Here is a 912,762-nt window from a genome sequence, read left to right as displayed (position 1 = left end):
GAAGAATGGCGCGGCAACCTCAAGAGTCTTGTACGACGCTTTCGCGACGCTTTGAGTGAGTGCTGACAGGGGCATCGGCTGGTACAATGCCAGCCTTGAGTGGAGAACTGCCTGTTATGTCAACATCGTTTCTGGAAATCGTCGAGCTGCCTGATGGTCGCATCGAATTGCGCCGAGCCGAGGACGAAGGGTCCTTGGTGATCCTGGATTTTTCCGAAGATGCCAAGGCCTTCCTGCAGGGTCAGCACGTCGAGGTGGCCAAGGCCATGTTGAGCGTGGGCGTGCAGATGGCGGGTCGTCTTGCCGAGGGTGAACTCGAGCGTGATGAGGAACCGCGGGTCCTGCACTGATGAGCGTGCGCAGTGAACATTCCGAGGCTGTTCATTGCGCGAGGTGTCGCAGCTTCGTGCCGGGCCAGTTCGCTGGCATGATTGATGGAGCGCGATGGCCCGGCGAAATGAGCTGGAGTCCGTGCCGGCTCCGGCATTAGCCGAAGCGGATGTTCAAGCTCTGGGCGTTGCCGACGGTCGCTGCCTGGATCAGCTGCAGCCGCATGTTGGTGCTGATGTTGCCGAGCCAGCTGACGACCGTATGGCTGCGTCCGAGACGCAGGGCCTCTTTCGCCAGCTGCAGGGCACTCTGGGTGCCGCGTGGCTGCAGCAACAGGATGCGCTCGCGGTTGAGGCCGGCATCACGCAGCCAGGCATGGGTTATGCTGCCTGGCGGGGCGATGAGCGTCAGCCAGCGCGCGTCCTTTTCTTCGCTCAGTTCGCGCAAGACTGGGGCAAGCAGGTTCTGGCAATGGATTTGCGCGCCACGCAGCGCCATCTCGCTGAAGTACTCGGTCTGGTACTCGGGCGAGGCCGGCTCTCGCGCCTTGAGGCCGGAAAGTGCCGGCTGGGCGAGAAAGGCCTCGAACAGCGGCAGCTGTACCGAGTCGCAAAGCTGGGGGGATTGCTGCATGACGCCTCCTGGTCAGCGACGAATGACGCCGACGCTCAAGCCTTCGATGGTCAGGTCCTGTTCGTGCAGGTCCACTTCGATAGGCGCAAAATCGGGATTCTCGGCAATCAGCCAGACCTTGTCGCCGTCGCGCTTGAAGCGCTTGACGGTCACTTCGTCGCCCAGGCGGGCAACGACGATCTGGCCGTTGCGAGCTTCGCGGCAGGTGTGCACGGCCAGCAGGTCGCCGTCGTAGATACCGACGTCCTTCATGCTCATGCCGTGCACGCGCAGCAGGTAGTCGGCCCTGGGGTGGAAGAATGCCGGATTGATGTTGCAGGATTCCTCGATGTGCTGCTGGGCGAGAATGGGCGCACCGGCTGCGACACGACCCACGACCGGCAGGCCGCTGTCGTCCTTGGTATCGACTCCTGGAATGCGGATTCCCCGCGACGCGCCGGGCGTCATTTCGATGGCGCCCTTGCGTGCCAGGGCCTTGAGATGTTCTTCGGCGGCGTTGGGGGACTTGAAGCCTAGTTCCTGGGCGATTTCCGCGCGGGTCGGCGGGAAACCGTTGTCCTCTAGGCAGCGCTTGATGAAGGCCAGGATTTCGGCTTGGCGTGGCGTCAGTTTCAGCATGGCGTTGGCTCTGGCTTTTTGTACAGTGACTGGGATTATATACAGTATTGGCCTGGCTGCAAGCGCCCAGGGTCGAGCGGCAAGCTCCGGGCGGCAAGCTGTCCGTGATGATTGGTCGTCATCGCTCGGGGGGCAGACGCTCTGCGCTTCGACCAGTACCGCCAGTAGCTTGCGGCTGGGGGCTTGTGGCACGGACTGCCCCGGATGCGACCAACGGGTCACCAAACCTTGACAGGACACAACGTGAAACGTATGTTTCAAACAACTGTTTGTCTGGCGGAATTGTCATGGCCCAATCGGAAACCGTTGAACGCATTCTCGATGCTGCCGAGCAGCTGTTCGCTGAGAGGGGGTTCGCGGAAACCTCGTTGCGCCTGATCACCAGCAAGGCCAGCGTCAACCTGGCCGCGGTAAATTACCATTTCGGCTCGAAGAAAGCGCTGATACAGGCGGTCTTTTCACGCTTTCTCGGTCCGTTCTGCGCGACGCTCGAGCGTGAGCTGGAGCGGCGGCAGGCGCGTGCGGACCAGCGTCCCAGCCTCGAGGAGCTGCTGGAAATGCTGGTCGAGCAAGCGTTGGCCGTGCAGCCGCGCAGCAACAACGACCTGTCCATCTTCATGCGCCTGCTGGGGCTGGCCTTCAGTGAGAGCCAGGGACACCTGCGTCGCTATCTCGAGGACATGTACGGCAAGGTGTTTCGGCGCTACATGTCGCTGGTCAGCGAGGCAGCACCGCGCATCCCGCCCCTGGAGCTGTTCTGGCGGGTGCACTTCATGCTGGGTGCCGCGGCATTCAGCATGTCGGGCATCAAGGCCCTGCGGGCCATCTCCGAGAACGATTTCGGGCTCGATACCTCGATCGAACAGGTCATGCGTCTGATGGTGCCGTTCCTGGCAGCCGGCATGCGCGCCGACAGCGGCGTCACCGACCAGGCCATGGCCACGGCGCAACTGCGCACGCGCAAGGCAGGTAGCACGACGATACCGGCCAAGGCCTGAGGATTGGGTTCGGCGGACCGCTTCGGCTAAGCTTGCGGCCTGGCGAGTCCGGCATTGCACGTGCCGGTCGCGGCAGCCTGTCTTTCCCCGCTTCTTGAACAAGGATTCAACATGACCGCCAGCCTGCAAGGCTCCCTGATGGTGGATATCGCCGGTACCTGGCTGACCTCCGAGGACCGCCAGCTCCTGCGTCAGCCCGAAGTCGCCGGCCTGATCATCTTCGCCCGGAATATCCAAAGCCCCCGTCAGGTCCGGGAGCTCTGCGCTTCGATCCGGGCGATCCGTCCTGAACTGATCCTGGCGGTCGACCAGGAGGGCGGTCGCGTGCAGCGGCTGCGCCAAGGCTTCGTGCGGCTGCCGGCGATGCGTGAGCTGGCCGACAAACCCGACGCGTCGCGACTCGCCGAGCAATGCGGCTGGCTGATGGCTACCGAAGTGCTGGCGGTCGGTCTCGACCTGAGCTTTGCGCCGGTGCTCGATCTCGATCATCGGCGCAGTGCGGTGGTCGGCCGGCGAGCCTTCGAGGGTGATCCGCAGCGCGTGGTGCAACTGGCCGGCGCGTTCATTCGTGGCATGAACGCCGCCGGCATGGCGGCCTGTGGCAAGCATTTTCCCGGGCACGGCTGGGCCGAAGCCGATTCGCACGTGGCAATCCCGACCGACGAGCGAAGCCTCGAAGAGCTGCGCAAGAGCGACTTGCTGCCATTCGCCAGGCTAGGCGCCCAACTGGCGGCGGTCATGCCGGCGCATGTGATCTATCCGCAGGTCGACGATCGGCCGGCAGGCTTCTCCCGCCGTTGGCTGCAGCAGATCCTGCGTGGCGAGCTGGGTTTCGATGGGGTGGTCTTCAGTGATGACCTGTCCATGGCCGGTGCCCATGTGGTCGGTGACGCGGCCAATCGTATCGAGGCAGCCCTGGAGGCTGGCTGCGACATGGGGCTCGTGTGCAACGACCGGGCTGCGGCCGAACTCGCCTTGGCCCGCGCACAACGCCTCAAGGTGCGGCCGTCCGCACGCATCGCGCGCATGCGCGGTCAGGGTTTTGCGCGCACCGACTATCGTGAACAGCCTCGCTGGTTGCAGGCCTTGGGGGCGCTGAGACAGGCGCAGCTGATCGACTGAAGCGCGCGCTGCAGCATTGCTGGGCGCTTGGCTGAACTGTTTATCGCTCGCCTCGGTCTACCCGTGCGGTAGATCGAGAGGAGTCGTGCAATGAATGCCAGGGGCCTGGTGGTGATGATGCTTTCGGCGATGCTGTGCCAGCCGTTGGCTGCGCGGGATTATCGCTTCAGCGATGCGCACCTGCACTACGTCGATTTCTTCCAGGAAAGCGAAGGCATGCCGGCGCTGGTCGAGGCCATGGATCAGGCTGGGGTCGAGCATTCGATGATTTCGGGCATTCCAGTGGCCAAGAAATGGCACGAGGATGAGCCCAAGCGACCGCGCTACTACGCCGGTGATGACGCAGCCGCGTATTGGTACAGCGCGACCGACGTCCATGTGGTCGCCGCGCTGCAAGCGCTTGCGCCCGAGCAGCGTCGGCGTTTCCATCCGTTCCTGTCAGGGTTCAACCCTGTCGACAAGAATGCCGCCAGGCAGATCGAAGCGATGCTGGAACTTCATCCTGGATTCTGGCAAGGGATAGGCGAGATCTTCACACGTCACGACGACCTGACCGCGCTGACCAGTGGCGATACGCCGAGGGCCAACAACGAGGCCCTGGCGCTGGTCTACGAGCTGGCTGCGCGGCATGACTTGCCCGTGCTGGTTCATTCGAACATCACCTCCAAGCGCGAGCGCAACCCCCTGTACCTGGCGGAAATCGAACAGCCGCTTGCCAAGCACCCGAGCACACGGTTCATCTGGGCTCATGCGGGAGCGAGCATGGAGATACACCGGCACCAGACGCAGATGAGGTTTCTGCTGCCCGTGGTCACGCGCCTGTTGGAAAAATACCCCAACCTCTTTATCGACCTTTCATGGAGCATGCGCGAGCCTTATTTGCTGGATGAGACCGGCAAGCCGCGCAAGGACTGGGTCGAGCTGGTCGAGCGCTTCCCCGACCGATTCATGCTGGGTTCCGATGTGGTGGGGCGCTTCGGCAGCCTGGGCGAGCAGATGCATGGCTTCGTGCCGTTCCTGGACGCCTTGCCGCCAGACGTGGCGCAAAAGGTCGCCAGGGACAATTTCCTGGCTATCCTGCCCAGCGCGAGTAACGGCGACGAGCCGCGTCGCTAGCGCGATCCCAGGTCGTGCTCCGAACGGCCATGACCATCCGGCACCGCTCGCCTGGATGCCTGCCGCGCAAAAGAAAACGCCCCGAACCGGTCGGGGCGTCTTCGTGCCTGCGGTAGCGCTTACTTGCCTGCCCAGCGCTTGAGGATCAGCGTGGCATTGGTGCCGCCAAAGCCGAAGCTGTTGCTCATGACCGTATCGATCTGGGCATTTTCCTGGGTCTGGCGCACGATCGGCAGGTCGGCGACGGCAGGATCGAGCTCGTCGATGTTCGCGGAGCCGGCAATGAAGTTGTTCTCCATCATCAGCAGGCAGTAGATCGCCTCATGCACGCCAGCGGCGCCCAGCGAGTGGCCCGACAGGCTCTTGGTGGAGCTGATGGCCGGCGCCTTGTCGCCAAACACTTCGCGCACGCCCTTGATTTCCGCGATATCGCCAACCGGCGTCGAGGTGCCGTGGGTGTTCAGGTAGTCGATCGGAGCGTCCACGGTGGACAGTGCCATCTGCATGCAGCGCACGGCGCCTTCGCCGCTCGGAGCCACCATGTCATAGCCATCGGAGGTGGCGCCGTAGCCAACGATCTCCGCGTAGATCTTGGCACCGCGGGCCAGCGCATGCTCGAGCTCCTCGACCACCACCATGCCGCCGCCGCCGGCGATCACGAAGCCATCGCGGTCGGCGTCATAGGCACGGGAGGCGAGTTCCGGCGTGTCGTTGCGCTTGCTCGACAGCGCGCCCATGGCATCGAACAGGAACGACTGGCTCCAGTGCTCTTCCTCGCCGCCGCCGGCGAAGACGATGTCCTGCTTGCCCATCTGGATCTGTTCCATGGCGGTGCCGATGCAGTGCGCGCTGGTGGCGCAGGCGGACGCGATGGAGTAGTTCAGCCCCTTGATCTTGAAGGGGGTGGCCAGGCACGCCGACACGGTGCTGCTCATGGTGCGGGTGACGCGGTAGGGGCCGACGCGCTTGACGCCCTTGTCGCGCAGGATATCCAGCGCTTCCATCTGGTTCAGGGTCGATGCGCCACCAGAGCCGGCAATCAGGCCGGTGCGCGGGTTCGAAACCTGCTCTTCGGTCAGGCCCGAGTCCTTGATCGCGTCAGCCATGGCCAGGTAGGCATAGGCGGCGGCATGGCCAACGAAACGGAAGACCTTGCGGTCGATCAGTTCTTCGAGGTTGAGGTCGATCGAGCCGGAAACCTGGCTACGCAGCCCCATCTCCTTGTATTCCGGGTTGAAGCGAATGCCCGGACGGCTGTTGCGCAGGTTTTCGGTGACGGTAGCTTTGTCATTGCCCAGGCACGAAACGATGCCCAGACCAGTGATAACGACGCGGCGCATGCGAATAACCCTTAGAAATTGTCAGTGGAGGTGAACACGCCGACCCGCAGGCCTTCGGCGGTGTAAATCTCGCGGCCGTCAACGCTGACCGAACCATCGGCGATCGCCATGTTCAGCTTGCCCTTGAGAACGCGTTTGATATGAATGTTGTAGGTGACTTTTTTCGCCGTCGGCAGGACCTGGCCGAAGAACTTCACTTCTCCCGAGCCCAGGGCGCGTCCGCGGCCGGGCAGGCCTTGCCAGCCAAGGAAGAAGCCCACCAGCTGCCACATGGCATCCAGGCCCAGGCAGCCCGGCATGACCGGATCGCCTTCGAAATGGCAGGCGAAGAACCACAGGTCGGGATTGATGTCCAGCTCGGCGACCAACTCACCCTTGCCGTACTTGCCGCCTTCCGCGCGGATGTCGGTGATACGGTCTACCATCAGCATGTTCGGGGCGGGCAGTTGCGCATTACCTGGGCCGAACAGCTCACCGCGACTGCAGCGCAGCAGGTCTTCCCGGGTAAAGGCGTTTTGTTTGGTCATGCGAGCTCCTCAATAATCCCCGTGGGGCAGGGGGTCAATCTTCCCGGCCGGCCCGAGTGCCTGAGCTTCGGGACGGCAGCCTACAGGTAGACTATTGCGTTGTAGTGAAAGTCACACCGTCTGGCGGCCAGGTACAGGTGTGCACTGAAAAAAGGTATTTTCAGGTCGCACGCTCTTCCTGTCCAGCCCCCCGCACAGCACCGTTTCAGCATTTGTCTCCCAGCGGGAGCGTTCGGACAGGCAGCCAGCGCTGCAGGATACGCTGCAGATCGTTGCGCTTGAACGGTTTGCTCAGGTAATCGTTCATGCCCGCCTCCAGGCAGCGCTCACGATCGCCCTGCAAGGCGTTGGCGGTCAAGGCGATGATCGGCAGGTGCCTGCCCTGGGGCATCCTGCGGATCTGCCGCGTGGCTTCATAGCCATCGACCTTGGGCAGGCGGCAGTCCATGAGCACGGCCGCGAACGGCTGGCGCGCCACCTGTTCCACGGCCTGGGCGCCATCCCCGGCGACACTGGCCTGGAAACCCAGGCTGCGTAGCATGGCCACGATCACCGTCTGGTTCACCGGATTGTCTTCCACCAGCAGGATATGCCGGCCGTTGCCGGGCGTATCCGGGGACGGCCGGTCGGAGCCGGCGAGCGCGGTGGGCGCTTGGGCCAGGGCCAAGGGAATTTCCAGGGTGAAGGTCGAACCCAGGCCCTTGGCGCTCTCGCCCTGCAAGCGACCTTCCATGCGCTCGGCCAGCGTGCGGGCAATGGCCAGGCCCAGCCCGGTTCCACCATAGCGCCGCGAGATCGAGCTGTCGGCTTGCTGGAAGGCCACGAACATGGTTTCCAGGCGCGAGCTGTCGATGCCGATGCCCGTATCCCGAACGCTGCAGGTCAGGTGGATTTGCCGACGGTCGAGCGCCTGCCAATGGGCGCAGACTTCGACTTGACCGCGCTCGGTGAATTTCAGCGCATTGCCGATCAGGTTCAGCAGGATCTGGCGGATCCGTGTCGGATCGCCGGTGACCTGCAGGCGGTCGGTGCCCGGTGCCAGCCGCAGGTGCAGGGCCAGACCGCGCTGTTGGGCGGTATGCTGGAAGGACTGGACGCTGCTGGCGATCAGTTCGCCCAGGTTGAAGTCGATGTATTCGAGTTCCAGCGCGGTACGCTCGATCCGCGAGAAGTCGAGGATATCGTTGATGACCTTGAGCAGGTGCCCAGTCGATTCGCTGGCCACTGCGGCATATTCGGCCTGCTCGATGTTCAAAGGCGTGGTTTCCAGCAGCTGCAGCATGCCCAGGACCCCGTTGAGCGGTGTCCGAAGCTCGTGGCTCATCATTGCCAGGAAGTCCGACTTGGCTCTGTTGGCCTGCTCGGCCTCTTCGCGAGCCTGGACCAGCTGGGCCATGGCCTGTTGTTGCTCGCGGCTGGCCTGGTCCAGCGCGCTGGCCAGGTTGTTGATATGACTGGCCAGGTGGCCCAGCTCGCTGTCATCCACCACGGGCAAGGGTGCGTCGAAGTCGCCCTGCTGAATGGCCTTGACCGCATGCCCCATGTCGCTGATCGGCTTGGCCAGGCTCGTGGCCAGTCGCCGCGCCAGCAGGAACGTGAACAGCAAGGCGGACAGCGCCAGGATTCCGGCCTTGATCACGATTTCCTGCTGGCGCTGGCTGAAAGCGTCGTCGGACATGCCGACGATCACCCGACCCAGGTAATCGTCGGCGACGCTCGGCGCTGGCGTCCCGCCTGGCTGCAGGAAATCGTTGTCCAGGCGGATCTGCTGCAGGCGGATCGGTGCCTGGAACACTTCCACCCGCTGTGCCCGGTTGTCGCTCTCGTCTGGCTGCTCGACATAGACAAGGATGTGGTTACGGCTGTCCTGGACTTCCAGAAAGCGCACATGGGGAATGCTCAAGGTCGCTCGCATCAGGCTTTCGAGCACCTCGTCGTTGCCGGAGATCACCCCGTACTCCGAAGCTGGCGCCAGCTGGTTCGCGATCAGCTGGCCGGTGTGGTTCAACTCTTGGCGCAGATCCTGGATGCGCACGAAGGTGAAGAAGCTGATCAACAGCAAGGTGAGCAACAGAGCCGGGCCCAGACTGATGATCTGGGTGCGGGTATGAATGTCCCAGCTCGGACGCATGCTCATGGCATCGACTCCCCTTCGGCCACGGCCACGGCGGCGGCTTGCTGGTCGATCGGTTCGAGGCCCAGGGCGCGTGCCACCTGCTGGTTGCCGCTGACCCCGAAGTGGCGCGGATATTCGCTGCGCGGCCAGCGTGCCGGAGGCTGGTCGAGCAGGTGGTCCAGCACTGCCAGCCAGTCTTGCTGGTCGCTGTAGGTGGTGGCCAGGGCCCCGGCACGCACGAAGCCGGCGGTCGGTCCGATCAGCGCCATCTGCCGGGCATAGCTGCTGAGCAGGAGGTTCTTGGCCGTCTTGGGGTTGTACAGGCCCGGATCATCCAGCCCGAGCAATACGTCGCTGTTGGCCAGCAACCGCTGCAACGGACGACTGTCATGCACTTCGGGCCAGTTCTGGGCGACGATTTCCAGCCCAAGCGGCGCGGCTGCCAGCTGCAGCTCCTCGAGCAGGAAGCGACTCTGCTCGTCGTAGAGCACGCCGATGCGTCGCGCCTGGGGCAGCAGGTAGCGCGTCAGGCGTAGCTGACGGTCTACCGGTGGGTCGCTCCACAACAAGCTCAGGAAGGCCGGGCGCGTCTGGCCCAGGCGCTGCCGAGCCTGCACCCGGGTGACTCGAAGCGCCAGCGCGCTAGGGCCAGCGCTATCTTGCAGGCGCCATTCCAGGGCGGCATTGTCGAGCAGCACCAGGCGGGTAGCGGCCTGGATCTGGGCAGGTGGCGGCAACTGCGCCACCGCCATGAACCGCACCTGGTCGCCAGGCCGGTGGGCCTGGAGGGCGCTGACGAAGCTGCGAATGCCCGGTTCGTCCTGCGCACCGACCAGCAGCACCTCATGGGCCGACAACGAACCCAGCGGCCACAGGCACAGGATGACCAGCCAGCGCAGCAGGTGCGGCATCAGAACTCCAGCTCCGCGCTGACGCTCAAGCGGTGTCGGCTGTCGTAGCGATTCTGTTCGATGGTGGTCGGCTCGTCATCCAGCCGCTGCTGCCACAGCGCGGCCAGTTCCAGGCTGGTGCCCTGCCAGCGCAAGCGCTTGGCCAGGCGCAGATCGAGACGCTGGTAGCGATGGCCGTTGAGCGCATCGGCGCCGTAATAGAGCAAGCCGCTGGACCAGTCGCCACCCCAGTCGCGCAACCAGGCCGCCGAACCGCTGTTGCGCGCGGTAAGGTGGCTGTCGGCAGGATTGCTGGCCCAGGCATCCACGTAGGCATAGGTCAGGCGCAGGCGATCCGAAACCGTGGCGTGCCAGTCGAGTTGCGCTTCGCTCCCGCTGAAACGTGCCTTGCTGGCGTTGCTGGCGATGTACTGGTTGTTGCGCAACGGCTCGCTGATCATGCCGGTGATTTCGTCGTTGAACAACTTGATGTCCAGGCTCAGGTCGAGGGCGCTGAAATAGCCGTTGTAACCTAGCTCGCGCGAACGCATGCGCTCCTGGTCGAGATCGCCCGGGCCCCGGGTCTTGACGAAGTATTCGCCGTGTCGTTGGCCAAAGGCGGAGGGGGTAAGGTTGTTGACGCGGTAGCTCCAGTTGACGTTGTTCTCGAACATGTCTGGCGAGCGTACGGCTTCCGAATAGACCGCGCGCAGCCCGTGCCGGGGCGTGATCAGGTAGTTGACTGCCATGCGCGGGGTCAGCGAGCTGCCGGACAGGCGGCTGTCCTCGAGCATGGCGCCGCCTTGCACGACCCAGTGTTCGTCGGCACGCCATTCCAGCTGGCCGAAAAGCCGCCAGGTCTGGTCGTCCAGGCTGCCATCGAAATAGGTACGCGAATCGGCCCGGTCGTAACGGTAGTTCACCCCGCTGAGCAGGCGCAGGTTGTCGGTCAGGCTCAAGGTATCCTGGATTTCCAGGTCATAGCGTGTCTCGCGGGTACTCTGGTCGACGTCGCCGCAGACGACCTGGCTGCCACCTTGGTTGTCCCATTGGTCCTTGACCTGGTCACGCAGGGCCTGGCGCAGCGGGTCGGCGCTGCTGGGCGGCGCATCGATGCGGCGCGCCACCTGCTCGGCGAAGTCCGGATCCAGCTGCCAGAGGCGGGTCAGCTCCGGGCTGAAGGACAAGGCGGCATCGCAGGCGCGCCATATCTGCTGGCGCTCGAAATGCTGGGCCGAACCCTGGATGTGCAGGCTGTGCCGCGAACTGAAGTCGATGTTCCAGCGCAGCGACCCGGCGTAGTCCTTGGCGCTCACATCGGCGTTGTCGCCGGCGGCCGAAACATGCGGGAACACCGGCTGGTAGGTGTACGGCCGCTGGTTGCTGCCTTCCTTGGCGGCCAGTTGCCATTCCAGGGTCTGGTCCGGCGCCAGCGCATGGCTTGCGCTGAGGTTGAAGCGGCTGAGTCGGCGGCTGTCACGGTAGTCACGCCCGAACTGGTCGTGATCGAAACCATCGTCGGCCATGCCCGAAAGCGACAACCGCAGATCGCCGCCGTCCCAGCCCATGCCATGGCTGGCGTGCCAGTCGGCGATACCGTCCTGGCCACGGGTGATCTTTAGCCGCGTGCCATGACTGTCGGCAGGGTTGCGGGTCATGATGTTGACCACGGCCATCAGGGCATTGGCGCCATAGCTGACCGTGTTCGGACCGCGAAAGACTTCGATGCGCTCGATGTCCTGCAGGTCGACCGGAATATCCGTCCAGTCCACTGTCGCCAGGCCGGCGCGGTACACCGAACGCCCGTCGATCAGTACCTGCATGCGGCGCGCGTCGCTGGCATTGCTGCCATGATAGTTGACCGTCGGCTGGTTGCCGGCGCCATAGGCGATCATCATCCCTGGCACCAGGCGCAGCAGTTCGGGGATGTCGCGTGCGCCACTGGCACGGATCAGCGCGCTGTCGAGCACGGTCATGCTGCCAGGCACCGCAGCCGGCGACTGCTTCAGGCGCGTGGCGGTCAGCACCTGCGGCAAGGCCTGGCTGTCGGTGAACAGGTCATCGGCATTGGCCAGCAACGGGCCGCCCGCCAGGGCTGCCAGCAACAACAGGCGTGGAGGAGAATAAGGGCCAGGGAGCACGATACGGCCTTGATCCAGGAATGAAACGGGCATGTTAACCGACGCCGTCGGTTTTGCCAGCGACCGCCCGTATCGATTGCCGCTGGCTGTGTGGTCCAGGCTCCGTATAATGCCCGCATCGCCACTGGATAATGGTTTTGATGGATTGCATATGACTGGACAGCAAGCTGTTGCAGTTCTGGGAGGCGGGAGTTTCGGTACCGCCGTGGCGAACCTGCTGGCCGGCAATGGAGTCCGCGTCCTGCAATGGATGCGCGACCCGGCACAGGCCGAGGCCATGCGCGTCAACCGTGAGAACCCACGCTACCTCAAGGGCATAAGGCTGCATGCGGGTGTCGAGCCGGTCAGTGACCTGCTGGCGGCCCTGCAGGCCTGCGAACTGATCTTCGTCGCCTTGCCGTCGAGCGCCCTGCGCAGTGTCCTGGCGCCTCATGCCGCGCTGCTGGGGGGACGCTCGCTGGTGAGCCTGACCAAGGGTATCGAGGCCCGGAGTTTCAAGCTGATGAGCCAGATCCTCGAGGAAATCGCCCCGCAGGCGCGGATCGGCGTGCTTTCCGGGCCGAACCTGGCACGTGAGATCGCCGAGCACGCGTTGACCGCCACGGTCATCGCCAGCGAGGACGACGCCTTGTGCCAGCAGGTGCAGGCAGTGCTGCATGGCAGTACGTTCCGGGTGTATGCCAGCAACGATCGCTACGGGGTCGAGCTGGGCGGGGCATTGAAGAACGTCTACGCGATCATCGCCGGCATGGCGGTGGCGCTGGGCATGGGCGAGAACACCAAGAGCATGCTCATCACGCGGGCGCTGGCCGAGATGACGCGGTTCGCCGTCAGCCAGGGCGCCAACCCGATGACGTTCCTGGGCCTGGCCGGTGTCGGCGACCTGATCGTCACTTGTTCCTCGTCCAAGAGCCGCAACTACCAGGTCGGCCATGCGCTGGGCCAGGGGCTCACTCTGGACGAGGCGGTCAACCGCCTGGGCGAGGTGGCCGAAGGGGTCAATACCCTCAAGGTGCTCAAGGCCAAGGCTCAGGAACAGCAGGTGTACATGCCCCTGGTGGCTGGTTTGCATGCCATCCTGTTCGAAGGCCGTACGCTCGAGCAGGTGATCGAACTGCTGATGCGGGCGGAGCCGAAGACCGATGTCGATTTCATTTCCACCAGCGAATTCAACTGAGGACCGCGACCATCATGAATCAAGCGCCCAATCTTGCACGACACGAGTCGATCATCCTGCGGGTCCTGTGGATGCTGCTGTTCTTCCTGGTCTGGCAGCTGGCCGAGTTGCTGCTCGGTGGCCTGGTACTGGTCCAGCTCGTCTATCGCCTGGTATATGGTGCGCCGAGCGCCAGCCTGATGAACTTCGGTGACAGCCTGAGCCAGTTCCTGGCGCAGATTGGCCGGTTCGGCACCTTCCATACCGACAGCAAGCCATGGCCGTTCGCCGACTGGCCCACGCCCCGCGCCCCGGAAGGCGAGGCGCCGCACCAGGTCGCGCCGGCGTCGCACACGGCGCAAGACCAAGAGCCGAAGCTGTGAAAGTCTGGATCATGCGCCACGGCGAGGCCGAGCCGCATGCCGGCAGCGATGCCGAGCGGCGGCTGACACGCCACGGTCGGGAGCAGGCGCTGCGCGCTGCCGCGCCACTGCTGGGGCAGCCCTTGCAGGCAATCATCGCCAGCCCTTATGTACGCGCGCAACAGACGGCGGCGCTGGTGCACCAGGCGCTCGAGCGCGACGACAGCGTGCGTACCGCGTCCTGGCTGACCCCCGAACAGGATGTGCGCAGGGTGCTCGAGGAGCTGGCGCTACTGGGGATCGAACATGTCCTGCTGGTCAGCCATCAGCCGCTGGTGGGGCTGCTGGCCAGCCTGCTCGAGCACGGGCACGTCCAGCAGCCGCTGGGCATGTCCACCGCCAGCCTCGTCGAACTGGAGGGAGACTTCATCCTGGCCGGCCTCATGACGTTGCGTGCCTACCATCCTGGCTGACCCGGTGCCTCTGTCAGTTCTGCCAGTTGTCGCGGCTTTTTTCGTCTTGCTACGGTGCGCCTGCAAGCATCGTCAGGAGGAAACATGCAAGAGCGCAATCTGGAACTGGTCCATTCGCTGGACATGCGGCAGACCCTGGCCAAGCTGCAAGACAAGGCGCCATTGGACTTCGCCGAGTATCGACTGCTGCACGACTGTGTCCAGGCCCGGCTCGACCGGCTGGTCCGCAGGCTTGGCGGCCCGGCCGGGCTGCAAGAGCTGGAAGCGTTGTGCCAGGCTGGGGAACGCATGGCACATCGGCTCCAGGTCGCCTGCCTGGCGCTGCGCCGACTCAACTTGAGCGAACCCGACCGCCAAACGGTACGAGAGGCGCTCGATTACCAGATCGCCTATCTACAGGCTTGCCTGCATCGCTCGATGGCAGGTTTCGAGCGTTCACGATGACCTGAACGCCCTTGGCGATGACCTGTTCGAACATTGTCGAGATCGGCGGGCTCGAGGAAAATGGCTTTCCTTCTTGCCAGCGGATCGAGCGGCCATGTCGCAACAGGTCTTCTTCGCCCATGCCAACGGCTTTCCATCCGGGACCTACGGCAAGCTGTTCGCCGCGCTCGCTCCGGACTACCAGGTCCGGCACTTGCCCCAGCACGCACATGATCCATCGTTCCCGGTCGATGACAACTGGCGCAACCTGGTCGACGAACTGCTGCATCACATGCAAGGCCTGCCCGAGCCGGCCTGGGGGGTAGGCCACTCCTTGGGCGGCGTGCTGCACCTGCATGCCGCCATGCGCTGCCCGCAGCTGTATCGCGGCGTGGTCATGCTCGACTCGCCACTGCTGACGCGCGTCGAGCAGTGGCTGATCCGCGCCGCCAAGCATTTGGGCCTGATCGATCGAATAACGCCGGCTGGGCGCACGCTCGGGCGGCGCGAAGTATTCGCCGACCGCGACAGCGCGCGTGCGTATTTTGCCGGCAGGGCGCTGTTTCGCAACTTCGACCCGGACTGCCTGGAGGCCTACCTCGAACATGGGCTGCAGAACGCGCAGCAAGGCCTGCGCCTGCGTTTCGACCCGGCCACCGAGATCAGCATCTACCGAAGCGTGCCGCATGTCGCTCCGATTCCGGCGCGGCTGCTGCAGGTTCCCGTTGCGGTGATCGGCGGGCGCCAGAGCCGCGTGGTCGGTCGCCAGCACGCCCTGGCCGTGCGTGCATTGCCTCGGGGCGAATACCATAGCGTGCCTGGCGGACACATGTTCCCGCTCGAGCGACCAGTCGATACGGCCAGCCTGCTCAAGGGCTTGCTTGATCGCTGGGGCCAGGCATGAGCGCAGTGGACGAGGATATCCGCCTGGACTTGGGCCACATCGTCCTGGCTGCGCGCGTGCATGGGCCCGAGGAGGGGCTGCCGGTGCTGGCGCTGCATGGCTGGCTCGATAACGCCAACAGCTTCGCGCGCCTGGCACCTCGTCTTAGCGGCCTGCGTATCGTCGCCCTGGACCTGGCCGGGCACGGCCACTCCGGGCATCGGCCGCCAGGTGCCAGCTATGCCTTGGCCGATTATGCGCACGATGTGCTGCAGGTTGCTCAGCGACTGGGCTGGCAACGTTTCGCGCTGCTTGGGCATTCGCTTGGGGCAGTGATCGCCGTGCAGCTGGCAGGCGCTCTGCCCGAACGTGTCAGCCACCTGGCGCTGATCGATGGGCTCCTGCCGCCAACCGCTGCCGCGCAGGATGCCGCCGAGCGCCTGGGCCTGGCGCTACAGGCACGGTTGCGCCGGCCGGGTCGGGACAAGACACGTTATTCCTGCTTCGAAGATGCGGTGGCTGCACGCATGGGAGGGGCCCTCGCCGTCAGCGAGGAGGCCGCGCGCCTGTTGGCAGAGCGTGGGGTGATGCAGGTGCCAGGCGGTTACTGCTGGCGCAGTGACCGGCGCCTGACGCTGCCTTCGCCGCTCAGGCTCAGCGAGGCGCAGGCGCTTTCCTTCGTCCATCGGATCGTCTGCCCGACACGCCTGGTGGTCGCTCAGGACGGGCTGCTGGCGCACAGCGATGCCCTGCTGGAGCGACTACCTGTCGATCATGTGAAGTTGCCTGGTGGCCATCACCTGCACCTGGACGACGAGCAGGGCGCAGATCTTGTCGCAGACTGTTTCAATCGCTTCATGGGCTTTTCTTGACTTGCTCCAGACAAGTGTCGAGGCTTGGCAGGTTGAACAGGGAGACAACCATTCATGCCAGACATCCAGTACCACACCATCGGCGCCTTGTGCGAAACGGGCGTCCGATGAGCCTGCGCGGTTCACTGCTGCCCTTCGTATGCGCGGCTTCTTGTCTGACCAGTACCCTGGCCTGGGCTGCCGACCTGCCTGCGCCGGTCGATGCCCGGGTCGTCGACGAGCGTCCGGCGACGACCCAGGAGCGAGTCTATCCCATGGGGCCGTTGCGCAAGATCAGCGGGCGCCTGCGGATGGACGACAAGGTCGAGAGTCGCGGGCAGGTCAGCTCCATCACCTATGAACTGCCCCAGGAGCGTACCGCCCGCGAGGCATTCACCGAGGCGCGCGAAGCCCTCCAGCAGGCCGGCGACTACCCGTTGTTCTGGTGCCAGGGGCGTGACTGTGGCGAAGCCAGCCTGTGGGCCAACGAAGTCTTCGGTAACGCCCGGCTCAATGGAGGCGACGAGCAACAAGCGTTCATCCTGCTGCGGCGTTCGGCGCAGCAGGCCAATACCCTGGTGGCCCTGTACAGCGTGACGCGTGGCAACAGGCGTGCCTACCTGCATGTCGAGGCGTTCGTCGCCGAGCGGCCGCTGGGCGAGCTGCTACCGACCCCCGGTACGGTCCTGCGCGAACTGCGTGATACTGGCAAGCTGGACTACCCTGACCTGCAGGCGCCGCAAGCGGCCTGGGTCGCCTTGCTGGCCCGCAGCCTGAACCTCGACAGTACCCTGCGGGTCAGCCTCGGTGGCAGCGAGGCAGGGGCCTGGCGCGAGCAGCTGGTCGCCGCCGGGGTACGCGCGGCGCGGCTGGAAGCCGACGAGGCGCCGTCCGATGGCGGCCTGCACCTGGAACTGATCCGCTAAACGAGTCCGACATGCTCGACAATGACCGACTGCTGGTCCAGATCCTTCTGCTGGCTCTGTTGGGGGCCGGGCTCTGGGTCATGGCGCCGTTCATCTCGGCGCTGCTCTGGGGCGCCATCCTGGCCTTTGCCAGCTGGCCGCTGATGCGTCTGCTGACGCGAGCGCTCGGTGGGCGTGAAACCCTGGCGGCCGGCCTGCTGACCGGCCTCTGGATCCTGCTGGTGGCGTTGCCGCTGGTGTGGCTGGGCTTCAACCTGGCCGACCATGTCCGCGATGCCACGGTGTTCATTCGTGACGTCCGGGTCGAGGGGCTGCCCGATGCGCCGGCCTGGCTGGGCAACGTGCCGTTGTTCGGCACGCGGCTGGTGTTGATGTGGGATACCGTGGACGAACAGGGCGCGGCGCTGCTCGCCTCGATCAAGCCTTACCTTGGACAGGTCGGCAACTGGCTGCTGGCACGCAGCGCGCAGATCGGCAGCGGCATCCTCGAGCTGACCTTGAGCCTGGTGTTCGTGTTCTTCTTCTATCGCGACGGGCCACGCCTGGCGGCCTTCGTGCTGCGCCTGCTGCATCGCCTGATTGGCGAGCGCGCCGGCTACTACCTGGAGCTGGTGGCCGGCACGGTGCAGCGGGTCGTCAACGGCGTGATCGGCACGGCAGCGGCCCAAGGCCTGCTGGCACTGATCGGCTTCCTGATCGCCGGCGTGCCTGGCGCGCTGGTGCTGGGCATCGTGACCTTCATGCTCAGCCTGATTCCAATGGGGCCGCCGCTGGCCTGGATCCCTGCCACCGCCTGGCTGGTGTGGCAGGAGCACTACGGCATGGCGGTATTTCTGGCCATCTGGGGCACCTTCGTCATCAGTGGTGTCGACAACGTACTCAAGCCGTACCTGATCAGCCGTGGCGGAAACCTGCCACTGGTCATCGTGCTGCTCGGCGTATTCGGCGGGCTGATCGCCTTTGGCTTCATCGGCCTGTTCATCGGACCTACTCTCCTGGCAGTGGCGTACAGCCTGCTGCTGGACTGGAGTCGGGGCGATGATCCTGATACGCCTCGGCACTGATGGTTTCGCCTGCATCGGATGGCTCTGGCGCCAGGAAGGCAGCCTCCAGCAGTTGTCGCGTATAGGGATGGCGCGGATCCTGGAAGATCGCCTGGGCTTGGCCTTGCTCCACCACCTTGCCGTGCCTGATCACCATCAGCTGATGACTCAAGGCCTTGACCACGGCCAGGTCGTGGCTGATGAACAGATAGGTCAGGCCATACTTGCCCTGCAGCGAGCGCAGCAGCTCGACGACCTGACGCTGCACGGTGCGGTCCAGGGCCGAGGTCGGCTCGTCGAGCAGGATCAGCGCCGGCTTGAGCACCAGCGCGCGGGCGATGGCGATGCGCTGGCGCTGGCCGCCGGAAAACTCGTGCGGGTACCTGTGGCGGGTATCCGGATCCAGACCGACCTCCTCGAGCGCCGCGATGACCGCGGCCTCCTGTTCCGTGGGTGTACCGATACGGTGGATGCGCAGGCCTTCGGCGACGATCTCGGCCACGCTCATGCGCGGACTGAGGCTGCCGAAGGGGTCCTGGAAGACTACTTGCATCTGCCGGCGCAGGGGACGTATCTGGTTCTGGTCCATGGTTTCCAGGCCTTCTCCCTGGAAGCAAATGGCCCCTTGGCTGGCGATCAGACGCAGTATTGCCAGCCCGAGCGTCGACTTGCCCGATCCACTTTCGCCGACGATGCCCAGGGTCTGGCCCCGCGGCAAGCTGAAATTGATCCCGTCCACCGCCTTGACGTGGTCCACGGTACGCCTGAAGAAACCCTTGCGGATGGGAAACCACACGCGTAGGTCACGGACCTCGAGCAGGGCGGCGCCGGCAGGGTTGGCGGTGGGTTGGCCGCTGGGTTCGGCGTCGATCAGCATCCGTGTGTAAGGATGGCGTGGCGCTTGGAACAGCACCTTGCATTCGGCCTGCTCGATGATGCGCCCCTGTTGCATGACGCAAACCCTATGGGCGATGCGCCGGACCAGGTTGAGGTCGTGGCTTATCAGCAGCAAGGCCATGCCCAGGCGTGCCTGCAGGCTCTGGAGCAGCTCGAGGATCTTCAGCTGGACGGTGACATCGAGCGCCGTGGTCGGCTCGTCGGCGATCAACAGCTCTGGCTCGTTGGCCAGCGCCATGGCGATCATCACGCGCTGGCGTTGCCCGCCGGAAAGCTCATGGGGCAGGGCCTTGAGGCGCTTGCGTGGCTCCGGGATGCCTACCAGCTCGAGCAGCTCGAGCGTCCGCGCGGTAGCCGCGCGGCCGGTAAGGCCCTTGTGCAACAGCAGGATTTCGTTGATCTGCTTTTCGACGCTGTGCAGCGGATTGAGCGAGGTCATCGGTTCCTGAAAGATCATCGCGATGCGATTGCCGCGAATCCGCTGCATGGATCGTTCGCTCAGCGTCAGCAGGTCTTGCCCGGCATGCAGGATGCAGCCGCTGGGGTGTCGGGCCTGAGGGTAGGGCAACAGGCGCAGGATCGAGTGGGCGGTGACCGACTTGCCCGAGCCGCTTTCGCCGACCAGGGCCAGGGTCTCGCCCTTGCGAACATCGAAACTGATCCCTTCGACCACGCGTTGGACCTGTTCGCCGGTAACGAACTCGACCGCCAGGTCGCGGACTTCGATCAGGTTGCTCTGGTGCATTTCATTTCCTCGGGTCGAAGGCGTCACGAGCGGACTCGCCGATGAACACCAGCAAACTCAGCATCAGTGCCAGTACCGCGAATGCGCTGATGCCTAGCCAGGGAGCCTGCAGGTTGGACTTGCCCTGGGCGACCAGCTCGCCCAGAGATGGAGCGCCTGGCGGCAGGCCGAACCCGAGGAAGTCCAGGGCCGTCAGGGTGCCGATGGCACCGGTGAGGATGAAGGGCAGGTAGGTCATGGTGGAAATCATGGCGTTGGGCAGGATGTGCCGGTACATGATCGCAGCGTTGCGCATGCCCAGCGCCCGCGCGGCGCGCACGTATTCCAGGTTGCGGCCGCGCAGGAACTCGGCGCGCACGACATCCACCAGGCTCATCCAGGAAAACAGCAGCATGATGCCCAGCAGCCACCAGAAGTTGGGCTGCACGAAGCTGGCCAGGATGATCAGCAGGTAAAGCACCGGCAGGCCCGACCAGACCTCCAGAAAACGCTGGCCGGCCAGGTCTACCCAGCCGCCATGAAAGCCTTGCAGGGCGCCGGCGATGACGCCGACGATCGAGCTCAGGACGGTCAAGGTCAGGGCGAACAGCACGGAGATGCGGAAGCCATAGATGACTCGGGCCAGCACATCCCGGCCCTGGTCGTCGGTTCCCAGCAGGTTGGCCGCCGACGGCGGTGCTGGCGCCGGCACTTGCAAGTCGTAGTTGATGCTCTGGTAACTGAACGGGATCGGCGCCCACAGCACCCAGCTGTCCTGGCTTGCCAGCAATTGACGCATGTAAGGGCTCTTGTAGTTCGGTTCCAGGGGGAATTCGCCGCCGAAGGTCGTTTCCGGGTAGCGCTTGAAGGCCGGAAAGTACCACTGCCCGTCGTAGTGGATGGCGATCGGCTTGTCGTTGGCGATCAGCTCGGCGCCCAGGCTCAAGCCGAACAGGACCAGGAACAGCCAGAGCGACCACCAGCCACGACGATTGGCCTTGAAGCGCTCGAAGCGTCGGCGGTTCAAAGGAGAAAGGGCCATGTCAGTGCTCCCGGCTTTCGAAGTCGATGCGTGGATCGACCAGGGTATAGGTCAGGTCGCCGATCAGTTTCACCAACAGCCCTAGCAGGGTGAAGATGAACAGGGTGCCAAAGACCACCGGGTAATCCCGATTGATCGCTGCTTCGAAGCTCATCAACCCCAGCCCGTCGAGGGAGAAGATCACTTCGATCAGCAGCGAGCCGGTGAAGAAGATGCCGATGAAGGCCGATGGAAAACCTGCGATCACCAGCAGCATGGAGTTGCGGAACACATGCCCGTACAGCACTCTCGACCGGCTCAGACCCTTGGCCTTGGCGGTAACCACGTACTGCTTGTTGATCTCGTCGAGGAAACTGTTCTTGGTGAGCAAGGTCATGGTGGCGAAATTGCCGATGACCAGGGCGGTGATTGGCAGCACCAGGTGCCAGAAGTAATCGAGGATCTTGCCCATGGTCGATAGCTCGTCGAAGTTGTTCGACGTCAGCCCGCGCAGCGGAAACCAGTCGAGGTAGCTGCCACCGGCGAACAGCACGATCAGCAGGATCCCGAACAGGAAGGCCGGAATGGCATAGCCGACCACGATGGCAGAGCTGGTCCAGACGTCGAAGTGGCTGCCATGGCGCACGGCCTTGGCGATTCCCAGCGGAATCGAGACCAGGTACATGATCAGCGTGCTCCACAAGCCTAGGGATATGGAGACCGGTAGTTTCTCGGCGATCAGGTCGATTACCTTGGCGTCGCGGAAGAAGCTCTCGCCGAAGTCCAGCCGCGCGTAGTTCTTGATCATGATCCACAGCCGCTCGGGCGGCGACTTGTCGAAGCCGTACATCCGTTCGATCTCGGCAATCAGGGCCGGATCGAGCCCTTGCGCGCCACGGTAGCTGGAACCGGCGACGGCCACCTCGGCGCCGCCTCCGGCAATGCGACTGGTGGCCCCCTCGAATCCTTCGAGCTTAGCGATCATCTGCTCCACGGGACCGCCCGGGGCGGCCTGGACGATGATGAAGTTGATGACCAGGATGCCCAGCAAGGTGGGCACGATCAGCAGCAGGCGACGCAGGATATAGGCCAGCATGTCAGTGCTCCCTGGCCGGGCCGAGGGTGTCGGCCGCGGTCGCTGCTCGCGGGGCGGTCGGCCTGGCTTGGGGCTTGATCCACCAGGTGTCCAGGCCTACGTCGTAGAGCGGTGAACGCTCGGGATGACCGATATGGTTCCAGTAGGCGACGCGCCAGGTCTTGATGTGCCAGTTGGGGATCACGTAGTAGCCCCATAGCAGGACGCGGTCCAGGGCGCGGGTATGGGCGATCAGCGCCTGGCGCGACTCGGCGTTGATCAGGCCTTCGACCAGCCGGTCGATGGCCGGGTCACGCAGGCCGATCAGGTTGCGGCTGCCTGGGTTGTCGGCACTGCTGCTTGACCAGTACTCGCGCTGTTCATTGCCAGGAGAGCTCGATTGCGGGAAGCTGCCGACCATCATATCGAAATCGCGCGAGCGCACCCGATTGATGTATTGCGAGACATCGACGCGACGAATGCTCAACTCGATGCCGAGGTCGGCAAGGTTACGCTTGAATGGCAGCAGGACCCGCTCGAACTCGGTCTGGACCAGCAGGAACTCGATCGACACCGGCTTGCCCTGGGCGTCGACCATCTTGTCGTCGGCGATCTTCCAGCCTGCCTCGAGCAGCAGCTTGTAGGCCTGGCGCTGCCGCTCGCGGATCATCCCGCTGGCGTCACTCACCGGGTTCTGGAACGGGCCGCCGAACACCTGTTCGGGAATCTGGCCACGCAGCGGTTCGAGGATCTTCAGTTCCTGCGGGCCGGGCGGGCCGCTGGCTGCCATCTCGGAGTTCTCGAAATAGCTGCCGGTGCGGGTATAGGCACCGTTGAACAGCTGCTTGTTGGTCCATTCGTAGTCCAGCAGCAGGCTGAGCGCCTGGCGTACCCGGACATCCTGGAACAGCGGCCGACGCAGGTTGAAGACGAAGCCCTGCATGCCGGTAGGGTTGCCATTGCGCAGTTCCTCGCGGATCAGCCGCCCATCACGCACTGCCGGCACATCGTAGGCCGTCGCCCAGTTCTTCGCGCTGACCTCCAGCCAGTAGTCGAATTGCCCGGCCTTCAGCGCCTCCAGGGCGACCGTGTTGTCCCGGTAGTAATCGAAGGTCATCTGTTCGAAGTTGAACGAGCCGCGATTGATCGGCAGGTCCTTGCCCCAGTAGTCTTCGACGCGTTCGAAGCGGATCGAGCGCCCGGGCTTGACCGCGGCGATCCGGTAGGGGCCGCTGCCCAGGGGAATGTCCAGGGAGCCGCGGTCGAACTCGCGGTTTTGCCAGAAGTGCTTGGGCAGGACCGGAAGCTGTCCCAGGATCAGCGGCAGTTCCCGGTTGTTGCGATGCTTGAAGCGGAACAGCACGCGCAATGGATCTTCCACCACCACCTCGGCCACGTCCGCGTAGTACATGCGGTACAGCGGCGCGCCATGCCTGACCAGGGTCTCGAAGGTGAAGGCCACGTCCTCGGCGCGTACCGGGTGGCCGTCGTGGAAGCGCGCCTCGGGCCGCAGGTAGAAGCGTACCCAGCTGTTATCCGGCGCTTTCTCGATCTGGCCGGCAAGCAGGCCATATTCGGTGAACGGCTCGTCCAGGCTCTGGCGCATCAAGGTGTCATAGATCAGGTCGACCCGTTCCGCCGGCACGCCCTTGGTGATGAACGGGTTGAGGCTGTCGAAACCGCCAGAGGCGGCCTGTCGGAACAGGCCGCCCTTGGGTGCATCGGGGTTGACGTAGTCGAAATGCTTGAAGTCCGCCGGATACTTCGGCGGCTCGTCATACAAGGTCAGCGCGTGCTGTGGCGCGGCCAGCGCCGGCACGGCCAGGCAGGCGAGCAGCAGGCCGCCAGCGAGCTGGCGCAGGTGATGAATCGGCGTCATTTGGCGTTCTCCGATGGCTTGAGCCACCAGCTGTTCAGACCCAGGGTGTAAGGCGGCGTGGTGACGAAGGCGAACCGGTTGCGGTAGGCCAGGCGATGGTTGTCCAGATACCAGTTTGGAATCATGTAGTCGTGCCAGGACAGCACGCGATCCAGAGCGCGCGCGGCCGCCACCTGCTGGTCGCGGCTGCGTGCGGCGAGCAGGGCGTCGAGCAAATGGTCGACGATCGGATCGCGGATCCCGGCGTAGTTCTTGCTGCCGTTGACCGAGGCCTGGCTGGAGTGGAAGTACTGCCACTGTTCCAGGCCCGGGCTCAAGGTCTGTGGCAACGTCATCAGGATCATGTCGAAGTCGAAGTGGTCCAAGCGCTGCTTGTATTGAGCACGGTCGACGGTGCGCAGCCGCGCCTGGACGCCGATGCTGGCCAGGTTCTCCACATAGGGCTGAAGGATTCGCTCGAGGTTGGGATTGACCAGCAACAGTTCCAGGGCGAAGGGATGGCCCTTGGCATCGCGCAGGCGTTGGCCCTGCAGCGTCCAGCCTGCCTGCTGGAGCAGCCCGATCGCCTCGCGCAGGGTGCCACGGTCGATCCCGCGACCCTCGGTATGACTCACGCGGTAGGGTTCGGTGAACAGTTGCGCGGGCAGTTGGTCGCGCAACGGCGCGAGCAACAACCATTCCTTGCCCGTTGGAAGGCCGGTAGCGGCGAACTCGCTGTTCGGATAATAGCTGGTGGAGCGCCGATAGGCGCCGCTGAACAGGGCGCGGTTGGTCCATTCGAAATCGAACATCAGCCCCAGGGCCTTGCGCACACGAGGGTCGGCCAGCGCCGAGCGGCGGCTGTTCATGAACAACCCTTGCGTCTGGGTCGGGATCTTGTGGGGAATCTGGGCCTTGATGACCTCGCCCCGGCGTACGGCCGCGAAGTCATAGCCGTTGGCCCAGTTCTTGGCCTGATGCTCGATGTAGAGGTCGAATTCGCCGGCCTTGAAGGCTTCGAAGGCAACCGTCGCGTCACGATAGAACTCGAATTCCACCCGGTCGAAATTGTACTTGCCGCGGTTGACGGGCAGGTCCTTGCCCCAGTAATCCTTCACCCGTTCGAAGACCAGGCGTCGGCCTGGACGAATCTCGCTGATGCGATAGGGGCCGCTGCCCAATGGTGGTTCGAAGGTGGTCGCCTTGAAATCACGTCCTTGCCAGTAGTGCTTGGGCAGTACGGGCAGTTCGCCCATGCGCAGGATCAGCAAGGGATTGCCCGAGCGCTTGAAGACGAAGCGAATCCGCGATGGCGAAAGGATGTCGACCCGTTGCACTTCCTGCAGGTTGGTGCGATAGAGCGGATGGCCTTCCTTGAGCAATGTGCGGTAGGAAAAGGCGACGTCTGCCGCAGTGATGCGCCGCCCATCATGGAAACGCGCTTCGGGGCGCAGGTTGAAGACCACCCAGCTGCGATCTTCGCTGTACTCCACGGACTTGGCGATCAAGCCATAGCTGGACGCTGGTTCGTCCCCGGAAGGATCGTACTGGCCGGTGCCGACCATCAACGGCTCGTTCAGCTCGTTGACACCATATTGCAGGAAGTTCGGCGTGCTGACCGGGCTGCTGCCTTTGAAGGTATAGGGGTTGAGCGTATCGAAGGTGCCGAACGCCATGGCACGCAAGGTGCCACCCTTGGGCGCCCAAGGGTTGGCCCAATCGAAATGGGTGAAGGTCGCCGGGTACCTGAGCGTGCCGAACTGCGCGTAGCCGTGGCTTTCGCTCACTGTCGCGACTGCGGGAAAGCTCAATGCCAGGCTGATTGACAGCAGGAGCGAACGTATCAAGTCAGGGATCCGATCCAGGCAGCTTGGGCTTCGTGCGGGCTACAGTAACAGCTTGTTCCGAAGGGAAAAAGAGCCCACCGGCGAAGCCGGGCGGATGCTTTACGGACCCTCGACACGGTCCGGACCGGCGGGCGACCCGGTTATCGTGATCGCCCGCCACGTGGGCTCAGGATCCGCCAAGCCTCACCGCTTTATTCTCTGGTCAGCCACTGGCTGGGCGCAGCGGCCGCGATCGGTCAGTGGCCGACATAGACCGTCAGGGTCTGTCCCGGCTTGAGGGCATGGCCGCTGCGCGGATTCCAGCGCTTGAGATGCTTCATCTCCACGTTGAAGCGCTTGGCTACCAGATACAGCGAGTCGCCCTTGCGCACCTTGTACTGCGTCGAGCGTTGCTTGGTTGCGGCGATACGCTTGCCGGCTCCGGCCGCCGTGCTGCCGCCCCGTAATGCCAGCACCTGGCCAGTCTTCAGGCGGCTGCCGGAAAGGCGGTTCCAGCGTTGCAGGTCCTTCACCGACACGCGATGGGCGCGCGCGATGCTGCCGAGGTTGTCGCCGCGCTTGACCCGGTAGCTGCGAGCTCCTGCCGCTGGTGCCGAAGCTTCGGCAAGCGCGGCTTCGAAGACGGCCTGTCTCGGTTGCAAGGTCAGCAACTGCTCGGGCTTGAGGTTGGACAGGCTGGCGCTCAGCAGCTGGGCCTTGGCGGTGGGAACAAGCAGGCGCTTGGGACCGTCCACCGTCATGCGCTTCTTGAATGCCGGGTTGAGCTGGATCAGTTCGTCCTCGTCGATGTCGGCGAAGGCCGCGACACGGGTCAGGTCCAGCCGCTCGTTGATGGCCACGGCCTCGAAATAGGGCTCGTTGGCGATCGGGCTCAAGTTCACGCCGTAGGCCTCCGGCGTCATCACCACCTGGGACAGGGCGAGCAGCTTGGGCACGTAGTTACGGGTTTCCTGCGGCAGCGGCAAGTTCCAGTAGTCGGTGGGCAACCCAAGCTTTTCGTTGCGCTCGATGGCCCGGCTCACCGTTCCTTCGCCGGCGTTGTAGGCTGCCAGGGCCAGCAGCCAGTCCCCATTGAACATGTCATGCAGGCGCGTCAGGTAGTCCAGCGCGGCGTTGGTCGAAGCGGTGATATCGCGACGCCCATCGTAGAAGGTGGTCTGGCGCAGGTTGAAATGGCGACCCGTGGAAGGAATGAACTGCCAGAGCCCGACGGCATGGGCCCGGGAATAGGCCATCGGGTTGTAGGCACTTTCGATGGCCGGTAGCAGGGCAAGCTCCAGCGGCATGTTGCGTTCTTCGAGCCGCTCGACGATATAGTGCATGTAGAGGCTGCCACGCTCGCCTGCGGTTTCGACGAACGAAGGGTTGCTGGCGAACCAGAGGCGCTGTTGCTCGATGCGTGGATTGACGCCGATGGCGTCTTGCAGCGCGAAGCCCTGACGCATGCGCTCCCAGACATCCTGGGGGGCCACCTGCTCGGCGGGCTTGGGTAGCACCACCACTGGCTTGTGCTTGACCCTGACCTGATGGCTGTGCGCGCGGACGCTGTCGGATTCATCGATCTGATGGGTGCTTTGGCAGCCTACCAGGGTGGCGGCCAGAGCCAGTGCGCTGGCTTGCGCCAGGCGTGTCAGGGCGATGGACTGAACGGTGTTGCGGCTACGGGAAGACATTGGCGGGGACAAGTTTCCGGGCAAAAAATTTCGGCGATTCTAGAAATCGACCCCCGCATGGTCAACCTTTGACCAGATGTCCTTATATGTCACATGGCTATCAAAAGTTGTCTTTCCATTGCCGCAGGGCAGCAAATACAGCGACCGGGCCGCCCTGCGCGCTTGCGATCCGTTCGTCTATTTTTTGTTTAACGGATGTTTCAGCCGTGCGCAGGAAAGGGTTGGTCAGCCGTTCCAGCCCGATATTGGTAGGCAAGCTGATACGATTGGCCTGGCGCAGTCGCGTCACTTGTTCGAGACGTCGATTGACGGCTTCGCTTGCCGGTTCCACGGCCTGCGCGAAACGCAGGTTGCTCAAGGTGTATTCATGGGCGCAATAGACCTCGGTCTCGTCTGGCAGGGCGGCCAGCCGTTGGAGCGAGTGATGCATCTGTTGCGGCGTGCCTTCGAAAAGCCGTCCGCAGCCACCGGCGAACAGCGTGTCGCCAGTGAACAGCAGTGGCGTAGGCGCCAGGGCGGCATGGAAGACGATGTGCCCCAGGGTATGGCCTGGCGTTGCCATGACGGTGAAGGTCAGGCCTAGCACGCTGATCGTGGCGCCGTCTCCGAGCGGGCGGTCGCAGCCGGGGACATGCTCGTCGGTAGGGCCGCTGACCCGCGCACCGGTGGCGCGCTTGAGCGCCTCGACGCCGCCGACATGGTCATGGTGGTGGTGGGTCACCAGGATATCTTCCAGGCGCCAGCCAGGGTGAGCGGCCAGCCAGTCGAGCACCGGCCCGGCGTCGCCTGGATCCACCACCGCGCAGCGGTTGTTGGCGGTATCTTGTAACAACCAGATGTAATTGTCCGAGAAAGCGGGTAATGCTTCGATCTGTATCATGGTGTCGATCCGTTTCGCCAGGCGGGACATGCAGGCATCTTAGCCGTGATGACACCGGCAGATAAACGCTTAAGGGAGAGCGCAATGACCGACAAGGCTTTTGCCCAGGCCGATCCGGACTGGATCGAACTCATCTCGCTGGCCCGTGACTGGTTCGCCGGGCCGCTGGGGCAGCTCATGCTACGCGAGGAGCATGCGCTGCTCGAGCAGGAGCTGGGGCGCTACTTCGGTGGCTTTCTGGTTCATTACGGGCCTTGTGCCGAAGCGCCTCCCGACGCTGAGCAGGTCCAGCGCAACGTGCGCCTGGGGGCACCGCTGCCAGGGGTGGAGATCGTTTGCGAGGAGCAGGCCTGGCCGCTGGGCGAGCATGCCGCCGACGTGGTGGTGCTGCAGCATGGCCTGGATTTCAGTCTGTCGCCCCATGGCCTGCTGCGCGAAGCCGCCAGTGCGGTACGTCCCGGCGGGCACTTGCTGATCATCGGCATCAACCCGTTCAGCGCCTGGGGCGCTCGCCACCTGTTCAGCCATGGCGCCTTGCGCCAGGCGCGCTGCATTGCCCCCTCCAAGGTGAGCGACTGGCTCAACCTGCTGGGGTTCGCGCTGGAGAAACGCCGCTTCGGGTGTTATCGTCCGCCGCTTGCCTCGCCGGCCTGGCAGCAGCGTCTGGCTGGCTGGGAGCGTATGGCCGGTGGCTGGCAATGTGCTGGCGGCGGGGTCTACCTGCTGGTGGCGCGCAAGATGGTGGTCGGCCTGCGGCCCTTGCGTCAGCAGCGCCGCGAACCGATGGGCAAGTTGCTGCCGTTGCCACTGGCCAAGGTGAACCGTCGACCGAGCGAGCCATGACCACCGCAAGCGTCTGATCCAGGAGAACGAGCGGTACATGAGCGATAGCATCGAGATCTACACCGATGGCGCCTGCAAGGGCAATCCCGGCCCTGGTGGCTGGGGCGTGCTGATGATCTACAAGGGCGTCGAGAAGGAGCTGTGGGGCGGCGAAGCCGTGACCACCAACAATCGCATGGAGCTGATGGCCGCCATCCAGGGGCTGCTGGCGCTCAAGCGCGAATGCGAGGTGCTGCTGGTGACGGATTCGCAGTACGTGATGAAAGGCATCAACGAATGGATGGCCAACTGGAAGAAGCGCGGCTGGAAGACCGCTTCCAAGGAACCGGTGAAGAATGCCGACCTGTGGCGCTTGCTCGACGAGCAGGTGGCGCGCCACAAGGTGACCTGGAAATGGGTGCGCGGACACATTGGCCATGCCGGCAACGAGCGCGCCGACCAGCTGGCCAATCGCGGCGTCGATGAAGTACGCGCCCAGCTTCGCGCTGGTCTATAATGCCGTCCCTTGCAGTCGACGGAGACCTACCAGGTGGAGCAGCAGTTGAACAGGTCGGTGGTGCTCGATACCGAAACCACCGGTATGCCGGTCAGCGATGGGCATAGGATCATCGAGATCGGTTGCGTGGAGATCATCGGCCGGCGCCTGACCGGGCGGCATTTCCATGTCTACCTGCAACCTGATCGTGAAAGCGATGAAGGCGCCATCGGCGTTCACGGTATCACCGATGCGTTCCTGATAGACAAGCCGCGGTTCGCCGACGTGGCCGAGGAGTTCTTCGAGTTCATCCAGGGCGCGCAGCTGATCATCCACAACGCGGCGTTCGACGTTGGCTTCATCAACAACGAATTCGCCCTGCTCGGGCAGCAGGACCGGGCCGACATCTCGCGTCACTGCAGCATTCTCGATACCCTGATGATGGCCCGCTCGCGCCATCCGGGGCAGCGCAACAGCCTCGATGCCTTGTGCAAGCGCTATGGCATCGACAACTCTGGTCGTGAACTGCACGGCGCATTGCTCGACTCGGAGCTGCTGGCCGACGTCTACCTGGCGATGACTGGCGGGCAGACCAGCCTGTCGCTTGCCGGCCATGGGAACGAGGGGGAGCAAGCCGGGCAGCAGACCGAGGCCAGCGAAATCCGTCGCCTGCCAGCCACTCGTCTGGCCGGGAAGGTCATCATGGCCAATGCCGAGGAGCTCGAGGCCCACGCTGCCCGGCTCGAGGCGATCGCCAAGGCCGCAGGTGCCCCCGCTGTCTGGCAGACCGTCGGTTGAACATGAGCGAGGCAGGCAAGGCGGCTGCCTAGGCTGGTGCCCTGGGTTGATCTGTCAGCGACGGTTGCGTGTCCTCAAGGGATACGAATGATCTCTATGCCGCTATGGGCAAGTTCGAAGCGGTCGTCACCCAGATGGTTGACACGGTCGCCAATGGCCAGGCGATAGGTGGTGACGGGCGCAGACGGTGCGCTGCCATCCTCCTGGAGGGTGGCCTCCTGGAATTCATGGACCGGATAGATGCGGCCTTCGGCGTCTCGTGCGTGAAACTGGCCGACCAGTACTGCTGCCATTTAGCGTACAACCTCTGAAAAGAATGATGAATTTCCGAAGCGGTAGACCATCATGCTGCGCGGGAAGTTTTCTCCCGCGGGAAAAAAACTCCGAGCCTTGCCAGCGGTCATCTATAACTATCTCGTTCCCTCAAGCCAGCGAAGGTTGAAAACATCATGAGCCAGGTCCATTCGGTCGCAGTCATTGTCGGCAGCTTGCGCAAGGAATCCTACAATCGCAAGGTCGCTCACGCCCTTGCCGAGCTGGCGCCAGACAGCCTGGAATTGAAGATTGTCGAGATCGGTGATCTGCAGCTCTACAACGAGGACATCGAAGCCACGCCACCGGATGCCTGGAATCGATTTCGCAACGAGCTCAAGGCCAGCGACGCGGTACTGTTCGTCACGCCCGAGTACAACCGCACCATGCCGGGCGCGCTGAAGAACGCGATCGACGTAGGTTCCCGACCGTACGGCCAGAGCGCCTGGAACGGCAAGCCGGGCGCGGTGGTCAGTGTCTCGCCAGGCGCCATCGGCGGCTTCGGCGCCAACCATAATGTGCGTCAGACCTTGGTGTTTCTTGACGTGCCCTGCATGCAAATGCCCGAGGCCTACATTGGCGGCGCCGCCACGCTGTTCGACGAGGCGGGCAAGCTCAACGACAAGACTCGCCCGTTCCTGCAGACCTTCATCGACAAGTTTGCCGATTGGGTAACGTTGAACAAACCCGCATAGTTGCACCGGGTTCGTGTCGGGCCATGGCTGTCCGACCCTCTTCAGTAGGCGTGAATGAGCGAAAAAGACACCATCTCGATGCATCTGGTTCGGGAAGCCTTGCTGCAGACCTGCCCTTCGGGACAGCTCGAAGCCGGGCTGCTGGAGGGCATCGGCATCGATCCGGCCCAGCTTGACCGGCCGCAGGCACGCGTGGCGGCCGAGTCCTATGCAAGATTGTGGCGCCTGTTGGCGCAGCGTTGCGATGATGAGTTCTTCGCCATGGATCCGCGCGGCTTGCGCAGCGGCAGCCTGGCGTTTCTGTGCCGAGCGAGCATGGCGCAGCCGACCCTGGGGGCGGGGATCGAGACGGCGCTGGCCTTCCTCTCGCTGATGCTTCAGGACTTGCGGCCTGGCCTGGTTCGCCGCCAGGGCCTGGCCGAAATCGTCATCGACGAGCCTTGCCAGGAGCCCAGGCGGGCCTTCGCCTATTTTACGCTGTGGATGATCATCCATGGCGTGATCTGCTGGCTGGCCGGACGACGAATTCCCATCCTGGCGGTCGAGTTGCGCTGTGCCGAGCCTGTGTATTGCGAAGATTACCGGGTGATGTTTTCCGAAAACCTGCATTTTGGACGTCCATCCACCAGGATGATCATTCCCGGTGATGGCCTGCAGGCCGGTATCCGCCGTACCTTGCCGGAACTGCAGGCGTTCCTGGCGCGCGCACCCGGGAACATCCTGGTCAAGTACCGCGACCCGACCAGCTTTGGCAGGCGCATCCGCAAGCACCTGGCGTCCCTGGAGCCTGGCGACTGGCCCGATGCACGGCAGCTGGCGGACAGGTTCTGTCTTTCCGTCTCCACGTTGCGACGCCGGCTGGCCGAGGAGGGCACGTCCTACCAAGGCCTCAAGGACAGCGTTCGGCGTCAGCTGGCGGTCGCCTGGCTCAGCGAGGCGCCAGCAGGTATGGCAGAGCTGGCCGAGCGGCTCGGATTCGCGGACGCCAGCTCGTTCTACAAGGCATTTCGCAAGTGGTTCGGCTGCAATCCGGGGCAGTATCGGACACTCATCCATTGCGACAGTGCGAAGCCGCTGGGCTGAGAGATTTCCCTCTGCCAGAAGCATGCTGGCTCGTCGATGGTGGCAGCTCCATTGCTTCCAGAGAGCTTCGCAATGCCTATCCAAACCGCCTCAGACAAGCCTGACACCCAGGTCAGGATCGATCACGCTACCGACGAGTTCATCGGCGCGCACTTGCCCGAATGGTTGCGCCAGGCCGCGCCAGACCAGATCAACCGCGTCCGTGATTGCTTCGCCGCCCATCGGCAGGCACATGACCGGCTCGAGCAGGCCATGGCCGGGCTTGTACCGCTGGATCGGTTCGCCGAACAGGAGTTCGCCAAGGCCCTGGCCGACCTGCTGCCTGGCGACACTCGCGTAAATGAACTGGAATGGCTGGAAGTTCGTCGACGCTTCAACGTGTCCCCGGGAATCGGCCTGCCCACGGACGAGGTGAACCTGGTGCGTCAGCCCGGGCTGCTGCGCCTGATGCAGAACTTTCATGCAGGCGCGACCTACTATGAAGGCACCGGTCTGGTGCGCAAGGGTTCGGACGTCGTGTTCTCCGGCAATGTCGACCGTCTGGTCGAGCGCTGCCGAGAGCTCGATCTGGGGCAGCGTTACCAGGTCATGCTGGAACGGTTCTTCTCTGCCGGCAAGCAGGACCTGCTCGCCCAGGACAAGCGCGCTGGCCTGAGCCTTTGTGCCGAGCTGGCCACGCTAAAAGGCGAGCTTGATGTCGAGGCCAACCAGGCGATACAGGCCATTACCGATGTTTCACGAGCAACGCCAACGCAACCGCTGGTCGGCTATCCGGGGCTGTTCAAGATGCTTGGCAGCACCATTGCCGATGCACTGGTGATTCAGCTGCGCGACGGGCAGGGCCTGGATCGGGGCGTGGTGCTGTATCTGCCGAGCGATACCCACCAGGCGCTGCACCGGCATGCGAGCTGGAAGGCGATGAGCTTGGCCCTGGCCGAAAAGTTGAAGATCCATGAATACCGCGGGCGCTTCAGCCAGTTGGTCAGCCTCGAGGAGCGCGCCGGGTTTCTCGGCTTGCTGGGTGATCGGCTGCAGGATCCCGAGGTAGACCTGGAGCTCGATGGCGCCACGGTGCACGGTGACATCTTTGCGCTCATGGCTGCCCGACAGATACAAGGTGCCAAGCAGGATGCCGCCTTGCTGCTGGTCACTACTGCCAATGCCGACAAGGCGGCCGCACAGGCCAGGCTGGAGCGCTGGCAGTCGCTTGGCCTGGGGCTGGTCAATCTTGCCGGGCTGTTCGTTCCGGCAATTGGCGCGCTATTGCTGGGGCACCTGGCGGTCCAGGTACTTTCCGAGACCTGCCAGGGAGTCGCGCACTGGCACCGCGGGCACCAGCACGAAGCGTTGGAGCACCTGCTCGGGGTCGCCGAGACCCTGGCGGTGACAGCCGCCGTCGCAGGAGGCATCACCCTGGTTGCCCGGGGCTTCGCCCGAAGCGCGTTCGTCGATGCGCTGGAGCCGGTCGTGACGGAGGATGACCGGCGCCTGTTGTCGCATGCCGACCTGACGGCATTCAGGAGCGATCCTGCGCAAGCGACGCTGCAGCCCGACGGTCGCTTCAGTGACGGGCAGCGGCACTGGCTGCGCATCGACGGGCAGTTTTACCAGATCCACCAGCCCCGCTCCGATGAGCCCTGGCGCCTGAGGCATCCGCAGGGCAACGGTGCGCATGAGCCACTTGTCGAGTTCAATGGCGAGCGTTCCTGGCGCTTGCGCAGCCAGCGACCATTAGAGTGGGACGACAGCGCGCGCATGCTCGACACGCTATGGCCGCAGGATCCGCCTCTGGAGTCGGCCAGGGTCGAGCAGATCCTGCGCAGCGCGCGCATGGACCACTTCGAGCTACGGGGCTTGCTGGTCGAGCACCGGCCCGTGCCGTTCAACTTGAAGGCCACGCTGGAACACTTTGCCGCGGACGAGCGGATCGATCGGCTGTACCGTGACCTGGCTGCCGGGCTAGAAGTCGGCGACGAGGACGTGATCGGCTGGTGCCGGCAGCAACCAGAGCTGGCTGCTTTGCAGGGCGAGCCCTTACGAGTCGCTTTGCTCGACCAGATGTCCTGGGTACGCCCGCGCCTGTTCCAGTACCTGACGCGTTCGCAGCCAGGCGCCGACCCCTTGCTTGCGCTGGTCAGGCGGGACTTCCCGGGTCTGCCGGATGCATATGCCGAAACTGTACTGGAAAACGCCACCGCTGCCGAACGGCTGACCGCGCGCAACGAGGCCCGCTTGCCGTTGACCTGGTCCATAAGGGCCCGCTCGCTGTTGCAGCTGGCACGTTACAATCGGGCATTGGAAGGACTTTACCTGAGCAATGCCTACAGCGATGAGGCGGGCGAATTGGTGATTGCCTTGCTGCGTCGGTTGCCGCGCTGGCCCCGGCATATCAACCTGGAACTTCGCCAAGGTTCGGAAAGCGGCCGCCTGCTGACCATCCTCGATCCCCAGGGCGTCGAAGACGGCAGGACGGTAATGGTGTACAAGCCCGACGGTTTCCGTCTCTACGATCATCTCGGGCGAGAACTGGAGCAGGATGTCGAGGCGCCAGGGACGATTTTCCAGGCGCTCGTCGCCTTGCTCACGCCACAGGAGCAGGTAGCACTGGGTTGTGACATCAAAGAGCCGGCCGGTTCGTTGCGCCAACTGCTCATCGGTGTCCTCCCGGGCGAAGTCGACGATGTCCTGCGTCTTCTGGGCTGGCGGCTGGAGCAGCAGCGCTGGTTCAATCCGGGGCAACGCCTGCCCGATGGTCGCGTCGGTTACCCACTTAGCGGGCGTGGCAGTGGACGCCGGCTGGCCCGGCAGATATTGCGCGAGCGCGTGCGCCATCTCTATTGGGGGTTCAGCGACCAGCAGGTCAACGATTACCTGGAGATTCTACTTCGGGCGCCTGGCTCGGCTTTCGACATCCTGCTCGACCAGGAGCAGAATTACTTCCGCCTGGATCGAACCTTGACCCAATGGGTTCGTAGCGAGCGCCACCTGGCGCGACGATCCCTTCGCTATCGCGTCGCCACCGAGCTTCGTCGCTCCTGGCGCCTGCAAGGGCCTACGGTTTTCGCTGAAGATGGCCAGGTCGAAGGCATGCTTCTGGACCTGAGCGATTGTCCGGTCAATAACCTGCCGCTGCTGCCGCCGCACAGTGATTTCTCTCATGTCAGCCATCTGGTGCTCTCCGGCTCGAACCTGGAACAGGTGCCTGAGGCGTTTCTTCGCTGCTTCACCGGCCTGCGTGACTGGATCTGACGGGCAACCGTTTGCAGGACGTACCGTTCGGCCTGATCCATGTTCGAAACCTGCGAGTGCTGCGCCTGGCTGACAACCTCATCCGTGTTTCCAGGGATGGCGCGGACGTGCTGGCTGCCCTGCTTGAGATGCAGCATCTGGATCTGGGCTTCAACCCGCTGGTGACGTTGAGCCTACCGTTCACCGCCCGCACGCGGCTGCGCGTGGTGCTGCTCAACCAGTGCCTGTTGCGCGAGTGGCCGACGGGGCTGGAACCGTGTACCGAACTCGAGCGCGTGGACCTGCGTCACAACCAGATTTCCTCCGTGCCTGCGACGTTGTTCCAGATGCCCTGGGTCTATCGAGGCATCTTCACGCTCGATGGCAATCCCTTGTCCAGCCGGAGCATGCAGCGTCTGGCCGCGCCTGATCCCGAGGCCGAGCTGCCGGAGTGGAGCCAGGTCGCCGATGTGACCGCCACGCGAGCACTGTGGACCGACATACTGCCAGACGCGCAGCGGCTCCAACGGACAGCGCTGTGGGAACGCCTGAGCGCCTTGCCCAATAGCGAGGGCTTTTTCGCGCTGCTCGGTGAACTGGGCAATTCGGCGGACTATCAGCGTGCCCGCGAGACCTTGCAGGCCCAGGTGTGGCAAATGCTCGAAACGCTCGATGCCAATGCGCAGATCCGCGAGGATCTCTTCGAGCGGGCCAACGAGCCACGCACCTGTGCCGACTGTGTCGCCGACAGGTTCAGCCAGCTGCGCATCCAGGTCATGGTCTTCGAGGCGCAACGCGCGCAGGGCCCGCAACGCGAGCGCGAACTGCTGGCATTGGGACGGCGACTGTTCCGCCTCGATCGGCTTGAGCAGTTCGCGCGTGCCGATATCGCCGAGCGGGTCCGGGCCGGGCGTGGCGTCGACGAAATCGAGGTGAGCCTGGCCTATCGCATTCGTCTGACCCAGCAGCTGGAGCTGCCAGGACAGCCGGCCAACATGCTGTTCGAACAGATCGCCCAAGTCAGCGAAGCGCAGTTGCAAAATGCCCTGGCCACGGTCCGGGCTGCCGAGAACAGCCCAGAGCTGGCACGAAACCTGAGTCAGCGCGATTTCTGGAGGCGCTACGTCGAAGAGCGCTACACGGCGACTTTCAACGCAATCCGCGCGGAGTTCGCCGAGCGTGGCTCGCAGCTCGAAGAACTCGCCGATAGCTTGACCAGCGAGCAATACCAGGAACGTTGGCAACTGCTGGTACGCGAGCGCGACGTGACGCTCGATGCCTTGTTCCAGCAGATCACCGAGGAGGCATTGATGCGAGACGATCCGGCCTGAAGGCATGCAGGCAGGCCAAACCGGTCACGCGGATTGACGGATTTGGCCATTGTTTCCCGGCGAGGCTGGCGCGAACATCAGGCATCGTGTCAGCCGCCGGAGCCTGTTGCATGCACATCCAACACCGTCACTTCATCATAAGCGGCGCCGCTTCCGGGCTAGGGGCCGCCACCGCCCGAATGCTGGTGGATGCGGGCGCCAAGGTCATGCTGGTCGATCTGGATGCCGAAGCGGTGGCGCGCAAGGCCGGCGAGCTTGGCGAGCAGGCATGTTTCGCGGTCGCCGATATCTGTGACGAGCACGCCGCGTCGGCGGCCGTCGATGCGGCCATGACGGCGTTCGGCAGCCTTCAGGGCCTGGTCAACTGTGCCGGCATCGTCACCGCGCAGAAGATCCTCGGCAAGCAAGGGCCCCACCGGCTGGACAGCTTCAGCCGGGTCATCGGGGTGAACCTGATTGGCAGCTTCAACATGCTGCGCCTGGCCGCCCGAGCCATGGCCGAAGGGTCGCCGGGGCAGGACGCAGAGCGCGGCGTGATCATCAATACCGCCTCGATCGCCGCCTACGACGGCCAGGTCGGTCAGGCCGCCTATGCCGCGTCCAAGGGCGCCATCGCCAGTCTCACCCTGCCCGCCGCTCGGGAGCTGGCACGCCATGGCATACGAGTCATGACCATCGCGCCGGGGGTATTCGAGACGCCGATGATGGCCGGCATGGCGCAGGACGTGCGCGATTCCCTGGCCGCCGACGTACCTTTCCCCCCGCGCCTGGGCCGCCCGGATGAATATGCCGCGCTGGTTCGGCACATCATCGAGAACAGCATGCTCAACGGCGAAGTGATCCGTCTCGACGGCGCCTTGCGCATGACCGCCCGCTAACCGGAGGACGAATGTACATGAGCCAGAACAGCGATCCGATCGTCATCGTCAGCATGGCGCGCACGCCCATGGGTGGCCTTCAGGGCGATCTTGCAAGCCTGGCGGCACCCGAACTGGGCGCCGCTGCCATCCGGGCCGTGGTCGAGCGCGCGGGCCTGGATGCCAACCGCGTCGAGCAGGTACTGCTCGGTTGCGTGCTCCCGGCCGGACAGGGCCAGGCGCCGGCTCGACAGGCAGCGCTGGGAGCAGGGCTGGATGTGCATGTCAGCTGCACCACGCTGAACAAGATGTGCGGTTCGGGAATGCAGGCGGCGATGCTCGGCCATGACCTGCTGCTGGCCGGCAGCGCCGAGGTGGTGGTGGCCGGTGGCATGGAAAGCATGAGCAATGCCCCGTACCTGCTGGAGAAGGCGCGTGGCGGCTATCGCATGGGGCATGGGCGCCTCATCGACCACATGTTCCTCGACGGCCTCGAGGATGCCTACGACAAGGGCCGCTTGATGGGTACCTTCGCCGAGGACTGTGCCCAGGCCAACGGTATCGATCGCCAGCAGCAGGACGCATTCGCCATCGCGTCGCTGACCCGGGCCCAGGCCGCGATCGCCAAGGGCAGCTTCGCTACGGAAATCGTGCCGCTGGAGGTCAGCGACGGCAAGCACAAGCGGCTGGTGCGCGACGACGAGCAACCGCCCAAGGCTCGGCTGGACAAGATCGCGCACCTGCGCCCAGCCTTCCGCGAAGGGGGCACGGTGACAGCTGCCAATGCCAGCTCAATCTCCGACGGGGCCGCGGCACTGATGCTGATGCGCCGTTCGCATGCCGAGCACTTGGGCCTGCGTCCGCTGGCGATCATCCACGGTCACGCCAGCTTCGCCGACGCACCGGCGCTGTTTCCCACAGCCCCGGTCGGTGCCATCGGCAGGTTGCTCGAGCGTACCGGCTGGCAGCTCGACCAGGTGGACCTGTTCGAAATCAACGAAGCCTTCGCGGTGGTCGCCCTGGTCGCCATGAAACGCCTGGGCCTGCCGGCCGAGAAGGTCAATATCCACGGTGGCGCCTGCGCGCTGGGGCACCCGATCGGCGCCTCGGGCGCGCGGATCCTGGTGACCCTGCTGTCGGCCTTGCGCCAGAACAACCTGCGCCGTGGCGTGGCTGCCATCTGCATCGGGGGCGGCGAAGCCACGGCCATGGCAATCGAATGCCTTCATTGAGGGGATGCCCATGTTGCTGACCGAAGAACAACAACAGATCGTCGACGCCGTGCGGGCATTTGCCCAGGAACGTCTAAAGCCCTTCGCCGAAGGCTGGGATCGCGCGCATCGGTTTCCACGCGAAGCCATCGACGAGATGGCCGCGCTGGGCCTGTTCGGCATGCTGGTCCCGGAGCAGTGGGGCGGCAGCGACACCGGTTACGTGGCCTATGCCATGGCGGTGGAGGAAGTGGCGGCTGGCGACGGCGCCTGCTCGACCATCATGAGCGTCCACAACTCGGTCGGCTGCGTGCCGATCCTCAAGTATGGCTCGCAGGAACAGAAACAGGCGTTCCTGGTACCGCTGGCCAGCGGCGCGATGATCGGCGCCTTCGCCTTGACCGAGCCGCATGCCGGCTCCGATGCCAGCAGCCTGAAGACCCGGGCGCGGCGTGAAGGCGATCATTATGTGCTCGAGGGCAGCAAGCAGTTCATCACCTCGGGACAGAACGCCGGGGTGGTGATCGTGTTCGCGGTGACCGATGCAAGCGCCGGCAAGCGCGGCATCTCCGCTTTCATCGTGCCCACCGACACGCCGGGTTATCAGGTGGCCCGGGTGGAAGAAAAACTGGGACAGCATGCCTCGGACACCTGCCACTTGATCTTCGATGGCGTGCGTGTGCCGCTGGCCAATCGCCTGGGCGAGGAGGGCGAGGGCTATCGGATCGCCTTGGCCAACCTGGAGGGCGGGCGTATCGGCATCGCGGCGCAAGCCGTCGGCATGGCGCGCGCCGCCTTCGAGGCGGCACGCGACTATGCGCGCGATCGACAGAGCTTCGGCAAGCCGCTGCTGGAACACCAGGCAGTCGCCTTCCGTCTGGCCGACATGGCGACCCGCATCGCCGTCGCCCGGCAGATGGTGCTGCATGCCGCAGCCTTGCGCGATGCCGGGCGCCCGGCCCTGGTCGAGGCCTCGATGGCCAAGCTGTTCGCTTCGGAAATGGCCGAGAAAGTGTGCTCCGATGCCTTGCAGACGCTTGGCGGCTATGGCTATCTCGAGGATTTCCCGCTGGCGCGGATCTATCGGGACGTGCGGGTCTGCCAGATCTACGAAGGCACCAGCGATATCCAGCGCATGGTCATTGCGCGCAATCTGTGAAGGAGCAATCTGCATGGCTTTCGAAACCATCCTCTTGGACATCCATGACAAGGTCGGTCTCATCACCCTCAACCGGCCGGCGGCGCTTAATGCCTTGAACGCCCAAGTCGTGGCCGAGCTCAACCAGGCGCTCGACCAGCTCGAGCGCGATCCGCAGATCGGCTGCGTGGTGCTCACCGGTTCGCCGAAGGCGTTCGCCGCAGGCGCCGATATCAAGGAAATGGCCGAGCTGGAGTATCCGCAGATCTACCTCGACGATCTGTTCAGCGATGCTGACCGGGTGGCCGGCCGGCGCAAGCCGATCATCGCTGCGGTTGCCGGTTTTGCCTTGGGCGGTGGCTGCGAACTGGCGATGATGTGCGATTTCATTCTGGCTGCCGACAATGCCAGGTTCGGCCAGCCGGAGATCAACCTCGGGGTACTGCCGGGAATGGGCGGTACCCAGCGCCTGACCCGCGCGGTAGGCAAGGCCAAGGCCATGGAACTGTGCCTCACCGGGCGGCTCATGGATGCCGAAGAAGCCGAGCGGGCTGGCTTGGTGGCGCGCGTGATACCGCAGGCCCAACTGCTCGAGCAGGCGCTCGAAACAGCCAAGGTGATCGCCGGCAAGTCGCTGCCGGTGAGCATGATGATCAAGGAAAGCGTCAACCGTGCCTTCGAGGTTTCCCTCAGCGAAGGGGTGCGCTTCGAGCGGCGGGTATTCCATGCAGCGTTCGCCACCGAAGACCAGAAGGAAGGCATGGCCGCCTTCGTGGCCAAGCGCGAAGCCCGCTTTGGCAACCGTTGAACTCCGTCCCGTCGACCCTTGCGCCGCGCCTTGACGCGGCGCAAGGGCATGCCAGGGAACCGGTACTCAAGTAGCAGTGAAGTGGCGATCGACAAGGTGTAACAATGGGTACGCCGCGATCCTGCGGTCTACAGGAGCAAGCGCCATGTGGAAGAAACCCGCGTTCACTGACCTGCGTATCGGTTTCGAAGTCACCTTGTACTTCGCCAACCGCTGAATGCGCCAACGTCGGCCTTTCACGCGGTCGACGTTGTCCTCCTTGCCATCGTCGCATTGCAAAGCCTTCAGGATGATTTAGGCTGGACTCACTACAAGAACAACAGTGTTGCACGAGTCCGCCATGAGCCAATTGCGCAAGTTCGTCTCGCCTGAAATCATCTTCGGTGCCGGTTGCCGGCACCACGTCGCCAACTATGCCCGTACCTTCGGTGCCCGCAAGGTGCTGCTGGTCAGCGACCCTGGTGTCGTGGCCGCCGGCTGGGTCGGCGACATCGAGTCCAGCCTGCAGGCGCAGGGTATCGACTACTGCCTGCATACCGCAGTATCACCGAATCCGCGTGTCGAGGAGGTCATGGTCGGTGCCGAGCGCTATCGCAGCGAGCAATGCGATGTGATAGTCGCGGTGGGGGGCGGCAGCCCGATGGACTGCGCCAAGGGTATCGGCATAGTCGCCGCCCATGGCCGGCACATTCTGGAATTCGAAGGCGTCGATACTATCCGGGTGCCCAGCCCGCCATTGATCCTCATTCCGACCACGGCCGGCACCTCGGCGGACGTCTCGCAGTTCGTCATTCTGTCCAACCAGCGCGAGCGCATGAAATTCTCCATCGTCAGCAAGGCTGTCGTGCCTGACGTGTCGCTGATCGACCCGGAAACCACGCTAAGCATGGACCCGTTCCTTTCAGCCTGTACCGGCATCGATGCGCTGGTGCATGCGATCGAGGCGTTTGTCTCTACCGGTCACGGCCCACTGACCGATCCGCACGCCCTGGAAGCCATGCGCCTGATCAATGGTCATCTGGTGGAAATGATCGCCAACCCGCAGGATATCGCCGTACGTGAAAAGATCATGCTTGGCAGCATGCAGGCGGGGCTGGCGTTTTCCAATGCGATACTCGGGGCGGTACACGCCATGTCGCACAGCTTGGGCGGGTTCCTCGATCTTCCGCACGGCCTGTGCAACGCGGTACTGATAGAGCATGTGGTCGCCTTCAACTACAGTGCCGCGCCCGAGCGCTTCAAAGTCATCGCCCAGACTCTGGGCATCGACTGTCGCGGTCTGGGTCATGAGCAGGTTCGCCGGCGCCTGGTCGAGCATCTGATTGCCCTCAAGCATGCCGTGGGCTTCCGCGAGACCTTGGCCCTGCACGGTATCGGCAGCAGCGACATCCCGTTCCTCTCGCGACATGCCATGAACGATCCTTGCATCCTCACCAATCCGCGCAACTCCTGCCAGCGAGATGTCGAGGTGGTCTATGGCGAGGCTCTCTGAGTCTGGAGCCGATGCGCTGGCCGGTCTGCTCGGGCTGTCCAACCACACGGTGCGCAAGAGCCACTATCCTGAACTGGCTGCCCGCCTGGAAGAACTCGAGGCCGAACGCAACCGATACAAGTGGTTGTTCGAACATGCCGTGCATGGCATCTTCCAGGCCAGCCTGGAAAACGGCATGCGCGCGGCCAACCCGGCCCTGGCGCGCATGCTGGGGCATGCCGATCCGCAAGCGGTGATGTTCTCCACGCAGAGGCTGGCCAGTGAACTGTTCGAAGGTGGCGCCGAGGAGTTGTCGGCGATCGTCGAAGTGTTGCAGCGCAAGCATGCCTTGCTCGGCTACGAGACGCGACTGCGCAGACGTGACGGCAGCAGCATCGATGTGCTGATGAACCTGCTGCTGCGCCCGGACGAGGACGGGGTGGTCGAGGGTTTCGTGGCGGACATCACCGAGCGCAAGCAGACCCAGGCGCGTTTGCAGCAGCTCAATGACGAGCTGGAGCGTAGGGTTGCCGAGCGCACCAACGAGCTCATCGAGGCGCGCGACGCCGCCGAATCCGCCAATCGCAGCAAGGACAAGTACCTGGCAGCGGCGAGTCATGACCTTCTGCAGCCACTCAACGCAGCGCGCCTGCTGATCTCGACCCTGCGCGAACGAATGCTGGGCGAGGCCGAGCAATTGCTGGTCGAGCGTGCCCACAAGGCGCTGGAGGGCGCCGAGGACCTGCTCACCGACCTGCTCGACATTTCTCGCCTGGACCAAGCCAGTATCAGGCCGGATCTCGATGCCTATCGTCTGGATGACATCTTGCGTCCGCTCGAGTCCGAGTTCCAGCCAGTGGCCGAAGAGGCCGGGCTCGGCCTGCGCGTACGCGGCGGCCAGCGAGTGGTGCGCACCGACCTGCGACTGCTCACGCGCATCCTGCGCAATTTCCTCAGCAATGCCTGTCGCTACACCGAGCGCGGTAGCGTGCTGCTGGGTTGGCGACAGCGTGGCGAGCAACTGCGTATCGAAGTGTGGGACAGTGGGCGCGGTATCGCTGCCGATCGCCTGGAGTCGATATTCCTGGAATTCAACCAGCTGGATGTCGGCAGGGCCGCCGATCGCAAGGGGGTCGGCCTCGGTCTGGCGATAGTCGAGCGCATCGCGCGCATTCTGCAGTGCCAGGTGCGAGTGCGCTCCTGGCCGGGCCGCGGCTCGGTGTTCAGCATCGATGTGCCGCTTTGCCCAGAACTGCCGGTGGCTGCCAGTCCAGTGCCGCAGGTCAGCATCGGCGATCCGCTGCCAGGCCGGCGTCTGCTGGTGCTGGATAACGAGCTGAGCATCCGTCAGAGCATGGCAGCGCTCTTGGCACAATGGGGATGCGAAGTGCTCACGGCCTCGGACTTCGCCGAGTCGCTACACGTGCTCGCGGGCCATGCGCCGGAGCTGGTGCTGGCAGATTTCCATCTGGATCATGGCACGACTGGATGCGACGTGTTACGTGACCTGCGCGCCCATTTCGCCTGCGCCATTCCTGCCGTGATGATCACGGCCGACCGCAGCGAGCAAGGGCGGCGGGCCATGCAGCGCTTGAAGACACCTCTGCTCAACAAACCAGTCAAGCCTGGCAAGCTGCGCGCGGTCTTGAGCCAGCTGCTGGGCTGACAGGCCGGGAATGATCCGGCATAGTAGGAAGCGACCGTATGAGAAATGCAGATCCCGCCGCCCGATCGGGGTGGTCGATGCAATCCGGCTGTTTCAGCCGAACCACCGTCATTTCTGTTGCCCAGCACGACGCGGCATCTTAGACTGCCGCCCCCTGTAAAGAGTACCGAGCGGTGCTCGACGAATTCTGCTGGCGGGGCAAGGCCCCCGGCGGCATCCGAAATGCCTAAATGCACGTATTTTCATAGAGAAATCGATGACCAAGGAACAGTTGCTGGCCATGCCGGCCGATGACTACATGAACGCAGAGCAGCTCGCGTTCTTCACCGAGTTGCTGCAGTCGATGAAAGTCGAAACCCAGGAGCGCATCGAGCAGAGTCGCAGCACCATCGAGAGCCTGGACACGCCCTCGGATCCGGCGGATGTGGCTTCGGTCGAAGAGGAGCGCCATTGGCTGGTCAATGCCATCGAGCGCGATCAGCGGCTGTTGCCCCAGCTGGAGATGGCGCTTGGGCGCATCGCCGACGAAAGCTTTGGCTGGTGCGATGACAGCGGCGAGCCGATTGGACTGCAACGCCTGTTGATCAGCCCGATCACCAAGTACTGCATCGAGGCTCAAGAGCGTCACGAGCAACTCGATCGCCATCAGCGGCAAATCTGATGGACAGGCACAAGCCCCGCGGAGCGATCCGCGGGGCTTGTGCCTTATCGAGACCCGGCATCCCGGGGATCGGATTCTAGGGCAGACGCCGGCCCGTATCCCTCGGTGAGCGCGTCTTATCGCTCGACGGCTTTCACTGTTTTCGTGCATATTCCACTCGCTGTGGCACGGGCACGGATATGGTGGTTTCGTTTCAGGTCGAGGCCGGTCCGTTTCGCCGCACCGGCCCAAGCATTTTTATGTTGAAACTGGCGACTTCCCTCGAAGAAGTCTGTCAAACGCCTGGCTGGCGTTCGGGCCTACAAGCATGAGCAACGTTTCATGCGCATGTCATTGCCCTGCTGCACAGACGTCTTGTATATCAGCTCATTAGTCTTCGACATGAAGTACCGTTGCCTTCGTACGACCGGCGGCCGGCGTGGTAGCGGGATGTAATCGATTTGAGGAATTGTTCATTGGCAGTCAGTACTCTGGATACCCACGCATTGTTCGCCCTGGGTGACTTGCGGGCCAAGTTGGTCAAGCAGTTTCAAGGGCGGTATGTCTATGTCACCGAGCAGAGCCCTGATGGGCTGTACATGGCGGAGATCGACACCGAAAGCGCGCTGGTCGTTGACGACAAGCAACGGCTCGAGCTGAAGGTCGGTGACCATTTCCGTGCGGCAGTGTTGCCCAGCCGTGAAGGTGGCAAGCTCGAAATCCGTTTTCGTGACATCAAGTTCAGTATTTATGGTCTGGGTGACTACGCCTTCGTTTCCGTGCCCGAGGGAGACGGTATAGTGTTCCGCGAAGGCAATGCCGCGATGCTGGTCTTCGCTGCCCACGAGCAGTTGCGCGAAGGGCTGGGCAAGACGCTCAAGGCGGTGACCGGCAAGGTGGCCAAATGGCGCAAGGGCGAACTGACCACCTTCAAGGCCAGCGAGTGAGGGTGCGCCCTGCGTCGACGGGAAGAACCCATGACCGGGCCAGGTTCCATGCCGCGCACCTGGCCCGGGCCACCGACTTGGCCAAGAAGCTTCTGGCCGAACGCGAGGTCATGCAGGGCGCCTGGCTCGGTTGGGTAGCCGGGCAGCTCTACTGTCTGGAGCGGGCCGAGTATGCCGCCATGGTCAGACGCGAGTTGCAGCGCCTGGCCCTGACATGAGCCTGCGGTGGCGGGGCTTCAATTGCCGCTGTCATTCCCGTCGCTGACTTCCTCTGGGACGTCCTCGCCTGCGGCGCGCTTGCGGAACAGGGCTGCCCGAGCCAGCAGCAAGGTCGTGACCGGCACCGTCATCGAGAGCAGGACGGGTATCAGCCAGGCGTGCAGCACAGGCCCATGCTTGAGTCCGGAAAAGTAGAAGATCGATGCCAGCGCTATGCACCAGGCACCAATGGTCGAGGCCAGTGCGGGCGGATGCATGCGCTGGAAATAATCCTTCAGCCGAACGAGCCCCAGCGCCCCGATGAAGGCGAACACGCTGCCCACGAGCAGGAGCATGGCCGCCACCAGCTCCAGCCAGAATGGCAGGATGACCGTTTCGTTCATTCGATCACCTCACCGCGCAGGAGGAACTTGGCCAGCGCGAAGGAGCCGACGAATCCGAACAGGGCGATCAGCAAGGCGCCCTCGAAGTAGGTGTCGCTGGCATAGCGGATGCCCAGGACCAGCATCATCAGCATGGCCAGGATGTACAGGTAGTCCAGGGCCAGTACCCGGTCCTGTGCGGAGGGGCCGCGAAACAGCCTGACCAGCGCCAGGGCCATGGCGATGGCCAGGATGAACAGGCTGGCGAGGACGGCGTTGACTAACAGGCCGGTCATTCGAATATCTCCATGAGCGGGCGTTCGTAGGTACGCTTGAAGTGATCGATGAAAGCCTCTTCGTCGGTCAGGTCGAAAATGTGCAACAGCAGCACGCTGCGGTCCAGGGCCAGTTCCGACCAGACGGTGCCAGGTACCACGGTGGTGATCATCGAGAGCGCCGCAAGCCCATGCGCATCGCGTAGACACAAGGGGATGTGCACGAACGCCGAGCGCGGTGGCCGTCGTCGCGCCCGCAACACGCCTCGGGCGACCTGCAGGTTGGACATCACCACGTCGATGCCGACCCGGCCGAGCAGTCGCAGAATCACCAGCGGGCGCTTCACCTTGGCTTGTTGCGGTCGCAGCGGGGCCAGCAGCAGCGGGCCCAGCACCGCCAGGGCCGAGCCAAGCAGGATCTGTCCCGGGCTGAGCGAAAGGTTGAGCAGCAGCCATACGCCGAGCAGGGCGATCGAGAGCAATGGGGCAGGGAAGAGGCGCTTCATGGCTGTACCTGCACATCGAACGAGGTAGGACCGGGCACGGGGCGCGTCGACATGACGGCCCTCACATAGTTTTCCGGTGCCTGCAGTTCGGCCGCGGTGTCCTGCGTATAGCGCAACAGCGGCTCGGCCTTGACACTGACGAGCACGCTCAGGCCAAGCAGGACCACGATTGGTAGGCACTCATAGCGACGCAGTGCAGGGGACGGGGTCTCCTCGGGTTTCCAGAACCGCTGGATGCCCACTCGACCAAAGGCGATCAGCGAGGCCATGCCGGACAGCACCAGCAGGATCACCAGGCCCCAGCCAGGCGCGGCGAGTGGCTGCTGCGAGCCGGCGCCCAGTCCTGAAGGATTGAACAATGCGCTGATCAGGCCAAGCTTGCCGAGAAAGCCTGAAAGCGGCGGCATGCCGATGATCAGCAGGGCGCACGCGATGAAGCTCAAGCCCAGGAAGGCCATGGTCCAGGGGATGATCTGGCCAATCACGGCCTTCTGTTCGTCGTCGAGATTGATTCCCTTGGGGGGATGCAGCGATTCGAGTGGCGGCGGGATCGCCTCTTCCTCTTCCTCTTCGTCGAGCGGCAACTCGTTGGCCGAGCGCGAGCGCTCGATCAGTTCTGCCAGCAGGAAGAGCGCGCAGCAGGCGAGCGTCGAGCTGACCAAGTAGAACAGGGCACTTCCGGTCAATACCGCTTGACCGAACCCGATCGAGGCCAGGATGGTCCCGGCCGTCACCAGGATGCTCAACGCGGCCATGCGCTCCAGGCGCTGGGCGGCCAGGATCGACACGGCCGCCACGGCGAGCGTGGCCAGTCCGCCATAGACCAGCCAATGGCCGCCAAACAAGGCCGAGGCGCCAGCTTGGCCAGAGAACAGCAATGTCCAGAGTCGCAGGATGGCGTACAGGCCGACCTTGGTCATGATGGCGAACAGCGCCGCCACGGGGGCGCTGGCCGAGGCATAGGCAGGCACGAGCCAGAAATTCAGCGGCCAGATGCCGGCCTTCACCAGGAACGCGGTGGCCAGGATTGCCGCACCTGCGTGCAGCAGGCCACGGTCCGCTTCGGGAACCAGGGGGATCTTCAGCGACAGGTCGGCCATGTTCAGGGTTCCGGTGACGCCGTAGAGCATCGCCGCGCCCACCAGAAACAGCGAAGAAGCGAACAGGTTGATCGCGATGTAGTGCAGCCCCGCCTTTACCCGGGCGCGACCCGAGCCATGCAGCAGCAGGCCGTAGGAGGCTGCCAGAAGCACTTCGAAGAACACGAACAGGTTGAACAGGTCCGCGGTCAGGAAGGCGCCGTACAAGCCCATCAGCTGAATTTGGAACAAGGCGTGAAAACTGGCCCCGGCGGCATCCCAGCGGGCCCGTGCGAAGACCAGGGCGCAGGCACCCATCACGCTGGTCAGTGTCAGCATCATGGCACTGAGATGGTCTACCACCAGCACGATGCCGAACGGCGCGGGCCAGTTGCCGGGCAAGTAGACGCCGATCGACTCGGCCTGGCCGTGGCTGCGTACCCAGAACAACAGGGTCATGGCCACTGCCAGCCCGAGCAAGGTCGACAGCAGGTTGATCCTTGCCTTGAGCGGTCGACGCTTCTCGCCAAGCAGCAGCAACAGCGCCGCCGTCAGCAGGGGCAGCAGGATGGGTACGATGATCAACTGGTTCACCAGGCTCACTCTTCACGCTCCCGGCCGTCGACGTGGTCAGTGCCGGTCAGGCCCCGGGAAGCGAGCAGGACCACCAGGAACAGCGCCGTCATGGCGAAGCTGATGACGATGGCCGTCAGTACCAGCGCCTGTGGCAGCGGATCGGTGTAGTGCAGCAAGTCCTGGGGAACGCCCTCCTTGATGATCGGCTCCTTGCCAATGAACAGGCTGCCCATGCTGAAGATGAACAAGTTCACCCCGTAGGTGAGCAGACACAAGCCCATGATGACCTGATAGGTCCGGGGGCGCAGGACGAGCCAGACGCCTGAGGCGGCCAGCACTCCGATGGCGACTGCGATCACTTCTTCCATCAGCTCGCTCCTGCTTGACTGGTTCTGGAGGGATTGCCGGGACGGTAGGCGCGCACCGACTGGTGCGCAAGCGCGGTCAGGATGAGTAGGGTCGAGCCGACCACCACCGTATACACGCCGACATCGAACAACAGCGCGCTGGCTACGTGCAGGTCGCCAAGCACAGGCAGTTGCAGGTGCGCGGTATGAGTGGTCAGGAAGGGATAGCCCAGGCACATCGCGCCGATTCCGGTGAGCACCGCGCAGAGCAGCCCGGTCCCCATCCAGCGTAGCGGGCGCAGGCTCATCTGCGCCTCGACCCATTGGGTGCCGGCGACCATGTACTGCAGGATGAAGGCCACCGACATCACCAGGCCGGCGACGAAGCCGCCGCCCGGCTGGTTGTGCCCGCGCATGAACAGGTACATCGACACCAGCAGGGCAATGGGCAGCAACAGGCGTACCAATGCCGCCGGTACCATCATGAAGCCCAACGCCGTATCGGTCGCATGGCGCGGGTTGATCAGGTCGGTGACCACGTCCGGTGCCAGGCGTCGCTGCTGCGCTGGCAACTGCATGCTTTCCTTCGGCGGACGGAAGCGACGCAGCAGCGCGAACACGGTCAGGGCTACAGCCACCAGCACGGTAATCTCGCCAAGGGTATCGAAACCGCGGAAATCCACCAGCATCACGTTGACCACGTTGGTACCGCCGCCTTGCGGCAAGGCACGGCTGAGGTAGAACGAGGAGATGTCGTTTGGCGTGGGACGAGTCAGCATGGCATATGACATCAAGGCCATGCCGCCGCCTACCAGGATCGCCAGCAGCAAGTCGCGCAGGCGTCGCAGCCTGGCTCGGTCGAGCGCGCGGGGCGGCGACGGAGCGACAGCTTCCAGGCGTCGCGGCAGCCAGCGCAGGCCAAGCAGGATCAGCACCGTGGTCACCACTTCGACGACCAGCTGGGTCAGGGCCAGATCCGGTGCCGAGAACCAGACGAAGGTGATGCAGGTCATCAGGCCGCAGACACTGACCATGATCAACGCGGCCAGTCGGTGGTACTTGGCCTGCCAGGCTGCGCCGATCGCACAGGCAATGGCTATCAGCCAGAGGGTGACGAAGACTGCCGAGCCTGGGATCTTCGGTCGATCCCCCCAGCTCAGGCCGCCTTGCAGCAGGGGCAGCAAGCCGGCCAGGAACGCGACCAGCACCAGCATGAACAACTGCATCTGCAGGCGACGCGTGCTCAAGCGGCTCTCGAAATGCCTGGCCAGCAGCATCAGGTGCACCTGGCCGCGTTCGAACAACCGCTTGCCGTTGAAGCGCTCGATCAGTGGCGGATAGGTGAAGCGACCACGGCGCATCTGCTTGCGCAACACCAGGTAAAGCACCAGTCCGCCGCTCATGGCGATCAGGCTCATGACCATTGGTGCGTTCCAGCCGTGCCAGATGGCCAGGCTGTATTCCGGCAGGGTGCCGCCCACCACCGGCAGCGCTGCTGCGGCCAGCAGTGCGCCTACCGACTGCGCGGGAAAGATGCCGACTACCAGGCAGGTCAGCACCAGCAGCTCGACGGGGGCACGCATCCAGCGCGGTGGCTCATGGGGCTGGTGCGGCAAGTCCTGGGGGGGTGGCCCGAAGAACACGTCCACCGTGAAGCGCAGCGCATAGGCCACGCTGAACAGACCGGCGAGCGTGGCGATCACGGGCAACATGATTTCGATCCAGGCGCTGGCGCTGATGAATACGGTCTCGGCAAAGAACATCTCCTTGGACAGGAAGCCGTTCATCAGCGGGACCCCAGCCATCGAGGCGCTGGCGACCATGGCCAGCGTCGCCGTGAACGGCAGCAGGCGGAACAGGCCGCTGAGGCGGCGGATGTCACGCGTGCCGCTTTCATGGTCGATGATGCCTGCCGCCATGAACAGCGAGGCCTTGAAGGTGGCATGGTTGAGGATGTGGAAGACCGCGGCGACGGCGGCCAGCGGGCTGTTCAAGCCCAACAGCAGCGTGATCAGCCCCAGGTGACTGATGGTGGAGTAGGCCAGCAGCCCCTTCAGGTCGTTCTGGAACATCGCCGCGAAGGCGCCTAGCAACAGGGTGCATGCGCCCGCGCCACCGACGATCCAGAACCATTCTTCGGTACCCGAGAGCGCTGGCCACAAGCGCGCCATCAGGAACACGCCGGCCTTGACCATGGTCGCCGAATGCAGGTAGGCCGAAACGGGCGTCGGCGCGGCCATGGCATGGGGTAGCCAGAACTGGAAGGGAAACTGTGCGCTCTTGGTCAGCGCGCCAAGCAGTATCAACGGCAGCAGGACGGGATAGAGCGCATGGTCGCGGATCCGTTCGCCAGCGACCAGTACCTTGTCCAGGTCGTAGCTGCCGACCACGTGCCCCAGCAGCAGGACCCCCACGAGCAGGCACAGGCCGCCGGCTCCGGTCACCATCAAGGCCATGTAGGCGCCCCTGCGGGCATCGCTACGGTGATGCCAGTAGCCGATCAGCAGGAACGAGAACAGGCTGGTCAGCTCCCAGAAGAACACCATTTGCACCAGGTTCCCGGAAACCACCACGCCGAGCATCGCGCCCATGAAGGCCAGGAAGAAGGCGAAGAAGCGCGGCACCGGGTCCTGCGGCGACATGTAGTAGCGGGCATAGAGCGAGACCAGCGCACCGATGCCCAGTACCAGCAGGGAGAACAGCCAGGCGAACCCGTCCATGCGCAGCACCAGGTTCAAACCCAGGCTGGGCAACCAGAGGATCTCCTCGCGAATCACCCCGCCGTGCACGACCTGAGGATAGAGAAGCGCGACATGCACCGTCGCGGCCAAGGCCACGAGCCCGGCCAGCAGGGATTCGGTATTGCGCGCGTTGTGCGGCAGGACAGCCGCCAGGCAACTGCCCACGAAGGGCAGAAGCAATAGCACTATCAATGACATAGCGTTCTATCTGCTGGAGTTTGCCAAAGATCATACGTGTGGCGCGGATGATCACCAACACGCAAGCTGTCCCGGAGCCATGCAAACAGGTACTGAATACCTGATTTTTTATAACATTTGATTTCAAGCGAAGGGTGATCCGTTGGACTTCACGGATCGGGGCCGCCTGGTGCATGGTTCGGCATCGACTATGACTGCTGACCTGGCCAAGCCTGGTAAGGTTCACTTCATCGCCGCGCGCCTGTCGCCAGGCACCTGAAGGGCCTCGTCCTTGCGCGCCCGCCGAGCGTACCGCACACTCCAGTGCAAGTGGGCAGTATGATGCGCAACCTCTTTCCGTGTAGGCACTCCCGTGCATAAGCCATCCCTTCATCGCGCTCCGGTCTTGCAGCATGTGGGCTTGAACGTGCGGCAGCTGCGGCATGCCGCGGACCTGAGCCAGAGCGCGCTGGCGGCGCGTTCCGGCGTGAGCCGACGCATGCTGGTCGCCATCGAGGCCGGCGAGAGCAATGTCAGCCTGACCACGCTCGACCTGATCGCCGAGGCCTTGGGAGTCGCGTTCAGCAGGCTGGTCCAGGCACCTGAGCGTAGTGATCTGGCACGCATCGACGAACTTGCCTGGGTCGGCAAGCATCCGCAAAGTCGGGCCGTCCTGCTGGCAAGTAGCATGGCGCGGCGCGAAGTGGAATTATAGGAGTGGCGCCTGGCCCCGGGGGAGCACTATGCGAGCGAGGCCGACGCCGAGGGTTGGAGCGAGCAGATCTATGTCTGCGAAGGCTGTCTGACATTGACCGTGGCAGGGCAGGAGCGATGCCTGCGGGCAGGCGAGTTCTTCGTTTTTCCCAGCGACTGCCAATATGCCTATCGCAACGACGGTACCGTGCTCACCCGTTTCGTGCGCAATGTGGTGATCTGAACGACTGCTTGCGCCGTTCGTACTTTGGTATCGGCCAGCTTCGGCTTGCGATGCCCTGGCTTATGATCCGTGAAAACGATGAAGCAGAACCATGAGCGAGTCGCTCAACGATCCATGCGATGCGCTCATCATTGGCGGTGGGGTGAGTGGCAGTCTCCTGGCCGCGCATTTGTTGCGTCAGCCTGGCAAGCGCCGTCTGACGATCGTCGAGCCACGCGCGCAGTTGGGACGTGGCGAGGCCTATAGCGCCAGCGAGCCTGAGCAAACCCTCAATGCCAATGCGGCACGGATGAACTGCTGCCACCTCCGCGGCGCCAGTCACCGCCCTGGGAGGATTTTCTGGCGTGATCGATGGTAGTGGCTACTCCCCTGCAATTGAGTCGCGCATTGCGCGCCGAGTGCCGGCTTGCAATGGTACGGGGCATCGACTGGCAGGCTCCGCTTGACACCGTACGCGCCCATGTACCCAGCCTCTGGAGCCAGGTCAGCGATACCCAGCGCCGTCAGTTCGTACGACACCTGCGGCCCTGGTGGGAGAGCCATCGTCATCGTTCGCCCCCAAGGCGCCACCTTGCTAGAGCATCTGCAGGTCGAAGGTCGGCTGCGCATCCACGCCGCGACCTTGCGACAGGTCGAGCGTTCGGTCGATCGTCATCTAGCCTTTTGCTGCGTCATCGTGGCGAACAGGGCCGAGCAGCTGTTCGCGCTCGGCTAGCGGTTGGAGTAAACCCTGACAGAGACCAACCCATGCCGATTGCGAGTGGCTCGCGGCTGTTCCATCATCGGAGCCTGAACAATCTTGGATGTGTCCGCAGGAGTGTGCATGAACGATCAGAACAGTAGGCCACAGGTAGTATCCGTCCGCCTGGCGCGCCTGCGCGAGGTGATGAGCGCGGAGGGTGTCCAGGCCCTGTTGGTACCATCGTCGGATCCACACCTTTCCGAGTACCTGCCTGGCCACTGGCAGGGACGGCAATGGCTGTCCGGTTTCCACGGTTCGGTCGGCACCCTGGTGGTGACGGCGGATTTCGCCGGGCTCTGGGTCGACAGTCGGTATTGGGAGCAGGCCGGCAAGGACCTGGCAGGCACTGCGATCGCGCTGATGAAGCTGGCGCCCGGGCTACCCAATGCCTTCGACTGGCTTGTCGAGCAAGCTGGGCCACACTCCACGGTGGCTGTGGATGGGGCGGTGCTCTCGCTGAGCATTGCCCGGCAGTTGCAAGAGCGACTGGCCGTTCGGCAGGCCCGCCTGGTCACCACGCGGGACTTGCTCAGCGCCGTCTGGGAGGAGCGCCCGGCCCTGCCGGGGCATCGGATCCACGAGCACCTGCCGCCGTATCCAGGCAGCTCTCGCACGCAGAAACTGGCTCAGTTGCGACGCGCTTTGCAGGACAAGGGAGCCGATTGGCACTTTCTGGCAACGCTGGACGACATCGCCTGGCTTTTCAATTTGCGCGGCCGAGATGTTTCCTATAACCCGGTGTTCGTCTCGTTCGCACTGGTCGGGCAGGACCGAGCCGTGCTGTTCATCGCGCCAGGCAAGGTCGCCCAGGCGCTGCGCGAGCGGCTGGTAGCCGACGGGGTAGAGCTGCAGGACTACACCCGTGTGGGCCCTGCACTGGCTTCGCTCGCCCCAGGCAGCAGCCTGCTGGTCGACCCGGCTCGCGTGACGTGTGGTCTGCTGGACAACGTGCCAGCCCAGGTGCGCTTGCTGGAGGGACCTAATCCGACCATATTGGCGAAAGCTTGCAAGACCGAGACGGAGCTTGTTCATATCCGCCGGGCCATGGAAGAAGATGGCGCTGCACTGTGCGAGTTCTTCGCCTGGTTCGAGTCGGCGCAGCGAGCCGGCGGCGTCACCGAACTGACCGTGGACCAGCAGCTGACCGCGGCACGCGCCAGACGTCCAGGCTTCGTTTCGCCCAGCTTCGCCACCATCGCTGCATTCAACGCCAATGGCGCCATGCCGCATTATCGAGCGACCGAGCAAGAACATGCCGTTATCGTCGATGATGGCTTGCTGCTCATCGATTCGGGAGGGCAGTACCTTGGCGGAACGACCGATATCACCCGCATGGTGCCGGTCGGTGAGCCGAGTCAGGCGCAGAAGCATGATTGCACGCGCGTACTCAAAGGCATGATTGCCTTGTCGCGCGCCAAGTTCCCACAGGGAATTCTCGCACCGTTGCTCGATGCGATCGCGCGCGCGCCGCTCTGGGCCGAGCACGTCGACTATGGACATGGGACCGGCCACGGCGTCGGGTACTTCCTGAACGTCCACGAAGGCCCGCAAGTCATTGCCTACCAGGCTTCGCCGATGCCCCAGACAGCGATGCTGCCGGGCATGATCACCTCGATCGAGCCGGGTACCTATCGGCCTGGACAATGGGGCGTGCGAATCGAGAACCTGGTTGTCAATCGTCAAGCAGGCGAAGGGGACTTTGGGCGTTTCCTGGCCTTCGAGACCCTGACCTTGTGTCCGATCGATACACGCTGCCTGCTCCTAGAGTTGCTGACCCTGGAGGAGCGCCAGTGGTTGAATGACTATCATCGGGAGGTTCGGGCGCGACTGGCGCCGTTGGTCGAAGGCGAGGCGCTTCGATGGCTGGAAGCGCGCACGGCGCCGATCTGATCACCGCGTGCGGACGAACGCAGGTGGCTGTTGCGTTCGTCCGACAACTCACTTGCACAGCACGATCATGCTACGGCTCGTGTAACCGGCGGGGTTGATGCCGAAAAGATAGTCGCCTGGCTCCTCGTCGGCGTCCCCGGAGCGGGCCACGACCCGATAGCCTCGTTTGCCGCAGGATGCCGCTGCTCGTTCGTAGCACCTGTCCCAGGAAGAGGACAGGCCCGAGCAGTTGACATGCAGTCCTTTCTTTCCTCGCTTGACTTCGGTCTTCGCAGTGGCGGCACACCCGGCGATAGCCAGGATGGCCAGGATGATCAAAATACGTTTCATTCCTGTCCTTATACAGCCCGACCAGTAGCTCGGGTCTCGTCATTGTCGCGTCGTCCTGAACGGTGCCTGCTTCCTTGTGCTTCAGTAGATCGTCAGCAGATTATGGTTTTGTGACAGATTAGTCAGACCAGGTTCGTGGCACAATGACTCAGCCTCCACCAAATGACAACCTTTCTCATATCAGTCGACCGCGACAGGTGGCGCGGGCTGGCTCTTCATGCTCAGCGTAGCGCCGATCGAAGCCGTGATGATTGCAGCGATCGCCAGCCATTGCAGCGGGCTGAGCACCTCGCCCAGAAAAACCAGGCCTGAGACCGCGGCGACTACCGGCTCGACACTCATCAGGGTGCCGAAGGTGCGCGCGGGCATGCGTGTCAGGGCAACCATTTCCAGGCTGTACGGTAGCGCGGTGGACAACACGGCCACGCCCACGGCGACAGGAATCAAGCCTGGCGTGAGCAAGGCACTACCGGCATGGACGATGCCTATGGGGGCAACGAAGAAGGCGGCAATCACGACACCCAGCGCTGCCGTCTGCACGCCATGCTCGGCACCGGCGCGCTGGCCGAACAGGATATACAGTGCCCAGCAGACTCCAGCACCGAGTGCGTAGGCTGCACCAAGCGGGTCGATGGCGCTGTCACTGGCGCCAAGGGGAATCAACAGGAACAATCCGGCAACGGCGAGGGCGATCCACAGGAAGTCGATGAGACGACGCGAGGCGAGGATGGCTACCGCCAGTGGACCGGTGAACTCGAGCGCGACCGCGATACCTAGCGGTACACTGCGCACCGCCATATAGAAAAGCAAGTTCATGCCACCCAGTGCCAAGCCATAGACGACCACGCTGCGCAAGGTGCTTTTCGTCATGCGTACACGCCATGGTCGCAGCAGCAAGAGCATGATGATGCTCGCGAAGAACAGGCGCAGCGTCGTGGTGCCTTGCGCGCCCACGACTGGGAACATGGACTTTGCCAGCGAGGCGCCGGACTGGATCGAGGTCATCGCGATCAGAAGCAGGCCGATCGGAAACAATGCAGTGATCAGGCCGCGTGGGCGGTTGTCCATGGAGACGGAGTCCTGAAATGAAGGAAGGTGCAATATAGTGCGCAAGTCAGACCCCCAGCAACCATTGTCAGAAATCCATGAAAGGACATGTGCCTGAAGTTTAAATAAAAGCTTGACGGCCTTTCGAATCCCCTTATAATGCGCACCACTTCCGACGCAGTCGAAACGGAAAACTCCTTGAGAATCAAAGAGTTGGACGAATCAGGCAGGCTCGGGAGGGCTTCGGTCGACTGATCGGCAGCGGTGAACAAGGTGGTTGACAGCGGGTTTCAACGCTGTATGATTCGCCTCCCGCTACGAGCAATCGCCAGCGAGTCAAGTGGTTGAAGTTGAACGAGATTCTCGGCAAATACTTCGAAATAAACGCTTGACAGACGATGAGGACAGCGTAGAATGCGCGGCCTCGGTTGAGACGAAACGCTCTTGGCCAAACGCTCTTTAACAAATCGAATCAAGCAATTCGTGTGGGTGCTTGTGAGTTTGGACTGATAGTCACCAAGATTATCAGCATCACAAGTGACACATGAGCAATCATAGTAGTCATTTGAGATTGCTGAGCCAAGTTTAGGGTTTCTTAAAAACCCAAGCAGTATTGAACTGAAGAGTTTGATCATGGCTCAGATTGAACGCTGGCGGCAGGCCTAACACATGCAAGTCGAGCGGATGACGGGAGCTTGCTCCCGGATTCAGCGGCGGACGGGTGAGTAATGCCTAGGAATCTGCCTGGTAGTGGGGGACAACGTTTCGAAAGGAACGCTAATACCGCATACGTCCTACGGGAGAAAGCAGGGGACCTTCGGGCCTTGCGCTATCAGATGAGCCTAGGTCGGATTAGCTGGTTGGTGAGGTAACGGCTCACCAAGGCGACGATCCGTAACTGGTCTGAGAGGATGATCAGTCACACTGGAACTGAGACACGGTCCAGACTCCTACGGGAGGCAGCAGTGGGGAATATTGGACAATGGGCGAAAGCCTGATCCAGCCATGCCGCGTGTGTGAAGAAGGTCTTCGGATTGTAAAGCACTTTAAGCCGGGAGGAAGGGCTGTAGGCTAATATCCTGCAGTTTTGACGTTACCGGCAGAATAAGCACCGGCTAACTCTGTGCCAGCAGCCGCGGTAATACAGAGGGTGCAAGCGTTAATCGGAATTACTGGGCGTAAAGCGCGCGTAGGTGGTTGATCAAGTTGGATGTGAAAGCCCCGGGCTCAACCTGGGAACTGCATCCAAAACTGGTCGGCTAGAGTACGGTAGAGGGTGGTGGAATTTCCTGTGTAGCGGTGAAATGCGTAGATATAGGAAGGAACACCAGTGGCGAAGGCGACCACCTGGACTGATACTGACACTGAGGTGCGAAAGCGTGGGGAGCAAACAGGATTAGATACCCTGGTAGTCCACGCCGTAAACGATGTCAACTAGCCGTTGGGATCCTTGAGATCTTAGTGGCGCAGCTAACGCATTAAGTTGACCGCCTGGGGAGTACGGCCGCAAGGTTAAAACTCAAATGAATTGACGGGGGCCCGCACAAGCGGTGGAGCATGTGGTTTAATTCGAAGCAACGCGAAGAACCTTACCAGGCCTTGACATGCAGAGAACGCCCCAGAGATGGAGCGGTGCCTTCGGGAACTCTGACACAGGTGCTGCATGGCTGTCGTCAGCTCGTGTCGTGAGATGTTGGGTTAAGTCCCGTAACGAGCGCAACCCTTGTCCTTAGTTACCAGCACCTCGGGTGGGCACTCTAAGGAGACTGCCGGTGACAAACCGGAGGAAGGTGGGGATGACGTCAAGTCATCATGGCCCTTACGGCCTGGGCTACACACGTGCTACAATGGTCGGTACAGAGGGTTGCCAAGCCGCGAGGTGGAGCCAATCTCACAAAACCGATCGTAGTCCGGATCGCAGTCTGCAACTCGACTGCGTGAAGTCGGAATCGCTAGTAATCGCGAATCAGAACGTCGCGGTGAATACGTTCCCGGGCCTTGTACACACCGCCCGTCACACCATGGGAGTGGGTTGCACCAGAAGTAGCTAGTCTAACCTTCGGGAGGACGGTTACCACGGTGTGATTCATGACTGGGGTGAAGTCGTAACAAGGTAGCCGTAGGGGAACCTGCGGCTGGATCACCTCCTTAATCGACGACATCAGCCAGCTGATGAGCCCCCACACGAATTGCTTGATTCCTTGTAGAAGACGATCAAGACCCTGCATATAGGTCTGTAGCTCAGTTGGTTAGAGCGCACCCCTGATAAGGGTGAGGTCGGCAGTTCAAATCTGCCCAGACCTACCAGTTTCTGGGGCCATAGCTCAGCTGGGAGAGCGCCTGCCTTGCACGCAGGAGGTCAGCGGTTCGATCCCGCTTGGCTCCACCACCTTGCCTGTCGTCAGAACCTAGACATGAGTCTTCCTCGTGAAGATTGATGTCTGGCTTTTGTCAGATCGTTCTTTAAAAATTCGGATGTGTGATAGATATAGACTGATGATCCCTTTCACTGGGGGTGATCAGGCTAAGGTAAAATTTGTAAGTGGCTCATGCGAGCCATGCGAATTTTCGGCGAATGTCGTCTTCACAGTATAACCAGATTGCTTGGGGTTATATGGTCAAGTGAAGAAGCGCATACGGTGGATGCCTTGGCAGTCAGAGGCGATGAAAGACGTGGTAGCCTGCGATAAGCTTTGGGGAGTCGGCAAACAGACTGTGATCCAGAGATCTCTGAATGGGGGAACCCAGCCAGCACAAGCTGGTTATCTTGCACTGAATACATAGGTGCAAGAGGCGAACCAGGGGAACTGAAACATCTAAGTACCCTGAGGAATAGAAATCAACCGAGATTCCCTTAGTAGTGGCGAGCGAACGGGGACCAGCCCTTAAGCCGGTTTGAGATTAGTGGAACGCTCTGGAAAGTGCGGCCATAGTGGGTGATAGCCCCGTACACGAAAATCTCTTGCCGGTGAAATCGAGTAGGACGGAGCACGAGAAACTTTGTCTGAACATGGGGGGACCATCCTCCAAGGCTAAATACTACTGACTGACCGATAGTGAACCAGTACCGTGAGGGAAAGGCGAAAAGAACCCCGGAGAGGGGAGTGAAATAGAACCTGAAACCGTATGCGTACAAGCAGTGGGAGCAGCTTCGTGCTGTGACTGCGTACCTTTTGTATAATGGGTCAGCGACTTATATTCAGTGGCAAGCTTAACCGTATAGGGGAGGCGTAGCGAAAGCGAGTCTTAATAGGGCGTCAAGTCGCTGGGTATAGACCCGAAACCGGGCGATCTATCCATGGGCAGGTTGAAGGTTAGGTAACACTGACTGGAGGACCGAACCGACTACCGTTGAAAAGTTAGCGGATGACCTGTGGATCGGAGTGAAAGGCTAATCAAGCTCGGAGATAGCTGGTTCTCCTCGAAAGCTATTTAGGTAGCGCCTCATGTATCACTGCTGGGGGTAGAGCACTGTTTCGGCTAGGGGGTCATCCCGACTTACCAAACCGATGCAAACTCCGAATACCAGCAAGTGCCGAGCATGGGAGACACACGGCGGGTGCTAACGTCCGTCGTGAAAAGGGAAACAACCCAGACCGTCAGCTAAGGTCCCAAAGTCATGGTTAAGTGGGAAACGATGTGGGAAGGCTTAGACAGCTAGGAGGTTGGCTTAGAAGCAGCCATCCTTTAAAGAAAGCGTAATAGCTCACTAGTCGAGTCGGCCTGCGCGGAAGATGTAACGGGGCTCAAACCATGCACCGAAGCTACGGGTGTCACCACCAGGTGACGCGGTAGAGGAGCGTTCTGTAAGCCTGTGAAGGTCAGTCGAGAGGCTGGCTGGAGGTATCAGAAGTGCGAATGCTGACATGAGTAACGACAATGCGAGTGAAAAACTCGCACGCCGAAAGACCAAGGTTTCCTGCGCAACGTTAATCGACGCAGGGTTAGTCGGTCCCTAAGGCGAGGCTGAAGAGCGTAGTCGATGGAAAACAGGTTAATATTCCTGTACTTCCGGTTATTGCGATGGAGGGACGGAGAAGGCTAGGCCAGCTTGGCGTTGGTTGTCCAAGTTTAAGGTGGTAGGCTGGGATCTTAGGCAAATCCGGGATCCCTAGGCCGAGAGCTGATGACGAGTTGCCACTAGGCGACGAAGTGGTTGATGCCAGGCTTCCAGGAAAAGCTCCTAAGCTTCAGATAATCGGGAACCGTACCCCAAACCGACACAGGTGGTTAGGTAGAGAATACCAAGGCGCTTGAGAGAACTCGGGTGAAGGAACTAGGCAAAATGGCACCGTAACTTCGGGAGAAGGTGCGCCGGCGAGGGTCAAGGACTTGCTCCGTAAGCCCATGCCGGTCGAAGATACCAGGCCGCTGCGACTGTTTATTAAAAACACAGCACTCTGCAAACACGAAAGTGGACGTATAGGGTGTGACGCCTGCCCGGTGCCGGAAGGTTAATTGATGGGGTTAGCGCAAGCGAAGCTCTTGATCGAAGCCCCGGTAAACGGCGGCCGTAACTATAACGGTCCTAAGGTAGCGAAATTCCTTGTCGGGTAAGTTCCGACCTGCACGAATGGCGTAACGATGGCGGCGCTGTCTCCACCCGAGACTCAGTGAAATTGAAATCGCTGTGAAGATGCAGTGTATCCGCGGCTAGACGGAAAGACCCCGTGAACCTTTACTATAGCTTTGCACTGGACTTTGAACTTGCTTGTGTAGGATAGGTGGGAGGCTATGAAGCGTGGACGCCAGTCTGCGTGGAGCCATCCTTGAAATACCACCCTGGCAACTTTGAGGTTCTAACTCAGGTCCGTCATCCGGATCGAGGACAGTGTATGGTGGGTAGTTTGACTGGGGCGGTCTCCTCCCAAAGAGTAACGGAGGAGTACGAAGGTGCGCTCAGACCGGTCGGAAATCGGTCGCAGAGTATAAAGGCAAAAGCGCGCTTGACTGCGAGACCCACACGTCGAGCAGGTACGAAAGTAGGTCTTAGTGATCCGGTGGTTCTGTATGGAAGGGCCATCGCTCAACGGATAAAAGGTACTCCGGGGATAACAGGCTGATACCGCCCAAGAGTTCATATCGACGGCGGTGTTTGGCACCTCGATGTCGGCTCATCACATCCTGGGGCTGAAGCCGGTCCCAAGGGTATGGCTGTTCGCCATTTAAAGTGGTACGCGAGCTGGGTTTAGAACGTCGTGAGACAGTTCGGTCCCTATCTGCCGTGGACGTTTGAGATTTGAGAGGGGCTGCTCCTAGTACGAGAGGACCGGAGTGGACGAACCTCTGGTGTTCCGGTTGTCACGCCAGTGGCATTGCCGGGTAGCTATGTTCGGAAGAGATAACCGCTGAAAGCATCTAAGCGGGAAACTTGCCTCAAGATGAGATCTCACTGGAGCCTCGAGCTCCCTGAAGGGCCGTCGAAGACTACGACGTTGATAGGTCGGGTGTGTAAGCGCTGTGAGGCGTTGAGCTAACCGATACTAATGGCCCGTGAGGCTTGACCATATAACACCCAAGCAATCTGCAGCGCAGGTTGCGGTGAGTGAAGACGCAGCACCGAAAATTCGCACCTTGCATCACACATCCGAGTTGGCCGACACGTCCCCTGGACGGATCGGCACCGTTTTTCTTGGCGACCATAGAGCATTGGCACCACCTGATCCCATCCCGAACTCAGCAGTGAAACGATGCATCGCCGATGGTAGTGTGGGGTTTCCCCATGTGAGAGTAGGTCATCGCCAAGATTCATTCCGCAAAACCCCTGACTGCGACCGCAGCCAGGGGTTTTGTCCTTTCTGGGGTTCAGGCGGCAAGCCGGGCGTGGCCTCGGGGCATCCGGCGCTGGCCTGGAAGGCTTCGAACGCCTGGGCCAGCGCCTTGGTCCGTTGCGGCTGGCAGCATATGACTCGATCGGTATAATTGCCGACCCTTGGAAACACCGAGAGCTTGTGAGCTGATGAACCTGATTCCAGAAATCGATGCTTTTCTTGGTTGTCGCACCCCTGATGCCTGGATCGAGGCTGCCCTTGCGGATCAGGAAACCTTGCTGATCGATCATAAGAACTGCGAGTTTAAGGCAGCTAGCACAGCCCTGAGCCTGATAGCCAAATACAACGGACACATCGATCTGATCAACATGATGTCGCGCCTGGCCCGTGAAGAGCTAGTGCACCACGAACAGGTCCTGAGGATGATGAAGCGTCGCAAGATCGCGCTTCGCCCGGTCTCGGCAGGGCGTTACGCCTCTGGATTACGACGCCACGTGCGTGCCCACGAGCCGGCGAAGCTGGTCGACACGTTGGTCGTTGGTGCTTTTATCGAAGCACGCAGTTGTGAACGATTCGCTGCGCTGGTGCCGCATTTGGATGAGGAACTAGGAAAGTTCTACCATGGCTTGCTAAAAAGCGAAGCGCGGCACTACCAGGGCTACCTGAGGTTGGCTCATCAATACGCAGAGCAAACCGATATCGTCAAGGTGGTAGAGCAGGTACGGGCCGTAGAAGCGGAGCTCATCTCTTCGGTAGATACCGAGCTTCGCTTCCACAGTGGGGTTCCGGCAGATGACCGAAGCGCTGCTGTCGAAGTGCTCGACTAGTCGCGGCGTCCAAGCAACAAGCCTACCACCAGGCCGAAGCCGGCCGACACGGCCACGGTCTGCCAGGGATGGCCACCGATATAGGCCTGGGTAGCCTCCACGACAGGTTGGGCCTTGCTGCCTACGTTACCTACCGCTTCACGCGCTTGTTGCAGTTTCTGGCTAATCTGTGCGCGAAGTGTTTCCGCTTCTTCGCCAACCAGCGATGCGCTCTGGTTGAGCAGCTTTTCCGACTCGGTGATCAGCGACTGCAGCTCGCTGAAGACCTGGTCCTTGATCTGGTCGGTGTCGGATTGCATGGTAGCTTTGCGTGGCATGGATATTTCCTTTTCTTGACAGGATGACCTGTGGATGCCGTCACGCCAGGAAAGTTGCAGCGGCATATCGATCCCATGTCACCACGGTGTAAGATAGCGCCTGTTTTCACCAGCAGGACCTACCATGAGTTTCAATCTGGCCAACAAGAGCTTCGCGGAGCGAGCGGAAATCGAGTCCCACAAGGCGCGTCTGTTCGAACTATGGCAGACCAATCTTGGCAAGGCCAAGGGCGATGCGGCCAGGCTGATTGCCGAAAAGCCTCGCCGCAAGGGTAAATGGGCTGAATGGGTTCGTGCCGAACTGGACAGCATGACACCGCCCGAATACGCCAGCATGGTACGCAGCGAGGTCAACAAGATGATGGCAGCCAGTTCGAACCGCTGAAGGGCGCCAAAGGTGAACAGCGCGCGCAGCCATGTCTCAGCGCAGGCCGTTGCCAGGTAGCGTCGTCAGGCCTGGCAGCTCAAGAACCCCGCTATCGGAAAAGCGCAGCGTCCCCTGCGCGCCGCCTGCCATCTTGCCTTTGAGCTCATAGGGCACGCCACGCGAGCCTTGCAACCGCTCAAGCCCGTACGCTTGACGCAGGATGGAAAAGGCAGTGACGCTGACTGGCACCACGATCACCTGATCATCATATCGGCCAATATGGCCATGTTGCCCGCTGACCCCAGCGGCCAGCGGCTCGCCATTGATCTTGAGCTCCACTGCCAGCCCATCGAAGTCCACAGGCTGCTCGTTAGGATTCTGCACGCGGATCTTCACCGCCATTCGCAGTTCCAGTTCTTGTCCGGGTAAAGGTTCGATACCGATGACGTTGACGGTGAGCGGATCACGATCCTGGAAAAGCGCACAGGCGCCAGGGCCTGCAGCCAGTATGAGAACCAGGCAGCTCCGAACAGTGCGGCGCAAGAGCGAGATCATGAATACGCCTCGAAAAGGGCAGGGCCTGAGTTTGGCAAATACCAGGCGACGTTGAAAGCGTTGCCAGCGAACGAAAGGTTGAAACATCGCGAATCACCTATGTGGAAAAACAGGGTTTCGCCCGAAACCTCTCTCCCCTTAGGCTATCCAAAATCCTGGTAACTTTTCCTACGAGAGTTCGGGCATGAATCGTACAATCGTTAGCCTTGCCATCGGTTTGTTCACGTGCTGGCAGGTCCAGGCGGCACCAGCCACTCCTAGAGTACTGGCAGGCGCCGACAGCAACCCCTACAACAGCCCGGTCCAGCGTGCCAACCCCAACAGTCGCCAGGGGACCGCCCCGGCAGCGCCGCCGCTGCGCGGGCCTTCGACCGAGCCCAATCCGCGTCCGCCCACGCTCGACAACCGCGGCATCGGTAACGGCGAGAACCTGCGGCGAGAGCAACAGACTCCTCGGCTGGAGCCCGCTCGACCGCCCCGTGATACGCAACGTGTGCCGTAAGCGCGCAATGACGATCTAGACCGACCTTTTGGTCATTTCCTGGAAGGAACCACACATGCTTCGTCGTACCTGGTTGACTACCCTGGCTGCCGTGACGTTCTGGCCTTTATTGACCCATGCCGCGCCCGAGCAGCAGTTTCCAAGCGAAGAAGGCCAGGTGACTGTCAGTACCTTGGCCAAGGGCTTGCGCAACCCTTGGGCTTTGGCCTTCCTTCCCGATGGAAAAGGTATCCTGGTGACCGAACGGCCTGGCGATCTGCGCATCGTCTCTGCCGAAGGTCGAGTCGGGCCGCCCTTGAGTGGTCTGCCCCAGGTCTGGGCGCAGGGCCAAGGCGGGCTCCTGGATGTCGTGTTGTCTCCCGAGTTCTCCAAGGATCGTACGGTCTACCTTTCCTACTCCGAGGCCGGCGAGGATGGCAAGGCTGGCACTGCGGTAGGGCGCGGCCAGCTTTCCCAGGACCTGACCAGGCTCGAGCACTTCACGGTGATATTCCGTCAGAAGCCCAAACTGTCGGAGGGCAACCACTTTGGTTCGAAGCTGGTTTTCGACCGGGATGGCTACCTGTTCATAGCGTTGGGCGAAAACAACCAGCGCGCGACGGCACAGGATCTGGACAAGCTGCAGGGCAAGGTCGTGCGTATCCTGCCCGATGGCGAAGTACCCAAGGACAATCCTTTCGTCGGCAAGACCGATGTTCGTCCGGAAATCTGGTCGTTCGGCCATCGCAACCAGCAGGGTGCGGCGCTCAATCCATGGACCGGTAAGCTCTGGACTCACGAGCATGGCCCTCGGGGTGGCGACGAAATCAACATTCCGCAGGCGGGCAAGAACTACGGCTGGCCGATCGCCACTCATGGCATCAACTATTCGATGCTGCCGATCCCCGAGGCCAAGGGCAAGCATGTCGATGGCATGGAAGATCCTCATCATGTCTGGGAGAAGTCACCGGGTATCAGCGGCATGGCCTTCTATGACAGCTCGACCTTCAAGGCGTGGGATCACAATCTGTTCATCGGCGCCCTGGCTACCGAGGAATTGATCCGCCTGCAGCTCGACGGTGATCGGATTACCCATGAGGAGCGCATGCTAGGTGAGCTCAAGGCGCGTATCCGAGACGTCCGAGTCGGGCCGGATGGCTATCTCTATCTGTTGACGGACGCCAAGGATGGCGCCCTGCTCAGGGTTGGACTGAGCCAGGATTGAGCTGATTGACAGGTGCTGCGCAGATTGGGCGAGCGCATGCGTGGCGCCTCCAAGGCTGCGTGCGCCACCTCGACCGGCCAGGATGACGTACCATGGTGCTTTCCGCTCAAGATGCACCTGCCATGTCGCTCGACCCGAACACCCGTTATCGTCTTGCCATGGACCAGCAGGGGTTCCATCCCGATCCTGCGCAAGCGGCCGCGGTAGCTGCCCTGCAGGCGTGTCACGAGGCACTGCGCCAGGGCACGGACACCAAAGGTGTCTATCTGTGGGGCGCGGTCGGTCGCGGCAAGACCTGGCTGATGGATCTGTTCCATGCCAGCCTCCCGGTGTCCGGGCGACGTCAACATTTCCACCATTTCATGGCCTGGGTACACAGGCGGCTATTCCAGCTCAACGGTACTGCCGATCCGCTACGGGCGCTGGCCTTCGAGCTGTCGCAGGAAATCCGGGTCCTGTGCTTCGACGAGCTGTTCGTCAGCGACATCGGCGACGCGATCATCCTGGGGCGCTTGTTCCAGACGTTGTTCGATCGCGGCGTGATGCTGGTGGCTACCTCCAACCAGCCGCCCGACCAGCTCTATCAGGACGGCTTCAATCGTGAACGTTTCCTGCCCGCCATCGCTGCCATGCAGGCCAACATGCAGGTACTCTGCATGGCCGGGCAGACAGACCATCGTCAGCAGCCTGGAATCGAGTGCCAGCGCTACTGGCTTGCCAGGCCGGGCTCGGCGACGCAACTCGCCCCGGTCTTCGACAGGCTTGGCGGGGGTGAGCCAGGCACCACACAGCCGCTGCAGCTCGGTGCTCGGACCATCAACGTCGTGCGACGGAACTCGCGCGTGATCTGGTGCCGGTTCGCCGAACTCTGCGAACAGCCGCTGGCCACCAGCGAATTCATGGCATTGTGTGATACGTTCCAGGCGATTCTGGTCGACGGGGTGCCCGCGCTAGGGGCCGCACAGCGCGCCGGACGCATTGCCAGGGGCACGGAAGACGGAGCCTGCCGTGTCGAGGCCGGCGAGCGTGAATTGCCGGCCTTGTCGGCCAGGGACGACAGTGTGCGCAGGTTCATTGCCTTGGTCGACGAGTGCTATGACCGGCGCGTTCCGCTCTACCTGGAGGCCGAGGTCGAGCTCGAGGCGCTGTACGGCGAAGGTTACCTGACGTTCGCGTTTCGGCGGACCTTGAGCCGTTTGCGAGAAATGCAGTTGCAACGCTTCGCCTGAGTATCGCTGGCCGGGCAACTTGCCACGGCGTCAAGGCTGCCGGTCTTGCAGCCAGTCCAGCAAGGCCGTGTGAAAGCGTTGGGGCTGCTCGATCTGGGGTGCATGGCCAAGGCCTTCGAACATTACCAGGTCTGCCTTGGGAATCAGCTTGGCGACCTGTGGCCCGAGCACGCTGTACTTGCCCAGCTGCGCCTTGAGCGCGGGAGGGGCGATGTCGCTGCCGATCGCCGTGCTGTCCTGATCGCCGATCAGTAGCAGGGTGGGCATGCTCAGATGCTTGAATTCGTAGTAGACCGGCTGCGTGAAGATCATGTCGTAGATCAGCGCCGAGTTCCAGGCCACGGCTTGATGACCGGGACCTTTGTTCAAGCCTGCCAGCATCTGGACCCAGCGCTCGTACGCCGGCTTCCAGCGGCCGGCATAGTAGGTCTTGCGTTCGTATTCGCGCACGCTATCGGCATCGAGGGCCAATTCGCGCTCATACCACTGGTCCACGCTCCGGTAGGGCACTCCCAGCGCCTTCCAGTCCTCCAGGCCGATGGGGTTGACCATGGCCAGGCGTTCGACCTGCTGCGGATACATCAGCGCATAACGGGTGGCGAGCATGCCACCGGTGGAGTGGCCCAGCACGATGACCTGTCCGACGCCAAGTCGCTCCAGCAAGGCGTGGGTATTGCTCGCCAGTTGCTGGAAGCTGTACTGATAATGTTTCGGCTTGCTGGATGTGCAGAAGCCGACCTGATCCACGGCGATGACCCGATAGCCTGCCTGGCTCAAGGCCTCGATGCTCGATTCCCAGGTGGCGGCGCAGAAGTTCTTGCCATGCATCAGCAGCACGCTGCGCCCATTGGCGGGGCCTTTGGCCGGCACATCCATGTAACCCATGCGCAGGGCCTGGCCCTGGGAGCGGAAATCGAAGTGCTCGAGCCGATAGGGGTAGTCGAAGCCTTCGAGATGCTCACCGTAGACAGGTGCGTCGGCAGCGGACGCCTGGCTGCCGACAAGGCAGGTCAGGGCCAGGACAGTGGCGCGCAGCATGGCAACTCCATGTAGAGGCTTGTAGGAAATGCGAGTTTAGCAGTCGAAAGACATCCTCTATACAGAAAGGTGTTACCAGCCATTAATCAGACAGCCGCTTTGCATCTGCCCGTGTCTGGTCGTGACCAGCGCTCAGGGGTAGTGCGCGACCACTTCGTCCTGGCCGTCATGGGTAAGCCCGACGACCTGGTACGGGTCTTTGCGATTGCCCACTTCCATCCCAGGCGATCCGATAGGCATGCCCGGTACGGCGATACCCTTGAGGTCGGAGCGGCTGGCCAGCAGGCGGACCTGCGCCGCCGGCACGTGGCCTTCGACGAACTTGCCGTCGATCACGCCGGTGTGGCACGAAGCCAAGCGTGGTGCGACACCCAGGCGTTGCTTGAGGGCGCTCATGTTCGGTTCCACATGATCGTTGACCTGGAAGCCGTTGCCGCGAAGATGGCTGATCCATTGCTTGCAGCACCCGCAGTTGGGGTCACGATAGACATCGATGGTGTCGTTGGCCTGGGCCAGGCCGGCAAGTCCCAGCAGGCAAAGGGCGGTCCAGCGTGAATAGGTCATGTTGCGGTTCTCCAGCAGAACATCCTCGAATGCGGCAAGCCGCTGCGCTCACGGCCGAGCCTGCGGCCTGGCGCGGCTGCCGTCAACCTTGCAGCGAGCCGTGAAGGCAGTGCCTGCTAGTGTTCCAGGTCGCGCAGAAGCAGCCCGTGGTCAAGCGACACCTGCTCGGGGATCGGTAGATAGACCACGTGGCCATCGCCTGGCGCCACCTGGATGGGTTCGTGACGAACGTCTTGCAGTCGATGCAGATCGAAGTGGAAATTGCCGCGTGGCGTCATCAACTCCAGGTGATGCCCTACCGCGAAACGGTTCTTGACCTTCACCTCGGCCAGGCCATCGACCCGCCTGCCAGTGAGTTCGCCGACGAATTGCTGGCGTTGCGATACGGAATTGCCGCGCAGGTAGTTCTGGTACTCGTCATGCACGTGACGACGAAGAAAGCCTTCGGTGTAGCCGCGCTGGGCCAGTGACTCGAGATCGTTCATCAGGCTGCGGTCGAAAGGCTGCCCCGCCACGGCGTCATCGATTGCCTTGCGGTAGGCCTGGACGGCGCGCGCGCAATAGAAGTGCGATTTGGTACGGCCTTCGATCTTCAGCGAGTGCACCCCCATGCGTGTCAGCCGCTCGACATGCTGGATGGCGCGCAGATCCTTGGCATTCATGATGTAGGTGCCGTGCTCGTCCTCGAAGGCCGGCATCTGCTCGTCGGGCCGGCCGCTTTCCTGGAGCAGGAAGGCTTGCGTGGTCGGTGCGCCGATGCCCAAGGTAGGTTCGATGTGCTGGACGATCTCGCCAGTGACGGTCTCGCTCGCAGGCACCGCCTGGTATTTCCAGCGACAGGCATTGGTGCAGGTCCCCTGGTTGGCATCCCGACGGTTGAGATACCCCGAGAGCAGGCAGCGTCCGGAATAAGCCATGCACAAGGCGCCGTGGACGAAGACCTCCAGTTCCATCTGCGGGACGCGCTCGCGGATCTGTTCGATTTCCTCCAGCGACAGTTCGCGAGACAGGATGACCCGCTGCAGCCCCTGCGTGCGCCAGAACTCGACACTGGCCCAGTTCACCGTGTTGGCCTGCACGGACAGATGAATGGGCATGTGTGGGAAATGCATGCGCGTCAGCATGATCAGTCCAGGATCGGACATGATCAGCGCGTCTGGTCGCATGTCGATCACCGGAGCCAGGTCGGCGAGGAAGGTCTTGAGCTTGGCATTGTGCGGGGCGATGTTGACCACCACGTAGAAACGCTTGCCCAGGGCATGTGCCTCCTGGATCCCGAGGGCCAGGTTGGCATGGTCGAATTCGTTGTTACGCACCCGCAGACTGTAGCGAGGTTGTCCGGCATAGACTGCGTCGGCGCCGTAGGCGAAGGCATAACGCAACGTCTTGAGGGTGCCGGCAGGCGCCAGCAATTCGGGCTTGGCGAAGTTGCTCATGGGAATGCTCCGGCGAAAGGCGCGGATGCTACCGGCAGAGCACCTGCTCGGCATTGATCTGCGTCAACTCAGGCATGGCACTTTGCTGCTGGCCCGAGCACTAATGTCTTGAGCCCACGAGGAACCTTCATGAACGAAACCGCGCTGCAAAACAAAGCCCTTGCCGTACTGCTGGCAATGGTCACGATCGCCTTTGTCTGGATCCTGCTGCCTTACTATGGCGCCGTGTTCTGGGCGGTGATCCTGGGGATCCTTTTCGCTCCGATGCAACGCAACCTGCTGGTGCGTTTCGGCCGCCGTCGCAATCTGGCCGCGGGCACTACCTTGACGATCTGCCTGTTGATCGCGGTCCTGCCGGTGATCGTGATCAGTGCCCTGCTGGTCCAGGAAGGCGCGATGCTCTACCAGCGTATCGAAAGCGGGCAACTGGATCTGCCTGGCTATCTGGATCGTGCCAAGGACATGCTTCCGGCCTTCGCCCAGAACGGTCTCGACCGCATGGGCATGGGCGATCTCGAAGGGTTGCGCGACAAGATCTCGAAATGGGCGATGCAAGGCAGCCAGTACTTCGCCAGCCAGGTATTCAGCTTCGGCCAGGGCACCTTCGACTTTCTGGTCAGTTTCGGCATCATGGTCTACTTGTTGTTCTTCTTCCTGCGCGAAGGCCCTGAGCTGGCACGCAAGGTCCGGCTGGCGGTACCACTGCCCGAACAGCAGAAGCGCCGCCTGCAACTCAAGTTCAGTCGAGTGGTGCGGGCCACGGTCAAGGGCAATCTGGTGGTGGCCATCACCCAGGGGGCGCTTGGCGGATTCATCTTCTGGGTGCTGGGCATCCCCAGTTCCCTGGTCTGGGCCGTGCTCATGGCCTTCCTGTCACTGCTGCCAGCGGTAGGGGCCGGCATCGTCTGGGCACCGGTGGCCGTCTATTTCCTGATGACCGGAGCGATCTGGCAGGGCATCGTGCTCACCGCCTTCGGTGTGCTGGTCATCGGGCTTGTGGACAATCTGTTGCGGCCACTGCTGGTCGGCAAGGACACCAAGATGCCTGACTACCTGATCCTCGTCTCCACGCTGGGTGGCCTTGCGGTCTTCGGTCTCAACGGCTTCGTGATCGGCCCCTTGATCGCTGCGCTGTTCATCTCCAGCTGGGCGATCTTCGCCGCCCACAAGCCTCAGGTGCAGTTGCCGTCGTGAGCTTCGACGAGCGCGGCGTTGCACATACCCCGCTAGCGGAAGCTGTAGGCTACCCCAGCGTAGATGGCAAAGCCCTCGCCAGGTGTCGAGCGGGCAATATCCTGGCCGGCGTCGTCGAAGCCGGGCGTGACCGTCGCTGCGTAACGCTTGTTGGTCAGGTTGCGCAAGTCGAGCCAGGTCTGCCAGTTTTGGCTCGGGGCGTCGTAGCCCAGGCGGGCGCCAAGCAAGGCGTAGGCGTCGGCGTGATAGCTGTTGGCATAGTCGACCTGTACCTTGGAAGCCATCTGCGTGTTGAGTCCGGCATACAGCCCGCCAGGCAGGTCGAAGCGCAACTCGGCCTGGTAATAGTGCATCGGCAAGCCTGGTAGACGATTGTCACCAAAGCGATCGTCGTCCCGATAGTGGAAATCGCTGAAGGTATAGGCCTGGCGCAAGGACAGCTTGCCGACGCCGGCGCGTTGCCAGAGCAGGCTATCGAGTCCGGCTTCGACACCTTGATGCACGGTGGCGCTGGCATTGAACTCCGAAGCTGTAACGCCCGGCACGATTTCCACGGCCAACAGCTCGTGGCGTACCTGCGAACGATACCAGGCCAGGTCCCAGCGCCCGAACCAGGACTCGCCACGGGCACCCAGTTCGAGCGTGGTGGCGGTCTGGTTCTGCATTTCGATAGGCTGGATCTGCCCACCCGCCACTGCTGGGGAACTCCAGATCAGCGACCAAGGATGGGGGGGTTCCACCGAGCGGCTAAGGTTGCCGTACACCTGCAGGTCCGGGGTGATGTCATAGCGCAGGCCAAGATGCGGTGCGTAATCCCAGTCGTGCTGTGACACCTTGCCGCCGGTGACCGGATAGCTCACGGCGCTTTCACGCCGCGTATAGATCATCGCCAGGCCAGTGGTCAGCCACAGATCGGGGATAAGCTCCAGCTCGTTGCCCACATGCAGCACCGTGTCCGAGCCTTGGTAGCTGAAGTCGCGAGTGCGGCTGCCGATCGGCCTGAAGCCATTGCCCGTCTCGGGAACGCGAACGAATTCCGAGGCGCCGCTGTTGGGTAGGTGCTTGGTGCTGCGCCAGCCTACGGTGGTCTTGCTCTGGCGATCGAGCCAGGTGTCACGCCGTTGGTAGTTGAGCGAGCCGCTGACATCGGTGTAGGCCACTTTCAAGCGGTTCGCGCCTTCGCGCAGGTCCATCGGGTAATCATGGTAGACCAGGCCGGCTTCCAGTCGCGAGTCGTCCTGCAGGTAGAACGTGGTCTTGTTCGCCAGCCAGGTGCTGCCAGGCTGGGGGCGGCTGGCATCGCGCCGCAGGTACACAGGATTGGCGGCACGCGGGTCATGCTTGATCTGCGATTTGGTGATTCGCCCAGCCAGGTCGTTTTCGGTCTCGCGGTAGCGCAGGTAGAAGCGCGTCTCGAGATTGGCGTTGAAACGATAGCCAAGGTTGGCGACGACACCCTTGGCGCTGCCGCTGCTGTGTCTCTGGTAGCCATCGTATTCGCTATCGGTGAGCGCGACGTAGTAGTCCAGGTCACCGATTACTTGTCCAGAGCTGACATGGCGACGGGCGTAGCCGCGACTGCCGACCTCATAGCGCAGGGACAGCGCAGCGGCATCGTACCCGGTAGGCGTCACGTAGTTGATCGCACCGCCGAGCGCGAGGCTGCCCAGATTGAACCCGTTGGCGCCGCGCAAAACCTCGGCGTGGCTGAGCCAAAGCGGCTCGAACAACTCGTAGGGCGTACCCCCCGGGCCAGTCAGCGGTAGCCCGTCGAACAGGGTGTAGACCCCCGAGCCATGGGCTCCTGGAGCTCGGTTGATGCCTGAGCCTCGGACTGACAGCTTGATACCGTCGTTGCCGGCCGACTGGGCGAATACGCCCGGTTGATAAGCCAGAACATCCTGGTTGCTGGCCATGCGCCCCTGCGCGACGGGCCGCAGGTCGATCAGATTGGTGCCGCCAGGTACCTGCCGCAGCCGCTCGGCTGCCTGCTCCACTTCGCCAAGGCGTTGGTCATCGATCACTATCTGACCCAGCTCCAATGGAGCTGCAGCCCATGCAAGGCTGCTGGCATTCATCAGCCCCAGCAGGCCAAGGGCAGTTGAAAAGGGGCGAAGCGGGCGCATCGTGAGACTCCAGAAAACGGCGGTTGAACTCAGACGCGCGATCCGGCGCGCAGAACACGTGGTTGAACAACCTATGGAACGCGCCTTGTTGCGACACATCCTACAAAGCGTCTCGGTGGAGTGTGGGAATTGTCGTTGCTTATGCTGACCGCATACTCATTTCGAGTCGGCCCTTCGGGTCCGGCTCATTGTAAGCGGAGCCTATAGATGAACACGCAACCCAACGCACACCCTTGCTCCTGCCAAGACCAGGCAGAGGCCCCTGTCAAGTTGACCGCCCGTGAACAGCAGGTCCTGCTGTGGTGTGCCTATGGCAAGACCTCATGGGAAATCGGCCGGATCCTGGATTGCCAGGAGTCCACGGTGAACTTCCATATCGGCAACATCTTGCGCAAATTCTCGGTCACTTCCCGGGTCGCCGCGGTCATCAAGGCCATGCGTTACGGCATGCTCAAAGATCAGTAAGGCTCGGAGGCGAACCTCATGCGCCACCCCAATGCACCAGCGCAGCGCGCGGCGCTCCGGCAAGCGTCGGTCGTCATCTTCGCACCGCGGCCAACCCGAGGACGGCAGCCATGACCCAGCACGCAGAGGTACAGGGTTGGCTGACACATTCAGCCTGGGAACTGATCGCCAATATAGGTATCGATGGGCACGCGTTGTTCGGGGCCATGCTCGGCGCCTGGCTGGTCAGCAGCTCGCGACGCAAGCTCGACGCCTGGATGCTGGCGAGCAGGAAAAGACGCCTGAAGGCATGGCAAAGAGCTGGTTCGCTACTGCTTTCGGCAGGTGTAGGCTATTTGTTCACGCCACTGATGTTGTCGCTCGCGCCTTCGTTATCCAGTGGGGTAGGGGCCTTCATCGCTGCGGTGGTGGTGATCCCGATCAGTATCAAGGTGATGGTTTGGCTGGATACGGCGGATTTGAAGGAGATCGTGCAACGTTGGCGAGGCAGGTGACTTCAGGAGCGGGGGCCCAACTCGTCCAGGCGCTGCTCGAGATGGCGCAGGCGCATTTTTTCTTCGATGCACAGCATCACGAACTGAAGGTCTGTCGGCTGCAAGTGGCGCAGCTTCTCGATGAGTTGGCTTTCTGCTTCGCTGCCAGGCTCGGCAGGCGTGGCTTGAGCCATGGGCAAGCGGCACGGGCCCTTGCCCAGCAATAGCCAATCGAGCGAGATGCCGCTGCGTTCTGCAAGGTCGACGCAGAGCGAGTATGGAATGCTGTTGCGGACCTTCCAGCTGCTCAGGGTCTGAGGGCTGATACCGAGTGCTCGGGATAGCGCGGCGTCCGTGTCGGATGCAGTGACTTGTTTCAAGCGCGCCAAGACCGCGATCAGACCGTTATTACTCATTTCAAATTTCCATGACTGGTTTTGATACATTTGTACAGCGTAAAATACTCATAACGAATATAGTTTCAGTATCGTTTCGCAGATGTCCGACTGGAAGATTATGAAGAAAAGCATTGCAAGAGAGTGGATAAAATCCTACAGCAAAAGGTTAAAAGGATTATTGAAAATCAGCGACATGTATAGTTGGCGCAATGGCGAAGACGGGGAGCGTCTGGGGAGGTGGCCATGAGCACTTACAAGCTGGTATGCCCTCATTGCCATAGTCGCATGCGCATACGGACCAGCGAGGGGCGGCACATTTTTCTGCGTATAGCCTACTTGCAGTGTACCAACGAGGCGTGTGGCTGGTCAGTGCGAGCCGAGTTCGAAATGACCCACGAGCTTTCGCCCAGCGGCATGCCGAATCCGGAAGTACGTCTGCCTCAGGCCTCCGGTGAGCTGCGTCGAGCGGTGATGCCGTGCGAACAGCCAAGGGCGGAATCCGGCACGGGCGGGCTCCCTGGCACCAACTGAACCCCCAGAAACGAGACACCCCGCCGAAGCGGGGTGTCTGGTCTTGTTCGGCGATCAGCCGATCAACTGCAAGCCGGCCTGCTGCACCAGCTCCAGCAGCGGTTGCGGATAGACGCCAAGGACGAAGGCCAAGATAGCCACCGCCAGCAGCATGACACCACCGGTTCGCTGCTCCCATTTCAATGGTGCATCGTGACGGCGCAGGTTCGGTTCCACCAGATACAGGGTGACCATGACCCGCAGATAGTAGTACAGGCCGATCGCGCTGCCGAGCACCAGGGCACCGACCAGCCACCACAGCTGCGACTCGACGCCGGTGGCGATGATGTAGAACTTGCCGATGAAGCCCGCGGTCAGCGGGATGCCGGCCAGCGACAGCATCATCACGGTGAGAACCGCGGTCAGGTATGGGCGACGCCAGAACAGGCCGCGGTACTCATAGAGCGCATCGGCGTCGCGGCCGTTGTAAGGCGAGGACATCAGGGTGATCACGCCGAAGGCGCCAAGGCTGGTGATGACGTAGGTGACCAGGTACACGCCAATGGCTTCGGTCGCCAGACCCTTGCTCGCCACCAGTGCGATCAGCAGGTAGCCGAAGTGGGCGATCGATGAATAGCCCAGCAGGCGCTTGAGGTTGCTCTGCACCAGCGCCAGCAGGTTGCCCACCAAGATCGAAGCTACCGCGATCACTGCCAGGACCGTGCTCAACACGCCGCTGCTGGCGGCTGGCGAGAGCATGAACAGGCGCACCACCACGGCGAATACAGCCACTTTGCTGGCCGTGGCGAGGAACGCCGCGACCGGTGCCGGCGCGCCCTCGTAGACGTCCGGAGTCCACAGGTGGAAAGGGACCAGCGACAGCTTGAAGGCCAGCCCGACCAGCATCATGCCCAGGCCCAGCTGGGCCAGCAGGCTCGGCATGCCGGTGCTGGCCAGGGCCTTGCCGATGCCGTCGAAGCTCAGGCTGCCCGCATCGGCGTACAGCAGGGCCATGCCGAACAGCAGGAATGCCGAACCGGCGGCCGACAGGACCATGTACTTGATGCCGGCTTCCAGCGAGCGCTTGTTGAAGAAGGCATACGCCACCAGCCCATAGACCGGCACGGACAGCAGTTCCAGACCGATGAACAGCCCTGCCAGGTGATTGGCGCCAACCAGCACCAGGCCGCCGAGTGCGGACATCAGCAACAACAGGTACAGCTCTTCGCGGTTGCCCGGATAGCCCGATGCGCCTTCGCCAAGATAGGCATGAGCGAGGGTGACGCAGGCCAGCGTGGCCACCAGCACCAGCGCCATGTACAGGCAGGCGAACTTGTCGATGGTCAGCAGTGGCGTAACTGCCAGCGGCGCGACCTTCAGGGCTGGCAGGATCGACAGCAGCGCCAGGTTCAAGCCTACCGTGGAGAGCAGGAAGGTCTGCGAGTGGTTGCGCTTCCAGGCGATCGCCAGCATCACCACCACCGTGGTGATGGTGGTGATCAGCATCGGCGCCAATGCGATGAAGTGTTGAGTGGTGAATTCCATAGCGCTCTTACCGGGCCGAAGCGAGTTGAGTGAAAGCGGAACCGAGCCACTGCTGCACACCGCTCATGGTGGCGGCAGAAGTGTCGAGGAACGGCTGCGGGTAGACGCCCAGCACGATCAGCAGCACGGCCAGGCCCAGCACCATGATCATTTCGCGGCCATCCATGCCGGCTAGCACGGTTTCGCTCCTGGCCGGGCCGAAATAGGCCCGGTGGATCATGATCAGCGAGTAGACCGAGCCGAACACCAGGCCGGTGGTGGCAACCACGGTGATCCACGGCACGCTGGCGAAGCTGCCGATCAGGATCAGGAATTCGCCGACGAAGTTGCCGGTACCCGGCAAGCCAAGCGAGGCCGCGGCGAAGAACAGGCTGATCGCCGGCAGGTAGGCGATGCGGTGCCACAAGCCACCCATCTCGCGCATGTCACGCGTATGCAGGCGTTCGTACAGCTGGCCGCTGAGGATGAACAGCGCGGCGGCCGACAAGCCATGGGCGAGCATCTGGATCACGGCGCCTTGCAGGGCCTGCTGGCTGCCGGAGTAGATGCCGATCAGCACGAAGCCCATGTGCGAAACACTGGAAAACGCGATCAGGCGCTTGATATCGGTCTGCGCGAACGCCAGGAAGGCGCCGTAGAAGATACCGATCAGGCCGAGGGTCATCGCCACTGGGGCGAATTCCGCCGAAGCGTTGGGGAACAGCGGCAAGGCGAAGCGCAGCAGGCCATAAGCCGCGGTCTTGAGCAGGATGCCGGCCAGGTCCACGGAGCCGGCGGTCGGGGCCTGGGCATGTGCGTCCGGCAACCAGGAGTGGAACGGCACCACCGGCAGCTTCACCGCGAAGGCGATGAAGAAGCCCAGCATCAGCAGATACTCGGTACCCGCTGGCAGTTCGGTCTTGAGCAGGTCGCTGTAGTTGAAGGTGATCACGCCAGTGGCGTCGTAGTTGACCAGGACCAGGCCGAGGATCGCCACCAGCATGATCAGGCCGCTGGCCTGGGTGAAGATGAAGAACTTGGTCGCGGCGTAGATCCGGGTCTTCTTGCCATCGGCCGAGCTGTGACCCCAGAGCGCGATGAGGAAGTACATCGGCACCAGCATCATTTCCCAGAAGAAGAAGAACAGGAACAGGTCCAGGGCCAGGAATACCCCGACCACGCCGCCGAGAATCCACATCAGGTTGAGGTGGAAGAAGCCGACGTGGCGCTGGATCTCTTTCCACGAACACAGGACCGACAGCACGCCGAGCAGGCCGGTCAGCAGGATCATCAGCAACGACAGGCCGTCGAGAGCCAGGTGGATGCTGATGCCGAAGCGCTTGATCCACTCGACCTTGTATTCGAGGGTCCAGGCCGGTTCGGTGCCAGGCGCCGGGGCCAGTGTGTAGTCGCCGGTGCCCCACAGCCACAGGCCGATGCCAAGCAGCAGGGACATGGTCAGCAGCGCGATCCAGCGCGGCAGGGTGGTGCCGAAGCGCTCACCCAGCCAGCACAGGAAGCCGCCGATGAAGGGAATCAGGATCAGCCAAGGCAGAATCATGACAGGGTCGTTTCCTTTCGCAGAGTCGCAAGGTTCATGGTCATACCGCCGCCGCCAGCACGGCACCGAGCACCAGCACGGCGCCTACGGCGATCGAAGCGGTGTACCAGCGCAGCTGGCCCGTCTCGGTCTTGCTCATGGCGACATGGCCGCCGCGCGTCAACCGAGGAATCAGGCCGATACCGCGGTCAACCGGATCCTTGCGCAGGAGGTGGCTGATCAGCAGGTACGGTTTGACGAACAGCTTGTCGTAGATCCAGTCGAAGCCCCAAGCAGCGAACCACCAGGCCGACAGGAGCCGGCCGATGCCACTGTTGGCGACCGCGCCGACCAGGCGACGCTTGCCCAGGAACAGCACGGCAGCGAGCAGGATACCGGCGATGGCGATGGCGCCCGAGGCAATTTCCAGCGAATGCTTGGCCTCGCCACCGGCATGTCCGACGCTCTGTGGCAAAACGCCAGCCAGCGGTGGATGGATCCAGGCGCCAACGAAGGTCGACAGCACGATCAGCACGCCCAGCGGCAACCAGTGGGAAATTCCGTGGCCGGCATGGGCTTGGGTCTTCGCTTCGCCATGGAAGGCGATGAAGATCAGGCGGAAGGTGTATAGCGAAGTCATGAATGCACCGACCAGGCCGGCGTACAGCAAGCCGCTGTGACCGCTGGCGAAGGCTTCCCAGAGGATTTCGTCCTTGGAATAGAAGCCTGCGGTCAGGATCGGCAGGGCGGCCAGCGCGGCGCCGCCCACCACGAAGCTGGCGTAGGCCAGCGGCAGCTTTTTCCACAAGCCGCCCATCTTGAAGATGTTCTGCTCGTGGTGGCAGGCCACGATCACCGCGCCGGAGGCAAGGAACAGCAGGGCCTTGAAGAAGGCGTGGGTCATCAGGTGGAAGATCGCGCCCTCCCAGGCGCCGACGCCCAGGGCCAGGAACATGTAGCCGATCTGGCTCATGGTCGAGTAGGCGAGGATGCGCTTGATGTCGGTCTGCACCAGTGCGGCGAAGCCGGCCAGTACCAGGGTCACGCCGCCGACGATGCCGACCAGATGCAGGATGTCCGGTGCCAGGGCGAACAGACCGTGGGTCCGGGCGATCAGGTAGACACCAGCGGTGACCATGGTCGCCGCGTGGATCAGCGCCGAGACTGGGGTCGGGCCGGCCATGGCGTCGGCCAGCCAGGTCTGCAGCGGCAGCTGCGCCGACTTGCCGACGGCGCCACCGAGCAGCATCAACGTGGCCAGCACCATCCAGGTATCACCTTCCTGGAATTTCTGCGGGGCCAGCACCAGCAGCTGCTGCACTTCCAGCGTGCCAAGCTGGGCGAACAGGATGAACAGGCCGATGGCCATGAACACGTCGCCGATCCGAGTGACGATGAAAGCCTTGAGCGCCGCGTTGCCGTTGTTGCGATTGCTGTAGTAGAAACCGATCAACAGGTACGAGCACAGGCCCACGCCTTCCCAACCGAAGTAGATGAACAGCAGGTTGTCCCCCAGGATCAGGAACAGCATGCTGGCGATGAACAGGTTGGTGTACGAGAAGAAGCGCGAGTAGCCCGCCTCGCCACGCATGTACCACGAGGCGAACAGGTGGATCAGGAAGCCCACGCCGGTGACCACGCCCAGCATGGTCAGCGAAAGGCCATCGAGGTAAAGGGTGAAGTTCGGCGCGAAGCCGTCGACCGACATCCACTGCCACAGCAGCTGGCTGTACGCGCCCCCTTCAGGTGGCGCGACGTTGAACTGCCAGATCACATAGGCGGCGACCGCGGCCGACAGGCCGACCGAGCCGACGCCGATCAGTGCCGAGAGGTTCTCCGAGAACCGTCCGCGAGAGAACGACAGCAGCACGAAGCCGATCAGGGGGAAGACGAAAGTCAGGAACAGTAGGTTCATCCGCGCATCTCACTGGCAGCATCGATGTCGAGAGTATGGAAGCGGCGATACAGCTGCAGCAGGATCGCCAGGCCGATACTGGCCTCGGCGGCAGCCAGGCTGATCACCAGAATGAACATCACCTGGCCATCGGGCTGCACCCAGCGGCTGCCAGCGACGATAAAAGCCAGGGCCGAGGCGTTCATCATCACTTCCAGGCTCATGAGCACGAAAAGAATGTTGCGGCGGACCATCAGGCCGGCCAGACCGAGACAGAACAGGATGCCGGCGACTGCCAGGCCATGCTCGAGGGGGATTGCAGGCATGATTTACTCCTTCGCCTCGTTGCGACCGAGATGGAAGGCCGTGACCGCCGCGGCGAGCAGCAGCATCGAGGCCAGTTCGACCACCAGCAGGTAAGGGCCGAACAGGCTGACGCCGACCGCCTTGGCCTCGACCGTGGTGCCGCTGATGGCAGCGCCGCTGGGGCTGGCGAACAGCACGTAGAGCAGCTCCAGCAACAGCAGACTCGCCAGCAGCACGGGACCGGCCCATATGCCAGGTCGTAGCCAGCCACGTTCCTGGGCCACCGAGGCCGGCCCGAGGTTGAGCATCATCACCACGAAGACGAACAGCACCATGATGGCGCCAGCGTAGGCGATCACTTCCAGGGCGCCGGCAAATGGCGCGCCGAGGGCGAAGAAGATCATCGCCACGGAGATCAGCGAAATGATCAGATAGAGCAGGGCGTGCACGGGGTTGGTGCCAGTCACCACCCTGAGGGTGGAAACCACGGCGATCCCGGATGCGAAGTAGAAAGCGAATTCCATCTTTCTGTCCTTATGGGAGCAAGCTCTTCACGTTGATCGGCTCGGCCTCGTCCTGTGCGGCGCCTTTCGGCTTGCCGGCGATCGCCATGCCCGCAACACGGTAGAAGTTGTAGTCGGGGTTCTTGCCGGGACCGGAAATCAGCAGGTCTTCCTTTTCGTACACCAGGTCCTGGCGCTTGAACTCGGCCATCTCGAAGTCGGGCGTAAGCTGGATCGCGGTGGTCGGGCACGCCTCTTCGCACATGCCGCAGAAAATGCAGCGCGAGAAGTTGATGCGGAAGAACTCCGGGTACCAGCGGCCATCCTCGGTCTCGGCCTTCTGCAGGGAGATGCAGCCAACCGGGCAGGCCACCGCACACAGGTTGCAGGCCACGCAGCGCTCCTCGCCATCGGGATCGCGGGTCAGGACGATGCGGCCGCGATAGCGCGGCGGCAGGTACACGGGCTCTTCTGGGTACTGCAGGGTATCGCGTTTGCGGAACCCGTGGGAAAACACCATGGCCAGGCTGCGCAGCTGGGTGCCGGTGCCTTTGACGATGTCGCCGATATACTTGAACATGGTCGAATCCTCACTGGGCCGCGACGGCTGGCGTGTTGTAGAGCACGATCGCAGCGGTCACCAGCAAATTGATCAGGGTCAGCGGGAGGCAGAACTTCCAGCTGAAGTCCATCACCTGGTCGTAGCGTGGACGCGGGATCGACGCTCGCAGGAGGATGAACAGCATGATGAAGAAGGCGGTCTTGAGGGCGAACCACAGGAACGGCACCTGCGGCAGCAGGTCGAATGGACCGTGCCAGCCACCGAAGAACAGGGTCACCAGCAGCGCCGAGATCAGGATGATGCCGATGTACTCGCCGACGAAGAACATGCCCCATTTCATGCCGGCATATTCGATGTGGTAGCCGTCGGCCAGTTCCTGCTCGGCTTCCGGCTGGTCGAACGGATGGCGGTGGGTGACGGCCACACCGGCGATGAAGAAGGTACAGAAGCCGAAGAACTGCGGAATGATGAACCACAGGTTCTGGGCCTGGTACTCGACGATGTCGCGCATGTTGAACGAGCCGGCCTGCACCACCACGCCCATCAGCGCCAGGCCCAGGAACACTTCGTACGAAACGGTCTGCGCCGAGGCCCGCAGGCTGCCGAGCAGGGCGTACTTGTTGTTCGACGACCAGCCGGCGAACAGCACCGCATAGACCGAAAGACCGGCCATGGCGAAGAAGAACAGTAGGCCGATGTTCAGGTCCGCCACGCCCCAAACCGGGGTGATCGGGATCACCACGAAGGCGATCAGCAAGGCGCTCATGGCCACCACTGGTGCCAGGGTGAAGATCATGCGATCGACGAAGGGCGGGTTCCAGTCTTCCTTGAAGAACATCTTCAGCATGTCGGCGGCGATCTGGAACATGCCGAACGGACCGACACGGTTCGGACCGTAGCGGTCCTGCCACCAGCCCAGCAGGCGCCGCTCGACGAAGCTGAGCAGCGCACCGCAGACCACCACGGCCAGCAGCACCACGATGGCCCGCACGACAGTGAGGATCACATCGATCACTTCGGGGGTGAACCAGCTGCTCATTGTGCTGCCTCCTGCAGACCTTCGACGGATGCACCGAAGATGGCGGGCGGGATGCCGTCCAGACCCTTCGGCAAGGCGACCAGGCCTGCGCCCAGCTGCTCGTTGATGCGCAGCGGCAGGCGCAGGGTGATGCCGGCCACGTCGAAACTGAGCAGCGTGCCCTCGTTGACACCGAGGCGGTCGGCTTCCGACTTGGCCAGGGCTACATAGGCCGCTGGAATGCGCTCCTGCACCGGGGCGGCGCGAGAGGAATTCTCCTCGCTGCCGAACAGGTGGAAGAAGGGTACCGCCATCCAGCTGCCACGCGCCGGGTTGAACGCGCCCGGAACGGTGCTGAACCAGCTCAGGCGATCGCCTTGCGACTCGATCAGGCGTACGCCCGGATCGCCTGCGCGCAGATGACCCCCGACCTCGTCCTGGAACTTGTTCCACGCCTGTGGCGAGTTCCACCCCGGCGACCAGGCGAACGGCACCTGCTGGCGCGGCTCGGCCGAGCCCGAATAGCCTTCCATCGAGAAGGCGAAGGCAGTGTCCTTGTCCTGCGGGATCCGAGGTTCGTGGACGCTGATGTTGGCACGCATGGCCGTGCGGCCGGAATAGCGCAGCGGTTCGCGCGCCAGCTTCAGACCCTTGATGCGGAACGCGGCGCTGGGCGCGGCGTCGACGATGCCGGCCAGTTGTGGCGCGGCTTCGGCGCAGGCGCTGGTGACGTGGTCGAGCTGGGTCCAGTCGACCGGACGCTCGAGCAGGGTGGCGCGCAGCGCATGCATCCAGCGCCAGCCTTCGTGGATCAGGATGCTGCTGTCGAGGAACGTCGGGTCGAATACCTGGAAGAAGCGTTGGGCACGGCCTTCCTGGCTGACCAGGGTGCCGTCCCCTTCGGCGAAGGACGCCGCGGGCAGGACCAGGTGCGCACGCTCGGTCGTGGCGGTACGCGAATGGTCCGCGACGATCACCACCTTGGCGGCAGCCAGCGCCGCGTCGACCTTGGGGGCCGGTACACGGGCGTACAGGTCGTTTTCCAGCACCACGATGGCGTCGGCCTTGCCGCTGATCACCGCGTCCAGCGCCGCGTCCACCGATTCGCCACCGAGCATGGCCAGGCCCAGGCTGTTGGCTTCTGGCACCACCAGGCTCAGCGAGCCGTCCTTCGCGCGCAGGGCCAGGGCCTTGGCGATGTTCGCCGCGGCTTCGATCAGCGCGGGCTCGGCCAGCGAAGTGCCGGCGACCACCAAGGGCCGCTTGGCCGCGAGCAGCGCCTCGGCGATGCGTTCGGCCAGGGCCCGGGCGTCGTCATCCAGGCCGGCCACCGCCGGGGCGCTCGGGTCAATGGCGTGGGCCACGGCGAAGCCAAGACGGGCGAGGTCGGCCGGGGCGGCATGCACGCATTGCTCGGCGACGTCGTCGAGCTTGGTCTCGGCCAGGCTGGCGATGAACAGCGGGTACAGCGCATGCTGGCCGATGTTGCGCACCGCAGCGTCGAGCCAGGGCTGGACCTTCATCGCTTCGGCCATGGCCTGGGCCTTGCCCTTGGTGGCCTGGCGTACGGCCAGGGCAACCCGGGCGGCGGTCTGGGTCAGGTCCTCGCCGAGCACGAAGACCGCGTCATGGTCCTCGATGTCGCGCAGGGTCGGTACCGGCAGCGGGCTGTTGTTCAGCACGTCCAGGACCAGGCGCACGCGGGCCAGCTCACCGGCCTCCATGCCCGAATGGAAGTGGTCCGCGCCGACCAGCTCGCGCAGCCCGTAGTTGCTCTCGAGGCTGGCGCGCGGAGAACCGATGCCGACGATGGTGCGGCCGCGCAGCAGCTCGGCGGCCTTGTCGAGGGCGGCGTCGAGGCTCAGCCGAGTGCCATCGGCCAGCAGTGGCTGGCGCGGACGGTCCTTGCGATTGACGTAGCCGTAGCCGAAGCGGCCGCGGTCGCACAGGAAATACTGGTTGACCGAGCCGTTGAAGCGGTTCTCGACACGACGCAGTTCGCCATAGCGCTCGCCCGGGCTGATGTTGCAGCCACTGGAGCAGCCATGACAGATGCTGGGCGCGAACTGCATGTCCCACTTGCGATTGTAGCGCTCGGAGTGGGTCTTGTCGGTGAACACGCCGGTCGGGCAGACCTCGGTCAGGTTGCCGGAAAACTCGCTTTCCAGCACGCCGTCCTCGACCCGGCCGAAGTACACGTTGTCATGGGCGCCATAGACGCCCAGGTCGGTGCCACCGGCATAGTCCTTGTAGTAGCGAACGCAGCGGTAGCAGGCGATGCAGCGGTTCATCTCGTGGGCGATGAACGGGCCGAGGTCCTGGTTCTGATGGGTACGCTTGGTGAAACGGTAGCGGCGCTCGTTGTGGCCGGTCATCACCGTCATGTCCTGCAGGTGGCAGTGACCGCCTTCCTCGCAGACCGGGCAGTCGTGCGGATGGTTGGTCATCAGCCATTCGACGACGCTGGCGCGGAACGCCTTGGACTCTTCATCGTCGATGGAGATCCAGGTGCCGTCGGAGGCGGGGGTCATGCACGACATGACGATGCGACCGCGGGTGTCGTTCTCGTCGGTGTACTGCTTGACCGCGCATTGCCGGCAGGCACCGACGCTACCGAGCGCCGGGTGCCAGCAGAAATAGGGGATGTCGAGGCCGAGCGACAGACAGGCCTGTAACAGGTTGTCCGCACCGTTGACTTCGAGCGCTTTGCCGTCTACGTGGATAGTGGCCATGGTTCAAAGTTCTTCGTTGGCCCGCGCGAGCGGGCGTGGCTAATGGAAATCGGTGGGCCCGCGGCTCGCCTGTTCATCGGGCGAGCCTGCGCGGCCGGCGGATGGCACGGACCATCCGCGGGTCATCTTGTCATGCGCCGACCACGATCGGCCGGGCCAGGTCCGGGCGCAGGGCCTCGCCGCCAGGGGCAGCGACGCCGGCCTCGAACTCCGACCGGAAATACTTGATGGCACTGCCCAGCGGTTCCACCGCACCCGGAGCATGGGCGCAGAAGGTACGGCCAGGGCCGAGGAAGTTGACCAGGCCGAGCAGGGTCTCGATGTCCTCGGGCTTGCCCTGGCCCTTTTCCAGGGCGCGCAGCATCTTCACGCTCCAGGGCAGGCCGTCGCGGCATGGGGTGCACCAGCCGCAGGATTCGCGGGCGAAGAACTCCTCCATGTTGCGCAGCAACGACACCATGTTGATGCTGTCGTCCACGGCCATGGCCAGGCCCGTGCCCATTCGCGTGCCGACCTTGGCGATACCGCCGGCGTACATCTGCGCCTCGAGGTGCTCGGGCAGCAGGAAGCCGGTGCCGGCGCCGCCTGGCTGCCAGCACTTGAGCGTATAGCCATCGCGCATGCCGCCGGCATAGTCTTCGAACAGCTCGCGCGCGGTGATGCCGAACGGCAGTTCCCACAAGCCGGGGTTCTTCACCTTGCCGGAGAAGCCCATCAGCTTGGTGCCGTGGTCCTCGCTGCCTGGGCGAGCCAGCGACTTGTACCAGTCGACACCATTGCCGACGATGGCCGGCACGTTGCACAGGGTCTCGACGTTGTTGACGCAGGTCGGCTTGCCCCAGACGCCGACGGCGGCAGGGAAGGGTGGCTTGGAGCGCGGGTTGGCCCGGCGGCCTTCCAGCGAGTTGATAAGGGCGGTTTCCTCGCCGCAGATGTAGCGTCCGGCACCGGTATGGACGAACAGCTCGAAGTCGAAGCCCGAACCGAGGATGTTCTTGCCCAGCAGGCCGGCGGCCTTGGCTTCGTCGATGGCCCGGTTGAGGTTCTTCGCGGCGGTGGTGTACTCGCCGCGCAGGAAGATGTAGCCACGGTATGCTTTCAGCGCGCGCGCACTGATCAGCATGCCTTCGACCAGCAGATGGGGCTGTTGCTCCATCAGCATGCGGTCCTTCCAGGTGTTGGGCTCCATCTCGTCCGCGTTGCACAGCAGGTAGCGGATGTTCAACGACTCGTCCTTGGGCATCAGACCCCATTTCACGCCGGTGGGGAAGCCCGCACCGCCGCGGCCCTTGAGGCCGGAGTCCTTGACGGTCTGGACGATGTCGTCCTGGGACATCTGCGCCAGCGCCTTGCGGGCGGCGGCATAGCCGTCCTTGGCCTGGTACTCGTCGAGCCAGATCGGCTCGCCGTCGTCGCGCAGGCGCCAGGTCAGCGGATGGGTTTCGGCCGCGCGGGCGATGCGGTTGGCCGGGCCGAAGGAAGTGATGGTCATGCGTAGCCCTCCAGCAGCTTGGCGACGCCGGCAGGCTGGACGTCGCCAAAGGTATCGTCGTCGATCATCAGCGCCGGGGCCTTGTCGCAGTTACCCAGGCAGCATACCGGCAGCAGGGTGAAGCGGCCGTCCGGGGTGGTCTGGCCGAGGCCGATGCCCAGTTCGTTCTGGATCTGGCTGACCACCGACTCGTGACCGCCGATGTAGCAGACCATGCTGTCGCAGACACGGATGATGTGACGACCGACCGGCTGGCGGAAGATCTGGCTGTAGAAGGTGGCCACGCCTTCGACGTCGCTGGCCGGGATGCCAAGGATCTCGCCGATCGCCGGGATCGCGCCATCCGGCACCCAGCCGCGATGCTTCTGGACGATCTTCAGCGCCTCGATGGACGCCGCGCGCGGATCCTCGTAGTGGTGCATCTCGTGCTCGATGGCCGAGCGCTCGGTCTCGCTCAGGGCGAAACGGTCGGTTTGGATAAGCGTGCTGTTCATGCTTAGCGGTCCACGTCAGCCATAACGAAGTCGATACTGCCCAGGTACGCGATCAGGTCGGCGACCATGCTGCCCTTGATCACCGAAGGGATCTGCTGTAGGTGCGGATAGCTCGGGGTACGGATCCGGGTGCGGTAGCTCATGGTGCCGCCATCGCTCGTCAGGTAGTAACTGTTGATGCCCTTGGTCGCCTCGATCATCTGGAACGACTCGTTGGCCGGCATCACCGGACCCCACGAGACTTGCAGGAAGTGGGTGATCAAGGTCTCGATGTGCTGCAGCGTGCGCTCCTTCGGAGGCGGCGTGGTCAGCGGATGGTCGGCCTTGTACGGGCCTTCGGGCATGTTGCGCATGCACTGTTCGATGATGCGCAGGCTCTGGCGCATTTCTTCCACGCGCACCAGGCAGCGGTCGTAGGCATCGCCACTGTGGGCCAGCGGCACCTCGAACTCGAAGTTCTCGTAGCCGGAGTACGGGCGAGCCTTGCGCAGGTCGAAGTCCAGGCCGGTCGCGCGCAGGCTCGGGCCAGTGACGCCCCAGTCGAGCGCCTCGCGGGTATTGTAGGCGGCCACGCCCATGGTCCGGCCCTTGAGGATGCTGTTCTTCAGGGCCGCCTTGGTGTACTCGTCCAGACGCTTGGGCATCCACTCGACGAAATCCTTCACCAGCTTTTCCCAGCCGCGGGGGAGGTCGTGGGCCACGCCGCCGATGCGGTACCAGGCCGGGTGCAGGCGGAACCCGGTGATCGCCTCGATCACCGTATAGGCACGCTGGCGGTCGGTGAAGGTGAAGAACACCGGCGTCATGGCGCCGACGTCCTGGATATAGGTGCCCAGGAACAGCAGGTGGCTGGTGATGCGGAAGAACTCGGCCATCATGATGCGGATGGTGTCGACCTTCTCCGGCACCTTGATGCCGGCCAGCTTCTCGACCGCGAGCACGTAGGGCAGGTTGTTCATCACCCCGCCGAGGTAGTCGATGCGGTCGGTGTAGGGAATGTAGCTGTGCCAGGACTGGCGCTCTGCCATCTTCTCGGCACCGCGATGGTGGTAGCCGATGTCCGGGACGCAGTCGACGATTTCCTCGCCGTCGAGCTGCAGCACGATACGGAAGGCACCGTGGGCCGAAGGGTGGTTGGGGCCAAGGTTGAGGAACATGTAGTCCTCGTTGGCACCCTGGCGCTTCATGCCCCAGGCTTCGGGGTTGAAGCGCGCTGACTCTTCCTCGAGCTGCTGCTTGGCCAGGTTCAGGGTGAACGGGTCGAACTCGGTGGCGCGGGCCGGGAAGTCCTTGCGCAGCGGGTGTCCTTCCCAGGTCGGCGGCATCAGGATGCGCGACAGGTGAGGGTGCCCCGAGAAATCGATGCCGAACATGTCCCAGACTTCGCGTTCGTACCAGTTGGCATTGGGCCATATACCGGTCACCGACGGCAGGTTCAGGTCGTGCTCCTGCAGCGCGACCTTGATCATCACGTCGCTGTTACGCTCGATCGAAAGCAGGTGGTAGAACACGGTGAAGTCGGCCGATGGCAGGCCGCGACGCTGGGTCCGCAGGCGTTCGTCCATGCCGTGCAGGTCGAACAGCATGCTGTAGGGCTTGGGTACGTTGCGCAGGAAGGCGAGGACCTCCTTGAGCCGGGCACGGTCGACCCACAGGACCGGCATGCCGGTGCGGGTTTCCTGGGCGACGAAGACTTCGGCGCCGAATCGGTTGTGCAGTTCGACGACCACATCCTGGTCGTCAGCCTTGTAAGGCGGAATATAAATAGCGGTGTCCGCTGTCATGGTCTCGGTCGCTTTCGGTCAACGTAGAGAATGAAGCCAGGCCGCCGGCTCCAGGGAGCGGGCGGCAGGTCGCTGGATCAGACTTCGTCGGGGCTGCGCAGGTTGGTGACCTGGATACGCTGCTCACGACGCACATCCTTCTGGGCCGGCATCTCGGCACGGTAGATGCCTTGATCTCCAACGACCCAGGAAAGCGGGCGTCGCTCCTGGCCGATCGACTCCTGCAGGAGCATCAGGCCCTGCAGGAAGGCTTCGGGGCGAGGCGGGCAGCCAGGCACGTACACGTCCACGGGGAGGAACTTGTCGACCCCCTGGACGACCGAGTAGATGTCATACATGCCACCGGAGTTGGCACAGGCCCCCATGGAGATCACCCACTTGGGTTCGAGCATCTGCTCGTACAGGCGCTGGATGATCGGTGCCATCTTGAGGAAGGGCGTGCCGGCAATGACCATGAAGTCGGCCTGGCGCGGCGATGCCCGGATGACTTCGGCGCCGAAGCGGGCGATGTCGTGGGGTGCCGTGAAGGCCGTGGTCATTTCCACGTAGCAGCAGGACAGACCAAAGTTGTAGGGCCACAGGGAATTCTTGCGGCCCCAGTTGACCGCGCCGCTGAGCACATCCTCGAGCTTGCCCATGAAGATGTTCTTGTGGACCTGGTCCTCGAGCATCTGGTCGGTGACGGTGCCGCGGTCACCGACGGGATATTGCTCGTTGGGCGCATCCGGATCGATTCTGGTTAGATTGTATTGCATGCCAAAGCCTCATTGTTTCAGCTTCGCTTGCCGTCTGCGACGACCCACGGGCGCCCAATCGAGCGCCCCGACCCGCCAAAGGTAGACAAGACCTGCCAACAGAATTGCTATGAAAACGAGTGCTTCGACGAATCCGGTCCAGCCGCTTTCGCGTACCGACACGGACCATGCAAAGAGGAAGAGGGCTTCGATATCGAAGATCACGAATAGCATCGCGACCAGGTAGAATTTGGCCGACAGGCGCAGTCGGGCGCTACCGACGGGCAGCATGCCGGATTCGAACGGTTCGTTCTTGGCCCGGCCCCAGGCCTTGCTGCCGAGCAGGCTGGACAGGCCGAGCATGAAGGCGCACAGGCCGACGACACCGAGGAGGAAGATGGCGAAGCCCCAGTTGTGGGCGATCAGTCCTGCCGAATCGGACATGCTGTAATCCTTATACAGAGACCAGGCTCCGTAGTCTGAAATAAGTTGCGCGGCGACAAAGTGTCGCAAAAGCAGTGACGAAATGTCGCAGCGGAATCAATGGCGCGGATTTTATGGCTAAAGCCCCCGCAAGTAAATTTGCGAAGACAAATTTATTCGTAAGATTAGGAACAAAAAATCTTCTTGACCTGCTGCAGGCCAGTAAAACCGGGCATTGCAGCCAGTTCGGTTGATAATGTTTCTTCTGCGGCGTAACGATCGGCTCTCGCTGTAATGATAATTGATATCATTTGATGAAGCCGTTCCGGCTTTTATTGTCAGGCACGCCTGAAAGTTCATTGCTCGACCTCACTGCTTGCAAGTGCAGCTGGGACGCGTTCTAGCAGGTTCCCCTGGACCGCGTGCTGGCCTGGATCAATGTTTCGTTGGATGCGGATACGACCGCGTGCGTTCCATCCAGAGCATAGCCAGTCATTGGCAGGTCTGCCGGGTTCCAGGCCGGTACGACGCCGAGGGGTTGGCTTGGCCGCAACCACATGGAGCTTGGCGGGCAGCGAGGTGCTGTGTCGATTGCCTGAGCGCTCCTGGGCAAGGCTTGCGCAAAAGGCCCGGTGTCCCTCAGGATCGCCCGGGCCTGCGCAGCGAATGGGTCGATCAGTGGAACTGCTCTTCCTCGGTCGAGCCGGTCAGTGCCGTCACCGACGAGGCGCCACCCTGGATCACGGTGGTCATGTCGTCGAAGTAGCCGGTGCCGACTTCCTGCTGGTGCGCGACGAAGGTATAGCCCTTGCTGGCATCGGCGAATTCCTGCTCCTGCAGCTTGACATAGGCGGTCATGTCGTTGCGGGCGTAGTCATGCGCCAGGTTGAACATGCCGTGCCACATGTTGTGGATGCCGGCCAAGGTGATGAACTGGTGCTTGTAGCCCATGGCCGAAAGCTCGCGCTGGAACTTGGCGATGGTCGCGTCGTCGAGGTTCTTCTTCCAGTTGAAGGACGGCGAGCAGTTGTATGACAGCAGTTGGTCGGGGTATTCCTTCTTGATCGCCTCGGCGAAGCGGCGAGCCTCGTCCAGATCCGGCTTGGCGGTCTCGCACCAGATCAGGTCGGCGTAAGGCGCATAGGCCAGCCCGCGGGCGATGGCCTGGTCCAGGCCGGCACGCACCTTGTAGAAGCCTTCACGGGTACGCTCGCCAACCACGAACGGCTGGTCGTAGGGATCGCAGTCGCTGGTCAGCAGGTCGGCAGCGTTGGCGTCGGTACGCGCCAGGATGATGGTCGGCACGCCGGCGACGTCCGCGGCCAGGCGGGCGGCGACCAGTTTCTGCACCGCTTCCTGGGTCGGTACCAGCACCTTGCCACCCATGTGTCCGCATTTCTTCACCGAGGCTAACTGATCTTCGAAATGCACGCCGGCAGCTCCGGCCTCGATCATGTTCTTCATCAGTTCGTAGGCGTTGAGCACGCCACCGAAACCGGCTTCGGCGTCGGCGACGATCGGCGCGAAGTAGTCGATGTAGCCGTCATCGCCAGGGTTCTTGCCGGCCTTCCACTGGATCTGGTCGGCACGGCGGAAGGCATTGTTGATTCGCTTGACTACGGTCGGTACCGAATCGACCGGATACAGCGACTGGTCGGGGTACATGGATTCGGCCGAGTTGTTGTCGGCCGCGACCTGCCAACCGGACAGGTAGATGGCCTGGATGCCGGCCTTGACCTGCTGCACGGCCTGGCCGCCCGTCAGGGCGCCCATGCAGTTGACGAAGTCTTTCTCGGGGCGGAAGTGCGGATGGGCACCTTCGGTGACCAACTTCCAGAGCTTTTGCGCACCTTGGCGGGCCAAGGTGTGTTCCAGTTGCAGCGAGCCGCGCAGGCGGACGACATCGGCGGCGGTATAGGTACGGGTCACGCCTTTCCAGCGCGGGTTTTCCGCCCAGTCTTTCTCGAGGGCTGCAATTTGCTGTTCGCGTGTCAGTGCCATGGAATCAACCTCGTCGCATCAGTCTTGGAGTTGTATGCCGGTGCTCGGCGCAGCGAATGCCTGGCAGTGTTCGGCCCGGCGAACCGCGACGGTGAGAGGAGGTGACGGCGGGGGACAATGCCGGGCGTGCAGGCAACCGGAAACCGTGCGGGTTGGCTGGCCACGCCCGCGGCTGTATGAATCGATTGCCGTCTACTGCCCTGATGTTCTTCCGTCCGTTGGGACAACGTCCTCGTTTGCAGTCACAGCTCGATCGAACCGCCTTGTGGGCCGTATGGACACGAGGCGCTCCAGGGTAAAGGAGCGCGTCTCGCGGACCCTTGCCAGGGCCTGGATCAGCGGGAGCGAGGCCATCATGCCTGTGCGAAAAACGGCCTGTCAAACGTTTTGTAGTGGAAATTTAACGGCACTACATCTTTCGTCTAATGCGACTCGTCAGTCAGTTCGAGAGCCTTTGGTCAACCCGCTCAGCTGTGATTCACTCGATCAATTGCACTTTCACGCGCAGCGTCATGTCTTCCTGGCGCTCGGTGCCATAGGTCTGCCTGTTCGATGGCTGCCCAGCCCGGCTCCGACCGTTGAATCCCGCCACGGTGATCCATTCGTCGAGCTTGCCCGAGACTGTCGTGTCGCTGCTCTGAATGCTCACTACATCCTGACGTTCGCGGCTCATTCGATCATTGTTCGTGGTTATTTGCAGATGAACCGTGTTGCCGCTGAGGCGTGGGACCACATAAAAGCCTTGCGTGACATTGCGGTATTCGGTATCGCTCAGCATCCGGCCATAGGCATCGGTGCCGACCTGGATGAGGGGCACGCTGTGGCCAAGCTGTACCAGCGCCGCTCGGCCCTCGGTGGCCTGGACCTGGAGCAGGCCGCCCTCGCGGTTGTCGGTGCCATGGCGAATGAGCCGGGCCCCGCCACGGGTGTCCTGAAAGTTGCTGTCGCGGGTATCGACGCTGATCAGCAGGCGCCTGGGCTCGGTATCGAGCTGGCCAAGCAGGGCGTGCAGTTCGGCGATGCGTTCAGGGCTGGCATCGACCACCAGCTTGTTTTCGAAGGCGCTGACACTGCCCTGCTGGCCGAGCAAGGCCTGGACGGTCGGCAGCAGCTCGGCGCTGTCGCGGTGCTGCAACGGCAGGACTTCGGTGGCGGCTTCGGCCAGGCCGAGGTGGGTGACGATCATCAAGGTGGCGATAAGCGAGCGTGGCAGCATTGTCGTGGTCTCCGCACGTTAGGCTTTGTACGAAAAGTCGCCGAGCGGCGATCAGGCAAGGCGAAAACAGGCGAGCAGGCGGAGTTTACTGGTTGTAAATGAGCATTCCGAGCCTGTTTTCAACGTAGCCTGATCGTCGCGCAGGCACCTTTTGTACAAAGCCTAGGTGCCCATGATGGCAAGTTCTCCTGGCCGGCGCTGACGCTTCTCCAGGCAAGGTCCTCACAGCTTGACAGGGGTGGAGCGAGGCGCACGAAGCGACGAACCTTTGCCGGCTGGCCCTGGTCCGATTGCCAGACATGAGCAACGGAGCGTGAGGCGCGCATGAAGACTTGCCTGGCAATGGTGCTGTGCCTGCTTTCGACCACGGCGCTGGCCACTTCACCTGGCCTGCGTATCGTCGACTTGCAGCGTTGCGGCGACCTGCTGGCCGATGACAGGCTGCACTGGTGCCTGCGTGCAGAGGGCCTGGGTCCAGGCCAGCCGACGCTCTGGCTAGGCGAGCGACGGGTGCCCCAAAAGGCAGCGCAACGCCATGGCGATCGAATCGAGTTCTCGCTCGATGGCGCATCGGCAACGAGCGCCGCGCTCTGGCTCGAACAGGGCGACCAGCGCAGCAATCCGGTCTGGTTGACGCGCCAGCGCAGCCATGTGCGAGCGGCTGGCGCCGATGCCGTGGCCAAGAACATGGATGGCCTGGATACCTATGTCGATCTGGTCAGCCTGCTCATCGAAGAGCGCCACGATGGCCGGGAGACCGCCAAGCGGATCGCCCGCAAATACGGCGCAGAAGTCGTCGGCGGCATCCCCCCGCTGAATGTCTACCAGCTGAAACTGCCGGTGGATGACCTGCTGCAGCGCGATGCCATGGTCCTGCGCATGGGCAGCGAAACCAGCGTGGACGCAGTGATCATCGAGGAATCGGCGCCGGAAGGTGACAGCGAGGCGTCCGGTGACTCGAGCGCGTCGCTCGAACAGGCGGTGGAATGGGCGGCCAACCGGTTCATGGACGCGCAGTACTTCTACCAACGGCGCATGAGCGCCTCGCCTATCCCCTTGGCGACCGTGCGCATGGGCATCATCGAGCGGGACGTCGACTTCGACCAGCCGGCATTCGCAGGCTATCTCGGGCCTTGCACCGCTGGCGGCTGCCTCTACGCTCGGGATGCGCGGCGATCTGGCGGACATGGCGAGCATGTGGCAGGTGTGGTCGCCGCGAGCGGTGAGGCTGGCCAGAGTGGTTTTCTCAGCGGTCTGGGCAAGGCCGGTCCCAGGTTCGAGATCATCGTCGAGCGCAACAGTGACGCGGGTATCACGGCCAACATCGCCGCGTCGGTCAACCTGGTGGAAGACGGCGTCCGGGTGCTCAACTGGAGCTGGGGCGTGCATCGGATCGGCGCGCGCGATGTACGTGACGAGGAGGTCGATTCGCTGGTGCGTTCCGGTCTGGCCATCAATGGCTACGAGGAACTGCTGGAAGAGTTCTTCCTCTGGCTGCAGCGCGAGCATCCGGATGTAGTGGTGGTCAATTCCGCGGGTAACGGCGCTTCCTGGACCAGCGCCGATGACTACCGCCTGCCGTCGTCGCTGCTCACCGATCAATTGCTGGTGGTGGGCGGGCACCAGCGCAGCGACGAAGCGGTTCCACTCGAGCACCCCCGGCACGTCACCAAGCGCAAGAGCTCCAACGTCGATCGGCGCGTCGACATCAGCGCCGCGGCTTGCCTCAAGCCCCACGGTGGCGCCGAGATTCATTGTGGCACGTCGTACGCCACGCCGCTGGTGAGCGCCACCGTGGCCGTCATGCTGGCGATCAATCCGCAGCTTTCACCCGCGCAGGTACGCATGCTCCTGCGGCGCAGCGCATTGAGCATGGGGCCCAGGCAGGATTTCGAGGCTGCCGATGCCGACGACCTGACCGCGCCGATCCTGCCCTCCGAGCGCGAAGGCCAGTTCGACCATCCCGATCTTGGTCGTTCGGCGCGCCTGGACATGCGCAAGGCGCTCGAGCTGGCCATGCAAAGCCGCACGCGGGTGCGCTGAACGTGCCTGTGGTGGCTGGAGCTGGACAAATTCCGTAACATTGCCGCTCGCTCGACAGGCCATGGCGCTTGCATGCACAAGCGCAACGCTCGGCCTGTCGCGACAGGCTTGCCTGAACAACGGGCCTCACCAGTCCGCAGTAGACCAGAAACGACAGGAACTCCATGAAACCCGCCCGTATCCGTGCCGACCTTCTGGCCGGCCTTACCACCTCGTTCGCCCTGGTTCCAGAGTGCATCGCCTTCGCCCTGGTCGCCCATCTCAACCCGCTGATGGGCCTGTATGGCGCTGTCATCATCTGCACCCTGACGGCCCTGTTCGGCGGTCGTCCCGGCATGATCTCGGGCGCGGCGGGCTCCATGGCGGTGGTGATCGTTGCCTTGGTGGTCCAGCATGGCGCGCAGTACCTGCTGGCGACGGTGATGCTCGGCGGCGTGGTGATGATCGCGTTCGGTGCGCTGCGCCTGGGCAAGCTGGTGCGGCTGGTGCCGTATCCAGTGATGCTTGGCTTCGTCAATGGCCTGGCGATCGTCATCGCCCTGGCCCAGCTCGAACACTTCAAGCAAGGCGAGCACTGGCTGGCCGGCACGCCCCTGTACCTGATGATCGGGCTGGTGGCGCTGACCATGCTGGTGGTCTACCTGCTGCCCAGGCTGACTCGGGCAGTACCGCCAGCGCTGGTCGCCATCCTGGGTGTCGGCCTGCTGGTCTATCTGCTGGACCTGCCGACCCGCACGCTGGGCGACATGGCGCACATCGCCGGTGGTCTTCCGCGGCTGGCCTTGCCCCAGGTGCCATGGAACCTCGAAACCCTGGGAATCATCGCGCCCTATGCAGTGCTGATGGCCATGGTCGGTCTGCTCGAGACCCTGCTCACCCTCAATCTCACCGACGAAATCACCGAAAGCCGGGGCTACCCTGATCGAGAATGCGTGGCTCTGGGCGCCGCCAACATGGTCTCGGGTCTGTGCGGTGGCATGGGTGGCTGCGCCATGATCGGTCAGACCGTGATCAATCTGAGTTCCAATGGTCGTGGGCGGCTGTCGGGCGTGGTGGCCGGGGGGATGATCCTGCTGTTCATCCTGCTGCTCTCACCGCTGATCGAGCGCATTCCGCTCGCCGCGCTGGTGGGCGTGATGTTCGTGGTGGCCCAGCAGACCTTCGCCTGGGCGTCGCTGCGCGTACTGCACAAGGTGCCAGTTAGCGATGTGCTGGCGATCATTGCCGTGACCGTGGTCACGGTGTTCACCGACCTGGCCACCGCGGTGCTGTTCGGCATCGTCATCGCGGCGATCAACTTCGCCTGGCAGCATGCCCGTGAGCTGTATGCCGACAGCCGTGTCGATGACGAGGGCGGCAAGGTCTACCAGGTGCACGGCACCTTATTCTTCGCCTCGACCACGCCGTTTCTCGATCAGTTCGACCCTGCCGGCGACCCGGCCAGGGTAACCCTGGATTGTCAGCACCTGAGTTTCGTCGATTATTCGGCGATAGCTGCGCTGAAGACCTTGCGCGAGCGCTATGCCAAGGCTGGCAAGCACCTGCGCGTGGTTCATCTGTCGGAGCGTTGCAAGAAGCTGCTCAAGCGCTCCGGCGAGCACAGCTAGCGAGCGCGACCTGGGCGAGCTCGAAGTGGCCCGTCCGGGCGCTGGCGCCAGCGCGGACACGGTTGGTCAATCGAGTGGCGCCTGCAAATGCCAGCGGCCCTCGACTTCACGAGCCAGGCCACTGGCCGGCAGCAGCGCCAGCAGGCGTTCGTGCAGCGCCGGGTCGGTGAAGCCCATGAGCGTCGCCATGTCGAGTTCGCCAGTGGGCTTGAGTTCGTTCCGGGTGTAGGACAGCCAGGCCTTCTTGAGCACCTGCAATACGTCGCTGCCAGCGCTGGCGGCGAAGCGGCGATGGAGCTGCAGGCCCTGCAGGATGAACGTATGCCGGTGGCTGTAGCCGCTTTCGTCGCCGCCGTTTTCCAGGCAGCGGTGGCAGCGGCACGGGCCGTCGCCAAATACGTTGCGCAGAAAACCGTTGAAGTCGGCGACAGGCTTGAGGGCCAGGCGCTTGTCCACTTCGAACAGGTCGGCGATCAGGGGTTGCTCGGCGCTCACTGGAAATCCTCGTATGGTAGGCGGGCATCGGCGCGCACCCTAGCAGATCGAGACGTGATCGGCCACGCGTGAACGGGCTCGGGCCGGGGCTGCATCGTTCGCTCGCCTATCGTCTCCAGGTACCTTACCCTAGGCGTCCCCGGGCACCCTGGGTGCCCAACCATTCGATGAGGTACACCGCTTGAGCCAGTTCCAGTACACCGCCACCATCACTGTCAGCGCCGAATCGCGCGGTGGCGAAGCCGAAGCCGTCGAGAACGCAGCCGTGCGCATCGGCCTGGAGGCGGTGACCGAGACTCTGAAGAAGGTGCATTTCATCGGCACCCTGGCCGCGCCGGACGCCGCCACCCATATCTGCGTCACGCTGGAGAACGGCCTGACCTATTACGGTCCGATCGTCAACGGCCATGCCGAACTCGAAGGTGGCTGGATCGCGTTCGAGTCCGACATGCTCACGCCGCAAGAGCTGGGCCTGTAGTTCACCCCAGCTCGGCCAGGCACCGTTCCAGGATGTCCAGGCCCTCCTCGAGCACATGCGGCTCGATGGTCAGTGGCGCCAGCAGGCGAATGATGTGGCGCGCCTTGCCGCTGGGCATCAGCAGCAGGCCCTTGTCACGCGCCGAAACGAGGACCTTGGCCAGTTGCGCCGGGGCAGGCTGGCCTTGGCCATCGACCAGTTCCAGGCCACGCATGGCGCCCACGCCCGTCAAGCGCCCCAGCGCAGTGGTCAGCCCGGATGATTGCCAGCGCTGGTAGCGGGCGACGATAGCCTGCTCCTGGCGTTCGCCCCAGGTAGACAGGTTCTGGTCGGTCATCTGGGCAAGGCTGGCCATTGCCGCGGCGCAAGCGATCGGGTTGCCCGAATAGGTACCGCCGAGACCGCCCTTGGGCAGGGCGCCCAGCAGCGGCTGGCGCCCGACCACGGCTCCCAGCGGCAAGCCGCCGGCAATGCTCTTGGCCAGCAGCAGCAGGTCCGGCTCGACGCCCAGGCGCGGGAACGCGAAACGCTGGCCGGTACGGCCGAAACCGGACTGGATCTCGTCGATGATCAGCACGATGCCATGGGCATCGCAGAAGCGGCGCAGGGCCTGGGCGAATTCGGCGTCCAGGGCCAGGAAGCCGCCTTCGCCCTGGACCGGCTCGAAGATGAAGGCCGCCACGTCTTCCACCGCCAGCTCCACGCTGAACAGGCGGTCCATGGCCGCGAGCGCCTGGGCGCAGGTCACGCCGGTATCCTGGCTAGGGTAGGGCAGGTGATAGACCGGCCCCGGCAGCTCGCCGACCCGCTGCTTGTAGGGCGACACTTTGCCGTTGAGGTTGAGCGTGGCGAGCGTGCGGCCATGGAAGCCACCATCGAAGGCGATGACCGCGCGCTTGCCAGTGGCGGCGCGGGCGATCTTCAAGGCGTTTTCCGCCGCTTCGGCACCGCTGTTGGTCAGCATGCCGGACAATGGGTAGGCCACCGGCACGAAGCTCGCAAGCCGCTCCATCAGTTCCAGGTAGGCTGCGTGGGGCGCGGCATTGAACGCGTAGTGGGTCAGGCGCGTCGCCTGCGCCTGGATCGCCTCGACCACCGCCGGGTTGCAATGCCCCAGGTTGAGTACGCCGATACCGCCGACGAAGTCGATGTAGCGTCTGCCAGCGGTGTCCCAGACTTCAGCGTTGCGGCCATGGGACAGCGTGATGGGGTGCACGATGGCGATCGACGGGCTGATGTTTTCCTGGTGCATGGACAGTCGGACCTTGTTCGAGTTTTGCCGGTATACAAGCGTGCCGCGCTGGACGCGCGCAAACGAATTATTCGATTGCGTTCATTCCGTGGATTCCTGAACCTGGGTGCAAGGTCATCAGAGGGGCAGCTGACGGGCCGCGTGTACAGGGGAAGCAAAGCCGGGCATCAGCTGCTCCTACGCGGCTCTATCGCAACCGGTGCGGCGCCTACGGAACCCTCCGCGATGGCCTGCATCTCGCGGCCCTTTCAGCCAAGCCTCGCTTCAGATCGACTGCCCGGACTCGCCCGAGCGCTCCTGCAAAGCCCGAAATTCATTCCAAAAAGGAATCACGTGCGTCGAAAAGTTCGTTTGTTGAGCCTCCCGCGCAGCTCGATACTGATCTGGATCAACGATAACGACCCGCCCCGATGCAGGAGTACAAGAACATGATTGTTGATAGGTCCGGGCGCAGCTTCCAGCCTGCCCAGCCCGCCGCCAGGACCCCTGGCGGCTTCCACGTTTCGCTCGTTCGTCACCCAGCCAATCGCCCCTGATCGAGCCTGCGACGACCAGCCTGACACACGGCGAGTGCGCTCGCCCACGACAAGAACAGCGCACCAGTACTTGCACTCATTCTGCTTCGACTTTTCAGCCGCGTCGCTGCGGCCCGCCCACTCGAGGGTTCCCCATGGCATCGCTACAACAAAAGAAACAGCGCTCCCTTCAACATGGCCTGACGTCTCGCCAGGTATCGATGATTTCCATCGCCGGCATCATCGGTGCCGGCCTGTTCATCGGCTCCTCCAATGCCATCGCCACCGCGGGTCCGGCGATCCTGCTGTCCTATGCCATTACCGGTCTGCTGGTGCTGCTGGTGATGCGCATGCTTGGCGAGATGGCTGTCGCCAATCCTGACAGCGGCTCGTTCTCGACCTACGCCAGCGAGGCGATCGGGCCCTGGGCGGGCTTTACCATCGGCTGGCTGTACTGGTGGTTCTGGGTGCTGATCATCCCGGTCGAAGCCATTGCCGGTGCCGATATCCTGCATGCCTGGTTTCCCGCGGTGCCTTCCTGGCTGTTCGCCTTTCTGATCATGATCGTGCTGTCGTGTACCAATCTGGTGAGCGTGAAGAACTTTGGCGAATTCGAGTACTGGTTCGCCTTGGTCAAGGTCATCGCTATTCTGGCCTTCATCGTCGTCTGCACGCTCGCGGTGAGCGGTTTCTGGCCGCTTGCCCAGGTTTCCGGCGTCAGCCAGCTGTGGGCCAACGGCGGCTTCATGCCCAACGGCTTCGGTACCGTGCTAGGCGGCGTGCTGATCACCATCTTCTCCTTCTTCGGCGCCGAGATCGTCACCATCGCCGCCGACGAGACGGCCAATCCACGTGACAAGATTCGCCGCGCCACCAACCTGGTGGTATACCGCATCGCGATCTTCTACCTGGCATCGATCTTCCTGGTGGTTTCCCTGGTGGCCTGGAACGATCCAGGGCTCAAGGCAGTGGGTTCGTTCCAGCGCGCGCTGGAGGTACTGAACGTGCCCGGTGCCAAGCTGCTGGTCGACCTGGTGGTGCTGGTCGCCGTGACCAGTTGCATGAATTCGGGGCTGTATACCGCTTCGCGGATGCTGTATTCGCTGGGTGCGCGCGGCGAGGCGCCGGCGCAGACGCGGCGCATCTCCGGCAGCGGCGTGCCGACCGTGGCCGTGCTGCTGTCGACCCTGGCCGGGTTCGCCGGCTGCCTGGTCAATTACGTGTTCCCCGGCAAGGTGTTCGGCTTCCTGCTGTCCACCACCGGGGCCATCGCGCTGCTGGTCTACCTGGTGATCGCCGTGTCGCAGTTGCGCATGCGCGCCAGGGCCGAATGCGAAGGCAGGGCGCTGGAGCTGAAGATGTGGCTGTTCCCGTGGTTGACCTGGCTGGTCATCGGCGTGATAGTCCTGGTGCTGGGATACATGCTGTTCAGCGACGCCTATCGCTACGAGACCTTGATGACCGCTGGTGTCGCTTGCGCCATCCTGGCGCTTTCGCTGAGCCGCAGGCGTGGCGCAGTCGCTTCGCGAGATGCCACGGCCGTCGGCAAGAGCGCCTGAGCGAGCCGCCGTCAGCGGCGCTCGGGCCAGCATGGAGGGTGGCTTGATCCGCGATCTGGACGGGAGGCTGGATGATCCATTGCAAGCGGGTATACGAGCCGGTCGAGCCGGGTGACGGCCAGCGTCTGCTGGTCGATCGCCTATGGCCACGGCATTGGCGCAAGGACCAGCTGCATGGGCAATGGGTCGCGCAAGTCGCGCCATCCGATGCCTTGCGCAAGGCGCTTCATCAGGGCGAGCTGGATTTCCCGACCTTTGCCGCCCGCTACCGGCAGGAGCTGGCGGCTCAGCCTGCGCGCTGGTACTTCATCCTCGACCTGGCCGCCAAGGGGCCGGTGACGCTGCTGTACGCCAGCCGCGATCGCCAGCACAACAACGCCCTGGTGTTGGCTGATTTTCTCGAGGACGAAATCGAGCGGCGCGGGCCTGGAAGCTCGCCGGTGTGCTATGCCGACCGACTCGCCTGAGGTCTTGCCCGCGGTCGACCAGGGCCTGCGGCTCGTGCCCGCGACCGACGTCGACTTGCCCTTCGCGCGCGAGCTGACGCGTCGGGCCATGTTGCCTTATTACCGTGAATTCGACCTGCTTTGGGTCGACGAAGCCTTCGACCAGGCCTGGAGCTGGCGTGAGCAATGGCTGATAGCTCGGCAAGGCCGGCGGCTGGGTTTCTGCAGCCTCAGCCAGGACCGTCAGGCCCTGTTCATTCGCGAGTTGCACCTGTTGCCCGAAGAGCGCGGCCGTGGCGTTGGCAGCTGGGTGCTGGAGTGCCTGGCAGGTTGGGCGGCGCAACGCCATCTGCCCCTGCTGCGTCTGATGGTGTTTCGCAGCAATCCGGCGCGCAGGGTGTACGCGCGACATGGCTTCGTCGAAGTCGGGACGGACCTCTGTTTCCTGCGCATGCAACGCCAGATCGACTGGCGCGCAAGTGTCCCTGAATGACGTGATGCACTAGGTCCGTTCGGTAAAATTTTGTTAAGGTGGCGGGATCCAATCGCCCGTGATGAGGTGTCTGCTTGATTAGGGTCCTTGTGGTCGACGATCACGATCTGGTGCGTACCGGGATTTCGCGAATGCTGACCGATATCGACGGCCTGCAAGTGGTGGGCGAGGCGGATTGCGGGGAGTCGGCTCTCAAGGCTGCCCGCGAGCTCAAGCCGGACGTGGTCCTGATGGACGTCAAGATGCCAGGGATCGGTGGGCTGGAGGCCACGCGCAAGCTGTTGCGCAGCCATCCGGACATCAAGGTGGTGGCCGTCACTGTCTGCGAAGAAGACCCGTTCCCCACGCGCCTGCTGCAGGCCGGCGCGGCCGGCTACCTGACCAAGGGCGCCGGGCTCGACGAGATGGTCCAGGCCATTCGCCTTGCTTTTGCCGGCCAGCGCTACATCAGCCCGCAGATCGCCCAGCAGCTGGCGCTCAAGTCGTTCCAGCCGCAGGGCTCGCCGTTCGATGCGCTGTCGGAGCGGGAGATCCAGATCGCGCTGATGATCGTCGGTTGCCAGAAGGTGCAAGCCATCTCCGACAAGTTGTGCTTGTCACCCAAGACCGTCAATACTTATCGCTATCGAATCTTCGAAAAACTCTCGGTCACCAGCGATGTCGAACTGACGTTGCTGGCGGTCCGTCACGGTATGGTCGACGCCAGTTTCTAATGGCGAATTTCCCAGGTACTCATGTCGCAAACCTTTGATGCCAGCGCGTTCCTGGCGACCTGTAGCGGTCGTCCAGGCGTGTACAGAATGTTCGATGCCGAGGCACGGCTGCTGTACGTAGGCAAGGCCAAGAACCTCAAGAAGCGTCTGGCCAGTTACTTTCGCAAGACCGGCCTGGCACCCAAGACGGCCGCGCTGGTCGCGCGTATCGCCCAGGTCGAGACTACCATCACGGCCAACGAGACCGAGGCGCTGCTGCTCGAGCAGACCCTGATCAAGGAATGGCGCCCGCCGTACAACATCCTGCTGCGCGACGACAAGTCCTACCCGTATGTCTTTCTTTCCGACGGGCAGTATCCGCGGCTGGGCATCCATCGTGGCGCGAAGCGAGCCAAGGGGCGGTATTTCGGCCCTTACCCCAGCGCCGGGGCGATTCGCGAGAGCCTGAGCCTGCTGCAGAAAACCTTCATGGTTCGCCAGTGCGAGGACAGCTATTTCAGCAATCGCACCCGACCCTGCCTGCAGTACCAGATCAAGCGCTGCAAGGGGCCCTGTGTCGGCCTGGTCGAGACCGGGGAATATGCCGGGGACGTGCGTCATTCGGTGATGTTTCTCGAAGGACGCAGCCAGCAGTTGCACAACGAGCTCAACGCTGAAATGGAAAAGGCCGCCATGGCTCTCGACTTCGAGAAGGCTGCCCAGCTGCGCGACCAGATCGGCCTGTTGCGGCGCGTGCAGGATCAGCAGCACATGGAAGGCGGCTCGGGCGATGTCGACGTGATAGCGGCGTTCGTCAACCCAGGTGGGGCCTGCGTGCACCTGATCAGCGTACGCGGTGGTCGCGTGCTGGGGAGTAAGAACTTCTTCCCGCAGGTGGGCATCGAAGAGGACACCGCCGAAGTCATGGCAGCGTTCCTGTCCCAGTACTACCTGGGCAATGCCGAGCGCGAACTGCCCGGCGAGCTGATCGTCAACGTCGTGCACGAGGACTTCGCCACGCTCATCGAGGCCTTGCACACCTTGCGCGGCCGCCAACTGGACATCAGCCACCGGGTCCGTGGCACGCGCGCGCGCTGGCAGCAGCTGGCAGTCACCAACGCCGAGCAGGCGCTGGGTGCCCGGCTGGCCAATCGTCAGCACATGGCGGCGCGTTTCGAGGCGCTGGCGCAGGTGCTGGGCCTCGATGAAGTTCCGCAACGGCTCGAGTGCTACGACATCAGCCACTCCAGCGGCGAGGCGACGGTGGCTTCGTGCGTGGTGTTCGGCCCGGAAGGCCCGCTCAAGTCGGACTATCGCCGCTTCAACATCGAGGGCGTGACGGCGGGCGACGACTATGCGGCCATGCACCAGGCGCTGATGCGCCGGTTCAGCCGAATCAAGGGCGGGGAGGGCAAGCTGCCAGATGTCTTGCTGGTCGATGGCGGCAAGGGGCAGTTGAACATGGCTCGGGACGTCATGCAGGAGCTGGGCCTGAGCGACCTGACCTTGCTCGGCGTGGCCAAGGGGGTGACGCGTAAGGCCGGCTTCGAGACCTTGTACCTCAACGATGTCGCCCATGAGTTCACGCTCAAGGGCGACTCGCCTGCCTTGCACCTGATCCAGCAGATTCGCGACGAGGCTCACCGTTTCGCCATCAGTGGTCACCGCGCCAGGCGCGGCAAGGCCCGCCGCACCTCGAGCCTGGAAGACGTGGCCGGGGTGGGGCCCAAGCGTCGGCGCGAGCTGCTCAAGCACTTCGGTGGGCTGCAGGAACTCAGTCGCGCCAGCATCGATGAAATCGCCAAGGCGCCGGGCATCAGCAAAAAGCTCGCCGAGTCGATTTATGCCAACCTGCATAGCGAGTAGAATGCCGGACTCCACCCGCGGCCAGTCGTATCGATGAATATTCCAAACTTGCTCACCGTTCTACGCGTCCTGCTCATTCCGATTTTCATCCTGCTGTTCTACGTGCCCTATCACTGGAGCTACCTGGCCGCCAGCAGCGTGTTCGCGATTGCCGCGGCCACCGACTGGCTCGACGGCTACCTGGCCCGTCGGTTGCAGCAGAGCACGCCGTTCGGCGCGTTCCTCGACCCGGTGGCCGACAAGCTCATGGTCGCCGTCGCCCTGGTGTTGCTGGTGCAGGTGCATGCCAACCTCTGGCTGACCCTGCCGGCAGCAGTGATCATCGGTCGTGAGATCGTGGTCTCGGCGTTGCGCGAATGGATGGCCGAGCTCGGCGCTCGGGCCCAGGTGGCGGTTTCCAACCTCGGCAAATGGAAGACCGCGGCGCAGATGCTGGCGCTGGTCATCCTGCTGGCCAACCCGCCCGTGCTCGGCTTCTGGGTCATCATCGGTTATCTTCTGCTGGTCATTGCCGCCGGCCTGACCCTGTGGTCGATGGCCAACTACCTGCATGCCGCCTGGCCGCATCTGCGCGAAGGCTCGGAGCAGAAATAAAGTTTTTTCGAATCAAGGGGTTGACCTCGGCCGGCAGACGGTTAGAATGGCCCCACCAAGACGCGGGAATAGCTCAGTTGGTAGAGCACGACCTTGCCAAGGTCGGGGTCGCGAGTTCGAGTCTCGTTTCCCGCTCCAGTTATAGATCTACAGAGTTCCATGGAAGTCTGTAAGTCGTTGAAAAAAGGGCCGAAAGGCCCTTTTTTCGTTCCAGCGGAAACCACCGAAAACCGGCAGTATCCGGCCATTTTAAGGCCAGATATGAGGCCAGAATGGGATAGGCCCCAATTCGGTTTTTCGATGGAGCAGGATTGGTGACGAGATGAGCATTTGGCTTCCGGCAGGTTCAGGAGGTCACCATGGCTCTTTCGGAAATGGCGATTCGGCATGCCCGAGTCACCGGCAAGGACTACACCCTCGCCGACAATGATGGGCTGATACTGCACGTCACCGCCCAGGGCGCCAAGCTCTGGCATTTTCGCTTCTATTGGGAAGGCAAGCAAAAACGCATGTCCTTCGGCAGCTACCCCCAAGTGGGTTTGCGTGACGCGCGGACGCGGCGTGACGAAGCACGAGCGCTGATTGCTCAGGGCACCAATCCCAGTGAGCAGCGCAAGCAGCAGCGACTCGCGGTGCGTCTTTCCACTGAGCAAACCTTCGATGCCGTGTTCAATCAGTGGATCGCTTTCCGCAGGTTTAGTCTGAAAGAGGGCCGGCAGAGCACGCTGTCGCAGATCCTGCGCATCTTTGCCAAAGACATTCAGCCCTACATCGGCGATCGCTCCATCTATGACATCACACGTCATGTGCTCATGGGTGTGCTGGATCGCATTGAGTCTCGCAATGCCTTCACCACTGCGGAAAAGTGCCGGACCTGGCTCAATCAATTGTTTCGCTACGCGCTGGTGCGCGTGGCGGGGCTTGAGCACAACCCTGCCGCAGACCTCGACGTTGTAGCGATGCCCAAGCCACCTGTGGAGCACAATCCGTTCCTGCGCATGGATGAGTTGCCTCAGCTGTTGAGTAAGTTGCGCGCTTATCATGGCGGTCAGCAGACCCTGTTGGGGATCTGGCTCCTGTTGCTAACCGGTGTTCGTACCGGTGAACTGCGCTTGGCTACGCCGGGCCAGTTCGACCTGGAACGTCGGCTTTGGATCATCCCTGCTGAAGTGGTCAAGCAACTGCAGCTCAAGATACGCAAGGCCCGCAGCCATACCTCCAAGGTGCCACCTTACATCGTGCCGCTGTCAGTCCAGGCGGCCGAAGTGGTGAGTCTGTTGCTTGATCGCGTCGTGCCCGCCCAGCAGCACTTGCTTGCCCATCGAAGTGATTTGAGCAAGCGCATCAGCGAGAATACTTTGAACGGTGCGCTGCGGCGCATGGGGTTCGCTGATCGGCTCACCGGCTACGGTATGCGAGCTACCATCTCGACTGCACTCAACGAGATCGGTTATCCGAAAGTCTGGATTGATGCGCAGCTTTCGCACGCCGACCCCGATAAGGTCAGTGCGTCGTATAACCATGCTGAGTATGTTGAGCAGCGGCGGGCCATGATGCAGGATTGGGCGAATCGGTTGGACCTCTGGGCGCAAGGACATGCTCAGGCAGCTGGTGCACCCTTGACCATACGTTTGGAGGGGACGGCTTCCCAACCAATGCAGGCCGATGTTCTACGCGCTGCTGTTCCGCTGCACAATATCCCTGTGCAAACCAATCTGCGACGGGGGCGGAAAGGTGGTCAAGCGCAATGGCATCCAGCACTCGAGGTGTCCGCGCAAGAGCGGAACCATGAAGTGTCTGATATCCAAAAACAGCGTGCACAGATGCTCGCAATCTATGAAGCTCCAACTAACCTTCCGCTTCCTGCTTTCGCGCGTCTCGCGGGTAAGTCCCGTGATCAGATCAATCGAGACATCAAGGCACGCAGGTTGCTGTCACTTAGCCTGGGGAATCGAGGTCAGCGTATTCCAGACTGGCAGTTGGACCCGATGAAGCACAAGCTGCTTCTTGAGGTGTTTAAAGCTTCACCCGATCTAGAGAGCTGGGATATTTATCATTTAGTAAGTAAGCCGCATGGAAGGCTGCTAGGTAGAGCTCCAGTCGATACGGTTACACCTGAAAATTTTGAGGATGTTCTGGGGTTGCTGGTTCCGCAGTGTGAAGAGTCTAGTTGATAGTCTGAGCCTTTGGCGGTCTGCGCAATCGCGAAAGCAGGGCCGCTATTGGCGATCGCTTCAGACAAGCCTGTCGCGCCGGTAGGCTCCGGAGACGCTCGAGTGGAGGGTGTCCAGTTCAGCTGCGGTCGCAAAAGCGGGCTTCAAACTCCCCTGTTTCGCCAGCAAACATGTACTCCGCACGCTGGCACATCTCACACCATACGCAATAAATTATCACTACCCGTGGTTATTACTGAAGGTAATTATCATGCATTGGCGTACTCGGCTCGTTCAACCTCAGCAGCTTGCTCCGTCCGGCGTCAAGTCGCTGATCGCACCGGCGTTCGACTCACTCATCTCGAGAACAGCACGCTTGAGGTTACCGGCTGGTTGGTTCAGCAGCCGGTAATTGAAGCTGTTCTTCACCCAGCGTTTCCATCCTGCCCCGGGCATGAAGTCTGGAAGCGCGACTTACTGGCTCTGCGAGCGCTTTTTTGATCAAGTTCCAAGATCATGTTCCTTCCTTTGCGCGCGGTGCGCTGGCCATCGTTGAATCCATTAGCGCCAAGCATCATCCGTGAGGATAAACGCCCCGAATTGTTCGGGGCGTTCTGGTTGGCTAACCCAGATGATCAGATTGTTAGCTTGGCATCATCTATGCTCGACTGCGGGCCAGATCTCCCTGCTCCCGATTCGCCACGGCATACATCGCGTAATCGCTATTGGAGGCGTTTCGCAGTTCGGCCAGCATGCCTTTCCAACGCTCCACCATACGACGGTTGCTTTCCAGCCAAGCTTGAACTCGCTCCCCGATGTTTTCCGATCCGCCGACCATCTGCAGCACCGAAATGGTGATTGCCCTTTGCTGAGCATCCAGGTCGTCGCGGAACGCCTCGCGGGCGAGGGCCTGCCAGTTGCTTTCCACCTTCAATTCGCTGATCCGCTGCTGATACCAGGACAAATCCAATGCATCAGCCACGGCAAAGTGGGTAGCAGCCACATCAGTCGGCTCGCATCCGGTCAAGTCTGCTGACTCGATGATTGGCAACAAGGTGTACAGGTGGTTGGTACCTGCGATTACCCGGGACAGGAGCTCCGGTACGCCGGCCTCGACGTAGGATTGATAGCGTGCCGTCCATTGTTCGCGGGCAGGGCCCTCAAGCAATTCATCCAGACTGAGCGCGAGGGCCTTGACCCTAGGGGCCAAGTGGGCGACGTCACGGGCTGCATCCATGTCATTACGACGGCTGCGCAAGTACCAGCGGGTAGCGCGCCTGCCCAGTCGCATCAGCTCTTCCATCATGCCCAGTTGCACATCAGCCGATAGCTGATTGTCCAGCGCCTCAATCTGACTCCACCAATGAGGCAGATTGAACACATCGCGCACCACCACATAGGCAGCGGCAATTTGCGCTGAGCCCACGCCAGTGGACTCCTTCAACTGCTGAACGAAGGTTATGCCCATGTGGTTGACCAGGTCGTTGGCGATCTGGGTGCTGACGATCTCCCGCTTGAGCCGGTGACGGCCCATCGCCTCGCCAAACTGCTGCGACAGGCGAGAAGGGAAGGCGGTCTTCATGTCTTGGGCGAGGTATTCGTCACTCGACAGATCGGACTTGATCAATGCCTCCTGCAGGTCGATTTTGCAGTACGAAATGAGCACTGATAGTTCTGGGCGAGTGAGTCCTTGGCCCTTGACGGCGCGATCGTTGAGCTCGTCATCGGTGGGGAGGAATTCCAACGCACGATCCAGTTTGCCAGACGCTTCAAGTGCTGCCATCAGGCGTTTGTATTCGCTCAGACGCTCACGTGCACCACGCTCTGCCAGGGATAGTGCCTGGGTTTGCTTGTAGTTGTTGCCCAGTACCAGATTGCCAACGTCCTCGGTCATCTCGGAGAGCAGGGTGTTCCGCTGTTTACCTGTCATGTCTCCAGCCGTCACGATCTCATTGAGCAAGATCTTGATGTTCACTTCGTGGTCGGAGCAGTCCACGCCACCCGCGTTGTCGATGAAGTCAGTATTGCTGGCACCACCGTTGAGGCCGAACTCCACTCGACCGAGTTGGGTCATGCCGAGGTTTCCGCCTTCACCCACGACTTTGGCTCGCAGTTCGCGCCCGTCGATACGCAGCAAGTCGTTGGCCTTGTCCCCAACATCCGCATGGGTCTCACGGCTGGATTTCACATAGGTTCCAATGCCGCCGTTCCAGATCAGATCCACGGGCGCCCTGAGCAGTGCGCTGAGCAGTTCGGTCGGTGGCAGCTTGTCGGCATGGATATCGAAGCGTGCTTTCATTTCCTGGCTGATTGGAATGCTCTTGGCGCTGCGCAGGAAGATGCCACCGCCCTTGGAAATCAGCCCGCTGTTGTAGTCGGCCCAGCTTGACCTTGGCAGGTCGAAGAGCCTTTTGCGTTCAACGAAGCTGAGCGCTGCATCCGGGTTTGGGTCGATGAAGATGTGCAGGTGGTTGAACGCCGCGACCAGTTGCAGCGACTCGGAAAGCAGCAGGCCGTTTCCGAACACGTCTCCAGCCATGTCGCCGATCCCGACTACAGTGGTCAGATCTTTTTGTACGTCAACGCCACGTTCGCGGAAATGACGCTGCACCGAAACCCAGCCGCCTTTAGCGGTGATGCCCATACCCTTATGATCGTAACCAGCGGAGCCGCCAGAGGCGAAGGCATCACCCAGCCAAAAACCGTAGTCCTCGGCGATGCCGTTCGCGATGTCCGAGAAGGTTGCGGTGCCTTTGTCAGCCGCCACCACCAGGTAGGGATCATCCGCATCGTGGCGAACCACGTTTGCAGGTGGCACGACGTTGCCATCTTTGAGGTTGTCGGTGATATCCAGTAGGCCGCTGATGAAGATACGGTAGCAGGCGATGGCCTCTGACTGGATGTCGTCTCGATTACCACCCAGTGGCAGACGGCGAGGGACGAAGCCACCTTTGGCACCGCCGGGGACGATTACAGCGTTTTTTACCTGCTGAGCTTTGACCAGACCGAGCACTTCCGTACGGAAATCCTCTTCACGATCCGACCAGCGCAGGCCTCCGCGAGCGACGCTGCCGAATCGTAGGTGCACGCCTTCAACTCGTGGGGAGTATACGAAGATCTCATATTTGGGCACCGGTCGTGGCAGCTCAGGGATTGCACTCGGATCAAACTTGAAGCTGAAATAACTGCGTGCGGCACCATCCTGATCGGGCTGGTAGAAGTTGGTACGCAAGGTCGCTTTTATCAGATCCAGGTAGCGGCGCAGGATACGGTCTTCATTGAGCACAGCGACATCGTCAAGCGAGGCGAGGATAGCGTGTTCGAGCTTCTGCTGCTTGTCATCAAGATCGTCGTTGCTGAGCTTGCGCGCCAGGTAGAAGCGGGTTTTGAACAGGCGCACCAACTCGCGAGCGATGCTGGCGTGGTTGAGCAGTGTCGTGGCGATATAGCCCAAGTCGAAGCCCAGGCGAATTTGCTTCAGGTACCGCGCATAGGCTCGCAGCAGTGCCACATCCCGCCAAGGTAGGCCAGCGGAGAGAACCAAACGGTTGAAGGAATCGTTCTCTGCATCGCCGCACACGATGTGCACGAAGGCGTCCTGCAAGGTTTCGTTGAGTTGCTGGATATCCAGCGTAAGGCCTTCAGGGTACGTGAACGCGAAATCATGAATCCAGAACTCACGACCGCTCTGATGTTTCAGGCGGTATGGGAATTCCCCAAGCACCCTCAGGCCAAGGTTCTCCAGGATTGGCAATACGTCGGAGAGAGCCAGCGGCGTATCGGCGTGGTACAGCTTGCAGAACAGCTGGCGATCACCCAACCCCATTGGCTGGTAGAAACTCAACACCAGAGGGCGCTCAATTGAAAGGCTGCGCAGGTGCTGCATGTCGACAACAGCCTGGTGCGCGGCAAAGCGTTCCCGATAACCAGCGGGGAAGGACTTTGGGAAATCAGCCAGTACACGGGTACCTAGAGCTTCGCCGAAGGTCTCCAACAGCAGAGCTGCGTAATCGTCTGTCCAGGAACGGCAAGCATGAACCACCTCACGTTCGAGTTGCTTCGGATCGATATCCAGCTTGGCCTTAGGATCGACCTTGATGATGAACTGCACTCGGGCGAGTACCGACTCCGAGAAGTAAGTCCAGAAGTCGCAATCGCTGGCGTGTAAGCGCTCAACCAGTACTTGCTGGATACGCAGCCGAACTTCCGTGGAGTAGATGTCGCGCGGCACATAGGCCAAGACGTAGGCGAACCGGCCATACGGATCGAAGCGCAGGAACAAGCGCACCTTGTTGCGCTCCTGGATCTGCACGATCGACAGGACGGTACTTGCGAGCTCACCGACTGGCGTCTGGAACAGATCGTCACGAGGCAACACCTCCAGTACCTTCACGAGCTCTTTGCTTAGGTGACCCTGGGGCACGAACGCAGTGCGATGTTCAATTTCTGCAACCTTGCGGCGGATATAAGGGATTTCCCGCACGCTATCGCTGTAAGCGGTTGAGGTGAAAATGCCCAGGAAGCGGCACTCCTTGATCACCTTACCATCGGCGCCGATCTCACGAATTGAAATCAGATCCGGATACGCAGACCGGTGCACCCGGCTTACTTGCGCAGACTTGGCGAAGGACAGCAGGGTTGGCTCACGCAGGTAGGACAGGGCCTGTGGCTCGATGTGGAGCTCGTCTTGGCCTAGGCCGACACGAAGATTTTTCGACAGTCCCAACACGGTGGACTCGTCGTAGTGAATACATCCGCCCCCACTGTTCTCATGAACGGTAAATTCCTCATACCCAAGGAACGTAAAGTGGTCGTTCTGCAGCCATTGAAGGAACGCCTTGATCTCTTCGACCTCGATGGCGTCGCTTGTACCATAGCCGGCTCCCGCCTCGTCCAGCTTGGTCAGCAGATCACCAGCTTTTGCTTTCATGGGGAGGAAGTCCGCCACGCTCAGGCGAACATCCCCAAGCACCTCAAGCAAAGCGGCGCACAACGAATTGATCTCATCAGGAGTCGAGCAGCGGTCGACCTCGATGAATATCAGCGATTCGTGCTGGATATTTTCGCCGGTGCTGGCCTTGGGCAATAGATCAGTTAAGTTTCCCTTACCATCGCGGCGTACGCTGAGCACGCTGTTCTGTAGGGTATGGATGTTGTAGCCCCGACGCTTCAGCTCGATGCGTACCGAGTCGACTAAGAAGGGGATATCCTTGTGCAGCACCTTGATCGCTGTGTGACTGCTCTGCCAACCATGCTTTTCGTAATCAGGGTTGAAAACGCACACCTGAGGCTTCGCGTTTTCGAAGTTCGCCAGCAGCCGCCACGCCGAGAGTGTGCTACCCACCAGATCGGACAGTCGCCTCTGAGCCAGTTCATCCAAGGCAACGATGCCAAAAAACTGTTCAGCAAACAGGGCTACTTGGTGTAGCTCGCGTTCGTTTACATGCTGCGCAAGGGCCGCTTGTAGTTGATGCTGAAAGTCGGCCATATCGACCGCGGTGAAGAACGCCATTGTTATTGCTCCAAATTAGGGCTTGTAAGGGGCTGCAAATACTTCAGCAGTCGCGTGTCGCGAGCGGGCTCGCCATACAAGGTGGGGAATCAGTAAAAAGCGCACGTACCCAACTCGGCATTGCTTATGGCGTTGCCAACCAACAGTCGCATAAGACGGCAGAACAAACTTGCTCTTCAGACGGGTTGGGACGGTCCTTTAATTTCGCAAGGGAAGTGAGGGTAGTGGCTTACTCCTCACTCAATGCACCCAGTGAAAATCTCAATGAGTCAGTTGTTGGAAATGGTTTTCCCAGGTAGCAGTCGCTGACTTGGAATGTGCTCGTTCGAGCAGAATTACCGATGGTATGAGGCAACAGGGCTTTTCTCGCCGACCCTGACAATCCTCATCGCGTTGGTGCCACCAGGTGCGGCCATAGGTTTGCCAAAAGTAACGATGATTAAATCTCCAGGCTTGACGACACCTCGGCTAGTGAGGAGATCTTCAACACCTGCAATCACTTCCTCATGGTCAGTCCAGGAGTCTGCGACGATGGGTTCGACGTTCTGGAACAACGTCATCCATCGAGCCGTAGAGACTGATCGGGTCAGGCCATAAATTGGGATAGAGGACGTGTGTCGGCTCATCCACAGTGGGGCGGCGCCAGACTCCGTGAGCGCAATGATTGCCGACGCGTGTAGACGATAGGCAGCAAAGACGGCGCTCACTGCCGTCGCCTCATCAATCTTCTGCACATCCCGCATCAGGAGCTCGGTGTCGGGCAGGCTGATCCGCAGCTTGATGGCCTCTTCGCAAATGCTGGCCATAGCTTCAATGGTCTGCACTGGGTATCGACCCGTGGCGCTTTCAGCGGACAGCATGACTGCATCAGTACCGTCCAACACCGCGTTGGCCACGTCGGAGACTTCCGCTCGTGTGGGAATCGAATGAGTGATCATCGACTCCATCATCTGCGTTGCAGTAATGGTCAGACGGTTGGAGGCCCTTGCCATCTTGATCATCATTTTCTGCAACGCGGGTACGGCTGCGATTCCGACTTCGACGCCCAGATCGCCTCGTGCCACCATGATCCCATCAGACGCTTCGATGATCTCCTGGAGCGCCGGAATGGCTTCCGCGCGTTCGATTTTGGCGATCAGTTTGGGGCGGGCAGCGGGGCTCTGGCAAAACTTTTCAACCAGGGCTCGCGCCTGCTCCATGTCCGCCGCAGATTTAGGGAAGGAGACCGCAACGAGATCCGCACCCAGCTCAATGGCCACTTCCAGATCGCTGATGTCTTTCGGTGTAAGCGCAGGCGCGGAAAGTCCGCCACCTTGCCGGTTGATGCCCTTGTTATTGGACAACTCGCCGCCGATACGTACTGTCGTGTGGATTTCCTTGTCTGCTACAGACCGGACATCCAGAACGATTGCACCATCGTTCAAAACCAGAACGTCTCCACACGCCACTTCATCCGCCAGCTCCGGATAGTCCAGGGATACCCGTTCGACGCTGCCAACAACCGGGTATGCGCACAGAACGAAGTGGTCACCTGAATTAAGCGTCACGCGACCTTCAGCGAACTTGCCAACGCGAATTTTCGGCCCTTGGAGGTCGGCCATGATAGCGACCTCGCGGCCCGTACTGGCGGAAATCTCACGAATCGTAATTGCATTGCGGCGATGATCATCAGCCGTGCCATGCGAGAAATTCAAGCGAGCCACATCAAGGCCTGCATGCAACATTTTTGAGAGTACTTCGGGCGATGCTGACGCGGGCCCGATAGTAGCGACAATTTTTGTCTTACGATGCATTGCGGAACCTCAAATTTTGTTGAAGATTGCCACCACAGTTCCAGCGCCCGTGCAGTTACATGTGAATTTGTAAGTTTCGATGGCGCTGCCCAAATCTGCCCGCAATAGAGTCGCAGGTAATACTTGTGGCTGAAGCAGCAAAATATTGTGAAGAGGGTTTGAAACTTGAAAAAAACGCCGCAGCGTTAACTGCGGCGTTTGCTTTAGCCTTGGTGAGGAACGTCCCAGAGATTCAGCTTGGTGCCAACGCCTTTGGCTTGGGCATTCAGCAGCACCTCGTAACCCCAGCTGATGTCAAAGACGGACATGCCACAGGCAATGAAGATGACTCGATCCGACTCACTGATACGGCCCGCTTTCTCGCCGTTGACCACGTCGCCCAGGCCAGTGGAGTCGGTCAATGCAGGCAGCTTGCCGGCGTCGATGAGGCGATACAGGGGGCCACCGATGACGCCGCTGTAGTAGCCTTCCTTGTTGCCCGAGCCGATGGCGTCTTCCACGTAGGCTTCGTGCAGCTTGGTGTGGTCATAGACAATACGCGCGCTGGTCAGGAAGGATTCATCGGTGTTGACCGGCCCCGATACCAGCATGGTTGCACCAGCCTTGATCCATTCGTCCTTGAAGAACAACGGCTTCAGACGGGAGGCAGCAACAGTGATCACGTCGGCGTCACGGAAGCCTTCTTCAGTGTCATCGGTACCCCGAGCTTTGATGTCATAGGTCTGGGTGATCCAGGCGGCCAACTCATTCGCCTTGTCGCGGAACAGGTCGAAGCAAACGACCTCTTCGATGGACTTCAGTTGCGTGATGATCGCCGAGAAGCAAGCCTTGTTGATCGGGCCACATCCCACTACAGACATTTTCTTGCTGTTGGGGTTGGCCAGGTGCTTGGCACCGACACCTGGTACCGCACCGGTGCGAGCAGCGCTCAGCAAGTTGGCCGACATCAAGGCGAGCGGGGCGCCGGTATCTTTGTCGTTCAGCATCATAGTCAGGATGGAACGAGGCAGGCCTTTGTCCATGTTGGCATGGTTGGAACCGTACCATTTGTTGCCGCAAACATCGAAGCGTCCACCCAGGTAGCCTGGCATCGCTGCGAAGCGACGGTCAGGCCCAGCAATTGGCATGTTTGGGAAGTTCGTTTCCTTCGGGAAAACGATGTTCATGCCGTGGCTGTTGTGGTTGGCCCCGCCCATCAGGTAATCGCCCTTGCCCAGCAGGCCGAACGTTTCTTCGCAGATGTCTACGCAACGTTCGGCATCCAGCACACCAGCGGCGATCATGTCGGCTTCGGAGAGATAGGTGAAATCGATTTTCGTGCTCATTAGGATTATCTCGTTCTTGTTAGAGGGGCCAGCGGTTAGAAACGCAGCAGCGGTTTGATATCAAACAGGCGGCAGCCTTTATTTCGAGCGTTCGCACGCATCAGGAAATTCAGTTTTTCGATACGCTCGCCAGAACGCGGAGCGCCGTTTTTCTGGAAGGGGACTTGCAGGCCGACGGAGAGATCCATCACGACGTCATCGACCACACCGCCCGAGCGACCTGAAGGCACGGCGATCATTCCGCGGTCAGCCGCGAAGCGATAAGCATCGAGGGACTCGGTGATGGTGCCGACCTGATTGGGCTTGAGCACAAACCCATCGATGGCTTTCATATCGAAGGCTTTCTGCAGGAACTCGGTCTTCGTGACAGTGAGGTCATCGCCAAGAATCAGAGTGCGTGGGAGCTCTTGTTTGGCTTTCTGGTAGCCGTCCCAGTCGTTCTCATCCAGCAAGTCTTCAATGAAGACGAAATTGAATTTTTGGGTCAATTGCTTCGTGTAGGCGATCAGCTCGTCCGAGGAGACACGCTTACCTTTCAACATGTAGGTTTTGGTCTTCGAGTCGTAGAACTCGCTCGAGGCGCAATCGAGGGCGAAAGCAATCGAATCGCCGTAGTCAGAACGGTTGATCGCTTTCTGCATGAGATCCAGGACGATCTCCGGATCATCGCTGGGCGCTGCATATCCGTAGGAACTGGCTACCCCAGGCTTGTGACCCAGGTACTCGGTCAGCACATCGTTTAGGTTCTGGAAAACCGCAACGGCCATTTCAATGGCATGGTCGACGCTGTCAGTGCCATACGGGACGATCAGGAACTCATTGAAGGACTGCGTGAAGCCGCTGTACTTCCCACCATTCACCACGTTGAAGCATGGGACTGGGATTGTCTCGATGGCGCCACCGGCGATGTGGTTGTAAAGCGGAATACGCTTGGCATCTGCTGCTGCTCGGAAAGCGGCGATCGAGGTGGAGTAGATCGCATTCCCGCCCAAGACGTGCTTATCCGAAGTGCCGTCCAGGTTGATCATCACCTGGTCGATCAAGCGCTGATCATTCACGTCCAGGCCAATGATTGCCGGGCCGATCACATTGACCACTGCGTCGACGGCTTTATGGACGGTCAGACCACCATAGGATGAGAGGTCGCCATCGCGCAGGACGAATGCTTCATGCATGCCCACCGATGTCCCGGTCGGCGCAGCACCGCGTCCAGTGGCACCGCTTTCAGTGCGGATTTCGACTTCTACAGCAGGTCGGCATTTGCAGTCGATGATCTGCTGGGCATTCACGGAGACGATCTTATCGCCCATCTCAATTACTCCCTACGGCTGGTACATAAACGATGTTGAGGTCGCACAGGTTGGTGCCGGTATTGCCGGTGAAGATGGCCGAGTTGATGGCCTCCAAAGCCTCGAACGTGCTGTGCTCGCGCAGGGCCTGGTAGAGGCTGATCCCCTGTGCAGTGGCCGCTTTAAGGCTTTGCGAGTCGGTGATGCCTCCGGCGACTTTGGTCGTACCATCCGTGCCCTCGCTGTCGATCGAGAGAAGGCAGGCGCCGGGGACCTTGGCTGCAGCAATGGCAAAGCCGACTGCCATTTCTTGGCCAGGCCCGCCATGGCCTTTGATGATCGAGTTGTCCAGGATTTTGGTGGTGACTTCACCCGAGCTCAGAAGCACGCACGGCGGCTTGATAGGGTTGCCATAGGCCTGGATCTCGCGAGCCATCGACGCCATGAAGGTGCCGGCGTCACGACTCTCACCTTCGAGGAAAGAGGAAACGATCAGCGCAGGGATACCCATCGCCTCACACGCTTCCTTGGCGTAGATGCAAGAGTCCGGCAAGGTGTTGAGCAGGTAGTAGGTGTTGTCCGGGAATGCCTTCGGGGTCTCGCCCTCCGGACCGACGGTGTTCAGGTAATGGACGATGCTCTTGGGCATCTTGTCGGCCAGGTTGAAGTTGGCAATGGTCGCCCGGGCGTCGTCTAGGGTGGTGGCATCCGGGCCGATCGGCGTGCTCTTATAGGCCTTGTAGGGCTGGGCAATATCGCCGGTGGCCGGGGTGCCGACCGCGTCGCTGATACCGATGCCGATCAGTTCGGCGCCGATATCCTGGATACGCTTGGCAAGCATGCCGCCGTTCAGCGCGGAGATATGCCGGCGTACCGCGTTGATCTCATAGATACCGGCCCCCGACTTGAGCATCACGTCGGTGGCGTCGATCTCATCCTGCAGGCTGATCCCTTCACGAGGACACGACATCAGCGCGGAGCTACCGCCGCTGATCACCGCGATAAATAGGTCGTCTTGGTTCGCCTGCTCGACGATCCGGATGATTTCCTGGGAGGCGCGATAGCCCTCTTCGTTAGGGAGAGGGTGACCGCCTACATAAACCTCGGTTTTGTTGAAGCGGTCGGAGGCCTCGTGAATTTTCACGATGGCGATGCCACGCGTGAGCCGATCCCCAAGCACATGGTCAACGGCCATTGCCATGTGGTTGCAGGCTTTGCCGGCCCCGAACAGATAAATATTCCGCTTTTGGCTGAGATCCCAGCTCTTCGTACCCACATGCAGCACATCACCATCGAGGTGCATGATGCTCCGAATACGCTCGTAGCTGTCCAGCCGGGTGAGCGTCTTATCAGCAATTTCAAGCACGATCTGGCGAGAGTTGATGTCTCCGCACTCGAGCAAGTCCACGGAGTTTCGGATTTTTTTCATTTCAATTCCTGCGTGAGTAGTGCTGGTTTTTATGGGTTTACCCTTTATTGTTGATTGTCTAACAATCATTTCGGGCAAATTTTTTTGTTAATCCCTGAGAGCATCCTTACCCGTCATCGCATCCCATAACCATAACCTTATTGTTGATTGTCCAACAATGAGGTTAGGCAAATTTTTTGGGCAGAAGGCGAGGACATTTTCAGTCCTGCCATCGTGCCCGCGATTTCAGCGACCGGTTCGTAGAACAGTTCGCCGCCCAGTAATGGCTCCTCGATCATCTAAGAGAGCGAATGGCAAATGGCCTTTAAATGCTCAACCAGAATGGCCCCTTCGGTCTCATTGTGTTGCATCGCTGCGTTCATGGCAGCCTGTGCATCCTTGGCTTTAATTGCCTCCATCAAAGGCAAATGCTGAGAGATGATTTCCGCGCCTTCTGATACCAGCGCGTCACTCGATCGAATGTAAATCGAAATCTGGGGATGGATGCGAGTGTACTGGTCGATCAGTCGAGAGTGATTTGTTAGATCGATGATCGTCTTATGCAGCGCCATATCAGCACTGGCAATTGCACGGCTGTCACCTTCCAGGCACGCGAATTTGAGCGCTTCGAAGGATTTACTGATGGAAGCAAAAGTAAACCCAGAAACACCCTCTTGCTGAATACGCAATGTCACGAGTTTAGAGGCTAGTGCCTCAAGGCTTCCACGAAGCGTGTAAAGCTCCCAAGCATCCTCCGGGCTGAGATCCATCACCGACCACCCAGTGTAGGGCGTTTGGATCAGCAGGCCTTCCTGTACCAGCTGGTGAAAAGCCGCTCGGATCGTCCCCCTCGATACGCCTAACTGCTCGGAAGAACTGATCTCCGTCAGGCGCGTGCCCAGCGGGATAGCCCCGGAAATGATTGCGTCTCTCAGCAAGTCGGCGGCTTTCACCTCCGTGCTTCGCTTCTGGACTTTGGGAATGTTGATGATCGTGTTCATGAAGACTGTTATAGCAAGGGTAGTTTTAGATTGTCAAACAATCTGCAATCGACAGTCGCCCGGTGATTGCTCTAGTGAACGGGCCTAGGCCATGTCGAGCACGATGCCCTTACCCGAAATGAACTGCATTCAGAAGCATCCCGGGTATGGGAAGGGCGGTCTGTCCCTGCCCGTATCGGCGGTCAAGAATCGACAGGTGGCATCCGGCGACGGACGGTGAACGCATTGGTGTACTGATTGGCAATCGAGATCGATCCCTCCCTGTGCCTTCAGGCGCGAGACGCTCGATTTGAACGGGTTCTACGGCATCGGCAGAACACGTCCGTCTGCATTTCTCCGACGGGGAGGAGGGACGCGCCAGGAAACGCTTGGTCGACGAAGCACTGACAGTCATCCTGTAGATTGTTTGACAATCGACATTCAACCAGGTAGCTTTTTCGGGCCGGCCCTTAGGTCGGGCAAATCACAAGAACAAAACGATGTACGCCCTTCATCGCTGCCAAAAAAATAAATAAGCACCAAGGTGAAAGAATGAACACACTCACGAGCTCACAAGCTGAAGGTGAGCAATCCGCGCACCTCGATTCCGTTTATAAAAAAATGTCGCTTCGCCTTATTCCATTTCTCTTCGTCTGCTACGTCCTGGCGTACCTTGCAAGGATTAATGTCAGCTTTGCGAAATTGGATATGCTCGCAGATCTAAAAATCTCAGAAACTGCATATGGCCTTGGAGCAGGGATATTCTTCCTGGGTTATATGGTGTTCGCAGTGCCTAGCAACATTATTCTGGAGAGAGTGGGGGCTAAGCGTTGGATATGCTTCCTGATGGTCGCGTGGGGCGGTCTTACTTCTTTGATGATGTTGATTGAAAGCGTTAACACATATTATATCCTCCGCTTCTTGATTGGAGTCGCAGAGGCTGGTTTCTTCCCCGGGATCATTTACTACTTCACTCGCTGGTTCCCAAGCGAGCGCAGAGGACGAGTTATTGCGCTCTTCATGGCCGCGATTCCATTGTCTGGAATCGTAGGCGGCCCCCTGTCGGGATGGATTATGGCAGCATTGCAACACGCGCCAATGGGTGTTTCCAATTGGCAGTGGCTTTTCCTTTGTTACGGAATTCCTACTATGCTCGTAGGGCTTCTGGTGACTAGGTTCCTGCCTGATAGTTTTGAAAGCGCTACCTTCCTGAGTGAGTCGGAAAAGGAGCTTGTTCGTAGCGAGCTGAGTCGGGATTCGAAGCTCAACAAAGGCTCCAGTTCGCACTCTTCTATTTTGAAGTTTTTGACTTCCCCAGTCGTATGGTACTTCAGTTTGGTCTACTTCCTGATTGAGATGGGGGAGTATGCGTTGGGCTTCTGGATGCCGACGATCATTAAGAACTCAGGGTTCAGTGATCTAAAATCCGTGGGTATGCTTGCAGCTATCCCTTATATTTTCGCAGCAGCAACAATGATCTATGTGGGGCGCTCGGCAGACCTGCGAAATGAGCGTAAGTGGCACTTGGCTATTCCACTACTTATTGGGATGCTGGGCTTGATCATGGCCGCTCATTTCTCTCACCACGGTCTTTTGGCTATGGTAGGTCTCACCCTTGCAACGTGTGGTGTAATGGCGTCGTTCCCCATATTTTGGACTGCTCCGACAGCCCTTCTCGGGGCGAGCGCTGCTGCGGGTGTAGCTTTTATCAACTCCGTTGGAAATCTGGCAGGTTTCATCAGCCCGTTCTTCGTGGGTTGGATGGTCGACATGACCCATAGCACTGACGTCTCTCTGTACGTCGTTGCGCTGTGTGCCTTCCTTGGCGCTGTACTGTTCGTTGTAACTCCTAAGAGCTTTGGGAAACTTAACTCAAGCAGGAGTGCTTGAGGGTACCATGCGCTTGGAACTCTAATGCTATTGATTTGATGGCTGTATAAAACACCGGGCAAGGATGCTCTGTACAAGAGTAAATGTGGCTCCAATGTTTGGCGTCAGGCTAAGCGAAGCAGGTGATAAGCTAGCTTTGCTTTAAGCCACGTGCCATTGGTTTGAAGAATTCCGGAAGTGCAGGTTTTGCAGCTCCCGGATTTCCATTGAGTCAAGAAAGCTTCTAGTTGATATGGTGCGTAGCTACGCACTCCGCCTGAGTTTATTTCGGGAACTTATCGACGGGTACGTTCATTGTGGCTTTCGCTCGATCCATAGCGACCAAGAGCTTGAACTATTTCATGTTATGATTTCATGGCTTCGAGGTAAGCGGGGTAATGAACTCCCCACTCGAACTCAGTCCAGTGCTGCAACATGTAGCATGATCATTTTCCGATATGCCAATGTGAGATCGAATTAGGCTCTTACCCGCCTTAGGTTCTGTATGAAAACCTTTGAAATTCCATCAGAGCCGCTGAAAGCCTGATTTATCGTAGAGTTCTCGCCATGGTGCAAGGGGCGAGTGTTCGAATCACTCCGTCCCGACAAAAAACACCAAAAAATCCAGTCACTTAGCGGTGACTGGATTTTTTTATGCCCGGTGGTTTTAAGGGCTTCCGATTTTTGCCCCACTTTTTGCCCCACCGAGGATTTTTGCGCTGGTCACTATCTGTGAGGTGGGATCGGTGGAGGGCTTTGTGTGAGCTGAACCGGCAGGGGCGTTCATGTCTGGCGAGTGATTAGTCGCTGCGGGCTGATCTCGGTAGAGCGGCATCCATTTGGGATGACGTTGGCATTGATGCCGTGGCTGATGGCGACACTGGAAATGGATGCGCCAGGTTGCAGGCATTCCTGAACGACCTGGGCTTTGAATGGTTTCGGATAAGCCAACGGGTAAGGCGCCCGGCCTGGATCAGGGACACTATATATTCTCTCTCGAAATTTCGCCTGGATTCGAGGACTGCCATTCATCAAAGCGTCCTTCGAGGAACACGTCGAGAGGGCAATCCTTTCCGTTATGACGAGCCAAGTGAACCTTGCTGTGAGCGGGCTTGAAGGCCGGCCCCTTTGCTTGAGCAAATCGAAAAGCAGCATCTGGATATGTCCGTTAGCAGGTCATGACTTGTTGCGGTTCTTCCACCGAGTAAGGAAACCCCTTACGACCGCGTTCGAGCCGAAGATGTTCTGGATGATGCTAAGATCGTCCTCGACCATGCCTACGGGCTTCACTTCTCTCAATACAGCTTCGGTACCTAGGCTCTTGGCCCAAGTTGCCATGTGACCTTTGGCGGTATCCGATCCACCACCCGGCAATTCAGCTAAGAGCTTCCGAGCGAAAGAAAGTCGATCCTCCTGAGTCACAAAGCGTTTATTGAGGTCGGAGCGCAGAGTGTTTACGGCTGCCCAAGTGATGGGGCTGTCAGGCATTTTGAGCAACTGGATTGCGAGCTGAGGCAATTCCTTGAATTCCTTTTCGTTCTGGCCGCCTTCGGCACGGACGATCTGATGAAGCAGACGAGCACGCTGCTCATCGGTGATGTCTTCTGCGAACATCAGTTTCTTGAGGTTCGGGTGTGCTTCACCTGCGAGCGCTCGGCACCAGAGAGACATGGCCAAATCAGGATCTGAAGTGTTTCCTTTCTTGCCCTTGAGCAAGACGGCTTTGGTGGCCTCCAGGTCTTCATCGATGGACAGATTGGGCGTGAATGACGCCCACACGCGCTCCAGCATGCGGGCTTCCTCGTCCTTCTTGAGGTTGACCGTATCCAACAGATTCGTGATCTGCGCAACCGATAGATCCTCTCTTCCTGAGCTGAGGAAGTCGACAGCCTCCGCTGGTTGCTGTTGCCATACCACAAGTGCCGTTTCGTCCAGATTTGACGAGAGAGACTCGGGAACAATGCCGTACTCCAGCATACTGTTCATCGAGGCGAGAGTGTGTCGACCGACGAAATTGGGAGAAGCAATGGCGGTCTGCCTGGCTTCTGCGAACAGCGCCTGTGGCGCATACCCCGCTGGCAGTTGCTCTTGGGAAGGCCAGCGATCGACGAAGTAGCTGTGCAGCGGGTCGAAAGCATCCCCGTACGACTTGGCTGTGCTGAAAAGCTTCTGTAGCGCTGGGCCCAGCACGGCAGGGCTTGTATGAATGAAGACCTTGGAAAGTCCTGGCATCAGGTACTGGAGGTAGCTTTCCCATTCGTCGACCTTGCCTGCGAGCGTGGGGAGAAGCTTATCCAGATGCGCACGAAGGAATTGCTCTTTCCAGTGTTTCGCCGGGATGTGGGTCGTAGCGTCGGTGTACAAAGACTCGTATTCATCGCCGAGCTCTGAGCGCTCTGTCAGCTCAGTGAGGTGATCAGCGAGCTCTTCCTGGTCGGATTCGATCAAGTTTCCATAGAGCTTGAACAACTCGACTCGACAAATGCTGGGCACCTTCTCAAACGGCTCGTAAATCCAACGCTGCGCAACGTTGTTAAGCGCTCGCTCATTGTGGACGACGAAAGTATGGAACACTTCTAAAGCGTCGTTCTCGTGGCCCTCGATGGTGCTCAGAAGTGCGGCGAGATCGGCATACGCCTCATGCTGTTGGTTATCGAATTGTTCCAGACGCTCAGCGCCTAGGTCGACAATCAGCCGGAATGCACGCGTGTAGTCTAGCGGCAGTTTTTGGAAGTCGGTGAGTCGTCGCGCAAAGCGAGCCAGGCATTCGACGATTTGCTCCACATGGCCATGCGCAAGGTGGCGTTCGAATGCTCGCATGACGCATTCGGTTACCGGCGCCGATTGAATCAAGGCAAGCGATTTGACCTGTTCCCAGAGCCGATTACGGCTTTCCTCTCCCTCGCTCGCCATGAGCTCCCAAACGGTATCGATCCGATGGGCAATGACGGACATGTCTAGAGAGGCTAATTGCTCCTGATCGTCACTGGTTTTCTCTTCAACTTCGAACAGTGCATGCGTCAGCTGCTGCACATAGGTTGCCCCGATCTCCGGCAGCAGTGACTGCTCGTAGCTGTCCATCCAGTGCTGCAGTTCGATGAATCGAAGCGAGTAATTGCCGGCAGGCGCAGTGACATTTCGCTCACTGAGCCAGGTAAGCAACTGCTCTTTAGCTTGAGCGGGAATGCCGTGTGCGGTCAGTACAGACAGTGCGATGTCGGCAGCACCTTTGGCCATGTTGGTGGCTTCGTCGATATTGGGTGTTTGGCCTGAAGGCAAGCGCATTGCGATGGTCTTGCCAGTGGTGAGCAGTTCTTCGATGAGGACGGAGGCGATCTGTTGCTGGTCGACCGCGTTGGCCACCGCGACAATCCGGCCGATTTTTTCGACGCCCAGGAGCGACCTGAGCTCGGCTGAGGTGACGATATCGTTGCTGAGGATGCCGAGTACCAAGTCCCGCGTTCGCGGTGGCAGGCGATCAATGATGTCAGCGACTACGCGCATGGCATTGTATTTGAGCGATTGCTCAGTGCGGTGTAGCTCGCTCAGCATGGTGTGTAGCAGCTGCATTTCCTGGTCGCTCAGGAAGTCGTTGGCACGCGGAGAGAGTGCTTCGAGGAAGCCCTGTGTGTCACCGGATACAAGGTGGCTATAGATCCGAGATGCCTTGCCGCCATAGCGCCGAGTGACTGAGTCCTCGGACAGGAGTAGCAGGCTCTGGAGCGACTCGGGCCAAGGGATGCCGACGAGGCTAGCCAGGAATTGGCGCAAATCTCGACAGCCCTCAACCAAGATCGTCTTCCCGTCCTCGCCTTCTCTGACGTATTGCTTGAGTGTGTGCTGAGCCTCTACCGGCTCATCCCTAAGCAAGGTCTGCCTGACCATGAGGTTTGTTAGGCGGTGAAGCAGCTGAGGGTCATCCTGCAAGTCACGATAGAAGCCGGGGAAGCTTACGCGTGCAGCACTCAGGGCCCCCAGGGCAATGGGGTGCTTCGTCACTGCACCTTCATGTAAGCCACCTGGGCGCTCGCTACCGACGGCATCCAGCTCACGGGCTTTGGCCAGCCACCACGTTTGAGTGAAGGCGTTGACGATTTGCAGGGCATTGCGTGGATCGGTGACGTTGATGTGAATCATGCGATCCACCACCTGTTCAACAGAGGCACCTTTATCGGCAACTTCCTTGGCCAACTCGGGGAATCCCTTCAGCTTGGCGAGCGCAAACTGACGCATGTCATTGCGCGGCGGCGGTGGAATCTCCAGGCGGAATTGGAAGATTCGATCCAGATAGCGCCTTGCATCGGTGGGGTTGAAAATTGAACCAGGCTGTTCGGGGTTGCCGCGTCGGCGGGAGAGGGCGTCTGCCACTTTGCCTTCATCGCAGGAGATGACAAAAACCAGCCCCAGATTTTCTGGGAGCCTGTCACTCGGAATTTCCATGAAGGTTCTGACCGCGTCCAGGCCCAAGACCATTTCCTCTGCGGAGAGGCGATCAAGATCATCTACGAAGATGACCAGGCGCTCGAAGGGCATCGCGTTGCCCTTGGTGGGCTTGACTGTCCGAAGCTGCTGAAGCAGCAGGTCTTCATATTGCTCTGCGCTGGCACTCGGCAGATGTACCCGGGTGACCGTGTTGAACGGATTGACGGGGACAGGTTTCATTAACTTCATGAGATAGCCATACAGGCCACTGAACGCGAGAGTGAACAGTCCTTGAGCATTGCCGTCACTCAATGGCAAATACATGAGGCCGAGTACGCCCAACACAATGTAACCCGAAAATGCGATCAGAAATGCAGGGAGTGGAGCCGCCCAACTCGTAAGGTGCTCACCGATAAGCTGCAAGGTCGTTTTGCGTATGATCGTCGTGTGGGTGACGTTCCGATACAGATCGTCCTGCAGCTTCCCCTCATCTCCGCCTAGCTCAAGGAAGACATGTCGAAGCAGCGCCCGCTTGATATCTTGCTCCTTTCCCCCGTAGCGCCAGGCGTTGAAGGTAATGCTTCTGTAGCGCTGACTTCTTGGTCGGCGCCCGCCGGTCGCTGATGTGTCATCCGCGAGCGCGCGCGTATAGAGTTCTTTGACGGAGCTCTTGCCGGTCCCCCAGCCGCCCAGCAAGCCGATGCTGAATGGCGGCTTGTGGCCTTCCTCTTCGATCAAACAGCGCAATGCTTGCGCATAATGCCGATGGCCAAAGGCGTCTTGGTCTTCCGTTTCGATGTGACGATCCAGAACGGCGGGCAGAGTGCGGCGGGAATCGAGCATACGATCATCCCTTATCAGTATGGCAAATGGCTATGGTGTTGCTGAGCATACTGCGCGCCGCTGTTCGAGGCCAGTAGGTATGGCGAGAGGCGGGATTTCGTGCGCTTGTCATGGCCACATATCGCAATCAAGTCCATTGGTTCGCCGATAGACAGTGTCGGAGGGGCGCTGTAATGTCTCTGGGAGGGTGGCGTTAGGCTATTATTTGAGGTTTCTAGAGGGAATTAGAGTGCGCGTTAAATCGATTAAGCTGACCAATTTTAAGAAATTCAAAGATGATCACCTTGAGTTCAATGATGACGTTAACATCTTCGTAGGCGATAATAATGCCGGTAAGAGTACGATTTTGGAGGCTTTGGAAATCGTACTCAATAATAACTATCGTGGTCGTCCCTTTAACACCGAGTTCACACCAGACATCTTCAACAAGGACGCTGTCCAGCAGTTCTTGGCATCTGACAAATCAGCCAAGCACCTGCCTAATCTTGTGATTGAGGCATTCATCGATGGTGTGCCTGACTATCGAGGGGCGAACAACTTCCAGAAGCTTGATACCCAAGGCGTCACGGTGCAAGCATGCTTCGATGTCACGCTTGAGGACGTCTATGCCGACTACCTGAAAACGAATCCAAACATCACGAGCATTCCAATCGAGTTCTACAAATTGGAGTGGCTGGATTTCGGATGGAACCCCATCAAGGCTGTGGCCAAGAAATTCAGGGCGCTGTACATCGATCCGACCCGTATCCATCCCACGCTGGGCAAAAATCAGTACATTTCGACGATCTTGAACACCGCATTGGACAAGGAAGAGCTAGTCAAGCTGACCCTCAACTACCGCGAAAATCAGCAGGTGTTCAATGATTCGGGTGAGGTCAAAGCGGTCAACGCGGGCCTGGATGCAGATCACCTGATCACAGACAAAAAGCTCTCCATCGCCGCGAGCACTTTGCCCGCTGGTTCGATCCAGACGGGTCTGCAGCTTGAGGTGGATGACGTGCCATTCCAGTTCATCGGGAAAGGTGAGCAGAGCAATGTGCAAATCAAGCTCGCCATTCAGAACAAGTCGAAGGACATCGACTTGGTGATGATGGAGGAGCCGGAAAACCACCTCTCGCACACCAATCTCAACAAGCTGGTGCACTACATTGAGAAGCAGCGGGGTGCCAAGCAACTGTTCCTCACTACCCACAGCTCGTACGTTCTTAACAAGCTGAGCATTGATAAAATCTGCCTTGTGCAATCGGGCTACCAGCGTCTTCACAAGCTGGATCCCGATGTCGTCAAGACGCTCAAACGGTTGCCAGGCTATGACACGTTGCGGGTGGCGCTTTCGCGCAAAGTCATTCTGGTAGAAGGTCCATCCGACGAGTTGGTGCTCAAAAAGATTTACTACCGTAAGCATGACCGTCTGCCGGAGCAGGATGGCATCGATATCATTGTGGTACGCGGAGTCGGGTTCGATACCTTCATCTCTGTTGGTAAAGAGATCGGCACACGGATCAACGTCCTCAGGGATAACGATGGCGACTACCAGAACAACGTCGTGAAGGCTCGTGAAGACTATGCGGCCTTTGCAAACATCAAACTCATATCTTCGGCTAAGGATGAGGAATTTTCGCTTGAGCCCGCAATGATCCATGCGAACTCTACCGACCTGAAAACGCTGGACGCCTTCGCTAAGGAGGTATTATCCACGCAGACCAACAAGCTCTACATGGAAGAGGCTAGCTTGGATAAACGGCGTGATTTTCTGATCAAGTGGTTCCGAAGCGTCAAGGGTAATGGCAAGGGCGCGCGCAAGGTCGATTCGGCAATAAAATTGTTCGATGGGAGCCTGGACTTCAAGTATCCGGCATTCCTGGATGAGGTGTTCGACTTTGGCTAATGAATTCTGGATCGCCGGAGCCGGGTCAGGCAAAACCCATAAAATCATCAAAGACGCTATTGAGGTGATCGAGGCGGGTGGGCGCGTCTTGGTCGTTACTTACACGACGAGTAACCAAGCCGAGCTGCGTTCTCGCTTTGTGGAGGTGTATGGCAGTAGCAGTGAAGATTTTGTCGTTAAAGGCCTATTCACCTTTTATCTGGAAGATTTGGTGAGGCCTTACCAGAATGTTGTGTTCTCTGAGCGCATCACTGCCGTCGCATTCACGGAGCATAACCCTCACCTGAGGCCTGGTACGACGAAGTGGTTACCCAACCGGGGAGAAAAAATTGGCAATGATCTGAACCCTTTGCATTTTCTCACGGCTTGCAAAACGAAAGCCTATACAGGGCTGTTGGCAAAATTAGCCACAAGGGTTGCGACGAAGACTAAGAATGCCCCTGCCAAACGGTTGAAAGACATTTATCAGCGTGTCTTTTTTGACGAAGTGCAGGATTTAGTGGGGTGGGATTACGACGTCATCAAATCGCTGAGTAAGGTGATGCCTGACTCGATTTGCTGTGTTGGCGATTTTCGTCAAACCATTTACACGACTACTTTCGGCCATAAGGCACCTGAGGCGCCGCTGGAGAAGATTGAGTATTTTCAAAGCTTGAAGTTTGAGCACCGCTCGCTGCCGAAGAATCGCCGATGCATTCAGGAAATCTGCGACCTATCCGATACCATCCACCCTGGCTTCTATGAGAAAACGAAATCAGAGGTGGAGAGAGTTCCTGATGAGGTCTCGCATCACTACGGCGTCTTCGTCATCAAGCCATCGCAGGTGAGCGATTATCTCGCTACGTTCAAGCCTCAGGTATTGCGGTGGTCATCATCGATGGGGAAGGGCTACCTGCCGCCAGGCCTGTCCTGTCACACCTTTGGGTCAAGCAAGGGGCTTGGTTTCGACCGGGTGTTGATTGTCTCACCGGAGAAGCATCTCAAGTACCTAGCGGGAGATCACAGGGTGTTTGACAAGGACAAAACGGAGGAGTCCAGAAACAAACTGTATGTGGCTATCACTCGCGCGCGATACAGTCTTGCGTTCGTGGTCGACGATGAACATCTGGCAAATATTCAGTTACCAATATGGGATGGAACGGTGCAAGCCGTTGCCGAACCGGTGCTTTAGCCATGGTCGAAGACGGGCCTCCCTTTGATGGCGGTCCGGCTGTGCCTTCATTGCATTCGGGGGTGATGCTCTCGGTCTTGAATTCACGGTGCCCCTCGCTGGTCTAGGCGCAGAAAGGTTTCCATCGTCTTACAATTATCGACGTGACTTAGCAAAGCCATTTTCAAGACCATTTTAGATATGTCGAACCACACTTTTTTTGTGTTTCAGCAGCGAGAGCACAGGAAGTTAGGCCATCGGAAGCGCCTTGGCGTGAATGATTACGATTAAGGTGAATACGAGCGCAACCAGCTTCTATCGCAGTTTTACGTACCAATCGTCAGGGCTGCAGTGAGAGGAATGGATCTGAAGTTGGAGTGACGTCGGCAATGCGTGCTGCGTCGAGAATAAGGTAGCCATTCAGGATGCTTTTTTTGCGAGGGCCTCTTACCGCGCAGGCCCATATGTTCTGTCCATTTGCTCGTTTCTAATCAATACCCAGCCTCTCAAAGTGACGCTGGAAGTGACGCCAAGGTGCGATCTTGCCGTCCCTTTCCGCCTGCACTGGATGCTCCGCGGCGTAGCGTTGGAAAATGCCCGGCGTGACCAGGAAAAAGGTATCCTCCACGGTGTGGACCTTGGCGTTGCTGTCGTTAATCACCAATCGATGACTGCGAACACCGTCGCGCAGCCACTCTAGAAAATCCAACCCGATGGCATCCTGGGGGGCGCAGTTGCGGACTGCACGTTTCCAGTACTCGATTCAGTTTCAAGCTGACCCGGCTCCTCCAACATATCCAACAAGTCGTCAAGGTAGTGGAAATCCTCATCCAAGTGCGCTGTGGTCGGCTGCTTTTCATCCGCAGCAGTCTGCGGCGCATCAGTGCTCGATTCGCTGGGTTCACTGGTTGGTAGGGAATGGTCCATCATCGGTTCAACAGTGCCACTAAAGCAATGTGGCCGAGGCTCATCGGCCCAGATAAGGCTTGGCTGCAGACGAAGAAAGGTAAAGCGATGTTGCCAGTTATCGTCTGCTACGGTCGCGCTCCATACCGCTTTGCCTTCGGGTGTCGTATCCACCAACCCATGTGACTGCAACTCATCGAACAAGGCGATGTTGGAGGAGGGGATGCCATCCATGGCCTGAGCGATCAGGTAGGCACGCAATTTGTCGGTGGCAGTCTTGCTGACCAGCCAGAGATGGTCCTGAGTGAGCCAGCCGGCCGCCCCGGGCTGGTTCAGTTTGAACTCATTTTTGACCAGGTGGCGCAGGCCCGTGAGCAGATGATGCTGCAGTGAGTGTTTGGGTGCCTGCAGGGCCTTGGTGGGGTTGGCACCGATGTTCTGCGCAGTGGATAGCCGGTCAGCTTGCAGCACCAGCTCTCCGAGGGTGCCGGCGTGCTCGTAGTGGTTGGCCAGCAGGAAGAGTAGGTGGCTCCACAAGACCGGATGGTTGCTGAGCCAGTCCAGTTGGAGGGGGGACAAAATCTGTGTGTACAGCAGCCCCGTAGCGGCGCCGTGCAGCTTGTAGTCGCGACCGACCACGTAGCGAAAGCGGTAGGGCTGGTCCAAAGGGCCGTGCCAGGGGTGCCAGCGTTCACCATCCTGATACTCCACTTGGAGATCGACGGCAATTTTACCAACGTCATGGAGCAGGGCGCCGTAGGCAATGGCGGCGCTCCAGGCATCAGCCTGCGCGGCTTGGTCTTCTGGTGCGGCACCACTGGGGAGTAAGTAGGACTGACGCAACTTCAGGCTGCATGCCACCAGCTCCAAGCCGTGGTCGAGCATGCCACCTGGATAGGCATGGTGATGGCTCTCACTGGCCGGTAGTTGCTGTACATAGGTGGCGTAGCGACGAATCGGTTCGAGGTAGAGTTGTTCGAACTGTAGCGGGGAGAGGGCCGTGTATTGCCAGATGCGCTCGAGCAGCTTTTTCCGGTGGCTGACAGCGAGCAGTAACTCCGCCGACAGTGGTTGATGAAAGCCCACGGCGGCGGGGGTGATCTCTTCGGGAAGGCCTTTTTGAGATTTGAACCACCAGCGTTTCATTGCAGTACCTGCCTTGCGTTTAAAAGGTCCTTTTGCCTTTTCGGGTAAGCCTCTTACCCTTGAGCCCCCTTCCATTGACACCATTACCGTTTACCGACTTGGCCTTTTTCGCGATTGCGATAATCCGAAGTCTGGCGCGTCGAATTAGCCGACCGATCGGCATAGCCGACCCTTTGGAGTGGGGGTAGACTGCCCGGCATCATATTTCTGAGCTGGGGCGCTGATGACGCTGAGTGATGCTGTATTGACCGTGCTGCTGGCGGACCGAATTCATGGCACAGATGCTGCCATTCGGTCTGCCGCCAAACGCTGTGCGAAAAAGATGCCGCGCAGCCAGCGCGACATCTTGTTCAAGATTGGCAGCAGTGCGGCGCCTCGCGAAGTGGTGGCGCATCTCTGTCAGAGCTTGGCTGACTGATCGGTCACAGAGTTTTGCAATTAATGAGCATGAAATGACTCTTAGATTGGGAATTAATATTCGGATATTGAGTGTGTCTCAGTTAGTATTCCTTCACGTGTCTCATACCTAGGAAAGATTTTTCATGTCCAAACTTGCCGAATTCAAAGCACTGGAAGCGCAGCTGGCCACGCAACTTCAACAGCTGGATGCGATGAAAAACGATTCCGGCCTGAAGCAGGAGATCGAGTTTGAACAGAAGCTGAAAGCCTTGCTGGAAGAGTACGGCATGAGCCTGCGCCAGGTGATTACCATTCTGGACCCGTCGAAGGGCGTGAGCGTGAGTGCCGCAAGCGTGTCGAGCGGCGCTCAGCGCAAGCCGCGCGAGGTCAAGCGCTACAAGAACCCGCACAGTGGCGAGGTCGTGGAAACCAAGGGTGGCAATCACAAGATACTGAAGCAATGGAAGCAGGAACACGGCTCGGACGTCGTCGAGAGCTGGCTGGAGTAATCGATTCCGCACTAGCGGTCAATGCTGACCCTGCAGAAAAAACAAAGGCCCCGAATCGGAGCCTTTTTGCTGGTTGAGGGAAATCACGCCGTGAGTCGCTCCGACGCTTCTGTGGTGCGGTCGGCCTGCAGTGCTAGCAGGAACTCCGAGGCCTCACGGGCCTGGCCACTGGCGCGGAAAATCGCACGCTTGTCTTCCTTGAGGATCTTCAGCCAGGAGTCCAGGTACTCCTCGTGGCGCAATTCTCCCTGGGTGCCGGTCAGTGCGCAGAGAAACGCTGCACCCATTTCCGCGACCAACTCCTCGAAAGCATAGGCTGCGGAACCGAACGCGTGCCCGCCGGTGATGCCATCGCGATTCAGGCGCGATCGATGGCCCGACCAATGAGTCAGCTCATGCAGGGCCGTCGCGTAGTAGCTACCGACGTCCTCGAATTGGGCCTTGGTGGGCAGTTGGATGCGATCGCGCAGCGGCTGATAGAACGCGCTATCGCCGTAGCAATGCTCGATCTGCGCGCCGGTGGCTAGCAGCAACTGCTCGGCCGGGGCATGGTCGATGAAGGCGGGCGGCTCGGTGAGCTCCGCAGGGGCTGGCTCCTCGTCAGGCAAGCCTTCGGTCTGCTCGATGTTGAACAGGCAGTGCGTGCGCAAGAGGGCGAACTGCACCATCTTGATATTGCCTTGGTCATCGCGAACGACCTGACCATCCTCGTCGTGCGCCTCCTTGCTCATAGGTTTGTACCGCACCGCGAGGGTGGAATGCTCGCCCTTGCGTACATGGCCACCAGCTTTGCGTGCCTGGTTGAAGGTCAGCCAGCGCTCCTGGGTGAAACCTCGCAGGCGTGCCTCGGCCCACAGCAGTGGAATGTTGATTCCGGCGTAGGGGCGTCTGGTGATGGCGTTGATTGGAAAAGGGGAGTCAGCATTTGAACCGGTGGTGGTCCAAGGTTTGATCCAGGGGATCACGCCTTGGCTCAAGGCGCTGATGATCTTGTTGGTGACATCCAGATAGACATCTGACATGGCGTTCTCCGGGCGTGTAGGGGGAACGCTGCCCAGCCGGGAAGGGTTCCCGGTGGGGTGGTCAGGCAGTAGCGGTGCTGCGGGGTTAGAGGGCGGCGATATCCACTACGATCTCGCCGGGTAGCCGGATAAGCAGATAAGACGGGCCCCTGTGTGGCGTGATGCGAGCCAGCTGAAGCTGCGGCAGGTGAGCAGATACTGAAGTGCCGTTGTGCCGCAAGCGGTCGAGTTGCAGCTCGATGGGACAGTGTGAAGCACGCGGTGCCGAAGTCAGCACGCTGTTGAGCAGGTCTGCCAAGCGCAGGCCTGACTGTCCAATCGGTTCCTCGCCTGCGGCAGGTTCAATGAACTGCTGCCAAACGCCTGGGCTCAGCACCACCGCATCGGAAAAGCGCTTCATCCTGGACATTGGACCTCCGCGTAGCTGATCCCGCGACACCTGATGTGAGGTTTGTGCATGGATCTGCTCAATCCGAGCAAGGCGTTGAGCAGGGTGCGTCCATGTATTAAACCGCGCTTGGACGTGAGGTCAATCTCCGATCCCCTACCTCATATGGAGGGCTCTATCCAGAGAGTTCCAGCGAAGACTTCCGTCCTTGGACTCCTGACAAACGGCGATCCTCAACCGACTGATGATGGATGCGAGAGGCGCCCAGAGAGGCCCGGTTAAGGTGCCGCTCTGGGTACGCATAGAGCTCGCTTCTGCGTTCAAGACTTGCCTACCGGATCAACCTCGGCGGCCAGGTACAGGTGGGTGGAAGTGGCCTCTACCACCAGCGATCCTGTGGTGCCGCGAAGGCTGGCAAGGACAGGGTCGTCGATGTCGAAGTACTCGGCAAAATCATCGCCGCCGAATTCATCGCGGGCGCGATTCCAGCAGGTGTCGAAGTCGTCGACGTTGGGGTTGCAGCCGGTGGCATAGGCCACGCGTTTGCGGCCACCGCCATCCGGTTTGCTTTCGCCGATCTCGGACATGAGGTAGACACCATGGTCCTTCATCAATATCAATCTGCAACCATTGATACCGGCCTAGGCCAACACGGCGTGAAGTTCAGTGCCTGTGAAACGCAGCATGATGAGATCCTCCAGAGGGTGCGGAGGAACGCCACCCCGTGTGGGAGAGTTCCCAGCACTGGAATGGATGTGAGTAGGGTGCAACGAAGACGCACGGTCAGCGAACCCAGCGGATTAGAAAGCGTCCATCACCGGGGAACGGTGACCATGCGAGCTGCCGAACGCGAATCGCATTTTAGGGTAACCATCACATCGTGACGTAGCCTCAAAGGTTATTGGCTACCTGGGGCTGGAAAACCAGCGATTGCATAATTGGTTTACCAAGCGAACCGATGTAGCGTCAATGGCGCTTTTCGGTGGAGGCAATGTTGCATGTCCAATGAGCGCCACCGGCGATAATCCGCGTAGTCCAAGTGATCAACGGTCATGGAATTTAGCGACGGAGGAGTAAGCTAGAGCTTGGATCCAAATTGGCGGTAGCGGCTTGGCCGCAATCGCAGTGACGGGTATCGGAGGCAATCAAATGTCGACTTCAGCATCTTCGACTTCTGGCCGGACCGGCATCGGCAGGCATCTCATCAGTGCTGCGGTTGGTGCTGGTCGGATGGTGCGCCGCCTCGAATTGTCAGTGTTGCACTCCAACATATTGGCTTCAGTGCCGTTCAAATATCGGCAAATCGCTTTGCAGCTTTTCAAGCTGCTCCTATTGCTCGCTGTTGCGTCATTTGCGTTGGTCATAGCAATCGGAATGGTTGCTTTGTGGACCATAGCGGCACTGCCTATTTCTGCACCCGACAATGAGCCCGATGTCTTTGAGGTAGGCCATCCTCGTCATCGTTTCAAGTATCCTGAAATGTACGATGATCACGGATCACTTCGTTAGTTTTCATTACTTGAGCTTTTGGGCGCCTCCAACGATTTGGGACGATCCTTTTCCTGCTTGGAGTTTGGCGCTTTCTGCGCCTTGAGTTAGCAAGCTTTGAACGTTGCTGCCAACGTTGTAACCCGCCCAGCTCATCGCGCCGAGAAAAAACATCGGTAGTACCAAAAACATTGCGCCCATGACGTATTCGATCACCTGCGCGGTAACTGTCCCATCCATGAGCGCTAGTGATGCGGGAATCTGGTAATACGATTTCTTCTTATGTACAATGAGCTGTACATGTATGAAAGAGAGGTTGCCATGCGCACTATCAGCTATACCGAAGCCCGGCAGAATCTGTCGGCCACCATGGTGCAGACCGTCGAGGATCGCGCACCGACCCTGATTACCCGCCAGAACGGCGAGGCGTGTGTGTTGATGTCCTTGGAGGAATACAACGCGTTGGAGGAAACGGCTTACCTGCTGCGCTCTCCGGCTAACGCGCGCCGACTGATGGATTCGATTGACAGCCTCAAGCGAGGTCAGGGTGCCGAGCGGGATATCGCCGAGTGAAGCTGATCTGGTCTGAACAAGCCTGGGAAGATTATCTGTACTGGCAGGATACGGATAAGCGGATGGTCCAGAAGATCAACGAGCTGATCAAGGAGACCCGCCGCACCCCTTTCGAGGGCAAGGGCAAGCCGGAGCCGCTGCGCCACAACCTGGCGGGGTTCTGGTCGAGGCGGATCACTGCCGAGCATCGGTTTGTGTATTCGGTGACGGATGAAGCGCTGCTGATTGCCGCCTGCCGTTATCACTATTGAAAGCCGGGAAACGCCGGCCAGGTGCGGGAGCGCACCTGCTGGGAGAGCGGCTTTTGAGCCTTTTGGCCTTTTCGGATAGGGCCTTTGACCCTTGAGCCCCTTCCCTTGTCGCAACCTTTGAGGCCCTTTGCCATTTCCCTTTGAGAGCGGAGGCAGCATAGGCCAGCGATACGGTTGCTGAGCCAGCGAGGTGCTCTGGTTGCTGCTGTACTTGCGCTCGGGAATGCCGAGCTGGCGGTTGTCGGCAGGTAGCAGGCCGGCCTTGCCGATTTTCTCTGCCCACCAGCGCAGGTGACTCAGGCGGTTTTTGAGGGTGCCGGTCGGCAGTCCCTGTGCCTGCTACTGGTTGAACCCCGCGTCGCGCAGCTGACGGGCCATCAGCGTCAGGGAGCGCTGCCGGTCAGCCTGCGTGGCAAAGCTGCCGTCAAGGTTGCGTCGGCACAGCTGTTTCAGCGTCCAGGTCAAATCATCCACATCGGTCTCCTGTGTAGAGGTGTGGCGTCTTGCTGAGAGGGGCATCGGTTAGTGTTGTTGCCAACTCGCTGACCCAAGATCCCCGAAGGGCGAAGGGCTGGGTGCTCAGCACACCCCTTGCCTCGGCATGAGACGTCCACCTTGCTACCTGTGGGAAGATCGGGCTGCATCTCATCGTGTGTAGTGCATGGACAAACCTCCTGTGGGTTGGATAAATGAAATCCCTGACTGGTGACGACAGCGGGAGTGGAACAGACAGGCAGCAGGACGCTGCGGCGGATGGGCCGACGCCGGATGGCTCAGTGAGAAACGTGGCCCACTGTTGCAGGGCGGCGCCCAAATGGGCCTGGCGCGCCTGGGGTGGCTTCATCCTTGCGGACAGGCACTTGCAGAAGCCGCTTCTGGCCGCGCTCGGACTGCTGGCGTTCATGGGGGCACATCCCCGATAGCGGTGTTCCGCTGATGTACCTGCAGGGCGCCGCGCTGGTCGCGGCCGGATGGTGGCTGCTGTTGGTAGTCGCCTATGCGTCCTGGCCTATCAGATGGCGCCGTTCGGCGTGGAACTGGGCAGCTCACCCTTGCAACTGCTGCGCCTCGTCCAACAGCAGCCCTCGTCGGTCGCGAGAAGCGCAGACCAGGCAAGCCGGAGGAACTCTGCGACCCGTACAACGGGCCGCGATCTGCTGGCGGCCTTCCTAGGGCCGTCATGCCAGACGGTGCGGCAATTCTACGGAACACGCGGTCGGTGGCTGACCTACCTGATTTTCTTTGGAGGCGCGCTCGCTCTGCTGGGTTGGCCCTTCATCTGGTCGGAGGCGCGCGATGGTGGCGTTTCTTCGCCGCCATGCTGACTGCATCTGCCACTGGCAGTGCTCAAGCCGGCAGAGCGGCTCGTGGCCGTGCAGCGTACCGGTTTGGCCGAACTCCAGCTCACGCCCGGAATGCCTTCATCAGCGCATCTGCCGACCGCACTGATGCAGCAGATCGCGCGTTGTATGGGGGAGCGCATGGCACTGCTGGCCTTTACCTTGCCAGCAGTCGCCAATCTGATCTACGTGATTCGAGCCGAATGGCGACTGGTGTGGTTGGGGCTCGCCATCGCGACGGTGCTCCAGGAAATTTGGCAATAATTTGTCCCTTGAACTTATCTTGCTGTTTTCGTTAGGTTTTACGGCCTTGAGACGTGACCTTGACGGAGCAACAGGTTTTGCATGGAGCAGTAAGTGATTCAACTGAGCACCCCTCTTTCGCCCCGAAGCCAGTGCGGGGAGTCAATCGGGGCATCAGGGCCGTGTGCTCATTCACCAGCCTGTAGGCTATGCAGTGGCTGCCCTCATGGCGATTATCCTGGTCGCTACCGTAGGGGTTTTTTCATATTTCGGTACCTACACACGGAAGGCAACGGTCACGAGCTTGCTGATGCCGGAGCGCGGTATGCTGCGCCTTTCCTCAAGTGCTGTGGGTTTCATCTCCGAAGTCCGGGTAATGGAAGGGCAAGCTGTTGAGCAGGGAGATGTCCTCTTTGTCGTTTCTGGTGAACGACTCAGTGCGGCGGGCGGCACGCAAAAACTGATCTCAGAGCAGTTGGAGCAGCGCTTGCGCTTGTTGGAGAGCAATCGAGTGCTGGCCGACAACCGAGCCGTTGCGCAACGTCGGATGCTCGACAATCGGCTGCGCGCTATCGATGAAGAACTGACTCGTCTGGATGAAGAAATTCAGTTGCAGGGGCGTCGCGTGGCATTGGCTCAGACGCACCTGAAGCGCCAGGAGGAGTTGGTATCAGAGAACTCATTTCAATTGCACAACTACAGCAGGCCGAAGCGGAATTGTTGACCTTGCGCGGGCAGCAACAGACGTTGCGCCGCGCCCAGGCGAGTTTGGACCGGGAGAGAATCGATCTCCTGGCTCAGCGCGAGGAAACTGAGCTCCGATTTCAGGCTGATGTTTCCGACATTGACAATGCCATTGCGCTCGTCAGGCAAGAACGGGCCGAAAACGATGTGCGCGTTGGACAGATCATCTCGGCTCCTTTTCGTGGGTATGTTACTGGCGTGAATATCCAGCCTGGTCAACAGGTTATGGCCGGGACGCTGCTGGCGAGCCTGATCCCGCACGAGGCGGAACTAACGGCCCATGTTTATGTTTCCCCGCGACAGGCTGGGTTTATTGAGCCTGGCCAGACTGCACTGATGCGCTATGCCGCCTATCCCTACCAGAAATTCGGGTCAGCACGGGCACGGGTGCTGGATGTGGCGAAAAGCCCCTATGCAGTTCAGGAACTTCCTGCGCACATTGCAAGTGTGCTACAGGACCCTGCCGATGTCAGTGAGTTGTTTTACCGTGTAACTCTTGGACTTGAATCCCAAAGTTTAACGGTCTATGGGGCGCCGCAACGTCTGCAGGTCGGCATGTTGTTGGAGGCAGATATTATCCAGGATAAGCGCAGGCTTTATGAGTGGGCTCTTGAGCCTATTTATTCCGTTACGGGGAAATGGGTTAACTGACATTGAGGCGTAAATGAGTTTGCGCGGATCAAGATTTGATTGTTCTTGGTTTCTTGGAGGTGAAGGGTGGAAGTTGGTGGTGTATGGTCTATTGATTTTCTTGGGGCTAAATTTACATTGGGGCCAATTTCAGACTTTTTTTTGATTCTAATTCCTAGCCTGCTAGTCTATGTGGTTTTATTTGGGGCTTATGTGGCGCTATTGCATGCAAAGGGGCGGCGCTATGACAGAAAGCGTGCAACGCCTATTCTGATCTTGCTTCCGCTTGCATTAATAATCGGGAACATAACGAAATCATTGATTTTACGATAAATAATCGTGGCAACCAAAAAAGGGGAAGTAAAATGCGTGAACTGTCAATACGAGATATGGAGCTGGTGTCCGGGGCCTTCGGCTCCGTTGGCGCCGCTATCGGTGCCGCCAGTGGCGCTGCAACATACATCGGGGCGACGATAGGATCGCCTGCCAAACGGAGGAGCTGAAGGGACATCGCCGCCTGGCCAGGTCGTTACGGCAGCTCGCACAGCCTACGGCGATGGTCATATTGGCCGGCTGGCAGCACCAGCAAGCCTGTGCCGCACCCCCGCGCGCCTGCTGCCGGGGGCCAATGGCATCCCGTTTCTGCTGGAAAGACCCGATCTGCCGGGGGCGGCGAAGCTGGGCCTGGGCAGGCTGCCTTCAGCTGACCGGATCTTTCCCCAACACTTTGTTCAATGCCACCCGAGCGTCTTCGAGCTGCACGAGCGTGGCATGCCGCGCGCCCAGCGCATCGCCGTTGCGGATGGCGGTGAGGATCGCTTTATGCCGAGGCAGGGCCAGCTCATCGAAATTGGGCCGCTGGTTCGAGCAACGCATCGACTCTCGCAAGGCCAGCGACAGCATGTTGCAGAGGTAGGCGAGCAGGTCGTTATGTGTGGCATCGGCGATACGGCCGTGGAAGTCCAGGTCGGGTTGCAGGCGCTCTTCATGGCTACGCGCGGCCTCCATGCGCTGGTAGGCCTCGCTGATCGCCTCGATGTCCTCGGGGGTGGCGTTGCTGGCGGCCAGCGCAGCGGCAGCAGGTTCGATGACCCAGCGTACGCTGGACAAGGTATTGAAGAACTCCTGCTGCGGGGTGGCCTGCATCAACCAATGCAGCACATCAGGGTCGAGCATGTGCCAGTCATGGCGCGGACGCACCAGGGTGCCGACCCGGGGGCGGGCTTCGACCAGGCCCTTGGCGGTGAGGGCACGCATGGCCTCGCGGAATACCGGCCGGCTGATCTGGTAGGTCTCGCACAGGTTGGTCTCGGAGGGCAGCTTCTGCCCAGGGGCGAGTTCGCCGGATACGATCTGCAAGCCGAGGTCCTGGACCAGGGTGGCGTGCATGCTTTTGCGCGTGCTGGGTTGTCGGTAGTTCATGTGGGGCAACAGCGGCCTTGGAGCGGGGCTGGGCATCATAGCACTTCTGCGACCGTATCGGCCCCGTCGCCGGCTGGTCGACGACGGGGCCGCAGCCGATTCAATGCGAATGCCTAGGCACTGCCGCGCCACGGCAACCGACCAGGAAGTCGAAGTCGCAACCTTCGTCGGCCTGCATCACATGGTCCAGGTACAGTTTCGCATAGCCGCCAGTGATCAGTTGTGGCGGGAGTTGCAGGTCGGCCAGGCGGCCGGCCAGTTCCTCATCTGAAATATCCAGGTGCAGGCGGCCTGCCTGGCAGTCCAGCTCGATCCAGTCGCCTTCGCGTACCGCCGCCAAAGGCCCGCCCGCGGCCGCTTCCGGGGCCACGTGCAGCACCACGGTGCCGTAGGCGGTGCCACTCATGCGCGCATCGGAGATACGCACCATGTCGGTCACGCCCTGTGCCAACAGCTTGGCCGGCAGACCCATGTTGCCCACTTCGGCCATGCCCGGGTAGCCCTTGGGACCGCAATGCTTCATCACCAGCACCGAGTTGGCGTCGACATCCAGCTCGGGATCATTGATGCGAGCCTTGTAGTCCTCGAAATGCTCGAACACCACCGCTCGGCCCCGATGCTGCATCAGCGCCGGGGTCGCCGCCGAGGGCTTGAGCACCGCGCCCTTGGGCGCCAGGTTGCCGCGCAGGATGCAGATACCTCCATCGGCCACCAGTGGCCGCTCGATCGGCCGGATGACGTCTTCATCGTACAGCGGGGCGGCCTGGCAGTTGTCCCACAAGCTCTTGCCATTGGCAGTGAGCGCGGCGGGGTTGGGCAGCAGGCCGTGCTCGCCGAGGCGACGGATCACGGCGGGCAGGCCGCCAGCATAATAGAACTCTTCCATGAGGAAGCGCCCCGACGGTTGCAGGTCGACCACGGTCGGTGTGCCGCGGCCAATGCGGGTCCAGTCTTCCAGGCACAGGTCGACACCGATGCGCCCCGCGATCGCCTTGAGGTGGATCACCGCATTGGTCGAGCCACCGATGGCGGCATTGACGCGGATGGCGTTCTCGAACGCTTCGCGGGTGAGGATCTTCGACAGGCGCAAGTCTTCATGGACCATGTCGACGATACGCATGCCCGACAGGTGCGCAAGCACGTAGCGGCGCGCATCGACCGCCGGGATGGCGGCGTTGTGCGGCAGCGAGGTGCCCAGCGCCTCGGCCATGCAGGCCATGGTCGAAGCCGTGCCCATGGTGTTGCAGGTCCCTGCCGAGCGCGACATGCCGGCTTCGGCCGAGAGGAACTCGTCAAGGCCGATCTGACCGGCCTTGTAGGCCTCGTGCATCTGCCAGACGATGGTCCCGGCGCCGATGTCCTTGCCCTTGTGCTTGCCGTTGAGCATCGGCCCGCCGGTGACCACGATCGCCGGCACGTCGCAACTGGCGGCGCCCATCAGCAAGGCCGGGGTGGTCTTGTCGCAGCCGGTCAGCAGCACTACCGCGTCCACCGGATTGCCACGGATCGCTTCTTCCACATCCATGCTGGCCAGGTTGCGGGTGAGCATCGCGGTCGGGCGCAGGTTGGACTCGCCACTGGAGAACACCGGGAACTCTACCGGAAAGCCGCCGGCCTCCAGCACCCCCTTTTTCACGTGTTCGGCGATCTTGCGAAAGTGAGCGTTGCATGGGGTGAGCTCCGACCAGGTATTGCAGATGCCGATGATCGGCTTGCCTTGGAATTCATGGTCGGGGATGCCCTGGTTCTTCATCCAGCTGCGGTACATGAAGCCATTCTTGTCGGCTGTGCCGAACCATTGGGCGGAGCGCAGGGGGCGTTTGTGTTCAGACATATGGGTAAACCTTATTAGTATTACTATTTGTCGTTATAAAGCTGACTCTAGCGCCTAAATTGATCTGTGTGAAGGCTTGTCGTATTAAATAGTAATACTATAAGATCGATTTGGCCCGGTCAGAGGTCTGCCAAGAAAGCCCCGGCCAAGCGCTGTACCCATTACAAGAACAATTGGAGACATCGCCATGATTCAGGAGCAGCGGCTCGTCCGCCTGATCACGCTGAAACTCATCCCTTTTCTGGTTCTGCTTTACCTGGTGGCCTATGTCGATCGTTCGGCGGTGGGCTTTGCCAAGCTGCACATGGGGGCCGATATCGGTCTGGGTGATGCAGCCTATGGCCTTGGCGCCGGGCTGTTCTTCATTGGCTATTTCCTCTTCGAGGTGCCGAGCAACCTGTTGCTCGACCGCTTCGGCGCGCGTCGCTGGTTCGCCCGTATCCTGCTGACCTGGGGCGCAATCACCGTCGGCATGGCATTGGTCACCGGGCCCAACGGCTTCTATGTGATGCGCTTTCTGCTAGGGGTGGCCGAGGCAGGTTTCTTCCCCGGCGTGCTGTACTACATCACCCAGTGGTACCCGGTACGTCATCGCGGCAAGATCCTCGGTTTCTTCATCCTGTCGCAGCCGCTGGCGATGCTGGTCACCGGGCCGCTCTCGGGCGCGCTGCTTGGGCTCGATGGCAGCCATGGCCTGCATGGCTGGCAATGGCTGTTCATCTGCATCGGCACCCCGGCGATGCTGCTGGCCTGGCCGACCCTGCGCCTGCTACCGGATGGCCCGGCCAAGGTGCGCTGGCTCAGCGACGAGCAACGCAGCTGGCTGCAGGAGCAACTGGCCAACGACTTGCGCGAGTTCGGCCAGACCCGCCACGGCAATCCCCTGCATGCCCTGAAGGATGTCCGGGTATTGCTGCTGGCCCTGTTCTACCTGCCGGTCACCTTGAGCATCTATGGCCTGGGGCTGTGGTTGCCGACGCTGATCCACCAGTTTGGCGGCAGCGACCTGGTCACCGGGTTCGTCTCGGCGGTGCCGTACCTGTTCGGCATCATCGGCCTGCTGATCGTCCCACGCAGTTCCGATCGCCTGAATGACCGCTATGGTCACCTGGGTCTGCTCTATGCACTGGGTGCCCTTGGCCTGTTCCTCAGCGCCTGGCTGAGCATGCCGGCGATGCAGCTGGCGGCGCTGTGCCTGGTGGCGTTCGCGCTGTTCTCCTGCACGGCGATCTTCTGGACCCTGCCAGGCCGGTTCTTCTCCGGCGCCAGCGCGGCTGCCGGCATCGCCTTGATCAACTCGATCGGCAACCTCGGCGGCTACCTCGGCCCGTTCGGCATCGGTGCGCTCAAGGAATATACCGGGCAGCTGTCGTCGGGCCTGTATTTCCTGGCGTTGGTGATGCTGTTCGGGCTGTTGCTCACCGGTGTGGTCTACAACCGCCTGGAGCGCCGCCACTGCCTGGCCCCCACACGGGTGGCCGAAACCCCCCGCTAATCCTTGCAACCGAAAAGCGAGCACAAGCATGCGATTGATCCAATTCGAAACCGCCACCGGCGAGCGCCGCGTAGGTGTGGTGGAGGGCGAGCGCGCCCTGGAAGTGCGTGATGCCAGCAGCACCCGCGAACTGGCCCTGCAGGCCATCGCCGCTGGCCGTGACCTGGCCAGCGAAGTGCTGGCTGCCGGGCTGGGCCAGGGCCACGACTACCTGACCCTGCTGGCCGAAGGCCGCGTCCTGCCTCCGCTGGACCATCCGGACCCGGCGCACTGCCTGGTCACCGGAACCGGCCTGACCCACCTGGGCAGCGCCGCCACGCGCGACAAGATGCACCAGCAGCAGGCTGAGGGCACCGTGACCGACAGCATGCGCATGTTCCAGTGGGGCCTGGAAGGCGGTCGACCGCCCGCGGGCGAAGAGGGCGCGCAGCCGGAGTGGTTCTACAAGGGTGACGGCGGCATAGTCGTGCGCCCCGGCGCCGACCTGCCGCTGCCGGCCTTCGCCGAGGACGCCGGCGAAGAACCGGAGCTGGTCGGGCTGTACCTGATCGATGCGCAAGGGACGCCATACCGCCTCGGCTACGCGCTGGGCAACGAGTTTTCCGACCATGTCATGGAGCGGCGCAACTACCTGTACCTGGCCCATTCCAAGCTGCGGGCCTGCAGTTTCGGCCCGGAACTGCGCCTGGGCGCGCTGCCGACCCACCTGGAAGGCACCAGCCGCATCCTGCGCGATGGTCGGGAACTGTGGAGCAAGCCGTTCCTCAGCGGCGAGCAGAACATGTGCCACAGCTTCGAGAATCTCGAGTTCCATCATTTCAAGTACGACCAGTTCCTGCGCCCTGGCGATATCCATGTGCATTACTTCGGCACCGCCACGCTGTCGTTTGCCGATGGCATCCAGGCGCGGCCGGGCGACACCTTCGAGGTCAGCCTCGAGGCCTTTGGCCAGCCGCTACGCAACGGCATCGCCGCTGCGCCCAAGCGAGTCCGCCCTGGCCTCGTGAAAAGCCTCTGAGTCTTCTTTCTTGTCACAGGAGTCCATCATGTCTGGAAGCAACTTCATTGGCGGCCAGCGCAGCGCTATCGGCAACGAGCGCCTGCAGAGCCTCGACGCGTTTACCGGGCAGCCGCTGCCCGTGACGTTCGCTCAGGCCACCCCGCAGGAGGTGGCGGCCGCGGCCGCGGCTGCCGACGCCGCGTTCGCCGAGTACAACGGCCTGGCGCCGGAGCGCCGCGCAGCGTTCCTCGAGGCCATTGCCGAGCAGCTGGATGCGCTGGACGATAGCTTCGTTGCCACCGTGTGCCGCGAGACCGCGCTGCCTGCCGCGCGGATCCAGGGTGAGCGTGGCCGTACCAGCAACCAGATGCGCCTGTTCGCCCAGGTACTGCGCCGTGGCGACTACCTGGGCGCGCGCATCGACCGCGCGCAGCCAAGCCGTCAACCGCAGCCTCGTCCGGACCTGCGCCAGTACCGTACCGGCATCGGCCCGGTAGCGGTGTTCGGCGCCAGCAACTTCCCGCTGGCGTTTTCCACTGCTGGTGGTGATACCGCCGCCGCCTTGGCCGCCGGTTGCCCGGTGGTGGTAAAAGCGCACAGTGGTCACATGGCCACTGCCGAGCAGGTGGCCGAGGCCATCGAGCGCGCGGCCAAGGCCAGCGGCATGCCCGCCGGTGTGTTCAACATGATCTACGGCGCCGGCGTCGGCGAAGCGCTGGTCCGCCACCCGGCAATCCAGGCCGTGGGCTTCACCGGTTCGCTCAAGGGCGGCCGCGCGCTGTGCGACCTGGCCGCGGCGCGCCCGCAGCCGATCCCGGTATTCGCTGAAATGAGCAGCATCAATCCGGTGCTGGTGTTACCAGGCGCATTGCGAGCCCGGGGCGAGCAAGTGGCCCGTGAGCTGGCCGGCTCGGTGATGTTGGGTTGCGGACAGTTCTGCACCAACCCTGGCCTGGTCATCGGCATCGCCGGCGAAGCGTTCGGCGCCTTCGTCGCGGCCTTGCGCGCGCAGCTAACCGACCAGGCCGGCCAGACCATGCTCAATGCCGGTACCTTGCGCAGCTACGCCAGTGGCGTGCAGCGCTTGCACCAGCACCCGGGCGTGCGTCACCTGGCCGGGGCCGAACAGGTCGGCGACCAGGCCCAGGCGCAGCTGTTCCAGGCTGATGTGAGCCTGCTGCTCGATGGCGACGCAGTGCTTCAGGAAGAAGTCTTCGGCCCCACCACCGTGATCGTCGAAGTGGCCGACGAAGCCGAGCTGCGCCGCGCGCTGGAAGCCTTGCATGGACAACTGAGCGCCACGCTGATCGCCGAACCAGAGGACTTCCAGCGCTTCGCCGCGCTGGTGCCGGTACTCCAGCGCAAGGCCGGGCGCCTGCTGGTCAATGGTTACCCGACCGGCGTCGAGGTATGCGACGCGATGGTGCACGGCGGGCCGTACCCGGCCACCTCCGATGCCCGTGGCACGTCGGTCGGCACCCTGGCGATAGACCGCTTCCTGCGCCCGGTCTGCTATCAGGACTTCCCGGACGCGCTGCTGCCCGATGCGCTCAAGGACGCCAACCCGCTGGGCCTGCAACGCCTGGTCGACGGCCAGCACAGCCGCGAGGCCCTGAGCTGACGCCCCAGGCATCCAGATAGACCGCTGCACGCCCGTCCGGCCTTGCCCGGCGGGCTTTCCACGAATGCCCAAGAACAACAACAAGAGGTTGCAGCCATGTCCAGTCGTTCCGTGCCCGCCGACCTGGTCGAGCGGGAATCGTTGGATAACCGCCTGTTCCGCAAGATCAACTGGCGCATCGTGCCGTTGTTCATCGTGTGTTTCCTGTTCGCCTACCTCGACCGCGTCAACATCAGCTTCGCCAAGCTGCAGATGCAGAGCGCGCTGGGTTTCAGCGACGCCGTCTACGGCCTGGGCGCCAGCCTGTTCTTCGTCGGCTACTTCCTGTTCGAGGTGCCGAGCAACGTGTTGCTGCACCGCATTGGCGCCCGCATCTGGATCGCCCGCATCATGATCAGTTGGGGCCTGGCCTCGGCGGCCATGATGTTCGTCACCAGCGAGACCTGGTTCTACGTGCTGCGTTTTCTCATCGGAGTCATGGAGGCCGGCTTCGTGCCCGGGGTGCTGTACTTCTTCACCCAGTGGTACCCCAGCGACCGTCGTGCGCGCATCAACGCCTATTTCAAGAGTTCGATCTGCCTGTGTGGCATCGTCGGCGGCCCGCTGGCGGGGTTCATCCTCAGCCATTTCGACGGCATCAATGGCCTGGCCGGATGGCAATGGCTGTTCCTGCTCGAGGGCCTGCCATCGGTACTGCTCGGCCTGCTTGTGCTGTGGCTGGTCAGCGACCGGATCGAGGATGCCCGCTGGCTCGACGGCGAAGAAAAGCGCTACTTGCGCCAGCGCTTGGACGCCGAGCCCAAGCCCAGTGGTGGTGGTTCGATCAAGGCGATCCTGCGCGAGCCGGCCTCGGTCGCATTGTCGGCGATCTACCTGTGCCTGGTGATGGCGCTGACCGGCCTGCTGTTCTGGATGCCGCAGCTGATCCGCAATGCCGGTGTGGCGGACGCCATGGACATCGGCCTGCTGAGCATGATCCCGTACTTGGTGGCAGTGCTCGGCAACCTGCTGATCGGGCGCAACTCCGACCTGCGCGGCGAGCGTCGCTGGCACATGGCGAGCTGTGCGGCGATGACCAGCATCGGCTATGCCCTGTGCGCGGCCTTCACCGGGCAACTGTGGCTGTTGATGCTGGGCATGAGCCTGATCATGACCGGGATCATCGCCTGGATGCCGATCTTCTGGACATTGCCACCCAAATACCTGACCGGCTTGGCCGCGGCGGCCGGCATCGCGCTGATCAACTCCATCGGCCAGCTCGGTGGCATCGTCGGCCCTTACCTGGTGGGCAAGGTGCGCGATGTCGGCGGCTCGCCGAGCCCGGCCCTGTGGCTGCTGACGGCGGTCAGCCTGCTGGCGGTGGTGCTGATCATCTGGGGCGTACCACGCCGCCTTTACGCGGCTCACGCGCCATCGCGCATCGACTGAGGAGGTTCCATGCAACGTGTCGTTTCCTTTGGTCCTATCGCCAGTGCCGAGGTACTGGACGATCTGGGCCGGCGTTACCACTTCCAGCGTTTCGACCAGCCCATGGCCGACCGCGAGCGCTTTCTCGCAGCCTTGTCCACGGCTGACGGGCTGATTGGCAGCACCTTGCCCCTGGGCCCCGAGCTGCTCGGTCAGGCGCCTGGGCTCAAGGTCATCGCCAGCGTATCCGCCGGCTTCGACAACTACGACCTGGGCTACCTTAGCCAACGCGGTATCGCTCTGACCAACACGCCGGATGCGGTGACCGAAACCACCGCCGACACGGGTTTCATGCTGTTGATGATGGCCGCGAGGCGGGCCTGCGAGCTGGCGCAAGTGGTGCGCGACGGCGGCTGGACGAGTGCCATCGACGCCTCGTGCTTCGGCCTCGACGTGCATGGCAAGACCCTGGGCATCGTCGGGCTCGGCCGCATCGGCGCGGCGGTGGCCCGACGCGGGCACTTCGGCTTTGGCATGCAAGTGCTGTACAGCGGCAACAGCGCCAAGCCGGAGTATGAAGCCGAGTTCGGCGCGCGGCGTCTGCCGCTGGCGCAACTGCTGGGCGAGGCGGATTTCACCTGCGTTTGCGTGCCGCTGAGTCCGGCCACGCATCACCTGTTCGGCCGCGAGCAATTCGCGGCCATGCGCCCCGAGGCAGTGTTCGTCAACATTGCCCGTGGCGCGGTGGTCGATGAGGCGGCGCTGGTGCAGGCGCTGACCGAGGGGCGAATTCGAGCGGCCGGGCTGGATGTGTTCGAGCGTGAACCGCTGCCGGCGGACTCGCCGTTGCTGGCGCTGCCTCAAGTGGTGGCGTTGCCGCACATCGGTTCGGCCACCGTCGAGGCGCGCGCGTTGATGGCGCGCACGGCGGCGGCCGAGCTGGCGGCGGTGCTCGAGGGCAGGGTGCCGCGCCATCGCGTGCTGTGAGACGCGGGAGGCGCACCAGAGGCATCAGTTGTGAGAGAAAGGCCGCTTGCCCGCCAAGCGGCCGGAATCGCCGCTCGGCGACTTTTCGTACAGAGCCTGGGTCAGCTGGGTGGTCAGCTTTCCAACCGAGCCGCAGGCAACGACGGCCCGAGGGCCGCCGTCGTGCTCCGACGTGCTCACGCAGCCACTGGGGCACGCCAGTCATCGGAGCCAGAGGTGCCAGACACCTCGTGGGTCCAAGTGATCTTGCGGTAGGTGAAGTAAACGTCTTCCAGATGGGTGAAATGCGCCATGTTCGGGTCTTGGCAGTTGGCCATGTTGGACTGCACGTCGACGATGATCGCGTCCTCCAGCTTGATCGTGTAGTAGTGCTGCTGAGTGCCGGAGGCTGAGGTGCGATACCACTTCAGCGTGCATTCGGTCAGTCGCTCGCCGGTGGTCAGGGCAGTGAAGATCAAGGGCGAGGACTTGTCGAAGACCTTGGTGATCTTCAGCGGCTTGTGTACACGTTGGCCCGTGGGTTGGCCGGACTGCGGATCGCGAGGAATGATCACCTGATGATCGAAGGCCTGGACCAGGATCTCGTCTTCATGACCTTCCTGAAAGATGTTGCCGACCGAATCTTCGGTGAAGGTCCCGGCGGTGATCAGGCCTTGCTTGGTACCGTGGAGGGTCAGGTAGGCGGGTGTTGGCATTACAGCTCTCCTTGCGAGAAATGACGGAGTGAAAGTGCCGAGGTGTGACCATGCGGCGTGAAGCTTCTATCAACTTGTGTGCCATGATTTGGCAATACCTTTCAAATCAACAGGTTAAAGTTCTGCTGTCGCAGATGAAGGCCCTTGTTGTTCTAAAAGCCGCAAAAAATCGTGCAACACGTTGCGCGCTGATGTGCAAGTTTCTGCGCAACCCTTTGCGGGCTTTGTTGCTCAAGGGTACGCAGTAGGCAACAGAGATGTTTCAGGGAAACTGCTGCGCAACTTCTTGCGCAGTTGCCATTTATGGAAATATTTGCGAGCACGCGCTGACCCGCCTCGTCGACAATGAACGCCTCATAAAGAAACTTGCAAAGTTACTGTGGGAAATTTCTATATTTGTTGTAAGACGGTGCTTGGAGATGTCGGAGAGAGGGGCGTGCGGGGCGTCTGGAATGTTTGCCAGGCAGGGAATTCCTGACCCGAGGATTCCTGATTATTTCTTTGAAATCAGCTAGTTGTAGCTCAGATTTTTTAGATGCTACAGCGCTTGTCGAATATCGAAATGGCAGCGGCCAGGCTCGAAAAGTGGTACGGCGCCATGATGGCGGCTTGCTTGCAATTACCTCGCTTGGCCCTTTAGGCTTGGAGGCATCGAAAGAACTATTAGTTTCGCTGTCAGGTTCGTCTGGATAAGCGCGGCATGGGCGCGTCTTGCAAGTCGATCGCTGGGCGGTGCCGTCCATTTTTTATCAGAGTTACAGATGGCTTATTCAGGCAATTTATGTTCGCGCTATTTGAAGCTCGTGGAAGTGGCCGTTCCTGGAACTGCCTATGCGGGTGAAGACGTGCGCTTTTCCACTGAATTCGAAGCGCTGGAAGAAGAACTTGGCAAAAGCGTCTCGCTGCATGCGACCGGGCGGACCGACTGGGCCAAGGTCGCTGAAGGATGCGAGTTGCTGCTGCGCACGCAGACCAAGGATCTGCGCGTCTGCATATGGCTGGTCTGGGCGCTGTTCGAGCGCGAGTCCTTCGCCGGACTGCTGGCCGGGCTCGGCATGCTGCGTCATCTGTGTGAGCGTCATTGGGACCAGGTGCATCCGCGCAAGCCGCGCACGCGTCTTGGTGCCTTCGCCTGGCTGGTCGCACGTCTGGAACAGGCGTTGGTCGATGACGTACCGGTAAAGAACCAGCTGCCACTGTTTCAGGCCATGGCTGATCATCTCGAGCGGCTGGATCGCGTGCTCACCAGCCAGTTGGGCGATGACGCGCCCTTGATCCTGCCCATGCACCGGCGCTTGGCCCAGATGATCCAGCGTGCCGGCGAATATCAGCCTGAGCGCGGCAGCGTGGGCGCGGTAGTGGCCCAGGTCAAGCAAGCGGCCACGCAACTGCTCGCGCCAGGCGTAGCGATAGACAGCGAGAAGGACGCGCACAGGGCCATGCGGGTCGTGCAGGACGCTGGCCGCCCCCTGGCCATCTGGTGGTTGCGACAGAAGGCCAGCGATGTCCGCGCCTTGCGCCTTAACCGGATCCTGGCATGGCTGCCGATCGAGGGCATGCCGGACCGCAATGCCGAACAGATCACCGCACTACGTGGTTTGCCACCAGACAAGCTCAATGAGTATCGCCAGCGTTTCGAGGCTGGCAAGCACGCTGACCTGCTCGTCGACCTCGAGGCCAGTCTGGCTCGGTCTCCGTTCTGGTTCGATGGTCAGCACCTGGCCTGGGCATGCCTGCAGGCACTTGGTGCGGACATGGCCATGCGTGAGGTGGAGATTCTTTTCGCTCTGTTCCTGCAGCGTCTGCCAGGAATCACCACGCTGCGCTTCCACGATGGCCAGCCATTCGCCGGGCCGCAAACCCAGGCCTGGATCGGCACGACCGTGATGCCCCATGTCCAGGCCGAAACCGCTGCACGGCATGTCGAGACCGTGGCGCAGCACAGCCTCACCGCGTGGGATCAAGCCTTGGAGGACAGCCTGCCGGTACTGGCCAAGGACGGCCTGAAGGCAGCGGTCGGACAACTCAAGATGGCCATGCAACAAGCCCGGGGCGGCCGTGAGCGCTTCTTCTGGCAATTCACCTTGGCAAAGCTCTGCCACCACGCTCGCAAGCATGAGCTGGCGCGTACCCAGCTCGAGTTCCTCGACCGCCAGTTACACGACTCGGGCCTGGATGCCTGGGAGCCCGAACTGGTGCTGAACGTGTTGCAACTGCTGCACGGCTGCTGCGAGGCGCTGCCCCAGAACCATGAGGTGCGCGAGCGCAAGGACGAGGTTTACCGCAGATTGTGCCATCTCGACCTCGAGGTGGCACTCGACTAGGCCCGATGGCCTCAACCGATCAGGAGAACACCGATGGCTAAAGAAGGCTCGGTAGCACCCAGGGAACGTATCAATGTCACTTTCAAGCCGGCTCTGGGCGATAGCCGGGAAGATGTCGAGCTGCCACTCAAGCTGGTGGTGCTCGGGGATTTCACCCAGCGCGAGGACAGTCGCAAGATCGAGGATCGCAAGCCGATCAGCATCGACAAGAACAACTTCGATGACGTACTCGCCAAGCAGGGGCTCGACCTGACCATCCAGGTCCCCAACCGCCTGCAGGAGGACGCTGCCGACCAGGAGCTGGCACTGAAGATCAAGGTAGGTGCGATGCAGGACTTCAATCCAGCCAACCTGGTCGGGCAGATTCCCGAGCTGCGAAAACTCATGGAGCTAAGGGAGGCACTGGTCGCGTTGAAGGGGCCGTTGGGCAACGCTCCGGCTTTTCGCAAGGCCATCGAGGGCGTCCTGGCTGACGATGAGGCACGCCACCGTGTCCTTGCCGAGCTGGGCATGAACGCCAAGCCCCAACAGGACGCTTGAATCCGGAACTTTCGAGGACGCTTACCCATGAGTACCGCAGCACAGCCCGAAACCCAGGACCTGGCCGCATTCGGCATCCTGGACCAGATCATCGCCCAGACCAGCCTTACTCCGGACGACGAAGCCTATGGCATTGCCAAGCGTGGCGTATCAGCCTTCATCGAGGAACTGCTCAAGCCGCAAAACCAGGGGGAGCCGGTAAAGAAGGCGCTGGTCGATCGAATGATCTGCGAAATAGACACCAAGCTCAGCTTGCAGATGGACGAGATCCTGCACAACCCACGGTTCCAGTCGCTGGAAGCTGCCTGGCGCGGCTTGAAGCTGCTGGTCGACCGGACCGACTTTCGCGAGAACGTCAAGATCGAATTGCTCAACGCTTCCAAGCAGGACCTGCTCGACGATTTCGAAGACTCGCCGGATGTCATACAGGCCGGCCTTTACAAGCATGTCTATACCGCCGAGTACGGCCAGTTCGGTGGCCAGCCGGTCGGTGCGGTGATTGCCAACTACTACATGTCCCCAAGCGCCGCGGACATCAAGCTGATGCAGTACGTCTCCAGCGTCTCGTGCATGGCACATGCACCCTTCGTCGCCGCCGCCGGTCCGAAATTCTTCGGCCTGGATTCCTTCACCGGCCTGCCGGACCTCAAGGACATCAGAGATCATTTCGAGGGCCCGCAGTTCGCCAAGTGGCAGAGTTTCCGTCGTTCCGAAGATTCGCGTTACATGGCTCTGACCCTGCCGCGCTTCCTGCTTCGTACCCCCTACGATCCGGAAGACAACCCAGTCAAGACCTTTGCCTACAAGGAAAACGTGGCCAATTGTCATGAGCACTACCTGTGGGGCAACACCGCCTATGCTTTCGCCACGCGCCTGACCGACAGCTTCGCCAAGTTCCGCTGGTGTCCAAACATCGTTGGCCCGCAAAGCGGTGGCACGGTCGAGGACTTGCCGTTGCATCATTTCCAGAGCATGGGTGAAATCGAGACCAAGATTCCCACCGAGGTGCTGGTGTCGGATCGTCGGGAGTACGAGCTGGCCGAGGAAGGTTTCATTTCCCTCACCATGCGCAAAGGCAGCGATAACGCCGCCTTCTTTTCCGCCAACTCGGTCCAGAAGCCCAAGCTGTTCGGTGGCAGCGAAGAAGACAAGGCCGCGGAGCTCAACTACAGGCTCGGCACCCAGCTGCCTTACATGATGATCGTCAACCGGTTGGCCCATTACCTGAAGGTGCTGCAGCGCGAGCAGCTCGGCTCGTGGAAAGAGCGCACCGATCTTGAAGACCAGTTGAACAAGTGGATCCGCCAGTACGTCGCCGACCAGGAAAACCCGAGCGCCGAAGTACGCGGTCGCCGTCCGCTGCGCGCTGCGACCATCGCTGTCACCGACGTCGAGGGCGAGCCGGGCTGGTATCGCGTGAGTCTCAACGTTCGCCCGCACTTCAAGTACATGGGTGCCGACTTCACCCTGTCGCTGGTCGGCAAGCTGGACAAGGCCTGAGCATGCGCGCGGAAAACGGGTACGGCACTCTGTTCGAGCGCCTGGGTGGGCAAACCACCGCACGCAGCGCGCATGACCGTGAGGCCAGCATGATGGCTTCGGTGGCCAGTCATCTCGAGAAAATGCTCGGCACCCGTGCGGGCAGCGTGCAAACGCTGCCCGACTATGGCCTGCCGGATCTCAACGACATGCGCTTGAGCCTGCATGATGCGCTCAGCCAGGCACGCACGACGATTGGGCGGTTCATCCAGGCCTATGAACCGCGTCTGTCGCGGGTCGAGGTGTTTTCCCTTCCCCAGGCCAACGATCCGCTGAAGCTGACGTTCGCCATCGAAGGGTTGCTGGAGGCCGGTGGCGTCCAACGCCAGAGTTCGTTCGTTGCCCAGCTCGATGGCAGCGGCAATGTCACGGTTCGCTGGGGGCGCGACGATGGAATGCGCTGAAACGGAGCTGCCAGGCCGGTTCCTGGTCACTGCCACCGACGGCCTCGCTTGCCTGCATCCTGTCACCGGACACCCGAGGTGCCGCGCACGTGTCTTTTAATCATTACTACCAGAGCGAACTCACTGCCTTGCGCCGGCTGGGTCGGCGTTTTGCCGAGCGCAACCCTGCCTTGGCGCCGTTCCTCGGCCAGAATGGGCGCGATCCAGATGTCGAGCGCCTGCTCGAAGGCTTCGCCTTCCTCACAGGGCGTTTGCGTCAGAAGCTCGACGACGAGCTTCCGGAACTTACTCATTCGCTGATGCACCTGCTTTGGCCCAACTACATGCGCGCCCTGCCATCGTTCAGCATGTTGCAGTTCGAGCCGCTGCCGCAGGCCGGCCCTGCTCAAAGGGTGCCACGCGAAACGCCGGTGGAAAGCAGGCCGGTCGACGGTGTGCGCTGTCGCTTTCGTACCTGCTACGACACCGAGGTGCAGGCCCTGGAGCTTGCTGGTATCGATTATGCGGTAAAAGGTGATGGGGCGATGCTCACATTACGCACCCAGCTCAGCTGCAACGGTTTTCTCGCACAGCTGGAACTCCAGCGGCTGCGCCTGCACCTGGCTGGGGAGCGCTATATCAGCCAGATGCTCTACCTGTGTCTGTTGCGCAACCTGCACAGCGTGGAACTGGTGCCACTGGATGCTCATGGCAAGCCTTTTTCTCGCGAAGGCGAGCCGGATATCAGTTATCGCCTAGCCGGGGACCAGGTGCTGCCGTTAGGCTTCGGCGAAGAGCATGCGCTGATCCCGTATCCGCTCAATACCTTCCGTGGCTATCGCGTCCTGCAGGAATACTTCTCGTTCCAGGATAAATTCCTGTTCGTCGAGCTGCAGGGGCTGCAAGTGCTGTCCGCGTTCCCGGCAGAGCTGAGGGAGCAGGTACGGGGCCTGGCCATACGCTTCGACATCCGCAAGAACGGCATCCAGCGCCTGCGGCCCGAACTGGAAAACGTCAAGCTGCACTGCACACCGATCGTCAACCTGTTCCGCCACGATGCGCTGCCGATCTGCCTTGATGGCAAGCAGGACGAGTACCTGCTGTTGCCGGCCGAATACGACGTGCACAACTGTGGGGTATTCGCGGTGGAGGCCGTGACCGGTTGGCTGCCCGGGGGGGTGGGCTATCGGGATTACGTGCCCTTCGAATCGTTCGAACATGACCCGAGCTTCGATGTGCCTGAGGCCAGCCCTCACTACAGTGTTCGCCAGCGAAGCTCGCTCCTGCACGACGGTCTGGATACCTATCTGAGCTTCGGTATTCGCCAGGCCCAGGCGAGCGAGACAGTATCGGTAGAGCTGACCTGCACGAACCAGAATCTGCCGTTGCGCTTGCGTGAGGGCGATATCTGCCTGCTTGCGGAAGAAACGCCAGAATTCCTGCGCTTTCGCAACATCACCGTTGCCACGCCGAGCTTCGCCCCACCGATCGGTCGCGACTTCCTCTGGCGACTGATCAGCAACATGTCGCTCAACTACCTTTCGTTGGCCAACGTCGAGGCGCTCAAGGTGATTCTCGAGACCTACGACTTGCCGCGTTATTACGACCAGCATGCCGAGAAGGTCAGCAAGCGGCTGCTCGGTGGGCTCAAGGCGATACGCCACGAGCCTATCGATCGGTTGCACAAAGGCCTGCCGCTGCGAGGTCTGCGCACCGAACTGACCATCGACCCCGAAGGCTACCTGGGGGAGGGCGATCTGTTCGTCTTCGCCTCGGTACTCAACGAGTTCTTTGCCCTTTACGCCAGCCTCAATTCCTTCCATGAGCTGAGAGTGAAGAGCACCCAAGGAGAAGTTTATCAATGGACGCCACGCATGGGCCTGCAACCGCTGCTTTGAGCGGGCTGACTCACTCGATTCGCGAATACTCGCTGTACCAGGCGGTGCTGCTGGTGCTCGATCGCCTGCGCGAGGATAGCCCCTGGCTGCGGTCCGAGGAGCTCTACGAGCGGATCGAGTTCGAAGCCAACCCGAGCCTGGGCTTTCCAGGCAGCGATATCGATCGGGTGGAGTTCTTCCACGAACATGGCGAACTGCGTGCCCGATTGCGCCTGAACCTGGGCGGCCTGGTCGGTGCCACTTCGCCGCTGCCGGTGTTCTACGGTGAACAGGCGATCGGCGACGGCGATAACCCGACCCGACAGTTCCTCGACCTGTTTCACCATCGCCTGCATCGGCTGATGCTGCCCATCTGGCGCAAGTACCGTTATCACGCCCGCTTCGAAAGCGGAGCGCTGGATACGTTCTCGGCACAGCTGTTCGCACTGATCGGTCTTGGCGGAGAGGCGATTCGCCGCGCTGGCGAACTCAACTGGCGACGTCTGCTGCCGTACCTGGGCTTGCTGAGCCTGCGTGCGCATTCGGCTGCGCTCATCGAATCAGTCCTGCGTTACTACTTCAAGCACGAGGACCTGGTGATCGAACAGTGCGTGGAGCGGCGTGTCGCGATTCTCGACGAGCAGCGCAACCGTCTCGGGCGCGCCAATACGGTCCTGGGCGAAAGTGCCATGCTTGGCCAGCGCGTACGCGATCGTGGCGGCAAGTTCCGTATCCATGTACGGCAACTGAGCTGGGAGCGCTTCCACGAGTTCCTGCCGATCGGGGCGGGTTACCAGCCGCTGTGTGCGCTGGTGCGCTTTACCTTGCGTGCCCCTCATGACCATGACCTGCGGTTGGTGCTCGAGCGCGAGGAGATTCGCGAACTGCGTATTGGCGAACAGAACGCTTGCCGCCTGGGATGGACCAGTTGGCTCGGGCGCGAGCGCGCTGACGGAGTCGTCACCCTCGGCAGCCGGATTCATTGAGGAACGATGAAATGCTCAACCTAGACCTGCAGCAACTGATCAAGACGCTTGACTGCGAAACCCGTCGCGACCTGGAAAACTGCGCGCAGCGTTGCGTCAGCCGAGGTGGCAGCAAGATTCTGGTAGAAGACTTGTTGCTGGCATTGCTGGAGCGCCCCGAAGGCCTGCTGGGCAAGGCACTGCGGGACGCAAAGGTGTGTGCCGGTGAGTTGACCGCCGCGCTGCGGCCCGTGCCCGGGCAGGGTGGCTCGCGCAATCCGGTGTTCGCCGCGGAGCTTATTCAGTGGCTGCAAGATGCCTTGCTGGTCGCCAACCTCGAACTGGGTCGCAAGCAGATCGACCAGGCCGCTCTGATCCTCGCCTTGCTGGGTAATCCGTGGCGCTACGCTGGCAGCCGTTACCAGCCGCTGCTGGCCAGGCTAGACAGCCAACGTATACACGACCATGCGCTGTCCCATGCGCACGACGCGGCGCACCCGTCGTCGAATAACGGCGACTCGCTGCTGGCCAGCTTCACCCACAACCTGACCGAGCAGGCCCGTGCTGGCAAGCTGGATCCAGTGCTCTGCCGTGATGGCACGATTCGTCAGATGATCGACATCCTGGCCCGACGGCGCAAGAACAATCCGATCGTGGTGGGCGAGCCTGGGGTCGGCAAGACCGCTATCGTCGAAGGACTGGCCTTGCGCATCGCTGCCGGTGAAGTGCCCGAGGCGCTTGCAGGCGTCGAAGTAGTGGCGCTGGACATGGGGCTGCTGCAGGCAGGCGCCAGCGTCAAGGGCGAGTTCGAGCGACGCCTCAAAGGGTTGATCGATGAGGTCAGGGCCGCACCTCGTCCGATCATCATGTTCATTGACGAAGCCCACACCCTGATCGGCGCTGGAGCACAGGCCGGTGGCGCAGATGCGGCGAACCTGCTCAAGCCAGCGCTGGCCCGTGGTGAACTGCGTACCATCGCCGCTACCACCTGGAGCGAATACAAGAAGTATTTCGAAAAAGACCCAGCCCTGGCTCGACGTTTTCAGCCCGTACAGGTGCACGAGCCTACCGTGAGCGAGGCGGTGACCATCCTGCGCGGCCTGGCACCGCTCTACGAGAAAAGCCACGGCATCTATCTGCGCGACGACGCCGTGGTCGCCGCCGCTCAGCTGTCGGCACGTTACCTGGCAGGCCGGCAGCTGCCGGACAAGGCTGTGGATGTGCTCGATACCGCGTGTGCCCGTGTGCGCATCAGCTTGGCCACGGCGCCCGGAACCGTCGAACGCCTGCGCGGCGAGCGTGCCGAAGGCGAACGTCAAGTCCAGGCTCTGCGCCGTGATGCCGAAGCAGGACTGGCCGTCGATGTCGATGCGCTGCACGCGCTCGAGGCCCGCCTGGAGCAGGCAGCACGGGAGCAGCAGGCACTCGAGGCGTTATGGCAGGAGCAGCGGACTCTTGCCCAACGGTTGCTCGAACTGCGTCAGCACCTGTCTGGCAGCAACGTGGCAGACGACAGGCTGGCGCAGTGGCAAGACGAACTGCATGAAACCTGTAGCGCCTTGGCCAAGGCCCAGCAGCACGAGCGGCTGGTCAGTTTCGAAGTCTGCCCGCGGCTGGTTTGCGAAGTCATCAGTGCCTGGACCGGTGTGCCGTTGAGCCAGCTGGCCCGCGAGCACAACACCAGGGTCGTGGCTTTCGCCGACGACTTGCGTCTGCGCATCCGCGGCCAGGAGCCGGCAGTCCGCGCCCTCGACCGGTGCATGCGCGCCGCCGCGACAGGGCTGAACAGGCCCGACGCGCCGGTCGGGGTGTTGCTGCTGGTCGGCCCGAGTGGCGTAGGCAAGACCGAGACTGCCTTGGCGTTGGCCGACCTGCTGTATGGCGGCGAGCGTTTCCTGACTACCCTCAACATGTCCGAATTCCAGGAGAGACATACGGTGTCGCGCCTGATTGGCGCACCGCCCGGTTATGTCGGCTATGGCGAAGGCGGCATGCTTACCGAGGCTGTGCGCCAGAAGCCCTACTCGGTGGTGTTGCTCGACGAGGTGGAGAAAGCTGACCGGGACGTGCTCAATCTCTTCTATCAGATCTTCGACAAGGGCGTGGTCAATGATGGCGAAGGACGCGAGATCGATTTTCGCAATACCGTGATCCTGATGACCTCGAATCTGGCCAGCGAACTCATCGCAGACCTCTGCCGGGACGGCCGGCAGCCTGCGGTGGACGCGCTGCGCGAGGCCATTCGCCCGTCCCTGAGCGAACATTTCAAGCCAGCATTGCTGGCACGCATGTGTGTGGTGCCGTACTACCCGGTGGCTGGCCCGGTACTGCGGGAAGTGGTGCAGATAAAACTGCTGCGCCTTGGTGAGCGTCTGCAGCGTCGCCAGCTGGGCTTCAGTCATTGCCCGACGCTGGTGGTCCACCTGGCCGAGCGATGCATCCATGACGAGAGCGGGGCACGTCTGATCGATCGGCTGATCGATGCCGAGCTGCTGCCAACCATCGCCGATCGATTGCTTGACGCGCTGGCCAGTGGGGAGCAACTGCGCCAGGTACACGTGACCCTGGCTGGTGATGACGGGGTGGCCTGTGAGTTCGCCTGACCCGCACGGCATGCTGGCCCAGGTGCCACGACCGATCCGCTACGCCGAGCGGTTGCTGGCGGCATTCGGCACGCTGGCCCAAGTGTCGGAGCAGGGCAGGCTGACAGAAGCGTTCGCTCGCCAGGCGTGTGAGTTGACGGGCTGTGAGTTGGCACAGGTATACCTGCTCGACCTGGGGCACACTGCTCTGGAGCTGAGTGCCGAGTGTCTGGATGGAAGCATGCAAGCGCGCGAGGCCGCCGCGATGGCGGTCGACTATCATGGCGATCAGCTGCTGCAGTTCTGCTTGTGCCAGGACCGTGTGCTGTACCTGGATGCGCTGGCCGATGGCATCCATTCGACCAGCTTTCTGCCCGCGTTCGACAGCGATTGGCGCAGCTTGCTCTGCGTGCCGTTGAGCACAGCGGCAGGCAGGGTGAGCGGTCTGCTGGTGTGTGCCAGTCCGCGGTCACTGGCGCTGCGGCCGTTCGCCGATTCGCTCGCACAGCTCGGGCGCTTCGTGCTTGGCCAGATGGGCTTGTTGCTTCATGCGCAGGGTGCCGCCACGATGCGGGCGGTACCGAAACAGATCGAATCCCGTGCCAACGATCATGGCCTGATCGGCAACAGCGAAGCCATGCGCAGCGCCTGCCGACTGATCGACAAGGTCCTGCATACCACCTACACGGTACTGCTCAAGGGCGAGACCGGCACCGGGAAGGAAGTCGTCGCTCGTGCTCTGCACGAGTGCGGGCCACGTCGCTCGAAGAAGTTCGTGGTGCAGAACTGCGCGGCGTTTCCCGAGGACCTGCTCGAGAGCGAACTGTTCGGTCATCGCAAGGGCGCTTTCACTGGCGCCGACCGCGACCGCCAGGGGCTGTTCCAGGCTGCCCATGGCGGAACCTTGCTGCTCGACGAAATAGGCGATATGCCATTAAGACTCCAGGCCAAGTTGCTGCGTGTGTTGCAAGACGGTCAGGTTCGTCCTCTGGGCAGTAACGACACGCTTGAAGTCGACGTTCGCATCATTGCCGCGACGCACCGTGACCTGCCATCGATGATCGCCCAAGGGTCGTTCCGGGAAGACCTTTACTACCGCCTGGCGCAATTTCCCATCGTGCTGCCGCCGCTGCGCGATCGCGGTGACGATGTGCAATTGCTGGCTAGCCATTTCGCCACCCAGGCATGCGCGCGCCTCGAGCGCCCGCCACTGCGCTGGTCCGAAATGGCCTTGGCGCATCTGTCAGGTCATGTCTTTCCCGGTAACGTGCGCGAACTCAAGGGCATGGTCGAACGCGCCGTGCTGATGTGCGAAGGCGACGAGTTGCAAGTAGAGCACTTCGGCACGCAGGCCGAGACGGGAGAGGAGAGGCCCTGCCTGCCCTTGCGTGACTATCTCCAGCGAGCCGAGCGCGCCTACACGCTTGCCTGCCTGCGCGGAAACAAGGGCAACCAAACGGCCACTGCGCGCCAGCTCGGCCTGCCCCGACGCACCTTCCTCTACCGGCTAGGCCGTCTGAACGTCGACTTGAGCGAGTTCAAGGCATGACCCCGATTTGCTGACCCTCGATGGAGACCTTCCGATGACAACACGTCCATGGCAGGCCGCGGCCTGGCTGCTGGCCCTGTCGCTTGGCCTGGGTGGCTGCAGCGGCAACTACAAATTCAGCGATGACCAATTCCGGCCTTTGGGCGAACCCCAGGCGATCAACCGCGGCAGATGACCGTAAGGAGCGCATCTATACATGGAACTCGTGCTCGAGATTAAGAACACCCGGCAAATGATCCCGCCCCATGCGCGGGTCTGCCGATTCGGTGTGGCCGGCGGCACCATCGGACGGGCCGTCGATTGTGACTGGACGATCCCGGACATCAAGAAGCATCTGTCCGGATATCACGCCAGAGTCACCAGCCATCGGGGAACGTTCTACCTGACCGACCTGAGCCGCAACGGCATTTTCACCGGTTGTGGAGCGCAACTGCCCAGGAGCGAGCCGTTTCGCATCGAGCATGAAAGCGTTTTTCGGTTCTGCGATTTCGAAATCCATGCGCGCCTGATCCATGAGCCGACACGTTCCGAGGCGCAGGTCGGCAAGCCACAGGCAGGCGGCGCCTTCATACCTGATGACGCTTTCCTGGAACTCGATCCGTTGCGTGCCGTGGCCGAACCTCCGGCGACCAAGGCATCGTGCCTTCCGGCCACTGTCTGGCCCGAGCCGGTGCAGCACTGTGATTACGCACGAATCGACACCGAGAATCTGATTGTCCCCGAGCTGGTACCCGAACCGGCTGATCCGCCCATGGCGGTGGCGGCCCCGGCTTCGGCGCACGATGAAGTTTCGGCGCGGTTCTGGACGCGCTTCGGTCAGGCCTTGGGGTTCGACCTGCAGGCACTCGACGTTTCGGCACGCGAGGCACTGGCGGTCGAGGTCGCCGTTTTGCTCAGGCAGAGTATTGGCGGCTTGCTGCAGGGCCTGCACACGCGCAGCGAGGTGAGGAGTGAGCTGCGCCTGGCTTGCACCGATACCCAACCTGCCGGCCAGGATCCGCTCAGGCGGACCGGCGACGCTGCGCAAACACTGCGCTTGCTGTTGCGGCCGGACGGCGCCCGTGCAGTTTCCGCCGAGCAGGCCTTGGCCTGTGGCTACCGTGACCTGCAGACACACCAGGTGGCAATGCTTGCAGGTAGCCGGGCGATGGCGCGCGCTGCCCTTGAACATTTCACGCCCGCCAAGCTGGCACTGCGTTTCGAACAGGACTGCGACAAACCGCTACTGGCGACTCCCGGTAGTCGCTGGCGCGCTTTCCAGCGGTATCACCAGCGCCTGTGCCAGGACGATGTGTTCGCCGAAAGCCTCCTGGCCAGCGCCTTCGCCCAGGCTTATGACGAGCAGGCGCGGCTGATAGCGACCTTGCATTGCGAACAAGAAGGATGACCCGCATGAGATGCATCAAGACCTCGATCGGTGCGTTGGGAGCGTTGTTGCTGGTTGGCTGCTCAACGCTTTCGCCCTACTCGAGCCAGACCAAGCTGCAGCTGACCCTGCAGAGCAGCGAGTACCTCAACCTCGACATCAACGGCCGGGCCTCGCCACTGGTACTGCGGCTGTATGAACTCAAGCACCCGGCAGCGTTCGAGAGCACCGATTTCTTCAGTCTCTATGAACGGGGCAAGGAGGTGCTTGGCCCGGACCTGGTCAACAGCGAGGAGCTGGAGTTGCGTCCCGGACAGAACCTAGAACTGAAGCTCACGGTTGGCCCCGACAGTCGCTACGTTGGCTTGCTGGCCGCCTATCGCGATCTTTCCGATACCCGGTGGCGCTACGTGATCGGCGTCCGCGCGCAGGAGCTGACCCGCGTCGCGCTGACCCTGGACGAGACGGGTATCGATGATGCTGCCGATTCCCTGCCCCGGGAGACCGACCGTCCATGAACATGCACAAGGTCATCTGGAAGGAAGGGATGCTGCTGCGCCCGCAACATTTCCAGCAGAACGATCGGTACTACGATCACCAGATGAAATCACGCACCCGCTTGCTGGGCCGCTATACCTGGGGGTTCCTCGACCTGGATATCGATCTGCAGTTTCTGGCCATGGGCAAGCTTGTGGTCAGTCGCGCATCCGGCGTGCTGCCCGATGGCACCTTGTTCAATCTCGAGAGCACAGGTGAACCCTTGGCCGTGGACGTGCCGCCGAACATCACCGCAACGCCGGTTTACCTGGCCTTGCCTCTGGTCACCGGGGGGCATGTCGAAGCCCGGCGCTTCGATCAGCAGGACGTGCTGGCCCGGTATACGGCGTACGACATGGAGATATCCGACTCCAATGCCGGCGAAGACTTCAGCAGCCAGGTCAGTTGCGCGCGCCCCGACTTCCACCTGCTGTTGGGCGAGCAGCAGAATGACCAGACGTACGTCAAGCTGAAGGTGTGCCTGATCGGCACCAGTTCTCCCGACAGCGCGATCACGCTCGACAGCGACTTCGTACCGAGCTTCGTCGACAGTCATCGATCAACCTACCTGCTGTCGTGCCTGAAGGAAGTGATCAGCCTGCTGGACAATCGCGGCGAAATCCTGGCTGAGCGCATTCGCGCCAATGGCAAGGTCGGTGGCGCCGAGGTCGGCGATTTTCTCATGCTCCCATAGCCAGGACGACCGGACCGTCCTGGTCAACCAGCACGGCGAGCGTCCTGTCCAGGAACCGCTGACGGACTTTGCCCGCCCGCCGCGCTATGAAGACCTGGAGGCGCGAATGATCCATGCCTCCAGTGCGCCAGACACCTTCGACATTGGCATCAATCCGCTGGTCTCGGCTGCTGCGCCCTTGCTCTCGGCGATCGTCGATATCAAGTCGAGTGCCGAGCAGCGCAGCCTCAGCGTGCTCAAGACCCGGCTGGTGGAGCACCTGCGCCACTTCGAAGCCCGTTCGCTGGAGGTGGGCGTGGATAACGGCCAGGTCATGGCCGCGCGCTACGTCCTTTGCACGGTGGCCGACGAAGCGGTAGTGACCACGGCGTGGGGCAACGAAAGCGAGTGGTCGACCATCAGCCTGCTAAGCAGCCTGCACAACGAGACCTTCGGTGGCGAGAAGTTCTTCCAGCTCCTGGAAAACATGGGGCGCAACCCGATGAAGCATTTGCCGATGCTGGAGCTGATGTACATCTGCCTGTCACTGGGTTTCGAAGGCAAGTTTCGCGTGCAAGCACGCGGCCACATCGAGCTGGACGCTATCCGTGACGGCTTGTATCGCCAGATCCGCCAGTTGCGCGGCGATGTCTCGCGCGAACTTTCGCCACGCTGGGCCGGCCTGGGTGATTTCCGCCAGGGCGTGCTGCGCACGGTGCCCTGGTGGCTGATAGCGACATTCACCGGCATCTGCCTGTTGGTGATGTTCTCCGGTTTCGCCTATGTGCTGGGGGAAAAACGAGAAGCGGTGCTCAAGCGTTACCAGCCCGACCCTGCCGTGGTGCTCGAGACCACGTCGTAATTTCAGGAACGTGCAATGAAAGAACTTTTTCGCAAGGCTCGGGGTTTGCTCTCCAAGACCTGGGTCTGGACCTTGCTGCTGGTGCTGATCGTCGCCCTGTCGGTGTGGTTCGTCGGCCCGCTGCTGGCGATCGCCGACCACAAGATCTGGGAAGCTGCCAGCCACCGGCTGCTGACAATCAGCCTGCTATGCCTGCTCTGGGGGCTGTTCGTCGTGTATGCCAACTGGCGCGCCAATACGCAGCAGCGTCGAGTGGAAAACGGCGACGCCGAGCAGCCCGAGCTGGCACGCCGTGTCGCCATCGAGGCCGCCGAGCGCACGCTACGCAACCGCTTCAAGGATGCCATGCGGGTTCTCGGGCGCTCGAGCCTGTACCACGGACGTAATGAACGTTGGCGCAGCGACTTGCCCTGGTACCTGGTCATCGGCCCACAAGGTGCGGGCAAGACCAGCCTGCTGGACTTCTCAGGTCTGGAGTTCCCGCTCAACCAGGTCGAACGCAAGCTCAGCCGCGATACCCGCAGCACCGAACATTGCGATTGGTATTTCGCCGAGAGTGGCGTGCTTGTCGACACCAGCGGGCGCTTCCTGACCCAGGAGGATGCATCCGTCGACGGTGCTGGCTGGGTCACATTGCTGCGGTTGCTGCGTGCTCGCCGTCGCGCCCGCCCGCTCAATGGCGTGCTGGTCACCGTCCCGGCGACGCAGCTGCTCGACGGCGATCGCGAAGCGATGATGGCGTTGGGACGCCTTCTGCGCAACCGCCTGCAGGAGATCCGCCAGCAACTGCGTGTCGACGTCCCGGTCTACCTCGTCGTGACCAAGAGCGACAAGGTAGTGGGGTTCGAGGCGTTCTTCGATCAGCTCTCTCGCGAGGAAAGCGAGCAGGTTCTCGGAGCCAGCTTCTCCAAGGAGCAGAACGGCACCGACGTGAACGTATTCACCAGTGAGTTCGAAGCGTTGCTGTCGCAGCTGAGCGGCCAGGTGATCATGCGCATGCACCAGGAGCGCGACGCACAACGTCGCGGCCTGATTCTCGACTTTCCAGTGCAACTGGGCCTGCTGGGCAACAACCTTGGCATCCTGGTGGAGGCTGCGTTCACCGGTAATCGCTACCAGCGTGCCAGCATCCTGCGTGGCTTCTACTTCACCAGCGCGCCGCATACCGACGCGGATGCCACGGCCTCTGGTCGGGACCTATCGCTGCCATTGGCTCACCGTGGCCGCGCGCGCTTCATCCACGACCTGATGAGCAAGGTCATCTTCCCCGAAGCAGTATTGGCCAGTCTCGACCGGCGCGAGGCCAGGCGCATCAGCTGGGCCCAGCGAGCGCTTTGCATTGGGGCCTTGGGCTGCCTCGGCCTGTTCGGCCTGGTCTGGGCCGGCAGCTTCGCAGCCAATGACCGAAACCTGGAGACCCTCAAGGAACTGGCAGACCGGCAAGCCGTAGAACGTGCCGCACTGACTGCCCGTGACGATGCCAGGGCAATCCTGCCTGCACTGGACAGCCGTTACGCTGCCACCCAGGTGTTTGCACCAACGGCGCAGGCACGCTACGTCGAGCGCGGCGGACTATACCAGGGGACGGCAAGCAATCCGGTGCTGCTCCAGGCTTATCAGCGCGAACTCGTCGATTTGCTGCTGCCACGCGTGGCCCAGGCCCTGGAAGCACAGATCCGAAGCGACATGGGCAGCCGCGAACGCCTGCTAGCCAGCTTGCGCACCTATCTGATGCTGAACATGCCCGAGCGGCGTGACCGGCAGTTGCTCGAGCAATGGATGGCCGAGCAATGGGCGCAGCGTTACCCAGGCAATGCCCAATTGCAAAACGACCTGACCGGTCATCTCCAACGTCTGCTCGACTTGCGCTTCGCTTATTCACTCGACGACGCACTGGTGGCCCAGGCGCGCCAGGTGCTGCGTCGGGAATCGCTGGCCACGGTGGTCTATCGAGTGCTCCGCGACAAAGCCCGCAGCCTGCCAGAGTACCGCCTGAGCCAGCATCTGGGGCCCCAGGGTGGGGTGTTCGTCGGTACCGACTACACCATCCCCGGCTTCTATACCCAGCGCGGCTACCAACGCTATTTCATGGTGCAAGGCGCAGGGCTGGTGCGGGACATCCTGCGTGACAACTGGGTGCTGGGAGAGGGCAGCAGCCTGAGTGCCATGGACATGCGCCGATTGCTCGTCGAACTCGAACAGCTATATTTCAACGACTACATCAGCTACTGGGGCGAGGCGGTCGGCCAGGTGGCGCTGGATCCCTTCACCAATGCCCAGCAAGGCGCCCGCCAGTTGGCCAGCCTTGGCGCGACCAACTCGCCGTTGCTGGCCATGCTTGCGCAGATTCGCGAGAACACTCGTTTCGCCGCGTTGGCAGGCGACAGCCGTGCCACGGCGTCCATCGAGGAGCAGGGTGGCGAGCCGGGCAAGGCCGCCGCGGTCGCCAGCGCCGCCGGGCGGACCCTGGCCAGACGTGGTGCCGATACTGCGCGCAAGGCCTTGGAACGGCGCTTCGAGCCGCTGCACCGACTGCTCGATGACGACAACGGTCCAGGCGCTGATCTTGCCGCGATGTTCCAGACGCTCGACGACTTGCAGGCGCAACTGACCGACCTGGCGCGCTCCAGCCAACCCCAGCACGCGGCCTATGAACTGGCCAAGGGGCGCATGGCAGGTAACCGGCGCGATCCGTTGAGCAACCTGCGCGACGCAGCCATGCGTCTGCCACGCCCTGTCGGCGGCTGGTTCTCGACCTTGGCCGATGACAGCTGGATGTTGCTGCTGGACAACAGTTACGAGTACATCAACCAGCACTACGAGACCCAGCTCTACAGCTTCTATGTCAAGGCCATCGGCGAGCGTTACCCATTCCACGCTCACAGCAGCAGCGAAGTGGCGCTGAGCGACTTCCGTGAGTTCTTCAAGGCCCAAGGGCTGGTGGACCGCTTCTTCGAAACCTACCTCAAGCCGTTCGTCATCGGCGAGCCGGGCAATTACCGTCTGCGTACCGTCGACGGCCGCAGCTTGCCGGTGTCCCAGGGCTTTCTCGAACAGATGCGGCACGTGCGGACCATCCAGCGTGGCTTCTTCGTCGACGACCCCAGCACGCCGCAGGTGCAGTTCAGGCTCGAGCCCCACACCCTCGATTCGACGGTAGGCCGCGCCGAGTTCCGCCTGGGCAAGCAACACATGGTCTACCGTCATGGGCCGATCGTGCCAATGGCCTTCAAGTGGCCGACCGAGGCTGACGATGACCGAGCCAGCCTGTCGCTGGAGACGCTCGGAGGCAAGACGATGGCGCTGGAGAAGAACGAGGGGCCATGGTCGCTGTTCCGCCTGTTCGACCTGATGCAGACCGAGTACCAGAGCGGTCGCGATGTCCTGATGATCAAGGGCAACGTCGGCGGCATGCGAGCCAACTATCTGGTGCTGACCCAACGTTCGCCGAATCCGTTCGACCTCGCCGCGGTACGCAACCTGCGCATGCCGGTGTCGCTGTGATGGTGGCCGACAGTCATTGGCGAAGCGCCGGACGCACTGCCTTGGGCAAGGTGCGTACGCGCAACGAAGACGCCTACCTCGAACGTCCCGAGCGTGGCTTGTGGGCGGTAGCCGACGGCATGGGTGGCCATCAGGCCGGCGACCTGGCCAGCCTGATGGTGGTCGAGGCGTTGGCTGGATTGAGTTTGGCAGGTGGCTTCGACGAGCAGGTGCGCGAGGTGCGTCAGTGCCTGCACTGGGTCGATCGGCGCTTGGGCGATGCCCTGACGGTCGTTAGCGGCCGTGCTGCCCCGATCATGGGCAGCACCGTGGTCGCTTTATTGATCCATGAGCGACGCGCGGCCTGTATCTGGGCCGGCGATAGCCGCTGTTACCTCTGGCGCGACAGACGTCTGTTCCAGCTGACCCGCGATCACTCGCTGCGCCAGCGCTGGATCGATGAACGCAAGTTCGCCACCGAACAGGCTCGGCAGCGGCCTGGGGGGCATGCGCTGACGCGCGCCTTGGGCAGCCCCCAGGTGCTGCGCCTGGACGTGCTCGAATTCCGAGTGATGCCCAGCGACACCTTTCTGCTGTGCAGTGACGGTCTATACCATGACCAGAGCGACGAGACGTTCGGCAAGGCGCTGGACCAGGCGCAGCCAAGCCGAGCGCTGGACTATCTGTTTGGCAGGACGCTACTGGGCAAGGCGCCCGACAACCTCACCGGCGTGGTGATTCGCCAGTGAACGCGCCCCGGTCCATGTTGCACAGTGACAATGCCTCAGCGAACGGGTCTGCCCCGGACGTCGAGCGCGGGGACGTCGCTCTGACGATCACCGGGGCGCGACTGCCCGGCGTGCTGCCGCCGATTCTCAATGATCGCTACAAGCTCGAGGGGTTGCTCGGCGCGGGAGGCATGGGGCTGGTCTACCGCGCACGTGACCTGCTCAGCGAGCGGTTCGGTGAACCTGATCCTTATTGCGCGATCAAGCTGCTGCGCGATGACGTAGCCGAGTGCCCAGGTGCAAGCGCACTGTTGTACAGCGAATTCGCCCTGGCCTCTCATTTGCCGCACCCCAATGTCGTCAGGGTGCATGGCTTCGAGGTCGATGGCGGTTGCCAGCGAGCGTTCTTCAGCATGCAGCTGTTACGCGGCAAGCCTCTTGATCGCGTGCTCTGCGAACGGCCCCAGGGTCTGGCATGGGACGAGCTGCGCGGTATCGTGCTGCCGCTGCTCGAGGCGCTGGCGTTTGCCCATGACCGCGGCGTACTCCATGGCGATATCAAGCCCAGCAACCTGATGCTCACCGAACATGGCCCGCAGCTGTTCGACTTCGGCCTGGGCCAGGCGCTGGGCGGAGCGCTCAGTGGCCTGGCTCGGCTGAGCCGCGACCGGATCCATGCCTGGACCCCAGCCTACGCCGCTCCGGAGCTGCGTGATGGCGCGGCCTTGTCGCCCGCCACAGACGTCTTCGCTGCCGCCTGCCTGATCTACGAACTGGTCAGCGGCCAGCGGCCATTCGGCGCCGATGCGCGACTGCTCCGCGAAGCGCCCGCCAATCAGCGCCTGCAACGGCCGGCGCACCTGCCCGCCAGAGCCTGGGGCGCGCTGCTCCAGGCGCTCGCTCTGGAGCCCGCGCAGCGGCGAATCAGTGCCGGCGAACTGCACGAAGTCGTGGCGACAGCCGGTGCTCCGGCGTGGCGTCGATGGCTCGGCCAGGGCCAAGCAAATCTTCAGACAGGAATAAGCTAAATGTTCAACCCCAGCAACCACACCCACTTCAGCCTGACCCTGGACCACCCCGAGGCCGACTTCCAGGTCCTGTCGTTCAAGGGCCGCGAGGCCATCAGCCAACCTTATCGCTTCGAGCTGGAGCTGGTCAGCGAGCGCCCCGACCTGGACCTGCACAGCCTGCTGCACCGCACCGCGTTCCTCGCGTTCGACCCGGCCGGGCATGGCCTGCACGGCCAGGTCCAGCAAGCCGCCCAGGGCGACCCCGGCCGGCGCCTGCACCGCTACCAGCTAGTCCTGGTGCCGCGCCTGGCCTACCTGGCGCACCGCCATAACCTGCGCATCTTCCAGCAGCAGAGCGTGCCGCAGATCATCACCCGCATCCTCCAGGAGCACGGCATCCAGGCCGACGCCTTCCGCTTCGCCCTCGGCACGCCCTGCCCGGTGCGCGAATACTGCGTGCAGTACCGCGAGAGCGACCTGCACTTCGTCCAGCGCCTGTGCGAGGAAGAGGGCCTGCACTACCACTTCGAGCACAGCCGCGACGGCCACCTGCTGGTGTTCGGCGACGACCAGGTGTTCTTTCCCCGGCTCGGCCGATCGCTGGCCTATGTGCAGGACACCGGCCTGGCCGCCGACACGCCGGCGATCCGTCACTTCGGCGTGCGCCTGCAGACCCGCACCCGCCGCGTCAGCCGCCGCGACCACGATTTCGAGCGCCCGCGCCTGACGCTCGAGGCGAGCTGCCAGCCCGACCCGCCGCCCGAGGAGGTACTCTGCTACCCGGAGCCGGACCTGGAGGACTACGCCTACCCGGGCCGCTTCGGCGACCGCCGCCGGGGCCGCCTGCTCAGCCGCCGCGCCCTCGAGCGCCACCGCGCCGACCAGCACTTGGCCAGCGGCCGCAGCGACGCGCCGCAGCTGGCCAGCGGGCACTTCTTCGAGCTGGCCGGGCACCCGCGCGTCGAGTGGAACGACCTCTGGCTGCTCACCGAGGTGCAACACGAAGGCTACCAGCCGCAGGTGCTGGAGGAGGCGATGCCGGGCGCCACCGGCCAGCTCGACCAGACCGCCGACGAAGCGCCGCGCCAGGGCTACCGCAACCGTTTCCTGGCCACGCCCTGGAACGTGTTCTACCGTCCGCCGCTGCGCCATCCCAAGCCGCAGGTGCTCGGCAGCCAGAGCGCGGTGGTCACCGGCCCGCCCGGCGAGGAGATCTACTGCGACAAGTACGGCCGGGTCAAGGTGCAGTTCTTCTGGGATCGCGAGGGCGCGGGCGACGAGACCAGCAGCTGCTGGCTGCGCGTGGCCTCGAGCTGGGCTGGTGTGCGCTACGGCGGGCTGGCCGTGCCGCGGGTGGGCATGGAGGTGCTGGTGAGCTTCTTCGAGGGCGACCCCGACCAGCCGCTGGTCAGCGGCTGCCTGTACCACGCCGAGAACCGGGTGCCCTACGAGCTGCCCGAGCACAAGACCCGCAGTGTGTTCAAGAGCGCCAGCAGCCCCGGCGGCCAGGGCTGCAACGAGCTGCGCATCGAGGACAGGCGCGGCGCGGAGCAGATCTACGTGCACGCCCAGCGCGACTGGGACGCGCACATCGGTCACGACCAGAAGCTGCACGTCGGGCACCAGCGCCATGACACGGTGCACGACAACAGCTACAGCCTGTGTCAGGGCGAAGAACACCGCACCACCGTAGGCGATCGCAAGACCGCGCTGCAGGCCAGCGACCACCTGATCGTGGACGGCAACCAGCACGTGAAGGTTGGCGGTTCGCAGCGGGTGGAGGCTGGCCGGGAGATCCACATCAAGGCCGGCGAGCGGCTGCTGATCGAAGCCGACCTGGAGCTGACGCTCAGCGTCGGCGGCAGCTTCATCAAGCTCGACCCTGGCGGGGTGACGGTGGTGGGCGAGCAGATCCTGTTCAATAGTGGCGGCTCGCCGGGAGTGGTGAGCGGGCTCGCGCTGCAGACGCCGACGCTGCCGGTGGCGCCGCCCTCGGCCGATACCGGCGCGCCGCCCGCGCCGGCCCAGGCCAACGTCAGGTCGCCCAGCGAAGAGCGTCCGTCGAAGGAGCGTTTCTTCGACATCGCCCTTGCCGACGTACCCGGTGACGAGGGTTTTCCGCTGCGGCAGACCGCCTGGCAGATCGTCCAGGAGACCGGCCAACCCCCACTGCTCGAAGGCGTGACCGACCAGGACGGCCGGGTCCAGATCGACGAGCCCCAGCGCCTGGAGCTGTCCGCCGCCTGCGCCCGGGGCGAGCCGCTATGGCTGTGCTACGCGGGGCAGCGGGTGCCGATAGCGGTACATGAGGCGCCAGCGGCGGCCACCACACAGGCGCAGGCGCAAACGGAACGCCTGAGCCAGGCAGCACAGGACTTCCACGACAGCCCCCGGCAACGCCCGCTCGACAATGTCGCGACCGCCCGTGGCCACCAGGCCGAGGCTGCCTCCTCGGCCCCTTACAACGGTGTTCGCCACAAAGAGCTCACCCAGGTCAATACCGCTGACGGCAAGGCCATGCGGGCGGTGAGCGCACCGGACTTCTTCGTGCGCGACCCCAACGCCTTCGCCCCGAAGCGCAGCGGCCACGACGTGCGCTTCTTCACCACCGGCAAGGACTACTACCTGGACCTGGCGCAGGCCATCGGCCAGGCGCGCACGTCGATCTTCATCACCGGCTGGCAGGTCAACTACGACGTGACCCTCGACGGCAAGCAGAGTCTCTGGCAGTGCCTGCGCACGGCGCTGATGCGCAGCAGCCAGCTCAAGGTGTTCGTCATGCCCTGGTTGAGCCCCGCCGCAAGTGTCGGCACGCACGACTTCGAGACGATGCTGGCGATCTTCCACCTCAACGCTGGCCTGAAGGAGCCTCGGGCCTTCTGTACGCCAGCCATCCAGCAAAGCGACATGAAAGGGCTGGGCTCGACCTTCTCCCATCATCAGAAAGCCGTGGTGATCGACAACCACATCGGTTATGTAGGCGGCATCGATCTGGCCTATGGCCGGCGCGATGACAACGACTTCAGCCTCGACGCCAGCGACCGTCGCGGCAACGATGCCTACAACCCGTGCATCCCGCACCTGGGCTGGATGCCGATGCACGAGCACGTCAGTCGCGCGGGCCTGTTGCTGGCAACCTTGTTCGACCTCTCCGGGACCGGCACGACCGGCGTGCTCAACGCCGCCACCTGGGTCCGCGACTTCTTCGCCAGCCCCCGCCACCCGGTGCTCGAATGGATGGTCAAGGGCGGCCGCAGCCTCAAGGAGCAGTTCGCCGCATTCGACCCGCTAGCAGCGCCCAGGCAATACCTGACCGACCTGGTCATCCGCAGCATCACCGCGCTGATCAAGGACAACTGGCGGCGCCTGCCGTTGGCCGAGCCGCTCAAAGGCCAGGTCGAGGGCTGGATCGCCGAGGTCGACCAGTTCCAGGGTGCCCTGCACGTCGACCTGCGCTTGAAAAGCCAGGTGCTGATCAGCCAGTGGATGAACGATTCGGACCTCGGGCGCCTGGTGGCGATGTTCTGCGACAAGGGCTACGACGCGATGCCGGCCGACAAGCTGGGCTGGCTCGCCGGTCTCGAAGAGGTCGCCATCGCGCTGCTCGGGCATTTCTATGCGCTGCTGCAAAGCCGTCTGGAAAACCGCCAGGCGCCTTTCCGCTACCTCGAGCACGAGCACCAGCCGCTGGCCTCCGCCGACTACAGTACCCTGGCCAAGGACCAGCCGCGCATGCCCTGGCAGGACGTCCACAGCCGCATCGAAGGGCCGGCAGTGTACGACCTGGCGCGCAACTTCATCGACCGCTGGAACGGCCAGCAGGCCTACATCGCCGACATCCAGCCGCTGGGGAAGACCGCGGTGGTGGTGGCGTTCATGGAGTGGTTGAACCGACTGGCCCGCGACGCCGGGCTGCCGCACCACCTGGGCCTGGACGATCGCATCCGCCTGGAGATGCCCAAGCCGCGGCCGGTCTGGATCGACCAGCCGCAGGACTTGCCACGACCCCCGACGACGGTGCCCGGCAAGGTCAGCGTCCAGGTGCTGCGCAGCGCGTCGGCCAGGATGCTCGCCCAGGAAGCCAAGGGCCGCGCAAAGGCCCAGGTGGAACTGCCGCAGCCGCCAGGGACCAATGCCGGCGGGGTACAGGCCGACTGCTACCACGCCATGCTGCAGGCCATCTCCAGCGCCCAGCATTTCCTCTACATCGAGAACCAGTTCTTTCAGAGCGACTTCGGTAAGGACGGTGAACTGAACGACAAGCAGGACCTGTCCGGTCCCATGGCCAGCCTGCGCGACCCCTTGACCCTGCGTCAGGACTTCGTGGAACGGATCAACCTGCGCGAGGCGCTCGAACGGCAGGACTTCGCCCTGATCGACTGGAAGGAGGTCAAGGCCATTGGCAAGACGCCCGACAAGGAGGCGTACAAGTTTCTCGGGGACTTGCGGCGCATCTGGCAGACCAATGCGCAAGGCTGGTTGACCCAGAAACTGGGACGTCAGGAGCCGCTGGGCAACACCATCGGCCAGGCCCTGGCCGACCGCATCGGCCGGGCCATCGACGAAGACCTGCCGTTCCATGTGTACCTGGTGTTGCCGGTGCACCCGGAAGGCACCCTGGATACGCTGAACGTGATGCACCAGGTGCACCTGACCCAGCAGAGCCTGGTGTTCGGCCAGCACAGCCTGGTCAGGCGGATTCAGCGGCGCATGGCGCTCAAGGCGGTGATGGCGCGCGGGGCGTCACGCGAGGAGGCGCTGGCGATCATCGAGCGGGTGGATGGCAATGAACAGCCGGCCTATGCCCATCAGGACTGGACCCGATACCTGACCCTGCTGAACCTGCGCACCTGGACCACCCTGCGCGAACGGGTGGTGACCGAGCAGATCTACGTGCACAGCAAGCTGCTGATCGCCGACGACCGGGTGGCGATCCTTGGCAGCGCCAACATCAACGACCGCAGCCTGCGCGGTATGCGCGACTCGGAGCTGGCGGTGATCGTGCGCGACAGCGAGTCGGTCGAGGTGCGACTCGATGGCCAGCACCTGCACCCGGTCGGCCGGCTGGTCCACCAGTTGCGCAAGGACCTGTGGAAAAAGCACTTCGGCATGAGCCAGACCCGGGTCGCTGGGGTGGCGCCCTTCGAGGTCGACGAGGACTTTCTCGAGCAGCCGGCCTCGGAGGCCGTCTGGCGGGCGATCCAGCAGCGGGCGAGAGATAACAGTAAAGCCTATGAGGCGGTCTTCAACTTCATTCCGCAGAACTTCAGCCAGTTCCAGGTAATCGAGGAGTCCATGCGCAAGAAGTATCGGGAGGGTTTTCCCGCATCAATCTGGCCGACCTGGACCTACAAAACAGTTGAAGATTTGAATCTGGGAGGCCAGCTGGAAGAGCCACCTGCGTGCAAGGAAGAGTTCTGGGTCAGCCGAACCCGGGCAGGCGTCAAGTTCCATCTTCCGCCTCAGGGCATACAAGGTTTCATCACCGCCCTGCCCACGGGCTGGACGAAGGGCGAGAACAACGACTCCGGCTTGAACCTGACCATTCTGGCCGGCACCGAGGAGGGCAACGGTGCCGCCACCGTTGCAAGCACCGATCGTCCCGCCACCGACAGCGAGCAAGTCTGATGAGATATCTGTTTGTGATGTATCTAGTACTGGGCCTGGGTCCCCTGACCGCCTTTGCCGAAGGCGCGCGCACCGAGTGCCTGGGCCGTTTCAAGTTTACTGCGCCCGAGCACTTCGAATGGGCTACCTACAATATCGGCAGGAAGAGGATCGACAAGCCGGGTGGACATGCCTTTTCGGAAGAGATTGGCGCAGGGTTTGAATATGGCAGCTATGCCTATGATCATCTAACCGTCAGGGTCAGCGATATCACCACGCGGCGAGCCTTCGAGTCGACTCGCCGCGCCATCTTTGGCGATATCGAACAGGCCAAGATCAACCTGAAGGAGAAACTGGAGAGCCACAAGCGCATTCTGGAGAGTATGCGCGGGCGTTATTCCGCCGAAGACATGGCTACCCAGCAAGCCCGGGTCGAGCGGGCAAAAGAAGACCTGGCGACCGTGGGAATCTACGAGCACGACTTGGGCATCCCCGATGCCCATTTCCTGGGCAGCGAGACTACGCCCTTCGAGTTCTTTCTGTGGCGCAACAACCGCGTCTACTACTTTTTCATGGACAAACCCGCCAAGAACTCCACCGAGCGCATCAAGGACCTGATCGCCCGTTTCGAGCCCCGCGAGCTGTATCAGGTGCCCAAAGGCCCCGGTGTCTGCTTCCCCTACGGTTTCATTCACGATGACGGCAAGACCGGGTTCAGCATCAAGAACAGCCTGCGTCTGGCCAGCACGCCGAACGTGATCATGAGCATGATCCACGCCTCGCCCGATGATCCGACCAAGCCCACCCGTGGCCTCTACAACACGCACTACTACCCCGGCTACGACCGGGAAAAGTGGAGGAAGTCGAAGATCCTGGAAAAACTCCAGTTCGGCAAACGCACCACGCTTCTCGAAGGCTGGCGCCTCGACCCGCGTCCCGGTTCCGGTGAGCAGGAGCGAGCCTGGTTCGCCGTCGCCCATGTGGGCGGTCTGTTCAGGTCGTTGATGGCGGTCCACATGCACACCTTCCCGCAGGGCACCGATGGGCTGAAAACCCTGACCCCACCGCCCGAAGAGGTGATCCCCAAGTTCCAGGCCATCACGCGGAGCATCCGTGAGTTTTGACGGGCGAGAACAACGACTTGGGCTTGAACCTGACCATTCTGGCCGGCACCGAGGAGGGCAACGGTGCCGCCACCGTTGCAAGCACCGATCGTCCCGCCACCGACAGCGAGCAAGTCTGATGAGATATCTGTTTGTAATGTATCTAGTACTGGGCCTGGGTCCCCTGACCGCCTTTGCCGAAGGCGCGCGCACCGAGTGCCTGGGCCGTTTCAAGTTTACTGCACCTGAGCACTTCGAATGGGCTACCTACAGTATTGACAGAACGAGAATCGACAACTCGGGCGGACATACCTTTTCGGAAAAGATTGGCGCAGAGTCCGAATATGCCGACTATGCCTATGATGGTGATGGTCTGATCATCAAGGTCAGTGACGTCACCACGCGGCGAGCCTTCGAGTTGGCCCGTGGCGCCATCTTTGGCGATATTGAACGGGCCAAGATAAATCTGAAGAAGAAGCTGGAGATCGAAAAAAGTATTCAGAACGACATGCGCGGGCGTCACTCCGCCGAAGACATGGCTGACCAGCAAGCACGGGTCGAGCGGGCGAAAGAAGAGCTGGCGACCGCAGAAGTCTACGAGCACGACCTGGGCATTCCCGATGCCCATATCCTGGGTAGCGAGACTAAGCCCTTCGAGTTCTTTCTGTGGCGCAACAGCCGCGTCTACTACTTTTCCATGAAGAAACCCGCCAAGAACTCCATCGAGCGCATCAAGGACCTGATCGCCCGTTTCGAGCCCCGCGAGCTGTATCAGGTGCCCAAAGGCCCCGGTGTCTGCTTCCCCTATGGTTTCATTCATGATGACGGCAAGACCGGGTTCAGCGTCAAGAACAGCCTGCGTCTGGCCAGCACGCCGAACGTGATCATGAGCATGGTCCACGCTTCACCGGAGAGCTCGACCCCGACCAAGCCCACCCGTGGCCTCTACGACACGCACTACGAGCCCAGCTACGACTGGAGGAAGTGGAATAGGTCGGGGATCTCGGAAAAACTCCAGTTCGGCAAACGCACCACGCTTCTCGAAGGCTGGCGCCTCGACCCGCGTCCTGACTCCGGCGAGCAGGAGCGAGCCTGGTTCGCCGTTGCCCATGTGGGCGGTCTGTTCAGGTCGTTGATGGCGGTCCACATGCGCACCTTCCCGCAGGGCACCGATGGGCTGAAAACCCTGACCCCACCGCCCGAAGAGGTGATCCCCAAGTTCCAGGCCATCACGCGGAGCATCCGTGAGTTTTGACGGGCGAGGGCAACGACTCGGGCTTGAACCTGACCATTCTGGCCGGCACCGAGGAGGGCAACGGTGCCGCCACCGTTGCAAGCACCGATCGTCCCGCCACCGACAGCGAGCAAGTCTGATGAGATATCTGTTTGTGATGTATCTAGTACTGGGCCTGGGTCCCCTGACCGCCTTTGCCGAAGGCGCGCGCACCGAGTGCCTGGGCCGTTTCAAGTTTACTGCGCCCGAGCACTTCGAATGGGCTACCTACAATATTGACAGAGCGAGAATCGACAAGCCGGGCGGACATGTCTTTTCGAAAAAGATTGGCACAGCGTTTGAATATGGCAGCTATGCCTATGATCATCTAATCATCAAGGTCAGCAACGTCACCACGCGGCGAGCCTTCGAGTTGGCCCGTGGCGCCATCTTTGGCGATGTCGAAGAGGCCAAGATCAACCTGAAGAAGAAACTGGAGATCGCAAAAAGTATTCAGGACGACATGCGCGGGCGTTATCCCGCCGAAGCCATGGCTACCCAGCAAGCCCGGGTCGAGCGGGCAAAAGAACACCTGGCGACCGTGGGAATCTACGAGCACGACTTGGGCATTCCCGATGCCCATATTCTGGGCAGCAAGACTACGCCCTACAAGTTCTTTCTCTGGCGCAACAGCCGTGTCTACTACTTTTCCATGACTCAGCCCGCCAAGAACTCCACCGAGCGCATCAAGGACCTGATCGCCCGTTTCGAGCCCCGCGAGCTGTACCAGGTGCCCAAGGGCCCCGGTGTCTGCTTCCCCTACGGTTTCATTCACGATGACGGCAAGACCGGGTTCAGCGTCAAGAACAGCCTGCGCCTGGCCAGCACGCCGAACGTGATCATGAGCATGATCCACGCCTCGCCCGATGATCCGACCAAGCCCACCGTGGGCCTCTACAACACGCACTACTACCCCGGCTACGACCGGGAAAAGTGGAGGAAGTCGAAGATCCTGGAAAAACTCCAGTTCGGCAAACGCACCACGCTTCTCGAAGGCTGGCGCCTCGACCCGCGTCCCGGTTCCGGTGAGCAGGAGCGAGCCTGGTTCGCCGTCGCCCATGTGGGCGGTCTGTTCAGGTCGTTGATGGCGGTCCACATGCACACCTTCCCGCAGGGCACCGATGGGCTGAAAACCCTGACCCCACCGCCCGAAGAGGTGATCCCCAAGTTCCAGGCCATCACGCGGAGCATCCGTGAGTTTTGACGGGCGGGGGCAACGGTGCCGCCACCGTTGCAAGCACCGATCGTCCCGCCACCGACAGCGAGCAAGTCTGATGAGATATCTGTTTGTAATGTATCTAGTACTGGGCCTGGGTCCCCTGACCGCCTTTGCCGAAGGCGCACGCACCGAGTGCCTGGGCCGTTTCAAGTTTACTGCGCCCGAGCACTTCGAATGGGCTACCTACAATATTGACAGAGCGAGAATCGACAAGCCGGGCGGACATGTCTTTTCGAAAAAGATTGGCACAGCGTTCGAATATGGCAGCTATGCCTATGACGGTCTGATCATCAAGGTCAGCAACGTCACCACGCGGCGAGCCTTCGAGTTGGCCCGTGGCGCCATCTTTGGCGATGTCGAAGAGGCCAAGATCAACCTGAAGGAGAAACTGGAGAGCCACAAGCGCATTCTGGAGAGTATGCGCGGGCGTTATTCCACCGAAGACATGGCTACCCAGCAAGCCCGGGTCGAGCGGGCAAAAGAAGACCTGGCGACCGTGGGAGTCTACGAGCACGACCTGGGCATTCCCGATGCCCATATTCTGGGCAGCAAGACTACGCCCTACAAGTTCTTTCTCTGGCGCAACAGCCGTGTCTACTACTTTTCCATGACTCAGCCCGCTAAGAACTCCACCGAGCGCATCAAGGACCTGATCGCCCGTTTCGAGCCCCGCGAGCTGTACCAGGTGCCCAAAGGCCCCGGTGTCTGCTTCCCCTACGGTTTCATTCACGATGACGGCAAGACCGGGTTCAGCGTCAAGAACAGCCTGCGCCTGGCCAGCACGCCGAACGTGATCATGAGCATGATCCATGCCTCGCCCGATGATCCGACCAAGCCCACCCGTGGCCTCTACAACACGCACTACTACCCCGGCTACGACCGGGAAAAGTGGAGGAAGTCGAAGATCCTGGAAAAACTCCAGTTCGGCAAACGCACCACGCTTCTCGAAGGCTGGCGCCTCGACCCGCGTCCCGGTTCCGGTGAGCAGGAGCGAGCCTGGTTCGCCGTTGCCCATGTGGGCGGTCTGTTCAGGTCGTTGATGGCGGTCCACATGCACACCTTCCCGCAGGGCACCGATGGGCTGAAAACCCTGACCCCACCCCCCGAAGAGGTGATCCCCAAGTTCCTGGCCATCACGCGGAGCATCCGTGAGTTTTGACGGGCGAGGGCAACGGTGCCGCCACCGTTGCAAGCACCAATCGTCCAGCAACCGACAGCGAGCAAGTCTGAAAAGATATCCGCTGTGATTTATCCGGTACTGAACCTGTGCGCTTTTGCCGAAGGAGCAGCGATATCGAGCTATATATGGATCAGGTCGAGATCATTATTTGTCAATGTGCCTCTGCGCTCTGCCCGAAAGGTGTAGTCCTTGAGTAAGGTCAATCGGTATTTGCAAAAAAGGGGGCGGCTTGAGTAGCTTCGTGAGGTCATCCTTATCTGATCGGCATTTATGTATTCATCGGCGCATGCTGTTGCGCAAATGTATTCAACGAGGCTGGCGCTTTTCCAGTCCCACTCGCCCAATCGAAACCGTGCCGCAAGCGTTCATTGCCGCGTATCGATACCCACCACCACCGACATCCCCGGCCTCAATCGCTTCATCTCCGGCTGGTCGGCGTCCACGGTGATCTTCACGGCAATCCGCTGGGCGATCTTGACGAAGTTGCCGGTTGCGTTGTCCGCCTGCAGCAGCGCGAACTCCGAACCGGTGGCCGGCGAGATCTGCTGCACCCGCCCGCGCAGCTTCAGGTGGTCGAGGGCATCGACGGTAAAGCTCACCGGCTGGCCGATGCGCACGTCGGCCATCTGGGTTTCCTTCATGTTGGCGACCACCCAGAGGGTATCGGGCACCAGCGCCATCAGTTGCGCGCCGGGGTTGACGTAGGCGCCCAGGCGGGTGCCGATCTGGCCCAGCTGGCCATCGCGCGGGGCGGTCACGCGGGTGTTGTCCAGGTCGATACGGGCCAGCTCCACCGTGGCCTTGGCGTTTTCCACCGCGGCTTGCAGGGCAGCGCGATTGACGATCACCGTCTCGCGGTCCTGGCGAGCGATCTCCAATGCCGCCTTCGCCTCGGCCAGGCTCGCGACCGCGGCGGCGTGGTTGGCTCGGCTCAGGTCCAGCTCGCGCCGCGACACCGATCCATCGGTGACCAGGGCCTGGTTACGGGCCAGGTCGGCCTTGGCCTTGTCGGCCTGGGCCGAGGCATTGCCGATGGCGGCCTGGCGCTGGGCGATGGTGGCCTCGGCACTCTTGCGTTGCTGCAGGTTGTTGGCCAGCGCGGCCTGCTGCTGTTGCAGCTGGGCGCGGGCCTGGGCCAGGCGTTGCCGGTAGATGCGATCGTCCAGCTGCACCAGCAGGTCGCCGGCCTTGACGAACTGGAAGTCGTGCACCGGGACGTCGACGATGTAGCCGCCAAGCTGCGGGCCGATGATGGTCACCTGGCCGTGCACCAAGGCGTTCTCGGTGCTTTCGATGGCGCTGCCGAACGGCGGCAGGCGCCAGGCGTACAGCACCAGGAGGATGCCCGCCAGAGCCACGCTGGCGAAGCTGATGGCCGAGAGCAGGCGTACTCGCCGCGTACGGGCAGGGCTGGTCGGCTCGCTGGGTGGCGTGCTGCCTTCCGGTGTCTCGGCCAGGGCAGTGGTGGTGGTCGTGCGGGTTTCGTCGGTCATCGGGTGGCGGCGCCGCTGGTGGAGTCGGAAGAAGAGGCCCGGGCTGCCGCATGACGGAGCCAGGCACTGCGAATGACGATCCAGATCATGGTCAAGACGGCGATGACGCCGATCAGCATGAAGACATCGTTAAAGGCCAGCACGTTCGCTTCGCGGTTCGCGGCGCTGGCCAACAGGCGCATGCCAACCTCGCTGCGCAGCGCCGGGTCGGCGATGGTCCCACCGTAACCGGCGCCGCCACTTTGCACACGGGCGTTGACCAGTGGGTCGAGATAGCTCAGGCGGTCCATCAGGTGGCTGGAGTGGAATTTCTCCCGCCAGATCTGGAAGGTACCCAGCAGCGCCGCGCCGAGCAGGCCGCCGAGGTTGTTGCAGATGCCGAACAGCACCGAGAAACTGACCAGGTTGCGCGGGTTGGCGCGCACGTGGCCGATCCCCAGGGCCATCGACGGGCCAAGGAAGAAGGTGCTGCCGAAGGCCAGCAGGAATTGGCTCAGGTACATCTGCGCCGGTCGGGTCAGGTTGTTCGAGCCGCTGTCGATGAAGGCGCCGCTGGCCATGGCCAGCAGCGAGATCAGCAGTGGCGCGACCAGGTGGTTGGGGCTGATGGTCAGGGCGCTGGTGCCCAGGCCCGTCACCGCGCCGAGCAGCATGATCCAGTACAGCGTGCTCATCTGCTCGCTACCCATGTTGAGGAACTGCAGGAAACCCACCGCGCCGGTGGATTGCTCCGAGGTGACCATGCGGATCAGCACCACGCACAAGGCCAGGCGGATGATCGGCCCACTGCCCAGCCAGCGGGTCATCAGCAGGGGGTTGCTGCGGTTGTGCTCGATGGCCAGCCCGGCCAGGATCAAGGCGATGGAGCCAGCCAGGGCGACACCGATCCAGGGCGCTTCCAGCCACCAGTCGATCCTGCCCAGCGACAGCGCCGCGCACAGCAGCGCGGTGCCGCCGGCCATCAGGCTGAAGGTGAGGAAGTCCAGTGGTTCGAAGGTCTTGAAACGGTCTCCTGGCGGCAGCTTGAGCAGCAGCACGCCACCCAGCGCGGTCAGTGCCAGGCCCAGCTCGAACAGGTACAGGCCACGCCATTCGGCGATCTGCAGCAGGTCCTCGGAAAAGATCCGCGCCAACGGCAGGGCCAGTTGCGAGGCCCCCAGGCCCAGCACCATCGCCTTGAGCCGCCATTTGGCCGGGAACGCCTGGATCATGTAGTAGAGGCCCAGCGAAGTGAGTGCGGCGCCGACCATGCCATGGGCCGCGCGCACGGCGATCGCCGAGTTGAGATCGTTGACGAACAGGTGGGCGAAGGTGACCAGCGCGTAGAGCACCAGGAACCCCTCGGTGAAGGTGCGCAGGCCGAACTGCTGGCGAAACTTGACCAGCAGCAGGTTCATCGACACGTTGGTCATCACGTAGGCGGCCGGAAGCCAGGCCATCTCGGCGGTGGTCGCGCCAAGGGCGCCTTGCAGGAACATCAGGTTGGCCGTGACCAGGGCGTTGCCCAGCCCCCCGGTGATGGCCACCAGCAGCCCCACTATCCCGAAGGCCAGGCGCTTGGCCGGGGCGTGCAGAGGCGTGGACGGCGACCCCGGCAGAACGGGTTTTTCGTGGGGCAGCCATTGGCGAGGCGCGTATTTGTTCATCGGGACGACTGTGAATGAGAGGCCGCTGCGCGGAAAAATGTCCTGGAGCCCAAGGTGCCTGGCCCTTGATCAGGACCAGGCACCTGGGCGTTTCGTTCGCCGATGGCGCATCGGCCTTCCTACATAGGCAACGCGAACGGGCACAAGATTCCACGCGCGCGATTGGCCGGCCCGCTGGCGAGGGACCAGGCGACCAGCAGCACTTGCATAAGGCCATCGCTGCAAATACTGTATGGATATTCAGTCAAGAGAAGGTGGCCATGCAGTTGATCGCCAAGCTCGGCATCCTTGCCGACGCTGCCAAGTACGATGCTTCCTGCGCCAGCAGCGGCGCGCCCAAGCGCAGCTCGCGGGGGCGCGAGGGGCTGGGCGCGACCGACGGGATGGGCATCTGTCACAGTTTCACCCCGGATGGGCGTTGCGTGTCGCTGCTCAAGGTACTGCTCACCAACTTCTGCCTGTATGACTGCCAGTACTGCGTCAATCGCCGCTCCAGCAACGTGCCGCGCGCCCGCTTCAGCCCCGAGGAAGTGGTGCGCCTGACGCTGGATTTCTACCGTCGCAACTGCATCAGCGGGTTGTTTCTCAGCTCGGGGATCATTCGCTCGGCCGACTACACCATGGAGCAGCTGGTGCAGGTCGCGCGTCTGCTGCGTGAAGAGCACCAGTTTCGTGGCTACATCCATCTCAAGACCATCCCCGACGCCGACCCCCTGCTCATCGAGGAGGCCGGGCGGCTGGCCGATCGCCTGAGCGTGAACATCGAGCTGCCCACCGAGGCCAGCCTCAAGCGCCTGGCCCCGGAGAAGCAGGCCACCAGCATTCGCCAGGCCATGGGGACCATCCAGCGTGGCCGCCAGGCGGTGGAAGGCGAGGCGCGCGCGCCACGTTTCGCGCCGTCCGGGCAAAGCACGCAGATGATCGTCGGCGCCGATAGCACCGATGATCGCACCATCTTGCGCAATGCCGAGTCGCTGTATCAGGGCTACGGGCTTAAACGCGTGTATTACTCGGCGTTCAGCCCGATCCCCGACAGCCCCGGCAGTGTCCCGCTGGCTGCGCCCCCCTTGCTGCGCGAGCACCGTCTGTACCAGGCCGACTTTCTCATGCGTGGCTATGGCTACAAGGCCGGCGAACTGCTGGGCAAGGCCGGCAACCTGGACCTGGACATCGACCCCAAGCTGGCTTGGGCGCTGTCCAACCGGGAGGTGTTCCCGGTGGACCTCAACCGTGCCGAGCCGGCCGTGCTGGCGCGGATACCCGGCATCGGCCTGCGCAGTGTCCAGCGGCTGGTGGAACTGCGCCGGGAGCGGCGGATCCGCTATGACGACCTGATCCAGCTGCGCTGCGTGCTGGACAAGGCGCGGCCGTTCATCATCACCAGTGACTACCGGCCACCCCAGGGCGACATGCGCAGCAGCCTGTTGCGCGCCCGCCTGCGCGAGCCGCAGGCTCCGGTGCAGATGGGGTTGTGGGGGTGATCGCGCTCGATTGCGACGAACATTTCGGCACCTGGCGCAACCAGGCGCGGCGCTTGCTCGGACATGGCATCGCACCGGCGATGGTGAACTGGGCGCAAGGGCCGGTGGAGGACCTGCTGGCGGTACCTGCGTCGCTGCCGCCAGGGCCAGGCCCATTTCGGGCCAGCGTGCCGGCTGCCTTGCTCGGGCAACTTGAACAGGCGTCACGCTACCGGGGCGAACAGCGCTGGAACCTGCTGTACGAGGTGCTTTGGCGTGTGGCGCATGGCGACCGTGCCGCCATGCTGGCTGGCGATCGCCTGGGCAGCGAGCTGCATCGACGCATCAAGCAGGTCAGCCGCGAAGCCCATCACCTGCATGCCTTCCTGCGTTTCGTGCCATTGCCGCCGACACTGGCCGAGCGGCTGCAACTGGACCTGGTGGCCTATCACGAGCCAGCCCATGACATCCTGGAGAGCGCCAGCGGTCATTTCGCCGACAGGCTCGGTCGGCAACGCTGGCTGATCGCCACGCCGCGAGACGGTATCCGTTTCGACGGCCAGGCGCAGGACTATCGCCGTCGTTGCCCTGAGCAATGGCAGCAATGGGCGCGGCATGCCGATGATCCGGGCGCAGAACTGTGGAAAGTCTACTATCGGCACATCTTCAATCCGGCCCGGGTCAATCCGCAGGCGCTGCGCATGCACATGCCGGGTCGCTTCTGGCGGCATCTGCCCGAGGGCGCTCTCATTCCAGGGCTGGTCGGGCAGGCGCGGCAAGGCAAGCAACGCGACGGGCAGGCGCTGGAAGTCGGGCAGCAAGAAGGCAAGCGCATCGCGTACGCCCGAGAACGCGCCGAACGCTGATCCACGGGCTGGCAGCAATGGTCGCGCAGGCCAGAAAAAGAAAAACCCGCCAGGGCAGCGGGTCAAGGAACGTATCGAAGCCAGGTCAGTGTGCCTCGGTCGGTGTCAGAAAATCGTGAAAGAGGTGTCGACGGTTCGTCGACGCGTGCCTGGCCGGCGCATCTGATGCCGCCTGTGGGCGGCGCGCTTGACCCGTCTGCCTGAACCGCCTATACAGGCGGCCTCGACAGGAGCCATGCCATGCACGATCCAGATGACGATATCCATGAACCTGAGCACGATCATCTACTAGACCAGGACTTTCTGGACGACCTGGACGCTGAACACGCCGACGCATTCGATGGAGTGGCCGAGCGTGCCGATGATCATGAAGACCCCGGGCATTGGTTCGAGGAGGAAGACGAGCGCGACCATCCAGCCTGGTTCGACGAATGCGACGATTGAGTCGATGCCTGGACCGTCATGAAGGGAGGGTGGGAATGGACACGCTAGTGGCGATGCGCGGGTGCGCGTTGGGACGGATATCGCTGGGAAGAGCGCGAATGGTGCCCCGAGCCGGACTCGAACCGGCACACCTTGCGGCGGCGCATTTTAAGTGCGATGTGTCTACCAATTTCACCATCGGGGCACGATGCGAAGCGAGTCATTAGACACGGAAAGACCGCGCAAATCAATATCTTATAGTCTTGCCCGAGCGCTGCGCGAACGCTCAGGGCGTCATGCTCCGAGCGATTTCCCGCAGTTGGTCGATGGTGGCCTGAAGCTCGTGGATCTGGCCGCGGACCAGTTCGGCGTCGCCCTGGTGCACCGAATGCGCCAGGTAGGCGGCATGTCCTTGCAGGGCGCGGGATATCTGCTCCAGTTCGCTGGCGGTGCTCCTGAGGTCTTGCTGCAAGGCTTGTGTGCGCTGGCTGACGGACATGCTCGTTCCTTGCGAAGAGGTGGCGTGGTTTCGCTGGGCTCACTATAGGCCCGCGTGGCTCGGCTGTCACGGCGCCGGGTGCGGCGGTCACGCAGCCACGGCAAGGTATCGTTGGCGTGCCGGCTCATGTAACCTTGCCGGTTTCGAACCAATCCTTTCTTGCGGATGCCCGCGGAGTCCTCATGGTTTCGTCCGACCGCCCCGATCCACAAGTCATGCCGTCCAATCGCTACGAACAGCTGGTCCAGTCGGTGGTCGACTATGCCATCTACATGCTCGACCCCACGGGCCGTGTGGTTTCCTGGAATCCGGGCGCCCAGCGCATCAAGGGCTACGACGCCGACGAAGTGATCGGGCAGCATTTTTCGCTGTTCTTCACCGAGCAGGACTGTGCCGAGCAACGCCCAGCCTGGCTGCTGCGCCAGGCCCTCGAGCAAGGCGTGGCGCAGGATGAAGGCTGGCGGGTCCGCAAGGACGGCACTCGGTTCTGGGCCTTGGCCGCCCTGGACGTCATTCGCGACGAACAGGGGCAGATCATCGGGCTGGCCAAGGTGACCCGCGACATCACGGATCGCCGCGAGTCCGCCTTGCAACTCGACGCCATGCGTGCGCAGCTGTTCCAGGCGCAGAAGCTCGAGGCGCTGGGGCAGCTCACCGGTGGCTTGGCCCACGACTTCAACAACCTGCTGACGATCATCCTCGGGTCGGCGCGCCTGGCCTTGAACAGCCAGGACCCTCAGCGCGTGTCGCGCCTGCTCGAGCATATCGTCGAGGCCGGCCAGCGCGGTACCGAGCTGACCCATCAGTTGCTCAGCTTTGCCCGTCACAGGCAACTGGATCTGACGCGCATCGCGCCGGGCGAGCTGATCGATTCGACGCGTGGCCTCACCAGCCACGTGCTGCCCAGACATATCCGGCTCGAAGAGCGGCGCCAGCCGGACCTGCCGCTGATCGAGGTCGATGTCGGGCAGTTGCAGATGGTACTGCTCAACCTGGTGTTCAATGCACGCGATGCCATCGAGCAGCAAGGGCATATCACCCTCTCGGTCGACAGCCTCGAACTCGATGGCAAGCCGGATGGGCTCAAGGGTCGCTACGTGCGCTTCGCAGTGCGCGACACCGGCAGCGGTATCACGCCTGACGTGCTGCCACGGATCTTCGAGCCGTTCTTCACCACCAAGGCGTTTGGCAAGGGCACCGGCCTGGGCTTGAGCCAGGTCTATGGTTTTGCCAAGCAGAGCAGCGGCACCATCGTTGTCGACAGCGTGCCAGGCGAGGGCACATGCATGAGCTTGTACCTGCCTGCCTGCAGCGCCGAACGCGAAGAGGCTACCCGGCAGCCGTAGTCAGCGCCGCTGGGCACGCTCGTCGCTCAAACCAGGTCTGCTGTCCCTGAGATCCCTATTGGCAAATCAGGCCTGGAGATGTCGCGCACGCTACCCAGTCCTCGGGCCTCGATCCCGTCACAGATCTCGAGGCGCCTGGAAAAGACCAGATGATCGACAAGACGCAGGCATTGCAAGGTACCAAGGGTGCCGCCCGGCCGGCAGGCGCACCCATGCGATGGCAGGCTTGGCGCTATTTTTCCAGTTTTCCAGGCGCGGCCTTGCCTGCCTCGATGCGCTTGAAGATCTCCTCACGGTGAACCTGGACATCTTTCGGCGCCTCGATGCCGATCCTCACTTGCATTCCTTTTACCCCTAGCACGGTGACCTTGGTGTGCTCGTCGATGACGATGGTTTCGCCAACCTTACGGGTGAGTATCAGCATTTAGTTCTCCTTGGTGATGAACATGTCGCGCGAATCGTTCTCGCGGCGACTGGGGAGCGGGGCCCCATGGCCTTGTCCCTCTTTCCTTATTATTAAAGACGCTCTAGGCGCAGAGTAATTCCCCCGCAGGCAAAATCTGTTGCCTGTCTTTAGGCGCAGGAGCCGACGGTCTCGTTCAGAAAAACTGTCGGCGAGGTGCTCTGGTGGCAAGGATAGGGGGCTTGCGTCTGGATGGGAAATTTCTCTGTGTCATCACCGGCATAGGCTCAGTCAATCGATGACCTGTTCGATCGCCTCGACCACTTCGATCGCTTCGGCGGCCCCCAGTCCCGTTATCTGCTCGACGGCCTCCACCGCTTCGACGGTCTCGAGCGCCTGGAGGAACTTCAGCAGGGCGACCTCCTCGGGCTCCAGACCCTTGCGCGAGCGACTGCGCGGAAGCTGCGCCAGGCGCCCGAGGCTGAAATGTTCCAGCACGGCGGGGTGGATATAACAGCGCCGGCACACCGCTGGCGTATTGCCCAGGCGTTGCGCGACTTGCTTGACGATCGCGGTGATGTGCTGCTTGGCATGGGTTTCGGGCTCCCAGGGCAACGGGCGTAACAAGTGCAGCGCCAAGGTGCTTCCTGCCCAGGTCCGGTAGTCCTTGGCCGTGAAATCGGCACCTGTGAGTTGCTGGAGGAACTGGTTGATGTCGCTCGAGCCGACCGTGTGGCGTTCGCCGTGTTCGTCGAGGTACTGGAACAAGGCCTGGCCCGGTAGCTCCATGCAGCGCTTGAGGACCGATGCCAGGCGTCGGTCACGCAAGGTGACGTTATGCTCGATCCCGCTCTTGCCCCGGAAATGAAAGCGGATCGTGCTGCCTTTCACCTGCACATGACGATTGCGCAAGGTGGTCAGCCCGTAGGACTTGTTGTCACGCACGTAGCGATGGTTGCCGATGCGAATCAAGGTGCTGTCGAGCAGGCTCACCACCAAGGCCATGACCTTCTCCCGATCCAGCCCTGGGCGCGCCAGATGCTGGTCGATCTGGTGACGCAGCTTCGGCAACACCTGGGCGAAAGCCAGCATGCGGCCATACTTGTGGGCATCGCGCAACTCGCGCCACTGCGCGTGATAGCGATACTGTTTGCGACCCCTGGCGTCGCGGCCCGTGGCTTGCAGGTGGCCTTGCGGGTCCTGGCAGATCCATACGTCGGTATAGGCCGGGGGGATGGCCAGCGCCGCGATCCGCGCCAGGGTCTCGGCGTCACGCACGCGCTGGCCCTCGGCGTCCAGGTAGATGAAGCGGTCGCGCCAGCGGCGGCGGGTCAGGCCAGGGTGGGTATCGTCGACATAATGCAGCGTGGGCGGCAATGGGCAGTCGGGCATGGCAAGGTCCGTGGTCAGAGATCCTGATCTGTGGACAATGCCCGGCGGCTTGGGTGCCGCCGGTCAGCCGAGCAGGGCCACCGACTTGATCTGCGCCCAGAGCGCCTGGCCTGGATGCAGTCCGAGCTGGTCCGCCGAATAGCGTGTCACGCGGGCCAGCAATGCGCTTCCACTGGCATCCAGGCTGACCAGCACATGGGCCGGGTTGTCAGCCGCTCGACACGCCAGTACCTGCACAGGCAGGCGGTTGAGAATGCTCGAGGCGTGGTCTGCGCTCAGGCTGAGGCTGACATCGCGGGCCTGCACCTTGACTCGCAGGGTGCTGCCCGGCGTTTTCGGTGCGTGGGTGATACGCAACAGCGCACCGCCCGGCAGGCGCAGGTCGAGCAGTTGATAATAGGGATCGTGCCGCTGGACCTGGCCTTGCAGCACCACGCCGGCGTCTTCGGCTTGCGCCAGCGACAGGTCCAGGCGAGCCAGCGTCTGCCCGACCGGGCCACTGGCCGTGGCCCGTCCATGCTCCAGCAGCACCAGGTGGTCGGCCAGGCGCGCCACCTCGTCCTGCGAATGGCTGACATAGACCAGCGGGATGTCCAGCTCGTCGTGCAGTCGTTCCAGGTAGGGCAGGATCTCGCGCTTGCGCGCCGCATCCAGCGCCGCCAGAGGCTCGTCCAGCAACAGCAGCTTGGGGCTGCCGAGCAGCGCCCTGGCGATCCCGACACGTTGGGCTTCACCGCCGGAGAGCGTGGCAGGGCGGCGCTGGAGCAGATGGCCAATGCCGAGCAGTTCGCACGCCTGGTCGAAACCGACCTTGCGCTGCCGCGCAGGGGTCCGTCGCCAGCCGAACTCCAGGTTGCCACGCACGCTCAGGTGGCTGAACAGGCTGGCTTCCTGGAACACGTAGCCTAGCGGGCGCAGGTGCGGGGCGAGGAACGTGCCCTGGCTAGTGTCTTGCCAGGTCTGGCCATTGACCTCGATATACGCCGTGCTGGCACGCTCCAGCCCGGCCAGGCAACGTAGGCAGGAGGTCTTGCCTGAACCGGAATGGCCGAACAGCGCGCTGATCCCGCGGCCGGGCAAGTGCAGGTCGACGTCCAGGGTGAAGTCATCTCGGGCCAGCAGCAAGCGTGCCTTGATCGATCGGCTCATGTCAGCTCCAGTCTGTACGCTGCCGGCGCCCGGCGTACAGCACCAGCAACACCAGGAAAGAGAACACCAGCATGGCCGCGGCCAGCCAGTGCGCCTGGGCATAGGCCATGGATTCGACGTGATCGAAGATCTGTACCGAGACCACGCGGGTCTTGTCGGGAATGTTGCCACCGATCATCAGCACCACGCCGAACTCACCCACCGTATGGGCGAAGCCCAGGACGCTGGCGGTGACGAAGCCTGGCCGCGCAAGCGGCACGACCACATGGATGAAGGAGTCCCAGGGGCCGGCGCGCAAAGTCGCGGCCACTTCCAACGGGCGCTCGCCGATGGCCGCGAACGCATTGTGCAGGGGCTGGACCACGAACGGCAGCGAATACACCACCGAGCCGACCACCAGTCCGGTGAAGGTGAAGACCACGCTGCCCAGGCCGAGCGCCGCGGTGGCCTGGCCGACCCAGCCGTGCGGGCCGAGGGCGATCAGCAGATAGAAGCCGATCACCGTCGGCGGCAGTACCAGCGGTAGCGCGACGATCGCGCCCACCGGGCCGCGCAGCCAGGAGCGGGTACGCGCCAGCCACCAGGCCAGCGGTGTGCCGACCAGCAGCAGGATCACCGTGGTAAGGCTGGCGAGCTTGGCGGTCAGCCAGATGGCGCCCAGATCACTGGCGTCGAGCGGCATCAGATTTGATAACCGTAGGATCGAATGATCTCGGCGGCTTTCGGCCCCTTGAGGTAGTCCACCAGGGCCTTGGCGGCCGGGTTGTCCTTGCCCTTGGCGAGCATCACGGCATCCTGGCGAATCGGCTCGTGCAAGTCGGCCGGCACGAGCCAGGCCGAACCGCCCTGGAGCTTGCCGTCCTTGTAGATCTGCGAAAGCGCGACGAAGCCCAGCTCGGCATTGCCAGTGGAGACGAACTGGAAAGCCTGGGTGATGTTCTGGCCTTCGACGATCCGGCCCTTGACCTGGGCGGCGAGGCCAAGCTTGTCCAGCACCTGGGTGGCAGCCAGCCCATACGGCGCGGTCCTGGGGTTGGCGATGGACAGGTGGCGGTAGTCGCTGCGCTTGAGCACCTCGCCGTGCGCGTCCACATAGTCCGGCTTGGCCGACCAGAGCGCCAAGGTCCCGATCGCGTAGGTGAAGCGCGAGCCTGGGACGATGGCTCGTTCCTGCTCCAGCTTGGCTGGCGTGCGCTCGTCGGCCGCGAGGAACACTTCGAACGGCGCGCCATTGCTGATCTGCGCGTAGAACTGTCCAGTGGCCCCGTAGGCGGCGACCAGCTTGTGTCCGGTGTCCTTTTCGAAGGCCTTGGCAATGGCCTGGATCGGCGCCGTGAAGTTCGCAGCCACGGCGACCTGAACTTCCTCGGCCCAGGCAGAAGAAACCGAAAGCAGGCTGGCGAGCAGGCCGACGCTCAGATGGGAAGGGCGGATGTGCATGAAGCAGGTCCTTTGAAGGCAGTATCGTTATATTGCTGACTATATAGCGACTTTGCCGGTTTCGGGAAGAGCGGACCGGTTCGCTTCGGTAACGGGCTTGAAGAAGCCAGGGTTCAGGCGTTGCGTTAAAGGCCTGCCATCCTGGTCGTCGATCCGCTACTATCGAAGCGGTCGATCCAGGTGCCGGCGCTATGCCACCCTGGCCGGCAATCGAGCCTCGCGTCCCCGGTTATCGGCGATCGGTCAACGGTGAGGTAGTGGCGGGCCGTACCTTCCTTCGAGACCAGCATGAGTGTCAGCACACCACTGTCAGGCATCAACCAGCCATTCAAGGGCCTGGCCCTGGTGGTCATGGCGACCTTCCTGTTCGCCAGCCACGATGCCTTGTCCAAGTTCCTCGGTGGCCTTTATCCGATCGTCATGGTGGTATGGGCGAGGTACCTGGTGCATACCGTGCTGATGGCCGGCATCTTCCTGCCTCGGGCCGGCTTGCGCGTATTACGCACGCGACGTCCATGGCTGCAGACGCTACGCGCCTTGAGCCTGCTCAGCACCAGCCTGCTGTTCACCGCCGGGCTGCAGTACCTGCCACTGGCAGAAGCCACTTCGGTGAACTTCCTCGCCCCGGTACTGGTGACTGCGTTGTCGGTACCGTTGCTCAGGGAACGGGTGACACCTGGTCAATGGCTGGCGGTCGCCTCGGGCTTCGTCGGCGTGCTGGTGGTGGTCCACCCAGGTGGGACGCTTTTCACACCGGCCATCGTGTTGCCGTTCGGCTCGGCGTTGGGGTTCTGCTTCTACCAGTTGCTTACCCGGGTTCTTGCCTCGGTCGACAGTCCGACCACCAGCAACTTCTATGCCGGCCTGTGCAACACACTGCTCATGAGCACGCTGGTGCCGTTCTTCTGGGTGACGCCGGATTGGCGGCACGCCCTGCTGATGGTCGCGCTCGGAAGCTTCGGCATGACGGCACACCTGTTGCTGACCCAGGCTTTCCGCCTGGCCGCTCCGGCCTTGCTGGCCCCGTTCAGCTACTGTCAGATCGTGTTCGCCGGGTTGCTGGGCCTGTTGCTCTTTGGCCAGGTTCCGGACAACGTCAGCCTGGTCGGGATCGGTATCATCTGCCTGAGCGGCCTGGGCGCTGCCTGGATGCAACGAGGCAAGCGCGCTTAGGCTTGGCGGCAAGCCCGCCCGAAGCCCGCTGGGCGTTCTCAGAGGCGAGCGGGGCCGGCGCAGGGGGTCAGCGATAGTCGCGACGGCCGTCGTGACGATGGCCATGACGCTGTTGATGGGCATGGTGGTCGCGGTCGCGCCAGCCATCGTCACGATCATGGGCGCGATGACCATGGCAGCCGCTCAGGGCGACGGCGGCGGCAAGCAGTGACAGGCATGCGAAAGTCTTCATCTAGCGGTCCTTGTTCCACATCGGGTTGTTACGGAGCGCCGTAAGACCTGCAAGCATGCGTTTGGTTCAGCGTGGCTGGCGCCGTATACGAGCCTCAACGGCGGCATCGCGCCGGCCGGGCCGATGCGCGACCCCGCCGGAGTGCCGCAGGGCTAGTGGGCTGTCTTGTCGCTGATTTCCAGGATCACGCCGTTGGTAGTCTGGACCAGGACATAGCGGTCGGCCATTTCCACCCAATGGCTCTCCTTTTGCGGCTCCTTCAGGCCCTTGGCTTTCCAGTCCTTGATGGCGATCTCGTCACGCTTGTACTGGTCAGGCGCCTTGTCGCCCACTTTCAGCTCGCGATTGCGGGTGTCATTGCCCTGGACCGTTTCATCGGCTGCCTGGGCGGTGTTGATGGCCATGGGCAGGCAGGCAAAGGTGCCAGTCAGCAGCAGGGCGGACAACAGACGACGATGGTTCATGCGATTCTCCTTTTCTGACATGGCATGCGTTAGTTGGGACAGCGGCAGGGCGCCAACAATTCACTCGCGTGTGCGGCGATGCTAGAGTCGGCTTTTTCCGAGGAGCGGGACATGCGAGCAATTCTGGCGATGGCTGCGGCACTGCTGCTGGCCGGTTGTGCGTCATCGGTCATGGACCAGGCGCGCCAGCAGGCGCCGGATGCCCGTCTGCAATCGCAGAAGCCGGCACGGGAGGTGGCCCAGTGCATCCAGTACAGCTGGCAGGAAGAGGCAGTATTCGGCGTGGATGCCAGCGGTTATCTGCAAGCGCAGCAAGGCGGCGAGTTCACCGTGTACACCCGCGATGCCGAAGCGTTCGTCGATGTGCATCCGGTGGCGGGTGGCAGCCGCGTCGATTTCTTCGCCAGGCACGACGCCGCCGCCGCCTTGCGTCGCCGGGCGGCGGCAGCGACCTGTCTGTAGGGGTAGCTGGGCTTGGCACTGGCAGTGTCTGCGCGACCACGGGTCGAGGTCGGAACAGGCTTGCAGTACTCATCCGGACTTGTCGATTGCGTTTGCTCGCCGGTTTCGCCTTGCTTGCTCACCGCTCGGCGACTTGCGTACAAAACCTAGCGAAAACGTGGCAGCGGGCGATCGACGCTCAGCGACGTGAGGGTCTTGCGCAGGCGTTCGTCCTCGGCCTCCAGCACCTTGAGGCTTTCGCGGATCCTGCCGGCAGCGGGCACGTCGCCCTGCTTGTCGATCCAGTCGGCAATCTCGCGACAGGCAGTGGCCAGGTGCGTCTGGCGCTGGTTCATCAGCTTCAGGACAGTGGTGAGTTCATGGCTGGACATGGCAGGTTCCTCCGCTGGCCCTGACAGTGTAGCAGCGCCTGCCCGGCTCGATGGGATGGCAGAGCGTCCCTGGCCCTGCCCTGGAATCAGCCCAGCCTCGATGGCCATCGAGCCGGCCAGCAATCCCCACGGCGCGACGGTCAGCGAAAGCGGCAGGACAGCGAACATGCCTCGGGCAAAGGCGCGGCGGGCTGGATCAGGCTGGAGCATGGCGGTCACAGGGTAGCGGCAGGGAAGGGCCAGCATGCCAGAGCAGCGCCAGGCTGGCTTGAACGATTTTGCTCAAGCCAGCTCAGTGATTGCTCAGCAACTGCTGCTGCGCGGCCGCGCAGCCGTTGATCTCCACTGCCTTGAGCAGCAAGGCCTGGCGCTGCGTCGGATCAAGGTCGCCCAGCAGCCGATAGACTTCGGCCTGATAGTCTCGTTGCCGGCCCCATTGCATCTCCAGCCCCTGAGGACGCGTGCGGCTGCACGCCAGGCGCACGGCGGGCTGTGGATAGTAGGGGGCATACAGCGTGGCCATGCTGGCGATCGCTGCCATCGCGTCCCGGTAGGCCGTCGTGGCGTTGAAGGGTGGGCACCAGGTAGCGATGGCTGGTGCCGGCGGTGCGAAACCCTGCTTGAGGCTGGCCTCCAGCAGCGGACAGGCGGCATCCGGTATCTGGCTGGCCGGCAGATAGGTCATGTAGTACAGGGCCAGGCGGTATTGCGCGACCGGATGACCAAGACTGACCGACTTCTTGAGCAGGGCCACGGCCGTCGGCAAGGTTCGAGCCATCGCCTGGCCCTGGCGGCTCAGCTCGGGATCGCTGTCGGCGGTTCGCAATATGCTGTCCTGCACCCCACCATCGGCTTCCTCCAACAGGGGCAGAGCCTGTCTGTACAGCAGGTCGGCATGGGCATCGATGCGGACCTCGATGCCCCATGCCGTGAACGGCAACAAGGCTGCCAGGAGAACGGGCATGCGCCTGGCCACTGTCACAGGCTGGCCCCGGCCAGGAGGATGCGCACTGACAGGACCGGATGGAGCGGGGCGAGTTCGGTGTTCATGGCAATGTCGTTACGCCTCGGGCAAATCAAGGTTACAGGCGCTTATTCTAGCCACGCTCTGCCGCGCGCCGGAAGTCATGCGGGCCGTAATTCGGACGAGCCTGCCATTGCCGCCAGAGGATTGCCAAGGCCTCGTGCGCCATGTATGCCTGGACGAGGGCTGTAGGGCAGGTGCCCCTGGGGTCTCACGGGCCTGGCAAGGCGGCTCCTGCCAGGGGCGTAACGATCGAAGGGTCGTCACGCCCTCGGACGCGATTCGAGCAGTTCGTCGATGTTGTAGAGCGCGCCCAGGCAGGCGATCGCCAGCAACGCCAGCCCGGAAAGCTGGCTGATCCAGCGGCCGGTACGGGGCGAAGCCATTTTGCCGATGGCGAAGATGTACAGGCCCAGGATCGCCAGGTCGATGCTGATCCACAGCAGCGATAGCAAGAGCAGACTCGTGCCGAACGAAGAGGTGATGCCGAGGAACTGCGGAAACAGGGACATGAAGAAGATGATGTCCTTGGGATTGGAAATCCCGACCATGAACCCCTGTCGCCAGCTGCCACCCGATGCATGGGAGCAGACAGGTTGCGGCGTGGGTTGGGCCTGTCGCGGCGAACGGCTGGAGCGCAGGCTGACCAAGGCCAGGTAGCCGATGAACAGGCAGCCGAGCAGGTTCAGCCCGGCCAGCCAGGTGCTGTCCAGGGCTGTTCCGCTGATCAGAATCCAGGCGCAAACCCCAAGCAGTACCCATGACGCCACGTTGCTGCCGGCCGCAGCCAATACCGCCTGGCGCGTTCCCTGGGTCGCGGCGGTGCCGGCCACCAGCGCCACCACCGGCCCTGGTGTGGCTATCAGCAACAGGACGGTGAAGACATAGCTGAGCAGAAGAATGGCGTTCATGGGTTTCGTACAGGATCCAGACGAGCGTGACGGGCGGGCTCGCCGCGACCGCAAGCGCCTCGAGGCCTGGAAGCGGCGAGATGTGATGGCTGGGCATTCTCGGTAACGGGCCGGACATTGTAAAACCACCATCACTGTGTATCACTATTAGCTCCGCTAATGAGAGGTGACGAGGTGTCGGAACGTATACAAGCGCTGCCAGCCCTGCGCGCATTCGAAGTGGCCGCCCGGCATGGCTCCTTCACCCTGGCGGCACAGCGCCTGGCCATGACCCAAGGGGCGGTGAGCCAGCACGTCAAGACACTGGAGAACCTGTTCGGCTGCGCCTTGTTCGAGCGCCACGGCTCCAGGCTCGAGCTCACCGCGCACGGCCGTTTGCTGGCACGCGAACTCACACCGGGGTTCAAGCTCATCGAGCAGGCATGCTCGCTGCTGCGCCAGGATCGCCAGGCGGTTCGACTGAAGGCACCGTCGACCCTGAGCGTGCGCTGGCTGTTGCGTACCCTGGATGCGTTCAGGCAGCAAGGCGAGCCTGTGCCCGTGCAACTGACCAGTGTCTGGATGGACATCGACACTGTGGATTTCTTTCGCGAGCCTTATGACTGCGCCATCCTGCTGGGCAGAGACCCGGCCTCGGCCGATATCGCGAGCGCCAGGCTGTTCGACGAATGGCTGGTGCCGGTATGCAGCCCAGGCTACCTGGCCGGCCGGGAAGCGACGTCGGCGCTGTTGCAGCAGTGCCAGCTGTTGCATCCATCACCGGACCGGCGCGACTGGCGACGATGGCTGGCCAGGACCGGCAGGCGGCGAGAGGGCATCGAGCGGGGGCAGGTATTCGACACGCTCGACCAGGGCATTTCCGCTGCCGAGCAAGGGCTGGGCATTGCCGTGGTCGACCTGACGCTGGTCGCTGCCCAGCTGCAGGCTGGACGACTGGTCCTGCCGTTCCGGCAAGCGGTGGCGTCGGGCGATGGCTACTACCTGAGCTGGCTCAAGACCAGCCCCAAGGCCGGCGTGATGGGCCGGCTGCGCGACTTTCTGCTCGACCAGGCTCCGGTCTTGGCCTGGGACGGCCTCGAGCGTCTCGAAGGCTGAACGCCTGGCGGGGCTCAGCGTAACGTCTCGACCAGTTCGTCCAAGGTATCCAGCACCGCGCCGGCCAGTGTCCTGGCACGCGACCCGGACCAGCCGGCGACAGGGTCAGGCGCATCGTCATGGTCCTTGAACGGCATTTCCAGGGTCAACGACAGGCAATCATACGCCTGGCCCACGGCATTGCAGGCCAGGGTCAGGTTGGCTTGGCCGGGCTGGTCCCGGGGATAGCCATGCACGGTCTGGAAGTCCACCGTGTGCCGGCTCAGCGTCTGGCGAAAGCGTGTTTCCAGGCTGGCGATGCGGGCGGTGTAGCCTGGATTGCCTTCGCAGGCCGCGGTAAACACATGGGGGATCTCCTCGTCGCCATGCACGTCGATGAAGGCATCGACGCCATGCAATTGCATTTGCGCGCGCGCGAAGAACACCTCGGGGCTGTCTTCGAGGCTGGCCTCCTGCCAGGCCCGGTTCAGGTCCTTGCCTTTCATGTTGGTGCGCAGGTGCCCATGGAAGGCACCGTCTGGGTTCATGTTGGGGATCAGGTACAGGTCGGCGGCGGCAAGCAGGTGCCGGATGGTAGGGTCATCGGCTTCGAGGCGATCGATGATGCCTTCCATGAACCATTCGGCCATGTGCTCGCCGGGATGCTGCTGGGCGATCAGCCACAGCTTGCGCTTGCCCGCCGCGCCGTCCCCGGCACGCAGCAGCGGAATGTCGCGTCCTTCGACGCTACGACCGGTGGCCAGCAGCTCGACCGTGGGCAGTCGGCAGGCGCGCTCGATCAGCTGATGGTGGCGCGCGCGCGGGTAGGGCTCGAAATAGGCGAGCCAGGCACTGGTTTCCCGAGCCAGCAGCTCGAAGCTCAGCGCCTTCCCGTCGAATTCGCTGGGTATCCGGAACCAGTCCCGCTGGTCATGGGAAGCCACGGCCTGGTAGCCCTGCCAGGCATGGGAATAGGAAGACTGGCTGGCATTCTCGAGAATGAAGCGGTAGCGCTGGCCTGGCGTCAGCTGGCTGGCCTTGAAGTGGAACCACTGGAAATGCTCGCTGCAGGTATCAGGGCGGATGGCCAGACGAATGGCCGAGGCGTCATGCGCATCATGCACTTCGATGTTGCCGGAGTCGAAATCACAGTCTATCTGTACCGGGGGCTGCGTCACGTTCATTGCCGGGTTCCTGTGGCTTGTTGTCGTGGCGCTACTGTACACCGCTGCGGTCAGGCCCAGTACCCGAGCGTCAACAGTGCCGCAATCCCCAGGCCGACAGCGATGGCACAGCCGCCCAGCGACAGCGCCGCGCGGCCTTGCCGGTACCAGCCGTCATGGCCCAGCTGCCGCGCCGGCTCCAGCAGGCCGCGCCAGCGCAGCTCGGTTTCGCGGAACGCCGCCAGATGGCCGGGCCTGGCATCGAGCCAACGGCGAAAGTCGATCCGTTCGCAGGCGGTCACGTCCGGGCTCTGCAGTCGAACGTACCAGCGGCAGGCCTCCTTGAGCAGCGCATCGTCGGCGACGCAGGCACTGAGCAGCGCCTGGTTCATCAGGTATTCGACGCAGGACAACGGCAGGCCCAGACGCTGTGCGATGGAGGCGAAGCCCAGCTGGTCCAGGCGGCTGAGCAACAATACCTGCTGGGCCCGGCGCGGCAGGCGGCGCAGCCGATGCAGCAGGCGCGCCTCGGCGGTTTCTTCGATACGATGCGGGCCTCGCTCGAGAGGCAGCAGGACACGGCTCATGGGGAGCTCCTTGCTCGATGTGACAGGACGTGGCCGGGCGTAGGCATCGAGAGTCCGCTTTCGATGCAAGTGATTATCGCTTTCCGATCTGCAAAACGTGGTTCTGGCCGTTCACCAAATGACACAGTTTTGCTACCATGGCCCCATCAAGCGGTAACCCTTCTTCATTAGCCTGAAGAGCCAAAAAAAGACCCGGCAAAAAGCCGGGTCAAAAACCGTGATTAGCCTGATGAGGAGATAATCTGAGAGTCCGACCTATGAGCTTTCAGGTTATCCAGCGGGTCTCGCGACCTGCTGAGTGCAATAATAATCGTTATCATTTGTCAGTCAAATGGTTTTTCGCCTGCATGGCGAAATATTTTCCTGGGTCCGTCACGCATTGACTTTTGGCCCTGTCTCCATCTGCCTCTACTTGATGATGTCTTCCTGGGCCTGCGAATGTTCGAGCAGTGCCCTGGCCATGTTCACCATATGCATGAGCGCGAACAGCAACTCCCGGCACGAGCCGCTCTGGGTGTTGGCCGACTCGCACGCCGTGGTGGCCGCGCAGCGCAGCAGGCTCATGGCCTGGACCGCAGCCTGCTCACGGGTGACGTCCTTGCGCAGGATCCAGATCGATTCGTCGGGATCGACCCGGCCGGAGGGCGGATTGAGATAGAAGTCCAATGCGCGTCGTGCCGCTTCGCTGTCCAAATCCTTTTCTAAATATGTCGATGGTTTCATCCTGTTACCTTTGAGTGCCTAGCAGGGAAATGCCACTCGTCCACTTTAATACGACATGTATTCAAAGTGAGGGATTTAAATACTACAACATGTGTATTGAGCGCTGTCGGCCAGTCCGTATCGTGCCTGCGATGGAAAACTGGATTGCCTTGGTCAAGGCCAAGATGCGTGAGCTCGATATCACGCAGGAAAAACTCGCCGAGCGCATCGGGGTCACTCAAGGAGCGGTGGGCCACTGGCTGCGCCGGGAGCGCCAACCCAAGCTCGAGACGATGAACCGGATACTGGTCGAGCTGGGCATGCCGCACCTGCATGTGCAGATGCAGCTCACCAGTCGCAGCGAAGTGGCCGAACAGGGCGCAAGCTATGCCCCGCACGCGCAAGACCCCGACTACGTACGGGAACTGCTTCAGTACATCGTGTGCTTTCGCTATCCGGTGTTGGCCTGGACCGAACTGGAAGGGCCACTGCCAGAAGACAGCATCGTCCATGAGCACACCGACTACTGCGCACGCGGTCGCGCCTTCTGGCTACGGGTCGAGAGCGACGCGATGAACGCACCGAGCGGCCCGAGCGTGCCTGAAGGCATGCTGGTGCTGGTCGACCCAGGCGTACCGGCCGCGCCTGGCAAGCTGGTCATCGTTCGCCAGACCGGACGGCCAGCGATCTTCCGACAGCTGATCGAGGAGGGCGGCCAGCGCTACCTGCGACCGCTCAACCCCACCTATCCGACGGTCCTGTGCGAACAGCCGCCACAAGTGCTCGGCGTGGTCGTGCGCGCGCATGCCAGCTTCTGAGTGGCAAGCCACAAGCCACAAGCCACAAGCCACAAGCCACAAGCAAGAGCAGGACGGCGTCGTGACAGGGCTTCATTTCTCTTCAGTACCGCGCCGCTCTAGCTTGCGGCTTGCTGACGACCTGTCGCTCAGCGCGTTTCGTTGAACAGCTCCCGGCCGATCAGCATGCGACGTATCTCGCTGGTGCCGGCACCGATCTCGTACAACTTGGCATCCCGTAGCAGGCGACCTGCCGGAAATTCGTTGACATAACCGTTGCCGCCGAGGATCTGGATCGTCTCCAGGGCCGTCAGCGTTGCCCGTTCGGAGGTGTGCAGGATCACTCCGGCGGCGTCCTTGCGAGTGGTTTCGCCACGGTCACAGGCCTGGGCCACTGCATAAAGGTAAGCGCGGCTGGCATTGAGCTGGGTGTACAGGTCGGCGACCTTGGCCTGGATCAGCTGGAACTCGCCGATGCTCTGGCCAAACTGCTTGCGATCATGGATGTATGGCAGGATCAGGTCCAGACAGGCCTGCATGATGCCGGTCGGCCCGGCGGCGAGTACCACGCGCTCGTAGTCCAGGCCGCTCATCAGCACCCGCACGCCACCATCGAGCCGGCCAAGAATGTTTTCCTCGGGTACCTCGACGTCATCGAAGAACAGCTCGCAGGTGTTGGAGCCACGCATGCCGAGCTTGTCGAACTTGTCCCCGCGGCTGAAGCCTTTCCAGTCGCGTTCGACGATGAAGGCGGTGATGCCCTGGGCGCCCTTGTCCAGATCGGTCTTGGCGTAGATCACATAGATATCGGCCTCGGGACCATTGGTGATCCAGCTCTTGCTGCCGTTGAGCAGGTAGCGCTGGCCACGTTTTTCGGCGCGCAGCTTCATCGAGACCACATCGGAGCCGGCATTCGGCTCGCTCATGGCCAGCGCGCCGACGTGCTCGCCGCTGACCAGCCTGGGCAGATATCGGCGTTTCTGTTCGTCGGTACCGTTGCGGTTGATCTGGTTGACGCAAAGGTTCGAATGCGCGCCGTAGGAAAGCGCCACCGAGGCCGAACCACGGCTTATTTCTTCCATCGCCACCACATGGGCCAGGTAGCCCAGGTCGGCACCGCCGTACTCTTGCGGCACGGTGATCCCCAGCACGCCCAGTGCGCCGAACTTGCGCCACAGATCGGCAGGGAACAGATTGTCCTTGTCTATCCGAGCGGCCCGCGGGCTCAGCTCGGCCGTCACGAACGCATGTACCTCGTCGCGCAGAAGGTCGATGGTTTCGCCAAGGGCGAAATTCAGGGTCGGATAGAACATGTGGCCACCTGTTGTAGTTGGAATGGGACTGCACATGAGGCTGACGCTTCTGCCGTTATGTTAACGCAAGCATGAATCGTGGCGCTGTCAAACCCGTGTTGGCCATTCGGTGGTGAGGTTAGGCTTTGTACGGAAAGTGCCCTGCGCGACGATCAGGCTACGTTGAAAACAGGCTCGGAATGCTCATTTACAACCCGTAAAGTCGAGCGCGACCCCGGCGGTTCCTCGCCTGTTTTCACCTTGCCTGATCGCCGCTCGGCGACTTTTCGTACATAGTCTCGACACATCAGGCGGGTGCCCGTGCGCTGGCGCGCCAGGCGAAACATGCGAAGGGGGCGCGCTGGGCAGGCAGCCTGTCGACCGCTGTCACAAGCGCCGCGGCGCGCCTCGCTGCGACCAGGTCCTTGGCTATGCTCAGGCTTTCACCGGCGGTTCGTCGTTGGGCGGATCCCCTACCGTCGGTGGCGTGGTGGGCTTGATCGGCAGGTCGTCCGGGTCCTCCTCGGGAACGGGCGGAGGCAGGACGGGGTCGTCGATGTTCGGATCGGGCGTTTCCGGCGGGGTCGGGATGTTCATGGTGGAGCCTCGCGGATGGTTGGGCTGAGGGTCTGTCTGCTCGGACCTTCTGGCGTGCCAAACGCTCAGTTTTTTATTGAACCCCGGCCTGTAGGACCGTTCTGAACCCTTACCGTCCCAGTCAAACGGAGCAAGGTTCGATGTCACGTAATGAGCCCTTCGAAAGCGTGCCCATGGCGAACGACCACCCGGACCAGGCCATCAGCCTGTCCCAGGCGCTGCTGGCCCCGCGAATCGTCATCGAAGACACCCAGCCGGTACTCGATGCTGGCCAGTTCGCCAGCAAGGCCGTGCGCGGCCAGTCGGTCCAGGTATCCAGCAAGGTCTACAGCGATGGTCATGATCGCCTGGCGGTCACGCTCAACTGGCGGCAGGCGCACAGCCGGCGCTGGCACCGGGTGCCGATGCATTCGGCGGGCAACGACCTGTGGCTGGCCGAATTCACCCCGCTGGAACTCGGCTTGCACCTGTTCAGCATCGAAGCCTGGATCGACCCCTTCGCCACCTACTGCCACGACCTGGAAAAAAAATACCATGCCGGCGTCGACGTGACGCTCGAACTCGAAGAGGGCCGCCTGCTGCTTGGCAAGGGCATCGAGCGTAGCGAAGGGCTGCTGCGCGAGCAGCTCGAGGAGCTGCGTCGACGCCTGCCCGACCTGCCTGTGGAGCAGCAGGTGAGCTTGTTGCTGGGCAGCGATGCCAGCCTGTTGATGAACCAGGCCGAGCACCGCAGTTACCTGACTCGCAGCATGGAGTTCCCGCTCGACGTGGACCGCGAAGAGGCGCTGTTCGCCAGCTGGTACGAGCTGTTCCCGCGCTCGATCACCGACGACCCCGAGCGTCATGGCACCTTCAACGATGTGCATCGCCGCTTGCCGATGATCCGCGACATGGGCTTCGATGTCTTGTACTTCCCGCCGATCCACCCCATCGGCATGCGGCATCGCAAGGGCCGTAACAACGCGCTGCAGGCCGAGCCGGGCGATCCGGGCAGTCCCTATGCGATCGGCAGCGCCGATGGCGGCCATGACGCCATTCATCCGCAGTTGGGGACACGCGAGGATTTCCGGCGGCTGGTCGCGGCCGCCGCCGAGCACGGCCTCGAAATCGCCCTGGATTTCGCCATCCAGTGCTCCCAGGACCACCCCTGGCTGAGCGAGCATCCCGGCTGGTTCAGCTGGCGGCCAGACGGCACCATTCGCTACGCGGAAAACCCGCCGAAGAAATACCAGGACATCGTCAACGTCGACTTCTACGCGCCCGATGCGGTGCCTTCGCTATGGCTGGCACTGCGCGACGTGGTGGTGGGTTGGGTCGAGGAGGGGGTCAAGACGTTCCGGGTCGACAATCCGCATACCAAGCCGTTGCCATTCTGGCAGTGGCTGATCGCCAATGTGCGCAGCCAGTATCCCGAAGTGATCTTCCTCGCCGAAGCCTTCACCAAGCCGGCGATGATGGCACGCCTGGGCAAGGTGGGATATGCGCAAAGCTATACCTACTTCACCTGGCGCAACACCAAGCAGGAGCTGACCACTTACTTCCAGGAGCTCAACCAGTCACCTTGGCGCGACTGCTATCGGCCGAACTTCTTCGTCAACACGCCGGACATCAACCCGTTCTTCCTGCAGAACTCGGGGCGGGCCGGTTTTCTGATCCGTGCTGCCCTGGCGACCATGGGCTCGGGCCTGTGGGGCATGTATTCGGGCTTCGAGCTGTGCGAGGCAGCCGCCTTGCCAGGCAAGGAAGAGTATCTCGATTCCGAGAAGTACGAGATTCGTCCACGCGACTTCACCCAGCCCGGCAACATCATCGCCGAGATCGCCCAGCTCAATCGCATCCGGCGGCAGAACCCGGCATTGCAGACGCACCTAGGCATCGCCTTCTTCAATTGCTGGAACGACAACATCCTGTATTTCGCCAAGCGCACGCCGGAGCGCGACAACTTCATCCTGGTGGCCATCAGCCTTGACCCACACAACGCCCAGGAGGCGCACTTCGAACTGCCGTTGTGGGAACTGGGACTCGATGACAACGCCGCGACGCGCGGTGAGGACTTGATGAACGGCCACCGCTGGACCTGGTACGGCAAGACCCAGTGGATGCGTATCGAGCCGGGGCACCTGCCATTCGGCATCTGGCGCATCGAGAAAGCCCACTAGCAAGGACTCGCACATGGCAAAGCGTTCACGCCCGGCAGCGTTCACCGACGACCCCTTGTGGTACAAGGATGCGGTGATCTATCAGGTCCACGTGAAGTCCTTCTTCGATTCGAACAACGATGGAATCGGTGATTTCGCCGGCTTGATCAGCAAGCTGGACTACATTGCCGAGCTGGGCGTGAACACTCTCTGGCTGTTGCCGTTCTATCCTTCGCCACGGCGCGACGATGGCTACGACATTTCCGAGTACAAGGCGGTACACCCCGACTACGGCTCCCTGGCCGATGCCCGGCGCTTCATCGCCGAGGCGCACAAGCGGGGCTTGCGAGTGATCACCGAGCTGGTGATCAACCACACCTCCGACCAGCATCCCTGGTTCCAGCGTGCCCGGCACTCCAAGCCGGGCAGCAAGGCGCGCGACTTCTATGTCTGGTCGGATACCGACCAGAAGTACGACGGCACGCGCATCATCTTCCTCGACACGGAAAAGTCCAACTGGACCTGGGACCCGGTCGCCGGCCAGTATTTCTGGCATCGCTTCTATTCGCACCAGCCGGACCTGAACTTCGACAACCCCAAGGTGCTCAAGGCCGTCATCGGGGTGATGCGTTTCTGGCTGGACATGGGCGTGGATGGCTTGCGCCTGGATGCCATTCCGTACCTGATCGAGCGAGACGGCACCAACAACGAGAACCTGCCCGAGACCCACCAGGTACTCAAGGCCATTCGCGCCGAGATCGATGCCAACTATCCGGACCGGATGTTGCTGGCCGAAGCCAACCAGTGGCCCGAAGACACCCGGCCATACTTTGGCGAGGGTGATGGCGACGAATGCCACATGGCGTTCCATTTCCCGCTGATGCCGCGCATGTACATGGCCCTGGCCATGGAAGACCGTTTCCCGATCACCGACATCCTGCGCCAGACCCCCGAGATCCCCGCCAACTGCCAATGGTCGATCTTCCTGCGCAACCATGACGAGCTGACCCTGGAAATGGTCACCGACCGTGAACGCGACTACCTGTGGAACCATTACGCCGCCGATCGCCGGGCGCGGATCAACCTGGGCATCCGTCGCCGCCTGGCGCCGCTGCTGCAGCGCGATCGCAGGCGCATCGAGCTGCTGACCAGCCTGCTGTTGTCGATGCCAGGCACGCCGACCTTGTACTACGGTGACGAACTGGGCATGGGTGACAACATCTACCTGGGGGATCGCGACGGTGTGCGCACGCCCATGCAGTGGTCGCCTGACCGCAACGGCGGTTTCTCCAGAGCCGAGCCGCAGCGCCTGGTCTTGCCGCCGATCATGGATCCGTTGTACGGCTACCAGACCATCAACGTCGAGGCGCAATCCCACGATCCGCACTCGCTGCTCAACTTCAACCGCCGCTTGCTGGCCGTGCGGGCGCAACAAAAGGCATTCGGGCGGGGCACCTTGAAGATGCTCTCGCCGAGCAACCGCCGGGTGCTGGCCTACCTGCGCGAATACATCGACGCCGATGGCAACAGCGAGACCATCCTGTGCGTGGCCAACGTCTCGCGAGCCGCCCAGGCCGCCGAGCTGGACCTGTCGCAACATGCCGACAAGGTGCCGGTGGAAATGCTCGGCGGCAGCGCCTTCCCGCCCATCGGCCAACTGCCTTTCTTGCTCACCTTGCCGCCCTACGGGTTCTACTGGTTCGCGCTGGCAGCACGCGAGCGCATGCCCAGCTGGCACGTCGAACCCGCCGAAAGCCTTCCGGAGCTGATGACCTTGGTACTGCGCAAACGCATGGAAGAACTCCTCGAGTCGCCTTCGCGCGACCATCTGCAAGGCTCGATCCTGCCGCAATACCTGCCCAAGCGGCGTTGGTTCGCCGGCAAGGAAGGGCCGATCGACGCAATCCGCATCCGCTATGGCGTGCGCTTCGGCACGGCGACCACGCCCGTGCTGCTGAGCGAACTGGAAGTGCTCAGCAACGGTGTGGCCAGCCATTACCAGCTGCCGTTCGGCCTGCTGCTCGAAGAGCAGATCCACAGCGCCTTGCCCCAGCAACTGGCGTTGTCACGGGTCAGGCGTGGCCGTCAGGTCGGCCTGATCACCGATGCCTTCGTGCTCGAGCCGTTCATCCGTGCCGTACTGCGCGCCTGCCAGGACAACGTCCGGCTGGCCAGCAGCGAAGGCGAACTGCGTTTCGAGTGCACCGAGCAACTGGCCAGCCTCGGGCTCGACGAGCAAAGCGAAGTACGCTACCTGGGCGCCGAACAGTCCAACAGTTCGGTCGTCGTCGGCGGGCGACTGGTGCTCAAGCTGATCCGTCGGGTCAATCCGGGCATTCATCCAGAGCTGGAAATGAGCGCGTACCTGACGGCGGCCGGCTTCGCCAACATCTCGCCGCTGCTGGCCTGGGTCAGCCGAGTCGATGCCCGGCAGCAGCCTCATCTGCTGATGATCGCCCAAGGTTATCTGAGCAACCAGGGCGACGCCTGGGCCTGGACCCAGGACACCCTGGAGCGCGCCATCCGCGACGAGCTGGAGCCAGCCAGCGTCGATGCCGAAGGGCCTGCCAACGCACTGGCCGAGTTGGCCGGCTTCGCTGCCCTGTTCGGCCAGCGCCTGGGCGAAATGCACCTGTTGCTGGCGGCTGCGACCGAGGACGAGGATTTCCAGCCACGCCCGAGCAGCGAGCAGGACAGCCAGCGCTGGGGACGGCAGATCGCCGCGCAACTCGAGCGAGCACTCGACTTGCTGGCCCAGCATCGTGACGCACTGGATGCCGCCGGCCAGGCGCTGGTCGACGACCTGCAGCAGCAACGCCAGGGGCTGACCCGGCATGTCGAGCAGCTCGCGGCGCAGGCGCGGGGCGGCTTGCTCATTCGTGTGCATGGCGACCTGCACCTGGGCCAGGTGCTAGTGGTGCAGGGCGATGCCTACCTGATCGACTTCGAAGGCGAACCTTCGCGCCCGCTGGAAGAACGCCGGGCCAAGCTCAGCCCGTACAAGGACGTGGGCGGCGTGTTGCGATCGTTCGACTATGCTGCTGCGATGATCTTGCGAAGCGCCGCGGGCGATCTGTCGGATGCGGCGCGCCAGGCGCGCCAGAGGGTGGCCAGGCAGTACCTGCAGCAGTCCCGGCAGGCTTTCGTCGAAGCCTACGGCATGGCCACGGCAGCGATGCCGCATGCCTGGGAAGACGCCCAGGGCGAGCAGGCGGCGCTGGAACTGTTCACCCTCGAAAAAGCTGCCTACGAAATCATTTACGAGGCCGAGAACCGGCCAAGCTGGCTGGCCGTGCCCCTGCACGGCTTGCATGGACTGATCAGTACCTGGGGAGAGTCATGAATGAAAGCAACCAAGCGCGATAACGGCGCACTTCGGCAACAGGACCTCGATGCCCTGGCCCGCGCCGAACACGCCGACCCGTTTGCAGTGCTGGGTCTGCACGCTGATGATGCGGGCGGCTTCTGGGTTCGCGCTTTCCTGCCCAATGCCTTGAGTGCCCGGGTGTTGGCCCGGCATGACGGACACGTGCTGGCACAGATGGAACAGGGCAGCCTGCCCGGCCTTTTCTTCGCCCACCTGGATGAAGCCCAGCCCTATCAGCTGCAGGTCGGTTGGGCAGGCGGCGAGCAGATCACCGAAGACCCGTACAGCTTCGGGCCGCAGCTCGGCGACATGGACTTGCACTTGTTCGCCGAGGGCAACCATCGCGACCTGTCCGGGCGCTTTGGCGCCCAGCCAACCCAGGTCGACGGGGTGGATGGCGTGTGTTTCTCGGTATGGGCGCCGAACGCACGGCGGGTCTCGGTGGTGGGCGACTTCAACAACTGGGATGGCCGCCGACACCCGATGCGCCTGCGTCATGGCGCCGGGGTGTGGGAGCTGTTCATACCACGCTTGGGGATAGGCGAAACCTACAAGTACGAAGTGCTCGGCAGCACCGGGGTGCTGCCGCTCAAAGCCGATCCACTGGCGCGCGCCACCGAGCTGCCGCCGAGCACGGCGTCCAAGGTCGCCGGGGCGCTCGCCCACGACTGGCAGGACCAGGCCTGGATGCAACAGCGTGCGCAGCGCCATGCCTATAGCGCACCGCTGTCGATCTACGAGCTGCATGCCGGCTCCTGGCGTTGCGAAACCGACGAAGCCGGCGAAGTGGCGCGATTCTACAACTGGCGTGAACTGGCCGAGCAACTGGTGCCGTATGTGCGCAAGATGGGCTTCACCCATATCGAGCTGTTGCCCATCATGGAGCACCCCTTCGGTGGCTCATGGGGCTACCAGCCGCTGTCGCTGTTCGCTCCCACGTCGCGCTACGGCACCCCGGAAGATTTCGCGGCCTTCGTCGATGCCTGCCACCAGGCCGAGATCGGCGTCATCCTCGACTGGGTGCCAGCCCATTTCCCCACCGACGAGCACGGTCTGGCGCGCTTCGATGGCACGGCACTGTACGAGTACGACAACCCCCTGGAAGGTTTCCACCAGGATTGGAATACCCTGATCTACAATCTGGGCCGCAACGAAGTGCGCGGCTTCATGATGGCCTCGGCACTGCATTGGCTCAAGCACTTCCACATCGATGGCCTGCGCGTCGATGCGGTAGCGTCCATGCTCTATCGGGACTACTCGCGCAAGGCCGGCGAATGGGTCCCCAATCGCCATGGCGGACGCGAGAACCTCGAGGCCATCGATTTCATTCGGCATCTCAACGGCGTCGCTGCCCATGAAACGCCGGGCGCGCTGATCATCGCCGAGGAATCCACGGCCTGGCCAGGCGTCAGCCAGCCGACCGAGCAGGGCGGGTTGGGATTCGCCTACAAGTGGAACATGGGCTGGATGCACGATACGCTGCACTATGTGCAGAACGACCCGGTCCACCGAGCCTATCATCACAACGAACTGAGCTTCGGCCTGGTCTATGCCTACTCCGAGCGCTTCATCCTGCCGATCTCCCACGATGAAGTCGTGCATGGCAAGCATTCCCTGATCGACAAGATGCCTGGCGACCGCTGGCAGAAGTTCGCCAATCTGCGTGCCTACCTGGCGTTCATGTGGACCCATCCAGGCAAGAAGCTGCTGTTCATGGGGTGCGAGTTCGGCCAATGGCGCGAGTGGAACCACGATCACCAGCTCGACTGGTACCTGCTGCAGCAGTCGGAGCACCAAGGCATGCAGAAGCTGGTGGCCGACCTCAACGGATTGTATCGGGCCGAACCTGCGCTGCATGAACAGGATTGCCAGCCGCAAGGCTTCCAGTGGCTGATCGGCGATGATGCGCGCAACAGCGTGTATGCCTGGCTGCGCTGGAGCAAGGACGGCGAACCATTGCTAGTGGTGGTCAACTTCACGCCCGTGCCCCGTGACAGCTACCGCATCGGGGTACCGTTCGGCGAACAGTGGCAGGAGGTGCTCAATACCGACGCCGAATGCTATGCCGGATCGAATTTCGGCAACTTCGGGACGGTCGCCAGCGAGCCTGAACCTCGCCACGGCCAGCCCTTGTCGCTGACCCTCAACCTGCCCCCGCTCGGGGTGCTGATCATGAAGCCGGCCTGAGCCGCCCCGCCATCGTCCTGCACGGGCCGGCCACCGCCGGCCCGTCTGCGTTTCACTCGCCCAGGCGCTGCTCGCGCGATGGCGGGTAACCGAAATAGGCCGCGTAGCACTTGCTGAAGTGCGACACCGAGACGAACCCGCAGGCCACCGCCACCTCCATCACCGACAAGTCGGAATATTGCAGCAGACGGCGGCTCTTGGTGATGCGCAGCTCCATGTAGTAGCGCCGTGGCGAGGTGCCCAGCTGGGCCTGGAACAGTCGGTCGATCTGCCGTCGCGAGCGGCCGCTGTAGGCGGCAAGCTGATCCAGGCTGAGGGTTTCCTCGAGATTGTTCTCCATCAGTTCGACGATGGTGCGCAGGTGCACACTCATGGACTTCTTCGCGCCCGGCCCGACCTGGCGGTAGCGAGCCCCGGAAAACGACAGGATTTCTTCGACGCCTTCGGCCAGGGCGTCGCCGTGCAGTCGCCGCACCAGCCCAAGCATCAGCTCCATGGCGCCGTTGGGGCTGGCTGCGGTCAGGCGGTCGCGGTCAAGGGTGAAGCTGGCCGGCGTGATGCGCGATTGCGGGCTGCGTTCGGCCAGGCTGGCGCGCTGCTCGGGGTGCACGCTGCAACCGTAGTCGGCCAGCACCCCGGCGCGGCCGAGGAACCAGGCGCCGTTCCATAGCCCGCCCAGGGTCAGGCCATGCCCTGCGCAATCGCTCAGCAAACGGTCCAGTTCCGGGTACTTGAGCGGCGTGCGCAGGCCGCCGCAGATTACCAGAAGGTCCAGCTCCTTGAGCGCATGGGGCTCCAGCTCACTGGCCACCAGTTCCAGGCCCAGGTCGCTCAACACTCGATCGCCGTCCAGCGACAGCGGCGCGAAACGGAAGCTGTCGCTGCGCAGCAGGTTCGCCGTCACCAGCACATCCATGGCCACGGTGAAGCTGGCCATCGAGAAATGTTCCAACAGGACGAAGCCAACCGCATGAGGCACAGAGCTATCGGCGGCGGCTGGCTTGAGGCGCAGCATGTTGGTGCTGCTGGCTTTCTTGCTGAACTGACGAATGTTGGGCACGGCGCGCTCCGAGGATGATGCTGGCGGATGAGTGTGCTCGCAGGCCCTGGGAAAGACAACGCGCTGCCGCCATGGCCCGCCGGATTCAGCTGGGGTATACCTTGCGCGCGTGCGCAGCGCTTGCCTGGCTGCGACGTCGCACCGGCCTGGTCATGAGCGTTGCCTGCCGGCGAGGCTGCCGACAGCCAAGCCCTGCGCTATCCTGGGACACTTTCGATTTGCCGAGACCCTACGATGAAATACGCCCTGGCCCTGCTGATATGCCTGCTGCCACCCTTCGCCCAGGCGCTGCAGCCGGGCGAACGCCTGGCCCCCTGGACCTTGCTCGACCAGCATGACCAGCCTTGGACCCTATCTGCCCAGACTCGGATCCTGCTGGTCGCTCGCGACATGGACGGCGCCAGGCTGGTCGAGGCGGCGCTGGCGCAGCGACCTCGAGGTTACCTGCAAGCACGCGATGCAGTCTTCGTCGCCGACATCCAGCGCATGCCTGCCGTCATCAGCACGCTCTTCGCGATTCCCGCCATGCGTGACTACAGCTATCGCGTGCTGCTCGACCGCCAAGGGCGAGTGGCCAGTCGGTACCCAGGCGAAAAGGGTGCGGTGACCTGGCTGCAGCTGGACCAGCGGACGCTAGTGACGCAACACGACTACACCGATGCTAAGGCGCTCGGCGCGGCCTTGGAGCGGGCGCCCGCGCACTGAATGTCGTGGGCTGTTGTCTCGCTCTTAGCAATAAACTGTTACGGATTCAATCCCTGCGACAACAGGCCGCATGCCGTATTTCAAGGGCTTGGGCGGTTTGCGCCGATCAGTGGGTAGAAGGGGGCGAGACGACGTGCAAGAATGCGCCGGTTTCTCGCCCGGTCCTGCCAGGGGCCGGCACCTTCCCGATAAAGGATGGTTACATGAATGATCTGTTGACCCGGCGCGCAGTTGTTGCCGGGATGGGCGTGCTAGGGCTTGGCCTGCTCACCGGATGCAGCCCGGCCCGCGGTCTCGATTTCAAGTACGGCAAGAACATGAGCAACGAGATCCTCGGGCGCTCCTTCAAGCTCAAGGACACCCAGGGCAACGTTCGTACCTTGTCGAGTTTCTACGGCACCATGCCGATGATCTTCTTCGGCTTCACGCAGTGCCCGGCGGTCTGCCCGACCACCCTGGCCCGCGCGGTGCAGATCAAGAAGCTGATGGGGCGCGACGCCGGTTTCCTGCAGGTGGTGTTCATCACCCTTGACCCCGAGCGCGATACCCCCGAAGTGCTCGATGCCTACGTCAAGGCCTTCGATCCCTCGTTCACGGCCCTGACCGGGACGCCCGAGGAGATTGCCGAGGTGGCGAAGGAGTTCAAGGTGTTCTATGAAAAGGTCCCGACAGGGGATACCTACACCATTTCCCATTCCTCGACCAGCTACGTCTATGACTCGCGCGGCACCTTGCGCCTGAGCCTGTCTCACTCGCTCAATGCCAAGGAATGCGCCGAGGACCTGCTCACTCTCATGGAGATCTGCTGATGGCTTTTTCGTTGCAATCGCTCAAGTGTCGCGTCGCTGCCCTGGCACTGGCCAGCCTGCCGCTGTCGGCGCTGGCCCAGACCACCGTCAGCGACGCCTGGGTGCGCGCCACGGTGCCGAACCAACCCTCCACCGGCGCCTTCATGATGCTTACCGCGACCAGTGACAGCAAGCTGGTGAGCGTCGCCTCGCCGGTGGCGGGTACCGTGCAGATCCATGAGATGACCATGAACGGCGATGTCATGGGCATGCGCCAGGTCACTGAGGTGCCGTTGCCGGCAGGCAAGCCGGTGAGCCTCGATCCGAGTGGGCTGCACGTGATGCTGATGGGCCTGAAGGAGCAGGTCAGGGAAGGTTCGCAGGTGCCGCTGACGCTGACCATCGAGGATCAACAGGGCGAGCGACAGACGCTCGAGGTGCAGGCTCCGGTGCGCGCGCTGACGACCGAGGGCGGTCACGGCCAGCACATGCATTGATACCGGCCATCGCAGTTTCATTGGCAAAAAAACCGAAGCCGCAGGCTTCGGTTTTTTCGAGCGTAGCGAAGCGATCAGCCGGGGAACAGCTCGCTCAGCTTCATCGACAGCATCATGTCGCCTTCGACCCGCAGCTTGCCGCTCATGAAAGCCTGCATGCCATCGGTCTCGCCGCTGACGATGCCCTTGAGGGTCTCGCTGTCCATCACCAGGGTGCAATTGGCGTCCGGGTTCTCGCCTTCCTGCAGCTCGCAGGTACCGTCCTTGACGATCAAGGCGTAGTGCTTGTGTTCATCGGTGATGTTGAAGCCGAACACCAGATCCAGGCCGGCAGCGGCGCTTGGATTGAACTTCTCTTGCATCTTCTTCACAGCATCGGCTACGGAGGTCATGGAATGTTCCTTGTCGTATCTGTTCGGGCCTGACAGTCGATACCCGACCGTGGTCGGATTGCTGGAGGGTAGGGCGCGTCTGAAAGCCTGTCAACGAAAAAGCATACAAGCGTTTGAAAAGGTCGTTTGAACGTTGTTGCAGGATCTGCGGATGCTGGCAGCCAGGCAGGCGCGCCGGTATGCTTGGAACATTTTCGCGCCGTGACGGCGCTGCTTCAACGAGGACTCGACGTGGATTTTCTGGCCGAATACGCAAGCTTCCTTGCCAAGACCGCCACCCTGGTGATCGCCATTCTGATCATTCTCTCGGCTCTGGCCGGCATGCGCGGCAAGGGCCGGCGCAAGGCAGGCGGGCAACTGCAGGTGACTCGCCTGGACGAGTTCTACAAGGGGCTGCGTGAGCGCCTCGAGGCGGGGCTGCTCGACAAGGCGCAGCTCAAGACGCTGCGCAAACAGCAGGCCAAGGCGCAAAAGAAACAGAACAAGCACAAGTCCGAAGAGCGCACACGGGTGTTCGTGCTGGATTTCGATGGCGACATCAAGGCGTCGGCTACCGAAAGCCTGCGTCACGAGATCACCGCCTTGCTCACCCTCGCCACGCCGCGTGACGAGGTGGTGCTGCGCCTGGAGAGTGGCGGGGGCCTGGTCCACAGCTACGGCCTGGCCGCCTCGCAACTGGCCCGCATCCGCCAGGCCGGGATTCCGCTCACGGTCTGCATCGACAAGGTCGCCGCCAGTGGCGGCTACATGATGGCCTGCATCGGCGAGAAGATCATCAGCGCGCCCTTCGCCGTGCTTGGCTCCATCGGCGTGGTCGCGCAGTTGCCCAACGTCAATCGGCTGCTGAAGAAGCATGACATCGACGTCGAAGTGCTGACCGCCGGCGAATACAAGCGCACCCTTACCGTATTTGGCGAAAACACCGAGAAGGGCCGCGAAAAATTCCAGCAAGACCTGGATGTCACCCACCAGCTGTTCAAGGACTTCGTCGTCCATTACCGTCCGCAGCTGCACATCGACGAAGTGGCCACCGGCGAAGTCTGGCTGGGCCTGGCCGCGCTCAACAAGCAACTGGTCGACGAACTGCGCACCAGTGACGAATACCTCAGCGACCGCGCGCGCGAAGCCAGTCTGTTCCATTTGCACTATGCCGAACGCAAGAGTCTGCAGGAGCGGATCGGCCTGACGGCGAGCGGTTCTGTCGAGAACGCTTTGGTCGGACTGTGGAGCAGGCTTGGCCGGCTGCGCTAACACCTTGAACCTTTTGGATATTTTTCGATTCAGGGGGGTTGCAAGGGCAATCGAATGCAGACATAATGGCGCCCATCGAAACGCAGCAGACTTCGAACAAGTCGAGCGATTTCAAGGAGATGGTGAAGCGAAAGCCAGCCTGATCCGCATTTGAGGCCGAGTAGCAAAGTGGTTATGCTCCGGATTGCAAATCCGTCTACGCCGGTTCGATTCCGACCTCGGCCTCCACCATTCGAAAGCCCCGCAGATCTTGGTCTGCGGGGTTTTTCTTTGGGCGCTGGAAACCCTATCGTTTCCGCATCCTGGGACATCGTTTCCGCATCAGGCTTCTATTTGGTCGGGCTGACCACCTCGCCCACACGGCGATAGACTCGCTTGGTCATCTCTTCTTTCGAGTGCCCGAGCAGTCTGCCGGCATGAGTGATGTCGTCGATCTCCGAAGCTGCTTTCGGTCGAATATCGCGGAACTGAAACTGCCGGACCTTGTTGGCCAGATCGGTGTTGCCATCGGCGATCAACTCAACGAATGCAGAATTATTCGAGGCCTCCGGGACTGCATCGCCATGTGGCTTGCCCATGATGACGCCTTCGAGCTGATCCGTTGCCCGCTGAAAGGCGATCATTGCGCGCTCGAGCGCATTTTCGTCCACTCGTTCATTGTGCGTGCCCAAGAGCTCTGGTCACGCCTCGATTCGCTATTTTCCAGCAGGAACAGGCGGTTCCACCCGCTCCACCACCACTTCCTGCTGGGTATACAAGTCCGTCAACACCACTTCGGTCTCGGTGTATTCGGGCGTGACCAGTACCGAGCGGATCAGCCGCAGCGTCTGTCCGTCGCGCTCCTGAATGTTCTCGAACGCCACGATGATCGACTTGTTGCGCCAGTCGGCAATGTCGAAACCACCGGCGGCAAGGAAGCTGTCGATGTCGCGCCGGTCGTTGAAGGCCTTGCGTGGGAGGATCAGTGGCCGACCTCGCAGGTAGACCTGATAGAACTGGCGGGCGCTGGCCGGGAAGTCGCGCACTACCACATGTTCGATACGCCAGTGGTAGACGGTGTTTTCATAGACCACGGTGCGCTGGGTCTGCTGGCCGGTACAGGCAGTGAACAGGGGAAGCAGCAGGCAGCCGAGCCAGGTCTTGAGAGGGCGCATGGGGTATCCGTTCGAGGCGTGTGTGAATAGCGTAGGGTTCGCTCCCGGTGGCATCGCGAAGTGGCACGGACCAGGCGCGCTGGGCGTGGCCAAGGCTCGGTCGAGACGCCTCGATACACGCGTTCATCGATCGCCAGGTCGATGAACGCGTATAGGCTGGTCAGCCATGCTCAGAACAGCCCACCCAGGGAAATCGTCGCGCCGCCACCGGCCTGCAGCCCCACGTTGATTCCGGCGGCGACGATTGCGCCCTTGGCCGAGCGCAGCAGGCGCACCGCGCTGTCGTGGGGCAGCAGCAGGTTGCCCACCGGGGTCAGCGTCGCGGCGGTCATGGCCAGCAGCTTGGGATCCAGGCCGAACAGCATGGCCGAGCCGCTGGCCCCGCCGAGCAGGCCTATGCCCCCTTCGAGGAACACGCAGGCGCCCTGGAAATCCTCGCGCACCAGGCCACGGGCAGCGATCGAGTCGGCCACCAGCACCTGGCCAACCGAGGGAAAGTCTTCGCTGGCGCCTGCTGCTCCGACACTCTTGCCCCGCACGTGCAAGTTGACCTTGCCGAAGCGCGGCAGGCGCGCACCGATGCCCAGGCCGACCCCGACCGAGCCGTAGCGAAACTGCTGGTCGACCCCTTGCGGGTCGGTCAGCGTCAGCGCGCCGCCGGCAGCGGCGGCGAACACCACGGTCAACCCGCCGCCGCTGGCGGTCTTGTAGCGCCAGTCACTGACGCTCACGGGCAATGGAATATGCATCTGTCTCTCCTTATGCGAGCCGCGCCATCCGACGCTGGCGAATCCATGCGACCAGGTGGTAGCCACCCCCTGCGCTGAACACGATGGCGAACAGGCCTGCCAGCAGGCTGGCGCCCCACAGCGCGCCACGGTCTTCGATGATCGCGGTACTGGCGGGGGCTTCGGCGCGATAGAACACCGTCACCGGATCACCCACCTGGTAGCCGAAGATCAACCCGCTCTCGGGATAGCTGATCGTCTCGCCCTTGGCATCGGTGAAGTCTATCTGGGGATGACTGCCGCCTGCGTTCAGGGCGCTGACGTGCCCTTCGGCGCGTTGCGCCTGGGCCAGGAAGCCCAGCCGGTGTTCGACCAGCCAGAAGGTGAGACAAAGCAGGCACAGACCCAGGGGGATGAAAATCAGCGCGCGGGGCAGGTCGCCCCGGGTGGGAAATGGCGTCTTGGCCATCGACGGATTCCTTGCATCGTCCGTGAAACGCCGGCCATTGCAGCGGACCTGCGCAAAGCTGTCAATAGCGGTCAGCCAGGCAGGCGCGACGCTGGGGCCAGCGGGCTGGCAACGTGCTCTGGTCATGTTCCAGACGCCGTACGGGCACGTTCCATGTCGGTGCTGCTGGTAACCGGTATAGGCAGCACGAGCGTATCGGCAACTGCCGAGACGGCCATGTCCACGAGCGCAGGGAAGGGTGCCCGGTGGGCGCCGGCCCTGGCCGGCCCGTTTCCGATTGCAGGCGGGTAGGCTAAGCCACTGTAGGCACGAGGTAGGCATGGCAACGGGTCTGCCAGCTGGCCAGGCCATCGACGGCTTTCGACTCGTTGGAAAGGGTTCGGACGGTGGCGCGACCGCTCAGTGCCAGCCCGATGCATGACCTGCCACGGGCTTGCCGAAATCTGCCCGATTCGTTCGATCGGCACCAGCGTCTGATGCATTACCCTATGCAGCACGATCTTACATCCCAAGGACCTCGCGTGAACAGAGACAAGCTGGAACGACGGCAGATTCCGATCTATCTAATCGCGGTCATGCTCGCGGCCGCCTTCGGGCTGCTGGCGCCGCAGACCGCCCAGGGGCTTGCCGCCTGGGTGACGCCGGCCATTGCTGTGCTCATGTACGCCATGTTCCTGCAGATCCCGTTCCTGGAGCTGCGCCAGGGCCTGGATGACAAACGCTACATGGGCGCCTTGCTCTGTGCCAATTTCATCCTGGTTCCGTTGCTGGTCTGGGGCCTTACCCGCGGCCTGGTCGATCATCCGGCGATCCTGGTCGGCGCGCTGCTGGTGCTGCTTACCCCCTGCATCGACTATGTGGTGGTGTTCACCCATATCGGCAAGGGCGATTCACGGCTGATCTTGGCCGCGACCCCCTTGCTGCTCGTGCTTCAGCTGATCCTCTTGCCGCTGTACCTGGCCCTGATGCTGGAAGATGGCGGGGCAATGAGCGTTTCCGTCGGGCCGTTCATCGAGGCGTTCGTGCTGTTGATCGTCCTGCCCATGGGCCTGGCCGTGCTGACCTGCGCCGGCGCCAGGCGATCGCGCCTGCTGGCGCGCTGGAGCGGTGGCTGGGCCTGGCTGCCGGTGCCTGCCATGGCTGCTGTCCTGGTCGTGGTGATCGGCTCGCAGATCGCCTTCGTCTGGCAGCAGCTCGATAGCTTGCTGCCGGTCCTGTCGGTCTATGTCGGTTTCCTGGTGTTGGCACCAGCTGCGGGCGCCCTGGTCGCCAGGGGGTTCGGGCTCTCAGCCGGCAAGGCCCGGTCGGTGTTGTTCAGCAGTTCCACCCGCAATTCGCTGGTGGTGTTGCCGCTGGCCTTGGCCTTGCCCGAGGACATAAGAGGCCTGGCGGCCGCGGCGGTGATCACCCAGACCCTGGTGGAGCTGTTGGGCGAGTTGCTTTACATCCGGATCGTGCCTGCCCTGGTGTGGGGGCGGCGTAGCGATCGGTCGCCTCGAAACGGCCTGGGTGACCATTCGTCGCAAGCCTGACACTTTGCCACCGATCGATTCCTCAGAACTGTAGATGCAGATATTCACTTCAGCGAAGGAGAGTCTCATGGTGAAGAAAGACAACGGACCGGAAGCGGCCTATCCAGGCCCCGCCGACCAGACCACGGACACCGGTGAAGGCCACGGCTCGGGGCTTGAGCAGACCAGGTCCGAGCCCAAGCAGGGCGAAAGCCACCCGCAGGACTGGACGCCGCCGCCTGGCAACCCTGGCTCCGACCAGGATGCGCTGGCCCCGCGCGACAATGGGACCGCGCAAACCGAGCGGGATGCGAAATAGCGCCATATGTCCACCAGTGCGCCAGCCCAGTCACCACGCTGAGCTTTTCCTCAGCCAGGGGGCAGGCTGCGCTCGAGGGAGCGACTGCCACCTTGCGCAGCCACTGGGCGCGGTCCTTTCCCTCGTCTTCTTGAGCATCGGGCCCCCGACGAAACTCCCGTCGCGTAGTCCGACCTTGCACCTGCATTACCGCTCGAGCAGCTTGCGTGAAGCATGATTGTTCAGCGCCTTGGGGCTTGGCTGGCGGTCTTGCTGTCAGGGTGGGCGGAGCGCGCGTGACTGCGCTCGTCGAGCGAGTCGTGGTCCTGCAGGTCGGCGTAGAAGATGCAGCCGATCAACCGGGCGAACAGCCCGAGCGTTTCCGCTGTATCCGGATCTTCGCTTGGGGACGGTTTCGAATCGAGCGCGCATAGGGCCCCGTACATGCGCCCATCGGGCAGGAGGATCGGCGCGCCTACGTAACTCCGCAGGCCGAACTTCCTGACGATCGCCTTGTGAGCGAAGCGCTCGTGCCTGTCGATGTCGGGGATGTGAAAGGCTTGCGGGTTGCGCTTGAATTCACTGCAGATGGTCGTGTCGATAGGCGCGCTTTCGCCCGGATCGATACCCAGTTGACCCGGATCGTAGACCGAGCAAGTGATCCATTCGCTATCGGTGAATTTCGCGATCGCGGCAAAGCGCATCTGCGTGACCCGGGTAACCAGTCGAAGCACGTTGGTGGTCGCCTCGATCTGCGCGATCACCGCGCGTTCCTCGGCGGACAGGAACTGGTGAGGTTCCATTACAGGTTGGGGCATCGGGAACTCCGTTCAGGTAAGGGTAAGTGTGATCATCCCGAAAGTCGGCATTGCGTCGAACCTGGCCAGGCTGGCAGCGTCAGCCTGGGACGACGAACCTGGTCGAGCTCGATACTGCCCAGACCGTTGCATCGCTCCAGGGGTTCTTTTTATCCGGCTTCGATGGCTTCATGCAATGGCTTTGACGGATCGGCAAGTTCGCTGCGGCGCACGGCAGCGATTTGTGCTTGAATGGGCGCTACGCAAAAGAGAGCCGACATGCGCAAGTACACCGGAAAACCGTTCATCATCGCGAGCACCACCTTGATAGGCACGGGCGCAGCCTTCGCTGCCGTGGGTGCGAGCGGCCAGCCTGCCTTCGGCTACACTTCCATCGGCCTGCTGGTACCCGGCGTGCTGCTGCTGCTCGCCGGATTGCGCACCATGGTCCGGCGTCCTTGAGACTGCCTCGCACGCATCGAGCGATGCGATTGCGCTTTTCCTCGCACCCCCACAGGCAACGCCAAGTCCGACATCCAGTCGGACTTTTTCATTTTCAAGATCAGGCCAGGTATATCCGTTGTTGCGATTGCTCAAGCGAAAACTGTCGAGGCTGGTTGGCCGATGGTTCATCTATATCTCGGTCGTGAGTCTGACTGGCAGTTCCAGCCACCTCTTCGATCACTTGTCGACTTTCAAGCCCTGGCTGACCATCAAACACGCGCTGGTTCACCTGTTTCTTCCATGATCAGCACGCCAGGCGGACAGGGCAGGGTTGGGCGCCAGTGAGCAGGTGGCGGAAAACGGCGCCTGAATGAATGTTTTCCCAACATTTGGCGTCCTTCGTCGGCAAATTGGACAAAGGATGAACCTTGAGAATTTTTCTCAGGTCGTCTGCTTAACTGGCTGTAACACAAGTTTTTCTTCGGAAGCTTTCCTATGACAGCGAAAGATCAGGAAGCCCAATTCGAGGCTTATCAACTCATCAAGCACCTGAACGACGTGGTCGCCGAAACGATGAAGCAGGTCGCGTACGGTCAGCTGGACATGGTCGCGTGGAACGACGTGACCGCCGAGCATCGACAGGCTTTCGAGCAGTGGATGCGCTTCGTCGAAGACCGGGCACTCGGTAACCTGATGGGCGGCAAGTGACAGCGAAGACGGGTGTTCACCGGTACGATCGATTGAACCGCGATGCCGCGCTGTCCTCCCACAGGTAAAGCCATTGGAGAAATCTCGTGATCAATTGCTACTTGTGTGGAACCGATGCCGAGGTGGTTCGAGCCGACGAGCAAGGCCAGCAGGTGTCCTGCGTCGAATGCGGCGAGTACGTCATTTCCAACATCGTGGTGCGTGAGTTGCAGCACAAGTCGCTGGACTTCCCGGCCATGCGTGATGACCTGCATCGCCAGCGTCAATACAACGCGACCGTGATCGCGCGCATCGACAGCGAGTCGGCCAAGTGGTCCACTGCCGAGTGAGCGAGGCTCGACGCGTTTGCAGCGAGGCGGTCGGCAAAGGCGCCGCCTCGCTCGGGTTCGTCCAGGTCCTCGAGCGCAGCGGCATGCACCGGCGGTGGCTCATTTGTGCACGTCGGTCTGCTTGTCGAATGGCCCGTTCATGTCCAGGCTGGCCTTGCGTTCGGCCATGGCCCGATAGGCTTTTCTCAATTGCTGTAGCTCACGACCGCTCATCGCCTCGAGATCCAGCACCGAATTTTCCGCCGCCTTGGTAGCACGAATCAGCTCATCCAGCTTCACGTGCAGGATATCGTTGTCCCGGTTCTGGGTGTTCTGGATCAGAAACACCATCAGGAAGGTGATGATCGTGGTACCGGTATTGATGATCAGCTGCCAGGTGTCGTTGTAGTGGAAATACGGACCGGTGCAGGCCCAGATGATGATCAGCGCCAGCGCGATCAGGAAGGTCCTGGAACTTCCGGACTGGTTGGACAGCCACTGACAGAACTTCGCGAATTTCATCGTTTCCTCCATAGGCTTGTGTCTGTCAATTAGGACAACAGGGTCGCCTTGAAATTTATTTTTACATCTGGCCAGGCCGTATTGCGGGTCGTGCCGACTGAACCCCAGGCACGGCAGATTGCCAAAACCGGTACCCAATGGAGATCGATGCAATGACCGAAGAAAAGAAAGAAAAGCCTGAAAACGACGATACCCCGGCACATGCGACCGAAAAGGAGCGCGAGCGACTGAAGGACCTCAACAAGCACGGTATTCCGCCGGGCGCTTGCTGAACAGGCCCGCCGGCTGATGGCAAACGCCGCACGGGCCGTTGGGGCAGGCGCGGCGTCGGGGTCGTTGCCAGGCGCCTGTCCGCTCAGCGGCGGGGAAGATCCAGAGGCTCGATCAGTTCCGCTCCCTGGTTGCGTACATTGCCCACGGCCGGGCTGACCCGATACCACTCGAAGGCTTCGGCCGGCTCGCCGAGGTTCAGCACCATCTGCTCGGCCTGCGTTCTGGGTGTCGAAGGCTCGAGCCATTCGCGCGCAAGTTCCGCTGCCAGGACGACAGGGCGGCGGTCATGCACGTCGAGCATGCCGCCTTGTGCATCGGCAGTAATGATCACGAAGCCATCATGTGGGCTGCCCTGGAACTGGCCGATGCTGGCGCACAAGGCAGGACGCCCGTCACGCCGTCGGATCAGGTAAGGCTGTTTGCGCGGGCCGCCTTCATCGACCCATTCGTACCAGCCGTCTATCGGCGTGACCGCTCGACTCGGCCAGATGGCCCGAAAGAAGGCGCCATGGGCGACCTTCTCCGCGCGCGCATTGATCGGCGCGGCACGATCGCCCGCCCAGTGTGGTCTCCAGCCCCACTTGACCAGGTCGGCGACCAGGCCTTGCGCTTGCTGGTGCAGCACCATGACCGCCGTGGCAGGCGCCACATTGAAGCGCGGCTGCCAGCGTTCGGAGACGTTGTCCCGCCAGGCACCTTCCACGCCAAGCGCGGCGACGAAGTCATGAATGCCGTTGTACTGCGTCACGCGTCCGCACATGTTCACCTCCGTGGTTGCGAGTCGACCCGGTCAGCGCCGTACCACGCCATGAAGCTGCTGTTCGAGCAGGCGGATCCGGGTTTCCTGTTCATCGACCCTGACCTCCAGCCGATAGATGAGGCTGCGTTTGTCCAGCAGTTCGCGCTGAGCCTGAGCCAGCGACCTCTGCGCGCCCTGTCTGTCGCGCATGCACTGGGCATGCATGTCGACCAGGCTGCGGATGTCCTGTCTTGCCCTGGCAAGCGCGACCATGGCGTTCTCGTATTCGGCCTGTACCAGCAGTAATTGCTGCTGGAGCATTTCGACAGGGGTCGGCATTCCCAGCTCGAAGCCAGTGTCGTCGATGTTCATGGGCATTCCATTCTGATAGCTGTATCCATATACAGTATTTTGAATGGGCCCGCTCGGCCAGTACCAGTCGACGAGTTGCATGGCCTCTCCGGTCGCTGAGCCAGCCAAAGCGCTGGCAGGGATGGTAAGGATATGGAGTGTCGGTGGGCTGGATGATTCGTTTGGTGTCATCGGTCTTGAGCAGGCATGGCCCCGTACCGGCGGCTGGTCATTTGCGCTGTGGCCAGTGCAGTGGCAGCCATGCGTGGATGACGCGCCGCTTGCAATAGGCCGGCATCCTCCAGCCGTCCCACGTACAATCACATCATCGACTATCACCGATCAGAGGCCTGGCAGTGGAGTTGCAGCAGGGTTTCATCCTGACCCGGCACTGGCATGACACGCCGCAAGGCATCTGCGTGACCTTGTGGTTGGCCACCGACCTGGGGCCGCGCTGCGTGCGCCTGCCTTTGCAGACGGCAGTCGCCTTCATCCCGGCAGGGCAGCGGGCGCAGGCTCAGGTGGTGCTGGCCGACGAGCCGGGCGTGACTCTCAAGCCGTTGCAGCTGCGTGATTTCCAGCAGCGTCCGATGCTTGGCCTGTATTGCCCGCAATACCGCCAGCTGCTGCAACTGGAGCAGCGCTTGCGTGCCGCTGGGGTCGAGGTGCACGAAGCGGACATCCGGCCGCCGGATCGCTACCTGATGGAGCGCTTCATCACTGCCCCGGTGTGGTTCGGCGGCACGCCGGATGCCGAGGGGGTGATCTGCGATGCGCTGCTCAAGCCGGCGCCGGACTATCGGCCGGCCTTGCGCCTGGTGTCGCTGGACATCGAGACCACCGCGCGTGGCGACCTCTACTGCATTGGCCTGGAGGGATGCGGGCAACGCCAGGTGTACATGCTTGGCCCGGCCAATGGCCAGCCGGACACGGCCGATTGCGAACTGATCTATCGCGACAGTCGCGCTGGGCTGATCGAAAGTCTCAACCAGTGGCTGGCGCGGCATGATCCGGACATGATCATCGGCTGGAACGTGGTGCAGTTCGACCTGCGGGTACTGCAGGCTCAGGCCGATGCCGCACAGGTCGACCTGCGCATCGGTCGGGGCGCCAGCCCCATGAGCCTGCGCGAGCGTGGCAGCCGCGCGCAGACCTTCGCCTCGGCGGCCGGCCGGCTGCTGGTCGACGGTGTCGAGGCGCTGCGCTCGGCCACCTGGAGCTTTCCCTCCTTCAGCCTGGAAAGCGTCGCGCGCGCGTTGCTTGGCGAGGGCAAGGCGATTTCCACGCCCTACGACCGCATGGACGAGATCAACCGGCTGTTCGCCGAGGACAAGCCTGGCCTGGCGCGCTACAACATCAAGGACTGCGAACTGGTCACGCGGATCTTCACCCAGGCCCGCCTGCTCGAGTTCCTGCTCGAGCGCGCCACCGTCACCGGGCTGCCGGTGGACCGCAGCGGCGGCTCGATCGCCGCGTTCACCCATCTCTACCTGCCGCTGATGCACCGCCAGGGATTCGTCGCGCCGAACGTCGGCAGCCAACCCGAACAGGCCAGCCCAGGCGGTTTCGTCATGGATTCGCGTCCAGGGCTGTACGACTCGGTGCTGGTGCTGGACTACAAGAGCCTGTATCCCTCGATCATCCGCACCTTCCTGATCGATCCGGTCGGATTGGCCGAGGGCCTGCGCCAGCCCGACCCCGCGCATGCCGTGGAAGGCTTCCGGGGGGCCTGGTTCTCGCGCACGCGGCATTGCCTGCCGGCTATCGTCGAACGGGTCTGGGCGAACCGCGAGGCTGCCAAGCGCGATGGCAACTCGCCCTTGGCGCAAGCCTTGAAGATCATCATGAATGCCTTCTACGGCGTGCTGGGTGCCAGTGGCTGTCGCTTCTTCGACACACGGCTGGCCTCGTCCATCACCCTGCGCGGGCACCAGATCATGCGCCAGACTCGGGCGCTGATCGAAGCCCGGGGGCTGGAAGTGATCTACGGTGATACCGATTCCACCTTCGTCTGGTTGCGCCAGGCGCATGACGAAGCGCAGGCGACACGCATCGGTCATTCGCTGGTAGCCGAAATCAACCAATGGTGGCGTGAGCATCTGCGCCAGGAGCTGGGGCTGGAAAGCGTCCTGGAACTGCAGTTCGAAACGCATTTTCGACGCTTTCTGATGCCTACCATCCGAGGCACCGAGCAGGGCAGCAAGAAACGCTATGCCGGGCTGGTACGGCGTGCCGATGGCCAGGAGGAAGTGGTCTTCAAGGGCCTGGAATCGGTGCGCACCGACTGGTCGCCACTGGCGCGACAATTCCAGCGCGAGCTGTACGGGCGGATCTTTCGTGGCCAAGACTACCGCGACTACGTGCGCGAGTACGTCCGGCGCACCCTGGCAGGTGAACAGGACGAGCTGCTGGTCTATCGCAAACGCTTGCGTCGACCGCTTTCGGACTACCAACGCAATGTGCCACCCCATGTCCGCGCGGCGCGCCTGGCCGATGAGTTCAATGTCCGCGCCGGGCGCCCCCAGCAATACCAGAACGGCGGCTGGATCAGCTACGTGATGACCATTGCCGGGCCTGAGCCGTTGGAGAGTCGTCACCGTGCGATCGACTACGAGCATTACCTGGAACGCCAGCTCGCGCCGGTGGCCGATGCGATCTTGCCATTCGTGGGGGATGACTTCGCGAGCCTCGTCGGTCGGCAAATGCCCCTGTTCTAGCCTTGGCCGGAGTCGTGCCGCTCCATGGCCGGCGCAGCAGGCCCACGCTTGAACTCACCGCTGCCTGCCCCGGCGACAAACCCCGGAAAGTAGTTTCGAAGACACTTGCTATGCTGAGCAATGTAGGGCTTTTCCTAAGTCCTTATCGGAAATGTTTGGAAAACCTAAGTTACTTTTGAGCAACGTACCGCTTCGCTGCAATGGTTTAGGCTCGCACGTCGGATATTTCGCCTTGATCAGTAGTCTTTTGATTTATCGATACAAACAAGGAGATGCACATGCTCGCCCGGTCACTGACCCTCGCCACCTTGTTGGCCGTCGCCGGCCCGCTGCTCGCGGCCGACAGCGATGCACCGCTTGCCAAGGAGCTGGGCAAGTCGAGGCCCCTGGTGGTCATCGCGCCAAGTACCGCGGACCCGACGCTCAAGGGCTTGAACGAAGCCTTGAAGGATCCGGCGACCCAGACGGCTTTCAAGGAACGCAGCCTGGTGCTGTTCAGCGTGGCTGGCCTGGTGGGCAAGCGCGAGGACAAGCAGCTCGAGCAGCAGGCCACCATGGCCTTGATCCGCGAGCTGAAGCTCGGTGCCAGCAAAGGCACCAAGGTGATCCTGGTAGGCAAGGACGGGCAACAGCATGTGCTCAAGGACGATGGCGAGAACCAGCCGATCGATCCGCAGGTGATCTTCAAGGCCGTCGATGAACTGCCGGCTACCGAGAAGACAGTGGCTGCGCCGGAGCCTGTGGCCGGCGGCAGCGAGAGTGCCGCAGCCAAGGACAGCAAGTCGGCCAAGCCTGCCAGGCCTGTCGCGCCGCCCAAGCCGCTGGAAGACTGACGCGCCACTGCTGGCCAGCGCCCGTGCCTTTTATAGCCGCACTTCAACCGCCAAGGGCAGATGGTCGGACAAGTGCGGCCATGGGTTGTGGCCAAGGATCCTTGGCTGGTGGCTGTCGGCGTTGCGCAGGTAGATCCGGTCCAGGCGCAGCAGCGGCACCTTTGCCGGATAGGTGCGGGCCAGCTGTCCATGGTGACGCTCGAAGACTTCCTGCAGGCGGAACTGGCCACGCATGACGCGGTTGCCATGCAGTTGCCAGTCATTGAAGTCGCCAGCGATGATCACCGGCGCATCCGCTGGCAGCGCCTGCAGCAATCGGCCCAATAACCGCAGCTGCTTCTGCCGATGGCTCTCGAGCAGGGAAAGGTGTACGCAGATCGCATGCACGCCGCCTGTACCAGGTACGTCCAGCACGCAGTGCAACAAGCCGCGGCGTTCAGGGCCGGTGATGGAAATGTCGAAATTGCGGTATTCGAGGATTGGATACTTCGACAGTAAGGCGTTGCCATGATGGCCGTCCGGGTAGACTGCGTTGCGCCCGTAGGCGAAATCGCTCCACATGCTGTCGGCCAGGAACTCGTATTGAGGGGCTTGTGGCCAGCCGGGATGGCGCGCGGCGTGTCCATCGTGGCTGCCGAGCACTTCCTGCAGAAAGACGATGTCCGCCTGGGTGCTGCGCACCGCTTCACGCAGCTCGGGCAGGATGAAGCGTCGGTTGAAGACGGTGAAGCCCTTGTGGGTATTGACCGTCAACACGCGCAACCGGTGCACGGGCGGCGCGTTGTCGGTAGAGGCGAAACCTGTACTGCTGGAGGCAGGGTCCACGAACGCTCCTCTGGGTTGGGCGCCAGCCGCCCCGTGCGACAGGCCTGGCACGGGGCTTGCCTGGCCTTTACTCTTCGTCGCGTTGCAAGGCCAGCAGAACCAACGAGCGACCCGTCGCTTCGAAAGTGCTGTCGAAGTCCAGGCGCTGGGCCTTGCGCAGCTTGGGCCGGTCGGTGTCGACCAGGCAGTTCCAGTAGTCGCCCTCGGGCACCGACGGCAACAGGAACGACACGCTTTCATGGTGGGCGTTGACGATCAGCAGCAAGGTCGCTTCCGCGCCAGGACGGGCGATATCGCTAACTTGCGCGCGGCCGTCCATCAGCATGCCGAGGCAGCGACCATTGGGGTCTTCCCACTGCTCGACGGTCATTTCGTTGCCATCGGGCGCCAGCCAGGTGACATCCTTGACGCCGATCGCCTCGTTGTACTCGCCGACCAGGAAGCGCGAGCGGCGCAGCACCGGGTAGTTCAGGCGCAGGCGGTTCAGGCGCTTGACGAAGGCCAGCAGCTCCTTGCCTTCCTCGTCCAGCTCCCAGTTGATCCAGCCGATCTCGCTGTCCTGGCAGTAGGCGTTGTTGTTGCCGTGCTGGGTGCGACTGAACTCGTCACCGGCGACGATCATCGGCGTTCCCTGGGACAGCAGCAGCGTGGCGAAGAAGTTGCGCATCTGGCGCATGCGCAGCGCATTGATCTGCGGATCCTCGGTAGGCCCCTCGGCACCGCAGTTCCAGGAAATGTTGTTGCTGGTGCCGTCCTGGTTGTTTTCGTCGTTGTCCTCGTTGTGCTTGTCGTTGTACGACACCAGGTCGCGCAGGGTGAAGCCATCGTGGGCAGTGACGAAGTTGACCGAGGAGTAGGGGCGTCGGCCGCGATTGTTGAACAGGTCGCCCGAAGCGGTCACGCGGGCAGCGAAGTCTGCCAGTTGTCCCTCGTCGCCTTTCCAGAAGGCGCGTACGGTGTCACGGAAGCGGTCGTTCCACTCGGCCCAGCCCGGCGCGAAGTTGCCGACCTGGTAGCCACCCGGACCACAGTCCCAAGGCTCGGCGATCAGCTTGACCTGGCGCAGCAGCGGGTCCTGGCGGCAAGCCACGAGGAAGCTGTGACGTTCGTCGAAGCCATCGTGATAGCGGCCGAGGATGGTTGCCAGGTCGAAGCGGAAGCCGTCCACGTGCATTTCGCCGGCCCAGTAGCGCAGCGAGTCGGTGACCAGCTGCAGTACGCAGGGATGACTCAGGTCGAGGGTATTGCCGGTACCCGAATCGTTGATGTAGTAGCGCTTTTCATCCGGCATCAGGCGGTAGTAGGAGGCATTGTCGATACCCCGCATGGACAGGGTCGGCCCCATCTCGTTGCCTTCGGCGGTGTGGTTGTAGACCACGTCCAGGATCAGTTCGAGCCCGGCATCGTGCAGGTGGGCGACCATTTCCTTGAATTCGGCGATCTTGCCACTGGCCAGGTAGCGCGGGTGCGGCGCGAAGAAGGCGATGCTGTTGTAGCCCCAGTAGTTGTTCAGGCCTTTTTCCAGCAGGTGCTGATCGTTGACGAAGGCATGAATCGGCAACAGCTCGATGGCCGAGACCCCCAGGTCCCTGATGTGCTTGAGCAACTCATCGTTCTTCAGGCCGGCGAAGGTGCCACGCTCGCTTTCCGGGACCGCTGGATGGCGCATGCTGATGCCGCGGGCATGGGCCTCGTAGATGATGGTCTGCTCCCATGGGGTCTGCACGCGCCGATCGCGGCCCCAGGTAAAGGCCGGATCGATCACCTTGCACTTGGGGACGAACGGGGCGCTGTCGCGCTCATCGAAGCTAAGGTCGCCATCCGGATGGCCGATGGTGTAGCCGAACAGCGCTTCGGACCATTTCAGCTCGCCGACCAGTTGCTTGGCATAGGGATCGATCAGCAATTTGTTGGGGTTGAACCGGTGGCCATTCTCCGGCTCGTAGGGGCCATGGACACGATAGCCGTAGACCAGGCCGGGATGGGCGTCGGGCAAGTAGCCGTGATAGATCTCGTCGGTATACTCGGGCAGCTCGATGCGCTCGAGCTCCTTCTCGCCGCTGGAATCGAAAATGCACAGCTCGACCTTGGTCGCATTGGCGGAAAACAGGGCAAAGTTCACGCCCAGGCCGTCCCAGGTGGCGCCAAGCGGGAAGGGCAAGCCTTCGCGGATGCGTGTGGGCGCGACGGAGCGATTGTGTTTCTTGGGTGTACGTGGAGCCATGACGTCCTCTCTTCGACCGATATATGCAATAAGAACCGCGCACTCGAGACCCTCCGCCAGACGCATGCTGTCCTGGCCGCCGAGGCATGCAGCAGATGAACTCGCGCCTCCTTGCGCGATCGACTGGGGACAGCGAGCGGCCCTGCCCTAGAGGCAGGAAGCATTCACACGCCGCACATGGCTGTCAGCTAGCCGTAGCGGTCATGGTCGATCTGTCGGACCAATCGCGGGGCTGGCCAGCCCCGCTCCAGAAGACTCTTGCAGGCGCCCGCAGGTCAGCCTGCCTCAGGCTTCTTCGAGGCCCGCGGCTTCTTTGTCGCTACCGGCTTTTCAGCAGGGCTGGCGGCAGTCTTCTGGGCAGAAGCGGAAGCCTTGCCGTTGCTGGTTGGCTTGGGTTGCGCCGCGGCCTTGCCAGCGCTGGCCGGCTTGGGCTGTGCTGCCACCTTGCCATCAGATGCTTTCGCGTCGACTGTGGACCTGGTCCTGGTCGCAGGCTTCCTGGGGGTTGCCTTGGGTGCCAGGGATTCGGCTTCGGCCAGCTTGCGGGCCATGTCCCAGTGGCGCTCTTCCTGGCCTTCGGGTTTGCCCTCCGATTCCCAGATCTGGTAGGCGAATACGCGGATACGTTCCTCATTGACACTCATCACGACGCTCCTGATGCTCAAAGGTGTTCAAACAACACGTTGACCGGGAACTCAGCCAGTACGCTGCTCAACTTCAGTTGCCCTGAATGGCTGACAGCGTCGCCGGCAAAAAGTCCCTTGCAAGTAGTGACCGACAGCTCGGACGGCAGAATCACGCAGGTGTCGCCCCAGTCCTGGGCTGCCACCAGGGGTGCCGGTGCGTTGCCCAGCAGCGCACTGGCCAGCCGTGGCGCGATCACGATGGCTCGCGCATCGGTGCCCACGCGGGCGAAGGCCAGGACCCGATCGGCATGACGTCCTTGCACGGCCAACGGAATGTATTGGCCACGGCTGAACAGCTCGGGGTGGCTACGACGGACGTCGAGCACACGTGCGATCAGCATTTGCTTGACTCGTCCGTCGCGCCAGTGTTCGAGCAGCTCGGGCAGCGGCGCGTTGTCGTCGAGCGACTGGCGCCGCGCCTGGTAGTCGACCGGACGCCGGTTGTCCGGATCGACCAGGCTCAGGTCCCAGTACTCGTTGCCCTGATAAAGGTCCGGTACGCCAGGCACCGTCATGCGCAGCAGGCATTGCGTCAGTCCATTGAGGGCTCCGGCGCTGTCGATCGAGCGAGCGGCGTCGGCCAGCGACTGACGCAGCGCCTGGTGGCGTGGGTCCAGCAGCAGGCTGTCGATGTAGGCCCCGCAGGCGCCTTCATAGGCTTCGTTGGGCGCGCTCCAGCTGCTGCGCAACTTGGCCTCGCGCAGGGCTTTCTGTTGCCATTGGCGCAGGCGCTGCACGTAGTTGCGCAAGGCATCTTCGTCATCGAGCGACAGGTCGAGTGGCCAGCTGCCGAGCAAGGTCTGGAACAGCAGCATCTCATCGCCTGGACTGGGCGCCACGCCATCGTCCAGCGATTGACGCAAGGGGGCTGCCAGCTCGCGCCAGGCGTGCACCTGGCTGGCCAGCCAACCGGCACGCTCGCTCAGCACGGCCAGTCGTGCCCGGCAGTCTTCGCCACGCTTGTGGTCATGGGTCGCGGTCGCCAGCAAGTTGTCGGGGAAGTCGCGCAGACGGCGCAGCGCCTCGTCATGGAAGGCTTGCGGCTCGGCACTGAACAGTTCCGCCTCGAAGCCTACGTCGTTGCGCGACAGCAGTCTGGCCGAGCGATAGAAGGCGGTGTCTTCCACGGCCTTGGCCGCGCTCGGCGCCGTCAGTTGCTGGAAACGCACACAGGCATGACGCAGGCGCTTGCGCGCACGGCCTGGCGGCAGGCTCCGCCAAGACTGGCCACCAAGCCAGACCTGCAACTGTTCGAGCAGCGGCCAGTCGTTTTCATGCAGCATCTGCCGGGCCCCGGCCACGGCCTGCTGGAAGAAGCGCTCGTCCTCGGCCGGACGTCCCCCGGCATTGATGTAGGTGCGGTAGACCGGATAGTGGGCAACCAGCGCCTGCAGCGCGCGACGAATCGCGCCAAGCGTCAGGTCGCGGGTCATCAGGTCGTCGCGGGCCACCGCGAGCAGAGCCTGGGCCACCGACTCGAAATCACCGGCCAAGGTGCCGTTGAGCACCAGCTGGCGCGCTTGGACAACCTCTTCGGCGAACTCCGGTCGCCCGCTGAGGGATTGCCAGAGTTCCGTCAACGGCGCTTCGCCCGCCGGATCATGCTGCAACAGCGAGACCTGGTTCATGAACTCATAACCGGTGGTACCGTCGACCTGCCAGTCCTTGTGCAGGTGCTCGCCGCTGCCGAGGATTTTCTCCACGTAGATCGGGAAGTGTTCCAAGGCCGCTTGCGCCGGACGTGCCGCCAGCAGCCCCTCGACCCGGCGGCGCAGCTTGCGGCAATAGCCGCGAGGGTCGGCCAGGCCGTCGATATGGTCGATGCGCAGGCCGTCCACCAGGCCGCGCTCGATCAGCTCGAACAGCTTGGCATGGGTTGCCTCGAATACCGCATGGCGCTCGACCCGCAACCCGCCAAGCTCGTTGATATCGAAGAAACGTCGCCAGTTGATGTCGTCGGCCGCGGTGCGCCAGCTGGCCAGCCGATAGGTCTGGCGCTCCAGCAACGCATGCAGGCGCTTGAAGCCTGCCTCGGTACGGCCGTCGAACAGGGCCAGGGCATCGTCGAGCCTGGCGCCCTGGGTGGCCAACCGGGCCAGTTGCCGATGCAGCTGCACGGCCTCGAGCAATGGATCGCTGCAGGTGCGCAGCGCGGCGAAACGCTGGGCCAGGGCCTGCAGTTGCGGATCCTCGCTCAGCTCGAGCACTTGCCCGTAGTCGAGCGGGCAGATCGGGAAGCGATGTTCGTAGTGTTCGATCTGCAGCACGCCCTGGTGCGCATCGAACTTCAACGGAATGTCACCATTTTTCAGCGCCGTGCCATAGTCGCTGCCGAGAAACGGCAAGAGCAGCTGGCCTTCGAGCAACGGGTCGCTGGAATGCCACTGAATGTCGAAGAATTGCGCATAGGGGCTGCGCCGGCCCCAGGCCAGTACGCTCAGCCACCAGGGGTTGTCGCCACCGCCGACCGCCATATGGTTGGAGACCGTATCGAGCAGGAACCCCATGCCATGCTGGCGCAGGGCAGCGATCAGTCGTTCGAGGGCCGCCTCGCCGCCCAGCTCGGGGTTGACCCGGGTAGGGTCAACCACGTCGTAGCCGTGGCGCGAGCCGGCACGGGCCGTCAGGATCGGCGAGGCATACACATGGCTGATGCCCAGCTGGGCGAAGTAGGGCACCAGGGGGACGGCATCATCGAGGGTGAAATCACTGTGCAGTTGCAGGCGGATGGTCGCCGTCAAGGGTTTCATCGCTCACTCTCCTTGGCCCGATCGCGTTCCCAGGCTTGTTCGCGGGCCTGGGCCAGCAATTCGATACGTCGCGCGGCATCTTCGTCGTCGAGCAGCTCCGGACGCGGCATCGCGTCTTGATCGGCAAGCGGATCGGCCGGCGCCATGGCATCGACATCGTCAGGCAGTTCGATGACCGGACGGTCGAAGCGGCGCCGCCAGTTCGGATGGCCTTCGGTGGTGCCCGGCAGGTTCGGCTGTTCCTGGCAGCCCAGCAGGTCCTCCAGCGGGATCAGCACCAGGGGCGCGCGGGTCTGGCCGACATAGCGGATGGCGGCATCGATCAGGCTGGAGGTGGACGTGTCCTGCAGAGGGCCGAACGTCTCCACGAAGCTGCGTTGCAAGCCTTCGCATTCGATTTCACGCGATTTGCGCCAGTCTTTTTCGGCGGCCTCGTCGATCAGGCACAGGCGTTTCTGCCAATCGATGTCCCGTCGTTCCAGCCAGCCGGCAAGCGTCGGCAGGTCGTGGGTCCCGGTGGTCGCCAGGGCGTCGTCTGGCCAGTCGGCCACGGGCAGAAACTGCCCGGGCGAGTCCTGCTCGAACTGCAACACCCGCATGCCGAGGATGGCCTTTTCCGCCAGCGCCTCGCGCAGGCCGTCGGGCACCGTGCCCAGGTCTTCGCCGAGCACGATTGCCTTGTGTCGAACCGATTCCAGCGCCAGCAGCCTGAGCAGGTCCTGCAGCGGCAGCTCGACATAGGCGCCTTGATCGGGTTTGCAGCCACGCGGAATCAGCCACAGACGGCGCAGGCCCATGACATGGTCGATACGCAAGCCGCCAGCGTGGGCGAAATTGGCCCGGAGCATTTCGATGAATGCTCTGTAGCCATTGCGTTTGAGGCCTTCCGGCGAAAAGGCGCTGATCCCCCAGTCCTGTCCGCAACGGTTGAGGATGTCGGGTGGCGCACCGACCGTCAGGTCCGCCAGCAACTCGTCCTGGCGACTCCAGGCCTGGCTGCCTGCGCCATCGGCACCGACGGCCAGGTCGGCAATGAGGCCGACGGCCATCCCACCACCGCGCGCCGCTTCCTGGGCGCGTTGCAGGCTGCGCTCGGTCAGCCACTGGCAGAACGCGTGGAATTCCAGCTCGCTCGGGTGGCTCGAGGTCTGCTCCTGCACGGTCGGGCTGGCAGGATCCTGCCAGTCGGCCGGCCACTGGCGCCAGTCGGCGCCAAGGCCTTTCTCGACAGCCTGGGCTTGCAGCACCTCAAAACGGCAATGCAGCTCCAGGGCCTGTCCCGCGGCAATGCGGAAGCTGTCGAAATCCTCGCGCAATGGCTGATCGCTGCTGTTGAAATCCTTGTAGAGCGCCTTGAACAACTGGTGCCGGGCTTCTGCCGCACGTGGCCAGTCGACCAGCTCCTGCGCCTCGAGCTCCCGCAGCGTGGCTTGCAAGCCAGACGCTTCGATGGCCAGCTGCATGGCGCGCTCACCGAGGATTACCGAGGGGCTGGCGTACAGGGTGTTGAGCAGCAGGCGACTGGACGGGGAGTAGGGGCTGAACTGGCTGCGCTCCATGGAAGACAAGGCATGCACCGGGCTGATGGCCAGCGCGTCGGCTCCACGTTCGGCGGCCCGGCGCGCCAGTTGCTCGAGCGCCAGGCTGTCGCCGTAACCACCGCCGCCCTGACGTCGCAGGCTATACAGCTGCACCGCGATGCCCCAGCAGCGGGCCGGTGGCTCGGCAACCGCATCGTCCAGGCTGTAGCAGCGCGCGGGCGTTACGGCCAGAGTGAAACTGTGCTGCGCCAGGTCGACCTGATGGTAGCCAAGTGGTAGGTCCGCGTGCAGCCGGCCCCGCTCATCGATCCTGCGTTCCAGTGAGCTGCCATCTTCCAGGGTGATGCGTACAGGGCTGGAGCCGGCCAGGCGCGGATCCAGTTCCAGCACCTGGTCCTGAACCACGGTCAGCAGCGGCGCCAGCGTATCGCCAGTGGCTGCCTGCTCGAGGCGCTCGAGGCTGTCCCGCACGGCCTGGTCATTCTCGGCCGGATGACCGAGCCCGGTCAGTACCTGGCGCAGGACATCATCGGCCACCTGCTGGGGTTTGTCGTTGGCATCGGTCCAGTCACGGGCGATACCGACTTTCTCGGCCAGCACATGCAGGGCGGTTGTGCTCATCATGCTTCCTCGTCGGGCGGTAGCAGGCTCACTACACAGCTATGGCCAGCCAACGCCGTGGCTCCCTCGTGGTGGTCGGAACTGTCGAACAGCCAGCGCTCCTGCCCAGGCAGGTCGAGGGGGCAGGGGTGCTCGGCAAGGTTGAGATCGATGCGCAGGCGCTCGCCGTTGGCAAGCCGCCAGCTGGCGGTGAGCGCCTTGTCGGACAAGACCCGGGCGCCCTCGGCGCGGATGGCGGGCAAATGCGGGACGACATGTTGTCTGCGCAGGTCGAGCAGCCTGCGGTACAGGGCCTGCCACTCGACGGCTTCGGGCGTGTCGGTGAGCGGGCGCGAATCCTCGAAGGTCTTGGCCTGGTTCGGGTCGGGGATCTGTTCGCGCTTCTCGGGCGAAGCGAAGGCGGCGAACCCCTTGAACTCGGCACGGCGGCCCTCGCGTACTGCATCGGCCAGTTCGTCATGGTGGTCGGTGAAGAACAGGAATGGGCTGCGGCTGCCTTGTTCTTCACCCATGAACAACAGCGGGATCATCGGCGTGAGCAGCAGCAAGGCGGTGGCCGCGCGCAAGGCTTGCGGCGGGCACAGACGGGTCAGACGCTCGCCCAGGGCGCGGTTGCCGACCTGGTCGTGGTTTTGCAGGAACAGCACGAAAGCGCTGGGAGGCAGGTGCCCGCTAGGTTCGCCGCGCGGTGTGCCATGACGGTTCGCCTGGCCCTGGAAGACGAAGCCTTCGCCCAGGCAGCGGGCCAGTTTCTCGATCGGCCGGTCCTTGTAGTCTTCGTAATAGCCTTCGGTCTCGCCAGTGAGCAGTACGTGCAAGGCGTTGTGGCCGTCGTCGTTCCACTGCGCATCGAAGCCCTGTTCCAGCAGGAATGCCTGATTGTGCTCGTTTTCCAGCACCAGCCAGACCTCGCGCCCAGGCTCGACCGCCTCGCGCACCCGGCGGGCCAGTTCGACCAGGAAATCGGGGTTGTCGATGGCATGCACGGCATCCAGGCGCAGGCCGTCGAAGCGGTACTCGGTAATCCACATCAGGGCGTTCTGGATGAAGAATTCGCGCACCGCCGGCCGGTTGAAGTCAATGGCCGCCCCCCACGGGGTCTGCCGGCTTTCGTCGAAGAACTCGCTGGCATACTGGTGCAGGTAGTTGCCATCCGGACCAAAGTGGTTGTACACCACGTCCAGCATCACCATCAGGCCCTGGCCGTGGGCCTGGTCGATCAACCGGCCTAGCTCGGCGGGCTTGCCATAGCTGTTCTGTGGCGCGAACGGCAGGACGCCGTCATAGCCCCAGTTGCGCTTGCCAGGAAACTGCGCCACCGGCATCAGTTCGACGGCGGTCACACCCAGTTCGGCCAGGCGTTCGAACTGGCCAGCCACGCCGGCATAGCCACCGTGCACGCCAACATGCAGCTCGTGGATCACCGCTTCGCGCCAAGGGCGCCCCTTCCAGTCATGCTGCCACTCGAAGCTGGAGGTATCGACCAGCTGACTGCGGCCATGCACGCCGTCTGGCTGATAGCGAGAAGCCGGGTCGGCGACTTCCAGCGTCTGCCCATCCTTGTCGACGATCCTGTAGCAATACTGGTCGCCAGCCTGGCAGGCGGCGACACCGGTGAACCAGCCATCGTCCTCGGGCAGCAGCTCGATGGGGGGCTGCTGCTCGAGCATCACGCTCACGCTACGCGCATTTGGCGCCCAAAGGGCGAAGCGCGCCGACGTGGCGTCCAGAAAGTGTGCGCCATGCCTGTGCATCTTCGGCTCCTTGGATCAGTAGTGGGCGGCCTGAGCCTGGCAGACCAGGTCTTCGTACAGCCGCGCGTAGGGTTCGACCGCCTGGCACCAGTTGAACGGCTGGGTCATCGACAGGCAGCGCATGGCATTGAGCAGGTCCTTCTTCTGGTGAACGTAGAACGCCCGGCCCAGTGCTTCGCGATAGCTCTCGACGGTCGACTCATCGAACAGAAAGCCTGTGACACCGTTCTCGATGGTGTCGGCCAGGCCCCCGGTATTGCGCGCGACCGGCAGGGAACCGAAGCGTTGCGCGTACATCTGGCTCAGCCCGCAAGGCTCGTAGCGCGACGGCATGAGCAGGAAATCGCTGCCGGCGAACATGCGCCGTGCATCGGTCTCGTTGAAGCCGATGCGCACGCCGATACGGCCAGGATGACGCAAGGCCAGTTCACGCATGGCCTGTTCTTCTTCCGGCTCGCCGCGGCCGATGATCGCAATCTGGCCGCCTTGCTCGACGATGTAGTCAGCCACGCCCAAGGTCAGGTCCAGGCCTTTCTGGTAGACCAGGCGCGAGACCACCGCGAACAGCGGACCGTCCGAGGGTTCGAGCTGGAACAGTTCGCGTACCTGATCGGCATTGCGTGCCTTGCCTTCCCAATCGTTGATGCTGAAATTGTGGGTCAGGTGGCGATCGGTGGCCGAGTCCCAGCTTTCGTCGATGCCATTGGGAATACCGCCGAGCAAGCCGCTTTGCGCCTTGCTGGCGAGGAAGCCGTCCAGGCCGCAGCCGAACTCGGGCGTAGTGATCTCGCGGGCATAGGTGGCGCTGACGGTGGTGATGTGGCTGGAATAGGCCAACCCGGCCTTGAGGAAGGAGAGCTTGCCGTAGAATTCCATGCCTTCCTGCTGTAAGGCGTGTTCGGGAATGGCCAGCTCCGGGCAGCAGCCACGGCTATAGACGCCCTGGTAGGCGAGGTTGTGGATGGTGAACAGGGTCGGCGTGTTCAGGCCGCGCCAGTGCATGTAGGCCGGTGCCAGGCCCGCGGGCCAGTCATGGGCGTGGACCAGTTCGGGACGCCAGTGGGTCATGCCTTCGCCTGCGGCGATCTCGGCGGCCGCCAGGCCCAGCCGGGCGAAGCGGATATGATTGTCCGGCCAGTCGCGTCCATCGTTACCGCCGTAGGGGGTGCCATCGCGCTGATAGAGCTCGGGGCAGATCAGCACATAGATGACCAGCCCGTCAGGCAGATCCATCCGGCCGATCTTGCAGGCGGGCAAGGCCGCGTGGCCGCCCAGCTCGCCGACGATATGGATAGGGTTGTTGCTGTCCATGACCTGGGGATAGCCCGGAATCAGGATGCGTACATCATGCAACTGGTGCATTGCCTTTGGCAGGGCGGAGGAAACGTCACCCAGGCCGCCGGTCTTCACCAGGTCGGCGATTTCGGACGTGACGAACAACACTTTTCTCTTGCGAGGGTTCTGCTGACGTTGGGCGCTCGGGATCTTGGCTGTCGTGGCGAAGTCCGATCGGAACGATTCGCGGTCATTCTGGGTGAAGGCATTTACATGAGGCTCGACAGCGGCACTGATCATACTTCTCTCCGTCCCTTTGACGGGTGCCTGGCACCCGTAGTGTTATCTCAAGCGTTGGTCTCTCTAATTCGTACTTGCGTATTGCGATCCATGCCCCGAGGTAATGCATGCAGGTACTCCACGTCACGGCGCTCCTGCCGCAAGGGGAGTGATCTGACTAGGGGTGGGCAGGCCGGGCGGGGTGAATCCGCCTATCATCGCCTGCTTAATTGCTGACCTGTCGCCGATCTGGAAAGTTCGACTTGTTTTTGACGCCTCTTCCAAGTGGTCCAAGGGCAGCTTCCTGAGTGTAGGAGAGAGGGAGATAAAAATGTGACCCGCTGGTCACTTTCGTTATGCATGCTCAGTCAATGGCTTGGCAGGCTGCGTTGCGGCCCATCGCAGCACGCCGACCGCACCTGCACCGAACCCTCGGACCGTGCGCTGGACTAACCTGAAACGGATTCGTCCCGTCACCGATCAAGAAGGAGCATCGGCACATGCAATTGGGAATCGTCGGGCTTGGCCGCATGGGCGGCAACATCGCAAGGCGGCTGATGCGCGCCGGGCATCAGGTCGTGGTGCATGACCGCAATCGCGATGTCATCGCAACCTTGGCAGGCGAGGGCGCCATCGGCGCCGACGACCTGGAGGCGCTGGTTCATGGCCTGCAAGCGCCGCGAGCGGTGTGGGTCATGCTGCCGGCTGGACAGCCCACGGAGCAGACCATCGCCCGGCTGGCCCTGTTGCTCGAGCCTGGCGATGCGATCATCGATGGCGGCAATACCTTCTACAAGGACGATGTGCGCCGGGCCAAGGCGTTGAGCGAGCACGGCCTGCATTACCTGGACGTAGGCACTTCCGGCGGGGTCTGGGGACTGGAGCGCGGCTATTGCATGATGATCGGCGGTCAGAAGGATGTGTTCCAGCGCCTCGAACCGCTGTTCGCGGCGCTGGCGCCGGGGGTCGGCAGCATCGCCCGCACGCGCGGCCGCGATGGCGAACCGGGCCGCGCCGAGCAGGGCTACATCCATGCCGGACCGCCTGGCGCTGGTCATTATGTGAAGATGGTTCACAACGGTATCGAATATGGCTTGATGCAAGCCTACGCCGAAGGCTTCGACCTGCTGCGCAGCAAGGGCAGCGAGCAGCTGCCGGCCGATGAGCGTTTCGAGCTGGAGCTGGGGGAGATCGCCGAAGTCTGGCGGCGCGGCAGCGTGGTGACGTCCTGGCTGCTCGACCTGACTGCCGATGCCCTGGCGGCAGACCCGCAGCTGGCGGCCTTCAGTGGCTCGGTCGCCGATAGCGGCGAAGGGCGCTGGACCATCGAGGCGGCGGTGGAGCAGGCCGTGCCGGTACCGGTGTTGTCCAGCGCGCTGTTCGCGCGCTTCCGCTCGCGCCAGCAGCAGGGCACCTACGGCGACAAGCTGCTGTCGGCCATGCGCCTGGGTTTCGGTGGTCATGTCGAGAAGCCTGAATGAAGAACAACTCCATTCCCGCCGCGCCCCCCTGCACGCTGTTCCTGTTCGGTGCCAACGGGGACCTGGTCAAGCGCCTGCTGATGCCGGCACTGTACAATCTAAGCCGGGATGGCTTGCTCGACCGCAACCTGCGAATCATCGGGGTCGATCACAATGCCGCCAGCGCCCAGGCTTTCGCCGATCGCCTGCACGCCTTCATGCGCCAGCGCGAGCAGGGCGGCGAAGGAGCCGACCGGCAACTCGACGACAAGGTCTGGGCGCGTCTGGCCAAACGCCTGGACTACCTGACAGGGGATTTTCTCGATCCGGCCACCTATGCCGCGATCGCCGCGCGGGTGAGCAAGACCAGTCACGGCAACGCGATCTTCTACCTGGCCACCGCGCCGCGCTTTTTTCCCGAGGTGGCACGGCGTCTGGGTGAGGCTGGGCTGCTCGATGAAAGCCAAGGTGGCTTTCGCCGCCTGGTGGTGGAAAAGCCCTTCGGTACCGACCTGGCCAGCGCCGAGGCACTCAATGCCTGCTTGCTGAAGGTGATGAGCGAGCGGCAGATCTACCGGATCGACCACTACCTGGGCAAGGAGACCGTGCAGAACATCCTGGTCAGCCGTTTTTCCAACGGCCTGTTCGAGTCTTTCTGGAACAACCACTACATCGATCATGTGCAGATCACGGCCGCCGAGACGGTCGGTGTCGAAACCCGCGGCGGTTTCTACGACGGCACTGGCGCCTTGCGTGACATGGTCCCCAACCACCTGTTCCAGCTGCTGGCCATGGTCGCCATGGAGCCGCCCGCGGCCTTCGCCGCCGATGCCGTGCGCAGCGAGAAGGCCAAGGTGATCGGTGCGATCCGGCCCTGGTCCACCAAGATGGCCTTGAAGAACTCGGTGCGTGGCCAGTACGTGGCGGGCAAGCAGGGCCGCAAGCGTCTGGCTGGTTACCGGCAAGAGCCCAACGTCGCCGCTGACAGCCAGACCGAAACCTATGTGGCGCTCAAGGTGATGATCGACAACTGGCGCTGGGTCGGCGTGCCGTTCTATCTGCGTACTGGCAAGCGCATGAGCGTGCGCGACACCGAGATCGCCATCTGTTTCAAGCCGGCGCCCTATGCGCAGTTCCGTGAGTCGGAAGCCGAGCGACCCAAGCCCAACTACCTGAAGATCCAGATCCAGCCGAACGAAGGCATGTGGTTCGACCTGCAGGCCAAGCGGCCGGGGCCGGAGCTGGTCATGGAGAATGTCGAACTGGGTTTCGCCTACAAGGACTTCTTCCAGATGACCCCGGCCACCGGCTACGAGACGCTGATCTACGACTGCCTGACCGGCGACCAGACCTTGTTCCAGCGGGCCGACAACATCGAGAACGGCTGGCGTGCGGTGCAGCCGTTCCTCGATGCCTGGGCCTGTGGCGGCGAGGTGCATGAATACCCGGCCGGCGAGGATGGTCCACAGGCTGGCGATGAGCTGCTGGCTCGTGACAAGCGTGAATGGCACTCGCTGGGTTGAGCGGTACTGGAGGACACATGCCTGCAATGATCGAAGACTATGCCTTGCTGGGCAACTGCCGTAGTGCCGCGCTGGTCAGCCGCGACGGTTCGCTCGACTGGCTGTGCCTGCCGCGCTTCGATGCGCCGGCCGTATTCGCTGCCTTGCTGGGCAACGAGGAAAACGGTCGGTGGCGCATCGCGCCGAGCGAACCGCTGGAAGACGTCAGCCGGGCCTACCTGGATGACACCCTGATGCTGCAGACCACCTACCTGACCGCCAATGGCCAGGCACGGGTGAGCGACTGCATGCCCATGGGCGAACACAATACCGTGGTGCGGATCGTCGAAGGCCTGGCTGGCGAGGTGTGCTTCGAAATGGACCTGGTGCTGCGCTTCGATTATGGCCGCAGCGTGCCCTGGGTGGAAAAGCTCGACCCGCTGACCATCAGCGCGGTGGCCGGGCCTGACCGCCTGCTGTTGCGCAGTACCGTCGAGACCCATGGCATGGACCATCACAGTGTCTGTCGCTTTCGCGTCCGGCCTGGCGAGCGCCATGTGTTCAGCCTGACCCACCAGCTGTCGCACCTGCCACCGACGCCGCCTTTCGATGTCGACCAGGCGGTGCGGCACAGTGTCGAGCAGTGGCGCGCGTTCGCCGCGCGCTGCCCGGAGGTTGGCCAATGGACGCCGCTGGTTCGTCGCTCGCTACTGACGCTCAAGGCGCTGACCTATGCGCCCACCGGAGGGATCGTCGCGGCAGCGACCACCTCGCTGCCGGAATGGATCGGCGGCCAGCGCAACTGGGATTACCGCTACTGCTGGCTGCGCGACGCCACCATGACCTTGTTGGCATTCATGAACCTGGGCTACTTCGAGGAAGCCCAGGCCTGGCGTGAATGGCTGCTGCGCTCGATCGCCGGCAATCCCGAGCAGATGCAGATCATGTATGGCCTGTCCGGCGAACGGGACTTGCCGGAGCATGAGTTGCCCTGGCTGGCCGGGTTCGAACACTCGCGGCCGGTGCGGGTCGGCAACGGCGCGGCGCAGCAGCACCAGCTGGACATCTATGGTGAAGTGGCCGATGCCATGAGCCAGGCGATCAAGGGCGGGTTGCCACCGCACCCACGCAGTGCCGCGCTTGCCCGGCTGATCATGCCGTACCTGGAGCGCATCTGGCAGCAGCCGGACGAAGGTATCTGGGAGGTGCGCGGTGGCTCGCGGCACTTCGTGCATTCCAAGGTCATGGCCTGGGTGGCCTTCGACCGGGCCGCCAGCCTGGCCGAGCTCAACGACCAAGACCGTGAGCGCAGCCTGCACTACCGACAGGTGGCCGAGCAGATCCATCGTGAGGTCTGTGAACAGGGGCTCGATCCACAGCGTCGGCATTTCGTCCAGTCCTATGGCTCGAACGAAATGGATGCCAGCCTGCTGCAGATCGCCCTGACCGGCTTTCTGCCGGCCGAGGATCCGCGCTTCCTGGAAACCTTGGCGCAGATCGAGAAACGGCTGCTGCACAACGGGTTCGTGTATCGCTACGACAGCGGCAGCAGTTGCGACGGCCTGTCGCCGGGCGAAGGGACGTTCCTGGTCTGCTCGTTCTGGCTGGCCGACGTCTATGTGCTGCTGGGGCGCCAGCAAGAAGCGCTGGCGCTCTACGAGCGTCTGACCGGCTTGTGCAACGATGTCGGGCTACTGGCCGAACAGTACGACCCGGCAGGCCGGCGCATGCTCGGCAATTTTCCCCAGGCGTTCAGTCATATCGGCATCGTCAACACGGCACTGAACCTGCACCGTACCCAGTGTCCGGCCAGGGACCGGGCCAGAGGCGAAACCGCCAGGCAAGCGGCGGTGCCGGTAGGCGAGGCAGCCACGGGCCGCTGAGTGCGTGGCTTTATGCCATTATCGGGTGGTGCTAAGGTAGCCTGCATGGGTTGCCCCGCCTGGCGCAGCCCGGCCCGTCGCGCACTCGAGGTCGCTTGCCATGCTGTCTGTTGCCTATTCCGATGTGATGTACCGCCTGCTGGTCCAGAGCGTGGTCGACTATGCCATCTACATGCTGACGCCTGAAGGGATAGTGGCCAACTGGAACCTCGGGGCCGAGCGGGCCAAGGGATACACCGCGCAAGACATCGTCGGCCAGCACTATTCGGTGTTCCATGGCCAAGCGGAGCGGATGGCTGGGGTTCCCCAGCGCAACATCGAGGTGGCGCGCCGGGAAGGACGTTTCGAGGAAGAGGGCTGGCGCTATCGCAAGGATGGTTCGGCCTTCTGGGCCCATGTGGTGATCGATGCGGTGCACGACGAAGCCGGCCAACTGATCGGCTTCGCCAAGGTCACTCGCGATATCAGCGAGCGCCGTCGGCACGACCTGGAACTGCTCGCGGCCAAGGAGCTGGCCGAGCGCTATAGCCAGGAAATGCATGCCTTGTCGCGCTTTCTCGACTCGGTGATCGCCCATATACCGGCCAGCGTGGTGGTGCAGGATGTGCGCAGCCAGCGCATCCTGCTGGCCAACCAGCAGGCCGAGCAGCTGTTTTGCGAGCATGCCGCCGGCATGGTCGGGCAACTGCCCGAGCATACCGTCTCGGCGGGCGTGGCGCGCTACCTGCGGCAACAGTTCGAGCGTGGCGCCGAGCGGACCCAGGCTCAGGTCGCCGAGTGCCAGGTACAGACCCGCCAGGGTTGCCGTACCTTGCGCAGCCGTACCTTGCGCTGCGAGGACAGTCCGGGGCAGGACAGCTATGTGCTGTTCGTGGCCGAGGATGTCACCGAGGAACTGGCGGCCCACGCGCGGATCCATCACATGGCCCATCACGATGCCTTGACCGGGCTGCCCAACCGTACCTTGTTCCAGGAACGGCTGCGTCAGGCGCTCAAGCAGGGCGAGCAGAGTGGCCGGCTGACTGCGGCGCTGTGCCTGGATCTGGACAATTTCAAGAACATCAACGATGCCCTGGGGCATGCGTTCGGCGACAAGCTGCTGCGTGCATTGAGTGGTCGGCTAAGGCGCGAACTGCGCGACGACGACACCCTGGCGCGCCTGGGCGGCGACGAGTTCGCCATCGTGCTCGCCAACCTGGACTGTCGGGAGGCGGCGCATGCCACGGCCCGGCGGCTGATCGAGGCCGTCGGCCCAGCGTTCCATATCGAGGGGCAGCAGTTTTCGGTCGGGCTGAGCATCGGCCTGGCGATAGCGCCCGACGACCATCGCCAGGCCGAGCAGTTGCTCGGCTATGCCGACATGGCGCTCTACCAGGCCAAGCGCAACGGCCGCAACCGCCATGAGGCATTCCACGTCGAGCTCGACGTGGCTGCCCGCAAGCGACGCCTGGTGGAGACCGACTTGCGCGCGGCCCTGCACCTGGGCCAGTTGCAGCTGCATTACCAACCGATCGTCGACCACAAAGGCCAAGCCATCACCGGTTACGAGGCGCTGGTGCGCTGGGAGCATCCCGGCAAAGGGATGATCATGCCCATGGACTTCATCCCGGTGGCCGAGGAATCCGGGCTGATCCATGAGGTGGGGCGGCGCGTGCTTAACCTGGCATGTCAGGAGGCGGCCAGCTGGCAAGATGCACGGAGCGTGGCGGTGAACCTGTCGCCCAAGCAGTTCAAGAGTGGCCAGCTGATCGAGGACGTCACCCTGGCGCTGCTGGATTCGGGCCTGGCTCCGGCACGCCTGGAGCTGGAAATCACCGAGTCGGTGCTGCTCGACAACAGCGAGGAGAACATCCGCACCTTGCGCGCGCTCAAGACCCTGGGCGTGGCGATTTCCCTGGATGATTTCGGCACGGGCTACTCGTCGCTCGGCTATCTGCGCTCGTTTCCCTTCGATCGCATCAAGATCGACAAGTCGTTCGTCCACGAGATGGGCGAAAGCCGCGAAGCGCTGTCGATCATCCGCGCCATTACCGGGCTGAGCAACAGCCTGTTGATCAAGACCACGGCCGAGGGGGTCGAGTCGGGTGAGCAGATGGCACGCTTGTCCGCCGAAGGTTGCACTCATCTGCAAGGCTACCTGTTCGGCCGTCCGGTACCTGCCGCGCAGCGCCAGACGCGCGTGCCCATTCACCTGACCCAGGCGCGCTAGCGGCTGCAGTCCGGCATTTGGCCAATGTGCGGCCCGGCAGCTGGGCTATAGTCTGGCGCAGTCCATTGTCGCAGGAGCAACCGCATGGCCCAATACAGTGCATTCCAGGTCGAACTCAACGGGCAGGTCGCACATGTGCGTATCGATCGCGCCGAGAAGGCCAACGCGATGAATGCGGCCTTCTGGGAGGAGATCGTCGAGATCTTCCGTTGGATCGACGATACCGACGCCGTGCGTGTGGTGGTGCTCAGCGGCGCCGGAAAGCATTTCTCGGCCGGCATCGACCTGCAACTGCTGGCCGCGCTCGCCGGACAGCTCGGCCCCGATGTCGGTCGCAACGCACGCCTGCTGCGGCGTGACATCCTGCGTCTGCAGGCGTCGTTCAACGCGGTCGACGATTGCCGCAAACCGGTGCTGGCGGCCATCCAGGGGCACTGCATCGGTGGCGCCATCGACCTGGTATCGGCCTGCGACATGCGCTATTGCAGCCGTGATGCACGCTTCTCGATCAGGGAGGTCGACATGGGCATGGCCGCCGATGTCGGCACCTTGCAACGTTTGCCACGTATCATCGGCGACGGCATGCTGCGCGAACTGGCCTATACCGGGCGCGAGGTGCTCGGTGAGGAAGCCCAGCGCATCGGCCTGGTCAACCGCGTCTACGAGACGCCAGCGCAACTGCTCGACGGTGTGCTGGCGCTGGCCGCGCAGATCGCCGAGAAATCGCCCCTGGCCGTTGCCGGCACCAAGCGCATGCTTCATTACATGCGCGATCATGGGGTCGACGATGGTCTGGACTACGTTGCCACCTGGAACGCCGCCATGTTGCAATCGCAAGACCTGCGCCTGGCGATCGCTGCGCACATGAGCAAACAGAAACCCGTGTTCGCCGACTGACTTCCCTGGCGGCCACGCCTGGAGGGAAAACCAAGATGTCGGCACGCTGGAGCACCGCAGTACTCGACCCCCAACTGCCCGCGGGGCTGGCCATCGTCCATGGCCCCGAAGGCTTCCTGTGTGGCGACCAGGGAGCGCTGTTCGCGCGCGACTGGGCGAAGGCCCAAGGCCTGGACCTGGTGTGCGAGCACGGTCTCGGCCATTTCGACGAACAGCCGGTGTTCCTGCTCGAAGTGCGCAACACCGCGGCTCCGCACGGTCACGGCTGGCGCGGCTTGCGCACGTTCATGCTGGAGGGCGACTCGCTGACCTACCAGATGCTCGGCTATGCCGCGCAGATCGCTACCTGGGCCCGCGAGCATCGTTTCTGCGGCCGCTGTGGCCAGCCGATGAGCCAGATCCGCTGGGAGCGCGCCATGCACTGCCAGGCCTGCGACCTGCGCAGCTATCCGCGCATCTCGCCGAGCATGATCGTGCTGGTCACGCGCGGCGACGAGGTGCTGCTGGCGCGTTCGCCCCGCTTCGTCGCCGGGGTCTACAGCACCCTGGCAGGCTTCGCCGAACCTGGCGAATCGGCCGAGCAGTGCCTGGTGCGCGAGGTTCGCGAAGAAGTGGCCGTGCAGGTGCGTGACATTCAGTACATCGGCAGCCAGTGCTGGCCGTTCCCGCATTCGATGATGCTGGGTTTCCACGCCGAATATGCCGGTGGCGAGATCGTCATGCAGGCCGATGAAATCGAGGACGCGCGCTGGTTCGACATCAGGCGCCTGCCGCCGCTGCCGGCCAGCCGCTCGATCGCCCGCTACCTGATCGACTTGTACGTGGCGCGACGTCTAGGCCTGCCCGAACCAGTGCTGCCAAGCTAGGCGCACGGTCAAGGCCAGCACCACGGCGATGAACACGGGGCGGATGAACTTGCTGCCGCCACTGATGGCCGTGCGCGCGCCGAAGAAGGCCCCGGCCATGACCGACAGGCCCATGGCCAGGCCGACCAGCCAGTCGACTTGGCCGGAAAAGACGAACACCGACAGCGCAGCGGCATTGCTGACGAAATTCATGCTGCGCGCCACGCCGCTGGCCCGGACCAGGTCGATGGGGTAGAGCAACAGCGTGCTGACGGTCCAGAACGCGCCAGTGCCGGGGCCGGCAACCCCGTCATAGAAGCCGAGGGTCAGGCCCTGTGGCAGTTGCCAGCGGCGCTTGATCGCAGCGTTGGCGTCCAGCGGGGCCTTGGGCGTGCCGCCGAACAGCAGGTACAGGCCGCAGGCGAAGACCACCACCGGCAACATCTTGTTCAGCCATTCGGCGGGCAGGTAATGGGCGATCAATGCGCCCAGCAGCGCGCCCACCAGCGTGCCCCACAATCCTAGCTGCCATTGCGCTGGATGAAAGAGCTTGCGCCGATAGTAGGCAAGGCTGGCCGTGGCCGAGCCGAAGGTGGAACTGAGCTTGTTGGTGCCCAGCACCAGGTGTGGGGGCATGCCAGCCGTGAGCAGTGCCGGTACGGTGAGCAGCCCACCGCCACCGGCGATGGCATCGATGAAGCCGGCAAGGAAGGCGACACCGGCCAGGATCAGCAAGGTCAGGGGTTCTACGGTGAGTTCGAAGGGCATGGGGTTCGCTTTTCGAGAAGGCGCGGCAGAGGCCGCGTGGAAAGAGCCCCATGGTACCCAAGCCAGGTCGGTCGTTTCCAGCTCGGGCTTGTGGCGCAGGCCCCACGCTGGACTGCGTCACGCCTCAGCTTCCTCGCTTCACTCGCTGGCGCGGCTTGGAGGCCGTTGCCTTGGCCTTGCCGCTCTTGCCGCTCTTGCTGGCGGAGCGGCGTTTGTTCTTCCAGGGCGCAGCGCCGGTGCCGCTCGGGGTAGGTGGTCCGCTGATGCTCAAGCGCAGCCCCGAACAACGTTGTACCAGCTTGTCCATCCAGGCGGACTGCCTGGCCACGAACGCCTCCAGGGTCATTTCACCGTTCTGCACCATCTCCAGCGCCTGTTCCCATATCGCCGTGGTGCCGGGATCGGCGATGGCGCGTGGCACCGCGTCGATCAGGCTGAAGGCGGCAGGCGTGGCCGCCAGTGCCTTGCCGTTCTTGAGCAGGTAGCCGCGATCGATCAAGCCCTGGATGATGCCGGCGCGCGTGGCTTCGGTGCCGATGCCGGTGGTTTCCTTGAGCTTCTGCTTCAGGCGGGGATCCTCGACCAGCTTGGCCACGTTCTTCATGGCCTTGATCAGGTCACCTTCGGTAAACGGCTTTGGTGGCTGAGTCCACAGGTCCTTGAGCTGTACCTCGAGCACCGCGCAGTCCTGGCCTTGCTGCAGCGGCGGCAGCACCTGTGCCGGCTGGGGTTCGCGGCCCTTGGCCGGTGTCAGCGCTTCGGGCAGGGCGCGCCGCCAGCCCGGCTCGACGATCTGCTTGCCCACGGCTCGCAATGCATGGCCGCCGCACTCGAGGTCCGCCTGGGTGCGATCGTAGGCATGCTCGGGTAGAAATTGCGCCAGATAGCGAGCACGGATCAGCGCGTAGACCGCCCGGTGCCTGGCCGGCAGGCGGGCCGGGTCGCTGGCCGCGGCGGTGGGGATGATGCCGTGGTGGGCGGTGACCTTGGCATCGTTCCACGCTCGGGAACGTCGCCCTGGTTCCAGGTGCGGCCGCAGCGGCGCCAGGCTGGCGTCGACCCGTTGCAAGGCCTCGAGGATGCCGGCCGCTTCGCCATGCTGGCTGCCGGGCAGGTAGCCGCAGTCGCTGCGCGGATAGGTGATGAGCTTGTGTGTCTCGTACAGCGACTGGGCGATGTCGAGCGTTTCCTGGGCGCCCAGCCCCAGCTTGCTGGAGCAGACCTGCTGCAGCGTGCCCAGGTCGAAGGGCAGGGGCGCGGCTTCGCGCATGCGTTCGGTGACGACCTTGACCACACGGGCCTGTCCGGCTGCGCGCATGTCCTGCGCGGCACTGGTCGCGACGGCCTGGTCGAGGCAGCGCCCCTGGTCATCGCAGACGGGCTCAGGGGCGCGCCACTGGGCGTTGAACGAGGTGCTGGCATGTTCCAGCCGCACTTCGATGGCCCAGTAGGGCACGGGCACGAAGTTGGCGATGCTGCGGTCGCGGTCGACCACCAGGCGCAACGTCGGCGTCTGCACCCGACCGACCGGCAGTACGCCCTGGTAGCCGGATTGGCGGCCGAGCAAGGTGAACAGCCGGCTCATGTTCATGCCGATCAGCCAGTCGGCGCGTGAGCGACCAAGCGCCGAATGATACAGGCTGAGGGTCTCGTGGCCGGGGCGCAGCCGCGCCAGCGCCTTGCGGATCGAGGCGTCGTCGAGCGCCGACAGCCACAGGCGCTGGATCGGCCCTCGGTATCGGCAGTGCTCCACCAGCTCGCGGGCGATCATTTCGCCCTCGCGGTCCGCATCGGTGGCGATGACCAGCTCCCTGGCTTCGCCCAGCAGGCGCTTGACCACCTTGAACTGGCTGGCGGTCTTGGGTTTGACCAGCATCTTCCAGTCCTGCGGGATGATCGGCAGGTCGGTCAGGACCCAGCGCTTGTAGCGCGCGTCGTAGCTGTCGGGTGGAGCGGTTTCGAGCAGGTGGCCGATGCACCAGGTCACGCATGCGTCGCCGCCCACCCAGCAACCGTCGCCCCTGCGGCTCGCGCCGAGGACCTTGGCGATATCCTTGGCCTGGGAGGGTTTTTCACAGAGGAAGAGACGCATGGGCGCGGAAGTTCCGAAGCTTCTGTACAGGCTCTGTAGCATGCGCAATGCGTGGGGAGGAGGCAAGCTTTATCTGTATGCATGTACAGCTTCGCTGGTGGCCGAGCCTGACGCAGCCGCAACGCCAGCAGACCAGCCCGCGCCAATGCGGGCTGGTCTGTCGTTGTCCAGGTCAGACGCCTGGGCTGTCCGGCAGGGCCAGGTCGTCGCGGAGCATGTCTACATGGGGAATGCCTGCTTCGAGGAATTCCTCGCTGACTACGCGAAAGCCCAGCCTTTGATAGAAGGCGGTGGCATGTACCTGGGCGCTGAGCATCTGCTGCTCGAGCCCGCGTTGCTGTGCCTCGAGGATTGCCGCCCGCATCAGCGCGTCGCCCACCTTCAGGCCGCGCCAGTCCTTGAGTACCGATACGCGCCCGATGGTGCCGTCGGCGAGCAGGCGCGCGGTACCGATCGGATAGTCGCCTTCCAGGGCCAGGAAATGCACGGCGGTCGGATCTTCGGCGTCCCACTCCAGCTCCGGTGGCACATGCTGCTCGGCAACGAACACGGCCTCGCGAATACGCCGGATGGCGGCATTGTCCTTTTGCCAGTCGGCCAGGCGTACGCTGATCTTATTCATTGGCGAATCCCAGGCTGCCTTGCTTGACCAGTTCGCACAGCAAGGTCAGGCCGTCTTCGTCGCCCAACCACTGCGCGATGTTCTCCACATGCAGAGCGTCGGCCGCGCAGATCAGCTTGAGCAGCTCGCGAAGATGACCCGGCAACAGGCGGCTCTGGCCGCTGGCGAACAGCAGCAGGTTGTCGTCGACTTCCGACCAGGCCAGGCGTGCGCTGGGGTTGCGGATCAGGATCGCACCCTGCTCCAGGGTATCGATCAGCTCCTCCTCGGACAGCGGCTCGCCGCTGACCAGCTCCGGATAGCGAGGTTCGGTCATGAACTGGCCGAACCAGGTCAGCAGCAGTCGCTCGTCATTCATGTGCTCGTCGAGCAGGGCCTTGAGGCGGTCGAGCGAGTCGTGCTGGATCTGGTGCGGGTCGCGGACCGGCTCGGCGTCCGCGTCGCTGTAGCGCTCTTCGTCCGGCAGGAACTGGCTGAGGAAATCGGTGAAATGGGTCAGCACTTCGGCCGCGCTCGGCGCCCTGAAACCGACCGAGTAGGTCAGGCAATCGTCCTCGGCCACGCCATAATGCGCCAGGCGCGGCGGCAGGTAGAGCATGTCGCCCGGCTCCAGGGTCCACTCGGCGCTCTGCTCGAAGTCCGCCAGGATGCGCAGGTCGGCATGCTCGAGCAACGGGCTGTCGCTGTCGCAGACCTGGCCGATCTTCCAGTTGCGCTTGCCCACGCCTTGCAGCAGGAACACATCGTAGTTGTCGAAATGCGGCCCGACGCTACCGCCAGGGGCGGCGAAGCTGATCATCACATCGTCGATACGCCAGCTGGGCAGGAAGCGGAAGTGTTCGAGCAGCTCGGCTACCTCCGGCACGAATTGGTCGACTGCCTGCACCAGCAGCGTCCAGTCGCGCTCCGGCAGGTCGGCGAAGGCGTCTTCGGCAAACGGGCCGCGACGCAGCTCCCAGGGGCGCTCGCCATGCTCCAGGACCAGGCGCGACTCGACTTCTTCCTCCAGCGCCAGGCCGGCCAGCTCGTCTGGATCGATGGGGCTTTCGAAGTCGGTGAAGGCCTGGCGGACCAGCAAGGGCTTCTTCTGCCAGTAGTCGCGCAGGAATTGGCGAGCGGTCAGCCCACCCAGAAGCTGAAGTGGAGTATCGGGATTCATGTTCAACCTATTGAAAGAACTTGATTTTCAAGCTGGAATAAAAACGCCCGGCTGAGCCGGGCGTCGAACGCAGGGCGCAGGTCAGATGCGTTTGGCCTGGGCTGCCGCATTGCCGATGTAGGTAGCCGGGGTGAGCTGCTTGAGTTCGGCCTTGGCTTCGGCTGGCATGTCCAGCCCATCGATGAAGCTCAGCAACGCCTCGGGGGTGATGCCCTTGCCGCGAGTGAGCTCCTTGAGTTTCTCGTAGGGATTGTCGATGTTGAAGCGGCGCATGACCGTCTGGATCGGCTCGGCCAGGACTTCCCAGCAGGCGTCCAGGTCGGCGGCGATACGCTGGGTGTTGACTTCCAGCTTGCCGATACCCTTGAGGCTGGCTTCATAGGCGATGACGCTGTGGGCGAAGCCCACGCCCAGGTTGCGCAGCACGGTGGAGTCGGTCAGGTCGCGCTGCCAGCGGGAAATCGGCAGCTTGCTGGCCAGGTGCTGGAACAGGGCATTGGCGATGCCCAGGTTGCCTTCGGAGTTCTCGAAGTCGATCGGATTGACCTTGTGCGGCATGGTCGAGGAGCCGATCTCGCCGGCGACGGTCTTCTGCTTGAAATAGCCCAGGGAGATGTAGCCCCAGACATCGCGATCGAAGTCGATCAGGATGGTGTTGAAGCGGGCAATGGCATCGAACAGCTCGGCGATGTAGTCGTGCGGCTCGATCTGCGTGGTGTACGGGTTGAACACCAGGCCCAGCTCATCCTCGATGAAGGCGCGCGCGTTGGCTTCCCAATCGATCTGCGAGTAGGCCGACAGGTGCGCGTTGTAGTTGCCGACCGCGCCGTTGATCTTGCCCAGCAACGGTACGGCGGCCACCTGGGCGATCTGGCGTTCCAGGCGATACACCACGTTGGCCAGTTCCTTGCCCAAGGTAGTGGGCGAAGCGGGTTGGCCATGGGTGCGCGACAGCATCGGCATCTCGGCGTGCTGGTGGGCCAGGGCGCGGATGGCCTCGGCGATCTGGCGCATCAGCGGCAGCAGCACTTCGTCGCGCCCGGCACGCAGCATCAGGGCGTGGGACAGGTTGTTGATGTCCTCGCTGGTGCAGGCGAAGTGGATGAACTCGCTGACCTTGGCCAGCTCCGGCAGCTGGGCGGCCTGCTCCTTGAGCAGGTACTCGATGGCCTTGACGTCGTGGTTGGTGGTGCGCTCGATTTCCTTGACCCGCTCGGCATGCTCGAGCTGGAAGTCGCTGGCCAACTTGTCGAGCAGGGCATTGGCCTGGGCAGAGAAAGCCGGCACCTCATCGACCTGCGGATGGGCGGCCAGGCGCTGCAGCCAGCGCACCTCGACCAGAGCACGGAAGCGAATCAGGCCGTATTCGCTGAAAATGGGGCGCAGGGCCTGGGTTTTGCCGGCGTAGCGGCCGTCTACAGGGGAAACCGCAGTGAGCGAGGAGAGCTGCATGGCGTGTTCTCGGACAGTCAGGCTTTTGGAAGGGCGCATATCATACATGAAAATGCGTCGGGATGAGTGAGGAGCTGCAAGCCTCTGTCTTGAGCGTCAAGCTTCAAGCCGATTTGCAATGGCGTTGGTTGGGCGGCAGGTTCCAGCCTTGCGTAGGCGCAACGACAGGCGGCGGCGAACTCGCTTTTGCCTGCAGCCTGCCCCGCCTCAGGCCCGCATCATCCCGTACAGCTCGTTGAGCAGCTTGCGACGACTGAAGATCAGCTGCCAGCGGTGGCCGCCCAGCTGGCGCCATAGCCGCGCGGCGCGGATGCCGGCCAGCAGCAGGGCGCGAATCTTCGAGGCGTTGCCGGCCTGCTGCAGGAAGCGCATGTCGCCATGCACCTGGATGCGCTGGCGCAGGGTGCTCAGGGTGTCCTGGTAGAGAGCCCCGCTGGAGGCGATGACGTTGTCGTGAACCAGGCCGAAATGGTCTGCCTGGGACTGGATCTGCGGCAGCCGGTTGCCGATGGTTTCGAGCATGTCGGCACGCTTGGCCAGGTGTCGCTCGAGCCCGAGCATGGACAGGGCGTAGCGCAGCGGCTCGCGCTGCAGGCTGCTGGGGTCGCGCTCGAGGGCGCCGATGAGCGCCCGGTAGCCGTCGCGCAGGTTGAGGTCGTCGCCGCCGAAGACTTCCAGGGTGTCCTTGGGGTCGCGTACCAGCAGGCTGCCGAGCATGCAGCCGATGTCGGCTTCGCTGGCCTGGCCGGTGCGGGCGATGCGATCGACCAGTACCGCGGCCTGGAACACTCCACCCAGCGCGACCAGTTGCTCCTGGGTCCGGTTCATGCGCGTGGGCTCCAAGGTTCGGCGGCTTCGATCACACCGCCCCCCAGGCATACCTCGCCGTCATAGAACACCACCGACTGCCCGGGAGTGACGGCACGCTGGGCCTCGTCGAACACGGCGCGGTAGCCGTCGGCCGTGCGTTCCAGGGTGCAGGCCTGGTCGGCCTGGCGATAGCGTACCTTGGCGGTCAGGCGGCGCGGCTCGGACAGGTCGAGCGGATTGACCCAGAAGATTTCCGAGGCCAGCAGTGCGCGGGCGAACAGCCACGGATGCTCATTGCCCTGGCCGACGATCAGCACGTTGCGCGCCAGGTCTTTCTCCAGCACGTACCAGGGTTCGTCGCCGGCATCCTTCATCCCGCCGATGCCCAGGCCCTGGCGCTGGCCGATGGTGTGGTACATCAAGCCGTGATGACGGCCGATGACCTCGCCGTCGGTCGTTTCGATGTCGCCAGGCTGCGCGGGCAGGTATTGCTTGAGGAAATCGCTGAAGCGTCGCTCGCCGATGAAGCAGATGCCGGTCGAGTCCTTCTTCTTGGCCGTGGCCAGGCCGTGCTTCTCGGCGATGGCGCGCACCTGGGGCTTTTCCAGTTCACCGACCGGGAACAGCGTACGGGCGATTTCCTGGCCGCCGACGGCGTGCAGGAAGTAGCTCTGGTCCTTGTTCGGGTCCAGGCCCTTGAGCAGCTGGGTCTGGTCGCTGGTGTCGCGGCGGCGTACATAGTGCCCCGTGGCGATCAGGTCGGCTCCCAGGGACAGCGCATACTCGAGGAACGCCTTGAACTTGATCTCGCGGTTGCAGAGGATGTCCGGGTTCGGCGTGCGGCCTGCCTTGTATTCCTCGAGGAAGTGCTCGAACACGTTGTCCCAGTATTCGGCGGCGAAATTGGCCGTGTGCAGCTTGATACCGATGCGATCGCAAACGGCCTGGGCATCGGCCAGATCCTCGCGGGCAGTGCAGTATTCGGTGCCGTCGTCCTCTTCCCAGTTCTTCATGAACAGGCCTTCCACCTGGTAGCCCTGCTCGAGCAGGAGCAAGGCGGAGACGGAGGAGTCCACGCCGCCGGACATGCCGACGATGACACGGGTCTTGGCGGGGTCTTTGAGTGCTGGGCTGGTCATGGCTACCGGTGTGTATCTGGGAAAAGCGCCGATTCTATCAGGCCCAGGCCATCCTCGTCAGTCACGCAGCAGCGCCAGGCTGTGCAGCGGGCCTGCCAGGTAATCGTCGATACAGCGCGGGACCAGCTCGCTGCGCCAGCGTGAAGGCTCGGCGAGCAGTTCGTCACGGCTGAGCCAGACGGCGCGCACGATGTCGCTGTCCAGGGCGCGCCCGGCCTGCCGGCGCAGCGGGCGCGCGGCGAAGCAGATGCGCTGGTAGGTCACGCCATTGCTCGGCGCGGTGTACAGGTAGATGCCCACCACGCCGGTCAGCTCGACTTCCCAGGCGGTCTCCTCGAGGGTTTCGCGCAGCGCTGCCTGGAGCAGGGTTTCGTCCGGCTCCAGATGCCCGGCAGGCTGGTTGAAGACAGGCTTGCCTGCCTTGAATTCCTCGACCATGAGGAACCGGCCCTGGTCTTCGATGACGGTGGCGACGGTGATGTGAGGGTGCCAGGACATTCGTTCGTTCTCCTTAAGGGTGGCAGGTTGCGAGCCGCAAGCAAAAGCGAGTCTGCCGCCGCCTGGCGCTGTGGCGAACCGGATCCGGACCTGCCGCCAGCCAACCCGAGGCCCGGAAAGCACGAACCCCGGTGCGTGGCCGGGGTCCTTGCTGTTGCTCGAGCGAGTCTTACAGTGCCGCGATGGCGCTGTTGAAGGTCTGGCTCGGACGCATCACCTTGGCGGTCAGCTCAGGGTTCGGCGCGTAGTAGCCGCCGATGTCGGCCGGCTTGCCCTGGACGGCGTTGAGCTCGGCGACGATGGTCGACTCGTTCTCGGTCAGGGTCTTGGCCAGCGCTGCGAAGCGGGCCTGCAGGGCGGTGTCGCCGGCCTGGGCGGCCAGCGCCTGGGCCCAGTACAGGGTCAGGTAGAAATGGCTGCCGCGGTTGTCGATGCCGCCGACCTTGCGCGCCGGGGACTTGTTGTTGTCCAGGAACTTGCCGGTGGCCTCGTCCAGGGTCTTGGCCAGGACCTTGGCCTTGGCGTTGCCATAGGCTTCGCCCAGGTGTTCCAGGGAAGCGGCCAGGGCCAGGAATTCACCCAGCGAGTCCCAGCGCAGGAAGTTTTCCTCGACCAGTTGCTGCACGTGCTTGGGCGCCGAGCCGCCGGCACCGGTCTCGAACAGGCCGCCACCGTTCATCAGCGGGACGATCGACAGCATCTTGGCGCTGGTGCCCAGTTCCATGATCGGGAACAGGTCGGTCAGGTAGTCGCGCAGCACGTTGCCGGTCACCGAGATGGTGTCCTGGCCTTTGCGGATGCGGGCCAGGGAGAACTTGATGGCCTCGACGGGGGACAGGATGCGGATATCCAGGCCTGCCGTGTCGTGGTCCTTCAGGTATTTCTCGACCTTCTGGATCATCATGGCGTCGTGGGCACGCTCAGGGTCCAGCCAGAACACGGCCGGGGTATCGCTCAGGCGGGCGCGGTTGACGGCCAGCTTGACCCAGTCCTGGATCGGTGCGTCCTTGGTCTGGCACATGCGGAAGATGTCGCCGGCCTCGACGTTCTGCTCCAGCAGTACTTCGCCTTTGCCATTGGTCACGCGGACCACGCCATCGGCGGCGAGCTGGAAGGTCTTGTCGTGGGAGCCGTACTCTTCGGCCTTCTGAGCCATCAGGCCGACGTTGGGCACGCTGCCCATGGTGGTCGGGTCGAAGGCGCCGTTGGCCTTGCAGTCCTCGATCACGGCCTGGTAGATGCCGGCGTAGCAGCGGTCCGGAATGATCGCCTTGGCATCCTGCAGCTCGCCGGCGGCGTTCCACATCTTGCCCGAATCACGAATCATCGCAGGCATCGAGGCGTCGACGATCACGTCGCTCGGCACGTGCAGGTTGGTGATGCCCTTGTCGGAATTGACCATGGCCAGTGCCGGGCGAGAGGCGTACAGGGCCTGGATGTCGGCTTCGATGGCCGCCTGCTGCTCGGCAGGCAGGGACTTGATGCGGGCATACAGGTCGCCGATGCCGTTGTTGGCATTGAAGCCGGCTTCGGCCAGGGCGGCGGCGTGCTTGCTCAGCACGTCGTTGTAGAATTCCTCGACGACCACGCCGAACATGATCGGGTCGGAGACTTTCATCATGGTGGCTTTCAGGTGTACCGACAGCAGTACGCCGTGGGCCTTGGCGTCGGCGATCTGCTCGGCGACGAAGGCCTTGAGCGCCTTGCGGCTCATGACGGCGCAATCGACCACTTCGCCGGCCTTGACCGCGGTCTTTTCCTTCAGCACGGTGGTGGTGCCATCGGTGCCGACCAGTTCGATGCGCAGGCTGTCATCGGCTTCGATCAGCGCGGATTGCTCGCTGCCGTAGAAATCGCCCTGGTTCATGTGGGCGACGTGCGAACGCGAATCAGCGCTCCAGGCACCCATCTTGTGCGGGTGCTTGCGTGCGTAGTTCTTGACCGACAGCGGGGCGCGGCGGTCGGAGTTGCCTTCGCGCAGGACCGGGTTCACGGCACTGCCCTTGATGCGGTCGTAGCGGGCGCGCGACTCTTTATCTTCGGCGCTGGTCGGCTCGTCGGCGTAGTCGGGGATGTCGTAGCCCTGGGCTTGCAGTTCCTTGATCGCGGCCTTGAGCTGCGGGACCGAGGCACTGATGTTGGGCAGCTTGATGATGTTGGCTTCTGGAGTGGTGGCCAGCTGGCCCAGTTCCGCCAGGTGATCGCCTACCTGCTTCTCGGCACCCAGTCGCTCGGGGAATGCGGCAAGGATGCGGCCGGCCAGGGAAATATCGCGGGTCTCGACGGCGATGTCGGCCGAAGCGGTGAAGGCCTCGATGACAGGCAGCAGTGAATAGGTGGCGAGGGCTGGGGCTTCGTCGGTGAAGGTGTAGATGATCTTGGAACGGGAGGGCATATGCGGGTTAACTCTCTGTTTTGCCGAGCGTGCCCGGTCTCGAGAGGCGCTTGGTGGGCGCTGCGTCCAGGCCAGGCCATGGACGGGTCGAGAGGCAGCGAAGCGGTGATGGTGGATGCATCAGTCGAGCGTCAAACGGCTGGGATGCGGTAACAGCCCAGGCTTTGCTGGCCGGCGAGGGCCGAAAGGCGAGCCGCCTGCTTCACGGGCTCGTCTTGGTGACCCTGCGGTCAGGGCTGGAGTATACCAAACCCTTCGTCGTAATCAGCAAGGCGAAACGATATCGGTTCGTTTATAAGACCAAAGTGTAGGGGGGTGGCAGCGGTCGGGCGAGTGGCGTTTCGGTTGGGCGATGCAGGGATCGGCCATGGCAGGCCAGCATGCCAACTGGCGGAGCAGGCCGGCCGACCCACTGGTGGGCGGCCGGTCGTGACAGGCGCATGCAGAAGAGGCGTCTCAGGCTTCGGCGGTGCGGGCCGGAGCCAGCGCCGGGGCGGCGATGTCCGCCGAGGCGCTCTGGATGTTCACCGCATGCAGCCCCTTGGGACCCTGGATGATGTCGAAGGTCACGGGCTGTCCGGCCTTCAAGGTCTTGTAACCGTCCATCCGGATAGCTGAATAATGAGCGAACAAATCCTCGTCGGCCTTGCCTTCTTCATTGATGAAGCCGTAGCCCTTGGCATTGTTGAACCACTTGACTTTGCCGGTTGCCATCCTTATGTCCTCTGCAAAGGCTCCATCACTGGAGTATCATCGACGTCATCCGCATTCGAACCTGTGAAAAATCTGGTCGACCGCGCGGATCTTTATTGACCACGGTGGGCTCTTATTGGTTGTAACACCCTTTAGCCGATAGTCAAGGTCACGTGGCAGCTGCGTCGTCGGCGGCCTTTTGCGGTCAACCCACAACCTTAACCTGTCGATGTGATGAAATTCTTTCCATGCATGCATTCAGCCAGATTCGACTAACATTCAATCAGGATCGCCCGCAGTCGCATGAGGACGACGGTTCCGGCCTGGCAGTCCAGGAATCCAAGCCGATCCTGCAGGCGCCACCCATGTACAAGGTGGTATTGTTTAACGATGACTACACACCGATGGATTTCGTCGTCGAGGTGCTCGAGACGTTCTTCAGTCTGAACCGCGAGCTGGCGACCAAGATCATGCTGACCGTCCATACCGAGGGACGGGCCGTGTGCGGATTGTTTACCCGCGACATCGCCGAAACCAAGGCCATGCAGGTCAACCAGTACGCCAGGGAAAGCCAGCATCCGCTACTCTGTGAAATCGAGAAGGACGGTTAACGCCGACCACTTGGGTATGAGGTGAAGCTATGTTAAACCGCGAGCTCGAAGTCACCCTCAATCTGGCCTTCAAGGAGGCCCGTTCTAAGCGCCATGAGTTCATGACGGTCGAGCACCTGCTCCTGGCGCTCCTTGACAACGAGGCGGCCGCCACCGTTCTGCGCGCCTGTGGCGCGAATCTCGACAAGCTCAAGCATGACCTGCAGGAGTTCATCGATTCCACCACGCCCTTGATTCCGGTGCATGACGAAGACCGCGAGACCCAGCCGACCCTGGGTTTCCAGCGCGTGCTGCAGCGTGCCGTGTTCCATGTGCAGAGTTCCGGCAAGCGTGAGGTGACCGGCGCCAACGTGCTGGTGGCCATCTTCAGCGAGCAGGAGAGCCAGGCCGTGTTCCTGCTCAAGCAGCAGAGCGTGGCTCGAATCGACGTGGTCAACTACATCGCCCATGGCATTTCCAAGGTGCCTGGCCATGGCGCGCATGCCGACAGCGACCAGGACATGCAGGACGAAGAGGGTGGCGAGCCATCGGCCTCCGGCAATCCGCTGGATGCCTATGCCAGCAACCTGAACGAACTGGCGCGCCTGGGGCGTATCGATCCCTTGGTCGGGCGCGAGCAGGAGGTCGAGCGCGTGGCGCAGATCCTGGCGCGCCGGCGCAAGAACAACCCGCTGCTGGTTGGTGAGGCGGGGGTGGGCAAGACCGCGATTGCCGAAGGGCTGGCCAAGCGTATCGTCGACGGCCAGGTGCCCGACCTGCTGGCACAGAGCGTGGTCTACTCCCTCGACCTTGGCGCGCTGCTGGCCGGTACCAAGTACCGTGGCGACTTCGAAAAGCGCTTCAAGGCCCTGCTGGGCGAGTTGCGCAAGCGGCCGCAAGCGATCCTGTTCATCGACGAGATCCACACGATCATCGGTGCCGGCGCCGCCTCCGGCGGGGTGATGGATGCCTCCAACCTGCTCAAGCCGCTGCTCTCGTCGGGCGATATCCGCTGCATCGGTTCGACCACCTTCCAGGAGTTCCGGGGCATCTTCGAGAAGGATCGGGCGCTGGCCCGCCGCTTCCAGAAAGTCGACGTCACCGAGCCTTCGGTCGAGGATACCGTGGGTATCCTGCGTGGGCTCAAGGGTCGTTTCGAGTCGCACCATGACATCGAGTACAGCGACGAGGCGTTGCGCGCCGCTGCCGAGCTGGCTGCCCGCTACATCAATGACCGTCACATGCCCGACAAGGCGATCGACGTGATCGACGAGGCTGGTGCCTTCCAGCGCCTGCAGCCGGCCGGCAATCGCGTCAAGCGCATCGAGGTCGCTCAGGTCGAGGATATCGTGGCGAAGATCGCCAGGATTCCGCCAAAGCACGTCACCAGCTCCGACAAGGAACTGCTGCGCAACCTCGAGCGTGACCTCAAGCTCACCGTGTTCGGCCAGGATGCCGCCATCGATTCGCTGGCCACGGCGATCAAGCTGTCGCGTGCCGGGCTCAAGGCGCCGGACAAACCGGTCGGCTCGTTCCTCTTTGCCGGCCCCACCGGCGTGGGCAAGACCGAGGCTGCGCGCCAGCTGGCCAAGGCGTTGGGCGTCGAGCTGGTGCGCTTCGACATGTCGGAATACATGGAGCGGCATACCGTCTCGCGCCTGATCGGTGCACCGCCCGGCTATGTCGGTTTCGACCAGGGCGGTTTGCTGACCGAGGCGATCACCAAGCAGCCGCATTGCGTGCTGTTGCTCGACGAGATCGAAAAGGCGCACCCGGAAGTCTTCAACCTGCTGCTGCAGGTGATGGACCACGGTACCCTGACCGACAACAACGGGCGCAAGGCCGATTTCCGCAACGTGATCCTGATCATGACCACCAATGCTGGCGCCGAAACCGCCGCGCGTGCCTCGATCGGCTTCACCCAACAGGATCATTCGTCCGATGCGATGGAGGTCATCCGCAAGAGCTTCACGCCGGAGTTCCGCAATCGCCTGGATACCATCATCCAGTTTGGTCGCCTGAGTCACGAGACCATCAAGAGCATCGTCGACAAGTTCCTCATCGAACTGCAGGCGCAATTGGAGGACAAGCGTGTCCTGCTGGAAGTCAGCGACGAGGCGCGTGGCTGGCTGGCCACGAGCGGTTACGACGTGCAGATGGGCGCCAGGCCGATGGCTCGTCTCATTCAGGACAAGATCAAGCGGCCGCTGGCCGAGGAGATCCTGTTCGGCGAACTGTCGGAGCATGGCGGCATCGTTCACGTGGAACTGCGCGATGGCGAGCTGGTGTTCGACTTCGAGACCACGGCGGAGGTGGCCTGAGCCGCGTAAGTGGCAGGCCCCTGGCGGCAAGCTGCAAGCAAAAACGGATCGGCGCCGCACTCCCGCTCTTGCTTGTAGCGCATGGTCCATGTCTTGCAGCCAAAAAGAAGCCCGGCACATTGGCCGGGCTTCTTTTTGACAGCGACTTAGCGGGCGCGGTAGGTGATGCGGCCCTTGCTGAGGTCGTAGGGGGTCAGTTCCACCCGGACCTTGTCACCGGTCAGAATACGAATGTAGTTCTTGCGCATCTTGCCGGAGATATGCGCGGTTACGACGTGCCCGTTTTCCAACTCCACACGGAACATGGTGTTGGGCAGGGTGTCGACGACAGTGCCTTCCATTTCGAAGCTGTCTTCTTTCGACATGCAGTAGAGCCCTCGGTAATCCAGTGATCGCCCGACACGACAGCGCGTCAGGCAAAAAAGTGGCGTGGATTATGCCCGAAAACTGCGGGTCAAGCCAAGGATTTCAGTTGAGGCTGACCCAGCGCTGATTGATCAGCAGCTCGATTGGACGGTACTGGGTCTTGTAGTTCATCTTCTTGCAGTTCTTGATCCAATAGCCCAGGTAGACGGCATCCAGGTCCTGGCGCAGCGCTTCGGTGATCTGCCAGAGAATGGCGAAGCGACCCAGGCTGCGCCGTTCTTCTTGCGGTTCGTAGAACGTGTAGACCGCCGACAGCCCGTTAGGCAGGAGATCGCATACCGCGACCGCCATGAGGTGGCCGTCCAGGCGAAACTCGTAGAACCAGGAGAACGGAAGGTCGCGCACCAGGAACGTCGAAAACTGGTCGCGGCTGGGAGGGTACATGTCACCATCGGAGTGTCGCTGTTCGATATAGCGGCGGTACAGATCGAAGTATTCTTCCTTGAAGGCCGGGCGCGCGGCTGTCACTACCAGGTCGGCATTGCGCTTGAGGATGCGTTTCTGCTGCCGGCTGGGGATGAAGCGGGCGGCGGGGATCCGAGCCGGCACGCAGGCGTTGCAGTTCTGGCAGTGCGGACGATAAAGATGGTCACCGCTGCGGCGAAAGCCCATTTCGGACAGATCGGCATAGACATGCACGTCCATCGGCTGGCTGGGATCGAGGAACAGCGTGGTGGCTTGCTCCTCGGGCAGGTAGCTGCAGGAATGGGGCTGAGTGGCATAGAACTTCAAGCGCGCCAGCTCTGTCATGGTCGACCCCTCGGCAAGACGTTGCCCTCTAGTGTATGCCAGCTGGGAGAACTCGCCTAGCAGGCCCAGTTGACGGTGGCCGGCTGATCGAGATGGCGTGCCAGGTAGGTGGCGAAATCCGCCCGGTCGATGGAGCGGGCACCGAGGCTGCGCAGATGGTCGGTCGGCATCTGACAGTCGATGAGCACGAACCCGGCCTGCCGGAGATGCTCGACCAAGGTCACGAATCCGACCTTGGAGGCGTTGTCGGCACGACTGAACATTGATTCGCCGAAGAACAGCCTGCCCATGGCCAGGCCGTAAAGGCCGCCTACCAGTTCGCCCTGTTGCCGGACCTCGACCGAGTGAGCAACCCCCTGGCGGTGCAGCTGGCAGTACGCCGCCTGCATCTGCTCGGTGATCCAGGTGCCATCGGCATAGTCGCGCGGCGCCGCGCAGCCGGCGATCACGGCCGGGAAATCGGTGTCGAAGCTGACCTGGTAGCGCTGCTGGCGCAGCAGCTTGGCGAGCGAGCGGGAAACGTGCAGCTCGTCGGGGAACAGTACCGTGCGTGGATCGGGCGACCACCACAGCACCGGCTGGCCTTCCTGGAACCAGGGGAAGCAGCCGTGTCGATAGGCGTGGATGAGGCGCTCGGGACTGAGATCGCCGCCAGCGGCCAGCAAGCCGTTCGGCTCGTGCAGGGCCTTGTGCAGGGGCGGGAAGTCGAACGTGTCGCGATTGAGCCAGGTCAGCATGGTCTTTTTGCGGTGGGGGAGGGGTGGGGCGAGCATGGCCTGCGCGTGCGCGCAGGTCAATCTCCAGGCAGGCATCGGTGGCCACCAGGCGCGGGGCACGAAGGCATGCTGGCGCAACTTGCTGGCGGACTTGCTGTCACACCTGTGCAAAAACACAGCATAAGCCTTTGTCATGGAAGAAAATGCATGCTCAAATTACAGCCATGGGCCGACCGCCGCTGGTTGCTTCCTTGGCTGGCATTGCGCCATGACGACTGGCGGGTAGTAATGTTAAAAGTAGTGATTCATTGACTGTTCGTTTGGGTCGATCACTCTTGGACGCGCAGCGAGCGCAGGAATAGACGCGTTTTGAAGAAATCCACCACCTCTCCGACCCCTCTGCCCGTGCCCCAGTGGCGGCAGCATCTGCATTATCGCCTCAAGGAAGGTGCGCTGATTGCCGTGGGTGCATTGTGCCTGTACCTGTGGATGGCGCTGCTGACCTACGACACGGCAGACCCAGGGTTCAGCCACACCAGCAACGTCGACCAGGTGCAGAACGCCGCTGGCCGGGCCGGGGCCTACTTCGCCGACATCCTGTTCATGGTGCTCGGCTATTTCGCCTATATCTTTCCACTGTTGCTGGCGGTCAAGACCTGGCAGATCTTCCGCGAACGCCACCAGCCATGGCAGTGGAGTGGCTGGCTGATTTCCTGGCGCATGATTGGCCTGGTGTTCCTGGTGCTTTCGGGCGCCGCGCTGGCGCACATCCACTTCCATCCGCCGGCGGGCCTGCCGTTCTCCGCAGGCGGCGCCCTGGGCGAGAGCCTGGGCGACCTGGCGCGCAACCTGTTGAACGTGCAGGGCAGTACCCTGGTGTTCATCGCCTTGTTCCTGTTCGGCCTGACGGTCTTCACCGACCTGTCCTGGTTCAAGGTGATGGACCTGACCGGCAAGCTCACCCTGGACCTGTTCGAGCTGGTGCGTGGGGCAGCCAGTCGCTGGTGGGAAGCGCGCAACGAGCGCAAGCGTCTGGTCGCCCAGTTGCGCGAGGTGGACGAGCCGGCCCCGCGGCGCGAGCCGGTGGCTCGTCCTGTCGCACCGGCACCTGCGTCGGTGCAGCCGATGCAGCCGATGCAGTCGGCGCAAGAGAAGCGCGAGCAGCCCAGGCCGCGGGAGCGTGTCGTCGAGCCCGACGAGGCTTCGACCCGGCCCGTCGCCGCGCCACCGGCCCGGCCCCAGCCACAGCCTGCCCCCGCGCCTGTCATCGTGCCGCCGACCGCCAGGACAGCCGAGCCGAGCAAGCGCATCGAGAAGGAAAAGCCCGCTCCGGTCTTCGTCGACAGTGCCGTAGAAGGCACGTTGCCATCGATTTCCATCCTCGATCCCGCCGAGCAGAAGAAGATCGAGTATTCGCCAGAGTCGCTGGCTGGCGTCGGCCAGTTGCTGGAAATCAAGCTCAAGGAGTTCGGGGTCGAGGTGTCCGTGGACTCGATCCATCCAGGGCCAGTGATCACCCGCTACGAAATCCAGCCGGCCGCCGGGGTCAAGGTCAGTCGCATTTCCAACCTGGCCAAGGACCTTGCCCGTTCCCTGGCGGTGACCAGCGTGCGGGTGGTCGAGGTGATCCCGGGCAAGACCACCGTAGGTATCGAGATTCCCAACGAGAATCGCCAGATGGTGCGCTTCTCGGAAGTGCTGTCCTCGGCGCCCTACGACGAGGCGAAATCGCCGGTCACCCTGGCCCTGGGCCACGACATCGGTGGCAAGCCGGTCATCACCGACCTGGCCAAGATGCCGCACTTGCTGGTCGCCGGTACGACCGGTTCCGGCAAGTCGGTGGGCGTGAACGCCATGATCCTGTCGATCCTGTTCAAGTCCAGCCCGCAGGAGGCCCGCCTGATCATGATCGACCCGAAGATGCTCGAGCTGTCGATCTACGAAGGCATCCCCCACCTGCTTTGCCCGGTGGTCACCGACATGAAGGATGCCGCCAACGCGCTGCGCTGGAGCGTGGCCGAGATGGAGCGGCGCTACAAGCTGATGGCTGCCATGGGCGTGCGCAACCTGGCCGGCTTCAACCGCAAGATCAAGGATGCCCAGGACGCCGGCGAGACGATCGCCGATCCGCTGTATCGCCGCGAGAGCATGGATGACGAGCCGCCGGTGCTCAAGACCCTGCCAACCATCGTGGTGGTGGTCGACGAGTTCGCCGACATGATGATGATCGTCGGCAAGAAGGTCGAGGAGCTCATCGCCCGTATCGCCCAGAAGGCCCGAGCCGCCGGCATCCACCTGATCCTGGCGACCCAGCGGCCGTCGGTCGACGTGATCACCGGCCTGATCAAGGCCAACATTCCCACGCGCATGGCCTTCCAGGTATCGAGCAAGATCGATTCGCGGACCATCATCGACCAGGGCGGCGCCGAGCAGCTGCTCGGTCACGGGGACATGCTCTACATGCCACCGGGCACCAGCCTGCCGATCCGGGTGCATGGTGCTTTCGTGTCCGACGACGAGGTTCACCGCGTGGTCGAGGCCTGGAAGCTGCGCGGCGCGCCGGACTACAACGACGACATCCTCAATGGGGTCGAGGAAGCCGGCAGCGGCTTCGACGGTGGTGGCGCCGGAGGCGGCGACGGCGAAGACTCCGAGACCGATGCCTTGTACGATGAAGCCGTGCAGTTCGTTCTGGAAAGCCGCCGCGCTTCGATCTCCGCCGTGCAGCGCAAGCTCAAGATCGGTTACAACCGCGCCGCGCGCATGATCGAGGCGATGGAAATGGCCGGCGTGGTCACCCCGATGAACAGCAATGGTTCCCGGGAAGTGATTGCACCCGGCGGCCCACGCGATTGATGATCACCCTGACGGGCGCCGTCGTGGCGTCCGTTCCATTCACTGTTCGACGAGGATTTCCATGCGCGCGATTCGCATGCTGTTGGCATCTGCCCTGGCCGTGGCCACCCTGCCGGCGCACGCCGACGAGAAGGACGTGGCCAGGCTGACCCAGTTGCTGGAAAAGTCCCAGACCATCGAAGCCCGGTTCTCCCAGCTGACCCTGGATGCCAGTGGCACCAGCCTGCAGGAGACCAGCGGGCAGATGGCGGTCAAGCGCCCCGGGCTGTTCTACTGGCATACCGACGCTCCGCAGGAGCAGGTGGTAGTGTCCGATGGTCAGAAAGTCACCCTGTGGGACCCGGACTTGGAGCAGGCGACGGTCAAGAAGCTCGACGTGCGGCTGAGCCAGACCCCGGCCCTGTTGCTCTCTGGCGATGTCTCGAAGATCAGCCAGAGTTTCGATATCAGCTCCAAGGAACAGGGCGAAGTCATGGACTTCACGCTCAAGCCCAAGGCCAGGGACACGCTGTTCGATTCGTTGCGCGTGTCGTTCCGGCGTGGCCTGATCAATGACATGCAGTTGATCGACAGCGTCGGCCAACGCACCAACATCCTGTTCAACGGGGTGAAGGCCAATGGCGCCATTGCCGCTGGCAAGTTCCAGTTCAAGATCCCGGAAGGCGCCGACGTCATCCAGGAATAAAGACCATAGAGAGCCCGCCATGGACCTGTTTCGAAGCGAACCTGTCGCCCAGCCCCTGGCTGCCCGGTTGCGCCCGTCCAACCTGGACGAGTACGTGGGCCAGGAGCACCTGCTTGCGCGCGGCAAGCCGCTGCGCGAGGCGCTGGAGCAGGGCGCGTTGCATTCGATGATCTTCTGGGGGCCGCCCGGGGTCGGCAAGACCACCCTGGCGCGGCTGCTGGCACGATTCTGCGATGCGCATTTCGAAACGGTCTCGGCGGTGCTGGCCGGGGTCAAGGAGATTCGCCATGCGGTGGAAGTCGCCAGGCAGCAGGCCGGCCAGTACGGACGGCGGACCATCCTGTTCGTCGACGAGGTCCATCGCTTCAACAAGTCCCAGCAGGATGCCTTCCTGCCCTTCGTCGAGGATGGCACCTTGCTGTTTATCGGCGCGACCACCGAGAACCCCTCCTTCGAGCTGAACAATGCCCTGCTGTCGCGCGCCAGGGTGTATGTGCTCAAGAGCCTGGACGAGCCGGCGCTGCGCAAGCTGGTCGAGCGTGCGCTGAGCGATGAGCGCGGCTTGGGAAAACGTCGGCTGCGCATCGCTGACGACGCGTTCCAGATGCTCGTGGCAGCTGCCGATGGCGATGGACGGCGCATGCTGAACCTGCTGGAAAACGCCTCCGACCTGGCCGAAGACGGTGCCCAGATTGGTGTCGAGCTGTTGCAGAACCTTCTGGGCGATGGCCGGCGCCGCTTCGACAAGGGCGGTGAAGCGTTCTACGACCAGATTTCGGCATTGCACAAGTCCGTGCGCGGTTCCGATCCGGACGCCGCCCTGTACTGGTATGCGCGCATGCTCGACGGTGGCTGCGACCCGCTGTACATCGCCCGGCGAGTGGTACGCATGGCCAGCGAGGACATCGGCAATGCCGACCCGCGGGCCCTGAGTCTGTGCCTGGCTGCCTGGGACGTGCAAGAGCGGCTGGGCAGCCCCGAAGGCGAACTGGCCGTGGCGCAGGCCATCACCTACCTGGCCTGCGCTGCGAAAAGCAATGCCGTCTACATGGGCTTCAAGGCCGCCAGGCGTGACGTCGCCGAGCACGGCTCGCTGGAAGTGCCGCTGCACTTGCGCAACGCGCCCACCAAGTTGATGAAGCAGCTCGGTCACGGCGACGAGTACCGTTATGCCCACGACGAGCCCGAAGGCTATGCCGCCGGCGAGGACTACTTCCCCGAGGCGTTGCAGCCACGTCCGTACTACCAGCCGGTGCCCCGTGGCCTGGAACTCAAGATAGGCGAGAAGCTGCGCCATCTCGACGAACTCGACCGTGGCAGCCCCCGACAACGGAGGAAACCATGATCGGCCTGCTCGTCTCGGTCAGCCTGGCCGGCATCGCCGGCACGCTGCTGCGCTTTGCCGCAGGCAACTGGGTCAGCGCCCACTGGCCTCGGCACTTCTACCTGGCCACGCTGACAGTCAACCTGGCTGGTTGCCTGGTCATCGGCGTGCTCTACGGTGTTTTCCTGAGCCGGCCGACGCTGCCGATCGAACTGCGGACCGGGCTGATCGTCGGTTTCGTCGGCGGGCTGACCACTTTTTCCTCCTTCTCCCTTGACACCGTGCGCCTGCTCGAGAGCGGGCAGGCGCCGCTGGCCTTCGGTTATGCTGCAGCCAGTGTACTGGGCGGGCTGCTCGCGACCTGGGCCGGCCTGTGCCTGACCAAAATCTGAACAACACATCTATAACGAGAGAACCCAATGCTCGATTCCAAACTGTTACGCGGCCAACTTCAGGAAGTGGCGGATCGCCTGGCCTCCCGTGGCTTCAGCCTGGATGTCGCGCGCATCGAATCCCTGGAAGAGCGCCGCAAGTCGGTGCAGACCCGTACCGAACAGTTGCAGGCCGACCGTAACCGTATTTCCAAGTCCATCGGCCAAGCCAAGGCCAAGGGCCAGGACATCGAGCCGCTCAAGGCCGATGTCGACCGCATGGCAGCCGAACTCGCCGCTGGCAAGGTCGAGCTGGACGAGATCCAGGCCGAGCTCGATGGGATCGTGCTGACCATCCCCAACCTGCCCGATTCCAGCGTGCCGGTAGGCAAGGACGAAGATGACAACGTGGAGGTGCGCCGCTGGGGCACGCCGCGCCAGTTCGACTTCCCGGTCAAGGATCACGTCGCCCTGGGCGAAATCAGCGGCGGCCTGGATTTCGAAGCGGCGGCCAAGCTGTCCGGTGCACGTTTCGCCGTGCTGCGTGGCCCGATCGCGCGCCTGCACCGCGCCTTGGCGCAGTTCATGATCAACCTGCACACTGCCGAGCACGGCTACGAAGAAGCCTATACGCCCTATCTGGTCCAGGCGCCAGCCCTGCAGGGCACTGGCCAGCTGCCCAAGTTCGAGGAGGATCTGTTCAAGATCTCCCGCGACGGCGAGGCCGACTTCTACCTGATCCCGACCGCCGAGGTTTCCCTGACCAATCTGGTCGCCGGGGCCATCCTCGATGCTCGTCAGCTGCCCATCAGGTTCGTCGCCCATACCCCTTGCTTCCGGAGTGAGGCGGGCGCCTCCGGCCGTGACACGCGTGGCATGATCCGCCAGCATCAGTTCGACAAGGTCGAGATGGTTCAGGTGGTGGAGCCGTCGAAGTCCATGGACGCGCTCGAAAGCCTGACCGCCAATGCCGAGCGGGTGCTGCAGGCGTTGGAACTGCCGTATCGCGTGCTGTCTCTGTGCACGGGAGACATGGGTTTCAGTGCGGTCAAGACCTATGACCTGGAAGTCTGGGTGCCAAGCCAGGACAAGTACCGGGAGATCAGCTCGTGCTCCAACTGCGGCGACTTCCAGGCGCGCCGCATGCAGGCCCGCTGGCGCAACCCGGAAACCGGCAAGCCGGAACTGGTGCACACCTTGAATGGTTCGGGCTTGGCCGTTGGCCGCACCCTCGTGGCCGTGCTGGAGAACTACCAGCAGGCCGACGGCTCGATTCGTGTTCCCGAAGTGCTCAAGCCCTACATGGGCGGCGTCGAGGTCATTCGCTAAATGGATTACCTGCCGCTGTTCCACAAGCTGCAGGGCAGCCGGGTACTGGTGGTCGGTGGCGGCGAGATCGCCTTGCGCAAGGCGCGATTGCTGGCCGATGCCGGCGCCGCCTTGCGCGTGGTCGCGCCGCAGGTCGACAGCCAGCTCGCCGAACTGGCTGGCCAGGGGGGCGGGGATGTCCAGGTGCGTGGCTACCAGGTCGGTGACCTGGAAGGCTGTCGCCTGGTCATTGCCGCGACCGATGACCCAGCGCTCAACGCCCAGGTTTCGGCCGACGCCCAGCAACGCTGCGTGCCGGTCAACGTGGTCGACGCACCGGCTTTGTGCACGGTGATCTTCCCAGCCATCGTCGATCGCTCGCCGTTGGTGGTCGCCGTGTCCAGTGGCGGCGATGCGCCGGTTTTGGCACGCCTGATCCGGGCCAGGCTCGAGGCGTGGATTCCCGCTGCCTACGGCGAGCTGGCCGGACTGGCGGCGCGCTTCAGACACAAGGTCAAGTCGCTCTATCCGGACGTCAACCAGCGGCGCGGATTCTGGGAAACGGTGTTCCAGGGGCCGATCGCCGAACGCCAGCTGGCCGGGCAGGGGGGCGAGGCCGAGCGACTGTTGCAGGCCATGGTCGAGGGGGCGCCGGTACAGCAGGGTGGCGAGGTCTATCTGGTCGGCGCAGGTCCCGGAGACCCGGACCTGCTGACCTTCCGCGCCTTGCGTCTGATGCAGCAGGCTGACGTGGTGCTCTACGACCGGCTGGTGGCCCCGGCGATCATCGAGATGTGCCGGCGTGATGCCGAGCGGATCTATGTCGGCAAGCGTCGCGCCGAGCATGCCGTGCCGCAGGAGCAGATCAATCGCCTGCTGGTCGATCTGGCCCGCCAGGGCAAGCGGGTTCTGCGACTCAAGGGGGGCGACCCGTTCATCTTCGGGCGGGGTGGCGAGGAAATCGAGGAACTGGCCGAGGAGGGTATTCCCTTCCAGGTCGTGCCTGGCATCACCGCAGCCAGTGGCTGCTCCGCCTATGGCGGTATCCCGTTGACGCACCGGGATCACGCGCAGTCGGTGCGTTTCGTCACCGGTCACCTGAAGGACGGCACCAGCAACCTGCCATGGCATGATCTTGTGGCGCCAGCCCAGACCCTGGTCTTCTACATGGGGTTGGTCGGCTTGCCGACCATCTGCGCCGAACTGATACGCCATGGCCGAGCTGCCAGTACGCCAGCGGCGCTGGTACAACAGGGTACCACCCGCAACCAGCGAGTGTTCACCGGCACCCTGGCGGACCTGCCCGAGCTGGTGGCGCGCCATGAGGTGCATGCGCCGACGTTGGTCATCGTCGGGGAAGTGGTGAAGCTGCGTGACAAGCTGGCCTGGTTCGAAGGGGCACAGAACGACTGAGTCTTGGGCCCGCTGTGCGGGCCATCGTGGCAGCCTCAGGATCTGTCAGAAGGGACCCGACGATGGCACGCAAGCACCACCGGCACCAGCGGCCGCCTTTCACGCCTGCCAGATCCCTCGTCCCGGCAGGCGTTCGCGATCGTGCGGGGCGCTGAAGTCCTGTGCCGGCCCCTTGGGCACGATGCCGTTCGGGTTGATGCTCTTGTGACTGAGGTAGTAGTGTTTCTGGATATGCTGCATGTCCACCGTCTGCGCTACACCCGGCCATTGGTACAGCTCGCGGAGCCAGTTGGACAGGCTCGGGTAGTCCGCCAGCCGACGTAGGTTGCATTTGAAGTGGCCATGGTAGACCGCATCGAAACGGACCAGCGTGGTGAACAGCCGGATGTCGGCTTCGGTCAGGTACTCGCCGGCCAGGTAGCGCTGTTGGCCAAGCAACTGCTCGAGACTGTCCAGTTCGGCGAACAGCTGGTCGAAAGCGTGCTCATAGGCCTGCTGGCGGGTGGCGAAACCGGCTCGGTAAACACCATTGTTCACGGCAGGATAGATGCGTTCATTGAGCGCATCGATACGCGCTCGCAAAGGTGCCGGATACAGATCCCGAGTATTTCCAGTCAAGGCATCGAAGGCGTGGTTGAAGATCCGAACGATTTCTGCCGATTCGTTGTTGACGATGCGCTGGCACTGCTTGTCCCACAGCACCGGCACGGTCACGCGGCCGGTGTAGTGCGGATCGTCCCGGGTGTAACGTTGGTGCAGGTAGTCGAAACCATCCAGTGGGTCTCCCGTGGAACCCTGGCTGCGGTCGAAGGTCCAGCCTTGTTCGCCCATCAGCCAGCTGACCACCGACACGTCGATCAATGGGGCCAGCCCCTTGAGCGAACGCATGATCAGTGTTCGATGGGCCCAGGGGCAGGCAAGCGAGACGTACAAGTGGTAGCGGCCGGCTTCGGCGGCTGGCAAGGCGTCACGGCGCTGGGCTTCTTCGCGCTGGAAAGCGCCATCCTTGCCGTTCTCGTACCACTGGTCATGCCACTGGCCGTCGATCAAAAGACCCATTTCGAGCTCCTCGAAAAACACATTGGTTGGCGTTGGAGCTCAGTGTAGGGCCTGCCGTTCGATGAAGACGCGCAAATACTGCCGCGATCCTATCCAGTCAGTCGATAGGTTTACGGGCGACCCAGTACTCGCGAGCCCTGTCCAACGCCTGTTCGCGCTCATGACCCAAGCCGCGCAGGGCCAGCGCCATGGTTGCGATCGTCGCCAATTCACCGTAGCTGTCCTGCGCTTCGCCGCGCCATACCGCCAACAGGTGCTGCGGCTCCAGGCTGGCTGGCTTTACGTGGCGTTGCGGGCTCAAGGCCGGCCATTGCTCGTCCCACGCCTGGCCGCACGTGGCACCGTACAGGTGACTGGTGACATCCGGGTTGATCTCGATCTCCCCGCCGTCGCCCTTGATCACGATCGCATGGTCGCCGAGCAGGCAGCTGGCCTGGCGATGTACCGCCTGATAGCCCGGGTGGAAGATGCTCTGCAAGGCGCACCGCGCGCCCAGCGGGTTGAGCACTCGCGCCAGCGAATGGATGGGCGAACGCAGCCCGAGGGCACTGCGCAGGTCGATCATCTGCTGCAATTGCGGTGACCAGTCCTGGAGCGGGTGGAAGGCCAGGCCATGCGCGTCCAGGGCCGCTGCCACCGCATGCCAGTCGCGGCAGAGCGGGATCCGCAACAGCTCGAGCAGTTGTTCGGTATACAGCCGTCCGGCAGTGTGGGCGCCGCCTCCATGCAGGAAGATGCGCAGGCCGTTGCCCGCCAGGCACCTGGCGGCGAGCAGGTACCAGGGCAAGTGGCGTTTCTTTCCGGCGTAGCTGGGCCAGTCCAGGTCCACGGCGATGCGTGGCGCCTGCAACCATGCGCGCAGCGCTTCGGTGAAGCCGGCCAGTTCTTCGGGCGTTTCTTCCTTGTGCCGCAACAGCATGAGGAACGCCCCGAGCTGCGCCTGCTCGACCTGGTCGGCGAGGATCATGGCCATGGCGCTGCGGGCTTCCTCGCGGGTGAGTCCGCGGGCGCCGCGCTTGCCTTTGCCGAGAATGCGCACGAATTCGGCGAATGGATGTTCTGCCGGTGTCTGCAGGATCAGGGGGAGAGGTTCGTTCATATGCAGTTGGTCGGCTTGGGCAGGCCTGCCAGCTTGGCGGCAAGCTTGGCAGGTGTGCCGTTGAACAGGCGGTTGAGGTGCGGGCTGTTGCCCTTTTCCGCGCCCAGATGCAGCGCGGCATACTTGATCAGTGGGCGGGTGGCCGGGGAAAGCTGGTACTCGTGATGGAACCGGCGCAGCAGTTCAAGTATTTCCCAGTGTTCGGCGCCCAGGGCGATACCTTCCCGTTCGGCCAGGGCCTGTGCCACTTCGGGGGACCAATCGGCCAGCTCGACGAGAAAACCGTCCTTGTCCAGGGCTATCTGCCGGGCGCCAACGATGAGTCTGTTCATAGCCAGGTATTGACCTTGTCGTAGCGCAGGGTCAGCTCGACGAAGCCCGGATAGTCGACGACCTCGGCCAGCTCGTCGGCAATGGCTCGCGCCTGCAGATCCTCGGCGAGAACGAACAGCCGGCCTTGCAGGGCAGCGGCGCCGAGGGTCTGGCAAGGTTCGCTGCCGGGGCGCAAGGCCTGAACGCCGTCTCCACACAGCAGCAGGCCATCACAGGCGCCCATGACACGCAGGCAGCTGCGCAGGCGCTCGTCGCCATGGGGGGAATGGGCTATCACGTGCAGGGTCGTGCTCATAAAGTGATCACCTGATCGAAGCGGGCCAGCAGGGTTCGGATCTGATCGGCCTCGAGCCGCTCCACGGGCAGGACCAGCGCGCTGGCCGCCAGGCCCCTGGCGCTCAGGCTCCGGGTGCAGGCGAACAGTTGCTCGACGCCGAACATGGGTAACGCCTGCAGGTTGGCGCCGAGGTTCTTCTGCTCCAGCAGGGCCGGTTGCTGCTGGTCGACGAGCTGGAATACGCCATCGTCCAGGAACAGCATGGCGATCGGCAGATCGAAGGCACCGCCCGCTAGGGCGATGTCCAAGGCTTCGCGCGCCCCAGGACCGCTCCAGGGCGCCTGGCGACTGATGAGCAACAAGGACTTGTGCATGTCAGTCTCCTCCGAAGCAGACCAGGCGGTCGGCGAGCTGGGCCGCTTCGTGCAACTGACCGAGCCCCGACAGCTCCCAGGGCGCAACGAGATTGACCGCGTCGCGTTGGTAGCGGCTGGCTTGCGCGGCATCCAGTACGCCGCGGCGCAGCGCCGCGGCGATGCAGACCACGGCGTCAAGCTGCTTCTCGGTGATGAAAGCCTGCCACTGGGCGGCGATGTCGACTTCGTCCTGGGGCACGACTACGTTGGCCGAGGCGCTGTGTACGCCATCCTGGTAGAAGAACAGCCGTTCGATCCGATGGCCGCTGGCGAGCACTGCTTCGGCAAAACGCAGCGCGCGGCGCGAGGAGGGCGCATGGGCCGGTGAAAAAACCGCGATGGCGAATCTCATGGGGGACTCTTCGTGGAAACTGCCGCCATCATAAAGCAAAACGCACGCGTCACCATCATGCTCGGTTGTCCGGGCCTGGCCTGGCTTGGCCATTCAAGGCCTGAGCCAACACCTGGAAAATCCGCGTGTCAGCGCACTGGGCGACGTTGAAGCGCAGAAAATCGCTGGCGCCCCTGGACTGGCTGAAGGCATTGCCCGGTGCCAGCACCACGCCCTGTTCCAGGCAGGCCCGCGCCAGGCTGGCCGCATCCTGCCCATGCGGCAGCCGACACCAGGCGAACATGCCCGCGCGAGGTACCAGCCACGGCTCGATGCCGATTGCCCGCAAGCGCTGGAGCGTGCGGGCCATCTCCTGGCCCAGGCGCCGCCTTATGCTTTCCAGGTGTCGGCGATAGCCACTGTCGGTCAGTGCCGACAGTGCCAGGTCGGCGGCCAGGCGCCCGCCGCCGAAGGACGTGGCCAGCTTGAGATCCACCAGGCCGTCGATCCAGTCGCCTCGCGCGGCAATGTAGCCGCAGCGTAGCGAGGCCGACAGGGTCTTGGAGAAGCTGCCGGTCTGGATCACCCGCGACAGGCCGTCGAACGCCGCTAGCCTGGGCGTCAGGCTGACCTCGAAATCGGCGAAGATATCGTCCTCGACGATGACCAGGTCGCTTGCGCTGGCCAGGGTGAGCAGCCGGTGGGCCACCGCTGGCGAAAGCTGCGCGCCGGTCGGGTTGTGGATGCCTGAATTGGTGATGTAGAGCCTGGGCGCATGGTGCTGCAGTGCCAGGGCGAAAGCTTCGGTGTCCGGCCCCAGCGGGGTGTAGGGAATGCCCACGATCTTGACCCGATGCGCCTTGAGCAGTGCATGGAAATTGAAGTAGCACGGGTCGTCGACCAGCACGCAGTCGCCAGGCTCGAGCAAGAAACGGCAGATCAGGTCGATGGCCTGGGTCCCCGACTCGGTCAGCATGATCTGCTCGGTCGATGACTCGATGCCCAACCCCAGCAGGCGACGGCACAACACCTGGCGAAGTGCAGGGCTGCCCAGGGGCGTCGCATATTCGACCAGCCCGAAGGCATCGCTGCGGGCCAGCTTGCGCAGTGCCCGACGCATTCCCGCTTCGTACATCCAGTCCGGCGGCAGCCAGCCACAGCCGGGCCTGAGCATGGTGTCGGACGAGTCGAGCGCCTGGCGCGAAATCCAGGAAGGATCGACTTCCCGGTCGAGCCTGGGGCCCAGCCGGGCGAGTGCCAGCGGCGCCAGCGGCCCGGCGACGTAGAAGCCCGAGCCTGGACGGGCGCTTATGGCGCCCTCGGCCGCGAGTCGATCATAGGCTTCGAGGACCGTCGACACCGAGCATTGCATCGCCCGCGCCTGGGCGCGTACCGAGGGCAGGCGGGCGCCCGGCAGGTAGGCACGGGCAGCGATCCGTGCCTGGATATCATCGATCACGCGCTGTATGCGGCTACCGTCCCTTTTCATCGCACCACTCACTGTTAGGGTTTTCCAAGCATAACAGTTTCGAGAAATTGTGCTGGATTGTATCTGACCGGAAAACGCCGCGGATGCTTTACTGGAGCTCGACCAGAAAAGGAGCAGGGCATGCAAACGAGCACGAACGGCTGGCTTAACGGGCTGGCTGGCGTCGTCATCTTCGCCGGTTCGCTACCGGCCACCCGTATAGCGGTCACCGACTTCACGCCAGTGTTTCTCACCAGTGCCCGAGCCAGCATTGCCGCCATGCTGGGCCTTTGCATGCTGCTGATGCTGCGCCAGTCCCGGCCAAGGCTCGCCGAGCTGCCTTCCCTGGGGTTGGTGGCGTTGGGCGTGGTGATCGGCTTTCCCTTGCTGACTGCCCTGGCGTTGCAATACGTCACTTCGGCCCACTCGATCATCTTCGTTGGCTTGCTGCCGTTATGCACGGCGATCTTCGGTGTGTTGCGCGGTGGCGAGCGGCCGCGGGCTGGGTTCTGGCTGTTTTCCGCGCTGGGCGGCATGCTTGTGGCGGGCTACGCGATGCGCGGCGCTGTGCAAGTGTCCCTGGCAGGGGATCTGCTGATGGCCTTGGCCGTCATCGTCTGCGGCCTGGGCTATGCCGAGGGCGCGCGTCTGTCGCGCAGCCTGGGCGGCTGGCAGGTGATCAGCTGGGCACTGGTACTGGCGCTGCCCTTGATGCTGACGATGGCCTTGCTCAGCGCACCCGCTTCGTTCGGCACGATTGGCGCACCCGCCTGGCTGGGCTTGGGCTATGTGGCGATCTTCAGCATGCTGGTCGGGTTCGTGTTCTGGTATCGCGGCCTGGCCCAAGGCGGCATCGCCGCGGTCGGGCAGTTGCAGCTGTTGCAACCCTTCATGGGGCTGGGACTGGCGGCGTGGCTGCTTGGCGAGCAGGTCAGTCTGACGATGCTGCTGGTCAGTCTTGCGGCAGTGGCTTGCGTGGCAGGCGCCAGGCGATTCGCTCGTTGAAACCGCCTGCCTGATGCGGCGACCGGTGCTGCACCCTGGCGGCGCGGCGCCAGGTGCATCGGTCGGGCAAGCAGCGATCAACGATGGGAGGCAGGGTATTCCACGCTGCAGATCCAGCGGTGATCGTGCCGGTAAGGCGCTCGGGTGAAGATGATGTCGGAAACCAAGGTCAGGCCGCGCTCCTGAAGCGCCTCGGTCAATTGCACGAGTGTCTCTGCTTCGATAGTCATTGCTGTTACCTCGTCAGATTTACTGCGTTCATGCTTCTTGACTGGGGCGTTTCCGGGAGGATTCAGTTTTTTTCCGGATCGGGAGATCAGCCGCGACAACCGGTCGTTTCGTCGTCCGCCTGTCTGTCCGAGGACACTTTTCACGAGGCGCGTGCCTCATGCTCCCAGGCGCGGACGTCCCTGCGTGGTATAGCGCAGAGTGATCATGCTGATCGCAGCTATCGGTCGAGCCCATCGATACGTGGCATGCGAGAACACAACCGCCGAACCGGCCGAAAGGCTTCGCATCTTGCCCGAGCAGTACGCAGCGGCCGGGACCTGGGCTGGGCACAGTATGGCCTGAAGCCGATCAGCCAAGCCCAGGGATGCATTTTAGGAAGAGGGGAGCGGCAGAATGCCGGAGTGGGGCGCGACAGGTATGCAACCTCGGCATGAGGGTCTGATGCGCCTGAAGGCGCTGTCCGGTCATCCGAAGCGTGTTTCGGGCGTGAGTTTCGGAAGTGTTCCGAAAAGCTTTTGGAAGTGGTGCCTTTTCAGGCCGCTGAAAGCCGCCTGCCAGAAGGCTCCAGAAACGAAAAAGGCCCTGATTTCTCAGGGCCTTGAGTATGGCGGAAGCGTAGAGATTCGAACTCTAGGATAGTCGCCCATCGACGGTTTTCAAGACCGTTGCCTTAAACCACTCGGCCACGCTTCCGGATACAGCGGCGGCAATCATACCTCAATGAAACAAGCTGTCAAACTCTCTATGTCGCTGATTGCAGAGGCTCTGTTATGCTTCCTGCATCCAAACGTTTCAAACCTGGACCACATACCACAGGAGCGTCCCCATGCGCGAACAGGATTATGCCGTCAACCACGGCCAGCAGGTCGAACAGCAGGAGGTCAGCCGCGTCCTGCGCAATACGTACAGCCTGCTGGCGCTGACCCTGGCCTTCAGCGGCGTCATGGCCTTCGTCGCTCAGCAGATGCGGGTCGGCTACCCGAACGTCTTCGTCGTGCTGATCGGCTTCTATGGCTTGTTCTTCCTCACCGCCAAGCTGCGCGATTCGGCCTGGGGTCTGGTCTCGACCTTCGCGCTGACCGGCTTCATGGGCTTCATCCTCGGTCCGATCCTCAACCGCTACCTTGGCATGAGCGGTGGCGCGGAAGTCGTCAGCTCGGCCTTCGCCATGACCGCGCTGGTCTTCGGTGGGCTGTCGGCCTACGTACTGATCACCCGCAGGGACATGAGCTTCCTCAGCGGCTTCATTACCGCCGGCTTCTTCGTTCTGCTCGGCGCGGTGATCGCCAGCTTCTTCTTCCAGATCAGCGGTCTGCAACTGGCCATCAGCGCTGGCTTCGTGCTGTTCTCTTCGGTCTGCATCCTGTTCCAGACCAGCGCCATCATCCACGGTGGCGAGCGCAACTACATCATGGCCACCATCAGCCTTTACGTGTCCATCTACAACCTGTTCGTCAGCCTGTTGCAACTGTTCGGCATCATGGGCCGCGACGACTGATCCAGCGTTTTTCAAGGCAAGGCCCGCTTCGGCGGGCTTTTTGCTGTGCGTGTCCTGAATGGAGGGCATCACCGTCAAACTCTGCCCGACGCCTCTTTGCCAATCCCGTCGCGGCTCGTAGAATGCGCTCCCCTTTTTCCTCTGGCAGAACCTTGCATGAGTTCCATCGAGCACGGGCCGAGCGCCGCCGCGTCCACCCATGGCAACAACGAATTGGTACTGGGCCTTGAAGACAAGCCGCGATTGCTGATTGGTCTGTTGGCGGCATTGCAACATCTGCTGGCGATCATCGTACCCATCGTCACGCCTGGATTGCTGATCTGCCAGGCTCTCGGCGTTTCGGCGCACGACACCAACCTGATCGTCTCGATGTCACTGGTGATCTCAGGTATCGCCACATTCGTGCAGTGCCGGCGCTTCGGGCCGTTCGGCGCGGGTCTGCTGATCGTCCAGGGTACCAGCTTCAACTTCGTCGGGCCGCTGATAGCCGGTGGCGCGCTGATGGTGCAACAGGGCACCCCGGTCGAAGGCGTGATGGCTGCCATCTTCGGCGTGGTGATCGCCGGCTCGTTCATCGAAATGGGCGTCTCACGCATCCTGCCGTTCATCAAGCGCCTGATCACGCCGTTGGTGACTGGCATCGTGGTGCTGATGATCGGGCTTACGCTGATCAAGGTCGGTCTGATCAGCATGGGCGGGGGCTTCGCGGCGATGGGTAACGGCACCTTCGCCAACGGCGAAAACCTGCTGCTGTCCGGTGTGGTGCTGGCAATCATCATCGTGCTCAATCGAATGCCGCTGGTGTGGATGCGCAGCTGCGCCATCGTGATCGCCCTGGCCGCCGGTTATGCCTTGGCCGGCTACCTGGGACGTCTGGATTTCACTGGCATGCACCAGGCCGCCTGGTTCCAGGTGCCGACACCGCTGCACTTCGGCATTGGCTTTTCCTGGACTTTGTTCATTCCGATGCTGGTGATCTATCTGGTGACCTCGCTGGAGGCCATCGGCGACGTGACCGCTACCAGCAAGGTATCGCGCCAGCCCGTGGAAGGCCCGATATGGATGCAGCGAATCAAGGGGGGCGTGTTGGTCAATGGTGCCAACTCGTTGCTTGCGGGTCTTTTCAATACCTTCCCCAGTTCGATCTTCGCGCAGAACAACGGTGTCATCCAACTGACCGGCATCGCCAGTCGCCATGTCGGGATCTGGATCGCCGTCATGCTGGTGCTGCTGGGGTTGTTCCCCAGTGTGGCCGGTATCATCCAGGCCGTGCCAGAGCCGGTGCTCGGTGGGGCCGCCATGGTCATGTTCGGCGCCGTGGCCGCCTCCGGCATCAACATTCTGGCCAGCGTCCGCCTGGATCGCCGCGCATTGCTGATCATCGCTGTCTCCCTGGCGCTCGGCCTGGGCGTGGCGCAGGTTCCGGAGTTCCTCGCGCACATGCCATCGGCATTGCGCAATGTGCTGGAATCGGGCGTGGCCACCGGGGGGCTGTGTGCGCTGTTGCTGAACTGGTTCCTTCCAGACGGCAAAGACCCCGCCTGAACGGTTGCTGCCTGGCGGCAACTGAAATTTCCGCCAGGCCTCATCCTGTCGCCAACGTCTTGCCGATTATCCGATTCACTTCACAAAACCGTGACGGCAAGTTGAATAACGACTCGCTTGCGCTAGTGTCTCTGACGAAAGATCAATAAGACCAAAGTCGCAGGAGCGCAGACATGAGAATACGCGGAGATCTTTTCTGGTCGTGGGCGGATCCGACCCTGCATCATCGAACCCACCCGGAAACCTTGGACGACGGCACCAGTATCGATGTCCAGGTGCGGCTATCGCGTACCGGCGCGACGCAGATGTTCATCGGCGTGTATGCGGCTTCTGGCATGGCGCTTCATGAGGAGGCCTACGATACCCGTCCGGGCGAGTCCATGACCAGGGCGCTGGCCTGGGGTGTGGGCCGGGCGCGTCGAATCGCCATGGAGCGGGCCTGCCTACCGGTGCAGTTGAACCACAGTGCGCCCGCTGCTCTCGAAGCCTGTATATCAAACAGAGGGTAAATAGCCATGGACAAGAACACGGGTAGTACCGCACCACAGCGACGCCAGCCTGGCGAGGTGGAGCGGGACAACGACGCCGCGCATACCGATACATCGCGCTCGGACGACGGCAAGACCACCGCCCAGCAGACCGGGCGCAGCGAAGGTGACAAGCCAGGGGCGCCTGGACACCACTGATCTGCCAGATCATGCGGACCTGCGCGCCCGCGCCGTGGTGCGATGAGCACGTTCATTCCCTGAGCGTGAACAAGGCCAGCATGATCCCGAATCGAACTGATCTGCTTTTTTTCCAGCTACCTGCATCTGTAACCGTATCAGTCCAGGAGCGACACTATGCCTGGCCCGCCGCTCTGTCCGAGCGGTGCGGCCATGAATCGCCAGGCCTGGGCCTTGTTGGCCATGGCAACAGATCGCAGAGGTTCGAATGGGCAAGCTTGCTTTGTTTCTCGGAGGTTTCCTGATCCTGACACTCGTCATTGGCCTGCTGGGGACCATACCGCCAGGTTGAGCCACGCATGGCCGTGCTGAGGCTAGAAGGGCTGCGTCTTCAAGGCATGTACGACAAGTCGCGAGCGTACGGAGGAAACTGTCCACAAAAATCGTGGGTAGGTCTGTGGATAAAGCGCTGGAGACAGCGCCGATGGCGGGCTCTGTTAATTTGGCCAGATTTTAATCAGTCCCCTGGCCCGCCGATCAGGACGGGGGTTGGCCGTTCAGCCTAGCCTCTACGCAGGACGGTGGCGCCGCGCTTGTCCTGGTCATCCTTGCAAGCCGGTCCTTGCGCTCGCTCCACACGATTGCGTCCCAGCGCCTTGGCTCGGTACAGCGCGTGGTCGGCCCGCTCCAGAAAAGTCTCCAGGCCCGGGGCCGGAGCACCTGCCTCGCAGCCGTAGTAGCCTATGCTGACCGTGATGCGCAAGGTCCGGTTGCTGTTGACCAGCGGCATTTCCTGTACCGCGCGGCGCAAGCGCTCGGCGGTGAAGCAAGCCTGCTCCGGAGGCAGGCCGGGTAGGGCAATGGCGAACTCTTCACCGCCGAGGCGAGCGAACAGATCCTCCGTACGCAACTGGTCCTTCACGGTGCTGGTGAAATCACGCAGCACCTGGTCACCGGCGGCATGGCCATGCTGGTCGTTGATCGTCTTGAAGTGATCGATATCGAGCATCATCAAGGTCACCGGTGAACCTGAGGCCTGGCGTCGACGGTTTGCCAGCAACGTTCCTGCACGCTCGTGGAATGCGCTGCGGCTGAGTGCCCCGGTCAGGTCGTCGAGCGTGGCTTGGCGCTGCAGGCGCTCCAGCAGGTTACGGTTGGCATGGCTGACACAAGCGACCACCAGTGGTCCGAGCACCAGCATGGCGATTCCCAGGCGGGCCGACATCAGCGCGTCTATGCCTATCTCGGCACCCGGTGAGCTGAAGCGCAGCAGGTCCTGGGCCACGGCCGTGATCAAGGTGCTGCCAGCGAACATGGTCAGCAAGGCGACCAGGAAGGGCGAGTAACTCAGGGCGCACCAGAGCAGCGCGGCGATTGGGAAGGCGATGGCGCCCGGCCCGCCCACCATCAGGCTCAGGCTCAGCGAGACGGCCAGCAAGAGCAATGGCGCCAGTCTGACAGGCCGGTCGGTGGCGCGCCGCAGCGCCCCGGGAGAGGGCGCGGTGAGCAGCGCTGGCAGAACCAGGATGGCGGTGGAAAACTGTTCGCTGAACCAGCTTAGCCAGGTTGTCCGCAATGGTTCGGCAAACCATGCGATCGAAGCCACGCAAGCCAGGCTGGCTGCCATTGCCGCCGCGGCGGCGCTGGCGACGCACAGATCGCGCACGGCCTGCGGCGTGCGCAGCTTGCGATGTGCTCGAGCAGCCCTGGCCAGGACAAGCCAGGCGCTGAAGATCGCGCCGAGATTGCAGAAGTTGTACCACACCGCAGGCAGCCAGGCGCTACCGCAGGCCAGATCGGCACCCGTCATGGCCAGGTAGATCAGCAGGAAACCGCGCGGTGTCGCCTGGCGCGGGTAACGCAGAAGCACACCAACCAGCACGGCATTGACAGGCCAGAACAAGGACAGCGATTCGATAGGCCTGGCGAGGATGCCTGCCAAGGTCAAGACAAAGGTCAGGCCGACCAGGAACATGCTTGGAAGCAAACGGGAAGTGGCTGGAAACACCATGGTCTGGACCGACAAGCGGGAAACGGTAACCAGGCATTGACAGCAGACCTGGAAGGACGTTCTGGCAGTGTGGGCAAGCCGCCAGTTGATGTCAATTGGATATTATCTTGGCGCGATTGCCGGGAATCATGTCGACGCAGCTCCTCGCAAGGCGCGTTCAAGCTCGGGGTGTAGCCGCAGGCAAAGCCGTCGGGCCGGCTCATGCCTCTGGTGCGCTCAGGCCAGGTAGCCACCGTCGACATTGATCACCGTACCGGTCGTATAGCTGGAGGCATCGCTCGCCAGGTAGAGCACGGCACCGGCCATTTCGTCCGGCTTGGCGATTCGCTTGAGCGGAATCTGCCGCAAGGCGCTATCGAGGATGCCCGGGTTGTTCACCAGCGCCGAGGCGAACCGGGTATCGGTCAAGCCGGGCAGCAAGGCATTGCAACGAATGCCGAACGGCGCGCACTCCTTGGCGAACACCTTGGTCATGTTGATCACCGCGGCCTTGGTGATCGAATAGATGCCTTGGCAGAGGCCAGGTGACACGCCGTTGATCGAAGCCACATTGATGATGCTGCCGCCTCCTTGCTCACGCATGAGCTTGCCGGCTTGCACTGACATGAAGAAGTAGCCGCGAACGTTCACGTCGACGGTTTTCTGGAAGGCGCCTGGATCGGTGTCCAGCACATGGCTGAATTGGGGGTTGGTGGCCGCATTGTTGACCAGGATGTCCAGGCGGCCGAACCGTTCGCGCAAGCTGGCGAAGGTAGCCTGGATCTGTTCCGGCTCGCCGATGTGACAGGCGATCGCCGTGGCCTGGCCGCCAGCGGCCACGATCGCATCGGCGACCTGTTGGCAGCCCTCCGGCTTGCGACTGGAGACGATCACATGGGCGCCCTGGCGCGCCAGCAGGTGAGCGATTGCTTCGCCGATTCCCCGGCTTGCACCGGAAATGAAGGCGATCCTGCCGTCGAGGTCGAACATTTCGGTCCTGTGCATGTGAAATTCCTCTTGAGCGAGTCGGGGCCGGGTGGCGAGTCGTCGGTAATGGTCGTGCGCGGCCAATCTGCAAGCGTGCCTCATGTCCACGATAACAACACTGGTCTGGCAAGCGAACACCCGCGCATTGGGGGGGCAGATCAGGTCCGATCGTCAGCTGTTGCGATCATCGGCCGTCTCACCGGGTCAATCATCCTGAACCCTCGCGGAGCGAATGATGAATGGACGCTACCTCTGACAATGGCATGTCGACACGCAGTCATGTGGTCGGTCAGTTGATCCTGGCCTTTTCCGGCTTGCTGGTGCTGGCGCTCATCGTCGGGTTGTTGTCTTTCTACCGGCTGGCCAGTTCGTTGGATGAGCGAGAGGCGGCCAGCAGCCGATTCCTGGCCGAGTCCGCGCTCAATCAGCTGGAGAAAGCCGAGCGCACCTACCTGCTCGGGCATGCCGTCTGGCAGGCTGCCTACGATCACCTTTCCGGTCCGGTCGACGTGAATTGGGCCTATCAGCAGGACAACATCGGCGAGACGCTGTACAGCGCCGATGGCTATGAAGGGGTCTATGTGCTGGATGACAGCGGTACCCGCTATGCCATGTTCGAAGGCCAACTGAGCGACGTTGGCCTCGAACGGCGCAGCACCGCCAGCGCACGCATCATCGCCCAGGCCAGACGGGCCGCCGAACAGGAACAAGCGGCCTCCGGCTTCATGGTGTTCGACCGGCGGCCGGCCTTGTTCAGCGCTGCGGTGATCCGCCCGCCCGTTCCGGTGCACCATCTTCCCGCCTCACAGGTCGTGCTGGTGTTCATCCGTGTGCTCGATCCGAGCATGCTCGAAGCGTTGGGCCAGACCGTGGGTCTGGACGGCTTTGCCGTTTCCACCGCTGCGACGAGCGAAGCCGGGCGTGGCGTGTTGCCCTTGAACGGGAGCGAGCATGTCCTGACCTGGCGCATCGCGCGACCGGGCGCGGAGCTGGTGCACATGGTCATCGCGCCTCTGGCAGTGGCCATCGTGCTGATCGTCCTGGTCACGGTCATCATGGCCCGTTATGCCATCAGGACCAGCGCTGGCATCGACCGCAGCCACCAGCGGCTGGCTGCCTCCAAGGCGGCGCTGGAAACCAGCGAAGAGCGGTTCAAGGCGGTCGCCGAAGCAGCTTCGGACTGGATCTGGGAAACCGATGCACAGCTCAAGGTGACGTATCTCTCGGCGCGTTTCGCCGAGCTGACCGGCTTGACACTGTCCGACTGGCTGCAGCGGCCGATCGATGAACTGCTCGAGTGCGAGACCGTCCAGCTGCAAGGCTGGCTGCATGAGCTGGCGGTATCCGGCGCCGCAGGTACGCTGCGCTGTTGCTACCGCGACCGGACCGGGCAGCAACGCATCTGCCGGGTCTCGGCGCGAGCCATTCTCCTGCATCGACAATGTGCAGGGTTTCGCGGCACCAGCACGGACATCACCGACGAAGTGGCGGCTCATGCACAGATCCAGCATCTGTCGATGCATGATGCGCTGACCAATCTGCCGAACCGCAACAAGCTGTTCCGCTTCCTCGAGCAAGCCCTGCAGGCCGAGCATGCCGAGCTGGCGGTGGTGATGCTGGACCTGGACAATTTCAAGCCGATCAATGACAACTTCGGTCACCCTGCAGGCGATGCGGTACTGATCGAAGTGGCGACGCGGCTGGACCAGGCGACTCGTGACGGTGATCTGGTCGCCCGGCTCGGCGGCGACGAATTCGTCATCGTCCTGCTCAGGCCAGGCCAGCGAGCCGAGCTCGACCGCTTCTGTGCCCGTATCATCGAAAGCGTGCGCCAGCCGATCATCTTCGACAACCAGGCGATGCAGGTCGGCGCCAGCCTCGGGGTCGCGCTGTCGCGCGAGCATGGTCAGGCTTCTGCCGAGCTGCTGCGCTTCGCCGACGTGGCGCTCTACAGCGCCAAGCAGGCCGGCAAGCATACCTGGCGGTATTTCTCCGAACAGATGAGTGCGTCGCTGATGGACAAGCGCGCATTGGAGCGCGAGCTGCGCGAAGGCATCGGCAAAGGCGAGCTGCTGTTGCATTTCCAGCCGCGTTTCCGCGTCGATGGCATTTGCGTGGCGTCGGTCGAAGCCTTGGTGCGCTGGCAACACCCGCGGCGCGGTCTGTTGCGCCCGGACCTGTTCATCCCGCTGGCCGAAGAGTCCGACCTGATCGTCCTGCTGGGCAACTGGGTGCTGCGCGAGGCCTGCGAGAAAGCCCGTGACTGGCCCCTGGAAGTCATGGTTTCGGTGAACATGTCGCCTGCCCAGTTCAGCCGCAGCGACGTGGTCCGCGATGTCCACCAGGCGCTGATCGCCAGCGGGCTACCGGCTCACCGCCTGGAGCTGGAGATCACCGAGAACGTCATGCTCAACGATGTCGAAGGCGCCTTGCGCACCATGCAGGCACTCAAGGAACTGGGGGTGCGCCTGAACATGGATGACTTTGGTACCGGCTATTCTTCGCTGGGCTACCTGCGTACCTATCCATTCGACAGCATCAAGATCGACAAGCGCTTCATCCAGTCGCTCGGCAAGAGCGACAGCGACCGCAGCGTGGTGCAGGCGATCATCAACCTCGGCAATGCCATGGGCATGACGGTCACTGCCGAAGGGGTGGAAACCACCGAGCAGCTCGAGTTGCTCAGCCAGGACCAATGTCACGAAGTGCAGGGCTTTTTGCTCAGCCATCCGGTCGACAACCAGGCCTTGGTGCGCCTGATGAGCGAACAGCAGGGCCAGGGCAGGCGCGATGATTGAACGCGCAGAGGAGAATTCAGGATGACATGGTCGGCAACCCAATATTCACGCTTCGAGCGCGAGCGCACCCGTGCGGTGCACGACCTGTTGGCCGGCGTACCGGCCCAGCAGGTCGCCCACGCGACGGATCTCGGCTGTGGCCCGGGCAACTCGACCCAGGCGCTGTTGCAGCGCTACCCCGAGGCTCAGGTAGTCGGAGTGGACAATGACCGCGACATGCTCGACAAGGCCCGCGCGCGTCTGCCCCAGGCCCGCTTCGAGTTGCGCGACATCGCCCAGTGGCGGCCGGAGGGTCCCCAGGACTTGATCCTGGCCAATGCTTCGCTGCAATGGCTGCCCAGGCATGCCCAGCTCTACCCGAAGCTGGTTCGTCAACTGCGCGAAGGTGGCAGTCTGGCAGTGCAGACCCCGGACAATCTCGATGAGCCGGCGCACCGGCGCTTGCGCGAGATCGCCAGCCGGAACCCCTGGGCGGCGCGCTTCGTCGACACCCGACTGCCAGCGCGACACGGGGCAGCCTTCTATTACGACCTGCTGGCGCCCCTGTGCAGCCAGGTGGACATCTGGCGCACCACCTACCACCATCCGTTGCCTGACGCCGACGCGGTAGTGCAGTGGTTCAAGGGCTCGGCGTTGCGGCCTTACCTGGCCCGGCTCGATACCCAGGAGCAGGAAGCCTTCGTACAGGTCTACGCCGAGGCGATACGGGAGGACTACCCAAGCACGGCCAACGGCAAGGTGCTGCTACCGTTCCCGCGCCTGTTCCTGGTCGCCACCCGCTGACCTGGGCGGCGGCCTCGCTCGGGATCAGAGGGCACCTTGCCGAACGCGCCCGCCAGGACCAGCAGGATGAAAGCAAGGTGCGCCAGCAGCAGACCGCCGCCGCAGATTCGATGAGGCATCACGGTGCCTTCGGATGACCGTTGGCGTCAGCCTGGATGCCCGCGTCCGGCCTGCCGTTGCGTCGACCCGCTGGCCGCGCTGCGATTTATTGTCGATCCGCTGGGCAAGGCCGTATAAAATGCCCCACTTTGCCGGTCGCTTCCTGAACCGGCTGCCGAAACTAGAGAGTCGACATGGGCGCACAGTGGAAAGCCAAGCATAAAGAAGCCGCAGCCAATGCCAAGGGCAAGATCATGGGCAAGCTGGCCAAGGAAATCCAGATCGCAGCCAAGAGCGGCGCCGATCCGGACATGAACCCGCGGCTGCGCCTGGCCGTCGAACAGGCCAAGAAGGCCTCGATGACTCGCGACACCCTGGAACGAGCGATTCGCAAGGGCGCGGGCCTCGATGGCGACGCGGTGCAGTATTCGGCGGTGACCTACGAGGGCTTCGCGCCACACCAGGTGCCGCTGATCGTCGAGTGCCTCACCGACAACGTCAACCGTACCGTCGCCGAAATCCGCGTGGCCTTCCGCAAGGGCCAGCTCGGCGCCAGCGGCTCGGTGTCCTGGGACTTCAACCATGTCGGGCTGATCGAGGCCGTCCCGGCCACCGGCGAGGCCGACCCGGAGCTGGCTGCCATCGAGGCCGGCGCACAGGACTTCGAACCCGGCGAAGAAGAGGGCTCGACCCTGTTCATCACCGATACCACCGACCTGGATGCCGTGCAGAAAGCCCTGCCGGAGCACGGCTTCACCGTGACCTCCGCCAAGATCGGCTATACCCCGAAGAATCCGGTCAGCGCGGCCAGCCTGAGCCCCGAGGCGCTGGCGGAGGTCGAGGAGTTTCTGGAGAAGATCGACAGCCACGACGATGTCCAGAACGTCTATGTGGGGCTGGCCGAGTAACCATTCCCCGGAGGCCGTGCGGCTCTCGCGGCAGATTTCAGGCCGCACTGCTCCAGGCGATCTTCAGTGGCCGATCCGCTCGGTCACCCATTGCTGGGTGCGGGCCAGGACCTTGTCTGCCAGCATCAACGGGAAGTGGATGAAGCCGTGGGGCGCGGCGGGCAGCAGGTGGACCTCGACCTGAGCCGAGCGTGCCCAGCGCTCGGCCAGGCCAAGGGTATCATCCCTGAGCGGGTCCAGTTCGCCAGCGAACATCAGCGCGGGCGGGAAAGCCGCGAAGTCGCCATACAAGGGTGAAAGGGGTGGACGGCGGCGCTGGGCTTCGTTCAACCCCGGCGTCAAGGCACGGAACGCTTCCAGCATGCCTGGGCCGTCCAGCACCAGCGTGTCCGGGCCCGCCGCGCGTACGCTTGCGCTTGCGCCCAGGTCGTAGACACCGTAGTAGAGCACCGTGCCACTGATGCGAAGCAGCAGTGCGGGAGTCTCCTTGAGACCAAGCAGGGTGGCGACGGCCAGGTGCGCACCGGCGGACTCGCCGATGACCACCACTGGCAGGCCGGCGAACGCCGTATCGTCACTCGTCAGCAACCAGCGGGCGGCATTCAGGCAGTCTTCCATCAACCCTTCGATGGGGGTCGCCGGCGCCAAGCGATAATCGACCGAGACCACCGTCACCTCGCAGGCCTTGACCATCGCAGCGTTGACGGTGTCGTTCATCTGCGCGTTGCCGATCACCCAGCCACCACCATGGAAATCCAGCACCAGACCCTTGGGCCTGCCGGCTGGGCTGATGATCCGTACCGGCACCGGTGCGCTCGCGGGGCCGACGATGCGCCGTTCGACGGCCAGTCCCTGTCGGGCCAGCCTGCTGTCGCCACCGATCTGGCCCAGGCGCAGCAGCCCCTGCAGCGCCCGAGGGACGAGACGGTTGCGGATCCGGAAACGCGGCAGCCGGGCAAGGGTCCGGTTGAATGCCTGAACCTGACGGATTTCCTGCTCGGTACATGCCAATCGATCGCTACTCAAAATGCTGTCACCTTCTATTGCGGCTTCGGCCATGTGGACGCCTGTCGTCACGGGCCGTTCATTACGCATGCAAGCCAGCCGCTCACACCGGTCGAGGCGGCCACTGCCATCAGTTGTCAGCCGCAACGGTACGGGGCCCGTATCTGCGAGCCAGCGCGTGCAGCGCAACGCCTGCTGCCAGCAACAGACCGGCGCGCAGCCAATTGCCCGCTGGCTGCTGGGTTAGTAACAGCAGGCACGACAGGATGCCCAGCACCGGCACGAGCGGATGGATGCTGAAATGCGCCTGCTCGACCTTGTCGCGCTTGAGCACCAGCACGGCCAGGTTGGTGCTCAGGAACACGAACAGCAAGAGCAGGACCACGGTTTCGGCCAGCACCTCGAGCGTACCTGTGAACGTCAACAGCGCGGCTAGCGCGGTGGTGGCGATGATGGCCGGGGCTGGCGTGCGCCGCTGCGGCAAGACCCTACCCAGAACCGCCGGGAGCAAGCCTTCGCGAGCCATGCCCAGGGTCAGGCGACTGGCCATGATCATCGTCAGCAACGCGCCGTTGGCCACTGCCACCAGCGCGATCACCGCGAACCAGCTGCGCGGAATGCCCAGGCCGGAAGCGCCAACGATATCCATCAGTGGCGCCTTTGCCGCGATCAGTCGATCCACCGGCATGACCAGGGCGGCACCGGCGCCTACGGCGAGGTATACCAGCCCGGCGATCAGCAATGCCATGAACAAGGCCTTGGGGTAGGTGCGGCGGACATCCTTGACTTCCTCGGCGAGATTGGCCGAGGTCTCGAAGCCCACATAGGAATAGAAAGCGAGCAGGGCGGCCGCGAGAATCGCACCACCCGGCGCCTGGTTGCCGAAGTCCAGCAGCCGGGCAGGCTCGCTCTGCCCCTGGCCGCACAGCGCCGCCACGGCGATCATCACCAGTACCAGGCCGCTCAGCTCGACCAGCGTCATGACCAGGTTGGCACCGAGCGATTCCTTGATGCCGCGCAGGTTGAGCGCGGCGATCAGTGCGAGGAACAGCGGCGCGAGCAGGGCGGCGGGCCAGTCGAGAAAGACCCGCAGGTATTCGCCGGCGAAGGCCAGCGCCAGGCCAGCTGCACTGGTGATACCGGCGGCGAGCATGGCAAAACCGACCAGGAACGACAGCATCGGCGAGCCGAAGGCGCGCTGCGCGAACACCGCGGCGCCACCAGCGCGTGGGTACTTGCTCACCAGCTCCGCATAGGAAGCCGCCGTGAACAGGGCGAACAGCAGGCCCAGGCCCAGCGGCGCCCAGATGGCGCCGCCGGCGCGCTCGGCGATGGCGCCCGCCAGGGCATAGACCCCCGCGCCCAACACATCGCCAAGAATGAAGAACACCAGCAGCGGCAGGCTGACGACCCGTTTCAACGTGTGTGGGGCCTGGTTTGTCATGCGTGTTTCCCTACCAAGGAAATGAAAAAGGCGCCGAACCCAGGGAGCGGCGCCTCGATGTCCTGCCAGTGCGGCTTACTGGGCAGCGTCGCCGCCGTGCTTGGCAGCCAGTTCCTTGGCTTGCTTGAGGTGCGCTTCGAGCTTCGGCAGGGTCTTGCTGGCGAAGGCCTTGAGCTCGGCGTCCTGGCCGTTCTGGGCTTCTTCCTTGAACAGTTCGATGGTCTGCTCGTGAGCCTTGACTTGGTTGTTGGCGTAGGAACGATCGAAGGACTCCTCCCGGATATCCAGGATCAGCTTCTTGGCCTTGTCCATCAGCTCGGCATCGGTAGCGACTTCAAGCTTCTTGGTCTGGGCGATCGTCTTCAGTTCCTGGTTGGCCGCGGTATGGTCCTTGATCATCATGTCGGCAAAGCTTTTCACGTCCGCCGACTGGCTTTTCTGCTGGGCCAACTTGCCGGCTTCGATCTCAGCGATGCCTTTGGCAGATGCTTCGTCGACGAATTCGGACGGGCTTGCTGCCATGGCGGCCTGTGCGCCGAAGGCGAAAAGTACGCTGCAGATGCCTGCTTGAAGTTTCTTGTTCATGGAAGACAGCTCCTTGATCATGTCCATTTAGCGGGTTGGTCCGCACTTTTTGTGACCGGCGCTGCAAGCGAAGGGTTCAGGAAAATTTCGCACAAGTTTGTTGCGCTGTGGGCCGGGCGCACGACGCGTTGGGCACCCCTCGATGAGACGAAGCATCAAAGACCGGTTCAAGTCTTCCCCGCCAGTCGAGGACTTTTCTGGCCTCGACTGTCTTCGCCTGAGCGGTCATGGCGCGCGTGACAAGCGCTTGCTCGCTTACCGCCTTGACCTTGCGAAGCCACGACACGAATTGACCTGCTGGCGCGCAGCCATATTCAGCGCTGCACGTGCTGCGCCAGCGCCGAGGCCTTGGCACGGATACGCTGGCCGCGAAGGCTCAGAACCAGCAGGCTTGCGCCAGCGGCCAATGCCATGTCCTTCTGCGCATCCCAGAAATCGCCTTGCGCGCCGACGAACGAGAAGTCGCCACCGCCTACCCAGGCACCCCCTACCCACTCCATGAGCTCGTAGAGCATCGAGGTAGACAATATCAGCGACCAGGCGAGCAGCGATGCCCAGGCGCCCTGAAGCTGGCATTTGTCTACCAGCACTTCCCGAAGTGGCAAGGCCAGGCACAGTCCATAGGCCAGGTGTACCAGCCGGTCGTACTGGTTGCGCTCCCAGCCGAACAGACGGTTCGGGCTCAAGCCCGGCCATTCGCTCAGCCAGGCCTCATAGGGTACGCGAGGATAGGTGAAGTGGGTGCCTACCTCATGCAGGCACAGGAACAGCAAGATCAGTGCCCAGGAGCGGGTCGACAGGCTGAACCGCCTGCGGTACGTCCAGGCCAGCGCAGCTCCGATGAGGACCAGAGCGTTTTCCAGCAACCAGGTCTTGCGTTCGACCGGTGACCAGCCAAGCAGGACGAACACCAGGACGAAGCTGGCGAACAGATAGCGTCGGATGGCGAATCCATTCCTCGAAAGCATCCTCGTTCCTCGGATGATTATGCAATGGGACCTGATCTATCGATTCATGCAAGGGCAGGGCGTTCATTCCGGGCGTTTGGATAGGGCCCAGGGCGATACCGCTTCACGCACCGGCTCGCAGCATGCTCCGCAGCGGTGCGTTTATCTGCCACCTTGGTTCTGAAAGTGAATGCATCATCTGTTTTTGCTGTAGTCGCTTTCCCAACCATGGATCTGTGAACACCATGGGCATTGTGTCCCTCCGGCAACTGAACCTAGTCTCTGCGGCTTCATTTCGACGCTGCCGACTTGGCGGGCAGTGTCACTCGTTCAAGGAGGCCCAGATGTCAGGCATGACCCAACGCACCTTCCCCGAAGTCTTTAGGCTCACTCTCAGGCGCGTGCTGGCGCATTGGGCGCCGTTCAGTACCTCGCTGCTGGTGCTTGGTACGGCGCTGGGGGCCATGTTTCTGTATGTCTACACCAGTGCTATCGGGCGGGTGGACTTGTTCATGCTCGCACTCGACGCCAAGGCGGCGCTGCTGGTGTGGATGCTGGTGATTCTCTTCCTGCTTGGCCTGCAGTTGGTCATTCTCATGGCTTCGGCGTGGCTGTACGGCGTCTCGGTGTCGATGTTCAGCCGTTGCAGGCGGTTGATGCGCTTCGCGGCCCTCTGGCTGCTGGCGCCGCTGATGGTCGGTTTCGCGGTATTCGTCGGCGTGGTGTTCGGGCTTGGCAGCTCGGTCGGGGTGGCCTGGTTGCTCGGGCTCACCTTGGCGGCAACCGCGATGACCTACGGCTTGTTGCACGCAGTGCGGCCGTTTCGCCAGCTGACGCGCTTGGCGGTCGGGCGCAAGGCAAGGCCCGGCCGCTGGGCGTTCCATCTGGCTGTCGTCTGGATGCTGCTGCTTACGGTGGTGGCCGGTGCGCTCTCGATCGTGCTGATCATCGAGCACCATGTCGGGCCGGATGACGAGCAGGCCGTGACCTTCGTGGCCTGGTTGTGCCTGTGGACGTTATCCATGAGCCTGATCCCGGTCGTGCTCTTCTACTGGGTAAAAGGCGATACCTATCGAAGGATCCTGTTTGGCAGCCTGGCGACCTTGGTCTTCCTGGTGCTGTTTCTGGCCGTAGCCCGTGGCACGATGTCCTCGATCACCTACCGCGTGGCCGAGAACCTGCAGGTTCGCCAGGCGTATCCCACGCGCTACCTGCTCCCGGACCATGTGCGGCTGGCCGACCTCGATCCCCTGCTGTGGCAAACCCGCCAGGTCAGCGGCGAGCGGGTCGAGATCGGTGGCTACCAGTTGTTCGGTTTCGGCGACCTGCTGCTGATCTGCCCCGCGAGCCTGCGCACTGCCAGGCTTCACCAGTTGCCGGCGTATACCGCGCTGTGCATCTCCACTCGTGGCAGCCTCGCCAAGCGATTGCCGCCCAAGCGAATGATGGCGATGCCAGCGCTGCCTTGGCGGGCGTCCTTCGCCAGCCCATGAACCACGCTCTGACCGTTTGCAGGCCAAGCGGGCATGGCCACTGCCGGCATGCCTGGCGCACCGCACGATCGAACGGCAACGCTTGCCCGCGGGCGCTTAACTTGGCACGCTTTGCCGGCAGTCACGCATCGCCCACGCCGCGGAAAAGGGAGCGCACAGTTGAGCTGGGACAAATTCGGAAAATTCCTGATGGGAATGCTCGCGGTCCTGGCCGTGCTGGTCGGCAGCTTCCTGGCGTTCAGGGGCGATGGCAAGCTGCAGGCTTATCTCAGCTACGAGAGCCTGACGTATCCAAGCCAGTTCAGCGCGCGCATCAGCACGGCCAGTGAGCAGCTCAAGTACGACGTGCTGTACAAGCGGGTGCAGGAGATTTCCCAGGGTACCCTTAACCAGGACCAGGCCAACCGGTTGGTGGATCTGGCCCAGGCGCCGTTCCGGCAGATGTTCGCCAAGCCATTCGAGGCCGGATTGGTGGATCACCGCACCGGCTTGTACATCTATTTGCACAACGATCGCGGCCAGGCGGTCAAGGATGTCCATGTACGCTTGCCTGCCAAGGGGCTGGTGCAGGTCCGCGACGAGATCGGTGATGATCAGATTCAGGCGGTGCCGACCAATGTGATCGATGTACCGCTGATCATGCCAGGTGGCGCGGTCAGGATATGGGTGTACTTCGAAGGGGACTACAGCGAGATTCGGCAAGCCGGGGTCGCCATACGGCATGCCGAGGGCTTGGCGGATATCAAGGTCTATCGCGCATTTGCCGGTTTCCAGGCCAAGGTCGCGCAATACGGTATCGAACTTGTAATGCTGCTGGGCGTATTGGGTGCCTGCCTGCTGGGTTGCGGCTATATCTGCCTGATGCAGTATCGCGCCTTGCTCGCCTGTCAGCGGCCAGGTCGTGATCAGCGCGAGCGCTGATCCTTTCACAGCCATGCGGGTTGCCAGGTCTAGGCGAGTGAACCTGCAGGCATCTACCGTAACGAAAGGGCGGGAGTGCCAGGGCTTTTCCTGCCTTTTTCGCACTTGCCCGGTTCGAGCGAAGCCTGTCCATGATGGCGCCGGGCGATACGCAGCACCCCCCACAACATCGCCAGGGCAATGGCGATCCATGCACTGACCAGGCTGAAAAGTATCATCGCAAGGCTCATGAAATACCTCCTTTGCTTTGCCAACTTCTCCTGCTTGTACAGATGACCCTGGGCACGCCCGCAGAATTCCATGAAATAAGCACGCTTCGGATCATTGGCCTCGTTCCTGCCGGCTTGCAGGCCAGGCGTTGACGATTGCTGGAGTCCCATGAAGGGCTGACTGGAGAGGGTCTCACTGGCCACGCGCAGGTGCTGGCAATGGAGTAGGGGGAAGGGGGAAATATGAGACTTGCGGGTAGGGGCGCTGCCAGGCAGCGCCAGGATGTTGCACAGGCGGCGGTTCGATTGCATGCGCAAATGGAGGTGCAATCGAACCGCCTTCCCTGTTTCGCTTACGGCTTTGCATCCTCCGACGGGAAGCCGAGGCCGGACGACAGGTCGGTATCGTGATCGGTCGCGGTGCCGGTCGCCGGGCGACCCTGGCCCTGTGATTTGTCCTGCTGCCCGGATCCCTGATCGGAAACGTTCTGCTTGACCGTTTCCTTGGCCTCGACGTACGCCTGTTCGCCCTTGGCCTTGACGGTCTCGGTCAGACGGTCGCTGGCGCTGCCTAGCAGCTGGTCTTCCTTGCGGGTCGACGGCAGGGCAGCGCCAATCGCGGCGCCCAGCGCAATACCGATGGCCGCCAGGACCAGCGGCTGTTCGCGCAGCAGGGTATCGAACTGACCCTTGACCATGTCGGCCTGGTAACGCACCTGGTCACGGGTATCGTGGGCCGTGCGGCGCAGCGAATCGGCAGTGCTGCTGGCCGAATCGCGAGTGCCCTGGGTCATGTCGCTGGCCTTGTCGCGCAGATCGTAGGCCTTGGCCTTGACGCTGGAACTGGCATCATGGAGCTTGTCGCTGGCCTGCGAGAGAGCACCCTTGACGGTATCCACGGCGCCGCTGAGCTTCTCGCCCAATCCTGGCCCGTGGTGGGCGGGCCCTGGGTTGAAAGGACGGTTCTGGTTCACCGCCAGCCAGGCCAGGCCGACAGCGGTCAGGGCGGTCGGGACCGGATTGTTCTTCAAGGTCAGGCCAAGATTATGGACGAACTCGCCGCCGTTGCCCTTGGTGTAGGACATCACCTGGTCGAACAGCTGGCCAGGCGTCAGGCGCTGCTCGATGGCATCGACCAGGTCGCTGATGTGCTCGCGCTTGGCATTGATTTCCTGCTCGAGGTCATCCGGGTTCTTTTGCGATTCATGCTCGAACGATGGGCTCATGGCATTTTCCTCTTCAACGCTTCCTTGTCCTGTTGCATGGCGTTCAGCGTGCGATCCGGCGTCAGATGGGACGGCTCGAACTGCTTCTTGCCCGATTGCAGCATGATGAAGCCGACGATCACCGTGATCGCCCCGACGATCAGGGCCGCCAGCCAAGGGTCTACCACGTTGGCCAAGGCGTAGACCGCGGCCAGCAGCAGGATGATGAAACCGGCCAGCAGCACGATGGCGCCGGCGGCAACCGCGGCGGTTCCGGCCTTGAGCGTGTTGAGATTGTGCTGCAGCTCGGATTTGGCCAGGGCCAGCTCCTTGGTGAACAGCTCCGGCACCTCGCGCATCAGTTGGCGCAGCAGGCCGCCGATACCGACCGCATCATCGTTCTGTGGGGTAGGGTTGAGCGGGTCCGTGTTCATCATGCGCCTCCTTTGAGCGGGTCGTTATCCAGCGTCGAGCCGGTGACTGGGCTGGTATGGGTGGTGCCCAGTGGATCGACCGGGGTATAAGGCTTGTGCGTCGAGACGTCGCTGCCGTGGTCCGGCACGGGCAGCGTGCTCTGGTAGGGCTCGTTGGCACCGTACGCCGCCGGTGGGTGATTGCCATCCACGCTGGTATCGCGGTGTTCGCTGGCGCGCAGGAAACGCGACAGGCCGAAACCGATCGCCACGCTGCCGGCGATGAACAGGCCAGGGTTGTCGCGGGCCAGGCGAGAGCCCTTCTGCAACAGCTCTTCGGCGCTCTGGTGACGTACCTGGTCGGCGAACGTGCCCAGGTACCCCGCCAGTTGCCCAAGGTATTGCGACAGGCCCAGCGTATCCTTGCCCTGCAGTGCCTCGGCCGCAGATTGCGCGCCTTCCTTGAGCGACTCCAGCTGCTGCGCAGCTGTATCCCGGTATTGCTCGTACTGCTCGGTCCCTTGGGTCTTGGCCTGGTTGAGCAAAGAACCCGCCTCGTCGGCAATGGTATGCAAGTGATCTTGAGTACTGCCAGCCGGTGAAGAAGCGGCCGGATCGCGATCGGTCTTGTCCATGTTGATCTCCCTTCGATGAGTGGTCCCGGCACGCGGCCGGTTCGAGTACTGCTATCTTGGGGACGGGGCTTGGAGCACAGAAGTTCAGTCGGAAAGATGGCGTGCAAGGCGCCGCGGACAAGCGGCGTTATGCCAGGTTGAGCTGCAGCGTCATGCTTGTGTCTGGTGCATTGCCACGCCAGCCTGCAACCGTGCGAGCATGGCTTGGCGCAAGGCCCAAGGGGCATGCAGGCGGATCGAGCCCGCATGCGACAGCAACCAATGCAGGAGTTCGCTGCTGTCGTGCAGCGTAGCGCTCAGTAGCGCACCGCCATCTTCCTGCGCCAGCAATTGCATGTCCGGCGACAATGGCGTCTCGGCCAGATGCCTGCACAGCGTGTGGTCGACCCAGGCCTTGAGCTCGATTTCAGGCCGCTGACTCTGAAGCGGCGACGAAGAGTCGCCAGTCACGGCCGACGGGCCTGACCCGTCGCCTGGGGGCAGCCCTGGCAGTGCCGGCTTCTGGCCAGGCTGCCAGTACCAGCCGTAGGGTATGCCTTTATCGTTGCAATACAGCGGAAACAGGCTCGACAGTTCCTGCAAGTCGCGTTCGACCGTGCGCTTGGACGCCCGATGGCCCGCGTCCAGCAGGGCTTGCTGCAATTGCCGGGCAGTGGAGCCGGGGTAGCGGTGCGGCAACAGCTTGAGCAGTTCCCACTGCCGAGCGATGGTGTGGCGGGTGGGGTGACTAGGCAAGTCGAATTCCTGAACAGCCGAAAGAAGATGGATTGGTGGCACTTGGCTACTTCAAGCATACCCTGTGTGCTCATTGGATCCAAGTCCCGGGCGCCAGGCGATGCTGGCCGGTTGCCTTGTCTTGCACCTGACGATGACTTGCCGAGCCAGGCTTGTCTCGCCAGTGGCGACTGCTGTATACACATCGACGAACCAAGGGGAGCCCGGCGATGGGCTGAGAAACCGCTGATCAGCGCGGTGACCCTTAGGCTTTGTACGAAAAGTCGCCGAGCGGCGATCAGGCTAGGCAAAAACAGGTGAGCAAGCGGAGTTTACTGATTGTAAATGAGCATTCCGAGCCTGTTTTCGACGTAGTCTGATCGTCGCGCAGGCACTTTTCGTACAAAGCCTAGAACCTGATCCGGATCATGCCGGCGAAGGGATGGGCTCGAAGACCTGCCTTTTTGCCGGCCTCATCGCGAGGCCGCTCATGTCGTTTGCCTGCGGTCTCGCTGTCGCGCCAAAGAGGACAGCTTCATGACTGAACGTTTCACCGATATCTTGCGCCGCGAAAGCGAGCCGGCCTGGTCGGCTGCCGTCGGGCATCGCTTCGTCACTTCCCTGTATGACGGCAGCGTGCCGGACCCGGTCATGGTCCGCTACCTGGTGCAGGACCATCGCTTTCTGGACAGTTTCCTGACGCTATTGGGCGCCGCCATCGCCAGTGCCGACCATTTCGAGGCGCGCCTGCGCCTGGGGCGCTTCGCCGGCATGATCTCGAGCGAGGAAAACACCTATTTCCTGCGGGCCTTCGAGGCGCTGGGCGTCAGTCGCGACCAGCGGCAGCAGCCCGACGACACCGAGCCTACCGCCGGCTTCAAGGCGATCATGCGCGAAGCCGCCGAGACACGCTCATATGCCGTGGCCTTGTCGGTGCTTACCGTCGCCGAGTGGTTGTACCTTGACTGGGCGAGCAGGGCGCCACGGCCCTTGCCTGACAGCTTCGTCCATGCCGAATGGATCACCTTGCACGACAATCCCGCCTTTGGCGATTTCGTCGGCTTCCTGCGCGGCGAACTCGACCGCGTGGGGCCAACCCAGGCGCAGGCCAGCCGTGATTTCTTCCAGCGCACGGTACGGCTGGAGCTGGCCTTCCTCAACGCGATCGATCCCCAGGAGGCATGAACGATGGATATCTTCGACCGCCTCAAGGATGCTGCAGCGCCGCAGTGGAACAGCTACGTAAATCACCGTTTCGTCCAGCGCATGGGTGAGGGTAGCTTGCCCGAACCGGCATTTCGGACCTATCTGGTGCAGGACTACCTGTTCCTGATCCAGTTCGCTCGAGCTTGGGCGCTGGCAGCCTACAAGAGCCGCCGGCCCGCGGATATCCGCGCGGCCCAGGCCGGCCTGGCTGCCATCCTCGACGAAACCGAGCTGCACCTGCGGCTGTGTGCCCGCTGGGGCCTGTCCCAGGCCGACATCGAATCCGCGCCCGAGCACCAGGCAACGGTCGCCTATACCCGTTTCGTTCTCGATTGCGGCGCCGCTGGCGACTTGCTTGACCTGCAGGTGGCGCTGGCGCCCTGCGTCATTGGCTATGCCGAGATCGGCCAGAGGCTTGCGGCAGGCGTGGCGGACCTGGCAATCCACCCCTACCGCGAATGGATCGGCGAATATGCTGGAGATGGCTACCAGGGCGTCGCCGCTGCCGCGCGCAGGCATCTGGACGAGCTGGCGGCCCGCAGCATGACCGAGCAACGCTTCGTCGAGCTGGCTGCTACCTTTGCCCAGGCTTCGCGGCTGGAGGCCGATTTCTGGCAGATGGGCTTGGATGGCGTGCCATAGAAGGCCTGGGCCAGGTCCTTGGGATGGGCTTTGGTGTAGGCGCTGGATTCTGACACCTTGTTCCAGTGGTCTGATCCACCCGCGCTGGTGGTTCGGACCCACCGAAATCCTGAGAATCGGTGAAGCTGGTAAGTATCAAAACCGCCAACCATCGTGTTCAGAGGCAGCTTTGTAGGGCCTTGCGATTCCATCGGCTCACCAAAGGTGGCACGCACGTCTGACCGGGACATCACTGGCGCGAAAGGCTGGGGGAGTTCGCCTTTGTACTGTGTGGTGCCCTCGACCGTGGAAAGAAGGGTGATAACAGCTTTCAAAGCGCTTAGTCGGCGTCCAGAAACTCAGTTCTAAACCTGGAGCAGGCTCTCTATCAAGCCAGTCACGCCCTTTATACAGCTCCTGCAATGGCTGATTGTTAATCGGCCCCGTGCAACACCTTCACCAATGGTGCTGCAAGCACACAGTGCCAACGAGGTAGAGCGGTGGTGGCCTCGTGGACCCTGGGCTCGCTTTGCGGGCCCTCTCCCGGTCTGCTCTGGGTACTGGCCTCGCAGAAGATCGCCACCTCGATCACCGCGCCAGGCTCGCGCGCCGCACATGCTTGGCCAGCACCTTCTCCAGCAATTCCCACATCCCCGGATCGGTACTGAACGCCACGTTGAACCTCATCCAGCCGGTGGCCTGGGCATCGACCATGAACAGTTGCCCCGGTCCGAGCATGATCCCCTGCTCGAGGGCATCGTCCAGCAACGCGGCGCTATCTGGCAGGGCCGGATGACGGGTCCAGATGTACATGCCTTCGTCCGACTCGATGAACAGCTCGAAGCCCAGCCGGTGCAGATGGCGGCCTACCTCCTGGTGAGCCTCGGCCAGGCGCTGGCGCAAGCGCTTGAGGTGCTTGCGCCAGCGCCCATCGATGACCGCCGCGTAGACCACCCGCTCCATGACCTGCGAGGTGGTCAGGCCCGAGCGCATCTTCAGGCGCAACAGCTGTTGCATCAATTCGGGATTGGCCAGCAGGTAGCCAACCCGTACGTTGGGCGAAATGCTCTTGGAGTAGCTGCCCACGTAGACCACCTGCTGCAGGTGGTCGAGACTGGCCAGGCAGGGCTGCGGTTCGGCGATCATGTCGGCGTACAGGTTGTTCTCCACCAGCCTAAAGCCATGCCGCGAGGCCAGTTGCAGCAAACGGTGCAGTTGCGTCAGCGGAGTCCGCGAGCAGGTCGGGCTATGCAGATGCGGCTGGGTGAAGAACACGGTCGGACGATGCCTGGCCAGCAATTGCTCCAGTTGGTCGAGGTCATAGCCGGCCGGCGTGCGGGGCACGCCTAGCAAGGTCGCCCCCTGGAAGCGCAGGATGCTCATCAGGTTGGGATAGCCAGGATCGTCCACCAGCACCACGTCCCCTGGACGCACCAGTGTGCGCACGGCCAGGTCCAGTGCCTGGCTGGCACCGTGCGTCAGCAACAGCTGCGCCGGGTTGGCGACGATGCTCAGCTCCTGCTGCAGGTTCTGCGCGGTGAGCGCGCGCAGCTCGGGCAAGCCCATCGGGTCACCATAGCCCGACAGCTCCAGCGGGCTGCTGGCCACCTGGCGCAGGCCGCGGCGCAGGCCGTCCTCGTACATCCAGTCGTTGGGCAGCCAGCCGCAACCGGGCTTGAATGGCAACTGGCGAATCTCGAAGATCTGCTGGAGATACCATTCGGAATTGAAGCTGGGGCGTGCCAGGCCGGCCTGCGGACGCTTGTCGAGCAGCTCGGTCACGGCACGATTGACGAAGAAGCCGGCATTGCCCCGGCTTACCAGCAGGCCCTGCGCCACCAGGCGGTCGTAGGCTTCGACCACGGTGAAGGTGCTGACCGAATAGGTGGCGGCGAACGCGCGGATCGATGGCACCTTGGCGCCAGGCTTGAGAGTCTGGTTGTCGATCAGTTCCCGCAGCCCGTCGATGATCTGGTTGACCAGCGGGGTTGGAGAATCCGGGCGGAGTTCGAGCATCTGGGAGTTTGCCTTCAGGTGTGCAGGGTGTGTGGACCTGCTGGTAAAGCGGTGTACTGCAAGGGCGGCCTGTACAGTGCAGTAAGGATTTCACTGTGCTGTGCATGGCTCTATCTGTCCGACATTTTTACATTAGGTGTCAGAGATCGCCACATCAAGCACGTCAACGCTTCATGAACAACAACAAGCTCATCGCCGCATCGTCGCCGAGGGTCACCTCGCGCCTTTCTTCCCGATCGAACGTGTTGGAGTCTAGCCGCCGTCCGATCGTTGCATGGTTCAGTTCGTCCGAGGGTCTTCCTTCGGACGCGTAGGCAGGCCGCCAGGGAAGGCCTGCGTGTGCGTCGTGCACGCCTCCTGCTCGCATTGGCACTGATGTACGGGTGAAACCGATAGCCATCGGGGTTTCACGGATTTTCCTTGGATAAAAAGAAACACGGGGTACACAACTGATGGACGCAACAACCACCTCCACCACCACCGCGACGGGGGAGCACGAGAGCAAGCTCAGTGCCTCCCTCAAGCCGCGCCACCTGACGATGATGTCGATCGCCGGGGTCATCGGCGGCGCGCTGTTCGTCGGCTCCGGCAGCGTGATCCACAGCGCGGGCCCAGCTGCTGTCCTCGCCTACCTGGCAGGCGGCATCCTGGTGGTCCTGATCATGCGCATGCTCGGCGAGATGGCGACTTCCTCGCCTGACACCGGTTCGTTCTCCACCTATGCCGATCGAGCCATCGGTCGCTGGGCCGGCTTCACCATCGGCTGGCTGTACTGGTGGTACTGGGTCATCCTGATGGCCTGGGAAGCGTATGTGGCGGGCAAGATCCTGCACGGGTTCTTCCCGGACGTGAGCGTCAACGTGTTCGTGCTGGCCACTACCTTGGTGCTGATCACGGTCAACTTCTTCAACGTCAAGCACTACGGCGAGTTCGAATTCTGGTTCGCCCTGATCAAGGTGGTAGCGATCTGCTGCTTCCTGGTCATTTGTACCGCCGCGGTGATGAACATCTGGCAGTTCGGCGAAGTGCGCGGCATGACTCACCTGACCGCCGAAGGCTTCATGCCCAATGGCATCACCACGGTGGTCGGAGCGTTGCTTGGGGTGATGTTCGCCTTCCTCGGCGCCGAGATCGTCACCATCGCCGCCTCGGAATCCAAGGACCCTGCCAAGCAGATCGTCAAGGCCACCAACTCGGTGGTCTGGCGCGTGTGCCTGTTCTATGTCGGCTCGATCTTCCTGATCGTCTGCCTGGTCCCGTGGAACGACCCGCACCTGGGCGAGTCGGGTTATGGCGCCTATCGCCGTACCCTGGAGCTGCTGGGCATTCCGTATGCCGAGCTGCTGATGAACTTCGTGGTGCTGACCTCGGTGAGCAGCTGTCTGATTTCCGGCCACTACACTGCCTCGCGCATGCTGTTCTCGCTGGCCAAGCGTGGCGATGCGCCAGCTTTGTTCAAGATCACCCGTGCCGGCACCGGTGTTCCGGTCTTCGCGATCATCGGTTCGTGCGCCGTCGCGGTGTTCTGCGCCCTGATCAACTTCAGCGAGACCCTGCGGCCGCAGGACGTGCTGGAAACGTTGATGAACACCACCGGCATGATCGCCCTGCTGGTCTACCTGGTGATCGCCTTCTCGCAGCTGCGCATGCGTCGCAAGCTGATCGCCGAAGGCAAGGAAGTGCAGCTCAAGATGTGGCTGTTCCCCTGGCTGACCTACCTGGTGATCGCCTTCATCGTAGTCTGCCTGGTGGTCATGGCCTTCATGCCTGACTATCAGATCCTGGTGATCTCCACTGGTAGCGCCGCCGCGCTGGTGGTAGCCATGGGCGTGGTGCATCAGATTCGCAGCGCCAAGCGTCGCTAAGACCGGTCTGGACGAAAAGCCCCAAGGTTGCGTGTTGCACGCGGCCTTGGGGCTTTTGTGTTTGTCGGGCCTTGACCGGTGACATTGCCATAGCCGCGATGCCACGCGACGATCGTTGGCCGTGCTGCGATGGCGCTCCAGCGTCTGGGCTAACGATTGCGAAGCGTATCCAGTGCTGGAGACCAGACGGCATGCTCGCAACGTTCACATGCGATCGCCTCCTGCGCCCGATGGTAGCGCGCAAAGCCACACGCCACGCAGCAGTAGAGGCCGGCACTTGGCGGGGATGCATATTGCGGACGATGCTCGAACGGAAGCACCGATAGGCCCGGACGGGTGTCTTGCGGGCCGTAGAAATACAGGCTGAGTTCGCCGTCGGTTTCCAGAAGACCCAGCCGGACCTGGCCCAAGTGCTCGACACCTTGTTGGCGCAGCTCCATGAACAGTTCGTTGGATGAAATGTTCATGTTACGCAGCGAATGAATCTCGTACATGCCATCCTTCACCACCGTGATCGGCAGTCCATCGATCCAGGCTTCGCAGGCTTTGCTGCGCGTCATGATGTAGACGGTACCGCGATAGAGCAGCAGCAGTGTCAGGAACACCAGCGCCACCGGGAGCAGCGGCACGTCCTCGTAGAAGGTCACATCCCCCGCAGCGGAGCCGAGCATGAGAATCACCACCAGCTCGAAACGCGAAAGCTGCTTGATCCCGCGCCGACCGCTGAATTTCAAGAAGAGGAACACCGCTACGAAAGCCGCCAGCACCCGCAGGGCGACCTCCAGGAGGAACGTGGAGGGCAAATCGCCCAACAACATGCGTTGAAGATCGAACGATACCATTCGCTTACCCATCCGCTGCAGTCCATTGGGTCACGGACCGGCAGCTCCACTGGCGGAGTCGCCAGCCCATCCAATGACTGGGACATCGGCCAGGCGGGCTTGTATCACTGTTTCGATGACGCTGCGGGGAATGGCACGCCGGCCACTCGACCAGCCCGGGCCTGTCTGCGCTTGCCAAGTCGCCTCACCCAACCGGCGTGGCGTGCTTCAGCTCGCCGCCACTGCGAATACATGCTTGAGATAGCTCACGAAGTTCTCGTCCCGACACTGGGTCTTGCCCGGGCTGTCCGAAATCTTTGCCACCGGTGCGCCGTTGCAGGCGGTCATCTTGATCACCATGTTCATCGGTTTCACGCCGGGAATGTCGCAGGTGAGCTGGGTACCGATGCCGAAGCTGACGTTGATGCGCTCATGCAGGGCGCGGTACAGCTGCAAGGCCTTGGCAAAATCCAGGCCATCGGAAAAGATCAGCGTCTTGCTCGCCGGGTCGATACCCAGTCGCTGGTAGTGGGCGATGGCCTTTTCCGCCCAGGCCAGTGGATCGCCCGAGTCGTGACGCAAACCGTCGAACAGCTTGGCGAAATACAGGTCGAAGTCGCGCATGAACGCATCCATGCCGATGCAGTCGGTCAGGGCGATGCCCAGCAGGCCACGATACTCGCGCACCCAGCATTCGAGTGCCGCCACCTGGCTGTCGACCAGGCGTGGGCCGAGCTGCTGGTGGGCCATGAACCATTCGTGGGCCATGGTACCGATCGGCTTGAGATCGTATTCCCGGGCCAGGTGGACATTGCTGGTGCCGACGAAGTGACCGGGAAAGTCCTGCTTGAGGATGTGCACGACGGCTTCCTGGACCGGATAGGAAAAACGCCGACGCGTACCGAAGTCGGCCAGCCTCAGGCCGGCCAGTTCGTGGACGCTGGCCTCCTGGCGCAGCCAGTCGAGCTTCTGATAGAGGCGTTCACCGACTTGCTCCATGCGCACTTCACGGTAGCGATAGCGGTTGCGCACTTCCGAGACGATCGCCAGCAGCGGAATCTCGTAGAGGATCACATGCAGCCAGGGGCCGCGCACGCGAATGGCCAGTTGGCCGATGTCGTCCAGGCCCACGTGCACGTAGCGCAGGTTGAAGCGGAACAGGCTGAGGAAGCGGATGAAGTCCGGCTTGATGAACGGAATCTTCTCCAGGTAGGCCAGCTGGTCGTGGGTCACCGACAGCTCGGCCAACTGCTCGATCTGGTAGCGAATCTCCGCCAGGTAGGGCGAGAGGTCTTCCTCGTTGCGGCAACGAAACTCCCATTCCACCTCGGTATTGGGGTAGTTGTGCAGCACCGCCTGCATCATGGTGATCTTGTAGAAATCGGTGTCCAGCAGGTTCTGGACGATGCGTTCGCCGAACATGGAATCGCTCATTGGCTGGTCTCCTGGCAGCTGGCGAGGGTCTGGTCGAGGGTGTGTTCATCCGGGCACAGCCGCACGCCACACGCGGCCAGGACCTGGCACGCGTGCTCGGCACCTTCGGGCGTCAGGGCGCGGCAGGCGGGCAGGTACAGCAACACGTCGAAACCGGCCTCGCGCAACTGGCGAGCAGTGGTTCGCACGCAGTAGTCCAGGGCCAGGCCGCCGACGATCACCACGTCGACCTCTCGCTGCTTGAGAAACTCGATCACGCCTGTGGAGCGACGCTCGGCGAGGTCGTGATAGCAAGCCCCGTAGGGATGAAGATCGGGCTCGACGCCTTTCCAGACGAAGTAGTCATACTCGATTGGTGCCGGCAGTCCCGGCAGTAGCTCGAACCCCGGCGTACCTGGCACGCAGTGGCTGACCCAGGTCAGATCGGCATTGGCCAGGTCCAGGCGTTGCAGCATCTGCCCAGGCTCGTTGACCACCCAGGCGGCGTTGCGCGGGTGGGCATCCTTGCTGCCCAGGCGCAGGCTGGCGCGGCGGGCCATGGCCTCGAGCGCCGGGACGATCTGATGGCCGCCGGGCACGGGGAGCTCATCCGCTGCGTTGCAGGTGAAGCCGTTCTGTGCATCGACATCGAAGCTGGCGATCTTCATCGTGAGGTACTCCTGTTCGGGATCGCCCATATAATTCACCTGATGAAATAAGTATGTCAAGCATCATGGTGAATATGACGCAGGTGTTGCCAGGCTTTGACCTTCTGGTGGAATATGTCACAACGCAATTTGGAGGGCTGAGCCTTGAGCAGTGCCGAAGTACTGGCCAGTGTGGATATCGTCGCCCTGCGCATGGCTGCCGAGTCGCCTGCGCTGGAAGTGTTGCTGTATCGCCGCGACCGTGAGCCCCATGCCAACGAATGGGCCTTGCCGGGGGTGATCGTCAATGGCCGTATCGCCGATAACAGCCTGGCGGCGGCGGCAGCTCGAGCCCTGCAGGACAAGGCCCGGGTCGTCCCGCGCTACCTCGAGCAGGTCGGCACCGAGGGCAACGCCTTTCGCGACCCGCGTGGCTGGTCGTTGAGCACCTACTACCTGGCCCTGCTGGCGCCGGACCAGGCGATGGATGATCCGCGCCTGGCCTTCCACGACCTGGATTCCGTGCTCGAGCGCAGGGTGCTGCTGCCGTTCGACCACAACCTGCTGGTTCGGCTGGCCCGCGAGCGCCTGGCGTCCAAGACTGTCTACAGCAGCCTGCCGCTGTACCTGCTGCCGGAGCGGTTCACGGTGCTCGATGCGGTGCGCGCCACCGAGGCTTGCCTGGGGGCGCCGGTCAATGGCACCTCCTTGCGCAAGCGTCTCGAGCGCATGAAGGAGCAGGGCTGGGTACATGATACCGGCGAGAAGAACCAGCCCAGGCTGGGCCGGCCTCAACAGCTGTACGTGCATCAGCCGCCGGCCGACCGGCTGTTCACCTTCGAGCGCAGTCTGTTGCCGGAAAGCTCTGGCGGTTGAGGAAGAAGAGCCGGGGTCAGCTATGCTTGGGCCATGAACAAGCCTTTTGCAGTGCGTCAGCCTTGTCCGCCGGGTGCCTGCGACTGCGGGCGCGAGCGTCTGCGGGAGCACCCCGAGACGGCTTGCCGCATCCTGCTGCTGACCCGGCAGGAAGAACGTCGGCTGATCGAGCGCCTGGAAAACCTCAAGGATCTCGACGACCTGCGGCGCCTGCAGCAGCGCCTGGAAGAGCAGCTCGGCATTCGCCTGCACATCGCGCCGGGGCCGAACGAGGTGCGCACCATGCGCGGCATTCTCATCGAGGTGCAACCCCAGCCAGGGCTCTGCCGGCGCACCCGGCAATCGATACCGGCCGCGATCCGGCGAGGGCTGGAGCGCAATCCGCAGGTCGCCTACAAGTTGCTCGATGCCCACGACCTGCTGGCCGGTGGCTGACTGCCAGAGGCTAAATTCTTCTCGGCAAGGTTCGTTCTTAGCTGTAGCCGCTGGCCACGAGCCGCGCATTGCTCGACACCAAGGAGACAGGCAATGGCTTGCCTATTCGACTGCGCCGCAATCCCGGCCCAGCCAGTGGCCGGCCATCCGAAGCCGGACGCCATCCGGCCTGGCTTCCCGGCGATGCCCGAGGGCAGGCGCGTCGTGGTCAGGAGGGGCTTGGAGAAGCACGGCCTGGCCCGCATCGACAACGTCCGGAGCAAGCTGCGCCCGTTGCGCCTGTTTCGCCAGATGGCCGAAACGGCCACGGCGCGCTAAGGAACGGCCATGACCGTCTTGAACCTGCTTTGCCTGCCGTACTCGGGCGCCAGCGCCATGGTCTACCGCCGCTGGCGTCGCAAGCTGCCGGCGTGGCTGCGGGTCGTGCCGGTCGAATTGCCTGGACGCGGTGCGCGTCTGGGCGAGCCACTGCAAACCGACATGCATGGTCTGGCCCGGCAACTGGCCGACGAGCAGCGCCGGGCGACCCAGGCGCCCTATGCCGTGCTCGGGCACAGCCTGGGGGCGCTGGTGGCGTTCGAACTGGTGCACGCGCTGCGCGCCTTAGGCTGCCCGGCGCCGGTGGCGCTGTTCGCCTGTGGCACGGCTGCCCCTACCAGGCGTGAGGGCTACGATACCCGCGACTGGCGCCAGCCCAAGTCGGATGCCGAGCTGATCGCCGAGCTGCGGGCCCTGCAGGGAACGCCCGAAGAGGTGCTGGCCAACGCCGAGCTGATGAGCCTGACCCTGCCAGTGCTGCGCGCCGATTTCCTCTTGTGTGGTCGCTACCAGTACCGCCAGCGTCCGCCGCTCCAGTGTCCATTGCATGTGCTGAGCGGCGAGGCCGACAAGGCCAGCGAAGAGCAGCTGCTGGCCTGGCGGCAAGAGAGCCTGGGCGACTTTTTCCTGGCAAGGTTCCCCGGTGGCCACTTCTTCATCCACGAACAGGAAGACCGCGTGCTGGACGTGCTTGCCGACTCCCTGGAGCCCCATGCCCGCCGGCCTGATTGACATCCTTGCCCACCTGGGAGAGCTTAGGGTTTTCCAGGCAAGGGAAGCACCATGCTGATCGATCCACGCCAGGCCACGCTGCTGGTCGTCGACATTCAGGAAAAGCTCATCGGGGCGATGAGCGAACCGGCCGCTACCCTGGCTCGGGCGCGCTGGTTGCTCGCTGCCTGTGCCGATCTGCAACTGCCCACGGTGATCTCCGAGCAGTATCCCCAAGGCCTTGGGCCGACCGTGGCGGCGCTCACCGCGGCCGCCCCGAACGCGACGGTGGTACAGAAAAGGCATTTTTCCTGCGTCGCAGGCCAGTGTCTGCCTGAAGCGCTGCTGGCTCGCCGTCAGGTGATCGTCTGTGGCACGGAAACCCACGTTTGCGTCCTGCAGACCGTGCTGGAGCTGTTGCAGCTGGGCAAGGAGGTCTTCGTGGTCGAGGACGCCTGCGACAGCCGTGTCGCTGCCAGCAAGCAGTTGGGCCTGGCACGCATGCGTCATGCCGGCGCGCAGATCGTCACGCGCGAGATGGTGCTGTTCGAACTGCTGGGTAGCGCCGACCATCCTCGGTTTCGCCACATCAGCAAGACCTACCTGGTCGGTGACCAGCCCTGAGGCGCCTGGCATGGACAGGGCTGGTGCTGCTGGCTCTGTTGCAGGGATGTGCTGTACAGCCCAGGGCGCCCGAGGTCGATCCATCGAGGGTGCGCAGCCAAGTGTCGCGCCTGCTGCCTGCCAGTGTGGGCGACCGGGCCGGTTGGGCCGAAGACATCCAGGCGGCGTTCACTGCCCAGCGCCTCGAGCCGAGCCAGAGCAACCTGTGCGCAGTGCTGGCCGTGACCGAACAGGAATCGACCTTCAGCGCCGACCCTCAGGTCCCCGGGCTTGGCCGTATCGCGCGCGAGGAAATCGACCGGCGTGCTCGGCGCTTGCACATCCCCGCCGCTCTGGTCGATGCCGCCCTGCGTAGCCGATCGGCGAACGGCAAGACCTACCAGCAACGACTGCAGGCGGTGCGCAGCGAAAAGCAGCTCAGTGCGCTGTTCGACGAAGTCATCGCCGGGCTACCGTTGGGCAGGACGCTGCTTGGCGGGCTGAATCCGGTACGTACCGGTGGGCCCATGCAGGTGAGCATCGATTTCGCCGAGCGCCACGCTCGCGATTACCCGTATGCGTACGCTGGGACCCTGCGCCAGGAAGTCTTCACTCGCCGCGGAGGAATGTATTTCGGCATCGCCCATTTGCTGGGCTACCCAGCGCGTTATCAACGTCAGCTCTATCGGTTCGCCGATTTCAACGCAGGCTGGTACGCCAGCCGTAACGCCGCTTTCCAGGCTGCCTTGAGTCGCTTGACCGGTATCGACCTGGCACTCGATGGCGACCTCGTCGTGCCCGGCGCGATCATGCCAGGCAGTACGGAAAAGGCGGCTCGCAAACTAGGAGCGAAGCTCGGGCTGCGCAATCCCCAGATTCGCAGCCAGTTGGACCAAGGCACTGCCTTGGCCTTTGAGGATACAGCGTTGTATCAAGGGGTATTCGCACTGGCCGATGCCAAGGCGGGGAGGCCGCTGCCGCGTGCCATCCTGCCCGGCATCGAGCTCAAGAGCCCGAAGATCACCCGCCAGTTGACCACGGCCTGGTTCGCCGAACGGGTGGATGAGCGCTATCGTCGTTGCATGAAGCGCTAGAGCTCGCGCGAAAGGCGCGCAGCGCTGCGCTGCCTTGGGCGTGCAAGGCTAGGCGGCAGCGCCTGCGGACGGATCTTGGGAAAGCGCCTGGAGCACCTGCTCAACGCAGGTCTTGAGCCCCGTCAGGGTGTCCTGCGCATCACTGTCCAGCACCAGCAGCCTGGCCCCGCCTGCCTTGATCGCCTCGGCCACTGCCGGCTCGGGTTGGCGATGGTGCAGCACCAGCGCCACATCCTGCGAACGAAGGGTTTCGCTCAGCCCCGAGAGCGACGCCGCGTCCCATTTGTCATCAGCCGGCAACGGCTGTTCGACGACATCCAGGTTGAGGCCCGCGGCCAGGTAGCCCAACCGCTCGGACAGGCTGAGCACGCTGAGGTTATCGACGTCGGCCAGGCGCGTCTGGCTGCTGGAAGTCAGCTCGAGCAGTTGCCGCTTGAGCTCGGCCAGGTTGGCCTGAATCTTCTCCTTGTCGGCTGGAGACAGCCGCTCCAGATCATTGGCCACCACATCCGCCATGCGCCCGAAGTTGGTCGGGTGCAGCCAGGGATAACCGGCGAAGGCGTCATCACCATGTACCGCGATGCCTGGCAAGGCGCCGTCGACCGGTCGTGCGGCATCGATCTCGACGATACGGATATTGCTGCGCCTGGCCATGGGATAGAGCGGGTCGTCACGCCAGATCGAGCGCAAGCCGACCACCGCGTCAGCCTGGCCGGCGGCCTTTTGCAGGCTGGGGCCACCACGGCCTTCGAAGTAGGAAGGTTGGCGGCTGGCCGGCAGGTTGGCCGGTGCGGCGCGCTGCACGCGAACCGCGGTGCCTTGCAGCAGGGCAGTGGCCAGGCTCTGGGTCACCGGCAGGCTGGCGAGCACCGTCACGCTGGCGGTTGGGTTGGCTTGGCCGACAGTGGACGCAGCCAGGCCGGGCAAGGGCGAAACGGCCAGAGCGAGGGTCAGGCAGAGGTGCTTGAAGTTCAGGTTCATGCCGGGTTTCCTTGCAGGCGTGGGACGAGGGCGCGCGCCAGGGCAGCGCAAGCGAAGCACAGCCCGGCCACCAGGATGATCGCCGCGCCGGAGGGGATCGGCAGGTCGAAGGTGATCGGTAGCAATATGCCGAGCAGTGTGCTCAACGTCGCGATCAGTACCGAGGCCCAGAAAAAGCCCTTGAGCGACTGGCTGAGCAGGCGTGCGGCGGCGGCCGGAATCACCAGCAGCGCGCCGACCAGGATGGCACCGATGACCTTGACCGCCGCCACGGTCACCAGCGTGACCAGGACCACGAACAGGTAGTCCAGGCGTTTCACCGCCACGCCGCGCACTGCCGCCAGCTGCGGATTGAAGCTGGCCAGCATGATGCGGTTGTACAAGGGTAGGGCCAGGCCAAGCACGATCAGCGCGACGATGCCGAGCACCAGCAGGTCCTGGGCGCTGACCGTCAGTACCGAGCCGAAGAGCACGTTTTCCAGGATGTGCACGTTGATCTTGCCGGCCAGCATCAGCAGCAGGCTGGCGCCGAGGGCGAGCGAGACCGAGAGGAACACGCCGATCAACGTATCCGGCGAAAGCCCCGTGCGGTTGCGCAGGTAATTGAGCAGGATGCCGAACAGCAGGCAGTAGCCGAACAGGCTGCCATACGGGCCTGTATACGGCTCGCCGAGCAGGATGCCGATGGCCACGCCGGTCAGCGCCGCATGGCCTACCGCCTCGGAGAAGAAGGCAAAGCGCTTGACCACCACCAGGGTGCCGAGCCCGCCAAGCACCGGGCCGATCATCAGGCCTGCCAGCAAGGCATTGACCACGAATCCATAGGCCAGGGCTTCGGGCAGCAAACCGGTGCTGGCCCATTCCTGAACGGTCTGGCGAAAGGCTTCGTAACTCATCAGGCGACGGCCTCGCTGCGTGGGTGAACGGAAAACAGCCCGAGCAGCCGTTCAGGCGTCAGGGCCTGGGCCGGCGGCGCGTCGAACAGCACCTGGCGGCTGAGCCCGGTGACCCGGTCGGCCAGACGCAGTACCGCCTCGAGATCGTGCTCGATCCACACTACCGTGGTGCCGGCGTCGCGCCAGGCTTGCAGCAACTGCTCGAATACGCCGATACCGGCCTCGTCGAGCGCCGACATCGGTTCGTCCAGCACCAGCAGCTGGGGGGGCGGGACCAGGCCCTGGGCCAGCAGCACCCGCTGACGCTCGCCGCCGGACAGCGCGCCCATGCGACGCTTGCGCTTGTCGAGCATGCCGACACGCGCCAGGGCTGCGTCGATATCCACGGCGACGCGCCGCGAAAGCCCAAGGAAGGCCGGTCGCCGCTGGCACATCGCAGCCATGAAGTCGTCGACCGTCATCGGCAAGCCACGGTCGAACTCGAGCGCCTGGGGCACGTAGCCAATCACTCGGCTGCCTGCCGGCCAGTGCAAGGTCAGCCGGCCTTGGTGGGGCATCTGCCCGAGCAGGGTCTTGATCAGCGAGCTCTTGCCGCCACCATTGGGCCCGACGATGGCATGCACGCTGCCGGCCTCGATGGCGAAGCGGACCTGTTCCAGGATGCGCGTGCGCCCGAGGGTCAGGTCGATCCCCTCGAACTCGATGCGTGGACCACACGGGACACGCGGCGCGCAGATCGCGCTCATGCGCGATTCTCCTGGATGGCCCGCACCACGGTATCGAGGTTGCGCTTCATTTCCACTTCGTATTTGTCCTGGGTGTACTGGCCGTAGGAAATATGCGTCAGTGGATAGAGGCGAACGCCAGATTCGCGCTCGATGGTATCGACATAGGCGGACGGGAAGTCCATTTCGGAGAAGATCACCTTCACGTCCAGCGCCTTGAGCTGGTCGATGGTCTTTTTCAGCTGTGCCGGGCTGGGCTCGATGCCGTGCGCCGGCTCCACCACGGCCGTGACTTCCAGGCCGAAATCACGTAGCAGGTAATCGTAGGCCGCATGGATGGTGGCCACGCGGAAATCGGCCCCCGGTGCCTGGGTGACCTTGGCCAGGGCCTCGGCCCGCAGTGCCCTGAGACGCTTGGCGTAGGCGCGTGCGTTGTGCAGATAGTACCTGGCGTTGTCGGGGTCGAGCTTGCCCAGTTCCTGCGCAATGGTGTTGACCTGGGCAATGGTCGCGCTGATCGACAGGAACGTGTGGGGGTTGACGACCTTGCCGGCTCCGCGTGCCGCGATGCCGGTCGCGGCCAGCAGCGGCACGTTGCCGTTGGCCTCGATGGTCCTGATATCCGGCTTCTCGCTGGCAGCGATCATGCGATCGGCGAAGTCGTCGTGGCCCACGCCGTTGAGCACCACCACGTCAAGGGTGCCGATGCGCTTGATGTCCTCGGCGCGGGGCTCGTAGGCGTGCGGGTTGAAGCCGGCGGGAATCAGCGGCACCACCTCGGCCCGGTCGCCGACGATATTGCTCACGTAGCTGTAGTAAGGGTGCAAGGTGATGCCGATGCGCAGCGGCTTGCCGCTGTCGGCCATGGCCATGACGGGCAGGGCGCAGGCCAGGAGCAGGCCGAGCAAGCGGCGAGCGAGGACGGAACGGAGCATGAGGGAATCCTTGGGTCAGTGACGGTGCTGCTGGCGCGTGACGCCGGCGTCGTAGTGCGTGGTGACCTGGCGCCAGCCCGCGGCGACCAGCGCCTGCCGTTCCAGCGTGTCTGGCAGATGGCCAATGGCGTCGCGTTGCAGCCAGACCTGCGCCGGGGCGTCGCCAGGTGCGGGGACGATCAGCAGGAAGTTGCCGACCGTCTCGGCGTCTTCGCTGCGTCCGAGATAGGCGGCGGCGTCGAGCAATTGCCAATGATGGGCGCCACGGCTGGCGCTGCTGGCATCCCTGACGAAAGGCGGCAGCCCTTCTTCGGCCAGCAGGCGTACGTCGGGCATCACGCCAGATTCTTCGCGCAGCATTCGGATCTCGTCGAAGGCGACCACCAGGTCGGTGAATATGCCTTGTTCGGCCGCGTTGAGGTCACGGCGGGCATCGATCTGGTGCGCCTCGAAGCGCACCTCGTCCTGGCGCTCGCCACGCAGCAGCACCACCGCGCCTGCCAAGGCGATGATCAACAGGGCCGCGAGCAGCACGTAGAGCGATTCATGACCGGCTCCGGCCGGGCGAACCAGCTGGGTCTGGCTCATGGCTCACCGATGTCGGCATGGTCCACTTCCACCACATGGCCAGGGCCGGCGTCGAACAGCACATAGAAGTCGCCATCCGGGCGCTTGAACGTCAGGCTGGAGTCATCGCCGAGCTTGCCGCCCACCAGCACCTGCTCGTCATAGCTGATGACATCGAGGGTGACGCCCGGCGCGCCGCTGCCATCGGAAAAGCCTCCGGTGCACTTGATCTGGTCGCCGGCCACCGGCTCGCATTCGCACATGGGATTGTGTGCAAGCACAGGTCCGGCGGTGCTCGCCAGTACGCCGAGCAGGACGATACGTAGCAGCTGTTTCATTTCTTGCCTCCTTGTTTTTCCAGCCAGGCGACCGTCGCCGGCGAAGCCTTGGCCAGCGGCACGGATGCCTGGTGCACGCTGCCGTTCCAGCCTTCGATGGTGATCCAGATCTGGGCGTCAGGCCGAGTCCGCGGCGGTACCGGCAGGGACGTCACCATGCGATACGGCGAGCCGAAGAAGATCGTGCCGGCAGCGCGCAGGCTGCGCGGCTTGCCGATACGCAGGTAGACCGCCTTGGCGCCTTCGGTGCAGGTCTTGCACAGCGCGGCGTTGAACAGTTTGAAATGGCCGGCCGGACCATCCGCGCGCGGTGCTTCGTCGAGCATCTCGGCCAGGTCTATGTGGTACGGCCCGACCGGAATGTCGTGGATGACGTGCTGGCCGAGGCCGGCTTCGCCACGGAACATGCGCGCATCGGCGAAGTACTTGGGCATGAAGCCCAGCGGGATGAGGATGAGCAGGATGTTGAGGTGGAAGCGCCACTTCAGCCAGAACTGCTTCAGCGGGCTGGGCGAAAGTGCCTGGACATGGCTCATGGCTGGGCCTCCACGACGATTTCGGGGCTGACCCTGGGCTGGCGGGGCGACTTCTCGCTGCGCTTGAGCGCGGCGGCCGTGGCCTGGGCGGTGCGCTTGGTCCAGATCAACAGGCCGCTGAGCACCATCAAGGTCAATACCAGGCCGAAGAAGAACCAGATCAGCTTGATTGGCAGGCCACCGAAATCGCCAGTGTGCAGCGGACGCATCGACTCGGTGACGAACTCCAGCGCCGAGCGATCGCCTAGCAGGAACTGGCTGTCGACCTTGCGGGTATACGGGTTGACCTCGGCGCTCTGGAACATCAGGGGATACCAGCCGCGGCCAGCCATGCTGATGTGGCTGTAGGCCGTGGCCGGGAGGGTGATGAAGCTGATGTCCAGCCCCGGGATCTGCTCGCTGGCGATGCGCGCGGCCTCGTCCAGGTCGATGCGCTGGGCCGGCGTGCCGTCCGGGCTTTGCGGGACTTCCTCGCGGGAGATCACCGGTACGACCGGCTGGCTGGAAATGGTGATGTGGTTGTCGGCCAGGATTGCCTGGATCAGGAACCAGAGGCCGGTGATGGAAATCACCGCGATGAACCAGATCGACCAGACCCCCGCCAGGCGGTGCAGGTCACCCCAGAAGATCCGTGAGCCATGCCCGGTGCGTACCGGTTTGAAGAAGCCGCGCCAGAACTTCTTGTATACCACCAGGCCGGTGACCAGCGAGGCGAGCATCGGCAGGCCGAGCAGGGAAACCAGGTACCAGCCCCAGCTGTAGCCATGAGTGAAAGGCACCAGCCACCAGCCATGCAGGGCCCGGGTGAACTGTTCGAAGCTGAAGTCCGGACTCTTGCCCTGGATCGCGCCTGTATAAGGATTGACGTAGAGCGTCGGTGAAGTGCCGTCGGCGAGGGTGACCGCCGCATTGAGGGCGAAATGCGAGCCATCCGGCTGGTTGAGCAAGCGCACCGTCATGTCCGGCTCGGCCTCGTGCAGGGCATCGAGTATCTGCTGGTAGCTCAGGCGTTCGGCATCGTCGCTGGGCTTGGTGGCGCGCACGTCGGGGTTGGCCAGCCAGACGATCTCCTGGCTGACCACCGCCAGCATCCCGGTGAAGCACACGATCAGCACGAAGAACCAGATCGGCAGGGCGAGCCAGCTGTGGACCAGGAACCAGAGTTTCGAGCGGGATTTTTTCGACATGGTGTCAGCAACTTGGCTTGGCTGAGTAACGAACCAGCCCAGCGCACGTGCGAACGAGGCTGGGTTGGAACCAGGGGCATGGATTCTCGGGGGATTTAAACCTAAAGACGAACGAGAATCGAAATTCCTTGCAAGTTAAATGCAAGCAAATGTTTCCGGCAAGTGCCGGTCCTCGGCTTCGCATCAGGTTCGGACGAGCGTATGCAGGATTCGCTGAGGCGTCCTCGAGTCGCGCTTGGTCAGGCTGCCGGTTCGTTGCGCTGTAACCCGGTAGAAGGATTGGCCTTGGCTGCCGCGTCAGGGGCGCGCGGCTGACGCCTGGGCCGGTGCGGGCCGGCCAGGACGCAAGTGCTCACTCGGCCGCCAGGCCACCGCGCCCATGGCGTTGCGCCTTGTACTGCAGGGCCACCGCTGGCGCCGGCTTGGCACTGCCGGTCTCGAGCCATTGGCGCATGCGGCTGGCATCGGCGAAATGGGTGTATTTGCCGAAGGCATCGAGAATGACCATCGCCACCGGACGGTTGTCCATCCGCGTCAACAGTACCAGGCAGTGGCCCGCCTCGTTGGTGAAGCCGGTCTTGGTCAGCTTGATGTCCCAGTTGCTCTTGTTGACCAGATGGTCCGTGTTGCGAAAGCCCAGCGTGTAATTGGGCTTGCGAAAGGCCACGGTCTTCTCGCGGGTAGTGGAGAGCGTGCTCAGCAGAGGATAGTTGCGAGCCGCCAGCAACAGCTTGGCCAGGTCACGCGCGGTGGAAACGTTCTGGGTCGACAGGCCAGTAGGCTCGACATAGCGCGTGTTGCTCATGCCCAGGCTGCGCGCCTTGGCGTTCATGGCCTTGATGAACGCCGGGTAGCCGCCTGGGTAATGATTGGCCAGGCTATTGGCTGCACGGTTTTCCGATGACATCAAGGTGATCAGCAAGGTCTCGCGGCGGTCGAGCTGGCTGCCGAGGCGAACCCGCGAGTAGACACCTTTCATTTCCGGGTTGTTGGCGATGGTCATGGTCAGCATCTCGTCCATCGGCAGCTTGGCGTCGAGCACGACCATCGCGGTCATCAGCTTGGTCACCGATGCGATAGGCGCGACCCGGTCGGCATGGCTGGCATAGAGTTCCTTGCGCGTGTTCAGGTCGATCAGCAAGGCGCTGCCGGAAGCCAGGTGCAGCTTCGCAGGGTCACGCTGCGCCTGAGCCTGAGCCTGGACAGGTGGTTGGGCACATGCGCTCGAAGGCAGCAGGGCGGTACTGGTGAGCAACAGGCACAGGCTGAGAACGGACAGGGAAGTTTTCACATCGAAGCTCACAAGAAATGGGTATGTCTTTGGCCTGCAAGGGTTTCCCCTGGAAGAGCGCTCGCATTCTGGAGTATGGCCGATGCACTGTCGATCGCCTGCTGCGACATGAACGGCACATGAACGAAACTTAATGGAGAGTCGGTAATGCAAGCGCGAGAGAGGCTAGCCAGCCGTCACTCTTCAGGCCGGCTTGGAGCCGAGTGACCGGGACCTTGGCGGTATTCAGCGAAGCCAGCGCCTCGCTGACCTTCCGGCCATCGCGTACCGGGTTATCGTTCAGACCGCCTCACCAACGCGGCGGTCCATAATAGGCACGAGGCGGCCCATCGTAGTGACGGTACCGAGGAGGCGGCGGCACCGGCACGTAGCGTTCCACCACATAGGGCTGGTAGTACACCGGTGGCGGTGGCGCCTGCACATAGATCGGTGGCGGGGGATAGTAGGCTGGCTGGCGCTCGACATGAACGCTGCGGTCGCCTCCACCGTATACCGCCGCGCCGACTGCCGCGCCGATCACGGCTGCGCCTATCACCGGGCCGGCTCCGCGCCAGCCACCGCCACCATGGGCAGTTGCCTGCCCGCTGACGGCCAGGGCGCCGGCCAGCAGGACGATTCCGGGAAGAAGACGGTTCATGACAGGTATCCTCGCAAGATTCCCCTCGAATCGGGGCTGTCAATATGACCGAAAAAAACCTTGCCAGCGCACACGGCATTGGTAAAGGTTGTGTAAGGCCCGATCAGCGGTCATGCCCTTGCGCCAGCATGGGCATCACGTTCTGCAAAAGGAGTCGACCATGGCGGCAGTACCACCGAGCCGGGACACTGTCCTGTGCATATCGTTGGCAGGGCGCCCCGGCACGTTCGGGGTGCGCTTCCATAATCATCTCTATCAGCAACTGGGTTTGGACTTCTACTACAAGGCCTTGACCACCGATGACCTGCCCGCCGCGATAGCGGGTATCCGTGCCTTGGGCATACGCGGCTGTGGCGTGTCGATGCCCTACAAGGAAGCCTGCCTGGCGCTGGTCGACGAGATCGATCCATCGGCCGCCGCCATCGAGTCGGTCAATACCCTGGTCAACACCGACGGGCATCTCAAGGCCTACAACACCGATTACCTGGCGGTTCGCCAGCTGCTGCAGCTTCACCAGGTCGATCCATCCACCGCCTTCGCCTTGCGTGGCAGTGGTGGCATGGCCAAGGCGGTAGCCTGTGCCTTGCGCGATGCCGGCTTCGAGCAGGGCATGGTGATCGCGCGCAATGAACAGGCAGGCCGTCACCTGGCGGACCTGTGCGGTTATCGCTGGCAACATGAGCTAGGCGACCTGTGCCCACCGATGCTGGTCAACGTGACGCCGATCGGCATGAGTGGCGGGCCAGATGGTGAGCAGCTGGCCTTTGCCGAAGAGGCCATCGCCGCGGCGGAACGGGTGATCGACGTCGTGGCCATGCCTGCCCATACGCCGCTGATCAAGCAGGCACAGGCACTGGGCAAGCCGGTAATCACAGGCCTGGACGTCATTGCCTTGCAAGCGCTTGAACAGTTCGTGCTCTATACCGGTGTACGCCCTAGCCAGGAGCAGGTCGCAGCGGCAGTGGCCCATGCGCGTGGCGACTGAGCCCAGGCAGGCGCCGGGTCGCCAGCGCCTGCCTGACGGCTCAATGCTTGTGGTCGAGCTGTCGGTCGACCAGCCATCGCCCATGGGCCAGGGAAGCATGCTGGGCATTTTCCAGGTCAGCCATGAACGCCATCTTCACCGGCAGTGGCAGGCGCCGGCTGGTGTGCCCTTCAGGGTCGGTGATCAGGCAGCCGCCGGCGAATGGCGTAGGCAGGCCAGGATGGGTTTCCACACTGGCAGTGATGACGTGGTTGCGGTGAACACACTGTAGGGTCTGCATCGTCCTTACCTCGCGAGGGTGGTCTGGAAGAGCTTCTCTCCCATATACCACGACCAGCGGCCCCGAGTTCCCGAGCCGACGAACGCATCCTCGCGAGGGCGCCGCTCAGAGCTCGGTAGGCTGGATGATCTCGACCCAGTAGCCGTCCGGATCCTTGATGAAGGCCAGGTGTTTCATGCGGCCATCGCTCAGACGCTTCTGGAAGGTGACGCCCAGCTCCTCGAAGCGCGCACAGGCGGCATGCACGTCTGGCACCGAGATACAGATATGGCCGAAGCCGCGCGGATCGCTGTTGCCATCATGGTAGGCGAAGTCCGTGTCGTTCTCGGTGCCATGGTTATGGGTCAGTTCGAGGATGCCGGGGATCGACTTCATCCATTGCGTGCGCTGGGCGTCGTCGGCTGGAATCTGCGCCTTGTCCACCAGGGCCAGGAAATAGAGGCTGAAGGCCGCTTCGGCGAAATCGCGCTTTTCGACCAGGCTGAAGCCCAGAACGCGGGTGTAGAAGTCCAGCGACCTGCCGATGTCCTTGACCCGCAACATGGTGTGGTTGAAGACGAAGTTGGCGGTGGCGGCGTCCGGCTTGGCGGTCACGCCAGGCAGGGTTTCGAGTTCGTGCAGGCTCATGTTTACTCCGGAGACAGGGCTGGGCCGACAGGCGCCAGCGAAGAGACAGGCAAGCCATGATACGCCAGTGAAACGATTGCGCAAATGAAAGCGCCCTGCACGAGTGCAGGGCGCTGGAAGAGAGGCCCGCATGTGCGGGCGCGTGATGGGGTCGCTAGTCCGTTAGCTGGCTCAATGATGTAAGGCCCGCTGTGAAAAAAGTGTGAAGCGGGTGTCGATGAATCATCAGCGAACCCAACTTTCCACGGTCTGCGCGCCATATTCCTGTTTCCAGGCCTTCAAGCCACGATGATTGCCACCCTTGGTCTCGATCAGTTCACCGGTATGCGGGTTCTCGTAGACCTTGACCACGCGCGGCCGACGCGCCTTGGGCGCAGGCGCCGCCTGCCTGGCTGTCGGCTTGGGATCGAGGATGTCGACGATATCGGGCAGGCCCTTCTTGTAACTTTGCATCAACTCGAGCAATTTCTGCTCGAACTCGATCTCGCGCTTGAGGCCAGCGTCCTTCTTCATGGCCTCCAACTGGGCGAGCTGTTCCTGAAGGGCTTTTTCGGCGGCGCGGAATTCCATGAGCCTGGACACTATCATCACTCCTGCAAGTATTCGGTGGGATAAGAACCGCAACAAGATACGCGGCTTGAAGCAAGTAACGCTATGCTCGACAGTGAACTCGCTACAAGTGTAGTGGCCCTTAAAGAACGGGTAAACTGCAAACTTTGCGCTTGTGTACGGGAACTTTTGCGCTTGTCTGTACCGTTGTCTTTTCCTGTTTGCGGAGACACGCCATGCGCAGGATCCTGCTGATCGGAATCGGGCCTGGCGATCCGCGCCAGGTCACCTACGAAGCTGTCGAGGCAATGACCCAGGCCTCGGTATTCTTCCTGCTGGACAAGGGCCCGGCCAGGCGCGAGCTGGTCGACGCGCGCAAGGCCATCGTCGAGCGCTACGTGCCATTGGGCGATTATCGCCTGGTGCAGGTGCAGGATCCGCAGCGGATACGTCATGGCGCGGACTATGTCGGCCAGGTGCAGGCCTGGCACCGGCAGCGTGCGCGCTTGTATGGCCGCTTGTTGCAGGACGAACTGGGCCCGGCCGATACCGGCGCGTTCCTGCTTTGGGGCGAGCCGGGGCTTTATGACAGCGCCTTGCGGGTTCTCGAGCAGGTCAGGGCGCTGGGCATCGATTTCCAGCTGACGGTCGTTCCCGGCATCAGCAGCATGCAGGCACTGGCCGCGCGACATCAGGTTCCGCTCAATCGGGTCGGCGAGCCGTTGACCATTCTGCCCGGCAGACAACTGCACGCGCAGGAGCGGATCGACAACGTGATGGTCCTGCTCGACGGGCACTGTGCCTTCGCCCAACTGGAGGACCCCGGGCTGTGGATCTACTGGGGCGCCTATCTGGGTAGCGCCGACGAACTCCTCGTTCGCGGCCCGTTGTTGCAGGTAAGGGACCGGATCATGGCACTGCGTGAACGGGGCCGACGCGAGAAAGGCTGGATAATGGATACCTATCTGCTCAGGCGAGGCAAGTAGGCGAGGGCTGCCGGTGCGCCAGGATCGAAGCGAAGAGCACGTCGCCGTTCAGGGTGCGCCGAGAATCTGTCCAAGCTTGTGCTTGAGGGCATCGATGGTAAAAGGCTTGCCAATCGAGTGCATGCCTTCCGGTATGGCGATGCTGTCCGAGTAGCCGGTGGCAAAGAGGATCGGCAGTTGCGGACGTTGCTGCCGCGCCAGGTTGGCCAGTTCGGTGCCCAGCATGTCGGGCAGGCCGACGTCGGTCATCATCAGGGCAAGGGGCTGCTCAGGATCGTTCAGGACCGCCAGCGCTTGGGCGGCATCACTTGCCCCGATGACATCGGTGTAGCCCAGCTCTTCGAGTACTTCGAGCACCAGCATGAGGATCAACTCGTCGTCTTCGACTACCAGAAGGGGCATTGTTTGGGTCCTGTGTGGGAAATGTCTGTATTCTGTGCCCCGATCGAGGGCTTAAGTTCCCTCAGCATAGCGTCGCGAGAAGGACGATGGAACGTTTTGCGCGCGCGGTTTTCTGATTTCGGTTGCATGCACGGCCAGGAACGGCGAGGTGGCTGGTTGAGACCCCTGGAGGGACGCGACCCGGCATGACGCGACCACCGACTTTTTCAATGGACCTTTTGCTCAGGCGTTCAAGATGATTCAAGCAGCCTCCATGGATCAGCGCAGCTTTCGTAAACTGTTGAGCCGCAACATAGGCCTGCCGCTTGGTGTGGGCCTGCTCGGCGCGGTAGCCTTCGTCGCGGTGGTCAACTACCTGCTTTCGGCCATGCAGTGGGTCGAGCACACCGACCAGGTCATCGGCAATGCCACCGAGGCCGTCAAGCTGTCCATCGACATGGAAACCGGGATGCGTGGTTTCCTGATCACCGGCGATGAACGCTTCCTCGATCCCTATGAAGTGGCCAAGCCCAGGATCTTCGGCGGGCTGGAAGACCTGCGCGAGATGGTCCGGGACAACCCGCAGCAGGTCGAGCGGATCAATCGCCTGATCGCCCTGCAGCAGGCCTGGAACGAATTCGGTAGCGAGCTGATCAGCCTGCGGCGCAATCAGGGCAACTACCAGGCAGCCATCGGAAATGGCCGTGGCAAGCGCCTGACCGACGAGATCCGCAGCCAGTTCGATGCGTTCATCGCTTCCGAGCAGCAGCTGCGCACGCTGCGCCATGACCAGGTCAGCACCGTGACGGTGGCTGGCATCACCGGCTTCGTGGTGTTCATCGTGGCCTTGAGTGCCATGCTGGCCTACCTCGGGCGCCGTGACCTGCTGGCGTTGTCGGACAGCTATGTGCATAACCTACAGGCCCAGCAGCGCTCGGCCGAGCGCCTCGAATACCAGGCGTGGCTGCGCAACGGGCAGACCCAGCTGGCCGAGCAGGTCCTTGGGCAACTGACCCTGCCCATGCTGGGCGGCAATACGTTGCGCTTCTTCGCCAGCTACCTGGGCAGCGTGGTGGGTGCCTTCTATGTGCGCAACCAGCAGGGACAGCTGGTGCGTGTGGCCAGCTATGGCCTGGACGCCGAGGCCCAGGCGCGCGAACAGGTGGTAGGCGCCCATGAGGGGCTGCTTGCGCAAGCCGTTGGCCAGGCGCGCCTGATGCGCCTGGATGACCTGCCCGGTGACTACTATCGGCTCAGCTCCGGCCTGGGCGCCGGCCTGCCCCGAGCGGCGCTGCTGATGCCCACCCGCGACGACGGGCAGGTCAACGGAGTGCTCGAGCTTGGCTTCCTGCGCCCGCTCACCGAGCGCGACGGCGAACTGCTCGAGCGGGTCGCGGAAAACCTCGGCCTGTCCATCGAGACGGCCCGGTATCGCCAGCGTCTGCAGGAAGTTTTGGCCGAGACCCAGCAGCTAAACGAAGAGCTGCAGGTCCAGCAGGAAGAGCTCAAGACCGCGAACGAGGAGCTCGAAGAGCAGTCACGGGTGCTCAAGGAGTCCCAGGCCTTCCTCGAGACCCAGCAGGCCGAGCTGGAGCAGACCAACGAGCAGCTGGCCGAGCGCACCGATGCGCTCGATCGCAAGAACGCCGAGCTCAATCATGCCCAGGTCGAACTGCAGGCCCGCGCCGACGCGCTGCAGCGCTCGAGCAAGTACAAGTCGGAGTTCCTCGCCAACATGTCTCATGAGCTGCGCACGCCGCTCAACAGCTCGCTGATCCTGGCCAAGCTGCTGGCCGAGAACGTCCAGGGCAACTTGAGCGCGGAGCAGGTCAAGTTCGCCGAGTCGATCTACTCGGCTGGCAACGACCTGCTCAATCTGATCAACGACATTCTCGACATCGCCAAGGTCGAGGCCGGCAAGCTCGAGATGCGTCCGGAGACCACGCCGCTCGCGCGCCTGGTCGGCGGCTTGCAAGCCATGTTCGAGCCGCTGGCCAAGGACAAGGGGCTGAATTTCGAGGTGAGCTTGGCGCAGGACCTGCCGGCCACCATCTTCACCGATCGCCAGCGTCTGGAACAGATCCTCAAGAACCTGCTGTCCAATGCCATCAAGTTCACCGAGCAGGGGCAGGTCAGCCTGGCCATCAGCCACACGCCTGGCACGGGGCTGGTATTCGCGGTCAAGGACAGCGGCATCGGCATCGCGCCGGATCAGCAACAGGCCATCTTCGGTGCCTTCCACCAGGTCGATGGCACCAGCAACCGTCGTTACGGTGGCACCGGCCTGGGCTTGTCCATTTCCCGTGACCTGGCGCGCCTGCTCGGCGGGCAGATCCACGTCCAGAGCACGCCGGGCCAGGGCAGTATCTTCAGCCTGACGCTGCCCGAGCGCTACGAGATGCAGGAGGCACCGGCCGAGCCGCGGGCCGTGGTACGGCAGGCGCCGCCAGTGGTCGCACCCGCACCGCAACCGGCCGCGCCGGTGCGCGCGGAACCGGCATTCGCCGACGACCGTCAACATGCACCGTTCGCCAACCGCTGCATCCTGGTCATCGAGGACGAGCCGAGTTTCGCCCGCATCCTGTACGACCTGGCCCATGAGCTGGGCTACAGCTGCCTGGTCGCCCAGGCTGCCGACGATGGCTACGAACTGGCCGCCAGCTATGTGCCTGATGCCATCCTGCTGGACATGCGCCTGCCCGACCATTCGGGCCTGACCGTGCTGCAGCGGCTGAAGGAGCAGGCCAGCACCCGGCACATCCCGGTGCATATCATTTCGGTGGAGGATCGGGTCGAGGCCGCCATGCACATGGGCGCGGTGGGCTATGCGGTCAAGCCGGCCAGCCGCGAGCAGCTCAAGGAGGTGTTCGGCCGGCTCGAGGCCAAGCTGACCCAGAAGCTCAAGCACATCCTGCTGGTCGAGGACGACGAGTTGCAACGCGAAAGCATTGCCCGCCTGATCGGCGACGAGGATATCGAGATCAATGCCGTCGGCACCGCCAGCGAGGCGCTGGAGCTGCTGCGTGAACACGTCTATGACTGCATGATCATCGACCTGAAGCTGCCCGATATGCTGGGCAACGAACTGCTCAAGCGCATGACGGCCGAGGACATCCGCTCCTTCCCCCCGGTGATCGTCTATACCGGACGCAACCTGACCCGCGACGAAGAGGCCGAGCTGCTCAAGTATTCGCGTTCGATCATCATCAAGGGCGCGCGCTCGCCCGAACGTCTGCTCGACGAAGTCACCCTGTTCTTGCACAAGGTCGAATCGCAGCTGTCCCACGAGCGTCAGCGCATGCTCAAGACCGCGCGCAGCCGTGACAAGGTCTTCGAAGGTCGCAGGATCCTGCTGGTAGATGACGATGTGCGCAACATCTTCGCCCTGACCAGTGCGCTGGAGCAGAAGGGCGCGCGAGTGGAAATCGGCCGCAACGGTCGCGAAGCCATCGAACGCCTGGAGCAGCATGATGACATCGACCTGGTGCTGATGGACGTGATGATGCCGGAAATGGACGGTTATGAAGCGACCCGGCTGATCCGCCAGCAGCCACAGTGGCGCAAATTGCCGATAATCGCGGTCACAGCCAAGGCCATGAAGGACGACCAGCAGCGTTGCCTGCAGGCTGGCGCCAATGACTACCTGGCCAAGCCGATCGACCTTGATCGTCTGTTTTCCCTGATTCGCGTGTGGCTGCCGCAACTGGAGAGAATTTGAGCAACGAACGTAACACCGATATCGAGATCCGGCTGCTGATCGAGGCCATCTACCTCAAATACAGCTATGATTTCCGTGACTATTCCGGCGCTTCGATCAAGCGTCGGATTCACCATGCGCTGCGTCAGTTCGAATGCCGTACGGTTTCGGCATTGCAGGAGCGTGTGCTGCACGACCCGGGCATGTTCCTGCAGTTGCTGCAGTACCTGACCATCCCGGTCAGCGAGATGTTTCGCGATCCCAGCCACTTCCTGGCCTTGCGCAACGAAGTGGTGCCGCTGCTGCGCACCTGGCCATCGATAAAAATCTGGATAGCCGGTTGCAGCACGGGTGAGGAGGTCTATTCGATGGCGATCCTGTTGCGCGAGGAAGGATTGCTGGATAGGACCATCATCTATGCCACGGACATCAACCCCAGTTCGCTGGAAAAGGCCAAGCAGGGGATCTATTCGGTGCAAAGCATGCAGCGTTATGCCGACAACTACCGGCTGGCCGGTGGCCGCCGGGATTTCTCCGAGTACTACACCGCAGCCTACGGCCACGCCATCATGGATGGCACCCTGCGCGAGAACGTGACCTTCGCCGACCACAGCCTGGCGACCGACAGCGTCTTCTCGGAAACCCAGCTGGTGTCATGCCGCAACGTGCTGATCTACTTCAACAAGGAGCTGCAGGATCGTGCCTTCGGCCTGTTCCATGAATCCTTGTGCCACCGTGGCTTTCTGGTGCTGGGCAGCAAGGAATCGGTGGATTTCTCGTCCTACGGCGACCGCTTCGTGCCACTGGTCAAGCCTGAACGGATTTTCCGCAAGTCATGAACGCTACGAGGGCGATCGTCATCGGTGCCTCGGCAGGCGGAGTCACGGCCCTGTTCCAGGTCCTCGGTGCCTTGCCGCGCGGTTTTTCGATCCCGGTGCTGTGCGTGCTGCACCTGCCGGAAGGCCGCCAGAGCCAGCTGGCGGATGTGCTGCAGCGCCGGCTGCAGCGCCCGGTCTGCGAGGCCTGCGACAAGGCCAGCATCGAACCGGGATGGATCTATGTGGCCGGCCCGGGCTATCACCTGTCGGTGGAAAAGGACCTGAGCCTGTCCCTGAGCCAGGAAGAGCCGGAACACTTCTCGCGCCCGGCCATCGACTTCCTGTTCGAATCGGCAGCCGATGCCTATGGCCCGGCCTTGCTGGGCATCCTGCTGACCGGCGCCAACGAGGACGGCGCTCGCGGCCTTGCCTACATCAAACAAAGCGGTGGCCGGACCGTGGTCCAGGATCCTCGCGATGCACAGGTCGCCCTGATGCCGGAGGCCGCCCTGGCCCTGCATCGGCCAGATCATATTCTTACCCTGAGCGGTATCGGGCAATTGCTCGCGACCCTGGAATCAAGCACATGCTGAGTAATATCACCGCCAAACTGCTGATCGTCGACGACCTGCCGGAAAATCTCCTGGCGCTCGAAGCCTTGATCCAGGGGGAGGACCGCGAGGTCCATCAGGCGCTGTCCGCCGAAGAGGCTCTGATGCTGCTGCTCGAGCATGAGTTCGCCCTGGCCATCCTCGATGTGCAGATGCCCGGCATGAATGGGTTCGAGCTGGCTGAGCTGATGCGTGGCACGGAGAAGACCAAGCACATCCCGATCGTCTTCGTCAGCGCTGCCGGACGGGAAATGAACTACGCCTTCAAGGGCTACGAGAGCGGCGCGGTGGATTTTCTGCACAAGCCGCTGGACACCCAGGCGGTCAAGAGCAAGGTCTCGGTGTTCGTGGACCTCTATCGCCAGCGCCAGGTGCTGGGGCGCCAGCTCGAGGCTCTGGAGCGCAGCCGCCAGGAGCAGGCGGTGCTGCTCGAGCAGCTGCAGGTCACCCGCACCGAACTGGAACATGCGGTGAGCATGCGTGACGACTTCATGTCGATCGTCTCCCACGAACTGCGCACGCCGCTCAACGGCCTGGTGCTGGAAACCCAGCTGCGCAAGATGCACCTGGCCCGTGGCGATGCCGAGGCCTTCACCCTGGACAAGCTCAAGGCGATGAACGAGCGCGACGAGCGGCAGATCAACAGCCTGATCCGCCTGATCGACGATATGCTCGATGTTTCGCGCATCCGCACCGGCAAGTTGTCCATCCGACCCAAGACCTGCGAGCTGGATCAGCTGGTGCGTGGACTGGTGGAGAACTTCGCCGCCCAGGCCTCGGCCTTGGGAACCTCCATCGAACTCGAGCGCTGCGAGTGCCTGACCGGCCACTGGGATGCCTTCCGCATCGAGCAGGTGCTGGCCAACCTGCTGTCCAATGCGTTGCGCTATGGCGAACGTCGGCCGGTGCTGGTCCGCGTGTTCGAAGCGTCGGGCATGGCCTGTGTCGAGGTCCAGGACCAGGGCATCGGTATCAGCAGTGCCAACCAGCAGCGGATCTTCCAACAGTTCGAGCGGGTCACCAGCAATGCGGGAACGGCTGGCCTGGGGCTTGGTCTGTACATTTCCGAGCAGATCGTCCAGGCCCATGGTGGACACATACGCGTACAGAGCGAGGAGGGCCGCGGCGCGCAGTTCAGCGTACTGCTGCCCATGCCCGAGGCTGTGCATGAAAGTGGTCGCAAGCAGGCAACCTCTGCGTGACCGCAGGGTCGTATGGCCAACTTGCTAAATTCAAGGCGTTGAAATGAGTGAAGATGCACAAGATGTCGTATTGGTCGTCGAGGATGAACCGGCGATCCGTATGATCCTGCGAGACTACCTCGCGGGCGAGGGCTACCACGTCCTGGTGGCCGAAGATGGCGAACAGGCGTTCGGCATCCTGGCGAGCAAGCCACACCTGGACCTGATGGTCACCGATTTCCGCTTGCCAGGCGGCATTTCCGGGGTCGAGATCGCCGAACCCGCAGTCAAGCTGCGTCCGGATCTCAAGGTGATCTTCATCAGTGGCTACCCTGCCGAGATCCTCGAGTCCGGCAGCCCGATCGCCCGCAAGGCACCGATCCTGGCCAAGCCGTTCGACCTTGACAGTCTGCACGACCAGATCAAGGCGCTGCTGCGCTGAACGATCATGGCGCCATGCTGATCGGGCAATTGGACTGAACGTCGTCAAGGCCCCGCGCTCATATGCTCAGGCGGGAGCCTGGTGCCTGCGACGACGACAGCCGGTTCGAACAAGATGACCACGATTTCAAACCAACATACGGAGAATGCCAGCCAGGCGCAGCTTGGCTTTTTGCGCAATGGCGGCACGGTGGCGCAGCTGCTTCGTGATCAGGACGAAGCGGCGTCACCGCTTGGGCATGTCCTGCATTGGCCGCCCAGCCTGAAAACGCTGTTGGCAACCATCCTGCCATCGAGCGCCCAGATCGTCCTGTTCTGGGGGGCCGACTATGTCGCGCTGTACAATGATGCCTACGTACCTACCATCGGTACCAAGCATCCGCGCGCGCTGGGCCGTCCGGCCAAGGAAAACTGGCACGAGCTGTGGGATGACCTCGAGCCTTTGCTGCGCAGCGTGCGCGAGACCGGCATGACCTTTTCGGCGACCGATCGGCCGTTCTACATCGAGCGTCGGGGCTTGGGCGAGACGGCGTATTTCGACGTGTCCTACTCGGCGGTGCGAGGATCCGATGGCGAGACTGCCGGGGTGCTGTGCATCGTCACCGAAACGACCGAGCGCGTGCAATTCCAGCAGCGCCATGCCTTTCTCCTGGCCCTTGGCCAGGTCATGCCCTTGCTCGGCGACCCGGATCGGATTGGGGAGTATGCCATCCAGCGAGTGGGCGAGGAGTTAGGCGCATCGCGGGTCTCGCTGCTCGAGCAATACGACGTTGGAAACTTCCGGATACAATATGACTGGCTGCCGTCGCGCTCGGGCGCGTGCGGGCAAGCGGACGAGACGTTCGCCGAATCGCTGCTCGAGCGATTACGTACCGGAGAAAGCGTGCGTCAGGATCGAGAGCCTGGCGGCGCAGGCAACAAGCCAACCAGCGTGTTGTACGTGCCGCTGATGCGGGCCAGTCAGCTGGAGGGGCTGCTGATAGTCCACTTCCATGGGCAGCACAGGGTGCTCGATAGCGAGCGACAGTTGCTCGAGGAAGCCGGCAAGCAGGTCTGGGCTGCTCTCATCCATGCACGAGCCGAGCGTGCGCTGAAGGCCAGTTCCGCGCAATTGTCGGCGATGTTCGAGCAGGCCAGTGCCGGTATCGTCCTGTGCGACAGCGCTTGGCAAGTCACCAAGGTCAATGATTGCTACTGCGAGATGGTCGGGCGCACGCGCGAGACGTTGCTGGGCGCGCGTCTGCCCGAGATTCCCGACGACCTGGGGCCTGCCGCCGATCCGGCCTGCTGCGGCCAGGTCAGCGAGATCACCCGCCGCCATGTACGACCTGACGGCCGGGCGGTCTGGATTCAGCTACAGATCACGCCGCTGTTCCATGAACAGGATCAGCTGGCAGGCATGCTGTGCATGTGCATCGACGTGACTGCCGGTGTCGAGGCGCAGGCCGAACTGGTTGCGCTCAACGAAAGCCTGGAGGAACGGGTCAGCGCCACGCTGGCCGAGCGCGAGAGCACCCTTGCCGAACTGCATGAAGCACGCAAGATGGAGATGATCGGCCAGCTCACCGGTGGCATCGCCCACGACTTCAACAACATGCTGACCCCGATCGTGGCCTCGCTCGAGCTGATCCGCACGCGCCACGACGACCAGCGTACCCTACGTCTGACCGACGGCGCCTTGCAGGCGGCCGAGCGTGCCCGCAACCTGGTCGGCCGCCTGCTGAGCTTTGCCCGGCGGCAGACACTCAAGCCGCAGGCCATCTCACTGGCGGCCCTGGTCAAGGAAATGGGCGAACTGATCTCGCGCTCGCTGGGCCCGACCATCGATGTCACCCTGGACATCCCCGAAAGCCTGCCGGCCGTGGTGGTGGACCCTCATCAGCTGGAACTGGCCCTGCTCAACCTGGTGGTGAATGCGCGCGATGCCATGGCCAGCGGCGGCAACCTGAACATCAGCGCAGGGCTCGAGCAATCGCTGCCCGGCCGGCCGGAGCGAGTCTGGCTAATGGTTTCCGACGATGGCAGTGGCATGAGCGAAGAAGTGCTCAAGCGCTGCATCGAACCGTTCTACTCCACCAAGCAGGTCGGCAAGGGTACCGGGCTGGGGCTGCCCATGGTGCAAGGCCTGGCCTTGCAATCACAAGGGGACTTCAGCATCCACTCGACGCTTGGCCAGGGCACCGAGGCGATCATCTGGCTGCCGGTCAGCCAGACCAGGGACGCGGGTGAAGGCGAGCGAGCCGGGCCAGCTCCCCTGGCCTCGATGCAGGCTTCGATCCTGCTGGTTGACGACGAGCAGATCGTGCGCCATGCCACGGCCTTGCAGTTGCGTCATCTGGGCTATCAGGTGACCGAGGCGGCCAGCGCGCTGGAAGCCAAGGCGCTGGTCGACGCTGGGTTGCAGATGGACATCCTGCTCACCGACCATGTCATGCCGAACATGACCGGGGCGCAGTTGGCCCGCATGCTGCGTCAGGCACGGCCCCGGCTGCCAGTGCTCATCCTCAGCGGCTATGCCAACCTGTCGCCACATGAACTGCTCGGTTTCGAGGTGCTGGGCAAGCCGTTCCGCCGCGACGAACTGGTACACAGCCTGCAGCGTCTGTTGCCAGGGGCTCAGGCAGGCGCCTCGTCGGGCAGCGCTGGGGGAACCGCCGATCACTCCTGAGGTGGGGCAAGGAGCTGGTCGAGCAGGCGACAGATCTGCTGCGCCGAATAGGGCTTGGAGACGAAGGTGCAGCCCTCGAGCCCGCCCTCGACGATCGCCTCGCTGTACCCTGAAGTCAGGATCAGCGGCAGTTGCGGCAACTTGCGGCGCAACCGGCGCGCCAGGTCCAGCCCGCTCATGCCGGGCATGACGATGTCGCTGAACACTGCCTCGAAGGCAGCTGGCTCTCGCTCCAGCTGCGCGATGGCTTGTTCGGCCGACCTGGCCAGACTGATCTGGTAGCCATGCTCTTCGAGCATCTGCACGGTGAAGTTGCCGATGTCCGGATTGTCTTCGACCACCAGGACGCGTCTGGGCCGGTTCGGCAGCTGGCAGGCCGCTTCTGGCCGAAGCTCGCGCGCCGGACGCGCGGGTGCCTCGACCTGAGGCAGGTACAAGGTGAAGATCGTGCCATGCCCCACCTGGCTCGCCACTTGCACCTCGCCGCCGGACTGTTTGGCGAACCCGAACACTTGGGAAAGCCCAAGCCCAGTGCCCTGGCCGGTGGCCTTGGTAGTGAAGAACGGGTCGAAGATGCGATCGAGCAGTTCCGGGGCGATGCCGACCCCGGTGTCGATCACCGAGATGGCCGCATAGGGGCCTTGGTGGCTGACCTGGGTACGCGCGCCGGGCAGCTCCCGGTCGGACTCCAGGCGCAGACGCAGGATTCCGCCATTGGTCATCGCATCGCGGCCGTTGATCACCAGGTTGATGATGGCCGTCTCGAGCTGGGCCAGATCGGCGAGGATGTGGCACGGCTGCTGCGGCAGCTCGAGGGAAATCCGGACCCGGGCGCCGGTGGCGGTATCGAGCATGTCGGCGATGGTTTCCAGGCGCGAGCCGGCTTCCAGAACTTCCGGGCTCAAGGCTTGCCGACGGGCGAAGGCCAGCAGTTGGCCGGTGAGCTTGGCGCCGCGATCGATCGAGTCGGCCATGGTCTTGAGGTAGCGCTCGCGGCGCGTCTCGTCGAGCCCGGGACGCTGAATGAAATGCAGCGACGAACGCATGATGGTCAGCAGGTTGTTGAAATCGTGTGCCACGCCACCGGTCAGCTGGCCGATCGCCTCGAGCTTCTGGGCCTGGCGTAACGCCGCTTCGGTATGCAGCAATTGGGCGGTGCGTTCGCTGACGTGTTCTTCCAGCCTGGCGTTGAGCGCGCCCAGGGCGTCGATGGCGGCCCGCGTCTGCGCGGCGGCCTGGACTCGCTGGATATGTGCCCAGCAGCGCTCGGTGACTTCGCCGATCAGGGCCTGCTCGTAGGCGTTCCAGCGTCGTGGCACCTTGTCGTTGACGGCCATCAGCGCCGAGAGCTTGCCGTCCTTGACCAGCGGCACGCAGATCGTCGCGGCGACGCCGATGCTCTGATACGCCGCGGCATCGGTCTGTTCGAGCTCCTCGAGATTGTCATTGATGACCAAGGGCTGGCCGGCATGCAGCCGGGCGGTAGCCAGGCGGCCGAAGCGGGTCAGGTGGTAATGGCCCAGCAGAGGTGCCGAGCCGGGGGCGACCCAGTTGCCATGGATGGTGAAGCCGTCGCCGTCGCCATCGTCGTCCATCATGCCGTACACGCAGCTGGACAGGCCCAGATGCTCGCCAAGCATGCGCGTGGTGATGGCCATGATCAGAGCCGGGTCGGTGGCCGTGGCCACGGCCCGGCCAAGATCGTCGAGAAAGCTCAGGCGACGATTGGCGACGACCGTGTCCGTGGTCTCGGTGACCGTATCGAGCAGGCCCACCACTTTGCCGTCGCGGTCACGGATAGGGCTGTAGCAGAACGTGAAGTAGGCGCGCTCGGGATAGCCGCCGCGCTCGATCGTCAGTGGGAAGTCCTCGATGAAGATCGCTCGCCCGGCCAGCGCCCGCTCGGTCATCTCCTGCAGCTCGGTCCAGGCCTCCTCCCACACCTGGCTGAACGGACGACCCAGCGCCGCGGGCTTGGCGCCGAGGATCCGGGCAAAGGCGTCGTTGTGGAAGGTAATCAGCTCCGGTCCCCACAGCACGGCCTGGGGAAAGCGCGAGCTCAGGCACAGGGCCAAGGTGGTCTTCAACGTGTCAGGCCAGTGTTCAAGCGCACCCAGGGAAGTGGCGGACCAATCGTGTCGAAGAATCTGCGCGGCCATGTTGGCGCCGCCTTCTAACCATCTTGCCATCTGTTTCGAATTTCCTGCCTGCATGGTCGGGCCACCTGGAATGTCATAGAGTGCACCTACCGGTCGTCGAAGGCGAGTACATTGCGTCGCCGGGACCTTCGAGCCGCAAGCTTCAAGCTGGATCCGGTGCTTGTACGAAGATGCTTCCAACGACATCGGTCTCGCTTTGCCTGCAGCTTGCAGCCCAGGGAAGCGAACGTAGCTGACCCGAGCCTGTCACAGACCCACCAGACCTCTGCAAGCGCCAATGGCGCATCAAGGAGCTGTTCATACATGCAGAAAAAGAACGAATCTGTCGAAACGGCCAAGATAAATCCGCCGGTGTTCTGGATATCGGCCGTGGTACTGCTGCTTCTGGTCCTCTACGCCAGCGTGTTCCAGGCCAGTGCCCAGAGTCTCTTCGCGATGATCCAGGGCTGGATCATCGGCAACGTCAGCTGGTTCTACATCCTGGCGGTCGCCATCATCCTTGGCACCGTGGTGTTTCTCGCCGTCAGTCGGTACGGCGACATCAAGCTGGGGCCAGACCACAGCACGCCCGACTACAGTAGCACCACCTGGTTCGCCATGCTGTTCTCCGCCGGCATGGGTATAGGGCTGATGTTCTTCGGCGTCGCCGAGCCGGTGATGCATTTCGTCAAGCCGCCCTACGGCGAGGGCGGCTCGGTACAGGCCGCGGGCGAGGCGATGCGGATCACCTTCTTCCACTGGGGGCTGCATGCCTGGGCGATCTACGCCATCGTCGCGCTGATTCTTGGCTATTTCAGCTATCGCCACGGCCTGCCGCTGACATTGCGCTCAGCGCTGTACCCGCTCATCGGCGAGCGTATCCACGGTCCGGTCGGGCACGCGGTGGACATCTTCGCCATCATCGGGACGGTCTTCGGGGTAGCGACTTCGCTTGGCTTCGGTGTCGCGCAGATCAATACCGGGCTCAACGCCCTGTTCGGTATCCCGGTATCGATTCCGATCCAGATCGCGCTGATCATCGGCACGACCTTCCTGGCCACGCTGTCGGTGGTGTCCGGGCTGGACAAGGGGATTCGCCGGTTGTCGGAGCTGAACCTGGGTCTGGCGGTGCTGCTGTTGCTGATGGTCGTGGTGCTCGGGCCGACGGTGCTGATCCTGCAAACGTTCGTGCAGAACACCGGCGGCTACCTGAGCGAGATCGTCAGCCGTACGCTCAACCTCTATGCCTACCAGCCGAGCGACTGGATCGGTGGTTGGACGCTGTTCTACTGGGGCTGGTGGCTGGCCTGGTCGCCCTTCGTCGGGCTGTTCATCGCGCGCATCTCCCGAGGCCGCACCATCCGCGAGTTCGTCACCGGCGTGATGCTGGTGCCGACCGGTTTTACCCTGCTGTGGATGACCGTGTTCGGCAACACGGCCATTCACATGATCCTCGACCAAGGCTTGACCGACCTGGCGGCAGCGGTGGACAAGGACACCTCGCTGGCCTTGTTCGCGTTCCTCGAGCATTTCCCGTTCTCCAGCGTGATCAGTGTCCTGGCCATCATCATGGTGGTGGTGTTCTTCGTCACCTCCGCCGACTCCGGGGCCATGGTAGTGGACATGCTCGCTTCTGGAGGCCAGGGGAACACGCCGATCCGTCAACGCATCTTCTGGGCGTCGAGCATGGGCCTGGTGGCCATCGCGCTGCTGCTGGCCGATGGCCTCAAGGCGCTGCAGACGGCGACCATCGCCAGTGCCCTGCCGTTCACCATCGCCTTGCTGTGCAGCATGCGCGGGCTGCTCAAGGCGCTCAAGCTCGATGCCACCAAGCGCGGCCTGCGTTACCAGGCACTGGCCATCTCGCCAACCGCCTCGCGCAACGCCGGCAACTGGCAGCGTCGCCTGCGTACCTTGGCCATGTTCCCGCGGCGTGCCCACGTGCTGCGCTTCATAAGCGAGGTCGCCAAGCCGGCGTGCGAGTCGGTGGCCGAGGAGTGGCGGCGTCAAGGCTACGAATGTAGCGTCGAAGACGGCGAGGAGGGTAGCGTGATGCTCAAGGTTGGCCCGAACGACGATCCGTTCATCTATGAGATCCGCCCGCATGCCTATGCCATGCCCAGTTTCGTCATGAGCGACACGCCCAACGAGGAGCGCAAGTATTTCCGCGCCGAAGTGCACCTGCGCGAAGGCGGCCAGGACCATGACGTGATGGGCTGGTCGAGGGAAGAAGTGATCGGCGATATCCTCGATCACTTCGAACGCCACATGCACTACCTGCACCTGGTGGGCTGAGTCGCGCAGCCGGGCGGCTCCAGCCATGGTGGCCGTTCAGTCCAGATCAGCGGCCGCGTGGCGTTCCTCGACCTGGTTGCCGCCTTCGGTCGGGGTGCGGTTGACCCGGGTGCCGCGCTGGACGGCCGGGCGCTTGGCGATGTCCTCGGCCCAGCGTTGCACGTTCGGGTAATCCTGCACCGAAAGGAACTGCGCGGCGCCATACAGATTGCCGCGCACCAGCTGGCCGTACCAGGGCCACACGGCGATGTCGGCGATGCTGTATTGGTGGCCGCCGAGGTAGCGGCTCTCGGCCAGGCGCCGGTCGAGCACATCGAGTTGACGCTTGGCTTCCATGGTGAAGCGATCGATCGCGTACTCGATCTTTTCCGGTGCGTAGACGTAGAAGTGGCCGAAACCACCGCCCAGGTAAGGCGCCGAGCCCATCTGCCAGAACAGCCAGTTCAGGGTTTCCGTGCGCGTCGGCAGGTCCGTGGGCAACAGCTCGCCGAACTTCTCGGCCAGGTAGAGCAGGATCGAGCCCGACTCGAAGACCCGTAGCGGCGGCTCCACGCTGCGATCGAGCAAGACCGGGATCTTCGAGTTGGGGTTGACCTCGACGAAGCCGCTGGAGAACTGGTCGCCCTCGCCGATACGGATCATCCAGGCATCGTATTCGGCGCCGGCGTGTCCGAGCGCAAGCAGTTCCTCGAGCATGATGGTAATCTTCACGCCGTTTGGCGTACCCATCGAATACAGCTGCAGCGGATGTCGACCCGTAGGCAGTGTCTTGTCATGGGTCGGCCCGGCGACTGGCCGGTTGGTACTGGCGAACTGGCCACCGGAAGGTGCCTGGTGAGTCCAGACCTTGGGGGGGACGTAGGAAGGCTTGCTCATGGAGCGATCTCCTTGGAGTGGAAGGCTGTCCGAAGATGGACCTGCATCCATGCCACGGGTTCGCCATCCAGGCAAGCGGGGCGTTTTCTCGCACACCGGGTTCGGCGGTTCCAGGCCAACTATTTCACCACCCCGCACAACTATTGAACCCTGCGAATGTCAGTGTTTGCAGGCTGGCCATGCCTCGGGCATCGGTCATCATTTCATCCAGGAGCCCAGCATGGCAGTACTGCACGAAAGCGCGTTGCAAACGATCACCAAGGACCAGGCAAGCGTGCTCGGCGAATGGGTCCGCGACCTCGAGGCCAACGGGGCCACGCGCAACCTCAAGGAGCATGAACTGCGCCAGCAGACCGTCGAGTTCATGAGTCTGCTGATCGAAGGGCTGGGTAGCGGGGCCGATCTCGGTTCGCCCGAGTGGGAGAACACCCGTCGCTTCCTGGAGCGGCTTTCCGCCACGCGTGCGCAGCAAGGCCACGACTCGCAGCAGACCGCCTATTTCGTCTTCGCGCTCAAGGGGCCGCTGTTCAACCTGCTGCAGGCGCAATACCATGACCGGCCGGCAGAGCTGGCCGGGCAGTTGTGGAAGGTCTCCGAGCTGCTCGATGCGCTTGGCCTGCATACCATTCGGACCTACCAGAAGTCCCGTGAAGCGGTGATCAAGCGTCAGCAGGAAGAGCTGCTCGAGCTGTCGACCCCAGTCGTCAAGCTGTGGGACGGCGTACTGGCGCTACCGCTGATCGGCACGCTGGATTCCCAGCGCAGCCAGACCGTGATGGAATCGTTGCTCCAGCGCATCGTCGATACCGGCGCGCAGATCGCCATCATCGACATCACTGGCGTTCCGACCGTCGATACCCTGGTGGCCCAGCATCTGCTCAAGACGGTCACCGCGATCCGCTTGATGGGCGCCGATGCGATCATCAGTGGCGTACGGCCGCAGATCGCCCAGACCATCGTCCACCTGGGGCTCGACCTGGGTTCGCTGACCACCAAGGCCAACCTGGCCGATGCCCTGAAACTCGCGCTCACCCGCCTGGGCGTCAACCTCGGCCAGCGGGCATAAGACATGGAGCGCATCCCGATCCTCCAAATGGGCGAATTCCTTCTGGTGACCATCCAGGTGGACATGCACGACCAGCTGGCCCTGCGGCTGCAGGACGATCTGACCGAGCGGATCAGCCGCACCTCGGCCATCGGCGTACTGATCGACATCTCGGCCCTGGACATGGTCGACTCGTTCATCGGCCGCATGATCGCCAGCATTTCCGGCCTTGCCCGCATCATGGACGCCGAGACCATGGTGGTGGGCATGCAGCCGGCCGTGGCGATCACTCTGGTCGAGCTGGGCTTGACCTTGCCTGGCGTCAGCACGGCACTGAACGTCGAAAGGGGCATGCAGCTGCTGCGTCAGCGGGTAGCGCAGCGATGATCACACGCGACAGCGGCACGCTGCCGGTGCGCATCGAACAGGACGTGGTCATGGCGCGGCAACTGGTTCGCAAGCTGGCGGGCGAGTGCGGCATGCGCCTGGTCGACCTGACCAAGCTGGTGACTGCCGTCAGCGAGCTGGCGCGCAACACCGTGGTCTACGGAGGGGGCGGCGACATGGACTGGCAGGTGCTCGACGATGGCGGCCGGGTTGGCGTGCGCCTGCGCTTTCGCGACGAAGGGCCGGGCATCGCCGACGTCAAGCTGGCGCTGACCGATGGCTGGACCTCCGGCGGTGGGCTTGGTCTGGGCCTGACCGGCGCGCGTCGGCTGGTGGACGAGTTCGAGCTGGATACCACGCCTGGCCAGGGCACCCGGGTGACGATCACGCGATGGACATGAACCTTTCGGCTTCGCTCACCCAAGTCCTGGCTCTGGAAGACCAGAGCCAGGTTGGTCATGCCCGGCGTACCGCACAGCAGCTGGCCGAACGGTACGGCTTCGACGAAAACGATGCCGGGCGCGTGGCGCTGGTGGCCACCGAGCTTGCCAGCAACGTGCTCAAGCACGCCGGGCATGGCGAACTGCACTTGCGCGTGCTGCCGCGGCCCGAGGGCCATGGCATCGAACTGATCGCGGTGGACCGCGGCGCGGGGTTCGACACGGCCCTGTGCATGACCGACGGCTATTCCACGCAGGGCACCCAGGGCATCGGCTTGGGCAGCGTGGCGCGGCTCGCCCAGGTTCATGACCAGCATGCCGACCCGCGCGGCGCGGTGGTGCTGGCGCGTCTGTATCGGCGCGGCGACGTCGATCCCGACCTGCGCTTCGGGGTCAGCCAGCATTCGCTGCACGATGATCCCGCCTGCGGCGATACCTGGCATCTGGCGGTCGCCGGCCAGCGCCTCGCGGCCTTGCTGATCGACGGCCTCGGGCACGGCGAAGAGGCCGAACGCGCGGCGCTCGCCGGTGCCCAGGCGTTCGCCGAAGCGCCATTCGGCGAGCCACAGGCGCTGATCGGCGCCATGCACCAGGCCATGAACGGTACGCGCGGAGGCGCCGTCGCGCTGGCCCGCCACGACCGCACGCGCGATCGTCTGGAGTTCGCCGGTATCGGCAACATCGGCGCCTGCCTGGTCGATGCCGAGCATAGCCGAGGCCTGGCCTCCCATCCGGGCATCGTCGGCAGCCAGTATCGCAAGGCCCAGGTGTTCGAGTACGCTGACGTCGGCGGGCAGTTGCTGGTCATGTACAGCGATGGTCTGCAGTCACGCTGGACCCTCAAGGACTACCCCGGCCTGGTGCATCGTCACCCGGCCGTGATCGCTACCGTGTTGCACCGGGACTTCTGCCGTGGGCGGGACGACGTGACGGTGCTCGTCATCGACCTGGAGATCGCCCATGGCTGAGCCTTCCCGTGCAAGCGCGGCCGAGCAGGCGGCGCTGATAGAGCGCCTGCAGGTGGAGAACGAAGCCCTGCGCGCCGAACTCGACGAAACCAACCAGGGCGTGCTGGCACTGTATGCGGAACTGGATATCCAGGCCGAACAGTTGCGCCAGGCCTCGGACCTCAAGAGTCGATTCCTCTCCTACATGAGCCACGAGTTCCGTACCCCGCTGGGCTCGATCCTGAGCATCACCAGCTTGCTGGCCGATGAGCTGGACGGGCCGTTGAGCCAGGAGCAGCACCGCCAGGTCGCCTTCATCAGCACCGCCACGCGCGAGCTCGGCGACATGGTCGACGACCTGCTGGACCTGGCCAAGATCGAAGCCGGGCGCATCACCATCTCCCCGGCCTGGTTCGACATGCTCGACCTGTTCTCGGCGCTGCGTGGCATGTTCAGGCCGATCGTCGACGCCAGCACGGTCGATCTGATCTTCGAGGAGCCGGTGGGGCTGCCACGGCTCTATACCGATGACAAGAAACTCACGCAGATCCTGCGCAACTTCATTTCCAATGCTCTGAAGTTCACCCTCCGTGGCGAAGTCCGGGTATCGGCGCGCCTCGAAGGCAGCGACAAGATTCGCTTCGCCGTGAGCGACACCGGCATCGGCATCGCCAAGGAACTGCATGGCGCCTTGTTCGAAGATTTCGCCCAGGTCGACTCGCCGCTGCAGAAGCGCCTGCGTGGCACGGGCCTGGGCCTGTCGCTGTGCAAGCGCTTCGCCGTGCTGCTGGGCGGGGCGGTCGGCTTCGAGAGCGAACCTGGCAGGGGCTCGACCTTCCATGTCACCATCCCGCTGGCCCTGGCCCAGGAGAGTCCCGATGAAGCCTGAGGTACGTCTGCTCATCGTCGACGACAACGCCGCGACCCGCTATGCGCTGCGTCGTCGTCTGGACTCGCACGGCTACCGGGTGCTGGAGGCGGGTACCGGCAGCGAAGGCCTGGCGAAGATTCGCGACGAGCAGATCGATGCGCTGATCCTCGATGTCAACCTGCCGGACATGAGTGGTTTCGACATCGTCCGGCTGCTGCGGGCCGACAGCCGCACGGCCCTGCTGCCGGTCATCCACGTCTCGGCGGCGTCGATCCAGAGCGACGATGTCATCACCGGCCTCGACGCCGGCGCCGACGCCTACCTGGTGCATCCGGTGGATGCCGACGTGCTCCTGGCGACCTTGCGCACCCTGCTGCGGGTGCGCGATACCGAGCGCGCCTTGCGCGAGAGCGAAGCGCGATTTCGCGAGATATTCACCCATGTCTCGGCGCCCATCGCGGTGCTCGATGCCCAGCTCAAGGTGCATGAGTGCAACCATGCCTTTGCCTTGCTGATCCAGGACAACCGCAACCCTGACCGTCTCGACGAATGCTTCGCCGTCGGCCAGCGGGCCGAGCTCGATCAACTGCGCCAGCACCTGGCCGCCGGAACACGCTGGAAAGACACCTTGGTCATGCAGGTGCAAGGTCAGCCGCGTGATATCGAATGGCAGCTCTCGCCCTATCGCGAACAGGGGTTATGCCTGGCGTTCGTCGAGGACGTCACCGAGCATCGCCACCGCGAGCGCTCTCATCTCGCCTTGCTCGATGACGCCAACACGCAATTGGCTCGAGAGATGGCCGAGCACGCCCGCACCGAGGCGCAGTTGCTGCAATTGCAGAAGATGGACGGCCTGGGCCGGCTGACCGGAGGCATCGCCCACGATTTCAACAACCTGCTGACCGGGATCATCACCAGCCTCGAGCTGATCCGCAAGCGGATCGACGAGGGGCGCACCGAAAAGGTCCGGGTCTATGCCGAGGCTGCCTTGAACTCGGCGACCAGCGCCGCCTCGCTGACTCATCGGCTCTTGGCGTTCGCTCGCCAGCAGCCGCTCGATACCCGTCCGGTCGACGTCAACCAGCATGTGCAGTCACTGGAAGAACTGCTGGGCAGGACCATCGGCGAGCGCATCGACCTGCGCCTGCATCTGAGCAGCCAGCCGGCCATCGCCTTGGTGGACCCGGTGCAACTGGAAAGCGCGGTGCTCAACCTGGTGATCAACGCCCGCGATGCCTTGCCCAATGGTGGGCACATCTGGGTCGATACCGCGACCATCCGCGTCGACGATGACCCGAACCTGGCCGACGGCAGCTATGTGACGATCAGCGTTCGAGATGACGGTGTGGGCATTGCTCCGGCGTTGCTGGACAAGGTCTTCGACCCGTTCTTCACCACCAAGCCGGTCGGGCAGGGGACCGGCCTGGGCCTGTCGACCATCTATGGCTTCGCCCGGCAGTCAGGCGGGCATGTGGCGATTCGCAGCATGACCGGCCGCGGGACCACGGTCACCCTGATGCTGCCCGCAAGCAGCCAGCCGGCGATCGTCGGGACGCCCCGAAAACCGCTCGGTCATCGAGGCGCCGGCGAACAGGTGCTGATCGTCGAAGACATGGCCTCGGTACGCCAGTCGGTGGCCGAAGTGCTCAGTGATGCCGGCTATCGCTGCACGCTGGCCGAGGATGTCGAGCAGGCGCTGGAGCATTTGCGCAGCGAGCCTGGCCTGGAGCTGCTGCTCACCGATGTCGGTCTGCCGTCGATGAGTGGCCGCGAACTGGCCGACATGGCCCGGCTCTACCGGCCAACCCTGCCGGTGCTGTTCATGACCGGCTACGCGCAGACCGCGCTCGACCGCCAGAGCTTCCTTGGCGCGGGCATGGACATGCTGGTCAAGCCGTTTCAGATCGACGACTTGCTCGAGAAGGTGCGGCACATGCTGGAGCGGGCCTAGCGGCAGCGAGCTGCAAGCTCCAAGCCGCAAGCTGACTGGCGTAGCTTCAATAGACACGCACGAACTGCAGCGTGCCGCATGCCGCTTGCTAGGGCTGGGTTTCGAGCCAATGGGGGCTGTTGAAATTGCTCAGACGGGGGTCTGCGTCCTCGCACGCCAGCGCCTGCACCGGGGCGCGCAGCAGGGCGCGTTGCAGGCTGCGCTCGCCCGCGGCCCAGGCAGTTTCCAGCAGCGGCAGCAGCTGGCGTGGAAGCACGCTGAACATCGGCTGCCAGTAACCGCCCTGACGCGCCATGGCCGGGCCGTGATGGGTGATCGCCAGCGCCCGCAACGCCTGGATCAACGCCTGGTCCACTTTTGGCGCGTCGCAGGCCAGCAGCACCACCCAGGGGTGCCTGGCGACTCGCAGACCGGCGATCACGCCTGCCATCGGGCCAGGGAAATCTGGCTCGGCATCGCATACCAACTGGTCGGCGAATGCTCGATAGCGCTCCAGGTTGCGGTTGCAGGAGATCACCACATCATCGCTGAGCGTGCGCGCCACACGCTGCACATGGGCCACCAGCGGTTGTCCCTGCCAATGCACCAGGCCCTTGTCACGTCCGCCCATGCGCTGGCCTCGGCCACCTGCGAGGATCAGCACGGAGCAGGCAGGAAGGTCAGCAGGCATGGGAGAACTCCGGGCGGTCGACGGCTGAACCCTCCCATGCCCGGGCGCACTTGTCCAGTCACTCTTGCGCAGCGGTCGCCGCCGCTTCGTCAGGCTTGGCGTGGCGACGTCCAGCCAGGCGCATCACCACCACGAAGAACACCGGTACGAACACCACCGCCAGGGTCGCGCTGAGCATGCCACCAATCACCCCGGTGCCGATGGCTTGCTGGCTGGCCGAACTCGCGCCACTGGCGATGGCCAGCGGTACCACGCCGAGAATGAAGGCCAGCGAGGTCATGACGATCGGTCGCAGGCGCAGGCGAGCCGCCTGCATGGCCGCGTCCACGGCATCGTGACCTTGCTCGACCAGGTCCTTGGCGAACTCGATGATCAGGATCGCGTTCTTCGCCGACAGGCCGATCAGGGTGATCAGGCCGACCTTGAAGAACACATCGTTGGGCATGCCGCGCAAGGTCACCGCCAGCACGGCACCGAACATGCCCAGCGGCACCACCAGCAGCACCGCGGTCGGGATCGACCAGCTTTCATACAGTGCTGCCAGGCAAAGGAATACCACCAGCAGCGACAAGGCCATGAGCATCGGCGCCTGGCTGCCCGACAGGCGCTCCTGCAGCGACAGGCCGGTCCACTCCAGGCCGACGCCCGCTGGCAACAGCGCCACCAGTCGCTCGATCTCGGCCATTGCCTGGCCCGAGCTCACCCCGGCGGTGGGTTCGCCGGAAATCGACACTGCCGGGTAACCGTTGTAACGGGTCAACTGGACCGGTCCGCTGACCCAGCGGGCCTGGACGAAAGCCCCTAGCGGGACCAGCGAGCCGCTGTCGTTGCGTACGTGCATCCGCAACAGGTCCTCGACCTGGCTGCGCTGGTCGCCCTCGGCCTGGACCACGACCCGCTGCATGCGTCCCTGGTTGGGAAAGTCGTTGACGTAGCTCGAGCCCACCGCGATGTCCAGCAGCGCGCCGATGTCGCTGAACGCCACTCCCAGCGCGTTGGCCTGGCGCCGGTCCACCTCCAGTTCGACTTGCGGGCTCTCGGCCAGCGAGGATTCGCGCACGTTGGTCAACAGTGGACTGGCGCCGGCATCGGCCAACAGCTTGTCGCGTGCTTGCATCAGCGCCTGGTAGCCGATGCCGCCACGGTCCTGCAGGCGCAGCTCGAAGCCGCTGGATTCGCCGAGTCCGTCGATTGGCGGTGGCAGCAGCGAGAACGCCACGGCATCCTTCAAGCGGCTGAAGGCCAGGCTGGCCCGATCGGCGATGGCCTGTGCGCTGTCCTGGGGACTGCGCTGGGACCAGTCCTTGAGGGTGGTGAAGGCCAGCGCCGCGTTCTGCCCGCTACCGGAGAAGCTGAAGCCGAGGATCAGCGTGGTATTGTCCACGCCGGGCTCCTGGGCATTGTGCGCCTCTATTTGTGCCGCCACCTGTTCGGTGCGCAGGCGACTGGCGCCGGGCGGCAGCTGGATGTCGGTGATGGTGTAGCCCTGGTCTTCGGTTGGCAGGAAGGCACTGGGCAACTGGCCGAACCCGTAGCCGAGCACCCCTAGCAGCAGCGCATAGACCAGCAGGTAGCGACCGCTACGGACCAGGGCTTTGCCGACCCAACGCTGATAACCATCGCTCATGGCGTCGAAGCGTCGATTGAAGGCGCCGAACAGGCCCTTGCGCTGATGCTGGGCGTGCTTGCCGATCGGTTTGAGCAGGCTCGCGCACAGCGCTGGCGTAAGGCTCAGGGCCAGAAACGCCGAGAACAGAATCGACACGGCCATGGAGACCGAGAACTGCTGGTAGATCACCCCCACCGAGCCTTCCATGAAGGCCATCGGCAGGAACACCGCCACCAGCACCAGAGTGATGCCGATGATCGCGCTACTGATCTGGCCCATGGCCTTGCGGGTCGCTTCCCTGGGCATCAGGCCTTCTTCGGCCATGATCCGCTCGACGTTCTCCACCACGACGATGGCGTCGTCCACCAGGATGCCGATGGCCAGCACCATGCCGAACAGGGTCAGCACGTTGACCGAGAAGCCCAGCGCCAGCATCACGGCGAAGGTGCCCATCAGCGCCACCGGGACCACCAAGGCCGGGATCAGGGTGCAACGCAGATTCTGCAGGAACAGGAACATCACCACGAACACCAGCAGCATGGCTTCGAAGAGGGTGGTGACCACCTGCTTGATCGAGACCTCGACGAAGGGCGCGGTATCATAGGGAATGTCGTAGCGTGCGCCGGCCGGGAAATAGCCTGACAGCTGCTGCATCTTGTCACGGACCAGGGCGGCCGTTTCCATGGCGTTGGCCCCAGGCGACAGCTGCACCGCGAAGGCGCTGGCCGGCTTGCCGTTCAGGCGCGTGCCGTACTGGTACTCCTGGGCGCCGATCTCGACCCTGGCGACGTCGCCGATGGTCACGCTGGAGCCGTCGGGGTTGGCCCGCAGCACGATGGCGGCGAACTCCCGGGGATCGCTCAGCTGGCCCTTGACCACCACGTTGGCGGTGATCTCCTGAGTGGCGCGGGCTGGCAGATCGCCGATGCTGCCGGGCGCCACCTGGATGTTCTGGGCGGCGATGGCCTGGACTACGTCGTTGGGCGCAAGACCCAGGCCGACCAGCTTGCGCGGGTCGATCCAGATGCGCATGGCCCGCTCCGAACCATACAGCTGTGCCTTGCCGACGCCTTTGAGGCGGCGGATCTCGTTCATCACGTTGCGAGCCAGGAAGTCGCTCAGGGCGGTTTCGTCGAGGCTGCCATCCTCCGAGGTGAGCGTCACCAGCAGCAGAAACCCGCTCGAGACCTTCTCGACCTGCAGGCCCTGCTGGATCACTGCGCGCGGCAGGCGAGACTCCACCACCTTGAGACGGTTCTGTACGTCCACCTGGGCCAGGTCCGGATGGGTTCCCGGGGCGAAGCTGACCTTGATGGTCGCGCTGCCGAGACTGCTCTGCGAGGAGAAGTACAACAGGTTGTCGGCGCCGTTGAGTTCCTGCTCGATCAGGCTGACCACGCTGTCGTCGATGGTCGCGGCGGAAGCCCCTGGGTAGACCGCGTAGATCTCGATCTGCGGCGGCGCGACGTCCGGGTACTGCGCCACGGGCAGGCGCGGCAGGGCCAGGGCACCGGTCAGCAGGATGAACAAGGCGACCACCCAGGCGAATACTGGCCGGTCTATGAAGAACTGTGGCATGGGTCAGGCCCTCACTGGCCGTTGTGCTGGACGATCGGACGGGGCGGCGCGGCCTCCAGCTCCACCTCGACCCGGTCGCCTGGCTTGACGTGTTGCAAGCCTTCGGTGATCACCCGCTCGCCAGCCACCAGCCCCTCGTTGACGACCCAGCGATCGCCCTGGGCACTGCCCAGGCGCAGCGGGCGCTGTTCCACACGCGCCTGATCGTCGACCACCAGCACTTTGGCCAGGCCGGCACTATCGCGCAGGATGGCCCGCTGCGGCACGCTGATGCCCCGGGGCTGGGTGGCCTGCTCCAGGCGCACCCGGACATAGCTGCCTGGCAACAGGTCCAGGTCAGGATTGGGGAATTCGCTGCGCAAGGTGATCTGGTTGGTGCTGGGGTCGACCTGCAGGTCGGAGAACAACAGCCTGCCAGGTAGCGGATAGGGGCTGCCGTCATCCTGCAGCAAGGTCACGCGGGCCTGGTCGGTGCCAAGGCGCTGCAGCTCACCGGCACGCAAGGCCCGGCGCAGGGCGGCGAGTTCACGGGTCGACTGGGTGACGTCGGCGTGGATCGGATCGAGCTGCTGGATGGTCGCCAGCAGGGTCGCCTCGCCTTGGCCAACCAGGGCGCCTTCGGTGACTCGCGCCCGGCCGATGCGTCCGGCGATCGGCGCGGTGACCGTGGCATAGCCCAGGTTCAGCCGGGCCCGTTGCAGCGCCGCCTGGGCTTCGGCTACCGCGGCCTCGGCCTGGCGCAAGGCGGCGCGTGCGTTGTCGTGTTCCTGGCGGCTGATCGCATCGACGGCCATCAGCTCGCGGTAACGCCGGTCTTGCAGGCGCGCCTGGTAGCACACCGCCTCGGCCTTGGCCTGCGCGGCCTTCGCGCTGTCGTGCTCGGCCTGCAGCGGGGCCGGGTCGAGCCTGAACAGGACGTCGCCGCGCTTGACGTCGCTGCCTTCGCGATAGACCTGCTCGAGCACCACGCCGGCCACGCGCGCGCGCACTTCGGCGGTGCGTGGCGCGAGGATGCGCCCGCTCAGTTCGGTGCTGAGGGTCAGTGGCCGCGGTTCGACGGTCTCGATCCGCACCTGCACGGGCGCGGGAGTCAGGTCCTGTTCTGGCGGGCGATCGCAACCGGCCAGGAGCAGGCAGGCCAGGATGCCGAGTGTCAGCGAGCACAGGCGGTTGGCGGTTGAAATGTGCATGTGGGTTTCCAAAGGATAAAGCCTTGCCGGGCATGTCCGGCAAAGACCATGGAAGACAAGAGGTCTGCCATCGGCCGGATTCGACCACCGGCGCCCAGGCGAACGCTATGCTACGGCACGAAGGGCATCGCAGCCTGTGAAGTGCTGTAGGCGGTGTGTGAAAAAGTGTGAAGAATTTACTGAGTCGTGCGCAGGATTCTTTATCCTGCCCTTCCGATAGCCAGGCCTTGCCCAACCATGCCCACTCTTTTCCTGGTCGAGGACGACAGTGCCCTGTCCGAGCTGATCGCCAGCTACCTGCAACGCAACGGCTTCGAAGTGCGTGTGCTTGCACGCGGCGACCAGGTGCTGGCACAGCTCATGCGCGACAAGCCGGATCTGGTCATCCTCGACCTGATGCTGCCCGGGCTGGACGGCCTGCAGGTCTGTCGGCAGTTGCGCCAGGCTTGCCAGGCTCTGCCCATCCTCATGCTGACGGCGCGCGACGATACCCATGACCAGGTGCTGGGGCTGGAGATGGGCGCCGATGACTATGTCACCAAGCCCTGCGAGCCGCGCGTGCTCCTGGCTCGGGTACGGACCTTGCTGCGCCGCAGCACGGCCAGCGAGCCGCGCGTGGGCCGCGATGTGATCCTGATCGGCGGGCTGCGCATCGACCTGACCGAGCGCAGCGTGGTCTGGAACGCCGAGCAGGTGGAGCTATCCAGGGGCGAGTTCGATCTGTTGGTGGTGCTGGCGCGCCATGCCGGCGAAGTGCTCAGCCGTGACCGCATCCTCCAACAGCTGCGTGGCATCGAGTTCAATGGCACCGATCGTTCGGTGGACGTGGCGATTTCCAAGTTGCGACGCAAGTTCGGCGACAGTGCCGACGAGGCCCGCAAGATAAAGACCGTGTGGGGCAAGGGCTACCTGTTCAGCCGTATCGAGTGGGAGGTCTGAAGCGTCATGCTGAAGATCCTGGTACGCCTGTACCTGCTGATCATCGTGGCCTATGCCGGCGCCTTGCTGCTGATTCCGGATGCCATCTTCAGCGCGTTCCACGAACGTTTCATGGCCTACAACCTGGACCAGGCCAAGGGCGTGCAGGCGCTGGTGGTGCGTCAGTTCCGCCAGGCACCGCTGGAGCAGTGGCCGCGCATCGAGCAGGACCTCGCCGCCGACTTCGCGCCGTTGCAACTCCAAGTGCTGCGCCGCGAGCAGCTCAAGCTGTCGAGCGACGAACGCGCCCGGCTCGATGCCGGGCTCTATGCGGTGCGCATCGGCGACTGGGGCTTCTACGAGACGATCCTCTCGCCGCTGCCCGGCGGCTGGCTGGTACGCTTGCATTCGCCACCGGACCCGCTGGACATCAACCTGCTGTCCTGGGGCGTGACGGTATTGATCGGCGCCGCGCTGCTGGGGTGCCTGCTGTTGTGGGTCTGGCCGCACTGGCGGGATTTGCAGCGACTCAAGGAAACCGCGCGCTGCCTGGGGCAAGGACAGTTGTCGGAGCGCACCGGCATTTCCGCGCGTTCCGACGTTGGCGAGCTGGCCGGGGTGTTCGATGCCATGGCCGGTGACCTGGAACGTCACCTCAACCATCAGCGTGAACTGCTCGATGCGGTGTCCCATGAGCTGCGTACGCCGCTCACGCGGCTGGACTTCGGCTTGGTGCTGCTGTTCGACGAGGTTCCCGCCACCAATCGCAAACGCCTGCTGGAGCTGGTCAGGCATGTCCGCGAGCTGGATGAGCTGGTGCTCGAGCTGCTGCAGTACAGTCGCCTGTACAACCCTGGCCAGGCAGGCGAGCGCGTCGAGGTCTCGCTGCTCGAACTGGTCGACAGCGTGCTGGGCGCGTTCGCCGAAGAACTCGAGGGGCGCGCGATGGAGTGGGAAGTGCGCGTGCCAGCCGAGCTGCCACGGGTGACGCTCGACCCCCGGCTGACGGCGCGCGCCGTGCAGAACCTGGTGCGCAACGCCATGCGCTACGGCGAGCGACGCTTGCGGGTGGACCTGGCGGTGGACGCCTCGGGAGCGAGCCTGGTGACGGTCGAGGACGACGGCATCGGTGTGCCGGTAGAGGAGCGGGAAAATATCTTCCAGCCGTTTTACCGACTCGACCGCAGTCGCGACCGCGGCACGGGCGGGTTCGGCCTGGGCCTGGCCATCAGTCGTCGGGCGATCGAAGGGCAGGGCGGCAGCCTGGAAGTGGCATCGTCGGCGCTGGGCGGAGCCCGTTTCACGATCCGCCTGCCGGCCTCCTAGGCTTTTCGTACAACGCCTGGTCGTGCCAGACGACGATGAAGGTTCTGTTGTCGCGCCTGGGGCGGTAACCTGCAAGTCTTTTATCAAGGGAGCCCCCATGCAAGGCACATCGCGCAAGATCGTCCAGGCCATTCTCTACGAAGCCATCGCCGTAGCCTGCGTGGCGCCAGCGCTGGCCCTGATGTTCGAGACCGGCATGGCCCATTCCACGCTGCTCTCGGTGCTCATGTCAGGTATCGCCATGAGCTGGAACATGGCGTTCAACTGGGCGTTCGAGCGCTGGGAAGCCCGGCAGCCCCAGCGTGCCCGCACGCTGCTGCGCCGCTTGCTGCATGCCTTGGGGTTCGAAGGTGGCCTGGTGCTGCTGTTGCTGCCGCTGGTCGCGTTCTGGCTGGACATCGGCCTGTGGACGGCGCTGTTGACCAACCTGGCCTTGTTCGCCTTCTTCTTCGTCTACGCCTTCGTCTTCCAGTGGGGCTTCGACAAGGTGTTCGACGTGCCGGTGTCGGCGCGCCAGGAGGGCGAGCAGGCTGGCTGTTGACGTGGGTGTCGGCGGCAGGATAACGTCTGGCCCATGAACTCATTCCCGCAGTGTCGCGTCGCCAGCATTATTACCGCCATCATCGGATTGGCGGGCTAGCGCGCACTTGCACCGAACCCGCCCTGGAGGCGGGTTCATTCACCCTGACTCCCGGGCCTGTCCAACAAGACCAGGAGTCATCGATGACCAGCTTCGGCGCCCATCTTCCAACCCAATGCCCCACCCGACAGCTGCTTTCGGAGCAGGTCCGGCGCATTCTCGCGGCGCCCGTGTACGACCTCGCCATCGAAACCCCGCTGCAGTTGGCGCCGGCCTTGTCGGCGAGCCTGGGCAACCAGGTACTGCTCAAGCGTGAAGACCTGCAACCAACGTTCTCCTTCAAGATCCGCGGCGCCTATACGCGGCTGTCGCGGCTCGACGACGCGCAGCGCAAGCGCGCAGTGATCACCGCCTCGGCCGGCAACCATGCCCAGGGCGTGGCTTTGGCCGCCAAGCGATTGGGCCTGCAGGCGACCATCGTCATGCCTACTACCACACCGCAGCTGAAGATCGAGGGGGTGCGCTCGCGGGGCGGGCACGTGGTGCTGCACGGCGAAAGCTTCCCGCAGGCGCTGGCGCATGCCTTGGGCCTGGCCGAGCGCGAAGGGGCCACCTTCGTGCCGCCATTCGACGACCCTGACGTGATCGCCGGCCAGGGGACCGTCGCCATGGAGATCCTGCGCCAGCAGCCTGGCGCGCTGGATGCGATCTTCGTCCCGGTCGGCGGTGGCGGGCTCATCGCCGGGATCGCCGCCTACGTCAAGTACTTGCGCCCGCAGGTCAAGGTGATCGGCGTCGAGCCCGAGGATTCCAACTGCCTGCAGGCTGCCTTGGCCGCTGGCGAGCGCGTGGTGCTGCCGCGGGTCGGCGTGTTCGCCGATGGCGTCGCGGTGGCACAGGTGGGCGCGCACTGCTTCGAGCTGTGCCGTCATTTCGTGGACGAAGTGATCACCGTGAACAACGACGAGCTGTGCGCGGCGATCAAGGACATCTATGACGATACCCGCTCGATCACCGAGCCTTCCGGGGCCCTGGCGGTTGCCGGTATCAAGCGCTACGTGGCCCGTGGGGGCGCCCGCGGACAGACCTTAGTGGCCATCGACTCCGGCGCCAACATCAATTTCGACCGCCTGCGCCATGTCGCCGAACGTGCCGAACTGGGCGAGCAGCGCGAAGCCCTGATCGCCGTCACCATTCCCGAGCGACCTGGTAGCTTCCGTGCCTTCTGCCGAGCCCTGGGCAAGCGGCAGATCACCGAGTTCAACTACCGCTGCCAACCCGGCAAGCAAGCGCAACTGTTCGTCGGCGTGCAGACCCACCCCCAGACCGATCCGCGTGTACGTCTGCTCGGCGCTCTGGCGGCACTGGGTTACCAGGCGCTGGACCTGACCGACAATGAACTGGCCAAACTGCATATCCGCCATACGGTGGGTGGTCACGCCGCGCCGGGCACCGAGGAACGCGTGCTGCGCTTCGAGTTCGCCGAGCGGCCCGGTGCTCTGCTGGGCTTTCTGGAGCAGTTGGGCGAGCACTGGAACATCAGCCTGTTCCACTACCGCAACCATGGCGCGGCCCACGCCCGGGTGCTCGCGGCGCTGCAAGTGCCCGAGCATGAGCAGGCTGGATTCGCCCGGGCGCTGGAAGCGATGGGGTATCGCTATTGGGACGAAACGGAGAATCCGGCTTATCGGTTGTTTCTGGGGTAGGGGCGGTTTGGGAGCTCACCGTGCCGCGAGAGGCCGCGCAGCGGCCTGAGGGTCTGGCAGGCTCAAAAGACAGTCCATTGCCACGAACGGCCGCGGTCTTCAGCTGGTCACCTGGTAGCAAGGAACATATGCCGCCCCGCCGGGCAGCTTCATCCGGTGCTGTTCGACGAATGCCTGTAGCAGACGGCCGAGCGGATCGAGGATCGCGCTGTCGCCACGAATTTGGTAAGGCCCATGCTCCTCGATCAGGCGAATGCCCTTGTCCTTGACGTTGCCGGCGACGATCCCGGAAAACGCCCGACGCAGGTTGGCTGCCAGCTCGTGGGGCGGCAGTTCGCGGTGCAGGGCGAGGTTGGCCATGTTCTCGTGGGTCGGGTCGAATGGGCGCTGGAAGCTTTCCTGAATCTTCAGCAGCCAGTTGAAATGGAAGGCGTCGTTGCGCTCGCGGCGGAACTGCTTGACCGCCTTGAGCCCCTCGACCATGTGGCGCGCCACTTCGGCCGGGTCGTCGATGATGATCTGGTAGTGCCGCTGGGCCTCCTGGCCAAGAGTGGCGCCGACGAAGGCATGCAGCTGCTGGAGGAACGGCTCGGCGCTGCGCGGTCCGGTGAGGATCACCGGGAACGGCAGGTCATGGTTGTCCGGGTGCATCAGGATGCCGAGCAGGTAGAGGAATTCCTCGGCCGTGCCGGCGCCGCCAGGGAAGATGATGATGCCGTGACCGACGCGCACGAACGCTTCCAGGCGCTTCTCGATGTCCGGCAGGATCACCAGCTCGTTGACGATCGGGTTGGGGGCCTCGGCGGCGATGATCCCCGGTTCGGTCAGGCCCAGGTAGCGGCTGCCATGCATGCGCTGCTTGGCATGGGCGATGGTCGCGCCCTTCATCGGGCCTTTCATCACCCCCGGCCCGCAGCCGGTGCAGATGTCCAGCTTGCGCAGGCCCAGTTCGTGGCCGACCTTCTTGGTGTACTGGTACTCCTCGCTGCTGATGGAGTGTCCGCCCCAGCAGACCACAAGCTTGGGCTCGACGCCCGGACGCAGGGTGCGCGCATTGCGCAGCAGATGGAAGACATAGTCGGTGATGCCCTGGGAGCTTTCCAGGTCGATGCGCTGGCTGGCCAGTTCGCTTTCGGTATAGACGATGTCGCGCAGCGCGCTGAACAGCATCTCGCGGGTGCTGGCGATCATCTCGCCGTCGACGAAGGCGTCGGCTGGCGCATTCAGCAGCTCCAGGCGCACGCCGCGGTCCTGCTGGTGGATGCGGACCTCGAAGTCCTGGTAGGCCTCGAGGATGGTCTTGGCGTTGTCGACATGCGCGCCGGTGTTGAGTATCGCCAGGGCGCACTGGCGGAACAGGGTGTACAGGCTACCGGTACCCATCTCGCTCAGTTGCTGGACTTCGCGTTGGGACAAGGTTTCCAGGCTGCCCTTGGGGCTGACGGAGGCATTGATGACATGGCGTTGGAGCATGCTGGGTTTCCTGTGCGGGTAAACATCCTTGCGATGCATCACCATACCGACAAATCGGCACGGCAACGAGGGGCGCGCTGAAAAAGCACGCGCAAGGCGGCCAGGCGAGGCGTTGTTCGCCAGAACGTTTGTCGCCGCTTGCCGTCTAGAGTCTTGGGTGAAGTCATTCGGCAGGCATGAGGAGGGGATAGATGACGGTTCCGGACAAGGCGTACGTGGAGTGGCTGGAAAGCCGATCCATGCTCAAGGCGGCCCAGGACAGGGCCAGGACGTATTCCGGGCAGTCGCGCCTGTGGATGAACCCCTACGCCGAAGCCCGGCCACGGCGTGCCATCGAGATCGCCTCGGTCTGGCTGACCGTCTATCCCGACTCGATCATCGCCGCCGAAGGCTGCAGCGTGCTCGATGCGCTGGGCGCCAACGAGCTGTGGAAGCGCTTGTCGGAGATCGGCGTGCAGGGTATCCATACCGGGCCGATCAAGCGCGCCGGTGGCATCCGTGGTCGCGAGTTCACGCCCAGTGTCGATGGCAACTTCGACCGTATCAGCTTCGATATCGACCCGCTGTACGGCACCGAGCAGCAGCTGATCCAGATGAGCCGTGTCGCCGCCGCCCACAATGCCGTCACCATCGATGACGCCATCCCCGCGCACACCGGCAAGGGCGCGGATTTCCGCCTGGCGGAACTGGCCCATGGCGCCTATCCAGGCATCTACCACATGGTCGAGATCCGCGAAGAGGACTGGAGCCTGCTGCCGGACGTGCCGCAGGGCCGCGATGCCGTCAACCTCGCACCGGCGGTGTGCGACGAGCTCAAGGCGCGGCACTACATCGTCGGCCAGTTGCAGCGGGTGATCTTCTTCGAGCCGGGGGTCAAGGAAACCGACTGGAGCGCGACACCCGTGGTGGTCGGTATCGACGGCAAGCCGCGACGCTGGGTCTACCTGCACTACTTCAAGGAAGGCCAGCCCTCGCTCAACTGGCTCGACCCCAGCTTCGCCGCCCAGCAACTGATCATCGGCGATATCCTGCACTCGATCGACTGCCTCGGGTCGCGCGGCATGCGGCTCGACGCCAACGGATTCCTCGGCGTCGAGACCCGCGCCAACGACACCGCCTGGTCGGAGAGCCATCCTCTGTCGCTCACCGGCAACCAGTTGCTCGGCGGAATGATCCGCAAGGCCGGAGGCTTCAGCTTCCAGGAGCTGAACCTGACCTTGGACGACATCGCCCAGATGTCCAAGGGCGGCGCCGACCTGTCCTATGACTTCGTCACCCGCCCGGCCTACCAGCATGCCTTGCTCACCGGCAATACCGAATTCCTGCGGCTGATGCTGCACGAGATGCACCGTTTCAACATCGATCCGGCTTCGTTGATCCACGCCCTGCAGAACCACGATGAGCTGACCATCGAGCTGGTGCATTTCTGGACGCTGCATGCCCATGACATGTATCTCTACAAGGGCCAGACCTTCCCTGGCAGCATCCTGCGCGAGCATATTCGCGAAGAGATGTACGAGTTGCTCTCCGGCGAGCATGCCCCGTACAACCTGCGTTTCGTCACCAATGGCGTCTCCTGCACCACGGTCAGCATCATCACTGCCGCGCTGGGCATGCGCGATCTGGATGCAATCGGTGCCGCAGAGCTCGCCCTGATCAAGAAGATCCACCTGCTACTGGTGATGTACAACGCCATGCAGCCGGGTGTGTTCGCCTTGTCGGGCTGGGACCTGGTCGGTGCCTTGCCGCTGGCCCCCGAGCAGGTCGCCGAGCGAATGACCGATGGCGACACCCGCTGGATTCACCGCGGCGGCTACGACCTGGCTGGCGTCGCCCCCGAGGCGCAAGCCTCGGTGCTGGGCCTGCCCAGGGCACGCGCGCTGTATGGCAGCCTCGAGACGCAGCTCGAGCAAGGTGATTCCTTCGCCTGCATGGTCAAGAAAGTGCTCGCCGTGCGCCAGGCCTACGGCATCGCCAGCAGCCGCCAGGTGCTGGTGCCGGAAGTCAGCCATCCAGGCTTGCTGGTCATGGTCCACGAGTTGCCGGCCGGCCGGGGAATCCAGATCACCGCGCTGAACTTCGGCAAGGAAGCGATCATCGAGGAGCTGACCCTGACCGGCTTCACGCCTGGGCCAGTGGTGGACATGATCAACGAGACGGTGGAGGGCGACCTGACCGAGGATGGCCGCCTGACCATCAGTCTGGACCCGTATGAGGCCCTGTCGCTGCGGATCGTCAGCAGCATCGGGCACGTCTGATTGGCACTAGGGCCGCTCAGCGCGGCCCAACACTGGCATCGAACCGGGCTGGCCAGAGCTGCGCTGTCGAGCATCCGCCTCGACACCGGGAAGCAACCGCTCGACCAGGACCTGCGTCTCGCGCATCGACGCCCCCGCTGGCAGGGTACTCGGCCGGGCCTGTCTCAGGTATTGCGCAAACGCGCCGAGCAGCGAACAGGCAGGGCGAAAACAGGCAGGAAGGCCCTCATTCACGCATGTGAACCAGCATGGCGGGCCTGTTTTCAACGCAGCATGATCGCCACCCAGGCATTGTCTGGAGCTCAGTCGTCCTTGCGCCCCGGCAGCACGTTGCTCAGCAACTGCTTGGCCGTCTGCTTGAGGATACCGACCTGGTTGGGGTCGCCCTGCAGCAGGGTGGCGCTGAACTTCTTGGCGTTTTCCAGGGTGATGTGCGGCGGCAGTGGCGGCACGTCAGGGTCGGTACGGAAGTCGATCACCACCGGCACCTCGCTGGCCAGCGCCTGTTCCCAGGCCGCGGCGACATCCTCTTCGCGCTCGACGTAGATGCCCTTGAGGCCGATGGAAATCGCGAACAGGTGATAGGGCACATCGGGCAGGTCCTGGGAGGCGGAGAACTTCGGATCGCCCTCCATCACCCGCTGCTCCCAGGTCACCTGGTTGAGATCCTGATTGTTGAACACCGCGCAGATCCAGCGCCCGTTGCCCCATTGCTTCCAGTATTTGGCGACCGTGATCAGCTCGGCCATGTTGTTCATCTGCATGGCGCCGTCGCCTACCAGCGCGATCACGCTGCGCTCGGGATGGGCGAACTTGGCGGCGATGGCGTAGGGGACCGCCGCGCCCATGGAGGCCAGGCCGCCGGACAACGAGCACATCATGCCTTCGCGGATCTTCAGGTCGCGGGCGAACCAGTTGGCACAGGAACCCGAATCGCTGGTGATGATCGCCGCATCCGGCAGGCGCGGCGACAGCTCATGCACCACACGCTGCGGGTTGATCGGCTCGGCGCTGGTCAAGGCGCGCTTTTCCAGCTTGCGGTCCCAGTCCTGGCGCCAGCCTTCGATCTTCTGCTGCCAGCTGCGCGAAGCCTTGTGCTCGATCAGCGGGAGCAAGGCGTCCAGGGTATCGGCGGCGTCACCGACCAGGTTCAGCTCCATCGGATAGCGCAGGCTCAGCATGTCTGGCGCCAGGTCGATCTGCACGCCGCGTGCCTGGCCCTCCTTGGGCAGGAATTCGGCATAGGGGAAGCCCGAGCCGATCATCAGCAGGGTGTCGCATTCGTTCATCAGTTCCAGGCTCGGCTCGGTGCCTAGCAAGCCGATGCTGCCAGTGACCCACGGCAGGTGGTCGGGCAGTACTGCCTTGCCCAGCAGGGCCTTGGCCACCCCGGCGCCGAGCTTCTCGGCGATCGCCTGGACTTGCCTACCGGCTTGCAGGGCGCCAGCGCCAACCAGGATCGCCACCTTCTTGCCGCTGTTGAGAATCTGCGCCGCACGCTCGAGGTCGGCATCGTGAGGCACCACCTTCGGCCGGCTGAAGCCGACCCCCGAATGCAAGGTGCCATGGGCCCGCGCCGGCTCCTCGTAAGGCAGCTCCTGCAGGTCGTTGGGCAGGATCAGCGCGGTGACCTTGCGCTCGCCGATCGCGGTGCGTACTGCCCGATCGACCAGGTGGCGCACCTGGGACGGTGCCGAGGCCTGCTGCACGAAAGCCCCGGCGACATCCTTGAACATCGACAGCAGGTCCAGCTCCTGCTGGTAGTGACCGCCCAGTGCGGTCCGTGCCTGCTGGCCGGCGATCGCCAGGACCGGGACATGGTCCATGCGCGCGTCGTACAGGCCGGTGAGCAGGTGCGAGGCGCCGGGCCCCGAGGTCGAGATGCACACCCCCAGCTCGCCGGTGAACTTGGCATGGGCACTGGCCATGAACGCCGCCATCTCCTCATGTCGACACTGGACGAACTCGATCTTGCCGGAGCGACGCAGCGCGCCGAAGACGCCATTGATACCATCGCCGGGATAGCCGTAGATGCGCGTGACGCCCCATTGGTGCAGCCGTTCGACCAGGAAGTCGCCTACTGTGGTTGCCATGTGTCTCACCTCGTTGTGCAAGCATTGCGGATCAAGGTTCGACTGGGCCGGGGAGGCGGGCGTTCAAAACGACCGCGAGCCTCGAGGGCTGCAAGCCGCAAGGCGCAAGAAAAAGCGGATCGTGCAGGTTGCAGTGCACGATCTGCCTGAAGCTTGAAGCCGTTTCGCGGGCAGGGTGCCGCTACTGGCCCTCGCGCTTGGGCTTGGTCCTGTAAACCGGGCGATGCTCGGTGTAGCAGATCGTGTCGTCGGGAATGTCCTTGTCGACGTAGGCTTGCGCGCCGATGGTGACGTTGTTGCCGATGGTGACCTCGCCGACGATGCATGCGTTGGCGCCGATCTGCACGTCGTCGCCGATGCGGACGTGGCCGCTGATGTCCTTCGAGCCGATGGTGGTGTTCTGGCGCAGCCGCAGGTTGCGGCCAATGATCGCCCTGTGCGTGATGACGATGCCGATGCGGTGCGAGAAGCAGATGCCTGGGCCGATCTGCGCGGGCAGGCCGATATCGATATTGTGCTGGCGGATCAGCCTGCGATTGATGCGCTTGGCCCACTTGCGATAGTTAATCAGCCCGCGGGGCTTGTGGTAGAGATACTGGGCGATCCTGAACCAGAACACGTAGTGGTAGCGTTCCTTGGCCAGTACCCGGTTGAGCAGGGTGCTGAACTTGACGCTGCCGTCTTCCTTGGTGGCGATCTCTTGCCTGAGGTAGCTGCGTAGTTCGTCGAAATCTTTCACGTCTTGTCCTTTACCGGCGCCACAAGGACGGCGCTTGAAAAGGCCGAGTATGACCCAGGTCGGCCCGTCAGGCCCAGCGCCTGGGCGAGCGGCACGGGTTGCCGTAAGGCAGGAAAAAGGGGTGCCAGACCGGCACCCCCCTCGGGTCCATCAACGCCAGGCCATCACGCCTGGGCATCCCATGGACGGTCGCCATGCTCGTCCTTGACGCGGGTTGGCAGGCCCATCACGTCGAGCGCCTTGAGGAACGGCTCGGCGGGCAGCTCCTCGACGTTGACCATGCGCTGCACATCCCACTGGCCACGGGCGACCAGCAGCGCCGCGGCTACCGGCGGCACCCCGGCGGTGTAGGAGATGCCCTGGCTGTCGGTCTCGGCGTAGGCTTCTTCATGGTCGGCCACGTTGTAGATGAACACTTCGCGCGGCTGGCCATCCTTGGTGCCCTTGACCAGGTCGCCGATGCAGGTCTTGCCGGTGTAGCCCGGCGCCAGCGAAGCCGGATCGGGCAGCACGGCCTTGACCACCTTCAGTGGTACCACTTCCAGGCCTTCGGCGGTGCGTACCGGCTGCTCGGAAAGCAGACCCAGGTTCTTCAGCACGGTGAAGACGTTGATGTAGTGCTCGCCAAAGCTCATCCAGAAGCGCACGTTCGGCACGTCGAGGTTCTTCGACAGCGAGTGGACTTCGTCGTGGCCGGTCAGGTAGAGGTTCTGGGCGCCCACGACCGGCAGGTCATCGGTGCGTTTGACTTCGAACATGCTGTTGCTGGTCCACTGGCTGTTCTGCCAGCTCCAGACTTGCCCGGTGAATTCGCGGAAGTTGATCTCCGGGTCGAAATTGGTGGCGAAATACTTGCCATGGGAGCCGGCATTGACGTCGAGGATGTCGATCGAATCAATGCGGTCGAAATACTGTTGCTGTGCCAGCGCGGCATAGCTGTTGACCACGCCTGGGTCGAAACCGACGCCGAGGATCGCGGTGATGTTCTTGTCCTGGCACTCATCGAGGTGTTTCCACTCGTAGTTGCCATACCACGGCGGCGTCTCGCAGATCTTGCCGGGTTCTTCATGGATCGCGGTGTCCAGGTAGGCGGCACCGGTATCGATGCAGGCACGCAGCACCGACATGTTGAGGAAGGCGGAGCCGACGTTGATCACGATCTGCGAGTCGGTCTCGCGGATCAGCGCCTTGGTCGCCTCGACATCCAGGGCATTGAGCGAGAAGGCCTGGATGTCGGCGGGCACCTTGAGGCTGCCCTTGGCCTTGACGCTGTCGATGATGGCCTGGCATTTGGAGATGTTCCGTGACGCGATGGCGATACGACCGAGTTCGTCGTTATGCTGCGCGCACTTGTGGGCCACCACCTTGGCGACACCTCCTGCACCAATGATAAGAACGTTCTTTCTCAATTTATCCTTTGCTCCTCGATGAAGCCTGTCTCAGGACAGGCTGGATACGTAGTCTTCGAAACCGAACTCGCGAACCACCTCGACGCTGCCGTCGAGCTGCCTGACCGCGATGGCGGGCATCTTCAGACCGTTGAACCAGTTTTTCTTGACCATGGTGTAGCCGGCCGCGTCGATGAACGACAGGCGATCGCCGATGGCCAGCGGGCGATCGAATTGGTACTCGCCGAAAATATCGCCGGCCAGGCACGACTTGCCGCAGACCATGTAGGTATGCTCGCCGTCGCTGGGTGCCAGCTTGGCATTGAGGCGGTAGATCAGCAGGTCGAGCATGTGCGCTTCGATCGAGCTGTCGACCACGGCCAGGTGCTTGCCGTTGTACAGCGTGTCGAGCACGGTGACCTCCAGCGAGGCGCTCTGAGTGATCGCCGCTTCGCCCGGCTCCAGGTAGACCTGCACGCCATACGTTTGGGCGAAGCCCTTGAGCCGCGCGCAGAATGCATCCAGCGCATAGCCTTCGCCGGTGAAGTGGATGCCACCGCCAAGGCTGACCCACTGCACCTGGTGCAGCAGGTGGCCGAAGCGTTCCTCGATGTGCGAGAGCATCTGGTCGAACAGGGCGAAATCGCCGTTCTCGCAGTTGTTGTGGAACATGAAGCCGGAGATCTGCCCGATCACCTGCTCGATCTTCTGCGGGTCCCATTCGCCCAGGCGGCTGAACGGGCGCGCCGGGTCGGCCAGCAGGTAGTCCGAGCTGCTCACCTGCGGGTTGACACGCAGGCCGCGCACCTTGCCTTCGCAAGCCTGCGCATGACGTTGCAACTGGCCGATCGAGTTGAAGATGATCTTGTCGCAGTTCTCGAGCATCTCCTCGATCTCGTCGTCGGCCCAGGCCACGCTGTAGGCGTGGGTTTCGCCAGCGAACTTCTGGCGGCCGAGCTTGAGCTCGTACAGCGACGAGGAAGTGGTGCCATCCATGTACTGCTGCATCAGGTCGAACACCGACCAGGTGGCGAAGCATTTCAGGGCCAGCAGGGCCTTGGCGCCGGACTGTTCGCGCACATAGGCGATCTTCTGCATGTTGCCCAGCAGCTTCTGTTTGTCGATGAGGTAGTACGGGGTCTTGATCATTCAGAGGCCTCCGGCCAGGCCGGCCAAAAAAAAGATCCGCATTGTGCCTGCCCTTGGCCCAGATCGAAAGGGCGAAACGCGCTTTTCGTCGGCGTGGCACGCGCTGGGCGATGTTCGCCGCCGACGTCTGCCGCGCCGCTTCCAGCAACGCGGCGCGCCAGCACCGCCGGGCTCCACGGCAAGGAATTTTCGCCCCCGCACGGACTCAGTTGAACACGGCAATGTGACCATTTCGAGCAACGCCCCGGCAGTTCTCGGGGCCAAGGAGCAACCGATGAGCAGCAAGTACAAGGTAGGCGACCAGGTGCGCTGGAATTCCGAGGCCGGCGTCATCCACGGCAAGGTGACCAAGGTGCATACCCGTGACGTGGAGTTTCGCGGACGTCAGCGCCACTGTTCGCCCGAGCAGCCGCAGTACGAGGTCGAGAGCGAAAAGACCGGGCACCTGGCCATGCACCGCGAGGACGCCTTGGCGCGCGACTGAACCAACCTCGGCGACGGCCGGTCGGAAAACGTACCTTCACATCAAAAGGAAGCTTGCCATGAAAATGATGACTCGACTGTTCACCGGCCTGGCCCTGGCCGGCGCGCTCGGCGCGACCTCGGCCTGGGCCGACCAGCCAGGCGCTGACTGGAAAGTCACCATGGACCAGGCCAGGGAAACCCTCAAGGCCGCCGGATACACCCAAGTGACCAAGATCGAGGCCGACGACAATCATTGGGAAGGCGAGGGCACCAAGGCCGATGGCATGAAATACGAGTTCGAGATCGATCCGTACAGCGGGCAGATCACCAAGGACGAGATGGATCACTGAACCTTGGGCAGGCGTGGTTGGGATGGCCGCGATGGGCCGCCATGCGGCCCTGTCCTGCCTGCCTGCATCAGCCCCGATCCGGCGGCATCGATGCCCCTCCAGCCAAGCGTGCGGCGGTCCTGTGCCGAAGCGTGACCTCACCTTCACGCCGCCTGGCTTTGCAAAGGAATTTTTCCGCCCTTCGACCGCTCAATAACGAACGAACAGAGGATGGAAGGCTATGGCTGGGCAGCAGTTGTACGTAATCGAATATGAACTCCACGGCAAACATCGCAGCTTCATCATTCGCCTGGAGAAAATGGATAACGCAGTGGCCTGGCACTGGGCGAGCTGCGATGCAGGCGTTGGCATCATCCCGAGGTTCGGACAGCAGAACATCAAGATGGTCAGTCGGCCGATGGCCGAGCGCCATGGTATTGCCGGAGTGAGGTGGCAGGTGGCCGGGCGGGGGGGCGAGTTCGTACCTCGCCCGATCGCTGTCCAAAGGCGTTCCGATGCCACCGAACGCGCCTAGCACCGGAACCACGATCACTAATGAAGAAAAGGAAAACGCCATGGACACCTATCACGTCAGCCCTGCCACCGATGGCTGGGAACTCAGAAAGGTCGGGGCCGAGCGTGCTTCCAAACGAAGCGCCACCAAGCAGGAGCTCGTCGGCTCGCTCGCCGAGTTCTTCGAAGGCAAGACTGCCTCGGTGAAGATCCACAAGGCCGACGGCACCATCGAGGAAGAGCGCACCTACCCGCGCGCAGCTGACCCGAGGCGTAGCAAGGGTTGATTCCGGTCACGCCGGCAGACCCTGAGGCCGGCATGAAGGAAGCAAGCGGGCAAGCCCGCTAGCTGGCTATCCGCCACTTCCCTGGGTGCGACGAAGCGTCGATTCACACGCTGGATGAGCTTGCCTTGCCTGATCTCCAGGAGCCGGACGTGAAAAGTTTGCTAAGGCTTTGTACGAAAGGTGCCTGCGCGACGATCAGGCAAGGCGAAAACAGGCTCGGAATGCTCATTTGCAACCAGTAAACTCTGCTTCCTCGCCTGTTTTCGCCTTGCCTGCTTGCCGCTCGGCGAACTTCGTGGCGCCCTGACTTCGCTGTTGGCCTGCGCTTATCTCTTGAGGAACCGATCTTGTCGTTGCGAGCGCTTCGAACCCTACTTGCCGTAGCCAGGCACGGCTCGTTCGTTCGAGCCGCAGAGGCAGTGCATCTGACTCAGTCCGCCGTAAGCCTTCATATTCGCGCCTTGGAAGAAGCCTTCAACGCGTCTCTTTTCGACAGGTCTCGGCGGATTCCCGTCCTGACGGAGGCCGGCCATTTCGCTGTCGAAAGAGCTCGAGAAATCGTCGCGCTCTATGACAGCATCGCCGCCGATCTGGGCGAGGGAAGCGAGTTGCGCGGGCGCCTGCGCATAGGCGCCATACAAACAGCCCTGGCAGGTGTCTTGCCTTCTGCACTGGCTGCGCTGACCTATCAGCATCCGCATATCCGCTTCAACGTGGCCTCTGGCATGTCAGCAGAACTTGCCATGAAACTCGAGACGGGCGAACTCGATGTCGCGGTAACCACGGAGCCAGTGAAGCCTTACCCCCATGGTCTTGTCAGCACACCGCTTTATCGGGAACGTTTCTGGCTGATCGCGCCGGCCGGTGTGACCAGCGATGATCCGCAGCAGCTCCTTCTCGAATATCCGTTCATACGATTCGATCGCAAGGCGTGGGCTGGCCGGACGATCGAACGGGAGCTGCGTCGTTCGAGGTTGAGAGTCCGGACGACGATGGAACTTGATAGCCAGGAGGCCATAGTGAAAATGGTTTCGAGTGGCTTGGGAGTTGCGGTCATTCCAATCGCCGAAGACAAGTTATCAATGACCGAACAGTTGATACGCATCCCTTTTGGCGAGCCTCAGAAGACACGTCTCGTGGTGCTTTTGGAACGCGAAGATCGACCGGCGGGCCGGCTAGCCCAGGCCGTGGTGAGCGCCATAAGAGAACAAGCGGGCCCTGCCGCGACCCATGAGAAATAATCGCGGTTCGAGTGATTTAATATCGTTTTTTATCGACCGAGCTTTCTCTTATCGTTGGACCACCTTCGACGGGCGTCACGGTCGCCGTTGCGAAGCGAATACACATTTGTCAAAAACTGCTCATCGACCGCACCGAAGCTCCCCCTGTGCGAAGAACGGGGTACCCGAATCCGCATCGATGTCGCAACTGGACTGAACGTCCTTCGTCTGACGACGGGGGCAGGCCATCTTCGTGTGCCGTTCTCTGAGCCAGGCACTGTTGATCGAAACGAGACAGCTTGGTAAGACCCTATGGCAACCGCATTGACCCTCTCGCTCGTTCCCATCGCTTTGCTGATTGGGCTGGGATTCTGGCTGCGCACCACCGGCTTCATCGGTGATGACTTCTGGCCCCATGCCGAAAGGCTAGGTTACTACGTTCTGCTTCCAGCGCTGTTTTTCCATAGCCTGGCCACTGCCGAATTGGGCGAGCTACCGGTCAGGCTGATGATTAGCGTCCTGGTTTCATCCACCATCGCCGTTTCGGCGATCATGGTCATGGCGCGTCGGTTATTTTCCGTGGACGACCCAGCCTTTACCTCGTTGTTTCAAGGAAGTGTCCGGTTCAATAATTACGTCGGCGTGTCAGCCGCTGCGGGCATCTTCGGTGCTCAGGGTATCGCCATCGCAGCTGTCGCGAATGCCGCGATCGTGCCGACTGTGAATATTCTTTGTGTGCTCGTGTTCGCCAGATACGGCGCTGGCAGCCGGGCCACATTTGCTGGCGTGCTCAGGCAGCTGATCTTCAATCCGCTGATAATGGCCTGTGCGCTCGGGATCAGCGTGCAGGCCAGCGGGCTGGCTATTCCGCCAGGCATCGAGCCGGCGCTCAAGACGTTAGGGCAGTCTTCGCTGCCTTTGGGATTGCTCTGCATTGGCGCTGCACTGAATCTGCATGCCGTGCGAAGGTGGTTGCATCCGATAGGGGTTTGTTCGATAGCAAAGTTCGTTGCGATGCCACTGGCCACGGTTCTCATTTGCAGGCTCTTCGGTCTGCAGGGAGAAGCCGCTTTGGCCGTAGTCATGTTCCAGGCCCTACCTACGGCCTCCTCGGCATACATCATGGCCCGGCAGCTAGGAGGAGACGCTCCCTTGATGGCAGGCATCATCGCCGGGCAGACCTTGATAGCGGCCTTGGCGCTGCCAGCAGTCTTGCTGGCAACCTCTCATCTGCTCTGATTCCGATGCCGTCGGCTCGATCTCGGTGCGCCGTGACCTGTCGTCTGCTTCCATGCTCATCTGCCTGGCGCTATCGATGAATTTATTTTGCGCTTGACGGGTCTCAAGATCACCCACCGGTGAGGGGTGACTGGGCCTGGCACGGCCTGTATTCGAGCGAATTGTCGTCACGCAAAGGAGCGACCATGGATAACGATCATGCCAGTCCAGTTGCCGATGGCCGGGAACTCACGAGGCCCAAGGCCGAATATGGTTCCAAGCGAAGCGCCACCAAGCAGGCGCTCGTCGGCTCGCTCGCCGGGCTCTTCGAGGGCGAGACTGCCTCGGTGAAGATCCACAAGGCCGACGGCACCATCAAGCAAGAGCGCACCTACCCACGCGCGGCTGACCCGAGGCGTAGCAAGGCTTGATTCCGATCACGCCGGCAGACCTTGGGATCGATCTGACGCAAGCAGGCGGGCAAGGCCTCTACAAGTGGCTGCTCGCCAGCTTCCTGGTCGGCAAGCGTATTCGCTCGAGCGTCGCGTTGCAGGCTTACCGGGTCCTGGTCGATCAGCATGGGCTGGACACGCCCGGGAAGCTGGCCGGCTGTTCGCATGCCTCGCTCGTACGACTGCTGGGGCAGGCTGGGTATGCCCGCTACGACGAATCCACGTCACGTCGGCTCAGGCGGCTTGGCGAAAAGCTGGAGGCCGGCCTGGAGCGGCACTTGCAGTGCCTGGCGAGCGGGGCCCACGACAGCGCTCACTTCGAGCGCTGGCTGCTGAGCTTCGAAGGTATCGGGCCAAAGACGGTGGAGATTTTCATGCGCGAGGCTGCCGAGGCGTTGCGCGGTGCTCGGGAGTGACCGCGACCAACTACGCAAGCGGCGAAATTTCCGGGTCGGCTTGCGGAAAAAAAAGCGTTTCTCGCTTGCGATTTTCTCTATCGCTTGTAGTTCATGTCCTAGAGATACTGCTACCGCCTAGAAATCATTGCAGACGTCTTTTCCTCCTCCTGGTCTCGGCCCGTCGTGCAGCTTGGAGTGAGGCGTATCGCCCGGTGAACCTGCCTCAGAAGCCATACAGCCTTTCAGGATTGCTCACCAGTATCTGTTCGATGATCCGGTCGTCACCTTCGGCCCAGACGAACAGCGCTTCCAGAAGGTCCGCATCGTTTGGCATGGGCACTGGAATGCATGGATGCGGCCAATCGCTGGCCCACAGCACACGTGCCGGGTTTGCCTTGATCAGTGCCTTGGCATAAGGCGTGACATCGTCGTAGGGCACATCCTGACTGGCCGTGAAGCGGTAGGGGCCGGAAAGTTTCACCCAGGCCTTGTCTTCCTCGAGCAGGCGCAACAGATCGCGAAAGCCTGGGTGCTGCAGCCCGCAGCTGGTAGGCATGTGCCCCATGTGGTCGATCACCACATCGACTGCAAGTGCTGAAAGCGTGTCATACAGGTCGGCGAACTCGGTGATGTCGATCAGCAGCTGCAGGTGCCATCCCAGAGGCGCCACTTTCTTGGCAAGGGCGGCGACATCCGAGACCTCGACACCGCTTTTGAAGATGAGATTCAGGCGCACGCCCCTGACCCCCAATGCATGCATCGCTTGCAGTTGCTCGAAGCTGGTATCGGCCTGGATCACCACCACGCCTCGGAAGCTGCTGCCAGCGTCTGCCAGCGCCTTGAGGGTGGTCTGGTTGTCCGAACCATACACGCTGGGCTGGACGATGACACCTCGGCTCAGGCCCAGGGCTTGCTGGACTTCGAGGAACTCGCGAAGGCGCGCAGGCGGGGGGGTGTAGGAGCGGTGTGGGGTAAACGCCTGGCCGTTGGCGTCGTCGAAGATATGGAAATGACAATCGCAGGCATTGGCAGGCAGCGCACGGCTCGGCTTGCGCGGCTTTGGATCAGGACCGGGGCATTGCGGCGCGTAGGTCTCCCCGAGCGAACTCATGCGGGTGATCTCCCAGCCCTGCAAGCCTCGCAAGCCGTTGCGCTCTGCCGAATTGATGATCTGTTGCCAGGTGGCGCGTCGGGCCAGGTCCGGGTCGCCTAGCTTGATCGCATCGAAGATGTTCTGGTGTTCGGCCAGCAGCGCTTCGCCGAGCCCCGCCGTGCCAGCCAGGCGCCGCTCGAGTGAAGCGGCTTCGAACACATGCCCGCACAGGAAGATGATGAAGTTGCGATAGTATTCGTTGCCTGTAGCGTCGGCGATCGCCCGCTTGAATTGCAGGCTGTGCTCGATGACCTGGTCGCCATCGTCGATGCCGGCACGCAGCGCATCAAGGGCGCACGAGATGGCCTTGAGCTGGTTGCGCGAGCGGCGCCTGGCAGCCATGGCGGCGGCGGCGACCTCCAGTTCCAGGCGTAGCTCGTAGAGCTGGCGCAGCTTTGTCGTATCGGCCAGCTCTTCATGGGGAATGCGGAAACTGCTTTGGTTGGCTTCGGTGGCGACGAAGGCGCCGAGCCCTTGCCGGCTGATGACCAGGCCAGCGGATTTCAAGCGTGCCACAGCCTCCCGGACGACGTTGCGACTGACCGCGAACGCCTGCGCCAAGGCGGTTTCGGTTGGGATGCGGTCGCCTGGGCGTAGCCGACCCTCGCGGATTTCGTTCTCCAGGTAGCGGGAGATTTCAATGGAGTAATGGTCGCGTCGACCTATGGCTTTGATGTTCATGCTGCCCAGTCGTCAGGAGGGATGGAACGCTGCCTCGGTTCCTGGGCATGCCGGTGCCCACGGATCAAGCGATGCGTGGGCGACACTTTACCAAAGCGCTCAGTCGTCAGTGCAACTCCTTGCCTTTGGTTTCCGGCAGGAAGCAGGTGACTACCAGCACCAGGCAGTAGGCGCCACCGGCGAACAGGCTGACCGCGGTGCCCAGGCTGGTCTTGGCGCTGATGTAGCCGACCAGTCCAGGGAAAAGAGCGCCAACGGCGCGACCGAAGTTGTAGGAGAAGGCCTGGCCATTGGCCCGCAGTTCGGAAGGGTACAGTTCGGTGAGGAACGCGCCCATGCCGCTGTAGATGCCCGAAGCGGTGAAGCCCAGGGGGAAGCCGAGGATCAGCATCTGGGTATTGCTCAGCTCCAGCTGCATGTAGCAGAACACGCTGATCGCCGAAAGCAGGGCGAAGATGATGAAGTTGGGGCGCCGGCCCAGGCGGTCGGAGAGGTAGGCGCCGCAGATGTAGCCCAGGAAAGAACCGAGGATGACGACCATCAGGTACGAGCCGGTACTGAAGATCGACAAGCCTTTCTCCAGTTTCAGATAGGCTGGCAACCAGGTGGTGATGGCGTAGTAGCCACCCTGGACGCCCATGCACAGGAGGGCCGAGAGCAGGGTGACTCGCAGCAGCGAAGGCGAGAAGATATGCCAGAAGGACAGTGCGTTGCCCGTTTGCAGCTGGCGTTCGCGGGTTTGCTGGAAGACTTCCGGTTCAGGTACGTACTTGCGGATGTACAGTACCAGCAGCGCCGGTACGACGCCGATCCAGAACAGCGAGCGCCAGGCGATATCTTCAGGCAGCAGGCTGAACGCGAGCGTGTACAGCAGCGCCGCCGCGCCCCAGCCGACAGCCCAGCCGCTTTGCACGATGCCAACCGCCTTGCCGCGGTGCCGGGCACGGACCATTTCGCCGATCAGCACCGAACCGACCGCCCATTCCCCACCAAACCCCAGGCCCTGAAGCGCACGAAGGATGAACAGCTGTTCGAAGTCCTGGGCAAAGCCGATCAGCACCGTGCAGGTCGAAAACCACAGGATGCTGATTTGCAGCAGGCGGACACGGCCATAGCGGTCGGCGAGGATCCCCGCGCCCCATCCGCCGATGGAGGAAAACAGCAGCGTCACCGTGCTCAACAAGCCAACCGAGCCTTTGTCGATGTGCCACAGCGTCATCAAGGAGGCGATGACGAAGGTGAAGACCATGAAGTCCAGCGCATCGAGCGCCCAGCCACCAAAGGCAGAATAAAACGTACGCTTTTCAACTTTGTTGAGTTCGCTGAACCAACTCATTTTCTTGTTCTCCGCAAGTTCGCAGGTATCGAGCTGTCGAGGGTGTTTCAGAAGTCGTAGAGGGTGGCGGGGTTGTCCGTCAGGATCTGCCGCAGCTGTTGCTCGTTTGCTACCCAGCGGGTCAGGCGCTCGAGCAACAGCGTGGTATCGGGCGAGCGCTGCAGGGCCACATGCGGCCAGTCGCTGCCCCAGAGCATGCGTTCGACCGACTGGGCGATCAGCGCGCGAGCCAGCCGATCGGCTTCGGCGTAGTCCGGGTGCGAGTCGCACAGCCGGTAGGCACCGGACAGCTTGACCCACCAGCCGCGCTCGGCGACGTTCCTGCACAAGGTCTTGAAGCCCTGCTGCTGGCATCCCTGTGATGCCGGCAGATGCCCCATGTGGTCGATGACGATCGGGCAGGGCAGCTTCTTCAGACGGCTGTCGAGTTCATCCAGATGCCGCACGTCGATCAGAAACTGCACGTGCCAGTTCAAGGGTGCGATGCGCGCGGCGAGCCGTTCCATGGAGTTCAGGTCGACGCCGCCGCGGAACAGCACGTTGAAGCGCACGCCTCTTACGCCAGTGGCATGCATGTGTTCGAGCGCGGCGTCGCCGACATGCTCATCCACGACGGCCACGCCGCGCAGTCGCTGCCGATGACGCTGCATGACTTCGAGCATGTAACGATTGTCGGTGCCATAGATGCTCGGCTGCACCAGTACTCCCCTGTGCAGGCCCAGGCTGTCGAGCATGGCCAGGTAGGCCTGTTCCGGAGCCGGGCTAGGGGTGTAGCTGCGGTCGTCGACCAAGGGATAGCGCGCGAAGTCGGCCGAAATCACATGTGCATGGGTGTCGCATGCATGCTCAGGCAGCGTGAAGGCAGGCTTGCGAAGCGTCTCCAGGGGAGGCGCGCAGGCTGCAAGATCCTTGGGGGGCGCCGAAGGCTTGTGCATCGATCGATCTCCTGATCAGCGACTGAGCTGCCAGCCAAGCAGTCCAGAGGGGCCTTGTGGTCATTATTTTGTCGGATGTAGGTTGTCCAACAAGTAAGAGCATGGTCTATCCATGGTCGAGGTTTGTCAATGCCCCTGCTTTGGATGGAGCGCTGGCGTCGTCCACTGGCTAGCCGCTCAAGCCTCGGCAGGCCACGTAGCTACCGGCCGGCTGCGCTCGGGTGAACGGCTGGAGGGTTTGCCTCGCTGCGCCCGCTGGCAGCGGGCGCGCAGGCGATCGGTCGGTTGGCGGGCTCTGGCGCCAGGTCGATGCTCAAGGCGCGTTCGGTGCGCAGTCTCGATCGACCGTCTTGATCAGCGCCTGCTCGTCGAACACTTCGAGTCGGGCCAGGCAATGGCCGTGCTCAGGCAGGCTGAGCTGGACGGTCGACGACACTTCGCCGCTGCGCAGCTGGCCTTGCTGATTGATGCTCGAGGTGTTCCCACCACTGACCTGGCTGACCGTCAACCGATAGCGCAAGGTCAGGGGCACCGGGTTGTCGATGCGCGGTCGGATCAACACGGCCGTATCCGTGTGTTCAGCCTCGATGGCGACCGCCAGCTGCGAATAATCCATGATCATCGTTGCGTCACCGTCGCGCTGGAGTGGTCGCCGTATTGGGTCACCGAGACCGTCCCACCGAAACCGCTCTGGGTAACGCTGGCCTGATTGCCCTGCCCATACTGGCCGACGAACGCCTGGTTGTAGGCGCCGCTTTGCACCACGGCGGCCTGGTTGTGGCTGCCGGCCTGGACCACGGCGGCCTGGTTGTACTGGCCCGACTGGGTGAGCGCCAGGTCATTGCCGAGGCCCACCTGGTAGGCAGCGGCCAGGTTGCTGGCACCGCCCTGGTTGATCCTGGCGATGTTCGCCACGCCTGTCTGGGTCTGCGCCAGGCGCTGCGCCGGGCCGGCCTGCTCGATACGGGTCTGGTTGGAACTGCCGGCCTGGGTCAGGTCGAGCCGGCTGCCGCCGATACCGGCGTAGCGGCCTTCCGATAACAGGTCGCTGGCCTGGGCAAGGCCCGTGCAGGCCAGCATGGCCGTCAGCAGTGCGGTGTGCCAGTAACGCCTGGGGTACGCCATGCTTGTCTCCGATCGTCAGTGGGCTTGGTTCGGGTCGCTGATGGGCTGGGTCATGGTCTGCTCGTCGTAGCTTCGCAGATAACCCTGCAGCAACGGTTGCTTGAGCTCTTGGGGGTTCCTGAGTTGCCAGCTGCCGTCTCGGACACCTTGGGCGATCAGGTGGATCAAGGCGCTTTCGATGGCTTCGCGCACGCACTGCTGCACCGGCTCGTTGCGGCTGAAGCCGGTTTCGACTTCCAGCAGGTGCTTGAGCGAGACGTACTTGAACACGCCGAAATCCATCTGGGTGGAAAACACCGTCTTGGTGGTGGTCACGCTCTGGATCACGTCACCGGTGCGGATATCCACCGCGCGCAGGTTGATGGTTACCTGGTCCTGCCGGTACAGCTCCGAGGGACCGATGCCCAGGTAGCGCACGCCAAGGCCACCGGTGCGCACGTTGCTTTCATAGGCGACGATGGCGCCGCCGATCAGTAGGTTGGCCGGACGCAGCGAGGGCAACTGTACCTGGGCCTGGTCCTGAGGCAGCTCCAGCGCGCGGATGATCTTGCGCTCGGTGAGCAGGTCCTGCAGGTTTTCGCGCTCGACCGGCTTGAACCAGCGCGAGTCGCGCAGCGCGGTCACCAACAGCGATGCCGCGCCTTGGGTGACCGAGGTGGAAAACGAACTGTCGGGCGAGGGCTTGTATTGACCGGTCTGGTCGCGCAGGCCGTACACCGCGACGGAAATCGGGCCGGCCGGTGCCGGCAGTTGCATCAGGTCCCGTGTGCTCTGGGTCGGCGGGGAAATGCTCGCAGCGGACGTGGTGCCAGCTGGCTTGGAGGTGACGCAACCACTTGCCAGGACCGCCGCGAAAATCATCAGTGACAGTGTGCGGGCGCGCATGCTCGTACTCCAGTGAAATCCCCGCCACGCGGTGGGCGGGGAACGACATCGATAAAAGCCGAACGGCGACGGTTAACGCTGGACGATCACGGCGCTGTTGCCGGCACCGCCGGACTGGCTCACGGTGGCCGAATGCAGGTTGCCAGTCTGCGTCAGGCTGACGGTGTTGACGTAGCCGACGCCGGCCGCGCCGAAGCCGCTCTGGGTCACGCTGGCGTTGTTGTTGAAGCCGCTCTGCAGCAGTGTCTCTTCGTTGTGCGCGCCAGATTGATCGACAAAGGCCACGTTGTTGCTGCCCCAGTCCTGGGTCACGCTGGCGGTCTGGGTATTGCCGCGCTGGGTGACCGAAGCCAGGCCATTGTGCGCACCGTCCTGCTTGATTGTCGCTGTGTGATCATGGCCCGCCTGGTCGGTGGTGGCGCGGTTGCCGACGCCGGTCTGGACGATGCTGGCATTCATGTTGTTACCCGAGCGCTGCAGGGCGCGGGCGTGGTTGAAGCTGCCGTTCTGGGCAATGTCGGCCCCGCCGAAGTTGGCCCCGGTCTGCTCGATGTAGCCGTAGTTGCTCAGGCCACCCTGGTTGATGCTGGCGTTCTTGAAGTCGGTGTCGTACTGGTTGATCAGACCCTTGTTGCCCAGGCCGGTCTGGGACACCTTGACCGATTCGCCGATGTAGCTGTCGGTCTGGTTGATCTCACCGTAGTTGCCAATGCCGTTCTGGTTGATGGTGGCGGCGCCGGCGATGGTCTTCTCCTGATTGATGAAGCCCTTGTTCGCGGTGCCGGCCTGGTTGATCAGCGCGGTGGCGTTGTCGCGGCCGGCTACCTGGCTGATGCTGGCCTTGTTGTGGCTGCCGCCATGCAGCGCCTGGTTGATGGTGGCGCTGGCCTTGCCGGCGGTGGTGCCTTGCTGGTAGATGCTGGCATCGTTGCGCTCGCCGCCCTGATTCAGGCGCGCGACCTGGTCGACCCCGCTGGGCAGGGAAGCGGCGGAAGCCTGGCTGACGGTGGCGTTGTTGCGGGCACCGGTCTGGTTGACGGCCGAATCGTTCTGGCTGCCGGTCTGCTTGATGGTGACGTTGGAACCTGCGGCGAATGCCTGGTCGACGGTCAGGACGTTGTGGTCGCCCGCCTGGCGGGTATTGACCGAACCACCATCGGCGAGGGCAGCGCCGGACAGGGCAACCAGTACAGCAATGGACAGAAGCGATTTACGTGCGTTCATGGATGACTTCCTATGTTCCAGAGGGTGGGTTATTGCATTTCTTGACGCAGGTATACCTGCCCGCCGATTGCACAACAGTGCGCACAACAGGTTTTTCTTACAGCAGTCGTTACATCAGAAGTTCAAGGCTGGTTTATTTGAAACTGGGTAGTCTGGCCTGTCGTCTTGTCGGTGGTGACGATCTGCAACAGGCCACCGGAAAGGTTGGTGATGGTGATGGTGAAGTCGGTCGTTTCGACCGTGCCAGGCGTCAGGCGGCCATCGGCACCGACGATGCTCGAGGTCACGGCCGACGACACGCGACTGAGAATGGCGCTCTGCAACATGCTGTTGAACTGCGTCAGAGCGGTTTGCGCCGATGAACCGGAATTGGACTTTTCCGTGAACTTGTTCTGCGCGTTGGCCTGGTTCAGCAATACCGGGCCATTGAGCGGATTGCCGCCAAAGGACGGATTGTTCGGTACATAGACCAGCTCGCTTGCCGGCGCCACGCCAACTAGCGCGGTGCACAGGGCCAGGCTCGATAAAATGGCTGATACGCGAAACATTCTGCATGCTCCCTTCAAAATTCGTCACGACCCAGGTCCGGGTCACCGAAGAACTGCGCAAGCTGGTAGTCGAGGATGGCCTGGAATACCTGGGCCGCGGCATCCGCGCCCAAGGCGGGGATCTGCGTGCGGTTGGGCGGCAGAAACATCTGCAGCAGGCGCCGGTTGCCATAGTCGACGAACACCTGGCTGCCCAGGCGCGCGGTCGGACGCTCGCTGATCGCGACGCTGAAACGCCCGGCCTCGTCCAGCTCCTGCCATGCCGTCGCGAAACTGTCGTAGAACGCCCGGCCCGCCAGGGTGACCGTCTGCCCCACCACCAGTCCGGCCACCTCGGTCCGGCTGAGCGTGCGTTGCTCGGACAGGCTCTGCGTGGGGCTGACCGTATCCTGCGCATGTGCCGTCGAGACGACGCACAGCGGCAGCACAATCATCTTGATGAGCGTGGAATAGTTCATGACTTCGGTGCATTTGCGACTGGGTGAAGACACTGTATTTCATTAAATGGCGATGCGCCATTAATCGTGTAATATTTTATTTACAGTATTCTGACGCCAATGAAACACTTTTGTCGCGGCGGAATACCGGCGTCAAAACGAGTGAGCGTTCTGTTGAGTTAGAGTTTCTCTTGAAGTGGGGATGGATATATAAGTGGGGCGTGTCGCGTAATGGGATGTCGGGTTGTTGTGGGGTAGTTGTTTTTCGCGGCACGTCGAGAAGTTGTCGCTGACCGGAGGCTATCGCAGTTCAGCGCGCCGCCTGTCGTGCCAACAGCGCGGCCAGGGCGACCCCTGCCAGCGCCAGCAACGCCGCCATGCAGAAGATCGAGGCATAGCCGGCTCGGGCGGCCAGCGCGCCCATTGCCGGACCGGCAGTGGCCAGGGCCAGATCGAAGAACACCGCATAGGCCCCGAGCCCAGCGCCCCGGCTGCTGCTGGGCACCTGCTTGATGGCCTCGACGCCGAGCGCCGGATACACCAGCGACAGGCCAAAGCCAGCCAGTCCGGCGCCAAGCAGCGCCCAGGCGGGGGCAGGGGCCAGCCAGAGCAGGACGAAACCGACCACTTCGGTGGCCATGCAGGCCATGGCCACCGGGTAGCCGCCGAAGCGGTTCACGGCGTTGACGAACAATAGCCGCGACAGGATGAAGCACAGGCCGAAGACCGTCAGGCACCAAGCCGCGCCAACCCAGCCGCGCTCGAGGTAATACAGGGTGACGAAGGTGGTCAGCGTGCCGTAGCCGATCGAAGCCAGGGTCAAGCCGACGCCACATGGCGCGACACGGGCAAAGGCCGACCAGAAGGGCAGGCGCTCACCGCGCGTCACGCTCACGTCCGTCTGCCGGTGCAGAACCCACAAGGCCACGCCAGCCAGGCCGATCAAGGCCGGCCCCAGCAGGGCAAAATCCAGCGCATCGACCATCAGCACCCCCAGCGGGGCGCCAATGGCGATGGCGCCGTAGGAGGCGATGCCGTTCCAGGAAATCACCCGGGCGGTATGGTCGGTACCGACCTGGCCAATGCCCCAGCTCAAGGTCGCGACACCGATCAACCCCTGAGCCAGGCCGAGCAGCAAGCGTCCACCCAGTAGCAGCGCGAGGCTCAGCGCTGGAAAGCCCAACGACCAGCTCGACAGCAAGGTCAGCACCCCGCAGCCAATGATGCCGTACAGCCCGTAGCGTATCGCCCGCTTGCCACCAAGCGTGTCCACCACCCGCCCGGCAACCGGGCGGCTGAGCAGGGTGGCCAGGTACTGCGAGGCGATGGTGATCCCGGCGGTGACCGCGCCGAACCCCATCTGGTCATGCACATGACTGGGCAATACGGCGATCGGCAAGCCGATGCACAGGAAAGCGATGAAGGTGTGGAAGACGATCGCGAGGATTTGTCGGGTGATCGATGAGGTCTGGCCGGGAGCAGGCTGGCGCGCGTTCATGGGCTGGTTCGCGGGAATCGGTGGTATGGCCACATGATGCAGGTCAGGAGGGAAAAAAGAAAGCAGGCTAACGATTTGCCCTGCTGGTGCGCGGAGGCGGCGATTCGCTCAAGGCTGGCATCGAGTACCAGCTTGGCTGCTCTCGGCCTTCGCGGCGGTGATAGACTGCCGTTCCAGTTACCAACACCTGCTCAAGAGACTCGCCCATGCTCGGAGTGACCGACTACAGCGCCTTCGTCATCGCTTTCATCGTCGTTCTGGCCATCCCTGGCCCTGGCAACCTTGCCCTGATGACCGCCACGGGCAGGGGCGGCGTCAAGGCTGGCCTGGCAGCGACCTGTGGCGTGATCCTCGGCGACCAGGTCCTGCTGTGGCTGGCCGTGGCCGGCATGGCCACCTTGCTGGCCGCGTACCCGGCGGCGTTCCACGTGCTGCAATGGGCAGGCGCTGCCTACCTGGCCTGGCTGGGCCTGCGGATGCTGCTCGGCAAGCCCGGCGCCACGCCGCGCAAGCGTCGCATGGACAATGGTCACTTCCTGCGCCAGACCATGATGATCACCTTGCTCAACCCCAAGGCGATCATGTTCTACATGGCCTTCTTCCCATTGTTCGTCGATCCGCTGCGTCATCAGGGGTTGCTCACCTTCGGCTTCATGGCCGCGACCGTGGCGCTGGTGACCTTTCTCTATGGGTTGCTCGTCGTACTATTGACCCACGGCCTGGCCGAACGCATGCGGGCCAATCCGCGGGTTGGCACGGTGCTGGAACGCCTGGCTGGATGCTGTCTGCTCGGGTTCGGGATCAAGCTGGCGGCGATGCGCTGATCGCCCCGTGCGGCGAGTCGACGGTCATGGCGCCATGGGCAGCCGAGACAGCACCGCTGCGGCCAAGGCATCCAGCTTGGCACCCGCGTCACCCAGGCAGCCGTCGAGGCGCACGAGCTTCATCGATCGGCTTTGCTGTTTACGCAAGCGGCTGGTGCTCGCCAACTCCGCCAGGCCGTGACCATGAGCATGACCGTGGCGGTAAGGCCAGGCATCAGGAAACCGAGCTGCCAGGTTGGGTCTTTCTCGAACTGCTTGCCCCAGATGACCCCCCAGGCCAGGGCCACCAGCGTGCCCACTATCGCCAGCCACTCACGGCGCAGGGTCGGCCTGACGGCCATCGCCAGGGTGTAGGCCTTCCAGCATCCGCACAGCGCCACGGTGGAGAAACCGATGACCAATGATTGGTATCCGTAGGAGCCGGTAGCGGCCATCGATATCAAAAGGAACGGTACGAACCATGAGAAGGCCAAGGTAACCGGTCCCATGCCGAGTATCGCGACGATCGTGAGAACGATCCGAAGCATGAGAAACCTGTCCATTTCGTTGACTGCTCCGTGACAGTGGCCTATGCGCGCAAGCACATGTCGAGGTCAGGATATTGCCTTGCGCCAGATAATCAAAGTGCGTGGTGCCAATGGTCGAAGTATCGCCCCGGGGCAGCGCAGCAAGATAGCGGCTGCTTACGAAAAATGCCTGTGCGACGATCAGGCTACGCTGAAAACAGGCATGGAATGCTCATTTACAACCAGTAAAGTCGAGCGCGACCCCGGCCGTTGCTCGCCTGTTTTCGCCTTGCCTGATCGCCGCTCGGCGACTTTCCGTACAAAGCCTAAAGCCATCACCTCCAGAAGCATCAGTGAACCTTCATGGCTGTCGGGGTTCAGTTGTGCTGACCGCGCTTGCGATCTTCACGAAGGATTTGCCATGGGCCATGCTCCCCCCACCGCCAACGCCACGGTTCGCGTCGAACGTGAACTGAGCCTGCGGGCGGTGCTCACCGGCGCGGTGCTGGGCATCGTGCTCACGCCATCGAATGTCTACGCGGGGCTAAAGATCGGCTGGTCGTTCAACATGTCGATCATCGCGTTGCTGGTCGGCTTCGCCCTGTGGCAGGGCTTGGCGGGGCGCAAGAAGGATCGGCCCAGGTGGTCATTGCACGAAAGCAACATCAACCAGACCGTGGCTTCGGCCGCTGCCTCGATCATCTCGGGCGGGCTGGTCGCGCCTATTCCTGCCTATACGCTGCTCACCGGCCAGCAACTGGATCCGGTGCCGATGATGGCTTGGGTCTTTTCGGTGAGTTTCCTGGGCATCTGGATCGCCTGGTATCTGCGTCCGGCCTTGCTCAACGATCATGGCCTGAAGTTCCCCGAAGGCATGGCGACGCTGGAAACGCTGCAGCAGATCTACCGTCATGGGCGCGAAGCCATGACGCGGATCAAGGTGCTGTTCAGCGCCGCGCTGTTGTCAGGGCTGGTGAAGTGGATCGACGGCTTCGTCTGGGCGATACCGCGCTGGGCGCCCACGCCTGCGCTCGAGCGTCTGACCTTCACGCTGGAGCCCTCGCTGTTGCTCATCGGCTTCGGCAGCATCATCGGCATTCGCGTGGGCCTGACGCTGCTGTTCGGCGCCGCGCTGGCCTGGGGCGGCCTGGCGCCGTGGCTGGTCGACCGGGCCTTGGTGGTGCTTGCCCCGAACGCCAGCGGACCGCAGTTCGCCACGCTGGTGGAGTGGCTGTTGTGGCCGGGCGTGAGCCTGATGGTCTGTGCCACCTTGACTTCATTGGCGGTTCGTCTGTTCCAAGTGCCACGGCGACGACCCGGCAACTTCTCCGCGAGCCGGGCACCACACGCCAGGCTGCGGTTTTCAGCATGGCCTGCGGCTGGCCTGCTGCTGTCCATCGCGCTGGTGGTGACCCTGCAGGCGCTGCTGTTCGGGATCGACTGGTGGATGGCGCTGTTGAGCATTCCGTTGGCGATTTGCCTTGCCGTGGTCGCGGCGCGCGTGGTCGGCGCCACTGGCATCGCGCCAATCGGCGCCATTGGCAAGCTGTCGCAGCTCGGCTTCGGTCTTATCGCCCCAGGTCAAGTGCCGGTCAACCTGATGAGTGCCAATACGGCGGGTGGCGCGGCCGGGCAGTCCACCGACCTGATGAACGACTTCAAGGTCGGCCTGGCGATTGGCGCGACGCCGCACAAGCAGCTGATCGCGCAATGCCTGGGTATCTTCATCGGCAGCGTGGTTGGCGTGCTGGTGTACCTGATGCTGATCCCTGATCCGCATACCATGCTGCTCACCGAGCAATGGCCCGCACCGGCCGTCGCGACCTGGAAGGCGGTGGCCCAGACGCTGACGCAGGGGCTGGGGGCGCTGTCGCCAGAAATTCGCTGGGCGATAGTGGCCGGTAGTGCCATTGGCGTGTTGCTGGGCGCGCTGGACAGCCTGCTGCCGCCTCGAACGGCCCGCTGGCTGCCAAGTACCGCCGCGCTGGGGTTGGCATTCATATTGCCGGCGTCGATCGCCATGATGATGGGCCTTGGCGCGGTGCTGACCTGGCTGGTCAGCTGCCGTTGGCCGAGCGTCACGGAGCGCTTTGCAATTACCGCGGCAGCGGGCTTGATCGCCGGCGAAAGCATCACGGGCGTAGGGACATCGTTCTGGGAGATGCTTCGGACGCTGTAACTGCGCAAGGTTGGGGCCGAACTTGGCCTGGCGATGCCTGGCGTGGGGTGCCACGCGGGCCATTGGCCATGGCTGGCTTCGAGCCCATCCTGCAGAACGCTACGCGGCGATGGTCTTGCTGGCTGGTCATGGCCTTTTCGGCCGTGTGCCGTGGCTCGGAAAGCCTGGAAGTGGCTACCTTGGCGCAGCCTTGGGTCTTCAGGTCTACGTCGCTCGCGCGTGTTTGCCAGAGGCGGTCACGGTAGCCGTTTCGAACTGTTTGGCCGGTCAGGCTTTTGATATCGAAGCCGGCGCCACACAGCCCTTCGACGTCGAATTCCATCATGCGCTGGGCAACGAACTGGATCATTGCTTGAGCAGCGTGTCCAGCTTGCAACGCGACGTGACACAGACGAACCCCGGCCGTTGAGCCGGGGGTTGCACTTCCAGCGTCCCAGTTTTTCCATGGCTGCATCCGCCAGACACGATGATCGACTTTTACGTTGTGATCAGGCACGTATTGGTCGATCTTCTGGATGACGAAGCCCGGCAGAGTGACGTTGACCTCCTCGGTCTTGGACGTGCCCCTACCAAACCGGACACCAACTCCCCGTTAAAATTGATGCTGCTGCCAAGCGCCTGAATTCTCTCCGTGATCGATATTTCAAAGCGCTGTGCGGATGCTGCTCGTTGTAATGCTCGAAGGCAATCGACAGATTGCGCAGCGCCGTTTCTCGATCCGGTTCGGGTATAGGCGCCACGTAATCTGTGAATTTGGTGATGGAAAACGAGTGGAGGGGGAAAAATCAAGTTCCAGCTCATGCGTTTGTCAAAATCACTTCAGGAGGTCGTATGCTGCTTGAGCAAAATTACGGTATATCTCTTTGTCTTTTTCGTCCATTTCACCATCTGCGTTAGCGTCCCCGCGGCCGTTGACCTTATCGTAGATACCGTCTTTTTTTGAAGAAGAGACAGAAATGGAGAACGCTATATCTTGCCCGGGTGTAGGACTCGATCAATACCTCAGGGCTGGTATCGCCATCGATCTCTGCAAGTGAAATGCGAATTTCTTTAAGGTTCATCGATACGGCTCCATTGGAAGGTGCTAATGCGCAATGAATGGTTAATTGCGGCCATCGATGTTGAGACTATCCCGCTATGCCGAGCATGACTACTGGTAGTAATGTCAGTTGCCATAGCGGCAGACGATAAGTATAAGCACCGATCACGGCGCCCACGGTCAACGTGCTGCACATTGGGAAGAACTTCTCAGCAGCTTGGCGGCGTCTGGCCGGTATTTGCATCGAAAGCCTGTCCTGGCTCGACTGCGCCGAGCGCTACGATCGAGCGTACACGTTCTTCTACATGGACCCGCCGTATTGGCAGACGGAAGGGTATGGGGTCCTTCCCGTTCGAGCAGTACGAGGAGATGGCCGACTTCATGCGCCGGTGTAAGGGGAAGCTCATGGTCAGCATCAACGATCATCCGGACATCCGGCAGGCGTTCGAGGGCTTCCACATGGAGCGGCTGGACATCCGCTACTCGACGGCCAACCAGCGGGTCGGCAAGGCCGAGGTCACAGGTGAACTGGTGATCACCAGCTGGGAGCCATCAGCACTGGGCCAGCTGTTCTAGAAATTGGCAGGGGCATTGAGTTGGCAGGACGCCGAAAGGAGGGAGGGCATGAGGGGCTTGTATGTTAGAATTGGGCCCAAAATAGGCCCAAACCTCTGGCTGGGCCCGAATCACCCCTCTGAAAGCCCCGCAGGACACCCTCTTGATCTCTACCGCCAACATCACCATGCAATTCGGCGCCAAGCCGCTTTTCGAAAACGTCTCGGTCAAGTTCAACAACGGCAACCGCTACGGCCTGATCGGCGCCAACGGTTGCGGCAAGTCGACCTTCATGAAGATCCTCGGCGGGGACCTGGAGCCATCTGCCGGGCAGGTGATGCTCGAGCCGAACACCCGCCTGGGCAAGCTGCGCCAGGATCAGTTCGCCTATGAGGAGTTCAGCGTCATCGACACGGTGATCATGGGCCACGAGCAGCTGTGGAAGGTCAAGGCCGAGCGCGATCGCATCTACTCGCTGCCGGAGATGACCGAGGAAGACGGCATGGCGGTGGCCGAGCTGGAAACCGATTTCGCCGAGATGGACGGCTACACCGCCGAGTCGCGCGCGGGCGAGCTGCTGCTGGGCCTGGGTATCCCGCTGGAGCAGCATTTCGGGCCGATGAGCGAGGTAGCGCCGGGCTGGAAGCTGCGTGTGCTGCTGGCCCAGGCGCTGTTCTCCGATCCGGACGTGCTGCTTCTGGACGAACCGACCAACCACCTGGACATCAATACCATCCGCTGGCTGGAAAACGTGCTGACCGCGCGCAACAGCACGATGATCATCATTTCCCACGACCGGCACTTCCTCAACAGCGTCTGCACCCACATGGCCGACCTGGACTACGGCGAGCTGCGCCTGTTCCCGGGCAACTACGACGAGTACATGACCGCCGCGACCCAGGCGCGTGAGCAGCTGCTGGCCGACAACGCCAAGAAGAAGGCGCAGATCGCCGAGCTGCAGACGTTCGTCAGCCGCTTCTCGGCCAACGCCTCGAAAGCCAAGCAGGCCACTTCCCGCGCCAAGCAGATCGACAAGATCCAGCTGGCCGAGGTCAAGCCGTCGAGCCGGGTGAGCCCGTTCATTCGCTTCGAACAGACCAAAAAGCTGCACCGCCAGGCGGTAACCGTGGAGAAGATGGCCAAGGCCTTCGACGACAAGGTGCTGTTCAAGGACCTGGGCTTCACCGTCGAGGCGGGCGAGCGCGTGGCGATCATCGGCCCCAACGGTATCGGCAAGACCACCTTGCTGCGTACCCTGGTAGGTGAGCTGGCACCCGACCAGGGCGCGGTGAAGTGGACCGACAGCGCCGAGGTCGGCTATTACGCGCAGGACCACGCCCACGATTTCGAGGACGATGTGAGCCTGTTCGACTGGATGGGCCAGTGGACCCAGGGCGAGCAGCTGATCCGTGGCACCCTCGGACGGATGCTTTTCTCCAACGACGAGATCCTCAAGTCGGTCAAGGTCATTTCCGGTGGCGAACAGGGGCGCATGCTGTTCGGCAAGCTGATCCTGCAAAAGCCCAACGTGCTGGTGATGGACGAGCCGACCAACCACCTCGACATGGAGTCGATCGAAGCCCTGAACCTGGCGCTGGAGAACTATCCCGGCACGCTGATCTTCGTCAGTCATGACCGCGAGTTCGTCTCGTCCCTGGCCACCCGCATCATCGAGCTGAGCCCCAGCGGCGTGGTGGACTTCAGCGGCACCTACGACGACTACCTGCGCAGCCAGGGCGTGCTGGTCTGATCTGTCCGGCGGGGCGGGCGTCTGACCGCCCCGCCGATTCAGCGCAACAAAGCGGATGCCAGCGCCTCGTCTCGGCGCTAGAGTGAACGGATCCTTGTCCTGGCCGGAGGCGTCTCATGTCCAATGCGTTTACCCACATGCCATCGCCGGTCGGGACCCTGACCCTGGTGGCGCGCCAGGACTGTCTGGCGGCGGTGCTCTGGGAGCACGAACGGGCCAACCGGGTGGCGCTGGGCGACTTGCACCGCGACGATGAGCACCCGCTGCTGCTGGAAACCGCACGCCAGCTCGACGAGTACTTCGCCGGGGCCCGGCAGCGTTTCGAGCTGCCGTTGGATTTCGCCGGCACCACTTTCCAGCGTCAGGTCTGGCAGGCGCTGCTGAACATCCCGTTCGGCGAAACCCGCAGCTATGGGCAGATAGCCCGGCAGATCGGCAACCCGACGGCGGTGCGTGCCGTCGGCGCTGCCAATGGGCGCAATCCGATCTCGATCATTGCACCGTGCCACCGAGTCATCGGCGCCTCGGGCGGGCTCACCGGCTTCGCTGGCGGGTTGCAGGCCAAGGCATTCCTGCTGACCCTGGAAGGGCGGCAGGCAGTGCTGGCACTGGGCGCAGACTAGCCCGGCTCATCGAGGCGCGCGCTGGTCCCGGTTCCACGGGCCACGCAAGCTGAGCGCCTCGGCGTGCCCGGTAGCCAGGTCCATCAGCACCAGGCCTTCGCTTTCGCCGTCGAGCTGGTCCAGCAATTGCCCGCGGCCATCCCAGGCGGCCGAATGGCCAGCGCCGGTGAAATCTTCGGCAGCTCCCACACAGTTGGCCAGTACTACCGGCATTTCCAGCCGCCGCGCCACTTCCGGATAATGTTCGAAACCCTGGGTCACGCCCTTGGTGGTCTTGGCCACGCTGACCAGATAGAGCGTCGCGCCCAGCGCGCGAGCTTGCTGGGCGTGGTTGAGGAACATCGACTCATGGCAGATGGCCGGGGCGATCTGCTGCGGTCCTGCCTGGAAGACCAGTTGCTGATCGCCAGGCACGAACCAGTGCATCTCGTCCTCGTGCAAGCGTCGCTTGGCATAGGCCAGGCGTGGCTGGCCCGCGCGCAGGATCGCCATGCCGATCTTCACACCCTGCAGGCTCGACACTGGCAACCCCACGGCCACCGCGATGCCGGCCGCATCGCAGGCAGCCTGCAAGGGATCGAGCAGCGACGTGCCGGCCGGCGCGGAGAGCTGCCTGGCCAGGCTCGGGTAATAGCCGGTCAGCGAAAGCTCGGGGAACGACACCAGTTCGGCGCCTCGGGCCTTGGCCTGTTCAAGCCACCACAGGTGACGCTCGAGGTTGCCTTGCACGTCGCCCTTGAGCGAGGCCATTTGTACGGCGCAGATCTTCATCGTCAGTCGTCCCTGGCAGGTAGTGGAGGATCCAGGGGGCGAGCATACCCCTGGCCACGGACCTTCACCAGTGCCTGTCCACAAGGGATCGATCGCTGGCCTGGCTTTTGGCCAGTATTGCGACGAGCGACACGATTCGGCTGCTCAGGAGGCAGGCGGGCTGGCGAAGCGCTGGCGGAACCAGTCGGTGAGCATGGCTTTTTCAGCATACAGCCGGTCGCTGCTGGCCTGCCGCCCGGGCCTGCTCAGGTAGGATTTGTCGCTGACACGGTCGGCGGCCTGGATGGAGGCTTGGCCAGGCTGCTCGAAGGTGTAGTAGAGGTCGATGCTTGGCCAGGTGATGTCGCGCATGAAGCGCACCTCGTAACCCGGACCATGCCAAGGTTCGAAGCGCCCGGCCAGGTCGATGTCGCGGATTTCGATCCGCAGGCGCTGGCCTGGGGTCAGGTAGCGTTGGCCCAGCTGCCGCAGATGCTTGGTCAGGGCCTCGATCACGTCCGCGTCGGCGCCGCGTGCGGGGCCAGGGCCTCTGAGCCGAGCGTCACGATAGTCTTGTGGCTGCTCGAAGCGGACCTCGACCTGGGCGGCCGGCTGGTCCTGGGCGACACTGGCGCCACCTGCGAGCATCAGCAGGGCAGCCATCAGGGGAGTACGCATGTGACCTCCGGACAACCTTCTGTGCCGTCTACACCGCGGCAACTCGACACTGTAGAGCAGGGCGAGGCCCGTGCGGTTCACTGTCGCGAGGGACCGGTCATCTGTCCGGGTGCAGCCTGGGCCTGCGTTCAAGCGGTCATCTCGAGTGCCAGATGAACCAGCACGCCGGCACCCAGCGCCAGCAGCATGGCGCCTGAGCCGCGCTCGAGCCAGGGCAGCGCCAGCTCGAACCGGCGCAGCACGCGGCGATTGCCGATCGCCATCGCCACCAGCAGGTCCCAGCCCAGGACTACCGCGAACATCCACATGCCATAGACCAGCTTCCAGCCAAGGCTCGACTGGCTGCCGCTGACCAGGCTCGCCAGGCTGACGTAGAACAGCGCGTTCTTCGGATTGAGCAACCCAGACAGCAGGCCCATGCCGAAGGCGCGTGTCCAGTCACGTCCAACCGCCGCCCGTGGTTCTTCGACCGCCAGCCTGCTCTTGCCGGCATGGCGCAGGAACGACACGCCTATGTACAACAGGTAGGCGCAACCGGCCAACTGCAAGGCGACGAACACGATGCTGCCCGGCTTGAGCACGGTGAAGCCGGCGAAGGCGGCGGCGATGAACAGGCCGTTGGCCATGGCGATGCCCAGGCAAGCGCCACTGGCAACCTGCCAGCCGGCGGTGATCGACGTGCGGGCGACCAGGAAGAAGTCCGGTCCAGGCGACAACAAGGCAAGAAAGTGGGCAAGGGCGATGATCAGGAACTGTTCCATGGGCGGCTGTGCTCAAGGTGCAAAGCCACGATTCTGGCGCCTGCCTGGGCCGGCTGTATTGAAGATTATTGCGCGCCGGCGGCCCGGTAGTGCCCCGGCGTCGCCCCGACATGCGCCTTGAATACCCGCTGGAAATGGCTCTGGTCGGCGAACCCCAGTCGGCAGGCGATCTCGGCCAGCGCCATGCCTTGGCGCAACAGATCGCGGGCTCGGTTGATCCGGATATTGAGCACATAGGCGTGGGGCGTGAACCCGGTTGCCGCGCGAAACGCCCGGATCAGCTGGTAGCGGCCAAGACCGGCCTGGTGCGCCAGGTGTTGCAACGGCAGCTCTTGCTCCGCGACCAGCGCGATCTGTTCGAGCAACCTGTCCAGAGCCGGGGCGCTCAGCTGCGGTGCAGGCGCGCCCGGCAGAGGCGGATGCTGCGAGAAATCGTGATCGCCGATGAACTCGATGACCGCGGCTTCCTTGCCGCTTGTCGAGGTCTGGGAAAACAAGGTGGCGTTGAGACGACAGAATTGCCGGTACAGGTCGATATCCCGGGTGACCCTGGCAGGCGCGCCCGGCTCGCCGGCGCGGGTGCCGTTTTCCAGTCGAAGCTCGGTGAGCCAGGCTGCGTCCAGGTGCAGCATCTGATAGCTCCAGGCATGCCCCGGCGCGGGGTTGCAGGCGTGCAGCCGTTGCGCCGGCACCATCACCAGGGTGCCTGGCGCCAGCCGTTCGACGTCTGCGCCTGCACCACTGAAATGACTGAAGCCGGCATCGACCGCGCCGATGGAAAAGGTCGGGTGGCTATGGGGACGATAGCAGGCCCGGCTGTGGCAGGCGCGGCGGCTTTCGATCCAGGGCAGGGCGGGATCGTGCCAGAATTCGCTGAGTGGTCGAGGCATGGGAGATCGCAAATCGCTCACGGGAAGGCGCAGTCTACCGCCAGTGGTGCTGTACCGGTCAATTCGCATGGGACTGTGCTTGACCTGGAGGGGCTTGGCGGGTGAACTCGCAGGCTCGGAAGGAGAAGATCATGGAACTGACCACGCTGTTGCTGTTCATCCCTGCCTGCTTCGCCTTGAACATGGCGCCGGGGCCGAACAACCTGCTCTCGCTGCACAATGCCAGCCGTCATGGCCTGCGCACCGCCTGCCTGGCTGGCGGCGGCCGGCTGCTGGCCTTCGCCGGGATGATCGCCCTGGCGGCCATGGGCCTGGCCGTGGTGCTACATACCAGCGAGTACCTGTTCCTGGCGATCAAGCTGCTCGGTGCCGCCTACCTGTTCCACCTGGCCTGGCAACTGTGGCGCGCGCCAGTGGCGCAGGACCGCATGGCCAGCGAGCAGCCGCGAGGTGTGGGCTACCTGGCACGGCAGGAGTTCCTGGTGGCTGCTGGCAATCCCAAGGCAATCCTGATCTTCACCGCTTTCCTGCCACAGTTCGTGTCGGTGGGCAGCATCACCCCGGTCGGCGAGCAGTTTCTTTGGCTCGGTGCCTGGTTTCTGCTGCTGGAATGGTTGGCCATTGCGCTGTATGCCGCCCTGGGCGCCTACCTGCAGCGCTGGTTTGCCCGACCGCGTCCGCGTCGCCTGTTCAACCGCCTGAGCGCGACATTGCTGGGCTGCGCCGGCCTGGGGTTGCTGGCAGCCCGGCGCTGATGCCCCAGGCTGCCTTGCGCCACCGCCTCAGAACCGCCAGCGCACGCCCAGCTGGCCGCCACCGTGCTCTTGCGCTCGTCCGTCCAGGTTGGTCGAGTAGCGCATGCCAGCATGTACGCTCAGCTCGCGACTGACCTGCCCGACCACGCCAACGTCGAGCTGCGCCGCGGTGTTGCGATGATCGGTGCGGATCCGGTCGCGACCATCGAACTCGACGGTATCGCGACCGCCACCGGTGTGCAGCACATCCAGCTGGGCGTAGGGTTGCACGGCGCTGCCGGCGTCGCGAACGAACAAGCCCTCCAGGCGCACGCCGACGCGCGCGGTGGCTTCCACCTGGCTGTCGAAGTCGATGCGCGAGACGCGGTCACGGCTACCGTCGAGCTGCAGCTTCTGGGCGATGACCTGCGCTTGTGGCTCGATGGTCCAGCGCTGCGACAGCGCCAGCGGATAGCCGGCCTCCAGCGATGCGGTCCAGGCGTGGCCGTGGAGATCGATCCGGTCGCCACGCTGCGAACGTGCGTGGCCGTCGAGGTCGGTGTATTGCAGCACGGCATCGAGGTAGCCGGCGCCGGGCGTGACCAGGGTCCAGTACAGCCCGGCGCTGTCGCCGTCCAGGCGCAGGTCGCCCACCTGTCGATCTTCCCGACCCAAGGCGAAGCCTTTCACGTCGCCTTCCAGGCGGCCGTTGCCGACATACAGGCCGACATGCTGGCGGTAATCGCCGGTGACGAAGGCATACAGGTCCTGGCCAACCTTGAAGCCGTACAGCTCGCCGTCGATGCCGGGGCTGACCGTCCCGCTCCATTGCTGGCGCAGGTTGCCGCCGTAGGCCTGGCCCCAGCTGGCGGGAAGGCTGCCTTGGCCGTCGAGCAGACGCTGGTCGCCCTGGCGCTGGTGAAAGCTGCCCAGCGTCTGTCGCGCGATCAGCGCCGCGCCACGCGGGGCCGCGCTGTAGACCGCGACTTCGGGCCGGTACAGCGGCACGGCTTGGCTCGAAATCGCGGTGGGCAGGTCTGCCTGGCCTGGTGCTGGCGCGGCCACGGGGGCCTGGGCGATCGGGGTGGGGGCTGGCTCCGGTGCAGGTGCAGGTGCAGGTTCTGGCGTGGGCGCGGGGCTGGGTTCGGGCGCCGGAGCAGGTTGTGGTTCAGTAGGCGGCGTCACTGGCGGTTCGGTGGGGGCCGGCGGCACCGGGGCGGCCACCAGGGTCGAGCGCAAGTACCAGCTGTTTTCGCTGCCAGGGGTGACGCCGCCCTTGAACAGGCGGTAATCGTAGGCCCCCACCGAGAGCACCTGGGTCTGCACGAACGCGCTGGCGGTGCTGGTGGTGCCTTCGCGGGCTTCGACCACCTGGATGCCATTGGCCACGGTGACGGCCCCGGCACCAGCAAGATTGCTCACCTGCAGGTTGGTCGTGCCGCTGATGCTGCCTTGGCTCACCACTAGCCGATCGGAAGGCGCATCGTCGCCCGCCAGCACGCTGTTCACCTGCAAGGTGCCCCCGTTGCCGGTGTAGTCACCGGTGACGGTCAGGCGGCCCTGGGCATCGCCGCCACCGCGCAGGTCGAGGGTGCCGGCATTGACCAGCCCGGCGCGCTGGCCTGGGGCGAACGGCGCGAGGCTGCCCTGTCGCGAGTGCAGGCGGCTGCTGGCATCGATGTCCAGCGTCCCGGTGCCGCTTTCGGCATCGCCGAGGACCAACGTATCGTCCAGCTCCAGGCGGCTGGCATTGCTCAGGCCGATGTGCTCGAACTGGCGATACAGCGCGCCGCTGGTTGGCTGGCTGGCGCTGAAGGTCAGGCTGTCGGTGCCCAACCCACCGTCGATGGGGTTCACCAGCGTTTCGCCAGCCAGGCCACCGAGCAGGGCCGTGTCGTCGCCCGGGCCCAGGTCGACCGTGCCGGCGATGCTGCCGCCGTCCCAGGTGAAGCGATCCTGGCCAACGCTCAGGAGCACGTCGCCACCAATGCTGCCGCCGTGGACCAGCACCTGGTCATCGCCGCCGCTGACACTGATGTTGCCGCCGATGCTACCGTCGAAGATCTCGATATGGTCCCGGTCGAATGCCGCGATCAAGTTGCGCTCGATGAGGCCGCCACGCATGATGAAGGTGTTTTCGTCCAGCCGCATGTTGACGCTGCCGATCTGCCCACCGTCCATTTCGGCGTAGTCCCCGCTGTCGAAGGTGCCGACGATCCGCCCGCCGCTCATGTAGAAGCGATCCAGGCCGTCGCCCTGGTTCACGCCACCTTCGATGAGTCCGCCGCTCATGCGCAACTCGTCGATGCCGCCGCCTTGGTTGACGCTCCCGGCGATGCGCCCCGAGGCCATGTCGAGCGTGTCGGTGCCACTGCCGAAGACCACGTTGCCGGCGATCTCGCCAGTGCCGCCGGCCGGCAAGGTCAGGCCGTTGTCACCGGCCGTGTCGATCAACCCCTGCGCCGTGCCGCTGTCACACAGGTAGCTGTCGTTGCCCTCGCCAGGGCTGAGGTCGCAGGCCGCCTGGGCCGCGGGGCAAGCCAGGGCCGCCAGGGTCAGTGAGCCCAGTGCCCGCCAGACTGGTCTATGCATCATGCCATCTCCGTCCGTCCATCGGCCGCGACCACTGCCTCGCCACCTGCCGTTGGAGCCGCGAGGGTCATGCCGGGGTTGTACAGAGTGGTTTCGGAGGCTGGCAACTGGCAGAAATGTCGGCTGGCGTCCGGCCATCAACCCCTAGTCGCGGTAGAACACCTGGACCAGGTGAAAGCCGAAGCGCGTCTTGATCGGGCCATGGACCACGCGCAAGGGCTTCTTGAAGATGACCTGGTCGATCGCCCCGACCAGCTGGCCGGGGCGCACTTCGCCCAGGTCGCCGCCGCGCTTGCCGGACGGGCAGGTCGAGAACTTGCGCGCCAGCACGTCGAAGGCCTCGCCCTTGGCCAGGCGTTGCTTGATCTGCTCGGCCTCGGCGGCGGTCTTGACCAGGATGTGGCGGGCTTGTGCTTTCATGACGAGGACTCTGCCTTGCTGCAAAAAGCGGCCATTATGCCTGATCACGCAGTTCCTCGCGGTCGCGGAACTGTTCCAGCGCCTGCGGGTTGGCCAGCGCATCGGTGTTCTTGACTGGCAGGCCGTGGACCACGTTGCGAATGGCCAGCTCGACCAGCTTGCCGCTGATGGTGCGCGGGATATCGTCGACCTGTGCGATCACCGCCGGGACATGCCGCGGTGTGGTGTACTGACGGATCACCTGGCGGATGCGCTGGCGCAACGCGTCATCGAGCCGCAGCCCCTCACGCAGGCGAACGAACAGTACGACGCGCACATCGTCGTGCCACTGCTGGCCGATGGCGACGCTCTCCAGGACCTCGGTGATCTTCTCGACCTGGCGATAGATTTCCGCGGTACCGATGCGCACACCGCCCGGGTTGAGCACCGCATCGGAGCGGCCATGGATCTGCAGCCCACCGTCAGCTGCCTCCTCGGCGTAGTCGCCTTGGCACCAGACACCGGGAAACTGCTCGAAATAGGCCGCGCGGTAGCGCGAGCCGTCGTCATCGCCCCAGAAACCCAGCGGCATGCAAGGAAACGGGCGGGTGCACACCAGCTCGCCCTTTTCGCCGATCAGCGGCTGGCCATGTTCGCTCCAGACCTCGACCGCCATGCCCAGTCCTTTGCACTGGATCTGGCCGCGTCGTACCGGCAGGGTCGGATTGCCGAGCACGAAGCAGGAGACAATATCGGTCCCGCCAGACATGGAGGCCAGGCACAGGTCGGCCTTGATGTGCCGGTAGACGTAATCGAAGCTGTGTGGCGACAGTGGCGAGCCGGTGGACATGATCGTGCGCAGGCTGCTCAGGTCATGGGTGGAGGCGGGGCGAAGCCCGTGCTGTTCCAGGCTGGACAGGTACTTGGCGCTAGTGCCGAAGGCATTGATGCCGTGCTCGTCGATCAGGTCGATCAGCCGTTCGGGGCCAGGATGCAGCGGCGAGCCGTCGAACAGCACCAGGGTCGCGCCGAGCGCCAGGCCGCTGACCAGCCAGTTCCACATCATCCAGCCGCAGGTGGTGTAGTAGAACAGCACGTCGTCGGTCTTGAGATCGTTGTGCAGGCCATGTTCCTTCAGGTGCTGCAGCAGCACGCCACCGGTGCGGTGGACAATGCACTTGGGCACTCCGGTGGTGCCGCTGGAGTAGAGAATGTAGAGCGGATGGTCGAAGGGCAGGGCGACGAAGTCCGGCTCGCCGCCCACCTCGTAGAAGTCGCACCAAAGGCTCGCCTGGAGCCCTTGGAACTCCTCGGGGCGGGTTTCGGCACGGCCGTAGGGCACGATCAGCACATGTTCCAGGGAGGGCAGCTGCGCGATCACCTGGTTGAGCTTGTCCACCTGGTCGATGGACTTGCCGGCGTACTGGTAGCCGGCGCAGGCGATCAGCAGCCTGGGCTCGATCTGGCCGAAGCGGTCGACGATTCCGTGCAAGCCGAATTCCGGCGATGAACTGGACCAGATCGCGCCAAGGCTGGCGCAGGCGAGCATGGCGACGAGGGTTTCCCAGGTGTTGGGCATCACCGCCGCCACCCGGTCGCCGGCCTGGATGCCAATCCGCCGCAGGGCCCGCTGCAGTCCCGCCACCTGTGCCGCCAGTTCGGCATGCCCCAGTACTCGAGACTGACCATCTTCGCGAACGCTGACCACCGCCGGGTGCTGATCGCGGCGTCGCAACAGATGCTCGGCGTAGTTGAGCGTGGCGCCCTCGAACCAGCGCGCCTCGAGCATGCTGGCGCCTTCGGTCAGTACCCGCTCGGCCCTTGCCTGCCAGCGCACCTCGAAGAAGTCGGCCACGCTCTGCCAGAACGGCCCGGGCTGCTCGATGCTCCAGCGGTGCAGGGCGTGGTAATCCGCAAGCGCCAGGCCCAGGCGCCGGTTCACGTAGTGGCGCAGGTGTTCCATGCGGCTGGCTTGCCGTTGCTGCGCCGAGGGCTGCCAAAGGATCTGGTTCATGTCGCATGCTCCCTTCGCTGTCTGGGCTGGCCTGGCCCAGGCCTGTTCCCGATCGAGTCCCGTGGCCTATTGGGCAAGCCAGCCGCCATCGATGTTCCAGGCCGCTCCGCGGACTTGGCTGCCGGCTTCGCTGCACAGGAACAGCACCAGCTCGCCCAGGTGCTGCGCAGTGACGAAGGCCAGCGACGGCTGTTTCTCGGCGAGCAGGTCATGACGCGCCTGCCGTGGATCGCCGCCTTCGGCGACACGCGCGTCGATCTGCCGTTGCACCAGCGGCGTCAATACCCAGCCAGGACAGATGGCATTGCAAGTCACCTGGCTGGTGGCGGTCTCCAGGCCGACCACCTTGGTCAGGCCGACCACGCCGTGCTTGGCAGCCACATAGGCGGCTTTGCCGGTGGAGCCCACCAGGCCATGGACCGAGGCGATGTTGATGATCCGTCCCCAGTCACGCTCGCGCATGCCGGGCAATGCCCGCCGCGTACAGTGGAACACGGCGGACAGGTTCAAGGCGATGATGCGTTCCCACGCCTGCACCGGGAACTGCTCCAGCGCCGCGACATGCTGGATTCCCGCGTTGTTGACCAGAATGTCGACCGTGCCGAAGCGGCGCTCGGCCTGGTCGAACAGCGCCTCTATCTGGTCAAGGTCGCCGAGGTCGGCCGGGTGATGGCAGACCTGGCCGCCGAAGGCTGCGACACTGGCGATGGCGCCTTGAACATCGCCGAAGCCGTTGAGCACGAGATTGGCCCCGCAGCGGGCCAGGGCCTGGGCGATCCCCAGGCCGATCCCGCTGGTGGAACCGGTGACCACTGCCGTCTTGCCGCTGAGATCCATGCACTGCTCCTGTGGTGGCTCTTGCCAAAGCGTAGTACCGATCTGTGGCGGCGGCATTCGAGTGGCCCGCCGGGGCAGGCTGACGAGCGCGAGGATAGTGAGGCCGAGGCGGCCATCACGGTGTTGCGAAAGAGCGGGAGGGGCAGGCGCCGCGAGCGGACGAGGCGGGCCGCAGTGCCTGGTCGCCGCAGTCTCGGCAGCGACAGGCGATTGGCGCGCGGTGCGCGACGCCAGGCGGGGCGGATCAGTCCTGGCGGCTGGTCACTTCGAGCAAGTGGTAGCCGAACTGGGTCTTGACCGGGCCCTGGACGGTATTGAGCGGTGCGCTGAACACCACGGTATCGAATTCCTTGACCATCTGGCCCGGCCCGAACGAGCCCAGGTCACCGCCCTGGCGGCTGGACGGGCAGGTGGAGTTGGCCTTGGCGATTTCGGCGAAATCGGCGCCGCCTTCGATCTGTGCCTTGAGTTCGTTGCACTTCTCTTCGCTGTTGACCAGGATATGACGGGCAGTGGCACGTGCCATGGGAGCGACTCCTTGAGGAAAAACGCAAGCCTAGCGCAAATGGCAGGCGGTGTCTCGGGGGCAGAGGCAGCAGTGGTTGTAAAAGCTGGCGCAGCCCAGGCTGAGCTGTCAGACCGGCCGCGATGGGCCGCACAGCGGCCCTGAAGCCAGGTGGCAACGCCCCAGACCAAGCGCCCCGTCCCACCGCAGTTGCCTGTTCTGTCAAGGTTTCGCATGACGGCGGTTGTCCGGTGGCGGATATCGGACCTCGTTGCGGGCCAAGCGCGGCATGTGGCCGCTCAGGTACCCGCTCGAGCGTCAAGCCTGCCCCGCCACATCGCGCAGTAGCGTTTCGGTCGATGTCCAGCCCAGGCAGCCGTCGGTGATCGACACGCCGTACTTCAACGCGCCCTTGCCCAGGCTCTGGCAGCCGTCGAACAGATGGCTCTCGAGCATCACCCCTACCAGCGAACGATCCCCGCGCGCCCGTTGCGCCATGACGTCCTGCAGCACCGCTGGCTGGCGTGACGGGTCCTTGCCGCTATTGGCGTGGCTGCAGTCCACCACGATCCGGGCCGGCAGTCCGGCCTTGGCCAGGCCCTGACGAGCTCGCTCGACACTGGCGGCGTCATGATTGGGACCGGCGTGCCCGCCGCGCAGCACCAGGTGCGTATCGGGGTTGCCCAGGCTCTCGATGATCGCCGGGAAGCCCTGGGCATCGATGCCGAAGTGCCGGTGCGGGTGCGCTGCGCTGCGGATCGCGTCGCAGGCAACGGCCACGCTACCGTCGGTGCCGTTCTTGAAACCGACCGGCATGCCCAGCCCGCTGACCATTTCTCGGTGGATCTGCGATTCGGTGGTACGCGCGCCAATCGCCGCCCAGCTCAACAGATCCTCGAAGTAGCCGGCCGCCATGGGCTGCAGCAGTTCGGTGGCCACTGGCAGGCCGCGTTCGAGCATGCCCAGCATCAGGCCGCGCGCGAGCGACAGGCCTGAATGCATGTCGTCGCTGCCATCGAGATGTGGATCGTAGGCCAGGCCTTTCCAGCCGACCGTGGTGCGCGGTTTCTCCACGTAGGCCCGCATCACCAGGAACAGCTTTTCGTCCACCTGCGCTTGCAGGCCTGCCAGGCGGTCAGCGTATTCCAGGGCCGAACGCGGGTCGTGGATCGAGCAGGGGCCGACGATGACCAGCAGGCGTGGGTCGCGACCTTCGAGAATGGCGCGCAGCGTCTGGCGATGCATCTGGACCTGGTCGGCGAGGGCGCTGGACAGTGGCATCTGCTGCTTGAGCAGGTGTGGGCTGGGAAGGCGCCGGCTGACGGCGCTGTTGGCGGCTTGGGGTTGGGTCAGTGGCAGGGCGAACGAGCAGGTTTGCATGGCAGGTTCCTTGGGCGGACGGCGGGTCGAGGCCCGCGGTCGGCCCTATCGAGGTGTTCGACAGGTTGTCGTGATGGGGTCTTGGACCGTGTTGCCACCAGTGATCGACCGAACGGAGGCGGCAGGCTGGCCCGAACGGGATTGGCTAAATCGCCATGCATAGCTGCTGTATGGGTAGCGGTAGGTGTAGGTCATTTCGGTATCCTCGGTATGAATCGGTCGGTGCAGGGCCTGGAAAAGCAAAACCCCCGGGCGGGGGGCCGACCGGGGGTTGAGTATTCTCGTGTTCGGCGGCCCCTCGAAGGTGGGCGCCGGTGTGAGTATCAGCGGCGCCAGTGGCTAAACCAATACCCGTAATAAAAGCTGGCGATGCTCTTGCAGCCGGCAACGGCCTGCGCCGGACGCGGTGGGCGACCCGTGCGGCAAGCGTGATGGCGAAGGCTGTCGGACATGCTGTTCTCCAGTGAATGCCCCGAGCTTACTCCAGTCGGGCGCGAATGTTCAACGGCATGTTGCTATTGATCTCGATAGCCTGGCCTCATCGACGCAAGTAGGCGCTGAAGTCGATGTCGCCCGCGCTGAGAATGGCTTGCACGCGATTGTGCACGTTGAGCTTGCGCAGGATCGCCGACACATGCGCCTTGACCGTCGTCTCGGCGATGTCCAGGTGATAGGCGATCTGCTTGTTGGCTTCACCCTTGGTCATGCGCTCGAGTACCAGCAGCTGCTTGCGCGTCAGTGCCTGCAGCAGCTCCGGGGCGAAGCCTGGCGTGGCCGCCGCGTGCCGGCGGGCAGGCGCCTGGGTGCGGATGATGTCCGATGGCAGATAGACATTGCCGTCGAGGATGCGCTCGATGGCCTCGGTCATCTGCGAGCGCGGCGAGGACTTGGTGATGAAGCCGACGGCGCCATAGGTGATCGCCTGCAGCACGACCTGCTTGTCCTGCTCGGCCGAGACGATCACCACCGGGATGGTCGGGGCCTCGTTGCGCAGGTTCATCAGCCCGCCCAGGCCGTGCATGCCTGGCATGTTCAGGTCGAGCAGGATGAGATCGAGGTCCTCGTGCTGCCGGGTCAGTTCCAGGGCGCTGTCCAGGTCTGCGGTCTCCATCACGTCGCTGTCTGGGAAGCCATCGGTGATCACGCTGCGGATGGCTTCGCGAAACAGCGGGTGGTCATCGGCGATGAGGATCTTGTACATGGCTTTGCACCTTTTTCTCTTGTTGTCATGGGGCCGCGCTTGGCTGGCGCGGGCTCGCAGGCGGCGGTGTGGTCAAGGTAGCAGTACTCCCGGCGTTGTCCCAGTAGTGCCCGGAACAATGCCTGGCGGATGCGACCATCGACAGCCGAACCAGTACCAAAGTAGTAAAGGAGCCGCTTGGTGGCAGCCCTAGGATGGACATTGGCCAGGATCAGGGAGAACAGGCATGGCCATCGTATTGGTCGACGATCATCCGCTGCTGCGCCTGGGCCTGGCCACCGCGCTGGAGACGGCGCTGCCTGGCCTGCAGGTGCGCCAAGCCGGAAGCGGCGAGCAGGCCCTGCAACTGGTTCAGGCGCAAGTGCCGGGGCTGGTGCTGATGGACTTCGGCCTGCCCGGCATCAGCGGGCTGGAAACCACCCGCCGGCTGCGCCTGCGCCTGCCGCAGCTGCGCGTGCTGTTTCTCAGCGAGCATGCCGAGCTTGGCCTGGTACGCCAGGCCCTGGCAGCTGGCGCCTGCGGCTTCCTCTCCAAGCAGGTCGAAGCCTCGACGCTGGTCGAGGCGGTACGCCGCTGCCTGTCCGGGCAGGCCTACATCGAACAGGCCATCGCCACGGCCCTGGCCTGCCAGCCGAGCCAGGGCGCGGACGATCGCCTGCAAGGCCTGACCCAGCGCGAAACCGAGATCTTCCTCATGCTCGCCAAGGGCGTTTCCTTGCCAGGCATTGCCCAACGGCTGTGCATCAGCCGCAAGACCGTCTCCAACCATCTGAGCCTGGTCAAGAGCAAGCTGCGCGCCGGCTGCCAGGCGGACCTGGTACGCCTGGCGATCGAGACGGGCCTGGTGGGCGCTGCAAGCCTCAAGCTGCAAGCTTCAAGCTGACCGTGCGCGCGTGAAGCTTGACCTCGGGCGCCAGGCACGCGCCGCTTGGCTTGTAGCTTGCGGCTCATTCCCAGGATGCCGGACAGCCCTTGCAGCCGTGCATGTTGCTGTCCTGGAAGTTGGCGTAGTGCTGGCGACTGCCGCGCAGGTCGGCATCTTGCAGGTTGCTTTCGCCGAGCTTGGCTTCCTGCAGGTTGGCATCGACCAGGCTGGCGCCCTTGAGATCGGCCTTGCTCAGCCAGGTCATTTCCAGGTCGGCAGCCTGCAGCTTGCTGTGCTGCAGCCTGGCGCCGGACAGGCGACCGAACTCCAGGTAGGCGGCGCTGAGGTCGGCCTGGTCGAAGTTGGCGCCTTGGGCGAACACGCCCCAGGCTTGCACCGCGATCAGGGTGGCACCCTGCAGGCGGGCCAGGCGCAGGTTGCTTTGTTGCAGGCTGGCACGGGTCAGGTTGGCGCCTCGTAGGTCGGCTTTTTCCAGGTTGGCCAGGTCCAGCCGGGCGTGACGCAAGTTGGCGCCGCGAAGATCGGCGCCGGACAGGTCCATCTTGCGCAGGTCCTGGTTGCTCAGGTCGGCGCCGCGCAGATCGGCATTCGGACACTTGCCCTCGGCGATCAGGGTGCAGCCGTTGACGGTCGGCGGTGCTTGGTCGGGCTCTGCGGCCAGGGCAGGTGACAGGGCCGCCGCCAGCAGCAATGGGAGGTACTTCATGGCAGTCTCCTGAAGGTAGGTACGACGGCCCCGCATGGTGTCGGGGCCGCCGAGGGATCAGCGTTGGACGGTCTTGGTGTCCCAGGCCGGGATCTTGAACACCCAGAACGAGCCGCCCTGGGCCACCGGCCTGGTCAACTCGGCCATGTCGCCGCCCCACAGCGGCACCGCGCCGCCGTAGCCGACGGTCACGCCGATGTACTGCTCGCCGTCCTGCTCCCAAGTGATCGGCGGCGAGACGATGCCGCTGCCGGTCTGGAATTTCCACAGCTCCTCGCCGGTCTTGGCGTTGAACGCCTTGAAGTAGCCGTCACCGGTTCCGGTGAACACCAGGTTGCCCTTGGTCGCCAGGACGCCGGCCCAGAGGGGCAGCCGCTCCTTGTGTTCCCAGACCATCTTGCCGGTGCTCGGGTCCATGGCGCGCAGCGAGCCGACATGGTCGTCGTACATGCGCTTGATACGGAAGCCCATGCCCAGATAGGCCGAACCCTTCTTGTAGTTCGCCTGCTCGGTCCAGTACTCCTCCTTCCACTGGTTCGAGGGCACGTAGAACAGACCGGTGTCCTGGCTATAGGCCATGGGGTTCCAGTTCTTGCCGCCGAGGAAGGGTGGCGAGACTTCCACGGGCTTGCCCTTGCTCTGGCCGGGCTCGGGCTGGGGTGGGCGTTGGCCTTCGTTCTCCACCGGGCGCCCGGTCTTGAGGTCGATATGGCTGGCCCAGGTGATGTTGTCGGTGAAGGGGAAGGCGTTCTGCAGCTTGCCGTTGGTACGGTCGACCACATAGAAGAAGCCGTTGCGGTCGGCATGCGCGGTAGCCTTGTACTGCTTGCCGTTCTTGTCCTTGTAGTCGAACAGCACCAGCTCGTTGTTGCCGGAAAAATCCCAGGCATCGTTGGGGGTGTGCTGGTAGAACCACTTGACCTCGCCGGTGGAGGGGTCGACGCCGACCTGGCCGGAGGTATAGAGGCTGTCGTAGTCGTGCGGGTTGCCGTCCTTGGCGGTGCGCGCCCAGGTGTTCCAGGGGCCTGGGTTGCCGGCACCGACGATGATGGTGTTGGTCTCGGGATCGAAGCTGGCGCTCTGCCACGGCGCGCCGCCGCCGTGGCTCCAGGCTTGGACCTTGCCGGTCTCGGTGCTTGGGTCGTCCGGCCAGGACGGCGCCTTGACGTCTCCGGTCGGGGTGCTGTCCTTGCCGTTGAGCCGGCCCATGTGGCCTTCGACGAAGGGCCGCATCCAGACTTCCTCGCCGGTCTGCGGGTCGCGCGCATACAGCTGGCCGACCACGCCGAACTCATCGCCGGAGCTGCCGTGGATCAGCAGCACCTTGCCGGTCTTCTGGTCCTTGACCAGGGTTGGCGCGCCGGTCATGGTGTAGCCGGCGGCGTGATCGCCGAACTTCTTGTTCCAGACCACCTTGCCGGTGTCCTTGTTCAAGGCCACCACGCGGGCGTCGAGGGTGCCGAAGTAGATGTTGTCGCCGTAGATGGCGGCGCCCCGGTTGACCACGTCGCAGCAGGGGCGGATGTTGTCCGGCAGGCGATGATTGTAGGTCCACAGTCGCTTGCCGGTCTTGGCGTCGAGAGCGAAGACCCGCGAATAGGACCCGGTCACGTAGATCACCCCGTCGTTGACGATGGCCTGGGACTCCTGGCCACGCTGCTTCTCGTCGCCGAAGGAAAACGACCATGCCGGGGTCAGCTTGAACACGTTGCCGTCGTTGACCTGTGCCAGCGGGCTCCAGCGCTGGGCGTTGGTGCCCATGCCGTACTGCAGCACGTTGCCGGTGGTCTTGTGGTCGTCGGCGATGTCCTCCCAGCTCACCGGCTTGGCCTGGGCGCCGCCGGCCAGGGCCAGGCCGCCGAGCAGGAGGACGGTGTGAACGGCAGCCGGTAGTGGCAGGCGCGGGACGGGTAGCGATCTTGTTGTCATTGTCGGGGTTCCCAATAAGTTGTGGCCTGTACAGCCTGGAACGCCGACGACCGCCGGGATACGGACGATGTCCCGGCAAAACCGGGACGACTTCCCGGCGCGGACATGATTTGGCACTGCCTCGCCAGCCCTACGACCAAGGGAGCAGGCGCTGGGCACCAAAGCAGCGTGGGGCGGGCCTGAGCGCTTTTCTAGCATGCTCGGACCGCCCCGGTTGCCAAGGGGCCGCGTGCAAACCTGAAGTCGAGGGCCGGACAATGACAATCAAGAACAACGCCTTGAACACCAGCTTGCTGATCCTCGGGCTGTGCGCCGCCGCGGCGGTGCAGGCCCATGGGGACGTCACGCCTTCGGCGGTCAACACCGATGGCCTGGAGCCGTTGGGCAGCGAATGGCGCACCGAGAACCCTTATCGTGACAGCAAGGACCATGATCGGGCGCTGGCGATCGGCGCTTCGGCCTACAACCAGAACTGCGCGGCCTGCCATGGCCTGGAGGCCAAGTCGGGAGGGATCGCGCCGGACCTGCGGCTGCTCGACGAAGGGGCGGCGGGCGATGAGTGGTATGTGGAGCGGGTGCGCAATGGCGCGGTACGCGACGGCCGGGTGTATATGCCGAAGATGGCCGACTTCCTCAGCCAGGAAGCCCTCTGGGCGGTACGCACCTATCTTGACAGCGTGCACGTGGCCGAGTGACCGGGCGCCTGGCGCAAGCGCGCAAGTCGCGCGTCCGGTACGGACTGCCGACGTGGTTCAGGCATGCGGTATTGGTGATGCCTGCCTGCCTGCGGCAAAGCGTTCCTTGAGCTGGCCTTGCCCGTCGAGCAGCCAGGCATCCATCACCTCGCGCACCACGGGACCGGCCACTCGGCCCCCGGCCTCGCCGTTCTCGATCATCACCGCCACCACGATGCCGGGACGCTCGGCCGGTGCGAAGCCGACGAACAAGGCGTTGTCGCGGTGCCGCTCCAAGGTCTTGTCGCGGTTGTAGCGCTCTCCCTGCTTGATCGCCACCACCTGGGCGGTGCCGCTCTTGCCGGCAATGCGGTATTGGGCACCGGCGGCGGCGGCGCGGGCGATGCCGCGCGGGTCGTGCATGACCATCTGCATGCCCTGGCTGACCTGGTCCCAGGCGTGCTTGTCATGCAGCACGATGTCCGGCATCGGGTGCGGGTCGAGCGGCGCCTGGCCGCCCACACGCCTGGCCAGGTGCGGACGATGCCAGACGCCGCGGCTGGCCAGCAGGCTGGTGGCCTGGGCCAGCTGCAGGGGCGTGACTTGCATGTAGCCTTGGCCGATGCCGAGGATCAGCGTTTCGCCAGGGAACCACGGCTGGCGCCGGGTGGCGCGCTTCCACTGGGCCGAGGGCATCAGCCCCGAAGCTTCCTCGAACATGTCCAGCGAGACTTTCTGGCCCAGCCCGAAGGCGCTCATGTAGTCATGCAGACGATCGATGCCAAGCTTGTGCGCCAGGTCGTAGAAGTAGGTGTCGTTGGAGCGCATGATGGCCGTGTACATGTCCACCCAGCCGTCGCCACTGCGGTTCCAGTTGCGATACTTGTGGTCATAGTTGGGCAGCTCGTAGTAGCCAGGGTCGAAAACCCGGCTGCCCGGCGTGATCACGCCACTGTCCAGGCCGGCGATGGCCACTTCCGGCTTGACCGTCGAACCGGGCGCGTACAACCCGCGCAAGACACGGTTGAACAGCGGTCGGTCGATCGAGTCGCGCAGGGCCGCGTACTGCTTGAAGCTGATGCCCTTGACGAACAGGTTGGGGTCGAAGCCTGGGTTGCTGACCATGGCCAGGACATCGCCATTGTTCGGATCGAGCGCGACCACCGCGCCGCGTCGATCGCCCAGGGCCTTTTCCGCGGCCATCTGCAGTTGCGCGTCCAGGCTCAGCACGATGTCCTTGCCAGGCACCGGATCGTGCCGGCTCAGCACGCGCATGACCCGGCCTTGGGCGTTGGTCTCGACTTCCTCGTAGCCAACCTGGCCGTGCAGCTCGGTTTCGTAGAAATGCTCGATACCGGTCTTGCCAATGGACTGGGTGCCCCGGTACTCGGTGGCATCCAGGCGCTTGGCTTCCTGTTCGTTGATCCGCCCCACATAGCCGACCGAATGGGCGAAGTGCTCGGCCAGCGGGTATTCGCGAATGAACTGCGCCTCTACATCCAGGCCGGGCAGGCGGAACTGGTTGACCGCGATCCGGGCGATCTGTTCTTCGCTCAGGCCGACCATCAAGGTGACCGGTTCGAACGGCTTGCGCGCACGGCGCAGGTCCTTGTCGAACGCGTGGCGGTCATCGCTATCGAGGCCCAGCACCTGCGCCAGCGTATCGAGCACCTGGGCCGTGTTGCCGCTGCGTTCACGGGTGAGGGTCAAGTTGAAGCTGGGCTTGTTGTCCGCCAGCACCACGCCGTTGCGATCGTAGATCAGCCCACGCTCCGGGGCGATTGGCAACACATGCACGCGGTTGTTTTCCGATACGGCGCTCTGGCGCTCGTGCTGGATCACCTGGAGCACATAGAGCCGGCCGACCAGGATCGCCACCAGGGCGAGGACCAGCAGCGCACACACCAGCAGGCGGCGGTTGACCAGATGCTTTTCCTTGTCGTGGTCCTTGAGGGGGATCGGTTGAGGCATGAGCTTGGCAGGGGTCCGGATAGGCAGCGGGATCGTCGGGCGAGGTCACCCTAGGGCTTGCCAGCCGGGCGCCCCAGGGCCGGCGATGCTACGCATCAGCCGCGGATGACTCAAGCCCAGGAGGCATCCGCCGCATCGGCCCAACCCTTGCCGGCTACGGCTTACCGGCGTTGCCGCGAGGATGAAGAATTGTTCATGGCAACGCGCAAGGACAGGCAAGCGCGCTTGGCGATGCGCTCCAGCTCTCCGCACTTGGCGCAGGTGGCAAAGCGACAATGGCCTGTTGCCAAAGTTCCACAAATGAAACACTATAACATTATGATTAAAACTGATCAGAGCCTGCGGGCGTACCTGGCCTGCGTGTCCAGACGGCGCCCGTTCCGTCTTTCGTCCGATTTGCGGCCCGCATCCACCAGGCTCGATGCTGCCTTTGAGAAAGGAATATCCAGATGATCCAGGACTCGAGATTTCTCCTGATCCCTCGCAAAGTCAGCGTGCTTTCCCTGCTGTCGGCGGCGCCTTTGATGGCGTGCGCTGCAACTGCCCCGGTGGATCTGGAAGAGCTCGTGGTCACCGCGACCGCCACCGAGCGCCAGCTCAGGGATGCGCCAGCCAGCCTGTCGGTGATCACTCGCGAGCAGCTCGAAAAACGCCCGGTACAGGATCTCGAAGATGCCCTGCGTGGTACGCCAGGCCTGCAGTTCACCGGCGTGGGCATGACCCGGCGAGGCATCAGCATCCGCGGCATGGGTAGCGAACATACCCTGGTATTGCGCGACGGCCAGCGTATCAACACGTCGGCCGGCGCCATCGCGCATTCGGATTTCGACCTCGGTTGGATCCCTGTCGAGTCGATCGAGCGTATCGAGGTGGTGCGTGGTCCGATGTCGTCGCTCTACGGTTCCGAGGCCCTGGGTGGCGTCGTCAATGTGATCACGCGCAAGGCCACCGACCGCTGGAGGGGCAGCGCACTGATCGACGGTGGCGTGCGCGAGGATGAGCGTGGCGGGCAAACCCACCAGCTCGGTGCGTACATGGCCGGGCCGCTGGTTCCAGGCGTACTCGGCTTGTCGCTCACTGGCGAAACCCGTCGTCGCCAAGAAACGCCACTGCACCAGGATCGAACCCAGTCCGAGCTCGAGGGGCGCGATGCCCGTGGTGGTAGCGCCACGCTAAGCTGGACGCCCGACCAGGCGCAACGCATCGACTTGAGCTACGGCAGCGGCCTGGAGGATCGCTGGCGCAATACCCGTAGCGCAGGTGCCCGGCCGGTCGACCACGAGTCCTGGGACCGCATCGAGCGAGCGCATTACTCGATCGCCCACAGCGGGGACTGGAGCTGGGGCAGCAGTTCGCTGCGGGCGTACCGCAGTGAACTGGAGCGTACCAATCGCTACACCAACGGTATCGTGCCTAGCTCACCTCGGCAGCACCTGGTCGACGACATCGTCGACGGCAGCGTGAGCGTGCCCCTGGCAGGCATGCATCTGCTCACCACAGGTGCCGAATGGCGCAAGGAACGACTGGAGGACGAGGGCTTCGCTGGCGGCGATGCACGCACCACCCATCGCGCCCTGTTCGTGCAGGACGAGATCGCCTTGGCCGCGGACTGGTCGCTGGTGCTTGGCAGTCGCTTCGACAAGCATCAAGAGTACGGCTGGCAGAAGAGCCCGCGGATCTACCTGCTGCACCACGTCAGCGAAGCGTTGACCCTCAAGGGCGGGGTAGGGCGAGGGTTCAAGGCGCCAACTCTGAAGCAGCTCTCGCCAGGCTATGCCGCCGTGGGGGGTGGTGGGCAGTTCACGATTCATGGCAATCCCGACCTCGGACCGGAAATCAACACCACCTACGAATTCAGCGCCGACTACCAGGGGCAAGGCTGGTCGGCCAGTGCCGGGGTGTTCCAGAACAACGTGCACGGCCTGATCCAGACACGCTGTGTAGCGGCCTGCGGTATCCGCCGCCAGGAACTGCGTGAGTACGACAACGTCGACAAGGCGCGCATCCGCGGAATCGAACTCGGCGCTGGCGTGGACCTGCCGCACGAGCTGCGCTGGGACATCAGCTACAGCTATCTCGACGCGATCGACCGCAGCGCTGGCCGGCGTCTAGGCGACCGTTCCCGGCACCTGGCCAATACCCGCTTGCACTGGCAACCTCGCGCCGGCTTCGATGCTCAGTTGCGTGGCGAGTACGTCGGTAGCCAGTTGAGCTATTCAGGCAGCAGTCGCTACACGATGCCTGCCTACAGCCTCTGGCACCTGGAACTGAGCCAGGCATTGACCGACCACCTGACCGTGCGTGGCGGCATCGAGAACCTGACCGACCGGAACTTCAGCGATGGCGACGACCACTTCACCTTCGCAGAACCCGGTCGCACCTTCCATGTCGGCTTGAGCGTGAGTTTCTGAGATGCGCCGTGTCTACGTGCTGCTGGCCATGCTGCTCTCGAGCCTGGGACAGGCGTCCGAGCCAGGCGTGCCGGGCGTGGATGTTCGCGTCCTGGCCAGCGACTTCGTCTTGCAGAGCAAGTTCGACCGCTTGCGCAAATGGGCCGGGGAAACAGGTCTGATTCTTGCGGGGCGGCATGTTTCAGAACCGTCGTCTGCCTGGTTGAAGGATGCGCGCCTGGTACTACTGGACACGCCACGCCCGGGCGACCTGGCCGAGCTCCAGCGGCTGCTTGGCGATGACTTGGCCACTACCACCACGCCCTGGTTGCGGGTGGGCGGCGGGCCTCTGGCGTTCGGCAACCTGCCGGCGCCAGTGGCCAGGCGCCTGGCGGCCTACTACGGCAACGGCGGGGAGCGTAACCTGCGGCACATGTTCGCCTACCTTCGGGCCTATCAGGCCGGCACCGACACCGAGCAGGTCCCGGCGCCCGAAGCGCTGCCCGCCACGGGTATCTATCATCCGCAAGCGCCTGGCGTATTCGAACGACTGGAAGACTATCGACGCTGGGGCGCGGGGCGCTGGCCTGCGAACGCGCCGCGGGTAGCCTTCGCCATCCACCGTGGCGCCATCGTCGATGCACAGTTGCGGCTGCTGGACGAGCTGGCCCGGCGGAGCGAACGGCGTGCACAGGCGCCGTTGGTCTTCTGGTTCGACGACAGCGACCCGCATGCCCTGGAAAAGCTGCTCGAGCCTTGGCGCGCCGATGTCTTGGTGAACCTGCAGCACATGCAGAATGCCCCGGCGCGCAAGGCCGAATTGCTGAAGCTGGGCCTCCCGGTAATCAGCACGCTGGTGTCGCGCGAGGCTGATCGTGCCCAGTGGCGCCGCGCCGCCAGCGGGATCTCCGCACGCTCGGCGGCGGCGCTGCTGAGCGTGCCGGAAAGCTGGGGAATGAGCGATCCGCTGGTGATCGCCGCGCTGGAGGACGGCGAGCCGTCGCCCTTGGACGATCAGCTAGAAACCTTGTTGGGCAAGGTCGACAGCCTCGCCCGTCTGCGTCATCGGCCCGCCGCGCAGAAGCGTCTGGCGCTGATGTTCTGGAACCACCCGCAAGGCGAGCGCAACATCGCAGCCTCCAACCTCAACGTGCCCCGGAGCCTGGAGCATCTGCTGCACGAACTGGCTCGGGCGGGCTACGACGTGACCGAAACCCCCGAAGCCCATTTGATCGAGGCTGCCAGGCGACTATTGGGTGGTTACTACCAGCCGCACACCCTGGACAGCCTGCTCGAGGACAGATTGGCCGTGAGCTTGCCACTCTCGACCTACCAGGCCTGGCTCGACGGCTTGCCGGACGCTGTCGGGCAGCAAGTGCGCAAGCGCTGGGGAGCGCCCTCCAGCCACTGGGCGTTGCGCACGGTCGCCGGGGAATCCTGCTTCGTCATTCCGGCGCTCTCGCTGGGCAAGATGCTGCTGATGCCGCAGCCGCCCCGAGCGGGTCGGCCAGGCGAGGCCTATCACGATGCCAAGGTGCCCCCCGACCATATCTACCTGGCCGCCTACCTGTACCTGCGCGAGCGCTTCAAGGCCGATGCCCTGGTGCATTTCGGCACCCATGGCACCCAGGAATGGTTACCCGGCAAGGACCGTGGGTTGGCGGCCCATGACTACCCGTTTCTCACCGTCGGCGACATACCGGTGTTCTATCCATACATCCAAGACAACGTCGGCGAGGCCATGCAGGCCAGGCGTCGAGGCCGCGCCGTCGTCGTCAGCCACCAGACCCCGCCGTTCGCGCCTGCCGGCCTGTACGACGAGTTGCGCGACCTTCATCAACTGCTGCACGAATATGCGCAACTGAGCGAAGGGGCGGTGCGCGACGAGACGGCCGAGCGCATACGCACCCTGGCCACGGCTAACGGCATGGCGCGTGACATTGGCTGGGACGAGACTCGCCTGCTGGAGGATTTCCCCGGATTTCTCGCACAACTGCATGAGCATCTGCATGAGCTGGCTGAAGCCAGCATGCCGCTGGGGCTGCACACCTTTGGCGTGCCGGCGCTGCCGGAGCATCGCCTGGCCACGGTATTGCAACAGCTGGGCGAGCCTTATCTGCGAGCACTCGGCATGTCTGGCCACGAACCCTTGGCCGAGCGCTTCGAGGCGCTCAAGGCCAGCCAGCCTTATCGCACCTTGGAGCGCTACCTGAATGAGCCGGCCTCGATCGCGCAGATCGGCGACGCGACCTTGCGCCAGCAGCTCGAGCGCGCTCGCGCACTGGAGCGACAGCTGGCCACGCCTGGCGAGACCGAAGCCTTGCTCACCGGGCTGGCGGGAGGCTTCGTGGCGCCGGGGCCTGGCGGCGATCCCATACGCAATCCGCAGGTGCCCAGCGGACGCAACCTCTACGCCTTCGAAGCCGACAAGCTGCCGACCCGCGCGGCCTATGCCAGTGGTCAGATCGCCCTGCAGCGCCTGCTGGAGACCTACCGTGCCGAGCATGCGGGGCAATACCCCGGCAAGCTCGCTTTCAGCTTTTGGTCATCCGAAGCGATGCGCCATCTGGGCGTGCTGGAAAGCCAGGCACTGCACGCGCTCGGTCTGCGTCCGACATGGGACGCCGGCGGGCGGCTGACCCGCCTGGAAATCATTCCAGCCCGCGAACTCGGGCGCCCGCGCATCGATGTCGTGGTCCAGGTCACCAGTGTCTATCGTGACCAGTTCGACGGGTTCATGCGGCTACTGGCCGAGGCGATCGAACGCCTGGCGCAACTGGACGAGCCGCACAACGCGGTATTTGCCAACAGCCAGGCCGTGGCGGCCCGGCTCCAGGCAGAGGGTGTCGCGCCCGCGCGTGCGCGTGAGGTTTCGCGGGTCCGGATATTTGGCAACCAGGCCGGCGACCATGGCACCGGCGTCGCGCAGCTGGCGCTGGACTCGACCCGCTGGGAAGGCGACTCGGCGCTGGCCGAGCAGTTTCTTGCGCGCTTGCAGTATGGCTACGGTGTAGCCGGCTGGGGCACCAAGCTGGCAAGCCACAATCTCTTCGCCGAGCAGCTCAGGGGCGTGCAGGCGGCGGTAATGGCGCGTTCCAGCGAGCTCAACGGACTGTTGTCCAGCGATCATCCCTTCGAGTTCCTCGGCGGGCTGTCGGCCGCTATCCGTCACCTGGATGGCGCCAGCCCTGCGCTGTACATTTCCGACCTGCGCAAGGCCCAACCCCGCGTCCAAGGCGCTGCGCAGCGGGTGTCGAGCGAATTGCGCAGTCGCTACCTGAATCCGCAATGGATCCAGGCCATGAAACAGGAAGGCCATGCCGGGACGTTGGAGCTGCTCGGGGTGACCGACAACCTGTTCGGCTGGCAGGTGCTCGATCCGTCCACTGTGCGCGCCGAGCAATGGCAGGCGCTGCACGACACGTATGTGATGGACACGCGCGACCTGCAGCTCGACCAGTGGTTCGAACAGCACAATCCAACCGCCCAGGCCCAGCTGATCGAGCGCATGAGCGAAGCGATCCGCAAGGGCTACTGGGATGCGTCGCAGCAGACGCGCCGTGAGCTGGCGCAGCGCTGGACGGAACTGACCGAACGGCGGGGCGCCGATGCCGGCACACGCATCACCACCGAGCATCTACGGCAGATGGCGGCCGGCTTCGGCCTGGCCGATTCGTCAACTGCGAGCGACGCACCGGCCCTCCAGCAAACAGGCCAGACCGTGCAGGGCCAGGTGATGCGCGAGGTGCAAGCCGCCGAAACGCCTGCATGGGCCTGGGCGCCATGGCTGGGCCTGCTGGGCCTGGTGTGCTGTAGTTTGCTCGGCGCGCTCGCGCAGTGGCGTGCCGGGCGCGCACTTTTCTTGACCGAATGATCCCTACAGGACGCAATATGAACGCATTGGAAACCAGTCTCTACGAACTCACTCGTCTTTTCCTGTTGCCGGTGCTGCTGCTGATCCTGGTGGCGCTGGGCTATGCGTGCGTGGCGCTAGGCTCGTTCGTGGTGGAAGCGCTACAGCGCCGCAAGGCTCACCATCGACCTGCGCTGCTGCGGCACCAGCAGCTGCATGGCGGTACCAGCGACGACCTGGAACTGTGGATCATGCGCCGTCTGGAATGGTTGCGCATCACCTCGCGAAGCGCACCGATGCTCGGCCTGGTCGCGACCATGATCCCCATGGGACCGGCCTTGCTGGCCCTGACCAAAAACGACGCGCAAGGCATTGCCGACAACCTGGTCGTGGCGTTTTCCGCCGTGATCCTGGCCCTGATCGCCGCCAGCATCAGCTTTTTCATCCTCACCGTCCGCCGCCGTTGGCTGCTGCAAGAGCTGCGGGTCATCGAACGCATGCAGGAGGCCGGCTGATGCGCTTTCTCGAGCATGACGATGCGGATGATCCGATCCTGTCGATGGTCAACCTCATCGACCTGTTCCTGGTGATCATCGGCATTCTGCTCGTGGTCATCGTGCGCAATCCGCTCAACCCGTTCTCCGCCGAAAAAGTGATGGTCATCGAGAATCCCGGCGAGGCGAACATGCGCATGCTGGTCAAGGATGGGCAGCAGTTGAAGGAATATCAGTCCAGTGGCGAGATCGGTGAAGGGCAGGGCGCCAAGGCTGGCGTGACCTATCGGCTCAACGATGGGCGGCTGATCTACGTGCCCGAGGCTGCGCAATGACGGTCCACATAGCGAGGGCGTTGGCGATGCAGGCGGCCAGGCATGCGTGCACCTCCTGTAAAATGTTATGGTATAACATGATGGAGAAGCCCACATCGCCGGCAATGGCTTTTTGACTCCGTTGCCGGTTCGAGCGAGTTTCCCAAGGAGCAGTGATGACCGAAGAAGAATTGTTGAGACAGCCAGCCGACGCTTACATGAATGCTCAACAGCAGGCGTTTTTCAAAGCCCTGCTGCTCGAACAGAGGCGAACCATCCAGCAAGACATACAAAGCGGCTTTGCCGAACTCAAGCAGCACGAGCCCAGTTCCGACCCCGCCGATACCGGCAGTGCGGAGGAACAGCGGCAGTGGAACCTGCGTCTGATGGAACGTGAAAAGAAGCTTCTGGACAAGATCGACGGTGCCTTGAACCGCCTGGCCCAGGGCGAGTACGGCTGGTGTGCCGAAACCGGGGAGCCGATAGGCTTGCGCCGCCTTCTGATTCGGCCTACCGCGACTCTTTGCATAGAGGCGAAGGAGCGCCAGGAGAGTAGGGAAAGACATCTGAGGGAGGGGTGAGAAGGGTACTCTGGCGCGGTATACCAAGCCGTGTTGCGGTTTCCCCGGCATTGCGGATCACGAGCGTGCCAGTGCGAGTCTTGTTGGTTGCGATTACGCTTGAGGAGCATTCATGACACATCAAACGATGCTGGAATATGGTGTCGAGGTATTCGTATCCGGTGGCTTCCAGGTCTGCATACGCCAGCAGCAGGAGGGCACCGAGCATAGGCTGGTTTTCGATGATGCCCAGATCGACGCTCTGGTCGACGCGCTAAGGAGCGCCCAGCGCCGGGCACGACGGCAGCGTTCGGCAGAGATCAAGCCCGGAAGGAGCGATGATGACATTTGAACGAACACCCGCGCCGGAACAGCTGTATTTCGATGTCGAGGAAATATCCCGCCAAGAGGCGCCCTTGCGCATTGCGCACAAGTACAGCCTTTCAATCGCGCCTTACGAGCTTTTCGTCCATCTGTTGGGGGTTGGCAGCGAATTGTCCGCGCCTCGCTGGGCAGTGGCACTGGAAGTCGTCGAGCATGGGAAAGTGAGATTGCCCGTGACCCGCCTGGGTAGCCAGTTGTACGAGGACATCGAAGCGGCACGCCAGGCGGGTATGGCGCAGGCCAGGCGCTGGGTCGAGGAAAATCCATGACCAGCCGTCTCGCCTTGCAGTCAGGGGATCGAATGTCGGGATCGTACGGGCGGGTTTAGCTGGCATGCTCGGCCTGAGCGCAAAGGGCCTGTTTCGTATCGAAAGTCGCAAGACAAGGCGATACGAACAGGTTGCCGCGATAGGCACCCGCCGCCGTTCTGGCCGCTATCGCCAGCCACAGCCCTCCCAGCAGCATCACAAGCAGGACGCCCAGCCCCTGGAACACGGCCAGATGGAGCAGGGTACCCAGTTTGAGCGTTGTCACGGCGTACACCCCAAGTGGAAAGGTGAACCCCCACCAACCCAGGTTGAACGGGATGCCGCTTTGCAGATAGCGCAGGGTGATGAGCGTCGTCAGCAACATCCACCACAAACCCAGCCCCCAGAACACAATGCCGACGAGCATGCCTACGCCCGCCATTACCTCCCCGATACCGGCCATGCCTTGCGCGGCGAAGATCACCGGAGCTTCGGCTCCCATGAGCAGCATGCCCAGCGCGCCCGTGCCGATAGGACCAAGTGCCAGCCAGGTCGAAGCCGCCATGGTTTCGTGGGGCAGTTTGTGAAGCGCCAGCCTTAGCACCAGGATGACCAGGATGCTGAGCGCGACCGGAACCGAATACGCCCACAGCACCTGACTGGTGATCAGCATGTGAAACTGTGCGCTGGCATCATCCAGGTGCGCAGCGATGACGCCACCGCTCACCGCGGCAACTTCGGCGGCCACGACGGGAAGCAGCCATACTGCCGTCATCTGATCGATGCTGTGCTGTTGTCGGGTGAACATCATGAACGGAATCAGCACGCCGCATGCCAGCGCCATGGCGACATCCAGCCACCAGAGGACGTGAGCGCAAGCGATGACCGACGCTCCCCACATGGGCAAGCCGTACTGCACCAAGCCATTGATGATGGTTGCCAGCCCCATGGGAATGGTGCCGAAAAACATGGAGACGGTGGAGTGACCGAAGATCTGCCTGGCTTCATTGAAGAACAGGATCCAGCGGGCGGCATACATCAGCGTGAAGATCATGAAAAGCACGCCGTTGAACAGCCATAGCGCTTTCCCCAGGTGCAGGAGAGCGACGCCATGTCCTGGAAGCTGGCCAAGAGCCAGTGCCAGGATCCCGGTACCCATGGTGACGGCGAACCAGTTGGGCGTGAACTGCCTGATCGCTTCCTTGGGGCTCGAAAGAGCCGCAAAGGGTTGGCCTGCCTGGATGATGTTGGCCAAGCTCAGGTTGCGCATAGTGTCTCCCGAACGTTCTAGCGATGGTTCGAAAAAGCATAAGCAGCAGACGTTAGCGGGGGAAACGGGTAATTTTGATACCTCATACCTATTTTTCGGGTAACCCCATGAAGTTGACCCTTCGCCAGCTGGATATTTTCCGAGCCATTGCCCAGTGCGGCTCGACGACCAGCGCAAGCGTTTTCCTGGCATTGTCTCAATCGGCGACCAGTTCGGCGCTGCATGAGTTGGAGCGCGCACTGGACGTGCGGCTGTTCGATCGGGTGGGCAAGCGCCTCGTGCTGAACGATAACGGACGCAAGCTTTTCCCCCAGGCTGTTCGGTTGCTGGAAGCCGCCGCGCAAATCGAGGAGACATTCTTGAGCACCGATACCGTGACGCGCCTGCGGATCGGTTGCAGTACCACGATCGGGAACTACATCATGCCGTGCCTGGCCGAGAGCTTGAGCCAGCGAACGCCTGGCCTGCGCGTCGACGTCTCGATGGGCAACAGCGCGGATGTCGCCAGGCAGGCTGCCCAGCTGTCCATCGACATGGCCTTGATCGAAGGTCCCTGTCACTTGCCGGAACTGACCGTAAAGCCATGGTTCGAGGATGAATTGCTGGTTATCGCGGCTGCCTCCGATCCACTTGCGCATAACGGCGCAGTAACGTGGAATGATCTGCGGGAGGCGCCCTGGCTGATCCGCGAGAGCGGCTCCGGAACGGCCGAGGAAGTCCTGAGGTTCCTGCTGCCACGGCTGGGCGAGTGGAGCAATACTCGCGAAATCGGCAGCTCCGAGGCTATCAAGCGCATGGTTGCCGCAGGCCTTGGAATCAGCTGTCTTTCCTATTGGGTCGTGAGCGATCTGCTGGCGCAGGGGCAGCTGGTCGTGCTGAACAAAGGTGACCTGTCGCACAAGCGGCAGCTGTACGCAGTCCATCACCGTGACAAGTTCATGTCGCCGGCCTTGAAACTGTTCCAGCAGGCGCTGGCAGACTTCGCCGCGGACCAGGCCGCCTGAGGCGGGTTGCCGATCTTGTCGAGCCGCCCTTTGCCCAGCGCGGCATCGATGCACTGGAGCAGGCTGATGCCCAAGCGGGTACATCGGGAAGCGATCGCGTCATAAGAATCGCCGCGCCTACACAGAGTTCACGGCTGGCTGCTCTGCTCTGCGCTGCGCTGTGCCAAGTTGCGATTTGCAGCTACAGTCTGGGGTACATCGAGTTTTACCGGAGTCCCGGATTCTCGCCACCTTGCTGTAGTGCAAACGGGCGCAGTCGCACCCGCCGACATACATTCTCTGGATTACGCCCGATGCAGCAAAGATCGCCCGATGAAACCTTGCGCGCCGCCTTGCAGAGGTCCCATGCCCGGCTCCGGCGCCAGCACGAACTGGTCGTCGAGTTCGGAGTGGCTTCGCTCAAGAGTCATGACCTCGACGATCTGCTGGACAGGGCCTGCGCTGTCGTCGCCCAGGGCATGGCCACGCGTTTCGCCAAGGTGCTGGTGCCCGTGGGGGAAGGTGATGACCTGGTGATCAGCCACGGCGTCGGCTGGGACGAAGCGGATATCGGCAGCGTCCGTATCGGTGGCGACCAGGCCAGCCCGGCCGGCTACGCCATCGCGACGTATCGCCCGGTGCTGTCGAATCATCTGGGCGAGGAGCAGCGCTTCGGAACGCCTGCGCTCATGAAGAAATACGGTATCCAGCGCGCGATAAATGTCCCGATCCGCGGCGTTTCGGCGCCCTTTGGCGTGCTCGAGGCCGACAGCAGCGATGGCGACGACTTCATGGAGAGCGACCTAGTGTTCATGGAGGGCATCGCCAATGTCATCTCGATGGCGCTGGAGCGCCTATCGGCCGAGACCGAAGTGCAGACGCCGCTGTCATATTCGGAAAGCGTCCTGAATGCGAGCCCCGATTGCGTGGAAGTGATGTCCACGGACGGCCTGATCGAGTTCTTCAACGACAGCGGCTTGCGCCTGATGCAAGTGTCCTGCGCCGAGGACGTGCTCGGGCGCCCTTGGGCGACGCTCTGGCCAGAGGAGGCACGCCCGCTGGTCGCCGAGGCGCTGGCCAAGGCGGCACGGGGGGAGACGACACGCTTTGAAAGCTACTGTCCGACCACCCAGGGGGAATTCAGATGGTGGGACGTATTGCTGGCGCCGATTCCCGCAACGCAGGGGCAGGCCCAGCGCCTGATCGCGGTCTCGCGTGATATCACCGAACGCCACCGCCATGAGCAGGAACTGCAGGGTCTGATCAATACGCAAAGCAACCAGCTGAGCATGAGCGATTCATACCTGGTGGAAATCCACCACCGAGTGAAGAACAGCCTGCACCTGGTCAATACCTTGCTCCTGCTGCAGGCCAACCTGGCTGAAGACGATGCCGTCAAGCTACAGCTCAGAACGGCGGCCGGGCGTGTGGTCACCATTGCCACCGTGCATGAGCGCCTCTATCAGAATGCCGAGACCCGGGACGTCAAGGTAGCGGACTACCTGGGCTCGTTGCTGGGCGACATCGGCAAGGCCCTGGCGGACCGGCAGATCAATCTGGAAACCGATGACCTGACCCTCCCGCCCGAGCGAATGGCCCCCCTGGGCCTGGTGATTTCCGAACTGATCACCAATGCCCTGAAATACGGCAAGGGTACCATCGATGTCTGCGTCAGGCAGGAAGCCGATCATGCACTGATCAGCGTCACCGACGAGGGCGACGGTTTCCCCGCCGACTATCCCAAGCCCAGCGGCACGGGCCTTGGCATGCGCTTGGTGAAAAGCTACTCCGGTTACGGCAGTGGGGCGGTCAGCGTGGATCGTCTGGTGGGCAAGAGCAGGATTCTGGTGCGGTTCAGAGTGTGAGGCGGGAGCGAGAGGCCAGGTGTTGACAACCGCCCGTCGCGGTAATCGGCAGGCTCAAGCCAGGTGCTGCTGTGTCGGATGCGGCTCCGGCGAGTACGCCGATCGAGCCGGTGTCACGACTATTCGTGCATACGCAAGGCTGGCCTTGGGAGACGAAGGGAGGGTACCGCAGAAGTCCCCGCCCATTGGGACGGGGAATTGCTCGGCAGCAATCGGGTTCCTATCGGCTAGGCTACTGCACCGCCGTGGCTAAGGATTTTGTATGCCTTCTTCGTTTGAGATGGATGGCGGTAGCCGCGGCCGTCACCGGGACGGCAAGAAGAACGAAGATATCCGTGATCGTCCAGCCCCAGGTCATGATCATCGCACCCGAGCCTGCTCCCAGGATTGCGCCAACCCGGCCAACGCCAAAGACCCAGCTAACTCCAGTTGCCCGGATTGGTGTCGGGTAGTGGGCGGCGCCTAGCGCGAAGCAACCCGCGTTCGCGGACATCAGTACATATCCCAACAAGAAGACCAGGGTCGCGAGCATGGCAAACGAACTGCTGAACAGAGCGATCAGCAGGGTGAATGTCGCGCAACCGGCGAACATGAGGCTCACGATTCGATTCGGCTCGAACCGATCCATCTTCAAGCCAACCGTGAAGTTTCCGATTGCGCCCCCTACCTGCAAGATGATTCCCAACGCAGCGGCCTGGGAGTAGGACATGCCGGCAGCGCTGGCAGTGAGTGGCAGCCAGTTGCTTAGGAAGTACAGATGGAAGAAGCCCATGAACATCGCGAGCCAGATGGATAGCGTGCCGAATCTGTAATGACGGTGCAACAATGCCGCCGGGCCTCGGCTCGTAACTTGCGAGGTATTCAGTTCGCTATTGACGAACTGTGTCGAGGCGCAGGCACTGCCCGGAATCAAGGCGTTTGCAGCCGTGACTATGCGTTCGTGCGGTTGATTGCGCTGTATCCTGTAACGAAGCGACTCGGGTAGCCAGATCAGGAGTGCGATGACCAGCAACAGGGGCAGTAGCCCACCGGTGAAAAAGACCGAGCGCCATGTATAAAGCTGGATCAGGTGCTCGCTGACCAACCCGCATAGCGCACCGCCCATGCCAAAGCCGCACCAGGCTGACGTGACGATCAGTGAACGTCTGCGCAGCGGCGCGCATTCCGCTAGCAATGTCGTAATGTTTGGCATCGTCGCGCCCAGCCCGACCCCTGTGAGCAAGCGCGCTAGGGTGAGCGCATGCAAATCGTTGGTATAAGCGCAAGCCAGGCAAAAAACACCTACCGAGCTGACAGCGGCTATGATCACCCAGCGCCTGCCGAAGCGATCAGCCAGGGGGCCGGCAATCAGCGATCCTAACGAAAGCCCGACGATGCCGCTCATCATCAGCGGGCCTAGATCGCCTCGGCTGATGCCCCAATCCTGGATCAGGGCTGGGGCGACAAAGCCCATCATCATGGTGTCGAAGCCGTCCAGCATGAGGATCAGAAGGCCAAGGATGATCACGGTCTTCTGTTGTCTTCCGATCGGACGGCCGTCCAGGAAGGTATGCACGTCCAGCACATTTTTGTTCATCTTGTCGTACTCGCGTGGCTAGTGAACGGAAGTGGGGCTTGCGCCCCACTGTCAATTGGCCATTGCCCGTAGTTCGGCTGTCGCGCACTCGTCGAGCTTGCCCGAGCGAGGATCAACGACGGCGAGATAATGCTCGCGTACGAAGGCTGCAGTGAGCTTGTGGTTCCAGACGTCTTCTTCGATAGAGGCAAGCGGGCGCTCCAGTGGGTTGCCGAAGCCACCACCACCTGGCTGCGTGTGCGAAACGATATCGTCGCGAGCAATGGTGATGCCAACCTTGCTCGGCAGTGAGCGCTTTTCTTCGCCGTACTGCAATACGTTCATTGCCGGACTGGCGGGCAGCCCGCCCTGCAGGCCGTAAGGACGGAACTTCATCCGGTCGGCCCGTAGTTGCAGCAGTACGTCGTCGCCGAGGACACGGTAGCTTCGCAGCACACCGAGACCGCCCCGATAGCGGCCAGCGCCGCAGCTGTCAGCCACCAGCTCATAGGCTTCCACGCGCACCGGATGTTGCGCCTCCAGGGTTTCGACGGGCGTGTTGGACAAGTTCTGCGAGGCATTGGTGATTGCCTCGACGCCATCGGCATGTGGACGTGCACCCCAGGCACCGCAGACCATATCGACGATGATGTAGCTACTGCCGTCGTCTTTCTTTCCTGAGAGGCAGACGACCGTGTTGCCGCCTTCACCTGCAGCAGGAATACGATCCGGGACGATTTCCGCGAGCGCTCCGAGCATGGTGTCAAACACCCGATAGCCGGTTAGCGCACGCGCTGCGACCGCTGCCGGTTCCAGCGGATTGAGCACCGAGCCCTCGGGAACGTATACGTCCACGCACCGGAACAGTCCTTCGTTGTTCGGAACGTCCCCTTTGAGTGCGCAACGGATACTCAAATAGGTACAGGATTTGGTGTAGGAAAGGGTAGAGTTGATGGCTGCTCTTACCTGAGGGGCGCTGCCGGTATAGTCGACACTGACTCGGTCCTCGTGAACCGTGACGGCCACGCGCAAGGGGATCGGGTCTTCGGAAAGCCCGTCGTCATCGATGAAATCCTCGAATACGAACGTCCCTTTCGGCCACTGGCGAATTTCTTCGCGGGTCAGGCGTTCTGCGTAGTCCAGCAGCTCAGCGAAGTAGAGACGGGCTTCATCGCGGCCATAGCGGTCGAGCAGGCGGGTCAGTTCACGGCTACCAACCTGGCAAGCTGCGTACTGGGCGCGCAGGTCGCCCAGTACGCGGTCTGGAACACGCACGTTCTGCGCAATGATGCGCTCCATGGTGTCGTTTATTTGGCCAGCTTCATAAAGCTTGACCACCGGAATCCTCAATCCTTCCTGGTAGATTTCAGTGGAGTCGCTGGCGTTGGAGCCCGGTACACGCCCTCCAACATCGGTGTGATGACAAATGACCACGCTGTAGCCTTCAATTTCGCCCTTATAGAAGAAGGGCGCGAACATGAAGATGTCTGGCAGGTGCATGCCACCCTGGTACGGGTCATTGACGATGACAGCATCACCAGGTTGCAGACTATCGCCGTAGCGCAGCTTGACTTGCGCCATCGCTTCGGGAATGGCACCTAGGTGCAGGGCGATGGTTTTGGCCTGGGCGATCATCTGTCCGTGGCGGTCACAGATGGCGGCTGAATAGTCCATGACATCCTTGACGATTTCCGACCTGGCGGTACGAAGCACTGTGTAAGCTACCTCGTCGACGATCGAATCCATGGCATTCTTGACGACAGCGAAAGTGATCGGATCGATGGCCTGGCTCATGCGCGAATCTCCTGAATGTCGATGGTTATATTTCCGATGTTGTCTGCATGGGCGCTGCAGCCTGGCGGAACGACGATGGTGGTATCGTAGGACTCGATGATGAGGGGGCCTTCCACCGGGGCGAGACCGATGCTGGCGCGCGGAACGACGGGCGTGGGCTGGTACGGGGCCTGCGGATCGAAACTGACCAGACGCTCTCCCTGGGAACCTTGCAGCGCAGTGGCGTCTACCTTGCAATCTGCAAAGTCCAGCCGCTGGGCACTGCGTCCTCGAGCGCTGACACGCAGGTTCACCAGCTCCAGCGGTTCCTCACTGCTGTAGCCGAACGTTTGCAGATATTGACTGTTGAAATCTCTCTTCAGTTGGTCCAGAACGTGTTCGTCGAACTGCGCACCGTTTAGAGCCACTGTCAGTTCAGAGCTTTGACCTACGTAGCGCACGTCTGCCGAATAGACGATCTGCGCATCATCGGCTGCATAGCCTTCACTTGCCAGGACGGTGAAACCCTGGTCGCCCAAGGCGATAGCTTCGGTCGAAAGGAAGTCATGGTCGCACTCGGCGAACGAACGCAGGATGGCCTTGACGAAATTGTGCTCGGCATCGGCGGTGAGCATGCCGGCCGAGCAGAAGACCCCTGCCATGATGGGAGCTACAACTCGGCGGATGCCCAGCAGGCGGGCCACTGCCACCGCATGCAGCGGGCCTCCGCCGCCAAACGCCATCATGGACATTTCACGTGGATCAAGGCCTCGTTCGACGGTCACTGCGCGGATCGCTCGAGCCATGTTCACATTGGCCAAGTGACGGATCCCATGTGCCGCTTTCAACAGATCCAGTTGCAGCGGCTGTGCAACATGTTGGTCGATTGCCTGTTCGGAAAGTTGCGGGAACACCGGCAGGCTGCCGCCCGCCAGGGCGACTGGGTTGAGGTAACCTAGAACCATGTTGGCATCGGTTACGGTAGGCTGACGATTGCCCTTGTTGTAGCACGCAGGGCCTGGGAACGCGCCTGCCGACTCAGGACCTACGCACAGTAGGCCGCCTGCATCGATCCAGGCGATAGAACCACCGCCAGCGCCGACTTCGGCGATGTCGATCGCAGGCACTTTCAGTACATAGCCACCACCTTTGACAAAGCGACTAGGTGCGCTGATCCCGTCGCGGAACTCGTATTCATTGGTCAGAGAAGGTTGCCCATCGACCACCAAGGCGGCTTTGGCGGTGGTTCCACCCATGTCGAAGATGATCTGGTTGCTGTCGCCTGCCGAAGCGCCGATGCGAGCTGCTCCGGTCACACCCCCGGCAGGCCCGGAGGCAACTGCGAACACCGGTTTCTCGCTCGCTGAGGAGATGCCCATCATGCCCCCGTTGGAGGCCATGACTTGCAACGAGGCGCGAATGCCCATCGCTTCGAGATCCTGGCGCAGCCGGGCCAGGTAAGTGCGCATGGCCGGCAGGATATAGGCATTCACGACGGTGGTGCTGGTACGTTCATATTCCTTGATTTCCGGTAGCACCTCATACGAGGCACTCACCAGTACCTGCGGGAAATGCTGCTGCAGAAGCTGTTTGGCGCGGCGCTCATGGGCAGGATTGATGTAGCTGTTGATGAATGCCACGGCGATGGCGGTTACACCTTCTTCGACCAGTTCCCTGGCCTCGCGCAGCAGCTGGGCTTCATCGAGCGGTGTGACCACCTCGCCGGTGGCACTGATGCGCTCGTCAATACCCCTCCTCCAGCGGCGAGTGGCCAAGGGCTCAGGCTTGCTCCAGGAAAGATCGAACATGGTGGGTGTACGGATGCGGCCGATTTCCAGTACGTCCCTGAACCCTGTGGTGGTGAGCACACCGGTCTTCGCGCCGACCTTTTGCAGAATCGTGTTGGAGGCAGTGGTAGTCCCGTGCACGATCTCGGTGATGTCTTCAGGTGCTACGCCAGCTTGCTGAAGCAGGGCCCCGAGTCCTTGTACGATCGCTTTGCCAAGGTCTTCGGGAGTGGTCGAAGTCTTGTTCACGAACAGGCGACCGTCTGGCATTGCGAGCACGACATCGGTGAACGTGCCTCCGATATCGCATCCGACCCGTACGCCTCTGCTGGTTCTTGTTGTTGATGCAGTGCTCATGATTGCTCCATTCGCTGGTTGTTCATCGTCGCTAACTAACTGGACGTTCAGTTAGTAAGTGTTAAGCTAGGAGCAATTCCTGGTCCTGTCAAACAGGAAAGGGAGCAGGGTGTTCAGCATTGCTGCTGATACACTTCACCAGGTATGGCCAGAAGAAGGATCGCAGCAGTGATGAAAAATGACGCCCCGGTTGCCAAGCCAAGGACTCGCAATGCCGCGCTAACACGAGAAAACATTCTCAAGGTCGCCACGCAGGAATTCGCCGAACACGGCTACGACGGTGCGAGCATCGAAGCGATCGTCTTGTGTTGCCAGATCAGCAAGAACCTGATCTATCACTACTTCGACAGCAAGGAAGGATTGTTCATCGAGGTGATGGAGCGCGCTTACGGGGCCATGCGCGAGCGGCAAAATGAGCTGACCTTGTCGGGGGATCCTGTACGCGACATGCGCGAGCTGGTTGAAAAGAGCATCCAGCACTTCATCGACCAACCTGATTTTCACCTGTTGCTGTCGACCGAAAATCTGCACAAGGCTGCGCACATCCGCAAGTCAAAGGTCATTTCGCAGATGTTCAACCCGTTGCGGGCGGCGCTCTCGGAGATTTTGCAGCAGGGCAAGGACCAAGGTGTTTTCCGCCAGGATGCGGACTGGGTGGACCTGTACGTTTCCATATCCGGACTCGGGGCCTATTTCATTACCAACCGCTACACTCTGTCCTACGTTCTCGACGTCGACCTGAGCTCGCCAGAGCGCAAGGCGTCCCGCCTCAAACATGCCCCCGACGTGATCATGAGCTATCTCTGCGATCTTCGATCGTCCGACTGATTTGAGTCCAATTGGCAACCTGAACGCCAAGCACGTGCAGCGCGGCTTCGCCGCGATGCACCTTTGCTGCGCATGGAAAACTGCTCACGTTACGCATCGCCAGCGCCAGCGCCAGCGTCAGGCGCCCTGATAACGGGAGTGGTATCTGCAATAAATTGAAATCTTTGTATTCAATCTGGGCTTCAAATTTGTGTACTGATATGTATGCATGCGACAATATGTCCTTTGTAATCTAGGAAGGGCTGTGAAGTGGTAGATGATGTGTTCCCGAGCCGACTGGGGCGCGCGTGGCTCGCGACTCTCGGTACGATAATCCTGTTGGCGGGTCTATATTTCGTCGGTGGAGGCGCCTGGCTGGTGTCACTCAAAGGAAGCTGGTACTTCCTGATTGCCGGTGTCCTGTTGATCGCCGCAGGCGTCTTGATCATTCGCCGACGTTTCGTTGGTGTATTGCTGATCGCCGTGGTCGTAGCGTACACCTGTATATGGGCGCTCCTCGACGTAGGCCTCAAGTTCTGGCCGCTCCTATCGCGCCTGTTCGCTTTTGCGATCATTGGCGCCGCGGTCGCGTTCTCCATTCCGCTGTTCACTCGTGTGCGTAAAGCACGTGTTGCCGGGTTGACCGTGGGCGCGTTGGCTTCGGTCGGGGTCGTGGTTACGGCCGTCAGTGCTTTCGAACCCAAGAGCATCATTCGTGACGCTCAGTCCGTTGCAGCTGCGCAGGATGCCGCGATAGAAAAAGTCGATGGCGAGCCTGGCGACTGGCAAGCCTGGGCAGGTGACACACATGGCTCGCGCTTTTCACGTCTGGCCGATATCACGCCAGCGAACGTGAAGGACCTGCAGGTCGCCTGGACGGCTCACACTGGCGAAGCCGTAGTGCCTGGTTCAGGTGATGCGGAAGACCAGAACACGCCGTTGCAGGTCGGTGACAGCTTGTATGTCTGCACGACCTACAGCACAGTGATCTCCTACGACATCGATACCGGAAAGGAAAACTGGCGTTTCGCCGCTGGCAAGGGCAACTCCACCTACCAGCGCTGCCGTGGGATGGCCTATTTTGATGCAACCACGGCGAAGCAGTCGGCGGTCGTGCCCGGTACCGATGCCCAAGCGCCTCTGGATGCTTCGGTCAGCCCGCAGCGTCTTATCTTCCCGACAGGGGACGGGCGCCTGATGGCCATTGACGCTCACACTGGCAAGCCGGTCGCCAACTTCGGCGATCAAGGTACCGTCGACTTGAAAGTGGGCATGGGTGAGGTGAAACCAGGCTACTACCAGCAGTCGTCCACGCCGCTGGTCGCCGGGAACTTGGTAATCGTGGGCGGTCGTGTGATCGACAACTTCGAAACCAACGAGCCGCCGGGAGTCGTGCGTGCCTTCGATGCCGTTACCGGGACACTGGTCTGGGCTTGGGATCCGGGTAACCCCGAGGTGACACGCGAGCCGCTGTCGGCTGCGGGCTACACCCGTGGTACGCCTAATGTATGGGTGGGGATGTCCTACGATGCCGAACTGGGCATGGTCTACCTGCCAACTGGTAACGCGACACCTGATTTCTGGGCAGGCTTTCGTACCGAAGCGGATGACAAGTATGGGTCTTCGATCGTTGCGGTCAACGTTGCCACTGGCCGTCCGGTATGGTCTTTCCAGACCGTACACCATGACATCTGGGACTTCGATGTCACTGGCCAACCGTTGATCTATGATATTCCGAACGACGACGGGACAGTCTCCAAGGCGCTGTCGGTCACGTCCAAGACCGGCATGATCTACCTGCTGGACCGCACCAATGGCAAGCCGCTTGCCGATATCGAGGAACGTCCGGTGCCGCAGGGCAACCTGCCAGGCGAGCGCTATTCTCCAACCCAGCCGTACTCCGTAGGCATGCCGAATATCGGCAACGAGGTCCTGAAAGAGTCCGACATGTGGGGCGCAACGCCATTCGATCAGTTGATATGTCGCATCATCTTCAAGTCTAGCCGTTACGAAGGCGTCTTCACCCCGCCGGGTGAAGACTGGGCCATCCAGTATCCAGGTTCTCTAGGCGGCATGAACTGGGGTGGTGTTTCGGTTGACCCAACCACCCATCTGATGTTCGTCAACGATCTGCGTCTGGGCTTGCACTACAACATGGTCGCGGCCAAGGACATCCCACCGGGTACCGGTAGCAGCGAAGGCATGGGGATCATCGTGCAGAAAGGTACGCCTTTCGGTACCTGGCGCGAACGCTTCATGTCCCCGTTGGGTGTTCCCTGTCAGGCACCACCGTTCGGTACGCTGTCAGCCATCAACCTCAAGACCCACAAGCTGGTCTGGCAGGTACCGGTAGGCACCGTACAGGATACTGGTCCCTTGGGCATCGCCACCGGTTTGCAATTACCACTGGGCATGCCAACCCTTGGCCCATCACTGGCGACCAAGTCGGGTCTGCTGTTCTTTGCCGGCACTCAGGACTTCTACTTGCGCGCCTACAACAGCCGCACCGGTGAAGAAGTCTGGAAATCCCGCTTGCCGGTCGGTAGCCAAAGCGGACCGATCACCTATCGTTCGCAGAAGACTGGCAAACAGTATGTCGTCATCTTTGCTGGTGGTTCGCCACACTCGGACAAGCGCGGTGACAGCGTGATCGCTTACGCCTTGCCATAGACACGTTGCAAGATCGACGCACTAGAGGCCCAGGTTCGGCGTGATGCCGAGCTGGGCCCTTTTTTCCTCCACGATTCGATTTTTTTTCATGTACCGAAATTCCTCATCTTCACCTGTCAGCGTTAAAACCGGGCTTGCGCTCCTCCTGATGGGAGGTGCGAGCACGTTGAGCCATGCCGAGATCGTCCGCATCGAGCCCGTCGTAGTCACCGGGTCATACGCACCGACCGCGAGTTTCGATCTGCCTTTTTCCATCGATACCGTGGACCTCTCTGACGGTACCGACGGCCAGTTGGGCGTGAACCTGTCGGAAGTGCTCACCAAGGTACCGGGGCTGGTGGTGCAAAATCGACAGAACTATGCCCAGGATCTCCAGATTTCCTCCCGCGGCTATGGCGCACGCTCAGCGTTCGGCGTCAGAGGCATCAAGCTGCTGAGCGATGGGATTCCGGCCAGCACGCCGGACGGACAAGGACAGGCCGCTACGCTTAACCTGGACGTTGCGGATCGCCTCGAAGTGCTTCGCGGCCCGGCAGCGACCATTTACGGTAGCAATGCTGGGGGTGTCATCCAGATGTTCAGTAGGGACGGAAAAGGCCCTTCAAGAGTGGGGGCGCAAACCACCTTCGGCAGTGACGGCTTTCGCAAGAATCATCTCTCGGCCGAAGGCGGTACCGAGTCGGCTGGTTTCGTGCTCGATGCTTCGCGAATGGATACCGATGGTTACCGCGACCACAGTGCCGCTCGTCGTGACCAGACCTTTGCCAAGGTCAATTTCAAGCCGGACGACGATTCCCGCCTGGCGCTCATCTATAGTAGCCTCGAGCAGAACAGTACCCAGGACCCGTTGGGGCAGACCTGGGATGCCTATAAGCACGATCCGCGCTCCACGACGGCAGTGGCCGAAACCTACAATACGCGCAAGAGCATAGACCATCAGCAGGTGGGTCTGAATTATGAGCGCTATATGGGTAGCGCCACCCTGCAGCTGAATCTGTATGCTGGGCAACGTAGCGTGGTTCAGTACTTGTCCATTCCCAGGACGGTTGCTTCCAACAGCCAGCGTGGGGGAGGGGTCGTGGATTTCGATCGTGAATTCCATGGCGCGACCTTGCGCTGGATACAGCCGGTGGCCAGCGTGCCTGGTAATCTCACCTTTACGGCGGGCGCCGACTACGACCAGAGTACGGATGATCGTCGCGGCTACCAGAATTTCAGCGCAGGCGAACTGGGCGTCAAAGGCGAGCTGCGCCGTGACGAGCAAGACATCGCCACAAGTCTGGATCCCTATATTCAGGCGCGTTGGGAGATAGGCCAGTGGACAGCGGATCTCGGTCTGCGCCACAGCACCATGCAAATGCGTGTCGATGATCACTACCTGGCCAACGGCGATTCCAGCGGCTCGAAGAAATACCAGCAGAACACCCCCTCGCTTTCGATCATGTACGCGTTCAATTCTGCTCTGCGCGGCTACGCCAGTGTGGGCAAGGGCTTCGAAAGTCCCACCCAGGCCGAGATGGCCTATGCGCCGGGCTCAGCCGAAAGCTTCAACTTCGGCCTCAAGCCTGCGGTGAGTACGCAGTATGAAGTGGGCATCAAATACCAGCCTAGCGAGCGCACCCGACTCAACGCAGCGTTCTACGAGATTCATACCGACGATGAAATTGTCGTCGAGAGCTCGACGGGCGGACGCACTAGCTATCATAACGCCGGACGCACGTTGCGGCGTGGCTTTGAAGCGAGCCTGCACAGTGATCTGAACGACCATTGGCAAACGAACTGGGCTTACACCCGTACCGATGCGCGGTATGCAGGCGACTCTGCGCAAGGGGGGCAGGTGATCGAAAGCGGCAATCGGTTGCCCGGCGTACCGCTGGACAACCTGTATGGTGAGCTGGTCTGGAAGCCGACCGCGTCCATCAGCATGGGCATCGAGGGACAGTATCGCAGCAAGGTGTATGTGGAGGACCGCAACGTGGCGAAACCAGCGCCAGCCTATGCCACCTTCAACTGGCGAACCCGCTTCGAACAACGCCTCGGGCCTTGGACGTTCCATCAGCTGGTGCGTCTGGACAATATTCTGGATCGACAGTACGTGGGCTCGGTCATCGTCGGCGATAGCAACTCCCGCTACTATGAAGCGGCGCCCGGGCGCTCCTGGTATGCCAGTGCAGGGTTCGAGTATCGCTTCGAATGACTTTTGGCTCACCGCCCTGTGGCGTCCAAGGACGGTTACGCTACTTGATGAGCGTGCGTGGGTCTGTCAGCGATGATCAGGGGGTTTCGATTCGACTTTGAGCGTACTGGCTATGATGTCCGGCCCAGGCAGATCTACTGCTTGGGAGGTGACGGCAGGAGCAGCTCAGGCCACGGCTTGGGCACCGGTTATTTCCACCAGCGAACCACACATGAAGGCGGCTTCGTCCGAGGCCAGGAACGCCACCAGAGCCGCTACTTCTTCGGGTTTCCCTATCCGCCCGAAAGGCACCATGCGGTCCAGATCGGCGATGGTACGTCCGGAGCGGCGAACACCAGCTTCGAGCATGGGAGTATGGATTTCGCCGGGACACACCGCGTTGACCCGGATGTTGTGAGGAGCATAATCGCGTGCCAGGTTTTGCGTGAACGAGGCGACGGCGGCCTTGGTGACGTTGTAGGCTATATGGCCGGGAGCCGGGTGCAGGCCCCATTGCGAAGCGGTATTGACGATAGCACCGGCGCCAGCCTTGATCATGATGGGTAGCACAGCGCGACACAGGTGAAACATGGCATCCACATTCACCGCGAAGCTGCTGTGCCAATCCTCTTCGCTCAGTGCCAACAGGTTGCCGCGGCGGTTGATACCGGCATTGTTGACCAAGACGTCAAGACGTCCCACTTTCGACAGGGCGTTGTCTATCAGGCTGCGGCAGGCATCCCCCTGAGCAATGTCGGCAGCGAGGGCCAGGGCTCGGCCGCCATCCTTCTCAATGGCCTCGGCTACGACAGTGGCAGCTTCCAGGTCGACATCGCTGACGATGACCGTGGCGCCCTCCCTAGCGAAGCGCTGTGCAATCGCTGCACCTATACCGCCGGCTCCGCCAGTAACGATGACGGATTTGTGCGTAAATCTGCTCATCTGAACCTCGTTAGTTTTTGTTGTCTCGTACGCTGAATTTTGTATGCAGTATTGTACGCAAGCTAGACACGAGAGGTCGGTTTGTCAACTGGTCCATGCGAAATGTCGCGTCACTCCGGCAACCTGCAAATCCCGAACGAAGCATGAGCACGAAGAGGCTATACAAGCACTACTGAATTAGAACCCTTGCCGCCAGATACCGTCTCCGATGTCTGCTCATTCCACTCCTGTTGACCTGAGCCTGCCTGTAACTCCAACTTCACCCACATCGCCTGGCCTGATGCTCGAGCGTCGCGATGCCAACGTCTCAGACAGGGGAGCGAGGTCGTTCCGTGAGGAGTGATCAGGGTAGAAAGGCACGTCTTGCAGGGCGAAGAAACAGTTATCTCCGCCTCATGGGTGGACTTGGCTCCGGTCCGAGACAAGCGTCAGAATACGGTGCAGATCAGGCTACCGACATCCGAGCCGTCAGGTTCTGCTGCATATAGTCAAGGAAACGACGCTGGAATAGCATGGTATGTTCATGCGCCGCAGCTTCCGCCGCATCAGCGTCGCGTGCCGCGATGGCCCCGATGATTTCGTCATGATCTCGGCCCAGCCGATGAGCACTGGCAGAGCTGACGACATGATCGAAGTGCAGGTGCAGCAGCCGCTGTCCTTCGCCCAGAAGACGCTCGTAATAGTTGATGAAGTAGGGGTTGCGCCCCGCATGGGCGATCGCCATGTGGAACGCCTTGTTCAGCTCCGACATCGCCTGGAAGTCACCCGTAGTCACCGCCTTGAGATAGGCTTCGTCGGCGTCGCGTATCGCTTGCAAGTCTTCGGCGCGATGCTGGGTCGCCGCCAGACGAGTGACCGCGCGCTGGATCAGATCTAGCGCGGAAACGTAGTTGGGAAACTCCTCGATTTCGAAAGGCGTCACCAACGTGGTGCGGTTGGGCAGGATGACTACCAAGCCTTCGGTGATCAGGCGCGCCAGAGCATCGCGTACTGGCGAGCGGGAAAGCCCGAACTGGGCCGCCAGCGAGACTTCATCGAGCTGTACGCCTGGCTTGAGCTTCAATGTCAGGATCTGCTTTCGCAGCTCTTCGTAAATGTAGCGTCCGCCATGGCGGCGCGGGCCGCTTTCGGTGTCGGTATCTTTTGCCATCATCAGGTCTCGGTGGAGCTGGCGATCATCATACAGGCCAGCCTTCATTATTTATGCAGTCGATGCCGACTCTACGACCTACAGCATGGGAGCAAGACACTTGCCAAGTCAATCAGGAGCCATCTTGAGAAAGCCCGTATCCAGCAGTGCGACGTAAGGTATCGAAAGCCGCCGTTTGACCGTGCCTTGCCTGGGCAAGACACGGTGAAAGCGGTATCAATGGCTCAAGCCGGCGCCCCAGGTATCGCTGAGCATGAAACCGGCAGACAGTGGGTCGTCTGGATCCATGCCCATCTGTTGCAAGCCGTACAGCCAAGCACGCCCGGTTACCCGCGGCAGCACGGCGGGACGGTTGGCCACCTCGGTAAGGCCCAGCAGCGCCACCTGGAACTGGCCGCCAATGGTTGACTGTGAAATCAGGTGGTCGCCAGGCTGTACCAGGCCGCGTGCCGCCAGGGTCGCCAGGTTGGCGGAGCTGCCGGTGCCGCAGGGTGAACGGTCCACTCGACCGGGAGGCAGGGTAGTGCACGTCTGATAGGTGCGATCGTCTAGCCGGTTGCGAAACATCACATAGGCCACTTCGTTGACCGAAGGTAGCTGCGGATGCTGAATGTTCAATTGGCTATTGATCACGTCTTTCAGCGCCACGCCGGCGTCAGCCAAGGCTCGGGCATTTTCCGGCGCGATACTCAACCTGGTCTGCTCTACATCGACCAGTGCGTAGTACACGCCGCCAAATGCCACATCGATGGTGATAGTGCCGAACTGTTCGGTTTCGATGGTCAGGTCCAGATGCTCGACGAACGCCGGTACCATGTCCAGCGATACGTTCAGACAACGGCCGTCCGCACACTGGGCATGGGCGGTGACCAATCCTGCGGGCGTATCGAGTACCACCGTGGTCGCTGGCTCCTGCATCGGTACGATACCCAGCTCCAGTAGAGCCGTGACCACGCAGATGCAGTTGCTGCCCGACATTGGATGTGCCTTGTCCGCTTGCAAGACGATGAAGCCGGCGTGCGCTTCGGGCCGAGTCGGTGGCAGCAACAGGTTGACCGACATTTGCAGGCAGCCGCGTGGCTCCAGCGTCACCAGACGGCGTAGGCTGTCGTCCACCTCGTTGATGTAATTCATCTTGTCCAGCATCGTGGCACCTGGGATGCCCAGGACGCCGCCAATGATGACTTTGCCGATTTCGCCTTCGCAGTGCACTTCAGCCAACTGAAGCGTCTGTTTCCAACGCATGATGTAACCTCACTTGATATACCAGCCCCAGGGCTGTTCGCTGTCGTAGCGGGTGATCTGCTTGGTTTCGAGGTAATTGTTCAGGCCCCATTCACCTAGCTCACGGCCGATGCCGCTCTGCTTGTAGCCGCCCCACGGGGCTTCGGTGAAAGTCGGCTGGGAGCAATTGATCCAGACGATTCCAGCACGGAACTTGCGAGCCACACGTTCGCAGCGCTCCAAATCCTTGGACATCACTGCGGCGCCAAGACCGAAGCGGGAGTTGTTGGCGGATTTCACCGCTTCCTCTTCCGTATCGAATGGGCGGATGCACACTACCGGGCCGAAGATCTCCTCATTCCAGATCCAGCTTTCCTCTGGGACGTCGGCGAATACAGTCGGCTGCAGATAGAAGCCTTTGTCCAGGTGCGCTGGGCGCTCGCCACCGCAGACCAGACGCGCGCCTTCCTCCAAGCCGCGAGAGATGGCTTGCAAGGTACTGTCGTACTGCTTGCGGTTGACCAGAGGGCCGAGCAGCACGCCTTCTTCCATGCCGTTTCCGATCTTGATCTTTCGGGTTTCTTCGGCCAGTCGAGCCAGCAGCGGCTCATAGGCTGAACGCTCCACAAGCACGCGAGAGGTGGCCGAGCACACTTCGCCCTTGTTCCAGAAAATGCCGAACATGATCCACTCTACCGCCTTTTCGATATCGCTATCGGCGAATATCACGAAAGGCGATTTGCCACCCAGCTCCAAGGTTACGTTCTTGATGTCCTGCGCGGCGGCCTGCATGATCCGGCTGCCCACCGGCACGCTCCCGGTGAAGGCCAGCTTGTCTACCCCTGGATGAGCAGTCAGCGCAGCACCGACCTTGGAACCTGGGCCGGTCACGATGTTCAGCACGCCGGCGGGCAGGCCAGCTTCATCGGCGATACGGGCCAATTCCAGAGCAGTCAGCGAAGTCTGCTCGGCGGGCTTGAGAATGATGCTGCAGCCTGCGGCCAAGGCCGGGGCGATCTTCCAGGAAGCCATCAGCATCGGAAAGTTCCAAGGCACGATGGCGCCGGCTACACCGATGGGCTCTTTGCGTGCCAGCGAACTGAAGCGGTCGTCGGCCAGTACTACCTGTTTCTCGCGGTGGGTATCCAGTTCCTCGGCTAGGTTGGCATAGAAGTCGAAACAGCCGGCGGTATCGCCGATGTCCCACATGGCTTCGGGGAATGGCTTGCCATTGTCGCGTACTTCCAGTTCGGCCAGTTCTTCCTGGCGAGCGCGAATACCTTCAGCGATCTTGCGCAGGTAAGCGCCACGCTCGGCACCGCTCAGGCGCGGCCAAGGGCCCTCGTCAAAGGCCGCGCGTGCTGCCTTGACAGCCACATCGACGTCCTCTTCGCACCCAGAGGCCACGCGGGTGATCAGGCTTTCGTCGCTTGGGTCGTACGAGTCGAAGCTACCGCCATTGATCGGGCTGACCCACTGGCCGTTGATGTAGAACTGGTCATAGCGGTTCATGCGTTTCCTCCAAGGACGGCAAAGCGTCGGGCACTGAATGCGGAAAGGTTCTGGGTTGGGATGCGCTGGGCAGCCAGATCGCCGACCAGGCGGCCGGTTGTGGCGCCAAGGGTGAGGCCCAGTTGGCCATGGCCAAAGGCCAAAATGGCGTTCTTCAGCCGTGGCGACCTGTCGATGACGGGTTTGGTGTCCGGCAGGAAGGGGCGATAACCGACACCGAATTCCATGCCTTGGGTGTTCAGCTGTGGTAATACGCGGCGAGCCTTTTCCATGATGATCTCGGCGCGCTTGAAGTTGGGCTCGGCATTGGCTCCGGCGAATTCGATGGTACCGCCGATTTGCAGGCCGCGTGTCATGGGCGCGAAGCAGAAGCCGCCGTCGGCGTAGATCACCGAGTGGCGGATCTCCACTCCAGGTTGCGGCAACACCGCCTGGTAGCCAGCGATGCCGGCCAGCGGGATGTTCACACCGAGGGAGTCGAAGAAGGCGCGAGCGCCGGTACCGGCAGCGACTACCAACAGGTCCGCCGGCAGGCGTGTCCTGTCTTCCACGGTCACTCCGGTTGCCTTGTCGTGGTGCGCGTCGATCTTCGTCACTCGCTGGCGGATGCGTACGCCACCTTGAGCGACGAAACTCTGGGTCAGCGCTGCGATGAACCCCTCGGTGTCGTTCACGGCGCGCCAGTCAGGGAACATCAGGCCATGCTGGAACTTCCCGGCCAGGGCTGGCTCCAGATCGCCAATCGCATCACCATCGAGTTCTTGCGAACGAAATCCGAGCTGCTTGCGCAATTCAAGATGCGGGCGTTCGTGTTCGAGGCCAGCAGGGGAGTCGAAGACTTCCAGAACGGGCCGGTCGCCTAGCAGGCTCTTGTCCGGGCACGCCTCCAGCAAGGGAGCATAGTCCTCATAGACATGCTGGGTCAGGCGCGCCATGTCCTGTGCGATCTCATTGATCTTCGAGGGTCGCGCACAAGCGAGGAAACGCATGAACCATGGCAGGATTCCGGGCAGCGCGCTGGGGCGCAGCGCAAGGGGTCCTTTTTGATCGAGCAGCCAACCGGGTACCTTCATCAGGATGCCAGGCTTGGACAGAGGAATGACTTCGCTTACAGCCATCTGGCCACAGCTCCACTTGGCAGTGCTGTCGCCCGGCGCCGCAGGGTCGATGAGCGTGACCCGGTGGCCGTCGCGCTGCAGGTAGAGCGCACAGCATACGCCGACGATGCCGCCGCCGATGACTACAGCCTGTTGCGATGACGTTTGCGGGTTGTTCATGGTGCGTTGCTCAACAATGTTTAGACGAAATTGGGTGGATAATGAGGAAGAGAAGGACTCCTCCCCATTACCAGATAACCCGAGGAGCTAGCGGGTCACGCCTGCGAAGCTTCGAACACCTTGCGGAACTCGGTCTTTTCTTCGTCGGTCAGCGGCAGCAGCGGAGCGCGCGCGTTGCCGACTTTGAAGCCGGCCAGTTCAGCACCGTATTTGACTTTCTGCACGAACTTGCCGCTTTCCAGGTTCGCCATGGCGGGGAACAGGCTGCGCATGACTTGTTGGGCCCCACGGATGTCGCCGCTGGTAAAAGCTTCGTGGAAGGCCACGACCTTCTCCGGGAAGATGTTGGCCGGGCCGCAGATCCAGCTGTCGGCGCCCCACAGGTAGAAGTCCAGCGCTTGGTCATCGGAGCCGCAGGACAGCTGGATACCTTTGTACTTCTCGCCGATTTCGATGGCGCGCAGCAGGTTACCGCTGCTTTCCTTGATGGCGATCACGCGTGGGTGGTCATTCAGCGCTGCGATCACGTCCATGCCGACTTCGACATTGGTACGAATCGGGTAGTTGTAAAGCACCACGTTGATGTCGGGGAAGGTCTGGAGAATGGTGTTGTAGTGGGCCAACAGCTCTTCTTGTGAGGGCAGCGCATAGTAGGGCGGGGCAATCAGCAAGTTGGTGTAGCCAGCTTCGACGGTCTGCTTGATCTGCTCAAGCACCTCACGGGTGCACGAGCCATTGGCCCCTGCGATCAAGGTGCCACGGTCACCTACCACCTCCTTCACGGTGGCCAGGATTTGACGACGCTCTTCGTTGGTCAGGGCGTAGTATTCACCCGTCGAGCCCAGCGGTACGAAACCGCTGACGCCAGCCTTGAGCTGATGTTCCAGGATCGAGGCCAGGGTGTCGTGATCGACCTTGCCAGCGGCGTCGAACGGGGTGACCAGGGCAGGCAGGATGCCTTTGAGTTTCATGTTGCTCTCTCCTAGGGTGGGTGATATCAGTAGGCGAAGCGGCGCAGTAGGCGCCCTTCGACCACGCCAACCAGACGGGTCAGCGGGAATGCGACAAGGAAGTAGATGACAGCGACTGCCGAGAGGAACTCGACAGGTCGGGCCGTGCTGTTGGAGATGTTCTGGCCCACGAACATCAGGTCTGCGACGCCCACCGAGGAGATCAAGGCGCTCTCCTTGAACAGGCTGACCACGTTCGACAGCAGAGGTGGAACTGCACGGAGCAAGGCCTGCGGGAAGACCACGTACAGTACCTTGACTTTCGAAGTAAGCCCCAGGGCGATGCATGCGTCATGTTGCTCGCTGGCAATCGACTTCAGCGCGCCGCGGAAGGTCTCGCTGGTAATCGCACCCATGTAGAGCGTCAGGGCGATCAGTACCGATACGTAGGGCGGGATATCCAGGCCAAACACCACGGGGAAACAGAAGAACACCCAGAACAGCTGGATCAGCAATGGCGTACCACGGAAGAACTCCACGTAGAGGGTGAGCGGAAGGCGCACGAGTTTCAGTTTGACCTGGCGCAGCAGGCTGACCACGAAACCCAGCAAGCTACCCAGCAGGGCGCAGATACCAGTGAATGCCAAGGTCAGGGCAAGGCCTTTGAGCAATACGGGCCAGTAACCCAGAACGACCGAGAAATCGAGTGGCATGGTTATCTCCTCAGCGTTGGCCGGCCAGGTCCTGGCGCCGCTCGAACCACTGCACCAACTGCGCGATTGGCAGCGACAGGGCAAAGTAGATCAGCGCAATCAGGGTGTAGGTTTCCAGGGGGCGGTAGGCCTCGGTGGCCAGGCTCTTGCCCACGTACATCAGGTCGGCAACGGCCACGATGGCCACCAGCGCGCTCTGCTGAAGCGTGCCGATACCGTTGGTGATCAGGACTGGCAGTGCACTGCGCAAGGACTGCGGGAGAATGACGTAGAGCGTGCGTTGCCAGTTCTTCAGGCCTAGGGCGATCGATGCATCCAGGTGTTCGCGTGGCACCGCCTGAACGCCTGCTCGGTAGGCTTCGGCGTTGAAGGCCGTCAGGTTCAGCCCCAGCGCCAGGAAACCCATGACGATCGGGTCGATGAACACGTCGAACAGCATCGGCACGCAGTAGAAGAACCAGACGATCTGCAGCAGCGCTGGGGTGCAGCGGAAAAACTCGATGAACAGTTGGGCTGGCCAGCGAATGAAGAACCAGCGGCTAAGCGTCATCAGGCACAATAGAAAGCCGCAGGTCAGGCCGATCAGATTCGAAACCAGAGCAAGCTCCAGTGTCACCTTGAGACCATCGAGCAGTGCCGGCAGGCTGCCGCTCAGGAAATGGAAGTCGAATTGGTAATTCATGGCCTTGCCCTCAATCGAAATGCACGACCTTCTCGAGGAATTCGCGTGTACGGGTCTCTCGGGGCTGGGTGAAGATCTGCTCGGGGGGGCCTTGTTCGACCACCTTGCCATTAGCGCAGAACACCACGCGCGTGGCGATGTGGCGGGCAAAGTGCATGTCGTGGGTGACGATGATCATCGCCATCTTCTGCTCGGCCAACTGCATCATCACGTTCTGCACTTCGATGACCATTTCAGGGTCCAAGGCCGAAGTGACTTCGTCGAACAACATCAGGCGTGGCTCGAGCATCAATGCACGAGCAATGGCCACCCGCTGTTTCTGGCCACCGGAGAGTTGGCTCGGGTAAGCATGCAGCTTGCTTTCCAGACCCAGGCGAGCGAGATAGGCGCGGGCCTTCTCGGTGGCTTCGGCCCTGCTCAAGCCGTGGACCTTGACCGGAGCCAGGATCAGGTTGCCCAGTACCGACAGGTGTGGGAACAAGGTGTAGTGCTGGAATACCATGCCGATCTGCTTGTGCAGAGTTTCATCCAGTGGTTTGCCCATCTTGCGGCTGCCATCGATATAAGGCTTGCCCTGGAACTCGATGCTGCCGCCTTGTATGCCTTCCAGCCCCATGAGCACGCGCAGCAGCGAACTTTTGCCGCTCCCGGATGGGCCAATGATGACCAGGCGGTCGTCGGCGCGCATGTCCAGGTTCATGCCATCCATGACCACCAACTGCTCCGAGTAGGCCTTGCGCACGTTCTGAAGCTGGATGAAACAGCCGCCCTGGCCGGAGTTTGGGATGAGCGAAGCCCGTGGCTGCGAAGCCACCAAATGAGGAGTAGTCATTACGGTTGTCTCCACGAGGGCGCCCTTGTCCAGAGCCCTCGGCACGTCAGCAGGAGTTACTGGGCTTTTTTGCCCGCGATGATCTCGGTGGAAGCCTTGTCCACCAGTCTGTCGATTTCGCCGGCCTCGCGGCGCTGCGTCAGGTAGGCGTCGAGCTGTGCCAGGTCCTCGGGCGGCGTCTGCAGGGCGAGGGCGAAGGACACGCCTTGTTTGGCCAATGCCGGCACCGGCAGCACCTCGTGGGTCCAGTCGTTGGCCATGGCGAACAGGTGGTTGGTGTCGTTGGCGTCAGCCAGGATGTCCGCGCGCTTGGACATCAGTGCCATACGGGTTTCATCGGAGCCAGGAAGGCGCATGAGGGTGGCGTGCTTGACCGCTGCGGATACTGCCTTGTCGGCAGCCGTGCCAGAGATCACGGCAATGGTGACACCGGGCCTGTCGTAGTCGGCGAGGCTATTGCCAGCCCCGGCAAACTTCGGGTTCTTCTTGTTTATGAGCAGCGAGATCTGATAGTCCGTGGCCGGTACGGAAAATGCGACGGCTTTCGCGCGCTCGGGTGTCTTGTTGAGCGCCATCGCCATGTCCCACTTACCGCTTTGTAGGCCAGCAACTTGGTTATCCCAGCTGGTGTCGACGAACTGCGCCTTCACCTTCAGGACGTTCTCGGCGAAGTCGCGGCAGAGGTCGACGAAAAAGCCGCTGTATTGGCCTGTCGCCGGGTCACGCATCACATAGGGAGCGGCTACCGCTGCACCGCAACGAAGTACCCCGGCTTGCTGGACGTCGTGCCAGGATTGGGTCTCGGCTTGAGCGGTTGGCTGTATTAGCAGCATGAACGCTGCCGCCAGGCCCGCGACACCGCCGATTTTGCTTGAAAGGAACCGTGCCATTTCGATCTCTCCGGTAATTTGTTCTTGTAGACAGAAGAGCAAGCAACTAACGATCACTGTTTTTATTGAGTGCCACAATGTGTGCAGCAATGCATTCAGGCTATTGCGATTCTCGTACGACTGTCAACACGCCTGAAATAATTTTTTGAAGCAAAAAGCCCCCGATCAAGGCACAAACGACCGGAGGCACTGAGCGCGGACGGTAATGTTGTACGTCAGGCAGGGGCGCCACTGAGCTGGAGCGCATCTATGAAACGATCGAGGATGAGATTTTGTCGGCGCCCCTTGCGGGTAGCGATAGCAAGCTTGGAGTCGAAATACAGCCGTCCGGGATCCAAGGGCGCCATGAGGCCCTTCTCGACCCAAGTGGCAGCGTAATGGTCGGGAAGGAACCCGATGTAGCTGCCGGTTAGAATCAGAAACGCTATGCCCTCTCGGTCCGTTGCCGACGCCGCGAAATTCAGCAATTGATGCAAACCTATCGCTTCGGCGGTCATCCTGTACGCCGGAATGACAGCGTCCGCCTGAGCCAATTGTTCATCGCTGACCTTGGCGGCCTGGGTAAAAAGCGGATGCTCGTGGCTACAGTAAAGGTTGGACCGCTCTTCATAGAGCAGGCTGTAATCCAGGCCTGACAAAGGCGTGATCAACGGCACGGCACCCACGTGCAAACGGCCATCGAGTAGTCCGCGCTCGATTTCACCCGGGGTGCTCATGCTGAGATTGATGCGAACGCCACTGCCTTCGGCGCGCACGGCCTTGAGTGCATGCGTGATACGCATTTTCGGCTGAGTGACCAGGTTGTTCACGATCGCGACGTTCAGGTCGCCGCGCAGGTGCTGGTGCATCTGGTTCACTTCGCTGCGGAAGCCCTCGATTGCCACTAGCACGGTTTCGCTGGCACGCAGCACCTCACGGCCTTCATCGGTCAAGGCGAAGCCGGCGCGGCCACGCTGGCAAAGGCGCATCCCAAGACGTTTTTCCAGATCGCCCATGTGCAGGCTGATGGCTGAGCGGGTGATCCCCAGCACGCTTTCTGCACCGGAAAAACTGCCACATTCCGCCACGGTCTTGAAAACCCGCAGCAACTTCAGATCGAAATCACTTACCTGGTGCAAGGGTGTTTTTCTTGTCATGCGTGAGTAAACCAATAACTGAGCTAAAGAAAATACAGATTTAACGTACATTACGATTCGGTTCAAGCTAGAGGCCACCCCCAGCTCAGGATTGCGGACATGACCCAGGCCCTGCACACGACAATTCCCTTGGCTAGCTGCCTTCAGCTGGAATCCCACTGGATGCCGTTCTCCTCGAACCGCAACTTCCGCAAGGACCCGCGCTTCATCGTGGGAGCCAAGGGAAACTGCTTGATCGACGAACAAGGACGGCAGGTATTCGATAGCCTGTCCGGGCTGTGGACATGCGGTGCAGGCCATTCGCGGCAGGAGATTGCCGATGCAGTAGCGCGGCAATTGACGACACTGGATTATTCACCGGCTTTTCAATACGGCCATCCGCTCGCTTTCAAGCTGTCCGAAAAGATCGCCAGTCTGACGCCGGGCAACCTCGACCATGTGTTCTTCACTGGTTCCGGTTCCGAGTGCGCCGATACCTCGATCAAGATGGCACGCGCCTACTGGCGCCTGAAAGGCCAGCCCCAGAAAACCAAATTGATCGGTCGCGCGCGTGGTTATCACGGGGTCAATGTCGCCGGCACCTCCTTGGGCGGTATCGGTGGCAATCGCAAGATGTTCGGTCAACTGCTGGACGTCGATCATCTACCCCATACCTTGCAGCCAGACCTGGCCTTCACCAGGGGGGCCGCCGAGCAGGGTGGGGTCGCACTGGCCAATGAGCTACTAAAGCTGATTGAGCTCCACGATGCCTCGAATATCGCCGCGGTGATTGTCGAGCCCATGTCCGGGTCAGCGGGGGTGATCGTACCGCCGCTGGGGTATCTGCAGCGTCTTCGCGAGATCTGCAATCAGCACGACATCCTGCTGATTTTCGATGAAGTAATCACGGCGTTCGGGCGGATGGGCACCATGACCGGGGCGGAGTACTTTGGCGTAACCCCGGATCTGATGAACGTGGCCAAGCAGGTCACCAATGGTGCCATTCCGATGGGCGCGGTGATTGCCAACAGCGAGATTTATGACACCTTCATGTACCAGGCAGCGCCGGAGTACGCGGTCGAGTTCCCCCACGGATATACCTATTCCGCTCATCCCGTAGCTTGCGCAGCGGCATTGGCGACGTTCGATCTGCTCGAGAAGGAAAATCTGGTCCAGCAATCCGCTGAACTGGCGCCCCATTTCGAGAACACCATTCATGCGCTCAGAGGTGCGAAGCACGTCGTCGACATCCGCAACTGCGGATTGGCAGGCGCTCTGCAAATCGCGCCACGTGACGGCGACGCGATCGTGCGCCCCTTCGAAGCCGGCATGGCGCTATGGAAAGCTGGTTTCTACGTCCGCTTCGGCGGCGACACGCTGCAGTTCGGCCCGACATTCAACACCAAGCCCCATGAGCTGGATCGCTTGTTCGACGCCGTGGGCGAAGCCCTGCAACACGTCAACTGATCGACTGCCCCCGTCCGGTGGGGCGCTTCTTGTCTACACGCAGCTTGTGACCAAGCTTTGAGGAATGAAGATGAGCATTATCCAGCATTTGATTCACGGTGAACACGTCGCAGACGACGCTCGCACCACTGACGTATTCAACCCCTCCACAGGCCAGGCGATTCACAAACTTGGCCTGGCGAGCCGTGCAACCGTGCAGAAGGCCATCGACTCTGCCCAGGCGGCGTTCCCGGCCTGGCGTAACACTCCGCCTGCCAAACGCGCCCAAGTGATGTTCCGCTTCAAGCAGCTGCTGGAAGCGAACGAGCAACGTATCGCCCAGCTGATCAGCCAGGAGCACGGCAAGACCATCGAGGACGCAGCGGGTGAGCTCAAGCGCGGTATTGAAAACGTAGAGTTCGCCACTGCTGCTCCGGAAATTCTCAAGGGTGAATACAGCCGCAACGTCGGCCCGAACATTGATGCCTGGAGCGACCTGCAGCCGATCGGCGTCGTCGCCGGTATCACGCCGTTCAACTTCCCGGCGATGGTACCGCTGTGGATGTACCCGCTGGCTATCGCCTGTGGTAACTGCTTCATTCTCAAACCATCCGAGCGCGACCCAAGCTCGACTCTGCTGATCGCTGAACTCCTGCATGAAGCCGGTCTGCCCAAAGGTGTGCTTAACGTGGTCCACGGTGACAAAGAGGCGGTGGATGCGCTGATCGAAGCGCCTGAGGTGAAGGCACTGAGCTTCGTGGGCTCGACCCCCATCGCCGAGTACATCTATGCCGAGGGCACCAAGCGTGGAAAGCGCGTCCAGGCTCTCGGTGGGGCTAAGAACCATGCCGTGCTGATGCCCGATGCCGAGCTGGACAATGCCGTGAGCGCACTGATGGGCGCTGCCTACGGCTCGTGCGGCGAGCGCTGCATGGCAATCTCCGTGGCGGTGTGCGTGGGTGATCAGGTGGCCGATGCGCTGATTGCCAAGTTGGAGCCGCAGATCAAGGCGCTGAAGATCGGTGCGGGCACTTCTTGCGGGCTGGACATGGGGCCTTTGGTGACTGCTGCGGCCCGCGACAAGGTGCTTGGCTATATCGATGACGGTGTCGCCGCTGGTGCCAAGGTGGTTGTCGATGGCCGCGGCTTCAAGGTCACCGGCAACGAGGACGGCTACTTCGTCGGGGGTACCTTGTTCGACCGCGTCACGCCTGAAATGCGTATCTACAAGGAGGAGATCTTCGGCCCGGTATTGTGTGTGGTTCGTGTAAGCAGCCTGGAGGCCGCGATCAAGCTGATCAATGACCACGAATATGGCAACGGCACCTGCATCTTCACTCGCGATGGTGAATCTGCTCGCCTGTTCTGCGACGAGATCGAAGTGGGGATGGTCGGCGTCAACGTGCCCCTGCCGGTGCCGGTCAGCTATCACAGCTTCGGTGGCTGGAAACGCTCGTTGTTCGGCGACCTGCATGCCTATGGTCCGGACGGTGTGCGCTTCTACACCCGTAAGAAAGCGATCACCCAGCGCTGGCCCAAGCGTACCAGCCACGAAGCCGCACAGTTCGCGTTCCCAAGCAACAGCTAAGTGAGCGTCGAGTTCGAGTGGCAGCGTCAGTGACTGTTCTGACGGAGAAGGTCAATGACGCTGCCTCTCGCCCCCTGGGCCTGACGGACCAGGCGGCAGTAACTTCTCACCATTCGTCGAAGGCTCTGGCTGGAGACCTCGCCGCCACCACGCTGGCGGCATTTCTTTGTCCGGCAGGGCACAAGCGTTAATCGAAGAGGTCCATAAGCACCATGGCAATTACCAACCAATACGTTAAAGATCTTGATCGTGAGTACGTGTTCCACTCCTGGTCCACTCAAGGCACGCTGAACCCGTTGGTGATCGCGGGAGGCAAGGGCTGCACCGTTTGGGATCATGAAGGCAAACGGTACCTTGACTTTTCCAGTCAGCTGGTCAACACCAACCTGGGGCACCAGCACCCCGCGGTGGTTGTGGCAATCCAGGAGCAGGCAGCCACACTGACCACCATTGCCCCGGCTACCGCCAACCTGATGCGCGGCGAGGCCGCCAAGCGCATCATCGAACAGGCACCGAAGGGCTTCAGGAAAGTATTCTTCACCAACGGTGGGGCGGATGCGAACGAGAATGCGATCCGCATGGCCAGGCTTTTCACGGGGCGGGACAAGGTGCTCTCCGCCTACCGCTCCTACCATGGCAACACGGGCTCGGCAATTGTCGCCACCGGTGATCCGCGTCGTGTGCCGAACGAATACGCCCGTGGCCATGTGCATTTCTTCACGCCCTATCTGTATCGCAGCGAGTTCAGCGCGCAGAACGAGACCGAAGAAACCGAACGCGCGCTGCGTCACCTGCGTCGGGTAATCGAAAGCGAAGGTTCGGCTTCGATCGCAGCCATTCTGCTCGAAAGCCTCCCAGGCACAGCAGGCATCCTGATGCCATCTGCAGCTTATATCCAAGGCGTTCGCAGGTTGGCCGATGAGTTCGGAATTCTGCTGATTCTTGACGAAGTCATGTCTGGTTTCGGCAGGACGGGAAAGTGGTTCGCCTTGGAGCATTACGGCGTTGTGCCTGATCTAATCACTTTCGCCAAGGGCGTGAATTCGGGCTACGTACCGGTTGGCGGGGTGGTCATTTCGGAGCAGATCTCCAACTACTTCGATACCCGGTACTTCCCAGGCGGCCTGACCTATTCCGGCCACCCGCTTGCCATGGCGTCGATCGTTGCCGCGATCGACGCCATGCGTGAGGAACGGGTGGTAGAGAATGCTCTGGACATTGGAGCCAATACGCTTGGCCCTCGTCTACGCGACCTGCAGCAACGTCATGCGGCAATCGGCGAAGTGCGTGGCGCAGGCGTGTTCTGGGCGTTGGAATTGGTGAGCGACAGAGAAAGCCGCGCACCTCTGCCAGCCGAAAAGATGCAGGTATTGAAAACCAGGCTCCTGGATAGCGGGTTATTGCCATTTATAGTCGACAACCGCATTCATGTCGTACCCCCTTGCGTGGTCACGGCCGAGGAAATCGAGGCAGGGATCGCCATTCTGGATGAAGTGATCGGCTCTGTGTTGGGTTAAGGCACTGGCAGATCGGGCTGCGCGAAGCAGTCATGATCCGGGGCCGTGTCCTCGCCGCCATCTGTTGGCGGCGTTTTCTTGGAAGCTCGATCATTGCAAGCTTCCGTGCTCGGGAAACTTGCACGCTTGCCAAGGGGTCATTGGTACATCTTGATCAATGAGGGTGACTTTTCATGTCCATACGTCATGCATGTACGTGGGCGGTAGTAGCAGCCTTGGCGCTGGTCGGTTGTGACAAGGCCGAGCAGGCCCAGGAACACCGTGAGAACGCCAGGGAGAAAATGGCTGAGGCGCGGGAGAAGATGAACGAGGCTGCCCAAGAGAATGCGCAGGCCACGAAGGATCAAGCCGAGGCGGACCGTACCAGGGTCAAGGAGGCAAGTGGGCCTGCGCCGGAGAATCCACCGTTGGTGCCGGCTGAACCGACCGTTGCTCCAGGTCAGGTAGACAAGCAATAGTAAGGCGTTGTACCAATCCGCTCCTACCGGCTCTTGATGTAGGCCGGTAGGCAAGGGGACAAGCCTGTCAGGCAGGCTCTGGAACGGCGAGCATGCTTGGCAGGGCAGGCTGGATACCAGCCATTGCATCAGCCAGGAAGAACCAGGTCTCGAGCACCGAGTCCGGGTTCAGCGACACGCTCTCGATGCCCTGTTCCATCAGCCACTTGGCCAGGTCAGGGTGGTCCGACGGGCCCTGGCCACAGATGCCGATGTACTTGCCCGCCCGGTTGCAGGCGGCGATGGCATTGGCCAGCAGCTTCTTCACTGCAGGATTTCGCTCGTCGAACAGGTGGGCGATGATGCCCGAGTCGCGGTCCAGGCCCAGGGTCAGCTGGGTCAGGTCGTTGGAACCGATGGAGAAGCCGTCGAAATACTCCAGGAACTCGTCGGCCAGCAGCGCGTTGGACGGCAGCTCGCACATCATGATCACCCGCAGGCCGTTGTCGCCGCGGGCCAGGCCGTTCTCGGCAAGCAGCTCGACCACCTGGCTGGCCTCGCCCAGGGTGCGCACGAACGGCACCATGATCTCGACGTTGGTCAGGCCCATCTCGTTGCGCACACGCTTGAGGGCGCGGCACTCGAGCTCGAAGCAGTCGCGGAACGACTCGCTGATGTAGCGCGAGGCACCGCGGAAGCCCAGCATCGGGTTCTCTTCCTCCGGCTCGTACAGCTTGCCGCCGATCAGGTTGGCATACTCGTTGGACTTGAAGTCCGACAGGCGCACGATGACCTTCTTCGGATGGAACGCCGCGGCCAGGGTGCTGATGCCCTCGACCAGCTTCTCGACATAGAAGCCGACCGGGTCGTCATAGCCGGCGATGCGCTTGTCCACGCTGTCCTTGAGCTCGGGCGGCAGGCCGGCGTAGTTGAGCAGCGCCTTGGGATGCACGCCGATCATGCGGTTGATGATGAACTCCAGGCGCGCCAGGCCGACACCTTCATTGGGCAGCTGGGCGAAGTCGAAGGCGCGGTCCGGGTTGCCGACGTTCATCATGATCTTGAACGGCAGCTCGGGCATCGCATCGACCGAGTTCTGCTTGACGTCGAAGCCCAGCTCGCCCTCGAAGATGTAGCCGGTATCGCCCTCGGCGCAGGACACGGTGACCCCCTGGCCATCCTTGAGCACCTGGGTGGCGTTGCCGCAGCCGACCACCGCCGGGATGCCCAGCTCGCGGGCGATGATCGCCGCGTGGCAGGTCCGCCCGCCGCGGTTGGTGACGATGGCGCTGGCGCGCTTCATCACCGGCTCCCAGTCCGGGTCGGTCATGTCCGAGACCAGCACGTCGCCTGGCTGGACCTTGTCCATCTGCGAGACGTCCTGGATCACCCGCACCTTGCCGGCGCCGATGCGCTGGCCGATGGCGCGGCCCTCCACCAGCACGTTGCCCTTCTCCTTGAGCAGGTAGCGCTCCATCACGTTGGCGCTGGCGCGGCTCTTCACCGTCTCCGGGCGAGCCTGGACGATGTACAGCTTGCCGTCGTCGCCGTCCTTGGCCCATTCGATGTCCATCGGCCGCTGGTAGTGCTGCTCGATGATCAGCGCCTGCTTGGCCAGTTCGGTGACTTCTGCGTCGCTCAGGCAGAAGCGCGCGCGCTCGGCACGCTCGACCTCGACGGTCTTGACCGAGCGACCGGCCTTGGCTTGCTCGCCATAGACCATCTTGATCGCCTTGCTGCCCAGGTTGCGGCGCAGGATGGCCGGGCGCCCGGCCTGCAGCGTCTGCTTGTGCACGTAGAATTCGTCAGGGTTGACCGCTCCTTGGACCACGGTCTCGCCCAGGCCGTAGGCGCCAGTGATGAACACCACGTCGCGAAAGCCCGACTCGGTGTCGAGGGTGAACATCACCCCGGCGGTGCCGGTTTCCGAGCGGACCATGCGCTGCACGCCGGCCGACAGGGCCACCAGCTTGTGGTCGAAGCCCTGGTGCACGCGGTAGGCGATGGCGCGGTCGTTGAACAGCGAGGCGAACACCTCCTTGGCCGCGTGGATCACGTTGTCGACGCCACGGATGTTGAGGAAGGTCTCCTGCTGGCCGGCGAAGGAAGCGTCTGGCAGGTCTTCGGCGGTGGCCGAGGAGCGCACGGCCACGGCCATGTTGTCGTTGCCCTGGGCCATTTCGGCGAAGGCCGTGCGGATTTCGGCATCCAGGCGCGCCGGGAACTCGGCTTCCATGACCCACTGGCGGATCTGCGCGCCGGTCTTGGCCAGGGCGTTGACGTCGTCGACGTCCAGTGCGTCGAGCGCGGCATGGATCCGCTCGTTCAGGCCGCTCTGCTCGAGAAAGTCGCGGTAGGCCTGAGCCGTAGTGGCGAAGCCGCCCGGCACCGAGACGCCGGCTCCGGCGAGGTTGCTGATCATCTCGCCCAGGGATGCGTTCTTGCCCCCTACGTGCTCCACATCATGGACGCCGAGCTTATCGAGGGAAACTACATAATCAAGCACGTTGAAAATCTCCAGAATTGAGGCGCGCCGCACCATGCAAGTGCGCCGGGTGATTCAGGCCGTAGCACTTCCCTTGAGTCGAGCCATGGCTGTGCGGTGGGTCTTTCTCGCAGTCAACAAGCCCAGGCAGATAATGAGGATGGTCAACAGGCCGGTGGCGGTGATCTCGGTGCGATAGGCTGGGATGAAGAACATGCTCAGTAATGCCCCGCTGATGAACGCGATCACCGCCCAGGTCAGCCACGGGAACAACCACATGCGCAACTGCAGCGGTTCACCGCTGGCCAGCAATTTCTTGCGCAGGCGCAGCTGGGACACGGCGATGACCAGGTATACCAGCAAAGCTACGGCTCCGGACGTTGCCAGCAGGAAGGCGAACACGCTTTGCGGCGCGAAATAATTGATGAATGTCGCCACGACACCCAGCACGGTGGTCGAGGCTACGGCGGCACGCGGGACCTGCATCACAGTGGTGCGGCCAAGGAATGCTGGCGCATCGCCTCGTTGAGCGAGGGAGTAGAGCATGCGCGAACCGGTGTACACTTGGGAGTTCATGCAGCTGGCCACGGCCACCAGCACGACGATATCCATCAGCAGCTTGGCGTTGGGAATATTCATGATTTCCAGCGCGCGTTGGAACGAGCCTACTTGTGGCAAGCGTGGGTCATTCCACGGCACGATGGACAGAATCATGACAATCGACAACAGGTAGAAGATGCAAATGCGCCATACCACCGAGTTGGTGGCTCGCGTGATCTGCCGCGTGGGATTGTTCGACTCTGCCGCGGCAATGGTCACCACCTCAGCGCCGATGAAGCTGAACATGGTGGTGAGCATCGCCCCGATGATTGCGTGCAGGCCGTTGGGTGCGAAGCCGCCATGTTGCGCCAGCAGCCGCTCCAGCCCGCTTACTTCCCTTCCGGGCAGCAGGCCCAGCAGCGCTGCCGCGCACACGCCGATGAAACCGATGATGGCAAGGATCTTGAGTAGCCCGAACCAGAATTCGAACTCACCGTAGCGAGCAACGCTGAAAAAATTCGACCCAGTCACTAGCACGATCACCGCCGATGCGAATATCCAGGTATCTACAACGGGAATCCAGGCGTTCAGAATGTTGGCTGCAGCGATCGCCTCCAGCGGAATCGCCAGCACCCAGAACCACCAATAGAGCCAGCCGATGCTAAAACCTGCCCAACGACCGATTGCACGATCGGCATAGGTGGAAAACGAACCGGTGTCTGGGGAAGCGACTGCCATTTCACCTAGCATGCGCATGACAAGAACCACCAAGGTGCCGGCACACACGTAGGCCACTAGGGCCGCGGGACCGGCCTTGGCTATTGCATGGCCCGAGAAGACGAATAGCCCCGCGCCGATCACTCCGGCAATCGAAAGCATGGTGACATGGCGTTGTTTCAAACCAGCTGCAAGTGATGTATTGGGCATGGAAGAACTCGTTAATTGTTTTTGGAACGTTCTGATCCCTGAAACAAGGCGTCCTGGCATGTCGCGCAGGCGAATCTGGGAGTTGACCCCGTGGCGTCTAGGCTTGGTGAGGAAAACCTGCATGACGATTCTGCTGCGTTGAAAACAGCTCGGGGTGTTCATCTACCCTTGTAGACGTCGCGCCTGGCCTGTTTTCGCCTTGCCTTGCCGGATCGCTGCTCGGTTATTTCCTGAAAATCCTAGCGCTGAAAGGGGCAGCCCTCGGGCAATGCCAATGCGCCACGGTCATGACCGAGCAACTCGCACAACGCATCGACGATAAGCTGATGATCTTGCCGATCAGGTAAACCCGAGACAGCAATGCTGCCGATGACGCCCGCGCCCTTCACGATGATGGGAAAGCCACCACCCACGTCGCTGTAGTCCGCCGCGGCCAAATGATAGCGCTGGGTGATGTTCTGCTTCTCAAGGGCCAGCTCATAGCGGATTCGGTAGGAGCTGCGCAAAAAGCGCTGCACGGTCCGCTGCTTGCGTTTGAGCCAGTCAAGATTGTCGGAGGTGACGCCGGGCCGGGCGGCGAAAAACAAGGGGCGATCGAACCTGCGCACGTCGATCGCCAGCGGCCACGACTCGGCTGCCGCCTGGTCATAAAGGTATGCACCCAACTGCCAGGCAGTTGTTTCATCAAAACGCGAATATTGAAGTTTTTCCTCTTGGCGAACCAGTAATGCCAACTCGTCTGCGAGGTTCATCGGAGTTCTCCTTATGACAGTCCGCAAGCCAGCCATGGCTCAATGATCCTCGACAGCTTGGGCTGAATATCAGGTGAGTTAAATCCATTTTCTCTTATGTACAGATTCGTTTTTTCTGTCGTGATTTTTGTTTCTCGTAGCATCGGGGCCTAGCGTGTTTTTCTTTTGCGTCCCTGTTGACAGATCTGGGCTTCATTCTTAATGTGAATGCAAGAATGCACACAAAATAGCATGCATTTCGGTGCCTTACCTTCCTGCCAAAAACAATGATCATCAGTGAGGTTCAAAATGGTTCACTCGATCTCGTCTTCGCTTAAAAGGTTCCTGATTGGCGCTGGTTTGTGTGGCGCCTTGCTGGCTCAGTCAACAGTCCAGGCCGCTGAGGGTTCGTTGTGGCAGACGGTGCAGAAGGCAGGTGTTTTGCGCTGTGGCGCCGCAGTAGCTGCGCCGTATGTGATGCGAGACGCCAAGACTGGCGATTACAGCGGTTACTTCGTCGATCTCTGTCGGGATTTCGGTGAAAAGGTTTTGAAGGTCAAGGTCGATTTCGTCGATACCAACTGGGACAACCTCGTCGCTGGGCTGCAAAGCAACAAATGGGACTTGGCCATGGCGTTGAATCAGACACCCGAGCGAGCGTTGGCCGTGGCGTTCACAGTACCGGCCACCGATTATCAGGTATCGCTCCTGGTGAACAAGAACAACCCCAAGGTTGCTGACGTTAAGGACGAGATCGCAGGGCTGGACAAGCCAGAGGTCACTTTTGCCGTCATGTCGGGCACTGCTCAGGACAAGGCCATTTCCTCTGTCGTGCGCCATGGCAAGATCATGCGTTTGCCGGGCATGGACGAGGCTCGCCTGGCGGTCATGTCCAAGCGCGCCGACGTATTGGTCGATGCCAGCGATACCAACCACCTTTTCGCTCTGGCAAATCCTGATTGGACCCGCGAGATCCTGCCTAGGCCTGCCTTGGCCAAGCAAGGCGTCTCATTTGGGGTTCGGCGCGACATTTCCGCTGCAGACCTGGAGGTCCTGAATATCTATCTGCGGCAGCGACGCGACACGGGCGAGATTCAACAGCTGGTTGATAAAGCATCCGCTGCCGCCAATTCGACCAAGTGATCAGCGCCACCTGGCCGCTCGCTGACGTCGCGGGCGACCTTTGGCGACTACAACAATGTAAGGTGACCACAGATGAATGACCTGACACGCCCCCTGGCTGGGCAGAATGTTCTGGTAACCGGCGCCTCGGGTGGCATCGGCGCCGCGATTGTCGAGCAACTGGCAGCTGAAGGGGCCCGGCCGCTGATTCACTACAGCCGCGACGCGCTAGGCGCGCAGAAGTTGTTGGATCGAATTGGCGGAAGGGGCTGGATCGTGCAGGGCGACCTGAGCGAGGAGACCGGTCCTGAGCGGCTGTGGCAGGTTGCGCTGGACTTGGCTGGTGGAAGGATCCATGGTTTGGTCAACAACGCCGGCATTCGGACCGAGATACCGCTGGAGGCCTCATCTTCCAGTTGGCGCGAGGCTTGGCGGCGCGAGTTCCAGGTCAATTTCTTCGCTGCTGCTGATCTCTGCCGGGAAGCGGTCGGGCACTACCGCGCACGGGGTGGCGGTCGAATTATCAACATGGCCAGTCGCGCTGCGCAGCGTGGTTATACTGTCGAGGCTTTGCCCTACGGTTCGAGCAAGGCGGCGCTGATCAACCTGACCAAGTCCTTGGCTCGAAGTGTCGCGGGGGAGGGGGTGGTAGCCGTGGCCATTGCGCCGGGGTGGGTGCGCACGGATATGGCGGAGCAGTTCGTCGCTCAGCATGGCGAGGCCGCGGCTGTCTCTGACATACCTGTCGGACGCATGGCCAGCCCGGCAGAGATCGCTGAGCTGGTGGCTTTTACGCTGCGTCCTTCACAAGCTTCTTTGAACGGTGCGACATTGGACGTCAACGGTGGAAGCTACATTCGCTGAGCAGTCATAGGTGGCTCGGCATTGGTGAGGGCCGGAGTCGGTGTGGCGCTGGCAATCGACTTTGGGTTGCGCGAATCGATCTACGCCACAACTGACTTTTTCGGCAATGGATAACATCTTCACGCCGAGCACTTCGAACTGATCGGTTCACTAGGCCCGGTGTGAAGCAATGGGCAGGCTTGGCCGTTGCGGTGGCCTTGATGATGGTCTTCATACGGCATGTCGGCTTCTCCTGCATCAGGGAGACGCCGGATGGACGTCACCTCGCACAGGTGCCAGACTTTCAAGCCATGTTTGACCGCCGGCCAGACAATCGAGAAATCCGGCATAGTCTTGGCACCTGAGGGCGACCCCAGAAGCTGTCGTTGCGGTAGTCGCTCTCCCAACGCTCGACGCCATGGCTGTCGGTTATTTGCGTCGGAGCAGCGGGCCGTCGTCGCAGCAGGAAGCCAAGCATCGAACTGAACAAGCCAGCGTTGAAGAGTTCGCCATCGTAGTCCGTCACGCCGATGCGGTTGGGCACTTCATCCTGTCCTGTGGCGGTCCGTGCACCGAGCAACTCGATGACTTCGGCGTAATAGCGCTCCATGCCGGCTTGGTTCACCAGCGGATGATGGCCATCTCGATAGGTCGGGCTGGCAGGTTTGGCCAGCATGCCGGCATGTACATGGCTGCCGCCGCTAACGTGGGATGACAGACTAGATTGATGCCCTTGCCATGATACGCCTCGACGAAGCCTTTTCGATTAAGCCGCAGTTGCCCTTTGAAAAGCTATCAACGAACCGAGCGCAGTCCGTGAGTGAATGCCTTTACACCTTGGGGCAGGGGCGCCAGATCCTTGAGCCGATCGATCTGTTCGACACCGTGCCCCGCCATGGACCGTCTCCAGCATGACCACCTCGCACCCGACCTGGACGAGGCGCCAGGCCGCGAAGGCACCATCGAAGCCACTGCCCAGCACCACCGTCTGCCCCTACGTTGTCATGCCCTTGTTCCTCTGGTCAGGCCAGTGTCGTATCGGCCTCGCTGACTGGTGCGTTGGCGTTGGCATCGCGCTCACGCAGGGCCGCGATCAGGCGATCCGCAACGTTCGCCGCCCAGGCCGCGATCGAGAGGCTGGGGGCACCGCCAGGAGAGGCGGGCAGGGCAGCCGCATCGGCCACGAAAAGCCCTGGATTGTCGAACACCTCGCCGTTGGCACCCACCACGCCCTCGGCGATCGATGCACCCAGACATGCTCCCCCGACCGGGTGGACGGTTACCGGATTGCGAGGCGCGTACACTTTCGTGCCAGTGGCGCGCTCGATATTGCCGATCTCATCGTGAATCTGTCCGTAGATTGGGTTTTCGCAAGTTTTGTAGTTGATCCGGAAGCGGCCCTTGCGCATCGCCATCGTGCCAGTATTGTTGTCACCACCGAAGGCGATGATTACCGACTGCCTACGTAGCCAGCCCTTGAGCAACGGGGGCATGGGTATGGTGTCCAGGCCCTGGATGCTGGCGCGAAGCACGAGCACATCGTTGCGCGAGTCCTTCAGGCGGAAGGGGGAGCCGATGGGCATGCCCCTGGACAGATCCTTGTGGCTGTTCTCCTTCCACAAGCCAAAAAAATCGCCATTGCCGCCAAAGCCCATCCCCAGTCGCGGCATGCCCTGCAGCCCATGCTGCACGTCGCGACTCTTGAGCAGCAGGCGCACGCTGCCGAGGCCGCCAGCAGCAAGGATGACATGCTCGGCAAGGATGATCTCTCGAGACCCTTTGTCATGGTCGCGGTAGGCGACTTCGTAGCGCATGCCATCCTGGGTCGCAGCGCCAAGACGACGAATCGCCGTGACTTCACACATTGCCTGGACTTTCAAGCCTTTTTGCATGGCCGGCCAGAGTGTCGAGAAATCCAGCGTGGTCTTGGCGCCCGAAGGGGAGCCCAGGAAGCTGTTGTTCTGCATGTCGCACTCGATACGCTCCACGCCGTTGCGATCGACCCGCTTGGTAGGGTGGCCCGGGTTCTCTGGCATCAGGAAGGCTACGGCGGGGTGCCCAAGGCATTTCAGCGTGCCGTCATAGTCTGTCTGTTCGATGCTGTTCGGGACCTGGTCGTTGGCTGTGAGCGGCCGGGCCTGGTAGGTGGCGAGAAGCTCCTGGTAATAACGCTCCATATCGGCTGCGCACAAGTCTGGGTGACGGTTATCCCAATACTCGGGCAGCAAGGGGCGGTCCATGAAACCGGCATATACATGGCTGCCGCCGCCGACACCTGACGAGCAGATGACGTTGATGCCATCACCCTGGTAAACCTCGATGAAGCCCTTTCTGTTCAGGACGACATCATGCTTGAGTCGATGCGAACCGATGCACCGCAGAGCGTGGGTATAAGCCTTGCTCCCTTGAGGTAGGGGAACCAGGTTCTGGATGCCAAGGGAGCGGTTGGGAAGCGTGTCGCGCCACGGGCCACGCTCGAGCACCAGTACTTCACGCCCGGCTTCGGCAAGGCGCTGCGCGGCGATGGCGCCACCGAAACCACTTCCGACAATCAGAACTTCTACTTTTCTTTGCATCCTATGACCCGCGAAGACAGCGTTACTGATAAGCAATGCGAGAAGTCAACTTCCCGGCCGACGATATTGGGCGCCTGTTGCCAGGATGGGAACAAGAAAAGAAAACTTGGCATCGGGCAAAAAAAACTTCTGCTTCTGGGCAACATTGTCGCAGCGGCAAGCTTTGGCTCATGCCTGTGCCGCGCGCGCAGCGATTGACGTGCCAGTCTCGGCTGATGACGAAGATTTTCTTTCCTGTCGGCCTAATTAAACTCGTTTGGATGGCGTGGGTAGCTACTACCAGAATTACTTGTCCACCAGCTTGGCCAGGAAGTGTTCCAATCGATGGTAAGGAGACATGGCGCATGAAAGGCAATACCTACAAGGCAATGCAGGTCACCCGTCCGGGTGAGCTGGAAATGGTCGAGCGAGAAATACCCACGCCCGGCGTTGGCGAGGTGCTTGTCAGGGTCGAAGCTTGCGGGATTTGCGGTGCCGATGCCGGCGCGATCGAAGGTGTCGAGGGCGGCCTGCAGTTGCCACGAGTACCCGGGCATGAAGTCGTGGGCCATATCGTCGCCCTGGGCGAAGATACGTCAAGGCTCTGGCGTGTCGGTCAGCGGGTAGGTATTGGGCGCCTGGGCGGCCATTGCAACACTTGCAAGCAATGTCGGCGTGGATATTTCAACCTGTGCCTGGACCAGCCGGTGGTAGGTAGTTCGCAGGATGGCGGGTATGCGCAAATGATGCTGGCTCGCGCCACGGGCCTGGTGGCAATTCCTGATGCACTGGGCGCGGTCGAGGCTGCACCGCTGCTGTGCGCTGGTATCGCTACCTTCAATGCATTGCGAAAGTCAGGTGCCCAGGCTGGGGATCTAGTGGCCATCCAGGGCATAGGCGGCCTGGGACACCTGGCGATTCAATATGCGCAGCGAATGGGTTTCAAAGTCGTTGCGATTGGCCGTGGCGACGACATCACCGAGCAGGTATTGCGACTGGGAGCGCATCTCTACATCGACAGCCAGGTAGAAGACCCTGTAGTACGCTTGAAGGCCATGGGCGGTGCGCAGGTCGTCCTTAGCACCATCACCGACAGCGATGCCGTTTCACCGCTCATGGCAGCGCTCGCTCCACAGGGAACATTGCTGATCGTCGGCGTCGGCCGGCAACCGCTGAGCATCATGCCAGGGACATTGGTGGGAGGTGAGCGCAGCGTTCAAGGTGCCATTACCGGAACCCCGTATGAATCCGAGAAAACCTTGGACTTCAGCGTGATGGCCGGTGTACGCGCACAGATTGAAACTCTGCCGCTGGAGCGGGCCTGGGAAGCTTACCAGAGGGTGCGCTCTGGCGCGGTTCAGTTTCGCATGGTGCTGACCATGGGCGACGGCGGATCTGCATGACTTAGTGCTTCATGGTCGCCAGTCCTCTGGTGGCACTCAGGCATGCCATGCAGTAGTGCCAAAACTGCGTGAACTCATCGACCGGAAGCAGCTTCATCCTTGGCATTGGTCTGGTACCGCAGGATGGCCAGACCCTGAGCTTTTGCCCGTTGGGCAATTCATCATTTCAAGACCTACCCAGGAGACAGTTGCATGTTCATAGGATTTATCCCTGTTCTAGTGGCGTTCGCCGCAACGTTGGCATCGTTCAGGCATCTTGGCCTTGCCCGTGCGTTATGGCTCCTCTGCGCCGTGCTGGTGGTAATCTGGACCACCTGGCATGGCTCCCACCATATGTCTGATTTGAAGCAGCTGGGAGCATGGTAATGGACGTGCGATTGAGCGAACAACGATTGAGGCAGCTTGAAATGGCTGCCATCGGGGGTATCTGCTTCCTACTTCTGGATGCCTTTTTTTATCAGCTGGTGCTTGGCGAGTTACCTTGTGCGTTCTGCAACCTCATCCGCGTATGCCTGATGCTGCTTGGCTCAGGGTTGCTGCTGAATCAGGTGTTTGGCATCAATCCCTGGAACTACGTGCTCAGTGGCTTTGGCGCACTGATCGGCAGTCTGCTGAGTTTGTTGTTCATGTTCGCCAAGGCGTTGCCAGGTTCGACGCCCACCGGCTCGGCGATCCTGGGCCTGCACATGTATACCTGGACCTTCATGGTGTTCACCGCCGCGATAATGTTCTGCCTGATCATGGCCGTGTTGTACGCGCGTCGCGCGCCTGCCGAGAGGGAACCAGCAACGCGATTCCAGCGCTCTGCTGCGCAGAACCTGATCATCGGTTTGTTTGTCCTGCTGGTGGCGGCGAATCTCGTGTCGGCATTTCTGCAAAATGGTTTTGATCACTTCCGGGCAGGTGGGCAGCAACATTATCAGATGCTCTACGATGGCGACGTGATGAAGCCATAGCCGCAATTGAGGCCTGCGCTGTTCCCCCAGGCCCTCATCTGGCCGGTTGATGACCGCGTGCTATCTCAAGAAAGCCTGCAATGTAATCGATGCGCTCATCGGCCTTGCGCACACCCAGGTGGATGCTCTTGTGCAGCCCGTGCGGTCCTATGCGCAGTGTGCGTAGGGGCAGGTTTGCACCTTCCTCACGTATCAACCACTCCGGTAGCACACTGATACCTCTGCCGGCCGCGCTCAATTGCATCATCAGTTCAGTCGTTTCGGCGGTAATGCGGTGATGTGGACGGCAGTTCGCCGGTACCAGGAAGCGGCTGTAGACGTCCAGTCGCTCCAGGCTCACCGGCACCGTGATCAGCGTTTCGCCAGCCAGATCGCTTGGGTCTGCCCAGGCTTTGCTGGCTAACGGGTGATGTTCGTGGAGGATGAGCATGAGCTCATAATCGAATACCGGAGTGAACAGCAACTCGGGTTGGTCGATCGGGTCCGGGGTGATCAGCACATCGATTTCATGGCCCAGCAGTGCTGCGATTCCATCGAAGCGAAATGCCGTGGCTACCTCGAAGTCTACGTCTGGCCAATGGCGCAGATACGGGCCTGTTACTCCCATCAGCCATTTCTGGCAAGGGTGGCACTCCATGCCGGCGCGCAACGCGCCACGGCGCCCGTCAGCAAAGTCTGACAGCACCCGTTGAGCGTGCTCAAGCTGCGGTAGCAGACGCTCGGCAAGGCTCAACAGATAGCTCCCGGCTTGGGTGAAGCGCAGACCACGGCCGTCTTTCATCCAGACTTTGATGCCGCTGCGCTCTTCGAATTTGGCAATGGCGTGAGACAGAGCCGACTGGCTGACATTCAAACGCTCGGCCGCTGCGGTAACGCTGCCGGTACGTGCCACTTCACGCAAGATCGAGAGATGTTGTACGTCGATCATTCATGTATCCGGCTCATGGATTGATGAAGTAATACCATTTCTGTTCATGATCCGATGTTGCTACAAATAGTGCAAGGCGCTTGAGCCCCAACCTTTCTGTACAGGCTGGATTCAAAGAAAAATGACTAACCAAGCACTTGCATCGATGACCCACGAACCACAAGCATGCCTGTTCGATGAAGTCATCGACCGTCGCCACTCCAATTCCATGAAATGGGATTATGGCCATCTGTTCCTCACACCCGAAGAGCGTGCCGCCGATCCCTTGCCCATGTGGGTCGCCGACATGGACTTCCGCTCGCCGCAGGCGGTCATCGATGCGCTGAGCGAAGCCGTTGGCTTCGGTGTGTTCGGTTATGCCGGTGGGGCACGCAAATCCTATGTGGATGCGGTGATCGGGTGGCAAGGCAAACGCTTCGGCTGGGATGTGTCGCGTGACTGGCTCATGCAAGCCTCTGGCATCATCACCATCATGAAAACGGCCATCCAGGCCTTTACTTCGCCAGGCGATTCGGTATTGATCCAGCCGCCAGTCTACGTGCATTTTCACGATGATGCGCGCATCAATGGCCGTCACCTGGCTTTGGCGCCGCTCGATTTCGACGGGGCGCGCTATCAGTTTTGCGAGCGCAAGTTCGAAGCGGCCATACAGCCCAACACACGCCTGTTCATTCTCAGTCATCCGCACAATCCAACTGGCAATGTCTGGTCCGAAGCGGAGCTCCGGGCGATGGGCGAAATCTGTGCCCGGCACAACGTCCTGGTACTGTCTGATGAAATTCATCAGGACTTCATCCTCAATCCCCGCAAGAAACACATTCCATTCGCTTCGCTGGGCGAGCCATTTGCGCAAAACAGCATCACCTGCACGGCGCCCAGCAAGACGTTCAACATGGCAGGTCTGCAGACGGCCAACATTTTCGTCCCCAACAAGCGAGTTCGCGAAGAGCTGCTTCGGCAGTACGATCGCAATCTCTACCGCTACGTCAACGCGCTGGGCATGGTCGCCGCCGAAGCGGCCTATACCCATGGTGAACCATGGCTCGAGCAGATGCTGGCATACGTTCGCGGTAACCATCAGCACTTTGCCGAAGCGATCCACGCGGCGACCTCGCAGATCAAGATCGTGCCGGCCGACTCGCTGTACCTGGCCTGGATGGACTGCCGCGGACTAGGCATGGATGCACAGGAGCTCGATCGCTTCATGCTCACCAAGGCCCGCGTTTGGCTCGACAAAGGCCAGAAGTTTGGCTTGGAGGGCCACGGCTTCATGCGCGCCAATCTGGGCTGCAGCCGGGTAACGGTGAACGAAGCCATCCAGCGTATGATCCGCGCCATTGCGCAACGTTGACTCACTGAACCTGCCTGAAGCCTTACGCTTGAGGCCCTAGGCCTTGTACGAAAAGTGCCTGCGCGATGATCAGGCTACGTTGAAAACAGGCTCGGAATGCTCATTTACAACCAGTGACCTCCGCTTGCTCGCCTGTTTTCGCCTTGCCTGATGGCCGCTCGGCGACTTTTCGTAAAGCCAGCGCTTGAAAAGCGCTTGCGCCATGAACGCAAGCCTTAGCTGTACGTGCCTTGAACTGCCGCCTTAATAAACATCACAACAACAAGGTGAACATGATGAGAAAGTCCGTTCTCGTACCGATGGTATGCCTCGCTGCATCGTTGGTTGCCGGTCCTACCCTTGCAGCCACGCTCAAGGACGTGCAAGCCCGTGGCAAACTCAACTGTGGCGTCTCGACAGGTAACACCGGGCTATCGGCACCCGATGCCAAAGGTGCCTGGCAGGGCCTCGATGTTTCGATGTGTCGTGCAGTCGCTGCCGCCGTGCTGGGCGACGCGAACAAGGTCAATTTCGTCCCCACGACCGGGCAGACCCGGTTTACCGCGCTCGCCTCGGGCGAGGTGGACTTGCTGGTGCGCAACAGTTCCTGGACGTTCACCCGGGATGTCGACCTCAAACTGACCTTTGCTGGTATCAACTACTATGATGGGCAAGGGTTCCTGATCCACAAGAACCTCGGCGCCAAGTCTGTCAAGGACCTTGACGGCGCCTCCATCTGCGTTCAAACCGGCTCGACGCATGAACTCAATCTGGCTGAGTACGCACGCAATCACGGTATCTCGTACGAACCCGTCCCGATCGACTCCACTGCCGAAGGGGAGCAAAAATACCTTGCCGGTGCATGCGATGTCTTCACCAACGATGTCTCCGGGCTGGCAGCGTCGAAGGCCAGTTTCGCGGCGCCGGATGACCACATAGTGCTCAAGGAGCTCATTTCCAAGGAGCCTCTCGGTCCGATGGTCCGGCAGGGCGATGATCAGTGGGCGGACGTGGTGCGTTGGACGCTCAATGCGCTGGTGGCCGCAGAGGAGCTAGGGGTGGACTCGAAAAACGTCACTAGCATGACCACGGGTACGAAGAACCCGGAGATCAACCGCTTGCTGGGCAGTGAAGGCAATTACGGCGAGCAGCTGGGCCTGGACGCGAAATGGGCCAGCCGAGCCATCGCTGCCGGTGGCAACTATGGCGAGATTTTCGACAACTCCCTGGGCAAGAACACGCCCATTGGTCTCGAGCGAGGCCTCAATGCCCAATGGAACCAGGGCGGCTTGCTGTACGCCCAGCCGTTTCGCTGATGCGGCGCGCCCCTCGGCGCGTCGCTCGAACATTGTTGCGAACGGTTGACCAAGGCGCTGTCACTGCCTTGGTTCGCCTCTATCCGGGAGTGTTTCGATGTCCACCCTCACATTGACTGACAAGAGTGCCAGCTCGCCGGGCTTCTCGTTGGGCATGCTGCTGCATGACAAGCGTTATCGCGGATACACCATTCAGATCATCGCGTTGATGTGTCTGATGCTGGCGGCTGCCTGGTTGCTGGACAACACCGTGCGCAACCTGGCTGCCTTGGGCAAGGATTTTTCATTCAGCTTCCTGTGGAGCGCCGCCGGCTACGATATCAATCAGCAACCGATTGCTTACGAGAGCCAGATGAGCCACGGCCGGGCTGCGCTGGTCGGCTTGCTCAATACCATCATTCTGGCAGTCATGGCCTGCATCACCGCAACGGCGATCGGCGTGGTCGCAGGCGTCCTTCGCCTTTCCAACAACTGGATCATCTCTCGCCTGATGGGCGTGTACATCGAGATGTTCCGCAATATCCCGGCGCTCTTGTGCATCCTGATCGTCGGTGCGGTGATGGCCCAGTCAATGCCGGCTCCAAGCAGCTATCGCGGCGTAGCAGAAACGGCGATCGCCGTGACCAACCGAGGCATCTACCTGCCAGAGCCGCTCTTGCGCCACACGCTGGGCACACTGAATCTGGGCATCGTGCAAGTGAGTCTCGATGTCCTGACGGTCATCGCGGTGATGCTGCTCAGCCTCTGGGCCGATCGCTGCCTTCGCCGACAGGCCGACCGCATACAAAGTGTCACGGGCAAACGTCCGATGCTGTGGTGGAAGCGTTCGCTGGCACTGGTGCTGCCCGTCGCAGCCTTGCTGTACGCTCTTGGCTTTCACCTGGGTTATCCACAGTTGCGCGGATTCAATTTCCAAGGTGGCCTGCAGCTCGGTAACGCGTTGATAGCAATGTGGATTGGCTTGAGCGTGTACACCGGTGCATTCATTGCCGAGATCGTTCGCAGCGGCATCCAGTCCATTGCCCGAGGCCAGACCGAAGCGGCTCACGCCTTGGGATTACGCTCGGGTCGCAGCATGCGTCTGGTTGTCCTGCCGCAGGCGCTGCGAGTGATCGTGCCGCCGCTGACGTCGCAGTACCTGGACATAACCAAGCAGACGTCGCTTGGGTTGGCGGTAGGGTATATGGACCTGCGCTCGACCTTGGGCGGAATCACCATCAACCAGACGGGCAGGGAGCTGGAGGGAATCTTCTTGATGATGCTGATTTACCTGGTCATGAGCCTGTTCATCTCGAGCTTGATGAATCTCTACAACAACCGTGTGAAACTGCAGGTGCGTTGACATGAACCAATCTTCCATTGCGTGGTTCCGCGACACCTTGCTACCGCCGGCCGAACCGCCTGCAGGTCAGACCGGGGTCGGCCACTGGTTGCGTAGCCGGTTGTTCGACGGCTGGGTGAGCACTGTCCTGACACTCTTCGCGTTACTGGCGATCGCGGCGCTGGTCAATGCTGTTCTGCCGTGGCTAGCCAATTCGGTATGGCAGGCCGACTCTCTCGGTGAATGCCGTCGCCTGCTCGATGGCGAGCCCGGCGCTTGCTGGGGCGTCATTCGCGAGCGGTGGCCACAACTGTTGTTCGGGTTCTACCCGCAGTCCGACTATTGGCGCCCGTTGACTACCTTCGCGCTGTTGTTCGCGGCCATCGGCCCGTTGCTGTTCAGCTGGTTACCGCGTCGCGTGCTGTGGTTCAGCATGGCCTATCCAGGTCTGGCTTTCTGGCTGATCTGGGGAGGCTCGCTATGGCAGCCAGTGCTCACCTACGTTGGATTTGCGATTGGCGGCTTGACCTTCATCCTGACCCGGCGTCTGGGGATCGGTGTGGCCGTCATCTGCGCGCTCGCCTCGGCCGTCGCCTGGTGGCTCAAGGGCATGGGCTACGTGTCGACCGTTCTGGAACATTTGGCTCCGCTGTCGTTGACGGCGGTCACTTCTCGTGAACTTGGAGGCTTTCTGCTGTCCTTCGTGGTCGGTGTGAGCGGCATCGCCATGTCCCTACCACTGGGCATACTCCTCGCCCTGGGGCGCCGCTCGGCGATGCCGCTGATCCGGCTGATGAGCGTGACCTTCATCGAGTTCGTGCGCGGCGTGCCGTTGATTACCCTGTTGTTCACTGCCTCGCTGCTGCTCAACTACTTTCTGCCGCCAGGCACTTCATTCGACTTGATCCTGCGGGTCATCATCATGGTCACGCTCTTTTCCACGGCTTACATGGCCGAGGTGATCAGGGGAGGGTTGGCAGCGCTGCCGCAAGGACAAACGGAAGCTGCCCAGGCACTAGGCCTGGATTATTGGAAGGCACAACGCCTGGTGATCATGCCGCAAGCTCTGAAGATCTCCATCCCGATGATCGTGAGTACATTCATCGGGCTGTTCAAGGATACCACCTTGGTCGTGTTCATCGGCCTGCTGGATCCTATCGCGCTGTCCACGGCCATTCGCGCCAGCACTCAGTGGCAAGGCGTCTACTGGGAGCTGTTTCTGTTCATTGGCGGCGTGTTCTTCCTGTTCTGCTTCGGCATGTCGCGTTATTCGATTCACCTGGAGCGCAGGCTCAAGACCGATCATCGTTGAGGAGCAAAAACAATGAAAAACGCTGCACTCGATGCCAGCCAGACGTGCACACAGGACGTCGCGATTCAGATCGACGGCCTGAACAAATGGTACGGCAATTATCATGCACTGCGTGATATCAACCTTACCGTCGCCCGAGGAGAGCGTATCGTCATCTGCGGACCCTCCGGCTCCGGCAAGTCAACGATGATCCGCTGCATCAATCGTCTCGAGGAATTCCAGCAAGGTCGCATCGTCGTCGATGGCACGGAACTGACCAGCGACCTGCGCAAGATCGATGAGGTGCGTCGGGAAGTGGGCATGGTTTTCCAGCATTTCAATCTGTTTCCGCATCTGACGATTCTGGAAAATTGCACGTTGGCACCGATCTGGGTTCGCCAGATGCCACGCAAACAGGCCGAGGAACTTGCCATGCACTACCTGACCAAGGTCAGGATTCCGAATCACGCACACAAGTTCCCAGGGCAGCTTTCCGGTGGCCAGCAACAACGCGTGGCGATCGCCCGGGCGCTGTGTATGAATCCTCGGGTGATGCTGTTCGACGAGCCTACCTCGGCCCTGGATCCGGAGATGATCAAGGAAGTACTCGATACCATGATCCAGTTGGCAGAGGAAGGCATGACCATGCTCTGCGTTACACATGAAATGGGCTTTGCCCAGGCGGTCGCCAACAGGGTCATCTTCATGGACCAAGGCCAAATCGTGGAACAGAACGAGCCCAGCGATTTCTTTAGCAATCCCCGGTCCGAGCGTTCCAAGGCTTTTTTGAGTCAGATCCTGCGGCACTGAAGACATCCGCAGCTTTGCGTCATCTTCGAGGAGGTGGGTTCGTCCCTCTCCTCGTTTTTTTCATCCAAAGAGGAGCCGCACGTGAGTGCCTTTCTATTCATCATCAATGACGCCAGCTACGGCTCGGAGCGGGCCTACAATGCATTACGCCTGGCAGGGGCGCTCGCAGCTCGCAAGCAGGCAAAGGTGCGGGTCTATTTGCAGTCGGATGCAGTGAGTTGCGCTCGTGCCGGGCAAATCGTGCCAACCGGTCATTACAACCTTGAGCTGGTGCTGAACAAGATATTGCGCAAGGGCGAGGTGGCTCTGTGTGGTGATGGCATGGACGCCCGAGGCATGCGGGACGTAGAGCTGGTCCCTGGGGCAAGACGGGCTGCGCCGGGAGAACTTGCCGATTGGACGTACGGTGCCGAGAAAGTACTGATCTTCTGAAGGAAATGGTCGTCGCTTTCAGCCCGACGACCACGCGAAGCTCAAGCCAGGGGCTGCGCCGCCGACGTGCGCTGCTTGCGCTGAAGCCAGGCAAGGCCGACCATGGCCAGCACGACGGGCGGCAGGATCAGGCCGGAGACGACAGTCCAGCCGAAAGCATCGAGCAGACCTCCGGAGAGGAACGAGCCGATGACCATGGTGCCAAAGACTACAAAATCGTTGACGGATTGTACCCTCGGCCCGTCTTCGGGAGCATGGCAGGTCAACACCAGGGCCGAGGCGCCGAGGAAACCAAAGTTCCAACCGACGCCCAGCAAGATCAGCGCCAACCAGAAATGAGTGATGCTCATGCCGGCCATACCTGTTGCAGCAGCCAGGATGATCAGGACCAGACCGCACTGAACGATGAAGGGCGCGCCGAAGCGACTGATCAGTCGTCCCGTGAAGAAGCTGGGCGCGTACATCGCGACCACGTGCATCTCGATGCCGGTGTTCGAATGCACTCGGGCGATCCCGCAGATGTCCATCGCCAGTGGAGCGGACGTCATCATGAAATTCATCATCATGTAGCTGACCACCCCGCACAGCATGGCGACGAGGAACCGCGGCTGGCTGACGATGGCCTTGATGCTGCCAGTATGCCGTGGCTCGCTGCGCTTGGGTTGTCGATCAAAGCGCACGCCTACCAGTACCCAGGCAGACAGCAGCGCCACCACAGCGGCTGCTACATATGTCAGGACATAGGGCTGGCTGGTCATGTCCATCGTTGCGTTGGCCAACTGTGGTCCCAGTACTCCGGCGGCAATGCCGCCAGCAAGCACGATCGACAAGGCCTTCGGGCGGTCCTGCGCCTCGACGCACTCGGTCGCCGCGAACCGAAACGTCAGGACCACCGCGGCATAAGCTCCGCCAAAGAGCATGGCGACGCAGAACAGCGTGAACGAACCAACGGCAAGGGCATAGGCGGCTAGGCCGCCCATGACGATGCCACACACATTGCCGATCATGAACGCGACGGTGCGACCCCAGCGGCGCCCTATCTGGCCTATCGGCAACGTTGCCAACGCCATGCCGATGACGAATACGGAGATTGGCAGGGTCGCCAGGGACGGCCTTGGGGCGAGCATGTTGCCGATGATCGCTCCGGTGGCGTAGACCACTACCGAATTGGCCCCTGATAGCGCTTGGGCGAACGTCAGGCGTAGCACGTTCGAATTGATTTTGGGTCTGGACATCACGGGCTTCCATAGCAACGAAGATAGCGCACATCATGCATTTTCCACATGCCGTGCAGACGCCTGCAAAGCAGAAAATGTTTGGCTGTCGCAAGAAAAGCTATCTGGCTTCAACGCCCGGTGCCCTTTGCGGATTCGCCGCCTCTCATGTAGGCCTGCGGGCTGCTGCCCAGTTCCTGGCGAAAGGCGTAAATGAAGGCAGAGGTCGATCCGTAACCCAGTTCCAGTGCCGTGCGCGTCACATCCAGGCCTGCGCCGAGCATTTCTATGGCGCGAAACAGGCGCAAGCGTCTGCGCCAGGTCCGCAGGCTCATGGCTGTTTCGGCAACGAAACGCCTGGCCAACGTGCGCTCGGACATGCCCATGGTTCTGGCCCATGCTTCCATCTCAGTGGCATTGGCAGGATCGGCATACAGCGCTTCGCACAGTCCTATCAAAGGTTGACTGGTAGGCCAGGGCAACTCGGTAGAGATAGGCGAGGCTCGACGCAACTGATCGAGTATCAGCCGAGTGATGCGGCCCCGATAACCTTCTTCCTCGCGTTCATCCTGAATTCTCGTGGCCTCGACGATCAATGCCTTGAGCAAAGGAGAGACGCTGAAGAGCGTGGGCTGGTCGGCGGGAAGGCCCGATGCGAAGCGATGGTTGATCCAGAGGCTGCGAAACTCGGCCCCGAACAGCGAACCTACCATGTGGTCCAGTCCGGTCGGTAACCAGGCGGCCTGCTCTGGTGAAATGACAAAGGCCCCGGCCTTGGTGGTTACGGTAAGCACGCCGGAAATGGCATACACCATCTGGTGCCACTCATGGGCGTGCTCGGGAAAGCTGTGACGCGCAGGAATGGACTGCGCGCGCACCTGCAACGGGTCGGGTGGCGATAGACCGTGGGGCGTGTTGATGATGTCCCAGTTCATGGCTTGGCCTGTAATGTGGAGGAGGGGAGCCGAAAATCGGGAGCCGGGCCGTACCCGAACGGCGGTTGTCAATCCCGGACATGATGCCGCAAGGACAGAGCCGCGGTACACGTTGAGCAAGCGGTCATCAGCCAGTCGCGTATCAGCCAGCAGGTCAAGCGATTGCCGGCGACCCTCGAGTCCATGTTGTACTGCGGCGCCGTGGGCAGGGGGCTGGACAAGGCCAGTTTCGAGCCGATCAAGGATAGGGTCGCAGACAGCAGGGCTACCCGAAGCGTCCCTGCTGAAAGCGTCCAATCCGAGGTGGAGCACCATGTGGTGCTTGGCACCGGTGTCTAGCATGGCAATCGCGGGGAGAAATCTTCGCGAGTAATTTTCAACATGTGAAGAGGGCTGTTCATATGGCGGCGGCTAGTGTCTTTTAATCTATGTCATTTGGCAGATAGTCGAAAGCCCGTCACAGGCGAATGGAGTTTAATGGCGATACGAGGTAGCCCACCCGACCGCGCACAGGGGCAATCAAAGCGGCTACCTCGTACTTCTTCGCTGCATACCCATGAGGAGTTTCAACACGATGGCCTGTCTCGACCGCTATAGCCTGCCTCTCTCGACCTCTTCCGAAGCCGCGGCGGAGCATTACCGGGCGGGGGTAGACCTTCTGCTTTCCCTCTGGACCGGTGTTGCCGAAACGCTGGATCAGGCGATCGCCGCCGACCCAGAATTCGCCCTGGCCTGGGCCGCGCGAGCGCGTTTCCATGCCATCCGTACTGAAGTAGGCGAGGCCAAGGCCAAGATCGCCAAGGCCACCGAGCTGGTACAGATCAAAGGGACCGAACGCGAGCGCAGCCATGTGCAGACACTGTTCCATGTCATCCATGGCGAGCCAGCCAAGGCGCTGGCCAATGCTTTGCAACACTTGGACCGCTGGCCGCTGGATATCGTGATCATGTCCTTGCCATTGGGTGCCTTTGGACTGTTTGCATTTTCTGGCATGGCCGACCACGATCAGGCTCGGGTCGATTTGTGTGAGCGTCATGCCCGCCATTTCCCCGAGGATGATTGGTGGTTCCTGAACTATCGCGGCTGGGCCCACGGCGAGAACGGTGACGTTGCCCTAGGCCGTGCGCTGACGCAACGTTCCCTGGAGCTGCGTCGCAACAACGTCAATGGTGTGCATGCGGTAGCCCATGTGCTCTACGAGGCTGGTGCCAATGACGAAGCAGGCGAAGTCATCAGGGACTGGCTTCCGGGCTACGATCGCAGCGGTACCTTGCACAACCATATCGCCTGGCATGGCGCATTGGTTGCGCTGGAACGCGATGACTTGGAAACCGCTCTGGGGATCTACGCCGACCATGTGGCGCCCTCCGTGGCTACGGGGCTGCCGATCAACGTGATCAGCGACACTTCATCCTTCCTTTGGCGCATGCAGGCTTATGGACACGAGGTTCCCGCAAACCTGTGGGAAGATGCAGCGCGGTACGCGTCCAAGTATTTCCAGCAGCCGGGTTTCCCTTTTGCCGACTTCCACATGGCAATGCTTGCGGCGGCCACGGGCGACCAGCAGTCTCTTGAGCAGCGGGCTGGGGCGCTGTCGGCACTTGTGCGTGACGGCAATCTGCGAGCTGGGCCGGTGGTGCCGGCCCTGTGTCATGCCGTGATGGCGTTCGCCGAAGGCCGCTATGCGCATTGCGCCCGAATCCTCGAGCCTGTGGCGCATGAAGTGGTTCGTATCGGTGGCAGCGGTGCGCAGCGTGAAATCGTGCAGGACACATTGCTCGTCTCGCTCATGCGAGCGGGTGAGTCGGAAAAGGCTCGTGCGCTGCTCGATCAACGTCTGCACCGTCGGCCTTCGCCCCGGGACAGCCGTTGGTTGGCTGCCATGGCGAGCTGAGCCTTCGTATCATCCGTGGCGCAATACCAGCAGGCTGACCCGGCAACAGGTCGGCCGGCTGGCTTGCAGCCTTGCGCAGGGAATTGGCGTCATGAGCACCACTTTCACCGCACGTCCTGTGGGCCTTCGTGCCCAGCTTCTCAAATACTTGAGCCCTGTGGCGGTCATTGCTCTCGCCCAGTTGTTCGGTACCTCGCTCTGGTTCAGTGCCAATGGCGCTGCCGAATCCTTGATGGCGTCATGGCAGGCGACCGCAGCCGACATCGGCTGGTTGACCAATGCCGTTCAGCTCGGTTTCATCACCGGGACTTTGGGCTTGTCGCTGAGCGGAGCTGCAGATCGGTTCCGAGCGAGTTCGTTGTTTGTCTGCTGCGCGATCACAGGCGCGCTTTTCAACCTAGCGTTCGCCTGGTTGGCAGACGGTCTGGTCATCGGCGCGATACTGCGCTTCATTGTCGGCATTACTCTGGCCGGTATCTACCCGATGGGCATGAAGCTGATCGTGGGCTGGGCCCCGGAGCGTACCGGACTGGCCTTGGCGCAGCTGGTGTCGATGCTGACCTTGGGTACCGCGCTGCCACATGCATTGCGACTGGTCGGAACCGATTGGTCGTGGCAGTTGATCATTACCGCGTCCTCCGTGCTGGCCGTGGCAGGCGCGGGATTGATTGCCCTGCTGGGTGAGGGCCCGCACGCGCGCAGCGGCGTTGCTGGCGCGACGCAGGCTGTCAGACGCCTGGGGGCCATTCTGGGAGCCTTCAGGATCAGCCGTTTCCGCGCGGCGACCATGGGCTATTTCGGACACATGTGGGAGTTGTATGCTTTCTGGACCGTGGTTCCGCTGATCATCAGCCGTACCGGGTTGGCACAGGCATACCCAGCCTTCGGTATCGCAGGCCTGTCGTTTGGCGTAATGGCGGTCGGCGCCCTGGGCTCGCTGATGGGCGGTGTGCTTTCCCAGCGAATCGGCAGTGCCCGGGTCGCGCTTGGGGCGCTGAGCATTTCCGGGCTGTGCGGCTTGGTATTCGTGGCGCTCCATGGCCATATGCAACCCTGGGTTCTGCTGTCGCTACTTGGCCTCTGGGGCGCCAGCGTGGTGGCAGACTCGCCGCAGTTTTCTGCCTTGGCTGCCCAGTCATGCCCGCGGGAGGCGGTGGGCAGCGCATTGGCCATTCAGAACAGTATCGGTTTCGCCATCACCGTCATCTCGATCGCCTGCACCACCTGGTTGTTCGAACAGGTAGGCGTCGACGCCCTCTGGCTTCTTGTACCCGGCCCGGTGCTGGGCCTTTTCGGATTCACCTGGTCGGCCCGGCAGTCGGACGCCTGACGGTTCCTTTGCAGCATTACTTGTCGAATAAAAACAAAACTCGAGGTCTTTGCGATGCATGAAGTAGGTGTGTGGGGGTTGTTATCCCCAGCCGTGACGATTTGTCTGGCGATCTTTACTCGGCAAGTTATTCTTTCGCTGATGGTGGGGTGTGTGGCAGGTTTTCTGGTCCTCTCCAACTTTCATATCGGCCAGGGATTGCAGAGTTCCATCCAGGGCGCGATTGATGTCTTCAAGTCCGATGGCGTCGTGCGAACCCTGATCTTCACCGTGATGATCAGTGGCGTGATCCACCTGGCGCGGCTCACCGGCGGCATGCAGGGGTTGGTAATCCTGATTTCCGAGCGCCTCAAGATCGTCAAAGGGCCTGTCAGTACCCAGTTGCTGGCCGGTTTCCTGGCAGTCGTGGTGTTCATAGACAGCTATCTGGCGATGCTGACGTCTGGTGCCGCAACGGCAGAGTTGACACGCAAGCATCGGATCGCTCGAGAGCAAGTGGCCTATGTGATCAAGAACGCTGGCATTAGTGCCTGGTCCTCCATGATGTTCAATGGTTGGGGTGCGATGATGCTGGGAATCATCGCGGTGCAGGTCGAGAACGGGAGCATTCAGGGCAATCCGTTCAACATTCTCGCGCATTCGATCGCTTACAACCTGTTCGCCTGGGTCAGCCTTGCGCTGGTGCTGATCAGTATCTGTACCCCCTTTGCATTCCCTGCGATGCGCCGGGCCAAAGCTCGTGCGGCCGAAGCCATCGAGCTTCGCCCGGGTGCTACTCCATTGGCGGCGCTGGGTGAGCAAAGGGTCATCGGCGCTGCAAGTGTGTCGAACCTGCTGGTTCCGCTGTTGGCACTGTTCATGTTCGTGCCTGTCGGCTTGTTCATCACCGGTAACGGCGAGCTCGGAAACGGATCGGCCTCGACGGCGATTCTCTGGGCGGTCATATTCGGCCAGGTTGTCGGTTGTATCCATTATGTATGGATCAAGCGAGTCATGAGCATCGGCGCCTATATCAACCATCTGGTCGAGGGTTACCAGGCGATGGTGCCTTTGGTTGTCGTGCTGACGCTGGCGTTTCTCATTGGCGACCTTTCCAGCCAGCTGAAGATCGGACAGTTCCTGTCCGAGCATTTCAGCTTGCTCATGCCCGTCGGCCTGGTTGCCGGGTTTGTGTTCCTGGTGGCGGCATTGATCTCGCTGTCGACGGGCACCTCCTGGGGCACCTTCTCCATCATGATTCCAATCGGTATCCAGCTCGCCGTCTCGTCAGGGGCCGACCCTTATCTGGTCGTCGGAGCAGCGATCTCCGGTGCCATTTTTGGTGATACGACCTCGCCCATCAGCGACACCGGGATCGTCACGGCCACCGCGACCGGTAATGACCTGATGGACCATATCAAGACACAACTGCCGTATTGTCTGACCGCAGCCGCGATTGCGCTCACCGGCTTCGTGGTGCTTGGCATGCTCCAGACGTCTTGATGCGACGCAGCGCAAGCAGCTATTTCGGCTAATGATGACCTCAGGCAGGCGTAATATCCGGTTCGTTATACTTGGCGGGCCGGGCCAAGTTGAGCCGCGGCAGCTCGAGCTTCGAAGAATGTGCTCGCCAAGCCGTTGGCCTGGTGTTCGGCCCTTTGACCCTGATGTGCAAAAGATGGAAGAAATGTCATGGCAACTCCTGCCTACCTGAACGCGCTACGCGCATTCGAAGCCTCAGCCAGACATGGCAGTTTCTCAGCGGCAGCCAGCGAGTTGAACGTGACCGCAGCCGCCGTGGGCCAGCAGGTCAGAAACCTGGAGGCATGGCTAGGTACGTCCTTGTTCGTGCGGGCAAGCCGCGGCACCGGGCAACTGGAACTGACCGCCAACGCCCAGCATGCATTACCCGACATTCGTGCGGGATTCGAGCGTCTTGCGCTTGGGGTCGCCCGCCTGCGCGAAGCGAGCGTGCACAAGGGGCTCACCGTCACGGTCAGTCCCGCATTCGCAGCGAAATGGCTCCTGCCTCGGCTGGAAAGGTTCAGGATCGCCCATCCAACACTGGACGTGCAGCTGGACACGGATGCACGTTCGCTCGATTTTGCCATGGAGCGCGTTGATATCGGCGTCCGTTACGGTAGCGGCCAGTGGTCTGGCCTGGTTTCGGAAAAGCTTCTCTGCGAAACGCTGTTTCCGGTTTGCGCTCCAGATTACCCACTGCTACACAATGGCCGCCTCAGTTCTGCCGCGCTGGTAGAATGCACGTTGATCCATGACCTGTCGATGGCCAGTGACGCGGCGTTTCCTGGTTGGCGCAGTTGGCTCGACCGTGCTGGCTATCATGGCGTCAGTGCCGAGCATGGTTTACGAATCAACAATTCTGCCGCCGTGCTGCAAGCGGCGGTAGAGCGCCAAGGGTTGGCCCTGGCACGCAGCGTGATGGTGCAGGATGATCTCAATGCGGGGCGCCTGATCCGTCCGCTACTGGAGGGGGCCATAGAGCTGCCATTGCAACAGGCCTACTACATTGTCTACCGTCCGGATCACGACAACTTGACCCATGTACGCGTGTTCCGCGAATGGTTGGTGAAAGAGGCGAGCGGAGCGGGTTGCGCTGTCTAGTTACTGTTTCGCGCTGATTAGCTCGGTGCGCGGTGGAAGAGCGGAAAAAAAAATTGGCCGATAATCTACATGATTTGACTACATCTATAGAGATGTCTGGAACAGCCGACTTTAGAATGGTGCCGCGTTCAGCGGTTTGACAGGTTCGCCGCTCCAATCTTAGTTACATTCCTGGAGGATCCAGTGACTCTTCAACATATCATCGCCCAGCATGCTCCTGCCGCCATCGGCACCTATTCCCATGCCGTTCGAGCCGGGGATACGCTTTTTCTCTCTGGCCAGGTCCCGCTGGATCCTGCCACGATGAAAATCGTAGCGGGTACCGAGGCGCAAATCGTCCAGGCCTTCGAGAACCTCAAGACGATCGTGGAAGCGGCTGGGGGAAAGCTTGAAAATACCATCAAGGTGAATATCTTCCTGACCGATCTTTCCTGCTTTGGCCTGGTCAATGAGGTGATGGGACGCTACTTCACTGCGCCTTACCCCGCCAGGGCCGCCATCGGCGTCGCGGCACTGCCGTTGGGAAGCGAAGTGGAAATCGAGGCGATCGTGCAGATGGGCTAAACGGCGCGAGCCGCCACGAGCCTGGATGAGCCGGACCGGCATCGATGATGGCGGTCGCGGATCCTGACTATAGATTCCAGCGCAACCAAAAACCGAGATACCATGTTGCAAGCGGCCACCGTGGCGACAGCCTCGACCGTCTGCGTCTCTCCCCGCGTCATCTTCAACTTGTCTATCACTTGCCGCTCCACGCGAACCTGGCGTGTGGATTGATCGGTGAGTGTGAGCACAAGCGTTCCTTTTCGTCGAGCAGCTCCGATGCTTCAACAGCACGCTGTCGATTCCGATTGGCTCGCCATCCGGGCTTCGCACTTTGATCGCCGGAAGCAGGGCACCTAGTGCGGCGCGCCATCCTGCCACGTGCGGACGCTGGTTCGTTCATCCTGGCTCCTCATGCTGTCATCAAATCCAGCATGGGATGTCCCAGCTGGGTCACCTCATCATACCTACACCTTCTTCACAGGTGCGAAGCATCGCCTGCCTGGTAAATGCCCTGGCAGCCTGCACTTGGGCGCCCACGCGTGGGAAGACGAAGGTTTTCTTTCTCGGCTGCTCAGTTTATATCGTTTGTCGCTAACCCTGTTCGCCAATACCATCGGTAAACCGAGCAACTTGATCCAGTCTAAACGCCTTATCTAGCCTTAGGGGAAACGCAAATGGCTTACTTGCAGATCAGCTTCCGGACTCCTGCAGTCGACAGTGACGTTGCGGTTTAAGACGGTCGTCGATTCAAGGGCCCGTTCCCGCATAACATCGCTGGGGCCGAATCCAAGGTGCTGCTGGTACGCTACCAAGATGTACAGGTATCGTACGGTTTCGATACTAGGCTTTGTACGAAAAGTGCCTGCGCGACGATCAGGCAATGTTGAAACAGGCTCGGAATGCTCATTTACAACCCATAAACTCCGCTTGCTCGCCTGCTTTCGCCTTGCCTGATCGCTGCTCGGCGACTTTTCGTACAAAGCCTAACGAGCACGCCACCGTCTACCTGCAAAGCGAGCTCTCCACTGTCGATGTGCTGGCTCGTCTGCAGCCTTCGCTCAGCGCCGCTCCCGACGCACGTTTCTATCAATCGGTCTATTCAGAGTCCCGCGGCGTCCGACGCCACGGATCTAGTCATCGGATGCCGCCTTATGCTTGTCAATGCAGACTTCTCCCGCCTAGTGATCGTCACGCCCGAAGATTACCGGTGGGTCACTTCACCACAGAGCGGCGTAGAGCGCGTGATGCTCGACCGGATCGGGGACGAAAAGGCCCGTGCGACGAGTATCGTGCGCTATGCACCGCATTCGACCTTCCCGTCGCATTTTCACCCTGGCGGCGAGGAAATCCTTGTGTTACATGGCACCTTCTCCGAAGGCCAAACGCACTCTCCGTGCGGATACTATTTGCGCAACCCACCGGGCTCCAGCCATCAACCTTGCAGCGAAGAAGGGGCGATCATCTTCGTCAAGCTTTGGCAGATGAAACCCTATGACAAGGCCTCGGTGCGTATCGATACCCATGACCCGAGCAATTGGGTACGCAAAGGCATGCGCGAAATCTGTCCGTTGTTCCGGAGCGAACATGAGCAGGTGTGTATGCTGCGATTGCAGCCAGGAGAGAAGCTCGATAGCGGTCCAGGCTGTGGCGAACTGCTGGTCGTTGCCGGGCACTTGCAAACTGTCAAAGGATCACTCGCGCCTGGCGCTTGGATGCGCTGGCCTGACCGCGCCGGTCCACTCATGCATGCCGGTGATCAAGGCGTGACCGTTTATTTGAAGACTGGGCACCTGTCCGGTGTTGTCGGGCCTATGTGAGCCATGAAAAAACCAAAAATCGCTATTGTAGGTGCCGGGCTCAGTGGTTTGTACGCAGCATACAAGCTACAGAAGATGGGGGGTACCGACTATGTGCTATTGGAGTCCCGAGACGTGCCCGGCGGGCGCATTCTCACCCTGTCCGCCAGGCAAATGGGAGCGCCGGGTTCGGCAGCGTCTGGCGTGGTGGATTACTTCGATCTCGGCCCCTCATGGTTCTGGCCTGATTTCCAGCCTGAACTCAGCGAGCTGATCGAGGAGCTTGGCTTGCAGCGCTATCCTCAGCACGAAGCAGGCGACATGCTGATAGAGCGCGAACGTGGAAGGCCCGTCGTGCGAACGAGCGGGTACATCAGTTCTTCAACTGCCATGCGCATTCATGGCGGAATGGGCGCACTCATAGCGGCACTGCAAGACCAGCTCGACTCGGCTCGTATCCATACCGGACAGACTGTTCGATACATACGCCAAACGGAGCAGGGGCTAGAAGTCGAAAGTCATGATGCCAGCTATCAGGCCACGATCTGGAATGTCGATCATGTTCTGTTGGCCATTCCTCCGCGCCTGGTTCAAGCCACGATCGCTTTTTCACCAGCCTTGCCATTGGCGCTTTCGCAGAGCTGGAAACAGACCGCGACTTGGATGGCGCCGCATGCCAAGTACGTAGCGATCTACGCAACGCCGTTTTGGCGAAAGCAGGGCTTGTCAGGCGAAGCTCGTAGCGGCCTGGGTCCGTTAGTGGAAATACATGATGCTTCCACGGCCCATGGCCAAGCTGCGCTGTTCGGCTTCGTCGGGGTACCGGCTCCAGTTCGTAACACGCTTGGGCAGAGCGAAATCCGAGCCTTGTGCCGCGCACAGCTGTCGCGCCTGTTCGGCAGCAAGGCGGGTTCGCCCACAGCTGATTTTCTCAAGGACTGGGCCGCTGATCCGCACACAGCGATAGAGGCTGACCGGGCCAGCACCGGGCAGCACGCCAGCGCACCTCCATCGCAAGCCGCGCTGGGGCCTTGGAAGGGCTGCTTGACCGGAGTGGCCAGCGAGTGGTCGATGCGGTTCCCGGGCTATCTGGCCGGTGCCATCGATGCCGTCGACCGTGCTCTCCTAGCCTGGATTGCCGCCATCCCGAGACAATAGTACAGGTCGAGGCGTAGCCTAGGCTCTGTACAAAATCCCGAGAAACCCAATCGCCGCCTCTCGAACGCTGAGGTTTGTAGGGGCCCACGCCATCGACGGAAAGGAATTCTGTGATGGCAAAGCGTTACGAACTCTGACTCAACCGCAGTACGCGCAACCCGAGCCTCATCTGGCGCTCGGAAAAAAGGGGCTGACGAGCCTGCCGATCACGCTCTAGGCCGCAGCCGTGACGGCCTGACAACCAAACTCCACATGCTGTGCGAGGCCAACGGGACACCGTTGCGCTTTCTTCTCTCTGGCGGTCAAGCCAGTGACATCAGCTATGCCCAGCCATTGCTGGAGGAGGACAGCATCCCGTCGAGCCAACGTGGGCGCCCGCGAAAACGCTGCAAATGGTTGCTTGCCGACAAGGGATACGACGCCGAGGAATGCAGCTCGTCATCCCGCTGCGCTCGATGAAGCACAAGCCCAAGCCAGGTTTGCCCAGACTGGTTGATCGGCCCAAGTACCGACAACGCAACATCATTGAGCGCATGTTTGGCTAGCTGAAAGAGAACCGCTGCATCGTGACACGCTTCGACAAGCTGACGAAAAGCTATGCAGCCATGGGGAGGCGTCACGCAAAGCGATGACAGCTTCGTAAGCGCTCCATAAAACCCACGGCTTCAAAGTGGATGGCGCGCTCAGCTAGGCAATGCCGGCGAGCGGTTCCAAGGCAACAGGGCTTCGTAATCTTCGACCGATGAAGCCACTGGCAGGCGCTCAAGTGCGTGGCGCAGCCACGCATAGGGCTCTTGGCCGTTGACTTTGGCAGTCTCGACCAAGCTGTAAAGTTGAGCGCTGGCCGTCGCGCCTTTGGGCGTATCACTGAACAACCAGTTCTTCCTTCCGATCACGAAGGGACGGATCGCGCGCTCTGCGGCGTTGTTGTCGATCGGCAAATAGCCTTCCTCGACATACCGCTCAAGCTTGCTCCAGTTGCTTGCCAAGTAGTTTGTAGTGGTCAACTAATCCCGGACACAGTTTTGAGTTTTTCCTCAGCTTTGGCCGGAGCCAGCCCATCGTTGAACTGATGGGGTCTTATCCAGTTGTAATGATCCATCAGGTACTGGCTAATGTCTCGCTGAGCTTGCTGTCCGGTCAGGTAGCCCGTGACCGGTATCCACTCTGTTTTCAAGCTGCGAAACACCCGCTCCATCGGCGCATTATCCCAGCAGTTGCCTCGACGGCTCATGCTCTGGCGCATGCGGTAGCGCCACAATCGCTGGCGGAACTGACGGCTACCCTATTGCGATCCCTGATCGGAGTGAAACAGCAGCCCTTGGGGCTTTCCGCGTTGTTCGTACGCCACGTCCAGCGCACTGATGACCAAATCTGCATCCGGTCTTTCTGACAAAGCCCAGCCCACCACGCGCCGCGCATAGAGATCGAGGACAACCGCCAGATAGTGCCATTTACCCTGCGCCCAAATGTAAGTGATGTCGCCACACCAGACCTGATTTGGCGCGTCGACATCAAACGCTCGGTTCAACACATTCGGAATGTCCGGCCGCTCCACCGTTGCTTCTTGTAAGCGTGTGACCCTGGCTGCTTGCTGACCAGCGACAGCTCACGCATCAGGCTGCGCACCTTGAATCGTCCGATTTTCTCGCCTTCATCTTGCAGCATTAACTTGATGCTGCGGTTGCCGGGTGCACCTCGACCTTGTGTGAACAACTCATTCACTCGACTGCGCAACTTCAGGCGCTCAACGTCAGGCGTCCGCCTTTTGTGGCGATGCGCGTAATAAGTTGAGCGAGTGATTTCAAACACTTCGCACAGGAAATCAACGGGTTCATGGGCGCTAAGCTGACGGATCAGCGTATGCGCTCGAGATCTTCCGACATCAAGAGCGCCGTAGCCTTTTTTAGTATCGATTTCTCGCGCTCCAGGCGCGTGATCCGAGCTTCCAACTCTTGGATTTTTTGCTGCTCTGGCGTCAACGCTTGGCTGGTCGGCGTGATGCCGCCACGCTCCTGCTGAAGCTGGTTGACCCAACGGCGCAGGGCCGACTCGACCAAACCGAGCGAGCGGGCTGCTTCAGCATGGCTGTAGCCTTGGTCGAGCACCAAGCAGGCAGCTTCGCGCTTGAACTCAGGGGTAAAGGTACGACGTTGCTTGGTCATCAGACACCTCTCTGTGGCGAGCACTCTCGCCTAAATGGGTATCCGGTTTCATTAGACCACTACATTCTTCTGCTGGCCGCCTTTTACTTTCAGATCGCACGCCACGAGTTGCCCTGTGCCTGATGCCTTGTGCAGCCTGATTCGGGTAGCATTTCTGATATTGGGGAATTGGTTTCGTACCCCCAGATGTACCCCTTTTTTACAGCAGCTAAGAGTGGATTACAGTGGACGCACCGGGGGCGGCGCTGGCGCAGAACGTGCAATCCCTCACCCATTTGCGCAACTTATGCTTTGGGCTCGTCCCAGTCGCTACGCGTCGCAGCCGTCAGCGCATCCCAGTCATCAGGAGGGTTACCGCGGCCCAGCATCTTTTCGAATACGGCGTAGGGATCGGATTTGCTGCCTGCGGACCGTAGGGTATTTTCGTCGTTGACCCATGCATAGACGATGACCTTGGACCTTGAGTCGTAGCGAAAGAACAGCCGAAAGCGCCTGCCGATTTTTGCGCGGCGCCAATGTCTGTAGGCGGTGCCCAGCGTGTTGCCTTGGCGGAACTCATCACGGCCTGGGTCGGCAGGCACAGCCTCCATGATCAGATGGCTCAATGCCCGAAACAGCTTGACGTTGGCGTTGCTCTCAAAACCTTGCGGATCGTTCTGCTCGGCTCGGGCGGCGGCTTCTTGCAATTTGCGTAGCTGTAAAGTCATACCTTCATGGAACAACAGTGTCCAGCCATGTCGCAGCATCAGATCGCGACCTCACCATCGATATCTTCGTCCAGGTTTACGGAGTGTTTTGCGTTGGCGAGCATGGTTTGGGCCAAGTCTTCCGGCAGAGTGGTGAGGTTGCGGCCGCCTCGGATATCAGCCTCCAGCAACCCCAGGAACGCACCGATGGCAGGGTCTTCGTGGGTGGTTTCTACGCGGCTGACCACGATTTCACCCCCGCGTACGTCGAATGCAATCTTGCCACCTTTGTCAATGCCCAGTAGCTGGCGAACGGATTTGGGCAGTGTGACCTGCCCCTTCGAGGTCAACGTGGCGATTTCGTGGATGGCAGGCATGAGTGTTCTCCCGGATATGCTGAGCGAATAGTAAGGAATAATCCTTACTCGGTCAATTTCGGTTCTACGCTAATCAATCCTCGGCTTTGTACGAAAAGTCGCCGAGCGGCGATCAGGCAAGGTGAAGACAGGCGAGGAAGCGGAGTTTCTGGCTGTGAATGATGGACGCCCACGGTCTATGAAAAGACAGAAGTGATCAGTTGAACAGTCTGCTTTACGACGCCTAGAGACTCTCAGGGTCCCCGAAGAACATCTGTATCCGCGATCGTAACCACCGCTCCCCCGGATCATTGTCCTGTGCCCCGCGCCAGGCCATGTGCAGCTCGAAGCTCGGTACCTCGATCGGTGGGTCCTCGGCGCGCAGGCCGCCGGCGGCGGTCAGTGGCTCGGCGGTGTAGTCGGGTACCGTGGCCAGGATGTCGGTCCCGGCCAGCAGGCTGCCAAGCCCGTTGAACTGCGGCACCGCCAGCACCACATGGCGCTGACGTCCTATGCGCTCGAGGGCTTCGTCGATGATGCCGGACAGGTCACCGGCGAAGGACACCAGGGCGTGCGGCCGGGCACAGAAGTCGTCCAGGCTGATCGGCCCCGGCACGCTGTCGGCCCGCAGCAGCTTGGGCAGGCTGCGGCGCAGGATCTTGCGCTTGGCATTGGCCGGCAGTTCGCTGGTGTAGCTAACGCCGACCGAAATCTCGCCAGAGGCCAGCAAGGCCGGCATCAGCAAGTAGTTGACCCGGCGTATCACCAGCACGATCCCGGGAGCCTCGGCACGGATGCGCTTGAGCAGCAGCGGCAGCAGGGCGAACTCGGCGTCGTCCGACAGGCCGATGCGAAACACCGCCTTGCTGGTGGCCGGGTCGAACTCGGCCGCCCGGCTGACCGCCGTGGAGATCGAATCCAGCGCCGGTGACAGCAGGGCGAAGATCTCATGGGCGCGCGCCGATGGCTCCATGCTTCGGCCGGTGCGCACGAACAGCGGGTCGTCGAACAGGCTGCGCAGGCGTGCCAGCGAGGCACTGATCGCCGGCTGGCCGAGAAACAGCTTCTCGGCCGCCCGGGTCACGCTGCGCTCGTGCATCAGGGTCTCGAACACGATCAGCAGGTTGAGGTCTACACGACGCAGGTCGTTCCGGTTCATCAGTCGCTTGGCCTGTTTGCCTGGTGAGGAGGGCAGGGGTGAATCTTACGACCAAAGGCTGTTAACCTGCACGACTTTGCGGGTCACGGTGTGTCGCATCGCCAGCATTACGATCGATGCCAGGCATGACGACTATCGACGATCACCGATGGTGCGCCGGTGCAAGCCCGGATACAGTCGGTGGCAATATGAGGTTCAGACAGGCGAGGTATGCGATGTCACGCATGATCCGTTTCCACAAGTTCGGCGCCGCCGAGGTGCTCCGCTTCGAGGAGCGCCCCGAGCCGACCCCGGCGGCCGGCGAAGTGCAGGTGCGCGTGCAGGCCATCGGTATCAGCTGGTACGACGTGCTCTGGCGGCAGAACCTGGCGCCGTCCCAGGCCCGCCTGCCGGCCGGCATCGGCCATGAGATGGCTGGCATGGTCACGGCGGTGGGCGAGGGGGTCGACGACATCGCGGTCGGTGACCGGGTCGCCAGCTTTCCGGCGGCCAGCGCCAACGAACACCCGGTGTATGGCGAGGTCATCGTGCTGCCGCGCAATGCCATCACCCGCTACCCGGATACGCTCACGCCCATCGAGGCGAGCGTGCACTACACGCCGTTGCTGATCGCCTACTTCGCCTATGTCGACCTGGCCAAGGCCGTGGCCGGGCAGACCGCGCTGGTAACCGACGCCAGCCACTGCGCCGGGCCTGCCTTCGTGCAACTCGGCAAGGCCCTCGGGCTCAAGGTACTGGCGGTGACCAAGCAGCCGGAACAGCGCGACTATCTGCTCGAGCTTGGCGCCGACAAGGTCATCGTCACCGAGGAGCAGGACCTGCTCATGCAGGTGGCCAAGTACACCGACAACCGTGGCGTGGACATGGTCCTCGATGGTCTGGGCGGGCCGCAGATGTCCCTGCTCGGCGATGTCCTGGCGCCGCGCGGCAGCCTGGTGCTGTACGGGCTGCAGGGCGGCAACCAGACGCCGTTCCCGGCGTGCGCGGCATTCCAGAAGAACATCCGCTTCCACGTGCACTGCATCGGCAACTTCCTCGGCAAGCCGGAACTGGGCATCTGCCAGGACCAGGCCGCCCTGCAGCGCGCCCTGCACGAGATCAACCAGTTCACCGCCGACCAGCTGCTGAGCCCGCAGATCATCAAGGTTTATCCCTTCGAACGAGCAGTCGATGCCCACCGCTACATGGACGCTTGCCCGTGCGGCGGTCGTGTAGTGCTGGACCTGGCCCGCGACTGAGTCACGACTGACCCAGAACCCGAGCATCTTCTCGGGTTCTTCGATTTTTCCTACATGAATTTAAGTATCGGCTGATAACAGATGCCGCGGCTGATGCGTGCGTGGTCATTTAATCTTCGACAAGAGGAAAGTTCTCGGAAGTGGTAAGACAAATGCCACGGCTTGGGAGTTTCTGAATGGTTTTTTTATCGGGATCTGTATCTGTTATTCGTTCGGCAGGAATTGATAATGGCGCGATGATAGTCCGTTCTAGGGGCCTGGGGATGAAAGGCTTGGGCGCGAAAACCGAATGTTCCAGGCCACGAGGCCTGGCGCGCGCGATGCACTGTGGCGAAAGGTCGAGTCGCGAGCATCATTCGTTTCGAAACTTCCTAGGCACTTGTAGGAAAAGTCTTCAGATATACCACCTTTCCGGACATTCGCCGGTGGCAGGACGCACAGCAACCCTCGAGGAGATCGAATGAGATGACCAGCGCTATCCACGACCAAGCCATGCAATACATCTTCAAGCAAGTGCTGGAGCGGCTGCTCGATGGCATGAGCCAGGCGCAGCGAGCCTCCTTGCAACTGCTCATCCAGCGGCTGATGATCGCCGCCGGAGGGCCGGAGCGGATCGGCTCCTTCCGCTTGCTGGTTCTTTACAGCGGTGATCCGCACAGCTGCAATGTGCTGAGCTGGCTTCGAGCGGCGCAACTGAGCATTGCCAGCCGCTCGCCGGCGACCTTCGCCATGCGCGTGCTGGTGGCGCCGCGCATTGGCGGGTTCGGGGAGGCTGCAAGCCAGCATGGACGTTGCCTGGATACCTTGTTCCTGCAGGATGACCCGCGAGTGGAACTGCTGATGGTGGAAGGGCACGGCGTGGTGCCGTTCTGCTCCCGCCGGCTGATGTCGCTGCGGGTACAGCCCGCCGAGCGGGAAATGCTGCTGGCTTTCGGGCACCTCTGCGAAGGGCAGCCGCAAAGCCTGCTTGGCTGTTGGCAGCTGCTCGCGCAGGCCGAGACCTGCCGCCGGGTGCTGGACTGGAGAGGCGGCGTGGATGCGCTGGTCACCGGCATGCCCTTGCGCCAGCGCCAGCGCTTGCTGGCCTGGGCTCGACGTTGCCTGCGCCTGGCCGACCTGGCTTCGATCCTGCCGCCCGAGCAATGCGCACGCAGCCTGATCGAAGGCTTGGCCACCTTGCATGCGCAAATGGTCGGGCAGTGCCTCGATGGCGCTTCGCGAAGCTGCCTGGAGGCCTGGGACAGCAGGTCCGGGGCGTTCCTGCGAGTGATCGTCATCGATGACCTGATGCAGCCGCCATCAGCGAGACAGCCGAGCGAAGTGCCCGATGCGCCCTGGGCGGCAGCGACACCGGCCGGTGGCGCCTTGTCCGTCTGCTTCGACCCGTTGCTGGTGGCCCATGTCCATGGGCTGCATGCCGAATTGCACGAATGGACCGACTACGCCCAGGGCCTGGCCGAAGCGGGCTTGTCCGAGCGGCTTTCGGCGCAGCAGGCGCAGAGCTGGCGCAAGCAGGCCGAACGGGCCTTGATGATGACCCATGCGATCACCACGCCGCAGCTCAAGTGTCTGCTGTGTGCGCCGTTCACCGACCAGGGTGCGCGCCTGGAGGCGTTCGTCGAGCTTTGCTATCCGGAAATGCACGTGGCCTTGCCCTATCTGCACCTGGCACTGCAAGGACAGCGTTGCCCGGAAGCTGTCGCGCAGTGGCTGACGACCGCCAGTGGCCTGCCGCTGTCCAGGCTGCAGGCGCTCTATGCGTATGGCGCGCGACAAGCGAACAGTGCCCTGCTGGCATCGCTGGCGCGCCGCGACTGCGGCTTGCGCTATGTCGCGCCGCAGCGCCGCGGTGGCTCACGCGGCGCTGCGGGTCGGCGGCCTTGATGGGCAAGACCTGCGGGCGGGTGTTCGCCCATCAGGCGGTGTACCGCTACCTGGTGGAGCTGATCGAGCAGCCCAGGCCGTGTGGCGACCAGCGTCTGCCATCGCTGCGCGACCTGGCGCAGCGGCTGGACGTGTCGCTTTCGACCGTGCAGCATGCCTATGCTCGGCTGGAGCATGAAGGGCGGATCCGCTCGGTGCCAAGGTCCGGCTATTATGTGAACCGATCTGTCGGGCCGTTGCGCGCCGGCTCCCTGGGGCGGCTGCCGAGCGACCTGCCGCTGCCGGACCTGCCCGCGCTGGAGCATGCCCTGCTGGCCGAGGAGCGACGTCTGGCGCGCCAGCTGGCGCGGGCCGGGGGCGACCAGCGCCTGGCCGGCGACGTCATGCTGCGCAATGCCCTGGCCGCGCGCTATACCCGCGCGTCCCGCCACTGCTGGAGCGCTGGCGATGTGTGCCTGGCCACCGACCTGCAGGCCTTGCTGGAGACCGTCTTTGCCGTGCTGGGCTTCGCGGGGGCCACCGTGCTGGTGGCGTCGCCATGCAGCTGGCGATGGTTGCGCCTGTTGCAATGCGCCGGCGGCAAGCTGATCGAAATGCCGCTCGACCCGCATGGCCGCGCCGACCTCCAGGCGCTGGCGCAGTTGCTGGCGAGCGAGCCGGTGCGCCTGGCATCGTTGCCGTCGTGCCTGGCCGCCCCTCCCGGTCGCCGGGTCCCGGCGCAGGAGCAATTGGCGGTCGCCACGTTGCTCGAGCGACATGGCATCTGGTTGCTGGAGAACGACCTGGACAGCGAGCATTGCTTCGAGGAGCCGCCCGAGGCGCGCCTGCGCGACGCTGTGGATCCTGGCCGGTTGCTGGTGCTGGGCTCGTTGGAAGCGTATGCCGGCGCCGAGATGCCCTACGCCTACCTGCTCGGGCAGCAGGCAGACCTGCATGCAGCGATGGCCTTGCGCGACTTTCGTCTGCCGCCGCTGCGTCAGCAGGCGCTGGCCCGGTTGCTGGCCAAGGGGCAGGTCGATGGTCATCTGCGCCGGCTGCGCGAGGAGCTGGCAGCCCGCGCGGCTATCCTGGGTGCCCAACTGATCGACCGCTTCGGCGGCGCGCTGGCCTTCGAGGCGCCAGAAGGCGGGCGGGGCCTGTGGGTACGGCTGGCCCATGCGGTCGACGCGCAGCGCATCCTGGCGCTACCGCCTGTTGCGGGGCTGCGCATGATCCCTGGCGAATGCTTCAGCCTGCAGGGTCGCTACCGCGAACATCTGTCGCTGGCCTGGGAGGGTGGGGACCTCGAGCAGCTACGCCGAGCACTGGCCCGGCTCGCCGAGATCCTGGCTCGCTGCGGGCCGGGTGACCGTTGATCCAGGGCGCTTGCAGCCGTCGTCCTCTGTATGTATAACCAGTGACACGTTTCCCTGCCTGCCTGCACTTTCGTGATCGCTCATTCCGTCGAAGATCCTTTCTACTATCTGCACAACTTCCGACAGGTGCTTGGCTGGGTCGAGCTCCGTTACGCCGACCTGCTCGACCCCGAGGAGCGTGCCTTCATCGCCGGTTTCGGCCAGTTGCCACAAGCGGCGCAGGCCCTGCTGGTGCGCATGGTGATGCGCAAGGGCGAACTGTTTCGTACCGACAAGCTGGTCTACCCGGAAATCGGCTGCCCGCATGCCGCCCTCGAGCCGTTGCTGGCGGCCGGCTGGGTCTGCGACCAGGTCGAACTCGACCTTGAACAGCTGTTCGGCTTGTTGCGCAAGCAAGAGCTGACCCGCTGCTTCGCCGCCCGGCTGAGCCGGCCGCGTGGCCTCAAGGGCGAGCTGCTGGCCGAGCTGCAAGCGCTGCAGTTGGCCGCCCGGCCCATGCAGGCCTGGTACCCAGAGTTTGCCGAGCGCGTCGTGCAGTGGCGCCTGCAAGCGCTGTGCGACCGTCTGCGCCTGTTGTTCTTTGGCAATCTGTACCAGGACTGGTCCGAATTCGTCCTGGCGGACCTGGGCCTGCTGCGTTACGAGCAGGTCGCCTTCAGCGCCGATTCACGGGCCTTGCGCAGCCGGGCTGACCTCGAGCTGGCAATGGCGCTGCATCGTTGTGCCGAGCGCCTGGACCAGGGCGAACCGCTGGCGGTGGTGCTCGAGGCGCTGCCCGGCCTGTCTGGCGACAATCCCTGGCTGGCGCGACGCCGGTCGCGGCTGCTGTTCGCCCTGGGTCAACAGGCTGAACGCCTGGCACAGTGGCAGCAGGCCCAGGCGATCTATGCCGACTGCCAGCATCCGCAGGCACGTATCCGCCAGGTCCGCGTGCTCGAGCGCAGCGAGCGTTGGGCCGAGGCGCACGCCATGGCCGCGCGCATGGCCGAGGCGCCTGCCAATGCCCTCGAGGCGCAGGCCCTCGAACGCATGTTGCCCCGCCTGTCGCGCAAGCTCGGTGGCGCGCCGCGTTCGCGCCGGCGTACGCCACCGGCCAGGCTCATCGAAATGGTACTGCCTGCCGAACAGGCGCAGCTCGGGGTCGAGCGCGCGGTTCGCCAGCATCTGCAGCAGGAGGAGGGCGGCGAGGTGCACTACGTCGAGAACACCCTGTTCAACAGCCTGTTCGGGCTGCTGTGCTGGGAAGTGATCTTCTCGCCGGTACCGGGGGCATTCTTCCACCCCTTCCAGGGCGCGCCCCAGGATCTGCATGAAGCCGACTTCCAGCTGCGCCGCGCGGCCGCCTTCGACGCCTGCTTCGCCTTGCTCGAGCAAGGTGCCCATGGCGCGGCCATTCGGGCCTGCTATCAGGCCAAGCAGGGCTTGCAATCGCCTTTCGTGGCCTGGTCGGCATTGTCGCCGGCACTGCTCGAGCAAGCGCTGGCGTGCGTGCCGGCGGCGCACCTGAAGGCGTGCTTCGTGCGCCTGCTGCAGGACATCCGCAACAACCGCACCGGGATGCCGGACCTGATCCAGTTCTGGCCGGACGAAGGCCGTTATCGCATGATCGAGGTCAAGGGACCGGGGGATCGGTTGCAGGACAACCAGCTGCGCTGGCTGGAGTTCTGCCGCGAGCACGGCCTGCCGGTCGAAGTCTGTCATGTGCGCTGGGACACGCCGGCTCCATGAGCTATACCGTCGCGGTACGCGCCTTGTGCGAATTCAGCGCCAAGGAGGGCGACCTGGACTTGCGCTTCACGCCATCGCCCACCGCCCAGGAAGGCATCCTCGGGCATCGGCGAGTGGTGGCCAGGCGCGATCCTGGCTACGAGTCGGAGGTGGCCCTGGAGGGCCACTACCAAGGTTTGCGCGTACGGGGTCGCGCCGATGGCTACGATCCGGCGCGCAACCGCCTGGAAGAGATCAAGACCCATCGCGGCGACCTGACCCGCCAGCCGGCCAACCATCGACAGTTGCATTGGGCGCAGGCCAAGGTCTATGCCTGGCTGCTCTGCCAGGCGCGCGAGCTGGAGCGCATCGAGGTGGCGCTGGTCTACCTGGATGTCGACAGCGACCGCCAGACGCTGATCAGCGAAAGCTGGCAGGCCGTGGACCTGGAACGGTTCTTCGCCGCGACCTGCGAGCGCTTCCTGGCCTGGGCGCAGGCCCAGGAGCAACGTCTGGGCGAACGCAACCAGGGCTTGCAGGCCCTGGGCTTTCCATATCCGGCCTTTCGCCAGGGCCAGCGCCAACTGGCCGAGACCCTGTACAAGGCCGTCAGCACCGGGCGCTGCCTGATGGCTCAGGCCAGTACAGGCATCGGCAAGACCCTGGGTACCTTGTTCCCGCTGCTCAAGGCGACGGTACCGCAGCGGCTCGACAAGATCTTCTTCCTGACGGCCAAGACGCCAGGCCGGGTGCTGGCGCTCGATGCCATGCGCCAGATCACCCGGCATGCGCCGCAGCCGGCGCTGCGCGTGCTGGAGCTGATCGCCCGGGACAAGGCTTGCGAGCATCCCGACAAGGCCTGCCATGGCGAGTCCTGCCCATTGGCGCAAGGCTTCTACGATCGTCTGCCAGCGGCGCGGGTAGCGGCCGGCCGGGTAGGGCTGCTCGACCAGCGGGGCCTGCGCGAGGTCGCCCTGGCACACCAGGTGTGCCCGTACTATCTCGCCCAGGAAATGGCGCGCTGGGTCGATGTGCTGGTCGCCGACTACAACTACTACTTCGATGCCCATGCGTTGCTGTTCGGTCTGGCCCAGGCCAACCAATGGCGTACCGCGGTGCTGGTCGACGAAGCGCACAACCTGGTCGAACGGGGCCGGCAGATGTACAGCGCCAGCCTCGACCAGGGGCAGTTGCTCGCCTTGCGCCAGGCCAAGCCGGCCGGCCTGGCCAGCACGCTGGAGCGGCTCAACCGTGCCTGGAACGCGCTGTACAAGCCCCAGCTGGCACCCTATCAGGCCAGCCAGCAGTTGCCCGAAGAGATCCTGCGCGCGCTGCAGCAGTTCATCGGCCTGGTCCAGGAACGCATGAACCAGGCGCCGGACACCATCGAGCCGGACGTCCTGCGGTTCTATTTCCAGGCCCTGCAGTTCACCCGCGTGGCCGAGCTGTTCGACGAGCATTTCCTGTTCGATGTGAGCGTGCGCAACGGGCCGCGCCAGCGTCGGCTGGCCACGCTCTGCCTGCGCAACGTGGTACCGGCGCGCCTGCTGGCGCCCCGCATGACGGCAGCGCGTAGCGTGACCTTGTTCTCCGCGACACTGGGGCCGCGGCACTTCTATGCCGACCTGCTGGGCATGCCGACGGATACCGCCTGGCTGGAAGTGGCCGCGCCATTCAAGGCAGAGCAGTTGCAGGTGCGCATCGTCAGCCGGATCTCGACCCGCTACCACCAGCGCCGGGCCTCGCTCGCCCCGATCGTCGAGCTGATCGCCGAGCAGTACCAGCGCCAGCCTGGCAACTACCTGGCGTTTTTCAGCAGCTTCGAGTATCTCGACCAGGTCGCGCGCCTGCTCGCGCAGCGCTATCCGCTGATCCCCTGCTGGGAGCAGGCGCCGGGCATGGACGAGGCCGCTCGGGAATCATTCCTGGCGCGCTTCGTGCCCGAGGGGCGCGGGGTCGGTTTCGCGGTGCTCGGTGGAGCCTTCGGCGAAGGCGTGGACCTGCCCGGTTCACGGCTGATCGGTGCGTTCGTGGCGACCTTGGGACTGCCGCAGGTCAACCCGGTCAACGAGCAGTTCAAGCAGCGGCTGGGGCAGCAGTTCGGCGCAGGGTTCGATTATGCCTACCTGTACCCCGGCGTGCGCAAGGTGATCCAGGCCGCCGGCCGGGTGATTCGTGGCGACCAGGACAGCGGCGTGCTGGTGCTGATCGACGAACGCTTCGCCGAGGCTAGGGTCCGCCAGATGTTCCCGAGTTGGTGGCAGTATCCTGGAAGCGACGGCCAGGCAGGCTGATCGTGGTCGTCGCGCCGGTTGGAAACTCCCAGTACACTGCGTGTTCCAACCCCCCCCCACACTCCCAGACCACGAGGTTTTCATGACGCTCAGTCCTTTGGCAGGCAAGCCGGCACCAGCCAGTGTGCTGGTCGACATTCCCCGCCTGTTGACCGCTTACTATACCGGCCGTCCCGATGCCGGCGTGGCCTCCCAGCGGGTAGCCTTCGGCACCTCGGGCCACCGCGGTACATCCCTGGAATCGAGCTTCAACGAACATCATGTGCTGGCCATCACCCAGGCCATCTGCCTGTACCGCCAGGAAAAGGGCATCGACGGGCCGCTGTTCATCGGGGCCGATACCCATGCGCTGTCCGCGCCGGCCGCCGCCAGCGCGCTGGAGGTGCTGGCGGCCAACGGCGTGCAGGTGATGCTCTCCAAGGATGATGAATACACGCCGACCCCGGCAGTCTCCCACGCCATCCTCTGCTACAACCGCGACCGCAGCCAGGGGCTGGCCGATGGCATCGTCATCACGCCATCGCACAACCCGCCGCACAGTGGCGGCTTCAAGTACAACCCGCCCAACGGGGGACCCGCCGACAGTGACGTGACCAAGTGGATCGAGACCAAGGCCAACGAACTGCTGGCCGCGGGCCTGGAGGGGATCAAGCGCATGGCGCACGCCCAGGCACTGCGCGCCCCGACCACCCAGCGTCACGACTACCTCAAGCACTACGTGGACGACCTGCGGAACGTCATCGACTTCGAGGTGATCCGCAAGGCTGGCCTGCGCCTGGGCGTCGATCCGCTGGGGGGCGCCGGGGTCCGCTACTGGCAGGCCATCGCCGAGCGTTACCAGCTCGATCTCGAGGTGGTCAACCAGGAAGTCGACCCGACCTTCCGCTTCATGAGCGTGGACTGGGATGGACAGATCCGCATGGACCCTTCCTCGCCGTATGCCATGCAGGGCCTGATCGGCTTGCGTGAACGCTTCGACGTGGCCTTCGCCTGCGACCCCGATCATGACCGCCATGGCATCGTCACCGCCGATGGCCTGCTGCAGCCCAACAACTACCTGGCCGTGGCGATCGACTACCTGTTCCGTCATCGCCCACAGTGGCGCCAGGACGCGGCGGTCGGCAAGACCGTGGTCAGCAGCGGGCTGATCGACCGGGTCACCGCGCGTCTGGGGCGCCAGCTCCACGAAGTCCCGGTGGGCTTCAAGTACTTCGCCCAAGGGTTGTTCGACGGCTCGCTCGGCTTTGGCGGCGAGGAAAGCGCCGGGGCTTCGTTCCTGCGTATCGATGGCAGTGTCTGGGCCACCGACAAGGACGGCCTGATCCCGGCCCTGCTGGCCGCCGAGATGACCGCGCGCACCGGGCGCAATCCGAGCCAGGCCTATGCCGAGCTCACCCAGGCGCTGGGCAAGCCGTACGCCACGCGCGTCGAAGCCACGGCCGATGCGCGCCAGAAAGCGCTGTTGAGCAAGCTGGCACCGGAGCAGGTCAAGTCCACCGAACTGGCCGGCGAGCCCATCGAGCGGATCCTCAGTCACGCCCCCGGCAACGGCCAGGCCATCGGCGGGCTCAAGGTCATGACCGCCAACGGCTGGTTCGCCGCCCGCCCGTCCGGCACCGAGGATATCTACAAGATCTACGCGGAAAGCTTCATCGACGAAGCGCATCTGCAGCGCCTGGTGGCCGAGGCGCAGCAGCTGGTGGACGCCGCGATCGCCTGAGTGCGCCACGGCGGATGCCCTGCCCGGGGCATCCGCTGTCCCATGCAGCGCCGTGGCACGTCATGGGGCACGCTCACAGCACGGCCGTCTTTACCGTGACGTAGCCCTTGCCCGCCACGACGAGTTGGATCACTGTCTCCTCGCTGGAAACCTTCTGCTTGAGCTTGATCCGCACCCCCTCCACACCCAGCGCGCGCATCCGTGCGTGAATCGGCCTGCCGGTGGCGTCGAATAGGACCTGGTGCGCCAGCAGCTCGATGCGCTCGACCAGCTGGCGCGTCGGTTCATCGGTGGCGCAGAAGAACATCACCCCGCTCAGGTGCGGATCGTCGTCAGGGTTCGGTGTTTCCTGCGCCATGAGCTGGCGCAAGGCCTGGCGCAGTTCCCGCATGGGCTGCTCGAAGGGATTCATGGCAAGTTCTCTTCCAGATGGTGGAATGCGCCGGATGCCTGGCGTCTGGCAGGGCTGGATGATGTGCAGGCGGAGAGGGGACGACAACTCGACCGATTCCTAAAATCGTGTAGGACGTTTCTTTAAGAGATGCTGCGGCAACTTGGGTTTCTTCGTAGACCGCGTGAGAGGCCCCTGGCCAGAAGCCATGTCATCACATGCCAGCCCTGGTCAGCTTGGCAGGTTGAAAAATGATGGTTCCTGTGCAGGCTGTGCCAGCGAGGCGGAACGGTGGCGGTCTGACCGATCCTGGGTCTGGGTTGCGGACCATCGCGGCCGGTCCGGCGTCCCGGCGGCGGCCGCTCCCAGGTTTCCGAACCGTGCCTCCAGCGCCATCGATGGGGTTTGCACAGGCGGATCCGAGCGGCCGCGGCCGGGGCGCGAAGGCCTGCCAGGATCAGGCCCGGAACTGATCCATCAGGCCCTGTTGCTGGTTGGCCAGGCTGTTGAGCGACTGGCTGACCCGTGCTGCCTCGCTGGCCTGTCCGGACAGCGACTCGGTGACGTCGCGGATGCTGGCAATGTTGTGGTTGATTTCCTCGGCGACCGCCGATTGTTCCTCTGCGGCGCTGGCGATCTGCAGGTTCATGTCGGTGATCACGCTCACCGCCTGGCCAATGCGCTGCAAGGCGGTGACTGCCTGGCCGACTTGTTCGACGCTGCCCTGGGCCTGGCGCTGGTTGCCGTCCATGGCCTCGACCACCTCGCGAGTCCCGGCTTGCAGGGTCTCGATCACCTGGCGGGTTTCCTCCACCGATTCCTGGGTCCGGCGCGCCAGGTTGCGCACCTCGTCGGCGACGACCGCGAAGCCTCGCCCGGCTTCGCCGGCACGTGCCGCCTCGATGGCCGCGTTGAGCGCCAGCAGGTTGGTCTGTTCGGCGATCGAGCGGATCACTTCCAGTACCGTGCCGATCTTTTCGCTGCTGTGCGCCAGGCCGGTCACCTGAGTCATGGCACTGCTGATCTCGGCGGCCAGGGCATCGATGCCATGGGTCGTGCGGTCGATCACCTCGAGCCCCTCGCGGGTCGCCTGGTCGGCATCACGCGCGGCCTGCGCCGCCTGCGCGGCGCTACGCGCCACGTCCTGGGCGGTGGCGCTCATTTCGTTCGAGGCAGTGGCAGCCTGGTCGACCTGACGGTACTGCTGCTCCATGCCGGCGCTGGTCTGGCTGGCGATGGCGGCGGACTGGTCGGCGGTGCCACGGGCCGCCTGCACCGACTGCTTCACTTCGGCGATGGTCGGCTGCAACTTGTCGAGGAAGCGGTTGAACCAGCCGGCCAAGGTGCCTAGCTCGTCGCGCTTGTCGTAATGCAGACGGCGCGTCAGGTCGCCTTCGCCGCTGGCGATGTCCTCGAGCATGGCCGCCACGCCAAGGATCGGGCGCGTCACGCCACGTGCCAGCAGCCATACCAGCAGCAGTCCAAGTAGCGCCGCGGCCAGGCCCAGGGCCAGTTCCATGAGGGTCGCGCGGGTATTGAGCTGATCGAGTTCCTGCTGGAGTACCTCGGCAGGACCGGTCAGGGCGCTGTGCGGAGCATCGAGCAACACGCCCCACGGCTTGCCGCCAGGGACCGGGGCGAAGGCCGCGAGCACTTTCAGGCGCTGGTCGCCATCGAGGATGTTCAGCGGCTTGCGCTCGCCCAGCAGGCGAACCAGCTCGGCGCCCTGGGCCAGGTCGACCTGCTCCAGGCGCTGGCCCAGCCGGGCCGGGTCGGCGCTGTAGCCGGCCAGCAGGCCGGTTGGGCTGAGGATGCCGACCTGGGTGCGGCCTTGGTAGAGGCTGGCACTGGCCTGCTTGCTAAGCGCTTGCAGGCTGTCGAGACTGATGTCCACGGAAAGCGTGGCGATCACCTTGCCGTCGACCATCAGTGGCGAGACGATGCTGGTCATCAACACCTGCTGGCCTTCGATCGGGTAGAAGTAGGGTTCGGTCACGCACACCTGGCCGGTGGCATGGGGGCAGGCCCACCAGGTATTGGCCGGCTCGCCGCTGGGTCCGATGCTGCTGTCGGCGATGTCGCGTTCCGGCAGCGCCGTGGCGCTCAGCTGGCCGGCACGTGGCTGCGACCAGTACAGGGCGAAACGGCCGCGCTCGTTGCTGCCCATCGCGGCCTGGCCAGTGAACAGCGCGTCCTGGCTGTCCAGCGCATCGGGCTCGAAGACCAGCGACAGGCCGAGCAAGTCTGGGTTGTCCTTCAGCACACCGCCTACCTGACGGGTCATTTCCTGGCGCAGTGCCTGCGCGCCCAGCAGCCCCTTGCCGGCCTGCTCGCGCATGAACAGCACTTGGCGGGTTAGGCCAGCGCCATACTGATAGGCATCCATGAACTGACGACGAATCTTCAGCGCCTGCGCCTCGCCCTGTGACTCGAGGCGGGCCTGGGCCACTTCGGAGAGCATGCGCATGCTGCTCGACTTGACCATCTCCGAGCTGTGCTGCATGCGGTACAGCGACAGGCCGACGAGCAGAGTGACGATGGCGGCCAGGCACAGGCCCGCCAGCAGGGTGATCTTCCACTGGATGGAAAGTCGACGCGACAGCATGGAAACTCCCGATTGCGCTAGGGTCGTGTATGTACGGCCTATCGGCGCTGGCTGGTTTTTCTTGATGCTGGCATTGCGCTGGCTGCGCCTGTCGACCCGACCGGGCGCACGCCGGGGCGGGCCGGCGCTTTGACAACCCCGCCGCTGTGCTTCAGAGTGTGCGCCCTTCGCAAATCCATCTTCCAGGCCCGACTGCTGCCTGTCGGCACGCATTGTCGGAGCCTTGGCTTTTCGTCTGTTGCAAGAGGTAGATCATTCCCATGAATGCAGTCATTGCCGCGGTTGGCGTCATGCTGATACTGAGCCTGTCCCGCGTGCATGTGGTCATCGCGCTGATCGTCGGGGCGCTGGTTGGAGGCCTGGTCGGTGGGCTAGGTGTCGAGGGCACGCTGGCGGCGTTCAATGCCGGCCTGGGGGGAGGCGCCTCGGTGGCGCTGTCCTACGCGCTGCTCGGCGCGTTCGCCGTGGCGATCGCCAAGTCCGGGTTGGCGCATGCCTTGGCTGACCGGGCCTTGGGCATGATCCAGAGGCAAGGGCAGGGCGAGGGCGGCAAGGTCAAATGGCTGCTGATCGGCCTGATGCTGGTGGTGGCCATTTCCTCGCAGAATCTGTTGCCGATCCACATTGCCTTCATTCCGTTGCTGGTACCGCCATTGCTGTACGTGCTGAGCCGCCTGAAGATCGACCGTCGTCTGGTCGCCTGTGTGATCACCTTCGGCCTGATCACGCCCTACATCTTCCTCCCGGTAGGCTTCGGCAACATCTTCCTCAACCAGATCCTGCTGGCTAACGTGAGCCGTGCCGGGGTCGATGTCAGCGGCGTGAACGTCACCCATGCCATGGCCATCCCGGCTGCTGGCATGCTGGCCGGGCTGTTGCTGGCGGTGTTCGTCAGCTACCGGCGCAAGCGTGAGTACGACATGGCGCGCATCGAGAAAGTCGAACAGGTTGCCATCCGCTACAACCCGATGACCTTGCTGGTGGCGGGCCTGGCCATCGTCTGCGCGTTCGTCGTGCAGTTGTGGCTCGACTCGATGATCATCGGCGCCATGGTCGGTTTCCTGATCTTCTCGCTGTCGGGCATCGTGCGCTGGAAAGATACCGATGACCTGTTCACCGAAGGCATGAAGATGATGGCCATGATCGGCTTCATCCTGATCGCCGCGTCCGGCTTCGCCGAGGTGATGAAGGCGACTGGGGAGGTCAAGGCGCTGGTGCTGACCGCGGCCGAGTGGATCGACCACAGCAAGGGCGTGGGCGCCTTGCTCATGCTGCTGGTAGGGCTGCTGGTGACCATGGGCATCGGTTCGTCGTTCTCCACGGTCCCGATCCTGGCAGCGATCTTCGTGCCGCTGTGCGTGCAGCTGGGCTTCGATCCGTTGGCCACCGTGTGCATCGTCGGCACCGCAGGTGCCTTGGGAGACGCGGGTTCGCCGGCCTCGGACTCGACCCTGGGACCGACCTCCGGCCTCAATGTCGACGGCCAGCACCATCATATCTGGGATACCGTGGTGCCGACCTTCATCCACTACAACCTGCCCTTGCTCGCCTTCGGCTGGCTGGCGGCGATGGTGCTCTGAGTCCGCTTCCACCGCCTGCGTTTCAGCGGCGGGCCGGTGCCGGGGAACTTCGGTCGAGGCGTTGAGGGGGCGGCGCGTTCGCGCCGGTCCTTGCCGGTATGGCGCAAGAACGGATAGGCAGCCGGTTGACTGGAAGGGCAGGGCGATGGCGAGTCACCATGGCATTCTCTTTCCATGGCCAGGCCATTGACGGCAACGCTGGCGGAAGGGAAACGTAGCGAGCTAACGAAGTCTTTGACAATCGCTGCCTAGGCAGTAATATTAAAATACAAATTCTCAGTGAGCCTTTCATGTCCCATTTCACACCGGACAACTTTCACAGTTGCGCCATCGGCTTGCTGCTTGGGCGCGCGTCGATCGTCAAGGACCGCATCCTCGACGGCCACCTGGAGGCGCATGGCGTCACCGCCGCGCAGTTCAAGGTGCTGATCATCGTCACCCAGTACCAGGTGGATACCCCGGCAGAGCTGTGCCGCTACCTTGGGCTGGACAGCGGCTCGATGACCCGCATGCTCGACCGCCTGGAGCACAAGGGGTTGGTCCAGCGGCAGCGTCGTCCGGACGACCGTCGCCAAGTGCGCCTGGTGTTGACCGAGGAGGGACAGCGACTGGCCGATCGCCTGCCACAGATCGGCGCCGCGGCGATGAATGACCTTGTCGGCGCGCTCGAGCTGGATGAGCTGCGCACCCTCGAAGGCTTGCTGGCCAAGCTGCTGCTCAAGGCCGGTGACCCCCTGACGATTCGCCGTTTCGGCGATCGCTGAATCCTGACCCAGATCATCCAAGGTATTTCCCATGGCCACTCCCGCGGACACCACCACCCAATCCCCGGCGCCCGGACCCTCACGCAAGCGCAAGCCCCTGTTGCTCGGCTTGCTCTTGCTGGTCGTGCTTGGGGCCCTAGGCGCCTGGGCCTGGCATGCCCTGTACGGGCGCTGGTACGAAAGTACCGATGATGCCTACGTCAACGGCAACGTGGTGGAGATCACGCCGCTGGTGACCGGGACGGTAACCAGTATCGGTGCCGATGACGGCGATCTGGTCCAGGCCGGCCAGGTACTGCTGCGCTTCGACCCCAGCGACAGCGAAGTCGCGCTGCAGGCGGCCAAGGCCAGCCTGGCGCGTACCGTGCGCCAGGTACGCGGGCTGTACAGCAATGTCGATGCGCTCAAGGCGCAAGTGCAGAGCCGCCAGGCAGAGTTCAAGAAGGCGCGCGAGAATTACAACCGGCGCAAGGTCCTGGCCGACAGCGGAGCGATCGCCGCCGAAGAGCTCTCGCACGCCCGTGACGACCTGGCCGCGGCGCAGAGTGCGCTCGACAGCGCGCGCCAGCAGTTGGCTACCAGCACGGCGCTGGTCGACGATACCGTGGTGTCTTCCCACCCCGAGGTGATGGCCGCGGCGGCGGATGTGCGTCAGGCTTTCCTGGCGCATGCGCGCACGACCTTGCTGGCGCCAGTGACCGGGCATGTGGCCAAGCGCACGGTGCAACTCGGCCAGCGCCTGCAACCGGGCACGGCGACCATGGCGGTGATCCCGCTGGACCAGGTATGGATCGATGCCAACTTCAAGGAAACCCAGTTGCGTGACATGCGCATCGGCCAGCCCGTCGAGATCAGCGCCGATCTCTATGGCGGTGACGTGCACTACCATGGCACGGTCGACAGCCTGGGGGCGGGCACGGGCAGTGCCTTTGCCTTGCTGCCGGCGCAGAATGCCACGGGAAACTGGATCAAGATCGTCCAGCGGGTACCGGTGCGTATCCATCTGGACGCCCGCGAACTCAAGGAACATCCACTGCGCATCGGCCTGTCCACCGACGTGCAAGTCGACTTGCATGACCAGAGCGGCCCAGTCCTGGCCCAGCAGCCACCGCGGCAACCGACCTTCACCACGCAAGTCTACGATCGCCAGCTGGCCGAGGCTGACGAACTGATCGCCCAGCTGATCCATGACAACAGCGCCGCCAGCGGCAAGACGGCGCAACGATGAGCGATCAGGCACCGGCGCAGTTCACGCCTCCGAGCCTGCTGCTGAGCACCATAGGCCTGTCGCTGGCGACCTTCATGCAGGTGCTCGACACCACCATCGCCAACGTGGCCTTGCCGACCATTTCCGGCAACCTTGGGGTCAGCTACGAGCAGGGCACCTGGGTCATCACTTCGTTCGCCGTGAGCAATGCCATCGCCTTGCCGTTGACCGGCTGGCTGAGCCGCCGTTTCGGCGAGGTCAGGCTGTTCTTCTGGGCGACGCTGCTGTTCGTGCTCGCTTCGTTCCTGTGCGGCATTGCCCAGTCGATGCCGGAGCTGGTCGGTTTCCGGGTCTTGCAGGGCGTCGTGGCGGGGCCATTGTATCCGATGACCCAGACCTTGCTGATTGCGATCTATCCCCCGGCCAAGCGCGGCATGGCCCTGGCCTTGCTGGCCATGGTCACGGTGGTCGCGCCGATCGCCGGGCCGATCCTCGGCGGCTGGATCACCGATAGCTACAGCTGGCCCTGGATCTTCTTCATCAATGTGCCGATCGGCCTGTTCGCCGCCGCGGTGGTGCGCCAGCAGATGCGTAGCCGTCCAGTGGTCACCAGCCGCCAGCCGATGGACTACATCGGCCTGCTCACGCTGATCGTCGGGGTCGGTGCCTTGCAGGTGGTGCTGGACAAGGGTAATGACCTGGACTGGTTCGAGTCGCCGTTCATCATTGGCGGTAGCCTGGTGTCACTGGTGTTCCTGGCGATCTTCGTGATCTGGGAGCTGACCGACCGCCATCCGGTGGTCAACCTGCGGCTGTTCGTGCACCGCAATTTCCGCATCGGCACCCTGGTGCTGGTTGGCGGGTACGCCGGCTTCTTCGGCATCAACCTGATCCTGCCGCAATGGCTGCAGACCCAGATGGGCTATACCCCGACCTGGGCTGGCTTGGCGGTGGCGCCCATCGGCCTGCTGCCAGTGATCATGTCGCCCTTCGTCGGCAAGTACGCGCATCGCTTCGACCTGCGCGTGCTGGCAGCGCTGGCGTTCCTGGCGATCGGCGGCAGCTGCTACATGCGGGCGGGCTTCACCAGCCAGGTCGACTTCCAGCATATCGCGCTGGTGCAGTTGTTCATGGGCATCGGCGTGGCGCTGTTCTTCATGCCGACGCTAAGCATCCTGCTGTCCGACCTGCCGCCGCAGCAGATCGCCGACGGCTCGGGCCTGGCCACCTTTCTGCGAACCTTGGGCGGCAGTTTCGCGGCTTCCCTGACCACCTGGATCTGGATTCGTCGCGCCGACCAGCACCATGCCTATCTGGGCGAGCATGTCAGTCTGTACGAGCCGGCGACCCGGCATGCCCTGGACACGCTCGGCGGGGCCAACCTGCACAGCTATGCCCAGCTCGAGCAGATCATCAACGGCCAGGCCTACATGATGTCGACCGTCGACTACTTCACCTTGATGACCTGGGTCTTCGCCGGTCTGATCCTGCTGGTCTGGTTCGCCCGGCCACCGTTCTCGGCCAAGCCTGCGCCAGGCTCCGGCGGCCACTGAAGCCGGTGCCTCAGCCCTTGGCTGGCAGCGAGTGGATGATCCTGCCCAAGGTCTCGATCGCCTGCTCTTCACTGGCCCCCCAGGGGCTGCCGTAGTTCAGGCGGATACAGTTGGCGAAGCCGCGGGTCGGCGAGAAGATCGGCCCTGGCGCCACGCTGATGCCCTGGGCCAGGGCGATCTTGAACAGTTGCAGCGAATCGACCTGCTCCGGCAGCTCGAGCCAGAGGAAATAGCCGCCTGACGGTTGGCTGACTCGGGTCTGCGCCGGGAAGTGTCGGCCGATCGCTGCCAGCATGCTGGCCTGCTGGCTCTCCAGCGCATAGCGCAGGCGCCGCAAGTGCCGATCGTAGCCTCCGTGCTGGAGGTAGTCGGCGATCGCGGCCTGGGCTGGCATGGAGGCGCACAGCGAGGTCATCAGCTTGAGTCGCTCGACTTTCTGCGCGAAACGTCCGGCCGCCACCCAGCCGACACGGTAGCCGGGCGCCAGGCTCTTGGCGAAAGACCCGCAATGCAGCACCAGGCCATCGGTATCGAAGGCCTTGGCCGGCTTCGGTGCCTGTTGCGAGTAATACAGCTCGGCATAGACATCGTCCTCGATCAGCGGCACCTGATGCCGACGCAGCAGCTCCACCAGCGCCTGCTTGCTGGCGTCGGGCATGCTGGCGCCGACCGGGTTCTGGAAGCTGGTCATGCACCATACGGCCTTGACCGGGTGGCGTTCCAAGGTCTGTGCCAGCACCGCCAGGTCCATGCCCTGGCGTGGATGCACCGGAATCTCCACGGCCTTGAGCTTGAGACGCTCGAGGATCTGCAGGCAGGCATAGAAGGCCGGCGCCTCGATCGCTACCAGGTCCCCCGGACCGGTGACCGCTTGCAGGCACAGGTTCAGCGCTTCGAGGGCGCCATTGGTGATCAGCAGTTCATCCATCGGTAGTACCAGGCCAGCGACCATGTAGCGCAGGGCGATCTGCCGGCGCAGCTGGGGATTGCCCGGCGACAGGTCGCTGACCACCATGCGCGGGTCCATGTTGCGACTGGCGCTGGCCAGCGAACGCGCCAACCGCTGCAACGGGAACAGGGTCGGACTTGGGAACGCCGAGCCGAACGGTACCGTGTGCGGGTCCTTGATCGAGTCGAGGATGGAAAAGACCAGGCTGCTGACGTCCACCTCGGTGGACTGGCTGGCCGGTTGCAGTTGTACCGGCTCGCTGAATGGCTGGGTGACGTGATTGTTGACATAGTAGCCCGAGCGCGGCCTGGCCCTGATCAGGCCGCGTCGCTCCAGCAGGTAGTACGCCTGGAACACCGTCGATGGGCTCACGCCATGGGTCTGGCTGGCATAGCGCACCGACGGGACACGCTGTCCAGGCCCCAGCACGCCGGAGCGGATCAGTTCGGCAATATCGTCGGCAAAGCGTTCGTAGCGTTTCATCTGGACTCGGCGGCTGGAAGAAGGGAGGCGGCGCGGTGCCTGAACGATCAAGGCACGGGCGATCGCCTCGGCCGCTCGCTGTGGCGATGGTAGCGCCGTGCGACGCTTGCGGCACAGACTCACTTGGCGCGAACGAAACCATATCAGATTGTCCTGCGCTCATCCGCCTGGCCTGCGCCAAGGCTGGCGGGCTCGCTTGCCATGGCCGTCTCGCCTGGGAGGGCACTCCCTTCGTGCGTGACGGTCCATGTTCTACATGGAACAGTCCGGGAGGGCACGATGGCGTCTTGGCAGGAATCTGTCTGGGAAGTGCTGCAGGCCGAATTCGCCGATCTTGCCGACGTGGGGGAGGTGACACGTATCATCGTTCGCCTGCTCATGGCGGCCTTGCTTGGTGCCGTGCTCGGTTTCGAGCGCGAAAGCCGTGGCAAGTCGGCTGGTGTCCGTACGCACATGCTGGTCTCGCTGGGCGCGGCCTTGTTCGTGCTCGCGCCGAGCATGGCTGGCGCCGACGAGGAGGCGCTCAGCCGGGTCATCCAGGGCATCGTCGCAGGGATCGGCTTCCTGGGTGCCGGGACCATTCTCAAGGGCAACGGCATCGACACCAGCCATGTGAAGGGACTGACCACCGCGGCGGGCCTGTGGATGACGGCCGCCATCGGCACCGCTGCTGGCATGGGCCGCGAGGCGACGGCGCTGGCCAGCACCCTGCTGGCGCTGCTGGTGCTTGGCAGCATGCCGGTACTGGTGGAGAAGGTGGCCGCACAGACCGAAGAGAAGAAAAAGGAAGAGGACGCAAAGCACTGAGGGGAGCCGAAGCCCCCCTCAAAGCGTTGTTGCCTGCTCTTTATTATTGTTGAGACGGCCCATTGTTGTTCTTGTCAGCCTTGCCTCGGTATCGCATGCGGCCCCCATTCGGGACCAAGAGCAAACGTATTTTTTTGAGCGCTGACCTGCATCCATCCGCGGATCCGATCCTGACCGCCACTACCTCGAGGTAGTCTTGTTGTTCTGTGCCAGGCCGCGAGGGTTACCCTCCGGGACGCGTGTCGACTCCAAAAAAATCTGCTTGCTACGTCTCTGCCGTGTTGTTCTTGTTATGTCAGAGTCGCCATCTGTTGTTCTTGTTGGGTATCACGTTTTTGTTTTTGTTATGTCAGAGAGAAAGCAGATGCCGTGCCAACTTCAAAAAAATCTTTTAAATCAGCGGGTTAAAATTTTTATCCACTTCGTCGCGCTTCTGCTTCGATTCATTTTGTTTCCCTGTTACCCGCTTGCGCCCTGCCGGGGTGCGGGGGCGGTAACACTTTGGTCATAGTCGCAAGCCACTGGCTCAAGCCACAGGCAAAAGCAGACCGGCGTCGCGGTCTCGCTCTTGCTTGCAGCCCACGGCTCACCGATCGACGTCGACGACGATCCGCCCCCGCACCTGCCCGGCAAGCAGACGGTTGGCCGTTGCGATGACCTCATCCAGGCCAATCTCCTCGGTGATGAGGTCCAGCTGGGGCAGGTCCAGGGCATCGGCCAGGCGCTGCCAGGCCTCGATGCGACGCTGGTAGGGCTGAGTCACGCTGTTGATGCCCAGCAGGCTGACACCGCGCAGGATGAAGGGCGCCACCGACGCCGGGAAATCCATGCCCTGGGCCAATCCGCAGGCGGCGACAGCGCCTTCGGCCTGGGTGCCGGCGCAGACGTTGGCCAGGGTATGGCTGCCGACCGAATCGATGGCGCCGGCCCAACGCTCCTTGCTCAGCGGGCGACCGGGCGAGGACAGTTCCGAGCGTTCGATGATGCGGCTGGCACCCAGCTGCTCGAGGTAGCCGGCTTCTTGCATCCGGCCGGTAGCAGCGATCACTTCGTAACCGGCCCGCGCCAGCAGGCTGATGGCGAAGCTGCCGACGCCGCCACTGGCCCCGGTGACCAGGATTGGCCCGTGCTGCGGTTGCAGGCCGTGGTGCTGCAAGGCCATCAGACAGAGCATGGCGGTATAGCCGGCGGTGCCGATGGCCATGCACTGGCGCTCGTCCAGCCCAGCCGGCAATGGGATCAGCCAGTCGCCTTTGAGCCGCGCCCGCTGCGCCAGGCCGCCCCAGTGACTCTCGCCGACCCCCCAGCCATTGAGCAACACGCGGTCGCCAGCCTGGTAGGCGGGATGGCTGCTGTGCTCGACCGTACCGGCCAGGTCGATGCCTGGCACCATGGGAAACTGCCGGACCACCGGGCTCTTGCCGCTGATGGCCAGGCCATCCTTGTAGTTCAGCGTGCTGTAGGCGACCCGGACGGTGACATCGCCGTCGGGCAGGCGGGCGTCTTCCAGCTCGGCAAGTTCGACCTTCTGCTCGTGTTCGTGCTTGTCGATCAGGATTGCCTTGTACATCGGTGTTCTCCTTCGTGAGCCATCGTGGCGATTGCGCTTGGTGCATGATGATGATGCCGGCAAGCGCCACGCGATACTGCACTTTTTGCCGATGCGAGGCTCTATGCAGGGCAAGGCCTGGCCGATTCCCGGCGTGGCCACCGATCGTCGACCTTGTCTCATGCCTGTCCGTGTCTCTTACCGCGCCCGTCGCCTGCTACTGCCAGGCCTGCTGCTCTGCCTGGCCGGCTGTACCCAGCAGCAAGGCCGGGACATCGTCAACCAGCTGGGTGCAGGCACGCCACGCGAACTGTTCCAGACCAGCGTCGACCGCATGGCCACGCTGGCCATGCAGGACAACCTGCAAAGCCTGTACGTGCTGATGGACAAGCTCTATCTGCGCAATCCCAACCAGTTGCAGCGGTCGGGCTTCGTCGATGCGGCCACGGCCGAGCGGCAGATTCGTCTTGCCATCGAGCAGCGCCGGCCGCTGCCGCAGCTAGGCCAGCGCCGCGACCTGGCTGCCTTGAGCTATGCGCTCGATCCGCAATTTCGCGGTGATCGGGTCGGCGCGTTCATCTACGCGATCGGCAGCATGCTGATCACCGCCCATGGCGGCCGCACCGAGTTCTTCATGACCGATACCATCGACCCGCTGTTCGTCAACAATGCGGCGCGCAATATCGAGAAGGCCACCTGGATGCTCGGCCAGCGCCAGGATGCCAACGGCGTGCTGCTGCTGTTTTCCAACGAAATCTCGGAAGAGGGCAGCAACCTGAGCTTCGCCGTGGAGTTCGGCAAGATCGTCGCGCGGCTCGACCTGATTGCCCAGATGCTCGACGAGCGCTACCGGCGTATCGGTCTGAACTACGCCCAGAGCCTGCTGTTCATGAATTTCCTGCCCGTGCAGTGACGCTTACAGCAAGGCATCGATGGCCTGGCGGTACTGCCGGCCCGCCACGCGCATGCTGTTGTTGTGGCTGGCGCCAGGGACCAGCAGCAAGGTCTTGGGCTGCGGCGCGGCATCGAACAGGGTCTGGCTGAAGCGTGGCGGCACGTAGCGGTCGTCCAGGCCATGCACCAGCAGCAAGGGCATGCCGATGTCCTGGATCTTGTCCAGCGAATCGAATTTCTGCGACAGCAACCAGCGGATCGGCAGGCTGGTATCGGCCACCGCGGCGGCGACATCGCCCAGCGAGGTGAAAGTCGATTCGAGGATCAAGCCGCGTACCGGCACCTCCTTGCCTGCTTTGCGTGCCTGGCGCGAAAGCTCCGCGGCGAGGTCCACGGCGATCGCGCCGCCTAGGGAATGGCCGAAGATCAGGCGCTTGGCTGGGGAAGGCTGGAGTTCGGCGAAGCGCTCCCAGGCAATGCGCGCGTCTTCATAGACCGAGGCTTCCGATGGCAGGCCGCCACGGCTCTGGCCGAAGCCGCGATAGTCGATGGCCAGGACCGAGTAGCCCATGGCGTGCAGCTGCTCGATACGCAACAGCTGGCCGGTGAGATTCCAGCGCACGCCGTGCAGGTAGAGCACCGCCGGTGCATCGCTGCGCCTGGCTGGCCACCACCAGGCATGCAGGCTCTGCCCTTTGTCGAAGCTGCGCGGGCGCAAGTCCAACTCCTGGACACCTGCCGGCAGCCCATGGAACCAGCTGGCCGGGCCAGGTTCGATACGGAATACCAGTTCGCGCTCCTTGTGCTGCAGCACGCCACAGCCCGCCGGTAGCCCCACTACCAGCACAATCGCGATCGACCAGCTCAGCCAGCGACGCTTGAACGATGTACGCAACGCGTTGACCATGGACAACTCCGCCTGGCGGCCCCAGAGGCTGGCAGCCAATACGATACCAGTCTCTGCGCCACCGCGCAGTTCATGAGCGCTATGCCGCCAGGGCTGGCGGGCCCGGACGTCGTGGCCCATCGACGTGGCGGGACTGGCCCGATGGCCCTGCGCACTAGCCGGCCTGCGCCGCTAGCCAGGCGTGAATCTGTGGCAGGGTCGCGGTAGCGCCTCCGCAGACGATCACCAAGGGCTGTCGATAGTCCTTGAGCGCGCCGCTCTGATAGGCCACCGCCAGGGCAGCACCACAGGCGGGCTCGACCAGCAGCCGGTGGTCGAGCAGGAAGCGCTCGCAAGCCTCGAGGGCTTCGCGGTCACTGACCAGGCGGCTGACGACCGGATGGCGCCTGGTGCATTCCAGGGCCTGACGCGCCACGCGCTTGGCACCGAGCGAGGTGGCGATCGAGTCGATCCGCTCCAGTTCGACCAGATCGTCGGCCTCCATCGCCGCGCGCAACGAAGCTGCGCCATGGGTTTCCACCGCCACCACCGGCACCTCGTTCCAGCCATTGCGCTGCAAACCTTCGACCACGCCGCTGAGCAGGCCGCCACCGCCGACCGACAACACCACGGCATCAGGCTTGAAGGAGCTTTCGGCGACCTCGTCGATCAGGCTGGCATGGCCGGCCCAGAGCAGCGGGTCGTCGAATGGATGGATGAAGGCGTCGTCCGGGCCTACCAGGCTCTGCGCCAGCTCGTTGGCTTCTTGCCAGGAGCTGCCATGGACGATCACCTTGGCACCTTCCAGTTGCAGCAGTGCCTTGGCCCGCTCGGTGGTGGTCTGCGGGACGACCACGGTGACCGCGACGTCCAGGTGCCGACCGGCATACGCCACGGCCAGGCCAGCGTTGCCGCCGGAAGACGAAACGAAGTGCCTGGCGCCATGCTGGTGGTGGACCTGACAGGCGTGGCCGACGCCGCGCAGCTTGAACGAGCCGCAGGGTTGCAGGGCATCGAGCTTGAGCCAGGTCTGACGCCCTGCAGCCAGCGTCAATGGACGGGATTCGATCAAGGGCGTGTGGATATGCAAGGGCATGCGAAGCTCCGGTGGCAGGCGCAAGGGATCAGTCTCGGGCGGCGCTGTCGGCGCCGCGCAGTTGCTCGAGGTAGTTGTAGACGGTATAGCGGGTCACCCCCAGGGCCGAGGCTGCTTTTTCCACACCGCCCTTGACGATGAACAGGCCGCGCTCCTGCATGACGCGCACTGCCTCGCGCTTGGCGGCCTTGTTCATGCGACCCTGGCCGCAGCGCTGCAGGGCATCGGCGATGATCTGGTTCATCAGCGCGGCCAGGTCGCCTGGCTCGGCGCCTGCCTGGTCGAACGCCGCTATTCGGGCGGACGTTGCGCCCAGTGGCTGCAGACCGTGCAGAAGGTCCAGCGCGGCTTGTAGGCCCCCGAGGTCGGTGTTGATGCACAGGCTGGCGAAGGGGCGTCCGTGGCTATCTCGGAACAAGGCAGTGGCGCTTCGCAGCGTGCGTCCCTTGAGGTGGGTCGGGTAGTCGGGAACGACCACCGGCTGGCAGTCGTCCTGTCGCTCGCAGGCACGCATCAGGGCCTGGAAACCCTGGTCCTGTTCTGGCGCGGCGAGGATCGGGCTGCCTACGGCGCGCCCCGAGACATGACCATTGACGATGGCGACCACCGAATGCTCCGGGTCGTCCAGGTCGTGCAGGAGGATCTCGACGTTGCGTCCGATGACGCTTTCCAAGGCCTGGAGGGTGGCCTTGAGGGTAGTGAAGACCAGCTGGCGCTCGTGGAAATGATCGGGGACGGTCATTGGTGGAATTCAACACCATGTAGAATTGCTACATGATGTTGAAATTCCAGGCGAGCGTCAAGCCGATAGCTCGCGCGGCCGCACGAGCCTGCGCTTCATTTCATCCTCACGGCAGGTTCGTCCGGCCACCCTTGGCCGAGCGGGGTTGCCGAAGCCGTCCGAGACGCTCCCTGGCGTCTGCTTTTCAACCTGCCAGCGGTGGCGTGCGTGGCGGGACCATGCGACGGTTGCCGGTGGCCTCGAATGCGGCGCCATAGCGCAGCAGCGCCGAGTCGTCGTAGGCCCGACCCGCGATGGTCAGGCCCACCGGCATGCCGATGTCCGCCATCACCCCCATCGGCACGGTCACGGTCGGCACGCCCAGGTGCCGGATGGCCAGGTTGCCATTGGCTACCCAGACCCCGTTGCTCCAGGCGATGTCCGCGGAAACCGGGTTGACATCAGCATCCGCGGGCCCCACGTCGGCCACGGTGGGAAAGACCACCGCATCCAGGCCGAGCGCGTCCATCCAATCCTCCAGATCGAGCTTGCGGGTGCGCTCCAGGCCGCGCAAGCCATCGGGCAGGGTCGGGATCTGGTCCCAGGACTTGAGTCCGCGGCGGGCCATGTTCACATATTCGTCCATGCCCGCGGCCAGGTCGTCCTCGCGGTTGGGCAGAGTGCCTGGGTCATGCGGGAAGATCCGCGGCCCGTCGACATCGGCCAGGCGATTGAGCCTGGGGTCGTCGTTGGCGCGCAGGAAGTCGTCGAAAGCCCAGCCGGACAGTTCCCACAGCTCGTCATGCAGGAACTCGGGCGAGACGATGCCACGGTTGAACACGGTTGGCGCGCCCGGGCGGTCGCCTTCGCAATTGGACACCAGGGGGAAATCCACTTCGACCACCTCGGCGCCGGCGCCCTCGAGTGCCTGGCGGGCCTGCTTCCACAATTCGATGACGCTGGCACGGGTGTGGATGCGCTGGCCGGTCGGGCCGCCGATACCAGGCTTTTCGGCGCTGCCTGCCTGCGGGTCGGCATTGATGTACATGCGCGGCACGCCGAAGCGCTTGCCGCGCAGCGCACCGGCATCGGCCGCCAGGTCAAGGTAGCAAGCCGGGCGCACCGAGGATGCCGAGGGAATCGGCACCCAAGGTTGCAGACGCCAGAGGTCGCCACGGGTATCGGGGTCGTCAGCGACCACCACATCGAGCACTTGCAGCAGGTCGGCCATGGTCCGCGCATAAGGCACGACCACGTCCATGGTCGGGGTCAGTGGCCAGTTGCCACGCACCGAGATCACCCCGCGCGATGGCGTGTAGGCGCACAGCCCATTGTTCGATGCAGGGCCCCGGCCGCTCGACCAGGTTTCTTCGGCCAGGCCGAACGCCGAGAAGCTGGCCGCGGTGGCGGTACCGGCGCCATTGGACGAACCAGAGGCGAAGGGCGCGGTGAGGTAGGCAGCGTTGTACGGGCTTTCGGCGCGACCGTAGACGCCGCGCTGCATGCCACCGTTGGCCATCGGCGGCATGTTGGTCTTGCCCAGGCAGATGGCCCCGGCGGCACGCAGGCGCTCGATGGTGAAGGCGTCGCGCTGCGCGACCAGCTCGGCGAAGGCCGGGCTGCCCGAGGCGGCAGTCAGGCCCTTGACCAGGTAGCTGTCCTTGGCGGTATAGGGAATGCCGTCGAGCGGCCCGAGGCACTCGCCTCGCGCCCTGCGGGCGTCGGACGCTTCGGCCTCCTGGAGCGCTGCTGGATTGCGCACCACCACGGCGTTGAGGGCGGTGGCGGTATCGGTTCCATCGTAGGCATCGATGCGGGCCAGGTAGGCCTTGACCAGCTCGACCGCGGTCGTGCGGCCAGAGGCCAGCGCCTCGCGCAATGTTGCAATGGAAACCTCGGTTACCTCGATCATGCTGTCACCAGTCTGTAGGCAGGTGGGGTGATGTAGGTTTGTACGACAAGTGCCCGCGGCGGTCAGGCTGCGTTTGGAACAGGCTGGCAGTTGTCTGCCAGCCGTGATCTGCGCTGGCTGATTTCTTCTAGCCTGGCCTGATCGCCACTGGGCGGCCTGACGTACAAACTCTGGTGATCGAAGTGTAACAAGAAGCCTTCACGCGCCGCAGTCTGGCGTGCCGGCAATGGTCGTTTGCAGCGTGGCATAGAGGCGGGCGCCGCGCTTGGCCGCAGCCCGCCTCGCTCGCAAGACTCAGCTCATGCCAGCCACGCTTGCATCGCCCGGCTCGTGCACCTGGGAAAGGGGCCGGGCCACATGTTCGAGCGACTTGCGCTCGGCGGCCGTGCCCCAGATCGCCTGCACGACGGCGGCGATGATCATCAGCGCGGCGCCGATCACGTAGCCATAGAAGACGTTGGTGCGGCTACCGGTTTCGATCAGCGCGCCGAACAGGGTCGGGCCGATCATGCCCCCCAGCCCGGTGCCGAAGGCATAGAACACGGCGATGGCCAGGGCGCGGATTTCCAGCGGGAAGGTCTCCGCCACGGTCAGGTAGGCGGAGCTGGCGGCAGCCGAGGCGAAGAAGAAGATCACCATCCAGGCGATGGTCTGCTGCGTGACATCGAGCAGCTGCTGCTGGAACAGGTAGCCGCTCAGGGTGAGCAGCACCCCGGACAGAAAGAAGGTCGAGCTGATCATGATGCGCCGGCCGACCACGTCGAACAGCCGGCCCAGCAGCAACGGGCCGCAGAAGTTGCCAAGGGCGAATGGCAGCACGTACCAGCCGATGTGCTGCGAGGGCACATCGTAGAAGTCCGTCAGCACCAGGGCATAGGTGAAGAAGATCGCGTTGTAGAAGAACGCCTGGGCGGTCAGCAAGGTCAGTCCGACCAGTGCCCGCTGGCGATGGCCGACGAACAGGCTGTGGAACACTTCCTTGAGCGGCGTATGGTCCCGGGCTCGCAGGCGCAGCGGCTGGCCCTCCACGGGCGGGACGGGGATGCCGCGTTCATGGTAGTGCCGCTCGATGTTGGCGACGATACGTTCAGCCTCTTCGGGCTGGTTGTGGATCATCAGCCAGCGCGGGCTCTCGGGAATCCACAGGCGCATCAGCAGGATCACCAGGCCTAGCACCGCGCCGATGCCGAAGCACAGGCGCCAGCCCGTCTCGCTGTCGATCGTGGTCGGGTCGAGCAGCACGATCGAGCCGGCCGCGCCCAGTGCCGCGCCGACCCAGAAGGTGCCGTTGATGGTCAGGTCGACCCAGCCACGGTAGCGGGCCGGGGTGAACTCCTGGATGGTCGAGTTGATTGCGGTGTATTCCCCGCCGATGCCGGCGCCGGTCAGAAAGCGGAACAGCAGAAAACTCCACAGGTTCCAGGAAAAGGCCGTGGCTGCCGTGGCGGCGATGTACAGGAACAAGGTGATGAAGAACAGCTTGCGCCGGCCCAGGCGGTCGGTGAGCCAGCCGAAGAACAGCGCGCCCAGTACCGCCCCGGCAATGTACACGGCGCCGGCCAGGCCGATGTCGGTGTTGCTCATGTTCAGCACCGGGCTGTCCTTGAGCGCGCCGGATACCGAGCCGGCCAGTGTCACCTCCAGCCCGTCGAGCAGCCAGGTGATGCCCAGGGCGAACACCAGCAAGGTATGGAAGCGGGTCCATGGAAGTCGGTCGAGGCGTGCCGGGATATCGGTGGCGTAGTGACGTTCGTCCGTGGAATCGGTGGGTTCGCGCACAGCTTTGGTCGTCATGGCAACTCCTGTTCGCTGACGGGGGCTTACGTCATGGAGCCAGACGCAGGTGAAGGAGTTCCAACCGGGACTTTTTTCCGGCGTCCAAGGTCAGTTGCCTGACAGCTTCGGATCACAAGGAAATGACATGCGCAAGGCAGGGATGATGGCGTTTGGCTTGTTCGGCTATCTGGCATATGCGCAGACGGCCCAAGGTCTAGAGTTCCATGGCTATGGACGGATTGGCCTGGGCGAGGCCCTCGGTGGGAACGGACGCCAGGCCTGCTTCCAGTTGCCGGGCGCGCCTGCCAAGTACCGGCTGGGCAACGAATGCGAAACCTACTGGGAGCTGGAGCTCAACCATGAGGCGTACCGGGGCGCCGATGGCACGGTGGTCACCCTCAACGGCATGGCCAGCCTGGTCGAGCAGTACAACCATTTCCCGGATTTCGGCGGCGATACGGGCGCCATTCGCCTGCCCCAGGTCTGGGCCGGGGTCACCTCGCCGGTACTCAACGATGGCACGGCCTGGGTCGGTCGCCGCTACTACAAGCGCCACGACATCCATATCAACGACTTCTATTACTGGAACCCGAGCGGTACGGGGGCGGGGATCGACAACTACAAGCTTGGCCGCTACCTGGTCAGCTACGCCTTCACCCGTGAAGACACCATCGAGCAGAAGCACAAGGCCAACCGGCACGACTTCAACCTTGGCGGCATCGAGCCCAATCCCGGTGGCGACCTGGAGCTGGGCCTTAGCATCATCCAGAAACCTGGCCATGTGGAGGGTGCTCATGGCGGCTGGTCGGTCACGGCCGAGCATGACCAGGACGGCTTTCTTGGCGGCGAGAACCGTTTCGTCGTGCAGTATGGCGAAGGGCCGGGGATCGGTCTGGGCCAGACCGGCGACCTCACGGCCGGGCGCAGCACGCGCAGCTGGAGGGTGCTGGAATCGCCCATGTGGCAGATTACTCCGGAGTTCGGCGGAGCCCTGTTGGCGCTGATGCAGAAGACCAAGGCACCCAATGACCAGGGCTACACCTGGTACTCCTTCGGCGTGCGGCCCAGCTACGCCTTCAGCGAGCATTTCAAGCTGGTGGTCGAATTCGGCCATGACCAGATCGAACCGGAGCGCGGCGCGACGCGCAAGCTGGACAAGATCACCATTGCGCCGACCTTGAGCATCGGCAAGGCTTTCATGGCCAGGCCCGAACTGCGCCTGTACGTGACCTACGCGCGTTGGAACCGGGCCGCCCAGCAGGCCGCCGATAGTGGCACGGCGTTGGCCGCCGATGGACCCTACGGCGCGCAGCTGCACGGCGCCAATGCTGGTGTCCAGCTCGAGACCTGGTGGTAGCGCGCTCGTCTACCAGAACGTCGGGGAGGCATTGGCCAGGACCTGGCAGAACACTTCGATGGCGCTGTCGACCTGCGCTTGGGTGGTGTAGCGACCGAGGCTCAGCCTCACGCTGCGGCGTGCCTGGCACGGCTCCAGGCCCAGCGCCAGCAGTACATGCGAAGCGCTGGCCGCCGCCGAGTTGCAGGCCGAGGTCGACGACAACGCCAGCGCTGGCGCCAGGGCGGCACTGTTGAAACCATGAGTGTCGATTCGCAGGTTGAGCGTGTGCGGGATGCGTTGTCGCGGGCAGCCGTTGAGGCTGATCCCTGGTAAATCCAGCAGCCCTTCCCGCAGGCGTCGACTCAACTGGGCGATACGCTGGTGCTCGCTGTCGCCAGGCGTGGCGGCCAGGTCGAAGGCGCTGCCCATGCCGACGATCTGGTGGGTGGCCAAGGTGCCGGAGCGCAGGCCGCCTTCATGCCCACCGCCATGGATTTGCGCGCGCAGCGATGGTCGCGCCCGAGCGCCGACATACAGTGCGCCGATCCCCTTGGGGCCGTAGACCTTGTGCGCCGAGAAGGACATCAGGTCGACCGGGGCATGCCGCAGGTCGATCGCGACCCTGCCGACCGCCTGGGCGGCGTCCACATGCAACAATGCGCCATGCTCGCGTACCCGCTCGCCGATGCTGGCGAAATCGGTGACGGTACCCAGCTCATTGTTCACCGCCATCAACGACACCAGCAGTGTGTCGGGGCGCAGGGCTGCCTGGACCGCTTCGGGCTGGATCAGGCCCTGGGCGTCCGGCTGCAAGCGGGTGACCGCATGGCCCTGGCGCTCCAGTTCGGCCATGGTGTCGAGCACCGCCTTGTGTTCGAGTGCGCTGGTCAGCAGATGTACCGGCCTGCCGGCTGACTGAACGATGCCCTTGAGCGCCAGGTTGTTGGATTCGGTGGCGCCCGAAGTCCAGACGATGTTGGCTGGCTCGGCGCCGACGCGCTCGGCGACCTGGGCGCGGGCCTGTTCGACGGCGGCACGTGCCGCTTGGCCGAATGCGTGGCCGCTGGAGGCCGGGTTGCCGAAGTTGGCCTGGACGCCGAGGCAGGCGAGCATCGCCTCGATCACTCGGTCGTCGACGGGGGTGGTGGCGGCATAGTCGAAATACAAAGGCGTGTCTGGCATGGAAGCGATCCGCATGAGCAGGTAGGGACAAAACGTACCGAGAATGGTACTAGGCTCTGCGGGGAAGGATTTTGCTCTTTATTGAGTCATGTGAGGCCTTTATCGGAATATTTTTTCTAGAGTTCCAGTAACCGGTAGTATTTCTTTTCGAAGCATCGAGATTTCGTGGACTTCTTGTTTCTTTGGTTATAAGCGGCTGGCGGGGCCCTGCCAGGGCCCCCAGTCTTGCGCGCCAGCCCGTTCACTCTCGCAAACGCGGTTGCTCGCGACCTCGTTCACCCGCCAAACCCTCGACAAGGTTCGCCGCGGGCGCCGTGGCGGAATCCTGCGCGGTAGCGGGGCCCGCGCTCGGCGTCGGCGGGACCTGCTGCCCGCGGGTCCTGACCAGCGAAAGCACGACCCCGCCAACCAGCAAGCCCAGGGTCACGCCCAGCGAGAGCAGGGCCGGTACCTTGCCGACAAGGCCGTGGTAGAAGATCTTGCAGCCGATGAACACCAGTACCAGGGCCAGGGCGTACTTGAGGTAGACGAAGCGGTGCATCAGCGCTGCCAGGGCGAAGTACAGCGAGCGCAGGCCGAGAATGGCAAAGATGTTCGAGGTGTACACGATGAACGGGTCCTGGGTGATGGCGAAGATGGCAGGAACGCTGTCGACCGCGAAGACCAGGTCGGCCAGTTCGATCAGCACCAGGGCGAGGAACAGCGGCGTGGCATGGCGCAGCGCCCGGGACTGGCCTGGAGGCGTGAGCCGGACGAAGAAATGCGCGCCGTGCAGCCGGTCGCTCACGCGCATGTGCCGACGAACGAAGCGCAGCACCGGGTTGTGGGCCAGGTCTGGGTGGCTGTCCTCGCGCGACAGGGCCATCTTGACCCCGGTGAACAGCAGGAAGGCGCCGAAGATGTACAGCACCCAGGCGAAATTCTGTACCAGTGCCGCGCCTACGCCAATCATGATCGCGCGTAGCACCACCACGCCGAGGATGCCCCAGAACAGCACGCGATGCTGGTAGCGTCGAGGGATGGCGAAGAAGCCGAAGATCATCGCCATCACGAAGACATTGTCCATCGACAGCGACTGCTCGACTAGAAAACCCGTGTAGAACTCCATGGCCGCCTGCGCGCCCAGCTCGAACCAGATCCAGACCCCGAACAGGACGCCGACGCTGAAGTAGCCCGAGTACAGCAGCAGGCTCTCGCGCATTTCGATTTCCCGGTCGGTGCGGTGCAGCACGCCCAGATCCAGGACCAGCAGGCCAATGACGATGCCGGCGAACACCAGCCAGAGCCAGGTGCTGGTACCGAGCAGGGGAGTGCTGAGAAAGGTGTGTAGAGCTGTCATGAGCCCCTCCTTGATTGTCGACGTTGCGTTGGCAACAGTGATTCCGACATGGCGGCTCGGCAGCCGTCAGAGGGGCCCGGTAATCACATGACCTGAGCCTAGACCGAGCCTGGCCAGCTGCCGAGCAGGAGGGTGTTACATTTCTTTACCCAGTTGGGAAGCGGCAACGGGTCCTGACGCAGCGTCTGACCCGTGCATGTCTCAGTGCACCCAGATCTCGACCCGTCGATTGCGCAAGCGTCCCTGCAACTGGTCGTTGCCCGCTACCGGCAGGTCGTCACCCAGGCCGATCACCTCGCGCACCTGGACACCGTCGCGGGCCAGCTCGCGGCGCACGGTCATGGCTCGCAAGCGCGACAGCAGGGCGGCCCGTCCTGGCGCTTGCTTGGAATCTCCGAAGCCTGCCAGCACCACCTTGCCTTGCAGCTTGTCGGTCTGGCGAAGATGGGCCACCACTCGCCGCACATCGCGCAGCGCCTTGCTGTCCAGCTCGGCGCTGCCTTCGCGAAAGCGGAAGTTGACGTTCAGGCGCCTGGCTTGTTCGGCCAGCTGGCGATAGCGCGGCGGCCAGGCGCCGTTGCGCTCGACCGTCTCGGCCTCGATCTGCTGGGCGACGAAGCCTTGCTGCGCGACGATTGCCTGACCTGCCGGACTTTGGGTGAATTCCACCAGCGCACGCGCCATGGGGCTGGCCGTATCGAAGGGCAGGTAGAAGTACAGGCGGCGCGCCAGTGGGTAGTCCTCGCTGGCCACCAAGGCACGCGTCGGCAGCATTGGCGGAGCCTCACCTTCGGCGATCGCCACCACCTTGCTGCCATTGACATTGCCCAGGCTGGCGAAGCCGATGCCCTGACGATCGGTGCGGATCCGGGCGGCCAGCGCTTCGGCGGACTCGAAGCGCTGCGAGCCGCTGTCCAGATGGCGAGCGTTCGGATCCAGCACCAACGCCTTGAAGGTCTCGAAGGTGCCGGAGCGGTCGTCTCGTGCATACAGATGGATCTGGCCACCGGCGACACCCAGTTGCTCCCAGCGTCGTATTTCACCAGCGAATACCAGCGCCAACTGCCGAGTGTTCAGTTGCGACAGTGGGTTGTCGGGATGGACGATCACCGCAATGCCATCCAAGCCGATCACCTGTTCGCAGGCCGGGCAGCGCAGATCGCCGAGCGGGCGGAGGCGTCGTGCTTCCTCGTCGCTGATGGCCCGCGAGGCGGTAGCGATATCGGCTCGTCCGCTGGCCAACGCGACGAAGCCGGTGCTCGAGCCATGGGCGGCGATCTCGACATGCAGCTGGTCTGCTTCGACGCCTTGCGCACTGACAAGCACCTCGTTGCTCGCCGAGCCGGGGTGGATTCGGACCTCGGTCGCGCCTTGGCTGCCCAGCATTGCCGCGACCAATGCCGGTGCCAGCGTGGCACCAATGGTGTTGGAGCCCTGCAGGCGCAGCGCCGACGAATCGGCCATGGCCAAGGGAGCCAGCAGCACCAGCGCGATGAGGAGGCGATACATGCCCAAGCGTCCTGGCCGTAGTTGCCGGCCAGATTACGCCGGACGCATGAACCGCAGGTGACAGCAGGGGAGCAGACGAGGCTGGCCTTGTCCCAGGCAAACCGCTTATGCTGTAACGAAATATTTCTACAACTACAACGCAGGAGGCGCAATGCCGCCAAGGGATCTGTTGCTGGCATTGGTGGTGATCATTGCCTGGGGGGTGAACTTCGTGGTCATCAAGGTCGGGCTCGACGGGCTGCCGCCAATGTTGCTGGGCGCCTTGCGGTTCCTGCTGGTGGCGTTCCCGGCGGTGCTGTTCGTCAAGCGCCCGAACCTGCCCTGGCGCTGGCTGATCGCCTATGGCGCCAGCATTTCCCTGGGCCAGTTCGCCTTTCTGTTCCAGGCCATGTACAGCGGCATGCCGCCGGGGCTGGCCTCGCTGGTGCTGCAGTCGCAAGCCTTCTTCACCTTGTTCTTCGCTGCGCTGTTTTTGGGCGAGCGGTTGCGCCCAGCCAGCCTGCTCGGTCTGCTGGTCGCCGCGGGCGGGCTGGCACTGATCGGTAGCGAAGATAGCAGCCATGTGCCGCTGCTGGCGCTGTTGCTGACCCTGTGCGCCGGCGTCATGTGGGGCATGGGCAACATCATCACGCGCCGCTTCGGCTCGGTCGACCTGGTGGCGTTGGTGGTCTGGGGCGGGCTGGTTCCGCCGTTGCCGTTCCTCGCGCTGTCCTGGTGGCTGGAAGGACCCCGGCAAATCAGCCAGGCGCTGCTGGGGATCGGCTGGAGCTCGGTGCTGGCGCTCGTCTACCTGGCCTTCATCGCCACCATGCTTGGCTACAGCCTGTGGAGCACCTTGCTGTCGCGGCATCCTGCCGGCAAGGTGGCGCCGTTCTCGCTGCTGGTGCCGGTCATCGGCCTGAGCTCCTCGGCCTGGCTGCTCGGCGAACGTCTCACCGCCGTACAGGGCTGGGGTGCGCTACTGGTCATGCTCGGTCTGCTGGTCAACGTCTTCGGCGCGCGCCTTGGGCAACGCTTGCGCTCGGCCTTGTGCTAAGACCTGCAAGCCGCCAGCGCCGACGCTGCGGTAGTAGACCTTGAGCGCATCGACGAACTCCTGCGCCAGGCGCGTACGCGTCTGCGCAGCGGGCCAGATGACATAGGTCGGGAACAGGATATCCGGCTTGAACGGCCGGATGACGACCTCCCGGTGCAGGAAATCCCTGGCGACCAGTGGATGAGCCAGGGTGAGCCCCATGCCCAGGGCGACCATTTCGCAACTGATCGCGCTGTATTGCGCTTCGACGGCCATCACCCGTTCGACGCCTGCCTGGTCGAACAGGTCATCGACCAGCGAGCGCGTGCCGTCGCCATGACAAAGCGAGATGAAGGCCTGGCCTTCGAGATCCGCGAGGCTGATCTGCGCCCGCTCGGCCAGCGCATGCGAATGCGGCAGGACGCACACGGCAGCCATCTCGCCGAGCAGTTCGACCTGGTGGCTGTTCACGTCGCCAGGGTGGACCACGATGCCGATATCGCAGAATTGCGACTTCACCCATTGTTCGACCGTCGGCGAGGAGTTCACGTGCAGTGACACGGTGAGCCCCGGACGCGCATCGAGGAACTGCTTGATCACCGCCGGCAGCACGCTCAGGCCGGTCGAGGGCACGCCGGCCACGCGCAGGCGCCCGGTGCCCAGGTTGCGGATGTGCTTGGCCGAATGCTTGAGGCTGTCCAGGCCAACATAGGCGCGCTCCACTTCCTGGAAGAACGCCTGGCCTTCCTGGGTCGGGACCAGGCGCACGCCGGCGCGCTCGAACAAGGTCAGCCCGGTGCTCAGTTCGAGCTGGCCGATCAGTCGGCTGACATTGGGTTGCGAGGTGTACAGCGCCTGGGCCGCCGCCGTCATCGAACCCAGTCGCATGACGCTGCGGAACGCCTCGATCTGCCTCAGATTCATCCTTACCTTCCATATCGAATATGAATAGCTAATCCCGATACTGTGATTTGACCATATGGATGATGCCTCGCAATACTCCATGACAGCGATTCAGCGCACAACAAGATGCGCCAACCCGAGCGGTACCGGGAACATGCAGCCCGCTGCATGGCTTCGATTGACGCCGAAGCAACTGACGCATTGTTCGATCTGCCCCAGCACTTCGGAGATAGTCTGTGAATAACTACAAGACCACCGCTGCAACGCCGTCATTGCACCCTCTGGCCCGTATCGCCACTGCTGTCGCCATCGCCCTCGCCGGGTTCGCCAGCGCTACCGCCTCCGCCCAGCCGACCCTGTACGTGGCCGGCGTCGGCGGCTCCACCGAACAGATGTACAAGACCAAGGTCATCCCGGCGTTCGAGCAGCAGCACGACGTCAAGGTGGTCTACGTGGCTGGCAACTCGACCGAGACCTTGGCCAAGCTCCAGGCCCAGAAAGGCCGCCAGCAGATCAACGTGGCGTTGATGGATGACGGGCCGATGTACCAGGCGCTGCAACTGGGGCTGTGCGAAAAGCTCAGCGATGCGCCGGTCTATCAGGACCTCTATCCGCTGGCGCGCATCAGCCCCGAGGCGACAGGCGTCGGCGTGGTCGCCACGGGCATCGGCTACAACGAAGAGGCGTTCCGCAAGCGTGGCTGGGCGCCGCCCGATTCCTGGGAAGACCTGACCGATCCACGCTACCGGCAGCTGTTGGGCATGCCGCCGGTGACCAACACCTACGGCTTGCACACCCTGGTGGAAATGGCGCGCCTGCGCGGCGGCGGGGAGAAGAACATCGACCCGGGCTTCAAGGCCCTCAAGGATGAGATCGGGCCGAACGTGCTGGCCTGGGTCTCGGCGCCAGGGGAGATGGACGGCATGATGCAGAACGGCGACGTGGTCATGGCCGTGTATGGCAGCGGCCGCGCCGTAGCCTTGCAAGGTACCGGCTTCCCGCTCAAGTTCATCTATCCCAAGGAAGGCGGCGTCGCCTTGCAGATGGCGGCCTGCAGCATCACGCCCAATGCGCAGAGCGAACTGGCGCAGGCGTTCATCCAGCACGTGCTGTCCCCGCAGGTGCAGGAGATCCAGGCACGCGAGAACGGCTTCGCGCCGGTCAACCGCAACGTCGACCTCGCGCTTGAAATCGCCGCGCGCATGCCCTATGGCCCAGAGAAGATCGACGCCTTGATCAAGGTCGACTGGGACACGATCAACCAGCAGCGCAGCGAGTGGACGACGCGCTGGAATCGTACGGTCGAGCGCTAGCGATCCGCTGCCCCGATCCTTCCCGACACTTTCCTGGAGACGCAGGCTTCGGCCTGCGTGGCAAGTCTATGGCATTTCTCACACTCGAAGGCATCGTCAAGCGCTATGGCAGTTTCACGGCCATCGACGGCTTGAACCTGGACGTACAGCGAGGCGAATTCGTCGCCTTGCTCGGGCCGTCTGGCTGCGGCAAGACCACCACCTTGCAGTCCATTGCAGGGTTCGTACAGCCCACCGAAGGTCGCATCGTGCTCGACGGACGCGATATCACCCATGTACGTCCCGAGCGACGGGGTCTGGGTATCGTCTTCCAGAGCTATGCGCTGTTCCCGCACATGACCGTTGCGCAGAACATCAGCTTTGGCCTGGAAATGCGCGGCGTGGCCAAGCCCGAGCGCGGCAGGCGCATCCTCGAGGCGCTCGACCTGGTGCGTCTGGGTGGCTTGGGGGAACGCTATCCCAAGGCGCTTTCCGGCGGGCAGCGCCAGCGGGTCGCCATCGCCCGGGCCTTGGCGATACGCCCCGACCTGCTGCTGCTCGACGAACCGATGTCCAACCTCGACGCCAAGTTGCGCGAGGAAATGCACATCGAGCTGCGGGCGATCCAGCGCGAGCTGGGGATCACCACCATCCTGGTGACCCATGACCAGGTCGAGGCCATGACCATGAGCGACCGTATCGCCGTGATGCACAAGGGGCGCATCGTGCAGATCGATACGCCCTTCGAGGCCTACGAGCGGCCGCACTCGCCCTTCGCTTCGGCCTTCCTGGGCAAGACCAACGCCTTCGCCGGTGCCGTTCGGACCCGCAATGCACGGTGTTGCCATGTTCAGGTCAACGATACCGTGCTGCACGTGCCCCACGAGGACCGTTCGCTCGGGCATGACGTCAACGTCTATATCCGTCCGGAGAAGATCCGCTTGACCGAGGTGGGCAAGGGGCGCCTGAAGGGGCGGGTGCGCTTGCGGGTATTTCTCGGCAACCTGTGGTTGCTGGCGGTGGAGAGCAGCTTCGGGATGGTCCACATGACCCAGCCCAACCTGGGCACGCCGCCACCGCAGGAACACAGCGAGGTCGGGCTGGACTGGTCCGACGAAGACCTGCGCGTGCTGGACCGGGAGGTTGCCCATGGCCAGGTATGATGCCGAACATGTCGGGACCGCGCCGTGGCTGCTGAGCGGTCCGGCGTTGCTGGTGTTCATCGCCTTGTTGCTGATACCCCTGGCCTTGACCGCCATCCTCTCGCTCAACCTGTTCAATGACATGCAGGGCGTGTTGCCGGTGTACAGCCTCGGCAACTATCTGGAGGTGTTCGGCGACGACTATTTCCATGAGATCTTCCTGCGCACCGGCGGCATGGCCTTGGCGGTCACGGCGCTCTGCGTGCTGATCGGTGTACCGGAAACCATCATCATCGCGCGCATGGCACCGCGCTGGCGCTCGCTGTTCCTGCTGGTGGTGCTGGGGCCTTTGCTGATTTCCGTGGTCGTGCGCACGCTTGGCTGGGCCATCCTGCTGGGCAACAACGGGCTGATCAACGACGCGCTGCTGGCGCTGGGCATCGTCGAGCAGCCTGTGCGGATGCTGTTCACCCAGACGGGCGTGATCATCGCGCTGAGCCATGTGCTGGTGCCGTTCATGGTGATCGCGGTGTGGGCCACCTTGCAACGCCTGGACCTGCAAGTGGAGTGGGCGGGCCTTTCGCTCGGCGCGTCGCGCCTGACGGTGCTGCGCCGGATCATCCTGCCGCAGATCATGCCGGGCATTCTTTCCGGCTCGATCATTGTGTTCGCCCTGGCGGCTTCGGCGTTCGCCACCCCGGCGATCATCGGCGGTCGACGCCTGAAGGTCGTGGCCACGGCCGCCTACGACGAATTCCTCGGCACCCTCAACTGGCCGCTCGGTGCCGCCATCGCAATGCTCCTGCTGGTCGCCAACCTGATCATCATCCTGGGTTGCAGCAAGCTGGCCGAGCGCCGCTTCAAGCAAGTCTTCGAGTGAGCTGCCATGCACAAGAACGGATTTTTCTCGCTGCTGTTCCACCTGGCGTTCGTCACGTTCATCGCCGCACCGCTGCTGGTGGTGATGGCGATGGCCTTCACCGACAAGGGCTACCTGTCGCTGCCTACCGATGGCCTGTCGCTGCGCTGGTTCCGCGCCTTGCTCGACAACCAGGAAATGCTCGATGCCTTCTACCTGTCGCTCAAGCTCGGGCTGGTGTCGGCCAGCATCGCGACCCTGCTGGCGATTCCGGCGGCCATGGCCATCAGTCGCTACGAATTCGCCGGCCGCGGTGCGCTCACCGGCTTTCTGCTGTCGCCGCTGATGATCCCGTCGGTGGTGCTGGGCATCGCCTTCCTGCGTTTCTTCTCGGTGGCGCAGATCGGTGGCTCGTTCTGGGCCCTGGCCTTCACCCACGTGATCGTGGTGCTGCCTTATGCATTGCGGCTGACGCTGGCCTCGGCCATCGGCCTTGAGCGTGACGTGGAACAGGCGGCGCTGTCGCTTGGCGCCGGACGCTGGACAGCGTTTCGGCGCGTGGTGCTGCCACGCATCCGCACGGGTGTGATCGGCGGCTGGATGCTGGCGTTCATCCAGAGCTTCGACGAACTGACCATGACCGTGTTCGTCGCCACGCCGGGTACCACGACCTTGCCAGTGGCCATGTACAACCAGATCGCCCAGACCATCGATCCGTTGATCACTGCCGTCTCGACAGTGCTGATCGTCGCTACCGTGCTGCTGATGCTCGTACTCGACCGTCTGGTCGGGCTTGACCGGGTGTTGATCGGAGAAGGCAAATGAGCCAGGACTTGGCGCATGTGGATGTGATCGTCATCGGCGGCGGCCTGGTAGGCATGGCGGTGGCCTACGGGCTGGCCTGTCGAGGGCTCGGGGTCGAGATCCTCGATCAGGGTGACCAGGCGTACCGAGCCTCGCGGGGCAACTTTGGTCTGGTCTGGGTGCAGGGCAAGGGATACGGCCGGCCGGAGTACGCGCGCTGGACCCGCTCCTCGGCCATGGGTTGGCCCGCGTTCGCCCAGGCGCTGTTGGCAGACAGTGGCGTCGACGTGCAACTGCGCCAACCGGGTGGCTTCCACATGTGCTTCAGCGACGAGGAGCTGCTGGAGCGCCAGCGCCGCCTGCAGAACCTGCGCCACAGCCTGGGCGATTACCCATTCGAGATGCTTGACGCCGCCGAACTCAAGGCACGCCTGCCATTGATCGGGCCCAAGGTGGTGGGGGCCAGCTACACGCCCCAGGATGGCCACCTCAACCCGTTGAAGCTGCTGCGGGCCCTGCATGCATCGGCGCAGGCCAAGGGCGCGCGCTTGCACAGCGGCGTGCAGGTCGAGCGGATCGACAGCGCCTCGGGAGAGTTTCGCATATTCACCGACCGTGGGTGCCTCGTCGCGCCAAGAATCGTCCTGGCCGCCGGGCTGGGCAACCCGGCGTTGGCACGGCAGGTCGGCCTGCATGCGCCGGTGGCGCCCAATCGCGGGCAGGTGCTGATCAGCGAACGGCTGCGACCGTTCCTCGAGTATCCCACCATCAACGTCCGGCAGACCGATGAAGGCACGGTACAGCTGGGCGACTCCATGGAAGAGGTGGGCTTCGATGACGGCACCTCCACCGACGTGCTGGCAGCCATTGCCCGGCGCGGCATCTCGACTTTCCCGCTGCTACGCGACGTGCGCCTGGTCAGGGCCTGGGGCGCCCTGCGGGTGATGAGCCCGGATGGATTCCCCATCTATCAGCAGTCTGCCACCCATCCAGGCGCCTTCGTGATCACCTGTCACAGCGGTGTCACCCTGGCGGCTGCCCATGCGTTGCGTATCGCGCCATGGATCGCCGGTGCCTCCAGGCCCGACGAGCTGGGGGCGTTCAGCGGCGAGCGGTTTCTAACTGACAAGGTGTATTCCCATGCGCACTGATTCGCCGTTCAAGCCCTTGCCGGATGAAACCGAGACAAGGCCAACCGTGACCTTTAGTTTCAATGACCAGTCCTTGACCGTGCCGGCGGGCGCGAACGTGGCCGCGGCACTGCTGATGTCCGGCATCCGGCGGTTTCGCGCCACGCCGGTCAGCGAGTCGCCACGCGCGCCTTATTGCATGATGGGCGTGTGCTTCGAATGCCTGCTCGAGATCGACGGGGTGCCCAATCGCCAGGGCTGCCTGACCGAAGTGGCGGACGGTATGTGCATCCGTTCCCAGGAAGGCGCGCGCGACCTGGTCTATCGATTCGCCGGCGTCGAGGCCGTGGAGGTACGCTCATGATCCAGCAATCGGCCGATGTGGTCGTGATAGGCGCGGGGGCGGCCGGCATGGCCGCGGCGATCGAGCTGGCCGGGCTGGGCTTGCAGGTGGTGTTGCTCGACGAGCAGGCAAGTCCGGGCGGGCAGATCTACCGTGGCATCACCCTGGCACCGCCATCGCGGCGAGACGTGCTGGGCAGCGACTACGCTCGCGGCTTCGAGCTGGCGCAGGCGCTGGCGAGGTCGAAGGTACGTCATGAAACGGACGCCTCGGTATGGCAGGTCACCCGCGAGCACCACGTCAGCTACCTGCGAGACGGATGCCTGCATGCGCTGCAAGCCAAGGCCGTGGTGCTGGCCACGGGTGCCATGGAGCGACCGTTTCCGATCGCTGGCTGGACCTTGCCCGGGGTCATGACCGCGGGCGCCGCGCAGATCCTGCTCAAAGGCTCGGGGCTGGTGCCGAGCGAACCGGTGGTCCTGGCCGGGTGTGGGCCGCTGTTGTACCTGCTGGGCTGGCAATATCTGCGCGCAGGCGTGCGGATCGCGGCGCTGGTGGACACCACGCGAGCCGAGGACTACTGGCGAGCCCGGCGCCACCTGTTCGCCGCGCTGCGGGCATGGCCCTACCTGAGAAAGGGGCTGGAGCTGATGCGCAGCCTGCGCAGTGCCGGCATCGCTCACTACCACGCAGCAGAGCACCTGGCCATCGAAGGGCAGGAGGCGGCGCAAGCATTGACCTTCAGCGTGGCGGGCAAGACCCGGCGAATCGCCACTCGGTGCATTCTCCTGCACCAGGGAGTGGTCCCGAACATCCAGCTGAGCCAGGCGCTGCGGGCCCGGCACGAATGGGACGAGCAGCAACTGTGTTTCCGTCCGCGCCTCGACCCTTGGGGCGAGCTCGACGTACCCGGGGTCTACGTCGCCGGTGACGGCGCTGGCATCGGTGGCGCGCAAGCCGCGACGCTGCAAGGGCGCTTGGCGGCCCTGGCGGTCGCCGCGCGTCTAGGCAAGCTCGACCCGGCGGTGCGTGATCGACGGGCTCGGCCCCTGCGTGCGCAGCTGCAAGCCAACTTGCGCATCAGGCCATTTCTCGACACGCTTTACCAGCCAAAGGAGGCCAACCGTATTCCTGCCGATCAGGTCCTGGTGTGCCGCTGTGAAGAAGTGACGGCCGGCCAGTTGAGGGCATTCGTGGCCATGGGCTGTACCGGCCCCAACCAGGCCAAGTCGTTTGGCCGTTGTGGCATGGGGCCGTGCCAGGGGCGTCTGTGCGGCCTGACCGTCACCGAGGTCATCGCCAAGGCGCGCGGCGTTTCGGCCGCCGAGGTGGGTTATTACCGCATCCGCCCGCCCATCAAGCCCATTACCCTGGGAGAATTGGCCGGTGACTGAATCGACATCGCGCCAGGCCGATGTCCTGGTGATCGGGGGCGGACTCCATGGCCTGAGCACGGCCTTGCATCTGGCTCGGGCCGGGGTCGAGGTGATCCTGCTCGAGGCGCAGTATTGCGGCCGACATGCCTCTGGCGTGAATGCCGGCGGGGTACGTACCCTGGGGCGCCACGCGGCGGAAATTCCGTTGTCGTTGTCGTCGAGCGCCTTGTGGCATGAACTGCCCGCGTTGCTCGGGGACGATGGCGGCTTCGTGCCCAGCGGCCAGCTCAAGCTGGCCGAGAACCTGGCCGAGCTCGAGGCATGTCGGCAACGTGTCGAGCGCTTGCAGGCGCTGGGCTTCACCCATGAGCGCTTGATCGATTCGAGCCAAGTGTTCGAACTGCTCCCTGCCGTGGCACGGCATGTGACAGGGGGCATCTGGGTCAGCCAGGATGGCTACGCACAGCCGTTCAAGACGGTGACCGCGTTCCGCCTGGCTGCGCAGAAGCGTGGTGTTCGCATCCACGAAGGCACCCCGGCGCAGCGTATCGAGCAGGCCGGCAACCACTGGCAGGTCAGCACCCCGGCCGGCCGCTTCCGCGCCGAACACCTGGTGCTCACCGCGGGGGCCTGGGCCGGGGAGCTGGCGGCGCAGATCGGCGAACCGGTCCCGGTGCATCCCGAAGGGCTGATGCTGATGGTCACGCACCGCGTCGCGCCTTTCTGTCGCCCGGTACTGGGCGCCACCGGCAGGGCACTGTCGTTCAAGCAGTTTGCCAACGGCACCTTGGTGATCGGCGGCAAGCTCGTGGGCTCGCTGGATTTCCCGGCCCGCCACGGCGAGGTCGAGATGTCCCGCTTGAGCAGCAGTGCGCGGACTGTCACCGATCTGTTTCCGCACTTGCGACACCTGGCGGTCAACCGGGTCTGGGCCGGCGTCGAAGCCTTTACCGCCGACGACCTGCCAGTGATCGGCGCCAGCAGCAAGGCCAGCAACCTGAGCTACGCATTCGGTTTTTCTGGCAGCGGCTTCCAGATGGGTCCTGGCACCGGCAAACGCCTGGCCCAGCTCATCCTCGGAGAGCGCTCCGACATCGACCTGAAGGCATTTGCCATCGATCGATTCGGCCCGACCGGCAACGCCTCGTCTTCGTTTCAACCCGCTACACCTACCACTTCACCTTGAGGAGCTCCCATGCTGGATATCACCCGCATCGAAACCAATCAGCGCATGAGTCGCGTGGTGCAATGCAATGGCTTCACCTTCCTGGGCGGCCAGACGGCCACGGACCGCACACTGGACATCAAGGGGCAGACCGCCCAGGTCCTGGAGAAGATCGACAATTATCTGGCCAAGGCTGGCCTGGACAAGACCCGGATCCTCATGGCCCAGGTATGGCTGTCGGATATCGAAGCCCATTTCGCGGGCATGAACGAGGTATGGGACGGCTGGGCGCCAGAGGGGCATGCTCCGGCACGGGCGACGGTCGAATCACGCCTTGCCGCGCCTGACCTGCTGGTGGAGATCACCGTCGTCGCCGCGGGCTGAACACGCTCGCCTGGGGTGGTGGGCTGGGTGTCCCGGCCCGCTGCGGCCAGGGCGTCGCACGCTTTTCAGCGATTTTCTTGACCTTGGACAACATAACCGGATTTGCGGGTCGCCGGGCTCGCCGCATTGTGTCTTACTGTCCGGGTAACTGGAGACAGGAGGACCAGGCTCATGCGTATCAGGGAAGAAACCTACTGGAGATGGGCCGATGCCCAGCTACACAGCCGTTGTCATGACGAGGAGTTGAGCGACGGCACCACCATCGATGTACAGGTACGGCTTTCGCGCCTCGGCGCCACGCAGTTGTTTCTCGGCCTGTATGCTCGAGGCGGCAAGGCACTGGTCGAGGAGTACTACCCGGCACGTCCCGGAGAAACCATGAGTCGAGCCCTGGTGTGGGGCGTCGATCGGGCGCGGGCCATGGTGGCTGGCCCGCTGGCCAATGCTTCCAGCCCGCAGGCGCAAGGTCGGCGCCGCGCCTGAGAACGCAAGAGGCGAACGATGCCGGCGCAGCCCGGCATCGCCCGCTGTCGGGCCCAAAACCCTCAGCCTTGCGCCTGGCGTTGCGGGGTCGACGACCAGGAAGCTTGCAAGGACTGCAGCACGCTGCCGACGAAGTCGGTATCCGCCGCGGCTTTCCTGCCGACATAACCCTGGCCGCGACGGAACACCTTCAGCCGGGCTCGCATGCTCGGCATGTGAGATTCGATTTCCGCCTCGCCGATGTTAGGCGGCAGGCGATCGAGGCGAACCTCGCCGTTGTGGCTGACCCAGAGCAGATGGTCGTCGAGATGGTCCTTGCGCGCGGCGAACAGCTCGGCCAGCTGGTCGATCGTAGGACGGTCGTTCAAGTTCATCATAAAGCCCCCTATTACCTGTGGTTGGTCATTTCACGTCTGGCGCCACGCCATGTAGCGCACTAACAAGGCTGCTACCGCAGCATCGCAACAGGGGCTTTCTCCATGCTGTCTTTTGGACAGTTCCCGCTCCACGAACGGCCCGCGTTACCGCGCAGGCCGTCTGGAATACCCTTGTCCTCGCTCCCGATCAGGAAGACGACCTCATCATGCATAAGCCCGATGAACGGCGTCAATAGTTTTGTAGTGAAAAAAACAGAGCACTACAAGATACGCTGTTCAGCGTTTGCTCTCGTTTCGTACACGCTTGATCGATCAGTGATCACCCAGCCTTAGCACAAACGGCAACAAACCCTTTAACCTAGGGGCAGACCGAGGAAACAAATGGAAACGACATGAAGTACCTGCGGATGCTCTTCGACAAGTTCACCCTCACCTTGCTGGGCGTGGTACTGATCGCCACCCTGCTGCCTTGCCAGGGCGAGGGCGCGGTGCTGTTCGGCTGGCTGACCAACCTGGCCATCGGGCTGCTGTTCTTCCTGCATGGCGCCAAGCTGTCCCGCGAAGCGATCATCGCCGGGGCCGGGCATTGGCGCCTGCATCTGCTAGTGTTCGCCTGCACCTTCGCGCTGTTTCCACTGCTCGGCTTGGCGTTCAAGCCAGTGTTCCTGCCGCTGGTGGGCGACGAGCTGTACCTGGGGGTGCTCTACATGTGTGCCTTGCCCGCCACGGTGCAGTCGGCGATCGCCTTCACCTCGCTGGCACGTGGCAACGTGCCAGCGGCGATCTGCAGCGCCGCGGCTTCGAGCCTGCTGGGCATCTTCCTCACGCCAGTGCTGGTCATGCTGTTGCTCGGAGCCGATGGCAACACCGGTTCGGGCCTGGAGGCCGTGCTCAAGATCGTCGTGCAGTTGCTGCTGCCGTTCGTTGCCGGGCAGCTCGCTCGGCGCTGGATCGGTGCCTGGGTCAAGCGCCGGGCGCGCTGGTTGAAGCTGGTCGACCAGGGCTCGATCCTGCTGGTGGTCTATACCGCGTTCAGCGAGGCCGTGGTGACCGGCTTGTGGCATAGCGTATCGCCACAGCACCTGGCTGGTCTGTTTGCCGTGTGCATCATCCTGCTGGCGGCGGTGCTGCTGGCTACCCGGCTGCTCGGGCGGATGCTGGGGTTCAGCCTGGAAGACCGTATCACCATCCTCTTCGCCGGCTCGAAGAAGAGCCTGGCCACTGGCGTGCCCATGGCGCAGGTGCTGTTCGTTGGCAGCGGCATCGGCGCGATGATCCTGCCGTTGATGCTGTTTCACCAGATCCAGCTGATGGTCTGCGCCGTGCTGGCTCAGCGTTACGCCAGTCGCGAGCCGGACGCAGAACCCTCCTCGGTGCTGTCCTGAGCCCAAGCGGCGCTCAGTTGCCAGTCGCGTTCAGCGGATGCAGGGCCCTGAAACCCGCGGCTTCGGACACCAGCCAGTCATGAACTGCCCGCGGGCCTGGCCGGGTCAGGCCTGCGGGTGGATAGAGCAGCACGTAACGCTTGTGGTTGGGGATCGGCACACCGAAGGGCACGATCAACGCGCCACGCTCCAGCTCGTCGTTGAGTAGCGTGCGTCTGGCGATAGCGACACCGATGCCGGCGATTGCCGCCTCGATGGTCAGGTGGTTGCGGTTGAACGTGTGACCGCGGCGCACGTCCAGGCCGCTGGCGCCGATGCCGTCGAGGTAGAACTCCCATTCCGAATATTCCGAACTGCCACGCCAGGCGGTGATGTCGTGCAGCAGCGGGTAGTGGGTCAGGTCCGTGGGGCCGTGCAACGGCGGCCGCCCACGCAGCAGGGCGGGTGAGCAGACCGGGAAGATCTGTTCGTCCAGCAGCGGGGTGGAAAGCATGCCGGGATAGCTGCCGTCGTTGAGGTCGATGGCCAGGTCGAAATCGGCCGCGTCCAGCGCCTGGTTGCTGTCTTCGGCGACCAGGCGCAGCTCGATGTCCGGATAGCGTTGCTGCAGGCGCGGCAGGCGTGGGGTCAGCCATTTGGCCAGGAACGACGGAATCGAGCGCAGCCGTACGGTGCCGCGAATCTCGCCGGCGTCCAGGCGCAGCAGTTCCGCCTCGATGCTGCCATAGGCCTCGCTGACCGTCTGCGCCAGACGCTGGCCTTCGGCGGTCAGCTCGACACCACGTGCTCGGCGCAGGAACAGGCGAAAGCCCAGGCGTTCTTCGAGCTGGCGCATCTGCTGGCTTACCGCGCCGGGCGTGATATGCAGCTCCTCGGCGCTGCGGGTGAAGGACAAATGCCGGGCAGCACAGGAAAAGACGTGAAGCCAGACGAACATCGGGCCGCTGAGTTGCCTGCGCATGGTTTAGTCCTGCTAAAGGCTTGGTTAGGAAATTTCGTTGGTCAGGCGAAGCATGCCGGTTCAGTATCGAGCATGACGGTAGCACCTGGCAATTTCATCGCAGGCCCGTTGAGCGGCGTTTCCGTGATCGAAGGTGGAGGTATTAGCATGGCTATCAGTGTATTCGACCTGTTCAAGATCGGTATCGGCCCGTCCAGCTCCCACACCGTAGGCCCCATGCGCGCGGCCGCGACCTTCGCTCGGACGCTGCGTGAACGGCACTTGCTGGGGCAGGTGACCCGGGTCGAGATACGTCTGTACGGCTCCTTGTCGGCCACCGGGGTCGGCCATGCCACCGACCGTGCCTGCTTGCTGGGGCTGATGGGGCAATGGCCCGACCGTGTGGACCCTCACACCATCGGGCCACGTATCGAGCAGTTGCTGCAGGAGCATTGCCTGATGCTCGATGGCCAGCACCCGATCGAATTCCATTATGCCCGCGACCTGCTGCTGCTCGACGAGAACCTGCCTTACCACCCCAATGCGATGAGTCTGCAAGCCCTGGGCGAGGCGGGCAGTTTGCTGATGCAGACTTACTATTCGGTCGGTGGAGGCTTCATCGTCGAGCAAGCGCAGATCGATGCGCCCGCCTGCGACCACGCGCAAGTCGCGTTGCCCTACGAGTTCTCCAGCGCAACCGAACTGCTGGCCCTGTGCAAGGCCCATGAGCTGAGTGTCAGCCAACTGATGATGGCCAATGAGACAGCCTGGCGCAGCGAGCAGGAGGTCCGCGACGGCTTGCTGAAGATCTGGAAAGCCATGCAGGAATGCGTGGCCAATGGCCTGAGCAACGAGGGCATCCTGCCTGGCGGCCTCAAGGTTCGTCGTCGCGCCGCCAGGCTGCACCGCAGCCTGCAGGAACTGGGCAAGCCCAATGTCATCGGCTCGACGCTCAGCGCCATGGAATGGGTCAACCTGTTCGCCCTGGCGGTCAACGAGGAGAACGCCGCTGGCGGACGCATGGTCACCGCGCCAACCAATGGCGCGGCGGGAATCATTCCGGCGGTCCTGCATTACTATATGAAATTCAATCCCGATGCCTGCGATGACGACATCGTTGCGTTCCTGCTCTCGGCTGCCGCCGTGGGTATCCTGTGCAAGAAGAACGCCTCGATCTCCGGCGCCGAGGTCGGCTGCCAGGGCGAGGTCGGCTCGGCCTGCTCGATGGCCGCCGCTGGCCTGGCCGAGGTGCTCGGCGCGACGCCAGCGCAACTGGAGAACGCCGCCGAGATCGCTCTGGAGCACAACCTCGGCCTGACCTGCGACCCGGTGGGTGGGCTGGTGCAGGTCCCCTGCATCGAGCGCAACGCTATCGCCGCGGTCAAGGCCATCAATGCGGTGCAGATGGCCTTGCGCGGCGATGGCGAGCACTTCATTTCGCTCGACCAGGTGATCCGCACCATGCGCGACACGGGAGCCGACATGCTCGACAAGTACAAGGAAACCTCACGCGGCGGGCTGGCGGTGGCCTTCGTCGAGTGCTGAGCAGGCCTGGCGGCCGCCGGTCGGCAAGTGCCGATGCCAAGGCGAACCTGCCTGACTTTCCTGCCTCCACTGCTATGGTGCAGATGAAGGATGATCTGCTCATTGCCTGAATGCATGATCGTTCGGATAGACGATGTCTTCTATCAATTGGTACTCAGGCGCAGTCAGGCGTAACAAGGGGAGAGTCCCGTCACACGCCATCGGCAGAGGTTGCGGTAATGTCGCTTATCGGACTATCGACGTTGGAAATGCGTCAACTGATCGAACAGGCCTGCCTGCCTGATCGCTGCGAAGTGAGTTGCCCGGATGGGGTATGTCTGACCATCCGTCTTGGGCGAGGTCAGGATCTCGACGACTGCCTGGTCATGTCCGGCATTCCGTTGAGCAGCCTCAACAGCTGCCGAGATCTGCTCGGGCTGGTGTCCCAGCTACGGGCGCAACAGCATCGGCCAACCCTTCGCCGCTCCGTCCGGGCCCTGGCCTGAGCCGTGCCCGGTGGGCTCGACTGGCCAAGGTGGCCGGCCCCGTCAGGGTTTGTCGAAAAGTCGCCGAGCGGCGATCAGCCAAGGCGACAACAGGCGAGCAAGCGCCGCCTGCGAATGGTAAGTGAGCGTCCCGCGCTCATTGTCAGCGCAGCCTGAGCGGCGCGCAGGCACCTGCTTCCAGAGCCTGGCAGCCAGCGGCCTGGCATCATTGCAGTTCGAGCAGCAACTTCAGTCCACCGTCGCCACATTTACCATGGTGGCGCACGACCCCATGGTAGGCGCGCCCCTCCCAGACGAACGCCAGGCTGTGCGAGCGATCGAGCTTGTTGGGCAGCGGGGGCGCGATGTGCAACTGCAGCCCAGGTCGACCGCGCAGGTCTAGCGGGGCCAGTTGCACAAGGCATTCGACACGTTGGGCCACGGGGCCGAACAATGTGTCACGGACGTAATCCAGCTCCACGCTGGCTGCCGGTGCGGGGCAGGGCATCTTCATGGTTGTCGGGCTCCATCGGTATCGCTGGGCAGGTCATGCTGCAACTGCTGCGCCCTCTCAAGGTGATCGCGCAGCATTGGCAGGGTGTCACGTGCATACATGCGGATCGATTCTTCGGCCGTCCCGGCTTGTCGCTGCTGGTCGAACAGGCGGATCGCCTGCTGGTGGGCGTTGACCTGATGGCGGGCATAGGCTGCGTCGAACGAAGCGCCTTCTGGTACCTGCAGCATCATTTTCCGCGCCTTCTCGGCCAGCGCCGCTTCATCGGGCATATCGAACCCATGCAGCCTGGCCAGTTCGAACAGTGCCCGGTTGGCCTGGGCATGGTCGTCGATCATGTGTTGGGCAAACTGCCTGACCGCTGGCGAGTCGGATTTCTCCAGAGCCAACCGACTGGCCTGGATCTCGGACAGGCCCATGCTGGCCGCCTCGCTCGCGAAGGTGCCATCGGCGGGCGCGGCGGCCACTGCCGTTGCGCCGAGACTCGCCAGGCACGCCAGCAGTGTTGCCGAGCGCAGGGGGGACGAATGCATGCGCATGCTCCTTTACAGGAAGGACAAAGTCATCGTTCGAAGCCCGCCTGGGCAGAGCGTTCAATTTATTTGCGCGCTGCCTATCCAGGCCATGCCCGGTGTGCTCTATCGAGCGTGGCAAAGGGGTAGGGGTGGGTCAAGTGAAGAGGCTGTCAATCATCGTCCCTGGCCGTTTTGCCGATCGACGGTGTCTGCGCGTCATAGACCGTGTGCGCCTAGCTGGTCCGGTCGGTGGCCTTGGGCAACGCCAGGCGCGCCTGACGCCTGCTACCGTGCCCCCCCATCAGTCCGGACGTCGGGTGCCTCTGGCAGGCGCGAAGCAAGCGTCCGCCACGAATATTGCTCTCGATCTGTGACCGGGCCCAAGGCCAGGAAGTCAACAGGCCCTGGCTAGGCGAGGGTATGCGTGGGGCGTCCTGGTGTGGGGCGCTGGCCAGGGGCTTGGACAGGTGCGCTGTTGGTCGGAGGCGCGGTCACGCCTTGTAGTCCTGGCCGTCACGGTCGAGCTGGCGGATCAGTGCATCCCAGTGCCGCTTGACCCCCTCGCCATGACCATCGGAAAAGCGCCTGGATTGCTCGTGGACCTTGGCGATGGCCCGCGGCGAGGCATGCCGCAGTTGGTCATTGCCACCGGCCTGGGCCGCGATCTGGATGTTGCAGGCCCGCTCCAGCCCATGCAGCTCGCGAAAGGCATGCTCGACGCTGATGCCACCAGTGAGCAGGCCGTGGTTGCGCAGGATCAGGATGTTGCTATCGCCCAGGTTGGCGACCAGGCGTGCTTGTTCGTCCAGATCCAGGGCCACCCCTTCGTACTCGTGGTATGTCACGCGACTGTAGAATCCGAGGGCATGCTGGGAAATCGGCAGCAGGCCGTCACGCTGGGCCGATACCGCCGCGCCATCGCGCGTGTGAGTATGCAGGATCGCTTTGAGGTCAGGTCGGGCACGATGGATGGCGCTATGGATGACGTAGCCGGCCTGGTTGATGCCCAGGCCCAGCGGGTCGTCGACGATCGTCCCGTCGACATCGACCTTGACCAGGTTTGAGGCGGTGATTTCGTCGAACAACAGGCCAAAGGCATTGATCAGAAAATGCTCGTCAGGCCCTGGAACGCGCGCCGAGAAATGCGTGTAGACATGATCGGTCCAGCGCAACAGCGCCGCCAGGCGATAGGCTGCGGCGAGCTTGACCCGTACCTCCCATTCTTCCGGGCCGACTCGCTGACGCACGCTGGCTTCGCTGCTGGACACTACAGGCAAGGTACTCATGATCATCTCCAGGTTGGGTGTTGTGCGGTCAGCTCATGCTCGGGCAGGTTTTCGTGTAGGAACTTGTTGGCCTGTGCGGCGGGCTGGCTGGCAATTGGCGAATGACTCATGCCGTCACCTGCGCCAGGGCTGTGCAGCCCACCTGGCCAAGCACCACATCGTCCTGTGGGGTGTGGATGCGGCTGCACAGCACGTCACGGTAATGCCGCTCCAGCGGATTGCGCCGCGACAAGCCCGGGTTGCCAGCGGCCTCGATGGCCAGCTGCACCGCGCCGATGGCGTTGCTGCTGACCAGATGCTTGATCTGTCCGGCGTGGGCGGTGGCGATCTGTCCAGTCACGGCCGAGTCGAGCAAACTCTGGTTGGCGAACAACAGCGTGTCGATACGCCCCATGATCTCCTGGAACCGTGGCAGGCTCGCCAGCGGCGCGCCGAGGCTGGACGGCGCGCGGCTCTGCAGGAATTCACGTAGCCAGTCGCGCGCGGCCCGTGCCACGCCATCGTAGAGTGCCGACAGCAGCACCGACATCCATAACAGGCCTTTGCCATCGAGTTCCGGGCGCGGCGCGCTGGCCGGGCTGACGGCGACTGCATGATCCAACGGGATCAGCACCCCGTCGAAGCGTACTTCATGGCTGCAGGAGGCGCGCATGCCCAGATGATCCCAGTCCTCGATGATGTGGATGCCGGGGGTATCCTTGTGGACCAGGTAGCTGCCGACCAACGCATCGGCATCGTCGCTGCGCGCCCAGACCAGGTACCAGGTCAACCCATGGCTGCCGGTGGAGTAGATCTTGCGACCGGACAGGCGCCAGCCTTCGCTGGTTCTTCGGGCCAAGGTGGCTGGCAGGCCGCGGCGAGCCGGCGTGCCCAGTTCAGGCTCAACCCGGAGCGCATTGATCAATGCGCCGTTGGTCACCGCGTCGCGGGCGACCTGCAGGCGCAGGCGCTCGGGCCAGCGTGCTTCATCTTGCAAGCGTGAGTGTTGCAGGTACTGCATGGCCACAATCAGTGCGCTGGAGGGATCGCCCTTGCCAACGGCGGCGATCACCCGGCGCGCCGTGGCCAGGTCGGCGCCACCGCCGCCCAGGGCACATGGCACGGTGAGAGCGAGCAATCCGTGCTGGCGCAGCAGGGTGAAGTTGTCGTGGGGGAACTGGCCGTTACGGTCGTAGCGTTCGGCATTGGCGGCCAGGGCTTGGGTAAGCTCGGCCAGGGCGCTATCGGATGGGAGGCGACTCATTGCACATTCATTCCTGCGAATACAGTGGGTGGCCGTCCGGGCTAAAGGGCCTGGTACGATTCGATATACCGTATTCGTATGAGTGTGCTTCGTGAAATTCTTTTATGTTATATATTAATTATCTAATTGAAGAATAAAGTCGATTTATAAAATGTTTATTTTTGATTTTACGACAATCCTTGCAAACGCTGGGCGGTGACCTTGCCGAACAGTTCCACGGGATCCTGCAGGTTGCCCAGGTAGCGCGGATGGAACAACCAGAGATCGACTTGTGGCTTGAAGTCGCTGATTGTCAGCACATCGAGCTCGCTCCGGTGGCGGCTGGCTTCCAGCAGAGGCTCGGGTACCAGACCCAGGCCCTGGCCGTTGGCGACCAGGCCCATTTGCAGCTCGGTGCCGAACGTTTCCAGATTGATCGACAACGACAGGCCCTGTTCGCTGAGCGCCCGCTGCAGGCCGGCACGGAAACCACAGCCGTCAGGGTTGAGCACCCAGCCGCGCTCATGGCAGTCACGCAGCTTGTAGCTGCGCTTGCTGGCGCTGCCCTTGGCTGTGACCACGCGCAGCGCCATCCTTGCCACCGACTGGCTGGCGATACCCTCGGGAAAGATCTTGCCCGGCGGAAACAGCGCCGCCGCCGCATCCAGTTCGCCGTTCTCCATGCGCGCGATCAAGCTGCTGCCCCAGCCGCTGGTGATCTGGGTGCGCAGTTGCGGATAGGCCGTGCGGATTTGCGCCAGGGCCTCGAGCAGCACCACATCGCCCAAGGTCTGTGGCACCCCGAGACGCAAGGTGCCTGAAGGCGCGCCGTCGTTGGCCACCAGCTCGCGCAGGGCGTCGATTTCCCGCAGGATGGCCTTGCATTGCTCATACACCCTCAAGCCCATGGAGGTCGGCTTGAGCGGCTTGGTGTTGCGGTCAAGCAAGGTCACGCCCAAGTCTTGCTCGAAGTTCTGTATGCGTCGGGTGATCGCCGGCTGGGTCAGTTGCAAGGCTTCGGCGGCGAGATTGGTCGACTGGCAACGGATGACGGCCACGAAGGCGTCCATGTCATCGATTTTCATATCCGGCGCTCACATATCGAACCAAGAGAAGATGCCAGGTAAGAATAATCCGTGATGCACCGGTTGTCACAGCGGTTGAGGTATGGAAGAGGTTGCCTGAAGCCGCTTCGCCGCCCAGTCGCGGCACGGCGACGGCTCCTGCGCAGGGCGGCCGGCCTTGCAACTACCCATCGATGGGGCCGCAAGCTTGGCTTGCGTGGCAGTGGCCGCCGTCAGGATCCAGAACCGGCAAGCGACAAGCCTGCCGAACCAGATCAACCTCGAGCGAACGCCAGCAGCTTCTCGCCCGTCAGTCGGTAGCGAATCCATTCATCCTGCGGTTCGGCGCCCATCGCGTTGTAGAAACCGATTGCCGGCTCGTTCCAGTCCAGCACGCTCCATTCCAGCCGACCGCAGTCATTGGCCACCGCTTCTCGGGCGATATGCCGCAACAGCTCGCGCCCAGCACCGCCGCCACGCTGTTCGGGCGTGACGTACAGGTCTTCCAGGTAGATACCATTGCGTCCCAGCCAGGTGGAGTAGCTGTAAAAGTACACGGCGAAACCGATGGCCTCGCCGTCGCGCTCGCAGATCAGGCTGCTGGTCTTGGCGCCTTCGTCGAACAGGGTGCGTTCGATGTCGGCAACGCTGGCGATGACTTCATGCCGGGCACGCTCGTATTCGGCAAGTTCAGTGATGAAGGCCAGGATTTGCCCGGCATCGCTGCGGCGGGCGGGACGGATGGTCAAGGTCATGGGCTTTGATTCCGATTGAACAGGCCGCCATGGTAGTGGACTTGGCGCAAGCTGCAAGCCACAAGCAAAGCGGATTGCGCCGACTGCACAATGTGCCTTACATACCTGGCCCGAGGCTGCACCACCAACGTGGTAGTCATCGCCGCATGCTGCAGACCCGCGCCGGCTGCTGCTGTTCGATCTGTCGATGGCTACGCTGCTGCTGATTTCGCTGTATCCGTTGCTGTCCATGGAAGCGAATTTTCCTTGGTCCTCCGCCGAGCCCGCGGCATGCGCTTCGAAGCGCGGCGACTCGGGTATGATGCGAGCCCTTTTCCCGAACGAGGCCAAGCCCATGTCCCTGACGCCTGAACAGACCGACGAGTACCGCGCCTTCGCCGAGCGCCTGGCCGAGGCTGCCGCGGCGGCGATCCAGCCGTATTTCCGTGCCAGCCTCGATGTCGAGGACAAGGGCGGGCGGCTGTACGACCCGGTCACCGTGGCCGACAAGGCCGCCGAGCAAGCCATGCGTGCGCTGATCCAGCAGCATTATCCGACACACGGCATCCTTGGCGAGGAGCAGGGCGTCGCGCTCGGGAGCAGTCCGCTGACCTGGGTGCTCGACCCGATCGACGGGACCCGCGCCTTCATCACCGGCCTGCCGTTGTGGGGCACGCTCATCGCGCTCAACGATGGCACCCGGCCTGTGCTTGGCGTGATGAACCAGCCATTCACCGGCGAGCGCTTCATCGGCACCGCGCAAGGTGCCTGGCGCAGCGGCACGCCGCTCAAGACTCGCGCTTGCGCCGACCTGGCTTCGGCCACCCTGATGTGCACCACTCCAGACATGTTCGACACCCCAGCGCGCAAGAGCGCCTTCGAAACCGTCGCCAGCCAGGCACGGCTGATGCGCTACGGTGGCGACTGCTATGCCTACTGCATGCTCGCCTCGGGTTTCGTCGACGTGATCGTCGAGGCCAGCCTGCAACCCTATGACGTGCAGGCGCTGATGCCCATCATCGAAGGCGCGGGCGGGGTGATCACTGCCTGGGATGGCGGCACGGCCCAGCACGGGGGGTGCGTGGTGGCATGTGGGGATCCGGTGTTGCATCGGCAGGTGGTGGAGATGTTGCGCGGGGCGATGTAAATGCCTGACGCTCGCTGACCATGGGCTTTCAGTAGCAAGTGGTATGGGCCGCATCGCGGCTTGTACGAAACCATGCCACGACGCTCAGGGAGCCATCATCGAACGTGACCGGTGGCGCCGGGCTGCTGCTTTGCGGTGGCCTGCTGCGTCAGCGTTACGGCTCCGGTACCGCCCAGATCGGATCGGCATCGCAGCCTTCGGGGCGAGGCTGGCTGTTGCAATATCGCAGCAGGGCTTGCGCGCCGCTACTTCAAGCGACGAAGGTTTGAAAAGCGACGGGACAGCGAACCGGCCTGAGGTGGAGGATGGCTCCCGGATGCCTAAAGTCTTTTCGTAGCCTGGCCTAGCCTTCAGACTCCATGCGGTCTATTACCTTCCACAATCGCGAATCCTCGAAATCCGCGACCACCAGGTCGGCGCCTGCCGCCAGCAGGTCCTGGGGCTGCTGGGTGGTCGCCAGCGCCACGGTGAACACGCCTGCCGCCCGACCAGCGCGCACGCCGGGCAGGGAATCCTCGAACACCAGTGCCTGCGTGGCGCTGGCTCCGAGCCGCTGCAGCGCGGTGAGGTAAGGCAAGGGGTCGGGCTTGGGACGGGACATGTCCTCGGCCGCCAGGACGTGTTCGAAACGCTGGCGCAGGCCCATGGCGCTGAGCATGTGCTCGGCGTTCAGGCGTGGGGCGTTGGTCACCACGCACATGCCGATTCCGCGTCGCTCGGCATGGGCCAGCAGGCGCAGCAGGCCGGGCAGGGGCTCGAGGCGGGGCGACAGCTGGCGAAACAGGGCTTCCTTGCGTTCGGCCAGCGCCTGGCATTCGGCGGCGCTGGCCTGGGGAAACAGTGCGGGAAACAGCTGGCGATTGGCGCGGCCACTGATCTGCTCGTTGAACTGCGCCTGGCTCAGCGTGCGTCCGTCATGCGCGTGCAGCAGCTGGCGGAAGGCTTGCAGGTGCAGGGTATCGGTATCGGTCATGGTGCCATCGAGGTCGAACAGCAGGGCGCTGAGCATCGGGTCTCCTGGAAAGGGCAAAACCTCAAGCTACCACAAGCCGATGAGGGTTTTTCGTTCTGCCGGTCGTATGCGGCAATGCCTTGGCACTCTTGACGCAGAACCGATGCGGGTGTTCAGATGCCGCTCGATCCAGGTGCCCCATGCCGCCGCGCATGGGGTGAAACGGGAAACCGGTACGCTCTTCGAGCCAGTCCGGTGCTGCCCCCGCAACGGTATGCGAGTGATGCCTTCGACAGACCACTGTGGCCAATTGGCCATGGGAAGGTGATGGTATCGAGCCTCGTGAGCCCGGAGACCGGCCTGGAGCTTCTATGGCAAACACCTGCGGTGGGCGGGCATGGGCCGGTATTGGCGCGTGCGCGATTCCTGCTCCTGCGTGCTTCTGCGAAAGTCACTTTCGAGAAGAGCATGATTGCTGTGATTCGTTCCTCACGTTTCTCCCTCACGGCCCGAACCTTGTCCCTGGGCTGCCTGTTCAGCCCGCTGGCGCTGGCTGAAAACGATGCTCTGACGCTTGACCAGCAGATTGTCTCGGCGCCGTCCGTGGAATCCACCACGGTGGCCGCGATGGCCCAGTACGGCAGCAAGGTGGAGCTGGTCAGCCGCGAGCAGATCGAGCGTGCCGGGCCAGGCGCCGATATCAGCCGAGTGATGCAGATGTTCATCCCCGGTTTCTACATCGCGCCGAAGAATGGCCCGTTCGACTACGGCACCTATTCGCTGCTGGGTGGACGCAACGACGATACCTTGGTCCTGCTCGATGGCGTGCGGCTGAACAATCGTCTCTACGGTGGCTTGTACCTGGATACCTTGCCGGCCAGCGCAGTGGAGCGCATCGAAGTGCTCAAGGGTGGCCAGAGCCTGCTGTTCGGCACCCAGGCCGTGTCGGGCGTGATCAATATCGTGACGCGCAGCCCGCAAAGCCGCCAGGCCTCGGGGCAGATCGACCTGGGGCTGGATAGCGTCGGCGGCAATGCGTCAGCGGCACGGATCGAGCGGGTCCTTGCCAATGGCTTCGGCGACCTGGGCCTGCTGGCCTACGTCAGCCACGATGTCTCCGATGGCTATCAGCCATTTCGCAACCGCGACCTTGCCGGCAACGTCAGCGACAGGCAGCGAGGCTATGAAGTGAGCACTTTCGGTGGCAAGGCGATCCAGGCCTTCGGCGATGATGCGCGCCTCGAGCTGTTCTACCAGTATGCGGACGCCAACCTGGACTTCGCCCGGCCCGTCAACAACCGCAAGACCATGAACGATCGTGTGCAGCAGATCGCCACGGCCACCTTCGAGCAGCGTATCGACGAGCGCCTGAGCTACTTCCTCAAAGGGCACGTCAACGATTGGGATACACGTTATACCCGGATCGACAATCGCGCCGGTGGCGGCCGGAAGGTAGTCAACCATGAAGACTACTGGGGCTTCACCGACTGGGGCCTGCAAGCCGAAGGCAAGGCCGAGTTCGATGGCGGGCATGTGCTGGTGTTGGGCGCTGACAGCCAGTGGTTCAAAGGGCAGGATGACGTGCTGGTGATCGACGACAACAAGGCCCAGGCCCATGCCCTGTACGTGCAACTGCGTCCGCGGATCGCCGCCTTGCCGGCCTGGCACCCGAGCATCGGCGTACGCCATGAAGCGATGAGCGGAGGTAACGGCGCCACGGTGGGCATGCTGACTTCGCTCTACGACCTGAGCGACGACTGGCAATTGCGCGGCCAGTACGGTACGGCCTACAAACTGCCCAACGCCGAGCAGCTGTTCGTCAACGAGCCTGGCGAGGAGATCGGCAACCGCGATCTCAAGCCCGAGAAAAGCCGGAACGCCGAAATCGGGCTGGATTATCACGGACGGCTGTTCGCCCGTGAATCGAGCGTCAGTGTCACGCTGTTCAAGCGCAAGATCACCGACCTGATCACGCTCGATGGCGCGCAATGGGTGAACGGACAAGGGCGTGTGCAAGTGCGCGGCTTCGAAGCCGATGCGAGGATCGAGCTCAACGATCGATGGAGCCTGCAGGCAGACATGACACGCAATCTGAGCGAGTCGCGCAGCGGGGCGACGCTCAACGACGTGCCAGGCTTCTTCGCCCGTTCGCGGATCGGCTACGAGTCCGCGGATCGTACCTGGGGGGCAGGCGGCGCCATTCGCTACATCGGCGACGTGGTCAGCTCCAGGGGCGTGGACTACGGTCATTACTCGGTGGTCGATGCCGATGTCTACGGCTACCTCGACAAGGCCAGCCAGCATCGCGTGGGCCTGTTGCTGGAGAACCTGTTCGACCGTGATTACGTGACCAGTCGAGCAAGCAACGTCGACAACCTTGGCCGGCCGTTCACCGCCGAGCTGCGTTATACCTACGTTTTCCAATGAGCGCGAGCATGGGCTACCACCGTGTACTGTTCGTCGGGCCTGGCCTGGGCCGCGGTTCGGGCGGCCAGGCCTTTGCCGCACAGATCCGCCAACTGCGTGGCGACCACGCAGGCCAGGACATCATCGATACCCTCGAGAGCTTCGACGAGCTGTGGGCTGCCCTGCGCGACGCGTTCGCGCAGGGGGTGGAGCGCCTGCTGGTGGTGGACCTGGAACCAACCTGCGATGCGGCCTACCTCGACTGGCTGCGTGACGAGCTGGGTTGCCTGGCCCGGGCGCATGCCGGCCAGCCGCGAGTCTGGATCACCGCCCAGGCCCTTGGGCGGCGTGGACTGGATGCGCGCATGGCCTGTGCCAGCATCGAGGAGCATGCCCGGCACCTGCCTTGCGAAGAGGTCAGCACGGTCGCCAGCGATCCCGGCTGGACACAGGTGCCTGCGCACGCCCGGCACGTGTTTCTGTGCACCGGCCCGCGCTGCGTCAGGCGTGGCGCCTTGCCTCTCTGGAAAAACCTGCGCCGGCAGCTGCTGGAGCGCCAGCTGATCGAGACGCCCGAGGGTGTATTGCTGACGCGCACTGGCTGCCAGTTCCCTTGCAATCTGGGGCCGGTGCTGACGGTTCATCCGGATGGTTGCTGGTATCGGTTGCGTGATGCGCAGGAGGTGCAACAGCTGGTGGTGACGCACCTGCAAGGCGGGGTGATCGCCACGGACTTGCTGATCGCAGAAGGCCGGCGCCCATGAGCAAGTCCTGGCTGCTGTCGCTGGCCTTGCTCTGTGGCACGTCGGCGCTGGCCGACAGCTACCGCAACTGTGACCAGGATTGGCGACGCCCCGATGCGCCGCCTCAGCGCATTGTCGCCCTCAACCAGCATGCGGCCGACCTGCTGCTGGCCCTGGAGGTGGGACCAGCGCTGGTCGCTGTCGCCTATCTCGACGATAACGCTGCCGCCTACCACCAGGGCCGCTATCGCGGCGTGCCGGTCATCGCACGTGAATACCCTTCCAGCGAAGTGCTGTATGCACAAGATCCAGACCTGGTGGTCGGTGGGTTCGCCTCGGCATTCGGCCCGGGGATCACCTCCAGAAACCGCCTGGCTGAAAATGGTATTGCCTCTTACCTGCTCGAGTCGGCCTGCGCTGGCCATTCACTGGATTATTTCGGCCTCGTGCGACGCGACCTGAGCACCCTCGGTGAAGTCCTCGGCAAGCAGGAGCGCGCCCTCGCACTCATCGAGGCGATGGATGCCGACCTGGCGCGCGCCAGGTCGACCGCACCGGCAGGTACGCCCTTGTCGGTCTTCTATCTCGATGGCGAGGTCCATGGGCTGAACAGCGAGGGTGGGCGAGGTTTCGTCAGCGCACTGCTGCTTGCCGCGGGCGCGCGCAACGTGTTCGCCGGGCTCGATCAGTACCGTGTCACCGTCAGTCCTGAGACCTTGCTGGGCGCTGATCCTGATGTGATCGTGCTGGCCGACGCGGTCTGGTCGCCAGCCAGTCGCAAACGCCGGTTGCTGGCTCACGACCCTGTGCTCTCGACCCTCAGGGCGGTACGCGAGAACCACATAATCGACATTCCTTTCACGCAATTGATGCCTACCCCGGCCAGCGGCCGGGTGGCGCTCGGGCTGGCAACCCGGATCAGCGCCCTGCGGGGCCTGGAGCCGGCGCGCTGAACGATGCCCGACAGGCAGTGGACCGGGCAGGCTCGCCTTGGACGCGCCGTTTCGCTGCCTGCCTGGCCAAAGGGCTGGTCAGTGTTGGCAAAAAAGAGTACAAATGTGCTCCATGGACATTCTGACCCCCAAACGCCAGGCGATCCTCGCGTTCATTCGCGAACGAATCGCCGACCATGGCCAGCCACCGAGCCTGGCCGACATCGCCGAGCGCTTCGGCTTCGCCTCGCGCAGCGTGGCGCGCAAGCACATCACCGCCCTGTGCCAGGGCGGCTTCATCGAGGTCACGCCGAACCAGGCACGCGGCATCCGCCTGGCCGAGCCCCTGCGCCGGCCCGAACTTCTCGAATTGCCGGTACTGGGCCGGGTGGCGGCGGGTGCGCCGATCGGGCCGGACCTGGACATCCACGAGCAACTGATGCTCGATCCCGCGCTGTTCCGCCAGACGCCCGACTACCTGCTCAAGGTGCACGGGGATTCGATGATCGGCGACGGTATCTGCGATGGCGACCTGGTCGGCATCCGCCAGCAGGGCGAGGCGCGCGACGGGCAGATCATCGTCGCCCGGCTCGATGGCGAAGTGACCATCAAGCGCCTGCAGCGGGTCCCCGGCGGCTACCGCTTGCTGGCACGCAACCCGGCCTATGCGCCCATCGAGGTCGGGCCGCAGCGCGACTTCGTCATCGAGGGGGTCTATTGCGGCCTGCTGAGGCGCGAATGAGCGGGGCGGTCGTCGACCTGGAAGGGCTGCTAGGCCAGCGCAAGGTCTGGCGTGGCCGCCAGGTACAGGCGCGCCAGTCTGGCTTGCAGCCGACCGGGCACCAGCAACTGGACGAACGCCTGCCCGAGGGCGGCTGGCCGGCAGCGGCCCTGACCGAACTGTTGCTGGCCAGCCCCGGCTGCGGTGAACTGCAACTGCTCTGGCCAAGCCTGGCACGCCTGACCGGTGAAGGCGGGCGAGTGGTGCTGGTGGCGCCGCCTTTCATCCCCTACGCGCCGGCCTGGCAGGCGGCGGGCCTGGATTTGCGCTGGCTGGTGCAGGTCCGGGCCGAGCCGGCCGAAGCCTTGTGGGCTGCCGAGCAATGCCTGCGCTCGGGCAGTTGCGCGGCGGTGCTGTGCTGGCCGCAACGTGTCGACGACCGTGCCTTGCGTCGGCTGCAGGTGGCCGCCGAGACCGGCCAGGCACTGGCGTTCGCCTGCCGGCCGCAGGAAGCGGCGCACAACCCGTCGCCTGCCGCCCTGCGGATCGCCATCGACAGCCGCCCGGCCCAATGGCGCGTGCTCAAGTGCCGTGGCGGTCTGGTTCCCGGCGTGCCCATCGCCAGCCGCCTGGAGCATTGATGAGCCATGCTCTGGGCCTGCATTCTCCTGCCGCAGCTGGCGATGGATACCCTCCTGCGCGACCGGGAAGACACCGAATCGCCTCTGGTCCTGCTCGGCGGGCCGAGCCAGCGGCGCATGCTACGCTCGGTCAATGCCGCCGCCGCGCGTCTTGGCCTGCGTGCCGGGCAGACCCTCAATGCCGCGCGAGCCCTGGTCGAGGACTTCACCTGCCTCGAGGCTGACCCGGCACGCATCGAGCAGACCGAGCGCCTGCTGGCGGCCTGGGCCTATCGCTTCAGCGCTCAGGTCAGCCTGCACTATCCTCGGGCCTTGCTGCTGGAGGTCGGCTCCAGTCTCAAGCTGTTCGGGCCGTGGCCGGTATTCGAGGCGCGCCTGCGCCAGGAGCTGGGCGAACTCGGCCTGCGCCACCGGATCGTGCTGGCGAGCAACCCGGTGGCGGCACGCATGCTCGCCAATGGGCATGACGGCCTGGCGCTCGAGGATGCCGAGCTGACCCGGGCGGCCCTGGCGCGTCTGCCAATCGATCGCGTCGGGCTGCCGGTCGAGGCGGCCGAGGCCTTCGCACGCATGGGGCTGCGCCAGCTCGACCAGGTCCTGGCGCTGCCACGCGATGCCTTGGCCCGGCGTTTCGATGCTGCCGTGCAGCTGCATCTGGACCAGCTGCTCGGCTTGCGCAGCCTGGGCCTGGCGTTCTACCAGCCACCGGATCGCTTCGAGGCGCGGCTGGAACTCAACTTCGATGTCGAATCGCACCAGGCGCTGCTGTTTCCCCTGCGCCGTCTGGTCGGCGACCTGTCGCTGTTCCTGGCGGGCCGTGATTGCGGGGTGCAGCGCTTCAGCCTGCACCTGGAACATGCCGAGTCGCCGGATACCGTGCTGCAGGTGGGCCTGCTTGCCGCCGAGCGCGAGGCCGGCATGCTCTTCGAGCTGGCACGCGGGCGCCTCGAGCCGCTGCAGATCCCGGCACCGGTACGCAACCTGCGTCTGCTGGCCGAAGACCTGCCTGCCTTCGTGCCCCAGCACCAGGCATTGTTCGACGCCCGTTCGCGCCAGGCGCAGTCCTGGGAGCAGCTGCGCGAACGGCTGCGTGCACGGCTCGGTGACGAAGCGGTCAAGGGCCTGCAGGCGCTGGCGGACCATCGGCCCGAACAGGCCTGGCAAGTCGCTGCCGAAGGCGCCGGCAGTGACCTGCGGGTGACACCGGGTAGTCGTCCCGGCTGGCTGCTGTCCACGCCGCAGCCGCTCGCGCCTGGCAGCTTGCAGCTGCTGGGCCAGGCCGAGCGCGTCGAGTCGGGCTGGTGGGATGGCGGCGACGTGCGTCGCGACTACTATCGGGTCGAGACCCGCGATGGCCTGCGTGGCTGGGTCTACCAGGATCTCGACCAGCCCGGTCCGCTGTGGCTGCAGGGCTGGTTCGCATGAGCGGGCAGGTCTACGCCGAGCTGCACTGCCTGTCGAACTTCAGCTTCCAGCGCGGCGCCTCGAGTGCCACCGAGCTGTTCCGGCGCGCCAAGGCCGAAGGCTACCAGGCCCTGGCGATCACCGACGAATGTACCCTGGCCGGTATCGTCCGGGCCTGGCAGGCCGCGCGCGAACACCAGTTGCCGCTGATCGTCGGCAGCGAAATGCGGGTACACGACGGGCCTCGGCTGGTGCTATTGGTCGAGAACCTGGTCGGCTACCAGAACCTCTGCGCGCTGATCACTCAGGCCCGGCGACGCAGCGAGAAGGGCAGCTATCGGCTGCTGGCCAGCGACCTGGAAGGCCGCAGCGAAGGCCTGCTGGCGTTGTGGGTCCAGCAGGAGCCCGACGGGCTCGTCCAGGCCGGCTGGCTCAAGCGCCTGTTCAGCGAGCGGCTGTGGCTGGCCGTGCACCTGCACCGTGGCAGTGACGATGCGGCTCGCCTGGCCCGCCTGCTGGCACTGGCGGGTGAGGCACGCATACCTGCCGTGGCCTGCGGCGATGTGCACATGCACATCCGCGGGCGTCGTGCGTTGCAGGACTGCATGACCGCCATTCGTGAACACTGCAGCGTGGCCGAGGCCGGCCGCTACCTGTTCCCCAACGGCGAGCGTCACTTGCGTTCGTTCGAACAACTGGCCGAGCTGTATCCCGTCGAGCTGCTGGCCGAGACCCTGGTGATCGCCGCGCGCTGTCGCTTCGACCTGGACCAGCTGGAATATCACTACCCGCGCGAACTAGTCCCGCAGGCGCATACGCCGGCCAGCTGGCTGCGCGAGTTGTGCCAGCGACGCCTGCCAGTACGCTGGCCGGCCGGTCCTGGCCAGCAAGTGCTCGAACTGCTGGAAAAGGAGCTGGCACTGATCGAGGAGCTGCGCTACGAAAACTACTTCCTCACCGTGCACGACATCGTCGATTTCGCCCGTCGCCAGGGCATTCTGTGTCAGGGGCGCGGCTCGGCGGCCAACTCGGTGGTGTGCTTCGTGCTGGGCATCACCGAACTCGACCCGACCGAGCACCGCCTGTTGTTCGAGCGTTTCCTCTCGCGCGAGCGCAACGAGCCGCCGGACATCGATGTGGACTTCGAGCACGAGCGGCGCGAGGAGGTGATCCAGTATGTGTTCCAGCGCTATGGCCGGCACCGCGCGGCGCTCACCGCGGTGGTCAATACCTACCACGCCGCCGGCGCGGTGCGCGACGTGGCGCGGGTCCTGGGGCTGCCTGGCGAGCAGATCGACGCCCTGGCCAAGTGCTGCGGCCGCTGGAGCGACCGGATCCCCGATGCGCCGCGGCTGCTCGAGGCCGGCTTCGACCCCGACAGCCCCTACCTGCGGCGCATCCTGGTGCTGGCCGGCGAGCTGATCGGGTTTCCGCGGCACCTGTCGCAGCATCCGGGAGGTTTCGTCATCTCCCAGCAGCCGCTCGACCAGCTCGTGCCGGTGGAAAATGCCGCGATGCCGGAGCGCACGGTGATCCAGTGGGACAAGGACGATCTCGACCTGGTCGGCCTGCTCAAGGTCGATGTGCTGGCCTTGGGCATTCTCAGTGCCCTGCGTCGCTGCTTCGACCTGGTCCGGCGCCATCGTGGCCGACACCTGACTCTGGCGAGCATACCGGGCGGGGACCCAGCCACCTACGCGATGATCGGCCGTGCCGAGACCATGGGCGTGTTCCAGATCGAGTCGCGCGCGCAGATGGCCATGCTGCCACGGCTCAAGCCCAAGAAATTCTATGACCTGGTGATCGAGGTGGCCATCGTGCGACCGGGGCCGATCCAGGGCGACATGGTCCACCCGTACCTGCGACGGCGCCTGGGCCAAGAGCCGGTCAGCTATCCGTCGCCAGCCCTGGAAGCGGTCTTCAAGAGAACCCTGGGCGTGCCGCTGTTCCAGGAGCAGGTCATGGAGCTGGCCATGGTCGCGGCCGACTACAGTCCGGGCGAAGCCGACCAGCTACGCCGCAGCATGGCGGCCTGGAAGCGTCACGGTGGGCTCGAACCGCACCGGCTCCGGTTGATCGAAGGCATGCTGCGCAACGGCTACGACCAGGCGTTCGCCGAGCGCATCTTCGAGCAGATCAAGGGCTTTGGCAGCTATGGATTCCCCGAGTCCCATGCTGCCAGCTTCGCCCTGCTGTGCTATGCCAGCAGCTGGCTCAAGTGTCATGAGCCGGCGATCTTCACCTGCGCCCTGATCAACAGCTGGCCGATGGGCTTCTACAGCCCGGACCAGCTGCTGCAGGAGGCCCGGCGCCAGGGCATCGAGGTGCGGCCGGTGGATGTCTGTCACAGCGAATGGGATTGCAGCCTGGAGCCGCTGCCAGGCGGCGCGCTGGCGATTCGCATGGGCCTGCGGCTGATCCGCGGCCTGGCCGAGTCCGATGCCCGGCGCCTGGAGCAGGCCAGGCTACGGCGCCCGTGGCGTGACATCGACGACCTGTGCCTGCGCGCCGGCCTGGGCAGCCGCGCCAGAGCCTGCCTGGCCGACGCCGGCGCCTTGCGCGCCCTGGCGAGCGACCGCCACCAGGCACGCTGGCAAGTGGCGGCCGTGCAACCACAGCTGCCACTGTTCGCGACGCTCGAACCGACGGCCGAAAGCCCGGTACAACTGCCAGCGCCAACCGTGGCCCAAGACCTGTTCGCCGACTATGCCACGCTAGGCACGACCCTGGGACCTCATCCGCTGACCCTCCTGCGCCCACGCCTGCGCGCGCTGGGCTGTCGCAGCTCGGCGGAGCTTGCCGAAGTAGGGCAGGGCGACGCCATCGCCGTGGCCGGCCTGGTGGTGGGCCGGCAACGACCACAGACCGCCAGTGGCGTGACCTTCGTCACCCTGGAGGACGAGTTCGGCATGCTCAACGTGATGGTCTGGCGCGAACTGGCCGAGCGGCAGCGGCGGGTGCTGGTCGGGGCACGGTTGATGAAGGTCAGCGGCCGGCTGGAGGAGGCAAGTGGCGTCCGCCACCTGATTGCCCGGCGGTTGGAAGATATCAGCCCGTTGTTGCAGGGGTTGGATGTGCGGAGTCGGGATTTTCACTGAGCCGATCTTTCAAGCCTGCCGGCTCTTGAAGCCGAACCGGTGCCCTGCCGGCGGTTGCGACCAGATGCCGTGCTTGCGGCGCAGTGCGTAAGCCGTGGACGCGGCCGCCGCCGGGGCGCCGGACCGGCCGCGATAGGGCACGCAGCGGCCTAAGGAGTCGTCATCCGTATAACCCACCAACATTCAGACCATCGCCAGCCGCTGCTTGCGCCCCGGCATTGGAAATGCCCGGTCGATGGCTTGCAGGTCCTGCTCGTCCAGCACCAGCTCCGCTGCTGCGGCATTGAGCTGCACGTGACGGGGATCGACCGCCTTGGGAATGGCGATCACGCCCTCCTGGCGTGTGACCCAGGCCAGGCATACCTGGGCGGGGGTCGCCTGATGACGCTGTGCGATCTCGCCCAGGAGAGGATGACGCAGCAGCTGTCCGGCCTGGGCCAGCGGGCAGTAGGCCATGATCGGCAGGCCTCGTGCCTGGCACCAGGGCAGCAGGTCGAACTCGATGCCGCGCTGCGCAGGGTTGTAGAGCACTTGGTCGGTGGCGCAGCGGGTGTCGTCGAGCTCTTGCAGGTCAGCGACATCCAGGTTGGAAACGCCCCAATGACGGATCTTGCCTTGCTCGCGCAGGCGCTCGAACGCCTCGACCGTTTCCGCCAGCGGATACTGGCCCCGCCAATGCAGCAGGTACAGGTCGATGCAGTCGGTACCCAGACGGTCCAGGCTGCGTTCGCAGGCCAGCGGCACGCCTCGCCGGCTGGCGTTGTGCGGGTAGACCTTGCTGACCAGGGTGACCTGATCGCGGCGGCCAGCGATGGCCTGGCCCACCACGGCTTCGGCACCTCCTTCGGCATACATCTCGGCGGTGTCGATCAGGCTCATGCCCAGCTCGATGCCCTGTTGCAAGGCTGCCACTTCGGCGGCGCGGCGACGCGGGTCCTCGCCCATGTACCAGGTGCCCTGGCCGATGGCGGGGACGTCCCTGCCTGCAAGTTTCACGTAGCGCATATCGTCTCCTGAATGACAAGGGGCAGGCCGTCGGCCCGGCTCGCGACTGTCGGCGAGCCCACGCCGGTAACGCAATGAGCATTCGATGAAACCTCCGGCTTGCCAGTTCCCTGGCCGCGAAGCCGTGGCTGCGCTCATGAAGGACACCCATGATGCGTCAACCCTGCGAGGCCCGCCAGAACCTCCATCAGCATGTGGTCAGCGTCGGCCGGAAACTCAAGGCAGCCCGCGCAGCCGCGCGGTGTGAGCGGCTGGAACAACGGGACATCATTTTATATACCACCCCTGCAGCGGGGCGCCGCGTCGTGTTTGCCGCACGTTTGGAGTTAGAATGCGAGCCGCGACTCTTTTATACCACCCCTGTAAGAATGAAGTCATCAAGCTACCCCTCCTTGAACCGATGTCGCCTATACGGACGCAAGGCAATCAGCGAGGGGGGTGTTTCGGCTCTGGCATGCTGAAGGCACCAGTGAAAAACTGAACTCGACAGCGGCCGATCTGCCCATTGGCTTGGAACCTTGAAACTTTGATGAGGAGACTGAGCATGCCGAGCAAAGACGGCAAGATCCGTTATGGCGTGGTAGGGGGCGGGTCCATTTCCCAGGGCGCGTTCATGCCAGGCGTGGGCCAGACCGACAACTCGGTGATGACTGCGCTGGTCACCGGGGACCCGGTCAAAGCCGAGAAGCTGGCCGCGCGCTATGACCTCAAGAGCTACACCTATGAACAGTTCCCGCAGCTGCTGGCCGCAGGCGAGGTGGATGCGCTGTATGTGGCCACGCCGAACTTCCGCCATACCGAGTTCGTGGTCCCGGCCCTGGAAGCGGGTATCCACGTCCTGCTGGAAAAGCCCATGGCGACCACCGTCGCCGATTGCCAAGCCATGAACGATGCGGCCAAGCGCTCGGGCGCCAAGCTGATGATCGCCTATCGCTTGCACAGCGAGCCGGGCACGCTGGAAATGATCGATCGGGTCAACAAGGGTGATTTCGGTGAAGTGCGGTTGTTCACCTCGACTTTCACCCAGACCGTCAGGCCCAGCAATCATCGCGCCCAGCACGGCTTCGGCGCGGGTCCGGTACCAGACATGGGGCCGTATCCGCTGAACATGGTGCGCCAGCTGTTCAATGCCGAGCCCATCGAGGTCAGTGCGGTAGGCACGCACTCGCCGGGCAGCAAGATCAATACCTGGGACACGGTGACGGTTTCCCTGCGCTTCCCGCAGGAGCGTCTGGCCCAGTTCACCGTCAGTTACACCTTGCCTGACAGCGAGCGCTTCGAGCTGTTCGGCAGCAAGGGGCTGATCGAGGCATCGCCTTGCTTCGGCTATGGCGAAGGGGTCGGCATCGCCTATCGCGCGACCATCGGTGAGCACGACGAAGAGCGCACCCACCCGGTGGTCGACCAGTTCGCCGGCGAGACGGCCTACTTTTCCGACTGCATTCTCAATGGTGTCGAACCCGAGCCGAACGGCGAGGAAGGTTGGCGCGACCTCAGGGTGATCGCTGCCATCGAGCGCGCCCTGGAAACCGGCGAAGCGCAAGTGCTCGATCCGCTGCCGTCCAAGCCGCATGCCAGGCTAGAGCAGCGGCGCACGTTCGATCTGGCCAAAGTGCCGGATTACATCGATACGCAAGATCCAACCGAGTGACCCTTGGCAGATGAGCGTGGCCCCGCCGCCTTCGCGGCGGAGCCACGCTCAGGCACCACTGGCTCAACGCTGCGGATTGATGCCCGCCAGGCTGCAGGCAGCCCCGAGCAAGGCCAGGTGGGTCAATCCTTGAGGCAGGTTACCCAGATAATGACCGGTCTTGCCATCGACCATTTCCGAATAGATACCCACTCCACGGCCCAGCCCCGCAATAGCCTCATCGAACATCTTGCGTGCCCGATCCGATTCGCCTAGCAAGTTGTAGGCCTGGACCATCCAGAACGTGCAAGCCAGGAAGCAGCCTTCTTCCTTGTGGACGTCGCTGTAGCGGTAGTGGAACGGACCTTCGCCCAGCTCCTTGTCGATCGCTTGCAAGGTGGCCTTCAGGCGCTCCTTGTGTGGGTAGCCGAAGCGCACCGCCAGGGCCAGCGAGGCATCCAGGCGCTCGCTGCCAGCATGGAACACGTAGGCCTCGCGGGACTCGCTCCAGCAATTGGCTTCGATCCAGTCGACGATGCGCTGGCGCTCGCGGTCCCAGCGATCCCGGCAGGTAGTGGGCAGGTGACCGCCATCGGCGAGCTCGACCGCGCGGCTCAAGGCCTGCCAGCAACTGATCTTGGACATGGTGTAGTGCTGCTGTTCCGGCAGTTCCCAGATCCCGCAATCACGTAGCCGCCAGCTGTCGGCACAGCGATCGGCCAGGCCGGACAGGGTGGCCGCGCTGGTGGCGTCGAGGATGTTGCCGCGATCGATGAAGCAGCGGGCGGTTTCGAAGATGTCGCCGAAGATGCCATGCTGGTGCTGGTCCACGGCACGGTTGCCGACCCGGGGCTGGGAGTGCTTGTAGCCGGGCAGGTCGAGCAGTCGACTGGTCTGGCCCAGCCCACCGTCGAGCGTGTAGCACACCTGCGGGCCGTGTTCGCCTAGGCGTTGCAACAGCCACTTGAAGGCGGCCTGGGCCTCGGGCAGCGCACCGATACCGATGAACGCCTCGATGGTATAGCCGGCATCGCGCACCCAGGCGAAGCGGTAGTCGTAGTTCTTGTCGCCACCGATGCGTTCGGGGAGGGACGTGGTCGCGGCCGCCATGATCGAGCCGCTCGGGGAAGACAGCAGCAGCTTGAGCGCCAGGGCGCTGCGAATCACCAGGCCCTTGTGCTGGCCCTCGTAGAGCAGGCCCTCGGTCCACTGGCGCCACTCGCGGTCGGAGCCGTCGATACGCGCGTCGATCAGCTCCAGCGATGGCACGACCAGGGGCTCGTCACGCCCGGCGATGATCGCCAGTACCTCGTGTTGTCCTTCGGCCACGCTGACGTGCGCACGCACGCCCAGGTCGTCTCGTCTGTCGAGACACACCCGGGGGCCGTGCAGAAACATGCCAAGAATGTGACCGGCATGAAATACGCTACCGTTGTCGTTCGGCGACAGGTACGGGCAGACGGTGTCGGCCTGGGTACCAAAATCGATGGCGATATCGAATTGCACTTCGCCTTCGAGCCCTTCGATGCGGCGCCCCAGTTCTGCCCAGGGCAAGCGCCCGGCAGGACCGCTGTTGAGCGATTCGACCATGCGGGCACGCCCGCTGGCGGTGATGAACAGCGTTTCCAGCACGTTGCTATCGGGGATGTAGCGCCGCTCCACGCGAAACGCCTGTCGCGGACGAATGAGGAAGAAGCCGCCATTGTCAGGGGCCAGCAAACGGTCGAACAGCGGTGGCGAGTCCATGTGCGGCACGCACCACCAATCGATGGCACCGTCCCAGCCTACCAGCGCGACCGAGCGGCCGTCGCCCAGGGCCGCGTAGGCCTCGAGGGGCAGGTAGCCTTGAGCGTCACGCTCCGGCTTGGCCGCTTGCCAGGCATTGGAAAAATCGTCTTTCATGACACCCCACTTCGCTAGACGTTGGAAAACCGGTGCTGCACGTGACAAGCACCTGTGCTAACGACTGCGCCAGCAGGGCAGGGGTTCGAGTTTTCTGCGGCCAGGCCGGCTTCAGGCGGCGCGCTCGAGCGTGTCGAGCAGGTCGACGAACTCGCGCGCCAGCTTGTGGCGGGGGGCCAGGTGGACCAGCGGCACGGAAACCTGGTGGGACTCGCGCATCTTGATCGAACTGCTGAGAAACACCGGCAGCACCGGCAGGCCTTCATCACGCAACTGCTGCACCAGGCTTTGGTGCAGCGCGGTGCGACTGGCGAACTGATTGACGATCACCCCTTCGACTTCCAGAGCCTCGTTATGGTCCTGACGCAGCTCCTGGACCTGGGCCAGCACGCCGAGCAGGGCCTGGCGCGAAAAGCTGTCGCAGTCGAACGGTATCAGCAGTCGCTCGGCGGCGACCAAGGCACTGAAGGTATAGAAATTCAAGGCCGGCGGAGTATCGATGTAGATTCGCTCGTAATCTTCCGAAAGCGTTAGCAGCAGCTTGCGCAGCTTGTTGATCTTGAATTTGCCTTCGAGCCGGGATTGCAACTCGGCCAGCTCGGCGCTGGCCGTGATCAGATGCAGGTTGTCATAGCGCGTCTCGGTGATCGTCACCCGCTCCTTGAATCCGGCAGCCTTCGCGGTCAGGGTCTGCTTGAAGAAATCGGCAATACCGGCGGGAATGGCCTGTTTGGCCAGGCCGGTCAGGTAGTGGGTGGCGTTGGCCTGCGAGTCAAGGTCCACCAGCAGCGTGCGATAGCCTTCGGCGGCACTGGCAGCGGCGAGGTTGCAGGCGATGCTGGACTTGCCGACACCACCTTTCTGATTGAATACGACGCGACGCATTGAATGTCATCCATGAGGGATAGGTAGCGTTCCGACAGCCAGCCTCGATGGCGGGCTGGCGCCCATGCCGAGGCTCGAAGATGTCAGATCAAGGACGATCCTATGAATGAAAGATGACAATTTTAAGACAGCCTGAATACTGGTCAGCGAACTATAAGAACAGAGGCGTCCGATGGTCGGGTCGGAAAGTGCCCGGTGCGTATGCATTGGGTGACTTCCAGGCGTTCGGCATTGACGATGGCCGATGGCCACGTCATTGCCTTCGCGGTTGCTGATCCAGAGCCGATGCTGGGAGGGTGATGGCGATGTCTGGTGGCGCTCGTTCACTCGAAAACAGGCCGATGCGTGGGAGGTGCATCGGCCCGTTGGCGTCGTGCCGTTCTATACGGCACGTGTCTGTCGCTGGCCGTGAATCAGCTGCCGCCACCGCTACCACCACTGCCGGTACCACCGGTGCCAGAGCCGCCACCGGTGCCGATACCGCCGCTGCCGCCAGTGCCGCCAGTACCTCCGGAGCCGCCGCTGTCGCCCGAGCCCATGCCGCCCGATCCACCGCTGCCACCGGTGCCCATGCCGCCGCCGCTGCCAGTACCGCTTCCCATGCCGCTGCCGCTGCGTGGACCAGCATCGGTACCAGTGCCGCCGCCGGCACCGTCGCCACCGGTGCTGCCGGTGTCGGTGCCTATGCCGCTGCTACCGGGAGTGGTGCCACTGCCGCCATGCATGGTGCCCGAACCGGTGCCATGGCCATCCTGGGAGGGCGTCGCGTTGCCAGGGACCTGGCTGCTTCCCGGTGTGTTGCTATGGCCAGTGCCATTGAGGTCGGTCGCGGCGAAGGTGGTTGGCGCAGCGAATCCCAGGCACAAGGCAAGGGCCAGATATTGAGGGCGAATCCGCTTCATGATGTCTCTCCTCGTTGGTTGACATGCATGAGTTGGGGCAACCTGTCGGATCAGGGGTGCCATGCAACGGACGGGCGGTAGCGACAGGCAGGCCTGGCGCTGCTTCGTGGCGGTGCCAGGAACGGCCCTGACGCGTCAGGAAGGATGATAGGTGGGCGTCAACGTAGCTTCGCGCCATTGGCCATTGGCCTCTGGCGCGAAGCTCGAGAGAGCGATCAGTGGTGGGCGGTGCGATCTTCCTTGGCCAGGATGGCGCGAGCCAGATCGGTGTCACTGGCTTGCAAGCCCGGATGGTCATGGCGGGCCTGTTGCAGTGCGGATTCCACATAGGCGCCTCGAATCGCACCGTCGCTGGCAATGAATGCCGACAGTTCGTCTTGGGCGGGAATGATGCGTTTATCGTCCTTGAACGTCGAGTACAGCGAGGCCGAGATCCCTGCCGACGTCGCGACATGCCGGACGGTATTGTCGGCCAAGGCCGTACCGACAGGCAGACAAAGCAGCAGCGAAGGAACGAGCAATAAGTGGCGCATGACGTATTCTCCAGAAGCATGTAGCCCAATGTTGGTACCGCTGCTGATTCAGAGCGGAAAATTCACGGGCGAGTTCCATCTGCCTGCTGGCACGACTGGCTCCGGCAGGCCAGGCCGATGAGCATCCGCGCCCCCGCAAGCCCCAGGCCCTGCGCGCGTCGCGTTCACCATTGCCTGGTCTGCCGACGATTGGGCGCAAGGTCAGAGCCCTTCGAAGAAACGTTGCACCTGCTGGCGCTCCAGGCTGGCGAAGGTCGGAGGATTCCAGCGAGGCTGCCTGTCCTTGTCGATGATGCGGGCGCGTACGCCTTCGAGAAGTTCGCCATGTTCGAACCAGCGTCGGTTCAGATGCAGCTCCATGGCGAAGCAGTCCTCCAGCGGCATGTACCTGCCGCGGCGCAACAGATCCAGGGTCACCGCCATCGCCAGGGGAGAACAGGCTTGCATTCGCTCGGCGCTGGCCAAGGCCCATGGGTGGCTGTCGCCGATGGTCACGGTGCGCAATTGTTCGATCATGCTTGGCACGTCTGGCAAGCCGAAATAATGATCGATCATCGGCCGCAGCCGGTCCAGCGAGGGTTCTGGCAGCACTTGCGTTCCTATCTTGGCCAGCAGGCCCTGCAGGTCCTTGAGCGGGACATGGCTGAAGTTCAGGCGGTTGAGCCGATAGTCGAGCGCGGAAAGCCTGGCACTATTGACGTGCCAGTCGGCCAGGCCGCAATACAGCGCATCGGCGGCGCCGATATGGGTGCCGCTGACGCCCAGGTAGATCCCCAGCTCGCCTGGAAGGCGTGGCAGGAAGTAACTGGCGCCGACATGCGGGAAATAGCCGATCCCCACTTCCGGCATGCCGAGCCGGCTGCGTTCAGTGACGATGCGCAGGTCCGCGGCTTGGGCCAGGCCCAGGCCGCCGCCGAGGGTATAACCGTCCATCAGCACCATGACCGGCTTGCGATAGCGGTGGATGTAGAGGCCCAGGGCATGCTCCTCGGCGAAGAAGTCGCGGTGCACGGAGTCTGCCGCATGGTAGCTGTCGGATAGCGAACGGATGTCGCCACCGGCGCAAAGACCCTTTGGGCCAGCGCCACGCAGCATGACCGCCAACACTTGCGGATCGGCCGCCCAGCTTTCCAGTTGCTGCCCAAGCGTACGGATCATGTCCAGGGTCAAGGCATTCAGGCTACACGGCCGATTGAGCGTCAAATGTCCGATGTGATTGCGAACTTCGGCCAGTACGTGCCCGGCCTCCTGGATTTGAGCGAGCGCGGTCATCGCGGTCTCCATGACGTGTCGTTGGATTTCCCTATGCGCCTTGCGGCATGAACGAGGTAGTCGAAGCTTGCGCCCAGGGGCTGCACTGAGCCGCCCGTCCTGCAAGTGCCTGACTACCGACAGGTGTGACAGCGCTCTACCGCGAAATGCTTACCCGGATCGTGGCGCTGATACGTCGACGTTATGGTGCTACCGGAGCCACTCGAGCGCGGCGTAGCCGCCGCGTATGGTCATGGCCAGTGGCAAGCGCGCATCAACGTGGCAGACGGCCGCTGACGAAGTGAGCCACATCATTGAAGCCTGGGGTCGAGGCGTGTCCCGGGGTCACCAGCGAGTCGATGAAGGCTTCATCCTCGGCCGTGACCTGCACCTGCAGCGCACCGCTGTAGGTATCCCATTGCGCCTCGGTGCGCGGGCCGACGATGGCCGAGCTGACCAGCCGGTTGTTGAGCACCCAGGCGATGGCGAATTCGACGATGCCGACGCCCTTGGCCTCGGTGTAGGCCTGGATCTTCCTGGCGATGGTCAGGGATTCCTGGCGCCATTCGACCTCCAGGATGCGCTTGTCCTGGCGCCCGGCGCGGCTACCGGCGTCCGGAGCGCTGCCTGGCACGTACTTGCCGCTGAGCACGCCGCGCGCCAGTGGGCTGAAAGGCACGATACCCAGGCCATGGTGAGCAGCCGCGGTGAACTGTTCCGGCTCGGCCTGGCGGTTGACGATGTTGTACAGCGGCTGGCTGACGATCGGCTTGTCGACCCCCAGGCGTTCGGCCAGGTTGCAGATCTCGGCGATGCGCCAGCCGCGAAAATTCGAAACGCCCCAGTAACGGATCTTGCCTTGGCGCAACAGGTCGCCCATCGCCCGCACGGTTTCCTCGAGCGGTACCTGGTGGTCCTCGCGGTGCAGGTAGTAGAGGTCCAGGTAGTCGGTACCCAGGCGGGTCAGGCTTGCCTCGATGGCATTGAACAGGTGCTTGCGCGAGAGCCCGCTGCGGTTGGGCAGGCCGCCGGCAGCTCCGTAACCTGCCTTGGAGGCGACGATCCATTCCTGGCGATGGCGCGCCACGGCCTCGCCGACGATTTCCTCGGAGCGGCCGGCATTGTAGACATCGGCGGTATCGATGAAGTTGATGCCCTGGTCCCAGGCCTTGTCGATGATGCGCAAGGCATCCCCGGCACTGGTCTGATCGCCGAACATCATGCTGCCGAGGGTCAAGGCGGAAACCTGCAGGCCACTGCGGCCCAGCGGACGGTAGATCATGTCGAACATCCTCTTTCGATGGGGTGCGGCCTGTTGTACAGGCAAACAAGACGGTTTGAAAGCATCAGGGTGGCGCAATGCCCCATGGCGACATGGCAGGCGCTCCATCGGCACCCCGTAGCGTTTACGCTGTCCACTTCGAACGGCAGACAATCGCCCATGGGGAACCACGAAATTGGACTCGTTGACACAGGCTGTACTGGGCGCCGCCCTACAGGGCGCGGTATTGGGGCGTATCCAGGGGCGTCGAGCGCTTCTATACGGCGCGGCGCTCGGCACTCTGCCGGATCTCGACGTGGTGATCCGCTACGCCGACCCGGTCTCGACGATGACCTACCATCGCGGTTTCTCGCACTCGGTTTTCGTGCTGACCGGCCTGGCCTTGCTGCTCGCCTGGCTGGTGGCCTGGCTCGGTCGGCACCGATGGCCGGACAAAGGCTACCGGCTATCGAGGTTGTTCCTGGCCTTCTGGCTGGTACTGGTCACCCACCCGGTCCTGGATGCCTTTACCGTCTACGGCACGCAACTGTTCTGGCCGCTGGCGTTGACTCCGCAAAGCTGGGCGGCGGTGTTCATCATCGATCCCGTGTACACCCTGCCGATGCTGGTCGCAGTGCTGTATGCAGCGTTCGAGGGCATAGGTGCAAGGATGCAACGGTGCCTGCTGGCGACGGTGCTGTTCGGCGCCGCCTATCTTGGCTTTGGCCTGGCCGGACGCAACCTGGCCGAGCATCGCTTCCAGGCGGCGCTGGACAACCAGGGCATCGTCGCCAGCGAGGTGCGCGCGATCCCCATGGCGTTCAATACCCTGGTCTGGCGGCTGCTGGCCAAGACGCCCGACGGCCATTACTACGAAGGGGTCAGCAGCTGGTTCGACCGCGAGCCACCCGAGCTGCTGCGCCAGTCGCTGCACCTGGACGCCGCGGCGGCCCTGCAAGGCGTGCCACTGCATGAGCGGCTGCGCTGGTTCACCGCGCACTGGCTGCGCTACGACATCGAAGGCGAACACCTGGTCGTCACCGACCTGCGCATGGGGCTGCCCGGCAACTACACCTTCCGCTTCAACATGGCCCGACGCGACGGCCAGGGCGGCTGGCAGGCGATCCTGCCCACTCGTGCACGCGGCGCCGGTGTCGGATCGATGTTCGACCGAGAGGACCTGCGCCTGATCGGGCGGCGCATCTTCTTCCAGCAGCCACCCTTGCCGCTGGCGCGCTGGGCATCGCGAATGCCGGGTACTGACCATCAGGCGGCTGCGCTCGGGGAGGGTCGATGAACAGCCGCTCGGCCGGGCTGGACCTGGTCAAATGGGTGGCCATCCTCAGCATGCTGGGTGATCACCTGCGCTATCTCTGGCCCATGGCGGATGGCTTGTTCATACCTGGTCGGCTGGCATTCCCGCTGTTCTGCCTGGTCATGGCCTGTCATGTTCGACGCAGCCCTCAAGCAGCCTTACACAGCCACGGCAATGCCCGCTACCTCTGCTGGATGGTCGCTTTCTGCGTGCTTTCGGAGCCGCCCTACCGCTGGCTCGACAGCGAGTCGCAGACCTTCAGCATCATGCCGACCCTGACGCTCGGCTTGTTGTCGGCCTGGGGTGTGCATCATGCCGGAACGGCGGCTCGCCTGACGGGATTGCTGGCAGTGCTGGCGGCAACCTGGGCCAGTCCCGTGCTGATGTATGGTTTGCCGGGCGTGCTGCTGCCAGCGGCCTGGCTACAGGCCCTGGGCAGAGGTGGGCTGGCCTGGCTGCTGCCTTGCAGCCTGGCCGTCGGCGCGAACCTGACCAACAGCTGGCTGTCGGCGCATCCGTTCGAGCCGATTGCACTGTTGATCCTGAGCATGGCCGCGTTGGCCATACCGCTAGGTCTGTGGTTGCTACGCCACGATCACCTGCACGTCTGGCCGGTCGGCCGCTGGGCCTATGGCTTCTATCCCTTGCACCTGGCGGCCCTCGGGTGGTGGCGAGGGTTGGGCTGATCAGGCCGGCAGGACCTTGAAGCCATGGGTGCCGTCGCGCTCGAGTTGCGCGACCAGGCCGAACTCCCAGTCCAGATAGCCTTGCATCGCTTCGCGGGGGTTGTCGGTGCCTTCATAGGGCCGGCGGTAGCGATCGCTGCGCGCTACGGCCAGGCGCGTCTCGCCACTTTCCAGGGGTAGCCCTGCCTCGATCCAGCGCGCCGTGCCTCCCTCGAGCAAGAATACCGGCTTGTCCGTGAGGGCTTGCAGGTCAACTGCAGCGAAACGCGCCAGCAGGCTGCTGCCGCAGGTGACTACATAGCGCTCGGCCACTGGCAGCGCTTCCAGCGCTTGGGCCAGCTGCGCTCGAATCGCCCACCAGGCCCCCGGGATGTGACGCTTGACGTAGTTGGCGCTGGTGGTGAAGTCCAGCAGCACGGTACCGCTTTGCTCGAGCCAGGCAGCCAGCTGCTCGAAGGTCACGCCTGGCACCTGCGGCAGGCTCGGCAGGCTTGGCTGCCACTCCCCGGTTTCGCTGAAGTCGGCCAACGCCAGGCCATCGAGGACCGCGACCTCCCAGCCGAGCTGGGCCAGCCAGGAGGCGCTCATGTTGGCGCGTACACCGTCGTCGTCCACCAGGACGATGCGCGCGCCGCGCACGCTGGCGACATGGTCGGTTTCCTGGATCAGCTGGCCACCGGGCGTGGAGCGGCTGCCTGGAAGATGACCGGCAGCATATTCCTCCGGCGTGCGTACGTCGAACAGGTAAGTGGTCCGGGAAGCTTCGGCCTGCCAGCCAGCCAGGGCGGCCTTGTCCAGACGTACCACGCCGGCCCGGTCGGCCACGGCGCGAGCCTTGCGCGCAGCCTGCTGGCGAGTCGCCTCGCTCACCTCGCCGAAGCGACGCTGCTGCCCATGGGCCAGGCGTTGGCCGGCCAGGGTCCAGCCGATGGTGCCGTTGCGCAGGGCGGCGACCGGGTTGGGAATGCCGGCGTTGAGCAGCGATTGGGTGCCGATGATGCTACGCGTGCGTCCGGCGCAGTTGACGATCACCTGGGTATCGGGGGCGGGCGCCAGCTCGGCGACGCGCAAGACCAGCTCGGCGCCCGGTACGCTGATGCCACCGGGAATGCTCATGGTCTGGTATTCATCGAAGCGCCGCGCATCCAGCACCACCACGTTGGCCTTGCCGTCGAGCAGGGCCTGAACCTGCTCGGCGCCTAGCGACGGGGTGTGCCGGACACTTTCGACCAGTTCGCCAAAGGCTTTGCTAGGCACGTTCACGTCACGGAACAACTCGCCTCCGGCGGCCCGCCAGCCGGCCAGACCGCCTTCGAGCAATGCGACATTACGGTAGCCAAGCTGCAACAGGCGTTCGGCGGCCTGGCTGGCCAAGCCCTCGCCGTCGTCATACACCGTGACAGGCGTGTCCAGGCGCGGCACACGCGAAAGGATCTCCAGCTCGAGTCTGGACAGCGGCACATTGGCAGCGAACAACGGGTGTCGCTGGGCGAATGGGTCTTCCTCGCGGACATCGATCAGGGCCAGTTCCTGCTTGGCCAGCAGGGCGCGGCGGATATCCTGGAAATGGCGGGTGGCGAAGTGGCTCATGGGGCGGGGCTCTCTTTGGATAGGTCCCAGATATTGGGCAGGCGGCTATTGGCGTAGCCGGAAATGAACGGCTTTTCGCTTCCGTCGGCGAGAAACACCGCACGCTTGACCGCGCCGATATTGCCGCCATAGACATGGATGCTGATCGAAACCTGGTCAGCGTAGGCATTGCTGACCTGATGGATATCGCCGATGCGCGGCGAGACGGCTGTCACTTGTCCAGGATCGAGGCGCAGTGCCTGGCCGTGCGGGACCAGGCGGCCCCGTTCGTCGCTGGCGAAGCCTTGCGAATACTCGGCACCACGCAGCATGCCGATCAGCCCCCAGACCCGATGGTCGTGGATAGGGGTGTGCTGTCCTGGCCCCCAGACGAAACTGACCAGCGAAAAATCCTGGCGCGAGTCGCAGTGCAGCAGGAATTGCTGGTAGCGCGAGGGGTCCGGCTGGGCAAGTTCATCGGGCAGCCAGTCGTCATGGGCGACCAGGTCGGCCAGCAGGTGCTGGCCTCGATCGAGGATGAGGGCTTCTTCGGGTTGCTGCGCGAGCAGATCGGAAAAGGCGCCGATGAAGTGTCGCAGGCGCTGTGGGCGTGGTGTCTGGCTCATGGTCATGGCTCGGACTGGCAAGAAGGAGATTAGCCTACCGGCTTTCTTAATATTCTAAAAATTCAAAATATTCATAAGCTAATATGCAAAAAAAGCATTTACATGGCGGGCTTTTTCATCTCAAATCGATAAAAACCGAGGCATGAGGTTATGCCACGAACGAATTTCACAACATGAGACTGATGAAATAGATTCTAGCTATCTAAATATTTAGATCGAAAAAACATAAGACTTATTACACGCAACGAAACGAGGCCCACCGCAATGAGCGTTCAATTCATCGGCATGATCGGCCATCGGCTCTCCTCGGAAATACACGAGCCAAGCGGACCGATCTTCGACAAGGCCTACATCACCCAATTAGCCCAGGTCCATGAACGGGCAGGCTTCGACCGGATCCTGGTGGGTTACTGGTCCGACCAGCCGGACGGTTTTCTGGTTGCCGCGTTGGCCGGCCAGGTCACCTCGCGCATCGGCCTGTTGCTGGCCCATCGGCCCGGTTTCGTCGCGCCGACCTTGGCCGCGCGCAAGCTGGCCACGCTCGATCACCTGCTCGATGGGCGCCTGGCCCTGCATGTGATCAGCGGTGGCAACGATGCCGAACAACGCAAGGATGGCGACTACCTGGGTCATGACCAGCGCTATGCACGCACCGACGAATTCCTCGAGGTGATACGCAAGGTCTGGACCGAGACGCAACCGTTCGACCATGCAGGCAACCACTACCGGGCGCAGGCAGCGTTTTCGGCGATCAAGCCACTGCACAAGCCGTGCCTGCCGATCTATTTCGGTGGCTCCTCCCAGGCGGCCCTGGAGGTGGCAGGCAAGCACGCCGATGTCTTCGCTCTGTGGGGCGAATCCCTGGCGCAGACTGCCGAGACCATCGCCGCCGTGCGCGAGCAGGCGGCTCGGCACGCTCGCCAGGTGCGCTTCAGCGTGTCGTTCCGGCCGATCCTGGCCGATACCGAGCAAGCGGCCTGGGCCAGGGCCGACAACATTCTCGGCCAGGCCCGCGCACGCCTCGAGCGTGCCGGGCCGGTGATTGCCAACAAGCCCCAGAGCGTGGGCGCCCAGCGTCTGCTGGGCACCGTGGCGCAAGGCGAACGGGTCGACGAACGCCTCTGGACTGGCATCGCCGGCCTGGTGGGTGGCGGGCACAACTCCACGGCGCTGGTCGGGACGCCCGAGCAAGTGGCCGATGCCCTGCTGGCCTATCACGAGCTGGGCGTGGACACGTTCCTGATCCGCGGCTTCGATCCGCTGGCCGATGCCCAGGCATATGGGCGCGAGCTGATTCCCTTGACCCGCGCGAAGATCGCCGAACGTCTGGAGCGGGCGCAGCCTGACAGCCCGAGACAGGTTTGCCGATCGCTGGTCGACGGTTGGGCGTGACCGCCTAAGCCATGAACCCCTTTCTGAACATCGACGAGACCGCGCGCGCGGATCGCCAGTAGCATGCCCATGGGGCACCTGGAGACAAAACGTGCGTTATCTCAAGCAACTGGCCGCCGGCATGCTGGCAGCCTCGCTGAGCCTGGCGGCCAGCGCGCAAAGCCTGGTGGTCGGCGACCAGAGCTTCAATACCCGTGCCGTGATGGAAGCGGCCGGCGTGCTCGATGATGTGCCTTACACGCTGGAATGGAAGCAGTTCACCGCGGGCTCGCCGGTAGCCGAAGCGCTGAATGTCGGCAGCCTCGATATCGGTCTGCTGGGCGATGCGCCGCCGCTGTTCCTCGGCGCGCTGGGCGCGCCGATCAAGGTGATTGCCGTGAGCCGGCAGAACTTGCAAGGCGTGGCCATCCTCGTGCGCAAGGATGCCTCCATACACAGCCTCGAAGACCTGCGCGGCAAGCGCGCGGCCATCTGGAAAGGCTCCTGGAGCCAGCAGTTGCTGTTCACCGCCCTGGATCAGGCCGGGGTGGCGCGTGATTCGCTTGAGCTGCGTTACCTCAGCGCGCTGGACGCTTCGCACGCCCTCGATGGCGGCTCGGTGGACGTCATCTCTACCTGGGAGCCCTACGTCACCCAGCAGGAGCGTCAGGGAGCACGGGTGCTGGCCACTGCCGAGGGGCTGATACCGGCGCAGAGTTTCGTGGTCGCCAATGCCAAGGCCGTTCAGGCCAAGCGCGCCCAGATTGCCGATTTCCTGCAGCGCCTGAAGCAGGCGCGTGCATGGACCCTGAGCGATCCGGCGCACACCGAGGCCTACGCCGATGCGTGGGCCAGACGCACCCGTGCCGATCGCGACATCGCTCGGGCCTGGTTCGCCCGGGCGCGGACCGACGTGGCGGCGATCGACGACCCGGTCATCACCCAGGCACAGAAGACCGTCGATTTCTTCGCCGGTCTTGGATTGATCCAAAGCTATCCGGCCGCCAGCTTGTTCGACGAGAGCTTTGCAGCGGCGCTGCAGCCGGCCACGGCGCCGGTCCGGCCATGAGCGGCTTGGGAGTGCTGCCAGGGGTAGCTCCGAGGGTAGTCGACACAGGCGAAGTGATCGGCGGCGGGCTGTTCATGGCATTTGCGGCCCTAGGCATGGGACTGGCCAGCCAATACCCGTTGGGTACGGCCATGCGCATGGGCGCCGGCTATTTCCCGCTGCTGGTATCGGGGTTGCTCGGTCTGTTGGGGGTGCTGCTGCTCTGGCGCGGCCTGGCCCGCCCGCAAGCTGCCCAGCTCGCGCCCGAGCATGAAGGCGCCGCGCCGGATCAGCCGCAGCCGCGCTGGCGGCCGGTGCTGATGGTCGGCGCCGGCGTGCTGGCCTTCGCCTGGTTGTTGCCAAGCCTGGGTCTGGCGCTGGCGACCGTGCTGCTGACCTTGCTCAGCGGCCTGGCCAGACGCCGCGCGCGCCTCGGCGAGCTGGCCTTGCTTGGCAGCGCGCTTGGCGCCTTCAGCGTGCTGGTATTCGCCTACGGCCTGGGCCTCAACCTGCCTGTGCTACCCGCCTGAGGAGGCAAGATGGAGTTGCTCGATCATCTGGGCCTGGGCCTGGAAACCGCCTTTACCTTCGACAATTTGCTGTACTGCCTGATCGGCGTGACCTTGGGCACCCTGGTAGGGGTGCTGCCCGGTCTTGGCCCGGTGGCCACCATCGCCATGCTGTTGCCGCTCACCTATGGACTGCAGCCGAACGCGGCGCTGATCATGCTGGCCGGGATCTATTACGGTGCCCAGTACGGCGGCTCGACCACCGCGATCCTGGTCAACCTGCCGGGTGAATCCTCCTCGCTGGTCACCTGCCTGGACGGCCATGCGATGGCGCGCCAGGGCAGGGCGGGGACAGCGCTGGCGATCGCCGCCATCGGCTCGTTCGTCGCCGGTAGCCTGGCGATTCTTCTGCTGGCGGCCGCGGCCACGCCGCTGGCGGCGTTCGCCCTGAAGTTCGGGCCGGCCGAATACTGCTCGCTGATGCTGCTTGGCCTGGTGGCCGCCATCGTGCTGGCGCAGGGCGATTTGCTCAAGGCGCTGGCCATGACGGTGCTCGGGCTGTTGTTAGGACTGGTCGGTACCGACGTCCATTCAGGCGCAGAGCGCTTCACCTTCGGCCTGCCCCAACTGTCCGACGGCGTCAGCTTCGTGGTGATCTCGATGGGGCTGTTCGGGATCGCCGAGATCATCGTCAACCTCGAACGCGAGCAGGCTGCCCCAGCTCAGGTCGCGCCGATCGGCCGCCTGCTGCCCACGCGCGATGACTATCGAGGCGCCTGGAAGCCGATCCTGCGTGGCGGCAGCCTGGGTGGATTGCTGGGGATCCTGCCCGGTGGCGGTGCCATGCTCGGCGCCTTCGCCGCGTACATGGTGGAAAAGCGCCTGGCCAAGGACCCTTCGCGCTTTGGCAAGGGCGCCATTGAGGGAGTGGCTGCGCCTGAAGCAGCCAACAATGCCGGGGCGCAGACTTCGTTCATCCCGATGCTGGTGATGGGGCTGCCATCCAATGCGGTCATGGCGCTGATGGCCGGCGCCATGATGATCCATGGCATCGTGCCGGGGCCGCAGGTGATCGAAGAGCGCCCCGAGCTGTTCTGGGGCCTGGTGGTGAGCATGTGGATCGGCAACCTGCTGTTGCTGGCGTTGAACCTGCCCCTGGTGGGCCTGTGGGTGCGCCTGCTGTCGGTGCCTTATCGCCTCCTGTATCCAGCGATCCTGCTGTTCTGCTGCATCGGCGTATACAGCCTCAACAACAGTCTGTTCGACGTCGGGCTGAGCATGGCTTTCGGTGTGCTTGGCTACCTGTTCATCAAGCTGCGCTGCGAGCCGGCGCCGCTGTTGCTCGGGTACGTCCTCGGCCCCTTGCTCGAAGAAAACTTGCGCCGGGCGATGCTGCTGTCGCGCGGCGATCCGAGCGTGTTCCTGACCCGTCCCATGAGCCTCACTCTGCTGCTGTTCGCAGCGCTGATGGTCTTCCTGCTGTTGTCGCCGCGACTGCGCAAGAGCCGTCAGGCCGCCTTCCGCGAAGACTAGGCCTGTACGAAAAGCCGCGCAGGCGCTTGCCGTACGCCGCCTGCAACGGTGCCACCCAACGATCATTCCTAGCGAGCCCGAGCATGAAACCAGTGCATCGTCTTACCCTTGCCATCGCCACCTTGACACTGAGCGTCTGCGCCTTGGCCCAGGCCGACAACTACCCCAGCCGCCCCGTCACGCTGATCGTCCCGTTCCCGCCTGGCGGCGCCGCTGATACCGTTGGCCGCTACTACGCCGAGCACTTGTCAATCTCGCTCGGCCAGCCAGTGGTCATCGACAACAAGCCCGGTGCCGGCACGGCCATCGCCGCCGAAACTGCCGCCAAGGCCAGGCCGGACGGCTACACCCTGTCGCTGGCCACGGTCGGCCAGCTGGCGATCCTGCCCAACCTGCAGGCTGACTTGCGCTACGACCCGGTGCGGGACTTCACCCCGGTCGCCTTGCTCGCCTCGGTGCCCAACGTGGTCGCCGTCGGCGCCGCCTCCACGGCGGACACCCTGCAGACGCTGATCCAACAGGCCAAGCGCAGGCCAGGCGAACTGAGCTACTCCTCCTGCGGCAACGGCACGCTTTGCCATCTCTCGGGCGAGCTGTTGAAGAAGCTGGCCGGGATCGACCTGCTGCATGTGCCTTTCAAGGGCAGTGCGCCGGCGGTCACTGGCCTGCTCGGCGGCGAGGTGGATGTCGCAGTGGATACCCTCACCGTCCTGGCGCCACAGATCCAGGCCGGCAAGCTCAAGGGGCTGGTGCTGACCAGTGCCGACCGTTCGCCACTGTTGCCTGACGTGCCCAGCGCCCCGCAAGCCGGCCTGCCAGACTTCGTCGCTTCCGGCTGGTTCGGCGTGGTGCTGCCCAAGGGCGCCGATCCAGCCCTGGTGCAGCGTCTGGCCGGCGAGATCGAAACCATCGCCGCCAGACCAGAGACCATCGAGCGCTTCGGCCAACAGGGCATCAGCGTCGAACACAGCACACCAGAGAGCTTCGCCAGGACCATCGATCAGGACAGGGCGCGCTGGGGCGAGGTGACCAAGGCCGCTCAAGTACGAATCGAGTGACGGACCAGCCACGAATCATTCGCAACCTGAACCGCGGCGGGCACTGCGGCGCGCCCGCCCGTTGGCCCGTAAGTAGAACGATCGGAGAGTGACATGAGCGAGAGAAAGATCAAATTAGGCGCCTTGCCCATGGGCTGTGGTGGCCCTGGCCAACACAACCTGTGGCTGGACCCGCAGTTGCCGGCAGACGCCAGCGTCAACATCGACTGGTACATCGACATCGCCCGCCAGGCCGAGGCGGCGCTGTTCGACCTGATGTTCATCGTCGACAGCCAGTTCATCACCCCCGGTTCGCCCTCGCACTACCTCAACCGCCTGGAGCCGTTGACCCTGCTTTCGGCGCTGGCGGTGAGCACGCGACAGATCGGCCTGGTCGGCACCCTGACCACCTCCTACCACGAACCCTATGACGTGGCCCGCCGGCTGGCCTCGCTGGATCTGATCAGCAAGGGCCGTGCCGGCTGGAACGTGGTCACCAGCGGTGATGCCGGGACCGCTGGCAACTATGGTCGCGACGAGCACTACGACTACGATACCCGCCATGCCCGCGCGCTTGAGCATGTCCAGGTGGTACAAGGACTTTGGCATTCCTACGAAGACGATGCGTTCGTGCGCGACCGTGCCACTGGCAGCTTCCTCGATACGTCGAAGATGCACGCTCTGCATCACAAGGGCGAATATTTCTCGGTAGTCGGGCCGCTGAACATCCAGCGTTCGCCGCAAGGCCAGCCGGTGATCTTCCAGGCTGGCGACTCGGAGCAAGGGCGCGACCTCGGTGCGCGCACCGCCGACGTGGTCTTCACCCATGCCGCGAGCGTGGAGCAAGGGCAGGCGTTCTATCGCGACATCAAGACTCGCGCGGCCCGGCTCGGGCGTGACCCCGAGCAACTGCTGATTCTGCCTGGCGCGCAGATTCATATCGGCGACAACGATGCCCATGCACGGGAGATCGAACGGCACTACCACCATCTGGACCATAGCTTCGAGCAGGCGCTCAAGGAGTTCGGCCGCAATTTCGGCTGGCATGATTTCAGCCAGTACGATCTGGACGCGCCGTTCCCTCAGCACAGCCTCGAGCATGCCCGCAGCAGCTTTTTTACCGCGGCCAAGCGCATCGCCGATCAGGCACGCGAGCAGGGCTTGAGCTTGCGCCAGGCCGTGGAGTTCGGGCGCCTGTTGCGTCCCGGTGCCTTCGTCGGCTCGGCGCAAACCGTGGCGGCACGCATGACCGAATGGTTCCAGGCGCGAGCGCTGGATGGGTTCAACATCTACATAGGCCATCCCGAGCAGTTCCGGCGCTTTACCCGGGAGGTGGTACCACTGTTGCAGGAACGCGGGGTGTATCGGACGGCTTACGAAGGTTCAACCTTGCGTGAGAGCCTGGGCCTGGCCATCCCGCGCTTCGCGAGTCTTTCGTGAGCAGCGCAGCACAGCCCGTCGCTGCGCTCATGCAGGAGTAGGGCCTAGGCCAGGCCCCGTGGCATCGGCCGTATCCCCAGACCGCAGGTACTGTTGGTAGAACGCTTCGGCGGCAAGGTTCTTGTGCTTGGCCTCGAACATCAGGTCGAAGCGATCCAGAAAACACAAGGCATAGCGGTTGGTCCAGTCGTTCCACATCCGTTCGCTGTGCAGGTAGAGGTCGCGCTTGTTGACCTGTTGCAGCAGCGCCGGGATCTCCAGCTTGTGCTGGGCATCGAAGCCCAGCGCCTGCAGGCGCTCCGGCGGTTGCGAGTAGTGCATCACCGGCCGTACGCCGCGCCAGCTGTCGACGATCCTGGCCACCCGTGGGTCCTGGGGATCGATGTAGTCGCCCTCGTGGATCCAGCAGTGGTGAATGTCCAGCACCACCGGTGCCAGGTCCGCCATCTGCAGGCAGTCATCCACTCCATAGGTCTTCTCGTCGTTCTCCAGGGTGATGGTGTTGCGGGCCACCTGAGACAGACGTGGCCAGACCGCCCGCATGCCAGCGATGCCCAGGCGGCCGGCGATGTGCACATTGCACTTGAAGTCTTGGAAACGCTGGCCGTAGCCCATCATGCGGATCATGTCGGCGTGATACTCGAATTCGGCCAGGCTGTTCTCCACCACCTCGGGGCGATCCGAGCCCAGCACGCAATACTGGCCGGGGTGAAAGGACAGACGGATGTCGAACTGGCGGGCCCGCTCGCCGATGCGCGCGAAGCGTCGCTGCAATTGGGCCTGCACGTCGGGCGCCTGGTAGAAGGAAGCGACCTGTGGATGGCTGTACAACGGCAGCAGGTCGCTGCTCAGGCGCACCATGCGCAACATCGCCGGAAGCGTGGCGACATGATCGAGCAGCCGCAGCTGGGCCTCAAGGTTGTGTTCCATCAGCTCCAGCAGCTTGCCGCGGGCGGCCTCCAGGCCCGCGCCGTTGATCCAGCGCAGAGTGGTCGTGCGCGGGTTGAAGGTGCGCTCGATGGCTTCGAGTTCCTTGGCCGACAGGCTGCGGTGCGGATGACGATACTGGCAGGCAAAGCCCAGACGGGCGGTGACGGACATGAGCGATTCCTGGTTCACGAGCGTTTCAGGTAGACCGCCGGATGCAGGCTTATGATCCCTGGGGCTGGCCTAATACCAGGATCCGGCGCGGACATGCCGCACCTGCGCCTGCCGGAAGAAAACATGAAAGTGGCCATTTATGCTGCGTTGTCTGCGGGCTGCCGTGCCAACCGGGTGGGCAGGCTCATTTGTGACCGGGCGCACCGTCCTATGCCTGCTCGACCCGGTTGCGCCCGCGTTGCTTGGCCAGGTAAAGGGCGCGGTCCGCCTCGCTGATGGTCTGGGCCGGTTGCGTCTGCTGCTCGGGACTCCAATGCGCCACGCCCAGGGAAAGGGTGATCGCTCCGACCGGTTCGATCGGCGTCCCTTCGACGCAGGCGCGCAGCCGTTCGGCCACGCCCGCGGCGACTGCCAGGCTGGCGCCGGGTAGCAGCATCAGGAATTCCTCGCCGCCGGTACGGCATGACAAGTCGCCTTCCCGGCAGCCACTGCGCATCAGCTCGGCGAGCTTGCGCAGCACGCTGTCGCCGACGTCGTGCCCATGGCCATCGTTGACCCGCTTGAAATGATCGATATCCAGCAGGATGACCGAGAACTGCCGTGCCTCGGCCTGCAGCAGCGCCAGGCTCTGCTCCAGGCCACGACGGTTGACCAGCCCGGTCAGCGGGTCGGTCTGGGCGTCGCGGTTGAGCCGGCCGATGCGCTCTTGCAGCAGGTTGAGGCCGAACAGCAAGGCGCGCTTGAGTTCGGCGGCCTCGAAGTACCAGGCACGCACACCGTGGATCTGCTCGCGGGTTTGCGCTTCGTCCATCTCCCGCGCGCCGGCGGCCAGCTGCCAGAGCGGCCTGGCGATGGTCAGCGCCAGCCACCAGAGGATCAGGCTGCCGAGCAGCACCAGCGGGGCGGAGACGCCGATCACGCTGAGGATCAGGCTGCGCAGGGGGGCGATGGTCTTTTCCAGGGGCTGCTGGGCGACCACGCCCCAGCCCGTGCTCGGCACGATGGCGAAGCCAGCGAGCATGTCCACCCCGTAGCTGTTGGTCACCCGTCGCGTGCCGCTGGATTGTTTGGCCAGGTCGTCGAGCATCGGATTGCCGACCACTCGCGTGCCGACCCGCTGCGGATCGGGGTGGTAGAGCAGGCGCAGGTTACGGTCGACCACGTAGAGATACGAGCCGTCCTTGTAGAAATGCTGGCCAAGCAAGGTATTGAGGATGTTGTGCTCACGCAGGTAGAGGCTGCCGCCGACATACCCCTGGTAGTTGCCCTGTGCGTCGTAGATGGGGTGGGACAGCACCACCACCAGGTTGTTGGCCACCGACAGGTAGGGCGCCGAGACGATCGGCCGCCGCTCGTGCAAGGCTTCGCGCGCGCCGGGGTTCTGCAGCTGCTTGCCGATGGTGGTGTGCATGGCGGCAGGCGAGATGGCGCGCATGACGCCACGTGCATCGACCACGAAGGTCGAATTGAAGGCACTGCTTTGCTGCAACAGGCGGTCGGTTTCTTCCAGCAAGGCGCCTGGGTCGTCCAGCTGACGAGCCTGGACCGTGGCACTGACGGCCAGCTGCTTCATGGCGCTGCCGATGAAGGCCTCGCTGATCGAAGCGAGCTTGGCGGCATACACGCGATTGGACTCGAGCGCGTGGTCGATCAGCAGCTGGCGCTGCACCCGATAGCTGGCGAAATAGCTGGTAAACAGCATGACCAGCGCGGTAAGCGCCGACAGGACCAGGATCAGCGTGCGCAGATCCAGCCGCAGTCCTTGCTTGGCGTGTGGCACGGCTGACCTCGGGCGTAGTGGCAAAGCGCGCTACCTTAACGGTTTCTCGAGACGCAGGCCATGCTGCGAGGGAGGCGATCGCGGCGGAATCGATTCACTGCCTGGCCGCTTCCAGGCTGTCCAGTTCCGTCTCGACCTGCTGCATCCTGGCCTTGGCTCGGGCCTGCGCCTGACGGTCCTGCGCGCGCTGTTCCATCAGGCGCGTCAGTTTCTGGCTGACCTGGCGACCTTCGTCGGTCTGGTTCAGCGCTCGGGCCCGGGCGGGGTCGCCGGTGGCGGCGACGATGATGGCGAACTCGGCATCGGAGAAATTGGCCTCGCTATACAGCTCGAGCAAGTCCTGGCGCTGGTCCTCGACCGTCAGGTTGCGACGCAGCACCTGCTCGATATCGGCCGGGGCCAGATCAGGGTGGCTGGCCGAGAGCAGCTCGGCCATCTTGTCGATGTTGTGTTCGTAGGCGTCCTGCAAGGGCAGCTCGGCGAGGATCTTCTCGTCCCGGCTCTGCTGCGGTTCGCAGGCGGCCAGCAGGCCAAGGAGCAACCACAACGACAGCTTCGTCAGCTTGGACATGCAACGACCTCGACAACGCACGGAGCCATGAGTGTAACCCAAGCCAGCGTCCAGGGCGGGCCTGCAGCGATTGCGGCGAGGCGCGCGCTCAGGTAGAACCCTTGGGGTCTTCCTCGCCTGGCCATCTGTCCATGTCGATTGCTGCCTGTACCTTCCATGACGTCACGCCAGAAGCCAGTGGCGAAGTCGTGTCCTTCGTCGACGCGGCGCGCCGCGAGCTGTTCCCTATGCTCGCCGACGCGCCCCTGCCGCCGGACCTGGCACGTTTCGAGCAGACCTACCTCGAGGGCCAGGGACGCTTCCTGGTGGCGCGTGACCAGGGACGCCTAGTCGCCGCCATCGGCTACCTGCCCTACGATCATCGCTTCGCTCAGCTCGATTATCGGAGCCGACGCACCGTCGAAGTGGTGCGCCTGTTCGTGGCGCCCGGTTACCGAAGGGGCGGCCTGGCCGGCCGGCTGTTCAACACGCTGCGCGACGGGGCCAGGGCTGACGGGGTAGAGTGCCTGTACCTGCATACGCATCCTTTCCTGCCTGGCGCGATCGACTTTTGGAAAAAGCAGGGCTTCGAGGTGGTCGACATCGAAGACGATCCGCTGTGGCAAACCACGCACATGCACCAGCAGCTGGTGGCCTAGCCGGTCGGCGCGGATCGTCCTGCCTGTCACAGGCCGCCGCTGAGCGGGTACTCGATCGCCAGGCGAATCTGGTCGCCGTCCAGCTCGGCCTGGGCCGTGTCACCCCTGTGCACGTTGTGCCGCAGCGAGAAGGCCAGGCCCTTGGCCTTGCCAGCCTGCACCACGTAGCGCGCCTCCAGGTCCCGTTCCCAGTGCTTGCCATCCTTGCCATAGCCGAGGTAGGCATAGCCGCCAGTGGGATCGACGTGGCTGCCATCGATGTCGAAACCGCGTACGTACAGCGCGGTAAGGTTCAGCCCAGGCAGGCCGAAGGCGCCCATGTTCAGGTCGTAGCGCGCCTGCCAGGACTTTTCGTTGGGAGCATTGAAGTCCGACATCTGCACGGCGTTGCCAATGAAGATCGCCCCGCGAGTAACGTAGTCGAACGGCGTGTCGCCATCGACGTGCTGGTAGCCCAGGCTGAAGGCATGCGGGCCTTGGCTGTAGCGCGAGACCAGGCTCCAGGTGGTGTTGTCGATGCGTCCGGACAGCGCCTTGCCTGTATCGGTGGTGCGATACAGGTTCAGGTCCAGGCTCAGGCTGCGCAGATCGTCCAGCGGGTACACGAAGGTGCCGCCCAGGTAGTGCTGGTTCCAGCTGTCCTGGTAGCGCGAAGTGTAGAGGCTGGCGTTGACGCTGCTCGAGGGGCTGTACACCGCGCCAGCCAGGTCGAAGCTGTCGCCCTTGCGGCCGTTGGAATAATTGACCACGAAGCCTTGGTCATGACTGCTGGCGTTGCGGTCGGTGCTTTCGGTGAAGTGGCCGGCGACCAGCTTGAGCTTGTCGATCTCGTTGCTGACCAGGAACAGGCCGGTGGCGGTCTCGGGCAGCAGGCGGCTGTCGGACGAGCTGAACACCGGGGTCTTGACCCGTTGCTCGCCATAGGACAGCACAGTGTCGGATAGCCGCAGCTTCAACGCCGCGCCACCACGGCCATACTGGCTCTTTGGATGGCCTTCGTTATCCAGGCCAAGCAGGCGGGCCTTGCCGGCACGGCCACCACCGCTGTCGAGCTGCATGCCCAGGTAGGCATGAGCATCGACGCCCACGCCGACCAGGCCCTGGGTGAATCCGGACTGGAAAGTACCCATCAGGCCATAGGCCCATTCCTCGGCCTTGCCGTTACGATCGGCGCGCGGCTTGTAGGCATTGCGCGCGCCACTGTTGCGGCCACCGTGGCGGTAGTCGCGCTGGTCGAACACCGTGCGATTGAGCAGGTTCCAGCTGCTGTCCTCGAGCAGGCCGCGCGCCTGGGATTGCGCCGAATCGGCCACGGCCAGGGGGGTGAGGCCCAGCAATGGCAACGCCCAGGCAAAGCGGTGACAGAGTGCGCTCATCGGCCGGTCTCCAGTCGCTGCAGTTGCGCGGCCAGGCGGGCCTTGGCCCGCGCTGGCAAGCTGCTCGGCACTGCGCCAGTGGAAGGTCCTGGCTGGCCGACCTGGATCAGCATGACCATGCCCATGGCCAGGTGCGGGATGCACTGGATGCCATACAGTCCGGGCGTGGCGAAGCGGTATTCGGCGGGCTGGTTGATGTTGCTCTTGAACGTTGGCGCCGCTTCGGGCCAGAGGCCTGGCAGGCTCGCTGCGTTATGCCCGCTCTGGGTCGGCACGAAGCGCACGCTGTCGCCTGGCTCGATACGCAGGTGATCCGGTTCGTAGACCATGGCACCGTCGGCGCCGCGGTTGAGCATCTTCACTTCATGGACGTCGCCCAGCGCCAGCGGCGCGAGCAGCGAACAGGACAACAGCAGGGCAAGGCGATGCAGGCGCATGTCTTCCATTCCAGGTTCAAGGGGCGCGGAAACGCAGGATGCGCGCGCCGTCATAAGGGTCGGTCAGATAGTGGGCGTGGACACCGAAGGTGCTCAGCAGCCGCTCCGGCGTGAGGACGTCGTGTGGCTTGCCGAGCGCGACCAGGCGGCCCTTGTCGAGTACCGCGAGGCGGTCGCAGGTCAGCGCCTGGTTGAGATCGTGCAAGGCGATCAGCGTCGTCACCCGCAGGGCCTGGATGCGTTGCAACAGGCTCAGCTGGTGCTGGATGTCCAGATGATTGGTCGGCTCGTCGAGCAACAGCACCTTGGGGCGCTGGGCCAGCGCCCTGGCGATGTGCACACGTTGGCGTTCGCCACCAGACAGGCTGCTCCAGGTTCGCTGGCGCAGGTGCAAGGCATCCAGGTCGGCCAGGGCCTGGTCGACGATCGCGGCGTCCTCGGCGGTGAACGGCGCCAGCGCCGATAGCCAGGGGGTGCGCCCGAGCGCCACGGCATCGTGCACGTTCACCGCATCATGGGTGTCGGCCTGCTGCTCCACCAGGGCCAGCGCCTGGGCGATCTGGCGGCGCGGCAGGCGCGCCAGCGGCTGGCCCAGCAGCTGCACCTGGCCACCATCGGGCTGGCGCAGGCCGGCCAGCAGCTTGAGCAGGGTCGACTTGCCCGATCCATTGGGGCCGACGATGCCTAGGGTCTCGCCTGCCTGCACGGACAGTTCGATCCCGTAGAGCAACTGGGTGCCACGCACTCGATAGCCCAGCCCCTGGCAAGCGAGTGGCGCGGTCGGGGTCGCGGGCATCATGGCAGTCATCGCGGACTCCTGCGGCTGACCAGGATCAGGGCGAAGACGGGCGCGCCGATCAGCGCCGTCACCACGCCCACCGGAATCACCTGGCCGGGAATCAAGGTTCGGGAAAGCACGTCGGCGGCGATCAGAAACAGCGCGCCGCCCAGCGCGCTGGCCGGCAGCAGGCGACTGTGGCCGGGGCCCAGCAGCAGGCGCAGGGCATGGGGGATCACCAGCCCGACGAAGCCGATCGCACCGACGATCGACACCATCACCGCGGTGACCAGCGCGGCGCAGGTGATCAGCAGCAGCTGCACCCGGCGTACGGCAATGCCCAGCGAAGCGGCCGAATCGCTACCGAAGGTGAACGCATCCAGCGCGCGTCGGTGCCATAGGCACATGGCCAGGCCGGCGCCGGCCACCGGCACGGCCAGCCATACCGATGGCCAGCGCACGCCACTGAGATTGCCCAGCAGCCAGAACAGGATTCCGCGCGCTTGCTCGGCGCTGGCCGACTTGGTCACCAAGAACGCGGTCAAGGCATTGAACAGTTGCGAGCCGGCGATTCCGGCGAGGATCACCTGGGCATTGCCGTTGGCTGGGCCGCTGGCACGGGCCAGCAGCAGGACCAGGGCAAAAGCGGCCAGCGCGCCGAGGAACGCGCCGCCTGATAGCGACAGCGCGCCGGCGCCCAGACCCAGCAAGGCGACCAGCACCGCGCCGGTCGACGCGCCAGCGGACAGGCCCAGCAGGTACGGCTCGGCCAGCGGATTGCGCAGCAGCGCCTGCAGGATCACGCCGCAGGTCGCAAGGCCCGCGCCGCAGGCGGCAGCCACCAGGGTCCGGGTCAGCCGGTAGTTCCAGACGATGCCTTGGTCGATCGGATCGACCAGGTAGCCGGCATGCCACAGCTGGTTGGCCAGCACCTGGTAGATGACCGTGGGCGTCATGCGGGTTTCACCGATGCCGATGCCCGCCAGCAAGGCCAGCGACAGGGCACCGAGGACCAAGGCGGCACGAATGAACAGGCGCATCATGGCTGTGGCGCTTTACCCGAGGAAAATGCCGCGGCGAGCGTCTCCAGGCCGCTGAACAGACGCAGGCTGGCCTGCATGGCATGGGCGTCGAGCACGATGATGCGGTCGTGTTTCACCGCGTCCATGTTGCGTGTCACCGGATCGTTGCGCAGGAATTGCAGTTTTTTCTGGAAGTCATCGGCAGGGAAGCGGCGACGGTCCATGCGCGCGATCACCAGCCAGGTAGGGTTGGCCTTGGCCAGGGTTTCCCAGCCGACGGTAGGCCATTCCTCATCCGACTCGACGACATTGCGCACCCCAAGACTCTGCAGCATGAAGTCGGGAATACCCTTGCGTCCCGCGACATAGGGGTCGATATCCAGGTCGGCGCTGGAGAACCAGAACAAGGCAGTGGTGTGGGACAGGTCCTTGCCGGCGAGGCTGGCCTTGGCCTTGGCGAGCCTGGCCTGCAGCGCCTGGTTGAGCGCCTCGCCACGATCCTGCACGTCGAAGATCCGTGCCAGCTGGCTGATGCTGCGGTACACGGTCTCGATCTGGAACGGTTGCAGGCGGGTGCCGTCGGCGCCGACCAGGTTGTCCTTGCCCTCGCAGTCGGAAGGCATGAGGTAGGTCGGGATATTCAGCTCATGGAATTGTTCACGGGTGCCGACCACTCCCTGCGCACCGACCATCCATTCCAGCTGCACCGCCAGTAATTGCGGGCGCTTGCCGATCACCGCCTCGAAACTCGGATCGTTGTCGGCCAGGCGTTCGACCTTGGCATCCTGGGCCTTGTACTGCGGCAGCACATCGTTGAACCACAGCGAGGTACCGACCAGCTTGTCGCCTTGGCCCAGGGCGTAGAGCATCTCGGTGCCAGCCTGGCCGATCGTGACGACACGCTGCGGCGCCTGCTGGAAGGTCAACGACATGCCGCAGTTATCGAGGGTCAACGGATAATGGGTACTGGCCGCCTGGGCCAGGCCGGTGGCGCCAAGCGCGGCGAGCAGGGTGACGAAACGGGGCAGCATGTGGGGCGATCTCCTATCGTGGGTGCACGGGACAGACGCACGGACAGGCATCGCCAGCCACACGCCCATGACGTGTGGCTGCACCCTGGACGGGTGGAGATGGCCATCCCGGACACCCCGCCGGTTGGTGAATGCGTGCCGGCAGGTCTCCTGACTGATGCGTCATGGCCCGACTTCGCCTTCCCGGGAATTGACCCAGTGGCATCGCTGAAGTGGGCTCGGCACCTACAGTTGCGGGGGCAGTTCCGTTTCGCTGCATACAGGCAGCCACGGATTCCCTGTTAGTTCCTTGACGGAAACCGGCGGCGGCATCTTAGACGGGCCAGGCGCATCGCGACAAGCCAAATGCACCTGTCCCAGCCCGTGGCACGCCGCCAGGGTTCAGAAATACTTCAGCCAGGCGATGTCGCGCCGGCGCGCCTTCAGCCGGGCAAACCAGCGCACGGGCAGGTACAGGACCACCGCCAGCGACACCGCGCCCAACCAGACCGCACCTACACTGTCGAAGCCGTAATAGTCGCCCTGGTCGAGACCGAACAGCGCGACACACACCAGGTAGAGCAGCTTGAGCACATACAGATGCAGCAGGTAGAAGAACATCGGCGCGGCCCCGAAGACCGCCAGGATGCTGATCCAACGCGTTTGCCCGCATCGCTCGAAGGCCCATAGCAGGAGCAGGCCGCAACCGAGGGTCAAGGCCAGGAACAGCAGCGAAGGCGGGTACTTGGTGATGTTGAGCAAGCTCATCAGCGTCTGCATGGTGTCGGCATGGACCTGCCAAGGTGCTTCGCCGTAGCCGTTGAGCAGACGCAGGAACAGAAACCCGGCCAAGGCGGCGGTGCCGGCCAGCAGCAGCCGCTTCTGGCGAAGGCCAGCCTGGCTGGCGCGGCCGAACCAGGGGCCAAGGCAATAGCCCAGGGCGATCACTCCGATCCATGGCAGGACCGGATAGGAAGTACGCAGGCGCAAGCTCTCGGAAACTTCGAGCCAGCCACGGTCATGCAGGATGGCCCATGGCACATGCATGGCCGAGCCGGACGGGAAGTGCAGTCCGTCGAGCAGGTTATGGCCGGCGACGATGGCCACGCCGAGCGCCAGCAGCCACCCGCGAGGCAGCCAGACCAGCGCGGACAGGGCGATCATGCTCAGGCCGATGGCCCAGATCACCTGCATGTAGATCACGCTCGGCGGCAACTGGAAGGTCCATGCGAAGTTCACCAAGGTGAATTCCAGCAACACCAGAACCAGGCCACGCTTGAACAGGAAGGCCGAGACATCCCCACGGCCCTGGTGCTTCTCGCCGTACAGCCAGGCCGACAGGCCGGTGAGCAGGACAAAGACCGGTGCGCAGAGGTGCGACAATGTCCGGCTGAAGAACAGCGAAGGCTCGGTGACGTCCACGGCCATCGGATCGCTGACCTGGCGATGCAGGAAGAAAGTCTCCCGGACATGGTCGAGCAGCATGAACACGATCACCAGGCCGCGCAGGGCATCGATGCTTTGCAGGCGTTGGGTGACGAGGGTCGAGGTAGGTGGGGGAGTGGCGCTTAGGCTTGTCATTGGAAGATCGCGGGCAAGAATGGAGATAATTGAAACGTTATCTTATAACTAATTTCATTTGACGGATAGACCCTGACGGGGTTGGGCTGCAATGTGGCCGTGTCGGAGCCGCCGCAGCATCGGATCGGCCGCGATAGGGCGCGCAGCGACCCAGGGGCGGGCAAGCGACAGAGTCTTGAACCGGGATATTCGCAGGGTTTGAGGGGGCCGCATCGCGGGCTATCGCGGCCGCTCCGGCGCGGACGAAGCGGTACGGTGGCCGTTCACCACCCAGCGTCGCGGATCGGCGCCCCGGCTATGGTCGCGCCTACACACCGCGCCGGCGCGAAACGCGCGCTTCGATGTTCCTGCGGCCAATCAGCAGTGGAGGTTTCTCCACCACCGGATCCTCGGCCAGCCACTTGTACATCACCAGGCAATCCACCAGGCCGAGGGTGGCATGACGATAGGCACGCGGCAAACGCCCGACGGTCTCGAACCCCAGCTTGCACCACAAGGCCACGGCCACTTCGTTGCTGGCGACCACGCTGTTGAACTGCAGGGCCAGGAAACCTTCCTGGCGGGCGAGCTTCTGCGAATGCTCGCAGAGCAGGCGCGCCACGCCATGGCCACGCGCCTGCTCGCAGACCATGTAGCCGCAATTGCCGACATGCGCGCCAGGGCCGGCGGCGTTTGCCTTGAGGTAGTAGCTGCCGAGCAGTTCGCCGTCCTGCTCGGCGACGAGGGTCCGCAAGGGCACGTCCAGCCATAACTGCCGCGCCTGGTCGAAAGTCATGGCAGGATCCAGCGCATAGGTTTCCCGGGCGCGCACGACAGCCTCGAAGGTCGGCCAGAACAGCTCGAAATCGGCTGCGGTCATGGGACGGATGTGAATCATGGTGGCTCCGATCGAACAGGGGGCGCCAGTCTGTGCGGCCCAGCGCCCGCCTGCAAGAGGGCAGGCGCCGACGCTCGCTCAGCCTTCGCGCTTGTCGATGGCATCCAGGGCGCGGGTGGAATAGACGAGGGCAGCCCCAGCGTTGAGCGCGACGGCCACGCCCAGCGCCTCGGCGATCTCCTCGCGCGTGGCACCCTGTTTCACCGCCTGCTGCGAATGTACCGCGATGCATCCATCGCAACGGGTGGTCACCGCCACCGCGATGGCGATCAGCTCGCGCGTCTTGGCGTCCAGGTGGCCGGTCTTGGCCCCCGCGCCGCTGGCGGTCACATAGCCGGCGACAGTGTCCGCAGACAGCTGCCCGAGTTGTTCGACGCCGGCCATCAACTGCCTGCGGTAGGTGTCCCAATCCATCATGCTCATCGTCTGTGCCTCGAAATCGACCATTGGAGCTTTCAGGCTAGATCACGCACCGGACGTTGCAGGGCTGCGATGGAAGGGGGCAACTACTACCTTGGCAGCACGACCTGCTCGGAAACGCATCAGATGTAGATGAACAGCAGGACCAAGGCGGCCACCACGATCCATTTTTCCAGGTAGTAGCGCAGGCGGTTGCGCTTCTTCAGCGCCTTGCCCCGGGCGCGGATCTTGTAGATCCGGGTGAACAGGCGATTGATGGCGCCCGTCTTGTCGTTGGTGTCGTTCGGCGCGGCGGCGGCCGCCATCACGTTGCGGCTGAACCAGCGGTTGAACGCCGTTGCCCAGCGGTACCTGAGCGGCCGCTCGACGTCGCAGAACAGGATGATTCGATTGTGTTCGGTGGTATTGGCGGCGTAGTGAATGTAGGTCTCGTCGAAGATCACCGCCTCGCCATCGCGCCAGGCATAGCGTTCGCCGTCCACATCGATGTAGCAGCCGTCGTCGTTGGGCGTATCGAGGCCCAGGTGGTAGCGATACGATCCGGCATACGGGTCGCGGTGGCGCACCAGCTTGGCGCCGGGGGGCAACGTGGCGAACATGGCTGCCTTCACCGAGCCGATGCCCTGCAACAGCTCGGTGGTCCGCGGACACAGGGTCATCGCCGATGGGTGGCTTTCGCCATACCACTTCAGGTAGAAGCGCTTCCAGCCACTCTTGAAGAACGAATTGAAACCGACATCGTCATGGTTGTCGGACTTCTTGATCTGTCCGACCTGTAGCAACCGTTGCGCCTCGTCCCGGATTTCAGGCCAGTGGTCCTTGAGCGGCTGGAGTTCCGGAAACGCCTCTACCGGCAGGTAAGGCTTGGCGGGATGGCGGGAGAACAGGTACAGGAACGTGTTCACCGGCGCCAGGAAACTGGAGTGGTCGCCGAGCTGACGGGTCAGCTTGTGCCTGACCCGACCGCGCAGGTGGACATGGGCGATGGAAAGGACGAAGAGCAGTACGAATGCGATTTTCATGAGGAACACTAAGCCAACAGGGATGACGCGCCAGCGCTTAAGCGTGTCAGCATAAACAAATGCAGGCAGGCTTTGTACAAATTGTTACCTTGGGAAAGAAAGCTGAATCGAATGCTTGGGCTGTGCCACGGTCCATCGAGGTTCGGCTGAAGGAGAAGCGCCATGGAGACACGTGAAGCAGGCCAGCCTTTCAAGCGGTTGTTCTTCGCCCTGGACTGCCCCGAACCGCAGCGCCGCGCCATCGCGCAATGGCGACGCGAACTGGGCCTGCGAAGCGGCAAGCCGGTCGCGGCGGAAAATTTCCACCTCACGCTGCTGTTTCTCGGCGATGTCGATACTGTCCGGCTCGCAGACATCTGCACCGCCGTGGATGAGCTGGCCAAACCGAGCATGCCGGTGCGGCTGTCACTCGACCGGCTCCAGGCCTGGCAACGCGCCAGGGTACTGGTGCTGGAGCCCGGACAGACCCCGCCGGTGCTGCGCCGACTGGTCTACGACCTGCAGCAGACGCTCTTACCACTGGGTTTCCAGGAGCAGTCGCGCGAATATCGACCGCACCTGACCTTGGCAAGGGATTTTCATGGCCAGGCGCCCGAGGCGACCAGCGCGCCGGCATTTCACCTCAACGCAAGAGGCTTCGCCTTGTATGAATCGCGCAAGGGTCGTTACTGGCCGCTCGCGCACTGGACGATGGCCGAGCAGTTGCCGGACACTCACACCGGCAGGCCCTGGTAGGGTCGCTCCTGGCCCGGGCTGCGAGCGAACTGGCGCTTGTACTCCCGGCTGAATTGCGAGGCGCTCTGGTAGCCGACCCGATGAGCCGCCTGGGCAACGCTCAGGCCTTCGCCGATGAGGACTTGCTGGGCCTTGAGCAGGCGCAGCCGCTTGAGATACTGCATCGGAGCCAGTTCGGTACAGCGCTTGAAGTGTTCGTGAAAGGTCGAGACGCTCATGTTGGCCAGGCTGGCCAATTCCTCCACGGTCAGCGCAGCGGCATAGTGTTCGCGCAGGTGATTCAGGGCCGTGCCGATCCGTGCGAAGTGGCCTTGCTGTTCCACCAGGGCGCGCAGCGCGCCGGCCTGAGGGCCGCGCAAGGCGGTGTAAAGCACCTCGCGCACCCGCGAGGGGCCCAGCACGCGGGCATCGAGCGGGTCATGCAGACATTCGAGCAAACGCTCGACAGCGGCGCGCATCGGAGCGTCCAGCGCGGCCGAGGTCATCGATTGTGGCGTCTGCGCCTGCACGGTCGGATCCGGAGCCAGGCCCATGTCCTGCACCAGTTCGCCGAGCACGCCACGGTCTATATCCACGGCGACACCCAACAGCGGGACTTGTGCGGTGGCGAAGGTTTCGCACATGAAAGGCACCGATAGCGCCTGAACCAGGTAGTGCCCGGCACCGTACTCCAGGGTGCGGGGGCCCAGGCGCGCCAGTTTGCTGCCTTGGGCGAGGATCATCAGGCTCGGTTCGTAGATCTGTGGGCTGCTGGCCACATAGTGATCCCAGCTCAGGACCTTGACCTGGGGCAGGTGGGTGGGGACGAAGCCGGGGCGACTGGCCAACGCTTTTATCGAGGTGCAGAGCGACGCATTGGCATCGACGTGACGAGTGAGCTGCATAAGGTCCGGGACAGAGGATCAGATACCTTAATCTTCGCAGAATGAACCCCGCGCACCAATGGTTGGCGGCGATTCCGGAGAATCAGGCACGCACGCTGGAGGATCTGCCGTGGGCCGGAAGCCGCCAGGCGCGCAGAATGGGCAGCTGTAACGTTTCATTGCGAGGTTCGTCATGTATACCGCCATCGGCTATGCCGCCCAGACTCCCACCAGCCCCCTGGCGCCCATGAAGTTCGAGCGACGCAGCCCGCGTCCGGACGACGTGGTCATCGAGATCCTCTACTGCGGCGTATGCCATTCCGACATCCACCAGGCACGCAACGAGTGGGGCATCGCGGTCTACCCGTTGATGCCCGGTCACGAAATCGTCGGTCGGGTGACGGCCGTTGGCGACCAGATCACCCGATACCAGGTTGGCGATCTGGTCGGGGTGGGCTGCATGGTCGACTCGTGCCGCCACTGCGAAGCGTGCCAGGCGGATCTGGAGCAGTACTGCCTGGAAGGTCCGACCATGACCTATGCCACGCCTGATCGCGTGGACGGCAGCAACACCATGGGCGGCTACTCCAGCAGCATCGTGGTCAGCGAGCATTTCGTCGTGCGCATTCCCGCCGGCCTCGAGCTGGCCAGTGCGGCGCCGATTCTCTGCGCGGGCATTACTACCTATTCACCGCTCAAGCACCATGGCGTGGGGCCAGGGCACAAGGTCGGGGTGCTTGGCATGGGTGGCCTCGGCCACATGGGCATCAAATTCGCCAAGGCGCTTGGCGCGCATGTGACCTTGTTCACCCGTTCCGCGGCCAAGGCCGAGGAAGCCCGGCGCCAGGGAGCCGACGAAGTGATCGTGTCCAGCGATGCCGAGCAGATGCGCGCTGCGGCTGGACGTTTCGACTTCCTGCTCGACACCATTCCGGTCCAGCACGACCTCAACCCGTATCTGGAAACCTTGAAGTTCGGCGGCGTGCATATCCTGGTGGGTCTGATCGAGCCCGTCGAGCCGCCGGTCCACGCGGCCAACCTGGTGATCAAGCGCCGAGTGCTGGCCGGTTCGCTGATCGGCGGCATCGCACAGACCCAGGAAGTCCTGGACTTCTGCGCCGAGCACCAGATCAGCTGCGACATCGAGATGCTGGACATCCGCAACATCAACGAAGCCTATGAGCGGATGATCGCTGGCGACGTGAAGTACCGCTTCGTCATCGACATGCAGACCCTGGCAGCCGTGCGGTAAGCCACAGGCTTGCAGGGGCCAGCGGCAAGCAAGGCGCAGGACGGCGACTGATCTGATCTGGCGTGCTTGGCTCTTCAAGACGTAACCGTAAGGCTTTAGACTGACAAAAAAACAGGAGCGGAACGTGTTGCTCGCAACACGTTCCGCTTTTGCTTGCCGCTTTTGCTTGCCGCATCTGCTTGCCGCATCTGCTTGCCGCTGGCAGCCCGCAGCCCTCCCATCCCCAAGGAGTCTCTTCCTCGTCCATGAACAGTCCCACCCCGACAGCAGCCGGTGGCAGCTGGTTGAGCGTCATCGCCCTGGCTCTGGCTGCCTTCATCTTCAACACGACCGAATTCGTGCCGGTGGCGCTGCTCAGTGACATTGGTCGCAGCTTCGACATGACCACGGCGCAGGTCGGCCTGATGCTGACCATCTACGCCTGGGTCGTCGCGGTCGCTTCGCTGCCGATGATGTTGCTCACGCGCAACGTCGAGCGGCGCAGGCTGCTGACGATCGTGTTCCTGGTCTTCATCGCCAGTCACGTGTTGTCGTGGCTAGCGCAAAGCTTCGCCATGCTGTTGGTGAGCCGTATCGGGATCGCTCTGGCGCACGCGGTGTTCTGGGCCATCACGGCTTCGCTGGCGGTGCGTGTGGCGCCGCCGGGGCAGCAGGCCAAGGCGCTCGGCTTGCTGGCCACCGGGACGACCTTGGCCATGGTCATGGGGATTCCGCTGGGGCGTGTGGTGGGAGAGGCACTGGGCTGGCGGGTGACCTTCCTGTCCATCGCCTGCGTGGCGTTGGCCACCTTGCTGTGCCTGATGAAGTCGCTGCCGCTGTTGCCAAGCCAGAATTCCGGGTCGCTGCGCAGCTTGCCGGTGCTGTTCAAGCGTCCGGCGCTGGTCGTCGTCTATGTGCTGGTGACGCTGGTCATCACGGCACAATTCACCGCCTACAGCTACATCGAACCGTTTGCCTTGCACGTGGCGCAGATCGGCGGCGAGCGAACCACGTTGCTGCTGTTGCTGTTCGGCGGCGCCGGGGTGGTCGGCTCGGTCTTGTTCAGCCGCTACAGCGATCGGTTCCCGCAGGGTTTCTTGGTCGCCTCGATAGCCAGCCTCGCCTCGTGCCTGTTGCTGCTGTTGCCGCTGTCGGGCATGTTCCCGGTGTTTGCCGGGTTGAGCATGCTCTGGGGCATCTCGATCCTCAGTTTCAGCCTGTCCTTGCAGTCCAGGACATTGAAGCTGGCCTCGGACGCTACGGATGTGGCCATGGCGCTGTTTTCCGGCATCTACAACATCGGGATCGGTGGCGGCGCCCTGCTGGGCAGCATCGTCAGCAGCCAGCTGGGAGTGGCCAACATCGGTCTGGTGGGTGGCAGCGTCGCGCTGGTCGGGCTGGTTTTGGCGATCGTCAATACCCGCAGGTTCAGCCAGGCATCGCTGACCGCTCCCGAGAGCCGATGATGGCCGCAAGCGACCGTCTGGTTACCTGCGCGGTCGTTGCAGGGTCAGAGCAGCAAGGTCGACCAGGCCGATATCAGCAACAATGCTGCCAGCAGTCGATTGAAGCGCCGAAAGCCTGCTGGGGCCTGGAGTAGCCGTGTGCTGCTGGCGCCCAGCACCGCCCAGGCGCCCATGCAGGGCAGGGCGATCAGCAGGAACACCGTCGACAGCAGCAACAGGCCGCCAAGGGTCTGGCCCGCAGGGCCGGCGAACACGCTGATCACGGCCGTGGCCATCAGCCATACCTTGGGATTGACCAGTTGCAGCATCGCCACGCCCCAGGCAGTGATGCCTTGCTTGCCGGATGGCTCCAACGCGCGGTCGGCGGCTCGCCACATCTGCCAGGCGAGCCTGCTCAGCCAGGCCACGCCCAGCCAGGCTAGCGCTTGTTGCAACCACGCAAGGCTGGCCAACAGCTCACCCAGCCCAAGGCCGACCAATAGCACGACCAGGGCAGCCGACACGCAGGCCGTGAAGACCAGCGCAACGGTGGCGCGCAAGCCGTGCTGGGCGCCTATGGCCAGGATCAGCAGGTTGGTCGGGCCAGGGCTCAGACTGGCGACGAGAGCGAACAGCGAAAACGGCAGCAGTGATTGCGGCATGGGGATTCTCCTTGAGGACGGAGCCCATGCTCGCCGGTGCAGGCGCTTCAGTCTGGAAGCTTTGAGCAGCGTCGCCGATAGTCCGCGGGTGTCAGCCGATAGGCTCGCCGGAACCAGCGCCCCAGGTGGCTTTGATCGGCAAAGCCCAGCGCGCTGGCGACCTGGGCCGGCGTTTCGCCACGCGCCAGGCGTCGCCTGGCCGCGACCAGGCGCAGCTGGACCAGATAGGCGTGGGGCGGCAACCCGTAGGCCGCGCGGAAGGCACGATTGAGGCGAAACCGGTCGACCTCGCAGGCCTTGGCCAGATCCTCCAGCCCCAGATCTTGCTCCAGATGCGCATGCAGGTAGTCCCGCGCCCGCTGCGCCACCCGTGGCAGCCGCGGATCCGGAACGGCCAGCCGGCGCCACTGCAGGTGGCGAGTCAGGCTGGCCAGCAGGTCGTCCAGCGCGGCCTGGCGAACGATGCGCAGCTCGCGACCATGGACTGTCTGAAACGCTCGAAACGTCGAAGCGGCCAGCGGCACGTCGCCACTGAGCGTGTCGGCAAAGCCTGGCAGGCAGTCGTCGGGGGCGTGTTCGAACAGCTCGCGCAGCTCGCGTTCCAGCCACCGCGGCTGAAGGTACAACATCGAGTAGGTGAAGCCTTCCGCGCTAGGCGCATCCCCATCGTGCAACTCGCCAGGCTCGAGCATGAACACCTTTCCAGGCGTGCTGTGATGCCGCTTGCGGCGACAGTTGAACTGCTGCACGCCTTGTTCGGTGATGCCGATGAGGAAACTGTCATGCCAGTGCGGGTCATAGGCGTGACCCTTGAAATGCGCACGCACTGATTCGATACCGCTGTCCGGGTCCAGTGTGAGGTCGATCCAGTCGCTCATGTCATATCCAGTGACCGAGGTTTGGATGGGCACTGTACTCCAGGCGTGTCTTGATCGTCTGGAAGATTCGTGCAACCGGGACGAGCGCCAAGGGCATGTGTTTGCTCATGCTGTTTCTCTGAATCAACGCTAACCGATTGATTTACTGATGCGCATTACTCCAGGTCAGTTATGGATGAGCTATCTAAACGCTTGAATCCGGTGTGTTATCGCCTGGAAATGGCGTGCTGGGTACACTGCTCCTGATAGGTCTGACGGATTGCCGTCGGAGCAAGCCGGGATTGACTGTTATAGGTCTGCTCGGTAATGCCGAAGGCGGTCATGCGCATCCAGGATTTGGGAAACTTCTGATTCTGCAGTCGCTTTCGAGCGGTATACAGCGACACACCAGAGAGCTTCGCCTGTTGGGCCTGCGCGGCGATTCCCGCGCCCCAGTCGCAGACTCGCTTGTCCTGCTGGCTCAACGGCTTGGCCTGGGCACCCAGGCTGACGAACAGACAGGAGGCGACCAAAACTGGAATTCTGCGCATGAGGTTGTCCTAACCAGTTGAAAAGCCGGAAGTTTGACTTGCGCGATAACAGCCGGGGGCCAGCAAAATGCCGTCAGGCTCCCGAGCCAGGCGTGCCGTCATCCACCCGCCTGAGCGAAATCAGGGCCAGTCCGGCGGTCCAGGCCACTGACACGCCGTAGTTCAGACGCTGGTAGAAACCGAACAGGTGGCCGCTCTCCACGGCGCTGGCCATGAAGCCTGCGGTGAGCACGGCAAAGCCTGTGCAAGCCAGGGAAAACCACGAGAAGCCCCGGGAGCGCGCCACCCGCACACCTAGCCAGACCCACAAGGCACTGGCCAACGTCAGGGACACGAACATGACCAGCCCGGAAAGGTTGTGCAACCGCTGCGCGGTCGATGGATCGGCTGGCGCGCAGCCCTGGTCGCACGGAAAAAACCCGGTACCCAGGCTGCCCAGCCCGTGTAGCAGGATCAGCAGCGCACTGAGGCGGGCCAGCATGGAACCGCGCCAGCAGCGCCAGATGCCGAGCGCGAACAGGCCAAAAAGCAAGGCGAGCGGGAAATTGTTCACCCAGGCAGAGAAAACGTGCGTGGGCGCGCCCAGCGCGCCGAGTTGGCTCATCGCCTGGTCGGAATGGCTATAGCCAGGAAACGCCTTGGCGGTTAGCCAGACGCCAACGGACAGCCAGAACGGTATGAGCAAGCCGGCGCCTAGCAGGCGCCGAGTCGTTGAGTTCATGCATGATCTCCTTCCATGGGTAAGCCTGGCCGAGCCATCGCGCGACGCAGGGAGCCTTGCTTGTAGCCGAGCCCTTTCGGCATTGCAACCCGCCTAGGCTATCGAGCGCCGACAAAGTCACCGACGGGCATCTGACCGACGGAAGCATTGTTCTTTATAAATCAGCAGGATAGACGTGATACCTCATGTTAGTATTGCGGGTTTCTAGCATGAATGCGCACAGCATGACGAAGCAGCTACAGGCATCACGGCGGCGCAGGCCTCGCAGTCTCGCCGAACAATTGGTCGGCGAACTCACCCGGCGCATTCGCGATGGCAAGCTCAAGCCTGGCGACAAGCTGCCGACCGAATCCCAGTTGATGGATCAGGAAGGGGTCAGTCGCACGGTCGTGCGCGAAGCATTGTCTCGACTGCAAGCTGCCGGCGAAGTCCAGACCCGTCATGGCATCGGGACGTTCGTGCTCGCTTCGCCGCCTGATCGCGCGCTACGGATCGCTCCGCCAGGTGCGGCGACACTGGACCAGGCGCTGGCCGTGCTGGAGTTGCGCATGGCCGTGGAGATCGAATCCGCTGGCCTGGCCGCCGAGCGCCGTGGCGCGCCCCACCTGGCGGCGTTGCGCAGCGCGGTGGATCGGATCGTCGCCGGGACGAGCCGTGCCGATACCCTGGAGGCAGATCTTCAGTTTCACCTGCAAGTGGCCGAAGCCAGCGGCAACCCCTATTTCGCCCAGATCATCGGCCAGCTCGGTGCCGTGCTCGTCCCATCGGCCCGCCTGGACGACCCGGATCTGGCCAACGCCGAACCTGGCCTCTACCTGGGGCGGCTGGGCTACGAGCACGAAGCGATCTACGAGGCGATTGCCAGGCGCGACAGCGAGGGCGCGAAACTGGCCATGCGCATGCATCTTTTCAACAGTCGCGAGCGCTTGCGCCGAACCAGCGAGGCAGCTGGCTCGGGGCCAAGCACGGCATGAGCGGGAATGTCTGCCCAGGCGCCAGAGGCGCCTGAGTCAGGGAGAGACTGCCTCGCACCGATCGGGCGAGGCCGCTGCTCGGCGCCGCAGAAATCAGGCCACCTGCTGACGCCGGCTTTCCTGGGCTTTGCGTACCTGTGCTCGACAGGCCTGGCCGAAAGCCTCGAACAGGCGGATCGAGTCGGGGTTCTTCGCCGCTTGCCACTCGGGATGCCACTGTACGGCGAACAGGAAGGGCGAAATGCCTGGCCCATGAATGGCTTCGACCAATCCATCTTCGGCCTTGGCGATCGGCTCCAGCCCTTCGCCAAGGGTGCGCAAGCCTTGGCCATGCAGCGAATTGACCCGAATCGAGTCGCTACCGAGCACGTCGCGCAGCCAGCTGCCCGGCTCGATCGTCACGCTATGCACGGCCTGGTACTGCACATCTACCGGATCTTCAGGGTTTTCCCGGTGATCGTTGAAGCCGGGCTCGGCATAGACTTTCTGGTAGATGTCTCCGCCCAGGGCCACGTTGATCTCCTGCATGCCGCGGCAGATGCCAAAGATCGGCAGGCCACGGGCAATGGCCCGTTGCACCAGCGGGATGTCGAAGAGGTCGCGGTTGCGGTCCTGGGCCTTGCCCGGGGTTTGGTTTTCCTGGCCGTACAGGGCCGGGTCGATATTGCTGCCTGCGCCGGTCAGGTATACGCCATCGACCATGTCCAGGTAGGCTTCGAGGTCGTCGATGCCGCAGCAGGTCGGCACCAGCACTGGCACGCAATCGGCGAACTCCACCAGTGGCGTGATGTACTTGTGGGTCATGACCTGGTAATCGTGGCCCTTGCGCTCGTGGGTACCCATGGTCATGAGGACGACCGGTTTGCGCAGGGGTTGAATCTTCTTGCCAATGTTGCTGTTGGACATAAGTCACCTTGGGACAGGGTTGCCCTGTCGTTGTTGTGCAGGCCAGCGCCATGAATCGGCGCGCCGCCTGAAATCCCGAGCACTGCCAGCAGGGCGCCGGGTAGTGCCTCGTGCTGGTCGGGACTTGTCGGATAGCTTGCCAGAGCCGTTCGATATGTCAAACGACGGTGCTGGGAGGGATTAGCCCTTCCATGCTGTAAAACGGTGGCGAGAAACGCCTCCGAGCCTTTGGCTGCAAGGGTTTTTCAGGGACAAGGGTCAATTATATTTAACGATGCAGTTGGCTCTTTGCAGTGGCGCAATGAAGCGCCGTCGACACTGCGACGGTGCTCCGCAGCCGAGATGAAAGAACAAGATCTTTTGTTTTGGAATCAGCTGGATATGCCGAAAAGTTCACTTGCTACATCAATCATGCTCATTGGGTTTCGCCGAGCTGTTCCGGCAAGCGCTGTGGTGGTCCCTTTGACAGCCGGTCGGATTCGGCCGACAGTCTCGAGCCAGGCCGCGATTCTGGCCAACGCCATCGAGACGAGGAGCCCCTATGTCCGCAGCTGCCGATGCCTGCCCAGTGCATCTTCCCTTCAAGGAGCTGGAAGTCCTGCTCAAGCGAATTTTCCAGCGCCACGGCTGCAGCCCCAAGGTCGCCGCGGTGCTTGCCGGCAATTGCGCCAGTGCGCAGCGTGACGGTGCCGACAGCCATGGGGTATTCCGCATTCCAGGGTATGTATCGACCCTGGCCAGCGGCTGGGTCGATGCCCAGGCCGAGCCCAAGGTAGAGGATCTGGCTGCCGGCTTCCTGCGTGTGGATGCTGCTGGAGGTTTCGCCCAGCCAGCCCTGGAAGCGGCCCGTGAGGCGCTGGTCGACAAGGCCCGTACGGCCGGGGTCGCCGTGCTCGCCATCCACAACTCGCATCACTTCGGTGCGCTCTGGCCGGATGTCGAGCCGTTCGCCGAGCAGGGGCTGGTGGCGTTGAGCGTGGTCAACAGCATGACCTGCGTGGTGCCACATGGAGCCCGCCAGCCGGTGTTCGGCACCAACCCCATCGCCTTCGCCGCGCCTTGCGCAGGAGGCGACCCCCTGGTCTTTGACATGGCTACCAGTGCGATGGCGCATGGCGATGTGCAGCTTGCAGCGCGCGATGGGCGCCAGCTACCCCCTGGCATCGGTGTCGACAGCGAAGGCCGGCCCACCCTGGATCCGCAGATGGTGCTGGAGGGCGGTGCCTTGCTGCCGTTCGGCGGGCACAAGGGCTCGGCCCTGTCGATGATGGTCGAGCTGCTGGCGGCAGCGCTGACCGGCGGGCACTTTTCCTGGGAGTTCGACTGGTCTTCGCATCCCGGAGCCAAGACGCCGTGGACCGGCCAGCTGTTGATCGTCATCGACCCGAGCAAGGCCGAAGGCAACCGCTTCGCCGAGCGCTGCCGGACGCTGGTCGAGCAGATGCGCGCCGCCGGCATCGATCGCCTGCCGGGCGAGCGGCGCCACCAGCGGCGGGCCGCGGCCGAGCGTGAAGGAGTCCGCATCGGCCGCGACGAATTGAGCGTGCTGCAAGCGCTGGCCGATCCTGCCGCCGGGCAGCAAGGCTGAGCGGCGGCGTGCGTGATCGCATGCGACAGCTTGCCAGCAGGTGATGTTCCTTTGCTGTCGCTGCAGGTATGCTCGCGACAGCCTTTTCCGAACTGTCCTGATCCAAGGAGCTGTGCGCTGTGTTCAAACATGTCGATGCCTATGCCGGCGATCCGATTCTTTCGCTGATGGAGACTTTCAAGGCGGACCCTCGTGCCGACAAGGTCAACCTGAGCATCGGACTCTATTACGACGCCGCCGGCGTGGTGCCGCAGATGGCGGCGGTGGGCGAGGCCGAACGGCAACTGGCCGACCAGCCTCACCAGGCCTCGCTGTACCTGCCCATGGAGGGCCTGGCCGTCTATCGCCAGGCCATCCAGGCGTTGCTGTTCGGTGCCGACCATCCTGCGGTGAGCGATGGCCGCATCGCCACCGTGCAGACCGTCGGCGGCTCCGGCGCGCTCAAGGTGGGCGCGGACTTCCTCAAGCGTTACTTCCCCGAATCCGAAGTTTGGGTGAGCAATCCTACCTGGGACAACCATCGGGCGATCTTCGAGGGTGCCGGCTTCCAGGTACATGCCTATCCGTACTTCGATCCGGCCACTCGTGGCCTGGACTTCCCGGGTATGCTGGCCACCCTGCAGGGCCTGCCGGCGCGCAGTGTCGTGCTGCTCCATCCTTGCTGCCACAACCCGACCGGGGTGGACCTGCAGCGTGACCAGTGGCAGCAGGTGATCGAGGTGGTCAAGGCGCGCGAGCTGATTCCGTTCCTCGACATTGCCTACCAGGGGTTCGGCGAAGGCCTGATCGAGGATGCCTACGCCATTCGCGAGATGGCCCGAGCTGGCTTGCCATGTCTGGTGAGCAATTCGTTCTCGAAGATCTTCTCCCTGTATGGCGAACGGGTAGGGGGGCTGTCGGTGGTCAGCGATGATGCCGCCACCGCGCAAAGCGTGCTCGGCCAACTCAAGGCGACGGTCCGCCGCAACTATTCCAGCCCGCCCAGCCACGGCGCCCAGCTGGTCGCCGCGGTGCTGTCCGACGGTGCGCTCGCGGCCCAGTGGCAGGCGGAGGTGGAATGCATGCGCAAGCGCATCCTGGAGATGCGTCAAGGCCTGGTCGAGGCCCTGGCCCAGCTGTTGCCCGGCGAGGATTTCCAGTACCTGCTGCGCCAACGCGGCATGTTCAGCTACACCGGCTTTAGCGTCGAACAGGTGCGGCGCCTGCGCGACGAGTTCGGTGTCTACCTGATCGACAGTGGCCGGGTCTGCATGGCCGGCCTGCGCCCGGACAACCTGCAGCGCGTCGCCCAGGCCTTCGCTGCTGTCTGAAAGCCGCGAGCGGCAAGCTGAACCGTGTTGTCGCAAGACTGCCGCAACGCCACGATCAGCTTGTAGCTTGTAGCTTGTAGCTTGTAGCTTGTAGCTTGTAGCTTGTAGCTTGTAGCTTGTAGCTTGTAGCTTGTAGCTTGTAGCTTGTAGCTTGTAGCTTGTAGCTTGTAGCTTGCGGCTTCGAGCTGTCGAGCGCACAATCGCGCCCCTCTTTTTTGGTTGGGGTGCGTGTCGCTTGCCGGGCGCCCTCGACGTGATGCGAACTTGCGAGCGGAGTTGCACCTGGATGAACGAGCGGGCCCCTGGCGTCGAAGGACGCCTCGAATCGAACCCAGTCGCCCTTGGCAGCTGGAGTCGCCATGACACCACCTGGATGCTGGGGCTGTTCGGCACGGCCATTGGCGCCGGAACGCTGTTCCTGCCCATCAATGCCGGCCTGGGTGGTTTCTGGCCCCTGCTGATCCTGGCGGTGCTGGCGTTCCCGATGACCTACTACGCCCACCGTGGGTTGACCCGTTTCGTGCTGTCCGGCCTTGAGGCAGGCGATATCACCGAGGTGGTCGAGGAACACTTCGGCCTCAAGGCCGGCGCGCTGATCACGGTCCTGTACTTCTTCGCGATCTTTCCGATCCTGCTGATCTACAGCGTCGCGCTGACCAACACGGTGAGCAGCTTCATGGAGCATCAGCTGCACATGGCTGCGCCACCCCGGGTCGCGTTGTCGTTCGTGCTGATCCTCGGCCTGCTGGCGATCGTTCGTTGCGGTGAACAGGCCACGGTGAAAGTCATGAGCCTGCTGGTCTACCCCTTCATCGTCGCCTTGGCCTTGCTCGCCCTGTACCTGATCCCACATTGGAACGGCGGTATCCTCGACAGCGCGGGCCAGCTGCCATCGGGGACGGCATTCCTGCATACCCTGTGGCTGGCGATCCCGGTCATGGTCTTCTCGTTCAACCACTCGCCGATCATTTCCGCCTTCGCGGTCGACCAGAAGCGCCGGCATGGCCAGCACGCCGACGAGCGCAGCGGACAGATCCTCGCCCGCGCCCATTTGCTGATGGTCGCCATGGTGATGTTCTTCGTGTTCAGCTGCGTGCTGACCCTCGACAGCGCACAGCTGGCCGAGGCCAAGGCGCAGAACCTGTCGATCCTGTCCTACCTGGCCAACCATTTCAGCAATCCGAGCATCGCCTTCGCGGCCCCGCTGATCGCCTTCGTGGCCATCGCCAAGTCGTTCCTCGGCCATTACATCGGCGCCAGCGAAGGCCTCAAGGGCATCATCGCCAAGACGGGGCTGCGCCCAGGCGCCAAGGCACTGGATCGCACGGTGGCAGCGTTGATGCTGGTGGTCTGCTGGATCGTCGCCACGCTCAACCCGAGCATCCTGACAATGATCGAGTCCTTCGGCGGCCCGATCATCGCGGCGCTGCTGTTCCTCATGCCGATGTACGCCATCCGCCGCGTGCCATCGATGCGCAAGTACAGCGGCGCCCTGTCGAACCTGTTCGTCGTGGTGGTCGGCCTGGTGGCGATGTCCTCGGTGCTCTATTCGGTCATCGGCGGCCTGCTTGGCTGAGTCGCCGCGCCGGCCGTGCACGTCTCGTGTTCAAGACGGGCATGTCTGCGCCGGTGGCAAGGCAAGTTGCGCGCCGAAGCGCCTGGCTACAAAGAATTCCTGCCCAAGGCATGGGCACTCGGTGCCCTTCATGCTTAACTTTCGCTCCTTTCCACTGCATACAAGGATCCGCTCATGACTCAAGTGACCCTCAAAGGCAATCCAGTCCAGGTCAACGGGCAACTGCCTCAAGTCGGCGCCCAGGCCCCCGGGTTCACCCTGGTTGGCGAAGGCCTTGCCAACAAGTCGCTGCAGGACTTTGCCGGCAAGTTCAAGGTGTTGAACATCTTCCCGAGCGTCGACACCCCGACCTGCGCGACCTCGGTTCGCACGTTCAATGCCCAGGCCAACGAGCTGGCCGATACCGTGGTGCTGTGCATCTCCGCCGACCTGCCGTTCGCCCAGGCGCGCTTCTGCGGCGCCGAAGGGCTGGACAGGGTCCAGAGCCTGTCGACCTTCCGTGATCGCCAGTTCCTGGAAAACTACGGCGTGGCGATTGCCGACGGTCCGCTGGCCGGCCTGGCTGCTCGCGCGGTCGTTGTACTGGATAAGCAGGACAAGGTCCTCTACAGCGAGCTGGTTGGCGAGATCGCCAACGAACCGAACTATGAGGCCGCGCTGAAGGTCCTCAAGTAGCCCACCGGGCGGCTTCTGGCGTATCGCTTCGGCACCTCGACGCATCGAAAGCGGCAACGGCCTGGCTCTAGTCCAGGCCGTTTTCGTTTGAGGCTCATCGTCTTGCCGGCGCAGGCCAAGGTAAAACCAGCGTAAAGGCGCTTTGCTAATGCGCCACGAGTGCTTATCGTTCAGCCACTTCCTGTCGTCATCCTCGAACAAGGTTCGTTCAATCCATGCAATCCACCGTTTCCCGCTCTCCTCGTCGCTGGCTGTTCGGCCTGCTGATCCTCCTGCTGGTCGTCGTGCTGGCCTGGTGGCTGTGGCCGGCTTCGTCGGCACGCCAGGATGCCGGCGCGGCGGGAGGTGGCCGGCCAGGCTTCGGTGCTTCCACCGACCCGGTCCCGGTGCGCGTCGAGCCGGCCAAGATCGCTGACTTCCCGCTCTACTACAAGGCGCTGGGCACGGTCACCGCGACCAATACGGTCAATGTGCGTAGCCGCGTATCCGGGGAGCTGGTCAAGGTGCATTTCAAGGAGGGGCAGCGGGTCAAGGCGGGCGACCTGCTGGCGGAAATCGATCCACGCTCCTATCGCATCGCCTTGCAGCAGGCCGAGGGCACCCTGGCGCAGAACCAGGCCCAGCTGAAGAACGCCCAGGTCGACCTGGCCCGCTACAAGGGCTTGTATGCCGAGGACAGCATCGCCAAGCAGACCCTGGACACGGCCGAGGCGCTGGTGGCCCAGTACCGAGGCACGGTGATGACCAACCAGGCCGCCGTCAACGATGCTCGCCTGAACCTGGAGTTCACCCAGATTCGCGCGCCTATCAGCGGTCGCGTCGGCTTGCGCCAGCTGGACCTTGGCAACCTGGTCTCGGCCAATGACACCACAGCCCTGGCCGTGATCACCCAGACCGAGCCGATCAGCGTCGCCTTCACCTTGCCCGAGACCGAGCTGGCCACCGTGCTGGAGCGTTACCGCGGCGGGGCGGCGCTGTCCGTCGAAGCCTGGGACCGCGGCGACCGCCAGCTACAGGCCACCGGCGTGCTTGCCAGCCTCGACAACCAGATCGACACCACCACCGGCACGCTCAAGTTCAAGGCGCGCTTCGAGAATCAGGACGAAGCGCTGTTCCCCAACCAGTTCGTCAACGTCCGCTTGCTCGCCGATACCCTCAAACAGGTGGTGACCGCCCCGGCCGCCGCCATTCAGTTCGGCAACGAGGGTACCTTCGCCTATGTGGTGACCGCCGAGAACAAGGTCGGCATCCGCAAGCTCAAGGTCGGGCCGAGCGATGGCGAGCGCAGCGTCATTCTCGAAGGCCTGGCCGCTGGCGATCGCCTGGTGCTCGAAGGCACCGACCGCTTGCGCGAGGGCTCGCTGGTCGAAGTGGTCGAAGACAGCTCGCAGGTACCGACCACGCCCGGACAGCACCTGCAAGGCCAGGACGGCAAGGGCGGCACTGACACCGGTACGGCAGGCAAGGCGGGCGCATGAACCTGTCACGACTGTTCATCCTTCGCCCGGTCGCTACCACGCTGAGCATGCTGGCGATCGTCCTCGCCGGGCTGATCGCCTACAGGCTGCTGCCAGTATCGGCGCTGCCGCAGGTCGACTATCCGACCATCCGGGTCATGACCCTCTATCCTGGCGCCAGCCCTGAGGTGATGACCAGCGCTGTCACCGCCCCGCTGGAGCGCCAGTTCGGCCAGATGCCCGGGCTCACCCAGATGGCCTCGACCAGCTCCGGCGGGGCCTCGGTGCTGACCTTGCGGTTCAGTCTGGACATGAACATGGACGTGGCCGAGCAGCAGGTACAGGCGGCGATCAACGCGGCCAGCAACCTGCTGCCAAGCGACCTGCCGGCGCCCCCGGTGTACAACAAGGTCAATCCCGCCGATACGCCTGTGCTGACCCTCGCCATTTCCTCCAGGACCATGCCGTTGCCCAAGCTCAACGACCTGGTCGATACGCGCGTGGCGCAGAGGATCGCCCAGATCAGCGGTGTCGGCATGGTCAGCATCGCCGGCGGGCAGCGCCAGGCCGTGCGGATCAAGGTCAACGTCGACGCGCTGGCCGCGGCGGGGCTCAACCTGGAGGACGTGCGCACGCTGATCGGTGCCTCCAACGTCAACCAGCCCAAGGGCAACTTCGACGGCCCGACCCGGGTCTCGATGCTCGATGCCAACGACCAGCTGCGTTCTCCCGAGGAATATGCCAATCTCATCCTCGCCTACAACGAAGGCGCGCCGCTGCGCCTGAAGGACGTCGCCGAGATCGTCGACGGCGCCGAAAACGAGCGCCTGGCCGCCTGGGCCAACGAGAACCAGGCCGTGCTGCTGAACATCCAGCGCCAGCCTGGCGCCAACGTGATCGAAGTGGTCGACCTGATCAAGCGGATGCTGCCGTCGATCACCGACAACCTGCCGGCCGGCCTCGACGTCATGGTCCTGACCGACCGTACCCAGACCATCCGTGCCGCGGTCAAGGACGTCCAGCACGAGTTGCTGATCGCCATCGCGCTGGTGGTGATGGTGACCTTCCTGTTCCTCCGGCGCCTGAGCGCCACGCTCATTCCGTCGATCGCGGTACCGTTGTCGCTGATCGGCACCTTCGGCGTGATGTACCTGGCGGGCTTCTCCATCAACAACCTCACCCTGATGGCCCTGACCATCGCCACCGGCTTCGTGGTCGACGATGCCATCGTCATGCTGGAGAACATTTCCCGGCACATCGAGGAGGGCGAGACGCCCTTGCAGGCCGCGCTCAAGGGCGCCAGGCAGATCGGCTTCACCCTGATCTCGCTGACCTTCTCGCTGATCGCCGTGCTCATCCCGCTGCTGTTCATGGCCGACGTGGTGGGGCGGCTGTTCCGCGAGTTCGCCATCACCCTGGCGGTGGCGATCCTCATATCGCTGGTGGTCTCGCTGACCTTGACGCCGATGATGTGCGCGCGCCTGCTCAAGCGTGAACCGAGGGAGGAGCAGCAGGGGCGTTTCTACCGCGCCAGCGGGGCCTGGATCGACTGGCTCATCCACCACTACGGTCGTGGCCTGACCTGGGTGCTGCGCCACCAGCCGCTGACCCTGCTGGTCGCGGTGGGCAGTCTGGTACTGACGGTGTTTCTCTACCTGGTCGTGCCCAAGGGGTTCTTCCCGGTGCAGGACACCGGCGTGATCCAGGGGATTTCCGAGGCGCCCCAGGCAACCTCGTTCGCCGCCATGAGCGAGCGTCAGCAGGCCTTGACCAAGGTGATCCTGCAGGACCCGGCGGTGCAGAGCCTGTCATCGTACATCGGCGTGGATGGCGACAACGCCACGCTCAACAGCGGCCGCCTGCTGATCAACCTCAAGCCGCACGGCGAGCGGGACGTCACTGCCAGCGAAGTGATCGCCCGGCTGCAACCGCAGCTCGATCGCCTGCTGGGGATCCGCCTGTTCATGCAACCCGTGCAGGATCTGAGCATCGAGGACCGGGTCAGTCGGACCCAGTACCAGTTCAGCCTGTCCTCGCCTGACGCCGACCTGCTGGCCCAGTGGAGCGGCAAGCTGGTCCAGGCCCTGCAGCAGCGTCCTGAGCTGACCGACGTCGCCAGCGATTTACAGGACAAGGGCCTGCAGGTCTACCTGGTGATCGACCGGGACGCAGCCAGTCGCCTGGGCATCAACGTCTCGCAGATCACCAACGCGCTCTACGACGGTTTCGGCCAGCGGCAGATCTCGACCATCTACACCCAGGCCAGCCAATACCGTGTAGTGCTGCAGTCGCGCGATGGCGGTAGCATCGGGCCACAGGCGCTGGAGCAGATCCACGTCAAGGCCAGCGACGGTGGCCAAGTGCGTCTGTCGGCCTTGGCCCGCGTCGAGCAGCGCCAGGCGCAACTGGCGATTTCCCACATCGGCCAGTTCCCGGCGGTGATGATGTCGTTCAACCTGGCGTCCGGGGTGTCGCTGGGCGAAGCGGTCAAGGTGATCGAGCAGGTGCAGCAGCAGATCGGCATGCCGCTTGGCGTGCAGACACGCTTCCAGGGCGCCGCCGAAGCCTTCCAGGCGTCGCTGTCGAGCACCTTGCTGCTGATCCTTGCCGCCGTGGTGACCATGTACATCGTGCTCGGCGTGCTCTACGAGAGCTACATCCATCCGGTGACCATCCTCTCGACGCTGCCTTCGGCTGCCGTCGGCGCCTTGCTGGCGCTGATCCTCAGCGGCAACGACCTTGGCATGATCGCCATCATCGGCATCATCCTGCTGATCGGCATCGTCAAGAAGAACGCCATCATGATGATCGACTTCGCCCTGGAGGCCGAACGCAACCAGGGCATGGCGCCGGAGGCGGCGATCTTCCAGGCGGCGCTGCTGCGCTTCCGGCCGATCCTGATGACCACCCTGGCTGCCCTGTTCGGTGCCGTGCCGCTGATGCTGGCTACAGGCTCGGGCGCCGAGCTGCGCCAGCCACTGGGGCTGGTGATGGTTGGCGGGTTGCTGGTCAGCCAGGTGCTGACGCTGTTCACCACGCCGGTCATCTATCTGTATTTCGATCGTCTTTCACGGCGTTTCGGCAAGCAGCGCTTGGCGCAGGAGCCGCTATGAGCCGGACCTCGAGCTGCAAGCTGCAAGCGGCACGCTGCCGGTGGCGCAGTGGGGGGCGCGGGGCGGGGCGGCAGTGGGCCGTGGTGTGCCGCCATCCAGCTGTCGCTGGCAGTTCGCCGCTTGCCGCGGGGAGCTGCTCATGAATCTGTCGGCACCCTTCATCCGCCGGCCAGTGGCGACCCTGTTGCTGAGCATCGCGATCATGCTGCTGGGCGGCGTCAGCTTTGGCCTGCTACCAGTGGCCCCGTTGCCGGCACTGGACTTCCCGGTCATCGTGGTCCAGGCCAACCTGCCTGGCGCGAGCCCCGAAGTCATGGCTTCGAGCGTGGCCACGCCGCTGGAGCGCAAGCTGGGCAGTATCGCCGGGGTCACTACCCTCACCAGCAGTTCGAACCAGGGCTCGACCCGGGTCATCATCGGGTTCGAGCAGGGACGCGACGTCAATGCCGCCGCGCGCGAGGTGCAAGCCGCGATCAACGCCGCGCGCAACCTGTTGCCCAGCGGCATGCGCAGCATGCCCACCTACAAGAAGATCGACCCTTCCCAGGCGCCGATCATGGTGTTGTCGCTGACTTCGACGATCTTGCAGAAAGGCCAGCTCTACGACCTGGCCGACACCATCCTGTCCCAGAGCCTGGCTCAGGTTTCGGGGGTAGGGGAGGTGCAGATCGGTGGCAGCTCGTTGCCAGCGGTACGCATCGCCGTGGAGCCACAGCTGCTCAACCAGTACGGCCTGGCGCTGGATGAGGTTCGGGCGGCCGTGGCCAACGCCAACCAGCGCCGACCGATGGGCTTCGTCGAGGATGCCGAGCGCAACTGGCAGGTACGCGCCAACGACCAGCTGGAAAAGGCCGCAGACTACGAGCCGCTGGTGATTCGCCAGGAGAACGGCGCGATCCTGCGCCTGAGCGACGTGGCCAGGATCACCGACGGCGTGGAGAACCGCTACAACAGTGGCTTCTTCAATGACCAGGACGCCGTGCTGCTGGTGATCAACCGCCAGACCGGAGCCAACATCATCGAGACGGTCAGGCAGATCAAGGAACAGCTGCCGGCCTTGCAGTCGCTGCTGCCGGCCAGCGTCAAGCTGGACATCGCCATGGACCGTTCGCCGGTGATCCAGGCGACCTTGGCCGAAGCCGAGCATACCTTGCTCATCGCGGTCGGCCTGGTGATCCTGGTGGTCTACCTGTTCCTCGGCAACCTGCGCGCCTCGCTGATTCCCAGCCTGGCGGTGCCGGTCTCGCTGGTCGGCACGTTCGCGGTGATGTACCTGTGCGGCTTCTCGCTCAACAACCTGTCGCTGATGGCACTGATCCTGGCCACCGGCCTTGTGGTCGACGATGCCATCGTGGTGCTGGAAAACATTTCGCGGCACATCGAGAACGGCCAGTCGCCCTTGCGCGCCGCCTTCCTGGGTGCCCAGGAAGTGGGCTTCACCCTGCTGTCGATGAACGTGTCGCTGGTGGCCGTGTTCGTCTCGATCCTGTTCATGGGCGGCATCGTGCGCGGTCTGTTCATGGAATTCTCGGTCACGCTGGCCGCGGCCATACTCGTTTCCCTGTTGGTCTCGCTGACCCTGACGCCGATGCTCTGCGCACGCTGGCTGACGCCGCAGCAGCAAACCCGCGAACAGAACCGTCTGCAGCGCTGGAGCGAGCACCTGCACCAGCGCATGATTGCCGGCTACGATCGCAGCCTCGGCTGGGCCCTGCGGCATCGCCGGCTGACGCTGCTCAGCCTGCTGGCGACCATCGTGCTCAATGTCGTGCTCTATGTGGTCGTGCCCAAGACCTTGATGCCGCAGCAGGACACCGGCCAGCTGATAGGCTTCATCCGCGGCGATGACGGACTGTCGTTCACCGTGATGCAGCCGAAGATGGAGATCTATCGCCGGGCCTTGCTCGCCGATCCCGCGGTCCAGAGCGTCGCTGGCTTCATTGGCGGCAACAGCGGCACCAACAACGCCATGGTGCTGGTGCGTCTCAAACCGATCAAGCAGCGCGAGGATTCAGCGCAACAGGTCATCGAACGGCTGCGCAGGGACCTGCCCAAGGTTCCGGGTGGGCGGTTGTTCCTGATGGCCGACCAGGACCTTCAGCTCGGGGGCGGAGGTCGTGACCAGAGTACCTCGCAGTACCTCTACACCTTGCAGAGCGGCGACCTGGCGGCCCTGCGCGAATGGTATCCGAAGGTCACCGCGGCGCTGCGCGCACTGCCGGAGCTGACGGCCATCGACGCCAACGATGGCAGCGGCACGCAGCAGGTCACCCTGGTGATCGACCGCGACCAGGCCAAGCGCCTGGGGATCGACATGCAGATGGTGACCACGGTGCTTAACAACGCCTACAGCCAACGGCAGATCTCGACCATCTACGACAGCCTCAACCAGTACCAGGTGGTCCTGGAGATCAATCCCAGGTACGCCTGGGACCCGAGCACGCTGGAACAGGTGCAGGTGATCACCAGCGACGGCGCGCGGGTGCCGCTGTCGGCGTTCGCTCACTATGAGAACAGCCTGGCCAACGACCGGGTCAGCCATGAAGGGCAGTTCGCTTCCGAAGACATCGCCTTCGATGTCGCCGAGGGCTACAGCCCCGACCAGGCCCTGGCCGCCGTGGAGCGCGCCGTGGCCCGGGTCGGCCTGCCCGAGGCGGTGATCGCCAAGCTCGGCGGCACCGCCGATGCCTTCGCCAAGACCCAGCAGGGCCAACCCCTGATGATCCTCGGCGCGCTGGTGCTGGTCTACCTGGTACTGGGCATTCTCTACGAAAGCTACATCCATCCGCTGACCATCCTGTCGACCTTGCCCTCGGCCGGGGTCGGCGCCTTGCTGGCGCTGTACGTCACTGGCGGGCAGTTCAGCCTGATCTCCATGCTCGGCCTGTTCCTGCTGATCGGGGTGGTCAAGAAGAACGCCATCCTGATGATCGACCTGGCCCTGCAGCTCGAGCGCAACCAGGGCCTGGCACCCGAGGAATCGATTCGCCAGGCCTGCCTGCTGCGCTTGCGACCGATCCTGATGACCACCCTGGCCGCGATCCTCGGTGCGCTGCCGTTGCTGCTGAGCACCGCCGAGGGCGCGGAAATGCGCCAGCCGCTGGGCCTGACCATCATCGGTGGCCTGGTGTTCAGCCAGGTCCTGACCTTGTATACGACGCCGGTGGTCTATTTGTACTTCGATCGCCTGCGTCACCGTTTCAACCGCTGGCGTGGCGTGCGCACCGACGCAGCCCTGGAAAATCCGCTATGACCTTTGCCCAGACCTCAATTCACCAAGCCCTGCGCCATCTCGCCGCAAAGCGTGGCTCGCGCCTGCTTGGCACCGGCCTGTGCCTGGTGCTGCTCAGTGCCTGCACCCTCAGCCCGGACTACCACCGCCCCGAGCTGACCAGCTCGGCACAGTTCAAGCAGGCCGAGGGCTGGACCCAGGCCAAACCGTCGGATGCCATGGCCCGTGGCGCCTGGTGGGAGCTGTACGGTGATGCGCAGCTCAACGCGCTGATCGAGGAACTCAACCGCGGCAACCAGACCATCGCCCAGTACGAGGCGCAGTATCGCCAGGCCCAGGCGCTGGTACGCAGCAGCAGGGGGGCGTTGTTCCCCAGCCTCGACCTGAGCGTGGCCAAGACCCGTTCCGCCCAGGGCGCCGGCAGCAGCAGCTCGAGCCTGAGCAACAACAGCAGTGGCATTCGCAACACGTACAATGCCCAGCTGGGGGTCAACTGGGAGCTCGATCTGTGGGGCAAGCTGCGCGATACCCTGGCCTCCAGCGAGGCCAGCGCCGAGGCCAGCATCGCCGACCTGGCGGCGATCCGTCTGAGCCTGCAGTCGGAGCTGGCCCAGAACTACCTGCAACTGCGCGTCATCGATGCGCAGAAGCGCTTGCTCGAAGCCACCGTGGCCGCCTACCAGCGCTCCTTGAGGATGACCGAGAACCAGTACCGCGCCGGAGTGTCCGGGCCAGATGCGGTGGCCCAGGCACGTACCCAGCTCAAGAGCACCGAGGCGGATCTGATCGACCTGGCCTGGCAAAGGGCGCAGTTCGAGAATGCCATCGCCGTGCTGCTGGGCAGGGCGCCAGCCGACTTCGCCCTGGCCGCCCGCGACGACATCCCGAGCCTGCCGGCGATTCCCCTGGCATTGCCTTCGCAGCTGCTTGAACGCCGGCCGGACATCGCTTCGGCCGAACGTCAGGTCATGGCCGCCAACGCCAACATCGGCGTAGCCCGCGCCGCCTATTTCCCAGACCTGACCCTGAGCATGAGCGGCGGCTACAGCAGTAGCAGCTTCAGTGACTGGATCAGCCTGCCGAACCGTTTCTGGTCGGTCGGGCCACAACTGGCCATGACCTTGTTCGACGGCGGACGGCGCAGCGCCGAGGTCGACCGGACGGTAGCGGTCTACGACCAGACCGTGGCCCAATATCGCCAGACGGTGCTCGACAGCTTCCGGGAGGTGGAAAACTACCTGGCGCAGCTGAAGGTCTATGGCGAGGAGGCCGTGGTCCGCGACGAAGCGCTCGCCGCCGCGCGTGAATCCTTGCGCCTGACCGAGAACCAGTACAAGGCCGGCCTGATCGGTTACCTGGACGTGGTCAACGTGCAGGCCACTGCCTTGAGCAACGAGCGCAGCACCTTGAATCTGCTCGAAGGCCGACTGGTCGCCAGCGTGCAACTGATCGCCGCGCTAGGTGGGGGCTGGGAAGCCCGGGCGGCGTTTGCCCAGGCGCAGGAAGAGAGCGAGTAGGCTGGCGCGGCAGAGCGGCATCATCCACGGAACGGGAACCGGCTCCTGGCAGTGGCCCCTGCGAGCTGGTCGGGAAGAGCGTGGAGCTGTCCATCGACGACTTCCCCTGATCGAAGCCACGGCCGTGTGCTTCAACCTGCATTGCGCAACGTGCGAGAAGGCACGAACGCCTCCATTTCGGCCTCGACGGCCTCTATGATCCGCTCGACCTCGGCGGCCGACATGATCGCGGTGCAGGGTATGCCCGCGATGGCCAGCAGTGTTTCGCCACTGGCACGATCGAAGACGCGTGCCACCATGCTGCGCGGGGCATCCATCGTGGCTTCGAAGCCAAGCGGATGGAAATGCCAGCGCATCACCTGGCAGGCGTTGGGGAACGTCATCTTGTTCATGCCAGCCTCCTTGTCCATGATCCTGAACGCGGTGATCGTACGGCCGTTCCTCGGCCGGGTGGGAATGGTAACGATAGCATCACCGTTGGCAGTTTCTCCTGCTGAACATGACAGTTATGCCACCGTACGAGGCAGTCGCCAGGTAGCCGATCGCTGTCGAAACTGGCTCATGCCTGATACAGGTGTCTAGCACGGGCCTGTCGGGGACTCCGACGATAAACGTGTTGCTCCCGTGGGGCGTCATTTTTCCGACCAACGGTTTTCTGTCGCATTGACTGCTGCCGCTGTGCCATCGATCGAACCGGCCCATGCAATGGAGTACCATCTACAGTCAGCTGCGCCTGTCCCACGCGCATGCCCGTCCCAGGCTACCCATAGGACCCTGTTTTGCCCGTGCTTCCAAGCAACCCTCTCTTGCAATACCTGGCCCGGCTGGCACCCTCCAGCCAGCTGACCATGCGTTACATCCTGCAGGATGCCGCCGACCGCCTAGGTTTCGAAGACTGCGACATCCATGACGTGCCTTGGCACGACCTTCAGCCGGGGCAGGTGATCGGCCTGGTCGCCGCGCTACGCACCGACGGCTTCGCGCCCAACACCTCGTCGCTGTATGTGAACGCGATTCGTGGTGTCATGAACGAAGCCTGGCGCCTGGAGCTGATCAGCCACGAACACTTGCTGCGCATCCGCGAGGTCAAACCAGCCGGTGGCAGCCGCTTGCCGCCGGGACGTAACCTGCGCCGCAGCCTGATCCGCGAACTGATGGACGTCTGCGCCGCCGACCCGCGTCCCCAGGGCATCAGGGACGCAGCGATCATCGCCTTGCTGTACGGCACCGGCATGCGCAAGTCGGAGTCGGTCAATATCGACATCAGCCAGGTCGATTTTCAGGAACGCAGCGTGCAGGTGCTCGGCAAGGGCAACCGGCAACTGCTCAAGTACGCGCCCCCATGGGTGTTCGAAAAGCTCGACGCGTGGCTCGAGTATCGGCGGCAGAACCTGCCCGAGGGGGTTGCGGACGATCCGTTCCTGTTCAACCGCATCCGTCGCGGCAACCACATCACTCGCGCGCGCATCACCAAGCATGCGATCTACTACATCGCGCGCCAGCGCGGTGCGCAGGTCGGCGTGAAGATCATGCCGCACGATTTTCGCCGCGCGTTCATCACCCGGGTCATCGAGGAACACGACTTGTCGATCGCCCAGAAGCTGGCGCATCACGCCAACATCCAGACCACCGCCGGCTACGACCGTCGCGACGACAACGAGCGCCGGCGCGCGGTGGATCGGTTCGATTACTGAAGCCCGTGACCTTGCATTGGCTGCCTGGGCCAGCCCGAGTTCAGCGGTGCCGGCTGGCGCGACGACCTGGGCGACTCACGATTGGGGCGCACCGAACATCGCGGTCCAGTAGATCCCGGCGTCGCTCTTGGGGTCCACCGCGTAGGCAGCGCCCAGTTCCTTGAACCCGGGGTTCATCAATGTCGCGCAGTGTCCGGGGCTGGCCAGCCAGCCGTCCACCACTTTCCTTGGCGTATCGCGGCCGGCGGCGATGTTCTCGCCAAGCTGCTGGTACAGGTAGCCTGCCAGTTCCGCACGGTCGCCTGGGGTCCGGCCGTCGCGGTCGATATGGTCGAAGTAGTTGTGATTGGCCATCGAACGGGTATGGCTGGCAGCGACGGATGCCAGGGTGGTGCTCCAGTGCAGCGGCCCGGTCTCGCCGAATGGCTGGCCGCCGCACTGACGGGGCAGGGCGCGCGCGGCGTTGATCTCCTGCAGCAGCTTCTGTCCTTCGACCTGCCAGTCTCCCAGCCGCCCGCTGAGCAGCGGCCTGGCCAGCACGATGCGCCAGTCGCGACCCTCCTGGCTGACCCCGATGTCGACGAATTGCGGATCGAGCACTACCTGGCAGAAGCTTTCCTCGATCACGCCCATGGCCGCTTGCGCATTGCGTGGGCCGGAAAGGCTGATCGCCTGGACATTGACCATCGGGTACGCCGCGCGCGTCATGGCCTGCTGCAGGTCGCGGGTCCCCTCTGGCGAGAGCGCCAGTCGCGTGTCGCTGTTGAGCGGTGGCAGCTCGAGCGACGCTTCGCCGCCGCAGCGCTGAGCCTGGCTGCGATAGCTGTTGATCGACTCGATCAGCTGCGCTTCCTCGCCGGTGGCTGCCTGGACCGCAGCTGAGCCCAGTACCAGTGCCGAGCCGACAAGGCACGCAACGGATGACAGGACGCGCATGAATAATCTCCCTATGACTGGCAGCGGCCTCGAACTGCGCTGACCATCCTACACACAAGCGCTCGACGTTTGGCCCAGACGGCGCGTACAGGCCAAACGGGCAAAAGGAGCATATGGACAAGCGGTCAGCCAAAAAGTGCGGGACGCGAACGGCACGAGCTGCAAGCCGCTAGCCACAAGCGGCAAGCTCCAGGCCCACGAGCTGAACGTGCTGGCTGAACCCACCACGATCTGCTTGCAGCTTGCAGCTTGCAGCTTGCAGCTTGCAGCTTGCCGCTTCACGCCTGGCGGGGACGCCCGTAGGCCTGACTGATGCGATCGATGACCATGGCCAGGGCGACGATGGCCAGGCCAGCCTCCAGGCCGCGTCCCACATCGAGCGTCTGGATACCGGCCAGCACATCCTCGCCAAGACCGCGTGCGCCGATCATCGAAGCCACCACCACCATCGACAGCGCCATCATCACCGACTGGTTGAGGCCGGCCATGATGCTCGGCAAGGCCAGCGGCAGGGCGATGCGCCGCAGCGCTTGCCAGCGGCCGGCGCCCAGGCCGCGCGCGGCGCGCAGCAGCGAGGGGTCGATCTGGCTCAACCCCAGCTCGGTCAGCCGCACCAGCGGCGGCAGGGCATAGACTAGGGTGGCGAACACCGCCGGAACCTTGCCCAGGCCGAACAGCATCAGTACCGGGATCAGATAGACGAATGCCGGCAGGGTCTGCATCACGTCCAGCACCGGTAGCAGGAGACGGCGGGCCAGCGGTCGGCTGGCCAGCAGGATGCCCAGGGGCACGCCGAACAACAGGCACAGGCTGGTGCTGATCAGCACCAGCGCCAGGGTCTGCAACAGCTGGTCCCAGAGTCCGAGCATGCCGATCAGCAGCACCAGCGCCATCATGGCCAGGGTCTTGGAAAGCTGGCGAGTCGCGTGCCAGGCCAGCAGGCCAACCGCAGCCAGCAGCAGCCACCAAGGTGTGAGGCGAAGCAGGTTCTCCAGGCCGACCAACAGCTGCAACAGCTGGTCGGAAACGGCGCGCAATGCATCGCCGTAATGCACCACCAGCCAGTCGACGAAGGCGTTGACCTGCGCCGCGAATGAAAACTGCAAGGTTTCGGGAAAGCCGCCGCTCATCGTGCGGCCTCTACCTTGGCAGCGACCTGATCAGGCAACCACGCCTTCCACACCTCGGGGTGCTGGCGCAGGAAATGTCGCGCGGCTTCGCTGGCCGGTTGACGTTTCTCGCTCATCTGGGCAAGGGCCTGGTTCATCAACTCGATGGGAATATCGACCTTTTCGAAAAAAGCCACCAGCTCGGGGTACTGCCGATGGAATGGCGCGGAAACACCGATCGACAGCTTGGCTGGCAAAGAGCGGCTGCCACGCGGGTTGGGGTTGTTCGGGTCGCTCAGGCTCGCCCAGGCCGTGGCATCGAAGGGAGGCTCCTCGAGCTGCACCAGGTCGAGCCGACCCATCAGCGGGGTCGGGCTCCAGTAATAGAACAGCACCGGTTGGCCACGCCGCACGGCCGAGGTGATCTCGGCGTCCAGGGCCGCGCCGGTGCCACTGCGGAAGTTGCTGTACAGGCCGTCCAGGCCATAGGCCTTGAGCTTCTGGCTGTTGACGATTTCCGACGTCCAGCCGCTGGGGCTGTTGAGAAAACGCCCCTTGCCAGGCGACTCCGGGTCGCGAAACACGTGTGCGTAGCGTTTGAGGTCTTCGACGCTGCGCAGGTCCGGTGCCATCGGCTCGATGTTGCGAGTCGGGTCGCCCTTTGTCACGTAAGCCGGCACCCACCAGCCTTCCTTGGCCTCCCTGACCGTGTCGCCCAAGGCGAATACCTGCCCGGCCTGCTCGGCCTTGACCCAGGCAGGGCTGCGCCCAGCCCACTCTTCGGCGATCACTTGCAGGTCATTGCGCGCCAATGCCACTTCCATGCTTACCGTGCTGCCGGGAAGCGTGTCGGTGGGATAGCCGTAGCCGTTCTCGACGATATGACGCAGCAACTCGGTGGTGAAAGCGCCACTTTCCCAGGTAAGGCTGCCGAACAGGATCGGTTTCTGCGCGTCGGCGGCAGTCGCCACCCCAGGCGCCAATCCCATCAGCAGCAACAGACTGGCCAGAAACCAGGACTTGGTCTTCATCGCACGCCTCGCAGGTTGCGGGAACATGTTGGCACAGTGTAGCGGCAACTCGCGCAGCTCAAACGGCAAACGGCAAGCTTCAAGCCGACCAAGGTATCTGAAGGGCTCGGTCAGCTTGTAGCTTGCCGCTGGCGGCCGGCATGTCAGGGAGCAGGGTTAGGCTGCTGGACATGGATGCCCTCGAGCGCGGCCAGCAGTTCGTCATCCATTTGCAGCTCGACGCTGGCCAGGTTGGCGCGCAGTTGCTCGAGGGTGGTCGCGCCGATGATGTTGCTGGTCACGAATGGCCGGCTGGTCACGAACGCCAGGGCCATCTGCGCCGGATCCAGGCCACGTTCGCGGGCCAATGCCACGTACTGGCGTGCCGCGCGCTCGGCCTGCGGGTTGGTGTAGCGCTGGAAGCGCTCGAACAGGGTCAGGCGACCCTTGGCCGGCCGGGCACCGTCCAGGTACTTGCCACTGAGCACGCCGAAGGCCAGCGGCGAATAGGCCAGCAGGCCGATATCCTCACGCACGGCAATCTCGGCAAGGCCGACCTCGAAGCTGCGATTGAGCAGGTTGTACGGGTTCTGGATCGACACCGCCCGTGGCCAGCCACGGCTTTGCGCCAGCTCCAGGAAGCGCATGGTGCCCCACGGCGTCTCGTTGGACAGGCCGATATGCCGGATCTTGCCTGCCCTGACCAGTTCGTCCAGCACTTCCAGGGTGTCTTCGATGGCGACGAACTGATCGTCTGGATCGTGGGTGAACCCCAGCTGGCCGAAGAAGTTGGTCTTGCGGTCCGGCCAGTGCAGTTGGTACAGGTCCAGGTAGTCGGTGTGCAGGCGTTCGAGGCTGGCGTCCAGCGCCTTCACGATATTGGTCCGATCCAGGCGTGGATTGCCATCACGGATGTGCGCCATCCGGCCCGGGCCGGCTACCTTGCTGGCCAGGACCCAGTCGCCACGGTCGCCGAACCTGCGCAGGTATTCACCGATGATGCGCTCGGTACTGCCATAGGTGTCACCGTTGGGAGGGACCGGGTACATCTCGGCGGTATCGAGGAAATTGACGCCGGCATCCTTGGCCAGGCGAATCTGTTCGAAGGCTTCGTCCTGGGTGTTCTGTTCGCCCCAGGTCATGGTGCCGAGGGCGATGACGCTGACCGAGAGATCGGTGCGTCCGAGGGTACGTCTTTGCATGCGAGGGTCTCCGAGACAGAGGTTCTTCAAGCCAGGCGGCCGTGCTGGCAGCCACTGGCGGTGGTATCGCCTGATCCTTGTGATCTCAGGCACATGCTGACCGGCATCGGGAGGGCTGACAAGGCTCTGGCACGGTCAGCCCGTTTCGGCAGGTTATCACCTCAGGCCGCCACGTGGCCTGAGGGCTCGGCGGGTTTGAAAAGGGATTCCTGTGCGAGCCGTGCCAGCGCGGGAGAGCGGTGGTCGCCTGGCCGCTCCTACGCGGGCCGGCAAATACCTACCGAGGGCGCGAGGCTCGGCTCACCAACCTGTGGCAGCGGCCCTGTCTCTACACCATTTGGCCTTTTCCAGCCGCAGCAGCCGTTGGGCCTCCACGCCGAATCGGCGAATGTCCGAGCCAGCGCCAGCCTTCCTCAGCATGTACTACGACGTCAAGCTGGCGGTGAAGGCCGGCGCCGAGGTGATCGTGCTCGACGGCATGCAGGGCGGTACGGCCGTGACCCAGGAAGTGTCCAGCGTCTTCCAGCTGACCTTCGCCATCATCACGCCAGCGCTGATCGTCGGTGGGTTGGCTGCTTCAGGCGCCTTGGCGGGGCTGGTGGGCATCACCCCGGCGTGTGCCTATGTCTCGCCCCTGGGAGCCCTGGCCTGCCTGCTGGCGGTGACCCGGCTCAAGCGGGCGCTGGGGTACGACGACAGCCTCGATGTGTTCGGCTTGCATGGGGTCGGGGGGATGGTCGGGGCACTGCTTACCGGGCCATTCGCTTCGCCGTCGCTGGGCGGCTATGTGGACGGCGTCGATCCGTTGGCACAGGCCTGGATCCAGTTGCAGGGGGTCGCGTTCACCTTCGTCTATTGCCTGCTGGTCAGCGGCGCGATTCTCGGCTTGATCAAGCTGTCGATCGGCTTGCGCACCAGCGTGGAAAACGAACAGCAGGGCCTGGATCTGGCAGAGCACGACGAGCGAGCGTACAACAGCTGAGCCGCTGGCGCAGCCAGGCGCATGCCCAATATGGCGCCCAGGTCCGCGAGCGGCGGGCCTGGGCGCGATCGCTGCCGCTAGCGCACCTGTGGCGCCAGCGTGCCGGCGCGGCTGGCCCGCAGCGCCACCAGGCTGCCGACCACGATCAGCGCAGCCAGCGAATACAGCGCCGCATCGGTCGAGCCAGTCTGGTCCTTGATGAAGCCGACCAGGTAAGGGCTGAGAAAGCCAGCCATCTGCCCCACCGAGTTGATGATGGCCAGCCCGGCCACCGCTGCGCTGGCGCTGAGCAGGGCAGTGGGCATCGGCCAGAACATCGGCAGGCCGGTCAGCGCGCCCATGGTCGCGATCGACAGGCCGAGAATGGCGATCGCCGGCGTCTGGGCAAAGTTGACGGCGATCAGCAGGCCGATGGCGCCCATCAGCATCGGCACCACCAGGTGCCAGCGGCGTTCGTTGCGCAGGTCCGCCGAGCGGCCGACCAGGATCATGAACACGCCGGCCAGCAGGTAGGGAATCGCGCTGAGCCAGCCGATCAGCAGGGCACTGTCGAAGCCCATGTTCTTGATGATCGATGGCAGCCAGAAGTTGATCGCATAGACCCCGCTCTGAATGCAGAAGTAGACGAAGCCGAACGTCCAGACCAGTGGATTGGTCAGCACGGCGGTCACGTTGTCACCGGTGGTCGACGGCTTGCGCGCGGCATCGGCCTGCAGGTCCGCCTCGATCAGCTGGCGCTGGGCCGGGGTCAACCAGCGCGCGCTCTGGTAGCCATCGCTGAGCAGGACGATGGCCAGCACTCCCAGCGCCACGGTCGGCAGGCCCTGGATCAGGAACATCCATTGCCAGCCGGCCAGGCCGTGCTGACCTGCGGCGAAGTGCTCGAGAATCCAGCCGGAGAACGGGCCACCGAGCAGGCCGGACACCGGAATCGCCGACATGAACAGGGCCATGATGCGTCCGCGACGATCCGCCGGAAACCAGCGCGAAAGGTACAGCACCACGCCGGGGAAGAAACCGGCCTCGGCGGCGCCGGTCAACAGGCGCAGCGCGTAGAACTCGGTGGGCGTGGTGACGAACAGCAGGCAGGTCGAGAGGCTGCCCCAGACGATCATCATCAGCGCGATCCAGCGCCGTGGCCCGAAGCGATTGAGCGCCAGGTTGCTCGGCAGGCCGCAAAGCACATAGCCGATGAAGAAGATTCCGGCGCCGAGGCCATAGACCGTCTCGCTGAACTTCAGCGCATCGAGCATCTGCAGCTTGGCGAAGCCGACATTGACCCGATCGAGGTAGTTGAACAGATAGCAGATGAAAATGAACGGAATCAGCCGCACGGTGATGCGCCGGTAGAGCGCGTCGCGGGTGAGGTCTTTGCCTTGGTGGCCGGCAGGGCTGTGTGCCATGATGGACTCTCTGTTGTTATGGAATTGCCGCGGCGCCTGTGGAGGCTCGCCCTGACGAGTCTCTGGCAGTGGCTCGCGGCTGTCTTTGTGCTTTTGCACAGCAATCGGCGCGGCTGGCTGTGCCGTGGGACGACAAGCCCGAGCGCCACCTGACTCAGCATACCAAGGACCTTGCATGTTCGAACTGGACCATGAGTTGGCACAGGACATCGTCGAGCGCGCGATGGCCATCCTGCCCTGCAACGTCAACGTCATGGACAGCCAGGGCCTGATCCTCGGCAGTGGCGAACCTGAGCGTATCAACACCCGCCACGAAGGCGCCCAGCTGGTGCTGGCCAACGCGCGCATCGTCGAGCTCGATGGCGAGGCAGCCAAGTGTCTCAAGGGCGTGCAACCTGGCGTGAACCTGCCGCTGATGCTCGACGGCAAGCTGGTCGGTGTGCTCGGCCTGACGGGCGAGCCTGCGCAGTTGCGCACATATGGCGAACTGGTGCGCATGACGGCGGAGATGTTGCTTGGCCAGCGGCACCAGCAGCAGGAACAGCAATGGCGTCGGCAACGCAGCGAGGATCTGCTGGCACTGCTGCTGGCCGGTGGTGGCAATACCCCACGCTTGCTGGACGAGGCCCGGCAGCTCGGGCTCAAGCCGTACCTGGCGCGAATACCCTGCCTGTTCGAACTGGACAGTGGCCTGGCTGCCGATGCGCTGTCGGCCTGGCTGATGAATCGTTATCCGGACAGCTGGTGCCTGAGTGCCGCCCAGCATTCGCTGCTCTGGTGCCGCCCGGCCAGCCCGGTGCTGGACGAGCAGCGCCTGCTCGAACGTCTGCAGCGGCACGGTTGGGCAGTGATCCGGCTGGCCACCGGTGTCGCGACCGACAACCTCGAGCAACTGCGCAGAGGGTACCGGCGGGTGAGTGACCTGCTGGCCTACGGTCGCGAAATACTGCCCGGCGAGCGCCTGCTGAGCCTGCAGCGCTACCGGGTGCCAGCACTGCTCTGGCGCCATCGCGACGACGACGCCCTGGCCGAGTTGCTGGAACCCTTGCAGCGTATCCGCAGCCGCGATGCCAGCGGGCAATTGCTGGCGACCTTGCGCGCCTGGTGCAGCCACGACGGCCAGAGCCAGGCCTGTGCCGATGCCTTGGGTATCCACCGCAACAGCCTGCGCTATCGCATGGAGCGGATCGCCGAACTGGGCGAGGTCGATCCGTTGAAACTCGAAGGGCTGCTGAGCCTCTACCTGGGCTTGCAGCTGTGGCCGGTGGAATGAGCGCCTGGCGCCGCCGGCATTTGCCCAAACAAGCCTGGCGGCCTTTGTGCATCCGACCGAGGCCCGCTGGTGACCTTGCTGTCAGCATGCCAGTCATCTGGACCAGGAGAATCCCATGAAGATCGTCATCGCCCCCGATTCGTTCAAGGACAGCCTCGACGCTGCCGGTGTCGCTCGTGCCATCGCCACCGGTGTGGCCAATGCCTGGCCAGGCGCCCAGTGCCTGCAATGCCCGATGGCCGATGGCGGCGAAGGCACCATGGAGGCGATTCTCGCCGCCAGTGACGGCGAGCTGCGTCGTCAGGTCGTGCGTGGCCCGCTTGGCGAGCCGGTCGAAGCTGGCTGGGGCTGGCTCGCGCAGAGCCGTACCGCCATCATCGAGATGGCCCAGGCCAGCGGCTTGCAACTGGTGCCGACCGGCCAGCGCGATGCTTGTCGCAGCAGCACCTGGGGCACCGGTGAGCTGATCGCCGCCGCCCTGGCTGCCGGTGCGCAGCGCATCGTCCTGGCCATCGGCGGCAGTGCCACCAACGACGCTGGCAGCGGCATGCTGCGTGCCTTGGGCCTGCGTCTGCTGGATGACCGGGGCCAGCCACTGGAGGAGGGCGGCCTGGCGCTTGGCCGGCTGGCGCGCATCGATGCCAGCGACCTCGACCCACGTCTGGCTGAAGTGCAGGTGGACGTGGCGGCCGATGTCGACAACCCGCTGTGTGGCGCCAACGGCGCATCGGCGATCTTTGGCCCGCAGAAGGGCGCGACGCCCGATCAGGTGCAGGCGCTCGATCAGGCGCTGGGGCACTTTGCCGACCATTGTGGCGAGCTGCTCGCCGAGGATGTACGTGACTTCCCTGGCTGCGGCGCGGCCGGCGGCATGGGCTTCGCCGCCAAGGCATTCATGGGCGCGCGGTTCCGGCCGGGCGTCGAGGTGGTGGCCGAGCTGGCCGGCCTGGATGCCCTGGTGCGCGATGCCGACCTGGTCATCACCGGCGAGGGCCGTTTCGATGCCCAGACGCTGCGTGGCAAGACGCCGCTGGGGGTGGCGCGTGTCGCCCTGCGCCACCGGGTGCCCGTGGTGGTGTTGGCCGGCACCTTGGGCGAGGGCTATGAAGCGTTGTATGCCCACGGCATCGATGCCGCGTTCGCCTTGGCCAGCGGGCCGATGAGTCTGGAGCAGGCCTGCGCCGACGCCGAACGGTTGCTGCAGGCGCGCGCCGGTGATATCGCACGGCTGTGGCAGTGCGCACGGCGGTCGGCCTGAGTGCGTCGTCAAAGGCAGGCGCGTTCCCCGGCGGCGGCGCTGGCCGGATGCTCCTGCAACCGGGGCGTGGCCACCGGGCGGCTGAAGTAGTAGCCCTGAGCGATATCGCAGCCGGCCAGTTTCAGGCATACCACCTGTTCGCGCGTCTCGACCCCTTCGGCCACTACCTCCAGGCCGAGCCTTTTGGCCAGGATGATGGTGGAGGAGACGATCGGGCTGTCATCGTGGCTGTTGGACAGTGGCGCGATCAGGGCCCGGTCGATCTTCAGCTTGCTCAATGGCAGCGACTGCAGGTGGGCGAAGCCGGCATAGCCACGGCCGAAATCGTCCAGGCTGACGCCGAGCCCGGCCTGGCGCAGGCGGTGCAAGTGTTCGATGGCCATGCCCTCGGGATCGAGCACGGCCGTCTCGGTGATTTCCAGTTCCAGGCGCTCGGCAGCGATGCCCTGTCGACGCAGCTCGTCGAGCAGACGTTCGCTGAAGTCCGGCTGACGTAGCTGCAGGGCAGACACATTGACCGCCAGCCTGCCCGAATAGCCCTCGCTGGCCCAGTCGATCAGCGTGTCACAGGCCAGGCGCAGCACCTCCCAACCTAGCGCGACGATGAAGCCGCTGCGCTCGGCCAGGTCGATGAAACGATCGGGGTAGAGCAGCCCGAAGGTCGGATGCTGCCAGCGCACCAGTGCTTCGTAGCCGGTTACATCGGTCGTGTCGAGACGGATCTGTGGCTGAAAATGCAGGACGAACTGGCGTTCCGCCACGGCGTTGCCAAGCGCCTGTTCCAGTGTGAAGGCCTGGATGTCGGAGCGGTTCAGCGAAGGGTCGAAGAACCGGTACTGGGCCCGCCCGGCCTGCTTGGCCGAGTACATGGCGGCATCGGCGCAGCGGATCAGGCTGTCGACATCCTGGCCATCGCGAGGGCAGATCGCCACGCCCACGCTGGGGCTGGTGTTCACTTCCTGGCCGTCCAGCGCATAGGTGGCCGACAGCTTGTCGACCAGGCTGCGCACCCAGGCATCGATCTGCTGTTCGCTGCGTTCGCCGGCCAACAGCACCACGAACTCGTCACCACCAAAGCGCGAGGCTTCGTCACCAGGCTGGAGCATGCGCGTGATGCGCCCGGCCACGGCTTGCAAGAGCAGGTCGCCGATCTTGTGCCCGAGCGAGTCGTTGATCGACTTGAAACGGTCCATGTCGATGAACAGGATCGCCAGCAGGCGGCGTTTGCCGCGCTGCTGGACGAGTGCCTGGTCGGCGATCGCGACGAACTGGCGCCGGTTGTGCAGGCCGCTGAGGTGGTCGGTGGCGGCCGCCTGGCTGCTGTGTCGGTGTGCCTGTTCCAGGCGTTCGATCAGTTGCTGGTTGACCTGCTGGGCCTGCTCCAGCGCGTTGAACGCCTCCTGGCGCTTGCGCAGCAACCGCAGGGTCCACGCCAGGCTGGCCACGATCATCAGAGTCATGCCCAGATTGAGCCAGAGTTGCCGTGCATAGGTCAGCCGGTACACCGCCAGGATCTCCTCATGCCGCTGGCTGAGCACCACGCTGTAGCCACGCGCGGAGTCCCGCCGATACAGACTCTGATAAGTGCCTTGGGCAGCATACTGGGTGATCTGGCCTGCGTGCCGTCCGTCCTCGGGCAGGTCAGGCAGCAGCGGCTCGCCTTCGACAACCGTGCCCGTGGCCGCGATGCGCAGGCGTTCGCGGCCATCGTCCTGGACCAGACGAACCAGGCCGCTGGAGCCGAGTTCAACGTGTTCGAAAGCCGCAGCCAGGTAGGTAACGTCCACCCATATCGCCAGGACGGCGTCCAGCCGCCGGCCGCTGGTATCGGCCAGCGGCAGTAGAAACGGCAGCTGACCGGCAATGCTCGGTCGCTCCTCGGCGCCTGGCTCCCAGTGGGGCAGGAATGCCTCGAAGCCATGACGCTGGACCTGCGCGCGCGACGCTTCTATCCAGGCAGCACGCAGCCGTGGTGCCTCGTCCGCGTGGCTGGATGCGAGCAGTTGACCTTGCCGGTCGTACAGGCTGACTCGATCGAGGGCCGGATCCGCGGCCAGTATGCGTACCAGGTCGGCGCCGCGCGGTGCCGGTGACATGCGCCCGGCGAGCGTGCCGCGGCCCAGCGCCTGCAAGCGATCGAGCAACTGGCGCAGCTGTCGGGCGGCCATGTTCGTCAGGTTCAGTTGCTCGACGGCCTTGGCTGTCAGGACGTGCTGGCGGGAGGTGCTCTTCTGGTCGAAGTACAGGCCCCAGAGAAACGTCAGCATGACCGTGCAGGAAACCAGCAGGAGCAAGGGCAGGTAGCCCGTGGAGGAGACATGACGACGGTTCACTGCGCGGATTCCGAACCTGAATGACGGCCGGACATTACGACAGCCGTATGACAGCAGGATGACTAATGGCCTTTTGCCTCGTGTTGATCGAATGGCAGCAGGGCTTCGCCGACCGTGGGGGCGGCCGTAGAGCCGCGATAGGCCGCGCAGCGGCCTCAGGGTCCGGCAAGTGACAAGGCCTTGGACAGACTCACCGACAGTTGCTCGGGCGTCACGAGTCCGCGAGTGTTTCGTCCGCGGGGCCCAGCAGGTCGCTTGCACGGCTGTCCAGCAAGGTCCCTGCCTGGAAATAACCCATCACCGTATTGACGCTGCGGTGCTCGGTCATGGCCATGACTTCGCCAAGCGGCACCCCCTGGCGGCCGGCTTCGGTGACGAAGCCCGAGCGCAGGCTATGGGCGGCCCAGTCACCGTCGAGACCGGCCAGGCGCGCCCGACGCTTGACGATACGCGCCACCTGGTCGCCCGAAAGCCCGTCGCTGCCTACCCGGCCGCCTTTGTACAAACGGCGGAACAACGGCCCCGAATCGCTTGGCGCGACTGCCAGCCAGGCGCTCAGCGCCCGAGCCGCCGGGCCGCGCAGCGGTTTCTCGCGGCGCACGCCGCCGGTGTCGGTCTTGGTCGCTCCCAAGGCATATAGCCAGGTGTCGGCGTCCAGCCGTCGCAGATGCTCGACCTGCAGGCCGACCACCTCGGAGCGCCTTCGACCTCCGCCGCTCCAGGCCAGCAGCAGCAGGGCGCGATCTCGAACGCCACGCACGCCATCATCGCAGGTGGCGAGCATTGCTTGCAGCGGCTCCATGACCACCGCGGTCTTCTTGCGCACGGCCACACCCTGGCGTGACTGCGCCTTGCGCGCTTCGCGCAGCAAGGTCCTGACCGCGGGCGTCTCGCAAGGGTTGTCCCAGCCCCGTAAGTGATGCCATTTGGCCAAGACGGCCAGACGATGGCTGACGGTGTTGAAGGCCAGGGGGCCTGGCCTGGCCTTGATGCCGGCGGCGACCAGTGCCGTATCCAGGTGGACAGGTAGCAGGTGGCTCCAGCTTCCGCTGCCATCCGGACGTGCCAGGTGATCCACGATGAACTGCACCACGACAGCGGCCGGCAGGCCTGCATCACCCAGCGTCCTGGCATAGCGCAGCTGCAGCCAGCCGGCCCAATAGCTCAGCGCGCTGCGATAGCTGCGTACGGTATTGGCCGCTGTTCCAGCCGTCATGAAGGCTTCGGCAGCGGCGCGAGCGCTTTCATCCAGTCGATGAAGGGTCAGGGGGCCTGAAAAGCTCTGCAAAATCGGTTTTGTATTTTTCATTACGTTCAACGTATTATATATTACATTCTGGATTTTTAAGGTCGGATAACGATCACTTATCGGACCTAATATAGTGGAGAGCGAGCCATGGCGGTAGGCGTACCGGAAAATGACGTGTTCGCAGCGGCCGATGCCGTGCTGGCGCGGGGCGAGCGGCCAACGGTCGAGCGGGTGCGCCTGGAGCTGGGGCGAGGCAGTCCGGCGCGGGTCGGCGCCTTGCTCGATCAGTGGTGGGAACAGCTGGCCAGCCGCCTGCGCGGCGAAACCCGCTTGCCTGCCTTGCCCACCGAAGTAGCCCAAGCCTTCGTCGCCATCTGGCAGCAAGCCACGCTGCTGGCCCAGGGCGTGGTCGAGCAATCGCTGGCGGGCCAGCGACAGGTGCTGGTGGAGGAGCGCGAACAACTGGCAGCGCTGGAGGCACGTGCACGCCTGGATGTGGCGCAGGCGCGGCAACAGACGAACGAAGCGCACAGCGCCCGGCAGGCGATCGAAACCCGCCTGGGCGACCTGGAACAGCTGCTGGCCCAGCGCCTGGCGCAGATCGAGGATCTACGCCAGCAGCGCGAGGAATTGCTGGGCCAGCGCGACGAGGCGCGCCAGCAGTTGGCCCAGACCCGACAGCAGCTGCAAGACAGCCAGCAACAGGCCGAGCAGGCCCGCGCCGAGCAGCAGCGATACACCCGCGATGTGGAAGACCGGGCGTTTCGGGAGATCGATCGTGCGCGCGAAGAGAGCAAGGCGCTGCATGCCCAGCTCAAGGAAGCCAACGCCAGGCTGCAAACGTTGCAGCAGCAGTTGTTGGCCAGCCAGACCGAACTGGCCGAAACCCGCGAGCAGCGTGCGACGGTGCAGGCTCAGGCCCAGGCCTTGCTCGAACAGCGCGACCAGGCTCGTCAGACGCTGAACGACACCACGCAACAGCTCCATGCAGAACAGGCGCAGATCCAGCGAACCCGCGCCGAGCTGGCCGTAGCCCGCGAACAGGCCGCCGCCGCGCAGGCCCGCGCCGATACCCTCGGTCAGCAGCTGACCGCCATCGGCAACGCCCCAGCGGCGCCGGCGCGACGACCCCGCAAGGGCAAGTAGCAGTCGCAGGCTCCAGGCTCCAGGCTCCAGGCTCCAGGCAGGAGACGTGTGGCTGACAGACGCGCACAAAAAGCGCATGGCTTGCAGCTCCAAGCCCCTATCGGAACCGAGCGGCAGAGAAGGGCGCCAGAGCCGCCTCGGCCTGCCTGGATCCGCTCATGGCCTGAGCCAGCAAGCGGCCCGTGCCAGCAGCTCCGGTCATGCCCAGGTGGCCATGGCCGAATGCACACCACAGGCCCGAATGGCCTGGCAGCTCGCCAAGCACCGGGAGCGAGTCGGGAAGGCAGGGGCGGTGCCCCATCCATTCGATGGGTTGAGCGATGTCCAGGCCTGGAAGCGCCGCCTTGGCGTGCTCGCCGAGCAGCCGCGCTCGCAGGCTGCTGGGCAGGCGTTCCAACCCACCGAACTCGACCGTGCCGGCGGCGCGCAGCCCACCCGCCGTCGGGGTGACGAACACCTTGCGATCAGCGAGCACGACGATACGCTGGATCATGTCCTGTGCCTGTGGGAAGCGCAGGTGATAGCCACGCTGCGTTTCCAGTGGGACCTTCACGCCCAGCGGCCCGAGCAGCCTCGCCGACCAGGCACCTGCGGCGAGGACCACCCGCTGGCTTTCATGGTCGCGCCGTTGCCCCTTGACGAGCCACCCGGCAGGCGACCTCAGCAAGCCGGTGACCTGGTCCTCGATGAAGCTCACGCCCTTGCTGCGCAGATACTCGGCAATCTGCCGCGAGTAAGCCTGCGGATCCTTGATCCAGGGCTGGTCGGGAAGGTAGTAGCCCGTCGGGTAGCCGTTGCCTAGGGCGGGCTCCAGGCTGCGGATGTCGCTGGGCCCAACCTTGACCATCTGCAGACCATGCCGGCTTTTCAGGGCCCAGCCGGCGGTGTCCTTGGCCAGCGCCTGCTGGTTCGGATACAGGTGCAACTGGCCGGTCTCGACGATCAGGTCGGCGCAACCTGCCGCGGCGGCCAGGCGCTTGTGCTGCTGGACGGCGTCGCCGATCAGACCATGTAGCGCATGAGCGATCTGCGCCACTCGGGCCGGGCGCGCAGAGGCGATGAATCGGGCCATCCACGGCGCGACGTGCAGGATATAGCTGGCTGGCACATGAAGTGGGCCGGTGGGATCGAACAGCATGTTCGTGGCCTGCTTGAGCACACCTGGCATCGCCAACGGCGCGACCGCTCCGGACGAGAGGGAGCCGGCATTTCCGGATGAACACCCGGCACCTGGGGCCGATGGCTCGATGATCCTTACCTGCTGGCCGGCGTCGAGCAGATGGTACGCGGTACAAAGGCCGACGATGCCTGCGCCGATGACGATCACTTCCGAAGCTGGGGATTGCTTGAGCATTTCGATTCCAGTGTCAGGACAATTGCCCGTCTGCGGATGCAGGCAACACGCCTGTTTCACCATGGGTATATCGCAGGCCGATACGGTTGGCGTTTCCTGAGCTATCCTGCCGCTGCCAACGAGGACGTCGCTGCCGGCGTGGTGCCCCGTCGCGCCGGCCGGTTTCCCCGTATAGGGGCGGTTTGTACCCGTATCGAGAGGTCGCGCACCATGAACACGCAAGATTCACCCCTGTTCGTCCAGTCGCTCGCCTCTGGCCTGTCGATCCTGGATGCCTTCACCGCCGAGCGGCCTAGCATGAACCTGCCTGAACTGGCGCAGGCTGCCGGTGTTACCAAAAGCGCCGCCCAGCGCTTCACCCATACATTGGTCGCCCTTGGCCTGTTACGAAAGGACCCGGTATCCAAGCGGTACTCGCTGTCGGTACGTGTGCTCGACTGCGGATGCCGGTATCTCCAGGCCAACGTCCTGCTGGAGCGCGCCAACCCCTACCTGCTGGACCTGAACCGACAGCTTGGCGAAACCGTCAACCTGGCCGAGCCCGATGGCGATGACATGGTCTATGTCGGGCGTTTTCCCAGCATTCACCGGGCCGTGGTGCACATGCCGGTGGGCCGGCGGCTGCCGATCTTCTGTTCGTCGACGGGCCGGGCATACCTGTCGGGGTTACCGGACGACGAGGCCAGAGCTGCCCTGGAGCGGATGCAGCGGATCGCCTACACGCCGCATACGGTGATCGAGCTGGACGCACTGATGGAGATGATCGGCAAGGTGCGAGAAACAGGCTATGCCTACAGCATCGAGGAATACTACCTGCACGACCTGACCTTCGCCGCGCCGGTGCTGGATATCTGGGGCACGGTGGTGGCATCGGTCAATGTTTCCGTCTCCACGGCCTTCTGGACGGTCGAGAAGGCGCTCGAGGAGATCGTGCCCAAGCTGCTGCACACGGCCAACCTCATCTCCACTCGGCCACCGACGCCGCGCGCCTGTGCGCCATTTCGGATAGGCTATGGCAAAACCCGATGAAGTCCTGGCCAGGCGTGGGCAGCAAGCTGCGACACGCTCGAGGCCGGCCCCGACGTTTCAGTGAAGGACACTCACATGCAGCGCGCCACTGCTTCCACCGTACTTTCCATCCAGTCCCACGTGGCCCTGGGGCATGTCGGCAACGATGCTGCGGTATTTCCTCTGCAACGTCTGGGCTTCGAAGTATTGCCGGTCCATACCGTGCAGTTTTCCAACCACACCGGCTATGGCCAGTACCGTGGCCAGGTGTTCGAACCGTCGCACATCCGCGAGGTTCTTACCGGCTTGCAGGAAAGAGGCGCGCTGGCGCAGGTCAGCGGGGTGCTCTCCGGCTACATGGGGGATGCGGCGATTGGCGAGGTGATCCTGGAGACGGTCGCGCAGATCCGTCGCGAGAACCCAGCGGTGAGGTACCTGTGCGATCCGGTGATGGGCGATGTCGGACGCGGGCTGTTCGTGCAGCCAGCGATCCCGGATTTCTTCCGCAACCTGGCCATGCCTTGCGCCGACATCATCACGCCGAACCAGTACGAATTCGAACTGCTCACCGCAAGCCGCCTCGGCAGTATCCAGGACGCGGTGCGCACGGCGCGGCAGTTGCGCGGACGCGGTCCCGGCATCGTGGTCATCACCAGCCTGGCCACGCCTGACATTGCCGCCGAGCGGCTTGGCACCCTGGCGGTCGACGGCGAAGGCGCCTGGCTGGTCGAGACGCCGCGGCTGAGCCTGCATCCGCTGCCCAATGGCATGGGCGACGTGTTTTCCGCGACATTGCTGGGGCATTTGCTCGATGGTCGGTCGTCGCGAGAGGCGCTGGAGCTCGCCACCGCTACCTTGTATGGCCTGGTGGGGGCGACGCCTGAAGGCTCGCGGGACCTGCCGCTGGTCGCGGCCCAGGAGCTGATCGTCAGACCTGGACAGACCTATGCCGCGGTCGATGCAGGAGCGTGTTGAGCGCCGCTACCGTTGCTGCTGGCATGGCCGTGCTTGTGTCATCGTCGCTGGGGTGTTCGCAGTGGGCTGCGAAATCCCGGGCGGGGAGATAAATCAAACTTCCCAACGCCAATGCACTCTCCTGTAGACCTCAACAGGAGAAGCCGCATGTCCGAAAAAGAGCGAACCACGCAACCATCACACCAGCCCGAAGGACCGCATTCCTCGGAAGAAGCCGAAAAAGACAATGGACAGGGCTTCGATCCGGACTCCCCCGATCTGGAAGATCCGCAAGTGGATCCCCAAGGGCCTGCGGTCCCTCCATTGGACAAGCAGTAGAGGCAATCAGGGCTTGCCGTCGAGCGGACGGCAAGCCCGACTGTTCAGCTTTCGACTTTCTTGGCCGCTTCCACGCCAGCGGACGACAACTTGATCGGGTAGGTCAGGTTGAGCTCGTGATCCACCACGCTCACGCTGCCATCATGGATCAGCCCTTGCTCCTGCAACGTCTTGAGCATGCCCGCGACGGCTTTTTCACCTCGATAGTTGTCAAGGATCTCCTTGCCCAGCCCCTGGGGATGGGCGTGCAGGAGACGTGTCAGGATTTCCGATTGAAGTGCATCATTGCTCATGGAAGACCTCATGTGTGATGGGGCTTGGGTCCGAAGGGGCGGCTCGCTTGGCACCTGCCGGCTTTTCTCGCACGCCGCGCAGCCTCGGTATCGCTTACGGTTGAGCGCCAGAAGGCGCCAAGGTTTGATTTTTTTCCAAGGCCTGCCAGCCAGCGATGCAGCGGAACGATTGCCGGGTCGCCAGGTTCACACTCAGTGAACCGGACACTCAAGGAGCAGCCGCATGAGCATCGAACGCAGCATCCCGGAGCTGGAGGCCTGGTATGCGCAGTATGACGACGTCAGTTATCGTCGCGAGTCGCCTGATGCCTACCACCACGAGCTGATCCGCACGGCCGAGGCCTTGCGTGACGACGGCGCCATCGATTGGGATGATTGGCTCGCGCTCAAGGCCCTGGCCGACGGCGCCCATGCCCATGCCCTGGAAGAAGCCGTGAAGGCCCACGTCAACGATCCGGATGCCTGAATCAACATGAAAGCCTTGAAGATCGCCACGTTCAACGTCAATGGCATCCGTAGCCGGCTGTCCGCCTTGCAAGCCTGGCTCGAGCGCGAGCAGCCGGACATCGTCTGCCTGCAGGAACTGAAGGCTGCCGATAGCGCCTTTCCCGCCCGGGAGCTGGAAGCGACCGGCTATGGCTGCCTGCACCACGGGCAGGCTTCATGGAACGGGGTGGCCATCCTGGGTCGTGATACCCAGCCCCTGGAGGTCCGGCGTGGGCTGCCGGGCATGGAGGACGACCCCCAGAGCCGTTACCTGGAGGCAGCGGTACATGGCGTGCTGGTGGGCTGCCTGTACCTGCCCAACGGCAATCCGCAGCCGGGGCCGAAATTCGACTACAAGCTGCGCTGGTTCGAGTGTCTCATCGCCCATGCCCAGGCTTCGTGCGGGTCGGAGTATCCCATGGTGCTGGCGGGGGACTACAACGTGGTACCCACCGACAGCGATGTGTACAAGCCCGAGTCGTGGCGCAAGGATGCCCTGTTGCAGCCGGAATCACGCGAGCGTTACCAGCAGCTGCTGGACCAGGGCTGGGTCGATGCCTTGCGTCACTTGCATCCCGACGCCGAGATCTACACGTTCTGGGACTATTTCCGTAACCACTGGCAGCGCAACGCAGGGCTGAGGATCGATCACCTGCTGCTCAACCCGGCCGCTGCGCCTTACCTGAAAGGCGCTGGCGTCGATGCCTGGGTTCGTGGCGAACCCCATGCCAGCGACCATGCACCTGTCTGGATCGAACTGGGCACGCGCAAACAGCGCCCGGCCTAGCTACGGCGGAGCGCGCGCATGCCAGACAAAGCGCCTTCTTCAACGCCAGCGCCAGCGAACCTGCCCTTCGTCGCGCCTGCCGCGTTCCGGTCCGCTGCGCTATTTCGCCTGACGCTGAGCTTCATGGCAGTGGTCATGCTGACCTTCGTCACGGTCGAAGGCTGGCGGGTCTGGCGCGATTACCGGCACGCCTTCGAAAATGCCGAAAGCGCCGTGTCCAACCTGGCACGGGCGACCGCCCAGCATGCCGAGGACGCCATCCGCCAGGTCGACGTGGTCACCGCATCGCTCGCCGAGCGGCTGGAAGGCGATGGGCTTGGCGCCTTCGATCACCAGCGCATGCATGCCTTGCTCTACCAGCAGGCGCAGATCATGCCGCAGTTGCACGGGCTCTTCGTGTACGATGCGCGCGGACGCTGGGTGGTGACCGACAAGGACCACGTTCCCGGAGAGGCCAACAACGCCGACCGCGCCTATTTCGACTACCACCGTACCCATAGGGGACGTGGCGTGCACATCGGTTCGGTGGTCAAGAGTCGCTCCACCGGCGACCTGATCATCCCCATCTCGCGCCGCCTCGAGACCCCCGATGGGCACTTCGCCGGGGTCATCCTCGGCACGATAAAGGTGGACTGGTTCGTCCGCTACTACGGCGCCTTCAAGATCGACCAGCGCGGCGCCCTGGTGCTGGCCAAGCGCGACGGCACCATCCTGGTCCGCCGGCCTTTCATCGGCGCCGAACTGGGCAACAGCCTGGCCGACAGCGAGATCTTCCGCAATCATCTGCCCTATGCCGACGAAGGGGTGACTGAGGCCGAAGCGGTCGTCGATGGCACCCTCCGGCTGTATGGCTACAAGGCCCTGGGCAGTTACCCGCTGGTGGCTGAAGCGGGCTTGTCGCGCGAGTCGATCCTGCAGCCATGGCGGCACGATCTGATCAAGACAGTCGTCGTGCTGTGCCTGCTGCTGCTTGGCCTGGGCGGCTTTGGCTGGATAGTGCTGCGCCAGCTACGGGAGCGGATCGCCCTGGAACAGGCGCTCGAGCAGGCACACCAGGCCCTCGAGACGCTGGCGCTCTCGGACAGCCTCACCGGCCTGGCCAATCGCCGGCGCCTGGACACCGTGCTGGAACAGGAGGCCAGACGTGCGCGCCGCCAAGGCACACCGCTGGCGGTGATCATGCTCGACATCGACCACTTCAAGCTCTACAACGACCGGTATGGCCACCTCGCCGGCGACCAGTGCCTGCGTCGCGTCGGACAAGCCATGCAAGCCACGCTCAAGCGCCCCGCCGATCTGGCGGTGCGCTACGGCGGCGAGGAATTCACCCTGCTGCTACCCGAGACCGACGAAGCGGGTGCGTGCACGATTGCCCAGGACGTGCTGCACGCCATCCGGCGCCTGGGCATCGTGCATGTAGCGAGCCCGGCGGGCCAGGTCACGGCGAGCGCAGGCATCGCGGTAGTCCGGCCTGACCAGCAGGAAGTCACCGCGGAGGAACTGACCAGCATGGCCGACGCGGCGCTTTACGAAGCCAAGCGCCGCGGACGCGACGGCTACTGGTTGCGTCCGCCGCCCGATGCCAGCCAGACCGAGGCGTGAGCGGATCCGCCACGCCACCGACGGTCACTCGCCAATCAACGGATGCAATTGCCAACGCACCGCGCTCACGCCTTTTTCCAGGCTCACGCGGCTGACCATGCGTTCCAGTTGCACCGGTGCCTGGGGGCCTGCGACGAGTTCGGCACGGACCTCCATGCGCGAAGCGTCCGGCAGGTCCTCGCTGTGCAGCGATTGCAGGCGCAGACCCCGTTCTTCGAGGCCATGCAGCATCAGGCTGCGTACCTGAATCTCGTCCTCGGCACGGCAGGTGACACGGATTTCGAAGCGTTGCTCTACCTCGCTGGCCGCCACCACATCCTGGCGATCCAGGCGCTGGGCGATATCGCGCAGCAAGATGTTGGCGCACAGCACCACCAGGCTGCCCAGAGCTGCCTCGAGCAATAGGCCCAGGCTGCAGAGCACGCCAATGGCCGCTGTACACCACAAGGTCGCGGCAGTGTTGAGCCCACGCACGTTGAAACCGTCGCGCATGATGACGCCGCCACCGAGAAAACCGATGCCGGAAACCACGTAGGCGGCGATCCGTGACGCATCGCTGGGCAGCATTCCCGGCACGGCCTGGGTCATGAGCACGAACAGACAGGCACCGATGCTGACCAGGGCGTTAGTACGCAGGCCAGTCAGGCGCTGGCGAAGTTGACGTTCGGCACCGATCAGGGCACCGAGCAGCAGGGCCACGCTGATGCGCAGCACAAAGATGTTCCAATCCATAGCAGACCTCTTGCGCGGATCCTTGTCCGCCAGGCACCGCTGCGAGCGATGCGAATGACTTGAAAAAGCGAGAGGCCAGGCGCGTTCACGCCGGATGGCGCGAGGAGGGAGGGGTATCGACCAAGGCTGGAGGATGACCACCGTCTGCCGCGAGACAGTGGCAGGGCACTGCCGGACTAGCTCGCCGCGCGGACCTGTCGCGATCGACTGGGACTGTTGTCCAATGCAGGCTCCTTGATTCAATTGCGAAATTGCGTCGCGGACCTTATGCACCGCTCAACGTTGCGTCAAGTTCAGGAACATGACAAAGATTTACCGCAACGAACGCCCGCCGAGGCCTCGCCGGATGCTAACCTTGCGCCTTTCACCACGTCATCGCGGACCGTCACATGCTGTTCAATCTCGTCGTCGTGCTTGGCACTCTGGTCGCCATGGAAGGCGTCGGTACGCTGGCCCACAAGTACATCATGCATGGCTGGGGCTGGTGGCTGCATCGCTCGCATCACGAGCCGCAGCTGGGCATGCTCGAGACCAACGACTTCTACCTGCTCGCCCTGGCGCTGATCGCCGCTGGCCTGGTGGCCTTCGGCAAGGCAGGGCATGCCCCTCTGCAGTGGGTCGGTGCCGGCGTCGCCGGTTATGGCGTGCTGTACGTGATCTTCCACGACGGCCTGTTCCACCGTCACTGGCCCTTCAAGCCAACCCCGCTGAGCCGCTACCTGCGCCGTCTGCACTACGCCCATCGGCTGCACCATGCGCGCAGGGGCCGCAAGAACAGCGTGTCCTTCGGTTTCTTCTATGCCCCTCCACCGTCGGCGCTCAAGTCAAGCCGCGCGCCGCGAGCCGCGAGCTGCAAGCCGATCGAGTCGACTCCGCCATCTCGCTTGTAACCGCATGAAGCTGCACGCTGCGTCGCATGAGGCAAGCCGATCGAGTCGATCCTACCCACTGGCTTGCAGCTCTTAACATTCCGAAACAAATCGGCTCGCTGACGCAGACCGGGGCGGCCTAGATTGAAAGTTTCCACGTGATGATGGGAGCTTTTCCTATGTTCGGGCGTCGCGATGTCCTACGCGCTGGGGCAGCCATCGGCTTGCTGGCCAGCAGTCCCTGGTTGCGTGCGCAATCCAGCGGTCAATCGATTTCGCGGCAGATCCCCTCGTCCGGCGAAGCCTTGCCGGTCATCGGCGCCGGTACTTCCGGCAGCTTCGAGGTGCAGGCTGGGTCTGCCGACTACCAGCAGCTCAAGCAGGTGCTGGAGATTTTCTTCCAGCATGGCGGCAAGGTCATCGACACCTCGCCCAACTACGGCGGCGCGGATGCCATCCTCGGGCAGTTGCTGGAAGAGGGCGGCTGGCACCGGCAGTGCTTCCTGGCAACCAAGATCGCTGCCGACAGCCCCGAAGCTGCGCGACGACAGTGGGCGCAAAGCTTGCAAAGCCTGCGCACGGACAGAGTCGACCTGCTACAGATCCACAACCTGCGCGACTGGCCTACCCAACTGCCTTATGCGCATGACCTCAAGGCCCAGGGCAAGACACGCTACGTCGGCATCACCCACTACCTGGCCAGTGGGCATGAGCAGCTGGAACAGATCATGCGTGCCCACCCGCTCGATTTCATCCAGGTCAACTATTCGGTGAACGCTCCCGAGGCCGCGCGCAGACTGTTCCCGCTGGCTCGGGAAAAAGGCGTGGCGGTACTGGTCAACCGCGCCTTCGACGATGGCCGGCTGTTCACCAAGGTCAAGGGTCAGGCCCTGCCGGGCTGGGCGAGCGAAGCGGGCATCGGCAGCTGGGCGCAGCTGTTTCTCAAGTTCGCCATCAGCCACCCTGCGGTGACCACGGTGATTCCGGCGACCAGCCGTCCGGATCGCCAGCTCGACCAGCTCAAGGCAGGTAGCGGCCCCTTGCTCAGCGAGGCGCAACAACAGGCACTGATCGAGCAGTTTTCCTGACATCATGGTCCGTTGGCGGCGGCGCCTGTACGACAGCCTTCAGCTCGAACCTGGCGAAGGCCCGGCGGTGGCCGTCGCACTGGCGCTGTTCTACCTGTTGTTCACCGGTTACTTCATGCTGCGCCCGGTACGCGAGACCATGGGCGTGGCCGGTGGGGTGGACAATCTGCAATGGCTGTTCACTGGTACTTTCGTCGTCACTCTGGCGAGCCTGCCGCTGTTCGGCTGGCTGGCGTCGCGGGTGCAACGGCGACGCATCCTCGCCTGGAGCTACGGCCTGTTCGCCAGCAACCTGATGCTCTTCGCTCTGCTGCTGGGCCGCGATCCAGACAACCTCTGGAGTGCCCGGGCCTTCTACATCTGGCTATCGGTGTTCAACCTGCTGAGCATTTCCCTGGCCTGGAGCGTCATGGCCGACCTTTTTTCCACTGAGCAAGGCAAGCGCCTGTTCGGTTTGCTGGCTGCCGGAGCGAGCCTTGGCGGGCTGAGCGGCCCGTTGCTCGGCGCTGCCCTGGTGGCGAGCATCGGCCATGCGGGTCTCCTGGCGCTGGCGGCGCTATGCCTGCTGGGCAGCATGGCCGCGGCCGGTTACCTGCATCGCTGGCGCGCCCGCCAGCCGTTGCCCGATGGCGTGGAGCATCCGGCTTCCCGGCCGCTGGGCGGCAATCCGTTCGCCGGCGCCACTGCCGTGCTGCGCTCGCGCTATCTGCTGGGCATCGCCCTGTTCGTCATCCTGCTGGCCAGCGTCAGCACGTTCCTGTACTTCGAGCAGGCACGCATCGTCAGCGAGACGTTCACCGATCGCGCACGCCAGACCCAGGTCTTCGGGTTGATCGATGCGCTGGTCCAGGCGCTGGCGATCCTCACCCAGGTGTTCTTCACCGGCCGCCTGGCCCGCAGGCTAGGCGTCGGCGTGCTGCTGGTCGGCGTGCCGCTGCTGATGGCCGTGGGCTTCCTCTGGCTGGCCCTGACGCCGGTCTTCGCGGCCTTCGTCGTGGTCATGGTGCTGCGTCGCGCCGGCGAATACGCCCTGGTCCGACCGGGGCGGGAAATGCTGTTCACCGTGCTGCCGGCCGACCAGAAGTACAAGGCGAAGAACTTCATCGACACCGTGGTCTATCGGGGCGGCGATGCGCTCAGCGGTTGGCTCAAGCGGGGGCTCGACCTGCTCGGCGAGCATCCGCAGCTAGCGATGTTCATCGGTGCGCTGATTGCCCTGGGGTGGGGCATGACGGGGCGTTGGCTCGCAGGCACGGCCAGTGATCGAGAAGCCGCGCGGCGAAACGGGTCGGCCAGCGCAGAGAGGCATTCTCAATAACGTGCCGATCGTATCAACCGGCTCGCTTGTGACTGTCTCTTATTCTATTTTGCAATTTGGATCCACTTATTTATTAAATAATCGAATAAAACAGACGAGCGGTAATGATGGCACATTGATTTAGGCCTTCCGCCGTGATGTATTTGCGCCGCCCCATCCCCCACTTTCGTGAACAAACATGCGCCCACTCAATTCACTGCTGGCAGCGTCGGTGCTGCTCAGCGGGTGCAATGGAATGCCCGTCCAATCCATCAAGGAACCCGTTCAAGATCAAGCCTTCGTCGTGCATTCGGGCGGGCCGCTGGCCTTGCTGCTCATGGGTAGCGCCGTGCAGTGGAACGAGGACTACGCCGTCACCGTCAAGCACTTGCCTTATGTCTCAGGCTCGGAGTACCAAGGTCGCGGCGATGTGCAGTTCTTCCGCCACAAGGCGCGCGCAGGCGCTCCGCAATGGCGCAACTTCCGTCCGGGCGAGGCGCTGACCGCGGTCGGCTACAACGGCCTGTACATGCGTACCGAGGGGCATGGCCAGGCGCTGCCCGCGCTGGTGCGCCTCGATGCCCATGATGGCGGGGTGATGTATGGCACCCATGACGGGCGTACCGTCAAGGGCATGTCCGGCGGCCCGGTCCTGGCTACCGATGGCACGGTGGTGGGTATCAACGTGGCCAACCTGGACAAGGGCGACCTGCGCTCGATCAAGCGCGCCGACCTGGCCGGCCACGAGCAGGTGAGCATCTTCCTGCCCTATGTGCAGATCCAGCGCGAATGGCAGCGTTTCGTCAATCAGCAGGCCAGGTTGAAAGGTGTCCCCAACCCGATCGGCCTGCCGATCGCTTCGGCGCACTGAAGCGGCCGCTCAACGTTCGCGCAAGGCTTCCCTGGCGCGATTGAGCGGCTTGATCAGGTAGTCCAGGACGGTCTTCTCGCCGGTGCGGATGTCCACGCTGGCGACCATCCCCGGGACGATCGAGAAGGCCTTGCCGGCCTTGTTGTGCAGCACGTCCGACTCGGTACGGATGTAGACCCGGTAGTAGTAGACCTCGGGCTTGACCTCGTCCTGGATGGTATCCGGCGAAATGGTCACCACCTTGCCGTCCAGGCTGCCGTAGATCGAGTAGTCGTAGGCGGTGATCTTGACCTTGGCGTCCTGGTCGGGGTGGATGAAGGCGATGTCCCGGGGATTGATCCGCGCCTCGATCAACAGCTTGTCGTCCTGCGGCACGATCTGCATCAGCTGGCCGTTAGGTGGCACCACGCCACCAATGGTCGTCACCTCGATGTCCTTGACGATGCCACGCACCGGCGAGCGGAAGGTCAGGCGCGACAGCGAATCGACACGACCGCGTATCACCTCGGCCAGCGAATCGGCTTCGGCGCTGGCCTTGGCCAGGTCCTGGCGGGCCTGCACCATGTACTCCGAGCGCGCCTCCGAGGCCTTGAGCTCCAGTTCGGAGCGCTGGCGGTTGAGACGAATCACCTCGACACGGCTGGAGGCGCCAGCCTTGGCCAGCTTCTCGGTGATTGCCAGTTCGCTGCGCACCAGCTTGAGCGACTGCTCGATGCCGGCCAGGGTGTCCTGCAGGCCACGCTTGCGAGTCTGATAAAGTTCGGTCTCGGCACGCACCAGCTCCGGCCAGTCATCCAGCGACTTGGGGAAGCTCAGCGGCTTGCCGCTGACCTCGGCCTGCAGCCGAGCGACGCTGGCCACGGCGGCGCGGTACTTGGCCTCGCTTTCGCCGACGGTCGACTGGGTCTTGATCGGGTCGAGCTGGGCAAGGATGTCTCCGCGCTCCACGCGCGACCCTTCGCTGACCTTCATTTCAGCGATGATTCCGCCTTCCAGGGACATGATCACCTGCTCCCGCGAGCTGGGGATCACCTTGCCGGTGCCGCTGGAAACCTCGACCACGGTGAACCACGCGGCCCACAGCAGAAAGCTGCCGAGCATCAGCGCACAGACCCAGACGACCCGGGTGGCGCGTACCACCGCCGCGTCATCGGCGCCATCAAGATAGGACGCCGGGGCCGCCGGCATGCGGATTGCGACGTCTTGGCTCATGCACGATCTCCGTTGGGTTGCTTGAGTCGGGCCAGGGCGACTTCACGTGGCGCATCGATCACCAGGCGCCCGTTGTCGACCACGATGATGCGTTCCACTCGCTGCAGAACGCTGAGCCGGTGAGTCGCCATGATCAGGGTGCGTCCTTGCGACCAGAGCATCAGGTCATCGAGCAGGCGGCGCTCGGTGACGTCGTCGAGCGCGGCGGTAGGCTCGTCGAGCAGCAACACGTGCGGCTGGCGCAGCAGCAGGCGCGACAGCAGCAGGCTCTGCCGTTGGCCGCCAGACAGGCCCAGGCCGCCTTCGAGGATTAGGTGATCGAGCCCCTTGGGCAGACGACGGACGAAGTCCAGTGCGCCGGTGAGCGATAGCGCCGCGAGCAGTTCCTGGTCGCTGGCCCGGCCGGCGCCGAGCACCAGGTTGTCACGCAGCGTGCCATGGAACAGACGCGCGTGCTGGGGCAGCAGCCCGACGTCACGGCGCAGGTCGGCCGGATCGATGTGGGCCATGGCGATACCGTCGAGGGTCACCTCGCCGGTGGCCAGGTCCATGGCACCGGCCAGGGCCTGCAGCAGCGTCGACTTGCCTGCGCCGTTGCGTCCGAGCACGGCGATGTGTTCGCCGGGACGGATCCTCAGCTCGGCCACTTGCAGTGCCGCCGGGCCGTCGGCGCTGTAGCGGAACGTGGCATCCTTGAGCTGGAAGTCGCCATGGATGGCGGGCAGGTGCACGCGCTTGCTGCCTTCGGGATGGTCCACTGGCAGCTCCATCAGGGCATTGAGGCCCTTGAGCGCCACCTTGGCCTGCTGCCACCGGGTCAATACATGGTTGAGCTGAGCCATCGGCGCCATCATGCGCGAGGCGAGCATGGAGGCTGCCACCAGGCTGCCGGTGGTCAGGTCGCCGGCAATCACCATCGGCGCGCCGAACACGATGACCACGGCAAACACCGCGGTCTGCACGTTCTGCGTCCAGGTGACCAGGCCGTTGGTCAGGCTGCGCAGCTTCAAGGCCGTATCGGCGGTGGTGGCGTTGTAGTGATTCCACTGTTCCTGGAAACGCTGCTCGGCTTGCAGGGCCTTGATGTCGTCGAGTCCCTGCACGCTCTCCACCAGCATGGCGTTGCGCAGCGCCGATTCGCGCATGTTGGCGTTGGCCAGCCTGGCCAGCTTGCGTTGATACAGCAGCCCTGGCAGCAGCATCACGATCAGCGCGACCACGGGGATGGCCACCAGCGGTCCGCCGATGAGGTAGAAGATGAACAGGAACAGCAGGAAGAACGGCAGGTCGGCCAGCGCGGTGGCAGTGCTCGAGGTGATCAGGTCGCGCACCTGCTCCAGCTCGCGCAACTGCGAGATGAAGGTGCCGGTGGACTTCGGCCTGACCGAGTTGCGCAGGCGCAACGCGTGTCCGTAGACCAGGTCGGAGATCCGCAGGTCGGCGCGCTTGCCCAGCAGGTCGGTGATGCGCAGGCGCATGATGCGCAAAGTGAAGTCGAACAGCACCGCCAGCAGCACGCCGCCGAACAGCACGTACAGCGTCGGCAGCGATTCGGCCGGGATCACCCGGTCGTACACCTGCATGGAAAACAGCACGCCGGCCAGCCCGAGCAGATTGGCCACCAGCGAGGCGAGCATGACGTGGCTGTAGGGCCTGAGGTCGCGCAGCACGATGCGGCGGAACCAGTGCTCATCGTAGGGCTGGACATAATCGTCGGTGCGAACGTCGGACATCGGTCGTGCCGGCCGCAGAATCACCGAGCGCCGCAGGCGCTGACCGAGTTCGAGCAACGGCAGGCGCTGCTGCAGGCCCTGGTCGCCGCTGAGCACGATGCCGACCTGTTCGCCCTCGATGCTCTGCACCACGCCGACCTGGCCATCGAGCAGCTCGACCACCAGCGGTGTGCGCCACTTGCTCAGGGCACGAGTCTGCAGGTCGCCGAACTTCACGGTCAGGCCGGCCTGGCGGGCCATCTGCCGCACCACGTCTTCCACCGCGCGGTCGGGTCGCTGACCGGCGATGCGCACGGTTTCCTCGGACACATCCAGGCGGTAGTGCCGCGCCACCAGCAGGATGGCCTCCATCCAGGGTTGGTAATCGGGGGGCTCGGCGCCCTGGCCGGCGACGGGGGGAGCGATGATCACAGCGTCATTCATGGCAGTATCCTTACGCCTTGCACAGGGCGATCCTCGAGGCCGAAAGCGCGGCGCAAACCGCCGCTGTTGTACAGGCAATCGACCTGCAGGCGTTGCAGGTCGGCCTGGGTTCCGGCCAGTTCGAAGCGTGACTGGTGGATTTCCTGCTCGGCATTGAGCAGGTCCAGCAGGGGCCGGGTACCAAGGTCCAGGTATTGCTGGCCATACAGCACCCGCGCCTCGCTGATGCTGCCTTGGCGCTGCTGCAACGCGTCCAGGCGCCGGCCGAGGCTGGCGGTCTGCGCCCGAGCCTCGGCCAGCCCCTGGGTCGCCAGCAGCACGGCAGTGTCCTGGGCGGCATCGGCCGCGGTCAGCGCATGACCGGCTGCACGCGAGCGGGCGCTGATGGCGCCGCCCTGGTAGATCGGCACTTCGAGGTTGAGATAGATCCCGGCCTGGGTGCGGTCCAGCGCGGGATTGTTGTCGTTGTAGCTGCTGTCGAGGTAATGATTGACGGTCGGCTCCAGCGACAGGGTCGGATAGGCTTCGGCCCGTGCCCGGGCCAGCTCCGCCTGGGCTTCGCTGCGCTGGGCCTGGGCGACCAGCACCGCGGGCAGGACGCCGGTCTCCGGCTGCGCTCGTTGACAAGCCGCGGCCGAGCCTTGCGGGAACTCGCCGGCTATCTCGACCGGGCCGGAAAGGCCGAGCAGGGTGGACAGGGCAGCCTGCCAGCGAGCGTACTGAGCCTTGTAGTCCTGTAGCGTGGCCAGCGCACCGTCGGCTCGCGACTGCGCCTGGATCAGGTCGGAGCGAGTACTGGCGCCCATGTCGCTGCGCTGGCGGGCCAGCTCGACGATGTCGCCGACGCCTTCGATCTGCTGGCGAGCGATTTCGATGAGGTTGCGATAGCGGCGCACCTCGATCCAGGCATAGGCGGTTTCTCGGGCCGTCTGGTCGATGGCCAGCAGAATCTGCGCCTGAGTCCGCGCGGCCCGGGCCTTGGCCGCTTCCACGGCATTGTCGACCTTGCCGAAATCGTAGAGCATCTGCTTGAGCGAAAGGCTCAGGGCCTGGGTGCTGCGGTCACCGCCATAGCCGCTGTCGACGCCGGTACGGATGCCACCGCTGATCTGCGGGTAGTAGCCGGCTTCGGCGACATTGATGCCTTCGCCCTGCTGGTACAGGTCGGCCACGGCCTGGGCGATGTCCGGGTGCCAGTTGACCGCTCGGCCGACGGCGTCCTGCAGGCCCAGTGCCGTTGCGCTGGCGGTACTGCCGAAGCGCTGGGGCAGCGCGCCGTCCTGACGCTGGGGCGATTGCAGGCGATGGGGGCTCAGATCGAGCAGTGCGGGGTCTATGGTGTCGTCTGCGGCCTGGCTGACGCAGGGCAGACAGAGTGCCATCGAGGCGAGTAGAGCGAAGGAGAGTCCGTTTCGATATCGGGCATAGGCTGAATTCACATTATTCCCTTACTTCCATGATTCCGACGCTAGGCGCCGGGCCGGTGACTGCTCACCGACCCGGCGCCTGCGACTGTCCTGTATCAAACCACTTGTACGCCGTTCTGCACCCAGAGATGGTGGCTCGGATCCTCCTGTGGCGTGTATTGAGTGTAAGTCAGGCCGTCGGACAGTTGCGTCCCTTCGGCCGTCCAGTTGCCAGACATGTGAACGCTGTCCTGTTCCGTGCCCTTGATCAGCAGCGTGTCCTGGTCGGCGTCGGTGATGGCCACCAGGTCTTCGAGGCTGATGGTCAGATCGACGGCGCTGTCAGCGTTGAGGTCTATGACCTCGAGGCTGCTCAATCGATCCTGTAGCGAACCAAGGTCGATCGCCGCGTCGCCGCCAGCCCAGAGCAGGGTGTCGGTACCGCTGCCGCCGGCCACCGAGACGAAGTCCAGGTCGCTGACGACCAGGGTATCGTCGCCGGCACCCGCATCGAGCGTGACGGCGCCGGCGTGGCTGGCATCGAGCGTGTCATCGGCGTCGGTCCCGGCCAATGCGTCCTCGCCACTGCTCGCCGCCAGCGTGGCGAACGTCGAGTCGTCGCTCTCGACGCTGGCCACGGCCATCCGCGCGCCGCTGGCACCGGCCTGGTCGAGGTCGATGGTCAAGGTCGCGGTGTCGCTGGTGCCGTTGGGGTGGGTCAGTCGGTAGGTGAAGACATCGGACTGGCCGATCACCGTGGAGCTCAAGCCTGAATTGAGCGCGTAGGTGTAGCTGCCATCGGCCTTGACCAGCAACGTGCCATAGGTGCCAGCAACGCTGGTGCCGTTGTAGCCAGGCTGCACATAGCTGCCGGCGGCCAGCACGGCCAGCGTGGTGAAGGCCGAGCCGAGCACGTCCGCGCCGCCGCCTGCGGTATCGGTGAGCAGGTTCCCGGTGACCGGGGTGTAGCTGCCGACCACGAACTGGTTGGTATGGGTGGCGACGTTGGTGACGCTCAGGCCGATGCTGCTGATCACCGACAGGCCACCGACCGAGAGGGTGACCCGATAGCTGCCAGGGGTCTGGTCCTCGATCACCACGCCTTGGCTGCCGCCGCCGAGGCTGATCAGCGACCCACCGGTCCAGTTCTTCACCAGCACGTACTGGCCGGTCGCGGTGTTGAGCTTGTACAGGTTCAGGTTCACCGAACCGGCCAGCGAGGCAAGGCTAGCCGATGTCAGGGTCAGGGTCAGATCGCTGATGGTGTTGGCAGCTACCGAGAAGTTGTAGGCGCCATTGCCACCGAGGCCGACCAGCGACGTGACGCTGCCCAGGTTGGTGGTCGTGGTGGTCACCAGGTTGGCCAGGGTGATGCCGGTGCTGGCGATGTCGTTGGTGGCATCGACCACCAGCGCCGGGGCCGCCAGGTTGGCACTGTTCCAGACTTCGGTGGCCTGCGGGCTGTCGATCCGCACATACAGCGTCGCGGTGTCGCTCAGGCCGTTGGGGTGCACCAGCTGGTAGTTGAACACGTCGACCTTGCCGACACTGCTGGCGCTGCTGTTGGCCTGGTAGCTGTAGGCACCCTGACCATTGATGGTCAAGGTCCCGTACAGTCCCTGGACGACGATGCCGCTGCCCGCGTTGACGTACCCGGAGCCGCCATTCTGCACCCGCAGTACCGCGCCGTTGTCCGGCCCGGTGATGTCGGCGGTACCGTCGACACCGATGTCGGTCAGCACATTGCCAGTGACCGCGGCGCCAGCCGTGCCCTGGAACTGGGTCAGGCTGGTGACGTCCAGGCGCAGGTTGGAGACGATGTTGGTGACCAACGTCAGGCTGTTGCTGGCGAAGTTCAAGCGGTATTCACCGGCCTGCAGGGTGCCCGCGCTGATCCGCACGCCAGAACCGGCCAGCACCTCCAGGTTGAGCAGGCTGCCGTTGGCGCTGGCCGTGCCGATGGTCTGCCAGGTACCGCTGGCATCCTTGACCTGCAAGGTGAAGGTGGCATTGGTGTTGAGGTTGAGCACGCCGCCTTCGTTCAGGGTCAGGGTCGGCCGGGCGGTGGTGCCGCTGGCCACGGTGAAGTTGAAGGTGTGGCTGAAGCCCAACCCGATCAAGGTCGGGAAGGTTTCTACCTTGGTGGATGAGGTAGTGATCGGCGCCAGGGTGACCGTGGCCACCTTGAGGTCATCGCTGGCCACCACTGGACGATCGAAGTCCACATCCGGTGCCACCAGGGTCGCGGCTGGCGACTGGTTGCCACGGCCGTCGACGACATTCACCGTCAGCGTCTCGCCGTTGATCTGCGCGCTGGCGAGGGTGACGCTGAAGGTACCGTTGGCGGCCACGCTTGCGGTGCCGAGCACGCTGCCGGTGGCGCTCTTGACGGTGACGGTGGCCCCCGCTTCGCCAGTGCCGGAGAGGGTCAGCCCATCGGTGCTCAGCCGTAGCGCACCGGCGGCGGCCGGAGGCGTGAGGTCAGGCGCGTTGATGGTCAGCGTCGGCGAGACGTTGCCGGCCGGATCGAGCTGGGTGATGGCCAGGGCCTGGTAGTTGGTCAGTGGCGGGTTGAGCGCCAGCGCCCGGGTCCCGTTGGCGGCCACCACCGCCGTGCCGAGCTGGCTGCCGCCACTGCTGATCACGATGCGGTCGCCGGCGATACCGGTGCCGCTGACCAGCGTGCCGGAGGCATTGACCAGCGCGCTGGACGGCGCCACTGGCGGCGTCGTGTCTGGCGCGGTCACCGTGGCTGGCGCCGAGACGTTCTGCGCGGCATCGGCCAGGCGCACGTTGAGCAGCTGCCCATCGTTCTGGGCCGGCGTCAGGGTGACCGTGAACTGCCCGTTGGTCCCGACGGTAGCGGTGCCGAGCACGGTGCCGGCGGCATTGGTCACCGTGACCCTGGCGCCGGCCTCGCCGGTACCGGTCAGGCTGGCGCCGCCGGCCGCGACGGCCAGGTTGCCGGCCAGCGCTGGGGGCGTGGTGTCGCTGGCCGTGGCACTGACGGTCGGCGACTGGTTGCCCGCCGCATCGGCCTGGCGCACGGTCAGTACCTGGCCATTGGTCTGGGCGCTGGCCAACAGTACGGTGAAGCTGCCGTCGGCTGCTACCCGGACACTGCCCAGCGAATTGCCGGCCGCGTTGGTGACCGTGACGATGGCGCCTGCTTCCCCGTTACCGGTCAGCTGCAGGCCATTGCCAACGATCGCCAGGTTGTTTGGCGCCGCGGGTGGCGTGGTGTCGGGCGCTGTGAGGCTGGCGACCGGCGAGGCGTTGGTGGCGGCATCGGTCAGCGTCACGCCCAGGGCCTGGCCGTTGACCTGCGCCGGGCTGAGCACGATGCTGAAGGTACCGTTGGCTGCCACCACGCCAGTACCGATCACCGCGTTGCCGCTGGTGACCTGCACCGTGGTGCCAGCTTCGCCGACCCCGGTCAGCAAGGTGCCGGCCGCGTTGAGCACCAGGTTGCTGGCGGGCGCCGGTGGCGTGGTGTCCTGGGCGGTCACCTGGACCGCTGGCGAGGTGTTGGCGCTGGCATCGACCTGGATTGCGGTCAGTACCTGGCCGTTGGTCTGCGCCGTGCCCAGGGTGACGCTGAACACACCGCCATTGGCGACCTGGGCGCGGCCCAGTTCGACACCTGCGCTGTTGCTGATGATCACCGTGGCGCCCGCTTCACCCGTGCCGGTGACTACCGTACCGGCGCTATTCACCGCGACGTTGGCCAAGGCTGCCGGCGGCGTGATGTCGTCGGCGGTGATGAAGGTGGCCTGGGAGCCGACCCCGCCGAGCAGCAGGTAGGAGGTGACCGACAAGGTCTGCCCGTTAGCCTGTGGCGGATCCAGAGTGATGCTGAAGGCAGTGTCGGCACCGATGGTGGCCGAACCCAGCAGCACCGAGCCATCCGCGCTGCGTACTTCGACGCGGGTGCCCAGCGGCGCGCGTCCGCTCAGCACGCTACCTGTCTCGTTCAAGGCCAGGTCGCTCGGCGCCTCGGGTGGAGGGGCCAGTGGCACGATCAACGTTGTCGCAGGCGACGGATTGTCGCTCTCGTCACGCTGGATCACGGCCAACAGCTGGGCCGTGAAGACTTGCTCGGTGAGGTCCACCACGAAGGTGCCATCGGCTGCCACCACTGCTGTGCCGATCTGCCTGCCGTTCAGGCTGACGAAGACGGTGGCGTCCGCCTCGCCGAACCCGGACAGCTGGGTGAAGCCGGTGTTGAGCCGCAGGTCGGTCACCGGGCCGGGTGGGGTGGTGTCCAGCGATTCCACCAGCAGCGGCTGCGAAGTGTTGTCGGCCGCGTCGGTGACCGTCACGGTCAGCACCGCGCCGGTGTTCTGGTCCGCCTCGAAGACCACGGCGAACTGGCCGTCGACGCCGGCCGTGGCGGTGCCTATCGGCACACCACCGGCAGTGACGCTCACGATCGCGCCGGCTTCGGTGACGCCGGTGATGTAGCCAGGCTGAATGTCGGTGATCCGCGGCTGGTCTGGAGCGGTCACGTCGGCAGCCACCAGCTCTGCGGCCGACGAAGCGTTGCCTGCTTCGTCGGTCTGTACCACGCTCAGGGTCTGCCCGTTGAGCTGAGCAGCGTTGAGCGGCACCGAGAACCTGCCGTCGGTGCCCACCTGTACGCTGCCGAGCGTACCGGCCGCGCTGGTCACGCTCACCGTGGCGGACGGCTCGCCCGTGCCGACCAGGGTCAGGCCATCGACGCTCAAGGCCAGGTTGGCCACCGCGGCTGGCGCAGTGACGTCGTCGGCCTCGAACAGCACCGTCGGCGAGAAGTTGCCGGCCGGGTCCACCTGCAGGATGCTCAGCACCTCGCCATTGAGCTGCGCGCCCGCCAGGTCGACGCTGAAGGTGCCGTCGGCGTTGACTTGCGCCACACCCAATACGGTGCGGTCGGGGCCCAGCACCTGGATCCGGGCGCCGGCTTCGCCAGTCCCGGTCAGCGTCAGCCCGCTATCGCTCAGCGCGATCGCGGCGGGCGCCGCGGGGGCAGTGGTGTCCGGTGCAGTCACGGTGGCCACCGGCGAGCCGTTGTCGGCGGCATCGGTCTGGATCACGCTCAGTTGCTGGCCGTTGAGCTGGGCCGTGGCCAGGTCGACCGTGAAGCTGCCGTCGGCTGCGACGGTCGCCGTGCCAAGGCTGGTGGTGCCGAGCAGCACTTCGACGCTGGCGCCGGGTTCCCCGCTACCGGTGACCTGGTTGCCTGCCGCGTTGATCGTCAGGTCGCCGACCGGTGCCGGCGCGGTGATATCCGGTGCGCTCAGGTCGCTGACCGGGGAGAGGTTGCCGGCGGCATCCACTACCACGACTTGTAGCTGCTCGCCGTTGACCAGCGCGGGCTCGAGCACCAGGGTGAAGGTTCCGTCGGGGTTGACCGCCACGGTGTCGATGACCTCTGCGCTGACCAGGCTGACCCGGACTTCGGCGCCGATCTCTGCGGTACCGGTGATTTGCGTGCCCGCGGCGTTGATCTGCAGGTTGGCGACCGCGGCCGGTGGCGTCAGGTCAGGTGCGCTGAGGGTGGTGACCGGGCTCAGGTTGCCCTGGGCATCGGCCTGCTGAACCTGCAGCGACTGCAGGTTGATCTGTGCAGTGTCGAGGGTCACGCTGAACGTGCCGTCGGCCAGCACCTGCGCACTGCCCAGCACGGTACCGGCGGCGCTGCGCACGGTGACCGTCGCGCCCGGTTCGCCAGCGCCACTGACCACGCTCCCGGCAGCGTCAATGACCACCCCTTGCAGGGCCAGCGGCGCGGTACTGTCAGGGGCTGTCAGGCTGGCCACTGCAGAAGCATTGCCGCCACGGTCGACCTGCACCAGTTCGAGGACCTCGCCGTTGGTCTGCGCTGGCGTCAGCGTCAGGGTGAAGGCGCCAGTCGGGCCTACCACCACGGTGCCCAGGACATCGCCGAAGGCATTGCGCGCGGTGACCGTCGCGCCTGCCTCGCCACGCCCCGTGATGGAGGCACCGGTGCCGTTGAACACCAGGTTGCCAAGTACGTCGGGAGCCACGCTGTCCGAGGCGGTCGCATCAGCGATAGGCGACACGTTGCCCGCGGCATCGGTCAAGGTGACGTCCAGCTCCTGGCCGTTGATCTGCGGCGGCGTGATCGACACCGAGAAGCTGCCATCGACCCGGACCACGCCGGTGCCCAGCACCGTCCCGGCGGCGTTGCTCACGGTCACCGTGGTGCCAGCTTCGCCACGCCCGCTCACCAAGGTACCGCTCGGGTTGATGGCAACCTCGGTGGGCGCCAGCGGTGCCACACGGTCTGGGGCAGTGACGGTGACGGCCGGCGACTCGTTGCCGGCAGCGTCGGTCTGGGTCAGGCTCAGCACCTGGCCGTCGAGCTGGGCAGTTCGCAGCGTGGCGCTGAAGCGACCATCGGCCCCAACCACGGCGGTGCCCAGGTCTTGGCCATCGGCAGCGCTGATGGTCACGGTCGCGCCGGCTTCGCCACGGCCGCTGACGGTCAGCCCGTCCACGGACAGTCGATAGTCGGTCAGCGCCACCGGTGCGGTGACGTCGGCGGCAGTGACCTGGGCCGACTCCGAACCGTAGCCTTCGGCGTTGCTGGCGCTGACGGTCAGCACTTGACCGTTGAGCTGGGCAGGGCTGAGCAGCACCCTGAAGCTGCCGTCGGGGTTGACCAGAGCCGAACCGAGCAGTTGCCCGTCCTGCCCGTGCACGGCCACGCTCGAACCCGGCGTGCCGCTACCGGTGAGCGTACGGCCGTCGTTGGCCAGCGCCAGCTCGCTGGGCGTGGCCGGAGCCAGTTCGCCGGGGGAGGTGACTTGCGCGGGCGGCGAGTCGTTGCCTGCCTGGTCGCTTTGCACCACGGTGAGCACCACGCCTGGGCTAACCGCCGGCACCAGGGCCACGCTGAAGGTGCCATTGGCGGCTACCGTGGCGGTGCCCAGAAGCGTACCCGCGGCATTGATCACGGTGATCTCGGCACCTGGCTCGCCAAGCCCGGTCAGCGCCGCGCCATCGGCTGCGACGGTGAGGGCCGAGGCGGCCAAAGGCGCGGTGCTGTCGCCCGCGACCAGGACGGCGCTCGGCGAGGCATTGCCCGCGGCGTCGCGGGCAGTGACGTCGAGGCTCTGCCCGTTGACCTGGGCTTGGCCCAAGGTGACCTGGAACTGGCCGTTGCCAGCCACCACGCCGCTGCCGAGCACTCGGCCCGCGGCATCGCTGACGGTCACGGTACTGCCGGCTTCGCCACGCCCGGTCACCTGCAGGCCATTGGCGCTGATCGCCAGGTCGGCGGGCGCCTCCGGCGGCACCCGGTCGGGTGCGGTGAGGGTGACCGACGGGCCTTCGTTGCCAGGTGGGTCTTCCTGGTTGATGGTCAGTATCTCGGCGTTGATCTGCGCCGTGCTCAAGGTGACGCTGAACGAACCGTTGGTTCCCACCAGCGCGCTCCCCAGTTCGCTGCCATCGGCCCCGCGCACGAACACCGTGGCGCCCGGTTCGCCCTTGCCGGTCACGATCAAGCCATCGGCGTTGATCGCGACGTTGGTCAGGGCCGCTGGCGCGCTGATGTCCGGCGCGCTCAGCAGCACTTCGTCCGAGACATTGCCCGCGGCGTCGCGCTGGGTGACTTCGATCGTCTGGCCATTGGCCGGAGCTGGCACGAGCGAGGCACTGAACTGGCCATTGGCAGCGACGGTGGCGGTACCGATCAAGGTGCCGTCCGCCCCGCGCACTTCCACGACCGCGCCTGCTTCACCGCGACCGAGCAAGATGCTGCCATCGCCACTGAGGGCCAGCTCGGTCGCCGCAGCCGGCGGCGTACGGTCGGCGGTGGCCAGGTCGACAGGTGCCGAAGCATTGTCGCCGGCGTCGACCAGCAGCACCTGCAAGGCGGCACCGGTCAGCTGCGCTTGTGGCAGGGTCACGCGGAAGTTGCCGCTCGCGTCCACCGTGCCGCTGGCCAGCAGCGTGCCGCCAGGCTCGCGGACTTCGACCGTCGCGCCGGCCTCGCCGCGGCCACTGACCACGGTACCTGCCGCGTTGATGGCGACGCCGGTTGGCGCCTCGGGCGGCTGGAGGTCCGGCGCGGTCACCGTCGCCGCGCCAGAGACATTGCCGGCTGCATCGGTCTGGACCAGCGTCAGCGCCTGGCCGTTGGCCTGGGCCGGCGTCAGGGTGATGCTGAACGCACCGCCAGCGGCCACCGTCGCCGTGCCCAGCACGCTACCGGCAGCGTTGCTGACCGTCACTTGTGCACCGGGCTCGCCACGGCCACTCACCGCGCTGCCGTCGCTGGCCACTTGTAATGTACCCGGTGCCTGCGGCGCGGTGGTGTCAGCGGCCACCAGCGTGCTCGGTACCGATGCCTGGCCACCGAGGCTGGCACTGGCGAAGAGGGTTTCACCGTTGGTCTGGGCCGATGCCAGGGTAACGCTGAAGGCGCCGTCGGCACCCACCACGGCCGAGCTGCCAAGTACCTGATTGCCGGCGCCGGTGACCGTGACCGTGCTGCCGGGCGTCGCTGTACCGGTCAGGATGGTGCCGCCAGCGGACAATGCCAGGCCAGTTGGCGCACTCGGTTCGGTCCCGGTCGGGCCGGCCAGATCGACGTCCGCCGCTTCGTTGCCGGCCGCATCGCGGGTCGAAACGCTCAAGGCATCGCCTGGCACGGCTGCCGGCTCGAGGGTGATGACGAAGACGCCCGTGTCATCGACGCTGACACTGCCCAGCGAGGTGCCTGCACGGCTCACGCTGACGATGCTGCCTGGCTCGGCGCTCCCCGACACCTGCGAGCCGTCGGCGCTTATCTGCAAGTCGGTGGCCGCAGAGGGCGGCGTGACGTCGTCGGCAGTGACGGTCAGGGGTACCGAAGTGCGGCCATCGGTGCCGATGACTACCACCTCGAGGGTCTCCCCATCGAGCTGCGGCGTATCCAGCGTCACCTCGAAGGCGCCACCGGCCGGAACCGTCGCGCTGCCGATCAGACTGCCATCGGCAGCCCGCACCTCCACGGTCGCGCCAGCCTGGGCGGTACCGCTGAGCAAGGTGCCGGTCGCATCGATGGCGGTGTCGCTCGGCTGTGCCAGGACGACTTCAGGCGCATTGATTGTCGCGGCGGGTGAAGGGTTGTCGCTCGCGTCGGTCTGGACCACGCTGAGCGCCTGGCCATTGAGTTGCGCTGGCACCAGGGTGACGCTGAAGCTGCCATTGGCGGCCACCGTGGCGCTGCCGAGCACGGCAGCACCAGCTCCGGTGACCGTAACCGTGGCGCCGGGCTCGCCGGTGCCGCTCAAGCTCGTGCCATTGGCCGCGACCGCCAGGTTGGCCACGGTGGCCGGGGCGGTGCTGTCCGGCGCGGTGAGCGGCGCGGAGGCCGATTCGTTGCCGCCGCCGTCGATCTGTACCACGGTCAAGGCTTGGCCATCGAGCTGGGGCTCGTCCAGGGTGACGCTGAAGCTGCCGTCGGCACTGACCACGCCAGTACCGATCTCGTCGCCTGCGCCGTTGCGCACGCTGATGGTGGCCCCAGCCTCGCCAGTGCCGCTCAGGCTGACGCCGTCGGCCGCCAGCGCCAAGCCGCTGGCCGCGGCTGGGGGCTGCACATCAGGCGCAGTGATGGCGAAGGTTGGCGATACATTGCCCGCGACATCGGTCTGGGTCAGGGTCAGTGCCTGGCCGTTGGCCTGCACCGGAGCGAGACTGATCTCGAAGCGACCGTTGCCGCCCACCACGCCCGTGCCCACCACTTCGTTCGCGGCGTTGCGCACGAGGACGGTCGCGCCGACCTCGCCGTTGCCCGAGGCGACCGAGCCGTCGGCGGAAATCGCCACATTGATCAGCGCGTCGGGCGGCGTGAGGTCCGCGCCGGCGGCAGTGACCGGCTCGGACAGGTTGCCTGCCGGGTCGGCCTGGACCACTTGTACAGGCGCATCCGCCGCGGGCACCGGCGACAGCGTCACGCTGAAGCTGCCATCGGGTGCGACCGTGGCGCTACCGATCAGGGTGCCGGCATTGTCGCGCACGCTGACCTGCGCGCCGGGCTCGCCGGTACCGGTCAGCACGTCACGAGCGGTATTGAGCGTGGCGTCGAGCACCGGGTCTGGCGCGAGCGTGTCAGGCGCGACGAAGCCGACCGGCGCGCTGTTCTGACCGGCAGGCGTGGTGGCGACCACCTGCAGCAACTGGCCATTGTTCTGCACACTATCCAGCGGCACGCTGAAGCGGCCATCCATGGCGACCGTGGTCGAACCCAGCAGCGTACCCGCTTCGTCGCGCACCGTGACCGTGGAGCCGGCCTGGCCAATGCCGCTGAGCTGGGTCCCGGCCGGATCGAGCGCCAGGTCGCCTGGCAGCAGCGGATCGGAGACGTTCGGCGCGGTGATCGCAGCCGGCGTGGAGACGTTGCCCGCGGTGTCGGTCAAGGTGACTTGCAATGGCTGGGCCTGGTTCTGCGCGGTATCGAGCGTCACGCTGAAGCTGCCCGTCGGACCGACCTGGCCGGTACCGATTACCGCCCCGTCGGCATCGAGCACGGTGACGGTCGCACCGATCTCGCCGCGCCCGGACAGCAGCACCCCGTTGGGGTTGATCGTCAGGTCGTCGGGCTCGGCCGGGGCGGTGGTGTCTTCGGCCGTGATGGAGGTCGGCAGCGATGCTTCACCGCCTGGCGCGACCAGCACCACGTCGAGCTGTTCGCCATTGGTGCGTGGGGTATCCAGCGGCACGCTGAAGGAGCCGTCGTCTGCCACGACCACGCTGCCGATCACGTTGCCCGCGCCATCGCGGACCTCGACGGTGCTGCCCGCGGTACCGGTTCCGCTGACCGTGGCGCCGTCGGCAGCAAGGGTGACCTCGGTTGCCGGGGCCGGGGCGCTGGCATCGGGAACCGTGACCGTCGCCTCGGCCGAGATCAGGCCGGCGCCATCTTCCTGGATCACCGACAACAGGGTGCCTTCGGCCACCGGGGGCGCCAGCGACACGAGGAAGTTGCCATCGGCACCCACCGTGCCGCTACCGAGCAGCGTGCCGGCCTGGTCGCGCACGCTCACCGTCGCATCTGCCTCGCCCTTGCCAGCGAGGCTGTTGCCCAGCGGGCTGGCCACTAGTGCGGTGACCGGCGTCGGTGGCGTGATGTCCGGCGAGGTCAGCACTTCGACTGGCGCCAGGTTGCCGCTCGCGTCACTCACCAGCACGTCGACCGGATCACCGTTGGCCTGGGCCGGATCGAGCCCGACATTGAAGGTGCCGTCGGCAGCGACCACCGCGGTGCCGAGCAGTACGCCTGTCAGGCTGCGGATATAGATGCGCAGGCCCGGCGTGGCGCGGCCGCTGAGGAACTGACCATCGTTGCTGAACGCCAGCTCGGTGGGCGCCTGTGGCTGGCCGAGCAGCGGGGCGAGCAGGCTCGCCACCGCAGAGGCGTTGCCGAAGCTGTCGGTCAAGATCACGTTCAAGGGCTGACCGAGGTCTTGCGCCGGAGCCAAGGCCACGCTGAACAGGCCATCGCTGCCAACCAGCCCGGTGCCAAGCACCACGCCTGCGGTTGTAGTCACGGTAACTTGCGCGCCAATTTCCCCACGGCCAGTGAGGATGTTGCCGCTGGCATCGATGGCCAGGTCGAGCGCCACCCCAGGCGGGGTAGTGTCGGCTGGGGTGCCGGGCGCCGTGATCGGCGTGGACGGCGAAGCGTTGCCGGCAGGGTCGAGCGCCACCACGTTCACTGGCTGACCCTGGTCGAGGGCGGGGAGCAGGGTGACGGTGAAGTTGCCCTCGGCATCGGCCACGGCAGTACCCAGCAGGGCGTTGCCCAGCCCCCGGACCTGGATGGTCGTGCCGGCTTCGGCAGTGCCGCTCAGGCTCGCGCCGTCGGCGCTGAACTGCAATTGGGCCGGCGCGGCGGGCGCAGTGATGTCCGATGCTTCGAAAGTGAGCGATGGCGAGGTGCCGGCCGCATTGCTCAGGGTGACCGTGAGCACCTGGCCGTCGAGCTGGGCGCTGTCGAGGTCGACACTGAAAGTGCCGTCGGCGTCCACCAGCGCGCTCCCCAGCACTGTCCCGTCGGCGGCGCTGACGGTGACGCTGGCCCCTGGCTCGCCGGTGCCACTGAAGGTCAGGCCATCGGCGCTCAGTTGCAGCGCGGCAGGCACCGCTGGCGCGTCGGGGCCATCAGGCGCCGTGGTGGAAGCGGCGGCCGACGCATTGCCGGCAGCATCGGCCTGGGTCACCGACAGCGCCTGTCCCTGGACCTGGGCGGGGGCCAGCGTGACGCTGAAGGTCCCGTCCGATCCGACCAATGCGCTACCGAGCAGCGTGCCGTCAGCGCCGCGCACAGTCACGGTGGCGCCGGCCTCGCCGAGGCCGGTCAGGCTCAGGCCGTCGCTGCTGACCAGCAAGCCGGTCGCGATACCAGGGGCGGTCAGGTCGGCGGCGAGCACCGAGGCAGACGGCGAGGCATTGCCAGCAGCATCGGTGAGTACCACGTTGAGAGTCTGGCCATTGAGCTGGGCGCTACCGAGGACAACGGTGAAGGTCCCATCGGGCGCGACCTGGGCCGTGCCCAGCACGACGCCACCATTGCCCAGGACCGTGACGCTCACGGTCGAGGCGGGCTCGGCAGTGCCGCTGAGGCTCAGGCCGTCGGCGCTGACCAGCAAACCGTTGGCCACGGCAGGTGGGGTGATGTCGGCAACGGTCAGGGTCGTGGAAGGCGAAGCATTGCCAGCGGCATCGGCCTGGACGATGGTCAAGGTCTGACCATCGAGCTGGGCGGTGGCCAGCGGCACGCTGAAGCGGCCGTCGGCAGCCACTACGGCGCTGCCCAGCAGGCCACCATCCGCGCCCCGTACGCTGACCGTGGCGCCGGCCTCGCCGGTGCCTGACAGGCTCAGGCCGTCGGCGCTGACCACCAGGCCAGAAGGCACGCCTGGGGCTTGGGGACCGGCCGGAGCGGTGGCGCTGGACACGGCGGACAGGTTGCCGGCCGCATCGGCCTGCTCCACGGACAGCAGCTGGCCGTCGACCTGGGCGGTATCCAGCGTCACGCTGAAGTTGCCAGTGGCATCGACTTGCGCCGTGCCTAGCACGCGCCCATCGGCAGCGCGCACGGTGACTGCGGCCCCCGGCTCGCCGGTACCGCTCAGGGTCAGCCCATCGCCGCTGACCTGCAGGTTGGCGGGGGCGGCCGGGGCCGTGAGGTCGGCAGCGACCAGCGCGGTGGATGGCGAGGCGTTGCCGGCGGCATCGGCCACCACGACATTGAGGGTTTCGCCATTGAGCTGGGCAGTACCCAGGGGAACGCTGAACGAGCCGTCGGCCGCGACTATCGCCGAACCTAGCAGCGTCCCGCCCTGGCCACGCACGGTCACGGTAGTGCCGGCTTCGGCGGCGCCCGTGAGGGTCAGGCCATCGGCGCTGAGCTGCAGGTCGCTCGGCGCCTGCGGCGCATCGGCGCCCACCGGTGCCAGGGCACTGGACGACGGGGAAAGATTGCCCGCCGCGTCGACCTGATCGACGGTCAGGGTCTGGCCGCCCAGCTGGGTGGCGTTCAAAGACACGCTGAACGCGCCATCGGCAGCGACCAGGGCGGTGCCCAGCACGACCCCGGTCGGACCACGGACAGTCACGGTCGCGCCGGCTTCGCCGTTGCCGGTCAAAAGGGTGCCGTCGGCACTCACCTGCAGGTTGGACGGCGCGGCAGGCGCGGTGACGTCGGCGACCGTCAGGCTGACCGAAGGGGAGCTGTTGCCGTTCACGTCGGTTTGCACGACGCTCAGGGTCTGGCCATCCAGTTGCGCGCTGTTCAGCGGCAGGCTGAAGGTACCATCGGCAGCGACTACCGTCGTGCCGAGTACGCCGCCGTTGGCGTCGCGCACGGTCACGGTCGCGCCGGATTCACCGATGCCGGTCAGGGTCAGGCCGTCGGCGCTCAGTTGTAGGCCGGTCGGTACCGCCGGAGCATCGGCACCGACTGGTGCGGTGGCCGAGCCGGGCGCGGAGAGGTTGCCGGCGGTATCGCGCTGGGTCACGTCGAGGGTCTGGCCATCGAGCTGGGCCGCGCCCAGGCGGACGCTGAAAGATCCATCCGCAGCGACCACGGCGGTACCCAGCAACACACCGTCGGTGCCACGGACCAGGACGGTGGCAGCTGGTTCGCCGGTGCCGGTCAGGGTCAGGCCATCGCTGCTCACCAGCAGATCGGTTGGTGCGCCAGGCGCGGTGACGTCGGCGCTGACCAGCGAGGAGGACGGCGAGCTGTTGCCGTTGGCATCGGTGAGCGTGACGCTGAGGGTTTCGCCGTTGAGCTGCGCGGCGGCCAGGTTCACGCTGAAGGTGCCGTTGACCGCGACCAGCGCCGTGCCGAGCACGTTGCCATCAGGACCACGCACGGTCACGGTGGTACCGGGTTCGCCGCTACCGGTGAGAGTCAAGCCATCAGCCGACAGCTGCAAGCCGCTAGCCGGTTCCGGCGCCTCGGCGCCTTCGGGGGCAACGGCGATGACCACGGGCGAGACATTGCCAGCCGCATCGGCCTGCTCGGCACTGAGCACCTGACCTTGCAATTGCGCGCTGGCGAAGGTCACGCTGAACGTGCCATCCGCCGCAACCGGCGCGCTGCCCAGCACGGTGCCGTCCGGGCCACGAATGGTGACGGTCGCACCAGGTTCGCCATTGCCACTGAGGGACAGGCCGTCGTTGCTCACCTGCACGTTGCTCAGCGGCTGAGGCACGGTGACGTCCGCGGCAGTGAAGGGCGCTTCGGGCGACAGATTGCCGGCGCGGTCGGCCTGCTCGACCGTCAGGGCCTGGCCGTCGAGCTGGGCGGCGCCCAGGGTCACGCTGAAGCGGCCATCCGGTGCCACCACGGCGCTGCCCAGGGCGCTGCCATCGGCCGCGCGGACGATCACGGTCGCGCCGGCTTCGCCGCTGCCGGTGAGGATCAGGCCGTCGGCGCTCAGTTGCAGGTTGCCAGGCGCAGGCGGCGCGGTGACATCCGCGGCGGTGAGCGCAGCCGAGGGCGAATCGAGCCCATCGGCGCTGGTCTGCACGACTTGCAGGTTTTCGCCATTGAGCTGCGCGCTGGCCAGGTTGACGCTGAAACGGCCATCGGCGCCAACCACGGCCGTACCCAGTACGCTGTCATCGGCGGCGCGCACGGTCACGCTCGAGCCAGGCTGGCCGGTCCCGGTCAGGATCAGGCCATCGCCGCTCAGTTGCAGGCCAGCCGGCGCCGGTGGCGCCTCGGCGCTTTGCGGCGCGGTGGCGGTCACCGCAGGCGAGATATTGCCGGCGGCATCCGCCTGGACGATGGTCAGCACCTGACCGGTAAGCTGGGCGGTATCAAAGGTGACGCTGAACGCACCATCGGCACCCACCAGGGCGGTACCTAGCACACTGCCGTCGACGGCGCTGACCGTAACCGTGGCGCCGGGCTCGCCAATGCCGCTCAGGCTCAGGCCATCGTTGCTCACTTGGGTATTGCTCGGCGCTAGTGGCGCGGTGACGTCGGCAACCTGCAGGGAAGCGGAAGGCGACAGGTTGCCGGCGCGGTCGGCCTGTGTCACGGCCAGTCGTTGGCCATCGAGCTGCGCAGTGCCGAGCGCCACGTTGAAAGTGCCATCCGCGGCGACGGTTGCGCTGCCCAGGACCGCGCCCGAGGCATCGCGCACCGTGACGCTAGCGCCAGCTTCACCCGTGCCGGTGACCGTCAGGCCATCGGCGCCGAGCTGGAGGTTGGTCGGGGCCTGCGGTGCGGTGATGTCCGCCGCGATCAGCGAAGCGGATGGCGAAGTGCTGCCGGCCGCGTCGGTCTGCACCACGCTCAGTGCCTCACCGTCGAGCTGGGCGCTGTCCAAGGTCACGCTGAAAGTGCCATCGGCCGCGACCTGCGCCGTGCCTAGAACGCGACCGTCAGGACCGCGCACGGTGACGCTGGCACCGGGCTCACCGGTGCCGGTCAGGGTCACGCCGTCGGCGCTCAGCGCCAGGCCGGTCGGTGCCTCGGGCGCATCGGCGCCATCCGGGGCGAAGGCCGAGGCGCGAGGTGAGACATTGCCAGCGGCATCGGCCTGTTCTGCGGTCAACGGCTGGCCGTCCAGCTGGGCATTGGACAACACCACGCTGAAGGTGCCGTCGGCATTCACCACGGCGGTGCCTAGCACGGCGCCATCGGCCGCGCGCACGGTGACCTGAGCGCCGGGTTCGCCATTACCGGACAGGCTCAGGCCGTCGCTGCCGACCAGCAGGTTGGTCGGTGCTTGCGGGGCAGTGACGTCCGCAGCATTTAGCGTGGTGGAAGGCGAAAGGTTGCCGGCCTGGTCGACCTGTTCAACCGTGAGCCGTTGGCCATCGAGTTGGGGGCGGTCCAGGCGGATGTCGAAGCGGCCATCGGCGCCGACCTGGGCCGTGCCCAGCGCGCTGCCATCGGCGCCGCGCACTGTCACGCTGGCGCCCGGCTCGCCGGCACCACTGAGGAGCAGGCCATTGGCGCTCAGTTGCAGGTCTGTCGGAGCTGCGGGCGCCGTGACATCCGTAGCTACCAGGGAAGCGGATGGCGAAGTTTCGCCGGCCGCATTGGTCTGTACCACGGTCAAGGCTTCGCCATTGAGCTGGGCGGCATCGAGGACGACGGTGAAGGTGCCGTCGGCGCCGACCACGGCAGTGCCGAGCACACTGCCGTCCGCACCGCGCACCGTGACGGTGTCACCCGCCTCGCCGTTGCCGGTGAGGGTCAGGCCGTCAGCGCCGAGCGACAGGTCGGTCGGCGCGGCCGGGGCGTCGGCGCCATCCGGCGCCAAGGCAGAAGCACTCGGCGAAACATTGCCGGCGGCATCGGCCTGGTCGACGCTCAGCACCTGGCCGTCGAGCTGGGCCGTCGCCAGGGCCACGCTGAAGGTGCCATCGGTGGCGACTACCGCAGTGCCCAGAACGGTGCCATCGGCGCCACGCACGGTGACCGTGGCGCCGGCTTCGCCGGTGCCGGTCAGGGTCAGGCCGTCATTACTGACCAGCAGGTTGGTCGGTGCATCAGGCGCGGTGACGTCCTCGATACTGAAGGAAACGGTCGGCGAAACGTTGCCGGCTAGGTCCACTTGCTCGACGGCAACTGCCCGGCCATCGAGCAAAGGGCTGTCCAGGGCGACGCTGAAGGCACCGTTGGCGGCGACCACAGCGCTGCCGAGCACGCGGCCATCGGCGGCGCGGACGGTGACCGTGGCGCCAGGCTCGCCAGTTCCACTCAAAGCCAGGCCATCGGCGCTCAGTTGCAGATCGGTCGGTGCCGGGGGCGCAGTGAGGTCGGCAGCGGTCAGCGAGCCTGACGGCGAGGTGTTGCCGGCGGCATCGGTCTGGGTGACCGTGAGGGTCTCGCCATTGAGCTGGGCGCTGTCGAGGGTCACGCTGAAGCTGCCATTGGCGGCGACCACCGCGGTGCCGAGCACGGTGCCGTCGACGGCGCGCACGGTCACGGTATCGGCAGGCTCGCCATTGCCCGTCAAGGTCAGGCCATCGGCGCTCAGCGCCAGGTTGGTAGGGGCGGCCGGTGCGTCCCCGCCATCCGGCGCGATGGCCGAGGTGGGCGGCGAGACATTGCCAGCGGCATCCGTCTGATCGACGGTCAACGCCTGGCCTTCGAGCTGGGCGCTGTCCAACGTGACGACGAAGGTGCCGTCGGCGGCCACTACCGCCGTACCCAACACATTGCCATCGGCATCGCGGACGCTGACGGTAGCGCCCGGCTCGCCGGAGCCGTTGAGGGACAGGCCGTCCTGGCTGACCGAGAGACTGGTTGGCGCGGCGGGGGCAGTCACATCGGTGGCGGTAAAGCTGGCAGACGGCGAAACGTTGCCCGCTGGGTCAGCCTGCCCGATGCTCAATTGCTGGCCGTCGAGCTGGGCACTGCTGAGCTCGACGCTGAAGCGGCCATCGGCGCTCACTACGGCAATGCCCAGGACAGTACCTTCGGCAGTGCGCACGGTCACCGTGGCGCCCGGCTCGCCGGTGCCGGTGAGAACCAGGCCATCGGCGCTCAGTTGCAGATCGGTCGGGGCCAGGGGCGTAGTGAGGTCGGCGGCGGTCAGCGCGGCAGACGGTGAGGTGTTGCCGGCGGCATCGGTCTGGGTGACCGTGAGGGTCTCGCCATTGAGCTGGGCGCTGTCGAGGGTCACGCTGAAGCTGCCATTGGCGGCGACCACCGCGGTGCCGAGCACGGTGCCGTCGACGGCGCGCACGGTCACGGTATCGCCAGGCTCGCCATTGCCCGTCAAGGTCAGGCCATCGGCGCTCAGCGCCAGGTTGCTCGGGGCTTCAGGCGCATCGGCGCCGTCTGGCGCCAGGGCAGTGGCGGCGGGCGACAGGTTGCCGGCCGCATCGGTCTGCTCGACGCTCAGTCGCTGTCCCTCGAGCTGGGCGCTGGCCAGTTCGACGGTGAAGGTCCCATCGGCAGCTACCAGGGCAGTACCCAGCAGCGTGCCATCGGCGGCACGCACGGTCACGCTGGCACCGGGCTCGCCGAGGCCGCTCAGGCTCAGGCCATCGGTGCTGACCAGCAGACCGGTGGGCGCGGCAGGCGCAGTGAGGTCATTGGCGACCAGCGTGGCTGTTGGCGAAACGTTGCCGGCCGCGTCGGCCTGCTCCACCGACAGCAGTTGTCCATCGAGCTGGGCAGTACCCAGGGTAACGTTGAAGACGCCATTGGCCCCGACCACGGCGGTGCCGAGCACGTCGCCATTGGCATCGCGCACCGTGACGGTAGCTCCAGGCTCGCCGGTACCGGTCAGGCTGAGGCCGTCGTCTGCCAGCACCAGGTTGGCCGGGGCCTCTGGCGCGGTATCGTCGCCCGCGGTCAAGGACGCGACAGGCGAGACATTGCCGGCGGCGTCGGTCTGCTGCACCGAGAGCACCTGGCCAGCTGTCTGAGCGCTGTCCAGGTCGACACTGAAGCTGCCGTTGGCACCGACCACGGCAGTGCCGAGCACACTGCCATCGGCACCGCGCACGGTCACCCGAGCACCAGGCTCGCCAGTCCCGCTCAGAACCAGGCCATCGGCGCTCAGTTGCAGGCCGCCAGGCGCGGCCGGAGCGGTCGCATCCGGCGCGACCAGGGATGCGGCAGGCGAAGTGAGGCCGTCAGGGTTGGTCTGGACCACGTTCAGGGCTTGTCCATTGAGCTGGGGGCTGCCCAGCTGGACGCTGAAGGTGCCGTCGGCGGCGACTACGGCGGTACCCAGCACGCGCCCATCGGTGCTGCGCACGGTCACCGTGGCGCCCGGTTCGCCGCTGCCCGTCAGTGTCAGGCCATCGGTACTGAGTGCCAGGTTGGCAGGCGCGGCCGGCGCATCGGCGCCAACGGGCGCTACCACCGATGCCGCAGGCGATACGTTGCCGGCCGCGTCGGCCTGGGTGACCTGCAGGGTCTGGCCATCCAGCTGGGCGGCACCGAGCGTGACGTTGAAGGTGCCGTCGGCGGCGACGAGCGCGGTGCCGAGCAGCGTGCCATTGGCGCTGCGCACGGTGACCGTCGCGCCTGGCTCGCCGTTGCCGGTGAGCGCCAGCCCGTCGGCACCGACCAGCAGGTTGGTCGGGACACCAGGCGCGGTGGCATCGGCCGCGACATAGCCGGTCGACAGCGAGACATTGCCAGCCGCGTCGGCCTGCTCCACCGAGAGCATCTGGCCGTCGAGCTGGGCGCTATCGAGGGAGACGGCGAACGTGCCGTCGGCGGCGACCACGGCCGTTCCCAGCACATTGCCGCTGGCGTCGCGCACGGTCACGGTGGCGCCGGGCTCGCCGTTACCGCTCAAGGTCAGCCCGTCGGCACTGAGCGCCAGGTCGCTCGGCGCCGCTGGGGCGGTGAGATCGGGCAGGGTGACCGGTACGCCTTCGGATGTGTTGCCGTTGGGATCGGTCTGGTCGACGATCACTTGCTGGCCGTTGCTGGGAATGCCCTCGAGCGGCACCGAGAAGTTGCCGTCGGCTCCCACCACCGTGCTGCCGAGCAAGGTGCCGTCGGTGCCACGCACGTTGATGGTCGTACCTGGGATGCCCGTCCCGGTCAGGTTCAGGCCATCGTCCGACACGCTCAGATTGCCAGGTGGGGCGGGCAGCGGCGCCGCGCCATCGCCACCACCGCCACCGCCACCGCCGGAAGCCGCAGCGGCGGCGCCGCCCGCGCCGAGCAGCCCGAGACCTGCAAAGGCGAAGGTCTGGTTCGCCTCGATGACGCCTTCGCCTGCCAGCAGCTCGTCGAGCGAGGAGACCTCGGCGAAGGTGAAGCCGGTGAATGGTTCGTTGCTGTACTGGGCCTGCCACAGCGTGCCGTCTTCGCCGCTGAAGACGATATCGCTCTGGACACCGTCGGCGGAGGTGGCGAAGAAGTTGCCGATGTTCACCCGCTCGCCGGACTTGAGGTTGATGATCAGGTCTTGGCCATTTCGGCTCACGGAAGCGACCTGGGCGGGTGCGATGGGCATTTCCACCACGCCTGGCCCTGTCAACTGGAGATCGCCCCAAGCGTTGGCGGTGATCTGGGATGTAGCTTTGTCGGCAACGACGATGTTTTCCATGGCGACTCCTGTCCCGTTAGCTGAACTGCCGAAGTCGGACTCGTAGCCTTTCCAGCATCCCTGGACTCGCCTGTCGGCTGACCGAGGAAGGCACGATGAAGCTCCTGACTCCAGCCTTGATCGATGACCATCTGGATCCGATTTTTATAGTTCGAGAAATTTGGGAAGTCTGGCGTCAATTAAATGTCTGTCCCTGTATCGGTTTATTTTCTAGTTGGACCTCCTCGCTGGAGCGCTATGTAAAACGGGGGCTACAGGTGTATCAAAAACTTAACAACCATTCGTCGGGATTTTTCTACGACAAGAATTTGTCACTAGCAACGGCTTTCTCATTCCAAAAAGGAAAAATGGCCAGTTGCTATATAATCGCTTGATAGCACTTTGATATTAATTGGCGTGCAAGTTTTTTGCTGGATGCTATTCATTCGAACCTTTATTTGTCGCCACTGGTCAGTTGCCCTGTAAATAAAGCGAATCAGTACTGAATCGCTCACTCCGAATCCATGTACGACCCGGTGTCGTGCTTTCCGGAATCCACACGAGGTGATTGATCATGGCCAGCAATCAAAAAGGAAGTGGTAGCCACAGCGGTTCCAGCAATCCGGGGAACTTCGCCAACGACCGGCAGAAGGCTTCGGAAGCCGGACGCAAGGGCGGTCAGAGCTCGGGTGGCGCATCGAAGGACCAAGGCAAGGAATCCGGCCGCAAGGGTGGTCGCTCGTAAGTGAGTACGGCGCGGTACTCGCCCGGGTACCGCGCGCTTGATTCAGGAGGTTTCACATGCGAGCTGCGCTCACGATCTGCCTGTCGGGCAGCCTGGTCCTGCTTGGCGGCTGTTTCGACCGCTCCGACCATCCGGCAAAGGACTCGGACCCGAGCAAGCCTTCGCTGCAGATGCAGCAACCCGACAAACCGGTTACTCAGGCCGCGCCTGATCCCAAGCCGATGCCTTCCAAAGAGCAAGACAACTGATCCCAGGAGGCCGAGTCATGAATGTCATGACCCGAACGGTGACAAAGCCCTTGGCGCCCGCGACGGCATCTACCACGGCGGGCGCGCCGGATTCCTGCAAGGCGCGCTACCAGGCCCTGCTGGCTGGCGAGCCGGTCGATAGCGCGAACTGGCTGGCGGAGCTGCTCGAGCGGACCCGGTCGATGGCTGACGACTTGCCCGACGATCCGCAAGCGCTCGACCAGTGGACCGCCGACCACGCCGCCAAGGTGGCAGGCGAATACGCCGTCTACCTGCAGGCTCGCCAGCAAGGCGCGCCACGCCGTTATTTCGCCAACCGCTCCCAGGCGCTGTTTTTCCTCCAGCAAGTCGCACCGACCAAGGTGGTCGATGGCGCCTGGCTGCATAGCACCCTGAGTCACTGGCAGGACCCGCGCTATCACGGTCTGATCCGTACCTACCTCGAAGAGCTGGGCGACGGCGACCCACGAAGCAACCATGTGCTGATCTACCAGCGTCTGCTGAGTCGGCTCGGCTGCCTAGAACCCGTGCCGATGGATGATGCACGCTACCTGCAAGGTGCCGTGCAACTGGCCCTGGGCATGCACGGGGATGCTTTCCTGCCGGAGGTGATCGGCTACAACCTGGGCTACGAGCAACCTCCGCTGCACCTGCTGATCACCACCTACGAGCTGGCGGAGCTCGGGATCGACGGTTTCTACTTCCAGCTTCACGTGACGATCGACAACGCCGCCAGCGGACACGCGCGCAAATCCATCGAAGCCCTGCACCAGTTGTGCCCGGCGGAGGACGCCGCGCGCTTCTACGAACGCGTGCGCCAGGGTTATCGTCTCAATGATCTGGGCATCGACACCCCGTCGCTGATCGCCTCCTTCGACCTGCAACAGGAGCTGGTCGATGCCCTGGAGCGCAAGCGCGTGTTCGGCCAGTTCATGCACGCCGATCACTGTCGGCTGCAAGGGCGCACCATCAACCAGTGGCTGGCCCCTGGCGAGGACATGGCGAGTTTTCTCGAAGCGCTGCAGGCGCAGCGCTGGGTGAGGCGCGCCGCCGATCCGCTGGAGAGCCGCTTCTTCCGCCTGATGGAAGGCCCCACCGCGCCCATGTTCGGCGTCTTCAGCCCCTACGAGCGGCAGTTGTGGCATGACTGGATCGCGGCGGACTGGCAAGGCCCGGCGCCGCGTCGAGTGATGCCAGGCAGCTGGGAGGCGGCCTTGCAGATCGATGAGCAGGGCAGCCGCGCGCGCTCGCGCCTGTCGACCGCCGAACTCACCGAACAGATGGCAGGCAACCGGCATGCGCTGCCGGCCGGCCTGCTGGCCACTCGTGCCTATATTCGCCAGACCGGCCTCGCCGAAGGGAGACCTTGTTGATGCAGTTGTCCGAAGAGCAGATCCAGGCCGATACGGCCTTGCTGCAGCTCGGCCGTCGCCTTCAGGCCGACGGCTATCGCTTTACCAGCGTCACGCCCGCCACCCACGAGCGCAACAATGCCAGACCGGGTGCGCGGCAGGCACACACCTTGCGCGATGTGTTCGGCTGGAACCGGCCATTCGCGCCTTCATTGGTGTCAAGCGACGAACTCCAGCAGATGTGGAGCGCCAATGTGCTGAGCGACGAAGGCAACCTGCTGCGCAGCCAGGTTCGCTGGTCGAGCCTGGACGACTTGCTGCTGGTTCATTCCGGGTTTCCGACCGAGCGTACCGATGCGGTGTTCTTCGGTCCCGACAGCTACCGTTTCGCGCAGGTGATCGGCGAGCACCTGCGCGAGCATTACCATCGTGTCGAACATGCCGTGGATATCGGTTGCGGCAGCGGAGTCGGTGCCTTGCTGATCGCCAAGGCGGCCTCCCAGGCCCAGGTCAGCGCCATAGACATCAACCCGCTGGCTTTGCGCTACACCACGATCAACGCAGCGCTGGCGGGGTTGAAGAATGTTTCGGTGGCGCCAAGCGATATTCTCGATGGAGTCGCTGGCACCTTCGACCTGATCGTCGCCAACCCGCCCTACATGATCGACCAGCAGGAGCGGACCTACCGCCATGGCGGTGGCACGCTGGGCATGGACTTGTCCTTGCGTATCCTGGAGCAGTCCTGCCAGCGCCTCAGCCCCGGCGGCAGCCTGCTGCTGTACACCGGCATCGCCATCGTCGAGGGCCGCGACGCCTTCCTCGAGCAGATCCGCGAACGACTTGGCGGTCCTGGCTGGCAATGGGTCTATCGGGAAATCGATCCGGACGTGTTCGGCGAGCAGTTGCTCGAACCCGGTTACGAAGCGGTCGAGCGGATCGCGGCCGTGGCGCTCACCGTGACCCGGGCGCAGTAGCGCCATGACCCGCTCCGGCAGCGTGAGTATGGAACAAGAGCTTCCCGTCGAGCTGCTGGGCGGGCTGGCTTGCCGGTATGCGGCCGGTCGTCCCGGCACTGCCTGGACTGACCTGCCGATAATGACAACTGAGCCTGACAGAGGAGAACGCCATGGGCGAAGTATCGATGTATTTCTGGGTAGCGGTTGCAGTGATCATCCTGCTGGTGGACGTGTGGGCCATCGTCAGTGTGTTCCGTAGTCAAAAGTCAGAAGCCACCAAGGTGATGTGGGCCGTGATCATCCTCGCCTTGCCGGTGCTTGGCCTGGCGCTGTGGGGCCTGCTGGGGCCACGCGGCATCAAGCGCGGGACCGGACCGAGCTCTCCGGAACACAGCAAGGGCTGATCGGGCATGACCGTTGGTCGGGCCCTGCCGGCCTGAAGGCAAACCTGGCCGGCTGGCAGGGCCTCGAATGCCATGCAGGCGCCCATGGCGCGAAGAATCTTTCCACGGAGGTAGACATGCCTAGCAAACCACGCGATCAGTTCAGCATGCAGAACCCCCTGACGCAGTATCCCCAGCCGCCATTCGAGCATCAGCCGCAGCAGCCGCCTGGGCTGGACAAGGCGATGAAGCCCAAGCCCGATTGCGGCGAAGAAACCTACCAGGGCTTTGGCCGCCTGGCCGGGCGCAAGGCGTTGATCACCGGTGCCGACTCCGGCATTGGCCGCGCCACGGCCATTGCCTTCGCCCGTGAGGGCGCCGACATCGTGCTCAACTACATGCCGGTGGAGGAAGCCGACGCCCGCGAGGTGGTCAAGCTGATCGAGGCGGAAGGGCGCAAGGCCGTCGCGCTGCCCGGCGATCTCAAGGACGAGGCATTCTGCAAGCAGCTGGTCGATGAGGCGCACGAGAAGCTCGGCGGCCTGGATATCCTGGTCAACGTGGCCGGCAAGCAGGAGGCGCGCAAGGACATCAGCCAGGTGACCCACGAGCAGTTCGACCACACCATGAAGACCAACGTCTACGCGTTGTTCTGGCTGTGCCAGGCTGCCGTACCGTTGATGCCGGCCGGGGCCACCATCATCAACACCGCCTCGATCCAGTCGTACCAGCCTTCGGCGACCTTGCTGGACTATGCCACCACCAAGGCGGCCATCGTGGCCTTCACCAAGGCTTTGGCCAAGCAGGTGATCGAACGCGGCATCCGCGTTAACGCCGTGGCGCCGGGCCCGGTGTGGACCGTCCTGCAGCCCAGCGGTGGTCAGCCGCAGGAGAAGATCCCGGAATTCGGCAGCCAGACGCCAATGAAGCGTCCCGGGCAGCCGGCCGAATGCGCGCCGCTGTACGTGTTGCTGGCCAGCCAGGAGTCCAGCTACATCACCGGCGAGGTGTTCGGCGTCACCGGCGGCAATCCGCTGCCCTGAAGTCGGCTTCAAGCTGCACGCTTCGAGCCGCAAGCTGCACGTTGCAGCAAACAGCGAAGCCGGTATTGCGGGTGATCTGATCGCACAGACACCTTGAACGGCTGGCAGCTTGCAGCTTGTGGCCCCAACCTTTCGTCAAGGAGCAGGACATGGCCCGGGCAATCTGGAAAGGCGCCATCAGTTTCGGCCTCGTGCATATTCCCGTATCGCTCAATTCCGCGGTCAGCAGCCAGGGTATCGATTTCGACTGGCTGGACAAGCGCAGCATGGAGCCGGTCGGCTACAAGCGGGTCAACAAGGTGACCGGCAAGGAAATCGACCGGGAGAACATCGTCAAGGGCGTGGCACATGAAAAAGGCCAGTATGTGGTGATCAGCGAGGAGGAGATTCGCGAGGCACGTCCCGAGGCAACCCAGACCATCGACATCTTTTCCTTCGTGGATGCTGGCGAAATCCCCCTGCAGCATTTCGATACTCCTTATTACCTCAGTCCCGACAAACGCGGGGGCAAGGTCTACGCCTTGTTGCGCCAGACGCTGGCCAGCAGCGGCAAGGTGGCGCTGGCCACCGTGGTGCTGCACACCAAGCAGCACCTGGCGTTGCTGCGTCCGCTGGAAGACGCCTTGGCGCTGATCACCCTGCGTTGGCCAGACGAGGTCCGCGACCTCGACAGCCTGGAGCTGGACAAGAGCGTCACCGAGGCCAAGATCGACAAGCGCGAGCTGGAAATGGCCAAGCGTCTGGTCGAGGACATGAGTGGCGAGTGGACGCCAGGGGACTACAAGGACGTGTTCCGCGAAACGATCATGGAGCTGGTCGAGGAAAAGGCCAGCAAGGGCAAGATCAGCGTGGTGGCCAGGGAGGAAGGCGAAACGGCGGAGAAGGGCGCCGATATCATCGACCTCGCCGAGCTGCTCAAGCGCAGCCTGGGCAGCAGGTCTTCGACGAGGAAGGCCGACACCGCGAAGAAGACCCCGGCAAAGCCCGCCTCGGACAAGAAGCCTGCCAAGCGCTCGCGCAAGGCGTCCTGAACCGCTGCCCTGCGCCCTGTCTGTTCGTCGACCGGCTTGCTCGCCAAGCCTTGCTTGGGCTTTGTACGAAAAGTGCCAGCGCGACAATCAGGCTACGTTGCGAACAGGCTCGGAATGCTCGTTTGCAACCCGTAAACTCCGCTTGCCCGCCTGTTTTCGTCTTGCCTGATCGCCGCTCGGCGACTTTTTCGTGCAGAGCCTAGTCGCCAGCCAGGCCGGCCAAGGCCTGGCGCAGGCTGGCCAGGTCGCTGAAGCGCTGTTCGCGCACCACCTTGCCGCCTTGGAGTTCCAGCCACTGTACGCTGTCGCGATCGCCGGCATAGCGCGCGGCCACCTGACCATCGCGGTCCAGCAGTATGCGATAGCGCGCCGAGCGCATGCTCGGGACCAGCAGCGATTGCACCACGCTCGGCAGTTTCTCGATATCGGCCACGAATAGCACGCCACGCTGGTCGAGGTAGCCATCGGGGGTATGTTCCAGCGCGCTGTTGACCAGCCGTGCGCTGGACATGCTGCGGGCGATCATCAGCACGCGCGTGCCGGCATCGAGCGTATGGGCATGCTCGAACTGATCCTCCAGCGTCCAGGCCGTGTCGTTGGACACGGTCTGCTGCGCCAGCAGGTGAGTACAGGTCAAGCCGAGGATCAGGAAAAGGCAGGCGCGCATCGCGAGGTGCTCGGTAGAGGGATGAGCACACCCTAGCGGCAGTGGCGGCAAATGCCAATCGTGAGCCACAGACCCAAGCCGGTCGTGGTGGCTGGACGAGGTGCTTGCAACGACACCCGTCTCGCTTTTTCCTGTGGCTTGCGGTTTGCCGATTGCCGCTCATGGCTGTAGCTCGCGCTGACACAGGTGTGCCAGAACCGGTACGGCTGACACATGCACGTGTTCATCCAAGGCGGCTTGAGCTTCATCCGGAGGGCTCTGCCACGCCGTTTTCAGCCTGGCGTGCCGGGCCTGGCACAGCGGTTGCTCGGGTAGCGATGCCGCACCAGTGGGTGTTCGGCCACTAATAAGAACGGAGATCCTTCGATGAATCGTACTGGCCTGCTGCACAGAGGCTCGCCATCCGCGCCGCCTGCCTCGAGGAGACATACCACGCTCGCCGCCCTGGCCTGGGGGCTGGTCACGCTGACGCCGTTGGTCGGCGTGCCGCTCCAGGCGGCCGAAGTCGACGGCCAGCGCATCATCGCCGCCGACAAGGAGCCGGGCAACTGGATGAGCCATGGGCGCACCTACGACGAGCAGCGCTATAGCCCGCTGAAGGCCATCAATGCCAGCAACGTCAGCCAGCTGGGCCTGGCCTGGAGCTACAAGCTGGACCTGGACCGTGGCGTCGAGGCCACGCCCATCGTGGTCGATGGGGTGATGTACACCACCGGGCCGTTTTCGGTGGTGTATGCACTGGACGCGCGCGACGGCAAGCTGCTGTGGAAGTACGACCCGCAGTCCGACCGGCATAGGGCCGGGGAGGCCTGTTGCGACGCAGTCAACCGGGGGGTGGCCGTCTGGAAGGGCAAGGTCTATGTCGGCGTGCTCGACGGTCGTCTGGAGGCGATCGACGCCAGCACTGGCAAGCGGGTCTGGTCGGTCGATACCCGCAACGACGACAAGCGCAGCTACACCATCACCGGGGCGCCGCGGGTGGTCAATGGCAAGGTGATCATCGGCAACGGCGGCGCCGAGTTCGGTGTGCGCGGCTACGTGACGGCCTATGACGCCGAGACTGGCAAGCAGGCCTGGCGGTTCTTCACGGTACCGGGCGATCCGAAGCTGCCAGCGGAGAACAAGGCGATGGAGATCGCTCGCCAGACCTGGCATGGCGACGCCTTCGTCGAGCAGGGCGGCGGCGGCACTGCCTGGGACTCCTTCGCCTACGATCCGCAGCTCAACCTGCTGTACATCGGTGTCGGCAACGGTTCGATGTGGGATCCCAAGTGGCGCAGCCAGGCCAAGGGCGACAACCTGTTCCTGTCCTCGATCGTCGCGGTCAATGCCGATACCGGCGAATACGTCTGGCACTACCAGACCACGCCAGGCGACGCCTGGGACTTCACCGCCACCCAGCACATGATCCTCGCCGAGCTGCCGATCGACGGCAAGCCACGCAAGGTCCTGATGCAGGCGCCGAAGAATGGCTTCTTCTATGTGCTCGACCGGGCCACCGGGGAACTGCTGTCAGCCAGGAACATCGTGCCGGTCAACTGGGCCAAGGGCATCGACATGAAGACTGGCCGGCCGATCGTCGACGACGAGGCAGCGGCCTACTGGAAGGATGGCAAGCGCAAGCTGGTCACCCCAGCCTTCTGGGGCTCGCATGACTGGCACCCGATGTCCTACAACCCTGATACGGGGCTGGTGTACATTCCGGCACACATCATGTCGGCCTACTACGAACACATTCCCGAGGCGCCGAAGCGTCATCCGTTCAAGAGCGTCTACCAGCTGGGGCTGCGCACCGGGATGATGCCGGAGAACGCCGACGGCCTGCTGGACATGGCCAAGACCTGGTCCGGCAAGCTGATCGCCTGGGATCCGGTCAAGCAGGCTCCGGCCTGGGAAGTGCCATACATCACCATCTTCAATGGCGGTACCTTGAGCACCGCGGGCAACCTGGTGTTCGAGGGCAGCGCCGATGGCCGGGTGATCGCCTATGCCGCCGACTCTGGCAAGAAACTGTGGGAGTCACCCGCCGCCAGCGGGGTGATGGCGGCACCGATCACCTATTCGGTCGATGGCGAGCAGTACGTCACCTTCATGGCCGGCTGGGGCGGCGCCTTCTCGACCTTCGCCGGCGCGCTGTCGCTGCGCGCCGGTGTGCAGCCCTATGCCCAGGTGCTGACCTACAAGCTCGGCGGCACGGCACCGCTGCGCGAGCCTTCGCCACCGGCCGACGCGCCTGAGCCGCCGGCCTTGGCCGCCGATGAACAGACCGTGGCCGCGGGCGCGGCCCTGTACGACGGCAACTGCTCGCAATGCCACGGCATTCACGCCGTGAGTGGCGGGGTGTTGCCGGACCTGCGCAAGCTCACCCCGGAAAAACACCAGATGTTCCTCGGCATCCTCTATGGCGGCCGCGTCCCGGACGGCATGCCCTCGTTCGCCGACGCGCTCAAGCCCGAAGAGGTCGAGCAAGTGCACCAGTACCTGATCAAGCGCGCCCACGACCTCAAGCGCGAGGGCGACGCCTGGCAGCAGTTCAGCGCCAAGCCCGCCGTCGACCGGTCGCTGGCCGACAACCAACCCCAGGAGTGACCGCCATGCACGATGCAACCTATCAGAACTACATCGACAGCGCCTTCGTTGCCAGCGAACAGCTGATCGAGGTGCATAACCCGGCCAACGCCGAGCTGCTGGCAAGGGTACCGGAATCGAGCAGCGAGCAGGTCGAACGGGCCATCGCCGCGGCGCGCCGGGCACAAAAGAGCTGGGCAGCCCGACCGGCCATCGAACGGGCCGGCTACCTGCGCCAGATTGCCGGCAAGGTGCGCGCCAACGCCGAGCGTCTGGCCCGCATCATCACCCTGGAACAGGGCAAGGTGCCGGGTCTGGCGCTGGTGGAGGTGAACTTCACCGCTGACTACCTGGACTACATGGCCGAATGGGCACGCCGGCTGGAGGGCGAGGTGCTGACCAGCGACCGCCCTGCCGAACATATCTTCTTGCTGCGCAAGCCACTGGGCGTGGTCGCTGGCATCCTGCCATGGAACTTCCCCTTCTTCCTCATCGCCCGAAAGATGGCGCCGGCCTTGCTCACCGGCAATACCATCGTGATCAAGCCCAGCGAGGAGACGCCAATCAATTGCCATGAATTCGCCAAGCTGGTGGCCGAGACCGACCTGCCTAGCGGGGTGTTCAACGTCGTCGGTGGCAAGGGCGCCAGCGTTGGCCAAGGGCTGTCCAGCCATGCTGGCGTGGACCTGGTCAGTTTCACCGGCAGCGTCGCCACGGGCGCGCGCATCATGGCCGCGGCGGCGCCGAACATCACCAAGCTCAATCTCGAGCTGGGCGGCAAGGCGCCGGCGATCGTGCTCGCCGATGCCGACCTGGAGCTGGCCGTCAAGGCGATCGTCGCTTCGCGGGTGATCAACACCGGCCAGGTGTGCAACTGTGCCGAGCGGGTCTATGTCCAGCGCAAGGTCGCCGATGCGTTCACCGACAAGGTGGCCCAGGCGATGGCGGCGACCCGCTATGGCGATCCGTCGCGGCAGGCCGACCTGGACATGGGACCGTTGATCAACCAGGCCGGGCTGGACAAAGTGGCGCAGATGGTGCGCACGGCAAGCGGCGAGGGCGCCGAGCTGGTGACTGGCGGGCAGGTGGCCGACCTCGGCGCGGGCTTCCATTACCAGCCCACGGTGTTGGCCGGGTGCTCGGCCGGCATGGAAATCATGCGCAAGGAGATCTTCGGTCCGGTACTGCCGATCCAGGTGGTGGATGACCTGGACGAAGCCATCGCCTTGGCCAACGACAGCGAGTATGGCCTGACTTCGTCGATCTACACCCGCGACCTGAGTGCGGCGCTCAAGGCCAGCCGCGAGCTCGACTTTGGCGAGACCTACATCAATCGGGAGAACTTCGAAGCCATGCAGGGCTTCCATGCCGGCGCGCGCAAGTCCGGCATCGGTGGCGCGGACGGCAAGCATGGGCTGTACGAATACACCCGCACGCAAGTCGTCTACATCCAGGGCTGACGTGCCAGACCGGTTCCCGACGGCAGCCGGGAACCGGGCAGTTCATGCAGCTTTCTTCAATGCCTGGACCAGCTCGGCCTTGCGCATGCTCGAGCGCCCGGCGATCTGATGCTGGCGGGCACGCTCCATCAGCTCTTTCATGGTCATGTCTTCCAGCGCCTCGCCCGAGCGCGGCGCCCCCTTGCGCGTCGCCGCGGCACGCTTGGCCGAGCTGCTGCGCGCGTCCTCCTTGGCCTTGGCGCTGGTCTTGCGCCCCGAGCCGCCCTGGCGCTCGCCGCCTCCGGACTGCTTGTTGACCGTGGCCCAGGCCCGTGATTCGGCCTCGCCCTTGGATACACCCTTGGCCTCGTAGCCTTCCTCGATGTGCTCGGCCTTGCGTTTCTGCTTGTCGGTGTACTTGGCCTTGCTGCCTTGTGCCATGACGATTTCCTCACAGTGAAGGTTGGGTTGCGCTGTGCTACATCACTGGGTATGCCAGATGCCGTCGTTGCGCTCGCAGTCGCTACGGGCCTGGGCCAGATCGGCGGCGCTGTAGTACTGGGTGACCACACGCGCCTGGTCGGGGATGCTCGGACGGGTGGAGGGCTGGTCGCTGCCAGCAGCGTTGGGGTTGGCCAGCGCTTCCTGGGTCAGCGCCACCGAACAACGCCCGACGCTGCCCTGGGCACATTCGCCGACCTGCTTCTTCTGGCTGTTGAGCATTTCCTTGCTCTCGTTGCTGCAGGACCAGGCGATCGCCTCTGCCGGCATGTGGGTGAAGCTGTAGCACGTGTGTCGCTCCACGGGGGCGATCGCTTCGCTGGATGATCGCGTGACGACATCGCAGGCCGCCGCCAGCAGTTGTCCGCTGGCCAGGCTGCAGGCCAGCCCAAGCAAGGCACTCATACGCATGCTCACCTCCCGGGCCCATGGCCCTGTGTCAGGATTTGTGCAGGGTCGCCTGCCCGCGTTGACGCATGGCCTTGGCGCGTTTTTCCAGCACCAGGTAGGCGATGACCGCGATGATCAATGGAATCAGGTAGTACAAGGTACGATAGCCGAGCAAGGTCGCGACCAGCGTGCCTTGGCCGAGCTGACCGGCCAGCAGCGCGAGGAACACGGTCTCCAGCACGCCGAGGCCGGCCGGGATGTGCGCCACGACGCCGGCGATGGCGCTGATCAGGAAGATGCCAAGGATCGAGGGATAGAACATCGGTTCAGGCAGCAGCCAGTGGATCAGCAGGGCCATCAGCGCCCAGTTGCAAGCGCCCAGCGCTATTTGGCACATGGCCAGGCGCAGCGAGGGCAGGGTGATCTCGTGCTGGCGCACATGCCAGGTACGCCGCTTGGCGAAGCCGCAAGCCAGCAGGTAGGTCGCGGCCACGGCCAGCAGCAGCAAGCCGATCAGTTGCAACCCGGTGGCACCCACGGCCCAACTTTCCGGCAGCTTGACCAGGCGCAAGGCGAACACCGTGCCGGCCAGCAGCATGTAGCCGACCCAGTTGGTCAGCAGGCCTAGGGTAAGGATCCGGGTAATGGTCGCGGTATCCAGGCCGAGCCGGCCGTAGAGCCGGTAACGCAGCGCCACGCCGCCGACCCAGGTGGTGAAGTTGAGGTTGAAGGCATAGCAGACGAAGGCTACCGGCAAGACCTGGCGGGCCGGCAGCTCGTGCCCGGTGTAGGCCCGGCCCAGCAGGTCGTAGCTGGCGAATACCAGGTAGCTGCACAAGGCGATGGCGAGCCCCACGGCCAAGGTCATCGGCTTGTAGGCCATCAGCGACTGACGCACTTCGTTCCAATCCAGGTTGCGCGCCAGCGAGTACAGCAGTGCCGGTACCAGGATCAGGAAGAACACGGTCAGCAATCGCTTGCCCCAGGTTTGCCAACGCTTGCGGTCCATCACGTCTTGCCCTCGCGGTAGGTGCCTTGCGGTTCGGTGACCGGTTGCAGCGACTTGAGCCGCTGCCGATGCGCCGGGAACCAGCCGGCGATTCGCGGAAAATTGCGGATGACGTGAAAGCACAGGAAGATCAACGGGGCGCGCCACCAGTAGCCACGCACCATGCGCTCCAGGGTCACGGCCTTGCACTGCTTGCCGGCCAAGGCCGTCAGATGGTCGTGCAGACGCTGGTTGAAGCCGCGATCACGGATGAGCAGGTTGGCTTCCAGATTGAAGGACAGGCTCAGCGGGTCGAGGTTGCTCGAGCCGACGGTGGACCATTCGTCGTCGACCAGCGCGACCTTGCCATGCAGCGGTCGCTCGCAGTACTCATGGATACGGATTCCTTCGCGAAGCAGGTAGTTATACAGCAGCCGTGAGAGCGCGCGTACCCAGCGCATGTCCGGCTGCCCCTGTAACACCAGGGTCACCTCGACGCCTCGGCGCGAGGCATTGCGCAGCTCGCGCAGCAAGCGGTAGCCGGGGAAGAAATAGGCGTTGGCTACCACGATCCGCTTGCGTGCAGCACGAAACGCTTGCAGGTATTGCTCCTCGATATCGTCGCGGTGACGCTGGTTGTCCCGCTCCACCAGGGCGGCCCTGATGTGGCCGGCAGGTTCGGTCACCGGGCGCACCTGGCTCCTGGGCTTGAGTACCGGGGCCATCAGGTGGCGGCTGCTGGCGTGCAGCTGAGCAACGACCGGGCCGCTGACTTCCACGGCGTAGTCCTGCTTGGCCATGGGACCATAGTCACCGAGGTGGTCGGCGCTGAAGTTGATGCCGCCAATGAAGGCCCGCTCACCGTCGACCACGACGATCTTGCGGTGCAGGCGGCGGAACAGGTTGGTACGCATGCCGATGACCCGCGGTTGCGGGTCGAAGGCGTGAAAATGCACCCCCGCTTCGGTCATGCCGGCAATGAAGGCGTCCGGCAGGTCTGCCGTGCCGTAGCCGTCGACCGCAACCTCCACCCGGACACCGCGCCGGGCCGCTCCGATCAGGACCTCGCGCAGCTCTCGCCCAACCTTGTCATCGAAGATGATGAAGGTTTCCAAAAGGATCTCTTCCCGCGCCTGGCTCATCACCTCGAACACACGCGGGTAGAACTCCTCACCGTTGATCAGCAACTCCACATGGTTGCCGTCGACCCAGCGTTCGCTCACAGACTTACCTCCGCAGCCAGGGGGGCATGGTCGGACAAATGCGACCATGGATACTTGGACAACACGGTTGCGCCATTGGGCATGGTATTGCGCAGATAGATGCGGTCCAGACGCAGCAGCGGGAAACGCGCCGGGAAGCTGCGGGCCGGTGTGCCGAAGCGTTCGCCGAAGGCTTCCACCAGGCGCTGCGACAGGACTTCGTCGGCCTTGAGCCGCCAGTCGTTGAAATCCCCGGCGATGATCACCGGCGCCTTGGCCGGCAGGCGCTCGAGCAGCTCGAGCAGCAGCGCGACCTGGCGCTGGCGGTGTGCCTCGCGCAAGCCCAGATGCACGCAGATCGCATGCACCTGATCATGACCCGGTACGTCCAGGCGGCAATGCAACAGGCCGCGCTGCTCGTTGCCGTGGATCGACACATCCAGGTTGTGGCGTTCGAGGATCGGAAACTTGGAGAGCAGGGCATTGCCATGGTCACCGTCGGGGTAGACGGCATTGCGGCCGTAGGCGAACTGCGGCCACATGCTGTCGGCAAGGAACTCATACTGCGGCGCTTCTGGCCAGGCTGGGTGACGCAGGGCATGTTGCGCATGGCTGCCATGGACTTCCTGGAGAAATACCAGGTCCGCCCCGGTCGCGCGCACGGCTTCGCGCAGCTCAGGCAGAATGAAACGGCGGTTGAAGGCGGTGAAGCCCTTGTGCACGTTGATGGTCAACACGTTGAGACGGTGCACCGCCGTGACCTTGTCGATGACGGCAGCGGGCATGGGCATGGTCTTGATCATGGTGCGGCTCCTGGCGCGACGCCGGGCTCGGCAAGCGTGGCGTGGCCAGCGTCGAGCTTTTCCAGCAGACGCCGCGCATCGAAGGGTGCGTGGACCTTCTGGTCGTTGTCGAAATAGCAGTACACATCGCGCGGCCGTTGCGGCGGAATCTGCCGTGGGGCGACCAGGCGCGCGTCGTCGGGCTGGCTTCCGGCGGCCCAGTTCAGGATCCGGGTCTTCCAGCGGCGCAGCGCCTTGGCGGTATAACCGCTGCTGTACAGCTCGACATCACCGTGCAGGCGCAGGTACATGAAGTCGGCGGTCACGTCCTCGACATAGGGCCACTTGCCAGCGCTATCGGAGACGACCAGTGCCACGCCGTGCTGGCGCAGCAATTCGACGAAGCGCTCGCAAAGAAAACTCTCGTGCCGGACTTCGAGCGCATGCCGCAGGGGCGCGTCCGCTTCGAGAGCGATATCCAGCCCTGCGTTGCCGCGCAGGTGCTCGGCGCAGCGGGTAGCGCAGTCGCCAGCCGCTTGCCGGTTGGCCGGCAGGCGCTCGAGGAAACCGGCCAGGCGCGTCTCGTCGAACTTCATGGTCGGTGGCAGCTGCCAGAGGATCGGGCCGAGCTTGTCACCCAGCAACAAGGGGCCGGAAGCGAAGAAATTGGCCAAGGCTTGGTCTATGGCGCCCAGGCGCAGCATGTGGGTGATGAAGCGCGGGCCCTTGAGGGCGAACACGAAGCCAGCCGGGGTCTGGTCATGCCAGGCGCGGTAGCGCTCAGGCGTCTGCAGGCTGTAGAAGGACCCATTGATCTCGATGCTGTTGACCGCCCGCGCGGCGAAGGCCAGTTCACTGGCCTGGGGCAGGCCGGCAGGGTAGAACTCCTTGCGCCAGGGTGCGTAGCGCCACCCCGAGATACCGACACGGATATCGCTCACGGTCTGGTCCTTATCGCTTCGGCGAGTTCATGCGCCATCTGGCTGCACATCTGTGGTCTCCTGGTCGGGTACCCGGCGCGGCGCGGCGCGGTAGGCGCGGGCGAGGTACACACCATTTGCGACCTGCCAATGGGCGGCAGGGTTCAATCACCGCCATCGGGTCGGCCCGGAGCATCCTGGTTGAACTTTGCCGTGGCAGGCGATTCCACCGAATAGTCGCCCCACTGCTGCGAGAGAGGAGATTCCCGGATGAGTGAAGAAGAGCTGATGGAAGAACCTGGCAAGACCCCGCAACCCTCTGCGTCCGACAGCGAGGCGGATGAGCCGGAAGTCCTGCCGGACGACCCTGACGTCGAGGGTCTGACGCAAGATCCCGGCGCGCCTGCCTGACCTGGTCAGGCAGCGCAGCCTCAGCTGCATCATCCAACGCCTGGCGCACCTGGTGCGGCCGGGCCATGGTCTGCATCGGCCTGCCCGGCCACCTGTCCCGACGTCTGCCTCCTCACGGGAATCGAGCAGTTCATCCAGGAGAACATCATGGCAAGACACATCATCCACTACACCGGCCCGATCAATTCCTCGACCTGTGGCAACCTGATCAATACGTGTTCACGCGCCATCCAGCAGGGCGCCGATGTGCTGCAGGTGAACATCGCCACCATGGGCGGGGAGTGCAGCTACGGCTTCACGCTCTACAACTACCTGCGGTCGCTGCCGGTGCCGGTGCATACACACAATCTCGGCACCGTCGAATCCATGGGCAACATCATCTTCCTGGCCGGCGAGCACCGCACCGCCTGCAGTTACAGCAAGTTCCTGTTCCATCCGTTCCATTGGACATTGCATGGCTCGGTCGACCACTCACGCATGGCCGAGTACGCCATGAGCCTGGACTATGACCTGCGCCTGTATGCCGAGATCGTGGCCGAGCGCACCCAGGGCGCGGCCGAATCGCTCGATGTACCGCGCTACCTGATGGCCCATCCGCGTATCCTGGGCCCTCGCGAATCACTGGAGACGGGCATGATCCACGCCATCGACGAACTGCCTATCGATGCCGGGACCTGCCAATGGAGCGTGCACGCCTGAGCGGCTTGCCGCTCAGCGGACGGAGGCGGCCATCTCCTGGTCGCACTCCAGCAGCGAGCGAATCACGGTGCGGATTTCATCCTTGAGCTGTGGCGCGCGATCCAGGCGCTCGAAGCGACAGTCGGCAATCTCGTTGCTGGCGCTGGGTGCAGGCGCATCGGCGAATGCCGCCTCGAATACGTAGTGCACCCGATTGGGGGCTTCGTAGCGCATCAGAAAGCGCAGGTCTTCGGCCAGCAGACCGGTTTCCTCGAGCAGCTCCCTGGCAGCGGCCTGGCGAGGGGTTTCGCCTGGCTCGATCTTACCACCCGGCAACGTCCAGGCAGCCTTCGGCTTGCGTACCCACAGCCATTTGCTGTTGTGCTTGGCATGACGGCAGATGACGGTTGCGCGTGGCTTGGCAGGTTTCATACAGGCTCCTGGTCGTTGGCGTGCTCCTGACGGTTCGAGAGAAGTTCCCCGGCAATTGTTCCATCTGTTTTCAAGCATGGCGCGTGCGCTCCGTACAGCCTGGCCGGACAGACGGAAGCAGAGAGGCGTCGGCCCGATATACGGCACCGTTCGTCAGACCGACGGAATCCAATGGAGCTTTGCGGGTTGTTCACGGTTCCCAATTAAGCACGGTCTGCCGTGCCAAGCTCCTGCAGGTGCTTTCTGCCTGACAGCGGGGTTTTCGACAGTTTTCCGACGGAGGCGAATCCATGCGTGCCTTGACCTATCACGGTGCCAAAGATGTCCGGGTCGACAATATGCCAGACCCCACCCTGCAGGACCCCGACGATATCATCCTCAAGGTCACCGCCACGGCCATCTGCGGCTCGGACCTGCATCTCTACCACGGCAAGATGCCTACGGTCGAAAGCGGCGACATCCTCGGCCACGAATTCATGGGTATCGTCGAAGACGTTGGCAGCGGCGTGACCAATCTGCAAAAAGGCGATCGCGTGGTGATCCCGTTCGTGATTGCCTGCGGCGGCTGCTTCTTCTGCCAGCAGGAGCTGTTCGCCGCTTGCGAGACGACCAATACCGGGCGTGGTGCGATCATCAACAAGAAGGCCATTCCGCCAGGAGCAGCCTTGTTCGGCTACAGTCATCTCTACGGTGGTATCCCGGGAGGCCAGGCCGAGTACGTGCGCGTGCCCAAGGCGAACGTCGGCCCGTTCAAGGTCCCCGGCACGCTGTCGGACGACAAGGTGCTGTTCCTTTCCGACATCCTCCCCACTGCCTGGCAGGCCGTGACCAATGCCCAGGTCGCCCAGGGCTCGTCCGTGGCCATCTACGGTGCCGGCCCGGTCGGCCTGCTCTCGGCTGCCTGTGCACGCATGCTCGGCGCGCAGACCATCTTCATGGTCGATGATTGCCGCTATCGGCTCGACTACGCCAGGGATCGTTACGGCGTCACGCCGATCAACTTCGCCGAGGACGACGACCCGGCTGATACGATCATTCGTCAGACCGCTGGCCATCGTGGCGTCGATGCAGTGATCGACGCCGTCGGCTTCGAAGCCAAGGGCAGCGCCATCGAAACCGCGCTCACCACCTTGAAGATCGAAGGCAGCAGCGGCAAGGCGCTGCGCCAGTGCATGGCCGCGGTACGTCGCGGCGGCGTGGTCAGTGTGCCAGGCGTGTATGCCGGGCCGATCCATGGCTTCCTGTTCGGCGATGCCTTCGACAAGGGGCTGACGTTCCGCATGGGCCAGACCCATGTGCAGAAGTTCCTGCCTGAGCTGCTGGAGTACATCGAACAAGGCAAGCTCAGGCCCGAGGAGATCATCACACACCGCATGTCGCTGGAAGATGCGGTGCGCGGCTACGAAGTGTTCGACGAGAAACAGGAACGCTGCCGCAAGGTCATTCTGACCCCTGGCCTGCCATCGGCGGAGACTTCGAGAGCGGACCTGCAACGGTGAGCCTGAAGCATGCCTAGTCGGATCATCACCTCGGTCAACAGCGACGACCTGCATACGGAGGAGCAGGGCCTGGCCTTCGGTTCGCCCAGGGAACGGCTGGAGTTCTATCGTCGGGAAATCCAGTACGAGACGACCATTCTGGCCAACCGTACGGACGCCTACCTGGCGGCCCAGTCGTTCCTGGTGATCGCCTTCGGCTCTTGTATGGCGAACCTGAATCCGTCATGGGGGCACCTGTTCACATTGTTCGTGCCACCGTTCCTGGCCCTGCTGGGCATTGTCAGTACGCTGAACGCCTGGCCGGGGCTGCGCGCGGCCTACGGCATCATCGATCACTGGCATTTCAAGCAGAGCCAGCTGCTGCGCAACGAACCCACCGTGGGAATGGCCTATGACGACTGGCCACTGTTCAGTGAGGCCGAATCCAGCCACCGCGGCTACCGCAAATCGCTGCTGTTCTCCATGCGCACACCTTGGTTGTTCCTGGTGTTCTGGGTGTTGCTCGGTGGGTTCAGCCTGACCATCCAGCTGGTCCCGGCAGGTGCGTGAGGGCGCGTGGCTGGTATAGCAGGCGCGCTGTCCAATTGTTGTTCAATCTTTTGAATCTTCTCGGAAAACCCCGATCAATGTCGGTGTCATCCATGGAGAAGAGGAGGGCCCAAACGATGCCAACCCCACAGCTGTACATCATCGAATACCGCCTGCACGGCCATTCTCGCAACTTCATCATCCGGCTCGACCGCATGGACAACGCCGAAGCCTGGCACTGGGCCAGTTGCGATGCCGGAGTCGGTATCATCCCGAAGTTCGGTCGCGAGAAGATTCGCAAGGTCAGCCGACCCATGGCCGAGCGCTACGGTATTACCGATGTGCAGTGGCGAGTGTCGGGCGGCGCCGCACCAGTGGTCACCTCGACCGTGGCGGCCCCAGCCCAGGTGCCTGGCTCCGGCGCAAGCGACGCCTCGGGCGCGCCGGAAAAGGCAGCGGCCGTCTAGACTACGGCGGCAGCACCAAGACAGCCCGCATTTTGCGGGCTGTTTTTTTAGGGTGGGGGGCTGCTGATGGTTTCGTCAGGCACCTGATTCCGGAGCGCTGGGCGGTACGCCTCGAGGTTCCTCATCATCGCTTACGCTCGGGTCGGCATCGGGGTCCGGCACCTGAGCGTTGTCATCGAGCTCTCGCTCCAGTTCCGGCCAGTCGTCCTGGGCGTTGCCGCCGCCCATGTGCAGGGTATGAATCATTGCTGGCGTCCTCGCTTGGGTAGTGGAAAAGCGTAGTCTCATGGGTAATGAGAGTCCGGTTGCGTGGCCGGGGTCGGTCGAGGCGACAGAAGGTGCTGACTGGGCTTAGGATTGAAAACGGCGGTGGCTTGGCGAGGAGATCATCGAGCAGCGCGGTAGAAGTTGTCTTGCGGCGGTCGCTGAGGTGCTCAAGAAGCCCAAGCGCTGCGGTTAGATGGCGAATCAAAAGTAGAGGGATTTGGAGAATGCTGGATGCCAACAGGGATAACTACACTAAATGGTTATTTAGTGTAGTTATATTTCCAGGCCGACTAGATGGGGAGGGCAGTGACAACGACTCTAAGATACGGCTGTCGGTAGCTGACATCTGACTATAGGTTGAGCACATTACCAGAGCTTGCCTTAGGACAGTAGCTGGATCGCTGCTCGTTGCGCCTCCGGCAAATCCATTATCGGAGATCAGCTCGATTTCCACATAGCGACCGTTTGGGCCTCGTCGCAACCCATGCCAGAATTCTGTCTTGAACATCATGGTTCGTGCTTGCAGACCAAGAAAGCAGAATCGCCTTGGCGTAAGGGCTGACGCTCCGCTCTGATTTTTTCAAACTGGATCCGGTGGTCAGGATCATTAGCACGTTGCCACGTGGATGGACGTCTGTTCTTCATGTTCGGTTCACGGTGGCTCGGGATATGCCAGCTCGGGCACCTGACCGCGCTGAGCGCGTTGAGCATCCCTGTGCGATTTGGTCGCTGTCATGGCTACGGCATTCGTGGTCGACGTTTCTGAATGCCACACAATCTCGCCACTTGGTGATCGCCACCGGACAAGCGAGACTGCTTCGACGAAGGAACGCTGCAACGAGTGAGACCGGCGCTTGCAGTGAGTGCTTGGGGTTGGCCTCGTAGACGAGAGCGATGACGGTTGTCCATCGCGGATGTCGTATATGCTTGGGCTGTAAAAGAGCACCGGTAGCTCAGGAAGCACGGACAGGGTCGGTTGGCAGTATCGATGTGGCGGATGCGTCGTCGGGGCTTGGCTTTGGTTATAGGGTCAGGCGCTGGTTTCTTGCCGCTACTGCCGGGCTGCAAGGTTGTATATGAAGGTGCGCATAATGTGCATTATGTTAAATTATGGCAGTTTTAGAATAACGAGCTGTTGTCCGCTATCCAGTTTCGCCATTCACCGGCGGCTTTTTCAGCAATCACCGGTTCCTTTCCTTATCAGAGAGCTAGCTGAGAAGCTCGACCACTGAATCGCCCCTGGTTTTCTAGACACTCTCCAAGTGCACCAATCGCGTTTTGAGTGGAAAGTCGCCCCCTAACGGCCTCAAGCCCTTGTATTCCGGGCGCTTCAGCACACCCAATGCCTTGAGCCGGCCTGATCGTTCAATGAAATGAGTGGAAAAATTCTTTGGCCATTGAAGCCTAAGATACTGATTTAACTAACTTTTTCATGAATTGCTCCACATGGAATAGCTCCCTTGCCCAAGGAGAAATTAGTGAAGTCAGATTAGACGATGCGAAACCTCACCAACCCTGGAGCCCGCGTAACACAAGGGCTCCAGCGACATTTAAAGGTTTAAGTGGACATTCCGACCCACCAATTCCTAAGACGTAATGAGTGGACATTCTGTAGTGGTCAACTAATCCCGGACACAGTTTTGAGTTTTTCCTCAGCTTTGGCCGGAGCCAGCCCATCGTTGAACTGATGGGGTCTTATCAGGTACTGGCTAATGTCTCGCTGAGCTTGCTGTCCGGTCAGGTAGCCCGTGACCGGTATCCACTCTGTTTTCAAGCTGCGAAACACCCGCTCCATCGGCGCATTATTCCAGCAGTTGCCTCGACGGCTCATGCTCTGGCGCATGCGGTAGCGCCACAATCGCTGGCGGAACTGACGGCTACCCTATTGCGATCCCTGATCGGAGTGAAACAGCAGCCCTTGGGGCTTTCCGCGTTGTTCGTACGCCACGTCCAGCGCACTGATGACCAAATCTGCATCCGGTCTTTCTGACAAAGCCCAGCCCACCACGCGCCGCGCATAGAGATCGAGGACAACCGCCAGATAGTGCCATTTACCCTGCGCCCAAATGTAAGTGATGTCGCCACACCAGACCTGATTTGGCGCGTCGACATCAAACGCTCGGTTCAACACATTCGGAATGTCCGGCCGCTCCACCGTTGCTTCTTGTAAGCGTGTGACCCTGGCTGCTTGCTGACCAGCGACAGCTCACGCATCAGGCTGCGCACCTTGAATCGTCCGATTTTCTCGCCTTCATCTTGCAGCATTAACTTGATGCTGCGGTTGCCGGGTGCACCTCGACCTTGTGTGAACAACTCATTCACTCGACTGCGCAACTTCAGGCGCTCAACGTCAGGCGTCCGCCTTTTGTGGCGATGCGCGTAATAAGTTGAGCGAGTGATTTCAAACACTTCGCACAGGAAATCAACGGGTTCATGGGCGCTAAGCTGACGGATCAGCGTATGCGCTCGAGATCTTCCGACATCAAGAGCGCCGTAGCCTTTTTTAGTATCGATTTCTCGCGCTCCAGGCGCGTGATCCGAGCTTCCAACTCTTGGATTTTTTGCTGCTCTGGCGTCAACGCTTGGCTGGTCGGCGTGATGCCGCCACGCTCCTGCTGAAGCTGGTTGACCCAACGGCGCAGGGCCGACTCGACCAAACCGAGCGAGCGGGCTGCTTCAGCATGGCTGTAGCCTTGGTCGAGCACCAAGCAGGCAGCTTCGCGCTTGAACTCAGGGGTAAAGGTACGACGTTGCTTGGTCATCAGACACCTCTCTGTGGCGAGCATTCTCGCCTAAATGGGTATCCGGTTTCATTAGACCACTACAGGTTGAGCTCGGGGGCGCGGTGAAAAGCCCGCACGAAGCTACTGTTCACGGAGCTCAGCCTTAACCGGGGACTCCTAGCTTGAAGAGATCAAGCTAGTTAACCGCATCTGCCCATAGGAACAACGGTTTGTGGGTACTCGCGGGTGCCTTGCCGTACTGCGAAGGGGCCGCAAAGCGACCCCTTGGAACTATGGCTTACGACTTGCGCTGCAGCGTGTGATAGCCCAGCTCTTCGCGCGCTTGCTTGAGCGTACGCCCCTTGCTGATCAACTCACGAATATCAGCTTCAATAGCCTCGATCTGTCGGGCCACTGCTGAAACCTCATGGGCCCGCTCGCGAGGTACGATAACGACACCGTTGGCATCCGCCACTACGATATCCCGTGGGCAAACACGCGCTTGACCGATGGAAACCGGCTGATTCACCGAGTCCACCTGCACGCGGTCTTTACCCGTACGCATGAAGCGTCCTTTGGTGAACAGAGGGTAGCCATCACCAAGCGCTTTGTTCACATCGCGGCAGACCCCATCGATTATTGTGCCGGCGATTTTGCGGGCGCCTGCGTACTGGGTCATGATATCGCCCCAAACCGTGCAGTCGGTACGGCCATCATTGTCGATGACGACTATATCGCCTTCTGCCACATCGTCCACGAAATCACCAACAGTGCCTGGAGGGACGCTGGCAGAGACATATCGAACCGTGAATGCAGGCCCGACGACAACCTGCTTGTAGTTGTCCAGCGGCATCACCCCAAAACAGTGACCCGGCAAGCCCAATTTATCCAGCGCATCGGAAACGCCCGGGGTATCCAGCCCTTCGAACAGGGCAATCAGCTCTTTATCTTCTGGATGCATCGTTAGCTCCTCTCAACAGTTTGATTGGCAGAAATTTGCAGGCTCAGCCGTGACGAAGTCACGCTCGGTTCGCCTTGGCAATCGGCTCGACGATGGTCAGCAGCAGTACAAAACTGGCAAGGGACCCGATTGCGAGGTAAGTAAATACGTAGTTCCAGCCGTAGCTATCGAGCAGCAGGCCGGTGAGAAATGGCGTGGCGGCAGCGCCCAACTGCCCAATCATATTGACGATTGCATTCGCGATCGGGAACGTTGCCTTGGTCGCCAACGCCATGGGGTAGACCATGTAAGAAGAGAAGCCAAAGCTCAGCACCATTCCTGTGGCCATCAAAAGCAAACCGTAGAGGAAAGGATCCGATGGCGAGTTGATCAGGAGGTACATCATGATCGACGTGCCCAGAGCCGATAGCAGCATCCCTGGCTTGCGTCGCCCACCCAACCAACGGTCTGAACAGTAGCCGCCCACCAGGTTGCCCAGCACCGCACCAACCCATGGTGCCGCAGAGACGAGTCCCATGTTCATCACGGAGAAACCTTTGACCGTGATCAAGTAGGTCGGAATCCAGGACAGCAGCACACTCGATACACCCAACTGGAAGCAGTAACTGGCGGCACAGCCCCAGATCAACCACGAGCCGAACACCTGCCGCTTGGTTTCCAATGGGGCTACTTCACGACGTCGAATCAGAAAGTCCAGGCGCTTTAGGCCCTGCTCATTTTTTTTCTGTTTGGCGCTAGCGACTGCCACCGGATCCTGCGGTGTCTGATCCGAGATGTAATCCAGTTCGGCCTGGTTTACAAAACGGCTTTTGGACGGGTGATCCGCAATCATGAAGTACCAGAGGATCGACAGCAAAATGCCTGGGAGAGCAAAGAAGTAGAACACTTCCCGCCACCCCCAAACCGAGATGATCACTGCACACAGCGGCGGAACGATGACCGGGCCAAATTTCACGGCAGACAGAAATATGCCTGAGGCGATGCCTTTCTCCCTTGCAGGAAACCAGTTGTTGATTGTTGTCGTCATACTGATAGGAAGTGGCCCCTCAGCCAGGCCAAGACCAAAACGGTAGAGCTTCAGCGCGATGAGCGAGCCCGCGGTGCCGACCAACCCAGTCAATGCGGACGTCATGATCATCGCTGCCGGGAGTATTCGGCTCACGCCAAAACGGCTGAATGCCAGTCCTGCGGGAATTTGAGCCAATGCATAGGCAAGCAGGAACAGGCTCATCAGCCCACCCGCTTCGGCATTGCTCATCTCAAATTCTTTGCGAATGAAAGGTAGCGCGACGCCCAGGTTGGCTCGATCGGCAGCGGCGATGGTGTAGATCGAAAAAATCATCCCGGCCACTATCCACCGGTAGCTGCTGCGCCCTTTGGCATGGGCAATTTCAGCGGTCGACATACTAGTACACCCTTTGTTTTTGTAATTCGAGCGTAATCTAGGCGCGCGCAAAGGAGAAAAAAAGCGACAAAAACTCACCACAACTCATCACTTTTGGTGGAGAATTTATAGCGGACCAGCAGAGCGTTCATAGCCATTGAGCTGCTCTGGAATAGGTACTTCAACGTTGGATTTGCCAATTGATCACACTGAAGCAGATTGAAGCCATTTTTTGGGTCGTCGAGCTGGGCAGCTTTGAGTCAGCGGCAACCAAGCTCAACATGTCGCAATCGGCAATCTCCAAGCGAGTGCAGGAGCTGGAAGATGCCTTCGGCGTATCAATTTTCGATCGATCCAAGCGCAGCGCACGCCTCACCCAAAAAGGGGTTGAACTATACGAGTGCGCCGTTGAAATGCTGCGACAGCGGGACGACTTGCTGGAGCGCATCAGTTCCAAGGAAACATTGGTCAGGCGATTCAGGATCGGTGTCACAGAGCTTACCGCGCTGACCTGGCTACCAACCCTGGTTGATCGTATTCACCAAAGCTATCCCAGGGTCGATCTGGAGCCCTCCATTGAATTGAGCACCGATTTGCTGCGTCGATTGGAGGCCGATGAACTCGATCTCATCATCGTACCCGACATCTTTCAGGATGCTCGCTTCATCACCACCCCCTTGGCTGCAGTGGAAAATGCATGGATGTGTGCCCCATCGCTCTACCCGAGCGACGAGACCATGGAACTGCAGCAGCTTTCCTCGCTCACCGTGCTCACGCAAGGCGGCAGCTCCGGCACTGGGCAGACCTACGAGAAGTGGCTGGCAGAGCACAATGTGCGCTTGAACAGAACGTTGAACAGTAACTATCTGGTCGCACAGGTCGGTTTAGCCATTTCTGGCGTCGGGATTAGCTACCTTCCCCTGGCGTGTATGGGTTCGGTGATTCGCCAAGGCCGATTGAAAGTGGTTGGTACAGACCTGCCGTTGCCGCCTATTACCTACGCCTGTGTTCACCGCGCCGATCGCTATCAGGGCTTAAGCGTCGAAGTTGCGCGGCTTGCACAGCAGACGTGCGATTTCAGCCGGCTAATCATCGCCTAAGGTGATAATTTAGCATCAATAAATATCGCTAAAAGTAAAAGCTGATCTTTTCTACCATCGACAGGCTCCCCATTGGGTCTACGTCATTCAGGAGATGATCATGCTGTTACCCGGGTCTCGTGTTCTCCCCTCGCCTGCACTCGCTCATGCCCACGTCATTGAGTCTTTCCGTTCGGTTGTTACTCCCCACATCAGTGACAACCTTGGTCGGCATATTGGTGCACGCGGTCTCACGCGCTACAACACTTCGGGCAAAATTGTCGGCACTGCCTTGACCGTTAAAACGCGTCCGGGCGACAACTTGTTTATCTATAAAGCGCTGACCCTCCTCGAACCGGGGCATGTCCTCGTAATTGACGCCCAGGGCGATACCAACAACGCCGTCATCGGCGAACTGATTAAGCTTTACGCGGAGCAACGCGGGTGTGTCGGTTTCGTGGTGGATGGAGCGATCCGTGACGTGGATAGTTTCAGGAACAGCCCATGCTACGCACGGGGCGTTGTTCACTGCGGACCATACAAAAGTGGTCCCGGTGAAATCAACGTGCCCGTTTCCGTGGGCGGTATGATCGTCAATCCAGGCGACATCATCGTTGGTGACGAAGATGGCGTCGTTGCTTTTCCGCAGGAACTCGCGGAGCAGGTGCTCACGATGGCACGAGCACACGAGGCGCACGAGCAACAAGTCAAAGCGGAGATCGCCACGGGGGTAGTTGATCAGTCGTGGCTTGACAAGGTCCTGGAGAAAGCAGGCCTGGCGAATTAGAAAATCCAATCTTTGAAAAATCGGCTTTCAAGTAGGAAGCGTTTCGCCAGCAGCCCCAATAGGGGCTGCTGGCGTCTGCATCACTCGGCGATTGGGCTGCCAGCGCTCATCTTCGGTCTACCCGCGTGCGGGCGAACGAAACGGCCGTGCGCAAGCCCGTGTTTTCTTCAACGGTACCAGCGCCATCGAGATATCCATGCTTGCGTAAATCTGGCATGAGTACAGCAGCCAGCAATGTAATAGCGCTTATGGCGGCCACGTAGTAGTAGAAATACGACTCCACACCCGCGCCCCGTAACATCAGGGCGACGTATTCGGCCGTACCACCACACAAGGCATTGCCAATCGCATAAGGCAAGCCAACACCGAGCGCACGCACCGTCGCCGGGTACAGGTCGGCCTTCAGGACCCCCGTCACGGGTGTATAGAACGCGGCGATGAGCAAACCACCCATGACCAGAGCAAAGGCCTCGTACGGATTGCCGACGTTCTTCAGGCCGCTCAGCAAGGGCACGACGAACACGCAGGAAAGCACCCCGAACGCGATCATGCTGTTGCGCGAGCCAATCCGGTCAGCCAGCATGCCGTAGATCGGCTGCAGGCACATGAACACGATCAGGGCTGCGGTCATGATGAAGCTGACAGTGGCGGGTTCGAAACCTGCGGAGACGACCAGGTATTTCTGCATGTAGGTCGAGAACGTATAGAAGTGCAGCGAGCAGCCCGCCGTGATCGCCATGGTCAGCAGCACGGCTTTCTTGTGACGCATCAAGGTTTTGATCGAGCCGGCTTCATTGTGCTTGATGTCCTTGGTGTGTCCTGTTTCCAGCATCGAGCGGCGTAGGTATACCACTACCAGCGCACTCACCGCGCCAATCAGGAACGGGATTCTCCAACCCCAGGCCTTCAGTTCGTCTAGCGCCAGCACATTCTGCAGCACCACCACGGTCAGCAATGCCAGCAACTGTCCGGCAATGATGGTGAAGTATTGGAATGTAGTGGTCTACTAACCCCCGACACCCATTTAGGCGAGAATGCTCGCCACAGAGAGGTGTCCGATGACCAAGCAACGCCTTACCTTTACCCCTGAGTTCAAGCGCGAAGCTGCCTGCCTGGTGCTCGATCAAGGCTACAGCCATGCCGAAGCGGCCCGTTCGCTCGGCTTGGTCGAGTCGGCACTGCGCCGATGGGTTAATCAGCTTCAGCAGGAGCGCGGCGGCGTTACGCCGGCCAGCAAAGCGCTGACGCCAGAGCAGCAAAAAATCCAAGAGCTGGAAGTCCGGACGCGCCTTGAACGCGAGAAATCGATACTAAAAAAGGCTATCGCGCTTCTGATGTCGAAGATCTCGAGCGTACGCGCTGATCCACCAGCTCAGCGACCATGCACGTTGATTTTTTGTGCGAAGTGTTCGAAGTCACTCGCTCAAGTTACTACGCACATCGTCACAGAAGGCGAACTCCGAACGTTGAACGACTGCGCATGGTCGGGCTGCCGGTGCCCACCCCCACCGACCTCTGCATTGGCGGAGCAGATGGCACAACGCTCTACATCACCAGTGCACGGCATTCGCTGCAGCTGGAGGTGCTGGCCAGCGCACCCGATGCAGGTTGTTTGCTGCAGATGCAACTCTGAAGTTCACCAGGCTCCATGGCCAAGAGCGCCGCGCCTGAGTGATCGCCTGGTGCTCGACAGCACCGACCGCTCAAGACTGCTGTACGGCATAGGTCTGTCAGACATGTGACGGTTCCTCAGCCCGTTCAGGTTGCCCCGAATGGCACCCAACGGCTGGTTCGTTGATATTCATCTGGGTGCTGTCGAGGATCCGGCTGGCGATCTGGTCAATGGGCTCTATGCACTGTGCTGCCATGCGAATCAGCGGCATGACAGACCGATCCACTGCCTTACGGCAAGTCAGTAGCCGGTCGCTCGCCTCAGCCTCGCTGGAACGGTTTTGCGTCCAGGGCGAGAGTTCGTGAAGCGTGAGCGGGACTGAGCCTGATGCCGCTGCGGCCTCACGCAACAGCGCCCATCAGCACCAGGCAAGGCCCCGGCCCATGACGCAACCTCAGCGGTTCACAGCTTGCCAAGGTCCTTGGCGGTGCGGTCGACTGCCTTGCGGGTCTTTTCCACCAGCTCGTCGAGCTCGCTGTGGTTGGCCACCAGCGCTGGCGCCATGATCATCCGCCCCAGCGTGGAGCGGATGATCACCCCTTCCTCGAAGCCGTAGGTACGGCATTGCCAGGCGAGGTCGTTCTCATTGGCGTAGCGCTTGCGACTGGGCTTGTCTTCGGCGAACTGCAAGGCCGCCACCAGGCCGGCGCCTTGCACCTGGCCGATGAGCGGGTGGTTGGCGAACACTTCGCGCAGAATTCGTTGCAGGTATGGCCCGGTGTCGTCCTTCACCTGGTGCACGATTCCTTCGTCGCGCAGCGCCTTGAGGTTGGCGACGGCGACGGCCGCGGCCACCGGGTGACCGGAATAGGTCAGGCCATGGGCGAACACGCCGCCACGCTCGACTAGCGCCTCGGCGATGCGCTTGCTCAACACCAGACCGCCCATGGGCACGTAGCCGGAGGTCAGGCCCTTGGCGATCGAGAGCGTGTCGGGCTGGAAACCGAAGTATTCGTGGGCGAACCACTCACCGGTGCGGCCAAAGCCGCCAATGACCTCGTCCGCGCACAGCAGCACATCGTACTGGCGGCAAATGCGCTGGATTTCCGGCCAGTAGCTCTCCGGCGGGAAGATCATGCCGCCGGCCCCCTGGAAAGGCTCGGCGATGAAGCCGGCAACATGCTCGGCGCCTAGTTCGAGGATCTTCTCTTCCAGCTGCAAGGCGCAGCGACGACCGAACTCGGCCGGGCTCAGGTCGCCACCTGCGGCGTACCAGTAGGGCTCGTCGATATGCGCCACATCCGGAATCAGCCCGCCCATCTCGTGCATGAACTTCATGCCGCCCAGGGCCGTGGCGGCCAGGGTCGAGCCATGGTAGCCATTCCAGCGGCCAATCATGATCTTCTTGCTCGGCTGGCCGACGACCTGCCAGTAACGGCGCACGGTGCGGATCAGCACCTCGTTGGCTTCGGAGCCGGAGTTGGTGTAGATGGCGTGGCTGTAGTGCCCAGGCAACAGGCTGAAGAGCAATTCGGAAAGCTCGATCACCGCGGGGTGGGTGGTGTGGAAGAACATGTTGTAGTAAGCCAGCTGGTCCATCTGCGTGGCGGCGGCGGTGGTCAGGTCCTTGCGCCCATAGCCGAGCTGGGTACACCACAGCCCGGACATGCCGTCCAGGTAACGCTTGCCTTCGCTATCCCACAGGTGCAGCCGCTCGCCGCCGACGATTACCCGCGGCCCTTCGGCGTTCAGCGCCTTCTGGTCGAGGAAGGCATGGATGTGGTGCGCGGCATCGGAGGCCTGATAGTCACGGGTCTGGCGTTGGGGTACGAAAGGCGCGTTCATGGCGGGTTTTCCTTGTTGGTAGAGACGCACGGCGAGCTTGGCGCAACGTCGCCAGGACGGAAATCCCCCCTTGGGGGGATACGCGAAACCTGCCCGCCATGCCCGGTCAGGCTCCCCCCTAAGGGTGATATCGAAGGCCCATGGGATATGGGAGCATCCTCGAGGCCCGCTGGCCGACCTGCTGAAGATCGGCCCCCTATGGCGGGCGGTCCTACCCTTCATGAGCGAACAAGAAAGAGAACGACACCATGAATGCATGCCTCGCGGATCCACGGCCACCTTTGCGTAACGCTGCCACGGCGCTCGACGGCCTGGAGTTTGTCGACACCTTTTGACCAGGTCCGAGCCGCCGACGCTCGGTTCCAGCCACCCTCCTCTGCACCTCGCTCCAACGGTACCGACCCCCTCGGATACCGCGGCGTCCTGCACCCAACATTCAGGAGTTAGCGATGGACACGATAACGACAACCGCCACGCCCACGGCGCCTTCCTCGCCGCAGCAGCATTCTCCAGGCCGCTTGCGCAAATCCATGGGCATGACCGCGCTGGTACTGTTCGGCCTTGCCTACATGGTCCCGCTGGCCGTGTTTTCCGCCTACGGCCTGGTCGCGCAGACGACCCAGGGTCACTTGCCGACCGCCTACCTGCTTACCCTCGGGGCCATGTTGTTCACTGCCTACAGCTACGGGCGGATGGTTCAGGCACATCCCTACTCCGGCTCCGTGTATACCTATACGCGCAAGGCGTTCGGCGCCTGCGCCGGGTTCATGGCCGGCTGGACGCTGCTGCTCGACTACATCTTCCTGCCGCTGCTCAGCTACCTGCTAATCGGCATCTACATGTCGGAATATTTCCCGAGCATTCACCCTTGGGTGTGGGTATTGGGTTCGATCAGCCTGGTGACCTTCCTCAACCTGATCGGTATCGAGTCGGTCACCCGGGTCAACTGGATCCTGGTCGTCGCCCAACTGGCATTCATCGTGGTGTTCGTCGCCCTGTCCTTCAGCAGCGTGGCCAGCCAGGCCCAGCCGGTGTCGCTGACCGCGCCGTTCTACCATGAGGGGTTCAGTGTCTCGGCAATCATGGCCGGTGCCGCGGTGCTGTGCCTGTCGTTCGTCGGCTTCGATGCGGTGTCGACCATGGCCGAGGAAACCTCGGACCCGACCCGCCGCATACCCAGGGCGATCATGGCGGTGTCCCTGAGCGGTGGGTTGCTGTTTCTCCTGGTGTCTTACTTCGCCCAGCTGGTGCATCCAGACTGGAGCAGCTTCGCCAATCCGGATTCGGCTGCGGTCGATGTCATGCGCAGCGCTGGCGGGCAACTGCTGGCCAATGCCTTCACGGCCACTTACGTCGCCGGCTGTTTCGCCTCGGCCATGGTCTCCCAGGCCAGCGTCTCGCGGGTGCTGTTCGCCATGGGCCGCGATGGGGCACTGCCACGGGTCCTGGGCCAACTGGTCACCAACAAGCGCGTGCCTGCCTGCGCGATCATGCTGGTGGCGCTGGTATCGCTGAGCGCTCTGGTGATCAGCCTGGAAACCGTCGCCAGCATGATCAGCTTCGGGGCGCTGTTCGCCTTCTCGATGGTCAACCTGGCCGTGACCAAGCACTATCTGGTCGACCGGAAACTGCGCGGCGCAGGCAACTGCCTACGCTATGGACTTGTGCCGGGGCTGGGCTTGCTCAGCACCTTGTGGTTGTGGACCAGCCTGTCGAGCATGTCCTTCACCATTGGCCTGTGCTGGATGGGCGTGGGCGCGATCTTCCTGCTGGGGCTCACCCGGGCATTGCGGGTGAAGCTGCCCGAGCTGCAGATGGCCGACTGACCGAGCGATGACAGGACGCCGACGGGTGTCGGTCAGCGTCTTGTGCGGCATGGTCCCGACCGTGCCGCACGCCAGGCGATGACACTCAGCGTGGCTTGCCCATGTAGCTCTCCAGCGGATCCCGGCCGAGCACGCCCTGGGCATTGGCCAGGGCGTCGATGAACAGGGCGAACAGCTCCGACTGGGTGCTGATGTCGAGTTTCGCGTAGACGTGCTTGCGATGGGACTTGATGGTTTCTTCCGAAACGCCCAGGCGCTCGGCCAGCGACCTGGTCGAGTGACCGCGCAGGATGAGCTGGGCGATGCGGCATTCGCGCTCGGTCAGCAAGGAGCAGCCAAACTTGTTCAGCGCGGCGTGGATCCGTTGCTCCCAGACGCGCTCGACCCGCCCGCCACGGTCCTGGTAACCGTCGAAATGCTTGCCCAAAACGGCCAGCACCCAGGGCCCGATGCAGGTGAACCGTGCCTTCATCGCTTCATCGAGTTCGTCGGTGAAAGCCAGCGAAACAGCCACGCTCAGGTCTTTTTCCAGCTGCAGGATGTAGTTGATCTCATCCTCGAAGTGCGAGTGCCGGTAGAACGCCAGGTAGTACTCGCTGAGCTTGAAATGATCGGGTGCCACTTCAGCCAATGCGTAGCATCCCGAACCTGTGCCTTCGATACAGGCCTGGTAGAACGGATCGAGCAGATAGAAGCCCGACAGGTATCTTTGCACGTTACCTTCGGGCAACCAGGGGCCTGAGCCGTCGCATTCGAACCATGCCGAAGGCAGGCCCTGATGCGGGTAGAGGTACACCGTGGTGGCCTTTACCGGGCCAACCTGGGCCAGGGCGTCGAACAATGCCCTGGCGAAGCCGGACGCGCCGAGGGCAGCGGTGACTTTCGCCATCGCCCCGAACCACTCGGTCGAAGACAGTCGAGTGCAATCCACCAATGTGTCCATCCGTCGTGATTGTCTGACACGAGGCCGACCGTGTCGTTTTTGCGCCAAGCGTGTCACGCGCAGCCAGGCCCGACCATCCCCCTCAAGGGGGATGACATTCTTCCTTGAAAACCCCAGCGTGCGCCAGCCGGGAGCGCGAGTTGTTGGCTTTGCCAGGCAATCGAGCGCAACGGCGCAGGGCCGCAGGCAGCTCCGGCCGGACGATTCGTGGCGGCTCGCGCCAGCGATTTTGCCCACTGCCGTGCCGCGTCGACCCATGCAGCCCCCGAATTACGGGCTTGACAGCTTTTTCCTTGGCAGCAGCGACAAAAATCATAATTTCGCTGAACCCTGCCGCTGAACAGAATGTGATCCATGCCCCCCTGGCTGGCAGCGGGACCTGGCTGCTGCCAGCTCGATAGACATTCGAAGGGGTTGCACACACAGCCAAGCCATGGCCGACCTGATTCACACCTGCCTTTCGAAGGACTCAGAAATGCCAGTACAAAAAACACAAATAGACACGCTTGTAGTAGGCGCAGGCCAAGCAGGTATTGCCATGAGCGAACACCTGAGCAACCTGGGCGTCCCTCACCTGGTCCTGGAACGCAACCGCATCGCTGAAGCCTGGCGCACCGGTCGCTGGGATTCGCTGGTGGCCAACGGCCCGGCCTGGCATGACCGTTTCCCTGGCATGGAATTCGACGATCTGGCCCCTGACGCCTTCGCACCCAAGGAGCGTGTCGCCGCCTACTTCGAGGCTTATGCGCAAAAATTCAATGCCCCGATCCGTACGGGTGTGGAGGTCAAGGCGGTCACCCGTAATCTCGACCGTCCTGGCTTCACCGTGGAAACCTGCGAAGGCGTGATCGAAGCCAACCGGGTGGTCGTGGCCACCGGCCCCTTCCAGAAACCTGTCATTCCGCCCATCGCGCCAAAGGACGGCGGCCTGTACCAGATCCACTCCGCTGCCTACTTCAACCCCGAGCAGCTTCCACAAGGGGCCGTGCTGGTGGTCGGTGCAGGATCGTCCGGGGTGCAGATCGCCGATGAACTGCAGCGCGCCGGGAAGAAAGTCTACCTGTCGGTCGGCGCCCACGACCGGCCGCCACGGGCTTACCGCAACCGCGATTTCTGCTGGTGGCTGGGTGTGCTAGGCGAATGGGACGCCGAGACCGTCAAGAAGGGACGCGAACACGTCACCATCGCCGTGAGCGGCGCCCGTGGCGGCAATACCGTCGATTTCCGTGGCCTGGCGCACCAAGGCATGACCTTGGTAGGCCTGACCAGGTCGTTCGACGACGGCAAGGTGACGTTCCAGAACGACCTGGCCGCCAACCTGGCAGCCGGTGACGAGAACTACCTGTCACTGCTCGATGCCGCGGACGCCTACATCGCGCGCAATGGCCTGGATCTTCCAGAAGAGCCAGAAGCCCGTGCCAAGTACCCCGACCCAGACTGCGTCACCCATCCCATCCTGGAGCTGGACCTCGCCGAAGCGGGCATCACCTCGATCATCTGGGCCACTGGCTACTCGGTGGACTACAGCTGGCTGAAGGTCAACGCCTTCGACGAGAACGGCAAGCCGAAGCATCAACGCGGTGTATCGAGCGAGCCCGGCGTCTACTTCCTCGGGCTGCCATGGCTGTCCCGTCGCGGCTCCAGCTTCATCTGGGGCGTATGGCACGACGCCAAGCACGTCGCAGGCCATATCGCGACCCAGCGCACCTACCAGGCCTACCGCGCGCCGGGCGAACGGCAGGCTGGCCAGTGAGCGCCCCGCGCGCCGAAAATCTCCAGATCCACGGCTGAAAATCCACTAACAGGTAGAAAACGATGGCGACTCATACCCGCATCCGGATGTTCAACACCAAGGCGACCTACCCGAACCAGTCGCTGGACAATGACCTCTGCCAGGCCGTGCGTGCCGGCAATACCGTCTACGTTCGCGGCCAGGTCGGCACTGACTTCGAGGGTCGCCTGGTTGGCCTGGGCGACCCGGCGGCGCAGACCGAGCAGGCGATGCAGAACGTGAAGCAGCTGCTCGAAGAGGCAGGCAGCGATCTGTCGCATATCGTCAAGACCACCACCTACATCATCGACCCACGCTACCGCGAGCCGGTCTACCAGGTGGTGGGCAAATGGCTCAAGGGCGTGTTTCCCATTTCCACCGGGCTGGTGGTCTCCGGACTGGCCCAGCCCCAATGGCTGATGGAAATCGATGTGATCGCAGTGATCCCGGACGATTGGCAAGCGCATTGACCCACTGGTGACCAAGGCGAGGCCAAGCCCTGTCAGGCGAATGTTCGCCTGGAAGACAGCCGGCCTCGACCTTTTGCGGGCCAATGAAGCCGGCTATGCCTTGCGACTCAGAGAACAATAATCATGAACAATAAAGATTCATCTCCGACATCGATCGAGCTGAGCACCATCCAACCCATCGTAGCTGACCAGCGCCATGGTCGGGCGAGTGATCTTTTCACCATCTGGTTCGGTTCCAACATCATGTTGCTGACGGTGGTGACAGGCGCGCTGGCCGTCACGGTCTTCAACTTGTCATTCTTCTGGGCCTTGGGAGCAGTCATCCTCGGCAACCTCACCGGCGGCATCTTCATGGCCCTGCACTCGGCCCAAGGACCGCAACTGGGCGTTCCGCAGATGGTCCAGACACGCGGGCAGTTCGGCTCCTACGGATCGCTGCTGGTAGTCGGTCTCGTGGTAATCATGTACCTGGGTTTCTTCGCCTCCAACCTGGTTCTGGGCGGGCAATCCCTTCATGAACGCTACCCTTCGCTGAGCACCGATCAGGGTATCTTTCTCGTAGGCGTGATCAGTGTGGTCGCCACGGTGTTCGGCTATCGCCTGATCCATGGCTATGCCCGGGTGATGTCCTGGGTATCCGGGGCGGTACTGGTGCTGTGCTTCATCTGGATCATCGGCGTCCACGGCTTGCCGCAAGGTTTCTTCGAGCGCAACAGTTTCACTACCGCAGGTTTCCTTGGCGCCGTATCGGTCGCGGCGCTCTGGCAGTTGGCGTACGCACCCTATGTTTCCGACTACTCGCGCTACATGCCCGCCGATACCGGCAGCCGCGCGGCATTTCACGCCAGCTACTGGGGCTGCTGCCTGGGTTCTATCCTACCGATGATCCTGGGCGTGTTCATCGGCCTGAGCGTCGAAGGCGACGTCATTGCCGGCCTGATCGACATGACTGGAGGCATCGCTACCTTAGTTGTTGCGGTGTTCTCGCTGGGTATCGCCGCTACCAATGCCATGAACCTGTACTGCGGCACCCTGTCTGCGATCACCGTGGGACAGACCCTGGTTCCGCGATGGTCCGCTGGCGCGGCCGCGCGCGCCGTCACTGCGCTGGTACTGTTCAGTGTCTCGATCGCGTTGGCCATCCTTGGCAAGGACGACTTCATGGTGAACTACACCAACTTCATCCTCCTGCTGCTGTACGTGCTCATTCCCTGGACGGCGATCAATCTGGTCGACTACTACCTAGTTGCCCATGGCCAGTACGACGTGCAGTCGTTCTTCCGCCGAGATGGCGGCATCTATGGCTACGTGAACTGGACGGCGGTCGGCTGCTACATCCTCGGTGTGCTCGTGCAGGTTCCGTTCATGTCGACGGCCCTCTACACCGGCTCGGTGGCCGAGGCCATGGGCGGTGCCGATATCTCGTGGATCGTGGGCCTGGCCGTGATCTCGCCGGTCTATTACTTCGCCAGTCGTCGTAGCGGCGCTCAAGCACAAACACTCGGGAGAAACGCCTGATGTCCACCTTTGATTACATAATCGTCGGCGCGGGCTCTTCCGGCTGCGTGCTGGCCAATCGACTGAGCGCCGATCCGCGCGTGAAGGTTTGTCTGGTCGAAGCAGGCAGCCACGACAACAATGTTCGTATCCAGACGCCCGCAGGCACGATCACGCTGTACAAGAGCAGGAAGTACAGCTGGAACTTTTACTCCGTGCCGCAGAAGCACATGAACGACCGCAAGCTGCACACACCGCGCGGCAAGGCGTTAGGTGGCTCAAGTTCCATGAACAGCATGATCTATATTCGCGGCCATGCCAGCGACTATGATCGCTGGGAGCAGGCCGGGTGCCCAGGCTGGGGGTGGAATGATGTACTGCCCTATTTCAAGAAATCCGAACGAAACCTGCTGGGCCAAAATTCACGTCTGCACGGTACCGAGGGTGAGCTTTACGTCGATGCGCCCCGTGATCCGAACCCCATCTCTCGTGTGTTCGTCCAGGCGGCCGAGCGCCTGGGAATTCGCCGGAACGATGATTTCAACGGCGATGTGCTCGAAGGTGTCGGGATCTACAATGTGACCCAGAAGGATGCCAAGCGGCTGTCCAGCTATCGTGCCTTCGTTGCACCTGTGCGCGAGCGGCCGAACCTGACCGTCATGACCGACTGCGCGGTGGATCACCTGATCATCGAAGACAGCACGGCCAAGGGCATACAGATCAGGGCCAACGGTGCATCGGTCGCGCTACTCGCGAAGACGGAGATCATCCTCTGCGCAGGCGCCCTGGGCAGCCCGCAATTGCTGCTCGCGTCCGGCATCGGGCCCAGGGCTGAACTCGAAGCAGTAGGCATTGAGGTAAAGCAAGACCTGCCAGGCGTCGGCAAGAACCTTCAGGACCACCTCGACGGCTTGATCACGATCCGCTCGAAAAGTCCGCTGACGCTCGGCTTCTCGGCGCCAGCCCTGCCGAACATCATCGCTTCTCCGCTCAAGTATCTGTTCGGCAAGAAAGGCTGGTTGACCACCAACTACGTCGAAGCGGGTGGCTTCGCCAAGACCCCGCTGGCCACGGATATTCCGGACGTCCAGTTCCATTTCGTGCCTGGCTATCGCAGCCATCGTGGTCGCCTGTTCGAATGGGGGCATGGCTACGCCGTGCACACCTGCGTGCTGCGGCCAAAGAGCATCGGTGAGTTGAAGCTCAAGCGGGATGGCAAGATCCACCTGGACTTCAATTTCCTGTCTAATCCAGAGGATGCGAAAGTGCTGGTCGAAGGATTGAAGCTGGCTCGCAGGATCATGGCCGACAGCAGCTTCGATGCCATTCGTGGGGAAGAAATGCTGCCAGGCAAGCATGTCCAGACCGATGAGCAACTGCTCGACTATATCCGCCAGTACGGAGCTACCGTCTTTCACCCAGTCGGCACCTGCAAGATGGGCACGGACGAAATGAGCGTGGTGGCACCGGACTTGAAGGTCCGGGGAATCGCCAACCTTCGGGTCGCGGATGCATCGATCATGCCGACCTTGATCAGCGGCAATACCAATGCGCCCTGCATCATGATAGGCGAGAAAGCTGCGGACTTTATTCTGCACAACGCTAAGAGCCCCCAGCGCCACGTAGGCGCACTCCAAGAATGAGCTTGGCCGTCCTCCCCACGCCTGGGCCCGGCGCGTCACGGCTGCCCGTGCCACTGGCGTCGGCAAAGACGGTTTTGTACACACATGACCAGGTCCAGTCTGGACCAATCAATTTGAGGTGCAGAACATGACGTTTTCCATCATTGGCCGCTGCGGCGAAACGGGACAGCTCGGTATCGCCATCAGTTCGTCGAGCATCGCCGTCGGGGCGCGCTGCCCCTGGGTCCGCGCGGGCGTTGGCGCCGTCGCGACACAGAACGTTACGCTACCCGCGCTGGGGCCGCAGATTCTCGATCTGTTGGAGGGACACCAGGCGAGCCCCGCCGAAGCCCTCGACAAGGCGCTCAATGCCAATGGCTGGAGCGAGTATCGCCAGGTGACGGTAATCGACAGCGAAGGCAGGGTCGCCCTGTTCAGCGGCAAGCAGGCCCTGGGCATTCACGAGGCGGTTGCGGGCGAACAGTGCGCCGCCGCGGGCAACCTGCTCTCCAGCCCCGAGGTGATCCGGGCCATGGTGCGAGCCTTCGAGGACGCACCGGGCCAGCTCGCCGATCGCCTGCTCGCGGCCATGCACGCCGCCATGGCCGCCGGTGGCGAAGCAGGCCCGGTGCACTCGGCCGCGATACAGATCGTCGGCGACCTGGTCTGGCCGATCGTGGACCTTCGGGTGGACTGGGCCGAGCATGATCCGATCGGCGAGCTGACAGCCCTCTGGAGCGCCTACCAGCCGCAGATGCAGGATTACCTGACCCGCGCGCTCGATCCTACAGCGGCGCCGAGCTACGGGGTACCAGGCGATGAATGAAGCATCGAGTCGCGACCTGCTGGCACGGCTGATCGGTTTCGCCACCGTCAGCCGCGATTCCAATCTCGGCTTGATCCGGCACGTTCAGGACTACCTGGCAGGGCTGGGAGTTCGCAGCGAGCTCTTCTACAACGAGCAGGAGACCAAGGCCAATCTGTTCGCGACGATTGGCCCGGATGTGCCAGGCGGCGTGGTGCTCTCGGGCCATACCGACGTCGTGCCGGTAGACGGCCAGGCGTGGACGGTCGATCCGTTCCAGCTGACCGAGGTGGACGGAAAGCTGTTCGGACGTGGCGCGGCCGACATGAAAGGCTTCATCGCTTGCGTGCTTGCCGCCGTGCCCACCTTTCTTCGCGCCGATTTACGCTTGCCCGTGCACCTGGCTTTTTCCTATGACGAGGAAGTCGGCTGCCTGGGCGTGCGGTCCATGCTCGCCGAACTGGAGAAACGCCCGAACCGGCCCAAGCTGTGCCTGATTGGCGAACCTACCGAGCTCAAGCCCGTGCTCGGTCACAAGGGCAAGCTGGCCATGCGCTGCCAGGTCAAGGGCGCTGCCTGTCACTCGGCCTATGCGCCTTACGGGGTCAACGCCATCGAGTATGCGGCGAAGCTGATCGGGCGGCTCGGCGCAATGGGCGAGGAACTCGCCGAGCCCAGCCAGCACGACGACCGCTTCGATCCCCCCTTCTCGACCATCCAGACCGGTGTGATCAAGGGAGGGACAGCGCTTAACATTGTCCCGGCCGAATGCGAATTCGATTTCGAGGTGCGCGCCTTGCCAGGTTTCGACGCCCAGCAGATCGCCACGTCGCTGGAACGTTACGCCACGCAAGCGCTGCTGCCACGCATGCGCGCGGTCGATCCGGATACCGACATCAGGCTTCGACCATTGAGCGCCTATCCCGGGCTCGCCACCTCTCGTGACAGCGAGGCGGCACGGTTACTGGCGTCCATTTGCGAATCGGCGGAGTTTGGCACGGTAGCCTTCGGTACCGAGGGCGGCCTGTTCGACCAGGCCGGGATTGCGACGGTGGTCTGCGGGCCGGGTAGCATGGACCAAGGGCACAAGCCCGATGAATTCGTCACGCTCGAGCAATTGGACCGGTGTGATCGAATGTTGCGTCGACTGGCCGCTCATCTCAGCGCCTGACGCCTCTGGCCACAGGTCGCCTGGAGCAGCCCGTGGCCAGGGCCGAACCCGCGCCTCAGCGCTGCTGGCTCAGCTCGGTCAGGCGCTGCTTGCAGAAATCGATGAACAGTTGCGCGGGCTTGGTCAACTGGGCCTTGCGCAGCCGGGCGCTGGCCAATCCGGACATGGTCACAGGCTCGGCTACGTCCAGCATGACGACGGTCTTGCCGTCATAGGTGCTGGTCGAATGGGGCCGCGTCACCAGCAACGAGAAGCCGAACCCCTGCCCGACCATTCCCCTGACCATCTCGATCGAAGGCGAGCCGAAGACGATGTTCGGGGTAAGCCCCAGCTCGTGGAAAAGGCTGACGAAGTAGGTGCGGCTGGGCAACACGTCCAGCAGGATCATCGGCTCCATGACCAGGTCCCGTAGCGACACCTGTGACTGCCTGGCGAAGCGGTGATTGGCCGGCAGCAGCACGTAGGGCTTCTGAGGCGGCATCAATGGCTCGGTTTCGATGGTGTTGTCCAGCTCGTGGTCGTAGAGAATCGCCAGGTCGAACGAGCCGGCGGTCAGCCCCTGCACCAGTTCCTGTTGATCGCCATCGCGAATCCGAATGTCGACGCCGGGATAGAGCTGGCTGAATTCGGCGATGAGTTGCGGCAGGTACAAAGGGGCTACCGTCTCGAAGCAGCCGATATCGATCTGCCCGGTGACGATATCGTTGTCCGCCAGGGCATTCTGCTCGAATTCATGGGCCAGGCGCAGCAGCTCCTTGGCCTTGTGGTAGAAGCGCTTGCCGCTAGGCGTCAACGATACGCCCTGGGCGTGGTGGCGAATGAACAGCTGGACCCCGAAGCTTTCTTCCAGATTCTTCACTGCCGTCGAAATCGAGGGCTGTGCGATATAGAGCTGTCGGGACGCTTCGGCGACGCTGCCAGCCTCCACGGTGGTGACGAAATATCTTAGTTGTCTCAACGTATATGCAGCCACATCCACCTCGCAGGCTTGGCAGGCGCGTTCGAGCATGCCCGTGATGTCAGTCGATCAGGTCGAAAAGCCACCTTACCTCAACGAAGGCAGGCGAGTGGCCATCGGCTACAGAGCTTTTTCATATGACCGGAGCATATTTTTACTAATTTTCCTCATGCCGAGAGTGGCGCACCATCGCCCCGTCCAAATGACGAATGACCCTGCAAACGGTCGACATGGGAGTCCAGCGTGCTTGATCTCAGCTATTGGCAGCAGCGAGCTGCCAGCCAGCATTTCATCGACAAGGCCTTGATCGGGGGGCAACTGCTGCCTTCGCTATCGGGCGCCACCTTCGATGCGGTGAACCCGGCGACCAACCAGCGCTTGGCCAGCGTGGCGGCGTGCGGCGAGCACGAGGTGGACCTGGCGGTGCGCACTGCACGACGCGCCTTCGAAACCGGTCCCTGGGCGCGCATGGCACCTGCCGAACGCAAGAAGATCCTGCTCAAGCTGTCCGGGCTGCTCATGGCGCACCGTGAGGAGCTGGCCCTGCTCGACTCGTTGAACATGGGCAAGCCGGTCATGGACGCTTATGAGATCGACGTGCCGGGCGCATCGCAGGTGTTCGCCTGGTATGGCGAGGCGCTGGACAAGGTCTATGACCAGGTCGCGCCCACCGCGCCCAACGCATTGGCTACCATCACCCGCGAGGCGCTGGGGGTAGTGGCTGCGGTGGTGCCTTGGAACTTCCCCTTGGACATGGCTGCATGGAAGCTGGCGCCGGCCCTGGCGGCAGGCAACAGCGTCGTGCTCAAGCCTGCCGAACAGTCGCCGTTCTCGGCACTGCGTCTGGGCCAGCTGGCCCTTGAAGCCGGTCTTCCGGAAGGTGTCCTGAACGTCGTCCCCGGCCTTGGCGAAAGCGCCGGCAAAGCCTTGGGCCTGCACCCCGACGTGGACTGCCTGGTCTTCACCGGCTCGACCCAGGTCGGCAAGTACTTCATGCAGTATGCCGCGCAGTCCAACCTCAAGCAGGTGTGGCTGGAGTGCGGAGGCAAAAGTCCCAACCTGGTGTTCGACGATTGCCAGGACCTGGACCTGGCCGCTGAGAAGGCGGCATTCGGGATCTTCTTCAACCAGGGGGAGGTCTGCTCGGCCAACTCTCGCCTGTATGTCCAGCGCACCATCCATGACGAGTTCCTCGAGCGCCTGATCGACAAGGCCCGCGGCTGGATGCCTGGCGACCCCCTGGATCCTGCCAGCGCCGCCGGGGCGATCGTCGACGCCGAGCAGACGGGCCGAATCATCAAGGCCATCGAGCAGGCCCGCGCTGAAGGCGCACGGTTGCTGCTGGGCGGCGAGCGAGTGGTCATCAACGGCTCGTCCAATTTCGTTCAACCGACCATCTTCGCCGGGGTCGGTGCTGCCATGAACATCGCCAGGGACGAGGTGTTCGGCCCGGTTCTGGCCGTCTCGACGTTCGACACCGAGGAACAGGCGATCGCGCAAGCCAACGACAGTATCTATGGCTTGGCGGCATCGGTCTGGAGCGACGACCTCAACCGTGCCCACCGCGTGGCGCGCGCGCTCAAGGCCGGCACCGTCTCGGTCAACACCATGGATGCGCTGGAGGTGACCGTGCCGTTCGGCGGTGGCAAGCAGTCCGGGTTCGGACGTGACCTGTCCCTGCATTCGTTCGACAAGTACACCCAGCTCAAGACCACCTGGTTCCAGCTGCGCTAGACAGCAAGAACCGACCGTCTGCATGCACTGCGCGGTTGCTCGAACAACAAGAAGATCCCGCTGTGCTGCGGTCTTCGCAGCGGCTTGGGGCCAACTGGCCCAGGGTTCGGACGGAAAGTCGCCGAACGGCGACCAGGCAAGGCGAAACCAGGCGGGCAGGCGCGGCCCACCGCTTGCAAGTGGGCATCTCGATGCCTGGTTTCAACATGGCATGGTCGTGCAGGCACTTTTCGTGCAAAGCCCAACTGCCTCTAACAAAAACACACAAAGACCAAAGATTGAGGGAGTTCCCATGCGTATCATCACCGCGTCGCTCAGCCTTGCGCTACTTTCCGGGGCCAGTCTCTGCGCCTTCGGCAATGAGCCTTCGCTGACCATCATTTCCTTCGGCGGCGCCACCAAGGCCGCCCAGCAAACAGCGTATTTCCAACCGTTCGAGAAAACCGGAGCGGCCAGGATCGTCGCTGGCGAATACAACGGCGAACTGTCCAGGATCAAGGCCATGGTCGATGTCGGCCAGGTCTCCTGGGATGTGGTCGAGGTCGAAAGTCCGGAGCTGATCAGAGGCTGCGAAGAGGGCTTGTTCGAGCGCATGGATCCGGCCATTCTCGGCCAGCCGGCGAGCTATATGCCCGGCACCGTCAGCGAATGCGGCGTGGCCAGCTACGTATGGTCGATGGTGCTGGCCTACAACCCGCAGAAACTCGGCAACGGCCCGACCTCCTGGGCAGACTTCTGGGACACCGAGCGCTTCCCAGGCAAGCGCGGCCTGCGCAAAGGGGCCAAGTACACCCTTGAAGTCGCCCTGCTCGCCGACGGTGTGCCGCGCGAGGATCTCTACCAGGTGCTGGCCAGCAAGGAAGGCGTGGATCGCGCCTTCCGCAAGCTCGACCAGATCAAGAAGCACATCCAGTGGTGGGAAGCCGGGGCCCAGCCACCGCAATGGCTGGTGGCTGGCGATGTGGTGATGTCGGCCGCCTACAATGGGCGTATCGCCGCGGCGCAGAAGGAAGGTTCCAAGCTCAGTATCGTCTGGCCGGGCAGCCTCTACGACCCGGACCACTGGGCGATCGTCCGGGGCACCAGGAACAAGGCACTTGCCGAGAAATTCATCCAGTTCGCCAGCCAGGCAGAGCCGCAGAAGACCTTCTCGGCACAAATTCCCTATGGGCCGGTGCGCCCGGATGCGCTCGCGCTGCTGCCAGGTGACGTCCAGGCGCAGCTGCCCACGGCTGCCGGCAACATTGCCCAGGCGCAGTTGGTGAACGCCGAGTTCTGGGTCGACCATGGCGAGGAGCTGGAGGAGCGCTTCAACGCCTGGGCGGCTCGCGGATAGCGCTCCGTTGCCATGCAACCTCGCCAGAGCCGGCCGGATGCGCTGCCGGCCGTTTGGCGAGGTTTTCGTGATCGAGCGGGCCCGCCGGGAGGCATCCCGCAGCCATGCGGCATCGACGGCTTGCCCGCCTTACATCAGTTTCCACGTGTAGCTGACGATCAACCGGTTCTCGTCCGCGTCCACCTGGCTACTGGAACCCATTTCGCTGACATTGGCGTAGTTCGAGCGAAGCAAGGCGTTCTTCCAGGTCACGTTCATGCCCTTGAGCGTTCCCTTGGGCACCGTATAGGAAAGCGCCAGGTCCCGTTCCCACTCCTTGCCGTCACCGCCCGGCTGGTCGATACCGTCGCCCTTGAGATAACTCAGCGCCGTGGTCAACCCTGGGATGCCAATGGCCGCGAAATCGTACTCATAGCGAGCGATCCAGGTGCGCTCGCCGGCGTGCTGGAACTTGCCGATCTGCAGGTTGGTGACCAGGGGTGCGGTGATGCCATCGCCCTGGTTGAGGAACGGGAAGTCGCTCCTGCCGTCCACGGCCTGGTAGCCGGCGCTGAACGCATGAGAAGCCAGCGAATAGGTGAACAGCGCGCTCCAGGTGCGGTTGTCGACTTCGCCAGCGTTGCGGTAGCCGGCGGCCCAGTAGCCCTGCGCACGCCCTTGCGCCGACGAGTTCTTGCCATCCGGGGAGCTGCGATAGTACTGCAGGTCCGACTTGAGCGTGCCTACCGCAAGTGCCTGGGTATGGGTCAAGCCGAGAAAGTGCTGCTGGTAGAAGTCGCTCAGGCTGGCGTAGTAGTAACGCAGCACAAGGTTCCTGTTGGCGCGGTAATCGGCGCCACCGTAATAGAATTCGGAGCTGCGCTGCCCCTTTCGGCCGTTGGCGCCGGCGATGGACATGCCATCCCAGTCGGTGGAGTTGCGCGCGCGTACCCGATTGAGGCGTCCACCAATGAAAGTGAAATCATCCAGCTCGTTGGAGGTGATCTGAGCGCCCTGGAAACTCTGGGGCAACAAGCGACCATCATTGGCCTTGAGCACGGGCAGTTTCGGCATCAGCGTGCCGACCTTGGCTTCGGTCCTGGAGATCTTCGCCTTGAGCGTGGGCCCCAGGCTGGCAAAGCTGCGCACCGCGTCGCCGTTGCTCTGGCTCGGGAATACGGTACCGCCGGTGCTGGACTTCGAGGCACCATTGGTACCGCCCCCCGAGTCCAGGCGGATGCCCAGCAGGCCCATGGCGTCGAGGCCAAAGCCTACCGTTCCGGGGGTGTAGCCAGAGACGTAGTTGAGAATGAAACCTTGCCCCCACTCCTCTTTCTTGTTCGGAGCGCGATCGCGGTTGTCGGTGTTGATATAGAAGTTGCGCGTGGTCAGGTTGAGCTGGCTGTCTTCGATGAAGCCCGCAGCGGCGGCCTGCCCGGCGATTGCCGAAGCGACAGCTGCCGCCAAGATATGACGATTCATTTACTTCCCGTTGGTTCTAGATGAGCATCCCAAGGCGCCTGGGTTGCGCAGGGCTCGGGGTTGGAGCAGAGCGCGCATTCTAGCGTAATTGGGGCGCTCGGCCTCGCCAGGCCGGCCATGCATGAACTTTTTTTCATGAAGGCCAAGGCCCGCGCTCACTGCAGCCGTGCCGCCGCCGCGCCCATCATCTCCTCGACCAGCCCGGCGAACCGCTGGGTCAGCAAGCTGCGCGGACGATCCGCCGGCAGCAGCAGATAAGTCGTGAAGCGCAACTGCGGCGCGAACGGTCGGGTCTCGATGCCCACGTGCCGGTACTCGGCGGCGACCAGCGGGTTGACGATGCTCACCCCAAGCCCAAGCCCGACCAGAGAACAGACATTGGCCGCGTGATGGGTTTCCAGGTTCATCCTGCGGTAAGCCTTGTCTTGCGGGAACGCTCTGTCGATGCGCTTGCGCGAGCCGTCGTTCTGGGACAGCGAGATGAACTCCTCGCCCTTGAGATCGCCCGGCTCGACCACCTCGAGCGTGCCCAGCCGATGCCCGGTGGGAAACACGCATACCCCAGGCACATCACAGATGACCTTGGCGTCGACCCCCGGCATCGCTTCCCCGACATAGGACGCCAGCCCCAGGTCGCAGAACCGCGAGGCAGCCCAGTGCGCGACGGTGGGCGAGTCATTGGTATGAATGGAGATGGCCACGTCCGGGTTCTGCTGGCGGAAGCGCTGGATCACCCGCGGCAGCACGGTGAGCGTCAACGACGGCACCGCCCCGATCCGCAAGCGCCCGGTCCCGACGCGACGGATGCTCTGCGCCGATGACTCCAGGCTCTCGAGGCCGATGAAGGCACGTTCGACATCGGTGAACAGCGCCGTGCCTTCGTCGGTCGGCAGCAGTCGGCCGCCGACCCGCTGGAACAGCCGGAAACCGCTGTTGCGCTCGAGCTGGGCGATCAGCCTGCTGATGTTCGGCTGCGAGGTATGCAGCGCTTCGGCGGCCGCGGTCATCGAGCCGCTGAGCATGACGGCGCGAAAGGCCTCGACCTGCTTGAAGTTCATGGTGCGCTCCTGGCGGCCATATCATTTACGCATGGGCCGCTGCCGATCTTTGATTTGTTTGCATGAGCAGAAGGCCTTATAACAGATCTACATCGACGTGACCGCACAGACGGGCGCGATGAATCGAGCACGGGGCAGTTACAAAGACAACAAGGCTGCTGCTCACCCCTACTCTCTCTGCCCTTGTATTCATGGTGTCGCCGCGCATGCGCGCAGGCCGACGCTGCAATGTAAACCAGGAGGCATCATGTCGTTTTCCTTGAAAATCCTTGGTGGCGCGCTGGCGCTCTCGTGTATTGCGATGGCCGCATCGATGCAGGTGCGCGCCGCGCAGCTGCCACCGGTACCGGACGAGATCAAGCAAGCGGACCACTTGCGCGCCGGCGTGCGCTGCGATCAACCGCCCTATGGCTTCCAGGACGGCAGTGGCGAGTTCGCCGGGGTGGAAGTGGAAATGGCCAAGCAGATCGCCCTCTGGGCGCTTGGATCGAAGGACAAGGTGTCGTTCACCTGTGTCACCGCAGAGAACCGCGTCCCGCAGCTGCTCGGGCGCAAGGTCGACTTTCTCATCGCGACACTGGGCGTTACCCCCGAGCGCCAGCGGGTGATCGACTTCAGCGTGCCGTATCGCTGGGGCGCCAGCGACGTGGTGGTGAAAAAGGACAGCGGCATCCAGAAGATCGCCGACCTCAAGGGCAAGACCCTGGCGACCCTCAAGGGATCGGTGCAGGCCAAGTGGTTCGAAGACCACCTGCCAGAGGTCAGGACCTTGCGCATGAACAGCGCAGCCGATGCCTTGCAGACGTTCCGCCAAGGCCGCGCCGATGCCTACACACACGATGCGGCGACCCTGGTGGTGGTGGCCGACAACGACAAGAACGCTCGACTGCTGAACGAGCCGTTCCAGATCTCCGATGCCGCCATCGGCCTGCGCAAGAACGATGCCGCCTGGCGCGACTACCTCAGTGCCGCGGTCACCCGGATGCGCGAGGAACGCCTGTTCCGCGGCTGGGTGCAGCAGTTCGTGCCAGAGAACATCCAGGGCTACTACATCAGCGTGTTCGAGCAGGCCAAGCCTGCCGAAGCGCTCTGAACGGGCGCCACCCATGGACTTCGATATCCATTACCTGGCGGCCCAGTGGCCCGCACTGCTCGATGGCGTGCTGATGACATTGCAGGTGACCTTGCTGGCGATCCTGTGCTCGTTGCTCATCGGCATCCTCGGAGGCGCGGTGCGGGTATTCAAGGTGCCGGTGCTGAGCCAACTGGTGGTGCTGTACGTGGAACTGATCCGCAACAGCCCGATCCTCGTGCAGCTGTTCTTCATCTTCTATGGCCTGCCGGCCGTCGGCATGGAGCTGTCGTTGTTCTGGTCAGGGGTGCTGTGCCTGTCATTGTGGGCCGGCGCCTACCAGATCGAGAACATGCGTGGCGGCCTGGCCACGGTAGAGCACGGCATGCGCGAGGCCAGCGATGCACTGAGCCTCAAGACTCATCACTATTTCTACCTGGTGGCATTGCCGATCGCTTTTCGCACCAGCCTGCCTGCCGTGCTCAATACCTCCATCTCGCTGTTGAAGAACTCCTCCTACCTGCAGGCGATCGGGCTTGCCGAGCTCACCTTCGTCGCGGTGGATCGCATCGCCACCGATTTCCGAGCCATCGAGATGTTCACCGCGATCTGCGTAATGTACCTGCTGCTGGTCGGCGTGCTGGCGTTGCTGACCAGTCGCCTTTCCGCCCACCTGCAACGCCCTTTCCGGCAGTGAGGCGCGCATGAACTTTCTGATCGAAAACTGGCCCTTCGTGCTCAAGGGCCTGGGCATGACCTTGCGCCTGGCGCTGGTAGTGCTGCTGTTCACCACGCTCATCTCGACGGTGCTGGGCGTGCTCGCCACGGTCAAGAACAAGTGGCTGTGGTGGACGATCCACGGCTATGTCGAGCTGTTTCGCTCGATCCCGCTGATCGTCAACGTGTTCTTCATCTTCTTCGGCGCGCCGATGTTCGGGCTCGACCTGAGCCCCTTCGCGGCAGTCACCACCGGCTTGACCTTGTGGGGCAGCGCCAACGGCATCGAAATCGTGCGTGGCGGCCTGGAGTCGGTCTCCCGGCACCAGTGGAAGAGCGCCTGGGCACTGGGACTGCGCCCTTGGCAGATCTACCTGCACGTCATCGCGCCACAGTCGATGCGGGCGATCCTGCCCGCCTACACCGGCCTGCTGACCATGCTGGTGCAGGCTACCTCGCTGGGCGCGCTGGTAGGCGTGAGCGAGTTTCTCAAGGTCGGCCAGATCATCATCGAACGCGAGACGGTGATGACCGGGGTCAGCCCAGCGTTCAGCGTCTATGGCCTGGTGCTGCTGGTTTATTTCGTCATCTGTTCACTGCTGAGCGGCTTGAGCCGTTATCTCGAACGTCGGCTGGCGCGCCCAGTGACGCGAGCCACTATTGATGAGGGGGCAACATGCAAGAATCCAAAGTCAGCCGGCGCCTGAAGGAACCCACCGCGCCCGAGGTCAACGAGTTCATCTACCGGCCGCGCCTGCAAGGCTTCGCCGAAGGCTTCGAGCTGCTGGGCGACATCAACAAGGCGCACATCGTGATGCTGGCCGAAAACCGGCTGATCCGGCCGGAACACGCCGCTGCGCTGGCCAAGGGCGTGCTGGACATGGAGGCGGCCGGTGCCGGGGCGGTCATCCTCGATCCGTCCCGTGAAGACGCCTACTTCAACTACGAGGCGCACCTGATTGAGCAGATCGGTGCCGATGTCGGGGGGCGCCTGCACACCGGACGCAGCCGCAACGACCTGCTGGCGACCCTCGACCGGCTGCGCTGTCGCGAGGTACTCATGGACCTGATCGACGAGCTGGTCCAGGTTCGCCAGACGGCCATCAGCCAGGCTGGGCTGTACGCGGAGGTGGTGATGCCCGGCTATACCCACCTGCAGCCTGCCCAGCCGATCACCTACGGTTACTACCTGTCGGCGGTCGAGCAAGCACTGGCGCGGGACTGCGCACGCCTGGCGCAGACGCTCGAATCGATGAACCACAGCCCCCTCGGCGCGGCTGCCTTCGCCGGTACGCCGTTCGCCATCGATCGGCAGCGCACCGCGCAGCTGCTCGGCTTCGACGGGTACCTGGACAACGCCCTCGATGCGGTGGGCTCGCGTGACTTCATCCTCGAGAGCCTGTCGCACCTGAGCCTGCTGTCGGTGTTCTGGAGCCGGGTCGCCCAGGACTACTTCGTCTGGAGCACCCATGAGTTCAGCCTGATCGACTTCCCCGACAGCGTGGCCGCCACCTCGAGCATCATGCCGCAGAAGAAGAACCCCACCGTGCTGGAATACCTCAAGGGCCGCAGCGGGCACATCCTCGGTCTGCTGATGGGCGCCAGCGCCTCGATCAAGGGGACCCACTTCTCCCACACCGGCGATGCCAACCGCGAAGGCACCCGGGGCTTCTGGGAGGCGGCCGAGGAAAGCCTGCGCTGCCTGAAGTTGCTCAACCTGGTGCTGCGTACCGCCGTGCCCAACGCCACCTTGGCGGTGCGCCGCGCAGGCGAGGACTTCTCCACCGCGACCGGGCTGGCGGACCTGATCGTGCGCGAAGCGGACCTGTCGTTCCGCGAAGCACACCATGTGGTTGGAGGTGTCGTGCGCATGGCCATGGACAACGGCTTGCTGGCGCACCAGATCGACAGCGCGATGGTCGATGCCTGCGCCATCGAGCAGCTGGGCCATGCGCTGAACCTGCCGCCGCAGAAGGTCCGCGACTGTCTCGATCCGACCGCCAACGTCCAGGGGCGCGCTTCTGCCGGCGGCCCGGCACTGTCGTCCTTGAAGCCGAGCCTCGCGCGCGCCGACAAGCGCATTGGCGAGGATCGCCAAGCCAACCAGGTCCGTCGCGAACGCCTGGCCGAGGCGAGCCGGACACTGCAGCAATTGACCCGCGCGCAGGCCGACGCATGAGCAGCATGCTGCAGGTCCGTGACCTGCACAAACGGTTCGGCGAGCACCAGGTGGTCAGGGGGGTAGACCTGGACGTGCGCGAAGGCGAAGTGGTGGTGATCATCGGCCCGAGTGGTTCCGGCAAGTCCACCTTCATTCGCTGCCTCAACAGCCTGGAGCCACCGAGCGCGGGCAGCGTGGTGCTCGGCGCCGGAGCGTCGGTCAAGGCCAGCGACCGCCGGGCCTTGGCCCGGCTGCGCGAAGAGGTCGGCATGGTGTTCCAGGATTACACCCTGTTTCCGCACCTGAGCGTGATCGCCAACATGACGCTGGCACCGGTCAAGCTCAAGCGCGCCTCCAGGGAAGAGGCCCAGCGTAGCGCACTGGCCCTGCTCGACCGGGTCGGCCTGCGACACAAGGCCGACAGCTATCCCTCGGAACTGTCCGGCGGCCAGCAGCAACGGGTGGCGATCGTCAGGGCACTGGCGATGAAGCCCAAGCTGCTGCTGTTCGACGAGCCGACGTCGGCGCTAGATCCGGAGACCGTGGGCGATGTGCTGAACGTGATGAAGGGCCTGGCGGCCGAAGGCATGACCATGATAATCGTCACTCACGAGATGGGCTTTGCCCGTGAGGTGGCCGACCGGGTGGCGTTCTTCGACTGCGGCAGGATCATCGAGATGGGCCCGCCCGCGCAGATCTTCGGCGCCCCGCGAGAGGCGCGCACGCGCCAGTTCCTGCAAAGCGTCCTGTGCTAGGGGCCAGGTTGCCGACCTATGATCCGGAGATTCCAACCATGAGCGACAACCCGATCATCCGCATGGAAGGCGTGCACAAATGGTACACCGACTTCCATGTTCTCAAGGGCATCGACCTGAAGGTGAACCGGGGCGAACGCATCGTCCTGTGCGGTCCTTCGGGCTCGGGCAAATCCACCACCATTCGCTGTCTCAACTGCCTGGAAGGCTACCAGCAGGGCAAGATCACCATCGACGGCACGCCAATGAACCCAGCGCGGCAAACCGTCGAAGCCATCCGTCGCAACGTGGGCATGGTGTTCCAGCACTTCAACCTCTTCCCGCACCTGACCATCCTGCAGAATTGCATGCTGGCGCCCACCTGGGTGGGCAAGGTCTCGAAGAAGCAGGCGGCCGAGACGGCCATGCACTATCTGGAGCGCGTGCGCATTCCCGAGCAGGCGCACAAGTATCCGAGCCAATTGTCGGGAGGCCAGCAACAGCGCGTGGCGATTGCACGGGCGCTCTGCATGAAGCCGAAGATCATGCTGTTCGACGAGCCGACCTCGGCGCTCGACCCGGAGATGGTCAAGGAGGTCCTCGACACCATGGTCGGCCTGGCCGAAGACGGCATGACCATGGTGTGCGTGACGCATGAGATGGGCTTTGCGCGTACCGTGGCCAACCGGGTGATCTTCATGGACCGGGGCGAGATCGTCGAACAGGCGCCGCCGGAGCGTTTCTTCGGCGCCCCGCAGAACGAACGGACCCGCCTGTTCCTCAGCCAGGTGCTGCACTGACGCTGCGCCTGTCCGCCGGCAGCCCACGGCGTGGCGACCTCAGGCCAAGCGCTCGACCCGCGACAGGCTGCGGCGCATGAGCACCTTGCCGCGACGTACCGAGACCAGGGCATGCCCCTGGCTGCGGAGCATCTCGTAGTCGTCCGGCGCGGACAGCAGCAACAGGTTCGCCGGGCGCCCGACTTCGAGGCCGTAGCGCTCGCCCAGGCCGAGGGTCCGGGCGCCGTTGTCGGTGACCAGGTCCAGGCAGCGTTGCAGGTCCTGGTAGCCGAGCATGTGACAGATGTGCAGGCCGGCCTCGAGCACCCGCAGGATGTTGCCGTTGCCCAGCGGATACCACGGGTCGACGATCGAGTCCTGGCCGAAGCACACGTTCAGGCCGGCGCGGTCGAGTTCGGCCACGCGGGTCAGCCCGCGACGCTTGGGATGGCTGTCGAAGCGCCCCTGCAAATGAATGCTCTCGGTGGGGCACGAGACGAAGTTGATGCCGGACAGCTTCAGCAAGCGGAACAGCTTGGAGCAGTAGGCGTTGTCATAGGAGCCCATGGCCACGGTATGGCTTGCCGTGACCCGAGCGCCCATGCCGCGCACCCTTGCCTGCTCTGCCAGTACCTCGAGAAAGCGCGACTGCGGGTCGTCGGTTTCATCGCAGTGCACATCCACCAGACAGCCGCTGCGCTCGGCCAAGTCCATCAGGAACGTGACCGACGACACGCCTTGCTCGCGGGTATTCTCGAAATGCGGGATACCGCCAACCACATCGGCGCCCATGGCCACCGCTTCGCGCATCAGCGCCCGGCCGTTGGCGTACGACTCGATCCCCTCCTGGGGGAAGGCGACGACCTGCAGGTCGACCAGCGCGCGTACCTCCTCGCGCAGCTCGAGCATGGCCCGTAGCGCGGTGAGCTTGGGGTCGGTCACATCGACATGGGTGCGCACGTGCTGGATCCCGTGGTCGACCAGCATGCCAATGGTCTTGCTGGCGCGCACCTTGATGTCGTCGTGGCTGGTGATCGCCTTGCGCTCGGCCCAGCGCTCGATGCCTTCGAACAAGGTCCCGCTCATGTTCCATTTCGGCTCGCCGGCGGTGAGGGTGGCATCGAGGTGGATGTGCGGTTCGACGAACGGCGGCACCACCAGGTTCTGCAAGGCATCCAGGTCATCTGGACGGCTCGCTGCGACCACGTCGAGCTGAGGCGTGATGGCAGCGATGCGCTCGCCGCAGAGTTCGATGGGAAACAGTCCGGGCTTGCCTCGCAGGCGCGCGTTGAGGATGTTCATGACGTTACTCCTTGGAGGTCGTTCATGGGCCATGCCAGCTTGCCGCTCAGCGCTATCCTACACGCCTGGCATCCCGACGCACCGCCTGGGGCGGCACCCCGAACCCGCGCAGGAAAACTTCCCGCATGTGCCGGCGGTCCCTGAACCCTGTTTCCCGGGCCACCGTATCGAGGCTGTGACGGCTCTGTTCGATCATCAAGCGTGCGGCTTCCAGACGCAAACCTTCCACGGCCTTGGCCGGGGACTGGCCCGTCTCGGCGGTGAACACGCGGGAGAACTGCCGGGGGCTCAAGTGCGCCACCTGGGCCAGCTCCTCGACACTGAGCGGGCGATCGAGGTGCTTGCGCGCATAGTCCAGGACGCTCTGGATACGATCGGACCTGGGCGCCATCGCAAGCAGCTCCGAATGCTGCGACTGTCCTCCGGAACGGCGTTGGTGCATGACCAGCCTATGGGCAACGGACCGAGCAAGTTCGGGGCCCAAATCCTTCTCCACCATGCCCAATGCCATGTCGATGCCTGCGGTCATGCCAGCGGATGTCCACACAGGGCCATCGACGATGAAGATGTGGTCTTGCTCGACTTCTATATCCGGATACCGGGACCGTAGCGCGTTGGCGTAAGCCCAATGCGTAGTGGCCCGTCGCGCGGCCAGCACACCGGCGGCTGCCAGGATGAAAGCCCCGGTACAGACCCCGGCCAGCCGCCGAGCAGTGCCGGCGAAACCGCGGACACTCTCGAGCACCTGCGCCGAGGGCGGCGTCAGCGGGGTCAGCGTGCCGGCGATCATCCAGCTGTCGGCCAGGCCCGAGCTGCCCAATGGCAGCGTCTCGATGGACATGCCGAGCGACGAGCGTACCGTGCCGCCATGTTCCGAAAAGTTCTGGATGCGGTAGACCGGTTCACCTGCGACCAGGTTTGCGAACTCGAATACCGCCTGCGTGGCCAGGGACATGACCTGAAAGCCTTCGGTAACCAGATAGCCCACCCTATGCATCGTCTTGCTCCCTTTCTCGTATGTCCTGAAAACGTATCATATACGTCATTTAAGTCATGCAGATATTTTCGCATCATGGCGCCACACCCATCGACGGAGCATGACCATGACCCAGCCATACAAAGGCACGGCGCTCATCACCGGCGCTTCCACCGGGATCGGTTCGATCTATGCCGATCGCCTGGCTCGACGCGGCTACGACCTGGTACTGGTGGCGCGAAATCGCGATCGCCTCAATGCCTTGGCCAGCCGCCTCACTACCGAGACCAGGCGCAACATCGAAGTCCTCCAGGCGGACCTGGTCGCACCGCACGAGCTGGCCGAGGTAGAGCGCAAGCTGCGCGAGGACGCCAGCATCACCTTGCTGGTCAACAATGCCGGGATCGGTACCCATGCCGGGCTCATGGAAAGCGATATCGAGCGCATGACCGAGATGATCAGCCTGAACGTCACGGCGCTCACCCGCCTTGCCTATGCTGCTGTTCCGGGCTTCGTGACTCGCAAGCACGGCGCACTGATCAATGTCTCATCCATCGTCAGCCTGGCACCGGAACTGCTCAATGGCGTCTACGGCGGCAGCAAAGCCTACGTGACGGCCTTCACCCGGTCCCTGCACAAGGAACTGTCGAACCAGGGTATCCAGGTCCAGGCGGTGTTGCCTGGAGCCACTGCCACCGATTTCTGGCAAATCGGCGGGTTACCTCTGGAGCACCTGGACCCGGGCATCGTGATGTCGCCGGCCGACCTGGTCGACGGGGCCTTGCAGGATTTCGATGACGGGGTGTTGATTTCCATTCCGTCGATGCACGACCTGACGCATTTCCAGCACTACGAAGCCAGCCGGCAGGCCTTGTTCGAGCAACTTTCCAGCAACCGCCTGGCGCCGCGCTACAACGCCGCCTGATCATTTGAAAAGGACATAAGCCATGAAGCTCAGCGCCAACACCATCTTCATCACCGGCGGCACTTCCGGCATAGGCCGGGCATTGGCCGAAGCCTTCCATCGACGGGGCAATCAGGTCATCATCGCCGGCCGGCGCCAAGCGTTGCTGGACGAGATCGCCAAGCTCAATCCAGGTATCGACACCATAGGACTGGATATCGACGACCCTCGGCAAATCAAGGCAGTGGCACAACAAGTCATCGCCCGGCATCCATCGCTGAACGTGATCATCAACAATGCCGGCATCATGCCGTTCGACGATCCTGGCTCGGGTGAGCATGACGACGAGCAGGCGGTCAGGCTATTGCAGACCAACCTGCTCGGGCCGGTTCGCGTCAGTGCCGCGTTCGTGGAGCATCTCAAGGCGCAACCTGATGCCTACATCATCAACAACAGCTCCATACTGGCTTACCTGCCTCTGGCTGCCACGGCCTTGTATTCGGCGAGCAAGGCCGCCATTCACTCCTACACGCTGTCGCAGCGCTTCAGTTTGCGTAACACCAGTGTCAAGGTCCTTGAGATCGCGCCGCCCTGGGTCGACACGGACCTGATTCACAAAAGTGGCGACAAGCGCGCCATGCCCCTCGACGAGTTCATCGAGCAAACCCTGGCCAAGCTTGGAACCGCAACGACCGAAGTGCTCGTGGACCGCGTCATTGCGCTGCGCGCCAACCAGGGTGCGCACGAGCACGAGCTGATCAACCAGTTCAACCAGTCGCTGGTTGAAAACCCGATTCCGGTCGCCTGAGCCGACTGTCCAGACCCGCCATCTTCGAGGAAACCACGAATGACTCGTATCAACCCCTGACCATCGACCAGGTACCAGCCGCAGCGCGTACGGTGCTGCAGGGAGTGGAAAAAAGCCTGGGATTCGTCCCCAACGTGTTCGCCACCCTTGCCCACTCGCCCGCCGCGCTGGGTGGCTACCTGGCTCTATCGCAAGCATTGGGCAGGAACAGCCTGACCCCTGCCGAACGGGAAGTGGTCGCGCTCGCGACCTCCGAGGTCAATGGATGTGAGTATTGCATCGCCGCGCACAGCTATTTCGGGCACAAGGTCGGGCTCGGGGCAGACCAGGTGAACGCCGCCCGGGCAGGCACGCTCGATGCGCTAGCCGCCCTGGCTCGAGCGGTTACGCTCAGCCGCGGCCAGCTTCTCGATACGCAGCTCTCGGCGGCGCGCGTGGCTGGCCTGGACGAGGCGAAGATCGTCGACGTGATCGCCCAGGTTGCGCTTCTGACCTTGACCAACTACCTGAACAATGTAGCCAGTACAGAAGTGGACTTTCCGCCTAGGCGCAGTTGAAGCACGCCGTGCATGTCGATCCCGACGATCATCCTGCGGTACCTGCTGTCAGGTACCCTCGAGCGCCGTGCCCCAGGCGCGGCGCAGTCAAGCCGTCGACGCATGCCGCCATGCCCGTTGCAAGCTTCCACGCCCTCGATCGACCCATGCCGGATACCCCATGCCGCATTAAGCTGCCGTTAAGCATCGCGCCCTAGACTTGCTCACCAGGCTGGCGCTCGACGCCGGCCCACGCCCGGTCGATAGAGGAGTGATGCGATATGGAAGCTGCGATGGCGATGAAATGGAAATGCCTGGCACGGACGATCAGCTATGTGGGCTGGTCGTTGTTCTGGTTGCTGATATGGGATGTCGCCGTCACCCTCGATGCCATGCTGAGTGCAGGCTATGGCTTCGAGCTGCCATTGATGCCACTGACCCTGCTCTGCTCGGCGCTGGTGGTGCTGATCAGCTTCAGGAACTCCAGCGCCTATGCCCGCTGGTGGGAAGCGCGCACGCTGTGGGGGTCGATGGTCAACAGCTCGCGCAGTTTCGGCCGCCAGGTGCTGACCTTGATCGACGACCAGCCGGGCATCCACCCGGTCAAGGCACAGCTTATCCAGCGCCACGTGGCTTACCTGCAGGCCCTGCGCATGCACCTCAGGGGCCAGAAGGACATCACGGCGCTGGCCACCGTGCTTTCCGAACAGCAACTGCGCCAACTGGCCGGAGCCAGCAACCTGCCCAACGATATCCTCAGCGGTTCTGCCGAGCTGATCGCGCACCAGTTCAAGCAAGGACGGCTGGACAGCATCAGGCTGGCGCGCCTTGAATCCACGCTGGTCGACATTTCCAACTGGCAGGGCGGCATGGAACGTATCGCCAACACTCCGCTGCCTTATCCGTACGTGTACTTCCCAAGGCTGTTCAGCACGCTGTTCTGCGTGATCATGCCGCTGAGCCTGGTACCATCGCTGGGCTGGTTCACGCCGGTGGTGTCGACGGTGGTCGGCTGCATGCTGCTGGCCATGGAGCGCATCGGCACCGACCTGCAGACGCCGTTCGGCAGCAGCCAGCACAGCATTCGCACCGATGAACTGTGCCGCAACATCGAAAACAACCTGCGCTCGATGTTCCGCTCGCCAGAGCGTGGCGCGCTTTACCTGTGCAGTGACTTGCAGGGTCCGATCGCGCCGCCTGGCCACTGAGCACCTTCATGCCCCGAGCGCCAGTGCTGGCCTTCAAATGGATTGGTGCCTGCCAGCTCGGCGCCAAGCGCATCCTGCGCGGCCTGCTCGATGAAGTCGAAGACCTCCTCGCCATGTTTGGCGGCACGGCCAGCATCCGAGCGATTCGCTGGATCCGTGTGACCGGCAGCTTTTTTACTTTCCAGGGCGCCTACATCAGCGCCCGCCTGACACGTCGATGAACGAGCCCGTCGTATAGGACGCCTCATCCGACAGCAGCCACAGCACCGCCCTGGCCACCTCCAGCGGCTCGCCGCCCCTGCCCATGGGCACGCTCTGCTGCAAGCGCGCCACCCTGCCCGGCTCACCCCCGCTGGCATGCATTTCGGTATGGATCAGCCCGGGCCTGACCCCATTGACGCGAATGCCTTCCCCGGCGACTTCCTTCGACAGGCCGATGGTCAGCGCATCCAGGGCAGCCTTGGAGGCGGCATAATCGACATATTCATTGGCGGCCCCGAGCACCGCGGCGCGTGAAGAGACGTTGACGATCGCGCCGCCGCTGCCGCCGTTGCGCGTCGACATGCGTCGCACCGCCTCTCTGGCACAGAGGAAGCTGCCGGTGACATTGGTCGTCATGATCCGCTGGATGCGTTCGGCACTCATCTGCTCCACGCGCATCTGCTGCGACAGCACACCGGCATTGTTGACCAGGCCGTCCAGGCGGCCGAAGCGCGCGTCCAGTGCCAGGAACAACGCCTCGACCTGGCGCGCGTCGCCGATGTCGGCCTTGAAGGCGAAGGCGCTGCCACCCTGCTCGGCGATGGCGGCCACGACCGCCTGGGCGGCAGCCTCGTCGGCACGGTAGTTGACGCAAACCTGGTAACCCAGCGTGGCGGCCTGGATGGCACAGGCGGCGCCTATGCCCCGCCCCGCGCCGGTGATCAGCAACGTCTTGGCCATGATCGAGCTCCAGTGATGGCAAAGCCCGAGTATAGCGGCCGAGCTCCTGGCGCATCGCGACACGATGTCCGCTAGGTATCACCGAGCAGTCGTCGCCTGCCGGCACCGCGCTGCGGGAGCAGCAGCACGAGCACGAACAGCATGGCGAATACCACCACGATGGTCGGCGCCGGAGCGCTGTCGAGGAAGAACGACAGGTAGACGCCAAGGAACGCGCAGCCGATGGCGATGACCAGCGAGACCCACAGCATGTGCCGGAGCTGGCGCGCCAGCAAGGCGGCGATCGCACCGGGCGCGATCAGCAGCGCGATGGCCAGGATAACCCCCGAAGCCTTCAGCGCGCCGACCACCGCCAGCGAGATCAGGCACAGCAGTCCGTAGTGCAGCCAGCCGCTGCGCAAGCCGACCGCATGGGCCTGGATCGCGTCGAAGGTGTGCAGCATCAGGTCCTTCCACTTGCTGACGACCACGCTTGCCGTGAGCAGCGCGATGCCGGCGCACATCCACAGGTCCTGGTCGCTGGCGCCGAGGATGTCGCCGAACAGGATATGGTCCAGGTGCACGCTCGATTCGATCTTCAGGTACAGCACCAGCCCCAGGCCGAACATCCCGGCATAGACGATCCCCATCACCGTATCCTGCTTGATGCGGCTGTTGTCCTTGAGAAAGCCGGTGGCGAGGGCGCAGAGCATGCCGGCGACGAACGCACCGATGGCATAGGGGATCTGCGCGATATAGGCGAGCACCACGCCGGGAAACACCGCATGGGCGATGGCGTCGCCGAGCAAGGCCCAGCCCTTGAGGACCAGGAAGCACGACAGCAGCGCCATGGGAATGGCGATCAGTACGGAGATGGCCATGGCGTTGAGCATGAAGTCGAAGCCGAACGGCTCCAGTAGCACCTGCGCCCAGCTCATGAGCGTGCCTCCAGGGTCCGCCGCCGGCGACGCCTGGCGGCGATCAGCCCGTGCCTGGGAGCGACGATGAACACGACCAGGAAGATCAGCGTCTGCAGCACGACGATCACCCCGCCGGTGGCCCCGTCCAGGTAATAGCTGAGATAGGTGCCGAGCAGGCTGGTGAGCGAGCCGATGCCGACGGCGATCGCCAACAGGCGGGGAAAACGATCGCTCAGCAGGTAGGCCGTGGCACCGGGGGTAATCACCATGCAGATGACCAGGAAGGCGCCGACCGTCTGGAGCGCGGCGACGGTGGAGGCCGAGAGCAAGGCGAAGAACAGCACTTTCAGCCGGGCGGGACGGATGCCGACGGCACGCGCCTGGTGCTCGTCGAAGAAGGTCAGCAGCAGGTCGCGCCACTTGGCCATCAGCACCAGCAGCGTGGCCAGGCCGATGATCGCCAGCTGCAGCGTATCCTCGGGGGTGATCGCCAGGATGTTGCCCAGCACGATGGTCTGGATGTTCACCGAGGTCGGCGACAGGGAGACCATGAACAGGCCGAGCCCGAAGAACGAGGTGAAGACCATGCCGATGACCACGTCCTCCTTGAGCCGGGTGCGTCGGTGCAACAGCAGCAATGCGCCGCTGGCCAGGGCGCCGGCAAAGAAGGCGCCGAGCGAGAACGGCAGGCCGATCATGTAGGCACCGGCCACGCCGGGGACGATGGCGTGCGACAGCGCGTCGCCGATCAGCGACCAGCCCTTGAGCATCAGGTAGCAGGACAGGAAGGCGCACACGCCCCCGACCAGCGCCGAGACCCACATGGCATTGCGCATGTAGCCATAGGCGAAGGGCTCAAGCATCAGTTCAATCACGCTGGGCCTCGGTATCGCCGTCGCCGTCGCGCCGGGCCGGCAGGCCATCGCGCAGGATCAGCGGACGTTCGTCGTCGCTGAAGACGCTGACCGGGGGCTGCCGCGGCGCGCTGCCCTCGTTGAGCGCGAAATGCCGCAGGACACCGCCGAAGGCGCCTTCGAGGTTTTCCCGGGTATAGACCGCGTCGGTAGGCCCGTGGGCCAGCACGGTACGCTTGATCAACACCACGCGGTCGCAGAATTCGGGCACCGAGCCAAGATTGTGGGTAGACACGAGCATGACCCGCCCTTCGTCACGCAGTTCGCGCAGCAGCTGGATGATCTGGTCCTCGGTCTTGACGTCGACCCCGGTGAACGGCTCGTCGAGCAGGATGACCGGACTGTCCTGGGCCAGCGAGCGGGCCAGGAACACCCGCTTGCGTTGTCCGCCGGACAGCTCGCCGATCTGGCGCTTGCGCAGCGCGCTCATGTCGACACGCGCGAGCGCGGCGTCCACCGCGTCATGGTCGGCGCGCCGGGCGATGCGCAACGGGCCCATGTGTCCATAGCGCCCCATCATCACCACGTCCTCGACCAGTACCGGGAAATCCCAGTCGACCTCCTCGGCCTGTGGCACGTAGGCCGTGCATTTGCGGCGCAGGGCCTGTTCGGCTGGTAAGCCGAGCACGCTGATGCTGCCGCTGGCCAGGCGCACCAGCCCCATGATCGCCTTGAACAGGGTGGACTTGCCCGAGCCATTGATGCCGACCAGTGCCGCGATGGTGCCCATGGGCAGTTCGAAGCTGGCATCGAGCAACGCGGTATGGCCGTTGCGGTAGGTGACCGTGGCGTTGCGCACGACGATGCCCGGCAGGGCCGCTTCGGCGATCGAGGGCGGTCCCGCGCGGTGCGGCTGGAGGGGTCGCTTCATTGGCTTTGGGCCTCGCTCAGGCCGGTGGCGAGGGTCTGCGAGGTCACCCGCAGCAGATCGAGATAGGTAGGCACCGGACCGTCGCTGGCGCTCAGGGAATCGACGTACAGCACGCCACCGTAGCGCGCGCCGGTTTCGCGAGCCACTTGCCGGGCGGGCTTGTCGGACACCGTGCTCTCGCTGAACACCACCGGAATGGCGTTGGCCTTCACCGCGTCGATGACTTTGCGTACCTGGTTGGGCGTGCCCTGCTGATCGGCATTGATCGGCCAAAGATACAGCTCCTTGAGCCCGAAGTCGCGGGCCAGGTAGGAGAACGCCCCTTCGCTGCTGACCAGCCAGCGGCGCTGCTCGGGAAGCTGCCCGAGGCGTTCGCGCAGTGGCGCGATGGTCGCCTCGATGCGCGCCTTGTAGGCTTCGGCGTTACGCTGGTAGGCCTGGGCATGCTCGGGGTCGTGAAGCACCAGCGCATCGCGGATGTTGTCGACATAGCGCAGGGCGTTGCGTGGCGACATCCAGGCATGCGGGTTGGGCTTGCCGCTGTAGGGGCCGGCAGTGATGCCCAGCGGCTCGATGCCCTCGGACACCACCACGCTCGGCACCTGCTCCAGGCGCTGGAAGAACTTCTCGAACCACAGCTCAAGGTTCAGCCCATTCCACAGGATCAGCTGGGCGCCCTGGGCGCGGCGCAGGTCGCCAGGGGTCGGCGAATAGTTGTGGATTTCCGCGCCGGGCTTAGTGATCGATTCCACCACGGCGGCATCGCCAGCCACGTTCCTGGCCATGTCGGCGATGATGGTGAAGGTGGTGACCACCTTGAACTTTTCCGCCGCGCCCACCGGCCAGGCGAGCAGCACTACCCCGAGCATCACGCTCGCGAGCTGGCACAGCAAGGGCCAGGGCCTGGTGATATCGAACATCCGTCGCTCCCACGTCGAGTCAGAGAAAACGGCTAGGTTCACGGTGGTCTGCCGGCTCTGCTCGCCCGATCCGCGGGAGGACACGGGTACATGCGGCTGGCTGGACAGGCTGAGTATGAAGAGCGGCCAGCGCTATGGCAAACGGAAAAGCCTGGCCTGGCGAGCCGCTTGCGTGCCTGCCGCGCGGCGCCGGACAGGCGGTTGGCTTCAGCGCCCTTGGCGGGCGCGACGCAGTTCGACCAGGCGGGCGCGCAGCTGCCGGTGCCGCTTGCCATTGAGTACCAGCAGCGCCAAGGCCGGCAGCAGCAAGCTGCTCGCCAGCAGCCCGCTGCCGAGGCCACTGCCGAACAGGCTCAGGGCCATCAGCAGGACCACCGCCAGCACCGCGAGCACCACGCCGATTGCCCAGCCTTGGCCACGGATCATCAGGAAATGCCCAAGGCACAGCGCCAGCACCAGGCCACCGACCACGCCCAGGCTGTACGCCGGATTGTTCGGATCGGTTCGCCAGTGTGCGTCGACCCACAGAGTCGCCACCAGCGCCACCGACAGCAGGCAGGTAAAGAAGCCCAACAGAAAGGTCGGGAAGTAACGGGCCATGAACGCACGAAAGTCGGCATCCTGCGCCATCAGTCGATCTCCTCGTAGAGCCCCACGGCAATGCTCTGGACCGTCGAGCTACCGGCGAGCCCGATCGTGGCGCCCAGGGAGTCGCGCAGCAGCACCTGGGTCGAGTGGCTGATCTGGGTCGGGGTGTAGCGCTTGGTCAGGCGGCCGGCCGCCTGTTCCAGCTTCAGTTGCTTGGCGGTCAGCTTCGGATGCCTGATCGACAGCAGTTCGTCGGTCAAGGCCTTGCGCTGTTGTCGACTCAGGCTCTTGGTCAGCTCCAGCCAGCTGCGCCCGGTGGCTGCCTTGTGCACCTGCAGGTACTTGATGGTGGTGAGCCCGGAGGCGCCGACGCCGAGCAGGGAGAGGCCGTCGAGCACCATCGAGGCATTCTGGTACCACTCGCTTTCATCCAGGGCATCGTTGGCGGCCGGGTTGGTGACCTCGCGCACCGTGCGCATGACACCGACGGCACACTGCAAGCTGCTGGCGGCCGCGGCCACGCCACCGACATAGCTGAGCACCAGGCTGGTGCCGGCGGTGAACGGCGCGGCAATGGTGCCGCTGAACACCACCCACCAGCCAATCACCGCGCCGGCGCAGGACAGACTGGTGTTCACCGCCTCCTTGACCACCCGCGATTCGCGCGGGTTGTTCTGCAGTTGCTCGGTGTACTGGGCCGGCGTCTGGTACTTCTTGATCTCGCGCAGGATCACGCGCTTGGGCCGAATGCTGCAGATGGGCTGGAATTCGCGCAGGGTGACCACGTTGAACTCGGCGTCGATGTACACCACGCCGGCACCGACGATGCGTGGATCGGCATCGATGGCAGCGAACATCTGCGGCAGGTTCAGTCGTGCCTGGATACGCTGGCGTGCCAGGCGCTGCGAGTGGTTACCCAAGGGGTTGGGCAGAAGATCTGTCACGGCTCGATCGTCCTTGTGGCTGGGTTCGAGGCAAGCAGCGGCGCAGGCCGGCACCGCACGAGGCGATGCGGCCCGCGGGCGGCGTTACACGTTCGGGCACGGTACCGGCGCCCAGTCCCCCATGTCCGGGTTCTTGCACATGGCGTTGACCTGGTCCTGGCCAGCCTTGGCCACCTGCTGGGCCTGGGCCTTCTTGCCATTGGCCTTCTGCAGGGTCTTTTCGGTGGCCACCGCTTCCTGTGGCACGGACTTGTTGACCTTCTTCGCCGCCTGGACCTTCTTGCCGGCCTTGCCGGTCACGACTTTCGGCGGCTCGGCCACGGCGACCACGTCCGGACGCTGCACGCCGACCTGCTTGAGGTCCTGCTCGTAGGCCTGGGTGTAGTTGGCGAGGTTCTCACCCACGCGGCCATTGACCGCGGCCAGCAGATTGTTGGATTCCTGCAGGCCCGAGACGATCTCGGCCAGGCGCTTGCGGCCTTGGCTGTCGTCGATGCGGTTGGCCTTGCGGTTCTGGATCAGGCTGGCGAACTCGCGCTGGTAGCAGGTCTGCGAGGCCTTGGCATAGGCGGTGGTGCGGTCCAGGTCGGCAGCGCTCTTGTCGATGTCGGCGGCATACGAGGCGATGCGCTGGCGGTCGTCGCTGATCTGCTTCTGACGCTCGGTGTAGTAGCCGGCCGCGCCGCCGACCAGGGCGCCACCAGCGGCGCCGATGGCAGCATTGCGACCGCGGTTGTCCTTGTCGACCAGGGCACCGGTCAAGGCACCGCCGACCGCGCCGAGCAACGCACCGCTGGCCACCGAGCGGGTCATGTCGCCGTCGGTCGAGCGCAGGTGCTGTACCGGCTCGTAGCAGCTGGGGTAGTACTCGACCTTGGTCGTGGCGCCGACCTTGGAAACCGGCGAGCTGGCGCAGCCGCCCAGCAGCACGGTGCTGAAACCTGCCGCCAGCAGCAGGGCCGAACGGGCATTGGAAGCGGTGAAGCGAGGTTTGCGGGTGAACATGCTCATTTCTCTCGTGGGTGGATCAGGCCGGGGCGTCATGCCCGCGGGGTTGCTTCATGGCAAGCAGCTCTCAGCGCCGCGCGGCGGCGGAGGCCAGGAGCTCCTTGAGGATCGTCGCCGGGTCGGCCCGCCGTGACTGGCGATACTCCCCGACATGGCGAACGAACAGGGTGGCGCGGGTCACCAGGCTGTTGCCCAGGACCGGCTTGCGCTCGAGTTCCTGCCTGACCCGCTGGAACTGCGCCTGGATCACCGCATCGGTATAGCGCGCGCCGCTGGCCAGGTTGTCGATGTAGATGGCCACCGCGCCATCGAGTGCGGCGCGGCCGTTGGCGATCGCCGCGCCGTACATGCGCGCGGCGGTCTGCTCGCCGGCCGCCTGGGCCTCGGTCTGGCTGTTGCGCAGGTTGGTCAGGCGGATGTTGTAGTTGTTGATGGTCTCGGCCACCAGGGCCGCCGACTGGATGAGGTTGCCGGCCGCTTCCTCGCGCTGACGGGCCAGCAGCGAGACGTTGCGCTTGAGCTCTTCGTTGACCAGGCCCAGTTCGGCCTGCTGGCGCGGATCGACGGTGGCGGCGATGATGCTGTCCAGGCGCTTGGTCGGGTCCTGAGCGGCGTCGATGTCGTCGGTCAGGCCGGCCAGCCGCCCTTCCTTCTGCCACTGCTCGAACAGTTCCTGGTAACGCGAACGCGGGGCGGACAAGGCGCCGATGGCCACCCGGAACCCGGTGGTTTCGTTGCGTTGCTCGGTGCCATCGCTGCCGAACAGTGGGTATTCGCGGCGCATCCCGGTGAACAGCGTGCCCTCGCCTTCCAGGTAATTGCCGCCCTTGACCACGAAACCACCATAGGCGCCCTGGCGACGCCCGGCATGCACGAGCTGGAACGACTCCTGGACCATCTCGGCGGCATTGCCGATCACATCGAACAGGCCGAGCGGGTTCGGCTTGCGGGTGCCGATCGGCATCAGGCGCGCCGCCTGCCCCGTGCCGCCGGCGACCTGGTTGAAGACTGCCCAGTCGGCCAGCGGTCCATCGCCGTCGGCCCCTTCGACCTTGCGCGGAAACAGCCGGCCTTCCAGCTCCTGGCGGCTGACCGCCGAGCCACCGCGCGCGGCGAACTCCCATTCCACTTCGGTAGGCAGGCGCACGAAGCCAATGCCGCCCTCCTCGGCATTCTTGCCGCGCCCGCTGACCGGCAACAGCTCGCGATGGTGCTTCATCAGCCAGGCGCTGTAGACCGCCGCGAAGCGCTCGGCCTCGAAGCGCGAGAGCTTGACCTTGGGCAGGCGCGCGGCCGTGGTGGTATTGACCTGGCAGGTCGGCTCGGCTTCGCCAGCCGCCAGCGCCTGGGCCTGGGCCATGACCTGGGCGTACTGACGCGCGGTCACCTCATACTTGCCGATGAAGTACATCATCGGTTTGAGCGGGCTGCCCGCGTCGATCTTCGGCAGGCTTGGCGCTACCGCCTCCTGCCATTGCGGCGCCAGGTCCTGCAAGCTGAACTGGCCGTTGATGAAGTCGCGCCGGTAGCCGGAGATGAACGACTGCCGGTAGCCCGGCTCGCCCTCGCTGAACGGATAGCCGAGGCTCACCTCGCGGTCGTCGAGGCTCCCCTGGGCCAGGACATAGACGCTACGAAACACCAGCTCGCCCCCGCACGGCAGCGGCAGGCCGATGTCGCCGGGCAGCGGCCTGGGGTTGTCCAGCTTGCCAGTGTCGACCGGGCCGGCCAGGGACTGGGCCGCGCTCGGGGCCTGGGACTTGTCCTGGTCCTCGGCCGGCGAACAGGCGGCCAGGCCCAGCGTGGAAAGAACCAGGGCAATGGCCCTTGAGCGAACGTCAGACATCACGGATTCCTTGACTGGCATCGATGCGCGAGACCCGCCAGCCGCCGAGCGCGGCAGCGCCGCCGCTGGCCAGCAGCACGGCCCCCAGCGCGACGAGGTAGTGCGCGGGTAGCAAGTGACTGGCGAACTCGCCGGGCACCTGCATGAAAAGTCGATTCAGGCCGTATTCGGCCGACAGGTACAACAGCGCCGCCAACGCGGCGGCCAGCAGGCCGCTGTAGAGCGCCTGGAGGATCACGAACCCGAGCAGCGCGGCAGTGCCGAAGCCAAGCAGGCGCAACACCGCCAGCTCCCGCTGCTTGCGCTCCACCGCCGCCAGCGCGCCTGCGGCGATGGCCGCCACCGCGCCGGCCAGCGCCAGGCTGGCGATGATCCAGAACACCAGGTCGAGGTTGCGACTGAGCGAGCGGACCTGGGCAATCTGCGTGGCCTGGGTGAAAACCGGTAGCTGGCGCGCGGCGAAGAACTGGCGCAGCGGCTCGACATCGTCGAGCTCGTGGGCGTAGAGGCGGAACGCCGGATAGATGCGCGAGGTGCCACCGGCCTGAGCCTGGCCCGACCAGCCCAGTGCTGTCACGGCGCGTCCGTCGCGATAGTCCTCGACCGCCTCCAGCAACGCCAGCGAGGCGAACAGGCCGTCCCGCTCGAAGGCTGCCAGCGGCAGCACGGCCAGTACCTGCAGCTCGGCCTGGGCCCACTCCAGCTCGCCGGCCTGCTGGCGGCCGAAGCTGGCCCGCAGCGCATCTCCAGGCTTGGCGCCAAGCTTTTCGGCGGCGGTGAAACTGAGCACTACCTGATGCAACCCGTGCGGTATCGGCTGGCCTCGCAGCAGCGGATCGTCTTTGGCCGTAGGCAGCATTTCCACGCTGGCACCACGCCCCTGCGCGGGCAGCAGCAGCTCGGCGGTCGCGGCGATCTGCCGGGTACGCGGTATGACGAAGGCCACCTCCGGACGCTGTGCCAGTACCTGGATGAAGTCGGTGGTGAAACGTCCGCCCCCCAGGGAGATGACTTCCCTCACTCCCGGATCGCGCTGCAGACGCTCGGTGAGGCTGCCGACCAGGCCGAACTTCAGGCCGAACAGCACCATCAGCGGAGCGATCACCGCCACCAGTGCCAGCACACTGCAGGCCGACAGCCGCGCCTCGTTGCGGTAGTCCTGCCAGGCCAGGCCGGCGATCAACAGCGGGCGCATCAGGCCGCCTGCTCCAGGCGTGCCGTGACCCCGCCGTCGGGGTCGCGCCGGCAGGTCATGCGCAGCACCGTCAGCCCGGCGCTGCGGGCCAGGCCTTCGTCATGCGTCGCGACCACGCACGTCACCTGCCGCGCCTGGGCCTGGCGCAGCAGCAGTTGCATGACCCGTTCGGCGTTCAACGGATCGAGCGCCGCGGTCGGCTCGTCGGCCAGCAACAGCGAAGGCGCGTGCACCAGGGCGCGCGCGCAGCTGACACGCTGGCGCTGGCCGAGCGACAACGCCGTCGGTTTCTTGTCCAGCTGGTCATGCACATCGAGCGCCTGGGCCAGCCGCTCGACGCTGCCATCGTCGCCCAGCCCCAGCAATCGACGCGGCAGGCGCAGGTTGTCGCGCACGTCCAGGAAGCCCAGCAGCCCGCCGGCCTGCAACACATAGCCCAGGTGCTGGCTGCGCAGCGCGGCCAGGCTGTCCAGCTGGCGCTGGCGCCAGAGCTGCGCGACGTCGATGGCCTGCTCGTCCATCACCAGCCGGAAGCCCTGCGCGGCATCCGGCGCCAGCACCAGCGCCAGCAGGTCGAGCACGGTGCTCTTGCCGCAGCCGCTGGGGCCTACCAGCGCCACGCGATCGCCCCTGGCCAGCTGCAACCGGCCGATCTCCAGGCTGTAGCGCTGGGCACCCTGTCCGCGCGTCTTGCGCACGCCATGCAGATCGAGCATCACGGCAGCGTCGACAGTGGGACACGGTACAGGGCGTCACCCGGTTCGGCATTGCCGAAGCGCACCCAGTTGGCCATGTCGTTGTGGAAGGTTTCGTACAGGCGGATCTTCGATTCCAGTTCGTCGATGAAATCCTCCTGCTCGGCCACCGATAGCGACAGCCACAGGTCCTGGGTCATGCTCAGGGACTTGCTGCGATACGGCAGACCTTCGAGGTACTCGCCCAGCACGCCACTGCGGGCCAGGTCGGCACCTTTGCGCAGTGCGCTCGGGTCCCGGCTCATGTAGGCGCTGGCACTGGCGATCTCGTTGAAGAAGTCACCCGGCGAGCTGCGCGTCTTGCGCGCGGCATCGACGATCAGCTTGAGCGACTGCTGCAGGTCGTTGAGCTGCAGCTTGGTCAGCAGCACGCAGACCTGCAGGGTTGGCAAGGTCGGGTTGGTCAGGTCGCGGTCGGCGGTCCAGGCGCTGACCAGCCGCGGCGCCTGGCTGGCCGAGCGGCGACCGAGGAAGTCCATGTGCATGGCGTAGCCGATGGCCTGCGACTTGGCCTGCAGGCTGGCTCCGCTGGCCAGTTGCGGTACAGCCTGGACCTGCCCGGTGCGCACCTGATGCACCAGTTCGGCGAACGTCGAGCCGATCTCGCGCACGCGATCGCCGAACAGGTCCACCTCGCCGCCCGGCACGCCGACGTACAGGTCGCCGATACGCGGATTGCTGTCAGCAGTGAGGATCCGGTACTGGGTTTGCGCCTGGGCGTGGTTCTTCGCCCCGGCTGGCGTGCGCAGATGCAGGGCGTAGATCTTGATCTGCTTGCTCAACGCGGCCTGGCGCACCTCGGCTTCATTCATCCGGGTGCTGCTGGCCGGGTCGCTCTTGCGCAAGGCACCGGCATCGCTGACCAGCAGGATGATGCGGCCGCCGTAGCCGCTCCAGTCCATGCCCTCGACGGCCTGCATGATGCCGGCGAAGGCGTCTTCGTTGAAGGAGTGGCTGGAGACGCTGGTGGCGCGTACTTGCGCGGCGGTCTTGAGGAAGCGTGCCGGGTCGCGGCCTTGCTCGAGGCTGACCAGGACCTTGCTCAGGTACTCCAGGCCAGGCGTGCGCCTAACGCTGTTGCGGAACCCCACCAGGCCGAAGCTGACGCTGTCCAGCTCGCCCCGGGCCGCCAGCTGTTGCTGCAGCTCGCTGACCACCTGGCGTATGCGATCGATGTAGGGTTGCATGGAAACGGACGTATCCACCACCAGCACGATGCCCGTGCGAAAGCCGTTGTCGTCGGCGGCTGCCGTGTCGCCGCTGCGCGCCGCGCCGCCAGCGGCCTGCGCGCCGGGATCGATGGAAGCGACGTTCAGCAGCTGCGCCGGCTGGCCATCGGCATCGAAGCTCTCGCGGTAGTCGAAGATCGGCATCAGGTAGAACTGCGCTTGCGGCACGGCGCTGGCGGCAGGTTCCAGGGCCAGCACCTGGGGGACCTGATCCGGGCTGGTCTGCGCCTGGAGCAGTTGTTCCCGGGCCTTGCCGGTGTCGTCGAGCAGCGTCTGCACCTCATCGGCCCGACGCATGAACATGACCGGGGCACGCCCGGAGCGCTCGGTGAACTTGAGCACCAGGCTCTGTTTCCAGTCGCTGACGTGTGACGCTTCCAGCCAGCCGTCCCGCTGCCCGCCACTGGAGGCCCCGACTTCGAGCCAGGCCTTGCCGCCCAGTGTCTTGCGCTGGTAGACGTAGAGCACCGAGAACGTCGGCAGCGCCCGTCCGCCGCTGTCTTGCGGCTGGGCCAGCAGCTGTGCGCCGGGCTTGCTCAATACACGCTGGAACAGGGTGCGCTTGCCCGGCATGAGCAAGGGACGGCCATCCGCGCTCGGCCCGGCCGAGATGCCAGGGTCGGCAAGGGTGCTCGCCGACGCCTGCGTGTTGCCGGCCTGCTGGGACGACGCATCGCCGTCAGCGGCAAGCCACCAGAGTGCGCCGCCCACCCCCAGCGCGGCCACGATGGCCACCGCCAGTAGGGTCTTGACCGGCTTGCCGGGCCCGCGAGTCGGCGGCGATCTGTGCCGTGGTGTCGGCCCTGCAGCTCGCGCGGGCTCGGCCGCGGGGCTGGCAAGCGGGTCTGGAGCAGTCGACACCGATGCCCCAGCGTTCGCCTGCGACGCGGGCAGGCCCAGCGACAAGGGCGCGACCACGGTCGCGTCTTGCCGTGGCACCTGCGGCTCGGGTAGCCGCTCGAGCGCGTCAAGCAGCTCGGCGGCATTGGCGAAGCGCTGCTCGGGCTCCTTGGCCAGCAAACCACGCAGGACCGACTGGTAGCGCCCGTGTTCCACGGGCAGCTCCGGCAGTGGCTCGGTCAGGTGTGCCAGTGCCGTGGACAACGCATCGGTGCCCGCATACGGCAGCGCGCCGACGAGCATCTCGTGAAATACCACGCCCAGGGCATACAGGTCGGTACGACCATCGATGTCCAGGCCGCGGGCCTGCTCCGGGCTCATGTAGCTGGGCGTGCCGATCGCGAAGCCGGCCTGGGTGAACTGGGTACGGTCATCCAACGACTTGGCGATGCCGAAGTCCGACAGCACGGCGGTGCCATCGGCGCGGAACAGGATGTTGGCCGGCTTGACGTCCCGGTGCACCAGCCCTTGGGCGTGCGCATAGCCCAGGGCCTGGGCGATCTGGCGCAGGTAGCCGAGCGCCTGTTCGGGGCTCAGCCCCTCGGCGATGCGCTCCCTGAGCGTGCCGGCCGGCAGGTATTCCATGGCCATGTAGTACAGCTCGCCGACGTTACCGATGTCGTGGATCGTGGCGATATGCGGGTGCGACAACCGCGCCAGGGTGCGGCCTTCGCGCAGGAAGCGCTCGCAGAAGACCGGGTCGGCGGCCAGGCTGGCCGCCATGATCTTCAAGGCGACCTTGCGCTCGAGCGAGCGCTGGGTGGCCAGGTATACGCTGGCCATGGCGCCCTGGCCAAGTTCGCTGTGGATGTCGAATCCGGGAATCTGCATGTCCATGAGTGTCTTCAGTTCGCCTTGACGACCACGGCGGTGATGTTGTCGGGAGCGCCACGGGTCAGGCCCAGGTGGACCAGGCTGCGTACCACCAAGTAGGGATCGGGATGCGCGAGCACGTCGGCGATCTCGTGGTCCTCGGCAGTCTTGTTCAGCCCGTCGCTGCACAGCAGGTAGGTGTCACCAGGTTCTACCTGCAAGGTCACGGCCTGCAGTTCCAGCTGGTCGAGCACACCGATGGCGCGGGTAACGATGTTGCCGCGCGGATGGACGCGGGCCTCGGCCTCGCTGAGCAGGCCACTGTCCTGCAGCTCCTGGACATAGCTGTGGTCGTGCGAAAGGCGCTCGAAACGCCGGTCACGCAGGCGGTACAGGCGACTGTCGCCGGCCCACAGGCCAATCGCCTGTCGCGCGCGGGCGGCCAGCACCACCACGGTGCTGCCCATCATGGCGACGCCGCGGCGGGCGGTTTCCTCACGCACCGCCTGGTTGACGCACGCCAGGGTGCCGCGGATGGCCTCGGCACACTGCTCCAGCGTGTCGACCCGGGGCAACTGGCGCAGGCTGTCCACCGTCAGGCTGCTGACATAGTCGCCAGCGGCGTGCCCACCCATGCCATCGGCCACGGCCCAGCAGCCGCTGTCGGTCAGCTCCAGGGAGGCGTCTTCGTTGATCTTGCGGACCATGCCGACATGGCTGTAGCTGGCCGAGGTGTAATGCAAGGCAGTCATAGGGGGCAGGCCTCGCTGCCTAGCAACGCCCGAGCGAAATCCTCGCTGCGCGGCAGCCCCGCGCAATGCATCAGGCCTGGTGCGATACGTGCGCAGCCCTTGCCCCACCACAGGCTCGCGCCTGCGCAGGCGCGTTCGGCCAGGGCATGCAGACGTTGTCGCGGCGTGCTGGCGTCCAGTCGCTGCGCCAGGCCACCGACTGGCGCGCTGGGCATGCCAGGCCGTGCGCCATGGTCCGCCAGGGCAAGCGCTGGCAGGGCCGCCTCGAAGGCCTCGAACGTGGCGCCGGGCACCAGCGTCGACAGCAAGGCGGTCTCCACTTGCTCGAACCAGGCATCGTCCGCACCGACCAACTGGGACAACGGCTGGGCCGGGTCCAGCAGCTGCGCCACGGTCAATGGGAAATAACGGCCGACCCGGTCGATGCTCGGCATCAGCACACCGACCACCGTTTGCGGCCCGCACAGCCCAGGCGCCAGGGCGAAGCGCCAGAGCGGGCTGACCAGGTAGGCCTCGAGCCAGTCGGCGCCCAGTTGCTGTTGGCTGGCTTGCAGCCCCGCGGCCAGCCACTGGTCCCAAGGCTGAATGAAATGGTGCGACAGGCCGCGGCTGACGAAGTCGCCACGGCAGGCCATCTTTCCGTAGAAACCAAGCGTGTTCACAAATGCTCCGGCAGGCTGAAACCGCTGACCACTCGGCTGCGGAACGGGTTGAAGGCGCTGCTGGCACGCAGCTCGCAGGACACGCTGAGGCCATCGAGGCGCAAGCGCAGGTTGAAACGCTCCGGCGAGCTGCCAGCGACCAGCTCGGACTGATCGAGCAGCCGGAACCAGGCCCACGGCCCTTCCAGGGTCAAGCCCGAGCGGCCACTGGCCGAGGCTGGAGCCATGGCCAGGCGTACCACGCCAATACCGTTAGGGTTCGGCCACTGCAGCGCTACCGGGCGACTCGGGCCATGGTCGTAGCTGATCTGCTGACCGTCGAGGTCGAGCAGGAACTGGGTGATGCTGGCATCCATGGCCACCGGCTTGAGTTCGAAGCGCACCCCTGGTCGCACGCCGCCACCACTGCGGAAGAAGGCATCGCGAATAACGGCGGCGCGCTGGAAGGTGCTCAGCACGTTGCTGCTGATCCCCAGTTTCTGGGCCGCGCCCGGCTGCCAGCTCCAACGGCTGCCGGCGGTATTGACATAGGGCTGCAGGTATTTGCGGAAGTAGCTGTCCATCACCCCGCCGACACCAAAGAACTGGCCGAAGTCTTCCAGCGTGGCGTCGCGCGAACTGCTGGCGACCAGCGGGTAGCGACCACTGAGCGATTGCCGGTAGACGCTGACCACCTCGCTGGTCCAGGCCGCATCGAGCTGGGCGCGCACGCCGCCCATGACCGTGCCGTTGGTCGAGCCGACCACCGTGCCGACCAGCGCCTGAACCACCTTGGGCTGGCGCGCCGCGCCTAGGCTGACCCGCTGCGCGGCGGCCTGGACCTGGGTCTTGGCTTCGCCGAGCAATGCCTCGCCGTTGGCCCCGACCATGGCGCTGACCTGCACGTAGAGGGCATTGAGATCGGCGAGCAAGCCATCGATCGGGGCGGGTTGCCCCTCGCCCGTGGCGACCAGCGTGGCCAGCTCGGCGAAGTGCGCGGTTACCGGATCGACTGGCGCCGCCGGCGCGCTCGGCGCGCTGGCCGGCGCCTCGCCCAGCAGGCCGCCAAGCCGCTGGCGCAGCTGGTCGACGCCGGCCTGCTCGGCCTTGTCCTTGACTCGTTCGAGGCTGATCGGCTGGCGCAGGTCGGTCTCCCTGGCGACGGCCTGCAGCAGCAGCTTGAGCGGCGATGTCGGGCCCGAGAGCACGCGCAGGACGTCCGCCGCCTGGCCGACACTGGTGATCGGCACGCTGTCCAGATCAGCCAGCAGCGCATCCCAATGACGAATGCTGTCCTGGTAGTAGAGCTGCCGAACGTCCTCGGCCAGACGCCGGGCATCGCCCGCCGCCCCAGGCGCGCGACCCAGCACCCAGCGCTCCTCGGCCAGGGTCTCGCTGTGCGCCAGGCTGGCCGCCAGGAAGGCCTTGCGGTAGCCGTCGGCGGTGAAGATCCCGGGCAGTGGATCGCTCAGCGGCTTGCCGCTCTTGAAGCGCAGTACCAGCGCCGCGTCGCGGCCAGCCGCATCGGTAACGCGGAAGTCGCTGACGCCACTTGGGAGCGGTTGGCGCTTGACCCGGTCATAGACGCGCTGGGCGATCGGCAACTGTTGCAGCTGGCGCCGCGTGTCCTCGATCAGCTGCTGGTCGAGTCGTGCGTCTGGCGGACGCTTGTCCAGCAGCGCGGCCAGGTGCCGGTGCAGCGAAGCCCGCGGTTGCTCGGCCAGGTCGCGCGGCAGGTTTCGCTCCCAGTCGAAGGTGATCCAGGCCTTGAGGAAGTCCGCATCCTGGTGCTTGGCATCGGCCAGCATCAGGTACGCCTTGAGCGCTTCGTAGAGGTAGTCCGAAGGGCCACCGGCGTACAGTTGCTCCTCGATGCGGCTGCGCAGGCGCGGCGCGAACACGGCGACCAGCAGCTTGCGATAGACGCTGGCCGCCTCGCGCTCGAGCATGTCGCCCTGGTACAAGCCGAACCCCTTGGCCCAGGCTGGCGGGTCGTCGGCCAGCCGGCGCGCCGCGTCGAGCAGTGGCAGCACCTCGAGCACGCTGCGCTGGGCCGGGCTCAGCGTCTGGACGCGCTTGCCGAGCGGCGCCACCCGGCGCTCGACCTCGGCGATGTACTGCTGGTTGGCGCGGTAGCTCAGCGCCCAGACGCTACCGACCGCCAGCACCAGAGCCACGCTCAGGGCCAGCGCGCCACGGGCGAGCCAGCGCCGCCGGCGTTCGGCCTGTGGGTTGCTGCCGACCAGACCACGCTCGGCGAACGCTACCGCGCTGAACAGCCGCTCGATGAAATAGCTGCGTCCGGTACCGTTCTGTCGCGCCAGGTGCGCGCGGTCGAGCCCCATGCTCTGGGCCATGCTGCCGATCAGCCGATCGATCGGGCTGCCTTCCTGGGTGCCGCTGGTGAAGTACACGCCGCGCAGCAGTGCCGGGGTTTCGAAGGCGTTAGGCTTGAAGATGCCGTCGAGGAAACTCTCCAGGTTGCCGCGCAGAGCGGCGAACTGCTGGACGAAGCCGTAGATCAGGTCCCGCCGCGTCGGGTCGCGTTCCTGTTGCAGGCGCTCGACCAGGCGCTCGTTCAGGCGCTGCTCGAGCAAAGCGAATTCACTGCCCAAGCGCACCAGCGGGCCTTGCTCGTGCTGGGCTTGCTCCAGCGGGAAGGTCATGCCCCAGACCTGGGCGCGCTCCTGCTTGCCCAGGTTGTCGAAGAACTCCATGAAACCGGGCAGCAGGTCGAGCTTGGTCAGCATCAGATAGATCGGGAAGCGGACCCCAAGCTGGGTATGCAGCTCCTGGATGCGAGTACGGATCGCCACCACGTGGGCGGCACGCTCGGCTTCGCTGCCCAGCAGCAGGTCGGACAGACTGATGGCAACGAACGCGCCGTCGATCGGCCGGCGTGGCCGCTGCGAGCGCAGCAGGTCGAGAAAGCCCAGCCAGGCGGCCTTGTCCACCTGCGCGTGACTGTCCTGAGTGGTGTAGCGGCCAGCGGTGTCGAGCAGCACGGCCTGGTCGGTGAACCACCAGTCGCAGTTGCGCGTGCCCCCTACGCCGCGAACGGCGCCCTCGCCCATCTGTGCGGCCAGTGGGAAATGCAGGCCGGAGTTGACCAGCGCGGTGGTCTTGCCCGAACCGGGCGGACCGATGATCACATACCAGGGCAGCTCGTAGAGGTTGCGCCGGCCGTCCGCGCCCAGACGCGCCTTCTTCAACAGCGCCAGGGCCTGGTCCATGCGCTGGCGCAGGGTCTCGAGCTCCCCGGCGGTGGCGATACCGGCGGGATCTGGCGCCGCCTCGGCCGCCAGTCCCTGCATGACGTTGGCCGCCTGGCGCCGGGCCTGCACCAGGCGCCACACGCGGTAGGCGATCCAGCTCGCCAGCAAGACGATGATCAACGCCCAGCGCGGCGCGGCCGGCACTAGCCAGTCGAGCAGCGGGCCAAGGAACCAGATGATCAGGCTCAGGGCCAGCAGGCCCAGCGCCGGAATCACCCAGCGCACGACAAAACCGACAAACGCCTTCACTCGACGCCCTCCGCCAGAACAGTGATTTCGACCCGGCGATTCTTCGCGCGACCCTGGGCGCTGTCGTTGGGCGCCAGCGGTTCGGTATCGCTCAAGCCCTGCGCGCTGAAGCGCTGCGGCTGCCCGGTGCGCGCGGCGAGGATCTGCCGGACTTCTTCGGCGCGGGCCTGGGACAGCGCCCAGTTGGACGGGAAGCGCAGCGTGGCGATCGGCCGGTTGTCGCTATGTCCGGTGATGCGCACGTCACCCTTGACCTCGGTCAGCGCTTCGGCGATGCGCAGCACCAGCGGCTTGAAATCGTTCTTGATGGCGGCGCTGGCGGACGCGAACAGTTCGTCGCCACGAATCGTCACGATCGAACGGTCTGCCGCATCCTGCACGATCACCCGGCCGGCCTTGATGTCCTCGGCCAGCAGCCCGGCCAGGCGCGGGCGCTGGGCCAGCCTGGGCTGCTCGGCGGGACGGTCCAGCGCCTGGACCGGGATCTCGCCCAGGGCGTGGATGTCGCGGAATACCGGTTCGGCGTCGGCGGCCAGTTTCAGACGCAGGCCGAACAGCACCAGCAGCAGCAACGCCAGGGCCACCGCCAGGGCGACCCACGGCGGCGCCAGGCGCGCCAGGCGGTCTGGCGCGACGGTCACGCCGCGCCAGTGCGGCGACAGCTCACGTTCGGTCTCGCCACGCAAGCCGCGGATGGTCGCGGCGGTACGCTCACGCAAGGCTTCGAGCTGGGCCCGGCCGTCGTTCATCACCCGGTAGCGGCCTTCGAAGCCGAGGCTGATGCACAGGTAGAGCAGCTCCAGCAGGTTCAAACGTTCACGCGGGCTCTGCAGGCAGTGTTCCATCAGTTGGAAGACCTTTTCGCCACCCCAGGCTTCGTTGTGCACCGTGATCAGCAGGCTCTGCCGCCCCCAGTCGCTGGCGCTGCCCCACGGCGTGCTCAACACGGCCTCGTCCAGCGCGGTGCACAGCGCGTAACGGGCCAGCAGCACCTCGTTGCGCGGCACCTGGGCGGCCTCGGCGCGCTCCTCGAACTGGCGCAGATAGGCCAGCAGCTGCGCCCGCAGGCTGGCCGGCGCCGGATGAGCCAGGGTATTGCGCAGGCGCGTGAGCAGCGCCAGCAGAGGCCCCGCCGCCCGCTCCAGCGGGTTGAGGCCGAGCGCCTGCCCAGGCGCCAGCGGCTCGGCGGGCATGCTCAGCGGTGCCGGCGCGGCAGCGGCCGGCGCGGACGAGTTCGGCTGCGGCTCGCGACCACCGGGACGCGGCATGAACTGGGTGCGGTCGTCGGCCAGCGGATCATCCGGTTGCATCGCGACTTATCCTCGAATGGCCCAGAAGGCCAGGCTCAGGCCGGGGAACTCGCCGGCGACATAAAAGGCGAAGCCGCCGGACTGCCGCAACTGCTGCCAATGTTCGCTGCCACGGTCGAGCTCGAAGTAGGTGGCCCCGGCATGGAACGGGATCTGCCGGGGCGCCACTGGCAGCGGCAACAGGCCGATCCCCGGAAGTTGCAGGTTGACCAGGTCACGGATGTGCTCCACCGAGCCGATCTTGCTCTGCTGACCGAAACGGCTGCGCAGCGTCTCGCCTGGCACGTCCGCGCGCACCACCAGCACGAAGCTGGCGCTGTCGAGCAGGCTGCGGTCGGCGAGCATACCGACATGGATGCCATAGGCCTTTTCCACCAGAGGGATGGCCACTGCCTTGCTGTCGATCAGCATCGACAGCGCTTCACGCAGGTCGGCTATGACCGGCGCGAAGGTCGCCAACAGATCGTCGTGCTGATAGGCCGGGTAGTGTTGCGGACGGCGGCCATCGCGGGTGAACGTGGCGAATTCGCCGGCCAGTGCCACCAGCTCGCTGTACAGCCGCTCGGGATGCAGCGGGCTGAGCTGATTGAGATGCTCGATCAGTGGCTGGGCGCGATTGACCAGTTGCAACAGCATGAAATCGGCGATTTCCGAGGCGCCGCCGTTGGCCGATGCCACCACCCGGCCGGCCAGGGCCTCGCCACGCTGGTGCAGCAGGCCCAGCAGCTCGCCGCGAAACACCGACAGGGGTTGGCTGGCGGCCACGTCCAGCAAGGGCGGGATATAGCTGTCATCGAGCACCAGGGCGCGATCGGCGCGTTTTTCTCGCACGCGTGCCACGCCCAGCAGCGCATGGTCGCCCAGGCCGTCTTCCTCGCGCAGCAGGCGCAAGGCACGGCTGCCCAGGGCCAATGGCGCGCGGTTCTCGAACGGTGCGTTGTCGTCGCGCACCTCGCTGACTTGGCTGATGTAGCGGGCGCCCGGGTGTGCCTCGCCCTGCTCGGCGGTGTCACGCAGGCCGGCGCGCTTGAGCGGCAAGCCCAGGTAGATCACGCCGTCACGAAAATCATCAGGGATTTCCAGCGGCGCGGGCGCCAGGTCATCGCCTGGAATGTCGAAGGGCGTGCCATCGGGCAACAGGCCGCGAGCGCCAAGGATGGCCAGCTTGCCCTGGGTCAGCAGGCCCTGGTCGATCAGCAGTTCGGAAAAGCCCCAGGCCGCGACGCTCAGCGGGCGGCTACGAGCCTCGACCAGGTTTTCCAGGTAGCGGTCGTGTTGCTGGAAGTGCTGGGTCGTGATGAACATGCCTTCCGACCAGACCACGCGATTGTTCCAGGACATGAGAACTCCAATTGCCTAGCGAACAGGCTCAGGTTGTGAAGTGGCCTCGGCGCTGCGCACGGCGCGCGCATCGAGGCTGATCTGGTAGTCCAGTGGCGGCACCGCCAGAAGGCTGCGCCAGCGGGCCTGGTCGATCTCGCGATAGCCGACCACCAGGCCGATCTGGCGCGTGGCCGGGTTCAGCGGATGATCCACGCGCAACTGCTGGCCGGGCCGCAGCAGGACCTCGTCCTGGTCCAGCAGATCGTCGCCGAGCGTCGCCCGGGCCTGGTCGGCCAGGGCGAAATAGTCGGCGCGAGCGAAGCCGGCGCCGTGCTTCAGTTCGTAGACACGCACTCGGACCGGGGCCGGTTCGCCCGTGGCGCCTGGGTTCAGCCCGGCGTCGGCACTGAAATACAGGCTCACCTTCGGCGCCGGCTCGGCCAGCGAAGGCGCGGTCGCCTGCGGCGCATGCGTGCTGCAGGCACCGAGCAGCGCGATGGCCAGCGCTGCGGTCAGTCTCGTTGCGTTCATTCTGCTCCTCATGACCTCACAGGTACTCTTCCAGGCCCATGGCTTACGCCTCATGGGCGCTTCAGCTGGCTGCCATAGGCCTCGTAGGCACGCGCGAACTCACGGCCGAACAGGGCCTGGAATTCATCCTCGGCTTCACGCGAGATCTGCCCGTACAGCTCGGTGAACTGCTGCCAGCAATGCGCCTGGCGCGAGCCACCGAACAGCTTCGCCAACCCGGCGGCGGGCGTCAGACGGGCTTCCAGGCGCGCCGGTTCGAAACGCGCCAGCAGGTGCTTGATCGCCGCCTCCACGCCCGCCATGACCGCCAGCTGGTGATTGCGCAGGTCGTCGAAGCTGTCACGTACCGCCTGGTCTGGCGCCATGAAAGCCTGGTTGCCCTCACGCAGCAGCAACAGCAACGCTTCGTCGGCGTTGGGTGCGAACTTCAGCGGATTGTTGCGGGTCGGGGCGATCGTGGTCTGTTGCATGCGAAACTCGCCCTTGACGCTGCTGCGGGCGCGCAGCACATCGATCAGCCCTTCCACCATCAGGCGATAACTGCGGCCGATGGCCTGCATCTGCGCCTCGGTGTCAGCGCTTTCGATACGCAGGTGTTCGATGCCGGCGCCACGCAGAAAGGCGCGAAGCAAGACGTCGTCCGCCTGGGGCGTGACTGCGGGTATGGCCGCCGGTGTGGCTGCGGGCGCTGCAGCGGCAGGCTGCGCTGGGGCCTCGACGTCGCACGCGGTAGCCTGCGGCGCAGGCGCAGGCGCAGGCGGTTGCGGTGCCGGTGCCGGTGCCGGTGCCGGTGCCGCAGGCGTCTCGTCGAGCAGGTTCCAGTCCTCAGGAATCAGCCCCGCTGCGGCGGCCGGCGCTGGAGCCAGCGGTGGCGGCGGACAGAAGTCATGCTGCTGGGCCGGTACATGGTCAGGCAGGCTGGCCGGCGGCACGCTCGCTGGAGCGAGAAAGTCGAACAGATCCGGCAGGGTGTCATGGCTGCGGACCGCCGCGGGGCTGGCCGGCGCGCTCGCCGGCAGTGGCTGCCGATCGGCCAGCTGATTGGCCATCAACGCTTCGAAACTGTGCGCCTCGGGCTGCTCGCCCGGCAGCATGCTCGGCCCCGCTTCGATGCGTGCCTGGATCTCGTACTCGCCGATGCGGATGATTTCGCCATCGACCAACAGCTCGCTGCTGCCACGACGCATGCGCACGCCCGCCTGGAGGAGTTCGACGCCGTTGGTGCTGTTGTCGGTCAGGTAGTAATGACCATCCTTGAACTGGATGAGGCAATGCCTGGAGGAAACCAGGCGCTGCGGATCGGGAATGACCCAGTCATTGTCCGCAGCCCGCCCGACCGTGATGGCACCGCTCCCCAGCACCATCTCCGGGCACTGCCCAGGCGTGATCTTGTGGTAACTGGTAATGGTCAGGCGAAGTGCCATCATGCCTCCATGCATTATGTCAAAGTTGTCCGGGCAGTCGCGAAAGGCCCGCACGCGCCTTATTATGACTTCAAAAGCCATTGAAAAATAAAGGAAAATATCAACGCGCCGGCGTTCCGCACAAACCTGTTCGGCTCACCGGTTCGATACATTGGAAGTACCGGCTCGATGGACATGGCAGGGTTGCCGGTGTTTCACCACTGATACGCGCGGCGCGTAGCTTACCTTGACATCATTTTGGAAATAAACCATAAATGCGCAGCTTTTGAGTGTCATAGTGATATTACTATGATATCAACTTTCAATTCTTCGCCAAGTTCAATGGCCCGTTCGGGCCAGCAACTTCGGAAGGACCCGCCCAGACAATGGGCCGATATGGAGATCGATTTCCGGTGAATTCGCCGTTGCTGCTCGCCCCTATTTCGATGGACTTTCCGTGTGGCGAAGACCTCGAATACGATGCTGACTTCCTGCAGCTCGAGCGTGACGCCCAGGGCCGCCCGGAGCGGGTCATGGGCGATGCCGTGCAACCGGCCGAACCACCTGCCTGGCGCGACATCGAGCAAGCCTGCCAGGGCCTGCTGCAGCGCAGCAAGGACTTGCGCATCACTCATTTTCTGATCCAGGCCGAACTGGCCTTGCATGGCGTCGAAGGCCTGGCCGACGGCCTGGAGCTGGTGCACGATCTTCTGGCCGAATACTGGCTGCACTTGCATCCGCAAATCGACGCGGCGGACGACAACGACCCCACGGTACGCATCAACGCCTTGGCGGGCCTGGCCTGCGACACCAACATCGGCTTGCTGCGCGAAGCCGTGCTGGTGCGCTCCCGCGCCTTCGGCGTGATTACCCTGCGCGCCGCCTTGCATGCCGCCGGCATCCAGCAATCTGCCAGCGAGCAACTGTCCAGCGAGGAACTGGCCGCCGCGCTGCGTGACGTCGACGCCCAACAGCTGGAGCACTGTCGTCTGGCCCTGCAGCGGGCACGCGAAACCTGCGAGGCCATCGAGCGACGGGTCAACGAACAGGTCGGCTCGGCCAGCGGGGTCGACCTGTCGGCCCTGCGCCAGCCGCTGCGCCAGGCGCTGCAGGTCCTGGTCGACTTCGGCCCGGCGGGTGCTCAGCCCCGCGCGATCGACGAGCCCCTGACGGGCACCGCTATCGACAGCGCCGAACCCGGTGCTGCCCAGGCTGCGCCCGTGCAGCGGCCAGCCGCTCGCCCGGGCGAGATAAACAGCCGCGAGGACGTGCTGCAAAGCCTCGACCGGCTGCTTCAGTACTATGCACGCCACGAACCTTCCAGCCCGTTGCCGGTACTGCTGCGGCGGGCCCGCAACCTGGTCGATGCCGACTTCGCGACCATCGTCCGCGACCTGATCCCCGATGGCCTTTCGCAATTCGAGAACCTGCGCGGCCCGGAAGGCGACTGAACGCCGCCAGGTCGCATGAACACCGACTCCCGCACAGACACAGCCGCCGCAACCGGCACCCAGGAGGAAAACAGTGGCGAAAGACAGCTCCCAGAAATTCATCGCGCGCAATCGTGCGCCGCGCGTGCAGATCGAATACGACGTCGAACTGTATGGCGCCGAGAAGAAGGTCCAGCTGCCCTTTGTCATGGGCGTGCTCGCGGACCTCGCTGGCAAGCCCGCCGAGCCGCTGCCGGCCGTGGCCGAGCGCAAGTTCCTCGAGATCGACGTGGACAACTTCGACTCGCGCCTCAAGGCCATGAAACCTCGCGTGGCATTCACCGTGCCCAACGCGCTGACCGGTGAAGGCAACCTGAGCCTGGACATGACCTTCGAGAGCATGGACGACTTCAGCCCGGCTGCGGTGGCGCGCAAGATCGATGCCTTGAACCAGCTGCTCGAGGCCCGGACCCAGCTGGCCAACCTGCTGACCTACATGGACGGCAAGACCGGTGCCGAGGACATCATCCTCAAGGCCATCAAGGACCCTGCCCTGCTGCAGGCCCTGGCCAGCGCACCCAAGCCCGCCGCCGACGAGCCGAACGCCTGAGGAGACCGACCATGACCGATTCATTGCGCGACACCCAGGCCCAATCGCCGGCGGTGCACGAACCGAGCGAGTTCGCCGCCCTGCTGATGCAGGAATTCAAGCCCAAGACCGAGCGTGCCCGCGAAGCGGTCGAAAGCGCCGTGCGCACCCTCGCCGAACAGGCCTTGGCACAGACCAGCCTGGTGTCCGATGACGCCATCGGCTCGATCGAGCAGATCATCGCCGCGATCGATGCCAAGCTCACCGCCCAGGTCAACCAGGTGATCCACCACCCGGACTTCCAGCAGCTGGAAAGCGCCTGGCGCGGCCTGCACTACCTGGTCAACAACACCGAAAGCGACGAGCAGCTGAAGATCCGCGTGCTCAACGTTTCCAAGAACGACCTGCACAAGACCCTGAAGAAGTTCAAGGGCACCGCCTGGGATCAGAGCCCGGTGTTCAAGAAGCTCTACGAGGAGGAATATGGGCAGTTCGGCGGCGAGCCCTACGGCTGCCTGGTCGGCGACTACTATTTCGACCAGTCGCCGCCGGACGTGGAACTGCTGGGCGAGCTGTCGAAGATCTGCGCGGCCATGCATGCGCCGTTCATCGCCGCTGCCTCGCCGACGGTCATGGGCATGGGTTCCTGGCAGGAGCTGTCCAACCCGCGTGACCTGAGCAAGATCTTCACCACCCCGGAATACGCCGGCTGGCGCTCGCTGCGCGAATCGGAAGACTCGCGCTACATCGGCCTGACCATGCCGCGCTTCCTGGCGCGCCTGCCCTACGGCGCCAAGACCGACCCGGTGGAAGCCTTTGCCTTCGAAGAAGACACCGACGGCGCCGACAGCAGCAAGTACACCTGGGCCAACGCCGCCTACGCCATGGCGGTGAACATCAACCGCTCGTTCAAGTACTACGGCTGGTGTTCGCGCATCCGCGGCGTCGAATCCGGTGGCCAGGTGCAGGGCCTGCCCGCGCACACCTTCCCGACCGACGACGGCGGCGTGGACATGAAATGCCCGACGGAAATCGCGATTTCCGATCGCCGCGAGGCTGAGCTGGCCAAGAACGGCTTCATGCCGCTGCTGCACAAGAAGAACACCGACTTCGCTGCCTTCATCGGCGCCCAGTCGCTGCAGAAGCCGGCCGAATACGACGACCCGGACGCCACCGCCAACGCCAACCTGGCGGCGCGCCTGCCATACCTGTTCGCCACCTGTCGCTTTGCCCACTACCTCAAGTGCATCGTTCGCGACAAGATCGGCTCGTTCAAGGAAAAGGACGAGATGCAGCGCTGGTTGCAGGACTGGATCCTCAACTATGTCGACGGCGACCCGGCCCACTCCACCGAGACCACCAAGGCCCAGCACCCGCTGGCCGCCGCTGAAGTGGTGGTCGAGGACGTCGAAGGCAACCCTGGCTACTACAACTCGCGCTTCTACCTGCGCCCGCACTATCAGCTCGAAGGGCTGACCGTTTCGCTGCGCCTGGTAGCGAAGCTGCCTTCGGCCAAGGGCGCCTGATCATCGCGGGGCCCGGCCCCGCGATTCCCATCCCAATCGCTAACCGCCGCACCATCGCGAGGACATCATGGCTGTAGACATTTTCATCAAGATTGGCGACATCAAGGGCGAGTCGCACGACAAGACCCACAAGGACGAGATCGACGTGCTGAACTGGAGCTGGGGCATGTCCCAGTCTGGCAACATGCACACCGGCAGCGGCGGCGGCTCCGGCAAGGTCAACATCCAGGACCTGTCGATCACCAAGTACATCGATAAGTCCAGCCCCAACCTGATGGCCCACTGCTCGAGCGGCAAGCACATCGACAAGGTCAAGCTGACCGTGCGCAAGGCCGGTGGCGAAAGCCAGGTCGAGTACCTGATCATCAACCTCGAGGAAGTGATCATCAGCTCCCTGAGCACTGGCGGCTCGGGCAGCGACGACCGCCTCACCGAGAACGTCACCCTCAACTTCGCCAAGGTCACGGTCGACTATCAGCCGCAGAAGGCCGACGGCAGCAAGGAAGGTGGCCCGATCAAGTACGGCTGGAACATCCGCTCCAACGTCAAGATCTGATCCACCGCGCCCAGGCCATGACGCCGCTCCCGCATCCGTCCATGCAGGAGCGGTTGCCACCGCGGCGCCGGACCGGCCGCGATGGACCGCACAGCGGCCCCAAGACCAACCACCACCCCAAAGGACCTACCCCGCATGGTAGCCGACATCGCCAACCGCGACCGCCTGCAACCGTCGCTGCTGGACCGTCTGATCGATGACGAGCCTGGCAACCTGCGAGAGTCTGCGGACAAGCGCGTGCTGTCATTGCAGCAGCTCAAGGCCTCGGTCCTGCGCGACCTGACCTGGCTGCTCAACACCACCTCGCTGCTCGATGCCGAGGCGACGGCGCGGATGCCGGCCGGCACTTCGGTGCTCAACTACGGCCTGCCGGCACTGGCCGGCAACAGCGCCTCGAACATCGATCCGACGGCCCTGGCACGGATCATCCACCAGGCCATCGTCACCTATGAACCCCGCATTCTCGCCCATACCTTGCGGGTCAGGGCCCAGGCCGCGCCTGGCGAGATGAACGCCAATGCGCTGAGCTTCGAGATCGAAGGCGACCTCTGGGCCCAGCCAGCCGCGCTGCCCCTGCTGCTGCAGACCGACCTGGACCTGGAGTCGGGACATGTACGCGTGACCCCGGCCGAGCGCCGGAGACGCCCATGAACCCACGCCTGCTCGAGCTGTACAACCAGGAACTGCGGCACATCCGTGAAAGCGCCGCGGAATTCGCCCAGCAGTTCCCGAAGATCGCCGGGCGCCTGAGCTTGTCCGGCATCGAATGCGCCGACCCGTACGTGGAGCGTCTGCTCGAGGGCTTCGCCTATCTCACCGCACGGGTACAGCTCAAGCTCGACGCGCAATACCCGACCTTCACCCACAACCTGCTGGAAATCGCCTACCCCCACTACCTGGCGCCCACCCCGTCGATGACCGTGGTGCAATTGCAGGCCGATCCGGACGAGGGTTCGCTCAGCGGCGGCTTCCGCCTGCCGCGCAACAGCGTGCTGCGGGCCAACCTGGGCCGCGACTCGCAGACCCCGTGCGAATTCCGCAGCAGCCAGGAGGTCACCCTGTGGCCGCTGCAGGTGGCGCGCGCAGAGTACTTCGGCAACCCAGGCGCGGTGCTCGGTCGCCTGGCCGCCAGCGAGCCGCGAGCCCGGGCGGCCTTGCGGCTGAGCTTGCGCAGCGGTGCCGAGATGCCCTTCGACAGCCTGGCGCTGGAACACTTGCCGCTGTACCTCAACGGTACTGGCGAAACCCCCTTCCGCCTCTATGAACAGCTGCTGGGCAGTGCCTGCGCGGTGTTTGTCCGTCAGCCGGGCAGCGCCTGGGTAGAGCGCATCCCGGTCGAACAGGCCTTGCGCCCGCTCGGTTTCGATGACCGCGAAGCCGCGCTGCCAGTGGTGCCCCAGGCGTTCCAGGGCTACCGGCTGCTGCAGGAATACTTCGCCTTGCCACAGCGCTTCCTGTTCGTCGACTTCGCCGGGCTAGGTCCGGCCGTCCGGCGTTGCGATGGCTGTGAACTGGAAGTGATCGTGCTCTTCGAGCGTCATGACCCGAGCCTTGAAAGCAGCGTCGGGGCCGCTCAGTTCGTGCCTTTCTGCACTCCGGCGATCAACCTGTTCCCGCGCCGGGTCGACCGCATCCATCTGACCGACAAGGTCAACGAACATCACGTGATCGCCGACCGCACGCGACCTTGCGACTTCGAGATCCACTCGCTGCAGGAGGTCCGTGGACATGGGACTGGGGTCGAGCAGGCCTTCCTGCCGTTCTATGCCGTACGCGACCCTTCGCGCTATGGCCGTGACCAGGCCTACTACATCGTGCGGCGCGAGCCACGGGTACTGTCCAGCGAGCAGCGACGCAACGGTACCCGCTCGAGCTACATGGGGAGCGAAACCTTCGTCAGCCTGGTGGACGGCCAACAGGCACCCTACCGTCACGAGCTGCGCCAGCTGGGCATCAGTGCCCTGTGCAGCAACCGCGACTTGCCGTTGTTCATGACCGTGGGCGACGCACGCAGCGACTTCAGCCTGGCCGACAGTGCCCCGGTATCGGCCGTGCGCTGCCTGGCCGGCCCTAGCCGGCCGCGCCCCAGCCATGCCCATGACCAGCGGGCCTGGCGCCTGATCAGCCAATTGTCGTTGAACTACCTGTCGCTGACCGAACAGGGCCAGGGCGCCGCCGCCTTGCGCGAACTGCTGCGCCTGTATGGCGACAGCCACGACAGCGCTCTGCACTTGCAGATCGACGGCCTGCGCCAGGTGTCGAGCAGGCCCTGCACGCGGCGTCTGCCGATGCCGGGACCGATCGTCTTCGGTCGCGGCCTGGAAATCACCCTGGAGTTCGACGAGAACGCTTTTCGCGGCACCGGGGTGTTTCTGCTCGGCGCGGTGTTCGAACGTTTCCTGACCCGTTACGTGTCCATCAACAGCTTCACCGAAACCGTGCTGCGCACCACCGAGCGCGGCGAGATCATGCGATGGAAAGCCAAGCCCGGACGCCGACCGACCCTGTGAACACACTCGAGGCCATGCAGGCCGAGCCTTGGGCGTACGACTTCTTCCAGGCGCTGCGTCGCCTGGAGGCCGAACACCCGCACCTGCCACGCTTCGGCCATGCCTTGCGCCTGGCCGACGAGCCGGTGCGCCTGGGCCAGCGCCTGGATTGTGGCTTCGCTCCGGCGGCCCTGGCCTCGGTGACGGCCAGTGACAGCGGCCCGGCGCGCCTGGAGCAGTTCTTCTTCGGCCTGGGCGGCCCCAACGGCCCGCTGCCGCTGCACCTGACCGAACACCTGCGTGAACGTCAGCGCAACAACGCCGACCATGCCGGCAAGCGTTTTCTCGACATTTTCCATCATCGCCTGCTGAGCCTGTTCTACCGCGCCTGGGCCGAGGCCCGGCCAACCGCCAGCCACGACCGCCCCGGCGATGACTACTGGGCGGCACGCCTGGCCGCGCTCAGCGGCCGTGGCCAGCCCGAGCTGCAGGGCCAGGGGCCACTGGCGGACACGGCGAAACTGCACTTTTCCGGCCACCTGGCCGCTCAGACCCGCTATCCGGACGGGCTATGCAGCATCCTCGCGGATTATTTCGGCGTGCCCGTGGCCCTGGAGGAGTATGTCGGCCAATGGCTCGAGCTGCCTGAGCGCAGCCAGCTCGGCGTACGCGCCAACCGCCTGGGTGTCGACCTGTGCCTGGGCCGGCATGTGTGGGATCGCCAGCACAAGTTCCGCCTGTGCCTGGGCCCACTCAGCCTCGACCAGTATCACGCCCTGTTGCCCGGCAACGCGGCGTTCGCCGAGCTGGCCGCCTGGGTCGCCGAATGCCAGGGCCACGAACTGGACTGGGAGCTCAACCTGATCCTGGCCAATGACCAGGTTCCGGCCCTGCGGCTCGATGCCGGTCGGCGCCTGGGTTTCGATACCTGGCTCGGCCGTCCTGCGCACGATGCCAAGGATCTCAAGCTCGCCCGCTACTACGCCGAGCCGTCCGCCTCTACCCCAAGGAACCCTGAACATGAGTGAAATCAGCCGCGCCGCGCTGTTCGGCAAACTCAACAGCCTGGCCTACAAGGCCATCGAAGCCGCCACCGTGTTCTGCAAGCTGCGCGGCAATCCCTATGTCGAGCTGGCGCACTGGCTGCACCAGCTGCTGCAATTGCCTGACAGCGACCTGCACCGTGTGGTGCGCCAGTTCGAAATCGAGCCGGCGCGCCTGGCGCGCGACCTGACCGATGCGTTGGATCGACTGCCACGCGGCTCGTCCTCCATCACCGACCTGTCTTCGCAGGTCGAGGACGCCGTGGAGCGCGGCTGGGTCTACGGTAGCCTGATGTTCGGCCAGCACCAGGTCCGTACGGGCTTCCTGCTGATCGGCATGCTCAAGACGCCAAGCCTGCGCAACGCCTTGCTGGGGCTTTCCGGCGAATTCGCCAAGCTCAAGGTCGATGCCTTGAGCGAGCAGTTCGAGCGCTACGTGGGCGACTCGCCGGAAAACGGCTTGCTCGCCAGCGATGGTTTCGCCGCGGCCGAGCCTGGCCAAGCCAGTGGCGCGGTGGCGCCCGCGGCGCTGGGCAAGCAGGAGGCGCTCAAGCGGTTCACCGTGGACCTGACCGAACAGGCACGCAGCGGCCAGCTCGACCCCATCGTCGGTCGCGACGAGGAAATCCGCCAGCTGGTAGACATCCTCATGCGACGCCGGCAGAACAACCCGATCCTCACCGGCGAAGCCGGGGTCGGCAAGACCGCCGTGGTCGAAGGCTTCGCCTTGCGCATCGTCGCCGGCGACGTGCCGCCGGCGCTCAGGGATGTCGAGCTGCGCAGCCTGGATGTCGGCCTGCTGCAGGCCGGGGCCAGCATGAAAGGCGAGTTCGAGCAACGCCTGCGCCAGGTCATCGAAGATGTCCAGGCCTCGTCCAGGCCGATCATTCTGTTCATCGACGAGGCCCATACCCTGGTCGGCGCCGGTGGCGCGGCCGGCACCGGCGATGCCGCCAATCTGCTCAAGCCAGCCCTGGCGCGTGGCAGCCTGCGTACCGTGGCGGCGACCACCTGGGCCGAGTACAAAAAGCACATCGAGAAGGATCCGGCGCTGACCCGACGCTTCCAGGTGGTGCAGGTCGCCGAGCCGGACGAGACCAAGGCCCTGCTGATGATGCGCGGGGTCGCCTCGACCATGGAGCAGCACCACCAGGTGCAGATCCTCGACGAAGCGCTCGAAGCGGCGGTACGGCTGTCGCACCGCTACATTCCGGCACGCCAGCTGCCAGACAAGTCGGTGAGCCTGCTCGACACCGCCTGCGCCCGCGTGGCCATCAGCCTGCACGCGGTGCCAGCCGAAGTGGACGACAGTCGTCGGCGTATCGAGGCGCTGGAGGTCGAGTTGCAGATCATCGCGCGCGAGACCGCCATCGGCGTGGCTACCGAGCAGCGCCAGGCTCGCGCCGAAGCGCTGCTGGCCGAGGAGCGCGCACGCCTGGCCAGCCTGGAGACTCGCTGGGCAGAGGAAAAGGCTCTGGTCGACCAACTGCTGGCGACTCGGGCGCAGTTGCGCGAGCAGCTCGGCGCGGTCGATCGACCGGCCGGCGAGGACGCCCACCCACCACGGGCCAAGCTCATCGAGTTGCAACGGCGCCTGGCCAGCTTGCAAGGCGAAGATCCCTTGATCCTGCCGACGGTGGACTATCAGGCGGTGGCGTCGGTGGTCGCCGACTGGACCGGCATCCCGGTGGGCCGCATGGCGCGCAACGAGATCGAGACGGTGCTGAGCCTCGACACTCACCTGGCCAAGCGCATCATCGGCCAGGATCATGCCCTGCGCATGATCGCCAAGCGCATCCAGACCTCCCGAGCCGGCCTGGACAATCCGAACAAGCCGATCGGCGTGTTCATGCTCGCCGGCACTTCCGGCGTAGGCAAGACCGAAACCGCGCTGGCACTGGCCGAGGTCCTCTATGGGGGCGAACAGAACCTGATCACCATCAACATGAGCGAGTTCCAGGAGGCCCACACGGTCTCTACCCTCAAGGGTGCGCCGCCTGGCTACGTGGGTTATGGCGAGGGCGGTGTGCTGACCGAGGCAGTGCGCCGGCGACCCTACAGCGTGGTGCTGCTGGACGAGGTGGAGAAAGCCCACCCGGACGTGCATGAACTGTTCTTCCAGGTGTTCGACAAAGGCGTCATGGAGGATGGCGAAGGCCGACAGATCGATTTTCGCAATACCCTGATCCTGCTCACCACCAATGCCGGCACCGCGCTGATCGCCGATATCTGCAAGGATCCGCAGGGCCTGCCCGAGCCCGAGTCGGTCGCCAGCGCGCTGCGCAAGCCGCTGCTGGAGATCTTCCCACCGGCGCTGCTCGGGCGTCTGGTGACCATCCCCTACTACCCGCTCAGCGACGCGATGCTCAAGGCCATCACTCGTTTGCAGCTCGAGCGCATTCGCGCGCGTGTCGAGAGCACCCACAAGGTGGGCCTGGCTTATGACGAGGCGGTCGTCGAGCTGATCGTCTCGCGCTGCACCGAGACCGAGAGCGGCGGACGCATGATCGATGCCATCCTCACCAATGGCCTGCTGCCGGACATGAGTCGCGAGTTCCTCACGCGCCTGCTCGAAGGCAAGCCGCTGGCGAGCGTGCGCATCAGCCGCCGTGACAACGACCTGCACTATGACTTCGGCACGCCCGACTGACGAGGCCTGACATGCTGTTCAAGCAATCCACGCGCCTGGCGCGGATCGACAGCCCGCTCGGAGCGGACGTGCTGATCCTGGCCGAGCTGGGCGGCAGCGACGAACTGGGCCGGCTGTTCGACTATCAGCTGCAGCTGACCAGCGCCGATCCGGCCATCGATCTCAACCAGCTGCTCGGCAAGCCGCTGAGCGTGGCGCTGCAGCTGGGGATGGGCACCTGGCGCTACTTCCACGGCATCGTCGCGCGTTGCAGCCAGTCGGTCGACCAGGGCCAGTTCGCCAGCTACCAGGTGACCTTGCGTCCCTGGCTGTGGCTGCTGACCCGGACCAGCGACTGCCGGATCTTCCAGCACCTGAGCGCGCCGCAGATCATCAAGCAGGTCTTTCGCGACTTGGGCTTCACCGATTTCGAGGATGCCCTAGGCCGCAGCTACCGCGAACGCGAGTACTGCGTGCAATACCGCGAGACCAGCTTCGATTTCGTCAGTCGCCTGATGGAAGAAGAAGGCATCTACTATTTCTTCCGCCATGAACAGGAGCGTCACATGCTGGTGCTGGCCGACGCCTATGCCGCGCATCACAAGGCGCCCGGCTACGAAGTCGTGCCCTACTACCCGCCGGACGGCCAGCACCGCGAACGTGACCATATCAACGACTGGTACCTGTCCCAGGAAGTGCAGCCCGGTGCGCTGGAGCTCAACGACTACGACTTCCAGCGTCCCAGCGCGCGGATCGACGTGCGTTCGGTCATGCCACGTGCGCACCAGGCGGGCGACTACCCGCTGTTCGACTACCCAGGCGCCTACGAGCAGGCCGAGGATGGCGAGCACTACGCGCGTACCCGTCTGGAAGCGTTGCAGAGCCTGCACGAGCGCGTCGAGTTGCGTGGCAATGCGCGCGGCCTGGGCAGCGGCCACCTGTTCAGCCTGAGCGGATTCACCCGGGCGGACCAGAACCGTGAATACCTGGTCGTCGCGGCGCGCTACTACGTGCGCCAGGAACGCCTGGAAAGCGGTGCTGGCAGCGGCGCGCCCCAGTTCGAAAGCAACCTCAGCTGCATCGACGCACAACAGAGCTACCGCCCGGTCGCCAGCACCTTGCGACCCATCGTCAAGGGACCGCAGACCGCGGTAGTGGTCGGTCCCGCCGGCGAGGAAATCTGGACCGACCAGTATGGCCGGGTCAAGGTGCATTTCCACTGGGACCGGCATGACCAGTCCAACGAGAACAGCTCGTGCTGGATCCGTGTGTCCCAGGCCTGGGCCGGCAAGAACTGGGGCACGATGCAGATCCCGCGCATCGGCCAGGAAGTGATCGTCAGTTTCCTCGAAGGCGATCCGGACCGGCCGATCATCACCGGGCGCGTCTACAACGCCGAACAGAGCGTGCCCTACGAGTTGCCGGGCAACGCTACGCAAAGCGGCATGAAAAGTCGCTCGAGCAAAGGCGGCAGCCCTGCCAACTTCAACGAAATCCGCATGGAAGACAAGAAAGGCGCCGAGCAGCTGTACCTGCATGCCGAGCGTGACATGGACACCGTCGTGGAACGGAACCAGAGCCTGGCCGTCGGCGCCAACCGTACCCAGACCGTCGGCCTGCTGGAAACCGTGATCATCGGCCAGGACCGCGTGCGCGCGGTGCGCCGCGACGATGTGCTGCTGGTCGGCGCGAGCAAGACCGACAGCGTCAGCACCAGCTACCTGATCGAGGCCGGGGAAAGCCTGCGCCTGGTCTGCGGCAAGAGCGTGATCGAGCTCAATGCCAGCGGCCAGATCAACCTCAGCTGTGTGCAGTTCAGCTTCCACGCCAGCGCCGATGGCCAGATCAATACCGACGGCACGCTCGACCTGAACGTGGGCGATGGCGCGCAGACCGGGCCCAACGCCCAGGGCGTGAAGGCGACCATCGACGGATCGGTCAAGGCGATCTTCTCCGAACCTGGCAAGTAACGAGTCATTCACCCATGAACTATCGCGTCAACGAATTTCGCTTCGCCCTGCCCGACCCCGAGCTGCAGGACACCAGCATCAATGTCCTGCGCTTCGCCGCGCTGGGCACCTCGCTGATCGTCAGCCGCAGCCTGCTGGCCGAAGGCGAGACCCTGCAGAGCAACTTCCACGGCCAGTTGCAACGTCTGCGCCAGCAGGTGCAGGACCTGCGCTTCCAGCCTGCCCAGACCATCGGCGTCGGCGCAGGCCAGGCCGTCGAGGCCATCGAACTGACCAGCCAGTTCAGCCGGGGCCAGGACAAGGTCTACCAGTACCAACTGGCCCTGGTGCTGCCGGGCAGCCGGCGAATGCTCGCGCTCAGCTACGTCAAGCCGCAGCCGTTGGGCAGCGCGGACGCTGCGCACTGGGCGACGATCAAGCAGTCGCTCGACTTCGACAACCTCGGCTGACAGGCAAGCGAATGTCCGATGCATTCTGGGCCGCCCGCGAAGGTGACGCGCTGCTGCACAGCTCGATGATGGCCGACATCGTCGGCGGCGTGCTGGAGGTCGCGGCCAACGTGGCCATCGGTGCCCTGGCCACCGCGGCGGTGGGCGCGGCCCTGGGCATCACCGTGGCCACCGGCGGGCTGGGCTGCTTCGTGCTCGGCGCGGTGGTCGGCCTGGCCGTGGGCGTGGCCATGGCCAAGACCGGCGCCGACACCGGGCTCAGTCGATTATGCGAGGGGCTTGGCAACGCGCTGTTTCCGCCTTCGGTGCAGGCGACCATTCTCAGCGGCTCGCGCAATACCCGGACCAACGGCAAGCCGGCGGCCCGCGCCGCCGGCGTCGTGCTGGGGCCTTCGGCGCCCGCGCCCGGTGGCAGCCAGGACGCACCGCCCGAGCAAGCCGAAGAGACTTTCCTGGACATGGCCAAGGGGTTCTTCTCCCAGCTCTGGCGGCCCACCGTCGCCAGCCCGGCGGCCAATACCCAGCCAGCCGATGACGACAAGGTGCTGTGCAGCAAGCATCCGGCCATGCCCCCGCAATACCTGGCCGAAGGTTCAGGCAAGGTGCTGATCAATGGCCATCCGGCCTCGCGCAGCGGCGACCGGAGCACCTGCGAGGCGGTGATCGTCGATGCCGGACTGGTATCGGACAACGTACGCATCGGTGGCGAGTCGGTCGTGGTGCGCGAGATTCGCAGCGGCAAGACGCCCGGCATCGGGCTTGCCATCACCGCGTTGATGCTGCTGCGTGGACGCGGCGGCAAGTTCTCCAGCAGGTTCGGTTGCATGCTGATCGGCGGCGTGACCAACCTGGTAAGCAGCCAGGTCAGCGCCGCCCTGACCGCGGCCATAGTCGGCTCGCCACACCCGGTCCATGCCGCGACCGGCGCCAAGGTCCTCAATGGGCCGCAAGACCTCGACTTCGAGGTTCCGGCGCTCATCCCATTGCGCTGGCAGCGCTACTACAACAGCCATGGCGAACGCGAAGACGGGCTGCTCGGTCAAGGCTGGAGCGTGGAGTACGAGGTCTACATCCAGATCCAGGCGCACCCTGACGGTGGCGAGCGCCTGCTGTTCGTCGACGAGCAGGCCCGCTGCATCGACATGGGCGACATCCCGCCAGGCGATGCCGTGTACAGCCCTGGCGAGGGCCTTGGTGTCAGGCGCGAACGCAATGGCGAGGTGCTGATCGAGGATCGCCAGGGCCGCTACCGGTTGTTCCAGCCCGCTCCGGGACGGCCCGGACGGCTGCGTCTGGCCCAGCTGGGCGATCGCAACGACAACCGCGTGTACCTCGATTACGACGACCTGGGGCGTCTGCGCGCACTGCGCGATACCTTCGACCTGGTGGAATTGCAACTGCACTACAGCGAGCTCTGGCCGGCCCGGGTCAGCCACATCGACCGACGCTTCGCCGATGGTGCCGTGCAGCGGCTGGTCAGCTACGACCACGACGGCAACGGTGACCTGGCCACGGTGCATGCCGACGACGGGCAGCCGACTCGGCATTTCGTCTACGATGGCGGTCGGCGCATGGTCGAGCATCGTTTGCCGTCGGGGCTTGGTTGCTACTACGAATGGGCCAGCTGCGCCGATGGCTGGCGCGTGGTTCGCTACTGGAGCGACGCGGGCGATGAATACCGCTTCGACTATGACCTGGCGCTTGGCCAGACGCGGGTGACCGACGGGCTGGGACGGGTCGGCACGCGCAGCTGGGACACCCGCTACCAGGTCACGCGCTTCACCGATGCGCTGGGCCTGACCTGGCATTTCGAGTGGAACGATGAACGCCAGTTGCTCGGTGCCATCGATCCGGCCGGCGGGCAATGGCGCTTCGACTATGACGAATCGGGCAACCTGACGCGCACGCTCGATCCACTGGGGCGCAGCGAGTCCACCCAGTGGCTGGAGCACTGGGCCTTGCCCAGGCAACGTACCGACCGGGCCGGCAACACCTGGCGCTTCCGCTATGATCGGCGTGGCAACTGCATCCGTCGTACCGACCCGCTGGGCCAGCACACCGAAGTCCGCTACGACGCGCACGGGCGCGCCAGCGAACTGATCGACGCCAAGGGCAACAGCCGGTGCCTGCACTGGAACGACCTCGGCCGTCTGACCGCCGTGGTCGACTGCTCCGGCTACCCGACCCGGCTCATCTACGACCGCAATGGCCACCTGAGCGAAACGATCGACGCGCTTGGCGAACGTGTGCGCTATCGTCGCGACCTGCATGGGCGACTGCTGGAACTGGTGCATGCCGATGGCAGGCGCGAGCAGTTCCACTACGACCTTGCCGGTCGCCTGGTCCGGCATACCGATCCGGCTGGCCATGCCCAGCACTACCAGCATGATGCGTACGGGCAGTTGCAGCGCCATGTCGACCCGCTCGGGCGGGTCGTCGAGCGCCGCCACGATGCCTACGGTCGACTGCTCGCGCTGGTCAACGAGAACGGCGAGGCCTACCGCTTCGAATGGGACGCGGTCGACCGGCTGATCGAGCGCCGCGATCTGGACGGCAGCGCGCGGCGCTATCGCTATGATGCGCTGGACGGGCTGGTCGAACTCGAACAGCTGCCAGCGCCGCATGGACAAGGGCTGGTCATGCTGCCCCAGGCGCCCCTGGCGCCGATCATCCACCGCTTCGAAAGGGATGCGGCTGGGCGCCTGGTGAGCAAGATCACCGAAGACGGCCACACGCACTACCGGTACGACGCGCTGGACCAGATGCTCGAGGCTTCGTTCATCGACCGGCACGGCAACGCCCAGGCGCTGAGCTTCGCCTATGATGCGCTGGGCAGGCTGGTCAGCGAACGGGACGGTGATGGCGACGCGCGACACCAGTACGACGAACTGGGCAACCGCACCCGTACCCAGCTGCCGGACGGTCGCTGGCTGAACCAGCTCTACTATGGCAGCGGCCACCTGCACCAGATCAATCTCGACGGCCTGGTGATCTGCGACTTCGAGCGCGATCGCCTGCACCGGGAGGTGTCGCGCACCCAGGGCAACCTGGAAACACGCAGCGAATACGACCGCGCCGGCCGGCTCCGGGCGCGCCTGAGCCGTACGCGCTCGAGCGTGGCGCACTTGCCGGCGGCATTGCAGCAGCGCTACGCCTACGACCTGCAGGACAGTCTGCAGGAGCGCTTGATCCAGCAACCTGGCGAGCAACTGCAGCAGTGGTTGCTGCACGATGCCACCCAACGCGTGCTGGCATGCCAGACGCCAGGCGGCCTGGAGGAAAGCTTCGCCTACGACCCGGCGGGGAACCTGCTCGACGGCATTGCCTCGGGTCGGGTACGGCACAATCGGCTGCTGTCCTATCAGGACAAGCGCTATCGCTACGATGCTTTTGGCCGCCTGGTCGAGAAGCGTAGTGCCCGTCACGGGGTACAGCGGCTGCGTTATGACGCCGAGCAGCGCCTGGTCGAGGTGCGCAGCCTGCGCGCCGGTCGCGAACGTGTGGTACGCATGCGCTACGATCCGCTCGGACGGCGGGTCGAGAAGACCGAGCACGATGCCGCCGGTCGCCTGCTCGGGCAGACGCGCTTCAGCTGGGACGGCTACCGCTTGCTGGGCGAGCGGCGTCATGGCCTGCAGAGCCTGTACCTGTATGCCGGGGACAGCTTCGAACCGCTGGCCAGGGTCGACGGCCGCGATGTCTACCAGCAGGTTCGCTACTATCATCCCGACCTGAGCGGACTGCCCGCCCGCCTGACCGATGCCCAAGGGACGGTGGTCTGGCAGGCACGCTACCAGGTGTGGGGCAACACCTTGACCGAAGTGCGCGAGGCGGGCCTGGTCGAGGAGCAGAACCTGCGCTTCCAGGGCCAATACCTGGACCGCGAGACCGGCCTGCACTACAACCTGTTCCGCTACTTCGACCCCGACATCGGTCGCTTCACCCAGCCCGACCCGATCGGCCTGGCTGGCGGCCTGAACCTTTATCGCTACGCGCCCAACCCGGCCACCTGGGTCGATCCCCACGGCTTGGCGGTGTGTCGGATGAGCAAGGCTGACCGCGACAACATGGGCGATGCACCCGCCGGCATGCTCAACCCGCACCGGCACCACGTGGTGCGCGAAGCAGCCCCGCGCAACTGGAAGCCGGAAAACCGAGCCTATATCCTCGATGCGCAGAAGATCATGAAAGACCTGAATATCGACATCAATACCGATCCGCGCAACTTCACCTGGGCGCAGAATGGCGGGCGCACTCACAGCGTCGCCGCGGCCAAGGAAGTCTTCACCCGGCTGAACGAGGTGAAGCACCTCGGCCTCAAGGAGGTCGAACGAGTGCTGGCGGAGCTACGCCTTGACTTCACAAAAGGAACAGTCGGTTCATGAACGACTCGCAAGCCTGTTATGCCGATCATCAAGCCTTGCTCGACCGTCTCTACGCAGCTGTCGAGGCCGGCGAGCTGGAACACGTGCGGGCGTTCGCCACGGCACACCCGCACCTGCTGCAACTGACCCGCTTCGGCAATCCCGACGCCGAAAACTTGCTGCACATCGCGGCGCGTCACGGTCAGCAACCCATGTGCGCCCTGCTCATCGACTGCGGCCTGGCAGTCGACCAGCCTGCCCGTCGGCATGGTCGCGCCACCGCGCTGGAACTGGCCGCCAGTGGCGGTCATGTCGGCACCTGCCAGTACCTGCTCGAGGCCGGCGCCAGTGTCGAGGGCCAGCCTGACAGCATCTGCGGGCCATTGCTGGCTGCCACCATCGCTGGCCAGCGCGAAGTGGTCGAACTGCTGCTGCGCCACGGCGCCGACGTCAACCGCCTGCACCGGACCCGCAACACCGGCCCGCTGGATGCCGCCGTGGCCTGGAAGCACGACCAGATCGCCGAGCTGCTCAGCGCGGCCGGCGCCCGGCACATCGATGACATTGGCGATGACCAGATACCCGAGGCGGGCAATGCCATTCTCAATTTCGTCCAGCAGACGGTCGGACGGGTCTTGCCGCTGGCCTTCAGCCCGGTCAGCGAAGAGCGTCGCGCAAGCCTGCATGTCAGCCTGGTGGCCAGCAAGAACGACTTCAAGCTGCTGTTCACCTTGGGGCAGTTCCAGGTGCGGCCGATGACCGAGCTGTTCATCTGCCTGCCTGGCGACTGGGCGCTGCCGCGCCTGGAGCATGAAGCCGCCGATGCCTGGCGCTTTCCGGCGCGCTTGCTGTCGCGCCTGACCCGGCGTGCCTTCGACCGAGGTCCGTTGATCGAGGGCAGCCTGATCCTGCGCGACGACACCGACTATGCCGACCTGGCCTGGCCCATTGGTGTCGATGCTTTGCTCGCGGTGGACAAACCCTGGCAGGCAGACAGCCAGGGGCAGGACATTCCCGAGGACGAGAAGGTGCTGCTGCTGACCCTGGCGCCGGTGAAGTTCGCACGCGCCGGTGTGCCACGGGGCCCGGCCCTGGCTGGACTGGTCGAGCGCAAGCGCAAGGCCAGCTGGAAGGCCCTGGCCCTGCCGATGCCTGCCTGAACATGGCCACGGCCCCACGGGGCCTGGTCTTTGGGCAACAGGTCATGGCTGCTGGTAGACCACGCCCCCCAGACGATAGGTCGACAGCACCTGAGTGTCGGCGCCCGGCTTCCCAGACTCTGCCAGCTGATCCGCTGGTGCGGTCGGCAGATACATGTGCCGCTGTGCCCAGACTTCTTCCCGGGGTTTCACATCGCGCCGACGTTCGCCGCGGCTGGACTTGTCGAAATCCTTGAGCTCGCTCAGCTTCATGGGGGTATCACCGGCCAGCACGAACACCGGCAGGTTAGCCTTCGGCTGCGCGTCCCAGCGCTGACCGCTCGGTCCGAACCAGAGGGTACAGCGCGGATGCGGCGCGATGGTCTTGTGCTTGACCAGGACGTCCTGGTCATCGAAGTGGACGATCGCCCTGAGGTCGAGGTATTCCGGCGTCTCATGCACGGCGATGCCCTGCTGCTTAGCCCGCGCCTGGGCCGCGGCGGCCAGTTGCTCGCGTATCTTGCCAACGGCGATGCGCTGCGTCCCGGTGGTATGCCCGGCCCAGGTGAAGGACAGACGTCGCGGCGCGCCATCGAAGGCATGCACGCTCCGCTGCAACTGCTTGGTACTGAACGTAGCCGACCCCAACGCCCGGCGCATCAGCCGTGGGCGCATTTCAGGCGTGAGATCCTGGGCGATCCGCTCTGCCTCGATCGCCGCCATCAACCGCTGTTTCGCCTCGTTGACCTCCTGTGCCAGCCAGAGCACCGATTCGCTCAGCTGGAAGTAGCCCGGCAGGCGCATGACGGTCCCCGGCGCCTGGCCGACGTCCCGCTCGAAGGTGCCGATGGCCTCGAGCGTGGCATCGATGGCCTGCTGGCCCTCGAGCAGCTCGACTTCGATGACGTCGGGGGTACGTTGTTCGTGCAGCACCGGCAGGCGCCAGACCTTGCCGGCGACGACCAGCGATGGCCAGCTTTCGTTGAACGCACGAACGCTGGAAGTAAGGGCGTGATAGGAGCGTCTTATATCTTCGTACATGAAAACCTCCTGTGTCGGGAAAGTATAACATTCACGGAAGTCCGGGTAATCGTTGGATGGTTTGTACTTTGAATGCGATTGGAAGATCTATCGTCTGGCGTGCTAAGTGGCTGGCGCGACAGGCCACGTAGCGGCCTCGGGATCGGCCCGGCAACCAGGCTTCGTACAGCCACGAAGATAGGGGCCTGCATACCCTACCCCCTGGTCTGATCAACCGCTCTTAGTTTATTGCGTTGTATGGCATCCAACTTTACCTCCCATATACACGCCATCTGATTTGGAACAGACAGCGCAGAAATCAAAGTTTGCACTAGTATGTTAATGGCTTTTTACAGGGGTGGTATAAATAACACGCCTGCTCCACCCATCGCCTCGCCGGTCTGCGCCTCGGAACATGCCTGAACTGGTCGTCGTCATCCGTGAAATGGGGCACGCGTTGCCGCGCGCCCGGATCCCGACCAGAGGATGAATACCGATGAACGCTCCAACCGACGCAATCGTCTCGCTCCTGCGGCGTCATGCCGAGCCGCTGCCGGCCAGCGACTCCCCTGCCTTCGGCACGCTGTTCGATCGCTATGGCGAGGCCACCGTGGTGCTGATCGGCGAAGCCAGCCATGGCACCAGCGACTTCTATGACAGGCGTGCGGCGATCACCCGGCACCTGATCCAGGCGCATGGCTTCAACATCGTGGCGGTGGAGGCGGACTGGCCCGACGCGGCGCGGATCGACCGGCGCACGCGGTACCTGGAACCTGCGCGGGACGATCGCCAGCCGTTCAATCGTTTCCCGACCTGGATGTGGCGCAATACCGATGTGGAAGCCTTCACCACCTGGCTCGAAGCCTACAACCGTGCCCTTCCCTTCGAACGACGCGTGGAATTTCGCGGCCTGGATATCTATAGCCTGCGCAGCTCGATCAGCGAGGTGCTGGCCTTTCTCGATCGCAGCGACCCCGAGCTTGCCCATGAGGCCCGGCGGCGCTATGGCTGCCTGACGCCCTGGCAGGACGAGCCGGCGCTGTACGGCCATTTCGTCGAGCGCGATGGCCTTGCCCCGTGCGAGGAAGCGGTGGTCAAGCAACTGCGCAGTTTGCTGGACAAGCGCCTGCACGACTGCACCGAGGACGACGAAGCCTTTTTCGACGCTACCCAGAATGCGCGTGTCGTGCGTGCCGCGGAGCAATACTACCGGGCAATGTACAAGGGTTCGGTACTGTCCTGGAACCTGCGCGACCAGCACATGTTCGATACCTTGCAGGCCGTGCTGGCGCGACGCGGTGATGGCGCCAAAGCCGTGGTCTGGGCCCACAACTCGCATATCGGCGATGCGGCGGCCACGGCCATGGGCAGGCGTGGCGAGCTCAACATCGGGCGTTTGTGTCGTGCCCACCATGGGCGCCAGGCGGTCCTGATCGGCATGAGCACCGACCGTGGCGAAGTGGCGGCGGCCGACGACTGGGACGGCGACATGCAGACCATGCAGGTGCGCCCTTCCCTGCCGGCGAGCTGGGAGCGGCAGTTTCTCGAAGCCGGTATACCTGCCTCGTTGACCGATTGGCGTGGCGACGACCGCCAGGCCTTGCGCGAAGGCTTGTCGGCCTCGCTGCTGGAACGGGCCATCGGGGTCATCTACCGCCCCCATAGCGAACGCCAGAGCCATTATTTCGAGGCGGTGCTGGCCGAGCAGTTCGACGCGCTGGTATGGATCGAGCAGACCCGCGCCGTCACTGCGCTACCGAGCTCGGCGGCCGAACACGACGAAGAGGACACCTTCCCTTTCGGCGTGTGACGCACGCGATGCGGCGACCGTACCCAAACAGACCTGCTAGGAGCGAATCTTGCCGGCGAACACCCGGAAACCCCAGGTGTTGTAGGCCAATGTCACGGGAACGATCACCATGAACCCGACCAGCATGAACCACTGGGTGGCGGGCGCTGCGTGCGCCTGCCCCAGGCTCAGATCCGGCGGCACGATCGACGGGAATACCATGATCACCAGCACCAGCGAGGACACGCAGACCATGCCCAGCGCCGCGAACAGAGGCAGATGATCCCGAGCGCCATGCAAGGCACGCTGGAATCCTGCCGACAACGCAAGCAGGACGAGCAACGCTGGGGCCGCTAACCAGGGGTGGTATAGACGCGCAGCGTAACGCGCGTCGAACGCCGCTGCCCAAGCCAGCATTGCGATGAGCAGCACCGGCACCAGCACCGCCAGCCACCGCGCCTGACGCCCGGAACGGCGCTGCAACGCCCCGTCGCAGCGCCAGTACAGCCAGCAGGCGCCCAGCCACAGGTAGCCCAGCGTCAGGGCAAGGCCACAAGCCAGGGGAAACGGCGAAAGCCACTCCCAGCCACTGCCGGCATACTGTCCGGCGGCCTGGGGCACGCCCTGCAGCAAGGTGCCCAGGGCTATGCCCTGGCAGACCGTGGCGAGCAGCGAACCGGCCAGCAGCGCTCCGTCAGCCAGGCGCTTGCGCGACACCTGCTCGCGAAACTCCAGGCCCACGGCACGCAGGATCAGCGCCATCAGCATCAGCGACAGGGGCAAGTACAGCGCCGGCAGCAGGATGGCATAGGCTGCGGGGAACAGCGCCAGCAAACCGCCCGCGGCCAGTACCAACCAGGTTTCGTTGGCATCCCACACCGGCAGGATCGACAGCACCATGGTGGCGCGCTCGTCAGGCCGAGGGTTGCTGCCCATGAGCAATCCCACGCCCAGGTCGGTGCCGTCGAGCAGGACATAGGTCAGCAGCGCGAACGCCAGCGCCGCACCACTGAGCAGGGTCAGCCCGTCGATGCCGAACATGCTCAGCGCCCCTCATCCGGCCCGGGTTGCGGACCCGGCTCGGCGGCGCGCGGTGGCCGGCCGGCGAGGCGCAACAGCAGCCACAAGCCGGCCCCGAACACCAGCACATAGAATCCCAGCAGGCCCGCCGTCGTCGCCATCACGGTCTGCCCTGCCACCGGCGACAGGCTGTCGGCCGTGCGCAGCAGCCCATGGACCGTGAACGGCTGGCGGCCGACCTCGGTCACCACCCAGCCGCCGAGCATGGCCAGGAAGCCGGCCGGCGCCAGGGCCAGGCTGGTGCGCTGCAGCCAGCGCGCCTGGTACAGACGTCCTCGCGCGCGCAGCACCAGGCTGGCGATCCCCTGGGCCAGCATCAGCAGGCCCAGGCCGACCATGATGCGAAAGGCGAAGAACACCACGGGGACCGGCGGCAGGTCTTGCGGTGGGAATTCATCGAGCGCGGCGATGCTGCCAGTCAGGTCGTGACGCAGGTACAGCGAGCCTAGCCGTGGCACGGCCAGCTCGAGATGATTGCGCTGGCGCTCCATGTCCGGCAGGGCGAACAGCCGTAGTGGCTCGCCCTGCCCCTCGGCCGGTCGCTGCCAGGACCCCTCGATGGCGGCGACCTTGATCGGCTGCACTTCGAGCGTGTGACGCCCATGCAGGTCGCCGATCAGCACCTGCAGCGGGGCCAGCACCGCGATCGTCCAGAGCGCCATCGAATACTGCAGGCGCGCGCGCGGATTGCCTGGCTCGCGCAGCAGCTGCCAGGCACCGACCCCGGCCACCATGCTCGCGCTGCCCAGCAGCGCTGCGATGAGCATGTGCGTCAGCCGGTAGGGGAAGGACGGGTTGAAGATGATCGCCCACCAGTCCTCGGCGATGAAACGCCCATCGCCAGCGATGGAATAGCCGGCCGGCGTGTGCATCCAGGAATTGGCCGAGAGGATCCAGAAGGCGCTGACCAGCGAGCCGATGGCGACCGCGCAAGTGGACATGAAGTGCAGCCTGGGCCCGACCTTGTTCAGCCCGAACAGCATGACCCCGAGAAACCCCGCTTCCACGAAGAATGCCACCAGTACTTCGTAGAACATCAACGGCCCGATGACCTCACCGGCCTTGAGCGACAGCCGCGACCAGTTCAGGCCGAACTGGTATTCCATGACCAGCCCCGAAGCGGTACCCACCGCCACGGTCAGCGCGAACAGCTTCAGCCAGAAGCGGTAGACCTCCATGGCATGGGCATTGCCTCGCCACAACCAGAGTGCCTCCAGCACCATCAGGCCCTGCGCCAGGCCGATGCTGAAAGCCGCCAGGACAATATGGAAGCCGATGCTGATGGCGAACTGCAAACGAGCGGCCAGCAGTCCGGAAGCGGCGTCGGCGAGTTCCATCAAGCCGGCCGTCCAGCCAACGCCGGTGCAGTTCTACCCAAGCGGCATGCAGGACAATGAAGATGGAACATGGATCGTCTCGCCCGAGGCATATGTGTCTGAGTATTTCGAGAGAACAGCGCCGAGGAAAGTTCACGACCGCACCGGCCCATGCCTGCACGCCGTCGTCACCGGAGCCGAGTCAGACCCTTCAGCCGGCGCGGCCGAGTCCGTATCATGGAGCCACAGTTCCAGGGGTTTGAAATGTTCGATTGGGAAGACCTGCGTCATTTTTCGGCTTATGTCGCTTCGGGATCACTCGCTGGCGCCGCCCGCTCCCTGGGTGTCGACCATGCCACCGTGGCGCGGCGGATCGCCTCGCTGGAAACGGCGTTGCGGCTCAAGCCGGTCGACCGCCGCCCCAGGGCCTACGCGCTTACCGAAGAAGGTGCACGGGTCGGCGAGTTCGCCGAGCAGATGCTGCAGTCATCGTTCGCCCTGGAGCATTTCGCCAGCGCCGGACAACAGGCCGTCGAAGGCCAGGTGGTGATCGCCGCCCCGCCAGCGCTGCTTGGCAGCATGGTGGCGCGCAGGCTCGGCGACCTGTATCAGCGCCATCCGCGCCTGCAGCTCAAGCTGGTCGGCAGCAAGTCGCGGGCTTCGCTGGCGCGTCGGGAAGCGGACGTGGCGATCACCTTGGCCAGGCCCACCGAGCCGACGCTGGTGGCGAGCCTGCTGGGCCACCTCGATTACCGGCTCTACGCTTCGCCAGCTTACCTGCGTGGCGCGGATCCGCACCGCTACATCGGTTACGACGAGTCCCAGGAGCGTTCGCCGCAGCAGCAGTGGTTGCTCGGCCAGATCGGCGACCGCCCCTTCGCCCTGCAAAGCAACGACCTGCGGATCCAGGCACAGGCAGCGGCCGGCGGCATTGGCATTGCCTGTCTGCCGACCTTCATGGCCAAGGAGCACGGGCTCGAACGCGCCGGCGAGCAGGATCGCTCGATGAGCATCGAAATCTGGCTGGCGGTGCACGAAGACGTCCGCGCTGCGCCGCGCATCAAGGCGGTGACGGATTTTCTGGTCCAGCAGGTGCGCCCCCTGCTGCGCGCGTGAAGGCCGCGCGCGGCGGTCTCGCAGGTGGCGCGTTCAACCAGGCAAGCCGGGGCAGCCGCGACGCAGCTGGCTGCCCGGGGCCGCGCCTTGCAGGCTTTCGGCAAGCCCGCTGGCCGCCGCCGACAGCTCATGACCGGGCGGGAACAGCACCCCGACCGGCTTTTCCACATTGGGCCCGCTGATGGCGCGGCAACACGCGCCAAGTGACTGCATCTGCTCACGACAAAGCTCCGGAACCACGCTCACGCCCAGCCCCTGGGCGACCATCCTGCCCACCGTGACCAACTGGTGACACTCGAAAGCGACCTGGAACTGCTGCACCTCCTCCAACAGTTCCCGCACCGTGGAGGGACGCTGCAAGGTGATGAAAGGAAACCGCAGCAGCTCGCCCCAGGTGACCTGCCCGGCCGCCGCCAGCGGCGAGTCTTTCGGCATCACGGCGATGAAACGATCGACGTACAGCGCCGAGAAGCGCATGCCCAGCGTCTGCGGTGGTTCGAAGCCGATGCCCAGCTCCACCTGGCGGGTCCGCACCATGTCCCAGACCTGCTCGTTGACCACGTCGTGGACCGCCACATCGATGCCTGGATGACGGGCCTTGAACGACCTGAGCACCTGCGGCAGCAAGCTGCAGGCGAACGAGGGCATGGCGGCGACCGAGACGCGGCCGCGCTGCAAGGTGAAGTGCTGGCGCAAGGTGTCTTCGGCGTCGTCCCACTCGGCCAGCAGACGCCGGGCGATCGGCAGCAGCACCTCGCCCTCGGGGGTCAGGGCGACGCTGCGCGTGGTGCGCACCAGCAGGCGTCCACCGAGACTCTCTTCCAGGTTCCTGATCGCCAGGCTCAAGGCCGGCTGCGACAGATGCAGCCGCTCGCCAGCGCGAGCGAAGCTCAGGCTTTGGGCCACGGCCAGGAACGCACGTAACTGGCGAACCGTCATTGATTGGTTTCCCAAATGAATGGCAAGGAAAAACAAAATTAACAAATGACGTCGAGAAGATGAAGCTGTGCCTACCCCTCACCACGACAGGCACAAGAACATGAGCGGACTGGACAAACGCGTGGACAGCTACAGCGAGGCCCTGGCTGGACTGACGGATGGAATGACGGTACTGGCTGGCGGCTTCGGCCTGTGCGGCATTCCCGAAAACCTCATCGAGCAGATCCGCCGGCTCGGCGTGCGCGACTTGACGGTGGTTTCGAACAACTGCGGCGTGGACGGTTTCGGCCTCGGCGTGCTGCTCGAGGACCGCCAGATCCGCAAGATGATCGCCTCCTATGTCGGCGAGAATGCGTTGTTCGAACAGCAACTGCTCAGTGGCGAGCTGGAAGTGGAACTCACGCCCCAAGGCACCCTGGCGGAAAAACTGCGCGCCGGCGGCGCCGGCATCCCGGCGTTCTTCACCGCCACCGGCTACGGCACGCCAGTGGCCGAAGGCAAGGAGGCGCGGCAGATCAATGGCCGGCACTATATCCTCGAACCGGCCATCACCGGCGATTTCGCCATCGTCAAAGGCTGGAAGGCCGATCACTTCGGCAACGTGATCTATCGCCACACGGCGCAGAACTTCAACCCGGTCATGGCCACGGCTGGGCGGATCACCGTGGTCGAGGTCGAGGAAATCGTCGAACCCGGCGAGCTGGACCCCGCGCACATCCATACCCCTGGGATCTACGTCGATCGCATCATCCAGGGCCGCTTCGAAAAACGTATCGAGAAACGCACCCTGCGTGCCTGACCGTCATTCCAGGAGATTTCCATGGCCCTCACCCGTGAACAAATGGCCCAACGCGTGGCTCGCGAGCTCAAGGACGGCTACTACGTCAACCTCGGCATCGGCATTCCCACCCTGGTCGCCAACCATGTACCCGAGGGGATCGACGTGATGCTGCAATCGGAGAACGGTTTGCTCGGCATGGGCCCCTTCCCTGACGAAGCGCAACTCGATGCCGACATGATCAATGCCGGCAAGCAGACGGTCACCGCCCGCCGCGGCGCGGCGATCTTCTCCTCGGCCGAGTCCTTCGCGATGATCCGTGGCGGGCATGTCGACCTCACCGTGCTCGGTGCCTTCGAAGTCGACGTACGTGGCAACATCGCCTCCTGGATGATCCCCGGTAAGCTGGTCAAGGGCATGGGTGGCGCCATGGACCTGGTCGCCGGTGCCGAGAACATCATCGTCACCATGACCCACGCCTCCAAGGATGGCGAGTCCAAGTTGCTCGAGCATTGCAGCCTGCCCCTGACTGGCTGTGGCTGCATCCGCAAGGTACTGACCGACCTGGGCTACCTGACCATCGAGGACGGCAGCTTCATCTTGCACGAACACGCCCCAGGCGTCAGCATCGAGGAAATCGTCGAGAAGACCGCAGGCCGGCTGCGCATCTCGCCCGCCGTACGTGAAATGACCTTCTGAACCCCTGGCAGCGCGGGGGCTTGCAACCCAGGCCAGTCCTCGCGATCGGCTCCTTCTTCCATCGCTACAGGAACATCGTCATGCAAGATGTCGTCATCGTCGCCGCCACCCGTACCGCCATCGGCAGTTTCCAGGGCAGCCTGAGCAGTACGCCAGCCACCACATTGGGCGCGGCGGTGATCCGCCGCCTGCTGGAACAGACCGGGCTGGATGCCGCCCAGGTCGACGAGGTGATCCTCGGCCACGTACTGAGCGCCGGCAGCGGGCAGAACAGCGCGCGCCAGGCCGCCGTCCAGGCCGGCCTGCCGCATGCCGTGCCGGCGTTGACCTTGAACAAGGTCTGCGGTTCCGGGCTCAAGGCCGTCCAGCTCGGCGCCCAGACCATCCGTTGCGGCGAGGCCGAGGTGGTGATCGCTGGCGGCATGGAAAACATGAGCCTGGCGCCCTATGTACTGCCCAAGGCACGTACCGGCTTGCGCATGGGGCATGCCGAACTGCTCGACAGCATGATCGTCGATGGTCTGTGGGATGCGTTCAACGACTATCACATGGGGGTCACCGCCGAGAACCTGGTGGCGAAGTACGCGATCAGCCGCGAGGCCCAGGATGCCTTCGCCGCCGCCTCGCAACAGAAGGCCGCGGCGGCCATCGAGGCCGGTCGCTTCGCCGACGAGATCACCCCGATCCTGCTCCCCCAGCGCAAGGGCGAGCCGCTGCGCTTCGACACGGACGAACAGCCGCGCGCCGAAACCAGCCTGCAATCGCTGGCCAAGCTCAGGCCGGCATTCAAGCCCGATGGCACGGTGACGGCCGGCAATGCTTCGAGCCTCAACGATGGCGCCGCCGCCGTATTGCTGATGAGCGCGAGCAAGGCCGCCGCGCTCGGGCTGCCGGTGCTCGCGCGCATCAAGGCCAGCGCCAGCGCGGGCGTGGACCCGGCGCTGATGGGCATCGGCCCGGTCTCGGCGACCCGCCGCTGCCTCGAGAAGGCCGGCTGGTCGCTCGATCAGCTCGACCTGATCGAAGCCAACGAGGCGTTCGCCGCCCAGGCCCTGGCGGTCGGCCAGGAACTGGGCTGGGACGCGAGCAAGATCAACGTCAATGGCGGCGCCATCGCTCTGGGCCATCCCATCGGTGCCTCCGGGTGCCGAGTGCTGGTGACCCTGCTGCATGAAATGATCCGGCGGGACGCGCACAAGGGCCTGGCCACCCTGTGCATAGGCGGAGGCCAGGGTGTGGCGATGCTGATCGAGCGGGGATGACGTCACCGGCCTGTGGGCATGACGGCATGGCCGTGCTTCCAGCACCATGACGGGTGTTTTCAGCAGGCCCCTTGTGCATTTTTGCAAACGACGCCTGCGTATCCCTGGAATTCCCGCACGACCGCCGCGCCGCTAACCTTGTCATCGTGACTGCGGCCACTCTGGCCGACAGTCTTCCGATCGACAGGAGAAGCACATGCAATACGTCAAGCTCGGCACTACAGGCCTGGATGTCTCCAGGCTCTGCCTGGGATGCATGACCTTTGGCGAACCCGATGCCGGTACCCATCCCTGGACCCTTGGCGAGGCCGATAGCCGACCGATCGTCCGCCACGCCGTCGACCAGGGGATCAACTTCTTCGATACCGCCAACAGCTACTCGGCAGGGACCTCCGAGCTCATTCTCGGCAAGCTGCTCAAGGAATTCATCCGCCGCGACGAAGCGGTCATCGCCACCAAGGTCTTCTATCCGGCGAACATGTGGGAAGGCGCGACCCGGCCCAATGAACAGGGGCTCTCGCGCAAGGCCATCCTGGCCGGTATCGACGCCAGCCTGACACGTCTGGGCACCGACTATGTCGACCTCTACCAGATCCACCGCTGGGACTACCACACTCCCATCGAGGAAACCATGGAAGCGCTGCACGACGTGGTCAGGGCCGGCAAGGCCCGCTACATCGGCGCCTCGTCCATGTATGCCTGGCAATTCGCCAAGGCCCAACACGTCGCGGCCACGCATGGCTGGACCCGCTTCGTGTCGATGCAGAACTACCTCAACCTGCTGTATCGGGAAGAGCAGCGCGAAATGATCCCGTTGTGCCTCGACCAGGGCGTGGGCCTGATGCCGTGGAGCCCGATGGCCCGTGGCCGCCTGACCCGCCCACAGGGCCAGCAGACGGTACGCACCCGCAGCGACGTGTCCGGCCGCTCGTTCTACGAGGCCACGCAAGAGCAGGACGGTCGAGTGATCGACGTGGTCGAGCAAGTCGCCCAGGAACGTGGCGTTCCCATGGCCCAAGTGGCCCTGGCCTGGGTGCTGCGCCAGCGCGGCGTTTCGGCACCGATCGTCGGCGCATCCAAGCCTGCACACCTGGACGATGCCATCGCCGCGCTGCAACTGACGCTGTCGGACGCTGAAGTCTCGCGCCTCGAGGCGCCCTACGTGCCCCATGCGGTGACCGGCTTCAACTGAGCCCGCGGGCAGCGCCTCGTCGGATCGACGCGGCGGCTGTCGGACCGGCGAGCGACTGATGCTCACCGTCGTGGTCCAAGCCTGGTGTCGGCAGCAGCCAGGACACGCGCATGAACATTCGGACCATCACGGCAGGCGTACTCAGTGTCGCCTATCATGAACAGGGCCCAGCCGACGGCCCCGCGGTAGTGCTGTTGCATGGCTTTCCCTACGACATCCATGCCTACGATGAGGTGGCCCGGCGTCTTGCCGAGGCAGGTTGCCACTGCCTCGTGCCTTATCTGCGCGGCTATGGCGCCACGCGCTTTCTCGATCCCGGCACGTCCCGCTCGGGAGAGCAGGCTGCCCTTGGCGCCGACCTGCTGGCCTTGCTCGATGCTCTCGGCCTGCAACGCGCGGTGCTGGCCGGCTACGACTGGGGTGGTCGGGCAGCCAGCATCGTGGCCGCGCTGTGGCCGCAGCGCGTGGTCGGGCTGGTCAGTTGCGAACCGGGCTACAACATTCAGGACATCGCCGCCTCCGGCCAACCCGCCACGCCGGAACTCGAGCATCGCCTGTGGTACCAGTACTACCTGCACGGCGAGCGCGGCCGCCGTGGGCTCCAAGCCGATCGCAACGCCTTCGCGCGGCTGCTGTGGCGGCTGTGGTCGCCCACCTGGCGCTTCGACGAGGCCACCTTTCAGGCCACCGCGGCAGCCTTCAGCAATCCTGACTTCGTCGATGTGGTGGTGCATTCCTACCGGCATCGTTTCGGCCTGGTGCCTGGCGACCCGCGCTACCAGGCCATCGAACGGCGACTGACCTTGCGACCGACGATCGGCGTGCCCGCCATCGTATTGGCCGGAGCCGATGACGGTGTCATGCCGGTGCAGGCCCAGGCCGATGCCGTGCGAGGGTTCAGCGGCCCTTTCCTGCGCGAGGTGCTTGGCGGCACCGGACACAATGTCCCGCAGGAAGCTCCGGCGGCATTCGCCGATGCGGTGCTGCGCCTGGTGCAGGCGTGACCGATGAAACCCGCAGCGCCGCTTGCCGGTCAGGTACAAGAGTCGGGACCGACCGGCACTGACCTGCGCAGTGGTGTTCGCGCTGGCGGCTAGCGCACCAGTCGTACCGATCCGACGCCCTGTCACCGAAGGAGCAATGCCGATGTCCGATACCTCGCCCCAGCTCAATCGCCGCCTGCTGTGCAAGCTCATGGCCGCTGGCGCCGCGGTCGCCGCCACGCCACCGGCGCTCGCCGACAGACTCATCCCGCCCACGCCGGTCGATGTGGGCAAGGTGGAAAATGGCAGCGTCAAGTTTCCGCCCTGGCGCGGCCCGGCCGACACCCCGTCGGCACCACCGCCAGCCCCGCTGCCGCCCGAGCAGCGCGTGGGCTTCGCCATCGTCGGGCTGGGCCGCCTGTCGCTCGAAGAGATCCTGCCGGCCTTCGCCAAGTCGCTCAAGGCCAGGCCAGTGGCGTTGGTATCCGGCACCCCGGACAAGCTCGAAGCGGTGGCCAGGCAGTACGGCATCAAGCGTGAAGCCTGCTACAGCTACGAAGATTTCGACCGTATCGGCGACAACCCCGAGGTGCAGGTGGTGTACATCGTCCTGCCCAATGCGATGCATCGCTCGTTCTGCGAGCGCGCCGCCAAGGCTGGCAAGCATGTGCTGACGGAAAAACCCATGTCCGTGTCTTCGGCCGATGCCCAGGCCATGGTCGACGCCTGTCGCCAGGCCCAGGTCAAGCTCATGGTGGCCTATCGTATCCAGTACGAGCCGTTCAACCATCACGCCAGGCGGCTGGTGCGCGGCCGCAAGCACGGCCGTCTGGTGGCCTACCACGGCATCAATACCCAGACCGTCGCCGCCGATGGGCATCTCCAGTGGCGCCACAAGAAAGCCATGGCCGGTGGTGGCTCACTGGTGGATATCGGCCTGTACTGCCTGAACACCGCTCGCTTCATCACCGGTGAAGAGCCGGTCGAGATCTACGCTTGCACCTATTCGCCGGCCGGCGACCCGCGCTTCGCCGAAGTCGAGGAAACCGTGCAGTTCACGCTGCGTTTCCCGTCGCACACGGTGGCCAACTGCCTGACCAGCTATGGTGGGCGGGACGACAAGTACCAGCGCCTGAACCTCGAGGGCGCGGTGGTGGACATGCCCAACGCTTTCGCCTATCAGGGCCAGCGGCTGTCGCTGATCGAGCGCGCCGACGATGCCACGCGCAACAGCGAACTGATGCTCGAACCGAACAACCAGTTCGCCGCCGAGCTCGATCACATGGCCGGCTGCGTACTCGATGGCAGCGAGCCGTTCACGCCAGGCGAGGAAGGCTTGCAGGACCACAAGCTGATGGAAGCGATTTACGAAAGTGCCCGCACCGGCCAGCCGGTGAAACTGCCAGCTGTCGAAGGGCTCGATCATTTCCGTGGCAAGCCGGCCCGGCAAGGCTGATCCTGCCCCCAGGCGCCAGATCGACCGAACTCTGCCACCGGGCCGGCTCTCTAATTCGCAAGTAAACAGGAGAACGTCATGAGCGACCAACACCGCAACCCAGCCAAGCCCCACAATGCCCCGCCGACCGATGCCGAGGGCAAGCCGGTCAACGTGGTTGAACGCAGCCTCGAGGAGGATCGAGGCCCCGAGCGTGATTTCGACAAGGTAGTGACACCGACCAGCACCAAGGTACTGGAGCAGGACGTCGAGGCCCTCGAGCGGAAGAATGCGCAAGTCGAGCGCAAGTTGAGGGAGTAGCTGTCAGCAGGCTCGCCCCCCGGAAGCGGCCGCCGCCGGAGCGGCGAGGCGGTCGCGATGGGCTGCAACGCAGCCCCTGGATCTGCCGGACGAGAAAGCTGACGAAGTCAACCGTGTTAAAGGCGGGCGGGCTCGTCTTCGGCCGAGGCGTCGTCTTCCTGATCGTCGAGCTGCTCGTCACGCCCGCGCGAAGAAGGTTTGTCCGGATCGTTGATGAACGGAACCCGATTCGGTCCTTGTTCTTCCGTGCCCGCGGTTTCTGGATTCATCGCTCGGTACTCCTCTAGCCACTGGTCTTTTTTCGATAGCATCGCCAGCAAAAGGTTCGGGACCGTGCCAACCGGCCTTGCGCTCAGGCCGCAGCCTTGCGCAAGGCCGGCAGGCGAACCAGCGACCAGCCCGCTTCGGACTCGGCCAGCGCCAGGCGCACGCCGTCCAGTGGCATGCTGTCGAGCAGTGCCAAGGCCAGGTCGCCAACCATCCAGTTGACCGTGTTGGAGGCGATGACCCGGCCATCGGCGGAAATCAGCACCGCTTCGTGCTCGAGACGCATGAGGCTGCGCACCAGCAGTCGCTCGAGGTTGTGCAGCGAAAGGTCCAGGCCGGCGACACCGACGAAGCGCTCGCGAACGAAGATCGGCATGGTGAAGGTCAGTACATACATGTTGGTGCCGTACAGGTCGACATAGGGCCCTTCGACCACCGGCTTGCCGGATGCGCGCGGCCGGCTGTACCACGGCATGGCCATGTAGTCATAGAAATTCTCGCGGCGACGGTCGAAGTTCGGACGCAGGGGCAAGGTCTTGCCCGCGTCGGCCAGGTACCACCACTCCAGGTGCATTTCCCGGTCGGCCATCAGTCCCGGCTCGACGATCACCCCGCCGCCACAGCCAAAGGCACCGGTGGCCAGCAGCTCGCGATCGATGGCCGGACGCAGCGTGGCCAGGTCGCGAGCGGTGGGCTGGCGATTCTCGCAGAGCACTTTCTCCCATACGGCCCGAGCATCCTCGACCAGTTGGCGGACCTGGTCGAAAAGAATTCCCAGGGTGCTGTCGAGCTGCTTGGCGCAGGTCGATAGCGGATCAGTGTCGCTCAGGGCAAACATGGCATTACCTCACGCAGGTTCGGCTTTGTTCTTGTAGGTTGTACCCTGACGGTCGGCCAGGGCTTTGCAGCAATATCAGGCAATAACCACGCCAATCCAGGCGCTTCGCACTCAGGCCGGGTCGGCCTCGGCCAGCAGTTCCAAGCGCAAGCTGATCAGCCGCTTGATAGCGCGGCTGACATGGGCCTCGGCCAGCGCGCCGGCCAGGACCGCATCACCGTTGGTCAGCGCCTGCAGGATCGCCCGATGCTCCTGTTCGACCACTGCGACGTCCCCGCCCCCGGCAGCTTCCAGCCAGAGCAGCTCGCCAACCTCGGCCTGCAGGCGCATTTCCGCATGCGTCAGGCGCAGGGATTGGGCCGCCGCCGCGACCTCGATGTGAAAGCGGGCATCGGCACGATGGCGAGCCAGGCGGGTACCGGCCTGGCGCAGGCTTTCGATGTGTTGGGCAATGCGCGCCTGCTGTTCGCGGGAACCGCGCTTGGCCGCCAGGCGCGCCGCAGTGCCGGAAATGGCGGTCTGTTCATCGCCAAGGTCACGCAAGTCCGGTCCACTCATGTCACGCAGGCGCTGAAGCAGGAGGGTCTCGGGCAACTCCACGGGAGCGCAGACGAAACTGCCGCCATTGCGTCCACGCCGGGTCTCGATCAAGCCGCGCTGACGCAATACCACCAGCGCCTCGCGCAAGGTGACGGTAGCGACACCAAGTTGCAGGGCCAGCTCGGCCTCGCTGGGCAACTGCTGCCCTTCGGCGAACAAGCCCAGCTCGATGGCCTCCATCAGCCTGCGGGCGACTTCGTCCGTGCGCCCTTCCTGCGGCAGCCGGATGAAGAAGATGTTTCTGGCACTGTCAAGGGCAGTCATTGCCTCTCCTGTCGAGCGTTGCGAGGCCATCGGCAGGCCTGTCAAAAGGTTCGTTACCATATCTTATAGCGAAGGCGTTTGTACCGATACTGTCGACCGACGCCAATTCACAGCTGAAAACGCATATTGTGACACGGCTTGGCAAGCAAACAGGTTTAAGATATGGTTTCAAATGTTTAAGGCGCAGGCGTCCTCGCCAGCACCTATGCTCTGTATTCCAACGACAAGACAGACCAAGGACCACGCCATGCACACACAACTCCTGATCGACGGCCGACTGGTCGAGGGGCAAGGTAGCCCCTACGCGGTCGTCAACCCTTCCCTCGGTTCGGTGCTGGTCGACATCGCCGAAGCCAGCGCTGCCCAGGTCGACGAAGCGGTGCGCGCCGCCGATCGCGCCTTCGAGGGCTGGTCACAGACGCCACCGAAGGAGCGCGCGAACCTGCTGCTCAAGCTCGCCGATCGCATCGAGAACCAGGCGCAGGCGTTCGCGCGCCTCGAGTCGCAGAACTGTGGCAAGCCCTACCTGGCCGCGCTCAATGACGAGATCCCGGCCGTCGCCGATGTGTTCCGCTTCTTCGCTGGCGCCAGCCGTTGCCTGTCCGGTTCGGCCGGCGGCGAGTATCTGCCTGGGCATACCTCGATGATCCGTCGCGACCCGCTTGGCGTCGTCGCCTCCATCGCCCCGTGGAACTACCCGCTGATGATGCTCGCCTGGAAGCTGGCGCCCGCCCTGGCTGCCGGCAACTGCGTGGTGCTCAAGCCTTCCGAGCAGACTCCGCTGACCGCCCTGGCGCTCGCGCCGATCCTGGCCGAGCTGTTCCCGGCCGGTGTGGTCAACATCCTCTTCGGCCGCGGGCCAAGCGTCGGCGAACCGCTGGTCAATCACCCCAAGGTCCGCCTGGTATCGCTCACCGGCTCGGTGGCCACCGGCGCGCGCATCATCGCCGGCACGGCCAGCAGCGTGAAGCGCACCCACATGGAACTGGGCGGCAAGGCGCCAGTGCTGATCTTCGACGACGCCGACATCGATGCCGCCGTCGAAGGGATTCGTGCCTTCGGCTTCTACAACGCGGGGCAGGACTGTACCGCCGCGTGCCGGCTGTATGTCCAGCAGGGGGTATACGAAGCGTTCGTCGGCAAACTGGCCGAAGCGGTTTCCAGCCTGCGCCACGGCCTGCAGGACGACCCACGGACCGAGCTCGGCCCGCTGATCACCCGCGACCACCTGGAACGTGTCGAAGGTTTCGTCGAACGCGCCAAAGCCCAACCGCACATCCGCGTGGTCGCTGGTGGCAAGCGCGTGGCAGGCCCTGGCTTCTTCTTCGAGCCGACCGTGCTGGCCGACGCTCGCCAGGACGACGAGATCGTCCAGCGGGAAGTCTTCGGCCCGGTCGTCAGCGTCACGCCCTTCACCGACGAGGCCCAGGCCCTGGCCTATGCCAACGACTCGGACTACGGCCTGGCCTCGTCGGTATGGACCTGCGACATCGGTCGTGCCAACCGCCTGGCTGCCCGCCTGCAGTATGGCTGCACCTGGGTCAATACGCACTTCATGCTGGTCAGCGAAATGCCGCATGGCGGCATGAAGCAGTCTGGCTACGGCAAAGACATGTCCATGTACGGGCTGGAAGACTACACCTGCGTGCGTCACGTCATGTTCAAGCATTGACAGGCTGCGCTGCGCGCCAAAGCGGGGCGCAGCGCACCTGCATGGAGCAGCGAGCCGCTTCCACGGCGAGTCTTGAAGCCTTCCAATACCTGATTCTTGCCCACGAAACAAAACATATAAAACCATAGGCAATATGGCATGGGTCCTGCTTTGAATCCTGCATGAGCCTTGAACAGCGATTCCTGTTACCCGGCGCCACGCTGGCGGTAACGAATCTGGAGGTCTGTCACCATGCTAATCACCGGCATCAAGAGCCGCCCCGTCTACGATCGCTTGCAACCGATGGCTGGCGGACTTCGCCACCTGGTCGCCGGCCAGGGCAGCGGCGGCGCGGCCATGCTGCGCCTGATCGAGGAAATGTCGCCGGCCCAGCGCCAGAACAGCACGCTGCTCTACTCGACCGAGTCGTTTTCCGGGCATGACCACCTGCAGGCGCTGCAAGCGACCGAGGCCGCGCGCCTGGAAGTGTTCCCGACCAACCAGGCACTGATCCAAGCCCTGGGCGAGCGCCTGAAAGCCGCCCACATGGGCCTGCGCCTGTACCTGAGCGGCTCGGAAAGCTTCATTGGCACAGCCATGCAGGCCGCCAATGCCGTGGACCTGACCCGAGACGAGGTGCTGCGCGAGCACAGCGGCACCCTGGTGCGGCGAGTCTGGTGCGCGCACTGCGACACCTATACCGAGAACGTGACCCATCGGGTCTTCACCTGCCCAGGTTGCCAGCTCGACCTGGTGGTACGTGACCATTATTCCCGACGCCTGGCCGCCTTCCAGGGCATCAAGGCCGACGGCGAAGTCCCTGGCGAACTGCCAGCTGCCGAGGAGCTCGACACATGAATACCCATAACGGCACGCTCAGCGTGCGCGTCGCTCGGATCGAGACGCTCACCCCGGAGATCAAGCGCTTCACCCTGGTCGACCCCGAGGGGCGGCACTTGCCGGCATTCTCCGGTGGCAGCCACGTGGTGGTGGTCCTCGAGGACGCTGGGCGGACCCATCGCAACGCATACTCGCTGATGAGTTCGCCCTACGATTCGAGCGCCTATCAGATCGCCGTGCGCCGGGTCGCCGACGGTCGCGGGGGTTCACGCCACCTGCACGAACGAGTGGCCGAAGGCGACCTGCTGCAGATCCTGCAGCCCGCCAACCTCTTCCCCTTGGCCAAGCATGCCCGCCAGCACGTGTTCATCGCCGGAGGCGTGGGCATCACCCCGGTGTACTCGCAGCTCGAGGAACTGCAGCTCAAGCAATCGACCTTCGAACTGCACCTGGCCGTGCGCGGTGCGGAACATACCGCGCTGGGCGAGGAACTCAAGGCCCGCTACGGCGATCGTGTCCACCTGCATGTGCAAGGCCAGGATCCACGCATGGACATCCGCCGGATCCTCGCCGACCGCCCGCTGGGCAGCCACGTGTATGTGTGCGGGCCCGACAGCATGATCGACGATACCCTCGACAGCGCCCATGCCCTGGGCTGGACCGACAGCCACATCCACTACGAACGCTTCGTCGAGCAAGGCTCTACCGGCCAACCGTTCAGCGTCACCCTGGCGCGTCAGGGCGTGACCATCGAAGTACCCGCCGAGCAATCGCTGCTCGAGGCCGCCGAGCAGGCCGGCTACAAGGTGCCCTACCTGTGCCGGGGCGGTGCCTGCGGCTACTGCGAGACCGAAGTGCTGGAAATCGACGGTGAGCTGGACCACCGCGACGACTGGCTGAGCGAGGAAGACAAGCTCGCCAAGCGCAAATTCATGCCATGCGTATCACGTGCCAACTGCAGCCGCCTGGTCGTGGACCTCTGACAGGAGAACAACAAGATGACCGTATTCAAGCCGATCGAAACCTACTCCGACGACTACACCTACAGCAACAGCCGCGAAGCGGTCCTGCGCCTACCCTTCCCCTACCCGGAAGACCAGTACATGTACTCGATGAACGTCGAGCCGCATGTCCCGTTCGGCAACGGCGCGCTGCGCGCGCAGTTCGACATCGACGAACACTACATCTCCGAATGTCACCATCGCGCCAGGACCCTGGACAGCCAGCCGGGGGTGCACTACGCCGCGCTGCCGCACATGATGGAGGCCCAGTGGGACCTGCTCGAGCTGCTCATGGAATGCTACTCGCGCGACTTCCCCGAGCACTTCACCCTGGAAAAGCAGGGCAGCCAGTGGCACTGGATCAACCGTCCGCTGCAGATCGACGATACCTTCACCTTCGGCGATGCCAGCACCCTGCCGATGGATCCGATGGAGTACATCACGCGCCAGGCCCAGGGTGAGTTCATCCTCCTCGAAGAGCGCGACGAGACCCTGGTGATGGGTGCCGGCATGGCGACCCAGCGTGCTGACTACTCGCTGCGCTTCAACCTGGGCATGAGCTTCATGGAATTCCACGGCCCGGTGCCCAAGCTGCACGAAATGGGTATCCTGCAGCGCGCCTTGAAGTTCCTGCTGCGCCTGCGTCCTGGCCATCCGGTCCGGCGCACCAACTGGTCGATCACGGTCAACCCGCGCCTGGAAACCTCGGCTGAAACCTTGCCCGAGTGGGCGCCCGACCGCACCATCGTCACGGCCGAGAATGCCGGCAAGCTGGTCAACCTGCGCATCGAGCTGCAGCCGCTGCATCGCCTGCCGCGCAGCAACGCCGTGCTGTTCCCGGTACGCACCTACCTGGTCAGCCTCGAGCAGCTGGCCGAGTATGCGCCGCAGTGGGCCAAGCGCATGCATCGGGTGATCCGCGACCTGGACCAGGAACTGGTCGACTACAAGGGTTTCACTCGCTATCGGGACGCCATGGTCACCTGGCTGTCGCAGTACGACGACGGCACCCCGGTCGATGAAAGCCAGCAATAAACGTTCCCTCCCCTGCGCGCCCTGACCGGCGCGCCTCCTTTCCATCGTGTGCTAGCCATCCAGGGATCACCCATGAAAACAATACGAAATGTCCTGCCGGAGAGCTGGAGCCTGGTGTTCTCGGCTGCCGCCTCGGCCTACGGGGTCGGTTTGCTCGGGCTCTGGGCCCTGCCGTTCTTGATCAGCGCCGTGATCCATGACCTGCAACTGAACGAGGCACAGGCCGGCTTGCTGATGTCGGCCGAGTTCGGCTTCACCATGCTCGCCTCGCTGCTGGTGGCGCCGTTGATGGGTCGCGCGCCGCGACGCACCCTGGCCCTGGGCGGCACGCTGCTGGCCATCGTCGCCAACCTGGCCAGCGCCCACCTGGACGGCATACCGGCGCTGGCGGCGATGCGCTGCCTGGCCGGCATCGGCGCTGGCCTGGCCTTGGCCTGCGGCAACGCCGCGGTGGCCAGCGCACGCCATCCGGACCGGGTCGCCGGACACATGAACGTGCTGTCGGTGGCGCTGATGATCGTGGTGATGCTCGGTTACGCCAAGGTCATGGCCCTGTACGGACTATCGGGCCTGTACTACGCCATGGCCGGCACCATGGCGGTGATGTTGCTGGCCATCCCGGCCATGCAGCAGCGCGCGCCAGTGCTCGAGGCGTGCCCGCTGGCCCGTGCCGGCCACAACCGAGCCGGCAAGGTGCTGACCAGCCTGCCAGCGATCTGCATGATGCTCGCCATGTTCGTGTTCCAGGCCCGCGACACCATGGGCTGGGCCTTCGTCGAACGCATCGGTACCCTGGTGGGCTACAGTGGCGACGAGCTGGGCGTGCTGTTGTCGGTGCAATCGGTCGTGGGCCTGGTCGGTCCGTTGATCGCGGCCATGGTCGGCAAACGCTTCGGCATGAGCACGCCAGTGATCCTGGCTGTCCTGCTGACGGGCGCCACCAGCCTGAGCTACGTGCTTGGCGAGCACTCCAAGACCCTCTACACCGCGGGGGTGATGACCATCTGCATCACCTACTTCTATGCCCTGAGCTACCTGACCGGCCTGGCCGCGGCGCTGGATCGCGAAGGCCGGGTGGTGGCGGCTGCGAGCAGTTTCCTCAGCCTGGGCCTGGCGGTCGGCCCGGCGATCTCCGGCGGGCTGATTTCACTCGGCGGGTTCACCCTGGCCGCCTGGGGCATCGGCGTCACCGTCGTGCTGACGTTGCTGCTGGTGGCCGTGCCGCTGGCCAGCATCCGTCGCGAGCAGGCGCCCCTGATGCCGGCGGTAGCGCTGTAAGACGAACGGGCCGCTGCCCTTGCAGCAAAGGCGCAGCGCCTGCGAAGCCAGGCGGCATCGGCGGCCTGGCGGCGCGTCCAGTGCGCACGGCAGTGAACGCTTGCCGGTCATGCTCGGTCCATCGCCAAGATGGACCACATGAGCCTGACCCCCATGAAGCTTGGCATCATTTCCGACACCCACGGGCTGCTGCGCCCCGAGGCGCTCGACGCGCTGGCCGGCTGCGAGCGGATACTGCACGCCGGCGACATCGGCAACCCGGACATCCTCGAGCAGCTTGCGACCCTGGCACCGCTCGAGGTGGTCAGAGGCAACAACGACCTGCACGCGCCCTGGGCTGCCGCCATTCCCGATCATCGCCTGCTGGACCTTGGCGGCGTCGAGACACTGCTGGTGCATGACATCGTCGATGTCCCGGCCCTGCTCGGCGAACGGACCGGACTGGTGGTCACCGGTCATTCGCACAAGCCGCTGTTTCGCTGGCAAGGCCAATGCCTGTACCTCAACCCTGGCAGTGCCGGACCACGACGCTTCAAGCTGCCGGTGACACTGGCCCTGCTCGAGCTGGACAGCGAAGTCCTCGAACCGCGCCTGGTCTGCCTGTTGCCTTGAACGCATCCGCCAGGCGGGCTCACATTCAGCCGCACCTGCATCGACGCGCGTGGTCATAGTGACAATGGAACTCGCCATGATCGGTGCAGAAGGGAGTCAACCATGGACCTGCTGTTTCTCGGCACCTCGGCCGGCCTGCCCACGCGGGCACGCAATGTCAGCGCCACCGCCGTCATCGAATCGTCGGGCAAGGGCTGGTACCTGGTCGATTGCGGCGAAGCGACCCAGCACCAGTTGCTGCGCACCCCGCTGTCGCTGCGCGACCTGCGCGGCGTGTTCATCAGTCATGTGCATGGCGATCACTGCTTCGGCCTGCCTGGGCTGCTCAGCAGCGCAGGCGCCACCGGCCGCACCGAACCGCTGGAGTTGACCCTGCCGGCGGCCTTGCACGACTGGCTGCGCCTGAGCCTGGCGGTGAGCGAATCGCGCCTGCCGTTCGACCTGCAGCTGCATCCGGTGGAAAGCCTCGTCGCCTGGCAACGGGGCAACGTGCAGGTGGACACGGTCAGGCTGTCGCACCGCGTGCCGAGCCATGGCTTCGTGTTCACCGAGAACGACCCGAACCCGCGCCTCGACGTACAGCGCCTGCAGACCGAGGGCATCGAGCGCGGCCCGCTGTGGGGTGAGCTGGCGCGCGGGCGTAGCGTGATGCACGGCAACCGGCAACTGCAGGCGCGGGACTACCTGTTGGCCGCGCGCGCACCGCAGCGGGTCATCGTCTGCGGCGACAACGACACGCCGACCCTGCTCAGCGAGGCCGCGAAGCAGGCCGATGTGCTGGTCCACGAGGCGACCTTCACCGAGCCGGTGATCGCCCGCACCCACGAGACCTACGGCCACAGCACCGCAGCGAAGATCGCAGCGTTCGCCGAGCATGCCGGGGTCAGGAACCTGGTGCTGAGCCACTTCAGCGCCCGCTACCAGGACAACCCTCGGCGCAGCCCATCGATCGAGGACGTACGCGAGGAAGCCCGCGCCGTGTACAGCGGCGAGCTGATCCTGGCCCGCGACCTGCACCGCTATCACCTGGGCCGCGATGGAAAGCTCGAGCCGGTAGGGATGCGTGCGCCGCTCGGCACATCGGCAGCGGCCGAACGCGACTGACCCGAGCGAAAAAAGCCTGGTGTCGATCCGTCCATCCTGCGCCATAGGCGCCACTCACACTCACGGAACGTCCATGCTCTACGTCGTCATGCTCGGCGGTCGTCACCCCGGCGCCAAGATCGAAGTCCACGATGTGCTATTCGTCCAGGCCGACTCGCTCGAGCAGGCTTACCCACAATTGCGCAGTGCCTGGTTCGGCGCTGCAAAAGGCCTGCACATCGATTCCTGGCTGGAAGTCGCCGGCGTGGATGGCTATCGCGTCGAGCTGCGCCAGGAGCCGCCAGCGGCTGGCGCGCCACGCTTGTACTTCATCAACCTTGGCGGCTACGAGCCACACACCTTCGGCGAAGCCCACCGGTACCTGCTGCTGGTAGCCGCCAGCAGGAAGGAAGCCAAGGCGCTTGGCAAGCAGCGCATGCAGTCCGCCTGGCTCAAACCGCATACCGATGCCTTGGTCGATGTGGATGACTGCCTGGCGATAGACCAGGTTGCCGGTGTGTTCGTCCACCTGGTGCAAGGGCCGCATGCCCAAGTCGTGGCGCGTAGCGATTACATCCTGCTGTGAGCAGATGCCTTGCGGGTGAAACCCATCAAGCGCAAGCAGGTTCCAGACCCGCTCGCGGTTTAACATCGACCTGGAAAGCGTCCTTGTCGACAACAGGCAAACGGCTCGACGGCAGGTTCGCCGGATCGCCTCAGTACCCCGTCATCTCCAGATACCCACGCCCTGCCACGCTGCCGCTGACCCGCACCGGACCTTCCCAGTAGGGGAAACGGGTCTGCATCCAGGCCCGCGGTTCCATGGCCTGGACCTGCACATCCAGTTGCGGCTCGACGATGCGCACCCGCCAGCGTGTCGGCACCTGGCGTCCATTGGCCTGCGTGGTCCGCTCCAGCACCTGCAGGCGGATCTGCTGGCGAGCGAGAGGCCTGGCCTTGCCGTCCGGCGTGATCCAGGTGCCGGCGTAGTAGGGCTGGCCGCGCGCTTCACGCACGCGAAAGAGCATCACCTTGGCTCCGCTGTCCAGGTGCAGCGAGAACCAGTCCCAGCCCGACTGCCCGGCCGCCAGCGGCTGGCTGCTCCATTCGCGGTCGAGCCAGGCCTGGCCGCTGACCGGTATGCGTTGGCCTTGGCGTTCGACCGCGCCGCTGACCTGGTAGAACGGCTGGCTGTAGTAATACGAGGCCTGACCCTGTCCGGACTTCTCGCTGTAGCCCTGATCGCCGTGCAGCACCAGCGGCCGGTCGCTGCGCAGGGTCAGGTCATAACCAAAGTCCTGCCCCTTGGCCGTCATGCGCAAGCGTTCGATGCCCTGCCCGCCCTTCGCTGCCTCCAGGACCCAGTCATCGATCCAGGCACGCACAGGCGCTACCTCGGCGCCGGCCTGGCCGATGCCGCCGCGCGCCAGGGTTTCGGCCGAGCGATGCCCGTCGGGGCCGGTCAGGGCAGCGTGACCGAGCCAGAGGTTGGGACTGCCCCAGTCGCTACGTTCAGGTCCGGGCCGCAGGGCGGAACGGAACAGGGTCCACTGGGCGCCCCATTGGCGGCCATCGGCGTCCTCGAGATTGGCCGTGACATACCACCATTCGATGCGAAAACCGTCGTGGGCGCCGTGGTCGCGGGGGAACGCCAGTGGTTGGCCGCGTACCACCTGCCTGAAGGCCGTCGCGTCCTGGCCGAGCCCGGCGAACCCCTTCGGCTCGGGCGCAGGCTGTTCGCAGGCAGCCAGGCAGGCAGCGAGCAGCACGATCGAACATCTAGGTTTCATTGGCGAAAGGCCTCAACAGTTCGCTCGGCTGGCGTCTTGCCAACTGCCACAAGGGCCAGGCGCTGGCCAACAGGCTGGTCAATCCGCCGAGCATGACCAGTTGCGCGAGTTGTCCAGGGAAGATGTAGAGCGGCAAGCGCCAGCCGAAGGCCTGGACGTTCACCACGGCCACCAGGCACCAGGCCAGCAGTAGCCCGAGGGGCACGGCCAGCACCACGGTGAAGCTGCTCAGCAGCAGGGTCTGGCCAAGCGTCAGCCAGGCCAGGCGCTGGCGTGGCACGCCTAGCGCCCAGAGCGGCGCCAGTTGGGCCAGGCGGCTCTGGCTCAAGGTGAGCAGGCTGATGAACAGCGCCACCCCGGCGATTCCCAGGGTCAGGCTATTGAGCGCGGCGGTGGCGGCGAAGGTGCGGCTGAACACCTCGGTCGACCAGCGTTTCAATGCGGCTTGTTCGATGAGGCGGCTGTCGTCCAGGGCGAAGGCCTGCTGCAGCTGCGCCTTGAGCGCCGCCACCTGTCCGGCGGGCAGGCTCACGCTGATGCTCGCCAGCCTGGCCTGCGGCCAATGCTCGCGCAGCCAGTCGGCACTGCCCAGCAGATGCCCTTTGGGGTTGCCATAGTCGGCATAGATGCCCGCCACCTGTAGCGACGCCGAGCCATTCTCCGGCAAGCGCACGGCATCGCCTGGCTGCACCCGCAGACGGCGAGCCAGCTGTTCGCTGAGCATGATCGCCTCGCCGCTGGCAAGCTGCTCCCAGGCCTTGGGCAGGTGTTGCAGCAACGGCCAATGCCGACGGTAGTAGGCGGTATCGGCGACGCCCTGCAACTGGACTGGCCAGCCTTGCACCCGTGCCTCGACTCGCCAGGCAGGCGAGACGGCCGCCACGGCTGGTTGGGCGGCCAACCAGTCGACGATTTGCACGCCTTGCGCGGTGCTTGCCGGATTGAGGTAAAGCTCGGCCGACAGGCGCTGGTCGAGCCAGCCGACGAAGGTCTTGCGAAAGCCTTCGGTCATGCTCCCGACCCCGACACTGGCGGCCAAGGCCAGCAGCAGCGCCATCAGCGCCAGGCCAAGCGCCGGCAGCTGTTGTCGGCAATCGGCGATGAACCACTCGGCCAATGGCCTGCGGCATATCCGGGCGAGGCCGGCCAGCAGGCCCTCGAGCAAGCTCGGCAAGAACAGGGCCGCGGCCAGCAGCAAGGCGGCCAGCAAGGCAAAGGCACTGGCCAGGCTGTCGCCCTCACGCCAGCAAGCCAGCGCCAGCAATGTCAGCAGGCTGCCGGCCAGGGCCTGTCGCTTGAGCCACGGACCTTGGGCCAGGCGCCACGCCTGCGGCCGGGCCAGCTCCAGCAAGGGCAGCCGCGCGGCACGCACGACGCTGCCAACGCCCGCGGTCAGTGCTCCCAGCACGCTGACTCCGACGCCGGCTACCCACCAGGCCAGCGGCAGGTGCAACTGGCCGGCCACTTGCGCGCCGTACAGGCCACGGACACTGGCGGCGAAATCAGGCAGCAGCGCAGCGGCCAGCAGGTAGCCGGTGGTGACCCCGGCCAGCCCGCCGAGCACGGCGAACAACGCCAGCTCCAGGGCCAGACTGCCCAATAGCACGACCAGGCCGACCCCGCAGGCGCGCAGGGTGCGGATCAGACCACGACGCTGCTCCAGGGCCAGGCCAATGGCTGCGTGGGCAATGAACAGGCCGACGACGAAGGCCAGCAGGCCGAGCGCGGTGAGGTTGAGATGGAAACTGTCGGTGAGCCGTTGCAGGTCGCCCTCATCGCTGCCCGGCTGCATGACCAGGCGCGCCGCGACATTGGCTGGCAGGGTCCGGCCCTGGCGGGCCAGCACCAGGCGCGAAACTTGCCCCGGCGCCCCGAGCAGGGCCTGGGCATGGCCGATGTCCATGATCATCACTCCCGGCGCGAGCTGAGGCTTGACCACGAAAGGCGGCAGTTGCCGGCCTTGGCTGTCCTCAGCCCGAGCGCTCGCCGCCAGGCCAAGCTGGTGCAAGGTATCCGCCGCGACCCAGGTCTGCCCGGGAGCACCGATGAATCCCTGCAGGTCGAAATCTTCCAGCTGGGCGCCGACCAGGCTCGAGCCTGGCGGCAGGCTCAGCGGTTCGATACCGATCAGCCGGACACTGCGTGGCGAATCGCCAGCCAGGCTCAAGCTGCCTTCCAGGACCGGCGTCAGCGCCCAGCCGGTCCGGCGCAGTTGCACATACAGGGCCTGCTCGAAACGTTGTCCGTCGCGCGCCAGCAGCTGCATCTGCCCTGGCGCGGCCAGCACCGCGCTGGCCCGCGCATAGTCGCTGCGTGCCTGTTGGTTGAGTGCCTGTACGCCGGTCCAGAGCGCGGTGGCCAGCCACAAGCCGGTGAAGATCGAGAAAAACTGCAGGCGGTGGCGCAGCCAATGGCTCGCCAGTGCGCGCAGGGTGATCGCCAAGGTGCCCATCAGACCGCCCCGCCCCGCACGCGGCCGGCCTGCAGGAAGCAACAGCGCTCGAGACGGTCGGCCAGCCGCTGGCTATGGGTCACCATCAGCAGGCTGCTGCCAGCCTCATCGACCAGTTGCAGCATCAGCTCGAGCACTTCGTCGCTGCTGGCCTCGTCCAGGCTGCCGGTAGGCTCGTCCGCCAGCAGCAACGACGGCCTGCTGGCCAAGGCGCGACCGATCGCCACCCGTTGTTGCTGGCCGCCGGACAACTGCTCCGGATAGCGGCGAAGCAGTGCGGCAAGGCCCAGCCGAGCGGCCAGGTGTTCGACCCAGGCAGGGTCGTGGCGGGCGGCCAGACGTGCCTGGAAAGCCAGGTTGCTGGCCACGTCCAGGCTGCTGATCAAGTTGTATTGCTGGAAGACCAGGCCAATGCCTTCTCGCCGCCAACGCGCCAGCCGCGCCTCGGAGCGACCTTCGAGCGGTTGGCCATCGATCAGGATTCGCCCGCTGTCGGCCCGATCTAGGCCGGCGACCAGGTGCAGCAAGGTGCTCTTGCCGCTGCCCGACTCACCCATCAGTGCGAGGCTGGCCCTGCGCTCCAGGCACAGGTCCACCCCGCGCAACACCGGCAGGCTGCCCTGGGCCGTGCTGAACGACTTGCACAACTGCTCCACTGCCAGCAGCGGTCGACCCCGTCCTGTCATGACCCGCCTCGAAATGTCCAGTGCCTAGAACACGGACAGCCAGGCGAGCCAGGCGACTCCCGACGATCGCCATCCGGTCGCGCATGAGCATTGACTGAGAATTATTATTGAATGGAAAAGAATTTCATATAGCATGCTGCGCGCGGCTCTGCGTTGCCCCTCGTACAACCCCCTGCGCTCGAGAAACCATGAAAGTCCATGCCAGAACATCTGCCCGCGCCATTTCCCCGAGGCACTGTTGCGTCCTGCTCGGTGCCCTGTGCCTCTCTGCGAACGCGGCCCTCGCCCAGGTGGACCTGCCCGCCAGCATCATCGAAGCAGACCCCGGACAAGGCCAGGCGGACGCTTTCACCAGCACCACGGCTGGGGTGGCCAAGTCCGGTCTGCCGCTGGCATGGACGCCGCGCAGCGTCGAGGTGATTTCCCGTTCGCTGCTCGACAGCCAGCAGGCGCTGGGGCTGGCCGACGCCCTGCACAACGTGCCCGGGGTCACGGCCGGACAGTATGGCCGGCGGGGCTGGGACGACCTGATCATCCGTGGCCAGGTCGCCTCCGACTCGCTGTTCCTGGACGGTCTACGCACCGGCATCTCCAACCGCGTGGCCGAGCAGCTGTTCGGCCTGGAGCAGGTCGAAGTGCTCAAGGGGCCGGCTTCGATGGAGTACGGCCTGGTCTTGCCAGGGGGCGTGGTCAATCTGGTCAGCAAGCGCCCCCAGGCCGATCCGTTCGCCACGTTCGGGCTGACCTACGGCAGCCATGACCTGCGCCAGGGGACCTTCGACGTCGGCACCCCGTTGTCGGAAAACGGCCGGTCCGCCGTCCGCCTCAACGGCTTGCTGTCCGAATCGAACGATGCAACCGACCATGTCTGGTTCCGCAACAATTACATCGCGCCATCGCTGAGCCTGGAACTGGGACCGGATACCGACCTGACCTTGCTGGCCAGCCACCAGGATCGCCAATACGTCCGTCAGCAAGGCTTGCCGCTGTCCGGCTCGATCGAGGCCAACCGCAACGGTGACCTGCCGCGTCACCGCTTCACCGGCGAACCCGGCCAGGACCCCTACCACGGCGTCGCCAACCGCCTGGGCTACAGCCTGACACACCGCTTCGGCGGCGGCTGGGCCTTCAATCAGAACCTGCGCTGGCAGACGTTCCACCTCGATGGCCAACTGGTCGCCAACGGGCGCATGCTGGCCGACGAACGCACCCTGCAACGCACCGCCCAGCAGCAGCACTACGATGGCGACACCTTGAGCGTCGACAGCAACCTGCAGCGCCTGTTCGACAGTGTCCATGGCACGCATGACGTGACGTTCGGCCTGGACTACCTGCGCGGCCGCGAAAGCATGCGCAACACCGCCTGCAAGGTCGCCAGCCTGGATGCCTACGCGCCGCGCCATGGCCAGGCCATCGCCTGCCCGGCAACCCCACGGGTATGGTCGGACACCACGGTACGCATGATCGGCGCCTATGTACGGGACAACTACCAGGTCACCGAGCGACTGCTGGTTACCGCCGGCCTGCGCCACGACATCAGCGATACCTATGGTCGCAACCGCCTGGACGGCAGCCGCAACAGCAACCCGGCCGACGCGACCACCGGGGCCGTGGCGGTGATGTACGAACTGTTTCCCAACGTGCGGCCGTACCTGAGCTTCGCCACGTCCTTCTACCCCAATAGCGGTACCGATTTCGCCGGGACGACCTTCGAGCCGGAAAAAGGCCGCCAGTGGGAGGCTGGGGTGAAATTCGACCTGGATCCTGGACGCACCCTGCTCAACCTGGCGGTCTTCGATCTGCGCCGGCAGAACGTGCTCGAGGACGACCCGCTCAACGACGGCTACAGCGTGGCGGTCGGCGAGCAGCGTACCCAGGGCGCCGAACTGGACCTGACCGCCGACCTGTCCGACCGCCTGAGCCTGCTGGCCGGCTACGCCTACACCTGGGCGGTGATCACTGACGATGGCGGCCAGACCCCGTCGAGCGTCGACCAGCGACTGAACAATGTCCCGCGCCACAGCGCCAACCTGTACGCCCGCTACCGCTTCGAAGGCACGCCCAGGGGATGGGAAATCAACGGCGGAATCAACGCCGTCAGCGAACGCTACACCAACGGTTACTACCTGCCTGGCTACGCCGTGGCCAACGTCGGGCTCGCCTACGGCGCCGAGCATTGGCGCGCGGCATTCAACCTCAGGAACCTGTTCGACCAGCGCTACTATGCGGGCGGCCTGGCCCAGGCGGTGGCGCTGGGTGACGAGCGCACGGCGCTGATGTCGTTGACATATAGCTATTGAACGCGCATACAGCCTGACACTGGCATCGAAGAGGGCGTGTCCCGCTGCCTGGCAGGAGAAGTGTCGGCACGTGATCTCTCGCTCGCAGGTATCGCTGGCAGATATTGGAAATGCAGGTACTCGGCCAAGGCGAGTTGCAACCGCGCAGGCAGTGTGGCAACGCAATACAAATGCCCAGCACAATCCGTGCAAACCGGAAAGTTTGACTGTCGGTCATTCAGCTCGAACGTTGACTTATCAAATGCACATTGCTAGTTTCGCAGCACTGAGGTGCTTCCACCGCAGTGCTTAGCCAAGACTGGGATGTCTCGACATGTACTATCACCTTTCTGCTATCCGCTCCTCGCACAGCTTTCCCGACAGCTGTTCCCGGGCCGTCCTGGCCATCTTCAAGAGCAATACCTGGCGTCGCTAATCCGCGAGACCAGTGGCGCCTGCCGTCTGCCGGCAATGTCCTGATCTGATTCCTCGAACTTTGGCGCTTGCGCCCCGTGACCTGTTCCTGACGGTTCGCATGTTCATGCGAATTGTCGTCCGGACATGTCCCGAGGTCGACTGGGCGTTGTTCAGGAACACTTTCAATTTCATTCAGCGCGCGAGCGCTTAAAAAAAGTTGGTGCTTTCCTTGAAAGTACCGGAACCGCTGCACCCATGAAATGGTATGAACGTGAACGATAATACGCTCCGCGTGGAAGTTCTTCGTCATGAAGAACGTCGCCCCACCGATCCACTGGGTATTTATGTCCAGGCGGCCGAACAACTTGGCCACGAATCGATATTCATTCTCGAATCCCTCTCCGGTCCCAGTCGCGACCGGCGCGCCACGATCATTGGCCTGGAACCGCTGTTCGAAGTATGTATCGACGAAGGGCGGGCGCGCCTGTCGGGCCGCCCTGAACTGTGCCAACACCTGCATGCCTGCCTGGGACAACGTGGCATGCAATTGGGCACCGACCTGCAGATCGCCCTGGCAGACAGCGAGTCGGCCTGGCAGCTGCTACGCGAGATCCAGGCGATCTTCCAGCCAGACCCGAACGCGCCTGCCAGCCTCGCCTTTTTCGGCTACCTCTCCTACGACTGCGTACGGCTGATCGAGCGCTTGCCGACACAGGCCGAGCAGACCAACGACTATCCGCTGATCGCCTTGTCGGTCTACCAGACGCTGGTCTACTTCCACAGCAACGGGAGCGTCGAGGCCCTGGTCAACAATCACCCGCTCTGGGCTGCGCGCACCGTACAGGACTATCCATTCCTCAGCGCGCCGGCGCCTTCGACAGCACAGGTGCCGCTGTATCCGGCAACCTTCGAGGAGGTGCGCAGCGTCACGCCGGAACAGTTCCAGCAGCGCGTCGACGTCGCCATGGAGCATATCCGGGCCGGCGACGTCTATCAGATCCAGCTGGGCCACGAGATTCGCATCCGCTCCCAGGTCACGCCGCTGGACGTCTACCGCAGCCTGCGTCAGCGCAACCCTTCGCCGTACATGTACCTGGCCCATGTCGGTGGCATCGACCTGATCGGCGCAAGCCCCGAGCTGTTCGTCCGGGTCAAGGACGACCTGATCGAAATGCGCCCGATCGCCGGAACCGTCGGCAAGCAACCCGGGGCCGACCCCGCCGAGCTGATCCTGGAGATGACTCGCTCGGAAAAGGAACGTGCCGAACACCTGATGCTGGTCGACCTGTGTCGCAACGACATCGGCCGGGTCTGCCAGGCAGGCTCGCTGGAGGTCGACGAGTTCATGCTGGTGGAGGAGTATTCGCACCTCTACCACATGGTCTCCAACGTGCGCGGCCTGTTGCGCCCTGGCCTCGATGCCTACGATGTGATCAAGGCATCCTTCCCCGCCGGCACCATGTCCGGAGCGCCCAAGGTCAGGGCGATGGAGCTGATCGAAGGCATGGAAAGCACCCGCCGCGGCATCTATGCCGGAGCGCTCGGCCTGATCGGCTTCGATGGCAGCGTCAATACCGCGTTGTGCATCCGTTCGACCGTCCACGACCAGGGGGTCTACCAGTTGCGCGCCTCCGCTGGGGTGGTAGCCGATTCGCTCGCCGAACTGGAATGGAAGGAAACGTTGTACAAGATGGGTTCGGTCTACCGAGCCGTGACCGGCAAGGAGATCGCGCTATGAAAGTCTTTCTGATCGATGCCTACGACAGCTTCGTCTTCATCATCAGCCAGTACCTCGAACAACTGGGCCTGGAAACGCGTGTCGAGCGACACGACGTGCCCGACCTGGCCCAGCGCATCGAGTCCTTCGCACCGGACTTCTGCGTTCTTGGTCCTGGCCCTGGCCATCCCACGGACGTGGGCTACATCGAACTGATTCGGCAGTTCCAGGGCCGCATGCCATTGCTCGGTGTGTGCCTGGGCCATCAGGCGCTGGGGCTGGCGTTTGGCGCCCAGGTGTGCCGCGCGCCGCACGTGATGCATGGCAAGGTCAGCGAGGTCAGCAACGATGGTCGAGGCGTCTATGCCCATACCCAGGCGCGCCCGATCCGCGCCACCCGCTATCACTCGCTGATGATCAGCGACGAGCAGCTGCCCGGCTGCCTGGAAGTCACCTCGAGGTCGACGGACGACGGCTACATCATGGGCGTGCGTCACCGCGAGCTGCCGATCGAGGGAGTCCAGTATCACCCTGAGAGCATCCTCACCGAGAACGGTCTGGAACTGTTGCGCAGCTTCATTCGGGAACACGTGCGCTGAGCACGCTGACGGAGGGGCCTGCCCCTCCGTCGTTCCTGCCGATGGCTGACCGAATGCCGACTGAAAGAGCGACCTGTTTATGGACAAACACACCGCACTGGCCGCTGCGCTCCCGCGGACGGAGTCTCGTCCTCCGTTGCAGGCCTTCACGGCCCTGGCCAAGGACGTCAACCGCTGCGACTGGGAACGCCTGCTGCGCAAGACACTGCGTCAACTGGGCTTCGCCAGCTACCTGATCAGCCTCGGTCCGTCGCGGCCCCACGACAGCGATCCACTTACCGGTGTGATCACCACGTTTCCCCAAAGCTGGCTGAGACATTACTGTGCGCACGGCCTGATCGAGATCGACCCGATCCTTAGGCACTGTCGTCGAGAGCTGCTGCCTATTTTCTGGGACCAGGCACATAGGCGTGCCCGTGGGCGCTCGAGGCATTTCTGGCAGCAGCGCGAAGCGCATGGCCTGCGCAGCGGCCTGAGCATCCCGCTGCGCTACGAACTGCTGCGGGGTACCCTGAGCGTGGCGTTCGACGACCCTTGGGCCTGCGCACAGGCGGATTTCTCCAACCCGGCAGTGAGCCAACTGTTCATGCTCGTGCCGTACCTGCTGGCGGGCATGCGTCACCACCTGCACAATGCGGTACATGAGGGCCAGGACCTCACGTCCAGGGAAATGCAATGCCTGTACTGGGCGAGCGCTGGCAAGACGACCTGGGAAATCAGCCATATTCTCGCCTGCTCGCAACGCACCATCGACTTCCACCTGCTCAATGCCAGGCACAAGCTCGGCTCGGTGAGCCGGCAGCAGGCCGTCGCTACCGCCGCGGCGCGCGGACTGATCCCACCGGCACGCAGCGCGCCGCTGTGCGATCAGCGGCCCTGAGCGCGGAGCCTCGTTGCGCATCGACCTGAGCTCAGGCAGCAGCTGGCGGCAGCGAATGATCACCCCGATGGCCGCGCCTGAAACCGCGGTTGCCTGCCTGCCAGACCACCAGCATGGCAGCCAGCGCCAGGACCAGCAGCGCCAGCGGGAACGACGCGGCACCGAACCGCTGTAGCAGGATCCCGCCGCTGACACCCCCCATGGCCACGGCCAGATTGAACACCGTCACCAACATCGACTGCGCCACATCGGCGCCGTCGCCCGCCGTGTCGGCGATGGCCGTCTGCAGCAAGCGAGGTCAGCAACGATGGTCGAGGCGTCTATGCCCATACCCAGGCGCGCCCGATCCGCGCCACCCGCTATCACTCGCTGATGATCAGCGACGAGCAGCTGCCCGGCTGCCTGGAAGTCACCTCGAGGTCGACGGACGACGGCTACATCATGGGCGTGCGTCACCGCGAGCTGCCGATCGAGGGAGTCCAGTATCACCCTGAGAGCATCCTCACCGAGAACGGTCTGGAACTGTTGCGCAGCTTCATTCGGGAACACGTGCGCTGAGCACGCTGACGGAGGGGCCTGCCCCTCCGTCGTTCCTGCCGATGGCTGACCGAATGCCGACTGAAAGAGCGACCTGTTTATGGACAAACACACCGCACTGGCCGCTGCGCTCCCGCGGACGGAGTCTCGTCCTCCGTTGCAGGCCTTCACGGCCCTGGCCAAGGACGTCAACCGCTGCGACTGGGAACGCCTGCTGCGCAAGACACTGCGTCAACTGGGCTTCGCCAGCTACCTGATCAGCCTCGGTCCGTCGCGGCCCCACGACAGCGATCCACTTACCGGTGTGATCACCACGTTTCCCCAAAGCTGGCTGAGACATTACTGTGCGCACGGCCTGATCGAGATCGACCCGATCCTTAGGCACTGTCGTCGAGAGCTGCTGCCTATTTTCTGGGACCAGGCACATAGGCGTGCCCGTGGGCGCTCGAGGCATTTCTGGCAGCAGCGCGAAGCGCATGGCCTGCGCAGCGGCCTGAGCATCCCGCTGCGCTACGAACTGCTGCGGGGTACCCTGAGCGTGGCGTTCGACGACCCTTGGGCCTGCGCACAGGCGGATTTCTCCAACCCGGCAGTGAGCCAACTGTTCATGCTCGTGCCGTACCTGCTGGCGGGCATGCGTCACCACCTGCACAATGCGGTACATGAGGGCCAGGACCTCACGTCCAGGGAAATGCAATGCCTGTACTGGGCGAGCGCTGGCAAGACGACCTGGGAAATCAGCCATATTCTCGCCTGCTCGCAACGCACCATCGACTTCCACCTGCTCAATGCCAGGCACAAGCTCGGCTCGGTGAGCCGGCAGCAGGCCGTCGCTACCGCCGCGGCGCGCGGACTGATCCCACCGGCACGCAGCGCGCCGCTGTGCGATCAGCGGCCCTGAGCGCGGAGCCTCGTTGCGCATCGACCTGAGCTCAGGCAGCAGCTGGCGGCAGCGAATGATCACCCCGATGGCCGCGCCTGAAACCGCGGTTGCCTGCCTGCCAGACCACCAGCATGGCAGCCAGCGCCAGGACCAGCAGCGCCAGCGGGAACGACGCGGCACCGAACCGCTGTAGCAGGATCCCGCCGCTGACACCCCCCATGGCCACGGCCAGATTGAACACCGTCACCAACATCGACTGCGCCACATCGGCGCCGTCGCCCGCCGTGTCGGCGATGGCCGTCTGCAGCAAGGTTGGCGCGCCGCCGAAGGTCACCCCCCACAAGGCGATGCCGGCCAGTACCAGCCAGGTATGGTCGTTCGCCACACCGAGTGACAGGGCCGCCACGGCGAAGCCGGTCAGGCTGACCAGCGTCAGCGCACGCAAGGCACGGTCGACCCAGACGCCGGTGAGCCAGATGCCGCAAATCGAGGCCGCGCCGAACAGCAACAGCACCAGGTCGACCCGCTCGCCGAGACCGACCGAAGCGAGGTAGGGCGCGATGAAGGTGTAGAGGACGTTGTGGGCCAAAATCCACAGGAAGATCACCAGCAACACCGAGCGGATGCCCGGCATCAGGAAGATTCGCTTGATTGATTGGCGCTGGGCCGCAGGCTGCCCGGCAAAGTTCGGCAAGGCGCACCTGACCCACAAGGCCAGCAGCAGCGACAGGGCCGACATCACCCAGAACACCCCACGCCAGTCGGACAGGCCACCCAGCCAGGTGCCCAGCGGCACGCCCAGGCACAGCGCGATCGGCTGGCCGACCCCGACGATGGCCAGCGCGCGCCCCTGCAAGGCACTCGGCACCATGCGCCGGGCATAACCGGCCAGTACGCCCCAGATGATGCCTGCCGACATGCCCGCCACCAGGCGCGAAGCCAGGATGATCCGGTAGTCCGAGGACAGGGCGGTGATCGAGTTGAAGACCAGCAGCCCGCCGATGGCCAGCAGGAACAGCGGCCGCCGCGACCAGCTGCGGGTCGCGGCGACGATCGGAATGGCGGCGATCACCGAGCCCAGGGCGTACACCGACACCAACTGCCCGGCCAGCGCCTCGGAGACGCCCAGTTCCAGGCTGATCTGTGGTAGCAGCCCGGCCGGCATGGTTTCGGTCATGATCGCGATGAAGCCGGCCAGGGTGAAGGCCAGCAGACGCGCTACCGGCAGGCGCGTCGCATCGGTAAGCAGCGGCGTGGCTGCCGCGGGCGAATGTTGCGTAATCAACTGTTGCGTAGTCATTAGCGGATTCCTTTCAGAGCGCAAAGCGGCAAGCTGCAAACCGAGCGGCGCTGGCAGCGCACTCGTCGCTCGTCTCGGCGACCGGGTCGGCCTGCGGCTTGTCGCTTGGCGCTTGATGGGTCAGGCCAGGCGGGCTGGGCACAGGTTGGGATCGGACTGCCGCAACAGGCCGAGCAGCTCGCTGATGCCGGACGCTCGCAGCAGTTGGTAATGGTCGGCCGTGGCCTGCATGATCCGCGGCTGCCAGTTCAGCTGGTCGAGCGCCTCCTCGAGGAAGGAGTCATCGTCGCCAGTGGCCTTGACCAGTGTCACCGGCGCCTGGATGGGATGTTCGACCAGCTCGGCGAAGCTGTACTTGAACTCGTAGGTCAGCTCGACGATTTCGCAGATCCGCTCGGCCAGTGGCGCATCCAGCTCGCCCATTCGCTCGCTGACCAGGGCAAGGAAGTCTGGCTTGGAACGCACCCGTTCGAGCCGCTGCTGTTCGTCGGCAGTGGGCAGCGCACCGACGAACACCGAATGCAGCACGGCAAGAAATGCCGGATCGGCGAAGCGCTGCTGACCGGCAAGACGGATCGTCGGGCGCGCGCGCGGGTTGCCAGGCGCGATCAAGACCAGCTCGTCGATCCGCTCGCCCTCGTTCTCCAGCTGGCGGGCGACCTCGAACGCCACCCGCGCGCCGAACGAATAGCCCCAGAGGGTATAGGGGCCCTTGGGCTGGCGGCAGCGCAGCAGGGCGACGTCTTCACGGGCCATCTGCGCGAGGCTGGAGTATGGCTGCTCACCGGGATTGATGCCGAACGCCTGGATACCGTAGAACGGTCGCGCCGGGGCTGCCTCACGCGCCAAGGCGCGCAGGTTCATCGGGTATCCTCCTAGCCCCGGCCAGCAGAAGATCGGCCGCTGCTGCCCCTCCACCGGGTTGAGGCCGACCAGCCGCGACAGGTCATCGAACGAGCCGCTGGCGACCTGCGCGGCCAGCGCCTCGATGGTCGGATGAGCGAAGATCGCTTGCAGCGCAAGGTGGGTGCCCAAGGTGCGGTTGATGCGGTTGATCAGCACCACGGCCAGCAGCGAGTTGCCACCGGCCTCGAAGAAATCGTCGATGACCGAGGTCGACTCGCCGGGCATCACCGCCTGCCAGATCTCGGCGATCCTGCGTTCCAGCAAGCTGCGCGGCTGGACCACGATGCGCTCCTGGCGCACGCTGTGAACGGTGCGCTTGAGCCGTTCGACGTCGACCTTGCCATTGGCGGTCAGCGGAATCTGGTCGAGCACCACGAACTGGTTCGGCACCATGTAGTCAGGCAACTGTTGCTCGAGTTCCTGCCTGAGCAGTTCTGCCGGGCCCTGAATGTGCACGGCGTCCTCCTTCATGCCCTCGCTGCTTAGCTGCTCTTCGCTGACCCGCCCGGCCAGCGCGAAGTACGAGGCGCCGATGTCGTCGGGCTGCCGCGCAAGCAGTTGTCGCAGGCGACGGGCGGTCTCCAGGTCGTGGCCACTCTTGGAACTGTAGCCCGAAGACATCAGCCCCAGGCGCAGGTCATTCATCTGCAAGCGTTGCAAGCGCCGGCCCAAATGAATGTAGCGCTCCCAGGCCGGCGTCTCGTCGATCACCAGGGACACCCCGAAACTGGCCTGCTCGTAGGCGCGCTGGTTGATCGCGATGACGTCCTTCTTCTGGATCAGTTCGTCGGAGCATTTCTCCAGGCGCTGATCCTGGTAACGGTAGAGGCCGGCAGGCAGGTCTTCGATGCGCCCAGGATGGGACTGCACGAACGTGCGCACCGGTTCGCTCGTGCAGCGCTCGGCATGGCTGACCAGCGCATAGCTGCCCAGGTACTGGTCGCCTTCGCCACAGGCCAGCAGTTGCAGGACGTGCGGCTGGTGACTGCCAGCCGCGAGGCCCAGGCCGTACTCGGGCAGGACATGGTCGAGCAGACCGAGCACATGCCCGGCTTCCATTTCCAGCACTTCGGCCACGTTGTTGCGGTACACGGCTTCGATCGCACTGGCCTTGCCGACCAGGTGCAGCACCACGCTGGCGCGGCCGGTAGACGGCCGTTCGCACATCAGCACCAGTTCATGGGTCAACGCAGCGAAGTAGTAGATGCCGCTGCGCAGCCCGGCCATCGCGTCGATTTCCAGGTACAGCTGGTGTGCATACAGCGCGCCGGGCGAAGCGTAGGCGTACTTGGGCAGCAGGCGCTCCTGGCTGTGGAACGGCCCGAGGTTGCGCAGAAGCTCGCCGAGGCTATCGAGCGTCAGGCTCGCGAGCGACGTGTCGATGCCCGCAGGCGTGCTCCAGCAGAGCAGGTCGAGCACATCCTGCCGGCTGACCGGGCCGCCTTCGAAGAAGCGGTAGGTCTTGCGCGCGAACGCCCGCGCTCGCTGCTGCGCGGTGCCCTCGCGGCAGGCCAGGCGGATCACTGCCCTGCCCTGATCGGCGCTGGCGTCGCGACCGCCGAGCTGGGCCAGCTGCGCACGCACCTGGACACGGCTGGACTTGGACAGGTGATGGGCGCCGTGGCTGCCCTGGTCCATCAACAAAGCCTCCCAGGGATTGAGCGCCACGCAGGCCAGCAGGCTGTCGAAGGCCCCCTGCCGATCGCGGTCGACGAACACGGCGGCGCTTTTCACCCAGGGATGGTTCTCGATCGCCACGCGCACCTCGTCCAGCTCGATGCGATAGCCGCGCAGCTTGACCTGGTTATCGGCGCGACCGATGAACTGCATGCTGCCATCGGCGTTCCAGCTGGCCAGGTCGCCGCTGCGGTACAGCCGGACCGGGCCGTGTCCGGCCTCGATGACACGCTCGACGAAGCGCTCGGCGGTCTGCTCGGCGCGCCCCAGGTAGCCACGCGCCAGCTGGCGCCCGCCAATGTACAACTCCCCCAGCGCGCCTGGCTCGCGCACCAGGGCACCACTGTGCGGATCGAACAGGTGGAAACAGGTATGGGCGGCCGGGAAGCCGATGGAAACCACCTTCGTCGCCTGCACCAGCGTGGCCCGGTCCACCACCAGAGAGGACGCGTTGATGGTGCACTCGGTAGGGCCGTACAGATTGACCAGGCGACTGCCAGGCAGGGTGTCCAGGCAGGCCAGTGCCAGCTTGCGAGTCAACGGTTCGCCGCCACTGAAAAGCGTGCGCAGCGTGCGGCACTGGGCGAAGCCAGGCTCGTCGACCAGCGCCTGCAACAGCGTCGGCACACATTGCAGCAGGCTCACCGCGTAGCGTCGCAGCGCCACGACCAGCGCCGCGGGATCGCGATGAATGCCTGGCTCGCCCATCACTACCGTGGTGCCAAGGGCCACGGCGAGCAGCTCCCACTGCGCCGCATCGAAGCTCATCGGCGTCTTGCGCAGGAGCGTCTGGGTCTGGTCCACGCCATGCGCCTGGCGCAACCAGGTCAACTGGCTGACCAGGCTGCGATGCTCGATCTCGACGCCCTTGGGCTGGCCGGTGGTCCCCGACGTATAGATCACATAGGCCAGCGAGCCGGGCCCAGGCCCCTCAGGTCGCTCCAGCAGCGCATCGTTCGCCGCCAGTTGCTCGTCCAGGGCTTCGCAGACCAGGCTCGTTTCGCCGAGGCCCATCTCGAGCAAGCCCTCGCGCAGGGCCGGCTGGGTGAAGATCAGCTTCAGGCCGGCGTCCTGGATCATGTAGCGCAGGCGCTCGCGCGGGTAGTCCGGCGCCAGGGGCAGGTAGGCGCCACCGACCTCGAGGATGGCCAAGGTCACGACCATCAGGTCCAGCGAGGGCTCGACATGGATGCCCACGCAGTCCCCTGGCCGGACCCCACGTTGGCGCAGCAGGCAGGCGGCCTGCTGGCTGCGTCTGCGCAGCTGGGCGAAGGTCAGCGCGCCCTCCTGGCTGATCACCGCGATCCGCTGCGGCGTGGCCCGGACCTGCCGATGGAACAGCTCGGTCACTGTCAGAGGCTCGTCTTCCAACGCACCAGCCCATTTCCCTGCTTCGTTCGAACCTACGTCCATGCGCGCGCTCCAGCGTATGCGTTCCGTGCGGCCACACCACCGCGCCGCACGCCGGGTAGGCGTGGCGCAGGCTGCGGTGGCCATGGTGTCAAATCGTCGACCGCTGCCGCGGCGGCCCCAGGCCAGCCGCGGCCGTGTCTGTTCAGTGTCGTTCCAGCAGCCGGCCGAAGCCACCTACCCGGTCAGCGATGCCGCTGGAACGCAGCGCATGCCAGTACAGCATCACGTTGTTGGAGATCACCGGCTTGTCCAGCCAGGCCTCGGCGATCATTGCCGCTCGCGCCATGGCCACGTTGGTGCCGACCTGCACGATGGCCTGGACCCGAGGGCTATCGACGGCGCGAATCGCCTCGAAGATCCGGGCCTGGCTGATCTGCGCGATATTGGCCGGGCTCGAGGCGCCCAGCCCTTGAATGGAAACCACATCGTAGCCGTTGTCGAGGAAGTAGCTGCTGACGGTGTCGTCGCCTACCGGCAGATACGGCGTGAGGATGGCGATGCGATGGATGTCGCCCAGGGCCGCCAGCGCCGCCTTGCAAGCATCATGACTGGTGGTGACCGGCACCCCGCTGGTCATGTCCAGGAAGGACTCCATGATCACTTCGTGACTGCCCTGACCTTCCCAGTAGCTTTCCGGCGATACGCCGACGATCACCCGATCGGGCTTGCAGGTGAGCAGGCCATGGATGGCATCGGAGGTGGAGAGGCGGATGTTGTTCAGCACGTTCATGAATCCCGGACGCTGATCCATCAGTTCATCCTGGATCAACATGCGGCTGACCTGGTTGGTGACTCCGAAGGGACGCAAGGCATCGGTCTCGGGTTGCATGGAGGTGTTGGTCGACGGCAGGATGATGCCCATCTTCAGGCGGTAGCCAAGTGAATCGATCATAACGTCACTCAGGGTCGACGGCGGTAGCGTCGACCCCCCAGCTGGGAAACTGGCGCTCTACGCAGCGCAGGACTTACTTGGCCAGGTAGGAAGCGGCCATGTCCTTGTCGCCATGGCCTGCCTGCAGGGCCCGCTGGAAGCGCTCGAGCCCGGCCTCGACGGTGTCGACCTTGATGCCGGCGTCGCGAGCGGCCTGCACCACCAGCTCGGCATCCTTGGCGGCATTGGCCACCGAGAACGTGGTGGCGTAGTCATCGGCCATGATCGCGGCCGACTTGAGCTGGAAGTATAGGTTGTCCAGCGGACCGCCCTTGACCACATCGACCACCAGCGCAGGATCCACCCCCAGCCCCTTGGCGATGGACAGGCTCTCGGCGACCCCGTGGGTCAGCGCCAGTACCCAGCTGTTGAGGGCCAGCTTGAGCTTGCTGCTGACGCCGGGTTCTTCGGCTACCCAGAGGGTACGCTTGCCGATGGCATCGAAGACCGGCTGGATCTCGGCGCGATGGGCTTGGGCGCCCGAAGCGATGATCACCAGCTGGCCTTGCTCGGCAGGGCCCTTGGTGCCCTGGACCGGCGCATCGTAGAACGCCAGCCCGTGCTCGTCGGCGAAGGCCGCCAACTGCTCGCTGGCCGCCACCCCGACCGTGCTCGCCTGGATCCACACGGTACCCTTGGCCAGGCCGGGCAGCGCGGCGCGCATGGCGTCCAGGACCGCCGGGCCGTCCTTAAGCATGGTCAGCACGATGGCCGCGCCACGCACCGCGTCGGCGGCCAGTTCCTGCACCTTCACGCCCGACTCGGCCAGGGGCGTGGCCTTGGCGTAGGTGCGGTTCCAGGCCGTGGTCTGGAAACCGTTCTTCTGCAAGTTGCGGGCGATGGCCGCGCCCATGATGCCGGTACCGAGAACGGCGACAGTCTTGTTGTTAGCGTTTACAGCCTGGGTCATTGCAACTTCCTTTTAAGTGTCGAGCAGACGGTATGTTCGTTGCACTTCGCTCGGGTGCGCCTACCACTGCCTCCGGCACCCATCTCGCAAAAGTGACATGAACTTATTGAACGTTCATTACAAAACCTTCGGGACCTTCGAGGCTATTGCCGAGGTCTCACAAGGCAGAAACGGCAACCTCGACGATGTCGGCCAGCCGCTCGGATCGATCCTCGCGCGCGCCTCCCTTGCCGATCACCCGGATGCCCTGGATGGTGCTGACGATGAAACGCGCCAGCGCTTCGGGACGCTTGCCCGGATCGATCTCCCCGGCGGCCTGCCCACGCAGCAGCAGCGCCGTCAGGGCCCGCTCCATCCGGCTGAAGTTCTTCGCCACCAGTTCGGCCACGCCGCTGTCGTGTCGAGCCACTTCCAGCGAGGCGTTGGCCACCATGCAGCCGAAGTTCTCGGTGTCCTGCAGCTCCTCGGCGACGATCTTCAGCAACAGTCGGCGGATCAGCTCCTTGACTTCGCCCTCCTCGGCCAGCAACGCCACGTTGAAGGCAGTCATCTCGTAGTAGCGGCGCAACGCGAACTCGTACAGGCCCTGCTTGCTACCGAACGCGTTGTACAGGCTGCCACGGCCCAGACCGGTGCCCTCGACCAGATCCTGGATGCTCGTGCCCGCATAGCCACGTAGCCAGAAAACCCGCATGGCGGCCTCGGCGATGGCGTCCGAATCAAACTCTTTGGGTCTCATCAAAACACCGGTACTGGAACGATCGGTCCAGAACATAGCACCGGCCTCCAACTGCGGTCAATCGTCTTTGCACAGGGAAAAACAAGTTCGAATCCGACACTTGCTTGTCATGTTCAGATGATGCAATTTGAAAAAACCCACACATCCTTCGGATTGCATCCGTGGCCTCATGCTGGTCGCGCGGTGTCTCCGGCTGTACTCGACCACCTAGCGAAAGGAAGCTCGCCAATGACCCAAACCGCAGTTCGCACCGGCAACCCGCAGGCGCCCTATGCCGAGTCCATCGCCCTCCCCCGTGACGCCTCGCTGGTCTACGTCAGTGGCATCCTGGCTGACGTGAGCGACCCGACGGCAGCGCCTGGCACGGTCGCGGCCTATGGCGACACCCATGCCCAGGCCTTGTCGGTACTGGGCAAGATCAAGACGATCCTGGCACGCCACGACCTGCAGATGCACCACATCATCCAGCTGCGGGCCTTCCTGGTCGGCACGCCAGAGCATGAAGGCCGCCTGGATTTCCAAGGTTTCCAGCGAGCCTATGCGACCTTCTTCGATCAGCCGGACCTGCAGACCCGGCCTACCCGTACCGCCATCCAGGTGGTTGCATTGCCGCTGCCAGGCACCCTGGTCGAGATCGACGTGGTCGCCGCCCATCCTTGAAGGCAGCCCAGAGGGAATAGCCGCTTCGACGAACGTCCTGTATTCCACAAGTCATGGAGGACTTTATGAACGCGTCGCTATATGGCGAGATCGGCAAGACCATTGCCAGCATCGGCAGCCGGCATTTCGCCCGGATGTTCCGTGACCTGGTGAACAGCCACCTCACGGCCGAGGCCAGCGAGCTGCAGCTGTGCACCTGCAGCCAGGCACAGCCGCTGCCACTGACCGGCCAGACCGTGGCCGAGGCGCAGGAGCGGGACCCGGCCCGTACCCTGCAACCAGCACGTCCCGGGCCTGTTTCGACAATGCGCCACGCTCAGCATGACGCTCGCTCATGCAAGGCCTAGCCCCACCCCAGCTCCCGACGGATCGCCTGCCGGTAGGACGTATCGAGCTGACGTGGCACCTGCTCGATGTAGTCCCTGGCGTGCTTGAGCTGATCGCCTTCGAGACCTTGCAGGTAATCGATGGCGTCGCGCTGCGAAGGCATGCGGTTCTCGATGCCGGCGAAGCACGGTGGCAAGCCGGTCCAGATCACCGCATCCAGGCGCCTGGCGATGGCCCAGCGCATGAGCGGTCCCTCCTGGCCGGGGGCGATCAACATCGAGGCCACGCCGTCGCTGCGCTGTGCCGGAATCTGTTCGCGCTCGCGCAGCATCCGGCAGGCGCTCTCCAGGTCGTCGCTGTCGACCTGCGCCCAGAACACCGGTAGCGGCTGCGCATTCAACGAAATCGCCGTCGACAGTTCTCCGCCCTCGGCGACCCGGCAGAACTCCACCGCGACCGGCGGGCCATCTGCCTTCCACTGCCCGGCGATACGCAAGGCACCGGGCTTCCACAACAACGATCCCCAGCCAAGACACGCTATGTTCATGTCCACCCCTCATGCCGTTCATGGTTATCCTGCATCACTCAAAGGCTGCACCTACGGTGTCAGCCGGCGAGGCGCCCTGCGCGGTGTATCCGAACAGGGCCTCGAACCGCGGACCATAGCCAAGCGCCAGCGGATGTAGGCGATTGGCGGCGATCCAGGCGAATACCAGCACGCAGGCGCGCGCGTTTTCGTCGTCCATGACGGCCAAACCATCGAGGGCGAACCCACCGTACACATCCGGATTCCACCAAGCCTTGAGAAACTCGGCAACGGCCCGGGCCTGGGCGCCGTCCGCGCTGGCCGCCAGCAACAGCTGCTCGAGGGCACCGCGGGTCGTCGCGCCCAGCTCGATCACGTTCAACGCCTCCCCCTGCTCGTCGCACGGGCGCGACTGCGCAGCATGGCTGCAAGGCTGCCCGAAAGCGGGCGGAGGTTGACTCGACGCATTCGACGATCTCCGCAAGACGGGTCCAGAGAGCGCTGGAAACCGGGTGACACTGCGGCTATGAGTCTCTGGCCCGCGGAAAAGTCGCAAGCAATGCGGGGAAAAAATTGCCAGATGTGCGGCAGGTCTCAGTTACATCTAGCCCCTGGCCTCCCCCAACAAGGCGACCAACCCAGGGCAACCACGACGGAGCCTCGCCAGCGGCAGCCGGCGAGGCTTCATTCACCCGGCCGGACCACCCTGGACAGATGGACAGGCCAGCATCACATGCAACGGACCTTACTCGGGCTCACTGGGCTTGACCGCCCTGTCGCCATGGGTATCCAGCGTCGCCCGTACCTGGGCCACCTGTTCGGCGGTCACCGCGGACGCCTGGTTCGACCAGCCCTGGCGCAAGAAGCTGGCCAGCTCGGCGACTTCCGCATCGCTCAGGCGCCAGGCGAAGCCGGGCATCGGCAGCACCGAAGGGGCGCGCTCGGTCGATGGCGTGCTGGCTCCAGCGAGAATCAGGTGGATCAGCGCCGTGGGATTCTCGGCATTGACCACCGTGGCGCCATCGAGACGCGGGAAGATCTGCGAGGCGCCTTCGCCAGAAACGAAGTGGCAGGCGTTGCAGTTGTCCAGGTACAGCCGCTGACCCAGGTCGAGGTCCTTGGCCGCGGTCAGCTTGGCGGTGGTCGCTTGGCTGCGCGAGGCTTCGTGGCGGTAGGGCCGCGCATGTCCATCGATGGACTTGAGATAGGCAGCGATCGCCTGCAGGTCCTCGTCGCTCATGTGCGAGGTGCTGTTGGCCACCACATCGGTCATCTCGCCGGCCACCGAGGCCTTGGCATTGCGCCCGCTGCCCAGGTACTCGACGATCTCTTCCTCGGTCCAGTGCGGCATGCCGCGCAGGGCCGGCACCGACCAGCCGTTGAGCTCGGCCCCGGCCAGGTAGTCGCCGTCCTGCTCGTCGAGCCCCTCTTCCTGCATGGTCAGGGCGCGCGGCGTGTGGCACGAACCACAATGCCCAAGGCCCTGGACCAGATAGGCCCCGCGCGCCAGCTGCGCATCGCCGCCGGCTTGCTGCCCGGCGGCCAGCGCCTCGGGGGTTGGCGAGAACAGCGCCCGCCAGTAGGCCAGCGGCCAGCGGATCGACAGCGGCCAGGGGATGTCGTTGGCCTTGTTGGCTTGCTTGACCGGCTCCACGCCATGCATGAAATAGGCATACAAGGCCTGGATGTCCTCGTCGGAAACCCGTGCATACGAAGGGAACGGCATGGCCGGGTACAACGCGCTGCCGTCGTGGCCGATGCCACGGCGCAAGGCGCGCTCGAACTGGCCATAACTCCAGCCGCCGATGCCGGTATCGGCATCGGGGGTGATGTTGGTCGCATAGATGGTGCCGATCGGCGAGGCGATGCCCAGGCCGCCAGCGAACGGCTTGCCACCGTCGTGACTGGTATGGCAGGCCACGCAGTCACCGGCCCGCGCCAGATAGGCGCCCTTGTCGATCAACTGTGGGGTGACCGGCACGGCCAGCTGCGCCGAAGCGTCCCCGGAACGGTTGAGCAGCAGGCTCAGCGCCCAGCCCAGCAGCACGAGCGCCAGGCCCAGCACCAGCAACCCCAGCAGGATGGAGCGGAATCGGGTTTTCATCGTCGCGCTCCTCATGCTTGTACCAGCGGGCCAGGGTTCTTCAGGTACTGTTCCTTGATGGCCTGGGCGGCGAACAGGGTCAGCGCGCCGATCAACGCCGTCGGGTTGGCCTGGAAGTTCTGCGGGAAGGCGTTGCCGCCCGGAACGAACACGTTGTGCACGTCCCAGCTTTGCAGGTAGCGGTTCAGCGCGCTGGTGCGGGGCGACTCGCCCATCACCGCGCCACCGACGTTGTGGGTCGACACGTACTGGGTGATGTCCCAGTGCGAGTCCATGGCCAGGTAGCTTTCGCTGTAGCTGTCGGGATTGAGCTCCTTGGTGATGTCCTGCACGATGCCGCGCAGGTACTGCTGCAGCTTGAGCTCATTGGGCCGCCAGTCGAAGGTGATGCGCAGCAGCGGCTGGCCCCAGGGATCCTTGTAGTTCGGGTCCAGGTCGAGGAAGTGGTCACGGTAGGACATGCAGCCCGTGGAGATGCTGACCTTCATGGAGTGGCCGTACCACTCCTGCAGGCTTTCCTTCCAGCCGTCCCCCCAGTTCGGCGAGCCCGGCGGCAGCGACGTGCCGATCGGTGCGCCGGTGGCCTGGGAGCTGTGGATCTTCGCGCCGCCGATGATGCCCAGCCCTGGGCCATCGAAGTTGCCCGGCGAGATGTCGTTGAACATCTGGCCGGTGGCACCGGCGGTGGCGAACGGGTTGAAGCGCTTGTCCTTGAAGAACAGCGTGGTACCGCCGACGCTCAGGTAGGCATAGTCGCGACCGATGGTGCCCTCGCCGGTCAACGGATCGTAGGGCTTGCCGATGCCCGAGAGCAGCATCAGCCGCACGTTGACGAACTGGAAGCCGGCCAGGATCACGATCTTGGCCGGCTGGAAGACCTCGTTGCCCTCGTTGTCGGCATAGGTCACGCCACGCGCGGTCTTGCCGTCGGGGTGCAGGTCCACGCGCAGGACGTTGGCATTGGTGCGATAGGAAAAGTTGTCCATGCGCTTGAGCGCATCCATCACCGCGGTCTGTGGCGATGCCTTGGAGAAGTTCAGGCACGGGTACTTGCTGCAGAAGCCGCAGTAGTTGCAGGGCGCAATCTGGTTGCCGTAGGGGTTCTTCCAGGCTTGCGAGACATTCGCCGATGGGTTGGGGAATGGGTGGTAGCCGAGCTTGCGCGCGGCGTCGGCGAACATCTTGCAGTTGAGCGTGTCCTGCAGTGGCGGCAGCGGGAACGGGTTGGAACGCGGCCCTTCGAACGGGTCGCCGCCGTCGATGATGCGGCCCTGCAGGTTACCGGTGTTGCCCGAGGCCCCGCAGATCTTGTCGAACTTGTCCAGGTAGGGCTCGATTTCTTCCCAGGTGAACGGGTAGTCGCCGATGCGCATGTTCTCGTCCAGCTGGCCGGGGGCATAGGCCTGCTCGGCATAGGTCTTGAGCTTGATGTCGGTCGGCGTCGGCCGGATCAGCACGCCGGTCCAGTGCAGGCCCGAGCCCCCCACCCCGGTACCTGGCACGAAGGCGCCCCACTGGCGGGTCGGCAGCGCCGTGCTGTTCATGTTGTGTCGTACCGTCAACGCCGCGGCCTTGGGCGTGGCCATGATCTTGTTGCGCATGCCGTAGGCATACTGGTCGGCCGGCTTGGGATAGGCGAAGTCGGCGTTCGGCCGGTCCTCGCCGCGCTCCAGCGCGCGTACCTTCAGACCCGCCTGGGCCAGCTCGATGCTCATCAGCGAGCCGGTCCAGCCGAGGCCGACGACGACCACGTCGACTTCGTCATTAGTGATGTTTGCCATTGTCCTTGATCCTTGTTCGCTCTACCGCTGGTGCTGGTTCAACCGCGCGCGCCACTGAGGCTGACCGGTCCGAGGGGGTACGGGACGTTGTGCTGCGCGACCCATTCCAGGTAACTGGCCCGGGCACCGGGGAAACCGATGGCGATCCACGCCTTCATGCCCCGATTGCCGCCGTAGATGGGGTCGGCCAGGTAGCCTTGCTTGGCATGGGTCAGCAGCTCGCTGAAGAACAGCCCCGGCTTGAGCGTGGTTTCGCCGACACTGGCGAAATCCACCTGGCCGCCCTGCAGCTGCTTGAGCAGCGCGGTCTGCGCCGGCGCGTCGAGCGCGGCGAAGCTGCGCCCGTGGCGGGCCTGGCACCAGGCTTCGGTGCAGGCGATGCCCTTGCGGTAGATGTCCTGGGGGGTATAGGGCAACTGATAACCCAAGGTCGGCGGCGCATTAACGTCGAACGGCCCTTCCAGGTACAGCTCGCTGCCCAGGTCGCCGGCCAGCTGCTGGTCGAGAAACACCGGGACGTTGGCCTCCAGCCCGCCGGGGCCGCGCCCGCCGCCCGGAATCAGCCGGTCGCAGGCCGCCATGACGAAGGCCCATTCGGCGGCGCTGAAGAAGGTCGGTCGGTAACCATCGAGGTCCGGTGCGACCATCTCGGCGGCATCGGCGGCGCTCAGGCCCTGGATCGTCACGCCGATCGCGGGCAGGGCGACAAGGGAAGAAAGCAGGAACTTTCTCCGGGAGGTTTGCTTCGACAACAACATGGAGGTTCACCTATGACTGATCACGTGGAAACCTGGGATGGCGGGCCGACTTCTGGTGTTCGGCTCGACGATGGCATACCTGTGCTCTGGCGCATCCCTGGCGTCAACAGGTCGACTGCCTGGCCTCTCGGTTGGTTCCCGCGCTGGCGAAGTCGTTCTGTTCGCCAGCGCGGCAGGCCGGAGCTAGCGGCTCGTTGGCCGCACCGAGCGGGCATTTTCCTCAGGCGCGGAGGCTGGCCGTGAATGCAGGTGGACATGGCCGGTCGGGTCGGGAATCTGCACCACCTTTCCCGACTGCCAGGCATCGGCGCCGCGCTCCACCGGTGCCGGCCGGATACTGGCGCGGGCGCGGCGATGCTCGGCGGTGTCGACGCCCAGGCGCTGGTCCCGCTGGCGCAGCATGGCCGGGTCGATCTGGCCATCGGCGGTGAAGCCCATCATCAGCTGCGGGACGCCCAGCGGCAGCTCCAGGTCCTGGTCGGTGTGCCAGGTGTGCCAGGTCTTGCCATAGGTATCGGCCAGCTTGCTCATCAGCCGGGTTTCGGCGGCCAGCGGCACGCCGGGGGCAATCAGCGTGCCGGAGGTGACTTCGTGGGCATGGCTGTGCCAGAGGGCCTTTTCCTCGGTGGGCAGGCTGGCGAACAGGCGTTTGCTGATGATGTATTCCACGCCCATCAGCCGCGCATCGCTGACATTGCCGTCATAGATCACGCACTGGATCACTTCCTCGTTGACGATGGCGCAATAGTGGTGCGCCTCCATCTGGACGTGGGGGTGACCGTTGTAGAAATGGAAGCCGTCGAGGTAGGCATTGAGCTGGTCGATCGGCGGCCGGCTCTGCAACGCTTCGGCACCGAGTTCGAGCAACTGCGTGTCGGCCTGCTTGGGCTGCCCGGGCGGCGCCACCGGGGATTCGGTGTCGTGCCCCGCGCAGCCTTGCAGCGCCAGGCACAGCAGCGCCAGCCCAGATCCATTGCGCCATCGACCTTGCTTGTTGCCCCGCATGTCATTCTCCTTTCCCTATGGTGGTAAGAACCCGCTTCTACAGCAGAGGGCCGGGCGAGCGGAAAGTTTGATCCGATTGCGCCATCACAGCTGCTCGGCGATGGCCAGGGCATTGCCCAGCGCCGCGCCAGCGGCGGTGTTGTCGAAAATGCACCAGGTCGGCACGCCCGTGGCCACCGAGGCGCGCAGGCGCTGGGCGAACGCCTCCAGCCAGGCGGGCGGGTAGTCGCTGTAGTAGATCCGCGGCACACCATGCAGGCGCCAGTAGACCAGGCCCGGCCAGCCGCTCGGAGCGGCATCGTTCGCGAACCGTGGCGGGTCGGCCGCCACCTGGGCGACTTGCAGGTCCACCAGCAATGCCTGGGCCTGGCGCCAGGATGCATGGCGCGGCTCGATCGCCAGCGGGCCGGCATAGCGCTGGCGCACCGCCTCGAGGAAGCCGCGTGCCACGACCGGCTCGAAAGCCAGCGAAGGCGGCAACTGCACCAGCAGGCAACCGAGCTGCGCGCCCAGCTCGGTACATTCGCCAAGAAATGCCTCCAGCGGCGCCTGGCAATCGACCAGGCGTCGTTCATGGGTGATCGCCTGGGGCAGCTTCACCGAAAAGCGAAACCCTGGCGGCACCGACGCCGCCCAGCGCGCATAGGTCGCCGGGCGGTGCGGACGGTAGAAGGAGCTGTTGATCTCCACGGCATCGAGCCGTGCCGAATAGCGCTGCAACTGGCTGCCCGCGCTGGGGAAACGATCGAAGTAAGGCCGGGATAGACTCCAGCCAGCGGTGCCCAGGTGGATCATCCGAGGTTCTCCGGGTGGCAATGCGGGTGTGGAGTGAGCGCGGCTCGGGTTGGTTCCATCATCGAGGCGTGTGCGCGGCCATCACAGGCGGCCTGGCGAGGTTCTGGCCACGCCTGGATTCAGGCATTGTCGTGGAAGGTTTCGAAGCGTTTTCCAGCCGTGTTCTTGATGCCCGCCATGACGCGCCGCGCCTTCATCCGGTTCACCAACCTGCCCCCCGCATTCGCCCGACGAGGCGCTTCGCCGTGGCTTGGGGAACGTGCTGGCTACGCTCCTGTCTGCGGTCACCTGGAGCCCAGCGGCATGCCGCGCAGCGACGAGTCACAACCACCACGCCAGGACCAGCGGCAGGAACACGAACGACAGCGCCGTCGAGCACATCACCAGGTTGGCCACCTGCTCGGGCGAGCGACCGGCGCGTATCGCCAGCAGGTAGTTGAACACCGCCACCGGCATGGCCGACTGCACCACCAGCACCGCCCGCGCCAGCGGCTCCAGGTCCAGGGCCAGGCCGAGCGCCCAGCCCACCGCCGCGCCGAGCAGCAGGCGCAGCCCACCGAGCAGCAGGCCGCTGCCGACATGGCGCAGGTGGATGCTCGCCAGCGATACGCCCAGGGTCAGCAGCATCAGCGGGATGGTCATGCCACCGAGCAGGTCCACGGTGTTGCCGAGCCAGCGTGGCAGCTCCAGGTCGAGGAAGATGATCGGCATGGCCAGCACCAGGCTGATGACGATGGGATTGCGCAGCAGCGCCTTCAGTGACGTGACGCCGCCGGACAGGACGATGCCCAGGGTGAATTGGAAGATCGACAGCGTCAGGAAGAACGCCACCGCCAGCGCCAGGCCCTGCTCGCCGAAGGCATAGAGGCTGATCGGCAGCCCCATGTTGCCAGTGTTGGGGAACATGAATGCCGGTACCAGCACGCGCCAGTGCAGCTTCGACAGGCGGCTGACCAGCAGCCCGGCCAGCGCCATGCCAAGCATGCACAGCACGCAGGCCAGGGCCATGTGGGTGAAGGCGAGCGGATCCAGGCGGGTGCGGCTCAAGGTCGACAGCACCAGCGAGGGCGTGCCGATGGTCATCACCAGCCGGGCGATGAATTCGACGGGATAGCTGGCGCCCGAGCGCGCCCAGGCAAAACCGAGCCCGGCAACGATGAACACGGGAGCGAGCACGGCGAACAGCGAGCCCAGCATGGCAGGTTTCCTTCCCTTCGAAACCGCCCATCCTAGAAGCTGCGCGTGCCCGCGGGCAAGAAAGAATGTCTGTGACGTCATAGCACTGGCCAGCAGTTTGTGCCTGCGACGGGCCAACCAGGCCAGTGCGTCACTCTGTCGCAGGCGAGGCTATCGAAAATGTTCTTTTCGACGAGCACAAGCACCCATGACTTAGCCTAGAATCCGCCATCTTTCCAGCCTGCCCCAACCGACCACCCTTGCCCTGGCCCGATCGTCCGATCCCGCGCCACGGCAGCGCACGCCCGTGCGCTCGCGTCATGGCCTGGCGCAGCCATCTGGACTGCTGCTCGTATGCAACATCATCTACTGAGGTCTATATGTCTGTGCACCTGCTGGCGATGGCGCTGGCACCTTTGCTCGGGTTGTTCATCGTCGGTCTCGGCAATGGCTTCCTGTCCTCCCTGACCACCTTGCGCCTGGACGCAGCCGGCGAGTCGGCGACCATGATCGGTATCGTTTCGTCGGCGTACTTCATCGGTCTGACCATCGGCGCGCTGTTCAACGACCGGCTGATCCTGCGCATCGGGCATATCCGCGCCTACAGCAGCTTTGCCTCGCTGATCGCGGTGACCATCCTGCTGCAGGCGCTGGTCCATGATGCCTGGGGCTGGGCCGTGCTGCGCCTGGTCAGTGGCTGGGCGACGGTCGGGGTGTTCCTGGTGATCGAAAGCTGGCTGCTGCTGGCCGCCGCGCCCAAGGTCCGTGGCCGCCTGCTGGCGCTGTACATGATCGCCCTGTACGGCTCTGGCATGCTTGGCCAGGCCGGGCTCGGCTGGCTGGCGCAACTGGACGATGCCGCACCGTTCATGGTGGCTGCGATGCTGGCGGCGCTGTCGGTGGTGCCGATCGTGATCCTGCCTCGGGTGTCGCCGCTGCTCGAGCGAGTCGAGCCGCTCAAGCCACGGCAGTTGCTCAACGTGACCCCCACCGGGCTGGTCGGCTGCTTCGGCTCCGGCGTCGCGATCGCCGCGGTGTATACCTTGCTGCCGCTGTATCTGCAACGCATCGGCATGGACATCAGCGAAGTCGGCCACATGATGGCCAGTACCATTCTCGGCGCGATGGTCCTGCAGTACCCGGTGGGCCGCTGGTCCGACCGTCGTGACCGGCAGACCGTGCTGATCGCCCTCGGCCTGCTCTGCGTGGTGCTGTCGCTGGTGTTCCTGGTCTTGCCGCCCGCCTCGCCGCTGCTGGTCGGCCTGCTGTTCCTGCTCGGTGGCGGGGTGTTCGCGATCTATCCGGTGGCGGTCAGCCATGCCGCCGACCGAGCTCCGGTCGAGGAGCTGGTGCCGATGATCCAGGGCCTGCTGTTGATCAACTCGCTGGGCTCGGCCATCAGCCCGCTGCTGATTTCCTCGGTGATGAACAAGGTTGGCGAAGCCGGGCTGTTCTGGGCGTTCGCGGTGATCAACCTGGCATTGGTGGCGTTCTTCCTCTGGCGTCGCGGCGAGCGTCCGGCACCGGTGGCCTCCTCGCCGTTCACCGCGGCCACGCCATTCTCGCCCACCGGGGCGGAACTGCGGGTCACTGATGACCTGATCCAGGCAGCCAGCGAGCATGGCGAGCATGACGATGCCGCGCTCGCCGACGGTCAGGCGCCGGTGGCCGCGCGTGAACGTGAGCGCGATACCGTCGCCTGACCGACCGCGACGTATGCCCTGGGCGGCTTGGCCGGCCGCCCGGGACGAGGCCTTGACGGCTCGAATCGCTGCGGCAGGACCTGTATCGGCGCGAAAACTGTCTACCTTGTGATTAAGGCAAGCAAGTCCCGCGAAGCGGCCCGCTTCGACCTGTCACAGGAGACGTCACCCATGCGCCCAGCCCTGCCCTCATGCTTCGCCGCCCTGACCCTGACCGCCGCGTTCACGGCGGCGCAGGCAGCCCCTTTGTCCATCAGCTCCGAATCCTTCCAGGACAACGCCTTCATCGGCCTTGACCTGGTCGGCAAGGATCCTTCGTGCGGCGCCGGCAAGGAATGGTCGCCGCACGTACGCTGGTCTGGCCTGCCGCAAGGGACTCGCTCGATCGCCCTGGTGATGTTCGACCCCGATGGCGCCAAGGGCCTGGGCGTGGTCCACTGGGTGGCCTATAACATCGACGTGCGGCGGGGTTCGGTCAACGCGGGTGCCGCGCGATTCCAGTCGCACAGCATGACCGTGGGGCGCAACTCCAGCGGTGCGGAGACCTACAAGGGGCCATGCCCACCTGCTGGCGACAATCCGCATCACTACGTGCTGACCTTGATCGCCAGCGACCTGCCGCCTGCCCAACTGCCCTCCGGCCTTGATCGCGCCGGGCTGCTCGAGGCCCTGCAGGGCCATGCCCTGGGAGCGCAGAGTATCGTCGGGCTGTATGGCCATTGAATCGTCATGGTGCGACCCAGCCCGTTTCCCGGAAAGACCTTGGGCCTGTTTCGACGCCGCCTGAGCGCCGCGGCGCCTTTGCGCACGAGGCCCAGGTGGCTCGACCCGGCCGTCCGGCTCACGTACCCTGCACACTTTCTCTACCGACCTGAAGGACTCACATGGCCAACCCAGACATCACCTTCCTGCCCGATCCGGATCCGCAATCGATTTCCTCGGACGTGGCCGGTTTCGGCAATCTGCTGGTGACCACGCAGATTCCCACCCGTGCCGATGGCAGCCTCGAGCTGGGCGGGATCGTCGAACAGAGCGAATGCACCCTGCAAGCCTTGAAGGTTGCCCTGGAGCGAGCCGGCAGCAGCCTGGAGCGTGTCCTGCACCTGACTATCTACCTGACCGACATGGCCGACCGCGCCGCGTTCAACGAGGTCTACCAGCGCTTCTTCGCTAGCCCCTGGCCAGTACGCGCCGCCGTTGGTGTCGCCGCCCTGGCGGTCGAGGGCATGCGTGTCGAGGTGACGGCGATGGCGGCCAAGGGCTGATTCGAACGCCCCGCTGCGCCCGATCCGCACTTGCGAACCCTCTGGTTATGGCAGGACGCCCCGCATGCACTCTAGAACCTCTCACGCAGCTCAGCTGCTCGCGCTGCTCTGCGCACTCGGGGCCGGCCGCCTGGCACAGGCCGAACAGGCGCCAGCGGTCAGCATCCTCGAACCGTTGGTGGTCACCGGCAGCTATGCGCCCACGACCAGCTTCGAGCTGCCGTTCTCGGTCGATACGGTCGAGCGCGGCCAGTTCGCCGATGGCCAGCTGGGGGTCAACCTGTCCGAGGCACTGGCGCGGGTCCCGGGGCTGGTGGTGCAGAACCGCCAGAACTATGCCCAGGACCTGCAGATCTCCTCGCGCGGCTACGGCGCCCGCTCGACGTTCGGCATCCGCGGGCTCAAGCTGATCAGCGACGGCATCCCGGCCAGCACACCGGACGGCCAGGGCCAGGCAGCCTCGCTCAACCTGGACGTGGCCGAGCGCATCGAGGTGCTGCGCGGGCCGACCTCGGCCATCTATGGCAGCAACGCCGGTGGCGTGATCCAGATGTTTTCCCGTGATGGCGAGGGCCCGCCCAAGGTCGGCAGCGATCTGCTGGTGGGCAGCGACGGCTTCACCAAGCAGCATCTGCAGGCCGAAGCGGGCGAGGCCCGCGCCGGTTTCCTGCTGGATGCCTCGCGCATGGACACCGACGGCTATCGCGACCACAGCGCGGCCCGGCGCGACCAGACCTTCGCCAAGGTGCACCTCAAGCCGGACCAGGACAGCCGCCTGGCCCTGATCTACAGCAGCCTGGAACAGAACGACACGCAGGATCCACTGGGGCAGACCTGGCAGGCCTACCGGGCCGATCCACGCTCGGTGGCCAGCAATGCCTTGCGCTTCGACACCCGCAAGAGCATCGACCAGCAGCAGCTGGGCATGAACTTCGAACGCTATTTCGGCGAGGCGACCCTGCAGCTGAACCTGTACGCCGGTCGACGCAGCGTGGTGCAGTACCTTTCAATTCCCCAGGGCGCGCCAGCCAACCAGCGTGGCGGCGGCGTGGTCGATTTCGACCGCGAGTACCACGGCGGTACCCTGCGCTGGCTGCAGCCAGTGAGCGCCGCGCCTGGCGAGCTGACCCTGACCGTGGGCGTCGACCTAGACCGCAGCCGCGACGACCGACGTGGCTACCAGAACTTCATCGGCGATCGGCTCGGCGTCAAGGGCGAACTGCGCCGTGATGAAGTCGATACCGCCAGCAGCCTCGACCCCTATCTCCAGGCGCACTGGCAGCTGGGCGCATGGACCGTGGACGCAGGCTTGCGGCACAGTACCCTGAAGCTGGACGTCGACGACCGCTACCTGGTCAACGGCGACGCCAGCGGCTCGAGAAAATACCAGCGCAACACACCGTCGCTGTCGGTGATGTATGCCTTCACCCCGGACCTGCAGGGCTACCTCAGCGCCGGCAAGGCCTTCGAAACCCCGACCCAGGCGGAAATGGCCTATGCGCCCGGCCTGGTGGAAGGCTTCAATTTCGGCCTCCAACCGGCCACCAGCACCCAATACGAGCTGGGACTCAAGGCCCGCTTCGGCGAGCGGGCACGGCTCAACGCAGCGCTGTTCGAGATCCGCACCCGCGACGAGATCGTCGTCGACAGCGCCCAGGACGGCCGCACCAGCTACCACAATGCCGGCAAGACCCTGCGCCGAGGCTTCGAGCTGAGCCTGCAAGGCGAACTGGCTGAGCACTGGCAGGCCAGCCTGGCCTACACCCTGCTCCAGACCAGCTACCAGGACGACTTCATGCAAGGCAGCCAGCTCATCGAAAAAGGCAACCGCCTGCCAGGCGTGCCACGCAGCAGCCTGTTCGGCGAGCTGACCTGGCGGCCCCGGCAAGGCATCAGCACTGCACTGGAGGCGCAGTACCGCAGCAAGGTCGAGGTCGAGGACAGCAACCAGGCACGCGCCGCCCCTGGCTATGCCGTGTTCAATTGGCGCGCCCGCCTGGAGCAGCAGCTCGGCCCGTGGTCCTTCCACCAGGTGGTGCGCCTGGACAACCTGCTCGATCGCCAGTACGTCGGCTCGGTGATCGTCGGGGACGGCAACGGTCGTTACTACGAGGCCGCCCCCGGCCGATCCTGGTACGCCGGCGCGGGCCTGGCCTACCGCTTCTGAGCTACACACCACAAGCTGATCGCGTTGTCCTGGCATCCAGCACGGGCCTTGAAACCCGAGTTGCCGGCCTCGGCGACTCGGTCCGCTTTTTTCCTGCAGCTAGCAGCTTCAGGCTTCGATCCCTGCTTCCAGCACCTTGTCGAGCGTGAGGGGGAAATCGCGCAGGCGCTTGCCGGTGGCATGGAACACCGCATTGGCCACCGCCGCCGCGACGCCGATGATGCCGATCTCGCCCACGCCCTTGGAACCGAGGTCGTTGACGATGTCGTCCGGCTCGTCGACGAAGATCACTTCGATCTCGCCAATGTCGGCATTCACCGGGATGTGGTACTCCGCCAGGTTGTGGTTCATGTAGCGACCCAGGTGATGGTCTATCTGGGTTTCTTCCTGCAAGGCCATGCCCAGGCCCCAGACCACGCCACCGAGGATCTGGCTGCGCGCGGTCTTGGGGTTGATCACCCGGCCGGCGGCGATGGCGCTGACCACCCGGCTGACCCGGACGGTGCCCAGGTCCTCGTCGACCTGAACCTCGACGAACACCGCCGAATGGGTCGCGCTGGCATAGCCTTGGCGCCGGGCATTGGGCTCTGCCTGGATCAGCGCCTCGCGATCGTGCTCGGGCATGCCTGCGAGGATCTCGTTCAGGGCGATGCGATGCTCGCCTGCCTGGACCTGGCCCTGATCGATGACGAAGTCCTGCGCATCGAGCTGGGCCAGCTCCGGATGTCGCGCGCGCACCGCCTGCAACAGTTTGGCCCGCAGAACCTGGCAGGCCTGGCGTACCGCGGGGCCTACCGAGGAAACGGTGAACGAGCCGCCTTGCAGGGGGGCGGTGGGCAGCGCCGAGTCGCCCAGCACGAAGGTCACCTGGTCCATCGGCACGCCCATGGCGTCGGCGGCGATCTGGGTCATCACCGTGTAGGTGCCGGTGCCGATGTCGGTCGTCGCGCTGCTCACCGTCAGGTGTCCTTGCAGGTCGAAGCGGGCACGGGCGCTGGCCTTCATCTGCATGGCCTCCCAGACCCCACCGGCCATGCCCCAGCCGATGCGCTGGTGGCCCTGGCGCATGCTCCCCGGGCGTGGGTCGCGCCGGTCCCAGCCGAAGGCGGCGGCGCCTTGGCGATAGCATTCGAGCAGTGCCTTGCTCGAATAAGGCTTGCCCTCGTTGCCGTTGCTGTCGGCGAAGTTGATTCGGCGCAGCTGCAACGGATCCAGGCCGCCTGCCGTGGCCAGTTCATCCATGGCGCACTCCAGGCCGATCAGGCCCAGGGCGGCGCCCGGCGCGCGCATGTCCAGCGGCGTATACACATCCAGCGGCACCAGCCGGTACTGCAAGCTGACGTTGTCGCAGCGATAGAGCATGCCGCTCCATTCCACCACATGTTCGGTGAAGTCCTCGAAGCGCGAGGTCTGTCCAATGGCCTCATGGAATACCGCCTGCAGGCGCCCGTCCTGGTCCGCGCCCAGTTGCAGGCGCTGCACCGTGCGCGGTCGATAGCCGAAGGTGAACATCTGCTGGCGAGTCAGCGTGACCCGTACCGAGCGCTTGAGCTGTAGCGCGGCCATGACCGCCAGCGGCAGCTGGTACTGCGGCCGCAGCCCGGAGCCGAACGCACCGCCGACGTAGGCGGCAAATACCCGGACCTTCTCCTTGGGCAGGCCGAACACCTCGTGCAGGTAGGTCTGGCAGTTTTGCGTGCCCTGGGTCTTGTCGTGCACCTCGAGGCTGCCGTCAGGCTTGTAGATCACCGTGGAGGCATGCGGCTCCATCGGGTTGTGGTGTTCCACCGGCGTGGTATAGGTCGCGTCGATGCGCAACGGCGCGCGGGCATAGGCCTGCTGGAAGTCGCCGCGCGGCTTGGGCAATTCGGCTGGCGCCTGGTGGGCCTGGTCGAGGGCTCGCAACAGGTCGGTCTGGTGGCCCTGCTCGTCGATGTCGATGCGTACCAGCGAACCCGCGTAGCGCGCCAGCTCCAGGGTCTCGGCGACCACCAGGGCCAGCGGCTGGCCGCTGTAGAGCACCCGATCGTTGTACAGCGGGCGGAACGGTGCGCCTTCGGCGGCATCATCGTCACTGTAGCTTTGGTCGTCGCCAGCCAGGCGCGGCCGGTCGAGATGATGCAGCACGGCGACCACGCCTGGGACGCGCAGCGCCGCTTCGCAATCGATACGGCGCACCCGGCCGCGCGCCACGTGGCTGGAGACGACGCTGCCATGCAGCAGCCCTTGTTGCGGGAACTCGGCGGCATAGCGCGCCTTGCCGGTCACTTTCGCCGGACCGTCGACACGATCGAGGGGGCGGCCGCTGGCCAGTTCGACAGGTTTCATGGCGTGTTTCCTCCGGCGGCTGCGGTGCTCAATGCGCGTATGATGGCCCGCTGGGCCAGGGTGATCTTGAAGGCGTTGTGTTGCAGTGCCACAGCGCCGGCGAGCAAGGCCGAGGCCGCCTTGGCATAGCTTTCGGCGGTAGCCGGCAGGCCTTGCAGGCTGCGCTCGAGGTCCGGGTCGCGCCAGGGCTTGTGGGCGACGCCACCCAGCGCCAGGCGCACATCGCCGAGACGCTCGCCGTCGAGCCGCACTGCCGCGGCGACCGAGACCAGGGCGAAGGCGTAGGAAGCCCGATCGCGCAGCTTCAGGTAGCTGCAATGGTTGGCGAAGCCCGACGGCGGCAGTTCGATGGCAGTGATCAGTTCGCCCTCGGCCAGCGTGTTGTCCCGTTCGGGTGTGTCGCCGGGCAGGCGATGGAAATCGGCGAAGGCGATCCGCCGCTCGCCCGCTGGGCCGCGCACATGTACCACGGCCTCCAACGCGGCCAGCGCGACGCACATGTCCGACGGATGTACCGCGACACAGGCCTCGCTGGCGCCGAGGATCGCATGGGATCGATTGAGGCCGTCGCGCGCTGGACAGCCCGTGCCCGGCTCGCGCTTGTTGCATGGGGTAGCGGTATCGTAGAAGTAGTGGCAGCGCGTGCGCTGCAGCAGGTTGCCGCCGGTGCTGGCCATGTTGCGCAGTTGTGGCGAAGCGCCGGCCAGGATGGCTTGGGCCAGCAACGGATAGCGTTGCTCGATGAGCGGGTGCCAGGCAAGCTCGGCATTGCTCTGCAGCGCACCGACCAGGACCCCGCCGGTGGGGGTCTCGCGGACGCCTTGCAAGGGCAGCGCGGTAATGTCGATCAGGCGCTCGGGGCGCTCGACGTTTTCCTTCATCAGGTCGACCAGGTTGGTCCCGCCAGCGATGTAGCGGGTGCGCGGCCCGGCCAGGGCGATGGCCTGTTCGAGGGTGTCGGGCTTGCTGTAGTCGAAAGGCATCATGGCTGGCGCCCCCCCTCGATCAGCGGCAGCGCCTCGGCCACGGCGTCGACGATATTGCTGTAGGCGCCACAACGGCACAGGTTGCCGCTCATGGCTTCCTGGATCTCGGCGCGGCTGCGCGCCCGGCCTTCGTTGGCCAGGCCGACTGCCGAACAGATCTGCCCGGGCGTGCAGTAGCCGCACTGGAAGGCATCGTGGCGGACGAAGGCTTGCTGCAGCGGATGCAGGCGTTCGCCATCGGCCAAGCCTTCGATGGTGACCAGTTCGTCGCCGTCGCACATCACCGCCAGGGTCAGGCAGGCATTGACCCGCTTGCCGTTGCGCAACACCGTGCAGGCGCCGCACTGGCCATGGTCGCAGCCCTTCTTGCTGCCGACCAGGTCCAGCTGTTCGCGCAACAGATCGAGCAAGGTCAGCCAAGGCTGTACCTGCAACTGCCGGGCCTCGCCGTTGAGGGTCACGCTGATGGCCCGGGCAGGCGGATCATCTTGCCGCTTCGGATTGAACTCGCTCATGGAAAAGGTCTCACGGTTGATAGGCTTGGGTGCAGTCGGCTGCATCTTCCAGATACGACCGGAGGCTCTTTCCATGCGTTCAGCGCAATCACTTCTGCTCGATCGCCCATGTGTCGGCCTGGTGCTGGCGGCAGGCTTCTCGCGGCGCTTCGGCAGCGACAAGCGCCGCGTCGAGTTCGCCAATGGGCACGGCTTGCTGGCCCGTACCCTGGCCCAGGTGCGCCCGGCCTTCAGTGACTTGCGCGTGGTCTTGCGGGGCGAAGACGATGCCACGCTGCTGGGCGTGCCAGAGGGCGTGCGCATCGTGCGCAGCGCTGTCTCCCATCAGGGCATGGGCGCCAGCCTGGCGGCGGGCATGCGCGCCCTGATCGCCGATTCGCGCGCCGACAGCGCGGCCATCCTGCTGGGCGACATGCCCTGGATCGACCAGGCGACCCTGCTCGAGCTGTGCGCCCAGGCTGGCCCGGAACGGATCGTGCTGCCCTGGTACCAGGGCCAGCGTGGTCAGCCGGTGGTCTTCGGCCGGCGCTTCTGGCCGGAACTGGCGCGACTGGAGCAGGACCAGGGCGGCAAGCAGGTGATCGCCGCGCACCCACTGGCCTGCATCGACTGGACGGTCGCCGACGCCGGGATCCTACGCGATGTCGACCACCCCGCGGACCTGGCGCCAGACCCCTGCCGGGCCAGCAACACCCAGCGTGCATAGGCGACCGCCGTGCCGCGCTGGGCCGCAACGCGGCCCTGGAATTTCGCAGCCCAGACGATATTTCCTGCCAGCCTGTTTACCATCCTGTCGCTTGGCGGGTCCTCAGGCACGGCGGCTCCTACAGGTTGGGCCGTGCTTCCAGTGTCATCGGTGAGTCAGAGGTTTGTGGCCGTGTTTCCGGCACCATCGGTGGTTGTCTGCAGGGCCGCACCCGCAGGATGGGGGGCGGCGTCCACTGGGTGGATCTTGCTCGGGCGCAGGCGCAGCTGGCCACCCTCGCGTCCGTGCAGGTGTGCCTGGATCTCGGCGAGGATCGCCATGGCGACGCTCTCCGGCGCATCGCCACCAAGGTCCAGCCCGATGGGATAATGCAGGGCTGCCATGGCCGGCAGCTGCCCATGGCATGCCTGGATACTGGCCAGCAGCCGCTCGGTACGATCCCGCGGGCCGAGTTGGCCGATGTAGCGCGGCTCGGCCTGCAGCGCGGTGGCGAGCCAGCGTTCATCCTGCGCCAGGCTGTGCGACATGATTGCCACCGCTGCTCCGCGCAGGTGCCGGACCAGCTCGCCTGGGGCGGCCAGGTCGCCGACCAGCACCTGGTCGGCTTCGGGAAACCGTTCGCGACGGGCAAAATGCGAGCGGGCATCGATCACCGTGACGTGCCAGTCGAGCAGGCGTGCCATGCGCACCAGGGGCTGCGCATCGTGCCCGGCACCGAAGATCACCAGGCGCGGCATGGGCGCCAGGTATTCGAGGAACACCTCGACGCTGGCCGGTCCCTGGCCATGGTGCTGCAAGCACGAGCGTCGGGCAGCCAGGATACCCGGCAGCTCGGCACGCAACTGCCGTTCGAGCGCGCTGTCGCCCAAATCAGCCTGGAACCCGGCCTGCGCCAGCAGCAAGCGTTCACCGACCTTGGCCCGCGCGCCCGCCCCGCTGGCGATCACCGTGGCCAGCGCGGCAGGCTGCGCGCAACGCTCGACCGCCGCCAAGGCATCCGCCAGCAAGGCCGGGGCGCGTCCGGCGATGCGCTCGAACATGACATGCACCCGGCCGTTGCAGCCAAGGCCGAAGCCCAATGCCGTCTCGCCCTCCTCACCTTCTTCGGCGGTGCTGTAGCAACGCACGCTCGGCCCGGCTTCGGTCAGCCACCAGGCCTTGCGGGCGATCTCGCGCTCCAGGCAGCCACCGCTGACGCTGCCATGGTGCGGGCCGATCCGTGGTATCAACATGCGCGCGCCTGGCCGGCGGTAGGCCGAGCCTTCGACCTTGACCACGCTGGCCACGACCGAGTCCTCGCCCTGCGAGCGCAAGGTTTCGAGTGCCTGAAGCAGGGTTCGCGAGACAGCCATGCCTGCCTCAGCCTGCCAAGCGGCGCTGGTCGGCGCGATGAGGCGCGAGCCCGGCCGTCCGGCCACGCGGCCTGTGCGGGTCAGAAAGACGCGATGCCCAGCCCTGGGCATCGGAAAGGGCGTGACGGGTGTCCATCGGCAGGCGGCTCCAGCGCAGTGTGTCCCTTTATGACCGTGGGCCAGGCCAGGTCGTTTCGTCGGATCGGCCGGCCCGGCCGCCTGGAGGGTGCCGAGCCGGCGTTTCACCGCTACAATGCGCGCCTCGACCGTGACCAGCCCGACCCTAATTCTATGTCTCTTCCCAAGCATCACCTGGAACTGCTCAGCCCTGCCCGTGACGTGGCCATCGCCCGCGAGGCGATCCTGCATGGCGCCGATGCCATCTATATCGGTGGCCCGAGCTTCGGCGCCCGCCACAATGCCTGCAACGAGGTCAGCGATATCGCCGGGCTGGTCGAGTTCGCCCACCGCTATCACGCGCGGGTGTTCACCACCATCAACACCATCCTGCACGACAACGAGCTGGAGCCGGCGCGTCGACTGATCCACCAGCTGTACGATGCCGGCGTCGATGCGCTGATCGTCCAGGACCTGGGGGTGATGGAGCTGGACATCCCGCCAATCGAGCTGCACGCCAGCACCCAGACCGACATCCGCACGCTGGAACGCGCGCGCTTCCTCGACCAGGCCGGCTTTTCCCAGCTGGTGCTGGCGCGCGAGCTCAACCTGCAGCAGATCAACGAGATCGCCACCCAGACCGACGCGGCCATCGAGTTCTTCATCCATGGCGCGCTGTGCGTGGCCTTTTCCGGGCAGTGCAACATTTCCCATGCGCAGACCGGACGCAGCGCCAACCGCGGCGACTGCTCCCAGGCCTGCCGTCTGCCCTACACCCTCAAGGACGACCAGGGCCGGGTGGTAGCGTTCGAGAAGCACCTGTTGTCGATGAAGGACAACAACCAGAGCGCCAACCTGCGCGCACTGGTCGAAGCCGGCGTGCGCTCGTTCAAGATCGAAGGTCGCTACAAGGACATGGGCTACGTGAAGAACATCACCGCCCATTACCGCCAGCTGCTCGACCAGATCCTCGTCGATCGGCCCGACCTGGCGCGCGCCTCCAGCGGACGCACCGAGCATTTCTTCGTGCCGGACCCGGACAAGACCTTCCATCGCGGCAGTACCGACTACTTCGTCAGCGAGCGCAAGATCGACATCGGTGCGTTCGATTCGCCAACCTTCACCGGCCTGCCCGTGGGCGTGGTGGAAAAGGTCGGCAAGCGCGACCTGCTGGTGGTCACCGAGGTGCCGCTGTCCAACGGCGACGGCCTGAACGTGCTGGTCAAGCGCGAGGTGGTGGGTTTTCGTGCCAACATCGCCGAGCCGCGTGGTCAGTTCGAGGAAGACGGCCAGCGACGCTACCGCTACCGGGTCGAACCCAACGAGATGCCCGCGGCCTTGCAGCGCCTGCGCCCAGGCCATCCGCTGAGCCGCAACCTGGACCACGACTGGCAGCAGGCGCTGCAGCGTACCTCTGCCGAGCGCAGGATCGGCCTGGCGTGGCGCGCCGAGCTGGACGAGCAGCGCCTGGCGCTGACGGCCACCAGCGAGGAAGGCATCAGCGTCAGCGTCGCCCTCCCCGGGCCCTTCGGCCTGGCCAACAAGCCGCAACAGGCCCTGGAGCAGCTACGCGACCTGCTCGGCCAGCTCGGGACCACGCAGTACCACGCCACCGAGGTTCGCCTGGAAGCGGCACAGGTTTGCTTCATCCCCAATTCGCAGCTCAAGGCCCTGCGCCGCGAAGCCATCGAAGCCTTGACCGAAGCCCGGATCAAGGCCCATCCACGCGGAGCGCGCAAGCCCGAGACCAGCCCACCGCCGGTCTATCCCGAGTCGCACCTGTCGTTCCTGGCCAATGTCTACAACCAGAAGGCACGCGACTTCTATCACCGCCATGGCGTGCAACTGATCGACGCAGCCTTCGAAGCGCACCAGGAACACGGCGAAGTGCCGGTGATGATCACCAAGCACTGCCTGCGCTTCTCCTTCAACCTGTGCCCCAAGCAAGCCAAGGGGGTGACCGGGGTACGCACCAAGGTGGCACCGATGCAGCTGGTGCAGGGCGACGAGGTGCTGACGCTGAAGTTCGACTGCAAGCCTTGCGAGATGCACATCATCGGCAAGATCAAGCCGCACATCGTCGACCTGCCCACGCCAGGCAGTGCGGTGGCCCAGGTGGTCGGGCACATCAGCCCGGACGATCTGCTCAAGACCATTCGCCGGGCTGGCGGCGGCGCCTAGTTACGACACGCCTGGCGGCGTTCAGGCACGGACCGCGGGCAAGCAAGCGCAGCCTGGCGGTTTACCGTTGCCAGGCCTAGCCAGCCCAGGCTCGTAGCAGCTCGCCCTGCGTGCCGCTCACTGGATCGTGCGTGGGGCGCGCCACCTTGGCCACGCTGGCCACGGCCTCGGCATGCCGGCCCTGCTCCGGTCGCTGGATGCTGTAGTGCTCCTGCCCGCGCGGGTAGCCGCCCACCACCAGAAAGTCCGCGCTGCTGCCGAGACAGCGGTGCCCGGTGCCGGCTGGAAGCACCACCACATCACCTCGAACCAGCGTCAGTGCCTCGCCCTGCTCACCCCCCAACAGTACCTGTGCCGTACCGGCGACGACACCGAGCACTTCATGGGCATCGGGATGGAAGTGCTGGTAAGGAAAGATCCCGTCGCGCCATTGGGCAGGCCATCGATGGGCAGCGAACAAGCGCTCCAGCGCCTCGGCGACATCGACCTGCGCGCTCCAGTCCAGATGGTAGAGCAGCACTGGCAGCCGGTTGTTGGGCGTCGCGCCGTCATCGGCGAACGTCCACCGACGCGGTGGGCCAGGCGGGGTTTCGAGCAGGTCCAGGACAGGCATGACGATGGGCTCCTTTGCGCGTACTGCATCAGAAAGCCTGCACGCGCCAACGTTCAGCGCAGCGGCAACAGGTCTTGCGGCGGTTCTCGGCAGATCGCCATGCAAGGCGACACGCGAGCGGCTATGGTTGATTTCTGGAACCCTCTCGGCCGGGCCTCGGGCTCGACTCGACGCTCGCCCGGCCGCAGCGTTCCGCGAACCCGGCAGACGAACCGGACCTACAACATGTACACGCCGGAGCGCCCATGACTGCGCCTGTTCCGCATACCGGCCCCAGCGAGCTGGCGGCCTTCATCGATTGCCACTTCGCCGCGCGTGGCATCCGCCCCGAGACGGTGATTGCGGAGTCCTGGTACCGCAGCCTCACCCAGCACCGGCTCGACCCGGCCCTGCAGCGTATCGACAATGTCCTCAGTGCCTTGGAAATCCGCCAGCACCAGGCCCAGCATGAGGCCTACCTGGCGATTGCCAGCCAGGGCGTCAGTGGTCTGGCCCGTCGGGTGACCGAGGCCGGCTTCGCGGTGCTGCTCAGCGATGCCCAAGGCATCACCCTGGATGCCCGCCTGCCCGCCGAGCATGGCCAGTACACGCGCGCCGGGCTGATCGTCGGGGCGCGCTGGGACGAGTCCATCGCCGGCACCAACGGCATCGGCACCGCCCTGGCCAGCGGGCAGGCGCTGACCATCCATCGCCAGGAACACTTCCTGACGCGCAATGCCCGCCTCAGTTGCTCGGTATCGCCCCTGTTCGATGCGCAAGGCCAGCTGCAGGGCTGCCTGAATGCCACCTGCCTGCACGATGAAGGACCGAAGCAGGCCCAGCACCTGACTTTGCAGCTGGTGATCATGTACGCCCGGCTGATCGAGAACACGCACTTTCGCCAGCGCTACCGGGACCACCTGACCCTGGCCATCAAACCGCTGGCCGATATCACCGACCTGGCCCATGAACAGTTGCTGGCCCTGGACGAGGCAGGCCGGGTGGTCGGCGCCAACCATGCGGCCTTTCTCGCCCATGCCCAGGCCGGCAGCGCACTGCTGGCACAGCCCATCGAGCGCTTGCTGCCGGCCAGCATCGACCAGTTGCTCGAGCAAACCCGGGGCGGTGCCTGCGGGGTCCGGCTGCCAACCTTGCAGCAGGACGGCCTGGTGGAAGTGGGTCTGCGGGTCCCGGCTGGCTACCGCCAGCCGGCGATCCTCGGCACCGCCGCGGCTGTGCCAGCGCATCCGACGCTGGATGCCCTGGCTGGCGAAGATGCCGACCTGCAACGCAGCGTGCAACGCTTGCGCAAGGTGCTCGACAAGGATATCCCGATCCTGCTCAGCGGCGAGACCGGCACGGGCAAGGAGGCGTTCGCCCAGGCCCTGCACAGGGCCAGCAGGCGACGCACAGGCCCCTTCGTCGCGCTCAACTGCGCGGCGCTTCCCGAGTCGTTGATCGAGAGCGAGCTGTTCGGCTACCGCGGCGGCAGCTTCACCGGTGCCAGCCGCAAGGGGATGAAGGGCAAGCTGGAGCTGGCCAATGGCGGCACCCTGTTTCTCGACGAGATCGGGGACATGCCGGCGGACCTGCAGACCCGACTGTTGCGCGTGCTGGCCGAGCGCGAACTGTTGCCGTTGGGCGCCAACGCGCCGGTGCCGCTGGACATCCAGGTAGTCTCGGCGACGCACCAGGACCTGCCCGCGCTGATCGCGCAGAAGCGCTTTCGCGAGGACCTCTATTACCGCCTGTGCGGCATGCACCTGATACTGCCGGCCTTGCGCCAGCGCAGCGACCGGGCGCAACTGATCGACCGCCTGCTAGCCGGCCTGCCTGGGGCTGGCGCCATGCGCCTCACGCCTGCCGCCCGGCAGCGGCTACTGGCCTGCCCATGGCCTGGCAACGTGCGGCAGTTGCTCAACTGTCTGCGACTGGCGGTGGCACTGGCCGAGGACGGCCTGATCGACGTGGACTGTCTACCGCAAGAACTGGCCCAGGCACGCGACCCACGCGTGCCATCGGGCGCGAGCAGGGCCGTGCCGGTGTCAGCGGACCTGCAATCGGCCGAGGGCCAGCATCTGCTGGAGGTGCTGCGCCAGGTCCGCTGGAACATGAGCGAAGCGGCGGCGGTGGCCGGGATTTCCCGCTCGACCTTGTACCGCAAGATCAGGCGCCACGGCATCGTGGCGCCGAATCTGGGTGGCTGACGCCGCCAGTCCGTCGCCTGGCAAGCGTGGCGGTGTGCTGATGGGTACGGCTTACGGCGAGATCGGATCGCTGGCCGGGAAGGTCTCTTCCACGGCGTTGTCGACGTTGGCCTCGTCAGGCTGCACGGCAGCGGCGCAATCGCAGTCGCTCATCCGGCAGTGTTCGCCGTCCCGATGCCCATTGGCGCACGCCTCGCAGCAATAGGCCTTGTCGCCCTGCGCGGCGGCGCTGGCATCGACGGTGCAGGAACAGTGGGCGCAAGCGCAGCGTTGTTCAGTCATGTTCAGGATCTCCCAATGTCGTCGTCATCGCCTTCGGCGGGGGATACGCGATCGGTCCAGGGCTTGCCGTCGAGTGGCGCGGCGCGCCCCAGCTCTGCCTCGTCCAGGCCGTGGCCACCGCCGATCTCATCGGCATCGACATGCCGCAACTGCTTGTCGGCCGGGCCGCCCAGCCCAGGCTCATGTGGGTCGCGCGCGCCGCTCTCGTCCAGCAGGGTGTCCGGGCTCAAGTCGTCCATGGTCACGTTGTCCTCATGCAGGCTGTCGCTCAACGCCTCGCCACCGCTCATGCCGCTCTCGGCGACCCGCCTGGCTGGAAACTCCTGTTCCAGTTCGCCGGCCGGACGTTCGTCGCCGGCACGCCCGGTGTGCTCGTCGCGGTCATTGAAGTCCAGCTCATGCACGCTGCCCATGCGGTCTTCGATGGTGTCGATCTCGACCGGTGGCCTGCTCTTGGGATCGTCTGCCTGGGCCATTTCGGCTCTCCATCAGGTGGGTTCACTGCAATCGACTGCAAGCCCCCCGCAATGATTCAGAGTTTCTGCCAGACGGGATGGACCGAACCGCTTCCAGGCTTCTGCGCGGCAGCTCGATGGAACTCTGACCGTCCCGCCTGCCTCCCATTTCAGAGACCTGCCATAGCACCGGAGCGCACCATGGCCAAGCCGCTGCAGGAGTACCACGACAAGCGTGACTTCAATGCCACGCCCGAACCTTCCGGCCAGGCAAGCCGGACCCGGCGGGCGCACGCCTTGCAATACTGCATCCAGAAGCATGACGCCAGTCACCTGCACTACGATTTCCGCCTGGAGCTCGATGGCACGCTCAAGAGCTGGGCCATTCCCAAGGGACCTTCGCTGGACCCGAAGGTCCGCCGTCTGGCGGTGCATGTGGAGGACCACCCGCTGGACTATGCCGAGTTCGAGGGCCACATTCCGCAAGGCCACTATGGCGCTGGGGACGTGATCGTCTGGGACCGTGGCATCTGGGAACCGGAAGGCGATCCACGCCAGGGCTATGCCAAGGGCAAGCTGCGCTTTCGCCTGCGAGGCGAGAAACTGGCTGGCACCTGGAACCTGTTTCGCACCCACCTCGGCGGCAAGAAAGAGCAATGGATGCTGGTCAAGTCGCATGACGCCGAGGCGCGTAGCGAAGCCGAATACAGCATCGTCGAGGCCCAGCCCGACAGCGTGATCAGCGAGCGTACCCTGGTGCCGCGACCGACCAGCCGCAAGCCCCCCCGCAAGCCAGGCCCACCGGCCAAGGCAAAGCCCGCCGCCAAGCCCATCGAGGCCGAGCTGCCGGATTTCGTGCAGCCGCAACTGGCCACCCTGGTCGACTCGCCGCCAGCGGGCGACTGGCGCTATGAGGTCAAGTTCGACGGCTATCGGATCCTGGCGCGCCTGGAGGCAGACGATGTCCGCCTGTTCACGCGCAACGGTCACGACTGGAGCGCCAGGATGCCGCGCCAGGTGGCGGCGCTCAAAGCCCTGGGCGTCCAGTCCGCCTGGCTCGATGGCGAGGTGGTGGTCTTCGCCGAGAACGGCGTCGCCGACTTCCAGGCGCTGCAGAACGCTTTCGATACCGCGCATGACGAGAGCATCAGTTACCACCTGTTCGACATGCCCTTCCTCGGTGGCCAGGACCTGCGCCAACTGCCGCTGCATGCCCGGCGCCAGGCGCTGCGCGAACTGCTCGAGCACGCCGAGGGCCAGACCCTCAAGTTCTCCGAGGATTTCGACGTGCCCGTCGAGGCCTTGCTCGAAAGTGCCTGCGACTTGCAGCTCGAGGGGCTGATCGGCAAGCGTGCCGACAGCCCCTATGTCGGCCGACGCAGCGATGACTGGATCAAGCTCAAGTGCAAGCGCCGCCAGGAGTTCGTCATCGTCGGCTATACCGAGCCCAAGGGCAGCCGAAGCGCCTTCGGCGCCCTGCTGCTGGCCCTGCATGACAAGGACGGTGGCGAGCTGCGCTATGCCGGCAAGGTGGGCACCGGTTTCACGGCCACCACCTTGCAGAGCATCCATGCCCGCCTCAAACCGCTGGAAATCGCCAAGCCCGCCTTCGCCAGGCCGCCCACCGGCGCCGAGGCGCGCGGTGTGCATTGGCTCGAGCCGACCCTGCTGGCCGAAGTCGCCTACGCGCAAATGACCCGCGAAGGCATCGTCCGTCATTCGGTATTCCATGGCCTGCGAGACGACAAGCCGGCCACCGCGATCGATCTGGAGCGCCCCATGCCTACCCCATCGACCGGCCAAGGCGCAACGCTCGGCAAGCTGCGCCTGACCCATGCCGAGCGCATCATCGACCCGGCCAGCGGCACCACCAAGCGGCAGGTCGCCGAATACTATGCCAGCGTGGCCGAGCGCATCCTGCCGCACTTGCACGACCGTCCGGTCGCCCTGGTCAGGGCGCCGGATGGTCTGGGTGGCGAGCTGTTCTTCCAGAAGAATGCCGCACAGCTGAAGATCCCCGGCCTGGTCACCTACAGCAAGGCCGAGGCAGGCCAGCCGGTGCTGATCGTCAATCGCCCGCAGACCCTGCTCGGCGCCGTGCAGATGAACATGCTCGAGCTGCATACCTGGAACGGCACCGACAAGGATTTCGACAAGCCCGATCGCTTCGTCCTCGACCTCGACCCGGACCCGGCCCTGCCGTGGAAGTCGATGGTCGAGGCGACCCAGCTGGCCTTGACGCTGCTCGACGAACTGGGCCTGAAAGTGTTCCTCAAGACCAGCGGCGGCAAGGGCATTCATCTGGTCGTGCCGCTGACTCGACGTGCCGGCTGGGACGAAGTGAAGGATTTCACCCATGCCATCGTCAACTACCTGGCACGCCTGTTCCCGGACCGACTGTCGGCGGTGTCCGGCCCGAAGAACCGGGTCGGACGGATCTTCATCGACTACCTGCGCAACGGCAAGGGCGCCACCACCGCCTGCGCCTACTCGCTGCGGGCCCGTGAGGGGCTGCCGGTGTCGGTGCCGATCTGGCGCGAGGAACTGGCCCAGCTCAAAGGCGCGAACCAGTGGACCATCGCCAACGTGCATGAACGCCTGGCCGAGACCGAAGACCCGTGGGCCGACCTGTTCCAGACCAGGCAATCGATCACCGCGAAGATGCGCAAACAGATGGGAATGGATTGATGGACCGCTTCATCGACTTGCTGCAATGGCCGGCCATGGCCTTGACCATCCTGGCCGCCTGGTGCATCGGCTCACGCAGGCCGGGACGCCGCAAGCTTGGCTTTTCCTGCTTCATGGCCAGCAACGCGCTGTGGGTGGTCTGGGGCTGGCAGATCGAGGCGTGGGCGCTGATCGTGCTGCAATTCTGTCTGTGCGCGATGAACCTGCGCGGCTGGAGGAAGAACACCTTGCTGGAATCCACTCCATGAGCATCATCCAGGATTTCGAACTGGACAGCCTGGACTGCCTGCTGCGCGATTTCGGCGAGCGCGCCCAGCCATTGAACTTGGACACCCAGCTCCCCAGCCTGCTCGCGGCGCTGCGGCAGGCCGCGCTCGACCGGCTCCCCTTGCCTGGCCACGGGAAGACCTTGCAGCGCTGGCAGACCCTGGCTCGCGTGGCCGGCTGCGACCTGGCGCTGGCCAAGCTTTACGAAGGCCACACCGATGCCCTGGCCATCCTGGCCGAGTGCTCCGCTGCGCATCTGGCCAAGGACGGGGTCTGGGGCGTATGGGCCGCGGAGCCGCCCGATGCTCGCGTCCGGATCGTCGCGCGTCAGGGCCAGCAGGTGCGCCTGCAAGGGCGCAAGGCCTGGTGCTCCGGTGCCTTGCAGATCGATCACGCCCTGATCACGGCATGGGACGAAGACGAGCAGCCGCAGCTGGTGGCGATCGAGCTCGCCGAGCCCAGCCAGGACCTGCAGGTGGACAAGTGGCAGGCTCTGGGGATGGCGACGACCGCCAGCGTCGATGTGATCTTCACCGATTCGCCAGGGATTGCCGTCGGCGAGCCTGGCCAATACCTCTCGCGCCCTGGCTTCTGGCATGGCGGCGCGGGCATCGCCGCCTGCTGGTATGGCGCTGCCGAGGCGCTGGCCGACTATCTGCGCGCCCATTGCCGCCAGAAGCGCCACGATCCGCATGCCGACGCCCACCTGGGCGCGGTCGATGCGGCGCTGTACGGCGCGCGCGCGGCACTGCGCGAATGCGCGGCCTGGATCGATCGCCAACCGGAGGCCGATGCCAGCTTCGAAGTTCGGCGGACCCGTGCCCAGGTGGAGCAGGCGGTCGTCCAGGTGATCGCGCATGTCGGCCGGGCACTGGGCGCCACGCCGTTGTGCCGCAATGGCCATTTCGCCCGGCTCAGCGCGGACCTGCCGGTATTTCTCCGGCAGAGCCATGCCGAACGTGACCTGGCGGTGCTGGGCGAGGCAGTGGCGCACAACCCGGCCGGAGCCTGGCGCCTATGAGCGAGAATCTTATCCAGGCCAGCAGTGGCACACCCTGGAGCGCCTGGCAACGCTCGGCGCACCTGGCCCGGGCTGGCTGGCTCGAAGCGCAGCAGCTGTGTCCGCCTGGACGGCGGATGGTGGTGGTCGCCCCGCACCCGGACGACGAGATCCTCATGGCCGGCGGGCTCATGAGTGGCTTTCATGGCCGTGAACAGGCGCTGGTGCTGATTTCGGCCACCGACGGCGAAGGGAGTCACCCGGGCTCGGCGCAATGGACCGAACACCGCCTGCGGCGCCAGCGCCCGCTGGAAAGTCGCCATGCCTTGCAGCGCCTGGACCTCGACCCAAACGCCCTGGACTGGCGCCGGCTGAACCTCAAGGATGGCGCGGTGGCGCGCGACGAAGCCTACCTGGTCAATCACCTCACCCAACTGCTGCGTCCCGACGACCTGCTGATCACTACTTGGCGCGGCGATGGCCACTGCGACCATGAGGCAATCGGCCGTGCCGCGGCCCAGGCGGCCCAGGCGAGCAAGGCGCAACTGTGCGAAGTGCCAGTCTGGGCCTGGCACTGGGCCGAGCCTGACGATCCACGCCTGCCCTGGTCGCGGGCCCGTCGTGTCCGCCTGGACGAGCAGCGCCTGGCGCGCAAGCGCGAGGCGATCCAGGCCCATGTCAGCCAGATGCAGCCGGACGGCACGCGAGCGCCGATCCTGCCGCCGCGGCTGCTCGAATGTCTTTTGCAACCTTTCGAACTGGTGTTTCTATGAGTATCGACGCGCAGTACTTCGCCGACTTGTACGCGGCCAACGACGACCCCTGGTCTTTTCGTACCCGCTGGTACGAGCGGCGCAAGCGCGACCTGGTGATGGCCAGCCTGCCGCGCCAGTGCTACCAGCGGATCTTCGAGCCGGCCTGCGCCAATGGCGAACTCAGTGCGCTGCTGGCCGAGCGCTGTGCCGCCCTGCTCTGCCAGGACCTGGACCCCAGCGCGGTGGCACTGGCGCGTGCGCGCCTGGCCGATGCTCCCCATGCCCGTGTCGAACAAGGTCACCTGCCGGGCGATTGGCCAGGCGGCAGCTTCGACCTGGTGGTCTTGAGCGAAGTGGGCTACTACCTAGACCCCGGCCAATGGCGCCAGGTCATCGACCAGGCGGTGGCCTGCCTCGGTCACGATGGCGGCCTGCTGGCCTGCCACTGGCTGCATCCGATTGCCGGTTGCCCCCAGGACGGGCGCGAAGTCCATGCCCTGCTGGCCAGGCACCTGCCGCTGTACCCCGTGCTGCGTCATGAAGAAGCGGATTTCGTGCTCGAATACTGGGCATGCCAACCCAGCGTGGTCGACCTCGACGAGACCTGTGCATGATTGGCGTGGTCATCCCGGCGCACAACGAAGCACGCCGCCTCGGCCGTTGCCTGCGGGCGGTGAAAGCCGCACGGCGCCAAGCCGAGCAGGCTGGATACCAGGTGCAAGTGTTGGTGGTGCTCGACCGCTGCAGCGACGCCAGCGAGGCGATCGCCCGGCGCCACGGGGTCATGACCCTGGTAGTCGACGCTGGCAATGTCGGACAGGCGCGCCGCGCGGGCGCCGCGTTCATGCTCGAGCGTGGCGCCCGCTGGCTGGCTTGTACCGATGCCGACAGCCGGGTGCCCGAGCACTGGCTGCTGTGGCAAGTGCAATGCGCCGCCGATGCCGTGTGTGGCACGGTACATGTGGAGCGCTGGCAACCGTGGCAGGGCGCAGCCTTGCGGCGCCTGTACCGCAGCCGCTACCAGGCCGTCGAAGGCCATAGCCACGTGCATGGTGCCAACCTGGGCGTCTGTGCCCAGGCCTACCAGCGCGCCGGGGGATTCCAACCCTTGCCGGCCCATGAGGATATGCAGCTGGTCCAGGCCCTGCAGGCCAGCGGGGCGCGGATCGTCTGGACCGCGCGGCACAGCGTGGCCACCAGTAGCCGCAAGGACAGCCGGGCGCGCGAGGGGTTCGGCGACTACCTCAGTGAACTGGAAGCGCTGGCCCAAGGTGAGCCAACGTCCTGATCAGGCCTTCGCCTCACGCGGTCGGCCCTCGCCAGGCGCAAGGCGAACCCCGCGCTGCGAGAACCAGAGGCACTGGCACCGGCTGCACCCATTGCAGCGCTACCGTCAGCGACGCATCTTCGCCTCGAGCAGCTGGACGAAACGCACCAGGTTGTCATCCGGCCCCAGCGCCTGGCCGACACAAGCGCCGGCCCGCGCCAGATGCTCGTGCAGGCGCTCGCGCACCTTGGCTGCACCATACAAGGCCACCAGGGTCGACTTGCCAGCGTCCTTGCCCTGATCCTTGCCGGTGTCCGGATCGCAATCGCACAGATCGTCATGCAGCTGGAACGCCTGGCCCAGGTCCTGGGCGAACTGGTTGAGCAGGTGGCGCGACTGGGTCGAAGCGTCGCTGATCACGCAGGCCATGTCGAGGATGGCGCTGAACAGCACGCCGGTCTTGAGCCGATTGGTCGTGGCGATTTCCAGCGCGCTGCGCGTCCGTGCGCCATCGCGCAGGTCTTCGAACTGGCCACGCACCAGCCCCTGGCAACCGATCGCCTCGGAAAGCCGGGCGACCAGCTGGGTACGCGCCAAAGGTGGCACCTGCTCGGCGGCCGCGACCACGGCGAAGGCGCGCGAGAGCAAGGCGATCGCCGCCAGAATGGCGACGTCCTGGCCGAACGCCAGGTGTATGGTCGCGCGCCCGCGCCGCAACTGGGCGTCGTCCATGCATGGCAGGTCATCGAGCACGAGCGAGGCGGCATGCACCATCTCCACCGCACAGCCAAGATCCACCGCGGCCTGGGCCGGGCCGCCAAGGCCCTCGGCCGCGAGCATCAGCAACAGCGGACGCAGCCGCTTGCCCGGTGCCAAGGTACCCTCGCGCATGGCCAGGGCGACCAGGTCGCGTTCATTGCCCGCCGGCGGCAGCAAGCTTTCGAGCCGCTGTTCCAACCCATCGCGCATCCGCTGCAGGTGGGTATCGATCCCCGTGTCTATAGTTGCGGACAAGTGTGCAGCCATCGTTCCCTCTGCTTTTCTAAAGCCCCTTGCCGGGGCCGCTGGTAAATATGCTGCGCTGAAGCACCCCCAGTGCCTGCCTTCTCAGCGTAGCCGAAGGTTTTTCAGCACGGTGGGAACGTCTGCAATCCGGCGTTGCCTGAGCCTGGGTATGGCAAGAAGCTGTACAACCCTACCTGGTCTGTACAACACCCATGTTCACTGACAACAGGTCGTACCGATGATTCCTGGCCAACTGGAGCAAGCATGAGCGAAGCCGACCTGAGTCGACGCAAGGACGAGCACCTGGACATCGTCATGGACCCTCGCAAGGCCACCAGTCAGGCCGATGCCGGCTGGTCGGCGATCCGCTTCGAGCACTGCGCCCTGCCGGAACTGGACCTGCGCTCGATCGACCTGAGCACCTCCTTGCTAGGCATCGCGCTCGATGCCCCGCTGCTGATCAGCTCGATGACCGGTGGCGCGCGCCGCGCCGCCCATATCAACCGTCACCTCGCCGAAGCGGCCCAGGCACTCGGCATCGCCATGGGCGTCGGCTCGCAGCGCGTGAGCCTGACTTCAGCCCACGACCACGGTCTGACTCGCGAGCTGCGCCAGCTGGCGCCGCGGATCCCGCTGTTGGCCAACCTAGGCGCGGCCCAGCTGCTCGAGGCGGGCGGCCAGGTCCTGGCGCAGCGGGCTGTGGACATGCTGGAGGCCAATGGCCTGATCATCCACCTCAATCCGTTGCAGGAAGCGGTCCAGCCCGAAGGCGACCGCAACTGGCGCGGCGTCCTGGCACAGATCGAGCAATTGGCCACGCAGCTGCCCGTGCCGGTCATCGCCAAGGAAGTCGGTGGCGGCATCAGCGCGCCGGTCGCGCGCCGGCTGGTCGACGCCGGGGTCAAGGTCATCGACGTGGCAGGCGCTGGCGGCACCAGCTGGGCGGCGGTCGAAGCCGAGCGGGCGGGCAGCGCGGCAGGCCGGGCAGTGGCCCAGGCGTTCGCTGGCTGGGGCATCCCGACCGCGACCTGCCTGAGCCAGGTCCGAGCGACCTTGCCCACTACCCCGCTGATCGCTTCGGGAGGTATCGTCGACGGGATCGACGTGGCCAAGGCGCTGCGCCTGGGCGCGGACGTGGCGGGCCAGGCCGCTGGGGTGCTGGCGGCGGCGACACGTTCGACCGAGGCCGTGGTGACGCATTTTCAGGTCATCATCGAGCAGCTGCGCATCGCCTGCTTCTGCACCGGCTCGGCCAATCTGGCCGCCCTGCGCCAGGCCCGGTTGCTGCCATGAGCCATTTCGCCGTGGTCGCGCCGCCCTATGCCAGTCACTTCCAGGCCTTCGAGGCGGTAGCCGGGGCCCTGCTCGCCCGTGGCCACCAGGTGACCTTCCTGCATCAAGTCGATGCCGCGCGGCTGCTCAAGGACCCGCGCATCGGCTTTCGTCCGCTCGGTGCGCACAGTCACCCGCCCGGCAGCCTGGCGCCGGCGGTGCGCCTGGCCGCCTCGCCCTCCACGCCCTGGCGGCTGCATCGACTGATCCGGCAGATGGCAGCGACCTCTCGCATGCTTTGCCAGGAACTGCCGGCGGCCTTGGCCGAGCAACGTATCGATGCCGTGCTCTGCGATCAGATGGAAGGCGCCGGGGGACTGGTGGCGCAAGCCCTGGACCTGCCGTTCGTATCGCTGGCCTGCGCCTTGCCGATCAATCGCGAACCGGGCCTGCCGCTACCGGTCATGCCCTTCGCCCATTCCGACGATCCGCGCAGCGTGCGGCTCTACACCGGCAGCGCGCGGGTGCACGACTGGCTGATGAAGCCGCTGGGACGGGTCCTGGCCGATAGCGCCCGGCAGCTGGGCCTGGCGCCGCGTAGCGGGCTTCACGAGTATCTGTCGCCACTGGCGCAAGTGAGCCAGACGCTGCCGGGCTTCGATTTCCCCCGGCGGGCGGCACCGGCGCATTTGCACCCGGTCGGCCCATTGCGGCGCAGCCAGCAAGACCCGCCAGGCCCTTGGCCGATCAGCCGCGAGCGGCCGTTCGTGTTCGCCAGCCTCGGCACCCTGCAGGGCAGCCGTTTCGACCAGTTCCGGGAAATCGCCAGGGCCTGCCGGCGCCTGGACACGCAGTTGCTGGTGGCCCACTGTGGCGGGCTGGATGCCGCGCAGCAGGCACGCTTGCTGGATGAGGGCGCGACCTGGATCACCGACTTCGCCGCGCAGCGCTGGGTCCTGGAGCAGGCCGACGCGGTGATCACCCATGGCGGCCTCAACACCGTGCTGGACGCCATTGCCGCGCAGACGCCCATGCTGGTCATGCCCATCGCCTTCGACCAGCATGGCGTGGCCGCGCGGGTCGAGCATCACCGTCTCGGCTTGCGTCTTTCGCGACGTGCCCGGCAGGCACAGATCGCCCAGGCTCTGCAACAGGTCCTGAGCTTGCCGCGCCAGCCCCTCGAGCGGCTGTGCGCAGAACTGGCCGCCGCCGGTGGCGCGGCACGAGCGGCCGATATCATCGAAGCGGCGCTGCACGGTCGGCGTCCGGTCATTGCAGGTACTGCCCATGAAGCATGACGTGATCCTGGTCGGCAGCGGCCTGGCCAATGGCCTGATCGCCTGGCGCTTGCGTCAGTGCCGACCTGAGCTGGACGTGCTGTGCATCGACCAGGCGCCGACGCTCGGCGGCAGCCACACCTGGTCGTTCCACGAGGGCGACCTGAGCCTGCGCCAGCAGCAATGGATCGCGCCGCTGGTGGCCAGGCGCTGGCCGAGCTACCGGGTTCACTTCCCGGCTTTCAGCCGCACCCTGCACAGTGGCTATGCCAGCGTCACCGGCGAACGCTTCGCCCAGGTGCTGCAACCGGCGCTGGGCGCCAGCCTGCGCCTTGGCCTCGAGGTACGGTCGGTGGGCCCGAGCGAAGTGCGCCTGGCCGATGGCAACCTGCTGCGCGCCAAGGTGGTGATCGACGGCCGTGGCGCGCGCGACAGCCAGCACATGGTGCTTGGCTACCAGGCCTTCCTCGGCCAGTTGCTGCGCCTGCAGCGACCCCATGGCCTGAGCGCGCCGATCATCATGGACGCCCGCGTGGCGCAGCAGGACGGCTACCGTTTCGTCTACGTGCTGCCCTTCAGTGCCGACACGCTGCTGGTGGAGGACACCCACTACATCGACCAGCGGCGCTGCGCGCCCGAACGCCTGCGTGAGCATATCGACGAATACGCGCGGCAGCAGGGCTGGCTGATCGACCAGTGCCTGCGTGAAGAGCAAGGCGTGCTGCCGATCACCCTGGCCGGCGATTTCGAGGGTTTCTGGCAGGAAAGCGCAGGCCAGCCGCTCAGCGGCCTGCGCGCCGGCCTGTACCACAACACCACTGGCTATTCGCTGCCGGAGGCGATGCGCCTGGCCGACTGGCTGGTGCGTCAGCCACTGGACGACGCCGCCACGCTTGCCGAGGCGATGCGTGAGCATGCTCGGCAGCAGTGGCAGCGCCAAGGTTTCTACCGGCTGCTCAACCGCATGCTGTTCCTGGCCGGACGCGCCGAGCACCGCTGGCAGGTCATGCAGCGCTTCTACCAACTGCCGGAAGGTCTGATCGAACGTTTCTACGCCGGCCGCAGCACCTGGCGTGATCGCGGCCGTATTCTCATGGGCAAGCCGCCGGTACCGATCGGCGAGGCCATCGTTGCCGCCTGGCGGCATTCGCCACGGCATTTCAAGGAGCACTGATGAATCCAGGGAAATCGGCAATCGTGATCGGCGCCGGGTTCGGAGGCCTGGCACTGGCCATCCGCCTGCAAGCCGCTGGCGTGCGCACCACGCTGCTCGAACGGCGCGACAAGCCGGGCGGACGCGCCTACGTCTACCACGACCAGGGCTTCACCTTCGATGCCGGACCGACCGTGATCACCGACCCGAGCGCCATCGAGGCGCTGTTCGATGCGGCCGGCAAGCGCATGCAGGACTACGTCGAACTGCTGCCGGTCGACCCGTTCTATCGCCTGTGCTGGGAAGACGGGACCTGCTTCGACTACAACAACGACCAGGCGCTGCTGGAGCGCCAGATTCACGCCTTGGAGCCTGCGGATGTACAAGGCTACCGACGCTTTTTGGCCTACTCACGCGCGGTATTCGAGCAAGGCTACCTCAAGCTCGGCGCGGTACCGTTCCTGTCGGTGCGCGACATGTTGCAGGCCGGCCCGCAGCTGATGCGCCTGCAGGCGTGGCGCAGCGTGTACGGCATGGTCTCGCGCTTCATTGGCAACGAGAAGCTGCGCCAGGCGTTTTCCTTTCATGCGCTGCTGGTTGGCGGCAACCCTTTCGCGACCTCGTCGATCTACACCTTGATCCATGCCCTGGAGCGCCAGTGGGGCGTCTGGTTCCCCAAGGGCGGTACCGGGGCGCTGGTCCAGGGGCTGGCACGCCTGTTCGAGGACTTGGGCGGAAACCTGGTGCTGGAGGCCGACGTCGCGGCACTACAAGCGCAGGGCAATCGCCTGGCGGCTGTCACCACCGCCGACGGGCGTCGCTGGCAGGCCGATGCGGTGGCGTCCAATGCCGACGTGGTGCACACCTACGAGCGCCTGCTCGCCGGTCACCGGCGTGGGCGCGAGGAAGGCCAGCGCCTGAAGGGCAAACGCTTCAGCAATTCGTTGTTCGTCCTCCATTTCGGCCTTGCCAGGCGGCAACCGCAACTGCAACACCACACCGTCTGCTTCGGCGCGCGCTACAAGGGGCTGATCGACTCGATCTTCAAGGGCCCGGCACTGGCCGAGGACTTTTCCCTGTACCTGCATGCGCCCTGCGCCACCGACCCGAGCCTGGCGCCGCCAGGCTGCTCGGCCCACTACGTGCTGGCACCAGTGCCGCACCTGGGCAACGCCGCGGTGGACTGGAGCGTCGAAGGGCCACGCTATCGCGACCGGATCCTGGCCTACCTGGAGCAACGCTACATTCCCGGCCTGCGCGATGACCTGGTGACCTCACGCATGTTCACTCCCGTGGATTTCCGCGATACGCTCGGCGCCCACCTGGGCTCGGCGTTCTCCCTGGAACCGGTGCTGCAGCAGAGCGCCTGGTTTCGCCCGCACAACCGTGACGCCCGCATCGACAATCTTTACCTGGTCGGCGCCGGTACCCATCCGGGCGCGGGGGTGCCGGGCGTCATCGCTTCGGCCAAGGCCACCGCCGGGCTCATGATCGAGGACCTGCACCGATGAACCGTGCCGACGAACAACGTCTGTTCGAACATGCCGAGCGCAGCATCGCCGAAGGTTCCAAGAGCTTCGCCTCGGCCGCCAGGCTGTTCGCCCCGGCAACCCGACGCAGCGCGGTGCTGCTGTATGCCTGGTGCCGTCATTGCGATGACGTGATCGACGGCCAGCAGGCCGGCCACGATGCCCGCCCCCTGGCCCCCGACAAGGCTGCGCGGCGCCTGGCTCAGCTGCGCGAGCAGACCCTGGCGGCCTATGCCGAAGGCCCTCTCGACGAACCGGCCTTCGCAGCCTTCCAGTATGTCGCACGGCGTCACGGCATCCGCCGGCGCGAAGCCTTCGACTTGCTCGAGGGCTTCGCCATGGACGTGCAGGGCCAGCACTACGCCTGCATCGAGGACACCTTGCGCTACTGCTACCACGTGGCGGGCGTGGTAGGCCTGATGATGGCGCGGATCATGGGCGTGCGTGACGAAAAGGTGCTCGATCACGCCTGTGACCTGGGCTTGGGCATGCAATTGACCAACATCGCCCGCGATATCGTCGATGACGCCAAGCTTGGCCGCTGCTACCTGCCAGCCGACTGGCTGGCCGAGCTGGGCCTCGCGCCTGAGCGGATCGCCAGCGTGGAGCAGCGCCAAGGCCTGGCGCAGGTGGCCCGACGCCTGGTCGAACTGGCCGAGCCCTACTACGCCAGCGCGCAGTCCGGCATGGCCGCCCTACCCTGGCGTTCGGCCTGGGCGGTGGCCACGGCGGCGGAAGTCTACCGGCGTATCGGGCTGAAGGTAGTGGCCGCGCACGAGCATGCCTGGACCCAGCGGATCAGCACTTCCCGGCGGGACAAGCTGGGCGCCTCGGCCGTCGGGCTATGGCGCGCGCTCAGTGCTCGCCTGCGCCGTTCGCCTGGACGCGACCCGCGGCTGTGGCAGCGTCCGTCACGCCCTGGCGCAGCGGACCGCCATGGCGCGAGCGCAGCTGTGCCCGCAAGCGATCGATAGGCGGGGCATAGAGAAACCCGAAGGAGACGCAGCCTTCGCGCCCGTGTACGGCATGGTGCATCAGGTGCGCCTGGTACAGTCGCTTGAGGTAGCCACGCCGTGGCACCAGGCGAAACGGCCAGCGATGATGCACCAGGCCATCATGGGCGACGAAGTACAGCGCACCGTACGCCGTCATGCCCGCCCCGACCCATTCCAGCGGGTGCCAGCCAGCAGTGCCAAGGGCAATGAGCAGGATCGCCAGCGCGGCGAACACCACGGCATACAGGTCGTTCTTCTCGAACCAGCCTTGCCGCGGCTCGTGGTGCGAGCGGTGCCAGCCCCAGCCGGGACCATGCATGATGTACTTGTGGGCCAGGTAGGCGATCGCTTCCATGGCGGCCAGGGAGACCAGGAAGGTGAGAATGCTGGTGATCATGGGGCCTCGTCGGCTGCAGGCGATTGCTGGAATGGAGTGTTGCCGGCAGGCAACGGTTCCCTTCGTCCGGACCTGACGCAGGGTACGCAATTTTCGTGAACAGCTGGCCGGGTGCGCGGCCTAACGCGAGCAGGACATCCATTCATCGAAGGAGATCCGCCATGGCCGACCCCAGGCAAACCCACTCTACACCACCGCCCGATCCCTACGTCGACGAAATCCCGCACAATCCCGGCGACAAGGTGCCGCATCCGGATGATCCGGCCGAGGAAAAAGGCCCGGACTGGCCTGCGGGCCAGGTACCGCCGGAGGAGCAATCCGACGGCTGATCCCGCCTTGGGCGCGTGGCCATGGTCTTGCCAGTGGTTACGCGCCCTGCGCTCTCGCGCTTTGCCGAAAGGTTGCCAGCTAGTGCTGCGGTGGCGAGGCCGCACGCTGCCTGGCAGGTTCACCGCTGCTCAGGCAATGGAAAGTCGGTTGACGCTGGTGATGCAGCCGTTCCAGATCATTTCGTAATGCGCGCACTGGATGATCGAGGCGACCGGTCGCGGGGTGAACAAGCCCCAGCAGGTCTGCCCTGGCCGCCGCACCGAGCGGTAGCGCAGGCCCGGCACGCCGGCGAGCTTGAGCGCGCGTCCCAGCGCGCGGGCCGGCGCGTAGTCGTCGGCCAGGTAGATCGGATGGTCGGAAGGCAAGTGGGTGGCATCGCGCAGGTCGGCTTCGCTGAAGCTGCAGCGCAAGCCACGAAACACGAAGCGCTCGAACCCCAGGCCCTCGACCCTGGCCCAGTAAAGCTGCTGGTGATGTCGCACCTCGGCGAGCGCGGTTTCCAGCGTGTCCGCCAGGTACAGCACGCCATGACTGCCATCGCCAAAGCGCGAACCGGCCGGATTGACATGGGTGAACGGCGCGACGGCGTAGGCACAGCCAGGGATACCGAACGGGATGGCAGCCAAGGGGATCAGCTCAAGTCGCCCTACCTGGTTGAGCAGTCGCGGATTGGTCAGCGCCTGGATCTGGTAGAGCGTCTCGAATTCCGTGGCATCGGCGACATCATCGAACAGCTCGATGGGCGGGAACTTGGAGTTGACCAGCCGGTAGGCCTGGACCTGCTCGCCAGGCAGGCTCGGCAGGTCCTCGGGCCTTACCACTGGGCGCCTCGCAACGAGTCGATGTGCCGAAAGGTCTCGTAGAGCGAGACCATGTCGCCCTGGGCCATGATGTCCAGCGGCTTGCGCCCGTTGAAGAAGGCATTGTGGTTGGCCAGGCCGGGGAAGCCATAGAGGTTCTGCGGGTTGTCGAATAGCGTCCGCAGGGCGGCATGGATATTGAGCACCAGGCTGATGCGCTGCATCTGGTCGGTGTCGAGGCTGACGCTCCAAGGGCCAGCCTGCCGGGCGCGGGTATAGGTGCTGCGGGAAATACGCAGGATACCGCAGGCTTGCTCGCTGGAGGCGTTCCACTTTTCCAGGATGCGCAGCGCCGCACGCAGGCCGACCGCGCCTTGGTTCCTGTTGGTGGCCTGTGTTTGCTGAACTGTCGACATGATGTTTTCGCCTGATCCAGAGATGCAAAATATAGAGGTTTGCTTCTGTGGACGCAAATCGGGCAGCGTGTCCTGCGCCTTTCATGTCTGGGAGGCATGATTACCTGAGTATTCATCATTGCCGTCGATAATAACCTTCGGCTGTTTCGATTCGTTCCGGCCCCACGGCCCGCGCAGAATTCGCCCATTCTACCGACACTGGCGATTCTTCCCATGGAACACTCACTCACCCCTTTGCGTTACCCACTCGCCGCACTGGCCGTGGCGACGCTCGTCGCCTGCGGTCGTGCGCCCGAGGTAGCCCAGGCGCCCATCGCGCCGAAAGTCAGCGTGGCCAAGGTGATCGAACAGCCGATCAACGAATGGGACGAATTCACCGGGCGCCTGGAGGCACCGGAAACCGTCGAGGTGCGCCCACGGGTATCGGGGCAGATCGATCGCGTGGCATTCACCGAAGGTGCCCAGGTCAAGCAGGGCGACCTGCTGTTCCAGATCGACCCGCGACCTTTCCAGGCCGAAGTCCGCCGGCTCGAGGCGCAATTGCAGCAAGCCCGTGCCTCGGCCACCCGCAGCGAAAACGAAGCCCGTCGCGGCGAGCGCCTGCGCAGCAGCAACGCGATCTCCGCGGAGCTGGCCGAATCGCGCAGCAGTGCCGCCGCCGAGGCCCGTGCCGCCGTGGCAGCGATCCAGGCCCAGCTGGACCTGGCGCGGCTGAACCTGAGCTTCACCCGGGTCACCGCGCCGATCAGCGGCCGGGCCAGTCGAGCCCAGTTCACCGCCGGCAACATCGTCACTGCCGATGTCACGCCGCTGACCAGCGTGGTATCGACCGACAAGGTGTATGCCTATTTCGACGCCGACGAACGCGTCTACCTCAAGTACGCCCAGCTGGCTCGCGATGGCCAGCGCGGCCAGTCCACCCCGGTGTACCTGGGCCTGTCCAACGAAAGCGGCAACCCGCACCTGGGGCGGATGAACTTCGTCGACAACCAGGTCAATCCGCGCACCGGCACGATCCGCGGCCGCGCCGTCTTCGACAACCGCGACGGGCAGTTCACCCCGGGCCTTTACGCGCGCCTGAAGCTGGTCGGCAGCGCCACCTATTCAGCGGTGCTGATCAACGACGAAGCGGTCGGCACCGATCTCGGCAAGAAATTCGTACTGGTCATGGACAAGGACAACAAGGCCGCCTACCGGCCCGTGGAACTGGGGCCCAAGCTCGAGGGGCTGAGGATCGTGCGCAGCGGCCTGCACAAGGATGACCGTATCGTGGTCAAGGGGCTGCAGCGGGTACGTCCCGGCGCCACCGTCACCCCTCAGGACACGCCGATGGCCAGCCAGGCCACGCTCGCCGCCCTGGCTCGCCAGCGCCAGGCCCTGCAGGCCGCCAACCCGGATCCGGCCAGCGCCGGCAGCGCCGTGAAACTCGCCAGTGCCCAGGCACCACGCGGTTAAGGGACCTTACCGATGAACTTTTCCAGATTCTTCATCACCCGGCCGATCTTCGCCGCCGTGCTTTCCCTGGTGCTGCTGATCGCCGGCAGCATCGCGCTGTTCAAGCTGCCGATCAGCGAATACCCCGAGGTGGTGCCGCCGACCGTGGTGGTGCGCGCCAACTTCCCCGGGGCCAACCCCAAGGTGATCGGCGAAACCGTCGCCGCGCCGCTGGAGCAGGCCATCACCGGGGTCGAGAACATGCTCTACATGTCCTCCCAGTCGACCGCCGATGGCAAGCTGACCCTGACCATCACCTTCGCCCTGGGCACCGACCTGGACAACGCCCAGGTCCAGGTGCAGAACCGGGTGACCCGCACCCAGCCCAAGCTGCCCGAGGAAGTCACGCGCATCGGCATCACCGTCGACAAGGCCTCGCCTGACCTGACCATGGTCGTGCACCTGACGTCCCCGGACAACCGCTACGACATGCTCTACCTGTCCAACTACGCCATCCTCAACATCAAGGACGAACTGGCCCGGCTCGGCGGCGTCGGAGACGTGCAGCTGTTCGGCATGGGCGACTATTCCCTGCGCGTCTGGCTCGACCCGAACAAGACCGCATCGCGCAACCTCACCGCCAGCGATGTGGTAGCGGCGATCCGCGAGCAGAACCGCCAGGTCGCCGCCGGCCAGCTCGGCGCGCCGCCCGCGCCTGGCTCGGCCAGCTTCCAGCTGTCGATCAATACCCAAGGCCGCCTGGTCAGCGAGGAAGAGTTCGAGAACATCATCATCCGCGCCGGCAGCGACGGCGAAATCACCCGCCTGAAGGATATCGCCCGGGTCGAGCTCGGCTCGAGCCAGTATGCCCTGCGCTCGCTGCTGAACAACCAGCCGGCCGTGGCGATACCGATCTTCCAGCGCCCCGGCTCCAACGCCATCGAGATTTCCGACCAGGTGCGGGCGAAGATGGCCGAGCTGAAGAAGGACTTCCCCGAAGGCATGGACTACAGCATCGTCTATGACCCGACGGTGTTCGTGCGCGGCTCCATCGAAGCGGTCGTGCATACCCTGTTCGAGGCGCTGGTGCTGGTGGTCCTGGTGGTGATCCTGTTCCTGCAGACCTGGCGCGCCTCGATCATTCCACTGATGGCCGTGCCGGTTTCGCTGATCGGCACCTTCGCGGTCATGCACCTGTTCGGCTTCTCGCTCAACGCCCTGTCGCTGTTCGGCCTGGTCCTGGCCATCGGTATCGTCGTCGACGACGCCATCGTCGTGGTGGAGAACGTCGAGCGCAACATCGGCCTTGGCCTGGCGCCGCTGGAGGCGACCCAGAAGGCCATGGGCGAAGTCACCGGGCCGATCATCGCCACCGCCCTGGTGCTGTGCGCGGTATTCGTGCCGGCAGCGTTCATCTCCGGGCTGACCGGACAGTTCTACAAGCAGTTCGCCTTGACCATCGCGATTTCCACGGTGATTTCGGCGTTCAATTCCCTGACCCTCTCGCCAGCGCTGGCCGCGGTGCTGCTCAAGGACCATCATGCGCCCAAGGACCGTTTCTCGCGCCTGCTCGAACGGCTGCTCGGCGGCTGGCTGTTCGGGCCGTTCAACCGCTTCTTCGAGCGCGCCAGCCATCGCTACGTGGGCGGCGTGCGCCGGGTGATCCGCTCCAGCACGGTCGCCCTGTTCGTCTATGCCGGCCTGATGGGCCTGACCTACCTGGGCTTTTCCTCGACCCCGACAGGCTTCGTCCCGGCCCAGGACAAGCAGTACCTGGTCGCGTTCGCGCAGCTGCCGGATGCCGCCAGCCTCGACCGCACCGAGGCGGTGATCAAGCGCATGAGCGAGATCGCCCTCAAGCAACCCGGCGTGGCCGACTCGGTCGCCTTCCCCGGCTTGTCGATCAATGGCTTCACCAACAGCCCCAACAGCGGCATCGTCTTCACCCCGCTCAAGCCTTTCGACCAGCGCAAGGATCCCAGCCAGTCGGCGCAAGCCATCGCGGCCGCGCTCAATGCCCAGTTCGCCGACATCGAGGATGCCTACATCGCGATCTTCCCGCCGCCCCCGGTGCAAGGGCTGGGCACCATCGGTGGCTTCCGCGTGCAGATCGAGGACCGTGGCAATCTCGGTTACGAGGCGCTGTATCAGGAAACCCAGAACATCATCGCCAAGAGCCAGCAGGTCCCGGAACTGGCGGGGCTGTTCACCAGCTATCAGGTGAACGTGCCGCAAGTCGACGCTGCCATCGACCGGGAGAAGGCCAAGACCCACGGCGTGGCGATCGACGATATCTTCGATACCCTGCAGATCTATCTCGGTTCGTTGTACACCAATGACTTCAACCGTTTCGGCCGCACCTACCAGGTCAACGTCCAGGCCGAGCAGCAGTTCCGTCTCGATGCCGAACAGATCGGCCAGCTGAAGGTGCGCAACGACCGTGGCGAGATGATCCCGCTGGCGACGTTCCTCAAGGTCAGCGACACTGCAGGGCCCGACCGAGTGATGCACTACAACGGCTTCATCACCGCCGAGATCAACGGCGCCGCCGCGCCGGGCTACAGCTCCGGCCAGGCCGAGGCGGCCATGGAGCGGCTTCTGGACAGCGAGCTGCCCAACGGCATGACCTACGAGTGGACCGAGCTGACCTACCAGCAGATCCTGGCAGGCAACACGGCCCTGCTGGTCTTCCCGCTGTGCGTGCTGCTGGCTTTCCTGGTCCTGGCGGCCCAGTACGAAAGCTGGAGCCTGCCGCTGGCAGTGATCCTGATCGTGCCAATGACGCTGCTGTCGGCGATCACCGGGGTGATCCTGTCGGGTAGCGACAACAACATCTTTACCCAGATCGGCCTGATCGTGCTGGTGGGCCTGGCCTGCAAGAACGCGATCCTCATCGTCGAGTTCGCCAAGGACAAGCAAGCCGAAGGCCTCGATCCGCTGGCCGCGGTGCTCGAAGCCTGCCGCTTGCGCCTGCGGCCGATCCTGATGACCTCGATCGCCTTCATCATGGGCGTGGTGCCACTGGTGTTCTCTTCCGGCGCCGGCGCGGAAATGCGCCATGCCATGGGCGTGGCGGTGTTCTCGGGGATGATCGGCGTGACGCTGTTCGGGTTGTTCCTGACACCCGTGTTCTTCTTCCTGATCCGCCGCTTCGTCGAGCGTCGGCAGGCACTTCGGGCCGAGCGTGCGCCCCTGCTGGAGAAACAGGCATGAATGCACTCAAGCCCCTGGCCCCGAGCCTGCTCGCCCTGGCCCTGGCCGCCTGCGCGGTGGGTCCGGACTACCAGCCACCGGTCAACGAGCCGGCGCGTCTGGAGACTGTCGGCGCCAGTGCCGCCGATTTCGACCGCAGCCGCTTCCAGAGTGCCTGGTGGCGACAGTTCGACGACCCAGTCCTCGACCAGTTGGTCACTGCTTCGCTGGCGGGCAACCGCGATCTGCGCGTGGCTTTCGCACGACTGAAAGCGGCTCGGGCCATCCGCGAGGACGTGGCCAACGACCCGTTGCCGACCGTCACCAGCCGGGCCAGCAGCGACATCGGCAAGGGCCAGATCCCAGGTCAGACCGACCAGCGGGTCGACAGCGAGCGTTACGACCTGGGCCTGGACATGGCCTGGGAGCTGGACCTGTTCGGTCGCATCCAGCGCCAGCTACAAGCCAGTCAGGCCCGCGAGGAGGCGGCGCAGGCCGACTTGCAGCAGTTGCAAGTCAGCCTGATCGCCGAACTGGTGGATGCCTATGGCCAATTGCGTGGTGCCCAGCTGCGCGAGCGAATCGCCAGGGCCAACCTCAAGACTCAGCAGGATTCGCGCTCGATCACCGAAACCCTGCGTGATGCTGGGGTCGGCAACGAGCTCGACGTGGTACGCGCCGACGCGCGCCTGGCCGCGGTCGAGGCCAGCGTGCCTCAGCTGCAGGCCGAGCAGGTGCGCGCCCGCAATCGGATCGCGACCTTGCTTGGCCAGCGCCCGGAAGCCTTGAGCGTCGATCTGTCGCCCCGGCAGTTGCCGGCGATCGCCAAGGCCCTGCGGATTGGCGATCCAGGCGAGCTGCTGCGTCGCCGTCCGGACATACGCAGTGCCGAGCGTCAGCTGGCGGCGGCGACCGCCGAGGTAGGTGTCGCCACCGCCGACCTGTTCCCGCGCGTGAGCCTCAGCGGCTTTCTCGGCTTCACTGCCGCGCGGGGTTCCCAGCTCGGTGCTTCGGCGGCCACTGCCTGGTCCGTGGGACCAAGCCTGACCTGGGCGGCATTCGACCTCGGCAGCGTGCGCGCCCGGCTGCGTGGCGCCAAGGCCAACGCCGAAGGCGCCTTGGCCAACTACGAGCAACAGGTCCTGCTGGCGCTGGAGGAGTCGGCCAACGCCTTCAGCGACTATGCCAAGCGTCAGCAGCGCCTGATGGCACTGCTGCGCCAGAGCGAAGCCAGCCGCAAGGCCGCGGACCTGGCATCGATCCGCTACCGCGAAGGCACCGTGGACTATTTGGTCCTGCTCGATGCCGAGCGCGAGCGCCTGGCTGCCGAGGATGCCCAGGCACTCGGCGAAGTGGAGGTGTATCGGGGGGTCGTCGCCCTCTACAAGGCGCTCGGGGGGAGCTGAAGAGCAAGCTGCAAGCGAAGCGGGCCCTCTGGCGTCTGCAAATTCCCTGCAAAACATGGACTTTTGCATCTGGTGATTTCGCTACGCAACTGCTTGGCGCTTGAAGCTTGCGGCTTGCGGCGCGGTCCCGAAGACTGCAAGCTTCGGACTCCAACGCCATGGAAAGCCCGATGCACAAGCGCCGCCGTGTCCTGATCGCCATCCTGCTCCTGATTCTCGTCCCGGGCGTGATCGGCTACCTGTGGCGGGACAAGGCGCCGCAGGCGCCAAAGCTGCCGCCGCACAGCTATGCCAAGGCATTGCGCCAGGCTCACGATGGGCTGCCAGGCGCGGCGCGGCTGCTGTACCAGCAGCTGCAGCGCCAGGACCTGCCTGGGGAGCGTCGGGTGGCACTGCATGGGCAATTGCCCAATTATCCTTCGCCACTGGCCCTGAAACTGGCGCGCCAGGACCTGGAGCATCCTGACCCGCAAGTGCGCCGCGCCGCGATCGGCAGCATCCGCCGCTTGCTATCCGACGCACAGCGTAGCCTGGTGCTGGGGCCGATGCTCGAAGATGGCCAGCAGAGCGTACGCTTTGCCGCCGCCGATGCCTTGCTGGGGCTGGACCCGGATGCGGTAGGTTTGTATTACCGCCCTCTGCAAGAGGTGCTTGACCAATACCAGGCGGCCCTGGCGCACCGGCCTGACGATGCCGCGGCGCAGCTTCACCTGGCGCGCCTGTACCTGCACGAGCGCGCCTTCGCGCCGGCCACGGCTGCCTTGCAGCGCAGCCTGGCCATTGCTCCGGATGCGCTGCCAGCGTTGGCCCTGCAGGTTCGCCTGCTCGAAGCGCAGGAGCGGCATGACGACTCGCGGCAGGTCCTGGCCAAGGCATTGGCCTTGCGCCCGGACTCGGCCTTCCTGCAATACGAGCTGGGTCGCTGGCTGGTCCGTCACGACCAGGTGGAATATGCACTGCTGGCCTATTCGCGCGCGGTCGAGCTGGAGCCGGATAACGGCGACTATCGCTACGCCCTGGCGACCATTCTGCATCGCCTGGAACAACTGGAGCCTGCGCAGAAGCAGCTGGAGACCCTGGTCGGCCAGCAGCCGGCCAATCGTCGCGCCAGGGCGCTGCTCATCGACTACTGGAAGGAAACCGGACAACTGCAGAAGGTCCAGGTGCTGCTCGCCGAGCTGGAGCAGCAGAACCCCGACGATCCGCTGGTCCAGCAGGGGCTCTAGCAGTTCGTTCAGGACAAACCGTCGGTTAAAAGTCCGACTGCATGCTCGGCAAACGCCTTGCCTCGACGCCACTTCGGCCTACAGTGCCTGCCGTCGCGCCTGCCTAAGCTTTCAGCACCCGATCGCAGCCCCCGTGGCGAAACCCAAGCGAGCAGCCGATACCATGTTCAGATTATCCCAAGCCGGGCGCAGCCTGCTTGACCTGTTGCTGGCCACCGCCATTGGCTTCATGCCGATCGTCTGCGGGCTGGTGGTGATGTTCCTGCAGTTCGAGCGCAAGCTCGAAGAGCATGTCACGGTGACCCTGCGCGAAGCCATCTATGTCGTCGACAGGCTCATCGATGGCTTGCACGACGTCAGCGTCCGGAACGTGCACCTGGCCGACCTGGAATGCGACCAGGCCGTAAGCCAGCTCAATATGGCGGTCCTTGGTAATCCCGCGGTTCGCTCGCTGGTCCTGCTGCGCGGTGGCACCGCCTACTGCAGCACGATCCAAGGTGAAACCAGCCAGCCAACGGACCTGGCCGACACCCAGGGACGCCGCCTGAGCCTGGTCTTCGATTCCGCTTCGTCCCCGGGGCTGCCCGTTCTGGCCTACCGCCTCGATGGCGGCGAGCACGACGTGCTGGTCACGGCCTATGGCCAGGTACTGAGAAGCGAACTGCTAGGGTTCCAGAGCGACTTGACCGTGGCTCTACGCTTCGGCGAGGCGATGATCTGGTCGACTGGCAGCAATGAGTCGGGCATGCAGCCGCCCTTGGCGGAAAAACGGGCCAGTCAGCGTTCCACCAAGTACGACTATGCCGTAGAGGTCGGCTACCCGACTGGCTACATGAAGCAGGAGATTCGTGCGGCCATTCCGTCCATCCTACCGTCGCTGGTCCTGATCGGCCTGCTGACCGCCGGGGTCTCGTTCTGGAGCATCATCCGCAAGCGCCGCATGCCGGCCGGTACCCGGGCCTGAGCCCAGGCCCGGCCGCCTGTCAGCCGACGTCGAGCACACCGCGCCGAACCTGGTCCCGCTCGATGGATTCGAACAGCGCCTTGAAGTTGCCCTCACCGAAACCATCGTCACCCTTGCGCTGGATGAATTCGAAGAACACCGGGCCGAGCAGGGTTTCGGAGAAGATTTGCAGCAACAGCCGCCGGTCACCCGAATCGGCCGCGCCATCGAGCAGGATGCCACGCGCCTGCAACTCGCCAACCGGCTCGCCATGCCCAGGCAGGCGCTCCTCGAGCATTTCGTAGTAGGTCGAGGGCGGTGCGGTCATGAAGCGCATGCCCAACGCCTTCAGCGCATCCCAGGTGGCGATCAGGTCATCGGTCAGGAAGGCAACGTGCTGGATGCCCTCGCCGTTGAACTGCATGAGAAACTCCTCGATCTGCCCGGCGCCCTTGGACGACTCCTCGTTCAGCGGGATGCGGATCATGCCGTCGGGCGCGGTCATTGCCCTGGAGGTCAGCCCGGTGTATTCGCCCTTGATGTCGAAGTAGCGGATTTCGCGGAAATTGAACAGCTTCTCGTAGAAGCCCGCCCAGTAGGCCATGCGTCCACGGTAGACGTTGTGCGTGAGGTGGTCGATGAGCTTGAGCCCCGCCCCGGCAGGATGCCGGTCCACGCCGTCCAGGTAGTTGAAGTCTATGTCATAGATGGAACTGCCCTCCTCGAAACGATCGATCAGGTACAGCGGAGCGCCGCCGATGCCCTTGATCGCCGGCAGGCGCAGTTCCATCGGCCCGGTTTCGATTTCCACCGGCTGGGCCCCCAGCTCCAGGGCACGAGCATAGGCCTGGTGTGCATTGCGCACGCGGAAAGCGAGGCCGCAGACCGAAGGGCCGTGTTCGGCGGCAAAGTACGAAGCGATGCTTTTCGGCTCGTTGTTGAGTATCAGGTTGATGTCTCCCTGACGGTACAGGTGCACATCCTTGGAACGGTGCGTGGCGACCTTGGTGAAGCCGAGGGCTTCGAAGACCGGCTCCAGGACACCGGGCGTGGGCGAAGCGAACTCGATGAACTCGAAGCCGGCCAGCCCCATGGGGTTTTCGAAGAGATCTGTCATGTTCATGTCCTCATCAGCAGCATGGGTGAAACCTTGTTCAGCTAGCATGCAACGGATGAGGAGAAGGCGGCGCGCACGGGATGCCTCGCACGCTACGAGAAAGGAAATCACCGAAGATCAGCTTGAACCCATGGCATGTCATGCACTTGCTCTCGGCGTGTCGATTCTCGAAAGCGAGAACCTTGTTGTTTTAATCGTAATCGGATTCTACAACGCGTAAACAGCTTTGTCGCCTGCTCGATCGTGCCGAAACGATTATCATCGCAACCCTGGTACCAGCAAAGGTGATCCTCAGTATGCCCCTGACGACGCGACATCCTGGCCGCTGGAGCTGGCGGGCCCTGCTGCCTTGGGGCGTCGGCGTGCTGCCCTTGCTCTGCGGCGGCCTGGTCGTGCACTGGCAGGTTCAGGCGGATCTGCGTGCCAGCAGCCAGGCTACGGCCGCCCAGCTCGTCAACCAGGTGGATCACATGCTCGACGCGTTGGCCGCGGCGGCCAGGACCGTGTTGCCATTGGCCGGCAAACCCTGCCGGGACATCGAGCTGATCTTGCGCCAGCAAGTCATACGCAACGCCTTCGTGCGCTCGGCCAACCTGGTCTATCAGGATCGCCTGTATTGCAGCTCGCTGCTGGGTGCCACCGACGAGCCGGTCGACCCGGCCAGTTATGCCGATGGTCGCTTGTGGCTGATGGCCGGCAACGACGTTACGCCGGGGCACGCCTTGCTGGTCTATCGGGCCCGCGAGCAGGCTCGGGGCGCACTCGTCGCGCTCGATGGGCAACACTTGCAGATCGTTCTCGGCCTGCTCGGTGGCAAGGCGCAGCTGGCCGTCCAGGTGGCTGGCCAATGGATCGACGAACAGGGTCGGGTTCACGCCGGCCAGCCACCGCAGGCGCCTTTGGCCCCGGTGCGAGTGGCCTCGTCGCGCTATCCGTTCAGCGTCGACGCCGGTTTCGCGGCCGGCATGGCGACCGAGCGCCTGTTCGATCACTACCCGTCCGTGCTGGTCCTGCTGACGGTGCTCGGCGTACTGGCCGGCGCAGCCTGTCGCTGGCAGCTTCGCCATGCCGCCTCGCCACGCGCGGAGCTGCAGCGAGCGATGCGAGCCGGGGAATTCGTGCCCTACCTGCAACCTGTGGTGCGCAACGGTGACTATGCCTGGGCCGGCGCGGAAGTGCTGATGCGCTGGCAGCACCCTCGCGAAGGGCTGGTGCGTCCCGACCTGTTCATTCCCTATGCCGAGCACACCGGACAGATCCTGCCCATGACCCGGCAGCTGATGCAGCGCACCGCCGAGGCACTGGCACCCCATGCCGCACTGTTGGGAGAGGGATTCCACGTCAGCATAAACATCAGCGCCGACCACTGTCGCGACCTCACGCTGCTGGAGGACTGCCGGTCCTTCCTGGCGCATTTCCCGCCTGGACGCATCCGCCTGATCCTGGAACTGACCGAACGCAAGTTGCTCGAGCCCAGCCCGCTGGTCCTGGAGCTGTTCGACCGGCTGCACGGCATGGGCGTGAGCATCGCCCTGGACGACTTCGGCACCGGTCATTCGAGCCTCGCCTATCTGCGGCGATTCCAGGTGGACTACCTGAAGATTGACCAGGGCTTCGTCGGCATGATCGGCGGCGACGCCCTCTCCGTGCCCTTGCTGGACACCATCATCGAACTGTCCAGCAAGCTTGGGCTACGCATCATCGCCGAAGGGGTCGAAAGCGAACTGCAACGTGACTACCTGGCCGAGCATGGCGTCGACTTCCAGCAAGGCTACTTGTTCGCCCGGCCAATGCCGGTGCAGGCGTGGCTGCACCGACTGAACAGCGCCACCAGCGACAAGGTTGCCCCGAGGCACGTCCCTTGAGACCATGCCGAGGTGATATCCGCCCCTTTTCCCACTACCGAGGCACTCGTGTCCAAAGGCATCATTTCATCCGTCATGGCCTCTTGCCTGTTCGCCGTGATGTATTTCTATACCTCCCTCATGCAGCCGCTCGACGGCGAGGAAATATTCGCCTGGCGGACCTTGCTGACCTTGCCCTGCCTGACGTTGTTCATGGGGTTCTCCGGCGATTGGCCGCGGGTCGGGCAACTGTTGGGACGCGTTCGGCGCAAGCCTGCGCTGGCGCTGGGCATGCTGGGGACTTCGTGGCTGCTGGGCCTGCAACTTTGGCTGTTTCTCTGGGCCCCGCTGCACGGGCGCAGCCTGGAAGTGGCGATGGGCTATTTCCTCCTGCCGCTGGCCATGGTGCTGACTGGCCTTCTGGTCTACCGTGAACGGCTTTCCCGGCTGCAGAAACTGGCCGTGCTGTGCGCGGCATGTGGCGTCGGCCACGAGCTGTACCAGCACGGCAGCTTCGCCTGGGAGACCTTGGTGGTCATGGTCGGCTACCCGGTCTATTTCGTCCTTCGTCGGCGCTGTGGTACCGAACACCTCGGTGGTCTGTGGTGTGACATGTGCCTGCTGCTGCCGTGGGCAGTGTATTTCATCGTTCGCGGCCCGTTCGCCTTGGCCGAGCTGGGCAGCCACCCGGCGCTCTACGCGCTGATCCCGCTGCTTGGAGCGATCAGTGCCTCGGCCCTGATCGCCTATGTGCTGGCCAGCCGGCTCCTGCCATTCAGCCTGTTCGGCCTGCTCGGCTATGTCGAGCCGGTCCTGCTGGTCGGCGTCGCCCTGCTGCTGGGCGAAACCATCCGAGCGGACCAATGGCTGACCTACCTGCCGATCTGGGCCGCGGTACTGGTGCTGATACTCGAAGGCTTCAGGCACCTGTTGCGCCAGCGCCGGCGCGCGGCATGAAGCGCACCCGGGGCTCCCGCCACGTCGCGACCATCACCAGGCTCATGCAGCAGCCGTTGCAGGCCGGCTGATCGCCGCCCGTGGCCGGCGCGGTTCGTTCGGGGCACGCCTACATATCGAAAGCCGAAGGCAACACGATCATGTCCCGGATGGTGACATGCCGTGGACGGGTCAGGATGTACATCACGGCGTCGGCCACTTCGCCTGGCTCGATCAGGCTGCCGCTCTGCCTGGCTTTTTTCAGGTTTTCTTCGGGCCAGTCGGCAAGCAAGGCGCTGTCGACCGGGCCTGGGGACACTGCCGAAACCCGGATGCCCTGCCTGTTCACCTGGCGCCGCACGGTCTGGACGAAACAGTTGATGGCCCATTTGGAGGCCGCGTAGACGGGCTCCCATGAGACCGGGAAGTGGCCCGCCACCGAGCCGGTCACCACGATATCGCCAGTACCGCGCTGGATCATGTGGGGCAATACCGCGTGGACGTTCTTCATGACCGCGTTGACATTGAGGTTGAGCATGCGATCGATACCCGCCGGATCGGCTTCGACCAGTTCGCCGCCAATGTAGCTGCCAGCATTGGCATGCAGGATGTCGAGCTGCCCTGCCTTGTCCAGCACACCTGGCAGCAGGTTCGTGCAGCCTCGTGGATCGAGCAGATCGATGGACAAAGGCATCGCCGCTTCGCCCAGTCGTTGGCAAGCGGCCGTGAGCGCCGGTTCGTCACGGTCGATCAGCACTACCCGCGCGCCAGCGGCAATCATGGCTTCGACCGTCGCCAGCCCTATGCCTGACGCTGCGCCCGTTACAGCCGCTACCTTTCCTGCGAGTTCATTGGCCATGGAAATCTCCTTGTAGCTCTCGCCGCAGCGAGGCACTTCTTTTGTTATGGGACCATGTTGACGTTTACATTCGTGAAGAAAGATCGTCGCGGACCAATCTAGAACCGGACGCCAAAGAATGTCAACGTCTACATTGAACATGCTCGCGATACTTCTGGCATCGCAAGGAGCATCAGCAGTGCAATTCGCCTTCTACGATTTCGTCGGCCGGTCGATGATCAGGGTCGTCTATTTTCCTGAACAGCATGCTGATCGCGCTCGAGCCCAGGGTATAGGGGTCGTGGCTGATGCAAGGGATCGGATTGCCATGCAGATGGGCGTAGGGTACCTGGTCGATGCTGAACAGCTGGATGTCTTTGCGGCTCAAGCCCTGCTGGTGCAAAGCCTCGAGCGAACCCAGGGTGATCAGCATGTTGAGCCCGAATATGGCGTCTGGACGCTTGCCGCTTGCCAGATACGCCAGTACGGCTTCCCTGGCAGGTGCCTGAGTGTAGTCACCATGCAGCACATCCAGCGAGGTAGGCTCGGCGCATCCATCCAGCGCGCGGCGGATCCCTTCCAGACGGGACAGGGTGATATGGGAACGCTCGGGCCCACCGACCACCAGAAAATTCCGGTAACCTTGATCGAGGAGTGCGCGCATTCCCCGGTAGCCGCTCTCCTGGTTGTCCAGGTAGACGCCGGCGAACCCTGCGTGGGCAAGCTTGCGATCGATCTGGATCACGGGAATGTTGGCCATTTCCAGCCTGGATAGATAGCTTGGGCGGTAGTCGTCTTCATCTGAAATCACCGACAGGATGATGCCCGCGACCTGGTAGCTGAGCAGCGTCTCGACTGCCCTGGCCTCCAGATCCGCTGAGCCATCGGTGTCGAACAGCATCAGCGAATAATCCCGTTTCTTGGCTTCGCGCGTGATGGCCTTGATGGTTTCTCCATAAAACGGATTGTCCAGGCTGGCCGTGACCAACCCGAACAGTCGACTCTGTCGGTTCTTCAGACTCCGCGCGAACGCGTTGGGCACATAGTTGAGTTCCCGTGCGACCTCGAGAATCTGCGCCAGCGTTTCCTTCTTCACCTTTTCCGGCTGGTTCAGTGCACGCGAGACCGTAACGGTCGTCATGTTGACGCGCTTGGCGATGTCGGTGATGGTGGCCTTGCCTGGTGTGGTCATGAAGTGTGGGTCTTCGCTGGTGTGGGCACGCATTATCAGCCGGCTCGCGACGAGCGCGAGCCGGCCTCAAGCCTTGAACGTCACCATTGTAAAGGGAAAATCGCTGTGCTAGCGTCAAAATGAATGTACACGTTTACATACTCCATTCGCTTACTCCGGTGGCCTAGCACTGGGGAACGCGAACCAGGACGTCGTCCATCACCGGATGTCAACGTCTACATTCCTCTACGCATAACAATAATCGAAGGTAGACATCATGGACCTGCTCGCCGCCTCTGCCCTGCCGCCTGATCCACGGCGCCATCATCGCCTCACTGCCCTGCCAATGAGCTTGCATGCGCCAGCATCGCTCTGGGCAGGCATCGTCGACCATCAGGACCACTATTTCATGGAGTTGGATCATGGGCTACGTGATCGGGGTTGATATCGGTACCCAAAGCACCAAGGCACTGGTGATGTCGATCGGCGGAGCCATGCTTGCCCAGGCCTCGGTAGAGTACAAGGTCGAGCAACCGCGCCCGCTCTGGGCGCAGCAATGGCCGGGTGTCTGGCTCGAGGCGGTTTATCAGTCCGTCGCCGCAGCAGTCTCCCGCAGCCAGGTCCCTGCCGCTGAAATCCAGGCCATGTGCGTCAGCAGTTTGTACGGTGGCTCGGGCGTTGCGGTGGACCAGTCCATCGAAGCCCTGCACCCTTGTCTGATCTGGATGGACAGACGCGCCCAGGAAGAAGTCCAGTGGGTACGTCGGAATGTGGATCTGGACATGCTCAAGCGCGTGACCGGCAATGGTGTCGACAGCTACTACGGCTACACCAAGATGCTCTGGATCAAGCGAAACAAACCCGAGGTATGGGCCAAGACCCGTTACCTGTTGCCGCCCAACAGCTACGTGCACTATCACCTTACCGGCGAACTGGCGGTCGATCACAGCTCGGCTGGCAATATCGGGGGGGTCTACGACATCCAAGCGCGTACCTGGTCGATACCGTTGCTCGAAGCGCTTGGCATAGAGGCCGGATTGATGCCTCAGCGCCTGGTCGAATCCAGCGAGATCGTCGGTCGGCTGCTTCCGCCAGCCGCTCGTCGGCTCGGCCTGGCGCCCGGCACAGCGGTAGTCGCCGGCGGGGTCGACGCCGCAATGGCCACGCTCGCCGCCGGGGTGATCGAGCCTGGCAATCATGTCGCCATGATCGGCACCAGCATGTGCTGGGGCTTCGTCAACCAGCATACCGACGCCGACCATGGCCTGGTCAGCATGCCTTACGTGCACAACCCAGCCCAGGATCTCTACATCTTCGGTGGCGCCATGGCTGCTGGCGCCTCCATCAGCTGGTTCCGCGATCAGTTCTGTGCCCAGGAAAGACAGGCCGCGGCGCTACTATCGAACGTCGACGTCCATGACCTGATGGAACTCGAGGCAGCGCGGGTTCCTGCGGGTGCCGATGGCCTGGTGTTCCTGCCTTACCTGATGGGCGAACGCAGCCCGATCTGGGACGCCAAGGCGTCTGGTGCCTATGTCGGACTTTCGTTGTTCCATACCCGGGCCCATCTGTATCGGTCGGTGCTCGAAGGCCTGGCGTTTGCGCTGCGTCACAACATGGAGCGAGGCCGACAAGGCGCCGTGCGGCTCGATCCCGAGTTGATCGTGGTAGGCGGCGCTGCGGGGTCCGACCTATGGATGCAAGTCATAGCGGACGTCACGGGGTATCCGGTACTGACCATCGAGGAGCAAGTCGAAGCGCCACTGGGCGGGGCCATGCTGGCGGCGCTGGCCATCGGTGCGATCGACGACCTGGCTCAGCTTCGTGACTGGCGTACGCTGCGCACGCGTGCCCAGCCCAATCCCGTGGACCAGGCCACCTACGACCTGATGTTCGAGCAGTATTGCAGCATCTACCGGGCCTTGAGGCCCAGCATGCATGCACTGGCACGCCTGGGCCGGTAAGCGTGCCAACTGCGCGCCGAAGCCCTAGGCGAGCAACCGTGGCCGACCGCCCTACCGATCCGCACCACGCCTGCTCGCGGGCGTCAGGCGCCTACTGCTTCGGCAGCGGCACCGGGGGTGAGGCGCACCTGGCGTACCCGCCGCTCCTCCACCGCGATCACGGTCATGTTCCAACCATTGCAGACCAGGTTGTCACCGACCACGGGTAGACGGTCCAGCAGGCTCATCACCAGGCCCGCCAGGGTCTGGTAGTCCTCGGTGGCGTGGGCGCTGAAGCCGGTTCGTGCCTTCACCTGGCTGAGGTTGAGCGCGCCATTGACGAGATAGCCGTCGGCCTCCTCGACGATGCCTGGGCCCTCCACTTCGCTGGCATCGGGCAGCTCGCCGGCGATCGACTCGAGAATGTCGGTCATGGTCAGAACACCGGTGAAGTCGCCGAATTCGTTGACCACGAAGGCGATGTGCGTCGACTGGCTGCGCATCTGCTCCAGGGCATTGAGGATGCTGAACTCTTCCAGCAGGTTCAACGGTGCGTGGACCAGGTTTTCCAGATCCGGCGTGTTGCCGGCGAGCAACTCCTTGAGCAGCTCTTTCTTGTGCACGAAGCCAAGCGGTGCGTCGATTTGCCCATCGCGAATCACTGGCAGCCGTGAGTAAGGCGAATTCATCAGGGCCTGGGAGACGGCCGTACCCTCCTGACCCAGATCGATGGCATCGATTTCGGCGCGTACCGTCATGACCGTGCGAATCGGCCGCTCGGCCAGGTTCAGCACGCCGCTGATCATCACCCGTTCGCGCCGATCGAACGGCACCTGCTCGTGCGCGCCCTCGACCAGGTCGGCGATCTCCTCGCCCACCTCGTCCGCTTCCACCCGGCGCCCACCCAACAGGCGCAGCACGGCATGCGCGGTTCGCTCGCGCAAGGGCCGATGCTGCTGCACGCTGCGCTTGCGACGGGCCCGGGCCAACTGGTTGAACAGCTCGATCAGCAAGGAGAAGCCGATCGCCGCGTACAGGTAGCCTTTGGGTATATGGAACCCAAGGCCCTCGGCGGTAAGGCTCAAGCCAATCATCATCAGGAAGCCCAGGCACAGCATGATGACCGTCGGGTGATCATTGACGAAGCGGGTCAGCGGCTTGCTGGCGACGATCATGATGCCGATCGAGAAGATCACGGCGATCATCATCACCGACAGGTGCTCGACCATGCCGACCGCGGTGATCACCGCATCCAGCGAAAACACCGCGTCGAGTACCACGATCTGCGCGACGATCGGCCAGAACGCCGAATGCCGGACCGGGCCGGCGGTTTGGGCGGCGTGCCCTTCGAGTCGCTCGTGCAGCTCCATGGTGGCCTTGAACAACAGGAATACACCACCGAACAGCATGATCAGGTCACGCCCGGAGAAGCGCTTGCCCAGCAGTTCGAACAGCGGCTCGGTCAGCGTCACCATCCAGGAAATGCTTGCCAGCAGGCCCAGGCGCATGACCAGCGCAAGGCCCAGGCCGATGACCCGCGCGCGATCGCGCTGATGCGGCGGCAGCTTGTCGGCGAGGATGGCGATGAACACCAGGTTGTCGATACCGAGTACCAGTTCGAGGACGATCAGCGTGGCAAGGCCCAGCCAGGCCGTCGGGTCGGCTAGCCATTCCATGGGCGGGTACTCAGGCAGGAGGCATCAGGGCGATGCAGGGAAAGCGGCCAGGACGGCCAGGTACTGGGAGGCTCCGAGAAGCTGTTCATAAGGACCTTAGGTTTATTCGAGAGCTTGATCCTACCGCTATAGCTGAGTTTTCCTACAGCTTGAAACTGTTACAAAAAGCTGTGCGCGGGAGGTTGGCCGTCGGGGTGTAGGTAGGTGCGTGTATAGGCTCCAACGCGACGCTGAGCCGCCACGATGGGCCGCACAGCGACCCCAGACATCTTGCAGGCAGCCCATGTCCGCAGGCGCCGGCGACGCCTACGCCGCTCTGCAACGGCCACCGATGGCGCTGGAAGCACGGCCAGACCGTGGGAGCGCCCCGCAGATGACGCGCAAGCCCGGGCCGGGCGCCATCGACGATTCAGCTGGCCAACTGCCGCAGCAATTCTGCGGTCGCCTTCACGCCGTGCTTTCGTAGCAGGCTCGCACGGTGGATGTCCACCGTGCGCGGGCTGATGCCCAGCGTACGTCCGATCTGCTTGCTGGTCATGCCCTCGACCAGGCAGGCCGCCACCTCCCGCTCGCGTCCGGTCAGCTCGACCGTCTCCCCGGCCGCCCCAGGCTGCTGGCCTGGTTCGCTGAATGCCCAGACCACCAGCGCATAGGGATCGTCCGGGTCGAAGGCATGCCCACTGAGCCGGACCTGCACCTGCGTGCCATCGAGCCGGCGCATGATACGCAAGTCCTGGAAACTGGCATGGCGCGCCAGCAGCGGGCCGAAGTGGCCAGGCGCGGCGCGGAAGGCTTCGCGGTGCGGATACAGCACGGCGAACGATTCGCCCAGCAGCTGCGTGCGCTCGGCGCGAAACATGGCCAGGGCGCGCTGATTGCAGGCGACGATGATCCGCCGGCGCGCCACGATCACCGGCATCGGCAAGTGAAGGAACACCTTATCGTAAGCCAGCCCGTGGGTCATGGTCGGCGGATCTCCTTGACGGCATCGTGAGCGGACCGACACGGCCTCCCGCTTCGATCACCTAGGTGATCGCCACGCCTGGCCACGCCGGGACACGCTGCCTATGATGACACTGCGGCTGCGCCGACAGGCGCCGCGACGCGACCTGGGCCGCGACGATAACGACAAGACCGCCCGACCCCGCTTGCACATGCCTGTTACTGATCCACAGACAACAACATCACACTCATGCCGCTTCGGCCATGGGCTGGACAGAACCGGGAGAGCACCAGCATGTCCATCGAGCACGACGTTCCCCCAGCGACCTTGCGCAAGGTGATCGCTGCCGCGGCCATTGGCAATTTCGTCGAATGGTTCGACTTCGCTGTCTACGGGTTTCTCGCCACCCTCATCGCCAGCCAGTTCTTCGCCAGCTCCGACGCCAGCGTAGCCCTGCTCAAGACCTTCGCCGTGTTCGCCGTGGCGTTCGCCCTGCGGCCGTTGGGCGGGATCGTCTTCGGCGCCCTCGGCGACCGGCTCGGTCGCAAACGTATCCTGTCGCTGACCATCCTGCTGATGGCCGGATCGACGACCCTGATCGGCTTGCTGCCGACCTATGCCAGCATCGGCATCCTGGCCCCGATCCTGCTGACCTTGGCCCGTTGCGTCCAGGGATTCTCCGCTGGCGGCGAATATGCCGGGGCCTGCGCCTACCTGATGGAGCATGCGCCGCGGGACAAGCGGGCCTTCTTTGGCAGCTTCGTGCCGGTCTCGACGTTCTCTGCCTTCGCCTGCGCAGCAGTGGTCGCCTATGGCCTGGAGGCCAGCCTGTCCGCCGAGGCCATGGCGGCCTGGGGCTGGCGCATTCCGTTCCTGGTGGCCGCGCCACTGGGCATCGTCGGCCTGTATCTGCGCTGGCGCATGGAGGAAACCCCCGCGTTCCGCGAAGCGATGAGCGAAGGCAAGGTGCACGCCCACTCCCCCTTCAAGGCGACACTGCTGCATCATGGCCGGGCGATCCGCAACCTTGGCGCCTTCATTTCGCTGACGGCGCTGTCGTTCTACATGTTCACCACCTATTTCTCCACTTACCTGCAACTGGTCGGCAACCTCACCCGTGCGCAGTCGCTGATGGTATCGACCGTGGCCCTGGTCTTCGCCGCCCTGGCCTGCCCGCTGGCGGGACGCTTCTGCGACAGGGTCGGCCGGCGCCGGACCATCGGTTTCACCTGCCTGTGGGTGATGCTGAGCGTGTTTCCGGCGTACTGGCTGGCCAGCTCCGGGTCGGTGCCCGCGGCCATCCTCGGCGTCCTGCTGCTGGCGGTAGGCGCCCTGCTCAGTGGCGTGGTGACTGCCGCCCTGCTCTCGGAGGTGTTTCCGACCCGCACCCGCTACACCGCCTCGGCGATCACCTACAACATGGCCTATACCCTGTTTGGTGGCACTGCGCCGCTGGTAGCGACCTGGCTGATCGGGCTGACCGGCAGCAGCCTGGCACCGGCCTTCTACCTGGTCATCATCGCTTTGCTGGCCTTGGCGGGTGGCCTGGCACTGCCGGAAACCTCGCGCATCTCGCTGCACGACGAGCCGGATGCCGGCCCCGCCGCATCCGGCATTCGGCCAGTTGCCCGATGAACGGCGTGCGCGACCACGGCAGCCGCGCAACGCACACGTCAAGCCAGCTCGGCGCGAGCCGGCAGGCCTGCTGCACGCCTGCCGGCTCGCGCCCTGGTCAGTGCAGATCGAAACGATCGAGTTCCATGACCTTGACCCAGGCGGCGATGAAGTCCCTGACGAACTTCTCGCTGCCATCGTTGCTGGCATACACTTCTGCCACCGCGCGCAACTGGGCATGCGAGCCGAATACCAGGTCGACACGGCTTGCGCTCCATTTCGGCGCGCCAGTGCGACGGTCGCGCCCTTCGAAGATATGCTCGTGCTCCGAAGACGGCTGCCACTGGAGCCCCATGTCCAGCAAATGGGTGAAGAAATCATTGCTCAGGATGCCGGGGCGCTCGGTGAAACGACCATGCCGGCTGCCTTCGGCATCGACACCGAGCACCCGCAGGCCACCCACCAGGACCGCCATCTGCGGCGCGCTCAAGGTCAATAGCTGAGCCTTGTCCACCAGCAGCTTCTCGGCCAGCCCTCGGTACGAGCTCCTGCAGAAATTGCGAAAGCCGTCGGCCACCGGTTCGAGCACGCCGAATGACTCGACGTCGGTTTGCGCCTGGCTGGCATCCGTGCGTCCGGGGTGAAACGGTACGGCAAGGTCGAAGCCGGCGTCGCGAGCTGCCTTCTCGACGCCGGCGCAACCGGCCAGGACGATCAGGTCGGCCAGTGAAATGCGCTTGCCCGTGGTTTGGGCCTGGTCGAACTCGCGCTGGATGTCTCCGAGCTCCGCCAGGACCTTGTCGAGCTGCTCCGGCTGGTTGGCGGCCCAGAAGCGTTGCGGCGCCAGGCGCAACCGGGCGCCGTTGGCTCCGCCACGCTTGTCGGAACCGCGGAAGGTCGATGCCGCCGCCCAGGCGGTGGCCACCAGTTCGGCGACCGTCAGGCCACTGCTCAGTATCCGGCGCTTGAGCATGGCGATATCGTGCTCACCGACCAGAGGATGGTCGACTGGCGGGATGGGATCCTGCCAGAGCAGTTCCTCGTCTGGCAGCTCCGGCCCCAAGTAGCGCGACAACGGACCCATGTCGCGGTGGATCAATTTGTACCAGGCACGGGCGAACGCGTCGGCCAACTGCTCAGGATTGTCCTTGAAGCGGCGGGCGATCGGCTCGTAGATCGGATCGAAGCGAAGCGCCAGGTCGGAAGTGAGCATCGCCGGCGCGTGACGCCGGGTCGGATCATGGGCGTCCGGAACGCGGCCGGCTCCTGCGCCATCCTTGGTACGCCATTGATGGGCGCCGGCCGGACTGCGAGTCAGTTCCCATTCGAAGTTGAAGAGGTTGTCCAGGTATTCGCTGCTCCAGCGCGTCGGGGTCGATGTCCAGGTCACCTCCAGGCCGCTGGTGATGGTATCGGGCCCCTTGCCGCTACCGAGCCTGTTGTGCCACCCAAGGCCCTGGGCTTCCAGGCCCGCCGCCTCGGGTTCGGCTCCGACGTTTTCAGCCGAACCGGCGCCATGGGTCTTGCCGAAGGCATGCCCGCCAGCGATCAGCGCGACGGTTTCCTCATCGTTCATGGCCATGCGCCCAAAGGTCTCGCGAATGTCCTTGGCCGAGGCCAGCGGATCCGGGTTGCCCTCCGGTCCTTCCGGATTGACGTAGATCAGCCCCATCTGCACTGCCGCCAGGGGCGATTCCAGATCACGTCCAGGCGCTTCGTTACGGCTCTCTTCGCTGCCGTGCAACTGCGCCTGGGCGACCAACGCCCCTTCGCCCGAACTGGCATAACGCGCATCGCCGCCCAGCCAGGTGGTCTCCGAACCCCAATAGACATCCTCGTCCGGCTCCCAGGCATCGGCGCGTCCTCCCGAGAAGCCGAAGGTCTTGAAGCCCATGGACTCCAGGGCGACATTGCCGGCCAGCACGATCAGGTCGGCCCAGGACAGGTTGCGTCCGTACTTCTGCTTGATCGGCCACAGCAGGCGCCGGGCCTTGTCCAGGCTGACGTTGTCCGGCCAGCTGTTGAGCGGAGCGAAGCGCTGCTGGCCAGAACCGGCTCCGCCCCGGCCGTCGGCGATCCGGTAGGTTCCGGCGCTGTGCCAGGCCATGCGCACGAACAGCGGTCCGTAGTGGCCGAAGTCGGCGGGCCACCAATCCTGCGAGTCGGTCATCAAGGCATGCAGGTCCTGCTTGAGGGCCTGGAAATCGAGACGCCGGTAGGCCTGGGCATAGTCGAAGCCGGGATCCATGGGGTTCGATCTGCTCGAGTGCTGGTGGAGGATCCGCAGGTTCAACTGGTCGGGCCACCAGTCACGGTTGCTGGTGCCGCCACCGGCGGCGTGATGGAACGGGCATTTCGTTTGGTTCGCCATGTTCGGTCACCTCTGGGTCGGTTCAGTCCAGATTTCCGGGCTATGCCACCTGTCGCCGGCCGAGCATGACGCCGATGCTTGTCTCGTTCCACGGGCCGGTTATCCGGCCCGGGCTCCAACGCCCAAGAGACAGAAAATCCGGATCAGCCCGCGGCCCGATCCGGACGCGTTCCCGCGCAGCCTGGAGACAGGCTAGTCCACCGGGCGAGACTTTCTAATAGGTAAATCCTGCAAGCACGATAGTCGCGATCTTTCAGCCTCAGCCTTGCCACTCAACGCCATCCGTTGCTGGCTTACACTGTGACCTCCGTCCTGTTCGAGCCTGCGCCATGTTCCAGCCAGCCCTAGACCTGTTCGGCCGCCAACCGCAACGCCTGGCCAGCCACGCCGTGCTGCTGCCCTGCTTCGCCCTGGACGAAGTCGAAGCACTGCTCGAGGCCTTGCGCGCGGTCCTGCGTGCCGCACCGTTTCGTCACATGCACACGCCTGGCGGCCTGCCCATGGCCGTCGGCTCGAGCAACTGTGGCGCGCTGGGCTGGATCAGCGATCGCCAAGGGTATCGGTACAGCTCCAACGACCCGCTCAGCGGCCGGCCATGGCCGGCATTGCCCGCAGCGCTCCACGAGCTGGCCAGCCGCGCCGCGGCGACCGCCGGCTTCGGCGGATTCGAGCCGGACGCTTGCCTGATCAACCATTACCGGCCTGGCACCGGCTTGAGCCTGCATCAGGACCGCGATGAGCGCGACTTCGGCCAGCCGATCGTGTCGCTTTCGCTCGGCCTGCCGGCGGTATTTCTCTTCGGAGGGCTGCAGCGGCGCCAACGGCCTCGGCAGGTAGTCTTGAACCATGCCGACGTGCTGGTCTGGGGCGGCGAGGATCGCCTGCGCTTCCATGGCGTGCTGCCGGTCAAGCCAGGCGTGCATCCGCGAATGGGGGAACGGCGCATCAACCTGACGTTTCGCCGGGCGGGATGACGGCCGTGCACATGCGCGGCTGCGCAGGCAGGTCCAAGGCGCTGGCGATGGCTCACCCTGCCAGCGGTGCCAAGGCATGCCGCACGGCATCGCTGCCCAACGTGAGATACCCGGCCCAGATGCCCTGGTGCAGCAGTACGATGGCCCAGAACGGCAATTGGTAGGACAGCTTGCGCGTCTTGTGCCGAAACACTTGCTGGGCCAACAGCGCGCCTGGCCAGCCGCCGCACAGCTCGCTGGCGTGCAAGAGCCTTTCCGGAACGCGCCGGGCCTGCGTCCGGGCCTGCCGTTTGTCGTGCCAGTACAACAGCAGGCTGACCAAGCTGGCCAGCGGATAGCCGGCCAGGACCAGCCAGGCGCCCTCGCCCATTGCCAGGCGCAGCGTCCCGATGCCTGGCAGCAGGCACAAGCCCAGCAAGCCGAACAGTTTCAGCCGCAGATACCTGACGGGCGGCTGCGAAGCCGCTTGCACACGCGCCATGTCAGCCTTGCGCCGTGGTCCAGTCGACCCAGCCGAACAACCAGGTCGCCAGGATCAGCAGGCCAAAGGCGATGCGGTACCAGGCGAACACCGCATAGCTGTGGTTGGCGATGAACTTCAGCAAACCACGCACGGCGACCATGGCGAAGATGAACGAGACCACGAAGCCAATGGCGAACACTGGCAGGTCGGCAGGCTGGAACAGCTCCCGGTACTTGTAGCCCGAGTAGACCGCGGCGCCGACCATGGTCGGCATGGCCAGGAAAAACGAAAACTCGGTGGCAGCCTTGCGCGAAAGACCGAACAGCAAGCCGCCGATGATCGTCGAGCCGGAGCGCGAGGTACCCGGAATCATTGCCACGCACTGCACCAGCCCGATCTTCAGCGCATGGCTCCAGGTCATTTGGTCGACGTGATCGACGTCCACGCGATGGTTGCGCTGCTCGGCCCACAGCATGATCACCCCGCCAACGACCAGTGCGGCCGCCACGGTGATGGGGTTGAACAGGTAGTGATGGATCAGGTCGGCGAACAGCACGCCCAGCACTACCGCCGGCATGAAGGCCAGCAGCAGGTTGGCGGTGAAGCGTCGTGCGCTACGCTCGCGAGGCAGCCCCAGCACCACATCGAGGATCTTGCGTCGAAATTCCCAGACCACGGCCAGGATCGCTCCCAGCTGGATGATGATGTTGAAGGCCATGGCCCGTTCGCCGCCGAACTCGATCAGGTCGGCGACGATGATCTGGTGTCCTGTGCTGGAAATCGGCAGGAACTCGGTGAGCCCCTCGACGATTCCCAGGATGATGGCCTGCAAGGCACTCCATAAATCCATGATTCCCCCATGGGCCTTGTCGACAAGGCAGGCCCTTTGTTCTGGTTCGCGTGTGCTACCGCAAGCGGCGCGCCTTTTTACGGCGAAGGTTGGAGTAACGCCAGCGCAAAAGTTCAGCAGGTGCGAAAGTTTCATCTGCCGCGACCAAGATGCTAGCAGAGGGCCGGTATTCCGACAGGCCATTCAAGGTAATTTTTTCAACACGGTCAGCAGGTTGTCAGGAAACCTTGTGCGTATCGTCATTTTTTTGACGAAAACATTCCCACCTCCAGAACATTCGGACTTCGGGGTACAATCGCGCCTTTTCGCAAGAGGGTCGCCGATGTCCGGCCTTGAAATTTTCGCCGCCGCGCTCGGCGTGCTGGCCGTGTGGCTTACGGTAAAGCAGAATCCCTGGTGCTGGCCGGTCGGGCTGGTCATGGTGCTGGTGTATGCCTGGATCTTCCATGGGGTCCGCCTGTACTCCGACATGCTGCTGCAGTGTGTCTATGCCGTATTGCAGCTGTATGGCTGGTGGCAGTGGACGCGGCCTGGTCGGCCACGGCAGGTACGCCAGGTCACGCGCTTGTCCGCTGCGCCCGCAGCGGCGGGCCTGGGTGTGGGCCTGCTGGCCAGCCTGGCGCTAGGGGCGGCGATGGCCACCTGGACCGACGCGGCACAACCATGGCTGGATGCGGCGTTGACCGGCTTCAGCCTGGTCGCGCAGGTCTGGATGGCGCAGAAACGCTTGCAGTGCTGGCTGCTATGGGGCGTACTGGACGTGCTCTTCGTCGCGCTGTTCCTGCACAAGGCGCTGTATCTCACGGCCGCCTTGTACGCCCTGTTCACCCTGCTGGCCATACGCGGCTGGCTGGAGTGGCGGCGCCCGTGCGCGCCGGTCGCCGCATGAAGGTAGTCGTGCTGTGCGGCCCCGAATCGAGCGGCAAGAGTTGGCTGGCCGGCGAACTCCAGGCTCGCTTCGGCGGGCAGTTGGTCGCCGAGTACGTACGTCATTTCATCGACCAGCAACGACGCGATACTTCCCTGGCGGACATTCCCACGATCGCAAGCGGCCAACTGGCCTGGGAAGACCAGGCGCGCCAGCGCCAGCCGCCATTGCTGATCCTCGATACCCACCTGCTGAGCAACATGCTCTGGAGCCGGGCGCTGTTCGCCGATTGTCCATCCTGGCTCGAACAGGCCTTGCTGTCTCGCCGCTATGACTTGCATCTGCTACTCGACCCACGCGGCGTCGTCTGGGTCGATGACGGCCAGCGCTGCCAGCCTGAGCTGCACAAGCGCCTGGCGTTCTTCGAAGCCAGCCGGAGCTGGCTACAAGCGCATGCCCAGCCCCTGCAAGTCATTCAGGGCGATTGGAGGCAACGACGCAGGCAAGCCTGCGAGGCAGTCGCACGGCTGCTCGGCCTCGAGCCGGATGATTGCAGCAAGTCGTGACCGCACGCTGACGGCGCTTGCTGCCCTGCTATCATCCAGCACATCGATGTGTCTGCTTGATGACAACAAGGAATCGCTTGCGTGAAGGACGTTCTTGCCTGGTGTCGCCGACCTGGCGCCCGACTTGCCAGCTTGGCCGGGCTGGTGCTGTTTCTACCCTTGGCGCTGCGCGCGCTGCTGGGTTGGTCGAGCCCGTTCGGCTATCTGTCGGACCTGGCCATTGGCAGCCTGCTGGTCCTGCTGCTGTACAGGCTGCGCTGGTGGCTGGCACTGCCTGTCCTGCTGCTTTGGGCCGGCCTGCTGGTCGCCTCGGTGGAACTGGTCAGCGCCGTGGGACGCCTGCCGGCCAGTAGCGACCTGACCTACCTGCTGGATCCGCAGTTCATGCAGAATTCCACCGGCGGAGCCCTGTCCCGACCTTGGCTACCTTGGCTGCTGGCCAGCGCGCTGCTGTGCTGGGCTTGCGCGCAGCAGGCCAACCATGGGCGAACCACGGCCAACCTGCCGCGCAAGGCGTGGGCCGTGCCGGCGTTGCTGTTCGCCCTGCACTGGGCTGGCCAGCACCTGGCACCTTCGGATGCCGACCAGTGGCGCCAGTTCAACCTCTCCCATCAGTTGCTCGCCGCCGGCACCGGCGAGCTGCAGCAGCGCGTCGAGGATTGGGCAGGCTTCGACGCGCCTGGCGCGGCGCCATCGATCATCGGCCTGGCGCATGCCGATCTCGACGGCGAGCGACTGTTCGAGGGGCGGGGCCGTGCACGAAACTTGCTGGTGATCGCCCTCGAGGGTATTCCTGGCGCCTACCTGCGCGCCAATCGCCAGGCCTTGCACAGTCGCTTCGACGACGACCTGATGCCCAACCTCAGTCGCTGGGCAGAACGCGGCATGAACACGCCCGACTATGTCCTGCATACCCACCAGACCATCCGTGGCCTGTACGCCATGCTGTGTGGCGACTACGACAAGCTGGACAACGGTACGCCCAAGGGCGTCGAACTGCTGACCCAGGGCGAGCGCAACCAGGCGTGCCTGCCGGAGCAACTGCGACGCAACGGCTTCAGCACCCACTACTTGCAAGGGGCTGGCCTGCGCTTCATGGCCAAGGACCGGATCATGCCGCACATCGGCTTCGATGCGGTGCACGGCCTGGAATGGTTCCGCAACGACAATTACCTGGAGTTCCCCTGGGGCAAGGATGACAAGGCCTTCTTCGAAGGCGCGCTGGACTACCTCGGCCAGCTTCGCCAGCAACGACGCCCGTGGATGCTGACCCTGCTCACGGTCGGCACGCACCAGCCCTACTCCGCGCCCGAGACGTACCTGCAGCGCCATGCCACTGCCAAGCAGGCGGCAGTGGCCTACCTGGACGATGCCATCGGCCAATTCCTCGAGGCGCTGGAGCGCCAGGGCGTAGTGGACGATACGCTGGTGGTGATCACATCCGACGAATCCCATGGCATAGAGGGCGTGCGCCTGGCTTCGGCGTGGGGGTTCAACCTGACCTTGGCACCGGAGCAGGCATCGCTGCCACGCATCAAGCACGGTACTTATGGCCACATCGACCTCGCCGCCTCGTTGCTGGACTATTTCGAACTGCCCATTCCGGCCGCGCTGGGTGGGCGCTCGTTGCTGCGCGACTATCGCAACGGCCGCGAGATCATGTCGTTCACCAACGGCCAGCTGCGCTACCATGACGGCAACGGTCAGTTCACCGAATGCGACTTCCAGCAGCGCTGTCGCCGCTACGCCAGCAGCGGTTTCATCGCCGACAGCGCACGTTATCTCGGTCCCGGCAGCCGCGCCGATGGGCGCCGGATCCTGGCACTAGCCACGACGCTCGACCGTTCGCTGCTGCAGACGCCACTGAACCTGCGCTATCAGTTCGGCGGCCCCGCCGCGATCCCCTTGCAGCCGCGCGTGCGCGATGACTGGGCCGACAACCTGATCGGCGCCCAGTACCTGGAAATGCCCGAAGGCTCCTACACTCGTGTGCGCCTGAAAGTCCGCTCGCTCGAGCCTGGGCACACCGCCTACATTCTGCTCAAGGCCAAGGAAAGCGAACAGGATGTGCCCTTGGGGCTACCTGCACAAATGCCGGTGACGGCCGAAAGCCCCCTGGAAATGGAGTTCACCTTCGACAACCCCACCGTACGCAAGGCGTTCTCGTTCCACCTGCTCGGCTACGGCGCGGGCACGGTGGAAGTCAGCGACTTCAGTGTCATCACCGCGTTGCCTGGCGAGGAAGAACCACTGGCCGATGACGACCAGCCGCAAGCCTGAAGGCTGGCTTGCGGCTCAGCGGATATGGTGCTTGTGCAGCAGTCGATAGAACGTCGGCCGCGAAACGCCAAGCACCTTCGCCGCGATGCTCATGTTGTCGCTGTGCCGATTGAGCACGTCGCATAGCGCCTGGTGTTCGGCTCGGTACTTGTAGTCCTCCAGGGTTCCCATCGGTGTGTCCTCGTTGTCGAGCACCTGCAACCCGAGGTCCTGTGCCTCGATCTGCCGACCTTCGGCCAGCACCAGGCCGCGACGAACCCGGTTGGCCAGCTCCCGCACGTTGCCAGGCCAGTCGTGGCGTGCCATCGCCGCCAGGGCACGGTCGCTGAACGAACGTGGGCGCCGGCCGGTTTCCAGGCTGTAGAACCGGGCAAAGTGATTGGCGAGCATCGCCAGGTCGCCGTGACGTTCGCGCAGGGGCGTCGTGCTGACCTGCAGCACATTGAGGTGATGATAGAGGTCCTCGCGAAACCGAGCGTTCTCGATGGCCTCTTCGAGGTCCACATGGGTCGAGGACAGGATCCGCACGTCGATGGGGATCGGCTGGTCGCCGCCGAGACGGTGGACGTGGTGATGCTCGAGCACGTCCAGCAGGCTGGCCTGCAGGTCCGCCGGCAACTCGGCGACCTCATCGAGGAACAGGATGCCGCCGTCGGCAGCCTCGATTCGCCCGATCTTGCGTTGGTAGGCGCCGGGAAAGGCGCCCTTCTCGTGACCGAAAAGCTCCGAGCGCACCATGTCCTGCGGGATCGCCGCGCAGTTGAAGGTCACGAACGGTTTGTCCCGCCTGGGCGACTGTCGATGCAGGATCCGCGCGGCCAATTCCTTGCCGGAGCCGCTTTCACCCCGAATGAGTACCGGCGAGTCGTCCGCAGCCAGCTTGCCGAGCAGTTTGCGCAGCTCGCGTAGCGAGCGGCTCTCGCCTAGCAGCTCCTGCGCCTGCTCGTCGACCCGGGCCGGCCCGCTGCCCTTGCTGCGCAGGCGAGCCATGCCATGGGCTCGAGCCAATGTGACCTGGACGCGAGCCGGGTCGAAGGGCAAGGTGTGGAAATCGAAGAACCATTCGCAGACGAAATCACCCACGTTCTGCAGACGCAGCTCCTCGGCGCTGAGGGCGGCGATCCACTCGGTATCACTGCGCTCGATCAGTGTCTGGACGGCCTCGGGCTCGCTCAGGTGCGATGCCTGGAGGCGCAACAGCCCTACATCGCAGGCATGCTGCAGGGCCTGGGAGAACGTACAGCAAGTGACGTCCCAGCCGGCACTGCGCAGATCGGGCAAGAGCTGACGGCATTCATCACAGGGGTCGACAATCAATAGACGGCGGTTCGCTGCAGCTTCCGACATGAATTTTTCCTTGGCGCCAGATTTTGATTTTTTACGTAGAAACAGTAGGTTGCAGCGCCCGAATTAACAGTAGCAACGATACGTCAAAAACCCACTACCGTTTGTCGCCGTTTCTTGTCGTCGAGCCGACGAATGGCCAGTGAAAAAAACATCGGTTGCTGTGACTTCTCGCTCGAGAGCGAGCATCACTACCAATGACCCCCACGGCGGCCCCCGGCATGCTTGGCCGCCGTGATTCCATTTCGCTGTATGGGACTTACAGAGAGACCACACCATGAATGCCCCGCTGCGTGTCAACGAAGCACTGCTGATTGCCGACCATGCCTTCGAACCCTTTCAGTGCGTTGCCTGGGATGCGCCCAACGGCACGGGCGAGCTGAGCCTTGCGGTCATCGACCGGACCAGCACCCGCATCGGTAGCAAGCAAGTGTCTCGCAGCGCCTACTCCGATCCGGCGCAATGGCGGCAGGTGATCGAGCAAGTCCGCGCCGAGCTGCGCGAGAAAGGCTATGACTTGCATCCCTGGTCGATGCCCAAGTGAGGTGACCGGCTGGCGGGGCCTGCAAAGCCACCGGTAGAGGATGGCCCGGCCGGGGCTTGCGGCCTGCCGAGGCTGGAGACTGCAGCGCGGTTCGCCTTTGCAGAGAGCCGCGGCAGGGCTCGAACGAGGCCAGCCCCGTCAGGAAGGCCCTTGCCATGGACTTGCCGGGCCACCGGTCGCCATCACCTGGCATTGTTGCAACGTCAGGTAGTCAGCCTGCAACTGTTCGGCCAGCAGTTGGGCGCGACCAATACGCACCGGCGCCGCCTCGATGTCTATCACCAGGCTGGCGCAGGGCATCGGTTGCACGGCCTGCCAGCGGGGCAGACGTCCGTCTGTCAGCACCAAGCAACGCTGCACCTCGCCAGGGTGCCGTTGCTGCCGCGCATGCAGCCAACGGCGCGCTTGCTCCAGTGCCGCCAGCAAAGGCGTGCCGCCTCCTGCGCCCAGCTGCCGCAGCCAGGGTTGCAGCGCCGCCGAGGCTTTGAGGCCATGTCGCTGCCAACGCGGCGCGTTGCCGCTGGCCGTGAGCAGGGCCAGCCGGGCCCGTTGCCGATAGGCCTGGTCGAAACACTCGGCCAGCAAGCCCTTGGCCATGGCCAGGGCCTGGTGGCGTCGAGTCGACGCCGAGGCATCGACGATCACCAGCCACAGTTCCGTACCACGTGCGCTGCGCTGTTGCCAGTGCAAGTCCTGGACCTGGCGCGGACGGCCGTTGAGCAAGGTGCGCGCCCAGGCGACCTTGCCCTGGCCGGCACGTCCCGCCCGGCCGCGTGTGGTATTGGTCGACTTTCCGGCGCGAGGCCGCGCATCCGCCTGGCTGATCTGACGGCGGATGCTCAGGGCTTTTTTGCCCAGTTCGGCACCTCGCGTCGCGGACCGCTGGCGACCGGGCGCGCCGGCAAGGCGCCCCAGTCGCCCTGGCCGCCCTGCTCGTCTCGTGGCGTCGAGCCAGCGGCTGGAGGTTCAGGCGCGGGCGATTCGGCAAGCGGCGCGCGACGCCGGTGACGCAAGGCGAACTCCGCCACGGCCTCCACATCCTGTGTCTCGATGCACGGCGCGCCTCGCCACGCCGCATGGGCACGGGCGGCACGCAACCAGACCAGGTCGGCGCGCAGGCCGTCGACCCCCGCCGCGAAGCAGCGTTCGGTGATCTGGGCCAGGGTCGGATCATCCAGGGCAATGCTCGTCAGCCGCTGACGGGCGGCCTGGCAACGTTCGCGCAGTTGCCTCTGGGCGTCCTGCCAGTGAAGCAGGAACGCCTGCGGATCGCTGTCGAAGGCCAGGCGCCGGCGTAGGATCTGCTGGCGCTCGGCGGGTGGGGGCTGGCCTTCCAGCGCCACGTTCAGGCCGAAACGGTCGAGCAGTTGCGGGCGTAGTTCGCCTTCTTCCGGATTCATGGTGCCGATCAGCACGAAGCGCGCGGCGTGACGGTGGGAAATACCGTCGCGCTCGATGCGATTGGTGCCGCTGGCCGCCACGTCCAGCAACAGGTCGACCAAGGCGTCCGGCAGCAGGTTGACCTCGTCGACATACAATACGCCGCCATCGGCCTGGGCCAGCACGCCTGGGGAAAAGCGCGCCCGCCCTTCGCTGAGCGCCGCATCCAGGTCGAGCGTGCCGACCAGGCGCTCCTCGGTGGCGCCAAGCGGAAGCGTCACGAACGGGCCCTCGCCCAGCAGATCGGCCAGGCCGCGGGCCAGGGTGCTCTTGGCCATGCCGCGCGGTCCTTCGATCAGTACGCCGCCGATCCTGGGATCGATTGCCGTCAGGCACAGCGCCAGCTTCAGCGCATCGGCGCCGACTACCGCGGCCAGTGGAAACAGCAGGGGTTCGTTCATTTCAGGCATCTTCCTCGCCTTCGAGCAATTGTTCCTCGAGAGCATCGCGATAGGCCCCCGGAGCCTGCCACATGCCGCGCTGCTGGGCTTCGAGCAGGCGCTCGGTGATGTCGCGCAAGGCTTCGGGGTTGTGCTGCTGCAAGAAGGCGCGGTTTTCGGCATCGAGCACATAGGCCTCGGCCACGCCCTGGTAATGATGATCGTCGACCAGCCCGGTGGTGGCGTCGAAGGCGAACAGGTTGTCGACCGTTGCCGCCATCTCGAAGGCGCCCTTGTAGCCATGGCGCCTGGCGCCGGCAATCCACTTGGGGTTGAGCGCACGGGCGCGCACGACACGGTTGAGTTCTTCCTTCAAGGTGCGGATGCGCGGCCGGTCGGCCTGGCTGTGGTCGCCATGGTAGCCGACCACTTCGCCACCCCCCAGGGTGTGCGCGGCGGCAAGCATGCCGCCCTGGAACTGGTAGTAGTCGTTGGAATCGAGCAGGTCATGCTCATGGTTGTCCTGGTTCTGCAGCACTGCCTGGACCTGGCCTAGGCGCCGGGCGAACTGCGCCCGGGCCGGCGTGCCCTCGTCGCTGCCACCATAGGCGTAGCCGCCGTGATTAAGATACACCTCGGCAAGGTCCGCACGGCTGTGCCAGAGTCGGCCCTCCACGGCATTCTGCACGCCCGCCCCGTAGGCGCCCGGCTTGGCGCCGAACACCCGCCAGCCGGCCTCGCGCGCGGCCCGCTCGGGCGGCAGCCCTTCGGCCAGCAACGCCTGGCGCTCATGACGAACCTTGGCCGCGAGCGGGTTGAGGTCTGCCGGCTCGTCCAAGGCCGCCACGGCCTGCACCGCGGCATCGAACAGGCGAATCAGGTTGCCGAAGGCATCGCGGAAGAACCCCGAAACCCGCAGGGTCACGTCAACCCGTGGCCGATCGAGCAAGCCCAACGGCAGGATCTCGAAGTCATCGACCCGCTGGCTGCCATTGGCCCACACCGGCCGCACGCCCATCAGTGCCAGGGCCTGGGCGATATCGTCGCCACCGGTGCGCATGGTGGCCGTGCCCCAGACGGACAGGCCGAGCTGGCGCAGGTGATCGCCATGCTCCTGCAGGTGTCGCTCGAGGATCAGGTTGGCCGAGGCGAAACCCAGACGCCATGCCGTGGTGGTCGGCAGATTGCGTACATCGACCGTATAGAAGTTGCGACCGGTCGGCAGCACGTCCAGCCGCCCGCGACTGGGTGCGCCGCTCGGCCCGGCGGGTACGAAACGCCCGGCGAGAGCCGCCAGCAGACCGCCCATCTCGGTTGCGCCACAGGCGTCCAGGGTCGGCGCCAAGTCCTCGACCAGTGCCTGCAGCACATCGACCACTGGCTGCCATGCTGGCGCGACCGGCAACTGCAGCCGCCCTGCGAGCGCCTGTCGGATCAACTCCAGGGCCAGGCGCTCGAGACGCTCGCGGGTATCGCCGCAGGTGCGCCATGGGTCCACGCCCTGCTCGAGCAGCAGCGCCGCGCGCGCGCCTTCCCAAGGCTGGCCAAGGTCGCAGTCCAGCGGGTCGAAGCCAGGCGCCAGCACCTGGCCCAGGCTGCGGATCAGACTGGCGTTGCCGCCCCGGCCATCGCCGCGCGGTACCCGCAACAGGGCCAGCAGCGTATCGTCGCGCAAGCGTCCTTGCGGCGACTGGCCGAATACGTGCAAACCATCACGAATCTGCGACTCCTTCAGGTCGCACAGATAGGTATCGAGCCTTGGCAGCCAGACAGCGGCATCGTCGAGCTGGTCTTCGAGCTGCAGCTCGCGGTCGATGTGGTTGGCCTTGACCAGCGTGAGAATCTCGCGCTGCAACTCACGCGCCCGCCGCGGATCGAGCAGCTGGGCCTCGTAGTACTCGTCGGCCAGTCGTTCCAGCTCGCGCAGCGGGCCGTAGGTCTCGGCGCGGGTCAGCGGCGGCATCAGGTGGTCGATGATCACCGCCTGGGTCCGGCGCTTGGCCTGGGCCCCTTCACCGGGATCGTTGACGATGAAGGGGTAGACGTTGGGCAGCGGCCCGAGCAGGACATCCGGCCAGCACTGCGCCGACAGGCCGACGCCCTTGCCCGGCAGCCACTCGAGGTTGCCGTGCTTGCCGACATGGACCACGGCATCGGCGCCATAGGCGTGGCGCAGCCAGAAATGGAAGGCCAGGTAGCCATGCGGCGGCACCAGGTCCGGGTCATGGTAGACGGCACTGGGATCGATCTGGTAGCCCCGTGCCGGCTGAATGCCGACGAAAGTCAGCCCAAAGCGCAGTCCGGCCACCATCAGCCGCCCATCGCGGCACATCGGATCCTGCTCCGGCGCGCCCCAGCGCTCGAGCACGGCACGCTGGTTGGCCTGTGGCAACTGGGCGAAGGCCTGGGCATAGTCGGCCAAGGCCAGGCTCTGCCCGCACGGGCGCAGGTCCAGGTGTTCGAGGTCGTTGGTCACCCCGCCGAGCAGCGCGTGGACCAAGGCAGTGCCACTGTCCGGCAGGCCGGCCACTGGGTAGCCTTCGGCCTGCAGCGCCTGGAGGATGTTCAGCGCAGCGGCGGGCGTATCGAGCCCGACGCCGTTGCCGATGCGTCCATCACGGGTCGGATAGTTGGCCAGCACCAGGGCGATACGCTTCTGCTCGTTGGGCAGGCGCGCCAGTTCGACCCAGCGGCGGGCCAGCTCGGCGACGAAATCCATGCGCTCGGCATGGGCGCGGTAGCACACCACGTCCGACTGGCTGCGCTCACTGCGCCAGGCCAGGTCCTTGAAGCTGACCGGCCGGGCGATGATCCGTCCGTCGAGCTCCGGCAGGGCGATGTGCATGGCCAGGTCACGCGCGCCCAGGCCCTGTTCGCTGGCTTCCCAGGCAAGCTGGTTGTCCTGGGCACAGATCGCCTGCAACACCGGGATGTCCCGGCGCAGCGGTCGCAGGCTCGGACGCTCGGGGCTGGACAGGGCGAACCCGGTGGTATTGATCAGCACCTCGGCGCCGACCTCGTCCAGCCAGTCCTCGACCTGCGCCAGACAGGCCGCTTCCTTGAGGCTCGCCACCGCGATCGGCAAGGGGTTGAGGCCGGCAGCCTGGAGACGCTCGCAGAAACGGTCGATGAACGCGGTGTTGGCCGCCTGGAGATGGGAACGATAGAACAGGATCGGCGCCACGGGCTGTCGTCGATGCCACTGGCCATACCAGTCCTGCAGCCCGGCACGGCCTTCGACCGGGTGATACACCACGGTGCGCGGCAATGCCTGCGGCTCTTCCCACGGGTAGGTGCGCTGCAACCAGAGGCTGGCCAGGCAGCGGTACAGGTTCAGCGCATTGCCCTTGCCGCCTTGGCGCAGGTAATGCCACAGTCGCTCGGCCTCGGCGCCACGGACCGTGCCCAGGTCGGTGAGCTCCGGGTCAGGCCGGTCGTCGCCGGGCACCATGATCAGCTCGACCCCTCGACTGGCCAGTTCCACCAGTCGTTCGACGCCATAGCGCCAGTAGCCGACACCACCGTGCAGCGAGACCAGGATCAGCTTGGCGTGTTGCAGGACCTGATCGACGTAGAGATCGACCGAGGCATGGTTTTGCACCTGCATCGGATTGGCCAGGCGCAGGCTCGGATAATCGTCCGGCAGCCGTTCGGCGGTTTCGGCCAACAGCGCCAGGTGCGAGTCGCCGCTGCACAGGATCACCAGGTCCGCCGGTGTCTGGCCGAGATCGGCAATGCTGTCATCCGGCACGAAGCCGCCGGGCTGGGTCCGCAGCAGGTGCATCGATCAGGCCTCCAGGGCCTGGCGCAGGCGCGCCTCGAGCAGCGTCGCATCGAGTGCCTGGCCGATCAGCACCAGGCGTGTGACACGTGGCTCGTCCGGCCCCCAGGCACGGTCGAAGTGCTTGTCGAAACGTGTCCCCACGCCCTGGATCAACAGGCGCATGGGTTTGCCGGGAATGGCCGCGAAGCCCTTGGCGCGCAGGATGCCGAACTCCACCACCAGGCCCGACAAGGCGTCGAGCAGACGACGCTCGTCGGCTGGCGGAAGGTCGATGGAGATCGAGTCGAAAGCGTCGTGGTCATGCGCGTCATGGCTTTCGTCATCGTGGTGGCTGTCATGATGGGTACGCCGCGCGTCGATGTGCACCTCGGACTCGGCGCCCACCCCCAGCAGTACCTCCAGCGGCAGTCGGCCACTACTGGCCTCGATCACCTTGACCGCCGGCGGCAGTTCCTCGAGCACTTCGGCACGGACCTTGGCCAGGCCCTCGGCGTCGATCAGGTCCGCCTTGTTCAGCACCACCAGGTCGGCGCTCGCCAGCTGGTCGGCGAACAGCTCGTGCAGTGGCGACTCGTGATCCAGGTTCGGATCGAGCTTGCGCTGGGCATCGACCTGCTCGGGATAGGCCGCGAAGGTGCCGGCGGCCACGGCAGGACTGTCGACCACCGTGATCACCGCGTCGACCGTACAGGCATTGCGGATTTCCGGCCACTGGAACGCCTGGACCAGCGGCTTGGGCAAGGCCAGGCCGCTGGTCTCGATGAGGATATGGTCGAGATCGTCACGCCGGGCAACCAGCTCGCGCATGACTGGGAAGAACTCCTCCTGCACGGTGCAGCACAGGCAACCATTGGCCAGCTCGTAGACGCGCCCGCTGGCCTCCTCCTCGGTGCAGCCGATGCTGCACTGCTTGAGGATCTCGCCGTCGATGCCCAGCTCGCCGAATTCGTTGACGATCACGGCGATCCGCCGTCCCTGGGCGTTATCCAGCATATGCCGCAGCAGCGTGGTCTTGCCCGAGCCGAGAAAGCCGGTGACGATGGTGACGGGAAGCTTGGCCAGTGTTTTCATGTCGATGCCCTTGGCAGGATGGCGGGCATGCGGGACGACAGGCCCTGGCGCCATGAGGCCGGGCTGGCTCGTCACCGGGTCACCCCGCCCGGTTGAAGTCGCGAACGTGTCGAGGCAGGTCTCCTGGCTTGCACCTACCAGCCCTGGCCGGTCGGACCAGGCCTTCCCGCGCTTGCGTGCAGTGGCCCGGAGGGTCCTGTTGCGGTGACTACAGTTGCGGGGGCAGCCGCGGCTTCTACCGCGTTCCCGTCTTAGCTCCGACGCAGGTCGGAGAACCTCGAAGCGGCAAGGCTACGCAGTGCCCGGCGAGCGGTCAACTTCGAGCGACCCTCGCGCTGCGATCGGCGCGTCCGGCGCTCGCTCGGCGTCGGTGTCCGACTACCGATTGACGGCGCCCCGGGCGCGTGGTCTGCTACGCCATCGCGTCAAGCGGCCCTGCCAAGGGTGAAACGGGAAACCGGTGCGTCACGCGCCCCTGCGGGCCGGACGCCGCCGGTGCTGCCCCGCAACGGTCAGCGAGCGAAACGTCAAGGCCACCGTGTCCTGCCGACACGCGAAGGCGACGTTTCCAGGAGCGATGCTCCTGCTCGCCAGCCCGCAGATCGGCCTGACGCCCCTGGGCTTTGTACGAAAAGTCGCCGAGCGGCGATCAGGCAAGGCGAAAACAGGCGAGCAAGCGGAGCTTACTGTTGTAAATGAACATTCCGAGCCTGTTTTCAACGTAGCCTGATCGTCGCGTAGGCACTTTCGTATAAAGCCTGGAAAACCCGCGCTGGGCAGGCGCTCGCTTCGGCCTGGAGCATTGGCCCGGCCATGCCGCGCCTGCTCGTCATCCGCCACCCAGCAGAGGAAAGCGTTCATGCCCACCGCCGAGACGGCCTGGCCAGGAATCAGGCTGTTCGCCGGATTCGGTTGCCGCCGAGGCTGCCCGGCCGATCTTCTGATCGACCTGCTGCGATCGACCCTCGAGGCGCATGCGCTGCCACTGCGGGCGCTCGAAGGCCTGGCCAGCATCGACCTGAAGATCGGCGAGCCGGGGTTGCTGATGCTGGCCGCACGCCTGGACATACCGTTCGAATGTTTCGGCAGCTTGCACCTGGCCGCTTTCGAAGCCTCCCTGAGCCATCGCTCCAGCGCTGCCTGGCGGCACACGGGCTGCTGGGGCATCGCTGAAAGCGCAGCGCTGGCCGTGGCCACGCGCGCATGCGGCTCGGCCCAATTGCTGGTGCCGCGCCAGAGCGCTGGCCAAGCGACGCTGGCATTGGCCTGCAATGCCCCTTTTGCCAGATAATGGCCGCTTTGCCTGCAAGGACTTTTCATGACGGTCTACTTCATCGGTGCCGGCCCCGGCGACCCCGAACTGATCACGGTCAAGGGGCAGCGGCTCATTCGTCGCTGCCCGGTGATCATCTATGCCGGTTCGCTGGTTCCAGCCCAGGTGCTCGAGGGGCACCAGGCCAGCACGCTGATCAACAGCGCCGAACTGCACCTGGAGCAGATCGTCGAGGCGATGCGCGATGCCCACGCCCAAGGCCTGGACGTGGCGCGGGTACACAGCGGCGACCCGAGCCTGTATGGGGCCATCGGCGAGCAGATCCGGCATCTGCGAACACTGGGAATCGACTACCAGATCATTCCTGGCGTCACCGCGACAGCTGCCAGCGCCGCCCTGCTCGGCTGCGAACTGACCCTACCCGACATCGCCCAGACGGTGATCCTCACGCGCTATGGCGACAGCTCGCCAATGCCCGAAGGCGAGGCCCTGGCAGACCTGGCCAGACATCGCAGCACGCTGGCCATCCACCTGGGCGTGCGGCATCTCGAGCGCATCGTTGCCGAGCTGCTGCCGTTCTACGGGCGTGACTGTCCTGTCGCGGTGGTGCATCGGGCAACCTGGCCAGACCAGGACTGGGCCAGGGGCACGCTGGCGGACATCATCGAACAGGTACGCGCCAAGGGATTTCGGCGCACCGCGCTGATTCTGGTCGGCCACGTCCTGGGGGACGCGCCCTTTTCCGAATCCGCCTTGTACCGCGCCGGACATGCCCATCTCTACCGGCCCGGCTAGGTTTTTCCGCACTCGCCGGATGCCCTGTCACAGTGTTCGTGCGGGAAGTCGCCGAGCGGCGCCCAGGCAAGGCGAAACCAGGCAGGACGACGCGCTCACGCTTGGTAGACGAGCATTCGAGCCTGCTTGCAACATGGTGTGATCGCCGTTCAGACACTTTCCCGCACAGCCCAGGCCGCGGCCTCTATGGCCGCATGGCGCCGACCTGGCGCAGAGCCCCCGGCCAGCCTCGGCGTTCCTGGTGGCCTCTGCCCGGCGCGGTAACGATCTCGGCCGGCGAATAATTTGTAGGATTTTTCTACAAAACCGCCCTTCTTTTTCAACATTTCTATGCTAGCCATTATCAATACCGCGGATTCGACGTATCGTGCGCCGCACTGTAAGCAGTTACTGACAGATAGTTTCCTGGATAACTCGGGAAACGGATGAATTTCCGACAGGAGTTTCTCATGACAACTGTGCTGGTGGTGGACGACCACCCCACCGTGCGCCTGGCGGTACGCATGCTGCTCGAGCGCGAACGCTTCATCATCGTCGGAGAGGCCTGCGACGGCAGCGAAGCCGTGACCATGGCCCGCACGTTGAAGCCTGACGTGGTGATCCTCGACATCGCGCTGCCCAAGCTCGAAGGCATGGAAGTGATCAAGCGCCTCAAGCAGATGGAACCGCCGCCACGCATCATGGTGCTGACCGGTCAACCGGCCGACCTGTACGTGCGCCGCTGCCTGGATGCCGGCATCGCGGCGTTCGTCAACAAGGACGAAGACCTCGATGCGGTAGTGTTCGCGTTCAAGGCGCTGCTCAAGGGCTATTCGACCTTTCCGCAGATGTCGGTCAACAGCAATACCTTGGAAAGCGAGAACGACCGACTGGCCAGCCTTTCCAACCGCGAGGTGGAGGTCTTGCGCCGGCTCGCACGCGGCGAGAACAACAAGCACATCGGTGAGCGCATGAACCTCAGCGCCAAGACCATCAGCACCTACCGAGGCAGGATCATGGACAAGCTCAAGACCGAATCGCTGGTGGAAATGGTCGACCTGGCCAAGCGCAACCAGGTGACCTAAGCCTCCATGCGAGCCCTCGCGCTGCTCCTGCTGTTGAGCCAGCTCGCATGCTGGCCGGCCCTGGCGCTGGACTTCGAACCCCGTCACTTGCTGGGCCGCTCGCTCAGCATCGTCCGGCCCCTGGACCTGCCACCGGAGGACCGGCAATGGCTCGCCCAGCGCAAGGTGCTGGTATTGGGCAGCTCACGCCCCGACTATCCACCGTTCGACATCAATATCAGCCGCCAGGACTACGAAGGCATCAGCGCCGACTACGCTGGCCTGGTCAGCCAGTTGCTCGGCATCCCCATCGAGGTACGACGCTTCGCCGATCGCGGCCAAGCCATCGCGGCGCTGCACGCCGGGCAAATCGACCTGCTCGGCAGCTCCAATGCGTTCGAGGCCGCCGACGCCCAGCTGATGCTCAGCCAACCCTATGCCGACGACTTGCCCGTGCTGGTCACACTGCCTGATCGATCGCTGGGCACTGCCCATGACCTGGCCGGCCTGCGCCTGGCCATGGTCGACCACTACCTGCCTCACGATCGAGTCCGCGCGCTGTACCCCAATGCCACGCTGATGCCGCTGAGTTCGACACTGGCGGGGTTGTCGGCCGTGCTGCTGGGCCAGGCCGATGCCTACCTGGGCGATGCGATCAGCAGCGACTACCTGATCGCCAAGAGCTACCTGGGCCAGCTGCGCATCGATCACTTCGTGCAGGCGCCCCGCGAATCCTTCGCCTTCGCCCTGTCGCAGGAGGCCACTCGCCTGCGCAGCCTGCTGGACCGAGCGCTGGCCGCCATCGGCGACAGCGAGCGACTGAACATCCTGCGTCGCTGGACCAGCGGCACCGCACGCACGCTGCTCGAACAGCAGACCTCGGCTCTGACCCGCGAAGAGCGCCGCTGGCTGCGCGAGCATCCCACCGTCAAGGTATTGGTGACACCCACCCTGGCCCCGCTGACCTTCGAAGACGACCAGCAGCGACTCAGCGGCATGACCATCGACCTGCTCGAGCGGATCAGCCTGCGCACCGGCCTGCACTTCGACATCCAGTCCAGCGACTCGGTACAGGCCATGGTCGACCAGGTAGCCAGCGGCCAGGCGGACCTGATCGGCGCGCTGGGCTATGGCGACGAACGCGCCAAGCGCTTGCTCTATACCCGCCCCTACCTGGTCAGCCCGCGGGTCATCGTGACCCGCAGCGATGCGCCGCGGCCAGCGCTACCGCTGCGCCTGGGCGGCCAGCGCGTGGCCTTGCTGCGCGGCTCGCCACTGACCCCGGCGCTGCTGGCGAACCATCCCGGCGCACGCGTGGTGGAAGTGGAAAACCCGTTGCGCATGATGGACGCGGTAGCCAGCGGTCGGGCCGACCTGGCGCTCAGCTCGCAAGTCAACGCCAGCTACTACATCAGCCGTCTGTTCAAGGATCGGCTGCGCATCGCTTCGCTGTACGGTGACGACCCGGCCATCGCCGCCTTCGCCGTGGCGCCTGGGCAACCCCAGCTGCAAGCGATCCTGGACAAGACCTTGCTGGCCATCGCCCCGGAGGAAATGGAACAGTTGCTCGGCCGCTGGCGGACCAATGCGCTGGTCGGCGCCAGTCCGTGGCACGACTACCGCACCATCGCCTTGCAGATCCTGGTGTTTTCCGCGCTGTTGCTGGCCGGCGTGGTGTTCTGGAACAGCTACCTGCGCCGGCTCATCCAGCAGCGGACCGAGGCCCAGCAGGCGCTGCAGGGCCAATTGGCGGTGACCCGCGACCTGCTCGAGCAACTGCGCCAGGCCAAGGACAACGCCGAACAGGCCAACCGTGCCAAGAGCAGTTTCCTGGCCATCATGAGTCACGAGATACGCACACCCATGAACGCCGTGATCGGCCTGCTAGAACTGGCCCTGCAGGACAGCGAGCAAGGGCGGCCTGATCGCGCCTCGCTGCAGGCCGCGCATGACTCGGCGGTCGGTCTGCTGGCGCTGATCGGCGACATTCTCGACATTTCGCGCATCGAGTCCGGCCACATGACCCTCCAGCCGGTGCCCACCGACCTGGTGGAGCTGGTTCGTTCGACCTTGCGGGTGTTCGAGGGCAATGCCAGGGTCAAGGGCCTGCGCCTGCATGCCAGCCTGCCATTGGCCCCTGCCTGGGTCCAGGTCGACCCGTTGCGGGTCCGACAGGTATTGTCCAATCTGCTGAGCAATGCCATCAAGTTCACCGACCAGGGCCATGTCCAGGTCAACCTCGTCCTCGCTGGCGTGCCGCCGGGGCAACCGTTGCCGGTGCATCTGCAGATACGCGACAGCGGCGTCGGCATCAGCGAGCAGGACCAGGCGCGCCTGTTCAAGGTCTTCGCCCAAGTCGCCGGTGAGCGGGCCCAGCAAGGCGCTGGCCTGGGGCTGGTGATCAGCCGGACCCTCTGCGAGCTGATGGGCGGAAGCCTGCACTTGCAGAGCGTCCAGGGCGTCGGCACGCAGGTCGACGTGCACCTGTTGCTCGAGACGGCCTCCCCGGCCCCTTCCTCGCCAGCGCCGGCCAGTGCCGCGGTTGCCGGCATGCCCCTGCGGGTACTGGTGGTGGATGACTACCCGGCCAGCCTGATGCTGCTGGAGAAGCAACTGGCAAGCCTGGGTCACCAGGTGACCGTTGCGCAAGATGGCGAGCTGGCCCTGGAGCACTGGCGGCGTGAGCGTTTCGATCTCGTGCTCACCGACGTTGCCATGCCGCGGCTCGATGGCCATGGCCTGACCCAGCGCATCCGCCAGCTGGAGCGCGAGCTGGAACGGCCCGCCTGCATGATCATCGGCCTGACTGCCAACGCCCAGGCCGAGGAACGTCAACGTTGCCAGGAGAGCGGCATGGACGACTGCCTGTTCAAGCCCATCGGTTTGCAGACCCTGCGCGCCCACCTACCCTCGCCCACGTTGCCGTCCGGGCCGGACAGGCAAATGGCGACCAGGCCCAGCGGGTTCGACCTCGGACAACTGCGCCACCTGACCCAGGACGACGAAGCGCTGGTCCAGCGCCTGGTGCGGCAGTTGGCCCAGAGCAACGCCGACGATCTGCAGGCCTTGCTCGAGCTTGGCGAGCAGCCTGACAGCCAGCCGTTGCGCCAACTGGTGCACCGCATCAAGGGTGGCGCCAAGATGATCAAGGCGCGCGGAGTCGTGGCCGACTGCGAAGCCATCGAGCAAGCTGAAGCGTCCGCGTCGATCGGTACGCTGCTCGATAACCTCAAGGCGAGCCTGCGAGGTCTGGCGCAAGACCTGCAGCGTCACCAGCGTGCCGAAAATGGCGACCCGTGAAACCTGGCTGACCAAGCCGGCGCAGTGGAACGGGCCTGGTGCCCTTGCGGTCAGACGGCACAGGCAACGGGCGTGGAGGCGTCGTGGCACAGGGCCAGGCGCCGGGCCAGCCAGGGGGAACCAATGGCGTCATTGTCGGCGATCGTGGTGATGGGCGTGTCCGGATGCGGCAAAAGCAGCGTGAGCGCGGCGATCGCCGTGCGAAGCGGTGGTCGCCTGATCGAAGGCGATGATTTCCACGATTCGGCGAGCATCGCCAAGATGAGTGCGGGCATCGCCCTGGATGACGATGATCGCGCAGGCTGGTTGCAGCGCCTGGGTCGGGAGATGCAGGCCGCAGTCGAAGCGGGCGAGCGGCCGATACTGGCCTGTTCGGCGCTCAAGCGCCGCTATCGCGATCTCCTGCGCGGCGCCGTGCCGAGCCTTGGCTTCGTGTTCCTGCGCCTGGATCGCTCGCAAGCCGGCCAGCGGGTACTGTTGCGTCCCGGCCATTTCATGGCGCCCAGCCTGATCGACAGCCAGTTCGCTTCCCTGGAGCCCCCGCTGGACGAACCGAATGTGCTGACCCTGGATGCCTTGCAGCCCGTGGCCACGCTGGCCACGGCGGTCGATGCGTGGCTCACCGACCAAGTGCAGCCAGCCCTGCCTTGAAAGCGCCAGCGACGACCCGGCCCCGGCCAACCGGCGACTACCGTTGGTCGCCATGATGGCACTCTTGTCCTGGCGTGCTTGCCTGAACAGTACCCCTTGGGCATTTCCTGCCCGTGATCCAGCGTCGCAAGCGATGCGCAATCGAAGGAGTTCGACCATGAAGCGATCACTGACCAGCACCTGCCTGCTTGCCGCCTTGCTGGCCTCGCCGCTTGCCCTGGCGGTCGGCACCGGCCCGACCCACCCGGACGACCCGCACAGTAACGCCCCGGAACCCGGTGTGGACAGCACTCTGAACCCCGTCGAGCGTCCGTTGCCCACCAACCCCGACTCGCGTATCCAGGGCAACGGTCCGGACTCTCCGCCTGCCCGCCAGGAAAACAACAACCCGGGTCTACCCGGCCAGGATGACACCGGCTCGGAAGGCAGCAGTAACATCGGTGGCAGCCGCTCGGGCAACGGCGCGGGCTCGAACCAGCCCTGAATCGATCTGCTCGACGCCTGCCGGGCCAAGCGCCTCGCTGCCAACCACGTCCATGCGGATACGGGCTCGGCAGGTTCATCGACCGAAACGGCGTTGATCATCTACCACCGTCCAGGCTCGACAGCGAGCTGGGATAACGACTCTTTCATCAGGAGTCGTTGTCATGCAGACGTCCCCCTCACCGTTCCACCGAATTCAGATCTTGCGCAGCCTGCCACAGTGGACCAGGCGCCTGGAAGCCGCCGATGCCAGCCGGCTCATGCAAAGCGCCCATCCCCCGTACCTGGATGCCGAGCGACGCCCCTACAGCTGGTATGCCGCCTCGTCCGAAGCTGACCAGCAGTTGCTGCGCGAAGCGCTCAGGCGGCGTGATGCCAGCGCCCTGGCCCTGTCGCGCCTGCTGGCTGGGCAGCAAGATCCCGCCACGTTCTGCGAACCGCTGCTGCAGCGCGCGCTTGCCATCGACGTACCGGTCACGCAGGCGCACTATCGCTTCCAGCCGTTCAGGGTCGTCACCGATTGGGTGGTCGATCCGGTCAACCCCGTGGTCCCGCCATTGAGCGCTGCCGGCCAGCCGGATGTCGTCGTCCTGCCGGACGGCGCCGCTCGCCAGTGCAGCCTGCTGGCTGCCGCCATGCACAATTTCACCGGCATGCAGGAGGTCGGCCCCTTGAGCAGCGTGCAGCGCGGCCCGACGGATGAATCGCCGGTGCCAGGACTGACGGTCGGCCGCTTCGTCGGCGTGTGTCGCTCATTCGATCTCGGCCAACGCTACCAGGCGCATCTCGAGCAGATCCATGCGGGCGCAGCCGGAGCAGCGATCCAGCGTGCCTGGACCCAAGCCAGCATCGACCAGTTGCGCCTGGATGCGCGCGTCGCGTTCATGAGCGCGCTGCTCAGCGAAACAGGGTTGCAGGCGCTGTTGCAGTTCTGCGAGGGCGCCCCTACCCCGGCCTACGGCGGGCGGCCGGTCACCTGTAGCCGCCTGGAGCTGTTCGGCATGCCCTTGCATGACGTGCTGATCGTCGCCCCGCAGGACGATGATCGAGTCAATCCCTGCATCGTCCACATGCCCGGCGATCGTGACCAGCCACTGCGCGAATTCGACTCCCTGCGCACGTTCGGCAGACACCTGGCCCGCCAGCTGCAACGCACGTCCTACCGCAGGTGCGTGCTTGGCATGGCCATGCTCTCGCAGCGCGCCACGCTGGAGCGGGAACTGCGCGCGGCCTTGTTCGAGCGCCGAGGCGAAGATGGCTTCGAACGGCTCGTGCCGCGCGCCAACCCGCTCGTGCAGGCGCAGGCCCGGCCCCTGGCCGGCTCGCCTTGGTCAGCGTTGTACAAGGGCTATCTGCGCAGGCTCAGAGCCGATGCCGAAACCACGGTGGTGCCCACCGCGAAGGCCGATGCCGAGGCCCGCAGGGCCTTGTTCGAAGCCTGGCTGGGGCGCGGACTGGACGTGCTGAATGTCGCGGCAATGGTCATTCCCGGGCTTGGCCAGGTGATGCTCGCGGTCAGCGCGGCGCAAGTGCTGGAGAAGCTCTTCCATGGCCTGGAGGCATGGGAGCACCACCAGCGGGCCGAAGCGCTGGCGCAGGTCGGCTCGCTGCTGCTCGACGCCATCGGCGTTGGCGTGACCGGCGGCCTGGCGGCTGGCCTGAAGGCTTCCGGTTTCGTCGACTCGATGGAGCGCATTCTCGTCGATGGCGAAGAACGGCTCTGGCATCCCGATATTTCCGCTTATCGCAGCGAGGTCGCCTTGCCGCCGGGCCTGCAGCCAAACGAGTCGGGGCAGTATGTGCATGGCGGGCGCTACCATGTACGCCTGGACGGTGTGCTGTATGAGCAGCGCCTGGCCTCCGATGGCCGCTGGCGCCTGCACCACCCGCGCGACCCACAAGCGTATGCGCCGATCATGCATCATGACGGTGCTGGCGCCTGGCGCCTGGCCCATGAGACAGTGCTGGACTGGAACAGGCTCACCCTGCTGCGGCGCCTTGGTCCGGCCTGCGCAGGTCTTGCCGACCAGGACCTGCTCGCCGCGCTGCAGGCCACCGGCATCGAGGAAGCCGTGCTGCGCCGCGCACATGTGGGCCTTGAGCCGCCACCGGCACTGCTGGTCGATGCGTTGCAACGCATCAGGACCGCGCGCGAGGTCGACGATATCATCATGCGGGTTCGCCAAGGCCTGCCGTTGGCGGCGCACCGCAACCCTGCCGTCGCGGTATTGACGCAACTGCCGGGCTGGCCGCAGGATCACCTGCTACAAGTCTTCGAGGGGAGCGAAGCCTGGGGTGAGTCGAGCGTCTACGGGCGGGCGCGCCAGGCCGGCGATGTGCTCGTCCAGGTGACCCGCGACGAGCTGGCCGATGGCGAGCTGGCCAAGGTGGTGGTGAACCAGTTGGACGACGTCGCGCTCGAGGCCTTGCTGCCGGCCGGTACCGGCCGCGATGAGCGAATCGCCGCATTGCAGCGGGTGCTTGCCCAGGCCCTGACCGATCGACGCGCAGCGTTGTTCGACAGCCTGCATGCCCGCCACCAGCGAGTGCCAGGTCCGGCAGCCCAGCGACTTGCACGACAATTCACCCGGCTGCCTGCCGGGGCGCTCGAGGAAATTCTCGCCGCCGCCAGCCAGCAAGAGCGCCGGCAAATCATCGACAGCGCCCGGGTGCCCTTGCGTGTGGCCGAGGAAGCCCGCCTGCTCCAGGCGCGCGCGCGCCTTGACCGAGCGCTGCTGGGCCTGCATGCACCGGGCCTGGACAATTCCGATAGCCAGCGGCTGAGCATGGCCTTGCTCGCCGAGCACCCAGGCGCGAGCTGGGACGAGCTGTTCCAGATGGCCTGGGCCAACCGCGACCGTTCGGCTGCCTTGATCGGCCAGCAGCCGATCAAGCCGGGCTTTCGCTCGCCGTTGCGGCTGAGCCATGGACGGCTGGGCTATCCGCTCAGCGGGCGGCTACGCCTGCCCGGATGGCGGCGCAACGAGGCTTCACGCTTGCAGGACCTATACCCGACGCTCGATCGGCACCAGCTTCGGCAATTGCTGGCCAACCTGCGCGCCCGTGGCGATGTCGGCGAGCAGCTGGTGGCCCTGGAGCGCGAGCAGGACACCTTGGCCAGCACGCTCCTGCGCTGGACGCAGGAGGCCGAAGGAGACGAACGGGAAAGCCGCCGCTCGTTCAGCCGGGCCATCAATCGGGCCTGGCGCCAGGACGGCGGCCCGATCCTGGCGCTCGACAACGTCGCCGTGGAAATCCTGCCGTCGTTGCCCGCTCGGTTCGACCATGTGCGCACCTTGAGCCTGCGCGGCATCGAGCTGCGCATCATGCCAGCGGACTTCCTGCAAAGTTTTCCATGCCTGGAAAGCCTGCGGATCATGAACAACCCGCGTCTGGACCGCCAGGCGCTGTTCCAGGCCTTGCGCAGCGCGCCCCGGCTACATGAACTGTATCTGGTCGACAACAACCTCGGCCGCCTTGGAGCGCAGGCGGACGCAGCGCTGGCGCAACTGACCTCGCTGCGCGTACTGGTGCTGCGCCGCAACGCGCTGGTGCTGACCGACGACAACCTGCGCACCTTGGCGCGACTGCCGCTGACGACGCTCGACCTGCGCTTCAACAACATCACCCTCGACACCGGCCTGGCGGCGCATTTCCGCCAGATGGTGCGCCTGCGCAGCCTGGATCTTTCGATCAATCCCCTGCAGGTGGCGCCTGACCTGGGTGCAATGACCAGCCTGGAAAGCCTGCGCCTGCACGATTGCAACCTGCGGGCCTGGCCTGAGGGTCTACTGGCGCTCATGCAGCGTCCTCACCACGCGTTGCGCATGGTCGAACTCAGCGGCAATCACATTACCCAGGTGCCCAATCTTGACGAGGTCCTGGCCAGCCCCTACGTGCGCAGCCTGGCGCAAGCGCCGGAAAGTCGCTTCTGGCGCTTCAGCTTCAACGACATGCAGCCCCAGATCGCACGCCGGTTGCGCGCCGCGGGGGTGCTGGTCTTCGAGCACGACATGTTCGCCGACCCTGCCGCTACGCCCGTGGACTGGCTCGCTGGCGCCAGCGAACAGCATCAGGCGCTATGGCATGGCCTGTTCGATGGCGGCGCCAACCGCGAACTGCGCGAGGTGGTCGAGCGGGTCGGCCGCTCCGCGCAGGCCAGGCAAAACGCTCGCTCGCTCGGCACCCAGGTATGGCGGCTGCTGCAGCGGGCCGCGGACGATACGCTGCTGCGTGAACGGCTGAACGAGATCGCCGGTGATTTCCCGGCTAGCTGTGGCGATGCCGGGGCCGATGCCTTCAGCGCGCTGGAAATCGAACTGCTGGCCCATGACGAAAGCGCCACGGCCGAACTGCCAGGGCCATACCTGTTCAATTTCTATCGCCGACTGTTCCGTCGCGACCAGGTCAATGCCCTGGCCGCGCGCATCCATGCCGCGCGCCTGGAACGCCAAAGCGCGCTGCTCGAGCGAGCCTCTGGCGGAACCGGCAGCGCAGCCCTGCCGCCAATCGACGAACTGGACGACATCAGCGACGCCCAACTGCTCGAGGGCGGCGTCGACGATATCGAGATCCGCCTGGCATTGCGCCAGTCACTGGCAGAGATCCTGCAGTTTCCCGAACCGAGCCAGGACATGCTCTATCGGGAAACCGCCCAAGTCTCCCAGACCGTCGAATTCAACGTCGAACAAGCGGTCAGCGCCATGGACGCCGACGCGCCGGCGCGGCGCCGCTGGATCGCTGCCCAGCCTGCCTGGCAGCGTTTTCTCAGGGCACGCCATGCCGAACGGTTCAGCGCGGTCGATGAGCAGTGGTATGCCGCCCTGGCCTACCTGGACCATTGCCTGGACGAGGACAATGAGCCTGTCCAGCGCCTCGACGAGGCCGTGCTTGGCGCACTGGGCGATGCGCTAGAGGCCTCGCCCAGCGACGTCGAAGGGCGACTGCGGCGCATTCCGCTCACCGACCAGGCCTACCGGCTGGCCGTCGAACGCGTCAGTGCCAGCCGCCAGGCTGCCCTGCAGGCACTGCTGGAACAGCTCACCGCCGAGCAGGACCCGAACCGCTAGCCTCGACCTGGCCACGCAGGTCCTCGAAGCAGGCCTGCCGGCCATCGACCTTGCTGGAAGCGCGTGGCAGGCCGGCCGTTTCGCCGGTCGGCCTGTCCACGAACCAGTAGCAGTGCCTGATCGCCCTGGTCACGCCGACATAGGCCAGGCGCTGGACTTCGTCCTTCTGCGCCGTGTCGAACGGCTGCGGATCACCAGGACTGCCGAGGCCGGCGAGGCGGTATACCTGGTTCTTGTAAGGCGAGCTGGTGAGATACTGGCAATCACCCAGCAACAGGACGGTATCGGCCTGCAAGCCCTTGGCGCTGTGATAAGTCAGCTGACGCAAGCGCCGCTGCGCTGGCGGCAACCTCGATTCCAGCTCGAGTATCGGCTGAATATGCTTTTGAATCAGTGCCTTATCACTACTTTTACGAAACAGTATCATCACTGATTCGCCCTTCTCGTAATGCTCGGCCAAGCTCAGGGCCAGCAGGGCTTCGTCTCGATCCATCACCTTGACCGGGCTCGCTGGCAGCTCGGCTGCCGCACCGCTGGCACGCGCTTTCTTGCCGCTGATGGCCGGCGTGCCCTTGACCAGATGTTGCGCGGCATCGATCACCTGCTGCTGGCTACGATAGTTCTCCACCAGCAGCACCCGCGTGGTGGCCGGAGAGGCAAAGCTTTCGCTGAACGCCATGAAATAGGTTGGCGAGCTGCCGCGCCAGCCGTAGATCGACTGCCAGTCGTCGCCCACGCACAACAGCGACGAGTGCCGGGCGTTGCGACCGGTATGCAGCGAAGTGCCGCGGCGACGGATTTCCGCGAGGCTGGCTCGCAACCAGCTGACGATCTGCGGCGAAACATCCTGGAATTCGTCGATCATCAGATGTGCCAGCGGCCGCAGCAAGGCATCGGGCAGCAGCCTGAGATTTTCCGGGTTGTTTTCGCTGAACAGCGCGAACATCCGGTTGTAGCTCATGACCGGCGGCGACTGCGTTAGCAGATGCTCCTCCAGTGTCCGCCAGTACAGCGCCAGCGCCTCGAAGAACGAGGCGTCGGTATCGCCTGCGGCAAAGCTCATCGAAGCGACCGCCACGTTGACCTGCAATCCAAGGTTCTCGATGAAACTGGCGGCTGTCACGAACGCATCGAGCAATGGCGCCGGCGCCAGCTCACCCTTGACCTTGTATTCGAAACCGGGCCCAGCCACTGCGTCGCCCGCCAGAGAAGCGCCGAGGCGCTTGGCGGCCGCGTAGTTATCCAGCCAGATCAAGGGCTTGTCACAGAAAGCTTGAAACAAGGTTCGCTTGACTGCCCACTCGGCGCGTGCTGGAAGACGGGCTCCAGGGCGCTGGCGCTGCTGGGACTCCGACGGATCGAAACCCAGCATCACCCTGGTATCGCAACCTTCCAGGCGCCCCTGGACATGGAAAGCGCAGCCTTTGATCGTGACGACCTCGCGGCACGGCTCGATGCCTTTGATCGGCCAGGCGCCGGCGGCGAACCACAGGTCCTCGACCAGGTCGCACAGTTCTTCGTCGCGCTCGCAAGCCAGTTGCGTCACCTGTACGCGCTTCTGGACATCGGGATGGTTCGGGTCCAGCGGCTTGAGCTGCAACGCCTCGCGCCGCAGCTGCTCGATCAGCTCGGCGAAGCGAGGGCTTTGCTGCAGCAGGTCGCGATAGCAGAGGTTGAGCTGGTGCCGCTGGGCCTCGTTCAGACGCAGGTCGAACGGGTTGCCTTCGGCATCGGCTTGCTCCTCGGCGGATACCTCGTTGCCCAGGGTCTCGAAGGCACGCAGTTGGGCAAAGCCTGGAAGGCTGCGCACCAGCGGCAGTATCCGTGAGTGGAAGGTGCGCACCAGTCCATGGGCCTGGGCGCTCGACAGTTGCAGCTGCCACAGCCCGAACACCTGCGTCAGCCGCTGGATGAAGTCCTTACGCGACTCACGGGTGAAGGTCACCACGGTCATGGCATCGAGCTCATAGCCCAGGTAGTGGTGCAGCAACAGCAGCCGCAGCACCAGCGAGGTCGACTTGCCGGCACCAGCGCCAGCCACCACGCAGGTCGAAGGTGTATCGCTGAAGATCATCTTCCATTGCGCGGCACTCGGTTGCGCCCCGCTCGGCAAGCGCTGGCCAACGTCGGCCTTGAAGCGTTTCTTCAGCTCGGCCGTCAGCGGCAGCCGCCAGTCGTCGAACAGCTTGTCATCCTCGGCGGGCCTACCCGGCGCTCGCGCCCGCTCGTCGCGCAGCACCAGTACTTGCCGGCCCGCCTCGAAACCCTCTGCCCGGCCTCGCTCGAAGCCCTCGCGCAAGCCGTCGGCGTGTCCGCTGCGCTGGCCGGTGACATGGCCGAGAAACCAGGACTCGCGATGCTGCGCCTGCAGACGGGTGAGGCCATGGCCGAGCCAGCGCGCAAGCAGCCGACGGAACCAGGAAAGCTGGGCCGGAGGGGCCAGTTCGAGGGGGATTTGAGGGTGCTCGCGAGACACGACAGCTCCAAATAGCTCCAGACGAGCGGGCCATGTTCGCCGCAACGGCCAAAAATCGCCAGCGAGCCATGCAAAATCAGGCACTTGGTCGACGGACTGCAAGCGAATCCCAAGCAAAACAATCAATATTATAGATGGTTATTCGTCAATAATTACGCTTATTTTCGATGCTTCGCCGAGGCATGATGATCCCACCTATCCCTTCCATGGAGCGCGCATCATGCTGCAACTGCGTCCTTTCGAAACCCTCGGTCATGCCAATCACGGCTGGCTCGATGCTCGTCATCATTTCTCTTTCGCCCAATACCATGATCCCGCCCGCATGCACTGGGGCAACCTGCGGGTCTGGAATGACGACCTGATTGCGGCCGGCAGCGGTTTTCCACCGCATCCGCACCGTGACATGGAAATCATCACCTATGTCCGCGAAGGGGCCATCAGCCACCGTGACAGCCTCGGCAACCAGGGTCGCACCGAGGCCGGCGATGTCCAGGTGATGAGCGCCGGCACCGGCATCACGCACAGCGAATACAACCTCGAAGCGGTCGATACCCGCCTGTTCCAGATCTGGATCATCCCTGAGCGCGCCGGCGAGGCGCCATCCTGGGGCACCCGTCCCTTCCCCAAGGGCGAGCGTGGCGAAGGCTTCGTCACCCTGGCCAGCGGACGCAGCGGTGACGAAGACAGCCTGCGTATCCGTACCGATGCGCGCCTGGTCGCCGCTACGCTACGTGCTGGCGAGATGGCCGAATACCGCTTCGAGGCCGGCCGTCGTGGCTACCTGGTCCCGGCGACCGGCCTGATCGACGTCAATGGCCTGCAGGCCAAGGCCCGTGACGGCGTCGCCATCGAAGGCGAGACGCTGCTCAAGGTCCAGGCGCTGGAAGACAGCGAGGTGGTGCTGGTCGACGTCCGCTGACGATTTGGCAACTCCCACCTCCAGGCTCTGCAATGGCCCGGCGGCGGAGCGTCGGGCAGTCTAGACTGGCAGAAACGACTGGCCTCGCGTGGAGGTGCCAGATGAGTCGCTTCAATCGTCTGCTGGTGATGCTCGGCCCCCACATGCGCCATACGCCTGCCTTGCAACGCGCGGCAGCCTTGGCCCAATCGAGCGGTGCATTGCTCGACCTGAATGTGGTCATCGACGACATCGACACGTTCGGATTGATGATCGACGATCAGGACCGCGATCGCCTGCTCGAAGACAACCGCCGCTGGCTCGCCGACGAGGCTGAGCAGCTGGCCAGCGCCGGCCTGGATGTCGCGACCGAGCTGCTGCTGACCCGCGATCCGGTGGGTTGCGTGCTGCAACAGCTGGAGCGGCTGGGCTGCGACCTGCTGGTCAAGGATGTACAACACGAGCCGGTACTCAGGCGTTTGCTGGTGACGCCGCTGGACTGGCAATTGCTCAAGCAGAGCCCGGTCTCGGTGCATCTGGTCAGCGACATCCGCCTGCCGCTGCCACGCCAGGTGGCCGCGGCGGTCGACCTTGACCGTGCCGGGCGTGGCGAACACCTCGATGAACAAGTGCTGCTGGCCGCCCGTGCCATGGCGCTGCAATGCAACGCGCAACTGCACCTGCTGCATGTCTGCGATATCTCGCGCACCCATCTGGCCGACTTCGGTGCCGCCACGGTGACCATGCCGGGCTTCGAGCAAGGCCTGCGCGCCGCGCAACGCGCCGCCTTCGAGCGCCTGGGCGATCGTCATGACATCAAGCAGGAACATCGACATTTCCTCGAAGGCCCTGCGTCTCGTGAGATTGCCCGCTTCGTCAGCCAGGGTCGCCTGGACGTGGTCGTGATGGGCGCGCACCGGCACGATGCACTGCACACCTTTCTCGGCGGCACCACCGCCCATGTGGTCGAGCATGCACTGTGCAATGTGCTGGCCATCAAGGCATTGCGTTGAACCGACGGCCGCGCGGGCTTCAATCGTATTCCGACTCGGCGTGCTCGCCAAGCAGGCGGCGCTGGCGTGGCGTGGCCGCTGCCAGCACATCCGGATCGAAGCGCCAGCTCAGGTAGGGCGAGAACTTCTGCGCGACCATGCGTCGCCCGTAATGCACCTGAAGCATGTCGCGCACCCTGGACTGGCTGGCATTGGCGGCCCCCAGGTGCCAGATATCGCTACGAAAAACCAGCGCGTCACCGGCCTGACAAAGCACGGGGCATGCCGGCCGGCCGCGCCAGCCGGATTCATCGCTGCGTGGACGGCGGCCGGCGCGATGACTGCCAGGCACTACCCAGGTCGGACCGATGCTCGGGTCGATATCGCTCAGATAGAGCTGGGCCGTGAGGATCTGCGCGGGCATCGCGAAGTCGTTCCTGTCGCGCAGCCACTGCGGCAGTTCCAACGGCAGGTGATCCAGGTGCAGTGGCATGCCTGGATACCCCGGATGACTTCGCCAGGCCGTCTGGCCGATGACATGGCAATCCGCCCCAAGCACCGCCTCGGCCAGTTCGATCAACGGTGAAAGGTCGAGCAATGGCAGCCACGCCAGGTCACGGTTGAAGACGCACTTGTAGTGTTCGAGCAGGCCCTGGTAATCCCAGTGCACCGGTTGCAACCGGTCGATTGCACGCCGCAACGGGTCGATCCGCTGCGGTTCGAGCACCCCCTGGATGAGCACGTAGCCCTCCTCGTCCAGCACCCGTCGATACGACTCGACCTTCACCATGTACTTCTCCCATGAGCATTGCCTTGCTGGGCTCAGACGGCGAGCGTGGGCCGATGTTCTTCCAGCAACTGGACGAAGCTGCCCAGGCTGCGCGAGACCGTGCCGCGCCGCCATACCAGCCAGGTCTTGAGCAGGCGAAACTCCTCCGACAGCGGCCAGACGCTCACCGTGCTGCAACCGGGCATGCTGTCGAGCATGCTGCGCGGCATCAACGCCAGTCCGGCACCGGCACTGACACAGGCCAGCATGCCGTGGTACGACTCCATTTCATGGATCTTGCCCGGCACCGCATCGTCGCGGACGAACCAGCGTTCGAAATGATGGCGGTACGAGCAGTTGGCGCGGAAGGCGTAGATGCTCTGGCCGTTGACATCACGGGCACGGCTTACCGGTGCATGGTTGAACGGCGCGATGATCACCATTTCCTCCTCGAATACCTCCATGCCATCGAGCGTGGGGTGCAACACCGGGCCATCGACGAACGCGGCCACCAGGCGTCCGGCCAGCACACCTTCGAGCATGGTCCCGGACGGCCCGGTGGACAAGTCCAGCTCGACCTTCGGATAGCGCTGGTTGTACGCCGCCAGCAGGCCGGGGATCCGTACCGCCGCGGTGCTTTCGAGCGAACCGAGGGCGAAGGTACCTTGTGGATCCTCGCCTGCCACGGTGCTGCGTGCCTCATGCACCAGGTCGAGGATGCGCCGGGTGTATTCCAGGAAATTCCAGCCGGCAGGCGACAGGCGCAGGCGGTGTCGTTCACGGATGAAAAGCTCCACTCCCAGGTCCTGCTCGAGCTGCTTGATGCGCGTCGTCAGGTTGGAAGGCACCCGGTGGATATGCTGCGCGGCAGCGCTGATGCTGCCCTGTTCGGCCACGGCCTTGAAGATTTCAAGCTGCACCAGGTCCACTTCATTCTCCAAACGTGAATGTATCGCTCATTATTATTCAGTTTTCATTAAAGTAGCGCACCGTTAGTCTGGCCTCACTGTATACAACAACGAGTGTCCAGCCATGAGCGAAATCAGCAGCCTGACCCATGCGATCTCCGTCGACCCTCATACCGGCGAGCGGATCGGCCAGTATGCTTTCGACAACGACGCCGCCCTGGAAGCGGCGCTGCAACGGGCCAAGGCTGGCCATGGCGCCTGGCGACGGGTTTCCCTGGCCCAGCGCAGCGAGTACCTGTTGGCCCTGGCCGATGCCGTGCAGCAGCAGGCCGAAGCCTTCGCCGAGATGATTTCGCGGGAAATCGGCAAGCCGATCGCCCAGGCACGTGGCGAGGTCGCCAAGTGTGTCAACCTGTGCCGTTGGTATGCCGAACATGGTCCAGCAATGCTCGCACCCGAGCCGACCCAGGTGGAAAAGGCTCGTATCGAATACCGTCCGCTGGGCCCGATCCTGGCGGTGATGCCTTGGAACTTCCCGCTGTGGCAGGTGCTGCGCGGCGCGGTACCGGCCTTGCTGGCCGGCAATACCTATGTGCTCAAGCACGCGCCCAACGTCATGGGCAGCGCCTACCTGCTGCTCGATGCCTGCAAGCGCGCCGGCCTGCCGGAAGGCGTGTTCGAGGTGATCAACGTCACTCCGGACGGCGTGACCCGGGCCATCAACGATCCACGCATCGCCGCGGTGACGCTCACCGGCAGCGTACGCGCCGGCATGGCCATCGGCGCACAGGCGGGCGCGGCGTTGAAGAAGTGCGTGCTGGAGTTGGGCGGTTCCGATCCGTTCATCGTGCTGGCCGACGCCGACCTGGACGCCGCCGTGCAGGCAGCGGTCGTCGGCCGCTACCAGAACACCGGCCAGGTCTGCGCCGCAGCCAAGCGCCTGATCGTCGAACAAGCGGTGCTCGACGAGTTCACCCGCCGCTTCGTCGAAGCCACCCGCCTGCTGAAGGTCGGCAACCCGCTGCAGGACGATACCTATATCGGCCCGATGGCCCGCTTCGATTTGCGTGACGAACTCGATGGGCAGGTTCAGGCGAGCCTGGCCGAGGGCGCCACACTGTTGTTGGGCGGACACAAGCTCGAGGGCATCGGCAACTACTATGCGCCGACTGTCCTGGGCGAGGTGACCCCGCAGATGACGGCGTTCCGCCAGGAGCTGTTCGGGCCGGTGGCGGCGATCATCGCCGCACGTGATGCCGAGCATGCCGTGGAACTGGCCAACGACAGCGATTTCGGCCTGGCTTCGACCATCTATACCGCGGACCTGGCCCTCGCCGAACGCATGACCGAGGCGCTGGACACCGGCGCGGTATTCATCAACGGCTACTGCGCCTCGGACCCTCGGGTGGCCTTCGGCGGAGTGAAGAAAAGCGGCTTCGGTCGCGAGCTATCGCACTTTGGCGTTCGCGAGTTCTGCAACGTGCAGACGGTCTGGCTGGATCGCAACTGACCCGACGTGCGCCCATGTTCGTCGGGTGCCGATCAGGTACGGCAAAAAACCGCCGAGCACGCGCAGTTAGGCAGTCGTGAATGAGCACGGCGAGCCTGGTTCGACGCAGCCTGGTCGCCGCGGCGCTTCTGCTCGCGACCTCATGGCCCCGGACCTGCCCAGCAGGCTCGGGGCCGCTATCGCTTCACGAGCGCGCATGCGGGTCCTTGAGCAATGAATAGCCACGCTCGAGCAAGGTCTGGCCGATGTAGCGCGAACCCACTTCGTTGAGATGGGCGTTGTCCAGGTATAGCAGCTTGCCATCGACCAGCGAACTGCAACGCCCCTTGGCGCAGATCACCTGGTTGGGGTCGATGAAATGGACCTGCGGGAAGCGGGCACGGATATCGGCCCAGTAATGCGGTCGGGTCGTCTCGGCTGCCTCGCAGGGCCGCCGTTGGGCGAACATCAGGCGCCTGATCGGACACGTCGCGGCATCCTCGATCGGCTGGTTGTTGAGAATGACGATCACCTGGCCACTGTGCTCGACTGCCCGCTGCACGCTCTCGAGGATCTCGTCCTCGGCCGCTTCGTCCCTGGGCCAGCTGCCGGCCAGCACTACATAGGCATATCGATGCGCCTCGATCATCGCGAACACCCGTTCGTTGCGGCGGGCGCAGTGCTCGGCGTAGACCGCCGGCATGTCGCCGGTATAGCCCAGGATCGGCGGGCAGGCGTCCATGGTGTAGTCCATCAGGGTGATGTTGTCGGGACGAGCCAGAATGTCGACCATGCCGGTGAAATGGTTGGCGAACGAATCCCCGACCAGGATGCCATCGACTTCGGTCTTGGGCGCACCCAGGCGGCAATCGGCATCGGGCTCGGTGCGGTACAACGCATTGGGGACATGACAGCCGCGGCGAATATCGGCCGGGCGATCCAGCGTCATGGCCTCGAGTTTCTCGACCTTGGGCCCGAAGCGCTCCGGGAAGCCCTGGAGCTGCTGGGTCAGCCCGGCCACCAGCGCCAGGCCCAAGGCCGGCACGGCGAAACGCCAGGTGCACACCTGGCCGAACGCCAGCCGTGCACCGCTGCGCCGCAGCGGCTGCTCGACGAAGCGCCAAGTCAGCCAGGCGAGCCCCAGCGCCACCGCGATCACGGCAGCGGCGACCGGCAAGCTCAAGGGTATCGACAGGTAATTGAGATAGGCGATCAGCGGCCAGTGCCAGAGGTACAAGGAGTAGGAGACCAGGCCAATCAATACCAGTGGCCGGCTCCCCAACCAAGGCGCGGGGTGCTGGCCGCTGCCAGCGTGGATCAACAGCGCTGCGCCCAGGCAGGGCCAAAGGGCAGCGAGACCTGGAAAGGCCGTGCCATCACCGATCAGCCACAGCGAACCGCCGACCAGCAGGGCGCCGGCGAGCTTGCAGGCCAGGGATTCGCCGCGGCCTATCTGGCGGACATTGCGCAGGTGCCAGATACCCAGCCAGCCACCGATCATCAGTTCGAAGAAGCGGGTCGGCAACAAGTAGTAGGACGCGGTGCTGAACAGTCCGGTGCCGTACTGCGAAACCCCCACGGCCAGCACCAGCCCAACGCCCAGAATCGATGTCAGGTGTCGCGGCGCGAAACGCAGCAGCAGGATGATCAGCAAGGGCCAGATGACATAGAACTGTTCTTCCACCCCTAGCGACCAGGTATGCAGCAGGGGCGCCTCGCCCGCGTCGGCGGCGAAATAGTTGCCATACTTGACCCAGATGAACAGGTTCGATACGCCCAGCAGTGCGTACAGCGCATTGGCAGCGAGGCGTTCCAGGTCAACCGGCGAAAGCAGCCATCCTCCCAGTGCCAGCGTGGCCAGCAGCACGGTCGCCAAGGCAGGGATGATCCGGTTGATGCGGCGCTGGTAGAACTGGCGCAGGGAAAACCGGCCGGCGCGCACTTCCTGGAACACGTGGCTGGTGATCAGGTAGCCGGAGATGACGAAGAAGATGTCCACCCCGACGAAGCCGCCCGGTAACAAGGCCGCATTGAGGTGGTGGGCGAAAACGGCCAGCACGGCCACCGCGCGCAAGCCGTCGATGTCCGGGCGATAACTGTCCTGACGCATGGTCTGGTTTTCCTTCGAATGATTACGCAACTGCTGAGCGAAGTGCTCCCCAGTGTTGTAGCTGGCAAACCCGCCATGCGCCACTCGAAAGGTCAATTTTTCGTCTAATCAAGCCTCATTTTCGCAACAGTCTTGTAAGCTGTGCTTTTCATGACGTTTTATTGGCGAAATAGCTAACAGCAACTTGACGGCCTCTCGATCAGGCGCCGATAGCCTGATCGAGGGGCGGACTTTCAGCGAACCACGCCGCACGCCATGCGAGCACCACCACCGCCCAGCTTTTCCGGATGATCGCTATGGTTGTCCCCGCCGACATGCACCATCAGTGCGTGCCCCTTGAAGTCCTCTGCCTTCAAGCGTGGCGCGAGGACAGGGTAGCTCGCCGTGCCATCCGCGCCGACATACAAGGCAGGCAGGTCTCCCCGGTGGCCGCTGTCGTCATACGGGCCTTTGTGCGCGCCTGTGCCATCCGGATCCCAATGGCCGCCGGCGGCGCCTGCCGGAACGACCTTGCCGTTCTCCTGGGTTGGCCCGCAGTCAGGCTTCTGGTGCAGGTGAAAACCATGTACCCCCGGTGGCAGGCCGGTCAGGTGCGGGGTCAACAGCGCTCCGTACTTGTTCTGCTCGATGCTGATCGTGCCGATCGACTTGCCTGGGCCGTCCGGCCCCGCCAGTTTGAGCTCGACGGTCTGGGCCGCCTGGGCAAGGCCGGTGGTGGCGAGCAGGGCCGTCATTAGCAGTGCTTTCATAGCATGTCTCCATTGATTGGCGTGCAGGCATGATGCCTGCAATGGCAGGCGGGTCCAAGTCAGACAGCGCCTGTGTGTCGATCGGACTGCGCGCACGTCCCTGGATTCCCTGCCGGGCATGCCTTGAAACATTTGTCTGGTCAAGGGAACCTGGTGAGCCTCCTGCCTTCTACCGTGCATTGATAGGAGGTGCTTCGATGCTCGACCCAGCTACCGGCATGCTGCCTGGCGTGCTCTACAGCGTAGACAACCTGGAGCGCGCCTGGCAGTTCGGCGGTGTGTTCAAGGATGGTCGTTACTACCTGGCTCCCGACCTGCCCACCGCCGTGGGTTGGCTGGAGGGCACCCGCTTCCACTATGACGAGGTCGACCCGGACGGCCAGCCGATCTTCGCGCAGGGTTTGGCTGGCGTGATCGAAGACCTGGTGCTGACGCTCGGCGACGGCACGCGGTTGCGCCTGGAGCGCGTCGCTGGCGAGCTCGATGACCTGGAGGATGACTGATGCTGCCGTTCGTCGTCTGGCATGGCGATGCGATACAACCCCGGCCTGGCGGGGAATTCACACATAGGGACCCTTTCATTCGCTTCAGAGGACGCCAGCATGCCTGAATACCCTATCCCACCATTCCCTGAGCAGCCGCAACAGGTACCGGGGGACCAGCGCAAGATGGACCCCCGACCCGATTGCGGTGAACAGACCTATACCGGCCACGATCGCCTCAAGGGCAAGGTCGCACTGATCACCGGTGCCGACAGTGGCATCGGCCGCGCAGTAGCGATCGCCTTCGCCAAGGAGGGCGCCGATGTGGCGGTGGCCTACCTGGATGAACACGAGGATGCCAAGGAAACCGCGCGCTGGGTCGAGCAGTCCGGGCGCAAGTGCCTGCTGCTGCCAGGTGATATCGCCCAGAAGAGCGTGTGCGACGAACTGGTGGAAAAGACCGTCGCAGCGTTCGGTCGCATCGATGTGCTGGTCAACAACGCCGCATTCCAGATGACCCACGAAAGCATCCAGGACATTTCCGACGAAGAGTGGCAGAAGACCTTCGACATCAACATCACGGCGATCTTCCGTCTGTGCAAGGCCGCGCTGCCGCACATGCCCAAGGGTAGCTCGATCATCAACACCTCCTCGGTGAATTCCGACTCGCCCACCCCTACCCTGCTGGCCTACGCCACCACCAAGAGTGCCATCGCCAACTTCTCCGCTGGGCTCGCGCAGATGCTCGGACCCAAGGGCATCCGGGTGAATTGCGTGGCGCCAGGTCCGATCTGGACGCCGCTGATCGTCGCAACCATGCCGCCGGAACAAGCCAGCCAGTTCGGTGCGCAGACGCCCCTGGGGCGTCCGGGACAGCCCGTGGAGGTAGCGCCGATCTATGTCCTGCTGGCTTCGGACGAGGCCAGCTACATCACCGGCAGCCGCTATGGCATCACCGGCGGCAAGCCGATCCTTTGATCGAGGGGCCTTGCGTGGCGCCTGGCCTCGCAAGGCAACTCCAGCGCAGAGCCCTGGCATTGCCCTCAGGCGCGCGGGCAACCGCGACCTTATGCCAATTCGTGGCAAGACGTTTCCGTTCCTACCGCGGATGTATTATCGTTGCCGAGTGCGCAAACAAAGGCTGCCTGACCAATCAGGAAAGCTGCAAGACAACCGAGGGCGTCATGAGCAACGAGAGCATCAACTGGGACAAGCTAGGCTTCGACTACATCAAGACCGACAAGCGCTACCTGTCCGTATGGCGCAACGGTGAATGGGACCAGGGCGTCCTGACCGAGGACAACACGCTGCACATCAGCGAAGGCTCGACCGCCCTGCACTACGGCCAGCAGTGTTTCGAGGGCCTGAAGGCCTACCGTTGCAAGGACGGTTCGGTGAACCTGTTCCGCCCGGACCAGAACGCCGCGCGCATGCAGCGCAGCTGCGCCCGCCTGCTGATGCCGCAGGTGCCGACCGAGGTGTTCATCGAGGCATGCAAGCAGGTGGTCAAGGCCAATGACCGCTTCATCCCGCCGTATGGCAAAGGCGCCCTCTACCTGCGTCCGTTCGTCATTGGCGTGGGCGACAACATTGGCGTGCGGACCGCGCCGGAGTTCATCTTCTCGGTCTTCGCCATCCCGGTTGGCTCGTACTTCAAGGGCGGCATGAAGCCGCACAACTTCGTGATTTCCGGCTTCGACCGCGCCGCGCCGCAAGGCACCGGTGCCGCCAAGGTTGGCGGCAACTATGCAGCTAGCCTGCTGCCGGGCGCCGAGGCCAAGCAGCGCAGCTTCGCCGATGCCATCTACCTCGATCCGCTGACCCATAGCAAGATCGAGGAAGTCGGCTCGGCCAACTTCTTCGGCATCACCCAGGACAACGAATTCGTCACGCCCAAGTCCGCCTCCGTGCTGCCAGGCATCACGCGCCTGTCGCTGATGGAGCTGGCCGAGTCGCGCCTTGGCCTGAAAGTGATCGAAGGCGACGTGCGGATCGACCAGCTGGACCGCTTCATCGAGGCCGGTGCCTGCGGCACGGCTGCCGTCATCACGCCGATCGGCGGCATCGAGCACAACGGGTCGCTGCATGTGTTCCACGACCTCGAAGAAGTCGGCCCGGTCACCCGCAAGCTCTACGCCGAGCTGACCGGCATCCAGAGCGGTGACGTCGAGGCACCGGCTGGCTGGATCGTCAAGGTCGGCTGATACGGAAACTGCTCCAGGCCGGGCGATGAACGATCGCCCGGCGCTCTGGCCATGCCTTCCTCCGTCGCGGAGATGAATTTTTCTTAAACTGGGCGCTGTCCATTCTTTGGCACAATCATTTCCTCCCCTATCGCCCAGGAACCCGCATGTCCCGCGTACTGACCATCGAAGATGACGCCATCACCGCCCAGGAGATCGTCGCCGAGCTGTCCAGCCATGGCCTGGAAGTCGATTGGGCCGACAATGGGCGCGAAGGCCTGGCCAAGGCCATCGCCGGCGGCTACGACCTGATCACCCTAGACCGGATGTTGCCCGAGGTCGACGGGCTGACCATCGTCACCACCTTGCGCAATCTGAAGATCGCCACACCGATCCTGATGATCAGTGCCTTGTCCGACGTCGACGAGCGCGTGCGCGGCCTGCGCGCCGGCGGCGATGACTACCTGACCAAGCCGTTCGCCTCCGACGAAATGGCCGCCCGGGTCGAGGTCCTGCTGCGACGCAACAGCGTACCGACGACCCAGACCCGCCTGCAGGTCGCCGACCTCGAGCTGGACCTGATCACCCATGAGGCGCGGCGCGGCGAGCAGCCCCTCAACCTGCTGCCCACCGAGTACAAGCTGCTTGAATACCTGATGCGCCACGCTGGCCAGGTGATCACCCGGATGATGATCTTCGAGGAAGTCTGGGGGTATCACTTCGATCCGGGCACCAACCTGATCGACGTCCATATCGGCCGTCTGCGCAAGAAGATCGACGCAGCGGGGCAACCACCGCTGATCCGTACCGTGCGGGGCTCCGGCTATGCTATTGCCGAACCCGTCTAAAGGCTGGAGCTCTTCGACCAGCCGGCTGCTGGCACTCTACAGCTTCCTGTTCGTGGCCTGGAGCAGCATCCTCATGGGTGTGCTGTACCTCGAGGTTTCCAGTTACCTGAACAAGCTGACCCGGCACTCGATGCTGCAGCGCCAGCATCTGTTCGCACACATGTCCGGCAAGCAGCTCGACGACGCGCTGGTCGCCAGCCAGGCGTTCGAGCAACGCAGTTTCGACGCCTACGGGCTGTTCGATGCCCACCTCGGCCCGGTCGCCGGACCGATACGCGCGATCCCGCCCGGGCTGCAGCTCGACGGCCGGATCCATGAGCTCCAGCGTTGCCTGGACGCCGATGACCCGCACCTGCCACGCGACAGCTGCGATGCCGTGGCGATCCAGGTCCAGGATGGACGCTGGCTGGTACTGGTGCGCGACAACGGATCCCTGTTCGTGGTCACCCGCATCATCCTGCACGCCCTGCTCTGGGGCATCTCGCTGACGTTGATTCCCGGTTTCGCTGGCTGGTACCTGCTGCGCCGACGCCCGCTCAAGCGTATCCGCGCGGTGCAGGCCAGCGCCGAGCTGATCGTTGCCGGTGACCTGACCCATCGCCTGCCCTTGTCGTCCCGACGTGACGAGCTGGACATGCTCGCGGCCATCGTCAACGCCATGCTCGATCGCATCGAGCGGCTGATGCACGAAGTCAAGGGCGTCTGTGACAACATCGCGCACGACTTGCGTACACCGCTGACCCGCCTGCGCGCCCAGCTCTATCGGATTCGCCAGCAGAACAGCGACGACTGGCCCGAAGCCCAGGCGCTGGACCAGGCGATTAGCGAGACCGATACGCTGATGGCACGATTTCGCGGGTTGTTGCGCATCAGCGAACTGGAGGACCGACGGCGCCGTGCCGGGTTCGTCGAACTCGACCCGGCGGAGTTGCTGCTCGAGCTGCACGATTTCTATCTGCCGCTGGCCGAGGATGGCGGTATCAGGCTGGACCTGGCCGGCACGCAGAGATTACCGGCGCTGCACGGCGATCGCGAGTTGCTGTTCGAGGCGCTGGCGAACCTGGTGGGCAACGCGATCAAGTTCACGCCAGAAGGCGGCCAGGTACGTATCGAGGCGAAGATCGACGGCAAGGCCCTGGCGATCGCGGTCGAGGACAGCGGGCCAGGCATACCGGAAAGCGAGCGCCAGGCGGTGCTGAAGCGGTTCTACCGTAGCGAGGAAGGCCATCGCCATCCTGGTTTCGGGCTGGGCCTGTCGATCGTCGCGGCGATCGTCGACCTGCATGGCTTCGAACTTGATGTCGGCGCCAGCGAACTGGGCGGAGCCAAGCTGACGTTGCGCTGTCCGTTGGGCTGAGCGGGCCTGGACCAGCCGTCCTTGGCCAGCCCAGTCTGGAGGGTCGCCTCAACAGGCACTCCACCGATAGTGCTGCAAAAACGGCCACCGAACCGTGGGAATGCCCGTCGAGGCTGGTCCGGCGGCCCGGTGGCGGCTCCTACTGCGCCAGACGCCAGGTCGTTCCGCCCTTGCTGTCCTCCAGCACCACGCCCATGGCGGTCAACTGGTCACGGATACGATCCGATTCGCTCCAGTTCTTATCGACACGCGCTTGCAGACGCGCCTGGATCAGTGCCTCGATCTCGGCCGCATCGACCTTGCCTTCGGCCCCGGCGCGCAAGAACTCATCGGCGTCCAGCTGCAATACTCCCAGCACATCCCCCAACTCGCGCAGGCGTCCCGCAAGGCCCGCGGCCGCTTGGGAATCGCTGTCGCGCAGCCGGTTGATCTCGCGGACCAGGTCGAACAGCACAGCGCAAGCCTCGGGCGTGCCGAAATCGTCATCCATCGCCGCGGCGAAACGCTCCACGAAGGCCTCGCCCCCTTCGGCAGCCACTCGCGGCAGGCCACGCAACGCATGGTAGAAACGCTCCAGCGCGCCCTTGGCGTCACGCAGGCTGTCTTCGGAGTAGTTGATCGCGCTGCGGTAGTGGCTGGCCACCAGCAGATAACGCACGACCTCCGGATGATACTTGTCGAGCACGTCGCGGATGGTGAAGAAGTTGTTCAGCGACTTGGACATCTTCTCGCCGTTGATGCGAATCATCCCGCAGTGCATCCACGCCTTGGCGTAGGGCTTGCCGGTTGCGGCCTCGCTCTGGGCGATCTCGTTCTCGTGATGCGGGAATTCCAGGTCACTGCCGCCGCCGTGGATATCGAAGCTCTCTCCCAGGCAGCAGGTGGACATCACCGAACATTCGATATGCCAGCCGGGACGTCCCGGCCCCCACGGCGAATCCCAGCTCGGCTCGCCCGGCTTGGCGCCCTTCCACAGCACGAAGTCCAACGGATCCTGCTTGGCCTCGTCCACCTCGATGCGCGCGCCGATGCGCAGGTCTTCGATCCGGCGCCGTGACAGCTTGCCGTAGCCGACGAACTTGCCGACCCGATAGTACACGTCGCCATTGCCTGGCGCGTAGGCATAGCCCTTGTCGATCAGCGTCTGGATCATCGCGTGCATGCCGGGGATATGGTCGGTTGCGCGTGGCTCCTGGTCCGGCGGCAGGATGTTCAGACGTCGCTCGTCCTCGTGCATCGCGTCGATCATGCGCGCGGTCAGCGCGTCGAAGCGCTCGCCGTTCTCGTTGGCGCGGTGGATGATCTTGTCGTCGATGTCGGTGATGTTGCGCACGTAGGTCAGGTCGTAGCCGCTCTTGCGCAACCAGCGCGTCGCCAGGTCGAACGCCACCATGCTGCGCCCGTGGCCGAGGTGGCAGTAGTCGTAGACGGTCATGCCGCAGACGTACATGCGAACCTTGTTGCCGTCGAGCGGCGTGAAGACTTCCTTGGTCTTGGTCAGGGTGTTGTAGATGGTAAGCACGAAGGTTCCTCAGCTGCCCCAGGAGTCACGCAGGGTGACGGTGCGGTTGAACACCGGGCGGCCCGGCTGGCTGTCCTTCAGGTCGACGCAGAAGTAGCCTTCGCGCTCGAACTGGAAGCGGTCTTCCGGCTGTGCCTGGGCCAGCGAAGGCTCGGCGCGGCAGCCCGTCAGCACGTGCAGCGACTCGGGGTTGATGTTGTCCAGGAAGCTGCTGCCCTCTTCGGTCTTCTCGGGGTTCGGCGAGCGGAACAGGCGGTCGTACAGACGCACCTCGCATTCGACGCTGCCCGCGGCCGGCACCCAGTGGATCACGCCCTTGACCTTGCGTCCTTCGGGGTTCTTGCCCAGGGTCTGCGGATCGTACGAGCAGCGCAGCTCGACGATGTTGCCATCGGCATCCCTGATCGCCTCGTCGGCACGGATCACGTAGCTGCCGCGCAGGCGCACCTCGCCGTTGGGTTCCAGGCGCTTGTAGCCCTTGGGCGGCTGTTCCATGAAGTCGTCGCGATCGATGTACAGCTCGCGGGAGAACGGCAACGCCCGTACGCCCATGTCTTCCTTGGGGTGACGCGGCAGCTCGAGCTGCTCGACCTGCCCTTCGGGATAGTTGGTGATCACCACCTTCAACGGGCGCAGCACGCACATGGCGCGCGGCGCATTGCGGTCGAGATCGTCACGGATGCTGAACTCGAGCATCGACATGTCCACCACGCCATCGGAGCGGTTGGTGCCGATCATTTCGCAGAAGTTGCGGATCGAGGCCGGGGTATAGCCGCGACGCCGGAAGCCCGACAGGGTCGACATGCGCGGGTCGTCCCAACCCTGCACATGGCCCTCGTCCACCAGTTGCTTGAGCTTGCGCTTGGAAGTGATCGTGTAGTTCAGGTTCAGCCGGCTGAATTCATACTGACGGGGCCTGGCCGGGACCGGCAGGTTGTCCAGGAACCAGTCGTACAGTGGGCGGTGCCCTTCGAACTCCAGGGTGCAGATCGAGTGGGTGATGCCCTCGATGGCATCCGACTGGCCATGGGTGAAGTCGTAGTTGGGGTAGATGCACCATTTGTCACCGGTCTGGTGGTGATGGGCATGGCGGATGCGGTAGAGGATCGGGTCGCGCAGGTTCATGTTCGGCGAGGCCATGTCGATCTTCGCCCGCAGCACGCGCTCACCGTCCTTGAACTCGCCTGCCTTCATGCGGGCGAACAGGTCCAGGTTCTCTTCGACGCCGCGCTCGCGGAACGGACTGTCCTTGCCCGGCTCGGTCAGGCTGCCCCGGTAGGCCTTGGCCTGCTCGGGCGTGAGGTCGCATACATAGGCCTTGCCGCGCTTGATCAGCTCCACTGCCCACGCGTGCAGCTGGTCGAAGTAGCTGGAGGCGTAGCGCACCTCGCCGGCCCACTCGAAGCCCAGCCACCTGACGTCGCTCTGGATGGCATCGATGTACTCCTGATCTTCCTTGGCCGGGTTGGTGTCATCGAAACGCAGGTGACAGGCACCGCCGAATTCCTGGGCCAGGCCAAAGTTCACGCAGATCGACTTGGCGTGACCGATGTGCAGGTAGCCGTTGGGCTCCGGCGGAAAGCGGGTGACGATGCGGGTATGCCGGCCCGAGTCCAGGTCGGCCTGGACGATCGGCCGCAGGAAATTCGCAGGGACGGCAGGAGCACCTTTGGCAGCGGCAATGGAAGCGTTGTCGGCAGTGGGCTTGCTCATTTGGATCCTTGAAGACGGGTAAACGGCCCGGTGGGCCGACTGAATCAAAGGGCTTATCATAGCCGATGCAGTCAAGTCGCCGACAGTCAGGCACCGACAAACTGGCGCGTTTTATCGCGCGCCATGCAAAATAACCGGCACCGACATTGTGTCGTCGCGGTCCGACAGTGCGTCAGGTCTGGGTACGCCCACCAGCGCACCCTATTTCACCCAAGCCTTGAAAGAGCGAATCCAGGTATGTCCAAAGTCAAACTGAGCACCAACCACGGCGATATCGTCCTGCAACTGGATGCCGAGAAAGCCCCGCAGACCGTCGACAACTTCGTCCAGTACGTCAAGGAAGGTCACTACGACGGGACCGTGTTCCACCGCGTGATCAAGGGCTTCATGATCCAGGGCGGCGGTTTCGAGCCGGGCATGAGCCAGAAGAAAACCCGCGCGAGCATTCAGAACGAAGCCGACAACGGTCTGAAGAACAAGAAGTACAGCATCGCCATGGCCCGCACCATGGAGCCGCACTCGGCCTCGGCACAGTTCTTCATCAACGCCTCCGACAATGATTTCCTCAACCACAGCGGCAAGAACGTGCAGGGCTGGGGCTATGCCGTGTTCGGCGAAGTGATCGAAGGCCGCGAAGTGGTCGATGCCATCGAGAAGGTCGCCACCGGTTCCAACGCCGGCCATCAGGACGTGCCGAAGGACGACGTGGTCATCGAGAAAGCCGAGATCATTGAGTGATACTGCTGATCTCCGATCTGCACTTGCAAGAGGAACGCCCGGACATCACCCGGGCGTTCCTCGATCTGCTGCAGGGCCGCGCGCGGCATGCCAGTGCACTCTATATCCTCGGCGACTTCTTTGAAACGTGGATCGGCGACGACGCCATGACGCCCTTCCAGCGATCGATCCGCGACGCCCTGCGCGCGCTTGCCAACCATGGCACCGCCGTCTACCTGATGCATGGCAATCGCGATTTCCTGCTGGGTCAGACCTTTTGCGAGGGCGCTGGCTGCACCTTGCTGGCCGACCCCTGCGTCATCGAGCTCGGCGGCGAGCCGGTGCTGCTGATGCATGGCGACACCCTTTGCACCCGTGACGTCGGCTACATGAAGCTGCGCCGCGTGCTGCGCAACCCGCTGACCTTGTGGGCGCTGCGGCATCTGCCCCTGGGCCTGCGCCAGCGCCTGGCACGCAAGCTACGCAGCGAAAGCCGCACGCAGACGCGCATGAAGGCAACCGACATCGTCGATGTCACGCCCGAGGAAGTGCCCAAGGTGATGGCCGATCATGGCGTGCGCACCCTGGTCCATGGCCACACCCACCGTCCCGCGATCCACAAGCTGACCGTCGACGGCGAGCCCGCCCGGCGCATCGTGCTGGGCGACTGGGACCGTCAAGGCTGGGCCCTGCAGATCGACGACCAGGGCTTCCAGCTCGCGCCATTCGCGTTCACCTGACGAACCGACTCACAGTTCGCCGATCGCCAGCACGGCCTGGTCGCGCTCGCTGATCACATACCGCCGCAGCTGCGGATCGGCCTCGATCTGCGCCTCGGTGAACGGCATCGGGTGCCACTGTCCAGCGGCGAACGCGCGGGTCTGGTCGCTGGCGTGGCGCGAGGCCGCTTCGCTGGACAAGGAGAACGCCAGCAGCCCTTGGGCCTGTGGCCCGTGGTCGGTGAAGCTGACCACCTGCAGGTAGCTGGTGCCGCTGACCACCAGTCGTTTTCCAGGCCGGCGCGGTACACTGCGGATTGCATTGTAGACCCCCAGCGCCTGCGGTCCGCCAGGAACCGGCGTGCCGTCCATCGCCTGCTGGACCTGGCCCCAGGTGGCATCGCTTGGCACACCGCTGTCGGCCACCTGCTTCTGCGCGGCGAGGCCGGCCTGACGCAGTCCCTGGCGCACCTGCGCCCGATCGATCGCCAGGCCACGCGGGGTATGCACCGGATCGGCCGGGTCGAAGGCTACGCGCCACGCCCCAGGGTGGGCCTGCAGGGCTTCAAGCATCTGCTGGAAGTGCAGCAGGCCTGCTGCATTGCTCGCCAGCCCGGCCTTGCCATCCCAGGCGCGCAGACTGGTGCACAGCGGCTTCAGGTCGGCCTGGACACCCTTGCACCATTGCAGCAGGTCGGGTAGCACCAGGCTGGCCAGGTGCACCTGGTCATCCATCACCATCGCTCGCAGATCCGCCGGGCCGACCTGCTCCTGCGCCAGCAGACGCTGCAAGGCGAAGCGGGCCCGCAGGCCCAACGGTTCGTCCTGGCGGCTGACCACGGGTGAGAACCCGGTCAATGGCTGGGCCGGGTTGGTCAGCCAGGCCGAGTCATTGGCGTTGTGCACGAAGTCACGGCGTTCCAGGCTCGGCAGCAAGTATGCCGGGAAGATGCCAGGCTGAGCCGCCCGCGGATCGGACTTCCATCGACATGCCTGGCGCGAGCCGTCCAGCACTACCCTGCGCAGCGCAGCGCTCGCTGGGTCGCTGCACTGCGCCAGCAACGCCTGGTCGACGTAGGGAATCACCGACTGGTTCAGGTAGAGTGCCTCCTGGCCCGCGCCGACGGCCAGGGTGTTGACCCAAGGCACGCCCTGGATCTGTTCTACCGAGCGTTTCAGGGCCGCCAGGCTGTCGGCATGATTGATCGCATACCACTGTTGCAGCACGCGGGTGTTGTCCAAGTTGGCATCGCGCAGGCTGTAGGCATGCCGGGCATCCCAGTCAAGGCGGCCGGGCCATTGCACCACGGGGCCGAACGCTGACGCATGGATCGAGCGCTGCACCTGGCGCAGCCGGCCATCCTTGTCTTTGATGGTGACGCTGACCGTCTGGCGGGTCATGGGCAGTGACTTGCCGTCGAGCACATAGCGTGTCGGGTCCTTCGGGTCGAGCTGCAGCCGGTAGAAGGTGAAGTGATGCGCGGTATCGACCGTGTGGGTCCAGGCCAGGTGCTGGTTGAAGCCGACATTCACCAGCGGCAGACCCGGCAGCGCAGCGCCCATGACGTCGAGCCGACCGGGAATGGTCAAGTGCATCTGGTAGAAGCGCAGCCCCCCCATCCAGGGGAAATGCGGGTTGGCCAGCAGCAGCCCTTTGCCATTGACCGACCGCTGCCCGCCGATGGCCACGGCATTGCTGCCCCGGTCCAGGGCGAAACGTGCCTGGCGTGCCGCAAGCAGGTCGCCGGGCAAGTACGGCAGCCGCGCCGAAGCCTCTGGCGGTCGCGCCGCCACCACCGCCTCGGCGAACTGCCCGACGCCGCCTTCGATCAGCAGCCGGCGCGTCAGCCGCACCAGGTCCGCTTCGGTGATCGCGCGCAGCCATTGGCCATCGCCGCACTCGGCCGGTAGCCCTGCGGCCCTGCGCTCGCCCAGGGCTCGGTTGTAGCCGCTGGCATAGCCTTGCAGCAGCGCCTGGATGTGCGCTGGCTGCGCCTGCCAGAAGGCGGCTACCGCCTCGGGCGTATTGAACCAGGTAAAGAACAGATCGCTGTCCAGGTTGCTGCGTTGCTCTAACGTCCTGCCATCGGCGCCCAGATAGCGTGAGCGCTGACCATTGACGGTCAGCAGCTCGTTGGCCAGCAGGCACAGGTTGTCCTGGGCATAGGCATAACCGACCCCATAACCGAGGCCACGCTC

The 912,762-nt window shown here is 63.9% G+C and carries 769 protein-coding genes, 6 tRNA genes, 3 rRNA genes, 24 pseudogenes and 4 riboswitches (2 of these 806 running past the window's edge); of the genes and pseudogenes, 421 read left to right on the top strand and 381 right to left on the bottom strand.

Going from position 1 to position 912,762, the window contains the following annotated elements:
* Positions 1-66: the end of a DUF6586 family protein gene (locus tag ACY8GK_RS08730; protein ID WP_196180078.1), read on the top strand. 453 nt of this gene lie to the left of the window's left edge; 66 of the gene's 519 nt are visible here — the last part of the coding sequence; its start codon lies beyond the left edge, outside the window; its stop codon occupies positions 64-66.
* Between the two features lie 50 nt (positions 67-116).
* Positions 117-350: a hypothetical protein gene (locus tag ACY8GK_RS08725; protein ID WP_196180076.1), complete on the top strand. Its 234-nt coding sequence runs from the start codon at positions 117-119 to the stop codon at positions 348-350.
* A gap of 136 nt (positions 351-486) precedes the next feature.
* On the opposite strand, the gene sulA is transcribed toward ACY8GK_RS08725, so the two are convergent.
* Together sulA and lexA (ACY8GK_RS08715) are read right to left on the bottom strand one after the other, a co-directional pair.
* A complete protein-coding gene (gene sulA, locus ACY8GK_RS08720; protein WP_196180074.1) occupies positions 487-963 on the bottom strand; it encodes an SOS-induced cell division inhibitor SulA in 477 nt (158 codons plus the stop codon).
* A gap of 12 nt (positions 964-975) precedes the next feature.
* Positions 976-1,581 carry a transcriptional repressor LexA gene (lexA, locus tag ACY8GK_RS08715; protein WP_196180072.1) on the bottom strand — a complete coding sequence of 202 codons (606 nt, stop codon included), beginning with the start codon at positions 1,579-1,581 and terminating at the stop codon, positions 976-978.
* 287 nt (positions 1,582-1,868) lie between these two features.
* Between lexA (ACY8GK_RS08715) and ACY8GK_RS08710 the strand changes: the two genes are divergently transcribed.
* From ACY8GK_RS08710 to ACY8GK_RS08700, 3 genes are all read left to right on the top strand, one after another.
* A complete protein-coding gene (locus tag ACY8GK_RS08710) occupies positions 1,869-2,579 on the top strand; it encodes a TetR/AcrR family transcriptional regulator (RefSeq protein WP_196180070.1) in 711 nt (236 codons plus the stop codon).
* A 123-nt stretch (positions 2,580-2,702) separates the two neighbouring features.
* Positions 2,703-3,701: a beta-N-acetylhexosaminidase gene (nagZ, locus tag ACY8GK_RS08705; RefSeq protein WP_462403003.1), complete on the top strand. Its 999-nt coding sequence runs from the start codon at positions 2,703-2,705 to the stop codon at positions 3,699-3,701.
* Between the two features lie 90 nt (positions 3,702-3,791).
* The gene (locus tag ACY8GK_RS08700; RefSeq protein ID WP_462402836.1) at positions 3,792-4,817 is read left to right on the top strand and encodes an amidohydrolase family protein; all 1,026 of its coding nucleotides are present in this window, start codon (positions 3,792-3,794) and stop codon (positions 4,815-4,817) included.
* A 119-nt stretch (positions 4,818-4,936) separates the two neighbouring features.
* Here the strand turns inward: ACY8GK_RS08700 and fabB are convergent, their stop codons facing one another.
* From fabB to ACY8GK_RS08675, 5 genes are all read right to left on the bottom strand, one after another.
* The gene (fabB, locus tag ACY8GK_RS08695; protein ID WP_196180066.1) at positions 4,937-6,157 is read right to left on the bottom strand and encodes a beta-ketoacyl-ACP synthase I; all 1,221 of its coding nucleotides are present in this window, start codon (positions 6,155-6,157) and stop codon (positions 4,937-4,939) included.
* An 11-nt stretch (positions 6,158-6,168) separates the two neighbouring features.
* Positions 6,169-6,684, bottom strand: coding sequence for a 3-hydroxyacyl-[acyl-carrier-protein] dehydratase FabA (fabA, locus tag ACY8GK_RS08690; RefSeq protein ID WP_196180063.1), 516 nt, complete (start codon positions 6,682-6,684; stop codon positions 6,169-6,171).
* A 205-nt stretch (positions 6,685-6,889) separates the two neighbouring features.
* Positions 6,890-8,821 carry a response regulator gene (locus ACY8GK_RS08685; protein ID WP_196180062.1) on the bottom strand — a complete coding sequence of 644 codons (1,932 nt, stop codon included), beginning with the start codon at positions 8,819-8,821 and terminating at the stop codon, positions 6,890-6,892.
* Positions 8,818-9,711, bottom strand: coding sequence for an ABC transporter substrate-binding protein (locus tag ACY8GK_RS08680; protein ID WP_196180061.1), 894 nt, complete (start codon positions 9,709-9,711; stop codon positions 8,818-8,820). Before ACY8GK_RS08680 ends, ACY8GK_RS08685 begins: the two co-directional genes overlap by 4 nt.
* Positions 9,711-11,864: a TonB-dependent receptor plug domain-containing protein gene (locus ACY8GK_RS08675; protein WP_462402835.1), complete on the bottom strand. Its 2,154-nt coding sequence runs from the start codon at positions 11,862-11,864 to the stop codon at positions 9,711-9,713. Before ACY8GK_RS08675 ends, ACY8GK_RS08680 begins: the two co-directional genes overlap by 1 nt.
* A gap of 118 nt (positions 11,865-11,982) precedes the next feature.
* Between ACY8GK_RS08675 and ACY8GK_RS08670 the strand changes: the two genes are divergently transcribed.
* The 8 genes from ACY8GK_RS08670 (at position 11,983) to ACY8GK_RS08635 (ending at position 17,969) form a co-directional block, all read left to right on the top strand.
* Positions 11,983-13,008 (top strand): NAD(P)H-dependent glycerol-3-phosphate dehydrogenase, encoded by a 1,026-nt coding sequence (locus ACY8GK_RS08670; RefSeq protein WP_462402834.1) that lies wholly within the window; start codon positions 11,983-11,985, stop codon positions 13,006-13,008.
* Positions 13,009-13,022: 14 nt separating this feature from the next.
* The gene (locus ACY8GK_RS08665; RefSeq protein WP_196180058.1) at positions 13,023-13,370 is read left to right on the top strand and encodes a DUF4389 domain-containing protein; all 348 of its coding nucleotides are present in this window, start codon (positions 13,023-13,025) and stop codon (positions 13,368-13,370) included.
* On the top strand, positions 13,367-13,822 hold the full coding sequence (gene sixA / locus ACY8GK_RS08660; protein WP_196180057.1) for a phosphohistidine phosphatase SixA: 456 nt from the start codon (positions 13,367-13,369) through the stop codon (positions 13,820-13,822). Before ACY8GK_RS08665 ends, sixA begins: the two co-directional genes overlap by 4 nt.
* Positions 13,823-13,906: 84 nt before the next feature.
* Entirely contained in the window at positions 13,907-14,266 is a 360-nt protein-coding gene (locus ACY8GK_RS08655; RefSeq protein WP_462402833.1) for a hypothetical protein, read from the top strand.
* A gap of 94 nt (positions 14,267-14,360) precedes the next feature.
* A complete protein-coding gene (locus ACY8GK_RS08650; protein ID WP_196180055.1) occupies positions 14,361-15,149 on the top strand; it encodes an alpha/beta fold hydrolase in 789 nt (262 codons plus the stop codon).
* Positions 15,146-16,000 carry an alpha/beta fold hydrolase gene (locus ACY8GK_RS08645; protein ID WP_462402832.1) on the top strand — a complete coding sequence of 285 codons (855 nt, stop codon included), beginning with the start codon at positions 15,146-15,148 and terminating at the stop codon, positions 15,998-16,000. Before ACY8GK_RS08650 ends, ACY8GK_RS08645 begins: the two co-directional genes overlap by 4 nt.
* A 107-nt stretch (positions 16,001-16,107) precedes the next feature.
* Entirely contained in the window at positions 16,108-16,905 is a 798-nt protein-coding gene (locus ACY8GK_RS08640) for a DUF4892 domain-containing protein (protein ID WP_462402831.1), read from the top strand.
* Between the two features lie 11 nt (positions 16,906-16,916).
* A complete protein-coding gene (locus ACY8GK_RS08635; RefSeq protein WP_196180049.1) occupies positions 16,917-17,969 on the top strand; it encodes an AI-2E family transporter in 1,053 nt (350 codons plus the stop codon).
* Here ACY8GK_RS08635 and ACY8GK_RS08630 read toward each other — a convergent pair.
* From ACY8GK_RS08630 to gloB, 7 genes are all read right to left on the bottom strand, one after another.
* The gene (locus ACY8GK_RS08630; RefSeq protein WP_462402830.1) at positions 17,893-19,590 is read right to left on the bottom strand and encodes an ABC transporter ATP-binding protein; all 1,698 of its coding nucleotides are present in this window, start codon (positions 19,588-19,590) and stop codon (positions 17,893-17,895) included. The two genes, ACY8GK_RS08635 and ACY8GK_RS08630, sit on opposite strands and share 77 nt — an antisense overlap.
* A gap of 1 nt (position 19,591) precedes the next feature.
* The gene (locus tag ACY8GK_RS08625) at positions 19,592-20,611 is read right to left on the bottom strand and encodes an ABC transporter permease (protein WP_196180045.1); all 1,020 of its coding nucleotides are present in this window, start codon (positions 20,609-20,611) and stop codon (positions 19,592-19,594) included.
* A gap of 1 nt (position 20,612) precedes the next feature.
* On the bottom strand, positions 20,613-21,686 hold the full coding sequence (locus ACY8GK_RS08620) for a microcin C ABC transporter permease YejB (RefSeq protein ID WP_462402829.1): 1,074 nt from the start codon (positions 21,684-21,686) through the stop codon (positions 20,613-20,615).
* Position 21,687: 1 nt separating this feature from the next.
* Entirely contained in the window at positions 21,688-23,544 is a 1,857-nt protein-coding gene (locus ACY8GK_RS08615; protein ID WP_196180041.1) for an extracellular solute-binding protein, read from the bottom strand.
* Positions 23,541-25,370: an extracellular solute-binding protein gene (locus ACY8GK_RS08610; RefSeq protein WP_462402828.1), complete on the bottom strand. Its 1,830-nt coding sequence runs from the start codon at positions 25,368-25,370 to the stop codon at positions 23,541-23,543. The genes ACY8GK_RS08615 and ACY8GK_RS08610 overlap by 4 nt, the downstream gene beginning before the upstream one ends.
* Positions 25,371-25,606: 236 nt before the next feature.
* A complete protein-coding gene (locus tag ACY8GK_RS08605; RefSeq protein WP_462402827.1) occupies positions 25,607-27,043 on the bottom strand; it encodes a transglycosylase SLT domain-containing protein in 1,437 nt (478 codons plus the stop codon).
* Between the two features lie 100 nt (positions 27,044-27,143).
* Positions 27,144-27,923: a hydroxyacylglutathione hydrolase gene (gene gloB / locus ACY8GK_RS08600; RefSeq protein ID WP_196180034.1), complete on the bottom strand. Its 780-nt coding sequence runs from the start codon at positions 27,921-27,923 to the stop codon at positions 27,144-27,146.
* Between the two features lie 84 nt (positions 27,924-28,007).
* Between gloB and ACY8GK_RS08595 the strand changes: the two genes are divergently transcribed.
* Genes ACY8GK_RS08595 through dnaQ form a run of 3 tightly spaced genes read left to right on the top strand, consistent with a single transcriptional unit; the run spans position 28,008 to position 30,039 of the window.
* The gene (locus tag ACY8GK_RS08595; protein ID WP_462402826.1) at positions 28,008-28,766 is read left to right on the top strand and encodes a methyltransferase domain-containing protein; all 759 of its coding nucleotides are present in this window, start codon (positions 28,008-28,010) and stop codon (positions 28,764-28,766) included.
* A 37-nt stretch (positions 28,767-28,803) separates the two neighbouring features.
* On the top strand, positions 28,804-29,262 hold the full coding sequence (rnhA, locus tag ACY8GK_RS08590; RefSeq protein ID WP_196180030.1) for a ribonuclease HI: 459 nt from the start codon (positions 28,804-28,806) through the stop codon (positions 29,260-29,262).
* A 45-nt stretch (positions 29,263-29,307) separates the two neighbouring features.
* Positions 29,308-30,039, top strand: a complete 732-nt coding sequence (dnaQ, locus tag ACY8GK_RS08585) for a DNA polymerase III subunit epsilon (protein ID WP_268947996.1) — start codon at positions 29,308-29,310, stop codon at positions 30,037-30,039.
* 74 nt (positions 30,040-30,113) lie between these two features.
* Here the strand turns inward: dnaQ and ACY8GK_RS08580 are convergent, their stop codons facing one another.
* The gene (locus ACY8GK_RS08580; RefSeq protein WP_196180026.1) at positions 30,114-30,332 is read right to left on the bottom strand and encodes a hypothetical protein; all 219 of its coding nucleotides are present in this window, start codon (positions 30,330-30,332) and stop codon (positions 30,114-30,116) included.
* Between the two features lie 156 nt (positions 30,333-30,488).
* On the opposite strand from ACY8GK_RS08580, the gene ACY8GK_RS08575 reads away from it, so the two are divergent.
* The 14 genes from ACY8GK_RS08575 (at position 30,489) to ACY8GK_RS08510 (ending at position 45,644) form a co-directional block, all read left to right on the top strand.
* Positions 30,489-31,046 carry an NADPH-dependent FMN reductase gene (locus tag ACY8GK_RS08575; protein WP_196180024.1) on the top strand — a complete coding sequence of 186 codons (558 nt, stop codon included), beginning with the start codon at positions 30,489-30,491 and terminating at the stop codon, positions 31,044-31,046.
* Between the two features lie 54 nt (positions 31,047-31,100).
* Entirely contained in the window at positions 31,101-32,129 is a 1,029-nt protein-coding gene (locus ACY8GK_RS08570) for an AraC family transcriptional regulator (RefSeq protein WP_196180022.1), read from the top strand.
* Positions 32,130-32,201: 72 nt separating this feature from the next.
* Positions 32,202-35,378, top strand: a complete 3,177-nt coding sequence (locus ACY8GK_RS08565) for a dermonecrotic toxin domain-containing protein (RefSeq protein WP_462402825.1) — start codon at positions 32,202-32,204, stop codon at positions 35,376-35,378.
* A gap of 11 nt (positions 35,379-35,389) precedes the next feature.
* Entirely contained in the window at positions 35,390-36,688 is a 1,299-nt protein-coding gene (locus ACY8GK_RS08560; RefSeq protein ID WP_462402824.1) for an NEL-type E3 ubiquitin ligase domain-containing protein, read from the top strand.
* A 110-nt stretch (positions 36,689-36,798) separates the two neighbouring features.
* Complete coding sequence (locus tag ACY8GK_RS08555) at positions 36,799-37,566, top strand: SDR family NAD(P)-dependent oxidoreductase (protein WP_196180018.1); 768 nt, start codon at positions 36,799-36,801, stop codon at positions 37,564-37,566.
* Positions 37,567-37,583: 17 nt separating this feature from the next.
* A complete protein-coding gene (locus ACY8GK_RS08550; protein ID WP_196180016.1) occupies positions 37,584-38,777 on the top strand; it encodes an acetyl-CoA C-acyltransferase in 1,194 nt (397 codons plus the stop codon).
* Positions 38,778-38,787: 10 nt separating this feature from the next.
* Complete coding sequence (locus tag ACY8GK_RS08545) at positions 38,788-39,915, top strand: acyl-CoA dehydrogenase (RefSeq protein ID WP_196180015.1); 1,128 nt, start codon at positions 38,788-38,790, stop codon at positions 39,913-39,915.
* Between the two features lie 13 nt (positions 39,916-39,928).
* Entirely contained in the window at positions 39,929-40,702 is a 774-nt protein-coding gene (locus ACY8GK_RS08540) for an enoyl-CoA hydratase (RefSeq protein WP_196180014.1), read from the top strand.
* Between the two features lie 145 nt (positions 40,703-40,847).
* A complete protein-coding gene (gene pqqA / locus ACY8GK_RS08535) occupies positions 40,848-40,919 on the top strand; it encodes a pyrroloquinoline quinone precursor peptide PqqA (RefSeq protein ID WP_196180194.1) in 72 nt (23 codons plus the stop codon).
* Positions 40,920-41,042: 123 nt separating this feature from the next.
* A complete protein-coding gene (gene ercA, locus ACY8GK_RS08530) occupies positions 41,043-42,194 on the top strand; it encodes an alcohol dehydrogenase-like regulatory protein ErcA (RefSeq protein WP_230376092.1) in 1,152 nt (383 codons plus the stop codon).
* A complete protein-coding gene (locus tag ACY8GK_RS08525) occupies positions 42,178-43,839 on the top strand; it encodes a hybrid sensor histidine kinase/response regulator (RefSeq protein ID WP_462402823.1) in 1,662 nt (553 codons plus the stop codon). Before ercA ends, ACY8GK_RS08525 begins: the two co-directional genes overlap by 17 nt.
* A 256-nt stretch (positions 43,840-44,095) precedes the next feature.
* The gene (locus tag ACY8GK_RS08520) at positions 44,096-44,500 is read left to right on the top strand and encodes a TraR/DksA C4-type zinc finger protein (RefSeq protein ID WP_196180011.1); all 405 of its coding nucleotides are present in this window, start codon (positions 44,096-44,098) and stop codon (positions 44,498-44,500) included.
* Between the two features lie 455 nt (positions 44,501-44,955).
* Positions 44,956-45,426 (top strand): hypothetical protein, encoded by a 471-nt coding sequence (locus ACY8GK_RS08515; RefSeq protein WP_196180010.1) that lies wholly within the window; start codon positions 44,956-44,958, stop codon positions 45,424-45,426.
* 2 nt (positions 45,427-45,428) lie between these two features.
* A complete protein-coding gene (locus ACY8GK_RS08510; RefSeq protein WP_196180009.1) occupies positions 45,429-45,644 on the top strand; it encodes a hypothetical protein in 216 nt (71 codons plus the stop codon).
* An 18-nt stretch (positions 45,645-45,662) separates the two neighbouring features.
* On the opposite strand, the gene ACY8GK_RS08505 is transcribed toward ACY8GK_RS08510, so the two are convergent.
* The 6 genes from ACY8GK_RS08505 to ACY8GK_RS08480 are packed head-to-tail and all read right to left on the bottom strand — an operon-like array spanning position 45,663 to position 51,729.
* Positions 45,663-46,028, bottom strand: coding sequence for a Na+/H+ antiporter subunit G (locus tag ACY8GK_RS08505; protein WP_196180008.1), 366 nt, complete (start codon positions 46,026-46,028; stop codon positions 45,663-45,665).
* Positions 46,025-46,303 (bottom strand): K+/H+ antiporter subunit F, encoded by a 279-nt coding sequence (locus ACY8GK_RS08500; protein WP_196180007.1) that lies wholly within the window; start codon positions 46,301-46,303, stop codon positions 46,025-46,027. The genes ACY8GK_RS08505 and ACY8GK_RS08500 overlap by 4 nt, the downstream gene beginning before the upstream one ends.
* Entirely contained in the window at positions 46,300-46,788 is a 489-nt protein-coding gene (locus ACY8GK_RS08495; protein ID WP_196180004.1) for a Na+/H+ antiporter subunit E, read from the bottom strand. The genes ACY8GK_RS08500 and ACY8GK_RS08495 overlap by 4 nt, the downstream gene beginning before the upstream one ends.
* Positions 46,785-48,470: a monovalent cation/H+ antiporter subunit D gene (locus tag ACY8GK_RS08490; RefSeq protein WP_462402822.1), complete on the bottom strand. Its 1,686-nt coding sequence runs from the start codon at positions 48,468-48,470 to the stop codon at positions 46,785-46,787. The genes ACY8GK_RS08495 and ACY8GK_RS08490 overlap by 4 nt, the downstream gene beginning before the upstream one ends.
* Complete coding sequence (locus ACY8GK_RS08485) at positions 48,467-48,811, bottom strand: Na+/H+ antiporter subunit C (protein ID WP_196180000.1); 345 nt, start codon at positions 48,809-48,811, stop codon at positions 48,467-48,469. The genes ACY8GK_RS08490 and ACY8GK_RS08485 overlap by 4 nt, the downstream gene beginning before the upstream one ends.
* Positions 48,811-51,729 (bottom strand): monovalent cation/H+ antiporter subunit A, encoded by a 2,919-nt coding sequence (locus ACY8GK_RS08480; protein WP_196179998.1) that lies wholly within the window; start codon positions 51,727-51,729, stop codon positions 48,811-48,813. The genes ACY8GK_RS08485 and ACY8GK_RS08480 overlap by 1 nt, the downstream gene beginning before the upstream one ends.
* Before the next feature lie 352 nt (positions 51,730-52,081).
* Between ACY8GK_RS08480 and ACY8GK_RS08475 the strand changes: the two are divergent.
* From ACY8GK_RS08475 to ACY8GK_RS08465, 3 genes and pseudogenes are all read left to right on the top strand, one after another.
* A pseudogene (locus ACY8GK_RS08475) lies at positions 52,082-52,645 on the top strand (helix-turn-helix domain-containing protein).
* A 91-nt stretch (positions 52,646-52,736) separates the two neighbouring features.
* Positions 52,737-53,279: pseudogene (locus tag ACY8GK_RS08470) on the top strand (FAD/NAD(P)-binding protein); the annotation flags it as partial.
* A gap of 189 nt (positions 53,280-53,468) precedes the next feature.
* A complete protein-coding gene (locus tag ACY8GK_RS08465) occupies positions 53,469-55,277 on the top strand; it encodes an aminopeptidase P family protein (protein WP_462402821.1) in 1,809 nt (602 codons plus the stop codon).
* Positions 55,278-55,325: 48 nt separating this feature from the next.
* Here ACY8GK_RS08465 and ACY8GK_RS08460 read toward each other — a convergent pair whose 3' ends face one another.
* Positions 55,326-55,607 carry a hypothetical protein gene (locus tag ACY8GK_RS08460; protein WP_196179992.1) on the bottom strand — a complete coding sequence of 94 codons (282 nt, stop codon included), beginning with the start codon at positions 55,605-55,607 and terminating at the stop codon, positions 55,326-55,328.
* A 180-nt stretch (positions 55,608-55,787) separates the two neighbouring features.
* Complete coding sequence (rhtA, locus tag ACY8GK_RS08455; RefSeq protein WP_462402820.1) at positions 55,788-56,675, bottom strand: threonine/homoserine exporter RhtA; 888 nt, start codon at positions 56,673-56,675, stop codon at positions 55,788-55,790.
* A gap of 594 nt (positions 56,676-57,269) precedes the next feature.
* Here rhtA and ACY8GK_RS08450 point away from each other — a divergent pair.
* From ACY8GK_RS08450 to ACY8GK_RS08425, 6 genes are all read left to right on the top strand, one after another.
* Positions 57,270-58,805: ribosomal RNA gene (locus tag ACY8GK_RS08450) — 16S ribosomal RNA — on the top strand.
* Between the two features lie 79 nt (positions 58,806-58,884).
* Positions 58,885-58,961, top strand: a tRNA-Ile gene (locus tag ACY8GK_RS08445).
* 6 nt (positions 58,962-58,967) lie between these two features.
* Positions 58,968-59,043, top strand: a tRNA-Ala gene (locus ACY8GK_RS08440).
* 227 nt (positions 59,044-59,270) lie between these two features.
* Positions 59,271-62,162 (top strand): 23S ribosomal RNA (locus ACY8GK_RS08435).
* A 123-nt stretch (positions 62,163-62,285) separates the two neighbouring features.
* Positions 62,286-62,401 (top strand): 5S ribosomal RNA (gene rrf, locus ACY8GK_RS08430).
* The 16S, 23S and 5S rRNA genes sit together here with 2 tRNA genes alongside, the layout of an rRNA operon.
* A gap of 212 nt (positions 62,402-62,613) precedes the next feature.
* On the top strand, positions 62,614-63,252 hold the full coding sequence (locus tag ACY8GK_RS08425; protein WP_196180409.1) for a MiaE family protein: 639 nt from the start codon (positions 62,614-62,616) through the stop codon (positions 63,250-63,252).
* Here the strand turns inward: ACY8GK_RS08425 and ACY8GK_RS08420 are convergent.
* Positions 63,249-63,569: an ElaB/YgaM/YqjD family protein gene (locus ACY8GK_RS08420; RefSeq protein ID WP_462402819.1), complete on the bottom strand. Its 321-nt coding sequence runs from the start codon at positions 63,567-63,569 to the stop codon at positions 63,249-63,251. The genes ACY8GK_RS08425 and ACY8GK_RS08420 overlap by 4 nt on opposite strands.
* Before the next feature lie 124 nt (positions 63,570-63,693).
* On the opposite strand from ACY8GK_RS08420, the gene ACY8GK_RS08415 reads away from it, so the two are divergent.
* Complete coding sequence (locus ACY8GK_RS08415; protein WP_196180412.1) at positions 63,694-63,954, top strand: hypothetical protein; 261 nt, start codon at positions 63,694-63,696, stop codon at positions 63,952-63,954.
* 36 nt (positions 63,955-63,990) lie between these two features.
* Here the strand turns inward: ACY8GK_RS08415 and ACY8GK_RS08410 are convergent, their stop codons facing one another.
* Positions 63,991-64,491, bottom strand: a complete 501-nt coding sequence (locus ACY8GK_RS08410) for an LEA/WHy family protein (protein WP_462403002.1) — start codon at positions 64,489-64,491, stop codon at positions 63,991-63,993.
* A gap of 184 nt (positions 64,492-64,675) precedes the next feature.
* Between ACY8GK_RS08410 and ACY8GK_RS08405 the strand changes: the two genes are divergently transcribed.
* The 3 genes from ACY8GK_RS08405 (at position 64,676) to zapE (ending at position 67,426) form a co-directional block, all read left to right on the top strand.
* The gene (locus ACY8GK_RS08405; protein ID WP_196180414.1) at positions 64,676-64,993 is read left to right on the top strand and encodes a hypothetical protein; all 318 of its coding nucleotides are present in this window, start codon (positions 64,676-64,678) and stop codon (positions 64,991-64,993) included.
* Positions 64,994-65,048: 55 nt separating this feature from the next.
* Positions 65,049-66,197 (top strand): PQQ-dependent sugar dehydrogenase, encoded by a 1,149-nt coding sequence (locus ACY8GK_RS08400; protein WP_196180416.1) that lies wholly within the window; start codon positions 65,049-65,051, stop codon positions 66,195-66,197.
* Between the two features lie 122 nt (positions 66,198-66,319).
* Positions 66,320-67,426, top strand: coding sequence for a cell division protein ZapE (zapE, locus tag ACY8GK_RS08395; RefSeq protein ID WP_462403001.1), 1,107 nt, complete (start codon positions 66,320-66,322; stop codon positions 67,424-67,426).
* Positions 67,427-67,456: 30 nt separating this feature from the next.
* Here the strand turns inward: zapE and ACY8GK_RS08390 are convergent, their stop codons facing one another.
* The 3 genes from ACY8GK_RS08390 to trhP form a co-directional block, all read right to left on the bottom strand.
* The gene (locus ACY8GK_RS08390) at positions 67,457-68,464 is read right to left on the bottom strand and encodes an alpha/beta fold hydrolase (RefSeq protein WP_462402818.1); all 1,008 of its coding nucleotides are present in this window, start codon (positions 68,462-68,464) and stop codon (positions 67,457-67,459) included.
* A 132-nt stretch (positions 68,465-68,596) separates the two neighbouring features.
* Positions 68,597-69,028 (bottom strand): DUF411 domain-containing protein, encoded by a 432-nt coding sequence (locus tag ACY8GK_RS08385; RefSeq protein ID WP_196180420.1) that lies wholly within the window; start codon positions 69,026-69,028, stop codon positions 68,597-68,599.
* A gap of 116 nt (positions 69,029-69,144) precedes the next feature.
* Positions 69,145-70,464: a prephenate-dependent tRNA uridine(34) hydroxylase TrhP gene (gene trhP / locus ACY8GK_RS08380; protein WP_462402817.1), complete on the bottom strand. Its 1,320-nt coding sequence runs from the start codon at positions 70,462-70,464 to the stop codon at positions 69,145-69,147.
* Between the two features lie 129 nt (positions 70,465-70,593).
* Here trhP and ACY8GK_RS08375 point away from each other — a divergent pair, with 129 nt between their 5' ends.
* Positions 70,594-71,658 (top strand): AI-2E family transporter, encoded by a 1,065-nt coding sequence (locus ACY8GK_RS08375; RefSeq protein ID WP_196180424.1) that lies wholly within the window; start codon positions 70,594-70,596, stop codon positions 71,656-71,658.
* A gap of 32 nt (positions 71,659-71,690) precedes the next feature.
* On the opposite strand, the gene ACY8GK_RS08370 is transcribed toward ACY8GK_RS08375, so the two are convergent.
* Positions 71,691-73,784 (bottom strand): TonB-dependent receptor family protein, encoded by a 2,094-nt coding sequence (locus ACY8GK_RS08370; protein WP_462402816.1) that lies wholly within the window; start codon positions 73,782-73,784, stop codon positions 71,691-71,693.
* A gap of 207 nt (positions 73,785-73,991) precedes the next feature.
* Here ACY8GK_RS08370 and ACY8GK_RS08365 point away from each other — a divergent pair, with 207 nt between their 5' ends.
* The gene (locus ACY8GK_RS08365; protein ID WP_196180428.1) at positions 73,992-74,249 is read left to right on the top strand and encodes a response regulator transcription factor; all 258 of its coding nucleotides are present in this window, start codon (positions 73,992-73,994) and stop codon (positions 74,247-74,249) included.
* A gap of 110 nt (positions 74,250-74,359) precedes the next feature.
* Positions 74,360-74,743 (top strand): phage holin family protein, encoded by a 384-nt coding sequence (locus tag ACY8GK_RS08360; protein WP_196180430.1) that lies wholly within the window; start codon positions 74,360-74,362, stop codon positions 74,741-74,743.
* Positions 74,744-74,745: 2 nt separating this feature from the next.
* Here the strand turns inward: ACY8GK_RS08360 and ACY8GK_RS08355 are convergent, their stop codons facing one another.
* Positions 74,746-75,138 (bottom strand): helix-turn-helix domain-containing protein, encoded by a 393-nt coding sequence (locus ACY8GK_RS08355; RefSeq protein WP_196180567.1) that lies wholly within the window; start codon positions 75,136-75,138, stop codon positions 74,746-74,748.
* A gap of 225 nt (positions 75,139-75,363) precedes the next feature.
* On the opposite strand from ACY8GK_RS08355, the gene ACY8GK_RS08350 reads away from it, so the two are divergent.
* On the top strand, positions 75,364-75,651 hold the full coding sequence (locus ACY8GK_RS08350; protein WP_196180432.1) for an Ogr/Delta-like zinc finger protein: 288 nt from the start codon (positions 75,364-75,366) through the stop codon (positions 75,649-75,651).
* Positions 75,652-75,705: 54 nt separating this feature from the next.
* On the opposite strand, the gene nuoN is transcribed toward ACY8GK_RS08350, so the two are convergent.
* From nuoN to ACY8GK_RS08275, 15 genes are all read right to left on the bottom strand, one after another.
* Positions 75,706-77,175, bottom strand: coding sequence for an NADH-quinone oxidoreductase subunit NuoN (gene nuoN / locus ACY8GK_RS08345; RefSeq protein WP_196180433.1), 1,470 nt, complete (start codon positions 77,173-77,175; stop codon positions 75,706-75,708).
* Between the two features lie 7 nt (positions 77,176-77,182).
* Complete coding sequence (nuoM, locus tag ACY8GK_RS08340; protein ID WP_196180434.1) at positions 77,183-78,715, bottom strand: NADH-quinone oxidoreductase subunit M; 1,533 nt, start codon at positions 78,713-78,715, stop codon at positions 77,183-77,185.
* 40 nt (positions 78,716-78,755) lie between these two features.
* On the bottom strand, positions 78,756-80,609 hold the full coding sequence (gene nuoL, locus ACY8GK_RS08335) for an NADH-quinone oxidoreductase subunit L (protein WP_462402815.1): 1,854 nt from the start codon (positions 80,607-80,609) through the stop codon (positions 78,756-78,758).
* Entirely contained in the window at positions 80,606-80,914 is a 309-nt protein-coding gene (nuoK, locus tag ACY8GK_RS08330) for an NADH-quinone oxidoreductase subunit NuoK (RefSeq protein WP_196180436.1), read from the bottom strand. The genes nuoL and nuoK overlap by 4 nt, the downstream gene beginning before the upstream one ends.
* A gap of 3 nt (positions 80,915-80,917) precedes the next feature.
* Positions 80,918-81,418 (bottom strand): NADH-quinone oxidoreductase subunit J, encoded by a 501-nt coding sequence (gene nuoJ, locus ACY8GK_RS08325; protein ID WP_196180437.1) that lies wholly within the window; start codon positions 81,416-81,418, stop codon positions 80,918-80,920.
* 10 nt (positions 81,419-81,428) lie between these two features.
* Positions 81,429-81,977 (bottom strand): NADH-quinone oxidoreductase subunit NuoI, encoded by a 549-nt coding sequence (nuoI, locus tag ACY8GK_RS08320; RefSeq protein ID WP_196180438.1) that lies wholly within the window; start codon positions 81,975-81,977, stop codon positions 81,429-81,431.
* 10 nt (positions 81,978-81,987) lie between these two features.
* A complete protein-coding gene (nuoH, locus tag ACY8GK_RS08315; protein ID WP_196180439.1) occupies positions 81,988-82,998 on the bottom strand; it encodes an NADH-quinone oxidoreductase subunit NuoH in 1,011 nt (336 codons plus the stop codon).
* Positions 82,995-85,709 carry an NADH-quinone oxidoreductase subunit NuoG gene (gene nuoG, locus ACY8GK_RS08310; protein WP_462402814.1) on the bottom strand — a complete coding sequence of 905 codons (2,715 nt, stop codon included), beginning with the start codon at positions 85,707-85,709 and terminating at the stop codon, positions 82,995-82,997. Before nuoG ends, nuoH begins: the two co-directional genes overlap by 4 nt.
* A 130-nt stretch (positions 85,710-85,839) precedes the next feature.
* Positions 85,840-87,201, bottom strand: a complete 1,362-nt coding sequence (gene nuoF, locus ACY8GK_RS08305; RefSeq protein WP_196180441.1) for an NADH-quinone oxidoreductase subunit NuoF — start codon at positions 87,199-87,201, stop codon at positions 85,840-85,842.
* Positions 87,198-87,695 carry an NADH-quinone oxidoreductase subunit NuoE gene (nuoE, locus tag ACY8GK_RS08300; protein ID WP_196180442.1) on the bottom strand — a complete coding sequence of 166 codons (498 nt, stop codon included), beginning with the start codon at positions 87,693-87,695 and terminating at the stop codon, positions 87,198-87,200. The genes nuoF and nuoE overlap by 4 nt, the downstream gene beginning before the upstream one ends.
* 2 nt (positions 87,696-87,697) lie before the next feature.
* Entirely contained in the window at positions 87,698-89,479 is a 1,782-nt protein-coding gene (nuoC, locus tag ACY8GK_RS08295) for an NADH-quinone oxidoreductase subunit C/D (RefSeq protein ID WP_462402813.1), read from the bottom strand.
* Positions 89,480-89,556: 77 nt separating this feature from the next.
* Positions 89,557-90,234: a NuoB/complex I 20 kDa subunit family protein gene (locus tag ACY8GK_RS08290; protein WP_196180445.1), complete on the bottom strand. Its 678-nt coding sequence runs from the start codon at positions 90,232-90,234 to the stop codon at positions 89,557-89,559.
* A 9-nt stretch (positions 90,235-90,243) separates the two neighbouring features.
* On the bottom strand, positions 90,244-90,657 hold the full coding sequence (locus ACY8GK_RS08285; protein ID WP_196180447.1) for an NADH-quinone oxidoreductase subunit A: 414 nt from the start codon (positions 90,655-90,657) through the stop codon (positions 90,244-90,246).
* A gap of 654 nt (positions 90,658-91,311) precedes the next feature.
* A complete protein-coding gene (gene aceA / locus ACY8GK_RS08280) occupies positions 91,312-92,637 on the bottom strand; it encodes an isocitrate lyase (protein WP_196180449.1) in 1,326 nt (441 codons plus the stop codon).
* 478 nt (positions 92,638-93,115) lie between these two features.
* Positions 93,116-93,853 (bottom strand): secretin N-terminal domain-containing protein, encoded by a 738-nt coding sequence (locus tag ACY8GK_RS08275; RefSeq protein ID WP_462402812.1) that lies wholly within the window; start codon positions 93,851-93,853, stop codon positions 93,116-93,118.
* Between the two features lie 324 nt (positions 93,854-94,177).
* Here ACY8GK_RS08275 and ACY8GK_RS08270 point away from each other — a divergent pair, with 324 nt between their 5' ends.
* Both ACY8GK_RS08270 and ACY8GK_RS08265 read left to right on the top strand, forming a co-directional pair.
* Complete coding sequence (locus ACY8GK_RS08270) at positions 94,178-95,896, top strand: S8/S53 family peptidase (protein ID WP_462402811.1); 1,719 nt, start codon at positions 94,178-94,180, stop codon at positions 95,894-95,896.
* A gap of 164 nt (positions 95,897-96,060) precedes the next feature.
* On the top strand, positions 96,061-97,503 hold the full coding sequence (locus ACY8GK_RS08265) for a SulP family inorganic anion transporter (RefSeq protein ID WP_462402810.1): 1,443 nt from the start codon (positions 96,061-96,063) through the stop codon (positions 97,501-97,503).
* A 66-nt stretch (positions 97,504-97,569) separates the two neighbouring features.
* Here the strand turns inward: ACY8GK_RS08265 and ACY8GK_RS08260 are convergent, their stop codons facing one another.
* Positions 97,570-97,998 (bottom strand): hypothetical protein, encoded by a 429-nt coding sequence (locus ACY8GK_RS08260; protein WP_196180457.1) that lies wholly within the window; start codon positions 97,996-97,998, stop codon positions 97,570-97,572.
* Positions 97,999-98,179: 181 nt separating this feature from the next.
* Between ACY8GK_RS08260 and ACY8GK_RS08255 the strand changes: the two genes are divergently transcribed.
* A complete protein-coding gene (locus ACY8GK_RS08255; protein ID WP_196180458.1) occupies positions 98,180-98,476 on the top strand; it encodes a hypothetical protein in 297 nt (98 codons plus the stop codon).
* A gap of 1 nt (position 98,477) precedes the next feature.
* Here ACY8GK_RS08255 and ACY8GK_RS08250 read toward each other — a convergent pair whose 3' ends face one another.
* Positions 98,478-99,728 (bottom strand): 2-aminoadipate transaminase, encoded by a 1,251-nt coding sequence (locus ACY8GK_RS08250; RefSeq protein WP_196180460.1) that lies wholly within the window; start codon positions 99,726-99,728, stop codon positions 98,478-98,480.
* 670 nt (positions 99,729-100,398) lie between these two features.
* Between ACY8GK_RS08250 and ACY8GK_RS08245 the strand changes: the two genes are divergently transcribed.
* From ACY8GK_RS08245 to ACY8GK_RS08210, 8 genes are all read left to right on the top strand, one after another.
* Positions 100,399-101,802 (top strand): amino acid permease, encoded by a 1,404-nt coding sequence (locus ACY8GK_RS08245; protein WP_196180462.1) that lies wholly within the window; start codon positions 100,399-100,401, stop codon positions 101,800-101,802.
* A gap of 71 nt (positions 101,803-101,873) precedes the next feature.
* Complete coding sequence (locus tag ACY8GK_RS08240) at positions 101,874-102,269, top strand: DUF488 domain-containing protein (RefSeq protein WP_462402809.1); 396 nt, start codon at positions 101,874-101,876, stop codon at positions 102,267-102,269.
* Positions 102,250-102,741 (top strand): GNAT family N-acetyltransferase, encoded by a 492-nt coding sequence (locus ACY8GK_RS08235; RefSeq protein WP_462402808.1) that lies wholly within the window; start codon positions 102,250-102,252, stop codon positions 102,739-102,741. Before ACY8GK_RS08240 ends, ACY8GK_RS08235 begins: the two co-directional genes overlap by 20 nt.
* A 74-nt stretch (positions 102,742-102,815) precedes the next feature.
* Positions 102,816-103,454, top strand: coding sequence for a response regulator transcription factor GacA (gene gacA, locus ACY8GK_RS08230; protein ID WP_462402807.1), 639 nt, complete (start codon positions 102,816-102,818; stop codon positions 103,452-103,454).
* Positions 103,455-103,475: 21 nt separating this feature from the next.
* Complete coding sequence (gene uvrC / locus ACY8GK_RS08225; protein WP_196180466.1) at positions 103,476-105,299, top strand: excinuclease ABC subunit UvrC; 1,824 nt, start codon at positions 103,476-103,478, stop codon at positions 105,297-105,299.
* A gap of 33 nt (positions 105,300-105,332) precedes the next feature.
* Positions 105,333-105,893 (top strand): CDP-diacylglycerol--glycerol-3-phosphate 3-phosphatidyltransferase, encoded by a 561-nt coding sequence (gene pgsA / locus ACY8GK_RS08220; protein WP_462402806.1) that lies wholly within the window; start codon positions 105,333-105,335, stop codon positions 105,891-105,893.
* A gap of 62 nt (positions 105,894-105,955) precedes the next feature.
* Positions 105,956-106,031: transfer RNA gene (locus tag ACY8GK_RS08215), tRNA-Gly, on the top strand.
* 221 nt (positions 106,032-106,252) lie between these two features.
* Entirely contained in the window at positions 106,253-108,067 is a 1,815-nt protein-coding gene (locus ACY8GK_RS08210) for a tyrosine-type recombinase/integrase (RefSeq protein WP_462402805.1), read from the top strand.
* A gap of 279 nt (positions 108,068-108,346) precedes the next feature.
* Here the strand turns inward: ACY8GK_RS08210 and ACY8GK_RS08205 are convergent, their stop codons facing one another.
* Positions 108,347-108,475, bottom strand: a complete 129-nt coding sequence (locus tag ACY8GK_RS08205) for a hypothetical protein (RefSeq protein ID WP_462403051.1) — start codon at positions 108,473-108,475, stop codon at positions 108,347-108,349.
* On the opposite strand from ACY8GK_RS08205, the gene ACY8GK_RS08200 reads away from it, so the two are divergent.
* The gene (locus ACY8GK_RS08200; RefSeq protein ID WP_462403000.1) at positions 108,440-108,547 is read left to right on the top strand and encodes a hypothetical protein; all 108 of its coding nucleotides are present in this window, start codon (positions 108,440-108,442) and stop codon (positions 108,545-108,547) included. The genes ACY8GK_RS08205 and ACY8GK_RS08200 overlap by 36 nt on opposite strands.
* Before the next feature lie 157 nt (positions 108,548-108,704).
* Here the strand turns inward: ACY8GK_RS08200 and ACY8GK_RS08195 are convergent, their stop codons facing one another.
* The 6 genes from ACY8GK_RS08195 to ACY8GK_RS08170 form a co-directional block, all read right to left on the bottom strand.
* On the bottom strand, positions 108,705-113,558 hold the full coding sequence (locus ACY8GK_RS08195) for an NAD-glutamate dehydrogenase (RefSeq protein ID WP_462402804.1): 4,854 nt from the start codon (positions 113,556-113,558) through the stop codon (positions 108,705-108,707).
* Between the two features lie 335 nt (positions 113,559-113,893).
* Positions 113,894-115,351 (bottom strand): pyruvate kinase, encoded by a 1,458-nt coding sequence (gene pyk, locus ACY8GK_RS08190; protein ID WP_462402803.1) that lies wholly within the window; start codon positions 115,349-115,351, stop codon positions 113,894-113,896.
* Between the two features lie 203 nt (positions 115,352-115,554).
* Complete coding sequence (locus tag ACY8GK_RS08185; RefSeq protein ID WP_462402802.1) at positions 115,555-116,676, bottom strand: tyramine oxidase subunit B; 1,122 nt, start codon at positions 116,674-116,676, stop codon at positions 115,555-115,557.
* A gap of 35 nt (positions 116,677-116,711) precedes the next feature.
* Positions 116,712-117,986 (bottom strand): phosphopyruvate hydratase, encoded by a 1,275-nt coding sequence (gene eno, locus ACY8GK_RS08180; protein ID WP_462402801.1) that lies wholly within the window; start codon positions 117,984-117,986, stop codon positions 116,712-116,714.
* A gap of 1 nt (position 117,987) precedes the next feature.
* Positions 117,988-119,394, bottom strand: coding sequence for a glycerate kinase type-2 family protein (locus tag ACY8GK_RS08175; RefSeq protein ID WP_462402800.1), 1,407 nt, complete (start codon positions 119,392-119,394; stop codon positions 117,988-117,990).
* 278 nt (positions 119,395-119,672) lie between these two features.
* A complete protein-coding gene (locus ACY8GK_RS08170; protein ID WP_462402799.1) occupies positions 119,673-120,374 on the bottom strand; it encodes a GntR family transcriptional regulator in 702 nt (233 codons plus the stop codon).
* Positions 120,375-120,905: 531 nt separating this feature from the next.
* On the opposite strand from ACY8GK_RS08170, the gene ACY8GK_RS08165 reads away from it, so the two are divergent.
* Positions 120,906-122,243, top strand: coding sequence for an MFS transporter (locus tag ACY8GK_RS08165; protein ID WP_462402798.1), 1,338 nt, complete (start codon positions 120,906-120,908; stop codon positions 122,241-122,243).
* Positions 122,244-123,005: 762 nt separating this feature from the next.
* Here the strand turns inward: ACY8GK_RS08165 and ACY8GK_RS08160 are convergent.
* Both ACY8GK_RS08160 and ACY8GK_RS08155 read right to left on the bottom strand, forming a co-directional pair.
* Entirely contained in the window at positions 123,006-123,254 is a 249-nt protein-coding gene (locus tag ACY8GK_RS08160) for a transposase (RefSeq protein ID WP_462402797.1), read from the bottom strand.
* Between the two features lie 144 nt (positions 123,255-123,398).
* Positions 123,399-127,487, bottom strand: coding sequence for a KAP family P-loop NTPase fold protein (locus ACY8GK_RS08155; RefSeq protein ID WP_462402796.1), 4,089 nt, complete (start codon positions 127,485-127,487; stop codon positions 123,399-123,401).
* 229 nt (positions 127,488-127,716) lie between these two features.
* On the opposite strand from ACY8GK_RS08155, the gene ACY8GK_RS08150 reads away from it, so the two are divergent.
* Both ACY8GK_RS08150 and ACY8GK_RS08145 read left to right on the top strand, forming a co-directional pair.
* The gene (locus ACY8GK_RS08150; protein ID WP_462402795.1) at positions 127,717-129,375 is read left to right on the top strand and encodes an ATP-dependent nuclease; all 1,659 of its coding nucleotides are present in this window, start codon (positions 127,717-127,719) and stop codon (positions 129,373-129,375) included.
* Positions 129,368-130,546 carry a UvrD-helicase domain-containing protein gene (locus tag ACY8GK_RS08145; protein WP_462402794.1) on the top strand — a complete coding sequence of 393 codons (1,179 nt, stop codon included), beginning with the start codon at positions 129,368-129,370 and terminating at the stop codon, positions 130,544-130,546. The genes ACY8GK_RS08150 and ACY8GK_RS08145 overlap by 8 nt, the downstream gene beginning before the upstream one ends.
* A gap of 319 nt (positions 130,547-130,865) precedes the next feature.
* On the opposite strand, the pseudogene mobH reads toward ACY8GK_RS08145, so the two are convergent.
* Positions 130,866-132,577 (bottom strand): annotated as a pseudogene (gene mobH, locus ACY8GK_RS08140) (MobH family relaxase).
* A 223-nt stretch (positions 132,578-132,800) separates the two neighbouring features.
* Between mobH and ACY8GK_RS08135 the strand changes: the two are divergent.
* Together ACY8GK_RS08135 and ACY8GK_RS08130 are read left to right on the top strand one after the other, a co-directional pair.
* Positions 132,801-132,995: a DUF7740 domain-containing protein gene (locus tag ACY8GK_RS08135; RefSeq protein ID WP_462402793.1), complete on the top strand. Its 195-nt coding sequence runs from the start codon at positions 132,801-132,803 to the stop codon at positions 132,993-132,995.
* 124 nt (positions 132,996-133,119) lie between these two features.
* Positions 133,120-133,485 (top strand): histone-like nucleoid-structuring protein, MvaT/MvaU family, encoded by a 366-nt coding sequence (locus tag ACY8GK_RS08130; protein ID WP_462402792.1) that lies wholly within the window; start codon positions 133,120-133,122, stop codon positions 133,483-133,485.
* Positions 133,486-133,568: 83 nt separating this feature from the next.
* On the opposite strand, the gene ACY8GK_RS08125 is transcribed toward ACY8GK_RS08130, so the two are convergent.
* The 3 genes from ACY8GK_RS08125 to ACY8GK_RS08115 all read right to left on the bottom strand — a co-directional run bounded on the left by ACY8GK_RS08125 (position 133,569) and on the right by ACY8GK_RS08115 (position 135,530).
* Positions 133,569-134,507: an ArdC family protein gene (locus ACY8GK_RS08125; protein WP_462402791.1), complete on the bottom strand. Its 939-nt coding sequence runs from the start codon at positions 134,505-134,507 to the stop codon at positions 133,569-133,571.
* An 85-nt stretch (positions 134,508-134,592) separates the two neighbouring features.
* Positions 134,593-134,916, bottom strand: a complete 324-nt coding sequence (locus ACY8GK_RS08120; RefSeq protein WP_462402790.1) for a hypothetical protein — start codon at positions 134,914-134,916, stop codon at positions 134,593-134,595.
* A 299-nt stretch (positions 134,917-135,215) separates the two neighbouring features.
* Positions 135,216-135,530 (bottom strand): DUF3085 domain-containing protein, encoded by a 315-nt coding sequence (locus ACY8GK_RS08115; protein WP_462402999.1) that lies wholly within the window; start codon positions 135,528-135,530, stop codon positions 135,216-135,218.
* A gap of 514 nt (positions 135,531-136,044) precedes the next feature.
* On the opposite strand from ACY8GK_RS08115, the gene ACY8GK_RS08110 reads away from it, so the two are divergent.
* Entirely contained in the window at positions 136,045-136,404 is a 360-nt protein-coding gene (locus tag ACY8GK_RS08110) for a hypothetical protein (RefSeq protein ID WP_462402789.1), read from the top strand.
* Positions 136,405-136,410: 6 nt separating this feature from the next.
* Here the strand turns inward: ACY8GK_RS08110 and ACY8GK_RS08105 are convergent.
* Positions 136,411-136,623 (bottom strand): annotated as a pseudogene (locus tag ACY8GK_RS08105) (conjugal transfer protein TraG N-terminal domain-containing protein); the annotation flags it as partial.
* A gap of 81 nt (positions 136,624-136,704) precedes the next feature.
* Here ACY8GK_RS08105 and yefM point away from each other — a divergent pair.
* Positions 136,705-136,956 carry a YoeB-YefM toxin-antitoxin system antitoxin YefM gene (yefM, locus tag ACY8GK_RS08100; RefSeq protein ID WP_196180510.1) on the top strand — a complete coding sequence of 84 codons (252 nt, stop codon included), beginning with the start codon at positions 136,705-136,707 and terminating at the stop codon, positions 136,954-136,956.
* Complete coding sequence (locus ACY8GK_RS08095; RefSeq protein WP_196180512.1) at positions 136,953-137,207, top strand: Txe/YoeB family addiction module toxin; 255 nt, start codon at positions 136,953-136,955, stop codon at positions 137,205-137,207. Before yefM ends, ACY8GK_RS08095 begins: the two co-directional genes overlap by 4 nt.
* A gap of 192 nt (positions 137,208-137,399) precedes the next feature.
* On the opposite strand, the pseudogene ACY8GK_RS08090 reads toward ACY8GK_RS08095, so the two are convergent.
* Positions 137,400-137,681 (bottom strand): annotated as a pseudogene (locus ACY8GK_RS08090) (integrase); the annotation flags it as partial.
* A gap of 893 nt (positions 137,682-138,574) precedes the next feature.
* Between ACY8GK_RS08090 and ACY8GK_RS08085 the strand changes: the two are divergent.
* From ACY8GK_RS08085 to ACY8GK_RS08075, 3 genes are all read left to right on the top strand, one after another.
* Entirely contained in the window at positions 138,575-138,811 is a 237-nt protein-coding gene (locus ACY8GK_RS08085; protein ID WP_196180514.1) for a hypothetical protein, read from the top strand.
* A 205-nt stretch (positions 138,812-139,016) separates the two neighbouring features.
* Positions 139,017-139,514, top strand: a complete 498-nt coding sequence (locus ACY8GK_RS08080; RefSeq protein WP_462402788.1) for an HlyD family secretion protein — start codon at positions 139,017-139,019, stop codon at positions 139,512-139,514.
* Positions 139,508-140,185: an HlyD family efflux transporter periplasmic adaptor subunit gene (locus ACY8GK_RS08075; RefSeq protein ID WP_462402787.1), complete on the top strand. Its 678-nt coding sequence runs from the start codon at positions 139,508-139,510 to the stop codon at positions 140,183-140,185. Before ACY8GK_RS08080 ends, ACY8GK_RS08075 begins: the two co-directional genes overlap by 7 nt.
* A 678-nt stretch (positions 140,186-140,863) precedes the next feature.
* Here ACY8GK_RS08075 and ACY8GK_RS08070 read toward each other — a convergent pair.
* Positions 140,864-141,586: a FadR/GntR family transcriptional regulator gene (locus tag ACY8GK_RS08070; protein ID WP_196180518.1), complete on the bottom strand. Its 723-nt coding sequence runs from the start codon at positions 141,584-141,586 to the stop codon at positions 140,864-140,866.
* A 100-nt stretch (positions 141,587-141,686) separates the two neighbouring features.
* Positions 141,687-143,420, bottom strand: a complete 1,734-nt coding sequence (locus tag ACY8GK_RS08065; RefSeq protein WP_196180520.1) for an IlvD/Edd family dehydratase — start codon at positions 143,418-143,420, stop codon at positions 141,687-141,689.
* Positions 143,421-143,607: 187 nt separating this feature from the next.
* On the opposite strand from ACY8GK_RS08065, the gene ACY8GK_RS08060 reads away from it, so the two are divergent.
* From ACY8GK_RS08060 to ACY8GK_RS08040, 5 genes are all read left to right on the top strand, one after another.
* Positions 143,608-144,915, top strand: coding sequence for an MFS transporter (locus ACY8GK_RS08060; RefSeq protein WP_462402786.1), 1,308 nt, complete (start codon positions 143,608-143,610; stop codon positions 144,913-144,915).
* A 28-nt stretch (positions 144,916-144,943) separates the two neighbouring features.
* Complete coding sequence (gene araD1 / locus ACY8GK_RS08055; RefSeq protein ID WP_196180522.1) at positions 144,944-145,933, top strand: AraD1 family protein; 990 nt, start codon at positions 144,944-144,946, stop codon at positions 145,931-145,933.
* Positions 145,934-145,961: 28 nt separating this feature from the next.
* On the top strand, positions 145,962-147,536 hold the full coding sequence (locus ACY8GK_RS08050) for an aldehyde dehydrogenase (NADP(+)) (RefSeq protein WP_462402785.1): 1,575 nt from the start codon (positions 145,962-145,964) through the stop codon (positions 147,534-147,536).
* A 96-nt stretch (positions 147,537-147,632) separates the two neighbouring features.
* A complete protein-coding gene (locus ACY8GK_RS08045; protein WP_462402784.1) occupies positions 147,633-148,964 on the top strand; it encodes an MFS transporter in 1,332 nt (443 codons plus the stop codon).
* Positions 148,965-148,973: 9 nt separating this feature from the next.
* A complete protein-coding gene (locus tag ACY8GK_RS08040; RefSeq protein ID WP_196180525.1) occupies positions 148,974-149,930 on the top strand; it encodes a 2-hydroxyacid dehydrogenase in 957 nt (318 codons plus the stop codon).
* Between the two features lie 176 nt (positions 149,931-150,106).
* Here ACY8GK_RS08040 and ACY8GK_RS08035 read toward each other — a convergent pair whose 3' ends face one another.
* On the bottom strand, positions 150,107-150,625 hold the full coding sequence (locus tag ACY8GK_RS08035) for an Hcp family type VI secretion system effector (RefSeq protein WP_196180526.1): 519 nt from the start codon (positions 150,623-150,625) through the stop codon (positions 150,107-150,109).
* Between the two features lie 761 nt (positions 150,626-151,386).
* Here ACY8GK_RS08035 and tssA (ACY8GK_RS08030) point away from each other — a divergent pair.
* The 22 genes and pseudogenes from tssA (ACY8GK_RS08030) to ACY8GK_RS07925 all read left to right on the top strand — a co-directional run bounded on the left by tssA (ACY8GK_RS08030) (position 151,387) and on the right by ACY8GK_RS07925 (position 181,404).
* On the top strand, positions 151,387-152,949 hold the full coding sequence (gene tssA / locus ACY8GK_RS08030; RefSeq protein WP_196180533.1) for a type VI secretion system protein TssA: 1,563 nt from the start codon (positions 151,387-151,389) through the stop codon (positions 152,947-152,949).
* Between the two features lie 33 nt (positions 152,950-152,982).
* The gene (gene tssB, locus ACY8GK_RS08025; RefSeq protein WP_196180536.1) at positions 152,983-153,489 is read left to right on the top strand and encodes a type VI secretion system contractile sheath small subunit; all 507 of its coding nucleotides are present in this window, start codon (positions 152,983-152,985) and stop codon (positions 153,487-153,489) included.
* A gap of 27 nt (positions 153,490-153,516) precedes the next feature.
* Positions 153,517-154,989, top strand: coding sequence for a type VI secretion system contractile sheath large subunit (gene tssC / locus ACY8GK_RS08020; RefSeq protein WP_196180544.1), 1,473 nt, complete (start codon positions 153,517-153,519; stop codon positions 154,987-154,989).
* Positions 154,990-154,991: 2 nt separating this feature from the next.
* Positions 154,992-155,432 carry a type VI secretion system baseplate subunit TssE gene (tssE, locus tag ACY8GK_RS08015; protein WP_196180545.1) on the top strand — a complete coding sequence of 147 codons (441 nt, stop codon included), beginning with the start codon at positions 154,992-154,994 and terminating at the stop codon, positions 155,430-155,432.
* An 89-nt stretch (positions 155,433-155,521) separates the two neighbouring features.
* Complete coding sequence (gene tssF, locus ACY8GK_RS08010) at positions 155,522-157,309, top strand: type VI secretion system baseplate subunit TssF (protein WP_196180546.1); 1,788 nt, start codon at positions 155,522-155,524, stop codon at positions 157,307-157,309.
* On the top strand, positions 157,273-158,274 hold the full coding sequence (tssG, locus tag ACY8GK_RS08005; protein WP_462402783.1) for a type VI secretion system baseplate subunit TssG: 1,002 nt from the start codon (positions 157,273-157,275) through the stop codon (positions 158,272-158,274). The genes tssF (ACY8GK_RS08010) and tssG (ACY8GK_RS08005) overlap by 37 nt, the downstream gene beginning before the upstream one ends.
* An 11-nt stretch (positions 158,275-158,285) precedes the next feature.
* Positions 158,286-160,856 carry a type VI secretion system ATPase TssH gene (gene tssH, locus ACY8GK_RS08000; RefSeq protein WP_462402782.1) on the top strand — a complete coding sequence of 857 codons (2,571 nt, stop codon included), beginning with the start codon at positions 158,286-158,288 and terminating at the stop codon, positions 160,854-160,856.
* Between the two features lie 10 nt (positions 160,857-160,866).
* A complete protein-coding gene (locus tag ACY8GK_RS07995) occupies positions 160,867-162,384 on the top strand; it encodes a sigma-54 interaction domain-containing protein (RefSeq protein ID WP_196180573.1) in 1,518 nt (505 codons plus the stop codon).
* 34 nt (positions 162,385-162,418) lie between these two features.
* The gene (locus ACY8GK_RS07990) at positions 162,419-162,559 is read left to right on the top strand and encodes a type VI secretion protein (RefSeq protein WP_196180549.1); all 141 of its coding nucleotides are present in this window, start codon (positions 162,419-162,421) and stop codon (positions 162,557-162,559) included.
* Positions 162,560-162,580: 21 nt separating this feature from the next.
* Positions 162,581-163,771 (top strand): type VI secretion system-associated FHA domain protein TagH, encoded by a 1,191-nt coding sequence (gene tagH / locus ACY8GK_RS07985; protein ID WP_196180550.1) that lies wholly within the window; start codon positions 162,581-162,583, stop codon positions 163,769-163,771.
* 5 nt (positions 163,772-163,776) lie between these two features.
* Complete coding sequence (tssJ, locus tag ACY8GK_RS07980; RefSeq protein WP_462402781.1) at positions 163,777-164,268, top strand: type VI secretion system lipoprotein TssJ; 492 nt, start codon at positions 163,777-163,779, stop codon at positions 164,266-164,268.
* A pseudogene (tssK, locus tag ACY8GK_RS07975) lies at positions 164,265-164,975 on the top strand (type VI secretion system baseplate subunit TssK); the annotation flags it as partial. The gene tssJ (ACY8GK_RS07980) and the pseudogene tssK (ACY8GK_RS07975), both read left to right, overlap by 4 nt.
* Positions 164,932-165,822, top strand: coding sequence for a type IVB secretion system protein IcmH/DotU (icmH, locus tag ACY8GK_RS07970; RefSeq protein WP_462402780.1), 891 nt, complete (start codon positions 164,932-164,934; stop codon positions 165,820-165,822). The pseudogene tssK (ACY8GK_RS07975) and the gene icmH, both read left to right, overlap by 44 nt.
* Before the next feature lie 15 nt (positions 165,823-165,837).
* The gene (gene tssM / locus ACY8GK_RS07965) at positions 165,838-169,326 is read left to right on the top strand and encodes a type VI secretion system membrane subunit TssM (protein ID WP_462402779.1); all 3,489 of its coding nucleotides are present in this window, start codon (positions 165,838-165,840) and stop codon (positions 169,324-169,326) included.
* Positions 169,326-170,054 carry a PP2C family protein-serine/threonine phosphatase gene (locus tag ACY8GK_RS07960; protein ID WP_462402778.1) on the top strand — a complete coding sequence of 243 codons (729 nt, stop codon included), beginning with the start codon at positions 169,326-169,328 and terminating at the stop codon, positions 170,052-170,054. Before tssM (ACY8GK_RS07965) ends, ACY8GK_RS07960 begins: the two co-directional genes overlap by 1 nt.
* A 14-nt stretch (positions 170,055-170,068) precedes the next feature.
* Positions 170,069-171,061 carry a serine/threonine-protein kinase gene (locus ACY8GK_RS07955; RefSeq protein ID WP_462402777.1) on the top strand — a complete coding sequence of 331 codons (993 nt, stop codon included), beginning with the start codon at positions 170,069-170,071 and terminating at the stop codon, positions 171,059-171,061.
* Positions 171,062-173,080, top strand: a pseudogene (locus ACY8GK_RS07950) (type VI secretion system Vgr family protein); the annotation flags it as partial.
* A gap of 480 nt (positions 173,081-173,560) precedes the next feature.
* Positions 173,561-176,671 carry a phospholipase D-like domain-containing protein gene (locus tag ACY8GK_RS07945; protein WP_462402998.1) on the top strand — a complete coding sequence of 1,037 codons (3,111 nt, stop codon included), beginning with the start codon at positions 173,561-173,563 and terminating at the stop codon, positions 176,669-176,671.
* Positions 176,671-177,774 carry a hypothetical protein gene (locus ACY8GK_RS07940; RefSeq protein ID WP_462402776.1) on the top strand — a complete coding sequence of 368 codons (1,104 nt, stop codon included), beginning with the start codon at positions 176,671-176,673 and terminating at the stop codon, positions 177,772-177,774. Before ACY8GK_RS07945 ends, ACY8GK_RS07940 begins: the two co-directional genes overlap by 1 nt.
* A 118-nt stretch (positions 177,775-177,892) precedes the next feature.
* A complete protein-coding gene (locus ACY8GK_RS07935; protein WP_462402775.1) occupies positions 177,893-179,008 on the top strand; it encodes a hypothetical protein in 1,116 nt (371 codons plus the stop codon).
* A gap of 118 nt (positions 179,009-179,126) precedes the next feature.
* A complete protein-coding gene (locus tag ACY8GK_RS07930) occupies positions 179,127-180,230 on the top strand; it encodes a hypothetical protein (RefSeq protein ID WP_462402774.1) in 1,104 nt (367 codons plus the stop codon).
* Positions 180,231-180,300: 70 nt separating this feature from the next.
* Complete coding sequence (locus ACY8GK_RS07925) at positions 180,301-181,404, top strand: hypothetical protein (protein ID WP_462402773.1); 1,104 nt, start codon at positions 180,301-180,303, stop codon at positions 181,402-181,404.
* A 386-nt stretch (positions 181,405-181,790) separates the two neighbouring features.
* On the opposite strand, the gene ACY8GK_RS07920 is transcribed toward ACY8GK_RS07925, so the two are convergent.
* Both ACY8GK_RS07920 and ACY8GK_RS07915 read right to left on the bottom strand, forming a co-directional pair.
* On the bottom strand, positions 181,791-182,918 hold the full coding sequence (locus ACY8GK_RS07920; RefSeq protein WP_196179180.1) for an HlyD family secretion protein: 1,128 nt from the start codon (positions 182,916-182,918) through the stop codon (positions 181,791-181,793).
* Positions 182,915-184,564 (bottom strand): MFS transporter, encoded by a 1,650-nt coding sequence (locus ACY8GK_RS07915; protein WP_462402772.1) that lies wholly within the window; start codon positions 184,562-184,564, stop codon positions 182,915-182,917. The genes ACY8GK_RS07920 and ACY8GK_RS07915 overlap by 4 nt, the downstream gene beginning before the upstream one ends.
* A gap of 260 nt (positions 184,565-184,824) precedes the next feature.
* Between ACY8GK_RS07915 and ACY8GK_RS07910 the strand changes: the two genes are divergently transcribed.
* The 3 genes from ACY8GK_RS07910 to ACY8GK_RS07900 all read left to right on the top strand — a co-directional run bounded on the left by ACY8GK_RS07910 (position 184,825) and on the right by ACY8GK_RS07900 (position 187,334).
* A complete protein-coding gene (locus ACY8GK_RS07910) occupies positions 184,825-186,045 on the top strand; it encodes a putative DNA modification/repair radical SAM protein (protein ID WP_462402771.1) in 1,221 nt (406 codons plus the stop codon).
* Entirely contained in the window at positions 186,036-186,890 is an 855-nt protein-coding gene (locus tag ACY8GK_RS07905; protein WP_462402770.1) for a TIGR03915 family putative DNA repair protein, read from the top strand. The genes ACY8GK_RS07910 and ACY8GK_RS07905 overlap by 10 nt, the downstream gene beginning before the upstream one ends.
* A gap of 240 nt (positions 186,891-187,130) precedes the next feature.
* Entirely contained in the window at positions 187,131-187,334 is a 204-nt protein-coding gene (locus ACY8GK_RS07900) for a hypothetical protein (RefSeq protein WP_462402769.1), read from the top strand.
* Positions 187,335-187,433: 99 nt separating this feature from the next.
* Here ACY8GK_RS07900 and ACY8GK_RS07895 read toward each other — a convergent pair.
* A tRNA-Leu gene (locus ACY8GK_RS07895) sits at positions 187,434-187,518 on the bottom strand.
* An 81-nt stretch (positions 187,519-187,599) separates the two neighbouring features.
* Positions 187,600-187,812, bottom strand: coding sequence for a hypothetical protein (locus ACY8GK_RS07890; protein WP_462402768.1), 213 nt, complete (start codon positions 187,810-187,812; stop codon positions 187,600-187,602).
* 182 nt (positions 187,813-187,994) lie between these two features.
* Between ACY8GK_RS07890 and ACY8GK_RS07885 the strand changes: the two genes are divergently transcribed.
* A complete protein-coding gene (locus ACY8GK_RS07885) occupies positions 187,995-189,158 on the top strand; it encodes a two-component system sensor histidine kinase NtrB (protein ID WP_462402767.1) in 1,164 nt (387 codons plus the stop codon).
* Positions 189,159-189,390: 232 nt separating this feature from the next.
* Here ACY8GK_RS07885 and csrA read toward each other — a convergent pair whose 3' ends face one another.
* The 5 genes and pseudogenes from csrA to modA all read right to left on the bottom strand — a co-directional run bounded on the left by csrA (position 189,391) and on the right by modA (position 193,542).
* On the bottom strand, positions 189,391-189,582 hold the full coding sequence (gene csrA, locus ACY8GK_RS07880) for a carbon storage regulator CsrA (protein ID WP_462402766.1): 192 nt from the start codon (positions 189,580-189,582) through the stop codon (positions 189,391-189,393).
* Between the two features lie 357 nt (positions 189,583-189,939).
* A pseudogene (locus ACY8GK_RS07875) lies at positions 189,940-190,953 on the bottom strand (DNA topoisomerase IB); the annotation flags it as partial.
* A 63-nt stretch (positions 190,954-191,016) separates the two neighbouring features.
* The gene (modC, locus tag ACY8GK_RS07870; RefSeq protein WP_196179164.1) at positions 191,017-192,102 is read right to left on the bottom strand and encodes a molybdenum ABC transporter ATP-binding protein; all 1,086 of its coding nucleotides are present in this window, start codon (positions 192,100-192,102) and stop codon (positions 191,017-191,019) included.
* 1 nt (position 192,103) lies between these two features.
* Positions 192,104-192,784 carry a molybdate ABC transporter permease subunit gene (gene modB, locus ACY8GK_RS07865; RefSeq protein ID WP_462402765.1) on the bottom strand — a complete coding sequence of 227 codons (681 nt, stop codon included), beginning with the start codon at positions 192,782-192,784 and terminating at the stop codon, positions 192,104-192,106.
* Positions 192,784-193,542 carry a molybdate ABC transporter substrate-binding protein gene (modA, locus tag ACY8GK_RS07860; RefSeq protein WP_196179160.1) on the bottom strand — a complete coding sequence of 253 codons (759 nt, stop codon included), beginning with the start codon at positions 193,540-193,542 and terminating at the stop codon, positions 192,784-192,786. Before modA ends, modB begins: the two co-directional genes overlap by 1 nt.
* A gap of 288 nt (positions 193,543-193,830) precedes the next feature.
* Between modA and ACY8GK_RS07855 the strand changes: the two genes are divergently transcribed.
* Positions 193,831-194,715 carry a DMT family transporter gene (locus ACY8GK_RS07855; RefSeq protein WP_462402764.1) on the top strand — a complete coding sequence of 295 codons (885 nt, stop codon included), beginning with the start codon at positions 193,831-193,833 and terminating at the stop codon, positions 194,713-194,715.
* Between the two features lie 67 nt (positions 194,716-194,782).
* On the opposite strand, the gene ACY8GK_RS07850 is transcribed toward ACY8GK_RS07855, so the two are convergent.
* Together ACY8GK_RS07850 and ACY8GK_RS07845 are read right to left on the bottom strand one after the other, a co-directional pair.
* On the bottom strand, positions 194,783-194,947 hold the full coding sequence (locus ACY8GK_RS07850) for a hypothetical protein (RefSeq protein WP_196179156.1): 165 nt from the start codon (positions 194,945-194,947) through the stop codon (positions 194,783-194,785).
* 152 nt (positions 194,948-195,099) lie between these two features.
* Positions 195,100-195,411, bottom strand: a complete 312-nt coding sequence (locus ACY8GK_RS07845) for an RcnB family protein (protein WP_462402763.1) — start codon at positions 195,409-195,411, stop codon at positions 195,100-195,102.
* Positions 195,412-195,522: 111 nt separating this feature from the next.
* Between ACY8GK_RS07845 and ACY8GK_RS07840 the strand changes: the two genes are divergently transcribed.
* Positions 195,523-195,873 (top strand): hypothetical protein, encoded by a 351-nt coding sequence (locus tag ACY8GK_RS07840; RefSeq protein WP_462402762.1) that lies wholly within the window; start codon positions 195,523-195,525, stop codon positions 195,871-195,873.
* Between the two features lie 146 nt (positions 195,874-196,019).
* Here ACY8GK_RS07840 and ACY8GK_RS07835 read toward each other — a convergent pair whose 3' ends face one another.
* From ACY8GK_RS07835 to ACY8GK_RS07820, 4 genes and pseudogenes are all read right to left on the bottom strand, one after another.
* Positions 196,020-196,244, bottom strand: a complete 225-nt coding sequence (locus ACY8GK_RS07835; protein ID WP_196179194.1) for a hypothetical protein — start codon at positions 196,242-196,244, stop codon at positions 196,020-196,022.
* Positions 196,245-196,291: 47 nt separating this feature from the next.
* Positions 196,292-196,454, bottom strand: a pseudogene (locus ACY8GK_RS07830) (AzlC family ABC transporter permease); the annotation flags it as partial.
* An 82-nt stretch (positions 196,455-196,536) separates the two neighbouring features.
* Entirely contained in the window at positions 196,537-197,208 is a 672-nt protein-coding gene (locus ACY8GK_RS07825; RefSeq protein ID WP_230375941.1) for a sel1 repeat family protein, read from the bottom strand.
* Positions 197,209-197,531: 323 nt separating this feature from the next.
* Positions 197,532-198,179, bottom strand: a complete 648-nt coding sequence (locus ACY8GK_RS07820) for a LysE family translocator (RefSeq protein WP_462402761.1) — start codon at positions 198,177-198,179, stop codon at positions 197,532-197,534.
* A 174-nt stretch (positions 198,180-198,353) separates the two neighbouring features.
* Between ACY8GK_RS07820 and ACY8GK_RS07815 the strand changes: the two genes are divergently transcribed.
* Entirely contained in the window at positions 198,354-199,274 is a 921-nt protein-coding gene (locus ACY8GK_RS07815) for a LysR substrate-binding domain-containing protein (protein ID WP_462402760.1), read from the top strand.
* Between the two features lie 14 nt (positions 199,275-199,288).
* On the opposite strand, the gene ACY8GK_RS07810 is transcribed toward ACY8GK_RS07815, so the two are convergent.
* The 3 genes from ACY8GK_RS07810 to ACY8GK_RS07800 form a co-directional block, all read right to left on the bottom strand.
* Positions 199,289-200,437 (bottom strand): M14 family metallopeptidase, encoded by a 1,149-nt coding sequence (locus tag ACY8GK_RS07810; protein WP_462402759.1) that lies wholly within the window; start codon positions 200,435-200,437, stop codon positions 199,289-199,291.
* A gap of 50 nt (positions 200,438-200,487) precedes the next feature.
* Entirely contained in the window at positions 200,488-201,003 is a 516-nt protein-coding gene (locus ACY8GK_RS07805; protein ID WP_462402758.1) for a FecR/PupR family sigma factor regulator, read from the bottom strand.
* Between the two features lie 408 nt (positions 201,004-201,411).
* The gene (locus ACY8GK_RS07800) at positions 201,412-201,726 is read right to left on the bottom strand and encodes a DUF6124 family protein (protein WP_196179141.1); all 315 of its coding nucleotides are present in this window, start codon (positions 201,724-201,726) and stop codon (positions 201,412-201,414) included.
* A gap of 89 nt (positions 201,727-201,815) precedes the next feature.
* Here ACY8GK_RS07800 and ACY8GK_RS07795 point away from each other — a divergent pair, with 89 nt between their 5' ends.
* Positions 201,816-202,523 (top strand): LexA family protein, encoded by a 708-nt coding sequence (locus ACY8GK_RS07795; RefSeq protein WP_462402757.1) that lies wholly within the window; start codon positions 201,816-201,818, stop codon positions 202,521-202,523.
* A gap of 128 nt (positions 202,524-202,651) precedes the next feature.
* Here the strand turns inward: ACY8GK_RS07795 and ACY8GK_RS07790 are convergent, their stop codons facing one another.
* Both ACY8GK_RS07790 and ACY8GK_RS07785 read right to left on the bottom strand, forming a co-directional pair.
* Complete coding sequence (locus tag ACY8GK_RS07790) at positions 202,652-203,815, bottom strand: isovaleryl-CoA dehydrogenase (RefSeq protein ID WP_196179137.1); 1,164 nt, start codon at positions 203,813-203,815, stop codon at positions 202,652-202,654.
* A gap of 414 nt (positions 203,816-204,229) precedes the next feature.
* The gene (locus ACY8GK_RS07785) at positions 204,230-204,391 is read right to left on the bottom strand and encodes a hypothetical protein (protein ID WP_196179135.1); all 162 of its coding nucleotides are present in this window, start codon (positions 204,389-204,391) and stop codon (positions 204,230-204,232) included.
* A 140-nt stretch (positions 204,392-204,531) separates the two neighbouring features.
* On the opposite strand from ACY8GK_RS07785, the gene ACY8GK_RS07780 reads away from it, so the two are divergent.
* Genes ACY8GK_RS07780 through glgB form a run of 3 tightly spaced genes read left to right on the top strand, consistent with a single transcriptional unit; the run spans position 204,532 to position 212,083 of the window.
* The gene (locus tag ACY8GK_RS07780; protein ID WP_196179133.1) at positions 204,532-206,550 is read left to right on the top strand and encodes an alpha-1,4-glucan--maltose-1-phosphate maltosyltransferase; all 2,019 of its coding nucleotides are present in this window, start codon (positions 204,532-204,534) and stop codon (positions 206,548-206,550) included.
* A 13-nt stretch (positions 206,551-206,563) separates the two neighbouring features.
* Positions 206,564-209,872 carry a maltose alpha-D-glucosyltransferase gene (gene treS, locus ACY8GK_RS07775; RefSeq protein WP_196179131.1) on the top strand — a complete coding sequence of 1,103 codons (3,309 nt, stop codon included), beginning with the start codon at positions 206,564-206,566 and terminating at the stop codon, positions 209,870-209,872.
* Entirely contained in the window at positions 209,873-212,083 is a 2,211-nt protein-coding gene (gene glgB / locus ACY8GK_RS07770) for a 1,4-alpha-glucan branching protein GlgB (RefSeq protein WP_462402756.1), read from the top strand.
* A 52-nt stretch (positions 212,084-212,135) separates the two neighbouring features.
* On the opposite strand, the gene ACY8GK_RS07765 is transcribed toward glgB, so the two are convergent.
* Complete coding sequence (locus tag ACY8GK_RS07765) at positions 212,136-213,143, bottom strand: GlxA family transcriptional regulator (RefSeq protein WP_196179127.1); 1,008 nt, start codon at positions 213,141-213,143, stop codon at positions 212,136-212,138.
* Between the two features lie 234 nt (positions 213,144-213,377).
* Between ACY8GK_RS07765 and ACY8GK_RS07760 the strand changes: the two genes are divergently transcribed.
* From ACY8GK_RS07760 to ACY8GK_RS07750, 3 genes are all read left to right on the top strand, one after another.
* The gene (locus tag ACY8GK_RS07760) at positions 213,378-213,848 is read left to right on the top strand and encodes an FAD/FMN-containing dehydrogenase (RefSeq protein ID WP_196179125.1); all 471 of its coding nucleotides are present in this window, start codon (positions 213,378-213,380) and stop codon (positions 213,846-213,848) included.
* A gap of 203 nt (positions 213,849-214,051) precedes the next feature.
* Entirely contained in the window at positions 214,052-214,657 is a 606-nt protein-coding gene (locus ACY8GK_RS07755; RefSeq protein WP_196179123.1) for an SCO family protein, read from the top strand.
* Positions 214,657-215,133, top strand: coding sequence for a copper chaperone PCu(A)C (locus ACY8GK_RS07750; RefSeq protein WP_196179121.1), 477 nt, complete (start codon positions 214,657-214,659; stop codon positions 215,131-215,133). Before ACY8GK_RS07755 ends, ACY8GK_RS07750 begins: the two co-directional genes overlap by 1 nt.
* Before the next feature lie 74 nt (positions 215,134-215,207).
* On the opposite strand, the gene ACY8GK_RS07745 is transcribed toward ACY8GK_RS07750, so the two are convergent.
* Complete coding sequence (locus ACY8GK_RS07745; protein ID WP_196179119.1) at positions 215,208-215,525, bottom strand: SCP2 sterol-binding domain-containing protein; 318 nt, start codon at positions 215,523-215,525, stop codon at positions 215,208-215,210.
* Between the two features lie 231 nt (positions 215,526-215,756).
* Here ACY8GK_RS07745 and sohB point away from each other — a divergent pair, with 231 nt between their 5' ends.
* Positions 215,757-216,776, top strand: coding sequence for a protease SohB (sohB, locus tag ACY8GK_RS07740; protein WP_196179117.1), 1,020 nt, complete (start codon positions 215,757-215,759; stop codon positions 216,774-216,776).
* Positions 216,777-216,930: 154 nt separating this feature from the next.
* Positions 216,931-217,004 (top strand) — tRNA-Cys (locus ACY8GK_RS07735).
* Between the two features lie 101 nt (positions 217,005-217,105).
* On the opposite strand, the gene ACY8GK_RS07730 is transcribed toward ACY8GK_RS07735, so the two are convergent.
* From ACY8GK_RS07730 to ACY8GK_RS07710, 5 genes are all read right to left on the bottom strand, one after another.
* The gene (locus ACY8GK_RS07730) at positions 217,106-217,399 is read right to left on the bottom strand and encodes a site-specific integrase (RefSeq protein ID WP_230375940.1); all 294 of its coding nucleotides are present in this window, start codon (positions 217,397-217,399) and stop codon (positions 217,106-217,108) included.
* 72 nt (positions 217,400-217,471) lie between these two features.
* Positions 217,472-217,930 carry a hypothetical protein gene (locus ACY8GK_RS07725; RefSeq protein ID WP_462402755.1) on the bottom strand — a complete coding sequence of 153 codons (459 nt, stop codon included), beginning with the start codon at positions 217,928-217,930 and terminating at the stop codon, positions 217,472-217,474.
* Between the two features lie 170 nt (positions 217,931-218,100).
* Entirely contained in the window at positions 218,101-218,679 is a 579-nt protein-coding gene (locus tag ACY8GK_RS07720; protein WP_196179113.1) for a hypothetical protein, read from the bottom strand.
* 10 nt (positions 218,680-218,689) lie between these two features.
* On the bottom strand, positions 218,690-219,127 hold the full coding sequence (locus ACY8GK_RS07715; protein ID WP_462402754.1) for a DUF3592 domain-containing protein: 438 nt from the start codon (positions 219,125-219,127) through the stop codon (positions 218,690-218,692).
* 122 nt (positions 219,128-219,249) lie between these two features.
* A complete protein-coding gene (locus tag ACY8GK_RS07710) occupies positions 219,250-219,345 on the bottom strand; it encodes a hypothetical protein (protein WP_329604767.1) in 96 nt (31 codons plus the stop codon).
* Between the two features lie 303 nt (positions 219,346-219,648).
* On the opposite strand from ACY8GK_RS07710, the gene ACY8GK_RS07705 reads away from it, so the two are divergent.
* Complete coding sequence (locus ACY8GK_RS07705; protein WP_462402753.1) at positions 219,649-220,659, top strand: arsenic resistance protein; 1,011 nt, start codon at positions 219,649-219,651, stop codon at positions 220,657-220,659.
* 67 nt (positions 220,660-220,726) lie between these two features.
* Positions 220,727-220,957, top strand: a complete 231-nt coding sequence (locus ACY8GK_RS07700) for a hypothetical protein (RefSeq protein WP_196179107.1) — start codon at positions 220,727-220,729, stop codon at positions 220,955-220,957.
* 221 nt (positions 220,958-221,178) lie between these two features.
* Here ACY8GK_RS07700 and ACY8GK_RS07695 read toward each other — a convergent pair whose 3' ends face one another.
* Positions 221,179-221,754: a GAF domain-containing protein gene (locus tag ACY8GK_RS07695; protein ID WP_462402752.1), complete on the bottom strand. Its 576-nt coding sequence runs from the start codon at positions 221,752-221,754 to the stop codon at positions 221,179-221,181.
* Positions 221,755-222,012: 258 nt separating this feature from the next.
* Between ACY8GK_RS07695 and ACY8GK_RS07690 the strand changes: the two genes are divergently transcribed.
* The 3 genes from ACY8GK_RS07690 to ACY8GK_RS07680 all read left to right on the top strand — a co-directional run bounded on the left by ACY8GK_RS07690 (position 222,013) and on the right by ACY8GK_RS07680 (position 223,214).
* Positions 222,013-222,195, top strand: a complete 183-nt coding sequence (locus ACY8GK_RS07690) for a hypothetical protein (protein WP_462402751.1) — start codon at positions 222,013-222,015, stop codon at positions 222,193-222,195.
* A gap of 477 nt (positions 222,196-222,672) precedes the next feature.
* On the top strand, positions 222,673-222,885 hold the full coding sequence (locus tag ACY8GK_RS07685; protein WP_196179101.1) for a hypothetical protein: 213 nt from the start codon (positions 222,673-222,675) through the stop codon (positions 222,883-222,885).
* Positions 222,886-222,971: 86 nt separating this feature from the next.
* Positions 222,972-223,214 (top strand): hypothetical protein, encoded by a 243-nt coding sequence (locus ACY8GK_RS07680; protein ID WP_196179099.1) that lies wholly within the window; start codon positions 222,972-222,974, stop codon positions 223,212-223,214.
* A 99-nt stretch (positions 223,215-223,313) separates the two neighbouring features.
* On the opposite strand, the gene ACY8GK_RS07675 is transcribed toward ACY8GK_RS07680, so the two are convergent.
* The 3 genes from ACY8GK_RS07675 to ACY8GK_RS07665 all read right to left on the bottom strand — a co-directional run bounded on the left by ACY8GK_RS07675 (position 223,314) and on the right by ACY8GK_RS07665 (position 225,099).
* Complete coding sequence (locus tag ACY8GK_RS07675; protein ID WP_196179098.1) at positions 223,314-223,715, bottom strand: low affinity iron permease family protein; 402 nt, start codon at positions 223,713-223,715, stop codon at positions 223,314-223,316.
* Between the two features lie 355 nt (positions 223,716-224,070).
* On the bottom strand, positions 224,071-224,748 hold the full coding sequence (locus ACY8GK_RS07670) for an SOS response-associated peptidase (protein WP_196179096.1): 678 nt from the start codon (positions 224,746-224,748) through the stop codon (positions 224,071-224,073).
* A gap of 30 nt (positions 224,749-224,778) precedes the next feature.
* Positions 224,779-225,099: a hypothetical protein gene (locus ACY8GK_RS07665; protein ID WP_196179093.1), complete on the bottom strand. Its 321-nt coding sequence runs from the start codon at positions 225,097-225,099 to the stop codon at positions 224,779-224,781.
* A gap of 335 nt (positions 225,100-225,434) precedes the next feature.
* Between ACY8GK_RS07665 and ACY8GK_RS07660 the strand changes: the two genes are divergently transcribed.
* Complete coding sequence (locus ACY8GK_RS07660) at positions 225,435-227,795, top strand: DNA polymerase II (protein WP_462402750.1); 2,361 nt, start codon at positions 225,435-225,437, stop codon at positions 227,793-227,795.
* Between the two features lie 278 nt (positions 227,796-228,073).
* Positions 228,074-228,628, top strand: coding sequence for a DUF4174 domain-containing protein (locus tag ACY8GK_RS07655; RefSeq protein WP_196179089.1), 555 nt, complete (start codon positions 228,074-228,076; stop codon positions 228,626-228,628).
* Between the two features lie 30 nt (positions 228,629-228,658).
* On the opposite strand, the gene ACY8GK_RS07650 is transcribed toward ACY8GK_RS07655, so the two are convergent.
* The 7 genes from ACY8GK_RS07650 to glgA form a co-directional block, all read right to left on the bottom strand.
* Positions 228,659-229,453 (bottom strand): endonuclease/exonuclease/phosphatase family protein, encoded by a 795-nt coding sequence (locus ACY8GK_RS07650; protein ID WP_462402749.1) that lies wholly within the window; start codon positions 229,451-229,453, stop codon positions 228,659-228,661.
* 67 nt (positions 229,454-229,520) lie between these two features.
* Positions 229,521-231,677, bottom strand: a complete 2,157-nt coding sequence (glgX, locus tag ACY8GK_RS07645) for a glycogen debranching protein GlgX (protein ID WP_196179085.1) — start codon at positions 231,675-231,677, stop codon at positions 229,521-229,523.
* A gap of 275 nt (positions 231,678-231,952) precedes the next feature.
* On the bottom strand, positions 231,953-232,324 hold the full coding sequence (locus ACY8GK_RS07640; RefSeq protein ID WP_462402748.1) for a DUF2934 domain-containing protein: 372 nt from the start codon (positions 232,322-232,324) through the stop codon (positions 231,953-231,955).
* 14 nt (positions 232,325-232,338) lie between these two features.
* A complete protein-coding gene (locus tag ACY8GK_RS07635) occupies positions 232,339-235,113 on the bottom strand; it encodes a malto-oligosyltrehalose synthase (protein ID WP_462402747.1) in 2,775 nt (924 codons plus the stop codon).
* On the bottom strand, positions 235,110-237,275 hold the full coding sequence (gene malQ, locus ACY8GK_RS07630; RefSeq protein WP_462402746.1) for a 4-alpha-glucanotransferase: 2,166 nt from the start codon (positions 237,273-237,275) through the stop codon (positions 235,110-235,112). The genes ACY8GK_RS07635 and malQ overlap by 4 nt, the downstream gene beginning before the upstream one ends.
* Positions 237,275-239,029, bottom strand: a complete 1,755-nt coding sequence (treZ, locus tag ACY8GK_RS07625) for a malto-oligosyltrehalose trehalohydrolase (protein WP_196179078.1) — start codon at positions 239,027-239,029, stop codon at positions 237,275-237,277. The genes malQ and treZ overlap by 1 nt, the downstream gene beginning before the upstream one ends.
* 15 nt (positions 239,030-239,044) lie before the next feature.
* Positions 239,045-240,604 carry a glycogen synthase GlgA gene (glgA, locus tag ACY8GK_RS07620; protein WP_462402745.1) on the bottom strand — a complete coding sequence of 520 codons (1,560 nt, stop codon included), beginning with the start codon at positions 240,602-240,604 and terminating at the stop codon, positions 239,045-239,047.
* A 458-nt stretch (positions 240,605-241,062) separates the two neighbouring features.
* On the opposite strand from glgA, the gene gnd reads away from it, so the two are divergent.
* The 6 genes from gnd (at position 241,063) to nudC (ending at position 249,400) form a co-directional block, all read left to right on the top strand.
* On the top strand, positions 241,063-242,064 hold the full coding sequence (gene gnd / locus ACY8GK_RS07615) for a phosphogluconate dehydrogenase (NAD(+)-dependent, decarboxylating) (RefSeq protein ID WP_462402997.1): 1,002 nt from the start codon (positions 241,063-241,065) through the stop codon (positions 242,062-242,064).
* Positions 242,061-243,566, top strand: coding sequence for a glucose-6-phosphate dehydrogenase (zwf, locus tag ACY8GK_RS07610; RefSeq protein ID WP_462402744.1), 1,506 nt, complete (start codon positions 242,061-242,063; stop codon positions 243,564-243,566). Before gnd ends, zwf begins: the two co-directional genes overlap by 4 nt.
* Positions 243,567-243,583: 17 nt before the next feature.
* Complete coding sequence (locus ACY8GK_RS07605) at positions 243,584-245,428, top strand: glycoside hydrolase family 15 protein (RefSeq protein WP_462402743.1); 1,845 nt, start codon at positions 243,584-243,586, stop codon at positions 245,426-245,428.
* 100 nt (positions 245,429-245,528) lie between these two features.
* Positions 245,529-247,637, top strand: a complete 2,109-nt coding sequence (locus ACY8GK_RS07600; RefSeq protein WP_196179068.1) for a putative bifunctional diguanylate cyclase/phosphodiesterase — start codon at positions 245,529-245,531, stop codon at positions 247,635-247,637.
* An 84-nt stretch (positions 247,638-247,721) separates the two neighbouring features.
* The gene (locus ACY8GK_RS07595; RefSeq protein ID WP_196179040.1) at positions 247,722-248,534 is read left to right on the top strand and encodes a crotonase/enoyl-CoA hydratase family protein; all 813 of its coding nucleotides are present in this window, start codon (positions 247,722-247,724) and stop codon (positions 248,532-248,534) included.
* A 35-nt stretch (positions 248,535-248,569) separates the two neighbouring features.
* On the top strand, positions 248,570-249,400 hold the full coding sequence (nudC, locus tag ACY8GK_RS07590) for an NAD(+) diphosphatase (RefSeq protein WP_462402742.1): 831 nt from the start codon (positions 248,570-248,572) through the stop codon (positions 249,398-249,400).
* Here nudC and ACY8GK_RS07585 read toward each other — a convergent pair.
* The 10 genes from ACY8GK_RS07585 to cspD all read right to left on the bottom strand — a co-directional run bounded on the left by ACY8GK_RS07585 (position 249,368) and on the right by cspD (position 261,028).
* Positions 249,368-250,147: a TSUP family transporter gene (locus ACY8GK_RS07585; RefSeq protein ID WP_196179036.1), complete on the bottom strand. Its 780-nt coding sequence runs from the start codon at positions 250,145-250,147 to the stop codon at positions 249,368-249,370. The two genes, nudC and ACY8GK_RS07585, sit on opposite strands and share 33 nt — an antisense overlap.
* Positions 250,148-250,271: 124 nt before the next feature.
* Complete coding sequence (locus ACY8GK_RS07580) at positions 250,272-252,239, bottom strand: DNA topoisomerase III (protein WP_462402741.1); 1,968 nt, start codon at positions 252,237-252,239, stop codon at positions 250,272-250,274.
* Between the two features lie 172 nt (positions 252,240-252,411).
* The gene (locus ACY8GK_RS07575) at positions 252,412-252,861 is read right to left on the bottom strand and encodes a GNAT family N-acetyltransferase (protein ID WP_196179031.1); all 450 of its coding nucleotides are present in this window, start codon (positions 252,859-252,861) and stop codon (positions 252,412-252,414) included.
* Positions 252,854-254,020, bottom strand: coding sequence for a cupin domain-containing protein (locus tag ACY8GK_RS07570; RefSeq protein ID WP_196179029.1), 1,167 nt, complete (start codon positions 254,018-254,020; stop codon positions 252,854-252,856). The genes ACY8GK_RS07575 and ACY8GK_RS07570 overlap by 8 nt, the downstream gene beginning before the upstream one ends.
* A gap of 81 nt (positions 254,021-254,101) precedes the next feature.
* Positions 254,102-255,472, bottom strand: a complete 1,371-nt coding sequence (gene purB / locus ACY8GK_RS07565; protein ID WP_462402740.1) for an adenylosuccinate lyase — start codon at positions 255,470-255,472, stop codon at positions 254,102-254,104.
* A 207-nt stretch (positions 255,473-255,679) separates the two neighbouring features.
* Positions 255,680-256,300: a high frequency lysogenization protein HflD gene (gene hflD / locus ACY8GK_RS07560; protein ID WP_462402739.1), complete on the bottom strand. Its 621-nt coding sequence runs from the start codon at positions 256,298-256,300 to the stop codon at positions 255,680-255,682.
* A complete protein-coding gene (gene mnmA, locus ACY8GK_RS07555; RefSeq protein WP_196179023.1) occupies positions 256,297-257,421 on the bottom strand; it encodes a tRNA 2-thiouridine(34) synthase MnmA in 1,125 nt (374 codons plus the stop codon). Before mnmA ends, hflD begins: the two co-directional genes overlap by 4 nt.
* A 57-nt stretch (positions 257,422-257,478) precedes the next feature.
* A complete protein-coding gene (locus ACY8GK_RS07550; RefSeq protein WP_196179021.1) occupies positions 257,479-257,919 on the bottom strand; it encodes an NUDIX hydrolase in 441 nt (146 codons plus the stop codon).
* A gap of 169 nt (positions 257,920-258,088) precedes the next feature.
* The gene (locus tag ACY8GK_RS07545) at positions 258,089-260,314 is read right to left on the bottom strand and encodes an NADP-dependent isocitrate dehydrogenase (RefSeq protein ID WP_462402738.1); all 2,226 of its coding nucleotides are present in this window, start codon (positions 260,312-260,314) and stop codon (positions 258,089-258,091) included.
* Between the two features lie 456 nt (positions 260,315-260,770).
* Positions 260,771-261,028, bottom strand: a complete 258-nt coding sequence (gene cspD / locus ACY8GK_RS07540; RefSeq protein WP_196179017.1) for a cold shock domain-containing protein CspD — start codon at positions 261,026-261,028, stop codon at positions 260,771-260,773.
* A gap of 227 nt (positions 261,029-261,255) precedes the next feature.
* Here cspD and clpS point away from each other — a divergent pair, with 227 nt between their 5' ends.
* The gene (clpS, locus tag ACY8GK_RS07535; RefSeq protein ID WP_196179015.1) at positions 261,256-261,618 is read left to right on the top strand and encodes an ATP-dependent Clp protease adapter ClpS; all 363 of its coding nucleotides are present in this window, start codon (positions 261,256-261,258) and stop codon (positions 261,616-261,618) included.
* A gap of 29 nt (positions 261,619-261,647) precedes the next feature.
* Positions 261,648-263,918 carry an ATP-dependent Clp protease ATP-binding subunit ClpA gene (gene clpA / locus ACY8GK_RS07530; RefSeq protein WP_196179013.1) on the top strand — a complete coding sequence of 757 codons (2,271 nt, stop codon included), beginning with the start codon at positions 261,648-261,650 and terminating at the stop codon, positions 263,916-263,918.
* Positions 263,919-264,064: 146 nt separating this feature from the next.
* On the opposite strand, the gene infA is transcribed toward clpA, so the two are convergent.
* The 3 genes from infA to aat form a co-directional block, all read right to left on the bottom strand.
* Entirely contained in the window at positions 264,065-264,283 is a 219-nt protein-coding gene (gene infA, locus ACY8GK_RS07525; RefSeq protein ID WP_002553999.1) for a translation initiation factor IF-1, read from the bottom strand.
* A 103-nt stretch (positions 264,284-264,386) separates the two neighbouring features.
* Positions 264,387-265,094 (bottom strand): arginyltransferase, encoded by a 708-nt coding sequence (locus ACY8GK_RS07520; RefSeq protein ID WP_196179011.1) that lies wholly within the window; start codon positions 265,092-265,094, stop codon positions 264,387-264,389.
* Positions 265,095-265,150: 56 nt separating this feature from the next.
* Positions 265,151-265,831: a leucyl/phenylalanyl-tRNA--protein transferase gene (aat, locus tag ACY8GK_RS07515; protein ID WP_196179192.1), complete on the bottom strand. Its 681-nt coding sequence runs from the start codon at positions 265,829-265,831 to the stop codon at positions 265,151-265,153.
* Between the two features lie 348 nt (positions 265,832-266,179).
* Between aat and ACY8GK_RS07510 the strand changes: the two genes are divergently transcribed.
* The 6 genes from ACY8GK_RS07510 to cysG all read left to right on the top strand — a co-directional run bounded on the left by ACY8GK_RS07510 (position 266,180) and on the right by cysG (position 273,767).
* Positions 266,180-268,666 (top strand): DNA translocase FtsK, encoded by a 2,487-nt coding sequence (locus ACY8GK_RS07510; RefSeq protein WP_196179010.1) that lies wholly within the window; start codon positions 266,180-266,182, stop codon positions 268,664-268,666.
* Positions 268,667-268,727: 61 nt separating this feature from the next.
* Complete coding sequence (gene lolA, locus ACY8GK_RS07505; protein WP_196179008.1) at positions 268,728-269,351, top strand: outer membrane lipoprotein periplasmic chaperone LolA; 624 nt, start codon at positions 268,728-268,730, stop codon at positions 269,349-269,351.
* Between the two features lie 19 nt (positions 269,352-269,370).
* Complete coding sequence (locus tag ACY8GK_RS07500) at positions 269,371-270,696, top strand: replication-associated recombination protein A (RefSeq protein ID WP_196179006.1); 1,326 nt, start codon at positions 269,371-269,373, stop codon at positions 270,694-270,696.
* On the top strand, positions 270,693-271,067 hold the full coding sequence (gene crcB, locus ACY8GK_RS07495) for a fluoride efflux transporter CrcB (protein WP_196179004.1): 375 nt from the start codon (positions 270,693-270,695) through the stop codon (positions 271,065-271,067). The genes ACY8GK_RS07500 and crcB overlap by 4 nt, the downstream gene beginning before the upstream one ends.
* Positions 271,068-271,094: 27 nt before the next feature.
* Entirely contained in the window at positions 271,095-272,375 is a 1,281-nt protein-coding gene (serS, locus tag ACY8GK_RS07490) for a serine--tRNA ligase (RefSeq protein ID WP_462402737.1), read from the top strand.
* Positions 272,376-273,767, top strand: a complete 1,392-nt coding sequence (cysG, locus tag ACY8GK_RS07485; protein WP_196179001.1) for a siroheme synthase CysG — start codon at positions 272,376-272,378, stop codon at positions 273,765-273,767.
* 99 nt (positions 273,768-273,866) lie between these two features.
* Here cysG and ACY8GK_RS07480 read toward each other — a convergent pair whose 3' ends face one another.
* The 7 genes from ACY8GK_RS07480 to ACY8GK_RS07450 all read right to left on the bottom strand — a co-directional run bounded on the left by ACY8GK_RS07480 (position 273,867) and on the right by ACY8GK_RS07450 (position 278,771).
* Complete coding sequence (locus ACY8GK_RS07480) at positions 273,867-274,826, bottom strand: glutathione S-transferase family protein (RefSeq protein ID WP_462402736.1); 960 nt, start codon at positions 274,824-274,826, stop codon at positions 273,867-273,869.
* 97 nt (positions 274,827-274,923) lie between these two features.
* Positions 274,924-275,925, bottom strand: coding sequence for a glycosyl transferase family protein (locus ACY8GK_RS07475; protein ID WP_462402735.1), 1,002 nt, complete (start codon positions 275,923-275,925; stop codon positions 274,924-274,926).
* Positions 275,922-276,257 (bottom strand): TusE/DsrC/DsvC family sulfur relay protein, encoded by a 336-nt coding sequence (locus ACY8GK_RS07470; protein WP_196178996.1) that lies wholly within the window; start codon positions 276,255-276,257, stop codon positions 275,922-275,924. The genes ACY8GK_RS07475 and ACY8GK_RS07470 overlap by 4 nt, the downstream gene beginning before the upstream one ends.
* Entirely contained in the window at positions 276,254-276,553 is a 300-nt protein-coding gene (gene tusB / locus ACY8GK_RS07465; RefSeq protein WP_462402734.1) for a sulfurtransferase complex subunit TusB, read from the bottom strand. Before tusB ends, ACY8GK_RS07470 begins: the two co-directional genes overlap by 4 nt.
* A complete protein-coding gene (gene tusC / locus ACY8GK_RS07460) occupies positions 276,550-276,909 on the bottom strand; it encodes a sulfurtransferase complex subunit TusC (protein WP_196178992.1) in 360 nt (119 codons plus the stop codon). Before tusC ends, tusB begins: the two co-directional genes overlap by 4 nt.
* Before the next feature lies 1 nt (position 276,910).
* Positions 276,911-277,303, bottom strand: a complete 393-nt coding sequence (tusD, locus tag ACY8GK_RS07455) for a sulfurtransferase complex subunit TusD (RefSeq protein WP_196178991.1) — start codon at positions 277,301-277,303, stop codon at positions 276,911-276,913.
* Positions 277,304-277,358: 55 nt separating this feature from the next.
* Complete coding sequence (locus tag ACY8GK_RS07450; RefSeq protein WP_196178989.1) at positions 277,359-278,771, bottom strand: aminotransferase-like domain-containing protein; 1,413 nt, start codon at positions 278,769-278,771, stop codon at positions 277,359-277,361.
* Between the two features lie 120 nt (positions 278,772-278,891).
* Here ACY8GK_RS07450 and ACY8GK_RS07445 point away from each other — a divergent pair, with 120 nt between their 5' ends.
* Positions 278,892-279,755 carry a DMT family transporter gene (locus ACY8GK_RS07445; protein ID WP_196178987.1) on the top strand — a complete coding sequence of 288 codons (864 nt, stop codon included), beginning with the start codon at positions 278,892-278,894 and terminating at the stop codon, positions 279,753-279,755.
* A gap of 77 nt (positions 279,756-279,832) precedes the next feature.
* Here ACY8GK_RS07445 and ACY8GK_RS07440 read toward each other — a convergent pair whose 3' ends face one another.
* Both ACY8GK_RS07440 and ACY8GK_RS07435 read right to left on the bottom strand, forming a co-directional pair.
* Positions 279,833-279,985, bottom strand: a complete 153-nt coding sequence (locus tag ACY8GK_RS07440) for a hypothetical protein (protein WP_196178985.1) — start codon at positions 279,983-279,985, stop codon at positions 279,833-279,835.
* 606 nt (positions 279,986-280,591) lie between these two features.
* A tRNA-Ser gene (locus tag ACY8GK_RS07435) sits at positions 280,592-280,679 on the bottom strand.
* Between the two features lie 133 nt (positions 280,680-280,812).
* Here ACY8GK_RS07435 and ACY8GK_RS07430 point away from each other — a divergent pair.
* The 4 genes from ACY8GK_RS07430 to ACY8GK_RS07415 all read left to right on the top strand — a co-directional run bounded on the left by ACY8GK_RS07430 (position 280,813) and on the right by ACY8GK_RS07415 (position 283,715).
* The gene (locus ACY8GK_RS07430; RefSeq protein WP_196178983.1) at positions 280,813-281,484 is read left to right on the top strand and encodes a Bax inhibitor-1/YccA family protein; all 672 of its coding nucleotides are present in this window, start codon (positions 280,813-280,815) and stop codon (positions 281,482-281,484) included.
* Between the two features lie 156 nt (positions 281,485-281,640).
* Positions 281,641-283,029, top strand: a complete 1,389-nt coding sequence (locus ACY8GK_RS07425) for a nucleobase:cation symporter-2 family protein (RefSeq protein WP_196178981.1) — start codon at positions 281,641-281,643, stop codon at positions 283,027-283,029.
* Positions 283,030-283,202: 173 nt separating this feature from the next.
* Positions 283,203-283,538, top strand: a complete 336-nt coding sequence (locus tag ACY8GK_RS07420) for a hypothetical protein (RefSeq protein WP_462402733.1) — start codon at positions 283,203-283,205, stop codon at positions 283,536-283,538.
* 6 nt (positions 283,539-283,544) lie between these two features.
* Positions 283,545-283,715, top strand: a complete 171-nt coding sequence (locus ACY8GK_RS07415; RefSeq protein ID WP_196178978.1) for a hypothetical protein — start codon at positions 283,545-283,547, stop codon at positions 283,713-283,715.
* Between the two features lie 541 nt (positions 283,716-284,256).
* On the opposite strand, the gene ACY8GK_RS07410 is transcribed toward ACY8GK_RS07415, so the two are convergent.
* Both ACY8GK_RS07410 and ACY8GK_RS07405 read right to left on the bottom strand, forming a co-directional pair.
* Positions 284,257-285,720 (bottom strand): GGDEF domain-containing protein, encoded by a 1,464-nt coding sequence (locus ACY8GK_RS07410; protein ID WP_462402732.1) that lies wholly within the window; start codon positions 285,718-285,720, stop codon positions 284,257-284,259.
* A 201-nt stretch (positions 285,721-285,921) separates the two neighbouring features.
* Positions 285,922-286,689, bottom strand: a complete 768-nt coding sequence (locus ACY8GK_RS07405) for an SDR family oxidoreductase (protein WP_462402731.1) — start codon at positions 286,687-286,689, stop codon at positions 285,922-285,924.
* 221 nt (positions 286,690-286,910) lie between these two features.
* Between ACY8GK_RS07405 and ACY8GK_RS07400 the strand changes: the two genes are divergently transcribed.
* From ACY8GK_RS07400 to ACY8GK_RS07390, 3 genes are all read left to right on the top strand, one after another.
* Positions 286,911-289,469, top strand: coding sequence for a bifunctional diguanylate cyclase/phosphodiesterase (locus ACY8GK_RS07400; RefSeq protein WP_462402730.1), 2,559 nt, complete (start codon positions 286,911-286,913; stop codon positions 289,467-289,469).
* A gap of 21 nt (positions 289,470-289,490) precedes the next feature.
* On the top strand, positions 289,491-290,252 hold the full coding sequence (gene tam, locus ACY8GK_RS07395) for a trans-aconitate 2-methyltransferase (RefSeq protein ID WP_462402729.1): 762 nt from the start codon (positions 289,491-289,493) through the stop codon (positions 290,250-290,252).
* 293 nt (positions 290,253-290,545) lie between these two features.
* Positions 290,546-291,259, top strand: a complete 714-nt coding sequence (locus tag ACY8GK_RS07390) for a YebC/PmpR family DNA-binding transcriptional regulator (RefSeq protein ID WP_196178969.1) — start codon at positions 290,546-290,548, stop codon at positions 291,257-291,259.
* A 63-nt stretch (positions 291,260-291,322) separates the two neighbouring features.
* Here ACY8GK_RS07390 and ACY8GK_RS07385 read toward each other — a convergent pair whose 3' ends face one another.
* From ACY8GK_RS07385 to ACY8GK_RS07370, 4 genes are all read right to left on the bottom strand, one after another.
* Positions 291,323-292,318 (bottom strand): alpha/beta hydrolase, encoded by a 996-nt coding sequence (locus ACY8GK_RS07385; protein WP_196178967.1) that lies wholly within the window; start codon positions 292,316-292,318, stop codon positions 291,323-291,325.
* A 76-nt stretch (positions 292,319-292,394) separates the two neighbouring features.
* On the bottom strand, positions 292,395-293,708 hold the full coding sequence (locus ACY8GK_RS07380) for an APC family permease (RefSeq protein ID WP_196178965.1): 1,314 nt from the start codon (positions 293,706-293,708) through the stop codon (positions 292,395-292,397).
* A 75-nt stretch (positions 293,709-293,783) separates the two neighbouring features.
* Positions 293,784-294,293, bottom strand: a complete 510-nt coding sequence (locus ACY8GK_RS07375; protein WP_196178963.1) for a DUF4142 domain-containing protein — start codon at positions 294,291-294,293, stop codon at positions 293,784-293,786.
* 314 nt (positions 294,294-294,607) lie between these two features.
* A complete protein-coding gene (locus ACY8GK_RS07370) occupies positions 294,608-295,261 on the bottom strand; it encodes a DUF2238 domain-containing protein (protein WP_462402728.1) in 654 nt (217 codons plus the stop codon).
* A gap of 323 nt (positions 295,262-295,584) precedes the next feature.
* On the opposite strand from ACY8GK_RS07370, the gene ACY8GK_RS07365 reads away from it, so the two are divergent.
* Both ACY8GK_RS07365 and ACY8GK_RS07360 read left to right on the top strand, forming a co-directional pair.
* Entirely contained in the window at positions 295,585-296,733 is a 1,149-nt protein-coding gene (locus tag ACY8GK_RS07365; RefSeq protein ID WP_462402727.1) for a hypothetical protein, read from the top strand.
* 159 nt (positions 296,734-296,892) lie between these two features.
* Positions 296,893-297,654 carry a hypothetical protein gene (locus tag ACY8GK_RS07360; RefSeq protein ID WP_462402726.1) on the top strand — a complete coding sequence of 254 codons (762 nt, stop codon included), beginning with the start codon at positions 296,893-296,895 and terminating at the stop codon, positions 297,652-297,654.
* Positions 297,655-297,707: 53 nt separating this feature from the next.
* Here ACY8GK_RS07360 and ACY8GK_RS07355 read toward each other — a convergent pair whose 3' ends face one another.
* The 5 genes from ACY8GK_RS07355 to ACY8GK_RS07335 all read right to left on the bottom strand — a co-directional run bounded on the left by ACY8GK_RS07355 (position 297,708) and on the right by ACY8GK_RS07335 (position 300,851).
* The gene (locus ACY8GK_RS07355; RefSeq protein WP_462402725.1) at positions 297,708-298,193 is read right to left on the bottom strand and encodes a hypothetical protein; all 486 of its coding nucleotides are present in this window, start codon (positions 298,191-298,193) and stop codon (positions 297,708-297,710) included.
* A gap of 23 nt (positions 298,194-298,216) precedes the next feature.
* Positions 298,217-299,089 (bottom strand): DUF3618 domain-containing protein, encoded by an 873-nt coding sequence (locus ACY8GK_RS07350; protein ID WP_462402724.1) that lies wholly within the window; start codon positions 299,087-299,089, stop codon positions 298,217-298,219.
* Complete coding sequence (locus ACY8GK_RS07345) at positions 299,086-299,502, bottom strand: phage holin family protein (RefSeq protein ID WP_196178950.1); 417 nt, start codon at positions 299,500-299,502, stop codon at positions 299,086-299,088. Before ACY8GK_RS07345 ends, ACY8GK_RS07350 begins: the two co-directional genes overlap by 4 nt.
* The gene (locus ACY8GK_RS07340) at positions 299,502-300,116 is read right to left on the bottom strand and encodes a hypothetical protein (protein WP_462402723.1); all 615 of its coding nucleotides are present in this window, start codon (positions 300,114-300,116) and stop codon (positions 299,502-299,504) included. The genes ACY8GK_RS07345 and ACY8GK_RS07340 overlap by 1 nt, the downstream gene beginning before the upstream one ends.
* A 150-nt stretch (positions 300,117-300,266) precedes the next feature.
* On the bottom strand, positions 300,267-300,851 hold the full coding sequence (locus tag ACY8GK_RS07335) for a WYL domain-containing transcriptional regulator (protein WP_462402722.1): 585 nt from the start codon (positions 300,849-300,851) through the stop codon (positions 300,267-300,269).
* 516 nt (positions 300,852-301,367) lie between these two features.
* Here ACY8GK_RS07335 and ACY8GK_RS07330 point away from each other — a divergent pair.
* Together ACY8GK_RS07330 and ACY8GK_RS07325 are read left to right on the top strand one after the other, a co-directional pair.
* Complete coding sequence (locus ACY8GK_RS07330; protein ID WP_462402721.1) at positions 301,368-302,015, top strand: TenA family protein; 648 nt, start codon at positions 301,368-301,370, stop codon at positions 302,013-302,015.
* Between the two features lie 3 nt (positions 302,016-302,018).
* A complete protein-coding gene (locus ACY8GK_RS07325; protein ID WP_462402720.1) occupies positions 302,019-302,678 on the top strand; it encodes a TenA family protein in 660 nt (219 codons plus the stop codon).
* Between the two features lie 176 nt (positions 302,679-302,854).
* Here ACY8GK_RS07325 and ACY8GK_RS07320 read toward each other — a convergent pair.
* A pseudogene (locus ACY8GK_RS07320) lies at positions 302,855-302,992 on the bottom strand (DUF6392 family protein); the annotation flags it as partial.
* A gap of 253 nt (positions 302,993-303,245) precedes the next feature.
* Positions 303,246-304,673, bottom strand: a complete 1,428-nt coding sequence (locus ACY8GK_RS07315; RefSeq protein ID WP_196178941.1) for an aminotransferase-like domain-containing protein — start codon at positions 304,671-304,673, stop codon at positions 303,246-303,248.
* A 452-nt stretch (positions 304,674-305,125) separates the two neighbouring features.
* Here ACY8GK_RS07315 and ACY8GK_RS07310 point away from each other — a divergent pair, with 452 nt between their 5' ends.
* A complete protein-coding gene (locus tag ACY8GK_RS07310) occupies positions 305,126-306,538 on the top strand; it encodes an amino acid permease (RefSeq protein ID WP_196178938.1) in 1,413 nt (470 codons plus the stop codon).
* 149 nt (positions 306,539-306,687) lie between these two features.
* Here the strand turns inward: ACY8GK_RS07310 and ACY8GK_RS07305 are convergent, their stop codons facing one another.
* The 3 genes from ACY8GK_RS07305 to ACY8GK_RS07295 all read right to left on the bottom strand — a co-directional run bounded on the left by ACY8GK_RS07305 (position 306,688) and on the right by ACY8GK_RS07295 (position 309,440).
* Positions 306,688-307,380 carry a DUF421 domain-containing protein gene (locus ACY8GK_RS07305; protein ID WP_196178937.1) on the bottom strand — a complete coding sequence of 231 codons (693 nt, stop codon included), beginning with the start codon at positions 307,378-307,380 and terminating at the stop codon, positions 306,688-306,690.
* A 207-nt stretch (positions 307,381-307,587) separates the two neighbouring features.
* On the bottom strand, positions 307,588-308,793 hold the full coding sequence (gene pncB / locus ACY8GK_RS07300) for a nicotinate phosphoribosyltransferase (RefSeq protein WP_462402719.1): 1,206 nt from the start codon (positions 308,791-308,793) through the stop codon (positions 307,588-307,590).
* On the bottom strand, positions 308,790-309,440 hold the full coding sequence (locus ACY8GK_RS07295; protein ID WP_462402996.1) for a nicotinamidase: 651 nt from the start codon (positions 309,438-309,440) through the stop codon (positions 308,790-308,792). Before ACY8GK_RS07295 ends, pncB begins: the two co-directional genes overlap by 4 nt.
* Before the next feature lie 144 nt (positions 309,441-309,584).
* Here ACY8GK_RS07295 and ACY8GK_RS07290 point away from each other — a divergent pair, with 144 nt between their 5' ends.
* The 6 genes from ACY8GK_RS07290 (at position 309,585) to ACY8GK_RS07265 (ending at position 313,456) form a co-directional block, all read left to right on the top strand.
* A complete protein-coding gene (locus ACY8GK_RS07290) occupies positions 309,585-310,295 on the top strand; it encodes an NUDIX hydrolase (protein ID WP_196178933.1) in 711 nt (236 codons plus the stop codon).
* Between the two features lie 33 nt (positions 310,296-310,328).
* Positions 310,329-310,730 carry a hypothetical protein gene (locus tag ACY8GK_RS07285; RefSeq protein ID WP_196178931.1) on the top strand — a complete coding sequence of 134 codons (402 nt, stop codon included), beginning with the start codon at positions 310,329-310,331 and terminating at the stop codon, positions 310,728-310,730.
* 93 nt (positions 310,731-310,823) lie between these two features.
* A complete protein-coding gene (locus tag ACY8GK_RS07280; RefSeq protein WP_462402718.1) occupies positions 310,824-311,048 on the top strand; it encodes a hypothetical protein in 225 nt (74 codons plus the stop codon).
* A gap of 9 nt (positions 311,049-311,057) precedes the next feature.
* Positions 311,058-311,780 (top strand): thioesterase II family protein, encoded by a 723-nt coding sequence (locus tag ACY8GK_RS07275; RefSeq protein WP_462402717.1) that lies wholly within the window; start codon positions 311,058-311,060, stop codon positions 311,778-311,780.
* A 51-nt stretch (positions 311,781-311,831) separates the two neighbouring features.
* A complete protein-coding gene (locus ACY8GK_RS07270) occupies positions 311,832-312,383 on the top strand; it encodes a hydrolase (RefSeq protein WP_196178925.1) in 552 nt (183 codons plus the stop codon).
* Positions 312,380-313,456 carry a DUF1615 domain-containing protein gene (locus ACY8GK_RS07265; RefSeq protein WP_329604768.1) on the top strand — a complete coding sequence of 359 codons (1,077 nt, stop codon included), beginning with the start codon at positions 312,380-312,382 and terminating at the stop codon, positions 313,454-313,456. Before ACY8GK_RS07270 ends, ACY8GK_RS07265 begins: the two co-directional genes overlap by 4 nt.
* 48 nt (positions 313,457-313,504) lie before the next feature.
* Here the strand turns inward: ACY8GK_RS07265 and ACY8GK_RS07260 are convergent, their stop codons facing one another.
* The 10 genes from ACY8GK_RS07260 to ACY8GK_RS07215 all read right to left on the bottom strand — a co-directional run bounded on the left by ACY8GK_RS07260 (position 313,505) and on the right by ACY8GK_RS07215 (position 321,549).
* A complete protein-coding gene (locus ACY8GK_RS07260; protein WP_196179188.1) occupies positions 313,505-314,431 on the bottom strand; it encodes a metal ABC transporter solute-binding protein, Zn/Mn family in 927 nt (308 codons plus the stop codon).
* Positions 314,432-314,433: 2 nt separating this feature from the next.
* The gene (locus tag ACY8GK_RS07255) at positions 314,434-315,333 is read right to left on the bottom strand and encodes a metal ABC transporter permease (RefSeq protein ID WP_196178921.1); all 900 of its coding nucleotides are present in this window, start codon (positions 315,331-315,333) and stop codon (positions 314,434-314,436) included.
* Positions 315,333-316,079 (bottom strand): metal ABC transporter ATP-binding protein, encoded by a 747-nt coding sequence (locus tag ACY8GK_RS07250; RefSeq protein ID WP_462402716.1) that lies wholly within the window; start codon positions 316,077-316,079, stop codon positions 315,333-315,335. Before ACY8GK_RS07250 ends, ACY8GK_RS07255 begins: the two co-directional genes overlap by 1 nt.
* The gene (locus ACY8GK_RS07245) at positions 316,076-316,993 is read right to left on the bottom strand and encodes a metal ABC transporter substrate-binding protein (protein WP_462402715.1); all 918 of its coding nucleotides are present in this window, start codon (positions 316,991-316,993) and stop codon (positions 316,076-316,078) included. The genes ACY8GK_RS07250 and ACY8GK_RS07245 overlap by 4 nt, the downstream gene beginning before the upstream one ends.
* A 15-nt stretch (positions 316,994-317,008) precedes the next feature.
* Positions 317,009-317,581, bottom strand: coding sequence for a DUF6162 family protein (locus tag ACY8GK_RS07240; protein WP_196178915.1), 573 nt, complete (start codon positions 317,579-317,581; stop codon positions 317,009-317,011).
* Positions 317,578-317,898 (bottom strand): hypothetical protein, encoded by a 321-nt coding sequence (locus ACY8GK_RS07235; protein ID WP_196178913.1) that lies wholly within the window; start codon positions 317,896-317,898, stop codon positions 317,578-317,580. Before ACY8GK_RS07235 ends, ACY8GK_RS07240 begins: the two co-directional genes overlap by 4 nt.
* On the bottom strand, positions 317,895-318,434 hold the full coding sequence (locus ACY8GK_RS07230) for a thiamine pyrophosphate-binding protein (protein ID WP_462402714.1): 540 nt from the start codon (positions 318,432-318,434) through the stop codon (positions 317,895-317,897). The genes ACY8GK_RS07235 and ACY8GK_RS07230 overlap by 4 nt, the downstream gene beginning before the upstream one ends.
* Complete coding sequence (locus tag ACY8GK_RS07225) at positions 318,431-319,621, bottom strand: PepSY-associated TM helix domain-containing protein (RefSeq protein WP_196178909.1); 1,191 nt, start codon at positions 319,619-319,621, stop codon at positions 318,431-318,433. Before ACY8GK_RS07225 ends, ACY8GK_RS07230 begins: the two co-directional genes overlap by 4 nt.
* A gap of 352 nt (positions 319,622-319,973) precedes the next feature.
* On the bottom strand, positions 319,974-320,912 hold the full coding sequence (gene pbpG / locus ACY8GK_RS07220) for a D-alanyl-D-alanine endopeptidase (protein WP_462402713.1): 939 nt from the start codon (positions 320,910-320,912) through the stop codon (positions 319,974-319,976).
* 289 nt (positions 320,913-321,201) lie between these two features.
* Entirely contained in the window at positions 321,202-321,549 is a 348-nt protein-coding gene (locus ACY8GK_RS07215) for a hypothetical protein (RefSeq protein ID WP_462402712.1), read from the bottom strand.
* Between the two features lie 160 nt (positions 321,550-321,709).
* Here ACY8GK_RS07215 and ACY8GK_RS07210 point away from each other — a divergent pair, with 160 nt between their 5' ends.
* Complete coding sequence (locus ACY8GK_RS07210; protein WP_196178904.1) at positions 321,710-322,534, top strand: shikimate 5-dehydrogenase; 825 nt, start codon at positions 321,710-321,712, stop codon at positions 322,532-322,534.
* Between the two features lie 40 nt (positions 322,535-322,574).
* Here ACY8GK_RS07210 and ACY8GK_RS07205 read toward each other — a convergent pair whose 3' ends face one another.
* The 3 genes from ACY8GK_RS07205 to ACY8GK_RS07195 form a co-directional block, all read right to left on the bottom strand.
* A complete protein-coding gene (locus ACY8GK_RS07205) occupies positions 322,575-322,814 on the bottom strand; it encodes a hypothetical protein (protein ID WP_196178902.1) in 240 nt (79 codons plus the stop codon).
* 105 nt (positions 322,815-322,919) lie between these two features.
* Positions 322,920-323,441, bottom strand: a complete 522-nt coding sequence (gene gloA / locus ACY8GK_RS07200; protein WP_196178900.1) for a lactoylglutathione lyase — start codon at positions 323,439-323,441, stop codon at positions 322,920-322,922.
* A 225-nt stretch (positions 323,442-323,666) separates the two neighbouring features.
* The gene (locus ACY8GK_RS07195) at positions 323,667-324,023 is read right to left on the bottom strand and encodes a histone-like nucleoid-structuring protein, MvaT/MvaU family (protein ID WP_196178898.1); all 357 of its coding nucleotides are present in this window, start codon (positions 324,021-324,023) and stop codon (positions 323,667-323,669) included.
* Positions 324,024-324,226: 203 nt separating this feature from the next.
* Here ACY8GK_RS07195 and cobF point away from each other — a divergent pair, with 203 nt between their 5' ends.
* Positions 324,227-324,976: a precorrin-6A synthase (deacetylating) gene (cobF, locus tag ACY8GK_RS07190; protein ID WP_462402711.1), complete on the top strand. Its 750-nt coding sequence runs from the start codon at positions 324,227-324,229 to the stop codon at positions 324,974-324,976.
* A 48-nt stretch (positions 324,977-325,024) separates the two neighbouring features.
* On the opposite strand, the gene ACY8GK_RS07185 is transcribed toward cobF, so the two are convergent.
* Entirely contained in the window at positions 325,025-325,378 is a 354-nt protein-coding gene (locus tag ACY8GK_RS07185; RefSeq protein WP_196178894.1) for a response regulator, read from the bottom strand.
* A gap of 235 nt (positions 325,379-325,613) precedes the next feature.
* Here ACY8GK_RS07185 and ACY8GK_RS07180 point away from each other — a divergent pair, with 235 nt between their 5' ends.
* From ACY8GK_RS07180 to ACY8GK_RS07155, 6 genes are all read left to right on the top strand, one after another.
* Positions 325,614-329,075, top strand: a complete 3,462-nt coding sequence (locus tag ACY8GK_RS07180; protein ID WP_462402710.1) for a response regulator — start codon at positions 325,614-325,616, stop codon at positions 329,073-329,075.
* Positions 329,072-329,893 (top strand): CheR family methyltransferase, encoded by an 822-nt coding sequence (locus ACY8GK_RS07175; protein ID WP_196178890.1) that lies wholly within the window; start codon positions 329,072-329,074, stop codon positions 329,891-329,893. The genes ACY8GK_RS07180 and ACY8GK_RS07175 overlap by 4 nt, the downstream gene beginning before the upstream one ends.
* Positions 329,890-330,465 (top strand): chemotaxis protein CheB, encoded by a 576-nt coding sequence (locus ACY8GK_RS07170; protein WP_196178889.1) that lies wholly within the window; start codon positions 329,890-329,892, stop codon positions 330,463-330,465. The genes ACY8GK_RS07175 and ACY8GK_RS07170 overlap by 4 nt, the downstream gene beginning before the upstream one ends.
* Complete coding sequence (locus ACY8GK_RS07165; RefSeq protein ID WP_196178887.1) at positions 330,459-331,685, top strand: hybrid sensor histidine kinase/response regulator; 1,227 nt, start codon at positions 330,459-330,461, stop codon at positions 331,683-331,685. Before ACY8GK_RS07170 ends, ACY8GK_RS07165 begins: the two co-directional genes overlap by 7 nt.
* 43 nt (positions 331,686-331,728) lie before the next feature.
* On the top strand, positions 331,729-332,106 hold the full coding sequence (locus ACY8GK_RS07160) for a response regulator (RefSeq protein ID WP_196178885.1): 378 nt from the start codon (positions 331,729-331,731) through the stop codon (positions 332,104-332,106).
* Between the two features lie 114 nt (positions 332,107-332,220).
* Positions 332,221-334,773 carry a GAF domain-containing hybrid sensor histidine kinase/response regulator gene (locus tag ACY8GK_RS07155; protein ID WP_462402709.1) on the top strand — a complete coding sequence of 851 codons (2,553 nt, stop codon included), beginning with the start codon at positions 332,221-332,223 and terminating at the stop codon, positions 334,771-334,773.
* On the opposite strand, the gene ACY8GK_RS07150 is transcribed toward ACY8GK_RS07155, so the two are convergent.
* Entirely contained in the window at positions 334,764-336,962 is a 2,199-nt protein-coding gene (locus ACY8GK_RS07150; RefSeq protein ID WP_462402708.1) for an ATP-binding protein, read from the bottom strand. The two genes, ACY8GK_RS07155 and ACY8GK_RS07150, sit on opposite strands and share 10 nt — an antisense overlap.
* A gap of 273 nt (positions 336,963-337,235) precedes the next feature.
* On the opposite strand from ACY8GK_RS07150, the gene ACY8GK_RS07145 reads away from it, so the two are divergent.
* Positions 337,236-339,206 carry a choline BCCT transporter BetT gene (locus ACY8GK_RS07145; protein WP_196178879.1) on the top strand — a complete coding sequence of 657 codons (1,971 nt, stop codon included), beginning with the start codon at positions 337,236-337,238 and terminating at the stop codon, positions 339,204-339,206.
* A gap of 36 nt (positions 339,207-339,242) precedes the next feature.
* Here ACY8GK_RS07145 and yghU read toward each other — a convergent pair whose 3' ends face one another.
* On the bottom strand, positions 339,243-340,082 hold the full coding sequence (gene yghU / locus ACY8GK_RS07140) for a glutathione-dependent disulfide-bond oxidoreductase (RefSeq protein ID WP_462402707.1): 840 nt from the start codon (positions 340,080-340,082) through the stop codon (positions 339,243-339,245).
* A gap of 220 nt (positions 340,083-340,302) precedes the next feature.
* On the opposite strand from yghU, the gene ACY8GK_RS07135 reads away from it, so the two are divergent.
* Genes ACY8GK_RS07135 through ACY8GK_RS07110 form a run of 6 tightly spaced genes read left to right on the top strand, consistent with a single transcriptional unit; the run spans position 340,303 to position 345,723 of the window.
* Positions 340,303-341,148, top strand: a complete 846-nt coding sequence (locus ACY8GK_RS07135) for an STAS domain-containing protein (protein ID WP_196178876.1) — start codon at positions 340,303-340,305, stop codon at positions 341,146-341,148.
* A gap of 3 nt (positions 341,149-341,151) precedes the next feature.
* On the top strand, positions 341,152-341,514 hold the full coding sequence (locus tag ACY8GK_RS07130; RefSeq protein ID WP_196178874.1) for an STAS domain-containing protein: 363 nt from the start codon (positions 341,152-341,154) through the stop codon (positions 341,512-341,514).
* Positions 341,511-341,915, top strand: coding sequence for an anti-sigma regulatory factor (locus ACY8GK_RS07125; protein WP_196178873.1), 405 nt, complete (start codon positions 341,511-341,513; stop codon positions 341,913-341,915). Before ACY8GK_RS07130 ends, ACY8GK_RS07125 begins: the two co-directional genes overlap by 4 nt.
* Positions 341,912-342,922 carry an ATP-binding protein gene (locus ACY8GK_RS07120; protein ID WP_462402995.1) on the top strand — a complete coding sequence of 337 codons (1,011 nt, stop codon included), beginning with the start codon at positions 341,912-341,914 and terminating at the stop codon, positions 342,920-342,922. The genes ACY8GK_RS07125 and ACY8GK_RS07120 overlap by 4 nt, the downstream gene beginning before the upstream one ends.
* Positions 342,915-343,790, top strand: a complete 876-nt coding sequence (locus ACY8GK_RS07115) for a sensor histidine kinase (protein ID WP_196178871.1) — start codon at positions 342,915-342,917, stop codon at positions 343,788-343,790. Before ACY8GK_RS07120 ends, ACY8GK_RS07115 begins: the two co-directional genes overlap by 8 nt.
* Positions 343,780-345,723: a response regulator gene (locus tag ACY8GK_RS07110; RefSeq protein ID WP_462402706.1), complete on the top strand. Its 1,944-nt coding sequence runs from the start codon at positions 343,780-343,782 to the stop codon at positions 345,721-345,723. The genes ACY8GK_RS07115 and ACY8GK_RS07110 overlap by 11 nt, the downstream gene beginning before the upstream one ends.
* An 88-nt stretch (positions 345,724-345,811) precedes the next feature.
* Here the strand turns inward: ACY8GK_RS07110 and mobA are convergent, their stop codons facing one another.
* The 3 genes from mobA to ACY8GK_RS07095 are packed head-to-tail and all read right to left on the bottom strand — an operon-like array spanning position 345,812 to position 350,770.
* Positions 345,812-346,393 carry a molybdenum cofactor guanylyltransferase MobA gene (mobA, locus tag ACY8GK_RS07105; protein ID WP_196178867.1) on the bottom strand — a complete coding sequence of 194 codons (582 nt, stop codon included), beginning with the start codon at positions 346,391-346,393 and terminating at the stop codon, positions 345,812-345,814.
* 58 nt (positions 346,394-346,451) lie between these two features.
* Positions 346,452-349,580 (bottom strand): multidrug efflux RND transporter permease subunit, encoded by a 3,129-nt coding sequence (locus ACY8GK_RS07100; RefSeq protein ID WP_462402705.1) that lies wholly within the window; start codon positions 349,578-349,580, stop codon positions 346,452-346,454.
* An 11-nt stretch (positions 349,581-349,591) separates the two neighbouring features.
* Positions 349,592-350,770 carry an efflux RND transporter periplasmic adaptor subunit gene (locus tag ACY8GK_RS07095; RefSeq protein ID WP_462402704.1) on the bottom strand — a complete coding sequence of 393 codons (1,179 nt, stop codon included), beginning with the start codon at positions 350,768-350,770 and terminating at the stop codon, positions 349,592-349,594.
* Positions 350,771-351,007: 237 nt separating this feature from the next.
* On the opposite strand from ACY8GK_RS07095, the gene ACY8GK_RS07090 reads away from it, so the two are divergent.
* From ACY8GK_RS07090 to ilvA, 4 genes are all read left to right on the top strand, one after another.
* Complete coding sequence (locus tag ACY8GK_RS07090) at positions 351,008-351,709, top strand: response regulator transcription factor (protein ID WP_196178861.1); 702 nt, start codon at positions 351,008-351,010, stop codon at positions 351,707-351,709.
* 6 nt (positions 351,710-351,715) lie between these two features.
* Positions 351,716-353,014 carry an ATP-binding protein gene (locus ACY8GK_RS07085; RefSeq protein WP_462402703.1) on the top strand — a complete coding sequence of 433 codons (1,299 nt, stop codon included), beginning with the start codon at positions 351,716-351,718 and terminating at the stop codon, positions 353,012-353,014.
* A 97-nt stretch (positions 353,015-353,111) separates the two neighbouring features.
* A complete protein-coding gene (locus ACY8GK_RS07080) occupies positions 353,112-353,555 on the top strand; it encodes a PACE efflux transporter (RefSeq protein WP_196178857.1) in 444 nt (147 codons plus the stop codon).
* Between the two features lie 182 nt (positions 353,556-353,737).
* Complete coding sequence (gene ilvA, locus ACY8GK_RS07075; protein WP_462402702.1) at positions 353,738-355,300, top strand: threonine ammonia-lyase, biosynthetic; 1,563 nt, start codon at positions 353,738-353,740, stop codon at positions 355,298-355,300.
* 99 nt (positions 355,301-355,399) lie between these two features.
* Here the strand turns inward: ilvA and ppnN are convergent, their stop codons facing one another.
* A complete protein-coding gene (gene ppnN, locus ACY8GK_RS07070) occupies positions 355,400-356,773 on the bottom strand; it encodes a nucleotide 5'-monophosphate nucleosidase PpnN (protein ID WP_196178853.1) in 1,374 nt (457 codons plus the stop codon).
* Positions 356,774-356,964: 191 nt separating this feature from the next.
* On the opposite strand from ppnN, the gene treS (ACY8GK_RS07065) reads away from it, so the two are divergent.
* The gene (treS, locus tag ACY8GK_RS07065) at positions 356,965-359,031 is read left to right on the top strand and encodes a maltose alpha-D-glucosyltransferase (protein ID WP_196178851.1); all 2,067 of its coding nucleotides are present in this window, start codon (positions 356,965-356,967) and stop codon (positions 359,029-359,031) included.
* A 302-nt stretch (positions 359,032-359,333) separates the two neighbouring features.
* On the opposite strand, the gene ACY8GK_RS07060 is transcribed toward treS (ACY8GK_RS07065), so the two are convergent.
* The 4 genes from ACY8GK_RS07060 to ACY8GK_RS07045 all read right to left on the bottom strand — a co-directional run bounded on the left by ACY8GK_RS07060 (position 359,334) and on the right by ACY8GK_RS07045 (position 364,400).
* The gene (locus ACY8GK_RS07060) at positions 359,334-361,124 is read right to left on the bottom strand and encodes a thiamine pyrophosphate-requiring protein (protein WP_196178849.1); all 1,791 of its coding nucleotides are present in this window, start codon (positions 361,122-361,124) and stop codon (positions 359,334-359,336) included.
* Positions 361,125-361,305: 181 nt separating this feature from the next.
* Positions 361,306-361,863 (bottom strand): serine acetyltransferase, encoded by a 558-nt coding sequence (locus tag ACY8GK_RS07055; RefSeq protein WP_462402701.1) that lies wholly within the window; start codon positions 361,861-361,863, stop codon positions 361,306-361,308.
* 164 nt (positions 361,864-362,027) lie between these two features.
* Positions 362,028-363,272, bottom strand: coding sequence for a saccharopine dehydrogenase family protein (locus ACY8GK_RS07050; protein WP_462402700.1), 1,245 nt, complete (start codon positions 363,270-363,272; stop codon positions 362,028-362,030).
* A gap of 30 nt (positions 363,273-363,302) precedes the next feature.
* A complete protein-coding gene (locus ACY8GK_RS07045) occupies positions 363,303-364,400 on the bottom strand; it encodes a carboxynorspermidine decarboxylase (protein WP_196178843.1) in 1,098 nt (365 codons plus the stop codon).
* A gap of 274 nt (positions 364,401-364,674) precedes the next feature.
* Between ACY8GK_RS07045 and ACY8GK_RS07040 the strand changes: the two genes are divergently transcribed.
* The 8 genes from ACY8GK_RS07040 to ACY8GK_RS07005 all read left to right on the top strand — a co-directional run bounded on the left by ACY8GK_RS07040 (position 364,675) and on the right by ACY8GK_RS07005 (position 369,300).
* The gene (locus ACY8GK_RS07040; RefSeq protein WP_196178841.1) at positions 364,675-364,884 is read left to right on the top strand and encodes a hypervirulence associated TUDOR domain-containing protein; all 210 of its coding nucleotides are present in this window, start codon (positions 364,675-364,677) and stop codon (positions 364,882-364,884) included.
* 58 nt (positions 364,885-364,942) lie between these two features.
* Positions 364,943-365,215 carry a PepSY domain-containing protein gene (locus ACY8GK_RS07035; protein WP_196178839.1) on the top strand — a complete coding sequence of 91 codons (273 nt, stop codon included), beginning with the start codon at positions 364,943-364,945 and terminating at the stop codon, positions 365,213-365,215.
* A gap of 220 nt (positions 365,216-365,435) precedes the next feature.
* Positions 365,436-365,729: a DUF6555 family protein gene (locus ACY8GK_RS07030; protein WP_196178837.1), complete on the top strand. Its 294-nt coding sequence runs from the start codon at positions 365,436-365,438 to the stop codon at positions 365,727-365,729.
* A 40-nt stretch (positions 365,730-365,769) separates the two neighbouring features.
* Entirely contained in the window at positions 365,770-365,994 is a 225-nt protein-coding gene (locus ACY8GK_RS07025; protein ID WP_196178835.1) for a DUF2188 domain-containing protein, read from the top strand.
* A gap of 347 nt (positions 365,995-366,341) precedes the next feature.
* Complete coding sequence (locus tag ACY8GK_RS07020; protein WP_462402699.1) at positions 366,342-367,235, top strand: LysR family transcriptional regulator; 894 nt, start codon at positions 366,342-366,344, stop codon at positions 367,233-367,235.
* 291 nt (positions 367,236-367,526) lie between these two features.
* Positions 367,527-368,453, top strand: a complete 927-nt coding sequence (locus ACY8GK_RS07015) for an AEC family transporter (protein WP_196178831.1) — start codon at positions 367,527-367,529, stop codon at positions 368,451-368,453.
* Positions 368,454-368,638: 185 nt separating this feature from the next.
* Positions 368,639-368,863 carry a DUF2188 domain-containing protein gene (locus ACY8GK_RS07010; RefSeq protein WP_196178829.1) on the top strand — a complete coding sequence of 75 codons (225 nt, stop codon included), beginning with the start codon at positions 368,639-368,641 and terminating at the stop codon, positions 368,861-368,863.
* Entirely contained in the window at positions 368,860-369,300 is a 441-nt protein-coding gene (locus ACY8GK_RS07005) for an HhH-GDP family DNA glycosylase (protein WP_462402698.1), read from the top strand. Before ACY8GK_RS07010 ends, ACY8GK_RS07005 begins: the two co-directional genes overlap by 4 nt.
* Positions 369,301-369,505: 205 nt before the next feature.
* Here ACY8GK_RS07005 and ACY8GK_RS07000 read toward each other — a convergent pair whose 3' ends face one another.
* From ACY8GK_RS07000 to ACY8GK_RS06955, 10 genes are all read right to left on the bottom strand, one after another.
* Positions 369,506-371,116: an amidohydrolase family protein gene (locus tag ACY8GK_RS07000; protein WP_462402697.1), complete on the bottom strand. Its 1,611-nt coding sequence runs from the start codon at positions 371,114-371,116 to the stop codon at positions 369,506-369,508.
* Positions 371,117-371,222: 106 nt separating this feature from the next.
* Positions 371,223-372,452: an MFS transporter gene (locus ACY8GK_RS06995; protein WP_196178823.1), complete on the bottom strand. Its 1,230-nt coding sequence runs from the start codon at positions 372,450-372,452 to the stop codon at positions 371,223-371,225.
* 47 nt (positions 372,453-372,499) lie between these two features.
* Positions 372,500-373,387, bottom strand: a complete 888-nt coding sequence (locus tag ACY8GK_RS06990; RefSeq protein WP_196178821.1) for an amidohydrolase family protein — start codon at positions 373,385-373,387, stop codon at positions 372,500-372,502.
* A 313-nt stretch (positions 373,388-373,700) separates the two neighbouring features.
* A complete protein-coding gene (gene csgH, locus ACY8GK_RS06985) occupies positions 373,701-374,003 on the bottom strand; it encodes a curli-like amyloid fiber formation chaperone CsgH (RefSeq protein WP_230375932.1) in 303 nt (100 codons plus the stop codon).
* A 2-nt stretch (positions 374,004-374,005) separates the two neighbouring features.
* Complete coding sequence (locus ACY8GK_RS06980) at positions 374,006-374,512, bottom strand: curlin-associated protein (protein ID WP_196178819.1); 507 nt, start codon at positions 374,510-374,512, stop codon at positions 374,006-374,008.
* A 15-nt stretch (positions 374,513-374,527) separates the two neighbouring features.
* On the bottom strand, positions 374,528-375,397 hold the full coding sequence (locus ACY8GK_RS06975; protein WP_196178817.1) for a CsgG/HfaB family protein: 870 nt from the start codon (positions 375,395-375,397) through the stop codon (positions 374,528-374,530).
* A gap of 72 nt (positions 375,398-375,469) precedes the next feature.
* Positions 375,470-376,621, bottom strand: coding sequence for a hypothetical protein (locus ACY8GK_RS06970; protein WP_462402696.1), 1,152 nt, complete (start codon positions 376,619-376,621; stop codon positions 375,470-375,472).
* Between the two features lie 122 nt (positions 376,622-376,743).
* Positions 376,744-377,169: a curli assembly protein CsgF gene (locus ACY8GK_RS06965; RefSeq protein ID WP_196178813.1), complete on the bottom strand. Its 426-nt coding sequence runs from the start codon at positions 377,167-377,169 to the stop codon at positions 376,744-376,746.
* 14 nt (positions 377,170-377,183) lie between these two features.
* On the bottom strand, positions 377,184-377,627 hold the full coding sequence (locus ACY8GK_RS06960) for a CsgE family curli-type amyloid fiber assembly protein (RefSeq protein WP_462402695.1): 444 nt from the start codon (positions 377,625-377,627) through the stop codon (positions 377,184-377,186).
* A gap of 289 nt (positions 377,628-377,916) precedes the next feature.
* Positions 377,917-379,104, bottom strand: coding sequence for an MFS transporter (locus tag ACY8GK_RS06955; RefSeq protein ID WP_462402694.1), 1,188 nt, complete (start codon positions 379,102-379,104; stop codon positions 377,917-377,919).
* Positions 379,105-379,310: 206 nt separating this feature from the next.
* On the opposite strand from ACY8GK_RS06955, the gene ACY8GK_RS06950 reads away from it, so the two are divergent.
* Complete coding sequence (locus ACY8GK_RS06950) at positions 379,311-379,928, top strand: LysE family transporter (protein ID WP_196178807.1); 618 nt, start codon at positions 379,311-379,313, stop codon at positions 379,926-379,928.
* Between the two features lie 119 nt (positions 379,929-380,047).
* Here the strand turns inward: ACY8GK_RS06950 and ACY8GK_RS06945 are convergent, their stop codons facing one another.
* Complete coding sequence (locus ACY8GK_RS06945; protein ID WP_462402693.1) at positions 380,048-380,455, bottom strand: hypothetical protein; 408 nt, start codon at positions 380,453-380,455, stop codon at positions 380,048-380,050.
* A gap of 400 nt (positions 380,456-380,855) precedes the next feature.
* Here ACY8GK_RS06945 and ACY8GK_RS06940 point away from each other — a divergent pair, with 400 nt between their 5' ends.
* Positions 380,856-382,613, top strand: coding sequence for an OPT family oligopeptide transporter (locus tag ACY8GK_RS06940; RefSeq protein WP_462402994.1), 1,758 nt, complete (start codon positions 380,856-380,858; stop codon positions 382,611-382,613).
* A gap of 121 nt (positions 382,614-382,734) precedes the next feature.
* On the opposite strand, the pseudogene ACY8GK_RS06935 reads toward ACY8GK_RS06940, so the two are convergent.
* The 3 pseudogenes from ACY8GK_RS06935 to ACY8GK_RS06925 form a co-directional block, all read right to left on the bottom strand.
* Positions 382,735-382,962: pseudogene (locus ACY8GK_RS06935) on the bottom strand (transposase); the annotation flags it as partial.
* Positions 382,963-383,041: 79 nt separating this feature from the next.
* A pseudogene (locus ACY8GK_RS06930) lies at positions 383,042-383,169 on the bottom strand (type II toxin-antitoxin system HicB family antitoxin); the annotation flags it as partial.
* Between the two features lie 10 nt (positions 383,170-383,179).
* A pseudogene (locus tag ACY8GK_RS06925) lies at positions 383,180-383,365 on the bottom strand (IS3 family transposase); the annotation flags it as partial.
* A gap of 454 nt (positions 383,366-383,819) precedes the next feature.
* On the opposite strand from ACY8GK_RS06925, the pseudogene ACY8GK_RS06920 reads away from it, so the two are divergent.
* The 3 genes and pseudogenes from ACY8GK_RS06920 to ACY8GK_RS06910 form a co-directional block, all read left to right on the top strand.
* Positions 383,820-384,228: pseudogene (locus ACY8GK_RS06920) on the top strand (DNA adenine methylase); the annotation flags it as partial.
* Between the two features lie 142 nt (positions 384,229-384,370).
* Positions 384,371-385,957, top strand: a complete 1,587-nt coding sequence (locus tag ACY8GK_RS06915; RefSeq protein ID WP_196178797.1) for an ABC-F family ATPase — start codon at positions 384,371-384,373, stop codon at positions 385,955-385,957.
* A gap of 116 nt (positions 385,958-386,073) precedes the next feature.
* Positions 386,074-386,580: a methylated-DNA--[protein]-cysteine S-methyltransferase gene (locus ACY8GK_RS06910; protein WP_196178796.1), complete on the top strand. Its 507-nt coding sequence runs from the start codon at positions 386,074-386,076 to the stop codon at positions 386,578-386,580.
* 6 nt (positions 386,581-386,586) lie between these two features.
* On the opposite strand, the gene ACY8GK_RS06905 is transcribed toward ACY8GK_RS06910, so the two are convergent.
* The 4 genes from ACY8GK_RS06905 to ACY8GK_RS06890 form a co-directional block, all read right to left on the bottom strand.
* A complete protein-coding gene (locus ACY8GK_RS06905; RefSeq protein WP_462402692.1) occupies positions 386,587-387,351 on the bottom strand; it encodes a carbon-nitrogen hydrolase family protein in 765 nt (254 codons plus the stop codon).
* Positions 387,352-387,495: 144 nt separating this feature from the next.
* Positions 387,496-388,008, bottom strand: a complete 513-nt coding sequence (locus ACY8GK_RS06900; protein ID WP_196178792.1) for a DUF3016 domain-containing protein — start codon at positions 388,006-388,008, stop codon at positions 387,496-387,498.
* Between the two features lie 128 nt (positions 388,009-388,136).
* A complete protein-coding gene (locus ACY8GK_RS06895) occupies positions 388,137-388,769 on the bottom strand; it encodes a LysE family translocator (protein ID WP_196178790.1) in 633 nt (210 codons plus the stop codon).
* 65 nt (positions 388,770-388,834) lie between these two features.
* Complete coding sequence (locus ACY8GK_RS06890) at positions 388,835-389,659, bottom strand: AraC family transcriptional regulator (RefSeq protein ID WP_196178788.1); 825 nt, start codon at positions 389,657-389,659, stop codon at positions 388,835-388,837.
* A 131-nt stretch (positions 389,660-389,790) separates the two neighbouring features.
* On the opposite strand from ACY8GK_RS06890, the gene ACY8GK_RS06885 reads away from it, so the two are divergent.
* Complete coding sequence (locus tag ACY8GK_RS06885; RefSeq protein WP_462402691.1) at positions 389,791-390,414, top strand: LysE family translocator; 624 nt, start codon at positions 389,791-389,793, stop codon at positions 390,412-390,414.
* Between the two features lie 27 nt (positions 390,415-390,441).
* On the opposite strand, the gene ACY8GK_RS06880 is transcribed toward ACY8GK_RS06885, so the two are convergent.
* From ACY8GK_RS06880 to ACY8GK_RS06850, 7 genes are all read right to left on the bottom strand, one after another.
* The gene (locus tag ACY8GK_RS06880; RefSeq protein ID WP_462402690.1) at positions 390,442-392,988 is read right to left on the bottom strand and encodes an autotransporter family protein; all 2,547 of its coding nucleotides are present in this window, start codon (positions 392,986-392,988) and stop codon (positions 390,442-390,444) included.
* 141 nt (positions 392,989-393,129) lie between these two features.
* Entirely contained in the window at positions 393,130-393,405 is a 276-nt protein-coding gene (locus ACY8GK_RS06875; RefSeq protein WP_196178784.1) for a peptidylprolyl isomerase, read from the bottom strand.
* A gap of 34 nt (positions 393,406-393,439) precedes the next feature.
* On the bottom strand, positions 393,440-395,398 hold the full coding sequence (locus ACY8GK_RS06870; protein WP_462402689.1) for an acetoacetate--CoA ligase: 1,959 nt from the start codon (positions 395,396-395,398) through the stop codon (positions 393,440-393,442).
* Positions 395,399-395,464: 66 nt separating this feature from the next.
* On the bottom strand, positions 395,465-396,235 hold the full coding sequence (gene hbdH / locus ACY8GK_RS06865; RefSeq protein WP_196178780.1) for a 3-hydroxybutyrate dehydrogenase: 771 nt from the start codon (positions 396,233-396,235) through the stop codon (positions 395,465-395,467).
* A 244-nt stretch (positions 396,236-396,479) separates the two neighbouring features.
* Complete coding sequence (locus ACY8GK_RS06860; RefSeq protein WP_196178778.1) at positions 396,480-396,761, bottom strand: peptidylprolyl isomerase; 282 nt, start codon at positions 396,759-396,761, stop codon at positions 396,480-396,482.
* Positions 396,762-397,058: 297 nt separating this feature from the next.
* Positions 397,059-398,120 carry a 3-deoxy-7-phosphoheptulonate synthase gene (locus ACY8GK_RS06855; RefSeq protein WP_462402688.1) on the bottom strand — a complete coding sequence of 354 codons (1,062 nt, stop codon included), beginning with the start codon at positions 398,118-398,120 and terminating at the stop codon, positions 397,059-397,061.
* Between the two features lie 538 nt (positions 398,121-398,658).
* Entirely contained in the window at positions 398,659-399,321 is a 663-nt protein-coding gene (locus tag ACY8GK_RS06850) for a response regulator transcription factor (RefSeq protein ID WP_196178774.1), read from the bottom strand.
* 226 nt (positions 399,322-399,547) lie between these two features.
* Between ACY8GK_RS06850 and ACY8GK_RS06845 the strand changes: the two genes are divergently transcribed.
* Positions 399,548-400,204 (top strand): response regulator transcription factor, encoded by a 657-nt coding sequence (locus ACY8GK_RS06845; RefSeq protein WP_196178772.1) that lies wholly within the window; start codon positions 399,548-399,550, stop codon positions 400,202-400,204.
* A gap of 64 nt (positions 400,205-400,268) precedes the next feature.
* Here ACY8GK_RS06845 and ACY8GK_RS06840 read toward each other — a convergent pair whose 3' ends face one another.
* Both ACY8GK_RS06840 and exaA read right to left on the bottom strand, forming a co-directional pair.
* The gene (locus ACY8GK_RS06840; protein ID WP_462402687.1) at positions 400,269-400,913 is read right to left on the bottom strand and encodes a pentapeptide repeat-containing protein; all 645 of its coding nucleotides are present in this window, start codon (positions 400,911-400,913) and stop codon (positions 400,269-400,271) included.
* 57 nt (positions 400,914-400,970) lie between these two features.
* A complete protein-coding gene (gene exaA, locus ACY8GK_RS06835; protein WP_196178768.1) occupies positions 400,971-402,842 on the bottom strand; it encodes a quinoprotein ethanol dehydrogenase in 1,872 nt (623 codons plus the stop codon).
* 257 nt (positions 402,843-403,099) lie between these two features.
* Between exaA and pedF the strand changes: the two genes are divergently transcribed.
* Complete coding sequence (gene pedF / locus ACY8GK_RS06830; protein WP_462402686.1) at positions 403,100-403,537, top strand: cytochrome c-550 PedF; 438 nt, start codon at positions 403,100-403,102, stop codon at positions 403,535-403,537.
* Positions 403,538-403,594: 57 nt separating this feature from the next.
* Here the strand turns inward: pedF and mrdA are convergent, their stop codons facing one another.
* Entirely contained in the window at positions 403,595-405,487 is a 1,893-nt protein-coding gene (gene mrdA, locus ACY8GK_RS06825) for a penicillin-binding protein 2 (protein ID WP_196178764.1), read from the bottom strand.
* 449 nt (positions 405,488-405,936) lie between these two features.
* Between mrdA and ACY8GK_RS06820 the strand changes: the two genes are divergently transcribed.
* The 7 genes from ACY8GK_RS06820 (at position 405,937) to ACY8GK_RS06790 (ending at position 413,751) form a co-directional block, all read left to right on the top strand.
* On the top strand, positions 405,937-407,898 hold the full coding sequence (locus tag ACY8GK_RS06820) for a TonB-dependent receptor domain-containing protein (RefSeq protein ID WP_462402685.1): 1,962 nt from the start codon (positions 405,937-405,939) through the stop codon (positions 407,896-407,898).
* Position 407,899: 1 nt separating this feature from the next.
* Positions 407,900-411,751, top strand: a complete 3,852-nt coding sequence (gene cobN, locus ACY8GK_RS06815) for a cobaltochelatase subunit CobN (RefSeq protein ID WP_462402684.1) — start codon at positions 407,900-407,902, stop codon at positions 411,749-411,751.
* Between the two features lie 17 nt (positions 411,752-411,768).
* Positions 411,769-412,245: a MotA/TolQ/ExbB proton channel family protein gene (locus tag ACY8GK_RS06810; RefSeq protein WP_462402683.1), complete on the top strand. Its 477-nt coding sequence runs from the start codon at positions 411,769-411,771 to the stop codon at positions 412,243-412,245.
* The gene (locus ACY8GK_RS06805) at positions 412,245-412,559 is read left to right on the top strand and encodes a DUF2149 domain-containing protein (protein ID WP_462402682.1); all 315 of its coding nucleotides are present in this window, start codon (positions 412,245-412,247) and stop codon (positions 412,557-412,559) included. The genes ACY8GK_RS06810 and ACY8GK_RS06805 overlap by 1 nt, the downstream gene beginning before the upstream one ends.
* A 155-nt stretch (positions 412,560-412,714) precedes the next feature.
* Positions 412,715-413,119, top strand: coding sequence for an RNA polymerase-binding protein DksA (gene dksA, locus ACY8GK_RS06800; protein WP_462402681.1), 405 nt, complete (start codon positions 412,715-412,717; stop codon positions 413,117-413,119).
* Positions 413,120-413,231: 112 nt separating this feature from the next.
* Positions 413,232-413,450 (top strand): hypothetical protein, encoded by a 219-nt coding sequence (locus ACY8GK_RS06795; RefSeq protein WP_196178754.1) that lies wholly within the window; start codon positions 413,232-413,234, stop codon positions 413,448-413,450.
* On the top strand, positions 413,440-413,751 hold the full coding sequence (locus ACY8GK_RS06790; RefSeq protein ID WP_196178752.1) for a hypothetical protein: 312 nt from the start codon (positions 413,440-413,442) through the stop codon (positions 413,749-413,751). Before ACY8GK_RS06795 ends, ACY8GK_RS06790 begins: the two co-directional genes overlap by 11 nt.
* A gap of 55 nt (positions 413,752-413,806) precedes the next feature.
* Here ACY8GK_RS06790 and ACY8GK_RS06785 read toward each other — a convergent pair whose 3' ends face one another.
* Positions 413,807-415,000 (bottom strand): TDT family transporter, encoded by a 1,194-nt coding sequence (locus tag ACY8GK_RS06785; RefSeq protein WP_462402680.1) that lies wholly within the window; start codon positions 414,998-415,000, stop codon positions 413,807-413,809.
* A gap of 107 nt (positions 415,001-415,107) precedes the next feature.
* Between ACY8GK_RS06785 and ACY8GK_RS06780 the strand changes: the two genes are divergently transcribed.
* Positions 415,108-416,004 carry a LysR family transcriptional regulator gene (locus ACY8GK_RS06780; RefSeq protein WP_196178748.1) on the top strand — a complete coding sequence of 299 codons (897 nt, stop codon included), beginning with the start codon at positions 415,108-415,110 and terminating at the stop codon, positions 416,002-416,004.
* Positions 416,005-416,297: 293 nt separating this feature from the next.
* Complete coding sequence (locus ACY8GK_RS06775; RefSeq protein ID WP_196178746.1) at positions 416,298-417,848, top strand: sensor histidine kinase; 1,551 nt, start codon at positions 416,298-416,300, stop codon at positions 417,846-417,848.
* Positions 417,849-418,080: 232 nt separating this feature from the next.
* Here the strand turns inward: ACY8GK_RS06775 and ACY8GK_RS06770 are convergent, their stop codons facing one another.
* Genes ACY8GK_RS06770 through ACY8GK_RS06760 form a run of 3 tightly spaced genes read right to left on the bottom strand, consistent with a single transcriptional unit; the run spans position 418,081 to position 423,320 of the window.
* Positions 418,081-419,424, bottom strand: coding sequence for an MFS transporter (locus ACY8GK_RS06770; protein ID WP_462402679.1), 1,344 nt, complete (start codon positions 419,422-419,424; stop codon positions 418,081-418,083).
* Positions 419,425-419,475: 51 nt separating this feature from the next.
* Positions 419,476-421,197, bottom strand: a complete 1,722-nt coding sequence (locus tag ACY8GK_RS06765; RefSeq protein ID WP_462402678.1) for a hydantoinase B/oxoprolinase family protein — start codon at positions 421,195-421,197, stop codon at positions 419,476-419,478.
* Complete coding sequence (locus ACY8GK_RS06760; RefSeq protein ID WP_462402677.1) at positions 421,194-423,320, bottom strand: hydantoinase/oxoprolinase family protein; 2,127 nt, start codon at positions 423,318-423,320, stop codon at positions 421,194-421,196. The genes ACY8GK_RS06765 and ACY8GK_RS06760 overlap by 4 nt, the downstream gene beginning before the upstream one ends.
* Before the next feature lie 171 nt (positions 423,321-423,491).
* On the opposite strand from ACY8GK_RS06760, the gene ACY8GK_RS06755 reads away from it, so the two are divergent.
* The 3 genes from ACY8GK_RS06755 to ACY8GK_RS06745 all read left to right on the top strand — a co-directional run bounded on the left by ACY8GK_RS06755 (position 423,492) and on the right by ACY8GK_RS06745 (position 428,994).
* Positions 423,492-424,148: a TetR/AcrR family transcriptional regulator gene (locus tag ACY8GK_RS06755; RefSeq protein ID WP_462402676.1), complete on the top strand. Its 657-nt coding sequence runs from the start codon at positions 423,492-423,494 to the stop codon at positions 424,146-424,148.
* Between the two features lie 261 nt (positions 424,149-424,409).
* Positions 424,410-426,797 carry a membrane-bound PQQ-dependent dehydrogenase, glucose/quinate/shikimate family gene (locus tag ACY8GK_RS06750; RefSeq protein WP_462402993.1) on the top strand — a complete coding sequence of 796 codons (2,388 nt, stop codon included), beginning with the start codon at positions 424,410-424,412 and terminating at the stop codon, positions 426,795-426,797.
* Between the two features lie 148 nt (positions 426,798-426,945).
* Positions 426,946-428,994, top strand: coding sequence for a TonB-dependent receptor family protein (locus tag ACY8GK_RS06745; RefSeq protein ID WP_462402992.1), 2,049 nt, complete (start codon positions 426,946-426,948; stop codon positions 428,992-428,994).
* 165 nt (positions 428,995-429,159) lie between these two features.
* Here the strand turns inward: ACY8GK_RS06745 and ACY8GK_RS06740 are convergent, their stop codons facing one another.
* The 11 genes from ACY8GK_RS06740 to ACY8GK_RS06690 all read right to left on the bottom strand — a co-directional run bounded on the left by ACY8GK_RS06740 (position 429,160) and on the right by ACY8GK_RS06690 (position 440,281).
* Entirely contained in the window at positions 429,160-429,915 is a 756-nt protein-coding gene (locus ACY8GK_RS06740) for an SDR family NAD(P)-dependent oxidoreductase (protein ID WP_462402675.1), read from the bottom strand.
* A 445-nt stretch (positions 429,916-430,360) separates the two neighbouring features.
* Complete coding sequence (locus tag ACY8GK_RS06735; RefSeq protein WP_462402674.1) at positions 430,361-431,113, bottom strand: GntR family transcriptional regulator; 753 nt, start codon at positions 431,111-431,113, stop codon at positions 430,361-430,363.
* 168 nt (positions 431,114-431,281) lie between these two features.
* Positions 431,282-432,310, bottom strand: coding sequence for a proline racemase family protein (locus ACY8GK_RS06730; RefSeq protein WP_462402673.1), 1,029 nt, complete (start codon positions 432,308-432,310; stop codon positions 431,282-431,284).
* 9 nt (positions 432,311-432,319) lie between these two features.
* Entirely contained in the window at positions 432,320-433,801 is a 1,482-nt protein-coding gene (locus tag ACY8GK_RS06725) for an aldehyde dehydrogenase family protein (RefSeq protein ID WP_462402672.1), read from the bottom strand.
* The gene (locus ACY8GK_RS06720) at positions 433,798-435,078 is read right to left on the bottom strand and encodes an NAD(P)/FAD-dependent oxidoreductase (protein ID WP_462402671.1); all 1,281 of its coding nucleotides are present in this window, start codon (positions 435,076-435,078) and stop codon (positions 433,798-433,800) included. The genes ACY8GK_RS06725 and ACY8GK_RS06720 overlap by 4 nt, the downstream gene beginning before the upstream one ends.
* Before the next feature lie 95 nt (positions 435,079-435,173).
* Complete coding sequence (gene dapA / locus ACY8GK_RS06715) at positions 435,174-436,049, bottom strand: 4-hydroxy-tetrahydrodipicolinate synthase (RefSeq protein ID WP_462402670.1); 876 nt, start codon at positions 436,047-436,049, stop codon at positions 435,174-435,176.
* Between the two features lie 26 nt (positions 436,050-436,075).
* A complete protein-coding gene (locus ACY8GK_RS06710; protein WP_462402669.1) occupies positions 436,076-436,741 on the bottom strand; it encodes an amino acid ABC transporter permease in 666 nt (221 codons plus the stop codon).
* Between the two features lie 10 nt (positions 436,742-436,751).
* On the bottom strand, positions 436,752-437,423 hold the full coding sequence (locus tag ACY8GK_RS06705) for an amino acid ABC transporter permease (protein ID WP_462402668.1): 672 nt from the start codon (positions 437,421-437,423) through the stop codon (positions 436,752-436,754).
* A gap of 10 nt (positions 437,424-437,433) precedes the next feature.
* Positions 437,434-438,255, bottom strand: coding sequence for an amino acid ABC transporter ATP-binding protein (locus ACY8GK_RS06700; protein ID WP_462402667.1), 822 nt, complete (start codon positions 438,253-438,255; stop codon positions 437,434-437,436).
* A gap of 56 nt (positions 438,256-438,311) precedes the next feature.
* The gene (locus ACY8GK_RS06695) at positions 438,312-439,145 is read right to left on the bottom strand and encodes a substrate-binding periplasmic protein (protein ID WP_462402666.1); all 834 of its coding nucleotides are present in this window, start codon (positions 439,143-439,145) and stop codon (positions 438,312-438,314) included.
* Positions 439,146-439,360: 215 nt separating this feature from the next.
* Positions 439,361-440,281 (bottom strand): LysR family transcriptional regulator, encoded by a 921-nt coding sequence (locus ACY8GK_RS06690; RefSeq protein WP_462402991.1) that lies wholly within the window; start codon positions 440,279-440,281, stop codon positions 439,361-439,363.
* A gap of 99 nt (positions 440,282-440,380) precedes the next feature.
* Here ACY8GK_RS06690 and aptA point away from each other — a divergent pair, with 99 nt between their 5' ends.
* The 4 genes from aptA (at position 440,381) to ACY8GK_RS06670 (ending at position 445,269) form a co-directional block, all read left to right on the top strand.
* Positions 440,381-441,727: an omega-aminotransferase AptA gene (aptA, locus tag ACY8GK_RS06685; protein WP_462402665.1), complete on the top strand. Its 1,347-nt coding sequence runs from the start codon at positions 440,381-440,383 to the stop codon at positions 441,725-441,727.
* Positions 441,728-441,797: 70 nt separating this feature from the next.
* Positions 441,798-443,294 carry a CoA-acylating methylmalonate-semialdehyde dehydrogenase gene (locus ACY8GK_RS06680; protein ID WP_462402664.1) on the top strand — a complete coding sequence of 499 codons (1,497 nt, stop codon included), beginning with the start codon at positions 441,798-441,800 and terminating at the stop codon, positions 443,292-443,294.
* Positions 443,295-443,506: 212 nt separating this feature from the next.
* Complete coding sequence (locus tag ACY8GK_RS06675) at positions 443,507-444,811, top strand: aminotransferase class III-fold pyridoxal phosphate-dependent enzyme (protein WP_462402663.1); 1,305 nt, start codon at positions 443,507-443,509, stop codon at positions 444,809-444,811.
* 173 nt (positions 444,812-444,984) lie between these two features.
* Positions 444,985-445,269 carry a hypothetical protein gene (locus tag ACY8GK_RS06670; protein ID WP_462402662.1) on the top strand — a complete coding sequence of 95 codons (285 nt, stop codon included), beginning with the start codon at positions 444,985-444,987 and terminating at the stop codon, positions 445,267-445,269.
* Positions 445,270-445,336: 67 nt separating this feature from the next.
* On the opposite strand, the gene ppsA is transcribed toward ACY8GK_RS06670, so the two are convergent.
* The 3 genes from ppsA to ACY8GK_RS06655 form a co-directional block, all read right to left on the bottom strand.
* Positions 445,337-447,754, bottom strand: coding sequence for a phosphoenolpyruvate synthase (ppsA, locus tag ACY8GK_RS06665; RefSeq protein WP_462402661.1), 2,418 nt, complete (start codon positions 447,752-447,754; stop codon positions 445,337-445,339).
* Positions 447,755-447,808: 54 nt separating this feature from the next.
* The gene (gene gabP, locus ACY8GK_RS06660) at positions 447,809-449,200 is read right to left on the bottom strand and encodes a GABA permease (protein WP_462402990.1); all 1,392 of its coding nucleotides are present in this window, start codon (positions 449,198-449,200) and stop codon (positions 447,809-447,811) included.
* A 239-nt stretch (positions 449,201-449,439) separates the two neighbouring features.
* Complete coding sequence (locus ACY8GK_RS06655; protein WP_462402660.1) at positions 449,440-449,952, bottom strand: heme-degrading domain-containing protein; 513 nt, start codon at positions 449,950-449,952, stop codon at positions 449,440-449,442.
* A gap of 288 nt (positions 449,953-450,240) precedes the next feature.
* Between ACY8GK_RS06655 and ACY8GK_RS06650 the strand changes: the two genes are divergently transcribed.
* Together ACY8GK_RS06650 and ACY8GK_RS06645 are read left to right on the top strand one after the other, a co-directional pair.
* Complete coding sequence (locus tag ACY8GK_RS06650) at positions 450,241-451,074, top strand: substrate-binding periplasmic protein (RefSeq protein WP_462402659.1); 834 nt, start codon at positions 450,241-450,243, stop codon at positions 451,072-451,074.
* 72 nt (positions 451,075-451,146) lie between these two features.
* The gene (locus tag ACY8GK_RS06645; RefSeq protein ID WP_462402658.1) at positions 451,147-451,917 is read left to right on the top strand and encodes an SDR family NAD(P)-dependent oxidoreductase; all 771 of its coding nucleotides are present in this window, start codon (positions 451,147-451,149) and stop codon (positions 451,915-451,917) included.
* A 283-nt stretch (positions 451,918-452,200) separates the two neighbouring features.
* On the opposite strand, the gene ACY8GK_RS06640 is transcribed toward ACY8GK_RS06645, so the two are convergent.
* Both ACY8GK_RS06640 and ACY8GK_RS06635 read right to left on the bottom strand, forming a co-directional pair.
* The gene (locus tag ACY8GK_RS06640; RefSeq protein ID WP_462402657.1) at positions 452,201-452,572 is read right to left on the bottom strand and encodes a hypothetical protein; all 372 of its coding nucleotides are present in this window, start codon (positions 452,570-452,572) and stop codon (positions 452,201-452,203) included.
* A gap of 346 nt (positions 452,573-452,918) precedes the next feature.
* Entirely contained in the window at positions 452,919-454,508 is a 1,590-nt protein-coding gene (locus ACY8GK_RS06635; RefSeq protein ID WP_462402656.1) for a GMC oxidoreductase, read from the bottom strand.
* Here ACY8GK_RS06635 and ACY8GK_RS06630 point away from each other — a divergent pair.
* Positions 454,508-455,854, top strand: a complete 1,347-nt coding sequence (locus ACY8GK_RS06630; RefSeq protein ID WP_462402655.1) for an alcohol dehydrogenase — start codon at positions 454,508-454,510, stop codon at positions 455,852-455,854. The two genes, ACY8GK_RS06635 and ACY8GK_RS06630, sit on opposite strands and share 1 nt — an antisense overlap.
* Positions 455,855-456,219: 365 nt before the next feature.
* The gene (locus tag ACY8GK_RS06625) at positions 456,220-456,810 is read left to right on the top strand and encodes a disulfide bond formation protein B (protein WP_462402654.1); all 591 of its coding nucleotides are present in this window, start codon (positions 456,220-456,222) and stop codon (positions 456,808-456,810) included.
* A gap of 34 nt (positions 456,811-456,844) precedes the next feature.
* On the opposite strand, the gene ACY8GK_RS06620 is transcribed toward ACY8GK_RS06625, so the two are convergent.
* Positions 456,845-457,738 carry a LysR family transcriptional regulator gene (locus ACY8GK_RS06620; protein WP_462402653.1) on the bottom strand — a complete coding sequence of 298 codons (894 nt, stop codon included), beginning with the start codon at positions 457,736-457,738 and terminating at the stop codon, positions 456,845-456,847.
* 121 nt (positions 457,739-457,859) lie between these two features.
* Between ACY8GK_RS06620 and ACY8GK_RS06615 the strand changes: the two genes are divergently transcribed.
* The 6 genes from ACY8GK_RS06615 (at position 457,860) to ACY8GK_RS06590 (ending at position 464,238) form a co-directional block, all read left to right on the top strand.
* A complete protein-coding gene (locus tag ACY8GK_RS06615; protein WP_462402652.1) occupies positions 457,860-459,089 on the top strand; it encodes a MalY/PatB family protein in 1,230 nt (409 codons plus the stop codon).
* Positions 459,090-459,361: 272 nt separating this feature from the next.
* The gene (locus tag ACY8GK_RS06610; protein ID WP_462402651.1) at positions 459,362-460,384 is read left to right on the top strand and encodes an amino acid ABC transporter substrate-binding protein; all 1,023 of its coding nucleotides are present in this window, start codon (positions 459,362-459,364) and stop codon (positions 460,382-460,384) included.
* Positions 460,385-460,481: 97 nt separating this feature from the next.
* Positions 460,482-461,726, top strand: coding sequence for an amino acid ABC transporter permease (locus tag ACY8GK_RS06605; RefSeq protein WP_462402650.1), 1,245 nt, complete (start codon positions 460,482-460,484; stop codon positions 461,724-461,726).
* 1 nt (position 461,727) lies between these two features.
* On the top strand, positions 461,728-463,017 hold the full coding sequence (locus ACY8GK_RS06600) for an amino acid ABC transporter permease (RefSeq protein ID WP_462402649.1): 1,290 nt from the start codon (positions 461,728-461,730) through the stop codon (positions 463,015-463,017).
* 12 nt (positions 463,018-463,029) lie between these two features.
* Positions 463,030-463,806, top strand: coding sequence for an amino acid ABC transporter ATP-binding protein (locus tag ACY8GK_RS06595; protein ID WP_462402648.1), 777 nt, complete (start codon positions 463,030-463,032; stop codon positions 463,804-463,806).
* An 81-nt stretch (positions 463,807-463,887) separates the two neighbouring features.
* On the top strand, positions 463,888-464,238 hold the full coding sequence (locus ACY8GK_RS06590; RefSeq protein WP_462402647.1) for a DsrE/DsrF/TusD sulfur relay family protein: 351 nt from the start codon (positions 463,888-463,890) through the stop codon (positions 464,236-464,238).
* Between the two features lie 41 nt (positions 464,239-464,279).
* Here the strand turns inward: ACY8GK_RS06590 and ACY8GK_RS06585 are convergent, their stop codons facing one another.
* Positions 464,280-465,473 (bottom strand): MFS transporter, encoded by a 1,194-nt coding sequence (locus ACY8GK_RS06585; RefSeq protein WP_462402989.1) that lies wholly within the window; start codon positions 465,471-465,473, stop codon positions 464,280-464,282.
* 110 nt (positions 465,474-465,583) lie between these two features.
* A complete protein-coding gene (locus ACY8GK_RS06580) occupies positions 465,584-466,387 on the bottom strand; it encodes an AraC family transcriptional regulator (RefSeq protein ID WP_462402646.1) in 804 nt (267 codons plus the stop codon).
* 574 nt (positions 466,388-466,961) lie between these two features.
* Here ACY8GK_RS06580 and ACY8GK_RS06575 point away from each other — a divergent pair.
* The 8 genes and pseudogenes from ACY8GK_RS06575 to ACY8GK_RS06540 all read left to right on the top strand — a co-directional run.
* Positions 466,962-468,281, top strand: a complete 1,320-nt coding sequence (locus tag ACY8GK_RS06575) for a tetratricopeptide repeat protein (protein ID WP_462402645.1) — start codon at positions 466,962-466,964, stop codon at positions 468,279-468,281.
* Between the two features lie 91 nt (positions 468,282-468,372).
* Positions 468,373-469,611, top strand: a complete 1,239-nt coding sequence (locus tag ACY8GK_RS06570) for an MFS transporter (protein WP_462402644.1) — start codon at positions 468,373-468,375, stop codon at positions 469,609-469,611.
* Positions 469,612-469,665: 54 nt separating this feature from the next.
* Positions 469,666-471,093 carry a Na+/H+ antiporter NhaC family protein gene (locus ACY8GK_RS06565; protein ID WP_462402643.1) on the top strand — a complete coding sequence of 476 codons (1,428 nt, stop codon included), beginning with the start codon at positions 469,666-469,668 and terminating at the stop codon, positions 471,091-471,093.
* Positions 471,094-471,282: 189 nt separating this feature from the next.
* Positions 471,283-472,215, top strand: coding sequence for a LysR substrate-binding domain-containing protein (locus tag ACY8GK_RS06560; RefSeq protein ID WP_462402642.1), 933 nt, complete (start codon positions 471,283-471,285; stop codon positions 472,213-472,215).
* A 183-nt stretch (positions 472,216-472,398) separates the two neighbouring features.
* Positions 472,399-472,779: a RidA family protein gene (locus ACY8GK_RS06555; RefSeq protein WP_462402641.1), complete on the top strand. Its 381-nt coding sequence runs from the start codon at positions 472,399-472,401 to the stop codon at positions 472,777-472,779.
* Positions 472,780-473,912: 1,133 nt separating this feature from the next.
* Positions 473,913-474,578: a cupin domain-containing protein gene (locus ACY8GK_RS06550; protein WP_462402640.1), complete on the top strand. Its 666-nt coding sequence runs from the start codon at positions 473,913-473,915 to the stop codon at positions 474,576-474,578.
* A 3-nt stretch (positions 474,579-474,581) separates the two neighbouring features.
* Entirely contained in the window at positions 474,582-475,715 is a 1,134-nt protein-coding gene (locus ACY8GK_RS06545) for a flavin monoamine oxidase family protein (protein ID WP_462402639.1), read from the top strand.
* A 135-nt stretch (positions 475,716-475,850) separates the two neighbouring features.
* Positions 475,851-476,347: pseudogene (locus ACY8GK_RS06540) on the top strand (IS5 family transposase); the annotation flags it as partial.
* Between the two features lie 51 nt (positions 476,348-476,398).
* Here the strand turns inward: ACY8GK_RS06540 and ACY8GK_RS06535 are convergent.
* From ACY8GK_RS06535 to ACY8GK_RS06515, 5 genes and pseudogenes are all read right to left on the bottom strand, one after another.
* Positions 476,399-476,707, bottom strand: a pseudogene (locus tag ACY8GK_RS06535) (IS66 family transposase); the annotation flags it as partial.
* Positions 476,708-476,718: 11 nt separating this feature from the next.
* A pseudogene (locus tag ACY8GK_RS06530) lies at positions 476,719-477,880 on the bottom strand (IS3 family transposase).
* A gap of 284 nt (positions 477,881-478,164) precedes the next feature.
* Positions 478,165-478,626 carry a type II toxin-antitoxin system YhaV family toxin gene (locus ACY8GK_RS06525; protein ID WP_196178741.1) on the bottom strand — a complete coding sequence of 154 codons (462 nt, stop codon included), beginning with the start codon at positions 478,624-478,626 and terminating at the stop codon, positions 478,165-478,167.
* Entirely contained in the window at positions 478,626-478,943 is a 318-nt protein-coding gene (locus ACY8GK_RS06520; protein ID WP_196178739.1) for a type II toxin-antitoxin system PrlF family antitoxin, read from the bottom strand. The genes ACY8GK_RS06525 and ACY8GK_RS06520 overlap by 1 nt, the downstream gene beginning before the upstream one ends.
* Before the next feature lie 223 nt (positions 478,944-479,166).
* A complete protein-coding gene (locus ACY8GK_RS06515; protein WP_462402638.1) occupies positions 479,167-480,081 on the bottom strand; it encodes a LysR family transcriptional regulator in 915 nt (304 codons plus the stop codon).
* Between the two features lie 215 nt (positions 480,082-480,296).
* Here ACY8GK_RS06515 and ACY8GK_RS06510 point away from each other — a divergent pair, with 215 nt between their 5' ends.
* The 6 genes from ACY8GK_RS06510 to pgm all read left to right on the top strand — a co-directional run bounded on the left by ACY8GK_RS06510 (position 480,297) and on the right by pgm (position 490,279).
* Positions 480,297-481,319 carry a zinc-dependent alcohol dehydrogenase family protein gene (locus ACY8GK_RS06510; RefSeq protein WP_462402637.1) on the top strand — a complete coding sequence of 341 codons (1,023 nt, stop codon included), beginning with the start codon at positions 480,297-480,299 and terminating at the stop codon, positions 481,317-481,319.
* 465 nt (positions 481,320-481,784) lie between these two features.
* Positions 481,785-483,203: a hypothetical protein gene (locus tag ACY8GK_RS06505; RefSeq protein ID WP_462402636.1), complete on the top strand. Its 1,419-nt coding sequence runs from the start codon at positions 481,785-481,787 to the stop codon at positions 483,201-483,203.
* Entirely contained in the window at positions 483,203-484,558 is a 1,356-nt protein-coding gene (locus ACY8GK_RS06500; protein WP_462402635.1) for an aminotransferase-like domain-containing protein, read from the top strand. The genes ACY8GK_RS06505 and ACY8GK_RS06500 overlap by 1 nt, the downstream gene beginning before the upstream one ends.
* Before the next feature lie 72 nt (positions 484,559-484,630).
* Entirely contained in the window at positions 484,631-486,286 is a 1,656-nt protein-coding gene (locus tag ACY8GK_RS06495) for a VRR-NUC domain-containing protein (RefSeq protein ID WP_462402634.1), read from the top strand.
* The gene (locus tag ACY8GK_RS06490; RefSeq protein ID WP_462402633.1) at positions 486,283-488,559 is read left to right on the top strand and encodes an ATP-dependent DNA helicase; all 2,277 of its coding nucleotides are present in this window, start codon (positions 486,283-486,285) and stop codon (positions 488,557-488,559) included. Before ACY8GK_RS06495 ends, ACY8GK_RS06490 begins: the two co-directional genes overlap by 4 nt.
* An 82-nt stretch (positions 488,560-488,641) precedes the next feature.
* Entirely contained in the window at positions 488,642-490,279 is a 1,638-nt protein-coding gene (gene pgm, locus ACY8GK_RS06485) for a phosphoglucomutase (alpha-D-glucose-1,6-bisphosphate-dependent) (protein WP_462402632.1), read from the top strand.
* A gap of 73 nt (positions 490,280-490,352) precedes the next feature.
* Here pgm and ACY8GK_RS06480 read toward each other — a convergent pair whose 3' ends face one another.
* From ACY8GK_RS06480 to ACY8GK_RS06470, 3 genes and pseudogenes are all read right to left on the bottom strand, one after another.
* Positions 490,353-490,691: a hypothetical protein gene (locus ACY8GK_RS06480; RefSeq protein WP_196178414.1), complete on the bottom strand. Its 339-nt coding sequence runs from the start codon at positions 490,689-490,691 to the stop codon at positions 490,353-490,355.
* A gap of 436 nt (positions 490,692-491,127) precedes the next feature.
* Positions 491,128-491,883, bottom strand: a complete 756-nt coding sequence (locus ACY8GK_RS06475) for a methyl-accepting chemotaxis protein (protein ID WP_462402988.1) — start codon at positions 491,881-491,883, stop codon at positions 491,128-491,130.
* A gap of 102 nt (positions 491,884-491,985) precedes the next feature.
* Positions 491,986-492,954: pseudogene (locus ACY8GK_RS06470) on the bottom strand (methyl-accepting chemotaxis protein); the annotation flags it as partial.
* A 581-nt stretch (positions 492,955-493,535) separates the two neighbouring features.
* Between ACY8GK_RS06470 and ACY8GK_RS06465 the strand changes: the two are divergent.
* The 4 genes from ACY8GK_RS06465 to ACY8GK_RS06450 all read left to right on the top strand — a co-directional run bounded on the left by ACY8GK_RS06465 (position 493,536) and on the right by ACY8GK_RS06450 (position 498,379).
* Entirely contained in the window at positions 493,536-494,855 is a 1,320-nt protein-coding gene (locus tag ACY8GK_RS06465; RefSeq protein ID WP_462402631.1) for a Na+/H+ antiporter family protein, read from the top strand.
* A 290-nt stretch (positions 494,856-495,145) separates the two neighbouring features.
* Entirely contained in the window at positions 495,146-495,619 is a 474-nt protein-coding gene (locus ACY8GK_RS06460) for a MarR family winged helix-turn-helix transcriptional regulator (protein WP_462402630.1), read from the top strand.
* Between the two features lie 31 nt (positions 495,620-495,650).
* Positions 495,651-496,847: an HlyD family secretion protein gene (locus ACY8GK_RS06455; protein ID WP_462402629.1), complete on the top strand. Its 1,197-nt coding sequence runs from the start codon at positions 495,651-495,653 to the stop codon at positions 496,845-496,847.
* Positions 496,844-498,379: a DHA2 family efflux MFS transporter permease subunit gene (locus ACY8GK_RS06450; protein WP_462402628.1), complete on the top strand. Its 1,536-nt coding sequence runs from the start codon at positions 496,844-496,846 to the stop codon at positions 498,377-498,379. The genes ACY8GK_RS06455 and ACY8GK_RS06450 overlap by 4 nt, the downstream gene beginning before the upstream one ends.
* A gap of 10 nt (positions 498,380-498,389) precedes the next feature.
* Here the strand turns inward: ACY8GK_RS06450 and mapR are convergent, their stop codons facing one another.
* Positions 498,390-499,811 carry a GntR family transcriptional regulator MpaR gene (gene mapR / locus ACY8GK_RS06445; protein ID WP_196178426.1) on the bottom strand — a complete coding sequence of 474 codons (1,422 nt, stop codon included), beginning with the start codon at positions 499,809-499,811 and terminating at the stop codon, positions 498,390-498,392.
* 279 nt (positions 499,812-500,090) lie between these two features.
* On the opposite strand from mapR, the gene ACY8GK_RS06440 reads away from it, so the two are divergent.
* Complete coding sequence (locus ACY8GK_RS06440) at positions 500,091-500,618, top strand: MgtC/SapB family protein (protein WP_196178428.1); 528 nt, start codon at positions 500,091-500,093, stop codon at positions 500,616-500,618.
* A 586-nt stretch (positions 500,619-501,204) separates the two neighbouring features.
* On the opposite strand, the gene acuI is transcribed toward ACY8GK_RS06440, so the two are convergent.
* Positions 501,205-502,188 (bottom strand): acrylyl-CoA reductase (NADPH), encoded by a 984-nt coding sequence (gene acuI / locus ACY8GK_RS06435; RefSeq protein ID WP_196178430.1) that lies wholly within the window; start codon positions 502,186-502,188, stop codon positions 501,205-501,207.
* Between the two features lie 160 nt (positions 502,189-502,348).
* Here acuI and ACY8GK_RS06430 point away from each other — a divergent pair, with 160 nt between their 5' ends.
* Positions 502,349-503,080 (top strand): hypothetical protein, encoded by a 732-nt coding sequence (locus tag ACY8GK_RS06430; RefSeq protein WP_462402627.1) that lies wholly within the window; start codon positions 502,349-502,351, stop codon positions 503,078-503,080.
* Positions 503,081-503,083: 3 nt separating this feature from the next.
* On the opposite strand, the gene ACY8GK_RS06425 is transcribed toward ACY8GK_RS06430, so the two are convergent.
* From ACY8GK_RS06425 to ACY8GK_RS06405, 5 genes are all read right to left on the bottom strand, one after another.
* A complete protein-coding gene (locus tag ACY8GK_RS06425; RefSeq protein ID WP_462402626.1) occupies positions 503,084-503,968 on the bottom strand; it encodes an alpha/beta hydrolase in 885 nt (294 codons plus the stop codon).
* Between the two features lie 154 nt (positions 503,969-504,122).
* Entirely contained in the window at positions 504,123-505,043 is a 921-nt protein-coding gene (locus ACY8GK_RS06420) for a pyridoxal-phosphate dependent enzyme (RefSeq protein ID WP_196178435.1), read from the bottom strand.
* 28 nt (positions 505,044-505,071) lie between these two features.
* A complete protein-coding gene (locus tag ACY8GK_RS06415) occupies positions 505,072-505,785 on the bottom strand; it encodes a helix-turn-helix transcriptional regulator (RefSeq protein ID WP_462402625.1) in 714 nt (237 codons plus the stop codon).
* Between the two features lie 184 nt (positions 505,786-505,969).
* Entirely contained in the window at positions 505,970-507,676 is a 1,707-nt protein-coding gene (locus ACY8GK_RS06410) for an amidase (RefSeq protein ID WP_196178439.1), read from the bottom strand.
* A 294-nt stretch (positions 507,677-507,970) separates the two neighbouring features.
* Entirely contained in the window at positions 507,971-509,470 is a 1,500-nt protein-coding gene (locus tag ACY8GK_RS06405; protein ID WP_196178441.1) for an MFS transporter, read from the bottom strand.
* Between the two features lie 127 nt (positions 509,471-509,597).
* Between ACY8GK_RS06405 and ACY8GK_RS06400 the strand changes: the two genes are divergently transcribed.
* On the top strand, positions 509,598-510,809 hold the full coding sequence (locus tag ACY8GK_RS06400; protein WP_462402624.1) for a carbohydrate porin: 1,212 nt from the start codon (positions 509,598-509,600) through the stop codon (positions 510,807-510,809).
* Positions 510,810-510,818: 9 nt separating this feature from the next.
* Here the strand turns inward: ACY8GK_RS06400 and ACY8GK_RS06395 are convergent, their stop codons facing one another.
* The 3 genes from ACY8GK_RS06395 to ACY8GK_RS06385 form a co-directional block, all read right to left on the bottom strand.
* Positions 510,819-511,973, bottom strand: coding sequence for a cysteine desulfurase family protein (locus ACY8GK_RS06395; RefSeq protein WP_462402623.1), 1,155 nt, complete (start codon positions 511,971-511,973; stop codon positions 510,819-510,821).
* Positions 511,974-512,214: 241 nt separating this feature from the next.
* On the bottom strand, positions 512,215-513,312 hold the full coding sequence (locus ACY8GK_RS06390; protein WP_462402622.1) for a TerC family protein: 1,098 nt from the start codon (positions 513,310-513,312) through the stop codon (positions 512,215-512,217).
* 201 nt (positions 513,313-513,513) lie between these two features.
* Complete coding sequence (locus ACY8GK_RS06385; protein WP_462402621.1) at positions 513,514-514,821, bottom strand: substrate-binding domain-containing protein; 1,308 nt, start codon at positions 514,819-514,821, stop codon at positions 513,514-513,516.
* A gap of 151 nt (positions 514,822-514,972) precedes the next feature.
* Here ACY8GK_RS06385 and ACY8GK_RS06380 point away from each other — a divergent pair, with 151 nt between their 5' ends.
* Entirely contained in the window at positions 514,973-515,857 is an 885-nt protein-coding gene (locus ACY8GK_RS06380; protein WP_462402620.1) for an EamA family transporter, read from the top strand.
* Here the strand turns inward: ACY8GK_RS06380 and ACY8GK_RS06375 are convergent.
* A complete protein-coding gene (locus ACY8GK_RS06375; RefSeq protein WP_196178453.1) occupies positions 515,780-516,760 on the bottom strand; it encodes a LysR substrate-binding domain-containing protein in 981 nt (326 codons plus the stop codon). The genes ACY8GK_RS06380 and ACY8GK_RS06375 overlap by 78 nt on opposite strands.
* 215 nt (positions 516,761-516,975) lie before the next feature.
* On the opposite strand from ACY8GK_RS06375, the gene ACY8GK_RS06370 reads away from it, so the two are divergent.
* From ACY8GK_RS06370 to ACY8GK_RS06325, 10 genes are all read left to right on the top strand, one after another.
* Positions 516,976-518,052 (top strand): ABC transporter substrate-binding protein, encoded by a 1,077-nt coding sequence (locus ACY8GK_RS06370; RefSeq protein WP_462402619.1) that lies wholly within the window; start codon positions 516,976-516,978, stop codon positions 518,050-518,052.
* Between the two features lie 68 nt (positions 518,053-518,120).
* A complete protein-coding gene (locus ACY8GK_RS06365) occupies positions 518,121-519,194 on the top strand; it encodes an ABC transporter ATP-binding protein (RefSeq protein ID WP_196178457.1) in 1,074 nt (357 codons plus the stop codon).
* Complete coding sequence (locus ACY8GK_RS06360; RefSeq protein WP_196178459.1) at positions 519,181-520,053, top strand: ABC transporter permease; 873 nt, start codon at positions 519,181-519,183, stop codon at positions 520,051-520,053. The genes ACY8GK_RS06365 and ACY8GK_RS06360 overlap by 14 nt, the downstream gene beginning before the upstream one ends.
* Positions 520,054-520,059: 6 nt before the next feature.
* Positions 520,060-520,857: an ABC transporter permease gene (locus ACY8GK_RS06355; protein WP_196178461.1), complete on the top strand. Its 798-nt coding sequence runs from the start codon at positions 520,060-520,062 to the stop codon at positions 520,855-520,857.
* Positions 520,854-521,987 (top strand): NAD(P)/FAD-dependent oxidoreductase, encoded by a 1,134-nt coding sequence (locus ACY8GK_RS06350; protein WP_196178463.1) that lies wholly within the window; start codon positions 520,854-520,856, stop codon positions 521,985-521,987. The genes ACY8GK_RS06355 and ACY8GK_RS06350 overlap by 4 nt, the downstream gene beginning before the upstream one ends.
* Positions 521,977-522,330, top strand: a complete 354-nt coding sequence (locus ACY8GK_RS06345; RefSeq protein ID WP_196178465.1) for a (2Fe-2S)-binding protein — start codon at positions 521,977-521,979, stop codon at positions 522,328-522,330. Before ACY8GK_RS06350 ends, ACY8GK_RS06345 begins: the two co-directional genes overlap by 11 nt.
* On the top strand, positions 522,327-523,703 hold the full coding sequence (locus tag ACY8GK_RS06340; protein WP_462402618.1) for an FAD-dependent oxidoreductase: 1,377 nt from the start codon (positions 522,327-522,329) through the stop codon (positions 523,701-523,703). The genes ACY8GK_RS06345 and ACY8GK_RS06340 overlap by 4 nt, the downstream gene beginning before the upstream one ends.
* Positions 523,696-524,871 carry an NAD(P)/FAD-dependent oxidoreductase gene (locus ACY8GK_RS06335; protein WP_462402617.1) on the top strand — a complete coding sequence of 392 codons (1,176 nt, stop codon included), beginning with the start codon at positions 523,696-523,698 and terminating at the stop codon, positions 524,869-524,871. The genes ACY8GK_RS06340 and ACY8GK_RS06335 overlap by 8 nt, the downstream gene beginning before the upstream one ends.
* A 9-nt stretch (positions 524,872-524,880) precedes the next feature.
* On the top strand, positions 524,881-525,234 hold the full coding sequence (locus tag ACY8GK_RS06330; protein ID WP_462402616.1) for a RidA family protein: 354 nt from the start codon (positions 524,881-524,883) through the stop codon (positions 525,232-525,234).
* A gap of 171 nt (positions 525,235-525,405) precedes the next feature.
* A complete protein-coding gene (locus ACY8GK_RS06325; RefSeq protein ID WP_462402615.1) occupies positions 525,406-525,717 on the top strand; it encodes a hypothetical protein in 312 nt (103 codons plus the stop codon).
* Between the two features lie 62 nt (positions 525,718-525,779).
* Here ACY8GK_RS06325 and ACY8GK_RS06320 read toward each other — a convergent pair whose 3' ends face one another.
* On the bottom strand, positions 525,780-526,094 hold the full coding sequence (locus ACY8GK_RS06320) for a hypothetical protein (RefSeq protein WP_462402614.1): 315 nt from the start codon (positions 526,092-526,094) through the stop codon (positions 525,780-525,782).
* Positions 526,095-526,486: 392 nt separating this feature from the next.
* On the opposite strand from ACY8GK_RS06320, the gene ACY8GK_RS06315 reads away from it, so the two are divergent.
* A complete protein-coding gene (locus ACY8GK_RS06315; protein ID WP_196178476.1) occupies positions 526,487-527,479 on the top strand; it encodes a bile acid:sodium symporter family protein in 993 nt (330 codons plus the stop codon).
* 13 nt (positions 527,480-527,492) lie between these two features.
* On the opposite strand, the gene ACY8GK_RS06310 is transcribed toward ACY8GK_RS06315, so the two are convergent.
* Positions 527,493-528,440 (bottom strand): LysR substrate-binding domain-containing protein, encoded by a 948-nt coding sequence (locus tag ACY8GK_RS06310; RefSeq protein WP_196178478.1) that lies wholly within the window; start codon positions 528,438-528,440, stop codon positions 527,493-527,495.
* A gap of 147 nt (positions 528,441-528,587) precedes the next feature.
* On the opposite strand from ACY8GK_RS06310, the gene ACY8GK_RS06305 reads away from it, so the two are divergent.
* Both ACY8GK_RS06305 and ACY8GK_RS06300 read left to right on the top strand, forming a co-directional pair.
* Positions 528,588-529,964, top strand: coding sequence for an L-serine ammonia-lyase (locus tag ACY8GK_RS06305; protein WP_196178479.1), 1,377 nt, complete (start codon positions 528,588-528,590; stop codon positions 529,962-529,964).
* Positions 529,965-530,182: 218 nt separating this feature from the next.
* A complete protein-coding gene (locus ACY8GK_RS06300; protein WP_196178481.1) occupies positions 530,183-530,449 on the top strand; it encodes a DUF1652 domain-containing protein in 267 nt (88 codons plus the stop codon).
* A 205-nt stretch (positions 530,450-530,654) separates the two neighbouring features.
* Here ACY8GK_RS06300 and ACY8GK_RS06295 read toward each other — a convergent pair whose 3' ends face one another.
* The 6 genes from ACY8GK_RS06295 to ACY8GK_RS06270 all read right to left on the bottom strand — a co-directional run bounded on the left by ACY8GK_RS06295 (position 530,655) and on the right by ACY8GK_RS06270 (position 535,784).
* Complete coding sequence (locus ACY8GK_RS06295; RefSeq protein ID WP_196178484.1) at positions 530,655-530,942, bottom strand: hypothetical protein; 288 nt, start codon at positions 530,940-530,942, stop codon at positions 530,655-530,657.
* A complete protein-coding gene (locus tag ACY8GK_RS06290; protein WP_462402613.1) occupies positions 530,939-531,475 on the bottom strand; it encodes a DUF4142 domain-containing protein in 537 nt (178 codons plus the stop codon). The genes ACY8GK_RS06295 and ACY8GK_RS06290 overlap by 4 nt, the downstream gene beginning before the upstream one ends.
* A 473-nt stretch (positions 531,476-531,948) precedes the next feature.
* A complete protein-coding gene (locus ACY8GK_RS06285) occupies positions 531,949-532,743 on the bottom strand; it encodes a class II aldolase/adducin family protein (RefSeq protein ID WP_462402612.1) in 795 nt (264 codons plus the stop codon).
* Between the two features lie 106 nt (positions 532,744-532,849).
* On the bottom strand, positions 532,850-533,986 hold the full coding sequence (locus tag ACY8GK_RS06280; protein ID WP_462402611.1) for an acyl-CoA dehydrogenase family protein: 1,137 nt from the start codon (positions 533,984-533,986) through the stop codon (positions 532,850-532,852).
* 167 nt (positions 533,987-534,153) lie between these two features.
* Positions 534,154-535,050, bottom strand: coding sequence for a LysR family transcriptional regulator (locus ACY8GK_RS06275; RefSeq protein ID WP_196178491.1), 897 nt, complete (start codon positions 535,048-535,050; stop codon positions 534,154-534,156).
* 254 nt (positions 535,051-535,304) lie between these two features.
* Positions 535,305-535,784, bottom strand: a complete 480-nt coding sequence (locus ACY8GK_RS06270; protein WP_196178493.1) for a GNAT family N-acetyltransferase — start codon at positions 535,782-535,784, stop codon at positions 535,305-535,307.
* A gap of 334 nt (positions 535,785-536,118) precedes the next feature.
* Between ACY8GK_RS06270 and hisN the strand changes: the two genes are divergently transcribed.
* On the top strand, positions 536,119-536,910 hold the full coding sequence (gene hisN, locus ACY8GK_RS06265; protein WP_196178495.1) for a histidinol-phosphatase: 792 nt from the start codon (positions 536,119-536,121) through the stop codon (positions 536,908-536,910).
* A gap of 343 nt (positions 536,911-537,253) precedes the next feature.
* On the opposite strand, the gene ACY8GK_RS06260 is transcribed toward hisN, so the two are convergent.
* On the bottom strand, positions 537,254-537,919 hold the full coding sequence (locus ACY8GK_RS06260; protein WP_196178497.1) for an HAD family hydrolase: 666 nt from the start codon (positions 537,917-537,919) through the stop codon (positions 537,254-537,256).
* 117 nt (positions 537,920-538,036) lie between these two features.
* A riboswitch (cobalamin riboswitch) is annotated at positions 538,037-538,240 on the top strand.
* Positions 538,241-538,330: 90 nt separating this feature from the next.
* Here ACY8GK_RS06260 and ACY8GK_RS06255 point away from each other — a divergent pair.
* From ACY8GK_RS06255 to ACY8GK_RS06225, 7 genes are all read left to right on the top strand, one after another.
* Positions 538,331-540,289, top strand: a complete 1,959-nt coding sequence (locus ACY8GK_RS06255) for a TonB-dependent receptor plug domain-containing protein (protein WP_196178499.1) — start codon at positions 538,331-538,333, stop codon at positions 540,287-540,289.
* 8 nt (positions 540,290-540,297) lie between these two features.
* Positions 540,298-541,032, top strand: a complete 735-nt coding sequence (locus ACY8GK_RS06250) for a (2Fe-2S) ferredoxin domain-containing protein (protein WP_196178501.1) — start codon at positions 540,298-540,300, stop codon at positions 541,030-541,032.
* Entirely contained in the window at positions 541,029-541,964 is a 936-nt protein-coding gene (locus ACY8GK_RS06245) for an ABC transporter substrate-binding protein (protein WP_462402610.1), read from the top strand. The genes ACY8GK_RS06250 and ACY8GK_RS06245 overlap by 4 nt, the downstream gene beginning before the upstream one ends.
* Before the next feature lie 103 nt (positions 541,965-542,067).
* Positions 542,068-542,685, top strand: coding sequence for a transcriptional repressor LexA (gene lexA / locus ACY8GK_RS06240; RefSeq protein WP_196178506.1), 618 nt, complete (start codon positions 542,068-542,070; stop codon positions 542,683-542,685).
* The gene (gene imuA, locus ACY8GK_RS06235) at positions 542,682-543,305 is read left to right on the top strand and encodes a translesion DNA synthesis-associated protein ImuA (RefSeq protein WP_462402609.1); all 624 of its coding nucleotides are present in this window, start codon (positions 542,682-542,684) and stop codon (positions 543,303-543,305) included. The genes lexA (ACY8GK_RS06240) and imuA overlap by 4 nt, the downstream gene beginning before the upstream one ends.
* Before the next feature lie 6 nt (positions 543,306-543,311).
* The gene (locus ACY8GK_RS06230; RefSeq protein ID WP_462402608.1) at positions 543,312-544,730 is read left to right on the top strand and encodes a Y-family DNA polymerase; all 1,419 of its coding nucleotides are present in this window, start codon (positions 543,312-543,314) and stop codon (positions 544,728-544,730) included.
* Positions 544,706-547,807 (top strand): error-prone DNA polymerase, encoded by a 3,102-nt coding sequence (locus tag ACY8GK_RS06225; protein WP_462402607.1) that lies wholly within the window; start codon positions 544,706-544,708, stop codon positions 547,805-547,807. Before ACY8GK_RS06230 ends, ACY8GK_RS06225 begins: the two co-directional genes overlap by 25 nt.
* A 183-nt stretch (positions 547,808-547,990) precedes the next feature.
* Here ACY8GK_RS06225 and ACY8GK_RS06220 read toward each other — a convergent pair whose 3' ends face one another.
* The gene (locus ACY8GK_RS06220; protein WP_196178514.1) at positions 547,991-548,812 is read right to left on the bottom strand and encodes an aldo/keto reductase; all 822 of its coding nucleotides are present in this window, start codon (positions 548,810-548,812) and stop codon (positions 547,991-547,993) included.
* Positions 548,813-549,356: 544 nt separating this feature from the next.
* On the opposite strand from ACY8GK_RS06220, the gene ACY8GK_RS06215 reads away from it, so the two are divergent.
* The gene (locus tag ACY8GK_RS06215; RefSeq protein WP_462402606.1) at positions 549,357-550,463 is read left to right on the top strand and encodes a Gfo/Idh/MocA family protein; all 1,107 of its coding nucleotides are present in this window, start codon (positions 549,357-549,359) and stop codon (positions 550,461-550,463) included.
* A gap of 63 nt (positions 550,464-550,526) precedes the next feature.
* On the opposite strand, the gene ACY8GK_RS06210 is transcribed toward ACY8GK_RS06215, so the two are convergent.
* The 6 genes from ACY8GK_RS06210 to ACY8GK_RS06185 form a co-directional block, all read right to left on the bottom strand.
* A complete protein-coding gene (locus ACY8GK_RS06210) occupies positions 550,527-552,281 on the bottom strand; it encodes a glycoside hydrolase family 15 protein (RefSeq protein ID WP_462402987.1) in 1,755 nt (584 codons plus the stop codon).
* Between the two features lie 174 nt (positions 552,282-552,455).
* Positions 552,456-553,229: a ParA family protein gene (locus ACY8GK_RS06205; RefSeq protein WP_462402605.1), complete on the bottom strand. Its 774-nt coding sequence runs from the start codon at positions 553,227-553,229 to the stop codon at positions 552,456-552,458.
* 413 nt (positions 553,230-553,642) lie between these two features.
* Entirely contained in the window at positions 553,643-554,131 is a 489-nt protein-coding gene (locus tag ACY8GK_RS06200) for a hypothetical protein (protein ID WP_196178520.1), read from the bottom strand.
* A gap of 215 nt (positions 554,132-554,346) precedes the next feature.
* Positions 554,347-554,664: a DUF2388 domain-containing protein gene (locus ACY8GK_RS06195; RefSeq protein ID WP_196178522.1), complete on the bottom strand. Its 318-nt coding sequence runs from the start codon at positions 554,662-554,664 to the stop codon at positions 554,347-554,349.
* Between the two features lie 201 nt (positions 554,665-554,865).
* A complete protein-coding gene (locus ACY8GK_RS06190; RefSeq protein WP_462402604.1) occupies positions 554,866-555,936 on the bottom strand; it encodes an enoyl-CoA hydratase/isomerase family protein in 1,071 nt (356 codons plus the stop codon).
* Positions 555,937-556,189: 253 nt separating this feature from the next.
* Positions 556,190-557,197, bottom strand: coding sequence for an aldo/keto reductase (locus ACY8GK_RS06185; protein WP_462402603.1), 1,008 nt, complete (start codon positions 557,195-557,197; stop codon positions 556,190-556,192).
* Positions 557,198-557,372: 175 nt separating this feature from the next.
* Between ACY8GK_RS06185 and ACY8GK_RS06180 the strand changes: the two genes are divergently transcribed.
* Positions 557,373-558,473 carry a metal-dependent hydrolase gene (locus ACY8GK_RS06180; RefSeq protein WP_462402602.1) on the top strand — a complete coding sequence of 367 codons (1,101 nt, stop codon included), beginning with the start codon at positions 557,373-557,375 and terminating at the stop codon, positions 558,471-558,473.
* Positions 558,470-559,177: a TraX family protein gene (locus ACY8GK_RS06175; protein WP_462402601.1), complete on the top strand. Its 708-nt coding sequence runs from the start codon at positions 558,470-558,472 to the stop codon at positions 559,175-559,177. Before ACY8GK_RS06180 ends, ACY8GK_RS06175 begins: the two co-directional genes overlap by 4 nt.
* On the opposite strand, the gene ACY8GK_RS06170 is transcribed toward ACY8GK_RS06175, so the two are convergent.
* Entirely contained in the window at positions 559,178-560,767 is a 1,590-nt protein-coding gene (locus ACY8GK_RS06170; protein ID WP_462402600.1) for a rhodanese-related sulfurtransferase, read from the bottom strand. It abuts the gene before it with no gap.
* Positions 560,764-561,372, bottom strand: a complete 609-nt coding sequence (locus tag ACY8GK_RS06165; RefSeq protein WP_196178534.1) for a cysteine dioxygenase family protein — start codon at positions 561,370-561,372, stop codon at positions 560,764-560,766. Before ACY8GK_RS06165 ends, ACY8GK_RS06170 begins: the two co-directional genes overlap by 4 nt.
* A gap of 264 nt (positions 561,373-561,636) precedes the next feature.
* Here ACY8GK_RS06165 and ACY8GK_RS06160 point away from each other — a divergent pair, with 264 nt between their 5' ends.
* The 6 genes from ACY8GK_RS06160 (at position 561,637) to ACY8GK_RS06135 (ending at position 568,310) form a co-directional block, all read left to right on the top strand.
* The gene (locus ACY8GK_RS06160; protein WP_462402599.1) at positions 561,637-562,764 is read left to right on the top strand and encodes an LLM class flavin-dependent oxidoreductase; all 1,128 of its coding nucleotides are present in this window, start codon (positions 561,637-561,639) and stop codon (positions 562,762-562,764) included.
* Positions 562,765-562,855: 91 nt separating this feature from the next.
* Complete coding sequence (locus tag ACY8GK_RS06155) at positions 562,856-563,812, top strand: ABC transporter substrate-binding protein (protein ID WP_196178538.1); 957 nt, start codon at positions 562,856-562,858, stop codon at positions 563,810-563,812.
* Positions 563,809-564,321, top strand: a complete 513-nt coding sequence (locus ACY8GK_RS06150; protein WP_196178540.1) for a tripartite tricarboxylate transporter TctB family protein — start codon at positions 563,809-563,811, stop codon at positions 564,319-564,321. Before ACY8GK_RS06155 ends, ACY8GK_RS06150 begins: the two co-directional genes overlap by 4 nt.
* A gap of 9 nt (positions 564,322-564,330) precedes the next feature.
* Complete coding sequence (locus tag ACY8GK_RS06145; RefSeq protein WP_196178542.1) at positions 564,331-565,833, top strand: tripartite tricarboxylate transporter permease; 1,503 nt, start codon at positions 564,331-564,333, stop codon at positions 565,831-565,833.
* Positions 565,834-565,916: 83 nt separating this feature from the next.
* On the top strand, positions 565,917-566,891 hold the full coding sequence (locus tag ACY8GK_RS06140) for a Bug family tripartite tricarboxylate transporter substrate binding protein (RefSeq protein ID WP_462402598.1): 975 nt from the start codon (positions 565,917-565,919) through the stop codon (positions 566,889-566,891).
* Between the two features lie 93 nt (positions 566,892-566,984).
* The gene (locus tag ACY8GK_RS06135; protein ID WP_196178546.1) at positions 566,985-568,310 is read left to right on the top strand and encodes an LLM class flavin-dependent oxidoreductase; all 1,326 of its coding nucleotides are present in this window, start codon (positions 566,985-566,987) and stop codon (positions 568,308-568,310) included.
* Between the two features lie 27 nt (positions 568,311-568,337).
* Here the strand turns inward: ACY8GK_RS06135 and uvsE are convergent, their stop codons facing one another.
* The 3 genes from uvsE to ACY8GK_RS06120 all read right to left on the bottom strand — a co-directional run bounded on the left by uvsE (position 568,338) and on the right by ACY8GK_RS06120 (position 571,762).
* The gene (gene uvsE / locus ACY8GK_RS06130) at positions 568,338-569,411 is read right to left on the bottom strand and encodes a UV DNA damage repair endonuclease UvsE (RefSeq protein ID WP_462402597.1); all 1,074 of its coding nucleotides are present in this window, start codon (positions 569,409-569,411) and stop codon (positions 568,338-568,340) included.
* 208 nt (positions 569,412-569,619) lie between these two features.
* Positions 569,620-571,191 carry a sensor domain-containing diguanylate cyclase gene (locus ACY8GK_RS06125; RefSeq protein ID WP_462402596.1) on the bottom strand — a complete coding sequence of 524 codons (1,572 nt, stop codon included), beginning with the start codon at positions 571,189-571,191 and terminating at the stop codon, positions 569,620-569,622.
* 94 nt (positions 571,192-571,285) lie between these two features.
* Entirely contained in the window at positions 571,286-571,762 is a 477-nt protein-coding gene (locus ACY8GK_RS06120) for a hypothetical protein (protein ID WP_462402595.1), read from the bottom strand.
* Positions 571,763-571,893: 131 nt separating this feature from the next.
* Here ACY8GK_RS06120 and ACY8GK_RS06115 point away from each other — a divergent pair, with 131 nt between their 5' ends.
* Complete coding sequence (locus tag ACY8GK_RS06115; protein ID WP_462402594.1) at positions 571,894-572,400, top strand: GNAT family N-acetyltransferase; 507 nt, start codon at positions 571,894-571,896, stop codon at positions 572,398-572,400.
* Between the two features lie 26 nt (positions 572,401-572,426).
* On the opposite strand, the gene ACY8GK_RS06110 is transcribed toward ACY8GK_RS06115, so the two are convergent.
* From ACY8GK_RS06110 to lpxO, 9 genes are all read right to left on the bottom strand, one after another.
* On the bottom strand, positions 572,427-573,776 hold the full coding sequence (locus ACY8GK_RS06110; RefSeq protein WP_462402593.1) for an OprD family porin: 1,350 nt from the start codon (positions 573,774-573,776) through the stop codon (positions 572,427-572,429).
* Positions 573,773-574,213 (bottom strand): pseudoazurin, encoded by a 441-nt coding sequence (locus ACY8GK_RS06105; RefSeq protein WP_196178557.1) that lies wholly within the window; start codon positions 574,211-574,213, stop codon positions 573,773-573,775. Before ACY8GK_RS06105 ends, ACY8GK_RS06110 begins: the two co-directional genes overlap by 4 nt.
* Positions 574,214-574,229: 16 nt before the next feature.
* The gene (locus tag ACY8GK_RS06100; RefSeq protein ID WP_196178559.1) at positions 574,230-575,021 is read right to left on the bottom strand and encodes an ABC transporter ATP-binding protein; all 792 of its coding nucleotides are present in this window, start codon (positions 575,019-575,021) and stop codon (positions 574,230-574,232) included.
* A complete protein-coding gene (locus ACY8GK_RS06095; RefSeq protein ID WP_196178561.1) occupies positions 575,018-576,034 on the bottom strand; it encodes a FecCD family ABC transporter permease in 1,017 nt (338 codons plus the stop codon). Before ACY8GK_RS06095 ends, ACY8GK_RS06100 begins: the two co-directional genes overlap by 4 nt.
* A complete protein-coding gene (locus ACY8GK_RS06090) occupies positions 576,031-577,044 on the bottom strand; it encodes an ABC transporter substrate-binding protein (RefSeq protein ID WP_196178563.1) in 1,014 nt (337 codons plus the stop codon). The genes ACY8GK_RS06095 and ACY8GK_RS06090 overlap by 4 nt, the downstream gene beginning before the upstream one ends.
* Positions 577,045-577,167: 123 nt before the next feature.
* Positions 577,168-577,363, bottom strand: a riboswitch (cobalamin riboswitch).
* Positions 577,364-577,425: 62 nt separating this feature from the next.
* Entirely contained in the window at positions 577,426-578,604 is a 1,179-nt protein-coding gene (locus ACY8GK_RS06085) for a DUF1624 domain-containing protein (RefSeq protein ID WP_462402592.1), read from the bottom strand.
* 307 nt (positions 578,605-578,911) lie between these two features.
* Positions 578,912-579,481: a GNAT family N-acetyltransferase gene (locus ACY8GK_RS06080; protein ID WP_196178567.1), complete on the bottom strand. Its 570-nt coding sequence runs from the start codon at positions 579,479-579,481 to the stop codon at positions 578,912-578,914.
* A gap of 78 nt (positions 579,482-579,559) precedes the next feature.
* The gene (locus ACY8GK_RS06075; RefSeq protein ID WP_462402986.1) at positions 579,560-579,904 is read right to left on the bottom strand and encodes a carboxymuconolactone decarboxylase family protein; all 345 of its coding nucleotides are present in this window, start codon (positions 579,902-579,904) and stop codon (positions 579,560-579,562) included.
* A 119-nt stretch (positions 579,905-580,023) separates the two neighbouring features.
* Entirely contained in the window at positions 580,024-580,923 is a 900-nt protein-coding gene (gene lpxO, locus ACY8GK_RS06070) for a lipid A hydroxylase LpxO (protein WP_462402591.1), read from the bottom strand.
* Between the two features lie 162 nt (positions 580,924-581,085).
* Here lpxO and thpR point away from each other — a divergent pair, with 162 nt between their 5' ends.
* Entirely contained in the window at positions 581,086-581,658 is a 573-nt protein-coding gene (gene thpR / locus ACY8GK_RS06065) for an RNA 2',3'-cyclic phosphodiesterase (RefSeq protein WP_462402590.1), read from the top strand.
* Here thpR and ACY8GK_RS06060 read toward each other — a convergent pair.
* Complete coding sequence (locus ACY8GK_RS06060) at positions 581,637-582,542, bottom strand: AraC family transcriptional regulator (RefSeq protein WP_462402589.1); 906 nt, start codon at positions 582,540-582,542, stop codon at positions 581,637-581,639. The genes thpR and ACY8GK_RS06060 overlap by 22 nt on opposite strands.
* Positions 582,543-582,714: 172 nt before the next feature.
* On the opposite strand from ACY8GK_RS06060, the gene ACY8GK_RS06055 reads away from it, so the two are divergent.
* Both ACY8GK_RS06055 and ACY8GK_RS06050 read left to right on the top strand, forming a co-directional pair.
* On the top strand, positions 582,715-583,773 hold the full coding sequence (locus ACY8GK_RS06055) for an NAD(P)-dependent alcohol dehydrogenase (RefSeq protein WP_196178575.1): 1,059 nt from the start codon (positions 582,715-582,717) through the stop codon (positions 583,771-583,773).
* Positions 583,774-584,018: 245 nt separating this feature from the next.
* Positions 584,019-585,218 (top strand): sugar transporter, encoded by a 1,200-nt coding sequence (locus ACY8GK_RS06050; RefSeq protein WP_196178577.1) that lies wholly within the window; start codon positions 584,019-584,021, stop codon positions 585,216-585,218.
* Between the two features lie 44 nt (positions 585,219-585,262).
* Here the strand turns inward: ACY8GK_RS06050 and ACY8GK_RS06045 are convergent, their stop codons facing one another.
* The 4 genes from ACY8GK_RS06045 to ACY8GK_RS06030 form a co-directional block, all read right to left on the bottom strand.
* On the bottom strand, positions 585,263-585,859 hold the full coding sequence (locus tag ACY8GK_RS06045; RefSeq protein ID WP_196178579.1) for a LysE family translocator: 597 nt from the start codon (positions 585,857-585,859) through the stop codon (positions 585,263-585,265).
* A 47-nt stretch (positions 585,860-585,906) separates the two neighbouring features.
* Entirely contained in the window at positions 585,907-586,737 is an 831-nt protein-coding gene (locus ACY8GK_RS06040) for an AraC family ligand binding domain-containing protein (RefSeq protein ID WP_462402588.1), read from the bottom strand.
* A gap of 206 nt (positions 586,738-586,943) precedes the next feature.
* A complete protein-coding gene (locus ACY8GK_RS06035) occupies positions 586,944-587,267 on the bottom strand; it encodes a hypothetical protein (RefSeq protein ID WP_462402587.1) in 324 nt (107 codons plus the stop codon).
* Positions 587,268-587,340: 73 nt separating this feature from the next.
* Positions 587,341-587,988 (bottom strand): DUF998 domain-containing protein, encoded by a 648-nt coding sequence (locus ACY8GK_RS06030; protein WP_462402586.1) that lies wholly within the window; start codon positions 587,986-587,988, stop codon positions 587,341-587,343.
* A 224-nt stretch (positions 587,989-588,212) separates the two neighbouring features.
* On the opposite strand from ACY8GK_RS06030, the gene ACY8GK_RS06025 reads away from it, so the two are divergent.
* Positions 588,213-588,962 carry a FadR/GntR family transcriptional regulator gene (locus ACY8GK_RS06025; RefSeq protein WP_196178587.1) on the top strand — a complete coding sequence of 250 codons (750 nt, stop codon included), beginning with the start codon at positions 588,213-588,215 and terminating at the stop codon, positions 588,960-588,962.
* 93 nt (positions 588,963-589,055) lie between these two features.
* Here the strand turns inward: ACY8GK_RS06025 and ACY8GK_RS06020 are convergent, their stop codons facing one another.
* The gene (locus ACY8GK_RS06020; RefSeq protein WP_462402585.1) at positions 589,056-589,868 is read right to left on the bottom strand and encodes a gamma-glutamyl-gamma-aminobutyrate hydrolase family protein; all 813 of its coding nucleotides are present in this window, start codon (positions 589,866-589,868) and stop codon (positions 589,056-589,058) included.
* Positions 589,869-590,409: 541 nt separating this feature from the next.
* Between ACY8GK_RS06020 and ACY8GK_RS06015 the strand changes: the two genes are divergently transcribed.
* From ACY8GK_RS06015 to ACY8GK_RS05980, 8 genes are all read left to right on the top strand, one after another.
* Positions 590,410-591,456, top strand: coding sequence for an Ldh family oxidoreductase (locus ACY8GK_RS06015; RefSeq protein ID WP_196178591.1), 1,047 nt, complete (start codon positions 590,410-590,412; stop codon positions 591,454-591,456).
* Between the two features lie 119 nt (positions 591,457-591,575).
* Positions 591,576-592,766, top strand: coding sequence for an amino acid aminotransferase (locus ACY8GK_RS06010; RefSeq protein WP_462402584.1), 1,191 nt, complete (start codon positions 591,576-591,578; stop codon positions 592,764-592,766).
* 286 nt (positions 592,767-593,052) lie between these two features.
* Positions 593,053-594,342, top strand: coding sequence for a serine/threonine transporter (locus tag ACY8GK_RS06005; RefSeq protein WP_462402583.1), 1,290 nt, complete (start codon positions 593,053-593,055; stop codon positions 594,340-594,342).
* 174 nt (positions 594,343-594,516) lie between these two features.
* Positions 594,517-595,017, top strand: a complete 501-nt coding sequence (gene tpx / locus ACY8GK_RS06000; RefSeq protein WP_196178596.1) for a thiol peroxidase — start codon at positions 594,517-594,519, stop codon at positions 595,015-595,017.
* A 215-nt stretch (positions 595,018-595,232) separates the two neighbouring features.
* On the top strand, positions 595,233-596,495 hold the full coding sequence (locus ACY8GK_RS05995; RefSeq protein ID WP_462402582.1) for an MdtA/MuxA family multidrug efflux RND transporter periplasmic adaptor subunit: 1,263 nt from the start codon (positions 595,233-595,235) through the stop codon (positions 596,493-596,495).
* Positions 596,492-599,587: an MdtB/MuxB family multidrug efflux RND transporter permease subunit gene (locus ACY8GK_RS05990; protein WP_462402581.1), complete on the top strand. Its 3,096-nt coding sequence runs from the start codon at positions 596,492-596,494 to the stop codon at positions 599,585-599,587. The genes ACY8GK_RS05995 and ACY8GK_RS05990 overlap by 4 nt, the downstream gene beginning before the upstream one ends.
* A 139-nt stretch (positions 599,588-599,726) precedes the next feature.
* A complete protein-coding gene (locus ACY8GK_RS05985) occupies positions 599,727-602,840 on the top strand; it encodes an efflux RND transporter permease subunit (RefSeq protein WP_462402580.1) in 3,114 nt (1,037 codons plus the stop codon).
* Positions 602,837-604,336: an efflux transporter outer membrane subunit gene (locus ACY8GK_RS05980; RefSeq protein ID WP_196178605.1), complete on the top strand. Its 1,500-nt coding sequence runs from the start codon at positions 602,837-602,839 to the stop codon at positions 604,334-604,336. The genes ACY8GK_RS05985 and ACY8GK_RS05980 overlap by 4 nt, the downstream gene beginning before the upstream one ends.
* Before the next feature lie 131 nt (positions 604,337-604,467).
* On the opposite strand, the gene ACY8GK_RS05975 is transcribed toward ACY8GK_RS05980, so the two are convergent.
* Complete coding sequence (locus ACY8GK_RS05975) at positions 604,468-604,728, bottom strand: DUF1652 domain-containing protein (RefSeq protein ID WP_196178607.1); 261 nt, start codon at positions 604,726-604,728, stop codon at positions 604,468-604,470.
* Between the two features lie 387 nt (positions 604,729-605,115).
* On the opposite strand from ACY8GK_RS05975, the gene ACY8GK_RS05970 reads away from it, so the two are divergent.
* Positions 605,116-606,030 (top strand): site-specific integrase, encoded by a 915-nt coding sequence (locus ACY8GK_RS05970; protein ID WP_196178609.1) that lies wholly within the window; start codon positions 605,116-605,118, stop codon positions 606,028-606,030.
* Positions 606,031-606,105: 75 nt separating this feature from the next.
* On the opposite strand, the gene ACY8GK_RS05965 is transcribed toward ACY8GK_RS05970, so the two are convergent.
* From ACY8GK_RS05965 to ACY8GK_RS05950, 4 genes are all read right to left on the bottom strand, one after another.
* Entirely contained in the window at positions 606,106-606,966 is an 861-nt protein-coding gene (locus ACY8GK_RS05965) for a CAP domain-containing protein (protein WP_462402579.1), read from the bottom strand.
* Between the two features lie 278 nt (positions 606,967-607,244).
* The gene (locus tag ACY8GK_RS05960; protein WP_196178613.1) at positions 607,245-608,096 is read right to left on the bottom strand and encodes an ABC transporter permease; all 852 of its coding nucleotides are present in this window, start codon (positions 608,094-608,096) and stop codon (positions 607,245-607,247) included.
* Positions 608,093-609,106 carry an ABC transporter substrate-binding protein gene (locus ACY8GK_RS05955; RefSeq protein WP_462402578.1) on the bottom strand — a complete coding sequence of 338 codons (1,014 nt, stop codon included), beginning with the start codon at positions 609,104-609,106 and terminating at the stop codon, positions 608,093-608,095. Before ACY8GK_RS05955 ends, ACY8GK_RS05960 begins: the two co-directional genes overlap by 4 nt.
* A 143-nt stretch (positions 609,107-609,249) precedes the next feature.
* A complete protein-coding gene (locus tag ACY8GK_RS05950; protein ID WP_196178617.1) occupies positions 609,250-610,287 on the bottom strand; it encodes an NADP(H)-dependent aldo-keto reductase in 1,038 nt (345 codons plus the stop codon).
* A 574-nt stretch (positions 610,288-610,861) separates the two neighbouring features.
* Here ACY8GK_RS05950 and ACY8GK_RS05945 point away from each other — a divergent pair.
* Positions 610,862-611,269: pseudogene (locus ACY8GK_RS05945) on the top strand (ammonium transporter); the annotation flags it as partial.
* A 77-nt stretch (positions 611,270-611,346) separates the two neighbouring features.
* On the opposite strand, the gene ACY8GK_RS05940 reads toward ACY8GK_RS05945, so the two are convergent.
* Positions 611,347-612,672 carry an MFS transporter gene (locus tag ACY8GK_RS05940; RefSeq protein WP_196178632.1) on the bottom strand — a complete coding sequence of 442 codons (1,326 nt, stop codon included), beginning with the start codon at positions 612,670-612,672 and terminating at the stop codon, positions 611,347-611,349.
* A gap of 175 nt (positions 612,673-612,847) precedes the next feature.
* Between ACY8GK_RS05940 and ACY8GK_RS05935 the strand changes: the two genes are divergently transcribed.
* Together ACY8GK_RS05935 and ACY8GK_RS05930 are read left to right on the top strand one after the other, a co-directional pair.
* Complete coding sequence (locus ACY8GK_RS05935) at positions 612,848-613,945, top strand: sugar diacid recognition domain-containing protein (RefSeq protein ID WP_462402577.1); 1,098 nt, start codon at positions 612,848-612,850, stop codon at positions 613,943-613,945.
* Between the two features lie 115 nt (positions 613,946-614,060).
* Positions 614,061-615,203, top strand: a complete 1,143-nt coding sequence (locus tag ACY8GK_RS05930) for a glycerate kinase (protein WP_462402576.1) — start codon at positions 614,061-614,063, stop codon at positions 615,201-615,203.
* A gap of 8 nt (positions 615,204-615,211) precedes the next feature.
* Here the strand turns inward: ACY8GK_RS05930 and ACY8GK_RS05925 are convergent, their stop codons facing one another.
* A complete protein-coding gene (locus ACY8GK_RS05925) occupies positions 615,212-617,536 on the bottom strand; it encodes a putative bifunctional diguanylate cyclase/phosphodiesterase (RefSeq protein ID WP_462402575.1) in 2,325 nt (774 codons plus the stop codon).
* A gap of 211 nt (positions 617,537-617,747) precedes the next feature.
* Positions 617,748-618,845: a site-specific integrase gene (locus ACY8GK_RS05920; protein WP_462402574.1), complete on the bottom strand. Its 1,098-nt coding sequence runs from the start codon at positions 618,843-618,845 to the stop codon at positions 617,748-617,750.
* Between the two features lie 87 nt (positions 618,846-618,932).
* On the opposite strand from ACY8GK_RS05920, the gene ACY8GK_RS05915 reads away from it, so the two are divergent.
* A complete protein-coding gene (locus tag ACY8GK_RS05915) occupies positions 618,933-619,931 on the top strand; it encodes a DNA-binding protein (protein ID WP_462402573.1) in 999 nt (332 codons plus the stop codon).
* 97 nt (positions 619,932-620,028) lie between these two features.
* Here ACY8GK_RS05915 and ACY8GK_RS05910 read toward each other — a convergent pair whose 3' ends face one another.
* A complete protein-coding gene (locus ACY8GK_RS05910) occupies positions 620,029-621,285 on the bottom strand; it encodes an NAD(P)/FAD-dependent oxidoreductase (protein ID WP_196178642.1) in 1,257 nt (418 codons plus the stop codon).
* A gap of 210 nt (positions 621,286-621,495) precedes the next feature.
* Here ACY8GK_RS05910 and ACY8GK_RS05905 point away from each other — a divergent pair, with 210 nt between their 5' ends.
* The 3 genes from ACY8GK_RS05905 (at position 621,496) to ACY8GK_RS05895 (ending at position 623,586) form a co-directional block, all read left to right on the top strand.
* Positions 621,496-622,314, top strand: a complete 819-nt coding sequence (locus ACY8GK_RS05905; protein WP_196178644.1) for an IclR family transcriptional regulator — start codon at positions 621,496-621,498, stop codon at positions 622,312-622,314.
* 75 nt (positions 622,315-622,389) lie between these two features.
* Positions 622,390-623,268, top strand: coding sequence for a pyridoxal kinase PdxY (pdxY, locus tag ACY8GK_RS05900; protein WP_462402572.1), 879 nt, complete (start codon positions 622,390-622,392; stop codon positions 623,266-623,268).
* 147 nt (positions 623,269-623,415) lie between these two features.
* Positions 623,416-623,586 carry a DUF6021 family protein gene (locus tag ACY8GK_RS05895; protein ID WP_196178647.1) on the top strand — a complete coding sequence of 57 codons (171 nt, stop codon included), beginning with the start codon at positions 623,416-623,418 and terminating at the stop codon, positions 623,584-623,586.
* A gap of 44 nt (positions 623,587-623,630) precedes the next feature.
* On the opposite strand, the gene ACY8GK_RS05890 is transcribed toward ACY8GK_RS05895, so the two are convergent.
* On the bottom strand, positions 623,631-623,879 hold the full coding sequence (locus ACY8GK_RS05890) for a hypothetical protein (RefSeq protein ID WP_196178649.1): 249 nt from the start codon (positions 623,877-623,879) through the stop codon (positions 623,631-623,633).
* Positions 623,880-624,102: 223 nt separating this feature from the next.
* Between ACY8GK_RS05890 and ACY8GK_RS05885 the strand changes: the two genes are divergently transcribed.
* The 3 genes from ACY8GK_RS05885 (at position 624,103) to ACY8GK_RS05875 (ending at position 626,754) form a co-directional block, all read left to right on the top strand.
* Positions 624,103-624,345 carry a hypothetical protein gene (locus ACY8GK_RS05885; RefSeq protein ID WP_196178651.1) on the top strand — a complete coding sequence of 81 codons (243 nt, stop codon included), beginning with the start codon at positions 624,103-624,105 and terminating at the stop codon, positions 624,343-624,345.
* Between the two features lie 6 nt (positions 624,346-624,351).
* Entirely contained in the window at positions 624,352-625,152 is an 801-nt protein-coding gene (gene xth / locus ACY8GK_RS05880; RefSeq protein WP_462402571.1) for an exodeoxyribonuclease III, read from the top strand.
* A gap of 123 nt (positions 625,153-625,275) precedes the next feature.
* On the top strand, positions 625,276-626,754 hold the full coding sequence (locus ACY8GK_RS05875) for a GGDEF domain-containing protein (protein WP_230375922.1): 1,479 nt from the start codon (positions 625,276-625,278) through the stop codon (positions 626,752-626,754).
* Positions 626,755-626,778: 24 nt separating this feature from the next.
* Here ACY8GK_RS05875 and ACY8GK_RS05870 read toward each other — a convergent pair whose 3' ends face one another.
* On the bottom strand, positions 626,779-627,486 hold the full coding sequence (locus ACY8GK_RS05870; protein WP_462402570.1) for an MgtC/SapB family protein: 708 nt from the start codon (positions 627,484-627,486) through the stop codon (positions 626,779-626,781).
* A 389-nt stretch (positions 627,487-627,875) separates the two neighbouring features.
* On the opposite strand from ACY8GK_RS05870, the gene ACY8GK_RS05865 reads away from it, so the two are divergent.
* The 4 genes from ACY8GK_RS05865 (at position 627,876) to ACY8GK_RS05850 (ending at position 631,611) form a co-directional block, all read left to right on the top strand.
* Positions 627,876-628,376 carry a sterol desaturase family protein gene (locus ACY8GK_RS05865; RefSeq protein ID WP_230375890.1) on the top strand — a complete coding sequence of 167 codons (501 nt, stop codon included), beginning with the start codon at positions 627,876-627,878 and terminating at the stop codon, positions 628,374-628,376.
* Positions 628,377-628,534: 158 nt separating this feature from the next.
* Positions 628,535-629,443 carry an aldo/keto reductase gene (locus ACY8GK_RS05860; protein ID WP_462402569.1) on the top strand — a complete coding sequence of 303 codons (909 nt, stop codon included), beginning with the start codon at positions 628,535-628,537 and terminating at the stop codon, positions 629,441-629,443.
* A 4-nt stretch (positions 629,444-629,447) separates the two neighbouring features.
* Positions 629,448-630,761 carry an NTP/NDP exchange transporter gene (locus ACY8GK_RS05855; protein ID WP_462402568.1) on the top strand — a complete coding sequence of 438 codons (1,314 nt, stop codon included), beginning with the start codon at positions 629,448-629,450 and terminating at the stop codon, positions 630,759-630,761.
* Between the two features lie 235 nt (positions 630,762-630,996).
* Entirely contained in the window at positions 630,997-631,611 is a 615-nt protein-coding gene (locus ACY8GK_RS05850) for a trypsin-like peptidase domain-containing protein (RefSeq protein ID WP_462402567.1), read from the top strand.
* Positions 631,612-631,620: 9 nt separating this feature from the next.
* Here ACY8GK_RS05850 and ACY8GK_RS05845 read toward each other — a convergent pair whose 3' ends face one another.
* The 4 genes from ACY8GK_RS05845 to ACY8GK_RS05830 form a co-directional block, all read right to left on the bottom strand.
* Positions 631,621-632,823: an HlyD family efflux transporter periplasmic adaptor subunit gene (locus tag ACY8GK_RS05845; protein ID WP_230375894.1), complete on the bottom strand. Its 1,203-nt coding sequence runs from the start codon at positions 632,821-632,823 to the stop codon at positions 631,621-631,623.
* Complete coding sequence (locus ACY8GK_RS05840) at positions 632,820-634,979, bottom strand: type I secretion system permease/ATPase (RefSeq protein WP_462402566.1); 2,160 nt, start codon at positions 634,977-634,979, stop codon at positions 632,820-632,822. The genes ACY8GK_RS05845 and ACY8GK_RS05840 overlap by 4 nt, the downstream gene beginning before the upstream one ends.
* Positions 634,976-636,361, bottom strand: coding sequence for a TolC family outer membrane protein (locus ACY8GK_RS05835; protein ID WP_462402565.1), 1,386 nt, complete (start codon positions 636,359-636,361; stop codon positions 634,976-634,978). The genes ACY8GK_RS05840 and ACY8GK_RS05835 overlap by 4 nt, the downstream gene beginning before the upstream one ends.
* 140 nt (positions 636,362-636,501) lie before the next feature.
* Positions 636,502-656,937, bottom strand: a complete 20,436-nt coding sequence (locus tag ACY8GK_RS05830; RefSeq protein WP_462402564.1) for a BapA/Bap/LapF family large adhesin — start codon at positions 656,935-656,937, stop codon at positions 636,502-636,504.
* 95 nt (positions 656,938-657,032) lie between these two features.
* Here ACY8GK_RS05830 and ACY8GK_RS05825 point away from each other — a divergent pair, with 95 nt between their 5' ends.
* The 8 genes from ACY8GK_RS05825 to ku all read left to right on the top strand — a co-directional run bounded on the left by ACY8GK_RS05825 (position 657,033) and on the right by ku (position 662,674).
* The gene (locus tag ACY8GK_RS05825; RefSeq protein ID WP_462402563.1) at positions 657,033-657,311 is read left to right on the top strand and encodes a hypothetical protein; all 279 of its coding nucleotides are present in this window, start codon (positions 657,033-657,035) and stop codon (positions 657,309-657,311) included.
* Positions 657,312-657,490: 179 nt separating this feature from the next.
* Positions 657,491-657,661, top strand: coding sequence for a con-10 family general stress protein (locus ACY8GK_RS05820; protein WP_196178670.1), 171 nt, complete (start codon positions 657,491-657,493; stop codon positions 657,659-657,661).
* 56 nt (positions 657,662-657,717) lie between these two features.
* Positions 657,718-657,909, top strand: a complete 192-nt coding sequence (locus tag ACY8GK_RS05815) for a hypothetical protein (protein ID WP_196178671.1) — start codon at positions 657,718-657,720, stop codon at positions 657,907-657,909.
* Positions 657,910-657,926: 17 nt separating this feature from the next.
* Positions 657,927-659,282 (top strand): iron-containing redox enzyme family protein, encoded by a 1,356-nt coding sequence (locus ACY8GK_RS05810; protein WP_462402562.1) that lies wholly within the window; start codon positions 657,927-657,929, stop codon positions 659,280-659,282.
* Positions 659,282-660,235, top strand: a complete 954-nt coding sequence (locus ACY8GK_RS05805) for a methyltransferase (RefSeq protein WP_462402561.1) — start codon at positions 659,282-659,284, stop codon at positions 660,233-660,235. Before ACY8GK_RS05810 ends, ACY8GK_RS05805 begins: the two co-directional genes overlap by 1 nt.
* Positions 660,236-660,387: 152 nt before the next feature.
* Complete coding sequence (locus tag ACY8GK_RS05800) at positions 660,388-660,621, top strand: PLD nuclease N-terminal domain-containing protein (protein WP_196178678.1); 234 nt, start codon at positions 660,388-660,390, stop codon at positions 660,619-660,621.
* Between the two features lie 116 nt (positions 660,622-660,737).
* Positions 660,738-661,643, top strand: coding sequence for an SDR family oxidoreductase (locus ACY8GK_RS05795; protein ID WP_196178679.1), 906 nt, complete (start codon positions 660,738-660,740; stop codon positions 661,641-661,643).
* 149 nt (positions 661,644-661,792) lie between these two features.
* Positions 661,793-662,674 (top strand): non-homologous end joining protein Ku, encoded by an 882-nt coding sequence (ku, locus tag ACY8GK_RS05790; RefSeq protein WP_462402560.1) that lies wholly within the window; start codon positions 661,793-661,795, stop codon positions 662,672-662,674.
* A 199-nt stretch (positions 662,675-662,873) separates the two neighbouring features.
* Here ku and ACY8GK_RS05785 read toward each other — a convergent pair whose 3' ends face one another.
* Positions 662,874-663,341, bottom strand: a complete 468-nt coding sequence (locus ACY8GK_RS05785; protein ID WP_196178683.1) for a hypothetical protein — start codon at positions 663,339-663,341, stop codon at positions 662,874-662,876.
* 366 nt (positions 663,342-663,707) lie between these two features.
* On the opposite strand from ACY8GK_RS05785, the gene ACY8GK_RS05780 reads away from it, so the two are divergent.
* Entirely contained in the window at positions 663,708-665,930 is a 2,223-nt protein-coding gene (locus ACY8GK_RS05780) for a PQQ-dependent dehydrogenase, methanol/ethanol family (RefSeq protein WP_196178685.1), read from the top strand.
* Between the two features lie 5 nt (positions 665,931-665,935).
* Positions 665,936-667,369, top strand: coding sequence for an aldehyde dehydrogenase (aldA, locus tag ACY8GK_RS05775; protein WP_462402559.1), 1,434 nt, complete (start codon positions 665,936-665,938; stop codon positions 667,367-667,369).
* Positions 667,370-667,411: 42 nt separating this feature from the next.
* On the opposite strand, the gene ACY8GK_RS05770 is transcribed toward aldA, so the two are convergent.
* The 6 genes from ACY8GK_RS05770 to ACY8GK_RS05745 are packed head-to-tail and all read right to left on the bottom strand — an operon-like array spanning position 667,412 to position 672,152.
* Positions 667,412-667,789, bottom strand: coding sequence for a Rho termination factor N-terminal domain-containing protein (locus ACY8GK_RS05770; RefSeq protein WP_196178689.1), 378 nt, complete (start codon positions 667,787-667,789; stop codon positions 667,412-667,414).
* A 42-nt stretch (positions 667,790-667,831) separates the two neighbouring features.
* On the bottom strand, positions 667,832-668,260 hold the full coding sequence (locus tag ACY8GK_RS05765) for a hypothetical protein (protein ID WP_196178691.1): 429 nt from the start codon (positions 668,258-668,260) through the stop codon (positions 667,832-667,834).
* A gap of 28 nt (positions 668,261-668,288) precedes the next feature.
* On the bottom strand, positions 668,289-669,248 hold the full coding sequence (locus ACY8GK_RS05760) for a lysylphosphatidylglycerol synthase domain-containing protein (RefSeq protein ID WP_196178693.1): 960 nt from the start codon (positions 669,246-669,248) through the stop codon (positions 668,289-668,291).
* Positions 669,248-670,450: a cardiolipin synthase ClsB gene (gene clsB, locus ACY8GK_RS05755; protein WP_462402558.1), complete on the bottom strand. Its 1,203-nt coding sequence runs from the start codon at positions 670,448-670,450 to the stop codon at positions 669,248-669,250. The genes ACY8GK_RS05760 and clsB overlap by 1 nt, the downstream gene beginning before the upstream one ends.
* Positions 670,447-671,232 (bottom strand): endonuclease/exonuclease/phosphatase family protein, encoded by a 786-nt coding sequence (locus tag ACY8GK_RS05750; protein ID WP_462402557.1) that lies wholly within the window; start codon positions 671,230-671,232, stop codon positions 670,447-670,449. Before ACY8GK_RS05750 ends, clsB begins: the two co-directional genes overlap by 4 nt.
* Entirely contained in the window at positions 671,229-672,152 is a 924-nt protein-coding gene (locus ACY8GK_RS05745) for a DUF72 domain-containing protein (RefSeq protein ID WP_196178699.1), read from the bottom strand. Before ACY8GK_RS05745 ends, ACY8GK_RS05750 begins: the two co-directional genes overlap by 4 nt.
* Positions 672,153-672,401: 249 nt before the next feature.
* Here ACY8GK_RS05745 and ACY8GK_RS05740 point away from each other — a divergent pair, with 249 nt between their 5' ends.
* Positions 672,402-672,542, top strand: a complete 141-nt coding sequence (locus tag ACY8GK_RS05740; protein ID WP_196178701.1) for a hypothetical protein — start codon at positions 672,402-672,404, stop codon at positions 672,540-672,542.
* A gap of 147 nt (positions 672,543-672,689) precedes the next feature.
* Positions 672,690-673,241: an ATP-dependent Clp protease proteolytic subunit gene (locus ACY8GK_RS05735; RefSeq protein ID WP_196178703.1), complete on the top strand. Its 552-nt coding sequence runs from the start codon at positions 672,690-672,692 to the stop codon at positions 673,239-673,241.
* A gap of 12 nt (positions 673,242-673,253) precedes the next feature.
* On the opposite strand, the gene ACY8GK_RS05730 is transcribed toward ACY8GK_RS05735, so the two are convergent.
* The gene (locus tag ACY8GK_RS05730) at positions 673,254-673,652 is read right to left on the bottom strand and encodes an NUDIX hydrolase (RefSeq protein ID WP_196178705.1); all 399 of its coding nucleotides are present in this window, start codon (positions 673,650-673,652) and stop codon (positions 673,254-673,256) included.
* A gap of 290 nt (positions 673,653-673,942) precedes the next feature.
* Here ACY8GK_RS05730 and ACY8GK_RS05725 point away from each other — a divergent pair, with 290 nt between their 5' ends.
* The 3 genes from ACY8GK_RS05725 (at position 673,943) to ACY8GK_RS05715 (ending at position 676,146) form a co-directional block, all read left to right on the top strand.
* Positions 673,943-675,151 carry a zinc-dependent alcohol dehydrogenase gene (locus ACY8GK_RS05725; RefSeq protein ID WP_196178707.1) on the top strand — a complete coding sequence of 403 codons (1,209 nt, stop codon included), beginning with the start codon at positions 673,943-673,945 and terminating at the stop codon, positions 675,149-675,151.
* A 9-nt stretch (positions 675,152-675,160) separates the two neighbouring features.
* Positions 675,161-675,700 carry a hypothetical protein gene (locus ACY8GK_RS05720; protein ID WP_196178709.1) on the top strand — a complete coding sequence of 180 codons (540 nt, stop codon included), beginning with the start codon at positions 675,161-675,163 and terminating at the stop codon, positions 675,698-675,700.
* 116 nt (positions 675,701-675,816) lie between these two features.
* Positions 675,817-676,146, top strand: a complete 330-nt coding sequence (locus tag ACY8GK_RS05715) for a DUF6555 family protein (protein WP_230375896.1) — start codon at positions 675,817-675,819, stop codon at positions 676,144-676,146.
* 75 nt (positions 676,147-676,221) lie between these two features.
* On the opposite strand, the gene ACY8GK_RS05710 is transcribed toward ACY8GK_RS05715, so the two are convergent.
* From ACY8GK_RS05710 to ACY8GK_RS05695, 4 genes and pseudogenes are all read right to left on the bottom strand, one after another.
* On the bottom strand, positions 676,222-676,392 hold the full coding sequence (locus ACY8GK_RS05710; RefSeq protein ID WP_196178710.1) for a hypothetical protein: 171 nt from the start codon (positions 676,390-676,392) through the stop codon (positions 676,222-676,224).
* Positions 676,393-678,031: 1,639 nt separating this feature from the next.
* Positions 678,032-679,175: pseudogene (locus ACY8GK_RS05705) on the bottom strand (IS3 family transposase).
* Between the two features lie 259 nt (positions 679,176-679,434).
* Positions 679,435-680,097 (bottom strand): RraA family protein, encoded by a 663-nt coding sequence (locus ACY8GK_RS05700; RefSeq protein WP_462402556.1) that lies wholly within the window; start codon positions 680,095-680,097, stop codon positions 679,435-679,437.
* Between the two features lie 58 nt (positions 680,098-680,155).
* Positions 680,156-681,502 (bottom strand): MFS transporter, encoded by a 1,347-nt coding sequence (locus ACY8GK_RS05695; RefSeq protein ID WP_462402555.1) that lies wholly within the window; start codon positions 681,500-681,502, stop codon positions 680,156-680,158.
* A 179-nt stretch (positions 681,503-681,681) separates the two neighbouring features.
* Here ACY8GK_RS05695 and ACY8GK_RS05690 point away from each other — a divergent pair, with 179 nt between their 5' ends.
* Both ACY8GK_RS05690 and ACY8GK_RS05685 read left to right on the top strand, forming a co-directional pair.
* Positions 681,682-682,581 (top strand): LysR family transcriptional regulator, encoded by a 900-nt coding sequence (locus ACY8GK_RS05690; RefSeq protein WP_462402554.1) that lies wholly within the window; start codon positions 681,682-681,684, stop codon positions 682,579-682,581.
* A 100-nt stretch (positions 682,582-682,681) separates the two neighbouring features.
* Complete coding sequence (locus ACY8GK_RS05685; protein ID WP_462402553.1) at positions 682,682-683,347, top strand: RraA family protein; 666 nt, start codon at positions 682,682-682,684, stop codon at positions 683,345-683,347.
* A gap of 106 nt (positions 683,348-683,453) precedes the next feature.
* Here ACY8GK_RS05685 and ACY8GK_RS05680 read toward each other — a convergent pair.
* A pseudogene (locus ACY8GK_RS05680) lies at positions 683,454-684,344 on the bottom strand (MFS transporter); the annotation flags it as partial.
* Between the two features lie 61 nt (positions 684,345-684,405).
* Here ACY8GK_RS05680 and ACY8GK_RS05675 point away from each other — a divergent pair.
* A pseudogene (locus tag ACY8GK_RS05675) lies at positions 684,406-684,830 on the top strand (transposase); the annotation flags it as partial.
* Positions 684,831-685,421: 591 nt separating this feature from the next.
* Here the strand turns inward: ACY8GK_RS05675 and ACY8GK_RS05670 are convergent.
* Positions 685,422-686,804, bottom strand: a complete 1,383-nt coding sequence (locus ACY8GK_RS05670) for an aspartate aminotransferase family protein (RefSeq protein WP_462402552.1) — start codon at positions 686,802-686,804, stop codon at positions 685,422-685,424.
* Between the two features lie 449 nt (positions 686,805-687,253).
* On the opposite strand from ACY8GK_RS05670, the gene ACY8GK_RS05665 reads away from it, so the two are divergent.
* Entirely contained in the window at positions 687,254-688,630 is a 1,377-nt protein-coding gene (locus tag ACY8GK_RS05665; protein WP_462402551.1) for an APC family permease, read from the top strand.
* Positions 688,631-688,715: 85 nt separating this feature from the next.
* On the opposite strand, the gene ACY8GK_RS05660 is transcribed toward ACY8GK_RS05665, so the two are convergent.
* On the bottom strand, positions 688,716-689,573 hold the full coding sequence (locus tag ACY8GK_RS05660) for a helix-turn-helix domain-containing protein (protein ID WP_196174675.1): 858 nt from the start codon (positions 689,571-689,573) through the stop codon (positions 688,716-688,718).
* Between the two features lie 433 nt (positions 689,574-690,006).
* Here ACY8GK_RS05660 and ACY8GK_RS05655 point away from each other — a divergent pair, with 433 nt between their 5' ends.
* The 6 genes from ACY8GK_RS05655 (at position 690,007) to argE (ending at position 696,909) form a co-directional block, all read left to right on the top strand.
* Complete coding sequence (locus ACY8GK_RS05655) at positions 690,007-691,326, top strand: flavin-containing monooxygenase (RefSeq protein WP_462402550.1); 1,320 nt, start codon at positions 690,007-690,009, stop codon at positions 691,324-691,326.
* A 62-nt stretch (positions 691,327-691,388) separates the two neighbouring features.
* Entirely contained in the window at positions 691,389-691,814 is a 426-nt protein-coding gene (locus tag ACY8GK_RS05650; protein WP_462402549.1) for a RidA family protein, read from the top strand.
* A 123-nt stretch (positions 691,815-691,937) separates the two neighbouring features.
* Positions 691,938-693,332: a purine-cytosine permease family protein gene (locus tag ACY8GK_RS05645; RefSeq protein ID WP_462402548.1), complete on the top strand. Its 1,395-nt coding sequence runs from the start codon at positions 691,938-691,940 to the stop codon at positions 693,330-693,332.
* Entirely contained in the window at positions 693,332-694,954 is a 1,623-nt protein-coding gene (locus tag ACY8GK_RS05640; RefSeq protein ID WP_462402547.1) for a GMC family oxidoreductase, read from the top strand. Before ACY8GK_RS05645 ends, ACY8GK_RS05640 begins: the two co-directional genes overlap by 1 nt.
* Before the next feature lie 127 nt (positions 694,955-695,081).
* Positions 695,082-695,759: a DUF1028 domain-containing protein gene (locus ACY8GK_RS05635; protein WP_196174678.1), complete on the top strand. Its 678-nt coding sequence runs from the start codon at positions 695,082-695,084 to the stop codon at positions 695,757-695,759.
* On the top strand, positions 695,752-696,909 hold the full coding sequence (gene argE / locus ACY8GK_RS05630) for an acetylornithine deacetylase (RefSeq protein WP_462402546.1): 1,158 nt from the start codon (positions 695,752-695,754) through the stop codon (positions 696,907-696,909). Before ACY8GK_RS05635 ends, argE begins: the two co-directional genes overlap by 8 nt.
* Before the next feature lie 55 nt (positions 696,910-696,964).
* On the opposite strand, the gene ACY8GK_RS05625 is transcribed toward argE, so the two are convergent.
* Positions 696,965-697,882: a LysR family transcriptional regulator gene (locus tag ACY8GK_RS05625; RefSeq protein ID WP_462402985.1), complete on the bottom strand. Its 918-nt coding sequence runs from the start codon at positions 697,880-697,882 to the stop codon at positions 696,965-696,967.
* A 228-nt stretch (positions 697,883-698,110) separates the two neighbouring features.
* Here ACY8GK_RS05625 and ACY8GK_RS05620 point away from each other — a divergent pair, with 228 nt between their 5' ends.
* Complete coding sequence (locus ACY8GK_RS05620) at positions 698,111-699,601, top strand: aldehyde dehydrogenase (protein ID WP_196174680.1); 1,491 nt, start codon at positions 698,111-698,113, stop codon at positions 699,599-699,601.
* Between the two features lie 292 nt (positions 699,602-699,893).
* Positions 699,894-700,937 (top strand): ABC transporter substrate-binding protein, encoded by a 1,044-nt coding sequence (locus ACY8GK_RS05615; protein WP_462402545.1) that lies wholly within the window; start codon positions 699,894-699,896, stop codon positions 700,935-700,937.
* A gap of 129 nt (positions 700,938-701,066) precedes the next feature.
* On the opposite strand, the gene ACY8GK_RS05610 is transcribed toward ACY8GK_RS05615, so the two are convergent.
* Entirely contained in the window at positions 701,067-702,398 is a 1,332-nt protein-coding gene (locus ACY8GK_RS05610; protein ID WP_462402544.1) for an OprD family porin, read from the bottom strand.
* Positions 702,399-702,553: 155 nt separating this feature from the next.
* Positions 702,554-703,456, bottom strand: a complete 903-nt coding sequence (locus tag ACY8GK_RS05605; protein ID WP_196174683.1) for a LysR substrate-binding domain-containing protein — start codon at positions 703,454-703,456, stop codon at positions 702,554-702,556.
* A 247-nt stretch (positions 703,457-703,703) separates the two neighbouring features.
* Here ACY8GK_RS05605 and ACY8GK_RS05600 point away from each other — a divergent pair, with 247 nt between their 5' ends.
* The 6 genes from ACY8GK_RS05600 to ACY8GK_RS05575 are packed head-to-tail and all read left to right on the top strand — an operon-like array spanning position 703,704 to position 708,940.
* Positions 703,704-704,549, top strand: a complete 846-nt coding sequence (locus ACY8GK_RS05600) for a transporter substrate-binding domain-containing protein (RefSeq protein ID WP_462402543.1) — start codon at positions 703,704-703,706, stop codon at positions 704,547-704,549.
* A gap of 13 nt (positions 704,550-704,562) precedes the next feature.
* Positions 704,563-705,225: an amino acid ABC transporter permease gene (locus tag ACY8GK_RS05595; RefSeq protein WP_196174685.1), complete on the top strand. Its 663-nt coding sequence runs from the start codon at positions 704,563-704,565 to the stop codon at positions 705,223-705,225.
* 7 nt (positions 705,226-705,232) lie between these two features.
* A complete protein-coding gene (locus ACY8GK_RS05590) occupies positions 705,233-705,952 on the top strand; it encodes an amino acid ABC transporter permease (protein ID WP_196174686.1) in 720 nt (239 codons plus the stop codon).
* Complete coding sequence (gene argH, locus ACY8GK_RS05585) at positions 705,922-707,424, top strand: argininosuccinate lyase (protein WP_196174687.1); 1,503 nt, start codon at positions 705,922-705,924, stop codon at positions 707,422-707,424. The genes ACY8GK_RS05590 and argH overlap by 31 nt, the downstream gene beginning before the upstream one ends.
* On the top strand, positions 707,421-708,161 hold the full coding sequence (locus tag ACY8GK_RS05580; RefSeq protein WP_329604722.1) for an amino acid ABC transporter ATP-binding protein: 741 nt from the start codon (positions 707,421-707,423) through the stop codon (positions 708,159-708,161). Before argH ends, ACY8GK_RS05580 begins: the two co-directional genes overlap by 4 nt.
* Positions 708,162-708,199: 38 nt before the next feature.
* Positions 708,200-708,940: an amino acid ABC transporter ATP-binding protein gene (locus ACY8GK_RS05575; RefSeq protein ID WP_462402542.1), complete on the top strand. Its 741-nt coding sequence runs from the start codon at positions 708,200-708,202 to the stop codon at positions 708,938-708,940.
* Positions 708,941-708,979: 39 nt separating this feature from the next.
* On the opposite strand, the gene codA is transcribed toward ACY8GK_RS05575, so the two are convergent.
* Both codA and ACY8GK_RS05565 read right to left on the bottom strand, forming a co-directional pair.
* A complete protein-coding gene (gene codA, locus ACY8GK_RS05570) occupies positions 708,980-710,221 on the bottom strand; it encodes a cytosine deaminase (protein WP_462402541.1) in 1,242 nt (413 codons plus the stop codon).
* Between the two features lie 52 nt (positions 710,222-710,273).
* On the bottom strand, positions 710,274-711,218 hold the full coding sequence (locus ACY8GK_RS05565; RefSeq protein ID WP_196174690.1) for a GlxA family transcriptional regulator: 945 nt from the start codon (positions 711,216-711,218) through the stop codon (positions 710,274-710,276).
* A 106-nt stretch (positions 711,219-711,324) separates the two neighbouring features.
* On the opposite strand from ACY8GK_RS05565, the gene ACY8GK_RS05560 reads away from it, so the two are divergent.
* The 5 genes from ACY8GK_RS05560 (at position 711,325) to ACY8GK_RS05540 (ending at position 714,874) form a co-directional block, all read left to right on the top strand.
* A complete protein-coding gene (locus tag ACY8GK_RS05560) occupies positions 711,325-712,122 on the top strand; it encodes an SDR family NAD(P)-dependent oxidoreductase (protein ID WP_196174691.1) in 798 nt (265 codons plus the stop codon).
* Between the two features lie 22 nt (positions 712,123-712,144).
* Positions 712,145-712,909 carry an SDR family oxidoreductase gene (locus tag ACY8GK_RS05555; RefSeq protein WP_462402540.1) on the top strand — a complete coding sequence of 255 codons (765 nt, stop codon included), beginning with the start codon at positions 712,145-712,147 and terminating at the stop codon, positions 712,907-712,909.
* A gap of 104 nt (positions 712,910-713,013) precedes the next feature.
* The gene (locus ACY8GK_RS05550; RefSeq protein WP_462402539.1) at positions 713,014-713,466 is read left to right on the top strand and encodes a carboxymuconolactone decarboxylase family protein; all 453 of its coding nucleotides are present in this window, start codon (positions 713,014-713,016) and stop codon (positions 713,464-713,466) included.
* A gap of 260 nt (positions 713,467-713,726) precedes the next feature.
* Positions 713,727-714,653 (top strand): bestrophin family protein, encoded by a 927-nt coding sequence (locus ACY8GK_RS05545; protein WP_196174694.1) that lies wholly within the window; start codon positions 713,727-713,729, stop codon positions 714,651-714,653.
* Between the two features lie 23 nt (positions 714,654-714,676).
* Complete coding sequence (locus ACY8GK_RS05540) at positions 714,677-714,874, top strand: hypothetical protein (RefSeq protein ID WP_196174695.1); 198 nt, start codon at positions 714,677-714,679, stop codon at positions 714,872-714,874.
* On the opposite strand, the gene ACY8GK_RS05535 is transcribed toward ACY8GK_RS05540, so the two are convergent.
* The 19 genes from ACY8GK_RS05535 to tagH (ACY8GK_RS05445) all read right to left on the bottom strand — a co-directional run bounded on the left by ACY8GK_RS05535 (position 714,849) and on the right by tagH (ACY8GK_RS05445) (position 737,982).
* The gene (locus ACY8GK_RS05535; RefSeq protein WP_462402538.1) at positions 714,849-715,595 is read right to left on the bottom strand and encodes an SDR family oxidoreductase; all 747 of its coding nucleotides are present in this window, start codon (positions 715,593-715,595) and stop codon (positions 714,849-714,851) included. The two genes, ACY8GK_RS05540 and ACY8GK_RS05535, sit on opposite strands and share 26 nt — an antisense overlap.
* Positions 715,596-715,666: 71 nt before the next feature.
* Positions 715,667-716,512 carry a metal ABC transporter permease gene (locus ACY8GK_RS05530; RefSeq protein WP_462402537.1) on the bottom strand — a complete coding sequence of 282 codons (846 nt, stop codon included), beginning with the start codon at positions 716,510-716,512 and terminating at the stop codon, positions 715,667-715,669.
* The gene (locus ACY8GK_RS05525) at positions 716,509-717,369 is read right to left on the bottom strand and encodes a metal ABC transporter permease (RefSeq protein ID WP_329604724.1); all 861 of its coding nucleotides are present in this window, start codon (positions 717,367-717,369) and stop codon (positions 716,509-716,511) included. The genes ACY8GK_RS05530 and ACY8GK_RS05525 overlap by 4 nt, the downstream gene beginning before the upstream one ends.
* Positions 717,362-718,279 carry a manganese/iron ABC transporter ATP-binding protein gene (locus ACY8GK_RS05520; protein ID WP_196174698.1) on the bottom strand — a complete coding sequence of 306 codons (918 nt, stop codon included), beginning with the start codon at positions 718,277-718,279 and terminating at the stop codon, positions 717,362-717,364. Before ACY8GK_RS05520 ends, ACY8GK_RS05525 begins: the two co-directional genes overlap by 8 nt.
* Entirely contained in the window at positions 718,276-719,199 is a 924-nt protein-coding gene (locus tag ACY8GK_RS05515; RefSeq protein WP_196174699.1) for a metal ABC transporter substrate-binding protein, read from the bottom strand. The genes ACY8GK_RS05520 and ACY8GK_RS05515 overlap by 4 nt, the downstream gene beginning before the upstream one ends.
* Before the next feature lie 207 nt (positions 719,200-719,406).
* Positions 719,407-719,829 carry a hypothetical protein gene (locus ACY8GK_RS05510; protein ID WP_196174700.1) on the bottom strand — a complete coding sequence of 141 codons (423 nt, stop codon included), beginning with the start codon at positions 719,827-719,829 and terminating at the stop codon, positions 719,407-719,409.
* Positions 719,829-720,731 carry an NAD synthetase gene (locus ACY8GK_RS05505; RefSeq protein ID WP_196174701.1) on the bottom strand — a complete coding sequence of 301 codons (903 nt, stop codon included), beginning with the start codon at positions 720,729-720,731 and terminating at the stop codon, positions 719,829-719,831. The genes ACY8GK_RS05510 and ACY8GK_RS05505 overlap by 1 nt, the downstream gene beginning before the upstream one ends.
* An 84-nt stretch (positions 720,732-720,815) precedes the next feature.
* Positions 720,816-721,742: a type VI secretion system-associated lipoprotein TagQ gene (gene tagQ, locus ACY8GK_RS05500; protein ID WP_196174702.1), complete on the bottom strand. Its 927-nt coding sequence runs from the start codon at positions 721,740-721,742 to the stop codon at positions 720,816-720,818.
* Between the two features lie 64 nt (positions 721,743-721,806).
* On the bottom strand, positions 721,807-723,585 hold the full coding sequence (locus tag ACY8GK_RS05495) for a formylglycine-generating enzyme family protein (RefSeq protein WP_462402536.1): 1,779 nt from the start codon (positions 723,583-723,585) through the stop codon (positions 721,807-721,809).
* Positions 723,578-724,780: an FtsX-like permease family protein gene (locus ACY8GK_RS05490; protein WP_462402535.1), complete on the bottom strand. Its 1,203-nt coding sequence runs from the start codon at positions 724,778-724,780 to the stop codon at positions 723,578-723,580. Before ACY8GK_RS05490 ends, ACY8GK_RS05495 begins: the two co-directional genes overlap by 8 nt.
* A complete protein-coding gene (locus ACY8GK_RS05485) occupies positions 724,780-725,496 on the bottom strand; it encodes an ABC transporter ATP-binding protein (RefSeq protein WP_196174705.1) in 717 nt (238 codons plus the stop codon). The genes ACY8GK_RS05490 and ACY8GK_RS05485 overlap by 1 nt, the downstream gene beginning before the upstream one ends.
* Positions 725,496-728,501: a serine/threonine-protein kinase gene (locus ACY8GK_RS05480; RefSeq protein ID WP_462402534.1), complete on the bottom strand. Its 3,006-nt coding sequence runs from the start codon at positions 728,499-728,501 to the stop codon at positions 725,496-725,498. Before ACY8GK_RS05480 ends, ACY8GK_RS05485 begins: the two co-directional genes overlap by 1 nt.
* Positions 728,502-728,509: 8 nt before the next feature.
* Positions 728,510-729,229, bottom strand: a complete 720-nt coding sequence (locus ACY8GK_RS05475) for a PP2C family protein-serine/threonine phosphatase (protein WP_462402533.1) — start codon at positions 729,227-729,229, stop codon at positions 728,510-728,512.
* On the bottom strand, positions 729,226-729,891 hold the full coding sequence (gene tagF / locus ACY8GK_RS05470; protein ID WP_462402532.1) for a type VI secretion system-associated protein TagF: 666 nt from the start codon (positions 729,889-729,891) through the stop codon (positions 729,226-729,228). The genes ACY8GK_RS05475 and tagF overlap by 4 nt, the downstream gene beginning before the upstream one ends.
* The gene (gene tssM, locus ACY8GK_RS05465) at positions 729,888-733,394 is read right to left on the bottom strand and encodes a type VI secretion system membrane subunit TssM (protein WP_462402531.1); all 3,507 of its coding nucleotides are present in this window, start codon (positions 733,392-733,394) and stop codon (positions 729,888-729,890) included. Before tssM (ACY8GK_RS05465) ends, tagF begins: the two co-directional genes overlap by 4 nt.
* On the bottom strand, positions 733,391-734,704 hold the full coding sequence (locus ACY8GK_RS05460) for a DotU family type VI secretion system protein (protein WP_196174710.1): 1,314 nt from the start codon (positions 734,702-734,704) through the stop codon (positions 733,391-733,393). The genes tssM (ACY8GK_RS05465) and ACY8GK_RS05460 overlap by 4 nt, the downstream gene beginning before the upstream one ends.
* 6 nt (positions 734,705-734,710) lie before the next feature.
* Entirely contained in the window at positions 734,711-736,045 is a 1,335-nt protein-coding gene (tssK, locus tag ACY8GK_RS05455) for a type VI secretion system baseplate subunit TssK (RefSeq protein ID WP_196174711.1), read from the bottom strand.
* Between the two features lie 15 nt (positions 736,046-736,060).
* Positions 736,061-736,558, bottom strand: coding sequence for a type VI secretion system lipoprotein TssJ (gene tssJ / locus ACY8GK_RS05450; protein WP_462402530.1), 498 nt, complete (start codon positions 736,556-736,558; stop codon positions 736,061-736,063).
* 50 nt (positions 736,559-736,608) lie between these two features.
* Complete coding sequence (gene tagH, locus ACY8GK_RS05445; protein WP_462402529.1) at positions 736,609-737,982, bottom strand: type VI secretion system-associated FHA domain protein TagH; 1,374 nt, start codon at positions 737,980-737,982, stop codon at positions 736,609-736,611.
* A 392-nt stretch (positions 737,983-738,374) separates the two neighbouring features.
* Here tagH (ACY8GK_RS05445) and tssA (ACY8GK_RS05440) point away from each other — a divergent pair, with 392 nt between their 5' ends.
* The 12 genes from tssA (ACY8GK_RS05440) (at position 738,375) to ACY8GK_RS05385 (ending at position 756,166) form a co-directional block, all read left to right on the top strand.
* Positions 738,375-739,412 (top strand): type VI secretion system protein TssA, encoded by a 1,038-nt coding sequence (gene tssA / locus ACY8GK_RS05440; RefSeq protein WP_462402528.1) that lies wholly within the window; start codon positions 738,375-738,377, stop codon positions 739,410-739,412.
* A gap of 73 nt (positions 739,413-739,485) precedes the next feature.
* Complete coding sequence (tssB, locus tag ACY8GK_RS05435) at positions 739,486-740,001, top strand: type VI secretion system contractile sheath small subunit (RefSeq protein ID WP_462402527.1); 516 nt, start codon at positions 739,486-739,488, stop codon at positions 739,999-740,001.
* Positions 740,002-740,012: 11 nt separating this feature from the next.
* Positions 740,013-741,506, top strand: a complete 1,494-nt coding sequence (gene tssC, locus ACY8GK_RS05430) for a type VI secretion system contractile sheath large subunit (RefSeq protein ID WP_196174716.1) — start codon at positions 740,013-740,015, stop codon at positions 741,504-741,506.
* Between the two features lie 67 nt (positions 741,507-741,573).
* A complete protein-coding gene (locus tag ACY8GK_RS05425; RefSeq protein WP_196174717.1) occupies positions 741,574-742,062 on the top strand; it encodes an Hcp family type VI secretion system effector in 489 nt (162 codons plus the stop codon).
* A 135-nt stretch (positions 742,063-742,197) separates the two neighbouring features.
* Positions 742,198-742,713: a type VI secretion system baseplate subunit TssE gene (gene tssE, locus ACY8GK_RS05420; RefSeq protein ID WP_196174718.1), complete on the top strand. Its 516-nt coding sequence runs from the start codon at positions 742,198-742,200 to the stop codon at positions 742,711-742,713.
* Entirely contained in the window at positions 742,710-744,572 is a 1,863-nt protein-coding gene (tssF, locus tag ACY8GK_RS05415) for a type VI secretion system baseplate subunit TssF (protein WP_196174719.1), read from the top strand. Before tssE (ACY8GK_RS05420) ends, tssF (ACY8GK_RS05415) begins: the two co-directional genes overlap by 4 nt.
* The gene (tssG, locus tag ACY8GK_RS05410; RefSeq protein ID WP_462402526.1) at positions 744,536-745,579 is read left to right on the top strand and encodes a type VI secretion system baseplate subunit TssG; all 1,044 of its coding nucleotides are present in this window, start codon (positions 744,536-744,538) and stop codon (positions 745,577-745,579) included. The genes tssF (ACY8GK_RS05415) and tssG (ACY8GK_RS05410) overlap by 37 nt, the downstream gene beginning before the upstream one ends.
* Entirely contained in the window at positions 745,572-748,244 is a 2,673-nt protein-coding gene (tssH, locus tag ACY8GK_RS05405) for a type VI secretion system ATPase TssH (protein ID WP_462402525.1), read from the top strand. The genes tssG (ACY8GK_RS05410) and tssH (ACY8GK_RS05405) overlap by 8 nt, the downstream gene beginning before the upstream one ends.
* A gap of 11 nt (positions 748,245-748,255) precedes the next feature.
* Positions 748,256-750,193 carry a type VI secretion system Vgr family protein gene (locus ACY8GK_RS05400; protein ID WP_462402524.1) on the top strand — a complete coding sequence of 646 codons (1,938 nt, stop codon included), beginning with the start codon at positions 748,256-748,258 and terminating at the stop codon, positions 750,191-750,193.
* A gap of 14 nt (positions 750,194-750,207) precedes the next feature.
* Positions 750,208-750,642 carry a DcrB-related protein gene (locus tag ACY8GK_RS05395; RefSeq protein WP_462402523.1) on the top strand — a complete coding sequence of 145 codons (435 nt, stop codon included), beginning with the start codon at positions 750,208-750,210 and terminating at the stop codon, positions 750,640-750,642.
* Between the two features lie 11 nt (positions 750,643-750,653).
* Positions 750,654-755,027, top strand: coding sequence for an RHS repeat-associated core domain-containing protein (locus ACY8GK_RS05390; protein ID WP_462402522.1), 4,374 nt, complete (start codon positions 750,654-750,656; stop codon positions 755,025-755,027).
* A complete protein-coding gene (locus tag ACY8GK_RS05385) occupies positions 755,024-756,166 on the top strand; it encodes an ankyrin repeat domain-containing protein (RefSeq protein ID WP_462402521.1) in 1,143 nt (380 codons plus the stop codon). The genes ACY8GK_RS05390 and ACY8GK_RS05385 overlap by 4 nt, the downstream gene beginning before the upstream one ends.
* Positions 756,167-756,208: 42 nt before the next feature.
* On the opposite strand, the gene ACY8GK_RS05380 is transcribed toward ACY8GK_RS05385, so the two are convergent.
* The gene (locus tag ACY8GK_RS05380; protein ID WP_196174726.1) at positions 756,209-757,186 is read right to left on the bottom strand and encodes a DNA replication terminus site-binding protein; all 978 of its coding nucleotides are present in this window, start codon (positions 757,184-757,186) and stop codon (positions 756,209-756,211) included.
* A gap of 475 nt (positions 757,187-757,661) precedes the next feature.
* On the opposite strand from ACY8GK_RS05380, the gene ACY8GK_RS05375 reads away from it, so the two are divergent.
* Positions 757,662-758,975 carry an erythromycin esterase family protein gene (locus tag ACY8GK_RS05375; protein ID WP_462402520.1) on the top strand — a complete coding sequence of 438 codons (1,314 nt, stop codon included), beginning with the start codon at positions 757,662-757,664 and terminating at the stop codon, positions 758,973-758,975.
* Between the two features lie 36 nt (positions 758,976-759,011).
* On the opposite strand, the gene cydB is transcribed toward ACY8GK_RS05375, so the two are convergent.
* Positions 759,012-759,995 (bottom strand): cytochrome d ubiquinol oxidase subunit II, encoded by a 984-nt coding sequence (cydB, locus tag ACY8GK_RS05370; protein WP_462402519.1) that lies wholly within the window; start codon positions 759,993-759,995, stop codon positions 759,012-759,014.
* Between the two features lie 2 nt (positions 759,996-759,997).
* The gene (locus ACY8GK_RS05365; RefSeq protein WP_462402518.1) at positions 759,998-761,371 is read right to left on the bottom strand and encodes a cytochrome ubiquinol oxidase subunit I; all 1,374 of its coding nucleotides are present in this window, start codon (positions 761,369-761,371) and stop codon (positions 759,998-760,000) included.
* Between the two features lie 243 nt (positions 761,372-761,614).
* Between ACY8GK_RS05365 and ACY8GK_RS05360 the strand changes: the two genes are divergently transcribed.
* A complete protein-coding gene (locus ACY8GK_RS05360) occupies positions 761,615-762,466 on the top strand; it encodes a LysR family transcriptional regulator (protein WP_462402517.1) in 852 nt (283 codons plus the stop codon).
* Positions 762,467-762,499: 33 nt separating this feature from the next.
* Here ACY8GK_RS05360 and ACY8GK_RS05355 read toward each other — a convergent pair whose 3' ends face one another.
* Positions 762,500-763,405, bottom strand: a complete 906-nt coding sequence (locus ACY8GK_RS05355) for a LysR family transcriptional regulator (protein ID WP_196174731.1) — start codon at positions 763,403-763,405, stop codon at positions 762,500-762,502.
* A gap of 100 nt (positions 763,406-763,505) precedes the next feature.
* Here ACY8GK_RS05355 and ACY8GK_RS05350 point away from each other — a divergent pair, with 100 nt between their 5' ends.
* From ACY8GK_RS05350 to ACY8GK_RS05320, 7 genes are all read left to right on the top strand, one after another.
* Positions 763,506-764,204 (top strand): CoA transferase subunit A, encoded by a 699-nt coding sequence (locus tag ACY8GK_RS05350; RefSeq protein ID WP_196174732.1) that lies wholly within the window; start codon positions 763,506-763,508, stop codon positions 764,202-764,204.
* A 21-nt stretch (positions 764,205-764,225) separates the two neighbouring features.
* The gene (locus tag ACY8GK_RS05345) at positions 764,226-764,882 is read left to right on the top strand and encodes a CoA transferase subunit B (protein WP_196174733.1); all 657 of its coding nucleotides are present in this window, start codon (positions 764,226-764,228) and stop codon (positions 764,880-764,882) included.
* A gap of 80 nt (positions 764,883-764,962) precedes the next feature.
* Positions 764,963-766,144, top strand: coding sequence for an acetyl-CoA C-acetyltransferase (locus tag ACY8GK_RS05340; protein ID WP_462402516.1), 1,182 nt, complete (start codon positions 764,963-764,965; stop codon positions 766,142-766,144).
* 196 nt (positions 766,145-766,340) lie between these two features.
* Positions 766,341-767,336 (top strand): aldo/keto reductase, encoded by a 996-nt coding sequence (locus tag ACY8GK_RS05335; RefSeq protein ID WP_196174735.1) that lies wholly within the window; start codon positions 766,341-766,343, stop codon positions 767,334-767,336.
* Positions 767,337-767,446: 110 nt separating this feature from the next.
* Positions 767,447-768,340: an alpha/beta fold hydrolase gene (locus ACY8GK_RS05330; RefSeq protein ID WP_462402515.1), complete on the top strand. Its 894-nt coding sequence runs from the start codon at positions 767,447-767,449 to the stop codon at positions 768,338-768,340.
* Between the two features lie 142 nt (positions 768,341-768,482).
* Complete coding sequence (locus ACY8GK_RS05325; RefSeq protein WP_462402514.1) at positions 768,483-769,775, top strand: Gfo/Idh/MocA family protein; 1,293 nt, start codon at positions 768,483-768,485, stop codon at positions 769,773-769,775.
* A gap of 78 nt (positions 769,776-769,853) precedes the next feature.
* The gene (locus tag ACY8GK_RS05320) at positions 769,854-770,075 is read left to right on the top strand and encodes a hypothetical protein (protein WP_196174737.1); all 222 of its coding nucleotides are present in this window, start codon (positions 769,854-769,856) and stop codon (positions 770,073-770,075) included.
* Positions 770,076-770,191: 116 nt separating this feature from the next.
* Here ACY8GK_RS05320 and ACY8GK_RS05315 read toward each other — a convergent pair whose 3' ends face one another.
* The 3 genes from ACY8GK_RS05315 to ACY8GK_RS05305 form a co-directional block, all read right to left on the bottom strand.
* Positions 770,192-770,344, bottom strand: a complete 153-nt coding sequence (locus ACY8GK_RS05315; protein WP_462402513.1) for a hypothetical protein — start codon at positions 770,342-770,344, stop codon at positions 770,192-770,194.
* An 83-nt stretch (positions 770,345-770,427) separates the two neighbouring features.
* On the bottom strand, positions 770,428-771,180 hold the full coding sequence (locus ACY8GK_RS05310) for a cache domain-containing protein (RefSeq protein ID WP_462402512.1): 753 nt from the start codon (positions 771,178-771,180) through the stop codon (positions 770,428-770,430).
* 111 nt (positions 771,181-771,291) lie between these two features.
* The gene (locus ACY8GK_RS05305; RefSeq protein ID WP_462402511.1) at positions 771,292-772,044 is read right to left on the bottom strand and encodes a FadR/GntR family transcriptional regulator; all 753 of its coding nucleotides are present in this window, start codon (positions 772,042-772,044) and stop codon (positions 771,292-771,294) included.
* Between the two features lie 247 nt (positions 772,045-772,291).
* On the opposite strand from ACY8GK_RS05305, the gene ACY8GK_RS05300 reads away from it, so the two are divergent.
* From ACY8GK_RS05300 to ACY8GK_RS05265, 8 genes are all read left to right on the top strand, one after another.
* The gene (locus ACY8GK_RS05300; protein ID WP_196174740.1) at positions 772,292-773,716 is read left to right on the top strand and encodes a gamma-aminobutyraldehyde dehydrogenase; all 1,425 of its coding nucleotides are present in this window, start codon (positions 772,292-772,294) and stop codon (positions 773,714-773,716) included.
* Positions 773,717-773,947: 231 nt separating this feature from the next.
* On the top strand, positions 773,948-774,553 hold the full coding sequence (locus ACY8GK_RS05295) for a dimethylamine monooxygenase subunit DmmA family protein (protein WP_462402510.1): 606 nt from the start codon (positions 773,948-773,950) through the stop codon (positions 774,551-774,553).
* Positions 774,550-775,518 (top strand): PDR/VanB family oxidoreductase, encoded by a 969-nt coding sequence (locus ACY8GK_RS05290; protein WP_196174742.1) that lies wholly within the window; start codon positions 774,550-774,552, stop codon positions 775,516-775,518. The genes ACY8GK_RS05295 and ACY8GK_RS05290 overlap by 4 nt, the downstream gene beginning before the upstream one ends.
* Before the next feature lie 15 nt (positions 775,519-775,533).
* A complete protein-coding gene (locus ACY8GK_RS05285) occupies positions 775,534-776,571 on the top strand; it encodes a heme-dependent oxidative N-demethylase family protein (protein WP_196174743.1) in 1,038 nt (345 codons plus the stop codon).
* Positions 776,572-776,643: 72 nt separating this feature from the next.
* Entirely contained in the window at positions 776,644-777,849 is a 1,206-nt protein-coding gene (locus tag ACY8GK_RS05280) for an MFS transporter (RefSeq protein WP_462402509.1), read from the top strand.
* 153 nt (positions 777,850-778,002) lie between these two features.
* Positions 778,003-778,461, top strand: coding sequence for a metallophosphoesterase family protein (locus ACY8GK_RS05275; protein WP_462402984.1), 459 nt, complete (start codon positions 778,003-778,005; stop codon positions 778,459-778,461).
* A gap of 102 nt (positions 778,462-778,563) precedes the next feature.
* On the top strand, positions 778,564-779,565 hold the full coding sequence (locus ACY8GK_RS05270) for an MBL fold metallo-hydrolase (protein WP_462402508.1): 1,002 nt from the start codon (positions 778,564-778,566) through the stop codon (positions 779,563-779,565).
* A gap of 73 nt (positions 779,566-779,638) precedes the next feature.
* Positions 779,639-780,130 (top strand): DUF1543 domain-containing protein, encoded by a 492-nt coding sequence (locus ACY8GK_RS05265; protein ID WP_196174746.1) that lies wholly within the window; start codon positions 779,639-779,641, stop codon positions 780,128-780,130.
* 130 nt (positions 780,131-780,260) lie between these two features.
* Here ACY8GK_RS05265 and ACY8GK_RS05260 read toward each other — a convergent pair whose 3' ends face one another.
* Genes ACY8GK_RS05260 through ACY8GK_RS05250 form a run of 3 tightly spaced genes read right to left on the bottom strand, consistent with a single transcriptional unit; the run spans position 780,261 to position 784,451 of the window.
* Entirely contained in the window at positions 780,261-781,334 is a 1,074-nt protein-coding gene (locus ACY8GK_RS05260) for a lipocalin-like domain-containing protein (RefSeq protein WP_462402507.1), read from the bottom strand.
* Entirely contained in the window at positions 781,324-783,786 is a 2,463-nt protein-coding gene (locus tag ACY8GK_RS05255; protein ID WP_462402506.1) for an ABC transporter permease, read from the bottom strand. The genes ACY8GK_RS05260 and ACY8GK_RS05255 overlap by 11 nt, the downstream gene beginning before the upstream one ends.
* Complete coding sequence (locus ACY8GK_RS05250; protein ID WP_196174945.1) at positions 783,786-784,451, bottom strand: ABC transporter ATP-binding protein; 666 nt, start codon at positions 784,449-784,451, stop codon at positions 783,786-783,788. Before ACY8GK_RS05250 ends, ACY8GK_RS05255 begins: the two co-directional genes overlap by 1 nt.
* A gap of 209 nt (positions 784,452-784,660) precedes the next feature.
* Here ACY8GK_RS05250 and ACY8GK_RS05245 point away from each other — a divergent pair, with 209 nt between their 5' ends.
* The 4 genes from ACY8GK_RS05245 to ACY8GK_RS05230 all read left to right on the top strand — a co-directional run bounded on the left by ACY8GK_RS05245 (position 784,661) and on the right by ACY8GK_RS05230 (position 790,364).
* Positions 784,661-786,772, top strand: a complete 2,112-nt coding sequence (locus tag ACY8GK_RS05245) for a TonB-dependent siderophore receptor (RefSeq protein WP_462402505.1) — start codon at positions 784,661-784,663, stop codon at positions 786,770-786,772.
* Positions 786,773-787,433: 661 nt separating this feature from the next.
* Positions 787,434-788,906 carry an anthranilate synthase component I family protein gene (locus ACY8GK_RS05240; protein WP_462402504.1) on the top strand — a complete coding sequence of 491 codons (1,473 nt, stop codon included), beginning with the start codon at positions 787,434-787,436 and terminating at the stop codon, positions 788,904-788,906.
* The gene (locus ACY8GK_RS05235; protein WP_196174750.1) at positions 788,903-789,484 is read left to right on the top strand and encodes an anthranilate synthase component II; all 582 of its coding nucleotides are present in this window, start codon (positions 788,903-788,905) and stop codon (positions 789,482-789,484) included. The genes ACY8GK_RS05240 and ACY8GK_RS05235 overlap by 4 nt, the downstream gene beginning before the upstream one ends.
* Before the next feature lie 79 nt (positions 789,485-789,563).
* Entirely contained in the window at positions 789,564-790,364 is an 801-nt protein-coding gene (locus ACY8GK_RS05230) for an autoinducer binding domain-containing protein (protein ID WP_462402502.1), read from the top strand.
* A gap of 31 nt (positions 790,365-790,395) precedes the next feature.
* Here the strand turns inward: ACY8GK_RS05230 and ACY8GK_RS05225 are convergent, their stop codons facing one another.
* The gene (locus ACY8GK_RS05225; protein WP_462402503.1) at positions 790,396-790,656 is read right to left on the bottom strand and encodes a hypothetical protein; all 261 of its coding nucleotides are present in this window, start codon (positions 790,654-790,656) and stop codon (positions 790,396-790,398) included.
* Between ACY8GK_RS05225 and ACY8GK_RS05220 the strand changes: the two are divergent.
* A pseudogene (locus tag ACY8GK_RS05220) lies at positions 790,656-790,922 on the top strand (glutamine amidotransferase-related protein); the annotation flags it as partial. The gene ACY8GK_RS05225 and the pseudogene ACY8GK_RS05220 sit on opposite strands and share 1 nt — an antisense overlap.
* Positions 790,923-791,001: 79 nt before the next feature.
* A complete protein-coding gene (locus tag ACY8GK_RS05215; RefSeq protein WP_462402502.1) occupies positions 791,002-791,802 on the top strand; it encodes an autoinducer binding domain-containing protein in 801 nt (266 codons plus the stop codon).
* Between the two features lie 31 nt (positions 791,803-791,833).
* Here the strand turns inward: ACY8GK_RS05215 and ACY8GK_RS05210 are convergent, their stop codons facing one another.
* The 5 genes from ACY8GK_RS05210 to ACY8GK_RS05190 form a co-directional block, all read right to left on the bottom strand.
* Positions 791,834-793,084: an MFS transporter gene (locus ACY8GK_RS05210; protein ID WP_462402501.1), complete on the bottom strand. Its 1,251-nt coding sequence runs from the start codon at positions 793,082-793,084 to the stop codon at positions 791,834-791,836.
* A gap of 120 nt (positions 793,085-793,204) precedes the next feature.
* Positions 793,205-797,080 carry a non-ribosomal peptide synthetase family protein gene (locus ACY8GK_RS05205; protein ID WP_462402500.1) on the bottom strand — a complete coding sequence of 1,292 codons (3,876 nt, stop codon included), beginning with the start codon at positions 797,078-797,080 and terminating at the stop codon, positions 793,205-793,207.
* Positions 797,081-797,222: 142 nt separating this feature from the next.
* The gene (locus ACY8GK_RS05200) at positions 797,223-797,972 is read right to left on the bottom strand and encodes a maleate cis-trans isomerase family protein (RefSeq protein ID WP_196174754.1); all 750 of its coding nucleotides are present in this window, start codon (positions 797,970-797,972) and stop codon (positions 797,223-797,225) included.
* A 73-nt stretch (positions 797,973-798,045) separates the two neighbouring features.
* Positions 798,046-798,921, bottom strand: coding sequence for an NAD(P)-dependent oxidoreductase (locus tag ACY8GK_RS05195; RefSeq protein WP_196174755.1), 876 nt, complete (start codon positions 798,919-798,921; stop codon positions 798,046-798,048).
* 157 nt (positions 798,922-799,078) lie between these two features.
* The gene (locus ACY8GK_RS05190) at positions 799,079-799,660 is read right to left on the bottom strand and encodes a TetR/AcrR family transcriptional regulator (RefSeq protein ID WP_196174756.1); all 582 of its coding nucleotides are present in this window, start codon (positions 799,658-799,660) and stop codon (positions 799,079-799,081) included.
* A 228-nt stretch (positions 799,661-799,888) separates the two neighbouring features.
* Here ACY8GK_RS05190 and ACY8GK_RS05185 point away from each other — a divergent pair, with 228 nt between their 5' ends.
* Both ACY8GK_RS05185 and ACY8GK_RS05180 read left to right on the top strand, forming a co-directional pair.
* A complete protein-coding gene (locus ACY8GK_RS05185; protein WP_196174757.1) occupies positions 799,889-800,320 on the top strand; it encodes a Rid family hydrolase in 432 nt (143 codons plus the stop codon).
* Between the two features lie 65 nt (positions 800,321-800,385).
* A complete protein-coding gene (locus ACY8GK_RS05180; protein ID WP_196174758.1) occupies positions 800,386-800,667 on the top strand; it encodes a hypothetical protein in 282 nt (93 codons plus the stop codon).
* Here ACY8GK_RS05180 and ACY8GK_RS05175 read toward each other — a convergent pair.
* From ACY8GK_RS05175 to ACY8GK_RS05140, 8 genes are all read right to left on the bottom strand, one after another.
* A complete protein-coding gene (locus ACY8GK_RS05175) occupies positions 800,664-801,194 on the bottom strand; it encodes a hypothetical protein (protein WP_462402499.1) in 531 nt (176 codons plus the stop codon). The genes ACY8GK_RS05180 and ACY8GK_RS05175 overlap by 4 nt on opposite strands.
* Before the next feature lie 34 nt (positions 801,195-801,228).
* Positions 801,229-801,549: a DUF7673 family protein gene (locus tag ACY8GK_RS05170; RefSeq protein WP_462402983.1), complete on the bottom strand. Its 321-nt coding sequence runs from the start codon at positions 801,547-801,549 to the stop codon at positions 801,229-801,231.
* Positions 801,550-801,918: 369 nt separating this feature from the next.
* A complete protein-coding gene (locus ACY8GK_RS05165) occupies positions 801,919-803,277 on the bottom strand; it encodes a c-type cytochrome (protein WP_462402498.1) in 1,359 nt (452 codons plus the stop codon).
* 11 nt (positions 803,278-803,288) lie between these two features.
* The gene (locus ACY8GK_RS05160) at positions 803,289-805,058 is read right to left on the bottom strand and encodes a GMC family oxidoreductase (RefSeq protein WP_196174762.1); all 1,770 of its coding nucleotides are present in this window, start codon (positions 805,056-805,058) and stop codon (positions 803,289-803,291) included.
* Positions 805,059-805,096: 38 nt separating this feature from the next.
* A complete protein-coding gene (locus ACY8GK_RS05155) occupies positions 805,097-805,816 on the bottom strand; it encodes a gluconate 2-dehydrogenase subunit 3 family protein (RefSeq protein WP_196174763.1) in 720 nt (239 codons plus the stop codon).
* Positions 805,817-805,999: 183 nt separating this feature from the next.
* The gene (locus ACY8GK_RS05150; RefSeq protein ID WP_462402497.1) at positions 806,000-806,821 is read right to left on the bottom strand and encodes an OBAP family protein; all 822 of its coding nucleotides are present in this window, start codon (positions 806,819-806,821) and stop codon (positions 806,000-806,002) included.
* Between the two features lie 84 nt (positions 806,822-806,905).
* Positions 806,906-807,616: a DUF72 domain-containing protein gene (locus ACY8GK_RS05145; RefSeq protein ID WP_462402496.1), complete on the bottom strand. Its 711-nt coding sequence runs from the start codon at positions 807,614-807,616 to the stop codon at positions 806,906-806,908.
* 321 nt (positions 807,617-807,937) lie between these two features.
* Entirely contained in the window at positions 807,938-808,813 is an 876-nt protein-coding gene (locus tag ACY8GK_RS05140; RefSeq protein ID WP_462402495.1) for an AEC family transporter, read from the bottom strand.
* 359 nt (positions 808,814-809,172) lie between these two features.
* Here ACY8GK_RS05140 and ACY8GK_RS05135 point away from each other — a divergent pair, with 359 nt between their 5' ends.
* The 4 genes from ACY8GK_RS05135 (at position 809,173) to ACY8GK_RS05120 (ending at position 813,927) form a co-directional block, all read left to right on the top strand.
* Positions 809,173-810,495: an MFS transporter gene (locus ACY8GK_RS05135; protein ID WP_462402494.1), complete on the top strand. Its 1,323-nt coding sequence runs from the start codon at positions 809,173-809,175 to the stop codon at positions 810,493-810,495.
* A gap of 171 nt (positions 810,496-810,666) precedes the next feature.
* Positions 810,667-811,218, top strand: coding sequence for a YbhB/YbcL family Raf kinase inhibitor-like protein (locus ACY8GK_RS05130; RefSeq protein WP_462402493.1), 552 nt, complete (start codon positions 810,667-810,669; stop codon positions 811,216-811,218).
* Positions 811,219-811,379: 161 nt separating this feature from the next.
* Positions 811,380-811,760 (top strand): RidA family protein, encoded by a 381-nt coding sequence (locus tag ACY8GK_RS05125; RefSeq protein ID WP_196174770.1) that lies wholly within the window; start codon positions 811,380-811,382, stop codon positions 811,758-811,760.
* 64 nt (positions 811,761-811,824) lie between these two features.
* Positions 811,825-813,927: a TonB-dependent receptor domain-containing protein gene (locus tag ACY8GK_RS05120; protein ID WP_462402492.1), complete on the top strand. Its 2,103-nt coding sequence runs from the start codon at positions 811,825-811,827 to the stop codon at positions 813,925-813,927.
* Between the two features lie 108 nt (positions 813,928-814,035).
* On the opposite strand, the gene ACY8GK_RS05115 is transcribed toward ACY8GK_RS05120, so the two are convergent.
* From ACY8GK_RS05115 to ACY8GK_RS05105, 3 genes are read right to left on the bottom strand one after another with little or no spacing between them, the layout of a single operon-like run.
* On the bottom strand, positions 814,036-816,255 hold the full coding sequence (locus ACY8GK_RS05115; protein WP_462402491.1) for a xanthine dehydrogenase family protein molybdopterin-binding subunit: 2,220 nt from the start codon (positions 816,253-816,255) through the stop codon (positions 814,036-814,038).
* A complete protein-coding gene (locus ACY8GK_RS05110) occupies positions 816,252-817,241 on the bottom strand; it encodes an FAD binding domain-containing protein (protein ID WP_462402490.1) in 990 nt (329 codons plus the stop codon). The genes ACY8GK_RS05115 and ACY8GK_RS05110 overlap by 4 nt, the downstream gene beginning before the upstream one ends.
* The gene (locus tag ACY8GK_RS05105) at positions 817,238-817,756 is read right to left on the bottom strand and encodes a (2Fe-2S)-binding protein (protein ID WP_196174774.1); all 519 of its coding nucleotides are present in this window, start codon (positions 817,754-817,756) and stop codon (positions 817,238-817,240) included. Before ACY8GK_RS05105 ends, ACY8GK_RS05110 begins: the two co-directional genes overlap by 4 nt.
* Positions 817,757-817,829: 73 nt before the next feature.
* Between ACY8GK_RS05105 and ACY8GK_RS05100 the strand changes: the two genes are divergently transcribed.
* Entirely contained in the window at positions 817,830-818,462 is a 633-nt protein-coding gene (locus ACY8GK_RS05100; protein WP_196174775.1) for a nucleotidyltransferase family protein, read from the top strand.
* Between the two features lie 155 nt (positions 818,463-818,617).
* Here the strand turns inward: ACY8GK_RS05100 and ACY8GK_RS05095 are convergent, their stop codons facing one another.
* A complete protein-coding gene (locus tag ACY8GK_RS05095) occupies positions 818,618-819,814 on the bottom strand; it encodes an XdhC family protein (protein WP_462402489.1) in 1,197 nt (398 codons plus the stop codon).
* Between the two features lie 291 nt (positions 819,815-820,105).
* On the opposite strand from ACY8GK_RS05095, the gene ACY8GK_RS05090 reads away from it, so the two are divergent.
* Entirely contained in the window at positions 820,106-822,112 is a 2,007-nt protein-coding gene (locus ACY8GK_RS05090) for a peptidase U32 family protein (protein ID WP_196174777.1), read from the top strand.
* Between the two features lie 76 nt (positions 822,113-822,188).
* Here ACY8GK_RS05090 and ACY8GK_RS05085 read toward each other — a convergent pair whose 3' ends face one another.
* Positions 822,189-822,725: a cupin domain-containing protein gene (locus ACY8GK_RS05085; protein ID WP_462402488.1), complete on the bottom strand. Its 537-nt coding sequence runs from the start codon at positions 822,723-822,725 to the stop codon at positions 822,189-822,191.
* Between the two features lie 245 nt (positions 822,726-822,970).
* On the opposite strand from ACY8GK_RS05085, the gene ACY8GK_RS05080 reads away from it, so the two are divergent.
* The gene (locus ACY8GK_RS05080) at positions 822,971-824,911 is read left to right on the top strand and encodes a sigma-54-dependent Fis family transcriptional regulator (protein ID WP_462402487.1); all 1,941 of its coding nucleotides are present in this window, start codon (positions 822,971-822,973) and stop codon (positions 824,909-824,911) included.
* 51 nt (positions 824,912-824,962) lie between these two features.
* Here the strand turns inward: ACY8GK_RS05080 and ACY8GK_RS05075 are convergent, their stop codons facing one another.
* Together ACY8GK_RS05075 and ACY8GK_RS05070 are read right to left on the bottom strand one after the other, a co-directional pair.
* On the bottom strand, positions 824,963-825,193 hold the full coding sequence (locus tag ACY8GK_RS05075; RefSeq protein WP_196174780.1) for a metallothionein: 231 nt from the start codon (positions 825,191-825,193) through the stop codon (positions 824,963-824,965).
* 2 nt (positions 825,194-825,195) lie between these two features.
* Positions 825,196-825,669: a phosphotransferase system, HPr-related protein gene (locus tag ACY8GK_RS05070; protein WP_196174781.1), complete on the bottom strand. Its 474-nt coding sequence runs from the start codon at positions 825,667-825,669 to the stop codon at positions 825,196-825,198.
* 180 nt (positions 825,670-825,849) lie between these two features.
* Between ACY8GK_RS05070 and ligD the strand changes: the two genes are divergently transcribed.
* The 6 genes from ligD to ACY8GK_RS05040 are packed head-to-tail and all read left to right on the top strand — an operon-like array spanning position 825,850 to position 831,646.
* Positions 825,850-828,336: a DNA ligase D gene (gene ligD, locus ACY8GK_RS05065; protein WP_462402486.1), complete on the top strand. Its 2,487-nt coding sequence runs from the start codon at positions 825,850-825,852 to the stop codon at positions 828,334-828,336.
* Positions 828,336-828,584 carry a hypothetical protein gene (locus ACY8GK_RS05060; protein ID WP_196174783.1) on the top strand — a complete coding sequence of 83 codons (249 nt, stop codon included), beginning with the start codon at positions 828,336-828,338 and terminating at the stop codon, positions 828,582-828,584. Before ligD ends, ACY8GK_RS05060 begins: the two co-directional genes overlap by 1 nt.
* Positions 828,581-829,624, top strand: coding sequence for an acyl-CoA dehydrogenase family protein (locus ACY8GK_RS05055; RefSeq protein ID WP_196174784.1), 1,044 nt, complete (start codon positions 828,581-828,583; stop codon positions 829,622-829,624). Before ACY8GK_RS05060 ends, ACY8GK_RS05055 begins: the two co-directional genes overlap by 4 nt.
* Positions 829,621-830,376 (top strand): PIG-L deacetylase family protein, encoded by a 756-nt coding sequence (locus ACY8GK_RS05050; RefSeq protein ID WP_196174785.1) that lies wholly within the window; start codon positions 829,621-829,623, stop codon positions 830,374-830,376. The genes ACY8GK_RS05055 and ACY8GK_RS05050 overlap by 4 nt, the downstream gene beginning before the upstream one ends.
* Positions 830,373-830,972 carry a methyltransferase domain-containing protein gene (locus ACY8GK_RS05045; RefSeq protein WP_462402485.1) on the top strand — a complete coding sequence of 200 codons (600 nt, stop codon included), beginning with the start codon at positions 830,373-830,375 and terminating at the stop codon, positions 830,970-830,972. Before ACY8GK_RS05050 ends, ACY8GK_RS05045 begins: the two co-directional genes overlap by 4 nt.
* A complete protein-coding gene (locus ACY8GK_RS05040; RefSeq protein ID WP_462402484.1) occupies positions 830,969-831,646 on the top strand; it encodes a glycosyltransferase family 2 protein in 678 nt (225 codons plus the stop codon). The genes ACY8GK_RS05045 and ACY8GK_RS05040 overlap by 4 nt, the downstream gene beginning before the upstream one ends.
* Positions 831,647-831,751: 105 nt before the next feature.
* Here the strand turns inward: ACY8GK_RS05040 and ACY8GK_RS05035 are convergent, their stop codons facing one another.
* Positions 831,752-832,639: a polyprenyl synthetase family protein gene (locus ACY8GK_RS05035; protein WP_462402483.1), complete on the bottom strand. Its 888-nt coding sequence runs from the start codon at positions 832,637-832,639 to the stop codon at positions 831,752-831,754.
* Between the two features lie 255 nt (positions 832,640-832,894).
* On the opposite strand from ACY8GK_RS05035, the gene fni reads away from it, so the two are divergent.
* From fni to ACY8GK_RS05010, 5 genes are read left to right on the top strand one after another with little or no spacing between them, the layout of a single operon-like run.
* Complete coding sequence (gene fni / locus ACY8GK_RS05030; protein ID WP_462402482.1) at positions 832,895-833,923, top strand: type 2 isopentenyl-diphosphate Delta-isomerase; 1,029 nt, start codon at positions 832,895-832,897, stop codon at positions 833,921-833,923.
* Complete coding sequence (locus ACY8GK_RS05025) at positions 833,920-835,200, top strand: glycosyltransferase (RefSeq protein ID WP_462402481.1); 1,281 nt, start codon at positions 833,920-833,922, stop codon at positions 835,198-835,200. The genes fni and ACY8GK_RS05025 overlap by 4 nt, the downstream gene beginning before the upstream one ends.
* Entirely contained in the window at positions 835,190-836,353 is a 1,164-nt protein-coding gene (gene crtY / locus ACY8GK_RS05020; protein ID WP_462402480.1) for a lycopene beta-cyclase CrtY, read from the top strand. The genes ACY8GK_RS05025 and crtY overlap by 11 nt, the downstream gene beginning before the upstream one ends.
* Entirely contained in the window at positions 836,353-837,843 is a 1,491-nt protein-coding gene (locus tag ACY8GK_RS05015; RefSeq protein WP_462402479.1) for a phytoene desaturase, read from the top strand. Before crtY ends, ACY8GK_RS05015 begins: the two co-directional genes overlap by 1 nt.
* A complete protein-coding gene (locus tag ACY8GK_RS05010) occupies positions 837,840-838,835 on the top strand; it encodes a phytoene/squalene synthase family protein (protein WP_462402478.1) in 996 nt (331 codons plus the stop codon). The genes ACY8GK_RS05015 and ACY8GK_RS05010 overlap by 4 nt, the downstream gene beginning before the upstream one ends.
* Here ACY8GK_RS05010 and ACY8GK_RS05005 read toward each other — a convergent pair.
* Positions 838,717-839,253 carry a sterol desaturase family protein gene (locus ACY8GK_RS05005; protein ID WP_196174794.1) on the bottom strand — a complete coding sequence of 179 codons (537 nt, stop codon included), beginning with the start codon at positions 839,251-839,253 and terminating at the stop codon, positions 838,717-838,719. The genes ACY8GK_RS05010 and ACY8GK_RS05005 overlap by 119 nt on opposite strands.
* Positions 839,254-839,414: 161 nt before the next feature.
* Here ACY8GK_RS05005 and ACY8GK_RS05000 point away from each other — a divergent pair, with 161 nt between their 5' ends.
* A complete protein-coding gene (locus tag ACY8GK_RS05000; RefSeq protein ID WP_196174795.1) occupies positions 839,415-839,582 on the top strand; it encodes a hypothetical protein in 168 nt (55 codons plus the stop codon).
* A gap of 129 nt (positions 839,583-839,711) precedes the next feature.
* On the opposite strand, the gene ACY8GK_RS04995 is transcribed toward ACY8GK_RS05000, so the two are convergent.
* Entirely contained in the window at positions 839,712-840,404 is a 693-nt protein-coding gene (locus ACY8GK_RS04995) for an RES family NAD+ phosphorylase (RefSeq protein ID WP_462402477.1), read from the bottom strand.
* On the bottom strand, positions 840,398-840,799 hold the full coding sequence (locus ACY8GK_RS04990) for an antitoxin Xre-like helix-turn-helix domain-containing protein (protein ID WP_230375317.1): 402 nt from the start codon (positions 840,797-840,799) through the stop codon (positions 840,398-840,400). The genes ACY8GK_RS04995 and ACY8GK_RS04990 overlap by 7 nt, the downstream gene beginning before the upstream one ends.
* Positions 840,800-841,012: 213 nt before the next feature.
* Here ACY8GK_RS04990 and mexE point away from each other — a divergent pair, with 213 nt between their 5' ends.
* The 5 genes from mexE to ACY8GK_RS04965 all read left to right on the top strand — a co-directional run bounded on the left by mexE (position 841,013) and on the right by ACY8GK_RS04965 (position 849,021).
* A complete protein-coding gene (gene mexE / locus ACY8GK_RS04985; RefSeq protein ID WP_196174797.1) occupies positions 841,013-842,254 on the top strand; it encodes a multidrug efflux RND transporter periplasmic adaptor subunit MexE in 1,242 nt (413 codons plus the stop codon).
* A 12-nt stretch (positions 842,255-842,266) separates the two neighbouring features.
* Positions 842,267-845,446 carry an efflux RND transporter permease subunit gene (locus ACY8GK_RS04980; RefSeq protein WP_196174798.1) on the top strand — a complete coding sequence of 1,060 codons (3,180 nt, stop codon included), beginning with the start codon at positions 842,267-842,269 and terminating at the stop codon, positions 845,444-845,446.
* Positions 845,443-846,831: an efflux transporter outer membrane subunit gene (locus ACY8GK_RS04975; RefSeq protein WP_462402476.1), complete on the top strand. Its 1,389-nt coding sequence runs from the start codon at positions 845,443-845,445 to the stop codon at positions 846,829-846,831. Before ACY8GK_RS04980 ends, ACY8GK_RS04975 begins: the two co-directional genes overlap by 4 nt.
* Positions 846,832-847,001: 170 nt before the next feature.
* A complete protein-coding gene (locus ACY8GK_RS04970; RefSeq protein ID WP_462402475.1) occupies positions 847,002-848,057 on the top strand; it encodes a tetratricopeptide repeat protein in 1,056 nt (351 codons plus the stop codon).
* A gap of 163 nt (positions 848,058-848,220) precedes the next feature.
* Positions 848,221-849,021 (top strand): CSS-motif domain-containing protein, encoded by an 801-nt coding sequence (locus ACY8GK_RS04965; protein WP_462402474.1) that lies wholly within the window; start codon positions 848,221-848,223, stop codon positions 849,019-849,021.
* Positions 849,022-849,040: 19 nt separating this feature from the next.
* On the opposite strand, the gene hppD is transcribed toward ACY8GK_RS04965, so the two are convergent.
* The gene (gene hppD / locus ACY8GK_RS04960) at positions 849,041-850,117 is read right to left on the bottom strand and encodes a 4-hydroxyphenylpyruvate dioxygenase (RefSeq protein ID WP_462402473.1); all 1,077 of its coding nucleotides are present in this window, start codon (positions 850,115-850,117) and stop codon (positions 849,041-849,043) included.
* A gap of 296 nt (positions 850,118-850,413) precedes the next feature.
* On the opposite strand from hppD, the pseudogene ACY8GK_RS04955 reads away from it, so the two are divergent.
* Both ACY8GK_RS04955 and rarD read left to right on the top strand, forming a co-directional pair.
* A pseudogene (locus ACY8GK_RS04955) lies at positions 850,414-851,998 on the top strand (EAL domain-containing protein).
* Positions 851,999-852,030: 32 nt separating this feature from the next.
* Positions 852,031-852,918 carry an EamA family transporter RarD gene (gene rarD / locus ACY8GK_RS04950; RefSeq protein WP_196174804.1) on the top strand — a complete coding sequence of 296 codons (888 nt, stop codon included), beginning with the start codon at positions 852,031-852,033 and terminating at the stop codon, positions 852,916-852,918.
* Positions 852,919-853,027: 109 nt separating this feature from the next.
* Here the strand turns inward: rarD and ACY8GK_RS04945 are convergent, their stop codons facing one another.
* Positions 853,028-853,756 (bottom strand): SDR family oxidoreductase, encoded by a 729-nt coding sequence (locus tag ACY8GK_RS04945; RefSeq protein WP_196174947.1) that lies wholly within the window; start codon positions 853,754-853,756, stop codon positions 853,028-853,030.
* A gap of 172 nt (positions 853,757-853,928) precedes the next feature.
* A complete protein-coding gene (locus tag ACY8GK_RS04940) occupies positions 853,929-854,960 on the bottom strand; it encodes a LacI family DNA-binding transcriptional regulator (protein WP_462402472.1) in 1,032 nt (343 codons plus the stop codon).
* Positions 854,961-855,183: 223 nt separating this feature from the next.
* On the opposite strand from ACY8GK_RS04940, the gene ACY8GK_RS04935 reads away from it, so the two are divergent.
* Positions 855,184-855,351, top strand: a complete 168-nt coding sequence (locus tag ACY8GK_RS04935) for a hypothetical protein (protein ID WP_462402471.1) — start codon at positions 855,184-855,186, stop codon at positions 855,349-855,351.
* Positions 855,329-856,870, top strand: coding sequence for an FGGY-family carbohydrate kinase (locus tag ACY8GK_RS04930; protein ID WP_462402470.1), 1,542 nt, complete (start codon positions 855,329-855,331; stop codon positions 856,868-856,870). The genes ACY8GK_RS04935 and ACY8GK_RS04930 overlap by 23 nt, the downstream gene beginning before the upstream one ends.
* Positions 856,871-856,953: 83 nt before the next feature.
* On the opposite strand, the gene ACY8GK_RS04925 is transcribed toward ACY8GK_RS04930, so the two are convergent.
* Positions 856,954-858,525, bottom strand: a complete 1,572-nt coding sequence (locus ACY8GK_RS04925; protein WP_196174805.1) for a TerC family protein — start codon at positions 858,523-858,525, stop codon at positions 856,954-856,956.
* Positions 858,526-858,934: 409 nt separating this feature from the next.
* Positions 858,935-859,489 carry a helix-turn-helix transcriptional regulator gene (locus ACY8GK_RS04920; RefSeq protein ID WP_462402469.1) on the bottom strand — a complete coding sequence of 185 codons (555 nt, stop codon included), beginning with the start codon at positions 859,487-859,489 and terminating at the stop codon, positions 858,935-858,937.
* 273 nt (positions 859,490-859,762) lie between these two features.
* Here ACY8GK_RS04920 and ACY8GK_RS04915 point away from each other — a divergent pair, with 273 nt between their 5' ends.
* Complete coding sequence (locus ACY8GK_RS04915) at positions 859,763-861,103, top strand: MFS transporter (RefSeq protein ID WP_462402468.1); 1,341 nt, start codon at positions 859,763-859,765, stop codon at positions 861,101-861,103.
* 97 nt (positions 861,104-861,200) lie between these two features.
* Here the strand turns inward: ACY8GK_RS04915 and katG are convergent, their stop codons facing one another.
* Positions 861,201-863,453: a catalase/peroxidase HPI gene (gene katG, locus ACY8GK_RS04910; RefSeq protein WP_462402467.1), complete on the bottom strand. Its 2,253-nt coding sequence runs from the start codon at positions 863,451-863,453 to the stop codon at positions 861,201-861,203.
* Positions 863,454-863,782: 329 nt separating this feature from the next.
* Here katG and alkB point away from each other — a divergent pair, with 329 nt between their 5' ends.
* Positions 863,783-864,427: a DNA oxidative demethylase AlkB gene (gene alkB, locus ACY8GK_RS04905; RefSeq protein ID WP_196174809.1), complete on the top strand. Its 645-nt coding sequence runs from the start codon at positions 863,783-863,785 to the stop codon at positions 864,425-864,427.
* Between the two features lie 52 nt (positions 864,428-864,479).
* On the opposite strand, the gene ACY8GK_RS04900 is transcribed toward alkB, so the two are convergent.
* Positions 864,480-864,908, bottom strand: a complete 429-nt coding sequence (locus tag ACY8GK_RS04900) for a DUF1294 domain-containing protein (protein WP_196174810.1) — start codon at positions 864,906-864,908, stop codon at positions 864,480-864,482.
* 1 nt (position 864,909) lies between these two features.
* Positions 864,910-865,740: an undecaprenyl-diphosphate phosphatase gene (locus tag ACY8GK_RS04895; RefSeq protein WP_462402466.1), complete on the bottom strand. Its 831-nt coding sequence runs from the start codon at positions 865,738-865,740 to the stop codon at positions 864,910-864,912.
* 322 nt (positions 865,741-866,062) lie between these two features.
* Here ACY8GK_RS04895 and pnuC point away from each other — a divergent pair, with 322 nt between their 5' ends.
* The 3 genes from pnuC to ACY8GK_RS04880 all read left to right on the top strand — a co-directional run bounded on the left by pnuC (position 866,063) and on the right by ACY8GK_RS04880 (position 869,454).
* The gene (gene pnuC, locus ACY8GK_RS04890) at positions 866,063-866,629 is read left to right on the top strand and encodes a nicotinamide riboside transporter PnuC (protein ID WP_462402465.1); all 567 of its coding nucleotides are present in this window, start codon (positions 866,063-866,065) and stop codon (positions 866,627-866,629) included.
* Positions 866,626-867,174 carry an AAA family ATPase gene (locus ACY8GK_RS04885; RefSeq protein WP_462402464.1) on the top strand — a complete coding sequence of 183 codons (549 nt, stop codon included), beginning with the start codon at positions 866,626-866,628 and terminating at the stop codon, positions 867,172-867,174. Before pnuC ends, ACY8GK_RS04885 begins: the two co-directional genes overlap by 4 nt.
* A gap of 81 nt (positions 867,175-867,255) precedes the next feature.
* Positions 867,256-869,454: an LTA synthase family protein gene (locus tag ACY8GK_RS04880; RefSeq protein WP_462402463.1), complete on the top strand. Its 2,199-nt coding sequence runs from the start codon at positions 867,256-867,258 to the stop codon at positions 869,452-869,454.
* Positions 869,455-869,469: 15 nt separating this feature from the next.
* Here the strand turns inward: ACY8GK_RS04880 and ACY8GK_RS04875 are convergent, their stop codons facing one another.
* Positions 869,470-870,801, bottom strand: coding sequence for a sigma-54-dependent transcriptional regulator (locus ACY8GK_RS04875; RefSeq protein ID WP_462402462.1), 1,332 nt, complete (start codon positions 870,799-870,801; stop codon positions 869,470-869,472).
* 274 nt (positions 870,802-871,075) lie between these two features.
* Here ACY8GK_RS04875 and ACY8GK_RS04870 point away from each other — a divergent pair, with 274 nt between their 5' ends.
* Positions 871,076-871,342 (top strand): hypothetical protein, encoded by a 267-nt coding sequence (locus tag ACY8GK_RS04870; RefSeq protein ID WP_196174816.1) that lies wholly within the window; start codon positions 871,076-871,078, stop codon positions 871,340-871,342.
* A gap of 138 nt (positions 871,343-871,480) precedes the next feature.
* On the opposite strand, the gene ACY8GK_RS04865 is transcribed toward ACY8GK_RS04870, so the two are convergent.
* From ACY8GK_RS04865 to cobW, 4 genes are all read right to left on the bottom strand, one after another.
* Positions 871,481-872,065: a vWA domain-containing protein gene (locus tag ACY8GK_RS04865; protein WP_230375323.1), complete on the bottom strand. Its 585-nt coding sequence runs from the start codon at positions 872,063-872,065 to the stop codon at positions 871,481-871,483.
* Positions 872,066-872,181: 116 nt separating this feature from the next.
* Positions 872,182-873,183, bottom strand: a complete 1,002-nt coding sequence (locus tag ACY8GK_RS04860) for an ATP-binding protein (RefSeq protein ID WP_196174817.1) — start codon at positions 873,181-873,183, stop codon at positions 872,182-872,184.
* Position 873,184: 1 nt separating this feature from the next.
* Positions 873,185-876,946, bottom strand: a complete 3,762-nt coding sequence (cobN, locus tag ACY8GK_RS04855; RefSeq protein ID WP_462402461.1) for a cobaltochelatase subunit CobN — start codon at positions 876,944-876,946, stop codon at positions 873,185-873,187.
* A 3-nt stretch (positions 876,947-876,949) separates the two neighbouring features.
* Positions 876,950-878,017 (bottom strand): cobalamin biosynthesis protein CobW, encoded by a 1,068-nt coding sequence (cobW, locus tag ACY8GK_RS04850; protein ID WP_462402460.1) that lies wholly within the window; start codon positions 878,015-878,017, stop codon positions 876,950-876,952.
* 96 nt (positions 878,018-878,113) lie between these two features.
* Positions 878,114-878,312, bottom strand: a riboswitch (cobalamin riboswitch).
* Positions 878,313-878,427: 115 nt separating this feature from the next.
* Positions 878,428-878,642: riboswitch (cobalamin riboswitch) on the top strand.
* A 234-nt stretch (positions 878,643-878,876) separates the two neighbouring features.
* Between cobW and ACY8GK_RS04845 the strand changes: the two genes are divergently transcribed.
* From ACY8GK_RS04845 to ACY8GK_RS04815, 7 genes are all read left to right on the top strand, one after another.
* Positions 878,877-879,308: a cobalamin biosynthesis protein gene (locus tag ACY8GK_RS04845; protein ID WP_462402459.1), complete on the top strand. Its 432-nt coding sequence runs from the start codon at positions 878,877-878,879 to the stop codon at positions 879,306-879,308.
* Positions 879,309-879,335: 27 nt separating this feature from the next.
* Positions 879,336-880,085: a precorrin-4 C(11)-methyltransferase gene (cobM, locus tag ACY8GK_RS04840; RefSeq protein ID WP_462402458.1), complete on the top strand. Its 750-nt coding sequence runs from the start codon at positions 879,336-879,338 to the stop codon at positions 880,083-880,085.
* 449 nt (positions 880,086-880,534) lie between these two features.
* Positions 880,535-881,149, top strand: coding sequence for a response regulator transcription factor (locus tag ACY8GK_RS04835; RefSeq protein ID WP_196174822.1), 615 nt, complete (start codon positions 880,535-880,537; stop codon positions 881,147-881,149).
* A 6-nt stretch (positions 881,150-881,155) separates the two neighbouring features.
* Positions 881,156-884,428, top strand: a complete 3,273-nt coding sequence (locus ACY8GK_RS04830; RefSeq protein WP_462402457.1) for a transporter substrate-binding domain-containing protein — start codon at positions 881,156-881,158, stop codon at positions 884,426-884,428.
* Between the two features lie 123 nt (positions 884,429-884,551).
* Positions 884,552-885,079 carry a gluconokinase gene (locus ACY8GK_RS04825; protein ID WP_462402456.1) on the top strand — a complete coding sequence of 176 codons (528 nt, stop codon included), beginning with the start codon at positions 884,552-884,554 and terminating at the stop codon, positions 885,077-885,079.
* A gap of 157 nt (positions 885,080-885,236) precedes the next feature.
* Entirely contained in the window at positions 885,237-885,563 is a 327-nt protein-coding gene (locus ACY8GK_RS04820; RefSeq protein WP_196174825.1) for a hypothetical protein, read from the top strand.
* A gap of 163 nt (positions 885,564-885,726) precedes the next feature.
* A complete protein-coding gene (locus ACY8GK_RS04815; protein WP_462402455.1) occupies positions 885,727-890,631 on the top strand; it encodes an NEL-type E3 ubiquitin ligase domain-containing protein in 4,905 nt (1,634 codons plus the stop codon).
* Here the strand turns inward: ACY8GK_RS04815 and ACY8GK_RS04810 are convergent.
* Positions 890,603-893,107 (bottom strand): UvrD-helicase domain-containing protein, encoded by a 2,505-nt coding sequence (locus tag ACY8GK_RS04810; protein ID WP_462402454.1) that lies wholly within the window; start codon positions 893,105-893,107, stop codon positions 890,603-890,605. The genes ACY8GK_RS04815 and ACY8GK_RS04810 overlap by 29 nt on opposite strands.
* Before the next feature lie 220 nt (positions 893,108-893,327).
* Here ACY8GK_RS04810 and ACY8GK_RS04805 point away from each other — a divergent pair, with 220 nt between their 5' ends.
* Together ACY8GK_RS04805 and ACY8GK_RS04800 are read left to right on the top strand one after the other, a co-directional pair.
* Positions 893,328-894,026: a pirin family protein gene (locus tag ACY8GK_RS04805; RefSeq protein ID WP_196174828.1), complete on the top strand. Its 699-nt coding sequence runs from the start codon at positions 893,328-893,330 to the stop codon at positions 894,024-894,026.
* A gap of 101 nt (positions 894,027-894,127) precedes the next feature.
* Positions 894,128-895,018 carry a universal stress protein gene (locus ACY8GK_RS04800; RefSeq protein ID WP_462402453.1) on the top strand — a complete coding sequence of 297 codons (891 nt, stop codon included), beginning with the start codon at positions 894,128-894,130 and terminating at the stop codon, positions 895,016-895,018.
* 19 nt (positions 895,019-895,037) lie between these two features.
* On the opposite strand, the gene ACY8GK_RS04795 is transcribed toward ACY8GK_RS04800, so the two are convergent.
* Positions 895,038-895,787, bottom strand: coding sequence for a phytanoyl-CoA dioxygenase family protein (locus tag ACY8GK_RS04795; RefSeq protein ID WP_462402452.1), 750 nt, complete (start codon positions 895,785-895,787; stop codon positions 895,038-895,040).
* 32 nt (positions 895,788-895,819) lie between these two features.
* On the bottom strand, positions 895,820-896,695 hold the full coding sequence (gene ptrR, locus ACY8GK_RS04790; RefSeq protein ID WP_462402451.1) for a putrescine utilization regulator PtrR: 876 nt from the start codon (positions 896,693-896,695) through the stop codon (positions 895,820-895,822).
* A 103-nt stretch (positions 896,696-896,798) separates the two neighbouring features.
* Here ptrR and ACY8GK_RS04785 point away from each other — a divergent pair, with 103 nt between their 5' ends.
* A complete protein-coding gene (locus ACY8GK_RS04785; RefSeq protein ID WP_462402450.1) occupies positions 896,799-898,184 on the top strand; it encodes an aldehyde dehydrogenase family protein in 1,386 nt (461 codons plus the stop codon).
* A gap of 184 nt (positions 898,185-898,368) precedes the next feature.
* On the opposite strand, the gene ACY8GK_RS04780 is transcribed toward ACY8GK_RS04785, so the two are convergent.
* Both ACY8GK_RS04780 and sodC read right to left on the bottom strand, forming a co-directional pair.
* Positions 898,369-900,273, bottom strand: coding sequence for an acyltransferase family protein (locus ACY8GK_RS04780; RefSeq protein ID WP_462402449.1), 1,905 nt, complete (start codon positions 900,271-900,273; stop codon positions 898,369-898,371).
* Positions 900,274-900,506: 233 nt separating this feature from the next.
* The gene (gene sodC / locus ACY8GK_RS04775; RefSeq protein WP_462402448.1) at positions 900,507-901,022 is read right to left on the bottom strand and encodes a superoxide dismutase [Cu-Zn] SodC; all 516 of its coding nucleotides are present in this window, start codon (positions 901,020-901,022) and stop codon (positions 900,507-900,509) included.
* Between the two features lie 197 nt (positions 901,023-901,219).
* On the opposite strand from sodC, the gene ACY8GK_RS04770 reads away from it, so the two are divergent.
* The 5 genes from ACY8GK_RS04770 to ACY8GK_RS04750 all read left to right on the top strand — a co-directional run bounded on the left by ACY8GK_RS04770 (position 901,220) and on the right by ACY8GK_RS04750 (position 905,892).
* A complete protein-coding gene (locus ACY8GK_RS04770; RefSeq protein WP_196174835.1) occupies positions 901,220-901,525 on the top strand; it encodes a hypothetical protein in 306 nt (101 codons plus the stop codon).
* 99 nt (positions 901,526-901,624) lie between these two features.
* A complete protein-coding gene (locus ACY8GK_RS04765) occupies positions 901,625-902,482 on the top strand; it encodes an SDR family oxidoreductase (protein ID WP_196174836.1) in 858 nt (285 codons plus the stop codon).
* Positions 902,483-902,649: 167 nt separating this feature from the next.
* Entirely contained in the window at positions 902,650-903,708 is a 1,059-nt protein-coding gene (locus ACY8GK_RS04760; RefSeq protein ID WP_462402982.1) for a branched-chain amino acid aminotransferase, read from the top strand.
* Positions 903,709-903,854: 146 nt separating this feature from the next.
* Positions 903,855-904,535: a response regulator transcription factor gene (locus tag ACY8GK_RS04755; RefSeq protein ID WP_196174838.1), complete on the top strand. Its 681-nt coding sequence runs from the start codon at positions 903,855-903,857 to the stop codon at positions 904,533-904,535.
* Positions 904,513-905,892 (top strand): sensor histidine kinase, encoded by a 1,380-nt coding sequence (locus ACY8GK_RS04750; protein WP_196174839.1) that lies wholly within the window; start codon positions 904,513-904,515, stop codon positions 905,890-905,892. Before ACY8GK_RS04755 ends, ACY8GK_RS04750 begins: the two co-directional genes overlap by 23 nt.
* A 139-nt stretch (positions 905,893-906,031) precedes the next feature.
* Here ACY8GK_RS04750 and cysS read toward each other — a convergent pair whose 3' ends face one another.
* Together cysS and ACY8GK_RS04740 are read right to left on the bottom strand one after the other, a co-directional pair.
* Positions 906,032-907,414 (bottom strand): cysteine--tRNA ligase, encoded by a 1,383-nt coding sequence (gene cysS / locus ACY8GK_RS04745; protein WP_196174840.1) that lies wholly within the window; start codon positions 907,412-907,414, stop codon positions 906,032-906,034.
* A gap of 9 nt (positions 907,415-907,423) precedes the next feature.
* Positions 907,424-909,127, bottom strand: coding sequence for a glutamine--tRNA ligase/YqeY domain fusion protein (locus ACY8GK_RS04740; RefSeq protein WP_196174841.1), 1,704 nt, complete (start codon positions 909,125-909,127; stop codon positions 907,424-907,426).
* A gap of 237 nt (positions 909,128-909,364) precedes the next feature.
* Here ACY8GK_RS04740 and ACY8GK_RS04735 point away from each other — a divergent pair, with 237 nt between their 5' ends.
* Positions 909,365-909,865 carry a peptidylprolyl isomerase gene (locus ACY8GK_RS04735; RefSeq protein ID WP_196174842.1) on the top strand — a complete coding sequence of 167 codons (501 nt, stop codon included), beginning with the start codon at positions 909,365-909,367 and terminating at the stop codon, positions 909,863-909,865.
* Entirely contained in the window at positions 909,862-910,584 is a 723-nt protein-coding gene (locus ACY8GK_RS04730; RefSeq protein WP_462402447.1) for a UDP-2,3-diacylglucosamine diphosphatase, read from the top strand. Before ACY8GK_RS04735 ends, ACY8GK_RS04730 begins: the two co-directional genes overlap by 4 nt.
* Before the next feature lie 9 nt (positions 910,585-910,593).
* On the opposite strand, the gene pvdQ is transcribed toward ACY8GK_RS04730, so the two are convergent.
* On the bottom strand, positions 910,594-912,762 hold the 3' portion of the coding sequence (pvdQ, locus tag ACY8GK_RS04725; RefSeq protein ID WP_462402981.1) for a bifunctional acylase PvdQ. The gene runs 120 nt beyond the window's last position; the window shows 2,169 of its 2,289 coding nt (coding positions 121-2,289); its start codon lies off the right edge, out of view; it ends in the stop codon at positions 910,594-910,596.

The organism is Pseudomonas sp. Marseille-QA0332 (assembly GCF_054950175.1).
Note: the sequence above shows the minus strand (reverse complement) of the source record. Positions and strands in the feature narration are given on the sequence as shown.

Bases quoted from the DNA above. Each gene is read 5' to 3' on its own strand.
- nuoK (WP_196180436.1), bottom strand. From the start codon at position 80,914: ATGCCTGCAATCCCCCTCGAGCATGGCCTGGCAGTCGCCGGCATCCTG.
- ACY8GK_RS08605 (WP_462402827.1), bottom strand. From the start codon at position 27,043: ATGTCTTCCCGTAGCCGCAACACCGTTCAGTCCATCGCCCTGACACGC.
- ACY8GK_RS06515 (WP_462402638.1), bottom strand. From the start codon at position 480,081: ATGAACCGGAACGACCTGCGTCGTGTAGACCTCAACCTGCTGATCGTG.
- ACY8GK_RS06550 (WP_462402640.1), top strand. From the start codon at position 473,913: ATGCTTGTCAATGCAGACTTCTCCCGCCTAGTGATCGTCACGCCCGAA.
- clpS (WP_196179015.1), top strand. From the start codon at position 261,256: ATGCATGCATTCAGCCAGATTCGACTAACATTCAATCAGGATCGCCCG.
- ACY8GK_RS06990 (WP_196178821.1), bottom strand. From the start codon at position 373,387: ATGCACAAGCCTTCGGCGCCCCCCAAGGATCTTGCAGCCTGCGCGCCT.
- infA (WP_002553999.1), bottom strand. From the start codon at position 264,283: ATGTCGAAAGAAGACAGCTTCGAAATGGAAGGCACTGTCGTCGACACC.
- ACY8GK_RS06060 (WP_462402589.1), bottom strand. From the start codon at position 582,542: ATGCAGCTCACTCGTCACGTCGATGCCAATGCGTCGCTCTGCACCTCG.
- ACY8GK_RS04800 (WP_462402453.1), top strand. From the start codon at position 894,128: ATGAGTCGCTTCAATCGTCTGCTGGTGATGCTCGGCCCCCACATGCGC.
- ACY8GK_RS08520 (WP_196180011.1), top strand. From the start codon at position 44,096: ATGACCAAGGAACAGTTGCTGGCCATGCCGGCCGATGACTACATGAAC.
- cysG (WP_196179001.1), top strand. From the start codon at position 272,376: ATGGATTACCTGCCGCTGTTCCACAAGCTGCAGGGCAGCCGGGTACTG.
- ACY8GK_RS08370 (WP_462402816.1), bottom strand. From the start codon at position 73,784: ATGCGCCCGCTTCGCCCCTTTTCAACTGCCCTTGGCCTGCTGGGGCTG.
- ACY8GK_RS05320 (WP_196174737.1), top strand. From the start codon at position 769,854: ATGAGCGACCAACACCGCAACCCAGCCAAGCCCCACAATGCCCCGCCG.
- ACY8GK_RS04945 (WP_196174947.1), bottom strand. From the start codon at position 853,756: ATGGCCAATGAACTCGCAGGAAAGGTAGCGGCTGTAACGGGCGCAGCG.
- ACY8GK_RS05845 (WP_230375894.1), bottom strand. From the start codon at position 632,823: ATGAGCCAAGACGTCGCAATCCGCATGCCGGCGGCCCCGGCGTCCTAT.
- ACY8GK_RS05765 (WP_196178691.1), bottom strand. From the start codon at position 668,260: ATGCGTATGAGTGCCTTGCTTGGGCTGGCCTGCAGCCTGGCCAGCGGA.
- aat (WP_196179192.1), bottom strand. From the start codon at position 265,831: ATGCTGACCTGGCTCAATCGCGACACGTTCGACTTCCCGCCCCTGCAC.
- ACY8GK_RS08710 (WP_196180070.1), top strand. From the start codon at position 1,869: ATGGCCCAATCGGAAACCGTTGAACGCATTCTCGATGCTGCCGAGCAG.
- ACY8GK_RS06455 (WP_462402629.1), top strand. From the start codon at position 495,651: ATGGCCACTCCCGCGGACACCACCACCCAATCCCCGGCGCCCGGACCC.
- treZ (WP_196179078.1), bottom strand. From the start codon at position 239,029: ATGCACAGGCATGGCGCACACTTTCTGGACGCCACGTCGGCGCGCTTC.
- tagH (WP_462402529.1), bottom strand. From the start codon at position 737,982: ATGGCACTTCGCCTGACCATTACCAGTTACCACAAGATCACGCCTGGG.
- ACY8GK_RS06420 (WP_196178435.1), bottom strand. From the start codon at position 505,043: ATGCCCTTGCATATCCACACGCCCTTGATCGAATCCCGTCCATTGACG.
- ACY8GK_RS06460 (WP_462402630.1), top strand. From the start codon at position 495,146: ATGTCCCATTTCACACCGGACAACTTTCACAGTTGCGCCATCGGCTTG.
- tssG (WP_462402783.1), top strand. From the start codon at position 157,273: ATGGACGCCACGCATGGGCCTGCAACCGCTGCTTTGAGCGGGCTGACT.
- ACY8GK_RS06340 (WP_462402618.1), top strand. From the start codon at position 522,327: ATGATCCAGCAATCGGCCGATGTGGTCGTGATAGGCGCGGGGGCGGCC.
- ACY8GK_RS05425 (WP_196174717.1), top strand. From the start codon at position 741,574: ATGGCTGTAGACATTTTCATCAAGATTGGCGACATCAAGGGCGAGTCG.
- ACY8GK_RS05810 (WP_462402562.1), top strand. From the start codon at position 657,927: ATGAATGTCATGACCCGAACGGTGACAAAGCCCTTGGCGCCCGCGACG.
- ACY8GK_RS08080 (WP_462402788.1), top strand. From the start codon at position 139,017: ATGGCGATTATCCTGGTCGCTACCGTAGGGGTTTTTTCATATTTCGGT.
- ACY8GK_RS07150 (WP_462402708.1), bottom strand. From the start codon at position 336,962: ATGGCAAGATGGTTAGAAGGCGGCGCCAACATGGCCGCGCAGATTCTT.
- ACY8GK_RS07100 (WP_462402705.1), bottom strand. From the start codon at position 349,580: ATGCCACAGTTCTTCATAGACCGGCCAGTATTCGCCTGGGTGGTCGCC.
- ACY8GK_RS06110 (WP_462402593.1), bottom strand. From the start codon at position 573,776: ATGAGCGCACTCTGTCACCGCTTTGCCTGGGCGTTGCCATTGCTGGGC.
- ACY8GK_RS05360 (WP_462402517.1), top strand. From the start codon at position 761,615: ATGTTCGATTGGGAAGACCTGCGTCATTTTTCGGCTTATGTCGCTTCG.
- ACY8GK_RS05825 (WP_462402563.1), top strand. From the start codon at position 657,033: ATGAAGCTCCTGACTCCAGCCTTGATCGATGACCATCTGGATCCGATT.
- ACY8GK_RS05920 (WP_462402574.1), bottom strand. From the start codon at position 618,845: ATGAAAAATACAAAACCGATTTTGCAGAGCTTTTCAGGCCCCCTGACC.
- cobM (WP_462402458.1), top strand. From the start codon at position 879,336: ATGACGGTCTACTTCATCGGTGCCGGCCCCGGCGACCCCGAACTGATC.
- ACY8GK_RS07585 (WP_196179036.1), bottom strand. From the start codon at position 250,147: ATGCCCTTCGAACTCACCGTAGAACCCCTGACCTTGCTGATCCTGGCC.
- ACY8GK_RS08355 (WP_196180567.1), bottom strand. From the start codon at position 75,138: ATGAGTAATAACGGTCTGATCGCGGTCTTGGCGCGCTTGAAACAAGTC.
- ACY8GK_RS06305 (WP_196178479.1), top strand. From the start codon at position 528,588: ATGGCTATCAGTGTATTCGACCTGTTCAAGATCGGTATCGGCCCGTCC.
- ACY8GK_RS05740 (WP_196178701.1), top strand. From the start codon at position 672,402: ATGAGTGAAGAAGAGCTGATGGAAGAACCTGGCAAGACCCCGCAACCC.
- ACY8GK_RS05005 (WP_196174794.1), bottom strand. From the start codon at position 839,253: ATGATCACCAGCATTCTCACCTTCCTGGTCTCCCTGGCCGCCATGGAA.
- nuoG (WP_462402814.1), bottom strand. From the start codon at position 85,709: ATGGCCACTATCCACGTAGACGGCAAAGCGCTCGAAGTCAACGGTGCG.
- ACY8GK_RS05485 (WP_196174705.1), bottom strand. From the start codon at position 725,496: ATGCTCGATCTGCATGGCGTGCGCAAGACGCGCGGACAGGGTGCCCAG.
- ACY8GK_RS05865 (WP_230375890.1), top strand. From the start codon at position 627,876: ATGCTGTTCAATCTCGTCGTCGTGCTTGGCACTCTGGTCGCCATGGAA.
- ACY8GK_RS08580 (WP_196180026.1), bottom strand. From the start codon at position 30,332: ATGGCAGCAGTACTGGTCGGCCAGTTTCACGCACGAGACGCCGAAGGC.
- ACY8GK_RS06630 (WP_462402655.1), top strand. From the start codon at position 454,508: ATGCGAGAAGTCAACTTCCCGGCCGACGATATTGGGCGCCTGTTGCCA.
- ACY8GK_RS05805 (WP_462402561.1), top strand. From the start codon at position 659,282: ATGCAGTTGTCCGAAGAGCAGATCCAGGCCGATACGGCCTTGCTGCAG.
- ACY8GK_RS05150 (WP_462402497.1), bottom strand. From the start codon at position 806,821: ATGCGGGGCAACAAGCAAGGTCGATGGCGCAATGGATCTGGGCTGGCG.
- ACY8GK_RS06175 (WP_462402601.1), top strand. From the start codon at position 558,470: ATGAACAGCCGCTCGGCCGGGCTGGACCTGGTCAAATGGGTGGCCATC.
- ACY8GK_RS05600 (WP_462402543.1), top strand. From the start codon at position 703,704: ATGTCGTTTTCCTTGAAAATCCTTGGTGGCGCGCTGGCGCTCTCGTGT.
- ACY8GK_RS08250 (WP_196180460.1), bottom strand. From the start codon at position 99,728: ATGCACCAGGAAAACATCAGCCCGTCGATCGCCATCGTGCACCCCATC.
- ACY8GK_RS05520 (WP_196174698.1), bottom strand. From the start codon at position 718,279: ATGAAGCGACCCCTCCAGCCGCACCGCGCGGGACCGCCCTCGATCGCC.
- ACY8GK_RS05160 (WP_196174762.1), bottom strand. From the start codon at position 805,058: ATGGCAAACATCACTAATGACGAAGTCGACGTGGTCGTCGTCGGCCTC.
- ACY8GK_RS04750 (WP_196174839.1), top strand. From the start codon at position 904,513: ATGCTATTGCCGAACCCGTCTAAAGGCTGGAGCTCTTCGACCAGCCGG.
- ACY8GK_RS06325 (WP_462402615.1), top strand. From the start codon at position 525,406: ATGCGTATCAGGGAAGAAACCTACTGGAGATGGGCCGATGCCCAGCTA.
- ACY8GK_RS06875 (WP_196178784.1), bottom strand. From the start codon at position 393,405: ATGAAAGCACAAGCCCGCCACATCCTGGTCAAGACCGCCGCCGAGGCC.
- ligD (WP_462402486.1), top strand. From the start codon at position 825,850: ATGGCCAAGCCGCTGCAGGAGTACCACGACAAGCGTGACTTCAATGCC.
- ACY8GK_RS08035 (WP_196180526.1), bottom strand. From the start codon at position 150,625: ATGCCAACACCCGCCTACCTGACCCTCCACGGTACCAAGCAAGGCCTG.
- sodC (WP_462402448.1), bottom strand. From the start codon at position 901,022: ATGAAAGCACTGCTAATGACGGCCCTGCTCGCCACCACCGGCCTTGCC.
- ACY8GK_RS07285 (WP_196178931.1), top strand. From the start codon at position 310,329: ATGAACAAGCCTTTTGCAGTGCGTCAGCCTTGTCCGCCGGGTGCCTGC.
- thpR (WP_462402590.1), top strand. From the start codon at position 581,086: ATGGAGACACGTGAAGCAGGCCAGCCTTTCAAGCGGTTGTTCTTCGCC.
- ACY8GK_RS05050 (WP_196174785.1), top strand. From the start codon at position 829,621: ATGAGCGAGAATCTTATCCAGGCCAGCAGTGGCACACCCTGGAGCGCC.
- ACY8GK_RS05905 (WP_196178644.1), top strand. From the start codon at position 621,496: ATGAACACGCAAGATTCACCCCTGTTCGTCCAGTCGCTCGCCTCTGGC.
- nuoN (WP_196180433.1), bottom strand. From the start codon at position 77,175: ATGGAATTCACCACTCAACACTTCATCGCATTGGCGCCGATGCTGATC.
- ACY8GK_RS05940 (WP_196178632.1), bottom strand. From the start codon at position 612,672: ATGGCACACAGCCCTGCCGGCCACCAAGGCAAAGACCTCACCCGCGAC.
- ACY8GK_RS05260 (WP_462402507.1), bottom strand. From the start codon at position 781,334: ATGAAACCTAGATGTTCGATCGTGCTGCTCGCTGCCTGCCTGGCTGCC.
- ACY8GK_RS05060 (WP_196174783.1), top strand. From the start codon at position 828,336: ATGGACCGCTTCATCGACTTGCTGCAATGGCCGGCCATGGCCTTGACC.
- ACY8GK_RS08265 (WP_462402810.1), top strand. From the start codon at position 96,061: ATGAAACCCGCCCGTATCCGTGCCGACCTTCTGGCCGGCCTTACCACC.
- ACY8GK_RS04870 (WP_196174816.1), top strand. From the start codon at position 871,076: ATGAATGCCCCGCTGCGTGTCAACGAAGCACTGCTGATTGCCGACCAT.
- ACY8GK_RS04875 (WP_462402462.1), bottom strand. From the start codon at position 870,801: ATGTCGGAAGCTGCAGCGAACCGCCGTCTATTGATTGTCGACCCCTGT.
- ACY8GK_RS08505 (WP_196180008.1), bottom strand. From the start codon at position 46,028: ATGAACGAAACGGTCATCCTGCCATTCTGGCTGGAGCTGGTGGCGGCC.
- ACY8GK_RS06870 (WP_462402689.1), bottom strand. From the start codon at position 395,398: ATGAACCAGATCCTTTGGCAGCCCTCGGCGCAGCAACGGCAAGCCAGC.
- ACY8GK_RS06670 (WP_462402662.1), top strand. From the start codon at position 444,985: ATGTCCATACGTCATGCATGTACGTGGGCGGTAGTAGCAGCCTTGGCG.
- ACY8GK_RS05075 (WP_196174780.1), bottom strand. From the start codon at position 825,193: ATGACTGAACAACGCTGCGCTTGCGCCCACTGTTCCTGCACCGTCGAT.
- gloA (WP_196178900.1), bottom strand. From the start codon at position 323,441: ATGAGCCTGCACGAACTCGAAACCCTGCCTGGCGTGACCGCCAAGCCG.
- imuA (WP_462402609.1), top strand. From the start codon at position 542,682: ATGAGCGGGGCGGTCGTCGACCTGGAAGGGCTGCTAGGCCAGCGCAAG.
- ACY8GK_RS07920 (WP_196179180.1), bottom strand. From the start codon at position 182,918: ATGACCGACGAAACCCGCACGACCACCACCACTGCCCTGGCCGAGACA.
- uvrC (WP_196180466.1), top strand. From the start codon at position 103,476: ATGTCGCAAACCTTTGATGCCAGCGCGTTCCTGGCGACCTGTAGCGGT.
- tssK (WP_196174711.1), bottom strand. From the start codon at position 736,045: ATGTCCTGGAACAATCGCGTGGTCTGGTCGGAAGGCATGTTCATCACG.
- cspD (WP_196179017.1), bottom strand. From the start codon at position 261,028: ATGGCAACCGGCAAAGTCAAGTGGTTCAACAATGCCAAGGGCTACGGC.
- ACY8GK_RS07310 (WP_196178938.1), top strand. From the start codon at position 305,126: ATGGACGCAACAACCACCTCCACCACCACCGCGACGGGGGAGCACGAG.
- fabA (WP_196180063.1), bottom strand. From the start codon at position 6,684: ATGACCAAACAAAACGCCTTTACCCGGGAAGACCTGCTGCGCTGCAGT.
- ACY8GK_RS05325 (WP_462402514.1), top strand. From the start codon at position 768,483: ATGTCCGATACCTCGCCCCAGCTCAATCGCCGCCTGCTGTGCAAGCTC.
- ACY8GK_RS05335 (WP_196174735.1), top strand. From the start codon at position 766,341: ATGCAATACGTCAAGCTCGGCACTACAGGCCTGGATGTCTCCAGGCTC.
- ACY8GK_RS05380 (WP_196174726.1), bottom strand. From the start codon at position 757,186: ATGTACGAAGATATAAGACGCTCCTATCACGCCCTTACTTCCAGCGTT.
- ACY8GK_RS05165 (WP_462402498.1), bottom strand. From the start codon at position 803,277: ATGAAAACCCGATTCCGCTCCATCCTGCTGGGGTTGCTGGTGCTGGGC.
- ACY8GK_RS05555 (WP_462402540.1), top strand. From the start codon at position 712,145: ATGAAGCTCAGCGCCAACACCATCTTCATCACCGGCGGCACTTCCGGC.
- ACY8GK_RS07785 (WP_196179135.1), bottom strand. From the start codon at position 204,391: ATGAACATCCCGACCCCGCCGGAAACGCCCGATCCGAACATCGACGAC.
- ACY8GK_RS08625 (WP_196180045.1), bottom strand. From the start codon at position 20,611: ATGGCCCTTTCTCCTTTGAACCGCCGACGCTTCGAGCGCTTCAAGGCC.
- tssJ (WP_462402530.1), bottom strand. From the start codon at position 736,558: ATGAACGCAACGAGACTGACCGCAGCGCTGGCCATCGCGCTGCTCGGT.
- modB (WP_462402765.1), bottom strand. From the start codon at position 192,784: ATGCCGCTCGACGCCAGTGATCTGGGCGCCATCTGGCTGACCGCCAAG.
- ACY8GK_RS05990 (WP_462402581.1), top strand. From the start codon at position 596,492: ATGAACCTGTCACGACTGTTCATCCTTCGCCCGGTCGCTACCACGCTG.
- ACY8GK_RS08290 (WP_196180445.1), bottom strand. From the start codon at position 90,234: ATGCAATACAATCTAACCAGAATCGATCCGGATGCGCCCAACGAGCAA.
- ACY8GK_RS07090 (WP_196178861.1), top strand. From the start codon at position 351,008: ATGCCCACTCTTTTCCTGGTCGAGGACGACAGTGCCCTGTCCGAGCTG.
- ACY8GK_RS05295 (WP_462402510.1), top strand. From the start codon at position 773,948: ATGCTAATCACCGGCATCAAGAGCCGCCCCGTCTACGATCGCTTGCAA.
- ACY8GK_RS06085 (WP_462402592.1), bottom strand. From the start codon at position 578,604: ATGACAAGCCTAAGCGCCACTCCCCCACCTACCTCGACCCTCGTCACC.
- ACY8GK_RS05910 (WP_196178642.1), bottom strand. From the start codon at position 621,285: ATGCTCAAGCAATCCCCAGCTTCGGAAGTGATCGTCATCGGCGCAGGC.
- ACY8GK_RS08640 (WP_462402831.1), top strand. From the start codon at position 16,108: ATGAGCCTGCGCGGTTCACTGCTGCCCTTCGTATGCGCGGCTTCTTGT.
- ACY8GK_RS06300 (WP_196178481.1), top strand. From the start codon at position 530,183: ATGTCGCTTATCGGACTATCGACGTTGGAAATGCGTCAACTGATCGAA.
- clpA (WP_196179013.1), top strand. From the start codon at position 261,648: ATGTTAAACCGCGAGCTCGAAGTCACCCTCAATCTGGCCTTCAAGGAG.
- ACY8GK_RS05530 (WP_462402537.1), bottom strand. From the start codon at position 716,512: ATGAGCTGGGCGCAGGTGCTACTGGAGCCGTTCGGCTTCGACTTCATG.
- tagQ (WP_196174702.1), bottom strand. From the start codon at position 721,742: ATGAGCATGTTCACCCGCAAACCTCGCTTCACCGCTTCCAATGCCCGT.
- gloB (WP_196180034.1), bottom strand. From the start codon at position 27,923: ATGATACAGATCGAAGCATTACCCGCTTTCTCGGACAATTACATCTGG.
- ACY8GK_RS07840 (WP_462402762.1), top strand. From the start codon at position 195,523: ATGCGAGCAATTCTGGCGATGGCTGCGGCACTGCTGCTGGCCGGTTGT.
- ACY8GK_RS07000 (WP_462402697.1), bottom strand. From the start codon at position 371,116: ATGAACATCAAAGCCATAGGTCGACGCGACCATTACTCCATTGAAATC.
- ACY8GK_RS07205 (WP_196178902.1), bottom strand. From the start codon at position 322,814: ATGCAGACCCTACAGTGTGTTCACCGCAACCACGTCATCACTGCCAGT.
- ACY8GK_RS06390 (WP_462402622.1), bottom strand. From the start codon at position 513,312: ATGACAGCTCTACACACCTTTCTCAGCACTCCCCTGCTCGGTACCAGC.
- ACY8GK_RS05230 (WP_462402502.1), top strand. From the start codon at position 789,564: ATGGACAAACACACCGCACTGGCCGCTGCGCTCCCGCGGACGGAGTCT.
- ACY8GK_RS06610 (WP_462402651.1), top strand. From the start codon at position 459,362: ATGATGAGAAAGTCCGTTCTCGTACCGATGGTATGCCTCGCTGCATCG.
- ACY8GK_RS08170 (WP_462402799.1), bottom strand. From the start codon at position 120,374: ATGAACACGATCATCAACATTCCCAAAGTCCAGAAGCGAAGCACGGAG.
- sulA (WP_196180074.1), bottom strand. From the start codon at position 963: ATGCAGCAATCCCCCCAGCTTTGCGACTCGGTACAGCTGCCGCTGTTC.
- ACY8GK_RS07330 (WP_462402721.1), top strand. From the start codon at position 301,368: ATGACTGAACGTTTCACCGATATCTTGCGCCGCGAAAGCGAGCCGGCC.
- ACY8GK_RS06730 (WP_462402673.1), bottom strand. From the start codon at position 432,310: ATGCGTTGGAAACAGACGCTTCAGTTGGCTGAAGTGCACTGCGAAGGC.
- ACY8GK_RS06160 (WP_462402599.1), top strand. From the start codon at position 561,637: ATGAGCGTTCAATTCATCGGCATGATCGGCCATCGGCTCTCCTCGGAA.
- katG (WP_462402467.1), bottom strand. From the start codon at position 863,453: ATGGCGAACCAAACGAAATGCCCGTTCCATCACGCCGCCGGTGGCGGC.
- ACY8GK_RS07325 (WP_462402720.1), top strand. From the start codon at position 302,019: ATGGATATCTTCGACCGCCTCAAGGATGCTGCAGCGCCGCAGTGGAAC.
- ACY8GK_RS05090 (WP_196174777.1), top strand. From the start codon at position 820,106: ATGTCTCTTCCCAAGCATCACCTGGAACTGCTCAGCCCTGCCCGTGAC.
- ACY8GK_RS07385 (WP_196178967.1), bottom strand. From the start codon at position 292,318: ATGGCCGAAGCCGCAATAGAAGGTGACAGCATTTTGAGTAGCGATCGA.
- ACY8GK_RS06885 (WP_462402691.1), top strand. From the start codon at position 389,791: ATGGAACTGACCACGCTGTTGCTGTTCATCCCTGCCTGCTTCGCCTTG.
- ACY8GK_RS05080 (WP_462402487.1), top strand. From the start codon at position 822,971: ATGACTGCGCCTGTTCCGCATACCGGCCCCAGCGAGCTGGCGGCCTTC.
- ACY8GK_RS08500 (WP_196180007.1), bottom strand. From the start codon at position 46,303: ATGACCGGCCTGTTAGTCAACGCCGTCCTCGCCAGCCTGTTCATCCTG.
- ACY8GK_RS04860 (WP_196174817.1), bottom strand. From the start codon at position 873,183: ATGAACGAACCCCTGCTGTTTCCACTGGCCGCGGTAGTCGGCGCCGAT.
- ACY8GK_RS07170 (WP_196178889.1), top strand. From the start codon at position 329,890: ATGAACGCTACGAGGGCGATCGTCATCGGTGCCTCGGCAGGCGGAGTC.
- ACY8GK_RS06790 (WP_196178752.1), top strand. From the start codon at position 413,440: ATGACATTTGAACGAACACCCGCGCCGGAACAGCTGTATTTCGATGTC.
- ACY8GK_RS07575 (WP_196179031.1), bottom strand. From the start codon at position 252,861: ATGAATAAGATCAGCGTACGCCTGGCCGACTGGCAAAAGGACAATGCC.
- ACY8GK_RS08240 (WP_462402809.1), top strand. From the start codon at position 101,874: ATGATCCATTGCAAGCGGGTATACGAGCCGGTCGAGCCGGGTGACGGC.
- ACY8GK_RS07745 (WP_196179119.1), bottom strand. From the start codon at position 215,525: ATGACCTCCGTAGCCGATGCTGTGAAGAAGATGCAAGAGAAGTTCAAT.
- ACY8GK_RS07600 (WP_196179068.1), top strand. From the start codon at position 245,529: ATGCTGTCTGTTGCCTATTCCGATGTGATGTACCGCCTGCTGGTCCAG.
- ACY8GK_RS06350 (WP_196178463.1), top strand. From the start codon at position 520,854: ATGAGCCAGGACTTGGCGCATGTGGATGTGATCGTCATCGGCGGCGGC.
- ACY8GK_RS08615 (WP_196180041.1), bottom strand. From the start codon at position 23,544: ATGACGCCGATTCATCACCTGCGCCAGCTCGCTGGCGGCCTGCTGCTC.
- ACY8GK_RS08655 (WP_462402833.1), top strand. From the start codon at position 13,907: ATGCAAGAGCGCAATCTGGAACTGGTCCATTCGCTGGACATGCGGCAG.
- ACY8GK_RS06095 (WP_196178561.1), bottom strand. From the start codon at position 576,034: ATGATGCGCCTGTTCATTCGTGCCGCCTTGGTCCTCGGTGCCCTGTCG.
- ACY8GK_RS06850 (WP_196178774.1), bottom strand. From the start codon at position 399,321: ATGTACAAGATCCTCATCGCCGATGACCACCCGCTGTTTCGCGAAGCC.
- ACY8GK_RS06345 (WP_196178465.1), top strand. From the start codon at position 521,977: ATGCGCACTGATTCGCCGTTCAAGCCCTTGCCGGATGAAACCGAGACA.
- nuoC (WP_462402813.1), bottom strand. From the start codon at position 89,479: ATGACAGCGGACACCGCTATTTATATTCCGCCTTACAAGGCTGACGAC.
- ACY8GK_RS06545 (WP_462402639.1), top strand. From the start codon at position 474,582: ATGAAAAAACCAAAAATCGCTATTGTAGGTGCCGGGCTCAGTGGTTTG.
- tssC (WP_196180544.1), top strand. From the start codon at position 153,517: ATGAGTACCGCAGCACAGCCCGAAACCCAGGACCTGGCCGCATTCGGC.
- ACY8GK_RS06405 (WP_196178441.1), bottom strand. From the start codon at position 509,470: ATGACGACCAAAGCTGTGCGCGAACCCACCGATTCCACGGACGAACGT.
- ACY8GK_RS06785 (WP_462402680.1), bottom strand. From the start codon at position 415,000: ATGCGCAACCTGAGCTTGGCCAACATCATCCAGGCAGGCCAACCCTTT.
- ACY8GK_RS05975 (WP_196178607.1), bottom strand. From the start codon at position 604,728: ATGAACAAGATGACGTTCCCCAACGCCTGCCAGGTGATGCGCTGGCAT.
- ACY8GK_RS06570 (WP_462402644.1), top strand. From the start codon at position 468,373: ATGAGCACCACTTTCACCGCACGTCCTGTGGGCCTTCGTGCCCAGCTT.
- ACY8GK_RS05145 (WP_462402496.1), bottom strand. From the start codon at position 807,616: ATGATCCACCTGGGCACCGCTGGCTGGAGTCTATCCCGGCCTTACTTC.
- ACY8GK_RS06565 (WP_462402643.1), top strand. From the start codon at position 469,666: ATGCATGAAGTAGGTGTGTGGGGGTTGTTATCCCCAGCCGTGACGATT.
- ACY8GK_RS08485 (WP_196180000.1), bottom strand. From the start codon at position 48,811: ATGGAAGAAGTGATCGCAGTCGCCATCGGAGTGCTGGCCGCCTCAGGC.
- ACY8GK_RS04815 (WP_462402455.1), top strand. From the start codon at position 885,727: ATGCAGACGTCCCCCTCACCGTTCCACCGAATTCAGATCTTGCGCAGC.
- cydB (WP_462402519.1), bottom strand. From the start codon at position 759,995: ATGTTCGGCATCGACGGGCTGACCCTGCTCAGTGGTGCGGCGCTGGCG.
- argH (WP_196174687.1), top strand. From the start codon at position 705,922: ATGCAAGAATCCAAAGTCAGCCGGCGCCTGAAGGAACCCACCGCGCCC.
- ACY8GK_RS07470 (WP_196178996.1), bottom strand. From the start codon at position 276,257: ATGAACAGACTCATCGTTGGCGCCCGGCAGATAGCCCTGGACAAGGAC.
- ACY8GK_RS04820 (WP_196174825.1), top strand. From the start codon at position 885,237: ATGAAGCGATCACTGACCAGCACCTGCCTGCTTGCCGCCTTGCTGGCC.
- cobN (WP_462402461.1), bottom strand. From the start codon at position 876,946: ATGCACCTGCTGCGGACCCAGCCCGGCGGCTTCGTGCCGGATGACAGC.
- ACY8GK_RS06250 (WP_196178501.1), top strand. From the start codon at position 540,298: ATGGGCTACCACCGTGTACTGTTCGTCGGGCCTGGCCTGGGCCGCGGT.
- ACY8GK_RS06605 (WP_462402650.1), top strand. From the start codon at position 460,482: ATGTCCACCCTCACATTGACTGACAAGAGTGCCAGCTCGCCGGGCTTC.
- ACY8GK_RS08700 (WP_462402836.1), top strand. From the start codon at position 3,792: ATGAATGCCAGGGGCCTGGTGGTGATGATGCTTTCGGCGATGCTGTGC.
- ACY8GK_RS06855 (WP_462402688.1), bottom strand. From the start codon at position 398,120: ATGCAAACCTGCTCGTTCGCCCTGCCACTGACCCAACCCCAAGCCGCC.
- ACY8GK_RS05300 (WP_196174740.1), top strand. From the start codon at position 772,292: ATGCACACACAACTCCTGATCGACGGCCGACTGGTCGAGGGGCAAGGT.
- ACY8GK_RS05785 (WP_196178683.1), bottom strand. From the start codon at position 663,341: ATGCGCGCCTGCCTTTTCCTGATCCTCGGCTTGACCTGTACTCACCTG.
- ACY8GK_RS05715 (WP_230375896.1), top strand. From the start codon at position 675,817: ATGCCAACCCCACAGCTGTACATCATCGAATACCGCCTGCACGGCCAT.
- ACY8GK_RS06260 (WP_196178497.1), bottom strand. From the start codon at position 537,919: ATGCTCAGCGCCCTGCTGTTCGACCTCGATGGCACCATGACCGATACC.
- ACY8GK_RS08670 (WP_462402834.1), top strand. From the start codon at position 11,983: ATGACTGGACAGCAAGCTGTTGCAGTTCTGGGAGGCGGGAGTTTCGGT.
- ACY8GK_RS08495 (WP_196180004.1), bottom strand. From the start codon at position 46,788: ATGAAGCGCCTCTTCCCTGCCCCATTGCTCTCGATCGCCCTGCTCGGC.
- ACY8GK_RS06200 (WP_196178520.1), bottom strand. From the start codon at position 554,131: ATGAAGCGGATTCGCCCTCAATATCTGGCCCTTGCCTTGTGCCTGGGA.
- ACY8GK_RS07120 (WP_462402995.1), top strand. From the start codon at position 341,912: ATGAACCTTTCGGCTTCGCTCACCCAAGTCCTGGCTCTGGAAGACCAG.
- ACY8GK_RS06440 (WP_196178428.1), top strand. From the start codon at position 500,091: ATGGCGTCTTGGCAGGAATCTGTCTGGGAAGTGCTGCAGGCCGAATTC.
- ACY8GK_RS05025 (WP_462402481.1), top strand. From the start codon at position 833,920: ATGAGCCATTTCGCCGTGGTCGCGCCGCCCTATGCCAGTCACTTCCAG.
- ACY8GK_RS08275 (WP_462402812.1), bottom strand. From the start codon at position 93,853: ATGCTGCCACGCTCGCTTATCGCCACCTTGATGATCGTCACCCACCTC.
- ACY8GK_RS06430 (WP_462402627.1), top strand. From the start codon at position 502,349: ATGCCTGTCCGTGTCTCTTACCGCGCCCGTCGCCTGCTACTGCCAGGC.
- ACY8GK_RS06510 (WP_462402637.1), top strand. From the start codon at position 480,297: ATGTCACGCATGATCCGTTTCCACAAGTTCGGCGCCGCCGAGGTGCTC.
- exaA (WP_196178768.1), bottom strand. From the start codon at position 402,842: ATGACAACAAGATCGCTACCCGTCCCGCGCCTGCCACTACCGGCTGCC.
- ACY8GK_RS04900 (WP_196174810.1), bottom strand. From the start codon at position 864,908: ATGGCGCGTGTGCAAGCGGCTTCGCAGCCGCCCGTCAGGTATCTGCGG.
- rhtA (WP_462402820.1), bottom strand. From the start codon at position 56,675: ATGGACAACCGCCCACGCGGCCTGATCACTGCATTGTTTCCGATCGGC.
- ACY8GK_RS06230 (WP_462402608.1), top strand. From the start codon at position 543,312: ATGCTCTGGGCCTGCATTCTCCTGCCGCAGCTGGCGATGGATACCCTC.
- ACY8GK_RS07960 (WP_462402778.1), top strand. From the start codon at position 169,326: ATGGTGGCCGACAGTCATTGGCGAAGCGCCGGACGCACTGCCTTGGGC.
- ACY8GK_RS07240 (WP_196178915.1), bottom strand. From the start codon at position 317,581: ATGAGCCAGACCCAGCTGGTTCGCCCGGCCGGAGCCGGTCATGAATCG.
- ACY8GK_RS05240 (WP_462402504.1), top strand. From the start codon at position 787,434: ATGAACGTGAACGATAATACGCTCCGCGTGGAAGTTCTTCGTCATGAA.
- ACY8GK_RS08645 (WP_462402832.1), top strand. From the start codon at position 15,146: ATGAGCGCAGTGGACGAGGATATCCGCCTGGACTTGGGCCACATCGTC.
- ACY8GK_RS07255 (WP_196178921.1), bottom strand. From the start codon at position 315,333: ATGAGTTACGAAGCCTTTCGCCAGACCGTTCAGGAATGGGCCAGCACC.
- ACY8GK_RS04925 (WP_196174805.1), bottom strand. From the start codon at position 858,525: ATGGAATGGCTAGCCGACCCGACGGCCTGGCTGGGCCTTGCCACGCTG.
- tssJ (WP_462402781.1), top strand. From the start codon at position 163,777: ATGAGATGCATCAAGACCTCGATCGGTGCGTTGGGAGCGTTGTTGCTG.
- ACY8GK_RS08050 (WP_462402785.1), top strand. From the start codon at position 145,962: ATGTCTGGAAGCAACTTCATTGGCGGCCAGCGCAGCGCTATCGGCAAC.
- ACY8GK_RS08480 (WP_196179998.1), bottom strand. From the start codon at position 51,729: ATGTCATTGATAGTGCTATTGCTTCTGCCCTTCGTGGGCAGTTGCCTG.
- aptA (WP_462402665.1), top strand. From the start codon at position 440,381: ATGACCCAGGCCCTGCACACGACAATTCCCTTGGCTAGCTGCCTTCAG.
- ACY8GK_RS07035 (WP_196178839.1), top strand. From the start codon at position 364,943: ATGAAAATGATGACTCGACTGTTCACCGGCCTGGCCCTGGCCGGCGCG.
- ACY8GK_RS07795 (WP_462402757.1), top strand. From the start codon at position 201,816: ATGTGTATTGAGCGCTGTCGGCCAGTCCGTATCGTGCCTGCGATGGAA.
- ACY8GK_RS04765 (WP_196174836.1), top strand. From the start codon at position 901,625: ATGCCTGAATACCCTATCCCACCATTCCCTGAGCAGCCGCAACAGGTA.
- ACY8GK_RS08635 (WP_196180049.1), top strand. From the start codon at position 16,917: ATGCTCGACAATGACCGACTGCTGGTCCAGATCCTTCTGCTGGCTCTG.
- ACY8GK_RS06770 (WP_462402679.1), bottom strand. From the start codon at position 419,424: ATGAACAAAAATGTGCTGGACGTGCATACCTTCCTGGACGGCCGTCCG.
- ACY8GK_RS05345 (WP_196174733.1), top strand. From the start codon at position 764,226: ATGGCCCTCACCCGTGAACAAATGGCCCAACGCGTGGCTCGCGAGCTC.
- ACY8GK_RS05365 (WP_462402518.1), bottom strand. From the start codon at position 761,371: ATGGAACTCGCCGACGCCGCTTCCGGACTGCTGGCCGCTCGTTTGCAG.
- glgA (WP_462402745.1), bottom strand. From the start codon at position 240,604: ATGATCAGTGCCGCTGTCGAGCCTCATGTAAATGCCTTCACCCAGAAT.
- ACY8GK_RS05100 (WP_196174775.1), top strand. From the start codon at position 817,830: ATGCGTTCAGCGCAATCACTTCTGCTCGATCGCCCATGTGTCGGCCTG.
- ACY8GK_RS05750 (WP_462402557.1), bottom strand. From the start codon at position 671,232: ATGATCAAGACCATGCCCATGCCCGCTGCCGTCATCGACAAGGTCACG.
- ACY8GK_RS08195 (WP_462402804.1), bottom strand. From the start codon at position 113,558: ATGGCGTTCTTCACCGCGGTCGATATGGCCGACTTTCAGCATCAACTA.
- ACY8GK_RS05355 (WP_196174731.1), bottom strand. From the start codon at position 763,405: ATGACGGTTCGCCAGTTACGTGCGTTCCTGGCCGTGGCCCAAAGCCTG.
- ACY8GK_RS05400 (WP_462402524.1), top strand. From the start codon at position 748,256: ATGCTGTTCAAGCAATCCACGCGCCTGGCGCGGATCGACAGCCCGCTC.
- ACY8GK_RS05915 (WP_462402573.1), top strand. From the start codon at position 618,933: ATGGCGGTAGGCGTACCGGAAAATGACGTGTTCGCAGCGGCCGATGCC.
- ACY8GK_RS07935 (WP_462402775.1), top strand. From the start codon at position 177,893: ATGAGATATCTGTTTGTAATGTATCTAGTACTGGGCCTGGGTCCCCTG.
- ACY8GK_RS06995 (WP_196178823.1), bottom strand. From the start codon at position 372,452: ATGAGTTGGTTCAGCGAACTCAACAAAGTTGAAAAGCGTACGTTTTAT.
- ACY8GK_RS06795 (WP_196178754.1), top strand. From the start codon at position 413,232: ATGACACATCAAACGATGCTGGAATATGGTGTCGAGGTATTCGTATCC.
- ACY8GK_RS05055 (WP_196174784.1), top strand. From the start codon at position 828,581: ATGAGCATCATCCAGGATTTCGAACTGGACAGCCTGGACTGCCTGCTG.
- ACY8GK_RS06150 (WP_196178540.1), top strand. From the start codon at position 563,809: ATGAGCGGCTTGGGAGTGCTGCCAGGGGTAGCTCCGAGGGTAGTCGAC.
- ACY8GK_RS07825 (WP_230375941.1), bottom strand. From the start codon at position 197,208: ATGCCCGTTCTCCTGGCAGCCTTGTTGCCGTTCACGGCATGGGGCATC.
- aceA (WP_196180449.1), bottom strand. From the start codon at position 92,637: ATGGCACTGACACGCGAACAGCAAATTGCAGCCCTCGAGAAAGACTGG.
- ACY8GK_RS06650 (WP_462402659.1), top strand. From the start codon at position 450,241: ATGGTTCACTCGATCTCGTCTTCGCTTAAAAGGTTCCTGATTGGCGCT.
- ACY8GK_RS07450 (WP_196178989.1), bottom strand. From the start codon at position 278,771: ATGAAAAGGGACGGTAGCCGCATACAGCGCGTGATCGATGATATCCAG.
- ACY8GK_RS04735 (WP_196174842.1), top strand. From the start codon at position 909,365: ATGTCCAAAGTCAAACTGAGCACCAACCACGGCGATATCGTCCTGCAA.
- ACY8GK_RS06575 (WP_462402645.1), top strand. From the start codon at position 466,962: ATGGCCTGTCTCGACCGCTATAGCCTGCCTCTCTCGACCTCTTCCGAA.
- ACY8GK_RS04740 (WP_196174841.1), bottom strand. From the start codon at position 909,127: ATGAGCAAGCCCACTGCCGACAACGCTTCCATTGCCGCTGCCAAAGGT.
- ACY8GK_RS06450 (WP_462402628.1), top strand. From the start codon at position 496,844: ATGAGCGATCAGGCACCGGCGCAGTTCACGCCTCCGAGCCTGCTGCTG.
- ACY8GK_RS06810 (WP_462402683.1), top strand. From the start codon at position 411,769: ATGAACGCATTGGAAACCAGTCTCTACGAACTCACTCGTCTTTTCCTG.
- ACY8GK_RS06030 (WP_462402586.1), bottom strand. From the start codon at position 587,988: ATGAACTCAACGACTCGGCGCCTGCTAGGCGCCGGCTTGCTCATACCG.
- ACY8GK_RS08375 (WP_196180424.1), top strand. From the start codon at position 70,594: ATGAACGAAACCGCGCTGCAAAACAAAGCCCTTGCCGTACTGCTGGCA.
- ACY8GK_RS07690 (WP_462402751.1), top strand. From the start codon at position 222,013: ATGCGCAAGTACACCGGAAAACCGTTCATCATCGCGAGCACCACCTTG.
- ACY8GK_RS07760 (WP_196179125.1), top strand. From the start codon at position 213,378: ATGAAATACGCCCTGGCCCTGCTGATATGCCTGCTGCCACCCTTCGCC.
- ACY8GK_RS05820 (WP_196178670.1), top strand. From the start codon at position 657,491: ATGGCCAGCAATCAAAAAGGAAGTGGTAGCCACAGCGGTTCCAGCAAT.
- ACY8GK_RS07695 (WP_462402752.1), bottom strand. From the start codon at position 221,754: ATGCCCCAACCTGTAATGGAACCTCACCAGTTCCTGTCCGCCGAGGAA.
- ACY8GK_RS06205 (WP_462402605.1), bottom strand. From the start codon at position 553,229: ATGCGTCGCGTCGTATTCAATCAGAAAGGTGGTGTCGGCAAGTCCAGC.
- ACY8GK_RS08065 (WP_196180520.1), bottom strand. From the start codon at position 143,420: ATGTCTGAACACAAACGCCCCCTGCGCTCCGCCCAATGGTTCGGCACA.
- ACY8GK_RS05725 (WP_196178707.1), top strand. From the start codon at position 673,943: ATGCGTGCCTTGACCTATCACGGTGCCAAAGATGTCCGGGTCGACAAT.
- ACY8GK_RS06015 (WP_196178591.1), top strand. From the start codon at position 590,410: ATGTCCGCAGCTGCCGATGCCTGCCCAGTGCATCTTCCCTTCAAGGAG.
- ACY8GK_RS06145 (WP_196178542.1), top strand. From the start codon at position 564,331: ATGGAGTTGCTCGATCATCTGGGCCTGGGCCTGGAAACCGCCTTTACC.
- ku (WP_462402560.1), top strand. From the start codon at position 661,793: ATGGCCCGGGCAATCTGGAAAGGCGCCATCAGTTTCGGCCTCGTGCAT.
- ACY8GK_RS04990 (WP_230375317.1), bottom strand. From the start codon at position 840,799: ATGTCGACAGTTCAGCAAACACAGGCCACCAACAGGAACCAAGGCGCG.
- ACY8GK_RS05125 (WP_196174770.1), top strand. From the start codon at position 811,380: ATGGCCAACCCAGACATCACCTTCCTGCCCGATCCGGATCCGCAATCG.
- ACY8GK_RS06520 (WP_196178739.1), bottom strand. From the start codon at position 478,943: ATGCCTGCCATCCACGAAATCGCCACGTTGACCTCGAAGGGGCAGGTC.
- ACY8GK_RS05155 (WP_196174763.1), bottom strand. From the start codon at position 805,816: ATGTTGTTGTCGAAGCAAACCTCCCGGAGAAAGTTCCTGCTTTCTTCC.
- ACY8GK_RS05645 (WP_462402548.1), top strand. From the start codon at position 691,938: ATGAACAATAAAGATTCATCTCCGACATCGATCGAGCTGAGCACCATC.
- ACY8GK_RS06740 (WP_462402675.1), bottom strand. From the start codon at position 429,915: ATGAGCAGATTTACGCACAAATCCGTCATCGTTACTGGCGGAGCCGGC.
- ACY8GK_RS04965 (WP_462402474.1), top strand. From the start codon at position 848,221: ATGTTCAGATTATCCCAAGCCGGGCGCAGCCTGCTTGACCTGTTGCTG.
- ACY8GK_RS07700 (WP_196179107.1), top strand. From the start codon at position 220,727: ATGGTGAAGAAAGACAACGGACCGGAAGCGGCCTATCCAGGCCCCGCC.
- ACY8GK_RS06840 (WP_462402687.1), bottom strand. From the start codon at position 400,913: ATGAAGTACCTCCCATTGCTGCTGGCGGCGGCCCTGTCACCTGCCCTG.
- ACY8GK_RS05700 (WP_462402556.1), bottom strand. From the start codon at position 680,097: ATGCATCCAGAAGATAAAGAGCTGATTGCCCTGTTCGAAGGGCTGGAT.
- ACY8GK_RS05350 (WP_196174732.1), top strand. From the start codon at position 763,506: ATGAGCGGACTGGACAAACGCGTGGACAGCTACAGCGAGGCCCTGGCT.
- ACY8GK_RS05875 (WP_230375922.1), top strand. From the start codon at position 625,276: ATGGCAGTGGTCATGCTGACCTTCGTCACGGTCGAAGGCTGGCGGGTC.
- nuoL (WP_462402815.1), bottom strand. From the start codon at position 80,609: ATGAACCTACTGTTCCTGACTTTCGTCTTCCCCCTGATCGGCTTCGTG.
- ACY8GK_RS07225 (WP_196178909.1), bottom strand. From the start codon at position 319,621: ATGTCGAAAAAATCCCGCTCGAAACTCTGGTTCCTGGTCCACAGCTGG.
- ACY8GK_RS07340 (WP_462402723.1), bottom strand. From the start codon at position 300,116: ATGGACAAGACCGATCGCGATCCGGCCGCTTCTTCACCGGCTGGCAGT.
- ACY8GK_RS05140 (WP_462402495.1), bottom strand. From the start codon at position 808,813: ATGCTGGGCTCGCTGTTCGCCGTGCTCGCTCCCGTGTTCATCGTTGCC.
- gabP (WP_462402990.1), bottom strand. From the start codon at position 449,200: ATGCCCAATACATCACTTGCAGCTGGTTTGAAACAACGCCATGTCACC.
- ACY8GK_RS08465 (WP_462402821.1), top strand. From the start codon at position 53,469: ATGAACGATCAGAACAGTAGGCCACAGGTAGTATCCGTCCGCCTGGCG.
- tssE (WP_196174718.1), top strand. From the start codon at position 742,198: ATGGTAGCCGACATCGCCAACCGCGACCGCCTGCAACCGTCGCTGCTG.
- dksA (WP_462402681.1), top strand. From the start codon at position 412,715: ATGACCGAAGAAGAATTGTTGAGACAGCCAGCCGACGCTTACATGAAT.
- ACY8GK_RS07730 (WP_230375940.1), bottom strand. From the start codon at position 217,399: ATGATCGCCTTTCAGCGGGCAACGGATCAGCTCGAAGGCGTCATCATG.
- ACY8GK_RS08385 (WP_196180420.1), bottom strand. From the start codon at position 69,028: ATGACCTATTCACGCTGGACCGCCCTTTGCCTGCTGGGACTTGCCGGC.
- ACY8GK_RS06005 (WP_462402583.1), top strand. From the start codon at position 593,053: ATGAACGAGCGGGCCCCTGGCGTCGAAGGACGCCTCGAATCGAACCCA.
- ACY8GK_RS06620 (WP_462402653.1), bottom strand. From the start codon at position 457,738: ATGATCGACGTACAACATCTCTCGATCTTGCGTGAAGTGGCACGTACC.
- ACY8GK_RS08060 (WP_462402786.1), top strand. From the start codon at position 143,608: ATGATTCAGGAGCAGCGGCTCGTCCGCCTGATCACGCTGAAACTCATC.
- ACY8GK_RS04895 (WP_462402466.1), bottom strand. From the start codon at position 865,740: ATGGATTTATGGAGTGCCTTGCAGGCCATCATCCTGGGAATCGTCGAG.
- ACY8GK_RS08155 (WP_462402796.1), bottom strand. From the start codon at position 127,487: ATGCTCGATTCCCGCCGCACTCTGCCCGCCGTTCTGGATCGTCACATC.
- modA (WP_196179160.1), bottom strand. From the start codon at position 193,542: ATGCACATCCGCCCTTCCCATCTGAGCGTCGGCCTGCTCGCCAGCCTG.
- ACY8GK_RS07270 (WP_196178925.1), top strand. From the start codon at position 311,832: ATGCTGATCGATCCACGCCAGGCCACGCTGCTGGTCGTCGACATTCAG.
- ACY8GK_RS05780 (WP_196178685.1), top strand. From the start codon at position 663,708: ATGAATCGTACTGGCCTGCTGCACAGAGGCTCGCCATCCGCGCCGCCT.
- ACY8GK_RS05815 (WP_196178671.1), top strand. From the start codon at position 657,718: ATGCGAGCTGCGCTCACGATCTGCCTGTCGGGCAGCCTGGTCCTGCTT.
- ACY8GK_RS05015 (WP_462402479.1), top strand. From the start codon at position 836,353: ATGAATCCAGGGAAATCGGCAATCGTGATCGGCGCCGGGTTCGGAGGC.
- pncB (WP_462402719.1), bottom strand. From the start codon at position 308,793: ATGAGCGATTCCATGTTCGGCGAACGCATCGTCCAGAACCTGCTGGAC.
- treS (WP_196178851.1), top strand. From the start codon at position 356,965: ATGACGGTTCCGGACAAGGCGTACGTGGAGTGGCTGGAAAGCCGATCC.
- ACY8GK_RS06385 (WP_462402621.1), bottom strand. From the start codon at position 514,821: ATGTATCGCCTCCTCATCGCGCTGGTGCTGCTGGCTCCCTTGGCCATG.
- ACY8GK_RS05510 (WP_196174700.1), bottom strand. From the start codon at position 719,829: ATGGCGCAGGATGCCGACTTTCGTGCGTTCATGGCCCGTTACTTCCCG.
- ACY8GK_RS07375 (WP_196178963.1), bottom strand. From the start codon at position 294,293: ATGAACAAGAAACTTCAAGCAGGCATCTGCAGCGTACTTTTCGCCTTC.
- tssF (WP_196174719.1), top strand. From the start codon at position 742,710: ATGAACCCACGCCTGCTCGAGCTGTACAACCAGGAACTGCGGCACATC.
- ACY8GK_RS06185 (WP_462402603.1), bottom strand. From the start codon at position 557,197: ATGATCTACCGTCCGCTGGGCCGCAGTGGCCTGCAGGTTTCCGCCTTG.
- ACY8GK_RS07365 (WP_462402727.1), top strand. From the start codon at position 295,585: ATGTCAGGCATGACCCAACGCACCTTCCCCGAAGTCTTTAGGCTCACT.
- ACY8GK_RS08045 (WP_462402784.1), top strand. From the start codon at position 147,633: ATGTCCAGTCGTTCCGTGCCCGCCGACCTGGTCGAGCGGGAATCGTTG.
- ACY8GK_RS07215 (WP_462402712.1), bottom strand. From the start codon at position 321,549: ATGAACCGTCTTCTTCCCGGAATCGTCCTGCTGGCCGGCGCCCTGGCC.
- icmH (WP_462402780.1), top strand. From the start codon at position 164,932: ATGGCAAGGTCGGTGGCGCCGAGGTCGGCGATTTTCTCATGCTCCCAT.
- ACY8GK_RS05275 (WP_462402984.1), top strand. From the start codon at position 778,003: ATGAAGCTTGGCATCATTTCCGACACCCACGGGCTGCTGCGCCCCGAG.
- glgB (WP_462402756.1), top strand. From the start codon at position 209,873: ATGAAAGCAACCAAGCGCGATAACGGCGCACTTCGGCAACAGGACCTC.
- ACY8GK_RS06490 (WP_462402633.1), top strand. From the start codon at position 486,283: ATGAGCTATACCGTCGCGGTACGCGCCTTGTGCGAATTCAGCGCCAAG.
- ACY8GK_RS05930 (WP_462402576.1), top strand. From the start codon at position 614,061: ATGAAGATCGTCATCGCCCCCGATTCGTTCAAGGACAGCCTCGACGCT.
- ACY8GK_RS05375 (WP_462402520.1), top strand. From the start codon at position 757,662: ATGAACGCTCCAACCGACGCAATCGTCTCGCTCCTGCGGCGTCATGCC.
- ACY8GK_RS06365 (WP_196178457.1), top strand. From the start codon at position 518,121: ATGGCATTTCTCACACTCGAAGGCATCGTCAAGCGCTATGGCAGTTTC.
- ACY8GK_RS05180 (WP_196174758.1), top strand. From the start codon at position 800,386: ATGAACGCGTCGCTATATGGCGAGATCGGCAAGACCATTGCCAGCATC.
- nuoE (WP_196180442.1), bottom strand. From the start codon at position 87,695: ATGAACAGCACGCTTATCCAAACCGACCGTTTCGCCCTGAGCGAGACC.
- ACY8GK_RS07910 (WP_462402771.1), top strand. From the start codon at position 184,825: ATGCAGTTGATCGCCAAGCTCGGCATCCTTGCCGACGCTGCCAAGTAC.
- ACY8GK_RS07820 (WP_462402761.1), bottom strand. From the start codon at position 198,179: ATGAACGCCATTCTTCTGCTCAGCTATGTCTTCACCGTCCTGTTGCTG.
- zapE (WP_462403001.1), top strand. From the start codon at position 66,320: ATGTCGCTCGACCCGAACACCCGTTATCGTCTTGCCATGGACCAGCAG.
- ACY8GK_RS05895 (WP_196178647.1), top strand. From the start codon at position 623,416: ATGTCCGAAAAAGAGCGAACCACGCAACCATCACACCAGCCCGAAGGA.
- tssM (WP_462402779.1), top strand. From the start codon at position 165,838: ATGAAAGAACTTTTTCGCAAGGCTCGGGGTTTGCTCTCCAAGACCTGG.
- ACY8GK_RS05000 (WP_196174795.1), top strand. From the start codon at position 839,415: ATGGCCGACCCCAGGCAAACCCACTCTACACCACCGCCCGATCCCTAC.
- ACY8GK_RS08545 (WP_196180015.1), top strand. From the start codon at position 38,788: ATGTTGCTGACCGAAGAACAACAACAGATCGTCGACGCCGTGCGGGCA.
- nuoJ (WP_196180437.1), bottom strand. From the start codon at position 81,418: ATGGAATTCGCTTTCTACTTCGCATCCGGGATCGCCGTGGTTTCCACC.
- ACY8GK_RS05710 (WP_196178710.1), bottom strand. From the start codon at position 676,392: ATGATTCATACCCTGCACATGGGCGGCGGCAACGCCCAGGACGACTGG.
- glgX (WP_196179085.1), bottom strand. From the start codon at position 231,677: ATGGCTCCACGTACACCCAAGAAACACAATCGCTCCGTCGCGCCCACA.
- ACY8GK_RS05280 (WP_462402509.1), top strand. From the start codon at position 776,644: ATGAAAACAATACGAAATGTCCTGCCGGAGAGCTGGAGCCTGGTGTTC.
- ACY8GK_RS07415 (WP_196178978.1), top strand. From the start codon at position 283,545: ATGGACAAGAACACGGGTAGTACCGCACCACAGCGACGCCAGCCTGGC.
- ACY8GK_RS06970 (WP_462402696.1), bottom strand. From the start codon at position 376,621: ATGAACGCACGTAAATCGCTTCTGTCCATTGCTGTACTGGTTGCCCTG.
- pyk (WP_462402803.1), bottom strand. From the start codon at position 115,351: ATGCATCGTAAGACAAAAATTGTCGCTACTATCGGGCCCGCGTCAGCA.
- ACY8GK_RS06890 (WP_196178788.1), bottom strand. From the start codon at position 389,659: ATGCCTCGACCACTCAGCGAATTCTGGCACGATCCCGCCCTGCCCTGG.
- ACY8GK_RS06050 (WP_196178577.1), top strand. From the start codon at position 584,019: ATGAACAGTCCCACCCCGACAGCAGCCGGTGGCAGCTGGTTGAGCGTC.
- ACY8GK_RS05545 (WP_196174694.1), top strand. From the start codon at position 713,727: ATGGAAGCTGCGATGGCGATGAAATGGAAATGCCTGGCACGGACGATC.
- cobW (WP_462402460.1), bottom strand. From the start codon at position 878,017: ATGAAAACACTGGCCAAGCTTCCCGTCACCATCGTCACCGGCTTTCTC.
- ACY8GK_RS05760 (WP_196178693.1), bottom strand. From the start codon at position 669,248: ATGGACCGCAAGCGTTGGCAAACCTGGGGCAAGCGATTGCTGACCGTG.
- ACY8GK_RS04805 (WP_196174828.1), top strand. From the start codon at position 893,328: ATGCTGCAACTGCGTCCTTTCGAAACCCTCGGTCATGCCAATCACGGC.
- ACY8GK_RS07440 (WP_196178985.1), bottom strand. From the start codon at position 279,985: ATGACTATCGAAGCAGAGACACTCGTGCAATTGACCGAGGCGCTTCAG.
- ACY8GK_RS06655 (WP_462402660.1), bottom strand. From the start codon at position 449,952: ATGAACCTCGCAGACGAGTTGGCATTACTGGTTCGCCAAGAGGAAAAA.
- ACY8GK_RS07025 (WP_196178835.1), top strand. From the start codon at position 365,770: ATGGACACCTATCACGTCAGCCCTGCCACCGATGGCTGGGAACTCAGA.
- ACY8GK_RS08135 (WP_462402793.1), top strand. From the start codon at position 132,801: ATGACGCTGAGTGATGCTGTATTGACCGTGCTGCTGGCGGACCGAATT.
- ACY8GK_RS07755 (WP_196179123.1), top strand. From the start codon at position 214,052: ATGAATGATCTGTTGACCCGGCGCGCAGTTGTTGCCGGGATGGGCGTG.
- ACY8GK_RS05665 (WP_462402551.1), top strand. From the start codon at position 687,254: ATGGACACGATAACGACAACCGCCACGCCCACGGCGCCTTCCTCGCCG.
- ACY8GK_RS06040 (WP_462402588.1), bottom strand. From the start codon at position 586,737: ATGAGCGACTGGATCGACCTCACACTGGACCCGGACAGCGGTATCGAA.
- ACY8GK_RS07675 (WP_196179098.1), bottom strand. From the start codon at position 223,715: ATGAAATTCGCGAAGTTCTGTCAGTGGCTGTCCAACCAGTCCGGAAGT.
- ACY8GK_RS06705 (WP_462402668.1), bottom strand. From the start codon at position 437,423: ATGAATTACCAATTCGACTTCCATTTCCTGAGCGGCAGCCTGCCGGCA.
- modC (WP_196179164.1), bottom strand. From the start codon at position 192,102: ATGAGCCGATCGATCAAGGCACGCTTGCTGCTGGCCCGAGATGACTTC.
- ACY8GK_RS04975 (WP_462402476.1), top strand. From the start codon at position 845,443: ATGAATGCACTCAAGCCCCTGGCCCCGAGCCTGCTCGCCCTGGCCCTG.
- ACY8GK_RS06505 (WP_462402636.1), top strand. From the start codon at position 481,785: ATGACCAGCGCTATCCACGACCAAGCCATGCAATACATCTTCAAGCAA.
- ACY8GK_RS08460 (WP_196179992.1), bottom strand. From the start codon at position 55,607: ATGAAACGTATTTTGATCATCCTGGCCATCCTGGCTATCGCCGGGTGT.
- cobF (WP_462402711.1), top strand. From the start codon at position 324,227: ATGCGCAGGATCCTGCTGATCGGAATCGGGCCTGGCGATCCGCGCCAG.
- ACY8GK_RS08410 (WP_462403002.1), bottom strand. From the start codon at position 64,491: ATGATCTCGCTCTTGCGCCGCACTGTTCGGAGCTGCCTGGTTCTCATA.
- ACY8GK_RS08185 (WP_462402802.1), bottom strand. From the start codon at position 116,676: ATGAGCACGAAAATCGATTTCACCTATCTCTCCGAAGCCGACATGATC.
- ACY8GK_RS07810 (WP_462402759.1), bottom strand. From the start codon at position 200,437: ATGAACGTGACGCAGCCCCCGGTACAGATAGACTGTGATTTCGACTCC.
- ACY8GK_RS05105 (WP_196174774.1), bottom strand. From the start codon at position 817,756: ATGAGCGAGTTCAATCCGAAGCGGCAAGATGATCCGCCTGCCCGGGCC.
- ACY8GK_RS08565 (WP_462402825.1), top strand. From the start codon at position 32,202: ATGCCTATCCAAACCGCCTCAGACAAGCCTGACACCCAGGTCAGGATC.
- ACY8GK_RS05130 (WP_462402493.1), top strand. From the start codon at position 810,667: ATGCGCCCAGCCCTGCCCTCATGCTTCGCCGCCCTGACCCTGACCGCC.
- ACY8GK_RS07990 (WP_196180549.1), top strand. From the start codon at position 162,419: ATGACAACACGTCCATGGCAGGCCGCGGCCTGGCTGCTGGCCCTGTCG.
- ACY8GK_RS08175 (WP_462402800.1), bottom strand. From the start codon at position 119,394: ATGAAAAAAATCCGAAACTCCGTGGACTTGCTCGAGTGCGGAGACATC.
- ACY8GK_RS07420 (WP_462402733.1), top strand. From the start codon at position 283,203: ATGAGAATACGCGGAGATCTTTTCTGGTCGTGGGCGGATCCGACCCTG.
- ACY8GK_RS05605 (WP_196174683.1), bottom strand. From the start codon at position 703,456: ATGAACTTCAAGCAGGTCGAGGCCTTTCGCGCCGTCATGCTCAGCGGC.
- ACY8GK_RS06280 (WP_462402611.1), bottom strand. From the start codon at position 533,986: ATGAGTCGCCTCCCATCCGATAGCGCCCTGGCCGAGCTTACCCAAGCC.
- ACY8GK_RS08525 (WP_462402823.1), top strand. From the start codon at position 42,178: ATGGCGAGGCTCTCTGAGTCTGGAGCCGATGCGCTGGCCGGTCTGCTC.
- ACY8GK_RS05390 (WP_462402522.1), top strand. From the start codon at position 750,654: ATGTCCGATGCATTCTGGGCCGCCCGCGAAGGTGACGCGCTGCTGCAC.
- ACY8GK_RS06020 (WP_462402585.1), bottom strand. From the start codon at position 589,868: ATGTCCAACAGCAACATTGGCAAGAAGATTCAACCCCTGCGCAAACCG.
- ACY8GK_RS07605 (WP_462402743.1), top strand. From the start codon at position 243,584: ATGCCTGCAATGATCGAAGACTATGCCTTGCTGGGCAACTGCCGTAGT.
- ACY8GK_RS05255 (WP_462402506.1), bottom strand. From the start codon at position 783,786: ATGGGCACCTTGGCGATCACCCTGCGCGCACTGGCGAGCCATTGGCTG.
- ACY8GK_RS06755 (WP_462402676.1), top strand. From the start codon at position 423,492: ATGAAAAATGACGCCCCGGTTGCCAAGCCAAGGACTCGCAATGCCGCG.
- ACY8GK_RS04755 (WP_196174838.1), top strand. From the start codon at position 903,855: ATGTCCCGCGTACTGACCATCGAAGATGACGCCATCACCGCCCAGGAG.
- ACY8GK_RS07995 (WP_196180573.1), top strand. From the start codon at position 160,867: ATGCTGGCCCAGGTGCCACGACCGATCCGCTACGCCGAGCGGTTGCTG.
- ACY8GK_RS06880 (WP_462402690.1), bottom strand. From the start codon at position 392,988: ATGATGCATAGACCAGTCTGGCGGGCACTGGGCTCACTGACCCTGGCG.
- ACY8GK_RS07380 (WP_196178965.1), bottom strand. From the start codon at position 293,708: ATGACAAACCAGGCCCCACACACGTTGAAACGGGTCGTCAGCCTGCCG.
- ACY8GK_RS05885 (WP_196178651.1), top strand. From the start codon at position 624,103: ATGAGCATCGAACGCAGCATCCCGGAGCTGGAGGCCTGGTATGCGCAG.
- ACY8GK_RS05560 (WP_196174691.1), top strand. From the start codon at position 711,325: ATGACCCAGCCATACAAAGGCACGGCGCTCATCACCGGCGCTTCCACC.
- tssB (WP_196180536.1), top strand. From the start codon at position 152,983: ATGGCTAAAGAAGGCTCGGTAGCACCCAGGGAACGTATCAATGTCACT.
- ACY8GK_RS05515 (WP_196174699.1), bottom strand. From the start codon at position 719,199: ATGTTCGATATCACCAGGCCCTGGCCCTTGCTGTGCCAGCTCGCGAGC.
- ACY8GK_RS05305 (WP_462402511.1), bottom strand. From the start codon at position 772,044: ATGACTGCCCTTGACAGTGCCAGAAACATCTTCTTCATCCGGCTGCCG.
- ACY8GK_RS06290 (WP_462402613.1), bottom strand. From the start codon at position 531,475: ATGCATTCGTCCCCCCTGCGCTCGGCAACACTGCTGGCGTGCCTGGCG.
- ACY8GK_RS05830 (WP_462402564.1), bottom strand. From the start codon at position 656,937: ATGGAAAACATCGTCGTTGCCGACAAAGCTACATCCCAGATCACCGCC.
- ACY8GK_RS05565 (WP_196174690.1), bottom strand. From the start codon at position 711,218: ATGCATAGGGTGGGCTATCTGGTTACCGAAGGCTTTCAGGTCATGTCC.
- ACY8GK_RS08040 (WP_196180525.1), top strand. From the start codon at position 148,974: ATGCAACGTGTCGTTTCCTTTGGTCCTATCGCCAGTGCCGAGGTACTG.
- ACY8GK_RS05070 (WP_196174781.1), bottom strand. From the start codon at position 825,669: ATGGCCCAGGCAGACGATCCCAAGAGCAGGCCACCGGTCGAGATCGAC.
- ACY8GK_RS04825 (WP_462402456.1), top strand. From the start codon at position 884,552: ATGGCGTCATTGTCGGCGATCGTGGTGATGGGCGTGTCCGGATGCGGC.
- ACY8GK_RS06645 (WP_462402658.1), top strand. From the start codon at position 451,147: ATGAATGACCTGACACGCCCCCTGGCTGGGCAGAATGTTCTGGTAACC.
- ACY8GK_RS07030 (WP_196178837.1), top strand. From the start codon at position 365,436: ATGGCTGGGCAGCAGTTGTACGTAATCGAATATGAACTCCACGGCAAA.
- tssH (WP_462402525.1), top strand. From the start codon at position 745,572: ATGAGTGAAATCAGCCGCGCCGCGCTGTTCGGCAAACTCAACAGCCTG.
- ACY8GK_RS05985 (WP_462402580.1), top strand. From the start codon at position 599,727: ATGAATCTGTCGGCACCCTTCATCCGCCGGCCAGTGGCGACCCTGTTG.
- ACY8GK_RS07305 (WP_196178937.1), bottom strand. From the start codon at position 307,380: ATGGTATCGTTCGATCTTCAACGCATGTTGTTGGGCGATTTGCCCTCC.
- mnmA (WP_196179023.1), bottom strand. From the start codon at position 257,421: ATGACCAGCCCAGCACTCAAAGACCCCGCCAAGACCCGTGTCATCGTC.
- ACY8GK_RS06760 (WP_462402677.1), bottom strand. From the start codon at position 423,320: ATGAGCACTGCATCAACAACAAGAACCAGCAGAGGCGTACGGGTCGGA.
- ACY8GK_RS05085 (WP_462402488.1), bottom strand. From the start codon at position 822,725: ATGCCTGTCCTGGACCTGCTCGAAACCCCGCCTGGCCCACCGCGTCGG.
- ACY8GK_RS06965 (WP_196178813.1), bottom strand. From the start codon at position 377,169: ATGTTTCGCGTATCAGCCATTTTATCGAGCCTGGCCCTGTGCACCGCG.
- ACY8GK_RS06580 (WP_462402646.1), bottom strand. From the start codon at position 466,387: ATGAACTGGGACATCATCAACACGCCCCACGGTCTATCGCCACCCGAC.
- fni (WP_462402482.1), top strand. From the start codon at position 832,895: ATGAGCGAAGCCGACCTGAGTCGACGCAAGGACGAGCACCTGGACATC.
- ACY8GK_RS06165 (WP_196178534.1), bottom strand. From the start codon at position 561,372: ATGAGCCAGACACCACGCCCACAGCGCCTGCGACACTTCATCGGCGCC.
- ACY8GK_RS06375 (WP_196178453.1), bottom strand. From the start codon at position 516,760: ATGAATCTGAGGCAGATCGAGGCGTTCCGCAGCGTCATGCGACTGGGT.
- pgsA (WP_462402806.1), top strand. From the start codon at position 105,333: ATGAATATTCCAAACTTGCTCACCGTTCTACGCGTCCTGCTCATTCCG.
- ercA (WP_230376092.1), top strand. From the start codon at position 41,043: ATGAGCCAATTGCGCAAGTTCGTCTCGCCTGAAATCATCTTCGGTGCC.
- acuI (WP_196178430.1), bottom strand. From the start codon at position 502,188: ATGTACAAGGCAATCCTGATCGACAAGCACGAACACGAGCAGAAGGTC.
- yghU (WP_462402707.1), bottom strand. From the start codon at position 340,082: ATGAGCAAGCCTTCCTACGTCCCCCCCAAGGTCTGGACTCACCAGGCA.
- ACY8GK_RS06275 (WP_196178491.1), bottom strand. From the start codon at position 535,050: ATGAAAATCGATGACATGGACGCCTTCGTGGCCGTCATCCGTTGCCAG.
- ACY8GK_RS06025 (WP_196178587.1), top strand. From the start codon at position 588,213: ATGACGAAGCAGCTACAGGCATCACGGCGGCGCAGGCCTCGCAGTCTC.
- ACY8GK_RS06725 (WP_462402672.1), bottom strand. From the start codon at position 433,801: ATGAACCGCTATGACCAGTTCTACATCAACGGCCAGTGGGTCAGCCCG.
- ACY8GK_RS06035 (WP_462402587.1), bottom strand. From the start codon at position 587,267: ATGCGCAGAATTCCAGTTTTGGTCGCCTCCTGTCTGTTCGTCAGCCTG.
- ACY8GK_RS07015 (WP_196178831.1), top strand. From the start codon at position 367,527: ATGGCAACCGCATTGACCCTCTCGCTCGTTCCCATCGCTTTGCTGATT.
- ACY8GK_RS06775 (WP_196178746.1), top strand. From the start codon at position 416,298: ATGCAGCAAAGATCGCCCGATGAAACCTTGCGCGCCGCCTTGCAGAGG.
- tssA (WP_196180533.1), top strand. From the start codon at position 151,387: ATGGCTTATTCAGGCAATTTATGTTCGCGCTATTTGAAGCTCGTGGAA.
- ACY8GK_RS07890 (WP_462402768.1), bottom strand. From the start codon at position 187,812: ATGTCCGTCAGCCAGCGCACACAAGCCTTGCAGCAAGACCTCAGGAGC.
- ACY8GK_RS05385 (WP_462402521.1), top strand. From the start codon at position 755,024: ATGAACGACTCGCAAGCCTGTTATGCCGATCATCAAGCCTTGCTCGAC.
- ACY8GK_RS07580 (WP_462402741.1), bottom strand. From the start codon at position 252,239: ATGCGTCTCTTCCTCTGTGAAAAACCCTCCCAGGCCAAGGATATCGCC.
- ACY8GK_RS07295 (WP_462402996.1), bottom strand. From the start codon at position 309,440: ATGAAGATCGCCAGCTTCGATGTCGATGCACAGAACGGCTTCACCTGC.
- mrdA (WP_196178764.1), bottom strand. From the start codon at position 405,487: ATGCCTCAACCGATCCCCCTCAAGGACCACGACAAGGAAAAGCATCTG.
- ACY8GK_RS07845 (WP_462402763.1), bottom strand. From the start codon at position 195,411: ATGAACCATCGTCGTCTGTTGTCCGCCCTGCTGCTGACTGGCACCTTT.
- ACY8GK_RS08125 (WP_462402791.1), bottom strand. From the start codon at position 134,507: ATGTCAGATGTCTATCTGGATGTCACCAACAAGATCATCAGCGCCTTG.
- ACY8GK_RS07135 (WP_196178876.1), top strand. From the start codon at position 340,303: ATGGCAGTACTGCACGAAAGCGCGTTGCAAACGATCACCAAGGACCAG.
- ACY8GK_RS04930 (WP_462402470.1), top strand. From the start codon at position 855,329: ATGGGCTACGTGATCGGGGTTGATATCGGTACCCAAAGCACCAAGGCA.
- ACY8GK_RS08210 (WP_462402805.1), top strand. From the start codon at position 106,253: ATGGCTCTTTCGGAAATGGCGATTCGGCATGCCCGAGTCACCGGCAAG.
- ACY8GK_RS07500 (WP_196179006.1), top strand. From the start codon at position 269,371: ATGGACCTGTTTCGAAGCGAACCTGTCGCCCAGCCCCTGGCTGCCCGG.
- ACY8GK_RS05205 (WP_462402500.1), bottom strand. From the start codon at position 797,080: ATGGACGTAGGTTCGAACGAAGCAGGGAAATGGGCTGGTGCGTTGGAA.
- ACY8GK_RS06425 (WP_462402626.1), bottom strand. From the start codon at position 503,968: ATGGTCAACGCGTTGCGTACATCGTTCAAGCGTCGCTGGCTGAGCTGG.
- ACY8GK_RS08570 (WP_196180022.1), top strand. From the start codon at position 31,101: ATGAGCGAAAAAGACACCATCTCGATGCATCTGGTTCGGGAAGCCTTG.
- ACY8GK_RS06295 (WP_196178484.1), bottom strand. From the start codon at position 530,942: ATGAAGATGCCCTGCCCCGCACCGGCAGCCAGCGTGGAGCTGGATTAC.
- ACY8GK_RS05635 (WP_196174678.1), top strand. From the start codon at position 695,082: ATGACGTTTTCCATCATTGGCCGCTGCGGCGAAACGGGACAGCTCGGT.
- ACY8GK_RS05215 (WP_462402502.1), top strand. From the start codon at position 791,002: ATGGACAAACACACCGCACTGGCCGCTGCGCTCCCGCGGACGGAGTCT.
- ACY8GK_RS05340 (WP_462402516.1), top strand. From the start codon at position 764,963: ATGCAAGATGTCGTCATCGTCGCCGCCACCCGTACCGCCATCGGCAGT.
- ACY8GK_RS08415 (WP_196180412.1), top strand. From the start codon at position 63,694: ATGAGTTTCAATCTGGCCAACAAGAGCTTCGCGGAGCGAGCGGAAATC.
- pedF (WP_462402686.1), top strand. From the start codon at position 403,100: ATGACAATCAAGAACAACGCCTTGAACACCAGCTTGCTGATCCTCGGG.
- zwf (WP_462402744.1), top strand. From the start codon at position 242,061: ATGAAGAACAACTCCATTCCCGCCGCGCCCCCCTGCACGCTGTTCCTG.
- pnuC (WP_462402465.1), top strand. From the start codon at position 866,063: ATGTCCGGCCTTGAAATTTTCGCCGCCGCGCTCGGCGTGCTGGCCGTG.
- ACY8GK_RS06960 (WP_462402695.1), bottom strand. From the start codon at position 377,627: ATGAACTATTCCACGCTCATCAAGATGATTGTGCTGCCGCTGTGCGTC.
- ACY8GK_RS07445 (WP_196178987.1), top strand. From the start codon at position 278,892: ATGCAAACGAGCACGAACGGCTGGCTTAACGGGCTGGCTGGCGTCGTC.
- ACY8GK_RS07550 (WP_196179021.1), bottom strand. From the start codon at position 257,919: ATGTCCTGGCACCCTCACATCACCGTCGCCACCGTCATCGAAGACCAG.
- purB (WP_462402740.1), bottom strand. From the start codon at position 255,472: ATGCAGCTCTCCTCGCTCACTGCGGTTTCCCCTGTAGACGGCCGCTAC.
- araD1 (WP_196180522.1), top strand. From the start codon at position 144,944: ATGCGATTGATCCAATTCGAAACCGCCACCGGCGAGCGCCGCGTAGGT.
- ACY8GK_RS05610 (WP_462402544.1), bottom strand. From the start codon at position 702,398: ATGAATCGTCATATCTTGGCGGCAGCTGTCGCTTCGGCAATCGCCGGG.
- ACY8GK_RS06115 (WP_462402594.1), top strand. From the start codon at position 571,894: ATGTCGATTGCTGCCTGTACCTTCCATGACGTCACGCCAGAAGCCAGT.
- ACY8GK_RS05290 (WP_196174742.1), top strand. From the start codon at position 774,550: ATGAATACCCATAACGGCACGCTCAGCGTGCGCGTCGCTCGGATCGAG.
- dapA (WP_462402670.1), bottom strand. From the start codon at position 436,049: ATGAAACTCAAAGGCATCCTGCCTGCCCTGGTCACCCCGTTCGACGCC.
- ACY8GK_RS08365 (WP_196180428.1), top strand. From the start codon at position 73,992: ATGAACACGCAACCCAACGCACACCCTTGCTCCTGCCAAGACCAGGCA.
- ACY8GK_RS07780 (WP_196179133.1), top strand. From the start codon at position 204,532: ATGTCACGTAATGAGCCCTTCGAAAGCGTGCCCATGGCGAACGACCAC.
- ACY8GK_RS06615 (WP_462402652.1), top strand. From the start codon at position 457,860: ATGACTAACCAAGCACTTGCATCGATGACCCACGAACCACAAGCATGC.
- ACY8GK_RS05265 (WP_196174746.1), top strand. From the start codon at position 779,639: ATGCTCTACGTCGTCATGCTCGGCGGTCGTCACCCCGGCGCCAAGATC.
- ACY8GK_RS05640 (WP_462402547.1), top strand. From the start codon at position 693,332: ATGTCCACCTTTGATTACATAATCGTCGGCGCGGGCTCTTCCGGCTGC.
- ACY8GK_RS06900 (WP_196178792.1), bottom strand. From the start codon at position 388,008: ATGCGTACTCCCCTGATGGCTGCCCTGCTGATGCTCGCAGGTGGCGCC.
- ACY8GK_RS05595 (WP_196174685.1), top strand. From the start codon at position 704,563: ATGGACTTCGATATCCATTACCTGGCGGCCCAGTGGCCCGCACTGCTC.
- ACY8GK_RS05010 (WP_462402478.1), top strand. From the start codon at position 837,840: ATGAACCGTGCCGACGAACAACGTCTGTTCGAACATGCCGAGCGCAGC.
- ACY8GK_RS05855 (WP_462402568.1), top strand. From the start codon at position 629,448: ATGGTCCGTTGGCGGCGGCGCCTGTACGACAGCCTTCAGCTCGAACCT.
- ACY8GK_RS08405 (WP_196180414.1), top strand. From the start codon at position 64,676: ATGAATCGTACAATCGTTAGCCTTGCCATCGGTTTGTTCACGTGCTGG.
- ACY8GK_RS06945 (WP_462402693.1), bottom strand. From the start codon at position 380,455: ATGCTTCGGATCGTTCTCACGATCGTCGCGATACTCGGCATGGGACCG.
- ACY8GK_RS05695 (WP_462402555.1), bottom strand. From the start codon at position 681,502: ATGTCGACCGCTGAAATTGCCCATGCCAAAGGGCGCAGCAGCTACCGG.
- ACY8GK_RS06045 (WP_196178579.1), bottom strand. From the start codon at position 585,859: ATGCCGCAATCACTGCTGCCGTTTTCGCTGTTCGCTCTCGTCGCCAGT.
- ACY8GK_RS06355 (WP_196178461.1), top strand. From the start codon at position 520,060: ATGCACAAGAACGGATTTTTCTCGCTGCTGTTCCACCTGGCGTTCGTC.
- ACY8GK_RS05795 (WP_196178679.1), top strand. From the start codon at position 660,738: ATGCCTAGCAAACCACGCGATCAGTTCAGCATGCAGAACCCCCTGACG.
- nudC (WP_462402742.1), top strand. From the start codon at position 248,570: ATGTCGGCACGCTGGAGCACCGCAGTACTCGACCCCCAACTGCCCGCG.
- lexA (WP_196178506.1), top strand. From the start codon at position 542,068: ATGTGCTCCATGGACATTCTGACCCCCAAACGCCAGGCGATCCTCGCG.
- tusB (WP_462402734.1), bottom strand. From the start codon at position 276,553: ATGAGCACGACCCTGCACGTGATAGCCCATTCCCCCCATGGCGACGAG.
- ACY8GK_RS05890 (WP_196178649.1), bottom strand. From the start codon at position 623,879: ATGAGCAATGATGCACTTCAATCGGAAATCCTGACACGTCTCCTGCAC.
- ACY8GK_RS05330 (WP_462402515.1), top strand. From the start codon at position 767,447: ATGAACATTCGGACCATCACGGCAGGCGTACTCAGTGTCGCCTATCAT.
- ACY8GK_RS05310 (WP_462402512.1), bottom strand. From the start codon at position 771,180: ATGTTTGCCCTGAGCGACACTGATCCGCTATCGACCTGCGCCAAGCAG.
- ACY8GK_RS05800 (WP_196178678.1), top strand. From the start codon at position 660,388: ATGGGCGAAGTATCGATGTATTTCTGGGTAGCGGTTGCAGTGATCATC.
- ACY8GK_RS06955 (WP_462402694.1), bottom strand. From the start codon at position 379,104: ATGAACGCGCGCCAGCCTGCTCCCGGCCAGACCTCATCGATCACCCGA.
- nuoM (WP_196180434.1), bottom strand. From the start codon at position 78,715: ATGATTCTGCCTTGGCTGATCCTGATTCCCTTCATCGGCGGCTTCCTG.
- ACY8GK_RS07010 (WP_196178829.1), top strand. From the start codon at position 368,639: ATGGATAACGATCATGCCAGTCCAGTTGCCGATGGCCGGGAACTCACG.
- ACY8GK_RS05850 (WP_462402567.1), top strand. From the start codon at position 630,997: ATGCCCGTCCAATCCATCAAGGAACCCGTTCAAGATCAAGCCTTCGTC.
- ACY8GK_RS07425 (WP_196178981.1), top strand. From the start codon at position 281,641: ATGAGTTCCATCGAGCACGGGCCGAGCGCCGCCGCGTCCACCCATGGC.
- ACY8GK_RS07315 (WP_196178941.1), bottom strand. From the start codon at position 304,673: ATGCTCGAACTCCGCCCGGATTCTCCAACCCCGCTGGTCAACCAGATC.
- ACY8GK_RS07210 (WP_196178904.1), top strand. From the start codon at position 321,710: ATGGCGGCAGTACCACCGAGCCGGGACACTGTCCTGTGCATATCGTTG.
- xth (WP_462402571.1), top strand. From the start codon at position 624,352: ATGAAAGCCTTGAAGATCGCCACGTTCAACGTCAATGGCATCCGTAGC.
- ACY8GK_RS07720 (WP_196179113.1), bottom strand. From the start codon at position 218,679: ATGCATATTCCATTGCCCGTGAGCGTCAGTGACTGGCGCTACAAGACC.
- ACY8GK_RS06735 (WP_462402674.1), bottom strand. From the start codon at position 431,113: ATGAAGGCTGGCCTGTATGATGATCGCCAGCTCCACCGAGACCTGATG.
- ACY8GK_RS05235 (WP_196174750.1), top strand. From the start codon at position 788,903: ATGAAAGTCTTTCTGATCGATGCCTACGACAGCTTCGTCTTCATCATC.
- ACY8GK_RS06820 (WP_462402685.1), top strand. From the start codon at position 405,937: ATGATCCAGGACTCGAGATTTCTCCTGATCCCTCGCAAAGTCAGCGTG.
- ACY8GK_RS08350 (WP_196180432.1), top strand. From the start codon at position 75,364: ATGAGCACTTACAAGCTGGTATGCCCTCATTGCCATAGTCGCATGCGC.
- ACY8GK_RS05840 (WP_462402566.1), bottom strand. From the start codon at position 634,979: ATGAATGACGCTGTGATCATCGCTCCCCCCGTCGCCGGCCAGGGCGCC.
- ACY8GK_RS08680 (WP_196180061.1), bottom strand. From the start codon at position 9,711: ATGCCGCACCTGCTGCGCTGGCTGGTCATCCTGTGCCTGTGGCCGCTG.
- ACY8GK_RS07835 (WP_196179194.1), bottom strand. From the start codon at position 196,244: ATGTCCAGCCATGAACTCACCACTGTCCTGAAGCTGATGAACCAGCGC.
- ACY8GK_RS05480 (WP_462402534.1), bottom strand. From the start codon at position 728,501: ATGGACATGCAGATTCCCGGATTCGACATCCACAGCGAACTTGGCCAG.
- ACY8GK_RS06120 (WP_462402595.1), bottom strand. From the start codon at position 571,762: ATGTCCAAGCTGACGAAGCTGTCGTTGTGGTTGCTCCTTGGCCTGCTG.
- tam (WP_462402729.1), top strand. From the start codon at position 289,491: ATGACATGGTCGGCAACCCAATATTCACGCTTCGAGCGCGAGCGCACC.
- ACY8GK_RS07095 (WP_462402704.1), bottom strand. From the start codon at position 350,770: ATGCACATTTCAACCGCCAACCGCCTGTGCTCGCTGACACTCGGCATC.
- ACY8GK_RS05950 (WP_196178617.1), bottom strand. From the start codon at position 610,287: ATGCAAAGACGTACCCTCGGACGCACCGATCTCTCGGTCAGCGTCATC.
- ACY8GK_RS06100 (WP_196178559.1), bottom strand. From the start codon at position 575,021: ATGACTGCCATGATGCCCGCGACCCCGACCGCGCCACTCGCTTGCCAG.
- mapR (WP_196178426.1), bottom strand. From the start codon at position 499,811: ATGAAACGCTACGAACGCTTTGCCGACGATATTGCCGAACTGATCCGC.
- ACY8GK_RS06525 (WP_196178741.1), bottom strand. From the start codon at position 478,626: ATGCTGCGACATGGCTGGACACTGTTGTTCCATGAAGGTATGACTTTA.
- ACY8GK_RS05870 (WP_462402570.1), bottom strand. From the start codon at position 627,486: ATGGATTGGAACATCTTTGTGCTGCGCATCAGCGTGGCCCTGCTGCTC.
- ACY8GK_RS04795 (WP_462402452.1), bottom strand. From the start codon at position 895,787: ATGGTGAAGGTCGAGTCGTATCGACGGGTGCTGGACGAGGAGGGCTAC.
- ACY8GK_RS07670 (WP_196179096.1), bottom strand. From the start codon at position 224,748: ATGTGCGGACGCGTGACGCAGTACAACGGCATTCATGACTTCGTCGCC.
- ACY8GK_RS07115 (WP_196178871.1), top strand. From the start codon at position 342,915: ATGGCTGAGCCTTCCCGTGCAAGCGCGGCCGAGCAGGCGGCGCTGATA.
- ACY8GK_RS05835 (WP_462402565.1), bottom strand. From the start codon at position 636,361: ATGGCACTCTGTCTGCCCTGCGTCAGCCAGGCCGCAGACGACACCATA.
- ACY8GK_RS05245 (WP_462402505.1), top strand. From the start codon at position 784,661: ATGAAAGTCCATGCCAGAACATCTGCCCGCGCCATTTCCCCGAGGCAC.
- ACY8GK_RS07475 (WP_462402735.1), bottom strand. From the start codon at position 275,925: ATGAACGAACCTCTCCCCCTGATCCTGCAGACACCGGCAGAACATCCA.
- ACY8GK_RS07570 (WP_196179029.1), bottom strand. From the start codon at position 254,020: ATGAATCCCGATACTCCACTTCAGCTTCTGGGTGGGCTGACCGCTCGC.
- ACY8GK_RS07750 (WP_196179121.1), top strand. From the start codon at position 214,657: ATGGCTTTTTCGTTGCAATCGCTCAAGTGTCGCGTCGCTGCCCTGGCA.
- ACY8GK_RS05685 (WP_462402553.1), top strand. From the start codon at position 682,682: ATGCTGTTACCCGGGTCTCGTGTTCTCCCCTCGCCTGCACTCGCTCAT.
- ACY8GK_RS04970 (WP_462402475.1), top strand. From the start codon at position 847,002: ATGCACAAGCGCCGCCGTGTCCTGATCGCCATCCTGCTCCTGATTCTC.
- ACY8GK_RS08285 (WP_196180447.1), bottom strand. From the start codon at position 90,657: ATGTCCGATTCGGCAGGACTGATCGCCCACAACTGGGGCTTCGCCATC.
- ACY8GK_RS06895 (WP_196178790.1), bottom strand. From the start codon at position 388,769: ATGGAACAGTTCCTGATCATCGCCCTTGCCCACTTTCTTGCCTTGTTG.
- ACY8GK_RS05195 (WP_196174755.1), bottom strand. From the start codon at position 798,921: ATGACCCAGGCTGTAAACGCTAACAACAAGACTGTCGCCGTTCTCGGT.
- ACY8GK_RS06860 (WP_196178778.1), bottom strand. From the start codon at position 396,761: ATGGCACGTGCCACTGCCCGTCATATCCTGGTCAACAGCGAAGAGAAG.
- lolA (WP_196179008.1), top strand. From the start codon at position 268,728: ATGCGCGCGATTCGCATGCTGTTGGCATCTGCCCTGGCCGTGGCCACC.
- ACY8GK_RS05965 (WP_462402579.1), bottom strand. From the start codon at position 606,966: ATGCGCGTCCTGTCATCCGTTGCGTGCCTTGTCGGCTCGGCACTGGTA.
- ACY8GK_RS06980 (WP_196178819.1), bottom strand. From the start codon at position 374,512: ATGGCGTACCCCAGGCGTTACTGGCACACCGCACTGCTGACGGCCATG.
- ACY8GK_RS06380 (WP_462402620.1), top strand. From the start codon at position 514,973: ATGCCGCCAAGGGATCTGTTGCTGGCATTGGTGGTGATCATTGCCTGG.
- ACY8GK_RS08360 (WP_196180430.1), top strand. From the start codon at position 74,360: ATGACCCAGCACGCAGAGGTACAGGGTTGGCTGACACATTCAGCCTGG.
- ACY8GK_RS08725 (WP_196180076.1), top strand. From the start codon at position 117: ATGTCAACATCGTTTCTGGAAATCGTCGAGCTGCCTGATGGTCGCATC.
- ACY8GK_RS07480 (WP_462402736.1), bottom strand. From the start codon at position 274,826: ATGGGTCTTTTGATCGACGGCCAGTGGCATGACCAGTGGTACGAGAAC.
- treS (WP_196179131.1), top strand. From the start codon at position 206,564: ATGGCAAAGCGTTCACGCCCGGCAGCGTTCACCGACGACCCCTTGTGG.
- ACY8GK_RS05135 (WP_462402494.1), top strand. From the start codon at position 809,173: ATGTCTGTGCACCTGCTGGCGATGGCGCTGGCACCTTTGCTCGGGTTG.
- ACY8GK_RS08120 (WP_462402790.1), bottom strand. From the start codon at position 134,916: ATGTCCAGGATGAAGCGCTTTTCCGATGCGGTGGTGCTGAGCCCAGGC.
- ACY8GK_RS08165 (WP_462402798.1), top strand. From the start codon at position 120,906: ATGAACACACTCACGAGCTCACAAGCTGAAGGTGAGCAATCCGCGCAC.
- ppnN (WP_196178853.1), bottom strand. From the start codon at position 356,773: ATGCTCCAACGCCATGTCATCAATGCCTCCGTCAGCCCCAAGGGCAGC.
- ACY8GK_RS08130 (WP_462402792.1), top strand. From the start codon at position 133,120: ATGTCCAAACTTGCCGAATTCAAAGCACTGGAAGCGCAGCTGGCCACG.
- ACY8GK_RS06690 (WP_462402991.1), bottom strand. From the start codon at position 440,281: ATGACAAGAAAAACACCCTTGCACCAGGTAAGTGATTTCGATCTGAAG.
- ACY8GK_RS07850 (WP_196179156.1), bottom strand. From the start codon at position 194,947: ATGAAGACTTTCGCATGCCTGTCACTGCTTGCCGCCGCCGTCGCCCTG.
- codA (WP_462402541.1), bottom strand. From the start codon at position 710,221: ATGAACATCCTCAACGCGCGCCTGCGAGGCAAGCCCGGACTGTTTCCC.
- ACY8GK_RS05995 (WP_462402582.1), top strand. From the start codon at position 595,233: ATGCAATCCACCGTTTCCCGCTCTCCTCGTCGCTGGCTGTTCGGCCTG.
- ACY8GK_RS06465 (WP_462402631.1), top strand. From the start codon at position 493,536: ATGAATGCAGTCATTGCCGCGGTTGGCGTCATGCTGATACTGAGCCTG.
- ACY8GK_RS05650 (WP_462402549.1), top strand. From the start codon at position 691,389: ATGGCGACTCATACCCGCATCCGGATGTTCAACACCAAGGCGACCTAC.
- ACY8GK_RS08160 (WP_462402797.1), bottom strand. From the start codon at position 123,254: ATGAATGGCAGTCCTCGAATCCAGGCGAAATTTCGAGAGAGAATATAT.
- ACY8GK_RS07230 (WP_462402714.1), bottom strand. From the start codon at position 318,434: ATGAGCCATGTCCAGGCACTTTCGCCCAGCCCGCTGAAGCAGTTCTGG.
- ACY8GK_RS07885 (WP_462402767.1), top strand. From the start codon at position 187,995: ATGGTTTCGTCCGACCGCCCCGATCCACAAGTCATGCCGTCCAATCGC.
- ACY8GK_RS06480 (WP_196178414.1), bottom strand. From the start codon at position 490,691: ATGAATCCCTTCGAGCAGCCCATGCGGGAACTGCGCCAGGCCTTGCGC.
- ACY8GK_RS05935 (WP_462402577.1), top strand. From the start codon at position 612,848: ATGTTCGAACTGGACCATGAGTTGGCACAGGACATCGTCGAGCGCGCG.
- ACY8GK_RS05590 (WP_196174686.1), top strand. From the start codon at position 705,233: ATGAACTTTCTGATCGAAAACTGGCCCTTCGTGCTCAAGGGCCTGGGC.
- ACY8GK_RS06700 (WP_462402667.1), bottom strand. From the start codon at position 438,255: ATGACTACTCCTCATTTGGTGGCTTCGCAGCCACGGGCTTCGCTCATC.
- ACY8GK_RS07725 (WP_462402755.1), bottom strand. From the start codon at position 217,930: ATGCGCCCTCTCAAGACCTGGCTCGGCTGCCTGCTGCTTCCCCTGTTC.
- ACY8GK_RS06905 (WP_462402692.1), bottom strand. From the start codon at position 387,351: ATGAAGATCTGCGCCGTACAAATGGCCTCGCTCAAGGGCGACGTGCAA.
- ACY8GK_RS07655 (WP_196179089.1), top strand. From the start codon at position 228,074: ATGCTCGCCCGGTCACTGACCCTCGCCACCTTGTTGGCCGTCGCCGGC.
- ACY8GK_RS06640 (WP_462402657.1), bottom strand. From the start codon at position 452,572: ATGCTGGCCAAACCTGCCAGCCCGACCTATCGAGATGGCCATCATCCG.
- ACY8GK_RS05040 (WP_462402484.1), top strand. From the start codon at position 830,969: ATGATTGGCGTGGTCATCCCGGCGCACAACGAAGCACGCCGCCTCGGC.
- ACY8GK_RS06415 (WP_462402625.1), bottom strand. From the start codon at position 505,785: ATGACCGTCCCCGATCATTTCCACGAGCGCCAGCTGGTCTTCACTACC.
- ACY8GK_RS04845 (WP_462402459.1), top strand. From the start codon at position 878,877: ATGCCCACCGCCGAGACGGCCTGGCCAGGAATCAGGCTGTTCGCCGGA.
- pgm (WP_462402632.1), top strand. From the start codon at position 488,642: ATGACGCTCAGTCCTTTGGCAGGCAAGCCGGCACCAGCCAGTGTGCTG.
- ACY8GK_RS07130 (WP_196178874.1), top strand. From the start codon at position 341,152: ATGGAGCGCATCCCGATCCTCCAAATGGGCGAATTCCTTCTGGTGACC.
- ACY8GK_RS06745 (WP_462402992.1), top strand. From the start codon at position 426,946: ATGGGAGGTGCGAGCACGTTGAGCCATGCCGAGATCGTCCGCATCGAG.
- tusD (WP_196178991.1), bottom strand. From the start codon at position 277,303: ATGAGATTCGCCATCGCGGTTTTTTCACCGGCCCATGCGCCCTCCTCG.
- ACY8GK_RS07545 (WP_462402738.1), bottom strand. From the start codon at position 260,314: ATGCCCTCCCGTTCCAAGATCATCTACACCTTCACCGACGAAGCCCCA.
- ACY8GK_RS05490 (WP_462402535.1), bottom strand. From the start codon at position 724,780: ATGCGCCCGCTGTTGATCGCCGGCCTGGCCTGGCAGGACTACCGCAAC.
- ACY8GK_RS07940 (WP_462402776.1), top strand. From the start codon at position 176,671: ATGAGATATCTGTTTGTGATGTATCTAGTACTGGGCCTGGGTCCCCTG.
- argE (WP_462402546.1), top strand. From the start codon at position 695,752: ATGAATGAAGCATCGAGTCGCGACCTGCTGGCACGGCTGATCGGTTTC.
- ACY8GK_RS07250 (WP_462402716.1), bottom strand. From the start codon at position 316,079: ATGAGCGCGATCTGCGCGCCGCGTGTCCCGTGTGGTCCACGCATCGAG.
- ACY8GK_RS07665 (WP_196179093.1), bottom strand. From the start codon at position 225,099: ATGAACATCGACGACACTGGCTTCGAGCTGGGAATGCCGACCCCTGTC.
- ACY8GK_RS06140 (WP_462402598.1), top strand. From the start codon at position 565,917: ATGAAACCAGTGCATCGTCTTACCCTTGCCATCGCCACCTTGACACTG.
- lpxO (WP_462402591.1), bottom strand. From the start codon at position 580,923: ATGAAAATCGCATTCGTACTGCTCTTCGTCCTTTCCATCGCCCATGTC.
- ACY8GK_RS07805 (WP_462402758.1), bottom strand. From the start codon at position 201,003: ATGAGCCGTGTCCTGCTGCCTCTCGAGCGAGGCCCGCATCGTATCGAA.
- ACY8GK_RS06360 (WP_196178459.1), top strand. From the start codon at position 519,181: ATGGCCAGGTATGATGCCGAACATGTCGGGACCGCGCCGTGGCTGCTG.
- nuoI (WP_196180438.1), bottom strand. From the start codon at position 81,977: ATGTTCAAGTATATCGGCGACATCGTCAAAGGCACCGGCACCCAGCTG.
- ACY8GK_RS07710 (WP_329604767.1), bottom strand. From the start codon at position 219,345: ATGGCCGTCTCGGCAGTTGCCGATACGCTCGTGCTGCCTATACCGGTT.
- nuoF (WP_196180441.1), bottom strand. From the start codon at position 87,201: ATGACCATCACTTCCTTCGGCCCGGCCAACCGCATCGCCCGCGCGGCC.
- ACY8GK_RS08620 (WP_462402829.1), bottom strand. From the start codon at position 21,686: ATGCTGGCCTATATCCTGCGTCGCCTGCTGCTGATCGTGCCCACCTTG.
- serS (WP_462402737.1), top strand. From the start codon at position 271,095: ATGCTCGATTCCAAACTGTTACGCGGCCAACTTCAGGAAGTGGCGGAT.
- tagH (WP_196180550.1), top strand. From the start codon at position 162,581: ATGGAACTCGTGCTCGAGATTAAGAACACCCGGCAAATGATCCCGCCC.
- ACY8GK_RS07235 (WP_196178913.1), bottom strand. From the start codon at position 317,898: ATGAAACAGCTGCTACGTATCGTCCTGCTCGGCGTACTGGCGAGCACC.
- ACY8GK_RS05720 (WP_196178709.1), top strand. From the start codon at position 675,161: ATGCCTAGTCGGATCATCACCTCGGTCAACAGCGACGACCTGCATACG.
- ACY8GK_RS05980 (WP_196178605.1), top strand. From the start codon at position 602,837: ATGACCTTTGCCCAGACCTCAATTCACCAAGCCCTGCGCCATCTCGCC.
- ACY8GK_RS06395 (WP_462402623.1), bottom strand. From the start codon at position 511,973: ATGCCAGACACGCCTTTGTATTTCGACTATGCCGCCACCACCCCCGTC.
- malQ (WP_462402746.1), bottom strand. From the start codon at position 237,275: ATGAGCACAACCGCCCTGCATGTGCTGGCCGAGAAAGTCGGTATCGCC.
- rnhA (WP_196180030.1), top strand. From the start codon at position 28,804: ATGAGCGATAGCATCGAGATCTACACCGATGGCGCCTGCAAGGGCAAT.
- ACY8GK_RS08650 (WP_196180055.1), top strand. From the start codon at position 14,361: ATGTCGCAACAGGTCTTCTTCGCCCATGCCAACGGCTTTCCATCCGGG.
- ACY8GK_RS05575 (WP_462402542.1), top strand. From the start codon at position 708,200: ATGAGCGACAACCCGATCATCCGCATGGAAGGCGTGCACAAATGGTAC.
- ACY8GK_RS05095 (WP_462402489.1), bottom strand. From the start codon at position 819,814: ATGGCTGTCTCGCGAACCCTGCTTCAGGCACTCGAAACCTTGCGCTCG.
- ACY8GK_RS05120 (WP_462402492.1), top strand. From the start codon at position 811,825: ATGCACTCTAGAACCTCTCACGCAGCTCAGCTGCTCGCGCTGCTCTGC.
- ACY8GK_RS04785 (WP_462402450.1), top strand. From the start codon at position 896,799: ATGAGCGAAATCAGCAGCCTGACCCATGCGATCTCCGTCGACCCTCAT.
- lexA (WP_196180072.1), bottom strand. From the start codon at position 1,581: ATGCTGAAACTGACGCCACGCCAAGCCGAAATCCTGGCCTTCATCAAG.
- ACY8GK_RS06255 (WP_196178499.1), top strand. From the start codon at position 538,331: ATGATTGCTGTGATTCGTTCCTCACGTTTCTCCCTCACGGCCCGAACC.
- ACY8GK_RS04920 (WP_462402469.1), bottom strand. From the start codon at position 859,489: ATGACCCACGGGCTGGCTTACGATAAGGTGTTCCTTCACTTGCCGATG.
- ACY8GK_RS07430 (WP_196178983.1), top strand. From the start codon at position 280,813: ATGCGCGAACAGGATTATGCCGTCAACCACGGCCAGCAGGTCGAACAG.
- ACY8GK_RS08270 (WP_462402811.1), top strand. From the start codon at position 94,178: ATGAAGACTTGCCTGGCAATGGTGCTGTGCCTGCTTTCGACCACGGCG.
- ACY8GK_RS06135 (WP_196178546.1), top strand. From the start codon at position 566,985: ATGAGCGAGAGAAAGATCAAATTAGGCGCCTTGCCCATGGGCTGTGGT.
- pdxY (WP_462402572.1), top strand. From the start codon at position 622,390: ATGCAGCGCGCCACTGCTTCCACCGTACTTTCCATCCAGTCCCACGTG.
- ACY8GK_RS06940 (WP_462402994.1), top strand. From the start codon at position 380,856: ATGGGCCATGCTCCCCCCACCGCCAACGCCACGGTTCGCGTCGAACGT.
- mobA (WP_196178867.1), bottom strand. From the start codon at position 346,393: ATGCCTGCTGACCTTCCTGCCTGCTCCGTGCTGATCCTCGCAGGTGGC.
- ACY8GK_RS08070 (WP_196180518.1), bottom strand. From the start codon at position 141,586: ATGAACTACCGACAACCCAGCACGCGCAAAAGCATGCACGCCACCCTG.
- tssE (WP_196180545.1), top strand. From the start codon at position 154,992: ATGCGCGCGGAAAACGGGTACGGCACTCTGTTCGAGCGCCTGGGTGGG.
- ACY8GK_RS07520 (WP_196179011.1), bottom strand. From the start codon at position 265,094: ATGACAGAGCTGGCGCGCTTGAAGTTCTATGCCACTCAGCCCCATTCC.
- csgH (WP_230375932.1), bottom strand. From the start codon at position 374,003: ATGGATTATTCGCAGCTGGCGGTCGCCATCGAGGCTGAACACACGGAT.
- ACY8GK_RS06560 (WP_462402642.1), top strand. From the start codon at position 471,283: ATGGCAACTCCTGCCTACCTGAACGCGCTACGCGCATTCGAAGCCTCA.
- ACY8GK_RS06600 (WP_462402649.1), top strand. From the start codon at position 461,728: ATGAACCAATCTTCCATTGCGTGGTTCCGCGACACCTTGCTACCGCCG.
- ACY8GK_RS07245 (WP_462402715.1), bottom strand. From the start codon at position 316,993: ATGCTCCGTTCCGTCCTCGCTCGCCGCTTGCTCGGCCTGCTCCTGGCC.
- ACY8GK_RS07685 (WP_196179101.1), top strand. From the start codon at position 222,673: ATGACAGCGAAAGATCAGGAAGCCCAATTCGAGGCTTATCAACTCATC.
- ACY8GK_RS06910 (WP_196178796.1), top strand. From the start codon at position 386,074: ATGTCCAATGCGTTTACCCACATGCCATCGCCGGTCGGGACCCTGACC.
- ACY8GK_RS08665 (WP_196180058.1), top strand. From the start codon at position 13,023: ATGAATCAAGCGCCCAATCTTGCACGACACGAGTCGATCATCCTGCGG.
- ACY8GK_RS06090 (WP_196178563.1), bottom strand. From the start codon at position 577,044: ATGCTGCCCCGTTTCGTCACCCTGCTCGCCGCGCTTGGCGCCACCGGC.
- ACY8GK_RS07925 (WP_462402773.1), top strand. From the start codon at position 180,301: ATGAGATATCTGTTTGTAATGTATCTAGTACTGGGCCTGGGTCCCCTG.
- ACY8GK_RS05475 (WP_462402533.1), bottom strand. From the start codon at position 729,229: ATGACTGCCTTGCATTACACCTCGGCCAGCTACAGCCATGTCGGCATG.
- ACY8GK_RS06195 (WP_196178522.1), bottom strand. From the start codon at position 554,664: ATGCGCCACTTATTGCTCGTTCCTTCGCTGCTGCTTTGTCTGCCTGTC.
- fabB (WP_196180066.1), bottom strand. From the start codon at position 6,157: ATGCGCCGCGTCGTTATCACTGGTCTGGGCATCGTTTCGTGCCTGGGC.
- ACY8GK_RS07800 (WP_196179141.1), bottom strand. From the start codon at position 201,726: ATGAAACCATCGACATATTTAGAAAAGGATTTGGACAGCGAAGCGGCA.
- ACY8GK_RS05210 (WP_462402501.1), bottom strand. From the start codon at position 793,084: ATGACTACGCAACAGTTGATTACGCAACATTCGCCCGCGGCAGCCACG.
- ACY8GK_RS07370 (WP_462402728.1), bottom strand. From the start codon at position 295,261: ATGCTTTCGAGGAATGGATTCGCCATCCGACGCTATCTGTTCGCCAGC.
- ACY8GK_RS06680 (WP_462402664.1), top strand. From the start codon at position 441,798: ATGAGCATTATCCAGCATTTGATTCACGGTGAACACGTCGCAGACGAC.
- ACY8GK_RS08245 (WP_196180462.1), top strand. From the start codon at position 100,399: ATGGCATCGCTACAACAAAAGAAACAGCGCTCCCTTCAACATGGCCTG.
- ACY8GK_RS05110 (WP_462402490.1), bottom strand. From the start codon at position 817,241: ATGATGCCTTTCGACTACAGCAAGCCCGACACCCTCGAACAGGCCATC.
- ACY8GK_RS07085 (WP_462402703.1), top strand. From the start codon at position 351,716: ATGCTGAAGATCCTGGTACGCCTGTACCTGCTGATCATCGTGGCCTAT.
- tpx (WP_196178596.1), top strand. From the start codon at position 594,517: ATGACTCAAGTGACCCTCAAAGGCAATCCAGTCCAGGTCAACGGGCAA.
- ACY8GK_RS04915 (WP_462402468.1), top strand. From the start codon at position 859,763: ATGTCCATCGAGCACGACGTTCCCCCAGCGACCTTGCGCAAGGTGATC.
- mexE (WP_196174797.1), top strand. From the start codon at position 841,013: ATGGAACACTCACTCACCCCTTTGCGTTACCCACTCGCCGCACTGGCC.
- ACY8GK_RS07080 (WP_196178857.1), top strand. From the start codon at position 353,112: ATGCAAGGCACATCGCGCAAGATCGTCCAGGCCATTCTCTACGAAGCC.
- ACY8GK_RS08420 (WP_462402819.1), bottom strand. From the start codon at position 63,569: ATGCCACGCAAAGCTACCATGCAATCCGACACCGACCAGATCAAGGAC.
- ACY8GK_RS07715 (WP_462402754.1), bottom strand. From the start codon at position 219,127: ATGGCCAAGACGCCATTTCCCACCCGGGGCGACCTGCCCCGCGCGCTG.
- ACY8GK_RS05495 (WP_462402536.1), bottom strand. From the start codon at position 723,585: ATGTCTGACGTTCGCTCAAGGGCCATTGCCCTGGTTCTTTCCACGCTG.
- ACY8GK_RS06765 (WP_462402678.1), bottom strand. From the start codon at position 421,197: ATGAGCCAGGCCATCGATCCGATCACTTTCGCTGTCGTCAAGAATGCC.
- hbdH (WP_196178780.1), bottom strand. From the start codon at position 396,235: ATGGATCTCAGCGGCAAGACGGCAGTGGTCACCGGTTCCACCAGCGGG.
- ACY8GK_RS06285 (WP_462402612.1), bottom strand. From the start codon at position 532,743: ATGAGTACCTTGCCTGTAGTGTCCAGCAGCGAAGCCAGCGTGCGTCAG.
- ACY8GK_RS05730 (WP_196178705.1), bottom strand. From the start codon at position 673,652: ATGAAACCTGCCAAGCCACGCGCAACCGTCATCTGCCGTCATGCCAAG.
- ACY8GK_RS05115 (WP_462402491.1), bottom strand. From the start codon at position 816,255: ATGAAACCTGTCGAACTGGCCAGCGGCCGCCCCCTCGATCGTGTCGAC.
- ACY8GK_RS08235 (WP_462402808.1), top strand. From the start codon at position 102,250: ATGCCGACCGACTCGCCTGAGGTCTTGCCCGCGGTCGACCAGGGCCTG.
- ACY8GK_RS06950 (WP_196178807.1), top strand. From the start codon at position 379,311: ATGCTCGGAGTGACCGACTACAGCGCCTTCGTCATCGCTTTCATCGTC.
- eno (WP_462402801.1), bottom strand. From the start codon at position 117,986: ATGGGCGATAAGATCGTCTCCGTGAATGCCCAGCAGATCATCGACTGC.
- ACY8GK_RS07400 (WP_462402730.1), top strand. From the start codon at position 286,911: ATGGACGCTACCTCTGACAATGGCATGTCGACACGCAGTCATGTGGTC.
- ACY8GK_RS05185 (WP_196174757.1), top strand. From the start codon at position 799,889: ATGACCCAAACCGCAGTTCGCACCGGCAACCCGCAGGCGCCCTATGCC.
- ACY8GK_RS07110 (WP_462402706.1), top strand. From the start codon at position 343,780: ATGAAGCCTGAGGTACGTCTGCTCATCGTCGACGACAACGCCGCGACC.
- ACY8GK_RS07595 (WP_196179040.1), top strand. From the start codon at position 247,722: ATGGCCCAATACAGTGCATTCCAGGTCGAACTCAACGGGCAGGTCGCA.
- ACY8GK_RS04830 (WP_462402457.1), top strand. From the start codon at position 881,156: ATGCGAGCCCTCGCGCTGCTCCTGCTGTTGAGCCAGCTCGCATGCTGG.
- ACY8GK_RS07930 (WP_462402774.1), top strand. From the start codon at position 179,127: ATGAGATATCTGTTTGTGATGTATCTAGTACTGGGCCTGGGTCCCCTG.
- ACY8GK_RS06625 (WP_462402654.1), top strand. From the start codon at position 456,220: ATGGACGTGCGATTGAGCGAACAACGATTGAGGCAGCTTGAAATGGCT.
- ACY8GK_RS06245 (WP_462402610.1), top strand. From the start codon at position 541,029: ATGAGCAAGTCCTGGCTGCTGTCGCTGGCCTTGCTCTGTGGCACGTCG.
- ACY8GK_RS06190 (WP_462402604.1), bottom strand. From the start codon at position 555,936: ATGACCGCGCTCGCTCAAATCCAGGAGGCCGGGCACGTACTGGCCGAA.
- ACY8GK_RS06105 (WP_196178557.1), bottom strand. From the start codon at position 574,213: ATGCGCCTGCATCGCCTTGCCCTGCTGTTGTCCTGTTCGCTGCTCGCG.
- ACY8GK_RS08540 (WP_196180014.1), top strand. From the start codon at position 39,929: ATGGCTTTCGAAACCATCCTCTTGGACATCCATGACAAGGTCGGTCTC.
- hflD (WP_462402739.1), bottom strand. From the start codon at position 256,300: ATGAACCGGACCCAGGAGCAACTGGTCGCGCTGGGTGGAGTGTTCCAG.
- ACY8GK_RS08675 (WP_462402835.1), bottom strand. From the start codon at position 11,864: ATGCCCGTTTCATTCCTGGATCAAGGCCGTATCGTGCTCCCTGGCCCT.
- ACY8GK_RS06270 (WP_196178493.1), bottom strand. From the start codon at position 535,784: ATGACCTTGACCATCCGTCCCGCCCGCCGCAGCGATGCCGGGCAAATC.
- ACY8GK_RS06075 (WP_462402986.1), bottom strand. From the start codon at position 579,904: ATGAGCATGATGGATTGGGACACCTACCGCAGGCAGTTGATGGCCGGC.
- alkB (WP_196174809.1), top strand. From the start codon at position 863,783: ATGTTCCAGCCAGCCCTAGACCTGTTCGGCCGCCAACCGCAACGCCTG.
- ACY8GK_RS06220 (WP_196178514.1), bottom strand. From the start codon at position 548,812: ATGCGCTACGTGAAACTTGCAGGCAGGGACGTCCCCGCCATCGGCCAG.
- uvsE (WP_462402597.1), bottom strand. From the start codon at position 569,411: ATGTCCGTCACCGCCCGTCTGGGCTTTGCCTGCCAGTATCGTCATCCG.
- ACY8GK_RS07945 (WP_462402998.1), top strand. From the start codon at position 173,561: ATGCGGGCGGTGAGCGCACCGGACTTCTTCGTGCGCGACCCCAACGCC.
- ACY8GK_RS05285 (WP_196174743.1), top strand. From the start codon at position 775,534: ATGACCGTATTCAAGCCGATCGAAACCTACTCCGACGACTACACCTAC.
- ACY8GK_RS06710 (WP_462402669.1), bottom strand. From the start codon at position 436,741: ATGCCACTCGATTTCTCGGTCGTTCTGGGTTACTGGCCCGTATTGCTC.
- ACY8GK_RS08555 (WP_196180018.1), top strand. From the start codon at position 36,799: ATGCACATCCAACACCGTCACTTCATCATAAGCGGCGCCGCTTCCGGG.
- ACY8GK_RS05460 (WP_196174710.1), bottom strand. From the start codon at position 734,704: ATGCAACCGGATGATCCGCTGGCCGACGACCGCACCCAGTTCATGCCG.
- ACY8GK_RS06500 (WP_462402635.1), top strand. From the start codon at position 483,203: ATGGGCAAGACCTGCGGGCGGGTGTTCGCCCATCAGGCGGTGTACCGC.
- ACY8GK_RS06315 (WP_196178476.1), top strand. From the start codon at position 526,487: ATGAAGTACCTGCGGATGCTCTTCGACAAGTTCACCCTCACCTTGCTG.
- tusC (WP_196178992.1), bottom strand. From the start codon at position 276,909: ATGCACAAGTCCTTGTTGCTCATCAGTCGCCAGGCGCCCTGGAGCGGT.
- ACY8GK_RS04835 (WP_196174822.1), top strand. From the start codon at position 880,535: ATGACAACTGTGCTGGTGGTGGACGACCACCCCACCGTGCGCCTGGCG.
- ACY8GK_RS07280 (WP_462402718.1), top strand. From the start codon at position 310,824: ATGGCTTGCCTATTCGACTGCGCCGCAATCCCGGCCCAGCCAGTGGCC.
- ACY8GK_RS07165 (WP_196178887.1), top strand. From the start codon at position 330,459: ATGCTGAGTAATATCACCGCCAAACTGCTGATCGTCGACGACCTGCCG.
- ACY8GK_RS07390 (WP_196178969.1), top strand. From the start codon at position 290,546: ATGGGCGCACAGTGGAAAGCCAAGCATAAAGAAGCCGCAGCCAATGCC.
- ACY8GK_RS07155 (WP_462402709.1), top strand. From the start codon at position 332,221: ATGACCACGATTTCAAACCAACATACGGAGAATGCCAGCCAGGCGCAG.
- nuoH (WP_196180439.1), bottom strand. From the start codon at position 82,998: ATGAGCAGCTGGTTCACCCCCGAAGTGATCGATGTGATCCTCACTGTC.
- ACY8GK_RS07915 (WP_462402772.1), bottom strand. From the start codon at position 184,564: ATGAACAAATACGCGCCTCGCCAATGGCTGCCCCACGAAAAACCCGTT.
- ACY8GK_RS06975 (WP_196178817.1), bottom strand. From the start codon at position 375,397: ATGCGCGCCCGCACACTGTCACTGATGATTTTCGCGGCGGTCCTGGCA.
- tssG (WP_462402526.1), top strand. From the start codon at position 744,536: ATGGAAAGCCAAGCCCGGACGCCGACCGACCCTGTGAACACACTCGAG.
- ACY8GK_RS05960 (WP_196178613.1), bottom strand. From the start codon at position 608,096: ATGAGCGGCGGCTTTCCCGAAACCTTGCAGTTTTCATTCGCGGCGCAG.
- ACY8GK_RS07185 (WP_196178894.1), bottom strand. From the start codon at position 325,378: ATGCCCCTTCTGGTAGTCGAAGACGACGAGTTGATCCTCATGCTGGTG.
- ACY8GK_RS05395 (WP_462402523.1), top strand. From the start codon at position 750,208: ATGAACTATCGCGTCAACGAATTTCGCTTCGCCCTGCCCGACCCCGAG.
- ACY8GK_RS06845 (WP_196178772.1), top strand. From the start codon at position 399,548: ATGGCCATCGTATTGGTCGACGATCATCCGCTGCTGCGCCTGGGCCTG.
- ACY8GK_RS06320 (WP_462402614.1), bottom strand. From the start codon at position 526,094: ATGATGAACTTGAACGACCGTCCTACGATCGACCAGCTGGCCGAGCTG.
- crcB (WP_196179004.1), top strand. From the start codon at position 270,693: ATGATCGGCCTGCTCGTCTCGGTCAGCCTGGCCGGCATCGCCGGCACG.
- ACY8GK_RS07060 (WP_196178849.1), bottom strand. From the start codon at position 361,124: ATGGCAACCACAGTAGGCGACTTCCTGGTCGAACGGCTGCACCAATGG.
- ACY8GK_RS05190 (WP_196174756.1), bottom strand. From the start codon at position 799,660: ATGAGACCCAAAGAGTTTGATTCGGACGCCATCGCCGAGGCCGCCATG.
- tssC (WP_196174716.1), top strand. From the start codon at position 740,013: ATGACCGATTCATTGCGCGACACCCAGGCCCAATCGCCGGCGGTGCAC.
- ACY8GK_RS07145 (WP_196178879.1), top strand. From the start codon at position 337,236: ATGCAGAAAAAGAACGAATCTGTCGAAACGGCCAAGATAAATCCGCCG.
- ACY8GK_RS05270 (WP_462402508.1), top strand. From the start codon at position 778,564: ATGGACCTGCTGTTTCTCGGCACCTCGGCCGGCCTGCCCACGCGGGCA.
- ilvA (WP_462402702.1), top strand. From the start codon at position 353,738: ATGACCAGCTTCGGCGCCCATCTTCCAACCCAATGCCCCACCCGACAG.
- ACY8GK_RS05615 (WP_462402545.1), top strand. From the start codon at position 699,894: ATGCGTATCATCACCGCGTCGCTCAGCCTTGCGCTACTTTCCGGGGCC.
- ACY8GK_RS08550 (WP_196180016.1), top strand. From the start codon at position 37,584: ATGAGCCAGAACAGCGATCCGATCGTCATCGTCAGCATGGCGCGCACG.
- ACY8GK_RS06310 (WP_196178478.1), bottom strand. From the start codon at position 528,440: ATGCGCAGGCAACTCAGCGGCCCGATGTTCGTCTGGCTTCACGTCTTT.
- trhP (WP_462402817.1), bottom strand. From the start codon at position 70,464: ATGAGCAACTTCGCCAAGCCCGAATTGCTGGCGCCTGCCGGCACCCTC.
- ACY8GK_RS08595 (WP_462402826.1), top strand. From the start codon at position 28,008: ATGACCGACAAGGCTTTTGCCCAGGCCGATCCGGACTGGATCGAACTC.
- aldA (WP_462402559.1), top strand. From the start codon at position 665,936: ATGCACGATGCAACCTATCAGAACTACATCGACAGCGCCTTCGTTGCC.
- ACY8GK_RS05770 (WP_196178689.1), bottom strand. From the start codon at position 667,789: ATGGCACAAGGCAGCAAGGCCAAGTACACCGACAAGCAGAAACGCAAG.
- hisN (WP_196178495.1), top strand. From the start codon at position 536,119: ATGTCCCTGACGCCTGAACAGACCGACGAGTACCGCGCCTTCGCCGAG.
- hppD (WP_462402473.1), bottom strand. From the start codon at position 850,117: ATGACAGATCTCTTCGAAAACCCCATGGGGCTGGCCGGCTTCGAGTTC.
- ACY8GK_RS07790 (WP_196179137.1), bottom strand. From the start codon at position 203,815: ATGTTCTATCCGACCCTGAATTTCGCCCTTGGCGAAACCATCGACCTT.
- csrA (WP_462402766.1), bottom strand. From the start codon at position 189,582: ATGCTGATACTCACCCGTAAGGTTGGCGAAACCATCGTCATCGACGAG.
- ACY8GK_RS07350 (WP_462402724.1), bottom strand. From the start codon at position 299,089: ATGAGCCCATCGTTCGAGCATGAATCGCAAAAGAACCCGGATGACCTC.
- ACY8GK_RS05660 (WP_196174675.1), bottom strand. From the start codon at position 689,573: ATGGACACATTGGTGGATTGCACTCGACTGTCTTCGACCGAGTGGTTC.
- ACY8GK_RS08110 (WP_462402789.1), top strand. From the start codon at position 136,045: ATGTCGACTTCAGCATCTTCGACTTCTGGCCGGACCGGCATCGGCAGG.
- ACY8GK_RS05535 (WP_462402538.1), bottom strand. From the start codon at position 715,595: ATGGCCAAGACGTTGCTGATCACCGGCGCGGGGCGGGGCATAGGCGCC.
- ACY8GK_RS06595 (WP_462402648.1), top strand. From the start codon at position 463,030: ATGAAAAACGCTGCACTCGATGCCAGCCAGACGTGCACACAGGACGTC.
- ACY8GK_RS05315 (WP_462402513.1), bottom strand. From the start codon at position 770,344: ATGAATCCAGAAACCGCGGGCACGGAAGAACAAGGACCGAATCGGGTT.
- ACY8GK_RS07345 (WP_196178950.1), bottom strand. From the start codon at position 299,502: ATGAACACGGACCCGCTCAACCCTACCCCACAGAACGATGATGCGGTC.
- ACY8GK_RS06330 (WP_462402616.1), top strand. From the start codon at position 524,881: ATGCTGGATATCACCCGCATCGAAACCAATCAGCGCATGAGTCGCGTG.
- ACY8GK_RS04940 (WP_462402472.1), bottom strand. From the start codon at position 854,960: ATGCGTGCCCACACCAGCGAAGACCCACACTTCATGACCACACCAGGC.
- ACY8GK_RS05200 (WP_196174754.1), bottom strand. From the start codon at position 797,972: ATGATCGATTCACTTGGCTACCGCCTGAAGATGGGCATCATCCTGCCG.
- ACY8GK_RS05670 (WP_462402552.1), bottom strand. From the start codon at position 686,804: ATGAACGCGCCTTTCGTACCCCAACGCCAGACCCGTGACTATCAGGCC.
- ACY8GK_RS06805 (WP_462402682.1), top strand. From the start codon at position 412,245: ATGCGCTTTCTCGAGCATGACGATGCGGATGATCCGATCCTGTCGATG.
- ACY8GK_RS07635 (WP_462402747.1), bottom strand. From the start codon at position 235,113: ATGAAACCCTTGACGGCGACCATCCGCCTGCAACTGCACAGTGATTTC.
- ACY8GK_RS05175 (WP_462402499.1), bottom strand. From the start codon at position 801,194: ATGAACATAGCGTGTCTTGGCTGGGGATCGTTGTTGTGGAAGCCCGGT.
- tssH (WP_462402782.1), top strand. From the start codon at position 158,286: ATGCTCAACCTAGACCTGCAGCAACTGATCAAGACGCTTGACTGCGAA.
- ACY8GK_RS05860 (WP_462402569.1), top strand. From the start codon at position 628,535: ATGTTCGGGCGTCGCGATGTCCTACGCGCTGGGGCAGCCATCGGCTTG.
- ACY8GK_RS06780 (WP_196178748.1), top strand. From the start codon at position 415,108: ATGAAGTTGACCCTTCGCCAGCTGGATATTTTCCGAGCCATTGCCCAG.
- ACY8GK_RS06170 (WP_462402600.1), bottom strand. From the start codon at position 560,767: ATGAGCCACTTCGCCACCCGCCATTTCCAGGATATCCGCCGCGCCCTG.
- ACY8GK_RS05045 (WP_462402485.1), top strand. From the start codon at position 830,373: ATGAGTATCGACGCGCAGTACTTCGCCGACTTGTACGCGGCCAACGAC.
- ACY8GK_RS06400 (WP_462402624.1), top strand. From the start codon at position 509,598: ATGCGCAAGGCAGGGATGATGGCGTTTGGCTTGTTCGGCTATCTGGCA.
- cobN (WP_462402684.1), top strand. From the start codon at position 407,900: ATGCGCCGTGTCTACGTGCTGCTGGCCATGCTGCTCTCGAGCCTGGGA.
- ACY8GK_RS06080 (WP_196178567.1), bottom strand. From the start codon at position 579,481: ATGATTCACATCCGTCCCATGACCGCAGCCGATTTCGAGCTGTTCTGG.
- crtY (WP_462402480.1), top strand. From the start codon at position 835,190: ATGAAGCATGACGTGATCCTGGTCGGCAGCGGCCTGGCCAATGGCCTG.
- yefM (WP_196180510.1), top strand. From the start codon at position 136,705: ATGCGCACTATCAGCTATACCGAAGCCCGGCAGAATCTGTCGGCCACC.
- ACY8GK_RS06675 (WP_462402663.1), top strand. From the start codon at position 443,507: ATGGCAATTACCAACCAATACGTTAAAGATCTTGATCGTGAGTACGTG.
- ACY8GK_RS06215 (WP_462402606.1), top strand. From the start codon at position 549,357: ATGCCGAGCAAAGACGGCAAGATCCGTTATGGCGTGGTAGGGGGCGGG.
- ACY8GK_RS04770 (WP_196174835.1), top strand. From the start codon at position 901,220: ATGCTCGACCCAGCTACCGGCATGCTGCCTGGCGTGCTCTACAGCGTA.
- ACY8GK_RS05655 (WP_462402550.1), top strand. From the start codon at position 690,007: ATGGCCGACCTGATTCACACCTGCCTTTCGAAGGACTCAGAAATGCCA.
- ACY8GK_RS07160 (WP_196178885.1), top strand. From the start codon at position 331,729: ATGAGTGAAGATGCACAAGATGTCGTATTGGTCGTCGAGGATGAACCG.
- ACY8GK_RS07180 (WP_462402710.1), top strand. From the start codon at position 325,614: ATGATTCAAGCAGCCTCCATGGATCAGCGCAGCTTTCGTAAACTGTTG.
- ACY8GK_RS07855 (WP_462402764.1), top strand. From the start codon at position 193,831: ATGAGTGTCAGCACACCACTGTCAGGCATCAACCAGCCATTCAAGGGC.
- ACY8GK_RS08425 (WP_196180409.1), top strand. From the start codon at position 62,614: ATGAACCTGATTCCAGAAATCGATGCTTTTCTTGGTTGTCGCACCCCT.
- ACY8GK_RS06585 (WP_462402989.1), bottom strand. From the start codon at position 465,473: ATGTCCAGACCCAAAATCAATTCGAACGTGCTACGCCTGACGTTCGCC.
- ACY8GK_RS08390 (WP_462402818.1), bottom strand. From the start codon at position 68,464: ATGCTGCGCGCCACTGTCCTGGCCCTGACCTGCCTTGTCGGCAGCCAG.
- ACY8GK_RS07900 (WP_462402769.1), top strand. From the start codon at position 187,131: ATGCACGATCCAGATGACGATATCCATGAACCTGAGCACGATCATCTA.
- ACY8GK_RS08400 (WP_196180416.1), top strand. From the start codon at position 65,049: ATGCTTCGTCGTACCTGGTTGACTACCCTGGCTGCCGTGACGTTCTGG.
- ACY8GK_RS07040 (WP_196178841.1), top strand. From the start codon at position 364,675: ATGAGCAGCAAGTACAAGGTAGGCGACCAGGTGCGCTGGAATTCCGAG.
- ACY8GK_RS07275 (WP_462402717.1), top strand. From the start codon at position 311,058: ATGACCGTCTTGAACCTGCTTTGCCTGCCGTACTCGGGCGCCAGCGCC.
- ACY8GK_RS06055 (WP_196178575.1), top strand. From the start codon at position 582,715: ATGTATACCGCCATCGGCTATGCCGCCCAGACTCCCACCAGCCCCCTG.
- ACY8GK_RS07045 (WP_196178843.1), bottom strand. From the start codon at position 364,400: ATGATCAAGACCCCGTACTACCTCATCGACAAACAGAAGCTGCTGGGC.
- ACY8GK_RS06475 (WP_462402988.1), bottom strand. From the start codon at position 491,883: ATGGAGCAGCAGTACCGTCAGGTCGACCAGGCTGCCACTGCCTCGAAC.
- ACY8GK_RS04935 (WP_462402471.1), top strand. From the start codon at position 855,184: ATGGACCTGCTCGCCGCCTCTGCCCTGCCGCCTGATCCACGGCGCCAT.
- ACY8GK_RS07125 (WP_196178873.1), top strand. From the start codon at position 341,511: ATGATCACACGCGACAGCGGCACGCTGCCGGTGCGCATCGAACAGGAC.
- ACY8GK_RS08685 (WP_196180062.1), bottom strand. From the start codon at position 8,821: ATGAGCATGCGTCCGAGCTGGGACATTCATACCCGCACCCAGATCATC.
- ACY8GK_RS04885 (WP_462402464.1), top strand. From the start codon at position 866,626: ATGAAGGTAGTCGTGCTGTGCGGCCCCGAATCGAGCGGCAAGAGTTGG.
- ACY8GK_RS05580 (WP_329604722.1), top strand. From the start codon at position 707,421: ATGAGCAGCATGCTGCAGGTCCGTGACCTGCACAAACGGTTCGGCGAG.
- ACY8GK_RS06695 (WP_462402666.1), bottom strand. From the start codon at position 439,145: ATGGCACGGTTCCTTTCAAGCAAAATCGGCGGTGTCGCGGGCCTGGCG.
- ACY8GK_RS08630 (WP_462402830.1), bottom strand. From the start codon at position 19,590: ATGCACCAGAGCAACCTGATCGAAGTCCGCGACCTGGCGGTCGAGTTC.
- ACY8GK_RS07955 (WP_462402777.1), top strand. From the start codon at position 170,069: ATGTTGCACAGTGACAATGCCTCAGCGAACGGGTCTGCCCCGGACGTC.
- ACY8GK_RS04780 (WP_462402449.1), bottom strand. From the start codon at position 900,273: ATGCGTCAGGACAGTTATCGCCCGGACATCGACGGCTTGCGCGCGGTG.
- ACY8GK_RS05955 (WP_462402578.1), bottom strand. From the start codon at position 609,106: ATGAAGACCAAGTCCTGGTTTCTGGCCAGTCTGTTGCTGCTGATGGGA.
- ACY8GK_RS08575 (WP_196180024.1), top strand. From the start codon at position 30,489: ATGAGCCAGGTCCATTCGGTCGCAGTCATTGTCGGCAGCTTGCGCAAG.
- ACY8GK_RS06410 (WP_196178439.1), bottom strand. From the start codon at position 507,676: ATGATCGAGGTAACCGAGGTTTCCATTGCAACATTGCGCGAGGCGCTG.
- ACY8GK_RS06720 (WP_462402671.1), bottom strand. From the start codon at position 435,078: ATGAACAACCCGCAAACGTCATCGCAACAGGCTGTAGTCATCGGCGGC.
- ACY8GK_RS07405 (WP_462402731.1), bottom strand. From the start codon at position 286,689: ATGCACAGGACCGAAATGTTCGACCTCGACGGCAGGATCGCCTTCATT.
- ACY8GK_RS05735 (WP_196178703.1), top strand. From the start codon at position 672,690: ATGGCAAGACACATCATCCACTACACCGGCCCGATCAATTCCTCGACC.
- ACY8GK_RS04980 (WP_196174798.1), top strand. From the start codon at position 842,267: ATGAACTTTTCCAGATTCTTCATCACCCGGCCGATCTTCGCCGCCGTG.